The sequence below is a fragment of the Amycolatopsis roodepoortensis genome, from assembly GCF_024628825.1.
In the GTDB taxonomy this organism is placed as follows: Bacteria; Actinomycetota; Actinomycetes; order Mycobacteriales; family Pseudonocardiaceae; genus Amycolatopsis; species Amycolatopsis roodepoortensis.
The window spans coordinates 6161950-7068722 of record NZ_CP102415.1 but is presented as its reverse complement, the minus strand read 5'-3'; the positions used below and the strand labels follow the sequence as shown (position 1 = coordinate 7068722).

Annotated in this window: 869 protein-coding genes, 6 tRNA genes, 4 pseudogenes and 1 riboswitch (1 of these 880 running past the window's edge); of the genes and pseudogenes, 401 read left to right on the top strand and 478 right to left on the bottom strand. The window is 69.0% G+C overall.

All coding sequences use genetic code 11. The features are described 5' to 3' along the window. From NQK81_RS33855 to NQK81_RS33805, 11 genes are all read right to left on the bottom strand, one after another. Positions 1-1415 carry the 5' portion of an alpha/beta hydrolase family protein gene (locus tag NQK81_RS33855; RefSeq protein ID WP_257484703.1) on the bottom strand. 139 nt of this gene lie to the left of the window's left edge, so the window shows 1415 of its 1554 coding nt (coding positions 1-1415); it begins with the start codon at positions 1413-1415; its stop codon lies off the left edge, out of view. Next, on the bottom strand, positions 1405-2190 hold the full coding sequence (locus tag NQK81_RS33850) for a hypothetical protein (protein ID WP_257484702.1): 786 nt from the start codon (positions 2188-2190) through the stop codon (positions 1405-1407). Before NQK81_RS33850 ends, NQK81_RS33855 begins: the two co-directional genes overlap by 11 nt. Continuing rightward, positions 2187-2405, bottom strand: a complete 219-nt coding sequence (adfB, locus tag NQK81_RS33845) for an actinodefensin-associated protein B (RefSeq protein ID WP_257484701.1) — start codon at positions 2403-2405, stop codon at positions 2187-2189. The genes NQK81_RS33850 and adfB overlap by 4 nt, the downstream gene beginning before the upstream one ends. Then, complete coding sequence (locus NQK81_RS33840) at positions 2402-3865, bottom strand: hypothetical protein (protein WP_257484700.1); 1464 nt, start codon at positions 3863-3865, stop codon at positions 2402-2404. The genes adfB and NQK81_RS33840 overlap by 4 nt, the downstream gene beginning before the upstream one ends. A gap of 3 nt (positions 3866-3868) precedes the next feature. Next, on the bottom strand, positions 3869-4264 hold the full coding sequence (locus tag NQK81_RS33835) for a hypothetical protein (RefSeq protein WP_257484699.1): 396 nt from the start codon (positions 4262-4264) through the stop codon (positions 3869-3871). A gap of 80 nt (positions 4265-4344) precedes the next feature. Beyond that, a complete protein-coding gene (locus NQK81_RS33830; RefSeq protein ID WP_257484698.1) occupies positions 4345-4515 on the bottom strand; it encodes a hypothetical protein in 171 nt (56 codons plus the stop codon). 1052 nt (positions 4516-5567) lie between these two features. Beyond that, positions 5568-6458: an AurF N-oxygenase family protein gene (locus NQK81_RS33825; protein WP_126732780.1), complete on the bottom strand. Its 891-nt coding sequence runs from the start codon at positions 6456-6458 to the stop codon at positions 5568-5570. After that, the gene (locus NQK81_RS33820) at positions 6455-7336 is read right to left on the bottom strand and encodes a crotonase/enoyl-CoA hydratase family protein (protein ID WP_257484697.1); all 882 of its coding nucleotides are present in this window, start codon (positions 7334-7336) and stop codon (positions 6455-6457) included. Before NQK81_RS33820 ends, NQK81_RS33825 begins: the two co-directional genes overlap by 4 nt. Further along, the gene (locus NQK81_RS33815; protein ID WP_192743108.1) at positions 7326-7925 is read right to left on the bottom strand and encodes a TetR/AcrR family transcriptional regulator; all 600 of its coding nucleotides are present in this window, start codon (positions 7923-7925) and stop codon (positions 7326-7328) included. Before NQK81_RS33815 ends, NQK81_RS33820 begins: the two co-directional genes overlap by 11 nt. A 29-nt stretch (positions 7926-7954) precedes the next feature. Then, a complete protein-coding gene (locus NQK81_RS33810; protein ID WP_257484696.1) occupies positions 7955-8881 on the bottom strand; it encodes an NAD(P)/FAD-dependent oxidoreductase in 927 nt (308 codons plus the stop codon). A gap of 88 nt (positions 8882-8969) precedes the next feature. Then, complete coding sequence (locus tag NQK81_RS33805) at positions 8970-12536, bottom strand: discoidin domain-containing protein (RefSeq protein ID WP_257484695.1); 3567 nt, start codon at positions 12534-12536, stop codon at positions 8970-8972. Positions 12537-12791: 255 nt separating this feature from the next. On the opposite strand from NQK81_RS33805, the gene NQK81_RS33800 reads away from it, so the two are divergent. Both NQK81_RS33800 and NQK81_RS33795 read left to right on the top strand, forming a co-directional pair. Beyond that, positions 12792-14675, top strand: a complete 1884-nt coding sequence (locus NQK81_RS33800) for an elongation factor G (protein ID WP_257484694.1) — start codon at positions 12792-12794, stop codon at positions 14673-14675. Between the two features lie 59 nt (positions 14676-14734). Then, positions 14735-15478, top strand: coding sequence for a GAF and ANTAR domain-containing protein (locus NQK81_RS33795; RefSeq protein WP_257484693.1), 744 nt, complete (start codon positions 14735-14737; stop codon positions 15476-15478). Here the strand turns inward: NQK81_RS33795 and NQK81_RS33790 are convergent. After that, positions 15475-16614: a Gfo/Idh/MocA family protein gene (locus tag NQK81_RS33790; protein WP_257484692.1), complete on the bottom strand. Its 1140-nt coding sequence runs from the start codon at positions 16612-16614 to the stop codon at positions 15475-15477. The genes NQK81_RS33795 and NQK81_RS33790 overlap by 4 nt on opposite strands. A gap of 88 nt (positions 16615-16702) precedes the next feature. Further along, positions 16703-17074, bottom strand: a complete 372-nt coding sequence (locus NQK81_RS33785) for a MerR family transcriptional regulator (RefSeq protein WP_126732772.1) — start codon at positions 17072-17074, stop codon at positions 16703-16705. 64 nt (positions 17075-17138) lie between these two features. Between NQK81_RS33785 and NQK81_RS33780 the strand changes: the two genes are divergently transcribed. After that, positions 17139-18365, top strand: coding sequence for an MFS transporter (locus NQK81_RS33780; protein ID WP_257484691.1), 1227 nt, complete (start codon positions 17139-17141; stop codon positions 18363-18365). Here NQK81_RS33780 and NQK81_RS33775 read toward each other — a convergent pair. Continuing rightward, positions 18286-19182: a LysR family transcriptional regulator gene (locus tag NQK81_RS33775; protein WP_257484690.1), complete on the bottom strand. Its 897-nt coding sequence runs from the start codon at positions 19180-19182 to the stop codon at positions 18286-18288. The two genes, NQK81_RS33780 and NQK81_RS33775, sit on opposite strands and share 80 nt — an antisense overlap. Positions 19183-19268: 86 nt before the next feature. On the opposite strand from NQK81_RS33775, the gene NQK81_RS33770 reads away from it, so the two are divergent. Continuing rightward, positions 19269-20597 carry an aspartate aminotransferase family protein gene (locus NQK81_RS33770; RefSeq protein ID WP_257484689.1) on the top strand — a complete coding sequence of 443 codons (1329 nt, stop codon included), beginning with the start codon at positions 19269-19271 and terminating at the stop codon, positions 20595-20597. 65 nt (positions 20598-20662) lie between these two features. Here NQK81_RS33770 and NQK81_RS33765 read toward each other — a convergent pair whose 3' ends face one another. Together NQK81_RS33765 and NQK81_RS33760 are read right to left on the bottom strand one after the other, a co-directional pair. Further along, positions 20663-21466, bottom strand: coding sequence for an alpha/beta fold hydrolase (locus NQK81_RS33765; protein WP_257484688.1), 804 nt, complete (start codon positions 21464-21466; stop codon positions 20663-20665). Between the two features lie 14 nt (positions 21467-21480). Beyond that, complete coding sequence (locus tag NQK81_RS33760; protein WP_257484687.1) at positions 21481-22335, bottom strand: bile acid:sodium symporter family protein; 855 nt, start codon at positions 22333-22335, stop codon at positions 21481-21483. A 181-nt stretch (positions 22336-22516) separates the two neighbouring features. Between NQK81_RS33760 and NQK81_RS33755 the strand changes: the two genes are divergently transcribed. Then, positions 22517-23050, top strand: a complete 534-nt coding sequence (locus NQK81_RS33755; RefSeq protein ID WP_257484686.1) for a DM13 domain-containing protein — start codon at positions 22517-22519, stop codon at positions 23048-23050. On the opposite strand, the gene NQK81_RS33750 is transcribed toward NQK81_RS33755, so the two are convergent. Continuing rightward, a complete protein-coding gene (locus NQK81_RS33750) occupies positions 23047-23676 on the bottom strand; it encodes a TetR/AcrR family transcriptional regulator (RefSeq protein WP_257484685.1) in 630 nt (209 codons plus the stop codon). The genes NQK81_RS33755 and NQK81_RS33750 overlap by 4 nt on opposite strands. 60 nt (positions 23677-23736) lie before the next feature. On the opposite strand from NQK81_RS33750, the gene NQK81_RS33745 reads away from it, so the two are divergent. The 4 genes from NQK81_RS33745 to NQK81_RS33730 all read left to right on the top strand — a co-directional run bounded on the left by NQK81_RS33745 (position 23737) and on the right by NQK81_RS33730 (position 28374). Next, positions 23737-24168: an RpiB/LacA/LacB family sugar-phosphate isomerase gene (locus NQK81_RS33745; RefSeq protein WP_257484684.1), complete on the top strand. Its 432-nt coding sequence runs from the start codon at positions 23737-23739 to the stop codon at positions 24166-24168. Between the two features lie 262 nt (positions 24169-24430). Next, positions 24431-26068, top strand: a complete 1638-nt coding sequence (locus NQK81_RS33740) for a glycosyl hydrolase family 18 protein (RefSeq protein ID WP_126732763.1) — start codon at positions 24431-24433, stop codon at positions 26066-26068. Positions 26069-26079: 11 nt separating this feature from the next. After that, positions 26080-27438, top strand: a complete 1359-nt coding sequence (locus NQK81_RS33735) for a cellulose binding domain-containing protein (RefSeq protein WP_257484683.1) — start codon at positions 26080-26082, stop codon at positions 27436-27438. 291 nt (positions 27439-27729) lie between these two features. Further along, positions 27730-28374 carry a class I SAM-dependent DNA methyltransferase gene (locus NQK81_RS33730; RefSeq protein ID WP_257484682.1) on the top strand — a complete coding sequence of 215 codons (645 nt, stop codon included), beginning with the start codon at positions 27730-27732 and terminating at the stop codon, positions 28372-28374. Between the two features lie 396 nt (positions 28375-28770). Here the strand turns inward: NQK81_RS33730 and NQK81_RS33725 are convergent, their stop codons facing one another. Further along, entirely contained in the window at positions 28771-30540 is a 1770-nt protein-coding gene (locus NQK81_RS33725; RefSeq protein ID WP_257484681.1) for a chitinase, read from the bottom strand. Positions 30541-30766: 226 nt separating this feature from the next. Here NQK81_RS33725 and NQK81_RS33720 point away from each other — a divergent pair, with 226 nt between their 5' ends. Next, positions 30767-31402, top strand: a complete 636-nt coding sequence (locus NQK81_RS33720; RefSeq protein WP_257484680.1) for a sigma-70 family RNA polymerase sigma factor — start codon at positions 30767-30769, stop codon at positions 31400-31402. Here the strand turns inward: NQK81_RS33720 and NQK81_RS33715 are convergent. From NQK81_RS33715 to NQK81_RS33695, 5 genes are all read right to left on the bottom strand, one after another. Further along, positions 31399-32046 carry a response regulator gene (locus NQK81_RS33715; protein ID WP_257484679.1) on the bottom strand — a complete coding sequence of 216 codons (648 nt, stop codon included), beginning with the start codon at positions 32044-32046 and terminating at the stop codon, positions 31399-31401. The genes NQK81_RS33720 and NQK81_RS33715 overlap by 4 nt on opposite strands. Further along, positions 32043-33590: a sensor histidine kinase gene (locus NQK81_RS33710; RefSeq protein ID WP_257484678.1), complete on the bottom strand. Its 1548-nt coding sequence runs from the start codon at positions 33588-33590 to the stop codon at positions 32043-32045. Before NQK81_RS33710 ends, NQK81_RS33715 begins: the two co-directional genes overlap by 4 nt. Positions 33591-33620: 30 nt before the next feature. Next, positions 33621-34136, bottom strand: coding sequence for a pyridoxamine 5'-phosphate oxidase family protein (locus NQK81_RS33705; protein WP_371878823.1), 516 nt, complete (start codon positions 34134-34136; stop codon positions 33621-33623). A 196-nt stretch (positions 34137-34332) separates the two neighbouring features. Then, positions 34333-34764: a nitroreductase family deazaflavin-dependent oxidoreductase gene (locus tag NQK81_RS33700; RefSeq protein WP_257484677.1), complete on the bottom strand. Its 432-nt coding sequence runs from the start codon at positions 34762-34764 to the stop codon at positions 34333-34335. 10 nt (positions 34765-34774) lie between these two features. Further along, on the bottom strand, positions 34775-35557 hold the full coding sequence (locus NQK81_RS33695; RefSeq protein WP_257484676.1) for a TetR/AcrR family transcriptional regulator C-terminal domain-containing protein: 783 nt from the start codon (positions 35555-35557) through the stop codon (positions 34775-34777). A gap of 78 nt (positions 35558-35635) precedes the next feature. On the opposite strand from NQK81_RS33695, the gene NQK81_RS33690 reads away from it, so the two are divergent. Then, the gene (locus tag NQK81_RS33690) at positions 35636-37897 is read left to right on the top strand and encodes an ATP-binding cassette domain-containing protein (RefSeq protein WP_257484675.1); all 2262 of its coding nucleotides are present in this window, start codon (positions 35636-35638) and stop codon (positions 37895-37897) included. Between the two features lie 98 nt (positions 37898-37995). Here the strand turns inward: NQK81_RS33690 and NQK81_RS33685 are convergent, their stop codons facing one another. Continuing rightward, positions 37996-38853, bottom strand: a complete 858-nt coding sequence (locus tag NQK81_RS33685; protein ID WP_257484674.1) for a hypothetical protein — start codon at positions 38851-38853, stop codon at positions 37996-37998. Between the two features lie 137 nt (positions 38854-38990). On the opposite strand from NQK81_RS33685, the gene NQK81_RS33680 reads away from it, so the two are divergent. The 4 genes from NQK81_RS33680 (at position 38991) to NQK81_RS33665 (ending at position 42264) form a co-directional block, all read left to right on the top strand. After that, positions 38991-40124 carry a metallophosphoesterase gene (locus NQK81_RS33680; RefSeq protein ID WP_257484673.1) on the top strand — a complete coding sequence of 378 codons (1134 nt, stop codon included), beginning with the start codon at positions 38991-38993 and terminating at the stop codon, positions 40122-40124. A gap of 124 nt (positions 40125-40248) precedes the next feature. Continuing rightward, entirely contained in the window at positions 40249-40893 is a 645-nt protein-coding gene (locus tag NQK81_RS33675; protein ID WP_257484672.1) for a DUF998 domain-containing protein, read from the top strand. A 23-nt stretch (positions 40894-40916) separates the two neighbouring features. Continuing rightward, entirely contained in the window at positions 40917-41714 is a 798-nt protein-coding gene (locus NQK81_RS33670) for an alpha/beta fold hydrolase (protein WP_257484671.1), read from the top strand. 13 nt (positions 41715-41727) lie between these two features. Beyond that, the gene (locus tag NQK81_RS33665; RefSeq protein ID WP_257484670.1) at positions 41728-42264 is read left to right on the top strand and encodes an O-acetyl-ADP-ribose deacetylase; all 537 of its coding nucleotides are present in this window, start codon (positions 41728-41730) and stop codon (positions 42262-42264) included. 51 nt (positions 42265-42315) lie between these two features. Here NQK81_RS33665 and NQK81_RS33660 read toward each other — a convergent pair whose 3' ends face one another. Genes NQK81_RS33660 through NQK81_RS33650 form a run of 3 tightly spaced genes read right to left on the bottom strand, consistent with a single transcriptional unit; the run spans position 42316 to position 46182 of the window. Beyond that, positions 42316-43299, bottom strand: coding sequence for a TolB family protein (locus NQK81_RS33660; RefSeq protein WP_257484669.1), 984 nt, complete (start codon positions 43297-43299; stop codon positions 42316-42318). After that, positions 43296-44540, bottom strand: coding sequence for an MFS transporter (locus tag NQK81_RS33655; RefSeq protein ID WP_126732749.1), 1245 nt, complete (start codon positions 44538-44540; stop codon positions 43296-43298). Before NQK81_RS33655 ends, NQK81_RS33660 begins: the two co-directional genes overlap by 4 nt. Positions 44541-44595: 55 nt before the next feature. Continuing rightward, positions 44596-46182, bottom strand: a complete 1587-nt coding sequence (locus tag NQK81_RS33650) for a discoidin domain-containing protein (protein ID WP_257484668.1) — start codon at positions 46180-46182, stop codon at positions 44596-44598. Between the two features lie 148 nt (positions 46183-46330). On the opposite strand from NQK81_RS33650, the gene NQK81_RS33645 reads away from it, so the two are divergent. After that, the gene (locus NQK81_RS33645) at positions 46331-46975 is read left to right on the top strand and encodes an HAD-IA family hydrolase (RefSeq protein ID WP_257484667.1); all 645 of its coding nucleotides are present in this window, start codon (positions 46331-46333) and stop codon (positions 46973-46975) included. On the opposite strand, the gene NQK81_RS33640 is transcribed toward NQK81_RS33645, so the two are convergent. Beyond that, positions 46965-47432, bottom strand: a complete 468-nt coding sequence (locus NQK81_RS33640; protein WP_126732747.1) for an NUDIX hydrolase — start codon at positions 47430-47432, stop codon at positions 46965-46967. The genes NQK81_RS33645 and NQK81_RS33640 overlap by 11 nt on opposite strands. Before the next feature lie 141 nt (positions 47433-47573). On the opposite strand from NQK81_RS33640, the gene NQK81_RS33635 reads away from it, so the two are divergent. Both NQK81_RS33635 and NQK81_RS33630 read left to right on the top strand, forming a co-directional pair. Next, positions 47574-48023, top strand: coding sequence for a DoxX family protein (locus NQK81_RS33635; protein WP_257484666.1), 450 nt, complete (start codon positions 47574-47576; stop codon positions 48021-48023). 187 nt (positions 48024-48210) lie between these two features. Next, positions 48211-48636, top strand: a complete 426-nt coding sequence (locus NQK81_RS33630; RefSeq protein ID WP_126732745.1) for a DoxX family protein — start codon at positions 48211-48213, stop codon at positions 48634-48636. Between the two features lie 62 nt (positions 48637-48698). Here the strand turns inward: NQK81_RS33630 and NQK81_RS33625 are convergent, their stop codons facing one another. The 7 genes from NQK81_RS33625 to NQK81_RS33595 form a co-directional block, all read right to left on the bottom strand. Beyond that, positions 48699-49304, bottom strand: coding sequence for a GTP-binding protein (locus tag NQK81_RS33625; RefSeq protein WP_026466899.1), 606 nt, complete (start codon positions 49302-49304; stop codon positions 48699-48701). Next, on the bottom strand, positions 49285-49656 hold the full coding sequence (locus tag NQK81_RS33620) for a DUF742 domain-containing protein (RefSeq protein WP_034315285.1): 372 nt from the start codon (positions 49654-49656) through the stop codon (positions 49285-49287). The genes NQK81_RS33625 and NQK81_RS33620 overlap by 20 nt, the downstream gene beginning before the upstream one ends. Beyond that, positions 49653-50063 carry a roadblock/LC7 domain-containing protein gene (locus tag NQK81_RS33615; RefSeq protein WP_016336740.1) on the bottom strand — a complete coding sequence of 137 codons (411 nt, stop codon included), beginning with the start codon at positions 50061-50063 and terminating at the stop codon, positions 49653-49655. The genes NQK81_RS33620 and NQK81_RS33615 overlap by 4 nt, the downstream gene beginning before the upstream one ends. Continuing rightward, entirely contained in the window at positions 50064-52580 is a 2517-nt protein-coding gene (locus NQK81_RS33610; protein ID WP_257484665.1) for a sensor histidine kinase, read from the bottom strand. It lies immediately after the preceding gene. A 373-nt stretch (positions 52581-52953) separates the two neighbouring features. Beyond that, positions 52954-53304 (bottom strand): hypothetical protein, encoded by a 351-nt coding sequence (locus NQK81_RS33605; protein WP_257484664.1) that lies wholly within the window; start codon positions 53302-53304, stop codon positions 52954-52956. Between the two features lie 239 nt (positions 53305-53543). Next, complete coding sequence (kynU, locus tag NQK81_RS33600) at positions 53544-54722, bottom strand: kynureninase (RefSeq protein ID WP_257484663.1); 1179 nt, start codon at positions 54720-54722, stop codon at positions 53544-53546. Continuing rightward, the gene (locus tag NQK81_RS33595; protein ID WP_257484662.1) at positions 54706-55353 is read right to left on the bottom strand and encodes a TenA family protein; all 648 of its coding nucleotides are present in this window, start codon (positions 55351-55353) and stop codon (positions 54706-54708) included. Before NQK81_RS33595 ends, kynU begins: the two co-directional genes overlap by 17 nt. A 149-nt stretch (positions 55354-55502) precedes the next feature. Between NQK81_RS33595 and NQK81_RS33590 the strand changes: the two genes are divergently transcribed. Both NQK81_RS33590 and NQK81_RS33585 read left to right on the top strand, forming a co-directional pair. Continuing rightward, a complete protein-coding gene (locus NQK81_RS33590; protein WP_257484661.1) occupies positions 55503-57365 on the top strand; it encodes an AMP-dependent synthetase/ligase in 1863 nt (620 codons plus the stop codon). A 206-nt stretch (positions 57366-57571) separates the two neighbouring features. Beyond that, positions 57572-58228 carry a maleylpyruvate isomerase N-terminal domain-containing protein gene (locus NQK81_RS33585; protein WP_257484660.1) on the top strand — a complete coding sequence of 219 codons (657 nt, stop codon included), beginning with the start codon at positions 57572-57574 and terminating at the stop codon, positions 58226-58228. Between the two features lie 30 nt (positions 58229-58258). On the opposite strand, the gene NQK81_RS33580 is transcribed toward NQK81_RS33585, so the two are convergent. Then, on the bottom strand, positions 58259-59152 hold the full coding sequence (locus NQK81_RS33580; RefSeq protein WP_257484659.1) for an SDR family NAD(P)-dependent oxidoreductase: 894 nt from the start codon (positions 59150-59152) through the stop codon (positions 58259-58261). Between the two features lie 371 nt (positions 59153-59523). Between NQK81_RS33580 and NQK81_RS33575 the strand changes: the two genes are divergently transcribed. Then, positions 59524-60738, top strand: a complete 1215-nt coding sequence (locus tag NQK81_RS33575; RefSeq protein ID WP_257484658.1) for an MFS transporter — start codon at positions 59524-59526, stop codon at positions 60736-60738. A 389-nt stretch (positions 60739-61127) separates the two neighbouring features. Here the strand turns inward: NQK81_RS33575 and NQK81_RS33570 are convergent, their stop codons facing one another. Further along, on the bottom strand, positions 61128-61319 hold the full coding sequence (locus NQK81_RS33570; RefSeq protein WP_257489993.1) for a hypothetical protein: 192 nt from the start codon (positions 61317-61319) through the stop codon (positions 61128-61130). 90 nt (positions 61320-61409) lie between these two features. On the opposite strand from NQK81_RS33570, the gene NQK81_RS33565 reads away from it, so the two are divergent. The 4 genes from NQK81_RS33565 to NQK81_RS33550 all read left to right on the top strand — a co-directional run bounded on the left by NQK81_RS33565 (position 61410) and on the right by NQK81_RS33550 (position 67704). Next, complete coding sequence (locus NQK81_RS33565) at positions 61410-62618, top strand: GGDEF domain-containing protein (RefSeq protein WP_371878822.1); 1209 nt, start codon at positions 61410-61412, stop codon at positions 62616-62618. A gap of 255 nt (positions 62619-62873) precedes the next feature. Beyond that, a complete protein-coding gene (locus tag NQK81_RS33560; protein WP_257484657.1) occupies positions 62874-65036 on the top strand; it encodes a phospholipase A2 in 2163 nt (720 codons plus the stop codon). 162 nt (positions 65037-65198) lie between these two features. Beyond that, a complete protein-coding gene (locus tag NQK81_RS33555; RefSeq protein ID WP_443092890.1) occupies positions 65199-66815 on the top strand; it encodes an LCP family protein in 1617 nt (538 codons plus the stop codon). A gap of 418 nt (positions 66816-67233) precedes the next feature. Continuing rightward, entirely contained in the window at positions 67234-67704 is a 471-nt protein-coding gene (locus NQK81_RS33550; protein WP_126732732.1) for a helix-turn-helix domain-containing protein, read from the top strand. 129 nt (positions 67705-67833) lie between these two features. Here NQK81_RS33550 and NQK81_RS33545 read toward each other — a convergent pair whose 3' ends face one another. After that, positions 67834-69294 (bottom strand): flavin-containing monooxygenase, encoded by a 1461-nt coding sequence (locus NQK81_RS33545; protein ID WP_257484655.1) that lies wholly within the window; start codon positions 69292-69294, stop codon positions 67834-67836. Positions 69295-69416: 122 nt separating this feature from the next. On the opposite strand from NQK81_RS33545, the gene NQK81_RS33540 reads away from it, so the two are divergent. Together NQK81_RS33540 and NQK81_RS33535 are read left to right on the top strand one after the other, a co-directional pair. Then, positions 69417-69974, top strand: coding sequence for a TetR/AcrR family transcriptional regulator (locus NQK81_RS33540; protein ID WP_257489904.1), 558 nt, complete (start codon positions 69417-69419; stop codon positions 69972-69974). 233 nt (positions 69975-70207) lie between these two features. Then, complete coding sequence (locus NQK81_RS33535) at positions 70208-70615, top strand: hypothetical protein (protein ID WP_257484654.1); 408 nt, start codon at positions 70208-70210, stop codon at positions 70613-70615. A 3-nt stretch (positions 70616-70618) separates the two neighbouring features. Here NQK81_RS33535 and NQK81_RS33530 read toward each other — a convergent pair whose 3' ends face one another. Next, on the bottom strand, positions 70619-70840 hold the full coding sequence (locus NQK81_RS33530; RefSeq protein ID WP_005165704.1) for a DUF3618 domain-containing protein: 222 nt from the start codon (positions 70838-70840) through the stop codon (positions 70619-70621). Positions 70841-70965: 125 nt separating this feature from the next. On the opposite strand from NQK81_RS33530, the gene NQK81_RS33525 reads away from it, so the two are divergent. The 5 genes from NQK81_RS33525 to drmB all read left to right on the top strand — a co-directional run bounded on the left by NQK81_RS33525 (position 70966) and on the right by drmB (position 83193). Continuing rightward, positions 70966-71039: transfer RNA gene (locus tag NQK81_RS33525), tRNA-Leu, on the top strand. A gap of 638 nt (positions 71040-71677) precedes the next feature. Then, complete coding sequence (locus tag NQK81_RS33520; RefSeq protein ID WP_257484653.1) at positions 71678-76342, top strand: DEAD/DEAH box helicase; 4665 nt, start codon at positions 71678-71680, stop codon at positions 76340-76342. Next, complete coding sequence (locus NQK81_RS33515; RefSeq protein ID WP_257484652.1) at positions 76339-78201, top strand: ATP-dependent helicase; 1863 nt, start codon at positions 76339-76341, stop codon at positions 78199-78201. The genes NQK81_RS33520 and NQK81_RS33515 overlap by 4 nt, the downstream gene beginning before the upstream one ends. Then, positions 78201-81362, top strand: coding sequence for a helicase-related protein (locus NQK81_RS33510; RefSeq protein ID WP_257484651.1), 3162 nt, complete (start codon positions 78201-78203; stop codon positions 81360-81362). The genes NQK81_RS33515 and NQK81_RS33510 overlap by 1 nt, the downstream gene beginning before the upstream one ends. 1 nt (position 81363) lies before the next feature. Continuing rightward, entirely contained in the window at positions 81364-83193 is a 1830-nt protein-coding gene (gene drmB / locus NQK81_RS33505) for an MrfA Zn-binding domain-containing protein (protein WP_257484650.1), read from the top strand. A 9-nt stretch (positions 83194-83202) separates the two neighbouring features. Here drmB and NQK81_RS33500 read toward each other — a convergent pair whose 3' ends face one another. Together NQK81_RS33500 and NQK81_RS33495 are read right to left on the bottom strand one after the other, a co-directional pair. After that, positions 83203-83589: a hypothetical protein gene (locus NQK81_RS33500; RefSeq protein WP_257484649.1), complete on the bottom strand. Its 387-nt coding sequence runs from the start codon at positions 83587-83589 to the stop codon at positions 83203-83205. Then, entirely contained in the window at positions 83589-86060 is a 2472-nt protein-coding gene (locus tag NQK81_RS33495) for an AAA family ATPase (protein WP_257484648.1), read from the bottom strand. Before NQK81_RS33495 ends, NQK81_RS33500 begins: the two co-directional genes overlap by 1 nt. Positions 86061-86318: 258 nt before the next feature. Between NQK81_RS33495 and NQK81_RS33490 the strand changes: the two genes are divergently transcribed. Then, entirely contained in the window at positions 86319-88412 is a 2094-nt protein-coding gene (locus NQK81_RS33490) for a UvrD-helicase domain-containing protein (protein ID WP_257484647.1), read from the top strand. A gap of 141 nt (positions 88413-88553) precedes the next feature. Here NQK81_RS33490 and NQK81_RS33485 read toward each other — a convergent pair whose 3' ends face one another. From NQK81_RS33485 to NQK81_RS33465, 5 genes are read right to left on the bottom strand one after another with little or no spacing between them, the layout of a single operon-like run. Next, the gene (locus NQK81_RS33485; protein WP_257484646.1) at positions 88554-89153 is read right to left on the bottom strand and encodes a dihydrofolate reductase family protein; all 600 of its coding nucleotides are present in this window, start codon (positions 89151-89153) and stop codon (positions 88554-88556) included. A gap of 5 nt (positions 89154-89158) precedes the next feature. Then, positions 89159-89959, bottom strand: a complete 801-nt coding sequence (locus NQK81_RS33480) for a metalloregulator ArsR/SmtB family transcription factor (RefSeq protein WP_257484645.1) — start codon at positions 89957-89959, stop codon at positions 89159-89161. A gap of 33 nt (positions 89960-89992) precedes the next feature. Next, positions 89993-90994 carry a methyltransferase gene (locus tag NQK81_RS33475; RefSeq protein ID WP_257484644.1) on the bottom strand — a complete coding sequence of 334 codons (1002 nt, stop codon included), beginning with the start codon at positions 90992-90994 and terminating at the stop codon, positions 89993-89995. Then, entirely contained in the window at positions 90991-91578 is a 588-nt protein-coding gene (locus tag NQK81_RS33470; RefSeq protein ID WP_257484643.1) for a short chain dehydrogenase, read from the bottom strand. Before NQK81_RS33470 ends, NQK81_RS33475 begins: the two co-directional genes overlap by 4 nt. A 14-nt stretch (positions 91579-91592) precedes the next feature. After that, the gene (locus NQK81_RS33465; protein ID WP_257484642.1) at positions 91593-92366 is read right to left on the bottom strand and encodes an aminotransferase class IV family protein; all 774 of its coding nucleotides are present in this window, start codon (positions 92364-92366) and stop codon (positions 91593-91595) included. A 54-nt stretch (positions 92367-92420) separates the two neighbouring features. Between NQK81_RS33465 and NQK81_RS33460 the strand changes: the two genes are divergently transcribed. Continuing rightward, entirely contained in the window at positions 92421-92930 is a 510-nt protein-coding gene (locus NQK81_RS33460; RefSeq protein ID WP_257484641.1) for a DinB family protein, read from the top strand. Here NQK81_RS33460 and dnaE read toward each other — a convergent pair. Next, a complete protein-coding gene (gene dnaE, locus NQK81_RS33455; protein ID WP_371878921.1) occupies positions 92902-96381 on the bottom strand; it encodes a DNA polymerase III subunit alpha in 3480 nt (1159 codons plus the stop codon). The two genes, NQK81_RS33460 and dnaE, sit on opposite strands and share 29 nt — an antisense overlap. A 161-nt stretch (positions 96382-96542) precedes the next feature. Here dnaE and NQK81_RS33450 point away from each other — a divergent pair, with 161 nt between their 5' ends. The 8 genes from NQK81_RS33450 (at position 96543) to NQK81_RS33415 (ending at position 105787) form a co-directional block, all read left to right on the top strand. Further along, positions 96543-97511, top strand: coding sequence for a LysR family transcriptional regulator (locus NQK81_RS33450; protein WP_257484639.1), 969 nt, complete (start codon positions 96543-96545; stop codon positions 97509-97511). Positions 97512-97641: 130 nt separating this feature from the next. Then, positions 97642-99063, top strand: a complete 1422-nt coding sequence (locus NQK81_RS33445; protein ID WP_257484638.1) for an MFS transporter — start codon at positions 97642-97644, stop codon at positions 99061-99063. Further along, positions 99063-100538: an FGGY family carbohydrate kinase gene (locus NQK81_RS33440; RefSeq protein WP_257484637.1), complete on the top strand. Its 1476-nt coding sequence runs from the start codon at positions 99063-99065 to the stop codon at positions 100536-100538. The genes NQK81_RS33445 and NQK81_RS33440 overlap by 1 nt, the downstream gene beginning before the upstream one ends. A gap of 32 nt (positions 100539-100570) precedes the next feature. Beyond that, on the top strand, positions 100571-102241 hold the full coding sequence (locus tag NQK81_RS33435; RefSeq protein ID WP_257484636.1) for a glycerol-3-phosphate dehydrogenase/oxidase: 1671 nt from the start codon (positions 100571-100573) through the stop codon (positions 102239-102241). Next, positions 102238-103800, top strand: a complete 1563-nt coding sequence (locus NQK81_RS33430) for an FAD-binding oxidoreductase (RefSeq protein ID WP_257484635.1) — start codon at positions 102238-102240, stop codon at positions 103798-103800. Before NQK81_RS33435 ends, NQK81_RS33430 begins: the two co-directional genes overlap by 4 nt. Before the next feature lie 18 nt (positions 103801-103818). Further along, a complete protein-coding gene (locus NQK81_RS33425; protein ID WP_125785062.1) occupies positions 103819-104412 on the top strand; it encodes a glycerol-3-phosphate responsive antiterminator in 594 nt (197 codons plus the stop codon). Then, the gene (locus NQK81_RS33420; RefSeq protein ID WP_257484634.1) at positions 104409-104699 is read left to right on the top strand and encodes a putative quinol monooxygenase; all 291 of its coding nucleotides are present in this window, start codon (positions 104409-104411) and stop codon (positions 104697-104699) included. Before NQK81_RS33425 ends, NQK81_RS33420 begins: the two co-directional genes overlap by 4 nt. Beyond that, positions 104696-105787, top strand: a complete 1092-nt coding sequence (locus tag NQK81_RS33415) for a zinc-binding dehydrogenase (RefSeq protein ID WP_257484633.1) — start codon at positions 104696-104698, stop codon at positions 105785-105787. The genes NQK81_RS33420 and NQK81_RS33415 overlap by 4 nt, the downstream gene beginning before the upstream one ends. 282 nt (positions 105788-106069) lie before the next feature. Here NQK81_RS33415 and NQK81_RS33410 read toward each other — a convergent pair whose 3' ends face one another. Continuing rightward, entirely contained in the window at positions 106070-106375 is a 306-nt protein-coding gene (locus NQK81_RS33410) for a glycoside hydrolase family 25 domain-containing protein (protein ID WP_257484632.1), read from the bottom strand. Positions 106376-106548: 173 nt separating this feature from the next. Here NQK81_RS33410 and NQK81_RS33405 point away from each other — a divergent pair, with 173 nt between their 5' ends. The 3 genes from NQK81_RS33405 (at position 106549) to bcp (ending at position 107978) form a co-directional block, all read left to right on the top strand. Continuing rightward, positions 106549-106731, top strand: a complete 183-nt coding sequence (locus NQK81_RS33405) for a hypothetical protein (RefSeq protein ID WP_007028251.1) — start codon at positions 106549-106551, stop codon at positions 106729-106731. A gap of 200 nt (positions 106732-106931) precedes the next feature. Further along, entirely contained in the window at positions 106932-107477 is a 546-nt protein-coding gene (locus NQK81_RS33400) for a hypothetical protein (RefSeq protein ID WP_257484631.1), read from the top strand. A gap of 27 nt (positions 107478-107504) precedes the next feature. Next, positions 107505-107978: a thioredoxin-dependent thiol peroxidase gene (gene bcp / locus NQK81_RS33395; RefSeq protein ID WP_126732711.1), complete on the top strand. Its 474-nt coding sequence runs from the start codon at positions 107505-107507 to the stop codon at positions 107976-107978. Between the two features lie 52 nt (positions 107979-108030). On the opposite strand, the gene rdgB is transcribed toward bcp, so the two are convergent. The 5 genes from rdgB to NQK81_RS33370 are packed head-to-tail and all read right to left on the bottom strand — an operon-like array spanning position 108031 to position 111690. Further along, the gene (gene rdgB, locus NQK81_RS33390; RefSeq protein ID WP_257484630.1) at positions 108031-108636 is read right to left on the bottom strand and encodes an RdgB/HAM1 family non-canonical purine NTP pyrophosphatase; all 606 of its coding nucleotides are present in this window, start codon (positions 108634-108636) and stop codon (positions 108031-108033) included. Next, on the bottom strand, positions 108633-109409 hold the full coding sequence (gene rph / locus NQK81_RS33385) for a ribonuclease PH (RefSeq protein WP_126732709.1): 777 nt from the start codon (positions 109407-109409) through the stop codon (positions 108633-108635). Before rph ends, rdgB begins: the two co-directional genes overlap by 4 nt. Positions 109410-109432: 23 nt before the next feature. After that, positions 109433-110200, bottom strand: coding sequence for an MBL fold metallo-hydrolase (locus NQK81_RS33380; protein ID WP_257484629.1), 768 nt, complete (start codon positions 110198-110200; stop codon positions 109433-109435). A 30-nt stretch (positions 110201-110230) separates the two neighbouring features. Continuing rightward, a complete protein-coding gene (murI, locus tag NQK81_RS33375; RefSeq protein WP_257484628.1) occupies positions 110231-111037 on the bottom strand; it encodes a glutamate racemase in 807 nt (268 codons plus the stop codon). Further along, entirely contained in the window at positions 111034-111690 is a 657-nt protein-coding gene (locus NQK81_RS33370) for a rhomboid family intramembrane serine protease (RefSeq protein WP_257489903.1), read from the bottom strand. The genes murI and NQK81_RS33370 overlap by 4 nt, the downstream gene beginning before the upstream one ends. 91 nt (positions 111691-111781) lie before the next feature. On the opposite strand from NQK81_RS33370, the gene NQK81_RS33365 reads away from it, so the two are divergent. Then, complete coding sequence (locus NQK81_RS33365) at positions 111782-112654, top strand: arylamine N-acetyltransferase family protein (protein WP_257484627.1); 873 nt, start codon at positions 111782-111784, stop codon at positions 112652-112654. Here the strand turns inward: NQK81_RS33365 and NQK81_RS33360 are convergent. The 7 genes from NQK81_RS33360 to clpS form a co-directional block, all read right to left on the bottom strand. After that, positions 112615-113328 (bottom strand): aspartate/glutamate racemase family protein, encoded by a 714-nt coding sequence (locus tag NQK81_RS33360; RefSeq protein WP_257484626.1) that lies wholly within the window; start codon positions 113326-113328, stop codon positions 112615-112617. The genes NQK81_RS33365 and NQK81_RS33360 overlap by 40 nt on opposite strands. Before the next feature lie 84 nt (positions 113329-113412). Further along, positions 113413-114363, bottom strand: a complete 951-nt coding sequence (locus NQK81_RS33355; protein WP_192743177.1) for a PLP-dependent cysteine synthase family protein — start codon at positions 114361-114363, stop codon at positions 113413-113415. 3 nt (positions 114364-114366) lie between these two features. After that, on the bottom strand, positions 114367-114639 hold the full coding sequence (locus NQK81_RS33350; protein WP_005165659.1) for a MoaD/ThiS family protein: 273 nt from the start codon (positions 114637-114639) through the stop codon (positions 114367-114369). A gap of 72 nt (positions 114640-114711) precedes the next feature. Further along, entirely contained in the window at positions 114712-115128 is a 417-nt protein-coding gene (locus NQK81_RS33345) for a M67 family metallopeptidase (RefSeq protein WP_257484625.1), read from the bottom strand. A 77-nt stretch (positions 115129-115205) separates the two neighbouring features. Further along, positions 115206-116198, bottom strand: coding sequence for a P1 family peptidase (locus NQK81_RS33340; protein WP_257484624.1), 993 nt, complete (start codon positions 116196-116198; stop codon positions 115206-115208). Then, positions 116195-116752, bottom strand: a complete 558-nt coding sequence (locus NQK81_RS33335) for a DUF2017 domain-containing protein (RefSeq protein WP_034308812.1) — start codon at positions 116750-116752, stop codon at positions 116195-116197. The genes NQK81_RS33340 and NQK81_RS33335 overlap by 4 nt, the downstream gene beginning before the upstream one ends. Next, positions 116749-117048, bottom strand: coding sequence for an ATP-dependent Clp protease adapter ClpS (clpS, locus tag NQK81_RS33330; protein ID WP_005165655.1), 300 nt, complete (start codon positions 117046-117048; stop codon positions 116749-116751). The genes NQK81_RS33335 and clpS overlap by 4 nt, the downstream gene beginning before the upstream one ends. Positions 117049-117122: 74 nt before the next feature. On the opposite strand from clpS, the gene NQK81_RS33325 reads away from it, so the two are divergent. Genes NQK81_RS33325 through NQK81_RS33315 form a run of 3 tightly spaced genes read left to right on the top strand, consistent with a single transcriptional unit; the run spans position 117123 to position 119673 of the window. Continuing rightward, positions 117123-118427 carry a nicotinate phosphoribosyltransferase gene (locus NQK81_RS33325; RefSeq protein ID WP_126732702.1) on the top strand — a complete coding sequence of 435 codons (1305 nt, stop codon included), beginning with the start codon at positions 117123-117125 and terminating at the stop codon, positions 118425-118427. Positions 118428-118447: 20 nt separating this feature from the next. Beyond that, a complete protein-coding gene (locus NQK81_RS33320) occupies positions 118448-119023 on the top strand; it encodes a nicotinamidase (RefSeq protein WP_125673754.1) in 576 nt (191 codons plus the stop codon). Continuing rightward, on the top strand, positions 119020-119673 hold the full coding sequence (locus NQK81_RS33315; RefSeq protein WP_126732701.1) for a bifunctional 4-hydroxy-2-oxoglutarate aldolase/2-dehydro-3-deoxy-phosphogluconate aldolase: 654 nt from the start codon (positions 119020-119022) through the stop codon (positions 119671-119673). The genes NQK81_RS33320 and NQK81_RS33315 overlap by 4 nt, the downstream gene beginning before the upstream one ends. Positions 119674-119700: 27 nt before the next feature. On the opposite strand, the gene NQK81_RS33310 is transcribed toward NQK81_RS33315, so the two are convergent. Beyond that, a complete protein-coding gene (locus NQK81_RS33310; RefSeq protein WP_257484623.1) occupies positions 119701-120366 on the bottom strand; it encodes a choice-of-anchor P family protein in 666 nt (221 codons plus the stop codon). Positions 120367-120519: 153 nt separating this feature from the next. Here NQK81_RS33310 and NQK81_RS33305 point away from each other — a divergent pair, with 153 nt between their 5' ends. From NQK81_RS33305 to NQK81_RS33295, 3 genes are all read left to right on the top strand, one after another. Continuing rightward, the gene (locus NQK81_RS33305) at positions 120520-121110 is read left to right on the top strand and encodes a biotin transporter BioY (RefSeq protein WP_126732699.1); all 591 of its coding nucleotides are present in this window, start codon (positions 120520-120522) and stop codon (positions 121108-121110) included. A 125-nt stretch (positions 121111-121235) separates the two neighbouring features. Continuing rightward, complete coding sequence (locus NQK81_RS33300; protein ID WP_257484622.1) at positions 121236-123293, top strand: ATP-dependent DNA helicase; 2058 nt, start codon at positions 121236-121238, stop codon at positions 123291-123293. Positions 123294-123350: 57 nt separating this feature from the next. Next, complete coding sequence (locus tag NQK81_RS33295) at positions 123351-123704, top strand: hypothetical protein (protein WP_126732697.1); 354 nt, start codon at positions 123351-123353, stop codon at positions 123702-123704. Between the two features lie 21 nt (positions 123705-123725). Here the strand turns inward: NQK81_RS33295 and NQK81_RS33290 are convergent, their stop codons facing one another. The 5 genes from NQK81_RS33290 to ctaD form a co-directional block, all read right to left on the bottom strand. Next, positions 123726-124130 (bottom strand): OsmC family protein, encoded by a 405-nt coding sequence (locus tag NQK81_RS33290; protein ID WP_257484621.1) that lies wholly within the window; start codon positions 124128-124130, stop codon positions 123726-123728. 11 nt (positions 124131-124141) lie between these two features. Beyond that, positions 124142-125890 carry a serine/threonine-protein kinase gene (locus NQK81_RS33285; protein WP_257484620.1) on the bottom strand — a complete coding sequence of 583 codons (1749 nt, stop codon included), beginning with the start codon at positions 125888-125890 and terminating at the stop codon, positions 124142-124144. Positions 125891-125907: 17 nt separating this feature from the next. After that, a complete protein-coding gene (locus NQK81_RS33280; RefSeq protein WP_257484619.1) occupies positions 125908-126666 on the bottom strand; it encodes a peptidyl-tRNA hydrolase in 759 nt (252 codons plus the stop codon). Then, a complete protein-coding gene (gene serB, locus NQK81_RS33275) occupies positions 126663-127892 on the bottom strand; it encodes a phosphoserine phosphatase SerB (RefSeq protein ID WP_192743188.1) in 1230 nt (409 codons plus the stop codon). The genes NQK81_RS33280 and serB overlap by 4 nt, the downstream gene beginning before the upstream one ends. Positions 127893-127980: 88 nt before the next feature. After that, a complete protein-coding gene (gene ctaD / locus NQK81_RS33270) occupies positions 127981-129759 on the bottom strand; it encodes an aa3-type cytochrome oxidase subunit I (RefSeq protein ID WP_034308844.1) in 1779 nt (592 codons plus the stop codon). A gap of 135 nt (positions 129760-129894) precedes the next feature. Here ctaD and NQK81_RS33265 point away from each other — a divergent pair, with 135 nt between their 5' ends. Beyond that, the gene (locus NQK81_RS33265) at positions 129895-130731 is read left to right on the top strand and encodes a phosphotransferase (protein ID WP_257484618.1); all 837 of its coding nucleotides are present in this window, start codon (positions 129895-129897) and stop codon (positions 130729-130731) included. Between the two features lie 46 nt (positions 130732-130777). Here the strand turns inward: NQK81_RS33265 and NQK81_RS33260 are convergent, their stop codons facing one another. Both NQK81_RS33260 and NQK81_RS33255 read right to left on the bottom strand, forming a co-directional pair. Beyond that, entirely contained in the window at positions 130778-131986 is a 1209-nt protein-coding gene (locus NQK81_RS33260) for a glycosyltransferase (RefSeq protein WP_257484617.1), read from the bottom strand. A 110-nt stretch (positions 131987-132096) separates the two neighbouring features. After that, the gene (locus NQK81_RS33255; RefSeq protein WP_126732691.1) at positions 132097-132834 is read right to left on the bottom strand and encodes an alpha/beta fold hydrolase; all 738 of its coding nucleotides are present in this window, start codon (positions 132832-132834) and stop codon (positions 132097-132099) included. On the opposite strand from NQK81_RS33255, the gene NQK81_RS33250 reads away from it, so the two are divergent. Continuing rightward, the gene (locus NQK81_RS33250) at positions 132833-133375 is read left to right on the top strand and encodes a GNAT family N-acetyltransferase (RefSeq protein WP_257484616.1); all 543 of its coding nucleotides are present in this window, start codon (positions 132833-132835) and stop codon (positions 133373-133375) included. The two genes, NQK81_RS33255 and NQK81_RS33250, sit on opposite strands and share 2 nt — an antisense overlap. A 1-nt stretch (position 133376) precedes the next feature. Here the strand turns inward: NQK81_RS33250 and NQK81_RS33245 are convergent, their stop codons facing one another. Both NQK81_RS33245 and NQK81_RS33240 read right to left on the bottom strand, forming a co-directional pair. After that, positions 133377-133664, bottom strand: coding sequence for an Rv1322 family protein (locus NQK81_RS33245; RefSeq protein ID WP_126732689.1), 288 nt, complete (start codon positions 133662-133664; stop codon positions 133377-133379). Positions 133665-134092: 428 nt separating this feature from the next. Continuing rightward, the gene (locus tag NQK81_RS33240) at positions 134093-134845 is read right to left on the bottom strand and encodes an AraC family transcriptional regulator (protein WP_257484615.1); all 753 of its coding nucleotides are present in this window, start codon (positions 134843-134845) and stop codon (positions 134093-134095) included. A gap of 51 nt (positions 134846-134896) precedes the next feature. On the opposite strand from NQK81_RS33240, the gene NQK81_RS33235 reads away from it, so the two are divergent. Further along, on the top strand, positions 134897-135460 hold the full coding sequence (locus NQK81_RS33235; protein ID WP_257489902.1) for a class I SAM-dependent methyltransferase: 564 nt from the start codon (positions 134897-134899) through the stop codon (positions 135458-135460). 4 nt (positions 135461-135464) lie between these two features. Here the strand turns inward: NQK81_RS33235 and NQK81_RS33230 are convergent, their stop codons facing one another. Next, positions 135465-136589 (bottom strand): alkaline phosphatase family protein, encoded by a 1125-nt coding sequence (locus NQK81_RS33230; protein ID WP_257484614.1) that lies wholly within the window; start codon positions 136587-136589, stop codon positions 135465-135467. Between the two features lie 50 nt (positions 136590-136639). Here NQK81_RS33230 and NQK81_RS33225 point away from each other — a divergent pair, with 50 nt between their 5' ends. Beyond that, a complete protein-coding gene (locus NQK81_RS33225; protein ID WP_016336811.1) occupies positions 136640-136852 on the top strand; it encodes an FmdB family zinc ribbon protein in 213 nt (70 codons plus the stop codon). A gap of 98 nt (positions 136853-136950) precedes the next feature. Continuing rightward, positions 136951-137871: a mechanosensitive ion channel family protein gene (locus tag NQK81_RS33220; RefSeq protein ID WP_257484613.1), complete on the top strand. Its 921-nt coding sequence runs from the start codon at positions 136951-136953 to the stop codon at positions 137869-137871. Between the two features lie 34 nt (positions 137872-137905). Here NQK81_RS33220 and NQK81_RS33215 read toward each other — a convergent pair whose 3' ends face one another. Together NQK81_RS33215 and NQK81_RS33210 are read right to left on the bottom strand one after the other, a co-directional pair. Then, positions 137906-138289 (bottom strand): DUF6401 family natural product biosynthesis protein, encoded by a 384-nt coding sequence (locus NQK81_RS33215; protein WP_257484612.1) that lies wholly within the window; start codon positions 138287-138289, stop codon positions 137906-137908. Positions 138290-138349: 60 nt separating this feature from the next. Then, positions 138350-139468, bottom strand: a complete 1119-nt coding sequence (locus NQK81_RS33210) for a trans-sulfuration enzyme family protein (protein ID WP_257484611.1) — start codon at positions 139466-139468, stop codon at positions 138350-138352. A 59-nt stretch (positions 139469-139527) separates the two neighbouring features. Here NQK81_RS33210 and NQK81_RS33205 point away from each other — a divergent pair, with 59 nt between their 5' ends. Beyond that, on the top strand, positions 139528-140001 hold the full coding sequence (locus tag NQK81_RS33205) for an Lrp/AsnC family transcriptional regulator (RefSeq protein ID WP_126732683.1): 474 nt from the start codon (positions 139528-139530) through the stop codon (positions 139999-140001). On the opposite strand, the gene NQK81_RS33200 is transcribed toward NQK81_RS33205, so the two are convergent. The 13 genes from NQK81_RS33200 to nucS form a co-directional block, all read right to left on the bottom strand. After that, positions 139998-140831, bottom strand: coding sequence for a YwqG family protein (locus NQK81_RS33200; RefSeq protein WP_257484610.1), 834 nt, complete (start codon positions 140829-140831; stop codon positions 139998-140000). The genes NQK81_RS33205 and NQK81_RS33200 overlap by 4 nt on opposite strands. A gap of 10 nt (positions 140832-140841) precedes the next feature. Next, complete coding sequence (locus NQK81_RS33195) at positions 140842-141201, bottom strand: hypothetical protein (protein WP_126732681.1); 360 nt, start codon at positions 141199-141201, stop codon at positions 140842-140844. Positions 141202-141211: 10 nt separating this feature from the next. Continuing rightward, positions 141212-142987, bottom strand: coding sequence for a 3-hydroxyacyl-CoA dehydrogenase family protein (locus tag NQK81_RS33190; RefSeq protein ID WP_257484609.1), 1776 nt, complete (start codon positions 142985-142987; stop codon positions 141212-141214). A gap of 203 nt (positions 142988-143190) precedes the next feature. Further along, positions 143191-143865 carry a dihydroxyacetone kinase phosphoryl donor subunit DhaM gene (gene dhaM, locus NQK81_RS33185; RefSeq protein ID WP_257484608.1) on the bottom strand — a complete coding sequence of 225 codons (675 nt, stop codon included), beginning with the start codon at positions 143863-143865 and terminating at the stop codon, positions 143191-143193. Further along, positions 143862-144485: a dihydroxyacetone kinase subunit DhaL gene (gene dhaL, locus NQK81_RS33180; protein ID WP_126732678.1), complete on the bottom strand. Its 624-nt coding sequence runs from the start codon at positions 144483-144485 to the stop codon at positions 143862-143864. Before dhaL ends, dhaM begins: the two co-directional genes overlap by 4 nt. Then, positions 144485-145486 carry a dihydroxyacetone kinase subunit DhaK gene (dhaK, locus tag NQK81_RS33175; RefSeq protein ID WP_257484607.1) on the bottom strand — a complete coding sequence of 334 codons (1002 nt, stop codon included), beginning with the start codon at positions 145484-145486 and terminating at the stop codon, positions 144485-144487. Before dhaK ends, dhaL begins: the two co-directional genes overlap by 1 nt. A gap of 69 nt (positions 145487-145555) precedes the next feature. Then, entirely contained in the window at positions 145556-146551 is a 996-nt protein-coding gene (locus NQK81_RS33170) for a DUF3558 domain-containing protein (RefSeq protein WP_257484606.1), read from the bottom strand. A gap of 47 nt (positions 146552-146598) precedes the next feature. Then, positions 146599-146862, bottom strand: a complete 264-nt coding sequence (locus NQK81_RS33165; protein WP_126732675.1) for a hypothetical protein — start codon at positions 146860-146862, stop codon at positions 146599-146601. Positions 146863-146872: 10 nt separating this feature from the next. Next, complete coding sequence (locus NQK81_RS33160) at positions 146873-148570, bottom strand: sodium:solute symporter family protein (RefSeq protein WP_192744094.1); 1698 nt, start codon at positions 148568-148570, stop codon at positions 146873-146875. A gap of 153 nt (positions 148571-148723) precedes the next feature. Next, on the bottom strand, positions 148724-149512 hold the full coding sequence (locus NQK81_RS33155; protein ID WP_257484605.1) for a hypothetical protein: 789 nt from the start codon (positions 149510-149512) through the stop codon (positions 148724-148726). Positions 149513-149579: 67 nt separating this feature from the next. Further along, a complete protein-coding gene (locus NQK81_RS33150; RefSeq protein WP_126732673.1) occupies positions 149580-150356 on the bottom strand; it encodes a hypothetical protein in 777 nt (258 codons plus the stop codon). A gap of 45 nt (positions 150357-150401) precedes the next feature. After that, positions 150402-151364 (bottom strand): patatin-like phospholipase family protein, encoded by a 963-nt coding sequence (locus tag NQK81_RS33145; protein ID WP_257484604.1) that lies wholly within the window; start codon positions 151362-151364, stop codon positions 150402-150404. Positions 151365-152018: 654 nt separating this feature from the next. Further along, positions 152019-152678, bottom strand: coding sequence for an endonuclease NucS (gene nucS / locus NQK81_RS33140; RefSeq protein ID WP_185927077.1), 660 nt, complete (start codon positions 152676-152678; stop codon positions 152019-152021). 37 nt (positions 152679-152715) lie between these two features. Between nucS and NQK81_RS33135 the strand changes: the two genes are divergently transcribed. Further along, a complete protein-coding gene (locus tag NQK81_RS33135) occupies positions 152716-153258 on the top strand; it encodes an NUDIX domain-containing protein (RefSeq protein WP_257484603.1) in 543 nt (180 codons plus the stop codon). A 2-nt stretch (positions 153259-153260) separates the two neighbouring features. Here NQK81_RS33135 and NQK81_RS33130 read toward each other — a convergent pair whose 3' ends face one another. Then, positions 153261-154034, bottom strand: a complete 774-nt coding sequence (locus NQK81_RS33130; protein WP_126732670.1) for an enoyl-CoA hydratase-related protein — start codon at positions 154032-154034, stop codon at positions 153261-153263. Beyond that, positions 154007-154993: a GlxA family transcriptional regulator gene (locus NQK81_RS33125; protein WP_257484602.1), complete on the bottom strand. Its 987-nt coding sequence runs from the start codon at positions 154991-154993 to the stop codon at positions 154007-154009. Before NQK81_RS33125 ends, NQK81_RS33130 begins: the two co-directional genes overlap by 28 nt. Before the next feature lie 71 nt (positions 154994-155064). On the opposite strand from NQK81_RS33125, the gene NQK81_RS33120 reads away from it, so the two are divergent. Then, entirely contained in the window at positions 155065-155625 is a 561-nt protein-coding gene (locus NQK81_RS33120) for a cysteine hydrolase family protein (protein ID WP_257484601.1), read from the top strand. Between the two features lie 173 nt (positions 155626-155798). On the opposite strand, the gene ehuA is transcribed toward NQK81_RS33120, so the two are convergent. From ehuA to NQK81_RS33090, 6 genes are all read right to left on the bottom strand, one after another. Beyond that, positions 155799-156563 (bottom strand): ectoine/hydroxyectoine ABC transporter ATP-binding protein EhuA, encoded by a 765-nt coding sequence (gene ehuA / locus NQK81_RS33115; RefSeq protein WP_257489901.1) that lies wholly within the window; start codon positions 156561-156563, stop codon positions 155799-155801. Between the two features lie 7 nt (positions 156564-156570). Then, entirely contained in the window at positions 156571-157227 is a 657-nt protein-coding gene (gene ehuD / locus NQK81_RS33110) for an ectoine/hydroxyectoine ABC transporter permease subunit EhuD (protein WP_257484600.1), read from the bottom strand. Continuing rightward, the gene (gene ehuC / locus NQK81_RS33105) at positions 157227-157922 is read right to left on the bottom strand and encodes an ectoine/hydroxyectoine ABC transporter permease subunit EhuC (protein WP_257484599.1); all 696 of its coding nucleotides are present in this window, start codon (positions 157920-157922) and stop codon (positions 157227-157229) included. The genes ehuD and ehuC overlap by 1 nt, the downstream gene beginning before the upstream one ends. Before the next feature lie 13 nt (positions 157923-157935). Beyond that, positions 157936-158829 carry an ectoine/hydroxyectoine ABC transporter substrate-binding protein EhuB gene (gene ehuB, locus NQK81_RS33100; protein ID WP_257484598.1) on the bottom strand — a complete coding sequence of 298 codons (894 nt, stop codon included), beginning with the start codon at positions 158827-158829 and terminating at the stop codon, positions 157936-157938. 118 nt (positions 158830-158947) lie between these two features. Further along, complete coding sequence (locus tag NQK81_RS33095; RefSeq protein ID WP_457960274.1) at positions 158948-160969, bottom strand: ethylmalonyl-CoA mutase; 2022 nt, start codon at positions 160967-160969, stop codon at positions 158948-158950. A gap of 123 nt (positions 160970-161092) precedes the next feature. Continuing rightward, positions 161093-161659: a hypothetical protein gene (locus NQK81_RS33090; protein ID WP_126732663.1), complete on the bottom strand. Its 567-nt coding sequence runs from the start codon at positions 161657-161659 to the stop codon at positions 161093-161095. Between the two features lie 236 nt (positions 161660-161895). Between NQK81_RS33090 and NQK81_RS33085 the strand changes: the two genes are divergently transcribed. From NQK81_RS33085 to NQK81_RS33070, 4 genes are all read left to right on the top strand, one after another. Next, the gene (locus NQK81_RS33085) at positions 161896-162522 is read left to right on the top strand and encodes a LysE family translocator (protein WP_257484597.1); all 627 of its coding nucleotides are present in this window, start codon (positions 161896-161898) and stop codon (positions 162520-162522) included. Beyond that, entirely contained in the window at positions 162519-163139 is a 621-nt protein-coding gene (locus tag NQK81_RS33080; protein WP_257484596.1) for a LysE family translocator, read from the top strand. The genes NQK81_RS33085 and NQK81_RS33080 overlap by 4 nt, the downstream gene beginning before the upstream one ends. A 61-nt stretch (positions 163140-163200) precedes the next feature. After that, the gene (locus NQK81_RS33075; protein ID WP_257484595.1) at positions 163201-163869 is read left to right on the top strand and encodes a hypothetical protein; all 669 of its coding nucleotides are present in this window, start codon (positions 163201-163203) and stop codon (positions 163867-163869) included. A gap of 77 nt (positions 163870-163946) precedes the next feature. Further along, positions 163947-164819 (top strand): trypsin-like serine protease, encoded by an 873-nt coding sequence (locus NQK81_RS33070; protein ID WP_257484594.1) that lies wholly within the window; start codon positions 163947-163949, stop codon positions 164817-164819. Between the two features lie 61 nt (positions 164820-164880). Here NQK81_RS33070 and murA read toward each other — a convergent pair whose 3' ends face one another. Further along, complete coding sequence (gene murA, locus NQK81_RS33065) at positions 164881-166155, bottom strand: UDP-N-acetylglucosamine 1-carboxyvinyltransferase (RefSeq protein WP_034308927.1); 1275 nt, start codon at positions 166153-166155, stop codon at positions 164881-164883. A 61-nt stretch (positions 166156-166216) separates the two neighbouring features. Between murA and NQK81_RS33060 the strand changes: the two genes are divergently transcribed. After that, positions 166217-166789 carry a cob(I)yrinic acid a,c-diamide adenosyltransferase gene (locus NQK81_RS33060; protein ID WP_257484593.1) on the top strand — a complete coding sequence of 191 codons (573 nt, stop codon included), beginning with the start codon at positions 166217-166219 and terminating at the stop codon, positions 166787-166789. Positions 166790-166833: 44 nt separating this feature from the next. Here NQK81_RS33060 and NQK81_RS33055 read toward each other — a convergent pair whose 3' ends face one another. From NQK81_RS33055 to NQK81_RS32970, 18 genes are all read right to left on the bottom strand, one after another. Next, positions 166834-166992: a hypothetical protein gene (locus NQK81_RS33055; protein ID WP_257484592.1), complete on the bottom strand. Its 159-nt coding sequence runs from the start codon at positions 166990-166992 to the stop codon at positions 166834-166836. A gap of 89 nt (positions 166993-167081) precedes the next feature. Beyond that, positions 167082-168317, bottom strand: coding sequence for a 3-phosphoshikimate 1-carboxyvinyltransferase (gene aroA / locus NQK81_RS33050; RefSeq protein WP_257484591.1), 1236 nt, complete (start codon positions 168315-168317; stop codon positions 167082-167084). Between the two features lie 75 nt (positions 168318-168392). Further along, positions 168393-168827 (bottom strand): DUF2550 domain-containing protein, encoded by a 435-nt coding sequence (locus NQK81_RS33045; RefSeq protein WP_126732655.1) that lies wholly within the window; start codon positions 168825-168827, stop codon positions 168393-168395. A 25-nt stretch (positions 168828-168852) separates the two neighbouring features. After that, the gene (locus NQK81_RS33040; protein WP_044852809.1) at positions 168853-169218 is read right to left on the bottom strand and encodes a F0F1 ATP synthase subunit epsilon; all 366 of its coding nucleotides are present in this window, start codon (positions 169216-169218) and stop codon (positions 168853-168855) included. A gap of 114 nt (positions 169219-169332) precedes the next feature. After that, the gene (atpD, locus tag NQK81_RS33035) at positions 169333-170757 is read right to left on the bottom strand and encodes a F0F1 ATP synthase subunit beta (protein ID WP_007028325.1); all 1425 of its coding nucleotides are present in this window, start codon (positions 170755-170757) and stop codon (positions 169333-169335) included. After that, positions 170757-171695, bottom strand: a complete 939-nt coding sequence (locus tag NQK81_RS33030) for a F0F1 ATP synthase subunit gamma (protein ID WP_257484590.1) — start codon at positions 171693-171695, stop codon at positions 170757-170759. The genes atpD and NQK81_RS33030 overlap by 1 nt, the downstream gene beginning before the upstream one ends. Before the next feature lie 11 nt (positions 171696-171706). Further along, entirely contained in the window at positions 171707-173344 is a 1638-nt protein-coding gene (gene atpA, locus NQK81_RS33025) for a F0F1 ATP synthase subunit alpha (protein ID WP_257484589.1), read from the bottom strand. Between the two features lie 53 nt (positions 173345-173397). After that, positions 173398-174219 carry a F0F1 ATP synthase subunit delta gene (locus NQK81_RS33020; protein WP_257484588.1) on the bottom strand — a complete coding sequence of 274 codons (822 nt, stop codon included), beginning with the start codon at positions 174217-174219 and terminating at the stop codon, positions 173398-173400. A 6-nt stretch (positions 174220-174225) separates the two neighbouring features. Then, positions 174226-174792 (bottom strand): F0F1 ATP synthase subunit B, encoded by a 567-nt coding sequence (locus NQK81_RS33015; RefSeq protein WP_257484587.1) that lies wholly within the window; start codon positions 174790-174792, stop codon positions 174226-174228. A gap of 34 nt (positions 174793-174826) precedes the next feature. Continuing rightward, a complete protein-coding gene (locus tag NQK81_RS33010) occupies positions 174827-175084 on the bottom strand; it encodes an ATP synthase subunit C-like protein (protein WP_016336856.1) in 258 nt (85 codons plus the stop codon). A 61-nt stretch (positions 175085-175145) separates the two neighbouring features. Next, a complete protein-coding gene (gene atpB / locus NQK81_RS33005; protein ID WP_257484586.1) occupies positions 175146-175943 on the bottom strand; it encodes a F0F1 ATP synthase subunit A in 798 nt (265 codons plus the stop codon). 379 nt (positions 175944-176322) lie between these two features. Next, positions 176323-176778, bottom strand: a complete 456-nt coding sequence (locus NQK81_RS33000; protein ID WP_257484585.1) for a Cg1360 family ATP-synthase-associated protein — start codon at positions 176776-176778, stop codon at positions 176323-176325. A 57-nt stretch (positions 176779-176835) separates the two neighbouring features. Then, positions 176836-177987 carry a glycosyltransferase family 4 protein gene (locus NQK81_RS32995; RefSeq protein ID WP_126732648.1) on the bottom strand — a complete coding sequence of 384 codons (1152 nt, stop codon included), beginning with the start codon at positions 177985-177987 and terminating at the stop codon, positions 176836-176838. Positions 177988-178176: 189 nt separating this feature from the next. Next, positions 178177-178827, bottom strand: coding sequence for an L-threonylcarbamoyladenylate synthase (locus tag NQK81_RS32990; protein ID WP_192743229.1), 651 nt, complete (start codon positions 178825-178827; stop codon positions 178177-178179). Positions 178828-178911: 84 nt separating this feature from the next. Next, the gene (locus NQK81_RS32985) at positions 178912-180897 is read right to left on the bottom strand and encodes a M6 family metalloprotease domain-containing protein (protein ID WP_257484584.1); all 1986 of its coding nucleotides are present in this window, start codon (positions 180895-180897) and stop codon (positions 178912-178914) included. 128 nt (positions 180898-181025) lie between these two features. Continuing rightward, on the bottom strand, positions 181026-181892 hold the full coding sequence (gene prmC, locus NQK81_RS32980; protein ID WP_034308966.1) for a peptide chain release factor N(5)-glutamine methyltransferase: 867 nt from the start codon (positions 181890-181892) through the stop codon (positions 181026-181028). 84 nt (positions 181893-181976) lie between these two features. Beyond that, positions 181977-182525: an HD domain-containing protein gene (locus NQK81_RS32975; protein WP_126732645.1), complete on the bottom strand. Its 549-nt coding sequence runs from the start codon at positions 182523-182525 to the stop codon at positions 181977-181979. Positions 182526-182532: 7 nt separating this feature from the next. Further along, the gene (locus tag NQK81_RS32970; protein WP_126732644.1) at positions 182533-182880 is read right to left on the bottom strand and encodes a MerR family transcriptional regulator; all 348 of its coding nucleotides are present in this window, start codon (positions 182878-182880) and stop codon (positions 182533-182535) included. A gap of 59 nt (positions 182881-182939) precedes the next feature. Between NQK81_RS32970 and NQK81_RS32965 the strand changes: the two genes are divergently transcribed. The 5 genes from NQK81_RS32965 (at position 182940) to NQK81_RS32945 (ending at position 188104) form a co-directional block, all read left to right on the top strand. Continuing rightward, complete coding sequence (locus NQK81_RS32965) at positions 182940-183710, top strand: alpha/beta fold hydrolase (RefSeq protein ID WP_257484583.1); 771 nt, start codon at positions 182940-182942, stop codon at positions 183708-183710. 76 nt (positions 183711-183786) lie between these two features. Continuing rightward, positions 183787-185223, top strand: coding sequence for a glycan biosynthesis hexose transferase WsfD (wsfD, locus tag NQK81_RS32960; RefSeq protein ID WP_257484582.1), 1437 nt, complete (start codon positions 183787-183789; stop codon positions 185221-185223). A gap of 106 nt (positions 185224-185329) precedes the next feature. After that, on the top strand, positions 185330-186595 hold the full coding sequence (locus NQK81_RS32955; protein WP_257484581.1) for a mannosyltransferase family protein: 1266 nt from the start codon (positions 185330-185332) through the stop codon (positions 186593-186595). A 100-nt stretch (positions 186596-186695) separates the two neighbouring features. Further along, positions 186696-187676, top strand: a complete 981-nt coding sequence (locus tag NQK81_RS32950) for a glycosyltransferase family 2 protein (RefSeq protein WP_257484580.1) — start codon at positions 186696-186698, stop codon at positions 187674-187676. Next, positions 187673-188104: a GtrA family protein gene (locus NQK81_RS32945; protein WP_257484579.1), complete on the top strand. Its 432-nt coding sequence runs from the start codon at positions 187673-187675 to the stop codon at positions 188102-188104. The genes NQK81_RS32950 and NQK81_RS32945 overlap by 4 nt, the downstream gene beginning before the upstream one ends. Before the next feature lie 13 nt (positions 188105-188117). On the opposite strand, the gene NQK81_RS32940 is transcribed toward NQK81_RS32945, so the two are convergent. Next, positions 188118-189929, bottom strand: coding sequence for a hypothetical protein (locus tag NQK81_RS32940; RefSeq protein WP_257484578.1), 1812 nt, complete (start codon positions 189927-189929; stop codon positions 188118-188120). Between the two features lie 156 nt (positions 189930-190085). On the opposite strand from NQK81_RS32940, the gene NQK81_RS32935 reads away from it, so the two are divergent. Then, entirely contained in the window at positions 190086-190823 is a 738-nt protein-coding gene (locus tag NQK81_RS32935) for a hypothetical protein (protein WP_257484577.1), read from the top strand. A gap of 104 nt (positions 190824-190927) precedes the next feature. Here NQK81_RS32935 and prfA read toward each other — a convergent pair whose 3' ends face one another. Continuing rightward, positions 190928-191998 carry a peptide chain release factor 1 gene (prfA, locus tag NQK81_RS32930; protein WP_126732640.1) on the bottom strand — a complete coding sequence of 357 codons (1071 nt, stop codon included), beginning with the start codon at positions 191996-191998 and terminating at the stop codon, positions 190928-190930. Positions 191999-192079: 81 nt separating this feature from the next. Next, positions 192080-192307 (bottom strand): 50S ribosomal protein L31, encoded by a 228-nt coding sequence (gene rpmE / locus NQK81_RS32925; RefSeq protein ID WP_007028345.1) that lies wholly within the window; start codon positions 192305-192307, stop codon positions 192080-192082. Positions 192308-192529: 222 nt separating this feature from the next. Here rpmE and NQK81_RS32920 point away from each other — a divergent pair, with 222 nt between their 5' ends. Then, entirely contained in the window at positions 192530-193066 is a 537-nt protein-coding gene (locus tag NQK81_RS32920) for a CHAP domain-containing protein (RefSeq protein ID WP_257484576.1), read from the top strand. 58 nt (positions 193067-193124) lie between these two features. Here the strand turns inward: NQK81_RS32920 and NQK81_RS32915 are convergent, their stop codons facing one another. The 7 genes from NQK81_RS32915 to argS all read right to left on the bottom strand — a co-directional run bounded on the left by NQK81_RS32915 (position 193125) and on the right by argS (position 202549). Next, the gene (locus NQK81_RS32915) at positions 193125-193667 is read right to left on the bottom strand and encodes an AAA family ATPase (protein WP_257484575.1); all 543 of its coding nucleotides are present in this window, start codon (positions 193665-193667) and stop codon (positions 193125-193127) included. A gap of 137 nt (positions 193668-193804) precedes the next feature. After that, on the bottom strand, positions 193805-195784 hold the full coding sequence (gene rho, locus NQK81_RS32910; RefSeq protein ID WP_257484574.1) for a transcription termination factor Rho: 1980 nt from the start codon (positions 195782-195784) through the stop codon (positions 193805-193807). 419 nt (positions 195785-196203) lie between these two features. Continuing rightward, positions 196204-197085, bottom strand: coding sequence for a homoserine kinase (gene thrB / locus NQK81_RS32905; protein ID WP_257484573.1), 882 nt, complete (start codon positions 197083-197085; stop codon positions 196204-196206). Then, positions 197082-198143 carry a threonine synthase gene (gene thrC / locus NQK81_RS32900; RefSeq protein WP_257484572.1) on the bottom strand — a complete coding sequence of 354 codons (1062 nt, stop codon included), beginning with the start codon at positions 198141-198143 and terminating at the stop codon, positions 197082-197084. Before thrC ends, thrB begins: the two co-directional genes overlap by 4 nt. Then, on the bottom strand, positions 198140-199450 hold the full coding sequence (locus NQK81_RS32895) for a homoserine dehydrogenase (protein ID WP_185927075.1): 1311 nt from the start codon (positions 199448-199450) through the stop codon (positions 198140-198142). Before NQK81_RS32895 ends, thrC begins: the two co-directional genes overlap by 4 nt. Before the next feature lie 3 nt (positions 199451-199453). Beyond that, positions 199454-200887 carry a diaminopimelate decarboxylase gene (gene lysA, locus NQK81_RS32890; RefSeq protein WP_126732635.1) on the bottom strand — a complete coding sequence of 478 codons (1434 nt, stop codon included), beginning with the start codon at positions 200885-200887 and terminating at the stop codon, positions 199454-199456. A gap of 6 nt (positions 200888-200893) precedes the next feature. Then, entirely contained in the window at positions 200894-202549 is a 1656-nt protein-coding gene (argS, locus tag NQK81_RS32885) for an arginine--tRNA ligase (protein ID WP_257484571.1), read from the bottom strand. A gap of 203 nt (positions 202550-202752) precedes the next feature. Between argS and NQK81_RS32880 the strand changes: the two genes are divergently transcribed. Beyond that, a complete protein-coding gene (locus NQK81_RS32880; RefSeq protein WP_257489899.1) occupies positions 202753-203553 on the top strand; it encodes a thioredoxin-like domain-containing protein in 801 nt (266 codons plus the stop codon). 8 nt (positions 203554-203561) lie between these two features. Continuing rightward, a complete protein-coding gene (locus NQK81_RS32875) occupies positions 203562-204272 on the top strand; it encodes a DUF305 domain-containing protein (protein WP_257484570.1) in 711 nt (236 codons plus the stop codon). A gap of 264 nt (positions 204273-204536) precedes the next feature. Here the strand turns inward: NQK81_RS32875 and NQK81_RS32870 are convergent, their stop codons facing one another. Then, positions 204537-205454: a cation diffusion facilitator family transporter gene (locus NQK81_RS32870; protein WP_257484569.1), complete on the bottom strand. Its 918-nt coding sequence runs from the start codon at positions 205452-205454 to the stop codon at positions 204537-204539. 151 nt (positions 205455-205605) lie between these two features. Next, the gene (locus tag NQK81_RS32865) at positions 205606-206730 is read right to left on the bottom strand and encodes an epoxide hydrolase family protein (protein WP_257489898.1); all 1125 of its coding nucleotides are present in this window, start codon (positions 206728-206730) and stop codon (positions 205606-205608) included. Between the two features lie 296 nt (positions 206731-207026). Between NQK81_RS32865 and NQK81_RS32860 the strand changes: the two genes are divergently transcribed. Continuing rightward, positions 207027-207099, top strand: a tRNA-Arg gene (locus NQK81_RS32860). A gap of 59 nt (positions 207100-207158) precedes the next feature. Here the strand turns inward: NQK81_RS32860 and NQK81_RS32855 are convergent. Both NQK81_RS32855 and NQK81_RS32850 read right to left on the bottom strand, forming a co-directional pair. After that, positions 207159-207461 (bottom strand): ankyrin repeat domain-containing protein, encoded by a 303-nt coding sequence (locus NQK81_RS32855; protein WP_257489897.1) that lies wholly within the window; start codon positions 207459-207461, stop codon positions 207159-207161. Positions 207462-207828: 367 nt separating this feature from the next. Beyond that, entirely contained in the window at positions 207829-208566 is a 738-nt protein-coding gene (locus NQK81_RS32850; protein WP_257484568.1) for a phosphotransferase family protein, read from the bottom strand. 353 nt (positions 208567-208919) lie between these two features. Between NQK81_RS32850 and NQK81_RS32845 the strand changes: the two genes are divergently transcribed. The 15 genes from NQK81_RS32845 (at position 208920) to NQK81_RS32775 (ending at position 226435) form a co-directional block, all read left to right on the top strand. Then, the gene (locus NQK81_RS32845; protein ID WP_257484567.1) at positions 208920-209930 is read left to right on the top strand and encodes a ParB/RepB/Spo0J family partition protein; all 1011 of its coding nucleotides are present in this window, start codon (positions 208920-208922) and stop codon (positions 209928-209930) included. A gap of 332 nt (positions 209931-210262) precedes the next feature. Next, the gene (locus NQK81_RS32840) at positions 210263-210526 is read left to right on the top strand and encodes an acyl carrier protein (protein ID WP_034309004.1); all 264 of its coding nucleotides are present in this window, start codon (positions 210263-210265) and stop codon (positions 210524-210526) included. Between the two features lie 37 nt (positions 210527-210563). Next, the gene (locus NQK81_RS32835; RefSeq protein ID WP_126732628.1) at positions 210564-211712 is read left to right on the top strand and encodes an LLM class flavin-dependent oxidoreductase; all 1149 of its coding nucleotides are present in this window, start codon (positions 210564-210566) and stop codon (positions 211710-211712) included. Then, entirely contained in the window at positions 211709-212920 is a 1212-nt protein-coding gene (locus NQK81_RS32830; RefSeq protein ID WP_257484566.1) for a cytochrome P450, read from the top strand. Before NQK81_RS32835 ends, NQK81_RS32830 begins: the two co-directional genes overlap by 4 nt. Continuing rightward, positions 212889-214859, top strand: a complete 1971-nt coding sequence (locus tag NQK81_RS32825) for an amino acid adenylation domain-containing protein (protein WP_257484565.1) — start codon at positions 212889-212891, stop codon at positions 214857-214859. Before NQK81_RS32830 ends, NQK81_RS32825 begins: the two co-directional genes overlap by 32 nt. A gap of 11 nt (positions 214860-214870) precedes the next feature. Beyond that, positions 214871-219631: a non-ribosomal peptide synthetase gene (locus NQK81_RS32820; protein ID WP_257484564.1), complete on the top strand. Its 4761-nt coding sequence runs from the start codon at positions 214871-214873 to the stop codon at positions 219629-219631. Next, the gene (locus NQK81_RS32815) at positions 219628-220602 is read left to right on the top strand and encodes a thiamine pyrophosphate-dependent dehydrogenase E1 component subunit alpha (RefSeq protein WP_257484563.1); all 975 of its coding nucleotides are present in this window, start codon (positions 219628-219630) and stop codon (positions 220600-220602) included. Before NQK81_RS32820 ends, NQK81_RS32815 begins: the two co-directional genes overlap by 4 nt. After that, on the top strand, positions 220599-221582 hold the full coding sequence (locus NQK81_RS32810) for an alpha-ketoacid dehydrogenase subunit beta (RefSeq protein WP_257484562.1): 984 nt from the start codon (positions 220599-220601) through the stop codon (positions 221580-221582). Before NQK81_RS32815 ends, NQK81_RS32810 begins: the two co-directional genes overlap by 4 nt. 8 nt (positions 221583-221590) lie before the next feature. Then, a complete protein-coding gene (locus NQK81_RS32805; RefSeq protein WP_257484561.1) occupies positions 221591-222169 on the top strand; it encodes a TIGR03086 family metal-binding protein in 579 nt (192 codons plus the stop codon). A gap of 193 nt (positions 222170-222362) precedes the next feature. Then, positions 222363-223007: an SRPBCC family protein gene (locus tag NQK81_RS32800; protein WP_257484560.1), complete on the top strand. Its 645-nt coding sequence runs from the start codon at positions 222363-222365 to the stop codon at positions 223005-223007. Between the two features lie 9 nt (positions 223008-223016). Then, a complete protein-coding gene (locus NQK81_RS32795) occupies positions 223017-223613 on the top strand; it encodes an AAA family ATPase (protein WP_257484559.1) in 597 nt (198 codons plus the stop codon). 226 nt (positions 223614-223839) lie between these two features. Then, positions 223840-224412, top strand: coding sequence for a YbaB/EbfC family nucleoid-associated protein (locus tag NQK81_RS32790; RefSeq protein ID WP_257484558.1), 573 nt, complete (start codon positions 223840-223842; stop codon positions 224410-224412). After that, positions 224409-224741: a hypothetical protein gene (locus tag NQK81_RS32785; RefSeq protein WP_371878821.1), complete on the top strand. Its 333-nt coding sequence runs from the start codon at positions 224409-224411 to the stop codon at positions 224739-224741. The genes NQK81_RS32790 and NQK81_RS32785 overlap by 4 nt, the downstream gene beginning before the upstream one ends. Beyond that, positions 224738-225997: a proline-rich domain-containing protein gene (locus NQK81_RS32780; RefSeq protein WP_257484557.1), complete on the top strand. Its 1260-nt coding sequence runs from the start codon at positions 224738-224740 to the stop codon at positions 225995-225997. Before NQK81_RS32785 ends, NQK81_RS32780 begins: the two co-directional genes overlap by 4 nt. 60 nt (positions 225998-226057) lie before the next feature. Beyond that, a complete protein-coding gene (locus NQK81_RS32775) occupies positions 226058-226435 on the top strand; it encodes a RidA family protein (protein ID WP_225949325.1) in 378 nt (125 codons plus the stop codon). A gap of 1 nt (position 226436) precedes the next feature. Here the strand turns inward: NQK81_RS32775 and NQK81_RS32770 are convergent, their stop codons facing one another. Continuing rightward, entirely contained in the window at positions 226437-227903 is a 1467-nt protein-coding gene (locus tag NQK81_RS32770) for a multicopper oxidase family protein (RefSeq protein WP_257484556.1), read from the bottom strand. Between the two features lie 153 nt (positions 227904-228056). Here NQK81_RS32770 and NQK81_RS32765 point away from each other — a divergent pair, with 153 nt between their 5' ends. From NQK81_RS32765 to NQK81_RS32755, 3 genes are read left to right on the top strand one after another with little or no spacing between them, the layout of a single operon-like run. Further along, a complete protein-coding gene (locus NQK81_RS32765) occupies positions 228057-228878 on the top strand; it encodes a hypothetical protein (RefSeq protein WP_257484555.1) in 822 nt (273 codons plus the stop codon). A gap of 16 nt (positions 228879-228894) precedes the next feature. Next, positions 228895-230004, top strand: a complete 1110-nt coding sequence (locus NQK81_RS32760) for a sensor histidine kinase (RefSeq protein WP_257484554.1) — start codon at positions 228895-228897, stop codon at positions 230002-230004. Continuing rightward, on the top strand, positions 230004-230675 hold the full coding sequence (locus tag NQK81_RS32755; RefSeq protein ID WP_257484553.1) for a response regulator: 672 nt from the start codon (positions 230004-230006) through the stop codon (positions 230673-230675). The genes NQK81_RS32760 and NQK81_RS32755 overlap by 1 nt, the downstream gene beginning before the upstream one ends. Position 230676: 1 nt before the next feature. On the opposite strand, the gene NQK81_RS32750 is transcribed toward NQK81_RS32755, so the two are convergent. Next, complete coding sequence (locus NQK81_RS32750; RefSeq protein WP_257484552.1) at positions 230677-231252, bottom strand: dihydrofolate reductase family protein; 576 nt, start codon at positions 231250-231252, stop codon at positions 230677-230679. Between the two features lie 99 nt (positions 231253-231351). Next, positions 231352-232056, bottom strand: a complete 705-nt coding sequence (locus NQK81_RS32745) for an SDR family NAD(P)-dependent oxidoreductase (protein WP_257484551.1) — start codon at positions 232054-232056, stop codon at positions 231352-231354. 82 nt (positions 232057-232138) lie between these two features. Between NQK81_RS32745 and NQK81_RS32740 the strand changes: the two genes are divergently transcribed. Continuing rightward, a complete protein-coding gene (locus NQK81_RS32740) occupies positions 232139-232756 on the top strand; it encodes a TetR/AcrR family transcriptional regulator (RefSeq protein WP_257484550.1) in 618 nt (205 codons plus the stop codon). A 48-nt stretch (positions 232757-232804) separates the two neighbouring features. Then, positions 232805-233371: a hypothetical protein gene (locus NQK81_RS32735; protein ID WP_257484549.1), complete on the top strand. Its 567-nt coding sequence runs from the start codon at positions 232805-232807 to the stop codon at positions 233369-233371. A 180-nt stretch (positions 233372-233551) separates the two neighbouring features. Here the strand turns inward: NQK81_RS32735 and NQK81_RS32730 are convergent, their stop codons facing one another. From NQK81_RS32730 to NQK81_RS32695, 8 genes are all read right to left on the bottom strand, one after another. Further along, positions 233552-234457 (bottom strand): SDR family NAD(P)-dependent oxidoreductase, encoded by a 906-nt coding sequence (locus NQK81_RS32730; RefSeq protein WP_257484548.1) that lies wholly within the window; start codon positions 234455-234457, stop codon positions 233552-233554. A 68-nt stretch (positions 234458-234525) separates the two neighbouring features. Beyond that, positions 234526-235716 carry an ATP-grasp domain-containing protein gene (locus tag NQK81_RS32725; RefSeq protein ID WP_257484547.1) on the bottom strand — a complete coding sequence of 397 codons (1191 nt, stop codon included), beginning with the start codon at positions 235714-235716 and terminating at the stop codon, positions 234526-234528. Then, positions 235713-236768 carry a cysteine synthase family protein gene (locus NQK81_RS32720; RefSeq protein WP_257484546.1) on the bottom strand — a complete coding sequence of 352 codons (1056 nt, stop codon included), beginning with the start codon at positions 236766-236768 and terminating at the stop codon, positions 235713-235715. The genes NQK81_RS32725 and NQK81_RS32720 overlap by 4 nt, the downstream gene beginning before the upstream one ends. Beyond that, positions 236765-237748 (bottom strand): ABC transporter substrate-binding protein, encoded by a 984-nt coding sequence (locus NQK81_RS32715; protein ID WP_257484545.1) that lies wholly within the window; start codon positions 237746-237748, stop codon positions 236765-236767. Before NQK81_RS32715 ends, NQK81_RS32720 begins: the two co-directional genes overlap by 4 nt. After that, positions 237745-238533 carry an ABC transporter ATP-binding protein gene (locus tag NQK81_RS32710; RefSeq protein WP_126732609.1) on the bottom strand — a complete coding sequence of 263 codons (789 nt, stop codon included), beginning with the start codon at positions 238531-238533 and terminating at the stop codon, positions 237745-237747. The genes NQK81_RS32715 and NQK81_RS32710 overlap by 4 nt, the downstream gene beginning before the upstream one ends. Continuing rightward, the gene (locus NQK81_RS32705) at positions 238533-239627 is read right to left on the bottom strand and encodes a FecCD family ABC transporter permease (RefSeq protein ID WP_126732608.1); all 1095 of its coding nucleotides are present in this window, start codon (positions 239625-239627) and stop codon (positions 238533-238535) included. The genes NQK81_RS32710 and NQK81_RS32705 overlap by 1 nt, the downstream gene beginning before the upstream one ends. After that, positions 239608-240348 carry a class I SAM-dependent methyltransferase gene (locus NQK81_RS32700; protein ID WP_257484544.1) on the bottom strand — a complete coding sequence of 247 codons (741 nt, stop codon included), beginning with the start codon at positions 240346-240348 and terminating at the stop codon, positions 239608-239610. The genes NQK81_RS32705 and NQK81_RS32700 overlap by 20 nt, the downstream gene beginning before the upstream one ends. A gap of 325 nt (positions 240349-240673) precedes the next feature. Continuing rightward, a complete protein-coding gene (locus NQK81_RS32695) occupies positions 240674-241558 on the bottom strand; it encodes an RICIN domain-containing protein (protein WP_257484543.1) in 885 nt (294 codons plus the stop codon). Positions 241559-242233: 675 nt separating this feature from the next. On the opposite strand from NQK81_RS32695, the gene NQK81_RS32690 reads away from it, so the two are divergent. From NQK81_RS32690 to NQK81_RS32655, 8 genes are all read left to right on the top strand, one after another. Continuing rightward, positions 242234-243676 carry an FAD-binding protein gene (locus NQK81_RS32690; RefSeq protein ID WP_257484542.1) on the top strand — a complete coding sequence of 481 codons (1443 nt, stop codon included), beginning with the start codon at positions 242234-242236 and terminating at the stop codon, positions 243674-243676. After that, positions 243654-244754 (top strand): Rossmann-fold NAD(P)-binding domain-containing protein, encoded by a 1101-nt coding sequence (locus NQK81_RS32685; RefSeq protein ID WP_257484541.1) that lies wholly within the window; start codon positions 243654-243656, stop codon positions 244752-244754. Before NQK81_RS32690 ends, NQK81_RS32685 begins: the two co-directional genes overlap by 23 nt. Then, a complete protein-coding gene (locus NQK81_RS32680) occupies positions 244751-245941 on the top strand; it encodes a hypothetical protein (RefSeq protein WP_257484540.1) in 1191 nt (396 codons plus the stop codon). The genes NQK81_RS32685 and NQK81_RS32680 overlap by 4 nt, the downstream gene beginning before the upstream one ends. Positions 245942-246051: 110 nt before the next feature. Beyond that, on the top strand, positions 246052-247398 hold the full coding sequence (locus NQK81_RS32675) for a UDP-glucose dehydrogenase family protein (protein ID WP_257484539.1): 1347 nt from the start codon (positions 246052-246054) through the stop codon (positions 247396-247398). Between the two features lie 67 nt (positions 247399-247465). Next, positions 247466-249055, top strand: coding sequence for a DHA2 family efflux MFS transporter permease subunit (locus NQK81_RS32670; protein WP_257484538.1), 1590 nt, complete (start codon positions 247466-247468; stop codon positions 249053-249055). A gap of 31 nt (positions 249056-249086) precedes the next feature. Next, positions 249087-250079 (top strand): isopenicillin N synthase family dioxygenase, encoded by a 993-nt coding sequence (locus NQK81_RS32665; protein WP_257484537.1) that lies wholly within the window; start codon positions 249087-249089, stop codon positions 250077-250079. Positions 250080-250175: 96 nt separating this feature from the next. Continuing rightward, positions 250176-250580 (top strand): YciI family protein, encoded by a 405-nt coding sequence (locus tag NQK81_RS32660; protein WP_257484536.1) that lies wholly within the window; start codon positions 250176-250178, stop codon positions 250578-250580. Further along, a complete protein-coding gene (locus tag NQK81_RS32655) occupies positions 250581-251807 on the top strand; it encodes an RNA polymerase sigma factor (protein ID WP_257484535.1) in 1227 nt (408 codons plus the stop codon). It begins immediately after the preceding gene. 35 nt (positions 251808-251842) lie between these two features. Here NQK81_RS32655 and NQK81_RS32650 read toward each other — a convergent pair whose 3' ends face one another. Both NQK81_RS32650 and NQK81_RS32645 read right to left on the bottom strand, forming a co-directional pair. Then, complete coding sequence (locus NQK81_RS32650; protein WP_257484534.1) at positions 251843-252700, bottom strand: DUF11 domain-containing protein; 858 nt, start codon at positions 252698-252700, stop codon at positions 251843-251845. 200 nt (positions 252701-252900) lie between these two features. Continuing rightward, positions 252901-253566, bottom strand: coding sequence for a nitroreductase/quinone reductase family protein (locus NQK81_RS32645; RefSeq protein WP_257484533.1), 666 nt, complete (start codon positions 253564-253566; stop codon positions 252901-252903). A gap of 110 nt (positions 253567-253676) precedes the next feature. Here NQK81_RS32645 and NQK81_RS32640 point away from each other — a divergent pair, with 110 nt between their 5' ends. Both NQK81_RS32640 and NQK81_RS32635 read left to right on the top strand, forming a co-directional pair. Beyond that, complete coding sequence (locus NQK81_RS32640; RefSeq protein ID WP_257489895.1) at positions 253677-254111, top strand: MarR family transcriptional regulator; 435 nt, start codon at positions 253677-253679, stop codon at positions 254109-254111. A 194-nt stretch (positions 254112-254305) separates the two neighbouring features. After that, the gene (locus NQK81_RS32635; protein ID WP_257484532.1) at positions 254306-254512 is read left to right on the top strand and encodes a YciI family protein; all 207 of its coding nucleotides are present in this window, start codon (positions 254306-254308) and stop codon (positions 254510-254512) included. On the opposite strand, the gene NQK81_RS32630 is transcribed toward NQK81_RS32635, so the two are convergent. Further along, on the bottom strand, positions 254509-255333 hold the full coding sequence (locus NQK81_RS32630; protein WP_257484531.1) for a class I SAM-dependent methyltransferase: 825 nt from the start codon (positions 255331-255333) through the stop codon (positions 254509-254511). The genes NQK81_RS32635 and NQK81_RS32630 overlap by 4 nt on opposite strands. Positions 255334-255474: 141 nt before the next feature. Here NQK81_RS32630 and NQK81_RS32625 point away from each other — a divergent pair, with 141 nt between their 5' ends. After that, positions 255475-256128, top strand: a complete 654-nt coding sequence (locus NQK81_RS32625) for an NAD(P)-dependent oxidoreductase (protein ID WP_257484530.1) — start codon at positions 255475-255477, stop codon at positions 256126-256128. A 204-nt stretch (positions 256129-256332) separates the two neighbouring features. Here NQK81_RS32625 and NQK81_RS32620 read toward each other — a convergent pair whose 3' ends face one another. Then, entirely contained in the window at positions 256333-257253 is a 921-nt protein-coding gene (locus NQK81_RS32620) for a proteasome assembly chaperone family protein (RefSeq protein ID WP_126735650.1), read from the bottom strand. 147 nt (positions 257254-257400) lie between these two features. On the opposite strand from NQK81_RS32620, the gene NQK81_RS32615 reads away from it, so the two are divergent. Together NQK81_RS32615 and NQK81_RS32610 are read left to right on the top strand one after the other, a co-directional pair. Further along, a complete protein-coding gene (locus NQK81_RS32615; RefSeq protein WP_126735651.1) occupies positions 257401-257898 on the top strand; it encodes a PH domain-containing protein in 498 nt (165 codons plus the stop codon). After that, positions 257895-259412 carry a PH domain-containing protein gene (locus tag NQK81_RS32610; protein ID WP_257484529.1) on the top strand — a complete coding sequence of 506 codons (1518 nt, stop codon included), beginning with the start codon at positions 257895-257897 and terminating at the stop codon, positions 259410-259412. The genes NQK81_RS32615 and NQK81_RS32610 overlap by 4 nt, the downstream gene beginning before the upstream one ends. Here the strand turns inward: NQK81_RS32610 and NQK81_RS32605 are convergent. Next, a complete protein-coding gene (locus NQK81_RS32605) occupies positions 259403-260311 on the bottom strand; it encodes an SDR family oxidoreductase (RefSeq protein WP_257484528.1) in 909 nt (302 codons plus the stop codon). The genes NQK81_RS32610 and NQK81_RS32605 overlap by 10 nt on opposite strands. Before the next feature lie 111 nt (positions 260312-260422). Here NQK81_RS32605 and NQK81_RS32600 point away from each other — a divergent pair, with 111 nt between their 5' ends. The 4 genes from NQK81_RS32600 to NQK81_RS32585 all read left to right on the top strand — a co-directional run bounded on the left by NQK81_RS32600 (position 260423) and on the right by NQK81_RS32585 (position 262529). Next, positions 260423-261202, top strand: coding sequence for an IclR family transcriptional regulator (locus NQK81_RS32600; RefSeq protein ID WP_306856070.1), 780 nt, complete (start codon positions 260423-260425; stop codon positions 261200-261202). 125 nt (positions 261203-261327) lie between these two features. After that, complete coding sequence (locus tag NQK81_RS32595; protein WP_257484526.1) at positions 261328-261822, top strand: GNAT family N-acetyltransferase; 495 nt, start codon at positions 261328-261330, stop codon at positions 261820-261822. Between the two features lie 111 nt (positions 261823-261933). Beyond that, positions 261934-262128: a hypothetical protein gene (locus tag NQK81_RS32590; RefSeq protein WP_020631236.1), complete on the top strand. Its 195-nt coding sequence runs from the start codon at positions 261934-261936 to the stop codon at positions 262126-262128. Further along, a complete protein-coding gene (locus tag NQK81_RS32585) occupies positions 262107-262529 on the top strand; it encodes a VOC family protein (protein ID WP_257484525.1) in 423 nt (140 codons plus the stop codon). Before NQK81_RS32590 ends, NQK81_RS32585 begins: the two co-directional genes overlap by 22 nt. Positions 262530-262704: 175 nt before the next feature. Here NQK81_RS32585 and NQK81_RS32580 read toward each other — a convergent pair whose 3' ends face one another. Both NQK81_RS32580 and NQK81_RS32575 read right to left on the bottom strand, forming a co-directional pair. Continuing rightward, positions 262705-263184, bottom strand: coding sequence for a pyridoxamine 5'-phosphate oxidase family protein (locus NQK81_RS32580; protein WP_257484524.1), 480 nt, complete (start codon positions 263182-263184; stop codon positions 262705-262707). Further along, positions 263181-264056 (bottom strand): NAD(P)-dependent oxidoreductase, encoded by an 876-nt coding sequence (locus tag NQK81_RS32575; RefSeq protein WP_257484523.1) that lies wholly within the window; start codon positions 264054-264056, stop codon positions 263181-263183. The genes NQK81_RS32580 and NQK81_RS32575 overlap by 4 nt, the downstream gene beginning before the upstream one ends. A gap of 83 nt (positions 264057-264139) precedes the next feature. On the opposite strand from NQK81_RS32575, the gene NQK81_RS32570 reads away from it, so the two are divergent. Then, on the top strand, positions 264140-265144 hold the full coding sequence (locus tag NQK81_RS32570; protein WP_257484522.1) for a GlxA family transcriptional regulator: 1005 nt from the start codon (positions 264140-264142) through the stop codon (positions 265142-265144). Positions 265145-265271: 127 nt separating this feature from the next. Here NQK81_RS32570 and NQK81_RS32565 read toward each other — a convergent pair whose 3' ends face one another. The 9 genes from NQK81_RS32565 to NQK81_RS32525 form a co-directional block, all read right to left on the bottom strand. Further along, positions 265272-266543: an aminotransferase family protein gene (locus NQK81_RS32565; protein ID WP_257484521.1), complete on the bottom strand. Its 1272-nt coding sequence runs from the start codon at positions 266541-266543 to the stop codon at positions 265272-265274. Between the two features lie 274 nt (positions 266544-266817). Beyond that, positions 266818-267513, bottom strand: coding sequence for a GntR family transcriptional regulator (locus NQK81_RS32560; protein WP_126735657.1), 696 nt, complete (start codon positions 267511-267513; stop codon positions 266818-266820). Positions 267514-267517: 4 nt separating this feature from the next. Next, complete coding sequence (locus NQK81_RS32555) at positions 267518-268303, bottom strand: SDR family NAD(P)-dependent oxidoreductase (RefSeq protein ID WP_257484520.1); 786 nt, start codon at positions 268301-268303, stop codon at positions 267518-267520. Positions 268304-268305: 2 nt separating this feature from the next. Continuing rightward, on the bottom strand, positions 268306-270003 hold the full coding sequence (locus tag NQK81_RS32550; protein WP_257484519.1) for a hydantoinase B/oxoprolinase family protein: 1698 nt from the start codon (positions 270001-270003) through the stop codon (positions 268306-268308). Beyond that, positions 270000-272060, bottom strand: a complete 2061-nt coding sequence (locus NQK81_RS32545; protein ID WP_257484518.1) for a hydantoinase/oxoprolinase family protein — start codon at positions 272058-272060, stop codon at positions 270000-270002. Before NQK81_RS32545 ends, NQK81_RS32550 begins: the two co-directional genes overlap by 4 nt. After that, positions 272057-273688 carry a thiamine pyrophosphate-binding protein gene (locus NQK81_RS32540; RefSeq protein ID WP_257484517.1) on the bottom strand — a complete coding sequence of 544 codons (1632 nt, stop codon included), beginning with the start codon at positions 273686-273688 and terminating at the stop codon, positions 272057-272059. The genes NQK81_RS32545 and NQK81_RS32540 overlap by 4 nt, the downstream gene beginning before the upstream one ends. 109 nt (positions 273689-273797) lie before the next feature. Then, positions 273798-274421, bottom strand: coding sequence for an MSMEG_1061 family FMN-dependent PPOX-type flavoprotein (locus tag NQK81_RS32535; RefSeq protein ID WP_257484516.1), 624 nt, complete (start codon positions 274419-274421; stop codon positions 273798-273800). Next, on the bottom strand, positions 274414-275571 hold the full coding sequence (locus tag NQK81_RS32530; protein ID WP_257484515.1) for an NAD(P)/FAD-dependent oxidoreductase: 1158 nt from the start codon (positions 275569-275571) through the stop codon (positions 274414-274416). The genes NQK81_RS32535 and NQK81_RS32530 overlap by 8 nt, the downstream gene beginning before the upstream one ends. Further along, a complete protein-coding gene (locus NQK81_RS32525; protein WP_257484514.1) occupies positions 275555-276568 on the bottom strand; it encodes a glutathione S-transferase family protein in 1014 nt (337 codons plus the stop codon). The genes NQK81_RS32530 and NQK81_RS32525 overlap by 17 nt, the downstream gene beginning before the upstream one ends. Positions 276569-276663: 95 nt before the next feature. On the opposite strand from NQK81_RS32525, the gene NQK81_RS32520 reads away from it, so the two are divergent. Then, entirely contained in the window at positions 276664-278040 is a 1377-nt protein-coding gene (locus NQK81_RS32520; RefSeq protein ID WP_257484513.1) for a WS/DGAT/MGAT family O-acyltransferase, read from the top strand. 125 nt (positions 278041-278165) lie between these two features. Here the strand turns inward: NQK81_RS32520 and NQK81_RS32515 are convergent, their stop codons facing one another. After that, complete coding sequence (locus NQK81_RS32515; RefSeq protein WP_257484512.1) at positions 278166-279152, bottom strand: PQQ-dependent sugar dehydrogenase; 987 nt, start codon at positions 279150-279152, stop codon at positions 278166-278168. Positions 279153-279447: 295 nt separating this feature from the next. Here NQK81_RS32515 and pqqA point away from each other — a divergent pair, with 295 nt between their 5' ends. The 5 genes from pqqA (at position 279448) to pqqB (ending at position 282515) form a co-directional block, all read left to right on the top strand. Next, positions 279448-279555 carry a pyrroloquinoline quinone precursor peptide PqqA gene (gene pqqA / locus NQK81_RS32510; RefSeq protein ID WP_126735666.1) on the top strand — a complete coding sequence of 36 codons (108 nt, stop codon included), beginning with the start codon at positions 279448-279450 and terminating at the stop codon, positions 279553-279555. An 83-nt stretch (positions 279556-279638) separates the two neighbouring features. After that, on the top strand, positions 279639-280316 hold the full coding sequence (gene pqqC / locus NQK81_RS32505; RefSeq protein ID WP_126735667.1) for a pyrroloquinoline-quinone synthase PqqC: 678 nt from the start codon (positions 279639-279641) through the stop codon (positions 280314-280316). Between the two features lie 2 nt (positions 280317-280318). Further along, complete coding sequence (gene pqqD / locus NQK81_RS32500; protein WP_126735668.1) at positions 280319-280591, top strand: pyrroloquinoline quinone biosynthesis peptide chaperone PqqD; 273 nt, start codon at positions 280319-280321, stop codon at positions 280589-280591. Continuing rightward, the gene (pqqE, locus tag NQK81_RS32495; protein WP_257484511.1) at positions 280582-281661 is read left to right on the top strand and encodes a pyrroloquinoline quinone biosynthesis protein PqqE; all 1080 of its coding nucleotides are present in this window, start codon (positions 280582-280584) and stop codon (positions 281659-281661) included. The genes pqqD and pqqE overlap by 10 nt, the downstream gene beginning before the upstream one ends. Further along, positions 281658-282515, top strand: a complete 858-nt coding sequence (pqqB, locus tag NQK81_RS32490; protein WP_257484510.1) for a pyrroloquinoline quinone biosynthesis protein PqqB — start codon at positions 281658-281660, stop codon at positions 282513-282515. Before pqqE ends, pqqB begins: the two co-directional genes overlap by 4 nt. Here the strand turns inward: pqqB and NQK81_RS32485 are convergent. Beyond that, complete coding sequence (locus NQK81_RS32485) at positions 282512-283486, bottom strand: aldo/keto reductase (RefSeq protein ID WP_257484509.1); 975 nt, start codon at positions 283484-283486, stop codon at positions 282512-282514. The two genes, pqqB and NQK81_RS32485, sit on opposite strands and share 4 nt — an antisense overlap. A gap of 107 nt (positions 283487-283593) precedes the next feature. On the opposite strand from NQK81_RS32485, the gene NQK81_RS32480 reads away from it, so the two are divergent. Together NQK81_RS32480 and NQK81_RS32475 are read left to right on the top strand one after the other, a co-directional pair. Beyond that, the gene (locus NQK81_RS32480; protein WP_257484508.1) at positions 283594-284112 is read left to right on the top strand and encodes an ArsR/SmtB family transcription factor; all 519 of its coding nucleotides are present in this window, start codon (positions 283594-283596) and stop codon (positions 284110-284112) included. Further along, positions 284109-285329, top strand: coding sequence for an MFS transporter (locus NQK81_RS32475; protein WP_257484507.1), 1221 nt, complete (start codon positions 284109-284111; stop codon positions 285327-285329). Before NQK81_RS32480 ends, NQK81_RS32475 begins: the two co-directional genes overlap by 4 nt. 51 nt (positions 285330-285380) lie before the next feature. On the opposite strand, the gene NQK81_RS32470 is transcribed toward NQK81_RS32475, so the two are convergent. Both NQK81_RS32470 and NQK81_RS32465 read right to left on the bottom strand, forming a co-directional pair. After that, the gene (locus NQK81_RS32470) at positions 285381-286757 is read right to left on the bottom strand and encodes an amidase (protein WP_126735673.1); all 1377 of its coding nucleotides are present in this window, start codon (positions 286755-286757) and stop codon (positions 285381-285383) included. 7 nt (positions 286758-286764) lie between these two features. Then, entirely contained in the window at positions 286765-287754 is a 990-nt protein-coding gene (locus NQK81_RS32465) for a D-2-hydroxyacid dehydrogenase (RefSeq protein ID WP_257484506.1), read from the bottom strand. A gap of 98 nt (positions 287755-287852) precedes the next feature. Here NQK81_RS32465 and NQK81_RS32460 point away from each other — a divergent pair, with 98 nt between their 5' ends. From NQK81_RS32460 to NQK81_RS32450, 3 genes are read left to right on the top strand one after another with little or no spacing between them, the layout of a single operon-like run. Then, positions 287853-288593: a maleate cis-trans isomerase family protein gene (locus NQK81_RS32460; protein WP_126735675.1), complete on the top strand. Its 741-nt coding sequence runs from the start codon at positions 287853-287855 to the stop codon at positions 288591-288593. Between the two features lie 44 nt (positions 288594-288637). Next, entirely contained in the window at positions 288638-289408 is a 771-nt protein-coding gene (locus NQK81_RS32455) for a maleate cis-trans isomerase family protein (RefSeq protein ID WP_257484505.1), read from the top strand. A gap of 3 nt (positions 289409-289411) precedes the next feature. Beyond that, positions 289412-290104 (top strand): GntR family transcriptional regulator, encoded by a 693-nt coding sequence (locus NQK81_RS32450; protein ID WP_192743318.1) that lies wholly within the window; start codon positions 289412-289414, stop codon positions 290102-290104. A gap of 4 nt (positions 290105-290108) precedes the next feature. On the opposite strand, the gene NQK81_RS32445 is transcribed toward NQK81_RS32450, so the two are convergent. The 3 genes from NQK81_RS32445 to NQK81_RS32435 all read right to left on the bottom strand — a co-directional run bounded on the left by NQK81_RS32445 (position 290109) and on the right by NQK81_RS32435 (position 293612). Continuing rightward, positions 290109-290585 carry a DUF4262 domain-containing protein gene (locus NQK81_RS32445; RefSeq protein WP_126735678.1) on the bottom strand — a complete coding sequence of 159 codons (477 nt, stop codon included), beginning with the start codon at positions 290583-290585 and terminating at the stop codon, positions 290109-290111. A 493-nt stretch (positions 290586-291078) separates the two neighbouring features. Then, positions 291079-292152 carry a tartrate dehydrogenase gene (locus tag NQK81_RS32440; RefSeq protein WP_257484504.1) on the bottom strand — a complete coding sequence of 358 codons (1074 nt, stop codon included), beginning with the start codon at positions 292150-292152 and terminating at the stop codon, positions 291079-291081. Beyond that, positions 292149-293612 (bottom strand): NAD-dependent succinate-semialdehyde dehydrogenase, encoded by a 1464-nt coding sequence (locus NQK81_RS32435; RefSeq protein WP_257484503.1) that lies wholly within the window; start codon positions 293610-293612, stop codon positions 292149-292151. The genes NQK81_RS32440 and NQK81_RS32435 overlap by 4 nt, the downstream gene beginning before the upstream one ends. Before the next feature lie 88 nt (positions 293613-293700). On the opposite strand from NQK81_RS32435, the gene NQK81_RS32430 reads away from it, so the two are divergent. Continuing rightward, the gene (locus NQK81_RS32430) at positions 293701-294951 is read left to right on the top strand and encodes an aspartate aminotransferase family protein (RefSeq protein WP_257484502.1); all 1251 of its coding nucleotides are present in this window, start codon (positions 293701-293703) and stop codon (positions 294949-294951) included. Further along, a complete protein-coding gene (locus NQK81_RS32425; protein WP_007033814.1) occupies positions 294951-295448 on the top strand; it encodes a DUF3830 family protein in 498 nt (165 codons plus the stop codon). Before NQK81_RS32430 ends, NQK81_RS32425 begins: the two co-directional genes overlap by 1 nt. Before the next feature lie 66 nt (positions 295449-295514). Here NQK81_RS32425 and NQK81_RS32420 read toward each other — a convergent pair whose 3' ends face one another. Further along, positions 295515-296501, bottom strand: a complete 987-nt coding sequence (locus NQK81_RS32420) for a hypothetical protein (protein ID WP_257484501.1) — start codon at positions 296499-296501, stop codon at positions 295515-295517. A gap of 149 nt (positions 296502-296650) precedes the next feature. Between NQK81_RS32420 and NQK81_RS32415 the strand changes: the two genes are divergently transcribed. Beyond that, positions 296651-299638, top strand: coding sequence for an AfsR/SARP family transcriptional regulator (locus NQK81_RS32415; protein ID WP_257484500.1), 2988 nt, complete (start codon positions 296651-296653; stop codon positions 299636-299638). Here the strand turns inward: NQK81_RS32415 and NQK81_RS32410 are convergent. Beyond that, entirely contained in the window at positions 299622-300416 is a 795-nt protein-coding gene (locus tag NQK81_RS32410) for a Calx-beta domain-containing protein (RefSeq protein ID WP_257484499.1), read from the bottom strand. The genes NQK81_RS32415 and NQK81_RS32410 overlap by 17 nt on opposite strands. A gap of 181 nt (positions 300417-300597) precedes the next feature. On the opposite strand from NQK81_RS32410, the gene NQK81_RS32405 reads away from it, so the two are divergent. Then, positions 300598-301980, top strand: a complete 1383-nt coding sequence (locus NQK81_RS32405) for an FAD-binding oxidoreductase (RefSeq protein WP_257489894.1) — start codon at positions 300598-300600, stop codon at positions 301978-301980. A 12-nt stretch (positions 301981-301992) separates the two neighbouring features. Further along, positions 301993-303546: an acetolactate synthase large subunit gene (locus NQK81_RS32400; RefSeq protein ID WP_257484498.1), complete on the top strand. Its 1554-nt coding sequence runs from the start codon at positions 301993-301995 to the stop codon at positions 303544-303546. A gap of 47 nt (positions 303547-303593) precedes the next feature. Here the strand turns inward: NQK81_RS32400 and NQK81_RS32395 are convergent, their stop codons facing one another. From NQK81_RS32395 to NQK81_RS32375, 5 genes are all read right to left on the bottom strand, one after another. Then, positions 303594-305021 (bottom strand): MFS transporter, encoded by a 1428-nt coding sequence (locus NQK81_RS32395; RefSeq protein ID WP_257484497.1) that lies wholly within the window; start codon positions 305019-305021, stop codon positions 303594-303596. A 57-nt stretch (positions 305022-305078) separates the two neighbouring features. Then, the gene (locus NQK81_RS32390; protein WP_257484496.1) at positions 305079-305561 is read right to left on the bottom strand and encodes a DUF3761 domain-containing protein; all 483 of its coding nucleotides are present in this window, start codon (positions 305559-305561) and stop codon (positions 305079-305081) included. Positions 305562-305633: 72 nt separating this feature from the next. Continuing rightward, positions 305634-306386, bottom strand: a complete 753-nt coding sequence (locus tag NQK81_RS32385; protein WP_257484495.1) for an SDR family NAD(P)-dependent oxidoreductase — start codon at positions 306384-306386, stop codon at positions 305634-305636. A gap of 9 nt (positions 306387-306395) precedes the next feature. Beyond that, positions 306396-307283 (bottom strand): SRPBCC family protein, encoded by an 888-nt coding sequence (locus tag NQK81_RS32380; RefSeq protein ID WP_257484494.1) that lies wholly within the window; start codon positions 307281-307283, stop codon positions 306396-306398. Further along, positions 307276-307833: an ArsR/SmtB family transcription factor gene (locus tag NQK81_RS32375; RefSeq protein ID WP_257484493.1), complete on the bottom strand. Its 558-nt coding sequence runs from the start codon at positions 307831-307833 to the stop codon at positions 307276-307278. The genes NQK81_RS32380 and NQK81_RS32375 overlap by 8 nt, the downstream gene beginning before the upstream one ends. Positions 307834-307917: 84 nt before the next feature. Between NQK81_RS32375 and NQK81_RS32370 the strand changes: the two genes are divergently transcribed. From NQK81_RS32370 to NQK81_RS32360, 3 genes are all read left to right on the top strand, one after another. Then, a complete protein-coding gene (locus NQK81_RS32370) occupies positions 307918-308994 on the top strand; it encodes a sensor histidine kinase (protein ID WP_257484492.1) in 1077 nt (358 codons plus the stop codon). Next, entirely contained in the window at positions 308991-309659 is a 669-nt protein-coding gene (locus NQK81_RS32365) for a response regulator (RefSeq protein WP_257484491.1), read from the top strand. The genes NQK81_RS32370 and NQK81_RS32365 overlap by 4 nt, the downstream gene beginning before the upstream one ends. 109 nt (positions 309660-309768) lie before the next feature. Further along, positions 309769-311871: an MMPL family transporter gene (locus NQK81_RS32360; protein ID WP_257484490.1), complete on the top strand. Its 2103-nt coding sequence runs from the start codon at positions 309769-309771 to the stop codon at positions 311869-311871. Positions 311872-311947: 76 nt separating this feature from the next. Here NQK81_RS32360 and NQK81_RS32355 read toward each other — a convergent pair whose 3' ends face one another. Both NQK81_RS32355 and NQK81_RS32350 read right to left on the bottom strand, forming a co-directional pair. Beyond that, on the bottom strand, positions 311948-314119 hold the full coding sequence (locus NQK81_RS32355) for a 3-hydroxyacyl-CoA dehydrogenase NAD-binding domain-containing protein (protein WP_257484489.1): 2172 nt from the start codon (positions 314117-314119) through the stop codon (positions 311948-311950). A gap of 10 nt (positions 314120-314129) precedes the next feature. After that, entirely contained in the window at positions 314130-315341 is a 1212-nt protein-coding gene (locus NQK81_RS32350; RefSeq protein ID WP_126735691.1) for an acetyl-CoA C-acetyltransferase, read from the bottom strand. A gap of 146 nt (positions 315342-315487) precedes the next feature. Between NQK81_RS32350 and NQK81_RS32345 the strand changes: the two genes are divergently transcribed. From NQK81_RS32345 to NQK81_RS32330, 4 genes are all read left to right on the top strand, one after another. Continuing rightward, positions 315488-316675, top strand: coding sequence for a TetR/AcrR family transcriptional regulator (locus tag NQK81_RS32345; RefSeq protein WP_257484488.1), 1188 nt, complete (start codon positions 315488-315490; stop codon positions 316673-316675). A 38-nt stretch (positions 316676-316713) separates the two neighbouring features. Next, positions 316714-317937 (top strand): low temperature requirement protein A, encoded by a 1224-nt coding sequence (locus NQK81_RS32340; RefSeq protein WP_257484487.1) that lies wholly within the window; start codon positions 316714-316716, stop codon positions 317935-317937. 110 nt (positions 317938-318047) lie between these two features. Continuing rightward, the gene (locus tag NQK81_RS32335; protein WP_257489893.1) at positions 318048-319343 is read left to right on the top strand and encodes an acyl-CoA dehydrogenase family protein; all 1296 of its coding nucleotides are present in this window, start codon (positions 318048-318050) and stop codon (positions 319341-319343) included. Between the two features lie 18 nt (positions 319344-319361). Further along, entirely contained in the window at positions 319362-320570 is a 1209-nt protein-coding gene (locus NQK81_RS32330; protein ID WP_007033833.1) for an acyl-CoA dehydrogenase family protein, read from the top strand. A gap of 48 nt (positions 320571-320618) precedes the next feature. Here the strand turns inward: NQK81_RS32330 and NQK81_RS32325 are convergent, their stop codons facing one another. The 8 genes from NQK81_RS32325 to NQK81_RS32290 form a co-directional block, all read right to left on the bottom strand. Next, entirely contained in the window at positions 320619-321674 is a 1056-nt protein-coding gene (locus tag NQK81_RS32325; RefSeq protein WP_257484486.1) for an alpha/beta fold hydrolase, read from the bottom strand. A gap of 117 nt (positions 321675-321791) precedes the next feature. After that, positions 321792-322655 carry an SDR family oxidoreductase gene (locus tag NQK81_RS32320; RefSeq protein WP_257484485.1) on the bottom strand — a complete coding sequence of 288 codons (864 nt, stop codon included), beginning with the start codon at positions 322653-322655 and terminating at the stop codon, positions 321792-321794. Between the two features lie 86 nt (positions 322656-322741). Further along, positions 322742-323248 (bottom strand): GNAT family N-acetyltransferase, encoded by a 507-nt coding sequence (locus NQK81_RS32315; protein WP_257484484.1) that lies wholly within the window; start codon positions 323246-323248, stop codon positions 322742-322744. A 9-nt stretch (positions 323249-323257) separates the two neighbouring features. Continuing rightward, positions 323258-324025 carry a type I methionyl aminopeptidase gene (gene map / locus NQK81_RS32310; protein ID WP_257484483.1) on the bottom strand — a complete coding sequence of 256 codons (768 nt, stop codon included), beginning with the start codon at positions 324023-324025 and terminating at the stop codon, positions 323258-323260. A gap of 133 nt (positions 324026-324158) precedes the next feature. Then, a complete protein-coding gene (locus NQK81_RS32305; RefSeq protein WP_257484482.1) occupies positions 324159-325313 on the bottom strand; it encodes an acyl-CoA dehydrogenase family protein in 1155 nt (384 codons plus the stop codon). Further along, positions 325310-327295, bottom strand: coding sequence for an ATP-binding protein (locus tag NQK81_RS32300; RefSeq protein ID WP_257484481.1), 1986 nt, complete (start codon positions 327293-327295; stop codon positions 325310-325312). The genes NQK81_RS32305 and NQK81_RS32300 overlap by 4 nt, the downstream gene beginning before the upstream one ends. 175 nt (positions 327296-327470) lie before the next feature. Then, positions 327471-329084, bottom strand: a complete 1614-nt coding sequence (locus NQK81_RS32295; protein ID WP_257484480.1) for a carboxyl transferase domain-containing protein — start codon at positions 329082-329084, stop codon at positions 327471-327473. Between the two features lie 148 nt (positions 329085-329232). Further along, entirely contained in the window at positions 329233-330042 is an 810-nt protein-coding gene (locus NQK81_RS32290) for an SGNH/GDSL hydrolase family protein (RefSeq protein WP_126735700.1), read from the bottom strand. Positions 330043-330193: 151 nt separating this feature from the next. On the opposite strand from NQK81_RS32290, the gene NQK81_RS32285 reads away from it, so the two are divergent. Next, positions 330194-330784, top strand: a complete 591-nt coding sequence (locus NQK81_RS32285; RefSeq protein ID WP_016337026.1) for an SACE_7040 family transcriptional regulator — start codon at positions 330194-330196, stop codon at positions 330782-330784. A gap of 57 nt (positions 330785-330841) precedes the next feature. Continuing rightward, the gene (locus NQK81_RS32280; RefSeq protein ID WP_005150645.1) at positions 330842-331339 is read left to right on the top strand and encodes a hypothetical protein; all 498 of its coding nucleotides are present in this window, start codon (positions 330842-330844) and stop codon (positions 331337-331339) included. A 499-nt stretch (positions 331340-331838) separates the two neighbouring features. On the opposite strand, the gene metX is transcribed toward NQK81_RS32280, so the two are convergent. The 3 genes from metX to NQK81_RS32265 all read right to left on the bottom strand — a co-directional run bounded on the left by metX (position 331839) and on the right by NQK81_RS32265 (position 334708). After that, entirely contained in the window at positions 331839-332933 is a 1095-nt protein-coding gene (gene metX, locus NQK81_RS32275; RefSeq protein WP_257484479.1) for a homoserine O-acetyltransferase MetX, read from the bottom strand. Continuing rightward, positions 332930-334231: a bifunctional o-acetylhomoserine/o-acetylserine sulfhydrylase gene (locus NQK81_RS32270; protein WP_257484478.1), complete on the bottom strand. Its 1302-nt coding sequence runs from the start codon at positions 334229-334231 to the stop codon at positions 332930-332932. Before NQK81_RS32270 ends, metX begins: the two co-directional genes overlap by 4 nt. 78 nt (positions 334232-334309) lie before the next feature. After that, positions 334310-334708 (bottom strand): VOC family protein, encoded by a 399-nt coding sequence (locus tag NQK81_RS32265; protein ID WP_257484477.1) that lies wholly within the window; start codon positions 334706-334708, stop codon positions 334310-334312. 55 nt (positions 334709-334763) lie between these two features. Here NQK81_RS32265 and NQK81_RS32260 point away from each other — a divergent pair, with 55 nt between their 5' ends. Genes NQK81_RS32260 through NQK81_RS32250 form a run of 3 tightly spaced genes read left to right on the top strand, consistent with a single transcriptional unit; the run spans position 334764 to position 337138 of the window. Further along, positions 334764-335114 (top strand): PadR family transcriptional regulator, encoded by a 351-nt coding sequence (locus NQK81_RS32260; protein WP_257484476.1) that lies wholly within the window; start codon positions 334764-334766, stop codon positions 335112-335114. Beyond that, the gene (locus NQK81_RS32255; RefSeq protein WP_257484475.1) at positions 335111-335548 is read left to right on the top strand and encodes a VOC family protein; all 438 of its coding nucleotides are present in this window, start codon (positions 335111-335113) and stop codon (positions 335546-335548) included. Before NQK81_RS32260 ends, NQK81_RS32255 begins: the two co-directional genes overlap by 4 nt. Before the next feature lie 36 nt (positions 335549-335584). After that, positions 335585-337138, top strand: coding sequence for a helix-turn-helix domain-containing protein (locus NQK81_RS32250; protein WP_126735707.1), 1554 nt, complete (start codon positions 335585-335587; stop codon positions 337136-337138). Between the two features lie 122 nt (positions 337139-337260). Here the strand turns inward: NQK81_RS32250 and NQK81_RS32245 are convergent, their stop codons facing one another. The 3 genes from NQK81_RS32245 to NQK81_RS32235 form a co-directional block, all read right to left on the bottom strand. Then, on the bottom strand, positions 337261-337488 hold the full coding sequence (locus NQK81_RS32245) for a hypothetical protein (protein WP_034309241.1): 228 nt from the start codon (positions 337486-337488) through the stop codon (positions 337261-337263). Between the two features lie 92 nt (positions 337489-337580). Further along, positions 337581-338000, bottom strand: coding sequence for a pyridoxamine 5'-phosphate oxidase family protein (locus NQK81_RS32240; protein WP_257484474.1), 420 nt, complete (start codon positions 337998-338000; stop codon positions 337581-337583). After that, positions 338000-338941: a zinc-binding dehydrogenase gene (locus NQK81_RS32235; protein WP_257484473.1), complete on the bottom strand. Its 942-nt coding sequence runs from the start codon at positions 338939-338941 to the stop codon at positions 338000-338002. Before NQK81_RS32235 ends, NQK81_RS32240 begins: the two co-directional genes overlap by 1 nt. 166 nt (positions 338942-339107) lie before the next feature. Between NQK81_RS32235 and ald the strand changes: the two genes are divergently transcribed. The 4 genes from ald (at position 339108) to NQK81_RS32215 (ending at position 346749) form a co-directional block, all read left to right on the top strand. Beyond that, positions 339108-340223: an alanine dehydrogenase gene (ald, locus tag NQK81_RS32230; RefSeq protein WP_257484472.1), complete on the top strand. Its 1116-nt coding sequence runs from the start codon at positions 339108-339110 to the stop codon at positions 340221-340223. Between the two features lie 643 nt (positions 340224-340866). Beyond that, positions 340867-342018, top strand: coding sequence for an ABC transporter ATP-binding protein (locus NQK81_RS32225; protein ID WP_257484471.1), 1152 nt, complete (start codon positions 340867-340869; stop codon positions 342016-342018). Next, positions 342018-342902 (top strand): ABC-2 transporter permease, encoded by an 885-nt coding sequence (locus NQK81_RS32220; RefSeq protein WP_005150670.1) that lies wholly within the window; start codon positions 342018-342020, stop codon positions 342900-342902. The genes NQK81_RS32225 and NQK81_RS32220 overlap by 1 nt, the downstream gene beginning before the upstream one ends. Before the next feature lie 124 nt (positions 342903-343026). Beyond that, positions 343027-346749: an ABC transporter ATP-binding protein gene (locus NQK81_RS32215; protein ID WP_257484470.1), complete on the top strand. Its 3723-nt coding sequence runs from the start codon at positions 343027-343029 to the stop codon at positions 346747-346749. A gap of 364 nt (positions 346750-347113) precedes the next feature. On the opposite strand, the gene NQK81_RS32210 is transcribed toward NQK81_RS32215, so the two are convergent. Further along, positions 347114-347425: a hypothetical protein gene (locus NQK81_RS32210; RefSeq protein ID WP_257484469.1), complete on the bottom strand. Its 312-nt coding sequence runs from the start codon at positions 347423-347425 to the stop codon at positions 347114-347116. 74 nt (positions 347426-347499) lie between these two features. Between NQK81_RS32210 and NQK81_RS32205 the strand changes: the two genes are divergently transcribed. Beyond that, positions 347500-348069: a DUF4291 domain-containing protein gene (locus NQK81_RS32205; RefSeq protein ID WP_257484468.1), complete on the top strand. Its 570-nt coding sequence runs from the start codon at positions 347500-347502 to the stop codon at positions 348067-348069. Here NQK81_RS32205 and NQK81_RS32200 read toward each other — a convergent pair. Next, positions 348066-348332 carry a hypothetical protein gene (locus NQK81_RS32200; RefSeq protein ID WP_126735715.1) on the bottom strand — a complete coding sequence of 89 codons (267 nt, stop codon included), beginning with the start codon at positions 348330-348332 and terminating at the stop codon, positions 348066-348068. The genes NQK81_RS32205 and NQK81_RS32200 overlap by 4 nt on opposite strands. A 361-nt stretch (positions 348333-348693) precedes the next feature. On the opposite strand from NQK81_RS32200, the gene NQK81_RS32195 reads away from it, so the two are divergent. Together NQK81_RS32195 and NQK81_RS32190 are read left to right on the top strand one after the other, a co-directional pair. Next, on the top strand, positions 348694-352437 hold the full coding sequence (locus tag NQK81_RS32195) for a multifunctional oxoglutarate decarboxylase/oxoglutarate dehydrogenase thiamine pyrophosphate-binding subunit/dihydrolipoyllysine-residue succinyltransferase subunit (protein ID WP_257484467.1): 3744 nt from the start codon (positions 348694-348696) through the stop codon (positions 352435-352437). Positions 352438-352563: 126 nt separating this feature from the next. Further along, the gene (locus NQK81_RS32190; protein ID WP_257484466.1) at positions 352564-353352 is read left to right on the top strand and encodes an SMP-30/gluconolactonase/LRE family protein; all 789 of its coding nucleotides are present in this window, start codon (positions 352564-352566) and stop codon (positions 353350-353352) included. Here NQK81_RS32190 and NQK81_RS32185 read toward each other — a convergent pair. Together NQK81_RS32185 and NQK81_RS32180 are read right to left on the bottom strand one after the other, a co-directional pair. Continuing rightward, the gene (locus NQK81_RS32185) at positions 353349-354065 is read right to left on the bottom strand and encodes a hypothetical protein (RefSeq protein ID WP_257484465.1); all 717 of its coding nucleotides are present in this window, start codon (positions 354063-354065) and stop codon (positions 353349-353351) included. The genes NQK81_RS32190 and NQK81_RS32185 overlap by 4 nt on opposite strands. 132 nt (positions 354066-354197) lie before the next feature. Further along, positions 354198-355763: a S8 family peptidase gene (locus tag NQK81_RS32180; protein WP_257484464.1), complete on the bottom strand. Its 1566-nt coding sequence runs from the start codon at positions 355761-355763 to the stop codon at positions 354198-354200. Positions 355764-356156: 393 nt separating this feature from the next. Here NQK81_RS32180 and NQK81_RS32175 point away from each other — a divergent pair, with 393 nt between their 5' ends. After that, complete coding sequence (locus tag NQK81_RS32175) at positions 356157-356672, top strand: GNAT family N-acetyltransferase (RefSeq protein WP_257484463.1); 516 nt, start codon at positions 356157-356159, stop codon at positions 356670-356672. Positions 356673-356733: 61 nt separating this feature from the next. On the opposite strand, the gene NQK81_RS32170 is transcribed toward NQK81_RS32175, so the two are convergent. Genes NQK81_RS32170 through NQK81_RS32155 form a run of 4 tightly spaced genes read right to left on the bottom strand, consistent with a single transcriptional unit; the run spans position 356734 to position 360087 of the window. Continuing rightward, a complete protein-coding gene (locus tag NQK81_RS32170; protein WP_257484462.1) occupies positions 356734-357633 on the bottom strand; it encodes an ABC transporter substrate-binding protein in 900 nt (299 codons plus the stop codon). Continuing rightward, a complete protein-coding gene (locus tag NQK81_RS32165; RefSeq protein WP_126735722.1) occupies positions 357630-358319 on the bottom strand; it encodes an ABC transporter permease in 690 nt (229 codons plus the stop codon). Before NQK81_RS32165 ends, NQK81_RS32170 begins: the two co-directional genes overlap by 4 nt. Then, on the bottom strand, positions 358316-358999 hold the full coding sequence (locus tag NQK81_RS32160; protein WP_257484461.1) for an ABC transporter permease: 684 nt from the start codon (positions 358997-358999) through the stop codon (positions 358316-358318). The genes NQK81_RS32165 and NQK81_RS32160 overlap by 4 nt, the downstream gene beginning before the upstream one ends. Then, a complete protein-coding gene (locus NQK81_RS32155) occupies positions 358999-360087 on the bottom strand; it encodes an ABC transporter ATP-binding protein (RefSeq protein ID WP_257484460.1) in 1089 nt (362 codons plus the stop codon). The genes NQK81_RS32160 and NQK81_RS32155 overlap by 1 nt, the downstream gene beginning before the upstream one ends. Positions 360088-360178: 91 nt before the next feature. Between NQK81_RS32155 and NQK81_RS32150 the strand changes: the two genes are divergently transcribed. Beyond that, a complete protein-coding gene (locus NQK81_RS32150) occupies positions 360179-361582 on the top strand; it encodes a bis-aminopropyl spermidine synthase family protein (protein WP_257484459.1) in 1404 nt (467 codons plus the stop codon). A 43-nt stretch (positions 361583-361625) separates the two neighbouring features. Then, on the top strand, positions 361626-362369 hold the full coding sequence (locus NQK81_RS32145) for a DUF4190 domain-containing protein (protein ID WP_257484458.1): 744 nt from the start codon (positions 361626-361628) through the stop codon (positions 362367-362369). A gap of 96 nt (positions 362370-362465) precedes the next feature. Here the strand turns inward: NQK81_RS32145 and NQK81_RS32140 are convergent, their stop codons facing one another. Next, positions 362466-363641 carry an NAD(P)-dependent malic enzyme gene (locus NQK81_RS32140; protein WP_126735727.1) on the bottom strand — a complete coding sequence of 392 codons (1176 nt, stop codon included), beginning with the start codon at positions 363639-363641 and terminating at the stop codon, positions 362466-362468. A 381-nt stretch (positions 363642-364022) separates the two neighbouring features. Between NQK81_RS32140 and NQK81_RS32135 the strand changes: the two genes are divergently transcribed. Next, positions 364023-364628 carry a dTDP-4-dehydrorhamnose 3,5-epimerase family protein gene (locus NQK81_RS32135; RefSeq protein ID WP_126735728.1) on the top strand — a complete coding sequence of 202 codons (606 nt, stop codon included), beginning with the start codon at positions 364023-364025 and terminating at the stop codon, positions 364626-364628. Position 364629: 1 nt separating this feature from the next. On the opposite strand, the gene NQK81_RS32130 is transcribed toward NQK81_RS32135, so the two are convergent. Beyond that, positions 364630-366231 carry a GMC oxidoreductase gene (locus NQK81_RS32130; protein ID WP_257484456.1) on the bottom strand — a complete coding sequence of 534 codons (1602 nt, stop codon included), beginning with the start codon at positions 366229-366231 and terminating at the stop codon, positions 364630-364632. A gap of 167 nt (positions 366232-366398) precedes the next feature. Between NQK81_RS32130 and NQK81_RS32125 the strand changes: the two genes are divergently transcribed. Further along, positions 366399-367076, top strand: coding sequence for a hypothetical protein (locus NQK81_RS32125; RefSeq protein ID WP_257484455.1), 678 nt, complete (start codon positions 366399-366401; stop codon positions 367074-367076). Positions 367077-367120: 44 nt separating this feature from the next. Next, positions 367121-367252, top strand: coding sequence for a hypothetical protein (locus NQK81_RS32120; RefSeq protein ID WP_257484454.1), 132 nt, complete (start codon positions 367121-367123; stop codon positions 367250-367252). Between the two features lie 62 nt (positions 367253-367314). Here the strand turns inward: NQK81_RS32120 and NQK81_RS32115 are convergent, their stop codons facing one another. Then, the gene (locus NQK81_RS32115; RefSeq protein WP_034305160.1) at positions 367315-367785 is read right to left on the bottom strand and encodes a hotdog fold domain-containing protein; all 471 of its coding nucleotides are present in this window, start codon (positions 367783-367785) and stop codon (positions 367315-367317) included. A 62-nt stretch (positions 367786-367847) separates the two neighbouring features. On the opposite strand from NQK81_RS32115, the gene NQK81_RS32110 reads away from it, so the two are divergent. Further along, positions 367848-368441, top strand: a complete 594-nt coding sequence (locus NQK81_RS32110) for an acid phosphatase (protein ID WP_192743367.1) — start codon at positions 367848-367850, stop codon at positions 368439-368441. Further along, positions 368441-368923 (top strand): GNAT family N-acetyltransferase, encoded by a 483-nt coding sequence (locus tag NQK81_RS32105; RefSeq protein WP_126735733.1) that lies wholly within the window; start codon positions 368441-368443, stop codon positions 368921-368923. The genes NQK81_RS32110 and NQK81_RS32105 overlap by 1 nt, the downstream gene beginning before the upstream one ends. A gap of 116 nt (positions 368924-369039) precedes the next feature. On the opposite strand, the gene NQK81_RS32100 is transcribed toward NQK81_RS32105, so the two are convergent. Then, positions 369040-369579 carry a hypothetical protein gene (locus tag NQK81_RS32100; RefSeq protein ID WP_126735734.1) on the bottom strand — a complete coding sequence of 180 codons (540 nt, stop codon included), beginning with the start codon at positions 369577-369579 and terminating at the stop codon, positions 369040-369042. 246 nt (positions 369580-369825) lie between these two features. Between NQK81_RS32100 and NQK81_RS32095 the strand changes: the two genes are divergently transcribed. Then, complete coding sequence (locus tag NQK81_RS32095) at positions 369826-370752, top strand: diacylglycerol/lipid kinase family protein (RefSeq protein WP_126735735.1); 927 nt, start codon at positions 369826-369828, stop codon at positions 370750-370752. A 273-nt stretch (positions 370753-371025) separates the two neighbouring features. After that, positions 371026-371280 carry a WhiB family transcriptional regulator gene (locus NQK81_RS32090; RefSeq protein ID WP_007028999.1) on the top strand — a complete coding sequence of 85 codons (255 nt, stop codon included), beginning with the start codon at positions 371026-371028 and terminating at the stop codon, positions 371278-371280. Between the two features lie 294 nt (positions 371281-371574). Here the strand turns inward: NQK81_RS32090 and NQK81_RS32085 are convergent, their stop codons facing one another. Continuing rightward, entirely contained in the window at positions 371575-373098 is a 1524-nt protein-coding gene (locus NQK81_RS32085; RefSeq protein WP_126735736.1) for a sensor histidine kinase, read from the bottom strand. 106 nt (positions 373099-373204) lie between these two features. On the opposite strand from NQK81_RS32085, the gene NQK81_RS45470 reads away from it, so the two are divergent. Then, complete coding sequence (locus tag NQK81_RS45470) at positions 373205-373279, top strand: 50S ribosomal protein bL37 (RefSeq protein WP_369299112.1); 75 nt, start codon at positions 373205-373207, stop codon at positions 373277-373279. A 67-nt stretch (positions 373280-373346) separates the two neighbouring features. On the opposite strand, the gene rsrA is transcribed toward NQK81_RS45470, so the two are convergent. Continuing rightward, entirely contained in the window at positions 373347-373670 is a 324-nt protein-coding gene (rsrA, locus tag NQK81_RS32080) for a mycothiol system anti-sigma-R factor (RefSeq protein WP_126735737.1), read from the bottom strand. Next, positions 373667-374305: a sigma-70 family RNA polymerase sigma factor gene (locus NQK81_RS32075; RefSeq protein WP_126735738.1), complete on the bottom strand. Its 639-nt coding sequence runs from the start codon at positions 374303-374305 to the stop codon at positions 373667-373669. Before NQK81_RS32075 ends, rsrA begins: the two co-directional genes overlap by 4 nt. A 190-nt stretch (positions 374306-374495) precedes the next feature. Here NQK81_RS32075 and ybaK point away from each other — a divergent pair, with 190 nt between their 5' ends. Together ybaK and NQK81_RS32065 are read left to right on the top strand one after the other, a co-directional pair. Beyond that, positions 374496-374972, top strand: coding sequence for a Cys-tRNA(Pro) deacylase (ybaK, locus tag NQK81_RS32070; RefSeq protein ID WP_257484453.1), 477 nt, complete (start codon positions 374496-374498; stop codon positions 374970-374972). A gap of 105 nt (positions 374973-375077) precedes the next feature. Next, positions 375078-375641, top strand: coding sequence for a hypothetical protein (locus NQK81_RS32065; RefSeq protein ID WP_257484452.1), 564 nt, complete (start codon positions 375078-375080; stop codon positions 375639-375641). Here NQK81_RS32065 and NQK81_RS32060 read toward each other — a convergent pair. Continuing rightward, positions 375591-376199, bottom strand: coding sequence for an alpha/beta hydrolase family protein (locus NQK81_RS32060; protein ID WP_126735741.1), 609 nt, complete (start codon positions 376197-376199; stop codon positions 375591-375593). The genes NQK81_RS32065 and NQK81_RS32060 overlap by 51 nt on opposite strands. Next, positions 376196-376954, bottom strand: coding sequence for an SOS response-associated peptidase (locus tag NQK81_RS32055; protein WP_126735742.1), 759 nt, complete (start codon positions 376952-376954; stop codon positions 376196-376198). The genes NQK81_RS32060 and NQK81_RS32055 overlap by 4 nt, the downstream gene beginning before the upstream one ends. Positions 376955-377055: 101 nt before the next feature. On the opposite strand from NQK81_RS32055, the gene rsgA reads away from it, so the two are divergent. The 4 genes from rsgA to NQK81_RS32035 all read left to right on the top strand — a co-directional run bounded on the left by rsgA (position 377056) and on the right by NQK81_RS32035 (position 380692). Then, positions 377056-378066 (top strand): ribosome small subunit-dependent GTPase A, encoded by a 1011-nt coding sequence (gene rsgA, locus NQK81_RS32050; protein WP_257484451.1) that lies wholly within the window; start codon positions 377056-377058, stop codon positions 378064-378066. Positions 378067-378210: 144 nt separating this feature from the next. Continuing rightward, entirely contained in the window at positions 378211-378882 is a 672-nt protein-coding gene (locus tag NQK81_RS32045) for an SCO4651 family lipoprotein (protein WP_257484450.1), read from the top strand. A 72-nt stretch (positions 378883-378954) separates the two neighbouring features. After that, positions 378955-379749, top strand: a complete 795-nt coding sequence (locus tag NQK81_RS32040; protein ID WP_257484449.1) for an SCO4651 family lipoprotein — start codon at positions 378955-378957, stop codon at positions 379747-379749. Between the two features lie 58 nt (positions 379750-379807). Next, complete coding sequence (locus tag NQK81_RS32035) at positions 379808-380692, top strand: NAD-dependent epimerase/dehydratase family protein (protein ID WP_257484448.1); 885 nt, start codon at positions 379808-379810, stop codon at positions 380690-380692. 16 nt (positions 380693-380708) lie between these two features. Here the strand turns inward: NQK81_RS32035 and NQK81_RS32030 are convergent, their stop codons facing one another. Together NQK81_RS32030 and NQK81_RS32025 are read right to left on the bottom strand one after the other, a co-directional pair. Next, positions 380709-381200, bottom strand: a complete 492-nt coding sequence (locus NQK81_RS32030) for a DUF6912 family protein (protein ID WP_126735749.1) — start codon at positions 381198-381200, stop codon at positions 380709-380711. Beyond that, positions 381197-382603, bottom strand: coding sequence for a WS/DGAT/MGAT family O-acyltransferase (locus NQK81_RS32025; protein WP_257484447.1), 1407 nt, complete (start codon positions 382601-382603; stop codon positions 381197-381199). Before NQK81_RS32025 ends, NQK81_RS32030 begins: the two co-directional genes overlap by 4 nt. Positions 382604-382637: 34 nt before the next feature. Between NQK81_RS32025 and NQK81_RS32020 the strand changes: the two genes are divergently transcribed. Continuing rightward, a complete protein-coding gene (locus NQK81_RS32020; RefSeq protein ID WP_126735751.1) occupies positions 382638-383417 on the top strand; it encodes a TrmH family RNA methyltransferase in 780 nt (259 codons plus the stop codon). Here NQK81_RS32020 and NQK81_RS32015 read toward each other — a convergent pair. Beyond that, a complete protein-coding gene (locus tag NQK81_RS32015) occupies positions 383392-383796 on the bottom strand; it encodes an HAD family hydrolase (RefSeq protein ID WP_257484446.1) in 405 nt (134 codons plus the stop codon). The genes NQK81_RS32020 and NQK81_RS32015 overlap by 26 nt on opposite strands. Before the next feature lie 112 nt (positions 383797-383908). Between NQK81_RS32015 and NQK81_RS32010 the strand changes: the two genes are divergently transcribed. Beyond that, on the top strand, positions 383909-384412 hold the full coding sequence (locus tag NQK81_RS32010; protein WP_126735753.1) for an Rv3235 family protein: 504 nt from the start codon (positions 383909-383911) through the stop codon (positions 384410-384412). Between the two features lie 149 nt (positions 384413-384561). Further along, complete coding sequence (locus NQK81_RS32005) at positions 384562-385590, top strand: IS30 family transposase (RefSeq protein WP_443092901.1); 1029 nt, start codon at positions 384562-384564, stop codon at positions 385588-385590. A 171-nt stretch (positions 385591-385761) separates the two neighbouring features. Here NQK81_RS32005 and secA read toward each other — a convergent pair whose 3' ends face one another. The 8 genes from secA to NQK81_RS31965 all read right to left on the bottom strand — a co-directional run bounded on the left by secA (position 385762) and on the right by NQK81_RS31965 (position 396968). Continuing rightward, on the bottom strand, positions 385762-388593 hold the full coding sequence (gene secA, locus NQK81_RS32000; RefSeq protein WP_192743381.1) for a preprotein translocase subunit SecA: 2832 nt from the start codon (positions 388591-388593) through the stop codon (positions 385762-385764). Positions 388594-388826: 233 nt separating this feature from the next. Further along, the gene (hpf, locus tag NQK81_RS31995) at positions 388827-389513 is read right to left on the bottom strand and encodes a ribosome hibernation-promoting factor, HPF/YfiA family (RefSeq protein ID WP_257484445.1); all 687 of its coding nucleotides are present in this window, start codon (positions 389511-389513) and stop codon (positions 388827-388829) included. A 552-nt stretch (positions 389514-390065) separates the two neighbouring features. Further along, positions 390066-390704: a ComF family protein gene (locus NQK81_RS31990; RefSeq protein ID WP_257484444.1), complete on the bottom strand. Its 639-nt coding sequence runs from the start codon at positions 390702-390704 to the stop codon at positions 390066-390068. Between the two features lie 465 nt (positions 390705-391169). Further along, positions 391170-392897: an LpqB family beta-propeller domain-containing protein gene (locus NQK81_RS31985; protein ID WP_257484443.1), complete on the bottom strand. Its 1728-nt coding sequence runs from the start codon at positions 392895-392897 to the stop codon at positions 391170-391172. After that, positions 392894-394609 carry an MtrAB system histidine kinase MtrB gene (gene mtrB, locus NQK81_RS31980; protein WP_126735758.1) on the bottom strand — a complete coding sequence of 572 codons (1716 nt, stop codon included), beginning with the start codon at positions 394607-394609 and terminating at the stop codon, positions 392894-392896. Before mtrB ends, NQK81_RS31985 begins: the two co-directional genes overlap by 4 nt. Positions 394610-394616: 7 nt before the next feature. Further along, the gene (gene mtrA, locus NQK81_RS31975) at positions 394617-395294 is read right to left on the bottom strand and encodes an MtrAB system response regulator MtrA (protein ID WP_005150760.1); all 678 of its coding nucleotides are present in this window, start codon (positions 395292-395294) and stop codon (positions 394617-394619) included. Positions 395295-395517: 223 nt separating this feature from the next. After that, positions 395518-396654 (bottom strand): NAD(P)/FAD-dependent oxidoreductase, encoded by a 1137-nt coding sequence (locus tag NQK81_RS31970; RefSeq protein WP_257484442.1) that lies wholly within the window; start codon positions 396652-396654, stop codon positions 395518-395520. Further along, complete coding sequence (locus NQK81_RS31965; RefSeq protein ID WP_126735760.1) at positions 396651-396968, bottom strand: bifunctional 3-phenylpropionate/cinnamic acid dioxygenase ferredoxin subunit; 318 nt, start codon at positions 396966-396968, stop codon at positions 396651-396653. The genes NQK81_RS31970 and NQK81_RS31965 overlap by 4 nt, the downstream gene beginning before the upstream one ends. A 153-nt stretch (positions 396969-397121) precedes the next feature. Here NQK81_RS31965 and NQK81_RS31960 point away from each other — a divergent pair, with 153 nt between their 5' ends. From NQK81_RS31960 to NQK81_RS31945, 4 genes are all read left to right on the top strand, one after another. Beyond that, on the top strand, positions 397122-397907 hold the full coding sequence (locus tag NQK81_RS31960; protein ID WP_192743386.1) for an IclR family transcriptional regulator: 786 nt from the start codon (positions 397122-397124) through the stop codon (positions 397905-397907). Positions 397908-398065: 158 nt separating this feature from the next. After that, positions 398066-400504, top strand: a complete 2439-nt coding sequence (locus NQK81_RS31955; RefSeq protein ID WP_257484441.1) for a GcvT family protein — start codon at positions 398066-398068, stop codon at positions 400502-400504. Then, on the top strand, positions 400501-401646 hold the full coding sequence (gene solA / locus NQK81_RS31950; protein ID WP_257484440.1) for an N-methyl-L-tryptophan oxidase: 1146 nt from the start codon (positions 400501-400503) through the stop codon (positions 401644-401646). Before NQK81_RS31955 ends, solA begins: the two co-directional genes overlap by 4 nt. Further along, positions 401643-402755, top strand: coding sequence for an aromatic ring-hydroxylating oxygenase subunit alpha (locus tag NQK81_RS31945; RefSeq protein ID WP_257484439.1), 1113 nt, complete (start codon positions 401643-401645; stop codon positions 402753-402755). Before solA ends, NQK81_RS31945 begins: the two co-directional genes overlap by 4 nt. A gap of 18 nt (positions 402756-402773) precedes the next feature. Here NQK81_RS31945 and NQK81_RS31940 read toward each other — a convergent pair whose 3' ends face one another. From NQK81_RS31940 to NQK81_RS31930, 3 genes are all read right to left on the bottom strand, one after another. Further along, positions 402774-403406, bottom strand: coding sequence for a dTMP kinase (locus NQK81_RS31940; RefSeq protein ID WP_257489892.1), 633 nt, complete (start codon positions 403404-403406; stop codon positions 402774-402776). A gap of 83 nt (positions 403407-403489) precedes the next feature. Next, positions 403490-404257: a hypothetical protein gene (locus NQK81_RS31935; protein ID WP_257484438.1), complete on the bottom strand. Its 768-nt coding sequence runs from the start codon at positions 404255-404257 to the stop codon at positions 403490-403492. Further along, on the bottom strand, positions 404254-404823 hold the full coding sequence (locus NQK81_RS31930; RefSeq protein WP_371878920.1) for a papain-like cysteine protease family protein: 570 nt from the start codon (positions 404821-404823) through the stop codon (positions 404254-404256). Before NQK81_RS31930 ends, NQK81_RS31935 begins: the two co-directional genes overlap by 4 nt. 250 nt (positions 404824-405073) lie before the next feature. Between NQK81_RS31930 and NQK81_RS31925 the strand changes: the two genes are divergently transcribed. After that, positions 405074-406108 carry a hypothetical protein gene (locus NQK81_RS31925; protein WP_192743391.1) on the top strand — a complete coding sequence of 345 codons (1035 nt, stop codon included), beginning with the start codon at positions 405074-405076 and terminating at the stop codon, positions 406106-406108. A 284-nt stretch (positions 406109-406392) separates the two neighbouring features. Here NQK81_RS31925 and ahcY read toward each other — a convergent pair whose 3' ends face one another. Next, entirely contained in the window at positions 406393-407865 is a 1473-nt protein-coding gene (gene ahcY, locus NQK81_RS31920; protein WP_257484436.1) for an adenosylhomocysteinase, read from the bottom strand. Positions 407866-407957: 92 nt separating this feature from the next. Here ahcY and NQK81_RS31915 point away from each other — a divergent pair, with 92 nt between their 5' ends. Then, a complete protein-coding gene (locus NQK81_RS31915) occupies positions 407958-410252 on the top strand; it encodes a hypothetical protein (protein WP_257484435.1) in 2295 nt (764 codons plus the stop codon). 68 nt (positions 410253-410320) lie between these two features. Here the strand turns inward: NQK81_RS31915 and NQK81_RS31910 are convergent, their stop codons facing one another. The 3 genes from NQK81_RS31910 to NQK81_RS31900 all read right to left on the bottom strand — a co-directional run bounded on the left by NQK81_RS31910 (position 410321) and on the right by NQK81_RS31900 (position 413825). Next, positions 410321-411022 carry an LPXTG cell wall anchor domain-containing protein gene (locus tag NQK81_RS31910; protein ID WP_257484434.1) on the bottom strand — a complete coding sequence of 234 codons (702 nt, stop codon included), beginning with the start codon at positions 411020-411022 and terminating at the stop codon, positions 410321-410323. Positions 411023-411248: 226 nt separating this feature from the next. Beyond that, positions 411249-412769 carry an amino acid permease gene (locus tag NQK81_RS31905; protein WP_257484433.1) on the bottom strand — a complete coding sequence of 507 codons (1521 nt, stop codon included), beginning with the start codon at positions 412767-412769 and terminating at the stop codon, positions 411249-411251. Between the two features lie 141 nt (positions 412770-412910). Beyond that, positions 412911-413825 carry a cation diffusion facilitator family transporter gene (locus NQK81_RS31900; RefSeq protein ID WP_126735771.1) on the bottom strand — a complete coding sequence of 305 codons (915 nt, stop codon included), beginning with the start codon at positions 413823-413825 and terminating at the stop codon, positions 412911-412913. A 143-nt stretch (positions 413826-413968) separates the two neighbouring features. Between NQK81_RS31900 and NQK81_RS31895 the strand changes: the two genes are divergently transcribed. Next, positions 413969-416968, top strand: coding sequence for an AfsR/SARP family transcriptional regulator (locus tag NQK81_RS31895; protein WP_257484432.1), 3000 nt, complete (start codon positions 413969-413971; stop codon positions 416966-416968). 58 nt (positions 416969-417026) lie between these two features. Here the strand turns inward: NQK81_RS31895 and NQK81_RS31890 are convergent, their stop codons facing one another. The 6 genes from NQK81_RS31890 to NQK81_RS31865 all read right to left on the bottom strand — a co-directional run bounded on the left by NQK81_RS31890 (position 417027) and on the right by NQK81_RS31865 (position 422142). Beyond that, positions 417027-417530: a hypothetical protein gene (locus NQK81_RS31890; protein ID WP_257484431.1), complete on the bottom strand. Its 504-nt coding sequence runs from the start codon at positions 417528-417530 to the stop codon at positions 417027-417029. 191 nt (positions 417531-417721) lie between these two features. Beyond that, positions 417722-418945, bottom strand: coding sequence for a mannose-6-phosphate isomerase, class I (gene manA, locus NQK81_RS31885; RefSeq protein WP_257489891.1), 1224 nt, complete (start codon positions 418943-418945; stop codon positions 417722-417724). A 66-nt stretch (positions 418946-419011) separates the two neighbouring features. Continuing rightward, positions 419012-420103: a hypothetical protein gene (locus tag NQK81_RS31880; protein ID WP_257484430.1), complete on the bottom strand. Its 1092-nt coding sequence runs from the start codon at positions 420101-420103 to the stop codon at positions 419012-419014. Beyond that, complete coding sequence (locus NQK81_RS31875) at positions 420087-420308, bottom strand: Trm112 family protein (RefSeq protein ID WP_257484429.1); 222 nt, start codon at positions 420306-420308, stop codon at positions 420087-420089. The genes NQK81_RS31880 and NQK81_RS31875 overlap by 17 nt, the downstream gene beginning before the upstream one ends. Positions 420309-420360: 52 nt before the next feature. Beyond that, the gene (locus tag NQK81_RS31870) at positions 420361-421716 is read right to left on the bottom strand and encodes a phosphomannomutase/phosphoglucomutase (protein WP_034305253.1); all 1356 of its coding nucleotides are present in this window, start codon (positions 421714-421716) and stop codon (positions 420361-420363) included. Between the two features lie 72 nt (positions 421717-421788). Then, positions 421789-422142, bottom strand: coding sequence for a DUF3499 domain-containing protein (locus tag NQK81_RS31865; protein WP_073848429.1), 354 nt, complete (start codon positions 422140-422142; stop codon positions 421789-421791). Positions 422143-422258: 116 nt separating this feature from the next. Here NQK81_RS31865 and NQK81_RS31860 point away from each other — a divergent pair, with 116 nt between their 5' ends. Next, positions 422259-422690 carry a metallopeptidase family protein gene (locus NQK81_RS31860; RefSeq protein WP_016337110.1) on the top strand — a complete coding sequence of 144 codons (432 nt, stop codon included), beginning with the start codon at positions 422259-422261 and terminating at the stop codon, positions 422688-422690. A gap of 299 nt (positions 422691-422989) precedes the next feature. On the opposite strand, the gene NQK81_RS31855 is transcribed toward NQK81_RS31860, so the two are convergent. Together NQK81_RS31855 and NQK81_RS31850 are read right to left on the bottom strand one after the other, a co-directional pair. Beyond that, positions 422990-426262 (bottom strand): glycosyltransferase family 2 protein, encoded by a 3273-nt coding sequence (locus NQK81_RS31855; RefSeq protein ID WP_257484428.1) that lies wholly within the window; start codon positions 426260-426262, stop codon positions 422990-422992. 133 nt (positions 426263-426395) lie between these two features. After that, positions 426396-426779, bottom strand: a complete 384-nt coding sequence (locus tag NQK81_RS31850; protein WP_007028952.1) for a WhiB family transcriptional regulator — start codon at positions 426777-426779, stop codon at positions 426396-426398. Positions 426780-426950: 171 nt separating this feature from the next. Here NQK81_RS31850 and NQK81_RS31845 point away from each other — a divergent pair, with 171 nt between their 5' ends. After that, complete coding sequence (locus tag NQK81_RS31845) at positions 426951-427712, top strand: site-2 protease family protein (RefSeq protein ID WP_219154342.1); 762 nt, start codon at positions 426951-426953, stop codon at positions 427710-427712. On the opposite strand, the gene NQK81_RS31840 is transcribed toward NQK81_RS31845, so the two are convergent. Genes NQK81_RS31840 through mshB form a run of 3 tightly spaced genes read right to left on the bottom strand, consistent with a single transcriptional unit; the run spans position 427696 to position 429741 of the window. Further along, positions 427696-428502 carry a hypothetical protein gene (locus tag NQK81_RS31840; RefSeq protein ID WP_126737477.1) on the bottom strand — a complete coding sequence of 269 codons (807 nt, stop codon included), beginning with the start codon at positions 428500-428502 and terminating at the stop codon, positions 427696-427698. The genes NQK81_RS31845 and NQK81_RS31840 overlap by 17 nt on opposite strands. Further along, on the bottom strand, positions 428495-428902 hold the full coding sequence (locus tag NQK81_RS31835; protein WP_257484427.1) for a hypothetical protein: 408 nt from the start codon (positions 428900-428902) through the stop codon (positions 428495-428497). Before NQK81_RS31835 ends, NQK81_RS31840 begins: the two co-directional genes overlap by 8 nt. Further along, positions 428899-429741: an N-acetyl-1-D-myo-inositol-2-amino-2-deoxy-alpha-D-glucopyranoside deacetylase gene (gene mshB, locus NQK81_RS31830; protein WP_257484426.1), complete on the bottom strand. Its 843-nt coding sequence runs from the start codon at positions 429739-429741 to the stop codon at positions 428899-428901. Before mshB ends, NQK81_RS31835 begins: the two co-directional genes overlap by 4 nt. A 157-nt stretch (positions 429742-429898) precedes the next feature. Here mshB and NQK81_RS31825 point away from each other — a divergent pair, with 157 nt between their 5' ends. After that, positions 429899-431677: an ABC transporter ATP-binding protein gene (locus NQK81_RS31825; protein ID WP_192743403.1), complete on the top strand. Its 1779-nt coding sequence runs from the start codon at positions 429899-429901 to the stop codon at positions 431675-431677. Between the two features lie 398 nt (positions 431678-432075). Here the strand turns inward: NQK81_RS31825 and NQK81_RS31820 are convergent, their stop codons facing one another. The 5 genes from NQK81_RS31820 to typA form a co-directional block, all read right to left on the bottom strand. Further along, on the bottom strand, positions 432076-433008 hold the full coding sequence (locus NQK81_RS31820; protein WP_371878820.1) for an ABC transporter permease: 933 nt from the start codon (positions 433006-433008) through the stop codon (positions 432076-432078). Next, positions 433001-434017: an ABC transporter permease gene (locus NQK81_RS31815; RefSeq protein ID WP_126737482.1), complete on the bottom strand. Its 1017-nt coding sequence runs from the start codon at positions 434015-434017 to the stop codon at positions 433001-433003. Before NQK81_RS31815 ends, NQK81_RS31820 begins: the two co-directional genes overlap by 8 nt. 180 nt (positions 434018-434197) lie before the next feature. After that, positions 434198-436003: an ABC transporter family substrate-binding protein gene (locus NQK81_RS31810; protein WP_257484425.1), complete on the bottom strand. Its 1806-nt coding sequence runs from the start codon at positions 436001-436003 to the stop codon at positions 434198-434200. A 287-nt stretch (positions 436004-436290) separates the two neighbouring features. Further along, positions 436291-438000, bottom strand: a complete 1710-nt coding sequence (locus NQK81_RS31805) for an ABC transporter family substrate-binding protein (RefSeq protein WP_257489888.1) — start codon at positions 437998-438000, stop codon at positions 436291-436293. Positions 438001-438590: 590 nt separating this feature from the next. Next, complete coding sequence (gene typA / locus NQK81_RS31800) at positions 438591-440513, bottom strand: translational GTPase TypA (RefSeq protein ID WP_126737472.1); 1923 nt, start codon at positions 440511-440513, stop codon at positions 438591-438593. A 194-nt stretch (positions 440514-440707) separates the two neighbouring features. Here typA and NQK81_RS31795 point away from each other — a divergent pair, with 194 nt between their 5' ends. Further along, the gene (locus tag NQK81_RS31795) at positions 440708-440866 is read left to right on the top strand and encodes a hypothetical protein (RefSeq protein ID WP_007028942.1); all 159 of its coding nucleotides are present in this window, start codon (positions 440708-440710) and stop codon (positions 440864-440866) included. Positions 440867-440873: 7 nt separating this feature from the next. Here NQK81_RS31795 and NQK81_RS31790 read toward each other — a convergent pair whose 3' ends face one another. Then, positions 440874-441173, bottom strand: a complete 300-nt coding sequence (locus NQK81_RS31790; protein WP_126737471.1) for a YciI family protein — start codon at positions 441171-441173, stop codon at positions 440874-440876. A gap of 334 nt (positions 441174-441507) precedes the next feature. Here NQK81_RS31790 and trpS point away from each other — a divergent pair, with 334 nt between their 5' ends. Next, complete coding sequence (gene trpS / locus NQK81_RS31785; RefSeq protein WP_257484424.1) at positions 441508-442473, top strand: tryptophan--tRNA ligase; 966 nt, start codon at positions 441508-441510, stop codon at positions 442471-442473. 51 nt (positions 442474-442524) lie between these two features. Here the strand turns inward: trpS and NQK81_RS31780 are convergent, their stop codons facing one another. The 3 genes from NQK81_RS31780 to NQK81_RS31770 all read right to left on the bottom strand — a co-directional run bounded on the left by NQK81_RS31780 (position 442525) and on the right by NQK81_RS31770 (position 445149). Continuing rightward, the gene (locus NQK81_RS31780) at positions 442525-442914 is read right to left on the bottom strand and encodes a (deoxy)nucleoside triphosphate pyrophosphohydrolase (RefSeq protein WP_257484423.1); all 390 of its coding nucleotides are present in this window, start codon (positions 442912-442914) and stop codon (positions 442525-442527) included. Between the two features lie 181 nt (positions 442915-443095). Further along, a complete protein-coding gene (locus tag NQK81_RS31775; protein WP_257484422.1) occupies positions 443096-444424 on the bottom strand; it encodes an ATP-binding protein in 1329 nt (442 codons plus the stop codon). Continuing rightward, complete coding sequence (locus NQK81_RS31770) at positions 444421-445149, bottom strand: response regulator transcription factor (protein ID WP_126737467.1); 729 nt, start codon at positions 445147-445149, stop codon at positions 444421-444423. The genes NQK81_RS31775 and NQK81_RS31770 overlap by 4 nt, the downstream gene beginning before the upstream one ends. 144 nt (positions 445150-445293) lie before the next feature. On the opposite strand from NQK81_RS31770, the gene NQK81_RS31765 reads away from it, so the two are divergent. From NQK81_RS31765 to NQK81_RS31755, 3 genes are read left to right on the top strand one after another with little or no spacing between them, the layout of a single operon-like run. After that, positions 445294-446379, top strand: coding sequence for a LolA family protein (locus tag NQK81_RS31765; RefSeq protein ID WP_257484421.1), 1086 nt, complete (start codon positions 445294-445296; stop codon positions 446377-446379). Then, positions 446376-447371, top strand: a complete 996-nt coding sequence (locus tag NQK81_RS31760) for an ABC transporter ATP-binding protein (protein ID WP_126737465.1) — start codon at positions 446376-446378, stop codon at positions 447369-447371. Before NQK81_RS31765 ends, NQK81_RS31760 begins: the two co-directional genes overlap by 4 nt. Further along, entirely contained in the window at positions 447368-448249 is an 882-nt protein-coding gene (locus NQK81_RS31755; protein WP_257484420.1) for an ABC transporter permease, read from the top strand. Before NQK81_RS31760 ends, NQK81_RS31755 begins: the two co-directional genes overlap by 4 nt. Before the next feature lie 60 nt (positions 448250-448309). Here NQK81_RS31755 and NQK81_RS31750 read toward each other — a convergent pair whose 3' ends face one another. The 3 genes from NQK81_RS31750 to NQK81_RS31740 are packed head-to-tail and all read right to left on the bottom strand — an operon-like array spanning position 448310 to position 452003. Beyond that, on the bottom strand, positions 448310-449326 hold the full coding sequence (locus tag NQK81_RS31750; protein ID WP_257484419.1) for an ABC transporter ATP-binding protein: 1017 nt from the start codon (positions 449324-449326) through the stop codon (positions 448310-448312). Continuing rightward, complete coding sequence (locus NQK81_RS31745; RefSeq protein WP_371878819.1) at positions 449326-450975, bottom strand: ABC transporter permease; 1650 nt, start codon at positions 450973-450975, stop codon at positions 449326-449328. Before NQK81_RS31745 ends, NQK81_RS31750 begins: the two co-directional genes overlap by 1 nt. Continuing rightward, positions 450951-452003 (bottom strand): thiamine ABC transporter substrate-binding protein, encoded by a 1053-nt coding sequence (locus NQK81_RS31740; protein ID WP_257484418.1) that lies wholly within the window; start codon positions 452001-452003, stop codon positions 450951-450953. The genes NQK81_RS31745 and NQK81_RS31740 overlap by 25 nt, the downstream gene beginning before the upstream one ends. 75 nt (positions 452004-452078) lie before the next feature. Between NQK81_RS31740 and NQK81_RS31735 the strand changes: the two genes are divergently transcribed. Beyond that, positions 452079-452369, top strand: coding sequence for a 4a-hydroxytetrahydrobiopterin dehydratase (locus NQK81_RS31735; RefSeq protein ID WP_257484417.1), 291 nt, complete (start codon positions 452079-452081; stop codon positions 452367-452369). Between the two features lie 386 nt (positions 452370-452755). Here the strand turns inward: NQK81_RS31735 and NQK81_RS31730 are convergent, their stop codons facing one another. Beyond that, positions 452756-453094: a winged helix-turn-helix transcriptional regulator gene (locus NQK81_RS31730; protein ID WP_126737479.1), complete on the bottom strand. Its 339-nt coding sequence runs from the start codon at positions 453092-453094 to the stop codon at positions 452756-452758. A 269-nt stretch (positions 453095-453363) separates the two neighbouring features. On the opposite strand from NQK81_RS31730, the gene NQK81_RS31725 reads away from it, so the two are divergent. Then, positions 453364-453750: a TetR/AcrR family transcriptional regulator C-terminal domain-containing protein gene (locus NQK81_RS31725; protein ID WP_306856068.1), complete on the top strand. Its 387-nt coding sequence runs from the start codon at positions 453364-453366 to the stop codon at positions 453748-453750. Next, the gene (locus tag NQK81_RS31720; protein ID WP_257484416.1) at positions 453678-455039 is read left to right on the top strand and encodes a M20/M25/M40 family metallo-hydrolase; all 1362 of its coding nucleotides are present in this window, start codon (positions 453678-453680) and stop codon (positions 455037-455039) included. Before NQK81_RS31725 ends, NQK81_RS31720 begins: the two co-directional genes overlap by 73 nt. 46 nt (positions 455040-455085) lie before the next feature. Here the strand turns inward: NQK81_RS31720 and NQK81_RS31715 are convergent, their stop codons facing one another. Genes NQK81_RS31715 through NQK81_RS31705 form a run of 3 tightly spaced genes read right to left on the bottom strand, consistent with a single transcriptional unit; the run spans position 455086 to position 457213 of the window. Further along, on the bottom strand, positions 455086-456147 hold the full coding sequence (locus NQK81_RS31715) for an ankyrin repeat domain-containing protein (RefSeq protein WP_257484415.1): 1062 nt from the start codon (positions 456145-456147) through the stop codon (positions 455086-455088). Between the two features lie 11 nt (positions 456148-456158). Beyond that, positions 456159-456524 carry a hypothetical protein gene (locus NQK81_RS31710; RefSeq protein WP_257484414.1) on the bottom strand — a complete coding sequence of 122 codons (366 nt, stop codon included), beginning with the start codon at positions 456522-456524 and terminating at the stop codon, positions 456159-456161. After that, on the bottom strand, positions 456521-457213 hold the full coding sequence (locus tag NQK81_RS31705; protein WP_257484413.1) for a hypothetical protein: 693 nt from the start codon (positions 457211-457213) through the stop codon (positions 456521-456523). The genes NQK81_RS31710 and NQK81_RS31705 overlap by 4 nt, the downstream gene beginning before the upstream one ends. Before the next feature lie 42 nt (positions 457214-457255). Here NQK81_RS31705 and NQK81_RS31700 point away from each other — a divergent pair, with 42 nt between their 5' ends. Continuing rightward, positions 457256-457624 (top strand): hypothetical protein, encoded by a 369-nt coding sequence (locus NQK81_RS31700; RefSeq protein WP_257484412.1) that lies wholly within the window; start codon positions 457256-457258, stop codon positions 457622-457624. Here the strand turns inward: NQK81_RS31700 and NQK81_RS31695 are convergent, their stop codons facing one another. Genes NQK81_RS31695 through NQK81_RS31685 form a run of 3 tightly spaced genes read right to left on the bottom strand, consistent with a single transcriptional unit; the run spans position 457625 to position 458568 of the window. Then, a complete protein-coding gene (locus tag NQK81_RS31695; protein WP_257484411.1) occupies positions 457625-458005 on the bottom strand; it encodes a type II toxin-antitoxin system death-on-curing family toxin in 381 nt (126 codons plus the stop codon). It abuts the gene before it with no gap. Beyond that, positions 458002-458205, bottom strand: a complete 204-nt coding sequence (locus tag NQK81_RS31690) for a ribbon-helix-helix protein, CopG family (RefSeq protein ID WP_192743424.1) — start codon at positions 458203-458205, stop codon at positions 458002-458004. The genes NQK81_RS31695 and NQK81_RS31690 overlap by 4 nt, the downstream gene beginning before the upstream one ends. A 39-nt stretch (positions 458206-458244) precedes the next feature. Next, entirely contained in the window at positions 458245-458568 is a 324-nt protein-coding gene (locus NQK81_RS31685) for a hypothetical protein (RefSeq protein ID WP_257484410.1), read from the bottom strand. 107 nt (positions 458569-458675) lie between these two features. Here NQK81_RS31685 and NQK81_RS31680 point away from each other — a divergent pair, with 107 nt between their 5' ends. After that, positions 458676-459236, top strand: a complete 561-nt coding sequence (locus tag NQK81_RS31680; protein ID WP_257484409.1) for a DUF4303 domain-containing protein — start codon at positions 458676-458678, stop codon at positions 459234-459236. Here NQK81_RS31680 and ychF read toward each other — a convergent pair. Then, positions 459226-460308 (bottom strand): redox-regulated ATPase YchF, encoded by a 1083-nt coding sequence (gene ychF, locus NQK81_RS31675; protein ID WP_126737449.1) that lies wholly within the window; start codon positions 460306-460308, stop codon positions 459226-459228. The two genes, NQK81_RS31680 and ychF, sit on opposite strands and share 11 nt — an antisense overlap. A gap of 105 nt (positions 460309-460413) precedes the next feature. On the opposite strand from ychF, the gene NQK81_RS31670 reads away from it, so the two are divergent. Continuing rightward, the gene (locus NQK81_RS31670; RefSeq protein WP_257484408.1) at positions 460414-461871 is read left to right on the top strand and encodes a DNA-3-methyladenine glycosylase 2 family protein; all 1458 of its coding nucleotides are present in this window, start codon (positions 460414-460416) and stop codon (positions 461869-461871) included. Beyond that, positions 461871-462371 (top strand): methylated-DNA--[protein]-cysteine S-methyltransferase, encoded by a 501-nt coding sequence (locus NQK81_RS31665; RefSeq protein ID WP_126737447.1) that lies wholly within the window; start codon positions 461871-461873, stop codon positions 462369-462371. The genes NQK81_RS31670 and NQK81_RS31665 overlap by 1 nt, the downstream gene beginning before the upstream one ends. A gap of 59 nt (positions 462372-462430) precedes the next feature. Here NQK81_RS31665 and NQK81_RS31660 read toward each other — a convergent pair whose 3' ends face one another. Together NQK81_RS31660 and NQK81_RS31655 are read right to left on the bottom strand one after the other, a co-directional pair. After that, entirely contained in the window at positions 462431-465382 is a 2952-nt protein-coding gene (locus NQK81_RS31660; RefSeq protein ID WP_257484407.1) for an AAA family ATPase, read from the bottom strand. Beyond that, on the bottom strand, positions 465379-466530 hold the full coding sequence (locus NQK81_RS31655) for an exonuclease SbcCD subunit D (protein ID WP_257484406.1): 1152 nt from the start codon (positions 466528-466530) through the stop codon (positions 465379-465381). Before NQK81_RS31655 ends, NQK81_RS31660 begins: the two co-directional genes overlap by 4 nt. A gap of 178 nt (positions 466531-466708) precedes the next feature. On the opposite strand from NQK81_RS31655, the gene rmuC reads away from it, so the two are divergent. Then, on the top strand, positions 466709-467623 hold the full coding sequence (rmuC, locus tag NQK81_RS31650) for a DNA recombination protein RmuC (protein ID WP_016337155.1): 915 nt from the start codon (positions 466709-466711) through the stop codon (positions 467621-467623). 486 nt (positions 467624-468109) lie between these two features. Continuing rightward, a complete protein-coding gene (locus tag NQK81_RS31645; protein ID WP_257484405.1) occupies positions 468110-469003 on the top strand; it encodes a DUF6542 domain-containing protein in 894 nt (297 codons plus the stop codon). 107 nt (positions 469004-469110) lie between these two features. Here the strand turns inward: NQK81_RS31645 and NQK81_RS31640 are convergent, their stop codons facing one another. After that, the gene (locus tag NQK81_RS31640; protein WP_185927417.1) at positions 469111-470124 is read right to left on the bottom strand and encodes a 4-hydroxy-3-methylbut-2-enyl diphosphate reductase; all 1014 of its coding nucleotides are present in this window, start codon (positions 470122-470124) and stop codon (positions 469111-469113) included. 151 nt (positions 470125-470275) lie between these two features. Here NQK81_RS31640 and NQK81_RS31635 point away from each other — a divergent pair, with 151 nt between their 5' ends. From NQK81_RS31635 to NQK81_RS31610, 6 genes are all read left to right on the top strand, one after another. Then, positions 470276-470950 carry a lipid droplet-associated protein gene (locus tag NQK81_RS31635; protein WP_257484404.1) on the top strand — a complete coding sequence of 225 codons (675 nt, stop codon included), beginning with the start codon at positions 470276-470278 and terminating at the stop codon, positions 470948-470950. Continuing rightward, the gene (gene xseA / locus NQK81_RS31630; RefSeq protein ID WP_257484403.1) at positions 470947-472212 is read left to right on the top strand and encodes an exodeoxyribonuclease VII large subunit; all 1266 of its coding nucleotides are present in this window, start codon (positions 470947-470949) and stop codon (positions 472210-472212) included. The genes NQK81_RS31635 and xseA overlap by 4 nt, the downstream gene beginning before the upstream one ends. Next, positions 472209-472610: a hypothetical protein gene (locus NQK81_RS31625; protein WP_257484402.1), complete on the top strand. Its 402-nt coding sequence runs from the start codon at positions 472209-472211 to the stop codon at positions 472608-472610. Before xseA ends, NQK81_RS31625 begins: the two co-directional genes overlap by 4 nt. Beyond that, a complete protein-coding gene (locus NQK81_RS31620; RefSeq protein WP_126737489.1) occupies positions 472607-472828 on the top strand; it encodes an exodeoxyribonuclease VII small subunit in 222 nt (73 codons plus the stop codon). The genes NQK81_RS31625 and NQK81_RS31620 overlap by 4 nt, the downstream gene beginning before the upstream one ends. A gap of 84 nt (positions 472829-472912) precedes the next feature. Further along, positions 472913-473983 carry a class II fructose-bisphosphatase gene (glpX, locus tag NQK81_RS31615; RefSeq protein ID WP_034305363.1) on the top strand — a complete coding sequence of 357 codons (1071 nt, stop codon included), beginning with the start codon at positions 472913-472915 and terminating at the stop codon, positions 473981-473983. 9 nt (positions 473984-473992) lie between these two features. Further along, positions 473993-474760: a S1 family peptidase gene (locus tag NQK81_RS31610; protein ID WP_257484401.1), complete on the top strand. Its 768-nt coding sequence runs from the start codon at positions 473993-473995 to the stop codon at positions 474758-474760. A 2-nt stretch (positions 474761-474762) separates the two neighbouring features. On the opposite strand, the gene NQK81_RS31605 is transcribed toward NQK81_RS31610, so the two are convergent. Next, a complete protein-coding gene (locus tag NQK81_RS31605) occupies positions 474763-475752 on the bottom strand; it encodes an NAD(P)/FAD-dependent oxidoreductase (protein ID WP_257484400.1) in 990 nt (329 codons plus the stop codon). 113 nt (positions 475753-475865) lie between these two features. On the opposite strand from NQK81_RS31605, the gene NQK81_RS31600 reads away from it, so the two are divergent. Continuing rightward, complete coding sequence (locus NQK81_RS31600) at positions 475866-477263, top strand: class II fumarate hydratase (protein WP_126737492.1); 1398 nt, start codon at positions 475866-475868, stop codon at positions 477261-477263. On the opposite strand, the gene NQK81_RS31595 is transcribed toward NQK81_RS31600, so the two are convergent. Continuing rightward, positions 477260-477841: a TetR/AcrR family transcriptional regulator gene (locus NQK81_RS31595; RefSeq protein ID WP_257484399.1), complete on the bottom strand. Its 582-nt coding sequence runs from the start codon at positions 477839-477841 to the stop codon at positions 477260-477262. The genes NQK81_RS31600 and NQK81_RS31595 overlap by 4 nt on opposite strands. A 44-nt stretch (positions 477842-477885) precedes the next feature. Here NQK81_RS31595 and NQK81_RS45465 point away from each other — a divergent pair, with 44 nt between their 5' ends. Beyond that, on the top strand, positions 477886-478341 hold the full coding sequence (locus NQK81_RS45465; RefSeq protein WP_371878818.1) for an SRPBCC family protein: 456 nt from the start codon (positions 477886-477888) through the stop codon (positions 478339-478341). Positions 478342-478386: 45 nt separating this feature from the next. On the opposite strand, the pseudogene NQK81_RS31590 reads toward NQK81_RS45465, so the two are convergent. Beyond that, positions 478387-479169 (bottom strand): annotated as a pseudogene (locus NQK81_RS31590) (DMT family transporter); the annotation flags it as partial. A 539-nt stretch (positions 479170-479708) separates the two neighbouring features. Here NQK81_RS31590 and NQK81_RS31585 point away from each other — a divergent pair. Together NQK81_RS31585 and NQK81_RS31580 are read left to right on the top strand one after the other, a co-directional pair. Then, positions 479709-480551: a helix-turn-helix transcriptional regulator gene (locus NQK81_RS31585; RefSeq protein WP_257484397.1), complete on the top strand. Its 843-nt coding sequence runs from the start codon at positions 479709-479711 to the stop codon at positions 480549-480551. Positions 480552-480655: 104 nt separating this feature from the next. Next, the gene (locus NQK81_RS31580) at positions 480656-482167 is read left to right on the top strand and encodes an ATP-dependent DNA ligase (protein ID WP_257484396.1); all 1512 of its coding nucleotides are present in this window, start codon (positions 480656-480658) and stop codon (positions 482165-482167) included. 68 nt (positions 482168-482235) lie between these two features. Here NQK81_RS31580 and NQK81_RS31575 read toward each other — a convergent pair whose 3' ends face one another. From NQK81_RS31575 to NQK81_RS31565, 3 genes are all read right to left on the bottom strand, one after another. After that, entirely contained in the window at positions 482236-482613 is a 378-nt protein-coding gene (locus tag NQK81_RS31575) for a hypothetical protein (protein ID WP_125791894.1), read from the bottom strand. Beyond that, complete coding sequence (locus tag NQK81_RS31570) at positions 482610-482951, bottom strand: hypothetical protein (protein WP_126737522.1); 342 nt, start codon at positions 482949-482951, stop codon at positions 482610-482612. The genes NQK81_RS31575 and NQK81_RS31570 overlap by 4 nt, the downstream gene beginning before the upstream one ends. Positions 482952-483130: 179 nt before the next feature. Further along, entirely contained in the window at positions 483131-483940 is an 810-nt protein-coding gene (locus tag NQK81_RS31565; RefSeq protein WP_257484395.1) for an NBR1-Ig-like domain-containing protein, read from the bottom strand. Between the two features lie 117 nt (positions 483941-484057). Here NQK81_RS31565 and NQK81_RS31560 point away from each other — a divergent pair, with 117 nt between their 5' ends. Then, positions 484058-484759 (top strand): Pr6Pr family membrane protein, encoded by a 702-nt coding sequence (locus NQK81_RS31560; RefSeq protein WP_126737498.1) that lies wholly within the window; start codon positions 484058-484060, stop codon positions 484757-484759. Here the strand turns inward: NQK81_RS31560 and NQK81_RS31555 are convergent. Both NQK81_RS31555 and NQK81_RS31550 read right to left on the bottom strand, forming a co-directional pair. Beyond that, on the bottom strand, positions 484703-485932 hold the full coding sequence (locus tag NQK81_RS31555; RefSeq protein WP_257484394.1) for an NADH:flavin oxidoreductase/NADH oxidase family protein: 1230 nt from the start codon (positions 485930-485932) through the stop codon (positions 484703-484705). The genes NQK81_RS31560 and NQK81_RS31555 overlap by 57 nt on opposite strands. Positions 485933-486006: 74 nt before the next feature. After that, positions 486007-486381 carry a YybH family protein gene (locus tag NQK81_RS31550; RefSeq protein WP_257484393.1) on the bottom strand — a complete coding sequence of 125 codons (375 nt, stop codon included), beginning with the start codon at positions 486379-486381 and terminating at the stop codon, positions 486007-486009. Between NQK81_RS31550 and NQK81_RS31545 the strand changes: the two genes are divergently transcribed. Continuing rightward, on the top strand, positions 486373-486777 hold the full coding sequence (locus NQK81_RS31545) for a winged helix-turn-helix transcriptional regulator (protein ID WP_257484392.1): 405 nt from the start codon (positions 486373-486375) through the stop codon (positions 486775-486777). The two genes, NQK81_RS31550 and NQK81_RS31545, sit on opposite strands and share 9 nt — an antisense overlap. On the opposite strand, the gene NQK81_RS31540 is transcribed toward NQK81_RS31545, so the two are convergent. Further along, a complete protein-coding gene (locus NQK81_RS31540) occupies positions 486763-487233 on the bottom strand; it encodes a DUF309 domain-containing protein (protein WP_257484391.1) in 471 nt (156 codons plus the stop codon). The two genes, NQK81_RS31545 and NQK81_RS31540, sit on opposite strands and share 15 nt — an antisense overlap. A 35-nt stretch (positions 487234-487268) precedes the next feature. Here NQK81_RS31540 and guaB1 point away from each other — a divergent pair, with 35 nt between their 5' ends. Then, positions 487269-488708 carry a GMP reductase gene (guaB1, locus tag NQK81_RS31535; RefSeq protein WP_257484390.1) on the top strand — a complete coding sequence of 480 codons (1440 nt, stop codon included), beginning with the start codon at positions 487269-487271 and terminating at the stop codon, positions 488706-488708. Positions 488709-488761: 53 nt separating this feature from the next. Here the strand turns inward: guaB1 and phoH2 are convergent, their stop codons facing one another. Next, on the bottom strand, positions 488762-490048 hold the full coding sequence (gene phoH2 / locus NQK81_RS31530; protein WP_126737523.1) for an RNA 5'-3' helicase PhoH2: 1287 nt from the start codon (positions 490046-490048) through the stop codon (positions 488762-488764). Positions 490049-490776: 728 nt separating this feature from the next. Here phoH2 and NQK81_RS31525 point away from each other — a divergent pair. Beyond that, complete coding sequence (locus tag NQK81_RS31525; protein WP_257484389.1) at positions 490777-491025, top strand: hypothetical protein; 249 nt, start codon at positions 490777-490779, stop codon at positions 491023-491025. Between the two features lie 60 nt (positions 491026-491085). Here the strand turns inward: NQK81_RS31525 and NQK81_RS31520 are convergent, their stop codons facing one another. Next, the gene (locus tag NQK81_RS31520) at positions 491086-491862 is read right to left on the bottom strand and encodes an isoprenyl transferase (RefSeq protein WP_061986121.1); all 777 of its coding nucleotides are present in this window, start codon (positions 491860-491862) and stop codon (positions 491086-491088) included. Between the two features lie 131 nt (positions 491863-491993). Here NQK81_RS31520 and trhA point away from each other — a divergent pair, with 131 nt between their 5' ends. Together trhA and NQK81_RS31510 are read left to right on the top strand one after the other, a co-directional pair. Beyond that, positions 491994-492635, top strand: coding sequence for a PAQR family membrane homeostasis protein TrhA (trhA, locus tag NQK81_RS31515; protein ID WP_257489885.1), 642 nt, complete (start codon positions 491994-491996; stop codon positions 492633-492635). A 209-nt stretch (positions 492636-492844) separates the two neighbouring features. After that, positions 492845-493294, top strand: coding sequence for a pyridoxamine 5'-phosphate oxidase family protein (locus NQK81_RS31510; RefSeq protein ID WP_126737505.1), 450 nt, complete (start codon positions 492845-492847; stop codon positions 493292-493294). Between the two features lie 5 nt (positions 493295-493299). On the opposite strand, the gene NQK81_RS31505 is transcribed toward NQK81_RS31510, so the two are convergent. From NQK81_RS31505 to abmR, 3 genes are all read right to left on the bottom strand, one after another. Continuing rightward, entirely contained in the window at positions 493300-495186 is a 1887-nt protein-coding gene (locus NQK81_RS31505; protein ID WP_257484388.1) for an acyl-CoA dehydrogenase family protein, read from the bottom strand. A 65-nt stretch (positions 495187-495251) separates the two neighbouring features. Beyond that, positions 495252-496607 (bottom strand): glycoside hydrolase family 28 protein, encoded by a 1356-nt coding sequence (locus tag NQK81_RS31500; RefSeq protein ID WP_257484387.1) that lies wholly within the window; start codon positions 496605-496607, stop codon positions 495252-495254. A 68-nt stretch (positions 496608-496675) separates the two neighbouring features. After that, positions 496676-497236 (bottom strand): ATP-binding transcription factor AbmR, encoded by a 561-nt coding sequence (gene abmR, locus NQK81_RS31495; protein WP_257489884.1) that lies wholly within the window; start codon positions 497234-497236, stop codon positions 496676-496678. A gap of 182 nt (positions 497237-497418) precedes the next feature. Between abmR and NQK81_RS31490 the strand changes: the two genes are divergently transcribed. Continuing rightward, complete coding sequence (locus tag NQK81_RS31490; protein ID WP_192743457.1) at positions 497419-497907, top strand: hypothetical protein; 489 nt, start codon at positions 497419-497421, stop codon at positions 497905-497907. On the opposite strand, the gene NQK81_RS31485 is transcribed toward NQK81_RS31490, so the two are convergent. Next, positions 497888-499906, bottom strand: a complete 2019-nt coding sequence (locus NQK81_RS31485; protein ID WP_257484386.1) for a thioredoxin domain-containing protein — start codon at positions 499904-499906, stop codon at positions 497888-497890. The genes NQK81_RS31490 and NQK81_RS31485 overlap by 20 nt on opposite strands. 63 nt (positions 499907-499969) lie before the next feature. Between NQK81_RS31485 and NQK81_RS31480 the strand changes: the two genes are divergently transcribed. Both NQK81_RS31480 and NQK81_RS31475 read left to right on the top strand, forming a co-directional pair. Continuing rightward, on the top strand, positions 499970-501337 hold the full coding sequence (locus NQK81_RS31480) for a 3' terminal RNA ribose 2'-O-methyltransferase Hen1 (protein ID WP_126737510.1): 1368 nt from the start codon (positions 499970-499972) through the stop codon (positions 501335-501337). Beyond that, positions 501334-503826 (top strand): polynucleotide kinase-phosphatase, encoded by a 2493-nt coding sequence (locus tag NQK81_RS31475; protein ID WP_257484385.1) that lies wholly within the window; start codon positions 501334-501336, stop codon positions 503824-503826. The genes NQK81_RS31480 and NQK81_RS31475 overlap by 4 nt, the downstream gene beginning before the upstream one ends. Positions 503827-503884: 58 nt before the next feature. Here NQK81_RS31475 and NQK81_RS31470 read toward each other — a convergent pair whose 3' ends face one another. Then, complete coding sequence (locus NQK81_RS31470; protein WP_126737512.1) at positions 503885-504196, bottom strand: hypothetical protein; 312 nt, start codon at positions 504194-504196, stop codon at positions 503885-503887. Beyond that, positions 504196-505089, bottom strand: a complete 894-nt coding sequence (gene mca / locus NQK81_RS31465) for a mycothiol conjugate amidase Mca (RefSeq protein ID WP_126737513.1) — start codon at positions 505087-505089, stop codon at positions 504196-504198. Before mca ends, NQK81_RS31470 begins: the two co-directional genes overlap by 1 nt. A 146-nt stretch (positions 505090-505235) precedes the next feature. Between mca and NQK81_RS31460 the strand changes: the two genes are divergently transcribed. The 3 genes from NQK81_RS31460 to NQK81_RS31450 all read left to right on the top strand — a co-directional run bounded on the left by NQK81_RS31460 (position 505236) and on the right by NQK81_RS31450 (position 507278). Next, a complete protein-coding gene (locus tag NQK81_RS31460; RefSeq protein ID WP_034305436.1) occupies positions 505236-505691 on the top strand; it encodes a DUF4307 domain-containing protein in 456 nt (151 codons plus the stop codon). 199 nt (positions 505692-505890) lie between these two features. After that, positions 505891-506391 (top strand): transcription elongation factor GreA, encoded by a 501-nt coding sequence (greA, locus tag NQK81_RS31455; protein WP_016337198.1) that lies wholly within the window; start codon positions 505891-505893, stop codon positions 506389-506391. An 83-nt stretch (positions 506392-506474) separates the two neighbouring features. After that, on the top strand, positions 506475-507278 hold the full coding sequence (locus NQK81_RS31450) for an MBL fold metallo-hydrolase (RefSeq protein WP_126737515.1): 804 nt from the start codon (positions 506475-506477) through the stop codon (positions 507276-507278). A 116-nt stretch (positions 507279-507394) separates the two neighbouring features. Here NQK81_RS31450 and NQK81_RS31445 read toward each other — a convergent pair whose 3' ends face one another. After that, the gene (locus tag NQK81_RS31445; protein WP_126737516.1) at positions 507395-507868 is read right to left on the bottom strand and encodes an Lrp/AsnC family transcriptional regulator; all 474 of its coding nucleotides are present in this window, start codon (positions 507866-507868) and stop codon (positions 507395-507397) included. Between the two features lie 122 nt (positions 507869-507990). On the opposite strand from NQK81_RS31445, the gene hppD (NQK81_RS31440) reads away from it, so the two are divergent. From hppD (NQK81_RS31440) to NQK81_RS31405, 8 genes are all read left to right on the top strand, one after another. Then, positions 507991-509190, top strand: a complete 1200-nt coding sequence (hppD, locus tag NQK81_RS31440) for a 4-hydroxyphenylpyruvate dioxygenase (protein ID WP_126737517.1) — start codon at positions 507991-507993, stop codon at positions 509188-509190. Positions 509191-509390: 200 nt separating this feature from the next. Next, on the top strand, positions 509391-509948 hold the full coding sequence (locus NQK81_RS31435) for a YbaB/EbfC family nucleoid-associated protein (protein WP_257484384.1): 558 nt from the start codon (positions 509391-509393) through the stop codon (positions 509946-509948). A 32-nt stretch (positions 509949-509980) separates the two neighbouring features. After that, complete coding sequence (locus tag NQK81_RS31430) at positions 509981-510295, top strand: type VII secretion target (RefSeq protein WP_126737519.1); 315 nt, start codon at positions 509981-509983, stop codon at positions 510293-510295. After that, a complete protein-coding gene (locus NQK81_RS31425; RefSeq protein ID WP_257484383.1) occupies positions 510295-514542 on the top strand; it encodes a DUF8616 domain-containing protein in 4248 nt (1415 codons plus the stop codon). The genes NQK81_RS31430 and NQK81_RS31425 overlap by 1 nt, the downstream gene beginning before the upstream one ends. Then, the gene (locus NQK81_RS31420) at positions 514535-514975 is read left to right on the top strand and encodes a hypothetical protein (protein WP_125674055.1); all 441 of its coding nucleotides are present in this window, start codon (positions 514535-514537) and stop codon (positions 514973-514975) included. The genes NQK81_RS31425 and NQK81_RS31420 overlap by 8 nt, the downstream gene beginning before the upstream one ends. Further along, positions 514972-515430, top strand: coding sequence for a hypothetical protein (locus tag NQK81_RS31415; RefSeq protein ID WP_257484382.1), 459 nt, complete (start codon positions 514972-514974; stop codon positions 515428-515430). Before NQK81_RS31420 ends, NQK81_RS31415 begins: the two co-directional genes overlap by 4 nt. Before the next feature lie 29 nt (positions 515431-515459). Then, complete coding sequence (locus NQK81_RS31410) at positions 515460-516350, top strand: ferredoxin (RefSeq protein WP_257484381.1); 891 nt, start codon at positions 515460-515462, stop codon at positions 516348-516350. Between the two features lie 109 nt (positions 516351-516459). Then, complete coding sequence (locus NQK81_RS31405) at positions 516460-516738, top strand: hypothetical protein (RefSeq protein ID WP_126736407.1); 279 nt, start codon at positions 516460-516462, stop codon at positions 516736-516738. Positions 516739-516869: 131 nt separating this feature from the next. Here NQK81_RS31405 and NQK81_RS31400 read toward each other — a convergent pair whose 3' ends face one another. The 5 genes from NQK81_RS31400 to NQK81_RS31380 all read right to left on the bottom strand — a co-directional run bounded on the left by NQK81_RS31400 (position 516870) and on the right by NQK81_RS31380 (position 522437). Then, a complete protein-coding gene (locus NQK81_RS31400) occupies positions 516870-518027 on the bottom strand; it encodes a cystathionine gamma-synthase (protein WP_034305458.1) in 1158 nt (385 codons plus the stop codon). Between the two features lie 51 nt (positions 518028-518078). Then, entirely contained in the window at positions 518079-518675 is a 597-nt protein-coding gene (locus NQK81_RS31395) for a hypothetical protein (protein ID WP_257484380.1), read from the bottom strand. Positions 518676-518718: 43 nt separating this feature from the next. After that, a complete protein-coding gene (locus NQK81_RS31390) occupies positions 518719-519276 on the bottom strand; it encodes a hypothetical protein (RefSeq protein WP_257484379.1) in 558 nt (185 codons plus the stop codon). A gap of 153 nt (positions 519277-519429) precedes the next feature. Next, complete coding sequence (locus NQK81_RS31385) at positions 519430-520833, bottom strand: hypothetical protein (protein ID WP_257484378.1); 1404 nt, start codon at positions 520831-520833, stop codon at positions 519430-519432. Between the two features lie 233 nt (positions 520834-521066). Then, complete coding sequence (locus tag NQK81_RS31380; RefSeq protein ID WP_257484377.1) at positions 521067-522437, bottom strand: cystathionine beta-synthase; 1371 nt, start codon at positions 522435-522437, stop codon at positions 521067-521069. Between the two features lie 180 nt (positions 522438-522617). Here NQK81_RS31380 and NQK81_RS31375 point away from each other — a divergent pair, with 180 nt between their 5' ends. Continuing rightward, complete coding sequence (locus tag NQK81_RS31375; RefSeq protein WP_126736412.1) at positions 522618-523838, top strand: acetyl-CoA C-acetyltransferase; 1221 nt, start codon at positions 522618-522620, stop codon at positions 523836-523838. 98 nt (positions 523839-523936) lie between these two features. On the opposite strand, the gene NQK81_RS31370 is transcribed toward NQK81_RS31375, so the two are convergent. From NQK81_RS31370 to NQK81_RS31355, 4 genes are all read right to left on the bottom strand, one after another. Beyond that, positions 523937-525469 (bottom strand): DHA2 family efflux MFS transporter permease subunit, encoded by a 1533-nt coding sequence (locus NQK81_RS31370; RefSeq protein WP_126736413.1) that lies wholly within the window; start codon positions 525467-525469, stop codon positions 523937-523939. A 217-nt stretch (positions 525470-525686) separates the two neighbouring features. Beyond that, positions 525687-526955 (bottom strand): YeeE/YedE family protein, encoded by a 1269-nt coding sequence (locus NQK81_RS31365; RefSeq protein WP_126736414.1) that lies wholly within the window; start codon positions 526953-526955, stop codon positions 525687-525689. A 138-nt stretch (positions 526956-527093) separates the two neighbouring features. Then, positions 527094-527627 (bottom strand): LppU/SCO3897 family protein, encoded by a 534-nt coding sequence (locus NQK81_RS31360; protein WP_257484376.1) that lies wholly within the window; start codon positions 527625-527627, stop codon positions 527094-527096. A gap of 72 nt (positions 527628-527699) precedes the next feature. Further along, positions 527700-528536: a Bax inhibitor-1/YccA family protein gene (locus tag NQK81_RS31355; protein ID WP_257484375.1), complete on the bottom strand. Its 837-nt coding sequence runs from the start codon at positions 528534-528536 to the stop codon at positions 527700-527702. A 314-nt stretch (positions 528537-528850) separates the two neighbouring features. On the opposite strand from NQK81_RS31355, the gene NQK81_RS31350 reads away from it, so the two are divergent. The 4 genes from NQK81_RS31350 to NQK81_RS31335 all read left to right on the top strand — a co-directional run bounded on the left by NQK81_RS31350 (position 528851) and on the right by NQK81_RS31335 (position 534358). Further along, on the top strand, positions 528851-530323 hold the full coding sequence (locus NQK81_RS31350; protein ID WP_257484374.1) for a SpaA isopeptide-forming pilin-related protein: 1473 nt from the start codon (positions 528851-528853) through the stop codon (positions 530321-530323). Between the two features lie 11 nt (positions 530324-530334). Further along, positions 530335-531027, top strand: coding sequence for a class F sortase (locus NQK81_RS31345; RefSeq protein ID WP_257484373.1), 693 nt, complete (start codon positions 530335-530337; stop codon positions 531025-531027). A gap of 99 nt (positions 531028-531126) precedes the next feature. Beyond that, positions 531127-533118 carry an SDR family oxidoreductase gene (locus NQK81_RS31340; protein WP_257484372.1) on the top strand — a complete coding sequence of 664 codons (1992 nt, stop codon included), beginning with the start codon at positions 531127-531129 and terminating at the stop codon, positions 533116-533118. Positions 533119-533236: 118 nt separating this feature from the next. Further along, complete coding sequence (locus NQK81_RS31335; protein WP_257484371.1) at positions 533237-534358, top strand: coiled-coil domain-containing protein; 1122 nt, start codon at positions 533237-533239, stop codon at positions 534356-534358. Positions 534359-534442: 84 nt separating this feature from the next. Here the strand turns inward: NQK81_RS31335 and NQK81_RS31330 are convergent, their stop codons facing one another. Further along, positions 534443-535768, bottom strand: coding sequence for an amidase (locus NQK81_RS31330; protein WP_257484370.1), 1326 nt, complete (start codon positions 535766-535768; stop codon positions 534443-534445). A gap of 28 nt (positions 535769-535796) precedes the next feature. Continuing rightward, positions 535797-536891 (bottom strand): alkene reductase, encoded by a 1095-nt coding sequence (locus NQK81_RS31325; RefSeq protein ID WP_257484369.1) that lies wholly within the window; start codon positions 536889-536891, stop codon positions 535797-535799. A 67-nt stretch (positions 536892-536958) separates the two neighbouring features. Here NQK81_RS31325 and NQK81_RS31320 point away from each other — a divergent pair, with 67 nt between their 5' ends. Continuing rightward, positions 536959-537372: a MerR family transcriptional regulator gene (locus NQK81_RS31320; protein WP_257484368.1), complete on the top strand. Its 414-nt coding sequence runs from the start codon at positions 536959-536961 to the stop codon at positions 537370-537372. Between the two features lie 6 nt (positions 537373-537378). Here the strand turns inward: NQK81_RS31320 and NQK81_RS31315 are convergent, their stop codons facing one another. Genes NQK81_RS31315 through NQK81_RS31305 form a run of 3 tightly spaced genes read right to left on the bottom strand, consistent with a single transcriptional unit; the run spans position 537379 to position 538825 of the window. Further along, positions 537379-537963, bottom strand: coding sequence for a TIGR03086 family metal-binding protein (locus tag NQK81_RS31315; protein ID WP_257484367.1), 585 nt, complete (start codon positions 537961-537963; stop codon positions 537379-537381). Further along, entirely contained in the window at positions 537960-538445 is a 486-nt protein-coding gene (locus NQK81_RS31310) for an SRPBCC family protein (RefSeq protein WP_257484366.1), read from the bottom strand. The genes NQK81_RS31315 and NQK81_RS31310 overlap by 4 nt, the downstream gene beginning before the upstream one ends. 29 nt (positions 538446-538474) lie before the next feature. After that, on the bottom strand, positions 538475-538825 hold the full coding sequence (locus NQK81_RS31305) for an ArsR/SmtB family transcription factor (protein WP_126736424.1): 351 nt from the start codon (positions 538823-538825) through the stop codon (positions 538475-538477). 258 nt (positions 538826-539083) lie between these two features. On the opposite strand from NQK81_RS31305, the gene NQK81_RS31300 reads away from it, so the two are divergent. From NQK81_RS31300 to NQK81_RS31285, 4 genes are all read left to right on the top strand, one after another. Beyond that, the gene (locus NQK81_RS31300; RefSeq protein WP_257484365.1) at positions 539084-540325 is read left to right on the top strand and encodes a glycoside hydrolase family 3 N-terminal domain-containing protein; all 1242 of its coding nucleotides are present in this window, start codon (positions 539084-539086) and stop codon (positions 540323-540325) included. Between the two features lie 145 nt (positions 540326-540470). After that, positions 540471-541418: a CE1 family esterase gene (locus NQK81_RS31295; protein WP_257484364.1), complete on the top strand. Its 948-nt coding sequence runs from the start codon at positions 540471-540473 to the stop codon at positions 541416-541418. 110 nt (positions 541419-541528) lie between these two features. Further along, a complete protein-coding gene (locus tag NQK81_RS31290) occupies positions 541529-542233 on the top strand; it encodes a TetR/AcrR family transcriptional regulator (protein ID WP_126736427.1) in 705 nt (234 codons plus the stop codon). Positions 542234-542268: 35 nt separating this feature from the next. Further along, entirely contained in the window at positions 542269-543474 is a 1206-nt protein-coding gene (locus NQK81_RS31285; protein ID WP_257484363.1) for a cytochrome P450, read from the top strand. On the opposite strand, the gene NQK81_RS31280 is transcribed toward NQK81_RS31285, so the two are convergent. Further along, positions 543471-544112, bottom strand: coding sequence for a histidine phosphatase family protein (locus NQK81_RS31280; RefSeq protein WP_257484362.1), 642 nt, complete (start codon positions 544110-544112; stop codon positions 543471-543473). The genes NQK81_RS31285 and NQK81_RS31280 overlap by 4 nt on opposite strands. Before the next feature lie 97 nt (positions 544113-544209). Then, positions 544210-545007 carry a TIGR03084 family metal-binding protein gene (locus NQK81_RS31275; protein WP_257484361.1) on the bottom strand — a complete coding sequence of 266 codons (798 nt, stop codon included), beginning with the start codon at positions 545005-545007 and terminating at the stop codon, positions 544210-544212. Between the two features lie 129 nt (positions 545008-545136). Between NQK81_RS31275 and NQK81_RS31270 the strand changes: the two genes are divergently transcribed. Beyond that, positions 545137-545583 (top strand): MerR family DNA-binding protein, encoded by a 447-nt coding sequence (locus tag NQK81_RS31270; RefSeq protein ID WP_257484360.1) that lies wholly within the window; start codon positions 545137-545139, stop codon positions 545581-545583. 109 nt (positions 545584-545692) lie between these two features. Here the strand turns inward: NQK81_RS31270 and NQK81_RS31265 are convergent, their stop codons facing one another. After that, positions 545693-546820: an acyl-CoA dehydrogenase family protein gene (locus NQK81_RS31265; RefSeq protein WP_257484359.1), complete on the bottom strand. Its 1128-nt coding sequence runs from the start codon at positions 546818-546820 to the stop codon at positions 545693-545695. Between the two features lie 77 nt (positions 546821-546897). Then, on the bottom strand, positions 546898-547449 hold the full coding sequence (locus tag NQK81_RS31260; RefSeq protein ID WP_257489883.1) for a DUF4190 domain-containing protein: 552 nt from the start codon (positions 547447-547449) through the stop codon (positions 546898-546900). 223 nt (positions 547450-547672) lie between these two features. Between NQK81_RS31260 and NQK81_RS31255 the strand changes: the two genes are divergently transcribed. Then, positions 547673-548872 (top strand): sensor histidine kinase, encoded by a 1200-nt coding sequence (locus tag NQK81_RS31255; RefSeq protein WP_257484358.1) that lies wholly within the window; start codon positions 547673-547675, stop codon positions 548870-548872. Between the two features lie 30 nt (positions 548873-548902). After that, on the top strand, positions 548903-549550 hold the full coding sequence (locus NQK81_RS31250; RefSeq protein ID WP_192744119.1) for a response regulator transcription factor: 648 nt from the start codon (positions 548903-548905) through the stop codon (positions 549548-549550). A 16-nt stretch (positions 549551-549566) separates the two neighbouring features. Here NQK81_RS31250 and NQK81_RS31245 read toward each other — a convergent pair whose 3' ends face one another. From NQK81_RS31245 to nfi, 7 genes are all read right to left on the bottom strand, one after another. Continuing rightward, positions 549567-550403 (bottom strand): alpha/beta fold hydrolase, encoded by an 837-nt coding sequence (locus NQK81_RS31245; protein ID WP_257484357.1) that lies wholly within the window; start codon positions 550401-550403, stop codon positions 549567-549569. 40 nt (positions 550404-550443) lie between these two features. After that, a complete protein-coding gene (locus tag NQK81_RS31240; protein ID WP_257484356.1) occupies positions 550444-550863 on the bottom strand; it encodes a winged helix-turn-helix domain-containing protein in 420 nt (139 codons plus the stop codon). Positions 550864-550924: 61 nt separating this feature from the next. Then, a complete protein-coding gene (locus NQK81_RS31235; RefSeq protein ID WP_257484355.1) occupies positions 550925-552160 on the bottom strand; it encodes a sulfite oxidase in 1236 nt (411 codons plus the stop codon). 63 nt (positions 552161-552223) lie between these two features. Continuing rightward, positions 552224-552297: transfer RNA gene (locus tag NQK81_RS31230), tRNA-Leu, on the bottom strand. A 131-nt stretch (positions 552298-552428) separates the two neighbouring features. After that, positions 552429-553757: an NAD(P)/FAD-dependent oxidoreductase gene (locus tag NQK81_RS31225; RefSeq protein WP_007028829.1), complete on the bottom strand. Its 1329-nt coding sequence runs from the start codon at positions 553755-553757 to the stop codon at positions 552429-552431. Positions 553758-553841: 84 nt separating this feature from the next. After that, positions 553842-554534 (bottom strand): uracil-DNA glycosylase, encoded by a 693-nt coding sequence (locus NQK81_RS31220; RefSeq protein WP_034305522.1) that lies wholly within the window; start codon positions 554532-554534, stop codon positions 553842-553844. Beyond that, complete coding sequence (gene nfi / locus NQK81_RS31215; protein WP_257484354.1) at positions 554531-555211, bottom strand: deoxyribonuclease V; 681 nt, start codon at positions 555209-555211, stop codon at positions 554531-554533. Before nfi ends, NQK81_RS31220 begins: the two co-directional genes overlap by 4 nt. Positions 555212-555239: 28 nt before the next feature. On the opposite strand from nfi, the gene NQK81_RS31210 reads away from it, so the two are divergent. Beyond that, entirely contained in the window at positions 555240-556736 is a 1497-nt protein-coding gene (locus tag NQK81_RS31210) for a S10 family peptidase (RefSeq protein WP_192743499.1), read from the top strand. Positions 556737-556798: 62 nt separating this feature from the next. On the opposite strand, the gene NQK81_RS31205 is transcribed toward NQK81_RS31210, so the two are convergent. The 12 genes and pseudogenes from NQK81_RS31205 to NQK81_RS31150 all read right to left on the bottom strand — a co-directional run bounded on the left by NQK81_RS31205 (position 556799) and on the right by NQK81_RS31150 (position 569783). Then, entirely contained in the window at positions 556799-558499 is a 1701-nt protein-coding gene (locus NQK81_RS31205) for a S8 family serine peptidase (protein ID WP_371878919.1), read from the bottom strand. Between the two features lie 98 nt (positions 558500-558597). After that, complete coding sequence (locus tag NQK81_RS31200; protein ID WP_257484352.1) at positions 558598-559596, bottom strand: ABC transporter ATP-binding protein; 999 nt, start codon at positions 559594-559596, stop codon at positions 558598-558600. Then, entirely contained in the window at positions 559589-560581 is a 993-nt protein-coding gene (locus NQK81_RS31195; protein WP_257484351.1) for an ABC transporter ATP-binding protein, read from the bottom strand. The genes NQK81_RS31200 and NQK81_RS31195 overlap by 8 nt, the downstream gene beginning before the upstream one ends. Positions 560582-560587: 6 nt before the next feature. After that, positions 560588-561541, bottom strand: coding sequence for an ABC transporter permease (locus NQK81_RS31190; protein ID WP_192743503.1), 954 nt, complete (start codon positions 561539-561541; stop codon positions 560588-560590). Next, positions 561534-562460 carry an ABC transporter permease gene (locus tag NQK81_RS31185; RefSeq protein ID WP_126736441.1) on the bottom strand — a complete coding sequence of 309 codons (927 nt, stop codon included), beginning with the start codon at positions 562458-562460 and terminating at the stop codon, positions 561534-561536. Before NQK81_RS31185 ends, NQK81_RS31190 begins: the two co-directional genes overlap by 8 nt. 116 nt (positions 562461-562576) lie before the next feature. Further along, complete coding sequence (locus tag NQK81_RS31180; RefSeq protein WP_126736442.1) at positions 562577-564196, bottom strand: peptide ABC transporter substrate-binding protein; 1620 nt, start codon at positions 564194-564196, stop codon at positions 562577-562579. 257 nt (positions 564197-564453) lie between these two features. Next, positions 564454-565407 carry a Ppx/GppA phosphatase family protein gene (locus NQK81_RS31175; protein ID WP_037342450.1) on the bottom strand — a complete coding sequence of 318 codons (954 nt, stop codon included), beginning with the start codon at positions 565405-565407 and terminating at the stop codon, positions 564454-564456. 22 nt (positions 565408-565429) lie between these two features. After that, positions 565430-566591, bottom strand: a pseudogene (locus NQK81_RS31170) (lytic transglycosylase domain-containing protein). 185 nt (positions 566592-566776) lie between these two features. Then, positions 566777-567292, bottom strand: a complete 516-nt coding sequence (locus NQK81_RS31165) for a DUF501 domain-containing protein (RefSeq protein WP_340687037.1) — start codon at positions 567290-567292, stop codon at positions 566777-566779. Between the two features lie 18 nt (positions 567293-567310). After that, positions 567311-567673, bottom strand: coding sequence for an FtsB family cell division protein (locus NQK81_RS31160; RefSeq protein ID WP_091598626.1), 363 nt, complete (start codon positions 567671-567673; stop codon positions 567311-567313). A 186-nt stretch (positions 567674-567859) separates the two neighbouring features. Next, positions 567860-569146, bottom strand: coding sequence for a phosphopyruvate hydratase (gene eno / locus NQK81_RS31155; protein ID WP_126736446.1), 1287 nt, complete (start codon positions 569144-569146; stop codon positions 567860-567862). Between the two features lie 160 nt (positions 569147-569306). Further along, entirely contained in the window at positions 569307-569783 is a 477-nt protein-coding gene (locus NQK81_RS31150; RefSeq protein WP_126736447.1) for a VOC family protein, read from the bottom strand. A gap of 72 nt (positions 569784-569855) precedes the next feature. Between NQK81_RS31150 and NQK81_RS31145 the strand changes: the two genes are divergently transcribed. Beyond that, positions 569856-570269, top strand: coding sequence for a tetratricopeptide repeat protein (locus NQK81_RS31145; protein ID WP_125674103.1), 414 nt, complete (start codon positions 569856-569858; stop codon positions 570267-570269). Between the two features lie 30 nt (positions 570270-570299). On the opposite strand, the gene NQK81_RS31140 is transcribed toward NQK81_RS31145, so the two are convergent. Continuing rightward, complete coding sequence (locus NQK81_RS31140) at positions 570300-570869, bottom strand: helix-turn-helix domain-containing protein (protein ID WP_034305561.1); 570 nt, start codon at positions 570867-570869, stop codon at positions 570300-570302. Positions 570870-570923: 54 nt separating this feature from the next. Here NQK81_RS31140 and NQK81_RS31135 point away from each other — a divergent pair, with 54 nt between their 5' ends. After that, a complete protein-coding gene (locus tag NQK81_RS31135) occupies positions 570924-571844 on the top strand; it encodes an NAD(P)/FAD-dependent oxidoreductase (protein WP_306855999.1) in 921 nt (306 codons plus the stop codon). On the opposite strand, the gene NQK81_RS31130 is transcribed toward NQK81_RS31135, so the two are convergent. Continuing rightward, entirely contained in the window at positions 571817-572521 is a 705-nt protein-coding gene (locus NQK81_RS31130; protein ID WP_257484349.1) for a lysozyme family protein, read from the bottom strand. The genes NQK81_RS31135 and NQK81_RS31130 overlap by 28 nt on opposite strands. Positions 572522-572650: 129 nt before the next feature. On the opposite strand from NQK81_RS31130, the gene NQK81_RS31125 reads away from it, so the two are divergent. Then, on the top strand, positions 572651-573061 hold the full coding sequence (locus tag NQK81_RS31125) for a PPOX class F420-dependent oxidoreductase (RefSeq protein ID WP_257484348.1): 411 nt from the start codon (positions 572651-572653) through the stop codon (positions 573059-573061). Positions 573062-573111: 50 nt separating this feature from the next. Here NQK81_RS31125 and NQK81_RS31120 read toward each other — a convergent pair whose 3' ends face one another. From NQK81_RS31120 to NQK81_RS31080, 9 genes are all read right to left on the bottom strand, one after another. Next, the gene (locus NQK81_RS31120; protein ID WP_306856067.1) at positions 573112-573672 is read right to left on the bottom strand and encodes a hypothetical protein; all 561 of its coding nucleotides are present in this window, start codon (positions 573670-573672) and stop codon (positions 573112-573114) included. Between the two features lie 8 nt (positions 573673-573680). Continuing rightward, on the bottom strand, positions 573681-575054 hold the full coding sequence (locus NQK81_RS31115; protein WP_257484346.1) for a hypothetical protein: 1374 nt from the start codon (positions 575052-575054) through the stop codon (positions 573681-573683). Beyond that, positions 575051-575854, bottom strand: coding sequence for an ABC transporter ATP-binding protein (locus tag NQK81_RS31110; RefSeq protein ID WP_257484345.1), 804 nt, complete (start codon positions 575852-575854; stop codon positions 575051-575053). Before NQK81_RS31110 ends, NQK81_RS31115 begins: the two co-directional genes overlap by 4 nt. A gap of 17 nt (positions 575855-575871) precedes the next feature. Next, positions 575872-576687: a zf-HC2 domain-containing protein gene (locus tag NQK81_RS31105; RefSeq protein ID WP_257484344.1), complete on the bottom strand. Its 816-nt coding sequence runs from the start codon at positions 576685-576687 to the stop codon at positions 575872-575874. Beyond that, positions 576684-577226: an RNA polymerase sigma factor gene (locus NQK81_RS31100; RefSeq protein ID WP_257484343.1), complete on the bottom strand. Its 543-nt coding sequence runs from the start codon at positions 577224-577226 to the stop codon at positions 576684-576686. The genes NQK81_RS31105 and NQK81_RS31100 overlap by 4 nt, the downstream gene beginning before the upstream one ends. Before the next feature lie 181 nt (positions 577227-577407). Next, positions 577408-578331, bottom strand: coding sequence for a nucleoside triphosphate pyrophosphohydrolase (locus NQK81_RS31095; RefSeq protein ID WP_257484342.1), 924 nt, complete (start codon positions 578329-578331; stop codon positions 577408-577410). Further along, on the bottom strand, positions 578328-579332 hold the full coding sequence (locus NQK81_RS31090) for a hypothetical protein (protein ID WP_257484341.1): 1005 nt from the start codon (positions 579330-579332) through the stop codon (positions 578328-578330). The genes NQK81_RS31095 and NQK81_RS31090 overlap by 4 nt, the downstream gene beginning before the upstream one ends. A 156-nt stretch (positions 579333-579488) precedes the next feature. Beyond that, a complete protein-coding gene (mfd, locus tag NQK81_RS31085; RefSeq protein WP_257489882.1) occupies positions 579489-583043 on the bottom strand; it encodes a transcription-repair coupling factor in 3555 nt (1184 codons plus the stop codon). A 56-nt stretch (positions 583044-583099) separates the two neighbouring features. Beyond that, complete coding sequence (locus NQK81_RS31080) at positions 583100-584014, bottom strand: LLM class flavin-dependent oxidoreductase (protein ID WP_192743521.1); 915 nt, start codon at positions 584012-584014, stop codon at positions 583100-583102. An 86-nt stretch (positions 584015-584100) separates the two neighbouring features. Between NQK81_RS31080 and NQK81_RS31075 the strand changes: the two genes are divergently transcribed. Further along, complete coding sequence (locus NQK81_RS31075) at positions 584101-584865, top strand: helix-turn-helix transcriptional regulator (protein WP_257484340.1); 765 nt, start codon at positions 584101-584103, stop codon at positions 584863-584865. Here the strand turns inward: NQK81_RS31075 and NQK81_RS31070 are convergent. Then, complete coding sequence (locus NQK81_RS31070) at positions 584792-585421, bottom strand: class I SAM-dependent methyltransferase (protein ID WP_257484339.1); 630 nt, start codon at positions 585419-585421, stop codon at positions 584792-584794. The two genes, NQK81_RS31075 and NQK81_RS31070, sit on opposite strands and share 74 nt — an antisense overlap. A 131-nt stretch (positions 585422-585552) precedes the next feature. Here NQK81_RS31070 and NQK81_RS31065 point away from each other — a divergent pair, with 131 nt between their 5' ends. Genes NQK81_RS31065 through NQK81_RS31055 form a run of 3 tightly spaced genes read left to right on the top strand, consistent with a single transcriptional unit; the run spans position 585553 to position 588584 of the window. After that, positions 585553-586719, top strand: a complete 1167-nt coding sequence (locus NQK81_RS31065) for a sensor histidine kinase (protein WP_257484338.1) — start codon at positions 585553-585555, stop codon at positions 586717-586719. Next, positions 586716-587378 carry a response regulator gene (locus NQK81_RS31060; protein ID WP_257484337.1) on the top strand — a complete coding sequence of 221 codons (663 nt, stop codon included), beginning with the start codon at positions 586716-586718 and terminating at the stop codon, positions 587376-587378. The genes NQK81_RS31065 and NQK81_RS31060 overlap by 4 nt, the downstream gene beginning before the upstream one ends. A 21-nt stretch (positions 587379-587399) precedes the next feature. Further along, on the top strand, positions 587400-588584 hold the full coding sequence (locus NQK81_RS31055; RefSeq protein ID WP_257484336.1) for a PQQ-dependent sugar dehydrogenase: 1185 nt from the start codon (positions 587400-587402) through the stop codon (positions 588582-588584). On the opposite strand, the gene NQK81_RS31050 is transcribed toward NQK81_RS31055, so the two are convergent. Further along, the gene (locus NQK81_RS31050; protein WP_257484335.1) at positions 588581-589306 is read right to left on the bottom strand and encodes an SDR family NAD(P)-dependent oxidoreductase; all 726 of its coding nucleotides are present in this window, start codon (positions 589304-589306) and stop codon (positions 588581-588583) included. The genes NQK81_RS31055 and NQK81_RS31050 overlap by 4 nt on opposite strands. 32 nt (positions 589307-589338) lie before the next feature. Here NQK81_RS31050 and NQK81_RS31045 point away from each other — a divergent pair, with 32 nt between their 5' ends. Together NQK81_RS31045 and NQK81_RS31040 are read left to right on the top strand one after the other, a co-directional pair. Further along, a complete protein-coding gene (locus NQK81_RS31045; RefSeq protein WP_257484334.1) occupies positions 589339-589860 on the top strand; it encodes an isochorismatase family protein in 522 nt (173 codons plus the stop codon). A 3-nt stretch (positions 589861-589863) separates the two neighbouring features. Next, positions 589864-590256, top strand: coding sequence for an NUDIX hydrolase (locus tag NQK81_RS31040; protein ID WP_257484333.1), 393 nt, complete (start codon positions 589864-589866; stop codon positions 590254-590256). Positions 590257-590259: 3 nt separating this feature from the next. On the opposite strand, the gene NQK81_RS31035 is transcribed toward NQK81_RS31040, so the two are convergent. Next, positions 590260-590853 carry a TetR/AcrR family transcriptional regulator gene (locus tag NQK81_RS31035; protein WP_037318732.1) on the bottom strand — a complete coding sequence of 198 codons (594 nt, stop codon included), beginning with the start codon at positions 590851-590853 and terminating at the stop codon, positions 590260-590262. A 98-nt stretch (positions 590854-590951) separates the two neighbouring features. Then, positions 590952-591902, bottom strand: coding sequence for an acyl-CoA desaturase (locus NQK81_RS31030; protein WP_257484332.1), 951 nt, complete (start codon positions 591900-591902; stop codon positions 590952-590954). 174 nt (positions 591903-592076) lie between these two features. Between NQK81_RS31030 and NQK81_RS31025 the strand changes: the two genes are divergently transcribed. The 5 genes from NQK81_RS31025 (at position 592077) to NQK81_RS31005 (ending at position 597454) form a co-directional block, all read left to right on the top strand. Next, positions 592077-592148 (top strand) — tRNA-Gln (locus NQK81_RS31025). A gap of 43 nt (positions 592149-592191) precedes the next feature. Beyond that, a complete protein-coding gene (locus NQK81_RS31020) occupies positions 592192-593940 on the top strand; it encodes a GGDEF domain-containing protein (RefSeq protein WP_126736467.1) in 1749 nt (582 codons plus the stop codon). Positions 593941-593984: 44 nt separating this feature from the next. Next, entirely contained in the window at positions 593985-595472 is a 1488-nt protein-coding gene (glmU, locus tag NQK81_RS31015; RefSeq protein ID WP_257484331.1) for a bifunctional UDP-N-acetylglucosamine diphosphorylase/glucosamine-1-phosphate N-acetyltransferase GlmU, read from the top strand. Further along, positions 595469-596449 (top strand): ribose-phosphate diphosphokinase, encoded by a 981-nt coding sequence (locus NQK81_RS31010; protein WP_007028782.1) that lies wholly within the window; start codon positions 595469-595471, stop codon positions 596447-596449. The genes glmU and NQK81_RS31010 overlap by 4 nt, the downstream gene beginning before the upstream one ends. Before the next feature lie 129 nt (positions 596450-596578). Then, entirely contained in the window at positions 596579-597454 is an 876-nt protein-coding gene (locus NQK81_RS31005) for a TIGR03621 family F420-dependent LLM class oxidoreductase (RefSeq protein ID WP_257484330.1), read from the top strand. Here NQK81_RS31005 and NQK81_RS31000 read toward each other — a convergent pair. Together NQK81_RS31000 and NQK81_RS30995 are read right to left on the bottom strand one after the other, a co-directional pair. Further along, positions 597448-598065 (bottom strand): NAD(P)-dependent oxidoreductase, encoded by a 618-nt coding sequence (locus NQK81_RS31000; RefSeq protein WP_257484329.1) that lies wholly within the window; start codon positions 598063-598065, stop codon positions 597448-597450. The two genes, NQK81_RS31005 and NQK81_RS31000, sit on opposite strands and share 7 nt — an antisense overlap. 96 nt (positions 598066-598161) lie before the next feature. Next, the gene (locus tag NQK81_RS30995) at positions 598162-599283 is read right to left on the bottom strand and encodes a hypothetical protein (RefSeq protein ID WP_257484328.1); all 1122 of its coding nucleotides are present in this window, start codon (positions 599281-599283) and stop codon (positions 598162-598164) included. A gap of 340 nt (positions 599284-599623) precedes the next feature. Here NQK81_RS30995 and NQK81_RS30990 point away from each other — a divergent pair, with 340 nt between their 5' ends. From NQK81_RS30990 to NQK81_RS30975, 4 genes are all read left to right on the top strand, one after another. Further along, positions 599624-600229 (top strand): 50S ribosomal protein L25/general stress protein Ctc, encoded by a 606-nt coding sequence (locus NQK81_RS30990; RefSeq protein ID WP_192743535.1) that lies wholly within the window; start codon positions 599624-599626, stop codon positions 600227-600229. 10 nt (positions 600230-600239) lie between these two features. Continuing rightward, entirely contained in the window at positions 600240-600836 is a 597-nt protein-coding gene (gene pth, locus NQK81_RS30985) for an aminoacyl-tRNA hydrolase (RefSeq protein WP_257484327.1), read from the top strand. A 159-nt stretch (positions 600837-600995) separates the two neighbouring features. Next, positions 600996-601355, top strand: a complete 360-nt coding sequence (locus NQK81_RS30980) for a DivIVA domain-containing protein (protein ID WP_257484326.1) — start codon at positions 600996-600998, stop codon at positions 601353-601355. After that, complete coding sequence (locus NQK81_RS30975; RefSeq protein WP_257484325.1) at positions 601355-601684, top strand: DivIVA domain-containing protein; 330 nt, start codon at positions 601355-601357, stop codon at positions 601682-601684. Before NQK81_RS30980 ends, NQK81_RS30975 begins: the two co-directional genes overlap by 1 nt. Positions 601685-601745: 61 nt before the next feature. On the opposite strand, the gene NQK81_RS30970 is transcribed toward NQK81_RS30975, so the two are convergent. The 5 genes from NQK81_RS30970 to rsmA all read right to left on the bottom strand — a co-directional run bounded on the left by NQK81_RS30970 (position 601746) and on the right by rsmA (position 608787). Next, the gene (locus tag NQK81_RS30970) at positions 601746-603437 is read right to left on the bottom strand and encodes a fatty acyl-AMP ligase (protein ID WP_257484324.1); all 1692 of its coding nucleotides are present in this window, start codon (positions 603435-603437) and stop codon (positions 601746-601748) included. Between the two features lie 51 nt (positions 603438-603488). After that, complete coding sequence (locus NQK81_RS30965; protein WP_257484323.1) at positions 603489-605261, bottom strand: ABC-F family ATP-binding cassette domain-containing protein; 1773 nt, start codon at positions 605259-605261, stop codon at positions 603489-603491. Between the two features lie 67 nt (positions 605262-605328). Then, on the bottom strand, positions 605329-606294 hold the full coding sequence (locus tag NQK81_RS30960; RefSeq protein ID WP_007028772.1) for a 4-(cytidine 5'-diphospho)-2-C-methyl-D-erythritol kinase: 966 nt from the start codon (positions 606292-606294) through the stop codon (positions 605329-605331). Positions 606295-606414: 120 nt separating this feature from the next. Then, a complete protein-coding gene (locus tag NQK81_RS30955) occupies positions 606415-607425 on the bottom strand; it encodes a methionine ABC transporter ATP-binding protein (RefSeq protein WP_192743540.1) in 1011 nt (336 codons plus the stop codon). Between the two features lie 212 nt (positions 607426-607637). After that, positions 607638-607728: riboswitch (SAM riboswitch) on the bottom strand. 222 nt (positions 607729-607950) lie between these two features. Beyond that, the gene (gene rsmA / locus NQK81_RS30950; RefSeq protein ID WP_257484322.1) at positions 607951-608787 is read right to left on the bottom strand and encodes a 16S rRNA (adenine(1518)-N(6)/adenine(1519)-N(6))-dimethyltransferase RsmA; all 837 of its coding nucleotides are present in this window, start codon (positions 608785-608787) and stop codon (positions 607951-607953) included. A gap of 40 nt (positions 608788-608827) precedes the next feature. On the opposite strand from rsmA, the gene NQK81_RS30945 reads away from it, so the two are divergent. After that, positions 608828-609412: a GNAT family N-acetyltransferase gene (locus NQK81_RS30945; protein WP_257484321.1), complete on the top strand. Its 585-nt coding sequence runs from the start codon at positions 608828-608830 to the stop codon at positions 609410-609412. A 146-nt stretch (positions 609413-609558) separates the two neighbouring features. Continuing rightward, positions 609559-610566, top strand: coding sequence for a DUF222 domain-containing protein (locus NQK81_RS30940; RefSeq protein WP_257484320.1), 1008 nt, complete (start codon positions 609559-609561; stop codon positions 610564-610566). 58 nt (positions 610567-610624) lie between these two features. Here the strand turns inward: NQK81_RS30940 and NQK81_RS30935 are convergent, their stop codons facing one another. The 3 genes from NQK81_RS30935 to metG all read right to left on the bottom strand — a co-directional run bounded on the left by NQK81_RS30935 (position 610625) and on the right by metG (position 615055). Further along, on the bottom strand, positions 610625-612004 hold the full coding sequence (locus NQK81_RS30935; RefSeq protein ID WP_192744123.1) for a resuscitation-promoting factor: 1380 nt from the start codon (positions 612002-612004) through the stop codon (positions 610625-610627). Positions 612005-612417: 413 nt separating this feature from the next. Continuing rightward, a complete protein-coding gene (locus tag NQK81_RS30930; protein ID WP_126736482.1) occupies positions 612418-613254 on the bottom strand; it encodes a TatD family hydrolase in 837 nt (278 codons plus the stop codon). A gap of 7 nt (positions 613255-613261) precedes the next feature. After that, positions 613262-615055 carry a methionine--tRNA ligase gene (gene metG, locus NQK81_RS30925; protein ID WP_257484319.1) on the bottom strand — a complete coding sequence of 598 codons (1794 nt, stop codon included), beginning with the start codon at positions 615053-615055 and terminating at the stop codon, positions 613262-613264. Positions 615056-615117: 62 nt separating this feature from the next. Here metG and NQK81_RS30920 point away from each other — a divergent pair, with 62 nt between their 5' ends. From NQK81_RS30920 to NQK81_RS30900, 5 genes are all read left to right on the top strand, one after another. Continuing rightward, positions 615118-615711: a PadR family transcriptional regulator gene (locus NQK81_RS30920; RefSeq protein WP_257484318.1), complete on the top strand. Its 594-nt coding sequence runs from the start codon at positions 615118-615120 to the stop codon at positions 615709-615711. Positions 615712-615798: 87 nt separating this feature from the next. Then, on the top strand, positions 615799-616809 hold the full coding sequence (locus tag NQK81_RS30915) for an ATP-binding cassette domain-containing protein (protein WP_257484317.1): 1011 nt from the start codon (positions 615799-615801) through the stop codon (positions 616807-616809). Then, the gene (locus NQK81_RS30910) at positions 616799-617563 is read left to right on the top strand and encodes an ABC transporter permease (RefSeq protein WP_126736485.1); all 765 of its coding nucleotides are present in this window, start codon (positions 616799-616801) and stop codon (positions 617561-617563) included. Before NQK81_RS30915 ends, NQK81_RS30910 begins: the two co-directional genes overlap by 11 nt. 86 nt (positions 617564-617649) lie before the next feature. After that, on the top strand, positions 617650-618270 hold the full coding sequence (locus NQK81_RS30905) for a glycoside hydrolase family 25 protein (protein WP_257484316.1): 621 nt from the start codon (positions 617650-617652) through the stop codon (positions 618268-618270). Between the two features lie 109 nt (positions 618271-618379). Beyond that, entirely contained in the window at positions 618380-619657 is a 1278-nt protein-coding gene (locus NQK81_RS30900) for an aminodeoxychorismate synthase component I (protein WP_257484315.1), read from the top strand. A 10-nt stretch (positions 619658-619667) separates the two neighbouring features. On the opposite strand, the gene NQK81_RS30895 is transcribed toward NQK81_RS30900, so the two are convergent. Next, entirely contained in the window at positions 619668-620627 is a 960-nt protein-coding gene (locus tag NQK81_RS30895) for a quinone oxidoreductase family protein (RefSeq protein ID WP_257484314.1), read from the bottom strand. Between the two features lie 177 nt (positions 620628-620804). Between NQK81_RS30895 and NQK81_RS30890 the strand changes: the two genes are divergently transcribed. After that, positions 620805-621281: a QsdR family transcriptional regulator gene (locus NQK81_RS30890; RefSeq protein WP_257484313.1), complete on the top strand. Its 477-nt coding sequence runs from the start codon at positions 620805-620807 to the stop codon at positions 621279-621281. Here NQK81_RS30890 and rsmI read toward each other — a convergent pair. Then, positions 621278-622114, bottom strand: a complete 837-nt coding sequence (gene rsmI, locus NQK81_RS30885) for a 16S rRNA (cytidine(1402)-2'-O)-methyltransferase (protein WP_257484312.1) — start codon at positions 622112-622114, stop codon at positions 621278-621280. The two genes, NQK81_RS30890 and rsmI, sit on opposite strands and share 4 nt — an antisense overlap. 68 nt (positions 622115-622182) lie before the next feature. Between rsmI and NQK81_RS30880 the strand changes: the two genes are divergently transcribed. Continuing rightward, entirely contained in the window at positions 622183-623754 is a 1572-nt protein-coding gene (locus NQK81_RS30880) for a dolichyl-phosphate-mannose--protein mannosyltransferase (RefSeq protein WP_257484311.1), read from the top strand. An 84-nt stretch (positions 623755-623838) separates the two neighbouring features. After that, complete coding sequence (locus NQK81_RS30875) at positions 623839-624882, top strand: DUF3558 domain-containing protein (protein ID WP_257484310.1); 1044 nt, start codon at positions 623839-623841, stop codon at positions 624880-624882. Positions 624883-624919: 37 nt separating this feature from the next. On the opposite strand, the gene NQK81_RS30870 is transcribed toward NQK81_RS30875, so the two are convergent. Beyond that, positions 624920-625150, bottom strand: coding sequence for a hypothetical protein (locus NQK81_RS30870; RefSeq protein ID WP_257484309.1), 231 nt, complete (start codon positions 625148-625150; stop codon positions 624920-624922). Between NQK81_RS30870 and NQK81_RS30865 the strand changes: the two genes are divergently transcribed. Continuing rightward, complete coding sequence (locus NQK81_RS30865; protein WP_257484308.1) at positions 625143-625511, top strand: hypothetical protein; 369 nt, start codon at positions 625143-625145, stop codon at positions 625509-625511. The genes NQK81_RS30870 and NQK81_RS30865 overlap by 8 nt on opposite strands. Positions 625512-625591: 80 nt before the next feature. Here the strand turns inward: NQK81_RS30865 and NQK81_RS30860 are convergent, their stop codons facing one another. Further along, a complete protein-coding gene (locus NQK81_RS30860; protein ID WP_257484307.1) occupies positions 625592-627373 on the bottom strand; it encodes a serine/threonine-protein kinase in 1782 nt (593 codons plus the stop codon). Positions 627374-627558: 185 nt separating this feature from the next. Here NQK81_RS30860 and NQK81_RS30855 point away from each other — a divergent pair. The 8 genes and pseudogenes from NQK81_RS30855 to NQK81_RS30820 all read left to right on the top strand — a co-directional run. Continuing rightward, a pseudogene (locus NQK81_RS30855) lies at positions 627559-628470 on the top strand (AMP-binding protein); the annotation flags it as partial. Positions 628471-628689: 219 nt separating this feature from the next. Then, positions 628690-629886: a putative hexosyltransferase gene (locus NQK81_RS30850; protein WP_257484306.1), complete on the top strand. Its 1197-nt coding sequence runs from the start codon at positions 628690-628692 to the stop codon at positions 629884-629886. Between the two features lie 133 nt (positions 629887-630019). Further along, a complete protein-coding gene (locus NQK81_RS30845; RefSeq protein ID WP_257484305.1) occupies positions 630020-631246 on the top strand; it encodes a helix-turn-helix domain-containing protein in 1227 nt (408 codons plus the stop codon). A gap of 63 nt (positions 631247-631309) precedes the next feature. Beyond that, entirely contained in the window at positions 631310-631540 is a 231-nt protein-coding gene (locus NQK81_RS30840; RefSeq protein WP_257484304.1) for a hypothetical protein, read from the top strand. Further along, a complete protein-coding gene (locus tag NQK81_RS30835) occupies positions 631537-631782 on the top strand; it encodes a hypothetical protein (RefSeq protein ID WP_257484303.1) in 246 nt (81 codons plus the stop codon). Before NQK81_RS30840 ends, NQK81_RS30835 begins: the two co-directional genes overlap by 4 nt. Next, on the top strand, positions 631776-632138 hold the full coding sequence (locus NQK81_RS30830; RefSeq protein ID WP_257484302.1) for a hypothetical protein: 363 nt from the start codon (positions 631776-631778) through the stop codon (positions 632136-632138). Before NQK81_RS30835 ends, NQK81_RS30830 begins: the two co-directional genes overlap by 7 nt. After that, positions 632125-632376: a hypothetical protein gene (locus NQK81_RS30825; protein ID WP_257484301.1), complete on the top strand. Its 252-nt coding sequence runs from the start codon at positions 632125-632127 to the stop codon at positions 632374-632376. The genes NQK81_RS30830 and NQK81_RS30825 overlap by 14 nt, the downstream gene beginning before the upstream one ends. Continuing rightward, complete coding sequence (locus NQK81_RS30820) at positions 632373-632630, top strand: hypothetical protein (RefSeq protein ID WP_257484300.1); 258 nt, start codon at positions 632373-632375, stop codon at positions 632628-632630. Before NQK81_RS30825 ends, NQK81_RS30820 begins: the two co-directional genes overlap by 4 nt. Positions 632631-633130: 500 nt before the next feature. On the opposite strand, the gene NQK81_RS30815 is transcribed toward NQK81_RS30820, so the two are convergent. The 41 genes from NQK81_RS30815 to NQK81_RS30615 all read right to left on the bottom strand — a co-directional run bounded on the left by NQK81_RS30815 (position 633131) and on the right by NQK81_RS30615 (position 660125). Beyond that, positions 633131-633466 carry a hypothetical protein gene (locus NQK81_RS30815; protein ID WP_257484299.1) on the bottom strand — a complete coding sequence of 112 codons (336 nt, stop codon included), beginning with the start codon at positions 633464-633466 and terminating at the stop codon, positions 633131-633133. Next, a complete protein-coding gene (locus NQK81_RS30810) occupies positions 633463-634221 on the bottom strand; it encodes a hypothetical protein (RefSeq protein ID WP_257484298.1) in 759 nt (252 codons plus the stop codon). The genes NQK81_RS30815 and NQK81_RS30810 overlap by 4 nt, the downstream gene beginning before the upstream one ends. 6 nt (positions 634222-634227) lie before the next feature. Next, on the bottom strand, positions 634228-634539 hold the full coding sequence (locus NQK81_RS30805) for a hypothetical protein (RefSeq protein ID WP_257484297.1): 312 nt from the start codon (positions 634537-634539) through the stop codon (positions 634228-634230). A gap of 12 nt (positions 634540-634551) precedes the next feature. Then, entirely contained in the window at positions 634552-635310 is a 759-nt protein-coding gene (locus NQK81_RS30800; RefSeq protein ID WP_257484296.1) for a hypothetical protein, read from the bottom strand. A gap of 18 nt (positions 635311-635328) precedes the next feature. Continuing rightward, positions 635329-636468: a hypothetical protein gene (locus NQK81_RS30795; RefSeq protein ID WP_257484295.1), complete on the bottom strand. Its 1140-nt coding sequence runs from the start codon at positions 636466-636468 to the stop codon at positions 635329-635331. Further along, on the bottom strand, positions 636468-637679 hold the full coding sequence (locus tag NQK81_RS30790) for a hypothetical protein (protein ID WP_257484294.1): 1212 nt from the start codon (positions 637677-637679) through the stop codon (positions 636468-636470). Before NQK81_RS30790 ends, NQK81_RS30795 begins: the two co-directional genes overlap by 1 nt. A gap of 15 nt (positions 637680-637694) precedes the next feature. Continuing rightward, positions 637695-638573 carry a phage tail family protein gene (locus tag NQK81_RS30785; RefSeq protein WP_257484293.1) on the bottom strand — a complete coding sequence of 293 codons (879 nt, stop codon included), beginning with the start codon at positions 638571-638573 and terminating at the stop codon, positions 637695-637697. Next, entirely contained in the window at positions 638573-640723 is a 2151-nt protein-coding gene (locus NQK81_RS30780; protein WP_257484292.1) for a phage tail protein, read from the bottom strand. Before NQK81_RS30780 ends, NQK81_RS30785 begins: the two co-directional genes overlap by 1 nt. 134 nt (positions 640724-640857) lie before the next feature. Continuing rightward, positions 640858-641313, bottom strand: coding sequence for a hypothetical protein (locus tag NQK81_RS30775; RefSeq protein ID WP_257484291.1), 456 nt, complete (start codon positions 641311-641313; stop codon positions 640858-640860). 5 nt (positions 641314-641318) lie between these two features. Continuing rightward, positions 641319-641810: a hypothetical protein gene (locus NQK81_RS30770; protein WP_257484290.1), complete on the bottom strand. Its 492-nt coding sequence runs from the start codon at positions 641808-641810 to the stop codon at positions 641319-641321. Continuing rightward, entirely contained in the window at positions 641811-642221 is a 411-nt protein-coding gene (locus tag NQK81_RS30765) for a hypothetical protein (RefSeq protein WP_063275864.1), read from the bottom strand. 20 nt (positions 642222-642241) lie between these two features. After that, positions 642242-643012: a hypothetical protein gene (locus NQK81_RS30760; protein ID WP_257484289.1), complete on the bottom strand. Its 771-nt coding sequence runs from the start codon at positions 643010-643012 to the stop codon at positions 642242-642244. Beyond that, positions 642979-643389 carry a hypothetical protein gene (locus NQK81_RS30755; RefSeq protein WP_257484288.1) on the bottom strand — a complete coding sequence of 137 codons (411 nt, stop codon included), beginning with the start codon at positions 643387-643389 and terminating at the stop codon, positions 642979-642981. The genes NQK81_RS30760 and NQK81_RS30755 overlap by 34 nt, the downstream gene beginning before the upstream one ends. A gap of 8 nt (positions 643390-643397) precedes the next feature. Further along, positions 643398-643997 (bottom strand): head-tail connector protein, encoded by a 600-nt coding sequence (locus tag NQK81_RS30750; RefSeq protein WP_257484287.1) that lies wholly within the window; start codon positions 643995-643997, stop codon positions 643398-643400. Between the two features lie 6 nt (positions 643998-644003). Continuing rightward, positions 644004-644426, bottom strand: a complete 423-nt coding sequence (locus NQK81_RS30745) for a hypothetical protein (RefSeq protein ID WP_257484286.1) — start codon at positions 644424-644426, stop codon at positions 644004-644006. An 88-nt stretch (positions 644427-644514) separates the two neighbouring features. After that, positions 644515-646008, bottom strand: a complete 1494-nt coding sequence (locus NQK81_RS30740; protein WP_257484285.1) for a phage major capsid protein — start codon at positions 646006-646008, stop codon at positions 644515-644517. After that, positions 646005-646799 (bottom strand): HK97 family phage prohead protease, encoded by a 795-nt coding sequence (locus NQK81_RS30735; RefSeq protein ID WP_257484284.1) that lies wholly within the window; start codon positions 646797-646799, stop codon positions 646005-646007. Before NQK81_RS30735 ends, NQK81_RS30740 begins: the two co-directional genes overlap by 4 nt. Next, positions 646796-647992, bottom strand: coding sequence for a phage portal protein (locus NQK81_RS30730; protein ID WP_257484283.1), 1197 nt, complete (start codon positions 647990-647992; stop codon positions 646796-646798). The genes NQK81_RS30735 and NQK81_RS30730 overlap by 4 nt, the downstream gene beginning before the upstream one ends. Beyond that, on the bottom strand, positions 647989-648180 hold the full coding sequence (locus tag NQK81_RS30725; RefSeq protein WP_034309466.1) for a hypothetical protein: 192 nt from the start codon (positions 648178-648180) through the stop codon (positions 647989-647991). The genes NQK81_RS30730 and NQK81_RS30725 overlap by 4 nt, the downstream gene beginning before the upstream one ends. Before the next feature lie 13 nt (positions 648181-648193). Then, entirely contained in the window at positions 648194-649714 is a 1521-nt protein-coding gene (locus tag NQK81_RS30720) for a terminase large subunit domain-containing protein (protein ID WP_257484282.1), read from the bottom strand. Between the two features lie 19 nt (positions 649715-649733). Continuing rightward, the gene (locus tag NQK81_RS30715) at positions 649734-650315 is read right to left on the bottom strand and encodes a helix-turn-helix domain-containing protein (protein WP_257484281.1); all 582 of its coding nucleotides are present in this window, start codon (positions 650313-650315) and stop codon (positions 649734-649736) included. 136 nt (positions 650316-650451) lie between these two features. Continuing rightward, complete coding sequence (locus NQK81_RS30710) at positions 650452-650904, bottom strand: AAA family ATPase (protein ID WP_257484280.1); 453 nt, start codon at positions 650902-650904, stop codon at positions 650452-650454. A gap of 345 nt (positions 650905-651249) precedes the next feature. Next, on the bottom strand, positions 651250-651525 hold the full coding sequence (locus NQK81_RS30705; RefSeq protein WP_063275876.1) for an HNH endonuclease signature motif containing protein: 276 nt from the start codon (positions 651523-651525) through the stop codon (positions 651250-651252). Positions 651526-651753: 228 nt separating this feature from the next. Then, complete coding sequence (locus NQK81_RS30700) at positions 651754-652335, bottom strand: hypothetical protein (protein ID WP_257484279.1); 582 nt, start codon at positions 652333-652335, stop codon at positions 651754-651756. Beyond that, a complete protein-coding gene (locus NQK81_RS30695; protein WP_257484278.1) occupies positions 652332-653117 on the bottom strand; it encodes a DUF7340 domain-containing protein in 786 nt (261 codons plus the stop codon). The genes NQK81_RS30700 and NQK81_RS30695 overlap by 4 nt, the downstream gene beginning before the upstream one ends. Continuing rightward, positions 653114-653503: a hypothetical protein gene (locus tag NQK81_RS30690; protein WP_257484277.1), complete on the bottom strand. Its 390-nt coding sequence runs from the start codon at positions 653501-653503 to the stop codon at positions 653114-653116. Before NQK81_RS30690 ends, NQK81_RS30695 begins: the two co-directional genes overlap by 4 nt. Continuing rightward, positions 653500-653727 (bottom strand): zinc finger domain-containing protein, encoded by a 228-nt coding sequence (locus tag NQK81_RS30685; RefSeq protein WP_257484276.1) that lies wholly within the window; start codon positions 653725-653727, stop codon positions 653500-653502. The genes NQK81_RS30690 and NQK81_RS30685 overlap by 4 nt, the downstream gene beginning before the upstream one ends. Further along, on the bottom strand, positions 653724-654737 hold the full coding sequence (locus NQK81_RS30680) for an HNH endonuclease (RefSeq protein ID WP_257484275.1): 1014 nt from the start codon (positions 654735-654737) through the stop codon (positions 653724-653726). The genes NQK81_RS30685 and NQK81_RS30680 overlap by 4 nt, the downstream gene beginning before the upstream one ends. A gap of 254 nt (positions 654738-654991) precedes the next feature. Next, entirely contained in the window at positions 654992-655426 is a 435-nt protein-coding gene (locus tag NQK81_RS30675; RefSeq protein ID WP_257484274.1) for a hypothetical protein, read from the bottom strand. Further along, entirely contained in the window at positions 655423-655656 is a 234-nt protein-coding gene (locus NQK81_RS30670) for a hypothetical protein (RefSeq protein WP_257484273.1), read from the bottom strand. Before NQK81_RS30670 ends, NQK81_RS30675 begins: the two co-directional genes overlap by 4 nt. Then, positions 655656-656045, bottom strand: a complete 390-nt coding sequence (locus tag NQK81_RS30665) for a hypothetical protein (protein WP_257484272.1) — start codon at positions 656043-656045, stop codon at positions 655656-655658. The genes NQK81_RS30670 and NQK81_RS30665 overlap by 1 nt, the downstream gene beginning before the upstream one ends. Further along, on the bottom strand, positions 656045-656392 hold the full coding sequence (locus NQK81_RS30660; RefSeq protein WP_257484271.1) for a hypothetical protein: 348 nt from the start codon (positions 656390-656392) through the stop codon (positions 656045-656047). Before NQK81_RS30660 ends, NQK81_RS30665 begins: the two co-directional genes overlap by 1 nt. A gap of 261 nt (positions 656393-656653) precedes the next feature. Next, positions 656654-656986 (bottom strand): hypothetical protein, encoded by a 333-nt coding sequence (locus NQK81_RS30655; RefSeq protein WP_257484270.1) that lies wholly within the window; start codon positions 656984-656986, stop codon positions 656654-656656. After that, positions 656983-657645 carry a DNA translocase FtsK gene (locus NQK81_RS30650; RefSeq protein WP_257484269.1) on the bottom strand — a complete coding sequence of 221 codons (663 nt, stop codon included), beginning with the start codon at positions 657643-657645 and terminating at the stop codon, positions 656983-656985. Before NQK81_RS30650 ends, NQK81_RS30655 begins: the two co-directional genes overlap by 4 nt. Next, on the bottom strand, positions 657642-658118 hold the full coding sequence (locus NQK81_RS30645; protein ID WP_257484268.1) for a hypothetical protein: 477 nt from the start codon (positions 658116-658118) through the stop codon (positions 657642-657644). The genes NQK81_RS30650 and NQK81_RS30645 overlap by 4 nt, the downstream gene beginning before the upstream one ends. Continuing rightward, positions 658115-658561 carry an SsgA family sporulation/cell division regulator gene (locus tag NQK81_RS30640; protein WP_257484267.1) on the bottom strand — a complete coding sequence of 149 codons (447 nt, stop codon included), beginning with the start codon at positions 658559-658561 and terminating at the stop codon, positions 658115-658117. Before NQK81_RS30640 ends, NQK81_RS30645 begins: the two co-directional genes overlap by 4 nt. After that, positions 658558-658812 carry a hypothetical protein gene (locus NQK81_RS30635; protein ID WP_257484266.1) on the bottom strand — a complete coding sequence of 85 codons (255 nt, stop codon included), beginning with the start codon at positions 658810-658812 and terminating at the stop codon, positions 658558-658560. Before NQK81_RS30635 ends, NQK81_RS30640 begins: the two co-directional genes overlap by 4 nt. Then, positions 658809-659111 carry a hypothetical protein gene (locus NQK81_RS30630; protein WP_257484265.1) on the bottom strand — a complete coding sequence of 101 codons (303 nt, stop codon included), beginning with the start codon at positions 659109-659111 and terminating at the stop codon, positions 658809-658811. Before NQK81_RS30630 ends, NQK81_RS30635 begins: the two co-directional genes overlap by 4 nt. Beyond that, the gene (locus tag NQK81_RS30625) at positions 659108-659542 is read right to left on the bottom strand and encodes a hypothetical protein (protein ID WP_257484264.1); all 435 of its coding nucleotides are present in this window, start codon (positions 659540-659542) and stop codon (positions 659108-659110) included. The genes NQK81_RS30630 and NQK81_RS30625 overlap by 4 nt, the downstream gene beginning before the upstream one ends. A gap of 95 nt (positions 659543-659637) precedes the next feature. Further along, positions 659638-659790 (bottom strand): hypothetical protein, encoded by a 153-nt coding sequence (locus NQK81_RS30620; RefSeq protein WP_257484263.1) that lies wholly within the window; start codon positions 659788-659790, stop codon positions 659638-659640. Next, positions 659790-660125 (bottom strand): helix-turn-helix domain-containing protein, encoded by a 336-nt coding sequence (locus NQK81_RS30615; RefSeq protein WP_257484262.1) that lies wholly within the window; start codon positions 660123-660125, stop codon positions 659790-659792. The genes NQK81_RS30620 and NQK81_RS30615 overlap by 1 nt, the downstream gene beginning before the upstream one ends. Positions 660126-660307: 182 nt before the next feature. Between NQK81_RS30615 and NQK81_RS30610 the strand changes: the two genes are divergently transcribed. After that, positions 660308-660829 (top strand): helix-turn-helix domain-containing protein, encoded by a 522-nt coding sequence (locus tag NQK81_RS30610; RefSeq protein ID WP_257484261.1) that lies wholly within the window; start codon positions 660308-660310, stop codon positions 660827-660829. A gap of 183 nt (positions 660830-661012) precedes the next feature. After that, positions 661013-661315 carry a hypothetical protein gene (locus tag NQK81_RS30605; RefSeq protein ID WP_257484260.1) on the top strand — a complete coding sequence of 101 codons (303 nt, stop codon included), beginning with the start codon at positions 661013-661015 and terminating at the stop codon, positions 661313-661315. A gap of 46 nt (positions 661316-661361) precedes the next feature. On the opposite strand, the gene NQK81_RS30600 is transcribed toward NQK81_RS30605, so the two are convergent. Continuing rightward, a complete protein-coding gene (locus tag NQK81_RS30600) occupies positions 661362-662930 on the bottom strand; it encodes a recombinase family protein (protein ID WP_257484259.1) in 1569 nt (522 codons plus the stop codon). Between the two features lie 32 nt (positions 662931-662962). Here NQK81_RS30600 and NQK81_RS30595 point away from each other — a divergent pair. Together NQK81_RS30595 and NQK81_RS30590 are read left to right on the top strand one after the other, a co-directional pair. Further along, positions 662963-663925 (top strand): annotated as a pseudogene (locus NQK81_RS30595) (AMP-binding enzyme); the annotation flags it as partial. 109 nt (positions 663926-664034) lie between these two features. Continuing rightward, positions 664035-665615: a beta-N-acetylhexosaminidase gene (locus tag NQK81_RS30590; RefSeq protein WP_257484258.1), complete on the top strand. Its 1581-nt coding sequence runs from the start codon at positions 664035-664037 to the stop codon at positions 665613-665615. A 49-nt stretch (positions 665616-665664) separates the two neighbouring features. Here NQK81_RS30590 and NQK81_RS30585 read toward each other — a convergent pair whose 3' ends face one another. Both NQK81_RS30585 and NQK81_RS30580 read right to left on the bottom strand, forming a co-directional pair. Further along, positions 665665-666276: a TetR/AcrR family transcriptional regulator gene (locus NQK81_RS30585; protein ID WP_257484257.1), complete on the bottom strand. Its 612-nt coding sequence runs from the start codon at positions 666274-666276 to the stop codon at positions 665665-665667. Next, the gene (locus NQK81_RS30580; protein ID WP_257484256.1) at positions 666266-666961 is read right to left on the bottom strand and encodes an MOSC domain-containing protein; all 696 of its coding nucleotides are present in this window, start codon (positions 666959-666961) and stop codon (positions 666266-666268) included. The genes NQK81_RS30585 and NQK81_RS30580 overlap by 11 nt, the downstream gene beginning before the upstream one ends. A 40-nt stretch (positions 666962-667001) precedes the next feature. Between NQK81_RS30580 and NQK81_RS30575 the strand changes: the two genes are divergently transcribed. Then, on the top strand, positions 667002-667574 hold the full coding sequence (locus NQK81_RS30575) for a TIGR03086 family metal-binding protein (RefSeq protein WP_257484255.1): 573 nt from the start codon (positions 667002-667004) through the stop codon (positions 667572-667574). Here NQK81_RS30575 and NQK81_RS30570 read toward each other — a convergent pair. Both NQK81_RS30570 and exaC read right to left on the bottom strand, forming a co-directional pair. After that, positions 667528-667911, bottom strand: a complete 384-nt coding sequence (locus NQK81_RS30570) for a DUF779 domain-containing protein (RefSeq protein ID WP_257484254.1) — start codon at positions 667909-667911, stop codon at positions 667528-667530. The two genes, NQK81_RS30575 and NQK81_RS30570, sit on opposite strands and share 47 nt — an antisense overlap. Next, on the bottom strand, positions 667911-669434 hold the full coding sequence (gene exaC, locus NQK81_RS30565; protein WP_257484253.1) for an acetaldehyde dehydrogenase ExaC: 1524 nt from the start codon (positions 669432-669434) through the stop codon (positions 667911-667913). The genes NQK81_RS30570 and exaC overlap by 1 nt, the downstream gene beginning before the upstream one ends. A 105-nt stretch (positions 669435-669539) precedes the next feature. Between exaC and NQK81_RS30560 the strand changes: the two genes are divergently transcribed. Next, positions 669540-671030: a helix-turn-helix domain-containing protein gene (locus NQK81_RS30560; protein ID WP_257484252.1), complete on the top strand. Its 1491-nt coding sequence runs from the start codon at positions 669540-669542 to the stop codon at positions 671028-671030. Here NQK81_RS30560 and NQK81_RS30555 read toward each other — a convergent pair. Continuing rightward, positions 670993-671580, bottom strand: coding sequence for a DinB family protein (locus NQK81_RS30555; RefSeq protein WP_257484251.1), 588 nt, complete (start codon positions 671578-671580; stop codon positions 670993-670995). The genes NQK81_RS30560 and NQK81_RS30555 overlap by 38 nt on opposite strands. A 264-nt stretch (positions 671581-671844) precedes the next feature. On the opposite strand from NQK81_RS30555, the gene NQK81_RS30550 reads away from it, so the two are divergent. From NQK81_RS30550 to NQK81_RS30540, 3 genes are all read left to right on the top strand, one after another. After that, entirely contained in the window at positions 671845-672327 is a 483-nt protein-coding gene (locus tag NQK81_RS30550; RefSeq protein WP_257484250.1) for a hypothetical protein, read from the top strand. A gap of 365 nt (positions 672328-672692) precedes the next feature. Further along, positions 672693-673493, top strand: a complete 801-nt coding sequence (locus NQK81_RS30545) for an SGNH/GDSL hydrolase family protein (RefSeq protein WP_257484249.1) — start codon at positions 672693-672695, stop codon at positions 673491-673493. Next, complete coding sequence (locus tag NQK81_RS30540; protein ID WP_257484248.1) at positions 673472-674029, top strand: TetR/AcrR family transcriptional regulator; 558 nt, start codon at positions 673472-673474, stop codon at positions 674027-674029. The genes NQK81_RS30545 and NQK81_RS30540 overlap by 22 nt, the downstream gene beginning before the upstream one ends. Here the strand turns inward: NQK81_RS30540 and NQK81_RS30535 are convergent. Beyond that, a complete protein-coding gene (locus tag NQK81_RS30535; protein WP_257484247.1) occupies positions 674017-675450 on the bottom strand; it encodes a phytoene desaturase family protein in 1434 nt (477 codons plus the stop codon). The genes NQK81_RS30540 and NQK81_RS30535 overlap by 13 nt on opposite strands. Before the next feature lie 95 nt (positions 675451-675545). On the opposite strand from NQK81_RS30535, the gene NQK81_RS30530 reads away from it, so the two are divergent. The 6 genes from NQK81_RS30530 (at position 675546) to NQK81_RS30505 (ending at position 680757) form a co-directional block, all read left to right on the top strand. After that, complete coding sequence (locus tag NQK81_RS30530) at positions 675546-676280, top strand: DUF2786 domain-containing protein (protein WP_125782440.1); 735 nt, start codon at positions 675546-675548, stop codon at positions 676278-676280. An 84-nt stretch (positions 676281-676364) separates the two neighbouring features. Then, positions 676365-677120 carry a GNAT family N-acetyltransferase gene (locus NQK81_RS30525; RefSeq protein ID WP_257484246.1) on the top strand — a complete coding sequence of 252 codons (756 nt, stop codon included), beginning with the start codon at positions 676365-676367 and terminating at the stop codon, positions 677118-677120. A 28-nt stretch (positions 677121-677148) separates the two neighbouring features. Next, entirely contained in the window at positions 677149-677490 is a 342-nt protein-coding gene (locus tag NQK81_RS30520; RefSeq protein WP_257484245.1) for an ArsR/SmtB family transcription factor, read from the top strand. Next, positions 677487-677756, top strand: a complete 270-nt coding sequence (locus NQK81_RS30515; RefSeq protein ID WP_257484244.1) for a hypothetical protein — start codon at positions 677487-677489, stop codon at positions 677754-677756. Before NQK81_RS30520 ends, NQK81_RS30515 begins: the two co-directional genes overlap by 4 nt. A gap of 111 nt (positions 677757-677867) precedes the next feature. Next, positions 677868-680042, top strand: coding sequence for an MMPL family transporter (locus NQK81_RS30510; RefSeq protein ID WP_257484243.1), 2175 nt, complete (start codon positions 677868-677870; stop codon positions 680040-680042). Continuing rightward, entirely contained in the window at positions 680035-680757 is a 723-nt protein-coding gene (locus tag NQK81_RS30505; protein ID WP_257484242.1) for a class I SAM-dependent methyltransferase, read from the top strand. The genes NQK81_RS30510 and NQK81_RS30505 overlap by 8 nt, the downstream gene beginning before the upstream one ends. On the opposite strand, the gene NQK81_RS30500 is transcribed toward NQK81_RS30505, so the two are convergent. Both NQK81_RS30500 and NQK81_RS30495 read right to left on the bottom strand, forming a co-directional pair. Further along, complete coding sequence (locus tag NQK81_RS30500; RefSeq protein WP_257484241.1) at positions 680754-682076, bottom strand: UTP--glucose-1-phosphate uridylyltransferase; 1323 nt, start codon at positions 682074-682076, stop codon at positions 680754-680756. The two genes, NQK81_RS30505 and NQK81_RS30500, sit on opposite strands and share 4 nt — an antisense overlap. An 82-nt stretch (positions 682077-682158) precedes the next feature. Further along, positions 682159-682680: a 5-formyltetrahydrofolate cyclo-ligase gene (locus NQK81_RS30495; protein ID WP_257484240.1), complete on the bottom strand. Its 522-nt coding sequence runs from the start codon at positions 682678-682680 to the stop codon at positions 682159-682161. Positions 682681-682949: 269 nt separating this feature from the next. Between NQK81_RS30495 and glp the strand changes: the two genes are divergently transcribed. From glp to NQK81_RS30415, 16 genes are all read left to right on the top strand, one after another. Then, positions 682950-684221 (top strand): molybdotransferase-like divisome protein Glp, encoded by a 1272-nt coding sequence (glp, locus tag NQK81_RS30490; protein WP_257484239.1) that lies wholly within the window; start codon positions 682950-682952, stop codon positions 684219-684221. Beyond that, positions 684221-684892 (top strand): GNAT family N-acetyltransferase, encoded by a 672-nt coding sequence (locus NQK81_RS30485; RefSeq protein ID WP_126736877.1) that lies wholly within the window; start codon positions 684221-684223, stop codon positions 684890-684892. Before glp ends, NQK81_RS30485 begins: the two co-directional genes overlap by 1 nt. A gap of 161 nt (positions 684893-685053) precedes the next feature. Beyond that, a complete protein-coding gene (gene sepX, locus NQK81_RS30480; RefSeq protein WP_257484238.1) occupies positions 685054-685863 on the top strand; it encodes a divisome protein SepX/GlpR in 810 nt (269 codons plus the stop codon). A 72-nt stretch (positions 685864-685935) separates the two neighbouring features. Continuing rightward, positions 685936-686008: transfer RNA gene (locus NQK81_RS30475), tRNA-Ala, on the top strand. Positions 686009-686173: 165 nt separating this feature from the next. Then, positions 686174-686518, top strand: coding sequence for a hypothetical protein (locus tag NQK81_RS30470; protein ID WP_257484237.1), 345 nt, complete (start codon positions 686174-686176; stop codon positions 686516-686518). A gap of 84 nt (positions 686519-686602) precedes the next feature. Next, positions 686603-688933, top strand: a complete 2331-nt coding sequence (locus tag NQK81_RS30465; protein ID WP_257484236.1) for an XRE family transcriptional regulator — start codon at positions 686603-686605, stop codon at positions 688931-688933. Between the two features lie 121 nt (positions 688934-689054). Then, on the top strand, positions 689055-690023 hold the full coding sequence (locus NQK81_RS30460) for a hypothetical protein (RefSeq protein WP_257484235.1): 969 nt from the start codon (positions 689055-689057) through the stop codon (positions 690021-690023). Continuing rightward, positions 690020-690346 carry a hypothetical protein gene (locus NQK81_RS30455; RefSeq protein WP_257484234.1) on the top strand — a complete coding sequence of 109 codons (327 nt, stop codon included), beginning with the start codon at positions 690020-690022 and terminating at the stop codon, positions 690344-690346. Before NQK81_RS30460 ends, NQK81_RS30455 begins: the two co-directional genes overlap by 4 nt. Then, positions 690343-691062 carry an ESX secretion-associated protein EspG gene (locus NQK81_RS30450; protein ID WP_257484233.1) on the top strand — a complete coding sequence of 240 codons (720 nt, stop codon included), beginning with the start codon at positions 690343-690345 and terminating at the stop codon, positions 691060-691062. Before NQK81_RS30455 ends, NQK81_RS30450 begins: the two co-directional genes overlap by 4 nt. A gap of 34 nt (positions 691063-691096) precedes the next feature. Further along, positions 691097-691444 (top strand): YbaB/EbfC family nucleoid-associated protein, encoded by a 348-nt coding sequence (locus tag NQK81_RS30445; RefSeq protein WP_126736865.1) that lies wholly within the window; start codon positions 691097-691099, stop codon positions 691442-691444. Then, on the top strand, positions 691441-691758 hold the full coding sequence (locus tag NQK81_RS30440) for a WXG100 family type VII secretion target (protein ID WP_257484232.1): 318 nt from the start codon (positions 691441-691443) through the stop codon (positions 691756-691758). The genes NQK81_RS30445 and NQK81_RS30440 overlap by 4 nt, the downstream gene beginning before the upstream one ends. Beyond that, on the top strand, positions 691755-692516 hold the full coding sequence (locus NQK81_RS30435; RefSeq protein ID WP_257484231.1) for a hypothetical protein: 762 nt from the start codon (positions 691755-691757) through the stop codon (positions 692514-692516). The genes NQK81_RS30440 and NQK81_RS30435 overlap by 4 nt, the downstream gene beginning before the upstream one ends. 11 nt (positions 692517-692527) lie before the next feature. Next, positions 692528-693640: a serine hydrolase domain-containing protein gene (locus tag NQK81_RS30430; RefSeq protein WP_257484230.1), complete on the top strand. Its 1113-nt coding sequence runs from the start codon at positions 692528-692530 to the stop codon at positions 693638-693640. A gap of 83 nt (positions 693641-693723) precedes the next feature. Continuing rightward, positions 693724-694707, top strand: coding sequence for a phage baseplate protein (locus NQK81_RS30425; RefSeq protein ID WP_257484229.1), 984 nt, complete (start codon positions 693724-693726; stop codon positions 694705-694707). A 45-nt stretch (positions 694708-694752) separates the two neighbouring features. Then, on the top strand, positions 694753-694983 hold the full coding sequence (locus NQK81_RS30420) for a hypothetical protein (RefSeq protein WP_257484228.1): 231 nt from the start codon (positions 694753-694755) through the stop codon (positions 694981-694983). A gap of 23 nt (positions 694984-695006) precedes the next feature. Then, on the top strand, positions 695007-695228 hold the full coding sequence (locus NQK81_RS30415) for a hypothetical protein (protein ID WP_257484227.1): 222 nt from the start codon (positions 695007-695009) through the stop codon (positions 695226-695228). A 74-nt stretch (positions 695229-695302) separates the two neighbouring features. Here the strand turns inward: NQK81_RS30415 and NQK81_RS30410 are convergent, their stop codons facing one another. The 4 genes from NQK81_RS30410 to NQK81_RS30395 are packed head-to-tail and all read right to left on the bottom strand — an operon-like array spanning position 695303 to position 698234. Continuing rightward, positions 695303-696562 carry an MFS transporter gene (locus tag NQK81_RS30410; RefSeq protein WP_257484226.1) on the bottom strand — a complete coding sequence of 420 codons (1260 nt, stop codon included), beginning with the start codon at positions 696560-696562 and terminating at the stop codon, positions 695303-695305. Continuing rightward, a complete protein-coding gene (locus NQK81_RS30405) occupies positions 696559-696906 on the bottom strand; it encodes a VOC family protein (RefSeq protein WP_257484225.1) in 348 nt (115 codons plus the stop codon). The genes NQK81_RS30410 and NQK81_RS30405 overlap by 4 nt, the downstream gene beginning before the upstream one ends. Then, a complete protein-coding gene (locus NQK81_RS30400) occupies positions 696903-697064 on the bottom strand; it encodes a hypothetical protein (protein ID WP_034305716.1) in 162 nt (53 codons plus the stop codon). The genes NQK81_RS30405 and NQK81_RS30400 overlap by 4 nt, the downstream gene beginning before the upstream one ends. A gap of 9 nt (positions 697065-697073) precedes the next feature. After that, the gene (locus NQK81_RS30395) at positions 697074-698234 is read right to left on the bottom strand and encodes an MFS transporter (protein WP_257484224.1); all 1161 of its coding nucleotides are present in this window, start codon (positions 698232-698234) and stop codon (positions 697074-697076) included. Positions 698235-698311: 77 nt separating this feature from the next. Here NQK81_RS30395 and NQK81_RS30390 point away from each other — a divergent pair, with 77 nt between their 5' ends. Further along, a complete protein-coding gene (locus tag NQK81_RS30390) occupies positions 698312-698878 on the top strand; it encodes a helix-turn-helix domain-containing protein (RefSeq protein WP_257484223.1) in 567 nt (188 codons plus the stop codon). Between the two features lie 3 nt (positions 698879-698881). Here NQK81_RS30390 and NQK81_RS30385 read toward each other — a convergent pair whose 3' ends face one another. The 5 genes from NQK81_RS30385 to NQK81_RS30365 form a co-directional block, all read right to left on the bottom strand. Beyond that, positions 698882-699289, bottom strand: coding sequence for a VOC family protein (locus NQK81_RS30385; protein ID WP_257484222.1), 408 nt, complete (start codon positions 699287-699289; stop codon positions 698882-698884). A gap of 25 nt (positions 699290-699314) precedes the next feature. Next, positions 699315-700679, bottom strand: coding sequence for a pyridoxal phosphate-dependent decarboxylase family protein (locus tag NQK81_RS30380; protein WP_257484221.1), 1365 nt, complete (start codon positions 700677-700679; stop codon positions 699315-699317). Then, positions 700676-701128, bottom strand: coding sequence for a DUF6463 family protein (locus NQK81_RS30375; RefSeq protein WP_257484220.1), 453 nt, complete (start codon positions 701126-701128; stop codon positions 700676-700678). The genes NQK81_RS30380 and NQK81_RS30375 overlap by 4 nt, the downstream gene beginning before the upstream one ends. An 80-nt stretch (positions 701129-701208) precedes the next feature. Beyond that, the gene (locus NQK81_RS30370) at positions 701209-701853 is read right to left on the bottom strand and encodes a response regulator (RefSeq protein ID WP_257484219.1); all 645 of its coding nucleotides are present in this window, start codon (positions 701851-701853) and stop codon (positions 701209-701211) included. Continuing rightward, positions 701850-703082, bottom strand: coding sequence for a sensor histidine kinase (locus NQK81_RS30365; protein WP_257484218.1), 1233 nt, complete (start codon positions 703080-703082; stop codon positions 701850-701852). Before NQK81_RS30365 ends, NQK81_RS30370 begins: the two co-directional genes overlap by 4 nt. A 743-nt stretch (positions 703083-703825) precedes the next feature. Between NQK81_RS30365 and NQK81_RS30360 the strand changes: the two genes are divergently transcribed. Continuing rightward, positions 703826-705025, top strand: a complete 1200-nt coding sequence (locus NQK81_RS30360; RefSeq protein ID WP_192743597.1) for a cytochrome P450 — start codon at positions 703826-703828, stop codon at positions 705023-705025. Positions 705026-705038: 13 nt separating this feature from the next. Further along, entirely contained in the window at positions 705039-706052 is a 1014-nt protein-coding gene (locus tag NQK81_RS30355; RefSeq protein WP_257484217.1) for a methyltransferase, read from the top strand. 126 nt (positions 706053-706178) lie between these two features. Here NQK81_RS30355 and NQK81_RS30350 read toward each other — a convergent pair whose 3' ends face one another. Beyond that, positions 706179-711464, bottom strand: a complete 5286-nt coding sequence (locus NQK81_RS30350; protein WP_257484216.1) for a type I polyketide synthase — start codon at positions 711462-711464, stop codon at positions 706179-706181. A gap of 368 nt (positions 711465-711832) precedes the next feature. Here NQK81_RS30350 and NQK81_RS30345 point away from each other — a divergent pair, with 368 nt between their 5' ends. Then, positions 711833-713383, top strand: a complete 1551-nt coding sequence (locus NQK81_RS30345; protein WP_306855998.1) for a (2,3-dihydroxybenzoyl)adenylate synthase — start codon at positions 711833-711835, stop codon at positions 713381-713383. A gap of 184 nt (positions 713384-713567) precedes the next feature. Here NQK81_RS30345 and NQK81_RS30340 read toward each other — a convergent pair whose 3' ends face one another. Beyond that, positions 713568-713984, bottom strand: coding sequence for an SgcJ/EcaC family oxidoreductase (locus tag NQK81_RS30340; protein WP_192743600.1), 417 nt, complete (start codon positions 713982-713984; stop codon positions 713568-713570). A gap of 27 nt (positions 713985-714011) precedes the next feature. Beyond that, complete coding sequence (locus NQK81_RS30335) at positions 714012-715193, bottom strand: acyl-CoA dehydrogenase family protein (RefSeq protein WP_257484214.1); 1182 nt, start codon at positions 715191-715193, stop codon at positions 714012-714014. 224 nt (positions 715194-715417) lie between these two features. Here NQK81_RS30335 and aroF point away from each other — a divergent pair, with 224 nt between their 5' ends. Further along, on the top strand, positions 715418-716467 hold the full coding sequence (aroF, locus tag NQK81_RS30330) for a 3-deoxy-7-phosphoheptulonate synthase (RefSeq protein ID WP_257484213.1): 1050 nt from the start codon (positions 715418-715420) through the stop codon (positions 716465-716467). Between the two features lie 65 nt (positions 716468-716532). Here the strand turns inward: aroF and NQK81_RS30325 are convergent, their stop codons facing one another. Together NQK81_RS30325 and NQK81_RS30320 are read right to left on the bottom strand one after the other, a co-directional pair. Further along, positions 716533-717753 carry a cytochrome P450 family protein gene (locus NQK81_RS30325; RefSeq protein WP_257484212.1) on the bottom strand — a complete coding sequence of 407 codons (1221 nt, stop codon included), beginning with the start codon at positions 717751-717753 and terminating at the stop codon, positions 716533-716535. 226 nt (positions 717754-717979) lie between these two features. After that, on the bottom strand, positions 717980-718666 hold the full coding sequence (locus NQK81_RS30320) for a winged helix-turn-helix transcriptional regulator (RefSeq protein ID WP_257484211.1): 687 nt from the start codon (positions 718664-718666) through the stop codon (positions 717980-717982). 104 nt (positions 718667-718770) lie between these two features. Between NQK81_RS30320 and NQK81_RS30315 the strand changes: the two genes are divergently transcribed. After that, positions 718771-719580, top strand: coding sequence for an alpha/beta fold hydrolase (locus NQK81_RS30315; protein WP_257484210.1), 810 nt, complete (start codon positions 718771-718773; stop codon positions 719578-719580). A gap of 161 nt (positions 719581-719741) precedes the next feature. Here NQK81_RS30315 and NQK81_RS30310 read toward each other — a convergent pair whose 3' ends face one another. Continuing rightward, positions 719742-720974, bottom strand: a complete 1233-nt coding sequence (locus NQK81_RS30310; protein WP_257484209.1) for an MFS transporter — start codon at positions 720972-720974, stop codon at positions 719742-719744. Between the two features lie 370 nt (positions 720975-721344). Here NQK81_RS30310 and NQK81_RS30305 point away from each other — a divergent pair, with 370 nt between their 5' ends. From NQK81_RS30305 to NQK81_RS30280, 6 genes are read left to right on the top strand one after another with little or no spacing between them, the layout of a single operon-like run. Next, positions 721345-723096, top strand: a complete 1752-nt coding sequence (locus tag NQK81_RS30305) for a non-ribosomal peptide synthetase (protein WP_257484208.1) — start codon at positions 721345-721347, stop codon at positions 723094-723096. 26 nt (positions 723097-723122) lie between these two features. After that, positions 723123-724202 carry a 4-hydroxyphenylpyruvate dioxygenase gene (gene hppD / locus NQK81_RS30300; RefSeq protein WP_257484207.1) on the top strand — a complete coding sequence of 360 codons (1080 nt, stop codon included), beginning with the start codon at positions 723123-723125 and terminating at the stop codon, positions 724200-724202. Between the two features lie 23 nt (positions 724203-724225). Continuing rightward, on the top strand, positions 724226-725596 hold the full coding sequence (locus tag NQK81_RS30295; protein WP_257484206.1) for a condensation domain-containing protein: 1371 nt from the start codon (positions 724226-724228) through the stop codon (positions 725594-725596). Then, complete coding sequence (locus NQK81_RS30290) at positions 725593-727152, top strand: 4-hydroxyphenylacetate 3-hydroxylase family protein (RefSeq protein WP_257484205.1); 1560 nt, start codon at positions 725593-725595, stop codon at positions 727150-727152. Before NQK81_RS30295 ends, NQK81_RS30290 begins: the two co-directional genes overlap by 4 nt. Positions 727153-727196: 44 nt before the next feature. Beyond that, the gene (locus NQK81_RS30285) at positions 727197-728807 is read left to right on the top strand and encodes an MFS transporter (protein WP_192743611.1); all 1611 of its coding nucleotides are present in this window, start codon (positions 727197-727199) and stop codon (positions 728805-728807) included. Positions 728808-728830: 23 nt separating this feature from the next. Then, the gene (locus NQK81_RS30280; protein WP_192743612.1) at positions 728831-729118 is read left to right on the top strand and encodes a putative quinol monooxygenase; all 288 of its coding nucleotides are present in this window, start codon (positions 728831-728833) and stop codon (positions 729116-729118) included. Positions 729119-729176: 58 nt separating this feature from the next. On the opposite strand, the gene NQK81_RS30275 is transcribed toward NQK81_RS30280, so the two are convergent. After that, positions 729177-729863 (bottom strand): DUF899 domain-containing protein, encoded by a 687-nt coding sequence (locus NQK81_RS30275; protein WP_192743613.1) that lies wholly within the window; start codon positions 729861-729863, stop codon positions 729177-729179. Between the two features lie 205 nt (positions 729864-730068). On the opposite strand from NQK81_RS30275, the gene NQK81_RS30270 reads away from it, so the two are divergent. Further along, positions 730069-730989 carry a VOC family protein gene (locus NQK81_RS30270; RefSeq protein ID WP_257484204.1) on the top strand — a complete coding sequence of 307 codons (921 nt, stop codon included), beginning with the start codon at positions 730069-730071 and terminating at the stop codon, positions 730987-730989. An 804-nt stretch (positions 730990-731793) separates the two neighbouring features. Here the strand turns inward: NQK81_RS30270 and NQK81_RS30265 are convergent. Next, entirely contained in the window at positions 731794-732975 is a 1182-nt protein-coding gene (locus NQK81_RS30265) for an epoxide hydrolase family protein (protein WP_257484203.1), read from the bottom strand. A gap of 229 nt (positions 732976-733204) precedes the next feature. On the opposite strand from NQK81_RS30265, the gene NQK81_RS30260 reads away from it, so the two are divergent. From NQK81_RS30260 to NQK81_RS30205, 12 genes are all read left to right on the top strand, one after another. Further along, positions 733205-733987, top strand: a complete 783-nt coding sequence (locus tag NQK81_RS30260) for an alpha/beta fold hydrolase (protein ID WP_257484202.1) — start codon at positions 733205-733207, stop codon at positions 733985-733987. 51 nt (positions 733988-734038) lie between these two features. Continuing rightward, positions 734039-735430, top strand: a complete 1392-nt coding sequence (locus tag NQK81_RS30255; protein WP_257484201.1) for an FAD-dependent oxidoreductase — start codon at positions 734039-734041, stop codon at positions 735428-735430. Continuing rightward, positions 735427-736191, top strand: coding sequence for a tryptophan 2,3-dioxygenase (locus tag NQK81_RS30250; protein ID WP_257484200.1), 765 nt, complete (start codon positions 735427-735429; stop codon positions 736189-736191). Before NQK81_RS30255 ends, NQK81_RS30250 begins: the two co-directional genes overlap by 4 nt. Positions 736192-736242: 51 nt before the next feature. After that, positions 736243-737556: a tryptophan 2,3-dioxygenase gene (locus NQK81_RS30245; protein ID WP_257484199.1), complete on the top strand. Its 1314-nt coding sequence runs from the start codon at positions 736243-736245 to the stop codon at positions 737554-737556. Beyond that, entirely contained in the window at positions 737540-738535 is a 996-nt protein-coding gene (locus NQK81_RS30240) for a methyltransferase (RefSeq protein WP_257484198.1), read from the top strand. The genes NQK81_RS30245 and NQK81_RS30240 overlap by 17 nt, the downstream gene beginning before the upstream one ends. Then, positions 738532-739584: an anthranilate phosphoribosyltransferase gene (gene trpD, locus NQK81_RS30235; protein WP_257484197.1), complete on the top strand. Its 1053-nt coding sequence runs from the start codon at positions 738532-738534 to the stop codon at positions 739582-739584. Before NQK81_RS30240 ends, trpD begins: the two co-directional genes overlap by 4 nt. A gap of 78 nt (positions 739585-739662) precedes the next feature. Then, positions 739663-740379, top strand: a complete 717-nt coding sequence (locus NQK81_RS30230) for an indole-3-glycerol-phosphate synthase (protein ID WP_257484196.1) — start codon at positions 739663-739665, stop codon at positions 740377-740379. Beyond that, complete coding sequence (locus NQK81_RS30225; RefSeq protein WP_257484195.1) at positions 740367-741158, top strand: tryptophan synthase subunit alpha; 792 nt, start codon at positions 740367-740369, stop codon at positions 741156-741158. The genes NQK81_RS30230 and NQK81_RS30225 overlap by 13 nt, the downstream gene beginning before the upstream one ends. Then, complete coding sequence (locus NQK81_RS30220) at positions 741158-742903, top strand: FAD-dependent monooxygenase (protein WP_257484194.1); 1746 nt, start codon at positions 741158-741160, stop codon at positions 742901-742903. Before NQK81_RS30225 ends, NQK81_RS30220 begins: the two co-directional genes overlap by 1 nt. Continuing rightward, the gene (locus NQK81_RS30215; RefSeq protein ID WP_257484193.1) at positions 742900-744207 is read left to right on the top strand and encodes a phenylacetate--CoA ligase family protein; all 1308 of its coding nucleotides are present in this window, start codon (positions 742900-742902) and stop codon (positions 744205-744207) included. The genes NQK81_RS30220 and NQK81_RS30215 overlap by 4 nt, the downstream gene beginning before the upstream one ends. Then, entirely contained in the window at positions 744188-744424 is a 237-nt protein-coding gene (locus NQK81_RS30210; RefSeq protein ID WP_257484192.1) for a DUF6052 family protein, read from the top strand. The genes NQK81_RS30215 and NQK81_RS30210 overlap by 20 nt, the downstream gene beginning before the upstream one ends. Next, a complete protein-coding gene (locus NQK81_RS30205) occupies positions 744415-745935 on the top strand; it encodes a benzoate-CoA ligase family protein (protein WP_257484191.1) in 1521 nt (506 codons plus the stop codon). Before NQK81_RS30210 ends, NQK81_RS30205 begins: the two co-directional genes overlap by 10 nt. Positions 745936-746020: 85 nt before the next feature. Here the strand turns inward: NQK81_RS30205 and NQK81_RS30200 are convergent, their stop codons facing one another. The 3 genes from NQK81_RS30200 to NQK81_RS30190 are packed head-to-tail and all read right to left on the bottom strand — an operon-like array spanning position 746021 to position 757756. Beyond that, positions 746021-749938 carry a type I polyketide synthase gene (locus tag NQK81_RS30200; protein WP_257484190.1) on the bottom strand — a complete coding sequence of 1306 codons (3918 nt, stop codon included), beginning with the start codon at positions 749936-749938 and terminating at the stop codon, positions 746021-746023. 2 nt (positions 749939-749940) lie between these two features. Then, positions 749941-756447, bottom strand: a complete 6507-nt coding sequence (locus tag NQK81_RS30195) for an SDR family NAD(P)-dependent oxidoreductase (protein WP_443092889.1) — start codon at positions 756445-756447, stop codon at positions 749941-749943. A gap of 31 nt (positions 756448-756478) precedes the next feature. Further along, complete coding sequence (locus tag NQK81_RS30190; protein WP_257484188.1) at positions 756479-757756, bottom strand: cytochrome P450; 1278 nt, start codon at positions 757754-757756, stop codon at positions 756479-756481. 181 nt (positions 757757-757937) lie between these two features. On the opposite strand from NQK81_RS30190, the gene NQK81_RS30185 reads away from it, so the two are divergent. Beyond that, positions 757938-769934: a type I polyketide synthase gene (locus NQK81_RS30185; RefSeq protein ID WP_257484187.1), complete on the top strand. Its 11997-nt coding sequence runs from the start codon at positions 757938-757940 to the stop codon at positions 769932-769934. A gap of 19 nt (positions 769935-769953) precedes the next feature. Further along, positions 769954-770448 (top strand): TIGR03618 family F420-dependent PPOX class oxidoreductase, encoded by a 495-nt coding sequence (locus tag NQK81_RS30180; RefSeq protein ID WP_225949358.1) that lies wholly within the window; start codon positions 769954-769956, stop codon positions 770446-770448. 75 nt (positions 770449-770523) lie between these two features. Here NQK81_RS30180 and NQK81_RS30175 read toward each other — a convergent pair whose 3' ends face one another. The 8 genes from NQK81_RS30175 to NQK81_RS30140 form a co-directional block, all read right to left on the bottom strand. Continuing rightward, a complete protein-coding gene (locus NQK81_RS30175; protein WP_257484186.1) occupies positions 770524-771714 on the bottom strand; it encodes a cytochrome P450 in 1191 nt (396 codons plus the stop codon). After that, positions 771707-772915, bottom strand: coding sequence for an acyltransferase family protein (locus NQK81_RS30170; RefSeq protein ID WP_257484185.1), 1209 nt, complete (start codon positions 772913-772915; stop codon positions 771707-771709). The genes NQK81_RS30175 and NQK81_RS30170 overlap by 8 nt, the downstream gene beginning before the upstream one ends. Positions 772916-773014: 99 nt before the next feature. Then, positions 773015-774397 carry an MFS transporter gene (locus NQK81_RS30165; protein ID WP_257484184.1) on the bottom strand — a complete coding sequence of 461 codons (1383 nt, stop codon included), beginning with the start codon at positions 774395-774397 and terminating at the stop codon, positions 773015-773017. Continuing rightward, the gene (locus tag NQK81_RS30160; protein WP_257484183.1) at positions 774394-774540 is read right to left on the bottom strand and encodes a hypothetical protein; all 147 of its coding nucleotides are present in this window, start codon (positions 774538-774540) and stop codon (positions 774394-774396) included. The genes NQK81_RS30165 and NQK81_RS30160 overlap by 4 nt, the downstream gene beginning before the upstream one ends. Further along, entirely contained in the window at positions 774537-775232 is a 696-nt protein-coding gene (locus NQK81_RS30155; protein ID WP_257484182.1) for a TfuA-like protein, read from the bottom strand. The genes NQK81_RS30160 and NQK81_RS30155 overlap by 4 nt, the downstream gene beginning before the upstream one ends. 9 nt (positions 775233-775241) lie before the next feature. Continuing rightward, positions 775242-776594 (bottom strand): YcaO-like family protein, encoded by a 1353-nt coding sequence (locus tag NQK81_RS30150; RefSeq protein WP_257484181.1) that lies wholly within the window; start codon positions 776592-776594, stop codon positions 775242-775244. After that, complete coding sequence (gene senB / locus NQK81_RS30145) at positions 776591-777571, bottom strand: selenoneine biosynthesis selenosugar synthase SenB (RefSeq protein WP_257484180.1); 981 nt, start codon at positions 777569-777571, stop codon at positions 776591-776593. Before senB ends, NQK81_RS30150 begins: the two co-directional genes overlap by 4 nt. After that, entirely contained in the window at positions 777568-779199 is a 1632-nt protein-coding gene (locus NQK81_RS30140) for an NAD-dependent epimerase/dehydratase family protein (protein WP_257484179.1), read from the bottom strand. The genes senB and NQK81_RS30140 overlap by 4 nt, the downstream gene beginning before the upstream one ends. 198 nt (positions 779200-779397) lie before the next feature. Here NQK81_RS30140 and NQK81_RS30135 point away from each other — a divergent pair, with 198 nt between their 5' ends. Then, positions 779398-779829 carry an arsenate-mycothiol transferase ArsC gene (locus NQK81_RS30135; RefSeq protein WP_257484178.1) on the top strand — a complete coding sequence of 144 codons (432 nt, stop codon included), beginning with the start codon at positions 779398-779400 and terminating at the stop codon, positions 779827-779829. On the opposite strand, the gene NQK81_RS30130 is transcribed toward NQK81_RS30135, so the two are convergent. Further along, positions 779830-779988, bottom strand: coding sequence for a hypothetical protein (locus tag NQK81_RS30130; protein WP_257484177.1), 159 nt, complete (start codon positions 779986-779988; stop codon positions 779830-779832). Between the two features lie 853 nt (positions 779989-780841). On the opposite strand from NQK81_RS30130, the gene NQK81_RS30125 reads away from it, so the two are divergent. The 3 genes from NQK81_RS30125 (at position 780842) to mscL (ending at position 782409) form a co-directional block, all read left to right on the top strand. Further along, positions 780842-781153, top strand: coding sequence for an FmdB family zinc ribbon protein (locus NQK81_RS30125; RefSeq protein ID WP_126736849.1), 312 nt, complete (start codon positions 780842-780844; stop codon positions 781151-781153). A 116-nt stretch (positions 781154-781269) separates the two neighbouring features. Continuing rightward, positions 781270-781911 (top strand): SAF domain-containing protein, encoded by a 642-nt coding sequence (locus NQK81_RS30120; RefSeq protein WP_257484176.1) that lies wholly within the window; start codon positions 781270-781272, stop codon positions 781909-781911. 93 nt (positions 781912-782004) lie between these two features. Continuing rightward, positions 782005-782409, top strand: coding sequence for a large-conductance mechanosensitive channel protein MscL (gene mscL / locus NQK81_RS30115; RefSeq protein WP_126736847.1), 405 nt, complete (start codon positions 782005-782007; stop codon positions 782407-782409). Between the two features lie 6 nt (positions 782410-782415). Here mscL and NQK81_RS30110 read toward each other — a convergent pair whose 3' ends face one another. Continuing rightward, entirely contained in the window at positions 782416-782589 is a 174-nt protein-coding gene (locus NQK81_RS30110; RefSeq protein WP_257484175.1) for a hypothetical protein, read from the bottom strand. Between the two features lie 55 nt (positions 782590-782644). Here NQK81_RS30110 and NQK81_RS30105 point away from each other — a divergent pair, with 55 nt between their 5' ends. Continuing rightward, positions 782645-782932 carry an Rv0909 family putative TA system antitoxin gene (locus NQK81_RS30105; RefSeq protein WP_185927365.1) on the top strand — a complete coding sequence of 96 codons (288 nt, stop codon included), beginning with the start codon at positions 782645-782647 and terminating at the stop codon, positions 782930-782932. A gap of 33 nt (positions 782933-782965) precedes the next feature. On the opposite strand, the gene NQK81_RS30100 is transcribed toward NQK81_RS30105, so the two are convergent. After that, a complete protein-coding gene (locus NQK81_RS30100) occupies positions 782966-783466 on the bottom strand; it encodes a MogA/MoaB family molybdenum cofactor biosynthesis protein (protein ID WP_005155592.1) in 501 nt (166 codons plus the stop codon). A gap of 122 nt (positions 783467-783588) precedes the next feature. On the opposite strand from NQK81_RS30100, the gene NQK81_RS30095 reads away from it, so the two are divergent. Then, positions 783589-784650 (top strand): NAD-dependent epimerase/dehydratase family protein, encoded by a 1062-nt coding sequence (locus NQK81_RS30095; protein WP_257484174.1) that lies wholly within the window; start codon positions 783589-783591, stop codon positions 784648-784650. A gap of 71 nt (positions 784651-784721) precedes the next feature. Next, positions 784722-785525, top strand: a complete 804-nt coding sequence (locus NQK81_RS30090; RefSeq protein ID WP_257484173.1) for an MBL fold metallo-hydrolase — start codon at positions 784722-784724, stop codon at positions 785523-785525. 1 nt (position 785526) lies between these two features. Here NQK81_RS30090 and NQK81_RS30085 read toward each other — a convergent pair whose 3' ends face one another. Genes NQK81_RS30085 through NQK81_RS30070 form a run of 4 tightly spaced genes read right to left on the bottom strand, consistent with a single transcriptional unit; the run spans position 785527 to position 789855 of the window. Then, entirely contained in the window at positions 785527-786693 is a 1167-nt protein-coding gene (locus NQK81_RS30085; RefSeq protein ID WP_257484172.1) for a serine hydrolase domain-containing protein, read from the bottom strand. Between the two features lie 54 nt (positions 786694-786747). Further along, complete coding sequence (locus tag NQK81_RS30080) at positions 786748-787797, bottom strand: sensor histidine kinase (protein ID WP_257484171.1); 1050 nt, start codon at positions 787795-787797, stop codon at positions 786748-786750. After that, positions 787794-788492, bottom strand: coding sequence for a response regulator transcription factor (locus NQK81_RS30075; RefSeq protein WP_034305757.1), 699 nt, complete (start codon positions 788490-788492; stop codon positions 787794-787796). The genes NQK81_RS30080 and NQK81_RS30075 overlap by 4 nt, the downstream gene beginning before the upstream one ends. Before the next feature lie 10 nt (positions 788493-788502). Beyond that, positions 788503-789855, bottom strand: a complete 1353-nt coding sequence (locus tag NQK81_RS30070) for a hypothetical protein (protein ID WP_257484169.1) — start codon at positions 789853-789855, stop codon at positions 788503-788505. 131 nt (positions 789856-789986) lie between these two features. Here NQK81_RS30070 and NQK81_RS30065 point away from each other — a divergent pair, with 131 nt between their 5' ends. Genes NQK81_RS30065 through NQK81_RS30045 form a run of 5 tightly spaced genes read left to right on the top strand, consistent with a single transcriptional unit; the run spans position 789987 to position 793360 of the window. After that, complete coding sequence (locus NQK81_RS30065; RefSeq protein WP_257484168.1) at positions 789987-790643, top strand: glycosyltransferase family 2 protein; 657 nt, start codon at positions 789987-789989, stop codon at positions 790641-790643. Continuing rightward, on the top strand, positions 790640-791284 hold the full coding sequence (locus tag NQK81_RS30060; RefSeq protein WP_257484167.1) for a TIGR04282 family arsenosugar biosynthesis glycosyltransferase: 645 nt from the start codon (positions 790640-790642) through the stop codon (positions 791282-791284). Before NQK81_RS30065 ends, NQK81_RS30060 begins: the two co-directional genes overlap by 4 nt. After that, positions 791281-791889 (top strand): methyltransferase domain-containing protein, encoded by a 609-nt coding sequence (locus NQK81_RS30055; protein WP_126736837.1) that lies wholly within the window; start codon positions 791281-791283, stop codon positions 791887-791889. Before NQK81_RS30060 ends, NQK81_RS30055 begins: the two co-directional genes overlap by 4 nt. After that, a complete protein-coding gene (locus NQK81_RS30050; RefSeq protein ID WP_257484166.1) occupies positions 791886-792953 on the top strand; it encodes a molybdopterin-dependent oxidoreductase in 1068 nt (355 codons plus the stop codon). Before NQK81_RS30055 ends, NQK81_RS30050 begins: the two co-directional genes overlap by 4 nt. Beyond that, on the top strand, positions 792950-793360 hold the full coding sequence (locus tag NQK81_RS30045; protein WP_257484165.1) for a hypothetical protein: 411 nt from the start codon (positions 792950-792952) through the stop codon (positions 793358-793360). Before NQK81_RS30050 ends, NQK81_RS30045 begins: the two co-directional genes overlap by 4 nt. A 322-nt stretch (positions 793361-793682) precedes the next feature. Here NQK81_RS30045 and NQK81_RS30040 read toward each other — a convergent pair whose 3' ends face one another. Then, positions 793683-795077 (bottom strand): S1C family serine protease, encoded by a 1395-nt coding sequence (locus tag NQK81_RS30040; protein ID WP_257484164.1) that lies wholly within the window; start codon positions 795075-795077, stop codon positions 793683-793685. An 85-nt stretch (positions 795078-795162) separates the two neighbouring features. Beyond that, positions 795163-795963 (bottom strand): DeoR/GlpR family DNA-binding transcription regulator, encoded by an 801-nt coding sequence (locus tag NQK81_RS30035; protein WP_257484163.1) that lies wholly within the window; start codon positions 795961-795963, stop codon positions 795163-795165. 81 nt (positions 795964-796044) lie between these two features. Between NQK81_RS30035 and NQK81_RS30030 the strand changes: the two genes are divergently transcribed. Next, positions 796045-796428, top strand: a complete 384-nt coding sequence (locus NQK81_RS30030) for a VOC family protein (protein WP_257484162.1) — start codon at positions 796045-796047, stop codon at positions 796426-796428. Here the strand turns inward: NQK81_RS30030 and lspA are convergent. From lspA to NQK81_RS30005, 5 genes are all read right to left on the bottom strand, one after another. Further along, positions 796406-796924 (bottom strand): signal peptidase II, encoded by a 519-nt coding sequence (lspA, locus tag NQK81_RS30025; protein WP_257484161.1) that lies wholly within the window; start codon positions 796922-796924, stop codon positions 796406-796408. The two genes, NQK81_RS30030 and lspA, sit on opposite strands and share 23 nt — an antisense overlap. Positions 796925-796946: 22 nt before the next feature. Then, positions 796947-798371 (bottom strand): HAMP domain-containing sensor histidine kinase, encoded by a 1425-nt coding sequence (locus tag NQK81_RS30020; protein ID WP_126736830.1) that lies wholly within the window; start codon positions 798369-798371, stop codon positions 796947-796949. Then, positions 798368-799060 carry a response regulator transcription factor gene (locus NQK81_RS30015; RefSeq protein ID WP_037340466.1) on the bottom strand — a complete coding sequence of 231 codons (693 nt, stop codon included), beginning with the start codon at positions 799058-799060 and terminating at the stop codon, positions 798368-798370. The genes NQK81_RS30020 and NQK81_RS30015 overlap by 4 nt, the downstream gene beginning before the upstream one ends. Positions 799061-799145: 85 nt before the next feature. Then, a complete protein-coding gene (locus tag NQK81_RS30010; RefSeq protein WP_192743658.1) occupies positions 799146-799760 on the bottom strand; it encodes a trimeric intracellular cation channel family protein in 615 nt (204 codons plus the stop codon). Next, positions 799760-800413 carry a response regulator gene (locus NQK81_RS30005; protein ID WP_005155565.1) on the bottom strand — a complete coding sequence of 218 codons (654 nt, stop codon included), beginning with the start codon at positions 800411-800413 and terminating at the stop codon, positions 799760-799762. The genes NQK81_RS30010 and NQK81_RS30005 overlap by 1 nt, the downstream gene beginning before the upstream one ends. A gap of 360 nt (positions 800414-800773) precedes the next feature. On the opposite strand from NQK81_RS30005, the gene NQK81_RS30000 reads away from it, so the two are divergent. Continuing rightward, positions 800774-800849: transfer RNA gene (locus tag NQK81_RS30000), tRNA-Arg, on the top strand. Positions 800850-800954: 105 nt separating this feature from the next. On the opposite strand, the gene NQK81_RS29995 is transcribed toward NQK81_RS30000, so the two are convergent. Then, positions 800955-802610: a DUF2075 domain-containing protein gene (locus tag NQK81_RS29995; protein ID WP_257484160.1), complete on the bottom strand. Its 1656-nt coding sequence runs from the start codon at positions 802608-802610 to the stop codon at positions 800955-800957. A 508-nt stretch (positions 802611-803118) separates the two neighbouring features. On the opposite strand from NQK81_RS29995, the gene NQK81_RS29990 reads away from it, so the two are divergent. Then, the gene (locus tag NQK81_RS29990; RefSeq protein ID WP_257484159.1) at positions 803119-805020 is read left to right on the top strand and encodes a DNA/RNA helicase domain-containing protein; all 1902 of its coding nucleotides are present in this window, start codon (positions 803119-803121) and stop codon (positions 805018-805020) included. 6 nt (positions 805021-805026) lie between these two features. Here the strand turns inward: NQK81_RS29990 and NQK81_RS29985 are convergent, their stop codons facing one another. The 4 genes from NQK81_RS29985 to NQK81_RS29970 are packed head-to-tail and all read right to left on the bottom strand — an operon-like array spanning position 805027 to position 807392. Continuing rightward, positions 805027-805470 carry a hypothetical protein gene (locus NQK81_RS29985; RefSeq protein ID WP_257484158.1) on the bottom strand — a complete coding sequence of 148 codons (444 nt, stop codon included), beginning with the start codon at positions 805468-805470 and terminating at the stop codon, positions 805027-805029. A gap of 2 nt (positions 805471-805472) precedes the next feature. Beyond that, positions 805473-806654 carry a DUF6973 domain-containing protein gene (locus NQK81_RS29980; protein ID WP_257484157.1) on the bottom strand — a complete coding sequence of 394 codons (1182 nt, stop codon included), beginning with the start codon at positions 806652-806654 and terminating at the stop codon, positions 805473-805475. Further along, entirely contained in the window at positions 806651-806947 is a 297-nt protein-coding gene (locus NQK81_RS29975) for a hypothetical protein (protein ID WP_034305792.1), read from the bottom strand. The genes NQK81_RS29980 and NQK81_RS29975 overlap by 4 nt, the downstream gene beginning before the upstream one ends. 58 nt (positions 806948-807005) lie before the next feature. Then, positions 807006-807392 carry a EutQ-related cupin domain-containing protein gene (locus NQK81_RS29970; RefSeq protein ID WP_257484156.1) on the bottom strand — a complete coding sequence of 129 codons (387 nt, stop codon included), beginning with the start codon at positions 807390-807392 and terminating at the stop codon, positions 807006-807008. Positions 807393-807470: 78 nt separating this feature from the next. Here NQK81_RS29970 and NQK81_RS29965 point away from each other — a divergent pair, with 78 nt between their 5' ends. Together NQK81_RS29965 and NQK81_RS29960 are read left to right on the top strand one after the other, a co-directional pair. Then, a complete protein-coding gene (locus NQK81_RS29965) occupies positions 807471-808049 on the top strand; it encodes a TetR/AcrR family transcriptional regulator (RefSeq protein WP_257484155.1) in 579 nt (192 codons plus the stop codon). Positions 808050-808060: 11 nt separating this feature from the next. Beyond that, a complete protein-coding gene (locus tag NQK81_RS29960) occupies positions 808061-809320 on the top strand; it encodes a plasmid pRiA4b ORF-3 family protein (protein ID WP_257484154.1) in 1260 nt (419 codons plus the stop codon). Here the strand turns inward: NQK81_RS29960 and NQK81_RS29955 are convergent. Continuing rightward, positions 809291-809761, bottom strand: a complete 471-nt coding sequence (locus NQK81_RS29955; RefSeq protein WP_257484153.1) for a molybdenum cofactor biosysynthesis protein — start codon at positions 809759-809761, stop codon at positions 809291-809293. The genes NQK81_RS29960 and NQK81_RS29955 overlap by 30 nt on opposite strands. Next, entirely contained in the window at positions 809740-810234 is a 495-nt protein-coding gene (gene msrA / locus NQK81_RS29950) for a peptide-methionine (S)-S-oxide reductase MsrA (RefSeq protein WP_126736822.1), read from the bottom strand. Before msrA ends, NQK81_RS29955 begins: the two co-directional genes overlap by 22 nt. A 108-nt stretch (positions 810235-810342) precedes the next feature. Between msrA and NQK81_RS29945 the strand changes: the two genes are divergently transcribed. From NQK81_RS29945 to NQK81_RS29920, 6 genes are all read left to right on the top strand, one after another. Then, positions 810343-810669 carry a hypothetical protein gene (locus NQK81_RS29945; protein ID WP_257484152.1) on the top strand — a complete coding sequence of 109 codons (327 nt, stop codon included), beginning with the start codon at positions 810343-810345 and terminating at the stop codon, positions 810667-810669. Positions 810670-810756: 87 nt separating this feature from the next. Further along, positions 810757-812250: a TIGR02677 family protein gene (locus NQK81_RS29940; protein WP_257484151.1), complete on the top strand. Its 1494-nt coding sequence runs from the start codon at positions 810757-810759 to the stop codon at positions 812248-812250. After that, positions 812247-813467, top strand: a complete 1221-nt coding sequence (locus tag NQK81_RS29935) for a TIGR02678 family protein (RefSeq protein WP_257484150.1) — start codon at positions 812247-812249, stop codon at positions 813465-813467. The genes NQK81_RS29940 and NQK81_RS29935 overlap by 4 nt, the downstream gene beginning before the upstream one ends. Beyond that, a complete protein-coding gene (locus NQK81_RS29930) occupies positions 813464-817447 on the top strand; it encodes a TIGR02680 family protein (protein ID WP_257484149.1) in 3984 nt (1327 codons plus the stop codon). The genes NQK81_RS29935 and NQK81_RS29930 overlap by 4 nt, the downstream gene beginning before the upstream one ends. A gap of 87 nt (positions 817448-817534) precedes the next feature. Beyond that, positions 817535-818953, top strand: a complete 1419-nt coding sequence (locus tag NQK81_RS29925; protein ID WP_257484148.1) for an AfsR/SARP family transcriptional regulator — start codon at positions 817535-817537, stop codon at positions 818951-818953. A gap of 260 nt (positions 818954-819213) precedes the next feature. Continuing rightward, positions 819214-820521, top strand: a complete 1308-nt coding sequence (locus tag NQK81_RS29920) for a tetratricopeptide repeat protein (protein ID WP_306856066.1) — start codon at positions 819214-819216, stop codon at positions 820519-820521. On the opposite strand, the gene NQK81_RS29915 is transcribed toward NQK81_RS29920, so the two are convergent. Further along, complete coding sequence (locus NQK81_RS29915; RefSeq protein WP_257484147.1) at positions 820518-820937, bottom strand: hypothetical protein; 420 nt, start codon at positions 820935-820937, stop codon at positions 820518-820520. The two genes, NQK81_RS29920 and NQK81_RS29915, sit on opposite strands and share 4 nt — an antisense overlap. Before the next feature lie 127 nt (positions 820938-821064). Between NQK81_RS29915 and NQK81_RS29910 the strand changes: the two genes are divergently transcribed. The 3 genes from NQK81_RS29910 to NQK81_RS29900 all read left to right on the top strand — a co-directional run bounded on the left by NQK81_RS29910 (position 821065) and on the right by NQK81_RS29900 (position 824814). After that, positions 821065-821919 carry a DUF4394 domain-containing protein gene (locus tag NQK81_RS29910; RefSeq protein ID WP_257484146.1) on the top strand — a complete coding sequence of 285 codons (855 nt, stop codon included), beginning with the start codon at positions 821065-821067 and terminating at the stop codon, positions 821917-821919. Positions 821920-822294: 375 nt separating this feature from the next. After that, positions 822295-823527 (top strand): HNH endonuclease signature motif containing protein, encoded by a 1233-nt coding sequence (locus tag NQK81_RS29905; RefSeq protein WP_257489880.1) that lies wholly within the window; start codon positions 822295-822297, stop codon positions 823525-823527. Positions 823528-824106: 579 nt separating this feature from the next. Then, positions 824107-824814: a hypothetical protein gene (locus NQK81_RS29900; RefSeq protein ID WP_257484145.1), complete on the top strand. Its 708-nt coding sequence runs from the start codon at positions 824107-824109 to the stop codon at positions 824812-824814. A gap of 2 nt (positions 824815-824816) precedes the next feature. Here NQK81_RS29900 and NQK81_RS29895 read toward each other — a convergent pair whose 3' ends face one another. Continuing rightward, complete coding sequence (locus NQK81_RS29895) at positions 824817-824978, bottom strand: hypothetical protein (protein ID WP_257484144.1); 162 nt, start codon at positions 824976-824978, stop codon at positions 824817-824819. Between the two features lie 51 nt (positions 824979-825029). Then, positions 825030-825518: a DoxX family protein gene (locus NQK81_RS29890; protein WP_257484143.1), complete on the bottom strand. Its 489-nt coding sequence runs from the start codon at positions 825516-825518 to the stop codon at positions 825030-825032. 84 nt (positions 825519-825602) lie between these two features. Between NQK81_RS29890 and NQK81_RS29885 the strand changes: the two genes are divergently transcribed. Further along, positions 825603-826139, top strand: a complete 537-nt coding sequence (locus NQK81_RS29885; protein WP_126730622.1) for a TetR/AcrR family transcriptional regulator — start codon at positions 825603-825605, stop codon at positions 826137-826139. Here the strand turns inward: NQK81_RS29885 and NQK81_RS29880 are convergent, their stop codons facing one another. Beyond that, on the bottom strand, positions 826140-826898 hold the full coding sequence (locus tag NQK81_RS29880) for an SDR family oxidoreductase (protein WP_126730620.1): 759 nt from the start codon (positions 826896-826898) through the stop codon (positions 826140-826142). 167 nt (positions 826899-827065) lie between these two features. On the opposite strand from NQK81_RS29880, the gene NQK81_RS29875 reads away from it, so the two are divergent. From NQK81_RS29875 to NQK81_RS29865, 3 genes are all read left to right on the top strand, one after another. Continuing rightward, positions 827066-828583 (top strand): S1 family serine peptidase, encoded by a 1518-nt coding sequence (locus NQK81_RS29875; protein WP_257484142.1) that lies wholly within the window; start codon positions 827066-827068, stop codon positions 828581-828583. Between the two features lie 76 nt (positions 828584-828659). Continuing rightward, the gene (locus tag NQK81_RS29870) at positions 828660-829025 is read left to right on the top strand and encodes a YciI family protein (RefSeq protein WP_126730616.1); all 366 of its coding nucleotides are present in this window, start codon (positions 828660-828662) and stop codon (positions 829023-829025) included. Further along, positions 829016-830233, top strand: a complete 1218-nt coding sequence (locus NQK81_RS29865) for an RNA polymerase sigma factor (RefSeq protein WP_257484141.1) — start codon at positions 829016-829018, stop codon at positions 830231-830233. The genes NQK81_RS29870 and NQK81_RS29865 overlap by 10 nt, the downstream gene beginning before the upstream one ends. Here NQK81_RS29865 and soxR read toward each other — a convergent pair. Then, a complete protein-coding gene (soxR, locus tag NQK81_RS29860; protein ID WP_126730613.1) occupies positions 830223-830669 on the bottom strand; it encodes a redox-sensitive transcriptional activator SoxR in 447 nt (148 codons plus the stop codon). The two genes, NQK81_RS29865 and soxR, sit on opposite strands and share 11 nt — an antisense overlap. A 52-nt stretch (positions 830670-830721) precedes the next feature. Between soxR and NQK81_RS29855 the strand changes: the two genes are divergently transcribed. The 3 genes from NQK81_RS29855 to NQK81_RS29845 all read left to right on the top strand — a co-directional run bounded on the left by NQK81_RS29855 (position 830722) and on the right by NQK81_RS29845 (position 833340). Then, complete coding sequence (locus tag NQK81_RS29855) at positions 830722-831330, top strand: antibiotic biosynthesis monooxygenase (RefSeq protein WP_257484140.1); 609 nt, start codon at positions 830722-830724, stop codon at positions 831328-831330. After that, positions 831327-832151 (top strand): NAD(P)H-binding protein, encoded by an 825-nt coding sequence (locus NQK81_RS29850; protein WP_257484139.1) that lies wholly within the window; start codon positions 831327-831329, stop codon positions 832149-832151. The genes NQK81_RS29855 and NQK81_RS29850 overlap by 4 nt, the downstream gene beginning before the upstream one ends. 124 nt (positions 832152-832275) lie before the next feature. Further along, complete coding sequence (locus NQK81_RS29845; RefSeq protein WP_257484138.1) at positions 832276-833340, top strand: methyltransferase; 1065 nt, start codon at positions 832276-832278, stop codon at positions 833338-833340. Here NQK81_RS29845 and NQK81_RS29840 read toward each other — a convergent pair. Further along, complete coding sequence (locus NQK81_RS29840; RefSeq protein ID WP_126730608.1) at positions 833309-834193, bottom strand: LysR substrate-binding domain-containing protein; 885 nt, start codon at positions 834191-834193, stop codon at positions 833309-833311. The genes NQK81_RS29845 and NQK81_RS29840 overlap by 32 nt on opposite strands. A 70-nt stretch (positions 834194-834263) precedes the next feature. Between NQK81_RS29840 and NQK81_RS29835 the strand changes: the two genes are divergently transcribed. Both NQK81_RS29835 and NQK81_RS29830 read left to right on the top strand, forming a co-directional pair. Beyond that, on the top strand, positions 834264-835598 hold the full coding sequence (locus tag NQK81_RS29835) for an FAD-binding oxidoreductase (protein WP_257484137.1): 1335 nt from the start codon (positions 834264-834266) through the stop codon (positions 835596-835598). Between the two features lie 97 nt (positions 835599-835695). Next, positions 835696-836868, top strand: a complete 1173-nt coding sequence (locus NQK81_RS29830) for an acyltransferase family protein (protein ID WP_257484136.1) — start codon at positions 835696-835698, stop codon at positions 836866-836868. Positions 836869-836944: 76 nt separating this feature from the next. On the opposite strand, the gene NQK81_RS29825 is transcribed toward NQK81_RS29830, so the two are convergent. The 3 genes from NQK81_RS29825 to NQK81_RS29815 are packed head-to-tail and all read right to left on the bottom strand — an operon-like array spanning position 836945 to position 838460. After that, positions 836945-837361: a nitroreductase family deazaflavin-dependent oxidoreductase gene (locus tag NQK81_RS29825; RefSeq protein ID WP_126730605.1), complete on the bottom strand. Its 417-nt coding sequence runs from the start codon at positions 837359-837361 to the stop codon at positions 836945-836947. 39 nt (positions 837362-837400) lie between these two features. Next, positions 837401-837751, bottom strand: coding sequence for a PLDc N-terminal domain-containing protein (locus NQK81_RS29820; protein ID WP_126730603.1), 351 nt, complete (start codon positions 837749-837751; stop codon positions 837401-837403). 37 nt (positions 837752-837788) lie between these two features. After that, entirely contained in the window at positions 837789-838460 is a 672-nt protein-coding gene (locus NQK81_RS29815) for a cytochrome P450 family protein (RefSeq protein ID WP_126730601.1), read from the bottom strand. Positions 838461-838533: 73 nt separating this feature from the next. On the opposite strand from NQK81_RS29815, the gene NQK81_RS29810 reads away from it, so the two are divergent. Continuing rightward, the gene (locus NQK81_RS29810) at positions 838534-839382 is read left to right on the top strand and encodes a PaaX family transcriptional regulator (protein ID WP_257484135.1); all 849 of its coding nucleotides are present in this window, start codon (positions 838534-838536) and stop codon (positions 839380-839382) included. Here NQK81_RS29810 and NQK81_RS29805 read toward each other — a convergent pair. Further along, positions 839379-839777, bottom strand: coding sequence for a RidA family protein (locus NQK81_RS29805; RefSeq protein ID WP_185926975.1), 399 nt, complete (start codon positions 839775-839777; stop codon positions 839379-839381). The two genes, NQK81_RS29810 and NQK81_RS29805, sit on opposite strands and share 4 nt — an antisense overlap. A 48-nt stretch (positions 839778-839825) precedes the next feature. On the opposite strand from NQK81_RS29805, the gene NQK81_RS29800 reads away from it, so the two are divergent. Then, positions 839826-842177, top strand: coding sequence for a bifunctional salicylyl-CoA 5-hydroxylase/oxidoreductase (locus NQK81_RS29800; RefSeq protein WP_257484134.1), 2352 nt, complete (start codon positions 839826-839828; stop codon positions 842175-842177). Then, positions 842174-843316, top strand: coding sequence for an acyl-CoA dehydrogenase family protein (locus tag NQK81_RS29795; protein WP_257484133.1), 1143 nt, complete (start codon positions 842174-842176; stop codon positions 843314-843316). Before NQK81_RS29800 ends, NQK81_RS29795 begins: the two co-directional genes overlap by 4 nt. Here NQK81_RS29795 and NQK81_RS29790 read toward each other — a convergent pair. Both NQK81_RS29790 and NQK81_RS29785 read right to left on the bottom strand, forming a co-directional pair. Further along, positions 843288-843923, bottom strand: a complete 636-nt coding sequence (locus tag NQK81_RS29790; protein ID WP_257484132.1) for a DUF2306 domain-containing protein — start codon at positions 843921-843923, stop codon at positions 843288-843290. The two genes, NQK81_RS29795 and NQK81_RS29790, sit on opposite strands and share 29 nt — an antisense overlap. A 194-nt stretch (positions 843924-844117) precedes the next feature. Continuing rightward, complete coding sequence (locus tag NQK81_RS29785; RefSeq protein ID WP_257484131.1) at positions 844118-845506, bottom strand: GH1 family beta-glucosidase; 1389 nt, start codon at positions 845504-845506, stop codon at positions 844118-844120. 86 nt (positions 845507-845592) lie between these two features. On the opposite strand from NQK81_RS29785, the gene NQK81_RS29780 reads away from it, so the two are divergent. Together NQK81_RS29780 and NQK81_RS29775 are read left to right on the top strand one after the other, a co-directional pair. Next, entirely contained in the window at positions 845593-846837 is a 1245-nt protein-coding gene (locus tag NQK81_RS29780) for an ROK family protein (RefSeq protein ID WP_257489879.1), read from the top strand. A 109-nt stretch (positions 846838-846946) separates the two neighbouring features. Next, on the top strand, positions 846947-848173 hold the full coding sequence (locus NQK81_RS29775; RefSeq protein WP_257484130.1) for a family 16 glycosylhydrolase: 1227 nt from the start codon (positions 846947-846949) through the stop codon (positions 848171-848173). 157 nt (positions 848174-848330) lie between these two features. On the opposite strand, the gene NQK81_RS29770 is transcribed toward NQK81_RS29775, so the two are convergent. Further along, positions 848331-848978, bottom strand: coding sequence for a GntR family transcriptional regulator (locus tag NQK81_RS29770; RefSeq protein WP_257489878.1), 648 nt, complete (start codon positions 848976-848978; stop codon positions 848331-848333). A gap of 182 nt (positions 848979-849160) precedes the next feature. On the opposite strand from NQK81_RS29770, the gene NQK81_RS29765 reads away from it, so the two are divergent. From NQK81_RS29765 to NQK81_RS29745, 5 genes are read left to right on the top strand one after another with little or no spacing between them, the layout of a single operon-like run. Then, entirely contained in the window at positions 849161-850405 is a 1245-nt protein-coding gene (locus tag NQK81_RS29765; RefSeq protein ID WP_257484129.1) for an MFS transporter, read from the top strand. 26 nt (positions 850406-850431) lie between these two features. Further along, entirely contained in the window at positions 850432-851226 is a 795-nt protein-coding gene (locus NQK81_RS29760; protein ID WP_257484128.1) for a putative hydro-lyase, read from the top strand. Continuing rightward, a complete protein-coding gene (locus tag NQK81_RS29755) occupies positions 851226-851984 on the top strand; it encodes a LamB/YcsF family protein (protein ID WP_257484127.1) in 759 nt (252 codons plus the stop codon). The genes NQK81_RS29760 and NQK81_RS29755 overlap by 1 nt, the downstream gene beginning before the upstream one ends. Next, entirely contained in the window at positions 851984-852589 is a 606-nt protein-coding gene (locus NQK81_RS29750) for a 5-oxoprolinase subunit B family protein (RefSeq protein ID WP_257489877.1), read from the top strand. Before NQK81_RS29755 ends, NQK81_RS29750 begins: the two co-directional genes overlap by 1 nt. Next, on the top strand, positions 852586-853443 hold the full coding sequence (locus NQK81_RS29745; RefSeq protein ID WP_257484126.1) for a 5-oxoprolinase subunit C family protein: 858 nt from the start codon (positions 852586-852588) through the stop codon (positions 853441-853443). The genes NQK81_RS29750 and NQK81_RS29745 overlap by 4 nt, the downstream gene beginning before the upstream one ends. 223 nt (positions 853444-853666) lie before the next feature. On the opposite strand, the gene NQK81_RS29740 is transcribed toward NQK81_RS29745, so the two are convergent. The 8 genes from NQK81_RS29740 to NQK81_RS29705 all read right to left on the bottom strand — a co-directional run bounded on the left by NQK81_RS29740 (position 853667) and on the right by NQK81_RS29705 (position 860283). Then, entirely contained in the window at positions 853667-854923 is a 1257-nt protein-coding gene (locus NQK81_RS29740) for an HNH endonuclease signature motif containing protein (protein ID WP_257484125.1), read from the bottom strand. 137 nt (positions 854924-855060) lie between these two features. Next, entirely contained in the window at positions 855061-855681 is a 621-nt protein-coding gene (locus tag NQK81_RS29735; RefSeq protein ID WP_126730582.1) for an alpha-ketoglutarate-dependent dioxygenase AlkB family protein, read from the bottom strand. Continuing rightward, positions 855669-855797, bottom strand: coding sequence for a hypothetical protein (locus tag NQK81_RS29730; RefSeq protein WP_257484124.1), 129 nt, complete (start codon positions 855795-855797; stop codon positions 855669-855671). The genes NQK81_RS29735 and NQK81_RS29730 overlap by 13 nt, the downstream gene beginning before the upstream one ends. A 95-nt stretch (positions 855798-855892) precedes the next feature. After that, on the bottom strand, positions 855893-856951 hold the full coding sequence (locus NQK81_RS29725) for an alcohol dehydrogenase catalytic domain-containing protein (protein ID WP_257484123.1): 1059 nt from the start codon (positions 856949-856951) through the stop codon (positions 855893-855895). A gap of 9 nt (positions 856952-856960) precedes the next feature. Next, entirely contained in the window at positions 856961-857341 is a 381-nt protein-coding gene (locus tag NQK81_RS29720; RefSeq protein ID WP_126730687.1) for a transcriptional regulator, read from the bottom strand. A 178-nt stretch (positions 857342-857519) separates the two neighbouring features. After that, complete coding sequence (locus NQK81_RS29715; protein WP_034308648.1) at positions 857520-858203, bottom strand: metal-dependent transcriptional regulator; 684 nt, start codon at positions 858201-858203, stop codon at positions 857520-857522. Positions 858204-858238: 35 nt separating this feature from the next. Beyond that, entirely contained in the window at positions 858239-858688 is a 450-nt protein-coding gene (locus tag NQK81_RS29710) for a GNAT family N-acetyltransferase (RefSeq protein ID WP_192743703.1), read from the bottom strand. Positions 858689-858693: 5 nt separating this feature from the next. Continuing rightward, on the bottom strand, positions 858694-860283 hold the full coding sequence (locus NQK81_RS29705) for an amidohydrolase (RefSeq protein WP_257484122.1): 1590 nt from the start codon (positions 860281-860283) through the stop codon (positions 858694-858696). 47 nt (positions 860284-860330) lie between these two features. Here NQK81_RS29705 and NQK81_RS29700 point away from each other — a divergent pair, with 47 nt between their 5' ends. From NQK81_RS29700 to NQK81_RS29685, 4 genes are read left to right on the top strand one after another with little or no spacing between them, the layout of a single operon-like run. Beyond that, entirely contained in the window at positions 860331-861074 is a 744-nt protein-coding gene (locus NQK81_RS29700) for an enoyl-CoA hydratase/isomerase family protein (protein ID WP_257484121.1), read from the top strand. After that, a complete protein-coding gene (locus tag NQK81_RS29695; protein ID WP_257484120.1) occupies positions 861071-862615 on the top strand; it encodes an ATP-dependent acyl-CoA ligase in 1545 nt (514 codons plus the stop codon). Before NQK81_RS29700 ends, NQK81_RS29695 begins: the two co-directional genes overlap by 4 nt. Before the next feature lie 35 nt (positions 862616-862650). Beyond that, positions 862651-863286 carry a TetR/AcrR family transcriptional regulator gene (locus tag NQK81_RS29690; RefSeq protein ID WP_126730572.1) on the top strand — a complete coding sequence of 212 codons (636 nt, stop codon included), beginning with the start codon at positions 862651-862653 and terminating at the stop codon, positions 863284-863286. A gap of 58 nt (positions 863287-863344) precedes the next feature. Next, the gene (locus tag NQK81_RS29685; protein ID WP_126730571.1) at positions 863345-863674 is read left to right on the top strand and encodes a hypothetical protein; all 330 of its coding nucleotides are present in this window, start codon (positions 863345-863347) and stop codon (positions 863672-863674) included. Between the two features lie 71 nt (positions 863675-863745). Here the strand turns inward: NQK81_RS29685 and NQK81_RS29680 are convergent, their stop codons facing one another. Continuing rightward, on the bottom strand, positions 863746-864915 hold the full coding sequence (locus NQK81_RS29680) for an acyl-CoA dehydrogenase family protein (protein ID WP_126730569.1): 1170 nt from the start codon (positions 864913-864915) through the stop codon (positions 863746-863748). A gap of 137 nt (positions 864916-865052) precedes the next feature. Between NQK81_RS29680 and NQK81_RS29675 the strand changes: the two genes are divergently transcribed. Both NQK81_RS29675 and NQK81_RS29670 read left to right on the top strand, forming a co-directional pair. After that, positions 865053-866393: a cation:dicarboxylate symporter family transporter gene (locus tag NQK81_RS29675; RefSeq protein WP_257484119.1), complete on the top strand. Its 1341-nt coding sequence runs from the start codon at positions 865053-865055 to the stop codon at positions 866391-866393. Further along, on the top strand, positions 866390-867079 hold the full coding sequence (locus NQK81_RS29670; protein ID WP_257484118.1) for a 4'-phosphopantetheinyl transferase family protein: 690 nt from the start codon (positions 866390-866392) through the stop codon (positions 867077-867079). Before NQK81_RS29675 ends, NQK81_RS29670 begins: the two co-directional genes overlap by 4 nt. Here NQK81_RS29670 and NQK81_RS29665 read toward each other — a convergent pair. Together NQK81_RS29665 and mihF are read right to left on the bottom strand one after the other, a co-directional pair. Beyond that, entirely contained in the window at positions 867076-868224 is a 1149-nt protein-coding gene (locus NQK81_RS29665; protein WP_257484117.1) for an isochorismate synthase, read from the bottom strand. The two genes, NQK81_RS29670 and NQK81_RS29665, sit on opposite strands and share 4 nt — an antisense overlap. Before the next feature lie 107 nt (positions 868225-868331). After that, positions 868332-868643 carry an integration host factor, actinobacterial type gene (gene mihF / locus NQK81_RS29660; protein ID WP_005155963.1) on the bottom strand — a complete coding sequence of 104 codons (312 nt, stop codon included), beginning with the start codon at positions 868641-868643 and terminating at the stop codon, positions 868332-868334. A gap of 451 nt (positions 868644-869094) precedes the next feature. On the opposite strand from mihF, the gene NQK81_RS29655 reads away from it, so the two are divergent. Together NQK81_RS29655 and NQK81_RS29650 are read left to right on the top strand one after the other, a co-directional pair. Further along, positions 869095-870732 carry a long-chain fatty acid--CoA ligase gene (locus NQK81_RS29655; protein ID WP_257484116.1) on the top strand — a complete coding sequence of 546 codons (1638 nt, stop codon included), beginning with the start codon at positions 869095-869097 and terminating at the stop codon, positions 870730-870732. Between the two features lie 100 nt (positions 870733-870832). Beyond that, a complete protein-coding gene (locus NQK81_RS29650; RefSeq protein ID WP_257484115.1) occupies positions 870833-872095 on the top strand; it encodes an ABC transporter substrate-binding protein in 1263 nt (420 codons plus the stop codon). On the opposite strand, the gene NQK81_RS29645 is transcribed toward NQK81_RS29650, so the two are convergent. Further along, positions 872064-872513, bottom strand: a complete 450-nt coding sequence (locus NQK81_RS29645; protein ID WP_257484114.1) for a hypothetical protein — start codon at positions 872511-872513, stop codon at positions 872064-872066. The genes NQK81_RS29650 and NQK81_RS29645 overlap by 32 nt on opposite strands. 58 nt (positions 872514-872571) lie before the next feature. On the opposite strand from NQK81_RS29645, the gene NQK81_RS29640 reads away from it, so the two are divergent. Further along, positions 872572-873171, top strand: coding sequence for a TetR/AcrR family transcriptional regulator C-terminal domain-containing protein (locus NQK81_RS29640; RefSeq protein ID WP_126730558.1), 600 nt, complete (start codon positions 872572-872574; stop codon positions 873169-873171). A gap of 717 nt (positions 873172-873888) precedes the next feature. Here the strand turns inward: NQK81_RS29640 and NQK81_RS29635 are convergent. Further along, positions 873889-874323, bottom strand: a complete 435-nt coding sequence (locus NQK81_RS29635; RefSeq protein WP_016337460.1) for a hypothetical protein — start codon at positions 874321-874323, stop codon at positions 873889-873891. A gap of 176 nt (positions 874324-874499) precedes the next feature. On the opposite strand from NQK81_RS29635, the gene NQK81_RS29630 reads away from it, so the two are divergent. The 4 genes from NQK81_RS29630 to NQK81_RS29615 all read left to right on the top strand — a co-directional run bounded on the left by NQK81_RS29630 (position 874500) and on the right by NQK81_RS29615 (position 879532). Then, the gene (locus NQK81_RS29630; protein WP_257484113.1) at positions 874500-876221 is read left to right on the top strand and encodes a TIGR03767 family metallophosphoesterase; all 1722 of its coding nucleotides are present in this window, start codon (positions 874500-874502) and stop codon (positions 876219-876221) included. A 229-nt stretch (positions 876222-876450) separates the two neighbouring features. After that, complete coding sequence (locus tag NQK81_RS29625) at positions 876451-877716, top strand: C39 family peptidase (RefSeq protein ID WP_257484112.1); 1266 nt, start codon at positions 876451-876453, stop codon at positions 877714-877716. An 80-nt stretch (positions 877717-877796) separates the two neighbouring features. After that, positions 877797-878891, top strand: a complete 1095-nt coding sequence (locus NQK81_RS29620; RefSeq protein ID WP_126730554.1) for an S-(hydroxymethyl)mycothiol dehydrogenase — start codon at positions 877797-877799, stop codon at positions 878889-878891. Further along, complete coding sequence (locus tag NQK81_RS29615; RefSeq protein ID WP_126730553.1) at positions 878885-879532, top strand: gamma-glutamylcyclotransferase family protein; 648 nt, start codon at positions 878885-878887, stop codon at positions 879530-879532. Before NQK81_RS29620 ends, NQK81_RS29615 begins: the two co-directional genes overlap by 7 nt. Here the strand turns inward: NQK81_RS29615 and NQK81_RS29610 are convergent. Further along, entirely contained in the window at positions 879510-881129 is a 1620-nt protein-coding gene (locus tag NQK81_RS29610; RefSeq protein ID WP_257484111.1) for an FAD-binding oxidoreductase, read from the bottom strand. The genes NQK81_RS29615 and NQK81_RS29610 overlap by 23 nt on opposite strands. A 97-nt stretch (positions 881130-881226) precedes the next feature. On the opposite strand from NQK81_RS29610, the gene NQK81_RS29605 reads away from it, so the two are divergent. The 7 genes from NQK81_RS29605 (at position 881227) to NQK81_RS29575 (ending at position 886555) form a co-directional block, all read left to right on the top strand. Continuing rightward, positions 881227-881790, top strand: coding sequence for a TetR/AcrR family transcriptional regulator (locus tag NQK81_RS29605; protein WP_126730682.1), 564 nt, complete (start codon positions 881227-881229; stop codon positions 881788-881790). After that, positions 881787-883325, top strand: coding sequence for a glycerol-3-phosphate dehydrogenase/oxidase (locus tag NQK81_RS29600; protein ID WP_257484110.1), 1539 nt, complete (start codon positions 881787-881789; stop codon positions 883323-883325). Before NQK81_RS29605 ends, NQK81_RS29600 begins: the two co-directional genes overlap by 4 nt. Positions 883326-883406: 81 nt before the next feature. After that, positions 883407-883676 (top strand): helix-turn-helix transcriptional regulator, encoded by a 270-nt coding sequence (locus NQK81_RS29595; protein ID WP_126730549.1) that lies wholly within the window; start codon positions 883407-883409, stop codon positions 883674-883676. Next, positions 883673-884218, top strand: a complete 546-nt coding sequence (locus NQK81_RS29590; RefSeq protein ID WP_257484109.1) for a hypothetical protein — start codon at positions 883673-883675, stop codon at positions 884216-884218. Before NQK81_RS29595 ends, NQK81_RS29590 begins: the two co-directional genes overlap by 4 nt. Beyond that, a complete protein-coding gene (locus NQK81_RS29585) occupies positions 884215-884445 on the top strand; it encodes a hypothetical protein (RefSeq protein WP_126730544.1) in 231 nt (76 codons plus the stop codon). Before NQK81_RS29590 ends, NQK81_RS29585 begins: the two co-directional genes overlap by 4 nt. Then, on the top strand, positions 884442-885368 hold the full coding sequence (locus NQK81_RS29580; RefSeq protein ID WP_257484108.1) for an ABC transporter ATP-binding protein: 927 nt from the start codon (positions 884442-884444) through the stop codon (positions 885366-885368). Before NQK81_RS29585 ends, NQK81_RS29580 begins: the two co-directional genes overlap by 4 nt. Next, complete coding sequence (locus NQK81_RS29575) at positions 885365-886555, top strand: ABC transporter permease (protein WP_257484107.1); 1191 nt, start codon at positions 885365-885367, stop codon at positions 886553-886555. Before NQK81_RS29580 ends, NQK81_RS29575 begins: the two co-directional genes overlap by 4 nt. 64 nt (positions 886556-886619) lie before the next feature. Here NQK81_RS29575 and NQK81_RS29570 read toward each other — a convergent pair whose 3' ends face one another. The 4 genes from NQK81_RS29570 to NQK81_RS29555 form a co-directional block, all read right to left on the bottom strand. Continuing rightward, positions 886620-887969, bottom strand: a complete 1350-nt coding sequence (locus NQK81_RS29570; RefSeq protein ID WP_257484106.1) for a cryptochrome/photolyase family protein — start codon at positions 887967-887969, stop codon at positions 886620-886622. Between the two features lie 102 nt (positions 887970-888071). Continuing rightward, on the bottom strand, positions 888072-889388 hold the full coding sequence (locus tag NQK81_RS29565; protein WP_091598543.1) for a citrate synthase: 1317 nt from the start codon (positions 889386-889388) through the stop codon (positions 888072-888074). Between the two features lie 192 nt (positions 889389-889580). Then, positions 889581-890522, bottom strand: a complete 942-nt coding sequence (locus NQK81_RS29560) for a carbohydrate kinase family protein (protein ID WP_257484105.1) — start codon at positions 890520-890522, stop codon at positions 889581-889583. A 43-nt stretch (positions 890523-890565) separates the two neighbouring features. After that, positions 890566-891156, bottom strand: coding sequence for a TetR/AcrR family transcriptional regulator (locus NQK81_RS29555; RefSeq protein WP_126730536.1), 591 nt, complete (start codon positions 891154-891156; stop codon positions 890566-890568). Between the two features lie 98 nt (positions 891157-891254). Between NQK81_RS29555 and NQK81_RS29550 the strand changes: the two genes are divergently transcribed. Further along, positions 891255-892400, top strand: a complete 1146-nt coding sequence (locus tag NQK81_RS29550; protein WP_257484104.1) for an acyl-CoA dehydrogenase family protein — start codon at positions 891255-891257, stop codon at positions 892398-892400. A 423-nt stretch (positions 892401-892823) separates the two neighbouring features. Here NQK81_RS29550 and NQK81_RS29545 read toward each other — a convergent pair whose 3' ends face one another. From NQK81_RS29545 to NQK81_RS29530, 4 genes are all read right to left on the bottom strand, one after another. Further along, positions 892824-893396 carry a hypothetical protein gene (locus NQK81_RS29545; RefSeq protein WP_257484103.1) on the bottom strand — a complete coding sequence of 191 codons (573 nt, stop codon included), beginning with the start codon at positions 893394-893396 and terminating at the stop codon, positions 892824-892826. A 67-nt stretch (positions 893397-893463) separates the two neighbouring features. Then, the gene (locus NQK81_RS29540) at positions 893464-894687 is read right to left on the bottom strand and encodes an amidohydrolase (protein ID WP_257484102.1); all 1224 of its coding nucleotides are present in this window, start codon (positions 894685-894687) and stop codon (positions 893464-893466) included. 11 nt (positions 894688-894698) lie between these two features. Then, positions 894699-895184 carry a GNAT family N-acetyltransferase gene (locus NQK81_RS29535; RefSeq protein WP_257484101.1) on the bottom strand — a complete coding sequence of 162 codons (486 nt, stop codon included), beginning with the start codon at positions 895182-895184 and terminating at the stop codon, positions 894699-894701. Next, on the bottom strand, positions 895184-896089 hold the full coding sequence (locus NQK81_RS29530) for an aldose 1-epimerase family protein (RefSeq protein ID WP_257484100.1): 906 nt from the start codon (positions 896087-896089) through the stop codon (positions 895184-895186). The genes NQK81_RS29535 and NQK81_RS29530 overlap by 1 nt, the downstream gene beginning before the upstream one ends. Before the next feature lie 73 nt (positions 896090-896162). Between NQK81_RS29530 and NQK81_RS29525 the strand changes: the two genes are divergently transcribed. Beyond that, positions 896163-897671, top strand: coding sequence for a fatty acyl-CoA synthetase (locus tag NQK81_RS29525; RefSeq protein ID WP_257489876.1), 1509 nt, complete (start codon positions 896163-896165; stop codon positions 897669-897671). Here the strand turns inward: NQK81_RS29525 and NQK81_RS29520 are convergent. From NQK81_RS29520 to NQK81_RS29510, 3 genes are read right to left on the bottom strand one after another with little or no spacing between them, the layout of a single operon-like run. Further along, positions 897648-898433 (bottom strand): aminoglycoside adenylyltransferase domain-containing protein, encoded by a 786-nt coding sequence (locus NQK81_RS29520; protein ID WP_257484099.1) that lies wholly within the window; start codon positions 898431-898433, stop codon positions 897648-897650. The two genes, NQK81_RS29525 and NQK81_RS29520, sit on opposite strands and share 24 nt — an antisense overlap. 10 nt (positions 898434-898443) lie before the next feature. Next, positions 898444-899223: a hypothetical protein gene (locus NQK81_RS29515; RefSeq protein WP_257484098.1), complete on the bottom strand. Its 780-nt coding sequence runs from the start codon at positions 899221-899223 to the stop codon at positions 898444-898446. Beyond that, positions 899220-899936, bottom strand: coding sequence for a helix-turn-helix domain-containing protein (locus NQK81_RS29510; RefSeq protein WP_257484097.1), 717 nt, complete (start codon positions 899934-899936; stop codon positions 899220-899222). The genes NQK81_RS29515 and NQK81_RS29510 overlap by 4 nt, the downstream gene beginning before the upstream one ends. A 121-nt stretch (positions 899937-900057) precedes the next feature. Here NQK81_RS29510 and NQK81_RS29505 point away from each other — a divergent pair, with 121 nt between their 5' ends. Genes NQK81_RS29505 through NQK81_RS29495 form a run of 3 tightly spaced genes read left to right on the top strand, consistent with a single transcriptional unit; the run spans position 900058 to position 902275 of the window. Continuing rightward, on the top strand, positions 900058-900621 hold the full coding sequence (locus NQK81_RS29505; protein WP_257484096.1) for a TetR/AcrR family transcriptional regulator: 564 nt from the start codon (positions 900058-900060) through the stop codon (positions 900619-900621). Continuing rightward, complete coding sequence (locus tag NQK81_RS29500; RefSeq protein WP_257484095.1) at positions 900621-901451, top strand: MBL fold metallo-hydrolase; 831 nt, start codon at positions 900621-900623, stop codon at positions 901449-901451. Before NQK81_RS29505 ends, NQK81_RS29500 begins: the two co-directional genes overlap by 1 nt. Then, the gene (locus NQK81_RS29495) at positions 901448-902275 is read left to right on the top strand and encodes an MBL fold metallo-hydrolase (RefSeq protein ID WP_257484094.1); all 828 of its coding nucleotides are present in this window, start codon (positions 901448-901450) and stop codon (positions 902273-902275) included. The genes NQK81_RS29500 and NQK81_RS29495 overlap by 4 nt, the downstream gene beginning before the upstream one ends. A 178-nt stretch (positions 902276-902453) precedes the next feature. Here the strand turns inward: NQK81_RS29495 and NQK81_RS29490 are convergent, their stop codons facing one another. The 4 genes from NQK81_RS29490 to pdxH form a co-directional block, all read right to left on the bottom strand. Then, on the bottom strand, positions 902454-903839 hold the full coding sequence (locus tag NQK81_RS29490; protein ID WP_257484093.1) for an APC family permease: 1386 nt from the start codon (positions 903837-903839) through the stop codon (positions 902454-902456). Between the two features lie 95 nt (positions 903840-903934). Next, a complete protein-coding gene (locus NQK81_RS29485; protein WP_126730517.1) occupies positions 903935-904522 on the bottom strand; it encodes a DUF3558 family protein in 588 nt (195 codons plus the stop codon). 24 nt (positions 904523-904546) lie between these two features. After that, positions 904547-905830, bottom strand: coding sequence for an MFS transporter (locus NQK81_RS29480; RefSeq protein ID WP_257484092.1), 1284 nt, complete (start codon positions 905828-905830; stop codon positions 904547-904549). A 118-nt stretch (positions 905831-905948) separates the two neighbouring features. Next, complete coding sequence (gene pdxH, locus NQK81_RS29475) at positions 905949-906635, bottom strand: pyridoxamine 5'-phosphate oxidase (RefSeq protein WP_126730513.1); 687 nt, start codon at positions 906633-906635, stop codon at positions 905949-905951. Between the last annotated feature and the right edge of the window lie 138 nt (positions 906636-906773).

The window sequence follows — 906773 nt, the reverse complement described above, 5'->3', positions numbered from 1 at the left end:
GCGACGAGTCCCTGGTAGAACTCGACGGCCTGGTCGGGATGCGTCGCGGGGTTGGCGTCGTCGAGACCGTGCGCGATCAGGACCGGCCGCCGGATCCGGTCGGCGAACAGGAGCGCGCTGAAGGCATGGTAGATCCCGGGAATCGCCCAGTAGGGCCGTTTCTCGTACTGGAAGCCGCCACAGACGCGTGTCCTGTTGTAGCAGCCGCTCTGCGCGATACCCGCCGCGAGACCGGGAAAGTGCGCCAGCGCGTAGAGGGCGAGTGTGGCCCCGAAGCTGTGCCCGCCGGCGACGACGCCGTCGCCGAGGTGGTCGAGGCTCGCCCCAATGGCGCGCTCCAGTTGCCGATGTACCTGTTCGAGGGTGACGTCACCGGGCCAATGCAGCGGCAGGTCGAGGACGGCTTGACGGCAGTCCGCCCCCACGAACCCGTTCGGTTCGGGCAGATCGGCACGGAGCGCGCCTGACGTCGCGCGCAGCCAGAGCACTGTCGCGTCGACGTCACCCGGCGGTGACACGGTCAGCACCGCGTCGTGGACGCCCGTCGGAATCGTGACGACCTCTTCGGCGGCATCGGTCCGGGAAGCCCTCGAAGGACGGACCGGACGCGGCCGCGGCGGCCTGAGCCCGGCGCTGTGCGCCAGTGGCTCCAAGCCCGCCTCGGTCAGTTTGCCGACCGTCCAGGCCAGCCGTTGGGCCCCGGTACCGGCACGGACGCTCGGCCGCAGACCGGAAACGTGGTCGACGAGCACGGAACCGTCGGTCCTCCGCTCGAGATGCCGCACCAGGAGGGCCTCCGAGAGCAGCGGGCGCTCAGTGCCGCGGTTCAGGTCGAGCTCGACCGGCCGGGCCCCCGCCGCCGCCAGCAAGGCTTCGATACCGGGTTCGAAGGACACGTAGCCCGGCCCGACGGCCTCGTAGACGAGCGGATCGGTCTTGGTCCCCGCTCCGCCTTCTTCGCCGGTCTCGGGGCGGAGCACCAGCAGGCGATCGCGGTCGAGCCAGCACAGGGGCGCGCCGCCCGCGTTACCGAAGGTCGTAAGGGACGCGGCGACCCTGATCCCGGCCAGCTCCGTCACCGTGCGCGCGGCGCAATCCGCGATCCACGGGTGGATCCCGCCGGGGCCGTGAGCGAGACCGGCGAGCAGCGGGAGACGCGGATGCCAGGCGTAGCCGAAGCCGGTCGTCCGGGACACGGACGGTTGCCACTCGTCGCCGTCGGCGTACCGCACCACGACCGAGAGGGGTTCGGCGCGATCCACCGCGAGCCCTGCCAGGTGAAGGTCGAGTTCGAGACCGCACCATTCGCCGAGGTCGCCCCGGTGGTCCGCCAGGCTCGGCCGCTCGGGCAGCGTCGTCCGCACCGAGAGCGAGCCGTCGCCGTGCGGATGGTCGAGCGAGTGGCTAACCGGCATGTGTCCCTCCGGGCAGGCGCACCACGATGCGGTCGATGAGCGCCTTGACGTCGCCGATACCCGCGACGGGCGAGCACACCGGCTCCCCGGTGGCGTCGAGGCCGGTCGCGGACGGCACACCGAGACCGTCGAAACCCGCCGGACGTTCGTCACCGGGGTTGAGCACCACGGTGGTGATCGAGTCCCGGCGCGCCGGCTCCATCCGGTCGATCAGGGTGTGCAACGACCGACACGCCGGGCACGAGCCCGAAACGTAGAGCCGCACCCCGAACACGGGTTCCAGGCACGGTGGGGCGTCGGTGCCCTCGGCCGCCCGCCGGTCGAAGTGACGCAGCACGACGACGAGCACCGCCGAACCGGCGACACAGCCCACGAGCCGTGGCAACGGCGAAGCCTCGGCGAGGAACGGCAACGCGGCGGCCGCGACGACCGCGCCCGCCAGGTTCGCGCCGATATGCGCGCTGCCGACGGCGGCGAGGCGGGCGGCCCCGAAACAGGCGCACTTCTGCCCGCGCAGCTGATAGGCCACCACGGCGAGCACGGTGTAGGAGACCAGCCCCACCAGGGCGGCGAATCCGCCGGGCAGCGCGATGATCAGGGCCGCCGCGCCGATCTCCGCCGCGCCGGCCAGCCGCGGTCCGTGCGGGGCGGCGAGGAGGCGGGAACCGTACGGCCACGACAGCCCGGCGGCGGGCACGAACAGCTTGGACAGACCGGCGACCAGCAGTGGCGCGGCCAGCAGGCCGAACACGGCCTGACCCAGTGCGGAGATCAACGGACGTCCTTTCGTTCGACCAGCCAGCCCGATTCGAGCAGGTCACGGGCGAAGCCGTCCTCCGGCTTCTTCACCGGCGAGCCCAGCAGGTCCTGGACCACCGCGGCCTGGGATTCGGTGCATTCGGCGAGGGCCAGGGTGGCGCCTTCGACAAGCACACCGCCCCCGAACGGGAGCCGGGTGAACACGACACCCTCGGCGAGTTCGTAGGTCATCGCTTCCTCAGCCACCTCTCCAGCCAGGTCAGGCGCAACAGCATCGGCGCGCGGTCCGCAGTCAGCACTGCGTCGTCGAGGATCTTCAGGACCGGCCGGATGTCGAGCAGTCCCAGATCCGCGAGCACGCTGCCGTTCGAGAGTTCGATGGCGACCTTCTTGCGCTCGCGGTGCAGGTGCCGGGCCGCGGCGGCACGCAGGGCGAACGCCGAAGACGACTCGCGCACCCGCCCCGTGTCCTTCGCGAGCGCCTCCCGCATCGGGACCTGGTTGACGAAGAGTCCGTCGCGGATATGGCCGAGTCGCCGCGGGTCGTAGCCCGCGACCGACGCCAGCACCCCCGCGTCGAGGCCGGGGACGATCGTCCGGTCGCCCGCGACGGCCAGTGCCCCGTTCTCCCACAGCCGTGCCTGGGCCCGTCCGACCGGCGCGGGAAGGTGGTCCAGATAGGCCCGCCAGAGCGCCCCTGTCGCCAGCTGCGCGGACTTGAGCAATTCCCGCCCATCTTCGGTGAGCCCCGGCAGACCGTGCCCGCCGTGGCCGGTGGCGGGAGCCGCGAGACCCGGCTGCGCCTCGGCCGCACGGGCGGCCGCGGCGTTGGCGCCCCTGGTTTCGAGCGCGGCGAGCGCGGCGGTGACGTCGGGGAGCACACCGGTGGTGTGGAAGGGTTCGCAGGCCAGCAGACGCCGTCCACCGCGTCCGACCTCGACTTCGGAAAGCGTCGTCGTGACCAGGCTTTCCAGCAGCGACCCCAGCACGAGCGGACGCTGCGCGAAACTCGTGAGGCGATCGACCAGATGGCGGCGCATCTCCAGTTCAGGGGTGGGCGGCACCAGTTCCTCACCGGTGATCATGTCCTGATCGAGCACCTCGGCCAGATCACAGGGGACGTACTCGATCCGCAGCCCGGCGGGCGCCGGGAGCGGCGGCCGGGGGACGCCGCCGGCGTGGAAGAGCACGGGCGCGTGGCCGGCGGCACGGGCGCAGGTCGCGAGGAATGTCGAGGAGAGGCCGCCGCTGAAGGCGATCCCGTAATCCCCGCCGAGTTCCCCGAGGTATCTGGTGACGGCCTTGTGCAACGGCTTACGGGAGGGCACGACGTCGGATCTCCGCTGCCTGACGGAAACGCCGTCGACGCCGAGGGTCAGGTACGAACCGACCGTGAGGCGGTACACGCCCGCCAACGGGCTCCCGTCGGGAGGTTCGGGCAAGCCCTCGACGAGGGCGAGGAGCCGTCCATGGTCGAGGTCGGCGTCGGATCGCGCCCGGAACGCCTCGACGTCCTCGCTGAATTCGATGCGGCCGGCGCCGAGCCGGTAGAAGATCTCCCGCGACGTCGGCTCCGGACGGCCGATCTCGAACTCGGAGGCGGTGGAACGCACGGTCAGGCCCGTCCGCGAGTCGATGTCCTCGCCGCGGTAGACGATTTTTCCGCCGTCGAGCTCTATTTCCCTCAGCACGGCCTACTCGCCCCCTTTCGACTGGAAGACGACGACATACTCTTCGCGCACCGGCACGGAGGTGCTGACCACGTCTTCGTCGCAGGAAACCCACGCGAAGAAACTCGCGGGCGCTCTGACCGGGACCAGCTCGCGACCGAGATTGAACGACGCGGGCGCGCCCATGGAACGCAGTCCGGCGGTGAGGAACAGGGCGTCGTCGACAGGATCGAGAAAGCCGAATTTCTTTCGCTGATAAGTACGCAACCGAGCGACAGCCCGCGTGAGGTCGAAAGATCCGGCGCGGCTCCCCTCGAGCGCGGGCCATCGCTCGATCCGATACCCACCCGCAGGATCACGGACGGATTCGACGAATTCACCTGCCCGCCGCCCTGCTTCTTTTACTCTCACTGAATTCATCTTTCCGTCGCGATACGTCCGGGAGAGGGGCGCGGGCCCGAGACCCGCGCCCCCGTCGACTCACGTCAGGCTCGACCGGCTCAGACCTGCTGGCAGTGGAACCAGTTGCACAGGTGGCCGGGGCAGCACTGCGAGTCCCAGGCACAACCGTCACCCGGCATGCCACAGGCCTCCTCGACCACGGTCGGCTCCGCGTAGAGGTGCTGGAGCATCCCATCGCCGAGCTTGGCACTGATAGTCACCTTGGGCATTCTTTCCTCCTTTTGACATGAGGCACCGACGGTCGGACCCCAAGTTTTTCGCGCACGCCGAAGAGAAGTCGAGACGTGCGAACACGAGACAGAGTGAAATGCGGGTATGCCGGCCGGAAAGACGCCGCGCTTACCCGTGCACACCTTCGGACAAGGCGTGCACGAGCATAAAAGGTCCCCAGTTCGTCATTGTGGCGCGCCTTCCCCCAGTATCGGCGAGCACTGCACACGGGCACCCGACGGCGCCCGTGCTTGCTTCCCCAGTAATTCTTTGTTTTCCGACCGGAAATTTCCCGGCTTGCTTCCCCAGTACGTCTCGATTCAAGCTAGCACGCGGGATTGATGCCCGCAACAGAGCCATTGAACCGATCTTCGACACCGGCATTACGACAGAATGCGCGCGCCTTACGCGATGGGAAATGAAAGAAATGCCCACCGCGGCGATCCCGCGGAAAGCGCATGACGCGGAACGCCGGCCCCCAAGGCTCGTCCGCGATCTTGACCGTATTGACCTGCTCGACAGGCAGGCAACTCTCCGGTGAAGAGTTCACCTGCTTGGAGCAAAGTGACTGAATGTCCACCCGATCACAGCGCTCCGTGATCGCGGCCCATCGAGGGAAGCTCGTTGCACCCCGGAGGCGCCCACGCGCGCGAGCCACCGGCGACGGGCGCACCGAGCCGAGCCCGGCGGTCCACTGTGGACCGAAGCACGTTTCTTTTCTTCGCTCAGAAGTATTCGGTCGTCAAACGCCAGGAGGCCGACCTGCGCCCGCCCTCCTGGTCGCCTGATCAGCGCCGGGCGAGGACGCGCTTGCCCAGCCAGCCCGCGTAGACGGCCAGTCCCGCGAACCCGGCCTTCCGCGTTGGGGCCCGCCGCGATCGCCAGGCCGATGGCGAGTTCGGTGGCGCCGTTGCGGTAGGTCCAGTTGCGGACGTCGTCGGCGAAGGCCATCTTCGTCACGGGTTCGAAGGCCGCCGGGACGGCGAAGTGGGCGAGTCCGGTCGCGGCGATACCGAGGCCGAGGAGCTTGGACATGGAGTGCCTTCCTTGTTCAGTCGAGGACGCCGGCGCGGCGCCAGAGCCGGCGGCTCGGGCCGCCGATGAGGCCGATCTCGGTGAAGTGTTCGACGGCCTTGGCCGCCCACGCCGCCTTGGTCCGGCGCCAGTGCGGGTTCGCGGTGGCGACCTGGCGGGCTTCGCGCGGGTCCAGGCCGACAGAGGTGTATGCCTTGGGGTGCAACAATTCCGACGTCGCGACGTAGGCCATCCCGGCGATCGCCCAGCGGATCAGTTCGCGGCCGACGCGGCCGTGGCGCGCCCAGGCCCGGCTCAGTTCGTCCTTGGCGAAGCTGATGTGCCGTGCCTCTTCGATGACGTGGATGCGTGAGATCATCCGGATCATCGGCTGCAGGCTGTCGTCGCGCATCATCTCGCGTTGCATGCCGTCGGCGAGTTCTTCGACGTAGATGGCGCCGGCGAACAGCAGCGCGGGGCCGCAGATCGCGCCGAACAGCTTGCCCGCGCGGTGCGCCGAGCGGCTCGGGCGCCGGACGACGCCGCCGCTCTTCTCGATCGAGCGGGCGAACATGGTGCTGTGACGGCATTCGTCGGCGATCTCGGTGAGCGCGTACTGGGCGTTGTGCGTCGTCGGGTCGCTGTTGTAGACGTGGCGCACGAGGCCCTGCATGAGGATCAGCTCGAACCAGATACCCGACGCCGCCGCGGCCGCCGCCTCTTGGCGGCTCAGCTCGGCGCGCTGGCCTTCGTCGAGACGTTCCCAAAGTTCCGTGCCGTACAAGGAACATCGTTCCGGCGCCTTGCCGTACGCGCCGTCGACCAGCGGTGCCAGCCAGTCGACGTCGACGTCCGGGTCGTAGGACAGCCGTGCGGCGGAGCGCTGCAGGCGCTCGGCGACGCGTTCGCTCTCGGTGTTCGCGGTCATGACGACCTCCTCGAATCCTCGTGTTCGGGCAGCGGTCCGCCGCCGTCCGGGATGACCTGCCCGGAATCCCGGTAGGCCACCGCCTCGTGGAAACCATCGCGTTCGGCGAACTCTCGGAACCAGCGGCCTTCGGGGGTGTGCCGGGTGATGCCGTCGAAGAGCGTCGCGAGGGTCTGGGTGCCGGAAAGGCCCATGTTGTCGTAGGCCTGGTTGATCATCAGTTTCTGCATCACCAGCTGGTTCGTCGGCACGCCCGCCATCCGGTCGGCCAATTCCTCGACGGCCGCTTCGAGCCGTCCGGGTTCCACCGCATCGAGCGCGAGTCCCCATTCCGCCGCGGTGGCGCCGTCGATGGTGTCGCCGGTGAGCAGCATCCGCTTCGCGCGCTGGGCGCCGACGCGGTAGACCCACATCGCGGTCGTCGGGCAGCCCCACACCCGTGCGGGCGGATAGCCGATGCGCGCGTCGTTCGCCATGATCAGCACGTCGCAGGACAGCGCGATGTCGCTGCCGCCCGCGATCGCGTGGCCCTGCACCTGGCAGACGGTGGGTTTCAGCGATCGCCACAGGCTGAAGAAGTCGTCGGTGTTGCGCTTCATCACCCGGTAGTCCTTGACCGGATCCCAGACCGGGCCCTGGTTCCAGCGGCCTTCGGCGTCGTCCTCGGCGAACTGTTTGAGGTCGTATCCGGCGCAGAACGACCGGCCTTCGCCGCGCACCACGATCACCCGGACCGCGTCGTCCTCGTTCGCCAGCTCCACGGCCTGCCGGATCTCGCGCGGCATGACGTCGTTGATCGCGTTGAGCCGCTCGGGGCGGTTCAAGGTCAGGTACGCCTTGCGGTCTTCGACGCGGTACGTGAGCGTCTCAAACGCCATCGGAACCTCCCAGCGCGCGCAGGGTGAACGTGACCAGCTGCGGGATCGTGTCCGGTCCGCTTTCGCCCGCCAAGGGGCCGACCAGCATTTCCGCGCCCGCGCCGACCAGCGCCGCGGCGGTCGCTTCCGCGTCCTGCGGGGGCAGCAGTCCTCTCGTCACGCCGTCGGCGATGTTCCTGGCGATGACTTCGCGGAACGCGCGGCGGAACACCAGGCGTTCGGCCTCCACGACGGCGTCGACCGGTTCGGCCAGCAACGCGTACGCGAGTCTCGGTGCCTTCAGCGCCCGCCCGGCGAAGGTCTCGATCACGGCGACCACGCGTTCGCGGACGTCGCCTTGGGACGCGGCGGCCTCGACGGCGTCCACCTCCCGGGAGACCACCTCGCGGAAGACCTCGACGACCAGGTCGGCCTTGGACGGGAACTGCCGGTACACGCTGCCGGTGCCCACGCCCGCCCGCGCGGCGACCGCGGCCATGGAGCAGCCCGCGTACCCGGTCTCGGCCAGCAGCGCGACGGCCGCGGCCAGGATCTCGCCTCGCTGCGAGTCCAGTCTTGCCTGCGTCTTCGGGGTCCGGCGGTACGGCATGGCAAGGAGTGAAGCACGGATTCCGCTCTTCAGTCCAGCTCTTCCTGGAACAGTTCGTGATCCACCGCGGTGGCCGTCACGAAACCCATGGCGGCCGCGGTCACCACGAACGTCATGCCCGGCGGGCACGACTCCCGCCGCGCCAGGTCACCCGCGGCGAAGACACCCGGCACGCCGGTGAATCCGACGTCGTCGATCCTCACGGTTCCGTCGTCCTGGAGAACGCAGCCCAGTTTCCCGGCCAGCGGGTCGGCCTGCCGCGTGGTGGCGTGCAGGAACACCGCCGCGCATTCCACCGGGTCGCCTTCGCGGAAGGTGATCCGTTCGACTTCGTCGTCGGGTCCCTCCACACTTCGCACCGGCTCGCGGCGCACGTGGACCGCACGTTCGCCCAGCAATGCCTCATCTTCGACGGACAACGGGAAACCGTTGGCGCACAAGGTGACATCCTGGCTCCATCGGGTCAGCTGGGCGGCGAACATCGCGTCCTGCCGCCCCTCGGTGGCCAGGACGGCCAAGGGCCGGTCCCGGAATTCCCAGGCATGGCAGTACGGGCAGCCGAGCACGCTCTTCCCCCAGCGCTCGGCCAGCCCCGCGATCCCTGGCAGGTCCTCGATCACTCCGGTGGCCAGCACGATCCGGCGCGCCTTCACCGAACGCCCGTCTTCGAACGAGACGATGAACTCGCCGCGATCGCCCTCGACGGACCGGACCCTGCCCTCGCGCAGGCGGACCTCCGGGTACTCCGCCAGCTGCTCGCGACCGGCGGCCCGCAGCGCGTCCGGATTCATCCCGTCGCAGGCCAGGAGCCCGTGTACGCCCGCGGCGGTCGAATTCCGGCCCGCGCCGCCATCGATCACCAGCGCGCTGCGCCGGGACCGGCCGAGCACCAGCGCGGTGGTCAACCCGGCTGGTCCGGCACCGATGATCACCGCGTCATACCCGGCATCGCGCACGGTTTGGCCTCTCTGTCCGGGAGTCGGGTCAGCACCCGCATACCCGGGCCGCCCGCCGGGAAACCTGCTCCCGGCGGGCGCCACGCACTCAGTTGCGGTTGATGGTGAACGTGCTCGTCGTGTTCCGGATGTCCTCGGCGTTGTCGCTCAGGGTGAGCCCGGTGAACGTCGCCGAGCCGACAGCCGGGCCCTGACCCGGTTCCGGCAGCTCGTTGACCCAGATCCCGATCCCCGACTTCGCGTCGAACTCGTCACCGCTGCGGTGCGCCCCGGTGATCGACACGTTCGTCAGCACCGTGTCCTCGACCGGGTTCTCCGGACGGTTCCCGGTGTACTTGGTCTGGAACATGATGCCGCTGTATGTCGGGCTCTGGATGTCCACATCGGACACCCGGATACCGCGGAACTCCTTGGAGGCGGAGAACATCCAGATCGCCGGGAACGTCTGCTGCCCCCAGAAATGACCACCGGTGCGGACCAGTGACACGTTCTGGACGGTCGTCGGCTGCGGGCCGAACCCGAGGAACGGATAGCCGAAGTCGAGCGAGCTGATCGTGATCCCGGAGTACGTCAGCGTGTCCGCGATGTAGAGGTTCCGGAAGGTGTTGCTGTACCCGCCGTACACTGCCAGCCCGGCCGCGCGCCACGGAAGCAGCACGGTCAGGTTCTCGAACACGTTGTCGTACTGGTTGCCCGCGTTGAGGTCCGTGGCCGCGAACAGGGCGAAACTGTCGTCGCCGGTGGAGCGGGCTTCGTTGTTGGTGACCCGATTCCCCGTGCTGCCGTTGGTGAAGTTGAGCCCGTCGGCGAACATGTCGCGGATCCGGGAGTTCTTCACCGTCGTGTTGTCCACATTGGTCGCCCACAGCAGGCACATCTGGTGCTCCACCCAGATGTTGTCGATGGTCATGTTCGTGACGTTCGTGAAGTTGAAGACCTTGCCGGGGCCGTCGATCCGGGACGTGTAGTTCCCGAACACGGCGAACCCGCCGAACGTCGAACCGCTCGCGCTCGCCTGCGCGTCGAAGCCGATGTCGGTGTTCTCCTGCCCGGCAGGCGCGGTGAACCTCGTGAACCACGGCCCGGCGCCGAGCACCGTGATCGGCTTGCCGTACACGGTGACCTTGCTCGTCATCGGATACTGCCCCGGCGGCAGGAAGACACCGGTGAGGTTCGGGTCCTGGCGGACCTTGTCCAGCGCGGCCTGCACATCCTGCTGGGTGAACCCGGCCGGGACGGCGTAGCGCGCCGGGTCGGGGTTCGCGGCCGCGGTGGCCAGCTCGAAGTTCACGAAGTCGATCGCGTAGTTCAAGCCGTTCCCGGCGTCCTTCTGCAGCTTGATCTTGTGCCCGGCGGGCACGGTCGTGCCGAGCAGCATGCTGGCCTCGTCGTAGATGTGGCGAGGGGGCCCGGCTCCCGGGGAGTTCTGCGGGGACGCTTCGGGGCCGTAAAGCCATGCGTGGCGCGAAGTCAGGTCGATGGCTTTCAGGAACGTGCCGTCGACGTAGACGTTCAGCGTCGAGTTCTGCCCGCCGCCACCCGCGGCGTCCGGCATCGAGAACCGGGTCACCAGGGTGTTCGTGGCCGCGCGCGTGGTGAATTCGACCGAGGAGCCGGTCGAATTCAGCGTCACGGCCTTGCGGCCCGACGCTTCGCCCGCGAGATCGCCGATCTTCCGGTTCGGGCCGATCACGGACGCCCCGCCGGCGACCACACCGTCTTCGGCCTCGTACATGTCGTAGGGCATGTTCGCGCCGCGGCCGACGAACAACGCCTGCGTGCTCGTGTTGTTGCCCTGTTTCGCGGGCAACTCGTTGGCGTCGTTCGCGACGACGGTCTTGACCGTGTACCGGCCGTTCCCGGCCGTCCAGGTGCCGACGTTCACCGGCGGTGCCGTGGCCCCGGCCGCGATCGCGCCGGTGTACGAGCCGGTGAGGGTTTTGACGACGGCGCCGTTCTGGTCGGTGATCGTCACCGTGACGCCGTGCGCGCCGCCGGCCGAAGCGACCGTTCCCTGGTTGCGCACCGTGGCGGAGAACGTCACGGTGTCACCCGCCGTCGGGTTGTTCGGCGACCAGGCGGTGGCCGCGACGAGGTCGGAGCTGGCCACCGGGCTGACGACGAGTGCCGTCGCACCGGTGTAGGAGTTGTTGCCCTCGTCCTGTTCGACGACGGCGTTGGCCTCGTCGACCTTCGCGGTGAGCTGGTGGCTCCCCGTCTCCCTGGCGCCGATGTCCGCCGACACCGTCGTGGACGCTCCGGCCGCGAGCGCGCCTACAGGTGCTGTGCCGACCTTCGCGGTGCCCAGGTAGAGATTCACGTTCGTCGCGCCCGAGGCCGCCGTTCCGGCGTTGCGGACAGTGGCAGACACGGTGATCGCGTCGGTCTCCACCGGGTTCCGCGGCGACCACGAAACCCCCGAGACCGTCAGGTCGGGGTTTGGCGCGGGAACACCGAAGACCTGGAACTCCGCGGCCTGTCCACCGGGGGCACCGGAGTTGGCGGTGATCCTCAGTCGGACGTCGGCGGCGCGGCCACCGGCCGGGATGGTGACGGTGTTGCCACTCGACGGGGTGAAGGTGTACGTCTGCGCGGGCACCAGCGTGGTGAACGTGGTCGCGCCCTGGTCACGCCCTTCGACGGCGATCGTCTGCGTGCGCTGTGCCCACGCGGGATCCGGGTTGAGCTTGACGACGATCCGGTCGAGATCGGCGTTCGACCCGAGCGCGACGGTGAGCAGGTTCGGGTACGCCGCGCCCTCCCAATAGGTGGTCACGGAGTCGTCGTTGGCGTTGGCCGCGACGTAGGAGTGCTGCACCGAAGACGCCGTGATCGGCTTGCCCAGGGCGAGGTTCGTCCCGGCGCGCGTACCGGTCCTCGTCACCGTGCCGCTGCTCGGCGACTGGTTGCCCGCCGCGTCGCGGGCGCGCACGGAATAGGCGACCGTCGCGCTGTCGGGCTGGTCGTCGGTGTAGGTCAGGACGTCCCCGGCGACGCTGCCACGCAGTTGCCCGTTGGCGTACACGTCGTAGCCCGTGACTCCGGTGTTGTCGGCCGACGCCGACCACGTGAGCCGGATCTTGCCGCTCGACGGCTCGGTGTAGGCGAGGTTCCCCGGCGCGGACGGTGGCTGCGTGTCCCCGCCCGCGGGACCGCGCACCTCGAACTCCGAGAGCTGGGCCGAGGGCCAGCCGGTGTTGGCGGTGATGTTCAGCCGCACGAACCTGGTGTTCCCCGTGACGTCGAGGGTGACCGTGTTGCCGGTCGCCGGGTCGAACCGATGGCCCGCCGACGGCACGAGGTCGCTGAAGCTCGTGCCGTTCGCGCTCCCCTGCACCGAGAAGGTCTGGGTGCGGGCTTCCCAGCCCGAGGGCAGTTTGAGCACGAGCCGGGCGATGTTCGTGGCCGCGCCGAGGTCGGCCTGGATCCACTGTGGGAACTGGTTGTTCGTGCTTTCCCAGTAGGTGGCCTGGTTGCCGTCCCCGACGTTCGAAACGGCGTAGCCGGCCAGCTGGCTGCTGGCGGTGTAGGTCGCGTCGGCGGCTTCGGCGGCGGCTGATGCCGGGGCGTCGTTCGCCGCGCTGGCGGGTGGAGTGAGGAGAAGGGACAGGGCGGCGAACACCACCGCGCACGTCAGTGGGCGCTTCGTTCTCATGACATTCCTCTGTTCCGGGAGCTGAGCGGAATCTTCCTGACTCTTGTCATGTTCTTGCGCTGAAATGTCCAAGAATTACAGCCCACCGAGTGCCGCAAGTCAACGCCCGGCCATAAATCGTGTGACCGGCCGGAAACCCGCTGCTAACGTCCGGCCCGACCAGGTGCTTCCCCGGAAAGAAGGAGAACGGCGTGCGCCGAGCTGTCGAGTCCCCGAGCCGTATGGACCTTTCGACAGCCCTGGAGCCGTTCATCCATGGAGTACCTGAACCTGGGCATCCTCGCCCATGTCGACGCCGGTAAGACGAGCCTGACGGAGCGCCTGCTCCATCACACCGGTGCCATCCGCACCCTCGGCCGCGTCGACGCCGGGAACACCCACACCGACACGATGGAACTGGAACGCCGCCGCGGGATCACGATCCGCTCGGCCGTCGTGGCCTTCCGCGTCGGTGACCTGCGCGTCAACCTGATCGACACGCCCGGCCACCCGGACTTCATCGCCGAGGTCGAACGCGCGCTGCGAGTGCTCGACGGTGTCGTTCTGGTCGTTTCCGCAGTCGAGGGAGTGCAGGCACAGACCCGTGTGCTCATGCGCGCGCTCACCCGCCTGCGGATCCCCGTGCTGATCTTCGTCAACAAGGTCGACCGGGCGGGCGCCCGCCACGAGGGACTCCTCACCGACCTCGCCGAACGTCTCGGTGTCGCCTGCGTGCCGATGTCCGAAGTCGACGGCATCGGCACGGGTAACGCGAAAGTCCGGCCGTCCTCCCTGCCGGCGGCGACGGCCGAACGGCTGGCCGAGCACAGCGATGCCTTCCTCGCCGCGTATCTCGAAGACACGGTGACGGCCGGGGACTGCCGGGCCGAACTCGTCCGGCAGACCCGGCTCGGTCTCGTCTCCCCCGTCTTCTTCGGCTCCGCGCGCAGTGGCGCGGGCATCGCCGAACTGACCTCCGGTATCCGCGAATTCCTTGCCGGAGCGGCGAAACCGGTGCCGGACGACCGGTTGCGTGCCACCGTGTTCAAGATCGAACGCGGCCGCGCGCACGAGAAGATCGCCTACGTCCGGGTGTTCTCCGGCGAGATCGGCGCGCGGGACCACGTCCGATTCCATCGGCGGGGACCTGGCGGGACGGTCACGAAGGAGGCGAAGGTCAGCGCGGTGCACGTCTTCGAACTCGGCGACGAGACCGTCGAGGGCCGGGCGCGGGCCGGTCGGATCGCCAAGGTCACCGGGCTCAAGGAGATCCGGATCGGCGACCTCGTCGGCGTTCCCGACGGCGAGGACGGCGCCGCACGGTTTCCGCCGCCCGCCTTGGAAACCGTGGTCGGTCCAGCCACGCCCGCGGTGTTCGCGGCCTTGCAGGAGCTGGCGGAACAGGATCCGCTGATCACCGTCCGGCAGGACGACGAGACCCGCCGGATCTCGGTGCGGCTCTACGGCGAGGTGCAGAAGGAGATCATCGCGGAGACGCTCGCCGCTCAGCACGGCCTCGACGTCACGTTCAGCCTCACCCGGCCGGTCCGCGTCGAGCGGCCGGTCGGCACCGGGCATTCGGTGTGGTTCATCACGGAGAAACGGAACCCGTACTTCGCGACGCTCGGGCTTCGAGTCGGCCCCGGCGCACCCGGTTCCGGCCTGACCTTCGGCCTCGAGGTCGAACTCGGCTCCCTCCCGCTCGCCTTCCACAAGGCCATCGAGGAGACCGTCGACGCGACACTGCGAAACGGCCCGTCCGGCCGGGAGGTCATCGACTGTGTGGTGACCGTCACCCACACCGGCTACTTCAGCCCGGTCAGCGCGGCGGGTGACTTTCGCAAGATCACCCCGTTCGTGCTGGCAGAGGCCCTCCGGGAGGCGGGAACGGAGGTACTCGAACCGGCCAGCCGGATCGAGGTGGAACTGCCCGCCGACACGGTGACCGCGACGCTCTCCCGGCTCGTCGAACACGGCGGCACCGTCACCGGTTCGGTGACACAGGGCGACCGGGCCGAGCTGACGGGTGTGCTGCCCACGGGCGAGGTCGCCCGGTTCGAACAGCGGTTGCCCGGGCTCACCCGCGGCGAGGGCCTGATGAGCACCGAACCGGCGGGTCACCGGCCACGGGTTAGCCCGAATCGGTCAATGCCCGGCTAGCCGGAACGAGTACGTTCTTGGTGGTCGGCGAAATCCGCCGTCCGAGGGAAAGGGCCACGATGGATCAGTTTCGCGACACCGCTTCGGCGTTGCGGGAGCTCACCGAGTCGATGCGGCTCGACGAGCCCCGCGACGAGTTGCTGGAACGGGTGGCGAAGAAGGTGATCGGCCTGCTGCCGGGCGCGGACGCGGCCACGGTGACGCTGTACTCCGACGGCGAACCGAGCACCGTCGCCGCCACCGACGAGTCCGTGCTCCCCCTGGACAAGGCGCAGTACAGCGCCGACGAGGGGCCCTGCCTCAAGGCCGCCGAGAGCGGGACGATCGTCCGGACGCTGCTGGACGCCGACGCGGCCGCGCGCTGGCCGGACTTCACGACCACCGCCGAGCTGCTCGGCGTGCGGACCGCGCTGGCCTGCCCGTTGTTCGTCCCCGACGAGTCTCACTTCAAGCGGCGGGAGACCGAGCCGCTGACCGGCGCGCTCAACGTCTGGAGCTACCAGGAGAACGCCTTCGACCCGGTCGAGGCGGCCCTGGTCGCGATGTTCACCTCGGCGATCTCGGCGATCATCCTGACCGCGTCCCGCTGGGCCGCCGCCGAACGACAGGCGGAGACCCTGGTCGCCGCACTGGAGACCAGGGACGCCATCGCCACCGCGAAGGGGATCGTGATGGCGCGTCTGGAGCTGAACGCCGAGGAAGCCTTCCGCTGGCTCACCGAGGCGTCACAGCACACGAACCGCAAGATCCGGGAGATCTCGGTGCTGATCGCGGAAGACCCGGGAGCGGTTTTCGGCCGTTAGGACAGCGAAACCCGGCGGTTCTCGCGCGAGGACTCCAGGCCGGCTTCCGCGAGCCGGATGCCGCGCACGCCAGCCATGAAGTCGTAGGGATGCGGCGCGTCCTCCACGACGTGGCGGACGAACTGCTCCCACTGGGCGCGGAAACCGTTGCCGAAGTCCTCGTTGTCCGGCACTTCCTGCCACTGCGAACGGTACGACCGCGTCTCGGCGAGGTCCGGGTTCCACACCGGCTTCGGCGTGGCCTCCCTCGGCTGGATGACGCATTTGTGCAGGCCCGCGACGGCGCTGCCCTTGGTGCCGTCGACCTGGAACTCGACCAGTTCGTCGCGGTGGACCCGCACGCACCAGGACGAGTTGAGCTGGGCGATGATCCCGCCTTCGAGCTCGAAGATCGCGTACGCGGAGTCGTCGGCCGTCGCGGCGTACCGGTCGCCCTTCTCGTCGACGCGCTCCGGGATATGCGTGACGGCCTTCGCGGTCACGGCGTTGACGGCGCCGAAGAGGTTCTCCAGCACGTAGTTCCAGTGGCAGAACATGTCGACGACGATGCCGCCGCCGTCTTCGGCGCGGTAGTTCCAGCTGGGACGCTGTGCCGCCTGCCAGTCGCCCTCGAAGACCCAGTAGCCGAATTCGCCGCGCACCGACAGCACCTGGCCGAAGAAGCCGCTGTCCATCAGGCGCTTCAGCTTGAGCAGGCCGGGCAGGTACAGCTTGTCGTGGACGACGCCGTTCTTGACCCCGGCCGCTTCGGCGTGCCGTGCCAGCGCGAGCGCGCCTTCGACCGACTCCGCCACCGGCTTCTCGGTGTAGATGTGCTTTCCGGCGTCGATGGCACGGACGATCGACTTCTCGCGGACCGCCGTCAGCTGCGCGTCGAAGTAGAGCGGGAGGTCGTCGTCGCCGAGCGCGGCGTCGAGGTCGGTGGTCCAGCGGGTCAGGCCGTGCCGGGTGGCGATCTCTTCGAGCTTGTCCGCGTTGCGCCCCACCAGGACCGGCTCCAGCTGGACCCGCGAACCGTCGGCCAGCTCGACCCCGCCGGCCTCCCTGATCGCCAGGACCGAGCGCACCAGGTGCTGCCGATAGCCCATCCGCCCGGTGACGCCGTTCATCACGACGCCGAGTTTCCGCGTGGTCATCCGTTCTCCTTTGAAAGCGCTTTCCTGCCCACATCCTGAAAGCGCTTTCTCACCCTGTCAAGGCCGTTGCGAGGAAAGTCCCTCCGGCTCAGGAAGCCGGGTCGTAGGCGCGGACCGCGTCGAGGTACTCGGTGATGGCGTCCCGGTTGCGGAGCAGGCATTCGGCGCGCCGGGTCATCCGGTCGCGTTCGGCCTCCAGGGTTTCGAGCATCTCCGGGGTCGCGTCCGGGAAGTAGATCTGCCGGGGTTTGTCCAGGCACGGCAGGATCTGCTTGATGATCCTGGTCGGCAGCCCGGCGTCGAGCAGGCCGCGGACCTGGATGACCCGGTCGACCGACGATTCGGCGTAGTCGCGGTAGCCGTTGGCCAGCCGCTCCGAGACGATGAGACCCTGCTCTTCGTAGTACCGCAGCAGCCGGCGCGACGTGCCCGTCCGCTCCGACAACTCCCCGATCCGCATGTGCGCCACCTCACCCCGGCCGACTTGACCTTCACATCTATGTGACGGTTCGAGCATACGGAGCATGACTGCGAAACTCCCACTCGGCGCGCTGCTCGCGCTGACCACGGCGGCGTTCGTCACCGTCCTCACCGAAGCCCTGCCCGCGGGGGTGCTGCCCGCGATGAGCGCCGGGCTCGGCGTCAGCGAAGCGGCGACCGGGCAACTGGTGACGGTGTACGCGATCGGCACCGCGCTGACCGCGATTCCCCTGTCCGCGGCGACCGCGGGCTGGCGCCGCAAACGCCTGCTCCTGACCGGAGTCGCCGGGTTCGCCGTCGCCAACACGGTCACGGCGCTGTCCACGAACTATCCCCTGACCCTCGGCGCGCGGTTCGTCGCCGGGATCGCGGCGGGCGTGGTCTGGGCGCTGCTGGCCGGGTACGCCCGGCGGCTGGCGCCGGAACCGGTGCGGGGCAAGGCGATCGCCGTCGTGATGACCGGTATCCCGCTCGCGCTCTCGCTCGGCATCCCGGCAGGCACCTTCCTCGGCGGCCTCTTCGGCTGGCAGGTGACGTTCTCGCTCATGTCGGCGCTCGCGCTCGGCCTGCTCGGCTGGATCGCGCTGGCCGTCCCCGACTTCCCCGGGCAGGACAAGGGCGGCAGGCTCCCGGTGCGCGGGACGCTCGCCGTGCCCGGCGTCGCCGCGGTCCTGTTCGTGACGCTGACGTTCGTGCTGGCGCACAACATCCTCTACACCTACATCGCCACCTTCCTCGAACACGTGTCGATGGGCGGCTCGGTGGATCGGATCCTGCTGGTGTTCGGCCTGGCGTCGATGGTCAGCATCTGGCTCGTGGGTCTCTTCATCGACCGGCGGCTGCGTCCGCTGACCGTCGCCGGGACCCTTCTCGTAGCGCTCGGAGCGACGATTTTGGCGCTGCTGGGCGAAAATCCGGCACTGGTCTACGTCGCCGTGACCCTGTGGGGGCTCGGCTGGGGCGGGATCCCGACGCTGCTGCAGACCGCCGCCGCACAGGCCGGCGACAAGGGCGGCGCGGCGGATATCGCGCAGGCCATGCTGGTCACCCTGTGGAACGCGGCGATGGCGGGCGGCGGGATCGCCGGTGGCGTCCTTCTCGACGGCTTCGGCGCGGAGTCGTTCCCCTGGAGTGTCCTGGTGCTGCTCGTGCCGACGCTGGCCGTGGTGCTGGCGGCGCGGCGGCACGGGTTCACAGCGGCAGTTCCGGATGACTCCGGATCGCCTCGAGAACCAGGTCGACCGCGGCGCGAGGCGCGGACCCGCGCCTGATCGCCGCGGTGATGGAGCGGTCGACCGGCGTCGCGAGCTCACGGGTGGCGACGCGGTAGCGCCGGTCGACGGCGAGGCCGGGCAGGAGCGCGATCGAAAGCCCGGCCTCCACGTGCTGCAAGGTCATCATGTAGTTGCTGAACCGGGCGATCACGCGCGGCTCGAAACCGGCTTCACGGCAGAGCCTGGTGGCGAGATTGGCCATGTACGACTGGGGGACGTCGAACGCCCAGGGCTCGCTCGCGTAGGCGGCGAGGTCGGCGGGCCCGCGGCCCGCTGCCGGATGTCCGGGCGGGACGACCAGCACGATCGGGTCGGTCGCGAGCGGCACCAGGTCGATGTCGGGACCCAGCGGCTGCTCGACGAAGTCCGTGGTGGTGACGATGACGTCGGCGTCGCCGACGCGAAGCGCGGGCATGCTCACATGCGGTTCGAGTTCGAGGAGTTCGATCTGCAGGCGCGGATGCGTGCGCGCCAGCCGGTTCACCGCGGGGACGGCGATGGTGTGGATCGCGCTCTGGAAGGCGCCGAGACGGACGAGGCCAGCCGGGCCCTCAGCGAGGCCGCGCAACTCGGCCTCGACGGTGTCCATGTGGTCGAGGATCTCCCTCGCGCGGCGGGCCAGCATCCGCCCGGCCGGGGTCAGCCGGACGCGGCGGCCAGTGCGCTCCAGCAGCCGCGTGCGCGTCTCGGCCTCGAGGACCGCGAGCTGCTGGGACACGCTCGACGCGCTCAGGTTGGCCGCTTTCGCGACCGCGCGGACGGTGCCGAGCGTGTCCAGCCTGCTCAGCAGGCTGAGCCTCCAGGGGTTGAGCATGGGGCCATTGTTGTACGGATCGGCCGAACAGCACAGCCGGAATCGTGAGCTGGACGTGTCGCTCGAAGGCGACTTACCGTCGGGACATGGCTGCTCCGATCACCGACCTGTCCACCGCCGACCGTTTCTGGGTCGACGCCGACCGGCACCTCGTGCGCTACGCCGGGGCCGGCGATTTCACCCGCGAGATCATCGACCACGCCGCCGGGAGCTACCTGTTCACCGAATCCGGGCGGCGGATCCTCGACTTCACTTCGGGACAGATGAGCGCGATCCTCGGGCACTCGCATCCCGAGATCGTCGAGACCGTCCGACGGCAGATCGGCTCGCTCGACCATCTGTTCAGCGGGATGCTGAGCCGCCCCGTCGTCGACCTCGCGCGACGGCTGGCCGAGACTTTGCCGTCACCGCTGGAAAAGGCGCTGCTGCTGACCACCGGGGCGGAGTCGAACGAGGCCGCGATCCGGATGGCGAAACTCGTCACCGGGAAACACGAGATCGTGTCGTTCGCCCGGTCGTGGCACGGGATGACGCAAGCGGCCGCGAACGCGACCTACAGCGCGGGCCGGAAGGGCTACGGACCGACCGCGCCCGGCAACTTCGCCATTCCCGCGCCGAACTCCTATCGGCCGGATTTCCTTACTCCGGAAGGAGAACTGGACTGGAAACGGCAGCTGGACTTCGGGTTCGAGATGATCGACGCCCAGTCCGTCGGCAGCCTCGCGGCGTGCATCGTCGAACCGGTCCTCAGCTCGGGTGGGATCATCGAGCCGCCGGTGGGTTACTTCGCCGCTCTCCAGGAGAAGTGCCGCGAACGCGGGATGCTGCTGATCCTCGACGAGGCGCAGACCGGCTTGTGCCGCACGGGGAATTGGTACGCCTTCGAACGCGACGGCGTCGTCCCCGACATCCTCACGCTGTCCAAGACGCTGGGCGCCGGCCTCCCGCTCGCGGCGGTGATCACGAGCGCCGAGATCGAGCAAGAAGCGCACGACCGCGGCTACCTGTTCTTCACCACGCACGTCGCGGACCCGCTGGTGGCGGCCGTCGGGAACACCGTGCTCGACGTCCTCACCCGCGACCGGCTCGACGAACGCGCCACCGAACTGGGCGCCTTCCTCCGCCGGGGCCTCGACGACCTCGCCGCGCGTCATCCCGTCGTCGGCGACATCCGCGGACGGGGCCTGCTGGTCGGCGTGGAACTCGTCGTCGACCGGGCCACGAAACGCAGTTCCGACGAACTGGGCGCGCTGGTCACGCGGCGGTGTCTCGAACTGGGGCTGCACATGAACATCGTGCAGTTGCCGGGGATGGGCGGGGTCTTCCGGATCGCTCCCCCGCTGACCGCGACCGAGGACGAACTGGCGGAGGGGCTGGCCGTGCTGGACAAGGCGATCGGGGACGTCAGCACGTAGAGGCAAGTCGGTCGTGGGGCGCGCTGGTCGTGAGTGGCGTTTCGGGTTCTAACCCGAAACGCCACTCACGACCCACTGAACTCACGAAGCAACCGAGCGACCTCGCCCGGCCGCTCCAGGAACGGCGAGTGCCCGGCGTCCTCCACGACCTCCACGCGGGCGCCTGCCGCCGAGTACCGCGCGAAAGTCTTGTCACAGTCGTAAAACCGGTCCCGTCGCCCGAGAATCACCAGGCACGGCAACGACAGGGCCGCCAGTTGCGCATCGAGAGGACGAAACGCGAGCAGCCGCGCCCGTTCCACGAGGACCACCCGGGCCATCGCGGGCGCGGTGACGGCGTGATCGGCCAAGTCCTGCAAGGGATCGCCGAACCAGCCGCCTCGGCGGAACCGGGAAGCGAACCGCACCCACGGCCGATGAGCCACGAGCCGCACGAGCGCGCTGACCATCGGCAACAACACCGAACTGCCCGGCGGAAAAGACGCGTAGCTGTAGTCCGGCGCCTGTCCGATCAGGACCAGGGAACCGATTCGCGGGGAGACCGCGGCCAGCGCCAAGGCGACGTCCGCACCGAAGGAGTGACCGGCGACCAGGACATCCTCGAGGCCCAGCGCATCGAGGACACCGGCCACCATGCGCGCCTGCGACGCCGCGTCCAAACCCGCGGAACCACCGGTGCACCCGTGTCCCAGCAGATCCACCCGGATCACGTGATGGGTCGCGGCCAGGCCGAGCGTGAGCCGGTCGAACCAGTGGACCGACCCGCAATACCCGTGCAGCAACAACACCGGCGGCCCGGAACCGTCCTGCCGGACGTGGACGGCGACACCGTTCACGTCGAGGAGGTCACCGATGGGGAGGCGAGGCACATCCCCAAACTAACTCAGACCTGTGCGCTCTCCCTGCTGCGGGACAACAGGAACGCCGCGATCCCGGCGGGGAAGAACATGAGCACGCCGTAGACCCCGGCTGGCACGGCCATCGCCTTGTCGCCGAGCACGGAATACGCCACCGCGATCGCGAGCGTGGCGTTGTGGACGCCGATCTCCATGGCGGACGCGATCGACTGCCCGCGGTCCACCCGGAACAACCGGGGCACGTAGTACCCGATCGCGAGGCTGAGCACGGAAAGCGCCAGCGCCACCGGCCCGAGCGTCCAGATGTTGTCCGCCAGGGTCCGGAATTCCTGCGCGATCGCCGCCGCGATCACCAGGACGAGCACCACGGCCGAGCCGATCTTGACCGGTTTGCGCATCCGCTCGGCCCAGCCGGTGAACCGCGCCCGCACCGCCATCCCGATCACGACCGGGATCAGCACGATCGCGAACACCTGCACGAACTTCGCGGGCTGGAGCCCGACCGAGGCGCCGCCGTCGAGGAACTGGGCCATCGACAGGCCGACCACCAGCGGCAGGGTGAACACGGCGAGTACCGAGTTGATCGCCGTGAGCGTGACGTTGAGGGCGACGTCGCCACCGGCGAGGTGGCTGAACAGGTTCGCCGACGTCCCGCCCGGCGAGGCGACGAGCAGCATCATGCCGACCGCGAGCACGCCTTCGAGACCGAAGAGGACGATGAGGCCGACGCAGACCACGGGCAGCACGATCATCTGGCACACCAGCGCGATGACGGCGGCCTTCGGGTACTTCAGCACCCGCGTGAAGTCGCCGACGGTCAGGGTCAGGCCCAGCCCGAACATGACCAGTGCCAGCGCTACCGGCAGGAGGATGGAAAACATCGCCGAACCCATCGAGGGGCCTCCGTCCGATATGCCCTTTTCAGATCGGCAATCGTGTCAAGCGGCGTGACCGGGGTCAAGGCACCGACACCCAGCCGTGACCCCGCCCGATCGGCCTCGTAAGAGTTCGGTAACCGCCCGAACCGGGCGATCCGGACGGTTCGCACGGTTGAATGTCCCCATGAAACGCAAGCGGGTGCTCGCCGTGGTGGCGGTCGGACTGGTGGTGGCGGTGGCCGCGGGCCTCTACTGGTTCCAGCCGTGGAAGCTCTGGGTGAACGAAACGGTCCAGGAGGCCGCGCCCGTGGTCGCCCAGCCCACGGCTCAGCTCTCCGAAAGTGCCACGCCCGTCCCGAAAGAGCCCTCGGTCGTGGCCACCGGCACCTTGATCAGCCACGAGCACACGACCAGTGGCGACGTCCGGATCCTGCGCGCGGCCGATGGATCGCTGGTGCTGCGCCTGGAGAATCTCGACACGAGCAACGGACCGGATCTGCGGGTCTGGCTCACCGACGCGCCGGTCATCCCCGGCAAGGGCGGCTGGTTCGTGTTCGACGACGGCGCGTACGTGAGCGCCGGGAAACTCAAGGGCAACAAGGGAAGCCAGAACTACACACTGCCCGCGGGCACCGATCTGGCCCGCTATTCGAGTGTGACCATCTGGTGCGAACGGTTCAGCGTCTCCTTCGGCGCGGCCGCGCTTACCAAGGTTTAGGCGAGGCGGTCCACGGCGTACTCCATCTCCGCGCGGACGGCACGCAGATCGATCCCGCCGGGATCGATGATCGAGGCCACGGCGATCCCGCGCAGCTGCCCCACCAGCGCCGCCGCGTACGCGTCGGGGTCGCGGACGCCGGTGATGGAGCCGTCCGCGATCCCGGCGGCGACGGTCTGCGCGATGGCGAACCGGTACCGGCGATCGGCCTCGGTCATCGCCGACCGCACCGCGGGATCGCCGACGGTCGCGTCCGTCCAGAGCACCACGAACGCCCGGTTCAGCGGCGGCATGTCGGTGAGCAGCTCGAAGAAGATGTCCAGCAGGGCGCGCAGCATGTCCATCGGGCTCGGCGTCAGCCCGCCGGTCCGGGTGGCGACGGCGGCGCTGAAGACGTCGGCGAACTTCTCCGCGGCGAACTCGACGAGCCGCTGCACCAGCGTCTCCTTCGAGCCGAACAACTGGTAGACGACGCCGCTGGGATAACCGGTCCTGGCGCAGATCATGCCGATCTTGAGCCGGGCGAAACCGGCCTCGCCGATCAGGCGGGCGGCGGTGTCGAGAATCCGGGTCCGTGCGATCTCCTGGTCACGCTCGACCTGGTGCTCCTCCGCAGACGAGTCCACGGCGCGATCCTCCCATGACTTCCGGTTCGTCACCTGTCGACGCGGCGTTACGATCCGGACATGAGGATCGCCTTCGCCGCCGACGACCGGAACGCCACCACGGACGCCGTCCAGGCGTATCTCGCCGAAGCGGGCCACGAGGTCTCCCGCCCCGCGACGTCGGACGTCTGGCCGGAGCTCGGCGCGGCGGTGGGCAGGGCGGTCGCGGAAGGCGAGGCCGATTTCGGCGTGGTGATGTGCTGGACCGGGACGGGCACGGCCATCGCGGCCAACAAGGTCCCCGGGGTCCGCGCGGCACTGGCCTGGGACACCTGGATCGCCGCGGGCGCGCGCAAATGGAACGACGCCAACGTGCTGGCGCTGAGCCTGAAACGGCTGGCCCCCGACGTGGCCGTGGAAATCACCGACGTCTTCCTTTCCGGTGTCCTCCCTGACCCCGACGAATCGGCGAATATCGCCCGGCTCGGCGAGATGGACGAATTCCGCCGTTGACCGGCACCGAACCAGTGAACGGTTAACGCTGTCGAACGTATTAGGCCGTTCGCAGGAAAATCACCACTCTACGTAGTGATGCTTCCCATATTGGTCCAGACCACGTACCGTCTCCCGCAACAAAGCGTTTCCGCATGGAGGTGGTCGATGAAGACGCATCCCCGCCTGCCCGGCTCCGGCCGCGGCAACGCGATGTCGCCGATTTCCCTTTGACGAAATCATCTCCAAGATCATTTCCCTGCACCGGGTTGTAAGGAGTGAAATGTCGAGAAAAAGATGGCATCTGGTCGGCCTGTTCACGGCCGTGGCGGCGCTGGCGGTCGGTCTGGTGACCGTGCCGGCGAACGCGGCGGGCGGGGTCGGAGCCACCCTGACCAAGGGGTCGGACTGGGGCTCCGGCTGGGAAGGCAAGTACACGATCACGAACAACTCGGGATCGAGCCTGTCCACCTGGACGGTCGAGTTCGATCTCGCGGCGGGGCACTCGATCGCTTCGCTGTGGGACGGCAGCTACACCGTCTCCGGCCAGCACGTGACCGTCAAGAACACCTGGAACGGCAACCTTTCCAACGGCGGTTCCACCAGCTTCGGCTTCAACGTCAAGTACTCCGGCGCCTACACCGCGCCCGCCAACTGCAAGATCAACGGCGGCTCCTGCGACCCGGGCGGCGGTAACCCGACCACGACGCCGACCACCCCGACCACCACGACGTCCAATCCCCCGACGTCGACCAGCACGAGCAACCCGCCGACCACCACGACTTCGAACCCGAACCCGGGCGCGAAGAAGAACCTCGGCTACTTCGTGCAGTGGGGCGTCTACGGCCGCAACTACCACGTGAAGAACATCCACACTTCCGGTTCCGCGGCGAAGCTGACGCATATCAACTACGCGTTCGGCAACGTCACCAACGGTTCCTGCACCGCGAACGACGACACCTACGCCGACTACGACAAGTTCTACGACGCCGCGTCCAGTGTGGACGGTGTCGCGGACTCGTGGGACGCCGGTTCGCTGCGCGGTAACTTCAACCAGCTGCGCAAGCTGAAGAAGATGTACCCCGGCCTGAAGGTGCTGTGGTCGTTCGGCGGCTGGACCTGGTCCGGCGGCTTCGGCCAGGCTTCGAAGAACCCGGCCGCGTTCGCGGAATCCTGCTACAAGCTGATCAAGGACCCGCGCTGGGCCGACGTCTTCGACGGTATCGACATCGACTGGGAGTACCCGAACGCCTGCGGTCTGACCTGTGACACCAGCGGTCCCGCCGCGATCAAGAACGTGGCACAGGCGCTGCGCACCAAGTTCGGCTCCTCGTTCCTGGTCACCGCCGCGATCACCGCGGACGCCAGCAGCGGCGGCAAGATCGACGCCGCCGACTACGGCCCCGCGTCGGCGTACTTCGACTGGTACAACGTCATGACGTACGACTTCTTCGGCGCCTGGGCGGCGCAGGGACCGACGGCCCCGCACTCGCCGCTGACGTCGTACCCCGGCATCCCGCAGCAGGGCTTCAACTCCGACGAGGCCATCCAGAAGCTCAAGGCCAAGGGTGTCCCGGCGAGCAAACTGTTGCTGGGTATCGGTTTCTACGGCCGAGGCTGGACCGGCGTCACCCAGGACGCCCCGGGCGGCACCGCGACCGGCGCGGCACCGGGTACCTACGAGGCGGGTATCGAGGACTACAAGATCCTCAAGAACAGCTGCCCGTCGACCGGCACGATCGCGGGCACCGCGTACGCGAAGTGCGGCAACAACTGGTGGAGCTACGACACTCCCGCGACCATCAACGGAAAGATGGGCTGGACCAAGAACCAGGGTCTCGGCGGCGCGTTCTTCTGGGAGCTCAGTGGTGACACCTCCAACGGCGAGCTCGTCACGGCCATGCGCAACGGCCTGAACTGAGGAGTTTGACAGTGGGCAAGCGGACTTGGATCCAGGCCATCGGCCTGGCCGCCGCTGCCGCAACGGCCGGCGTGGTCCTCGTGATCGCGCCGGCCTCCGCGGCCGGCGGCGTCGGCGCCGCCTTCAGCAAGGGTTCCGATTGGGGCTCCGGCTGGGAAGGCAAGTACACGATCAGCAACAACTCGGGATCGAGCCTTCCCACGTGGACGGTCGAATTCGACCTCCCCGCGGGGCACTCGATCGCTTCGCTGTGGGACGGCAGCTACTCGGTCTCCGGCCAGCACGTGACCGTCAAGAACACCTGGAACGGCAACCTTTCCAACGGCGGTTCCACCAGCTTCGGCTTCAACGTCAAATACTCCGGGGGCTACGTCGCCCCGGCGAACTGCAAGATCAACGGTGGTTCGTGCGATCCGGGCGGCGGCGGTCCGACCACGACGCCGACCACGCCCACCACCACCTCTCCGACGACGACCACGAGCAACCCGCCGCTGCCCGGCGGCCGTGGCGCACCGTATCTCTACATGGGCTGGGGCAGCCCGCCGAACCCGCAGACGGTCATGAACGCGACCGGGATCAAATGGTTCACGATGGCGTTCATCCTTTCCTCCGGTGGCTGCAACCCCGCCTGGGACGGCAGCCGTCCGCTGCAGGGCGGCGTCGACGCGAACGCGATCGCGCAGATCAAGGCCGCGGGCGGGCAGATCGTGCCGTCCTTCGGCGGGTGGAGCGGCAACAAGCTCGGCCCGAACTGCTCGACGCCGGAAGCGCTCGCCGGGGCCTACCAGAAGGTGATCGACGCCTACGGTCTCAAGGCGATCGACATCGACATCGAGAACACCGACGAGTTCGAGAACGCGGTCGTGCAGGACCGCGTGCTGAACGCGCTGAAAATCGTGAAGGCGAACAACCCCGGTATCCAGACCATCCTCACCTTCGGCACGACGACCAGCGGCCCGAACTCCTGGGGCAACCGGCTCATCGACCAGTCGAAGGCACTGAACGCCGGGATCGACGTCTACACGATCATGCCGTTCGATTTCGGTGGTGGCGCGGACATGTACGGCAACACGATCCGGGCGGCGAACGGCTTGCGAGACAAGCTGAAGTCGACGTTCGGGTGGAACGACGCCACGGCGTACGGCCACCTCGGCATCAGCGGCATGAACGGTCTTTCGGACCAGCGCGAACTGACGAGTCTCGACACCTGGACGCGGATCACCGACTGGTCCAAGACCAACAAGATCGCCAGGCTCGCGTTCTGGTCGACCAACCGCGACCGCGGCTGCCCGAACGGCGGGGTCGCCGAGAACTGCAGTGGTATCGCACAGAACGACTGGGACTTCACGCGGATCACCGCGGCTTTCTGACGTCCCCTTCGAACCGCGGGCCCGCACCGATGCTGCACGGTGCGGGCCCGCTCCTTTCGCCCGCGTTTCGTCCTCTGGATGCGGTCCTCGTCGGTTGTCGCGGCAGTGGCCGTGTCCCGTTGTGAGCGTGTCGCGTTGCGGCGGCGCTGTTCGGTGGTCAGCGGCATGATGTGCTCTCCTGCATCGCGGTCTGCGGAAACGTGGCAGAGTTCTGGGCCAGTTGGCGGCCGATGATCGGTCTCTCTGCGTCGGCCGTCCACGAGGTCGTGATCATGGAATATCGTGCCGGTCATGACCACGGATGACTGGTTGGCCGACACCCGAACCTCTTATGACACGGTCGCGGTCAGCTATGCCGCCCAAGTGCGCGGCGCCCTCGCCGGACACCAGTACCTGCGCGCGGCTCTGGCGTTGTTCGCCGACAGCGTGCGGATCGCTGGCGGCGGGCCGGTCGCGGACGTGGGCTGCGGCCCCGGTGAAGTCACCGCCCACCTGCATGAGCTCGGTGTCGACGCCTTCGGTGTCGACCTCTCCCCTGGGATGATCGACGTGGCCCGGCGCGACCACCCCGGCCTGCGGTTCGAGGTGGGCTCGATGACGGACCTGGACCTCCCCGCCGCTTCGGTGGCCGGCCTGCTCGCCTGGCAGTCGTTGATCCACATCCCTGACGACGATGTGCCGACTGTGTTCGGGCACTTCCACCGAGCATTGCGTCTCGGCGGACCGCTGCAGCTCCTGTTTCACGTCGGCGACGAGTCGCGGTTGAAGACGGAGGGCTATGGCGGTCACCCGATGAAGGTCCATGTCCACCGCCGTCAGCCTGACCAGGTGGCATCCTGGCTGCGCGATGCCGGATTCGTGGTCGAGGCTCAGATGCTGCTCGACCCGGATGCGAAAGCTCAGCAAGCGATTCTTTTCGCACGCAGTAAGTCCTGACTTCTGCATATGTCGGGCTCGCCAGTCGGAACCGGAGGACATGCGGGTGTCCTCCCAGCGGTGCTGGTGGCCTCGTCGATGCTGTCGAGCACTCGTTGGACACGGTCGTGCTCGCGCCGAAGCCGGGTCTTCTCCCCCGTGGGGACTCGGGGGTTGCCGAGGAACGCGGAGTAGGTTCTCGATTCGCCGGTCGGTGTCCAGCACCGTCGGCTCGGCCGGTGCGCTGTCCCGCAGCGCGTTGTCGATGTGGGCGACACGGCTGCCGGGGCGCACGGGCCGAGCCGGTCCCGAGGCCCGCAAGCCCTGAAATACGTGAAGGCCCCCTTCACTGCGTCTAGCGCAATGAAGGGGGCCTTCACGTACTTACAACCGCCGCATTCAGTCCTCTGAATGCTGTCAGGGCAGAGCGTTCAGGAACGGCTCGTGGGCGTTCTGGAACTCCCATCCGTAGTACCGGTCCCAGTTGATCGACCACGTCATCAGCCCGCGCAACGCCGGCGAGGCACCGCCACGCAGGGAATACGACCCGCAGCCGGAGTTCTTCACCAGGCAGTTCAGCGCCGAATGCACGGCCGCCGGAGCGGTGTGCCCGTTGCCCGCGCTCACCGCGGCGGGCAGGCCGAACGCGATCTGGTCCTCACGCAGCCCCGGGAACCGGAATCCGGTCGAGGACACCGTGAAACCCGCCTTGATCATGTCGGTCATCGCGATGTGGAAGTCCGCGCCGCCCATGAAGTGGTACTGGTTGTCCAACCCCATCACCGGCCCGGAGTTGTAATCCTGGACGTGCAGCACGGTCAGCGCGTCCCGCATCGCATGGATCACCGGGAGGTACGAGCCCGTCCGGTTGTCGGCGCCGCCGAGGCCGCCGTAGTACTGGTATCCGGTCTGCACGAAGAACGTCTCCGGCGCCATCGTCAGCACGAATCCCGCACCATAGCGGGCTTTCAACGTCTTCAGCGCCGAAATGAGATTGACGATCACCGGCGTCGTCGGATTGCGGAAGTCGTTGTCGCCCGGGTTGAGGTACAGCGAGTGCCCCTCGAAGTCGATGTCGAGCCCGTTCAGCCCGTACCGGTCGATGATCGCGGACACCGAGCTGACGAAGGCGTCACGCGCCGCGGTCGTGGTCAGCTGCACCTGGCCGTTCTGGCCGCCGATGGAGATCAGCACCTTCTTGCCCTGCGCCTGCTTCGCGCGGATCGCGGCGATGAAGTCCGCGTCGCTTTCCACCGTCGGGCATTCCGCGACCGGGCACCGCGTGAAGCGGATGTCGCCGGAGGTCACCGAGGTCGGTTCACCGAAGGCCAGGTTGACGATGTCCCACGCCGCCGGGACGTCGGCCATCCGCGTGTAGCCGGAACCGTTGGCGAAACTCGCGTGCAGGTAGCCGATCAGCGCGTGCTTCGGCAGGCCGGAGTCGACGCAGCCCGAGGTCGTGGCGCCCGCCTCCGAGGTCTTGGGCGATTCGCCCGCGCTGTTGTACGCGGCCACCGAATAGCTGTGCGACGAACAGGCGGTCAGCCCCGAGATCGTCGCCGAGGTCCCGGTCACCGTCGCGACCACCTTGCCCGCCTCGTACACGCGGTAGCCGGTCACCGTCCCCGCCGAGGCGCCCCACGAGAGCGCGATCGACGAGCTCGTCACCGTGCCCACGGCCGGATTCCCCGGTGCGGGCGGCGCGCCGGGGGTGCCACCGCCGGGTCCGTCGAGGCTGATGTCGTCCGCGTAGTAGGTGCCCGACCCGTACCAGCCGTGGACGTACACCTCCGCCGTCGTCTGCGTGGCCGACGTCGTGAACGAAAGCGACAACTGCGTGTACGAGGTCGCCGCAGTCCAGGTCGAGGGCCCGCCCGTGACGCCGAGGTACACGGGGTTCCCGTTCACCCAGGCGGAGACCGCGTAGGTCGTGTTCGGCTGGACGGATACCGTCTGTGCGCATTTCCCGATCGTCGAGCCGGGCGTGACCGAAACGGCGTAACCGCCCGAACGGACCGGCGTGGTCACGGTCGCGCCCGCCGCGCAGGACCAGCCGGACGTCGAACCCGCCTCGAACCCGGGATTGAGGAGCAGGTTGGCCGCGCTCGCGGTGCCGCCGCCGGTGACCAGGCCGGTGAAGACGAGCACCAAAACGGCCAGAAATGCCAAGGATCTGGAACGCCTCATCGCGATTCCTCCGTGAAAGGGCGGCCTGCCGCCGCACTGGGCTAATTGTCTAGACCAATCCGGAGAAAGTCCATACCCCCGGCGGCACCAGGGTCCAAAGACCCGACTACTCCGGGCTGCTGGACCGGTGTGACGCGGGGGCGCGCTCCGTAACGTCGGAAGGGCCAAACAGGGCTGGGGGCTTCCGGGAGGTGGGGACGATGGGACCGAGAACGGCAGAATCGGCGTGACCGCCGTGTCAGAAGCCGTGCGCCCGACATATCAGCCCCGCCCGGGAGAACCGGACGGCGAGCTGATCCGTGCGGCGATCAGCGGCGACCGGCGGGCCGTCGGCAGGCTGCTGGCGCTCCTGCGGCCGATCGTGTTCCGCTACTGCGCGGGCAGGCTGGGCGGGACGATACGCGGCGTCTCCAACGCCGAAGACTGCGCCCAGGAAGTCCTGATGGCCGTCCTCGTCGCCCTGCCGCGCTACAGTTACCAGGACAACAGCTTCCTGCCGTACGTCTTCGGGATCGCTTCGCACAAGGTCGCCGACGTCCGCCGCAACTTGGCCCGCGACCCGTCCGCGCCGGTGCCCGATCCCGAGCCCGAACAGGACGGACCGTGGAATCCGACGTTCGAGGAGGTCGAGAAGGCCGATCGCCGCCGCCGGTTGTCGCGGCTGTTCGAGGTCCTTTCGGCGAAACAACGCGACGTGCTGGTGTTGCGCGTGATCCACGGGTACAGCGCCGAAGAGACGGCCGGCGCGCTGGGTATGGCGAGCGCGGGCGCGGTCCGCGTCACCCAGCACCGGGCCCTCAACGAACTGCGCCGGGTACTGCGCGAGAACCCCGATTTCGCCGGCGGGTTCACGTTCTTCTAGGAAGTGGGCTTACGGCGTTGCGTGGCGTAGACGGCGGCGGCCGTGCGGCGTTCGAAACCGAGCTTGTGCAGCAGGGACGACACGTAGTTCTTGACCGTCTTCTCCGCCAGGTACAGCTTTTCCGCGATCTGGCGGTTGGTCAGCCCGTCGGCGATGTGATCGAGCACCCGCCGCTCCTGCGGGCTCAGCTGTTCGTACCGCGGGTCCGGGAGGTCGCTCTCCCCGCGCAGCCGGTTCATCACCGAGGCCGTCAGCGTGCTGTCGAGGAGCGATCCGCCCGCGGCGACCGTGCGGACCGCCTTGACGAGCGCGGCACCGGAAACCTGCTTGAGCATGTACCCGGCCGCGCCGGCCATGATCGCGCCGAACAACGCGTCGTCGTCCGAATAGGACGTCAGCATCAGGCAGGCGGGCGGCGGGTCGATCGATGCCCGGATCTCCCGGCAGACACTGACCCCCTCGCCGTCCGGGAGCCGGACGTCGAGCACCGCGACCTGCGGTTTGACCGCAGGGATCCGCACGTACGCCTCGGCGGCCGTGGACGCTTCGCCGACCACGGTGAGATCGTCTTCGGCCTCGAAGACCGTCTTCAATCCGGTGCGGACGAGTTCGTGATCGTCCAGCAGGAACACCGAAATCGTCATCGCACACTCCCCTGTCGGGCCGGCAGCTCCACCGACCAGTCGAGCTTCGTCCCGCCTTCCGGCGCCGCTTCGACGGCGAACGAGCCGTTCCAGCGGGCCGCGCGTTCGGCCAGGTTCGCCACACCGCTGCGGTGGCCGGGTTCGGCGGGCATGCCGACGCCGTCGTCCACCACCGAGAGTTTCAGCCACCGGCCGTCGCGGTCGACGGAGACGTCGACCGCGACCGCCGTCGCTTCGGCGTGTCTGACCACATTGGACAGTGCTTCGCGCAGGGTCGCGATGAGGTCGGAGCGGACCGTGTCCGGCACCGCCGAGTCGAGCGGCCCGTCGAAGCCGACCCGGGGTTCGGACGCGCAGCCCGCGTCCAGCGCGACCCGCAGCAGCTCCGATCTGAGGCTGCCCTGCGCCTCCGCCGGCTCCTGCAGCGAGAAGATGCTGTTGCGGATCTCGCGGATCGTGCGGTCGATCTCGTGCGCGAAGCCGGTCACGCGGTCGGCGACGGCGGGTTCGCCCGCGAGCCTGCCGAGCCCCTCCAGGCCGAGCCCGATCGCGAACAGCCGCTGGATCACCAGGTCGTGCAGGTCGCGGGCGATCCGGTCGCGGTCTTCGAAGACGGCGAGCCGCTGCCTGTCCTGCTGCGCGCGGGCGAACTCGACCGCGAGCGCGGCGTGCGCGGCGAAGGTCTCGGCGAGCTGGACGTCGTAGGCGGAGAACGGGGTCTTGTCGCGGAACTTCGCCACCAGCAGGACGCCGAGCTTCTCCTCGCCGACGATCAACGGGACGGCGACCGTGGAATCGAGATCCTTGATCATCGCGGGCAACGTGACGCCGCGGCCACCCTGGTGCTCGATCACCTTGTCGCCATACTCCCGGACCACGACGGGTTTGCCGCTCGTGTACGCCAGCCCGGTCGCGGTGCCCTCGGTCGGCACGGTGACCCCGGCGATCCGGTCGGCGTCCGGCCCCGGCGGCTCGACGATCTCGAAGACCAGCATCCCGTCACCGCGCGGACGGGCGACCGCGCCCGCCGAACCGCCGGCGACGACGCGGGCGCGTTCGGCGATGAGGCGGAGGGTCGCGGTCAGATCCTGGTCGGCCAGGAGCGCGCCGGTGACGTGGTAGGAGGCTTCGAGCCAGCGCTCGCGCCGCTGCACCTGGTCGAACAGGGCGGCGTTCTCGATCACCACACCGGCCGCCGCGGTGAGCGCGACGAGCAGGTCGTCCTCGGTTTCGGTGAAGTCCTCGCCGTCCGGTTTGCGGGCGAGGTACAGCAGCCCGAAGATGCGGCCGCGCATACGGATCGGCACCACCCGGGCCTCGTCCTCGGACGGCGGCCGCTCCCAGGCGTCACCGAAGCGGATGAACTCGTCCGAATCGAGCACGCTCAGCGCGCCGAACGGCGCACCGGTCAGGTCGCAAGCCGATTCGACCAGGCGCCGCAGTACGTCGGAGAGGCTGAGATCGTGGGCGATCCCGGCCACGGCGTCCAGAATCCTGGGCGCTTTGGCGTCGCTCGCCGCACTCACCCGCCGCACTGGCGTCACCGTCCCGGAGTAACTCCCCGGGCAGTGGGGTCAGGAATGACAGACGCGCCCGGATCGCTCATCTGGTGCGTCGATCACGGACAGTGCTTCGTTACCGCGAGCGCCGAGGATCCTCCGTCCGGTCACCGACTCGATCGGGATCCGGAGGTAGCGGGAGTCGGCCTGACCAGTCCAGCAGCCCAGCGGCAGCGTCTCGAGCTCGGCGATCACGATCGGATCACGCACCTCGGAGGCGCGGCCGACGACGGTGACGAACCAGCCCGTCCCCAGGTCCTTGGCGAACTCGTCGACGGCGAACGCCACCACGCTGTCGAGGATCCCGGCGAACAACGCGCTCTGCGCCGGGGTCCGCACCACGATCGCGCCGTGGTGGAGCGCGAACCGCGCGGGCTGGATCGCCGGCATGGCGCGCGAAGTGAACACCACCCGGCCGAGCCCGGCGCCCGCGAGCAGCGCCAGGCACTGCTCGCGGCCGAGCGTCTCGAGACCCAAGGAGTCGGACATCGGCATCCCCGCGTTCTCGTCGTGTGGTTCGTCGAGATCCACGGTCCCCGGCTTACCGACTCGCCGGTAGGGCCGATGGACCCGGCCCGTGCGGGGGATGCGGCGAGGTTGCGAAAGCCACTTTCGCACCGTTGAAGGTTGTGAAAGTGGCTTTCGCAACGCGTTTTGCCAGGTTGGCCGCACAGCCGAGCCGGGCCGCGGTGACCGACCGGGCACGACCACCGAAACCTGAGCGCCCCTACGCCTTGGGCGACAGCAGCACCACGGGGATCTCCCGGTCGGTCTTGGTCTGGTACTGCGCGTAGTTCTTGTAGTCCGCGGTGATCTTGGGCCACAGCCGCGCGCGCTGCTCGGCGTCGGCCACGGTCGCGACCATCGGCTTCGCGCTCTCGCCCTTCAGGGTGACCTGGACGTCGGGGTTGTCGCGGAGGTTGAGAAACCACGCCGGGTGCTGGTCGTCGCCGCCGCGGGAGGCGACGATGACGTACGCGTCGCCCTCGCGCAGCGGCGAAGTCAGCAGGACGGTGCGCGGCTGGCCGGATTTGCGGCCGATGGTGGTCAGTTCCAGGACGGTCATCCCGGCGACCTGCCAGCCGGCGCGGCCGCCGCTGACCTTCTGGATGACGCGGTGGACGGCGTTCATGGTCTTCAAGGCGAAATCGGAGGGCATGCGGAGAAGGCTACTCCGCTTTCGTCGCGACTTCGATTCCGTCCAGGATGACCCTCAGCGAGAACTCGAAGGCCTCCCTCGCCTCCTGCTCCAGATAGGACACCGTCTCGTCCTCCATCCGGAACGCGTGCTCGCTCTCCATCCAGGTCAGCGTCGGGAAACGCTCGGCGAAGTCCGGCGAGACCTCCTTCAGGTGCGCGGAGCGCGCGTACCACCACTCTTCGTCGGACTGCCCCGTCGCCTTCTCGGCCAGCCGCGCCTCCGAGGCCGTCCTGGCCGGCTCGCGCACACACGAGTACAGCGCGCTGACCAGCCGCCGCAGCGCCGTCGGGCGCAATCCGGTCCGGCGCAGGATCTTCACCAGCGCCTCGAGGACGACGTACTCGTTCGGCCCGAGCACCGGCCGCGCCTGCGAGACCTGCAGGACCCAGGGGTGCCGGAGATAGAAGTCCCAGAGATCCTCGGCCCAGCGCGCGGCGTCAGCCCGCCAGCCGTCATCGTCGTAAGTGGCCGAAAGCTCGGCGAGAGCCGTGTCGTACATGAGGTCGACGAGTTCGCTCTTGCTCGGGACGTAGGTGTAGAGCGCCATGGCCGTCCGGCCGAGCCGGTCGCCAACGGCCCGCATCGAGAGCCCCGTCATGCCTTCGGCGTCCGCGATGGCGATGGCGGTTTCGACGATCAGCTCCACCGAAAGCCCCGGTTTGGGGCCGGGCCGCTCGGCGTCCGGCGACTCGGTCCGCCACAGCAGTGCCATCGACCGCCGGGGGTCCCCCTGCGCCGCGTAGACGACCACTTGCCAACTCCTTACAGCATAAACTAACCTCTGCTACCCTCACTTTACAGGCTAAAGAGTTCCAACCAGGGGAGAGCCATGCCTTCGGCCGCCGACAGCCACGACATGATCCAGGTGCGCGGAGCCAGAGAGAACAACCTCGCCGACGTCTCGGTCGACATCCCCAAACGCCGCCTCACCGTCTTCACCGGTGTTTCGGGCTCGGGGAAGTCGTCCTTGGTGTTCGGCACCATCGCCGCGGAGTCGCAGCGGCTGATCAACGAGACCTACACCGCGTTCATCCAGTCCTTCATGGCCCCGGTCGGACGGCCGGACGTGGACGCGCTGCGGAACCTGAGCGCCGCGATCGTCGTCGACCAGGAGCGGATGGGCGCCAATTCCCGGTCCACGGTCGGCACCGCGACCGACGCGCACACGATGCTGCGGATCGTCTTCAGCAGGCTGGGAACACCGCACGTAGGGACGTCGGGCGCGTTCAGCTTCAACCTGCCCGAGGGGATGTGCCCCGAATGCGAGGGGCTGGGCAAAGTCTCCAGCATCGACGTCGACCAGCTAGTCGACAAAGAGCTTTCGCTCGACGAAGGGGCGATCACCGTCCCGAACTTCACACCCGGCAGCTGGTACTGGAAGGGGCTGGCGGAATCCGGTTTCGTCGATCCCGCGGTCAAGCTGAAGGACTACACCCCGCAGCAGTGGGAAGACTTCATGCACAAACCCGCCACCAAGATGAAGCTCGGCGGGATGAACACCACCTACGAAGGCCTTCTCGTGAAGGTGCAACGGCTGTTCCTGTCGAAGGACAAGGAAGCGACGCAGCCGCACATCCGGGCCTTCGTGGACCGGGCGATCACCTTCCGGCAGTGCCCGTCGTGTGAAGGCGCGCGGCTCAACCAGGCGGCGCTGTCCTCGAAGATCGAGGGACTGAACATCGCCGACTGCTCGTCGATGCAGATCAGCGACCTGGCCGACTTCCTCCGCAAGATCGACGATCCGTCGGTCGGGCCGCTGATGCAGACCCTGCGCGAAACCCTCGACTCGCTCGTGGAGATCGGCCTCGGCTACCTGAGCCTCGACCGCGAGTCCGGCACGCTGTCCGGCGGCGAGGCGCAGCGCGTGAAGATGGTGCGGCACCTGGGTTCCAGCCTCACCGACGTCACCTACGTCTTCGACGAGCCGACCGTCGGGCTGCACCCGCACGACATCCAGCGCATGAACGGTCTCCTGCTTCTCTTGAAGGACAAGGGGAACACCGTGCTCGTCGTCGAGCACAAACCGGAGACGATCGAGATCGCCGACCACGTCGTCGACCTCGGCCCCGGCGCCGGGCCGAACGGCGGGCGGATCTGCTACACCGGCGACGTCGCCGGACTGCGCGCGTCCGGCACGCTGACCGGGCGGCACCTCGACCACCGGGCGCGGTTGCGCACCGACGTCCGCGTGGCCACCGGGCAGATCCCGATCCGGAACGCGACCCGGCACAACCTGCGCGGGGTGGACGTCGACATCCCGCTGGGCGTGCTGACCGTGGTCACCGGCGTCGCCGGATCCGGCAAGAGCTCGCTCATCCACGGCTCACTGTCCACAAGGGACGACGTGGTGGTGCTCGACCAGTCGGCCATCCGCGGTTCTCGGCGCAGCAACCCGGCTACCTACACCGGCCTGCTCGACCCGATCCGCACCGCCTTCGCCAAGGCCAACGGCGTCAAGGCGGCCCTGTTCAGCGCGAACTCCGAAGGCGCTTGCCCGAAGTGCAAGGGCATCGGGCTGATCTACACCGACCTGGCGATGATGGCCGGTGTGGCGACCGTCTGCGAGGAATGCGAAGGCAAGCGGTTCACCGCCGAAGTGCTGACATACAAGCTGCGGGGCAAGGACATCAGCGAGGTCCTCGCGATGCCGGTCGCCGAGGCGCGCGAGTTCTTCCCGTCCGGGCAGGCACGGACGATCCTGGACCGGCTCGCCGACGTCGGCCTCGGCTACCTCGGGCTCGGGCAGCCGCTCACGACGCTGTCCGGCGGGGAACGGCAGCGGATCAAACTGGCCATCCGGATGGCGGAGAAGTCCGCGACCTACGTCCTCGACGAACCGACCACCGGCCTGCACCTCGCCGACGTCGATCAGCTGCTCGGCCTGCTGGACCGGCTCGTCGACGACGGGAACACGGTGGTGGTGATCGAACATCACCAGGCGGTGATGGCGCACGCGGACTGGATCGTGGATCTCGGGCCGGGCGCCGGCTCGGAAGGCGGCCAGGTGGTGTTCACGGGGACTCCGGCGGATCTGGTCGCCTCCGGTGACACGCTCACGGCACGGCACCTTCGCGCTTACGTGGGCCAGTAGCGCGTGCTGTCGTAGGTGATCTGAGTGGCGTGTTGCGAAAGCCACTTTCGCAACGTTGAAGGTTGCGAAAGTGGCTTTCGCAACGCCGGCGGAGATGCTCACGACACCCGGGACCGGCGCCGAACCGCTTCACGAACGGCCACCGCACCGATAAGCCCCAGTACCCCCAAAGCGACTCCCGACGTCACCATCTCCACCGGCGAGGCCGCCAGCGGCGAAACCCCCGCGACCGATTCCAGCCCCACCACCGCGGTCAGCACCGAATAGGCACCGATCGCCACCCACACCAGCCGCACGCGCCGCCGTTCCATCCACTCCGCGAACCGCAGCAGCCAGGCCAGCCCCGGCACGATCAGGATCGCGTGCATCGCCACCGCGTGCAGCGGCTTCAGCGCACCGGCGGTGGTGTACGCGGCCTGCGGGTTCCCGCCCCGCGCCTCGGCGACGCCGCTCGCGATCATCGCCGCGCCGGCGCCCAGCGCCACCAGCAGCGCGACGAGCCCGAACCGCACCGCGAGCCGCATGCTCGCCGACGTCTCCCCGTCGCCGCGCAGAGCCGCGCCCATGAAGGAGACCGCCGTCAGGATGATGACGCCGCCACCTGCCGCGAGCGTCGTCGAGACGGCGTTGTCGAAGCCCGTCTCGAAGTTGAAATGCGACGGCACCCCGCGCCAGGCCTGCATGCTCACGAGCAACGTCTCGACGACGCTCGCGCCGGTGAAGACGCCGAGCAGCACGTTCCGCACACGTGGCCGCACCGCGACGTACGACGTCGCCCAGGCGACGGTGATCAGCGTCAGGCCGAAAGACAGGCCGAACGTGACCGCCTTCCGCATCGACACCGGCCCGGTCCACGAACCGCCGGACGCGATCAGCACGACCGCGTGCCCGAGACCGCTGAGGAACAGGAGCGCCCCGGTCGCGTAGGCGACGCGTTCGATCGTCCGTGACTTCATGCCGAAGAGTGTCTTCCGCGGCTGGACGAAAAGCGTCGGCCGTGAAGCGACACCGCGCGTACGCCCGCCTACGTACCTGAGACGTCCTCAGCGAAGACGGCGGTAGAGACCAATGGGCTGTTACTCTGGCCGACATCATGCCCCGCATCCTTGTCCGCGTCGCCGCGCTGATCGCCGTTCTCGCCCTCCTCTTCGGTGTGCCGTGGTGGACGATCGTCGGCTCCCCCGAGCTCCCGGCCGCGCTCGAAGTCCTCGGCACGATCGTGTTCGCCGCCGCCGCCCTCGCCGTGCCCGCGTGCATGGTCCTCGGCCACGGCCCGTGGCAGCGTGATCTCGCGGCGAAGGTCGGCGACCTCTCCCTCGGGCTGATCTGGCTGCTGTTCTCCTTGTCGGTGCTCGGAAACGTGCTGCGGCTCGTTCTCGCGGTGTCCGGAGTGGACAGTGCGGCGGGAATCGTGTCCGGCGTCGTCTTGGTCGCCTTCGCGGCGCTGGCGGCGTACGGGATGTTCGAGGCGCGACGCGTGCCGAGGCTCAAGGAACTCGACGTCATGCTCCCCCGCCTCGGCGCGGGTCTCGACGGTCTCCGCTTCGCGATCATCACCGACACCCACTTCGGCCCGCTGAACCGGACGACGTGGTCGGAGAAGGTCGTCGAAGTGGTGAACGAGCTCGACGCCGACGTCGTGGCCCACGCCGGTGACCTCGCCGACGGTTCGGTCGCCAAACGCGCGCACCAGGTGGCGCCGCTCGGAAAGGTGCGGGCGAAGCTCGGCAAGTTCTACATCACCGGCAACCACGAGTACTTCGGCGAGGCGCAGGCCTGGCTCGACCACATGCGCGACCTCGGCTGGGAGACCCTCCACAACCGGCACGCGAAGGTCCGCCAAGGCGGGGACACGCTCGTCTTCGCCGGCATCGACGACCCGACGGGCGCCGCGTCCGGCCTGCCCGGCCACGGCCCCGACCTTCCCGCCGCGCTCGACGGCGTCCCCGCGAGCACCCCGGTCGTCCTGCTCGCCCACCAGCCGAAGCAGGTCAAGCAGGCCGCCGAGGCCGGCATCGATCTCCAGATCTCCGGGCACACCCACGGCGGCCAGATCTGGCCGTTCCATCTCCTGGTCCGGCTCGACCAGCCCGTCCTGGCCGGTCTTTCGCGCCACGGCGAGCGCACGCAGCTGTACACAAGCCGCGGCACCGGCTTCTGGGGGCCGCCGCTGCGCGTCTTCGCGCCGAGCGAGATCACCCTCCTGACCTTGCGAAACGGCAAGTAGCCACCCCGTCGCGACACCTCACGGTGTCCCAGCGGCGCTACCGACAATTTTTTTTGTCTTGACAACTGGGGCTTTCGGAGCGAGAGTTGTGCCAACGCACTCGCCGCCCCGAAAGGCCGAAACGATGACCATCACCGCCACCCGGACCCACGTCGCACTACCGGCCCGCGCCCTGCTCGCCTGCGGCGCCGTCTCGGGCCCGCTGTACTTCCTGACCACGCTCACCCAGGCCGCCGTCCGCGACGGCTTCGACGTGACGAAGCACCCGGCGAGCATGCTGAGCAACGGCGACGCGGGCTGGATCCAGGTGACGAACTTCCTGGTCACCGGCGTCCTGATGATCGCCGGGGCAATCGGGCTGAGCCGGACGCTCGAACCGGGAAGAGGCAGCACGTGGGGGCCACGGCTGCTGGGCGTCTTCGGCGTCAGCCTGCTGTTCGCCGCGGTCTTCAAGGCCGATCCCGGCAACGGCTTCCCGGTCGGCGCCGGCCAGGCCACGATCAGCACCGCGGGCCTCCTGCACATGGCCGCCGGCTCGATCGGTTTCCTGTCGCTGATCGCCGCGACCTTCGTGTTCGCGAGCCGCTTTTCCCGTGAGGGCCACCGCGGCTGGGCCGTCTACTCCCGCGCCACCGGCATCGCGTTCTTCGCCTCGTTCGCCGGGATCAGCTCCGGCAACGCGAACGCCGTCGTGATGCTCGCCTTCTGGGCCACCATGATGCTGGCCTGGGGCTGGGTCACCGCCGTCATCCTCCGTTCCGCTCGCTAGACCATTCGAGGAGAATTCCCGCCATGAGCACCGTGACCTCGCAAGACGGCACCACCATCGCCTACACCCGCACCGGCTCCGGCCCCGCCGTCATCCTGGTCGACGGCGCGATGTGCCACCGCGAGTTCGGCCCGGCCAAGCCGCTGGCCGCCGAACTGGCCGCGCACTTCACCGTCTACACCTACGACCGCCGCGGCCGCGGCGAGAGCGGCGACACCGCGCCGTTCTCCGTCGCCCGCGAAGTCGAGGACATCGCCGCGCTGATCAAGGAAGCGGGCGGGACCGCCCACGTCTACGGGATCTCGTCCGGCGCCGCGCTCGCCCTCGAAGCCGCGAAAGCGGGGCTCCCGATCACGAAACTGGCCGTCTACGAATTCCCGCTGGTCGTCGACGACACCCGCCCGCCGGTCCCGGCCGACTACGCCGAACGGCTGGAGAAGGCCATCGCCACCGGCAAGCCCGGCACCGCGATCAAGACCTTCATGCGGGAAGGCGTCCGCGTCCCGGCCCCGGTCGTCTTCATGATGCAGCTCATGCCCGCGTGGCCGAAGCTGAAGAAGGTCGCGCCGACCCTGCGCTACGACGCCGCCCTGTTCGACGGCCTGCACGACGGCACCCCGCTGCCCGAGGGCCGCTGGGCGGACGTTTCCGTGCCGACGCTGGTCATGGACGGCGGCAAGAGCCCCGCGTGGATCCGCAACGGTGTCGCCGCGCTGGCGAAGGCGGTCCCCGGTGCCGAGCACCGCACGATCGAAGGCCAGACGCATATGCTCAAGCCGAAGGCCGTTGCCCCGGTCCTGATCGAGTACTTCACCGACTGACGGAGCGATCACGATGATCGAACTGGTCGAAGGCGACATCACCGAACAGCGGGTCGACGTCGTGGTCAACGCCGCGAACTCGTCACTGCTCGGTGGCGGCGGGGTGGACGGCGCGATCCACCGGCGCGGCGGGCCGGAGATCCTCGCCGAATGCCGGGCCCTGCGCGCGGGGCACTACGGCAAGGGACTGAAGACCGGAGAGGCGGTCGCCACCACGGCGGGCCGCCTCCCGGCGCGCTGGGTGGTGCACACCGTCGGGCCGGTGTGGTCCGATTCCGAAGACCGGTCCGCGCTGCTGGCCGCCTGCCACCGCAACTCGCTGCACGTCGCCGCCGATCTCGGCGCGCACACCGTGGCGTTCCCCGCGATCTCGACCGGGATCTACCGGTGGCCGGTCGAATCCGCGGCGGAGATCGCCCTCGAAACCGTGATGGACACCCTCTCGGCCGGGTCTTGCTCCGTGGAACTGGTGCGGTTCGTGCTGTTCGGCAAGGCGGCGTACGACGTATTCCGCGAGCAGGCGGACGCGATGGGCCTGGGCGGGTCGTGAGTGGCGATTCGGGTTCTAACCCGAATCGCCACTCACGACCCACCGGACCGACTACACACCCGCCGGCGAGCTGCCCTGCTCGACCACCAGCCTGGCCGCCCCGCTCCCGTCCGCCGGAACCGACCAGATCGCCGAATCCACGCCGTACGCCACGGTCCGGTCGTCGAGCCAGGTCGCCTGGTCGTCCACGCTGCGTGTCTCGGCCAGCATGGTCTCCTTCCCGGAGGCCAGATCGAGGACGGCGAGCCGCCACGGCGCCGCGAGATCGGCGGAAACCCTCTTCTTGAAGGCGATCCGCTTCCCGTCCGGCGAGAGCGACGGGCATTCGACGTTCTCCCGGATCATCTTCGCGACGAGCTTCTCGTAGTCCGCCTCGACCAGGTACGTCTTCCCCTTCGTCCCCACGGTCGCGTAGAACCGTTTGCCGTCGGGGGTGAAGGTGATCCCCCAGTAGTTCACGTCGGACGAGTAGTACGGCTTGCCGTCGAGCAGGAGCCCCATCTCCTCGATGCTCTTCATCAGCTTCCCGGTCGTCAGGTCGAAGATCCCGGCTCGGGTCGAAAACCCGGTCTCCGCGTAGGAATCCCCGTTGACGAACAACGTCCAGTAGGCGCGTTTCCCGTCCGGGGAGACCCGGCCGCGGCTGGGCGTGCCGGGCAGTTCGATCCGGCGGATCTCGTTGAGGTCCTTGTCCAGCACGATGACGTCGGTCATCGGCGGCAGCACCCCGGGCTGGGCGGCCAGGCACAGCGCGGTCCCCGCCGAGGCGGCGAACCGGTCACAGCTGAGGCCGGACACCTTCCGGGGCTCGCCGGGACGGTCGACCGGGACGGTCGCGAGATGGCCGAAGTCGGGGCCTTCGGCGGTGTTGCGGAACAGCAGTTGTCCCTTGGCCCGCACCGAAACCGGCTGGCCGGACACGACGGCGACGGAGTTGACGTCCGGCCCGCGGTCCCGGGACACGACACCGTAGCCGACGGCCGCCGCGATCAGGACGACGACCGCCACCACCACTCCGATGATCCGCGCCCTCATGCGTAGGTCCGCAAAGGACGGAGGACGGCCGCGGCGACGACCACCACGGCCAGCGCGCCCGCGGCGACCAGCACCGCGGCGTGCAGGTCCCACGTGGTCCACGCGAGTCCGAAAAGGACGGACGCGAGCATCCGCGTGGTCGCCTGCCCGGTCTGCACGAGCGCCAGCCCGCTCGCCCGCTGATGCTCGGGCAGCAACGGCCCGGCGGCGGCCATCAGGACGCCGTCGGTGGCCGCGTAGAAGACACCGTGCAGCACGAGCGCCAGCACCGCGAGGATGCCGCCGTCCACCGGCCCGAGCAGCGCCAGCAGCGCCACGACCAGCGCGACGTGCCCGCCCAGGAACACCTTCCAGCGGCCGATCCGGTCCGAAAGCCTGCCGAAGGGGACGGCCAGCAGCAGGTACACGCCAGCGGTTCCCAGCGGCAGCAAGGGAAAGAAGACCGCGCCGAGTTCCCAGCGGCGCTGCAGCACGAGATAGAGGAACGAGTCGCTGAGGGTGACCAAGCCCAGCAGCGCGGCCCACACGCAGATCCGGCGGAACGACGCCTGCCGGATCAGGCCCGCGGTCTCCCGCAAGGAGACCTTCGGCCGTTCGGCCCTCGGCTTGGGCTGGTGGTCCTTGACCAGCACCACCAGGATGATCACGCCGATCGCGGCGATGCAGAAGCTGGTGAAGAACACCGAGTCGTAGCTGCCGAGGCTGAGCCACAGCACGGCCATCGCGACCAGCGGGCCGAGGAACGCGCCGAAGGTGTCCATCGCACGGTGCACACCGAACGCGCGGCCGAGGTGTTCCGGCTCGCTGCTCAAGGTGATCAGCGCGTCCCGCGGCGCGGTCCGGACGCCTTTGCCGGTGCGGTCGGCCGCGAGCACGGCGCCGATCGCGACGGTGGACGACCCCGCCATCATCAGGCCGATCTTGCCCAGCGCCGAGAGCCCGTAACCGAAGCAGGCGACCGCCTTGAGCCGCTGCCACCGGTCCGCGAGATGCCCGCCGACCAGCCGGACGACGGCGGTGACACCGGAGTAGAGGCCGTCGAGCACGCCGAACTGCAGCGGGCTCAGGCCGAGACCGAGGACGAGGTAGAGCGGGAGTACCGCGGTCACCATCTCCGACGAGATGTCGGTGACCAGGCTGACCAGGCCGAGCGCGACGACGTTCCCGGTGACGGCCCGTTTCACGCCGCTCTTCGGGACGTCCGCCGCGGCGTCCGCTCCCCTACTGGTGGCGATGTACATGGGAGACCTCCAACGCCGTGAGGAGGTGCCGGGCCACGGCACCTCCTCACGGGGATCAGTGGCAGGTGTAGGTGGGAGAGGAGTCGATCGTCTTGCCGTCGAGCCCGATCAGCTGGGTCGAGAAGGCGTTGTCCGACATGTTCAGCTTGAGCACGCCGTAGGTCGAGATCGCCTTCGCCGTGGCCGGGTGCTCGGTCTTGACCGGGTACAGGCTCGCCCCGCCACCGCCGCCGATGATCTGCACCGGACCCGCCGGGTCCTTGTCGCCGTCGGCGTTCTGCGGATGGAACCGCTCGTAGTGGTGGTCGTGCCCGTTGAGCACCAGGTCGACCTTGTTCTGGACCAGGGTCTCCCAGAGCGTGGCCATCTTGCTGTTGTCGCCGTGGTCACCCGAGGTGTAGCGCGGGTGGTGGTAGTACGCGGCGACGCAGGGCTTGGTGTTGTTCTTCAGGTCCTGCTTGATCCAGTTCAGCTGCTCGTCGCTGATCGCGTTCGCGGCGAGGCCGGGCGAGAACTCCGTGCTGTCGATGGCGACGAAGTGCCAGTTGCCCATTTCCCAGCTGTAGTAGGTCTTCCCGTTGGGCGTCGCGATCTTGCCGAAGTACTGCTTGTAGGCGCCCAGCGGGGTGTGGTCGTAGGTCTCGTGGTTGCCGGGGACCGGGTGCATGATGTTCTTGTACTTGCCCCAGGTCTTGTCGAAGTACTTCGTGAAGTCCTCGATATGGGCGTCGTCGTACTGGTTGTCGCCCATGGTGATGACCGCGGCCGGGTTCATCTGGCCGACCAGCGCGGCCGTCTTCGGGTGGATGCACGAAGACGACGAAGCGGTGCACTGTTCGGCGATGTCACCTGAGGCGGCGAGGACGAACGAAGAACCGCCCGCCTGCGTGGTCGCCTGGATCTGGTTGCTGGCCGCCGAGGTGTTGCCGGCGGCGTCCTTCGCACGGACGGTGTAGGTGTACGCGGTCGACGCGCTCAGCCCGCTGTCGGTGTAGGAAGCGCTTTCCGTCGTGCCGACGACCTGGCCGTTGCGCAGCACCTCGTAGCCGCTGACGCCGACGTTGTCCGTCGAGCCGGTCCACGTCAGGTCCACAGTGGACGAAGTGACCGAACCCGCCTTGAGGTTCGACGGCGCGGTGGGCGCCTGCGTGTCGCCGGAAGAGTCCGACGTCCCGTAAACCTGCATCTCCCAAAGGGAGTAGCCGTAGCTGGTGGCACGTTTGGTGCCGACGAGGCGCAGGTACCGGCCGCGCGCGGCCAGCCCGGTGAGGTCGTCGGTCCCGCCGTTGCCGTTGGTGACGGACTTGATCGGGGTCCACGCCGAGCCGTCGTTGGAGACTTCCAGCCGGTACGCGGTGGCGTAGGCCGCTTCCCAGTTCAGCTTGACCCGGTTGATGGCCGAGGGGCCGCCGAGGTCGACGCGGATGAACTGCGGGTCGACGCCTTCCGTGCTCGCCCAGCGGGTGGTGCTCTTGCCGTCCACGGCGAGCGGGCCGCCGTAGGATGAGGACTCCACCGAGGAGACCAGGACGGCTTTACCTTGGGACAGAAGGACATCAGCGGCTTGGGCGTTTCCGCTGAGCAGCGTCGGCAACAGGATGGCGGCCGCGCCTAGTGGCAGTAGTCGGGTTCGGGCCTTCACATCGATCTCCCCGGGAATCCGTGGCGGCGGGCTGAGAGGGACGGGTGCGCGGCGTTCACTTCGAGTACACGTGTTCGTTTGGTAAGTTTCCTAACGAATGCGTACGGTAATCCGTACCACTCAGTGAGTCAAGACGTAGACTCGTCCCATGACCGGCGCATTGATCTTCGATTTCGACGGGACGCTGGTCGACACCGAGGCGGCCGTCCTCGTGGCCTGGCAGGAGACCTTCCGCGCCCGCGGCGGCGAACTCCCCCTCGACGTCTGGCACACCGTGATCGGCACGCAGAACACGGCCGCCGCGATGTTCGAGCTCCTGGAGGAGAACGACGAGAACCTGGACCGGGTCGCCGTCCGCACCGGCGTCCGCGCCAGGGTCACCGAGCTGCTGGAATCGGTGGGGCCGCGGCCCGGCGTCGAGGAGTACCTCGAAGACGCCACGGAGCGCGGCCTGCGGCTGGCCATCGCGTCCAGTTCGACCGGCGACTGGGTAACCACGCATCTGCGGCGGCTGGGCCTCGCGGACGCGTTCGAGGCCGTCCTCACCGGAGACCTCCACGAGGCGAAGCCGAGCCCGGACCTCTACCTGGCCGCGCTCGCCGCGCTGGACCTGCCCGCGTCCGAGGCGATCGCGTTCGAGGACTCACCGCACGGCGTCACCGCGGCGAAGGCCGCCGGGCTCGAATGCGTCGCCGTGCCGAACGCGATCACCGCGGTGCTGAACTTCGACCACGCCGACCTCGTACTCGGCTCGCTGGCCGACAAACCACTCGGCGAGTTACTCAGCCGTTGAGCAGTTCACCCAGCCGGACGAGGAACGGGCGCTGACCTTTGAGCAGTTTCTCCTCCGCTTCGGCCAGCCCGAACCAGGCGACCCGGTCGACCTCCGGGAACTCCTGTGTCCGGCCCGAGCGCGGCGGCCACTCCATCTCGAAGGTGCCCGGCACCACCTGAGCGGGGTCGAGGTCGCCCTCCACCGCCCAGACCGTCACGACCTTGCCGCCGGACTGCTTCACGACGCCGAGCGGGAGGTACTCCCCCTCCGGCGCCGGCAACCCCAGTTCCTCCTGGAACTCGCGCCGCGCCGCGGCCTCCGGCGCCTCGTCCGGCTCGTACTCGCCCTTGGGCACCGACCAGCCGCCCGCGTCCTTCTTCGCCCAGAACGGCCCGCCCATATGCCCGAGCAGCACCTCGGTCACCTCGCCCGACCTGCGGAAGAGCAGGATCCCGGCACTCGTCTTACCCGCCATGCCGTCCAGTCTGGCCTTACTCCGACCGGGTGATGTGACCGGCCCGCGAAAAAAGTTTCCGCCCGGCTGTCGAATCGCGTCGTGCCCGTCCGACGCGTTGTCAGAAGCCGCCCGACAGACACTCCCGGAAGGACCGGAACCATGACGCAGACCACCGCCCCCGCCAAGACCACCGCCACCACGACCGCCGCCACCCCGCGTGCCGCCAAGGCGCAGGGCGCGATCCAGTCCGCCGTCCGGATCGTCGTCTCGTTCCTCTTCCTCTGCCACGGTTTGCAGGGATTCGGATTCTTCGGTGGCGTCGACGGCGCGGGCGGCTCGGTCGAGCTCGGCTCCTGGCCCGGCTGGTACGGCAGCGTGATCGAGCTCGTCGGCGCCGCGTTCGTGCTGGTCGGCCTGTTCACCCGCCCGGTCGCGGTACTCCTGTCCGGCGTGATGGCGTACGCCTACTTCACCGTGCACGCCCCGGAAGGCCTGCTGCCGCTGCAGAACATGGGCGAACTGTCGACCCTCTACTGCTGGATCTTCCTGCTGATCGCCGCGATCGGCCCTGGCACGTTCGCCATCGACACCCTGCGCCGCCGCCGCTGACCGAAACGCGATTAAGGCCCCTTTCCTGGATCCATTCCAGGAAAGGGGCCTTAATCGCGTTTCGTCGTCGTTAAATTCGGACATACCATGGAATTACCCCCCGAAAGAAAGTTCCCCGCCGATGGGGGTATCCGGCATCCTCTATCACATCAATGGTTTAGACCACCTTGAGCCGGAAGGATGCGTCATGACCCAGACAGCCGCCGCCACGACCACCGAGGTCGGCCCGACCGCCCCCAAGTGGCAGGGACTCGCCCTCTCCGCCGTCCGCGTCGTGGTCGCGTTCCTCTTCCTCTGCCACGGTTTGCAGAAGATGGGCCTCTTCGACAAGCCCGCCGTGCCGTTCGGCACCTGGCCGGGCTGGTACGCCGGGGTGATCGAAACGGTCGGCTCGCTGCTGATCCTGGTGGGCCTGTTCACCCGCCCGGTCGCGGTGTTGCTCTCGGGCACGATGGCGTACGCGTACTTCGTCGTGCACCAGCCCGACGCGCTGCTTCCGTTGCAGAACAAGGGCGAGACGGCCGCCCTGTACTCCTGGATCTTCCTGCTGTTCGCGGTGGTGGGCCCGGGCACCTACGCGCTCGACACCCTGCTGCGGCGCCGCAAGTCCTGAAGCGCGTGAAGGCCCCCTTCCCTCGGCTGAGCCGAGGGAAGGGGGCCTTCACGCGCGAATCGTCAGCGGCCCTGCGGCAAGCCGGCGGCCAGATCCGACAGCGCCAGCACGTGCTCCATCAGCACGGTCAGCACCTGCTTCGTCGACTCGCGTTCCCGCGCGTCGCACAGCAGCAGCGGAACGTCCATGCCGACGTCGAGCGCCTGCCGGACCTCCTCGGTGCCGTACCGGTAGGCGTTGTCGAAGCAGTTGACGGCGACGACGAACGGCAGCCCGCGCCGCTCGAAGAAGTCCACGGCCGCGAAGCAGCTGTCGAGCCGCCGGGTGTCGGCCAGCACGACGGCGCCCAGCGCGCCTTCGGCCAGTTCGTCCCACATGAACCAGAACCGGTCCTGTCCCGGCGTGCCGAACAGGTACAGGATCAGCTCGGGGTTGATGGTGATCCGGCCGAAGTCCAGCGCCACCGTGGTGGTCGTCTTCTTCTCGACACCGGTGAGGTCGTCGACGCCCTCGGACGCCGCGGTGATGACCTCCTCGGTGCGCAGCGGGGGAACCTCGCTGACCGAACCGACCATCGTGGTCTTACCGACCCCGAACCCGCCGGCGATGAGGACCTTGACCGCGTTCGCGGTCAAGGATCGCCGGGGCTCAGAGTTTCCGGATGCCATCAAGAACCGCCTGGAGTACGTGTTTGTTGGGGGTGTCGGTCACCGGGGTCGCGGTGCGGAACAGCACGAGGTTCTGTTCGATGAGGTCGCTCAGCAGCACCTTCACCACCGGCAGCGGCAGGTCTATGCGCGCGGCGACCTCCGCGACGGAGGTCGGTCTCTGGCACAGGTTGAGGATGCGCCCGTACTCCGGCTCGAAGCCCGCCACCTCCTGCGAGGAACGCATGGCGACCACCAGGGTGATCAGGTCGAGGCCGATCGTGTCCGAGCGAGTGCGCCCGCCCGTGACGGCGTACGACCGGACCAGCGGCCCGGCCTCCTCCTCGAACCACGACTCGTGCCGCCCGCTCATGGCGACGTGGGAGTCGCGGCGCGGGGCGCCGAAGTGAGCACCGCGCCGACCCGCTTGACCATCAGGTTCATCTCGTAGGCCACGAGGCCCATGTCCGCGTCCTCCTTCGCCAGCAGCGCGAGGCACGCACCGCGGCCGGCCGCGGTGACGAACAGGAAGGCGTGGTCCATCTCGACCATGGTCTGGCGGACGTTGCCGCCGCCGAAGTGCCGTCCCGTGCCCCGCGCGAGGCTCTGGAACGCCGACGCGACCGCGGACAGGTGCTCGCCGTCCTGCTCCGACAGGTTCCCGGACCGTCCGATGAGCAGGCCGTCGGAGGACAGGACTACCGCCCTGTCGGCACCGGCGACACGCTTGACCAGGTCGTCCAGCAACCAGTCGAGTTCACTGACTCCCGCGTTGGCCATCTAGTCACGATCTCCGTACATGTCGAGGTCGGTGTAATCGTCGGTCGGTTCGGTGTCCCTCGCTCGGCGCGTGCCCTGCTGGAACGCGGCGAGCCGGTTCCTCGCCAGCTCGGGGGTGTCCTCGCGGACCTCCTCGCGCTGGGCAGCGGGCCGGTCCTCCATCAGCTGGGGGACCAGGTTCGCCTGGCGGCGGCGCTGCGGCAGCGGTGGCCTGCCGGGCGCCTCGGGGCCGGGCCGCCGGGTCTGCGGCGGGCGGCCGTCCTGCGGCCGGGTGTCGGCGGGCGGCCACGCCGGCGGCTGCACCGGCTGCGGACGTCCCTCGGCACGCACGGGCTCGGGGCGGATCGGCTCGGGACGCGGCGTCTCCGGCCGGGGTACCCGCGGCGGGCGCGGGGGCAGCGGCGGCAACGCGCCACCGGGCTGCTCCGGACCCTGCTGCGCCTGCGGCTGGGGCTGCGGGGGCTGCGGCGCGACCGGCATCGGCACGGGCAGCTCGGGCCGCTCCGCGGGGAGCTCGGTGCGGTGGCGGGCACGACGGCCCGGGAGCAGCGGCGCGGCTTCCGGCACCTCGGTGCTCTCGGGGTCCACCTCGTCCTCCGGCTGATCAGACGGGACCGGCGCGAGCAGGTCGGTGCGGACGAGCACGATGGCCCTGGTGCCGCCGTACGCGGATTCGCGCAGGTGCACGGAGATCCCGTGCCGTGCGGCGAGGCGCGCGACCACGAACAGGCCCAGCCGTGGCTCGGCTGACAGGGCCATGATGCCGAAGTCCGGCGGATCGGCCAACATCGCGTTCAGCTCGGCGGCCTGCTCGGGCTCGATACCGAGCCCCTGGTCCTCGACCTCGATCACGACGCCCTTGCCGACCACGTTGCCCCGCAGCTCGACGCGCGACTGCGGCGGCGAGAAGGAGGTCGCGTTGTCGATCAGCTCGGCGAGCAGGTGCACGAGGTCGCCGACGACCGGGCCCTGCACCGCCATCGCGGGCATCTTCGCCGTCTTCACCCTGGCGAAGTCCTCGGTCTCGGCCGAGGCGCCGCGGGTCAGCTCGGCCAGCGTCACCGGCTTGCGCCACTGACGGCCGGGCTGCCCGCCACCGAGGATGATCAGGTTCTCCGCGTTGCGGCGGGCACGGGTGGAGAGGTGGTCCAGCTGGAAGAGCGTCTCCAGCTGCTCCGGGTCCTCCTGCTTGCGCTCGGCCTGGTCGAGCACCTTGAGCTGGCGGTGCACGATGACCTGGCTGCGGTGCGCGATGTTGAGGAACACCGTCTTGGTGCCTTCACGGGTCCTGGCCTCTTCGACGGCGGCCGCGATGGCGGTCTGCTGCGCCTTGTTGAAGGCCTCGGCGACCTGGCCGATCTCGTCGTCGCCGTGGTCGAGGAAGTGACCCTTGTCGTCGAGGTCGACGGGTTCGCCCGCCCGCACGCGGTCCACCAGTTCGGGCAGCCGGATCTCGGCGACGTCGAGGGTGTCCTCGCGCAGCCTCGCCAGCCGTCCGATGAGCCGGTTGGACAGCCGCAGGGCGATGACGAACACGGCGATCGCCACCAGCAGCGCGATGGCCGCGGCGATGGCCGACGTGATCAGCGTCCGGTCGGCGTCGTCGACCGCCTGCGTCGTGGCCGTACCACTCTGCTCGACGAAGCCGCGCATCATCGCGTCGCTGACGCCGCGCGCGGCCTGGAGCCACGTCTGCTCGGGGATGGGGAGCGTGGCCTTGCTGTTCTGCAGGAAGGTGTTCTCGACCGTGGTGACGGCCTTCCACGGATCGCTCGCGACGAGCTGGTCGAACTTCGCCTTGACGTCCGGGATCATCCGCGAGACCGACGACTCCAGCTGCGAACGGTAGGAACCGACCTCGGTCACGTAGGCGCGGTAGGTCTCGTCGGTGAAGCCGCCGCCCGCGACGGCCGCGGCGGCGAGGGCGTTCGCGCGCTGCATCTGGTCGATGGCGGTGAACAGCGGGACCGCGGTGATCCGCTGGTAGGCGTTCTCGGCGTTCGGCGCGTCCTGGGCCAGCCCGGTGAGGCCCTCGACGAACTGGTCGAGGATCTGGTTGTAGTAGGTGAAGGCGTCCAGCAGCGGGAGCTGGCCGGAGTCGGCCGACTGCCGGATCTGCGGCGCCTTCTGGAGAAGCCCGTTCAGCGTGGCGATGTTGCGCTGCACGCTGTCCGGCGAGTCGCCGACGAACTTCTGCAGATGCGCGGCGACACCCTGTGCGGCGGCGTCGGTCTTGGCGCGCTGCTCGACGAGCGTGGCGTGCTGCGCCCGGTCGCCGGCGAGCTCGCGCAGGGTCAGGCGCCGCTCTTCCTGCACCTGGACGAAGAAGGGAAGGGAGGGGGCTTCCGAGTCACGGATCCGCTGCGCGTAGTCACGTCCGTCGACCGCGTCGAAGATGAGGTACCCGCCGATCGCCAGCCCGACCAGCATCAGCGCGATGCTCGGAATGAGCGCGATCGTCAGAACGCGCGAACGAATCGAAGAGCCGCGGCCTCGTCGAAGGGAAATCTGCTTCACCGTGGTCCGTTTTCCTTCCGGCAGTTTTTGGTGTCGGGTCGCCGGGGATCTCATACCCGCGGGATCCGATAGCCGGATCAACACAGCGTGGTCCGCTCCGCCCGCGAAGACGCTAGGAGACCCAAACGGGTGAGTCAAGTCCAGACGCGAAGGGTAGTCACGTATGGCCGTGACCTGCTGACAAGAGGCGGCCGGACCAGGAAAGTCCACCACGTGGGACAGGGCCCCCGGCCAAGTGACTCACCAGTAGATCACCTGGCGGTTTACCGCAGGCAGCGGCTTGATCGTCACTCTTCGGATTCGATCAAGTCACATCTCACGGGCTCCGCATCCCGTCCGGAAAGGCGACGAAAACTACTCGCCGTGACGTCGCTCACGCTTTCGGACCAGAGCTCCACATACCGTTCGGTTTGCGAACGACATCACCGCGGAGCAACGCCGTCGTAACGCCCCTCGCCCCACGAAAACGAGAATTCCCGCCGCCAATTGCCGTCGATTCGGCGAAATGATCTTCGTCGGACCCGCCGAGTTCGTCGTCGAGGAGCGCGTCGACCCTCCCGGACGCGTCGCGAAGGAGGCGGGTGCCCGCCCAGCACAAGGTCGCCACCCCGCAGATCAGGATCACGACGAGAGCGGTCTCCACCGGATACCGGGCACCGAATTCGTTGAGCAGAAATCCGGAGGCGGCACCGGAAACGGCGATGGCGACATAGGTGAACGACATGATCCCCTCCCACTCCCGGCGCCCTGGTCCGCGCCTCACCGGTAAGACGGGCGACGCGGATTTTCCTTACGCCACAGGGGAAGGATCTACGTCACACACGCGGCGAGCGAAGGTCGAGATTAACAGCGGATTCGCGAAAGATCGCGCGTCCTCCCCCGCCGGGGCGAGGTGATCACCTCTTTGCCACGGATTTCCGAATGAGTTTCACCCTTTTCTCCGTGCCAGGCGACCTTCGAAAATCATCGAACTTCCCGCAGCGTCGTCACGGCGCGAAGCACCTCGCCGTAGGTGGTGTAGAGCGGCGCGAGCCCGAATCGCAGGACATTGGGCGGGCGGTAGTCGCCGATCACGCCGCGGTCGATCAGGGCCGCCATCGTCTTGGCCGCGTCGTCGTCGACGACGGAGATCTGGTGGCCTCGGTCCTCACCGCGCGGGGTCCGGATCGTCGCGCCGTCGAGGAGCTCGTCCGCGCACCGGAAGAAGAAGTCGCCGAGCGCGAGGCCCTTCTTCCTGAGCGCTCCGCGGTCCACGTCGTCCCAGACATCGAGGGCCGCGTCCAGCGCCAGGAGCGACAGGATGTCGGGCGTGCCCGCGCGGCCCCGCGCGATACCCGCGTCCGCCTCGTACGCGCCGCGCATCGCGAACGGGTCGCGGTCGCCGGCCCAGCCCGCCAGCGGCTGGTCGAACCTGTCCAGCCACTTCGTTGCCACGTAAAGGAAAGCGGGCGCGCCGGGGCCACCGTTGAGGAATTTGTAGGTGCAGCCGACGGCGAGGTCCACGCCCGCCGCGTCGAGTTCGACGGGCAGGGCGCCGACGCTGTGGCAGAGGTCCCAGAGCACCAGCGCACCGGCGCGACGCAGTGCCGCGGTCAGCCCGGCCATGTCGTGGGCGCGCCCGCTGATGTAGTCGACGTGGTTGATCAGCGCGACGGCCGTCCGCTCGCTCACCTGGGCGGGCATGTCCTCGGCGACGACCCGGCGCACCGTGCGCCCGGTCAGCCGGGCGGCCTCGTCGGCGATGTAGCCGTCGGTCGGGAAGGTGTCCGCGTCGACGAGGATCTCGTCGCGGCCTGGCTGGAGACGGGTCGCGGCGACCAGCGCCTTGAACAGGTTCACGCTGGTCGAATCCGCCACGACGACCTGCCCCGGCGCGGCTCCCACCAGCGGCGCGATCCGCTCGCCGACCCGCACCGGAGCCTCCCACCAGCCCTCCGACCAGGACCGGATCAGCCGCCCGCCCCACTGCTCGCGGACGACCGCGGCGACGCGTTCGGCCACGTGCTTCGGCGGCGCGCCCAGCGAGTTGCCGTCGAAATAGGCGACGCCCGCGTCGAGGTCGAATTCGTTTCGCTTGTGCGCCAAGGGATCGGCCGCGTCCAGCGCCGCGGCCTCCGCTACGAGGTCAGTCACGGCGACCATCGTCGGCGAGAGTGTTCCAGAAGTCCAGCTCGTACTCCTGGAACAGCCGCGCGTGGGTCCGAGCGTCCTTTTCGGACAGAACACCGGCGTCGAGCGCGGCCTGCACGGCTTGGACGGCGAGCTCCTCGAGCTCCGGCGACGGCGTGCCGAAGAAGTCGAAGAAGGCGCAGGCCTCGTCGTCGAAGCCGTATCGCTCGCGCATCGCTGCGGCGATCGCGGCGCAGTACCGGCCGAAGGCGGCGAAGTTGGCGACGATCGCCACGATGACGTCCGCCGGCTCGCCGTTGAGCGCGAGCCAGGCGACGAACGCCGGGTACGCCTGGCATCCCGCGCGCGGCTCGAAGCCGGGCTGCTCCTCGGCGAGCGCCGCCAGTTTGCCGAGCGCCAGCCCCTCCCCCGAAGCCAAGGCCGCGAAGAACTCCCGCGCCCGCTGCTCCTGGGAACGCGCCGCGAGGTGGAGGAAACTGCGCCAGTCGCTGCGGACGATCCGGTACTCCTCCGCGGCGATCGCGGCGAAGACCTCGCGCGGCGCCTCGCCCGCCTCGACCAGCGGGACGAGCGTGTTCTCGTCGTCGCGGGGCGCGAGTTCCGCCTGGACCGCGTCGATCAGCTCGCGTGCCGAACGGGTCATCGTCGGGGCTCCTCCTGGTGCGGGACTGACGCGGTGGAAACGGAAAAGGTGGACATTTCGCGACTCACGACCGTGGCCGCGATTCTCTATCCAGCACTGCCGACAGCCCTTACAGTGTGCCTGATCAGGCAGCATCGAGGAGGCCAGCGTTGACCACCCAGCCGACCGTCGCCGAGCAGATCGAAGGCCAGACCATCCCCGCCCTGCTTCACCGCAACGCCCAGGAGTTCGGTGACCTGCCGGCGGTCACGTCACTCGACATCGAAGGCAAACCGACCCTGAACTGGGCCGAATTCCGCACCGCCATCGCGGAGGTTTCCCGGGGACTCGCCGGGCTGGGCCTCGGCGTCCGCGACCGGATGCTGATCATGGCACCGAGCAGTCCGGACCACCTGATCGCCGATCTCGCCGCGGCCCATCTCGGCGCGATCCCCTGCACCGCGTACGCGACGCTCAGCCCGGAGCAGATCGGGTTCGTCGCCCGGCACAGCGCCGCCGGCGTCGTCGTCCTCGCCGGTGCCGAAGAACTCTCCCGCTGGTCGCAGGTCCTCGACGATCTGCCCGCCCTGCGGCACGTCGTCATGCTGGACGCCTCGGTGGTCCCCAAGGACGACAAGCGGTTCCTGTCGTTCGCCGACCTGCGCGCGGCGGGCGCCGAGGCGCACGCGGCCGACCCGCGGGCGTTCGAGACGGCGTGGTCCGCGATCACCCCGGACGACCCGCTGTCGATGATCTACACGTCCGGCACCACCGGCGACCCCAAAGGTGTCGTGCTGTCGCACCGCAACGCGATCTACCAGGCCGTCGCCGTCCAGAAACTGCACGACTCCCCGATGCACGCCACGAACATCGCGTACCTGCCGCTCGCGCATATCGCCGAACGCGAACTGTCGATCTACATGCCGATCGTGTGGGCCGGGCACGTGCACACCGTCGCCGACCCGACCGGTGTCGTCGGCGCGCTCGGCCAGGTGCACCCGAAGAGCTTCTTCGGCGTCCCGCGCGTGTGGGAAAAGATGGTGGCCGGCCTCAAGAACCTGCTCGGCTCGCTGCCGGAGGAGAAGCGGAACGGCCTGATCGCCGCGAACGAACTCCTGCAGCAGGGCTACAAACTGCGCAGCGACGGCAAAGAGGTGCCGCCGGAGCTCGCGGAGAAGATCGCGCAGACCGACGCGGCCGCGCTCGCGCCGGTGCGGGCGATGCTGGGCCTCGACCAGATCGAGGTCGCCTCCAGCGGTGCCGCCGCGCTGCCGGTGGAGATCCTGTACTTCATCGCCGGGCTCGGCGTCGAGATCCAGGAGGTCTGGGGGCTGTCCGAGACCACCGGCGCGGTCACCTCGAACACGCCGTCGGCGTTCAAGGCCGGTTCGGTCGGCCGCCCGCTGGAAGGTATCGAGGTGAAGGTCGCCGAGGACGGCGAGCTCCTCGTCCGCGGCGCGATCGTGTTCCTCGGCTACCTGCAGGCCGACGGCACGATCAAACCGGACGTCGACGCCGACGGCTGGCTGGCCACCGGCGACATCGGGACGATCGACGAACGCGGCTTCGTCACGATCACCGACCGCAAGAAGGAACTGATCATCACTTCGAGCGGCAAGAACATCGCCCCGACGAAGATCGAAGGCCTCCTCAAGGAACACCCGCTGATCGGGCAGGCCGTCGCGATCGGCGAGAAACGGCCGTACGTCACGGCGCTGATCGTCGTCGACGACGAGATCGCGCCGGGCTGGGCGGCCGCGAACGGCATCCAGCTCGCGGAAGGCGAATCGCTCGCCGACAACGCGGAGGTCCGCGCCGAGATCGAAAAGGCCGTCGAGGCGGCGAACGCGCGGCTGGCCAGGATCGAGCAGATCAAGCGGTACCACGTGATCCCCAAGGCGTGGACGCCGGAAAGCGGCGAGGTCACCCCGACGCTGAAGCTCAAGCGGCGGATCATCAACGACCGGTACGCGCCGACGATCGCGGATCTGTACGCGGCCACACCCGAACCCGCCCCGGCCGCCGGTTCCTGACCCGTAACACGCGTGATTGGGGGCGTAACTCGCGTGATTGGAGGCGTAACACGCGAGTTACGCCTCCAAGCACGTGAGTTACGCCTCCAATCACGTGAGTTACGCCTCCAATCACGTGAGTTACGCCTTCAAGCACGCGAGTTACGCGTTCAAGCACGGGACGAAAGGAGTCGCGACCGGCGAGGGGCCGCTGCTAACTTGCCGCCGTGGATCTCTTCTCCCGATCTTGGGCGGCGTTGCTCGCCGCCGTCGCCGAAACCCCCGACGAAGACTTCGCCAAGCCGTCCGGCTGCGCCGGCTGGCTGGTGCGGGACCTGGTGTGTCACCTGGTGATCGACGCCCAGGACGTCCTGATCACCCTCGCCACTCCCGCCGAGACGGAACCCACGCGCGACGCGGTCACCTACTGGGAGATCGCCGAGAAGCCGCCCACCGGCGAGGACGACCTCGACGCGCTGATCGTGCGGCTCGCCGCCGCCTACCAGGAGCCGCGGCTGCTCAAGTTCCACCTCGACGACGTCGGTTCCGCCGCGGGCCGGGCCGCCGGCCTCGCCGACCCGGCGGCGCGGGTCGCCACCCGCGACATCGTCCTGACCGCGGGCGACTTCCTCGCCGCGTACGTCCTGGAGTGGACGCTGCACCACCTCGACCTGGTCGCGTATCTCCCGCACCTCGACGGCCCCGCCGCCGACAGCCTCGCCAGGACGCGGCAGATCCTGGAGCAGCGCACCGGCGAGACGTTCCCGGCGTCGTTCTCCGACACCGACGCCCTGCTGGTCGGCACCGGACGCCGTCAGCCGACGGACGCCGAGAAGGCCGAACTCGGCGCCCTGGCCGCGAAACTTCCGTTCGTAGTGGGCTGATCACGCGTGTCGTCCAGCTGATCACGCGAGTCACGCGGTCCGGGTCGACTCCGTCCACTTGCGCAGCCGCGGCGGCACACGCTTTTCGAGGCCGTAGTTCTCCAGGTGCGCGCTGAAGACCTCGTCGAAGGCGCGCTGCACGGTCTCGGTGTCCCACACCGGCCGCTCGAGGATCGGCTGCTTCAGGTACGGCTGCCCCATGACGTGCAGCTGCGGCCCGTTGCAGCGGATCATCTGCCCGGTGATGCCGTCGGATCCGGGGCCGAGCAGGAACAGCACGACGGGCGCGATCCTCGACGGCGTCCGGTCCGGCGGGCAGGCCCGCAGCGACCGTTCGGACTTCCACACCATCCGGGTGTGCGCGAGCGGGCAGAGCGCGTTCACCCGGATCCCGCTCTCCTCCAGGTCGAGCGCCCACGAGTAGGTCAGCGAGGCGACGGCGCCTTTGCTGGCGGCGTACACGCCGAGCTTGCGCTGCCCGAGCGACGCCCCCGACGAGATGTTGACGATCGACCCCGGTTCGCCCCGCGCCACCATCGCCTTGATCGCGGCGAGCCCGGTGTACATGACGCCGAGGACGTTCACCTCGACCAGCTCCCGGGCCTGCTCGACGTCGTCCTCCCACGGCAGCGCCTCGTAGTTCAGGCCCGCGTTGTTGACCAGCCCGTCGATCGCGCCGAACTCGGCGAGGCACAGGTCGACGATCTCCTGTGCCTGCTTCGGATCAGCGACGCTGTGCCCGCTGGCGACCGCCCTGCCCCCGAACCGGCGGATGTTCTCCGTCGTCCGTTCGGCCAGCCCGGCGTCGATGTCGTTGACCACGACGGCCCCGCCCGCCCTCGCGACGTGCACCGCGAACGCCTCGCCGAGGCCCCGTCCCGCCCCGGTCACGACGACGGCCTTGTCGTCGAGCAAACCGTTCATCGCCTTCACCCCTTTGACCCAGCCGGCCTCCACCTCCAGACCGGTCTCTACTCAGTGTTGGCCCATTCGGCCCAACCGGACCGCCGTCGGCGGCGAACGGCGGCCCGGCTGCGCCGAGCGAGGACGGGGCGATCGGCGCGCAGATACCCGCGGGCGAGTCAGGCCGTCGTCACCCACCGGCCGGACGGCGTAGCCCGATCAGCTCAACAGGCGGAGGATTCGGCCGTCTTCTCTTCGTCTCCCTGTAGCCGGAGGCATACTGAACGTTGTCCGGCGGGACGACAACTGTGACTCCCTCGTCGACCGCGTACCACGGCAGGCAAGAATGCGAGGGACGGAAGTTCACCCGATCGGGGGGAGGTGGTCACGCAGTGAAGACGAACGCGGCGCCGCGGATGACCGCCGCCCTGGCGAACCGCGAGTTCCGCGCACTCTGGCTCGCCGAGGTGCAGTCCCTCATCGGGGATCAGCTCACCATCGTCGCGCTGGCGATCCTCGTCTACGACCGGACGGGTTCCGCGCTGCTTTCCGCGGTGGTCTACTCCCTGACCTTCCTGCCCGCGCTGGCCGGCGGTCTCGGCCTCTCGCAGCTGGCCGACCGCTACCCGAGGCGCACCGTCCTCGTCGTCTCGTCCCTGATCCAAGGCGTGCTGATCGCGATCATGGCGATCCCCGGCACCCCGCTCGCCCTGCTGTGCGGGCTGGTGGTCCTGGCACGGCTCGTGAACGCTCCCGGCAACGCGGCGCAGAACGCGCTCACCCGCGAGGTGTTCACCGACGACGACCTCTATCTCAAGAGCCAGGACATCAGGGGTATCTCGACCAACACCGCCATGCTGCTCGGCCTGGCGGGCGGCGGCCTGCTGGTGTCGCAGGTCGGGGTGAGCTGGGCTCTGGCGCTGGACGCCGCGACGTTCCTGCTGAGCGCGGCCGTGGTCCGCTTCTCGGTCTCCCGGCGGGCGGCGGCGTCCGACGGCACCGGCAGCTGGTTCGGCGCGGTGAAGCAGGTTTTCGGCAACCGTCACCTGCGGGTGCTGGTCTGGTTCTCGTGGCTGGTCGGCCTTGCCGTCGTCCCCGAGGGGCTCGCCGCGCCGCTCGCCGCGGAGATGGGCGTGGGGAAACAGGCCGTCGGCTGGCTGCTGGCCGCCGATCCGCTGGGCTTCGTCATCGGGGCGTTCCTGCTGTCCCGGTTCGTCTCGGCGGAACAACGGCGGAAGCTGCTCGGCGTGCTGGCGGCACTACCGATGGTCGCCCTGATCGCCTTCGCGCTCCAACCCGGGCTCATCCCGGCGTTGCTCCTGCTGGCGGCGGCGGGTGCCGCGGGGGCGTACCTGATCACGGTGAGCGCCACGTTCATCACGTGGGTCCCGAACGAGCTCAGGGGCGGTGCGGGTGGGGTGTACCGCACGGGGTTGCGGGTGGCTCAAGGAGTAGGGGCGGGACTCGGCGGGCTCGCCGCCGATCGGCTCGGTGCGGCGACCTCGGCCATCGCCCTGGCGGGCGTGGTCGGCCTGCTGCTGGCCGTACTGGTCGCACTCAGCTGGGGACACGTCAACGGATCCGGCCCGGAACCGCTGCTGTCATGACGAATCCACACTGGACGACCCCTGGGGCGGCACGGCCGCCCGGCGGGTTCGTACTCGGAAATCTCGACACGACACTGCTTCGGCACCTCAGTGAAAAGAAACGGCTTCGGATCAGAAGTCACGGCTCGACACGGTCATCCACCTCCCGGCCACCTCGTTGCTGCGAACTATTACCTTGCCCGGGCTCAGAAGTCACGACTGGACACTATCCGTCACCCCTTCCGCGTCACGTCTCGAAAAACATTCGGTCGCCAAGATCAGAAATCACGGGACACGATTGGCACCTCCGGTCCGTGTTCGCGGGCACCCTTGCCGGTGTCGGACAACCGATGCGATGGGATGATACCGGCCGTGGAATACGAACGGTGTATCAGTCGGTACCGGTGAGATTACTCAGCCGTGCCGTCCGCGCGGAAAAGAGGTAGCAATTGCCAGCCGAGACCGGTGACCGCCGCCAGCACGGTGACGGCACCGGCGACCTTGACGACGCGACGGCGACGCCCGCCGCCCAGAGCGGTGCACCGGTGACCGAACGCGGGCAGGCGAGTCCGGAAGGTGACCGGGCCCCGCGGGAACGTCATCCCTACGATCCCAGGGCGTGGGCGCTGTGGCAGCGGCCGAAGCGATTCATCGCGTTCCTTTTCGCGATGGAGGCGGCCGGAATCGCGATCATGGTCCTCGCCACGATGAGTTCCACGAATCCGGGGAGAATAGACTGGGTTCGTTTCGCGATTCTCGCGGTCGGCGCCACGGCGCATATTCAGCTCACCCAGCGGCAAGAGGAAAGGCGGCGCGATCGAAGCCGTACCGTCCTCATCGACCTCACCGCGGTCTGGACATTTCCGGCCGCCGTGATCCTGCCGCTTTCGCTCACGCTTTCCATCATCGCGATCGTGCGCATCCAGCATTGGTTCATCGCCCGCCGCCCCGCGCACAACTTCGTGTTCTCATCGGTCACCCACGGCGTTTCGGTGACACTGGCGTCGCTCACCTTCGCCGCTTTCGGGCCGCATGAATGGGGACGGATCTCCGGCTGGGACACCCTCGGCGAGTTCGGCGTCCTGATCGTCACGGGAATGGTCTTCGAGGCGGTGCAGATCGTCTACATCGGCGGCATCCTCGCGCTCGGCTCGCCGAAGCGGCCGTCGATCTCCACCGTGCTCGGCAATGCGGCGGACAACCTGCTGGAGGCCATCACGATCGGCCTCGGCGCGGTCACCGCGGTGCTGCTGTTGATCATGCCACCGATGGTGATCGTGATGGCCGTGGTGACGGTGGTGTTCAATCGCCTCGCCGAGATCGACCAACTGCAAAACGACGCGCGGACGGACCCGAAAACCGGTGTTCTGAACATGCGCGGATGGTCGGAGTCGGCCGATCGGGCACTCGGAAGGACCGCCCGATCGGACGACAGCCTTGCTCTTCTGATGATTGATCTCGACCACTTCAAGTGGATTAACGACACATATGGACATCCGGCGGGCGACGACGTGCTCCGGGACGTTGCCCGGAAATTGGACGAGGTCACCCGGCCCGCCGACGTCATCGGCCGGTTCGGCGGCGAGGAATTCCTCGTGCTCCTGCCGGATATCGACGAAACGGCGGCCAAACTCGCCGCCGAGCGAGTGCGCAGCGCCATCGCGGAACTGCATATAGTGACTACCGACAAAAGGGGCAGCCGGGTGACCATCTCCGGCCGCACCACCTCGATCGGGGCTGCTCTGTTCCCTCGTCACGGTGAATCCCTGGAGGAACTCCTGCACGCCTCCGACGCCGCCGTCTACGTGGCCAAGGAGAACGGCCGGAACCAGGTGCGCTTCGCCCAGGACGTGGACCGGCCGGCTCCCCCGCCCGCCGGCGACTCGCATCCGGAGGACTAGGCCGTGTCCTGTAAGTCTGTTCGATGGGCTTCGTGATCCAGGTGGTTCCTGACGGTGCGGGCGGGTCGGCCTCGTACCGGGTCGTACTCGGCCGAGCCCGCCGGTGCCCCGTCAGGGAGCGCCTGGGCGCGGAGACCGCGAACATGACTTGCAGGACACGGCCTGAACGCGCGTCACGCCATCAGGGGACCTCCAAGGAAACCCCGGGGGTTATCCGGATGTCGGCCTTGATCGGCGGATGGCACCCTGGACGCCATGCCAGCGACAGCCGAAGCCGCCGCTCGTCCTGCCCGGATCCGGCGGCCGTGGTCGACTTCGGGCTGGTTGCTGCTGGTCACCGTGCTGGTGTTCGGCTTCGGGCTGATCGCGTCACGGCCGGCCTCGCCGCCGGACCAGGGGCCACCGACGGGTGACATCCTCGCCGCGCAGAACGCGGTCGACGCGCTGGTGCGGCCGGGCCCGGTCGAGAACGCGATCGCCGAACTACCCGCCGACTTCACCGCCGTCAGCGGGATCACGCCCGGCGTGATGACGGCACGGGACGGCACGGTGCGCGCCGTCCACTCCGACGGTGGATGCTCGGCGCCCTGGGGCGACGACAACACCAAATGGGACTACGCGGTCCCCTGCAAGGCGCACGACCTCGGCTACGACATCCTCCGCTACGCCGAACGCAAGGGGCACCCGCTCGGCCAGGAGGCCAGGGCCTCGCTCGACGACCGGCTCGCGGCCGACATGCACAACGCCTGCGTCCTCAATCCGATGGACTCGCGCGGCACCTGCGACGTCGTCGCCTCCCTCTACACCGCCGGTCTCGTGCTCAACTCCTGGCACCAGCGCTGGGGTCCGCCGGTCGGCGATCCGCTCGGCCCGATGATCGCCGGCGTCCTGGTGATCGGCGCGCTGCTGGTGTTCCGGCTGCGCGGCTGGGCCCGCAACCGCCGGACCGCCGTCACGCTCCCGGCCGAGTCGCGGCCGGTCGCCCCGGTCGGCCGGTGGGCGTTGCTCGGGGTCGCCGGCGTCGTCCTCATGCTGCTCGGCGAATCCGCCGTCGCGCTCGCGCACTGGGCGGGGGCGCCGGAGCGGTCGTTGTGGCCGTTCACCTGGCTCGCCCAGCTGTGCCCGCTCATCTTCTTCGCGGTCGGCCGGATCAACGAGGCGGGCTGGCGGTCGATCCGCGCTGCCGGCGGCCGCTATCCGCAGTACCTCGCCGATCGTGCGAGCCCGCTGCTGCGCCCGGCGCTGATCTTCGCCGTCGTCGCGCTGGTCGTCCCCCTCGCGCTGGAGGTGCTGGGGATCCCGACCGGCACGAACGCCACCGTCATGCGGATCGCGTTGCATCCGCTCTGGCTGCTCGGCGTCTTCCTGCTGACCGTCGTGCTCGCGCCGGCGCTGCTGACGCTGTATCGCCGGACGCGGACCGCCTCCGTCGCCGGACTGCTGGCCTTGACCCTGGCGAGCGAGGCCGCCGCGCAGTGGTCCGGCTCGGCCGTCCCGCGTTACGCCGAGACGTTGTTCCTCGCCCTGTTCGTCCAGCAACTGGCGTTCGCCCACGCCGGCGGCGTCCGGTTGTCACGCGGCGCCCTCGTGGCGACGGCGTTCACCGGCGCCGCCGGGCTGGGTCTCGCGGTCGCCGTCCGCGGCGAAGGACCGATGCTGCTCGGCGGGCCCGGCGCCCCGGCGGCGCTGTCGGGCCCGCCGTGGGGCGTGCTCCTGATCGGACTGGTGCAGCTCGCGCTGCTCGGCCTGCTCGCGCGGCCGCTGGCCCGGCTCGGCGACCGTCCCGCGGTCGCCGCCACCGCCCGCCTCGTCCTGCGCGCCCCGATGAGCCTCTACCTCGGCTTCCTGTCCGCGATGCTGCTGCTCGTGGCGGTCGTCTATCTCCCGGGGCCGTTCGTGGACGGGCTCAGCTGGCTGGCCCGCCCGAGGGTCCTGCTCGCGATGGCCCTGCTGGCCGTACCCGCGGTACTCGTGTTCTGGTGGTTCGAACGGCATTCGGGCCCCCAGCAGCGGACGGCCGACGAACCGGGCCTGCGGGCCATGGTCTTCTGCCGCGCGGCGGCGACGGTCGGCATGGCGTACGCGATGCTCGGCGTCTTCGGGTTCGCCCTGACCCGCTTCGGCGGCGCGTCCGCCGACGCCGACCTCCTCGGGATCCGGTTCGGGCCGGTCCAGAGCCTGGTCAACCTCCTGCTCGGGGTGTACCTGCTGCACACCGTGCGGAACGGCACCAGCCGGATGACCGGCACCTGGCTGGTGTGCGCGGTCGCGTGCGCGCCGCCCTTGATGACCGCCCTCGACGGGAAGCAGGTGAGCGCCGCCTCCGTCGCGCTGCCGGTCGCGACGATCGTCGTCGCGATGCTCGCGGCGGCCGCCACCCTGGTCCCGGCCCGCGCCGCCCGGCGTGTCCTGCCCTGATCCGCACGGCACTGACCAGGCGTTTTCCGTACCATCAAGAGGAAACCGGTGGTGCGTGCCACATCTCCGGGGGGATGTGTAATCCTGCGACAACCCACAACGGGCACCATGCGTCCCTTGAAGAGACCGTCGAACCGGTAACGACCAGAAGGAGCAGACCGCGTGGAGTACCCGCCTCGGAATGGGCATGGGGATCGACGTCCCGCCCGGCCTAGGCAGGACGCGCCCGGACGCGTTCCTTCCCGCCCGGCCCCGCCACGGAACGCCCGCCCGGACGCGGGCCCGCCGCCCCGGCGCCCGGCCCCGAGGCGTTCCCCCCGGCGGTCGTTCCGCGGTCCCAAGATCGCTCTCGGCCTGGTCTCGCTGCTGGTGATGGGCCTGACCGGGTACGCGTGGGCCGCGATGGACGGCCTCACCTTCGCGAACGTCGGCATCGGCGCCGACGAAGGCGACAAGCCCGCCGACGGCGCCCGCGACATCCTGCTCGTCGGCCTCGACAGCCGCACGGACGCGCAGGGCAACCCGCTGTCCAAAGAGCTCCTCGCCCAGCTGCGCGCCGGGCAGGCGGACGGCGAGCTGAACACCGACTCGCTGATCTTCGTGCACATCCCGAACGACGGCTCCAAGGCCGTCGCGATCTCGCTGCCGCGTGACTCCTACGTCGACATCCCCGGCGGCTACGGGAAGCACAAGATCAACTCGGCCTACGCCCGCGCGATGCTCGACGAGCGCAAGAAGCAGCAGGAGAACGGCGTCTCCGACCCGAAGGAACTCGACCAGAAGGCCAACGAGGCCGGGGCGAAGACCCTGATCAAGACGGTCGAGCAGTTGACCGGCTCGACCATCGACAACTACGCCGCCATCAACCTGCTGGGCTTCAGCGAGATCACGCAGGCCATCGGCGGTGTCGACGTCTGCCTCAACAACGACGTCAACGACCAGTTCTCCGGCGCGAAGTTCACCAAGGGCCCGCACACCATCTCCGGTGTCGAGGCGCTCGGCTTCGTCCGGCAGCGGCACGGGCTGCCGCGCGGCGACCTCGACCGCGTCGTCCGGCAGCAGGTCTTCATGGCCGGGATGGCGCGGAAGGTGCTGTCGGCGGGCACGCTCGCGAATCCTGGCAAGCTCAACGACCTGATCACGGCCATCAAGAAGTCGGTCGTGCTCAACCAGAACTGGGACGTCTTCGGTTTCGCGCAGCAGATGAAGAGCCTGACCGGCGGCCAGCTCGAGTTCCGGACGATCCCGATCGTCAACATCGAGTACAAGACCCCGAACGACGGCGTCGCCATCCAGGTCGACCCGAAGCAGGTCAAGAACTTCGTGCAGGGGCTCGCGGGCCCGCAGCCGGGCGAACAGCAGCAGGCGCCGCCCGCCGAGTCGCCCAACAAGGCGACCACGGTCGACGTCCGCAACTCGACACCCCGGGACGGGCTGGCCTCGTCGGTGCTGAAGCAGCTCGTCGACAAGGGCTTCACCGCGGGCGACACGGCCACCGCGACCGCGCGCAAGAAGACGGTGGTCTGGGTCTCCAAGGGCGAGAAGGCGAAAGGTCAGGCGGTCGCCGACGCGCTCGGCGGCAACCCGACCGTCCAGGAGGACAAGAGCGTCCAGGCCGGGCACGTGACGGTCTTCCTCGGCTCGGACTTCAAGTCGCCGAGCGGTGCCGAAGGCTCCGGTTCCTCGCAGAACGCCGCCGGCTCGTCGGCCGCCGCACCGCCGCCCGAGCAGTCCGCCGAGAAGCCGATCACGGCCGAAGGCGTGCCCTGCGTCAACTGACGCCGCGCCGCTCCTCCGGGCAGGCGGGCTCAGGTGTTGCGAAAGCCACTTTCGCAACGTTGAAGGTTGCGAAAGTGGCTTTCGCAACGGCCTGCGCCGCCACTCAGGCGCGGCGCCACCTCCGGCACGTGTCGCGAAAGCCACTTTCGGGACGCCAGATGTCCCGAAAGTGGCTTTCGCGACACGGCCTCCCAGGCGCCGCGCGGCCCGGATGAGCCCTGACGACCACCCAAACACCCCTCCACACGCCCTTTCCTTCACCCATTCGGCCCAGCGAGCCAAAATCGATAGGAAAAGCACCCCCGAAACCGCGTAAGAGCGGCGACCCTGCCGACTTTCATACACGTGAGCGCGCTCGTCCCCGGTTTTGTCACACGGGGCGGGCGGTGGAGAAGGTTGGCAAGGCAGGGGATGGGGAGTGCTGATCGACGCTGAGAGCTATCAGCGGATACTCGGAGACGAGCTCCGCAAGCTCCGCCGTAAACGTGGCTGGACACGCAAGGAACTGAACCAGCATCTGCAGAGCGAGATCTCGCTCCAGACGCTGGCGACCTACGAGCTGGGCACCCGGCACTGTTCCGTGGTGCGGCTGGTCGAACTGTGCGTCGCGATGGACGAGCTGCCACAGGATCTGCTGGCCAAGGTGCATCGCCGGGTGTTCGTGGACGAACCGGGCCGCGTCCGGATCGACCTGCGCCAGGTGATCAAGGACGAGCAGGAGGAACTGCTCCCCCTGCGGCGGTGGGCCGACGACCGGCTCAAACGGTCGGGTGACAACGGCTCCGCCGAAGTCCATCTGGATCTCGCGGCGCTGGAACGGATGGCCGAACTCTGCGGCATCCCCACCGTCGATCTCATCGGAAGGCTTCGCCGGCTCAACCCCTCATGAGCGCGGCGTTCCCCGGTCCGTGAAGGCCATGCCCCCCATCTTGGCTTTCACGGACCTCCCCCTCTTCGCGTGAAGGCCCCCTTCCCTCGGCTGAGCCGAGGGAAGGGGGCCTTCACGCGCGTTCCCGGCTCACCCGAGGAGTTCGTAGTCCTCGCGGCGCACCTTGCGGGTGTCGAGCCAGTACCGCCAGGTGAAGCCCGGCCAGATCGTGCGGTTGACGCCCTTCGCGTCGAGATACCAGCTCTTGCAGCCGCCCTGGGTCCAGATGCCCTTCGCGAGTTTGCGCTGGATTTCGGTGTTGAAGCGCTCCTGCGCCTCCGGCCGCGGGTCGAGCGCCCTGCCGCGGGCGAGCCGCAGCGCCTGCGCGACGTAGGAGATCTGCGCTTCGATCATGAACACCACGGAGTTGTGCCCCAGCCCGGTGTTCGGGCCGAGCAGGAAGAACAGGTTCGGGAACCCGGACACGGTGATGCCCTGATACGTCCGCATGCCCTCGGTCGCCCACTCCTTGCCGAGGTTGCGCCCGTCGCGCCCGATGATCTCCAGATCGTCGAAGGCGTCGGTGACGTGGAATCCGGTGCCGTAGATGATCGCGTCGACCTCGTGCTCGACGCCGGCGCCGTCGACGACGCTGTGCTCGCGGACCTCTTTCACGCCGTCGGTGACGACGTCGACGTTGTCCCGCGCGAGCGCCGGGTAGTAGTCGTTGGAGACCAGGACCCGCTTGCAGCCCATGGTGTAGTCCGGCGTCAGTTTCCGGCGCAACTCCGGGTCCTTGACGCTCTTGTGGATGTTGCGCTTCGCGATGCGCTGGCCGATCTTCATCACCCACGGCTGCCCGTTGAAGCCGATCGCGCGGGCTTCGAGACCCCAGTAGAGGACGTTGCGGAAAGCGCGCTGCAGCAGCGGCACCGAGCTGAACGTCTTCCGGAGCGCTTCGGGCATCTCGCGGTCCGGCTTCGGCATGATCCACGGCGGCGTCCGCTGGAAGAGCGTCAGTTCGGCGACGTCCTTCGCGATCCGAGGCACGAACTGGATCGCGCTCGCGCCGGTGCCGACCACGGCGACGCGCTTGCCGGTGAGGTCGTAGTCGTGTTCCCACCGCGCGGAGTGGAAGGCGCGGCCCTTGAAGCGCTCGATGCCGGGCAGCTTCGGGATCTGCGGCAGGTGCAGCGCGCCGACCCCGGCGACCAGCGCGGGCGCGACGAACTCGTCGCCCGACTTCGAGGCGACGTGCCAGCGGTTCTCGTCACCGTCCCAGCGGGCGCCGGTCATCTCCTGGCCGAAGCGGATGAAGCGGTGAAGGTCGTACTTCGCGGCGACGTCGCGCATGTACTGCCAGATCTCCGGCTGCGGCGAGTACGCGCGGGACCAGCCGGGGTTCTGCTCGAACGAGAACGAGTACATATGCGAGGGGATGTCGCAGGCGCAGCCGGGGTAGGTGTTGTCCCGCCAGGTGCCGCCCACGTCGTCGGCCTTCTCCAGGATGACGAAGTCCTCGCGGCCCTCTTTGCACAGCTGGATGGCCATGCCCAGCCCGGAGAAGCCGGTTCCGACGATGACGACACCGGTCTCGGTGCGGTTGCCCATGACCCCGACCTCTCGTTCGTTTTACCTGTTACCGGAAGTCCACCTTACTCGAAGTAGGTTACCTTCGGTAGAGTGTTGTGGTGACGACGGCGAAGCGCAAACGCATGCCACGGGCAGAGCGGATGCGGCAGATGATCGAGATCGCTGAAGAGGTCTTCGCCGAACGCGGCTACAGCGCGGCGTCGATGGACGACATCGCGGAACGCGTCGGGGTCTCCAAGCCGATGCTCTACGAGTACTTCAACTCGAAAGAGGGACTGCTGCTGGCCTGCATCCAGCAGTCGCGGGCGGCGCTGCGCGAGGTCACCGAACGGGCGACCGTCGGCGCGACGTCCGCCGAGGACGCGCTGCGGCGCGGACTTCTCGCCTTCTTCGTCTTCATCCGGGAGCGACGGCAGGCCTGGTCGCTGCTCCGCCACGAGATGGCCCTGATCGGGACCGGCGCCGCCGACGAGATCGAGCAGACCCGGCGCCAGCAGACCGACCTGATCGCCGCACTGATGGGTGACTACTTCGACGCGGGGGACGACCTCCGCGCCGAGGCGTCCGCGGAGTTCGTCGTCGGGGCGTGCGAGCGGCTCGCGATCTGGTGCGAACGACACGAGGAGGTCAGCCCCGAAACGGCCACCGGATACGCCATGGATGTGCTCTGGTCAGGCCTGTCCGCGCGGGCCCGCTGAAACGACTGTGAAGATGCTCGTGCATTAGGCCATTCGGTCGTCACTCAGAGCACATTGCCGCCAGTGTCTTGTGACACAGAGTTGTCCTACTGTATCGATGACACTGTAGAAAGTCTGATGGACAGTCGCGGCCTCCGTCAGGAGGGGGCGCCACCACCCGAAAGTGGCGTCAGGACGGCGTCGTGACGAAGTCCATTGAGTGACGCTTGCTCGCGAGGAGAGGGGTGAGGCGGATGACCGAACCGATCACCGCGTCGTACGTCCAGGAGGACGGCGACTGGAAGATAACGGTCAGCGGCTCCGGTAAGGAACTGACCGGTCGCGCGCCGGGCATCATCGCGGCACGGGACCGGGCCGACCAGCTGGTCGAGAAGCTGTCCCCGCCGGAACATTCGACGGTGGTGCACCTGCTCAACGGCAGTGCGCTCGAGTTCACCGCCGCCTACATGACGGCGAGGCTCACGCTTCCGGAGATCGAACCGCTCGAGGTTCCTCCGCCGGCGAACGGCAAAGCCAAGGAGAAGGCCGCCAAGCCGCCGGTGCCTCAGGGCAAGGAGCTCCCGAAGGCCGTCGACGAGGCGAAGTCCAAGGAGAAGCCCGAGCCCGCCAAGACACCCGCCAAGGCGGCCCAGACCTCCTGAGACCTACTTCAGGAGTTTGCGGATCAGCAGCACGCCGATCAGCACGGCCCCGCCGATGAGCGGGTACTTCACCTTGGGCTCGTCCAGCTTCGCGCGCAGACCGGTCTTCGCGGAATCCACCAGCTTCGCGGGGTTCGCCTTCGTGCCCAGCTGGTCGAGCGTGGCGACCAGCGCGTTCCTGGCCTGCTCGATCTCACGCTCGATGGTCTCGGGATCGCGAGCCACGTGTCCTCCTCGCCGCGACGGACTTGCTGGAAGCCCACGTTAGAGGACGCCACCCCGTACCGTGGCACCGGCCACGCCGAGAAACGCGGATCGTGTCGCACGCTACGATTTCGGGGCAGTACTGGGGGCCCGTAGCCCAATTGGCAGAGGCACACGGTTTAGGTCCGTGCCAGTGAGAGTTCGAGTCTCTCCGGGCCCACTCTCAGGTCGCGTGACACATCCCTGCCGGCTCTGCTCGGTTCGCCTTCGGGCCGGCACCCGTGACTAGCCAGATTTCGTCGCGCAGTGTTCGGTAGCGAACCGTCAGCGAGTCCGTTCGGTGCAACACTGGCGTCCGATCAGTCGCCGTGGTCGCCGGTCCGGAACCACGAACGCCGCCACGGCACGGTCGCTCCACACCATTACGACCGAAACGAACGCCATGCTCGGACACAGCGGGAACGCCGGCACCGACCGCCCGGCCTCCCCCATCGTCGGGAACGCCAAGTGGGGGTCGCCTCGCGCGCAGCACAGTCGTCGACCTTCGGTCTCGCACGACATACGCCGAAACCTGCCGAGGCCCGCTCTCGTGCCGTTCACACTCCTGCCGAGACGGGCCACGAGTGCCCGCACCTCCGCTGTACCGGGCTCCCGTGATCTCGCGACCCGCGTACTTTCTCCCGACCCCGCCGAACTTCGACCAACGACACAAATCGATCAACTTGTCGTCTGCTGTCGTAACAGGAGGGGTTGACAGCCCGAATATTCTGTCATGTTCGGCTGTCGCAGGGAGGGCAAGGCACGTGATTCCGTCCATAGCAAATGTCGATGTGCTCGGTTCGGACGGAGGTCTGACACGTGAGTGAGCCCGGTGCCTCGTCGTCGACCGTCCGGGACACCGTGGTCCGGCAATCGGAGCGAGTACTCGAGACCTACCGGATCGACCCAGGGCTCATACAAGAGCATGCGAATTCGGAACGTCGAATCACGCAGGGCGGTTACGGCGACCGCCAGATCTACGAGCTTGTCCAGAACGGGGCCGACGAACTACGCCAGGACCCCGGCGGCGAAATCGCCGTCGTGCTGACGCCGAGTCATCTCTACTGCGCGAACCAGGGTTCCCCCATAACCCCCGAAGGTACCGACACGATCCTCCGGATGAGCGCTTCCCGTAAGCGCGGAGGCCAGATCGGACGGTTCGGTGTAGGGGTGAAGTCGGTACTGAGCGTCTCCGATTCCCCTGAGTTCTTCAGCACTTCCGGCTCGTTCGGGTTCGATCGGCAATGGGCCGAAGCCCGGGTGCGATCCCTCCATCCTGCCGTGGATGGCGTTCCGGTGCTGCGCATGGCGCGTCCATTGTCGCTCGACGCTGCAACGTCGGAAGACCCGCTCCTCGCAGACCTGATGTCTTGGGCGACCACAGTGGTCAGGCTCCCGCTACGACCTGGCTCGGTGAACAGCCTGGCCAACGACCTTGCAAGGTTTCCCAAGGAATTTCTCCTCTTCTCCCCACACGTCGGGACTCTGACTCTGGAAGACCGACGCGCGGAGAAAGTCTTACGACGGCAGCTGTTCCAGCGAGCGGACGGCGACCGATTCCTGATTCAAGAGGAAACCGCCGACGGCTCGACCGCGACGGCTCCATGGCGAGTGTTCACTCGGGTGCATCGACCGAGCAAAATTGCCTTGCACGCCGCAGGCGAGCTGCACGACCGTCCCGAGCTCGACCTCGCATGGGCGGTACCTGATCGCAAGGGACGCGGCAGCACGACAGGCACGTTTTGGGCTTACTTCCCGACGAAGTACCGCACGACGTTGCGCGGCATCGCCAACGCTCCATGGAAGACGAGCGAAGACCGACAGAACCTTTACGACGGCAATGCCTTCAACAGAGAGATGATCGACGCCATGGCAGCGTTGGTCGTCGATTCCTTCCCGCTCCTGTGCCGCCCGGAAGACCCCGCTTCCTACCTCGACTGCGCTCCTGCTCGTGGGCGCGAAGAACCTCAATGGGCAGCCGAGGATCTCGTCGCTTCGATCTGGAAGGCAACCGTCACCCGTCCGTCCCTTCCGGACCAGGAGGGGGTCATGCAACTCCCCACGGTCGTTCGACTGCATCCGCAGGACATCAAGACCGAATGGCTCGAAAAATGGCGGGCCTATCCTGGCCGACCTGTCGGCTGGGTGCATCACACAGTCGACACCACCAAGCTTCGGCGTTCGAGTGCCGAGTTGATCTGCTCGGCTGCACGGCAGTCGATCGCCACGGTTCCCGAGTGGCTCGAAGCCTTGGCAGCCGACGGCACCCCTGCCGCCTCGGCGGCCGCTCTGCGAATCGCCGCCGACATGATCAGCTCCAATCACCCCTTGGGCGTCGAAGCTCTCAAGGCACGCATCCTCCTCACGGAAGAACACAGTCACGTGGCTCCGCAACGAGGACGTGTGTTCCGGCGCGTATCCGAAGACTCGCTGCAGGATTCCAACGTCTACGTCGACAGTCGGGTCATCGACGAGTTCGGGGTGACCGGAGCACTCGACACCCTCGGCATCCACGAGGCCGATGCATCGGGCCGGTTCGCTGCTGTCGTCGATCAGAAGTTCCATGACTACGACGACGCGCGGTGGACGGAGTTCTGGCAGCTGTCACGTCAGGCAGGCCCAGCGGCCACACTGGCGACGCTGCACAATTCGATCGACGACATCGCCGGGTCGTTGTTCGTTCGCACCGTGTCAGGCGTCTTCCGTCCGCTCGGGGACAGTCTCCTTCCCGGCGCCGTCGTGCCCGGCGACGGCAGTCGGGACGCGGACATCGCCGTCGACTTGAAGTTCCATTCGCCGGATCGGCAAGTTCTCCGCGAACTCGGTCTCTCCGAGCGGGCCCGCCGATCGGTCGATCCCCGTCGAGAACCATGGTTCGAAGCCTACGAGACTTCGATGTGGCAAAAGCACATCGAAACCCTCTCCAGCGAAGTGGCCCGCCCGCAACGCCGAAACGTCCGGATCACGGGCAGCAACCCGGCAGGGCCGTTGGGGCTGCTTCAAGAGCTCAGCGACGAAGGCAAGGCGGCGTTCATCGCGAACTTGCCCTACGATGCGCTGGTTCCGGTGTGGACCTATCAGGTCGGCGGGCAGTCCACGACACGGCGACAGTGCTGGTCGCCGTTGCTGTGGATGGTGTACGAATACGGCCGCATCAAAACCTCGAGGGGGCTGCGCCCTGCCGATCGTTGCGTCGGCCCGGAACTGCGCGCCTACGCAGATCTCCTGCCCGTCGCCGAGGTTCCCTTGACGGTGGCGGAAACGCTCGGCCTGCCGGATACTCTCGACAAGCTCCGGCCCCGGCATTGGAAGGCGCTGCTGGCCGACATCGACGCCAGCACCGACGACGCGTTCCCCGGTAAGGCATACGAACTTCTGATCGAGAGCGAGTCGGGGGTCGACGTCGGCAACATCCGCTGTCGAGTGGGTGATCGTTGGTCCAGCTCCATCCCCGATGCCGAGGTCGCAGTGACCGCGAACCGCACGATCTACGATCTCTTGGTCGCGGAGAGTGTGCCCGTCACTTTGATCCCGTCCGAATCGACCGTGCGATTCATGATCGAGACGTGGCACCTGCTTGACGCCAACCAGCTCGTCGAGAAAGAGTTCCGCTATGTCGAAGAGGCTGAGCCTGTCTCGCTCCTCGCAGAGTTTCCTCATCTGGCCTGGCTCAATATCCCGAAACTCGAAGGGTGGTCGGCGGTCCGCTGCACCGAGCTGGAAGAGGTCACCAACACACCCAACGGGACCAAGAACGAGCCGCTCCAGGTAGCGATCCAGGACAAGAAGATACTTCTGCTGCGCCCCAAGGACGACATGGAAGTCCTCCGGGTGGTCGACGAACAACTGGACCTGCGGCTCGGGGTCAACGGTTGCCGTCAGATCCTGGAACGTCGCAAGCAAGACCGCCAAAGCGACGTGATTCGTGCCGCGAGTCGCGCGGACGAGGTCGCGGACAAGGTCGAGATCCTCCTGACCCCTGACCAGTTGAAGCGCAAGTTGCCTGCCGGCCTGGTCGAGTACACGAAGGCGGAGACCGGAATCGAGCCGGATCACCGCAAGCTCGCGCAGCTGGCGGTGAATGCGCACGGACACCAGCTGTTGAAGACCCATGCCAAGGACATCGAAAAGCGATCCCGCCTCGCGCGCCAATTCCGCGGGGATACCGCCTCCCGCGAGCTAGTTGCGGAGATGCGGTTCCCGGAGGCGTACGCGGGTGTCAAGTCGGAGCCTGGTCGCAGTGCCGTCGAGGAGGTTTTCGGGCCGACTCGTTTCCCTAGACTGCACGAGTATCAAGAACGACTGGCCGTGCGCATGTTCGACTTGTTGTGCGAACCGACGCCACAGCGGGGCATGCTGTGCCTTCCGACCGGCGCAGGGAAGACCCGAGTGGCCGTGGAATCCGTGATCAGGGTCATCAAGGATCATGGCCTCGCAGGCAAGCCGGTCCTCTGGATCGCTCAGACGGACGAACTCTGCGAACAGGCCGTACAGAGCTGGAAGTTCGTCTGGGAGAAGGTGGGGCCGTCGGAAAAGCTCACGATCAGCAGGCTGTGGGCGAGCCACTCCGCCTCGCCGGTACAGGCGAATCCACATCTCGTGGTAGCGACCGACGCGAAGCTCGACAGACATCTTTCGTCGGACAACTACCAGTGGCTGCTCGACCCGGCTCTGGTCATCGTCGACGAAGCTCATGTCTCCGTTACGCCGACCTACACCCGGATCCTCCGACAACTCGGGCTCACCCACAACAAGACGGAACGGCCTTTGATCGGACTCACTGCCACGCCTTTCCGGAACTACAACGACGACGAAACGAGGCGACTCGTCGACCGCTACGGCAGCCGTCGACTCGACCATGGCGTGTTCGACGAGGATCCGTACCGAGCTCTGCAAAAGCTCGGCATGCTCGCGGAGATCGAGCATCGCGAACTGGCAGGAACGACTACCCAGCTCGACGAAGCCGAGCTGGCAGGGATGCAGCTACCGTTCCAGCATCACCTCCCCACCGCAACCGAGCGTCGTCTGGCAAGCGACGCCACCCGCAACAGAAGGATCATCGACGAAATCGAAAAACTTCCGTCCGATTGGCCGATCCTGCTGTTCTCGACCTCGGTGGAGCACTCGAAGCTCATGATGGCCGCGTTGAACGAACGCGGTATCCGATCGGCCGCGATCGACTCCGCGACTCCTGCCGCCGAACGGCGTCACACCATCGAGAGTTACCGGAGCGGTGAGATCCGAGTGATCACCAACTACGGCGTCCTCGCCCAGGGGTTCGACGCTCCTGCAACCCGTGCCGTCGTGGTGGCACGCCCGACCTACAGCCGGAACGTCTACATCCAGATGATCGGACGAGGCCTGCGTGGACCCGAGAACGGTGGCTCCCGCTCGTGCTTGATCCTCGACGTCAAGGACAACATCACCAACTATGAAAATGCTCTTTCCTTCACTGGTCTCGACGACCTGTGGGGGCGGGGGTGAACGACGCTGATCGGAAAAGTTCGCTCACACCCGAACAGCAAGCGGTGGTTTCCCAGCCCGCCGGCGCCATGACTCTGGTCACCGCCGGGCCGGGGACAGGAAAGACCCACACCCTCATCAGCAGGTTGGACACACTGGTGTCGGAAGAACTGAACGCAGGCGAGATACTGGTCTTGACGTTCTCCAGGGCCGCGGTGAGAGAGCTGCGGAAGAAGATCGTCGACAGCGACTCCGCGATCCGGTTCGTTCGGGCCCGCACTTTCGATGCATGGGCACTGGAGTTGCTCACGAACTTGGACGGCGAGGGCGCCTGGGTCGGTCGGCCATTCGAGGAGCGAATCCGCAAAGCCACCGAGATGATCGAAGAGGGCGAAGCCGACGAGTACTGTGACGGAATCCGACATGTGGCGGTCGACGAAGTCCAGGATCTCGTCGGTGCCAGAAGGCGCATGGTGGAGGCCTTGCTGCAACGTTTCGACTGCGGATTCACAGTCGTCGGCGATCCTGCGCAAGCGATCTACGGGTTCCAGATCGAAAACCCGGCAGAACGGGCTGCGGAAACCGGCAGATTCTTCCTGAACCTGACGGCGTTCTTCGGAGACAAGCTGGTCAAGCTCGAGCTGACTCGGAATTTTCGCGCCCGGCGCGACACGGCCGGGTACGCACTTCCGTTCGGTACGAGCCTCCGGTCCTACACCGAGGATGCGGACACGAGTCTCAGGAACCTCACGAGTGCGCTGCGGACAGCACCTGATTTCGGCCCGTTGGACGACGAATACGCCCGCACCGTACTGGGTCGACCTGATGCCACGACCGCGATCCTCTGCCGCACCAACGGACATGCCTTGGTCGTCGCCGAGTCACTGTCATCTGCCGGAATCCCGTACCGACTGCAGAGATCCGCGAACGACAAGGTCGTTCCGATGTGGATCGGGCAATTGTTCACCGTCCACAAGGACAACATCCTGTCGTTCGACAGCTTCAGGGAAATCTCCGCAGGTTTGAAACTGCCTGCGAACGCCGATCCGGAATTGCTTTGGAGCCTGCTGCTCCGCACCGCGGGCGGCAAGGCAGGCAACAGAGTCGTCCGCCTCACTGATCTCCGCCGAGTCGTAGGACAGAAGAGTCTTCCGGAAGAACTGTTCGACGAACCGGACACCTCCCTGACCGTCTCGTCGTATCACCGCTCCAAAGGCCTCGAGTACGACAGAGTGCTGGTCGCGAGTCCCATGCGCAGACGGGCCCGCGACCGTCACGATGCAGCCGAAGAAGCAAGGATGCTTTACGTCGCAATGACAAGGGCGCGTGATCTGGTGATGCGTATCGACACTCCGGACACAGGTGCGCCGATGGACAAGGATGGTCCGGACGGGAGGTGGACACGCCGTCAGTGGAACAACCGGCATTGCGTGGCATTCGAGGCGAACGGCGCCGACGTGGCCACCGTGCTCCCGCCGGGAACCGAAGACTTCGCCGATGATCCTGCAAGTGTGCAGGAATACCTGGCCGACAAGGTACATCCAGGTGACGAGGTGGTCCTCGTTCGTGCCCACGACCTCCCCTTGGGAGAACACGAGAGTCCGCCCTACCTGGTGATGCACGAAGATCGACCGGTGGCCACGACTTCGAAGCGATTCCGTGAAGCGGTTCACGGACTTGCGCTTCGTCGGGTCGGCCGAGCACTTCGCTGGCCGACGAGGATCACCGGCATACGCATAGACACGATCGAGACCGTCGCAGGCAGCGAAGCCGCAGGAGCCGCAGCCGGCTTCGGGCGTGGTGGAGTGTGGTTGGTTCCGCGACTCGGTGGTCTCGGCAACATGGTCCACGGTCCGAGCTCGTCAAGGGGAGACATCTGATGTCCGGATACAACGAGCACTACAGATTTCGCGACGCACTGCTCGACGCGCTGCGCAACGATGTACTCGGCCCTGCAGGCGGGGAGAGCGAAGTACTGTCCGACCCGCCAGGGACGGCCTATGTCTGCGGTGTTCTCTTTCCGCGACAGGGCACGGATCTTCGGCCGGAAGAAGATCAGGATTTCTCGCCTGCCAACCGGGAAGAAGACTTCCCGGACACGGGCGTCGCAATGGCGAATCTGCAGGCACCGTCATCCATGGGCCTGACCTTTGCCGTGGACGCCACCAAGGCGGGCAGTTTCGGAATCCGAGTCGAAGCGAGCGTCTACGACCCGATCGACCGGGCCGGGAACCCCACGGAAGCGAAACGCGCAGAACGAGGCAGTACCGGCACAGCCGACGTTCAATGGCGTCGCCGTCCGCTTCCGACCTTCCGGGAAAGCGTAAAGCTCTCGGAGACCGCTCACGACAGGAAGTTCGAGGTGGCACCCGGCCTCGAATGCAGGGTCCGACTACGAGAACCTCGTGACGGGGTGGTCGCCGCAACCGTGACCTTGGTGAACACCAAACGTATCGAGGGCAACTCACTCCGCGATCAGCACTGCTTCTGCCAGCCGCTCATAGAGATCGAGGGACCGGTGGTTCAACGCCCCGGGCCGGGCGGAGGCGATGAAGACGAGGTCCTGAGCAGCAGGCTTCTCCACCGTTTCGCGCCTACATTCGCCGTCGGCCATGGTTGTTCGGTCGAATGGGAATGGCAGCCGCCCTCTCCGCAGGCCCTCGTCGATGTAGACGAGGCGACGATGACGGTGTCAAGAGTGGCGACGACCTTCGTCCCTTCGCACGAGGTCCTGCTCACCGATTCGAACGCGTCCATCGACGACGAGGCGCTGTTGATGTCAGGACTGGCGACCGCGCCCGAAGACGAATTGCTCACAACGTTGCGACGCCTTGCGAGCGCATATCAGAGCTGGATCGACGAACGTCGCGCCGAGGTTCCCCGCTTGTCGAACGAAAGATTCCGAAAACGGGCAGGTCAGCATCTCGATCGGTGCGTCACGGCCCATCGGCGGATCGTAAGCGGTATTCGCCTGCTGGGCCGTGACAGCCAGGCGATGGAGGCTTTCCGACTCGCCAACGAAGCAATGGCCGACCAGCGCGCTCGCAGCTCGTGGATCAAGAATGGCCGTCGCGGCGAGATTGTCCTCGATGGCCGCTGGCGCCCGTTCCAGATTTCCTTCTTCCTTCAATGTCTGGACGGCATGGCCGACTCGGACCACGAAGACAGAAAGCTCGTGGACCTGCTGTGGTTTCCGACCGGAGGCGGAAAGACCGAGGCATACCTCGGTCTGATCGCATTCTCGACGTTCCTCCGGCGACTTCGTCACGGAACGCACGGCGCCGGCGTCACGGCGATCATGCGCTACACCCTGCGGTTGCTGACACTGCAACAGTTCGAGCGGGCAGCCTCCCTGATCTGTGCCATGGATCGGTTGAGGGAGCGCGACAAAGCCAGGCTGGGTGATGAGGAAATATCGCTGGGAATGTGGGTCGGCAAAGCCGCCACTCCCAACGTCCTCCACGACGCCGAGGAGGCATTGGACCAGCTCAAGAGCGGAAGAACCGTACACGAGAAGAACCCTGTGCAGCTACGAAGCTGCCCATGGTGCGGCATCGATATCGATGCACACGACTACACGGTCGACGCTGCCGAGGTGGAACTACGTATCCGCTGTCGGAACTCGGTCTGCCCCTTCGCCGACGGGATCCCGGTCCACGTGGTGGACCAGACGATCTACCGACACCATCCCACGCTCGTCATCGCCACCTCGGACAAGTTCGCGCGGCTGCCTTGGCGCAGTGACGTTGCGACACTGTTCAACCGTGACCTGCCTGAAACACCACCTCCCGAACTGGTCGTCCAGGACGAACTGCACCTCATCTCCGGACCGTTGGGGAGTCTCGCAGGCTTGTACGAGACCGCGATCGACGAGATCGCCGACCGCCCGAAGGTGATCGCATCGACGGCCACGATCCGTCGGGCGAAGCAGCAAGCCAGACAACTTTTCGACCGAGAGGTCGCACAGTTCCCTCCTCCCGGTTTGGATGCGCGTGACTCGTGGTTCGCGGTGGAATCACCACCCGCCAAGAAGGCGAGCCGGCTTTACGTCGGGCTTCTCACTCCGAGTACCAGCCAGGCAAGTCTGCTGGTGCGGGCGTACGCCGCGCTTCTCGATCAGGCCAACCTCATCGACGGTGACGATGCCACACGTGATGCCTATTGGACCCTGATCGGATACTTCAACAGTCTCAGACTGCTGGCCGCGGCCGAACTGCAGGTCCGCGCCGACGTCCGAGAACGGATCGGCCAGCTGGCCGACGACGAACGTGAGCCTCGCCCCATCGACGCCGTCGAGGAGTTGACCAGCCGAATCAACTCAGGTGACATCCCGGAACGATTGAAGGAGCTGGAGCTGGCCTTTCCGGACAAGGCTACGCTCGACGTAGTCCTCGCCACGAACATGATCTCCGTGGGTGTCGACGTCGACCGCCTCGGCTTGATGGCGGTGATGGGACAACCCCAGACGACAGCGGAATACATCCAGTCGACAAGCAGGGTGGGACGGAAGCATCCGGGGCTGGTGGTGACTCTCTTCAACGCTGCCCGATCGCGCGACCGCTCCCATTACGAGAACTTCCTCTCGTACCATTCGGCACTCTACCGACAGGTTGAATCGACCAGCGTCACACCCTATTCGGCTCGCGCTCGGGACCGCGCCCTGCACGCCGTCGTGGTGGGCTTGGCCCGCCTGCTGATACCCGAGTTACGCAATAACGAAGATGCGCGAAAGATCGAGAATTACCGCCATCGACTCGAAGAAATCAAGATTCTGATTCTCGACCGGACCGAGCGAGTCGCCCCGGAGGAAGTCGCGGCCACCGGAGACCACATCGACGCGATCGTCGATTCCTGGTGCGAGTTGGCCCGGCTCAACACGAAGCTCGTCTACGAGGCACCTGCCCGAAAAGGCGGTCCGAAAAGGGATCCACATGCCGCCCTGTTGAGGACATTCGTGGACGACGACCTGGCGTACGCGATGCCCACTTTGTGGAGCCTGCGCGACGTGGACGCAGAGACACGCCTTGACTTGGAGAATTGAAATGGGCCTACGCAATCCCGACTCGAAGTCGACCTCGCAAAAAAGAGTTTCCGGACCCCGCCTCGGTTCCATTCGGCGCGGCCAGGCAGTCAACACCTACGGCGTAGGCGCGATGGTCGCAATCGAGGACCAGTCGTTCGTCGTGGGCGGTCTCGACGAATGGCGATTCGGTGACACACAGCCGATCCACGAACCTCGACTGCAGAACCGTCTTGGCGTCAAGGAGTTCAGGCCACCGCCAGCAGAAGAGGACAGGCAGGACAAGAGGATCGGGGTACGACGCTTCCCGCTCATGCACTCCTGCCCTGACTGTAAAGACTTGAAGCCATACAAGGAATTCGGGGCGACGCCGAGCAAAAACGAATGCGCTTGCGGAAGCCCGCTGATTCCGTCGCGTTTTGTCATCGCGTGCCCGAACGGGCACCTGGACGACTTTCCGTATTGGGACTGGCTGCACAAGAAGAACGAGTTTCGAACCGGACCTCACAACCTCACAATGCGCAACGACGGCAGCTCCGCCTCGCTGCGCTCCATAGTCGTCTCCTGTTCGTGCGGCCATACCAGGTCTCTGGAGGGCGCCTTTGCCAAGACGGCGCTCCAGTCACTCGGCATCTCGTGCCAAGGGAAACGACCATGGCTCGGCAGGCAAGCGGCGGAAGAGGGCTGCGATCAGGTCGTGCGAACACTGCAGCGTGGTTCATCCGCGGCATGGTTCGCAGTCAACATGACTTCCTTGTCGATTCCACCCTGGTCCAACTCTCTCAACAAGTTCGTCGAGCGGCACCTTTCGTGGTTCGAAGGACTTGCCTCGCTCTCGAACGCCGAGGAGGCGATCGGCACTCTGCCCCCGGTCAAGGAGTCTCCGTTCACCCCGAAAGACATCGTCGCGGCAGTGCTGCAGCGCAAAGTCTTGACCGACGGCGAAACGGCGGAGGACGATGACGTCATTCCCCTCGAAGCCTTCGCCGCCTTCCGCATGGCGGAGTACGACCCTTTGCACTTCGGGACGACGAAGTCCGACGGAGGCGACGACTTCGAGAGCACAAGCTCACCGGACGCAGGATCCGTGGACTTGCCCAACGGTATAGCACGCAGCATGCAGGTGAAGCGGCTCAGGGAAGTGAGGGCCTTGCAGGCCTTCACTCGAATCGAACCGCCCGACGCAGTCGCGGGAAAGAAGCGGTTGGCCTCACTGGCACGAGAGGAAAAGAACTGGCTTCCCGCGATCGAAGTACTCGGCGAAGGCGTCTTCCTTTCCCTGGACGAAGGACTGATCGCCGATTGGGAAGGACGCAGCCGAGTGCAGTACCGCGCCGGCAAGATCCGCGAACGTCACGAGACGGCCCTGCGCAGCTCTGCGATGCGCCGAGGCGAGATCGGCGCCGCGGACGCCCGGTCCCCGATCGATGCACGATTCGTACTCGCACACACGCTGGCACACACGCTGATCAACGAGTGGAGCCTCGAGGCCGGGTACCCGGCTGCCTCCCTGCGCGAACGTCTCTACGTCTCGGATTCCCGCCTTGGTCTGCTCGTGTACACGGCCACAAGCGATTCTGCAGGCAGCCTCGGCGGCCTGGTGGCCCAGGGGACGCACGCCGGGCTTGCCGAAAGCCTGTCTGCCGCACTGGAACGTATCTCCTGGTGCTCGCAGGACCCACCCTGTATGGAAGCGGAAGCCGCCGGAACGGACAGTCTGAATCTCGCCGCGTGCTACGCCTGCGTGATGCTTCCCGAGAGCAGTTGCGAAACGAACAACACCTTCCTCGATCGTGCGCTGCTCATCGGTGAGCCGGGATACACCGGCACCGGCTTCTTCGAAGGGCAGTGAAGCTCCGACTCATCGCTCGTCCGGCCTCTCGGATCGCACCAAACGCTCCAACGCGTCCACGCCTGCAGTCCATGCGGCCAGCTCGGCGGGCGGCGGAACCACCGCCGCCCGCCGCCCATGCAGGTACTCACTCGTGAGGTGGTAGATCTCCTGGACGTATCGAACCAGTCGTCTCGCCTCGGGACGTCGCCGCTCCGGTACCGTCAGCATCAAGACCCACAATCTCAACAAGATGGAGCCTCGAGAGGAACGATCGGCGAAGTATGCGCTGTCGGCGGTCTTGGCCAGGGCTTCGAGTCTCATCCTCAGCAGAACCAGTTCGCATTTCATCGACAAGATGCGCTCGAAGCCTTGGGTCTCGGAGAACTCGTCTCGCCCTTGCTGCGGCGTCCACATCAGGGAACGACCGATGCCAGAAGGTCACGACAGAACTTCTCGGCGGTAGCCGACCTGGTCTCCAGATTCGACACGGAAACGTCCAGACCGTGGGGGTCGCCATGTGCGCCGGCGTTCAGATCGCGGAGGAAATCGGCATCGGCCAGCAGCGCATCGATCACGCCTGCGGCCGGGTGCCCGGTACCCACGATGCGGCGCACGACTTTCAACGTAGCTCGGGTCGTGAACACCTGATCCATCTTCGTCAACACCGACTGCGCCCGGCCAGAAGGACGCTTTTCTTCCTGGACGAATTCGCGCAGCGCGGCGTCGATGGCTTGTCGACACAACGAAAGCGTCAGGACGGCCAGTGTGGCGTCCGACAAGACCTGATTCGAGCCGCTCCTCGTACCCTGACGGAGGACACTCCGCGCATCCTCGACAAGTGCCTGCCAAGGGTGCGTGGAGTCGACACACTGAAGGTTGCCGTATCGATCCCGCCCCAGCTTGACGAGAGTGACTTGGCCAACCTTGAGCCGGAGCACATCGACGAGTCGGTCGTCGTGCGTCAACAGCACCATCTGACGCCCCTCGGTGACGTAGCTTTCCACCAAGGTGGCGAAGGCGTCGATTCGGAGGTCGTCGAGTGCATGAACCGGGTCGTCGACGACGAGGAACCTGAAGGGATCGGTCTTTCCTGCAGCAAGCAAGAGGGCCAGAACGAATGCGTTGTACTGCCCCGCCGAAAGCACGCCGAGCCCGACCTCATACCCGTTCAGAAGCAGTCGCGGACCGACTGGGCTTGCACGATCAGGCGTCGGGTCCGGAACGGTGGCAAGCGCGAGTCCTTTCAATTCGACATCGGGGAGCAACACCTGCAGCAATCTTTGCACGTCACGTTCCAGCACCTCGCGCCTGTCTGCGTGAACGGCGTCGAATTCCTTCGCCAGCCGCTGAAGCGCAGATTCGCATGCGTCGACCGAAGCCGCAGCCGAACCGTACTCACGGTGTGCATCGACGAGCACCCGACAGCCGCGTCGCCGCTCCGAGCTCCACAGCGATTCCCATCCCGGGATCGTCACTTCTCGCAGCAGGTCCTCGATGCTCTCGGCGAACTCGACGTCCGTAGTCAGTCCCGTGAGAATGGTCCACGCGAAGTCGCCCTCCGCGGTGGGTTCGTGTCCGACCAGCGATTCGATACGCTCCGTGAGCCGGACAGCGCTCGACTCGATCGCGGTGATTCTCTTCGCTCGTCGCAGCACCGGTAGGACTCGCTCGACCAACAGCCGTCCCAGGTGCCTGAGCTCGGTGCGGGTCAGGTTGAACTCCTCGCGTACCGACCTCAGCTCCGTGATCACAGAGTGGGCCCGAACAGACCAGTGCACCCCATCGGATCCGCACATCGGACAATCGGGAGTCGAGGTACCGTCGATCTGCGAGATCAACATCTCCAAGGCCTCGACACCACCTCCCGACCAGAGTTCCTGTCCGCTGTCCTGCTTGACGCGGATGTATTTCTCCACCGCTGCGCGGGTGGCCTCCAAGGACGTCGCGACGTCCGCCGACAGCCGAGGGTCGATAGTGAGGTAGACGTCGAGTTCTCCTCGATCACCGAATTCCGCTCGGAACCATTCCTCGACATCCTCAGCCGGACTTTCCGGAATTCGGACCGGCTGAGGTACCTCAAATTCGGGAAACCGCAGGGCGAGCGCCTCGTCCACTTCTGTCAGTGCTGTTACCGCCTCGTCCCGGGCGCGCCACCAGGCGGCATACGCGGCTCGGGCGCGCGCAAGGTCCTGGTCCAGGAAGCGTCGCAACTGCGGCCAAACTTCCCCCAATGCCAAGGTCGCCTCGACGATGTCGGCGGCGTTGTCCGCCCTGAGCCGGTGGGTGAGATGGTCGTATCCGACAACAGGACGACGCGATGCCACAGAGCTTGCCCACTTGCCGCCAGGAGTCGTCTCCACCTCGTGCCGAGTACCGGACCTCCATGTCGCTACAGCGCTCTCGATTCCTGCTTCGGCGTTCCACTCGAAATGCAGCGTGTCACCACGGTTGTTCTCCAGGACGACCACTGCTTCCGAGTCGACGAGCCCCGAATGGACGGCCACCACGCCTCGCGCATCGGCGGGATTGAAGCCGGAGGCTTCGCCGGTGCCACCGAAGAGTGCCACTTCGAGTGCGTCGGTGACGGTCGACTTACCGGTACCGTTGGGCGCGTGCACCACCACGAGCCCGGCGGAAGCCGGGAAGGTCAGCCTGAACGGTTCCGCAGTCGCTCCGGGAGCGCCGGAGCCGTTCGCCGCACCTCGGAACCCTGCCAGTTCGACAGAACGCAGGAACCACGGCCCGGCCGCCATGGCATCGTTGAGGGAGTCCTCAGTCGTGTCGACAATGTCACGGCATCGATCGAGAGCACCGCGGACGATGACGTCGACCGACCCGGTACCGTCCGACGGAAGCAGTATCTGCTCGACCTGCGCCACAGTCATGGCCCGGCGTTCTCGACCTCGCGGACCGGTACCCGATTCGGACAACAGACCCTCCCGCCTGATGACGATCATATCGCGGCTCTCGACCCTTCGACCTTGGCCAGGTCGACGGTTCAGCGATAGGCTACAGGGTTGGCCACAAACGGCAGAGGGGAAGATGGCATGGCGACAGTGGTTCTCGCAAAGGAGTTCCACCGAAATCTGGAGCTCGATGGTTCACTCAAACCGCGGGCTTGGGATGTTCTCCGGAAACTGCAGATGGACGAGGATCTGACGGGGCTCGACCTCAAGATCCCACAAGGTGCCCGCGATCCACGGGTCCGCACCGCACGCGTCACCGACAACCATCGCGCAGTCCTGTTCGCCGCGGGTTCGAAAGAGGATGCCTACTACCTCTTGGTCGCGATTCGGCCGCACGACGAAGCCTACGAGTACGCAGGCAAGGTGACGTTGCGCCTCAACCCGGCGAACGGTGTCGCGGAAGTCCTACGCGAGACCACAGCTCTGCCGGAACAGCCGTGGTCCAAGCCGGCTGCTTCGCACGACGACCGTCCGTTCCTGTTGCCGTATAGCACTTCAGAGCTCGAAGACTTGGGAATTCTGCCGTCATTGGCGGAGCAGGCAACAGTCGTCAGGGACGAGGACGCCCTGCAGGCGCTGTGCCTGGAGGCGCCGGAATGGCAGGCCTGCGCCCTGCTCGACCTGGCCTACGGCGAATCCTTGGACGCCGTACGCCGCTCGTACACACACGAGGGCGGCGTCGCCGAGCGCCTGCCGTTCGATTCGAACGACCCGGAGCAGCTTCGCGATTCACTGAACCGTTCAGCCTCGAAGATGGAATTCGTGGTCGTCGAGGACGACGACCACCTATCCCGGATGGTCGCGGGTGATTTCGCGACTTGGCGCACCTTCCTTCATCCGACCCAGCGCGATCTGGCCGAACGGCACCGAAAGGGCAGCTTCCGGATCGCGGGTGGTGCAGGCACAGGCAAAACGGTCGTCGCCATGCACCGAGCGGTACACCTCGCAAGGTGTAATCCGAAGTCCAGGGTATTGCTCACTACGTTCACGGTGACATTGGCGGCGCAGCTCGAAGACAACTTGCGAGCACTTGCAGATGAAGACGTCCTGAAGCGCATCGACGTGGTAGGGATCGACCGACTGGCTCGCCAGATCGTCGCGCGGACGACAGGTCGTGACATCACTGTGGTGCTCGGCGAGGACGAAGAACGTCTGTGGGAGGAAGCCACCGCGGCAGTCCAAGACCTTTCACCTTCCGACCGGGCGATCTTCACCCCGCGCTTCCTCGCTGCCGAACACAAACAGGTGATCCTGGGCGAGGAGGATGCGACCCAACAGACCTACCTCAACGCCATCCGCAGAGGACGCAAGGTGAAGATCGACCGGATCCAGAAAATCCGACTGTGGCGGATCGTGGAGGAATTCGTCCACCGTCTTTCGGTCGACAAGAAGACGACGTTCTCTCTGATCGTCGCCGAGGCGGCAGCGATCGCCAAATCCGACCGACTCCCTCAAGCAAACCGCTACGACCACGTCGTGGTGGACGAGGGGCAGGATCTTTCGCCTGCTCATTGGCGTCTTCTTCGTGCGGTGGTCCCAGTCGGTCCCGACGACATGTTCATCTCCGAAGACGCACACCAGCGAATCTACGGTGCGCAGGTGGTCCTGAGCAGACTCGGGATCGAGACCCGCGGTCGTTCACAACGCTTGACTTTGAACTACAGGACGACGCGTGAAGTCGTCGGCTTCGCGACCAGGATTCTCGAGGGTGAAGCGTTCATGGACCTCGACGAAGACGACGAGTCGACTCGTATGTACAGGTCTCTCCTCACCGGACCGCGTCCGGAACCGCTGCCTGCGAACAGCTGGGAAGCGGCGCGAGACCATGCCGTCCGTGTTGTCGAAAAATGGGTAGCAGAGACTTCGGAGAACTCGCTGAGCTCACTTGCGGTGCTCACGCCGGACTGGTATGTGTCCGACACGATGGTGCGAGCCATGAAGAAGGCCGGAATACCCGCCATGGTCACGAGAAACGATAGCCCGATGGATCCACGTCGAGTTCAGGTCGCGACGGTCCACCGCGCCAAGGGCATCGAATTCGACAGGTGCCTGGTCATCTCGGCGAATGCCGATAAGTACCCGCCCCGGAAAGTCCTGGCGAAAAGTGCCCCGTCGGAGCATCCGGCCATCGAGCTGGAAAGTCGCTGCCTCTTGTACGTGGCCTGTACGCGACCGCGGCGTCAGCTCGTGGTCGTCTGGCATGGAGAACCATCCAAGTTTCTACCGACCGACGTTGCCACAGCTGCACAAGGCGACGAATCGACGAGCTGACGCCCGTAAGGCAGGCGAGTCGCGTATCCAGCCCACGAACGCGGATTCGTCCACGCCGCCCAGATGACCCCGGTTGCCGTATCGCTGCAGTCTTCGCGATGAGCTTGCCCTGTTGCGGAACGGCAAGCTCATCGCACCAGCTCACCGCGCCCGGTCGTAAACCAGCGCCATCTCCCCCAGCTGTCCGACCTCCTGATAAGCCAGCGCCCACTTCGACGCGGGCAGGCCGTCGGCGAACAGCCGCCGCCCGCCGCCGGTGATCTCGGGGCAGATCATCAGGTACAGCCGGTCGAGCAGGTCGTCGGCGAGCAGGGCCTTGATGACGCTGGCGCTGCTGTTGACCAGGATGTCGCCTTCCCCGTTCGCCTTCAGGTCGGTGATGACGTCGGCGACGGGGGCGTTCACCACGCGGGCGCGGTCCCAGGGCGCTTCGGTCAACGTCTTCGAGAAGACCACCTTTTCGGCGTCCACCAGCCACTTCGCGTAGGCGCGGTCGCGCGGGTCGGCGTTCTCGTCGGCGGCGATGGTGGGCCAGAAGCCCAGGAAGCCTTCGGCGTTCAGCCTCCCGAGCACTGCGGTGGTCGCCGTCTCGTGGATGCGGGCGAGGTGAGCGCGGGCGACGTCGGTGGTGGCGTACGAGACGATCGCACCCAGGTCGCCCGGGCCGCCGGGGCCGCTGTAGTGGCCGTCGAGGGTGAGGCTGATGTTGGCGGTGACGCGGCGGCCGGTCGGGTTCGTCATGTCGTTCAGTCCTTTTCCTGGGTGAGCTGAGCTGCGAGGTTGTCGAGCACCTGGCCCCAGCCGGTTTCGATACCGGCGATGAAGGGGACCGCCTCGACGGTCGTTTCGGTGATGCGCAGGTCGAGCCGGAGCCGGGTCCCGCCCGGCGCCTCGGTGAACTTCAGGTCGTAGTGCCCGGTGAAGAACGTGTCCCCCTTGGCGTCCAGCACCGAGAGGTCGAACTCGAGATGCTCGGGTTCGGTCGCGGCGCGGACCTCGCCCGCGGAGCGATACCGCCCCTCCGCGTCGCGGTAGTCGAGCACGGCTCGTCCCCCGGCCCGGGGCTCGATGACGCAGTCGGTGACGGTCATCGAAGGCGGCGCCCACCAGGACGCGAGCAGCGCGGGCTCGGTCCAATGCCGCCAGACCTCGTCCAGTGACGCGGTGAGCAGACGGTCGAACGTGAACGCCCGGCCGTCCGCCCACCGATCCTGGTTCGCGGACGCGGTGTCCGCGGAGATCGCGGCCTGATAGCGCGTGAGGACGTCTCGCTCGCCCTCGTTCGCTTCGATGGTGGCGATCAGCGCCCGCAGCCGCCCTTCGAAGTCCTTCAGCGGGCCCGCTTCGACGGCGTAGACCCGGCGCTGCCCCAGCGGGAAGACCGTCACGAGGCCGGCGCGGGCGAGGGTCTGCAGGTGCTTGGTGGTCTGCGGCTGCCGCAGGCCGGTCAGCTCGGCGAGTTCACCGACGGATCTCGGCCGCTCGGCGAGAAGCTCGACGATGCGCCGCCTCGCTCCGTCTCCCAGTGCCGCTGCGATCTGCTCCATGCCGAGAAGTATTCACTCATCAGAATATTCCTGTCAAGGAATATCTTCAGGATGGAACTCCAGGAGGCTTCGCTCCTCGGTAAGCGTGGTGACGGAGCCGAGGACCAGCCCGTGTGAGGCGGCGAGGTCGCGAAGTTCGTCGAGGCGCCGCTCGCGGCCGCCGTAGAGCACGAGCATGACCAGGTCCCATTCGGTCTGCGCCCCGAGCCCGCCGACCGCCTCGATGACGAGGATCCGGCCGCCCGGGCCGGCCGCGTCGGCGCAGCGCGCCAGGATGCGATGGGCGTGCTCGTCGTCCCAGTCGTGCAGGATGTCGGAGAGCAGATAGGCGTCCGCGCCTGCCGGGAGCGGATCGAAGAAGCTGCCCGCGGTGACCTCGACGCGGTCTTCGAGGCCCTGCGCGCGCAGTTCCTGTTCCGCGGCGGCCGCGGTCGGCGCGAGATCGACGAGATGGCCGCGCATCGAGGGGTTGGCCTTCAGGATCGCGGCGAGCAGGCTGCCGTGACCCCCGCCGACGTCGACGAGCGTGCCGAACCGGGACCAGCCGAATCCGGCGACGAATCGCGGCACCTGCGTCAGGAACCGCTGGGTCATCTGGCGGTCGAACGTCTCCCGCAGCCGGGGGTTCTCGGCGAGATCGGTCCAGAAGTCCTTGCCGTAGCGGCGGATGTAGCCCGCCTCGCCGGTGGCGATGCTGTGCGCGAGTTCGATGAACGCCAGTTCGCCCCGCCCGCCGGCGGCGTTCATGTCCAGGAGCCCGGCGAGCCCGTTTCCGGCGTCGGCGCGGAGTTTCGCCCCGTACTCGGTGGTGCGGTAGCCGTCCGGAGTCGCCACGACGACGCCGAGGGTCGCGAGATGCCCGAGCAACAAGCCGAGGGCGAGCGGGGATTGGCCCAGCTCCGCCGCCAGATCGTCGACGGCCGAGCCGGGCCCGGACAACCTGTCCGGCAGCCCCAAGGTCACCGCGACCCGCAGCGCCATCGGCGTCGCGAGCCCGGCCAGCCGGAGGAATTCCTGTCTGTCAGTGTCACTCATGGGGTCAGCGTCCGCCCGGTGAGACCCGGGTTCTCCACGGCTTCGACGTAGCTCCGCGCGACGTCGGCCGCCGGAGTGCCGCCTTCCGGCTCGCCGAGCGCGGCGAGGGTTTCGCTCACCCAGCCGGGGCTGACGGCGTTGACCCGGATGCCGCGCGGCAGTTCGCGCGCGGCCGCGGCGACGAACGCTTCGAGACCGGCATTGGTCAGGACGCCGAAAGCGCTGCCGCGCAACGTCTCCGGGATCCGGCCGGCGGTCAAGGTGACCGAGCCGCCGTCCGGCAGATGCGGGATCGCGCGCCGCAGCAGGAACACCTGACCGAGCAGCTTCCCTTGCAGCCCTTGGGTGAACTCATCGTCGGTACCGCCGTCGACCGGCACCAGCGAGCCGCTCCCCGCACAGCACACGACGTGCTCGATCCCCGGCTCGGCGGCGAAGAGCGCGTCGAACGTGGCTGGCTGCTCGACGTCCACTTTGACCTCACCGGAGCGAGACGCGGGGAGCACGGCGTGCCCGCGCGCGGTGAGTGCCGACGAGACGGCGGCTCCGATCGTCCCGGTGGCACCGATCACGAGGATCTTCATCGGCGTCTTTCCCTTCAAGGTCGCGTGAGTGGTTCGGTTCCGTAAGCCCGGTGCAGCGCCGCGACGAACGACGGCGCTTCCGGCACCCGCGTCGCGCCGATCCGGCGGACCGCGATGCCCGGCGTCCACGAGTTCATGACCACCGCGCCCGCGAGCCCCGGCGATTCGGCGAGCGTGACCTCCTGGACCCGTTGCGGCACACCGAGCGCCTCCAGCCGCCGCTGGACTACGCCCATAGTGGTCCCCGCCAGCAGGTCGGCGTCCGGCCACACCACCGTATCGCCGTCCCAGAAGGCGAGGTTCCAGATCGTCGCCTCGCTCAGCCTGCCCCGGCGGTCGACGAACGCCGCGTCGTCGAAACCTTCACTGATAGCCCGCCGCCTGTAGTACGTCTTCGCCATCTCGCCGGTGTGCTTGAAGGCGGGAAGGGCGCGCTCGTGTTCCACGGCCGTCAGCGCCAGCGGCCCCGCCGGACCGGACGCCGGCGGCCGGGTGCGCACCAGGACTTCGAGGTCACCCGGCAGGTGGACCGTCACGGTCAGGGAGACGTCCGCCGGACCGGATTTCAGTGCCTCGCGCATATACGAACGGATCCGGTCGTCGGGCAGGGCGTCGCCGAACAGCTCCAGCGAGGCGGTGCGGAGCCGGTCCAGGTGCAGGTCGAGACCGCGCACCTGGCCGTCCCGCACCTGCATGGCCGTGAAATGCGCGAAACCGGCGAAGGCGAGCGGCGCCAGTTCTTCGGCGGTCGCCGTCCGGCCGTTCAGCTGCGCGACATGAGGACTCATGCCCGCACCGTAATCCGGTTGCGGGCGCCGTGTGCCGGCGGCAGGATCCCGCGGGTGTCCGCATCGCGTACCGAGCTGTCGCGCTGGCAGTTCGATCTGACCTGGTCGTTGTTCGATTACCACCTCGCCGATCTCGAACCGGCGGACTTTCGCTGGGAGCCCTCGGCCCTGTGCTGGACGATCCGGCCGGACGGCACCCCGGACTGGGCCGACACCGAACCCGACCCGATCCCGGTCCCCACGATCGCCTGGCTCACCTGGCATATCGGCTGGTGGTGGAGTGTCGCGCTGGATCACGCGAACGGACGGGCGCCGCGCGAGCGCGCGGAAATCACCTGGCCCGGCGAAGAATCCACCGTCGAATGGCTGCGCGGTCTTCGCGAGGAATGGCTTGCGGTGCTGGATCGGTTGACCGACACCGACCTGGACGCGCCTTCCGCCTATCCGTGGGGCGAGGACGCCGGGCTGACCTTCGCCCACACTGTCGCCTGGGTGAACTCCGAACTGATGAAGAACGTGGCCGAGATCGGGCAGCTCAGGTTGCTCCGGCGCAGCTCGGTGTGACGCCGGGGATGGACTTCAGCTCGCCGAGAAGCATCGAACTCACGGCGACCGGATAGTCGTCGAGCGCGTACAACGTCCCGCCGAGTTCGACGCGGACCGGGGTTTTTCCCTTGTGCGCCAGCAAAGTCCGCTTCAGTTCGAGGACCGCGTCCTCGGTCAGCCGCTCGGCGGTCGCGTGCAGCGTCAGCGGCGGCTCCCCGTCGCCCGCCGCGGAGAGATCGAGTGGCACGAGGCCGCCGCCGAACACCGACATCTTGTCCTCCCGCCAGTTCACCCGGCCGCTGACGCGGACGGCGCCGTCCTCGGCGAGATCCGCCGCGAACAGCGCGTACGCCTTGGGAAAGAACAGCACTTCGAGCGCGGCGTCCAGATCCTCGATAGTGCAGATCGCCCACGGCTCGCCCTTCTTGTTCACCCGCCGCTCCAGTGACGTGACGATCCCGGCGATGACCAGTTCACCCTCGCGCGGCGGGTTGTCGAGGATCGCCGCGATCGGCCGCGGCGCGTGCGCCCGCAGGACGTGTTCGGCGCCGTCGAGCGGATGCGCGGACACGTACAGCCCGAGCATTTCCCGTTCGTGCGCGAGCAGTTCCTTGCGGGGCCACTCTTCGACACCGAGCTTGAGGTGCGCGAGCGGCGAGGTGCCGTCGCCGCTCCCCTCACCCGGCCCGAAGAGGTCGAACTGGCCCATCGCCTGCTTGCGCTTCAGCGGCACCACGGCGTCCACCGCGTCCTCGTGCACTCGCTGGATCGAAAGCCGCGTATGCCCGAGCGAATCGAACGCCCCCGCCTTGGCCAGGGATTCGATGACACGTTTGTTGCAGGCCACCAGTTCCGACTTGCCGAGGAAGTCGGTGAACGACGCGTACTTCCCCTTCTCCTGCCGGGTCTTGATGATCGCGTCGACGACGTTCGCGCCGACGTTGCGCACCGCGCCCAGCCCGAACCGGATCGCGTCCCCCACCGCGGAGAACCGGAGCCCGGATTCGTTGACGTCCGGCGGCAGCACCTTGATCCCCAGGCGACGGCATTCCGAGAGGTAGACCGCCGACTTGTCCTTGTTGTCCCCCACCGAAGTCAGCAGGCCCGCCATGTACTCGGCCGGGTAATTCGCCTTCAGATACGCGGTCCAGTAGCCGACCAGGCCGTAGCCGGCGGCGTGGGACTTGTTGAACGCGTAGCCGGCGAACGGCAGGATCGCGTCCCAAAGGGCCTGCACGGCCTCGCGCGAGAAGCCGTTGGCGACCATGCCGTCGCGGAAACCCTCGAACTCCTTCTCCAGTACCTCTTTCTTCTTCTTGCCCATCGCCTTGCGCAGCACGTCGGCGCGCCCCATGGAGTAGCCCGCGACGTCCCGCGCGATCCGCATGATCTGTTCCTGGTACACGATCAGGCCGTGCGTCTCGGCCAGGATCTCGCGCAGCGGCACGGCGAGCTCGGGATGGATCGACTCGATCGGCTGCCTGCCGTTCTTGCGGTCCGCGTAGTTGTTGTGCGTGTTCATCGCGATCGGACCCGGCCGGTACAACGCGTTCACCGCGATGATGTCGCCGAATCCGGTCGGCCTCAGCCTGCGCAGCAGATCCCGCATCGCGCCGCCGTCGAGCTGGAAGACACCGAGGCTGTCGCCGCGGGCGAGCAGTTCGTAGGTCGCCGGATCCTCGACGCCGAGGGTGTCGAGATCGATCTCCTCGCCGCGGTTGGCCTTGATGTTGTCGAGCGCGTCGCCGATGACGGTGAGGTTTCGCAGGCCTAGGAAGTCCATCTTCAGCAGGCCGATGGCCTCACACGACGGGTAGTCCCACCCGGTGATGACCGCGCCGTCGTCCCGGCGCCACAACGGGATCGCGTCGAGCAGCGGTTCACTCGACATGATGACGGCGCAGGCGTGCACCCCCGCGTTACGGATCAGGCCTTCCAGTCCGCGCGCGGTCTCGAAGATCTTGGCCGCCTCGCCGTCGCCTTCCAGCAGCGCGCGGACTTCCGCCGCTTCGGCGTACCGCTCGTGGCCCGGCTCGACGATCCCGGCGAGCGGGATGTCCTTCGCCGCGACGGGCGGAGGGAGGGCTTTCGAGATCCGGTCCGCGATCGCGTACCCGCTCTGTCCATAGTGGACGCGTGCGGCGTCCTTGATGGCCGCCTTCGTCTTGATTGTGCCGAACGTGATCACCTGGGCGACGTGCTCGGCGCCGTACTTGTCGGTGGCGTACCGGATCATCTCGCCGCGGCGCCGGTCGTCGAAGTCCATGTCGATGTCCGGCATGGAGACCCGCTCCGGGTTGAGGAACCGTTCGAAGAGCAGGCCGAGATCGATCGGGTCCAGATTGGTGATGCCGAGCGCGTACGCCACGAGCGAGCCCGCCGCCGAGCCGCGGCCCGGCCCGACGCGGATGCCGACGCGGCGGGCGTGGTTCATCAGGTCGGCGGTGATCAGGAAGTACGCCGGGAAGCCCTTTTCGGCGATCACGCCGATCTCGAAGTCGGCGCGGGCGAGGTACGCCTCGGGAACACCGTCCGGCAGTCGGCGGCGGAGCCCGGCCGCGACCTCCTCGCGCAGCCAGGACTCCTCGTCGTGTCCGTCGGGGACCTCGAAGACCGGCATGCGATCGACGTGCCGGTAGACGTCGTCGTACGGCTCGATCCGTTCGGCGATGAGCAGCGTGGAGTCCGCCGCGCCAGGGACCTCCGTGTCCCAGTACTCCCGCATCTCCTCCGCGGACTTGAGGTAGTAGCCGTCGCCGTCGAACTTGAACCGGCCGGGATCGTCGAGGGTCTTGCCGGACTGGACGCACAGCAGCGCCGAATGCGCGGCGGCCTTGTCCCGCGTGACGTAATGCGAATCGTTGGTGGCCAAGGGTTTCAGCCCGAGTCTGCGGCCGATGTCCAGCAACCCGTCCCGCACGGACCGTTCGATCGGGAGCCCGTGGTCCATCAGTTCGAGGAAGAAGTCGTCCGCGCCGAAGATGTCGCGGTAGTCCGACGCCGCCTGGATCGCCTCGCCGGGCTGCCCGAGCCGGAGCCTGGTCTGCACCTCGCCCGACGGGCATCCGGTGGTGGCGATGACGCCTTCGTGGTGCCGGGCGAGAAGTTCACGGTCCATCCGGGGTTTGCGGTAGTAACCCTCCAGGCTGGCCAGCGAAGACAGCTTGAACAGGTTCCGCAACCCGGTGGCGTTCTCCGCCAGCATGGTCATATGCGTGTAGGCGCCACCACCGGAGACGTCGCCGCCGTCACCGCGCCGTCCCCAGGTCACCGGCTTCTTGTGGAAACGGGACTCCGGTGCGAGGTAGGCCTCGATGCCGATCACCGGTTTGAGCCCCGCTTGGACGGACTGCCGGTAGAACTCGTCCGCGCCGTACATGTTCCCGTGGTCGGTCATGCCCACCGCGGGCATGCCGAGCCGCCGGGCCTCCGCGAACAGGGGCGCGATCTTGGCCGCGCCGTCGAGCATCGAGTACTCGGTATGAACGTGCAGGTGCACGAAGGAGTCCACCGGTAACTCCCCACGGTTGTACGATTCCGGTCCGACGCGGCGATTGGACCGTTGCCGCGCCAGTGTTGTCCAACAAGCGACACGCGACCGTCGACAACCAGAAGTTGTAGGGAGACACAGTGGAGCTGGATCTGGGCGCGGTGCGCGCGTTCGTCGCGGTGGCCGACGACCGGTACTTCAGCGAGGCGGCGATCCGGCTGGAGATCAGCCAGCAGGCGATCTCCAAACGCGTCGCGAAGCTGGAGTCGGATCTCGGCGTGCGGCTGCTGTCGCGGACGCGCGGCGGGGCCGAGCCGACCGAAGACGGCGAGGAGTTCCTCAACCACGCCCGCGCGCTGATCAGCCTCGCGGACCAGGCCGTCGAACGCCTCCACGGCAGGCGGCGGGCGCTGCGCGTCGACGTCCTCGGCACGCGGCTGGCGACCATGGAGGTCGTCCGGGCCTTCCACGCCGAACACGACGACGAACTGGAGATCGTCACGCCCGGGCTGGGCGCGGTGCGCCGGTCCCTGCTGCCGGATTCCGTCGATGCCGCCTTCGCCCGCGTCAGCACCGTGCCGTCCCCGGGGATCGGCCGCACGCCCGCCTATCTGGAGCCGGCGAACCTGCTGGTCGGACGGCGGCATCCGCTCGCACGGCGGCGCCGGGTCGCGATGGCGGAACTCGACGGCCTGACGGCGTGGATGCCCTACAACGCGCGGGCCAGCGAATGGGCGGAATTCTGGCAGGAACTGTGCCCGGAGTTCGGCATCCTGGTCGATACCGACGGCCCGAACTTCGGGCTCGAACACCACATCGACGTGCTGAGCGAGTCGACGGACCGGCTGGGTTTCGTCGGCGCGAAGATGCACGTGCCGTGGCATCCGGACGTCGTCCAGATCCCGCTCGTCGACCCGACGCCGGTGTATCCGTTCTCCCTGCTGTGGCGGCTGGAGAACCGGCATCCGACGCTGCGACTGCTGATCGAGCACGTCCGCTCCGCGTACCGGCCGTTCGATGCGGAGCGGCAGTGGCTCCCGGTGTCGGACCGGGAGGCGATGAGCGCGGTCGGCGACTGTCCTTTGTGGCCGGACAAAGCACCGTCTTGACGGGCCACGGATCGGGATCTACTCTTCTCCCTTCAGACAGGCACAGACGAAGAGCCACTGTCAGCGGTCTTCGTCGTGTCTGTTTTTTTGTGTCGGATCGCTGACAGCCAGCGCAGAAAGTTGGCGGTCCATGAGTTCATCGACGCTCAGCCCGACAGGCTCGATCTCGAACGTTTCCCAGGTAGCCGCGCTGATCAACAGCCTTTCGAGGTTGCCGCGCAAGGCCAATCTGCTGTGGTACCTCGTGCTGGGCGGCCTGTTCCTGGACGCCTACTCCAACGCCGCGCTCGGCGCCGGCCTGTCGCCGATGATCAAGGAACTCGGCCTCAGCTCCACCCAGGTCGGCGTGCTGACCGCGACCGCGCCCGCGGTCGCCATCCTGTTCAACCCGATCGGCGGCTGGCTGGCCGCCCGCGTCGGGCGCGTCAAACCGCTCATCGCCGCCAAGGCGATCGCGGCGATCGGCGCCGTGCTGACGGCGACGGCGGGCGGCTTCGGCGAGGTGTGGTTCGGCCGCGGCCTGGTCGGTGTCGCCTACGGCATCGACTTCGCGGTCGCGATGGCCATGCTCGCCGAGTACACCCCCGCGAAACTGCGCGGACGGCTCAACCTCTGGCAGTCCGTCTGGTACGTCGCCACCACCGTGAATCTGGGGCTGACGCTGGTGTTCTTCCATCTCGACGCCGGGGTGGGGATCTGGCGGTGGTCCGTCGGCTCGGCCGGTGTCTTCGCGATCGTGCTGCTGGTCCTGCAGATGATGTTCCTCGTCGAGAGCCCGTCGTGGCTCGCGGCCAAGGGCAGGCTCGCCGAGGCCGCGGTCAGCCTCCGCCGGATCTACGGTTTCCAGGTGACCCCCGGAGCGAGCAGCGGGCCGGATCCCGCCACGGAACAGAAGATCGGGTTCCGGCACGCGGGCGTGCTGTTCCGCAAGCCGTATCTGCCGCGGACCTTCCTGTCCACGGCGATCTCGCTGACGCAGTCGATGCAGTACTTCGCCGTCGGGTGGTACCTGCCGGTGATCAGCCTGGCGATCTTCGGGCAGGCGTTCCAGACCGCGACCCTCGGTTCGATGATCTTCAACATCGCCGGGATCATCGGCGGCGCGCTGTCGGCGTACGTCGGCAGGAAGATCGGGCTCCGGACGAGTTCCGCCATCGGTTACGCCTTCGCGTTCGCCATCCTGCTGGTGATGGGGCTGGGCTTCGGGAAGCTGCCCATCGCCGTCGGCTTCCTGCTCCCGTTCCTGTTCATCTTCTTCCACTCGGCGGGCCCGGGCGCGAACGGCAAGTCGATCGCGGCGCTGTCCTACCGCAGCGACATCCGCACGCTCGGCACCGGGGTGACCGGGATGCTCGGCAGCTTCGGCAGTGTCATCGGGCTGTACGTGTTCCCGCAGATCAAGGAGGCGATGGGCCTGGGGCCGACGATCGCCCTGCTCGCGGTGGTGCCGTTCCTCGGCCTGGTCTCGTGCCTGATCGTCCGCTGGGACCCCACCCGCAGCGGGATCGACCCCGACGACGAGACGATCGACCTCAAGCTCGGGAGCGCCTGATGCGGCGCGGGATCCTGGCCGTCGACGAGGGTTCCACCGGCACGAGGGCGGCCGTCGTCGGCGAGGACGGCCGGTGCGGGCCTTCCTTCTACACCTCCATCGACGTGAGCCACCCCGAACCGGCGCAGGTCGAACAGGACGCCATGCAGCTGCTGGACCGGACCCTCGACGTCGCCCGTCAAGCGGTGGCGTGGGCGGCCGAGAACGGCGTCGAGATCGAGGGCATGTCGATCTGCACGCAGCGGGCGACGGCCGTCCTGTGGGACCGGGAGACCGGCCGTCCGCTGGCCCCCGCCGTGGTGTGGCAGGACAGCCGTTACGCCGCGGAGCTGGCGCAGCTCGCTCCGGAGTGGGACCGGTACCTGTGGCCGTCGACCGGCCGTCCGGTGGGGACTCGCGCCCCGTTCCTGTGGGCGGCACGGCAACTCGAGCGGCTCGACGTCCCGGCGGAGCGCGTGCTGTTCGGTTCCGTCGACACCTGGCTGGTGTGGCATCTCAGCGGTCGTGAGCGGTTCACGATCTCGGCGACCAACGCCGTCGCGTTCGGCGGATATCGGTTGCGTGAGCACGCGTGGGACCAGGAATGGTTGGCAGCACTCGGTTTTCCCGCCGAGCTGGCACCGCCGCCCCAGGACGACGACGGCGATTACGGGTACACGGACCCGGAACTGCTCGGCATCCGTGTGCCGATCGCGGCGGTCATGGGCGATCAGCACGCCTCGCTGATCGCGCTCGGCGCGCTGTCGCCGGGCCAGGGCACCTGCGTCCACGGCACCGGCACGTTCGTCGGCGCGCTGGCCGGTGACGAACCGCCCGAGGCGGTGGGCGGACTCGAGGGCGTGCTGTGCCTGGTCGCCTGGCGTAGCCGCGGCCACAGCCGGTTCAGCCTGGAGGCCTACACCTCGACCACCGGCTCCGCTTTGCGCTGGCTCACCGAGGATCTCGGCCTGTTCACCTCGGCGGCCGAGATCAGCGCGCTGGCCGCGACCCAGCCGAGTGGCGAGGCGACCTGGTTCGTGCCGACGCTCGCCGGGCTGCGCACGCCGGTGCTGCGGCCCGAAGCGCGCGGTGTGCTGGCCGGGCTGAGCCTGGCGACCACCCGGGAAGTCCTGGCACGCTCGGTGATCGACGGGATCGCCCACGCGGTGAGTGACACCGTCGACGCGTTGCGGACGACGATGGACCGTCCGATGACGCATCTGCGGGTGGGCGGCGGTCTGGCGGCGAGCGACGCGTTGCTCCAGAGCCAGGCCGATTTCACCGGTCTCGCCATCGAGCGGGTGGCGGATTCGGCGACCGCCAGCCTGCGCGGCGCCGCCTATCTCGCCGGCACGCGGCTCGGGCTGTGGCCGTCGCTGGCCGACGCCGTGGCCCACCGGCCCCCGGAGCGGATCTTCGAACCCGGCCTCGCCGAAACCGACCGGCTGAAGCTGCGGGCGCGCTGGCAAGACGTGCTCGCCGTCTCGCTGTCGTGAAAACCCCTTGTTCTGATCGGAAAGGCTTTTCGATGTTCACACTGCCGTCCCGGCGGCCCAACGCCGTCGTCGCGGGAGCGACCCCCTCGGCGCCACTGCGGCTGGACCGTCGCACCGCGCTGACCGGACTCGACACCGGAGAGTTCGACCTGCTCGTGATCGGCGGCGGGATCACCGGCGCCTACACCGCGCTGGACGCCGTCTCCCGCGGCCTGTCGGTCGCGCTGGTCGAACGGGACGACTTCGCCTCGGGGACGTCGTCCAAATCGTCCAAGATGGTGCACGGCGGGCTGCGCTACATCGAGCAGGGCAACCTCGATCTGGTGCGGCATTCCCTGCTGGAGCGCCAGCGGTTCCGCCGCAACGCCCCGCATCTGGTGCAGCGCCTGCCCTTCCTGTTCCCCATCCTGGCGAAGGACGGCGTTTTCGACGCCAGGATCGCCCGTGCCTTCGAGAGTCTCTTGTGGACATACGACCTCGCGGGCGGCTGGCGGATCGGCAAGCTGCACCAGCGGCTCACGGTCGACGAGGTGCTGGCGCACGCCCCCACCCTGCGCGCGGACCATCTGCGCGGCGGGCTGATGTACTACGACAGCCGCGCCGACGACGCCCGGCTGACCCTCGCGATCGTGCGCAGCGCGGCCAGGCTCGGCGCGGTCGTCGTCAACGGCGCCGGGGTGACCGGTCTCCGCACCGCCGGCGGACGGGTGACCGGTGCGACGGTCGAAGCCGACGGCGAGCGGATCGACGTCCGGGCCCGCGTGGTCGTCAACGCGACCGGGGTGTGGGCGGACAGTGTCGACGGCATGGCGTCCGCGCGGCACCGGCCTCAGGTGCGCCCGGCGAAGGGCGTCCACATCGTGCTGCCGTGGTCGAAGATCCGCAACGACTGCACGGTGACTGTCCCGATCCCGGGCCGCGCGAGGCGGGCGACGTGCACCCGCTGGGGTGACGTGGTCGTCGTCGGCACCACCGACACCGACTACGACGGCCCGACCGACGACGTGCACTGCACCCGCGACGAAATGGAGTTCCTGCTCGAAGGTGCCACGATCGCCTTCGACACCAAGCTCGGTCCTGAAGACGTGCTGGGCAGTTACGCGGGTCTGCGGCCGCTCGTCGGCGGTTCCGAGGGCACCACGCTCGACATGCGGCGCGATCATCACATCACCGTCGCCTCGGGCATGGTCACCGTGACCGGCGGCAAGCTCACCACGAGCAGGCATATGGGCGAACTCGTCGTGGACAAGGCCCTCGGCCTGCTGGGCCGGAAAGCCCGCTGCCGCACCAAGAACCTGCCTCTGCTCGGCGGCGCCGGATACGACGCCGAGGCCACCGCGGCGACCGGCGGGATCGCCGCGCATCTCGGCGGCCGCTACGGCACCGAAGCCCGTTTCGTGAGCGAGCTCGTCGACGAGGACCCGGCGCTCGGCGAGCCGCTCATCCCCGGCCAGCCGCATCTCAAGGCCGAGGTCGTGTTCGCGGCAAGGTCGGAAATGGCGCGTTCGGTGGACGACGTGCTGTCCCGGCGCACCCGGCTGCGGTTGTTCGCCAGGGACGCCTCCGCCGAGGCCGCTCCGCTCGTCGGCGAACTACTCGGCGCAGAACTCGGACTGTCGCAGGAAACCGTGGCCGCGCAAGTGGAGGACTATCGGGCGGACGTCGCCCGGGAGAAGTCGATTCTGTTGGGAGACAACGCATGATCAGCAGCCAGGCCATCGACCACCCGTTCAACCGGGGCAAGTACGTGGTCGGCGCGCCGACGCCGCCGCGCTGGGGCGACCGTACCCCGCCCGGCCAAGGCGCGGCCTCGTTGCAGACGACCACCGTCGCCGTACCCGCCGCGCTGACCGAGTCGCTGCGGGGCGTCGCGGACGCGGTGCACACCGACCACGACGAGGTCGTGCTGCGCACCCGTGACTGGTGGGCAGGCTCGATGATCGGCGAGACCGCGGGAAACCCCGCGACCCCGGACGCGGTGATCGCCGAAGTGAGCACGGTCGAACAGGTCCAGGCCGTGGTCCGGCTGTGCGGTGAGCACCGGGTGCCGCTGACCGTGTCCGCCGGGCGCAGCAACGTCACCGGCGCGGCGCTCCCGGTCTTCGGCGGGGTGGTGCTGGACGTCTGCGGGCTGAACCGGATCCTGTCCTTCGACGCGGACTCCCAGATCGTCGACGTGCAGGCCGGGATGTTCGGCGACCTGTTCGAAACCGAGCTGCAGAAGACGCACGGTGCCACCACGGGCCACTGGCCTTCCGCCTTCGCACTGTCCACTGTGGGCGGTTGGGTGGCCTGCCGCGGCGCGGGCCAGCTCTCCACCCGTTACGGGAAGATCGAGGACATGGTGGTCGGCCTCGACGTCGTGCTGGCCGACGGCACGCTCGCCCGGTTCGGCGACTACCCGCGCGCCGCCACCGGCCCCGACCTGCGCCAGTTGTTCGTCGGTTCGGAGGGCACGCTCGGCGTGATCACCTCCGTGCGGCTGCGCACCCATCCGCTGCCCGGCTACGCCAAGGCCGTCGCCTACGGTTTCGAAACCTTCGCCGAGGGCCTGGAGGCGTGCCGTCTGATCATGCAGCGTGGCGCGACCCCGGCCGCGATGCGGCTCTACGACAAGCTGGAGAGCGGAACGCATTTCGGCCTGCCGGACACCAATCTGCTGCTGATCGCCGACGAAGGCGACCCGGTGCTGGTCGACGCGATGCTCCGCGTCAGCTCCGAGGTCTGCGCGGCGACCGGGTCCGAACTGGACGGTGAGGCCCTCTTCGAGCGCTGGCTGGACGAGCGGATGCTGGTCGGCAAGTCGGCCGACGGGTTCACCCCCGGCCCGGGTTTCGTCGCCGACACCCTTGAGATGGCCGGCCCGTGGTCGGCGCTGCCCGCGATCTACGACGAGGTCGTGGCCGCGATCAAGGCCGTTCCCGGCACCTTGGCCGCGTCCGCGCACCAGTCCCACGCCTACACCGACGGCGCCTGCCTGTACTTCTCGCTGCGCGGCGACGTGGAGCCGGAGAAGCGGCGGCACTGGTACCGCTCGGCGTGGGACGCGGCCAATGCCGTGCTCGTGCGCCACGGGGCCGCGCTGAGCCACCACCACGGTTCCGGTCTGCTTCGCGGGCCGTATCTCGCGGACACGCTCGGCACGGGCTTCGACACCTTCGTCGCCGTGAAGCGGACCCTCGATCCGCAGGGCCTGCTCAACCCGGGCAAACTCGGGCTGCCCAGTGACTTCGGGCCGAACCCCCTTGACTCCACGAGCTGATCGACCACTGTGGACCGTATGAACGAGAGGATCACGGCGGCGTTCGCGGACGTCCCGGTATGCGCGTCGGTGGTCGGCACCGCCAAGGTGGGCGACTTCGCGAACTCGGCGTCCCGCGTCGGCATCCTCGCGGCGGTCCCGGTCGGGCAGCTGGCCAAGATCGTGCCCGTGCTGACAGGACTCGAGAAGGTCCTCTTCGTCAACATCGATTCCTGTCCCGGTCTCGCCACCGATCGCGGCGGCGTGGACTTCCTCCAGGAGATCGGGGCGACCGGGGTGGTCAGCACCCGGGTCGCCCCGATCGAACGGGCGCGCACGTTGTCGATGCTCACGATGCACAAGGTGTTCGTCACCGACCGGTCGAATCTGAACCGCAGCCTGGAAGCGGTGAAACGCAGCCGCCCCGACCTGGTGGAGCTCATGCCCGCGCCGATCATCCCGTGGATGTCGGCGCAGGCCCGCGAAGTCATGTCGCCGTTCGTGGCGGCCGGTTTCGTCACCGACCGGTCCGGGGTGGCGCATTCCCTCGCGATGGGCGCACTGGGCGCCGCGTCGTCCGATTCGGGGCTATGGTCGTTGACCCGGTCCCAGCTGAGCGCAGGAGAAAAATGAGTTTCGTCGTGGTGGCCCGGTACGTGACCGCGCACCGGGGCCGCGTCCTCGAACTACTGGAGCCGATGGCCGCCGCCTCACGGCGTGAGCCCGGATGTCTCAGTTACACCGTCCACTCCGGAACCGGGGACGGAGTGGTGGTGATCGTCGAGGAGTACGAGTCCGAACAGGACTTCACCGCGCACTGCGAGTCGGAGCACTTCCGGCGGATCGTGCTCGGCGAGGTCGTGCCGCTGCTGTCCGAACGCCAGGTCACCACCTGTGTTCCGGCCGGGAGTGAGCGATGATGCGGGTGCGGGGCGCGGTGCTCCGTGAAGTCGGCCGCCCGCTGAAGATCGAGACGATGACGCTGGAGCCGCCCGGGCCCGGTGAGCTGCTCGTCCGGGTGCGGGCCGCCGGTCTGTGCCACTCGGATCTGTCGGTGATCGACGGCTCGCGGCCCCGGCCGCTGCCGATGGTCCTCGGACACGAGGCCGCGGGCGAGGTGGTCGAGGCGGGACAGGGCACCGGTTTCACGGCGGGTCAGCATGTCGTGTTGTCGTTCGTGCCCTCCTGCGGCGACTGCCGCCCCTGTCTCACCGGACGGCCCGCCCTGTGCGGTCCGGCGGCCGAGTCGAACCGCAACGGCACCCTGCTCGGCGGCGGAACCCGCTGGTCTTCCCCCGACGACCGGCCGGGGCATCACCTCGGCGTCTCCGCGTTCGCCGAGCACATCGTCGTCTCGGCGCGTTCGGTGGTCGCTGTCGACGACACACTGCCGTTCGACGTCGCGGCCCTCTTCGGCTGCGCGGTGCTCACCGGCGCCGGCGCCGTCTTCAACGCGACCGACGTACGGCCGGGAGACAGCGTCGCCGTCTTCGGTCTCGGTGGCGTCGGCCTCGCCGCGCTCCTCGCCGCTAAGGCCGCCGGCGCGGCGACACTGGTGGCCGTGGACCTCGTGGCCGAAAAGCGTGAACTGGCACTGTCCCTCGGCGCCACCCACGCACTCGAGGGCGACGTCGAGGTGATCAAGGAACTCACCGACGGTGGTGCCGACCACGCCGTCGACACCACCGGCGTGGTCGCCGCCCTTCATCAGGCGTACCGGGCCACCCGACCGGGCGGCACCACGGTCACCGTCGGCCTCCCCCACCCCTCCGCCGAGCTCGCGCTGCCCGCGCAAAGCCTGGTGGCCGAGGAAAAGACGCTGCGCGGCAGCTACCTCGGCTCGTGCGTCCCCCGGCGCGACATCCCCCGGTTCATCGCCCTGTACCGGGCCGGGCTGCTGCCCGTGGAGGCGCTGCTGACGCACCGGATCGGGTTGGAGGAGATCAACACGGGATTCGACCGGCTTCGGCGGGGCGCCGCGGTGCGGCAGGTCGTCACCTTCGCTTGATCAGGGTTCGGGAGCGATGTGCCTTCGCGGCTCCTTGGCGACACCGCGCACGACTGTCCACAAGAGACACTTTTCGAACCAAGGGCACCGTTTCGGGCGATTTGCGCGTTTCCGCGAAGGGTGTTGATCGCTCTATCGAGGGGTAGGGCAAACGTGCCCGGTGGGGCGGGGGTCCGCTCGCGACCCGTCGGCGTCCGTGTTGCGAAAGCCACTTTCCCAACCTTCAACGTTGCGAAAGTGGCTTTCGCAACACGCCCCGCTCACCTCTCCACGGTTCCAGCCTCAACCGACGATGTCGATCTCGAAGTCCACGTTCGAGCGCACGGACGCGCTGGACGGGCTGGCCGGAATGGTCCTGCGTTCCATGAGTTCCGTCGCCGCCTTCCGTGTCGGAGCGGCGCCGCCGGTCAAGTGGGCGTTCGTGTAGGACTCGTTCAGGTCGACACCACTCGCGTGGATACCGGGGATGCGCCCGGCGTCCGAGTACTGGTGCACGTCGTAGTGGCCCGCCGCGGCGTCCGGTTCGGCGCCGTAGCGCGCGATCCAGATGACGAGGTCCCGGACGCCGAACCGGTCGGGACGCAGCATCTTGGCGAGTGAGTTGTTCAGGTAGATACCGGGTAGCGGCTGTAGGTTACAGCCTGACGGGTGAACGAGTGGGGCAAAAGGCCTTAGCGTCCGATAGCCGACCAGTCCGATTCGCCCTTTCGGGGCGACCCTGCACGGCTGACGCGGCTCGTCCCTACCCGTACTGTGACGACATGGCGTCTCGAAGCCCCTTTCGCTGGCTGACCCGGTGGGCCGACTGGTTCGAAGAGCGCGGCGTCTACGTTCCCGGCGAGGAAAGCCGGGCGGTCGATCCGATGCGCGATTTCGGCTGGCTGATCGTGGCCTGGGTGTCCGGTCTGGCGATCTTCATCCTGTTCTTCGCCTTCGCCGTCTGACCCCTGGCGCTGTGCCACCGAGGTGACGACTGTCACTAGTCGTGTCCTTCCGATCACGGATCGGCCACGGCTGTACACCAGGTGCGCCTCAACCCGGCCTCGCCGCTCCTCTCGGCTGCGGAAGACCGTCAGTCTGGACTCTTCGGCACTAATACCTACCTCGAACGGCCCACCCGCACCGCCGACTGGAGTAACCCCACATGGCGCCCCCGCGCACCCCGAAGCTCTTGATCGCCGCCTGCTCGTTGCTGCTGGCGACCGCGTGCGGGGTTCCGGCACCGGAAAAAGGGGCCGCCGTGCTCGGCGCGGACGCTCCGGCGCAGGGCCTGGCCGCGACGCACGCGGAAGGCGACCTCGCCTTCGGTGCCCCGCACCGGTTCAAGACCGGGGTCACGATCTCGGTGTCGGCGCCGAAATCGTTCCGGCCCAGCACGTCGGCGTACCCGCAGAGCCCGCGCGCGGTGGCCTTCGCCATCGAGGTGACGAACGCGGGCGACGGCACCTACCGGCTCTCCGGCCTGTCCGTGACGGGCGAGGTCGACGGAGAGGCTTCGGCGGTCAAACAGGTCGTCGACCCGGTGCAGGGCTACAACGGCATCGCGGACGCGGGCAAGGACGTGGCGCCCGGCCGGTCGGTCCAGCTGAACCTCGCCTTCGCCGTTCCGGACAGGCCGGTGAACCTGCGCCTTCAGGTGCGGCCGAGCCCTGCGGAGCCGGTCGCCGCGAAGTACTGCGGAAAGGTCTGACCCCGCCGATTCGCTACCGTGTGCGTCATGACCGAGCAGCGACTTTCCCCCGGCGACAAAGCGCCCGACTTCACCCTCCCCGACAGTGAGGGCAACGACGTCAAGCTCAGCGACTTCCGCGGCAAGTCGGTCGTCGTGTACTTCTACCCGAACGCCGGCACGCCGGGCTGCACGAAGCAGGCCTGCGACTTCCGGGACAGCCTCGCGCAGCTCAACGACGCCGGCTACCAGGTGCTCGGCATCTCGCCCGACAAGCCCGCGAAGCTGGCGAAGTTCGTCGAGGCGGAGGGGCTGACCTTCCCGCTGCTGTCCGACACCGAGAAGACCGTCCTCAAGGCGTACAGCGCCTTCGGCGAGAAGAAGAACTACGGCAAGGTCTACGAAGGCGTCATCCGCTCGACGTTCGTCGTCGACCCCGAGGGCAAGATCGCCGTGGCGCAGTACAACGTGCGCGCGACCGGCCACGTCGCGAAGCTGCTGCGGGACCTCTCCCTGGCGTGAGCCTCGTGAGTGGCGTTTCGGGTTAGAACCCGAAACGCCACTCACGACCAGCTCAGCCGGCCAGCTTCCGCAGCTCTCCCACCAGCGCCCGCAACGCCTTCCCCCGATGCGAAGCTTCGTCCTTTTCGGACGGTTCCAGCTCCGCCGAGGTCCGCGTCTCCCCTTCGGGCACGAAGATCGGGTCGTACCCGAATCCGTTGGTACCACGGCGTTCCCGGATCAGCGAGCCGCGCCATTCCCCGCGCACCACGGTTTCCTCGCCACCGGGGACCACCAGCGCGGCCGCGCAGACGAAAGCCGCGCCCATGCGCTCGTCGGGGGTGTCGGACAGCTGCGCCAGCACGAGATCCAGGTTCGCCTCGTCGTCGCCGTGCTTTCCCGACCAGCGCGCCGAAAGCACGCCCGGCATGCCGTTGAGCGCGTCGACGGCGATGCCGGAGTCGTCGGCGATGGCCGGGAGACCGGTCGCGGCGGCCGCGTCCTGGGCCTTCGCGAGCGCGTTGCCTTCGAAGTCCGGAGCGGTCTCGGGCGCTTCGGGGAACTCGGGGACGTCGGCGAGGCCGATGACCTCGACACCCTCGATCCCTTCGGCGACCAGGATGCGCCGGAGCTCGCCGAGCTTCTTCGCGTTGCGGGTGGCGAGGAGCAGCTTGGTCACTTCGCGCCCTTCTTCTTGTCCGGACGCGGCTCGGGCAGTTCGCCGGGATACGGCAACGCGAGCGCCTCGGTCTGCAAACGGGTCAGTTCCTCGCAGCCCGCGAGCGCCATGTCCAGCATGGTGTCCAAAGTGGAGCGGGCGAAGGTGGCGCCCTCGCCGGTGCCCTGCACCTCGATCAGGGTGCCCGCGTCGGTGGCGACGACGTTCATGTCGACCTCCGCGCGCGAGTCCTCCTCGTAGGGCAGGTCGAGGCGCACCCGGCCGTCGACGACGCCGACGCTCACCGCGGCCACCGAAGACGAAAGCGGCTGCGGGTCGGCGAGGCGGCCCGCCGCGCCGAGCCAGGTGACGGCGTCGGCGAGCGCGACGTAACCGCCGGTCACCGCGGCCGTGCGGGTGCCGCCGTCGGCCTGGATGACGTCGCAGTCGATGACGATCGTGTTCTCCCCCAGCGCCGCCAGGTCGATGCAGGCGCGCAGGGACCGGCCGATCAGCCGGGAGATCTCGTGGGTGCGGCCGCCGACGCGGCCCTTGATGGATTCGCGGTCGCTGCGGGTGTTGGTCGCCGACGGCAGCATCGCGTACTCGGCGGTGACCCAGCCGAGGCCGGAACCGGCCCGCCAGCGGGGGACGCCTTCGGTGACGCTCGCCGCGCACAGCACCCGGGTGTCGCCGAATTCGATCAACACCGAGCCCGCGGGCCACCGCTGGAAACCGCGGGTGATCTTGATGTCGCGAAGCTGGTCGTCGTTCCTGCCGTCTTTTCTCGCCACGGCCGCCACTCTAGAACCCCGCGTCAGAGGTCGTAGACGGCGCCCTGCTCGACCAGCTCGGCCGCGGGGAACGCGACGGCCGCCTCGGCGAGGACCGCGTCGCGGTCGGTCCAGGGCGCGACGTGGGTGAGCAGCAGCCGCCCGACCCCGGCCTTGCGTCCCAGCTCCCCCGCCTCCTTGCCGGACAGGTGGACGCCGGCGGGCCGGTCGGGCGAGTCGGTCCACGACGCTTCGGACAGCAGGACGTCGGCACCGCCCGCGAGATCGGTCAGGTTGTCGCAGACGCCGGTGTCCCCGGTGTAGGCGAGGGTCTTGCCGCCGTGCGCGAACCGCAGGCCGAACGCCGGGGTCGGATGGTCGACCGGGACCGCGGTGACCTCGAACGGCCCGATCTTCATAGGCTCGCACCGCAGCGTTTCGAAGGCGAAGACGTCCGTGAGATCTGTGGTCGCCCGCTCGTCCTCGTTCGCCGCGTACGCGTAAGTGAGCCGCTCGCGCACGTCCGACGGCCCGTACACCGGGAGCCGCCGCGGCCTCGCCGGGTACGGCAGCGCGGGGTGGTAGCGCCGCAGCACGGTGAGCGCGCTGACGTCGGCGCAGTGGTCGGGGTGCAGATGCGAAAGGATCAGCGCGTCCAGGTCGAACGGGTCGCGCAGCGACTGCAGTCTGGCGAGCGTCCCGTTGCCGAGCTCGAGCCCCAGGACGAACCCGTCCGCCTCGATCAGGTAGCCGGACGCGGCGGCGTTGGGCCCGGGGATGCTGCCGGAGCAGCCGAGGATCGTGAGACGCACTGTGACACCTTAAGCACGGAATCGGCGATTTTAGGCGCTGGTGGGAGCCAGCACACCCGGAGCGAAGCCCATGAACCGCTGAGCGAGCCTCGTGAACGGCTCGGCGGATCCGGTGGCGACGAACTCGTGCCGCGGCGGGGTGTCGCGCTCGGCGAGGAGGTCGGCCTCGGTGAGGACGCGCACGAGGTCACGCGCGGTCTCCTCGGCGCTGGACACCAGCGTGACGTCCTGGCCCATGACGATCTGCAGCACCCCGGACAGCAAGGGGTAGTGCGTGCAGCCCATGACCAGCGTGTCGACCTGGGCGTCCAGCAGTGGTTCGAGATAGCCCTGCGCGAGCCCGAGCACCTGGCGCCCGGTGGTGATCCCGCGTTCGACGAAGTCGACGAACCGCGGGCACGCGACGCTGGTGATCCGCACGTCTTGCGCGGCGTTGAAGGCGTCGTCGTAGGCGCGCGACCGCACGGTGCCCTCGGTGCCGATGACACCGATACGGCCGGAGCGCGTCGCGGATACGGCCCGGCGCGCGGCAGGGAGGACGACCTCGATCACGGGGACGTCGTAGCGCTCCCTCGCGTCGCGAAGGCAGGCGGCCGAGGCGGTGTTGCAGGCGATGACCAGTGCCTTCACCCCGCCTTCGACGATGTCGTCCAGCGCTTCCAGCGCGTACTGGCGCGCGGTGGCGATGGGAAGCGGACCGTAGGGATTGCGGGCGGTGTCGCCGACGTAGCGCAACTGCTCACCGGGCAGCTGTTCCAGGATCGCCCTGGCGACGGTGAGCCCGCCCACTCCGGAATCGAAGACGCCGATGGGGGCGTCGGCGCTCGGCTTGGTCACACGGCGAGGCTACCGGGACCGGTCGCTTTCCTGGCTTGGGACCTGTCCACGCGCGCCATCAACCAGGCGGCGAACACCCCGGACAGCGCGCCGAACAGGTGACCCTGCCAGGAGACGCCCGGGTCGCCCGGAAGCAGTCCCCAGAGCATCCCGCTCCAGATGCCCAGCAGCACCACGGCCACCAGGATCTGGCCGACAGCACGGTTGAAGATGCCCCGGACCAGCAGGAACGCGAGCCAGCCGAAGGCGACGCCGGACGCGCCGACGGTCACCGTGCCACCCGGCGCGATCAGCCAGACACCGACGCCGGAAAGCACCCAGATGATCGCGGTGACCAGCACCCACCGGCCGATCCCCGCGGACATCGCGAGGAAGGCGAACACCAGCACCGGGACGGTGTTGGAGAACAGATGCCCCCAGCCCGCGTGCAGCAGCGGCGCCCAGAGCACGCCGTCGAGGTCGGAGAGCTCGCGGGCGACGATGCCACCGCTCTGATCGAGGTCGGCGGGCAGGACGACGTCGACCAGCTCGACCAGGTACAGCAGCGCGGTGAAGGCCAGCGCGACGATCGCGGCGGCCCTCGGGTTCGGCGGCAGGACGCGTTTGGCCGGATCGCTACCGGGCTCGCTCGCCGGGACCGGCTGGGAAGGCAAAGTGGTCACCTCCACAGGCTACGGCGGCGAACGGCGAGATCGCCTCCGTGAGAACCCTGAATTGTCGGTGGGTGCCGCTACGGTCGATCGCATGGGGTTCCCTTCTTCCGAGCACGTCGACGTGCCCGCCTATCTCGCGCGTCTCGGCCTCGAGCACGAGCCGCCGAGCCTCGACGCCCTCTTCCGGCTGCACAAGGCCCATGTGGAGCGGGTGCCGTACGAGGATTTCGAAGTACAGCTGGGCCGGGTGACCTCGCTGGACCCGGCGGTGTCGTTCGGCCGGATCGCCGCCGGCCGCGGCGGCTACTGCTATCACCTCAACGGCGCGTTCTCGTCGCTGCTGAGGGCACTCGGCTATCAGGTCACCCGCCATCCGAGCGGGGCACAGATGCCGGACGCGCCGGCCGGGATCCACCTCAACCACCTGGCCCTGACGGTGACCGGGCTGCCGGACGAGCCCGGCGCCGGCTGGCTGGTCGACGTCGGGCTCGGGGACGGCATCCACGAGCCGCTCCCGTTGCGTGAGGGCGAGTACAAACAGGGCCCGCTGGTGTTCCGCATCCGGCCTTCGGAGGTCACCCCCGGCGGCTGGCGGCTCGACCACGATCCGCAGGGCAGCTTCGTCGGGATGGATTTCGCGCCGGAGGCGGCCGTGATGGCCGATTTCGCCGAAAAGCACGTCGAGCTGTCCACGTCCGAGGATTCCGGCTTCGTCCGCACGCTGGTGGTGCAGCGGCGCGACGCGGAGGGAGTGGATTCGCTGCGCGCGCTGACCTTGAGCGGTCTGCCGGGCGGCAAGACCGTGCTGGAATCACCGGCCGAGTGGTGGACGGCGCTCGAGGACGTCTTCGGCGTGGCTCGCAATGGTTTCACCGGTGAAGAACAGGACAGGCTGTGGCGGCAGGCCGTCGCCCAGCACGAACGTCACACCGTGGGAGGGAGTGAGGCCTTGCCCAGCGCGTAGTCCACGGCCGCTTCGGCGTGCAGCCTGGTGGTGGGAAAGGTGGGCACTCGGCTGTCTTCGGGGCCGACGAGCAGTTCGATCTCCGTGCACCCGTAGATGACGCCCTCGGCGCCCGCCTCGACGAGCCTCGCGATGACCTCGCGGTACCGCTCACGGGAGTCCTCGGTGACGACGCCGTGGACGAGCTCGTCGTAGATGACCCGGTGCACCGTCTCGCGGTCCTCTTCGCCGGGCACGAGCACGTCGAGGCCGTGCGCGGCGAGGCGTTCGCGGTAGAACGGCTGGGCCATGGTGAACCCGGTGCCCAGGAGCCCGACCCTGGTGATTTCGCGGGCCTTGATCGCGGCCGCCGTGGTGTCGGCGAGGTGCAGGAGCGGCACGCCCAGGCCATCGGTGAGCTGGTCGGCGACCTTGTGCATCGTGTTGGTGCAGAGGACGACGAAGTCCGCTCCGGCGGCTTCGAGAGCGAGGGCGGCGCGGTTCAGTTCCCGCCCGGCGTCGTCCCAGCGCCCTTCGGCCTGCATCGCTTCGATCTCGGCGAAGTCCACGGAGTACAGCACGGCGCGCGCGGAGTGATACCCGCCGCACAGCTCGCGGACGCGTTCGTTGACCAGGCGGTAGTACTCGGCCGACGATTCCCAGCTCATCCCGCCCAGCAGGCCGATGGTCTTCATGCCGCCATCGTGCCAGCGTCGCGCGGACGCCGGGGCTCGTGAGTGGTAAGGACGGTTAGAACCGTCCTTACCACTCACGAGGGATCAGGCCCAGAGCTGCCCGTCGAGCCTTTCGGCCGCTTCGTCGAGCGAGCCGGAGTACGCGCCCGTCGAGAGGTACTTCCACCCCGCGTCAGCGACCACGAAGGCCACATCGGCGGGCTTCCCCGAAGCGGCGGCCTTCTCGGCGACGGCGAGCGCCGCGTGCAGCACGGCCCCCGTCGAGATCCCCGCGAAGATGCCTTCGTGCTCCAGCAGCTCGCGTGTCCGGCGAAGCGCGTCGTACGCGCCGACGGAGTACCGGCCGTTGAGCACGCTCGCGTCGTAGAGCTCCGGGACGAAGCCCTCGTCGAGGTTCCGCAGGCCGTACACCAGCTCGCCGTAGCGTGGTTCGGCCGCGATGATCTGCACGTCCGGCTTCGCCTCGTGCAGGTAGCGCCCGACACCGACCAGGGTGCCGGTGGTGCCGAGGCCGCCGACGAAATGCGTCAGGGTCGGCAGGTCCTTGAGCAGTTCGGGCCCGGTGCCGCGGTAGTGCGCGTCGGCGTTCGCCGGGTTGCCGTACTGGTAGAGCATCACCCAGTCCGGGTTGGCCTCGGCCAGTTCCTTCGCCCGGCGCACGGCCTCGTTGGAGCCGCCGGCGGCCGGGGAGAAGACGATCCGCGCGCCGTACGCCTGCAGTAGCTGCTTGCGCTCGGTCGAGGTGTTCTCCGGCATCACGCACACGAGGCCGTAGCCCTTGAGCTTCGCGGCCATGGCGAGCGCGATCCCGGTGTTGCCCGACGTCGGTTCCAGGATCGTGGAGCCACGCCGGAGCGTGCCTTCGCGCTCGGCGGCCTCGATCATCGCCAGCGCGGGGCGATCCTTGATCGAACCGGTCGGGTTGCGGTCCTCCAGCTTCGCCCACAACCGCACGTCATGGGTGGGCGAAAGCCGGGGAAGGCCGACCAGCGGGGTGCCGCCGAGCGCGTCGAGCAGCGACTCGAAGCGAGCCATCGATCAGCCACCGGCCACGGCGGGCAGGATGGTCAGGGTGTCGCCGTCCTTGACCTCGGCCTCGAGACCGCCGGAGAAACGGACGTCCTCGTCGTTGACGTAGACGTTGACGAAGCGGTGCAGCTTCTCTTCCTTGACCAGGCGGGCCTTGAGGCCGCCGTGGCGGGACTCGATGTCGTCGATCACCTCGAGCACGGTCTTGCCGGTCGCCTCGACGGACTTCTCGCCGCCGGTGTGCGTACGCAGGATGGTCGGGATGGACACGGTCACGGCCATGGTTTTCTACCTCCGGTGGGTTCTCTGCTACGCAGACGTTCGGGCCGGTCCGGGATATTCCCGGGCCAGGGTTCAGCCGATGATCTCGACGGGCTCCTCGGTGATCTCCCCGTCCACGATCCGGTACGACCGGAACTGGTGCGAATCGGGGTCCTTGGTGGAAACGAGCACGTAGTGCGCGTCGGGTTCCGAGGCGTACGAGACATCGGTGCGGGACGGGTAGGCGTCGGTCGCGGTGTGCGAGTGGTAGATGACCACCGGCACCTCGCCGTTGGCGTCCATCTCGCGGTAGAGCTTGAGCAGATCGCCCGAGTCGAACTCGTAGAACGTCGGCGAGCGCGCCGCGTTCAGCATGGGGATGTACCGCTCGGGGCTGTCCGACCCCTCGGGACCGGCGATCACCCCGCACGCCTCATCGGGATGGTCACGACGGGCATGGGCGACGATCTCGTCGACGAGTTCACGGCGGATCCGGAGCACGTCGCCCATCTTAGGTGCTGGAAAGGGTGGGTCCACACTCTGAGATCGCCGCCACTCCCACCCGCATCCAGAGGACTAAACGCGGGTCAGGAGAAGGCTTCGGGCCAGACGTCCCGGTACGCGCGCATGTCCCCCGCCGAAGTGGCCGAAAGCACACCGTGCACCATCGCGCGCCCGAAGACCCTCGCGGCCGCCGAGCACAGCGTGTCCAGCACCATCGCGCGCCTCGCCGCCGCCACGGGGCCCGCGCCGCCGGGCAGTTCCCGGTCGCCGGTCGCCAGCGCGAACACCGTGTCGCCGTCGAACATCGTGTGCGCGGGCCGCACGGCCCTGGCGAGACCGTCTTGCGCGGCCACCGCGAGCCGCCGCGCCTCCGCCTTCGACAGCGCCGCGTCGACCGCGACCACGCCGATGGTCGTGTTGAGGCCGGCGGCCTTCGCCTCGACGTCTCCCGGCCGGTCGGGCCAGCGGACGCCGAACTCGCCGTCGACCTCGTGATCCGCCGCGTACGCGCGGCCCGTCGAGAGATCCACGGCCTCGCCGGCGGCGTTCACGGCGGCGACGACGCCGACGGTGAACTCCCCGACCTTCTCCGAGGCCGTCCCGATCCCGCCTTTGAGTGATCCCGCCTTCGCCCCGGCGCCCGCGCCGACGGTCCCGAGCGCGACCGGACCTCCGGCAGCCGCTTCGCAGGCCGCGTAACCGAAGGAGGCGTCCGGACGGTTCCCCCACTCGCTGCGCGGCAGGTCGAACAACACCGCGGCGGGCACGATCGGCACCACCTCGTGCGGCCGAGTGCCCACGGGGATGCCCAGGTTCCGCTCGGCGAGCCAGCGCATGACGCCGTCCGCGGCGGCCAGGCCGTACGCGCTCCCGCCGGACAGGCAGATCGCGTTGACGTGCTGGACCAGGTTCTCCGGCTCCAGCAGATTGGTCTCGCGCGTTCCGGGCGCGCCACCGCGCTGGTCGACGGCCCCGACCGCGCCACCGGGGACCAGCACGACCGTCGTCCCGGTCGCCCAGCCGTCCCCGACCCGCTCGTGGTGCCCGACCAGCACCCCCGGGACGTCGGTGATCATGACGTCAGCGACTGGATGAGGGTCTCCTGCACCCAGGTCAGCCAGTGGTAGACGCCGAGATGCGGCGCGCGGGGATCGTCCTCGGGCAGTTCGTCGGGCATGTCCTCGGTGACGTCGAGCGCGGTGCCCAGCGCCAGCCGGACGTCGTTGAGCGCGCCCAGCCACGCGTCGGCCTGCTCGAAGGTCAGCCGTACGTTCCCGCCGTCACGCGGCAGGGTGTCCAGCACGATCTTGGCGACGCCGACCTTCTTGTCCAGCAGCTCGGGCTCATGGATCGACCGCATCGCGGCGGCCGAGTCGATGTCCTCGCGGGTCGGGTTGTCCGGGTCCAGCTTGTGGAAGTCCGGCAGCAGCCGGGAAAGCACCGGGTCGTCCGGCGATTCGGTCGGGCCCATCCGGATCCCGGTCAGCTCCGCCAGCTCGTCCTGGGGCGCCTCCTCGGCGCGCGCGGTGAGCATGTCCTCCAGCTGGCTGACCAGGCCGCGCAGCACCGCGGCCTCCTGCTGCTCGAAACCCGCGACGATGGTGTCGCCCTTGCGGCGCCATCCGTTCATGAAGGCTGCTCCATGGTGGCCCAGAGGCCGGCCGCGTGGAGCTTCGCGACGTCGGTCTCCACCTTCTCCTTGGAACCGGACGACACGATCGCCTTGCCCTTCTGGTGCACGTCGAGCATCAGCTTCGTCGCGTGGTCCCGGCTGTAACCGAACAGCTTCTGGAACACGTACGTCACATAGGACATGAGGTTCACCGGATCGTTCCAGACGACCGTCCGCCAGGGTTTGTCCTCAGAGACGACCTCTACTCCCTGTGGATCAACCTGCGTCTGCTCGGATGCGACAGGCGTGGACATGCACTCCATGGTGTCACGGGCCGGTTCCGGTATGGGCTGGCAGGTCCGGCCATGTGGGTGAATAGGCTGGTGCCATGGGTTTCCCCGAGGCGGCCACTGGCGCCAGCACCGCGCTGCTCACCGACCACTACGAGCTGACCATGCTGGCCAGCGCGCTGTCCGACGGGACGGCGGACCGGCCGTGCGTCTTCGAGGTCTTCGCACGTCGTCTGCCCGACGGCCGCCGATACGGCGTCGTCGCGGGCACCGGGCGGGTTCTCGACGCGATCGCCGACTTCCGGTTCACCGACGCCGAGCTGAGCCAGCTGGAAGCGACGGCCGTCGTCGACGACGCCACCCTTTCGTGGCTCGCGGACTACTCCTTCTCGGGGAACATCGACGGTTACCCCGAGGGCGAGCTCTACTTCCCCGGCTCCCCGATCCTGACCGTCACCGGCTCCTTCGGCGAGGCCGTCGTGCTGGAGACGCTGATCCTCTCGATCCTCAACCACGACAGCGCGATCGCGTCCGCCGCGGCGCGGATGTCGGGCGCCGCGCACGGCAGGCCGATCATCGAGATGGGCGGCCGCCGCACGCACGAGTACGCCGCCGTCGCCGCCGCGCGGGCCGCGTACCTCGCCGGGTTCGCCACGACCTCCAACCTCGAAGCCGGCCGCCGCTACGGCATCCCGACGCGGGGCACCGTCGCGCACGCGTTCATGCTGCTGCACGACAGCGAGGAGGCCGCGTTCCGCGCGCAGGTGGACCAGATGGGCGCCGACACCACCCTCCTGGTGGACACCTACGACATCACCAAGGGCATCGAAACGGCCGTCCGGGTGGCGGGCACCGAGCTCGGCGCGATCCGCATCGACTCCGGCGACGTGGGCCCGCTGGCGCGCAAGGCCCGCGAGCAACTGGACGCCCTCGGCGCCAAGGACACCCGCATCGTGGTGTCGGGCGACCTCGACGAGCACGCGATCGCGGCGCTGCGGGCGGAGCCGGTCGACGCGTACGGCGTCGGGACCTCGGTCGTCACCGGTTCCGGCGCGCCGACCGCGGGCATGGTCTACAAGCTCGTCGAGGTCGACGGCAGGCCGGTCGCCAAGCGCAGCGCGCACAAGGAATCCCGCGGCGGCCGGAAATCCGCGCTCCGACGGCACCGGGAGACCGGTACCGCCGTCGAAGAGGTGATCTGGACGGCCGCCTCGCCGGTCCCGGAACGGGGACCGAACGACCACGAATTGCAGATTCCGCTGGTCCGGGACGGCCGGACGGTGGATGATTTGCCCACGCTGGACGACGCGCGCCAGCGGCTTCGGCGGGCACTGGTGAGCCTTCCGTGGGAAGGCCTCAAGCTCTCGCACGGGGAGCCCGCCATCCCGACCGTATTCGTCTAAAGAGAACTCAGGAGCAACACATGGGGACCGCCTTGATCGTGGTCGATGTGCAGAACGACTTCTGCGAAGGCGGGTCGCTCGGCCTGCCCGGTGGCGCCGCCGCCGCCGAAGCGATCTCCAAGCAGGCCGCGGAAGGCGGCTACGCGCACGTCGTCGCCACCCGCGACTACCACATCGACCCGGGCGATCACTTCAGCGAGACGCCGGACTTCAAGGACAGCTGGCCGCGTCACTGCGTCGCGGGCACTTCCGGCGCGTCGTTCCACCCCGCGCTCGACGTGGTCCCGATCCGCGAGGTGTTCTCCAAGGGCGAGTACACCGCCGCGTACTCCGGCTTCGAGGGCAACGCGCGTGACGGCAAGACGCTCGACGCGTGGCTGAAGGAGCACGACGTCACCGAGGTCGACGTCGTCGGCATCGCGACCGACTTCTGCGTCCGCGCCACGGCGCTCGACGCGGCGAAGGCCGGTTTCAAGGTCCGGGTGCTGCTGGACCTCACGGTCGGCGGCTCGCAGCCGACCGTCGACGCCGCGCTCAAGGACTTCGACGAGGCGGGCGTGACCTACACCGGGAAGGCGCCGGTCCCGGCCGCATGATCCAGCACGACCTCCAGGACACCCTGATCGAAAACCGGCTCGTCGCGATCCTGCGGGCCGCGGACGCGAGCCGGTTCGCCGACGCCGCCACGGTGCTGCACGCGGCGGGCGTGCGGGTGCTCGAAGCGGCGTTGACCACGCCGGGCGCCACGGACGCCATCGCGACCATCCGCAAGAAGCTCGGCGACGACGCGCATATCGGCGCCGGGAGCGTGCGCGAGGTGTCCGATGTGGACATCTCGGCGGACGCGGGCGCGACCTTCCTGGTCACGCCGACGGTGAATCCGCTGGTCATGGAGCGCGCGCACGAACGCGGGCTGCCGGTGATCTGCGGCGCGCTGACGCCGACCGAGATCGACCAGGCGTGGCGTCTCGGCGCGGCGGCGGTGAAGGTCTTCCCGATCGCGGCCGTCGGCGGGATCGCCTACCTGCGGGCGATCCGGGCGCCGATGCCGGACATCCCGCTCGTCCCGACGGGCGGCGTGCACCTGGCCGACGTCGCGAATTACCTCGAGTCGGGCTCGATCGCCGTCGCGGCCGCCACGCCGCTTCTCGGCGACGCGCTCACCTCGAAAGGGTCGCTGACCGACCTGGCGGCCCGGGCGAGTGAGTTCGTCGCCGCGGCCGCGAAGTACGTCTCGCGCACCTGACGCGTTTAGTTCTCTGAATGCGTCAGGTCAGGGCTTCTTCTTGCCGTACGGGTCGCAGCTCGCGGTCCCGAGGTAGATGTCGCCCTTCGCCGGACCGCCGCCCTGCGGGAACAGCTTGATGTGCAGCATGTGCGTCACGAGGCTCCCGTCGGGCGGCGTCGGCGTGACGGTCTCGTTGACCGTGAGCGACGCCAGCGGCGTCCCTGCCTTGCCGCCCGGGATGGTCAGCCGGTAGTTCTGCGGGATGTTCTCCGGCAGCGTGAACCCGGTGACGTCGCCGAACTCGATGTAGCCGAGGCTGCCGTCCTCGGTGGTGCTGCACTTCGCCATGAACGAGCGGACCTTGATCACCGGGCCGCCGAAGCGTTTGAGCAACGTCGTCTCGAACCGCCGCCCGGCCGCCTCCCCGACGGCCACCGCTCCGTTCCGGCCGCAGCGCGACTCACCTCCGCTGAACCGGGCGAAATCACCGACGGACCCGCCCTGGGTCTTCGCGCTCAAGGGACCATCGACGTCGCACGGCGCCAGCTCGCCCGTGACCACGTGTTCGTCACCGATCTCCACGTCGACCGAACCGACCGACGCGGCCGCCGTCGCGGGCGCGGGACCGGCCGACGCGACCGCCGGACCTCCCGCCACCAGCGCCCCGGTCAGCATCGTCACCGACAACAGCATCGAAACGGGTTTCCTCATGTCCGGCAGCCTCCACCAACCGCCTGTCCCGTGCAGGGTCATGCCACCCGGACGAGTGGACGCTCGATGACCGTGAGGTGGCCGACATTCGGTCCGCGGCCCGTCGTCTGGCGTTAACCTCGGTTCACATTCGTGTACTCATAGGAGGTCTGAGTGTCTTCGCTGTCTGTGGCCGGTCGCCGTCCGGTCCTCGCCGACCTCGTTCCCGGCGCACTGGCCCGTGACGCGGTCCTGGTCGCCGGTGGGGCCGCCCTGACCGGTGCGGCCGCGCAGATCCTGATCCCGGTGCCCGGCTCCCCGGTGCCGATGACCGGCCAGACGTTCGCCGCCCTGCTGGTCGGCGCCGCGCTCGGCTGGAAGCGCGGCGCGCTGTCGATGGCGCTGTACCTCGCCGTCGGCGCCGCCGGGTTCGGCTGGTTCCAGAACGGTTCTTCCGGCCTGTTCGGCGCCAGCGCCGGCTACATCGTCGGCTTCGTGCTCGCCGGCGCGCTGGTCGGCGCGCTCGCCGGCCGCGGCGGTGACCGCACGCCGTTGCGCACGGCGGGCACGATGGTGCTGGGCAACCTCGCCATCTACTCGGTCGGTGTGCCGTGGCTGATGGCGTCGACCGGCTTCGGCCTGTCGACCGCCCTGGAGAAGGGTGTCGTGCCGTTCCTCATCGGCGACGCGCTGAAGATCGCCGTCGCGGCGGCGCTGCTTCCGGGCACCTGGGCGCTGGTTTCCCGCTTCCGTAAGGAGTCGTGACCGGCCCTTTCACCACCCCACAAGCCGTGATGAAAGGTCCCTTGCTCGCAAATTTCGCGAGCAAGGGACCTTTCATCGCACGGGGCGGACGATCTTGACGGTGCCCCCGGCTATCGTCTTGTCCCGTGCCCTCCCGTGCTGATTTCCCCGGTGTCCTCGAACTCCTGACCCACGCGGTCGAGTCCGTGGGCGGTGCCGAGCGCGAGGGCCAGGTCAAGATGGCGGACGCTGTCGGCCGGGCCATCCGCACCGGCGAGCACCTGGCCGTCCAGGCAGGCACGGGCACCGGGAAGTCGTTGGCCTATCTCGTACCCGCGATCCGCCACGCGGTCGAGAAGGAGGCCACGGTCGTGGTCTCCACGGCCACCATCGCGCTGCAGCGCCAGCTCGTGGACAGAGACCTCCCCCGGCTGGCGAAGGCGCTGAAGAAGCCCCTCGGCCGCGAGCCCACCTTCGCGATCCTCAAGGGCCGTCGTAACTACCTCTGCCTCCACCGGCTCGATTCCGGCGCCCCGGACGAGCCGGAGGATCAGCAGCTGTTCGACCCGTTCGCCGTCTCCAGGCTGGGCAAGGAGGTCACCCGGCTGCGGGAATGGTCGTCCGACACCGAAACCGGCGACCGCGACGAGCTCGTCCCCGGCGTCTCGGACCAGGCGTGGCGGCAGGTGTCGGTCACGGCCAAGGAATGCCTTGGCGCGTCACGCTGCCCCATCGGCACGGACTGTTTCGCCGAGCGGTCCCGCGCCGAGGCGGGCAAGGCCGACGTCGTGGTCACCAACCACGCGCTGCTGGCGATCGACGCGCTGCAGGGCTACCAGGTGCTCCCCGAGCACGACCTGGTGATCATCGACGAGGCGCACGACCTGGTGGACCGCGTGACCTCCGTGGCGACCGGCGAGCTGACCAGCGGCATGGTCTCCGCCGCCGCGCGGCGCTGCGGGAAGCTGGTCGACGACGAGGTGGCCGACCAGCTGCTGGAAGCGAGCGACGGGCTGGCCCTGATCCTCGACGACCTGCCCTCCGGCCGGATGGATTCGCTGCCGCAGGCCCTCACCGGCGCGATCCCAGCGGTCCGTGACGCCGCGCATCGCTGCCTCACCGCGCTCGGCAAGGATCGCAAGGAGGACGTCGACGAGGCCACCGCCCGCAAGCTGGCGCGGTCGCTGCTCGAAGAGGTCCACGACACCGCGGTCCGGCTCCTGGAGGCCTTCGACGACGACAAGGCGCATCAGCGCGACGTCGTCTGGCTGACCGGGGACCGCTTCTCCACGAACCCGCGCCCGCCCGCGCTGAAGGTCGCTCCGCTAGGTGTCGCCGGTCTGCTGCGCGAGCGGGTCTTCAACCAGCACACGACCGTCCTCACCTCGGCGACGCTGACCCTGGGCGGCACGTTCGACACGATGGCCCGCCAGTGGGGTCTCCCGCCCGGCGGGATGCGCGTCGAGAAGGCACCCGGCGCGGCGACGGACAAGGCCGCCCCCGCCGACAGTGACGACGCGGACGGCCCGAAGTGGACCGGCCTCGACGTCGGCTCGCCGTTCGACCACAAACGCAACGGCATCCTGTACCTGGCCAAACATCTGCCGCCGCCGGGCCGGGACGGGTTGCAGCCCTCGACCATGGACGAGCTCGCCGAGCTGATCGAGGCCGCGGGCGGGCGCACGCTCGGCCTGTTCTCTTCGATGCGCGCGGCGAAGCAGGCCACCGAGGAGATGCGGGAGCGGCTCGACCTGCCGATCCTCTGCCAGGGTGACGACGCCACCGGCCTGCTGGTGCAGAAGTTCTCCGAGGACGCGCGCACCTGCCTGTTCGGCACGCTTTCGCTGTGGCAGGGCGTCGACGTGCCCGGTCCGTCGCTCCAGCTCGTGGTGGTCGACAGGATCCCGTTCCCCCGCCCGGACGACCCGGTCTCCTCGGCCCGGCAACGAGCCGTGGAAGCCAGGGGCGGCAACGGTTTCCTGACCGTCGCGGCCACGCACGCGGCGCTGCTGCTCGCGCAGGGCACCGGACGGCTGCACCGTTCGGTCAGCGATCGCGGCGTCGTGGCGATCCTGGACTCGCGGCTGGCCACCGCCCGCTACGGCGGATTCCTGCGCGCCTCGCTGCCGCCGTTCTGGCCGACCATGGACCCGAAGGTCGCCCGCGACGCGCTACGCCGCCTCGACGCCGCCGCCCCGGCCTGAGTGGCCTGGAACACGGCCGAGTACCGTTAACGGAACGCCGAAGACAGGGAGAACCGGTTGTCCCACGAGTCGCCCAACGCACAATCCCGGACCGTCAGCGTCGATGACACCGGAGTGCGGCGCCAGCTCGCGGACGGCAGCGAAGAAGCCGTCACGTGGTCCGAGCTGTCCGCGGTGGTGGTCAGAGTGATCCCTGAAGGCCCGTGGAAGGAAGACGTCTTCTTCATGCTCGCCGGCGCCGACGGGAAGGGCACCGCGATCCCCAGCGGCGACCCGGCCGCCGACGCGCTGATCGAGCGGTTGCAGACGCTGCCCGGCTTCGACAACGAGAAGTTCATCGAGGCCATGACCACCGACGCCGACGAGGCGTACGTGGTCTGGAGCGCCGAAGGCCACCCCGCCAAACACTGAGCCCAGGTGCGCTGAAGGGGCCTACTCGGCCGGGAAGCTCTCCGTGACCGGGATGCCCTTCTTCAACGTCCGGCTCACCGTGCACAACCGTTCGATCGCGCGATCGACCGCCGCGGCGAGCGCCTCTCGATCCGCGGCGGGCAGCGAGGACACGTCGACGTCGAAAGCCACGTGGACGGCGTCGAGCTCCGAAGCGCCTTCGCGCCGGTCCGCGGTCACGCCGACCCGGAACTTCGAGTCCTCCCCGATCCGGCGCGTGATGAGGTTCTCGGCGGTGACGGCCGAACAGCCCGCCGCCGCGATCTGCAGCAGTTCCGCGGGTGAGAAGGCGCCCTCGGCGCCCTTGCGGCCGATCACGACCTCGGCACCGCGTTCGTTGCGGCCGATGAAGCGGTGCTCACCGTCGCGCTGGACTTCCAAAGACACGGTTCTCCCTTTCAGAGTGGCGGCAGCCTGGGGGCGATCTCGCCGGCGAGCCGTTCCGCGGCCGGGCACATCTCGGGCGGCTGCTTGACCTTGTCCGCCACGTAGATCTCCACCGTCTCGATCATGGCACGACCGTCGCCGGTGAAGGTCCGGTGCGGGATCTCGGCCTGGCAAGCCTTCCACTCCGGCGCGACCTCCACGAAGGCTTCCCGCGATCCGAGAGCGACCCGTCTGCCGCCGTCCCCGAACGGCGCCCGCTCCCGTTCGAACCGGATCGTCACCTCGGTCTCGCGGTGGTTCCAGTAGCACTCCCAGTTGCCGAAGACCGGATCCGGAGCGGACGGGCCGCCGACGATCGCCTCCGGCAGGTCCGCACCCAGCGCGCAGGCGTCGAGAGTGCCGAGTGAACCGGCGGGGAAGGGCGCGGGACGCCGCTCGACCGGCTGCCGGTTCAGCACACTCACCGCGTGCGTGGCCACCGGATCGACGTAATCGCACAGATGCGCGTGCCAGTTCCGGATGTGCCGGGCGTGCACCCACACCTGGTTGCCGTCCGGCAGCGGGATGCCCCGTGCGCATTTGTCCTCGGAGTCGCTTGGGATCTCGCGCACGATCAGCTTCCCCGGCACCGGCTTCTCCAGCAGCGGCGACGTCGGCGTCGTCAGTTCGAGGCGGACGTCGACGATGTCGTCCTCGTCGGGGCTCAGGCGCAGCCGGACACCACAGGAGTTGAAATTGCCGCCGGCACTGTCCAGTTCGGGGGATCCGAGGTGGTTCAGCACGGACGGCTCCACCAGCGCGCAAGGATCCGCCGACCGCCGGTCACCGATCAGCTCGGACGGCGGACCCGCCGCGATCGACGCCGGTTCCCTCGTGGCGTAGACCAAGCCCGCGGTCAGCACCAGTACCGCCGCGACGACCGCCATCGCGATGGCGCGCCTGGTCACCCGGATACGTCGTACCCGCGCGGGAACGACGACGTCCGCGACCTCGGAAAGCAGCTCGGCGGCGCGGACGGCGTCCGGCCGTCCGGCGGGTTTGCGCCGCAGCAGCTCCATCAGCGCGGGCGCCAGCGGTCCGGCCCGGCGGATCGGCTCCAGCGTGTACGACGTCGCCCGCCGGAGCTGGACGAACGGCCCGACGCTCGCGTCTCCCCACACCGACGTGCCCTCGACGGCGGCGAACAGTGTCGCGCCGAGCGAGAACACGTCCGCCGCAGCACCCGCCTGCCGTCCTTCGGCCATCTCCGGCGCGACGTAGCCGGGGGTCCCGACGTCGAGTCCGCCGCCGGTTCGGGTCACCTCCGCCCACTGCGCGATGCCGAGGTCGGTGAGTTTGGCCGTACCGTCCTCGGCCACCAGGACGTTGCCCGGTTTGAGGTCGCGGTGGACCATGCCCTTCTCGTGCATCGCCGCGAGCGCCGCGGCGAGCTGGACCCCGATCTTGGCCACCTTGCCGGGCGGCAGCGGCCCGTCGGAGTCGATGACGTCGGCGAGGCTGCGCGAAGGCAGGTACTCCATGACGAGCCACCGGTCGTCGCCGTCGTTCACGGCGTCGAAGACGGTGACCACGTTCGGGTGATGCAGGCCCGCGCCGATCCGCGCCTCGCGCCGGATCTGGCCGCTGTCCCCGGCCTGTGAGCGTTTGAGGGCGACGACCCGGCCCAGGTCCAGATCGGTGGCACGCCAGACCACACCCATGCCCCCGGCGCCGATCCGCTCCTCCAAGCGATAGCGCCCGGCGATCAGCCGGTCACCCATGCGGGGAGTATAGGAGGCTAAGCCCTTTGGGCTATGACCGTGACTGTTCCGGGATCGACTTCGGTGAAACCGGCGTCCCGGACCGCGACGACACCGTCACGGCGCCACGAGCCTTCGGGATCCTCGACCGGGCAAAGCGCCTTCCAGATCGCGACCGGCGGTGTCCGCACCGAGCACCGGAACCCGGTCTCGGCCCAGGCCGCCCGTTCGGCCTCGTCCAGCAGTGCGGCGAGGATCATCGTCGCGTGCCCGACCTGGGCCGCCCCCTTGCCGACGGTCATCGCGACCTCGGGGTTCAGCAGCAGCCGCGGGATACCGTCCGGCGTGGGTCCCGGCTCGTCGGCCGGGAGTTCGCTCCCGGAGATCTGCAAGCGCGAGACCTCCTTCGGCGTCTCGACGACGCGGCAGGGAAGCAAGGCCCGCGCCTCGGCGCCGTCGACCTCGATCGTGATCCCCGGCAGTTCCTGGACCGCGCGCCAGTGCGCGCCGCGCGCCCGCCGGGCGACCTTGCGGATCCGGCCGTCGACCCACGCCTTGAGCGGCTCGTGCCATTCGCCTTCGGGCAAGGCGCGTTCGTCGAGGCAGACCGCGACCGCGGCGGCCGCCGCGGCCTCCAGCAACGCGGTGCGGGACGGCGGTTCGGCCCGTTCCATCCGCAGGATCACCGGCATCGCCCGGACCTCGGCGGGATCCTCGTCCGAGGTGTCTTCCGTGTCTTCGGCGGGCAGTCCCAGCCAGTACGCGTAGCGCGCGGCCAGCGGTTCCAGGACGCTCATGGCCGGGAAAGTTCGAGACCGTCGGCCGCGTCGGCCGCCTCGATCTCGCCCCTGGTGACCCCGAGCAGGAACAGCACGGCGTCGAGGTACGGGTGGGAGAGCGCGGTGTCGGCGACCTCGCGGAGCGCCGGCTTCGCGTTGAAGGCGACACCCATCCCGGCGACCGACAGCATGTCGATGTCGTTCGCGCCGTCACCGACGGCGACGCACTGCTCCAGCGAGATCTCGTACTCCTCGGCGAACCGGCGCAGCGCCACCGCCTTGCCCGCGCGGTCGACGATGTCCCCGACCACCCGGCCGGTGAGCTTGCCGTCGACCACTTCGAGTTCGTTCGCGGCGGCGAAGTCGAGGCCGAGGTCGTCCACGAGGGACTGGATGATCTTGGTGAAACCACCCGAGACGACCCCGCAGCGGAAGCCCATCCGCTTCAGCGTGCGGATGGTCGTGCGCGCGCCAGGGGTGAGCTCGATGGACGCGGCGACCTCGTCCAGCACCGTCTCCGGAAGCCCCTCCAGCAGCGCGACCCGGCGCTCCAGCGACTCGCCGAAGTTCAGCTCGCCGCGCATCGCGGCCTCGGTAATTTCGCGGACCTGCGGTTCGACGCCGGCGTGCGCGCCGAGCATCTCGATGACCTCGCCCTGGATGAGCGTGGAGTCGACGTCGAAGACGACCAGCCGCTTGGCACGGCGGGCCAGCCCGGCCCGCTCGACCGAGATGTCGATCCCGGCCTCGACGGCGGCGTCCGCCAGCGCGGTGCGCAGCGCGGCGTCGGCCTCCGGGGTGTCCTGGGCGAGCGAGGCGTACAGCTCCAGCCCGGTCACCGGGTAGTCGGCGACGCTGCGGATCGAGTCGATGTTGACGTCAAGCGCGGCGAGGCGGCGCGCGACGTCGGAGAACGCCCGCGCCGTCACCGGGCGGCCGAGCATCAGCAGGACATGCGTCGAGTCCTTCTGGCCGATGGCGAACGGGTCGGCGCCGATGGCCGAGCCGATCTTCACCTCGACCTCCATCCCGACCGACGCCATCGCCTGCTCTACGTATTCCTGCAGGCCCTCGGGGTCGCGGTACACGCCGGCGAGCACGCCGAGCACCAGCTGGCCGCGGATGACGACCTGCTCGACGTCGAGGACGTCGACGTCGTGGCGCGACAGCACGGCGAACAGCACCGAGGACACACCCGGCTTGTCGGGACCGGTGGTGGTGATGAGAACTGGTGTCTGCGTCACGGGGGTCAGTCTCCCTCAGCCGGCCACGAAAAAGGCGCGTGCCTTGCCCCTGTGTGAGGCAAGGCACGCGCCGATTCCGCTTATCGGGTCACTTCTCGCTGGAGTTGTCCTTGGAGTGGTCACCCGGCATGGCCGCCTCGGTGAGCACCTGGGACGGCGCGCGGTGGGTGTTGACCTTCTGCTTCCCGAAGAAGCCGATCTCACCCTCCTTGTGGATGCGCTCGACCATATGCGGGTAGTGCAGCTCGAACGCCGGCCGCTCGGACCGGATCCGCGGCAGCTCGGTGAAGTTGTGCCGCGGCGGCGGGCAGGACGTCGCCCATTCGAGCGAGTTGCCGTAGCCCCATGGGTCGTCCACCGTGACGATCTCGCCGTACCGGTAGCTCTTGAAGACGTTCCAGATGAACGGCAGCGTCGAGGCACCGAGGATGTACGCACCGATCGTGGAGATCGTGTTCAGCGTGGTGAACCCGTCGGACTGCAGGTAGTCCGCGTACCGGCGCGGCATGCCTTCGGCGCCGAGCCAGTGCTGCACCAGGAACGTGGCGTGGAAGCCGATGAACGTGGTCCAGAAGTGCCACTTGCCGAGCTTCTCGTCCATCATGCGGCCGGTGATCTTCGGGAACCAGAAGTAGATCCCGGCGAACGTGGCGAACACGATCGTGCCGTAGAGCACGTAGTGGAAGTGCGCGACGACGAAGTAGCTGTCGGACACGTGGAAGTCGATCGCCGGCGCGGCCAGCATGATGCCGGTCAGACCGCCGAAGAGGAACGTGACGATGAAGCCCATCGAGAAGATCATCGGCGTCTCGAAGGACAGCTGGCCCTTCCACATCGTGCCGATCCAGTTGAAGAACTTCACGCCGGTCGGGACCGCGATCAGGAAGGTCATGAAGGAGAAGAACGGCAGCAGCACGGCGCCGGTCGCGTACATGTGGTGCGCCCACACGGCCACCGACAGCGCGGCGATCGCCAGCGTCGCCCAGACCAGGCCCTTGTAACCGAAGATCGGCTTGCGGCTGAAGACCGGGAAGATCTCCGACACGATCCCGAAGAACGGCAGGGCGACGATGTAGACCTCTGGATGGCCGAAGAACCAGAACAGGTGCTGCCAGAGGATCACGCCGCCGTTCGCGGGGTCGAACACGTGCGCCCCGAGATGCCGGTCCGCCAGCAGACCCATCAGGGCCGCGGTCAGGATCGGGAACGCCAGCAGGATCAGGATGCTGGTGACCAGGATGTTCCAGGTGAAGATCGGCATCCGGTACATCGTCATACCGGGGGCGCGCAGGCAGACCACCGTGGTGATCATGTTGACGCCACCGAGGATGGTGCCGAGACCGGAGACGACCAGACCGGAGATCCACAGGTCGGCGCCGACGCCGGGCGAGTGGATGGCGTCCGACAGCGGGGTGTAGGCGAACCAGCCGAAGTCGGCGGCGCCACCCGGGGTCAGGAAGCCGGACATCACGATCAGGCCGCCGAAGAGGTACAGCCAGTACGAGAACGCGTTCAGCCGCGGGAAGGCGACGTCGGGCGAACCGATCTGCAGCGGCAGGATGAAGTTCGCGAAACCGAAGAGGATCGGCGTCGCGTACAGCAGCAGCATGATCGTGCCGTGCATGGTGAACAGCTGGTTGTACTGCTCCTGCGAAAGGAACTGCTGCCCGGGACGCGCCAGCTCGGAGCGGATCAGCATCGCCATCGCGCCGCCCACCATGAAGAAGGCGAACGACGTGACCAGGTACATGATGCCGATTTGCTTGTGGTCCGTCGTGCGGAACAACCGCAGCAGGTACGAACCCTTAACCGACTCGCGCGCGGGATACGGGCGCGTGGCGATCGGCTTGGGGGCTACGGCCGTCACTCCTGCCTCCAACACTCAAACCTTGTGGTGGTCAATTTGCGGTCGCCGGGCGGATTCGGGACCCACTCCGGCGGCTAGTGGGGATCGTAGCCCTCACTACCGACAGTCGCGCGCACCGGCTGGCAAGATCGCGCCGTGACCGACGAACACACCCGCGCGGGAGTGGCCGCGGCCGTCGCCGTCGGTGCCCGGTACGGGCTGCCGACCGGCGCCCCCGATGTCCTGCATTTCAAGTCGAACGTGCTGGTGAGACTGGGTCCGGTGGTGGCGCGGGTGCCCGGCACGACGCGCTTCGCGCGGCCCTCGCCCGAAGACTGGCTCAGGCGCGACGTCGAGCTGTCGCGGTACCTCACGGAACGTGGTGTGCTCGTCGTCTCACCGACCACGGATCCCCCGGCAGGACCGCATTTCGCCGACGGTCTCCCGGTCACTCTCTGGCACTACACCCCGCACGAGCCGGGGCACACGCTGTCGCCGCGCGAGGTGGCTCTTTCGCTCGCCCGGGTGCACGACGCGCTCGCGGACTACCCCGGTGAACTGCCCGAACTCGGGCCGGTCCGCGAACTCCGGACGCTGCTCGACCGGAACGGGGCTCTCCTTGGCGACGCGGCACCCCGGTTGTACGGGGAACTCGAGCGGGTGGCGGCCGCGCTGCCGGACACCGAGCCGCGGCCGCTGCACGGTGACGCCCATCGGGGGAACGTCGTCGCGACGGCGGCCGGACCGTGCTGGCTCGACTTCGAGGACACCTGGCGCGGGCCGCTCGGGTGGGACCTCGGCGTGCTGTTCGCGGAGGCCGGGCACGAGACTTTGGCCGCGTACCCGGCCGATGTGACGCCCGCGTCGCTGGAGCCGTTCATCGCGTTGCGGCGGTTGTTCGAGATCCCCTGGCGATTCGTGATCGCGCGGCGGTTCCCGGAGCGGCTCCCCGAGGCCGAAGCCGCCCTGGAGCGCTACTTCTCCCGCATTTAGTCCTCTGAATGCGGTCCTTGCACGCGCAACTACCGCATCGAGAGGACTAAACGCTGGAGATCAGGAGCTCGGCCGCCACGTCGACGCCGTCCGTCCGCACCTCACCACCGACCTGACGCGCCCGTTCGGCGACACCGGGACGCAGCACCTCGTCCAGAGCGAGCGTCAGCGCTTCGGCGGAGGGCTCACCGGTGATCGACGTCCCCACCCCGAGTTCCCCGACCCGCTGCGCGAAGTACGGCTGATCGAACATCTGCGGGACGAGCACCTGCGGCACCCCGGCCCGCGTCGCCGCCGTCGTCGTGCCGGCGCCGCCGTGGTGGACGACCGCGGCGACCCGCGGGAAGAGCGCCTGCTGGTTGACGTCCCCGATGGCGAGGCAATCGGGTTCGTCGTCGATCAGCGCCAGCTCCGTCCAGCCGCGGAACACGATCGCCCGCCGCCCGTGCGCCCGCGCCGACTCGATCATCGCCTTCGCGATCTCCTCCGGGGCGCGGATGCTCCCGAATCCGAAGTAGACCGGGGGTTCCCCGTCGTCGAGGAAGGCCTCCAGCTCCGGGGACAACGGACTGTGGTCCGGCAGGAGCCAGGCGCCGGTCTGGTGCACGTCGAGCGCCGATGGCCCCCGCCACGGCGCCAGCACCGGATCTGCGGCCAGCCACGGGGATTCGGTGAAGATATGCCCGCGGACGTCGTCGACCGGTGAGAGACCGAGCTTTTCCCGCCGCGCGTTCAGCACGCCGCCCCATTGCGCGTTCCACCGTTCCGCGTCGTCCGCCCACAGGGCCGGGATGGCGGCATCGGGATTCTTCGGTGCCCAGCCCGGGAAAACGGGCGGACGATGGTGCAGTGAAGGCAGCGTTATCGGGCAATAGGCGGTGAAGAAATAAGGAATCCCTTTCCGCTCGGCCACCGAATGCGCGGCGATGTTCAAGGCCATTCCCGCGACGACGGCGTCGCAGCCTTCGGCCACCTCCGGCATCGTCTCGAATTGCCCGACGACCATGGCCTCGGCCATCGCCCGCCGCCCCTCAGGTGTGGCCATCGCCTTGGTCATGGCGGAATCCGGCTTCGCGGTCGGCCGGAGTTCCGGACCCAGCGGCGCGAAAGGAATCCCGAGGCCTTCGGCCCAGCCGCGGAAATCGGGCGGCGCGCAAAGCCGGACATCCTGGCCGAGTTCCCGCAATCGCACCGCCAAGGCCACCAGTGGCTGCACCTCACCCCTCGTCCCGATAGTGGACAGGAGTACACGCATGGGAATCCCCCTTCGGCAAAAACGTGAAGGCACGAATTGTGGACCGGGAATGGGGGCTTGCCGCAAGCCCCGGGGTCCGCTATACCTTGGAAGGGGCAGGGGAAACGTTTTTACGCGGGATACCAGCCCAAGATCGCTTCGACGACTCCGGCCGGATCCTCCAGCGGTGTCAGGTGCCCGACCTCCGGCAACACGACCAAGGTCGCGTCCGGGAGTGTTTCCACGAGGGTGTTCGCCTCCGCCAGTGGAGTCAGGCCGTCCTCTTCGCCGACCACGACCAACGCCGGCACGTCCGCCGAACGCAGCGTTTCGAGTGAATCGGGCCGCGCCGCCATCGCGCGTGCCGCCCACGCCACGCCGGACGGCGGTTGCGTCGTAATCAGTTCACGAAGCCGTTCGGCCACTTCCGGACTGGCCTTTTCGGCGAGCAATCCGGGCGTGACGGCTTCGGGCATCCAGGCGGTGCCTTCCGCTTCCACCCTGGCCGCGACGTCGTGCCGGGCCTGCGCGGCCTCGGGGGTGTCGGCCGTCGCCTTCGTGTCGATGAACACGAGGCCGCCCACCCGCTCCGGTGCCAGGCGCAGCACCGCCATCGTCAGGTAGCCGCCCATCGAGCAGCCACCGAGGACGACCTTGTCGAGGCCGAGCCGGTCGAGCAGCGCCACGACGTCGCGGGCGGCGTCGTCCAGATCCGGCTCCCGGTCGGTTTCCGGCAGCGGGCTGCGGCCGAGGCCGCGCTGGTCGGGCGTGATCAGCCGCAGGCGTTCCGAGAGCGGCGCGCGGACCGCGTCCCACATGCGGGCGTCGACGGGGAAGGCGTGCAGCAGTACCAGCGGGAGATCCTTCATGGCGATGATTCTGTCGCACCCTGGGGCTATCGTCAGATCCGTGCTGACAGAGATCAAGACGGAGAGGCTGCTGCTGCGGAGGCTGCGCGAGACGGACCGCGAGAACATCGTCGCGCTGCAGGCCGATCCGGAGACGAACAAGTTCAACGGCGTGCCGCATACCGTCGAGGGCGCGCGGGAGCTGTACGACGCCTGGATGAAGCATTGGGCCGAGCACGGATTCGGCTATCTCGCGGTGTCCGCTTTGGACGATCCCGAGGTGATCGTCGGGTTCGGCGGCGTCCGGTATCACGAATGGAACGGCGAGCGCGTGCTGAACCTCGCGTACCGCTTCTGGCCGTTCGCCTGGGGCAAGGGCTACGCGACGGAGATGGCGGCCGCCGTCGTCGAATGGGCCGAACGGGAGATCCCCGACGTCCCGGTGATCGCCAACATCATGGTGGCCAACGAACCGTCGATCCGGGTCGCCGAGCGGCTCGGCTTCAAGATCCACACGGAGGAGGAGTTCGAGGGAGCGCCCTCACTGCACATGCGGCGCTGAGTCACCAGCGTCCGGGACGGCGCCTGGACCGCGCGCCCCAGCACGCCTTGTGCCAATGGCGGCGGTCGGCGACCCCGCCGGTGTCGTCGGCGGGCCAGGCGACCACATGCGGGGTCCCCTGCCGGATCTCGTGATCGCAACCGGGGCAGCGGTAGTCCTTGGTGGCCTGCGCGCCGGGCACGGTGCGCACCAGCCAGTCGCCGTCGGCGGCGGATTCGGAACGCGCCCAGCCGGTCGACGCGCCGAGGTCGGGGCGTCCACCGCGTTCGGGCCGGTTACGTCGTGGCACGCCCGAAACGGTATACGGCCGGATGCCGTGTGATCCCGCTCGCTCGGTGTACGTCCCGCCTTTCGAACTCGCGAGTTACGCCTCCCGTCACGCGAGTTACGCCTCCCGTCACGCGAGTTCCGCCTCCAGACACGCGAGTTCCGCCTGCGATCACGCGTGATCCGGCGGCCATCACGTGACCGGAGGGGCGGCACGTGGTGGAACCGGGCCGCGGATACGCGTCGGCCACCCAATCACGCATGTCGGCCATCCGATCACGCGTGTCGGCCGCCCAATCACGCGTGTCGGCCATCCGATCACGCGTCGGCCGCCCGATCACGCGTGACGGAAGACGGAACTCGCGTGATCGCAGGCGCAACTCACGTGATTGGAGGCGCAACTCACGTGATTGGAGGCGTAACTCGCGTGATGGAAGGCGTAACTCGCGGCTAGCCGCCGAAGTAGGCGCCGGGCGTCACACCGACCGCCCGGCGGAAGGCGGCGACGAACGCGCTCGGTGAGGAGTAGCCGATCCGGCGCGAGACCGCGGTCAGCGGCATGCCCTCGGCCAGCAGCGGCAAGGACGCGCGCAGCCGGGCCTGCACCCGCCACGCGCCGAACGTCGTGCGGCACTCCGTCAGGAACAGGCGCGCGAGGGTGCGTTCGCTCGCGCCCGCCTCGCGGGCGAAGTCCGCGAGAACGCGGCGGTCCGCCGGATCGGCGATCACCGCTCGCGCGACGGCGAGCGCGCGTCCGTCCGACGGCATCGGCACGGTGATCGGCACGACGTCCACCGGTTCGAGCAGGTCGAAGGCGACGGCCTCGGCCCGGCGGCGCGCGTCGTCGCCGAGGTCGGCGGCGCCGAGGTGCTCCAGCAGTTCGCGCAGCAGGGGACGGACGGCGACGAGCGTCGGTTCGGGCCAGTTCACGGGACACCGGTCACGGGCGGCGTAGATCCCCCGCAACACGGTCTGCGCGGTGGCGCCGGTCCGGTGGACGACACCGGCAGGGATCCAGAGCGCCCGCGTCGGCGGCAGCACCCAGTACCGCTCGCCGACGTTCACGCTCAAGATCCCCCGTGCCGCCCAGGCGAGCTGGTGACCGTCGTGCTCGTGCCACGGGAGCCAGGTGCCCGCGGGCAGATCCATCTCGCCGAGCACCATCGCCGTCGACATCGGCGGCAGGAGTCCGATATTCGACATCAGTTGGCAGCCTATCGCCTACCGGTCACCGTTAGCTTCGGATTCATGCCGATGAACCTGGTGCACCGCAAACTCTGCAGTTCCGCGCTGTGGGCGAAGGCCGTCGCCCACGAGATGCCGGGCAACGTCGCCGGCTTCGACCTCGGCGACTCCGTGCTGGAGATCGGCCCTGGCTTCGGCGCGACCACGCGCGCCCTCGAAAGCCTCGTGCCCCGGCTCACCGCCGTCGAGATCGACGAAGCGTCGGCGGACCTCCTGAAACGGGAGTTCGACGGCCGGGTGCGGATCGTCCAGGGTGACGGAGCGGCATTGCCTTTCGAGGACGGCGAGTTCTCGGCGGTCGTCTGTTTCACGATGCTGCACCATGTACCGACGACGGCGTTGCAGGACGCGATCTTCGCCGAGGCGTTCCGCGTGCTCCGCCCCGGCGGTGTCCTCCGCGCGATCGACAGCCTGGAGAGCCTGCCGTTCCGGCTGCTCCACATCGGAGACACGATGAACGCGCTCGACCCGGTTTCCCTCTGGCCCCGGCTCACCGACGCCGGGTTCGGCGACATCAAGGTCGACCACGTCCCGAAACGCAGCGTGAAATTCTCGGCCAGGAAGCCCGCCTGACGCACTAACCGCGCGCGAGGACCAACGGGACCAGTTGTTCGGCCGGGGTCAGCGAGCCGTGCTGGCCGACCAGGGAGGACTCGACGGCCTCCGCCAGCTCCCGCACGAGCCCGAACCGGCCCTTCGACGCCACGACCACGTCGCCGATGCGTGGGCGCACCCGGTCGGAAACCGGGCCGAACCAGCCGGCCTCGATGGCCTCGTCGCGCGGGAGGATCCACGCCCGCTCACCGACGACCTCGCGCCACGCGGCCAGCACGTCGGCCTCCGCGCCCGGTTCGCTGTAGACATGCCGCGCGCGCACCTCGCCCCCGATCGCCCGGACACCGCCGAGCAGCGCCGGAGTCTCGTCGATGTCGAGCGCGCCCTCGACCGTCACCATGCCGTGGTCGGCCACGACCGCGAGGAGCGCGCCGGGCGTCAGCCCGTCCACAATGGACTCGACCAGCCTGTCGACCTGACGCAGCTGCATCCGCCACGGCGCCGAACCAGGCCCGTAGATGTGGCCCAGCATGTCGAGTTCGCTGTGATAGCCCCAGCAGAACGCGGGCCGAGTGTCGAGACAGTGCAGGACACAGGCGGCCAGATCGCCGAGCGCATGGACCCCCACGTAACGCGCACCGGACTGCGTCGCGCGGGTGAGCGCGGTGTCGGCGAACTTCGCCGAGGACACCACGCTCGTCGTGATCCCGGCGGCCGCCGCGCGTTCGAACGTCGTCGGCAGCGGCTGCACCTCCCGCGGCGGCAGCGCGCCGCGGAGATCGCCGCCGTCCACATGGCTGCTCCAGCGCAGCGCGTTCAGGACGCCGGTGCCCGGCACCTCGAAGCTGTAGCCGACCAGGCCGTGCTCCCCCGACGCCAGCCCGGTGCCGATCGCGCCGAGTCCGGCCGCCGTCGTCGCCGGGAAACCGACCCGCAGCGGCGACTTCGCCAGCTGGGTGAGCACGGGAGCGTCGGCGGCGTGCTCGGCCAGCAGTTCCCAGCCGAGGCCGTCGATGAGCAGGACGCAGGCACTGGACGCCTCCGCCAGGCTCAACGAGTTCGCGAACCCGTCGGCGCCGAGGGCGGAGAGCACGGACGGGACGACTTGGCCGAGGTGCGGCACATGCGCCGCGACAGGCAGTTCCACCCGGCCAGCTTGCCATCCCGGAGGCCGGAAGGAGATGGGATAATGCCGGTATGCCGACTTACGCCTACCGCTGCCGCGAATGCGCCGGAACCTTCGAACTGCTGCGGCCGATGAGCGAGTCCGGTGCGCCCGCCCCGTGCCCGGAGGGCCACCAGGACACCGTCAAACTGCTGACGACCGTCGCGCTGACCGGGTCGGCTTCCGGCCCCGCCCCCGTTCCCGCAGGTGGAGGCGGCTGCTGTGGAGGCGGCTGCTGCGGTTGACCCACCCGTTCGGGTGGCGCAACGTGTGATCGCCCGAATGGCGGGTACCCCCTTCCCACCAGTCTGGAAGCTCCAGTGGTGGGAAGGGAGAAAGTCCAGTGGCCACATCAGCACTGGCGGCCGTCGACTTCGGTCAGGGCGTGTCGAGCGCCTGGAGTTCGGTCGCCACCTTCGTCCCGAAACTGCTCGCGTTCCTGGTCATCCTGTTCATCGGCTGGCTGATCGCCAAGGCGCTCTCGAAGGCCGTGAGCATGGTGCTCGAGAAGGTCGGGTTCAACCGGCTCCTCGAACGCGGGGGCTTCAAACAGATGCTCGCGCGCAGCCAGTTCGACGCGTCGAACATCATCAGCAAGATCGTCTACTACGCGATCCTGCTGATCGCCCTGCAGTTCGCGTTCGGCGTGTTCGGCCCGAACCCGGTGAGCGCGCTGCTCAACGACATCGTCGCGTGGCTGCCGCGCGCCATCGTCGCGATCGTCATCGTGGTGATCGCCGGCGCGATCGCCAAGGCGGTCAAGGACCTGGTCGCCAACGCCCTCGGTGGTGTCTCCTACGGCAAGGTGCTCGCCACCATCGCCTCGGTGTTCATCTGGGGCCTCGGCGCGATCGCCGCACTGAACCAGATCGGTGTCGCCACCGCGGTCACGCTGCCGGTGCTGATCACCGTGCTCGCCACCATCGGCGGTATCGCCGTCGTGGGTGTCGGCGGTGGCCTCATCAAGCCGATGCAGCAGCGCTGGGAGACCTGGCTCGGCCGGGCCGAGGCGGAGATCCCCGCCGCGAAGGCGCAGGCCGAGGCCTACCAGCGCGGACGTGAGGACGCCGGACGCTCGGGCGGGGTGCCCGCCGAGCGGACGACCGTCCACCAGCCGGTGTCCGCCGGGCACCACGCCGCGAACCCGAACGCGCCGACGCAGCACCAGCAGTTCCCGCCCAGCCAGGGTCAGGTGCCCCAGCATCAGGATCCCGGCCAGCGGCCGCCCGGTGGAAACATGCCCCCTCCGCCGGAGTACCGCTGACCTTCCACGGGAGCGGGTGGGGCGTCCGGCCGCCCTACCCGTTCCCGGTCGGCTGGGTCCGCCGGTCGTCCATCGAGGCGGCCAGCGAACACACGCCGACCAGCCGCGCGGTCATCCAGTCGCTGGTGGTCCACGCGGACAGATCGGCCGGGATGCGGAACGTCCACCCCTTGGTCTTCGCCTCGTCGAGCAGGCCGCGCGCGTAGCCGGCGAGAAGGACGACCCCGGCGACCGCCGCCGAACCTTCGACACCCGCCGCGAGGATGTCCCGCACCGCGGCGGAGTGCTGATCGAAGACGGCCGACAGCCCGGGCACGGCCGCGGCGGCGGCCAGCCCGGCCACACCGATCTGCTGGTGCAGCCGGGAAAGCGTGCTACGAGCCGAAGATTCCACCCAGGACGAGACCAGATCTTTCACCCGACCAGGTTAGCCAGGCTGGACGATTTGTCGACATCCCGGTGACGACCATCGCAGAAGTCAGCAAGCCTTGAGAGCCTGATCCAGGTCGTGCCACAGGTCCTCGACGTCCTCCAGTCCCACCGACATGCGGATGAGCCGGTCGGTGACGCCCGCGCCGCGACGGTCGTCCTCGGCGACGATCCGGTGGCTGATCGAGGCGGGGTGCTGGATGAGCGAATCCACGCTGCCGAGGCTGACGGCCGGCGTGATCAGCCGGACCGCGCCGATGAGCGCGTGCGGATCGCCCTCGACCTCGAACGCGATCAGCGGACCGCCGACGGCCGGGTAGTGCACGGCGCTCACGTTCGCGTGACCACGAAGCCGCTCGACGAGTTCGGCGGCCGTCCCGGATGCGGCGTTGACGCGCAGCGGAAGCGTCGAAAGGCCGCGAAGCAGCATGTATCCGGCGAGCGGGTGCAGCACGCCTCCGGTGGCGAAGCGGATCTGCCGCAACATCCCCGCGTCTTCGGCGTTGCAAGCGACGACACCGCCCATGACGTCGCCGTGGCCGCCGAGGAACTTGGTCGCGCTGTGCAGGACGAACCGGGCGCCGTGCCGCCCCGGACGCTGGAGCACAGGAGTCGCGAAGGTGTTGTCGACCAGCACCGGGACGTCACCCGCGGCGCGCACGATCTCGGCGATGTCAACCTCGCGCAGGGTCGGGTTCGCGGGCGTTTCGAGCAGCACCAGCCCGGTGTCGGGCCGGAGCGCCGGCGCGACGCCGTCCGGATCGGCCCAGGTCACCTCGGTGCCGAGCAGACCGGACGTGAGCATGTGGTCGGTGCAGCCGTAGACCGGCCGGACGGCGACGACATGCCGTTTGCCCTGCGCGACGGCGGCGAGCAGCGAGGCGGACACCGCGGCCATGCCGGTGGCGAACGCGACGGCGTCTTCGAATCCTTCGAGTTCGGCCAGTGCCTTCTCGAAGCGTTCGACGGTCGGGTTGCTCAGCCGCCCGTAGACCGGGAGCCCGGGCAGCGAGCCCGATGCGGCGAATTCGTCGATGCGGCCCGCCTCTTCGAGGCTGTCCCGCGACGGGTAGGTCGTGGACAGGTCGAGCGGAGCGGCGTGGACGCCGAGGTCCGTGAGATCGTCACGGCCGGCGTGGACGGCTCGGGTGCGCAGCGTTGCGGTCATGCCCCAGATGGTGCGATTTTCTCCGAATCGAACGCAATATCCTCGGATATCATTCGCCGATGTCGGATTCCGTCGAACTGAGCACGGTTGATCTTCGTATTCTACGGCTGTTGCAGAACGACGCCCGGATCTCGAACAAGGATCTCGCGGCCGAGGTCGGCGTCGCGCCCTCGACCTGTCTCGACCGCGTCAACCGGCTGCGCGAGCTCGGCGTGATCACCGGCCAGCGCGCCGAGGTGGACGCCGCCAAACTCGGCCGCCCGCTCGAAGCGCTCCTGTTCGTCCAGGTCCGCCCGCACCGGCGGGCGCTGGTCGACTCGTTCGTCGAGCATCTGCTGGCCCTGCCCGAGGTCCGCGCCGTCTACCACCTGACCGGCCCGGACGACTTCCTCGCGCACGTCGCCACCGCGTCGGCGACGGAGCTGCAGCGGCTGGTCCTCGACGAGCTGACCGCCCGCGACGAGGTCGCCCGGGTGCATACGAACCTGGTCTTCCAGCACTGGAGCGGGGGACCTTTGCTACCGCCCGGCTAATCGATCCGGACCTTGAAGGGATGGGTGACGTCGGTGGGGCACGTGAAGACGTTCAGCACGCCCTGGTGGCCGAAGGACCAGCCCGCCGCCTCCCCCTCGGCGACCTCGCATCCGCAGCCGACTTCGTGCTCCTCCGAGGCCAGCGCGATCGTCTGGCGCAGCTCGGCCCCGCACTCCCGGCAGCCCAGCTCGCGCCGATCGGTCGCGTCCCAGGCGGTCCAGCCGCCGATCTTCGAGTACTGGTCCAGCTCCGGCCAGCCGTCCGGGTCGTCACCCGCGCCCTCGGGGATGCCGAGCGCGGCGCGGGTCTCCGCCGGGAAGTCGCAGAGCCGGGGCAGCTCGTCGATCGAGCACGGTTCGAAAACGCAGGGATCCGGCAGGTAGCCGACTACGGCGTTCTCAGGGACAGGAGGCGTGTCCGTGATGTCCCGCACCTCGCCCGAGTCACGCCAGACCAGCCGGACCGCGGGCCCCTGGTGATGCGGGCTGTCGTGCTCCATCGGGCAGAACAGGATCTGCAGGACGTCGGTGCCCTCCGGGAAGGGCAGCTCCGGGAAGTCGTCGCGGAAGAACTGCGCCGCGCCCGTCATCGCCGGCACCGGGCCGTCGAGCCGATGCCCGGCCCGCCACCCGTCGTCGGACGCGTCCGGATCGGGCGGCCAGGTCACCGGGCATTCCGGCCACGGCTCGTCCGACGGCCAGAGCAGCGGACCGCCGAAGTGGCTTTCGTCCGGACCGGGCACCCCTGGCGCGGGATGCAGCCGGATGGCCGTCCGGACCAGGTCGTTCAGGCCGGGGATGGGCACCCCGTCGTAGGTGAGCTGACGCACTCCCGGGAGCTTAGAGGTCCGGCAACGGATCTTCAGGTTTTGCCCGCATGATCTCGGCATCGGCGGCGTGCACGACCGCGATGTACTCGTCGTCGATCTCGTAGTCGATGCCCTCGAACTTGAACCACGGGACGGTCGAGGTGTCGACCGGTCCGATCCGGTGGTTCCGCAGTGTCGTCGAGACGACCCGTTTCGGGGTCTTCCGGCTCAGGTACCCGGTCGTGAGGATCGTGATCGTCTTACGGGTCACCGCGAAGAACACGCTGGGATTGGTACTGCCGAGGATGTCGGCAGGGAACACGTAGTGGATCTCGTCGTCCGGATCGAGAAGCTCTTTGATCCGCTTCCTGACCCCCGAGGAAACCGGCATGGCCCCCAAGTTACCGGGCCGAGTAGTCCTTGAAGCCCTTTCCCGTCTTCCGCCCGAGCCGTCCGGCGGTCACGAGGTGTTCCAGCAGCGGCGCGGGCGCGAAGCCCTCTTCGCGGAACTCGTTGAACAGGGTCCGCTGGATCGCCAGCGAGACGTCCAGCCCGACGACGTCGAGCAGTTCGAACGGGCCCATCGGCAGCCCGCAGCCCACCTTCATCGCGGTGTCGATGTCGTCGGCCTCCGCGTAGTGCGCTTCGAGCATCTTCACCGCGTCGTTCAGGTACGGGAACAGCAGCGCGTTGACGATGAAGCCCGCCCGGTCGCCGCAGTGCACCGGGTGCTTGCCCACCGCCGCGCAGACGGCGTCGACGGTCGCGATCACGTCGGGCGCGGTGGCGATGGTCGAGACGACCTCGACGAGTTTCATCACCGGCGCCGGATTGAAGAAGTGCACGCCGACCACGTCCGAAGGCCGCGAGGTGGCGGCAGCGCATTCGATGACCGGCAGGGACGACGTCGTCGTCGCCAGCACCGCGCCCGGCTTCACGACGTCGTCGAGCGCGGCGAAGACCGCCTGCTTGACGGCCAGGTCTTCGGCCACCGCCTCGACGACGAGGTCGACGTCGGCCAGTTCCTCGAACTCCACCGCCGGCGAGATCCGGCCGAGCGCGGCGGCGGCGTCCTCCTCGGACAGCTTGCCCTTGACGACAGCCTTGTCCAGCGACTTCTTCACCCGCGCGACCGACGCGGCGGCCTTCTCCGCGCTCCGCGCCCGCAGGATGACCTCGTAACCGCGTTTCGCGAACACCTCGACGATGCCCGTCGCCATGGTCCCGGTCCCCACGACGCCGACCTTGCGCACCTCGCGAGGCGCGACAGTGTCCACAGTGGACTTCGTCACCGCGTCGGTCACCGTCGGCGAATCGGGCTCGTCGTAGGTGTAGAAACCCCGGCCCGTCTTCCGGCCGAGCAGCCCGGCGGTGATCATCTGCTTCAGCAGCGGCGCCGGCGCGTGCAGCCGGTTGCGCGACTGGTGGTACATCGTGTCGAGGATCTCGTACGCGGTGTCCAGCCCGATGAGGTCGAGCAAAGCCAAGGGCCCCATGGGATATCCGCAGCCGAACCGCATCGCCGCGTCGAGATCCTCGCGCGTGGCGTAGCGCTGCTCGTACATCCGCACGGCGTGGTTGAGGTACCCGAAGAGCAGGGCGTTGGCGATGAACCCGGCGCGGTCGCCGATCACCACCGGGGTCTTGCCGAGGCGTCCGGCGAACGCGACGACGTCGGTGACCACCTCGGGTTCGGTGACGACGGTGCGGACGATCTCGACCAGCTTGAGGATCGGCGCCGGGTTGAAGAAGTGCATCCCGACGACCTTGCCCGGCCGCGCGGTGTGCACGCCGATCTCGGTGATCGACAGCGACGAGGTGTTCGAGACGAAGATCGTGTCCGGGCCGGTGATCTTGTCCAGCTGCGCGAACACGTCGGATTTCGCTTCGAGGTTCTCCGGGATCGCCTCGATCACCAGGTCCACATCGGACAGTTCGGCCAGCGACGTGGTGTACCGGATCCGGTCCAGCAGCGCGCTCCGGCCGTCGGCGTCGAGTTTGCCTCCGGCCACCGCTCGCTCGGTCGAATGCTCCAGATGACCGCGGCCGCGCTGGACGCCGTCGTCGTCGATCTCCACCGCGACCACGGACACGCCGCTCCGCGCGAGCACCTCGGCGATCCCGGCACCCATGGTGCCGAGACCGATGACTCCCACACTCGAGATTTCCCGCGCCACAACCGGCCTCCGGAGGTTACTCGCTGGTAGTTTCTCCGATCGTGCCATGCCGGGGCGCGGAAAGCAGCGGCTGTCACCCTCCGAATCGAGTAAGTGTCACTCGCGGACGAGGACCGGCGGACGCTTTTCCATCAAGCGCGTGAAGGCCCCCTTCCCTCGGCTGAGCCGAGGGAAGGGGGCCTTCACGCGCTAAAAGCCTCAGCTCACTCGCCGAAGTTCTGGTCGACGAGGTCCTTGACCTTGGTGAGTGCTTCCTCGGCCTGCGCACCCTTCGCGCGGACCTCGATCCGGTCGCCCTGACGGGCACCGAGCGCCATCAGCGCGAGCACGCTGTTCGCGTCCGCGGTCTCGTCACCGAGCCGCACGGTGACCTGCGCGTCCAGCCCCGCGATGCTCCGGACCAGTACCGCGGCGGGCCGAGCGTGCAGCCCGACGTCGTTCCGCAGCGTGAGTTCGACACTGCTCTCGCCGTCCTGCACGCCGTCGTCGAACGTCAGGTCCGGCGGCGCGCCCGCCGACGCGGCCGCTTCGGCGACGGCCTTCCGGTCCGCCCCGCCCTGAGCCGCGACGGCGGCGGCGATCGCGCCTTCGACCAGCGGCGCGTCCACGACGACCGCGGCCGACGGGTCGGCGAGCGATTCGACGGCCAGTTCCGCGGTCATCTGCGCGCTGCCGAGGTCGTAGAGCAGCACGACGCCCGCACCCGAATCGGCGCGCTGGGTCGCGGCGACGACCTCGTCGTAGTCCGTGCCGATCCCGCCGTCGGGCAGGCCGCCCGCCGCCGCGATGGTGACGTCCGGCGCCATCTGCGCGGCGAGTTCCGCGAGCCCTTCGGCGAGTTTGGCACTGTGGGAGACGAGCACGATTCCGACGCTCACTTGGCGGCCTCCGCGAAGGCGCGAAGCAGCAATGCCGTCGAACGGGCACCGGGATCCATATGTCCCTTGGCCCGCTCGCCGAGGTACGAGGCCCGGCCCTTGCGTGGGACGAGCTCCACAGTGGACTCGGCGCCCTTGTCCGCGGCGTCCGCCGCCGCGGTCAGGATCTCCGCGATGCCGGAGCCGGAGGCCTCCTCGGCGGCGGAGACGGCGGGGATCAGGGCGTCGACCATGGTCGCGTCTCCCCCGACGGCCTTTCCGCGGGCCTGCACTCCTTCGAGTGCCGCGCGCAGGGCCTCGACGAGCAGCGGACCGTCCACTTCGGCCGCGTCGCCCAGCTTGACCGACGCGCGCAGGAACGCCGTGCCGTACAACGGGCCCGCCGCGCCGCCGACCTTCGAGATCAGCGTCGTGGCGGCAAGCTTCGCGACCGCGGCGGGGGTTTCGGGCGTAGCGGTGTCCAAAGCGGACACGATCGCGCCGAATCCCCGGTCCATGTTCTCGCCGTGGTCGGCGTCGCCGATCGCGCGGTCGAGGTCGACCAGCTCGGCTCGGTGCTCGGCGATCACGGCGGCCGCCGCCCGCAAGGCGGCGGCGAACGTCTCGGCGGTGCAGGCCATCAGACTCCCCACCTCAGGGCCGGGGTGTTCACCGGCGCGTCCCACAACTCGGTCAGCTCGTCGTCCAGTTTCAGCAAAGTCAGGCTCATTCCCTGCATCTCGAGGCTGGTGATGTACGGCCCCACCAGCCGCCGTTCGACCACGATGCCACGCTCGGCCAGCAGCCGCTCGGCGATCCCGTGTGCCAGGTACAGCTCGACCAGCGGGGTCCCGCCCATCGAGTTCGTGAACAGCAGGACCTTGTCGCCCTCGGCGAAGGGCAGGTCCGTGACCACCGCGTCCACCATGCGCGCGACGAGCTCATCGGCCGTCACCACCGCGGTCCGCTCGATACCGGGTTCGCCGTGGATGCCGATGCCGAACTCGATCTCGTCGTCGGCGAGGTCGAAACTCGGCTCGCCCGCGTGCGGCACGGTCGGCGCGGTGAGCGCGACGCCGATCGACCGGACCTGGCCGATCACCTTGCGCGCCAAGGCCTCCACCGCGTCGAGCGTGTCGCCTCGTTCGGCCGCGGCACCGGTGATCTTCTCCAGGAGCACCGTGCCGCCGACCCCGCGACGGCCGGCGGTGTAGGTGGAGTCCTTGACCGCGACATCGTCGTCGATCACCACGCTGCGCACGTCCAGCCCTTCGGCGGCGGCGAGTTCCGCGGCGGTCTCGAAGTTGAGGACGTCGCCGGTGTAGTTCTTCACGATCAGCAACGCGCCCGCGTCGCCGGTGGTGGCCTTGACCGCGGCCTCCACGGCGTCCGGCGTCGGCGAGGTGAACACCGCGCCCGGGACGGCGGCCGCGAGCATGCCCTGCCCGACGAAGCCGCCGTGCAGCGGTTCGTGCCCGGAGCCGCCGCCGGAGATCACCGCGACCTTGCCCGCCGCGGGCGCGTCCACGCGCACCACGAGCGCCGGGTCGTCCTCCACGCGCAGGACGTCCGCGTGCGCCGCGGCGAGCCCGCGCAGGGATTCCGCGACCACCGTCTTCGGGTCGTTGATGATCTTCTTCAAGGGTGGCCTCCGGCACGTCGGCGGGTGGGGTGTCCCCTTCCTACCTCGCGCGGCCGGATGCCGCCAGCGTCAGGGCTTCGGGAGCTTGGAGATCACCGATTTGGCGATCTTCGACGCCTTGCCGCACGACGCCGCTTCGTCCTTCTTCTCGTCGTAGTTCTTGTAGGTCACGCTGGCGATCTCGACCTCGTCGTCGGCCCACGGCCTGTGCTGCCACTCGAGCTTGCACTCGGCGTCGCTGCCGCTGCCGATCTTCTGGTACACGGAGACGCCGTCGATGTCGACCTTCTTGTTCCCGTCGCGTTCCGCCGGCGGAAGGCCGCGGCGGAAGTTGATCGAGATCCTCGGGTTGGAGCCCGGCGTCCAATCGCAGGAGTGGAAGGTGGTCAGCGAGCTCGCGCCATGCGGCACCACCTCGTTGAGGACGGCGGTGTCGGCGGCGGTGCACGGGTCGACCGCGGTGAGCGTGCCCGCGACGGCCGGGTACTTCGCCGGTGACGCGTGCAGGCTCTTCACGGCCTTCGCGGCCACCGCACGGCCTGTCGCGCACGCGTCGCCGCCGTCGTAGGTGACCGAGAAGCTGATCCCGCGCTCGGGCTTGCGCAACGTCATGATGCCGACGTCGCAGCTCTTCCCGTCCTTGTCCTTCCGCTCGATCTGCGGCAATCCCTCGACCGCCGAAACGGTGACGCCGTTGCTCGAGGAGTAGGTCGACGCGCCGATTTCGACCCTGACCGTGAGTTCCTTGCCTCCGGCGTCCACGGCCTTCGCCCGGCAGGTGCCGAACGAGCTGAGGTTCGCCGTCGGCTCCTCCGGAGTGCCGAGGCCGCTCATGACCTCCTTGCTCACCAGCCCGCACGGGTCGATCGTGCGCAGCACCGCCGGGGTGACCGCGGGATCGTTGATGTCCCCGTCGGGCGCCCCGCCGGAGCCACCTTCGGCGGCGACGGTGGTCCGGGCGAAGTTGGACTTGGCGAGGTTCTGACCGCAGGCCGACACCGCGCCGAGCGCGGCCACCAGGGCCAGCACGGACGCGATCCGGCGACGTCGAGCGTTGAACAGCACGAAGTGCACGGTAGCCGGAGCTACTCGTCGGTGTCCGGACAACCCGGCTATTCGCCCGCCTCGCCCTCGGTGCTCGGCGGCACCACGATGGGACGCAGCTTCGCCCACAGCACGAACAGCGCCGCGAACACCAGCATGCCGACACCCGCCCACAGGTTGATGTTGACGTCGGCGGCCTTGGTCAGCTCCTCGTCGGTGGTGAACCACAGGCCCATGATCGTGAGCACCAGCCCGTAGCCGCCGATGAGCAGCGCGATGATCAGCCGGATGTCGAAGACGCCGGCCTTCTTGGGAGCTTGCGACGCAGCCATCTCCGGCCTCCTAGAAGATGATGTTGAGCACGATGGTCAGGATCAGCACGATGCCCGCGAGCAGTCCCGGCTTGCGGTACCAGCCCGCGTCGTCGCCGGTCTCGTCGTGCTTCAGCGACTCCTTCGGGGTGAGGGAGTACACGAGGCCGACCAGCTGGGCCTCCGGCTTCGGCGCGGTGGCGAGCGAGACCCCGACGCTGACCGCGATGTCGACGACGAACGCGGTACCGGCGGCCACGAAGCTGATGCCCTGCCCGGTGAGCCCGAGGACCCCGGCCTGCGACAGCAGCCACACGGTGATCGCGGAGGCGGTACCGGACACCAGGCCGACCCAGCCCGCCGTCGGCGTCATCCGCTTCCAGAACATGCCGAGGATGAAGGTGGCGAACAGCGGCGCGTTGAAGAAGGAGAACAGGTCCTGCAGGTAGGTCAGGATGTTGCCGGAGTTCGACGCGATGAACGCGGTGCCGATCGCGAGCACGGTGCCGATCGCGGTGACCAGGCGGCCGAGCCGCAGGTAGTAGCCGTCCGACTCGTTCTTCTTCACGTACGACTGCCAGATGTCGTAGGTGAACACGGTGTTGAACGAGCTCAGGTTCGCCGCCATGCCCGCCATGAACGAGGCGAGCAGACCGGCGAGCGCGACGCCGAGCATGCCGTTGGGCAGCAGGTCGCGCATCAGCAGCAGGATCGCGTTGTTCGCGGTCACGCCGCTGGGCGCTTCGCCGCCATCGAGCAGGATCTGCTTGTCCTGGACGTACTCGGAGACGGTGACCGCGGCGATCATGCCGGGGATGATCACGATGAACGGGACCAGCATCTTCGGGAAGGCGCCGATGATCGGCGTCCGCCGCGCGGCCGACATGCTCTTCGACGCCATCGCGCGCTGGACCTCGACGAAGTTCGTGGTCCAGTAACCGAAGGACAGCACGAAACCGAGCCCGAAGACGAGACCGAGCACCGACAGGAAGCTGTTGCCGAAGCCGGTGAGGTTGTCACCCGGCCACGAGTGCAGCTGCGCTTCGCCGCCGGGGCTCGCGGTGACCTTGTCGACCAGGCCCTGCCAGCCGCCGACCTTCACCAGGCCGACGATGGTCAGCGGCAGCAGCGCCGCGACGATCACGAAGAACTGCAGGACCTCGTTGTAGATCGCGGCGGAGAGACCGCCGAGCGCGGTGTAGGAGAGCACGACCGCGGCCGCGACGATGATCGACACCCACAGCGGCCAGCCGAGCAGGAGGTTCACCACGCTGGCGAGCAGGAACAGGTTCGCGCCCGCGATGAGGATCTGCGCGCTCGCGAAGCTGATGCCGTTGACCAGGTGCGCGGGTTTGCCGAACCGGCGGAGCATGAACTCCGGGACACTGCGGACCTTCGAGCCGTAGTAGAACGGCATCATCACGATGCCGAGGAACAGCATCGCCGGGATCGCGCCGATCCAGAAGTAATGGACGGTCGGCAGGCCGTAGAGCACGCCGTTGGCCGACATGCCCATGATCTCGACCGCGCCGAGGTTCGCCGAGATGAAGGCGAGACCGGTGACCCAGGCGGGCAGCGAGCGGCCGGAGAGGAAGAAGTCGAGGCTGCTCGAGACCGACCTTCGCGCCATGTACCCGATGCCGAGCACCAGCGCGAAATAGAAGGCGAGCAGGACGTAGTCGATCGGACTTGCGTCGAGCCGCAGGTTCGCATCGGCCAGCACGTGCAACCGACTCACCTCCACAGTGAAAATGTCCACGAGAAACGCCTGGATCACGTCAATCGCGGACCATACTGCATGGATTCAGGAACGGCAGTGCGGGTGGGCGCGGACCGCCCCGACGTGTCTGTTTCGGGACAGTTCCTGACAATTCTTGTCCGGTCACCGGGCGGTCGAGATCGCTTCGATTCCGGCGTCGTCCAGCAAGGCTTCGATCAGGGCGGGCGGACCGGCGACCTTGGTGCCCCACAGGTCGTAATCGGTGCACAGGCACCAGGATCGATCTCCGGCCCAGAGATTGGACGGGCTGAAATCCGCCTCGGAATGGTCGTACAGGAGCTCGGCGTCGCCGAGGCGCCCGGCCCGCACGTGCGGGTTTTCGAAGTCTTCGGCACCCATGATCAGCGGGTTGTAGTAGGCGAAGCAGGGAGTATCCGGGCCCGCCGGACCGAATTCGGTGAGCACGCCGATCAGCCGCGTCCAGGTCTCGCGGTCCAGGCTCCCTTCGGTCGGCGGGATGATCCCGAGCGGCCAGCTCCCGTCCTTCCTGACCGAAGGGAAGCATCGGAAGCACGGCATCATCCCCGGCGGGACGACCGGATCGCCGCTGCGGCGGGCGAGCTCCGCCCAGCGCAGCCGCCGCCATCCGGGACCGGGATGCCGGGCGCGGCCGATTCCCCCTCCGGTGGTCACCCCCACGACTTCGAGATCGAGGCCGCCGATGATGTGCGGCTCGACGCTCCCTTCGGCCACCAGAGCCCGGCGATGCTCGTGGTACGACGTTCCTGACGGCCCCTGCTCGTGCTCGTACATCGCGTTGAGCACCCAGACCGCGTCCGGCATCGGCGGCGGCATGAACCCCGTCAGGCCGTCACCGCACATCTCACGCAACCAGTCGGTGGCGCCGGACGGCGCGAGCGGCCATGTTCTCGACAGCGGTTCTCCTCGCACTCGGCCATGATCGCGGAAAAGGGCCGCCCCGTCGCCGGAACGACCCTCTCCCGTGACCGGTGGGGGTTTACCGGTCCGTGGGCAGGCCCACTTCGCCGTCCTCCTCGATCAACCGGGCGAGGACGTCGTCCGGCATGTACGTGCGGTGCGGGTAACCCGAACCCCACGAGTTGAGGAACGGCACGGCGCCGAGCTCGTCGGCACGCGGGTTGCCGAGGACCTCGTGCACCTCGTCGACCGTCTTCGCCCAGCGATAGGCCTGGAGGCCGTTCTTGGCGTCGGGCGTGTAGGCGGCCCGCGCGACGTGGTCGTCGTCCGCGTAGGTCTCCGACCACGGGACGTGGCCCAGTTCGAGCAGGACCTCGGCCGCCGCGCGGACGGACGTGCCGTTGTTGTCGCCGGGGTTGGTCTCGCCCCATTCGTCACGGAGCTTCGACTGGTCCCACAGCCACCGCGCGGCGTACAGGTCGCCGTTGAACATCGTCATGCAGCGCGACCAGCCGAAGCCGACGCAGGCGCCTTCCTTGCCCTGGTCGTAGAAGGCGTACTGGGTCTCACCGTCGGTCGATTCACCGGGTTCGAGGCAGACGCAGTGCCCGCCGCGGATCCTGGTGAGCGATTTCGCGCCGCCTTTCGCGACGAAGAACTCGCCGGACTTCTCGTCCTTCTCCGGTACGTCGAATTCCTTGTACCAGTTGACACCGATGACGACCGGTGACCGGGTGGGCCGGTCCTCGGTGGCCAGCGCGGTCAGCGGATAGCGCTCGACGTGGCGCCAGTCGTCCGGGACGAACCGGCCGAGGCGGCCGTCCGCCGGATCACTGCCGATCGGGCGATAACGCATGGGATCCTCCTATCCCTCATCCCACCGGAAACACCGCCGGCGAGTTCACTGCGGCACGATCTTTTCCAAAAACCGCCGCGCGGCTTCACGCCCGCTTTCGAAGAGGCGCTTCTTCTCCTCTTCGCCGAGCCCGAAGTCGACGGCGGAAACCCCGGTCGTGTCGACGTACACCGTCCTCCGGTTCACACCTTCCTCGTGCAGCCGGTAACGATTCCAGTCCGACAGCAGGGTTTCGAGCGAACCGATGGCGATCCGCAACGCGCTCTTCACCGGTTTGTCCTTGCCGCCCGCGGGTTCGCCGGACAGCTTCACGCCCCAGGTCGGCCACCGCGGCTTCTTCGCGTCGGTCCGGTCGAAGACGGTGATCGGGAAATTCGAGAGCAAACCGCCGTCGACCCAGGTGACGGTGCCCTCGGGGCGGACGTCGAACTGCACCGGCCGGAAATACAGCGGGATCGACATCGACGCGCGGACGGCGTCGACGATCTTCTCCGCACCGGGGTCGCGGCCGTACTGGGAATAATCCCAAGGCAGCCGGACGAGTACGCGCCTGGTCAGGTCGCTGACATGGACGACGAGCGAATACCGTTGGTACGGAAGCAAAGTTCCTTCGGGATCCTCGATGGCGAGATCGGCGAAGGTGCGCACGCCGACCTCGTCCAGCAACGGCGTGAGCCATTCGACGAGATAGTCACCGGAGTGCATCCCGTCGTGCAGGAGCAGATCGACGCCGTCCCCGATCGGGCCGGTGACCCTGTCGAGCAGGGACTGATCCTGGAACCGGCGGCAGTCCAGGTCGTTCATCACCGCTTCCAGACCGCCGAGATCCTTCCCCGCCTTCTGATAGGCGGCGACCAGTGCCGCGACGATCGCGCCCGCGCTCGTCCCGGCGATCCGGGGAAACGAATAACCGGCGTCGTGCAACTCCAGTACCGCGCCGAGCAGCCCGATGCCTTTGACGCCGCCGCCTTCCAGCACGAGATCGACGTTCTTCCGAGAATCAGCCATGGCCCATCACCCCTGCGCCCGCGACCGCCGTATGTCGGCGGTACCCCTCGCGGAAATCGAGTGTGACACAGCGCGAGACCGGCCAATCCGGCGTTCACCCGAATGGCACGGAAACAGCTGGTTCTTTTGCAGGAGAACGCGAGTTCGTTAATTTCTCTCGCCCTTTAGGGCATTCCGTGGCGCGAGAAAGAATGCAGATACGAATCCGAGGACTCGATTCGATATCGGCTGTTCAGCGGCAGCAAGTCAGGTAACACGCGGCGGGATGCACGGAGGGCCCCAGCCTCGACGGTGGCGACAAGCTCGCAGCCGTCATCGACGACAACCTCCTTGGCAGCGACCCCGCCGAGCGAGTATCCGAAGTCGTACCGAAATCCAAGGTCGACAAGCGGTACACCCAGTACGTCGAGGGCGACAAGATGGTGATGCTTGCCCCCGGCGTCTATGCCGAACCTTCACCGGATGGAGTTCTCGGCAGTCTCGACGACTACAGCTCCTACTTGGGCAACTGCACAGCGATCAAGCGCTATTCCGAAACGCACCCTGGCGGGCACACCTGCTGGTGATCGCTGAGATCAGGCGGCGACCCCTGGTACATGAAGGCTCCCTTCCTTGCGTCTAGCGCAAGGAAGGGAGCCTTCATGTACCTCCGGCTCAGAAGAGGCGGAACTCGTCCGACTCGATGCCGCGCAGCGCGTCGTAGTCCAGCGTGAGGCACCGGATCCCCCGGTCCTCGGCCAGCACTCGCGCCTGCGGCTTGATGACCTGCGCGGCGAAGACACCTTGCACCGGCGCCAGCAGCGGGTCGCGGTTGAGCAGTTCGAGGTACCGCGTCAGCTGCTCGACGCCGTCGATCTCGCCGCGCCGTTTGATCTCGACGGCGACACTGGCGCCGTCGGCGTCGCGGGCCATGATGTCCACCGGCCCGATCGCGGTCGGGAACTCCCGCCGCACCAGGGTGTAGCCCTCGCCGAGGGTCTTGATGTGCTCGGCGAGCAGTTCCTGCAGGTGCGCCTCGACGCCGTCCTTCTGCAGCCCCGGTTCCGCGCCGAGTTCCTGGGCGTGGTCGTGGAAGATCTCGTCGATCGTGATGACGAGCTTCTCGCCCTGCTTGTTCTCGACGATCCACAGCTTGCCGTCCTCGATCAGCCAGCACGGCGGGCTCATCCAGTTCAGCGGCTTGTAGGCACGGTCGTCCGAGTGCACGGACACCGAACCGTCGGCCTTCACGAGCAGCAGCCGGGTGGCCATCGGCAGATGGGCGGTCAGACGGCCGGCGTAGTCGACCTGGCAGCGAGCGATCACTAGGCGCACCCCGCGAGGGTAGGACAAGCGCGGCGATACTGTGCGCATGGACCCCGTTCAGCGTGTCAGCTCCCGCGAGGTGTACCGGAACAACTGGATGACCCTGCGCGAGGACTCCGTCCGGCGGCTCGATGGCTCCGAGGGGATCTACGCCGTCGTCGACAAACCGGTCTGCGCCGTGGTGATCCCGTTCGACGGCGCCGGGTTTCACCTGGTCGAGCAGTTCCGCTATCCGGTCGGGATGCGACGCTGGGAGTTCCCCATGGGCACCGCGCCCGAGCTGGCCGACGTCCCGCCGCTCGAACTCGCCGCCCGCGAACTGCGGGAGGAGACCGGGCTCATCGCGGGCTCGATGACCGACCTCGGCAGGACCGACGTCGCGCCCGGGTTCTCCAGCCAGCTCGGGCGCGTGTTCCTCGCCACCGAGCTCACGCAGGCCGAAGCCCAGCGCGAGGTCGAGGAGCAGGACATGCGCACGGCGTGGTTCGAGCGCGGCGAGTTCGAGAAGATGATCGCTTCGGGCGACATCACCGACTCCCAGACGCTGGCCGCCTACACGCTTCTGCTCATGCGCGAGCGCGTTCTCTGAACTCAGTCGGGCCAGACCGGCGAACGCTTCTCCAGGAAGGCGGCCATCCCCTCCCGCGCCCCGGGCAGCTGCGAAGCCGAAGCCATCACCTCGAGCGCCAGCGCGTAGGCGTCGGCCTCGGGCCGGTCCAGCTGCGCGTAGAGGGTCTGCTTGCCCATCGCCTTGCTGGCCCGGCTCCCGCGCGTCGCACGGCCGAGCAGCGAAGCGACGGCTTCGTCCAGCGAGTCGTCCGGAACGACGCGGTTCACCAGGCCCCAGTCCAGCGCGGTGGCGGCGTCGACGACGTCACCGGTGAGCGCCAGTTCCATCAGGCGTTTCCGCCCGATCGCGCGCGCCACCGGTACCGCGGGCGTGTGGCAGAACCAGCCACCCTTGCCACCGGGAAGGGCGAACCCGGCGGACTCCGCCGCGACGGCGAGGTCGCACGAGGCCACCAGCTGGCAGCCCGCCGCGGTCGCGAGCCCGTGCACCCGCGCGACGACGACCTGCGGGACGGACTGCATCGTGCCCATCAGGTCCGTGCACAGCCGCAGCAGCTCGCGCACGCCCATCAGGTCGCGCGCGGCGACGTCGCCGAAGTCGTGCCCCGCCGAGAACACCGGCCCGGCGCCCGCCAGGACGATCCCGGTGGCGTCGGTCTCCCCGGCCTCGCGGAACGCCGCGAGGAGCTCGGCGAGGTGGTCCGCCGACAGCGAGTTCCGCCGCGCGGCGCGGTTCATGGTGATGGTGACGGTGTCCCCGTCCCGTTTCACGAGGATGTGCTCGTACTCGGCCATGCTTCGACGGTAACCGACCGGAACGTCCGGCGATACGAATCGGGCCCGACACCGACGTCGGCGCGGAGCCGTCGCCGCAGGTTGGCGGCGGTACCGAGGCCGGAGCGCTGCGCGACCCGCTCGACCGGGAGCTCGGTGGTCTCCAGCAGCCGCCGCGCGAGGCGCACCCGCTGCGCGCGCAGCCACCGCCCCGGTGTCACGCCGGTGGCCGCCGCGAACTCGCGGTGGAAGGTCCGCTCGCTCAGCCCGGCGTGCCCGACGAGGTCGTCGACGCCGATGTCGTCGGCGATCCGCTCCAGCGCCCAGTCCATTGTGGACGACACGCTCGGCCGGGACGGCTTGGGCGGCAACGGGTTGTCGACGTACTGCCGCTGGCCACCCTCCCTCGCGGGCGGCATCACCAGCCGCCGGGCGAGGGCGGCGGCGACCTCGGCACCGTGATCGCGGCGCACCAGATGGAGGCAGAGGTCCAGGCCGCCGACCACCCCGGCGGAGGTCAGGACGTCACCCTCGTCGGTGAACAGCACGTCCCGCTGGACGACGGCGTCACGAGCGGCGGCTTCGAGGTCGTCCAGCAGGCGCCAGTGCGTGGTGACGGAGCGGCCGTCGAGCAGCCCGGCCGCGGCGAGGGTGAAGGCGCCGGAACACAGCGACGCCACGGTGATGCCTGCCCGGTGCGCTTTGCGCAGCGCGGCGACCGCCGCCGCGGGCACCTCGGCGTGCGGATCAACCCGGCCGGGCACGAGGACGAGGTCGCAGCCCGCCAGCCCGCTCAGCCCGTGCGTGGCCTCGACCTGGCCGAACGGATGGACGGCGATCCGGCTCCGGCCGGCCGCGCAGAGCCGGACCTCGAAGGGCCCGATGCCGCTGTCGGTCCGGTCCACGCCCCAGACCTCCCCGATCACGCCGAGGTCGAAGGACCGGCTGCCGGGCAGGAGGAGCACACCCACGGTTCGCATGGCAGGAAAGTACCGCATCGCGCTTCTTCTGCCACTCCCCTCCGGAGGCGGAACGCGTGAAACTCGAACTCATGACCACTGAAAACAAGGCCCTGCTCGTGATCGACGCCCAGCGGGGCTTCGACAAGCCCGTCTGGGGCCCGCGCAACAACCCCGGCGCGGAGGCCAACATCAAGGCGCTCGTCGACGCGTTCCAGGAGCGCGGGCTGTCGATCGTGCTGGTGCACCACGACTCCGTGAAACCCGGCTCGTCGCTGCGGCAGGGACAGGAGGGCAACCACTTCAAGCCCGAACTCGACGGCGTGCGCGCGGACCTGGTGTTCGGCAAGAAGGTCAACTCGGCCTTCCACGGCGACGTCGATCTCGACGGCTGGCTGAAGACCCGCGGCATCACGTCGTTCGTGCTCGCGGGAATCCAGACGAACTTCTGCTGCGAGACCACCGCGCGCGTCGGCGGGAACCTCGGCTACGACGTGACTTTCGCGCTCGACGCCACCTTCACCTTCGACCTCGCCGGGCCGGACGGCGGTGTCCTGACCGCGGACGAGCTGTACCGGGCGACCGCGACGAACCTGCACGGGGGCGGGTTCGCCACGGTCACCTCGACGAAGGAGATCCTGGCGGGCCTTTGAGGCGCGGATGGGCTCGCCCACCGAGGTTGCGAAAGCCACTTTCGTAACGCGAACCTTCGCCTTGCCTCTCAAGCCCCCCGGGCAGCCGGCGGTGTCGCGAAAGCCACTTTCGCGACGTCTGACGTCCCGAAAGTGGCTTTCGCGACATGCTCCACCGAGGGGCGGCGCGAGCCTCAAGCCCGGTCGATGACCGCCTTGAGGAACCGCCGCGTCCGGTCGTGCTCCGGATCGTTGAACAGCTTGTCCGGCGTGGCGTCCTCCAGCACCTGCCCCTGGTCGAACATCATCACCCGATCAGAGACGTCGCGCGCGAACTGCATCTCATGCGTGACACACAGGATCGTGATGTCGGTGGACGTCGCGATCTCCCGCAGCACGCGCAGGACGTCGGCGACCAGTTCCGGGTCGAGCGCCGAGGTCACCTCGTCCAGCAGCAGCACGTCCGGCCGCATCGCGAGCGCGCGGGCGATCGCGACGCGCTGCTGCTGGCCGCCGGAAAGCCTGGTGGGGTGCTCGTCCTTCTTTTCCGTGAGCCCCACCATTTCCAGCAGTTCGACGGCCCGCGCCTCGGCCTCGTCCCTCGGGACGCCGAGCGAATGGATCGGCGCCTCGGTGATGTTGCGCAGCACGTTCATGTTGGGGAACAGGTTGAACTGCTGGAACACCATGCCGATCCGTTTGCGCGCCTCGCGCAGGTACTTCTCGTCCGCGGGTACCAGTTTTCCGCCGCGTTCCCTATGACTCAGGTAGTCGCCGCAGACCTCGATGGTCCCGCCGTCGACCTTCTCCAGTGTCATCAGCAGCCGCAGGATCGTCGTCTTCCCGGACCCGCTCGGCCCGATCAGCGAGACGAACTCCCCCGGCGCGACGGTGAAATCGAGGTCCCGCAGCACGACGTGATCCCCGTAGGACTTGACCACCTGCGAGAACCGGATCATCGGGGAATCAACTGTGGGCGGCACGTCGCTCCAACCTTCTCACCAGAATCGAAGCCGGCAGGCTCACCAGCAGGAACAGCACCCCGGCCAGGGTGTACGGCTCGACGACGCGGAACGTGTCGGCGCCGACCTCCTTCGCCCTCGCCAGGACGTCGACGACGCCGATCGCCAGCAGCAGCGGCGTTTCCTTGAACATCGAGATCGTGTAATTGCCGAGCGCGGGCAACACCCGCGGCACCGCCTGCGGCAGGACGACCGCGGTCCACACCCGGGACCTCGGGAGGTTCAGCGCGGTCGCGGCCTCCCACTGTCCTTTCGGGACGGCCTCGATCCCGGCACGGTAGACCTCGGCCGCGTACGTCGCGTAATGCACACCGAGCGCGATGACGCCGGTGACGAACGGGGACAACGTCATCCCGCCCACCGGCTGGATCACGTAGTAGAGAACGAACACCTGGATCAGCAGCGGCGTGCTGCGCACGAACTCGATGAACAGCCGGACCGCCTGTGACAGCACGGGTATCCCGGTGCGGTGGATCAACGCGAACACCAGGCCGAGCACGTAGCCGACCGCCGAGGCGAGCAGGGTGATCTCGACGGTGACGAGAAGCCCTTCCAGCAGAAGGGGAACCGAATTCGCGGCGGATTCCCAGCTCCAGTCCATCACACACCTCCCGCGGTTGCCGTCATCTTGGCCGGGGCCCGGCCGAGGCGCCGCGCGGCGAGCCGTTCCAGCAGCCGCATCCCGCTCGTGATCAGCAGCGCGAGCACGAGGTAGAGCACGAGTTCGGTGCCGTAGATCCAGCCGATCTCGGCACTGAACACCGGCCGCAGCAGTTCACCCTGGCGGGCCATCTCCGGAACCCCGATGAACGACAGCAGCGCGGTGCTCTTCAGCAACTGGATGAAGAGATTGTTGAACGGTGGCAGCATTTCCGCGAACGCCTGCGGCAGGATCACCCGCCGCATCCGCTGGGCCGGGCTCAGGTTGAGCGCGACGGCGCCCTCGAACTGCGCGCGCGGGACCGAGTTCACCGCGCCGCGGACGATCTCCGCGCCGTAGGCCCCGTGGTTGAGCCCCAGCACCAGGATTCCGGCGAACATCGGGACCAGCTGGAGGCCGACCAGCACCGGAAGCACGAAATAGAGCCAGAACAACTGGACGACTTCCGAGGTGCCGCGGAAGATCTCGACGTAGACCCGGGAAATCCCGCGCACCGCCCGGGACCGGGACCTCAGCGCCAGCCCGGCGGCCAGCGAGAGCACCACGGTGAGCGCGATCCCGCCGAGCGCCGCGGTGACGGTCGCGGTCAGTCCACTGAGGACGGACGTGATGATATGCGATACCGACGACGACATGTGGTCCGCCTCGTCACACCGCGCAGAGTTTCTCGGTGGTGACATCGGGCTTCGGCAGGTTGTCCGCCGAGAACCCGAACGGTGTCACGATCCTGGTCCATTCGCCGCTGTCCTGCAGCTTCTTGAGTTCGACGTTGAACGCCTCGCGCAACGGGTTGTCGTCCTTGCGGAAGACGAAGGCGCCGGCGGACACGACCGGTTTGCCGTCCTTGATCGGGTCGAAGCCCGGCGTGACCTCGGCGGCCGCGCCGGGGCTCTTGCTCAGCACGTCCTTGAGGGAGATGTCGGTGAGCGCGGCGCAGTAGACCCGGCCGTCGGTGACCGCGCGGAGCATGTTGTCCTGCGAATCGAGCGTGACGATCTGGTCCTCGGCGACGCCGGAGTCGGTCGCGTACCCCTTCTCCACGGCCGCCGAGAGCACGGCGACCTTGACCTTCTTGGCCGCGATGTCCTCGAACCTCAGCACCTGCTGCGGATTCCCCTTGGGTACCAGCAAAGCCGTCAGTGCCGAGTAGTCGGGGATCGAGAAGGCCGCCGCGTCGCACCGTTCCTTCTTGATGTTCATCCCGGCCGCGACGACGTCGTACTTCCTGGCGTTGAGCGCGGGGATCAACTGGTCGAAGGAGACCGCTTCGGCTTCGACGTTGTCGATGCCCATGGCCTTGAAGACGGCGCGGGCGACCTCGGGCGCCTCACCGGTGACCTTGCCGCTCTGGTCGGTGAAGCCGTACGGCGCCTCGTTCGCGATACCGATCTTGATCTTCTTGGAGCTTTTCGCCGCCTCCAACGCGTCCCCGGAAGTCGTCGTCGTGCACGCGGACAGCAGCACCGGACCGCCGATCGTCACCGCACCGAGAACCGCGGACCGCCGAAAGAACTCCCGCCTCGACCACTCGCCGTGCACCATCGCGGCACCTCTTTTCGATTAATCGGTTTTAATCGAAACGTAGGTGGGTACCTTGGCGCGGGCAGTGTGAGCGGGTGACGAACCATCCGCTGTTACGGTACCGAGATTTACGGTGACTTTATGTGCTCAGGCCGTGGCGCTCGCGCACCAATCCGACAATTCCGTCCATGATGTCGGTGAGTTCGTAGTCCTTCGGCGTGAACACCTTCGCGATCCCCCGCTCCAACAGGAGCTTCTCGTCGTCGGGCGGGATGATGCCGCCGACGATGACCGGGATGTCGCCCGCGCCCGCGGCCCGCAGGCCGTCCACGACCTGCGGCACGACCTCGAGATGCGAACCCGAGAGCACCGAGAGCCCGACGACGTGCACGCCCTCCTGGACGGCGGCCGCGACGATCTGCTCCGGCGTGAGCCGGATGCCCTGGTACACCACCTCGAAACCGACGTCGCGGGCCCGCACGGCCACCTGCTCCGCGCCGTTGGAGTGCCCGTCGAGACCGGGTTTGCCGACCAGGATCCGCAGCCGCTCGCCGATCTCGGTGTTCGTCGCCTTGACCCGCTCGCGGACCCGGCGGATCTCCTCGTTGCCCTCGCCCGCGGCCGCCGACGCGGAAACCCCGGTGGGAGCGCGGTATTCGCCGAACACCTCGCGCAGCGCGCCCGACCATTCACCGGTGGTGACTCCGGCGCGGGCGCACTCGATCGTCGCCTCGAACAGGTTCTCCGACGTCTTCGCGATGGTCTTCAGCTTCTCCAGCGCCGACTCGGCGGCCGCGTTGTCGCGCCGCGTCCGCCACTCCTCGATCGCGGTGACGGCCTGCTTTTCGACGGCGGGGTCGATCGTTTCGATCGCCTTGGCCCCTTCGGCCTGCAACGGCGAAGGCTCGGTGGTCTCGAACTTGTTGACCCCGACCAGGATCCGCTCACCGTTCTCCATACCGCGCCGGTACTCGGCGAGCGAGGCGACGAGCTGCGACTTCATGTAGCCGCTCTCGACGGCCGCCACGGCGCCGCCGAGATCCTGGACGCGCGCGATCTCCTCGCGCGCGCCTGCCATGATCTCGTCGACCTTGGCCTGGATGACGTGCGAGCCGTCGAAGATGTCCTCGTACTCCAGCAGGTCGGTCTCGAACGCGAGCACCTGCTGCATCCGCAGCGCCCACTGCTGATCCCACGGCCGGGGCAGGCCGAGCGCTTCGTTCCACGCGGGCAGCTGGATCGCGCGGGCCCTGGCGCCGCGGGAAAGCGAGACCGCGAGCATCTCCAGCACGATGCGCTGGACGTTGTTCTCGGGCTGCGCCTCGGTCAGGCCCAGCGAGTTGACCTGCACGCCGTAACGCAGCCGCCGCGCCTTGGGATCCGTTACGCCGTAACGGTCCCGGGTGATCTCGTCCCAGAGCGCGGTGAACGCGCGCATCTTCGACATCTCTTCGACGAACCGCACACCGGCGTTGACGAAGAACGAGATCCGCGCGACGACCTTGGCCATGTCGGCCTGCTCGACCTGGCCGGAATCGCGGACCGCGTCGAGGACGGCGATGGCGGTGCACAACGCGTACGCGACCTCTTGCGTCGGCGTCGCGCCGGCTTCCTGCAGGTGATAACTGCAGATGTTGATCGGGTTCCACTTCGGCACGTGGTGCACGGTCCACGCGATCATGTCGGTGATCAGGCGGAGACTCGGGCCCGGCGGGAAGATGTAGGTGCCGCGGGAGAGGTATTCCTTGATGATGTCGTTCTGCGTGGTGCCGGTGAGCTTCGCCAGCACCTCGTCCACGTCGCGGCCCTCGGCTTCGGCCTGTTCACGCGCCACGGAGACGTAGAGCGCCAGCAGCCACATGGCTGGCGCGTTGATCGTCATCGACGTGTTGGCCTCGGCGAGCGGGATGCCGTCGAAGAGGCGCCGCATGTCGCCGATATGCGAAACCGGGACGCCGACCTTGCCCACCTCGCCCTTGGACAGCTGGTGATCGGGGTCGTAGCCGGTCTGCGTCGGCAGATCGAAGGCGACCGAGAGGCCGGTCTGCCCCTTCGCGAGGTTGCGGCGGTACAGCTCGTTGGACGCGGCCGCGGACGAGTGGCCCGCGTAGGTCCGCATCACCCAGGGGCGGTCCCGTTCACGGTCCGTGGGATAGGGCACGGTGCACCTCCGAGTCGGGCACAGCTGGACGACCGCCTGAGTGTACCGGCCGGTAACATCGGCCGCGCGGTTGTATTGCACACAGTCGAGTCCTTCTCGGTGGCTGAATCGAACACAGTCGGGTCATTCTCCGGCCATCGATCCCTGACGCTGTCGTGCCTCGTCGACGGCTTTCGCGAGCTTCTCGCGCACTTTGGCCACATCGCTGACCCCCACCAGGATGATCGGCGGCTCGCGGTCCTTCCCGGTACCCGCGCCGAAGTTCGCCGACGCCCACGCCAGCACACCGAGCCTGCCGAAGGTGATCGTCCCGGTCTTGCCCGGCCCGGGGGTGACGACGGGGTCGGCCAGCGCGGCCAGCGCCGCGGACTCCTCCTTGCGCCGGACGAGCGAACTGGTCGCGATGACCCGGCCGTCCGTCACGGCGTAGGTCGTCGAGGCGAGCCTGAGGTAGCGGATCAGCGGCCTGCCGGCGAGGTGGAAGACGCCCGCGGCGGTGAGCACGACCCACGCGGCCAGGTGGAACGCCGTGTCGTGGTTGGCGGCGAAGAACAGCGTGACACCGCCCAGCCAGAGCAGGCCGACGGGGACGTTGAACCGGTCGCCGGGATTGAAGAGGGGCCTGCGCACCGGCTGCCCGGCCCAGATGACCCGTTCGCCTGGAAGGAGGTCGATCTGCCCCTCATGCATGCCACGGCACACTACCCGTCCGGGGGATGGGCGAGGAGTGTCCGTTCGTCGGTGAAATTCCGGGCCGAACGGACCTATCGAGTGGTCGGTGCAGGTGGGTCGTGAGTGGCGATTCGGGTTAGAACCCGAATCGCCACTCACGACCCACCCGGCCCAGCGCCCACCGCGGCCGTGCTCGGGACTGTGACCGAAATCCGCGAGACTCACCCCGCGCCCGGCGTCTAGCGTGGGTGACCGTGACGTGGAGTTCGTACAGCAGCTATCTGGTCATCGTCGTCCTGATCGTCCTCGCGCCCGGGCCGGACACGATGGTGATGCTCAAGAACTCGCTGTCGGGCGGCACCCGCGGCGGCTTCCTCACCACGGCCGGGATCTTCGTGGCCAACGCCGTCCAGGGCACCGCCGCCGCGCTCGGCCTCGGCGTCGTCATCGCGCAGTCGCAGCCGGTGTTCGTGACGCTCAAATGGGTCGGTGCCGCGTATCTGGTCTTCCTCGGTTTCCAGGCGCTGCGCGGTGCGTGGCGAGGCGACTACTCCGGTGTCACGGCGGCGAAGCAGCAACGGTCGAGCGGCTTCCGCCGTTTTCGTGAGGGCTTCCTTTCCAACATCACCAACCCGAAGGTGCTCGTGCTCTACCTGTCGGTGCTGCCGCAGTTCCTCGATCCGGCGACGACGTCGGCATGGCACGCGCTGCTGCTCGCGTACACCGTCGCGGTGCTGGGCGCGGTCTGGCTGCTGACGCTGCTGTTCTTCGTGCACCGCGTGCGGGCCTGGCTGGAACGCCGCAAGGTCCGGCGTGCGCTCGACGGCGTCACCGGGACGGCGCTGGTCGGTTTCGGCACGGCGTTGGTGCTCGAATCATGACCTGGGGCGTATACGGCGGTTTCGCGCTGATGATGCTGGCGCTGGCGCTCGTCCCGGGGCCGGACAACATGGTAGTGCTGAAGAACGCGCTGTCCGGCGGTGTCCGCGGTGGTGGCTGGGCCTGTTTCGGCATCGGCGTCGCGAACCTCGCGCAGGCGACCGCGGCGGCGCTCGGCCTCGGAGCGGTCATCATGAACTCGCGGCCGGTGTTCGAGGCCGTGAAATGGGCGGGCGCGGCCTACCTCTGCTACCTCGGCGTGCGGGCCCTGATCGGTGCCTTCCGCGGCGACTACGGCCGTCTCGCCGAAACCGCCGCCACGCGGAGCGGATTTCGCCGCTGGCGGGAGGGTTTCCTCTCCAACTTCACCAATCCGAAGGTCCTCGTGCTGTACCTGTCGGTGCTGCCGCAGTTCCTGACCCCGGGCGTCACCGGCACCGGCGACGCCCTGCTGCTGGCCTACACGATCGCGGCGGCGGGCACCGTCGCCCAGCTCCTGCTGCTGTTCTTCGTGCACCGCGTGCGGGCCTGGCTGGAACGCCGCAAGGTGCGCCGCGCGCTCGACGGCGTCACCGGCACCGCGCTGGTCGGTTTCGGCGCCGCTCTCGTACTCGAGTAACCCCTTCGGTCGTTCACGCGATACTCCAGATGTCGCAAGGGCGCGACCCAGGGAGGCTTCGATGAACAAGAAGACCTACGGCGTTATCGCCGGAGCCGCCTTCTCCCTCCTTCTCCTCGGCGCGGGCCCGGCCGACGCCGGAGAGCGCGGCAACGGCGGCGCTCCTCCCGGCCACGCCAAGGACACCACCAAACCGCAGCCGCCCTCCAAAGCGGACTTCTCCGGGCACGGTGCCAACAAGCACGGGCCCTACGACTCCACCCGCGACGGTTCGCCGTCGGCCAACGGCAACGGCGGTGGTGAGGCCGCCGGTAAACCCTGCGCCGGTTGCGTCGGCAAGGCCGACAACAAGAACCCGCCCGGACAGCTGCCCGGCGGCTCGGACGCCAACGCGGGTTACGAATGCGACCGCAACCACGGCGTCGGTCGCGGCAATCCCGCGCACACCGCCTGCGTGCCGGACCGGACACCGCCCGCCACGAACCCACCGGCCGAGACTCCCCCACCCGGGGGATCGCACGGCGAGGTCGCCCGTCCCGTGGTCGTGCCGGCAGCGGTCCAGGCCGCGGCCGTCGCGCCTCGCGCCGACAGCGCGGTCAGCGCCGCCGCGAGCCCGCCTTCGCTGGCCAAGACCGGTTTCGAGCTCGAACCCGTGCTACTGACCGGCCTGGGTTCGCTGGCCGCGGGCGCCATGCTGTACGCCGGGACCCGGCGGCGCAGGGACGCGTGACTACTTTCGGCGGATGACTTTCGGGCGCCCACCACGTTGAATCCCGTCTCCAGAAGCACGAGACGAGGAGGCCGTTCGTGAGGTTCACCCCCGCCGCCACCGTCGCGGCGCTGGCCGCCGCCCTGCTGCTGGGCGGCGCCACCGCCGCGCCCGCGATCAACTCCTACAACGCCACCCCGGCACCGGAGCGCACCGAGGTCGGCGCCCTCGTCGCGACCTGGGACAACGACGGAGACCCCGCCACGCCCGATCGGGTCGACTGGGTGTGCTCCGGCACGATGGTCGACGCCGACACCTTCCTCACCGCCGCGCACTGCACCAGCGATTGGCCCGCGAACGTGCGGTTCTTCGTCTCGCTCGACCAGGACGTGCAAGCGGGTCTCGACGCCGCGGCGAAGAAATACCCCGGCGACCCGGTGGCGGTCGCCAAGGCCGTCGCCGTCGAAGGGGTCGCGCACAACGAGCCCGGCTACCCCGGTAACTCTGCCGACTCGCACGACATCGCCGTCGTCCAGGTGCCCGCGAAGCAGATCGCCGCGCGCTGGAGCTTCACCCCGGCCACGTTGCCGAGCGCCGGCCAGCTCGACGCGCTCGGGCCGCAGGGGCTGAACTCGACGCCGTTCGTGGTCGCCGGCTACGGCACGCAGGAAGCCGTGAACGGGCCGGGCGGGCACACCCATCCGGGCGGCGGAGTCCGGATGAAGGCGCCGGTCACCTTCAACGCGCTGAACAACACCTGGGTACGGCTCGGGATGACGGCACCCCAGGGCAATGGCGGTGCCTGTTACGGCGACTCCGGCGGGCCGAACTTCGCCACCATCGGCGGCAAGCGCGTCCTGGTGTCGACGACCATCACCGGCGACGGGCCCTGCTACGCCACCAACGTCACCTACCGGCTGGACTCGCCGTCGTCGCGTGACTTCCTCGCGCCGTTCGTAGCCCTGCCCTGATCGCGCGTGAAGGCCCCTTCCCTCGGCTGAGCCGAGGGAAGGGGCCTTCACGCGCGTTCGATCAAGCTCGGTCCGGCTCGCCCGCCACGCGTTCGATCCTGGCACCGAGCCGGTTCAGGTTCTCGACGAAATGCGGGTAACCGCGGTCGATGTGGAAGACGTCCCAGACCTCGGTGACGCCGTCCGCGCAGAGCCCGGCCAGGACCAGCCCGGCACCGGCGCGGATGTCCGCGGCCCACACCGGAGCGCTCGAAAGCCTCTCCACGCCCCGCACGACGGCGTGGTGGCCGTCGGTGCGCGCGTCGCCGGAAAGCCGCATCATCTCCTCGATGAAGCGGAACCGGGCCTCGTAGATGTTCTCCGTGATCATCGACGTGCCTTCGGAGACCGCCGACAGTGCCACCGCGAACGGCTGCAGGTCGGTCGCGAAACCGGGGTACGGCAGCGTCACCCAGTCGACGGCCTTCGGGCGCTCGTTCTGGACGATGCGGAAACCCTCGCCGTCGAACGTCTCGACCTCGGCGCCCGCCAGGCGGAGCTTGTCGAGGACCAGGTCGAGGTAATGCGGGTTGACGCCGCGGACGGTCAGGTCGCCCCTGGTCATCGCGGCGGCGAACGCCCAGGTCGCGCCGACGATCCGGTCGCCGATCACGCGGTGCTCGGTGGGGTGGAGCTTCTCGACGCCCTCGACGGTGAGGGTCGAGGTGCCCGCGCCTTCGACCTTCGCGCCCATCTCGGTCAGCATCGTGCAGATGTCGACGATCTCGGGCTCGCGCGCGGCGTTGTCGATGACCGTGGTGCCCTCGGCGAGCACGGCGGCCATCAGGATGTTCTCGGTGGCGCCGACGCTCGGGAAGTCCAGCCAGATCTGCGCGCCGCGCAGCCCGTCGGCCTTCGCCACGACGCAGCCGTGCTCGATGGTGCTGGTGGCGCCCAGCTTCCGCAGGCCGTTCTGGTGCATGTCCAGCGGACGGGACCCGATGGCGTCACCGCCCGGCAGCGCCACGACGGCCTGCTTGAGCCGTCCGACCAGCGGGCCCAGCACGCACACCGACGCGCGCAGCTTGCCCATCGCGGCCGAATCGGCCCGGTGCGACAGCTCGGCCGGCGTGGTGATCTTGGCGGTGTCGCCGTCGATGACGACGTCGCAGCCGACACTGCGCAGGACGTCGCCCATCAGGGGGACGTCGAGGATCTGGGGGCAGTTCGTGATGGTCGTCGTGCCCTCGGCCAGCAGGGCCGCGGCCATCAGTTTCAGGACGCTGTTCTTGGCCCCGACCACGTCGACCTCGCCGACCAGCCGTGCTCCGCCGTGCACGTCGAAGTGCTCGCTCATGGGCGCCAATCATGCCCTCTCGCCCGGATTTGCCTTACGCCGGGCCGGTAGAGTCGGCTTCATGGTCGTTCGCATCAACCGCGTGTACACGAAGGTCGGCGACAACGGCACCACGGCGCTCGGCGACGGCTCCCGCGTGCCGAAGACCTCGCCGCGGCTGGGCGCGTACGCCGACGTCGACGAAGCCAACTCCGTCATCGGGCTCGCGCTCGCGATGGGTGGTCTGTCCGAAGAGATCACGCGGGTCCTGCGCGCGGTGCAGAACGATCTCTTCGACGTCGGCGCGGATCTGTGCGCGCCGATCGTGGAGAACCCGCCGTACGAACCGCTGCGGATCACCGAGCGGTACATCGAACGGCTGGAAGGCTGGTGCGACGAGTTCAACGAGCGCGTGCCGAAGCTGACGTCGTTCATCCTCCCCGGTGGCACTCCGGGGGCGGCTTTCCTGCACCAGGCCCGCACGGTCGCGCGGCGGGCGGAGCGGTCCGGCTGGGCGCTGTTCGAGGCCGAACAGGCCACGACGAACCAGCTGGCGATCAAATATCTGAACCGGCTTTCGGATCTGCTGTTCATCCTGTCGCGGCTGGCGAATCCGGACGGCGACATCCTGTGGCAGCCCGGCGGGGCGGACTGAAGGACGCTTCCCCCGCATCGGATGCGGGGAAAACGTCCTTCAGCTCACAATCGGCCCTGCTCCTGTGCTGCCCAATAGCGCTCGAGGTCGACTTCGGGCGTGCCGTCCTTGCCCGGGTCGATCGCCTTCATCGTGATCGTGTCCTCCAGGGACACGGCTTCGGGAAGGTGGCTCCAGCGGTTCGTGTCCTCGCTCTGAGTCATAGACCGAGAATAGACGTGCATCACGTCGGAAAGCCGGTAGAAATGCCGCTTCGTGATGATCCCATGTTTCCGCCGGCGCATTCAGAGGACTAAACGCCCCAGGAAGCCCGGAGCGAAGCGAGCGCGTCGTGGAAGCCGGGGAACGTCTTCTTCACGCAACCCGGGTCGTCCAGCGTGATCCCGGGCGTCCGCAGCCCCGTGACACTGAACGCCATCGCGATCCGGTGGTCCCGCCGGCACTTCACCAATGCCCCCGTCGGCACACCCGGCCGGATTTCGATCCAGTCCCGCCCGGTCTCGACCGGGACGCCCATCGCGCGCAGGTTCTCCTCGCACGCCGCGAGCCGGTCGCATTCCTTGATCCGCGTGTTGTAGACGTCCTCGATCCGCACCGGCCCGTCCGCGAACGGCGCGATGGCCGCGAGCGTCGGCACGGTGTCGGAGATGTCGCGCATGTTCACCGTGACACCGCGCAGCCCGCCCGTCCCGGTCACCGTCACCGCGTCCGGGCCGACCTCGACGTCCGCGCCCATCTGCCGCAGGACCTCGACGAAGGCGAGGTCGCCCTGCAACGCGCCCTCGCCCAGGCCCGGCACGGTCACCGAGTTGCCGGTCAGCGCGGCGGCCGCGAAGAAGTAGCTGGACGTCGACGCGTCGGGCTCGATCTCGTAGCGGCAAGCCCGGTACGGCGCCGGCGGCACGACGAACGTGTCACCCTCCCGGACGACCTCGACGCCGAAGCGCCGCATCATCGCGATGGTGATCTCGACGTAGGGCACCGAGACGAGGTCGGTCACGGTGATCCGCAGCCCCTCGGCCGTCAGCGGGCCGACCAGCAGCAACGCGGTCAGGAACTGCGAGGACAGCCCCGCGTCCAGTGTCAGCTCCCCGCCCTTGATCCCGTCGGCCCGCACCACCAGCGGATGGTGCCCCGGCTCGCCTTCGAAGGTGAGGTCGACGCCCAGTTCCAGCAGCGCGTCGGTGAGCGGCCCCAGCGGGCGGGCACGCATCTGCTCGGAGGCGTCGAAACGGAAGGTGCCATGCCCGGCGGCGGCCAGTGCGGGCAGGAAGCGGGCGGTGGTGGCGCCGTCGCGGCAGAAGACGTCGGCGCTGTCGACGGCGGGGCCCTCGGGCCTGCCCTCGATCGTCCACTCGCCGGAAGCGCGGGAGACCTGATAGCCGAGCTTGAGGAGGCCTTCGGCGAAGCCCTCGGAGTCGTCCGAACGCAGCGGCCTGCCCAGTACGGTCGTCCCGTGGGCGGCGGCCGCGAGGAACAGGCCTCGGGCGGTGATCGACTTCGAACCGGGGATGTCGACGGTGGTCACGGCGTGAGCATACGGCGTGCTCGAACGCGGAACTCGCGTGATCAGAGGCGTAACTCGCGTGATCGAAGGCGTAACTCAGGAAGCGCGCGGGAGGCGGCGCCCGGGCGGGGCCGATTCGAGCCAGGAGAGGAAGCCGGTGAGGGCACCGGGGCCCATCGCGATCTCGATCGCCTCCTGCGTGGCGGACTCACACCGCAGGACGATCGAGCCTTCGGGGACGGCGTACGCCTCCGTGCCGGAGGGATCGCGCCGGTCCGCGATCTCCATACTCGCCCGCTGGAAGACCCGGTCCGGGCCGGTCCGCAGGCTCCACACCCGGAACCAGACGAACTCGTCGCCCTCGTAGCGGCCCAGCCCCAGATGCCAGCTGGACCGCGCCTCGTCCGGACGCCACCGCAGGGCGACACTCACGCCACCACCGCGGCGCATCCGGACCCACCGCAACGAATACCAGGCCACGACGACGGCCAGGACGGTCAGGGCCCCGAGAACACCCACGGCGATTTCCACGGCCCGGCCCCTGCCCGTCGCCCGGTCAGACCGACTGACCGGCCGCGCGAAGCTGGGCGGTCGCCCGAGCCCGCTCTTGCTCGTCTTCGCCGCTCAGCGCCTTCTTGGCCGCGTCGACGTCGATCTCGTCCGAAAGCTCCGCGCTCTCGGCGAGGATGCTCACGCCGGTCGCGGTGACCGACAGGAACCCGCCGTGCACCGCGGCGGTCACGGTCTCGCCGTCCGTGGTCGTCACCTTCACGACGCCACCCTCGACGAGCTGGCCGAGAACCGGCTCGTGACCGGCCATGATGCCGATCTCGCCCTCGGTGGTCTGCGCCACCACGAACGTGGCGGTACCCGACCAGAGACGGCGCTCGACGGCTACCAGCTCGACAGAAATCTCAGCCACGTAGCTTCCCTTCACCTCAGGTGCTGGCACCGAGTGTAATAGTCGAAGTTCCCGGTATGCGAACGACGGGACCAGCGTCCACAGTAGACACTGATCCCGCCGCTCATCGGAACATCACTTCTTGGTGATTTCCTTGTACTTCTTCTCGAGGTCTTCGAGGCCACCGATACCCAGGAACGCCTGCTCCGGGTAGTGGTCGAAGTCGCCCTTGGTGATGCGGTCGAAGGACTCGATGGTCTCCGACAGCGGCACGGTCGAGCCCGGGATCTGCGTGAACGCCTCGGCGACCAGCATGTTCTGCGACAGGAACCGCTCGATGCGGCGCGCGCGCTGAACGGTCAGCTTGTCCTCTTCCGACAGCTCGTCCATACCAAGGATCGCGATGATGTCCTGCAGCTCCTTGTACTTCTGCAGGATCCGGATGACCTCGGAGGCCACGCGGTAGTGGTCCTCACCGACGATGGCCGGGTCGAGAATGGTCGACGTCGACGCCAGCGGGTCCACCGCCGGGAAGATGCCCTTCTGGAACACCGACCGCGAAAGCTCGGTGGTGGCGTCCAGGTGGGCGAACGTCGTCGCCGGGGCAGGGTCGGTGTAGTCGTCCGCGGGGACGTAGATCGCCTGCATCGAGGTGATCGAACGACCACGGGTCGAGGTGATCCGCTCCTGGAGCTGACCCATCTCGTCGGCCAGCGTCGGCTGGTAACCCACGGCCGAAGGCATGCGGCCCAGCAGGGTCGACACCTCGGAACCGGCCTGGGTGAACCGGAAGATGTTGTCGATGAAGAGCAGCACGTCCTGGTTCTGCACATCGCGGAAGTACTCCGCCATGGTCAGCGCGGACAGCGCGACCCGCATACGGGTGCCCGGCGGCTCGTCCATCTGACCGAAGACGAGGGCGGTGTCGTTGATGACGCCGTCCTCGGACATCTCCAGGAAGAGGTCGTTGCCCTCACGGGTGCGCTCACCGACACCGGCGAACACCGAGGTACCACCGAAGTTCCGGGCGACACGGGTGATCATCTCCTTGATGAGCACCGTCTTGCCGACGCCGGCACCGCCGAACAGGCCGATCTTGCCACCCTGCACGTACGGGGTCAGCAGGTCGACGACCTTGAGGCCGGTCTCCAGCATCTCCGTCTTGCCCTCGAGCTGGTCGAAGGACGGCGGGTTGCGGTGGATGCCCCAGCGCTCGAGGTCGTCGCCGTAGCCGGGCTCGTCGAGGCACTCGCCGAGCGCGTTGTAGACGTGGCCCTTGACCTTGTCGCCGACCGGCACCGTGATGGGGCCGCCGGTGTCGGTGACCTCGGCGCCACGGACGAGGCCGTCCTGCGGCTGGAGCGAAATGGTGCGGACGAGGTTGTCACCGAGGTGGCTGGCGACCTCGAGCGTCACCGTCTTGCGCAGCTGCTCGAACTCGATTTCGACCTTGAGCGCGTTGAACTGGTCGGGGACGGAACCGCGCGGGAATTCGACGTCGACGACCGGGCCGGTCACCGAGACGATGCGCCCCTTGGCACGGGCTTCAGTACTGGTCATCAGTCATCACTTCCTGCTGCGGTGAGAGCGTTCGCCCCACCGACGATTTCGGAGATCTCCTGGGTGATCTGCGCCTGGCGGGCCTGGTTCGCCTCCCGCGTCAGCGTGTTCACCAGTTCGTTCGCGTTGTCCGACGCCGCCTTCATCGCGGTGCGGCGGGCCGCGAGTTCGGACGCGGCCGACTCGAGCATCGCCGCGAAGATCCGCGTGTTGATGTACTTCGGCAGCAGCGCGGCGAGCAGCTTCTCGGCGCTGGGCTCGAACTCGTAGCTCGGGAGCAGGCTTTCGGGCTTCTCTTCTTCGCCCTCGACGTACTCGACCTCGAGCGGCGCGACGCGCTTGGCGGTCGGACGCTGGGTGAGCATCGAGACGAACTCGGTGTAGACGACGTGGATCTCGTCGACACCCAGGATGCCGTCGGCGTTGCCCGCCTCGTCGTCGGCGCCGTTCAGGAACGACTCGACGATGAGCTCACCGGCCTCGGCGGCGTTGACGTAACCGGGCTGGTCGGAGAAGCCCGTCCAGCTTTCGGTCACCTCGCGGCCGCGGAACCGGTAGTAGCTCAGGCCCTTGTTGCCGGTCACGTACAGCACCGGCTCCTTGCCCTGTTCACGCAGCAGCGTGAGGAGCTCCTCGGTCGCCTTCAGCACGTTGGAGTTGTACCCACCGCACTGGCCCTTGTCGCTGGTGATCACGAGGACCGCCGCGCGCTTCGGGTTGGGGCGCTCGACCAGAAGCGGGTGGTCGAGGTTGGCCGAGGCACCGGCCAGGGCCGAGAGCACGTTCGTGATCTCGTCCGAGTAGGGCCGGGACGCCGCGACCTTCGCCCGCGCCTTGGTGATGCGCGCGGTGGCGATGAGCTCCATCGCCTTGGTGATCTTGCCGATGGACTTGGTCGCCTTGATACGCGACCGGAGTTCTCGGAGTTGTGCGGCCATGAGCTATCAGCTCACTTCTTCGGGGCGGGCTTGTTGACCTTGACGGTCTCCTGCCCGACCTTCTCGGCGTCCATCGCGTCGGAGACCTCGACGAGGCTCTTGCCCTCGGCGGTGGTGAACTCCTTCTTGAACTCGTTCACCGCGTCGACCAGCCCGGCAGCGGTCTCGTCGGAGAACTTGCCCGACTCGCGGATGTCCTTGAGGAGCTCGCCGTGCTTGCGGCGCGCGGACTCGATGAACTCGTGGTTGAAGCGGCGCACGTCCTCGGTCGGGACCGAGTCGTAGTGCCCGTTGGTGCCCAGGTACACGGTGACGACCTGCTCCTCGACCGGGATCGGGGAGTACTGGGGCTGCTTGAGCACCTCGTACAGGCGGGCACCGCGCTCGAGCTGCGCCTTCGACGCGTCGTCGAGGTCCGAGGCGAAGGCCGCGAAGGCCTCCAGCTCGCGGTACTGCGACAGGTCGATACGGAGCGAACCCGAAACCGACTTCATCGCCTTGACCTGCGCGGCACCACCCACGCGGGAGACCGAGATACCCACGTCGATGGCCGGGCGCTGACCGGCGTTGAACAGGTCCGACTGGAAGAAGCACTGGCCGTCGGTGATCGAGATGACGTTGGTCGGGATGTACGCCGACACGTCGTTCGCCTTGGTCTCGATGATCGGGAGACCGGTCAGCGAGCCCGCGCCCAGCTCGTCCGAGAGCTTCGCGCAACGCTCGAGGAGACGGGAGTGCAAGTAGAAGACGTCGCCGGGGAAGGCTTCACGGCCCGGCGGGCGACGCAGCAGCAGGGAGATCGCGCGGTAGGCGTCGGCCTGCTTGGTCAGGTCGTCGAACACGATGAGGACGTGCTTGCCCTCGTACATCCAGTGCTGGCCGATGGCCGAACCGGTGTACGGCGCGATCCACTTGAAGCCGGCGGAGTCCGACGCGGGGGCCGCGACGATGGTGGTGTACTCCATCGCGCCGGCGTCCTCGAGGGACTTCTTCACCGCGGCGATCGTGGAGCCCTTCTGGCCGACCGCGACGTAGATGCAGCGAACCTGCTTCTTCGGGTCGCCGGACTCCCAGTTGGCCTTCTGGTTGATGATCGTGTCCACCGCGACGGCCGTCTTACCGGTCTTGCGGTCACCGATGATCAGCTGACGCTGGCCACGGCCGATCGGGGTCATCGCGTCGATCGCGGTGATACCGGTCTGCAGCGGCTCCGACACCGGCTGGCGCTCGACCACCGAAGCGGCCTTGACCTCCAGCGGGCGGCGGTCGGTGGTCTCGATCTCGCCGAGGCCGTCGATCGGGGCGCCCAGCGGGTTCACGACGCGGCCGAGGTAGCCCTCGCCGACCGGAACCGAAAGGACCTGCCCGGTCCGCTTGACTTCCTGGCCTTCGACGACGGTCTCGAAGTCACCGAGGATCGCGGCACCGATGGAGCGCGCGTCCAGGTTCAGCGCCACGCCGAGGACCCCGCCGGGGAACTCGAGCAGTTCGTTGGCCATCGCCGAGGGAAGGCCCTCGACGTGGGCGATACCGTCACCGGCGTCGATGACGACGCCAACTTCTTCCCGGCTCACGTCCGGGGCGTAACTCGAGACGTAGTTCTCGATCGCGCTACGGATCTCATCCGAGGAGATCGTCAGCTCCGCCATTTCAATCCCGCTCTCGCTTCGTTCGTGCCAGTGTGCAAAGTCGTTGTTGTGGGTCAGCCGGCCAGCCGGCGACGCAGGGCGTCGATGCGCCCCGCGGTGCTGCCGTCGATGACCTCGTCGCCGACGCGGACCACCAGTCCGCCGCCGAGTGACGGGTCGACCTCGACGTGCAGCGCGAGCTGCCGCCCGTACAGGGCGTTGAGCTTCTCGCTCAGCCGAGCGTGCTGCTCTTCGGACAGCGCGCTGGCGCTGGTCACCTGGGCGACCGAGCGCTGACGGCGTTCCGCGGCCAGCTGGACCAGCCGCTCGAGGGCATTGGCGACCCCGCGGCCCTTGGCGCGCAGGACGACCTGCTCGACGAGGGTCTTGGTGACCACGTCCACCTTGTCGGCGAACAGGGTGCGGACGAGGTTCCGCTTCGCCTCGGCGGGAGCGGTCAGGTCGGACAAGGCCTGTTCGAGCTCCGGCGCACCCGCAACGATACGAGTGACCCGGAACAGCTGGTCTTCGACAGCGTCGATGTTCCCGGACTTCTCCGCACTGGTGAGCAGCGCCGAGCGGCCGAGGGCCTCGAGCCCGTCGGTCAGTTCGCGCGGGCTCGACCAGCGGCTGCCGGCCACGGAGTCGAGCACCTGCAGGGCCGGCTCGGAAACCTTGCCCGCGAGGATCCCGCGGGCGAGGCCGATCCGGGCTTCGGGCGTGGCCGAACCGTCGGCGACGGCCCGGCGCAGGCCGATCTCCCGGTCCAGCAGGGCGACGACCGAAAGCAGCTCGTCGCCGACCGTCGCCGGGTCGGTACCCGCTTCGGCCAGAACCTCGCCGAGACGATTCTCGGCGAGGTCGAGCGCTTCACGGCTCGCAGCATGCAGCGTCATTCTGGTCTACTTCCCCGCTCCGAGACCGGCACCGTTGGTACCGGCGGTCTCCAATTCGGCCAGGAACCGGTCCACGGTGCCGTGACGGCGCGCGTCGTCCGCGAGCGACTCGCCGACGATGCGGCTGGCCAGCTCGACGGAGTTACGGCCGAGTTCGGCGCGCAGTTCGGCGATGATCTGCGCCTTCTGGGCCTGCAGCTGAGCCTGGCCCTGGGCGACGATGCGCTGGGACTCGGACTCCGCCTCGGCCCGCAGTTCCGCCTTGATCTGCTCGGCTTCGAGCCGGGCGTCGTCGCGGATCTTCGCGGCCTCGGAACGGGCTTCCGCCAGCTGCGCCTTGTACTGCGCAAGGTTTTCTTCGGCTTCGGCCTGAGCCTTCTCGGCCCGCTCGATGCCACCCTCGATCAGCTTGGTCCGCTCTTCGTAGGTCGCCTCGAAACGCGGAACGACGTACTTCTTCAGAACGAACAGCAGCAGAAGGAAGGCGATGAACCCGAGGATGAGCTCGGGAACGTGCGGCACGATCGGGTTGGGCGCGTCTCCGGCGGCCAACACCAATTCGGTCTTCAGCACAACGTCTCCTTAAGCGAGATGAGCCTGGAAAAACTCAGCCGACGGAGGCGAGGAAGTAAATAACGATACCGATCAGCGCCAGCACCTCGGTCAGAACGAAGGTCGAGAAGGCGATGCTCTGCAGCTTGCCCTGCGCCTCCGGCTGACGGGCGGTGCCGTTGATGACCGCGGCGAAGATCAGACCCACACCGATACCGGGGCCGATCGCGCCGAGGCCGTAGCCGATGGCGGCGAGACCCGGGTTGATGTTGGAAGCGGCCTCGGCAGCCTGCGCAAGAACGATGTTGCTCACGTGCGTTTCCCTTCAAACTCGGTCCGCGCGACTCACGCGGATCGGGGGCTTTTGGTGTTTCTCAGTGCTCCGACGCCAGCGCGGCGCCGATGTACCCTGCGGACAGCAGTGCGAAAATGTATGCCTGCAGGACCTGGATGAATGCCTCCAGGAACGTCATCGCGATGGCGAACAGGAACGCCACCGGCGACGCGACCTTCACGATGCCTTCACCTTCGGTCAGCAGGAAGCTCCCGCCGAGCGTGAAGACCATGATGATGAGGTGCCCGGCGAACATCGCCGCGAAGACCCGGATGGCCAGCGTGGCCGGCGCGATGAAGAACTTCTGCGCGAACTCGATGGTGGAGTACAGCGGCAGAACGAATCCGGGGATGCCGGGCGGCGCCAGTTCCTTCTTCATGTAGTGACCGAAGCCGTGGCGCTTGATGCCGACGTAGTGGTACACCGGGTAAACAACGAGGAACGCGAGAGCGACGGGGAAGCCGAACCGGGCCATCGTCGGGAACTGGAAGAACGGGATGATCCCGAAGAGGTTGTTGACCAGGATGAAGCTGAACAACCCCAGGATCAGCGGAATGAACGGCTTGAAGTCGGCCGAACCGATCTGCTCACGCGCGATGTTGTTGCGGCCGAAGTTGTAAATCGACTCGGCGATGAACTGTCCCTTGCCGGGGACGACCTTCAGCCGGCGCGACGTCACCATGAAGTAGGTGATGATGATGATCAGGGAGATGATCACCAGCAGCATCGGCTTGGTGAAGCTCAACCAATAGCCGGAACCGAACAACGGCGGCAGGTTGAAGTCTTTGACACCAGGCGGCGCGAACTCCGCACCCTCGGCTAGTACCAGCGCGCCCACTGGGCTCCTTCCGGTTCTCCCGGCCGGCGTTCACTCCGCCGGGGGAATCGTCACGATCTGGACTTAACGTACCCGACACGTATCGGGCCGTCGGAGGCGGCCACCCCACGATGTGCTGAACACGGTTTCACGTTCCGCACACGAGGATTCTCGATGCAGCGCTCCCGGGAGACAGACGCCTACCAGCGGGTAATGAGGGACGATTCAACGCCGCCGCCACACTGCTGTTCGGGGTTCGTCATCAGGAGCCGGCAGCCGAGGCCGCCGCCCATACGCGGACCATATCAGCAGGTTCCGACAGGCCGTACAGGCGTACTACATTGCCCCCGATCGGCCGAGGACCTAGGTCCCGCCCCAGGTCAGGACCTCGGTCCCGGAATCAGCGGGAAGCGGGGATGATCGTCGGGATCTTGGTCTTGCGGAAGGCCGCGAACTCCACCGCGGCGGCCACGAGGATCGCGACGATCATGGTGACGCCCAAGGCCATCGGGTGGATCGAGGTCACCCCTCGCAGGAGGCTCAGCGCGCCGAACAGGACGACGACCTTGAGCACGTAACCACCGAGAGCGATCACCATCACGAACATCGGGTCCATACCCGCGCTGAAGCGCATCAGGCCCAGCGTCGCGAGAGCGGACACGATGGCGAGCACACCACCGATGACCGAGCCGAGCAGGCCCGGGAGTCCATTGAGGATGGTGAAGACCACGATGCAGACCAGCACCGCGGGCGGCACCAGCTTCAGGGAAGCCTTTGTCATCGCGTTGGCCGCCTGCAGGACCACCTTGGCGTGGGGGTTCTCCTCCGCCTCGACGGTCTTCTCGGTCTCGCTCACAGAAAACTCCCTGGTCGTCTCAGCCCGCCAGTGTAGGCCCGCGCCGTCGCGGGCGGTTCAGGCGGTCCGGTTCCGGGACCGCAGCCGCGGCACGATCGACACCAGGGTCGCCAGCACGAAGCCGAATCCGACGATCCAGAAGACCGCGGCGCTGTCGAACAGCGTGACCGAAACGGCGCCGAACGCGAGCAGGCCCGCCCACAAGTAGATGAGCAGTACCGCGCGGCGCTGGGAATGACCGATCTCCAGCAGGCGGTGGTGCAGGTGCATCTTGTCCGCGGCGAACGGGCTCTCACCGCGGCGGGTGCGGCGGACGACCGCCATGATCAGGTCGAGCATCGGCACGAACAGCACCGCGGCGACGACGACGAGCGGCGAGAGCAGCGCGAGCGCGTCCTTGCCGCTGAACTGCGGGTACGGCACGCGGCCCGAGGCGGACGTCGTCGCGCCCGCCAGCATGAGGCCGATCATCATCGAACCCGAGTCGCCCATGAAGATCTTCGCGGGCTGGAAGTTGTACGGCAGGAAGCCCAGACAGGCCCCGGCGAGCGTGGCGGCGATGAGGGCGGGCGGGTACGCGCCGACGTCGCCACCCGAGGAGTCGAGCAGGCCGAGGGAGAAGGAGCACGTCGCCGCGGCGGCGATGAAACCCAGACCGCCGGCGAGCCCGTCGAGGCCGTCGACGAAGTTCATCGCGTTGACCATGACGACCACCAGCACGACGGTCAGCAGCGCGCCCTGGTTCTTGTCCAGCACCAGGACCTGGCCGAAGGATTCGCCACCGCCGCCCCACGGCACCCAGAACGACACCCACTGCACACCGAAGATCACCAGGATCCCGGCGCACATGACCTGGCCCGCCAGTTTCGTCCAGGCGTCCAGCTCGAACCGGTCGTCGAGGGCGCCGATCAGGGAGATCACGCCCGCGGCGAGCAGGACGCCCAGCGAGTCGAAGGAGAAGTCGAAACCGCGGCTCAGCGCGGGCAGCTGGTGCGCGAGCCCCATCGCGGCGGCGACACCGAGGAAGATGCCGATACCGCCCATCCGCGGGATCGGGGTGACGTGGACGTCGCGGGCCCGCGGGTTGGCGATCGCGCCGATCCGGATCGCGACCCGGCGCACGACGCCGGTGAGCAGGAAGGTCACGGCCGCCGCGGTGAGGGCGACGAGGAGGTATTCCCGGATCGGGAGGCCTTGCGTAGGAGGCATGATGCGTTACGCCACCGAGGTCCAAGTCACTCGAACACGCTACCGCGTCAGGGGGATACGGCGGCCAACGGTCCTGCTGTCACCACGCCCCGCTTCGCGTGTCGTCCGTCCGATCACGTGTGTCGTCCGCCTGATCACACGTGACGTCCGTCCGATCACACGTGACGTCCGTCCGATCACGCGTGACGGCTAGGCGAGCGACTCCGCGGGCACGCCCAGCACCTCCGCGACGGCGGCCCGGCTGACCGCGCCCTCCCGCAGGATGACCGGGTCGTCGCCGGTGAGGTCGACCATCGTGGACGGGACGGGTTCCCCGGTGGATCCGCCGTCGAGGTACACCGCGACGCTGTCGCCGAGCTGGTCGACGGCCTCCTGCGCGGTGGAAGCCGGCGGCTGCCCGGAGACGTTGGCGCTGGAGACCGCCATCGGGCCGACGTCCCGCAGCAGTTCCAGCGCGACCGGGTGCAGCGGCATCCGCAGCATCACCGTTCCGCGTGACTGCCCCAGATCCCACTGCAGGCTCGGCGCGTGCGGCAGGACGATGGAGAGGTCGCCGGGCCAGAACGCCTCCATGAGCGCGCGGGCCTGCGGCGGCGTGCCGAGCACGAGTCCGTCCACTGTGGACCAGGAGCCGACCAGGACGCCGACCGGCATGTCCGGGCCGCGGTTCTTCGCGCGGAGCAGGGACTGGACGGCGCCGCTGTCGAAGGCGTCCGCGCCGATGCCGTAGACCGTGTCGGTCGGGAGGACGACGAGACGGCTCGAGCGCACGGCGCTCGCCGCCGCGGCGAGCCCGTCGGCCCGGGATTCATGCTTGCTGCAGTCGTACACCGCGCTCATGGCCCCTGAGGGTAGCCCTGTCCCTTTCCTCGTGAGTGGCAAGGACGGTTCTAACCGTCCTTGCCACTCACGAGGTGGGCTGGATCAGAACGCGAACGCGGTACAGAACGCCGTCGCCGTCTTCGCCGGATCCGCGATCGACGTCGCGGTCAGCTTGATATGCGCGACGTGGTCACCGCCCGCGGCCCGTTTGGCGTGCGCCGTCGCCGAAGACCGCTTGCCGAACGGGACGGTGGACAGCTCGTTCGGCAGCCGCACCTCCCAGCCCTTCGCGTTGGTGGACGCGCTCAGGCGGTAGGTGTCGGTGTCGTACGGCGCCACGGCGCCCTTACCGTCACCGGTGTTGAGCACCGGGAACGAGCAGCTCGCGAGGCCCTGCTTGGCGAACGCCGGGGCCGACGGCCACAGCGAAACGCCCCTGGCCCGCGAGCCCGCGCCGTCGAGCGAAGCCACCGTGACGACGTAGGACAGCACGCCCTTGCGGTCGCGCTCGACGTCCGAGACGAGGAACTTCAGCCTGTTCGCCTCGTCGGTGTACTCGTACTTGCTCGCGGAACCGGTGCCCGCCTTGAACGCCGCGTCGTTGAGCTGGCGGTAGTCGCCGATCGTGATCGGCACCGGGGTGCCGTCCGGCTTCTTGTAGTCGGTCATGCCGATGTCGGCCGGATTCGCGTCGACGATCCATTCGAACGGCGCGTTGTCCTGGTTCTTCGTCTTCGCGATGATGACACCGGAATCGGGGGCGAAGGAATCGCTGCCCATCCGGTCGACGACCTCGACGGTGTAATTGTGGTATCCGCCGCCGTCGCAGAACGGATCCTTGGACCGGTCGCATTTCGGCGAAAGGTCCCCGCCGGTCAGCGCGATGTTCATGCCGCTGTAGGCGCCCTGTCCGGGAAGGACCGAACGCGCCGTGATCCTCGCCGAGACCGGACCGGTCGTGGCGAGCGAGTTCCGGTCGAGTTTGAGAACGTCTTCCTGGTCGATGATGTCGAGCTTCATCTTGGTGCGCAGCATGTGGTGCGATCCCATCGAGCCGCCCTGGATCGCCGGGATCTGCCAGCGCGTGTGCGGTCCGCCGGGACCGTTGAAGCTGCCGCGCGACATCATCTCCCACGGACCGGTGTAGGTCCTGGACGGCGGAGCGCCGAACGGGTTGTTGTAATTGTCGCCGATGCCGAGGATATGACTCAATTCGTGCGCGTAAACCGCCTGGCCCGAGCTTTCGGCCTGGGTCGAGGAACCGGGGACCGCGTTCGGCCAGATACTCGCCGCCGATTTCCACGACGTCCACGGAACGTACCGGGTGGACGCGGCGTTCGGCATTCCGGCGACACCGGGGCCGAATTCGTCGGGCACGTTCCCCGGTTCGCCGAATTTCATCACGCCGAATTCCTGCCAGGTCGCGCTCTCGTCCTGACCAGCGGAAAGATAGAAGACGAAGTCGAACTGCTTGGCGACGTCACCCACGTCCGCCCTCCAGGCCGCGCCCGCGTCGGCACGCAGGTCGCGTTTGCAGTTCGCGTCCGGCGGGCAGGCGTCGGGCTGGAACTCCATGCCGTATTCGAAGGACTTGCCGGGCAGGCGGTACGGCCCGAACGCGGTCAGGTCGACGCCCATCCGGCCGCCGGAGTCCTCCATCCAGTACTCGTTGATGGTGTGGCCGCGGTTGATCGCCTGCGGCTTGTTCAGGAAGTCCTGGTAGAACTTCGCGACGTTCGCTCGCGGAATGTCGCTCGCGGCGGGGCCGGGGTTGCCGAACACCGTCGAATGCGCCGGTTGCGTGACCGCGAACTCCTGATCCGGATAGTCCGCGAGCACCACGGCGCCCTTGAACGTCCGTTTCGTCGGCTTCAGCGCGGGGTCGGCCCAGTTCGTGCCGGGCGGTTTGCGGTAGTCGTCCCACGTCATGTGGTCCTGGTTCTCCCAGGTCGACCCGTCGATCGGGGCGGGCCAGCCGTGCACCGGCACCGCGGCGGACGCGGGCTGGGCGACCAGACCCGGCAGCAGCGCGACGGTGGCGAGGACGGCGAGTGTTCTGAGCGGGGTTCGTCGGAGAGACGATCGCATCGGGGTACACCTCCCAGTCGGACCGCCGAAGAGGCGGCCGTGATCGACGTTAGGAGGCGGGCTTCGTCCTGGGCACCGCCGGAAGTCGTGAGTCTCGCTAACTATCCCCGCGTTTCGGAAGGAAGGAGTCAGGAAACGCGCAGGGCGGTGACGAAACGTGGCCGTCCGGCGAGGTCGAGGTGTCCCTGGACGTCGGTCAGCACCCGTCGCGCCCGCACGAGCGCCGGGACGGCGGAACCGTGCGTGTCGTCGTGCTCGATCGCCATGCCGCCGGTGGGCCGCAGCAGGCGCGCGGCCGCGGCGATCGCGTGCCGGATCACCGCCAGCCCGCTCTCCTCCGCGAACACCGCCCGCGGCGGGTCGTGCTCGGCGACCTCCGTCGGCACCGGCGTGCCTTCGGGGACGTACGGCGGGTTGCACAGGACGAGATCGACGAGCCCGTCAAGTTCGGCGAACATCGTGCTGTCCGCGACATCGCCGGAGTACAGGCGGATGGGCGTGTCCCCCGCGTCGGCGTGCACGTCCGCGTTGTGCCGGGCCCACGCGAGCGCCTGCGCGTCGATGTCGACCGCGTAGACGACGGCGTCCGGCCGCGCGTGCTGCACGGCCAGCGCGAGCGCGCCCGATCCCGTGCACAGGTCGACCACGACCGGGTACTCGCGCCCGTGCAGCAGTTTGAGGCCCCATTCCAGGAGCAGTTCGGTCTCCGGCCGCGGGACGAACACCCCGGCGCCGACGTTGACCGTGATGTCGCCGAGCGCGGCCCAGCCGGTGAGGTACTGCAGCGGGATCCGCTTGGCCCGCTGGTTCACGAGCTGGCCGATCGCGTCGATGACGGGCGGGTCCACCAGCGGCACCATCGGCAGGCGGCCGCGTTCGACGCCGAGGACATGGGAGGCGATCAGTTCCGCGTCCGAACGCGGTGACGCCACACCGGCCTCGGTGAGGATGCGGGTCGCTTCCATGATGGCGAGGCGCAACGGCTGCCGGTTCACTGGTGTTCCTTCACAGAGTCAAGCCTGACATACGAGGCACGCGTGCCGGGGTCGATACACGCGGGCCCAGGGTATCGATTCCTTTCACCTCACCCGCCACGAGAGCGACGACAACGTCAGCGCCGCTTCGGCCACACGCCGCGCAAGGTCGGTCTGAAGGCTCTTCGTCGCCGAAGCGATCCACTCGTCCACGTTCCGTACACCGACATCGCGGTACTCGACGGCCTGAAGCAACATCTCGAGCTTGTCCGCGTCGCGCGCGTAGAGCGCCTCCGGGCTTTCGGCGGACTCGTACTCGTCGACGGCGTCGCGCACCGAGTCACGCGCCGCATCGGGAAGCGACGACGTCTGCGCGGCGGTGATCGCGCGCGGATCCGGTTTCTCGACGAAACCCTTGATCGTGTGCGGAAGGTCGCCGGTCCGCGTCTCCTGCGTGTCGTGCCAGAGCGCGAGATACGCCGCCTTCGCCGGATCGGCGCCGCCCTCGGCCGCGAGCAGACCAGCCAGCTGCGCCACCCGCATGGTGTGCTCGGCGACCGATTCGGGATCGCGGACCCCCGCCTGCCACCACCCGGCCCGCCGGATCCGCTTGAGCACACCCAGTTCGAACCCGAATCTGGCCAGGGCTTCCACAATTCTCCTACGCGTCGGCGGTGAGATATCCGGCCAGTGTCCCGCGCCGCTGCCGGAGGGTGTCGATGCGGTCGTCCATTTCGGCCAGTTCGCGCCGGATCTCCGCCACCACGGTCGGGCACATGTCCAGCTCGGGCAGTTCACCCGTGGCACACGGAAGCATTTTGGCGATGACCTGCGTGCTCAGCCCGGCCGCGAGGAGGGCACGGATCTGCCGCACCGTGGTGACCGCGTCCTCGCCGAAGCTGCGGTAGCAGTTGGAGTCGCGCCGCGAGACCAGCAGCCCCTGCTCCTCGTAATAGCGAAGCAACCGCTGGCTCACGCCGGTCCGCCGGGACAGCTCGCCGATCAGCATGTGACCCCCGTCATCCGAGTTTGACCTTCACATCGATGTCAGTACCTAACGTCGCCGGCATGACGAATCATTTCGCGCACGTCGTCCGCGGTTCCGGTCCCGGCCTGCTGCTCGCCCACGGCGGTGGCGGCAGCATCGAGGGCAACTTCGGGAGCATCCTCGACGACCTCGCCCGCACCCACACCGTCGTCGGCCCCGACTACCCCGGCTCCGGGGCCACGCCGCGCAGCACCGAGCCATTGGACCTCGACGCCGTCGCCGACGAACTGGTCTCCATCGCCGTCGACGCGGGCCTCGAACGCTTCGCGATCCTGGGCTACTCGCTCGGCACCGGAGTCGCCGTCCGCGCCGCGACCCGGCACCCCGGGCGGGTCACCGGGCTCATCCTGACCGCCGGGTTCACGAAACCGGACAACCGGCTGCTGCTGGCCGTCGACATCTGGCGCGAACTGCTGGACGGCGACCGGAAGCTGCTGGCGAAGTTCCTCACCTTCGCCGCCACCGGCGAGAAGCACCTGAACGCGCTGACGCCCTCGGAGCTCGAAGCCGCCATCGACGGGCTCGCCGGATTCATCCCGGAGGGCAGCCCCGAACACGTGGGCCTGGTCGCGAACGTCGACACCCGCGCCGAACTGGCCGGGATCTCGGTCCCCACCCTCGTCGTCGCCACGACACTGGACGGCCTCGCCCCGCCCGTCCACTCCCGCGAACTCGCGGCCGGGATCCCCGGCGCCGAACTGGTCGAGATCGAGGCCGGGCACGGTATCGGCGCCGAGGCCCGCGACGAGTGGCTCGGTGTGATCCAGAAGTTCCTCGCCGTGAGGATCTAGAGGTCCACCAGGCGTCGCCTTAGCACACAGAGGGTGCCGAGTCGATCACTTCGGCCGATATTCTATGGTGGCCCGGATGAGGTATCGGGAGATCGGGCTGCCCTTCGGCGTGTTTTCAGCCGCGCTGGGCGTGCTGCTCGTCCGTTTCCTCGTTCCGCGCCCCATCGGCATGGCGGACAACGGCGACGGCTGGCGCATCCTGTGCCGGCTCGGCGCCCGCGAGCTCGACCGGCCCTCCGAATACTTCGTCCGCTTCTCGTACGGCCCCGCCCCGGCCTGCGACAGCGCGTACATCTCCAGCCAGACCTGGATCGACAAGCTCGCCAGCGAGATCGGGCAGTGGCTCGGCTCGTCGGCGATCCTGAACCTGCTGGTGCTGGGCGTACTGGGCTGCCTGCTGGTCGCGGGCGGGATCGCCGCGGTCGTGGCGGGCCTGCGCCTTTCGGTCCGGAACAGCGTCATCGCCACGGTCGCGCTGCTGCTGGTCGTGGCGGACTCGGCCTTCTTCGGTTACTTCGCTTCGGTGCTGAGCGAGGGCGCCGCCTTCCTCGGGATGCTCCTGCTCGCCGGCGGGCTCCTGCTCATGCACCGCACCGGGCCGTGGCGCTACGCCGGCGCCGCCGTCACCGTGCTCGGCGCGATGATCGGGATCAACGCGAAGTCGCAGACGCTGCTGCTGATCCCGCTGTTCGCGCTCGCGATGCTGTTCGTCCGGCCGGAGGGCAGCCGCGGCCTCGCCCGGTGGGCCCTGCCGCTGGCCGTGCTGGCCGTCGTCGGCACGGGCACCGCGCTGATGCAGAGCACGGGCGACCCGGCGAACGCGGAATACCGCGAGATCAACACCTACCACGTCGTGTTCAACGGGATCGTGGACGGGAAACACGACACCGCCGGCGACCTCGCCGCGCTGGGGCTCCCGCCGGAGTTCGCGGCGTACGTCGGCACGGGCTGGTGGAGCGCCAACGGGGCGTGGTCGTCCCCCGACTACCCGAAGTACCGGGACAAGATCAGCCGCCGCAACATCGCCCAGTACTACCTCGAACACCCGGTCCGCGTGGTCCAGATGCTGCACCGCTCCGCGCAGGAGACGCTGACGGCCCGCGTGCCGAACCTCGGCAGCTTCGGCGAGCACGCCGGCCAGCCGCCGCTGGCCAAGGAGTACCGGGTCCCCGTCCTGTCCGGGATCACCGGCTGGATCGCGCCGCTGGGACTGTTCGCCTTGCTGCCGATCTGGCTGCTCATCGGCTGGGCGGGGCTCCGCGCCTTCCGCAAGCGCGTCGGGCGGCGCGACGTGGGTCTGGTGGTGCTCACGTTCCTGTTGTTCGCGATGGGCCAGTTCCTGGTCGCCGGCCTCGCGGAAGGGATCGAGAACATCAAGCACCAGCAGCTGACGATCTTCCCGACCCTCCTCGCCGGCGCCTTCGCCGCGCTTTCGTTCCTTCCGCGTCGAAACGACGAATCGGACCCCGAAAAGCAGTCCGAAACCAAGGAACCGGCGACCGCGGCTTCCTGAATCGGCGTTATCCGGACAATCGCGGGCGGGTAGCCGGTCGTGTCCCGCTCACCGGCATCGGCACCCCGGTAAGGCCTGGTCGGGCCGTCCCTGTAGTAATTCAGTCATGACCGACATGATCACGGCGGGCCCCACCAGGGTGCCCGCGGCGTCGAGCGAGCGAAGAACCGGTCGCGAGCGGATCCTCGGCTGGCTCGCCGGCGACTACGGCAAGGTGCTCCTGGTCGTCCTGGCCTGGAACGTGGCGCTGACCGCGGTGGCGTGGTTGTTCGGCCCGTCCACTCCGTCGAGCGAAGGCATCCCCAAGACCGGCATCGGTTCGACATGGAGCCTGCTCTCCCACACCTACCGTTGGGACGCCGGCAACTACGGCGAGATCGCCGAACACGCCTACACGGGCAGTTATGTGCCGGTACGAGCGTTTTATCCGGTCTTCCCGATCTGCGTGTGGCTGGTCAAGACCCTCAGTTTCGGCACCCTCGGCCTGCTCACGGCCGGGTTCATCGTCAACCTGATCGCGACCTGGCTGGCGGGCGTGGCCCTGCTGAAGATCGCCCGGTTCTTCCTCAACTCCCCTCGCTCGCACTGGCTGGTCGTCGCCGCGTTCCTGACCGCGCCCGCCGCCTTCTTCCTGCACTCGTTCTACAGCGAGGCGGTGTTCTGCGCGCTCGGCTTCTGGGCGTATCTGTTCGCGTTACGACGGCAATGGCTGTGGATGGGCCTTTGCCTGATCCCGCTCACCGCGTCGCGGATCACCGCCGCGGTGTTCGTCGGCCTGTGCTTCCTGGAGTTCTGGCGATCCGCGGACTGGAAGCCGCGCGGCCTGCTGTCCTGGCCCATCCTCTGGTTCCCCGCCGCGTACCTCGGCCTCGCCGCGCACATGCTCTACATGAAGATCGAGACCGGCAGCGCGATGTCGAGCTTCACCGCGCTCAAGAGCGCGAGCACCTGGTCGTACCACAAGTTCAACCCGAACATCGTGGAAACGACGTACACGGAACTCAAGATCACCTTCCGCGCGCTGGTCGGCGTGAAGCCGATGGACGCGTGGACGCTGCTGAGTCACGCGCTGCCCATGCTCGGCCTGCTCCTGCTCCTGGCGGCTTCGGTCTACTTCTTCGTCGCGCTGCGGTCGAAAGGCCTGCCGCTCGCGCTGTTCGGGATCGCCTCCTTCGTGATGCTGACGCTCAACAGCAACGTCGTCTCGGTGCACCGGTACCTGCTCCCGTGCCTGGTCATGTACCTCGCACTGGTGCTGCTGGCCGAACGCCGCCCGAACCTGCGCGGTGTGGTGTACGCGACGATGTACCTCAACTCGCTGATCTGCGGCGCGATCTTCCTCCGTTTCGTCGCCGGTCATTGGTCCGGCTGACCACCCGGAAGAGTCACCTCCGCCCGACCTCCTAGAATCAACCCACCTCGGCCGTGAACCCATTCACCGCCTTCTCCAGAAATCGCAACGGGGGTTTCCAATGCCCGCGGACCACGACAGACGCCGGATCGCGTTCATCTTTCCCATTTACAACGAGGAAGAGAACATCGAACTCCTCCACCGCACGGTGGACGAGACGATGGCGCCGCTCGCCGGCAAGTACGACTTCAGCTTCATCTACGTCGACGACGGCAGCCGCGACCGGTCGATGGACCTGCTCACGGCGCTGAGCCGGCGCGACGCCCGGGTCACCGTGATCGAACTTTCCCGCAACTTCGGCCACCAGATGGCGGTCACCGCCGGGCTCGACCTGGTGGACGCGGACGCCGCGATCATCATGGACAGCGACATGCAGGACCCGCCGAGGGTGGCGCTGGAATTGATCGAAAAATGGGAAGAAGGCTTCGACGTCGTCTATGCGCAGCGCCGCTCGCGCCAGGATTCGATGTTCAAGAAGCTCACCGCCGGCGCCTTCTACTGGTTCCTCCGGAAGATGGCGTCCGTCGAGATTCCCCGCAACACCGGCGACTTCCGGCTGATCGACCGCAAGGTCGTCGACGAACTGCGCAAGTACCGCGAACAGGACCGGTTCCTGCGCGGGCTTATCAGCTATATCGGTTTCAAGCAGACGGCCGTCCTGTTCGACCGGGACAAGCGGCACGCGGGAGTGACCGGTTATCCCCTGCGCAAGATGCTCCGCTTCGCCGCGGACGGCATCCTCGGTTTCTCCGTCGCGCCGCTGCGGATGATCACCCGGCTCGGTTACCTGATCTCGCTGCTCAGCTTCCTCGGCATCCTGTACGTGCTCGGGGTCAAGCTCTTCGCGCCGACGACCGCCGTTCCGGGCTGGGCCTTCATCACCGCCGCGATGTTCTTCCTCGGCGGTATCCAGATCATCATGCTCGGGGTACTCGGCAGCTACATCGGCCGGACCTATTCACAGGTGCAGAACCGCCCGCTCTACGGCATCGCGTCGGTCCGCTCCGGTTCGCCCGTCGACGCCGGGCAAGTCGCCCGGTGAAGCCGATCAGCGCCACCCAGGTGCGTTTCGGCGTCGTCGGGGTGCTCAACACCGCGGTCGACGCGCTCGGCTATGCCCTGCTGGCGACGCTCGGCGTCCCGATGTTCGTCGCGAACTTCATCTCGACCACGGCGGGCATGCTGCTGAGCTTCACGCTCAACCGGAACTTCACCTTCCGCGCGAAGGACGGCGACATCCGGCGTCAGGCCGTTCTCTTCTTCGCCGTGACGGCCTTCGGCCTGTGGGTCGTCCACGCCGCGGTGATCTTCGCGGTCACCAAGCTCTTCCCCGGGATCAACGTGCTCATCCCGAAACTGGGCGCGATCGCGGTCGGCATGGTGTGGAACTACGTCCTGTACAAGAAGGTCGTCTTCCGGCACGCGGCGACCGAGCCCGCCGCGGTGGTCCAGCCCGGTCCGCCGGCCTGAACCACCGCGGAGTTCAGCGGCGGGGCGCCCAGGAACCGACGAAACTCCCGCAGCCGACCCTGGCCCCGTTCAGCGTCTGCCGCACTCGCTCCACGACGGGGGTGTAGTCGAAGGTGTGCGCGTCGGGGGCCACGGCGGCGGGAACCGGACCGGCATCGATCAGCGAGGCCGTCAGGACGGTTTGGAAGAGGATGAGGTAGTCGCCTTCCCCATTGAGGCGTTCCGCCGCCTGGACCATCCTTTGTGGAGCGTCACCGGTCACCTCCATCGGGACGGGCCAGTCCATCGGCAAGGGGTTCCGCACCCCGAACACGGGCGCGACGAACGCGTTGTCGGGCAGGACGGCCACCCGGGTGGCCGGATAGCGGTCGATGCAGTCGCGGATCTGCGCGACGTAGGTGTAGGCACTGGGGTTCGTCCGGACCCCGCGCATCGTCGGCACGATGTCGCCGAGAGCGCGGGTCAGCTCTCCTTGCGGCCGGTCCGCGTACGGCGCCTTGTCATGGGCGGCGACGACCTGCGCCGCGACGAGGACGAACACGACCGCACCGATCGCGCCGGCGGCGACTCCGCGGATCTCCGGCAGATCGCCGCGTACCGCCAGCGCCACCACTTCCAGCGTGCCGAGTACGAGAACACCGGTGATCAACCCCGGCAGCGGATAGCCCCAGGACAGGCTGGCCATCCATCCCAGCAGTGCGACGAGCAGGTACTGCCACGGCAGCCGTCTGCGGATCACCGCGTCCAGCACGGCGGCGGCGACGAAGATCCAGAGAAGTTTGAGCTGCCAAGCCCCGGCATGGGCGAACGCGCCGTCGACCAGCACGAAGACGACCACGGCCACCACGCAGGCCGCCGTCACGACGCGCAGCCCCCGTCCCGCGACGCCCCACCGGGCCCTCGACGTCCAGGCGACCGCGAGCACCACCATGCCCAGCAGGACCGGTAGCACGTACGTTCGCGGGTCGGCGCGCAGCCGGCCGAGATCCGACGCCCAAAACCGGACAAGTCCTTCTCCCCAGGCCCCGGTGCTTCCGGTCAGCTGCGCGATCGCCGAGGGAAGCCCGCCGGCGAGGGTGATCATGCCGAAGTACAGCAGCGGCGCCGCACCGAGCACGAGGACGTCGACGACCATCGGGCGCCACCGGCGAGTGCCACCGGACCGTCCGGCCGGGTGGAAGAACAGGATCAGCAGCCCGATCGGCACGGCGAACATGAAGCTCTGCTTGACGATGACCGCGAAACCCAGGCAGAACAGCCCGAGCCGGCGCTGCCACCTCGAACCGGCGCGAAGTCCCGCGTCGAGGAGCCAAAGGCCGACGGCGACCAGGAAGACACCGTCGACGGTATGCCACGCCATCGTCGGGTAGGTGTTCAAGCTGATCAGCGCGGCGGCGAAGACGAGACCGAGCCGGAGCGGCCCCCAGGTCAGCGGCGATGTCCCGGTCAGGAAGGCCACGAGCGCGAAGGTGGCGACGGTCAGCTGGACCATCATCACCCAGCTCGAACCGATCATCAGCGGCGCCGGGACGAGATAGTCGATCAAGTGCAGGTACGCCGACCCGAAGGGACGCGGCGCCAGGACGTCCACCTGGGGGATTTCACCGTGGAGGACCCGCCAGGTCTGCGCCAGGATGAAGCCCTGGTCACTCGGGTTGAAGCCGAACCGGCCGATCCTGGCGACGACGGCGGCGCTCAACAGGAGGATTCCGCCGACGATCATGACCGCCCGCGGCCAGCGTCTTCGTTCGGCGACAGGAGGCGTCGCCGCCCCGCCCTCGATGATCTCGCACAGCAAAGAAGCCCCCAAAGAATTGCCCGGCAAGGTGTCGTCCGGGGTTCGGCGCGATTCAGCCGATTCAGTACCCGACAACCGTACTCGATTACCAAGCACCGATCACGCGGATGGTGAATCCGTTTTCGCACCGCCGGTTAAGCTGCACGGACCTGCCACCGCCGAAGGGCCCGAGAACAAATGGTCATGGATCTCCCGGAGACAGCGGTCGTCACGACCATCTCCGTACATGTCGAAACGGACGATTTCGCCGCGGCCACGGCCCTCGGCGAACGCTTCATCGACGAGTTCGAGGCCACCGAGCTGGAGATCTGCCGGGCGATCCCCGAGGGCGGCAGGACCGGGTACACACTCTCGGTCGGCTATCGCACTCCGCCCGCGGACGGTGAGGAACCCGCCGAAACTCTGCAGCGTGCCGCGTTACCCGCACTGTTCCATTTCGGCCTGAATGCGGAATTCTTCGAAATACACGGAACGCCGCGGACGGGTCTCTACGGAAGCTACGACGCCGACGACGCCCGAGTCGACGGTCGCACCATCTATTCGCTCATGACGGCGGTCGGCGGAACCGATCCGCGTGAACCGACCTACGTTCCCCGGTACGACTTCACCCCGCGCGCGGCGACCGATGTCATCACCCGGGTACACCTGTACGTCCCCACCGGCGATCTGCGGGCCGCCGTGCGCCTGTGCGGCGGGCCCGCGAACGACCTCACGGCCTCGCTGATCCGGATCACCACGGCCGCGGGACCGTGCGAGGCGGTGCTGTTGTCGGCCTTCCCCGCCATAGCCGGGGAAACCGGGGAAGAGGCACTCAGCCGGGTCACGAACGAGGTGAACGCCCAGCTGTCCCAGGTGAACATGTCCGTCCGGGCCGTCCACACCGGACTGGAGGACGACCCGTTCCACACCGAGCCGGGCTGACGTTCCCCCAGGGAAAAGCGTCGCGAAAGCCACTTTCGCGACGCCTGATGTCCCGAAAGTGGCTTTCGCGACATGGTCGCCGGAGCGTGGCGCGGTCGCGAGGATCAGCCCGCGTGGGCGGCCAGCCGCTCTTCGCGGTCCGCGGTGATGAGCGCGTCCAGCACGCCGTCGAGATCACCGTCGAGGACCTGGTCCAGGTTGTACGCCTTGTAGTTCACCCGGTGGTCGGCGATGCGGTTCTCGGCGAAGTTGTAGGTGCGGACCCGTTCGGAGCGGTCGACGGTGCGGACCTGCGAGCGGCGAGCGTCCGACGCCTTCGCGGCGGCCTCCTCCTCGGCGATCGCCTGGAGGCGGGCCTGCAGCACCTGCAGGGCGCGGGCCCGGTTCTGGATCTGCGACTTCTCGTTCTGGCACGAGACGACCACGCCGGTCGGGATATGCGTGATCCGCACCGCCGAGTCGGTCGTGTTGACGCTCTGGCCGCCGGGGCCGGACGAGCGGTAGACGTCGATCCGCAGGTCGTTCGGGTCGATCTCGACCTCGACGTCCTCGGGTTCGGGGTAGATGAGCACGCCGGACGCGGAGGTGTGGATACGGCCCTGCGATTCGGTGGCGGGCACGCGCTGCACGCGGTGCACCCCGCCTTCGAACTTCAGCCGCGCCCAGACGCCGTCGGCCTCGGCGGACCGGCTCTTGATGGACACGGTGACGTCCTTGAAGCCACCGAGGTCCGAGTCGACCGAGTCGAGCACCTCGGCCTTCCAGCCGTGACGCTCGGCGTAGCGCAGGTACATGCGCAACAGGTCGCCGGCGAACAGCGCCGACTCCTCGCCGCCTTCACCCGACTTGATCTCCATGACCACGTCGGAACCGTCGTACGGGTCGCGCGGCAGGAGCAGTTCGGTGAGTTTGGCTTCGAGCACCGGGATCTTGGCGGAGATCTCTTCGGCCTCGGCCGCGAAGGCCGAGTCTTCCGCCGCCAGTTCCTTCGCCGTTTCGAGGTCGTCACGGGCGGTGTCGAGCTCGCGGACCGTCTTGACGACGGGGCTCAGCTCCGCGTACCGGCGGCCGAGCTTGCGAGCGCGCGCCTGGTCGGCGTGCACGGACGGGTCGGCCAGCTGCTCTTCCAGCTGGGCGTGCTCTTCGAGCAGACCCTTCAGCGAACTCGAATCCACCACTCCACCTCTCAACGGACCCTGATAGAACCATGAAAAACGGCGCCTACCCGGACATGCGGGTAGGCGCCGTCGTTCAAGCTACTTGGCGTCTTCGGCCTTCTTGCGCTTGCCGTAGCGAGCCTCGAAGCGCGCGACGCGGCCGCCGGTGTCCATGAGCTTCTGCTTGCCGGTGTAGAACGGGTGGCAGTTCGAGCAGATCTCGACGTGGAGGTTGCCGGAGGTCTTGGTGCTGCGCGTGGTGAATTCGTTGCCACAGTCACAGTTCACGTGCGTGACGACGTACTCGGGGTGAATACCGCTCTTCATGGTGTCCTCTCTCGTTGGCCCCGGGTCCCCGTGCGGGGTGAACCGGTGCCGGACTTCAGCGGATGATTTTGCCAGATGTGCTGGCAGTGGCGTCAACGCACCCCTCCCCCGGCGTATTCCATTACGTTGAGTTATCAACTATCGACACCCGGTTGTACGAAATTTGTACTTGATCACGCGAAACTCCTCTTGTTGGTGATTCCTCAACAGGAGGTACTGATCATGCGCAGCATCCTCGCCAAGGTGGCGAAGCCGGCCTCCGTCGCCGCGCTGGCCATCGCGGCCCTCGCCATGGCCCCGGCCGCCGGGGCGGCCCCTGAAGCGGGCGCCACCATCACCGCCGCCGACATCAACCCGGCCGCGGGGACGTTCACCACCCTGTCCGACGGCGACCTGGCCATCCAGGGCGCCGGTGACGGCACGCCCGCCGGTGCCGTCCAGTGGTTCAAGAACCGCATGGGCTCCACCGCGTACCAGGGCCTCTGCGAGAAGGCCGTCGAGAACGCGTACGGGACCACCGGCGTCTGGGCCTCGGCCAACGCGCACTGGAACGGCGCGAGCCCGAAGCACACGACCGGGACGCCGCCGAAGGGCTCCTTCGTGTACTGGAACATCAGCCAGTGGGGTCACGTCGGCATCGCCGACGGCTCCGGCGGGATCTACGCCACCAGCATCGGCGGCAAGATCGGCCACGCGTCGAGCGTGCACTACTTCAACAACTACCGCGGCTGGACTCCTGCGGCGGTTCCGCACCGCTGAGCCCTCGGGTAGCGCGTGAAGGCCCCCTTCCCTTCGCTGAGCCGAGGGAAGGGGGCCTTCACGCGCTACCCAGCTGCGCAAGCCAGTGCTGCGTCGCGCGCGGCGAGGTCAGCCGCACCACCGGCACCGCCGGGTCCGCGACCCAACCGCGGATGGTGCGCCGTTTACGCGCGAACGAGCGGAAGTGCCACACGATGATCGAGTCGCCGGAGAGCATGCCCCGCAGTGTCTCGACGTTGCCGTTGCAGATCCGGCGACGGGTGACGCAACGCACCACGGTGCGGCGCACCAGACGGCTCAGCGAAACCCAGCGCGGATAGTCCAGCGCGACGATCAGTTCGGCACGGGGCAAGGCGATGTCACGCCATTTGGCGAACATGCCGTCGATGATCCAGCGCTCCCCCGCGACCAGCTCGCCGATCCGGCGCCGTTGCTCGTCGTCGGGAACGGGCACCCAACCCGGCTGCCAGGCGAGGTCGTCGTCGACCGAATGGCACGGCAGCCCGGTCCGCTCGGCGAGCTTTCGCGCCAGCGTCGACTTGCCCGAACCGGTGACCCCGTACACGACGACCCGGCCCGGCACCGGTGTTGCGAAAGCCACTTTCGCAACCTACAACGTTGCGAAAGTGGCTTTCGCAACACGCGGGGCACTCACGAGGCCCGCCTGAAGTACGTGAAGGCCCCCTTCACTGCGCTAGGCGCAAGGAAGGGGGCCTTCATGTACTTACGAAACGAAACTCAGTCGTCGTCGTTCGAGCCGAGGGCCGTCTTCGAGACCTGCATGAGGAACTCGATGTTGGTCTTCGTCTTGCGCAGACGCGAGATCAGCAGGTCGATGGCCTGCTGCGAGTCCAGCGCGTGCAGCACCCGGTGCAGCTTGTGGGTGACCGCGAGCTCGTCCGGCGAAAGCAGCAGGTCTTCCTTGCGGGTACCGGACGGGTTGATGTCCACCGCGGGGAACACGCGCCGCTCGGCGATCTTCCGGTCGAGCTTGAGGTCCGCGTTCGCGGTGCCCTTGAACTCTTCGAAGATGACCGTGTCACCGGTGGACCCGGTTTCGACCATCGTCGTGGCGAAGATCGTCAGCGAACCGCCGTTCTCGATGTTGCGCGCCGCGCCGAGGAACCGCTTCGGCGGGAACAGCGCCGTCGAGTCGACACCACCGGAGAGGATCCGGCCGGACGCCGGGGCCGCGAGGTTGTACGCGCGGCCCAGACGGGTGATCGAGTCGAGCAGGACGACGACGTCGTGGCCCATCTCGACCAGGCGCTTCGCCCGCTCGATGGCCAGCTCCGCGACCGAGGTGTGGTCGGACGGCGGGCGGTCGAAGGTCGAGGCGATGACCTCACCCTTCACCGACCGCTGCATGTCGGTGACCTCTTCCGGACGCTCGTCCACGAGTACGACCATCAGGTGGCACTCGGGGTTGTTCGTCGAGATCGCGTTCGCGATGTCCTGCATGATCGTCGTCTTGCCGGCCTTCGGCGGCGACACGATCAGGGCGCGCTGCCCCTTGCCGACCGGCATCACCAGGTCGATGACGCGGGTGGTGAGCTTGTGCGGCTCGGTCTCGAGGCGCAGCCGCTCGTTCGGGTACAGCGGCGTCAGCTTGGTGAACTCGGGACGACGCTTGGACTCGTCCGGGTCCAGGCCGTTGATCGAGTCGACGCGCACCAGCGGGTTGAACTTCTGCCGCTGCTGCTCGCCGTCACGCGGCTGGCGCACGACACCGGTGATGGCGTCACCGCGGCGCAGGCCGTACTTGCGGACCAGCGAAAGCGAGACGTACACGTCGTTCGGCCCGGCGAGGTAGCCCGAGGTACGCACGAACGCGTAGTTGTCGAGCACGTCCAGGATGCCCGCGACGGGCAGCAGGACGTCGTCCTCGCGGATCTCGGTGTCGGGCGAACCGCCCTGTTCACGGCCACCGCCGGAACCACGGCGGCGACGGTCGCGGAAGCGACGGCCGCGACGGCCGCCTTCCTCGTCGTCGTCGCCCTGCGGGCCCTGGCCCTGGCGCTGGCTGTTGTCCTGGCCGCCGCCCTGCTGGTTGCGCTGGCGGTTGTCCTGGCCACGGCCGTCGCGGTTGCCCTGACGGTTGCCGCCTTCGCCGCGGTCACCACGCTCACGCTGGTCACCACGCTCGCCGCGCTCGCGCTGGTCACCGCGCTCACGCTGCTGACCGCCCTGCTCGGGCGAACCCGCGGCACGGTTGGAGCCGCGGCGACGACGGTTGCGGCCGCCCTCTTCCTGCTGCGGCTGGCCGTCCTGCTGGGTCCCGTTCTCCTGCTGCGCGGGCCGCTCGGCGGCGGGCGCGGAGCCGTTCTCCGAGACCTTCTCGGTCTTCTCGGCCTTCTCGGCGCGAGGAGCCTCGGCCGGAGCCGTTTCGGCCTTCGGGGCCTCCTGCTTCGGGGCCTCCTGCTTGGGCGCTTCGGCCTTGGGGGCCTTACGCGGTGCATCGATCCCCTCGAGCGGAAGCGTTTCGCTCGCCGCGGCGGGGGTCTTGCGCTTGGTCTTGCCCTGGCGCTCGCGGATGGCCGCGATCAGATCGCCCTTGCGCATACCCGTGGTCTCGCCGATGCCAAGGTCCCCAGCGATCGAGCGCAGCTCGGCGACGGTCTTGCCGGTCAATCCGCCGACCGTGCGCTTGGGAGCCACGGCGCCGTTCGACTCGGCGGCGCCACCTTCGACGTCGCTCAAAAGATCGGTGTTGCTCACAAATGTCCTTCCTGACCGATCCACGCCTCCAGGTGGATCAGCGGACCGCCGCTCGCGTCCGATTGCGAAACGGCGTAATTGGCCCCCGATACGGGCGATCAGCTCCTCGGCCGTGTTGAACACAGCTAGAAGGCCTCCAGCACAGGGATTTGCGTCCTCCAAACGGAGGAAGCGGAATTCGGCACCGCCGGAACCGGGAACCCGCCTGCGTCCATCCGCTACTCCCCGCTTGCCAGGCGGTGCACGGAACTGGCGGATCAACGAAGGATGCGGGCCAAGGATGACACTGGTCACCTGGACCGGCACCGGGTGCGGAAACGCACGGTGATCGAACGCCCCCGAGGGTAGACCGCGCCACGGCCGGGTGCAACAACCACCCCCCGCGTGGCGGGGCGAGGCTCTCGCATGTGACCGAGGCTTTACTGAGCCGCAACCTGAACGCCGCCCGGATCGATCGGCAGCTCGGTGACGTCGAAAGACGTAACGTCGACGCCAGCCGGGAGTATTCCGCCGGTGGTCAGCGCGAGCACGGTGGGACCGGCTCCGGAGATGGCCGCGGCCACTCCTTCGGCCCTCAGCGCGCGCACCAGTTCGCTACTCGCCGGGTACGCGGGCGCCCGGTAGTGCTGATGGAGCCGATCTTCGGTCGCGGAGAGCAACAGGTCCGGGCGCGAGGTGAGCGCGTGGACCGCGAGCGCCGCGCGGCCCGCCGTGAACGCCGCGTCGGCGTGCGGGACCTGGGCGGGAAGCAACCCGCGCGTGGCGTCGGTCGAGGACCGCAGCGCCGGGACGGCGACCACGGGCCGGATGTCGTGGTGCGGCTGGAGCCGTTCGGCGCGGAACCGCTCGCCCTCGGTCCAGGCCACCACGAAGCCGCCCAGCAGGCTCGCCGCGGCGTTGTCGGCGTGCCCCTCGAACCCGGCGGCCAGCTGCAGCGCGTCGTCGTCCAGGGCCTTCTCAGCCAGCGCGTACGCCGCCGCGACACCGGTCACGACGGCGGACGCGGACGACCCGAGACCGCGAGCGTGCGGGATGGCGTTGAAACAGCGCAGATGCAGGCCCGGCGGCCGGACGCCGAGGTGCTCGCACGCCCGCCGGAAGGCACGGACGACCAGGTGCGACTCGTCGGTCGGGACGTCCTCCACCCCGCCCGCGCCGACGTCGATCACCTCGATCTTGAGGCCGGCGTCGGTGAGCCGGAGTTCGACCCGGTCGTACAGCGCCAGCGCCAGGCCCAGCGAGTCGAAGCCAGGGCCGAGGTTGGCCGACGACGCCGGGACCTTGACCTCGATCAGCGTCATCGCAGGTCCAGCGCGGCGGCGACGGCGGTCGGGTCGACGGCGAGCGGCTCGACCTCGACGTTGCCCTCCAGCGCCGTGGCCGGGTCCTTCAGGCCGTGTCCGGTGACGGTGCACACGACGGTCGAACCCTTCGGCAGGCGCCCGTCGGCGGCCGTGGCGAGCAGGCCCGCCACGCTGGTCGCCGAAGCGGGCTCGACGAACACGCCTTCCTTGCGGGCGAGCAGCCGGTACGCCTCGAGGATCTTCTCGTCGGTGATCGCCTCGAACAGGCCGGCGGACGCGTTCTTCGCCTTCATCGCGCCGTCCCAGGACGCGGGGCTGCCGATGCGGATCGCGGTCGCGATGGTGTCGGGATCGGCCACCGGCTCGCCGTGCACGAGAGGTGCGGCACCGGCCGCCTGGAAGCCGAACATCCGCGGGGTGTTCTTCACCACACCGTCGCCCGCGTACTCGGAATACCCGGCCCAGTAGGCGGTGATGTTGCCCGCGTTGCCGACCGGCAGGCAGTGGATGTCCGGAGCCCGGCCGAGCACGTCGCAGATCTCGAACGCGGCCGACTTCTGGCCGGCGATGCGCACCGGGTTCACCGAGTTGACCAGGGTCACCGGGTAGTCGATCGCGGTCTTCTGCGCGAGTTCGAGGCAGTCGTCGAAGTTGCCGTCCACCTGCAGGATCCGCGCGCCGTGCTGGACGGCCTGCGCCAGTTTGCCCATCGCGATCTTGCCCTGCGGGACGAGGACCGCGCAGGTGAGCCCGGCGCGGGCCGCGTACGCCGCGGCCGACGCCGAGGTGTTCCCGGTGGAGGCGCAGATGACCGCCTGGAGCCCGCTGGCGAGCGCGTGCGTGATGGCCACGGTCATCCCGCGGTCCTTGAACGACCCGGTCGGGTTCACGCCCTCGACCTTGAGGTAGACCTCGCACCCGGTGAGTTCGGAAAGGTGCGGGGCGGGCAGCAGCGGCGTGTTGCCTTCGCCGAGCGTGATCACCTTCGCGCCGGAAGGGACCGGGATCCGGTCCGGATAAGCCTGGATGATCCCCGGCCACGGTTGGGAAATCACTGGTCTTCGCCTTCCACCCGCATCACACTGACGACCTGGTTCACCACATCGAGCTGGGCAATGTCGTCCACAGTGGACCGCAATGCCGCGTCCGGCGCCAGGTGGGTGACCACGACCAGGCTGGCCGTGTCGTTCGCGTCGCGCTGCCGCACCGCGGCGATGCTGACGCCGTGCCCGGCGAACGCCTGGGCCACCTGGGCGAGGACGCCCGCTCGATCGGCCACGTCGAGACTGACGTGGTACCGCGTCGGCGTCTGGCCCATCGGCCTGACCGGGAGCGCGGCGTGCGCGGATTCGCGCGGGCCACGTCCGCCGACGACCCGGTTCCGAGCCACCGCGACGAGGTCGCCGAGCACGGCACTCGCGGTCGGCGCGCCACCGGCGCCCTGACCGTAGAACATGAGCTCACCGGCCGCGTCGGCCTCGACGTAGACGGCGTTGTACGCGCCGCCGACCCCGGCGAGCTGGTGGTTGCGCGGGATCATCACCGGATGCACGCGCGCCGAAACGGATTCGGTGCCGTCGTCGGCGGTGACGCGTTCGCAGATGGCGAGCAGTTTCACCGTGCGGCCCAGCACGTTCGCCGCGGCGAGGTCCGACGCGGTGACGTCGGCGATGCCCTCGCGGTGCACGTCGGACGCGGTCACCCGGGTGTGGAACGCGAGCGAGGCGAGGATCGCGGCCTTGGACGCCGCGTCGTACCCGTCGACGTCGGCGGTCGGGTCCGCCTCCGCGTAGCCGAGCCTGCTGGCCTCTTCCAGCGTTTCCGCGTAACCGGCGCCGGTGGAGTCCATCGCGGAGAGGATGTAGTTGGTGGTGCCGTTGACGATGCCCATCACGCGGGTGATGCGGTCTCCGGCCAGCGATTCGCGCAGCGGGCGCAGCAACGGGATCGCCCCGGCCACGGCCGCCTCGAAGTACAGGTCGGCGCCCGCCGCGTCGGCGGCCTCGAACAGCTCCGCGGAATGCTCGGCGAGCAGCGCTTTGTTCGCCGTGACAACGGATTTCCCGGCCTTGAGCGCGTCGAGCAGCCACTCCCGCACCGGCTCGATACCGCCGACCAGCTCGACGACGACGTCGACGTCCGGGGAGGTGACGAGCTTCGTCACGTCGGAGGTGACCAGTTCCGGCGGCAGCTCGGGGTGCTTGTCGGGGCGCCGCACCGCGATCCCGGCCAGCTCCACCCTGGCGCCCGCCCTGGCCGCGAGTTCCTCCGCCTGCTCGGTGAGCAGCCGGACGACCTCGCCGCCGACCGTCCCGCAGCCCAGCAGGGCGACCCTGATCACGCGTTCGTCCACAGTAGACACTTGCTAGACCTCCAGGCGCAGCATGTCGTCCGTCGTCTCCCGCCGCAGCAGCACGCGGGCGCTGCCGTTGCGCACGGCCACCACCGCGGGCCGCGGCTGCCGGTTGTACCCGCTGGCCATCGAGTAGCAGTACGCCCCGGTGGCCGCCACGGCGAGCAGGTCGCCGGGAGCAAGGGTGTCCGGGAGCCAGCAGTCGCGGACGACGATGTCGCCGGACTCACAGTGTTTTCCCACGACCCGGGACAGCGCGGCGGCGGCCTGGCCGTCCCCGTCGTCGTCCGCGGACCGGGATACGAGACGGCAGTCGTACACCGCGTCGTAGAGCGCGGTGCGGATGTTGTCGCTCATGCCGCCGTCGACGCTGACGTAGCGGCGGGCGGCCTTGTCGCCGAGCGAGACGTCCTTGATGGTGCCGACCTCGTACAGCGTGATCGTGCCGGGGCCGGCGATGGCGCGGCCCGGCTCGCCGGCGATCTTCGGCACCGGAAGGCCCGCGTACTCGCATTCCTTGCGGACGATCTCGCGGATCTGCGTGATCATCTGCGCGGGCGGCGGCGGGTTGTCCTTGTCGGTGTAGGCGATACCGAAACCACCGCCGAGGTCGACGATCGACAGCTGGTCGAGCAGCTCGGTGCCGTGCTCCTTGGCGAGTTCGGCCAGCAGGCCGACCACGCGGCGGGCGGCGACCTCGAACCCGTCGGCGTCGAAGATCTGCGAGCCGATGTGGCTGTGCAGGCCGATCAGCTTCAGCGACGGCGCGTTGAGCACGCGGCGCACGGCCTCGGCCGCGTCACCGGAAGCCAGCGAGAAACCGAACTTCTGGTCCTCGTGCGCGGTCGCGATGAATTCGTGCGTATGCGCCTCGACGCCGACGGTCACCCGGATGAGGACGTTCTGCACGACGTCGTGCCGGGCGGCGACGTCGGCCAGCCGCGCGATCTCGTAGTAGGAGTCGACCACGACCGTGCCGACGCCCGCTTCGACGGCGGCTTCCAGCTCGGGCAGCGACTTGTTGTTGCCGTGGAAGGTGATCCGCTCCGCCGGGAAGTCCGCGCGCTGCGCCACGGCGAGCTCGCCACCGCTGCAGACGTCCAGGCTCAGCCCCTGCTCGGCCACCCAGCGGGCGATCTCGATGGAGAGGAACGCCTTGGACGCGTAGTGCACGAGCGCCGGGTCGTCGAACGCCTCGGCGTAGTCGGCGCAGCGGGACTTGAAGTCGGCCTCGTCGACGACGAACAGCGGCGTGCCGTACTTCTCGGCGAGTTCGCGGACGTCGACACCGGCGATGCGGACGACGCCGTCACCGCCGCGGAAAGTGTTGCGGGGCCAGACTTTCGGGTACAGCCTGTCGAGTTCTTCGGGACTCGACGGCGGGAAACCGGAGGCGTCGGCGTGGGGGTAGACGTCGGCGTGGCGGGGGCCCGCGGGGTGAGCCATTCTTCGTTACATCCGTTCCGGAGCAGAGACACCGAGCACGTTGAGGCCGTTCGCCAGCACCTGGCGGGCGGCCTGGCACAGCGCGAGCCGGGCGAACGTGAGGGGGGTGGCCTCCTCGTCGCCCTGGGGAAGAACACGGCCCACGGTGTAGAACTTGTGGTACGCGCCGGCGAGTTCTTCGAGGTACCGGGCGACGCGGTGCGGTTCGCGCAGCTGTGCGGCCCGGCGGAGGACGGTCGGGAATTCGCCGATCGTGCGGATCAGATCGCCCTCGGCGGGCAGCGTAAGCAGGCCGAAGTCCACTTCGCCATCGGATTTCAGGCCAAGGTCGGAAGCGTTGCGCTGCAACGAGGCCAGCCGCGCGTGGGCGTACTGGACGTAGTAGACCGGGTTGTCGTTGGAGTGCTTGCGAAGCAGGTCGAGGTCGATGTCCAAAGTGGAATCGACCGAGTAGCGGATCAGCTCGTAGCGGGCCGCGTCGACGCCGACGGTGCCGACCAGGTCCTCCATGGTGATCACGGTGCCGGCGCGCTTGCTCATCCGGACCGGTTTGCCCTCGGAGACCAGGTTGACCATCTGGCCGATCAGCACCTCCACGACGGCCGGGTCGTCACCGAAGGCGGCCGCGGCGGCCTTGAGGCGGGCGATGTAGCCGTGGTGGTCCGCGCCGAGCATGTAGATGCAGAGGTCGAAGCCGCGTTTGCGCTTGTCCTGGAAGTAGGCGAGGTCACCGGCGATGTAGGCCGGGTTGCCGTCCTTCTTGATGACGACGCGGTCCTTGTCGTCGCCGTGCTCCTTGGACTTGAGCCACCAGGCGCCGTCTTCGAAGTACAGGTTCCCGGAGTCCTTCAGCTGCTGGACCGAGGACGACACCGCGCCGGACTCGTGCAGCGAGTTCTCGTGGAAGTAGACGTCGAAATCGGTGCCGAAATCGTGCAGGCTCTGCTTGATCTCGGTGAACATCAGCTCGATGCCGACCCGGCGGAAGGTCTCGGCCCGCTCGTCTTCGGGCAGCGAGAGCGCGCTCGGCTCCTGGCGGATGACCTCGGCGGCGATGTCGTTGATGTAGCCGCCCGCGTAGCCGTCCTCGGGGGCGGGCTCGCCCTTGGCGGCGGCGATCAGGGACCGCACGAAGCGGTCGATCTGCGCGCCGTGGTCGTTGAAGTAGTACTCGCGGGTGACCTGGCCGCCCTGCGCGGACAGCACGCGGCCCAGCGCGTCACCGACCGCGGCCCAGCGGGTGCCGCCGAGGTGGATCGGGCCGGTCGGGTTCGCCGAGACGAATTCCAGGTTGATCTTGACGCCCGCCAGCGCGTCGCCGAGGCCGTACTTCTCGCCGGCGTCGAGCACCTGCTGGACGATCTGGCCCTGCGCGTCGGCGGCGAGCCGCAGGTTGAGGAAGCCCGGCCCGGCGACCTCGGCCGAGTCGATGCCGTCGGTGGCCGAGAGCGCCTCGGCCAGCGCGTCGGCGAAGTCACGGGGCTTCATCCCGGCCTTCTTGGCCACCTGCAGCGCCAGGTTGGTCGCGTAATCGCCGTGCTCGGGGTTGCGGGGACGTTCGATCGTCACCTTCTCCGGCAGCACGGAATCGTCGAGGCCGCGCGCGGTGAGAACCTGCACGGCGGAGTTACGGACCAGGTCGGCGAGAGCTGCGGGAGTCACTCGCGGAATTCTAGGTGTGACCTGGTCCGGGCTTCGCAGCGACCGCCGGAAGGTGTGAGCCAAGCCGGTGATCTTCCGGCTGTTCACGGTGATCAGACGCGCGGTCTCTACACTGGCCCGCGCAGGGACCACCCCCTTTGGAGAACGCAGGAGCCATGGCTAACGGGACAACCAGAAAAAAGGGCGCGTCGTCGAAGAACGCCATGAAGGCCGCCCGTAGTTCCGTCGTGTCCAAGAAGGGCACGCCCTGGGGCACGATCATCGCCGTCGTGGCGATCGTCGCCCTGGCGGCCTCGGTGGTCACCTATTACATGATCGCTTCCGCGCCGAAGCGCGATCAGAAGACCCGCGAAGAGGCCGCGGCCGCCTTCGCCCCCTCGCAGCAGGACCCGGACCCGTCCAAGCGCATCCCCGGCGTGACCACGGCCACCTACGAGGGCTCCGTGCACGTCACGGCCGCCGAGCGGGTCGCCTACGACAAGACCCCGCCCTTCGGTGGTCCGCACGACCAGGCCTGGGCCGCGTGCAACGGCGTCGTCTACGAAAAGGCCGTCCGCAACGAGAACATGGTCCACGGTCTCGAGCACGGCGCGGTCTGGATCGCCTACAACCCGGCGCAGATCACCGGCGAGGCGCTGGACCTGCTGAAGGTGCGCGTCGAGGGCAAGCCGTACATGGTGATGTCGCCGTACCCGAACCTGGACAAGCCGATCTCCGTGCAGTCCTGGGGCCACCAGCTGAAGCTGGACTCCGCCTCCGACGAGCGGATCGACCAGTTCGTCGCCGCGCTGCGCACCAACCCGTTCGGCGCGTACCCCGAGCGTGACGCCACCTGCGACGCGCAGATCGAGCCGGGCGACTTCGACCCGACGCCGCCGGGTCCGGACGCGAAGCCGATGGACTACAAGGGCACCGCGGGTACGCAGCAGGACCAGCCCGGCGCCGGACAGAGCGGCGTGCCTTCCGTGCCCGCCACCCAGCCCTCGGCGCCCGCGAGCAACTAGTGAGCCAAGTGGACCCCGATCTCCAGTACGTCGACGAACCGGACGACACCTCGCGGTCGACCAAGAGCCGATGGCTGGTGATCGGGGCCGCCCTGGTCGTCATGCTGATCGTCGGCTTCGGCCTCGGCGCGCTGACGACCAGGCTGATCGACTCCGAGCCGGAGCAGAAGACGCCGGGCGCGGGCTCGGTCGAGGTCGGCTTCGCGCAGGACATGTCGGTGCACCACCTCCAGGCCGTCACCATGGCGGGCTGGGCGCGGGACCACACGACCGATCCGGCGATCAAGACCCTCGCGTTCGACATCGAGCGCACGCAGACCGGCCAGGTCGGCCGGATGAAGGGCTGGCTGGGCCTGTGGGGCCAGCCCGAGCAGACGACCGGCGCCTACATGACCTGGATGACCGAGCCGTCCGGCCACGGCGGGCACGGCGGCGCCGACATGAAGGCGTCGAACGGCGCTCCGATGCCGGGGATGGCGACGTCGGCCGAACTGGCCAAACTGCGGTCGCTGACCGGCAAGGAGATGGACGTCTTCTTCCTCCAGCTGATGCTGCGGCACCACCAGGGCGGGACGGCGATGGCCCAGTACGGCCACGACCACACGTCGATCGCGGACGTGAAGTCGCTGACGCAGAGCATGCTGGTCTCGCAGGGCGCCGAGGTCACGCTGATGAAGGGGCTCCTCCAGGAACGCGGTGCGGCGCCCCTTCCCGCCTGACTCTCTTACGCGTTTCGCCCTCTGGATGCGGTAGTTCGCGTTGCCCACTACCGCGTTCAGAGGACTAAACGCGTATGGCGTCAGGCGCCCGGCCGAGGCGGGGTGTGTGGAAATAGGGACGTTGAGTGTCTCTATTCCCGCACACCGCATACCCAGCGTGAGCGGCACCGGCGGCGCGGGACTCCCTCTTATGCATTTCGTCCTCTGGATGCGGTAGTTCGCGTTGCCAACTACCGCGTCCAGAGGACGAAACGCGTCAGGGGGCTACCAGGAGAGTTCCCGGCAGCGTTGAGCGCATTGGGGCACTTCTATCTGCAGGGTCGCGTGCTCGATGGAGTAGCGGTTCGCCAGGAGGTTCTGGGCCTCGGTCAGCACCTCGGCCTGCTCGACGGCCGGCGAGATGGTGAGGTGCGCCGAAGCGACCTCCATCCCCGAGGTCAGCGTCCAGACGTGCAGGTCGTGGACGTCCTCGACGCCCTTCAGCCCGCCGAGTTCGGCCTGGATCCCGGCGACGTCGACGCCCTTCGGCGCGTGCTGGAACAGGATCCGCAGCGCGCGGCGGGCGAGGGCGTAGGTGCGGGGCAGGACGAAGAGGCCGATCGCGACACCGATGATCGGGTCGGCGTAGCGCCAGCCGGTCAGCAGCGTGATCGCACCGCTCAGCAGCACACCCACGGAGCCGATCAGGTCGGCGAGGACTTCGAGGTACGCGCCGCGGACGTTGATGCTCTCCTCCGCGCCCTTGCGCAGGATCAGGAACGAGGCGATGTTCGCGACGAGACCGGCGGCCGCGGCCAGCAGGACGGGCAGGCCGGGCACGGCGGGCGGGTCGCTGATCCGGCCGATGGCCTCGACCAGGACGTAACCCGCGACGCCGAACAGCAGGATGGCGTTGGCCAGTGCCGCGAGCACTTCGGCCCGGTAGAAGCCGAACGTGCGGGTCAGCGTCGGGCCGCTGCGCCGGGCGAGCAGGATGGCCGCCAGCGCCATGCCGACACCGAGGACGTCGGTGAACATGTGCGCGGCGTCGGAGATCAGCGCGAGCGAGCCGGTGGCGAACCCGACGACGAACTCCATGACCATGAAGCCGGCGCCGATGACCAGCGCGATCGTCAGGCTCTTGAGGTAGCGGCCTGACGCGCTCGACGGCGAGGCCGTTCCATGCCCGTGCCCGTGACCCATTGCTCCGCCTCTCGTGAAGTCGACAGGCCGAATATATTGTCACATGCGCATATGTGCAATACAGGTGAGCCTAAGTTCACCATGTCCTAAGCCACACAAGGAAGCCATCCCCCAGGAGGGCCTTCCCGAAACCTGGAATCGCCACGCACCGCTACCGAAGCGAGCGGAAGAACCCCCGCAACTGGCCGACGAAGACGTCCGGCCGCTCGAAGGCGGCGAAGTGGCCGCCCGCGGGCAGCACCTCGTACCAGCGAAGATCGGTGTAGCGCAGCTCCGCCCAGCGCCGCGAGGGCCGGATGATCTCGCGCGGGAAGATCGAGATACCCGAAGGAACTTCAACGACCGAGACGTCCCGCGCCTTGCCCTCCCAGTAGATCCGCGCCGACGAGGCCGCCGTCGCGGTGAACCAGTAGACGGAGATCGCGTCGAGCATCTGCCGCCACGACAGCGCGGTCTCCGGCGAGCCGTCGTTGTCGGTCCACTCCCAGAACTTCTCCGCGATCCACGCCGCCTGCGCGGCGGGCGAGTCGGTGAGGCCGTAACCGAGCGTCTGCGGCCGCGTGGCCTGCTGCTGCGCGTACGCCGACCCGACCTCGCGGAACCGCGCCAGGTCGCTGAGCGCCGCCTTCTCCTCGGCCGTCGGTTCACCGAGAACGGCCTCGTCGTACGGGACACCCGCCATGTTCACGTGGACGCCGATCAGCCGCTCCGGCGCGATCTTGGCGAGCATGTTCGTCACCCCGGCGCCCCAGTCACCGCCCTGAGCGGCGTAGCGCTGGTAGCCGAGCCGGCCCATCAGCTCGTCCCAGGCCCGGGCGATGCGCTCGACGTTCCATCCCGTCGACGACGGCTTGTCACTCCAGCCGAACCCCGGCAGCGACGGCGCCACGACGTGGAACGCGTCCGCCGAATCGCCTCCGTGGGCGGCGGGATCGGTCAGCGGCCCGAGCACGTCGAGGAACTCCACGACCGATCCCGGCCAGCCGTGCGTGAGCACGAGCGGCGTCGCATCCGGCTCCGGCGAACGAACGTGCAGGAAGTGGATCCCGAGACCGTCCACAGTGGTCTTGAAACCCGGGAAAGCGTTGACACGCTCAGCCAAACCGAAGTCGTAGTCCTCCGCCCAGTACCGGCAGAGCTCCCGCGCGAACTCCAGCGGAACCCCCTGCTCCCAGCCGTCCACGGTGGCCGGCTCGGGCCAGCGCGTGGCGCGCAGCCGGGTGCGCAGGTCGGCGATGGCGGATTCGGCGATCCGCACTTCGAACGGCTCGATCATCGGGCCTCCCAGTTCGTCGATGACACCGACGCTACGCATTTCCGATGCGCACCGCCGTCGTCCGGCTCCGAACCAGGATCAGCAGGCTCCTCGATCCGCCGCACCGGCATCGGCCGGCTGGAAGGCCTGGTCAAAGACACACAGGACACGTTCCTCGCGCCGCTGGACCGCGCCGAACGGGAGCAATCGACCAGCCCGCCGGCCCACGTGGTCGAGCACCACACCCCTTAACGACCACCACTCGTGAGACCCTGCGGGGACATGCGCTAAGCTTCCAACGTCGCCCAGGCGGCAACGCCCTCGTAGCTCAGGGGATAGAGCACTGCCCTCCGGAGGCAGGTGTCGCAGGTTCGAATCCTGCCGAGGGCACACAGATCGACCATACGGTTCAGCTGCACGTTCGTTCCATCGTTGCCGGGCGAGAGCCGCTAGGCGCCTTCTTCGTGATGACGGGTGCCCCATCCCTCGAAGAGAGCCGAAGCCAGCCAGTGACGGCTTTCAAAGGCCATATGCTCCGCTGTGACGCCACAACCCCCATCGGACGGCCGCTTCGGGTCCGCTCCTCGCGCGAGCAGGTAAGCCGTGACATCCACGTGTAGTGGCTCCCCCGTCTGCGTGTGACTGTCGATCTCGACGTCGATGGCATGGTGCAACAACGTAAGCCCACCATGCTCTTCATTGATGTCAGCGCCGTCATCGAGGAGTTCACGAAGCAGCGGAAGATCACCCATCTCGACTGCCTGATGAGCAGGGCTCAAGTCATTCATCAAGGCTGATCCCCTTATCAAGTCCAGGTCCGTCCGACAGAGCATCGACGTACGTCGGATCAGCTTTGACGAAAGCGTCTCGAACCACATCGAACACTATTCCAACGTGCGCGAAAGAGCTTCCAAGCCTATCCCCCACGGGCCGGTATCGTGGACGAGGACCGTAAGTGCGCAGGGTATGGACGGTGAGTTGCCGACGCGTTGTCCGGTTCGCGCACGACGACGCCTCCACGAGGTAACGTGCGCAACCCTGAGCAACTGACGGACGCGACAGTTTCTTAAAACGCGGGGATCGACGGCATCAGACGACGGAGCGGATCACCGGCCTCCTTCACATCCGCGCCTTCAGTACATCGATCTCACAGCCCGGCGCGGCCGGATCGAAGCCGTGCTCGATCAGCCAGCGGACCGCTCGCAGGCTTCGCAACGACCACCACGCGTGGATGACGTCGAGGTCCACGTCGGTGCCGTAGCCCGACAGGACGTCTCCGAGCCGGTCCTCGTGTCCGAGGGTCAAGGTCGCGAGGTCGAATAGGGCATCGCCCCGCGCCGCCTCGGACCAGTCGATCACGCCGGTGATCTCGTCACCGTCGGCGAAGACGTGGGCGATCTGCAGATCGCCGTGCGTGAACACCGGCGTCCACGGCCGAAGCGCGGTTTCGGCGATCTGGCGGTTGCGCTCGACCAGTTTCGAGGGCAGGACTTTCTGCGTGATGAGCCATTCGCATTCGTCGTCGAGGTGCGCCGCGACCTCGTCGGGGCTTCGGCCCGGCCATGGCGGCAGCGGCGCGTCGTGCAGCGTCCGCAGGGCGGCGCCCGCCGCGGCCCATGCCTCCGGTGACGCGGTCGACGGACGGCCGAGGCGGCCGAGCGCTTCACCTGGCAGGGCGGCCAGCGCGAGCACGGGCGGCTTTCGCCACAGGACCTCCGGGGTCGGGATCGGCGCCATGGCCATCGCCGCCACTTCCACGTCGGTGCGCGTTTGATCCGCGTCGATCTTCAGGAACACGTCACCGGCGCGCACGGTCGCGCAATCATGGTGGGCGACGACCACCTGAACCTCGTCCACAGCGATCAGTATCGCCGCATACGGCGGGTGGCGGAAATCATCCGACGACCGGGAAAGAATAATCGCGAAGTATTCGCCGGGCCGTCGCCGGAATTCACGTGGACGTATTTCACCGGGCGGTTTATGGGCTTCCCTCCGTCGACAGGTCAAGTCCAGGTTGCGTGGCTTCCGCGCTCCCGTCAAGCGATTTGCTTCCGTTCGGCCGCATGACGACGGACAGTAGCCGAGAACACGAGGCGCCGTCGAACACCCTGGCGACGCCACGATCGCGACTCGCGGACCTTGACAACCACTCGCACCAGCTCGAATATTGAAAAGGTTTGATATTCACCAAGTGTCCTGGGGGCTGGAAGATGTTAAACTGGCATAAGGAGAAAACTGCGGACGGCACGCAGATCCCCGTCGCCAGAAGGGAAGACGAGTGGGTCGCGGTCGGCTCCGACCCGCCGCTCGGCGAGGTCGTCGAGGTCCCGCTCGACGCGTTGTCCGTGCACGACACCGACACACCGCGAGCGGCGGGGGTCGACCCCGCGTACGCACGGGTGCTCGCGGAAACGGATGCCCCGCTGCCGCCGATTCTCGTCCATCGTTCCACGATGCGGGTGATCGACGGAACGCATCGGCTCGAGGCGGCGAAGCTGAAGAACGCCACCGCGATCGACGTCCAGTTCTTCGACGGGGACGAGCAGGCGGCCTTCATCCTCGCCGTGAAGACGAACATCGCGCACGGCCTGCCGCTTTCCCTCGCCGACCGCAAGGCCGCCGCCTGCCGGATCCTCGGCACCCGCCCCCACTGGTCCGACCGGTCGATCGCGGCGGTCACCGGCCTTTCACACAAGACGGTCGGCAAGTTGCGCCGGCGTTCGAGTGGGGAAGTTCCCCAGTCGAACGCCCACGTCGGCCGCGACGGCCGCGTCCGCGCGCTCGATCCGGCGCAGGGCCGCCGTCGTGCCCACGAGCTGCTCACGAGCAACCCTTCCGCTTCGATCCGTGAAATCGCGCGAGGCGCGGGGGTTTCCCTCGCGACCGCGCACGACGTACGGCATCGGCACCTGCAGGGTGAGAAGAGTCCGGGACGCGTCGCCGCCAGGCCGCGCACCCGCCCGGCCGAAGGCGGCGAGCAGACGGGAACGGACACCCAGGCGGCCGTGGAACGGCTCCGCTCGGACCCCACCATCCGGTACACCGAGTCCGGCCGCACCCTGGTTCGCTTGCTGGACGGGCATCTGAACGACCGGGACGAATGGGACCAGGTCGCCAGGAACATCCCCGAACACCGGCTGGAATTGATCTCCGAACTCGCCAGGGCGCGCGCGGAGGATTGGCGGCAGTTCGCGGAACTGCTGAAGAAGCGCAAGCGCTGACCTGACGACGGAGGGGGCTTTCCGCGCACGCGACGCGCGGAAAGCCCCCTTCGCGGCGTTCCACGGTGATCTTTCCTCACATAACCGCGAAGTAATCGACGAAGACCCGCGTCCCGGACTGTTGCGGATCGCGGAGGATTCGGGCGACAATGGTGTCGAATCGCCAGTCCGGACGCCAGATCCGGGCGCACTGGGAGGCGCGACGGCGAGCACACTGGGGTGTTTTCCGCTGTCGTGATCATCGAATGGAACGCCGCTTTCGCATGCGGTGAAATCGCCATCAAGCATTCATCCGGCCGCGCGCTCGTGCGCGGATTCAGCAAAGGGGACACATGAACGCGGAAGACGCGCGGGCGGAATTGCGTCAGCAGATTTTCTCGCTGCTGACCGAGGTCGCGGGCGGTGTTCTGGAGAACCAGACCATCGAAGCGGACACGGAGTTCCCCGAGACGGGGATGAGCTCCATCGAGTACCTGGCGCTCATCGAGAAGATCGAGACGAAGCTCGACGTGTTCATCGACCTCGAAGAGAACGAGGATCTGACCACTGTGGACAAGTTCTGCGACTACCTGCTCGAACAGGTGCCGTCCGCTTGAAGCAGCACGATCTTCCACCTCCGGACAAAGGATTGAGATGAACGCAAAGGCATTCGGCTGCTTCCTGCCTCCCTTTCACGACCCTTCGGTCAGCCCGCACGCGTCGTTGAAGCGCGACATCGAACTGTGCGGCCTCGTCGACGACCTGGGTTTCGACGAGATCTGGCTCGGTGAGCACCATTCCAGCGGCTGGAGCACGCTCAGCTCGCCCGAAATGCTGATGGCGGCGCTGGCCCGCGAAACGCGCCGGATCCGGTTCGCCACGGGAGTGATCCCGCTGCCCTACCACCACCCTTTGCATGTCGCGGAACGGATCACGCTGCTCGATCACCTCACCGCCGGCCGGGCGATCCTGGGCGTCGGCACGGGAACCTACGTCCACGACATGGAAATGATCGGGGTGGACCCGGCGTCGGTTCGCGACCATTTCCGTGCGGCGTTGGGGACCGTGCAAGCTCTTCTCAACGGCGAGACGGTCAACACCACGACGCCGTGGTTCACGGTGAAGAAAGCCGTGCTCCAGCTCCAGCCGCTGAGGGGTCCCGGCACCATCGAGACCGTCGTCGCGTCCTCGCTGAGCCCGGCCGGAATCGAGCTCCTGACCGACACGGCGACGACCCCGACCGTCCACGTGGCACCGCCGTGGGGCGCCATCCGGCCCGGCATGGACCCGGACCCGGTCGGCGCGCTGATCGAGCGCATCGACGCGTACCGGAACAAATCCGCGGGCGGGACACGGATCCGGTGCAACGTCTTCGTCCACATCGCGGACTCTCCCGCCGAAGGTGTCGAAGAACTGCTGGAAGGCTTCTCCGCGCTCCGCCGCGGTCTGTACCGGGGCACGCTGGGCATGCCCATCCCGGATTCGCCGGTCGCGCACCGCAAGACGTTGCAGAACCTCGTCGACACGGGCGGGTTCATCGTCGGCGACGCCGCGACCTGCGCCGCCAGGATCCGCGATCTGGTGGACCGGATCGGCGACCCGGTGTCGCTGAACTTCTTCGTGCCCAGGTGGATTTCGCACCGCGCGACCCTCGACCAGCTGACCGCGCTCGCGCACGAGGTCGTGCCCGCCCTCGTCGGCGGCTACGACGGCACGACCGAATCGCTCCGGCTCACGTCGGAAGAGGCCGCCCGCCAGCTGAAATCCCGGACCGAGCTGGTCGGCAACGGAGGTGACAAATGAGCACCGCGCCGGTGAAACTGGACTTCAGTTCCGACGAGTTCCTGGCCGACCCTTGGCCCATCTACAAGGAGCTCCGGCGGTCGGATCCGGTGCACTGGTCGGCGGCGTTCAACGCCTTCCTGGTCACCAGGTTCGAAGACGTCCAGGCCCTGCTGGCCGACCGCGAAGTCGGCAGCGGGTTCCCGATGCGCAGCAGCCGCCGCCTGTTCGGCCGGACGTTGCTGGACACCGACGGGCCCCGCCACCGCGATCTGCGGAAGCTGTTCATGCCGCTGTTCGCGGGCGCGTCGGTGAAACGGCTGCGCACGGAGATCCTCATCCCCGCGGTGGACCAGGTCCTCGACTCGATCGAGGCCGAAATGGGCGCCAGGGACGAAGTCGACGTCGAGTTCATGGAGCGGGTCGCGGTCGGGGTGCCCTACGCGATGGTCACCCGGTTGTTCGGGTTGCCGCCGGAGGACGCGGCCTGGCTGCGTCCCCGGGTGCTGCCGCTGGCGGGTGCGATCGAGTTCCCGGCCACCTCGCTGGATTCGGCGCTCGCGGCCAAGGCGGAGCTGATCGGCTACCTGAAGGGCAAACTCGCCGACCGCCGCGAGGGCGACCGGATGCCGTTCCTCGATCTCGTGTTCCCGCCGGGTGAACCGCTCGACGAATCCATGCTGGGCACCGCCACGCTCTTCCTGCTCGCCGGCACCGAGACGAGCGTCGCGACCATCGGCAAGATCATGTACGCGGTGCTCGCGCACAATGTCGACCTGTCGGCCCTGGCCGATCAGGAGTACCGGACCCAGGTGGTGCGCGAGACGCTGCGGTGGGAACCGCCGAGCCACACCATCCTCCGATACGCGTCCAGGGATCTGAACCTGCACGGGGTGGACGTCCCGCGCCGGTCCGCGCTCCTGCTGTCGCTGGGCAGCGCCAGCCGCGACGAGAACGCGTTCGAGGACCCGGACTCGTGGCGCCCCGAGCGGACCGACCAGCGGCTGCTGGCGTTCTCGTCCGGCCCGCACACCTGCCTGGGCATCCAGCTGGCGCTGGCGGAGTTCGACACACTGTTCGAGCGGTTGTCGCACCGGTTCGGCGGCGTCCGGCTCAGCGGCTCGCTCGACGGCGTCCGGCCGGGGTTCTGGCGGCTGCGGGAACGCGGCCACATCTTCCGGCGGCCGGATCACCTCCATGTCCGGCTGGAGCGCGAACGCGATGCCTGACGCGCTCACCATTCCCTACGATCTGACGGCCGAACTCGCTGACGAACCCTCCGAATACCAGCGCGCGAAGGTGGTGCTCGCCGCGTTCGCGGTCACCTTGAGCCGGTGGACGGCGGCGAGCGAGGTCGCGATCTCGGTCGCCGGGCGGGTGATCCGGGTCCAGGTCGACGACAAGGCGCGCGTCGAGGACTTCCTGGGCTCGGTCCACCCGGTCGGCGTCGCCGAGGACGGGCCGGTGGATGTCGTGCTCGCCTCCCTGCACGCGGATCTGCGGTCCGGGGAGGCCCGCTTCGTCACCGAGGTGCCCGACGCCGAGCACGGTTTCCTCGCCGACGTCGCCACCGCGGTGGGCGAGCTGGCCTTTCTCGACGGTTCGCTGGAGGACGTGCGCTGCATCGCGCCGGAACGCCGCCGGACCCTCGACGCGCTGGCCGGCGCCGACCTTCTACCGGCGGACATCGAAACCCTGTTCCTGGAGCAGGTGCGGCTTCACCCGGAGCAGGTCGCGGTCCGTGACGCGAGCGCCGAGCTGACCTACGGGCGGCTCGCGCGGGCGGCCGACCGGTACGCGGGCGTCCTGCGTCGCGCCGGGGTCCGGCCCGGTGACACGGTGCTCGTCGCGACCAAGAGGTCGGTCGGGGAGATCGTCGCGTTGCTCGCGATCGTCCGTGCCGGAGCCGCGTACGCGGGGTTCGACGACGACGCGCCGGAAGCCCGGTTGGCGCGGATCATCGGCAAGCTGGCGCCCGCCGCCGCGGTGGTCGACGCCACCACGGCGGACCATCCCGTTCTGCGCGGGCTCACCCTGGTCGATACCTGGATCGCCGGCGAGGAAGCCGACGCGGATCCCGAACCGGCTCCCGCCCACGACAATCCACAAAGGACCGCGTACGTCGCGTTCACCTCGGGATCCACCGGTGAACCGAAGGGCGTCGTCGTCCCGCATCGCGCGGTCACGCGGCTCGCGCGGACGACGGAGCTCCAGCCGCGCCCAGGTGACCGTGTCCTGCGGATGGCGCCGCTGGCCTTCGACGCGTCGACGTACGAGATCTGGGTGACCTTGCTCAACGGCGCGACACTGGAGGCCTTTCCCGGACGGCTTCCGACGGTCAGGGCGCTCGAGAAGTTCTTCGTCGAACGGAAGGTCTCCGTCGCCTGGCTGACCGCCAGCCTGTTCCGGCTGGTCGCGAACTCCCGGCCGCAGGCGCTCGCCGGACTCCGCTGGCTGCTGAGCGGAGGCGAGGTCGTACCGCACGACGCGGCGGCGCGGGTGCTCGGGTCCTACCCGGGGCTGGTGCTCACGAACGGCTACGGGCCCACCGAGAACACCACGTTCACGACCACGCACACCGTGCGCGGCAGCGCGGAGATCGACGGCCCCCTGCCCATCGGGAGGCCGATCGCCGGCACGAAGGTCTTCGTGCTCGACCGGAACGCCCGTCTCGTCCCGCCCGGCGGCGTCGGCGAGCTGTACGCGGCCGGAGCGGGCCTGGCCGACGGGTACCTGGACGACGAGACCGAGACGAAGCGGCGCTTCGGCCACTTCTCCCCTGACGTGGACGAACGCCTGTACCGCACGGGAGATCTGGTCCGGCTCGCCCCGGACGGGAACGTGGTCTTCCTCGGCCGCGCGGACAAGCAGGTCAAACTCGACGGGCATCGCATCGAAACCGAGGAGATCGCCACCGTCCTCGCCGGTCACCCCGGTATCCGCGACGCCGTGATCGTCGTTTCCCGGCAGGAGAACCAAAGTCCTCAGCTCGTGGCGGCCATCGTCGTGCGGCCCGGCGAGGACACCGGACCCCGCACCTTGCAGGCGTTCCTGTCGCGGCTGCTCCCGAGCTACGCGTTACCCGCCCTCTGGGTGGTGGTCGACGAGATCCCGCTGACCCGCAACGGGAAAGTCGACGAACAGGCCCTGATCGCGAACGCCCGATGAAGGAGAAATCGATGAGGTTGTCGCTCGGGCAGGAGCGGCTGTGGCTGGTGCAGCAACTCGACCGGACCAGCGCCGCGTACAACATCCCGATCGTCTTCCGGTTCCACCACGGTGTCGACTTCGCCGTGCTCGACCGGGCGCTCGGCGCGCTCGTCGAACGGCATCCGGTGCTGCGCTGGCGGTTCGTCGTGGACGAGTCCGGGACACCCACCGCCGTGCCTACCCCGGGTTTCCGCATCCCGGTGGCCCGGCGCACCGCGGCCGACGACGACTGGCGGAAGCACACGGCCGATCTGGTCAGCGAGCCGTTCGACCTCGCGGCGGCGCCGCCCATCCGCGCGATGGTCGTCGAATGCGCCGACGGCTCGGCGGTGTTGTGCGTGGTGAACCACCACATCATCACCGACGGGCGGTCCATCCAGATCGTGACCGAGGACGTCGTCAAGCTGTACCGTTCGGAGACTCCAGCGCCGCTGGAGGTGACTTACGAGGAGTACGTCGCGTCGCAGCGCGCGGCCGCCGATTCGGTGGCGGAGCACATCGACTACTGGCGGCGTGAGCTCGACGGATTCGAGCCGCTTCGGCTGCCGGCGGACCGGCCGCGTTCGGGCAACCCCGGCTTCGCGGGCGACCACGTCGATTTCGAATTGCCCGCCGACCTGACGAAAGCCTTCAGTTCCTTCGCGCTGCGGAACCGATGCGCACTGTCCAGTGCCGTGGCCGCGGTGTTCCAGGCCCTGCTGTCCCTCCATTCGGGACAGGAGGACATCACGATCGGCACGGTACTGGCCGGTCGGGACGACCGCAGGTTCGCCGACGTCCTCGGCTTCTTCGTGAACACCGTGGTGCTGCGCGCCCGCATCACGCCGTCGATGTCGTTCCGCGAGCTGCTGAAGGTGACGCGCACCAAGATGGTCGACGCCTACGCCCATCAGCAGGCGCCGTTCGACCAGGTGGTCGCGGAAGTCCGGCCGGAACGGGACGCCGGGCGCAACGCGATCTTCGACGTCGTGGTCGTCCACAACGGCGAGATCCCCGCCGACGGCGAAGACGAGATCTCCAGCGTGCCATGGGCCGGGGTGGCGACCCGGTTCGATCTGGAACTGGTCACCCATGTGCAGGACGGGAAGTTGCACGGCTCTCTGGTGTTCCGCACCAGCCTTTTCGACCGCTCCACCGCCACCCGGCTCGTCGGCAGGCTCGTCCGGCTGGTCGAACACATGCTGGAGCACCCCGACGAGCCGCTTTTCGAGGCATTGCGCGGGCAGCTCGACTACTGGCGCAAGAAACTCGACGGCCTGCCCGCGGCGCTGGAGCTGCCGACGGACCGCGCACGCCCGCCGGTGGCGTCCTATCGCGGCGGCTCGCTCTCCTTCCCCGTGGATCCGGATGTCCGTGAAGCGGGCCGCCGTCATGACGCCACCCTGTTCATGACGTTGCTGGCGGCCTTCGACGTCGTACTGTCCCGCTACGCCCGCACCACCGACGTCACGGTCGGTGTTCCCGCGCCCGAGGCGAAGATGCTGGTGCTGCGCAACGACCTTTCCGGCGATCCCACCTTCGCGGAGCTGCTCGGCCGCGTGCGGGAGACCACGCTCGGCGCGTACGCGAACCAGGACGTCCCCTTCGAGCGTCTCGTCGAGGAATTCGCGCCGCGACAGGACTTCAGCCGCAATCCTCTAGCCCAGGTCGTGCTCCGGGTGGTGGACGAGCCGTTGTCGGCCGTCGCACCGGCCGGGAGCCGCTCGGAACCGTTCGATCTCGAATGCCTCGTGTCGGACCGGGCCGGAGTGCTGGAGGCGCGGATCGACTACAACGCCGAAGTGTTCGACCAGGTCACGATCGAACGCTTCGTCCGGCACTTCCGGCGGCTGCTCGCGTCCGCCGTGGCCGAGCCCGAACGGCCGCTTTCCGCTTGGCCGATGATGGGCGATTCCGAGGTCCGCCTGCTGACCGAGGACTGGAACGCCACGACCGCGGAGCTGCCCTCCCCGGCGACGGTGCCCACGGTGTTCGCCGCACAGGTGCGCGACCGTCCACAAGCGACAGCGCTGGTCCGCGGCGACGATTCCGTGACGTACGAGGAACTCGACGTCCGGTCCAACCGGCTCGCGCACCGGCTGCGCACGCTGGGCGCCGGACCGGGGACCGTCATCGGGGTCTGCCTGCCGCGCTCCCCCGGCCTGATCACCGCGTTGCTCGCGATCCTCAAGACCGGCGCCGCCTATCTGCCGATCGACCCGGAGTATCCCGAGGAGCGCCAACGGCTCCTGCTCGCCGACGGCCGGGCGCGGTTGGTGATCACGACCGATCTGATCGCCGATCCCACGCTCGACCAGGAACCATCGGCCGCCCTCGAGACCGAGGTAGGCCCGCGCGACCTGGCCTATGTCATCTACACCTCCGGCTCGACCGGCCGTCCCAAAGGCGTCGAGATCGAGCACCGGTCGATCATCCGGCTGGTCACCGGGCTGCCGGACGGCATCCTCGGCCCGGACGAGGTGGTGCTGCACGCGTCGGCGATCTCCTTCGACGCGGCCACCTTCGAGATCTGGGGCGCTCTGCTCACCGGAGCGACCTGCGTCGTCTCCACCGAACGAGTGCTCACCGCCCGGCCGCTCGCGGACGCGATCACCCGGCACCGGATCAGCACGGCGTGGCTGACCTCGTCGTTGTTCAACCACATCGTCGACGAGGACACCGCGGCGCTGACCGGGCTCCGGAATCTGCTCGTCGGCGGTGAAGCGCTGTCCGTCACCCATGTCCGCCGTGCCGTCGCCGCGCTGCCCGGCACGAAGTTCTTCAACGGATACGGCCCCACCGAGTCCACGACGTTCGCCACGTGTCACCCGATCACCGCCCCTGTTCCCGAGAACGCCAAGGGAATCCCGATCGGCCGTCCGCTCGGGAACACGCGGGTCTACGTCCTCGACGAGCGTGGCGGGCTCACGCCGACCGGGGTGCCGGGCGAACTCCACGTGGCGGGCCCCGGTGTCGCCCGGGGCTATCGGGGACAGCCGGAACTCACCGAGGAACAGTTCGTCCCCCACCACGAGCCGACCGGTGAGCGGCTCTACCGGACCGGGGACGTCGTGCGGTACAACGCCGACGGCGATCTCGAGTATCTCGGCCGCGTCGACGACCAGGTCAAGATCCGCGGCTTCCGCGTCGAACCCCGCGAGATCGAAGCCGCGCTGCTGGCCCGGCCGGAGATCACCCAGGCCGCCGTCGTCGCCCGTGAGGACGGCTCGGGTCAGAAGCGGCTCGTCGCCTATCTCAAGGGCAACGTCGACGACACCGCTCTGCGTGCGGAGCTGCGCCGGGAGCTGCCGGAGTACCTGGTGCCCTCTGCGTTCGTGTCGCTTCCCGAACTCCCGTTGACCATCAACGGGAAACTGGACGTCCGGGCGCTGCCGGAACCCGGAGACGGCACCCGTGCGGACGAGGCCGCCCCGCCGCGAAACCCGACCGAGGAGAAGCTGGCGGCGATCTGGGCGCAGGTCCTCGGCCGTGAAACCGTCGGCAGGGACGAGAGCTTCTTCGACGTCGGCGGGCATTCCCTGAAGGCCGCGCAACTCGCGGTCCGGATCGGGGAGACCCTGCGGATCGACCTGCCACTGCGGACGCTGTTCGAGCGGCCCACGATCGCGAAGCTGGCCGAAGAGATCAACGGCGACCGGCGGACCACCGTGCGTTCGTTCGATCCGCCGGCACTGTTGCGCGGTGTCCTCCCGGAGTCGTTGCCACCGCGGGGATCCGGTGCCGTGTCGGAAATACTGCTCACCGGTGCCACCGGATTCGTCGGGGCGTACCTGGTCCGCGAGCTGCTGGCGCGCGAGAACGTGCGGGTGCACTGCCTCGTCCGTGCCGCCGACGAACGGTCTGGATGGCGGCGGCTGCGCGAAAACCTGGACCGCTACGGCCTGCGGGACGACGTCGACGAGAAGCGGATCAGCGTGATCCCCGGCGATCTCGCGGTACCCGGACTCGGGCTGACCGACACGGTGTTCGCGCGGCTCGCGGGCGAAATCGACCTGATCTGCCACAACGGCGCCTGGGTCGACGCGCTCTCCAGCTACGAACAACTCGAAGGCGCCAACGTGGGCGGCACCCGCGAGCTGATCCGGCTGGCGGCCACCACCCGGCTCAAGCGGCTGCAGTTCGTGTCGACCATTTCCGCCGGTGAGGAGAACGGCTCCCGCAGCGGATACGCGGAGACCAAGGCGCATGCGGAGCAGCTGGTCATCACCGCGTACGAGCGCGGGATACCGGCGGAGATCTGCCGTCTGCCCCGGATCGTCGGGGATTCGAGGACCGGGCAGGGGAACACGCGGGACATCATGCTGCGGGTGCTGCGGAACATCCTCGAACTCGGCGCCGCGCCCGACACCGAGATCGAGGAACCGTGGATCGCGGTCGACGAGACGGCGGGCGCGCTCGCCCGGCTCGGCCTGGACCGGCGGCCGGACGGCGGCCGGTTCGTGCTGGCGGGCGAACGGCCGATGCGGCTGACGTACCTGGTCGAGCTCCTGCGGAACGCCGGTACCGACATCGGCACCCTGCCCGTGGCGGATTGGCTCTCCGCTCTCGAAGCCCATTCCCCCGAGGAACACGCCATCCTCAAGCTGCTCTTCGGCTCCACTTCGTCGAGCGGCCGCCCGAGCAGCGAATTCGAGCCCGTCGTCGTGCCGAGCCCCGACGACGGCGCGCTGCTCCGTTACGTCGACCGAATGCTCGTCCGGACCACTGCTGAAGGGCTGTCGCGAAAATGACCCGTGAGAACCGGCCGGCCCTGTACCGGTCCATGAAACTGATCCGCGAGTTCGAAGAGCGCTGCCTGGCGATGGCCATCGCCGGGGAGATCGACGGCGGGATCCACCCGTACATCGGGCAGGAGGCCGTCGCGGTGGGCATCTGCGCGAACCTGACCGGACGCGACGGCATCACCAGCACCCATCGGGGCCACGGTCACGTGCTGGCGAAGGGCGCGGAACCGCGCCGCCTGCTCGCCGAACTCCTCGGCACCCTCGAAGGGTTCAACAAGGGCCGCGGCGGATCGATGCACGCGGCGGACATGAAGCTGGGCATCCTGGGCGCCAACGGAATCGTGGGCGCGGGCGGCGCGATCGCCTCCGGCGCCGCGTGGGCGGCCAAAGCCCGCGGCGATTCCGACGTCGTCGTCAGCTTCTTCGGCGACGGGGCGATGAGCCAGGGTGTCCTGCTGGAAGCCTTCAACCTGGCCGCGATCTGGTCGCTGCCGGTGCTGTTCGTCTGCGAGAACAACCAGTACGCGACGAGCCTCAAACTCGAAGCGGGGCTGGCGGGGGGCGCGGTCCGGCGCGCCGAAGGCTTCGGGCTGGTTTCACGCAGCGTCGACGGCATGGACGTCGAAGCGGTGGAGAGCGCCGCGGCCGAACTGCTCGAAGGGGTTCGCGCGGGGCGGGGTCCGGCGTTCCTGGAATGCCGGACGTACCGGTTCTTCGGGCACCATTCCGTGCTCGAACTCCTCGGGGTCGAGTTCCGCGACCCCGACGAGGTCGCCCTTTGGCGCACGAAGGACCCGATCCCGCTACTGGGCGATCAGCTCGGCGAAGACGTCGTCGCCGGGATCGACGCGGCTGTCAAGGAAACCATCGACGAGGCGGTCGAGTTCGCGAAGAACGCCCCGTCGCCCGACCCGAAGGACGCACTCATGTATCTGTACGCGGGAGCCACCGCCGTCCGGCCGGGGGTGAGCCTGTGAGCGGGCTGCCTTCGCCGGAGAACTTCGGCTACATGCACGCGATGAACCGTGCCCTGCACGCCGAGATGGCTGCCGACGAGGACGTCTTCCTGCTCGGCGAGGACGTCGGCGTCGGGGCGAGCGGGGTCACTTCGGGGCTGCTGCCCCGGTTCGGCCCGGAGCGGGTGCTGGACACCCCGCTGTCCGAACAGGCCTTCACCAGTTTCGGGACCGGTGCGGCGATGGCGGGCAGGAAACCGGTGATCGAGTTCCAGATCTCCTCGCTGATCTACCTGGTCTTCGAACAGATCGTGAACCAGGCCCACAAGTTCTCCCTGATGACCGGTGGGCAGGTCCGGATCCCGGTCACCTATCTCGTGTCCGGATCGGGTTCGCGGTTCGGCTGGGCGGGCCAGCATTCGGACAACCCGTACAGCCTGCTCGCACACGCGGGGATCAAGACCGTCGTCCCGGGTCTGGCCGCCGACGCGTACGGGCTGCTGCGGGCGGCGATCCAGGATCCGGATCCGGTGGCCGTGTTCGCTCCCTCTCCGCTGCTGGGCGCGACGGACGTCTCGTACGCGGGCGAAGAGGACATCGTGCCGCTGGGGCAGGCGAACGTCGTCCGGGAAGGCGGCGACCTGACGGTCGTGGCGGTGGGCCAGCACGTCGGTACGGCGATCGAGGTCGCCGAGAGCCTCGCGGACCGGGTCGACATCGAGATCGTCGACCCGCGCACGGTGTACCCCTTCGATTGGGAGTGCCTGCGCAAGTCGGTCGACAAGACCGGGCGGCTGATCGTGATCGACGACTCGAACCGCATGTGCGGGCTGGGCGCGGAGATCGTCGCGACCGCGGCCGAGGAGTTCGATCTGGTGGCACCCCCGAGGCGGGTCTGCCGCCCGGACGGCACCGTGATCCCGTACGCCCTCGCCCTCGACAAGGCCCTGGTGCCCGGGGCGGCGGAACTGACGGCCGCCGTCGACGCGGTACTGCGGTAGGAGGACCCATGGAAACCTCGGATCGTTACCGGCGGACCCAGGACGCCTTCGACGCCGTGCTCGCCACCGTGCGGCCGGACCAGTGGGACGCGGCCTCGGCGTGCGAACACTGGACGGTGCGCGACGTGACCGGGCACGTCATCTGGGGACTGGAGGTGCTGCGCCATCACGCGTCGGGCCGGGAGTTCACGGTGGAGAACGGGCCCGCGGGTTCGGCGAAGCCCGGCGAGCTGGCCGGTGAAGACCCGCTGGCCGCGTGGCGCGCGGCCAGGGAAGCGGCCGATGCCGCCGTCACCGGCGAGCTGCTCGTCCGACCCGCTCCCGCGTGGTACGTCGCCAACCGTCCTGATGCGACGGTCACGGACTACCTGGCGCTGCTGACGTTCGACACGCTGGTGCACACCTGGGACATCGGTTCCGCGCTCGGGCAGGACGTGCGCATGGATCCGGACATCGTCGCGCCGTCGTTCTCGCTGGCCCGGCTGATCATCAGCCGCACGCCGGGCACCTTCGGACCGCGGGTGAAACCGCCCGCGGACGCCGGCCCGCAGGAGCGGTTCCTGGCCTTCCTCGGCCGCTCGGCCTGAGCCCGGCGTTTCGCACGTGGCGATGGCGAGCCTTCGGTCCAGGTGGTCGTGAGTGGCGTTTCGGGTTCTAACCCGAAACGCCACTCACGACCAGCCGCACCGACTCGCTTCACCTTCGCCTTGACGCCCACGGCGCGATCGCTATAGGTTCTAACTATAGCGACAAGCGCTAACGCATCGAAGGGGAAGTGTCATGTTCCGCACCGCACGCCGCCGGATCACCAGCCGCGCCGCCCTGCTCACGCTCCCGCTGGCCCTCGCCGGCGTCCTCGGCGCCACGGCGCCCGCCCAGGCGGCTCCCGACCACCACACCAAGCCGGCTTCGCTCACCTGCCAAGGCAAAGGCATCGACCGATCCGCCAAGGTGCACTACCGGACCGAGATCTTCGTCAAGGCACCGATACGCACCATCTGGAACCTGCAGACCGACGTGGAGGCCTGGCCGTCCTGGCAGAACCCCGCCATCCCCGTCACCATGAAACGCCTGGACGACGGCCCGTTGCGTAAGCATTCCCGCTTCCAGTGGACCATTCCCGTCCCGCCCGGTATGCCCTACCCGCCCGGTGACGTGACCATCGTTTCCACCGTCCGGCAACTCCAGCCCGGCAAATGCCTCCGCTGGACCGGGCCCCTCGACGGCCCCGGCGGCATGCACATCGACGGCGTCCACGTCTGGAACTTCGTCAAGGTCGCCGGCGGCGTCATCGTGCGCACCGAGGAGAGCCACACCGGCCCGCAGGTCGACAAGGACGTGCCCGGCTCCACCGCGATGCTCGGGCAGGGCCTCGAAATCTGGCTGAAGGACCTGAAGAAGGCCGCCGAAAGCCGGAACCAATAAGCTCCTCGCATGGAGATCATCGGGCCCGCCGACGCGCTTCCCGGACACCGGGTCCGGCGGGTCGCGGTGGCGGGCCCCGCGGGATCCGGCAAATCGACGCTGGCGCGAACCCTGTGTGAACGCATGGGGATCCCGTTCGTCGAATTCGAGTCCTTCTTCCACGCGCCGGGCTGGACGGTGCGGGAGACCTGGCAGGCCGACGTCCTGGAATTCGTGGCCGGTGACGAATGGGCCATCGAATGGCAGGGCGAAGAGGTCCGGGAACGGATGACCGAGCGGCTGGACGTCCTGGTCTGGCTCGATCATCCGCGCGCCATGACCGTGGCGCGCACGATCGTGCGGACACTGAAGCGCCGCGTGGGGCGCGGTTCGAAGATCGCCGGCGGCAACGTCGAGGGCCCGCTGCGCACGTTCTTCACCGATCGCGATCACATCGTCAAGCTCGCCTGGCGCTACCACCCGATGATCCGGGCACGCGTGCGCAAGGTCATCGCCGAGAACCGGTATCCGGACCTCGTCGTCGTCCGGCTGCGTGGTCAGCGCCAGGTCGATCGCTGGCTCGACGGGCCGTTCGCCCGGAACCTCCGCTACGGCGCCGGCAGGTGACTGTCCGATGAGGACAGCGGGCGGCTGCCCCGAACCGCCACCCCCCGCGGACCTTTCGGGCAGTCCTTGATCACCGGGGTTGTCCCGGTACGCGCCCGGTGGTAACGATACGGGCGGGCCGGGACGGCCGGTCCACCCTCCGTGCTGGGAAGCCGAGGGTGTTCCGCCTCGTCGACCTCGTATTTCCGCCGATCGTGTTCCCATCCCAACCAGGCCAAGGCGACGCATGCAACCCAATTTCGACGCAGGTGAGGACTTCGCGCTCCTTTTGGAGCGAGAGGCCAAGAAACTCGAGGAAAAAGCCCAAGCCCTGACGGCCGCGTTCACCGCCTCGGCGTCCACGGTGACCTCTCCCGACGGCTCGGTGACGGTGACGGTCGAGGCCAACGGCTCGTTGAGCGCCATCGAGTTCGGCAACCGGGCCACCTCGCTGGGACCGGCCCGGCTCTCTTCTCTGGTCATGCAGACGGTGCGCACGGCCCAGCGCAGGACCGTCGAGAAGGTCACCGAGTCCTACACCGAGATCAACGGTGAAGACGAGGCCGCGCAACTGGTCCGCACCTTCCTGCCGAAGGTGGAGGACGAGGAGACCGCGCCGGGCGACCCGGAACAGGACAAGTGGGCGCCGGAGGCGCACAACGAGCCGCCGCGTCCACAGGCGGGATACCGGCCGCCGCCACCGCAGGCCGGTCCCCCGATGCCGCCGCAGCCCGGCCGTCCCGTGCGGCCGCCGAACCCCCCGGCGCCGCGACCCCGGCGACCGGCCTCCCCCGACGACGACGAGATGAGCCCCTGGTGACCGGATTCGGTGTCAAGACGGAAGCCATGACCGAGTTCGCCGGTCACCTCGACAAACTCGAGGACGCGCTGCGGAAGAGCGCCGACATGGTGGGCAGTTGCGTGGCGGATCCCGGCATCTTCGGCATTTTCGGCGGCCAGATCTACGGCGCCGGCGCGAGCATGCACTGCGGGAAGGCGCGGGACCACCTCAACAAGTACTCGGAGAACGTGCAGGAGTTTTCGGACAGGGTTCGCGAAGCCGCGAAGAAGTACAACGCCAACGAGCAGGAGACCGAGAAGCTGATCACCGACGCCGGCAAGGGGATCGACGAGGTGAAGGTCAAGTGAGCGACGAGTACCACCGCAACGATTTCGGGAACAACACCGGCACGAAGGCCAGCGACTTCAAGGACGAGAAGAACAGCTTCCTCGCGGGCAGCGGCGACACCACGGGCGCGGGCTTCTTCGATTCCGCGTTCTCACTGAAGAAGGCCGTCGACGAAGGGGACAGCCTCAGCATCGGACTGGCCTCGGCGGGGATGGCGATCGAGATCCTCGGCATGGTCGCCGATCCGATCGGATCGCTGCTCACCGCCGGGATCGGCTGGCTGATCGAGCACATCGTCATCTTCCGCTGGCCGTTGGACTTCCTGCTGGGAGACCCGAAGGGCATCGAGGCGGCCAAGACCGCGATCTACAAAGAGGGCGCGGAGGTGCGGGAGTGGGCGAAGGACCACGACGCCGCCACCAAGAAGTTCATGGAGAAGTGGACGGGCGAGTCCGCCGACACCTTCCGGGCCGACATGGAGGGCGTCGCCGCCCAGATCGAGGCGCTCGCCGGGTACATCGAATTCGCGGGCAAGCAGATGGGGATCGCCGGCGCGGTCATCGGCGCCGTCCGCGGCATCGTCCGCGACATCATCGCCATGACGCTGGCAGGCATCCTCAAGGCGGCGATCGTGGCGGTGGCACTGGCGCCGGTCACCTTCGGCGGTTCGATCATCGCGGCGATCACCTCCATCATGAGCACGGTCGCCGTGGCGATCGCCAAGATCGCCAAGCAGATCGCCGACGTCGCCAAGAAGCTCGCCGAGATGCTCAAGATCCTGGCGAAGACCCGCGGCGCGGCCGACGACGTCGTCAAGCTGACCCTCGGCGGCGGCAAGATCACCCTGCCCAAGCCGAAACCCGCTGGTGGCACACCGATGCCCGGTGGCAAGAAGCCGATCGAGGGCCCGCCCCCGAAGCCGGGCGACGGCACTCCGGACGCGACGCCCGACGCTCCGAAGCCCAAACCGGAGAAGCTCAGCGACATACCCCCGAGGGTGGTGCGCGAGAAGCTGGCGAAGGAGTTGGAGGGACATCCCGACGCCGAGAAGATCTTGAAGAGGTACGACTACTGGAACAGCTTCCCGATCGGTGACCTGAAAACGAGGTTCCCGAAGGCGGCGGACGCGCTCGACAAGCTCGAAAAGGGGCTCAAGATCCTCAGCGACCCGACCTACGGCGCGTCGGGCATGGCGGGGAAGACCATCGTCGAGTTGACGAAGGCCATCCCGCCCGCCGTGAAAGAGACACCGCCGGAGGAGAAGGAAGAGCAGTAAGGGGCAGGCGGCCCTGTACCGGTGTTCCGGGACAGGGCCGCCTGTGCTTTCGTTCGGGTCATGACTGAACGGGTGAACATCTCCTCCGGCGGCGACTACGAGACGGTCTTCGGCTACAGCCGGGCGGTACGCGTCGGCGAGCACATCCACGTCTCCGGGACCACGGCGCGGGAACCCGCCCGCTCGGGTGACGCGTACGAGCAGGCCGTGGCCGTGCTTTCGATCATCGAGGCCGCGCTGCGGGACGCCGGCTCGAGCCTGGTCGCGGTGGTCCGCACGGTCACCTACGTCACCGACATCAAGGACGCCGACCTGGTGGCACGGGCACACCGGGAAGCCTTCGGTGACGTGCTGCCCGCGGCCACCATGGTCGAGGTGTCGGCGTTGCTCGACCCGAAGATGAAGGTCGAGATCGAGGCCTACGCCATCGAGAAGTAGCTCAACCGCCGTGATCGTGGCCCGGCATCGGGAGCAGCCGTGACACGCTGTCTTCGGTGCCGGGGGCGACGATGACGAACTGGCCCATCATCCCTTTGTCCTCGTGGCGCAGGATGTGGCAGTGGTACATGTAGGGCGCCGCCGGATCCGCGTGGCGCCCGAATTCGACGGCGAGTTTCACGGTGGCCTGCTTCGGCACGTAGACGGTGTCCTTGGGACCGGCGAGATAGGCGGGCGGCGGCGCACCGTCGATCTCGAGAACGCGGAACGCGACTTCGTGGATGTGGAAGTTGTGCGTGTAGGTCGTGTTGTGGATCTCCCAGATCTCGCGCGCGCCCGCCGGGACGACCTCGTCGATCCGCGTCATGTCCATGTCCCTGCCGTTGATCTCCGAACCGGTCAACGTCATGCGCCGGACGCGGGCTCCCGGCGGCGCCTCGGGCAAGACGGCCGCGGAAAGCCGCTCCGGCAACGGTGACGGGTCGCGTCGCGGTCCCGTCGCGATGATCTTGAGCAGGTCGAAGTCGCCCTCCTCGATGTCCGTCGCCGCCTCGGTCCGCTCGCCGACGCTCCGGAGGACCACCTGCTCGCCGGGAGCGAAGGAGGCGACGATCTCCAGCCGTTCGCCGGGGCTGAGGACCGCCCGCCGGACGGCGACCGGTCCGGGCAGGAGCCCGCCGTCGGTGGCGATCACATGGAATTCGCGCCCATCGGCGAATTCGAGGAAGTAGATCCGGGCGTTCGACGCGTTCAGCACCCGGAACCGGGTCCGGCCGGCGGGCACCTCGACGAACGGATCGAACGTGCCGTTGACCAGGATCGTGTCGCCGATCAACCCGAACGTGCCGCCGAAGTCCTCCACGAGCCGCCCGTCGGAGTCGAGCCGCTTGTCCTGGAGGATCAGAGGGATGTCGTCCACCCCGTATTCCGACGGCAGCCCGGTTGCGGCCGGCTCGGCGTCGACGATCTGGATCATCCCCGCCAGGCCGCGATAGACGTGCCGGGCGGTCTGTTCATGGGGATGCGGGTGGTACCAGCCGGTGGCGGCGGGCTGGTCGACCGTCCACTCCGGACGCCAGGTCGACTCCGGAGCGATCGTCTGGTGTGGACCGCCGTCCATCCGCGCCGGCAGGCGCATCCCGTGCCAGTGCAGCGTGGTCGGCTCGCCGATCCGGTTGGTGACGGCCATCGCCACCCGGTCACCGCGGCGCATCCGCAGCGTCGGACCGAGGTGGTCGGCGTTGATCCCCCAGGTGTCCGCCCGCTTGCCCGGGATCAGTTCGGTGCTTCCCGTGCGGAGGGTGAGCTCGAACCGGCGGATACCGGAGGCGTCCGGGTCCGGCGACAGCAGCGGCGGCACCCGCAGGCGGTTGGCGAACGCTCCCGGCGGATGAGCCGTTCCCGCCGAACAGCCCGCGACACCGGCGGCCACGAGCGCGCCGAGTTTCAAGAAGGAACGTCGGTCCATGGCGTGATGGTCGCGGCGGCGGGGTGCCCGGCGCGTCGGCCGGGAACGGTAGTCCGGGAAATCCGACCGGCGCGGTACGTCATCCCGGTGCGGTAGGCCATTGCCCGTCACGGACGGACGCGCCGCGGGACGGGCTCGGCCAGAGTCGCCACCATGAGAAAACTCGTCACGGCGGCGATCGCCGTCGCCGCCTTCCTGACCGGTTCGCCCGCGCTCGCCGAGCCGGGCGGACTCGACCTCACCGTGACCCCGTCGGGCTTCACCGCGCCGTCCACCACCCGTGCGGGCGTCCTCACCCTGAAGGTGCGGTCGGAAGACCCGGCGGGCGCGTGGGTGGGCCTGGTGCGGCTGCGCCCGGGAGTCGCGCTCGAAACCTATACGCGGCACCTGAAACAGGCGATGTCCGACGATCCCGCGGACGTGATGGCGGGCGGCAGGGCCGTCACCGCCGACGCGGAGATGTTCGGCGGGGTCGCCGTGGCCGCCGTCCCGGCGGCGGCCGATATCGCCGTGTCCCCCGGGGACTACCACCTGGTGGATTTCCGCGACGTCGCCGAGCCGGATTTCCTCTCGCGGATCCGGCCGCTGCGGATCGGCGCCGGGACGACGCCGAACGCGGCCAAGGCGACGGCGGCGATCGTCGCGACCGACAGCGGATTCCTCGCGCCGCCTTCGCTCAAGTCCGGCGCACCGGTGTTCGTGCTCAACGCGTCCGGGCAGTTCACCGAAGCCATGCTGCTTCCGGTGCGGCCGGGGACCAGGCTCACCGATCTCGACGCCTTCTTCGCCCGCACCGGGCCGAGCCCGTTCACCGGCCGCCCGACGGGGGTCGTCCCGCTGTCACCGTGGCGCTCGGCGATACTCACCACGGCGCTCCCTCCCGGCGAGTACGCGCTGGTCACCTGGGTGCGCGACCTGCGCACCGGGGAACCGCTGGCGCTGCGCGGCGCGCGTGCCCTGGTGCGCATTGCCTGACATCACAGAGGTCCTGATGAGCGTGAGACGACCCACGGCGGCCGAGACCGCGGCCGGGATCGGCGTCGCGGCCCTCGTGGCCGTCTCGGCGGTGACGCGGATCGGGCCGAGCGGACCGGAAGGAACGCTCGGCCCGCTCGGTGCCGTCCTGCTCGCACTGCTGGCCGCGCTGCTCACCGCGCGCCGGATGTTCCCGTTCGGCGTGCTGGTGGCGGTCAACGCGGTCGTCGCGGCGTGGTTCGTCCTCGACTTCCCCGGCAGGCTCATCACCGTGGCGGCACTGATCGCCTGCTACACCGTCGCCGCCGAACGCGGCTGGCGGCTCGGCGCGGCGGCCTGGGCGGTCACCGCCGCGGTGTCCACCGTCGTGGTGCACGGAACCCTCGGTGTGACGTGGTTCGACGACCGGGCGGTGAACGCGCTTTCGCTGGAGCTGGCCGCGGTGGCGCTCGGTTCCGCCGTCCACTACCACCGCGCGTACGCCGCGGGCGCACGGGAACGGGCACTGCGAGACCGGTTGCGGGAAACCGAACAACGGCTGGAGATCGCCCGCGAACTGCACGACGTGGTGGGCCACACCATGGTCACGATCAGCGTGCAGGCGGGCGTCGCGACCCATGTGCTGGAACGGAACCCGGAACAGGGCGCGGCCGCGCTGCGCACCATCAAGACGGTCAGCGACGAAGGGCTGGCCGAAGTCCAAGCGTTGCTCGGCATGCTTCGCGTCGACGGAACCGCGGCCGACCGTGGCGGCCTCTCCCGGCTGGAGACCCTGCTGGACGTGACGCGGGCGACCGGTGTCCCGGTGGAACTCGCGGTGGAGGGCGAACGCCGTCCCTTACCGCCGCGGGTGGACCTGGCCGCGTTCCGGATCGTCCAGGAAGCACTGACCAACGCTCGGCGGCACGCGCGGCCGGCGTCGATCCGGGTCCGCCTGCTCTATGGTGACGACGTGCTGGAGATCGGGGTTCGCAACGACGGAGCGGGCGAGAGCGCCCCGTCTCTCACCGGTGGCAACGGGATCTCCGGACTGCGTTCGCGGGCCACCGCCTTGGGCGGGACCCTGCACGCGGCGCGGACCGGTGAGACCTTCGAGGTCACCGCCACGCTGCCGGTGGACCACTGATGCCGATCCGGGTGCTCATCGCCGACGACCAGTCCCTGGTCCGGGCGGGCTTCCGGGTGCTGGTGGAGTCCGAGGACGACATGGAGGTCGTCGGCGAGGCCGGAGACGGCGCCACCGCGGCCGCCCTCGCCGAACGCCTCCGCCCCGACGTGGTCCTGATGGACGTGCAGATGCCCGGCACCGACGGGATCGAAGGCATCCGGCGCATCACCGCGAATCCGGAGCTTTCGGCGGTGCGCGTCCTCATCCTCACCACTTTCGACACCGAGGAGTACGCGGTCGCGGGCATCACCGCGGGCGCGAGCGGTTTCCTGCTCAAGAACACCGCACCCGCCCAGCTCCTGCACGGCATCCGGGTGGTGGCGGGCGGCGAGGAGCTGCTGGCCCCCGGGCTGACCCGAAGGCTGATCGCGCGGCTCGTCACCCCCGCGCCACCGACGGTGAACGACACGGTGTTCGCCGAACTCACCGTCCGGGAACGGGAAGTCGTCGCGCTCGTCGCCGAGGGGCTGAGCAACGCGGAGATCACCGCCCGGTTGTTCATCAGCGTGGCGACGACCAAGACCCACGTCAGCCGCGCGCTGAGCAAACTCGGCGCCCGCGACCGGGCTCAGCTGGTCGCCATGGCCTATCGGCACGGCCTGGTCAGCCCACCCGAGCCCGGCCGGTGAACTAGCCGCGCCCCTCGACGCGGTAGGTCACATGGACCGCGTTCCTTCCGGCGGCCGCACTCATCTGGGTGAGCGACGCGGAATCCGCGCCCTCGAACAGGCGGGTGCCGCCGCCGACCATCTCCGGCACGACATGCAGCCGCAGTTCGTCGACCCAGCCACCGGCGAGCGCCTGCCGGACGACCGAAGCCCCTCCCGCGATCACGACGTCGCGCCCGGCCGCCGTCTCCTTCGCCCGCCGGAGCGCCTCCTCGACACCGGTGACGAAGGAGAACCGGGTCGGTCCCTTCACCAGATCGGGTTCTGAGCGATGAGTGACCACGTACACCGGCATCCCCCAGGTCCCGTCCTCGCCCCACAGCCCGATCCCCACGTCGAACAGCGTCCTGCCGATGACGAACGCCCCGGTGTCCTCGAACATCACCCTGGCCGCCGCCTTGTCGACGTCGTCCGGGTCCTCCATGCTCCACGCGGTGAGCCGCTGTCCCGCGGTCCCGAACGGCGCGTCCACACCGACGCCTTCTCCCGCCACGTACCCGTCCAGCGACGGGCTGATGTCGACGATCGTCTTCCCCACCGGGGCCTCCCTTGTCCGTTTCCCTGATTGTGGGCACGGGGCCGCGCGGTCACATCCGTCCACAGTGGTACATCCGCCCGTACTCCGTGGGGATGACGGCTACCTCCCGAAAGAGCCGACGAGTGCTTCGGGAGCTTCGCGCGTCTCGTAGAGCTTCCAGAAGGCGTCGGCGAAGACGTCCGGATGGATCACCTCGGGCTCGAAGTCCATGGGGCTCGCGGTGAGCGCCTGATGCGGCACGCTGCCCTCGATCAGCGCGCCGACGTTGACGGCTCCGGCGTACACCCCCTTCTCCGCGAGCACGGCGTTCAGGTTGTGGAAGTAGTTCCGAAGCGCGGCCTGCGCCATGCCGACGTTGCCGAGGAAGGGCGCCGGGTACAGGCCGGATTGCCCGGCGGTGAACAGGATCGCGCCGTCGCCGCGCTCGGTCATGGCCGGCAGGACGGCGCGCACGACTGCCACCGCGGAGACCAGGAAACGGTCGAGGACGAGCCGGAGGTTCTCCGGATCCACGTCGAGCACCGGCACGATGCCCTCACCCATGGTCCCGCCGCCGGGGTTGAACGCGACCGCGTCGATCCGGCCGATCGCGCTGACGGCGGACGCGATCTGCGCCGGCTCGTAGACGTCGGCGACGAAACCGTTCGCTTCGATGCCGTCGCGGCCGAGTTCGGCGACGAGCGCGTCGAGGTTCTCGGTGGTGCGCGCGACGAGGGCGATCCGGAAGCCCTCGCGGCCGAAGCGGCGCGCGAGCGAAAGTCCCAGCACCGGTCCGGCGCCGAAGATCGCGAGTGTCTTGGTCATCTGTCCTCCAGAGTTAAGTTGAGGTCTCCCTCAACTTATACCCATAACTTGAGGCCTCCTTCAACTTGACTACGATGCCGTCATGACCAAACCCCTGCGGAAGGACGCCCAGCGCAACCGTGACCTGCTGGTCGAGGCCGCCAGGGGGCTCTATGCGGAACGTGGCCTCGACGTCGCGCTCGAAGAGATCGCCAAGACCGCGGGCGTCAGCATCGGCACGCTGTACAACCACTTCCCCCAGCGCGCGGATCTGGTGAACGCCGTGTTCGCCGACCGGACCGAGACCGTCGCGAAGCTCGCCGAGCACGCGCTCTCCCTCGACGACGCGTGGATCGGCTTGACCTCCTTCGTCGAACGGGTCTGCGAGTTGCAGGCCGCCGACCGCGGTTACAACGAACTCGCCTCGACGCGTCCGCCGCAGGCCGAAGACCTCGAACGCGGCTACGAACTCATGGCCCGGATCGTCGACCGCGCCAAGGAGAGCGGCGCTCTGCGCGCGGACTTCACCCTCGAGGACATGGCCTTCGTGACCTGGGGGATCGCGCGCACCGTGGAGGCGACCGCGGCCGTCCGGCCGGAGGCGTGGCGCCGCCATCTCGCGCTGCTGTTCGACGGGATGCGGGCGCCCGCCGCGAAGCCGTTGCCGGAGCCCCCGCTGCTGCCCGGGGAACTGGCCCGGATCATGGGCGGCTGCGGCTGAGGGCAACCCTCGGCCCCTCCGGTGCGTGTCCACCCCGGAGGGGATCCCATGAAGACGAAACTTCTGCTCATCGCTCTGACACTGTTCGCGACGACGGCCTGTTCCGGGGAGCCGCCCGCGGCCCCCGCGACGGTCACCGTCACCCCGTCGTCCTCTACGCCTGCCGAGCCGGACGCCAAAACCGTCGCCTGGCTCGACGGACTGTGCGGCGCGGTGTACGGCTTCATGAAGGCTTCCAGCGATCACGCGACCAAGCAGCGATCAGGAACCGAGGTGACCCGCGGCGCGCTGAAGGAGGAACTCGGGGTCCGCGCGGGATTCGCGGGCAAGGCCGTCGACGACCTGGCCGCGCTGCCCCCGTCGCCGATTCCCGGCGGCGACACGGTGCGGAAGTCCCTTGTGGACCAGTACACCGCCGCGAGGGACGCGGCGGCCGCGGGCAAGCAGCGGTTGGAGAAGTCCGGGAACCAAGCCGCCATGGACGCGGCCATCAAGGCGATGGAAGCCACGCAGAAGCCGATCACGGGGACTCCCGATCTCCTGCCCTCGCTCAAAATCGAGACGCCGGAGCTGAGGGCCGCCGCCGCGGCGGCCAGGAAGTGCGTGCCCGCTTGACTCGTGCGCGGTGAGGCGGCGTGTTGCGAAAGCCACTTTCGCAACACGCCGCAGGAGTAGATCGCGACGCGGGTCCGGTGATGCCGGGAGAGGTCGCGAAAGCCACTTTCGCGACCTCTGATGTCCCGAAAGTGGCTTTCGCGACGTGCGCACAAGGCCCGAGAGGACACGGACCAGGGCTCAGGCCGGCGGGGTGAAACCGGGCGGCATGACCATCGGCCGCCCGGTGTTCAAACCGCCGTCGACGAGAACGGAAGTCCCGGTCAGGTAAGCGAAATCCGGTGACGCCAGGGCGAGCACGGCCGAAGCGATCTCCGCGGCTTCCCCCATCCTCGGCAGGCCGTGGACGTTCAGCGGCCCCCAAGCCGCCTTGAAGCGCGCCCACAGGTCGTCCGGGATACCCGGCGGGCGCACCAGCTTGGTATCGATCGTCCCCGGATCGATCGAAAACACCCGGATCCCCTTCGCGCCGTAATCCAGCGCGGCCGCGCGCACCAGACCTTGCACGGCGCGTTTGCTCGAGGTGTAGGCGGCGTGCCCGGGCCTGGTCTGGTCGGCCTGCGCCGACGCGGTGCAGACGATCACCCCGCCGCCCGCCTTCAGCAGATGCGGCACCTCGTACTTGATCGAGAGGAACACGCCGCGCGCGTTGGTGCGCTGCACGTCCTCCCACTCGTCGAGGGAGATCTCGTGCAAGGGCTTGCCGAGGTGGATCCCGGCGTTGTTGAACGCGATGTCGAGCCTGCCGTACCGGCGGACGACACCATCCACAAAGGACTGGACCTGCTCGGGCACCCGGACGTCCGCCCGGAGATAGGTCGCTTCCCCGCCCGCGCGGCGGATCTCCCGCTCGACCTCGCGCCCGAGTTCTTCCCGCCTGCCACAGAATCCGACCTTCGCGCCGGCCGCGGCGAAGGCGATGGCCGCCGCGCGGCCGATCCCCGACGTCGCCCCGGTGACGAGCACGACCTTGCCCGCGAACCGTCGCCGGTCTTCCCCGGCCGTGGCCGGGTTCGCCGCCACCATCGTGACACCGGCCGCCACCGCGCCGCCGAGCACCGCGCGCCTGCCCACTGTTCCGCCCACGATTTCCCTCCAGATGGATAACCCTGCTTCCCAAAGCAGACAGTATGGCTATCCATCTGAGGGAACTCTCAAGAATCGATCTCCGGCGTGATCCCGCCCGCCGCGGCCAGCGCGCGATGCAGCGCCAGCTCCGCCGTCGGCCCTTCGGCCAGGACGATGCCCGTACACGACCGCTGGTCCGCGAGATGCCGGATCTCGTCGCCGGGGCTCGCCGTCGGGTACCACTCCGGCGAGCCGGGCAGGCCGGGCAGCCTGTCGAGCCCCGACCAGCCCTTCAGCACGCCTTCCGCGGCCGGGTAAGCCAGGACGAACGCGACGCCCGGTCCCCCACCGACCTCCTGGGTGAGCAAGGCGGGTTCCTCGCCGAGCGCCATGGCGACCATCGCGGAGTAGACGTTGGTGCGCAACGACCGGCACAACGCCTCGCCGAGCATCGCCCCGCCGATCCGGATGTTGATCTCGACGACCTCGGGGCCGTCGGCGGTGAGCACGAATTCGGTGTGCGCGAAGCCCTGCTCGTGTCCGGCGGCCTTGAGCACCCGGCCGATCCAGTCCGCCAAACCCGCGTACTCGGCCGCGGGGAAGGCCACCGGGAACGCGGCGGCCTCCTCGCGCCGCACCGGCTCGGGCGACAACTGGCGGGACAGGATTCCGAGCAACCGGCTCCTTCCTTGCCAGCTCACGGTTTCCGCGCTGTAGAGCGGGCCGGCGAAATACGGTTCGGCGATCAGATGCCCCTTCAGCGGCGTCGTCTTCGCCTCCAGCCTGGCTCGCTCGAGTTCGGCCTGATCGCGGACGAGCCACACGCCCCGCGACGACGTTCCCGAAGAATCCTTGACCACCAAGGGAAATCCGAGTTCTTCGGCGACCATGACCGGCACCGTCCTGCCGCGGGTGAGCCCGTGTTCGTACAGCCGGTCGCGCACCGCGCCCTTGTCCCGCAGCACCCGCACGGCGGCCGCGTCCGGCCCCGGCAGGCCGAGCCGGGCGGTGAGTTCCGCGCCGGGCAGCGCCCACGTGTCGGTCGAGTTGATGATCCCGGCGAGGTCCGGGATGGCGCGCAACGCAGTTTCGCAGGCCGCGATGTCGGTGGTGTCGATGTCGACGACTTCGACCCGGTCCGGGCCGAGCGTGCCGAGTTCGTAGCGGTAGATGTCGCGGTTTCCGGTGAACAGCACCAGCTTCCGCCCGGCCTCCGCCGCCGCGTCGGCGAGCCTGCCCAGGCCGAAGGTGAGTGCTTCCAGCAGGACGACGGTCACGACACCCGCTCCTTCCGGTACGACGGCTGCACGGGTATCCCGAACCGGCGGCGCCGCCAGTCCATCGCCGCCCACGGCAGGGCGAGTTCGTCGAGTGAGGCGATCTCGCGCGGCGCGAGCCCCGCCGGATCGACCGCTTCCCGGTGCCGGGCGAAAACCCTTGCCGTGTAACGGTGTCCGGTGTCCGCGCCGATCACGACGTGGGTCCGATCCGGATTCCGCGCCGCCTCCCAGCCCGCGACGAGGTACGCCGCGCCGGTGGAAAGCCCGGCGAACACGGCGTGGTCACGCATCAGACCGACGGTCGCGGCCATGGCGTGCACGAAGTCCAGCCAGTGGATCCGGTCGTACAGCGCGTGATCCACGTTGCCGAACGGGATGGCGGAGCCGATCCCCGCGATGATCGCGTCCGGATCGGTGAACCGTTCGCTGCCGAAGGTGACGCTGCCGAACGGCTGGACCCCGGTCAGGCGGACGTCGGGATCGCGTTCACGCAGCGAGCGGGCGATCCCGCCGGTCGACGCGCCGGTGCCCACACTGCCGACGACGGTGAGCGGCCCGGACGGCAGCGCGCGGGCCACGAGATCGGCGACCTCGGCGTAGCCCACGTAGTGCACGGGGTCGTGGTACTGGCGCATCCAGTGCATGTCCGGATGACGTTCCAGCAGTTCGTGCACGCGGGCGACCCGGCGCCGCTGGTCGAGGCGGAGATCGTCCGACGGCGGCATCTGGTCCACCGTCGCGCCCAGGATCTCCAGCTGCGAGCGCATGGTGAGGTCGACGGTGGTGGACGCGACGATGTGGCAGCGCAGACCGTAGCGGTGGCAGGCCATCGCCAGCGCGAGCGCGTAGATCCCGCTGGAGCTGTCGATCAGTGTCTGTCCTTTTCGGACGGTTCCGTCGGCGAGCAGCGACCGCACCGCGCCGAGCGCCGCGTAGACCTTCAGGGTCTCGAAGCGGATCAGCACGATGTTCGGTTCGAGCCGGATCAACGCCGGCGTCTTGATCGCGTCGGTGACGTGGTCGTGGACCAGCGCGGACATCGCGGTCACCGGCCGATCGAGCGCAGATACGCGGCCAGTGACTCGGCACCCGCCGCGTTGCGCGGGCCGCTCACGAGGTCGCCGTAGGAGATGACATGGAACCGGTTGTCGCGCACGGCGGGCGTGTTCTTCAGCTGTGGCGCGGATTTGACGAAGGCGATCTTGTCCTTGGCGGGCTGATCGGCGTAGTCCACCACGACGATCACCTCGGGTTCGGCCTTCACCACCGCTTCCCAGCCGACGCTGCCCCAGCCGTCCCGCAGATCGCGGAAGACGTTCGTCCCGCCGGCGGCGTCGATGATGTCGTTGGGGGCGGCGTGTTTCCCGGACGTGAACGGCTGGTCGGTGCCGGAGTCGTAGACGAACACCTTGGCGGGCGGTGTCTTCGGCGCTCCGGCGCGGACCTTGTCGAAGCGTCCCTTGAGTTCCGTGACCAGCTCGTCGGCCCGCTGGCGCACGCCGAAGATGTCGCCGAGATTGCGCAGGTCGGTGTAGAGCGCTTCGAGCGGCGTCACTTCCTGCTTCGCGGTGGGATACTCCCAGCAGGTCTCGGTGTGCAGGTAGCTCCGGATACCGACCTGCTCCAGCAGTTTCGGCGTGATCCCCCGTTCCTCGCTGAACCCGGAGTTCCAGCCCGCGATCACCCAGTCCGCCTTGGCGTTGACCAGGATCTCGCGAGTGACCCGCGAGGTGCCGAGCCGTTCGACCTTGGCGTAGTCGTCCTTCCACGGCGAACCGGCGATCGAGGGGTCACCGAGCGAATTCATCACGTAGCCGCGCATCCGGCCGGCGAGCCCGAGCGCGAACATCTTCTCGGCACCCGAAACGTCGTAGGCGACGGGACGTTGCGGCGCGGGGAAGGTGACCTGGGCGCCGCAATTGGTCACCGTGGCCTGTGCCGGCGCGGTCGGCCCGGCCTCGACCTGGGCACCGCAGGCGCTCAGGAGCAGTGCCGCGGCGAAGAGCGCGGTCACCCTAAACGGCTTCATCGTGTGATCCCCTCGGTTTCATCGGCGGGAAGGTCGTAGAGCAGTTGGATCGCCCCGGTCACGGGATGGGTCACCTGGGTGACCTCGACGCCGAACACGGCGCGGACCGTTTCCGGCGTGAGCACTTCGGCCGGGGTGCCGCAGGCGGCGAGCGATCCGGCGCGCAGCAACGCGATCCGGTGACAGACGGCGGCGGCGAGGTTGAGGTCGTGCAGCGCGACGAGCACGGTGAGCCCGCAGTCGCGCAGGAACTTCAGCAGTTCCACCTGGTGGCGGACGTCGAGATGGTTCGTCGGCTCGTCGAGGACCAGTACCTCCGGTTCCTGGACGAGCGCCCTCGCCACCAGCACCCGCTGCCGTTCGCCACCCGAAAGCGTCAGCACGCTGCGCTGGGCGAGATGGGTGATGTCCATCCGCCGCAACGCTTCCCGGCACAACGCGCGTTCGCGGGCCGACAGCCGGAGATTGCCGCGCTGATGCGGCGACCGCCCGAGCGCGACGACCTCCTCGACCGTGAAGTCCAGATCGGCCCGGCTGTCCTGGGTGAGCGCGGCGATCCGGCGGGCGGTGTCGCGCAAACCCTGCCCGGCGAGGTCGGTCCCGTCGAGCAGGACCGCACCGCCGGACGGCGACAGCGCCCGGTAGACACAGCGCAACGCCGTCGACTTGCCGCTGCCGTTGGGGCCGAGCAGGCCGACGACCTCGCCCGCGCCGACGTCCAAGCACAGCTCGCGGATCAGCGCCGACCCGGCCACCTCGACGGAAAGTTCCCGCAGTGACAGCATCAGCGTCCTCCGAACGCGTAGCCGCGGCGCCGCATCACGACGAGGAACACCGGAACGCCGATGAGCGCGGTGATCACGCCGAGCGGCAGTTCCTCGGGCGCGACGAGCGTGCGGGCCAGCAGATCGACCCACACCAGGAAGACCGCGCCCACCAGCGGCGCGAGCGCCAGCACCCGGCGATGCCCCGAACCGGCGATCATCCGCACCACATGCGGCAGGACCAGCCCGACGAACCCGATCGAGCCGCTGACCGCCACCAGCAGGCCGGTGACGACCGCGGTGAGCAGGAAGAGCCAGCGGCGCAACGCGGCCGCGTCGGTCCCGAGGCTCATCGCGGTCTCGTCGCCCATGGACAGGACGTCGAGCGCGGTGCCGTACCGCAGCAGGACCACGACCGCGACGGCCACCCCGAGCGCGGCCAGCGGCAGTGACGCCCAGGTCGCCGCGCCGAGGCTGCCGAGCAACCAGAACAGCACGGTCTGCGCGGCCTGGCCGTTCGGCGACAGGTAGACGAGCACGCTCATCACCGCCTGGAAGGCATACGTGAGCGCGACCCCGGTGAGCACGAGACGCAACGGCGTCAGGCCGAATTTGCTGCGGGCGGCGAGATAGACGATCGCCGTCGCGCCGAGCGCGCCGAGGAAGGCCGCCGTCGACAACGCCAGCACGCCGAGCCCGGCGAAGAGGCCGAACACCACGACGGCGGCGGCGCCGACCGAGGCGCCCGACGAGATCCCGAGCACGAACGGATCGGCGAGGGCGTTGCGGACCAGTGCCTGCACCGCGACGCCGACCACCGCGAGCCCCGCGCCGACCACGGCCGCCAGCAGCACCCGCGGGGCGCGGACCTGCCAGACGATCGAGTAGCCGGTGACCTCGTCGCCGGTGATGGTGCCCCCGGTGATCGCCTTTCCCAGGTAGCGCAGGACATCCGGGAGCGCGACGGTGGACGGTCCGAGCGCGATGCCCGCGATCAGCGAGATCAGGAGCGCGACCGACAGCAGGATCACCGGTCCGGTGAGCCGCAGCGGACGCGCCGTCTCGTCATCCGGTTCCGCGAAGAGGCGGAGCGATTCAGCCGGCACGTTCACCACGCACGATCAGGCGGCGCGCGTGGTTGTCGTACGGCGAACCGTCGAAGTCACCGAAGCACTCGACACCGGTGAAGCCCGCCGTCTCGAACAGCGCCTTCAGTTCCGCGGCGCTGTAGAGGAAGGACAGGATCGACGCCTGCTTCGCCTCGCCGTCGCGGACCAGGGTCCACTCGGTCCTGAGCCGGGTCCAGTCGTCGAGGATGGTGTCGCGCATGAACACCGTCCCGCCGTCGACGTCGACCGCCTTCGGGCGCCCGACCCAGCCTGCCAGCACCTCCTTGCCGAGTACGTCGATCAGCAGCCTGCCGCCGGGCGCGAGGCTGGCGTAGGCGTTTCGCAGCACCGCGAGGTTGTCGCCGGGCTCGGTGAAGTAGCCGAACGACGTGTACATGTTGATGATCAGGTCGTATGCGGCGGGTTCGCTGTATTCGAGCATGTCGGCCTGGATCAGCTTCGCGGCGACTCCCGCGTTCTCACACGCTTCACGCGCGCGTTCGAGCATCGCCGGGCTGAGGTCGACGCCGGTCACGTCGGCACCCCGCTTCGCCAGCGGCACGACGTGGATCGCCGGGCCGCAGGCCAGGTCCAGCACCTTCGTCTCCGGTGTGACCGCGAGCAGCGGCGACGTGGCCGTCAGGCGTTCGGCCTCTTCGGCGCGGCTGGGCGGGAACATGACGTCCGCGAAGCCGACCCACAGGTCGTCGTCCTCGTACCAGTGCATCTCTCTCCGCTCGCCGGGCCGCACGATTCAGCCCCACAAGTCGTCGAAAGGTCGTCTTCGGTTCCCGGCTCCGTCACCTTTCTCGTGGAGTGATCACGGGATGGGCGTTCGGGGGCAGTCACGGGCGCCCGAGCCTGCCCGAAGTACATGAAGGCCCCCTTCCTTGCGCCTGGCGCAAGGAAGTGGGCCTTCATGTACTTGGGGTAGGAGTGAAGGTCGAGTTTCCTCGGCTGAGCCGAGGGAAGGGGTCCTTCACGCGCGGCCGCTGTGGCAGCTGTGGCAGCTGGTGCACCCGCCTACCGGAACGACCACCCCGGCCCGGCGCTCACGGCGGCGGGATCAGATCGATGAGGAACGTCTGGTCGGGCGCTCCGGAACAACGCTCCCGCACGACCTCCGTCCCCGCGACGGTGTCCAGGTCGCGCAGGCCGAGGCACTGGCTGGTGCCGACGGGCCGGATGACGAACCGCCCCGGCTCGTCCGGGCCCGCCGAGCCGATGGTGAACAACTGGTCCATACCATCGTCGTCGCAGTCGTCGCGGGACTCGATCAGATCGTGTCCCAGCCCTTCGTTCACCACCGTGAGGCAGCCGACCCCGGTCTCCGGATGGTGCCACTGGAACTGCACGGCGTTCTCTTCCCCCACCGGATCGATGAACAGGCGCGGCGCCGCCTCACCGCAGGGCTGCTGTGCGACGACGGCACCGGAATACAGCCGGGTCCGGTCCTGCCCTTCGGCGAGACAGAACTGGGGCGACCGGGCCGGGCGGATCTGCGCCCAGCTGCCCACTTCCCGCACGTCCAGCCCCGGCACGACGGCCGCGGTCTCCTTGGCCTTCGAGGACGCGCCGAACGACCGCGTCAGATATCCCAAGGTCCCGACGAGGACGACGCTCACGAGCGCGGCCACGATCAGCGGCGCGCGCCAGCGCCGACGAGGTCGCGGCTCTGGCTCCGGCCCGGGCTCCGGCGGTGGGACGGTTTCGCCCTTCGTCTCGTCGGTGGGTCGCGGCGGAGTGCCCATCGCGATCCGGGTCCGGGAGTCGAGCCACCGCCGTACCTCTTCGTCGTTCAACCCGCACGCGCGCGTGAACGTCTCGACGAACGATTCACGGGGCAGTGTGGTGCGGCCGAGAGTGGTCGCGACCGTACTCGCCGGAAGTGTTCCCCCGAGTTCTTTCGCCCGCCCGGCCAACTGCCGATAAGTCAATCCGGACCACGTTCTCAATACACGCAGTGCTGCTGTGAACTCAGCCGGTGAAGCCGTCGAGTCCGGCGGGTGAACCGTCGCCGGCGACTCCCCGTCGTCGCCCCCCTCATCAACGATCATCGCTCTAGATTGACTGAGCCGATCTCAGCCGCGATACCGCCATTCAGCGGCGCCGGAAACCGCTGTTCGGACCACTCGAACGATTTCGAACAAGGCCGAACTGGCCGAAGGTTGCCCCTGCGCTGGTCAGGAAGTCAGGCTGGCCCCAGTCGGTTTCGACACCGACCGAACCTGGGGAGGCCCGGGAAAGCCGGGCCGGAGAAAAATGAGCAAACCGGAAGCATCCGCACGATCATCGTCAAGGGCGACGGTGAACCCGGCGGAAACTCCCGGTTCATCTCGGAAGGCGTCCACTGAAATCTCTGCACTGAAGACCGGATGACGCCGGCATCGCCCGTATGGGGCGGCCGATGCGCTGATTCCGAAGAAGAACCCTCGTGCGCCGCACATCTGAGCACACGCGAGGAGTGAACGCTGCGATTTCCGCAGTGTACCGCCGGTTCGGCACCCGTTCGAGGGCATAACCCTTCTCCATGCCTTCCGGCGGTATGGCTCGGTCTCGCTCGAACTCGGTCGCCCCTGAATGGCGAACATCGGATTTGTGGAGCGTTGTTGATGGATAACGGGCAAAATGCCGTCGCCGAAAGGCAGGTAGTCGTCGTCGGCGCCGGTAATGCGGGCCTCTGCGCGGGGATAGCCGCACTACAAGCGGGCGCGACGGCGGTCAGCGTCCTCGAAGCCGCACCGAAGAATTTACGCGGCGGAAACAGTTCCCTGACCAGGACGATGCGTTTCTCCTGGCAAGGAAGCCCATTCATCGCTTCCCTGTTACGGGAGGCGGACAAAGGCCGCGTCGACGAGATCCTGGCGGGCAGGCGGGGATACACCGACGAGCAGTACCTCGGCGATTGGCTGGCGGTGTCCGGTGATCAGGTGGACGTCGCCCTCATCGAATCGATCATCCGCCGGTCGACGGACACGATCACCTGGATGCGCGACTTCGGTCAGCGCTGGGCCCCGAGACCGACCCCGCTGCCCGGTGACGTGCCGATCGTCCTCGACGGGGGCGGCCAGAGCCTGCAGGACCGGAACTTCGCCCGGTTCGAACAGCTCGGCGGAACGGTCTTCTACGACAGCGCGGTCACCGGATTCGAGAAGACCGCCGGCGACCGGTATCTGCTCCACGGTTCCGGCCCCGCGTTCCCGATGCTCGCCGACGCGCTGGTGCTGGCGTCTGCCGGTTTCGAGGCGAACGACCGGCTGCGGGAACGCCACCTCGGGGAGGAGTGGCGGGACGTGAAGCTGCGCGGCGTTCCGTTCAACGAAGGGGCCCCGCTGGCGGCGGCCGTCGACCTCGGCGCCGACACCGCGGGCAACTGGGAAAAATGCCACACCACGCCGCAGGGCATCAACCTGCCCGACCACATGCTGCCGGGGCAGATGCACAAATCCCATGGCCTCGCCCGCTACGCCTATCCGCTGGGTGTCGTGGTCAACCGGGAGGGGCGCCGGTTCTTCGACGAATCCGGCGGCTACAGCAACCTCACCTACGTCACGCTGGGCCAGAAGATCCAGGAACAGCCCGGAAAGATCGCGTTCCAGATCTTCGACGACAAGGTCGTCTCGGCGGGCGCGCTCCCGAAGGGCTACGTCGGCGATCCGGCGTCGGTGTCGGTCTCCTCGCTCGAAGAAGGCGCCCGGCGGCTCGGCATCGACGCCGCGAACCTGGCCGCCGAAGTCCAGCGGCTGCACGACGGCCAGGCGGAGAAACGACTCGACACCCCTCCGTTCCTGTTCGTCCCGGTGGTCTGCGGGCTGACCTTCACCTACGGCGGGCTGTCCGTGACCCCGGACGCCGAGGTACGCGGTGGTGGCGAGCCGATCAGCGGCCTGTACGCGGCGGGCGTGATCGTGGGCGGCCTTTACGACCAGGGCTATCCGGGCGGCACCGGCCTGATGGCGGGCGCCGTGCTGGGGCGGGCGGCGGGAACGTCCGCCGCCCGTCACGCCATCCGGTCACGGGGAGGGGAAGCCCGTGTCGGCACCAGCGCTGGCTGAGAAGACGATCGTGATCGTCGGACTCGGCAAGATCGGCTCGCTGTACGCCACGTGCTACGGGCAGGCGGGCCACCGGATCCGCACCGTGGACATCGGCGACGGCGGCGACTGGGAGCGGGTGGCGCAGGTGCCGGATCCCGCGGCGGTCGACGCCTGGGTGGTCGCCACCCCGACGGCGTCCCATCTCGCGATCGTCGACGAGATACTGCGGCGGCGGCCCGATGCCCGTGTCCTGCTGGAGAAACCGGCCTGCTACCCGGACGACCTCGCCGATCTCGGCCACACGGTCCGGCGCCATCCCCGTGCCCGGATCATCGTCAACGACGTGTACTCGCACAGCGAAGCCGTGCAGCGCTTCGCGGCGTCGGTGCGGGAATCCGCCGTGTCCGATCCGATCAGGAAGATCACCGTCGAATTCACCAAGAACCGCGAATTCGACGTCGCGAACGGCAGATTCGTCGACACCCAGTACGGCGAAGCAGGCTACGAGGGCTTCCACATGCTGAGCATCCTGCGCGCGATCCTCCCGTCCGCGGCGTACCGGACCTATCTGCGCACGGTGCCGTCTTCGGTGACGCCGGAGATGCGGGTACGGACCACGGCTCCCGGTATCCCGGAGGTCGAGCTCTACACGTCGTCGACCGGCGCCATCGCCTTCCCCGAGCTGGCCGGATTCGCTTTCCCGGAAAGGGTTTCGAGGGATTTCATCGCCCCGGCGGTGATCCCGTACGGGTCCGAGTTCCGGTACCGGTTCGCGGACGTCGAGCTCCGCTCCGGCAAGCACGTCACCTTGGTCTTCGAACCGTTCTTCGGCGCGGATCCCGACCACAAGAACGTCCACACCGTCCACATCAGGGACACCGCCGCTCCGGCGCGCCATTTCCGCATCGCCGTCAACCATTTCAAGGAGGCACTCCTGACCCAGTTGGACCTTTTGCAGCATCTCGACGAGGGCACCACGGTGGTCCGCCCCGCCGAGCACCGGTTCCTCGCCGCCCTTGGTTCGGCGATGTTCACCGGAATCTTCCCGCAGACAACGGAAAACGAGAAGTTCGCACGAATTGGGAGCGAAGCATGACGCGAAGCATCGAAGATCTTTCGACACTGTTGCGGCCGGCCAAGGACATGCTGCCCGAGGTCTCGGACCGCGACGTGGCGCTGGCCGAGGTCACCGGCCAGATCAAGAACGACGACGCCGCCCGGGCGCTGTTCTCGAAGGCGTGCCGGTTCGAGGCACCGTTCACCGCGAGCTGGATCCACGGCCCCGGTGACGAATCCCCTTATCTGTCACTGGAGCTGGCCGCGTCGTCGCTGGACGACGACCGGTATCGCGCCCTGCTCGCCGACGTCGTGCTGTCGACGTCGACCTCGATCCCCTACGACTACCGGGCTCTGGCCGCGGAGCGGCTCGTACAGGCCGGGACGGGCGAGTACGCCGGCGCTCTCCAGGAGGTCGTCGACTCCTACGAACCGCTGCCCGCCCGCGGGCTGCAGGCGAAGATCGCCGTCCCCACCGACGGTATCGACCACCTCTTCGACATCCCCGAAACGGTGACCGGCAGGCTCAACCTCCTGATCGCGGCCAGCCGGGCGAAGACGCTGGAGAGCAGGCACATGCTCGCCGTCCGCGTCCTCGCGAACGGTGTCCTGCCGGAGGAACCGGTCGGCGAACCGGAGCGGCTGATCCTCGAAGACGTCGGGACGACCATGGTCGCGCCGTCGGACTACCTCGTGCCGTGGGACCAGGAGTTCCCCGGGGAGCACGGCTCCGGCCTCACGCTCGCGGAACTGGTGCGCATCACCTTGATGTGCGGTGAGTTCTCGCTTCCGGACACGACCGTGCGGCCGATCCTGGTCGACTTCTACCGGTCGGTGCTGCGCACCTGCGGCCGCTCGATCATCGGCCTTTCGGCGGGCGTTTTCCATGTGGAGCACGGCACGCTCGCCACGCCTTCGTACTACTACCAGGGCCGCGACGCGATCCTCGGCAAGGGCTGCGTGATCGACTGCGTCGGCGGGGCGGTGCTGCAGTCGGGTTCGTTCCTCGGCGGCGGCTACATGCCGATCCTGATCCACACCCACAAGCACATCCGCAAGGGCGGTCAGGCCGCCGCCTCCGAGCGGAAGCAGATCCTGCCGTGCGTCTTCGCGGCGGAGGCGGGCGCGCGTTACCCGATGGACGCCATCGGCCTGTTCGAAACGGTGGACTACCTCGGCAGGGAGACCCCGTACGAGGGGATCAGGGCGATCCCGCACGCCAAGTGACACGACGTTCGTCCGGCTGAAAATCCGTATCTCGCGACGTCGCCGGGCAGTGCGGTTCCGTGCTGCCCGGCGACGTCGAACAACTGGAGGGTAAGGGAATGGGTGCAACTATGGGGGCAGAGGTCGCCGTCATCGGCGCGGGCTACGTCGGGCTGACCACGGCCGCGTGCCTTTCGTCCTTGGGACACCGCGTCGTGTGCGCGGACGTCGACCAGGAAAAGCTCGACGCGCTGCAGCGCGGAGAAGCGACCATCAGGGAACCGGGGATCTGCGAACTCGTCGTGGACGGGCTGGCGTCCGGACGGCTGCGGTTCGTCCTCGGCGCGAGCGCGGCGGCCGCGGCGGCGGAGATCGTCATCCTCTGCGTGCCGACACCGATGGGCGCGAGCGGCGCGGCGGATCTGACCGCCTTGGAATCCGTCGTGGCCGAGGTGCGGGATCTCCTGCCGCCCGGCTGCGTCGTGGTGAACAAGTCGACGGTCCCCGTCGGCACGGCGGCCCGCGTCGCCGGCCTGATCGATCGCCCCGACGTCGCGGTCGTGTCCAATCCCGAATTCCTGCGCGAGGGGTTCGCGGTCCACGACTTCCTGAACCCCGACCGGGTCGTGGTCGGTTCGGCCGATCGCGACCCGGTCCCCGCCCGCCGGGTCGCCGAGCTGTACGACAAGCTCGACACCTCCGTGCTGGTGACCGATTCCGCGAGCGCCGAGTTGATCAAGTACGCGTCCAACTGCTACCTCGCGACGCGTCTGTCCTTTGTGAACACCGTCGCGGAGCTGTGCGAATACCTCGACGCGAGTATCGACGACGTGACGACCGGGATGGGGTACGACGAGCGGATCGGCAAGTCGTTCCTGCGGCCGGGCCCCGGCTGGGGCGGCTCCTGCCTGCCGAAGGACACTTTCGCGCTGCTGCGCACCGCGGAGTCGGCGGGCAGCGATTTCGCCTTGCTGCGGGCGGCGATCGAAACCAACGTGAAGCAGCAGGAGCTCGTGGTCGGCAAGGTGCGCAAGGCCGTCGGCGGCGACCTCGCCGGCGTCCGGATCGGCCTGCTCGGCTTGACGTTCAAGGCCGGGACGGACGATCTGCGGGACTCCCCGTCGCTGGCGATCGCGGCGCTGCTGGCCGCCGAAGGCGCGGTACTGACCGGCTACGACCCCAGCGTCCACGCGCCGGTGGCGGGCGTGACGGACGCCGTGCGGATCGCCGGGACCGCCTATCACGCGGCGAACGGGGCGGCGGCGGTGGTGCTGCTGACCGAATGGCCGGAGTTCCGCGCCCTCGACTGGGGACGGATCGCCGACCGGCTCCACGGCCGGTCCGTCATCGACACCCGGAACCTGCTCGACCCGCACACCGTGGCGCGGACCGGGCTCGCCTACCAGGGCATCGGCCGTCCGGACAGTGTCTGGGCCCCCGTGGCGCCCGTCGCCGAAATGGTCACGCAAGCAGGATGACCACGGGGTGGACGGCGGGCGATCCCGCCCGTCGTCCGTCCCTTCCGGCGCCGGAAGAGGAGGACGGATGCCGAAGCGAACCCGGCCCTGGCCCGCGCTTTTCGCACTGTGCCTGGGTTTCTTCATGGTCATGCTCGACATCAGCATCGTGAACATCGCGGTGCCGTCGATGGTGCGCGAACTCGGCACCGAGCTGACCGCGGTGATCTGGGTGACCAGCGTGTACCTGCTCGCCTACGCCGTCCCGATCCTGCCCGCCAGCAGGCTGGGCGACCGGTTCGGGCCGAAACGCGTCTTCGTCGCCGGGCTGCTGGTGTTCACCGCGGCATCGCTCTGGTGCGGGCTCGCCGGCGACGTCGAGACGCTGATCGCCGCCCGCGCGGTGCAGGGTTTCGGTGCCGCGCTGATGACACCGCAGACCACGGCCTTCATCACGCATCTGTTCCCGCCGGACGAACGCGGCCCGGCGATGGGCGCCTGGGGCAGCGTCGCGGGCCTCGCCATGATCGCCGGCCCGGTACTGGGCGGGGTGCTCGTCGACCGGCTCGGCTGGGAATGGATCTTCTTCGCGAACGTCCCGGTCGGGCTGATCGCGCTGGCGCTCACCGCCGTCCTCGTCCCCGACTGGCGGCCGGGGAATTCGCACCGCTTCGACGTTCCCGGCATCCTGCTCTTCGGCGCCGGTCTCGTCTGCGTCGTCTTCGGAATCCAAAATGGACAGACCTACGGCTGGGGCACGGCCTTCGAGATCATCGGGGCAGGGGTGCTGCTGCTCGGCGGTTTCGTCCTGTGGCAACGGGCCAACCGCCGCGAACCGCTGCTGCCGTTACGGATCTTCCGTCACCGCGACTTCTCACTGGGTGCCGCGTCGGCGGTGACGGTCGGTTTCACGATGACCAGCATGCTGCTGCTGTTCGTCGTCTACGTCCAATCGGTGCTGGGGCTGTCTCCGGCCGACGCCGGGCTGCTCATCGCACCGCTCGCCTTGGTGTCCGGCGGCGTCGCGCCGTTCGCGGGCAGGCTCTCGGACCGGGTGAATCCCAAGTACCTGCTGGCGTTCGGGATGCTCTCCCTGAGCAGCGGCCTGTGCCTCGTCTCGCTGGTGATCATCCCCGCGAGTTCACCGCAGGCCCTGCTCCCCGGGCTGCTGCTCTGCGGCCTCGGGGTCGGGTTCACCTTCTCCCCGATGAACAACGTGACCCTCAACTCCGTCGAGCGTTCGCTGGTCGGCAGCGCGTCGGGCATCTTCAACACCGCGCGCCAGGTGGGCGGAGTGCTCGGTGGCGCGGCCGTCGGTGTGCTGGTGGAGGCGCGGGCCGGTGCCTCGATGACGGCGCGGGCTCCCGAAGCGGCGGTGGCGTTGCCCGCCGAATTCCGGCAACGGTTCGTCGACGGTTTCACCGGGGAAGCCGGGGCGGCGGCCGTCGCCAGCGAGTTCGGCGGCGCTCCCGACGTCCCCGCGGAGCTGCCGTCCGAGATCGCGGCCCAGGCCCGGGAGCTGGCCGCGCAGGTCACCGGTGCCGCGCTCACGGACGCGGTCAAGGCCGCTTTCCTGCTTCCCGTCGGCGCGCTGATCCTCGGCCTCGTGTGCTCGGTGAACCTGCGGGGGCCGATCGGGCAGCGCGGATCGCCCGATCGGATGACCGCGACCCGGTGAGCACCGGCGCGGACCTGGCTACCGTCGCTGTATGACTCTCGTACCGACGGTCGACCTGAGCACCTGGCACGACGGCGACCGCACGCGGCTCGCGCACACCGTCGACGAGGCCTTGAGGAGCGTCGGATTCCTCCAGGTCGTCGGGCACGGCATCCCCCGGGCGACGATCGACGACATGTGCGAAGCGACCGCTGCCTTCTTCGCGCTCCCCGTCGAGGAGAAGCTCCGATCCGCGCCGGCCGACCGCGCCTCGGATCGCGGGTACGCGGCCGAAGGCACCGAAGGGCTGGCGTACAGCCTCGGCGAGAAGACACCGCCCGACCTGTCGGAATCGTTCGTCATCGGCGCGGAGCACATCGACGGCGGAGACCCGTACGGCTTCTTCGTCCCCAACATCTGGCCCGAGGCGCCGGAGAACCTGCGTCCCGCGCTCACCGCATACGCCGACGAAGCGCACCGGGTCGCGCGAGTGCTGCTGGAGATCTTCGAGAAGGCGCTCGGGCTGCCGGACGGCTACCTCGGCGCGTACACCCGGCATCCGACACGCACCCTGCGGGTGAATCACTTCGAGCGCCGCGCCGGAGCGCCCGAGCCCTTGCCGGGCCAGATGCGGCTCGGCGCGCACACCGACTACGGCATCGTCACCGTCCTCTACGCCGACCCGGTCCCCGGCCTCCAGATCCACGGCCCCGACGGCGCCTGGCACGACGTCGTCCCCGCCGAGGACGCGCTGGTGGTGAACCTCGGCGACCTCACCGCGCAGTGGACCAACGACCGCTGGCGCTCCACCCTGCACCGGGTCGTGCCGCCGTCCGGGCCGGGGCCGTCACGGCGGCGGAGCGTGGCGTTCTTCTTCGACGGCGACCACGACGCGCGGTTCGAATGCCTCCCGACCTGCCATTCCGCCGGCAATCCGCCGAAGTATCCGCCGGTCCTCGGCGGTGCGCACCTCTACGCCAAGATCACCGGCGGGCGGACACTGGAACCCGCCGACGCGATGAACACCGCGGCCGGCCGCGGCTGAGGAAGAATCCTCGGCGGACGATGTCCGGTCCGGTCCGGCGGCTCCGACGTCCCCGGCAGAAGGCACCGGAGCGGTGCCCGCCGAGAGGAGAGAACCATGAAGTACATGATCATGATGTTCGGGTCGCAGAAGGACCTCACCGACATCGCCGGCGCCTGGAGCAGCGACGAGGTCACGGCCCTGCACGAGTTCATGGGCAAGTGGAACAACGACCTGGTCGAATCGGGCGAGTTCGTCGACGCGCAGGGCCTCTCCCAGCCGGCGCACGCCCGCCGCGTCTCCCTGCGCGACGGCTCCCTGGTGGTGACGGACGGACCGTATGCCGAGACCCAGGAGGTCCTGGTCGGGTACACGACCGTCGACTGCGCGAGCTACGACCGCGCCATCGAGATCGCGGCCCAGCTGGCGAACACCCCGCATCCGGAAGGCAGCGACCTCGGCCGCGACTGGTACGTCGACATCCGGCCGTGCGCCGACAGCTTCGAAGAACTGGAGCTCTAGGTGCCGGACAGCGGCGTCGAAGACCTGCTGCGCGAGCTGTCTCCGCAGGTCCTCGGCGCCGTCGTCCGCCGCTACGGTCACTTCGACCTGGCGGAGGACGCGACGCAGGAGGCGCTGCTCGCGGCCGCGACGCAGTGGCCCGCCGAAGGACGGCCCGAAAACCCGCGCGCGTGGCTCATCACGGTCGCCTCGCGGCGGCTGACCGACCTCCTCCGTGCCGAGCAGGCGCGACGCCGTCGCGAGGACACCGTCGTCCAGCGGACGTTGCCGGAGGAGTATCTCGCCCCCGCCGCGGACCGGAGTGCCGCCGACTCAGACGACACGCTCGTCCTGCTCTTCCTGTGCTGTCACCCGTCCCTGTCGCCCGCGTCGCAGATCGCGCTGACCCTGCGCGCGGTCGGCGGCCTCACCACGGCGGAGATCGCCCGCGCGTTCCTGGTGCCCGAAGCGACGATGACCCGGCGGATCAGCCGCGCGAAGGCCGGGATCAAGGCCGGTGGTGTCCCGTTCGGCATGCCGCCGGAGGCGGGACGGCTCGACGTGGTGCTCCACGTGCTGTACCTGATCTTCACCGAGGGGTACGCCACCACGTCCGGCCCTGTTCTGGTGCGGAGCGATCTTTCCGCCGAAGCCATCCGGCTGACCAGGATCGTCCACCGGCTGCTGCCGGACGACAGCGAGGTCACCGGGTTGCTCGCGCTGATGCTGCTCACGGATGCGCGCCGTCCGGCGAGGACGGGGCCGGACGGCGCGCCGATCCCGATGTCCGAACAGGACCGGAGCCGGTGGAACACCGAGTACGTCGCCGAGGGCATCGCGCTGCTGTCCGAAGCGCTGCCGCACGGGCCGACCGGGCAGTACCAGATCCAGGCGGCCATCGCCGCGCTGCACGACGAGGCGCCGAGCGCCGAGAAGACCGACTGGCCGCAGATCGAAGCGCTGTACGCGCTTTTGCTGCGGCTCTCCGATAATCCGGTGGTGGCGCTGAACCACGCCGTCGCCGTCGGGATGGCCCAAGGGCCACGGGAAGGCTTGGCGGCGTTGGAAAAGCTGGGCGACCGGATCTCCGGCGACCACCGGTTCCACGCCGCCCGCGCGCATCTGCTGGAGATGGCCGGGGACACCGCCGGAGCCGTCGAGTCCTATGTGGACGCCGCGCGGCTGGCCACGAGCCTGCCGCAGCAGCGGTATCTCCACACGCGGGCCGAACGCCTGCGCGGGTCGTGAGTGGTGAAGACACCACTCACGACCCGGCAGGACTGTCAGCAGCTGACCAGGAGCCCGGTGATCGCCGTGCAGGTCGACGACGCGGTGTCGTTGGCCGCGTTCGGGTCGGCGACGGAACTCTGCGTGATCTTCGCGGTCGTCTTGACCGGCCCGACGGTCAGCAGCCCGGTCGCCACCGAGAACTTGGCGGTGGCACTGGCTCCGGAGGCGAGCGACGGGAAGTCACAGTTGACGACCTTCGTGCCGCCCGGGTTCGAGCAGGACGGCGAGCCGGTGAAGCGCAGCCCGTTGCCGAGGGCCGACGCCACCCGGATCCCGGACGCCGCGGCCGGGCCGGCGTTCGTCACCTTGACCGTGTAGTCGATCGACGACGTCAGGAGCCCGCGCGGGGACGCGGTCAGCGTGACCCCGAGATCGGCGGCGGTCGTGCCGCCGGTGACGGTCAGGACGGGGCCGTCGAAAGTCTCGAAACTGTAGTTCTCACCCAGGAACTGGTGTCGCAGGGTCACCGGGCCGAGCGGGGCGTCGTCCTTGATCCGCAGGGTGAAAGTCACCTTGCGGCTGTCTCCGGGAGCCACGTCCCCGACCCCGCCGCGGATGCTCACGACGTGCGAGCTGCAACTGAGCGCGCCCGGGCACGAGACGACATCGGCGATCCCCGTGAGCGGGGTCTCGGCGGTGTAGAGCGTCGCCGCCCCGCCCTCGATGGCCGCGTCCGTGAGCGCATTGTACAGCGAGTGCTCGACGGTGAACGTCTGTCCACGCTGGACAGTGGTCGGGCTTACCACCACCGAACTGGTGGGAGTCTCGGCGGAGGCGGGCGCCGGTGACACGAGCGTGATGGTGGCGGCCGCGACCACGAGCGACAGAAGTGTGGCTCTTCGAAGCTTCATCGGTTCTCACAATCCCGGACGTCGGTGCGGACAACGATCAGTCGCCGGGTGGCAGGCGTTCGTTACCGGTGTTTCCCGCCGGATGGCCCGCCGCTCTCACCCGCTCGGAGCAACCCGCCCGCGTGTTCCAGGTGCGCAGTACCCGTCTTCGGTCAGCAGTTCGATCACCACGCTCGTTCCCAAGCTGTGACCAACGCCGGCTAGCTCGCGCCTTCGCCGCGAAGCGCGGGAAGCAGATTCGCCTCCTCGTAGGCGAAGTGCTCTTCGAGCCCCTTCACGACGCGCTCGAACTCCTCGCGTAGCGCGGCGCGTTCGATCTCCCCCTTGCCTTGCAGCAGCCGATCGAGATCGCGCAGTGCGCGGGACACGGTCTCGTGCTCCTGACGCAGCCGCTTCAGCGCCGGCGCGAGCCCGGGATGGGCCTTCTCGATCGCGGTGAACGCGCCGTCCTCGCGGAGATGGTGCATGCGCAGGTCGTTGCAGAAGGTCACGCAATGGCCGAGCAGTTCGCCCCGCAGCTCCGTCCGGCGCGCGGCGGGCGCGCCGTCGAGTTCGGCCCGCGCCGCCGCCAGCGTCTTGCGGAGCTCCCCGTGATGGACGAGCAGCTGATCGGCGATCGCCCGGCCGCGGGCGGCGTCGACCTCCAAGAGATGCAGCGCGAAACCCGGTTCCCCGCCTTCGAGCGGCACGGCACGCGCGGCATGCGGCACGCCGTCGATTTCCAGTGTCGCTTGTGGACTGACCAGAAGGTCGCGATACCAAGGTGAATCGCCGTCGGGCGCGAACACCAGGTACCGGCTTCCGGACGGGCGGCAGTCGACACGAGTGGTGCGGGGACGCCCCGTTCCGGCGTCCGCGGTGGTCATCAGCACCGGTACTCCCCAGGTAGCATCATCGTGAAAGCTATTTTGCTTTGCAAGCAAAGCCTCTTTGCTTGCAAAGGTATCCAGGAGGGTGGCCGGTGTCAACCGAGGACATGGAAGTCGACGACGCCGTGCGGGCTTTGCTGCTGCTCATGCCGCGGATGGTCGGGCGCGCGAAGCGGATCAAGATCCCCGAAGAGCTCCAGTCGCTGTCACTGGCTCCGCGTCACCTGTCCCTGTTGTCGTACCTGCTCTTCGACGGGCCCATGACGGTGAACGAACTGGCCGAACGGCTCGAGGTCGCCCCGACCACGGTGAGCCTGATGGTCGGCGAGCTGACCAAGAAGGACGTGCTCGACCGGCGCGAGGACGAAGCGGACCGGCGGCGGCGGATCGTCGCGATCGCCGAGCGGATGCGGCCCGCGATCGACGGCTGGCTCGCGCAGGGCGCCCGCGCCTGGCAGAAGGCGCTCACGCCGTTGGCCCCGGCCGAACGGCGCCTGTTCATCGATACCCTGCGCGCCTACGAAGACGGACTGACCGACTAGGCCGTGTCCTGCAAGTCATGTTCGCGGTCTCCGCGCCCAGGCGCTCCCTGACGGCACGGGCGGGCTCGGCCGAGTACGACCCGGTACGAGGCCGACCCACCCGCACCGTCAGGAACCACCTGGATCACGAAGCCCATCGAACAGACTTACAGGACACGGCCTAGGAGGAGCGGTGCGGCCTGCGTGTCGACGGGATGGGACTGCATCCGCCCGCCTCGGCGACGACCGTCCGCGTCCGCGGCGGCGAGGCACTGCTCACGGACGGTCCGTTCGCCGAGACGAAGGAACAGATCGGCGGGATCGACATCCTCGAACGCGACAGCCGTGAACAGGCCGTCGAGGCGGCGAAGAGCCACCCGTGGGCCGCGATCGGCACGATCGAGGTCCGCGAACTGCTCTAGGTGATCCGTACGGTGACCTGGTTGTCGGTGTAGGTGTAGGCCACGTATTCGAATTCGACGCCGGTGCGTTCGACGTACTCCAGCCACGCCTTGTACTCGTGCCGCTGCCAGCCGGGATAGTTGAAGAACTCGTCGAAATGCACGATGCTGCCCGACCGCAGCCGCGGGCCGACCAGATCGAGCACGGTTTTCGCGGAGCTGTACAGATCTCCGTCCACGTGAAGGAAGTCGACGACGCCTTCGTGCCGCTCGAGAAAACCGGGAAGCGTGTCCGCGAAAAGGCCGACGACGAGTTCGGCGCCGGGGACGTCCGGCAGGTCGTCGCGCGCGAACGAACCGGCGGGCATCCCGTTGAGCCAGTTCTCCGGTAATCCTTGGAACCAGTCGAATCCGTAGGTCTCGACACCACCACGGGCCCTGGCGATCGCGCCCAGTGTGTTCCCGGTCGCGACGCCGAATTCGAGGGCCATTCCTCCGGACGGGGCAAGGGAAAGCGCGTACGCGAGCGTCTCTTCCGGACTCGCGAAATGCTTGGTCCCGGTCAGCTGCTCACGGGCGAAACGATTGCTGTCCTTTGCCGCGTCCTGGTCGCCAGCGTAGATGATGTCGCGACGGCTCCGGATTTCGAACTCGACGATCCGATCGAAACAGCGATCCCCCTGCCGGACGATCTCTTCGCGCAGTTCCGCGACGACCCGTTCCAATTCCTCCGTATAAGGATCATGGAATCGGCGGGCGAGCCGGTGCAGGCCCCGGCCGAGCGTGCCACGGGCCGACCGGCCCAAGGTTTTCAGGGCTGAATGGGGTACCAGGTGACGCATCCCGGGACGATACACCAGGGCCATCCGGGTGAACGGGACCGGAACGTGCGGGGTCGGTTTCGTTGCGGTAACCGAGGGGTCCGCTCCTAGCATCGGGATCACCGCCGGCATTCGGTTGCCGGCACGGGAAAAGGGAGCACGATGAGCAGGATCGTCATCTTCGGGGCGGGCGGACGCGGCGGGCGCCGGGCCGTCGCCGAAGCCGTGAGCCGCGGGCACCGGGTCACCGCCGCGGTGCGGGATCCCGGCCGCCACAAGGATCTCGCCGGGGACAACGTCACCTTGACCGCCGCCGACGTCACCGTCGCGGACGACGTCGCGAAGGCCGCCGCCGGGCACGACGCCGCGATCAGTTCCATCTACCGCGCGGATCTCCCGTCACGCGAGTACTACCCGGCCGCCGCGCACGCGCTGATCGACGGCCTCGGCCGGGCCGGTGTCGCGAGACTGGTGGTCGTCGGCGTCGGGTCGGCGCTGGAGATCGCCCCGGGCGTCGCTTTCCACGACCAGCCGGGCTGGCCGCCCGAACACCGCGAGTTCTCGCTCGGGCACACGGCGGAACTGGAGGTCTTCCGTGCGTCCGGCGAAGGACTCGACTGGGTGGTCGTCGCGCCGCCGCCGGTGATGCTCGACGAGCACGCCGGGCGCACGGGCGAGTACCGCAGCGGGGACCACCGGGTGCTGCCGCGCGCGGCGGACGCGGGGCCGTTCTCCTACGCGGATCTCGCGGTCGCGCTGGTCGACGAGATCGAGCGGCCGAAGCATTCCCGGGTCATGGTCGCGATCGACCACTGACGGTGGCCTGGACTGTTCGGAGATGATGTCGCGAAAGCCACTTTCGGGACACCAGGCGTCTCGAAAGTGGCTTTCGCGACACGGTCGCCGGCACCCCAAGTACTTTCGCGCCGCGGTCGCCGGCACCCCAAGTACATGAAGGCCCCCTTCACTGCGTCTAGCGCAATGAAGGGGGCCTTTATGTACCTCGGGGCCAACGTGGGACTAGCGCTCCGGCGCGTCGCCGCCGTTCTGCTCGGCCAGGAACCGCTCGAACTCTTTGCCCAGCTCCTCGGCGGTCGGCATGTGCTCGACCGATTCCGCGAGCAGGCTCTCCTTGCCGGACGCCTCCATGAACGTGTCGTACTGCTGCTCCAGCGCGCGCACGACGTCGGCGACCTTCTCCGATCCGGCGACCTGGCGGGCGATCTCGGCCTCCGCCTCGTGCGAGGCCTCACGCAGGTCGCCGTCCGGCAGGTTCAGCCCGGTCGCCGCGGCGACGGCGCCGAGCAGGTTCAGCGCGGCGCTCGGGTACGTCGAGTCCGCCAGGTAGTGCGGCACGTGCGCCGCGAATCCGGACGCGTCGTGCCCCCACTCGCCGAGGCGGAACTCCAGCAGCCCGGCGATACTGCCCGGCACCTGCATCCGGTTGGGCAGCGGACGGTGCTCGCCGACGAGTTCGTTCCGCGTCGCGTGCGCGGTCACGCCCAGCGGGCGGGTGTGCGGCGCGCCCATCGGGATGCCGTGGAAACCGGTGGTGAGCCGGACGTCCCAGCGTTCGACCAGCCCGCGCACGGCCGCGCAGAACCGCTCCCAGTCGTGATCCGGTTCCGGCCCGGTGAGCAGCAGGAACGGCACGCCGTCGGCGTCGTGCAGCAGGTGGACGACCAGTTCGGGGGCGTCGTAGGCCTCCCAGTGGTCGATGGAGTAGGTCATCGCCGGGCGGCGCGAGCGGTAGTCGATGAGGCGATCGACGTCGAACCGCGCGATCACCCGGTGCTCGGAGGAGTTCAGGAGCTGCTCGGCGACGAGCTTGCCCGCCGAACCCGCGTCCATGAATCCGTCGAAGTAGTGCAGGAGCACGGCCCCGCCGAGGTCAGGGACGTCCGAGTCCACCTCGTACAGGTCTTCCGGGTCCAGCGCCACCAGATCCTCCAGGTTTCGTGGGTACGACCGTCCACCGATGCCAACGCCCCGATAGGGGGTATCCATTCCGCCGACGGTGGCTTGGATCCTATCGGTCCGTGACAGCCGTCGTGGGCGGTCCGCACGGACGTGGTGCAGGGTGGAGGGGTGACAGAAGAGACGCTCGGCCTGCGCCCGCCCGCCAATCGGGTGAGCAGGCGCGCCATCGGCTACTGGACGGTGTGGGCCGCGGTCGGCTGGGTGATCCTCATCGCGGCGCAGACGGTGTTCGTCCTCACGAGCGACGACGCGCCGACGTGGCTCACGGTGACCTTGACGATCTCCTGCGTGATCGCGCCGCTGCATCTGCTGGTCATGCCGCAGTGGCGCTACCGGATCCACCGCTGGGAGGTCACCGGCGAGGCCGTGTACACCCAGGAAGGCTGGCTCAGCCAGGACTGGCGGATCGCGCCGATCTCGCGGATCCAGACCGTCGACATCGAACGCGACCCGGTCGAGCAGCTGTTCCGGCTGGCGAAGATCACCGTGACGACGGCGTCGGCCGCGGGCCCGGTCAAGATCGCCGGTCTCGACCACACCGAAGCGCTGAAGCTGGCCGCGGAGCTCACGAAGACCACTCAGGCCACTCCCGGTGACGCGACGTGAGCACCGAGGCGCTCCCGGACGCCGGCGGCCAGTGGCACCGGCTCGACCGCCGGATGCTGCTGATCCGCCCCGTGCTCGACGTCGTGAAATCGCTGCCGGTGCTGATCGGGACGGTGATCCTCGGCCGGGGCAACGGCTGGGAATGGTTCGGGCTCGGCGTCACCGCGCTGACCGTGTTCGTCGGGGTCTCGCACGTGCTCACCTCGCGGTACCGCATCGCCGACGGTCAGGTGGAATGGACCACCGGCCTGTTGCTGCGCAAACATCGCGCGATCCCGCTGGACCGGGTGCGCACGGTCGACGTCACCTCGGAACCCAAGCACCGCCTGTTCTCCCTCAGCGCCGTGCGCATCGGCACCGGACGGCATTCACCCGCCCAGGGCGCGAACGGCGACCAGCTGGTGCTCGACGCCGTCAGCCGGACCGAGGCCGACCGGCTGCGCACGGTCCTCTTGCACCGCAAGGAGATCACCACCGAAGCCGAGGCGCCGCCGCCCGAGCAGGTCGTGGCGGAGGTCGACCGCAGGTGGGTGCGGTACGCGCCGTTCACCCTGTCCGGGCTCGCCGTGGTGGGCGCGATCTTCGCCGCGGTCTGGCATTTCGCGCATCAGCTGAACATCGCCCCGGAGAACGTCGGCCCGCTGCGGGATCTCCTGGACGATCTGGCGAACACGGCGGTGTGGCTGATCGTGGTCGTGGCGGCGGTCGCCCTGCTCGTGGTCGTCTCCCTGCTTTCCGTCGGCGGCTACGTGCTGTCGTTCTGGAACTTCAAGCTCACCCGGGAGACGGAAGGCACGCTGCACGTCCGGCGCGGGCTGATCACCACGCGGTCGGTGTCCATCGCAGAAGAACGGCTTCGCGGCGTCGAGGTGAAGGAGCCGCTGCCGCTGCGGATCGCGGGCGGGGCGCGGCTCACCGCGATCGTGGGCGGGTTGCGTGAGGGCAAGGGCGGGGACAAGGGAGGTGGGCTGCTCCTGCCGCCCGCGCCCGTGGGCCGGGTCCACGAGGTCGCGGCCGAAGTGCTGCGGGAGAACTTCGACCCGGCCACCGTCCCGCTCGACCGGCATCCCCGGCGGGCGCTGACCAGACGGCTCACCCGCGCGGTCGGCGGCGTGCTGATCCTGGCGGCCGCCCTCTTCGGCCTGGCGTGGATCGATTTCCTGCCGTCCTGGATGTGGCAGGTCGCGCTCGGCCTGGTCCCGCTCGCCGCGCTGGTGGGCTGGGACCGCTACCGCAACCTCGGCCACGCGATCGTCGGGCGGTACCTGGTCAGCCGGTCGGGTTCACTGGCACGGGCGACGGTGGCGATCCGGCGCGAGGGCCTCACCGGCGTCGTCGTCAGCCGCTCGTTCTTCCAGCGCCGCGCCGGATTGATCACCGTGACGGCCCCGATCGCGGCGGGCAAGGGCGGCTACCGGGTGGTCGACGTCGGCGAATCGGCCGGGCTGGCGATGGCGGAGCAGGCGGCGCCAGGTCTCCTCACGCCGTTCCTGCGCCGGGAGGTTCAGCGGTAGCCGGTGACGTCCGCGGGAAGGCCGGGATCCTGGACCTCGACGAGATAGCGCCAGCAATCGGGACGGCTGCCGTCGAGGTCGGTGAATCCGTATTCCTTCGCCAATTCGCCACTGGACACCGATTTCCCGTTCCAGCGGGCGACTTCCGCGTCACCGGCCAGTGCCGCGACCGCCCTGCCGACGAACGCCGGGCTTTCAGAAATGGCGAAATGCGGCTGCACCTTCGTCGCGTCCCGCCAATTCTCTTCGGTCACCCGATAAGCGTCGAGCATCGCTTCGGAACGCAACCAGCCCGGCGTGACGGCGACCGCGGTACCGCCATGCGGCGCCAATTCGTGCCCGAGCGCGAACGCCATCCGGTTCACCGCGGTCTTGGCGAGATCGTAGAAGAACGAAACCCGGTAGTTCTCCGAGTTGTACGCGGCGGTGCCGTCGTTGACCTCGACGACCAGCGCGCCCGGATTCCTGATCATGAGTGGAAGCGCGAAATGGCTGGTGATGGCGTGGGTGTCGATCGCGAGCCGCAGGGTCCGCAGTCCGACGTCCAGAGTGGACTCCCAGACCGACTTTCCCCATTCGATGGGCGCCCCGTAGATGTCGTTGACCAGCACGTGCAACGCACCCTGTTCGGCGTCGATCCGTTCCACCAGTTCGCGGACCTCGTCCGCCGCCAAATGGTCCACGGCGATCGCGATCCCGCGTCCGCCCGCCTCGTCGACGAGCGCCGCCGTCTCCTCGATCGTCTCCGGGCGGTTCATTTCCGATCGCCGGGAACCGGTACTGCGACCGGTCACGTAAACGGTCGCGCCCGCGGCGCCCAGCTGGACCGCTATTCCCCGCCCTGCCCCGCGAGTCGCCCCGGCGACCAACGCGATCTTGCCGGTCAATGGCTTTCCCATGGGCCGAACCTAGCAAGAAGTCCGCTTGTTCGTTGACCAAAGACCCTGGTCCGCAATTCACACAATGTGCTAGTTTCTTGACTCTTCGTGATTCTCCGGCGAGAGGTCGAGATGACGCCTGCCGCACGATCCGTGAACCCCACCGCCCCGCCGAAACGCACCCCCGGCGCCAGCAGCTCGCGCAAAGTACTGCAGCTGCTGCTCTCCTTTTCCGAACGCCGCTGGGACGCGAGCGTCGCCGAACTCGCGGCGAGGATCGGCACCCCGGTCGCCACGACCTATCGCTATGTCGCGCTGCTGAAGGAACTCCAGCTCCTGGAGGAGGGCAGGACGGGGCGCTATCACGTGACGAGCCAGGTGATGCCGCTCGCGCGGGCCGCGCAGCTGGCCAACGACCTCGCCCGGCTGGCCCGTCCGGCGATGGAGGAGGCGGCCCGCGACCTCGGCGAGACGGTGCTGCTGTTCCAGCATTTCGGTGAATCCGCGGTCTGCGCGGACCGGGTCGAATGCGAACGCGCGATGCGTTTCACCTTCCAGCCGGGGCATTCCGTCCCGCTCGGCACCGGCGCGTCGGGCAAGATGCTGCTCGCGATGCTGCCGGAGGGCGAACGCGAAAGACGCCTTTCGTCGATCGTCCAGCGCCGCGGCCCGAGCGTGCGGGAAGAGGTCAAACGCGCCGGGGCGAACCGGTTCGCGGTCAGCTGGGGCGAGCTGGACGACGGCGTCTGGTCGTGTTCCGTGCCGATCCCGAGCACCGGGCACCGGCCCGCGGTGCTGACACTGGCCGCCCCCGCCACCCGGATCGGTGACGACGCGAAGCGGGCCGCCATCGTCGCGCTCCAGTCGTACGCGAGCCGGATCCACCGCGCCGTTTCGTCGTTCGCCCTCTGATCACGCGTGTCGTCCGCCTGATCACGCGTGTCGTCCGCCTGGTCACGCGTGTCGTCCATCCCGTCACGGGAACCTCGCCGCTAATTCACGCGCCCCACGCGCCGCGGCGGGGTAGAACTCGAACCGTGATCCGACTCGCTACCCCCGACGACCTGCCCGCACTCCAGGAGATCGAACGCGCCGCCGGCGAACCGTTCCGCGCGCTCGGCATGGCCGCGATCGCCGACGACGACCCGCCGTCGATCGCGGACCTCACGGCCTTCCAGCGCGCGGACCGGGCCTGGGTGTGGGACGCGGGCGACGGACCGGTGGCGTACCTGCTCGCCGAGATCGTCGACGGCCACGGCCATATCGAGCAGGTGTCCGTCCATCCGGATCACGCGCGCCGGGGCCTCGGGCGGCGGCTGATCGAGCACGCCGCGGAGTGGGCTTCGCGCGAAGGGCTCGCCGGGCTGACGCTGACGACGTACGCCGAGGTGCCGTGGAACGCGCCGTACTACGCCCGGCTCGGCTTCGTGACGCTCGACGACGAGAGCCTCACAGACGGTCTGCGAGCCGTCCGGGACCACGAAATCGCCCGCGGCCTGGACGCGTGGCCGCGGGTGACCATGCGGAGATGACCCGCCCGGGGGGTCGGATTGGCGACGGGCATCGAACATGTGTTCTACTGTCGGCGCCGGTCCCGGAGGGGGAAGCTCCGCGGGCCGGCACCGGACTTCAGGGAGGCACGGATGGCCGTCAAGATCACCCATCTCACCAATGGGCAGCAGGTGCGCTTCGCCAACGCGGACGGCGCCCGGCGCTACGCCGAGATCATCGGCGGCGGGGTCGACAAATGGCGGTTCACCGTGGTCAGCGGGCACGACCGCCCGGAATTGTCGGGGCGGGTCGTTAATGTGCCGGTATGGCGTATGACTTCCAGGTGACGGTGGACTCCGCCCGTCCGCACGCCCTCGCGGACTGGTGGGCCGAGATGCTCGGGTGGCGGGTCGAGGAGAGCAACGAGGAGTTCATCCGCGAGATGGTCTCCGCGGGTTACGCCGCCGAAGAAGCGACGACCACGCACAACGGTGTCCTGGTGTGGAAGGACGGCGCGGCGATCGTCCATCCGGAGACCGGGCAGCGGTTCCTCTTCCAGCTGGTGCCCGAGGGGAAGACGGTCAAGAACCGGCTGCACCTCGACATCCGGATGGGGGCGGGCAGGATCGAGGCCGAGCTCGAGCGGCTGACCGCGCGCGGCGCGACGTTCCTGCACCGCGGCAAGCAAGGGCCCGCCGAGTGGATCACGATCGCGGACCCGGAGGGAAACGAACTCTGCCTCTCCTGAGGCGGGCCTGCGAGGGCCCGCCACTGGGGGTGTCATGAAGGGACCTGGTCCCGTCGGCTGTGCCCTTCATGACCGAGCGCGCGGCCCTCGTGCGCGTCGCGCCTCGCGTGAGGCGTGACAGTCGTGGGTGTTCCCCGGTCGTTCCGGCGGCCCGGGAACACCCACGACGATCCGGCTACCGGTCCGCTCGCCAGATCCGGCTGCGCAGGTCGGCGCCGCGGATCACCTGGATCCGCCACGGCGTCAGGCGAAGCACATGCAGCCGCGGGTCGGACGGTGCCTGCCAGAAATTGCCGAGCGGGTAGCCGGCGCCGCGCGGGCTGGTCTTGCGGTACAGGTCCCACACATGCTCCTTGACCGAGGGCTCGTTGTCCCAGACGGCCACCGCGTCGATCGCCACCGAGTTGTTCCCCGGTGCCCAGTAAGAGAAATTGGTATGCGGGTTGCCTTCGAGATGGGCAGCCTTCACCGGCGTCCGAAAGGTGGCCAGCCAGCCGAGCGGACGGCCGTCGACCTTTTCCCACACCGGGATGAGCACGCGGGTTCGCGGGCGGTTCTGGGCGTCGACGGTCACCATCGTGGCGTAGTTGATGGCTCCCACGTAGCTGTCGAACTCGGCTTCCAGCTCACCGAAGTCCCGGGTCGTCGTGCTCATGCGGCGCTCCTGAAGGATTCGACGGCGCGCGAGAGGCTGGCCGCGCCGTGTCCGGCCGCGATCTGCCGGTCGATCAGGTCCTTGATCGGGAGCAGGGTGTCCGGCGGGACGTCCAGCGCCCGGCTGGCGCGGATGATCGTGCTCAGCCCCGCCTGGTTCATCGCCAGGCTGGACTCGCCACCGGTGTAACCGCCGCGGTCGATCTCCTCGGCGAAGGTGGTCAGCGCCGGAAACGAATCCGTCAGCCAGGACAGCAGCATCGGCGTCAGCTCGGTGGCGCGCACCCCGGCCGCCGACGCCATCGCCGTGGCGTGCAGGAAACCGCCGATCATGCCGTACATCCCGGCCAAGATGGCGACGTCGTAACCCGACGCGAGACCGGCGTCGGCGCCGAGGAAAGTGCCTTTACCCAACAGCTCCAGCGTCGGCTGCCAGCGCTGGTGAACCTCCTGGGCGCCGCTGTAGCTGATCGACGATCCTGCGGTGCCGATCGTCTGCGGCACCGCGTAGACGGCTCCGTGCAGGTACCGCGCGCCGTGCTCGGCGGCCCAGGTGGCCAGCTCACGCGCGTCCTCCGGCCCGCCGGAGGTGACGTTGACCAACGCGCGCCCGGCGACGGCATCGCCCGCCGTCGTCAGGACCTGCCGGGCGACGGTGGCATCGAGCAGCGCGACGAGCACGAGGTCGCTCGACGCGATCGCCTCCGCGGCCGTGGCCGCCGCCGTCGCCCCGGCGGCGACGAGCGCGTCCGCCTTGGCGGCGTCGCGGTTCCAAACGGTCGTGGGAATCCCTTGGCGCAAGAAGGTTTCGGCCAGCGCGTGGCCCAGGTTGCCGAGGCCGATCACGGCGACTCGGTCAGGTGTCGTACTCATGTGACCAGCCTCGTGGCCGGCACTTCCCGCTGCCAGTGACACTGATGACCGGAAGCACCAAATTCGTGCCATAGGCTGTGCCCATGAGCGCTGGTTCGGTCGCCCTGGTCGTCCCCGACGAGATCGGGATCGCCTTCTGGGACCTGTACGAGGTGAGCATCCCCGCCACCGTTTTCGGGATGCCCCAGCCCGATCTCGCCGATCCCTGGTACGACCTGCGGCTGTGCGGAACCGGCGACCGGTCCGAGGCGGCGGCTCCCGGGTTCGCGCTGCGCACCCCGTACCGGCTCGACGACATCGTCGGCGCCGACACCGTCATCGTGTCGTCGGTACCGGACGAGGTCCTCAGCGACGGCGCGCCGGTCTCCCCCGAGCTGATCAGCGCGTTACGGCGCGCCCACGACGCGGGCGCGCGGATGGTCTCGCTGTGCTCCGGCGCCTTCGCGCTCGCCGAGGCCGGGCTGCTCGACGGCCGTCGGGCGACCTCGCACTGGATGCACACCGCGGCGCTGGCCGAGCGGTTCCCCGAGGTCGAAGTCGACGACTCCGTGCTCTACGTGGACGACGGCGACGTGCTCACCAGCGCCGGGATGACCGCCGGCCTCGACCTGTGCCTGCATCTGGTCCGGCGCGACCTCGGGGCGCACGTGGCCAACCAGCTGGCCCGCCGGATGGTCGTGCCCGCGCACCGGCCGGGCGGACAGGCCCAGTTCATCGATCTTTCCGTTCCCGCCACCGACGACCAGGGGCTGGCACCGGTGCTCGACTGGGCGAGGGCCCATCTCGACCGGCCGTTGACGATCGAAGATCTCGCCCGGCGCGCCATGATGAGCCGCCGGACCTTCTACCGGCGCCTCCAGCAGGCGACCGGCACGACACCGCTCCAATGGCTGCTGACCCAGCGGCTTTCCCGGGCGCAGAGCCTGCTGGAATCGACCGCCCTGCCGGTGGAGCGGATCGCGGAGCTCAGCGGTCTCGGTACCGCGAACAACCTGCGCCACCACTTCCTGAAACAGGTCGGCGTCTCGCCCGGCGCGTACCGGAACGCGTTCCCGCGGCAGCCACCGGTGGCCGCCGCCGCGGGATGACAGCCGCCAGATGGTGTCCTGGAAGTCCTGTCACGGCCTCGGTCGCCGCGGTCGTGAGTGGCGTTTCGGGTTCTAACCCGAAACGCCACTCACGACCCGGCACCAGCGGACTCGCAGGACACCTGGCCTAGGCGAGCTTGTCCAGCGCACGCGGCAACGCCGTCGTGAGCAGGTCGAGCTCGGCCTCGCCCGCGATCAGCGGCGGCGACACCGCGATCCCCTTGGCGAGGTTCCGCACGAGGACGCCTTCGTCCCGCGCCAGCCGCTGCAACCGGTTCGCCGCGCCGGGGTTCGCCTCGATGACTTCGGCCTTCAGCTCGACCGCGCCGAGGAAGCCGAGGCCGGCCCGGACCTCCGCCACCAACGGATGCGAAGCGAGCCCGGAAAGCGCGTCCGCCAGCGGTTTCTCCAGTTCCCGCCCGCGCGGGATCAGCCCGTCGCGCTCGTAGATGTCCAGTGTCGCGTTCCCCGCGGCGCAGGCGACCGGATGCCCGGCGTAGGTCGCGCCGTGCCGCAGCACCGGCGCACCGGGCGAACCGGTGAAGAACGGCTCGGCCACCCTCGGCGCGACGATCAGCGCGCCCAGCGGGATCGTGCCGCCGGTGATGCCCTTCGCGGTCGTGATCATGTCCGGTTTCACCGCCCACCGGTCGATGCCGAACCAGGTGCCCAGCCGCCCGAACGCGGCGATCACGCAGTCCGCGACGAACAGCACGTCGTGCTTGCGGCAGATCCCGGCGACCGTCTCGATGTACCCGTCCGGGGGAAGGAGGACGCCGCCCGCGCCGATCACCGGTTCGCAGAAGAACGCCGCGACCCGCTCCGGCCCGACCCGCAGGATCTCGGCTTCGAGCGCTTCGGCGCTGTCGTAGGGGACGTGCGAGATGTCGCCCGGCAGCGGCCCGAAGCCCGCCGCGTTGGCCGCGATGCCGCCGACGGCCGTGCCGAAGCCGTGGGTGCCGTGGTAGCCCTGCACCCGGCCGATGACGTGCACCTTCTCCGGGCGCCCGGTGTGGGCGAAGTACGAACGGGCGATCTTGACGGCGGTGTCGATGACGTCGCCGCCGCCCGACCCGAAGAACACCTTCGAGCCCGGTTCGGGTGCCAGCGCGGAGACGCGCTCGGCGAGCTTCAACGCGGGCTCGTTGGCGTTGTAGCCGAACAGGTTGTACGAGTCGAGCGTCCGCAACTGGTCGGCGACGGCGAGCGCGATCTCCTCGCGCCCGTGCCCGAAGTTCGCGTACCAGAGCGACGCCGTCGCGTCGAAGTACCGCTCGCCTTCGTCGTCCCAGACGTAGGAACCCTCACCGCGGGTGATGACGAGCCGGTCGCCGTCGACCGCTCCCATGTCCGCGAAGGGGTGCCACAACGGATTGCGCGCGGACGCCGACGAAACCATGATCTTCCTCCTCGTGCTCGTGCCCCCATCCTCACCCGGATCCGGCCGGAACGCGAACACTCCATCGTGCACAGTTCGCGCCGCGGACTTGTCCGGCTTGTCGGCCCGGTCGGCGGCCGTGTCGCGAAAGCCACTTTCGGGACATCCCACGTCTCGAAAGTGGCTTTCGCGACACGCGCCCGAACCACCTGGGCAGGCCGCCGACGTTGCGAAAGCCACTTTCGCAACCTTCAACGTTGCGAAAGTGGCTTTCGCAACGCGCGAAAAAGCGCCCTCACGACTCCCGTCGGTCGTAAGCCGCCAGAAGCTGCTTCTCCGCATCCCGCAGGTACTTCTCCAGCGCCGTCTCAGCGGGCCCGAACCGCCCTCGCTCCAGATCCCGCAGGATCCGCTCGTGCCGTTCCAGGAACGGCTCGAAGAACGCACGCGTGTTCTCCGCCAGCACGAAGAAGAGCCGCGTCTCCGCCAGCACCTGGCGCATCGTCGTGCTGACCCGCTCGCTGCCCGCCAGATCCCCCAACGCCTGGTGGAACGCGATACTCGCGGTCCCGACGGCCTGCCAGTCGCCTTCACCGGCCGCGGCACGGCCCTCCCGGACCGCCGCCGCGACCGCCGAAAGGTCCACAGTGGACCGCTCGGCCGCGCGCCGCAGCGCACCGCATTCGGTGACCCGACGCATCACGTAGAGATCCGAGATGTCCTGCGCGGTCAGCTCCCGCACGAACACGCCGCGGTTGAGTTCGTGCACCGCGAGCCGTTCGTGCGCCAGCAGCTGGAAGGATTCGCGCAGGGTGTTGCGCGAGACGCCCAGCGCGGCGCTGATCGACGGTTCCGAAAGCCTCGACCCGGGCGGGAACACGCCTTCGGTGATGCGCTGGCGCAGGATCTCGGCGACCCGTTCCGCCGTCCCGCTCCGTTCGAGCAGGGGTCTGTCGCGGGCCAGCGTCTCCTCGGCGGCGGATGTGGACATGGCGCTACCTGACACCGAGTTCGAAGTCGAGGCTGTACCGGTTGCCCGGCATGGCACCGGCGGCCTTGGCGCCGTCGATGGGAAGCGCGACCCCGTTGACGAAGCGCGACTCGTCGCTGGCCAGGAAAACGACCGCTTTCGCGACCTCCCACGCCTCGCCGACCCGCGCCGCCGGCGTGCTCGCGGTCAGCTGGTGTTGCTTGGCTTCGAAGTCCTCCGGCGACGCGAGGGTGCCGCGCAGCATGTCCGTGTCGATCGCGCCCGGGTTGACCGTGTTCGCACGGATCCCCTGGTGCGCGTGCGCGACGGCGATCGACTTCGTCAGGCCGACCAGCGCGTGCTTGGTGGCGTTGTACACCGGGTCGCCGGGGCGGCCCATCACCCCGCCGTTCGACGACGTCGTGATGATGCTGCCCGCCTTGTTCGCGATCATGTGCGGCAGCACCGCTCGAGTGCCGAGGAAGGCCGCGCGCACGTTCAGCGCGAAGATATTGTCGAACTCCGCCAGCGTGGTGTCCACCAGTGGTTTCCCGAGGTGGATGCCGACGTTGTTGAACAGAACGTCGATCCGCCCGGTTTCGGCGGCCACACCGCGCACGAACTCGTCGACCTGTCCTTCGTCGGTGGCGTCCACAAGGGAGTGACGGGCGCCTTCGACCGATTCCGCGGGTTCGCGGATGTCACTGGAGAACACGGTCGCGCCCTCGGCGACGAACTCCTTCACGGTGGCGAGGCCGATACCCCTCGCGCCCCCGAAGACCACCGCGACCTTGCCTGCCAGCCGGCCCATGCTCATTTCCTCCCTCTCAGCGAAACCGCTGTGTAGTCCTCCGGAAGGCGCACCAGCGCCTCGGGATCCCCGTGATAGGTGACTTCGACGCCGTACAGTTCACGCGCCGCTTCCACCGAGACGTACCCGTCGACGACGTCGGCGAGTACGGCCTCCGGATCGCGCTCGCGGGGATCACCGTGCCCGCCGCCGCCCGGCAGGATCACGTTCACCACGTCGTCGGGCCGCAGGTTCACCCGGCTCTTCGACGGCAGGGCCCCGCGGGCGAGCTCGAACCGGCCCACCGCGCCGTCGTGTCCCGAGTCCACACCGGACGCCGGCCGGCGCACCCGGTCGATGTTCCCGTTGACACTCCAGGAGATCGTGCCGCGGGCGGCCATGGTGGTGCACTGGCCGAGGCCGCCACGCCATTTCCCGGCGCCGCCGGAGTCCGTGCGCAGCACGCGTTCGCGCTGGATCAGCGGGGCCATCGTCTCGATGACCTCCGTCGGCGTCGACCGCAGCCCGCTCGGGAATCCGGTGGTACCGAGACCGTCCTTTGTGGATCGCGCGCCGATCCCGCCGGTCTGGAAGACGTTGAGCATGAACTCGCGACCCTCGGCGTCGGCGCCACGCCAGATCGTCATCCACAACGCGTCCGCGCTGTGCGCCATGGCGTTCCCCGGCAGAGCCGTGATCAGTAGCGAAGGCAGGAAGTGCCCGATCAGGTGCCGGGACGCGACCGGCGCGGGCGGCGTGCAGTTGAGCACCGAGCCCTCCGGCGCGGTGACGTGCACCGGCCGGAACGAGCCCGCGTTGTGCGGCACCTCCGGCGAGATCGCCGCCTTGATCGCGAACGACGCGTACGCCCGGGTGTAGTTCAGGACGACGTTGATCCCGCGGCGGCTCTGCGGCGACGACCCCGCGAAATCGAGGTGGATGTCCTCGCCGTCGATGGTCACGGCGACCTTGAGGACGATCTCTTCGTCGTCGAACCCGTCGGTCACCAGCTCGCTGGTATAGGTGCCGTCCGGCAGTTTCGCCAGCGCGTCCCGCAGCGCCCGCTCGGAGCGGTTCATGATCTCCGCGGCGACGTCGTCCAGGGAATCGAGCCCGAACTCCTCCAGCAGCCGCACCAGGCCCGCCGCGCCGACCTCGTTGCCGGTGACCTGGGCGTACAGATCGCCGATGGTCTCCTCCGGAGTGCGCACGTTGGCACGGATCAGCAGTTCGAGATCCGCGTTGACCACGCCCGCGCGGAGGAATTTCATGATCGGCAGGCGCAGTCCCTCTTCGAAGACCTCGTTGGCCTCGGCGGAGACCAGCCGCCCGCCGATGTCCGGGGCGTGGCAACAGGAAGCGAACCAGGCGACCAGCCGTCCCCGCAGGAACACCGGCGTCGCGACGGTGATGTCGTTGATCTGCCCGGCCGTCTGCCACGGGTCGTTGGTGAGCAGGACGTCGCCGGGCTCCAGTGTCTCCGGCGGGTACGCGGCGACGAAATGCCGCATGCCGGTCGCCATCGCGTTGATATGGCCCGGTGTCCCGCCGACGGACTGGCCGATCATCTCGCCGCGGGAGTCGAACACCGCGCAGGCGAGGTCGAGCGATTCCCGCACCACGGACGAGAAGGCCGTGTCCACGAGCGCGTTCTGCTGTTCGGCCAGGATGGAGTGCAGCCGGTTTCCCAGCACCCCCACCAGGATCGGGTCGACGCTCATACCGTCACCACCAGACTGGCGTCCGCGCCGACGACACAGCGCGCACCCGGCGGAACGACCACGGTGGACTCGCGTTCCTCCACGATGGCCGGCCCCTCGACGCGATCACCCGGCTTGAGCCGGTACCTGTCGAACACCGCCGTGTCGACAAATCCACCTTCGCCGGGGAAGTACGCGGGGCGGCTCCCCTTGCGCGCGTCGCCCTCGGCCTCGGCGCCCGCGAGTTTCAGCGTGACCTCGGGCGTGGGACCACTGGAGACGACGCGCCAGTTCAGCACCTCGATCGCGACGTCCGGCCCGGCCCGCCGGTACAGCGTCCGATAGGTCTCGGTGAACGCGTCGATGAGCGACTCCGGCCAGCTCCCCCGTCCGACCGGCACGCGGATCTCGTAACCCTGCCCGGAATACCGCATCTCGGCGATCCGGCGGTGCGTCACGTCGGAACCGTCCACACCGGACTTCTCCAGGAGCTCCGCGCCCTCGGCCTCCATCTCGGCGAACCGCGCGTCGACCTGTTCCCAGGAAATGTCCAGTACCGCGGAGCGCGCCGAACGCACGAAGTCGAAAGCCAGTGGCGCGGTGAGGAATCCCGCCGCGCTGAGCACTCCGGCGGCGGGCGGCGCGACCACCTCCGGCGCGCCGAGCGCCCTCGCCACACCGACGCCGTGCACCGGGCCGGCGCCACCGAAAGTGAACATCGGGAGCTTCGCCGGATCCTTGCCGCGCTCGACGGCGTGGACGCGGGCCGCGTTCGCCATGTCCTCGTTGACGCTGGTGTGGATACCCCAGGCCGCCTCTTCGACGCTGACACCGAGCGGTCCGGCGATCTTCGAGCGGATGGCCTCGCGCGCGCCTTCGAGATCCAAAGTCATTCCGCCACCGAGGAAATACCCCGGGTCCAGATAACCGAGCACGAGGTCGGCGTCCGTCACGGTCGGCTCGGCACCGCCTCGCCCGTAACAGACCGGTCCGGGCTCGGACCCCGCCGAATCCGGGCCGACGGTGAGCAGGCCGAGCGCGTCGATCCGCGCGATCGAGCCGCCACCGACCCCGATCTCGATCATGTCCGTGACCGGAACCTTGACCGGCAGCCCGGAACCCGGCAGCAGCCGGTACTTCCGGTCCACTTCGAACTCGTGCGTCACCAGCGGTGCGCCATCGGAGATCAGGCACAGTTTCGCCGTCGTGCCACCCATGTCGAAGGCCAGCAGATCCTCGACACCGGCCGCGGCACCGATCGCGGACGCGGCCAGCGCCCCGCCCGCCGGACCGGATTCGAGGATGCGGATCGGGTACCGCGCGGCGGTGTCCACCGTCGCGATTCCCCCGTTGGACAGCATGATGTGCGGCGACGGCCGCACCCCGGCCTCGTGCAGGCGCCTTTCCAGATCACGCAGATAACGTTCGGTGAGATCCTGGACGTAGACGCATCCGACGGTGGTCGACATTCGCTCGAATTCGCGGATCTCGGGGACGACCTCGCTGGAGAGCGCGACCCGCAGCCGGGGCGCGACCTCCCGCAGCACCTCGGCGGCGCGTCTTTCGTGCGCGGGATTCGTGAAGGCGTGCAGGAAACAGATCGCCACCGCGTCGATGCCCCTGGCGTCGAGCTCCCGGCCGAGCCGCGCGACGTACTCCTCGTCCAGTCCTGTGTGGACGGTACCGTCGGCGAGGATCCGCTCGGGGATATCGAACCGCAGGTGCCGTGGCACCAGCGGGGCGGGCAATTCGATGAGCAGGTCGTACAGTTCGTACCGGTGCTCGCGCCGCATCTCCAGCACGTCGCGGAAACCGGCGGTCGCGAGCAGCGCCGTGCGAGCACCTTTGCGTTCGATCAGCGCGTTCGTCACCAGCGTGGTGCCGTGCACGAACTGCTCGACGTCTCCCGCGTCCAGCCCGGCGTCGGCGAGTGTCCTCTTGAGACCTTCCTCGACCGCGCGGGCCGGTTCGTCGTGGGTCGTCAGCACCTTGCCGACCGCCACGAGACCGGTGCCGTCGAGCACGCAGAGATCGGTGAACGTGCCGCCGATGTCCACGCCGACGCGGAGCCCGGTCACGGGGATTCCTTGCGGTACCAGCGCGGCGAGGTGTTGAGCGGCGGTGCCATCTTCGCGCGCACGACCAGCACGTTGGGCTCGTCGGACTCGACGAATTCACCGAGCAGCCGCCGGAACGCCCGCCCGAACCCGGAAACCCGGTCCGCGTGTACGCCGAAGGCCCTCGCCAGGCCGACGAAATCGGGACTGTCCCAGTCGACCCCTCGACGCGGCAATCCCGCGCGATCCTGGTCGTACCGGAGCATCCCGTAGCCGCCGTCGTCGACGAGGATCACCGTGACCGGCAACTGTTCCTGCGCCAGCGTGTGCAGATCGCCGCAGCCGAACAGGAAACCGCCGTCACCGCTGACGCAGATCGCGCGGCCGGCGCCCGCGGCACTCGCGCCGAGCGCGGCGGGGAAGCCGTAGCCGAGGGTGCCCCAGCCCATCGGGTACGCGAGCTTGCGCGGCGCGCGGACGCGATGGAACCCGCCGATCCAGTACCCGGCCACGCACATGTCCGCGACCACGACCGCGTCGGGCGGCAACACCTCATCCAAAGTAGACAGAAGGTCCGCGGCCTGTGGTTCCTCCTCCTTGATCCGCCGCCGTACCCGGGCGGAGACCTTGGCGAGCCTGCCGACGAGTGCCGCGATACCCGGCCGTTCCTCGACCTTCAGCGCCTCGACGAGCACTCTGGCGTCACCGACCAGCGTGATGTCCGGCTGGTAGTTCTTGGCCGCGTCGTCTGGGTCGACGTTGATCGCGATGAGTTTCTTCGGCTTCGGCATCAGCCAGTTCTGCGTCATCAGCCCGTCGAAGTCGGTGCCGATCGCGAGGACGACGTCGGCCTCGTCCCACAGCGCGCCAACCTCGGGCGCGTGCACCGGATTCGGGGCGAGACAGGGATGATCGACCGGCAGCAGCCCGCGGGCGCCGAACGTGGTGAGCACCGGCGCGGCCAGCCGTTCGGCGAGTTTCCCGATCGCCTCACCCGCCTCGGCGCGCAGCGCGCCGCCGCCCGCCCAGATCAGCGGTCGGTCGGCGGTGGCCAGGAGCGCCTCGGCCTCGGTGAGATCCGGGATCTCGGCGGGCCGGGCGTGCGACCGCGGCGGACGGCGCGCGGGCGTCCGCTCGGACAGGAAGTCGGCCGGGATGCCGAGGTAGACCGGCCCGCTCTGCGGCTGGAGCGCGAGCCGGGCCGCGCGGTGGAGGGTGGCGGCGACCTGGTCGGCGCTGGTGACGGTGAACCCCGCCTTGGTGACCGGCGCGAACATCGCCTGCTGGTCCGACGTCTCGTGCAGCACGCCGCGGACCACGCCCGGCCGCCGCAGCGTGGACGGGATGTCGGTCGCGATGATCAGCACCGGCGCGGCCGACGCCATGGCCTCGCCGACGGCGGCGAGCGTGTTCGCCGCGCCGGGCCCCGTGGTCACCAGCGCGACGCCGAGCTTGCCCGTCGCGCGGGCGTAGCCGTCGGCCGCGTACCCCGCCGTCTGCTCGTGCCGGACCCCCACCAGCCGGATGTCCGTATCGGCCAGCGCCTCCCATAACGGCAGGTTGTGCACCCCGGGGAGACCGAAGACGACTTCGGTCCCCAGAGCGGTCAGCGCGTCGGCGAGATGCTGGGCTCCGGTGGGTGCAGGCACCCCGCCGATAGTGCCAGATCGTTCAACGATCCAGCAACCGGCCACTGCGCGTGAAGGCCCCCTTCCCTCGGCTGAGCCGAGGGAAGGGGGCCTTCACGCGCAGCCGGCTTCAGTACAACCCGGCCGAGTAAGCCGCAGGAGCGTAATACGCCTCCAGGTCGGCGAGGCTGTCCTCCGGCCGCTCGAAGGTCTTGGAGATGACCGCCCGCGACGGCAGCGCGTCCGGCGCCCAGCTCTCCGGCGACCAGAGCTTCGAGCGCATGAACGCCTTCTGGCAGTGGTGGAAGATCTCGTCGATGTCGACGACCAGCGCGAGCTTCGGCCGGTTGCCGTTCACGATCATGTCGTCGAAGAACGGCGCCTCCCGCACGAGCCGCGCGCGGCCGTTGATCCGCAGCGTGTCGCCGCGGCCGGGGATCAGGTAGATCAGCCCGACGTGCGGATTCGACAGCACGTTGCGGAACCCGTCGGCGCGCCGGTTGCCGGGACGCTCCGGGATGGCGATCCGCGTGTCGTCCAGTACCAGCGTGAACCCGGCCGGGTCGCCCTTCGGCGAGACGTCGCAGGTCCCGTCCGCCGCCGACGTCGCGATCAGCACGAACGGCGACTCCGCGAGCCACTGGCGGTCCATCTCGTGCAGCTTCGGGCGCGCCTTGTTCGCGGTCCGTTCGAGCGGCGGCGGCAGGATCTCGCGCAGCTCGGCCTCGGTGGTGACTTCGACGAACTCAGACAATGTTGTGCTCCCTCGTCACGGCCCGGTCGCCGGCGAACCGGCGGACGTCGAGCCCGCTGATGTCGATCTCCGAGACCCGCCCCAGGTAGAGGTCCCGCACGAGCTCAGCCACCGCCGGGCCCATCTGGAACCCGTGTCCCGAGAAGCCGGTGGCGTAGAAGAACCGCGACAGGTGGACGCTTTCCCCCACGATCTGGTTGCGGTCCGGGGTCATCTCGTACAGCCCGGCCCAGCCGCCGCGGATCCCCGCGTCGAGCACCGCGGGCACCCGGCGCGCGGCGATCTCGGCGAGTTTCGGCAGCCACTCGCCCGGCTGATAGCGGGTGTCGAAGCCGGGGTCGCCATCACCGTCGCAGAAGGACATCGCCAGGCCGGCGCCCTCGCGGTGGAAGTAGAAGGCGGACGGCATCTCGATGGTCAGCGGCACCGACCCCGGCAGGTCCGCGACCGGTCCGGTGAACACGACCTGGCGCCGGAACGGCCGCACCGGGAGGTCGACACCGGCGAGTTCGCCGATCCGGCCCGACCACGCGCCCGCCGCGCAGACCACGGCGTCCGTCCGCACGAAACCGGCCGAGGTCCGGACACCGGTGATCACGTCACCGTCGCGTTCGATCCCGACGACCTCGACGCCGGTCCTGAGCACCGCGCCGTGCGCGCGAGCGGCCCGCGCGTAGCCCTGGACCGCGGAGTCCGGAGTCGCCTTCGCGTCGTCCGGCGACCACAGCGCCGCGACGACGCCCTCGGTGTCGATCAGCGGGGAGAACCGCCGCGCTTCGGCGGGCTCGACGAGACGGCTGCGGACGCCGTAGGAGTTCTGCAGTTCGGCACAGCGTTCGAATTCGGGCAGGTCCGCGGGGTCGGTGACCAGGTACAGGTAGCCGTCGCGACGGAAATCGATCTCGGTCCCGTACGTCTCGGCGAAGGAGGCGTACTCGGCGAGCCCGCGCAGCCCGATCTCGATGTTGACCCGGGTGGTGAACGACGACCGGATCCCGCCCGCCGCCTTCGCCGTCGAGCCCGCGCCCAGGATGTCGCGTTCGAGCAGCAGGACCGGGACGCCGGCGGCGGCGAGCCGGTACGCGCAGGCGACCCCGATGATGCCGCCGCCGATCACGACGACGTCGGTGCGTTCAGGCAGTGGCTCCATCCGTGTCCCCGATCCGTTCGTCCTCGGGCGGCGGTCCCGGCGGCGTGCCGTCGCCGAACGGGCGCCCGCCCAGCTGCTCCCGGTGGTGCGGCGTCGTCCAGCCGGACAGGTCCGGTCCCAAAGGGACGATCCGCGTCGGGTTCACCTGCTCGTGCACCGCGTGGTAGTGCCGCTTGATGTGGTCGAAGTCGACGGTGTCACCGAAACCGGGCGTTTGGAAGAGGTCGCGAGCGTAGGCCCAGAGCACCGGCATCTCGGTCAGCTTGTTCCGGTTGCATTTGAAGTGCCCGTGATAGACGGCGTCGAAGCGGACGAGCGTGGTGAACAACCGGATGTCCGCTTCGGTGATCGTGTCACCGACGAGGTAGCGCTGCTTTTCGAGCCGTTCGGAAAGCACGTCCAGCATGGTGAAGAGGCGGGTGTAGGCGTCCTCGTACGCGGCCTGCTTGGTCGCGAATCCGGCTTGGTACACGGCGGCGTTGACGTCGGCGTAGACCCCCGCGTTGACGTCGTCGATCTCGCCGCGAAGTCGCTCTGGGTAAAGGTCGGGCGCGCCGGGCCGGTGAAGGCTGGTCCATTCGGTGGACAGATCGAGGGTGATCTGAGGATAGTCGTTACTCACCAGCCGTTTGCTCGGAATGTCCACAATGGCCGGAACGCTGATCCCGCCCATGTAGTGCGGATCCGCGGCGTGATAGGCCTCGGCCAGGTACTTGATGCCGAGCACCGGATCCCGGTCACCGGGATCGAGGGTGAACCGCCAGCTCTTCTCGTCCTGGATCGGGTCGGCGACGGCCACGCTCAGCGCGGACTCGAGGCCGAGCAACCGCCGGACGACCAGGCCACGGCTGGCCCAGGGACAGGCCCGGCTGACCACCAGCCGGTATCTCCCCGCCTCCACCGGCCAGCCGTCGCGGCCGTCGGCGGTGACACGCGCGTCGAAATGGTTGGCGGACCGACGGAACTCACCCGTCTGCGGATCGGTCGGGATCGTCATGTGAGCCACCCTAAAGCGTGAGAAGGTGGTTTCGGTGTGCGTAGACTCTGGCACCCGGCGTGTCCGCACGCCGCCGCGCGGAAGGTGGTCCGACGATGCCGTTCATGCCCGTGACCGACTCGATGTTCCTTCTCGTGGAGACGCGCGAACATCCGATGCACGTCGGCGGACTGCAACTGTTCAGGAAACCCGAGGGCGCCGGGGACGACTATCTGCGTGACGTCCGCAAGAGCCTGCTCGATTCCGACAACATGCGCTCGGTGTTCCGGCGCCGTCCCGCCCGGCCGGTCAACACCGCGGGCCACGTCGCGTGGGCGACCGACAACGATCTCGAACTCGACTACCACTTCCGGCATTCCGCGCTGCCCCAGCCCGGCCGGATCCGCGAGCTGCTGGAGCTCACCGGCCGCTGGCACAGCACCCTGCTCGACCGGCACCGCCCGCTGTGGGAGATCCACCTGGTCGAGGGCCTGCAGGACGGCCGGTTCGCGATCTACAGCAAGATCCACCACGCGCTGATGGACGGCGTCTCGGCGCTGCGTCATCTGCAGGGTACGTTGTCGGACGACCCGGCCGACCTCGACTGCCCGCCGCCGTGGGGGCGGCGCGCCAAACCCGACGGCGGCCGCAACGGCAAGGTGTCGCCCTCGGTGTTCCGCACCTTCGGCAAGACGGTCAACCAGCTCGCCGGTATCGCGCCCGCCGCGATGAAGGTGGCGCGTGAGGCGTTCCAGGAGCACACGCTCACGCTGCCGGCGCAGGCGCCGAAGACCATGCTGAACGTGCCGATCGGCGGGGCCCGGCGGTTCGCCGCGCAGTCCTGGTCGCTGGACCGGGTGCGCAAGGTGGCGACCGCCGCCGGGGTGTCGCGCAACGACGTCGTCCTCGCGATGTGCTCGGGCGCGCTGCGCGACTACCTGATGGAGCAGAACGCGCTCCCCGACGTGCCGCTGACCGCGATGGTCCCGGTTTCCTTGCGGCGCAAGGACAGTGGGGACGCGGCGGGGAACAACATCGGCGCGCTGCTGTGCAACCTCGCCACCCATCTGACCGATCCGGCCGCCCGGCTGGCGACGATCAACGCGTCCATGCGGAACGGGAAGAAGCTCTTCTCGGAGCTGACCCCGCTGCAGACGCTGCTGCTGTCGGGGATCAACGTCGCCCAGCTCGGCGTGTCCCCGATCCCCGGTTTCGTGAACAACACGAAACCGCCGTTCAACCTGGTGATCTCCAACGTCCCGGGGCCGCGCAAGCAGATGTACTGGAACGGCGCGGCGCTCGACGGCATCTACCCGGCGTCGGTGCTGCTGGACGGGCAGGCGCTGAACATCACGCTGACCAGTAACGGGGACAACCTGGACTTCGGCATCACCGGCTGCCGCCGGAGCGTGCCGCATCTGCAGCGCATCCTGACCCACCTGGACACCGCGCTCGCCGAACTCGAACACTCGGTGTCTATCGGGCGCAGCTGACGAGAACGTTCCGCGGGGCGCCTGGCCACATGTACATGGCGCCCCGCAAAACGTTTTCGTGGGCCTCCGGCCCGAAAGAGGCTGCGCCGGTGAAGTCTCCGCCGGGCGCGGGAGACCCTTGAGAGTTAGCTGCCGTCGGAGACGTAGAGGGCACCCGGGGTGATCGTGTACAGCTGGCCGTCCGGGCCGGCGGTCGCGTCACGCGTGCGGCCGAGGTTGGTCCAGAGCTTGCCGCCGTTGCCGTTCAGGTCGAGCTTGTACGTGCCGCCCTTGAGGGACGCCATGTACAGCGAGCCCTTGTAGGCCGCGAGTCCGCTCGGCGTCGCCGAGGACGTCGGCCAGGACTTGACCGGGTTGGTCATCCCGGCCGTGTTGCACGGGCCCTCGCAGGTCGGCCAGCCGTAGTTCTTGCCTGGCTCGATCTTGTTCAGCTCGTCGAGCTTGTTCGCGCCGATGTCGGAGATGTACAGCTGGCCGTTCGCCCAGGTCAGGCCCTGGACATTGCGGTGGCCGTAGGAGTAGACGCGGCTGTTGAACGGGTTGCCGGGCGCGGCCGCGCCGTCGGTGGTGACCCGCAGGACCTTGCCGCCGAGGGAGTTCTTGTTCTGCGCGTTGGCGCCGTTCTGGCCGTCGCCGGTCCCCGCGTAGAGGTAGCCGTCCGGGCCGAACCGGATCCGCCCGCCGTGGTGGTACTGCGAACCACGCGGGATGCCGGTGACGATCGGCGTCGGCGTCTGGCCCAGCTTCAGCTTGGCGATCCGGTTGTCGGAGCTGGTCGTGTAGTAGATGAAGACCGTCTGGTCGGTGGCGTAGTTCGGCGAGACGGCGATGCCGAGCAGGCCGGCCTCCGCGGTGACGCTCACCCCGGGGATGGTCTGGACCGTGGTGACCTTGCCCGCCTTGTCGATCTTGCTGATCGTCCTGGCGTCCTTCTGCGTGAAGACGCCGGTGCCGTCGGGCAGGAAGTCGATCGACCAGGCCTGGTTGAGGCCGCTCGCGAGCTGTCTGATCGCCTGTGTCGACGGCGGCGCTTCGGCGGCCGCCGGGACGGCCGCGATCGACACGGCCGTCGCCGCGGCGAACGTGGCGGCGAGAGTACGACGTAAGGACATGGGGACGCCTCCTTCAGCTACACCCCTGGAGCTCGGATGGCGGCGGTAGGCGGGTGGTCGGGGTGCACCCGTCGAGTTGGATAGAAACACACAACGGAACGAATCGGACACCACTGGACGGGCTATCGGATCCACCGGCCGTTAACCGTTGTGTGCGCCGAGCGTGACGGCCCGCCCCGCTCGCTCGGCCATAGGTAGGAAACTTTACAAAATACCGCCGGAAGTCGGTCCTTACGTCTGGTCAGAATCGGCGACGCGCTTCTAGGGTGACGGTGGCTCGGCCCTGTTCGATCCCATGTGGACGTTAGGAGCGGAAATGATCGAGGAATGGACCACCCCGGACTTCGTCGAATACGAAACCCCCATGGAGGTCACCGCTTACGCGGCCCGTATGGAGGACTGAATCCGCATCCGGTGGTGGGGGCCGTCCCCCACCACCGCCGCCGTCCCGATCAGCGAGCACCCGGAGGCTGCACGGTGTCCCTCATGTCGTCGTCGGAGTTCATCGCGGCGTTGCGCGGGCTTTCGGACCGCTATTGGGGCACCCACCCGTTCCACGTGCGGATGCACGAAGGCCACCTGTCGGCGCGCGAGCTGAAGATCTGGGCCGCGAACCGCTGGTACTACCAATGCGTTCTCCCGCAGAAGGACGCGGCGATCATCAGCAACTGCCCGTTGCCGGAGATCCGCCGGGAATGGCTCGACCGCATCGTCTACCACGACGGGACGAAGGCCGGTGACGGCGGAATCGAGCGATGGCTCCGGTTGTGCACCGCGGTCGGGCTCGACCGCGAAGAGGTTCTCGATCAGCGGCACGTCGCTCCCGGTGTGCGGTTCGCCGTCGACGCCTACGTGAATTTCGCGCGCACGAAACCTTGGCTCGAAGCGGTCGCCTCGGGGCTGACCGAAATGTTCGCCGGCCATCTCATGCAGCGGCGGGTCGCCGACATGCTGGCGAACTATTCGTGGATCGCGCCCGACGACCTCGCCTATTTCACCAATCGCATCGACAAGGTCTCCGGCGAGGGCAAGGGCACGCTCGACATCGTCGTGCGGCATGCCGTCACCCGCGAGCAGCAGGACAAGGCGATCGCCGCGCTGTCGTTCAAGACCGACGTGCTCTGGTCGATGCTCGACGCCATCGAGCGCGCGGCCAAGGAGTAGCCATGACCACCCTCGAACCGGGCTCGGTGCCGCGGCTGCGGCGCGGGGTCCGGCTGAGCTACGACCAGACCAGGGAAACGCACGTTCTTTTGTTCCCCGAAGGCGTGCTCGTCCCGAATCCGACCGCCGCGGCCGTGCTTTCCCTCTGCGACGGGGTCGAAGACGTCGCGGGAATCGCTTCGGCCCTGCGCGAGCGCTACACCGGGGTGCGCGAGGAAGAGATCCTGGACGTCCTGTCCCGGCTGGGAGAACGGCGGATCGTCGAATGGACCTGAACACCGCGGCGCCACTGGGCATGCTCGCCGAGCTGACCCACCGTTGCCCGCTGCATTGCCCGTATTGCTCGAATCCGGTCGAACTGATCACGCGCGACAGCGAACTGTCCACAGAGGAATGGCTTTCGGTGCTCACCCAGGCCCGGGAACTCGGCGTGCTACAGGTGCACATGTCCGGCGGCGAGCCGCTCGCCAGACCGGATCTGCCCATCCTGGTCGAACACGCCACGAAACTGGGATGCTACGTCAACCTGGTGACCTCCGGGCTCGGCCTGACCGAGTCCAGATTGGACGATCTCGCCGAACGCGGTATCGCGCATATCCAGCTGTCCGTCCAGGGCGCGACCGCCGACCGCGCGGACCGGCTGGCCGGGGCGCGGGCGCACGACCGTAAACTGATCGCCGCCGGACTGATCAAGAAGGCCGGGCTGCCGCTGTCGGTGAACGTTGTCCTGCACCGGCAGAATCACGATCAGCTCGCCGGGATCATCGACCTCGCCGAGGAAATGGGCGCGGACCGGCTCGAACTGGCCAACACGCAGTACTACGGCTGGGCCCTGCGCAACCGCGACGCCCTGATGCCGACCCGGCGTCAGCTCGACGAGGCCGAGCCGATCGTGCGCGCGGCCACCGAACGGCTGCGTGGCCGTATGGAGATCATCTACGTCGTCGCCGACTACTACGAGAAGTACCCGAAGCCGTGCATGTACGGCTGGGGCGCACGGCAATTGACCGTGGCGCCCGACGGGAACGTGCTGCCGTGCCCCGCGTCGACGGCGATCGAGACACTGGAATTCGACAACGTGCGCGACAAGCCGCTGGCGTGGATCTGGTACGAATCCGGCTCCTTCAACGCCTTCCGCGGCGAGGACTGGATGCCGGACACCTGTGGCACTTGCGATCGGCGCGGGATCGACTTCGGCGGCTGCCGGTGCCAGGCGTTCCAGCTCACCGGTGACGCCTCGGCGACGGATCCGGTGTGCTCGCGTTCCCCGCAACGCGGCGTGGTCGACCTCATCCTCGCCACGCAGGCGAAGACGGACGAACTCGTGATGCGGACGCCACGATGAGGGTGATCCTGCTCGGTACCGCGGCCGGCGGCGGCTTCCCGCAGTGGAACTGTGCCTGCGCGTTGTGCGTTTCGGGCGCGCCACCGCGCACGCAGGACTGTGTGGCGGTGAGCGCGGACGGCGAGGGCTGGTACCTGCTCAACGTGTCGCCGGACATCCGTGCGCAGATCCTCGCCACGCCGCCTTTGCGTGCCGGGCCGGGGCCTCGGGAAATCCCGCTGCGCGGGGTGTTGCTGACCGACGCCGAACTCGACCATTCACTCGGGCTGCTTCTCCTGCGGGAAGCGGGCGGCCTTCCCGTGTGGGCACCGGACGCCGTGCTGGGCGCCCTCTCCGAGCAGTTCCCCGCGCGGTCGATCATCGACGGTTACGGCGGCTGGGACTGGCTGCCGTCGTCGGAAGTCTCTATCGACGGTCTCCGGGTGAGTGTGCTTCCCGTGAGTGACAAGCGGCCGAAGTACGCACGTTCGTCCACTGAGGACGGCCCTTGGGTGGTGGCGTACCGGATCGAAGACGTCGAGACCGGCGGCGTCTTCGTATACGCGCCCTGCCTGAAGAGCTGGCCGGACGGATTCGACGACTTCACCCGCGACGCCGGACTGGTACTGCTGGACGGGACCTTCTACGCACCGGAAGAAATGTCGGGCGCCACCGCGGCCGAGGCAGGCGCTCAATTGGCGATGGGCCATCTGCCGATCACCGGCAGCCTCGCGAAGCTCCGGCCTGGCCCTCGATGGGTGTACACACATCTGAACAACACGAACCCGGTGGTCGATCCGGCGTCGCCCGAGCACGCCGCCGTGCTGGACGGCGGCGCCTCGCTTCCCTTGGACGGTACCGAATTCAAGCTCTAGGCGACACCTTCGGGGCTCGCGCCCGACACGGGAACGGCGTCGGCCGTGAGCCGGTCGATCTCCGCGAGATCGTCCGCGGTCAGGTCGATGCCGGCGGCGGCGAGGCTGGCCTCGATGTTGGTCGCCTTGCGCGCGCCCACGATCGCGACGTGCACACCCGGCTGGGCGAGCGTCCACGCGATCGCGAGCTGACTGACGGAGATTCCTTTGTCCGCCGCGAATTCCTCGAGCCGGTCGACGACGGCGAGATTGCGCCGGAAGGTCTCGCCGGTGAACGCCGACGACCGTGACCGCCAGTCGGTCTTCTCGAACGTCGTCTCCGGCGTGAAGGATCCGGTCAACAGTCCGCTGCCGAGTGGGCTGTACACGAGCACGCCGATGTCGTTCTCACGCGCGTACGGGAGAGGATCGGTTTCGATGTCGCGGCGGAAAAGGTGATACGGCGGCTGCAGGGTTTCCACGGGCCGGGTCTTGTCGAAGGCGGCGAGCGCCGCGGCGTCGTAGTTCGAGACACCGACGTGCCTGATCTTCCCGGCGTCGACGAACTCCTGCAGGATCCCCGCCGTCTCTTCGGCCGGAGTGCCCGGGTCCGGCCAGTGGATCTGGTAGAGGTCGATGTGGTCGACGTCGAGGAAGCGGAGGCTGTCCTCGATGCCCTGCGTCAGCCACTCGCGCCGCGAGTCGCGCGGCCGTTCGGAACGAGGCTTGATACCGCCCTTCGTGGCGATGACGAGGTTGTCTCGGTCGCGCTTGAGTTCCTCGCGCAGCGCCTTCCCCAGCATCGCTTCGGACTTCCCGAAACCATAGGCCTGTGCGGTGTCGAAGAAGTTCACCCCGAGTTCGCGGGCGTGGTGGATCGCCGCGATGGCCGCGTCCTCGTCGAACGAACCCCAGTCCCCGCCGAGCTGCCAAGTGCCGAAAGCGATCCTCGACACCTCGAGACCGCTCCTGCCCAATGTCGTCGTACGCATGTCTCCAGCAGAGCACAGACATCCGATCACCGCACCGGATCTCCCGGCCAATGACACCCCCAAATAACTGTTTGATGGTTCGCGTCCCGGCAGTCGATACTCGTCCCATGCCCGAGTCCCCCGGCCTTGACGAGCTGCGCGTCCTCGCCCATCCCGTCCGGCTGCGCATTCTGTCCCTTTTGACCGGTGTCGCGATGAGCGCGGCCGAAGCCGCGCGCGAACTCGGTGAGACACAAGCGAATGTCAGCTATCACCTGCGGCGGTTGCACGAGGCCGGCCTGCTGGACGTCGCCGAGGAGGTCCGGATCCGGGGCGGCCTGGCGAAACGCTACCGGCACGATCCGGAGTCCGGATCGCGGTTCACGTCGGCGAATCCGCGGGAGGAACAGCTCCTCATCGCGACTATGGCCGAAGAACTCAAGCGGCGCAGCGAATTCCGCGTTCCCGGCAAACCGGGGTCGACGAGCGACGCGGAGATGTGGGTCGACCGCGAGACCTGGGGGAAGGCGCTCGAACACGCCCGCGAGCTGAGCGACCTTCTGCACTCCGCCGCGAAGCCGCCCCGCACCCGGGGCACGATCCCGGTCAGCGCGACGGTCGCGCTGTTCGAAATGAGGCGACGATGACGTCTCTGCGCGAACCACTGCGCCATCACAACTTCCGCTGGCTGATCGGCGGCCGCACGTTCGGGGAGTTCGGCAACGCTGTCGCCCCGCTCGCGCTCGCGTTCGCGGTGATCGACCTGACCGGTTCGGCCGTCGACATCGGCATCGTCGTCGGCGCGCGGTCCGTGGCGAGCGTGGTCCTGCTGCTGTTCGGCGGGGTACTGGCGGACCGGCTGCCGCGGTCGGTGATCCTCCAGGGCACCGAACTCGCCGCCACGCTGACCCAGGCGGTCATCGCGGCGAGCGTCCTTTGTGGATTCGCGTCGATCCCGCTGCTGGTCGGCCTGAGCGTGGTCAACGGCGCGGTGGCCGCGATCTCCGCACCGGCGTCGGCGTCACTCACCCCGCTGACGGTGCCCGCCACCCTGCTCGCACAGGCCAACGCGCTGGCCAGGCTGTTGTCGAACTCCGGCCGGATCGCCGGCGCCGGGCTCGGCGGCATCCTGGTCACCGCGGTCGGCCCCGGCTGGGCACTCGGCGGGAACGCGCTGCTGTTCCTGGGCTCCGCCCTGTCCTACCGGTGCATCCGCCTCAGCCGCCGGGAACGGATCCCCGGCAGCCGCCCGCTCGCGGAACTCGTTGAAGGCTGGCACGAGTTCCGGTCGCGCACCTGGGTCTGGGTCGTGGTCGTGCAGTTCATGGTGGTGAACGCCGTCATCGCCGGCGGGATCGCGGTGCTCGGCCCCGTCGTCGCCGACAGCACTTTCGGGCGCTCCGGCTGGGGATTCGCCCTCGCCGCGCAGACGATCGGCTCGCTCGTCGGCGGCATCCTCGTGGCCCGATGGCAGCCGCGGCGCGCGCTGTTCGTCGGCGTCGCGGTGATCCTCTTCGAGGCGCCGCCGCTGATCCTCCTCGGCCAGGCCCCCTTGCTGCCGCTGCTGCTGGCGGCCATGTTCGTCTCCGGTCTGGCGATCGAGCAGTTCGTGGTCGCGTGGGACGTCTCGCTGCAGGAGAACGTGCCCGAGGACAAACTCGCGCGCGTCTACTCCTACGACATGCTCGGTTCCTTCATCGCCCTCCCCCTCGGGCAGATGGCGGCCGGGCCCGCCGCGCAGCACTTCGGGGTCAGCACCACTTTGCTCGCGTGCGCCGCGCTGGTCGTGGCCGCCACCGGTCTCGCGCTGTGCAGCGCCCAGGTGCGCGGCCTGGTCCGGAAGTCCCACGCCGCGCAGCCCTGACCCGGCGCCCCGCGAAGTGGTAGCAAAGGTCCCTTGCTTCCTTTCCGCAGGTCACGGCCAGGGACGGACCTCCTCGAGGAGCTTCGCGACCGCGAGGACCAGGTCGTCGGAGTGCCGCGGTCCGACGATCTGCAGGCCGACCGGGAGGCCCCGCGAGGTGCGGCCCGCCGGCACGCTGATGGCGGGCTGCTGGGTCATGTTGAACGGGTAGGTGAACGGCGTCCAGTCCGGCCAGCCGCTCAGCCCGCTGCCCGGCGGCACCTCGTGCCCGGCCTCGAAGGCGGTGATCGGGAGGGTCGGCGTGATCAGCACGTCGTAGCGCGTGTGGAACTCGCCCATCAGGATGCCTAGCGCGGCCCGCTCGGCATTGGCGCCGAGGTAGTCGCTCGCCGAGAAGGTCTTGCCGAGTTCCCACACCTTCCGCAGCCCGGGATCGACCTTCGTCTCCGAACCGGCGGGGAAGGTGTCCAGCCACTTGGCCGCCCCCGTCGACCACAGGATGTCGAAGGCCGCTTTCGGGTCGGTGAAACCGGGATCGGTCTCTTCGATGTGCAGGCCCGCGTCGCCCAGCGACCGGACCGCCGACTTGACGATCTCCGCGACCTCCGGGTCGACGTCGACGTAGCCGAGCGTCGGCGAGTAGGCGGCGATCAGCCCGCGCACGTCCCGCCGGACGGCCTCGCGATAGGTCGAGACCGGCGGGGCGAGCGCGGCCGGGTCACGGTGGTCCGGCAGGGCGAGGACGTCGAGGAGCAGCGCGGTGTCATCGACCGAACGCGCCATCGGGCCGGCGTGCGAGAGCGGGCCGAACGGACTCGCCGGGAACAGCGGGATCCGGCCGTGTGTCGGTTTGAGCCCGACGATTCCGCAGAACGACGCCGGGATCCGGATCGAGCCGCCGCCATCGGTGCCGACGGAGAGTTCACCCATCCCCGCCGCGACGGCCGCGGCGCTGCCCCCGCTCGAACCGCCCGCCGTCGTCGACGGGTCGATCGGGTTGCGGGTGATCCCGGTCAGCGTGTTGTCGGTGACGCCCTTCCACGCCAGCTCCGGTGTCGTGGTCTTTCCCAGCAGCACCAAGCCGTTCTCACGCAGCCGCGCGGTGACCGGGCTGTCGACGTCCCACGGCTGGTCGGGGTCGATGCATCGCGAACCGCGCAACGTCGGCCAGCCCTGGGTCAGGAACATGTCCTTGATCGAGGCCGGAACGCCGTCGAGCCAGCCGATCGGGTTGCCGTCCCGCCAGCGGATCTCGGACGCTTTCGCCTGTTCGAGCGCGCCGTCGGCGTCGACAAGGCAAAAGGCGTTGGTCTCGCCGTCGCGTTCTTCGATGGCGCGCAAGGCGTTCTGGGTGGCCTCGACCGGCGACAGCTCTCCGGTGGCATACGCGGCGACGAGCTCGCTCGCGGTCAACTTGGTGTCGTTCATCCGGCCCCTAACCTTGGCGAAGCGTCTCCGACGGCACGTACCCGAGCTGCTTGTCCACGACGTTGCGCAGCGGCTCCCCCGCGCGCCAGCGACGGAAGTTGTCCGCGAACACCTCTACCAGAGTATTACGCCAGCCGACGAAGTCGCCCGACATATGCGGCGAGATCAGCACGTTCTCCATAGTCCACAAAGGACTGTCGGCGGGCAGCGGCTCGGTGTCGAAGACGTCGAGCGCCGCGCCGCCGAGCGGCCCGTCCCGCAGTGCGCCGATCAGGTCCGAGGTAACGACCAGTTCACCTCGGCCGACGTTGACGAACCGCGCGCCGGGTTTCATCGCGGCGAAGGTCTCGGCGTCGAACATGCCCTTCGTCTGCTCGGTCAACGGCGCGACCGCGACGACGTAGTCCGCCCCGGGAAGATGACGTGCGAGGTCCGAAGACGCGTACACATCGCCGAAGTCGGGATCGTCCTCACGAGGACGCCGTCCGACGCCCGCCACCGACATCCCGGCCGCCCGCAGCAGCCGCGCGATCGACCGGCCGATCGGACCCGTGCCGACCACGAGAACCCGGCGGCCGGAGATCCGCTCGCTCTCGCGGTGCTTCCACTGCTTTCGCCGCTGCAGATCCCACGAACGAACGAAGTCCTTGGCGAACGCGAGGACGACTCCGAGGACGTACTCGGCGATCGCCCCGTCGAAGACCCCTCGGGAGTTGGTGAGCACGACATCGCTCTCCTGCAGCCCCGGGAAGAGGACGGGGTCGACGCCCGCACTGGCGATGTGCAGCCAGCGCAGCTTGTCGGCCGCGTGCCAGGCGCCCGGGACGGCGGTCGAAAGGAAGTCGTAGACGAAGAACGCGTCGGCTCCGGATAACGCGTCAGCCAACCCGGCCTCACCGGTGTAACGAACCACCGCTCGGTCTTCGATAGCGCGCATGTCCGGTGGGCGCGTGTCTCCGCAGAGCACCGCCAGCACAGGGGTCTCCGAGGCGATCACGTTGACACCGTAAAAGTGGCTCGTATGATTGTCAACAATCCGAGGAACGACCCCCGGAGCACCGGACTGTGACAGCAGAAGTTTCCGGAGGCTGAGACTTGGATTTCGACTTACTGGAGTTCGAAGGCCCGTTGGCGCAGCGCGGTATCGGCGTGATCGCCCCCTTCGACCTGGCCCTGGAACGCGAGCTGTGGCGCTGGGTGCCCATGGAGGTCTCCCTCCACCTGGCGCGGACACCGTACGAGCCCGTGCCCGTCAGCATGGAGATGGCCCAGCTCGTCAGCGACAGCAGGCATCTCGCCGCCGCCACGCGGGACGTGCTCCATGTGGAGCCCGAAGTCGTCGCTTATCTGTGCACCTCCGGCAGTTTCGTCAACGGTGTGGACTACGAACGCTCGCTGACCAAGGCGATCTGCGACGCGGGCGCGACGGACGCCGTCACCACGTCCGGAGCGCTGGCGGAGGTCCTGCATCAGCTCGACCTCCACCGGGTCTCGGTGCTCACCCCCTACGACGGCGACCTGACCGGGAAGCTGCACGACTTCCTGGCCGAGCTCGGCGTCGACACCGTCTCGAGCGACCATCTCGGCCTGGGTGGCGGCATCTGGAAGGTCAGCTACCGGACCATCGCCGAACGCATCCTCGCGGCCGACCACGCCGACGCCGAAGCCATCTTCGTCAGCTGCACCAACCTCCCCACCTACGATCTGATCGAGCCACTCGAAAGCGCGCTCGGCAAACCGGTCCTCACCGCGAATCAGCTCACCATGTGGGCCTGCCTCCGGCGGATGAACCTGCCGATCGTCGGGCCCGGCAAGTGGCTCCGGGAGGTCGACTGACCTCTTCGCCTACGATTGTCGACAATCTGCCCTTCGGAGGTTCCGTGCCCATCACGCCGTTCGCCCCACCCGAGCCGCCGTCCGAGACGACCACCATCGGGTTCATCTACCCCGATCACGCGGCCGAAGACGACTACCCGCTCGCGGAACAGCTCCTCGGCGGGGACATGGCCGGGATCAAGCTGCCGGTCGAGCACATCTACGGAACCGATCTGCACGCCGTTCCCGAGCTCTTGGACCTCGGCAGCGAAAGCCGGCTCGCCGACGGCGCCGCGCTCCTGGCCAAACACGAACCCGACGCGGTGGTGTGGGCGTGCACCAGCGGCAGCTTCGTCTACGGCTGGGAAGGCGCCCACGACCAGGCCGACCGGCTCTCCGCCGTCGCAGGTGTCCCGGCGTCGAGCACCTCCTTCGCCTTCGTCAACGCCGCGCGGGCACTCGGCGTCCGGCGGGTCGCGGTCGCCGCCAGCTACCCGGACGACGTCGCCCGGCTGTTCGTCGAGTTCCTCGGCGCGGGCGGGGTCGAAGTGGTCTCGATGGGCAGCGCGGACATCGACACCGCGGCCGAGGTCGGCGAACTCAGCCCGGAAGCGGTCGTCGAGCTCGCGGTGAGCCGGGACCACCCGGACGCCGACGCGCTGCTCGTCCCCGACACCGCCATGCGGACGCTCGGCGAGATCAACACGCTCGAAACCAGGCTCGGCAAGCCCGTGCTGACCGCCAACCAGGTCACCGTCTGGGAAGGGTTGCGGCTCACCGGGAAGTCGCCGCTCGTCCGCACACTGGGCGCGCTGTTCGGGAGAAGGGGCGACTGAACCATGTCCTTGCCGGATATCGAGCCGGTCAGCCGGGAGTCGACCGCCGGGATCATCGCGCGCCAGTTGCGGGACGCGATCATGACCGGCGCTCTTCCTCCCGGCACCCAGCTCGGTGAAACGGATCTGGCCTCCCGGTTCCAGGTTTCGCGGGGGCCGCTGCGCGAGGCGATGCAGCACCTCGTCTCCGAAGGCCTCCTGCGCAGCGAACGCCACCGCGGCCTGTTCGTGATCGACCTCGAACCCGGCGACGTCTACGACATCTACTCGGCGCGCTCGGCCATCGAGCGTGCCGCGATGCTGCGCGCGCTGCGCGGGGACAGGGAGCGGGTCGCCGCCGAACTCGAAGAGGCCGTGCGTGCCATGGCCACCGCCGCGGACGACGACGACCCGACCGCGCTCTCCTGGGCGGACCTCCGTTTCCACGAGGCGCTGATCGCCGCCTCCGGCAGCAAGCGGCTCGTGCGCATGGCCAGGACCCTGCTGATCGAGACCCGTATGTGCCTCACCGCGCTGCAGGGCACCTATCAGCGGGTCGAAGAACGGGTCACCGAGCACACCAGGATCATCGAAGCCCTGCGCGCCGGCGACGAGGAGACCGCGCTGTCGCTGCTGGAAGCCCATATGGAGGACGCCGTCCAGCGGCTGGCCCCGGGAACCAGCCTGCGGGAAGGCGAAGCGCCCGCGGTGCCTTGAGCCTTCAGCCACGGCCTCGCACCCCCAGCACCGGCTGACCACCCGTCCCGCCGCGGAAATCCCTGTCCCACGGCCAATTGCCGTGCTCGTCCTCGTAGACCAGTTGCAGCGCACGGAATTCTTCGCCGTACAGGAGAACCGCGGTGAGCAGGTGGGCCGACGGCGAACTGAGCGAAACGACCTCGAACGACGGCCATCCCACCGCGGCGGGCAGCACCTCACCCGCCTCCGGCGGCCCCGACCGGACCACCTGCTGGGCGAAATAATTCAGCAGCTGGCCGGATCTTCGCTCCCGCAGGCCGGTGACGACCAGTTCCGGCAGCCCGGCGTCGGTGAGCCCGACCGTGTACGCGAAGCCCGGTTGGACCGTGCCGCGCTCGACCGTCTGCACCATCCAGCCGTACTTCCGGATCAGCGGCCGCACCTCCTCGACGAGGTAGTCGGCGCGGGTCTTCCCGGGGTTGTCGCAATGCCAGCACATCAGCGCTCCTCAAGTCGTCGAATCCGATGACCGGCACTGTGCACCGGGGCACCGACAAAAACTCGCGACCCGGGGTGACGCGCAGTCGGCGAACGGGCTTTCGTGCTCGATTTCGCGCCGAGATTCCCCTTTCAGGGCAACATTTTCACCTTGGTTGAGAAATTTCGAAGGTCAAGACGCAGGTTGCGCGATGGATCCACGGGATCGACACCCAAACGCCACTGCCTAACGTCGCAAGGTGAATCTGGCACTTCCTGGACCTGTCCAGTGTCGCGAAAGCCACTTTCAGGACACCTGATGTCCCGAAAGTGGCTTTCGCGACACGGCCGTCGAGCCTTGCCGCTCCAGTCAGCGAATGGCGGCTCCGCCCGAACTTGAGTACGCGAAGGCCCCTTCCCTGCGCTTAACGCAAAGAAGGGGCCTTCCTGTACTCAACAGCCATGAATGGACCGTTCATGACTTCCGGGACTTGACACGCCACTATGCGGATGGTTCAAGATAGAGCGGCGACCACCGCGGACCCGAGTTCGGCGGTGGTGGACTTCCCGCCGAGGTCGGGGGTTTGCACGGCCCCCTCCTCGAGAACCTTTTCCACCGCCGCACGTACGGCTTGTGCCGCAACGGTTTCCCCGAGATGGTCGAGCAGCATCGCCCCCGCCAGGATCTGCGCCACCGGATTCGCGATGCCCTGTCCGGCGATGTCGGGAGCGCTGCCGTGCACCGCCTCGAACATGGAAGGAAGCTCACCGGTCGGATTGATGTTGCCCGAAGGTGCCATTCCGAGCCCGCCCGTCACGGCCGCCGCCAGGTCGCTCAGGATGTCGCCGAACAGATTGGAAGCCACCACGACGTCGAGCCGGTCCGGCGCCTGCACCATCCGCGCGGCGAGCGCGTCGACATGGCACTGCTCGGCGTGCACGTCCGGGTACTCCGCGGAGATTTCCGCGAAGATCTCGTCCCAGAACGGCATCGAGTGGATGAGCCCGTTGGATTTGGTCGCCGAACAGACCCGCCCCGTGCGCGTCTTCGCCAGTTCGAAGGCGTAGCGGATGATCCGCTCGACCCCGACCCTCGTGAACACGGATTCCTGTAAGACGAACTCGTTCCCCAGCCCACGATTGTGCCTGCCGCCGAGCTCCGAGTACTCGCCCTCGGAGTTCTCGCGGACGATCACCATCTCCAGTTCGTCGGCGCCGCGGCCGGCCAGCGCCGACGTCGTCCCCGGCAGTAGCCGGACCGGCCGGAGGTTGACGTACTGGCTGAACGCACGCCGGACCGGAATGAGGAGACCCCACAACGACACATGGTCAGGGACACCCGGAAAGCCGACGGCGCCGAGAAAGATCCCGTCGAACGCGGAAAGCCGCTCGATCCCGTCGGCGGGCATCATCGCCCCGGTTTTGGTGTACCGCTCACAGCTCCAGTCGAACTCCGTCCAGGACAAGGAGAAACCATGCGATGCCGCCGCGCGGTCGAGGACCTTGCGGGCCTCGACCGTCACGTCCACGCCGATCCCGTCGCCGGGAATGCTCGCGATCCGATAGGAGGTCCCTGCTCGAGAAATCACAGGGCCACCGCGATGTACTTGGTCTCCAGGAACTCGTCGATGCCGACGCTGCCGCCCTCACGGCCGAGCCCGGACTGCTTGATCCCGCCGAACGGTGCCGCCGGGTTCGAAACCAGTCCCTGGTTGAGGCCGATCATGCCGGCTTCCAGCCGTTCCGAGACCCGCAGTGCCCGTGTGAGATCGGAGGTGTACACATAGGACACAAGCCCGAACTCGGTGTCGTTCGCCGCCGCGATGGCCTCGTCCTCGCTGTCGAACGGAGTGATCGGGGCGACCGGCCCGAAGATCTCTTCCGAAGCGAGCCTGGCGTCCTTGGGCACGTCGGTGAGGACCGTGGCCTGGTAGAAGTTGCCTGGACCGTCCACTGTGGATCCACCGGTGAGGACACGCGCCCCTCGCTCGGTGGCGTCGGCGACCAGGCCGCTGACCTTCTCGACGGCGGCTTCGTCGATGAGGGGGCCGACGACGACACCCTCCTCGGTGCCGCGCCCCATCGGCAAGGCCTCCATACGCTCGGTGAGGCGCCGGGAGAACTCGTCGACGATGCCTCGCTGGACATAGAAGCGGTTCGCGGCTGTGCAGGCCTCGCCGATGTTGCGCATCTTCGCGGTCATCGCGCCCTCGATCGCCGCGTCGAGGTCGGCGTCTTCGAAGACGAGGAAGGGGGCGTTGCCGCCGAGCTCCATCGAGGTCCGGAGCACCTTGTCCGCGCACTGTTCCAGCAGCTTCCGCCCGACGCCGGTCGAGCCGGTGAAGGACAGCTTCCGCGCGCGGCCGTCGCGGATCAACGGCTCCATCACGCCGCCGGAGTCCGACGTCGTGAGCACGTTCAGCACACCTTCCGGCAGCCCCGCTTCGGCGAGGATAGCCGCGAGGGCCAACATCGAAAGGGGGGTTTGAGCGGCGGGTTTGATCACCATCGTGCAGCCTGCCGCGACCGCGGGCCCGATCTTGCGGGTGCCCATCGCCATGGGGAAGTTCCACGGCGTGATCAGCAGACACGGACCGACGGGCTGCTTCGTCACGAGGAACCGGCCCGACCCGTTGGGAGCCACGGCGTAACCACCGTCGATCCGGACGGCCTCCTCCGCGAACCAGCGGAAGAATTCGGCCGCGTAGGTGATCTCGCCCTTCGATTCCGCGAGCGGCTTGCCCATCTCGAGGGTCATCAGCAGCGCGAGTTCATCGGCGCGCTTGATCAGCAGCTCGTAGGCGCGGCGCAGGATCTCGCCGCGTTCGCGCGGGGCGACGTTCGCCCAGTCGGCCTGTGCGGCGACGGCCGCGTCGAGTGCGCTGACACCGTCCGCCGGTGACGCGTCGGCCACCTCGCACAGGGCTTCACCTGTCGAGGGGTCGAGAACGGGGAAGGTCTTCCCGTCCGTGGCGGGTACCCACTTGCCGCCGATGAACAGTTCCTTGCCGACCGACGTGACCACGCCGGCCTCACTGATCGAGCTCATCCCAACGCTCCTCCATGTTGTCCCGAACGCCATGCTATGGATATTGTCAACAATCGACAACAGCTCAGCCGACCTAGGAGCGCAGCCCATGGCCCAGCTATCACCGCTGCTCAAGCAGGCAACGCCGGTCGTGGTCGACCACGGTGAAGGGGTTTACCTCTACGGCACCGATGGCAAACGTCACCTGGATTTCACCGCCGGTATCGGCGTGACCAGCACCGGTCACTGTCACCCGCACGTGGTGAGCGCGGCCCGGGAGCAGATCGGCAAACTCGTCCACGGGCAGTACACGACGGTCATGCACAAGCCGATGCTGGAGCTGACCGAGAAGCTGGGCGGCGTTCTCCCGGAAGGCCTCGATTCCCTCTTCTACGCGAACTCGGGCAGCGAGGCGGTCGAGGCGGCGCTCCGGTTGTCGCGGCAGGCCACGAAGCGGCCCAACGTCATCGTCTTCCAGGGCGGGTTCCACGGCCGGACCGTCGCGGCGGCGACGATGACGACGTCGGGCACGCGGTTCAGCGCTGGGATCTCGCCGCTCATGTCCGGCGTGCACGTCGCGCCCTTCCCCTACGCGTTCCACTACGGCTGGGACGAGGAGACGGCGACGAAGTTCGCGCTGCGCGAGCTCGACTACCTCTTCGCGACGGTCTGCGCGCCCAACGAGACGGCAGCGTTCTTCATCGAGCCGGTGCTCGGCGAGGGCGGGTACGTCCCGGCGAACACCGAGTTCCTGGCCGGACTGCGGGAACGCGCCGACAAGCACGGCATCCTGCTGGTGATGGACGAGATCCAGACCGGCTTCGGCCGGACGGGCCGGTTCTGGGGACACGAGCACTTCGGCGTGCGCCCGGACATCGTGCTCATCGCGAAGGGGCTCGCGAGCGGGTTCCCGATCTCGGGTATCGCCGCGTCGGAGGAGCTGATGGCGAAGGCTCTCCCCGGTTCCCAGGGCGGGACCTACGGCGGCAACGCGGTGGCCTGTGCGGCGGCGATCGCCACGCTCGAGGTGATCCAGCAGGAGGGCCTGGTCGAGAACGCCGCCGAACGAGGACGCCAGCTCCTGGAGGGCGTGCGGGTGATCGCGGACAAATCACCGTCGATCGGCGACGTCCGCGGGCTGGGGCTGCTGATCGGTTCCGAGTTCACCACCCCGGACGGCGAACCGGACACCGCGAAGGCCCAGGCGGCCCAGAAAGCCGCGTCCTCCAACGGATTGCTGCTGCTGACCTGCGGGGCGTACATGAACGTCGTCCGGATGGTGCCACCGCTGATCGTCGACTCCGCGCAGGTCGACGAGGCGCTGCGCATCTGGGGCGACGTGGTGGCGGGGGTCGAGTGATGGCCCGCTACATCACGATCACGCTCGACAAGCGCGGGGTGTCCTGCCGGGCCCGGCTGCTCGACGCCGAAGCCCCGCGGACCTGCCGCGCTGTCTGGGACGCGTTGCCGCAGAGCGGTTCGGCCTACCACGCGAAGTACGCGCGCAACGAGGTCTACACGCTCGTGCCGCCCTTCGCCGAACCGAAGCCGGGCCGCGAAAACCCCACGGTGACCCCGATTCCGGGGGATGTCGTGTACTTCGGGTTCGAGGCATGGGAGATCGGCAACCCGGCGTACGGCTACGACGAAGGCAGTGAGGCGCACAGCGACCAGGGCGCGACGGACCTCGCGATCTTCTACGGCCGCAACAACCTGCTGATCAACGGCGACGCGGGCTGGGTGCCCGGCAACGTGTTCGCGACGATCGAAGAGGGACTGGCGGAAATGGCCGAAGCCGCCCAGGACCTCTGGCTGCGAGGTGTCGAGGGCGAGACGCTTTCGTTCGCACGCGCGTGAAAACCCGTGGGCGGTGCGGGTTTCCACCCTCACCGCCCACGGGCCGGCACCCCACCCCACCCTGGCTTACTGTCGCGCTTCGGCGAGCCGGTATTCGACGCCGCCGACCTCTTCACCGCGCTGGTCGACCTGGGTCACGTGGACGGTGTACTGCCCGCCAGCCGCTTCGACGCCGGCGGTGAAGCTCAGCTTGGCGCCCACCTGTTCGCCCGATTTGAAGGTCAGGCCGCTGATCCGGGCTCGCTGCGGGTTCACGATGGCCAACTCGGTCTCACCGACCCGTTCGACGCCCTCCCCCTTCGCGCCGGACGCCCGCCAGCGCGCGGCCAGGTCGGGGCCGAGGTCGATGGTGATCCGTCCCGGACCGGTGAACGGCCTGCCCGGCTGGGTGAAGACGATGTCGCCGACCGCCGTGGGGTCCGGACCGTCCCAGCCGAACACGATCGGCCGGAACTCCGGGATCTTGATCTTGAACGGTAGCGCGTTCACGTTGTGCCAGGCGATGTTGTTGTTGTTCCGGGCGTTCGCCGACGTGCTCAGGCCTTCGGTCGGCAGGTCGGTCGGCGAAAGCCACCGCGCCAGCAGGCAGAAGTGCGAACCGAGCGGCACCTTCCACGGGATGACGACCCGCTTGGTCCCGTAGGGCACGCTCACGTTGGTGGCCGAACCGATGTAGGTCCACTGGCTCGACCACTGGGCCACGGTGCCTTGTTTGGTGTAGTAGACCTGCAACGTGCCCTTCTCGAGCGCGTCGCCGTACGGGCCGGGATTGTTCAGGGTGACGTGGATGTAGGCGGTGGTCCCCTGCACGACCGGGTCGTCGCTGGCGCACAGTGTCCCTGGCGTGAAGCACACCCGGATGTCCGGACTGGAGTAGAGCGAACCGGCCGACGGTTCGAACCCGACGTCGGACGTGTTGTCCCGGATGAAGACGTCGGCCCGGGCTTCCGGCGCGGCCTGTACCGCGGGTGCGATACCAGCGAACAGCGTCGCGGCGGCCAAGACGGCCGACGCGAGCAGCGTCCGGCGGCGCCGCGGATTCCTGCTGATCATGTTCCCCTCCTTGCGCGAAACATTCGACCCGTTGACCGTCGGCCAGGCCGGTTGTGGCGGGGTTGTCGAGATCGTGTGCCCTAATCGGCCGATTTGGGTGGGTCTTCGCCCGGATACGCTCACCGAGGTCACATGCCGGAGGGAGCGGGGTGCCCGGGCCAGGGGAACTGCGGGTGCTGGGCCCGGTCGAAGCGATCGGCCCCACCGGGCGGGCGGAGCTGCACGGCGCCCGCCAGCGAGCCGTGCTCGGCGTTCTCGCCCTGCACGCGGGCTCGGTCGTCCCGATCCCCCGTCTGGTCGACGTGCTCTGGGGTGAAGATCCGCCGCGCACCGCGGTGAAGACCCTGCACAGTCATGTCGCCCGGATCCGGCAGGCCTTGGAGGACTGCGGTTTCGCGCCGGTCCTGCTCACCCGCAAGCCCGGGTACGTCCTGACGGTGGCACCGTCCTCTGTCGACGCTCTCCGGTTCGAAGAAGAACTTCGTGCCGCCAAGCGGAGCAATCCGGCCCAGGCGGTGGCGGCGTTGCGCGAGGCGTTACGGCTCTGGCGCGGCGGAGCCTTCGCGGACGCCGAACTCGACGGTTGGGGGCTGCGCGAGGTCGAACGGCTCCAGGAACTACGGCTGTCCGCCTGGGAAGAACTTTGGGACGCGGAGCTCAGGCTCGGCGATCACGAGGAGGTCCTCCGGGAGCTTCCGCGGCTCCGGGCCGAGCAGCCCTACCGCGAACGGCTCGCCGCGCTGCACATGCTCGCCCTGCACCGCTGCGGGAGGCATGCCGAGGCACTGGAGACCTTTCAGGCCGTGCGCCGGTGTCTGGCCGACGAGTTCGGCGTCGATCCCGGCCCGGAACTGGTCGAACTGCACGCGTCGATCCTGCGACGGGCGCCCGAACTCGACGCACCCGCACGGGGCACCGCACCCGCGCAACTCCCCGCCCGCGTCGGGCACTTCACCGGGCGGCAGCAGGAGCTCGCTTCGCTCGACGGTCTTCTCGACGAAGCCGAGCCGCCGGTCGTGGTCATCTCCGGGGCGGCGGGGATGGGTAAATCGGCGCTGGCCGTGCAGTGGGCGCATCGCATCGCCGAACGCTTCCCCGACGGGCAGCTCTTCCTCGACCTCGCCGGGCACGACCCGGCGGAAGCGGTCTCGCCGGGCGAGGCCCTCGCCCATCTTTCGCGCGGGCTCGGTCTTCCCGACGATCGGCTGCCCGACGCGACGGCCGAACGCGCGGCGCTCTACCGCTCCTTGCTGCACGGGAAGCGTTGCGTGATCGTCGCCGACAACGCGGGCGGGGTCGACCAGATCCTTCCGCTCGTCCCCGGCACGACCGAGACGATGCTGATCGTCACCAGCAGACAGACCCTCGCCGCGCTCGGCAGCAGGCACGCCGTCCGCGTGTTCGCCCTCGACGCGCTGGCCGATCCGGAATCGATGACGCTGCTCACCCGGGTCCTGGGCGCCGACCGGGTCTCGCGCGAAGCCGACCACGCCGCGCGCCTGGCCAGGCTGTGCGACGGGATGCCTCTGGCGCTGCGGATCGCCGCCGCCCGCCTGACCGGTGAGCCGGGCCGTCCGATCGCGGAGCTCACCGAGGAGCTCACCGGGGCCGGGCGGCTGGAAACCCTTGCGGTACAAGGAGATTCACGAACGGTCAAAACAGTCCTCGCGAGCGCCTACCTGCCACTGGACCAGGCTCCGGCCCGGCTGTTCCGGCTTTCCGGGCTGATCCCGGGGACGTCGTTCAGTTCGTCCCTCGCCAGCGCGCTGTGCGGGGTGCCCGCCGAAGCCGGCCGGGCCGCGGCCGCCGAGCTGGCCGCGGCGCACCTGATCACCCCGGCGGGCCCGGACCGTTATCGCCTCCACGATCTGATCCGGGAATTCGCCGTCGCGTGCGCCCACGCCGACGAAACGACGCCGGGCCGCGCGGAGGCAGCGGGGCGGCTGATCGACTGGTACCTGCACGTCGCCGCCGAAGCGAACCGGATCATCGACCCGAACCGCGATCTGGTCACCCCGGCGTTGCGCCACCCGGCACCCGAGCGGCCGTTCCCGGCGGAAAGGCGTGCGGCGCTGGCGTTCCTCGGTGCCGAGCGCGCGAATCTGCTTCCGGTGGTGCGGTTCGCGCGCGAGCACGGCCGCAACACCGCCGCCTGGCAGCTCACCTACCTGCTCACCAGTTTCTACGACACCATGGGCGGCTGGAACGAGCGGATCGGGCTTTGCCGCGAGGGGGCCGCGGCGGCCGCCGAACTCGAGGATCCGCTGGCGGAGGCGGAAATGCTGCGTGCGCTGGGTGCGGCCTACTTCATGACCCGCAGGTTGACGGACGCGCTCGAAACCAACGCCCGCGCGTTGAAGGCCGCCCGCGCGGCGGGCGACTTGGAAGGCGAAGGGCACATCTACAACAACACCGCGAACGCCTACGCCGCGCTGCGCCGGTTCGACGAGGCGATCACCGCGTACCGGCTCGCGGTGGAGCGGTGCACCTCGGCGGGCAACCGGCTCGGCCGTGCGCTGTCCCAGCGCAACCTCGGCCACGCCTACATTCGCCGCGGCCAGCCGATGGACGGGCTCAGCCCGCTGACGGCCGCGCTGGAGACGTTCCGCGAACTCGGCAACGCCCGGCTGGAAGCGGCCACTCTGGACACGCTCGGCGAGGCCTACGAGGAGCTCGGCGATCACGACGTCGCGCTGGACCATCTCGGCAAGGCGCTGGCCGCGTCCAGGGCGATCGGGGACCGGTGGCAGGAGTGGGAGTCGCTGCTGCACGCCGGCCAGGTCCACCTCGCCCGCCGGGACTTCCGGGCCGCGCGGGCCGATTTCGACCAGGCGCTGCTGATCAGCCGCGACGTCGGGAACCGGCACAGCGAGGCGGCCGCGCTCGACCGGCTCGGCCGCGCCCACCTGGGGCTCGGCGATCTGGCCGCGGCGCGGGAGAACCTCGAACGCGGCGTCGCGGTCCGGGCGGGTGTCCCGGATCCGTACGAGGAGGCTCATCTGCATCGCGACCTCGGCGATCTGGAAGCGCGGTGCGGTGACACGGCCGCCGCGGCCGCCCACTGGGCTCGAGCGATCGAGCTGTACCGGCGGGCGAACGCGACGGCCGACGCCGACCTCGTCACCCGGCGGGGCTGATCACCACGGTCGAGGTCGCGTACACGAGCCTGCCCTGCGACGGCTCGAAGAACTCGACCCGTGCCTTCCCCGTTTGCCCGGGCACGATCGTGAATTCGGCGTATCCCCTGGTCTCACCGCGTTGGAAGGTGACGACACCGTCCTTCACCGGCTCGTGGGCGGAGCCCTCGGTGCGGTAGCGGATCGTGAGCGGTCCGGAGAGCCACGGCCGGGAAAGCACGAGCGGCACCCTGCAGGTGGTGGCGCCCAGCGCGAAGTTCGGTGGGATCGACCAGCAGATCTCGCCTTCCTGGGTGGTGGCCAGTGGCGCGATCTTGACCTTGTCGTCGTCGGCCACCCAGGCGACACCGACGCTGTGCCCGACCCGCACCCCTTTCCCGCCGTACAGCTGCAGGGAGAACATTTCGTCGTTCTCCACCAGGGAATCGGCGCGGACCTTGACCGCGACCGTCTGCGCGTCCGCCCGTCCGGCCCAGGTCAGTGTGCCCGCACGCGGCAAGTAGTCGATGCTCTCCTTCGCGACGAACGCCGGATCGACCGGCGAGCCGTTGCCTTCGATCGTCCGGTATTCGACCGTGCCCTGCGGCGCGCAGCCGCCGTCGGTGAGTGAAACGGTGAAGACAAGGGTGGTGTATCCGGCGCTCGTCCCCTCGGCCTGGCTGACTCCGCTGACGTTCGCCACGGGCGCCGTGCAGGCCGCTTGCCCGCCTTCGGCCGCCGGTACGGCGAGCCCGAACGTGATCGCCAGCGCCGCCCCCAGCGCCGCGATCCGTCTCATCCTGGATCCCATCGAGCGTCCACCCCTTCCGGCGGGCCGCCCGGCCCGCTGCGACATGGGTAACCGAGCGAGGTTGTCACGAGGTTGTGGCAACCAAACATGAAAAGGATTCATGGCCATCGCCGTCCACGACGTACTACGCTTCGGTAACCAGGCGAAGAGGCGTGAGGAAGGGCAGTCGATGGGCGATGTTGCGGCACGGTTCGCCGAGATCGTCGGGGACACGAACTTGCTCTCGGGCGAGGCGATCCCCGAGGACTACGCGCACGACGAGGCTTTGACCACCACCGCGCAGCGGCCCGCCCACCTGGCGAAACCGGGAAGCGCCGAAGAGGTCGCGGAGCTGCTCAAGGCCGCGAGTGAACACGGCGTACCGGTCACCGCGAGAGGGTCGGGCACGGGGCTTTCGGGTGGCGCGCGGCCACACGAGGACGGCCTGGTGATCTCTTTCGAGCGAATGAACGCGGTACTGGAGATCGACACCGAGAACCACGTGGCCGTCGTCCAGCCCGGCGTCACACTGTCCGAATTGGACGAAAAGACCACGGAAGCCGGACTCGGCTACACCGTCTACCCCGGCGAGCTGAGCGCGAGCGTCGGCGGCAACGTCGGGACGAACGCGGGCGGTATGCGCGCGGTCAAGTACGGCGTCACGCGGCACAACGTCGTGGGCCTGCAGGCCGTGCTGCCGACCGGCGAGATCATCCGTACCGGCGGCAAGACCTCGAAGGTGTCGACCGGGTACGACCTGACCCAGCTGATCATCGGCTCCGAAGGCACCCTCGCGCTCGCGACCGAGGTCATCGTGAAGCTGTACCCGCGCCTCCCGCACGGCGCCACGGTGTTCGCCCCGTTCGAGACCTTCGACGAGGTGATGACGGTCGTCCCGAAGATCGTCGCCAGCGGGCTCGCGCCGCATATCCTCGAGTACATCGACAATCTGACGCTCGCCGCGATCAGCTACAACGAGAAGCTCAGCCTCGGCGTCCCCGACGCGATCCGCGACAAGGCGCAGGCGTATCTGGTGGTGGCACTGGAAAATCGCGACAGCGACCGGCTGCACGCCGACGTCGAAGAACTCGGCGGCCTGCTGGGTGACGTCGGTGCGATGGACGTGTACGTGCTCGAAGGCCCGTCGGCGCGCAAGCTGATCGAGGCACGCGAGAAGGCCTTCTGGACGGCCAAGGCGGCCGGCGCGGACGACGTCATCGACGTGGTCGTCCCGCGGTCCGCCATGCCCGAGTTCCTGCGCAAGGCCAGGGAAATGGCGTTGTCGCGCGAGTCGGGCGCGCTCGGCTGCGGGCACGCCGGCGACGGCAACGTCCACCTGGCCATCTTCTGCAAGGACCCGGAGAAGCGGAAGCAGTTGCTGACCGACATCTTCGCGCTCGGCATGGAACTCGGCGGCGCGATCTCCGGCGAGCACGGCCTCGGCCGGGCCAAATCCGGCTACTTCCTCGAACTGGAGGACCCGGCGAAGATCGCGCTGATGCGCCGGATCAAGGAGAGCTTCGACCCGGCCGGGATCCTCAACCCCGGCGTTCTGTTCGCTGAGAGGGCTTGAAAAGTGAGTGAGATGAACGGCGCCCAGTCCCTGATCCGCACGCTCGTCGACAGCGGTGTCGACGTGTGCTTTTCGAATCCGGGCACCTCGGAGATGCACTTCGTGGCCGCCCTCGACTCCGTGCCCGAGATGCGCGGTGTGCTCGGCCTCTTCGAAGGCGTCGTCACCGGTGCCGCGGACGGCTACGCGCGGATCGCCGACAAGCCGGCGGCCACGCTGCTGCACCTCGGTCCCGGTCTCGGCAACGGGCTGGCGAACCTGCACAACGCGCGCCGCGCGCACACCCCGATCGTCAACGTGATCGGCGACCACGCGACCTACCACAAGCAGTACGACGCCCCGCTCGAATCGGATATCGAGGCCGTCGCCGGTTCGCTCGAAGGCTGGGTCCGCCGCTCCGAGCACACGAAGGACGTCGGTGCCGACGCCGCCGCGGCGGTCGCGGCCTCCCAGGACGCCCCCGGTCAGGTGGCCACACTGATCCTCCCCGCCGACGCGTCCTGGGGTGAGGGCGGCGAGACCTGCGCGCCCATCCCGCCTCGGATCCCGCAGGTCGTCGACGCGACGACGGTGAAGAACATCGCCGAGGTGCTGTCCAGCGGTGAACCGGTCGCACTGCTCGTCGGCGGCAGCGGCTGCCGTGAGGCCGGGTTGCGCGCGACCAGCCGGATCGCGGCAGCGACCGGTGTGAAGGCGTTCGTCGAGACCTTCCCCGCCCGGCTCGAACGCGGCGAAGGCCTGCCGACGATCGAGCGGCTGGGCTACCTCGCCGAGCAGGTCGCGTACCAGCTCGACGGGATCAAGCACGTGATCGTCGCCGGCACGAAGGCGCCCGTTTCGTTCTTCGCCTACCCCGGCAAGGCGAGCGACCTGGTCCCCGAAGGCGCACAGGTCCATGTGCTGGCCGAAGTCGCGCAAGACGTGCCGCGAGCGCTGAACGACGTCGCCGAGCTGGTCGCCGCCGAGACGGAGCCGGTGTTGCAGGAGGCCTCCCGGCCCGCGCTGCCCTCCGGGCCGTTGACTCCGCAGAACTGGGTCGACGTGATCGGCGCACTGCTGCCGGAGCGCGCGATCATCGCGGACGAGGCGAACACCTCCGGTCTGCTGCTGCCCGCCGCGACCGCGGGCGCGCCGCGGCACGACGTGCTGACCTTGACCGGCGGTGCGATCGGCTATGGCATGCCAGTCGCGACCGGGGCGGCCGTCGCCGCGCCGGACCGGCCGGTCATCAACCTGCAGTCCGACGGCAGCGCGCTGTACACGATTTCGGCGCTGTGGACGCAGGCGCGGGAGAACCTCAACGTCACCACCGTCCTGCTGAACAACCGCGCGTACGCGATCCTGCGGCTGGAGTTGCAGCGGGTCGGCGCGGACGCCAACGGCCCGAAGGCGAACGAGCTGCTCGACCTTTCCCGGCCCGACATGGACTTCGTCAAGATCGCCGAAGGCATGGGCGTCCCGGCGTCCCGGGCCACGACCGCAGAAGAGCTGGCCGAGCAGTTCCAGCGCGCGCTCGCCGAACCGGGCCCGCACCTGATCGATGCGATTGTCCCGACGCTCTTCTGAGCGGAGCGTCCCTGCGTGCGATGAGTCCCTTCATCGCACGCGGGGCGCTAGCGGACCGAGGCGACCACTGATTCGGGCTGGCGTTGTTTCGGCACGAAAACGGTCAGGACGAGTCCCAGGAGCGCCGCACCGGCGGCGACCAGGAAGCTCAGCCGGAACCCCGTCGCGGACGGGACGGAAACCCCGCCGACGGTGATCGCCAGCGACGCGAGCATGGACGCCATCACCGCACTGGACGTCGACGTGCCGACGGAGCGCATCAGCGAGTTCAACCCGTTCGCGGACGCGGTTTCGGTGACCGGGACCGAACCCATGATCAGCGCCGGCATGGCCGCATAGGCGATGCCGACACCGCCACCGATGATGATCGACGCCGTGATCAGCTCGAAGGCGTTGTCCATCAACACGGTCGCGAAGGCGTATCCGGCCGCGATGGTGGTCGCGCCGACCATCAGCGTCGTACGCGGTCCGTAGCGCTCGATGAGCCGGGCCGAAACCGGCGACAGCATGAACATGACCAGGCCGTTCGGCGCGAGGCAGAGCCCGGCCTGCACCATGGTCAGGCCGAGGCCGTAGCCGGTCGACGCGGGTGCCTGCAGCAACTGCGGGAACGACAACGCCATCGAGTACAGCGCGAACCCGATCATGATCGACGCGAGGTTGGTGAACAGCACCGGCCGCCGTGCGGAGACCCGCAGGTCCACGAGCGGATCACGCCGCCGGAGCTGATAGGCGCCCCAGACCAGCAGGATCACCACCGCGCTCCCCGCGAAGGCGAGGGTGCGGCCGCTTCCCCAGCCCCATTCGCCGCCCTTGACGATCGGCAACAGCAGGCAGACCAGCCCGGCCGTCAGCCCCAGCGCGCCGAGGTAGTCGAACGGTGCCGGCGTCTTCACCGGCGACTCCGGCACCACGAAGAGGATCAGCAGGCCGCAGACGAGCCCGAGCCCCGCCGAAGCCCAGAACAGGACGTGCCAGTCGGCGTTCTGCGCGACCAGCGCGGACACCGGGAGCCCGATGGCGCCACCGACGCCGAGCGTCGAACTCATCACCGAGATCGCGGCGCCGACCCGTTCCGGCGCGAGTTCGTCGCGCATGATGCTGATGCCCAGCGGGATCGCGCCCATCGCGCAACCTTGCAGCCCTCGCCCGAGGACCATCAGCGCGAGCGAACTGGTCAGCGCGGACACCACCGAACCGGCGACCAGGAAGCCGAGGCTGATCAGCAGCAACCGGCGTTTGCCGTAGAGGTCGCCGAGCCTGCCGCTCACCGGCATCACCACGGCTCCGGCGATCAGGGTCGCCGTCACCACCCACGACGCGTCCGACGGGGGCGCGTCGAGCAGCCTGGGAAACGCCGGGATGAGCGGCACGACGAGCGTCTGCATGAACGAGGCCACCAGACCGCAGGTGGCGAGCACGACGACGAAGATCCGGGGCGAAGGTGCCCGTCCGACCGGTTTCACCATGCGCATCCCATGATCCGACCTTACACAGCACCACCCTTCCCAGTGAACGGTTGACCGACGGGATCACAGCCAGGTGCGAACCCCACCATGGCCGGAACAGGTACCGCGGCGATTCTGGCTGTAGCTATAGGAACCGTCCTCGCAGAGGGCGGTCGCTCCGTCGGCCGCGCCGGCTCCGGCCGACGGCCGGTGGACACAGACACCGTCGGTGTTGCGGTAGTAGTCGCTTCCACACTCCGCCGGGTTCGGCGCCTTCGCGGTCTGTGTGGTCTTCGGAGGTGTTTTCGCCGGTTTGGGCTCGACCTGCTTCGGCACCTCGACCGCGGCCGTGGTCGTCGGCACGAACCGCTGAGGTGCCAGAGTAGGAGTGGCCGTGTTCGTAGGCGGCGCCCCAGTGCTGGACGACGCCGGCACTGTCGACACCGTTGGCGCCGGGCTGCTTTGCGGTGTGACCCGCCCGGTGGGCACGGTCTCCACACCGCAGCCTCCGGCGACCAGAAGCCCGATCGCCAGTGCCATGCCCAGCTTCGTCGTCCTCTTCGGCATAACGACCTCCCCAGCACCGGTAGTGCCGCGTAGTCGGGAGATCGTCCGCCGTTGTTACGGCGAGGCCGGCGCCTAGTCGACCATCGCGCCGCAACTGATGTTCAACGCCGTCGCCGTCATGCTGCGCGCATGGTCCGACGCGGCGAAGGCGGCCACCCGGGCGACGTCTTCGAGCGACGCCGTCCGCCTGAGCATCGTCGCGTCGACCATGTCACGAATGGCGTCGTCGAGGCCGGCGCCCGCCGGAATCGTCTCCGGGATCCCGCCGGTGCGAAGGGTCACGACCCGGATGCCCTGTGGCCCGAGTTCGCACGCCAGCCCGCGCCGCAACGCCTCCATCGCGCTGAACGCGACCTGCAACCCGCCGAGGTGGTACCCGGGCAGCGGATCACCGTCGCCGCCGAACATCAGGATCACTCCGGCCCGCTGCCCGATCATGTGCCGGGCAGCGGCCCGCGCGGTGAGGAAGTTCGTCCGCACCGCCGTCCGGACCGGGCTTTCGAGGTCCTCCAACGACATCTCGACCAGCGGAGTGCCCTGAACGTCGTTGTGCGTGATCACGTTCATCGAGATGTCGACGCTGCCCGCCGAGGAAGCCACCGAAGCGGCATGCTCGTCGATGGCGGCTTCGTCGAGCGCGTCGAACTCCGCCGTTTCGGCTTTCCCGCCCGCCGCCCGGATTTCGTCGGCCAGCGCGTCGAGTTTCCTCAAGGTGCGACCGGTGAGATGCACTGTCGCACCCTCCCTGGCGAACCCGCGGGCCACCGCGCCGCCGATTCCGCCGGCTGCCCCGTAGATGATCGCGTTCCTGCCTTCGAGCAACATCGCTTCCTCCTACTTGCCATCCAGGGTGATGAGCCCGTCGGGTGTTCCCTCCAGGTGGACGTCGACCCACGACGAGCGCCACGAGTCGAGCTCGTGGAACCTGCGCAGTTCCGCCAAACCGCTGAGCCAGCCCATCCACATGCCGTATGGCGGCTTCTCGTCCGCGAATCCACTTTGGACGAAGGTCAGCTTCGTACCGCCATCTGAGTCCTCGAGTTCCCAGGAGGCGACGACACCGTCCTGGTAGGCGAGCGACATCTTGGAGCCGGGCACCAGATCGACGATCTTCGCCGGATCCGGGTCCTTGTCCAGCGACCCCATCGCCCAACGGCCGCCGACATGGGTCTCCGCCTCGATCCGGGCGCCGAACCAGCGGGTGAACACGTCGGGGTCGGCGATCGAGGAGTAGACCTCCCCTCGGGGCGCGTCGATCCGCACTTCTTCGCTCATCAGCGGGGAAGTGAGATCGCAGCGCGCGATGGGCGGCCGTCCTTCGACATGGTCGACGAGGTTCGCGACCGAAAGCGCCCAGAACGTGTGCATCAGGCTGAGCGACGAATACGGGTCGGCGAGCATCGTGGCGTAATCCGGCAGACCGCTCTGACTGAACGACAAGGACGTCTCGTCCCCGTCCTCCGTCAGCGCGATCTCGACGACGGTCTCCTTCCCGCCGAGGGTCCAGGCGAACCGCAGGACGTTGTCCTCGGCCAGCAGCAGCCGCTGGCGCGGGCGATCGCCTTCCGGCGTGTAGCGGCCCCAGAACTCATACCTGGACGGCAGGTCGACCTCCGCGTATTCGGAAAGCCATACGCGCAGCGCCCCTGGATCTGTCAGCGCGTGCCAGACCTTCTCGATCGGCGCGCGCAGGCGCACCTCGAACCTCGTCGGTTCAGTCACGGGCGTTTCCCTTCGGGTAACAGGCCAAGGCGAGCTTGAAGGCGTCGCCTTCCGCTCCGCCGTAGCGGGTGAACAGATCCTGCAAAGTGGTCTTCAGTTCGTCGAGGAACTCCTGACGCCGCTCCGGCTCGACCCGGATCTCGCCGGCGACACCGATCGACGGCAGTTCCGGCGCGGCCCGGTCGAGCGCGGCGACGTCCGCCTGGACCTCTTCCATGAGGTCCACCAGATAGCCCAAGCTCAGCTCGTCCCGCGCCGCCCGCGGGCCGAGCCGTCCCACCAGCCCCGGCGACAACCAGTACGACCGGGCGGTCGCCTGGTACACACCCTCACTGACGGCGCGCACCTTCCGCTCCGACACCTGCTTCACGAGACCGGCTTCCACCAGTCGCTTCACGTGGTAGTAGACCCGCTGCGGCGTCTGATCCAGCGCCGCCGCCACCTCGGTGCAGGACCGCGGCTCGGCCAGCTGCCGCAGCACGTCCACCCGCTGCGGTTTCAGCAACGCCTCCGCCTGTTCCAGCCGCTCCAGGTACTCCACGTCTCTCACGGCGCCACACCCTTGATCACAAAAATCAGTTTGAACGTAAAAATCTGTTTTGTCAATCGAGCCGGATCGCGCTACTCTCGTCGTGTGGCGATCCTGCGGCGGTACGCGGCGGACATCGCGGTCACCGCGGCGGTGATCGCGGGTTCCGTCGTGGCCTCGCTCGGGGACGGCGCGGAAGCACCGCGCAACGCGGTCGTCGGCTGGGTCTGCGTGATACTCGCCTGCGCGGCGCTGTTCCTGCGCCGCCGGTATCCGCTTCCCGTCGCGATCTTCACCGCGGCCTGCTGCGCGATCTACTACCCGCAGACCGACCCCGACGGATTCGTGCTGCTCGCGTTCGCCTTCGCGCTGTACAACACCGCCTCGACCGGGCGGATCCGCAGCGCGGCGGTCGTCGCGGCGGCCTCGATGGGCGGCGTCGCGATCGGCGAGGCGCGGGCCGGCGCCGCGCGGCAGGTGGACGACTTCGCGTTCCTGCTGATGGCGGGCTGGTTCATCGCGCTGGTCGCGGTCGGCGCGGTGACGTACTACCGCCGCGAAGCCGAACGCACGAAGGAGGCCGAGGCGCGGCGAAGGGCCACGGACGAGCGGCTCCGGATCGCGCGCGAACTGCACGACGTCCTCGGCCACAACCTGGCGCTCATCAACGTCCAGGCGGGGGCGGCCCTGCACGGCAAGGATCCGGCGAAATCCGAGGAGGCGCTGACCACGATCAAACAGACCAGCAAGGAGGCGTTGCGCGAACTCCGCGCCACCCTGGGCATGCTGCGGCAGGCGGACACCCCCAGCCTGGCCAGGGTCGCCGAGCTCGCCGAGTCGGCGGGCGCGCACGGGCTGACCGTCCGGACCGAGATCGACGGCACGGCCACGGAACTGCCGCCCGACGTCGAGCACGCCGCCTTCCGGGTCGTCCAGGAGGCGCTGACCAACGTCACGCGCCACGCCGCCGCGAACACCGTCGTGGTGCGGATCGGCTACACGCCCCATGATGTGTCCGTGCAGATCGACGACGACGGCCGGGGCGGCCCCGCGGAACCGGGCAACGGCATCCGCGGCATGACCGAACGGGCCGAGGCACTCGGCGGCGAGCTCGTCGCGGCCGCGCGCGAAGACGGCGGTTTCCGGGTGCGCGCCCGGCTTCCCCTGCGGGTGAAGAAATGATCCGGGTCCTGCTCGTCGACGACCAGCGGCTGGTCCGCGCCGGATTCAAGTCCATATTGGACGGTGAAGCGGACATCACCGTGGTCGCCGAAGCGGCCGACGGCCGCGAATCCCTCCAAGCCGCGCACGAACACCGGCCCGACGTAGTCCTGATGGACATCAGGATGCCCGGGATGGACGGGCTCACCGCGACCCGGCACCTGCTCGAAGACCCGGCGCTGACCGGGATCAAGGTCGTCATCCTGACCACCTTCGACCTGGACGAGGACGTCTACGGCGCGTTGCGCGCGGGCGCCAGCGGGTTCCTGGTCAAGGACACCGAACCGGAGGAGCTGATCCACGGCGTCCGCGTGGTCGCCAGGGGCGACGCGTTGCTCGCGCCGTCGATCACCCGCCGCCTGATCTCCGAATTCGCCTGCCGGGTGGACCGGCCCGCCCCCTCGCCCACCCTGAACCGGCTCACCGAGCGGGAACGCGAGGTGATGAGCCTGGTCGCGGCCGGCCTGTCCAACGACGAGATCGCGAAGGAACTCGTGCTCAGCCCGGCGACGGCGAAGACGCACGTCAGCCGGATCATGACCAAGGTGGACGTCCGTGATCGCGCCCAGCTCGTCGTGCTCGCCTACGAATCGGGCATGGTCACCCCTCGCTGGTTGACCCCGTGACCACAACCCCGGTAGTACGGGAGGAGCCTTAGGGGTACCCAGAAGTTGTGTCCGGAGTGCCCGCCGGAGCCCGACGATATGCGGGCCGGGAAAGCCGATGCTTTCCGCCATGGACACCATCACTCTTTCCCCGAGACAGCCGCCTGGGGGCGCGCTCTCGAAGCTGGCGGGCTGGTCGCAGCGTCATCGCTGGCTGGCCGTTTCGCTTTGGCTGCTCACCCTCGTCGGTGTCACGCTGGGCTCACAGGCCGCGGGCAGCGCGTACCACGACGACCATTCCTTGCCAGGCACCGAATCCCAGCAGATCATGGACCTGTTCAAGGCACAGGCTCCGGCGCGGACCGGCGCGACGGCCGAGATCGTCTTCAAGACCGAAGCTGGCCTCGCGACCGCACGCGGACCGATCGACCGGATGCTCGCCGAAGTCCGGAACCAGCCGCACGTGAAGGCGGTGACGAGCCCCTTCGACAGCCCGACGGCAATCTCGCGCGAGGGCACGATCGGTTACGCCGCGGTCGCCTTCGACCTCGAGTCGAAGGATCTGCCGTACGACGACATCGTGCGTGTCGTCGACACCGCGAAGAAGGCGGAGTCCGCCGGGCTCCAGGTCGAACTGGGCGGCGACCCGATCAAGCGGACCGGCGGGGGCGGCGGCCCGTCGGAAGGCGTCGGGTTGCTGGCCGCGCTCGTGATCCTCGTCTTCCTGTTCCGCTCGATCCTCGCCGCCGGGCTCCCGGTGATCACGGCCATCCTCGCCGTCGGCAGCACCCTAGGCGTGATCGTGCTCGTGAGCAGGTTCGTCGACATCGCGAGCTACACGGCACCGCTGATGATGCTGGTCGGGTTCGGCGTCGGCGTGGACTACGCGCTGCTCATCTTTTCCCGCTATCGCGGCGAAATCCTGGCCGGCCTCGACCGCGAGCAGGCGGCTCGGCGAGCGCTGGACACCGCGGGCCGATCGGTGCTGTTCGCCGGCGGCACGGTGATCATCGCGCTGCTCGGCCTGCTCGCACTGGGTCTCGGTTCGCTGCGCGGGGTCGCCCTCGCGGTGGCGTTGACCGTGCTCGTGACGATGCTCGCCTCGATCACCCTGCTGCCCGCGCTGCTGTCCCTTTTCGGCCGCCGCTTGGAAAAGGGCATCCGGAAACACGCCTCGAAACGGGAACACGGCAGGGCCTGGGGCAAGCTCGGGGACGCGGTCCAACGACGGCCGATGGTGCCGCTCGCGATCGGGCTGCTCGTCCTGATCGGTCTTTCCTTGCCGGCGCTCGGCATGCGCCTCGGATTCGCCGACTCGGGCACGGATCCGGAGACCTCGACCACCCGGCAGGCCTACGACCTGATGGCGGAGGGTTTCGGCCCCGGGTTCAGCGAGCCGTTGATCGTGGTCACCGAGAACGGCGATGGCGCCGCCCTGCGTCGGAAACTCGAAGCCACACCAGGGATCGCGGAGGTGACACCGCCGATGGGGCAGGGCGTCACGACGGTCCTCGCCTTCCCCACGTCGTCGCCGCAGGACGCGGCGACCGCCGAGCTGGTGGAACGGTTGCGGACGGAGGTGTTGCCGGGACTGCCGGGCAAGTACCTGGTCGGCGGGAGTGTCGCGGCGGCGGTGGACTTCGCGGACGCCGTCGGTGACCGGTTGCCGCTGTTCGTGCTGGTGGTCGTCGGGCTGTCGGCGTTGCTGCTGATGGTCGTGTTCCGCTCGATCCTGATCCCGCTCAAAGCGGCCTTGCTGAACCTGCTGAGCATCGGCGCCGCGCTGGGGGTGATGACGGCGGTGTTCGGCGACGGCCTGTTCGGAGCGCAGCCTGGGCCGATCGAAGCGTTCGTACCGGTGCTGATCTTCGCGATCGTGTTCGGGCTTTCCATGGACTACGAGGTGTTCCTCGTTTCCCGGATGCACGAAGAATGGCGGCGCACCGCCGACGCGCGCCACGCGGTCCGCGAAGGACTCGCCTCCACCGGCGGGGTGATCACGGCCGCGGCGGCGATCATGATCGTGGTGTTCGGGGCGTTCCTGCTCAACCCCGACCGGATGCTGGCGCAGTTCGGTCTCGGGCTGGCGGTCGCGGTGCTGGTGGACGCGTTCGTGATCCGCTGTCTCGTGGTGCCCGCGGTGATGCGGTTGCTCGGGGAACGCGCCTGGTGGCTGCCGCGATGGCTGGACCGGCGGCTGCCGCACGTGGCGCTGGAACCGTCGGCCCGCTGATACAAGGAACGGTCCTTTCCTCGCGTAATTCGCAAGGAAAGGACCGTTCCTAACACGCTAAAGCGGGTGAAGCGGCTTACTCGTAGATCTCGCCCTTCGCGGCCTTCTCGACCAGCGAAGCGGGCGGGGTGAAGTGGTCGCCGTAGCGCTCCGCCAGCTCACGAGCCCGGTCGACGAAGCCCTGCAGGCCACCCTCGTACTGGTTGATGTACTGGATGACACCACCGGTCCACGCCGGGAAACCGATGCCGAAGATCGAGCCGATGTTGGCGTCCGCGACGGTGGTGAGCACACCTTCGTCGAAGCACTTCACGGTCTCGAGCGCCTCGGCGAACAGCATGCGCTCCTTGAGGTCCTCGAAGGGAACCTCGGCGCTGCCCGACTTGAACGCGTCGCGCAGACCCGGCCAGAGACCGGTCCGCTTGCCCGACTCGTCGTAGTCGTAGAAGCCCGAGCCGGTGGAGCGGCCCTTGCGGTCGAACTCCTCCACCATCCGGTCGATGACACCCTCGGACGCGTGCGCGTTCCAGGTGCCGCCGGCGGCCTCGATCGCTTCGCGGGTCTCCTTGCGGATCTTGCGCGGCAGCGTCAGGGTCAGCTCGTCCATCAGCTGCAGCGGCGGCGCCGGGTATCCGGCCTGCGAACCGGCCTGCTCGATCGACGCCGGCTCGACACCCTCGCCCAGCGCGGCGACGGCCTCGTTGAGGAACGTGCCGATGACGCGCGAGGTGAAGAAGCCGCGGCTGTCGTTGACGACGATCGGGGTCTTCTTGATCTGCAGGGTGTAGTCGAAGACCTTCGCCAGCGTGGCGGGCGAGGTCTTCTCACCGCAGATGATCTCGACCAGCGGCATCTTGTCCACCGGCGAGAAGAAGTGGATCCCGATGAAGTCCTCGCTCCGCTGGACACCCTCGGCGAGCGCGGTGATCGGCAGCGTGGAGGTGTTGGAACCGAGCACGGCGTCGGGGTTGACGATGCCCTCGATCTCCTGGAACACCTTGTGCTTCAGCTCGACGCTCTCGAAGACGGCCTCGATCACGAAGTCGACGCCGGCGAAGTCCTCCGCCTTGTCGGTCGGCTTGATCTTGGCGAGCAGCGCGTCGGACTTCTCCTGCGTGGTCTTGCCGCGGGAGAGTGCCTTCTCCTCCAGCTTGACCGCGTAGCCCTTGCCCTTTTCCGCGCCTTCGAGGGTGACGTCCTTGAGCACGACGTCGATGCCGGCCTTCGCCGAGACGTACGCGATCGCGGCGCCCATCATGCCCGCGCCGACGACGCCGACCTTCTTGGCGGTGTACTTCTCGAAGCCCTCCGGCCGCGAGCCGCCGGAGTTGATGCTCTGCAGGTCGAAGAAGAACGCCTTCGTCATGTTCTTCGAGACCTGGCCGGTGGCGAGGCTGACGAAGTAGCGGGTCTCGACGGTGATCGCGGTGTCGAAGTCGACCTGCGAACCCTCGATGGCCGCGGCGAGGATCGCGCGCGGGGCGGGCATGTTCGCGCCCTTGATCTGCTTGCGCAGGTTCGCCGGGAACGCGGGCAGGTTCGCCGCGAAGCTCGGGTTCGACGGGGTGCCGCCCGGGATCTTGTAGCCCTTGACGTCCCACGGCTGCACGCCGCCCTCGGGGTTGGCCTTGATCCACGCCTTCGCGGCCGGGACCAGCTCCTCGACGGTGCCGACCAGCTCGTGCACGAGGCCGAGCTCCTTGGCCTTGGCCGGGCGGTGGCGCTGGCCCTGCAGCAGCACGTTCAGCAGCGCGCTCTGGATGCCCAGCAGGCGCACGGTGCGGACGATGCCACCGCCGCCGGGGAGCAGGCCGAGGGTGACCTCGGGGAGGCCGATCTGGCTGCCCTTGACGTCGGCCGCGATGCGGTGGTGCGCCGCGAGCGCGAGTTCGAGGCCGCCGCCGAGCGCGGCGCCGTTGATGGCGGCCACGACCGGCTTGCCCAGCTGCTCGAGCCGGCGCATCTGGCCCTTCATCAGGCCGCTGCTCTCGGTGATCTCGGCCGCGTTCTCCGGCTTGGCCTGGATCAGGTCGTTCAGGTCGCCGCCAGCGAAGAAGGTCTTCTTGGCCGAGGTCAGGACGACACCGGTGATGCTGTCCTTCTCCGCCTCCAGGCGGTCGACGACGACGCCGAGCGACTCGCGGAAGTCGGCGTTCATCGTGTTGGCGGACTGCTTCGGGTCGTCCAGGGTGAGCACGACGATGCCGTCGGCGTCCTGCTCCCAGCGGATGGTCTTCGCTTCAGTCATTGTCTCTTCCTCAGACCCGCTCGATGATGGTCGCGACGCCCATGCCGCCGCCGATGCACAGGGTGACCAGGGCGCGGCGCGCCTGACGGCGCTCCAGCTCGTCGACGACGGTGCCGACCAGCATCGCGCCGGTGGCGCCCAGCGGGTGCCCCATCGCGATGGCGCCGCCGTTGACGTTGACCTTCTCCTCGTCGAGGTGCAGGTCCTTGATCCACTTGAGGACGACCGAGGCGAAGGCCTCGTTCAGCTCCCACAGGTCGATGTCGTCCGGGGTGAGGCCGGCGATCTTGAGGACCTTCTCGGTGGCCGGGGTCGGGCCGGTGAGCATGATCGTGGGCTCGGAGCCGACGGTCGCGGTCGCCACGATGCGGGCGCGCGGGGTCAGGCCGAAGTCCTTGCCGATCTGCTCGTTGCCGACCAGGACCAGCGCGGCGCCGTCGACGATGCCGGACGAGTTGCCGCCGGTGTGGACGTGGTCGATCTTCTCGACCGAGTGGTACTTCTGCAGCGCGACGGCGTCGAAGCCGCCCAGCTCACCGATGCCGGCGAAGGCGGGCTTGAGCTTGCCGAGGCCCTCGATGGTGCTACCGGGGCGACGGTGCTCGTCGTGGTCGAGGATCGTAACGCCGTTGATGTCCTTCACCGGGACGACGGACTTCGCGAAGTAGCCGCCGGACCAGGCCGCTTCGGCCTTCTCCTGCGAGCGCACGGCCCACGCGTCGACGTCCTCGCGGGAGAAGCCCTCGATGGTCGCGATCAGGTCGGCGCCGGTGCCCTGCGGGACGATGTAGTTGTCGTACGCGGTGGCCGGGTCCATGAACAGCGCGCCGCCGTCGGAGCCCATCGGCACGCGCGACATCGACTCGACACCGCCGGCGATGATCAGCTGGTCCCAGCCGGAACGCACCTTCTGGGCGGCGGTGTTGGTGGCTTCGAGGCCGGAGGCGCAGAAGCGGTTCAGCTGGACGCCGGCGACCGACTGCGGCAGGCCCGCGTTCAGCGCGGCGGTGCGCGCGATCACGGCGCCCTGCTCGCCGACCGGGGACACGACGCCGAGGACGATGTCGTCGATCACGGCGGGGTCGAGGTTCGGGTGCCGGACCTTCAGTTCTTCGATGAGGCCGACCACGAGATCGACCGGCTTGGTGCCGTGGAGGGCACCGCCCTTGTTCTTGCCGCGAGGCGTACGGATCGCCTCGTAGATGTAGGCCTCGCTACTCACAGAAAAACTCCTCCGCGTACGGCGCTGTATCAGGGGTGAAACGTACCGGCCGGTAGCCATGCTAATGCCGATTAACATAAACCGCGATAACCCCATGGTGTCAATGGGTTGCGATGCACGCAACCGGCGCTATCGTGTGTTCACCTATGGATCACCCGACCGAGCGTTCCCCTCGACCGCGCGACCGCAAGGCCCAGCTGGCCGGCCTCGCCGCGGAGCTCTTTCGCGCCCGCGGGTTCCACGGCGTCGGCATCAACGACATCGCCGCCGCGGCGGGTATCACCGGGCCCGCGCTGTACCGGCATTTCGCGGACAAGCAGGCCGTGCTGTCCTACGTCGTGCTGTCCGGCATCGACGACATGGAGGCGGCCACCACCGAGACGCTCGCCGACGGTCTCCCCGTTCCCGCCCAGGTCAACGCCCTCTTGGGCACCCTCGCCGCGCAGGCGGTGGAGCGGCGTGAAGTCGCCGCGCTGTGGCGCTGGGAGGGCAGGCATCTGCCCCGGGAGGAACGGCGCGAGATCCGCCGCCGGTCCGGCGCGGTACTCGAAGCGTGGTCGAAGACGCTTCGCGCGTTGCGGCCGGAACTGACCACCGACGACGCCGAGCTGCTGTGCTGGGCGGGGCTGAGCGTGTTCGGCAGCGTCTCCGTGCATCACACGTCCGTGGCGAAGAAACGCTTCGCGCAGATCCTGGTGCAGCTGGCGGAGTCGGTGCTGCATGTCACACTTCCCGAGCCTTCGGAGCGGCCGGAGGAGACACCGTCGCTCGCGCTCGGCGAACCGTCCCGCCGCGAGCAGATCCTCGCGGCCGCGACGGAACTGTTCGGGCAAAGCGGCTTCCGCTCGGTCAGCATGGAGGAGATCGGCGCGGCCGCCGGGATCGCCGGGCCGAGCGTGTACCGGCACTTCCCCAGCAAGGCCGCGCTGATGGTGGCGATCGGGCATCGAGCGGCCGACCGGCTGGCGCTCGCCGCGGAACGCGCGTTGCGGACCGACGACGAACGCGACGCGCTCCGCAGGCTCGCGGCGTCCTATGTGCACACCTTGCTGCACACGCCCGAGCTGCTGGTGTCGTTCTCCGGCAGCCCGATGGAGCTGCCGGAACGCGACAAGGCGGACCTCATCCGGGTCCAGCGGGACTACGTCGCGCGCTGGATCGCGCTGACGTCGGAAGTCCATCCGGAACTGAGCCTGCGCGAAGTGAAGATCACCGTGCACGCGGCGCTGACCATCGCGAACGACCTCGCGCGCACCCGGCGCGTCAACGGCCGCGCGAACTTCGAGGCCGAGCTGACCGCGCTGACGCACGCCGTCCTGAAAGTCAGCTCTTAGCAAACTCCCGTGTCCAGCGAAGGCGTGACGGGCACGATATGCGCGTGCCCAAGAAACGCGGCCTGCATCTGGTGACCAGGGAAGAAGACCACAAGGTCACCACGCTGGAACTCTTCTTCGACCTGGTCTTCGTCTACGCCATCACCCAGACCACACAGCTGATGGCCGATCACCTCACCCCGCTCGGCATCGGGCAGGGCGTCGCGATGATCGCCGTGCTGTGGTGGTGCTGGTGCGCCTACGCCTGGCTGGCCAACACCCTGCACGTCGACCGCGGTATCGCCCAGCTGGCGATGTTCGCCGCGATGGGGACGATGTTCCTGGTCTCGCTGACCATCCCGGAGGCGTTCACCGACCTGCCCGGCGGCCTGTACGCGCCGCTGATGTTCGTCGGCTGCTACTTCCTCGTCCGGCTGCTGCACCTGACCGCGTACTTCGGTGCCGCGCGGACCGACCCCGAGCTGCGCAAGACCGTCATGAAGATGTTCGCCGGGCTGCTGCCGAGCGTCGCGCTGCTGACCGTCGCCGCGTTCTTCTCCGGCTGGGTGCAGCTCGGCATCTGGGCCGTCGCGCTGCTCGCCGACTACGTCAACGTCTTCCGGACCCGGTCGTCGGACTGGCGGCTGCACCAGCCCGGCCACTTCGCCGAGCGGTTCGGGCTGATCGTGATCATCGCGCTCGGCGAATCGATCGTGGCGATCGGCATCGGGATCAGCTCGTACCCGATGTCGTGGCCGATCACGCTGGCCGCCGTTTTCGGGCTCACGCTCGCTTCGGCGATGTGGTGGATGTACTTCGCCGTCGTCGCGCACGTCTCCGAACACAACCTGAAGCGCGCGGACGGTGTCGAGCGGGTGCGGATCGGGACGGACACGTACACGTTCCTGCACCTGCCGCTCATCGCCGGGATCGTGCTCGTGGCGCTCGGGCTGAAGAAGTCGCTGCTGTACGTGTCCGACACCGCGCACCACAGCCTCGCCGACGGCCTTCACGGGACCCCGATCTGGGCGCTCACGGGCGGGCTCGCGCTGTACCTGACCGCGTTGAGCGGGCTGCGGCGGCGGAACCTGGGCTCGTGGAACGTCCAACGGCTGGTGCTCGCGGTGGTCCTGCTGGCGGCGACGCCGCTACTGGAGTTGGTGCCGGCGATCGTGCTGGTCGGAGTGGTGGCGCTGGCGGCGGTGGGTCTCGTCGTCTTCGAGAGGCGCAAGATCTTGAGTAATCCTGGGCTCGCCGATCCCCGGAATCACTCACCGGCGTGACGTTCGCCTCCCCCGTGGTAGCGCATCCGCCCGAGGGGAGTTAACCTACTCACGAGTAGGTAAGCGAGGCAGGGAGACTCACCGTGGGTGCGCCTAGGAAACGAGACGCGATGGGCCTTGGCCTGTCCGCGCTCACCCGGCTGGCCGGGAGCAAGGTCATTGAACGGGCCGGACTTCGGAAGCCCGTGCAGAACCTGGTCAGTGCCGGGACGCGCAACGGCTTCCGGGTCGCGGGCGCGGCGGGACGGACCTTCAAATCCGCACAGAAGCTCGGCAAACCCGCGCGGCTCGCGCCTGCGGAGGACACCGGACTGTTCGACCTCACCCCGAGTGAGGACCAGCAGCTCATCGTCGAGACCGTGACGGAGTTCGCGGCCGAACAACTGCGGCCCGCCGCGGCCGACGCCGACGCGAAGCTCCACGCGCCCGAGGGCCTGCTGAGCCGCGCCGCCGAACTCGGCATCACGCTCGTCGGCATCCCCGAGGAGCTGGGCGGGGTCGGCACCGAGCGGTCGGTGGTCACGAACGCGCTGGTCGCCGAGGCTCTCGCGCACGGCGACCTCGGCCTGGCGGTCGCGGTGCTCGCGCCGTCCGCGGTCAGCACCGCGCTGGTGTCCTACGGCGACGAGCAGCAGCAGGCGGACTACCTGCCCGCGTTCGTCGGCGAGAACGTCCCGGCCGCGGCGCTCGCGCTGCAGGAGCGCACCGCGCTGTTCGACCCGTTCAAGCCCGCGACCAAGGCCCGGCGCACCCCGAAGGGCTACCAGCTCGACGGCGTGAAGTCGCTGGTCCCGCGGGCCGCGGACGCCGAGCTGTTCATCGTCTCGGCCGATCTCGAAGGCCGGGGTCCCGCACTGTTCCTCGTGGAGTCGTCCAACTCGGGCGTCACCATCGAGTCCGAACCGGCGATGGGCCTGCGCGGCGCGGCGACCGGGAAGCTGCACCTGGAGAAGGTCGCGCTGCCCGCCGGGGCGCTGCTCGGCGGCGGCAAGGCCGAGGTCTTCACCGAGGTCGTCCGGCTCTCGCGGCTCGGCTGGGCCGCGCTGGCCGCCGGTACCGCGAAGGCCGTCCTCGACTACGTGGTGCCGTATGTCAACGAGCGCAAGGCGTTCGGCGAACCGGTGAGCCACCGGCAGGCCGTCGCGTTCTCGGTGGCCGACATCGCGATCGAGCTGGAAGGGCTGCGGCTGGTCACGCTCCGCGCCGCTTCCCGCGCCGAACAGGGCAAGCCGTACGCCCGAGAGGTCGCGCTGGCCCGGAAACTGGCCGCCGACAAGGGAATGCAGATCGGCAGCGCCGGCGTGCAGCTGCTCGGCGGACACGGGTTCGTCAAGGAGCATCCGGTCGAACGCTGGTACCGCGACCTCCGCGCGATCGGCGTCATGGAAGGCGCCGTCCTTCTCTAGGACTTTCGAAAGGCAATCATGATCAACCTTGAGGTTCCGAAGAAGGCCGGCACGCTGATCAACCAGGCGTACCAGGCCGCGGCCGAGGTGTTCCGGCCGATCTCGCGCAAGTACGACCGCGCCGAGCACACCTATCCGGCCGAGCTCGACATGTTCGCCGCGCTGCTGGACGGGCTGAACTCCTCCGGCGAGGGCGGTGCGGGCGCGGCGGGTGTGCGCCGGTCGGAGAAGAACGAGAAACCGGGCAACCGCAACGGTTCCAACCTCAACATCGTGCTCGGCACGATCGAGATGTGCTGGGGTGACGTCGGCCTGCTGCTGTCCATGCCGCGTCAGGGGCTCGGCAACGCCGCCATCGGCTCGGTCGCCACGGACGAACAGCTCAAGAAGTTCTCCGGGCTGTGGGCCGCGATGGCGATCACCGAGCCGGACTGCGGCTCGGACTCCGCCGCGATCACCGCGACCGCCCGGCTGGACGGCGACGAGTACGTGATCAACGGCGAGAAGATCTTCGTGACCGCGGGCGAGCGCGCGGACGCCGTCGTCGTCTGGGCCACCCTGGACAAGACGAAGGGCCGCGCGGCGATCAAGTCGTTCGTCGTCGAGAAGGGGACGCCCGGCTTCGAGGTGGTGCGAGTCGAGCACAAGCTCGGCATCCGCGCCTCCGACACCGCCGTGCTGCGGTTCGAGAACGTGCGTGTGCCCAAGGAAAATCTCCTCGGCACGCCGGAGATCGACACCGCCAAGGGGTTCGCCGGGGTCATGCAGACCTTCGACAACACCCGTCCGCTCGTCGCCGCCATGGCCATCGGTGTCGCCCGCGCGGCGCTGGAAGAGACCCGGAAGATCCTCACCGACGCCGGGGTGACCATCGACTACGACAAGCCCGTCCACAGCCAGCACGCCGCGGCGGCGACATTCCTGCAGCTGGAGGCCGACTACGAAGCGGCATACCTGCTGACCATGGAATCAGCGTGGATGGCCGACAACCGCAAGCCGAACTCGCTGCAGGCCTCGATGGCCAAGGCGAAAGCGGGCCGGTCGGTCGTCGAGATCACGCTGAAATGCGTCGAGCTGGCCGGAACCCTGGGCTACACCGAGGAATCGCTGCTGGAGAAGTGGAGCCGGGACGCGAAGATCCTGGACATCTTCGAAGGCACGCAACAGATCCAGCAGCTGATCGTGGCGCGCCGGATTTTGGGCAAGACGAGCGCGGAGCTCAAGTAAGGCATGGGCCTCGTGAGTGGCTAGAACGGTCCTAACCGTCCTAGCCACTCACGAGGTCTGTTCGTCCAGGAAACGGTCGAGATAGCGCCACGTGGTCCCGCGCGCCTTCCGGCCGGTGAGGACGCCGAGGTGGCCGCCGGGCGCGGTCTCGAAGGTCACCGACGGCGAGTTGTCCAGCAGGTCGGTGAGCCGTTCGACGGCCGCGCGCGGGGCGATCGTGTCGTTCTGCCCGGCGATGACCAGCGTCGGCACCTTGACCCCGGACAGCGCGATGATGCGGCCGTTGAGGTCGACCGTGCCCTCGGCGAGGTCGTTGGCGCGGAAGAACCGGTGGTAGATCTGGCCGAACGTCCGCCCGGGGTAGGCGATCATGTTGTCCATGAAGTGGTCGACGGCCTCGATCTGCGCCAGGTAGTCCCGGTCGTCGAGATTCTTCAGGATGGCAAGGGGTTTGGTGATCTCCTTGCTGATCCCGGTCGCCCGGAAGACCCGGCTGACCAAATAGGACGGTGCGCCGCCGAGCGCCCGGTAGAACGGGGTCAGCAGGTGGCCGCCGGTGAGGTCCACCAGCGGGCGGAACGGGGCGATCAGCGGGATCGCGGTGAAATCGAACGGCGACGCGATGGTCGCGATCGATTCGATCGGCAGATCGGGCTGGTCGGCGGTGGTCAGCAACGAGAAGATCCCGCCGAGGCACCAGGCGACGACGTGCACGCCCTGGCCGCCGGAATCCTCGCCGACCTTGCGGATGGCGCGCGGGAGCACCTCCTCGATCCAGTGCTCGATACCGAGGCGCCGGTCCGAGAACGCGACGTTCCCGTAGTCGACGAGGTAGGTGTTGCGGCCGCCCTCGACCAGGTGCTCGGCGAGGCTGCAACCGCGGCGCAGGTCGAAGCACAGCGCGGGCGCGGCCAGCGGCGGCACCAGCAGCACCGGCGGACCGGCCTGGGGCTCCTTGCCGTTGGTCAGCCGGTAGAGCGAACGATTCGGGCCCTGGTCGATCAGGACGCGCGGCACCGGGCGAAGATCGGCGACACCACCGTGCAGCACCTTCCCGACGACGTTCGACGCGGCGGCGGCGAGCCGTGCCGGGGGTGTGGCCATGGGATGCCTCCTGGGGAATCAACGCGGTAAGACGTAATCTTGCCGCCTGGGAGCGCACGACTCAACACCCCGGCCGTCACAGCTGGTCCATTTCGGACAGTGGCTAGGCCGTACGAGTTAAGAATCGGCACCCTTTTCCACCGCCGGAGCACTCCGCGCGGCACGCGATTCGTACTCCGCGCGAGCACTGGAATGCGTTGCGGAGGACAGAATCTTGTCGCCGCCGAGCGCGCGGAGCAGTCCCTCGCCGAGGCGGCGTGGAAGCAGCCGTGTGATCCTGCCCATGGCGTCCAGCGATGCGGGAACGAAGACGTCGAACTTGGGACGGCGCAACGCATCGACAATGGCCTGCGCCACATCTTCCGGCTGCACCGATTTGAAGAACTTCGCCTCGCCCAGGCCGCTGGCCAGTTCCGTGCGCACCACCGCAGGCATCACGCAGGACACCAGCACGCCGGTCCCGTGCAATTCCAGGTGCACCGATTCCGACAGGCCGACGACGGCGTGTTTCGTGGCGCAGTAGGTGGCGGCGCCCGGGAAACCGGCCTTTCCCGCCATCGAGGCGATGTTGACGATGTGGCCGGTGCCACGCGGGCGCATCCGTTTCACGGCCTCCCTGGTGCCGTGGATGACGGCGTGCAGGTTGATCTCGAGCAGCCTGCGGGTCGCCGCGTCGTCCTCTTCGTCGAGCGGCGCGAGCGGCATGATGCCCGCGTTGTTGATCAGCACGTCGATCGGGCCGACGCGCCGCTCGACCTCGTCGAGGAACTCGGTGAAGCCCTTGGTGTCGGTGACGTCGAGCGGCAGCGCCTCCGCGCCCAGTTCGGCGGCGGTCTTCTCGGCGAGGACCTGGTCCAGGTCGCCGATGACCACCTTGGCGCCGAGCCGGGACAGCGCCGTCGCGGTGCTGGCCCCGATGCCCTGCGCCGCTCCGGTGATCACGACGACCTTGCCTGCCAGGGAACGTTCACGCTTGGCCATGCCGGTCTCCTCTGCGACTGCACTGTCCGGGGCACTGTTGGCGTTGTGTCAACTATGGTGCACCGGAAGCCGGGAGGGCGCCAGTCCTACGGGCGCTGCTCGAACACCTGCCCGATCCAGCCCTTGACGTCGAAGCGTTCCGTCGGCTTGAAGCCCTGGCTCTCGTAGTAGCGCTGCAGGTCGCCGTCGCCACCCGCCCAGCAGTCGACCCGCACCAGGCCGATACCGCGTTTCCGCGCCTCGGCAAGCGCGAACTCGATGAGCCGCGAGCCGACGCGCCGGCCGGTGAACCGGCGCGAGGTCAGCAGCAGACCGATGTAGATCTCCGGCTCGTCGACCGGCGAGACATGCGGGAACCGGTCACCGAGGATGATCGCCCCGGCCGCCTGGCCGTCGATCTCGGCGATGTACAGCCCTGGCCCGTCGGCCATCCCGCGGACCCGCTCGACCCGTTTCGGGATCGTGGACCACGGCTCGCTCCCCCACTGCCCCTCGCTGCCACGCGAGGCCAGCCACGCGACGACCTCGTCGAACATGTCCAGCAACGTTTGGAAGTCCCCAGAACCACCCTGACGGATGATGAAATCGCTCATTCTTCCGTTCTACAACATCGTGAGGACGCGCGGACCTTCTGTGGTGATCGCGACGGTGTGCTCGACGTGCGCGGCCCTGGCGCCGCGTACGGTGCGCAGCGTCCAGCCGTCGTCGTCGATGCGGTAGCCGTCGCGGCCGTCGGCGATGAACATCGGCTCGATCGCCAGCACCAGCCCCTGTTTGAGCCGCATGCCGCGCCCAGGCTTGCCCTCGTTCGGCAGATGCGGGTCCTCGTGCATGCTGCGGCCGATCCCGTGACCGCCGTGGTGCAAGAGAAGGCCGTAGCCCGCTTCGCGTCCGACCGTGCCGACAGCATGGGAGATGTCGCCCATCGTGCTTCCCGCCTGGGCGGCGGCGACCCCCGCGGCCAGCGCGCGTTCGGTGGTCGCGATGAGTTCGAGGTCGGCGGGGTCGGCCTCGCCGACGACATAACTGATCGCCGCGTCGCCATGCCAGCCGTCGATGCAGGCGCCGGCGTCGATGCTGACCAGGTCGCCGTCACGCAGGCGATAGTCGGACGGGATGCCGTGGACGACGGCGTCGTTGACGCTCGCGCAGATCACGGCGGGAAACGGCGTCGGCGCGGAATGCGGCCGATAGTGGAGGAACGACGGTTTCGCACCGGCGTCCCTGATCACCTGCGCGGCGACGTCGTCCAGCTCTTTCAGGCTCACGCCGATCGCGGACGCCTCTTTCACCGCTCGCAACGTCTGCGCCACGACACGACCGGACTCACGCATGACGTCCAGCTCGGCGACGGATTTCAGCTCGACCATGCCGATAACTATACCGGTATAGTTATCGCGTGCGTCAAGGCGTAACTCACGTGCTTGAAGCCGTAACTCGCGTGATCAGAGCCGGACCGGCTTCAAGCACGCGAGTTACGGCTCCGATCACGCGAGTTACGGGTCAGGCGACGCCGAGGTGCCGCGCGATCAGCATCCGCTGCACCTCCGAGGTCCCTTCCCCGATCTCCAGGATCTTCGCGTCCCGGTAGAAACGGCTCACCGGGAACTCGTTCATGAAGCCGTACCCGCCGAAGATCTGCGTCGCGTCGCGCGAGTTGTCCATGGCGGCGTTCGACGCGACGAGCTTCGCGATCGACGCCTCCTTCTTGAACGGCTCGCCGCGCAGCATCTTCGACGCCGCCGCGTAGTACGCCAGCCGCGCGGTGTGCGTGCGCACCTCCATGTCGGCGATCTTGAACTGGATCGCCTGGTACTCGCCGATCTTGTGCCCGAACGCCTCACGTTCCTTGACGTACCGCAGGCATTCGTCGACGCAGCCCTGCGCGAGCCCGACGCTCAGCGCGGCGATCGCGACCCGGCCTTCGTCCAAAATGGACAGGAACTGGGCGTACCCCCGGCCGCGTTCGCCGACCAGGTTCTCGGCCGGGACACGGACGTCGTCGAACGAGAGCTCGTGCGTGTCCGAGCAGTTCCAGCCGACCTTGGAGTACTTCGGCGCGACGGCGAAACCCGGGGTGCCGGACGGGACGATGATCGCCGAGATCTCCTTGCGCCCGTTCTCCTTCACGTCGGTGACGGCGGTGACCGTGACCAGTTTCGTGATGTCGGTGCCGGAGTTGGTGATGAACGATTTGCTGCCGTTGATCAGCCAGGTGTCGCCGTCGAGTTTCGCGCGCGTGCGGGTGGCGCCGGCGTCCGAGCCGCCGCCGGGTTCGGTGAGCCCGAACGCGCCGAGCGCGGTGCCGGCGCACAGCTCCGGGAGCCACTTCTGCTTCTGTTCCTCGGTGCCGAACCGGTAGATCGGCATGGCGCCGAGGGAAACACCGGCCTCGACGGTGATCGCGACCGAGGAATCGACGCGCGCCAACTCCTCCAGTGTCAGGCAGAGCGCGAAGTAGTCGCCGCCCATGCCGCCGTACTGCTCGGGGAAGGGCAGGCCGAACAGGCCCATCTCGGCCATCTTCGCGACGATCTCGTACGGGAATTCCTCCCGCTCGTAGAGGTCGCCGATGACCGGGGCGACCTCGGAACGCGCGAATTCCTCGACCGTCTTGCGCAGCGCCTCGTACTCGTCATCCAGCCGAAAGTCGATCATTGCTCATCCTTTTGGGGTGTCACGACGGCTACCGTCTCGTCCAGCGCGACCTGTTGGCCCGCCCGGACGGGGAGTTCGCTGACCACACCGTCGATCGGCGCGGTGATCGTGTGCTCCATCTTCATCGCCTCGACGACCACGAGCGGCGTCCCGGCGCTCACCACGTCACCGGCGGCGGCCTTGACCACCAGCACGGTCCCGGGCATCGGGCTGGTGACCGGTCCGGCGCCGCCCGCGGCACCGGCCGCCGAGCGCAGCCGCTCGCGTTCGCCGATCGCGAAGCTGTGGCCGTCCCGCGCGAGCCACACCGTCCGCCCGGCCCCGGCGACGTGCCGGTAGCGGTGGAAACCGGTGGGGTGCCGGACTTCCAGCAGATCGCCGTCGCGCCGCGCGGAAACCCGGACCGGCTCGGCGCCGTCGACACTCACGAGAGCGTTCGCCGGCGTGCCCTGAACCCGCACGACGGCTTCGGAGCTTCCCGACTTCAACGCGAAGTCGATCCCGCCCGAACCGCCGAGCCGCCAGCCGTCCGGGACGTCCCACGGATCGACGACGTCTCCCTGCGGTTGCAGGGAAAGCAGCCTGTCGAGCGCCGCCGCCACGAAGAACTCCGGCGGCACCTCCTCGGAGACCAAAGTGGACAGTCGCCGGTCGACGAGGCCGGTGTCGAGCTTGCCGTCACGGACGTCGCCGTCGGCGAGCAGCCCGCGCAGGAAGGCGACATTGGTGCCGACGCCGAGCAGCGCGGTGTCCGCGAGCGCCAGATCGAGCCGGTGCAACGCGGCCGCGCGGTCCGGGCCCCAGGCGATGACCTTGGCCAGCATCGGGTCGTAGTTCGAGCCGATGACCGCGCCCTCGCTCATCCACGAGTCGACGCGCACGCCTTCACCCGACGGCTCGTGGACCGCGAGTACGGTGCCACCCGTCGGGATGAAACCACGAGCGGGATCTTCGGCGTACACGCGGGCTTCGACGGCGTGACCGTCCAGCCGGACGTCGTCCTGCGCCACGGTGAGCACGTCACCCGCGGCGATTTTGACCTGCCACTCCACGAGATCCAGCCCGGTCACCAGCTCGGTCACCGGATGCTCGACCTGCAGCCGGGTGTTCATCTCCATGAAGAAGAACTCGTCGGGCGCGGTGGCCGACACGATGAACTCGACCGTCCCCGCGCCGACGTAACCCACCGAGCGCGCGGCCTCGACCGCGGACGCGCCCATCTTCGCGCGCGTCGCTTCGTCGAGGAGCACGGACGGCGCCTCTTCGATGATCTTCTGGTGCCGCCGCTGAAGACTGCACTCACGCTCGCCGAGGTGGATCACGTTGCCGTGCGTGTCGGCGAGCACCTGGATCTCGATATGGCGCGGCGTGGTGACGAACCGCTCCATGAGCAGCGTGTCGTCGCCGAACGAGCTCTTGGCCTCGCGGCGCGCGGACTCGACGGCCGCGTCCAATTCGGACAGTTCGTTGACCAGCCGCATACCCTTTCCGCCACCACCGGCGGACGGCTTGAGCAGCAGCGGGAACCCGACCTTCTCCGCGGCGGCGGCGAAACCGCCTTCGGGAATGTCCACATCGGACGCTCCGGGCACGACCGGGACCCCGGCCTTGGACACCGTCGCCTTGGCGCGGATCTTGTCGCCCATGGCGTCGATGGCCTCGACCGGCGGGCCGATGAAGACCAGGCCGGCGTCGGCGCAGGCACGCGCGAATTCCGCGTTCTCCGCGAGGAAGCCGTAGCCGGGGTGGACCGCCTGCGCACCCGTGTCGAGCGCCGCCTGGACGATCGCCGGGATGGACAGATAGCTCTTCGCCGCTTCGGCCGGGCCGATGCGGACGGCGGTGTGCGCCTCCCGGACGTGGCGGGCGTCGGCGTCCGCGTCGCTGTACACCGCGACCGAACGGATGCCGAGGCCCCGCAGCGAGCGGATCACGCGGACCGCGATCTCCCCGCGGTTGGCGACCAGAACCGTGTCGAACATGCTCACATCCTGTGTTTTCCGGCGGCGCGCGATCGCGAACGCGTAGCCAGGCCGCTCGTTGGTGAGTCGAACTCAAGTCGTGTGTCCAGGGCGGCCCGCCTCCACGTTCGCGAGTCCTCCGGACGGCATACGCGCCGGCTTCGGCCGAGTCGGGCGATCCTCCGCATCGTCGCGCTCACATCCTGAAGACGCCGTAGTTGACATCGGACAAGGGCGCGTTGGCCGTCGCGGACAGCGCGAGGCCGAGCACCGTGCGGGTGTCCGCCGGGTCGATCACCCCGTCGTCCCACAGCCGCGCCGTCGAGTAGTACGGGCTGCCCTGCGCCTCGTACTGGTCGCGGATCGGCTCCTTGAAGGACTCTTCGTCCTCGGTGGACCATTCGCCGCCGCGTGCCTCGATGGCGTCCCGGCGGACCGTGGACAGCACCGACGCCGCCTGCTCGCCGCCCATCACCGAGATCCGCGCGTTCGGCCACATCCACAGGAACCGCGGCGAGTACGCCCGGCCGCACATCGAATAGTTGCCCGCGCCGAACGAGCCGCCGATGACGACGGTCAGCTTCGGCACGCGCGCGCAGGCCACCGCGGTGACCATCTTCGCGCCGTGCTTGGCGATACCGCCCGCCTCGTACGCCTTGCCGACCATGAAACCGGTGATGTTCTGCAGGAACAGCAGCGGGATCGAGCGTTTGTCGCACAGCTCGATGAAGTGCGCGCCCTTCATCGCGGACTCGGCGAACAGGACGCCGTTGTTCGCGACGATGCCGACGGGGTGGCCGTGGATCCGGGCGAACCCGGTGACCAGCGTCGAGCCGTACTCCTTCTTGAACTCGACGAACCGGCTGCCGTCGACGATCCGGGCGATGACCTCGCGGACGTCGTAGGGCACGCGCGGGTCGGTCGGGACGACGCCGTACAACTCGTTCGGGTCGGCGACCGGGGCCTCCGTCGGGAGGACGTCCCAGGGGCGCGGGGTGCGCGGGCCCAAAGTCGACACGATCGAGCGAACGATGCGCAACGCGTCGGCGTCGTCCTCGGCCAGGTGGTCGGTGACGCCGGACTGGCGCGAGTGGACGTCGCCGCCGCCGAGCTCCTCCGCCGTGACGACCTCGCCCGTCGCTGCCTTCACCAGCGGCGGGCCGCCGAGGAAGATGGTGCCCTGGTTCCGCACGATGACCGCTTCGTCGCTCATCGCCGGGACGTACGCGCCGCCCGCCGTGCAGGACCCGAGCACCGCGGCGATCTGCGGGATGCCGCGCGCGGACATCGTCGCCTGGTTGAAGAAGATCCGGCCGAAGTGCTCACGATCCGGGAAGACCTCGTCCTGCCTCGGCAGGAACGCGCCGCCGGAGTCCACCAGGTAGACGCACGGCAGGTTGTTGTGCAGCGCGACCTCTTGCGCGCGCAGGTGCTTCTTGACCGTCATCGGGTAGTACGTGCCGCCCTTGACCGTCGCGTCGTTGGCGACGATCACGCATTCGCGGCCCGAGACCCGCCCGATCCCGGTGATGATCCCGGCCGAGGGCGCCTCGTCGTCGTACAGTCCGGTGGCGGCCAGCGGGGACAGCTCCAGGAACGGCGAACCCGGGTCGAGGAGGGTGTCGACCCGGTCGCGTGGCAGGAGTTTGCCCCGCTCGACGTGGCGGGTGCGGGATTTCTCCGGGCCCCCGAGCCGGGCGGCGGCGAGCCGCTTGCGCAGGTCTTCGACCAGCTCGGCATGGGAGGTGACGCTGCGGGCGTACTCGTCGCTGCCCGGATCGGCCGAAGTGCTCAGTACGGGTGTGTCCATGGCTCCTCGTCGCCAAGTTAGCCGTCGTTAACTCGCGTGCACAGGTTAACGCCCACTAACGTCGCTTGTCCACCGCGCCCCCGGAAGCGCGTGAAGGCCCCCTTCCCTCGGCTGAGCCGAGGGAAGGGGGCCTTCACGCGCGAAACGGTCAGCCGATCGCGGCGACCAGCGGGTTGTAGTAGCCGCCCCGCTGACCGGCGACGGTCGGGTGGTACGAGTTCACGATCGGCCAGGTGAGGCTGTGCAGGTAGTCGTCGGCCGACGAGCAGATGTTGTGCCCGGTGAAGGCACCCCGCACGTCGACGAACTTCGCGCCGTGCGCGGCGGCACGGGCCGAGATCACCGACGCCAGCGTGTCGGAACCCGAGTTGATCGCCGAGCGCTTCGTGTCGCTCAGCCCGACCGAGCACGAACCCGGCACCGTGTAGAAGCGCGGGTACCCCAGGACGACCAGCTTCGCGCTGGGCGCCTTCGACTTGATCTTGCTGTAGACGTTGTTCAGCAGCCCGGGAAGCGTGTTGTTCACGTAGTTCTTCGCGGTGTTGACCCGGTTGATGCAGGTCTGGTCGCTGCCGGTGGTGCAGGTGGTCATGACGTCGGCGAACCCGGCGTCGTTGCCGCCGACCGAGACCGTCACCAGCGTGGTGCTGGAGGTGACGTTCGCGATCTGGTTGAGGACGTCGCCGGTGCGCGCCCCCGAGCACGCGACGAACTTGAAGGTCGTCCCGGCGTGGGCGTTCGCCCACAGCTGGGGATAGGCGTTGGCACTGCGCATGCAGTCACCCGAGTTCCCGTAGCTGCCGGCACCGACGCCGGACGAGTACGAGTCACCGAGCGCCACGTAGTTGGTCGCCGCCTGGGCGGTGCCCGCGAGACCGAAGGTGGCAAGGACAGCGACCCCCAGGGCCGCACCTAAACGAGTGAAGGAAAGAGCTTTGATCCGAGCAGGGACGGCCATGGTCACTCCTTCGTGACAAGTTGACGAGAGACAGCATTACCAGGTGGTAACCCCACGCAAAAGGGTCATTTCCCCAGGTAGCCCACTTGGCTCAGGCTGGAAGTACGGCCGCGTGTTAGCGCTCGCTAACACGCGGCCTTAATATGGCCAGATGCCGGCGAACCCCACCCCACTCGTGAACGGCGAGAAGGCGAACAGGCGCGAACAGATCATGGCCGCCGCCGCCGAGCTCTTCGCCCACCACGGTTTCCACGGCGTCGGCATCGACGACATCGGCGCGGCCGTCGGCATCTCGGGACCGGCGCTGTACCGGCATTTCCGCAGCAAGGACGCCATCCTCGGCGAGATGCTGAACTCGATCAGCCGCTATCTACTCGACGGCGGGACGGCGAGGGCGAGCCAGCGGGACGAGCCGGGCGAGGTTCTCGAAGCACTGGTGGATTTTCACGTCGACTTCGCGCTCACGCATCCCGCGCTGATCACCGTCCAGGAACGCAACCTCGCGAATCTCACCGACAGTGACCGTAAACAGGTCCGTGCCCTGCAGCGCCAGTACGTCGAGGTGTGGGTGCGCGCGATCAGCGACGCCGTCCCCGGCATCGGCGAACGGCAGGCGCGCTCGGCGGCGCACGCGGTCTTCGGGTTGATCAACTCGACGCCGTACAACCGCCATCTCGGTGACAGCGAACTGGCCGAAATGCTCTGCCGTCTCGCGCTGGGTGCACTGCACTCCGCCAAGTGACCACGACCGGGTTTCGGCCTATCCCCACTTTTCCGTCCGCTGGTGTTTGATAGGCACGTGGAGCCGGACAGGAGCGAGTACGAGCGGAGGCTCGTCGAAAAGGCGCAGCGTGCGCTCGTGGCGATCAGCCTCGGGGAGGACGCCGAGGCGCTCGACGAGCTCACGCCGACCGCCGTCGAGCCCCGAGCCCGCTCCGAAGAGACCAAAGAGCTCGTGATGATGCTCTTCGGTGAATGCAGCGCGATGGTGTCGACCCTCGGTGACGGCGGCAGCGCGCCGGTGAAGGTCCAGGTGTTCGACGAGGACGGTGAAGAGGTCTCGATCGACCAGGCGGACCCGCCCGTGCGGACGGCCGTGCGCACGCTGCTGGCCGAGGTGCACGGCAACAGCGAGGCCGCACAGGAACAGGTCGAGATCGCGCTCGCCAACGCCGCGCCGGACGAGGTCGACAGCCTGGTGCTGCAGGCGCTGCGCTGGACGATCCGGCTGTCGGCGGAATGCCTGGACCGGGACCTGCCGGTGGCGCCCTGGATCTCGGACGCCGTCGCGGACTAGGACGGGTAGCTCCGCCAGGCGTCGCGAAAGCCACTTTCGCGACGCCTGATGTCCCGAAAGTGGCTTTCGCGACACGCTTGCCGACGGCTTGGGCGACTTCGAGACGCTCAGTGTCCCCAAGGCGATATCGGGGACGCTGAGGGACATCGGCTGGGCGCGCGAGCCGGCGGGAACGCGTTGCGAAAGCCACTTTCGCAACCTTCAACGTTGCGAAAGTGGCTTTCGCAACCAGGCCGTGTCCTGTGAGTATCGCCTGCTGACCTGCGGAAAGAGAGCGGGGGACCTTTGGTATCGCGGGACGTTGAGTGTCCCTATATCCACACACCCACGTCCATCGCTGACTGTGTGGATTTTGGTGTGTTGGATGACCCGAAATCCACACGGTCACCGCACGGGGACCGCGAAATCACTTGCGGGCACGGCCTAGCCACCCCACAACGGACGGCTCGCGTGTCCGGATGGACGACACGCGTGATCAGCCGGACATCACCCGTCTCGCCTAACCCAGCAGCGGCTTCACCAGCCGCCCGATCTGCTCGGTCTCGATCAGGAACGAGTCGTGCCCGTACGGCGAGCCGATGACCGCGAACTCCGCCCCGCCGATCCCGTCCGCGATGGCCCGCGACTGGTACAGCGGGTAGAGCCGGTCACTGTCCACCCCGGCCGCGACCGTCCGCGCGGTGATCCGGCCTAGAGCGTTCGCGACACCACCTCGCCCACGCCCGACGTCGTGCGTGTTCATCGATTCGGTGAGCACCACGTAGCTGCCGGCGTCGAACCGGCGCGACAGCTTCCCGGCGTGATGGTCCAAATAGGACTCGACGGCGAACCGCCCGCCGCGCAAGGGGTCTTCGCCGTCCTGATGACGACGCCCGAAGCGTTGCGCCAGTTCGGCTTCGCTGCGGTAGGTCGCGTGCGCGATTCGCCGCGCGATGCCGAGGCCTGCGTCCGGGCCGCCGCCGGGGACGTCGTGATAGTCGCCGCCGCGCCAGCCCGGATCGGCGCGGATGGCGTGCAGTTGCGGCGCGGACCAGGCGATCTGGTCGGCCGACGCCTGCGCCGTCGACGCGAGCACGAGCAGTGCCGAGACCCGGTCCGGTGCGCTCACCGCCCATTCCAGCGCGCGCATCCCGCCCATGGAACCGCCGATCACCGCCGCCCACCGGCCGATGCCCAGCGCGTCGGCGAGGACGGCCTCGGCGCCCACCTGATCCCGCACGGTCACGGCGGGAAACCTGCTGCCCCAAGGCTTTCCGTCCGGATGCCGCGAAGACGGACCGGTCGAGCCCTGGCAGCCGCCGAGCACGTTCGGGACCACCACGAAGAACGTGTCGGTGTCGATCGCCTTGCCCGGCCCGATCAGGCCGTCCCACCAGCCGGGGCTGACGTGGCCTTCTTCCGCGGGACCGGCGGCGTGGCTGTCCCCGGTCAGCGCGTGCTCGACGAGGATCGCGTTGGAGGCACTGGGATCCAGCGCCCCCCAGGTCTCGTAGGCGAGCGTGAAAGGCAGCGTGCCGCCGACTTCGAGCGCCTGGACGCCGGTCACGAAGCGGCGACGTCCAGGCGGCTCTCCCTCCCGCCACGCACCGGTCACAGAGCGGCCTTGGCCGCCCGGAATCCGGCCTCGAGATCGGCCTTGAGGTCCTCGATGCCTTCCAGTCCGACGGCGAGCCGCACGAGCCCCGGCGTGACACCGCTGGAAGCCTGCTCCTCCGGCGTGAGCTGGCTGTGCGTCGTCGAGGCCGGGTGCACGATCAGGCTGCGCACGTCACCGATGTTGACCAGCTGGCTGTGCAGCTCGGTACCGTCCACAAAGGCCCGTCCGGCTTCGACGCCGCCGCGCAGGTCGAACGACAGCACCGCGCCGGCCCCCTTCGGCAGGTACTTCTTCGCGGCCTCGTGGTACGGGCTCGACGGCAGACCGGCGTAATACACCTTCTCGACCTCGTCGCGTTGCTCCAGCCATTCGGCCAGGGCCTGAGCGTTGGACACGTGCCGCTCCAGACGCAGCGAAAGCGTCTCGATCCCCTGCAGGATAAGGAAACTGTTCAACGGTGCGATCGCGGCGCCGGTGTCGCGCAGGATCTGGACCCGAGCCTTGGCGGCGAACGCGCCCGGGCCGAGGGCCTCCCAGTACTTGAGGCCGTGATAGCTCGGGTCGGCCTCGTTGAACCCGGGGAACCGCGCCGGGTCCTTGCCGAAGTCGAAGGTGCCGCCGTCGACCAGCACCCCGGCGACCGTGGTGCCGTGCCCGCCGAGGTACTTGGTCGCCGAGTGGATCACGATGTCGGCGCCGTGTTCGATCGGGCGTACGAGGTACGGCGTCGGCACGGTGTTGTCCACGACCAGCGGGACTCCGGACTCGTGCGCGGCATCGGCGACAGCGCGGATGTCGAGCACGTTGCTGCCCGGGTTGGCCAGCGTCTCGGCGAAGAACAGCTTGGTGTTGGGCCGGACGGCGGCCTTCCACTGCTCGATGTCGTCCTGGTCCTCGACGAACGAGACCTCGATGCCGAGCTTCGGCAGCGTGTAGTGGAAGAGGTTGTAGGTGCCGCCGTACAGCGAAGGACTGGAGACGAAATGGTCGCCCGCGTTCGCGAGGTTGAGGATGGCCGCCGTCGTCGCCGCGCTCCCGGAGGCGAACGCCAGCGCCGCGACGCCGCCTTCGAGCGCGGCGAGCCGCTGCTCCAGCACGTCCTGCGTGGGATTGTTGATCCGCGTGTAGATGTTGCCGGGCTCGGCGAGGCTGAAGAGGTCGGCGCCGTGCTGGCTGTCGCGGAACACGTACGAGGTCGTCTGGTAGATCGGGGTCGCCCGCGCGCCGGTGGCGGTGTCCGGCGCCGCACCCGCGTGGATCTGCTTGGTCTCGAACGACCATCCGTCCGCACTCATCGCGATTCTCCTAGCGGCTCAAGGGTTTCGGCTGTTGTCACCGAAGCTAGCTCCGCCGGACGGAGCACCCAACCACTCTCAGGAGGTGGGATTCTTTTCTTGAAGGGCGAACCTGTTGCCTTCCGAGTCGGTGAACATCGCCCACCAGCCCCACGGCTGCTTCTCCGGCCGGGCGGGGAATTCGACGCCCTTCGCCGAAAGCTCCTCGTACGTCTTTTCGATGTCGTCGGCGTAGAAGAAGAAATTGCCCGTCGGCACTTCGTCACGCACTTCGAACCGCTTGAGGTCCTCCGGCGCGGTACTCAGGACGAGCGACGTCGCGCCATCGGCGGACGTGACCTCGACCCACCGGTTCCCCTTGTCGTCGTACGGCACGTCGGTGGTGATCTCGAATCCGACGACCTCGGACCAGAACTTCTTCGCCCGCTCCTGGTCCCGCACCCCGACGACGATCTTGTGCACACCTTGAATCGCCATGCCGGCTCCTTGTATCCATCATGGATATAACGAAATCGGAGTGTATGCTTCCCGGATGACCGACGGCAACCCGCAGCTCACCCCCGCGGCGTTCCAGACCCTGCTGGCGCTCGCGAAAGGGCGCGCGCACGGCTACGCGATCATGGGTTTCGTCGACGAGGTGAGCGGCGGTGCCGCCCAGCTCGGTCCCGGCACGCTGTACCGGACGCTCGCCCGGCTCGTCGCCGACGGCCTGGTCGAAGAGGCCCCGGACGCGAGCGAGGACCAGCCGCACGACTCGCGCCGCCGCTACTACCGGCTGACCCGCGCCGGCCGGGAGGTCGCCGCCCGCGAGGCGGAGCTCCTGAGCAGGCTCGTCGCCGTGGCCGGGCAGGCCGGGCTGCTGAAGCGGGCGGAGTCGGCGTGAGCAGGCCGCTCGGTTTGACGCCGCATCTGTTCGTCAAGGACGTCGACGCGTCACTTTCCTTCTACACCAAGGCGTTCGGCGCGGTGGAGCTGTTCCGCAACGTGCTGCCGAACGGGGTCGTGTTGTTCGTGGAAGTCGCGGTCGGCGACGCACGGCTGCTGGTGAGCCAGGAGATCCCGCAGCTGGACGCGCTCGCGCCCGCCACCCTCGGCGGCACCCCGGTGCTGCTGGTACTGGAGACCGAGGACCCCGACGACCTCGTGCGGCGCGCCGTGTTCGCGGGCGCCAGGGTGGAGGCGCCGGTCGAGGAGATGTTCTTCGGCGAGCGCTACGGCCGGATCATCGACCCGGACGGCCACCGATGGGCGCTGACGACCAAACGGGAGCGGTTCACGCCGGAGGACATCGACGCGCGGACGCCACGCGAGGTCTGACGTGTGCGGCGGTCCCACCTGCTGGACAATCGCCCCATGGTTTCCGTGCGCAGTGTCGTCGACCGGGTGGGGCCGACGCTGTTGCACGCCCTCCAAGTCCCCGAGGAGTCCCCGGCCGTCGGCGACGTCGTCATCGCCGAACCCGGCAACACCCTCGCCGCGGGCGACCTCGTCCTCGGCGTCGCGATCACCGAAACGCCGGACGCCGCGGAACTCGTCCGGCTCAGCGCGGCCAAAGGCGCCGCCGCCGTTCTGCTGAAACCGCCGCTCGCGGCGAAACCCTCGGTGAAACGGGCGGCGAAATCGGCGGACATCGCGTTGATCGAGGTGCGCTCGGCGACCTCGTGGGCCCAGCTCGTCTGGCTGCTCAGGACGGTCCTCGACGCGCTGGCCGACGAGTCGGACGCGCTGGAGGACGGCGGCGGCCCCGGTTCCGGTGACCTGTTCCGGCTCGCGGACGCCGTCGCTTCGGTGGTCGACGCGCCCGTGACCATCGAGGACACCAACTCGCGGGTGCTCGCCTACTCCGCGCGGCAGGACCTGACCGACTCGGCGCGCGTGTCCACGATCATGGGCCGCCGCATCCCCGACGACGTGCTCGCGCGGTTCCGGTCACGAGGGGTGTTCCGCGAGCTTTCCCGCGGGCGGCAGACGATCTTCGTGCCCGCCCAGCGCGACGGCACCCTGCCCCGGCTCATCGTGCCGATCCGGATGGGCGGCGAGCTGCTGGGTTCGATGTGGGCGGTCGTCGCGGGCCCGGTCTCCGACGAACGCGCGGCCGCGTTCGCCGACGCGGCGCCCGTCGTCGCGCTGCACCTGCTGCGCCGCCGCGCGCACACCGATTCGCAACGCCGGGTCTCGGCCGAACTCCTGCGTGCCGTGCTGGAAGGGAAGGCCAGCCCGCGCAAGGCGATCGCGGAACTCGACCTCTCCGAGGAGCCGCACCGCGTCGTCGTCATCGAGGTCGCCGGTGGCGACGGACGCGACGACGAGGGCCTGCGACTCGCCCTCCTCGAACGGATCTCGCAAGGTGTCGGCAGGCGGCCGGTGGCCACCGAACTCGGGGGCGTGCTCTACGCGGTCGTCCCGGACGGCGACGGCTGGGACGAGCTCCGGGCCGCGCTCGAAGCCCTGCCGTCGTCGAGGAAGGGCGGGACACCGCGGGCGGCCGCGGGATCGGCTTGCGAAATCGGCGAACTCGCGACGTCGCGGCTTCAGGCCGACGAGGCGTTGGGGCTCCTTCGCGCGAAGCTGGTGCCCGGTCGCGTCGTGGTCTTCGACGAGGCGTGGACCGCCCTTTCGCTGCATCGCGGGGCGACGGCGGCCAGTACCGCAAGGGTCGCCGAGCTCGGCCCGCTCGGCTTGCTGCGCGCGCACGACGAAACCCACGAGAGCGGCTACGTCGACACGCTCTACCAGTGGCTGCGTCATCCCGGAGACCCGCGCGCGGCCGCGAAGGAACTCCGGATCCATCCCAACACGCTGCGGTACCGGATGCGGCGGCTGCTCGATCTCGTCCCGCTGGACCTCGACGATCCCGACGTCCGGCTGGCGCTGATCACGCAACTCGTTTCCCTGCGGTGGAGCTGATTCAACGACAAACTGTGCGACAACGAACAGTTTGTAGTTCTACAAAACCGCGCCCAGACGTCAGGAAAGGGTCTTTCAGGACGAGAAAAATCTTGAAAGACCCTTTCCTGACATCCGACGGTTCAGTGCGCGCTGGCGCGATAACCGTCCTCAATGGTCTGCCGCACCGCGGCGAGCAGATCGGCACCGGGGTAAAGCGGCAAAAGAACACCGGGGCCGCCGTCGACCCGCAGCGCGGCTTCGTAACCGTTTCCCGGGGTTTCGACCAGGCCCACGATGACATCTGCCGGATTGCCTTCGGTGTCGACGGTGCGGACACGCCGCTCCCGCCGCCAGTCCTGATTTGTCATGCGGAACAGAATGGCAGCTTACCGGCCAGTAAGATCAACATCTTGACTCGATCGTGCTGCATTTACCGTTTCGCAGGTTGCACGGCCGTTCGTCATACCCGATACCCGAGGTCGTCGGCGACGAATCGCTTCGGCACCATCCGGACCCAGACGGTCCCTTTCACCTCCGGATCATCGTGCAGGTAGGAACGAAAACGCGGATCCCATTTGCGTTCGTCCCGGCCGAGATACCGGCTCAGCAGCCGCCGTCCACGAGGGACGTCGAACGGCAGTACCTCCGCTTCACCTCGCGCGAGCACCTGCCGCACGAGGCCGGTGCCGACGTCGCACACGTCGACGGTCACCGCGATCGACGGCGACTCGCGGACGAGACCGGCCAGCCGCGCCCACGGTCCGGTGAGGATCCAGAAGGCCTGTTTCTCCCAGAGGTACCAGACCGGCCGCACGGTCGGCCCCACCGCGGCGACCCTGGCGGTGAGCGGACCGGCGAGGAATTCGTCGACGTCGAACATCAGACCTCGAGCAAGGTCTTGCCGATCGCGCCACGCGACTGCATGACCGCGTGCGCGTCGGCCGCCCGGTCGAGCGGGAACCGTTGGCCGATCACGGGTTCCAGCCGTCCGGCGGCGGCTTCGGCGAGCGCCGACTCGGTGAACGCCCGCATCTCGGCCGGCCCGCCGAGTCCCCGGATCACGGTGACCCCGCGCGCGGCGGCGTCCTCTTCGGACACCTCCGTCCACGAGCCGCTCGACAGCCCGTAGATCAGCATCCGGCCGCCCGGCCTGAGCAACCCGAACGACGTCTGCCCGATCTCGCCGCCGACGCCGTCGAACACGACGTCGACCTCGCCCGCCTTCGCCGCCCAGTCCGGCTCGCGGTAGTCGAGCGCCACATCCGCACCGTGTTCCCGGACGTGCTCGGTCTTCGCCGCGCCACCCGCCGCGCCGACGACCTCGGCGCCGGCCGCCTTGGCGAGCTGGACGACCAGCCCGCCGACGCCGCCCGCCGCGGCTTCCACCAGGACGCGCTCGCCGGGGCGGATACGCGCGGCGGTCACCAGCGCGGTCGCCGTGCGGCCGTCGGCGAGGATCGCGACCGCGGCGTCGAGGGCCAGGCCGTCCGGCACCTCGAAGACACCGTCGGCGGCGACCGCGACCCGTTCCGCGTACGCGCCGGAACCGCCCGTCGAGGTGACGACGCGTTTGCCGACCAGGCCGGGGTCGACCCCCTCGCCCGCCGCGCCGATCACGCCGCCGACGCCGTTGCCAGGGATCATCGGCAGCTCGGCGCGGAATGGCCCGCCCCCGCCGGCGCGGAACTGTGTCTCGACGAACGTGATGTTGGCGAACGCCACCTCGATCAGGACCTGGCCCGCTGCGGGCACTGGATCCGGGGCATCGCCCGCGACGAGCACTTCGGGCCCGCCGAACTCTTTCAACCACACGGCTCTCATGTGACCCAAGGTGCAAGCTCCACTTGACTGGAGGTCAAGCGATTGTGCCCGGGAAACCATGATCGGTTCCCAACACTGTCGCGGGCAAACGATGACACCGCCGTCCGGGTGGCTCACCGTGAGTGGCAGCACCTTTGTTCGCAGACCCGCCGCCAGGAGGCCTTCCGTGCGTATCGCCGTCCCCCGTGAGATCAAGAAGCACGAATACCGGGTGGCGCTCACCCCGGCGGGCGTGCACGAACTGACCGGGCGCGGCCACGACGTCTTCGTCGAGACCGGCGCCGGCCTCGGCTCGTCCATCACCGACGAGGAGTACGTCACCGCGGGCGCGAAGATCCTCGCGACCGCGGAGGAGACCTGGGCCGAAGGCGAGCTCGTGCTGAAGGTCAAGGAGCCGATCGCCGAGGAGTACCCGCGGCTGCGCGCCGACCAGGTGCTGTTCACCTACCTGCACATCGCCGCGGACCGCCCGCTGACCGACGCGCTGCTGGCCGCGGGCACCACCGCGATCGCCTACGAGACGGTGCAGACCCCGAACCGCGCGCTGCCGCTGCTCGCGCCGATGTCCGAGGTCGCCGGACGGCTGGCCCCGCAGGTGGGCGCGTTCTCGCTGATGAAGCCGAGCGGTGGCCGCGGTGTGCTGCCCGGCGGCATCCCCGGTGTGCACCCGGCGCGCGTGGTCGTCATCGGCGGCGGTGTCGCGGGCCTCAACGCGGCGCGGGTCGCGCTCGGCCTCGGCTCGGACGTCGAGATCCTGGACACCAACGTCGACCGGCTCCGCCAGATCGACAACGACTTCGGCGGCCGCATCCGCACGGTGACCTCGAACGCGCTGTCGGTGGAGCAGTCCGTGCTGGAGGCCGACATGGTCATCGGCGCGGTGCTCGTGCCCGGCGCGAAGGCGCCGAAGCTGGTCTCGAACGAGCTCGTTTCGCGGATGCGCCCGGGCAGCGTGCTGGTGGACATCGCGATCGACCAGGGCGGTTGCTTCGCCGACTCGCGGCCGACCACGCACGACGAGCCGACCTACAAGGTGCACGAGTCGGTGTTCTACTGCGTCGCGAACATGCCGGGCGCGGTGCCCCGGACGTCGACCTACGGGCTGACCAACGTGACGCTGCCGTACGCGGTGCAGCTGGCGGAGCACGGCTGGCTGAAGGCGCTGCAGGCCGACGCTTCGCTGGCGAAGGGCCTCAACACGCACGCGGGCGCCCTCACGAACGCCCCCGTCGCCGCCGCGCACGGCCTGCCGGCCACCGACCTGGCCGACGTCCTGGCCTGACCCCCACGCCACACCCCCACGCGAGGGACCTATGCCACCCCGGTGCGCAAAGGTCCCTCGCTCCTTTTATGGACACCTTTGGCGAACGAGACCGATCTCGCTCACCAGGCCAGGGCGCTCCGCGCTCTAGGCCGACCACCTCTCTCGCTCGCCAGGCCAGGGCGCTCCGCGCCCTAGGCCGACCACCTCGCCAACCGGCGCCGGCCGCACCGCGGGGGTCCGGGGGGCTCGGCCCCCCGGGTGATACGACGAAGCCCCACCTCGGGGAAGGTGCGCAAGCACCGACCGAGGTGGGGCAAAGGGGCTGAGGGCGGCCCGCTCAACCAGCCTGGGGGTCACTGGGAGCGGGCCGCCTCCTCCATCGTAGGTAATAAGTCGCCGTCGCGCTGCATGAGGTCGCCATGTCTTCCGAATTATTTGTTCACCGGCCTCCTTCCTGGTCGGTGATTTTCCATGCTCGGCGGCGCATATCCGGTAGTCAGCGGCTATTCGGCGCAGCGCCGGGTGCGTTGGAGGACGGAGTCGTCACCGTTCCGGACGTGACGAAGGTCGCTTTCGGCGGATTGACCCCTTCCTCGGGTGCGGGCTCACCCCGTGAGGCAGGATGTCGCGTGATCGGCCTTCGTCAACAAAAGGGGACGGTATGCACGACGGCAGTGGCCGCATCGCGGTGCAGAACCTGAGCAAGCAGTTCGGTGCGGTCAACGCGGTCCAGAATCTGAGCTTCACGGTGGAGCCCGGGTCGGTGACCGGCTTCCTGGGGCCCAACGGGGCCGGGAAGACCACGACGCTCCGGATGCTGCTCGGGCTGGTGACGCCCACGAACGGCACGGCGACCATCAACGGGCGCCCGCACGACCAGCTGGGGAATCCGGCGCGGGTCGTCGGTTCGGTGCTGGAGAACGAGGGCTTCCACCCGGGACGCACGGCGCGGAATCACCTGCGCGTGTACTCGGCGGCGATCGGGATGCCGGATCAGCGGGTGGACGAGGTACTGGGGCTGGTCGGCCTTTCGTCGGCGGCGGACCGCAAGGCGGGCGGGTTCTCGCTCGGTATGCGGCAGCGGCTGGCGCTGGCGACGGCGTTGCTGGGGAACCCGCAGGTGCTGGTGCTGGACGAGCCGACGAACGGTCTCGACCCCGAGGGCATCCTGTGGCTTCGGAACTTCCTGCGCGCGTACGCGCGTGAGGGGCGCACGGTGCTGGTCTCGAGCCACCTGCTGAACGAGGTGGAGCAGACGATCGACCAGGTCGTGATCATCAGCCAGGGCATGACGCGCTACAACGGCTCGCTGGACCAGTTGCGCAAGAGCAACCAGTCCCGCGTGCTGGTGCAGTCGGCCGACGCGAACGGCCTCGTCTCCGCGTTGCAGGAGGCGGGGATCACGCAGGTCTCGCCGATGCCGGACGGCCGGGTCGCGGTGTCGGGCGCGACGGTGCAGCAGATCGGCGACATCTCCGCCAAGGCGAGCATCGCGGTCTACGGCATGCAGGAGGAGACCGCGGATCTGGAGCGGATGTTCTTCCAGCTGACGCAGGGCCAGTACGCCGCGCCGCCGCCCGGGTTCCAGCAGGGCCCGCCGCCGGGCTACCAGGGTCCGCCTCCGGGTTACCAGGGCCCGCCGCCCGGATATCAGGGGCCGCCTCCCGGCTACGCGCCGCAGAACACGCCGCCGCCCGGTTTCGCGCCGCCGCAGCAGCAGTTCCAGCAGCAGTTCCAGCAGCAGCAACCGCAGTATCAGCAGGCCCCGCCTCAGCAGCAGGGCCAGAACGAGGGCTGGGGAGGCCAGGGCTGATGGGCAACCTGATCAAGGCGGAGTTCCGCAAGACGCTCACGCTCAAGGCGTGGTGGGCGCTGATGATCCCCGCGGTGGTCTTCGCCTTCGCGTTCGCCCTGTTCTGGGGCATGGTCACCAACGACTTCAGCGACTTCCTCGGCCGCTCCGACACCCGTGAGCTGACCGAGGCGCTCGGCATCTCGACCGGCGAGCTGCCCGTCGGGCTGCTCGCGCTCGGGCACGGCATCAACATCGGCACGATGATCCCGATCATCTTCGGTGTCTTCGCCCTCGCCGGCGAATACACGAAGAAGACGATCACCACGACGTTCCTCACCGCCCCGAACCGGGTTTCGGCGTTGAGCGCGAAGATGATCACCTACATCGCCTGGGGCGCGATCTACGGCGTGATCATCGTGGGCGCGGCGAGCCTCGGCACCGTGATCACGGTCGACAGCCAGCGCCTGCCGACGGCGGGCCAGTGGCTGGGCGTGCTCGGCGCGGGTGTCCTCGCGACGATCCTGGCGACCCTGTTCGGCATCGGGGTCGGCGCGGTGTGGCGCAGCGTGGTCGGCAGCATCATCACGCTGACCATCTGGATGCTGGTGGTCGAGAACGTGCTGGTGTTCGTCATGTTCGGCGCCGCCGACATCACCTGGCTGGGCGGCGTCCTGCCGAACGGCACGGTCAACGGCATCGTGGGAGCCATCGGCGCCGAGGCGTTCGGCGCCGCCGGGGTGAAGGTGCCCGGCCTGCAGGACGAGACGGCGTGGGCGCTGCAGTACGCCGCCGGTGCGCCCGGCGCGTTCTCGTGGTGGGCCTCGGCGCTCATCTTCTTCGGCTGGACGATGATCTTCTTCCTTGCCGGCTGGGCCGTGAACCAGAAGAAGGACATCACGTAAGTCACACCCACATGTGACCTGAAAGGCCCCTTCACCGCGAAATCCGCGATGAAGGGGCCTTTCATCGCGTTCGGCCCTGCGCGAACCGCCCGGTCCTGTCGGTGCGGACGAATAGGCTTGCGGGGTGACTACTGCTCCACCTCGTCCGCGTCAAGCCAGTCCGGCTCGTGAGACCGCCCCCGCGCCCACCGGAGGCTGGATCCGCCGCCTGGCCGCTTCGTGCTGGAAACATCCTTGGCTGGTCGTGCTCTCGCTGGGCGCGGCCATCATCGGCGTCGGACTCCAGGCCGCCGGTCCGCTGCTGATCCGCGAGGCGCTGGACGACGCCGTCGCGGGCGACACCTCCCGGCTCGGCCTGCTCGCCGCGGTGATGGCGGTGCTGCAGGTGCTGACCTTCGGCAACGCCTTCGCCCGCCGGTACGTCGGCGGGCGGCTGGCCCTCGACGTCCAGCACGATCTGCGCCGTCAGGTGTTCAACGCGGTTTCCCGGCTCGACGGCGGCAAGCAGGACGCGCTGCGCACCGGCCAGGTCGCCTCCCGCGCGATCTCGGATCTGCAGCTGGTCACGTCGGTCCTGATGCAGGTGCCGCTTTCGGCGGGTTCGGTGATCTTCGCGCTGCTGTCGCTCGGCGCGATGCTGTGGATGTCGCCGACGCTGACGTTGATCGCGATGGTGGTCGCCCCGGCGATCGCGATCATCATGGCGGTGAGCCGGAAGCGGCTCTTCCCCGCGACGTGGGCGGCCCAGCAGCGCGCGGCCGATGTCGCGCAGCAGGTCGAGGAGACCGTCACCGGCGTACGCGTCGTGAAGGGCTTCGGCCAGGAAGCGCGCGAAGTCGCGAAGCTGGAGAAGACGGCGAAGAAGCTCTTCGCGGAACGGATGCGCGCGGCCCGGCTCTCGTCTTTGCCGACGGCCACCACGGCCGCGCTGCCGGCGGCCGGCCAGGTCGCGGTGCTGGCAGTCGGTGGTGTCCTCGCGCTGAAGGGCGAAGTCAGCCTCGGCACCTTCCTGGCGTTCGCGACCTATCTGTCCATCCTGATCGGCCCGGCCAGGATGATCTCCAGCCTCGTCGTCCAGGCCCAGCTGACCAGGGCGGGCGCGGAACGGGTCAACGAACTGATCGACGCGCAGCCGGACGTCGTCGACAGCCCGGACGCGCGGCCGCTGCCCGAAGGCCCGCTCGGCGTCCGGCTGGAGGACGTCTCCTTCGGCTACACGCGGTCGGATCCCGTGCTCGACGGCCTCACCCTGGAGGCCCGGCCGGGCGAGACGCTCGCGCTGGTCGGCACGGCCGGGTCCGGCAAGTCGACGATCTCCCTGCTGCTCCCCCGGTTCTACGACGTGCACAGCGGCTCGGTCCAGGTCGGCGACCTCGACGTCCGCGACGTCCGGCAGCGAGACCTCCGCAGCGTCATCGGCGTGGTCTTCGAGGAGGCGTTCCTCTTCTCCTCCTCGGTACGCGACAACATCGCCTACGGCAGGCCGGACGCGAGCGACGAGGAGATCCGCGCGGCCGCGCGGGCGGCGGAGGCGGACGAGTTCATCCAGCGCCTCCCCGACGGCTACGACACGCTCGTCGGCGAGCGCGGTCTCACGCTCTCGGGCGGGCAGCGGCAGCGGCTCGGCCTCGCCAGGGCGCTGATGACCGATCCGCGCGTGCTGGTCCTCGACGACGCGACGTCCGCCATCGACACGGTCACCGAGGCGGCGATCCACGACACGCTGCGTTCGGTCACCGCGAGCCGGACGACGCTGCTGATCGCGCACCGCCGCTCAACCCTCGCCCTCGCCGACCGGATCGCCGTGCTCGACAAGGGCCGCGTCGTCGACGTCGGCACCGAGGAGGAGCTGCTCGCGCGCTGCCCGCTGTTCCGCGAACTCGTCGCGGGTCCGGGTGACGACGTCGAGGAACCCCATCGCTGCGAGGGTCTCGACTGCGGTCCCGCCGGGATCACCCCCGCGTTGTGGCCGGAGCAGGACAAGGCCGACGAGCTGGCGGGCGAGCGGAAGGGCTCGGGCGGCGAATGGGACGTCGACCTGCCGCCGAGCCAGGAGCTCATCGATGGCGTGCGGAAACTGCCGCCCGCCACGGACGTCCCCCGTCTGCCGGGCACCGACGTCACCGCGCCCGAACCGAAGTTCCGCCTAGGCCGCCTGCTGAAACCGGTGCGCGGCCCGCTCGCCGTGGTGATCGGGCTGGTCGCGGCGGACGCGCTGGCCACCATCGCGATGCCCGCGCTGTACCAGTACGGCATCGACAGCGGGGTGCGCGCCGGGGTGGAGGCGGTGATCTGGCTGGCCGCCGGTATCGGCGCGCTGGTGATCCTCACGGACTGGCTGGTGGTCTACCTCCAGACCAAGATGACCGCGCGGGTCGGCGAGACCGTGCTGTATTCGCTGCGCGTCCGCAGTTACGCCCATCTGCAACGGCTCGGGCTCGACTTCTACGAACGCGAGCTGTCCGGGAAGATCATGACCCGGATGACCACCGACGTCGACGCGCTTTCGACGTTCCTGCAGACCGGTGTCGCGCAGGCCGTGGTGAGCGCGCTGACCCTGGTCGGGATCGCGGCGGCGCTGATGATCACCGACATCGGGCTGGCGGCGTACGCGCTCGCGGTGCTGCCGATCCTCATCGTGGCGACGGTGATCTTCCGCCGGGCGTCGTCCAAGGCGTACACCGAGGCCCGGGAGCGGGTCAGCGTCGTCAACGCGGACATGCAGGAGAACGTGAACGGGCTGCGGGTCGCGCAGGCGTACACGCGCGAGGAGCGGACAGCGGAGAAGTTCGCCTCACGCAGCGACGAGTACCGGCGATCGCGGCTGCGTGCCCAGCGCTATGTCGCGACGTACTTCCCTTTCGCGGCAATGCTTTCCGGCTTGGCCGAAGTGGTCGTGCTGATCGTCGGCGCGAACCGGGTCGCGGCGGGCACGCTGTCGGCCGGTGTGCTGGTGGCGTTCCTGCTCTACCTCGGCCAGTTCTTCTCGCCGATCCAACAGCTGTCCTCGGTGTTCGACGGTTACCAGCAGGCGCGGGTCGGCCTGACGCGTATCGGTGATCTGCTGCGCACGCCGACTTCCGTTCCGGCGGCGGAGAACCCGGTGCCGGTCCCGGAGCGGCTGCGCGGCGAGGTCTCCTTCAAGGACGTCGATTTCGCTTACACCGCGACGGATGATCCCGCGCTCAAGCAGCTGACGCTGGAGGTCGCGCCCGGGGAGACCGTCGCCCTGGTCGGTGCGACGGGCGCCGGGAAGTCGACGGCGGTGAAACTCGTCGCGCGTTTCTACGACGCGACGTCCGGCGTGGTCCGGATCGACGGCACCGACATCCGCGAGTACGACCTGGGCGCCCTGCGCACGCGGATGGGCGTGGTACCCCAGGAAGCGCATCTGTTCTCGGGGACCGTCGCGGACAATGTGCGCTACGGCAGGCCTTCCGCGACGGACGCGGAGGTCGAGGAAGCGGTGCGGTCCGTCGGCGCGCTCGACGGTGTCGCCGCGCTCCCGGCCGGTTTCCACCAGCCCGTCGGTGAACGCGGACGGTCTCTTTCGGCCGGGCAACGGCAACTCGTCGCCCTCGCCCGCGCCGAACTCGTGGACCCGGACGTCCTCCTGCTCGACGAGGCGACCGCGGCACTGGACCCGTCGACCGAAGCCGCCGTCCTGCGCGCGACGGAACAACTCGCGCGCCGCCGCACGACCTTCGTGGTCGCGCACCGCCTCGCCACCGCCGCCAAGGCGGACAGGATCGTGGTGCTGGACCACGGCCGGATCATCGAACAGGGCACGCACGCGGACCTGGTCGCCGCGAACGGCCACTACGCGCGCCTTTGGTCCCTCGGCTGACCAGGCCTCGTGAGTGGTACGGACGGCTAGCGCCAAGGGTGTCTTAGCTACCCACATGGATTCCGGCCGTGGGTTGGTGCCAGGCCCGGGCCCGTGAAGGCCCCCTTCCCTCGGCTCAGCCGAGGAAACTCGACCCTCACACCTTCCCCGGTACATGAAGGCCCCCTTCATGTACCGGGGAAGGGCAAAGAACACCGGTACCGAGTCGGTCGCGCCTCCCCCGCCGCTCACCCCACGACGCGGCTCCGGCGGAGGGTGTTGCGAAAGCCACTTTCGCAACCTTCAACGTTGCGAAAGTGGCTTTCGCAACCCCGAATTCCCGCTCAACCGCGCCGGCCGCTACGGCGTCCTCCAAATGCGGGCCTCACGCGGCAGAGAGATCCAGCTGGAATTGCGCCCCCGGCGCCTCCGGCTCCCACCCACGAGCCAGCGCCAGCCGGATGGCCCGTTCGACATCCGAAGGCAGCACGGCCTTCGACGGCACCCCCATGTAGTTCAACGGATGCGCGTGATCCGTCCGGACCACCAGCACGGCACCCCGCGCGTCCTCCAATTCCACCCCGTACGAAAGAAAACACCCGCCGTCCTGTGCGTAGGTGGGCTTCCGCCGGACGATCCACCGGTAAGCGGTGTCGTCGACGACGATCCGTCGCGATCCCTTGCGCAGCAATGCCATGAAGCCAGCATGAACCGAGGGGCAAGGGAATTTCGGTCGCCCGCGCCCCAAGCACCTGTCACGCTGTACGGGAAATGAAAGAAGAGATCCCGGCGCGGCAGATCCGCGCCGTACACACCGAAACCACGATCCGCGTCTATCAGGCGTACTCGACGGCCATCGCCGACGCCGCACTGAAGGCGGGCACCTTCGTGCCGCCGTTCAAACGCGAACGCATGACGTGGATCAAGCCGTCCTTCCTCTGGATGGCGTACCGCTGCGGCTGGGCGGCGAAGCCCGGCCAGGAGCGCGTGCTCGCCCTCGACATCACCCGCGAGGGTTTCGCCTGGGCGCTCGAACACGCGGCGCTCAGCCACTACGACCCCGACGTCCACCCCGACCGGAAGACGTGGCAGGACAAGGTCAAGACCAGCCCGGTCCGCATCCAGTGGGATCCGGAACGCGGCATCCGGCTCGGCGCGCTGAAGCACCGCTCGCTCCAGATGGGCCTGAGCAGCGAAGCCGTCGATCGCTATGTCGACAAATGGATCACGGCGGTCACCGACGTCACCCCGCTCATGCGCGAGGTCGGCGCCCTGGTCGCGGCGAACCGCATCGAAGACGCCGAAGCGCTGCTACCCGCGGAGCGTCCGTACCCCGGCTAAGGCCGCCACTTGAGGCCGCTCATCCCGGCGACCTCCAGGTCCTGGGGCGAAGCCCAGCGGACGGTCCCCGGCCGGACGTGCACCCCGGCCGTCACCGTCCAGTCCGGCTCGTCGGGCTCGACGTGCTCCATCTCCTTGAAGTCGTCGAGCGTCGGCCAGACCGCCGAGCACGAGTCGCACATCAGCACGACCTTGCCGGACTCGGTGACCAGCGGGCGCACGCGCCCCTCGTCCCAGAACGACGGGCACTCGTCGAGCCACATCGGCTGCCACCACCTCGCGGGCGATCGGCGGCCGGCACGACACCGGCCGCATCCTCCACCCAGCGAAACCCCCCGACGTGAACTCCAGGCTGTCCGGGCACGACGACCCAGCCAACCTTTACCGACGGGACAGTGACCTGACCTGCACGGACGGTGAAAGTGACAGCAAAGGTCCCTTGCTCCCCCGCCGGAAGCCCGCCCGGCCGGATTTCGGTCTCTTGATCGAGACAGTGACCCATCACCTAGTGCGCCACGCCTCACACAGGCCAGTTCCATCACACGGCTGCGACCGAGGGGGTTAGCCTGGTAGGCGCATCAGCGGTGTTCAAGATCTCGAGACGGATAGAGGCGAGTCCAAGCCGTGTCCAGCAGCAGCCCTGCGTCACAATTCGGCCCCAACGAGTGGGTCGTCGAGGAAATGTACGACCAGTTCCTTGCCGACCCCAGCTCAGTCGATGCCGCCTGGCACGACTTCTTCGCGGACTTCAAGCCAACGCAGGACGCGCAGGCGAAGGCTGACGACGCACGTCAGAACTCCGGAGAGCCCGGCAACGAGGGTCCCGGCGCCAACGGCCAGGCCGCCGCCCAGCCGTCGCCTCAGACAGTCCGCAACGCCGAGTCCACCGCGAAGCAGACCGCTCCGAAGAACGCCCCCGCGAAGGCCGCCCCGAAGACCGAGGCGAAGGCGGCGGCGCCCAAAGCCGCGCCCAAGGCCGACCCCAAGCCGGCTGAGAAGGCCCCCGCCAAGCCCGCCGAGAAGGACGCCGAGCCGGAGTCGAAGCAGCTCCGCGGCGCCGCGGCGGCGATCGCGAAGAACATGGACGCCTCGCTGTCCGTGCCGACGGCCACGAGCGTGCGCGCCGTCCCGGCGAAGCTGATGGCCGACAACCGCATCGTCATCAACAACCACCTCAAGCGCACGCGCGGCGGCAAGATCTCCTTCACGCACCTCATCGGGTACGCGATGGTCCGCGCGCTGAAGAACTTCCCGAACATGAACCGGCACTACCAGCTGATCGACGGGAAGCCGTTCGCGGTCACGCCGGAGCACGTGAACTTCGGTCTCGCGATCGACATGAAGGGCAAGGAAGGCGCCCGCACGCTCGTCGTGGCCTCCATCAAGGCCACCGAGAACATGACCTTCATGCAGTTCTGGCAGGCCTACGAGGAGATCGTCAAGAAGGCCCGCAACGGCAAGCTGACCGCCGACGACTTCGCCGGCACCACGATCTCGCTGACCAACCCCGGCGGCATCGGCACCAACCACTCGGTGCCGCGCCTGCAGGCGGGCCAGGGCGCGATCATCGGCGTCGGCGCCATGCAGTACCCGGCGCACTTCGAGGGCACCAGCGAGAAGGCCCTGGTCGACCTCGGCGTCTCCAAGATCATGACGCTGACCTCGACCTACGACCACCGCATCATCCAGGGCGCGGAGTCGGGCGAGTTCCTCAAGCGCATCCACGAGCTGCTGCTCGGCGAGGACGGCTTCTACGACGACGTCTTCACCAGCCTGCGCCTGCCCTACGAGCCGATCCGCTGGGTCGCCGACATCCCGGACGGCCCGGTCGACAAGACCGCGCGCGTGATCGAGCTGATCGACGCCTTCCGCATGCGCGGTCACCTGATGGCCGACACCGACCCGCTGAACTACCGGCAGCGCAGCCACGCCGACCTCGACGTCCTCTCCCACGGCTTGACCCTGTGGGACCTGGACCGCGAGTTCCCGGTCGGCGGCTTCGCCGGCCAGGAGCGGATGAAGCTGCGCGACATCCTCGGCGTCCTGCGCAACTCGTACTGCCGCACCGTCGGCATCGAGTACACGCACATCCTCGACCCCGAGGAGCGCCGCTGGATCCAGGACCGCGTCGAGATCCCGCACGAGAAGCCGGACCCCGCCGTCCAGAAGTACGTGCTCTCGAAGCTCAACGCCGCCGAGGCGTTCGAGACCTTCCTGCAGACCAAGTACGTCGGCCAGAAGCGGTTCTCCCTCGAAGGCGGCGAGACGGCGATCCCGCTGCTCGACACGCTGCTGGACAAGGCCGCCGAGCACGAGCTCGACGAGGTCGTCATCGGCATGCCGCACCGCGGCCGCCTGAACGTGCTCGCGAACATCGTCGGCAAGCCGATCGCGCAGATCTTCCAGGAGTTCGAGGGCAACCTCGACCCGGGCCAGGCGCACGGTTCCGGTGACGTGAAGTACCACCTCGGCGCCGAGGGCAAGTACTTCCGCATGTTCGGCGACGGCGAGACCAAGGTGTCGCTGACCGCGAACCCGTCGCACCTGGAGACCGTCGACCCGGTCCTCGAGGGCATCGTCCGCGCGAAGCAGGACATCCTCGACAAGGGTGGCGAGGGCTTCACCGTCCTCCCCGTCCTGATGCACGGCGACGCGGCCTTCGCGGGCCAGGGTGTCGTGGCCGAAACCCTGAACCTGGCGCTGCTGCGCGGGTACCGCACCGGCGGCACCGTGCACGTCATCGTCAACAACCAGGTCGGCTTCACCACCGCGCCCGAGCACTCGCGGTCGAGCCAGTACGCCACCGACGTCGCGAAGATGATCGGCTCCCCGATCTTCCACGTGAACGGCGACGACCCCGAGGCCGCGCACTGGGTGGCCAAGCTGGCCGTCGACTACCGCCAGGCGTTCCACAAGGACGTCGTGATCGACCTGATCTGCTACCGCCGCCGCGGCCACAACGAGGGCGACGACCCCTCGATGACGCAGCCGGCGATGTACGACATCATCGACACGAAGCGTTCGGTCCGGAAGACCTACACCGAATCGCTGATCGGCCGCGGCGACATCTCCGTCGAAGAGGCCGAAGCCGCGTTGCGCGACTTCTCCAGCCAGCTGGAGCACGTGTTCAACGAGGTCCGCGAGCTGGAGAAGCACCCGGCGAAGGCCAGCCCCTCGGTCGAGGAGGAGCAGCAGGTCCCGGCGAAGGTGCCCACGGCGACCACCACCGAGGTCATCGAGCACATCGGCGACGCCTTCCTCAACGTGCCCGAGGGCTTCACCCCGCACCCGCGGGTCAAGCCGGTCATGGAGCGCCGCCACAAGATGTCCCGCGAAGGCGGCATCGACTGGGCGTTCGGTGAGCTGCTCGCCTTCGGTTCGCTGGCCATGGAGGGCCGCCTGGTGCGGCTGTCCGGCCAGGACTCCCGCCGCGGCACGTTCACCCAGCGCCACTCGGTGCTGATCGACCGCAAGACCGGCCAGGAGTACTCGCCGCTGCAGAACCTGGCCGAGGGCCAGGGCCGCGTGATGATCTACGACTCGGCGCTGTCGGAGTACGCGGCGGTCGGCTTCGAATACGGCTACTCCGTGGCCAACTCCGAAGCGCTGGTCATGTGGGAAGCGCAGTTCGGTGACTTCGTCAACGGCGCGCAGACCGTCATCGACGAGTACATCTCCTCCGGCGAGGCCAAGTGGGGCCAGCTCTCCGACGTCGTGCTGCTGCTGCCGCACGGCCACGAGGGCCAGGGCCCGGACCACACCTCCGGCCGCATCGAGCGTTTCCTCTCGCTGTGCGCGGAGGGCTCGATGACCGTCGCGGTCCCGTCGACCCCGGCGAACTACTTCCACCTGCTCCGCCGTCACGCGCTCGACGGAGTCAACCGGCCGCTCGTGGTCTTCACCCCCAAGTCGATGCTGCGCAACAAGGCGGCGACCTCGGCGGTCGAGGACTTCACCGGCCAGTCGAAGTTCATGTCGGTCATCGACGACGTCGATGTCGACCCGTCGAAGGTGCGCAAGGTCCTGCTGACCTCGGGCAAGCTGTACTGGGAGCTGGTGGCCGAGCGCACCAAGCGCGAGGCGAACGACATCGCGATCGTGCGGGTCGAGCAGTACTACCCGCTGCCGAAGAAGAAGCTGCTGGCGGCGCTCGAGCGCTACAACGGCGCTCCCGCGGTCTGGGTCCAGGAGGAGCCGGAGAACCAGGGTGCGTGGCCGTTCTTCGGCCTGAACCTGCCGCGGAAGCTCCCGGAGGTGTTCTCCAGCCTGGACGTCGTGTCGCGTCGTCCGATGGCGGCGCCGTCGGCCGGTTCGTCCAAGGTGCACGAGGTCGAGCAGAAGGCGCTGATCGCGCGGGCCTTCGACTGATCGCCTAGAAGTACGTGAAGGCCCCCTTCCTTGCGCCTGTCGCAAGGAAGGGGGCCTTCATGTACTCGGGGTGTCGAAAACGGCGAGTCCCGTTCGTGTAGTGGGCAAACGACCGAAGGAGACACCATGAACACCCTGCTCGACGGCCTCAAGCTCCCCGAATCCGCCCGCTGGCACGACGGCCGCCTCTGGCTGGCGAACTGGGGCGGCGGTCAGATCCTCGCCGTCACGCCCGGCGGCGAGAGCGAACTGATCGCGAACGTGCCGGCCGCGATGCCGCTCACCTTCGACTGGCTCCCCGACGGCCGCCTGCTCATCGTCGACGGCCCGAACGCCCGCCTGCTCAACGCGGACCTGAGCACCTACGCGGACCTGAGCCCGGTCGCCTCCCTCTGGAACGAGGTCGTGGTCGACGGCCGCGGCAACGCCTTCGTCAACGGAATGAACGACTTCCAGGCACCCGGTGTCATCGCCGTCGTCACCCCGGACGGCGAGGTGCGCCAGGTCGCCGACGGCATCCTGTTCGGCAACGGCATGGCCGTCACCCCCGACGGCGGAACGCTGATCGTCGCCGAGTCGTACGGCTGCAGGCTCACCGCGTTCGACATCGCCGAAGACGGCTCGCTGTCCAGCAGGCGGGTGTGGGCGGACCTCGGCGGTGACCACCCGGACGGCATCTGTCTCGATGCCGACGGTGCGGTCTGGTACGCGGACGTGGCGGCCAAGCACTGCGTCCGCGTCCGCGAAGGAGGCGAAGTACTTCAGAAGGTCGAATCCGACCGAGGCTGCTTCTCCTGCACGATCGGCGGCGAGGACGGGCGTTCGCTCTACGTCCTCGCCGCCGAGTGGCACGGCTGGGAGAACCCGTTCGGCGACGGGCCGACCGGGCAGGTCCAGGTCACCGGAATCGGCTAGCCGATCGCCTCGGAGGTCGCCTTGGCCATCTTCAGGGCGTTCTCCTTGCACACCGTCTGGTTGACCGTGCCGGACGGGTCGGGGCCGGTCACGATGATCTCGCCCTCGACGTTGCCCTGGTAGAACTTGATCTGGCACTGGCTCGACGAGTCGAGCTTGGTGTGCACGGCCTTGGTCGCCTTCGCCATGCTGGGGATGAGCACGCCGCCGTCGGTCACGGCGTTCTCGACACTCGCCTTCGCCCACTCCTCCCCGGCGCCCGAGCCCGGCTCCTTCGACTTCGACAGGTACATCGAGACGGTCGCCGAAGGCGCGTTGGGCTCACGCCAGCTGCAGGACGAACGGGTGTAGGTGATGTCGTCGTTCGACGTGCTCGCCGGCTCCTCGCCCTTCGGCGTTTCGAGCGGCGGCAGGTTCCGGATCTTGCTCCCGATCCGCTCGCAGGCGGGCATGGAGGTGTACTTGTCCGGCGGGCCGGTCTTCTTGGACGACGTCGGCGCCGCGGTCGGCGACGAACCGGAGTCGGACAGCAGCAGGAAGGCCGCGACCCCGCCACCGCCGAGCAGCACCACCGCGCCGATGACGAGGCCGACGACGAGCCCGGTGTTCGACTTCTTGGGCGGCGGGCCGTATCCGGGCGGCGGGTATCCCGGATATCCCTGCGGCGGATACGGCTGCTGAGGTCCCTGCTGATAGGGCGGTCCGGGCTGCATGCGGAGAGGGTAAAGCCTCGCGAAGGTCCTTAGTGGACGAACGCCGCAACTGGGCGCCGAATCACTCTCCGGATAGGGGAAGGCCCCCTTCCCAGCAGGAGGAAGGGGGCCTTCACGTACTCCAGGGGTGGATCAGACGGTCAGCGACCAGCTGTTGAGCGAGCCGGTGTCGACCCGGTAGACGTCCTGGACCTTCAGCTTCCAGGCACCGTTCGCGGCCTCGGACGAGACGTTGGCGGTGTAGGTGGTGTTGATGTTGTCGGACGAGTCGTTGCTCGAGTTCTTCAGGCGGTACGAGCTGCCGTCCGGCGCGACCAGGTCGATGACGAGGTCACCGACGTAGGTGTGCGTGATGTTCACCGCGACCTTGGTGGTGGCCGAGGCGTTGCGGGCGCAGTTCGCGACGGTGATCGTGCTGGTCACCGCGGCACCGGCGTCGGGGATGGCGACGACGCCGCTGTTGGTCTGCGTGCCGCAGGGGGTGGGCTCGGGGCCGGGGCCACCGCCGGTGCCCGTGTAGAGCAGCACGTTCGGCGAACCGGTGCCCGGGTTGGTCACCTTGTCCTTGGTGCCGTTGGCGACCAGCGCGTCACGGACCTGCTTCGGCGTGGCCGACGGGTTGGCGGAGGCGTACAGGGCCGCCGCGCCCACGACGTGCGGGGTCGCCATCGAGGTACCGCTGATGGTGTTGGTGCCGTTGTTCAGCCACGTCGACGTGATACCGCTGCCCGGCGCGAAGATGTCGAGGCAGGTGCCGATGTTGGAGAAGCTCGACCGCGCGTCCGTGTTCGTCGTCGAGCCGACGGTGATCGCTTCCGGCGTGCGGGCGGGCGAGACGTTGCACGCGTTGGCGCCGGTGTCGTTACCGGCCGCGACACCGTAGGTGATGCCTGCCGCGATCGACCGCTGGACGGCCTGGTCGAGCGTCGTCGAGGCGCCGCCACCGAGGCTCATGTTCGCGACGGCGGGCTTGACGGCGTTCGCGGTCACCCAGTCGACACCGGCGATGACGCCGGCGGTCGTCCCGGAACCGGAGCAGTTCAGCACGCGGACGGCGACGAGCTTGACGCCCTTGGCCAGACCGTGCGCGGTACCGCCGATGGTGCCGGCGACGTGGGTGCCGTGACCCTGGCAGTCCGTGGCGTCGTTGTCGTTGTCGACGGTGTCACGGCCGTGGGTCGCGCGCCCGCCGAAGTCAGGGTGCGTGGTGAGGATGCCGGTGTCGACGACGTACGCGGTGACGTTCGACGCCGTGGTGCTGTAGCTGTACTTCTGGTCGAGCGGAAGGCTCTGCTGGTCGACCCGGTCCAGGCCCCACGACGGCGGGTTCAGCTGGTCCGCCGAGATCGAGACGGTCTGGTTCTGCTCCACGTAGGCGACGGCGGGGTCGGCGGCGACGCGCTTCGCCTGCTTTTCGGTCAGCGCGCCGGAGAAACCACGGACCGAAGACGCGAAGGTCTTCTCGACCGTGCCGCCGTGGCGCTGGGTCACGCTCTTCGCGGTGGCTTCGACCGACGAGCCGTCCTTCAGCACGACGATGTAGCTGTCCTTGATCGCCTTGTCGCTACCCGCGTTGACGATCGAACCTTCGGCCGCCGACGCGACGGTGGTGCCGCCAAGCGCCGTCAGCACGGCGACGGCCGCGGCCACGCCGAAGGCGGGCAGTCGTCTCTTCAAGGTTCCCAGGGAATTGTTCAAGATATTCCTCCCAGGCAGGGTCGACCCACGGACATGAAGAAGCCCGCCGGATCGTTGGGGTGACTCAGAGGTGAAGCGCGTTCCACTTAGGAGCGCAGGCTGAGACTAAGTGGCGGATTCACCCCAAGGAAGACCTTGCATTACGGACATCCCGGTAGTATTGGACGCCGCGTCGACGCGGTTCGGGCACCGTTCAGCCCCCGCCTTTAGTCGCGTTTTACCGCCGTACGGCCCACGAAGAATTGGGGATCCGCACATCTGGTGGTCGTTTTCCGTCCCCCCGGCCGTTTCAACGCCGTGGAAGTACACACGGATGGCCGCCTACTAAAGTCGCGACCTGCGGCCGCGGAAATCGATTTCCATCCTACCTTCGGATGGAGCACACTCGGCCGCATGCTGCTCCGACAGGAAACCCAAGCCGACCGCGAGGCGATCCACGCCGTCCATCTGGCCGCGTTCGAAAAACTCAGTGTCCCGGTGGTCGAGGCGAAACTCGTCGACGAACTGCGGGAGGACGGTGACCTGATCGGCGCACTGTCCATCGTGGCCGAACGCGACGGGAAGGTCGTCGGACACGTGTGCTGCAGCCCGGCCAAGCTCGGCTCCGACGAGAAGTCGACGGTCGGTCTCGGCCCGCTCGGGGTCCTGCCCCAGTACCACGGTTCGGGCGCCGGCTCCGCGCTCGTGCACGCCGTGCTCGGCGCGGCGGACGCGCTCGGTTACGGCGCCGTGGTCCTGCTGGGCGACCCGAACTACTACTCCCGCTTCGGTTTCGTGCTCGCCGCACAGCACGGGATCACGCCGCCGGTCGCGGAATGGGCGCCGCACTTCCAGGTCCGCACCCTTCGTGCATACACGCCCGCTCTCCAAGGCGAGTTCCGCTACTCGCCCGCTTTCGACCGCCTCTAGCCCCTCCCGCATTTAGTCCTCTGGATGTACCCGCATCCAGAGGACTAAATGCGTGGGGTGGTCAGGCGGGCGCGAGAAGGCCGTGCCGGCGCAGGAACTCCTCGGCGACGTCGAGCGGGTTGCGCTTCTCCTCGCTGAACTGGACGTTCAGCTCGGTGAGCTCCTCGGTCGTGAGCACCGCCGAAACCCGGTTCAACGCGTCGGCCTCCTTCGGCGACAACGTCCCCTTCGCGACGAGCGGGACGATGTTCTGCGCGGGGAACATGTTCTTGTCGTCCACCAGCGGGACGAACCCGTTCGCGGCGATCGTCGACGACGTGCTGAACAGGTCGGCGACCTGGATGTCGCCGGATTTCAGCGCGGCGACCGTGACCGGGCCGCCCGTGTCGGTCGTGCGGATCTCGGCGAACTCGCAGCCGTAGAGCGTCTTGATCTTTTCCTTCCAGCGGCTGCTCCACTGACCGGGACCACCGAAGACGAATTCCCCGCACCGCTTGCCGAGATCGGAGAAGGTCCGGATCCCGGAATCGGCGAGTTCCTTGCGCACCACCAGCAGGTCCTTGTCCTCCGCGGGCGCCTGTTCGAGGACCTCGAACCCGGACGGCACCTTCTGTTTCAGCTGCGCGTAGACGTCCTGCGGCGTGGTCGCCTGCGTGTCCTTGTCGAAGTAGCGCAACAGGTTCCCGCTGTAGTCCGGCACCACCGAAAGTGATTTGTCCTGCAGGGCCTTGACGACGACCTCGCGGCTGCCGACCGGCGGGCGCACCGTCACGTTCTCGGCGCCCGCGTTGCGCAGCGCGCCCGCGTAGATCTGGGCCAGCAGAAGGCTTTCCCCGACGTCGGACGCGCCGATGATGATGTCGCCGGTCGTCCCGCCCTCGGCACCTCCGGCGAGCGGATTGCCGCATCCCGTCGCCAGCAGGGCGATCCCGGCGAACAACGCCGCCACCGTCCGCCTCATACCTTCGCCTTCTTCCCGCTCGCCGCCTGCGCCAGCCGAACTCCCTTGGGCACCAGCACCCGCTGGACACCCGCCAGCGCGAGATCCAGCACCACGGCGAGCAACGTCGTCAGCACCGCGCCCGCGACCACCTGCGGATAGTCCAAAATGGCCAGTCCGTCGAGCAGGAACCGGCCGAGCCCGCCGAGCCCGACGTAGGCGGCCACGGCGGCCGTCGCCACCAGCTGCAGCACCGAGTTCCGCACCCCGCCGAGCACCAGCGGCAGCGAGATGGGCACCTCGACCTTCCACAACCGTTGCCAGCCGGTCATTCCGATGCCCTGCGCCGCGTCGACCACGCCGTGATCGGTCGCCTGCAGGCCCGCGTACGTCCCGGCGAGGATCGGCGGGATGGCGAGCACCACGAGCCCGATGATCGTCGAGAGCTCGCTTTCGGTGAAGAGCAGGAACAGGAAGGTCACCAGCCCCAGCGTCGGCAGCGCGCGGATCGCGTTGCCGCCGCTCACCAGCAGCACCGCGCCGCGGCCGGTGTGCCCGACATAGAGCCCGAGCGGGATCGCGACGAGCAGCGCGAAGACCAGTGCCAGCGCCGTGTAGCCGAGATGCTGCAGCAGCCGGGCCGGGACACCGTCGGGGCCCTGCCAGTGCGCCGGGTCGCCGAACCAGTTCAGGACGTCGCCGATCATTTCGCCCCCGCCGTGGTCGCCACCCGGTCCCAGGGTGTGAGGACATTGCGCAGCTGGACCAGCACCATGTCCACGATCAGCGCGAGCAGCAGGGTCGCGACGATCCCGACGACGATCGGCGAGAAGTACTCGCGCTGGAAGCCGTCGGTGAACAGCACGCCGAGCCCGCCCGTGCCGATCAGGGCGCCGACGCTGACCAGGCTGATGTTGCTGACCGAGGCCACCCGGACGCCTGCCGCGAGCACCGGCACCGAAAGCGGCAGCTCGACGGCGAGGAAGCGGCGCGCGGGTTTGTAGCCGAGCGCCGTGGCCGCGGCGACGACGTGCGGCGGGACGGCGTCGAGCGCGTCCAGCACCGGTCGCACGAGCAGGGCCGCGGTGTAGACGGTGAGCGCGACGATGACGTTGACGCTGTCGAGGATCTTGGAACCGATGATGCCCGGGATCACCACGAACAGGGCGAGCGACGGGATCGTGTACAGCAGATTCGACACCACGAGCAGCACGGAACGCACCGCCGCGAACCGGTGGCCGAGCCAGCCCGCCAGCACCGCGATCAGCAGGCCGAGCGCCAGCGGGACCAGCGAGAGATAGACGTGGTCGAGCAGGTCGCCGAAGAACTGCGACCTGTTGTTGGCGCTGCCCAGGTAGCGGCCGAGCTCCGCGAAGAAGTCCCCCATCAGGAACTCAACGACGGCGCTTCGATCACTTCGAGGACTTGCTTGGCTCTGACCACGCCGAGGACCTTCTGCTCGGCGTCGACCACGACACCGAGGCTCGCGGGCGACGAAAGCGCCGCGTCGAGCGCGCCGCGGATCGGCGAACCCTGGACGTACAGTGATCCGCCCGCGACGAGATCGGTCTCCGCCAGCTCACCGTCCACAGTGGACCCTGGGCGCAGCCAGCCGCGCGGCTGTCCCGCCGCGTTGACCGCGACCTGCCAGTCTTCGGACGGCCCGGGGGCGGGCTTGCCGACCTCGACCCGTTTGACCTCTTCGACGACGATCCCGTCCGCCGAAAGGAAGGACAGCCCGCGATAGCCGCGATCCTTGCCCACGAAGGACGCGACGAAGTCGTCGACGGGGTGACGCAACACGTCCGATGGCGTGCCGTACTGCGCGAGTACCCCGCCGACGCGGAGCACCGCGATCTTGTCGCCGAGCCGCACGGCCTCGTCGATGTCGTGGGTGACGAACACGATCGTCTTTCCCAGCTGCGACTGCAAACGCAGCAACTCGTCCTGCAGCTCCTCGCGGACGATCGGGTCGACGGCGGAGAACGGCTCGTCCATCAGCAGCACCGGCGAATCCGCCGCGAGCGCCCTGGCGACGCCGACGCGCTGCTGCTGGCCGCCGGAAAGCTGGGCGGGGTACCGCTTGCCGAGTTCCGCGGGCAGGCCGACGGTTTCGAGCAGCTCGGCCGCGCGTTTGCGCGCCTTGCCCTTGTCCCAGCCGGACAGCAGCGGCACGGTGGCGACGTTGTCCAGCACCGTCCTGTGTGGAAAGAGGCCGGCGTGCTGGATGACGTAGCCGATGCCGCGGCGCAGCAACGCCGGGTCGCCGTCGCTGACGTCCTTGCCGTCGAGCAGCACCGTGCCCGAGGTCGGCTCGACCATCCGGTTGATCATCCGCAGCGACGTGGTCTTGCCGCAGCCGGACGGCCCGACGAAGACGGTGATCGTGCCGTCCTCCACGGTGAGGTTCAGGTCGTCGACCGCGACCGTCCCGTCCGGATACCGCTTGGTCACGCCACGGAACTCGATAGTCACGTGTCTCTCCCCATGTCTGGTCGAAAAACCGTAGCCCAGATCCTGCCTGTTGGCACGGTGTCCCAGGGACCGGGTTACTAGGCTGCTGCCCGTGAGTCCTTCCGTCGAAGACGTCCTCGCGGCGCACGGTGTCCACGTGCGACCGCTCCATCAGGTGATTTCCCTGCTCCGGACGGATTGGCGTGACCTCGGCGAACTGGTCCGGATCAGCACCGCGCCGCGCCGGAGCGTCGAAGACGTCCTGAACGCGCTCGGCGACGACCTCGAGCGGAACGAGTCCCGCTTCCGGCTGGCCCCCGCCGCGCGCGAGAAGTACGGGCGCTTCGGGGCGCGGGACCGGAAATCCGACCCCGAGCTGCTGAAGATCATCACCAGCTACGTCGAGAACGTGCCCACGCCGCTGGCCGCGCTCGACCACGTCCAGGCGACCCCGGAAACGGTGCTGAACCGGGCGTTGTGGCTGGACGAGCGGTACGACCTCGGCACGGCGAAGCTGCTGTTCCTCGGCGACCACGACCTCACTTCCCTGGCCGTGCGCGCGTTGCGGCCCGACGCCGACCTCACCGTCGTCGACCTCGACGATCGTGTGCTGGCCTACATCGACGAGCTCAGCGAGCGCTCCATCCACACCCTGCACACGGATCTGCGCGTCGGCCTCCCGCCATCGGTGACCGGGCGGATGGACCTCGTGTTCAGTGATCCGCCTTACACCCCCGAGGGAATGGGCCTGTTCGCGGCGCGCGGGGTCCAGGCGCTCACCGAACCCTCGGACGGGCGGTTGCTGCTCGCCTACGGCTACAGCCCGCGCCATCCCGCTCTGGGCGCGCAGGTGCAGCGGGCGCTCGCGACGCTCGGGCTGACCTTCGAGGCGATCCTGCCGGACTTCAACCGGTACTTCGGCGCGCAGGCGATCGGGAGCGCGGCCGACCTCTACGTCTGCCAGCCGACCGCGAAATCGAAGAAGAACCGCGGCGGCAAGGGGAAGGCCGCGATCTACACGCACGGCCCGCAGTCGGTGGAATCCGCCGGCGCGGCCAAGCCGTCACTGCTGGACAAGCTGCACGAGATCGCCACCGACGGCGGGCTGGCGCTCGAATCGCGTCCGGTCGACTGGTCCGTCTCCGGCCCCGAGGGCGACGCGGTCGCGATGGACCTTTCGGCCGACCCCGGGCCGTGGCTGCTGCGGACCCTGCTGGGCACCAACGCGCGACGGCTGGCGCTGCTGGTCCCGAATTCGCATCCCGACCTCACGAACGCCGAGGCGCAGGCCGCGCTGAACCGGCTGATCGGCGCGAAGTACAAGCTGCGGTTGTTGCGGAGCACCCCGGACAACCGGCACGCCATCGTCGTCGCGGACGCCGTCGCCCACCAGGAAGAACTGCTGACCCGGGCGCACGCGCGGCTGGCGAACGTCTCGCTGGACGTACCGCCGGACCTGACGGACGCGCGGCTGATCGACCTGCCGCGGCACCGGCTGGCGGAACTACTCGGCTGAGCGTGTCATCGGAACTTCATGCGGCCTTCCTAGGTTCAGTCCCATGTACGAACCTCAAGGCCCCGGAACGCCGATAGCGCAGCCGTACGGGTACGCCTACCCGCCGGGGCCTCCGCCTCAACGCCCCAAGACCAGTGGCCTCGCGATCGCCGCGCTCGTACTGGGCCTGGCCGGTTGCCTGCTGCTGCCGTTGCTCCCCGCGTTCATCCTGGGCATCATGGCGCTCAGTCAGACCGGTCCCGGGAAACAGCAGGGCCGGGGCCTGGCGATCGGCGGCCTCGCGGCCGCCGCGTTCTGGACCATCGGCTGGATCGCGCTGGCCAAGAACACCATGGGCGACCTGGACCGCCACACCGCGAGCCCCCCGAGCGCGAGTTGCGCGACCCCGCCGGCCGGACACGCCGACGCCTGCACCTTGAAGCCGGGCGAATGCTTCGAACAACCCAGTGTCAAGGGTACGTTCGCCACCGTCGAACTCACCTCGTGCGGGAGCGCGCACGCAGCCGAAGCTATCGGGGCCTTCACTCCGGCGGACACCTCCTGGCCCGGTGCCGAAAAGCTGCGAGCGGAGGCCGTGGGCGAGTGCCGCCGGATCATGGAAAAGAACGTGGACCGTCCGCGGCTCGAGGCGTCCGGCGTCCACGCCGAGCTGAGCTACATGGGGCCCGGACGCGAGAGCTGGGAAAACGGCGTGCGCACCGTCTTCTGCACGATCTACTCGCCCGACTCGCAGCTGACCGGTTCCGTCCTCGTCCCCGGCGCCGATCTGTCCATCCCCACCGGCTGACGTGCGTGACCCCCACACGCTGTGAAAGGCCCCTTCAGTGCGAATTTCGCACTGAAGGGGCCTTTCACAGCGCTTGAGCGAGCGTGAGAGAGACCGTCACACCACGCCGTCGGCCTCGGCGGCCTTCGCGACGGCCGCCGCCACCTCCGGCGCGACGCGCGGGTCCAGCGGGCTCGGGACGATCCGGTCCGGGCCGAGGTCGTCCTGCGCGACGGCGAAGATCGCGTCGGCCGCGGCCAGCTTCATGTTCTCCGTGATCGCCCGCGCGCCGGAGTCCAGCGCGCCGCGGAAGACACCGGGGAACGCCAGCACGTTGTTGATCTGGTTCGGGAAGTCGCTGCGCCCGGTCGCCACGATCTTGGCGTACCGCGACGCCGCGACCGGGTGGACCTCCGGGTCGGGGTTGGACAGCGCGAACACGATCGCGTCGTCGGCCATCCCGGCCAGCAGCGTCTCGTCGATGGTCGCCCCGGACAGGCCGAGGAAGACGTCGGCACCCCGCAGCGCCTCGCCGAGGCCGCCGCGCAGACCGGCCGCGTTCGTGGTCTCGGCGAGCTTCTGCTTGATCGGGTTCAAGCCCTCGCGGCCGGAGTGGATGATGCCGCGCGAGTCGAGCACGGTGACGTCCGCGACGCCGGCGTTCTGCAGGATCCTGGCGCAGGCCACCCCCGCCGCGCCCGCTCCCGAGACGACCACGCGCTGGCCGGAGATGTCCTTGCCGAGGACCTGGTTCGCCCCGCGCAGCGCGGCCAGCGTGACGATCGCCGTGCCGTGCTGGTCGTCGTGCATGACCGGGCAGTCGAGGGCCTCCTTGAGGCGGTCCTCCAGCTCGAAGCAGCGCGGCGCCGAGATGTCCTCCAGGTTCACCGCGCCGAACGACGGACGCAGCCGGACCAGGGTCTCGATGATCTCGTCGACGTCGGTGGTGTCGAGCACCAGCGGGATCGAGTCGAGCCCGCCGAAGGTCTTGAACAGGACCGACTTGCCCTCCATGACCGGCAGCGAGGCGCTCGCGCCGATGTCACCGAGGCCGAGCACCGCCGTACCGTCACTGACCACCACGACCAGCCTGTCCGCCCACGTGTACCGCTTCGCCTTGGCCGCGTCCTCGGCGATCGCACGGCTCACCTTCGCCACGCCAGGCGTGTACGCGACCGAAAGGTCACGGGGCGAGGAGATCGGGCGCGTCGCGGCCACGGAGAGCTTGCCGCCCTCGTGGCCCTCGAAGATCTCGGTGTCCGTCACTGGCGTGGTCATCGTGGTTCCCGTCATTGCTTCCGCCGTGTCTAAGGACGGCGGAGTCTCGATTCGAGCGAAGGTCATGGGATTTCTTCTCCTGGGACTGCGAGCGGGGGAACTGGCCGGTGAGCAGGCCAAAACTGGGCATGGCCCGGCCACCTGGGGTAACTCGTCCTCCGACACGGCAGCCCAGCGCGGTAGCGCCGGCCTGTCGGCGAAGCGTCCAATCGGCCATCGGTGCCGTGGGTGTGGCGACGGCCGCGGACGCAGCGGTCGGATCATTGTGACAGGCGTGCGGACCAGTGTGCCCCTCTGGTGCGGTTCATGTCACAAACGGGCCCGGCTTTCCGCAGCTCAAGAGACCTTTCGCAAGACGTCCATCCGGTTTGGGAAGGGCTCGTTAGCATTGAGGTCATGCATGCCAGGCGCCTCAGCATCCCCGACTGTTTCGAATTCACCCCGCGGGTTTTCCCCGATCACCGCGGCCTGTTCGTGGCGCCGTACCAGGAAGAAGCGTTCGTCGACGCGGTCGGGCACCGGCTTCGCCTCGGGCAGACCAACACCAGCGTTTCGCGGCGCGGGTCCATCCGTGGCGTGCACTTCGCGGACACCCCGCCCGGCCAGGCGAAATACGTCTACTGCCCGAGCGGTTCGATGCTGGACGTCATCGTGGACCTCCGCGTCGGCTCGCCCACCTTCGGCGAATGGACGTCCGTGCTGCTCGACAGCTCCGAGTACAAGGCGGTCTACATCGCCGAAGGCCTCGGCCACGCCTTCATGGCGCTCGAAGACGGAACCATCATGGCGTACCTCTGCTCGGAGCCGTACAACCCGACGGGCGAACACGGCGTCAACCCGATGGACGCCGATCTCGCGCTGCCGTGGCCGCAGGACATCGAACCCGTGGTGTCCGAAAAGGACACCACGGCGCCCTACCTGAAAGAGGCACTGGAGCAGGGGTTGCTGCCCCAGTACGACGACTGCGTGGCCTACTACGAGAAGCTGCGGGCCGCGGACTGAGTCAGCGCGCCACGTCCTCGCGCAGCACCCGTTCCACGTTCCGTTCCGCCAGCGCGGTGATCGTCACGAAGGGGTTCACACCGGTACTGCCCGGGATCAGCGACCCGTCGGTGACGTAGAGGTTCCGGTAGCCCTTCACCCGGCCGTACAGGTCAGTGGCCTCACCCAGCACCAGTCCGCCCAGCGGGTGATAGGTGAACCGGTTCTCGAACGACCGCGTATCCCCGAACAGGTCACTGCGATAGATCGTGCGGTTCGCCCGGTTGACCTTGTCGAACAACGACTTCGCCGCGTCGATCGACGGCTTCCCCTGTGCGGCGTTCCAGCGCAGCCGCACGGAGTCGGTGGTGGCGTCATAGGTGAAGTGGCCGCGTTCGGGGTTCTTCGTGATCGCGAGGTAGAGGCTCAGCCAGGTCTCGACCCCGGCGGGCACCGGCGCGACCTCGGCGAAGACCGGGTTCACCGGGTCGTCCCACGCGTCGATGCCGAGCGCGGGCATGCCCGATTGCAGTGATCCGCCGATGTCCCAGGCGTGGTTCGCGCGGCCCAGCATCACGTTGCCGTTGGTGCCCCAGCCGCGGCCGACCTCGTCGTTCAGACCGGGCAGTGTCCCGGTTTCCCTTGCCCGCACGAGCAGTTCCGTCGAACCGAGGCTGCCGGCGCCGAGGAACAGGTACTTCGCGCCGAGTTGCTTCCGCGCGACGACCGAGCCGTCTTCGGCGGTTTCGTGCACGGTGAGGACGTACGTGCCGTCGGTCTGGCGGGTGATCCCGCGAACCTGGTGCAGCGTCTTGATGGTCACGTTCCCGGTGCCCAGCGCGGCCGCGAGGTAGGTCTTGTCGAGCGATCGTTTGCCGTGGTTGTTGCCGTAGATGACCTCGGACGCCAGTGCCGACCTCGGCACCGTGCCGGCTTCTTCCCGCTTCATGTACTCGAAGTCGTAGACGCTGGGCACGAACACCGTCTTGAGCCCGGCCCGCGTCGCGGCCTTCCGGGAAACCCGCGCGTAGCGATAGGAACGGCAGGTTTCGAACCAGCGCGGGTCGATGTGGTTCACGCCGAGGGCCCGGTTGGCCAGGGGGAAGTACTTCCCGTACATCTCGTCCGCGTCGACGCCGGGCAGGATCTCCTCGAAGTACGACCGCTTCGGCGTCACGGCCATCGCGCCGTTGACCAGCGAACCGCCGCCGACGCCGCGTCCGACGTAGACGGACATGTCGCCGTGGTCCACCCTGTCGAGCACGCCGGGATACCGCTTGATGTCCCGGTTGGCCAGGTCCATCCAGAGGAACGACGCGAGCGGGGCCTGCGTGCGGTTCTTGAACCACGCGGCGCGCCGGTCCGGCCGGAGCATGTCGCAGAAGATCTTTCCGTCCGGGCCGGGGTCGGCCCACAGTTTGCCCATTTCGAGCATGACCGTCGGGATCCCGGCTTCCCCGAGCCGCAGCGCGGTCACCGCGGCGCCGTACCCGGTGCCGACGACCACGGCCGTCGAGAAGCCCGATTCCTCCGCCTCCGCGGTGGAAATCGTGGTGAGCCCGAGGGCGGCGGCGGAGTTGAGCGCGGTGAACCCGAGGAACCCGCGACGCGACAGTGGGGACATGGGCCGATGATCGCCCGCTGTCCGAGCCGCCTTCAAGGGCGAATCCGAAGCAGATTCGCGTCAGCTGGGTAAACACCGTTTATTTTCACTCGAACGTGGCGATTCAGGGGTCCCTTGGGTGGTTTCCCCGATGTGACTCGAACCGGCACAGACCACTCTTTCGAGTCATGAGACGTCTTCTCGCCGCGACCGCGGCAGTACTGTCCGCGGCCGCGCTCTTCGCCTTCCCCGGCCATGCCGCCGCGGCACCGTCGTCGCTCCCCGACTTCGACTTCTCCGCCTGCCCCGCTCCGCCCGCCAACGCCGACCCGGGCACCTGGCGCTGCGAAGCCTTTGTCTCCCAAGGAGTCCTGACCATCGGCGACCGCGAGGTCCAGCTCGGGGAGATGCGCCTGACGTTCTCCGAAGGCGAAGTGGACGGAAAGTACGCGCAGGTGTTCGGCGAACTACGGCACGCTCCGGCCCGGGTCCGCGGCACTTTCGGCGCGAGCCTGCAGCTGAAGTACGGCGGCTATTCGGACTTCCTGTCGAACGACGAACGCCGCGGCGAGCTGGATCTCTACGCCGTCCTGCGGCATCCCTTGCTGCCCAAGGAATGCACGATCGGCACCCTCGACGCGCCACTGCATTCGGTGGTCAAGGACGATCCCGCGGTGCCGTTCGAGGTGATCTCGCGGGACCCCATGACGGTGAAGTTCGGCGTCGTCGACACCCAGCTCGCCCTGCCGCGCACGACCGGTTGCGGCCCGCTGGCGCAATTAGCCGACGAATTGCTCGGCCTCCCCTCCACGACCGGGCGGAACACCTTCAAGATGTCGACCTACGTGCAGTTCAAGCCCCTCTGACCACCCGCATCCAGAGGACTAAACGCGCGAGAAGCGCGCCTTGGGTGCCCACCGCCGGTGCGCGGACGGACGACACGCGTGACTGGATGGACGGCACGTGTGTCCAGGCGGACGATTCCCGCCTGGCCGAGGTCCGCCGCGAGTCGTCCGTCTGGACACACGTGTCGTCCGTCTGATCACGCGTGTCGGCCATCTGATCACGCGAAGGGCATCCGCGGAGGCCGGGAGCGAAGGGTGCCTACTTCTTCTTGGTCACCCAGATCGTGATGGTCGCGGTCACGACGGGCTTCCCGTTCGTGTCCGTGATCGTCACCGGCACGGGAAGCTCGAAACCCTCGTCGCCGAATTCCGGCAACTCCGGCAGTTCCGCGACCGCGCGCAGGCTCGTCTCGGCCTTCGCCACGTACTCGACCGTCATCCCCTTGGGCAGCCAGCGATGCGTCGTCGGGACGGTCGCCTCGGCGAGCATGCCCATGGCGATCTCGGCGAGGTTGCATGCCGCGATCGCGTGAAAAGTCTTGATGTGGTTGTAAACACCCCACCACTTCGGGGACGTCACCTCGCACCGGCCGGGGCGCAGTTCGCGCACCGACGGGAGCACCGTCCGGAAGTACGGCACACGCAGGCACATCGCCGCCGAGAACAGCTGTTTGCCGACCGGCTTGCCCGCCAGCCGGTTCCACATCGCGTAGGTCGGATTCTGCGCCATCACGGTCTCCTCATCATGTTACTCACCAGTAGCATAACCGGACCGCAGGCTATATTCGCAACGTGGCACATCGGCTCTTCCTCCTCCGGCACGGCCAGACCGAGTGGTCCGTCAACGGACGGCACACCGGACGCACCGACATCCCGCTCACGACCGCGGGCGAAGGGCAGGCCCGCGCCGCGGGTGGCACCTTGCGCGCGGTGCTCGGCGGCAACCCGGCGCTCGTCCTCTCCAGCCCCCGCACCCGCGCCCTGCGGACGGCCGAGCTGGCAGGTCTGCGCGTCGACGAGGTCACCGAAGAACTGGCCGAATGGGACTACGGCGACTACGAGGGCATCACCACGCCGACGATCCGCGAGACCGTTCCCGGATGGACGGTCTGGTCGCATCCGATCCCCGGCGGCGAAAGCGCGGAGGACGTCAACGCCCGCGCGGACAAACTGATCGAACGCGTCCGCGAACCGCTCGGCGAGGGTGACGTGATCCTCGTCGGCCACGGGCATTTCAGCCGCGTCCTGGTCGCGCGCTGGATCGGCCTGCCGTCGACCGCGGGCGTCCACTTCGGACTGGACCCGGCCGGCGTCGCGGTGCTCGGCGACGAACGCGGCGAGCCGCAGATCGAACATCTCAACCTGCTCCCCACGACGGAGGACTAGTGGCCGACGACCGCATCCGGCGTATCCGCGAAGAAGACGTGGACGCCGTCGTCCAGCTCGTCTACGACCTCGCCGAGTTCGAACGCGCCCCGGACGAGTGCCACCTCACGCCCGGGCAGCTGCGCACGGCGCTGTTCGGCGAGGCCCCTGCCCTGTTCGGGCACGTCGCCGAGGTGGACGGCGAGATCGTCGGCTACGCGCTCTGGTTCCTCAACTTCTCCACCTGGCGCGGCGTGCACGGCATCTACCTGGAGGACCTCTACGTCCGCCCCGAGCAGCGCGGCTCCGGCCTCGGCAAGGCGCTGCTGGCCACTCTCGCGGCGGTCTGCGTCGAGCGCGGCTACGCCCGTCTGGAGTGGTCGGTGCTCAACTGGAACCCGGCGCAGGGGTTCTACAAGTCGCTCGGCGCGGTGCCGATGGACGAATGGACCGTCGACCGCCTCACCGACGAACCGCTGAAGGCACTCGCCGCCCAGGTCTAGCGTGCGCGAAGGCGTAACTCGCGTGATCAGGGGCGTAACTCGCGTGTCTGGAGGCGACACTCGAAGATACGGCCTCAATCACGCGAGTTACGCCTTCAAGCACGCGAGTGCCGAGTTCAGGAGTCGCGTTCCTCGCGCTCACGACGCGCCGCGCGACCCGCGGCGCCGTCCCGCTCGGCGGCTTCTTCCTCGCTCTCGCCCTCCTGCATCCCCAGCGCCCACGCGCGCGACGGGCGGCGGAACAGCAGCACGATGACGGCGACGCCGATCAGCGCGAGCGGCACCCCCCACACCGGCTGCCCGGACGGGCCCGCGCCGTACCAGCCGACGCCGACCAGGATCAGCGCGACGACGACGCCGGGCGACCTCGCCCAGGTCTTCCCCATCATCAGCCCGGCCGCGCAGGCCAGCGTTCCGGCGGCGAGGACGAGGTAATAGGCGACTTCGGCCAGGAGGTTCTCCGGTCCGGCCTGGCCGTTGACCAGGAGCAGGATCGCGAACACGATCAGGGCGAGCCCCGGCAGCGCGGTGACGGCCCCGGCGAGGCGGACTTCACGGGGCGCGGGCGAGAGCTTGTCGGCGATGGACACGGCGAAACAGCCTTCCAGGCTTCCGGACACGGCGCTCCACCAGGGCGGGTCACCGTACGTGAGCACTTTCGATCGTATGCCACCCGGTCGGCCGGTTTCCCCTCGCCGCCGCATGGGAAGAATTGGCAGTGTCGTCGATGAGCGGGCGGTCGGCCCGGGTGCACTTGTCACGACGCGCTGTCACCAGCCGACAGTGAGGAGGGACGCCCGCCACAGGGCCATACGGTGCTGCCTCGAGGACGCTCCGCACGGCTGAGCTTCGCGTCACGTGAAGCTCACACCTTCGGGCCGGAGTCACTTACCCTGCGGTATGTGCGTGCCATCCTCGTCGTGAACCCCCAAGCCACCTCGACCACCGCCGGTGGCCGTGACGTGCTGGCGCACGCACTGGCCAGCCAGGTGAAACTCGACGTGGTGGAGACCGACTACCGCGGCCACGCGATGGCCGTCGCCCGGTCCGCCGCCCGCGACGGGATCGACCTGGTGGTCGCCCACGGCGGCGACGGCACGGTCAACGAAGTGGTCAACGGGCTGCTCGCGGACTCCGACGGCGATCCGGCGAAGGTCGGCGGTGCCCCCATGCTCGGTGTCGTGCCGGGCGGCTCGGCGAACGTCTTCGCCCGGGCGCTGGGTATCGCGCACGATCCCGTGGAAGCGACCCATCAGCTCCTCAACGCCATCGAGAACGACCGGAGCCGCAAGGTCGGCCTCGGGATCGCCGACGGCCACTGGTTCACCTTCAACGCCGGCCTGGGCTGGGACGCCGACGTCGTCGGCCGCGTGGCCAAGCGACGGGGCAAACAGACCACCGCGGGGCTCTATCTGAGGGCCGCGGTGGCGTCGCATCTGCGGCCCCCGCTGGGCCGTCCGCCCCTGACGGTCCGGATCCCGGGTGAAGAGCCCACCGAAGTGCTGACCGCTTTCGTGTCGAACACCGATCCGTGGAGCTACCTGGGCAACCGTCCCGTCCACCTGAACCCGGACAGCTCGTTCGACACCGGATTGGGCCTTTTCGCGTTGAGCGGTCTGGGGTTGCCCACCGTGTTCAAGCATGTACGGCAGGCATTGCTCACTAAGAGCGATCAACGCGGGCGACGTCTCCTTCGTCACGATGACCTGCCGATGATCCGCATAGACGCTGCTGAACCGGTAAACTTCCAGGTGGACGGCGACCTCGTCGGCCAGCGGAAGAGGGTGGAGTTCTTCAGCGTCCCGGAAGCACTGACGGTAATCGTCTGACGACCGGACCGCTGATCGCCTGCGGCAAAGTACGAACTGCCGCTCATCGACGCAGAACCTCCGCTCACCGCATCGGCCTTCCCTTCGGAAGGCTGTTTCGGAACGAAACCGCAGGTCAGAAGCGTCGCTCGGCCGGGTGAGCTGACTCACCGATCTTCAGAAAACCCTTGTCGAAACGGGTGCTTCGTGAAAGCATTCACAAGCACCCAAAAAAACGACCGCCATGACGACTATGGCGCGGAGTACCGCGCCGTTATGAAGGAGCTCAGAAACATGGACTGGCGCCACGACGCGGCCTGCCGAGACGAGGACCCCGAGCTGTTCTTCCCCGTGGGAACCAGCGGTCCTGCTCTGTCGCAGGTAGCGCAGGCGAAGGCCGTGTGCCACCGCTGCACCGTCGCTTCCGACTGCTTGGCCTGGGCATTGGCCAGCGGGCAGGACGCAGGCGTTTGGGGCGGGATGAGCGAGGACGAGCGACGGGCCCTGAAGCGCCGTCGTACGCACATCGGCACGCGTACCTCCGCCTGAGTCTTTCGGACTCAGCACGCTTCATCGCATCACTCACAACTGAGCAAGACCCCAAGCTTCGGGAATATCCTGCGGCGCGATGGCTGTATGGCCGTGCGCCGTGAGGTGACACGTACCCGGCTTGAGCTTAACAAGCGAGGCCGACACGCCCTCACGGGGGTATGGCTTCAGCGGACTTTTCCCAAGTCCTCCCGCGGAACCGTTACAGGGCCGGCGCCACTTCTCTTCGGGCGCCGGCCCTAAAACGTGTCCGGATAAGACTGTCCCTTGTGGACGATCAAACGCGACAGTCCACTAGAGACGCCGGGACAGCGGAATCCTCAGCGCCGCTTCGGTTCCCAGCCGTCGCCCGCCGGTCTCGTCGGATTCCCCGCGCAGACCCCGGATCGACAGCGATCCGCGCAGCTCCGACTCCACCAGTGTCCGCACGATCTGGAGCCCGAGGCCGTCGCTGCGTTCCAGCGAGAACCCCGAGGGAAGCCCGCGCCCGTTGTCGCGGATGACGACGTCGAGCCAGCGGGCGGAGCGTTCCACCACCAGTTCGACCTTGCCCGGCCGCCCGTCGGGGAACGCGTGCTCGATGGCGTTCTGGACGAGTTCGGCCAGCACCATCACCAACGGCGTCGCGATCTCGGCGACGACGACACCGAACGAGCCGGTACGCGAGAGGCCGACCTGCGATTCCGCCGTCGCGACCTCACCGACCATCGGGAGGACGTTGTCGAGCAGCTTGTCGAGGTCGACCCGCTCGTCCACCGAGATGGACAGCGCCTCGTGCACCATCGCGATCGACGAGACCCGGCGCACGGACTCGCCGAGCGCGAGCCGCGCCTCCTCGCTGGAGGTCCGGCGCGACTGGAGCCGCAGCAGCGCGGCGACGGTCTGCAGGTTGTTCTTCACGCGGTGGTGGATCTCGCGGATGGTCGCGTCCTTGGACAGGAGGGCGCGGTCACGGCGCTTCACCTCGGTGACGTCGCGCACCAGCACCAGCGCACCCGCGGCCTGCCCGGCGGGACGCAGCGGTAGCGCACGGAACAGCACGACGGCACCGCGCCGGGAATCCGCCTCCGTCCGGCTGCTGGGCTTGCCGTCGAGCGCCTCGATGATCCGATGCGACACCTCGGTCGCGTCGAACGGGTCACGGATGAGCGACCTGGTCAGCGGCGCCAGGCGCTGCCCGACCAGATCGGACTCGTGCCCCATCCGGTGATACGCCGAAAGCCCGTTCGGGCTGGCGAAGACCACCGTGCCGGTCGGATCGAGGCGGATCAGGCCGTCGCCGACCCGCGGGCTGGTGTGCGTGTCCGTCTGGTTCCCCGGGCTGGGGAAGGTGCCGTCGACGATCATCTGGCACAGGTCGCCCGCGCTGCCGAGATACGCGATCTCGAGCGGGCTGGGCACCCGCGAGGCCGCCAGGTTGGTCTCGCGGCTGAGGACGGCGATCACCGTGCCGCCGAACACCACCGGGATGGCCTCGCGGCGCATCGGCAGGTCGCGGTACCAGTGCGGGTCCTCCTCGCGGCAGATCCGCACCTCGCGGCTCGCCTTGGCCAGCTGCGGATGCTCGTCCACGGTGAACCGGGAGCCGACGACGTCCTCCGGATGGGCCGTCGGCGCCGTCGTCGGGCGCGCGTGGGCGACGCACACGTAGTCGCCGCCGTCGGGTTGCAGTTCCTCCGAGACGGCGACCCACAGCAGGAAGTCGGCGAAGGACAGGTCGGCCAGCAGCTGCCATTCGGCGACCACGGTCTGGAGATGGTCCGCGGCTTCACCGGACAGGCCGGTGTTCTCCGCGAGCAGATCGGAAAGGGTGGACACGTCCCCATCCAAGCAGGGTGAGGGCCGCATGACACACTGGAGAGGTTGACCCTGGCCCAGCGGTGTCGTATCACCCCGCGAGGGCCACTCGGACGAGGAGTGAAACATGTCGAAGCGCGCCCGCAAGCGTCGCGACCGTAAGAAGAACGGCGCGAACCACGGCAAGAAGCCCAACTCCTGATCATTCGATCAGACGGCGAAGGCCCCCGCACCGATCGGTACGGGGGCCTTCGTGTGTCCTGAGCCGCTTATTCGAAGGTCTGCTCGATCTTGACCTCGGTGCGCTCGATGGTCAGCGAGCCCTTGGTCTGCACGGTCTGCCGGATCGAGGCCCGCAGCCGGGACTTGAGGTCGTCCGGCGCGTGGTCACCGCCGCACTTGCGGGCGAGGAGCTGCTTGATGTGCTCGTCGATGCCGTATTCCTCGAGGCACGGCGGGCAGTCCTCGATGTGCTTGCGCAGGGCGGCGTCGCGCTCGGCGCTGCACTCCTTGTCCAGCAGCAGGTAGATGTCGGCGAGGGCTTCCTCGCACCTGACCTTGTCGTCCGCGCCGGCGCAGTAGTCCTCGGTCATCGCCCCGCCACCTCCTGCTGTTTGCCCGAGCGGATGAAGCCCCGCTCGCGGGCGACGTCGGCGAGCAGGTCACGGAGCTGGGCGCGGCCGCGGTGCAGCCGGGACATCACGGTGCCGATGGGCGTGTCCATGATCTCGGCGATCTCCTTGTACGCGAAACCTTCGACATCGGCGAGGTAGACCGCGAGGCGGAACTCCTCGGGCAGCTTCTGCAGCGCTTCCTTGACGTCGGCGTCGGGAAGGTTGTCCATCGCCTCGACCTCGGCCGAGCGCAGCCCGCTGGAGGTGTGACTCTCCGCCTTGGCGATCTGCCAGTCGGTGATCTCCTCGGTGGGCTGCTGCACCGGCTGGCGCTGACGCTTGCGATAGCCGTTGATGTAGGTGTTCGTGAGGATGCGGTACATCCACGCCTTGAGGTTCGTGCCCGCCTTGAAGGACGCGAAGGCCGCGTACGCCTTCAGGTACGTCTCCTGGACGAGGTCCTCGGCGTCGGCGGGATTCCGGGTCATCCGCATGGCGGCCGAGTACAGCTGGTCGAGCAGGGGCATCGCGTCCCGCTCGAAGCGCTCGGCCCGCGCGGCCGCCTCTTCGGCGTCCGTGCCCGTGTCCGGCGCGGGATTCTGCGTGCTCGGCAAACCGTTCCCTTCCCGATCGGCGTCGATGCGCTTGTGCGCATGAGACGTCGTCGAGTTTACGCGGGGGCGGATCACCTGGCCGCCCGGCGTGCGCGGGATCAGGATTCGGGGAGCTTCCAGTGTGGTGGACACGTGCCTTTCAACAGTGCGGCCCGGCCGGGCATTCCCGGCACGCTCGTAGACTTCGCCCATGGCAGGCAAGGGAACCCCGGCGACGGCGCTGCTGGCGAAGCAGAAAGTGGCGCATGTTCTGCACGCCTACGACCACGATCCGCGGGCCGAGTCGTACGGCCTCGAAGCCGTCGAAGCGCTGGGGCTCGACCCCGCGCGCGTGTTCAAGACACTGGTCGCCGAGGTCGACGGGAAACTGACCGTCGGCGTGGTCCCGGTCACCGGCCAGCTGGATCTGAAGGCGCTGGCGGCCGCCGTGGGCGGGAAGAAGGCGAAGATGGCCGACCCCGCCGCCGCGCAGCGCGCGACGGGCTACGTGCTCGGCGGGATCTCGCCGCTCGGGCACCGGAGCAGGCTGCCGGTGGTGATCGACTCGTCGGCGGAGAAGTTCGAGACCGTGCACTGCTCGGCCGGGCGGCGCGGGCTGGAGGTCGAGCTCGCGCCCGGCGACCTGGTGAGGCTCACCGGCGCCGTGGTCGCCCCGATCGCGGGCTGACCTCACCCTCGCGAGGGAGAGGGATCGGTCCGCAGCGGGAAGATCACGCGGCCGCACCCGGGAATCGTCGTCGGCAGGCGAAAGACGACTCCTGGGAGCGACGAAATGACCGAGACCGTGCCCGACGTGCCGAGATGGGCGAACCTCGCCGCCCACGCGACGCTGCTGGTGACCTTGCCCTCCGGGCTGTGGCGGATCGCGATGGGTCTCGGCATCCCGGTCGGGTTCACCGCGCAAGGGCTGGTGGAGTTCGGGATCCCCGGCTGGGGCACGGCCTACGTCTTCGGGCTGAGCCTGCTCGCCGAAGCGCTCGCGTTCCTCACCCTCGGGCTCGTCCGGCCGTGGGGCGAGGTGTGGCCGCGCTGGTTCCCGGGGCTGCGCGGCCGCCGGATCCCGCCGCTCGCGGCGATCCTCCCGGCCGCCGCGGGCGCGCTCGCGCTGACCGGGCTGGGTGTCCAGGGACTGTTCGGCTGGGCGGAGGCCGGTTCCTCGATGGGTCCGGGGAGCTGGGAAGACTCGCCGGTCTACGGCGTCGTCATGGCGGCCTGTTACGCGCCGCTCCTACTCTGGGGCCCGCTGCTGGCGGCGGTCACCGTGCACTACGCCCGGCGGCGGCTCTCAGGTGAGCGGCCGCAGCACACGCTCCAGCCACTCGGCGGCCGCGCGTGACACGCCTTCGAGGTCGGCGCTGAGGTTGTGATCGCCCTTGAGCACCACGATCTCGTGATGCGGCCCCGCCTTGGGCAGGCCGAACGGGTCACGGTCGCCCTGCACCACCAGGGTCGGGACCTCGACGGCGTCGAGCTCACCCTGCCGGGATTTCTCCGGCTTCCCCGGCGGATGCTCGGGGAAGGCCAGGCAGAGCACCGCCACCGCCTGCCCCGTCGCGGCGGTCCGGCAGGCGACGCGGGCACCGGACGACCGGCCGCCGAACACGAGCGGCAGATCGTCGAAGCGCGCGGAGATCTCGTCGGCGACGGTGAGCCAGGCGGTGTCGAGCTGGGTGGCGGGAGCGGGCGCCCGGCGGCCGGCCACCCGGTACGGCTGCTCCACGAGCGCGACGTGGACACCGGCTGCCTGCGCCGCACGGGTGACCGCGACCAGGTCCTTCGCGCCGATCCCCCCGCCCGCGCCGTGGCCGAGCATCAGCACCGCGACGCCTTCCTCGGCACAGTGCAGTTCGGCCCGCGCGGGGCCGTAGGCGGTGTCGATCTCCAGCTTCGTCATGAGTTCGGCAGCTCGAAGAGCGGGCTTTCGGTGGCGGGTTCGACGCGGTCCACCAGCTCCGGGCCGTTGTTGCGGACGTTGTTGACCAGGCTGGACACCGGCCGCAGCTCGATCGTGTCGACCAGGTCCGCCGGAGGCGGGACGAGCAGGTCGGTGACGTCGGCGAGGTCCGGGTCGAGCCAGGTGTCCCACTTTTCGCGCGGCATCAGCAGCGGCATGCGGTGGTGGATGTCGGTCAGCCTGCCGACCGAGTCCGTGGTGATCACGGAGAAGGTGATCAGCGGGTCGGCGTCCTTGTCGTCCTTCGGCCGCCAGGTCTCCCAGATCCCGGCGAACGCGAGCGACTCGTCACCCGGTCCGGTCATGAAGAAGGGCTGCTTCTCCTTGCCGTCGCGCCGCCACTCGAACCAGCCGTCGGCGGGGACGAGGCACCGCCGCGCGGAAACCGCCTTCTTGAACGACGGCTTCTCCTTCGCGGTCTCGGCGCGCGTGTTGATCATCTTCGAGCCGACCCCCGGGTCCTTCGCCCAGAACGGGACCAGCCCCCAGCGCATCATCCGCAGCGACCGCACGGCGGGCTCGTCTTCGAGCACCGCGCCGTCCGCGTCACGCGGATGCCGCTGCACGACGGTGGGCACGACCTTGGTCGGCGCCACGTTGTGGTCGGTCCGGACCCGGCCCTCGGTCAGGTCCACCGCGGCGAACTCGTCGATCAGCGCCGCCGGGTCCTTGGTCGCGGCATAACGCCCGCACATGCGTAAACCTCCCTGATCGACAGCCATCGTTACACGCTGACGAGGCGTTGGCGAGCAGCATGGGATCATTGTCCCGCGGGATGCGAAGAGCAGGAGGCGGTTTGGCTGGCAAGGACTGGCGCAGGCTGGACGAATCCGACGTGCGGATCCGTCCCGGCAAGGGCACCAGGCCGCGCAGCAAACGCCGCCCCGAGCACGCGGACGCCTCCACCGCGATGGTCATCGGCAAGGACCGCGGCCGCTGGACCTGCGCGATCGACTCCGATCCGGACCGGGTCGTCACCGCGATGCGGGCCCGTGAGCTCGGCCGGGTCCCGGTCGTCGTCGGCGACACCGTCGGCATCGTCGGCGACGTGAGCGGCAAACCCGACACCCTCGCCCGCATCATCCGGGTGGACGAACGCTCCAGCGTGCTGCGCCGGACCGCGGACGACACCGACCCGTTCGAACGGGTGGTGGTCGCCAACGCCGAGCAGTTGCTGATCGTCACCGCGCTGGCCGATCCCCCGCCGCGCACCGGATTCATCGACCGCTGTCTCGTCGCCTGCTACGCGGGCGGCCTGGAGCCGGTCCTGTGCCTGACGAAGGCCGACCTCGCGAGCCCGGACGAACTCCTCGCCGGCTACGCGGGCCTCGACATCCCGGCCGTGGTCACCCGGCACGACGAACATCCGGAAGAGCTGACCGGACGGCTCAAGGGCAGGCTCACCGCGCTGGTCGGGCATTCCGGGGTCGGCAAGTCCACTTTGGTCAACCGGCTGGTGCCGGACGCCGGGCTGGCGACCGGTGTGGTCAGCGCGGTCGGCAAGGGCAGGCACACGTCCGTCGCGGCGGTCGCGCTCCCCCTCCCCGGCGGCGGCTGGGTGGTCGACACCCCCGGCGTCCGCTCGTTCGGGCTGGCGCACGTGACCGCCGACGACATCGTCCTGGCTTTCGAGGAATTCGCCGAGGCGGCCGAAGAGTGCCCCTCCGGCTGCGGGCACCTCGGGCCGCCTTCGGACCCGGACTGCGCGCTCGACGACGTGGTCACCGAAGGTCACGCGAGCGCGGAGCGGCTGACGTCGTTGCGGCGGCTTTTGGGGTCCCGTGCCGGGCACGACGACGAGCGGTAACTGATTCCGGGTCGTTCTTCAATGTCTCGAAGGAGCCCTTCAGGACACAGGGGGCCTTCACGCGCTTCCGGACCGTTCGGACGGTGGAAATTCACGCGATAGGCGCTACGGTAGTGGTACAGACCATTCACCCGAGGGAGTCCCATGCGTGCCACCGGATTCGCCGTCGTCTGTACCGCTCTCCTGCTGCTGGGCGGCTGTTCCGGCGAAGAGAAACCGCCGGTGAACGACGCGGCGCAACTGGCCTCGGCCGCCGCCGCGGGTACGCAGAAGGCCCGCTCGTCCAAGATCGCGCTCGAGACCACCGCCGACGACGGCCGCAAGGTCGTGGTCACCAGTTCCGGGCTCTACGAGGGACCGAACAGCAAGTTCTCCATGGTCGCCGAGGTCGCCGGGGAGAAACGGGACCTGATCTTCGCCGACGGCGTCCTCTACTACCACCTGTCGGACGCTCAGGTCCAGGAACTCAAGACCGGCAAGGAATGGGTCAAGATCACCGCCGACGGCAAGGACGCGCTCTCCGCGGCCAACGGCGCGCTGATGACGAACGTCGTCGAGACGATGGACCCGACCCGCACGATCGACCGGATCGCCAAAACGGGCAAGGTCACGAAGTCCGGGCAGGCCGATGTGAACGGCACGGCCGCCACGCATTACGTCCTCGATCTCGGTGGCGCCCCCGCCGAGGTGTGGCTGGACGCCGAGCAACGTCCGGTGCAGGTCAGCATCGGCAAGGCGACGGTGAAGTACGAAAGCTGGGCCTCCGACGTGGTGATCATCGCGCCGCCGCCCGAGGCGGTCGGCGACAGCCGCTGAGCCTTCCCCCGATCGGGGTGCGGACCGCGGCTGTGTTTCGCTTGGGCGCCCGCCTTTGAAAGCAGGTCCCTCATGCGGAGAACGGCCCTCGCCACCGTTGTGCTCGTATTCGGCGCGCTGCTCGGCGCGTGCGACGGCGGAGCCGTGGCGTTCGCCGATGCCCGCGCGCTCGCCGATGGGGCCACGTCCGCGATCGACGGCAAGGCCGCGAAGTTCGTCACCGAGGTCACCGCGGGCACGATGCGGTCGAAGAGCCAGGGAGAGGCGAAGGTCGTGGGGGCGGGCACCGCGCTGGCCATGACCACGGACTTCCTCGGCGAGCCCCTCGAACTCCGGCTCGTAGACAAGATCGTCTTCGCCAAGGTCCCGGAGGCCGCCCGCGAGGACGTCCCCGGCGGGAAGCCCTGGGTGAAGGTCTCCCCCGACGGCGCGGACCCGTTTTCGCAGGTCGCCGGCGGCAGCATCGATCAGCTGGCGAAGCAGAACGACCCCGCCCGCGCGTTCGGCCAGGTGCGGAAGGCGGGCACGCTCGTCGAATCCGGGCACACCGAACTCGACGGGGTGCCCGCCGAGCGCTACCGGCTGGACGTCGACATGGCCTCGCTGGGCGGTGATCTGCCCGCCGGGTTGTCGGCCGAGGCCCTCGGGGAGCTGCAGGGGAAGCTCGGGAAGATCCCCATGGAGATCTGGCTCGACGACGCCCACCGGCCGTTGCGGATCGTGCTCGACCTCGCGCCCGTCCTCGCCGCTTCGGGTGTCCCGGACAGCTCGATGGCCCGCATCGTCACCCGCTACAGCGAATGGGGCACGCAGGCCGACATCCAGGCGCCACCGCCGGAGGACATCGGGGAAATCCCGGCGGGCTGACCTGTCACGTTCCCCGCGCGCGTCTCGTCCCCCGGGTAGCGAGACAGGAGGAACGGACATGCGCGTGATGGTGATCGGGGCGACCGGGGTGCTGGGGCGCCCGCTGGTGCGGCGGCTGCTGGCCGAAGGCCACGAGGTGAGCGGGCTGGCCCGCGGGGCGGACCGGGTCGCGGCGGTGCGCGCGACCGGCGCGAAACCGGTGCCGGGTTCGCTGTTCGACGTCGATTCCCTGGCGGGCGCGCTGAACGGGCACGACGCCGTGGTCAACGTCGCCACCCGCATCCCGGACGCGCGCCGGGCGATGACGCTCTCCGGCTGGGCCGAGAACGACCGCGTGCGGATCACCGGCAGCCGGACCCTGGCGGACGCCGTGCGACGGGCCGGCGAGGTGGGAATCGTGGTGCAGGAAGGGATCTCGTTCGTCTACGCCGACGGCGGCGACCAGGAACTGGACGAGGACTCGCCCCTCGAGCTGCGCGGCAACATCGCGTCTTCGACGGTGGCGCACGCGAACATCGCGGAACTGGCGGACGAGGGCCGCACCGCGATCCGGCTGCGGATCGGGCTCCTGGTCGCCGGCGATCCGATGACCACGACGATGCTGGCGGCCGCGCGGCGCGGTTCGCCGCTGATCATCGGCCGCCGGACCGACTGGACCGCGGCGATCCATCCGGACGACGCGGCGGCGGGCGCGATCGCGGCGCTGCGGGCACCGAGCGGCGTCTACAACCTGGCCGCGGATCCGGTGCGGAAGCAGGAACTCGGCGAGGCGATGGCCGCCGCGGCCGGTGTCCGCCGTCCGCGCGCGCTGCCGAAGTGGCTGGCGAGCCGGCTGGGCCTGATGTCGGTGCTGGCGCGTTCGCAGCGCGTGGTCTCGACCAGGCTCACCGAGGCGACCGGCTGGCGACCCGAGCGCCCGGTGCCCGGGCCGTCCTGGTTCTGACGCGTTTCGGAGGGGGCTAGAGGAGTTCCAGCAGGAACGGGAGCTCCTGGGGCGCGTACCAGGCGAGTTCGTGGTCTTCGGCGTCGCCGAGGGTGAACTCCGCGTCCGGATCGCCGAGGTCGGCCTGGTCGATCACCGCGGCGGCGGCCTGGACGGACTCGGCCGCTTCGGCCGCGTCGACGTGGATCGCGGCGACGTCGGCGATTTTCACCGGCCCGGCCAGCCGGACGACGGCGGCGTCGAGATCCGGGCGCAGCGTGACCTCCTCGACGTCGGCCGAGATCACCACGCGCCGCGGCTCGGGCTTCTCCTCGGCCGCGATCAGCCGGAGCGACGCCCTCGCGGCGTCGAGCAGCGCGGCGTACTCCAGTTCTTCGTCGGATCCGCTGGCGTAGGACTCCCGCAGCGCCGGGGTCAGCGCGAATCCCGTGCCGCTCCGCGCCCGGAACTCGCCGGAGGTTTCGAGGTCACGGAGCATCGCGATCGTCGCCGGTAGATAGACCCTCACCAGTGCGCACCCTTCAGCTCTTCCAACGATTCCTCGATCATCCCGGCGAGCAGGTCCACATCGGACACGGCCTTGCGATCGCCGTTCAGTCCGAAGTAGACACCACCGTGATACGAGGTGACCCCGATCGCCAGCGCCTGATTGCGCACCAGCGGCATGACCGGGAACATCTCCACCATCTTCGCCTGTCCCGCGTAGAGCGGCACCTGCGGGCCCGGTGAGTTCGTGATCAGCACGTTGAAGATGCGGCCCGACATCGACCCGGCCGCCCGCGCGCCCAGCGAATGCAGCGTCGCCGGGGCGAACCCGCCGACCGTCAGCAGTCCCCGCGCGGCGACCGAACGGCCCGAGTCGAGGTGGTCGGCCATCGCGTGGCCGATGTGCTGCAACCGCAGGACCGCGTTCGGCTCCCCGACCGGGAGATCGACCAGATAGGCGTCGACCTGGTTCCCGACCAGTGCGGGCGTCGAGTATTCGGCCGTCTCGGCGTCACGGACGGCCATCGGCACCAGCGCGCGCACGGTGGTCGTCGCGGTCAGGTTCGAGCCGCGGGAGAGCAGCCATTCCCGCAGCGCGCCGGTGATCGCGGCGAGCACGACGTCGTTGACCGTGCCGCCGTGCGCGGCGCGGACCTCGCGGAAATCGTCGAGCCGCGTCCGGACCACGGCGAACATGCGGCCACCGGAGGTGCGGACGTTGAGCGGCCCGGACGGCGCCGGGCTCACCATGGTCTTCAACGCCGACGCGACGTCACCGACCGTTTCGGTGACCTTGCCCGCCATCGCGGTGGCGTCGTGGGCGATGGACCGGACGTTCTCCACCAGCTCCGTCGGCCGCTGCACGGTCTCGGCGACCGCGTCGAGGATCAGCTGGGTACGGCTCGGTTCCCGGCGGGGATGCCAGGTGTCGTCGAACGGTTCCGGCTCCTGCGGGGTGGCGTCGAGGATCAGCTGCCCGATCTCGATGGTGCCTATCCCGTCCACGACGGACTGATGCGTCTTGGTCACCAGCGCGACCCGGTCGCCCGCGAGCCCCTCGACGAAGTACGCCTCCCAGAGCGGCCTTCCCGGGTCGAGCCGCCTCGACATCAGCCGCGCCACGAGATCGAACAGCTGACCGTCGGAGCCCGGCTGTGGCAGCGCCGACCGGCGGACGTGGTAGTTCAGGTCGAAGTCGACGTCGTCGACCCACACCGGCCGGGCGAGGTGACCGGGCACCTCCAGCACCCGCTGCCGGTACCGCGGCAGGAAGGAGAGGCGCTGCCCGATCAGGTCCAGCAGCCGCTCGTAGGTGAAACCCTCGCGCGGGCGCTCGAAGATCGCCACGCCGCCGACGTGCATCGGGGTCGAGTGGTCTTCCACGTACAGGAACGAGGCGTCCAGCGCGGAGAGGCGGTCGGGCATGGGCCGATCCTTACATAGTGGGACACTCGCCGGTGTGGGTGATGAGTCGGTGATCTCGCCGAAGGACCGGTTCCTGACGGTGTACGGGCGCAAACCGGTGCTCGAGGCCTTGGACGACGCGGCGCTCGAGGTGGACAAGGTGATCCTCGCCGACACCGTGCGCGGGCCGAACGCCGCCGAGATCCAGCGTGCCGCCAAGGCCGCAGGAGTGCCGGTGCAGCGCGCGAGCGCGCATCGCGTCAAAGTGCTGGCGGGCAACGGCAAACAGGACCAAGGGGTGCTGGCCGACGTCGTCGCCCCGCGGATGCGCTCCCTGCACGCGGCCCTGTCCGACGGCAGGCCGCCGTCGCGGGTGCTGCTGCTCGACGGCATCACCACCCCGGCCAACGTCGGGATGATCCTGCGCACGGCGACCGCCGCCGGGCTGGACGGGGTCGTGGTGCCGCGGCGCGGAGTCGCCGCCCTCGATCCGATGGTGGTCAAGGCTTCGGCCGGGGTCGCGTTCCGCGCGCCGGTACTGCGATGCGGCAGCGCGCGCGAGGCGGCCGAAATGCTCACCGAAGCCGGCTACGGGATCTTCGCGCTGGGCGCTTCCGCCCGCAGTTCGGTATTCGACGTCGAGCTGCCGCAGCGCGCGGCCTTCGTACTGGGCGGGGAGACGAACGGCGTCGGCGCCGAGGTCGGCGAACTGGTGACGGAGTGGGTTTCGATCCCGATGCCGGGCGAGGTCGAGTCGCTGAACGTCTCGGCCGCCGCCGCGGTGCTGTCCTTCGAGCTGGTGCGCCGGGCTAAGGCTTCGGGAACAACGCGCTGAGCTCGGTCAGCGTCTCCTCGACCGACGTGTGGTGCACCCCCGCCATCCCGGCCGCCACCGCGGCGCGGACGTTGCGCGCGGCGTCGTCGACGAACACGCACCGGTCGGCGGGCAGGTCGAGCAGCCCCGCGGTCAGCAGGTAGACCTCGCGTTCGGGTTTGGCCACGCCGACCTCGCCGGAGAAGACGAGCGCGTCGAAGAACGGGCCGAGCGACCGCTTGGCCTCGTCCGACGCGCCGGGAGCGTTCGAGAGCAAGGCCGTTTTGATGCCGCGCGCCCTGGCCGCCCGCAGGTAGGCGTACAGCTCGTCCGCGCCGGCGTCCGTGAGCACCCCGACGTAGTCGACGACCAGCCCTTTCAGCACCGGCCCACCGTACACAAGCGATCACCGCCGGGTTCATCCTCTCGGGCGGTCCTTGTCGCGGCTTCGTCCGTCGCCCGCCCCTTAGTTGCTGGGCGCGGCCGGAGGGGCCGCGGAGGGGGACAACCTGATGAAGTCGTACGTACTGAGACGGCTCGAACCGTTCGAACCGCCGTACCGGGTCGCCGGCAGGCCGGAGAACCTGGTGCACCGAGCGGCGGTGCCGGACAACCAGCTCGTGCTGGACCTGCCGCTGTCCGGCGAAAAGATCGTGGAGGAACCACAGCCGCGGCCCGACACTCCCGACGGACAGCAGGTCGGCAGGCTGCTGACCACCATCCTCGAAGCCTGCGACGGGCGCCGTCCCGCGGTCCAGGTGCGGCCGATCCTCGACCCGGCGCTGCACAGCGCGTTGCTCGACAGCGGCCGGCGCCGTCCCTCGGGCGGCTACCGGCCGAAGTCGGTCCACCTGGGGCATCCGGCGGACGGCGTCGTCGAAGCCTGCGCGACCGTCGAACAGAACGGACGCTCCCTCGCGCTGGCCGCCCGCTTCGAGCGGACACCGTCGGGCTGGGTGTGCACCCGCTTCCACCTGCTGAAGCCGCCGCGACGGGTTTCCGCGCTCGCGGCCTGATACGCGTGAGGGCCGCTGCGCGGGCGGGCGGCAGACGGCCGGGCGGCTCGCAGGTGTTGCGAAAGCCACTTTCGCAACGTTGAAGGTTGTGAAAGTGGGGCGGTTTCAATCGGTTGTTGCAAGTTGTGGTGGCTGATAGGGAGATCGGCATGCCAGGAGCCCGGTTGACGCGCGAGGAGCGGGAGAAGATCCAGAACGGTTTGGATCAAGGTTTGAGCCAGGACGCGGTGGCGAAGGTCTTGGGTAAGTCGCCCTCGACGATTTCACGAGAAGTACGCCGTGGTGGTGGACCGCGGTGTTCCAGGCCCGGTACCAAGGTCGATGGCCGGCCCCGCCGCTACCGGGCCGACCGAGCCCAGCGCCTGGCCGTCGAACGCGGCCGGCGCCCGAAAGCCCATCTGCTGGTCGGCACGTTGGCGGCGGTGGTGACCGGTCTGCTGCAAGCGGACTGGTCACCCCGGCTGATCTCCCTGATGTTGCCGAGGTTGTTCCCCGACGATCAGGCTATGCGGGTGAGTCACGAGACGATCTACCAGTCACTGTTCATCCAGACTCGTGGTGAACTCCGCAACGAACTCACCGAGCATCTGCGGTCGGGCCGGGACCAGCGCCGGTCACGCACCAGCACCTCCAGCCGCCGCAAGGGCCGGATCACCGGGATGACCCCGATCAGTGAACGCCCCGCCGAGGCCGCCGACCGGGCCGTGCCCGGTCACTGGGAAGGCGACCTGATCCTCGGCGCGGTCGGCCAGGGCGCGGTCATCACCCTGGTCGAACGCCACTCCCGATTCGTGTTGCTGGCCCCCCTGCCCGACACCCACAAGGCCGTCGAAGTCCGGGAACTGCTCACCAGCATGATCACCACCCTGCCCACCGAACTGAAACGGTCGCTGACCTGGGACCAAGGCAACGAAATGGCCCAGCACGCCCAATTCACCCTGGACACCGGACTACAGGTCTACTTCTGCAACCCCCACAGCCCCTGGGAACGCGGCAGCAACGAAAACACCAACGGCCTCCTACGCCACTACTGGCCCAAAGGCTCAGACCTACGCCACCTCACCCAAACCCACTGCGACGCCATCGCCCTACGCCTCAACACCCGACCACGCCCTACACTCGACCTCCTCACACCAGCACAAGCACTCGACAAAGCACTACTTGCAACAACCAGTTGAAACCGCCTGGCTTTCGCAACGTTGAAGGTTGTGAAAGTGGCTTTCGCAACACCCCGCGCCGCCGATCGGGCCCGACTGACGCCCGTGAAGCGCACGACGCGGCCTGAAGCGCGTGAAGGCCCCTTCCTTCGGCTGAGCCGAGGGAAGGGGCCTTCACGCGCTTTGGGGCCGTTAGCGGCGCGGGCCCTTCTTGCCCTTCTTCTGGGAGGCGCGCTGCGCGGCGCGACGCTCCCGGCGGGTCCCGCCCTGGTCACCACCGGCGCTGCCGGCACTGTCCGAATGCGACTCGACGCCGCCGTCCTCGGACGGGCCCGACATGGTCAGCCCGGACTGCGAACCACCACCGAGTCCCTTGCCCCGCAAGGCGGACGGCACGGACTGGGTGTCGGTCGCCGGGCCCTGCGGAGGCGTCGGGCGGGCGTGCCTGCCGTCGCCGCCGGCGGCCTGGCCGTTCCCGGAGCCGACACCGGCGGGCAGCGCGGACGCCGACTCCGGCGACGGCGTGGTGGGCTCGGCCTGCTCGACCTGGAGGTTGAACAGGAAGCCGACGGCCTCCTCCTTCAGCGACTCCAGCATCGCGCGGAACATGTCGTAGCCCTCGCGCTGGTACTCGATGACCGGGTCGCGCTGCGCCAGGGCGCGCATGCCGATGCCCTCCTTGAGATAGTCCATCTCGTAGAGGTGCTCACGCCACTTGCGGTCGAGCACGGTGAGCATCACCTGGCGCTCCAGGCTGCGCATCGCGCCTTCGCCGACCTTCGCGTCGATCTCGGCCTCGCGCTCGTCGTACGCGCGGTGAGCGTCTTCGAGCAGCGCCTCACGCAGCTTGTCGGCGTCGAGGTCGTCGTCCTCGGTGAGCTCTTCCCAGGTGACCTTGACCGGGTACAGCTGCTTCAGCGCCGTCCACAGCTTCTCGTGGTCCCAGTCCTCGGCGTAGCCCGTGGCGGTCTCTTCGGTGACGTACGCGTTGATGACGTCGACCAGCATGTGCTCGATCTGCTCGCGCAGATCCTCGCCTTCGAGGACGCGCAGGCGCTCGGCGTAGATCACCTTGCGCTGCTCGTTCATGACCTCGTCGTACTTGAGGACGTTCTTGCGGATCTCCATGTTCTGCTGCTCGACCTGCGTCTGAGCGCTCTTGATCGCCTTGGAGACCATCTTGTGCTCGATCGGCACGTCGTCCGGCAGCCGCATGGTGGTCATGACCCGCTCGACCATCGTGGCGTTGAAGCGGCGCATGAGCTCGTCACCGAGCGACAGGTAGAACCGGGACTCGCCGGGGTCGCCCTGACGGCCGGAACGACCGCGGAGCTGGTTGTCGATGCGGCGCGACTCGTGCCGCTCCGTGCCGAGCACGTACAGCCCGCCCGCCTCGCGGACCTCCTCGGCCTCGGCCTTGGTCTCCGCCTGGATCTCCTCGAGCACCTTCGGCCAGGCGGCCTCGTACTCCTCGGAGTGCTCCACCGGGTCGAGACCGCGGTCGCGCAGCACCTCGTCGGCGATGATGTCCGGGTTGCCGCCGAGCACGATGTCGGTACCGCGGCCCGCCATGTTGGTGGCGACCGTGACCGCGCCCTTGCGCCCGGCGCGGGCGACGATCAGGGCCTCCCGGTCGTGGTGCTTGGCGTTGAGGACCTCGTGCGGGACACCCAGCTTGAGCAGCAGCTTCGACAGGTGCTCGGACTTCTCGACACTCGTGGTGCCGACCAGCACCGGCTGGCCCTTCTCGTGCCGCTCGGCGATGTCCTCGGCGACGGCCTCGAACTTGGCCTGCTCGGTCTTGTAGATCAGGTCGGCCTGGTCGGCGCGGACCATCGGCTTGTTGGTCGGGATCGGCACCACACCCAGCTTGTAGGTCTGGTGGAACTCGGCCGCCTCGGTCTCGGCGGTACCGGTCATCCCCGACAGCTTGTCGTAGAGCCGGAAGTAGTTCTGCAGCGTGATCGTGGCGAGCGTCTGGTTCTCGGCCTTGATCTCGACGCCTTCCTTGGCCTCGATCGCCTGGTGCATGCCCTCGTTGTAGCGGCGGCCGTGCAGGATGCGGCCGGTGAACTCGTCGACGATGAGGACTTCGCCGTCACGGACGATGTAGTCCTTGTCGCGCTTGTAGAGCTCCTTGACCTTCAGCGCGTTGTTCAGGTAGCCGACCAGCGGCGTGTTCGCGGCCTCGTAGAGGTTGTCGATGCCGAGCTGGTCCTCGACGAACGCGACACCCTTCTCGGTGACACCGACGGTGCGCTTGCGGATGTCCACCTCGTAGTGGATGTCCGGCTTCATCAGCGGCGTCATCCGCGCGAACTCGATGTACCAGCGCGAGGACTGGTCGGCCGGGCCGGAGATGATCAGCGGCGTCCTGGCCTCGTCGATGAGGATGGAGTCCACCTCGTCGACGATCGCGAAGTTGTGGCCGCGCTGCACGCAGTCTTCGAGGCTCCACGCCATGTTGTCGCGGAGGTAGTCGAAGCCGAACTCGTTGTTCGTGCCGTGCGTGATGTCGGCGGCGTACTGCTGGCGGCGGACCTCGGGCGTCTGGTCGGCCAGGATGACCCCGACCTCGAGGCCGAGGAAGCGGTGGATGCGGCCCATCCACTCGGCGTCACGTTTGGCGAGGTAGTCGTTCACCGTGATGACGTGCACACCCTTGCCGGAAACGGCGTTCAGGTACGCGGGGAGGACCTGGGTCAGGGTCTTGCCCTCACCGGTCTTCATCTCGGAGACCTGGCCGAGGTGCAGCGCGGCGCCGCCCATGAGCTGGACGTCGTAGGGCCGCTGGCCGAGCACTCGCCAAGCCGCCTCCCTCGCCACCGCGAAGGCCTCCGGCAGGAGGTCGTCGAGGGACTCGCCGTCCGCGTGCCGTTTACGGAACTCGTCGGTCTTGGCCCGCAGCGCGGAGTCCGAAAGTTCCTTGACGTCGTCTTCGAGGGTGTTGATGTGATCGGCGATGTGTCGCAGCCGCTTCACCATTTTGCCCTCGCCCGCGCGGAGCAGGCGGTTCAGCACCATCCGGTCGACCTCACTAGCTGATTGTGATCGCACCCGAGCCGGTCCCGGGCAATCTCGTACGCGGCGGTGCCTGGTAACGCACCACCGTCCGCCCCCATCGTAGGGAACACCTCGGTGTTCGCGCACGCACCGTCGGTCGGTACCTGACGGGACGAGGCCGCGTCCCGCCTGTTCCGGACATGACGGCGGCCCGCACGGGACGCGTGCGGGCCGCCGTCTGGACGCAGGGCCGGCTAGCTCAGCCGGATGACGCCGTAGTCGAAGCCTCGCCTCCGGTAGACGACGCTCGGGCATCCGGCGTCGGAGTCGTTGAACAGGTAGAAGTCGTGACCGACCAGTTCCATCTCGTAGAGAGCCTGGTCGACCGTCATGGGCTCCGCGTCGTGTTTCTTCTCGCGGACGACGCGACCGGGCTGGTGTTCGGTCACCCCGTCATCCCAGCGCTGCTGGGGCATCTCGAAGTCACCGCTCTCGACAGCGAAACCGTTGGCCATGGGTTCGGCCTCAGGCGCTTCGAGCACAGCGGTACCCGCCAGATGTCGGGTGTCGGTGGTCGTTCCACCGGCGGCCGCCATCGAAGTCGCCTCGGCGACGGATTCCGGGCGGCTGCGGCCGTAGTGCACGCGCCGGCGGTCGTGTGTCTTCCGCAACCTGTTTTCGAGCTTGTTCAGTGCGGAATCCAGCGCTGCGTAGAAGTCGCCGGCACACGCTTCGGCGCGTACGGCGGGGCCGCGGCCCTTACCGGTGATTTCGACGCGCTGGCAGTTCTTCGACTGCCGGCGATTGGGCTCGTGGAAGAGCTCCACGTCGTAACGGATGACCTTCTTGTCGTAGCGCTCTAGCCGGGCCAGCTTTTCGCTGACGAGTGCCCGATAGTGGTCGGGCACCTCCACGTTGCGGCCCTTAACGACGATGTCCATACACGACCTCCCTCGCTGAAATGACTGCGAGCTGTAGATGTGTTCACTAGGGCGCCGGTAATGCGGGGACGAAGCCCGGATCGCGGGCGGTGAGGGAACTCGGCATACGGCCACGACGTCTCGTGTCGGATGTCCGAGCGCGGACTCAGCGCGGCTCCGGCGCCAGGGACATGGGCTGGTCACCTCCCTGCCTGCCGGGATTGCTGATAGCGCTGCACGTTAGCTGCATCACGCCGCGAGCAACAGCCCCCGAGCCGGGGGATATCAGGACGTGAGACCTCGTCACCGCACGCGACGAAGACCGTGCGGCCAGCGGGACAATCCGGCCTGTCGGGCGTCGCCCCCGTGATTTCTTTTCACGCGGACGGCGCAAGCCTTCGGACAGGAAAATGCGGAGGGTGCCTAGGGTGCCGAGCCCGGGGGAATCCGCCGCCACCCCGGTGGAGTGGCGGGCCGTCGGAGTGTTCCCCAGAAGGTCCCTCATATCCCGTCAACGCCCTTGTACCCATTCCCGTTCCCGATCATTCATCACTCTTGTAGGTGACAGCCCGATCACCCGGCGGCGGCCAGCGCCACCACCGCCGAAACATGAATTCCGTTTATGTCCAAAAATCGCGTACAAGCGGCGGCGGTCGCTCCGGTTGTGATGACGTCGTCAAGGAGAACGACCTTCTCCCGGCAGGCTCCCGGAGCCAGGCGGATCCGGCCGTCGAGGTTCGCCGACCGCTGGGCCCGGGTGAGTCCCACGGCGTCGCGAACACCGGACCTCAGCCTGAGGACCGGCGCCACTGTCGCGGCTTTTCCCTTGCCTCTCAGTGCTTTCACGCATTCTTCGGCGACGCGCCGGACGTGCGGTCCGCCTCGGACACGCGAGGCGGACCGTCGCGAAGGGACGGGGACGAGGCAAGGTTCCGGCTCTGGATCGGGCAGCTGACCGAGGGCTTCGGCGACCGCACGCCCGAAGGAAGGGGCGAGGTCGCGGCGGCCGCGTTCCTTGTAGGCGAGGATCAGGCGACGGGCGTCGTCGGCATAGGGGGCCAGGGCGTACACGGGCACGAGACCGGCCGTCGGGCCGCGGATGATCTCGCTGAGCGAACCCCAAGCGGTCTGACAGGTGGCGCAGCAGGGCGCGCCCGGCACTCCGCAGGACGCGCAGCGGGCGGGGATGAGGAGATCCAGGAGTGGGGACATGCGGCGAGTGTCGGCGGGGGCTCCGACAGTTCCGGGTCGCGTCGTGTCGTGAGAGGTCCGGTTTGGACCCTTTTCGTCCTAAGGGGACCGGTCATGACCGGAAGTCGTTGAAAAAGCCAATCGAGGAGAAGGACGCTTCGCGGCTTCGCGTCGCTTTGGCGCGCGGAGCTCGGTCCGTGAAGGCCTCCTTGCCTACCCTCGAGGTAGCGAAGGAGGCCTTCACGGACATCCAGTGCCCCGAACCGCTTGCTAGCGCCGCTAGGAAAGCTAGCGGTACTAAAGGTCCCTTGCTCCCGCCGAGGAGCGTTGCGCGTCGCGAAAGCCACTTTCGGGACATCAGAGGTCGCGAAAGTGGCTTTCGCGACGCGCGGGCCCCTGGAATACCGCGAAGAGACGTCCTCCCTGCCAAGTACATGAAGGACCCCTTCCTTGCGTGAGGCGCAAGGAAGGGGTCCTTCATGTACTTCAGCCCGGGTAGAACGGGTCCGCGTCGGTGACGGTGTGCGCCTGCGGCCGCCAGACCTCCCCCAGCTCGGAGGCGACCCACAGCCCGCCCGCGTCCGCGACCAGGTTCTGCCTGCTCGGCGCCGCGGTGACGCCGTGCACCGGCGGGGTCAGGTTCGAGCTGTTGAACGCGTCCATCCGCTGCCCGTCCAGCGGCACCTTCACCACCGGCAGCGAGGTCGACGACGTCGCGGCGATCAGGTGGTCCTGGGTCGCCCAGTCGACGTCGACGACGTCCTTGAGGTCGCGTTCCTGCAGTTTCCGCGGCGCCCGCAGGGCCACCGAGTCCGCCGTCCGCACGATCGAGGCGACCACCAGCTGCCCGTTGACCACCGCGGCCAGCCGCGACCCGTCACGCGAGAGGCGCATTTCGGTGATCTGGCCGAGGCTGGTGAGCATGGTCGCGTCGACGCCGGCCTTCACCCAGCGGCCGTCCGCGGCCAGGGTGACCCTGGCGACGGTGTTGTGGTCGACGACCGTCCAGACCTCGCCGGAGACCCCGCCGCCCCGGGCGACCGGCCGCCAGGTGGGACGGCTCAGGCTGCCGCCGAACAGGTCCACCGAGGCGAGGTCGTGCCCCAGGTCGCCGACCCGGAGCCACTGCCTGCCGTCGCGTTCTTCGACCACCGCGAGCCGTTTCCCGTCGACGGACTGCGCGGCGCTGACGACCTTGTAGCCGCCGTTCCCCGCGGGCCCGCCGACCGGCTGCCCGTCTTCGAGCGACCGGACCCGGCCGTTCACGGTCATCAGGCCCCGCAGTTCCGAGTTGGGCGCGATGTCCACGTTGTAGTTGGGCAGTTCGCTGGAACGCCAGTATTCGTGGTCCGGCACCAGCGCGGTGCCGTCGGCCAGCAGCCGGATCCGGCTCAGCGTCACCGTCTGCAGCGAGAGGACGATCTGCGCGGCGATCAGGTTCCGGTCCGCGAGGCTGGCCCCGCCGACACCGGTCAGGTTGATGTCCAGTGTGCCGTCGTCCGTGCTGCGGACGTTGCTTTCGGTGGTGACCTGGTCGCCGAGCAGGTCCTTGACCGCGCCCTTCAGCCCTTCCGACGGTCCCTGCAGCACCAGGTCCATCACTCGGCCGGGCAATCCGGCCTGCGGTTTCGCCGCGACGTAGCGGAGGTCGGGGACGAAGGCCCCGGAGTCGGGCGAGTAGAAGCTGATCGGCACGCGGAAGTAGTTGAGTGCGAAATCCTCGTCGGTGACGGCGAGTTCCTGCGGCGGGTCGACGATGCGCCACTGGCCGTTCGGTTGCTTCCGCAGCTTGAACTGCTGCGAGTACTCGGCCTTCACCGGGATGAACGCGCTGTCGGGGCTCAGGTTGCCGAGTTTGAACCCGCGGACGTTCACCACCTGCTCGTCCGGGTTCGGAGAAGACGACGAAGTGTCGTAAACCGTGCCGAAGGTGTCGTCGATGATCGTCAGCCCCTGCGAGGGCTTCCAGTTACGCCGGGCCTCCTCGTCGAGGTACACCCGCGCGTTGGCGTTCGCCGTGCCCGGTGTCGCGGAGTTGCGGATGAACTGACGGGTGACGGTCAGCGGGTCGAGCCCGGCCACCGGCTCGGCGACGTCCGCGGGCACCTGCCCGGGTTTGTCCCCGGAGACGACGGCGGGCTGGGATTCGAGCGGGATGTTCGCGCAGCCCGCGAGCAGCAGCAACGCCGCGAGCAGGGGCAGGAGCCGTTTCACCGGCCGACCTCCTCTGGCTCGGCGAGGATCGCGTCGGGTGCGGGGCGGACTTCGAGCAGTCCGGACGAGCCGTGTGGTTCGGCGGACGTGTGATCGGGCGGTGGCAGGACCAGCGGGCTCTCCCCCATCGGCGTGTCCTGCCGCCGCGGCAGCACGAGCCGGAAACAGGCGCCGTGGCCGGTCTCGCCCCACGCGTCGAGCACGCCGCCGTGCAACCGGGCGTCCTCCTGGCTGATCGCGAGGCCGAGCCCGGTGCCGCCGGTCCGTCGGTTACGGGACGGGTCGGCGCGCCAGAACCGGTTGAACACCAGTTCCGCTTCGCCCGGCCGCAGCCCGACACCGTGGTCCCGGACGGTGATGGCGACGGCGGTCTCGTTGACCGCGAGGGTCAGCACCACCGGGTTCCCCTCACTGTGGTCCACCGCGTTGGCCAGCAGGTTGCGCAGGATCCGCTCGACGCGGCGCGCGTCGACCTCGGCGTGCGCCTCTTCCTCCGGCAGGACCAGTTCGACCGAGCTGCCCGCGTTGCCGGCGATCACCCGCACCTGCTCGACGGCCCTGGTCGCGATCGGCCGGACGTCGATCAGCTCGGCGGAGAGTTCCTCGACGCCCGCGTCGAGCCTGCTGATCTCCAGCAGGTCGCCGAGCAGGGCCTCGAACCGGTCGAGCTCGTCGACCAGCAGTTCGGTGGAGCGCGCGAGCCCGGCCGGGAACTGCTCGCGCGACGCGTGCAGCACGTCGGCGGCCATCCGGACGGTGGTCAGCGGGGTGCGCAGCTCGTGTGAGACGTCGGAGGTGAAGCGGCGTTGCAGGCCACCGAACTCCTCCAGCTGGCGGATCTGCCGCTGGATGCTCGCGGCCATCTCGTTGTAGGACACGGCGAGTTTGGCCAGGTCGTCCTCGCCGAGCACGGCGAGGCGCTGGTCGAGGTCTCCGCCCGCGAACTGCTCGGCCGCCGCGGCGGCCTGCCGGACCGGCCGGACGACCTGCCTGGTGACCAGGTTCGTGATCCCGGCCAGCAGGAGCAACAGGACGAGACCGCCGACGAGCAGCGTGTTCTGCACGGTCGAGACGGTGTTCTGCTCGCTGGTGAGCGGGTACAGCAGGTAGAGCTGGAGCGGGTTGATCATCGTGCTCACCGGCGCGCCGACGATCAGGTACGTCGTCTTGCCGCCGTCGGCTTCGGTGACCGTGTGGATCAGGAAGCTGACCTGCTCGGTCTCCACGAACTGGCGCAGCCGCTCCGGCACCTTGTCATAGGGCCCGGCGAACACCGGCTTGTTCGACTGGTCACGGCCACCCGCGGCCAGCACCGGCTCGAAGGTGCCCGCGGCCGATCCGGCGCTGTCCTGCGAAGTCGTCGTGCTGGTGATCTTCTTCAGCGCGTTCTTCATCCGCGCGGTCAGCGCTTCGGGGCTTTCGGTGCCGACGCCGATCAGTTCACCGGCCGCGGTCTCGACGACCGCCCTCGTCTGCGCGATGGCCGCGTTCTGCTTGGTCTCCAGCAGCCGTTCGGTGATCTGGTTCTGCAGCACCATGCCCAGCACGAACACCACGGCCGACGACAGCGCCAGTGTGGACACCGTGACCCGGAACTGCAGCGAATGCCGCCACAGTTCGTTGAACGAGACGACCTTGCGGCGCACGAAAACCACGATGCGCCGGAAGTGGCGCATCGTGGTCTGGGCGAGCCTTCGCAAGCGTCCGTTCATGGGGTGATCACGGCGGGCCGGCCTTGTACCCGACACCGCGAACGGTCAACACCACCTCGGGGTGTTCCGGGTCCTTCTCCACCTTCGAACGCAGCCGCTGGACGTGCACGTTCACCAGCCGGGTGTCGGCGGCGTGGCGGTATCCCCACACCTGCTCGAGGAGCACCTCGCGGGTGAACACCTGACGCGGTTTGCGGGCGAGCGCGACCAGCAGGTCGAACTCGAGCGGGGTCAGCGGGATGGCCTTCCCCTCGCGCGTCACCTCGTGGCCGGGGACGTCGATCGCGAGGTCGCCGATCGTCAGCGACTCGGCGGGCTCGGCCTCGGTGCGGCGCATCCTGGCGCGGACGCGGGCCACGAGCTCCTTCGGTTTGAAGGGCTTGACCACGTAGTCGTCGGCCCCCGACTCGAGCCCGAGGACGATGTCCACGGTGTCGCTCTTGGCGGTGAGCATCACGATCGGCACGCCGGACTCGGCCCGGATCGCCTTGCAGACGTCGATGCCGTTCATCCCGGGCAGCATGAGGTCGAGGAGGACCAGATCCGGTTTCAGCTCACGAAGCGCGGGCAGCGCCCGTGAGCCGTCGGCCACGACGGCTGTGTCGAACCCCTCCCCACGCAGCACGATGGTGAGCATCTCCGCGAGAGCAGGGTCGTCGTCGACGACCAGAACACGTGCCTTCATAAACCTATGTTCGCACTAGTTTCCCCGCGCGAGCGCGCGACCCGGCGATGTGACCACCAGAAAGATCATCGAATCGGGCAAATTGCTCCATCCGAGTAGGGTCTTCGGGCCCTGGAGCCTGTTGGCGGAGCTGGGGATGTACTCGGAAACCGGCCGACGCGTGCCGGCAGGCCAGGCGGCATCCTGCCGACGTCGATCGCGGACGCGGGTTCACCATCAGACGCTAGAGAGCACGCCGGAGCCTGGTGAACGGCCTCGGGGAGTCGATCGCGAACACCCCGGTCAGGACGTCGCCGCGGTGATAGGTCGCGACGAACCGCTTCGCAGCCATGTCACCTTCGGCGATCCGCACGTCTTCCGTGGCCACTCCGGCGAATTGGAGCCGCCGACCGTACTGATCGGACCAAAAGTAACCGTGTCGTGCGAAATGCGTGACGGTCGAGCCGGCGAGCAGATTCGCGACCGCGACGCCCGGCTGTTCCGTGGCCGCCGTCCAATGCTCGGCGCGGACCCTCCTGCCGCGCAGGGGGCAGCGGTACCGCGCGACGTCACCCACCGCGACCACTCGGGGATTCGCTGTGACACAGCCGGAATCGACCAGCACCCCGCCGTCGACGGCGAGCCCGGATCCGGTCAGCCATTCGGTAGCCGGCCGTGCTCCCACTCCGACCACGACGAGATCGGCGGGGAGTTCGCGGCCGTCGGCGAGCCGCACACCGGTGACCCGGCCGCCACCGGCGAACCCGGCGACGGGGACGCCCGCGATCAGGCGGACGTCGTTCTCGGTGTGCAGTTCCCCGCACACCGCGCCCATCCGCGCGCCGAGGACGCCGGCGAGCGGCACGGGCATCGCCTCGACCACGGTGACCTCGTGCCCGAGCAGGCGGCACGCGGACGCGACCTCCGCGCCGATGAATCCCGCGCCGATGACGACGACCGAGGAAGGCCCGGCGGCGAGAGCGCGTTTCAGCGCGACCGCGTCGTCGAGCGTCCGCAGAGTGTGAACGCCGGACAGATTCGTTGCCGCATCGAGGGTTCTGGCCACCGCGCCGGTCGCGAGGACGTAACCGTCGGCGGCGATCGTGGTGCCATCGCCGAGCGTCACGCCCTCGCGGCCGAACTTTTCGGCGCGGACACCGAGGTGCCATTCCGCGTCCAGCGCGTCGAGATCGTCCCGCCCGGCGAGCGCGACGTCTTCGGCGGAAACCTTGCCCAGCAAGAAATCCTTCGACAGGGGCGGCCGGTCGTACGGCGGTTCGGCGCCGATCATCACCAGCCGCCCGTCGAAACCGCGACCGCGTAACTCCTGCGCCGCGCGAAGCCCGGCGAGGGAGGTGCCGACGACGGCGACCGTTCTCAAGCCACTTCCCGGCGCGCCTCGGTGTCCACATAGATCACGCCGTCCGCGATCACCACGGGATACGTACGCACGGGGTTCTTGGCGGGCAGGCAGTCCGGGGCGCCGGTCCGCAGGTCGAATCGCGCGGCGTGCAACGGGCATTCGACGTAGCAGCCCTCGATCCAGCCGTCCGCGAGTGACGCGTCCTGATGGCTGCACGTGTCGTCGAGGGCGTAATAGGCGCCCTCGGAATGGAAGACCGAGACCGGAACGGGGCCCGGCAGGCGGAGGGCTTCGCCTTCGGGCAGTTCGGAGACGGAGCAGGCACGGATCATCGGGGCCTCCGGGGAAAGGACCGACGGTTTGTTGATGTTGCGTATTACGAGACGGGACGTGCTCTGCGCAACAATCACCCCGGAGGGGCCGGTACGTCAAGGGATTCGCCCACTCAGCCGAGCGGATCCGGGCGAAACGGCTACTGTTGCGTCATGCGGAACCAGGACGCGGGGAACGCAACGCCCAGTCAGGTGCAGTCCGTCGACCGTGCGATCAGCGTGCTGGAACTGCTGGCGCGCAACGGGGAAACCGGTATCACCGAGATCGCGGGCGAGCTCGGCGTGCACAAGTCGACGGCGTCACGCCTGCTGAGTGTCCTGGAGAACCGCGGCCTCGTCGAGCAGCTCGGCGAACGCGGGAAATACGCGATCGGCTTCGGCGTCGTCCGGCTCGCCGGCGCCGCCACCGGCCGGATGGACCTGGCGAAACTGGGCAGGCGGACCTGTCAGGGCCTGGCGGAGACGCTCGGCGAGACGGTCAACATCGCGATCGCCGACGACGGCGTCGCGATCAACGTCAGCCAGGCCCGCGGCTCGGCCGCGATCACCACGCAGAACTGGACCGGTCAGCGCACTCCCCTGCACGCGACGTCCAGCGGGAAGGTGCTGCTCGCGTATATGGGCGACGTCGAGCGCAAACGTTTGCTCCGGCGGAAGCTCGAACGGTTCACCCCGCGGACCACGGTCGATCCCGACGAGCTGGCCGCCGAGCTGGAGCGGGTCGCCGAGGACGGGTACGCGGCCTGCTTCGAGGAGCTGGAGCTGGGGATGCACGCGGTCGCGGTGCCGGTGCACGGCCCCGGCGGCGACGTCGTCGCGGCGATGAGCGCTTCCGGCCCGTCGTACCGGCTTTCGAAGCAGCGGGTGCGGCAGATCGTGCGGCCGCTGACCGAGGCGTCGGCTGATCTTTCGGCACAGCTGGGGTACTTCACCGAGTGAAGAGGCCGACCTTTTCGGGCTCTTGACAGCGCGCCCGCACGTGCCGCACTTTGTTGCTGAAGACGGAACAACGTGCCTCATCCGCAACAGCGCCTGTCACCCCGATGCCCGGGTGTCCTTTGTGGACTCTCCAGGGCAGGCAGGAGGTACCCCGAACCATGCCCCCAGGACCCCGCGTCGTCGTGATCGGCGCCGGCATCGTCGGCTGCGCGCTCGCCGACGAACTCACCGAACGAGGCTGGACCGACCTCACCGTGCTGGACCAGGGCGACCTGTTCACCACCGGCGGGTCGAGTTCGCATGCCCCCGGTCTGGTCTTCCAGACCAACTCCTGCCGCACGATGACCGAGTTCGCCCGGTACACCGTCGCGAAGTACGGCGCACTCGACCTCGACGGGAACCCGTGTTTCCGGCCCGTCGGCGGGCTGGAGGTGGCCACGACGCCGGAGCGCCTCGCCGATCTCAAGCGGCGGCACGGCTGGGCCACCGCGTCCGGCGTCGAGAGCAGGCTCGTCGAGCCGGACGAATGCGCCGCGCTGCATCCGCTGCTCGATCCGGCCAAGGTGCTCGGCGGATTCCACATCCCCTCCGACGGCCTGGCCAAACCCCTGCGCGCCGCCGAGGCGCAGGCCCGCCGCGCGATCGGTCGCGGCGCGAAGTTCCTCGCGCGCCAGAAGGTCGTCGGCATCGACCGGTCGGGTGGCCGCGTCACCGGCGTCACCACCGAGACGGGGAGTTTCCGCGCGGACATCGTGCTCTCGTGCGCCGGGATGTGGGGACCGCTGCTCGGCGAACTGGTGGACCTCGCGATCCCGCTGGTCCCGATGGCGCACCAGTACGCGCGCACCAGCCCGCTGCCGTCTCTCGCCGGCGTCACCGAGGAGGCCACCCGGCCGATCCTGCGGCACCAGGACGCCGACCTCTACTTCCGCGAGCACGTCGACCGGATCGGCATCGGCGCGTACGGGCACCGGCCGATGCCGTTGCCTCCCCACGAGATCGGCACCGGCGAGGGGATGCCGTCGGAACTCGCGTTCACCCCCGCGGATTTCGAGCCGTCCTGGGCCGCCGCCGTCGACCTGCTGCCGTCACTGGGCGACACCAAGGTCGAGGAAGGCATCAACGGCCTGTTCTCCTTCACCCCGGACGGCATGCCGTTGCTGGGCGAACACCCGGAGCTCGACGGATTCTGGGTCGCCGAAGCCGTGTGGATCACGCATTCGGCCGGGGTCGCGCGAGCCATGGCGCGATGGCTCGTCGACGGGCAGCCCGGCGTGGATCTGCACGGCTGCGACCTCGCCCGCTTCGAGCGGGTGCAGCTCTCCCCGGAGTACGTCATGGCACGCAGCTGCCAGAGCTTCGCCGAGGTCTACGACGTCGTCCATCCCTTGCAGCCCATGGAAGAACCGCGGCCACTGCGCACGAGTCCCTTCTACGAAAGGCAGCAGGAGCTCGGCGCGTTCTTCCTCGAAGCGAGCGGCTGGGAACGTCCGCACTGGTACGAGGCGAACGCGGACCTCCCGGAGGTCGGCCTCGTCCCGGAGCGCAACGACTGGGCAGCGCGGTACTGGTCGCCGATCGGCGGTGCCGAAGCGCTGGTCGCGCGGCAACGGGTCGCGATGTTCGACATGACGTCGCTGAAACGGGTGGAGGTCACCGGCCCCGGCGCCTTGCCGTTCCTGCAGACGATGACCACGAACCAGCTCGACAAGAAGCCCGGTTCGGTCACCTACACGCTCTTGCTCGACGAGGACGGCGGGGTGCGCAGCGACTTGACGGTCGCCCGGCTCGGCGCCGAAAGGTTCCAGGTCGGCGTCAACAGCGCCATCGACATCGACTGGCTGCGGCGGCATCTCCCCGGCGACGGCGCCGCCCAGATCCACGAGACGACTCCGGGAACCTGCTGCATCGGGCTCTGGGGGCCGCTCGCCAGGGCGGTGCTGCAGCCACTGTCCACAACGGACTTCTCACACAAGGCGATGGGGTACTTCAAGACGAAGCAGGCGTACATCGGCCTGGTGCCGGTGACCGCGATGCGACTGTCCTATGTGGGCGAACTCGGCTGGGAGCTGTACACGAGCGCGGACCTCGGCGAGCGGCTGTGGGACACGCTCTGGGAAGCCGGGCAGGCACACGGGATCATCGCCGCCGGCCGGGACGCCTTCGCGAGCATGCGGCTGGAGAAGGGTTACCGGCTGTGGGGAGCGGACGTCACCGCCGAGCACGATCCGTACGAGGCCGGGCTCGGTTTCGCCGTGCGGATGGACAAGGGCTACTTCATCGGCCGGGACGCGCTGGCCGGGCGCTCGGCGGAAACGGTGACCAGGAAACTGACCTGTCTCACCTTCGACGACCCGTACTCGGTCGTGCTCGGCAAAGAGCCGGTGTTCGCCGACGGCCGTCCCGCCGGGTACGTCACGAGCGCCGCGTACGGCTACACCGTCGGCAAGAACATCGCGTACGCCTGGCTCCCGGTCGAGTTCACCCAGCCGGGCAGGCCGCTGGAGATCGAGTACTTCGGCGAGCGGATCCCCGCCGTCGTCGCGCATGAACCGCTGTTCGACCCCGGGATGGACCGGATCAGGAGCGCCGCATGAGCCATTACGACGTCATCGTCATCGGCCTCGGCGGGATGGGCAGCGCCGCGGCGTACCGGCTCGCGCAGCGAGGTCAGCGCGTGCTGGGCATCGACCGTTTCGCGCCGGTGCACAACCTCGGGTCCAGCCACGGCGGCTCGCGGATCACCCGGCAGGCGTACTTCGAGGACCCCGCCTACGTCCCGCTCCTGCTGCGGGCGCACGAACTGTGGGACGGGATCGAACACGACTCCGGCCGGAAGATCTTCACCCGGTGCGGCGGGATCATGCTCGGCGGCCCCGAGTCCCGGACCGTGTCGGGAAGCCTGGCCAGCGCCCGGGAATGGGAGCTGCCGCACGAGCTGCTGGACGCGGCGGAGATCCGGCGCCGGTTCCCGACGATGAACCCGGACGCCCACGAGATCGCGCTGTACGAGGAGAACGCCGGCTTCGTGGTGCCGGAAAGCAGTGTGGCCGCGCATCTCCAGCTCGCCGCGCGGGCCGGGGCGGAGCTGCACCACGAAGAGAAGGTGCTTTCGTGGCGGGAGACTTCCACCGGTGTCCGGGTGGGGACGTCGCAGAACTTCTACACGGCGGACCAGCTCGTGGTCTGCCCCGGCGCGTGGGCGCCGGGACTGCTCGCCGAGCTCGGTATCGACTTCACCGTCGAACGCCAGGTCCAGTACTGGTTCGCGCCGTCGGGCGGGGCGGAGCCGTTCCGCGCCGGGCGGCATCCGATCTACGTCTGGGAAGGTGAGAACGGCCGCCAGTTCTACGGATTCCCTTCGCATGACGACACGGAGAGTGTGAAGGTCGCGTTCTTCCGCGGCGGCCGGACCTGTACGCCGGAGACCATCGACCGGACTGTGCACCCCGACGAGGTCGAAGAGATCGCGGAGTTCGTCGGGCGGAAGATGCCGTCCCTGCCCGGCACTTTCCTGCGCGGGGCGACCTGCATGTACACGAACACGCCCGACGAACACTTCGTCATCTCCCGCCATCCCGCGCACGAACGCGTGGTGGTCGCGTGCGGGTTCTCCGGGCACGGGTTCAAATTCGTCCCGGTCGTCGGCGAGATCCTCGCCGACCTGGTCGTGGACGGCACGACCAGTCATCCGATCGCCCTGTTCGATCCCGCCCGGTTCGCCGGAGTGCCGAGATGACGAGCCTCATCCCGACACTGGGCGGCGGCTACTACACCGACCCCGCGATCTTCGCGGCGGAGCAGGAAAAGATCTTCGAACGCCAGTGGTTCTGCGCGGTCCGGTCGGCGGATCTGCCGTCGGCGGGCGACTTCCGGACCGTCCAGGTGGGACGGGAGAGCGTGCTGGTCAGCCGGGGCCGGGACGGCGGGCTGCGGGCGTTCCTCAACGTCTGCCGCCATCGCGGGGCGCGGCTGTGCACCGAGGAGTCGGGCACGGTGAAACGCGCGTTCCAGTGTCCGTACCACGCGTGGACGTACGGGCTCGACGGCAAGCTGATCGCGGCGCCGAACCTGGCGAACCTGCCCGACATCGACCGCTCCGAGTACGGGTTGCACCCCGTGCACCTGCGCGAATGGCTCGGTTACGCGTGGGTCTGTCTCGCCGCGGATCCGCCGTCGTTCGAGGACGGCGTCGAAGGCGCGGTGCGGGAACGGCTGGGCGATCTGGAATCGATCGAGCGCTACGGCCTCGACCGGCTCTCGGTCGGGCGCAGGATCACCTACGACGTCAAGGCGAACTGGAAACTGATCGTCGAGAACTTCATGGAGTGCTACCACTGCGCGACCATCCACCCCGAGCTGACCGAGGTGCTGCCGGAATTCGCCGACGGGTACGCGGCGCAGTACTACGTCGGGCACGGCGCCGAATTCGGCGAGGCCGTGGACGGTTTCACCATCGACGGCACGACGGGCTTCGACCGGCTCGACGGCGTCGCGAACGAACAGGACAGGCGGTACTACGCGATCACCATCCGGCCGCAGGTGTTCGTGAACCTGGTGCCCGACCACGTGATCTTCCACCGGATGTACCCGCTCGCGCCGGACCGGACGGTCGTCGAATGCGACTGGCTCTATTCCGAAGACGTCGTGGCGTCGGGGCGGGACGTGTCACGGTCGGTCGAGTTGTTCCACCGCGTCAACGAGCAGGACTTCGACGCCTGCGAACGCTGCCAGCCGGCGATGGCGTCCCGCGCCTACCGCGGCGGTGGGGTGCTGATGCCGTCCGAGCACCACATCGGCGAGTTCCACACCTGGCTACTCACGCGTTTAGAGGACGAAACGCGGTAGTCACCAGCATTCAGAGGACTAAGTGCGGAGGAGGGAGGCCGCGAGAGCCGGGGTGTCGACACCGGCGACGCCGTCGAGGACGTGCCAGGGCGCGAGCCAGCCCGTCGCGGCGAGCTCGTCGTAGACCACCGAGCACCGCTTCTGGAGCGCGTCGTCGGTCTCGAAGGAGTCCCGCGCGCGGTCGGCGTCGCTCTCCGCGCGGCGCTGCGCGCGGTCGGCGGCGACGTCGGCGGTGACCCGGAGCAGCAGATGCGCGACGGGCACCGGCAGCCCGAACCGGTCGATCTCCAGCTCCTTGAGCCAGCGCACGAACTCGCCGTCCGCGCCCTGGTGGAGCCGGGCGGCGCCGTACGCCGCGTTCGACGCGACGTACCGGTCGAGCAGCACGACGTCGTGGTCGCCGAGCCGGGCGCGGATCTCGTCCGCCGCGCCCCGCCGGTCGAGCGCGTAGAGCATCGCCATGCCGTAGACGGAGTCGGCGAGGTCGCCGTGGCCGCGGTGCAGCGCTTCCTTCACGAGGTCGGCGTGCACGCTTTCGCCGTACCGCGGGAACGCGATGGACGTGACGCTCGCCCCGGCCGCGTTCAGCGCGCCGGTCAGCGCGTCGGCGAGGGTGCGCTTGCCCGCGCCGTCCAGACCTTCGATCACCACGAGTCGTCCCACGGGCATACCTTAAGACGCGGTGGTCGACCGGCGGGCCAGACGGGTCAGCTCACGCCCGGCCCACCGGTCCGCTAGGGGACGCGCCTCTTCGAGTGCAGGAAGAAGCCGGCGACACCGATGAGGAGCAGGCCGCCGAAGATCAGCAGCGGCACGAAGCCGGTGTCCTGCGCGTCGGGCGCGGGGCCACCGTCGCCGCGGGGCATCACCTGGGCGTTGTAGCCGCCGGCCTTGCCCTCCTGGGCGTACGGCGAGTTCGCGAGCATGGCGCCGTACCGGCCGGAGACGGTCTTCTGGTACTCCGCGAGGGTGGCCGAGGCCCCGGCCGCGTGGCCGCTGGCGCCCGAGTCGAGCAGGGTCACCCGGCCGTCGCGCAGCGCGTACCAGGCGTCGACCTGGGGTTCGTGGAGCAGCGTCGCGCCGGCGGGCAGCCTCTTGGCCAGTTCGCTTTCCCGGTCGCCCGACGCGATGTTGCCGACGCGCCAGACACCGTCGTCGCCGCGGACCGACCAGACGGTCGCGGTCCGCCCGTCGGACGCCGTCACGGGCACCGCGACGTAGGCGAGCCGCCCGGCGACCGCGCCGTCACCGGCGACGAAATCCCTCGAAAGCTCGTAAACCGGGAAGGATTCGTCGACGACACTCACCGACGGCGTGGTGCCCGAACCACCCGTCTGTGTGAAGAAGCGGCCGATTTCGGCACGCAGCGTGGGGTCGTCGGCGGCCGCCTTCGCGGCCGCGAGATCTTCACCGGACAGGTGATCCGCGCGCGCTCCGGGCGCCGAGACCAGCAGCGCGACCGCGACCAGCCCTGCGAGCCCGAGGAACCGCCGCGCGCTCATCGCCGGATCCCGGTGAGCGTGTGGGTCCAGGTGAAGGACTTGTTGGCCGAATAGAAGTCGTAGGTCGACCAGTTGTAGCGGTTGCCGGTGGGCAGTGGATCCCCCCACGAGATCCACTTCCGCCCGGCGTCGTGGCCGTAGAGGACGTGCATGTGGCCGCCGCCCGAGGCCCAGCCGACCCGCGTCTGGACGGGCTTGCCGTCGCCGGTCTGGGCCTGGACGGCGGCGTAGGGGATGCGGCCCTTGAGGTACTTCCCCGGGGCCGAGAAGCCGAGTTTGCCGAAGGCGCGCCGGACGTCGCCCAGCGTTCCCGGCTCGTCGGCGCACTCCCGGCGTCGCTCGTCGTGGGCGATCCGGCAGAATTCGTTCTGAGTGACGGTCACGCCGTGGTGTGCCGCGATGGTGTTGCCGGAAGCCACCCAGCACCACTGGGACTTCTCCTGCGCCTGCATGGCGATGGGGTTCTGGCGGGCGGGTGCCGAGGGCAGCGCGCTCGCCGGGGTCTGGATCGCCAGCCACGCCACGAGACTCGCGGCGCCGGCGGCGCAAAACCTCCTCGAGAACACAGGCACGACGGGCCTCCTGGTCACCATGGCGAACCAATGTGGTCACAACGGTGAACAGCAGGCTCACACAGAGCAAGATGGGCACTCGGCGGAACGGACCGTTCCGGGGCGTTTCCACACCCCGGAACGGTCACTCTTCCGGGGTCAACCACCCCGAACGGGGGACGTAGTGTTCACAGTGCGCTGCTAACGTGAACGTTCCGCGGTGTTCACGCTCAGCGCACACACTGGTCTGGTGAAGGGACGAGCGGTGACACGAGACGGTGCCGATACGTTCTCGGCGGGGAAGCTCGCCTCGAACGATGACACCCCGACGATCATCGACGGCACGCGCCGTCAACCGCTCGAAGCCTTGCCCAAGGAACTCGTCGAGGCCCTCCGCAGCGGCGAATTCCACCACGCCCTCCGTCAGGCGATCGCCTACCGGGGTCTGTCGCTCGCCCGGCTCCGCGCCCACCTCGGGCTCCGCGGCGTCCAAATCGGACAGTCGACGTTGAGCTACTGGCAGCGTGGATTGCGCCAGCCGGAAGTGCCCAAGGCGCTCCCTGCGGTCCGCGCGCTGGAATCGGTGCTGCAACTGCCCGCGGACGCGCTCGTCGTGCTGATCGGGCCGCGGACCGCGCGGGCGCGCGGGCACCAGATGGCCGCGTCGTTCCACGACATCCGGTCCGGTGACATGGGCTCGATCGTCGACCAGCTGCTGGCCGAACTGGGCGCGTACCCGTCGTCCAACCGCTACAACGCCGATCTCGAGATGCTCTCGGTGCACGACACGATCACCTTCGACGCCGCGCACCGGCAGGTCGGCCTGCAGACCCGGCTGGTGTGCCGGGCCCGGCGGCACGGCCCGGACCGGTACGTCACCGTCTACAACGGGGATCCCGGCTGCAACATCGCCGACGTCGAGCTGATCACCGCCGAGGGCTGCCGGGTCGGCCGGATCCGGCGCAACGCCGGTGCCGAGACGATGGCCACCGAACTGCTCTTCGACCGGAAGCTCGCCGAGGGCGAGATCCACGTGTTCTGCTTCGAGGTCCGCGACGACTCCGGCACCGCGTCGCCCGGGTACTTCCGGATGCTGCGGGACCAGTGCTCCAGCTACCTGGTGCAGCTGAAGTTCGCGCTCGGCGCGCTGCCCGCGCGCTGCACGCGGCAGTTCCGGACGCGCGACGACGCCGTGCCCGTCGAGTCCGAGGAGCTGCCCCTCGACATGGGCGGCGTGACCAGCGGTTTCTTCAGCGACGCCGGGCCGGGGCTGGCCGGCATCGAGGTCGAGTGGCGGTAGCGCGTGCAATGAACAAGCACCAGCAGTCACAGCGGCGCGCGAAGGCCGGCAGGGGCTCGTGAGCGGTAAGGATGGTCGGGGTCGAGAGGGTCTTAGGTACCTGGGGAAACTCGACCTTCACACCTTGCCGAGTACATGAAGGCCCCCTTCCTTGCGCCTAGGTACAGGAAGGGGGCCTTCATGTACTTCAGGGGGCGACCAAGGGCGGCGGTGGCGTGGCAGGGCGCGTCTCGTGAGTGGTAAGGACGGTTAGAACCGTCCTCACCACTCACGAGCCCCAGCGGTCAGTACCGGTAGTGGTCGGTCTTGAACGGACCTTCGACGTCCACGTCGATGTACTCCGCCTGCTCCTTGGTCAGCTTCGTGAGCTCACCGCCGAGCGCGTCGAGGTGGATCTTCGCGACCTTCTCGTCGAGCTTCTTCGGGAGGCGGAAGACCTCCTTGTCGTACTCCTCGTGCTTGGTGAACAGCTCGATCTGCGCGATCACCTGGTTGGAGAAGCTGTTCGACATCACGAACGACGGGTGCCCGGTCGCGTTGCCGAGGTTCAGCAGGCGGCCCTCGGACAGCACGATGATGCTCTTGCCGTCGGGGAACACCCACTCGTCGACCTGCGGCTTGATGTTGATGCGCCGGATGCCCGGGTAACGCTGCAGGCCCGCCATGTCGAGCTCGTTGTCGAAGTGGCCGATGTTGCCCAGGATCGCCTGGTGCTTCATCTTCGCCATGTGCTCGACGAGCACGACGTCCTTGTTGCCGGTCGTCGTGATGATGATGTCGGCCTCGCCGAGGACGTTCTCCAGCTTCTTGACCTGGTAGCCGTCCATCGCCGCCTGCAGCGCGCAGATCGGGTCGATCTCGGTGACGATCACCCGCGCGCCCTGGCCGCGCAGCGATTCCGCGGCGCCCTTGCCGACGTCGCCGTAACCGCAGACGACCGCGACCTTGCCGCCGATGAGCACGTCGGTGCCGCGGTTGATGCCGTCGATCAGCGAATGCCGGATGCCGTAGCGGTTGTCGAACTTCGACTTGGTCACCGCGTCGTTCACGTTGATCGCCGGGAACAGCAGCTCACCGGCCGCGGCGAGCTGGTAGAGCCGCAGCACGCCGGTGGTGGTCTCCTCGGTGACGCCGCGGACGCCTTCGCCGATCTTGGTCCACTTGCCGCTGTCGGCCGCGACGGAGGCGCTCAGCAACTGCAGGAACACGCGGAACTCGTCCGAGGTGTCCTCGTCCGGGGCCGGGACGACGCCGGCCTTCTCGAACTCGGTTCCCTTGTGCACCAGCATGGTGGCGTCGCCGCCGTCGTCGAGGATCATGTTCGGGCCCTCGCCGTCCCAGGTGAGCATCCGCTCGGTGCACCACCAGTACTCCTCCAGCGACTCGCCCTTCCAGGCGAACACCGGGACGCCCTTGGGCTCCTCGGGGGTGCCGTGCGGGCCGACGACGACCGCCGCGGCGGCGTGGTCCTGGGTGGAGAAGATGTTGCAGGAGGCCCAGCGCACCTCCGCGCCGAGCGCGACCAGGGTCTCGATCAGCACCGCGGTCTGTACGGTCATGTGCAGTGAGCCCGAAACCCGGGCTCCCCGCAGGGGGAAGACCTCGGCGTACTCGCGGCGCAGCGCCATCAGGCCAGGCATCTCGTGCTCGGCGAGGCGGATCTCCTTGCGGCCGAACTCGGCGGCCTCGAGATCGGCGACGGCGAACTCGATGCCGTTGCGGGTGTCGTGCCGCTTGGCAACGCTTTCGGGGGTCATATGCGCGCTTCCTCCAAGGTTGGATGACATCGGAACAGTACCGTTGTCGGCTCAAAGCCCACCGGAACGGTTTGGAGGCCTTCACCGTGGTCATGCCGGGTCCCGATACCCGCGTCGTCGAAATACGCGTACCCGGGCTAGTGGGCACGAGCGGTGAAAGCCTGCTGGATTCGACGTCGGTGGTCGACGTCGCGGGCGATGGGATCGGCAGGCTGATCCGGCCGTCGGACCGGCTGCGCCGTCCCGCTCCCGGTCCGGTGCTGCCCGCGCTCGGCCGTTCGATCCCGCGCATCCTCGAAGGCTACCTGTGGAGCGGGATGACCTCCGGGGGCGCCGCGAAGGCGACCTGGGCGCTGCTGTTCCCGTTCTCGCTGGCGAACGTCGCGCATTGGATGCTGCCGCCGGTCCCGGAGGGCAAACGGTTCGCGGCGCTGCTCGGCTCGGTGTGCCGGGGCCTGCTGCGGGTGGCGTCGCTGCTGCTGACGATGTTGCTGATCGGCCAGCTCGCCGTGGTCTCGCTCGACCTCTTCGCCGCGCAATGCCTCGCGCCGGGTTCGACCTGTCTCGAAGGAGCGCCGTCGTTCCTGCGGGACTTCGCGCCGCTGCGGACCGCGATCGGCGTGCTGCCGCTGCTGATCCTGATCTTCGTGCTCGACCGGATCCCGTCGTCGGACTGGCGATCGCGGAACAGGCTGCACCGCGCGCACAGTTCGAGCCCGCTGCAACCGCAGGACCTGCCGCGGACGCCCGGCCTGCGCACGCTGCACACCGTCGCCGCGCTGACCTGTGTCGCGCTCCCGTTGCTCGGCGGGCCGTTCCGGCTGCCGCCGGCGACGTTCGACCTGGTCGTCTGGATCTGCGCGCTGGCGCTCGTCCTCGCCACGCTGGTGGCCTCGACGGTCGGTTTCTCGGCCGGACCGGTGATCCGGGGCGGGCTGATCGGGCTCGCCGTCGTCCTGGTCGGGATCGCCGTCGTGCGCCGGACGCCGCTGCCCGCCGGGCTCCCGGGCGGCGGGCTCGGCGGAGCGGACGGGACGGTCGAGGCGCTGGGGGCGGCGATGGTCGCGGTGACCGTGCTGTTCGCGCTGATCCTCGTCCCGGCGGCCCTGCTCGGACGGCCGGCGTGGAAACACCTGCCGCACCGGCTGCGGCCCTGGCTCGGCGGCTGGGCGGCGGCGCCGGTCGTCGCGCTGGCCGGTCTGCTCGGCGGCGGCTTCGGCGCGGGACTCGCGGTCGCGCTGCGGCAGCTGGTCGGCGCGAGCGAACTCCGGCTGCCCGACACGTACTCCCTGGTGACCGTGCTGTGGGGTGCCGGTCTCGCGCTCGCCGTCGTGCTCGGTGTGCTGGGCTTCGCGGTCGCCGTCCCGCTGCGACGGCTGCGCCGCGGCATCCCGGAGATCGTCGCGCTGATGGAGATCGACAAGGCCCAGGAAGAGGAAGCCGCGAGCGCTTGGGCGCGCGCGTCGTGGGAGCGCAAACATCTGCACCATCTCGCGCTCACGGTCGCGCTGGCGATGGCGGCGGGCGGCGGGGCGCTCCTGGTGCTGCGCTTCGGTTTCGGCCCGCTGCCGGGCTGGTTCAAGCCCCTCTCCGCGATCGGCGTGTTCGCGCTCGGCGCGATGGCGGCCGGGCTGCTGCGCGTCGTGTTCGCCGCCGCGACCACGCCCAAACGCAGCCGTCACCTCGGCGCGCTGGCGGATCTCGTGTGCTTCTGGCCGCGTGCCGCCCATCCGACCGTCCCGCCGAGTTACGCGCTCAAGGTCGTCCCGGAACTCGCGGACCGGGTCAAGGAACATCTGGCCGATCCGGGCACCCGGGTCGTGCTGTCCGGCTACAACCTCGGCAGCCTGCTGACCGTGCTCGCCGCGGCGCGGGTGATCGCCGATCTCCCGCCGGAGGACCGCGACCGGGTCGGCCTGCTCACCGCGGGATCACCACTGCAATGGGGTTACCAGCGCGCCTTCCCCGCGATGCTGCCGCAGGAGCAGCTCGCCGGGCTGTACCGGGATCTCGACGGCCGCTGGCGCGCGCTGTGCCGCGGCACGGACATCTTCGGCGGCGGCGTCACGACGTGGCGGCATCGCGTGGTGGCCGGGAAACTGCTGGGCGACGGCTACCTGCCCGGCGGCGGGACCGGGCCGCTGGCCGCCGAGGCCGACGATCAGGGCGTTTTGGTGCTCGGCGGCGATCACTGGCTGCCCGACCCGATGCGCGGGCCGACCGGACGGCACCGCTGGGCGCCCGGGGTCCTCAAGCACACGGACTACGTCGTCGACGCCGAATGGGACAACGCCGTCGCGATGGCCGCCGGCCTCGGCCGTCCGCGCCCGAAGAACCCTTGGGGCGAGCAGGGATCGCTGTTCGGGGACTTCCCCCAGATGCGCTGATGCGCGTGAAGGCCCCCTTCCCTCGGCTGAGCCGAGGGAAGGGGGCCTTCACGCGCAACCAGCTAGCTTCAGTTGGCCTTGCGGCGCACGCGCAGCAGGACCAGGACGCCGGCACCGGCCAGGACCAGCAGGCCACCGGCCCACAGCAGCCAGGCGTTGTCGAAACCGGTGTCCGCGAGGCCGCCACCGTTGCCGCCGTTACCGCCGACGTTCGGGGCGGGAACCGCGGTGCTCGACGGAGCGGAGGTCTCCGACGGCTTCTCCGTGGTGGTGGTCGGCGCGGTCGTCGGCGGCTTGGCCGTCGTCGTCTTCGTCGGCTCGCTCGGCTTCGTCGGCTCGGTCGGCTTGGTCTTCTTCTCGCCGCAGGCGAACCAGTGGCTGATGTCGGCCTGCTTGCCGCCGCCGTTCATCGGCGAGCGCAGCTTCTCCCACGGCGGGGTCTTGGCGAGACCGCGCTGGCCGGGCTCGTAGATGTTGTAGCCGTCGCCGCCCTTGACCACGATCGCGGTGACGGTGACGCCTTCACCGACCGCGGTGATGTTGAGGTACTTCTCGTTGTCCCCACCGGTGAAGGTCAGGTCCTTCGTCGAGATCTCGGTGCCCGGCAGCTTCGCCTTCTCACAGGTGCTGACGTTCTTCGGCGTCGGGATGGCGCGGGGGTCGTCGGTGTGGCACGCGAGCGCGGTGCCCGTGACGCCGAGCAGGGCGGCGGTCGCCAGCGCGACGACGGTGACAGCGGAGCGGACACGCCGTCCGGAAATGATCTGCATTCAGAGCTCTCCTGTACCGATCGGGGGACAAACGAGAGAAAGCGCGGTTGCCTCTTCTGAGGGACGAAGGTCAACTCGCGGTGCTTCTACACGAGTTCCGTTCACCCGACGGGGTGAGACAAGAGCCCGGACGTTAGCGCACACCGATTTCACACCGTGAATCGGGGCCCCCGACGAAGCGGCCCACCATCCACAAAGGAATGGTGGGCCGCCGAAACGAGAATGATCAGTCCGAAACGGACGTCGGCACCTCGCCCTTGTTCTGCTTGCCGAGCAGGGAACGGCGGCGGCTGTAGGCGAAGTAGATGACGACGCCCAGCGCCATCCACGCCAGGAAGCGCAGCCACGTCAGCACCGTCAGGTTCAGCATCAGCCACAGGCACGCGACGATCGCCAGGATCGGGATCACCGGGACCCACGGCACGCGGAAGGCGCGGGGCAGATCGGGCCGCGTCTTCCGCAGCACCAGCACGCCCGCCGAGACCAGAACGAAGGCGAACAGTGTCCCGACGTTGACCATTTCCTCGAGTTTGTCCGCCGGGAAGAACGTCGCCGCGACCGCGACCAGTCCGCCGACGACGATGGTCGCGCGCATCGGGGTCCCGGTCGGGCCGGTCTTCGCCAGGCCGCGCGGCATCAGGCCGTCACGCGACATCGCGAAGATGATCCGGATCTGGCCGAGCATCAGCACCATGACGACGGTGGTCAGACCGGCGAGGGCACCGACGGAGATGATGTTGGCCGCCCAGTCGACGCCGTTGGCCGCGAACGCGGACGCGAGCGTCTTCTTGCCGCCGTCACCCGCCGTGGTGGCGAGATCCTTGTAGTTCACCATGCCGACGACCACGAGCGACACGGCGACGTACAGCACCGTGACGATGGCGAGCGAGCCGAAGATGCCGCGGGGCACGGCCTTCTGCGGGTTGCGGGTCTCCTCGGCGGTGGTCGCGACGATGTCGAACCCGATGAACGCGAAGAACACCAGCGACGCGGCGGCCAGCAGGCCGAAGACGCCAAACGCGCTGCTGCCGCCACCGGCGATCAGCGAGAACAGCGACTGGTCGACACCGGTCGACGCCGATTCCCCGGCGGGCTGGGCGTCCGGGATGAACGGCGTGTAGTTCGACCCCTTGATGTAGAAGATGCCCAGCACGATCACGAACAGCACCACCGCGACCTTGATCCCGGTGATCACCATGGAGAACCGCGAAGACAGCTTCGTGCCGACGGCGAGCAGCGTCGCGAGCACCAGCACCACGAGCAGGGCGCCCCAGTCGACCGGGATCGGGCCGAGCTCGAACGTCGTCTTCGTGCCCTTTCCGAAGATGTAGGAGAGCACGGTTTCGAGGTAGGCGGACCAGCCCTTCGACACCGCGGCCGCGCCGACCGCGAGCTCCAGGATGAGGTCCCAGCCGATGATCCACGCCATGAACTCGCCGAACGTGGCGTAGGAGAACGTGTACGCGCTCCCGGCCACCGGGACGGTCGACGCGAATTCCGCGTAACAGAGGGCGGCCAGCGCACACGCGATGGCCGCGAACACGAACGCGAGCGAGACCGACGGCCCCGCGAAGTCACCGGCCGTGCGCGCGGTGAGGGTGAAGATACCGGCACCGATGACGACGGCGACACCGAAGACGGTCAGATCCCACGCGCTCAGGTTCCGCCTGAGCTTCGTCCCCGGCTCGTCGGTGTCCGCGATGGACTGCTCGATGGATTTCGTACGCCACAGACCGTTTCCGGGCACCCTTGACCTCCTACACCTGACTGCGGTTCAACGGACCCTATCGCCCGGTCGTGACGGCAGCGCGGTGGGAGAGCAACGAAGTACCCGGAGGTCGTGGCGGTAATCGGCGCGGTACGGAGAGTTGCCCCGGACGGCGGCCGCTCAGGCCAGCGCGCGGTCCAGATCCGGCTCCAAATAGATCAGCTTCGCCGTGGGCACCTTCGCCCGCACACGCGCTTCGGCGTCGTCGATGGCCTGCGCGATGTCCGCGGTCTCCAGCCCCGGCACCAGGGCGAGCTTCGCGGCCACCAGCATCTCGTCCGGGCCGATGTACAGCGTCCGGATGTGGATGACCCGCTCGACCTTGCCCGCGGCGAGTTCGTCGACGATCACGTCGAGATCGGTCTCGGAGGCGCCTTCGCCGATCAGCAGGCTCTTCATCTCGATGATCAGGATGATCGCGATGATGCCGAGCAGCACACCGATCGTCACGGTGCCGATGCCGTCCCACACCGGGTTCCCGGTGACGACCGACAGCCCGACCCCGCCGAGCGCGAACACCAGTCCGAACAGCGCGCCCGCGTCCTCCAACAGGACCACCGGCAGCTCGGGCGTCTTGGCCTGGCGGATGAAGGCCCACCAACCCGCATCGCCCTTGATCTTCTTCGATTCCTGGATCGCGGTGTAGAAGCTGTAGCACTCCAGCCCGATCGCGACCACGAGGATGCCGACCGCCACCAGCGGCGAGGTCAGCTCTTCGGGATGCGAGATCTTGTGGATGCCCTCGTACAGTGCGAACACCGAGCCGAGGCTGAACAGCATCAGCGCGACGATGAACGAGTAGAAGTACCGGTCCCGCCCGAAGCCGAACGGGTGCGTGCGGGTCGCCTTGCGCTGCGACGTCTTCTGGCCGAGCAGCAGGAGCCCCTGGTTCGAGGTGTCCGCGAGCGAGTGCACGGACTCCGCCAGCATCGAGGACGACCCCGTGATGAGGAAGCCGGTGAACTTCGCGGCCGCGATTCCGGCGTTCGCCACGAGCGCGGCGATGATCGCCTTGGTTCCGCCACCTGCAGACACGTGCAACTCCCCAATGGTGTCCCGATATGCCGGGTTCGAAGGCTAGCAGTGCGGATGTGCCCGTACACGGCGGGCGGGACAGGTCACAGAATTGTCGGGGCCCCTCGTTAGTCTCGCCCCTCTCATGACCTGGGGAGGTGCCCGTGCCGCGATTCGGCGTGCTCGGACCGTTGACGATCGAGAGCCCGCCCGGGCGGCGCACGACGCCGCGCGGCGAGCACCAGCGCGCCCTGCTGGCCGTCCTGCTGCTGAACGCGAACTCGTCCGTCCCGGTCGACGCGCTGGTCGAGACCCTCTGGCCGGACACGCCACCGAAGTCGTACTCCTCGAATCTGCACACGTACGTCTCGCGCCTGCGGGCCCGGTTCGAGGGCCTGGAGATCGAGCGGGAGCCGCACGGTTACCGGCTGGTGGTCGAGCCCGCCGACCTCGATCTGCTTTCCTTCCGCGAAGCCGCCGCGGCGGGGAAGGCGGCGGCGCGGGCGGGCGATCCGGCGGCCGCTGCCGGGCACTACCGCCGCGCGCTGGCGGAATGGCGCGGCCCGGTCCTTTCCGGACTGCACATCCCCCGCCTCGACGCGGACATCGCCCGCCTGGAGTCGGAACGCCTGGCCGCCTTCGAAGACTGTGTGGACGCCGAACTGTCCGACGGCAGGCACGGCGAGCTCACCGGCGAGCTCCAGGCGATGATCACCGAGCATCCGCTGCGCGAGCGGCTCGCCGCGCAGCTGATGATCGCGCTGCACCGCGCCGGACGGCAGGCCGATTCGCTGGCCGTCCACCGCGATCTGCGCGCCACGCTCGTCGAGGAGCTCGGTGTGGAGCCCGGCGCCGAGGTCCGCCGGGTGCACGCCGCGGTGTTGCGCGGCGAGGATCCGGTGCCCGCGGCCAAGGCGGCGCCGGTCTTCCCGATCTGCCAGCTGCCGCCGGACATCGCGGATCTCGCGGGCCGCGAGAACGAGATCGCGAAGCTCTCCGCACTGCTCGGCGAATCCACCGGTGTCCCGGTCGCGGTGATCACCGGCGAGCCGGGGGCGGGCAAGTCGACGCTCGCGGTCAGCACCGCGCACCGGCTCCGCCGGTCCTTTCCAGACGGTCAGCTGTTCGTCCCGTTGGCGGGCGCCTCCGACCCTCGCGACCTTTCCGACGTCCTCGGCGACCTGCTGCGCGCGCTCGGCGTCACCGGTCCGGCCATTCCGGACGACGTCGAGGCCAGGGCGGCGGTCTATCGCGGCCACCTCGCCGACCGGCGGGTCCTCGTGGTGCTCGACGACGCCGCGAGCCCCGAGCAGGTTCGCGCGCTGCTGCCGGGAACGCCGGGCAGCGCCGTGCTGATCACCAGCAGGCGTCGGCTTTCCGGGCTCGCGGGGGCGGATCGGCTGCATCTCACGCCGCTGTCCGGCACCGAGGCGATGGCCCTGCTGGCGCGGCTGGCCGGGCCGGACCGGGTCGGCGCGGAACGCGCGGACGCCGAACGCATCGCCAAGGCCTGCGGCAATCTCCCGCTGGCGTTGCGGATCGCCGGCAGCAGGCTCGCGATGCGGCCCGGTCTGCCGCTCGGGAAGCTCGCCGGGAAACTGGAGGACGAGGTCTCGCGCCTCGACGAGCTCCAGGTCAGCGATCTCCAGGTCCGCGGCAGTATCGCGTTGAGTTATGAGGCGCTGAGCCCGGCGGCGCGGCGCGCGTTCCGGCTGATCGGCCGCTGCCGCACCCTCGACCTGCCCGCTTGGGCGGTGTCGACGCTGATCGACGACGAAGGCGCCGAAGAGGCCATCGACGAGCTCGTCGAGGCCAGCTTGCTGGAAGCCACCGGTCTCGATCCGACGGGCGAGCAGCGGTTCCGCGTCCACGATCTCGTGCGCGTGTTCGCCACGGAACTCGGCCGGGCGCTGGAGACCCGCGCCGAGCGGGTGGCAACGGTCGCGAAGGTGTCGGACGCGGCGCTGTGCCTCGCCGACACGGCTGCCCGCCGCCTGCCGAGGACGGTGCCGATGCCGTTGTCGGATCACGACGTGCCCGCGCAGCCGTTGGCCGGCGAGCTGGTCGAGCGGCTGCTGCGCGACCCCGGCACCTGGTTCTCCGTGGAGCGGGCCAACCTGGTCGCCGCCGTCTCCTCGCTGTGCGCCGTGGGCTGGCGGCGGAAAGCGCTGCGCATACTGGAAAGGCTGAGCGCGTACCTGTACCTGCACAGTCATTACACCGACATGCGGACGGCGTACGAGACCTTGCGCGACGCCGCTCGCGAGGCGGGCGACCGGCACATCGTGGTCATCGCCGAGGCGAACCTGGCGGTGCTGCTGCACGTTCGCGGCGAGTACGAGCTCGCCGCCGAGGGCTACCGCGAATGTTCGAAGGAATTGGCGGAGCTGGGCGACATCTCCGCGCAGGCGTGGGTCGAGACGAATCTGGCGCGCTGCCTCGTCGGGCTCGGCAGGGCCGGTGAATCCCTGCACGCCGCGACCCAGGCCCGCGAACTGTCCACTGTGGAGGAAAGCGGTACGTACGCACGGCAGGCGGAATCCGCGGCGCTGCATCGGCTCGGCAAGATCTCCGAGGCACTGGAGATCGACAGGAGCAGCCTCGCCGACGCGCGCGAACGCGGCGACGAACGTCAGCTCGGTGTTGCCCTGCAAGGGCTTTCGTGGTCGCTGATGCTCGGCGGCCGCCCGGAAGAGGCGCTGGAGACGATCGAGGAGTCGGTCCGGGTGCTGCGCCGGACGACGGCGAAATCGGCGCTGGCGAAGTCGTTGCGCACCCAGGGCGCGATCCTCGCGGGCGCCGGACGGCGGGGCGGCGCGGTGCAGGCGTACGAGCACGCTCGACGGCTGGCCGGAGCGCTCGAAGAACGGCCGAGGGAGCTTTCCTGCACGCGCGCGATAGCCGCGAGCTGGATCGGCGACGGGCAGGCCGATCGCGCGATTCCCGTGCTGCGCCAATGCCTTGACGAATTCCGCGCCATGGGCGGGAAACCCGCGACGGCCCTCACCCTGCACGTGTTGCGCAGGGCGTACGAGGCCGTCGGGGAAACGAAGGCGGCCGAGGCGGCGGGCGAAGAGGCGAAGCGATTGGAAGTCCCCCACGACGCCAACGCTTCGACCCTCGTCCGGTTGCTGTTGTCGCTCACCGAACCCGCCCCGGCCTGACCGGGGGGTGCCCGACCCCTCAGACGGGCACCACCCGGAAGTCACCATCGGGTGCGGATCACCCGAACCGTGGTTCGCGGCGTCCGGCGGAGAACCAGGCCAGCACGATCACCAGCACGCCGTTGGCCGCCGCGTCCCACACCGGCGGCGCGGCGGGCCCGAGGCGCGATACCGCGAACACGTTGATCAGCCCGGCGACGGTCAGCATCACGCGCACTGGCTGGGTGCCCGACACCACCAGCGCGGCTGTGAGCAGCACCTGCGCACCGAGCGAGACGAGCACGACCAGCGGAAGGTTCAGCCTGCTCTCCGCGTCGGCGGCGAGGCCGTGCAGGCCGGAGCCCGCGGCCTTGACGGACTCGATCGTCTCACCCGCCAACCCCGCCAGCGCCTGCGCGGAGCCGACCAGGTCCTGGCCGCTCGGCAGCGGGAGCACCAGGTCGACGACCGGGACGAGCACGGTCACCACGGCGGCTCCGAGCGCGGCGAGCAAGGCGGTGGGGCGCGCGGAGACCGGCACCCGGAAAGCGCGTCCGCTCGCCGTGTCGGGATGGGAAGTCACTACTGCTGCTCCTTGGCTATCGACATCCGGGACGAGCCGACGCCAAGCGCCGGGTCACCCCTTCGGGCGATAGTTGCGGAAGCCACCACACGGAACGCACACACTTCGGCCAAGCCCGCACCCGTTCAGTCCTCTGGATGCGGTCCTTGCACGCGCAAGTACCGCATCCAGAGGACTGAATGCGGAAGGAGTCAGCAGGTGCCGGCGGTGGCGCGGAACACCTGGGTGCGCTCGCCGGAAAGCGGCCGCACCCGGACGGCGGGGTCGGCGGCCGGGAGCCACACCGACTGGCCGCGGCCGAGTTCGACCTGCTCGCCGTCGTCGGCGGTCACCAGGAGGCTCCCCGCGGTGCACAGCAGGATCTGCGGGCCGACGTCGTGGACGGCGACCTCGCCGCCGTCCCCGGCCTCCCATTCGATCCGCGACAGCTCGAACTCGGGCGCGTCGGTGCGGTACACCGACATGCGATCCTCGCGTTCGCCGCTCTGGACCGGCATCTCGCCGCACGCGAAGTCGACGACGCGCAGCAGCTCCGGCACGTCGACGTGCTTCGGGGTCAGCCCGCAGCGCAAGATGTTGTCCGAGTTCGCGAGGATCTCGACGGCGGTGCCGTGCAGGTACAGGTGCAGGTTCCCGGCGGGCAGGTAGATCGCCTCGCCCGCGCTGAGGGTGAGCCGGTTGAGCAGCAGCGCCGCGAGCACCCCCGCGTCCCGGGGATGCGACTCGCCGAGCTCCAGGATGGTGCGGCATTCGACGTCGAACTCGCCGCGTTCCTGGACGTGCTTCACGCACGAATCGAGGACCTCGGGCAGCAGTTCGTCGAGCGCCGCCTGCGGCAGGGTGATCCAGGTGGTGAACAGGGCGCGCAACCCGGCCGGATCCGGCTGGGCCTCCAGCAGCACCGCGTACTTCGCCAGCCCGGGCGTCTCGATCGCCTTGAGCAGCGAGATCGTGCGCTCCGGATCGCGGAAGCCCGCCAGCGCGTGGAACTCCGTCAGCGCGCAGACGAGTTCCGGTTTCGCGGTCGGATCCGGGTAGTTGCGGTTCGAGGCGTCGCGCGGGATCCCCGCCGACTCCTCGCGCGCGTAACCCTCCGCCGCCTGCGCGGCCGACGGGTGCGCCTGCATCGAAAGCGGCTCTTCGGCGGCGAGGATCTTCAGCAGGAAGGGCAGCCTGCCACCCCAGCGGTCGGCGCACATCGTGCCGAGCTGGCCGACCGGATCGGCTTCGACGAGCTCCAGCAGGCTCCGCTCGGTGCCGTCCGGGCCGATGACGTGGGACGGGTCGCCGGGGTGGGCGCCCATCCACAGTTCCGCCTCCGGATGCGGCGCCGGCACCGGGCGCCCCAGCAGCTCGGGGATCGTCGTCCTGGATCCCCACGCGTAGGGCCGCACGGCATTGCGCAGCAGCTCCACTGTCACCTCAACTCCTCGCCGGGCACGGGTGGTGCCGGCCCTCATTGCTTACGTCGCGCTCGGGACTCACGCCGTTGCGGGCGTGTACCTCCCGGCGCCGCCGATGCTGCCGACGGCCAGCCCCAGATAGACCGCGGCCAGCTCGAAACGGAGCGCGAGAACGGCCGCACGCACGATCTCGTCCGTTTCGATCTCTTCGGCCGGGGCGATCACGTCGCCGCCGGGCAGCAGGTCTTCCGCCTGATAGCGGGCCGCCTCGGCGGCGGGCCCCGTGCGAACGGAGAGGAGCAACACCCTCGGCGTCGCGCCGGCCCCCTCTTCCGGGTCCGCGAAGATATCGCGATCCACGCCCCCGGACAACGCCGCCCGCCGCAAAGCGGGCCTGGCCAGCGCCTGGCGATAGTCCTCGACATCACAGACGAGGGCGGCGTGCGCGGCGAACGCGTGGGCCGCGTGCTCGCCGACGGCGACCGCGACCGGGTCCAGCCCCCACAGCAGCGGCTGGCGTTCGGCCAGCTTCAGCGCCATCGCCTTGGCCGGGTTCGCGAACGAATCCCTGGCCAGGTAGTCCTTCTCGGCCTCCGCGTCGAGGTGGTCCGCGAGCTGCTCCAGATCGGCCACCAGCAGGCCGAGCGCGTTCGCGGTGAGCAGCGCGGCGGCGAGCCCGCGCGGGAACGCCATCTCCGGCGGGACCGGGATCCGCGGTGCGAGCAGCAGCCCCTTGCCCGCGATGGAGGCCGCGACGGGGCCTTCGTCGGGGGCGGACAACACGACCCTCGCCCCGAACCGGGCGGCGCGTTCCAAGGAAGCGGCCAGCTCGCGGTCACCGGCGTCGTCGGTGTGCGCGAAGACCACGTCGAGCGCGCCGATCCAGCTCGGCACCACCTCGGCGACGACCACCGGCACCGGGCACGACGGGGTCAGGAGCGCGGCGACCAGCCGGGTCAGCGTCCGGCTGACCCCCGGCCGGTCGATCAGCACGAGCGAGCGCGGGCGCCCGACGTCCAGGCGATCGCTCAGCTCGAGTTCGGCCGCGGTTTCGGCGGTCGCCCGGACCTGGGCGCCCGCCATCGCGGCGGCACGGAGAAGCCCCGCGGTGTCGGCCTCGGCCAGCCTCGCGGGATCGTCGAGCAGGGAATCGTCAGGGACCGTCGGCATGGGCGCCATCCGGGGTCGTCGGCTCGGTGGCTTCGTCCAGCAACAGTACCGGGATTCCATCACGGACCGGATACTCGCGACCGCATTCCGTGCAGGTCAGCGCGTCGGCCTCGGGATCGACCGCCGTCCCCGGCCGCAGCGGCGCGTGATCGGGGGACGGGCAGGCCAGGATCTCCAGCAACTGTGCGTCGAACGTGACGGCCATGGTTACTCCCTACCTGTGGGACGACTCTATGTGCGTCTTCACGACACATTCGTTACCCACGGACGATCGCCAATACGTCTTCGGTCAGCGCCCGGACGGCCTCGGCGTCGGCGGCCTCGACGTTCAGGCGGAGCAGCGGCTCGGTGTTGGACGGGCGCAGGTTGAACCAGCCACCGCCGGGGAGCTGCACGGTGAGCCCGTCCAGTTCGTCGATTTCGACGCCGTCGCGGGCGCCGAACGCGTCCTTGACCGCCATCATGCGCGCGACCTGGTCGTCGACGGTGGAGTTGATCTCACCGGAGGCCGAGTAGCGCGAGTACTCCGCCGTCAGCTCGGACAGCGGGCCCGCCTGCTCGCCGAGGGCGGCGAGGACGTGCAGCGCGGCCAGCATGCCGGTGTCGGCCCGCCAGAAGTCGCGGAAATAGTAGTGGGCGGAGTGCTCCCCGCCGAAGATCGCGCCGGTCTTGGCCATCTCGGCCTTGATGAACGAGTGCCCGACCCGGGTGCGCACCGGCTTGCCGCCGTGCTCGGCGACGATCTCCGGGACACCCTTCGACGTGATCAGGTTGTGGATGATGGTGCCGCCCGGCTCCTTCTCCAGCTCGCGGATGGCGACCAGCGCGGTGATGGCGCTCGGCGAGACCGGCTCGCCGCGCTCGTCGACGACGAAGCAGCGGTCCGCGTCGCCGTCGAAGGCGAGGCCCGCGTCGGCGCCTTCCTCGCGCACCTTCGCCTGGAGGTCGACGATGTTCTTCGGGTCGAGCGGGTTGGCCTCGTGGTTCGGGAAGTTGCCGTCGAGTTCGAAGTACATCGGGACGACCTCGATGGGCAGGCCCGCGAACACCGTCGGAACGGTGTAGCCGCCCATGCCGTTGCCCGCGTCGACGACGACCTTCAGCGGACGGCTGCCCGACAGGTCGACGAGCTTGCGCAGGTACGCCGCGTAGTCCGCGAGGACGTCCTTCTCGGTCACCGAACCGCGCTGGCCCTCGAAGGCGGGCACACCCTGCTCGACGGTGTCGCGGATCTCCGCGAGACCGGAGTCCTGGCCGACCGGGGCGGCGCCCGAGCGGCACAGCTTGATGCCGTTGTACTTCGCCGGGTTGTGGCTGGCGGTGAACATGGCGCCCGGCAGGTTGAGCGACCCGGACGCGAAGTACAGCTGGTCGGTGCTGGCGAGGCCGATCGACACGACGTCGAGGCCCTGCGAGGTCACGCCGTCGGCGAACGCGGCGGCCAGCTCGGGCGAGGAGTCGCGCATGTCGTGGCCGATCACCACGGAGTCGGACTCCGGCTTGATCAACAGGGCGAACGCCGATCCGAGGTCGCGGACGAGTGCCGCGTCCAGCTGCTCACCGACCACGCCGCGAATGTCGTAGGCCTTCACGATGCCCGAAAGGTCTGGCACGCCTGCTCCCCGCCAATAGTCTCGTTACAACGCCCTCTGGCGCGCTCGAAAGCCTACCGGCGAGCCTTCGCGTCAGGCGCGGCCGGGCAGGACGCGCAGGTGGCCGCGCCTGCCCGAGGGGCCCTCGGGTTCGGGCTCGGGCGCGGGCTTGTCGGACCGGCCCGCCTCGCGCACGGCCTCGGCCAGCGCGGTCAGCTCGTCGGCGGACGGGTCCGGGGCGGCGAAGGCCCCTTCGTGCCGGACGACTTCCCAGCCCTTGGGCACGGTCAGCCGGAGGGCGTGCGCCTCGCAGAGGTCATAGGAGTGCGGCTCGCTCGCGGTGGCCAAGGGGCCCACGACGGCGGTCGAATCGCTGTAGGCATACGTGAGCGTGGCGACAGCGGGTTCGAGACAACCCGTTCGCGAACACTTTCGTACGCTCCGCACGATCGAGAACGATAGCGCGTCGCGAGCCGGGCGTACCGGCGACACGCGCTTTGATTCGCCGAGCGCGTACCCTTCGGTTCGTGGCGACGGCTCGTGATTCCCGACAGCGACGGCGGATGCGACGGGACCGGCACGGCCGGGGCCTGCGCGGAGCGCTGTATCCGTCGACCCTTCCCGCCGCCGCTAGCAGGGCGGAAAGGTTCGACGCGCTGGTTCTGGACGCGCTCGAACCGATCGAAGCGCGGTGGCGGCACGAGCTGACGAAGCTCGACGTCGCCGTCGACGACGTCCCCGAAGTTCGCTCGGATGGCGCACCGGCCGGAGTCGACGGCGTGCTGCACGACGGCGCCGTCCCGCTCTCGCGGCTCGTGCCCGCCGGCGTCGACCGCGCCGGCCTCCCGACGCGGGCCCGCATCGTCCTCTACCGCCGCCCCCTCGAAGCGCGCGCGAAGGACCCCGGCGAACTCGCGGAACTCGTGCACGACGTCCTCGTCGAACAGGTCGCGGGCTACCTGGGCGTCGAACCCGACGTCATCGAAGGCGAATAACCCTCACCCCCGCACCCCAGCCCCCGCCCTTCCCCGGGGGGCGTCCCCAGCCCAGTGTATCGCGGGGCACCGATGGGACCTGCGAAAACGCCGCCGGAGCGCGGAGTTGTCCACAAGGGGAAGGGGCTGTGGACAACTCGGGACCGCAGGGTCTTGGGCAAGGTTTCCGATGTCGCATTCGAGACGCTGAGCGACACGAATGCGACATCGGGAACCCCGACCACCGCTGCCGAACGTCCTGAAGGGCCCCTTCGGGACGTTCAACGTCTCGCAGGTGCCCTTCAGGACAGCCCAGCAGCTCAAGAAGCCGCAGAGCGCCTCCGCGTAGGAACAGCAGTCAGCAGCGTGAACAAGACCGCCGCCACCTGCGCCAGCAGCAGCAGATTCCGCGTCGTCCCCTGATGCTCCACCACGACCTCCGAAGGCGTGGCCGGAACGGAGACCGCCACCTGATGCCCCCACGCCCGCACGATCGGCACCGCCTTGCCGTCCACGCTCGCCTGCCAGCCCGCCTCGAACTCCGCGGCCAGCACGAGCAGCCGCCCGGTCGGTCCTTCCGAGACGCGCACCCGCACGTCCGGCAGCCCGGCCTGCACCGGCGCCACCCCGGGCGACGCCCCCGGCGCGCCCTTCCCGGTCACGGCGGCCTGCGCCAGTTCCGGCGAGATCAGCGCCACCTGACCACCGGCGGGCAGCAGCCGCAGCACCGGACGCCCGTCCGAGGTCGGCTCCGCCAAAACCACCAGATCACGCGCGAGTTCGACGAAGGCGCCCCCGTCGGCGCCGCTCGGCAGCACGACATACGACACGCCCGAGGCCAACGCCGCCGCGAAGGCCTGTTTGACCGCGTCCGGCGAGCCTTGCAGCAGATCCCGGCGCCACGAGGCGAGCCGATCGGCGCTGCCCGGCGTCGGCGCCAACTCGTCGTCGCCGAAACTCGGCAATCGCCCACCGGTCTGCCGCGCGACGTCACCGATCACCAGCACGGAGCGGCCACTCGAAGCCAGTTCCGCCGAAATCTCCGGAGCCAGCGAGGGACGCGCACCCGCACGCAAAGGCCCTTCCCGTCCGGCGACGACCGCACCGGTCGCCAGCGCCAGCAGCACGAGCACCCCGGCCACGGCCGTGACCTTCGCCAGCCACGGCGCGGGGTCGACCCCGGACCCGCCCCGCTGCCAGGTCGCCAGCACCGTCCACAGCAGTCCGGCGCTGATCACCAGCAGCGGCACCCCGGCGTATCCGGTCGCGTGCGCGCCGCCCGACATCGGCGTCACGGCCACGAACCGCACCGCCACCAGCCCGAGCACGCCCAGCACGACTACCGCGACACCGCCGGCGGCGCCCTTCGACGGCCGGACCACCAGCGCGACGATCGCGGCCGCGACCAGCGCCACCCCGATCGGCCACGCGCCGGGACCGCCAGGGTCCAGCCCGGCGAGGTCGGCCCCGGACGCGGCCGTGGCACCACCGCCGAGCCCGTGCAGCAACAGTTCCGGATGCCGCAGCAGCACACTCGGCCACGGCAGCAGCAACGCCAGCGGCAGGAACACCACGATGCCGACCGACGCGACCCGCCGCGCGAGCCCCGTCGGCGACGGCAGCACCACGAACCCGATCAGCAACCCGACCAGCGCCAGCGCGTACGCCAGCGGCGAGAAGGCGCCGATCAGCGCCAGCCCGATCGCGCTCAGCGCGGAAACGTGCAGCCAGCGCGAATCCGCGCGGACCAGCAGCCCGACGAGGCCCGCGATCACCAGTGGCAGCAGCAGATGCACGACGACGACGTCGAGCCGACCCTGCGCGACCGAAGCGGTGGCCGCCGGGAGCACGCCGTACGCCGCCGCGACGACGGCCCGCACCCAGCGGCGGACGCGAAGGTGCCGAGTGGCGGCGTACGCGCTCAGCGCGGCGAGCGGGATGTCACCGATCAGCAGGATCGCGACCAGCGCAGCGGGTCCGCCGATCGGGGCGAAGAGCGCGCCGAGCGTGCCCAGCACCGGCAGCGTCGCGGGCGCGGGGCTCGCGGTCCCGCCCGAGATCGCGTGCCACGGCGCGAGATACGACGACCAGATCTCGCCGAGCCCGCCGACCGGCAGCAGCTTCCCGCCGAAGAGGTCCAGCCCCAGCCGCGATCCGTTGATCACGAACGCGAGGGCCGTCAACACCACGAGCATGATCACCGGCGGGGCGAACACGGTCGCGCCGAGCACGCGATTCCGGTCCACCTCGACGAACACGAGTTCCGGTTCCGGCCGCCGTCCACCATCCCGCGGCACCGGCGACGGTTTCGGCCCAGCCTCCGCGGGTTTCTCGGGAACCGCGACCGCGACGACCCCGCTAGGCCGCCGCAGACCTGTCCCCCGCGAGCCGACACCGCGCATCGCCCCCGCCGGCAGCGCGCCGGGACCGACCGGACGATCCTGTCCGGCCTTCACCGCCTCCGGCGGGATCCAGGCGCCTTCCTGATCGACGCTCTCCGGCACCGTCCCGAGGGCGAAATCCCGTTCCACGCCACGCCGGACGAGACCGACGACACCGGCGCGCACCGCGTTGCGCACCCGCGTCATCCGGCCGGTGAACAGCCCGCCTACCCGTCCCGGCCTGCCGGTCTTCCGGCGTTCGGCGCGGGCCGCGCGCAGTCCTCCACGGCCGCGCAGCAGGTACCAGGCGGCCGCGAGTTCCGCGCCAGCCTCGCCGGTACGCCGCAGCACCAGGAACGCGAGCGCCCGCAGCACCGCGAACACCGGAATTCGAAAAAGGCCGAACCAAAAGGACAGTGGGGAGCAGTTGACGAGGAACACCCGCAGCCCGTGCGCGCGGTTCGCCGTCGCGAGGGGAAGGCCGAGGGCGTCCGGTTCGCGCTGTCCGGTGCTGAGCGCGCGAGCGTGCCGGAGCCGGGCCGACGGCACCGAGAGCACGCGGCCGCCCGCCGCGTTGGCGCGCCAGCCGAAGTCGAGATCCTCGCGCAGCAACGGAAATCGCGGGTCGTAGCCGCCGAGTTCGTGCCAGACTTCCCGCCGCACCAGCGATCCCGCGCTCGGCACGGCGAGCACGGCGGTGTCGTCCTCGTCCGGTGAGATCTGCTGCCGGTGGCCGATGGCGTCGGTCGACAACCCGGCTTCGACGATGAGCCGCGGGTCGCTCCAGTCGACCGCGAGCGGGCCGAGCACCGTCGCCTCGGGCTCGTTTTCCGCCGCTGCCAACAGGTTTTCGAGACAGTCGGGTTCCGGCGCGCAGTCGTCGTGCAGCAGCCAGAGCCAGCCTCCGGGATCACCCCAGCGTTCGACGGCGTGCTCGACGGCCGCGCCGACGGCGGCACCGAAGCCGACGTCACGGGAAAGTGTGAGAATTCCGTCCAGGACCGGTGCTTCGCCGACGGACGCCGCGTCGGCGAGGATCTTCGCCGTCCCGTCCGTGGATCCGGTGTCGACCGCGAGGACGTGCCGCGGCCGGACTCCGCTGCGCCGAAGCGCGGAAAGCGCCAGTGGCAACCAGTTCTCGCCGTCGTGACAGACCACAATGGCCAGAACGGGGACCGTGCGCAACACAGGTGACGCGGCGGTGCGTGACAACGGGCACTCCAGATGTGGCGGCGAAGTCGAGTGCCGCCACCCTACGACGCGACCCTGTCACCCGTTGGTGGCCCCACTATGTGGAAGCGGGCGTAAGCGATCTCCGGCGCGCACAGGCCGCCGGAGATCGCCGTCACACGGCTCGCTTTTTCAGTTTCCTACGCTCGCGTTCGGAGAGCCCGCCCCAAATACCGAACCGCTCGTCATGCGCGAGGGCGTACTCGAGGCACTCGTCCTTGACCTCGCAACCGAGGCAGATCCGCTTGGCTTCACGGGTGGAGCCGCCCTTCTCGGGGAAGAACGCCTCCGGGTCCGTCTGCGCGCAGAGGGCCCGTTCCTGCCAGTCCTGCTCTTCCGCGGAGGCGTCGTCGAAAAGCTCGGTGAGATCGCCCAGTTGCTGCTCCGGGACCTCACCCCAACCCACGACTTGCCCCCATTCCCTTCCATCTGCTTCCAACCGCACGTCCGCCTCCTCGCTGTCCACGCACTCCCCAGGCTGGCGGTGTTGAAACACCATCCGCCGCCCCCTTCCAGCGACGAATGACATCACTGTGATTACACCCGTGTAGTGCGGTCAGGTCAAGCGGAGTAGCGAGTTCGGGGGATACCCGCGCGCGGAAGCGCAAGGGGACACGCCGAGAACTTCACATCGGGCATACGGAAGACTGGAGGGGTGCAGAGATCAGCAGTGCGGCCCAGCCCGATCTTCCTCGGCATCCTCGCGGTCACCGTCCTGGGCGGTGTACTGGCGGCTTTCGGTGATGCGACCACGATTTCCAGCCAGCAGTACGACCCGCTGATCATCGCCGGCGTGGTCCTGCTCGTCGCGGGCGGCTGGGTCGCGTCACTGACGCTCCACGAATTCGGGCACGCGGTCGTCGCGTTCCGAGGTGGCGACCACAGCGTCGCCCACAAGGGTTACCTGTCCATGGACGTCCGGAAATACACGGATCCCGCACTGTCCATCATCCTGCCGTTGGTATTCCTCATCATCGGCGGCATCCCGCTGCCGGGTGGCGCGGTCTGGATCGAACACGGACGCCTGCGCTCGCGCGGGGTCCAGTCGTGGGTTTCGCTCGCCGGGCCGCTGAGCAACCTCGCCGTCGGCGTCCTGCTGACCCTCGTCGTCGCGCTGGTGCCGATGGCGTCCGGTCTCGTGATCGGTCTTTCGTTCCTGGCGCTGCTTCAGATCGTCACGTTCATCCTGAACATCCTGCCGATCCCCGGCCTCGACGGCTGGGGCGCGATCGAGCCGTACCTTTCGCCCGGCGCGCGCGAGTTCGGCGCGAAGGCCCGGCCGTGGGCACCGATCGTGCTCTTCGCCGTGCTGTTCCTCGTGGACGGTGCGAGCCGCTTGCTGTGGCAAGGGTCCTTCGCGATCTTCGACGCCGTCGGCGGATTCAAGCTGGCCGCCATGTACGGCCAGGACGCGTTCATGTTCTGGAAGTGAGCTCGCCCTCGGGGTGCTCGGTGAACCACTCGTGCGCCCGCTTCCAGACGCGTTTGAGGCCGGACCGCTCGCCGAGGTAGTCGCCCGCCATGCCGACGACCGGCAGCTTCCCGAGCGCGCGGTGGAAAAGACGGCCCCGGGGCCGCTTCTCCAGTTCGTCGACGATGCCCAGCAGACCCCTGCCCAAGCGCCACAGCGTGCCGGCGGCGGCCTTCAGGGTGATCTTGCCGTGCTTCTTCTTCGCGTCGTCGAGTTCTTCGGTGAGCTTCGCCGCTTCGTCGTCTTCGGCGGCTTTGTCGTGATCGGCATGTTTGCCCGCCGCGAGTACCGGGTCGATGTCGCGTTCGAAGAGGACCCACGCGATCAGCCGGACACGGGAGCCGACGTCGGTCACGCCGTACTCCCCCGCGATCGCGCACAGCAGCACGCCTTGCGCCGCCGAACCGAGCGCGTCCTGCACGGGCAGCCGGTCGGCCAGCGCGCCGCCGAGACCGGGGATCGCGGTGATCAGCGCGGTGAACCGGCCGACCCGGTTCACCCACCAGTCGGTCCGCTGGTAGTTCGACATCTCGGCCCACGCCGCGGTGCCGGGCACCTTGACCGAGGTGATCCCGTTGAGCAGCTTGTCCTTCAGCCCGGGCTCGACGCCGTCGAGATCCTCGTGGCGGCGTCCTCGTGCCTGCAGGCCGAACGGGTCCGCGTCACGCAGCGCGTCGACCATCGGCCCGCAGCCGCGGACGAACGGCCGCAGCACCGCCACGACCTGGCGGTCCGAAATCGCTTCACCCACCGCTGACTCCCTTCGCTGCCCTGCCAAGACCGCCACCCAGCGCCAGTGCGCCCGGCAGCGCCCCGCCGCCGATCAGCAGCAAGGCCCGCCAGTCCTGTATCAGCACCAGATCACCACCGGGTCCGGTCGCGCCCATTCCCAGTACGACTAGTACCCAGACGAGCAGCGGAATCACCGAAAAGGAGGGCCGCACCACTTTCGCGGTCGTCCGCACCAGCAGCGGGGTGGTGATCACCGCGAGCACCACGGTCACCGGCAGAGGCGCGTCCCCGACCTTCGGCAGGACGATCCCGTCGAGCCGGAGCGGCAGGAAGAACAGTTCGAGCAGGCCGAGCAGGAACGCGTCGAAGGCCAGCAGGGCCAGCAGCAGACGCTGCGTCGAGGTGAGCGGCGGGTTCACCTCGCGAGGCCCCCGAACAGATCGGCCGCGGCGCCTTCGGCCGGTCCGTGCGCTAGCACGAAGTACTCGTTCGGGGTGATCGGCTGCGCGATGTCGTTGCTCAGCGCGAAGTGATCCGCGAGATGCGGTGGAGCGGGCACGCTGACCTGGGTCTCGTGCGCCCGCAGCGCGGCCGCCTTCGCCGGGATGTACGCGCCGACGTCGAGGACGGTCGTGATGGCCTCGTCCGGAGTCACCGGGAGTTCGCCGTCTTCCGGGACCCGGAACGGTGAGCGCCCGCGCAGCGCGGCGAGGCCGGCCGCGACGGCGTCGCGGGAAGAGACGGTGTGGAAGACCCGCTCGACAGACGCGGCCTTCGGGGCCGCGGCCATCGTGACCTCGTGCGCGCGGATGTGGTCGGGGTGCCCGTAACCCCCGAAGGCGTCATACGTGACGACGACCTGGGGCCGGACCTCGTCGAGGATCTCGGCGAGCTGAGCCGCCTGCTCGCCGAGGTCGCCGCCGGAGAACGCGCGCGGATGGGCCGCGGACGGCGTCCCGGCCATACCCGAGTCACGCCAGCGGCCGATGCCGCCGAGGTACCGGTGCCGCGTGACACCCAGCGCCGCGCAGGCCGACGCCAGTTCGCCCGCGCGGTAGCCGCCCAGCTGGTCCGAAGCCCACGAGCCGAGGCCGTCGAGGGACGGCGGGATGATCTCGCCTTCCTCACCGAGAGTGCACGTGACAACGGTCACTTCGGCGCCTTCGGCGGCGTAACGCGCGATGGTGCCACCGGTGGTGATGCTCTCGTCGTCCGGATGGGCGTGCACGAGGAGCAATTTGGGCAGATCGGAGATCACGGCTTGAAGACTAATTCGAACATGGCGCGCTTTCCTTTATAGGGTGTCGGGAACGGAAACCCCGAGCACCGACCTTAGTCGGGCGACTCTCGGTTATCCTCGCGCGAGTCACGGCCATTGCGCCGTGACCATATGTACCCCCACGAAGGGCATCTTGGTGAGCACTGAAGCAGCATCGTCGGACCTCGGCGGCGTGTCGGGTTCGGTTCTGTCCATCTCCGACCTGAGCGTCTCGTTCCCGACCGACGAAGGCGTGGTCGACGCCGTCAAGGGCATCGGTTTCGACGTCAAACCGGGTGAGATCGTCGCGGTGGTCGGCGAGTCCGGTTCCGGCAAGTCGGTGACCTCGATGTCGGTGCTCGGGCTGCTCCCGAAGACGAGCCGGATCGCGGGCGAGCTCCGCCTCGGCGACCGCAACCTCGCCGACCTCAAGGAGAAGGACCTCCAGAAGATCCGCGGCAACCAGGTCGCGATGATCTTCCAGGAGCCGATGACCGCGCTGAACCCGGTCTACACCGTCGGCTGGCAGCTGCGCGAGGCGCTCCGCTCGCACCAGGACATCTCGAAGGAAGCCGCCGACAAGCGCGCCATCGAGCTGCTGGAGATGGTCGGCATCCCGAACCCGCCGCTGCGCTTCAAGCAGTACCCGCACCAGCTCTCCGGTGGTCTGCGGCAGCGCGTCGTCATCGCGATGGCGATCTCGTGCGACCCGAAGGTCATCATCGCCGACGAGCCGACCACGGCGCTCGACGTCACCGTGCAGGCGGAGATCCTCGGCCTGCTGCGCAAGCTGCGCGACACGCTCAACACCGCGATCGTGCTGATCACGCACGACATGGGCGTCGTCGCCGACCTCGCCGACCGCGTGGTCGTGATGTACCAGGGCAACATCGTCGAAGAGGCGCCGGTGCGCGACCTGTTCGCGTCGCCGTCGCAGGAGTACACCCGCAAGCTGCTCGCCGCCGTCCCCGTGCTGGGCCAGCGTCCGGAAGGCCGCCGCCTGCTCGAAGAGGGCATCTCCGCCGACAGCGACGAGGCCACGAAGATCGCCGAGGAGATCCGCCTCGAGGACTCCGAGCTCGCCGCGGTGATCGAGGAGAACGCGCCCGCGCTCGAGATCAAGAACCTCGTGCTGGAGTACCCCGGCCGTCGCGGCCAGGCGAAGAACCGCGCGGTGGACGACGTCTCGCTGAGCATCGCCAAGGGCGAGATCGTCGGCCTGGTCGGCGAGTCCGGCTCCGGCAAGTCGACCGTCGGCCGCTGCGCGATCCGCCTGCTGACCCCGACCGCGGGCACCGTGTCGATCGCGGGCAAGGACATCACGAACATGTCGAACAAGGACCTGCGCCCGCTGCGCCGGTACTTCTCGATCGTGTTCCAGGACCCGGCGTCCACACTGGACCCGAAGATGACCATCGGCGAATCGATCGCCGAGCCGATGGTGCTGCACAAGTTCCTGCAGGGCAAGGCCCTGAACGAGCGCGTGGCGTCCCTTTTGGACAAGGTGGAGCTCGGCGGCCACTACCGCAACCGGTACCCGCACGAGCTGTCCGGCGGCCAGCGCCAGCGCGTCGCCATCGCGCGGGCGCTCTCGCTCGACCCGGCGCTGCTGATCGCGGACGAGCCGACGTCGGCGCTGGACGTGTCGGTGCAGGCGCGGGTGCTGGACCTGTTCCTGGACCTGCAGCGCTCGCTGCAGTTCGCCTGCCTGTTCATCAGCCACGACCTCGCCGTCGTCGACCTGCTGGCCGACCGCGTCGCGGTGATGCAGCACGGGAAGCTGGTCGAGGTCGGCACGCGTGACCAGGTGTTGCACTCGCCGCGCGAGGACTACACCCGTCGTCTGCTGTCGGCCGCCCCGGTCGCGGACCCGGTGCTGCAGGCCGAGCGGCGTGCGGCCTGGGAGGCGGGCAAGCTGGCCCCGGTGGCCGACTGACCCTCAGAGGTACGCGAAGGCCCCCTTCGCCGCGCTGGACGCGGCGAAGGGGGCCTTTGTGTATCTGGACGACACTCGCGTGTCTGGAGGCGTATCTCGCGTGATTGAAGGCGTAACTCGCGTGTCTGGAGACGTATGTGCGAGTTACGCCTCCAAGCACGCGAGTTACGGCTCCCGATCCGTGAAGGCCTCCTTCCCTACCCTCAAAGTAGGGAAGGAGGCCTTCACGGCATTGGACCCACTAGAGGTGCCTGCCAACGTGTCGCGAAAGCCACTTTCGCGACGTCTGGTGTCCCGAAAGTGGCTTTCGCGAGACCCCGCAGTGCCCTGAAGCGCGTGAAGGCCCCCTTCCCTCGGCTCAGCCGAGGGAAGGGGGCCTTCACGCGCTAGAGAGGGCCTTACGCCTTCTGACGGCGCTGACGCGGGTCGAAAGCGTCCCGCAGGCCGTCACCGATGAAGTTGATCGTCAGCGAGATCAGCACCAGCACGACGAACGGGCCGAAGAACAGCGCCGGCCGCGCCTGCAGCTGCGCGTAGTTCTCGAGGATGACGCGGCCGAGCGAAGTGTCCGGCAGCTGCACCCCGAGCCCGATGAACGACAGTGCCGCCTCGATCAGCACGGCCTGCGCGATCGCGAGGGTCGCGTTGACCGTGATGAGGCCGACCATGTTCGGCACCAGGTGCTTGAACACGATGTGGAACGTCCCGGCGCCGGACGCGCGGGCGGCGTCCACGAACTCGCGCTGGGACAGCGACATCGACTCGGCCCTGGCGATACGGGCGATCGGCATCCAGCCGAAGGCCGCCAGCACCATCGCGACGATGTACCAGGTACCGCCGCCGAACACCTTGGCCAGGATGGCGGCCGCGGCGATCTGCGGGACGATCAGGAACAGGTCAGTCACGCGCGAGATCGCCGAGTCGGTGAAGCCGCGGAGATACCCCGCCATGGCACCGAAAACGGTGCCGATGGTGGTGGCGACGAGCGACACGATGAGCGCGATCAGCAGCGAGTACTGGGTGCCGCGCAGGATCTGCGACACCATCTCCTTGCCGACCTGCGTCGTGCCGAGCGGGTAATCCGCGCTGGGCTTGGCGAAGGACGGGAAGGAGCTGTCCTCGTAGCTGTACGGCCAGAAGATCGGCATGATCAGCACGGTCAGCACGAGCAGCAGCAGGACCGCCGTGCAGATCATCGCCAGCTTGTGCCGCAGGAACTTGCGCAGGACCAGCTTGCCCTGGCTCTGCGGCTCGGGCAGCGCCTCCGCCGGGAGCGCGCCGTCGGCGGGCTTGGAACCTTCCGCCGCGATAAGGGAGTTCAAGTCAGCCAACGCGAATCCTCGGGTCCAGGATGCCGTACATCAGGTCGGCGATCAGGTTGGCGACGATGATGCTGCTGGCGATGAGCACCAGCCACCCCATCATCACCTGTGTGTCGCTCTTGGTCACGGCTTCGACGAGCAGCTTGCCCATGCCATTCCAGTTGAACACCGTCTCGGTGATGATCGCGCCCGAGAGCACGGCACCGAAGTTGACGGAGAACAGCGTGGTCACCGGGATGAGCGCGTTCCGGAAGGCGTGGCGGAAGATGACCCGGCCGTTGGCGAGTCCCTTGGCACGCGCGGTCCGCACGTAGTCCGCGTTCAGCGTCTCCAGCATCGAAGCGCGCTGGAACCGGCTATAGGCGGCGAAGCTGATCGCCATGATGGACAGCGTCGGCAGCAGGTACGCGCCGACATAACTGGCGAGGAAACCGCCCGGGCCGTCGAAATTCAGTGATTCCGGGCTCGTGGTACGGATCCACGGGTTACCGAGCACATCGGACAGTCCCAGGTCCCGGACCCAGCCGTTGAACTCGATGGCGTACCGCTTGAGCACGATGGCGACACAGAAGATCGGCATCGAGAACAGCAGGAAGGCCAGCGTGGTGGCGATGTAGTCGAGGATCGAGTACTGCTTGACCGCCGCGACCACACCGACGAGGACGCCGAGGACGAGCGCGAGGATCTCGGCGCCGACGACGAGCTTCAAGGTGACCTCGAACGCGTCCATGACCTTCGGGAACACCGGGGCCTGCGCGTTGCCCTGTGCGATGGAAACGCCCCAGTCGCCGGTGACGAAGTTGCCGAGCCAAGTGAAGTACCGGGGCACGATGCTCTGGTCGAGGCCGAGCTGCGAGGCCATCTGCGCGATGGCTTCCTTGCTCATGGCCGGGTTGCTCTTCATCTCGGCGAGCGGGTCACCGGTGCCGGCGACCATGACGAAACACAGGAAGGTCCCGACCAGCAGGACGGGAATCGATATCGCCAGACGGCGAAGAATGTAGATCACCAGGTTCAACGAACTGCTCCTCATCCGGGCCTGGCCGCCGAAGTGCTGGACCGCTGCCCGGTTGTCCACCGTAGTGGCGGTAACCCTACGGTCAACAGCTACTTCCGGCGGGTACGGGGCCCGGCTTTTGGCCGGACCCCGTACCACCAGGATCGCGTAAGCGAGTGGTGAAAAAGCGGGGCGGAGGCCCTACTTCTTCTGCTCCCACTCACCGACGTTCCACAGGACACCGTTGTACGACTGCATGTAAGTGCGGTCGATGCCCTTGAACGCCCACATGGACGGGGTCTGGAACAGCGGCAGCGTCGCGTACTCGTCCGCGATCGCCTGGTCGGCCTTCTGGTAGTTCTCCAGCTGCACGGCCTCGTCGGTGGCCTTCACGGCCGCCTCGAAGGACGAGTCGATCGTCGGGTTCGACAGGCCCTGGTAGTTCTGGCTGCTGTCGTCGACACGGGTGATGTAGATCGACTTCTGCTCGGCCTTGAACGGAGCGGCGGACCAGCCGAAGAGCGCGGCGTCGTAGTCGCTGGCCGCGAGACGGCCACCCTTCAGGAAGTTGGCGTCCTGGTCGTCCGTGATCTCGATACCGGCGGCCTTGGCCTGCGAGATGATGATCTCGACGGTCTGCTGACGGCGGGTGTTCTGGTTGTGCGAGATCTTGAACGACGCGCGCTGGCCGTTCTTGGCGAAGATGCCGTCGCCACCCTTGACCCAGCCGGCGTCGGTCAGCGTCTTGGCCGCGGCCTCGGCGCCCAGACCGGCCTTGCTGCTGTACAGGTCCTTGAAGCCCTGCTCGCCCGGCATGAACACGATGCTGTTCAGCGGGGTCGCGTCGGCCTGGACCTCCTTCAGCAGCTTGTCGGTGATCTCCTGGCGGTTGACGACCTCGAAGAACGCCTTGCGCAGGTCCTTGTCCTTGAACATGCGCTTGTAGTTGAGGTCGATGTGCTCGAAGGTCAGCTGCGAGGCCGAACCGTAGGTGATGCCCTGGGCGGCGAGGCCCTTCATGGTGTTCGCCGCGGTGGCGTCGGGCTGGGTCGAAGCGGCGATGTCGATCTCACCGTTCTGCAGCGCGGTCGCCATGGCCTTGGTGTCCTCCATCGCCTTCACGACGATCTTGGAGGGGCCACCCTTGCCACCGATCCAGTTCGGGTTCTTCTCGAGCGTGACGGCCTTCTGGTTGGCGTCGAACGCGGTGATCTTGTACGGACCCGAAGCCGGCATGTTCTCGGCCTTGAAGCCCTTGAAGCCGTTGGTCCAGAAGTCACCGGCCTTCGCCAGCTGGGCCGCGTCGCTGGTCGGGGTCAGCTTGGTGATGTCGGCGACGCCCGAGTTCTTCTCGACGATGTGCGCGGGCATGATCGCGGTCGAGTTGAACAGACCCTTGTAGTCCAGGTACGGCTCGGTGTACTTGGTCTCGAAGGTCAGGTCGTCCTTACAGGTCGCCTGGTCGATCAGCTGGTAGCCGGTCGTCGAAGCGGCGAGGAAGGCCTGCTTGCCGTCGGAGGTCTTCGCCTTGCCGGAGTGCGCCAGCCACGACAGGTACATGTCGTCGCAGTCGAACGCCTCGTTGTCCGACCACTTGACGTTCGGCTTGATCTTGTAGACGACGGTCTGCGGCGACTTGGAGGTGACCTCCCAGGAGTCGAACACGTCGTTGTTCAGCAGCACCTTGTTGTTGCCGTCGAGCACGTCGGCGCCCGCGAGCACGGCGGTCAGGATGTAGGTGTTGTACGACGTGTTGGTGTCGGGCGTGTCGTTGTTGTAGCCCGAGTACCCGTCGTCGATACCCACGGTGACGGTGCCTTCGTACCCCGGGGTGTCCGCGAGCTTGAAGTTTTCGCCGTTCTGCGCCTTGCCGGTCGCCATGCTCTTGATATCGGTCGACGACCCGTTGGGGTCGGTACTGCCGCTGTCGCCACCGCTGCATGCGCTCAGCACAAGCGCGGAGGCCGCGACCAGCGACCAGGCGGAGACTGCCTTGGACTTCCTCATGAAGTGTGCCCTCCTAGCACTGGGTTCCTGAGATCGGAACAGGACCCCACACCGCTCCGGTGAGATGGCCCGGAGCCTATGACACGCCAAGCAACACTCATTTGGCGCACTGCCGGTGCACGCTAGAAAGGAAATGCACGAACAGTCACCAGTTCCGGGGCGATCGTGACCAAAGGGTAACTTGCGGCTGACATCAGGAAATACAGTGGTTACCTTGAGGAATCAGTCCGCCACTCGAACGTGCCGGGAAAGGTCACCCGCCAGGGTCCGTTCCGGACTCGAAACGGCTACTTCGGGCCCCGCGTCCAGTTCACCGCGGACCCGAAAGGGCCCACCATAGGAGGACCAGCGGTTACTCCGGAAATACCAGAGCCGATGGCGAGGGTATCGGCCAGCTGGAACAACGGAATGGCAACATTCCGACGCCACAATTCCGGTTCCAGGGCCGAAAGCGTGTCGGCCACCGGGGTGGCGCCGGTCAGCGCGGAGTCGATCGAGGCCTGCAGGGCCGGATCGCAGAAGCCCAGCGGGTTCCCCGGGACGACGGCCTTGGTCTTGTCGGTGAGCTGATCGGGACGGCAGCCGAAGGTCGAGGCCAGTACCGAAGCGACGTCCGCACCACCGGTGACCTGGCCGATCACCGCGATGTCGATGCCGACGTTGCCCGCGCCCTCCGGCGTCGTCTGCTGGATCCCGTCGAGTACCGGCATGGCCAGCATCGTCGAGAAGAGCTCCCTCGGCTGCGGGGCGATCGCGTTGACCTCGATCCCCGCGGCCACCAGTTGCGCCGTCAGTTCCTTGGCGATCGTCGCGTACGGCTCCTGTTTGGCGGGCGAGGCCACGACCAGCGAAAGGTTCTTCCCGTTCTTCCGCCAGGTGCCCGCTTCCTTGGTGTATCCGGCGGATTTGAGCAGTTCCTCGCCCTTGACGGGATCGGCCGCCGACGGCGGGCCGGGGGCCGGGATCGTCGGCTGGAAACCGGGCGCCGACGGGACGCGGACCTGCGCGTCGGCGCGGAGCTTGTCGGACGGGCCGCCGTCGGTCGCCTCGGTGATCAGCTTGCCGCGGTCGATCAGCGCGGTGACGCCTTCGCGCACCTTGGGATCCGACAGCGTCGAGCTCACCGGCCGCAGGAGGATCTGCGCGACCGTCGGCCGCGCGACCGTGTGCAGCTGGACGGCGGAGCCGAGCTCCCCGAGCCGTTTCAGGCCGGTGCCGTCGGTCCTGGTCATCGCGAACTGGTCGTTGCCGCTGCGCAGGGCGGCCAGTGTGCCGTCCTGATCGGCCGCACGCAGCACGATCCGGTCGAGGGCGGAGGGTTTCTCCCAATAGCGCTCGTTGCGCTCCAGGGTGATCTCTCCGCGCGCGGTGTCGAGCCCCTTGATCGAGTACGGGCCGCCGACCGCCGGGAACGTCGTCGCCAGCGCGCCCTGCCACCCGTTCGGGGCGTCCTTGAGCAGATGCGCGGGCAGGAGGTTGCCGAAGAGCGTCTGCCAGCCCGGATACGGCTTGGCGAAGGTGACCTCGACCCGCTTGCCGCCTTCACGCGACTGGATGTCCGAGATCAGCCGGTAGCCGGCGGCGCCGATGACGCCCGGCTGGTCGCGCATCGCCTCACGGAGATAGGCGAAGTCCTCGGCGGCGATCGGCGCGCTGTCGGACCAGGAGGCGTCCGGGCGGATCGTGTACGCGACCGTGAACGGCTGCTGCGACACGACCTCGGCGGACTTCATCAGGTTCTTGTCCAGCTCGAAGCTGCCGTCGTCCTTGGGGCGGAACACCGACGGGAGCAGCAGCTGCGAAAGCGCCGACGTCACCTGGGATGCGTCGGCGAGGTTGTGCGGGTTGTAGCCCCCGAGGACGTCGTCGACACCCACGACCACCTGCGAAGGCGTCTTCGTGGTCGACGTGCTCACCGGGGAGGCCGAAGAGCTGACCACGGGCGGGGGCGGGGTATTGCTGCAGGCGGCGAGGAGCACGGCCGCGCACGCCAGCATGGACGCCGCTGTGGTCGGTGACCGCACGCCTGGATCCTCCTGGTTTGTCCCTCGCCTCGTCGCCATAGAGCTATCACGCGCACCATGGCCTCGGCAGCGAGATTCCCATATCGGCCCGGCCGTCGCCCGACCGGATGCCGTCCTCCTCCGGTGGACGTCCGGGAGGGCCCCGGGGTTCCTGCCGGGCTGGGGCTTTTCGGAGCCGCTCCCGGCAATCGGTTCCGCGAACCCGGAACATTCCGGAACGGCCGCCGGAATGTTCGCCACCGCACGATTCATGACCGAAACGATCTCGACCGCGAGTCCTATCCGGACGCATTTAGGGTCTTTTGTTTCGCGCCCGCCCTGATCCGCGTTCTCCGCCCGGCGCGCGCGGCCGCTCCGGCGCCGTTCGGTCCGGGGTGTTCCGGTGTTGTGAACACCGTCCGAAAAGGAGTTCGGCTTTCCCCTCGGAATTGTCGGGAAAGGACCTTTCTTTAACGAAGAACGCCCGCGCGAATACGGTGCGTGACCACCTGGGGAGGCGAAAACGCCGGAGGGCGCCTACTCACGGTGAGTGAGCAGGCGCCCTCCGGCGTTCGCTTGGCGGGTCAGCCGCGGTTCTTGTTGCGGTTGCGCTCCTTGGCGCGCTGGTTGACGTCCAGCGTGACCTTGCGGATCCGGACGACGTCGGGGGCGACCTCGACGCACTCGTCGACGGAGCAGAACTCCAGCGCCTCTTCCAGGCCCATCTTGCGCGGGCGGGCCAGCGTCTCCATCACGTCGGCGGAGGACTGACGCATGTTCGTCAGCTTCTTCTCCTTGGTGATGTTGATGTCGAGGTCTTCGGCACGCGGGTTCTCGCCGACGACCATGCCCTCGTACACCTCGGCGCCCGGCTCGACGAAGAAGGTGCCGCGGTCGGCCAGCTGGATCATCGCGTACGCGGTGATCGGGCCGGAGCGGTCGGCGACCAGCGAACCGGAGTGGCGGGTGCGGATCTCGCCCGCCCACGGGAAGTACCCCTCGAACACGTGGTTCGCGATACCGGTGCCGCGGGTCTCGGTGAGGAAGTCGGTGCGGAAGCCGATCAGGCCGCGCGCCGGGAGGACGTAGTCGAGCTTGATACGGCCGGTGCCGTGCCCGCCCATGTGCTCCATGCGGCCCTTGCGGGCGGCCAGCAGCTGGGTGATGCCGCCGAGGTGCTCCTCGGGGGAGTCGATCGACAGCCGCTCGAACGGCTCGTGCAGCTTGCCGTCGATCATCTTGGTGACCACCTGCGGCTTGCCGACGGTCAGCTCGAAGCCCTCGCGGCGCATCTGCTCGACCAGGATGGCCAGCGCCAGCTCGCCACGGCCCTGGACCTCCCAGGTGTCGGGACGCTCGGTCGGCAGCACCTTGATGCTGACGTTACCGATGAGCTCCTGGTCCAGGCGCGCCTTCACCAGGCGGGCGGTGACCTTGTCGCCACCGCTGCGGCCGGCCAGCGGCGAGGTGTTGACACCGATGGTCATCGAGATGGCGGGCTCGTCGACGGCGATCCGGGGCAGCGCCTCCGGGTTCTCGACGTCGGCGAGGGTGTCGCCGATGGTGATCTCGGGGATACCGGCGATGGCGACCAGCTCGCCCGCGCTCGCCTCGGTCGCCGGGACGCGGGTGAGCGCCTCGGTGACCAGCAGTTCGGAGATGCGGACGTTCTGGACGCTGCCGTCCTCGCGCATCCAGGCGACCGTCTGGCCCTTGCGCAGGCTGCCGGAGTGGATGCGGATCAGCGCGATCCGGCCGAGGAAGTTGGAGGCGTCGAGGTTGGTGACCAGCGCGCGCAGCGGGCCTTCGCGGTCGGCGAAGGGCGGCGGCACGTGGCGCATCAGGGTCTCGAACAGCGGGTCGAGGTTCTCGCTCTCGGGCACCGCGCCGTCGGCGGGCTGCTCGAGGCTCGCCTTGCCCGCACGGGCGGAGGCGAAGACGACCGGCAGGTCGAGGATCGCGTCGAGGTCGGCGTCCTCGATGTCACCGGCCAGGTCGAGCAGGAGGTCGTGGGTCTCTTCGACGACCTCGGAGATCCGGGCGTCGGGCCGGTCGGTCTTGTTGACGACCAGGATCACCGGCAGACCGGCTTCGAGGGTCTTGCGCAGCACGAACCGGGTCTGCGGGAGGGGGCCCTCGCTGGCGTCGACCAGCAGCACGACCCCGTCCACCATGGACAGGCCGCGTTCGACCTCGCCGCCGAAGTCGGCGTGACCGGGGGTGTCGATGACGTTGATCGTCACCATGCCCTCGTCGGTCTTGCGCCGGATGGAGGTGTTCTTCGCGAGGATGGTGATGCCCTTTTCCCGCTCGAGCTCACCGGAGTCCATCACGCGATCGACGAGTTCGGCGCGTTCCTCGAAGGCGCCGGACTGCCGGAGCATCGCGTCGACGAGGGTCGTCTTGCCGTGGTCGACGTGTGCGACGATGGCGACGTTGCGCAGGTCGGGCCGGGTCTTGCCGGACGAGCGGCCGGCATCGACTGCGGTGGCGCTGGCTGCGGGCACGCGAAGGCTCCAAAGGTTTCAAGTTCGGGTGTGGTGCCCGCGCTCGCGCGTTCGAGACACGCCTGGCCGACTTTGGCCATACGCGGACCACACCAGGATACCTGTAGCCCGGATGTGAGCAGCCCCACGCCCCCGAATCGGTTAGGCTCACCTAACGTGTAGAGGTCGCCGACGCAGTCGGACAAGGAGCGCGAGTGGGCAAGAAACTACCCGACGACCCGCACAAACTCGTGCGCAAATGGATGAAGTCCGGCAAGGTCAAGAAGAAATGCTGCCGGTCGAAGTCGAGGTGCGGCAAATGCCCCGTCCTCGCCCTGAAAAAGGCGAAGACGAAGATCGCGAAGGCCGCTTAGAAGATCGTCAATGCACCACCGCCTCGTTGATCGCCCGCAGTTCCGGCGCGGTCCGGGTCGGCGAGAACTCGATCACCTCGTAGGCGGCCATGTGCTTGACCGAGAAGGGGTCGGTCGCGAGGATCGCGTCCAGCTTTCCCCTGGCCATGGGCTTGGTGATGATCACGCCGCCGATCCGCGGGTTACGCCTGCCGGAGGCGAGGAAGTTGCCGTGCTCGTACTGTTTGGTCAGCCAGTCCGCGTGGTCCGGGAGCACGTAGTCGATTTCTTCGATGGGCGCTGTGTAGGTCAGCAGGACGACAAACATGAGATGAAGGTAGACCCGCATCGCCAATATGACGGGTGTACTGCCCCGGCTGATATGAAGTGTTGACGCTACGTGCCCGTAATGAGTGAAACCACCCGTGTTTCGTCCTCTGGATGCGGTGGTTCGACGTCGAACCACCTCATCCAGAGGACGAAACGCGGGTCGCTCTGTAGGATGAGCCGCATGCGCGCGCAGAACGCCCAGTGGTGGCCGCCCTCCGGCGGCCCCGAAGTCCTGCGCTGAACCAGACGAGCGCACCACCAGGCCGCCCCACCGGGCGGCCTTTTTCGTGCCCGGACCCTGGGGCGGCCCGAATCCGGAAGGAAGAAGGCAGATGATCAGGTTGTCCGGGATCACCCCGTCCGGCCACGTCCACGTCGGGAATCACCTGGGGGCCATTTCCCGCTGGGCGGACGAGGGCGGGCCGGACGACCTGTACTTCGTCTCCGACCTGCACGCCATGACGAACGCGCACAATCCGGCGAAGCTGCGTTCGATGGCGTCGGAGCAGCTGGCCGTGCTGATCGCGGCCGGGATCGAGCCGGACCGCGTGTTCGTGCAATCCGACATCGCCCGCGAGCTGGGCGCCCTCAACTGGGTCCTGGAGTGCACCTGCAACTACGGCGAGGCCGCCAGGATGATCCAGTTCAAGGAGAAGTCGAAGGGCCGGGCCGGGGTGCGGCTGTCCCTGCTGACCTATCCGGTGCTGATGGCGGCGGACATCCTGCTGCAGGGCGCGGACGAGGTCCCGGTCGGCGAGGACCAGCGGCAGCACGTCGAGCTGGCGCGGACGCTGGCGAAGCGGTTCAACTCCACCTACGGCGACGTGTTCACCATGCCGAAGGCGGTGCTGCCGCCCGCCGGCGCGCGGGTCATGGACCTCGCCGAGCCGACGCGGAAGATGTCGAAGTCGACGAAGGAGGAGGCCGGCGTGGTCTTCGTCCTCGACGAGCCCGACCAGGTCCGGCGGAAGGTCAAGCGCGCGAAGACCGACGGCGGGTCGAAACCGGCCTACGCGCCGGAGAGCAGGCCGGGGATGGCGAACCTGCTGGACATCCTCGCGGCGTGCACCGGGGAGAAGCCCGAGGTCCTCGCGGACCGGTTCGACTCCTACGGCCAGGTCAAGGAGGCCGTCGCCGAGGCGCTTATCGAGGAGCTGCGGCCGGTCCGGGAAGGCGCCTTGGCGCTGCTGAGCGATCCCGGTGAGCTGGAGCGGGTGCGCAAGGCGGGTGCCGTCCGGGCGGCGGAACGGGGTGAGCACCGGCTCCAGTCCGCGCTGCGGCTCATCGGCGCCGGCTGAAGAGGTCCGTGAAGGCCTCCTTCCCTACTTTGAGGGTAGGGAAGGAGGCCTTCACGGACTTGCGATCAGGGTGTGCAGGGCGGGCAGGAGGATCCGGTCGGCGGGCAGCCAGTCGAGGTCGTCGAGTTCGTGCGGCGCGATCCACCGGACGTCCTTGTGCTCCACGGCTCGCGGCTCGTCCCCCGCGCTGACCAGCGTCGCGGCGTAGATCCGCAGCACCTTGCCCTTCGGCAGCGGCACGTCCTCGCCGACCCGGCCCGCGACCGTCACCGTTACGTCCAGCTCCTCCAGGCATTCCCGCGCCAAGGCGGCTTCGTCGCTTTCGCCGTCTTCGACCCGTCCGCCCGGCAGTTCCCATTGCCCGGCGTGGTCGGCGGGCCAAGCCCGCTGCTGCGCCAGCAGCTGTCCGTTCCGCACGATGGCGGCGCCCACGATCACCACGCGCTCACCCTACGACCGCGCGCGCCGCTCGCGGACGGTGGTTTCGCGTGATCAGACGGACGGCACGCGTGATCAGACGGACGACACGGCCGAGGGAGGGTGTCGTCCATCCAGTCACGCAAGTCGGCCTTCTGATCACGTGTGTCGTCCATCCAATCACGCGTGGTGCGAACAGCAGCACCTACTGAGGCCGCGCCGCCTGCCACACGACCTGGAATCGCGCCCCGCCATCGGGTGATTCACCGACGCGAACCCGGCCCCCTCGGCGCCGGACGGCCTCCGCGACCATCGCCAGCCCCAGCCCGGTTCCGCCGGAGGACCTCGCCCGCGAATCGGACACGCGGTAGAACCGGTCGAACACCCGCTCCCGATGCTCGGGCGCGATCCCCGGTCCGTCGTCGTCGACCACCACCCGCACGGTGGACCGCGCCGCGAGCACCGACACCACGATCTGGCCGCGCGCGTACCGGCAGGCGTTGCGCAGCAGGTTGCTCAGCACCAGCTCGACCTCGGCGTGCGTGGCGAGCGCCCACGCCGCCCCGACCGTGCCGCTCACCCGGATCTCCGGCGCGCCGGCGGGCATCCGCGCGACCGCGGCCCGCACCTCGCTCACCAGCTCGACGGGTTCCGCGGGCGGCACCTCCCCCGCGTCCGACCTCGCCAGCGCCAGCAGCCCGTCGAGCAGCGCGGAGAGCCGTTCCGCCTCCTCCAGGATGTCCGAAAGGGTCTCCTGCGAAAGTTCGGGATCGGGATTGGCGACCGCGACCTCGGCCTGCACGCGGATCGACGCGACCGGCGACCGGAGTTCATGCGCGGCGTCCCCGGTGAACCGGCGAAGCCGTTCGGCGCCTTCCTCCTGCCTGGCCAGCAACGCGTTGAACTCCTCCGCCAGCGCGCGGAGTTCGTCGTGCGAATCCGGGAGCGGCAGCCGCGCGCCCCGCGGGAGCGCCCGCACCGAACCGCGCATCCGCGCCACCGGCCGCAGGGCGAACCGCACCAGCAGCCACGTCGCGATCCCGGCGCCCACCGCGCCGACGGACGCGACCACGAACAACCACAGCCCGCCGGAGTGCACGGCGGTCGCGAAGCCGACCAGGCCCGCACCCGTCACAACGAGCCGTTGCTGTCCGTCGGGGGCGGTGACGACGGTGCCCGCCCAGCGCCAGCTGTGCTCGCCACCGGTCGTGACCGATTCGCCGGCCTTCAGCGCGCGGACGTCCGCGGGGCCGAGGTTCGCGGGCGGGAGGCCGTCCACCGGGCCGCCGGCGGTGTCGAGGACGCGGACGGTGACCGCCGATCCCGACGGCACCCGTCCCGCGGCGACGTCGGACTTCGCGGTCCCCAGCCGAGCACTCAGCTCATCGTCGACCGAGCCGATGAGAAGCGGCTGGAGGTTGTCCCCCGCGACCGCCGCCAGCCCGAGCAGGAAACCGAGCGTGACCGTGGCCGTGAGCAGGGTGATCCGGACCTCCAGCGATCGGCGGCGCCACCAAGACGGCGAGCCGATCACCCCTGTCCCGCCGGGGCGATCACTTCGTCGAGCTGCGGATCCGAGGCCAGGTAACCGTGTCCGCGCACGGTCCGGACCAGGGCGCCCGCGCCGACCGCGTCGAGTTTGCGGCGCACGTAACCGACGTAGACCTCGACGACGTTCCGGGTCGCGGCCTGTTCGTCACCCCAGACGGCGCGCAGCAGCTCGTCCTTGGTGACGACCGTTCCCGCCCGACCGGCCAGCACCTCCAGCAGCGCGAACTCGCGGGGACTGAACGCCACCTCGACGCCGTCGTAGCGGACCTGCCGCAGGCTCCGGTCGACTTCGAGCGCGCCGATGCGCAGCGGCCCGCGGATGGCGTCCGGCGAGGCGCGCCGCAATACCGCGCGCACCTGCGCGACCAGGACGACGAACGAGAACGGTTTGACGAGGTAGCCGTCGGCGCCGAGGTCGAGGCCGTCCGCCTGGTCGACCTCGCCGTCCTTCGCGGAGATCATCAGCACCGGTGTGGTGACGCCGAGCGCGCGCAGGCGTTCGAGCACGCGGTAACCGGAAAGCCCCGGGAGCATGATGTCGAGCAGGACGACGTCGAAGGAGCCCGTCTGCGCGAGCCGCAGGCCGCTGGGCCCGTCGGCCGCCGTGACCACGTCCATGTCCTCGGCGCGCAGCCCCCGCTGCAACGCCTTGCGCACGCCGGGCTCGTCGTCGACCACCAGTACTCGAGGTTTCACGTCCCTCATCATTCACGCTTCGACCAGCTCACGCGCGACCTCTCAGCGCCATCTCAGCTCCGGCGGCGGAGTCTGAGTGGTGTCTCAGCGTTTCCGGGGAAGCGTTGTCGCCAAGACCCGAGCACACTGGGGTTCGGGGAAACAGGGAGAGACAGCATGGATCCGAAGAGGAAGGCCATCACCGCGGCGGTGGTGGGGACGGCTCTCGGCGTCGGCGGGCTCGTCGTCGTCGCGATGCCGGCCACCGCGGGCGACGCGCCCGTCTTGCCGCAGATCAGCGCCGAAGAGCTGGTGCAGTCGACGCTCAACGCGAAGCCGACGGCGTTCGACGGGAAGGTCAAGGTCAGCAACGACCTCGGCCTGCCGCAGGTCGGCGGCGCCCTGCCCGGTGTCTCGGCGCTCGACGTCGACTCGGCGCAGGTGTCGACCGACGGCGCGGGCAAGAGCAAGATCTCGCTCACCGAGGGCTCCAGCCAGCAGACCATCGTCCGCACCGGCCAGACCGTCTGGGAGTACAACTCCAAGGACAACTCGGCCACCAAGATCACCGTCCCGGACGGGCTGGCCAAGGAGCACCAGGACAAGAGCAAGGACGTCGACCCGGCGACGGTGGCGTCGGAACTGCTCGGCAAGGTGCGCGAGAGCAGCACGATCGCCGTAGACGGCACGGCCGCGGTCGCGAATCGCGCCGCGTACGAACTGGTGCTGACCCCGAAGCCGACCGAGCGGACCGTCCTGCGCGAGATCCGTGTCGCGATCGACGACCAGACCCGGATGCCGCTGCGGGTCACGGTGCTGGCCAACGGCACGTCCGCCCCGGCGTTCGAGGCTTCGTTCAGCGAGATCAACTTCGCGGCGCAGCCCGCGTCGAACTTCGAGTTCACCCCGCCCAAGGGCGCGAAGGTGACCGAGAAGACCGCCGAGGTCGAGCCGAAGGACCGTGAGCTGGCCGAGCGGGCGAAGTCCGAGATCAAGGTCGTCGGCGACGGCTGGGACACCGCCATCACCGGCAAGATCCCGGCCGACGCGCTGGCGAAGGCCGGCGAGGCCAAGGACGAGCAGGGCCGCCAGGTCGACCCGAAGGCGCTGCTTTCGCGGTTCGCCAAGCCGGTCAGCGGTGCCTGGGGCAGCGGCTGGCTGGTGACCACCAAGGTCGGCAGCGGCGTGCTGACCGACGACGGCCGCTACGCCGCCGGCGCGGTGCCGGAGCAGGTCCTCTTCGAGGCCTTGGCCGCGAAGTGACCACCACGTTCGAAGCCGGGGCGGACGCTTCCCAGGAGGCGTCCGCTCCGGCGGTACCCATGGCGGCCCGCACCAGGGGCCTGCGCAAGGTCTACGGCCGCACGGTGGCCGTGGACCACGTCGATCTCGACGTTCCCGAAGGCGCCGTGCTGGGGATGCTCGGCCCCAACGGTTCGGGCAAGACGACGACCATCCGGATGCTGCTCGGTCTCGTGCGGCCCACCGAGGGAGAGGTCGAACTCTTCGGCAAACGGATGCCCGACGAGGCGGCGCACGCGTTGCCCGACGTCGGCGCGCTCGTCGAAGGGCCGGGTTTCCACCCTTTTCTTTCCGGGCGGGAGAACCTGCTTCGTGTGGCCGCGGCCGAACCGCGGCTGGCCTCGGCGGGGATCCCCGGCGCGGTCGACGCGGCACTTGAGCGCGTCGGCCTGACCGGCGCCGCCACCCGGCGCTACAAGGGTTATTCGCTGGGGATGAAGCAGCGGATGGGCCTGGCGAGCGCGCTGCTCGTGCCGAGGCGGATGGTCGTGCTCGACGAGCCGACGAACGGCCTCGACCCGGCGGGTACCAGGGAGATCCGCCGGATCATCGCCGAACTGCACGCCGACGGCGTCACCGTGCTGGTGTCGTCGCATCTGCTGGCCGAGGTCGAGGCGACCTGCACGCACGTCGCGGTGCTCCAGTCCGGGAACGTGATCGCCCAGGGCGAGCTCTCGGAACTGCTGGAGTCGGGGAACGCGGCGCTGCTGGTGCGCACGCCGGACGCCGAACTCGCGGTGGAGACGTTGCGGGAGAACAGGATCGGCAGCAGGCTCACGCCGGACGGCGTCCGCGTCGACCTGACCGCCGCCGAAGCCCCCGACGTGCTGCGTCATCTGGTGACGGCCGGGGTGGCCGTGCACGAGGCGGCGCGGGCGCGCACCGGGCTCGAAGACCTGTTCGCCCGGCTGACCCAGCCGGAGTCCACCGTAGACGGTGAGGGGGAGTCGTGACCCACGCTCTGGCCGCGGCATCCGCGGCACGGACCGGGCAGGACAGTGTCGGGCTGCTCCGGTTGTACCGGGCGGAACTGCGCTGGATCTTCCGGCGGCCTCGCACGCTCGCCGTACTGGGCCTGCTCGCGTTGATCCCGGTGATCATCGGGGTCGCGCTGACGCTCGTCGACCCGACGGAGACGAACAACGGCGGTGGCGGCAACGGGGACGGCGCGCTGCTCGCCTCCGCGGTCAGCAACGGCTTCATCCTGCCGGTCGCGGCCCTGACCATGACGCTGGGGTTGCTGCTCCCGCTCGCTTCGGCGATGGCCGGGGCGGACGCGATCGCCGGCGAGGCGGCCCACGGGACGCTGCGCGGCTGGCTGATCGCGCCGGTCGGCCGGGGCAGGCTGCTCGCGATCAAGGCGTTCGGCGTCGCGACGGTTTCGACGGTCGCCGTACTGGCCATGACGTGCACCGGTTTCGTCACCGGCCTGATCATCAGCGGCGCCGACTCGATGTTCACCCTCACCGGCTCGACGCTGAGCGTCTGGGACGCGCTGGGCCGCGTCCTGCTCGTGGCCGCGTGGGTGGTGCTGCAGCTGTGGGCGATCGGCGCGGTCGCGCTGGCGATCTCGGCGTTCACCGAGCATCCGATGCTGGTCGTCGCCTCGGTGCTGGCCGGGACGATCGTGTTCACCATCCTCGGTTTCCTGGACGCGGTCTCGTGGCTGCATCCGTTCCTGCTCAACGAGAACTGGACGCAGGCACCCGCTTCGGTGCTGATGGACCCGGTGGACACCGCGATGCTCGGCGAAGGCGCGTTGCGCGCCGCCTGCTACATCGCCATCGGGCTCTCGATCGCCTACGCGCGCCTGACCACCCGGGACGGCTGACCTCCCGCGTTTCGTCCTCTGGATGCGGTACTTGTACACACAAGGACCGCGTTCAGAGGACTAACCGCGGAGTTGGGCGACACCGTCCGGGTCCAGGGCGAGCCGCACGGTGTCACCGGGGCGCAGATCGGCCGTCACCGGCGCGACGGCGTCCACAGTGGACAGATCGCCGCCGGGGGCGACCACGAGCCGCACGTGCTCCCGCCGGTGCACCACGGCGACGACCTCGCCCTCGGCACCCTCCGGGGCCACTCGCAGACCGTGCGGCCTCAGCCCCAGCCGCACCACGCCGTCCTCGACGTCGGGCAATGCCACGTCGCCGAGCGGCGTCCGCACCACACCGCCGGAAGCCTCGCCGTCGACGAAGGTGGTCACCCCGAGGAACCGTGCGACGTCCTCGTCCACCGGCTGCCGCCAGACGCGGCGCACCGCGCCCTCCTGCCGGATCTCCCCGTCGTCGAGCACGGCGACCCGGTCGGCGAGTGTGAACGCCTCCTCCTGATCGTGCGTGACCAGCAGCGCGGTGATCTTGCTGCGCCGCAGCAGGGCCGCGAGATCGATCGCCAGCTGTTCCCGCAGCCCGGCGTCCAAACCGGACAGCGGCTCGTCCAGCAGCAGCAACCGCGGTTCCGGCGCCAGCGCGCGGGCCAGCGCCACCCGCTGTGCCTGCCCGCCGGACAGCTCGGTCACCCTCCGCCGCTCGTAACCGGCCAGCCCGACGAGATCGAGCAGCGCCCGGATCCGTTCGGCGTGCTCGGCGCGGGGGACGTCGTGCATCCGCAGCCCGAAGGCGATGTTGGCGGCGACGTCCTTGTGCGGGAACAGCTGCCCGTCCTGGAACACCAGCCCGAACTCCCGCCGGTGCACCGGGACACCGGAAAGGTCCTCGCCGTCCCACCGCACGGTGCCCGACGTCAGCGGCTCCAGCCCGGTGATCGCCCGCAGCAGCGTCGACTTCCCCGAACCGGACGGGCCCAGCAGGGCCAGCACCTCGCCGTCGGCGATGTCCAGCCGGGCGTCCTTCACCGCCGGATGAGATCCATAGTGGACAGTCAGCTCACGTACCGACAGCGACACTAGAACTCCCCTACCGAATTCTGCCCGCGGACCGCGCCGAACCGGTCGATCAGCACCACCGCCACCACGGTCACGATCATGAGCAGCGCGCAGGCCGCGTAGGCCATCTGGTTGTTCAGCTCCCCCGGCCGCGAGATCAGCGTCGCCACGGCGACCGGCAGCGTCGGCGCGTCCGGCCTGGCCAGGAAGCTCGTCGCGCCGAATTCGCCGAGCGCGACCACGTAACCGAAACCGGCCGCCGCGACCAGCGAACGCGCCGTCAACGGGAGATCGATCTCCCGCCACACCCGGCCGGGGCTCGCGCCGAGCGTCGACGCGGCCTGCCGCAGCCGGACGTCGACCGAGCGCAGCACCGGCAGCACCATCCGCACGATCAGCGGGATGATCACCAGCGCCTGCGCGAGCGGCACCAGCAGCGGCGACGTCCGCAGGTCGCCCGGCAGCGCGTCGAGCGTGACGAGATAGCCGAAACCGACGGTCACCGCGGACACGCCCAGCGGCAGCATGAGCGCGGCGTCCATCGTCTCGCCCATGCCGCGGGCCAGCCTGCCCGGCGTGCGGCGCAACGCCACCAGCACGACCGAGGCCAGGACACCGACGATCATCGCGAGCGTCGTGGCGTCGAACGCCGTCCGCAGCGACATCGACGCCGCGTCCCAGCCCGAGACCTGGAGCGAGCCGCTGGTTCCCTGCCCGGCGAGTGCCGCGTACCCGGCGAGGCTCCAACCGTCCGAAGTGGACACGGACTCGACCAGCAAAGCCACGATCGGCGTCATCAGGAGCGCGACCACCGCGAGCCCGGCGGACACCGCCCACCACTCGCCACCCCTCGGCCGCCGGGCCGTCTCGCTCCGCGAACGCAGGCGGACCGCGTTCTCCCGGCGCCGCCTGGCCAGCGCGCCGACGACCAGCGCGGCGACGACGGCGGCGAACTGCACCAGCGACAACGCGGCCGCGCCCGAGAGGTCGAGCAGTTCGACCGTGCGCAGGTAGATCTCGGTCTCCAGGGTGCGGTACTTCGCCCCGCCGAGGATGAGCACGACCCCGAAACTGGTGGCGCAGAACAGGAACACCACCGCGGCCGACGACGCGACGGCCGGGGCGAGCGCGGGCAGCGTCACCGAGCGGAAGGCGCGCCACGGCGACGCGCCGAGTGCCCGCGCCGCGTCCACGGTGCGCGGATCGAGATGGCTCCACAACCCGGAAACCGTGCGCGCGACGACGGCCACGTTGAAGAAGGCGTTGGCCAGCACCAGGGGCAGCAGCCCGCCGTCGGGCCAGAGCGCGCGGAACGCCAGGCCGACCACGATCGTCGGCAGCACGAACGGCACCAGCACGAGCGTCCGGACCAGCGAGACCCCCGGCAGCCGCACCCGCGCGAGCAGGAACGCGACCGGCAGGCCCGCCAGCACCGCCACGATCGTCGAGACCCCGGCACTGGCGACGGTGAATCCGGCGAGCTCCCAGGTCAGCGGGTCACCGATGGCCGTGCCGACCCCGCCGGAGCCGAAACCGCGCGCGACGATCGCCGCGACCGGCCAGGCGAAGAACACCACGAGGAAACCGAGCGGCAGCACGGCGAGCGCGGCCAGCCCGGCTCCGCGGAAAGTCGGCCTGGTCGAACTCAGCCTTCGAGTAGCGTGCGCCACTGGGCGATCCACTGCTCGCGCCCGGCCTGGATCTTGGCCGGTTCGAGCGTCTTCGGCTGCTGCGGCTGCGGCGCGGCCTGCGCCCAGCCCTGCGGGAGCTCGACTCCCTGACGGGCCGGGTACACGTACATGTTGCTCGCCACCGTCACCTGGAACTGCTGGGACAGCAGGAAGTCCACGACCTTGCGGGCCTTCTCGACCTGCTTGCCGCCCTTCAGCACCCCCGCGTACTCGACCTGGCGGTAGCAGGTGTCCAGCAGCGCCTTCGTGCGCGGCTTGCCGTCGTCGCCGATCTCGGCGGCGGGCGAAGAGGCGTAGGAGACGACGATCGGGCGCGGGCCCTTGCCCGAGGAACCGGAGAATTCCTTGGAGTAGGCCTCTTCCCAGCCGCTGACCACCTTGAGACCGTTGGCCTTCAGCTGGGTCCAGTACCCCTGCCAGCCCTGCTCGCCGAACTGGGCGACGGTGCCGAGCAGGAACGCCAGGCCGGGCGAGGACGTCGCGGCGCTCTCGGCGACCATCAGGTCCTTGTACTTGGCGTCGGCCAGGTCCGCGAACGACTTCGGCTCCGGGATCCCCTTGTCCGCGAAGTACCGGGTGTCGATGTTCACGCAGACGTCGCCGAGGTCGACCGCGGAGAGCCGGTGCTCGGGGTCGATGGAGTAGCGCTGCGGGCCGCGATCGGCCTCCGGGCTGGTGTACTGCTCGAAAACGCCCTCGGTGAGCGCGCGCGAGGCGAACGTCGAGTCGATGCCGTACGCGACGTCCCCGATCGGGTTCGCCTTGGTCAGCACCAGTTTGTTGGTCAGCGCGCCCGCGTCCCCCTGCTTGAGCACGGAGATCTTGATCCCGGACTGCCGCTCGAACGCGTCGAGGACATCCTGCGGGGCGAGCCACGAGTCGTGTGTCACGAGCGTGACCGTCGCCGGCGCCTGCGGGTCGTTCCCCGTGTTCCCGGAGAGCGAGCAGCCCGCGACGAGGGCGGCCACCGTGCCAGCCGCAACGACCGTGCGGAGGGCGCGTTTCATCTAGCCTCCTGCGTTCTTCAAGGGGGGACCCGTGGCAAACGTGCAGCGTAGCCGACGGCGTACCACCATGGAGTCATGGCGGAAATCTTGAACGACCAGCAGGCCGACGAAGCCGTGACCAAGCTCTCCGGGTGGACCCGTGACGGCGTGACGATCGAGCGGACGGCGAAGCTGCCGAGTTTCCCGAAAGCCATCGAGGCGGTGGACAAGGTGGCCGAACTGGCGGAGGCGGCCGACCACCATCCCGACATCGACATCCGCTGGCGGACGGTGACGTTCCGGCTCAGCACGCACTCCGCCGGAGGGCTGACGGAGAAGGACTTCTCCCTCGCGTCGCAGATCGACGGGGTTCTCGACGGCATGTGACGTCCGCGACGATCGCGCCACGACTCCGCTTCTCGGACGTCTTCCCCAGTAGGGACACAACGAGAAAGGACGAGTGATGACGCAAGCGATCGTGGTGGGGTTCTCGGCGTTCGGCGCGATGGTGGCGGCCGCTGCCGGAGTGCTCTGGTACACGGCGCGCGATCGGCATCACCAGCACGATCAGTGACGTTGATCACACCGGCGTCCGGCAGGTAACGCGGAGCCTGATCAACGCGCTGTTCCCGGCGGACCTGTCGCTTCTCTCCCCCGGGGAACCGCCGTGAACAACGCCTCCATCACCGCCGCCCAGCGCGCCTGGGTGACCACGTTCGCCGCCGCCATCACGCTGCTGACGATCGTCGTGCTCGGCCTGCTCGGCTAGTCCTTCAGCCCGAGTAGGCCTCGCGGGCGGCGACCAGCTCCGGAAGGTGCTTCGCCGCCCATTCACGGCATGCCTCCATCGGCTCGAACAACGTCCGGCCGAGCGAGGTGAGCTCGTACTCCACCCGCGGCGGTGTCTCGTCGTACGCCGTCCGCGTGATCATGCCGTCGCGCTCCAGAGCCCTCAGGGTCTCCGTGAGGACCTTCGGCGTGACTCCCCGCAAGGGCACCCGCAGTTCGGAGAACCGGCGCGGCCCTTCTTCCAGGCACTGCACGACCAGACCCGCCCATTTGTCGCCGATCCGGAACGGGGTCAGGTTCGACGGGCAACCGGGCGCGAACATGTCGGGACTCAACGGCTTCACCCGTCCGAAGTTACCCGTGCGGCCCCTTCCGCCGTCGTTCGTCGGCCTGCAACCGGCGAGTGACCCCGGCCAAAGCCACCGGGTACAGCCATTACGGCGACAAGGAGATCCTGTTTCGCGAGACGGTCTCCGCGTCGGCGGACCGAGCTCATGGGCGCTGCGACGGTTACTCGCGGCCGAGACGGGCCAGTTCCCCGACCTGATCGACGTCATCCACACGCGCGCGGCGGACCGCGTGGCCCGAAGCACTGGCCGACCGGCTCGTCCGCCTGACCGTCTCCGGGCACCTTCGAACCGCGGACCCGCTCTTGGCCGCGGATCTGTTCTTCGCGCTGCTGTCCGGTCCGGCCGACAAGCGGGCGAGGCCCGGCACCCGCCGCACTCCCGACGCCGAACTTCGCGCCATCGCCGAGGCCGCCGTCGGCACCTTCCTGAAGGCCTTCGGCGCCCAAGACAGAGGAAACGTCACGGAAAGGAAAAAGGGGACGATCGGAGGTTGCTCTCCGGGCCTCGTGACTCTTAGCTACTCGAACGAGTTTCTTCGAGAAGTGAGGGGTGTTCCATGGCAGGTCTGCGCAGACGTGAGGTGCTCGCGGGCGCGGTGGCACTGGCGGGCGCGGCGACGATCGGGCTGAACCCCGGCACCGCCGCCGCGGCCACGCAGCAACGTCCGGGCGCGCAGTTCCCGCCGTCGCTGGAATTCGGCGACTACCCCGTGGTCGCGCGGGTGCGGTCGCGGCGGGCGCTGGAGCACCTGCGGGTGCTCAGCGACAAGATCGGCCCCCGGATCGCCGGCACCGAAGGCGAACTGCGAGCCAGGGACTACATCGCGAAGGTGCTTCGGGACCTTCGCTACCAGGTCACGCTGCAGCCGTTCCCGATCGCCGACAAGTTCCTGGGCGGCCTGTCGATCGGGCGCGACAGCTGGCAGACCGGCTCGTCGCCGCAGGGCCTGCAGGACGTCACGCGCGAGGCCGTCGTCGTCGACGCCGGTGACGGCAGCACGCTTCCCGACGACCTGACCGGCAAGATCGTGCTGATCGCCGCCGTGACCAACAAGGCCGACGCGTACCTGACGGCCGCGCAGCGCGGAGCGGACGCCGTGCTGCTCGGCCGGATCGGTGCGGACCCGGCCCGCAAGCTGTCGGCGTTCTCCCCGACGCTGGCCACCCCGGTCACCATCCCGGTGCTCGGCCTGGCCCAGGTGCAGGTCGAGCGCCTGCGCGAACGGCTCGCCAAGGGCTCGGTCACGGTGAAGGCGACGGCCACCCACCACAAGAACCTGACGTCGTACAACGTCATCGCCGAGCGGCCCGCCACGTTCCCCGGCAAGGACGACGGCGTGGTCATGGTGACCGCGCACTACGACAGCGTCCCCGGCTCCCCCGGCGCCAACGACGACGGCAGCGGCACCGTGCTGTGCCTGGAACTGGCGCGCGTCCTGCGCCACCTGCCGACGAGCAAGACGCTGCGGTTCGCGCTGTGGGGCTCGGAGGAGTACGGGCTGATCGGTTCGCGGCACTACGTCAAGAACCTGTCCGACCCGGAAGCGAAGCGGATCGCGGGCTGCTTCCAGAACGACATGGTCGCCACCAGCTGGGACCCGGCGGTGACCTACTGGCTGCTTTCGGTCGACGGCGCCGACAACGCCACGACCGCGGCCGTCAACGCCGCCGCCAAGCGGCTCGGCTACGACCCTCAGGTCAAGGGCCCGGTGGCGCGCGGTTCGAGCGACCACGTGCCGTTCTTCGAGCGCGGGATCGCGTCGGGCAACTTCAGCTGGCGCGGGGAAACCGGTCCGGCGCTGCTGGAGCCGACGTATCACACGCCGGAAGACACCATCAAGGACAACGTCTCCCTCGAGCGGCTTCAGGTTTCGCTGGAGCTGATCGGTTCGGCGGCGTACAGCCTGCTGCGGAAGTGAGCCTCGCCGGGTGTCCTCGATGCTCATCGAGGACACCCGGCGGTCCTCAGCGTGAGTAGTCCACCGCTTCCAAGGCGATCGGGGCCGGATTCCTCGCGACCCAGGCGACGGCGAGTTCGCTCAAGCGATCGAGCTGTTCGTCCCCACCGCGGCCGGACCTGACCTGCTTGGCGATCTCCTTGGCCTCTCGGAGTTCTTCCTCGCCGAGAGGCTCGCCCTGCGCCAGGAAACCCGGGAACGCGTCGGCCATCGCACGATAATCGCGGTCCCAGTTCGCCCCGCCGTTCCGGAACATCTCGTCGGAGATCCGGCCGGTGACGCGGACGACCTCGCACTGCACTGTCTCGCCCGCACCGCTCGACGGCACGAGGAACTCCCAAAGCGCCTTGTGCCGCTCCTGCCAGGTTCCGCCGGGAACGACGATCGGTGACACCCCATCGTGCTTCGACCGCCGGGCTACGGGCTCGACCTCGAAGATCCGGTACAGCTCGCTGAGCGCGGCGTCGGTCTCTTCGAGAAGGTCGCGGTTGAAGGTCTCGCGATGGAACTCGAACCCACTGCCGATCCGCTCGACCTTCCGGCGCATCTCGGGCGTGATGCTCGCCCCGCGTTCGAGCAACAGCTTCGCGATCTCGGCGGACTCCCGGAGATAGGCGTTCTCCGTACTGATCAGGCAGCACATCAGCAAGGTGTTGCCGCGCCTGTCGAGCACCTCGGTCGAGGCCCCGTGCTCGATCAGCACTCGCGCCGCCTCGACCCTCAGCCTGCCCACGGCGGCCCCAAGCGGTGTTTGCCCGTAGGTGTCGGCCGCATCGACGTCCGCGCCGAGCGAGAGCAGCAAGGGAATCTGCTTCGGAGCACCGCGGGAAGCCCGCGCGTGAAGCGGTGTCCTGCCGTAGCTGTCCGGGGTGTCGACGGCGAGCCCCTGCCCGGTCAGCCAGACGATGAGCTCGTCCGGGCATGCCGGGAAGCCGATGGCGGTGCCCTTGGAATAGCCGCCCCGCGCGTCGAGCTCGCATTTGCCGAAGACGGCTTTGAGTTCCTCCACCGAGGCCGAGGTCAGCATCTCCTCGAAGTCCTTGGGAAGGGTCTTCCGCTTCCGTGCCATCGTGCTTCTCCTCAGTCGAACTTCGGGCGCAGTTGTTCGCGCATCTGCCGGAAGTTCTTCGGCTTCACGGCCCAACGGTCCTCGTCGGTGTCCTCGAAGGTGACCTCGTGCTTCCCGGCCGTCCGGTCGTACTGCACGAGGATCTTCACCGGCAGCCTCTCACCCAGGTACGCGTTCACCGCCGCTTCGATGCCCGACCACTGGCAGGACACGGGCGTGATGACGCCGCCGGGCGAGTACGCGTACCCGTACACACTGCGAAACCCTTCGCCGAACTCCAGGATGATCGCCAGCGATTCCCAGCCGTCCACCGATCCCGGCAGGTCCGCGGCTTCGACCAACGATCCGATGAGATCGACGGTGGTGTCGTCCGTCACCGTTCCCCCTTCGCTCGCTGCAGGTCGAGGAACTTCCGCATGACTTCGGAGACCTCCGGTTCCTCGTCCGCCGGCGAGATGTCGGCGTCGTCGATGTGGAACCGCCGCAACAGTTCGAGGGCGGCGTCGCTGACGAGGAGGTCGACGACCGTTTCGAGCACGAAATCCTCACCGCCCTCCTCCGTGCCGGTGGGGATGAGCCGCTCCCAGTCACGGGGAAGGCCGAGATGGCTGTAGAACATGTCGAACTGTTCTTCGGTGGTCACCACCACCTCGCCGATCTCGTAGCCGGTGAGCGGCGATTCCCTGAGCGCGTCGGCGAGCCTGCCGGTGACGATCCAGTACCCGCTCGTCGTGACGATGTCGTCGCCGAGCCAGCCGGCGAACTCGTAGTGCAGCGGGCCGACGAGTGGTTCGGACCCGCGCCGCGGGTCGTAGTCGATACCGGGACCGAGGCCTCCGGCGACCTCGGGTTCGAAACGGGCTCCGGCCGCGCGATACGCCCGCATGAACTCGCTCGCGGGGAGCGCGGCGAACCCGCCGCTCGCGGAGAGCAGGGAGTCTTCGTCGTAGGTACCCGTCGCCTCGGCCGCCCAGTCTCGCTTGGCGTCGCACCAGCGGTACCAGTCCTCCGCGAAGTCCGTGCGCGCCAGGACACGGGCGAGCGGTGAGAGGGCGGGGCTCGTCATGCGGTTCATCCTCGGTCCGTGGCGGCGTGCTCGAATGGCCGCATGAAGAAGACGAAACGCGGGCCACTGCGGTTCCTCGTGATCGCCCGCACGGCGCCCGGCCGCCATCCGCACCCCATGGAGGTGGCCGTGCATCCGGCCGGCGCCGCTTCCCGCGTCTCGATCTCGGTGGGCCCACATCCGGTGAACGCGGGTGGGCAGGTCGCGCTCTCCGCGGTGCTCGACGAGTCCCGGACCGGACTCGATCCGTACTGGGCGGAGCAGTTCGACGAGGCGGATCTGCACTGGGTGGTGCCGTATCTGGTCCGTCTCCAGTCCGGGGAGGACACGACGGACGAGATCGTGGCGGCCTACACGGCGCGGCACGGCAAGGCACCGGCGAGGATGTTCCAGGATCGCTACGGCGTGTGATCAGACGACTTCGGGGCGAGCCCACGCCGCGAGGCGCTGGGCCCCTTCCTCGTAGGCGACAGCCCCGGTCGCCGTCGCGATCACGAGCTCGTACGCGTCGTCCTCCGGCGCTTCCAGGTCGACACCGTTGAGACCGTAGAAAACGAAGACCGCCATCCAGCCCAGCCGCTTGTTACCGTCGATGAGCGGGTGGTTGCGGACTATCGACTCCAGCAGGACCGCCGCTTTCTCATGCAGGCTCGGATAAGCGTCCTGCCCCATCAGCGACGACTGCGGCCGATGCGCCGCCGCGTCGAGCAAGCCCAGATCCCGAATTCGGGAAACACCCAGGTCGGCCGCGAGTGTGAGCAGGTCGTCCAGGGACAGGTACTCGATCTTCACTGCGCCAGGCGATCGAGCAACGACGCGTAACGCGCCCGCCCGTCACGCGACAGGGCACGCACTCGATCGTCACGGACGGACCGGGCCGCGGCGTCGGTGATCGCGCGCACGATCGCTTCGTGCTTGCTCACCCCGTTGGCCTCGGCGAGCAAGGCCAAAGCGCGCTCCTGCTCTTCGTTCAGCCTCAACGTCATCGCCATGAGCTCATGATACCACTTCGGTATCATGATCAAGTCCACTCAGGCGTCGGGCTTCCAGGAGCGTGCGCGAAGAGCCTCGAAGTCGCCGTCGATGAACTCCTTGGCGATCGCGAGCGCCTCGTCGCGGTCGGCATAGTCAAGGCTGCCAACGACTTCTCCGCCGCGTTCCGCCTGCTGGAAACAGACGGAGCGGCGGGTGAACTCGACGAACCAATCGTCGCTGTCGTTGATGTCGACGACGACGTGCTCGGCATCGTCGTCGTTGAGCGCGTCCAGCAGGGCGGCGAAGGCCTCGATGGAGATGTCGTCTTCGATCTGGACACCCCAACGATCGATGAACCAGACGTCGCGATCAGCACCCATGCCCTTGCCTCCGTGGGGAATCCAGCTCCGCCGCGGCCCTCCCAGCGGTGAGGCCGATCCTATGTCGGCCCCCGCACCACCGAGGAGCGAACGGCGACAATGGAGCCATGGATCTTGAACTCCGCGCGTGGGCACGCGATTGGTCGGATCGACTCCGATCGGCGCTCGAGCAGGCCATCGCGGCGGTCGCAGGACAGCTGCCGCCGGACGACGTGGCAGGCGTCGGCATCGCGACCGACGCCGACGCCACGTCGATCGTCGCCTTCGCGCACTCGCGGCGACATCTCGACGAGATGATCGCCGAGGACCCGGAGTTCGCCATCGACGCGAGATGGCACCTCGGCGAGTGGGACATGGACATCCGCGGCGCCGAGGGGATCGACGACCCGCTGGAGCCGATCCGCGCCGAGGCGGAACGGGCGATGCGGCGCTGCACCGATTCGGACCTTCGCGAGTTCCGGAGGACGGTGTGGCAGTCGATCGCACAAGCGTTGACGGCCTCGGTCGCCGCCGGGTTCTTCGAGCGGTGGCCGAACGCGGTGCGGGTCTTCCTGCTACTCGACGCCGACATCTCGGAAGCCGACATCGCCCAGTGGAACGCCGCGCTGAACGGTCAGGCCGAAACCGCGGAGTTCCGGGAGTTCCTGCAGGTCGACATCAGACGTTGAAGCGGAACTCCACCACGTCGCCGTCCGCCATGACGTAGTCCTTGCCCTCCATGCGCACCTTGCCCGCGGACCGGGCGGCGGCCATGGAGCCGTTCTCGACCAGGTCGTCGAACGAGACGACCTCGGCCTTGATGAAGCCGCGCTCGAAGTCGGTGTGGATGACGCCCGCGGCCTGCGGGGCGGTCGCGCCCTGCGGGATCGTCCAGGCGCGCGACTCCTTGGGGCCCGCGGTCAGGTACGTCTGGAGGCCGAGGGTGTGGAAGCCGGCGCGCGCCAGCGAGTACAGGCCCGGCTCGTGCTGGCCGACGGACTCCAGCAGCTCGCGCACGGACTCCTCGTCGTCCAGTTCGAGCAGTTCGGCTTCGACCTTGGCGTCGAGGAACACCGCGTCGGCCGGGGCGACCAGCTTGGCCAGCTCCTCGCGGCGCGACTCGTCGGTGAGGATGCCTTCGTCGGCGTTGAAGACGTAGAGGAACGGCTTCGTGGTGAGCAGGCTCAGCTCGCGCAGCGCCTCGAAGTCGACCTCCTTCTGCGCCTGGAAGAGGGTCCGCCCGGCGTCGAGGATCTCCTTGGCCTTGACCGCGTTGTCGAGCGCGGGCTTGTTCTCCTTCTTCGTCCGCGCTTCCTTCTCCAGCCGCGGCAGCGCCTTCTCCAGGGTCTGCAGGTCGGCGAGGATCAGCTCGGTGTTGATCGTCTCGATGTCGCTGCCCGGGTCGATCCGGCCGTCGACGTGGATCACGTCCGGGTCGTCGAACACGCGGATGACCTGGCAGATCGCGTTGGCCTCGCGGATGTTCGCGAGGAACTTGTTGCCGAGGCCTGCTCCCTCGGAAGCGCCCTTCACGATGCCCGCGATGTCCACAAAGGACACGACGGCGGGCACGATCCGCTCGGAGCCGAAGATCCCGGCGAGCTTGTCCAGCCGCGGATCCGGCAGCGGAACGACACCGACGTTGGGCTCGATCGTCGCGAACGGGTAGTTCGCCGCGAGCACGTCGTTGCGGGTCAGCGCGTTGAACAGGGTGGACTTGCCGACGTTGGGCAGGCCGACGATGCCGAGGGTGAGACTCACGGGCCAGAAGTCTACGTGCCGCCCGCCGCCCCATCCGCCGAGGCCTTGATCGCCGTGTCGGATTTCCGCCAGCCGCGCCCCCGACCTGGTGGCACGATCGATGTCATGACCGAGCAGACCTTGGCCGAACGGGCCGTGTGGCGCGACACCGAACGGTGTTACCGCGCCGTCGCCGCCCGTGATTCCCGGTTCGACGGCCAGTTCATCATGGCCGTCTCCACCACCGGGATCTACTGCCGTCCGTCCTGCCCCGCGTCGACGCCGAAGCAGCAGAACGTCCGCTTCTACCCGACGTCGGCGGCCGCACAGGCGAACGGCTTCCGCGCCTGCCGCCGCTGCCTGCCCGACGCCGTCCCCGGCTCACCCGATTGGGATATCCGGGCCGACCTCGCCGCGCGGGCGATGCGGCTCATCTCGGACGGGACCGTCGAACGCGACGGCGTCCCGGGGCTCGCGCGGCGGCTCGGCTATTCCGAACGGCAGCTCGGCCGCGTCCTCACCGCCGAACTCGGCGCCGGACCGCTGGCGCTGGCCAGGGCCCATCGGGCGCACTCGGCGCGGCTGCTGATCGAGATGTCCGGGCTCCCGCTGACCGACGTCGCGTTCGCCGCGGGTTTCTCCAGCGTCCGCCAGTTCAACGAGACGATCCGGGAGGTCTTCGCGACGACGCCTTCGCAGCTTCGCGCCGCGAGCCTGCGCCGTCGCAAGGCCGAGGAGTTGCCGACCGGGACCCGGTTGAGCCTGCGGTTGCCGTTCCGCAAGCCGTTCGACGCGGCCGGCGTGCTGGACTTCCTGGCCGAGCAGGCCGTACCCGGCGTCGAGCACGTGACGCGCGACGATTCCGGAGTGACCGGATACGGGCGCACGCTGCGGCTCGCGCACGGCACCGGTGTCGTGTGGCTGACCGCGAAGGACGACCACGTCCGCTGCGACCTGCGGCTCGCCGACCTGCGCGACCTGAGCAGCGCGGTGGCCAGGGTGCGGCGGCTGCTCGACCTCGACGCCGACCCGGAGGCGGTCGCGCGGGTCCTCGGGGCCGACCCCGCCCTCGCGCCGCTGGTCGAGACGATCCCCGGGATCCGGGTGCCCGGCACTGTCGACGGCGACGAGCTCGTGCTGCGCGCGATGCTCTCCCCCGCCGAGGCGGCCGAGCTAGCCGAGAGCCTCGGCGAGCGCCTGCCCAGCTGCGACGAGGCGCTCGACGGGCTGACCACGCTGTTCCCGACGGCCGCCCAGGTCGCCGAACACGGCCCGGAACGGGTGGCCGCGGTGGCCCGCGCGCTGGCGGACGGGGTGGCGGTCCACGTGGGCCGCGATCCTCTGGAGCTGCGGGCGGAGCTGCTGGACCTCCCGGGCATCGGGCCGGGGACCGCGGACTACGTCCTGATGCGCGTGCTGGGCGCGCCGGACGTCCTGCTGACCGGTGATCCGGCGCTGCGCCGGGGAGCGGCCGCGCTGGGCATCGCGGACGACGAAACGACGCTGGCCGAACGCGGGCGGGCCTGGCAGCCCTGGTCCTCGTACGCCGGCATGTACCTGTGGCGCGCCGAAAAGGGAGAATGATGAGCATCGCGTATTGGTCCACGATGGACACCAGGATCGGCCCGTTCACCGCCGTCGTGGCGGGTGACGGTGCCGTGCTCGCCTCGGGCTGGACCGGCGACGTCGGCGAGCTGACGCCGCTGATCTCGCCGTCGCTGGCCCCTGGCGAAGTGAAGCAGCGACGAGACCTCGGCCCCGTGAGCACCGCGATCCGCCGCTACCACGACGGCGACCTGGACGCGGTCGCCGACGTCGAGGTGCGGCAGCGGTCCGGCGCTTTCCGGGAGCACGCTTGGGAAATCCTGCGGAAGGTGCCGGCGGGCGAGCCGGTGAGCTACGCGGAGTACGCGGCGCTGGCGGGGAATCCGGCGGCGGTGCGGGCGGCCGCGTCGGCGTGCGCGAAGAACGCGGCGGCGTTGTTCGTGCCGTGCCACCGGGTGGTGCGGACCGGCGGCGGCGTGGGGAACTTCCGGTGGGGTGTCCCGGCGAAGCAGTGGCTGTTGACGCACGAAGCCGCCTGAACCGCCTCGTGAGTGGTAAGGACGGTTCTAACCGTCTTTACCACTCACGAGGCAACCGGTCAGGCGGCGTGGATCTCCACCGAAGAGCCCGTACGCGACTTCCGGATCCGCAGCCGCGTCGGGATCCGCTGCCGCAGCTCCTCCACGTGCGACACCAGTCCGACCACGCGGCCGCCGGCGCGAAGCTCGTCGAGGATGTTCATGACGATGTCGAGCGTTTCGGCGTCCAGCGTGCCGAAGCCCTCGTCGATGAACAGCGTGTCCAGCAGCGCTCCGCCGGTTTCGGCGGCGACGACGTCCGCGAGTCCCAGGGCCAGCGAGAGTGACGCGAGGAAGGACTCACCACCCGAAAGCGTCTTCGCGGGCCGGATGGTGCCGGAGTAGTCGTCGAGCACGTCGAGGCCGAGCCCGCCGCGGGTGCCCCGCGCCCCGGCCGCGTCGGAATGCACGAAGGAGTAGCGGCCCTGACTCATCGTCCGCAGGCGAGCCGTCGCCGCGACCGCGACCTCTTCAAGCCGCGCCGCGAGTACGTACGAGCGCAGCGACATCTTCCGCGCGTTCTGCCCACGACCGTTGACCACCTCGGCCAGCGCCTTCAGTTCGAGGTACCCCTCTTCGACCGGCGCCAGCTCCGTCATCAAGGACGTCATCCGCTCGGCCAGCGCGGTCAGATCCGTGTGCCGCGTCTTCGCCGTCCGCAGTGCCGCGAAAGCCTGCTCGGCCTCGGCCCGGGTCTCCTGCGCCGCGTCCGCCGAAGCGCCGACGTCGATCTCGTCCTCCGGCGAGATGCCGAACAACTCGGGTTGCGCGAGTTCCTCCTTGGCGGCCCGCTCCATCACCTTGGCGTCGGCGAGACTGGCTTCCAGCTTCGTGATCTGCTCGTCCGGCCGCGCCGCGGCGCGCATCTCGTCGAGGTCCGCGAAACCCTTGGCCCGCAACGCTTCCTTGACCAGTTTCGCTTGCTCGTCACGCCGCTCGCGGGCACCCGCGACAGCCAGCCGCGCTTCGGCGAGGGCGTCGAGGCGGGTCGCGAAGCCGAGCAGATGACGCCGTCGTGCGGCGACGTCGGCGAACTCGCCGCGTGCGGCCTCCAACCGGCGCTCGCGTTCGGCCAGCCGCTCGGTCAGCCCGCGCACCTCGGTCGCGACCTCGACCGCGCGGCGTTCGGCCGCCCCGCGCCGTTCGGTCAGCTGCTCGATCTTCCGTTCCAGTTCGAGGAGCCGCGTCTCGAGAGCGGGCTTTCGACGAGCCGTTTCCGACAGCTTGGCGACCAAGTCGCGCGCTTCGGCGAGCCCGGACCGCAGTGTCCCGGCGGTGTGCTCGCCCAACCGCTCGATCAAAACGGCCAGGCGGTTTTCGGCCTCCTGCAACGCGGCTTTCGTCTTCTCGCGCCGCGCGTGCGCCTGCTGTTCCGCGGCTTCGGCGCGGCGTTCGTCCGCCGGATCGACCAGACCACCGGTGTGCGTCGCCGGCGACGGATGCTCCGCCGACCCGCAGACCGGGCAGTCCTCGCCGTCGCGGAGGCCGGCGGCGAGTTCGGCCGCCATTCCTTCGAGACGCCGTTCCCGCAGGTCCAGCCGGTGCTGACGGGCCTGCTGATGGCCGTCCACGGCCTCGCTGACCGCCGCGCGTGCGCGCTCGACGGCCTGACGTGTCTTGGGCACCTCTTCGGCGTCGCGAGCCAGGGCGGTCAGCTCGTCGACGCGAGCGCGGGCGCCGTCGAGCTTCGCTTCCGCTTCGGCGGCAGCGGCCGTTTCGGCCCGCAAAGCCGCGACCTGCTCGGGCGCCGCGCCCAGCTCGGCGGCGAAGTCTTCGGCCTGCTTCTTCACCTTCTCGGCTATGGCGTTCAGCTGCTCGCGGCGGATCAGGTCCTGTTGCTGCTGCTCGCTTTCCGCCACGAGTTCGGCGAGCGCACCCGCTTCTTCCCGCAACCCGCCGGCGCGAGCGCGAAGCTCGGCGGCCGGACTCTCCGCCGCGTCCGGTACTTCCTGAGCCCGGAGCGCCTCAACGGCTTCGGCTTCCGCGAGCTGATCGAGCCTGCGTTCAAGGAGGTCCGCCTCCGCGACGACACCCGCCGCGCGATGCGCCGCCTCGACCTCCTCCGCCCACTCCGCACGCTGGCCCGCCTGCTCGGCGATCACCGACAGCCGCGTGTAGGCGGTGCGCACCCGGCGGATCCGTTCGGCGATGGACCGGTTCTCCTGCCAGACCGCTTCGGCCTTCTTGGCCGCCGTACGTGCCTTCGTGTCGCGCTCCTGTGCTTCGGCGACGCGCCGTGCCGACTCGGCGAGCACCTCTCCGGCCCACTCCGCCTGCCCTTCCTCGGGCGGTTCCTGCCTCGCGACCTGCGCGAACCGGGCGACCCACTCCCGCAACGTCTGCTGCTGCGCGTGCAACTCGCGGCCGCGCTCGGCACGCAGATTCGCGAACCAGTTCTCGACGTCGGAGAAGCGCTCGGTGCCGAATAGCCGCTCCAGCAATTCCTCGCGTTCGGCCGTGCTCGCGCGCAGGAACCGCGCGAATTCGCCCTGCGGCAGCAGGACCACCTGGAAGAACTGCTCGTGCGTCATGCCGATGAGCCGCTCGACCGTGCGCGCGACCTCGTCGATCCGTGTGATGCCCTCGGCCACGTGTCCGGCGGGGACCGTGCCGACCCAGCTCAGCACCGCCTTCGCCTGCTGAAGGGTCATCCCCTCGCCACGGCGCTTCGGCCGCTGGTACTCGGGGTTGCGCGCGATCCGCATCCGCTGGCCCTGCACGGTCAGTTCGAGGACGACCTCGGTGACCTGGTCGGGCTCGGCGAGGTCGCAGCGCAGCCGTTTGACCTCGCCGCGCGCGCCCGGAACGGTGCCGAACAACGCGAACGCGATCGCGTCGAGCAGGGTCGTCTTCCCCGCGCCGGTGTCACCGTGCAGAAGGAACAGCCCGTCGGCACCGAGCGCGTCGAAGTCCACCACCTCTCGGCCCGCGTACGGACCGAAAGCGGCGACCTCCAACCGGTGCAGCCTCATACCTCGCGCTCCCTGCCCGCCGCGCCCAGCGCCGCCAGCACCAGCCGCTCCTCGCTCTCCGACGGCGCGGACCCGCGGCAGTCCTCCAGGAAACTCCGGGTGATCTCGACGTCGGATCGCCCGCGGACGGCTTCGGCGTACTTCAGCACGGCACCGTCGTGCCCGCCTTCCGGCTGCCAGTCCATGTGCACCGCGTACGGAAACCGCTCACGCAGTTTGCGCATGGCGTCGATCGGGCGGACCCGGTCGGTGACCGTGAAGGAAAGGAAGTGTTCGGTGAGGCCGTCGTGCTCCGGATCCGAAAGGAGATCCGCCAGCTCGCCGCGCAGCATCGCGAGGTGGCGCGGCACCGGCAGTTCATGCCGCCGGACCTCGGCGAGCCCGTCGGCGCCGAGCTCCACCAGCCAGACCGATTTCCGTTGGCGCGTCTCGGAAAACGAGTACGCCAGCGGACTGCCCGAATAGCGCAGGTGCTCGGCGAGGGTCTGCGGGCCGTGCAGGTGGCCGAGCGCGACGTAGTCGACGCCGTCGAACACCGAACCCGGCACCTGCTCGACGCCGCCGACCGCGATGGTCCGCTCGGAGTCGGTCGGCTCGCCGCCGGTGACGAAGGCGTGCGCGAGCACCACCGACCGCGTTCCGGAGGGCCGTCCGGCGAGATCCTCACGGATCCGCCGCATCGCTTCGGTGAGCACGCCGGTGTGACCGCGGGACTCGGGCACGCCGAGGGCGTGTCGCGCGGGCTCCGGTTCGAGGTACGGGATCCCGTAGAGGGCGACCTCGCCGTGCTCGTCGGACAGCAGCACCGGCTCGGCGAGCCCGTCGATCGTGGCGCGCAGATGCAGCCCGCCCGCCGCGGCGAACTCGGCGAACGCGCCCAGCCGCGGCGCGGAGTCGTGGTTGCCCGGTGTCATCACCAGTGCCGCCCCGGCCTGGCGGATCCTGCCCAGCGCGGTGGTGGCCACGCGGACGGCCTCCGCCGAGGGCACCGCGCGGTCGTAGATGTCCCCGGACACGAGCACGACGTCGACCGATTCGGCGGCCACGAGGTCGGCGAGGTGGCCGAGCACGGTTTCCTGCTCGGCGAGCAGATCGGCGCCGTGGAAGGTACGGCCGATATGCCAGTCGGACGTGTGCAGGAGCTTCACGCAGCCCAAGGTAGGGCCGCACACCGGCCGGAGAGGGGAGGCGCGCCCTTGACGGCACTGCGCTTTCCGACACGCCGGGGACGGCGCAGGTCAGATACGGAGCGCGACCACGCCGCTCCGTTTTTGTCGGTGGGTTCCGCCATGATGTCCCCGACTCGGATCCGGAGGGGAGGTACCGGTGGCGACGGTGATCACCACCGCGGCCGTCGTGCTCGCGTTGCTGCTGCTCGCGGCCGTCGCGCTGTTGTGGCGGCTGTACAACGACGGCATGCGGCGGGCGGACGCGGCGGCGAAACAGGTCGCGGCCGAGCGGGCGAAGGCGGATCAGCAGCAGCTCGCGTTGCGCCGGTACGAGGTCGCGTTCGCCTCGATCAGCGGCCGGGGCGAGCTGGGCGAGCAGGTGCTCCTGGAGACCGCACGCGCGCTCGGGCTCCGCGAGGAGCTGCACTTCACGCTGCAAACGGATCTGGCTGGCGGCGGCGCCGCGAAACCGGACATGGTGCTGCGGGTCGGCGGCGGCCGGACCGTGCCGGTGGACGCGAAGGCGAGCATGGCGTGCTGGGCCGAGGCCGTCGAGACCGACGACCCGGAAGAACGGCTGGACGCGCTGCGGGTCCACGTCCGGCAGCTCCGGTCGCGGGCGGCCGAGCTGGCGGGCAAGGGCTACCAGCGCTGGGCCGACGCGATCTACGGGACGATCATGTTCGTCCCCTCCGACGCGGCCGTGGTGGCCGCGCTGGACACCGACCCGGAACTGCTGCGCTGGATGCTGGACCGGCGGGTCTTCCTCTGCGGGCCGACCGGGTTCGCCGTGCTGGCCTCCGCCGCGCTGTTCGCCGCGACCGAACGGGCGCTGGTCGAGGACGTCGAGCAGGTCCGGGCGGGTGCCGCGGCCGCGCACCGGGCCGCGGGCAACGCGGTCGACGCGCTGAACCTGTCGAGCACCCACCTGCAGCGCTTCATCTCGGCCCGGCGGCGGGAGCTGGAGGCGCTCGAAAGCTTCCGGAGCACGGTCTCGCCGCTGACCGACGCCGCGGGCAGCCCGGCGCCGGTCCCGCTGATCAGGAAGGCGGACGAACTCCCGGCCTCGTGAGTGGCTTGAGGGCGACTGACGTGTCGCGAAAGCCACTTTCGCGACGTCTGATGTCCCGAAAGTGGCTTTCGCGACGGCGTCGCGGGGAGCGCCAGGGCAGGTCAGCGGCCATGCGGCGCCCCACTGTGTGGGTTTTGGTGCGTTGGACGACCAGAAATCCACACAGTCCCGCCGTGAGGGGTGACCATCGAGCGCCCACCAAGCACGTCCAGTAGCCGCTCGGGCAGACGGCCTCGTGAGTGGTCAGGACGGTTAGAACCGTCCTGACCACTCACGAGCCGGATGCGGACCGCACCTCTCTACCTGCGACTTCCGGAATCGGAGGCTCCATTTCGCCGGGTCCGACAACCTTGTCCGCCCCTCACGCGTAGTACTTCCGGTAAGCATCCGGACAGTCCGTCCGGGTGGTCCGGAATGACCACTACCAGGCGATAGACACACCGCCTGTTGGCGGTATGCCCGCAGCTTGGATATACGGTGGGACCTGTGACCGCGATTCGCGATCGCCAGAGCGATCCTGATGCCGACGACGTCCCCGTTGCCTGGGACGAGCGTCCGCTCGTCGGCGCCAGGCGCGGGTTGCCCTGGTGGGCGGCCGTCCTGGTGGGTTTCGGGCTCGCCATCCTTGGCGCCTTCGTCGACATGATGATGCAGAAGGACCTGGGCCTGCTGTTCAAGGCCTGCTACGCGCTCGGCGCGGTGGCCGCCGTGGTGGCCGTCCAGCGCCGCGGGCTGTTCGGCCCGATGGTGCAGCCGCCCCTGGTCCTCGCCGTGACCGTCCCGGGGGTCATCCTCCTGACCTCGGACGGCAGCAAGGGCACGGATCTGCTGTCGAGAGCCTTCGACGTCGGCACGCCGCTGATCAACGGCTTCCCGACGATGGCCATCACCACCGGCGTCACCTTGGCGATCGGTGTCTTCCGGATCTACCGCGAGCGCGATCCCGACGCTCCGGTCAAGGTGAAGCCGGGTACCAAACCGGAACGTCGCGACGAGGGCAAACCCGCCGCCCGGCCCGCCGCGGCCGCCGCGCCGGGCCGTGGCCGTCCCGCGTCCCGCACCGGCCAGACCCCGCCCCCGCCGTCCCGCCGCGGCGCTCCGCGAGACAGCGCGCCGCGTGACGGTGCGCCGCCCCGCCGCCGCCCACCGGTCGACGACGAGCGCCGTCCCCGCCGTGACGCCGAGCCCGGCGCCCGCAAGCCGCCGCCTCCCGGACGTCAGCCCCGGCGGCCGCGTCCGCCGGAAGACGGCGAACCGCGCCGTCGCGACCCCCGCGGCGAAAGCGCCCCCGGTGCCCCGCGCCGCCGTCCGCCGCGCGCGGACGACCCGCGCCGCGGAGGGCAGCCGCCTCGCCGCCGGCCGTGGGAAGACGAGCGCTGAAGCAAGGGACCTTTGCTCCCACGTGAGCCGCTGACCAGCGCTTGAGCCCGATCAAAAGAAGGGGCCGCCCGAGGAACTCCTCGGACGGCCCTTTCTCGTAAGGAAGGTCAGGCCTTAGCGGCCTTGCGCAGCTCGTGCGGCAGCGCGAAAGCGATCTTCTCGTTGGCCGTGGTGACCTCGTCGACGCTGTCCCAGCCGCGCTCGGCCAGCCACGCCAGCAGGTCCATGACCAGCACCTCCGGCACCGAAGCACCGCTGGTGACACCGACGGTCTCGACACCTTCGAGCCACGCTTCGTCGACTTCGTGCGCGAAGTCGACCAGGTGCGACGCGCGCGCCCCCGCCTTCAGCGCGACCTCGACCAGCCGCTTCGAGTTGGACGAGTTCTGCGAACCGACCACCAGCACCAGGTCGCACTCGGCGGCCATGGCCTTGACCGCGACCTGCCGGTTCGTGGTGGCGTAGCAGATGTCGTCACTGGGCGGGTCGGCCAAGCCGGGGAACCTGTCCCGCAGCTGATCGACGCGTTCCATGGTCTCGTCGACCGAAAGGGTGGTCTGCGACAGCCAGATGACCTTCGACGGGTCGCGGATCTCGACCTTGTCGACGTCTTCGGCGGTGTCGACGAGCTGCACCTTGTCGGGGGCCTCGCCGGCCGTGCCTTCGACCTCTTCGTGGCCTTCGTGACCGATCAGCAGGATGTCGTAGTCGTCCTTCGCGAACCGGTTGACTTCCTTGTGCACCTTCGTCACGAGCGGGCAGGTCGCGTCGATGGTCCGCAGGTTGCGCTCGGCGGCCTCGGCGTGCACCGCGGGCGAGACACCGTGCGCGGAGAACACCACCAGCGCGCCTTCCGGCACCTCGGAGGTCTCGTCGACGAAGATCACGCCGCGTTCGCGCAGGGTGTCCACGACGTGCCGGTTGTGCACGATCTCCTTGCGCACGTACACCGGTGCGCCGTAGAGCTCGAGTGCCTTCTCGACGGCGATGACCGCGCGGTCGACACCGGCGCAGTAGCCGCGTGGTTTGGCGAGCAGGACACGTTTGCCACCTGCCGGCACACCGGACTCGGTGATCGTCGGACTGCCGGCGGGCGTGATTCCGGGACTCGCAGAACTCATGCCCCCAGGGTACGGGCTGCCCCGGGGGCTCCTCGCACTCACGTTCAGGTGACCAGGGAACCCCTCCAAAGGATGTGCGTGGAGTCACGTCCGGTGAGCCGACACACCCGTTCGGTTGGGCAGGATGGCCCGGATACGGCAGGCTAGACGCATGAAGCCTCTCCCGCTCCCCCTCCGGGTCGCCGCGGGCCTCGCCGTCACCACCGCCGAGCGGGTTCGCGAACTTCCCAAGCAGCTCACCGGGCTCCCCGTCACGGTGGTCAGCCAGGTGCTCCAGTTCTCCATGCGCGTCCAGCAGCACGTCACCGAACTCGCGATCAAGGGCGACGACGTCCTGTCGGGCCTCCGCCCGGTCGAGGACACGCCCAGCTGGGCCACCTTCGACGAAGATCTCCCGCCGGACCTCGGCGAACGCCGGTACGAGCGTGACTCGTGCGTCATCCCGCTGCGAGAGGACGCCGAGGTCCCCGAGCCGCGCGCCGAGACGAACGGGCGCCTGCACGACCTCGAAGCCCTCACCGAAGACCCGTGGGCCGAGGAGGAGCGCGCGCTCGCCGAGGACCACGCCGACGGCGAGTTCGACAGCGCGGCCGGCAACGCGAGCGCGCCCGTCACCTCCGGCCCCGCCGGGCTGGACGACTACGACACGCTCACCCTGCCGCAGCTGCGCGCCCGCCTGCGCCGGTTCGACCTCGCGCAGCTGGAAGAGCTGCTGACCTACGAAAAGGCGAACGCCGACAGGGCTTCGTTCGTCGGCATGCTCGCGCGGCGCATCGGCAACGTGAAGAAGGCCGACGGCGACGGCGACAGCGCGGAAGGCCAGTGAGCGCCGAACCCACCTCCGCGACGGCGGGTCCGTCCACCACCGCCGAAAACCCGTGGCCGGTCCGCACGGTCGCCCGCAAGGTCGGCGAGTGGATCAACCGGCTCGGCGCGGTCTGGGTCGAAGGCCAGGTCACGCAGATCTCGGCCCGCCAGGGCACCAACACCGCGTTCCTGACGCTGCGCGACCCGTCCGCGGACGTCTCGATGTCGGTGACCTGCCCGATGGGTTTGCTGCGCACGATCGAACCGCCGCTGCGCGAGGGCGCGAGCGTCGTGGTGCACGCGAAGCCGACGTTCTTCATGAACCGCGGTTCGCTGAGCCTGCGCGCCAACGAGATCCGCGCGGTCGGCATCGGCGAGCTGCTGGCGCGGATCGAGCGGCTGCGGCGGCTGCTGGCCGCCGAGGGCCTGTTCGCGCCCGAACGCAAACGCAAGATTCCCTTCCTGCCCAAGGGAATCGGGCTGATCACCGGCCGCGCGTCGGCCGCCGAACGCGACGTGCTGGTGAACGCGCAGGCCCGCTGGCCGCATGTCGCGTTCAAGGTGATCAACACCGCCGTGCAGGGTTCGCTCGCCGTCCCGCAGATCCTCCAGGCACTGTCCAAACTGGACCGTGATCCGGATATCGACGTCATCGTGATCGCGCGCGGTGGCGGCAGTGTGGAAGACCTGCTGCCGTTCTCCGACGAGGCGCTGTGCCGCGCCGTGTCCGCGGCCGGGACGCCGGTGGTCAGCGCCATCGGGCACGAGCCCGACACCCCGCTGCTCGACCACGTCGCCGATCTCCGCTGCTCGACACCGACCGACGCCAGCAAGCGGATCGTGCCCGACGTGCGCGAGGAGACCCAGCGCGTCCGCCAGATGCGTGATCGCGGCCGCCGGGCGCTGCACGGCTGGGTGGACACCCAGGTCAGGCTGCTGAACCAGATGCGCAGCCGTCCCGTGCTCGCCGACCCGCTCGGCCCGATCCAGCGGCGCTCGGACGACGTCGAGATCCACCGCGAACGCGGGCGGCGCGCGATGCTCACGCTGCTCGCGAAGGACCAGGCCGAGATCGCCAGCGCCCGCGCGCGGCTGACCGCGCTCGGCCCGGCGGCGACCCTCGAACGCGGCTACGCCGTGGTGCAGTACACCGACGCGGAAGGCAACCTCCAGGTACTCCGGTCCGTCTCCGAAGTCGCGGACGGCGCGAAACTGCGCGTCCGCGTGGTCGACGGCGCGCTCGGCGCCGTCGTGTCGGGTACGCCGGAGGAGGAGCGTTGACGGCGAGTTTCCTGCCTTTGACCATCGACGCCGCGAGACGTGCCGACGCGCCCGAGGTGCTGCGCAACGCGCTGCTGACCGACCGCGCGGCCGGCGAGTGCTGGACGGTGCTGCTGGCCGGATGCGACTTCGCCATCAAGCGCGGCCTCGACGCCCAGCTGCGCAAGCTCTCCGAAGCGACGGCCGAACACGTCGGCATCCGATGGTGGTTCGCGGACGGCACGGTGCACCGCAAACGGGTGGCGCGGGCCCAGGAGAACCTGGTCGCGGCGATCGCGGAGGGTGACGGCCAGGAGTTCGCCCTCGCCTTCGTGGGTTACGACAACGCCATGGCCGGCGCGGTAGTGTGCGCGGGTATCGGCAAGCACCGACGTCCGGTAGAAGGAAGCACAGCGTGAGCGAGACCGCCGAACTCGGCTACGAACAGGCCCGCGACAGGCTCGTCGAGGTCGTCCGCGAGCTCGAAGCGGGCGGGCTGTCCCTGGAACAGTCGCTCGCCCTCTGGGAGAAGGGCGAGCAGCTGGCGAAGGTCTGCGAGCACCACCTCGAGGGCGCGCGCGAGCGGATCGAGGCGGCGCTTTCGTCCGTCGAGGACGAGACCGGCGACGGTCAGTGACGTTCACCATGCTCCTGTGCCACCGAACCGCCGTGGGTATCTGAGAGACTGGGACCCCGCCGAGTTCCTGACCCGGGAGGCCGCATGCCCACCCCCACCTCGTCCGCCAGCTCTTCTCGACGCCCCGAAGCCCCCGACCGCAACCTCGCGATGGAATTGGTCCGCGTGACCGAAGCCGCCGCGATGGCCGCGGGCCGCTGGGTCGGGCGCGGGGACAAGATCGGCGGGGACGGTGCCGCGGTGGACGCGATGCGCCAGCTGGTCTCGACCGTGTCGATGCGCGGTGTCGTCGTCATCGGCGAGGGCGAGAAGGACGAAGCCCCGATGCTGTTCAACGGGGAAGAGGTCGGCAACGGCGACGGGCCGGACTGCGACGTCGCGGTCGACCCGGTCGACGGCACGACCCTGATGGCCAAGGGCATGCCGAACGCGCTCGCCGTGCTCGCGGTCGCCGAACGCGGCGCGATGTTCGACCCGTCCGCGGTGTTCTACATGGAGAAGCTCGCCGTCGGACCGGACGCCGCGGGCAAGGTCGACCTGGCCGCGCCGATCGCGGAGAACATCCGCCGGGTCGCGAAGGCCAAGAACTCCAGCGTCTCCGACGTCACCGTGTGCATCCTCGACCGGCCGCGGCACGAAAAGCTGATCAAGGAGGTCCGCGAGGCGGGCGCCCGGATCCGCTTCATCTCCGACGGCGACGTCGCGGGCGCGATCGCCGCGGCCCGGCCGAGCACCGGCGTCGACATGCTGCTCGGCATCGGCGGCACCCCCGAAGGCATCATCGCCGCCTGCGCGATGAAGTGCCTCGGCGGCGAACTGCAGGGCCGTCTGTGGCCGAAGGACGACGCGGAGCGCGAGAAGGCGCTGGCCGCTGGCCACGACCTCGACCGCGTGCTCGGCAACGACGACCTCGTCCGCGGTGACAACGTGTTCTTCTGCGCCACCGGCGTCACCGACGGCGACCTGCTGCGCGGCGTGCACTACCGCGCGGGCGGCGCGACGACCCAGTCGATCGTGATGCGCTCGAAGTCCGGCACGGTCCGGATGATCGACGGCTACCACCGGCTGACCAAGCTCCGCTCGTACTCGTCCGTCAACTTCGACGGCCACCTCGACGATTCGCTGGAAGACGACGTAGTTCCCCCGCTCCCCTAAGGAGAAACCGTGCTCAAGCGCGTGCTCGTGGTCCTGCTCGCGGCGATGCTCCTCACGCCGGCCGGGCAGGCCACGGGCGCGGGCGACCTCGTCGGCGGCAGAGAGGCCGACGAGCCGTATCCGTTCATCGCGTCCCTGCATTCGGCCTCCGGCAAGGCTTTCTGCGCCGGGACGCTGATCGCGGCGGACTGGCTGGTGACGGCCGGGCACTGTGTCGAGGGCAAGAACCCGGCGAACCTGAGCGCGCGGATCGGCAGCACCGACAACACCCAGGGCGGTGAGATCGCGAAGCTCGCCGAGATCGTCGTGAACCCGTCCTACAACCCCGAACCCGAGCACGCGGGCGGTGATCTCGCCCTGGTGCGGCTGACCGCCCCGGTGAAGGCGGCGCCGATCACGATCGGGGCCGTCGTCGCGCCCGGGACGCCGACGCGGCTGCTCGGCTGGGGCCAGACGTGCCCGACTTCGGGCTGTGGCAAGGGTCCGGCGAAGCTGCAGCAGCTGGACACGAAGATCGTCGAAGGCGTGCGGTGCACCGCGAAGTTCGACGGTGCCGTCGAGTTGTGCACCGACAACCCCGGCGGGAACACGGGTTCGTGCTACGGCGATTCCGGCGGGCCGGAGATCGCCAAGATGGACGAGAAGTGGGTGCTGCTGGGCACCATCAGCCGTCCGGGTAACGCGGACCCGGTGTGCGCGACTTCGCCGTCGATCGCGACTTCGGTGGTGGCGTACGCGCAGTGGATCGCGGAGAAGATCACGCCGCCAGCGGCGTGACGCTACTCGGCGTTGCTCGAGTGGCCGGGGAACAGATGCGCGTCCGGGTCCAGCATGACCGCGATGTTGTTCACCGCCGTCGCCGCTTCCCCGAATCCGGTGGCGATCAGCTTCACCTTCCCCGGATACGCCGCGACGTCGCCCGCCGCGTACACCCGCTCCCGCGGCGTCGCCATGGTCGAGTCGACGGCGATCGCGCGGTGGTCGATCTGGAGTCCCCAGCTTTCGATCGGCCCGAGATCCGCGGTGAAACCGAGCGCGGCGACGACCGTGTCGGCGCGCAGGATCTCGGGTTCGGCGCCCTTGACCTGGATCTCGACCTCCGCCAGCGTGCCGTCGCGGTCGAGGAACCGGGTGACCTCGGCGTCGGTGACGATCCGGACGCCCAGTTCCCGCGCCTGCCGCACGATCGACTCGGCCGCGCGGAACTTCGCGCGCCGGTGCACGAGGGTGACGCTCGCGACGACCGGGTGGAGCGCGAGCACCCAGTCGAACGCCGAGTCCCCGCCGCCGACGACGACCACGTGCTGCCCTTCGTGCACTTTCAGCGAGGGCACGAAATGGACCATGCCGCGCCCGAGCCAGCCGTCGCCGGCGGGCAGCGGCCGCGGGGTGAATTCGCCGATCCCGGCGGTGATCAGCACCGCGCCGGCGCGCAGGACCTGCCCGCCGTCGAGGGTGACGGTGATGCCGCCTTCGACGCTTTCGAGTTTCTCGGCCTTGCGCCCGAGCAGATACGCCGGTTCGAACGGCGCGGCCTGATCGAGCAGGCCCCGCACCAGATCGCGGCCACGGACCTCGGCGAACCCGCCGACGTCGTAGATCATCTTTTCGGGGTACATCGCGGTGACCTGGCCGCCGGCTTCCGGCAGTGAATCCACGACGGCCATCGAAAGGCCGCGGAATCCCGCGTAGTAGGCGGCGAACAGACCCGTCGGACCGGCCCCGATGATGACGAGGTCGTACGACGTTTCCCCAGCGGACTCGCTCATTCGGCACTCTCCCGGCCGGTGGTGGGCGGCGTGATCGAGAACACATTCGATCCTAGCCCTCGCGTGCCGAAAGACACGGAGCGCGCCGCGAGGCGCTGCGCGAGACTTGGGGTATGGCTGAACAGGAATACCGGATCGAACACGACACCATGGGCGAGGTGCGCGTCCCCGTCGACGCCCTCTACCGCGCGCAGACGCAGCGCGCCGTCGAGAACTTCCCGATCTCCGGCCGGGGCCTGGAGCGCGCCCAGATTCGCGCGCTCGGCCTGCTGAAGGCCGCCGCGGCGCGGGTCAACGCGCGGCTCGGCGTGCTGGACGCCGAGGTCGCCGAGGCCATCGCGAAGGCCGCCGACGAGGTCGCCGAGGGCCTGCACGACGCGCATTTCCCGATCGACGTGTTCCAGACGGGTTCCGGGACGTCGTCGAACATGAACGCCAACGAGGTCATCGCCACGCTCGCGTCGAAGGCGCTGGGCCGCGACGTGCACCCGAACGACCACGTCAACGCCTCGCAGTCCTCGAACGACACCTTCCCGACGACGATCCACGTCGCCGCGACGGAAGCAGTGCTCTCGGACGTGATCCCGGCGCTGGAGTACCTGGCCGCCGCGATCGAGACGCGGGCGGGCGAATGGGCGGACATCGTGAAGTCCGGCCGCACGCACCTGATGGACGCCGTGCCGATCACCTTCGGCCAGGAGGCGGGCGCGTGGGCGTCGCAGGTCCGGTTCGGGGTCGAGCGGCTGAAGTCGGGCCTGCCGCGGCTCGGTGAACTGCCGATCGGCGGGACCGCGGTCGGTTCCGGGCTGAACGCGCCCGAGGGTTTCGGCGCGGCGGTCTCGCAGGAACTGGCTTCGGTGACCGGTCTCCCGCTGACCGAGGCGCGTGACCACTTCGAGGCGCAGGCGACGCAGGACAGCGTCGTGGAGACGTCCGGGCATCTGCGCACGGTCGCCGTTTCGCTGAACAAGATCGCGAACGACCTGCGCTGGCTGGGTTCCGGCCCGCGCACCGGGCTCGCCGAACTGGCGCTGCCGGATCTCCAGCCGGGTTCGTCGATCATGCCGGGCAAGGTGAACCCGGTGATCCCGGAGGCGACGCTGCAGGTGGTCGCCCAGGTGATCGGCAACGACGCGGCGGTGGCCTTCGCCGGCGCGGCTGGCAACTTCCAGCTCAACGTGAACCTGCCGGTGATCGCGCGCAACGTGCTCGAATCGGCGCGGCTGATCGCGGCCGTCTCGCGGCTGCTGGCGGACAAGGTGTTCGCGGGCGTGACGGTGAACGCCGACCGCGCGCGCGAGTACGCCGAAGGTTCGCCGTCGATCGTGACGCCGCTGAACTCCTACATCGGCTACGAAGAAGCCGCCGCGATCGCGAAGCAGGCACTCAAGGAGCTGAAGACGATCCGCGAGGTCGTGATCGAACGCGGTCACGTCGCGAACGGGAAGCTCACCGAAGCCCAGTTGGACGAGGCTCTCGACGTACTCCGCATGGCGCGCGGAGGCCGCTAAGCGCCGAGGGCGACCACAGCCGCATGAAGCGGTGAGGCGAGCGAAGCCGCCAGCCCACCCGAAGGCGGTGTCTCGGTGAACAGGTGCAGCCACGTCAGCATCGGGCCGAGCAGAAGCGCGTGCACGAGAGCCGGATCGGGCCGTCGCGAGAGTTCCCCTCTCGCGACGGCCCGATCCAGCATCTGGACCAGATAGCCGCGTTCACGGCCGAGGAACACCTCGCCGAACCGCGTTTCCAGCGCCGGGTCCGCCCGGACGTCGGCGAGCAGCGAGGGCAGCGCCTGCCGGAGTCCTGCACCGTCCAAAGAGGACTGGATCACCGTGAGGACCGCGGCCACGTCACCCCGCAGCGAGCCGGTGTCCGACGGTGGTTCGAGCTCGACGGGGTGGATCACCGCGGCGAACACGAGCTCCGCCTTCGACCGCCACCGCCGGTACACCGCGGCCTTGCCGACCCCGGCCCGCGCCGCGACCGCGTCGATCGTGCAGCGCTGGTAACCGGTTTCGGTCAGCAACGCCCGCACGGCCTCGCGGACCGCGTCGTCGATTCCTTCTTCCCTCGGCCTGCCTCTCGCCATGACCCCAGTTTACGAGACTTACAGTTCCGTATATCGTCCGGGGTATGACCTGGACCAGAACGTCCCGCGAGATCCTCCCCTGCCCGCCGTCCGCGCTCTGGGCGCCGCTGGCCGACTTCACCCGGTGGCCCGACTGGGATCCCGACCTCGTCGGCGTCGAACTGCACGGCCCTGCCGCAGTGGGCTCGACCGGTTTCCTCGTACCGAACGGATTCCGCGGCCGCGTGCACTCACGGGTCGCCGAGCCGTTCACGATCACGTCCTTCGCCGAGGATCGCGAGATCGCCCTTCGCCAGCCGATTCCCTTGGGCGCCATGGATCTCGTGCTGACCCTGACCGAGGTCGACGGCGGGACGGAATTCGTCCAGAAGGTCACCATGGGCGGGCCGCTGCGCTCGGTCATGGTCGCGATCATCGGCGGCGACGTCGTCAAGCACTTCGACGTCAAGTGCGCCAGGCTCGCCGAGCTCGCGACGGCGCAGGCCGATCGCGACGCCTGAAGACACCAGCGCGACTCCGATCACCTGGGAGAAGCGGAAATCCTGCATGCCGAGCAGGAGCGAGACGGCGAGGCCGGAGACCGGCATCAGCCCGACCAGCACCCCGGCCCGGTCCGCGCCCAGCGCCGAAACCGCCGAATACCAAAGAAGGAACGCGATCGCGGTGACGACGACCGTCAGGTAGCCGAGCGCGATCAGCTCACGCCCGTCCGGCCACCTCCAGGCGCCGGACGGGTCGGCGATCGCCCCGACGATCGCGCCGCCCGCGCCCGCGGCGAAACAACCCCAGGTCGCGGTCGCCAACGGCCCGAGCCTCTCGAGCACGCCGACGGCGAGCAGCGTGAAGAGCGCTTCGCACACCATCGCCAGCGCCGCGAGCACCAGACCTTGCCAGCGCGCCGCACCGCCGCCCGAGAGCACGGCGATCCCGAGGCCGGCGAGCACCGCCCCGGTCACCGGCGCCAGTGAAGGCCTCTTCCCCTTGGCCAGCGGGCCCGCGAGCGCGAGCACGAGCGGCGTTCCGCCGAGGAACGCGGCGACCAGGCCCGGCTCGGCGTAACGCTGCGCGAACAGCAGGCACGCCTGGAAGCCGATCATCCCGGTCGCCGCGAGGGCGATCAGCGACGGGAGGTCGCGCGCGCCCGGCAACGGCAACGGGCGTCCGCTCAGTCGCGCCCACGCCAGCAGGAGCACCCCGGCCAGCGCGTACCGCAGCGCCTGCCCGGTGATCACCGGATAGGCGTCGAGCATTCCCGTCACGGGCACGGACGCGCCGACGATCAGCACCCCCAGTACGCCGACCGTCACGCCTCTTCGTTCGTTGTCCATGCCCCTCACGATGGCCGCCTTTTGGTCCATAGCGAAGAGCCAAATCGCACTTTAAGGACAGGGCCATAAGTGCCGTGTTCCGCAGCGCGGCAAGCCGCCCTGTGAGGCCTGAAATGCCCCGCCACTGTCCATAAAGGACGCCAAGCTCACCAACCGTGTCCAATCTGGGCGTTCTCGCGCGAGGGTCGTGAGTGGCAATGATCGTTCTAACCCTCTTTGCCACTCACGACCCAGCGAGAACCGGACATAATGCCGCCAACCGGACGTGCGATCGACGGGCGTTGTCCCTTGTGGACACTGTGCGCCGGGGAGGGTCGCCGTCTCATCGCGAAGTCGGCGCCACGTTCGCTTCACCCCTCACAACGACCCCGCCCCCGCTCAGCCGCCGCGGCCTCGTCGCGAAAGCCACTTTCGGGACATCAGACGTCGCGAAAGTGGCTTTCGCGACACGCCTCGGCCACCGCCGGCCGGGCCTCGCGGCCAGCCTGGGTCTGTCAGGACCAGGCACGCACCGCCGGCGATCCGGGATACTCGGGACCATGACCGAGACGGCCGAACTGGGCGACTTCCTCAAGGCACGCAGGGCCGCGCTGGACCCGGCGGACCTCGGCCTGCCGACGGGGTTCAACCAGCGGCGGGTCGCCGGGCTGCGCCGCGAGGAGCTGGCACAGCTGGCCGGGATCAGCGTCGACTACTACACGCGGCTGGAGCAGGGCCGGGCGCGCAACGTGTCCGACTCCGTCCTCGACTCGCTGAGCCGCGCGCTGCGGCTGCATCGCGACGAGGAGGCCTACCTGCGCAATCTCGCCGCCCCGAAACGCAGGCGCGTCGCACGGCCGAAGGCGCAGCGGATCCGCCCCGAACTCCAGCTGATGCTGAACGCCATCCAGTCCCCGGCGCTCGTCCTCGGCCGGTACGGAGACGTACTCGCCTGGAATTCCCTGGGCGGCTCGCTCTCCTTCGACTTCGCCGCGCGACCGGCGGGTGAGCGCAACGTCCCGAAGATGTTCTTCCTCGACGAGGAGGCTCGCGGGCTGCACCCGGAGTGGGAAACGGTCGCGAAGGAGATCGTGGCGAACCTGCGCTCCGAGAGCGGGCGGTATCCGGACGACCCGTACCTCGCCCAGCTGGTCGGCGAGCTCTCCCTCGGCAGCGAGGAGTTCCGGAAGCTGTGGGCGAAGCACACCGTGCGCGAGAAGGCGCACGCGTGGAAGGTGATGGTCAACCCGATCGTGGGTGAACTCCGGCTGCGCTACGAGACGCTGCGGTTGCCCGCCGATCCGGACCAGGCCCTGGTGATCTACACCGCCGAGCCCGGCTCCGACAGCGAACGCGCGCTCCGCCTGCTCGCCAGCTGGGTCGCCGATCCCGCGCACGCCTGAGCCCGAGTCCGTGAAGGCCTCCTTCCCTACCTTGAGGGTAGGAAGGGAGGCCCTCACTACGTGCTCGGCGCGAAACTGTCGGTGCCCGGGTCCATGATGGATCCATGTTGCTCACCGAGGTGGTGACCGCGTCGGCCGAGCTGGCCGCCACGAGGTCCAGGAAGGCGAAGATCGCCACCCTGGCCGCGGTCCTGCGCGCCGCGGGCGAGCTGGAGCTGCCCGCGGTCATCGCGTTCCTCACCGGCCAGCCGACGCAGGGCCGTATCGGCGCCGGCTGGCGGACGCTGGCCGAGCTGAAGACGGCCCCCGCCGCCGAGCCGTCGTTGACCGTGGCCGAGGTCGACACGGCACTCGGCACGGTGGGGGCGGCGTCGGGTTCGGGTTCGGTGAAGCTGCGCGCGGAGACGTTGCGGGCGTTGTTCGGCAAGATGACCAAGGACGAGCAGGACTTCCTGATCCGGCTGCTCACCGGCGAGCTGCGGCAGGGCGCGCTCGAAGGGATCATGGTGGACGCCATCGCGGCGGCGGCCGGGATCCCGGCCGAGGACGTCCGGCGGGCGTTCATGCTGTCCGGGCAGCTCCCGGTGACGGGCCTGGCCGCGATGACCGGCGGCCAGGAGCGGCTGGCGGAATTCAAACTGGCCTTGGGCAGGCCGATCCGGCCGATGCTGGCCTCCCCGGCGGAGTCGCTGGACGAGGCGATCACCGAGCACGCCGACGCGCTCGTCGAGTACAAAATGGACGGTGCGCGGATCCAGGTCCACCGCGAAGGCGACGAGGTGCACGTCTACACGCGGACGCTGCGGGAGATCACCGGCAGCGTCGGCGAGCTGGTGGATCTGGTGCGCTCCCTGCCCTGCACGTCGGTGGTGCTCGACGGCGAGACACTGGCGCTGACCGACGAGGGCAGGCCGAGGCCGTTCCAGGAGACGATGAGCCGGTTCGGCAGCACCCGAGATGAACAGGTCAAGGCGCTGTTGCTGCGGCCGTACTTCTTCGACTGCCTGCACCTCGACGGCGTCGACCTGCTGGACGCCCCGCTGTCCGAGCGCAACGTCGCCCTGCGGAAGGTCGCGGGTGAGCACGTCATCCCGGGCGAGATCGCGCCCGCCTCGGCCGAGGCGGTGCTGGAAGCGGCGATGGCCGCCGGGCACGAAGGCGTGATGGTCAAGGACCTCGCGTCGCCGTACGCGGCGGGCAGGCGCGGGCGCGCGTGGCTCAAGGTGAAACCGGTGCACACGATCGACCTGGTCGTCCTCGCCGCGGAATGGGGTCACGGCAGGCGCACCGGCACCCTGTCGAATCTGCATCTCGGCGCCCGCGACCCCGACGGCGGGCCGCCGATCATGGTCGGCAAGACGTTCAAGGGGATGACCGACGAGCTGCTGGCCTGGCAGACGAAGACGTTCCAGGAGATCGAGACCCACCGCACGGATTGGGTGGTCCACGTGCGGCCGGAGCTCGTCGTCGAGATCGAACTCGACGGGGCCCAGGTGAGCACGCGGTATCCGGGCGGGCTGGCGCTGCGCTTCGCGCGGGTCGTGCGGTACCGGCCGGACAAGGAGGCCGCCGACGCCGACACCATCGACACCGTCCGCGGCCTCCTCAAGCCCTGAATCCCGCATTCAGTCCTCTGGATGCGGTCCTTGCGCGTGCGACTACCGCATCCAGAGGACGAAACGCATCAGTAGCAGCGGTCCGAAGAGATCCGGTACGTGTAGTTGTTCGACAGGTTGGACGTCACCTCGAACCGGATCTTGTGATACACCGGCGGCTCCCCGAGCACGCCGTGCTTGACCGTGCGCTCCTTGCCCGGCGCGATCGCCCCGCTCCAGAGGCCCTTGTCGAAGACGTCGTCGATGATCTGGACGAGCATTCCCCGGTAGTCGTGGTTGTGCACGGTGATGTCGATGCTCTGCCCCGCGCTCACCTCGACGACCTTCGTCTTCCCGCCCATCAGCGGTCCGCCCTCACAGACCTTCGACGCCGCCGAAGCGGACGGTGCCATCAGCAGGGTGCCTGCCAGCGCGACCGGGACGACGGCGAACAGCTTCTTCTTCATCGGTTCCCCACAACGGTCTTGACGACATTGGACTGGACGGCCAGATCGAGGCCGATCTTCATGTTTCCCCCGCAATAGGCCTTCTGGCCGTTCTTGAAATGGACCGTCAGATCCCCGGCGCATTCGAACACCTTGACGTCCCAGGTGCGCGTGCCCGGTTTGAGGCAGATCGCGTCCTTCCCGGCCCGGCGCATCCAGCCGTGGTAGCCGGATTCGCAGGTAATGATCGGATCACTGCCCGAAACGGGCGCCGGAGCCGCCTGTGCGGCGGTGGCCGGCAGGAGCGCCACGGTGAGCGCGGCCCCGGCCAATGCGGCGACCTTGACGTACGGACGCATGGATTCCCTTTCCGCAAATAATGTGAGAGTGTTTCGGAAAATCCCATCCGGAATTCCCGGACGCCGAAGACGTTAAAGGCCATCAGAGCGACGCCGGAAGCGATTCACGGCCGCGAAATGGCCATGGCCGAGGAATCACTGTCCACGCAGGTCAGCGCTTTGGCCATCGGCCCGGATGGTCAAATGACGCGGACCGAGAAGAACACCGCACGGGTGTTCGGCAGCAGGATCCGCCCCTGTTCGTCGGCCATCTTCCAGTACACCTGGCAATGCCCGGGCGCGTCAGGCGCACGCACCTCGACGGAGACGCGCACCCGCTCGCCGGGCGCAGTCTGCGGCACGGGCACGCGATCGGGCGTGCCGCACTCGCCGGGATTCCCGAACGATCCGGCACGGACCAGATAACGGCCGATCCATCCGACCGTTCCCGCGTTGCGGAATTCCCACGTCTTCACGAAGGTCGAGCCCGCCGCGACCTCGCTGCCGTCCGGCACGGTCACATCGGCGACGAATTCCGACGCGTCGCCGGCCGGGGCGGCGGGCTCGGCACCGAACGGCGCGGCGAAGACGAACACCAGCGCCGCGACCAGGACGATCGCCACGGCTCCGGCGAGGAGGAACGCCGTCCGGCGCGGCTTCACGGCGACCGGTCCCGGTCCGGCGGTCACCGCGTCCCGCGCGCGTTCCCATTCACCGCGCCATTCGTGGCGGACCTCGTCCTCGTCACCGCCGAGCACCCCGGCGGCCAGCACGCGGACGAACTCCCAGGTCGTCTCCCAGCTGGGCAGCCGCTCACCGCGGGCGGCGGCCGAAAGCGCGGATTTCGACGCGAGCGCGCCGTACTCGTCGCGCATGCGGTCGTAGGAAGGGTCACCGGCGGCCCGTTTCAGCTCCCACAGCCGCCGCGCGAACTCGGCGACGGGTCCGCTGTCCTCCGCCGGACCCCGCGCGACCCGTCCGCGGCGTCCGGGCGTCCGCTCGACGTCCATCGTTTCCCACGATATGACCCGATGGGCGGGAAGACCCGGCGGCATCCCGCCCCCGATCGAGTGGCGGCGCACGGTGGTGACGGGACGTCCTCACCCGATCACCCATAAAGTGGGCGAATGCAGGCTTCCAAGATCGCGCGCGCCTGGTTCGGCCTGACCGCGCTGGTGGTGATCGCCGGGCTCGCCGCGCAGATCCCGGTCTCCGCGGGCACGACCGGCGGCGTCTTCCACACCCCGGCCGGGCGGGTGGCCAACCTGCTGGCCTTCTTCACCATCGACTCGAACATCCTGGTCGGCGCCGGCAGCCTGCTGCTCGCGCTCGGTGTCGCGGGCCGGTCGACGCTGTTCGGCGTGCTGCGGCTCACCGGTCTCGTCGGCATCACCGTGACGGGCGTCGTCTTCCAGGTCGCGCTCGCCGATCTCTACGAACTGCACGGCTGGGCGGTGTTCGCCGACACGATGCTGCACAAGGTGTCGCCGTTGATGTGCGTCGCGGGCTGGCTGCTGTTCGGGCCGCGCGGCCAGCTGTCGTGGCGGGTCCTGTGGTGGTCGCTGCTGTATCCGCTGGTCTGGCTCGCGGTCACGCTGGTGCGCGGCGCGATCATCGGGTTCTACCCGTACCCGTTCGTCGATCCGGGCATCAACAGCTACGGCGGTGTCGCGTTCAACTGCGTGCTGATCGGGGTGCTGTTCATCGGTCTCGCGGCGGCCGCGGTCGGCTTCGACCGCACCTTCAGCCGCCGCGATGACACCGACGACTACTTAGCCCCGGACCCGCCGGAAAGCGTTGAGCGGATCCGCGACGCCGGCACGTACTAGCGTCCGTACCGCGCCGAGCCGCGGGTCCACCGGTTTCCCGGCGGCCACCCGGTGCATCTGCTGGGTGTGCCACTGGATCTCGAGCAGGCTGTCGGCCAGCCGGAGGCCGGTCTTCGGCGCCGTGCGCCGCGCGCGGACGTCCTTGCCGTCCAGGAGCCGCCCGGGCAGTGCCGGGTCGACGATCAGCGGCCTGCCGAGGCCGATGACGTCCAGCGCGCCGGAGCTCAGCGCCTCCGCCATTCCTCGCGCACTGGTGAAGCCGCCGGTGACCATCAGCGCGACGTCGGAGACCTTCCGCGCCTTCGCGGCGTAGTCGAGGAAATAAGCCTCACGGCTGAGAGTGCTCGCCTTGGCCGACCCCATCATGGCGGCCTTCTCGTAGGTGCCGCCGGAGACTTCCAGCAGGTCGATCCCCGCTTCACCCAGTTCTCGGACGACTTCGAGCGATTCCTCCTCGCTGAAGCCGCCGCGCTGGAAGTCCGCGCTGTTGAGTTTGACCGCGATCGGCACCGAGTCGCCGACCTCCGCGCGCACGCGGGCGACCACTTCCAGCAGGAACCGGCGCCGGCGGAGCGCGTCACCGCCCCAGCCGTCGGTACGCCGGTTGGTCAGCGGCGACAGGAACTGCGAGACGAGATAACCGTGCGCCCCGTGGATCTGGACCCCGGCGAACCCGGCGTCGACGACGGTCCGCGCGGCCACGCCGAACCGTTCGATGATCGCTTCGATCTCGCCGGCGGTCAGCGCCCGCGGCGTCGCGAACACCGAGCGGATGCCGCGATCGCCGAAGGGCACCGCCGACGGCGCGACCGGCTGACGGGACAGGAAACGCGGGCTCTGCCTGCCGGGATGGTTGAGCTGGACCCACACCCGGCTCTCGGTCCCGTCCGCCGACCGCGCCCACGGCTCGAACGCGGTCGCGTCCGGCTCCCGGGGCACCGCGACGTTGCGTGGTTCGCCCAGCGCGGTCGGATCGACCATGACGTTGCCGGTGATGAGCGTCCCGGCGCCGCCTCGCGACCACGTCCGGTACAACTCGGCCAGCTCGGCGGTCGGCCGGTTGCGGCGATCGCCGAGCTGCTCGCTGAGCGCGGCCTTGGCCAGCCGGTTCGGCAGGATCGCGCCGCACCGCAGTTTCAGCGGTTCGGCCAGCAGTTCCTTGGGCTCGCTCATCCGCGCCTCCTCCCACCGTTACCTACTGGACAGTATCCCTACTCGAAGTAACATACTCGCGGTATGTCGAGTACTCAAGGTGCGCCGACACCGAAGGGGTTGTCGATCACGTAGCGCCAAAGCCCGTCCTCACCACGCCTCGCGACGTCGGTGGCCGTCGCGGCGAGGTGGCCCTCGATGACCCAGTCGACGATCAGTAACGCCAGGTCACCGGCCACGTGCACCTGACGCGGAGTGACCTTGATGGGCTGCCCGAGCGCGAGGATCCCGCCGTTCGCGGCCCGGCGTTCCGCGCCGCTCACCCGCACGCCGTCCCGGCGGACGAACACGGCGTCGGGCTCGTAGACCGTGTCGAGGATTTCGGCGGATCCGGTGTTGAAGGCGGCTTGGAAGACGAAGGGATGTTCGGCGGCGTCGGCGGTCAGCGGCACACTGGACGAATGCGTCATGCGGACAGCGAAACCGACCGCGAAGCAGGTCACCAAACGGAAACCTTCGACCGCGAACTCGTCCCCGACGCGCGCGGCCGCACGCGGCGGCCGGAGCCGGACTGTCCCGTCGAGGTCGCGCTCGCCGCGATCTCGGGCCGCTGGACGACACTGGTCCTTCGGGAGCTGATGGGCGGTCCTCGATCCTTCAGCGACCTACGCGCGGCATTACCCGCCCTGTCCGCGAAGGTGCTGACAGAACGCCTCGGTGACCTGACCGCGCGACGCCTCGCCGTCCGCGAGGAGCTGCCGGGCTTCCCGAGCCGGACCAGCTATCGACTCACCCCGGCCGGCCTGGAACTGCGGCCGCTGCTGATCGAGCTGTACCGCTCGGGTTCGGCGCTACTGGCCGAGTAAGCGCGGCGCGACCGGCTCCACCCGCACGCGCGCCTTCGCCTCTTCGGCCATCTTCCGCGCCCAGGCCTGCAAGCCCGGGATGTCGATCCCATGCGGCCGGGCTTCGCGGAACGGCTCGATGTTCTCGGCGCCGCGCTCCAGCAGCGACGCCGCTCCGTTCCCGTTCCCCCTGGCCGCGTGGGTCAGGCCCACGGCGAGCTGCGCGAGCCCGCGCCACAGCTCCCGCTCCGGGCCGTCGGTGGATTTCCACGCGTCCTCGAACACCTCGTGCGCGTGGAACGGACGGCCCGCGTCGAGCAGGCGCTGCGCCTCGGAAACGGTGTCCTCGGGGCTGCGTTCGATGCCCTCGGGCTGCCGTTCGACACCGTCGGCGCCGTACGGGAGCGGCCTGCCGAGACCGTCCCGCGGGCGCGCGTTACGGGCTCGTCCGGCTTCGTCACGGTCCCGGTCGGTCATGCCGTCATTGTCCCACGCGGGTATCCTGGGCTCTCGTGCGCTTTCTCGACGGGCACCGGCCCGCTCACGACCTGACCTACGACGACGTGTTCCTCCTGCCGAACCGGTCGGACGTGGAGTCCCGTTTCGACGTCGACCTGTCCACTGTGGACGGTACCGGCGCGACGATCCCGATCGTGGTGGCCAACATGACCGCCGTCGCGGGCCGCCGGATGGCCGAAACGGTCGCCCGGCGCGGTGGGCTCGTCGTCCTCCCCCAGGATGTCGACGTGGCCGCGGTCGCCGACATCGTCACCTGGGTCAAGAGCCGTCACACCGTCTGGGACACCCCGCTCGTGCTGACCGGCGGAGACGCGGTGGCCGACGCGCTGAACCTGGTCGGCAAACGTGCCCACGGCGCCGTCGTCGTCGTGGACGAGGACGGCAAGCCCGTCGGCGTCGTCGACGAAGCGGCTTGCGCCGGCGTAGACCGCTTCGCGCGCCTCGCCGACGTCGCGGAGCCCGCGGTCGTCACGGTTCCGCTGGACACGCCGCCGCGCGAGGTGTTCGAGCGCCTGCACGACCACGGCGGCCGTCTCGCGCTCGGCATCGACGAAAACGGCAGGCTCGCCGGCGTCCTGACCGAGATCGCGGCGCTGCGCGCGGAGATCTACACCCCGGCCGTCGACGACGGCGGCCACCTGCGCGTCGCCGCGGCGATCGGCGTGAACGGCGACGTCGCGGCGAAGGCCGAGGCCGTCCTCGCGGCGGGCGTCGACGTGCTGGTCGTCGACACCGCGCACGGCCACCAGGAGAAGATGATCTCCGCGCTGAAGGCCGTCCGGTCGGTGAACCCGCGGGTCCCGGTCGTCGCCGGGAACGTGGTCACCGCCGAGGGCACGCGCGACCTGATCCACGCGGGCGCGGACGTCGTCAAGGTCGGCGTCGGCCCCGGCGCCATGTGCACGACCCGGATGATGACCGGCGTCGGGCGTCCGCAGTTCTCCGCCGTCGCCGAATGCGCGGCCGCGGCGCGTGAGCTGGGCAAACACGTGTGGGCGGACGGCGGCGTGCGGCATCCGCGCGACGTCGCGCTCGCGCTGGCCGCGGGCGCGTCGGCGGCGATGGTCGGCTCCTGGTTCGCCGGCACCCACGAATCCCCCGGCGACCTGCGCTACGACGAGCAGGGCAAGCCGTACAAGGAGTCGTTCGGCATGGCGTCGAAGCGCGCCGTCGGCGCCCGCACGCGCACGGACAACGTCTTCGAGCGCGCCAAGAAGGGCCTGTTCGAAGAGGGCATCTCCGCGTCGCGGATGGCGCTGGACCCGGCTCGCCCCGGCGTCGAAGACCTGCTCGACTCCATCGGCTCCGGCGTCCGCTCCGCCTGCACGTACGCGGGCGCGCGCACGCTGGAGGAGTTCCACGAGCGCGCGCTGCTCGGCATCCAGTCCGCCGCCGGTTTCGCGGAAGGACGTCCGCTGCCGTCCGGCTGGTGAACCTCAGGGGAGTCCACTCGGGACTGTCCCAAGTGGACTCCCCTGGCTCCGGGTTATCCGTGATCCTCCAGCATTTCCGTGACGAGCGCCGCGATCGGCGAACGCTCGGAGCGGGTCAGCGTGACATGCGCGAACAGCGGGTGACCCTTGAGTTTCTCGATCACCGCCGAAACGCCGTCGTGCCGCCCGACCCGCAGGTTGTCGCGCTGCGCGACGTCATGCGTGAGCACGACCCGCGAAGCCGTGCCGAGCCGTGAGAGCACGGTCAGGAGCACGTTGCGCTCCAGGGACTGCGCCTCGTCGACGATGACGAACGTGTCGTGCAGCGAGCGGCCGCGGATATGGGTCAGCGGGAGCACCTCGAGCATGCCACGGTCGAAGACCTCGTCGAGGACGTCCTGGCTGACCAGCCCGCCGAGGGTGTCGAACACCGCCTGCGCCCACGGCTGCATCTTCTCGCTCTCGGAACCGGGCAGGTAACCCAGATCCTGGCCGCCGACCGCGTACACCGGCCGGAACACGACGACCTTGCGGTGCTGGCGGCGTTCCATCACCGACTCCAGCCCCGCGCAGAGCGCGAGCGCCGACTTGCCCGTGCCCGCTCGTCCGCCCAGCGAGACGATGCCGACGTCGGAGTCCAGCAGGAGATCCAGCGCCACCCGCTGCTCGGCCGACCGGCCGTGCAGCCCGAACGCCTCCTTGTCACCCCGGACGAGCCGGATCCGCTTGTCCGCGGTGACCCGCCCCAGTGCGCTCGAACTGCCCGCGAGCAGCCGCAAACCGGTGTGACAGGGCAGTTCCCCGACCTCCGGCATCCCGAATTCCGCCGGATCCACGGAAGACCCGCTGAACAGCGCGTCGACCAGGGTCTGCGGGACGTCCACGTCCGCCATACCCGTCCAGCCCGAGGGCGTCACCTCCTGCGCGCGGTACTCGTCGGCTTCGAGGCCGACGGCGCCCGCCTTGACGCGCAGGGGGATGTCCTTGGTCACCAGCGTGACCGACGCGCGTTCCGCCGCCAGGTTGAGCGCGCAGGCGAGGATGCGGTGGTCGTTGGAGTCGGTGCGGAAGCCGACCGGGAGCACCGTGGGGTCGGAGTGGTTCAACTCCACCTGCAGGGTGCCGCCGTGCTCACCGATCGGGATCGGCGCGTCGAGCCTGCCGTGCTGACGACGCAGGTCGTCGAGCATGCGGAGCGCTTCGCGCGCGAACCACCCCAGTTCGGGATGGTGACGTTTCGCCTCCAGTTCACTGATGACGACCAGCGGGAGCACGACCGCGTGTTCGGCGAAACGAGTCACCGACCAGGGGTCAGAGAGCAGGACCGACGTGTCGAGCACGTAAGTGGACCGCTGGGATTCGGGCGAGATCGAGGCTTTCTCCGGGCCAGAGGCACCGGTCGAAGAACGGCCAGAGGCCTTGCGGGGTGAACGCTGCGCAGTCACGACGGCATCTCCCTCGTGGGCGTGGCACCACGCCCGCACTCGCTGGGCCGGGCACCTCCCTGGCTGACCGTTCCTTCCGACGTCTTGCGACGTCAGTCGGCACGGCCGCGAGGGCCGGGTGCCGGCCCCCTCGTGCATCCACTGGGCGGCTGTGCCGCCCTGTCGACAACCGCCACGACCAGGGCCTCCCGCGAGAGTCCGCATGGGACGCGAACCCTCACTTCCGGAAGGTACCTGCGTCCGGCCGATCGCGCAGGCAGCCACCACGGTGATTCGCCAAACCGTCATCTCACTGTCGGTCGCATGACATCAACGCCTGGTCACCATCACGGTGTGTAGTGATGATCTCCATTCAGGGACGCTCGACGACGTGACCCGGATCGATTAACGCGACGCAGGGCGTTCACCTGATGAGGCGGCGGGTTCTACCACGCATCGTCGCAGGACGCATTTTGTGCCCGAGACAGAGAACCGGACCGAGTGAAACGCGCCTTTTCCGGCTCACACAATGGGCTTACGAGACGGTCACAAATCCTGAATAGCGAGTAATTTTCTCACTGCGGGACACCCCCACCGGATTCGGTGCCCCCGATCCCTGAACATCATCTACTTAGGAGTGCGAAGTGCTGAAGAAGGCTGGTTTCGTTTCCGCCGTCGCCGCGGGCATCATGATGGTCGGCGGGACCGCGTTCGCCGCCACCGGTGAGACCTCGGGCACCCCGGACCCCACGTTCGGCGACGCCTACAACACGTTCATCGAGGGCGGCGGGGCGCTGGGCTACGGTGCCGCTTCCCTGGTCGCCGGTGCCTACACGGGTGTTGTCCTGACCCCCGCGCTGCTGGCCCACTCGCTGGAGCACCACCACCACTGATCCCGGTGTGAGACGTCGAAGGCCCCGGAGTGCACGCCGGGGCCTTCGTCATGTCCGGGGTCAGGAACCGAAGCGCCGGTGCCGCCACGCGTAATCGCGCATCGCCCGCAGGAAATCGACTCGGCGGAACGCGGGCCAATAAGCTTCGGTGAACCAGAATTCCGAATGCGCCGATTGCCAGAGCAGAAATCCGGAAAGCCGCTGCTCACCCGAGGTGCGGATAATCAGATCCGGATCCGGCTGGCCCGAGGTGTACATGTGTTCGGATATGTGGTCGACGTCCAATATCTTCGCGAGCTCGCGGATCGAGGTGCCTTCGTCGGCGTGCTGGAGCAGGAGTTTGCGGACCGCGTCGGCGATCTCCTGACGCCCTCCGTAACCGACCGCGACGTTGACCTCCATCCCGGTGCGCCCCTCGGTGCGCTCCGCGGCCGCGCTGAGGGCCTTCGCGACCTCCGGGGGCAGCAGGTCGAGCGCTCCCACGATGCGGAGCCGCCAGGGCGTGTGCGGCGCGGCGAGCTCGTCGGTGACGTCGGTGATGATCTTCAGCAGCGGGCTCAGTTCCTCCGCCGCGCGGCCGAGGTTGTCCGTCGAAAGCAGCCACATGGTGACGACCTCGACGTCGGCCTCGTTGCACCAGCTAAGGAAGTCGGCGATCTTCTTGGCGCCCGCGCGGTGCCCGTCGGCGACGTCGGTGAAGCCCGCTTCGCGCGCCCAGCGGCGGTTGCCGTCCAGCATGATGGCGATATGGCGTGGATGGCGCCCCTTGGCCTGCTGGATCAGGCGCCTGCCGTAGGCGCTGTACACGACGTCTGACAAGAAGGACCGAAGACTCACGCCAGTGGAGACTAGTCACCTCGCGAGCCTCAGTGGGACGCGCCACGGACACTGGCGAAAAACCTACGGTGCCGTAACCTGGGTGAGTGAGCGTAGTGACCGAACCCCAGCCGTCCGGCCCCACGCCCGTGGTGGACACGCGTCCTCGGTTGCGTGGGCACATCCACTTCTGGTCCTTCTTCGGCGCTGTCGCCGGAGCGGCGACCCTCATCAGCCTCGCGGCGTCCACAGTGTCCGGTATTGCCGCTTTGTCCACTTCGGTCTACGGCTTGACCGTCCTCGGCGTCTTCGGCGTCAGCGCGCTGTACCACCGTCGCTTGTGGAGCCCACGAGCATACGAATGGATGAAGCGCGCCGACCATTCGATGATCTTCCTGTTCATCGCCGGCACCTACACGCCGTTCACCCTTCTGGCCATGTCCCAGCCGACCGGGTACATCGTGCTCGCGATCGTGTGGAGCGGCGCGATCGGCGGCGTCACCCTGAAGATGCTGTGGCCGAACGCGCCACGCTGGCTCGGGGTGCCGATCTACATCGCGCTGGGCTGGGTCGCCGTCTTCGTCCTGCCGGAGCTGGCCACGCACGCCGGCGTCGCGGCGCTCGTCCTGCTCTGCGTCGGTGGCCTGTTCTACACGCTGGGCGCGGTGTTCTACGCGGTGAAGTGGCCGAACCACTTCCCGGACACCTTCGGGTACCACGAGTACTTCCACGCCTGCACGGTTCTCGCCGCGGTCTCGCACTACATCGCGATCTGGCTGGCGATGTACGCGTAACTCGCGTGATCAGGCGCGTAACTCACGTGTTTGGACACGTAACTCACGTGTGGCGCGCCTGATCACGCGAGTTACGTCTCCAATCACGCGAGTTACGCCTCTGATCACGAGTGCGGCACCGGCGTGACCAGGTCGGACACACGCGTGTTCCCTCTGGCACAAGAAAGTGCCTTCTTCCGGCGCCTCGACCGGAGCGCCATGATCGCTCCATGGCCAAGAACGCACCGCCCCGCCGCCTCGACGACGCGGCCCTCAGCGACTTCCTCGCACAGCACACCTTCGGCGCCCTCGCGACCCTCAAGCGCGACGGCCGCCCGCATCTCTCCACCGTCGTCTACACCTGGGATCCCGAGAGCCGCGAGGTCCGGGTGAGCACGACCGAAGACCGGCTCAAGGTCAAGCAGATCCGCAACAACCCGACCGCATCGCTCTACGTCTCCAGCGCCGACCACTGGAAATTCGCCGTCGTGGAAGGGAAAGCCGAACTTTCCGAAGTCACGCGGACACCGGGCGACGCGGCGGGCCTCGAGTATCTCGCCGCACAGCGGCAGAAGCCCGAAGACGAGGCCGAGTTCCTGGAGACCATCGCCGCGGAGCGAAGGCTCTACATCACCCTCAAAGCCGACAGACTCTATGGAACGGCCCTCGACATCGCTTGACGCGGTCAGTCCCGCAGCATCGGAGCCGCCAGGTACTGCTCGGGGATGGCGAAGGCGTCCACGAGGGTCCGCGCGTGCGGGCGCAGGTCGGCGCACAACGCGTTGACCGCGGCGGTGACGGCCTTCGAACGCCCCGAGGTCAGGCGCCCGTGTTCGAGGAACCAGCCCCGGTCCGCCTCGATGTTCGCGAGCGCGTAGAGGTCGCAGACCCGCTCCAGCAGCTCGCGGGCTTCGCCGTCGGCGCAGCGCTCGATGGCGTCGATGAACGCTTCGAGCACGATGCGGTCGACGTGCACACGTCCGGCGCGCAGCACGTGGTCCTGCGCGTCGTTAAAGACGCCGAAGGGGTCCGAGGCCGCCTTACGCAGACGCTGCGCGACACCGCCGAGTACGTGCTCTTCGCGGTCTTCGAACAGCTTCAGGTGCCATTCGCGCGAGTAGAGGACATCGCCGTCGTCGGCCTCGGTGAGCCGCTCGACGACCTTGCGCGCGGACGTCCGTTCGATCACGGCCTCGACGAACTGCTCCGCCACGAACCGTGCGGTCGCGAGCGGGCTGAGGTCCTCGAAATGATCCTTGTAGCTGGTCAGCAGGCCCTTCGCGACCAGTTGCAGCAGCACGGTGTTGTCACCCTCGAAGGTGGTGAAGACGTCCGTGTCGGCTTTCAGCCCGGCGAGCAGGTTCTCCGAGAGATAGCCGGAGCCGCCGCACGCCTCGCGGGCGGCCTGGATGGTCGCGGTCGCATGCCAGGTCGAGACGGCCTTGATGCCCGCGGCGCGTGATTCCAGCTCGCGCTGCTCCTCTTCCGGCGCGTCCTCGGCGATGTCGTTCAGCTTCGAGACGAGCGCTTCCTGCGCGAAGTGCAGCGCGTACGACGTCGCCAGCGCGGGCAGCAGTTTCCGCTGGTGGGCGCGGTAGTCGAGGATCACGACCTCCTCGCCGTCGGGCCGCGCGAACTGCCGCCGCTGCTCGCCGTACCGGACGGCCAGGGCGAGCGCGCGTTTCGTCGCGCTGCCGGCGCTGCCCGCGACACTGACCCGGCCCCGGATGAGCGTGCCGAGCATCGTGAAGAACCGGCGGCCGTCGCTCTCGATCGGGCTCGTGTACGTGCCGTCCTCGGCGACGTCACCGAACCGGTTGAGCAGTGCCTCCCGCGGAACCCTCACCTGAGTGAAAGTGAGCCGCCCGTTGTCGACGCCGTTGAGGCCCGCCTTGCGGCCGCAGTCCTCGATCTCGACGCCGCTCGCGCCGTCGCCGCGGATCGGCACCAGGAACGCGTGCACGCCGCGCGACTCACCACCGGTGATCAGCTGCGCGAACACCACCGCGAGTTCGCCGTCGCGGGCGGCGTTGCCGATGTACTCCTTCATCGCGCCCCGGTCCGGCGTGTGCACGACGAACTCGCGCGTCGCCGGGTCGTAGGTCGCGGTGGTGCGGAGGTGCTGGACGTCCGAGCCGTGGCCGTGCTCGGTCATCGCGAAACAGCCCAGCAGCTCCAGATCCTTGATCTTGCGCAGATAGCGCTCGTGGTGGCGTTCCGTGCCGAGCAACTGCACCGCGCCACCGAACAGGCCCCATTGGACGCCGGCCTTGACCATGAGCGAGAGATCGCCGAAGCCCAGCATCTCGAACGACATCACCGAGCCGCCGACGTCGCCGCCACCGCCGTACGCCGGGTCGAAGCCGAGCCCCGGACGGTCGGTGCGGGCGAGCAGCCGCAGCCATTCGAGCACCTGGGCACGGTGCGCTTCGACGTCGAGGTCGACGGGATCCTTGAAATCCTCCGCCGCCATCTGCGCGCGCACCGCGCGGCGGAGTTCGGCCCACCGTCCATCGAGGACGGTGGTCAGCGCGTCCGGGTCGATCTTCGCGGGAAGTCCTGGTGTGTCCACGATTCCTCCGATGCGGTGCGGTCTGCGTTCAGCCTGCCGCACCGCATCGGGGGGCGCAGCCCGAATCAGACCGGCCGCCCGTTGATCGTCGTGTTCTCGAACCGCAGGTCATCGACGTGTTTCAGGACGTTTGCCGTGTTCGCGACGCCGTCGAAGCGGCAATCGCTCACCCGTAGCCCCCGAACGTGTGAGTTGGGCAACCCTCGGACGTTGAACGCCGCCTGCCCGCAGCTCGTGCTCGCGGAGTCGCTGATGGTGAACGGCCCGAACCGCGGGACGTGCGCGCCGGTCTGTCCGTTGTAATCCGGCAGGACGTACGCGACCGAGCGGGCGAACGTGCCGGAGACACCGTGGAGGTTGACGTTCTCGGTGAACCCGCCGCGCAGGGTGTTCGACTTGACGTACAGCCCGTATTTCGTTTCGCCGGTGACGGTGAGGTCGTACGCGTAGACGTCGCGGATGCCGCCGGTCTGCTCGCTGCCGCAGGTGATCGCGCCCCAGTTGCCGTCCATCACGCAGTTCGCGACGACGATGTTCCGGCACGGCACGCCGACGCGGCGCCCGTCGTCGTCCCGGCCCGCTTTGAGCGCGACGTTGTCGTCGTGCGCCCCGAGGTGGGAGTTCACGATCACCACGTGGTCGCAGGACTCCGGATCGCAGGCGTCGGTGTTGGAGCGCGCGGTGCTCGCGTCCGTGCGGACGCCGTCGATCGTGACGTTCCGGCAAAGCGTGGGATGCAGCTGCCAGAACATCGGGTTCTTCAGCGTGACGCCCTCGATGAGCACGGTGTCGCACGAGTACGGCTCGACGAACGTGGACCGCATCGCGTGCCCGGAGCCGGGAACGATCCGCTTCTCCGGCGGGACGCCGGCCGCCACCAGCGATTCCAGGTACTCACGGTCCTTGCCCTTGTTCCAGGACGCCGTGCCCGCCGCGTCGAGCGTGCCCTTCCCGGTCACCGCGATGTTGGATTCCTTGTACGCGTAGATCATCGGCGACCGGTTGACGCACTCGATGCCCTCGTAGCGGGTGAGCACGTTCGGGAACTTCGAGACGTCGGAACCGAAGGCGAGCACGGCGCCCGCCGCGAGGTGCAGGTCCACGTTGCTCTTGAGATACACGGCGCCGGTGACGAAGGTGCCTTCCGGCACGACGACGTGCCCGCCGCCGCGCGCGTTGGCCGTCTCGATCGCCTTCTTGATCGCGGCGGTGTTGTCGGTCTTGCCGTCACCCTTGGCACCGAACCCGAGGATCGGGAACGTCCGGTCCGGGAAGACCGGCCGTTTCGTCCGCGCGACGATGCCGTTGGCCGCGGGCCAGGGGAGAGCGGGGGCCGCCGAGGCGGTGGGCGCGAGCAGCGGGCTCGCGGCCACCACGAGACCGCCCTTGATCAGCCAACGCCGGGAGATTCTGCCGTCCATGACGCCTTCTTTCGCAAGAGGACTTCGGTGAAGACGGCGGAATCCCGACTCTAAGGCGGACCCCGGGCTCAGGAAAGGTCCGGTCCCTGTGAGCGGAGATCGTCGACCTTCGTCATCGCCTCCCGCAGCTCGGCGAGCCAGGCGTCCGCGTGCTCCCCGACCAGCCGGACCGCCCAGGCGAGCGCCTCCGACCGCGACCGCGCGACGCCCGCGTCGACGAGAGTGTCGAGGACCAGGCGTTCGGGTTGCCGCAGCCTGGTCATCACCGGCGCCGAATGCGTGGTGAACAGATGCCTTGTGCCACCGAGGCTCGCGCCCCAGGCGACCTTGCGCTGATACCGGTGCTCCGCCTGGCGCGCGATCTCGATCCGCTCGTCGCGGGTCTCCTCGCGGAACCGGCTGATCCGGCCGTCTTCGGCCGCCGCACGGGCGGCGTCGTCGGCGTACTCACCGGTGAGCGGCGGGAGCTCGCCGACGACGACTATCTCCTCGCGATCCACCGTGACCTCGGGATCTCCCGTGAACCAGCCCTCCGGGAGCCGTCCGCCGAACCACGCGGCCGCGTCGTCCGCCGGCGGGATGTCCGCCTGCTGCCAGCCGCCCCGGCCCTTCCAGCCTCCGCGTCCCATCTGCCTCGCCGCCCTGAAGTAGGTGTGCATGCTCGCCTCCGCGATTACATGATTACAACGCTACCGACGCTACGCCTGCAATAACCGCTTATCACGCTTGTTCTCCCCCGGCGAAACCCAGGGCAACCTGATGACCTGCGCGGACGTGTTCCCACCAGCAGTCGACGAGGAAGGGGAACCTCATGCTGAAGAAGGCCATGATCGGCGCTCTCGTGCTCGGAGCGGCCCAGCTGGCGGTGGTCGCGCCGGCGACGGCGGAAGCCAAGGACGTGTCCTGGTTCTTGAGTCCGACCGAAGTCGAACCCGGCGGGCAGATCTACGCCGAGACGAAGGCCGCGATGGGCGGCTGCGGACCGGCGACCCCGGTGACGTCGCCGGGGTTCGCGGCGCCGCTCCAGTGGACGATCGGCGGCAACTGGGGGAAGTCCGCCGGCTACGGCAAGGCAGGCAAGACGCCGGGCAAGTACACGGCGACGTTCACCTGCTTGGACGGCACGAAGACCTCCCGCGCCTTCACCATCATCGGAACGCCGCCGACATCCACGAAACCGCCGAAGCCGACGAAGACCACCACGACCAAACCGAAGCCGAAGGCGCCGCAGGTCGCGGTGAAGCCGGTCGGAGCTCCGCAGACCGGCGGTGGTCACGCCCCTATGGCGTGGGACTGGTGAGCTGAGCGCGCAGTTCCTCCGCGCTGGTGACGGGCCAATCGCACACGTACCCACGGCACACGTACGCCGCGGCGGCACCGTCGACCAGCGGCCGATCGGCCAGCAGCGGCACTCCGTCCGCGTCCGGCATGCCGCTGACGACGACGGCGCCGTCCGGCAGCGACCTGAGGGCGGCGGCCAGCAGCTCCGCGCGCGAAGCGGCGTCCGGGCCGACGACCGCAACCTGCACCGGACCGGCGGCGGCCGCCTCGGCGACGGTGAGCCAGTGCCCGGCGAACCGCGGCGCGTGGGCGGCGAGCCGTCCCGCCCGCGCCAGGGCCTGCTCGGCCGCCTCGCGATAGCGGCCGACCCGGTCGTGCCCGGCCAGCACGGACGCCGTCAGCAACGCGTTCGCCAGCGCCGAAGCCCCCGAAGGGCTCGCGTTGTCGGTCGGGTCGGAAGGCCGCTGCACCAGGACTTCCGCGTCGTCGGCGGTGTCGTAGTAGGCCCCCGTCGCTTCCGGGATGCCGAAGTGGGCCAAGGCGAGGTCCAGCAAGGTGAGCGCGTCGGCGAGCCAGCGCGGTTCGCCGGTCGCCTGGTGGAGTTCGAGCAGACCCTCGGCGAGGCACGCGTAGTCCTCCAGCACCCCGGCCGTCGTGCCGACGACGCCGCCGCGTGAAGTCCGGCGCAACCGTCCGCCGACGAAATGGGTGTCCATCAGGAAAGCCGCCGCGCGGGCCGCCGCTTCGATCCACTGTGGACGGTCGAGTCGCGCGCCCGCTTTGGCGAGCGCGCCGATGGCGAGCCCGTTCCACGCGGCGATGACCTTGTCGTCACGGGCGGGCTGCGGACGTTCGTTTCGCGCCGTCAGCAGCGCACGACGGACGCGCTCATAACGCGTTTCGTCCTCTGGATGCGGCTCACGCAGCCGCAGGGTCGACGCGCCGTGCTCGAAGTTCCCCCGTTCGGTCACCTGGAACAGCCCGGCCGCCCAGGCGCCGTCCTCCTCGCCGAGCACTTCGGCCAGCTGCGCGGGAGTCCAAACGTAGGTCAGCCCCTCGACGCCCTCGGTGTCCGCGTCGAGCGACGCGGCGAAACCGCCTTCGGCCGTGCCGAGGTCGCGGAGCAGGAACTCCGCGGTCTCCTCGACCGTCCGCCGCGCGTACTCGTAACCGGTCACACCGTGGAACTGCGCGTAGAACCGCAACAGCAAACCGTTGTCGTACAACATCTTCTCGAAGTGCGGCACTTCCCAGCGCGCGTCGACCGAGTAGCGCGCGAAGCCACCCGCGAGCTGATCGTTCAGGCCGCCCAGCGCCATGGCCTCGGCCGTGTGCTCGACCAGGTCGAGGCCGGAGCCGGTGCGCTCGTGATGGCGCAGCAGGAAGTTCAACGCCATCGTGGGCGGGAACTTCGGCGCTCCCCCGAAGCCGCCGTTGCCGGTGTCGTACTCCTTGCGCAGCGTGGCGACCGCGGACTCCAGCGCGGCACCGTCCACAACGGACTCCGGCAGCGGTCCGCTCTTCTCGGTGAGGTGGGCGATGATCTGCCGCGCACCGGAGCGCAACTCGTCCGGCCGCTCACCCCAGGCTTCGGCGACGGCGACGAGCAGCTGGGAGAACGACGGCATCCCCGGCCGCGGTGACGGCGGATAGTAAGTACCGCAATGGAACGGTTCACCGTCCGGGGTCAGGAAACACGTCATCGGCCAGCCGCCCTGACCCGTCATCGCCTGGGTGGCCGCCATGTACACCGAGTCGATGTCCGGGCGCTCCTCGCGGTCCACCTTGATGTTGACGAAATTCGCGTTCATCAGCGTGGCGGTGGCCTCGTCCTCGAAGGACTCGTGCGCCATGACGTGACACCAGTGGCAGGCCGCGTAGCCGACCGAAAGGAGGATCGGCACGTTCCGCCGTTTCGCCTCGGCCAGCGCTTCCTCACCCCACGGCCACCAGTCCACCGGGTTGTCGGCGTGCTGCAGCAGGTACGGACTGGTCGCGGCCTTCAGGCGGTTCGACATGTCACCAGGGTCGCACGCGGAAAAGCGGGCGCGCAGAACGGCCGTCTGCGCGACACTCCTCCGGTGCTCCTGACCATGACGACCACCCGGAACCCCGCCACCGACCTCGGCTTTCTCCTGCACAAACATCCGGAGAAGGCGCAGTCCTTCGCGCTCTCGGCCGGGACGGCGCACGTCTTCTATCCCGAGGCGTCCGGCGAGCGCTGCGCCGTCGCGCTGCTGGTCGAGCTCGACCCGGTCGAGCTCGTGCGCGGCGGTGGCACGTCGCTGACCCAGTACGTCAACGACCGGCCGTACGCGGGCGGCTCGTATCTGGCGGTGGCGCTGCGGGCGGTCTTCACCACGGCGCTCGCGGGCCGGTGCGCGAACCGGCCGGAGCTGGTCGACGAGCGGTTCCCGTTGGAGATCCGCGTCCCGTCGCTGACCGCGCGCGGTGGCGCGGAGGTGGTCCACAAGCTGTTCGAGCCGCTCGGCTGGCACGTCGAAGCGAAGGCGATCCCGCTCGACCCCGAGTTCCCGCAGTGGGGTGATTCCCGCTACGTCGATCTCCGGCTGACCGGGACCCAGCGGGTCGTCGACGCGTTGCGGCACCTGTACGTCCTGCTGCCCGCCCTCGACGGCGACAAGCACTACTGGATCGGCCAGGACGAGGCCGACAAATTGCTGCGCGCCGGCGAGGGCTGGCTCGCGGAGCATCCGGAACGGGACCTGATCACCAACCGGTATCTCGAACGACGCCGCCCGATCGTCTCGTACGCGCTCGCCCGGCTTGCCGAGGCGGACGACGTGCCCGCCGAGGCCGAAGCGCGTGTCACCGAGCTGCCGGACCGGCCCGAACCGCTGGCCGTCCAGCGTCAGGGCAGTGTGCTCGCGGCGCTCCGGGCGGCGGGCGCGCGGCGCGTGCTCGACCTCGGCTGTGGCGGTGGCGCGCTGCTGCGCGTGCTCGAGAAGGAGCCGTCGTTCACCGAGATCGTCGGCGTCGACGTGTCCGCGAGCGCGCTCGACATCGCCGAGAAGCGACTCAAGGACAAGTCGCGGATCACCCTGAAGCAGTCCGCGCTGACCTACGCGGATCCGTCGCTGGCCGGTTACGACGCGGCCGTGCTGATGGAGGTGATCGAGCACGTCGACGAGGAGCGCCTGCCCGCGCTGGAGCACGCCGTCTTCGGTGTCGCCGCGCCGCGGACCGTGCTCGTCACGACGCCGAACGCCGAGTACAACCGGCACTTCGAGTTCCTCGAAGAAGGCCGGTTCCGGCACGCGGACCACCGTTTCGAGTGGACCCGCGAGCAGTTCCGCTCGTGGGCCGACGGCGTCGCGGCACGACAGGGCTACGACGTCCGGCACCTGCCGGTGGGACCGGAGTCCCAGGAATCAGGACCGCCGACCCAAATGGCGGTCTTCACGTCTCGGAAGGAGGCCGTGGCATGAAACTGACCATTCCCGACATGTCCCTCGTCGTGCTCGTCGGGGCCTCCGGCTCCGGCAAGTCGACCTTCGCGCGGACGCATTTCGCGCCGACCCAAGTACTGTCCAGCGACTACTTCCGCGGCCTGGTGGCCGACGACGAGAACGACCAGAGCGCGTCGGCCGCGGCTTTCGACGTGCTCCACTATGTCGCGGCGAAGCGGCTCGAAGCGGGCCGGATCACGGTGATCGACGCGACGAACGTGCAGCGCGCGTCGCGGGCGAGCCTGTTGAAGCTCGCGAAGGAGTACGACGTCCTTCCGACGGCGATCGTGCTCGATCTGCCCGTGAAGGTCTGCCACGAACGCAACGAGGCCAGGCCCGACCGCGACTTCGGCGAACACGTCGTCCGGCGTCAGCGCGGCGAGCTGCACCGCTCGCTGAAGTCGTTGGAGCGCGAGGGTTTCCGCCGTGTACATGTGCTGCGGAGTGAGGCCGAGGTCGCCGAAGCGGAGATCGTCGTCGAGCCGCTGCGCAACGACCGCCGCGAGCTGACCGGGCCGTTCGACGTGATCGGCGACGTCCACGGCTGCCGCGAGGAACTGGACGAACTGCTCACCGAACTGGGTTACGTCGACGGTGTGCACCCGGAGGGCCGGACCGCGGTGTTCGTCGGCGACCTCGTCGACCGCGGCCCCGACACACCGGGCGTGCTGCGCCGGGTGATGGCGATGGCCGAGGCGGGCAACGCGCTGGTCGTCTGCGGGAACCACGAGCAGAAACTGGTCCGCGCGCTGAACGGGCGCAAGGTCAAGGTGGCGCACGGCCTCGCGGAGTCGCTGGAACAGCTTTCCGCGCAGGACGAGGACTTCCGCGCGAAGGCGCACGCCTTCTGCGAAGGACTCATCGCGCACTACGTCCTCGACGGCGGCAAGCTCGTCGTGGCGCACGCCGGCCTGCCCGAGAAGTTCCACGGGCGCGCGTCCGGCCGGGTGCGCAGCACCGCGCTGTACGGCGACACCACCGGCGAGACCGACGAATACGGCCTGCCGGTGCGGCTGCCGTGGGCACGCGACTACCGCGGCAAGGCGATGGTCCTTTACGGACACACGCCGACACTGGAACCGGAGTGGATCAACGGGACCATGTGTCTCGACACGGGCTGTGTCTTCGGCGGCAAGCTGACCGCGTTGCGTTACCCGGAGCGGGAAGTCGTCTCCGTGAAGGCGAAGAAGGTCTGGTACGAGCCGTCACGCCCGCTCGAACCGGCGCGGCCGCTGGGCGGGCGCGAGCCGGCGGTGCTGGAGCTGGGCGACGTCACCGGGAAGCGGATCGTCGAGACGCGGCATCACGGCCGGGTCGGTGTCTCCGCCGAACAGTCGGCGGCGGCGCTCGAGGTGATGAGCCGCTTCGCCGTCGATCCGCGCTGGCTGCCGTACCTGCCGCCGACGATGGCGCCGTGTTCGACGTCCGAGGCGGACGGCTACCTCGAACACCCCGAGGAGGCTTTCGCCGAGTTCCGCGCCGCGGGTGTCGACCACGTCCTGTGCGAAGAGAAGCACATGGGCTCGCGCGCCGTCGTGCTCGTGTGCCGTGACGACGACGTCGCTCCCGCCCGGTTCGGGATCCAGGGGCCGGGCGCGGTGTACACCCGCACCGGACGGCCGTTCTTCACGCCGGAGCAGAACGCACGGCTGATCGCCGGGGTGCGGGAAGCGGCGTCGGATCTGTTCGGGGAACTGGACACCGGCTGGCTGCTGCTGGACACGGAGTTGCTGCCGTGGAGCGCGAAGGCGGGGTCGCTGATCTCCGGGCAGTACGCGGCCGTCGGCGCGGCGGCCCAAGCCGTTCTGCCCGCCGCCGCCGGCGCGCTGGACGCGGCCGCGGCTCGCGGGGTCGACGTGTCGGAGCTCTTGGCCCGCACCCGGACTCGTGAGTCCACTGTGGACGCGTACCGGCAGGCGTACCGGCGTTACTGCTGGCCGACCGACGGCCTCGACGGTGTCCGGCTGGCGCCGTTCCAGATCCTGGCGTCGGAGGGACACGCGTACCACGACCGGCCGCACGAGTGGCATCTCTCGCTGCTGGACCGGCTCACCGGTGACCTGTTCACACGCACGCGGACGCTGGCCGTCGACACGACGGATCCCGCGTCGGTGGCGCGCGGCGTCGGCTGGTGGCTGGAGCTGACCGGCGCGGGCGGCGAGGGCATGGTCGTCAAACCGGCGGCGAACCTGACGCGCGGCGCGCGCGGGCTGGTACAGCCGGGGGTGAAGGTGCGCGGGCGCGAGTACCTGCGGATCATCTACGGGCCGGACTACACGCTGCCGGAGAACCTCTCGCGCCTTCGCAAGCGGGGTCTCAACCGGAAGCGGGCGCTGGCGCTGCGCGAATACGCGCTGGGGCTGGAGGCGCTGGAGCGGCTGGCGCGCGGGGAGCCGCTGTGGCGGGTGCACGAGTGCGTGTTCGCCGTGCTGGCGCTGGAGTCGGATCCGGTCGACCCGCGCCTCTGACGCGCTTCGGCTCGTGAGTGGCAAAGACGGTTCTAACCGTCCTTACCACTCACGAGCGTCAGTCGGACTTGGCGCTCGGTTTCTCCGTCTTCGCGACCGGCTCCTCGGCGTCCGCCTTCTCTTCAGCGGCCTCCGGAGCGGCGGCGGGCTCGTCGAAGCTCTCCGGCACTCGCTTCAGGTGCTTGGTCATCGACCGCACCAGCAACGCGACGGCGATCAGGAACAGGATCAGGATCAGGAAACCCACCGGCGACGACTTGCCGAAGTCCTCGCCTTGGCCGCCGTTGTCGCCGTTGCCGGGCTGCTGCGCCAGGAACTGCGACGCCTCCGTCACCGGAATGACGGCGAACGCCGGCACCACGAAACTCATCAGCCCTCCTTCAAGCCGGCGAACAGATCATCCTCCGGCAGGGTGCTGTCCACCAGTGAGCGGACCAGCTCGTACTCCTCGGTCGGCCAGACCTCGCGCTGCAGGTCGCGCGGGACGGCGAACCAGCGGCTGTTCGGGTCGATCTGGGTGGCGTGCGCCTTGAGCGCCTCGTCACGCTGCTCGAAGTAGTCGCCGCATTCGACGCGGGTGGTCACCCGCTCCATGACGTCGGCCTTCTCCGGGTCCCACGACTTGAGCCACTCTTCGTACGGCGACTCCAGGCCGCGTTCGAGCAGCGCCTCGTGGAACACGGTCATCCTGGCGCGCGAGAACCCGTGCACGTAGTACAGCTTCATCGGCTGCCACGGCTCGCCCGCGTCCGGGTAGCGCTCCGCCTCGCCCGCGGCGTCGAAGGCAGCGACCGAGATCTCGTGCGTACGGATGTGGTCGGGGTGCGGGTACCCGCCGTTCTCGTCGTAGGTGACGATCACGTGCGGGCGGAACTCGCGGATGACCTTCACCAGCGCACCGGTGGACTCCTCCAGCGGGATGACCGCGAATGAGCCCTCCGGGACCGGGGGCAGCGGGTCGCCCTCGGGCAGCCCCGAGTCGATGAACCCGAGCCAGGTGTGGCTCACGCCGAGGATCTTGGCCGCGCGGGCCATCTCCTCCCGGCGGATCTCGGTCATGTTGGCCACGACCTCGGGACGGTCCATGGCCGGGTTCAGCACACTGCCCGCTTCGCCGCCGGTGCAGGTCACGACCATGACCTCGTGCCCTTCGGCGGCGTACCTGGCCATCGTGGCCGCACCCTTGCTCGACTCGTCGTCGGGGTGCGCGTGCACCGCCATCAGGCGGAGGCGTGACTTCGGCGGTTCATTGGCTGGCACCATGCTCCGAACGTCCCCTTCTCGTTCCCTATTCCCCTGCGACCCTGCCTGACGGCGCGCCCGGCCGGGCGCGGATACTCGAGGGGAACCACTCGCATACGACCCCCATTGTCCCTGCGAGTACGACGAGACCCACCGGGAGGCCCGGGTTGAGCACGGGACAGGACGCTCCCAGCGCGGAAAGCACCCGGACGGACGTGCCCGAGGACCGCTACGGCAAGACCCGCGCCGCGAAGCCCGCCCGCTGGCGGCGCCTGGTGTTCGGCGTGGTCGCGCTGCTGGTCAGCGGCGGGATCGCCTATGTCGCGTACACGAACTTCGGCAGCGCGCCCATCGAGGGCGAACGCGTCTCGTTCGACGAGAAGCCGGGCGACGCGATGGAGATCACGATCAACGTGACCAGGGACGATGTGAACCGCCCTGGCGTCTGCGTCGTCCGGGTCCGGGACAAGGCGGGGGCCGAAAGCGGCCGTAAAGAGGTCCTGATTCAGCCTGGTTCGAAGAACAGCAGGGTGACGACCACCATCAAGAGCATCGGAAGGCCGGTCACGGCTGATATCTTCGGGTGCTCATACGACGTACCACGGTACCTGTCAAGGCCATAGCGGCCAACGGGGTGAAACGGGCGCCCAACGCCGAGGCGCGACCGAATTCCACCGGCGGCGATGCCTCGCGCCGTGTTACTCTGATCTACCGGCACGGCCCAAGACGGGCCGTGTTTTTCCTTTATCTCAGCCAGGCCGGCGCGCCATGCCGGTCCGGTGGCCGGCTTGTACACCCAAGCCTGGCAGGCCCTACTAGGAGATGGTGACCGTGAGCGACACAAAGGTGACCTGGCTGACCCAGGATGCCTACGACAGGCTCAAGCAGGAACTCGACCATTACATCGAGCTCCGCCCGGTCATCGCTGCGAAGATCAACGACAGCCGGGAAGAGGGCGACCTCAAGGAGAACGGCGGTTACCACGCCGCCCGCGAGGAGCAGGGCCAGCACGAGGCCCGGATCCGCCACCTCCAGGAGCTCCTCCGCTCGGCCAAGGTGGGCGAGCCGCCCGCCAACGACGGCAGCGCCGGACCGGGCAAGGTCCTCACCGTGCGTTACGACGGTGACGACGAGGACGAGAACTTCCTCTTGGCGACCCGCGAAGAGGGCACCGAGGGCGACCTCGACGTCTACTCGCCGGAGTCCCCCCTCGGCAAGGCGCTGCTCGGCGCCAAAGAGGGCGAGACCCGCGAGTACGAGCTGCCCAACGGCAGCATCCAGAAGGTGACGCTCGTCAAGGCCGTGCCGTACACCGGCAAGTGAGCCACTCCGCGCGCCCGGCCCCGATATGGCCGGGCGCGCATACGAGCCGTTAGCGTGACCTCCGGAGAATTCTGGAGGGAACGATGAGCGAGCTACCGATCTGCGTCGCCTGCGGCATGCAGTACGCGGAACCCAGGTCCGACTGCCCGATCTGCGAGGACGAACGTCAGTACGTCCCGCAGGCCGGGCAACGATGGACCGATCTGAACACCGTCCGCGCGAGCGGGACGTACACGGCTCGTATCGAGGAGCAGGGACCCGGCCTCATCGGGGTCGGATCCACGCCCAACTTCGCCATCGGCGAGCGGGCGCTGCTGGTCAAGGCCGAATCCGGCAACTTCCTGTGGGACTGCGCGGGCTTCATCGACGACGATCTGGTCGCGAAGGTCCGCGAACTCGGCGGGATCACCGGTATCGCGATCAGCCACCCGCACTACTACACCACCATGGTCGAGTGGGCCCACGCCTTCGACGCGCCCATCTACCTGCACGAGGGCGACCGGCAGTGGATCGGCAGGCCGGATCCGGCGATCAAGCTGTGGAGCGGCTCGACCCTCGACGTCGCCCCCGGCCTGCGGCTGATCAACCTCGGCGTGCATTTCGCCGGCGGGACCGTGCTGCACTGGCCGGGCGGGGAGAACGGCCGCGGCGCGGTGCTCTCGGGCGACATCCTGCAGGTCATCCCCGACCGCCGCTTCGTCGGCATGATGTACAGCTACCCGAACCTGATCCCGGAACGTCCCGAGGTCGTCCGCCGCGCCGCCGAGATGCTCGACCCGTACGAGTTCGAGGCGATCTACGGCGCCTGGTGGGACGCGATCATCCGGACCGACGGGCACGAGGCGGTCCAGCGGTCGGCGAAGCGATACCTGAGCCAGGTGGGCTAGCTCCGCGCCGGCCGGGGCGCTCACGACCGACTCCGTCGGTGTCGCGAAAGCCACTTTCGGGACATCTGACGTCGCGAAAGTGGCTTTCGCGACGTCAGCCGCCTGCGCCCCGTCGGCTAGCTCCGCGCCAGCCGTTCCAGCAGCGGCCGTACGCGCGGCGGAACCGGCGTCGACAACGCGATCGACGTCGACGTCCGCCGCACGTACGGCGCGCCGACCACCTCGTCCACCACGCGCTGCAGGTCGTCGTTGTTGCGCGCGACCATGCGCACGAAGAGGTCGCCCTGACCGGTCGTCGCGTAGACCTCGCACACCTCGTCGATCGCGGCCAGCGCCTCCGCCACCTCGGCCCGGCGGCCCTGCGCGATCTCCAGGACGGCGAACGCGGTGAGGCCGTATCCCATCGCCGCGAGGTCGAGTTCGGGCGGGAACCCGCCGAGGATCCCGCGTTCGGTCAGCCGGTCCAGCCTGGCCTGCACGGTGCCCCGCGCGACGCCGAGACGGCGGGCGCATTCGAGCACGCCGAGCCGGGGCGAGTCGGTGAGCAACAACAGCAGCCGCGCGTCCAGCGCGTCGAGCGCTTCCGACATCGGGCCTACCTCCTACACAGGTTGTCCACTTTGACTGCGTCACCCGACCCTCGACTGGACATAGTGCGCAGTGAAATCTTTGACCGTTGCGCATTTTGTCACGCGCTCGGATGCTTCAGGGCATGACGCACACAGTGGAACCCCAGGGTGCTCTTGACGACGTGAGCTACGACCAGCTGCGTCAGCTCGTCGGCCTCGTCGATCACGACTCTTCGACCGACCCCTTCCCGGTGAAGTCGATGGACGCGGTGGTGTTCATCGCGGGCAACGCCACGCAGACCGCGTGGTTCTACCAGGTCGCTTTCGGCATGCGGCTCGTCGCGTACTCCGGCCCCGAGACCGGGAACTTCGAGCGCAAGTCGTTCGTGCTGAAGTCGGGCTCGGCCCGCTTCGTGATCACCGGCGGCGTCAAGCCCGACTCCCCGCTGCTCGACCACCACCGCCGTCACGGCGACGGCGTGATCGACCTCGCGCTCGAGGTCGCCGACGTCGACCGGTGCATCGAGCACGCCCGTTCGCAGGGCGCCACCGTCCTCGAGGAGCCGCACGACGTCTCCGACGAGCACGGCACCGTGCGCATCGCCGCGATCGCGACCTACGGCGAGACCCGCCACACGCTGATCGACCGGTCGAAGTACACCGGCGTCTACCTGCCCGGCTACGAGCCGCGCGAGAGCAGCGTCGTCCGTCCGGAAGGCGCGCCGAAGCGGCTGTTCCAGGCCGTCGACCACTGCGTCGGCAACGTCGAACTCGGCAAGATGGACTACTGGGTCGACTGGTACCACCGCGTCATGGGCTTCGTGAACATGGCGGAGTTCGTCGGCGACGACATCGCGACCGAGTACTCGGCGCTGATGAGCAAGGTGGTCTCCAACGGCAACCACCGCGTCAAGTTCCCGCTCAACGAGCCGGCGATCGCGAAGAAGAAGTCGCAGATCGACGAGTACCTCGAGTTCTACGGCGGCGCGGGCTGCCAGCACATCGCGCTGGCCACCAACGACATCGTCGCGACGGTGAAGGCGATGCGCGCCGCGGGCGTCGAGTTCCTCGACACCCCGGACTCCTACTACGACGACCCGGAGCTGCGTGCGCGGATCGGCGAGGTCCGGGTGCCGATCGAGAAGCTCAAGGAGCACCGCATCCTGGTCGACCGCGACGAGGACGGCTACCTGCTGCAGATCTTCACCAAGCCGATCGGCGACCGCCCGACGGTGTTCTACGAGCTCATCGAGCGGCACGGTTCGCTCGGTTTCGGCAAGGGCAACTTCAAGGCCCTGTTCGAGGCCATCGAGCGTGAGCAGGAGCGCCGAGGCAACCTCTGACCCCGGCAGTTCGCAGGGCGTGAAAGGGCTCTTCATCGCACTTCGTGCGGTGAGGGGCCCTTTCGCTGCGTGACGGGGCCGACTTTGTCGGCGCGGGGTGGTACACCGGACGGGAACTAAACTTCGAGCACTCCGGAACCGAAGGCTCCTTCGGACCGTCAGTGTGAAGACGTCAGCATGCAGCTTTTGGAAGGGTCCCGATGCCGGACAACGTCGACGCCAGCGAACGCATGGTGGACAACTGGACGAAGCAGATCCAGGAGACCGCCGAGCGCTATCAGGCGATGGCCGCACGCATGCAGGGCCAGACCGTCACCGAGCGGTCGAAGGACAACACCATCGAGGTCACGATCGACTCGAAGGGCCTGCTCAAGAACCTCGTCATCTCCGAAGCCGCGAGCGGCAAACGGATGGCGGAGGTCTCGTCGCAGGTCATGCGCCTCGTCCAGCTCGCGCAGTCCCGGATCCCGGAGCTGCTGCAGGCGGCGATGGCCGAGACAGTCGGGACCACCGACGAGACGGCGAGCAGGGTGATCGCGGAGGCGCAGAGCACCTTCCCGGAGGCCCCGCCGGAGGAGAACCTCGCACCCCCGGAACCCGAGCGGCACCACCGCTTCGGCCCGGAAGAGGAAGAGCCCCCGCCGCCGTCCACACAGGCGAACCCACCCCAGAACCCACCTCAGCCGAAGCCGATCCCGCGCCGCCGCCGCACGCAGGACGACGATGACGACGACTTCGGCGGCAGCATCCTTTCGTAGACGTCCATCCGGCCTGGTAGAGGGGAGAAACCATGGCAGGCAAGGGTTATGAGCTCGGCGCCGACCTCGACGCGCACGCCAAGCAGATCGACGGCATCGCCGACGGCCTGCGCACGGCGGTCGACGCCGCGCAGCAGGTGAGCATGCCGACCGACGCGTACGGCATCATCTGCCAGCCGTTCCGGATGATGCTCGACCCGGTGGAGGAGTTCGGCATCAACGCGCTGAACAAGGCCGTCGAGGCCGCGACGACGGTGGCGAACAACGTGCGGTCCGCGTCGAACGCCTACCAGACGCAGGACGAGAACTTCGCCGCCGAGTTCAAGAACGTGCAGGTGCCTGACTGATGCCCGAGGGGAACCCGCTCGTCGCGAACGCGCCGACCGATGGCGACGGCCCCGGACCGCTGACGGCCGGGAACAGCGAGTACGGCTACGCGGCGGGCATCGGTGTCGCCGAGTCGGCCATGGACGCCTTCAACGGCATCTCGAACGGCGACTGGATCGGCGGTGGGCTCGGCGTCCTGAGCCTCGCCGGCGAGATGGCCAGCGCCGCGATCGACCCGTTCGGCTACCTGATGTCGTCGGTGGCGTCGTTCCTGATGGAACACATGCAGCCGCTGAAGGACATGCTGGACGCGGTCGCCGGTGATCCGCCGGTCATCCAGTCGTACTCCGAGACCTGGGGCAACGTCGCCAAGAAACTGGAAGACACCCAGGTCGAATTCTCGAACGCGGTCAAGAACGGCACGTCCGGCTGGACGGGCGACGCGGCCGACCAGTACCGCAAGCAGGCCGCGGAGCAGGCGGAGGCGATCAGCGGGGCGGCGACGGTCGCCGGCGGGATCAGCACCGTCGTGATGATCTTCGGCGAGATCGTCGCGTTCGTCCGCGAGTTCATCCGCCAGCTCATCGCGGACGCGGTCGGCAAGCTCATCGCGTGGGTCATGGAGACGGTGTTCTCCCTCGGCTTCGGCACGCCCGTGGTGGTCGCGCAGGCCGTCACCGCGATCGCCAAGTGGGCCGCGAAGATCGCCGACAAGCTCAAGGAACTCTGCGACGCGATGCGGCGGGTCTCGCCGCTGCTGGGCAAGCTGGTCGACGTCTTCGAGAAGATCATCAAGATCTTCGGCAAGATCGCGGGCAAGGTCACCGGCCTGGACGTGATCAACACCAAGAACATCAAAACGGGCGGGTTCATCCAGCGCGGCGGCAGCGGCGGCGGATCCGGTGGGACCGGCGGCGGCTCGGGCTCAGGCTCCGGCGACGGGCCGGACGGCGACGGTTCGGGTTCCGGTAGCGGCTCCGGCGACGGTTCCGGCAGTGGCTCCGGCGACGGTTCGGGTTCCGGCAGCGGCTCCAACGGTGACAACTCCGGGGGCAACTCGGGCGACACCAACAGCGGCCCGAACGACGGTTCCGGCGGCAACTCCGGCGACACCGGCGGTTCGGCCGATTCCGGCTCGAACGGCGGTTCCAGCGGAGACACCCCGTCCAACACCACCCGCGGTGGTGACGGTGGCGGCTCGTCCACCCGTTCCGACGGCGGCTCCCCCAACCGCGCCGGCGACGGACCGTCCACTTCGGACGGAAACTCCGCCGGCGGCGATGGTTCCCCCAGCACCGCCCGTTCCGACGGTGGTTCCCCCGGCGATTCCGCCACCCCGAACCGCACGTCCGATGGCGGCTCGCCCAGCCCGAACCGCGCGGACACCGGCGGCTCCCCCACGCCGCACACACGAGCGGACACCGGCGGCTCGCCCAGCCACACCCCGGACAGCGGGTCTCCCACGCCGCACACCCGCGCCGACACCGGCGGCTCACCCAGCCACACCCCCGACACCGGCTCCCCCACACCACACACCCGCGCCGACACCGGTGGCTCACCCAGCCACACCCCCGACACCGGCTCTCCCGCGCCGCACACACGAGCGGACACCGGCGGCTCCCCGAGCCACACCCCGGACAGCGGGTCTCCCGCACCGCACACGCGCGCCGACACCGGCGGCTCACCCAGCCACACCCCCGACAGCGGCTCCCCGGCTCCGCACACCCGCGCCGACACGGGTGGCTCCCCGAGCCACACCGGCGACGGCGGCGGTTCGCCCCGACCGCACGGCGGCGACGGCGGCGGCTCGCCCACCCCTCGGTCCGACCCGTCACCCGGCCACCACGGCGGCAACGACGGCGGCAGCCCCACCCGGCCGACCGACAGCGGAACGACGACCAGTGGCACCGCCCCCACGGCACCGCGCCTCGGCGACGCCGGCCCGTCACATATGCCTTCGCAGCGCAGCGGACCCGGTGGCGACGCTTCGCACGGTGTCCCGCCGCAGGGCCAGCCGATCGCCGGCGGTATGCCGCCGCAAGGCGCTCCGGGTGGCGCACCTGGCGGCACCCCGGGTTCGCCCGGCGGCAGGCCGCAGGGCGGCGGCTGGACGGGGACGCCCGGTTCGCCGCGCACCCCGGACACGAACGCCCCGCGCACCCCGGACCCCCACACCGGCCCCAGCCGCGGTCCCGGCCAGACCGGTCCCGGCGGACGGCCGAACCAGCCGCATCAGCCGCAGCCGGTCGCCCGGGGCAACGAGTTCGGTCCCGGCGCCCAGCCGCACACCGGCTCACCGGGCACGCACGGCCCGGGCAACCGGCCCGGCGGCACGGGCCCCGGCAACACCGGCCCGGGCGGCCGCGGCCCCGATGGTCACTCCGGGCCGCCGCGTTCGCCGGAGGGTCACGGCCCCGACGGGCGCGGACCGCGCCAAGACCCGAACGGGAACCCCGACGGCACGCCGCACGACCGCGGCGCCGACGGCGAGCCGGATCGCCCGCTGACACCGGACGAGGTCAACCAGCGGCATTCCGAGAGCACCCCCGCGGGCAGCTCGTACCACCGCGGCGACTCGGACATGGGCGACCTGCCGCACCGCGTCCAGCCGGATCCGGACGGCCGCTACACCGTCGACGTGCACGTCACGCCGGACGGGCACGCCCGGATCGGCAACCGCACCTACACCCCGGAAGAGTTCGCGGACATCCTGCGGCGCAACGGGGATTACGACGGCCGCCCGATCCGCCTGATCGGCTGCGACGCCGGCTCGAACGATTTCGCGCGCCGTCTGTCGCGGGAGCTCGACACCGAGGTGATGGCGCCGAGCAAGCCGGCGTGGACCGACTCGAACGGGCGCGTCTTCTCGTCCGACTACGAGATCGGCCCCGACGGCCGCCCCCGGCCCAAGATCCCGCCGAACGGCGAATGGGACGTCCACAGCCCCGACGGCACCGCCCGCCGGGCGAGCGACGACGGCTTCACCCCGGACACGTCGCACGCGGACAAGCAGGACGTGGACGCCGACAGCGCCCGCGATCGCGGCCGGGACTTCCCGTCACAGCACGAGATCGAAGGCGGCTGGAAGGAGCCGGACTACACCCCGCCTCGCCGGGACGTCACCCTGCAGCCGGGCGAGCGGTTCTACGATCCCAGCAATCCGAGGCCGCTGGACCCGAACACGAAGTACGAGGTCACCGACAGCTCCGGCCGGCGGTCGACCATCTACACCGACGACTCCGTGCCGCCCAAGATCACGCATGTCGACGCCGACGTCCCGAACACCAGGATCGGGTCCGATCCGACCAACTCGCTGGCGAACCCGGACACGGACCACCTGCTCCCCGACGTCGACTACCGGGTGCACACCGGCGAGGGCCGATTCGAGTTCAGTACCGACGGCAACGGCAAACCGATGCTGGACCTGGATGACTTCGATCCCCCCGCCAACGCCAGGCCGGAAACCGTGCTGGGCTGGGATCCGAGTGCGAACGGCGACGGCCCGTTCAGCAACAAGCCCCGGTCGGAACTCGATCCCAACACCGCGTACAAGGTGTTCTCGACGGACGCCAACGGCAACAAGGTGCTGCACGGGACCTTCTACACCAACAACGAAGTGCCGCCGCGCTTCACCCATATCGAGACCCGGCCGGACGATCCCAAGAATCGCTGGATCAACCCCGAGACCGGCGACAAGCAGACGATGCACGACGCGCAGGCAGGCAGGCCCGACGGCCTTCCGCTCAAGGGCGTCAAGTACAAGATCGGCGATTTCAACTACCACGCCGACCAGTACGGCAACAGCCCCGTCTCGTTCGAGCCCGACTACTCCACCAAGGCGGGACCACGCGGGAACACGAGCGTCATGACCCGGATCGGCGCGATCGGCGTCGCGGACACGGGCCTGCCCGCACGAGGCGGCCACACCGGGGACCACGCCTCCGGCGCGGGTGGCGGCCGTCTGGCCGGCGCTCCCCAGGCGCATACGCAGAACAACCACACCAGCGGGAGCGACGAGCACAACTGGGCGTACTCGGAAACCGACCGCCGGACGGCCGAAGCCCGCGGTGGTGACCACGGCAGGGTGCGGACCTGGCTCGAAGAACCGTCCGTCGGGGAGACCCCGGACCGGTGGCACACCATGTCCGAGAGAATCGCACCGGACGGAACCCGCACCTACAACTTCAGGAGCTTCGTGAATGTCCCCAACCCCGCCCCCGTCGCCCCCCACACCCCCCTCCGGCCAGAGCCCCCGGCAAATGTCTGACCAGGAGCGGGCCGATCAGCTGGTCCAGCAGATCGGCGCGGCCGTGCTGCGGGAGGCGCCGGCGGGGTGGCGGCGGATCGACCTCAAAGCCACCATGGCCACGATGGTCGAGGAGCTGGCGATCACCGTGATCATGGAGGACGGCAGCAGCGCACAGATGCAGCCGCCCGACATCCGGGCGGCCCTCCAGGAATCGCGTCAGGCCCTATACGAACCGGGGAAGGGCACCTGGCTGGCCATGCGGCTCATCCTCGACCCTCCCGGCTCCTTCGCCGTCCATTACAACTTCACCTTCGATCCGCTGTGGGATCCTCCAGTCCCGGCGGTGGTCTACCAACGCGACCTCGAGGCGTTCCCGCGCGACGAGGAGAACATTCCGGCCTGGTACCGGGCACGGCTCGAAGAGCAGCAGGAAGGAGCTGAGCAGGCGTGACGATTCCGGCCAAGTTCGGTGACGCCGACCAGGAACGGATCCTGACCGAGATCGCCGATCAGCTGAAGTTCCTGCTCCCTCCGGGCTGGGACTACGTCCAGATCAAGTACAACGCCATCGGCGAACACCGGGAGACGGCCGCCATCGTGCAATCGGTGGCGGAAACCCTCACCCCGTGGACCCCGCCGGAGGTGATCTCGGACCTGTTCGCCGAGCTGCGGGAAGGAGCCGCGAACCCCGTCGGGGGCACCTGGTTTGGCGCCGTGTTCGAAATGCGGCATCCGGGTTCGTTCAGGGTCAACTTCAACGGCACGGCGGAGCCGGAGTTCCGGAACCCGCCGCCCGCCGAGGCCTTCTCGGACGAACTTCGACGCTTCCCGCGCGCGGCCGAGAACATCCCGGACTGGCTGCGGCTGCGGGCCGGCGAATCCGGCGAATCCGGCGACGGCTCCTGACCAGCGACCGGAAGCCTGAAAGAGGGAAGATGACCCAGCCACCGGTGCCGTTGAACCAGCAGCAGCAACAGCAGCTCGTCTGGCAGATCGGCCATGCCCTCGCCACGCCGTTGCCGCCCGGCTGGCAGCAGATGCGCGTCGAGTACCGGGCGGCGGGCAGGCATGTCGAGGTCGACCTGCTCGTCACCGGTCAGGACGGTCTGCCGCGGCCGGCGCAGCCGAGCCCGGAAGCCGTGCAATTGCTCGGGAATCTGCGGGCGGGCATGTACCAGCCCGGCCGCGGGACCTGGCTGAGCGCGATCCTGGTCTACGGTTCGGCGACCGTGCTCAGCACGGACTTCCTCGCGGACGTGGAGCCGCCGTGGCGGCAGGCGCCCCCGCCGATCGGCTTCCAGGACGAACTGCGGTTCTTCCCTCGCGCCGAACAGAACATCCCGCCGTGGCTGCGCCAGCGGGCCGGGCTCGACGCCGCACCGGTGGCCGGGCTCGACGCCGCACCGGTGGCCGAGCCCGCGGTGGCGACTCCGCTCGCCGAGACCCCGGAGTCCCTGAAGTCGCCGCGGGTCTACGACGGTCTCGACGAGTCCGGGCGTCCGATGGTGAACCGTGAGCCGCTTTCCCCGGCCGAGCGGGAACGCGTGCTGGCGTATCTCGACGCCGCGCCGGTCGTGCTTGCGTCGCGGAGCTACGACGCCGACGCCTTCGATCCCGACAGGGAACCGCTGGTGCCGTTGAACTTCCGCACGGACGGCCGGTGGTACTGGCCGGGTGCGGTCGCCTATTACCTGCGCGAGCACGACGTGGCGCCCGACCCCGAACTGCTCGGCCACATCAGGGCGCTGCGGTTCACCCTGCCCGACGTCGGAGAGCCCGAACGCGAACTCGCGGTCGCCGCGATCACCGGTCAACCGTCCACTTAGGACCGGGAGATTTCGCGGCCGGATGATGCCACCTGACGGATACGTCACGTGACAAGTTCACGGTCCGGGTACTCTTGACGGCAGCGACGAAGGCGAGCAGGGAGCGCACATGGCACGGGGGAACATCGGCAGGGTCCGGGCGACCCGTTCCGCCGGGATGCTCCCGGTCGTGCTGGCACTCACCTCGGCCGCGCTGCTGACCGGCGCCGCCGTCTACACGGTCGACCGCGCCGGTTGCGTGGATCCGGGTCAGTACATCCGGCACGACAACCACATCGAACTCGTCGGCGGCTGCGTCGACGGCTCCGAGCTGCCAGCCGTGCCGAAGGGGACTTCGCACGAAGCGGACGCGAAGAGCGGCGTCACACCCAGCAACTACCGCCCCTAACCGGGCGCTTCCTCCCACCACACCGCGCTGACCAGCGCGAAAAGAGCAAGGGACCTTTGCTCCCACTTACTTAGCTCGGCTAAGCGAGTGGGAGCAAGGGTCCCTTGCTCACTCCCTGGGCTCGGCGGCGGTCAGCCCAGGGCCTTGGCCAGATCGTCGACCAGGTCGCTGCCGTCCTCGATGCCGACGGACAGGCGCAGCAGGTTGTCCGGCACCTCCAGGGTGGACCCGGCGGTGCTCGCGTGGGTCATCTTGCCGGGGTGCTCGATGAGCGATTCGATCCCGCCCAGCGACTCGGCGAGGATGAAGAGCTTCGTCTTCGACGCGACGTCGAGCGCGGCCTGCTCTCCGTCGATATGCGTGAACGAGATCATCCCGCCGAAGCGCCGCATCTGCTTCGAGGCGACCTCGTGGCCGGGGTGCTCCGGCAGGCCCGGGTAGTAGACGCGCTCGACCTTCGGGTGCTTCAGCAGCATCCGGGCGATCAGTTCGGCGTTGTCGCTGTGCCGCTCCATCCGCAGCGCGAGCGTCTTGATCCCGCGCAGGGTCAGCCACGCGTCGAACGGGCCGGGCACCGCGCCCGCCGCGTTACGCAGGTAGAACAGCTGCTCGCGCAGCTCGTCCTCGTTCGTCAGGATCGCGCCGCCGACGACGTCGGAGTGCCCGCCGAGGTACTTGGTCGTCGAGTGCAGGACGACGTCGGCACCCAGCGAAAGCGGGTTCTGCAGGTACGGGGTGGCGAAGGTGTTGTCGACGACCAGGCGGGCGCCGGCGCCGTGCGCGACCTCGGCCAGCGCGGCGATGTCGGCGATCCCCAGCATGGGGTTCGTCGGCGACTCGCACCAGATCAGCTTCGTCTCCGGCCGGATCGCCGCGCGGACCTCGTCGATGTTCCCCAGGTCGGCGACCGTGTGCTCGACGCCCCACAGGCTCAGCACCTTGTCGATCAGGCGGAACGTGCCGCCGTACGCGTCGTTGCCGAGCACGAGGTGGTCTCCGGGCCGCAGGGTCGCCCGCAGCAGGACGTCACTGGCCGCCATCCCCGACGCGTACGCCAGACCGTGCCGAGCGCCTTCGAGCGCCGCCAGCGCGACCTCCAGCGCGGTGCGCGTGGGGTTCGCGGTGCGGGAGTACTCGTAGTCGCCTTCGCGCGTGCCGCCGACGCCGTCCTGCGCGTAAGTCGAGGTCTGGTAGATCGGCACGATGACCGCGCCGGTCCGGGGATCAGGGGTCTGCCCGGCGTGGATCGCGCGCGTCTCGAAGCCCAGCAGAGAGTAATCGTCGGCCATACCGTCAAGGGTACGACCACCCCTGCGCGATCCCATCGTCTGGGATCGAACTCACCACTGCCCGGGCGGCTGTCCCTGCTGCTGGGCACCGGGGGCCGGCGGGTATCCGGGCTGTGGCGGCGGATATCCGAAGTTCGGCGGCTGCGCGGAGCCGGCCTGCGGCTTGGCCGCCAGCCAGCGCGCCGTCGGCGGGACCAGCGCCAGCACGAGGGTCGCGATCGCCGGGATGAGGACCACGAAGAGGAGCCAGCCGAAGCCGAAGAACAGGGTCACCCCGCCGTACGAGAAGTGGAAATGCGCGTCGAACGCCCGGAGCAGGAAGGTCAGCGCCACGAACCCGATCGCGGACGCGGCTCCGATCACGGTGAGCACCCGTCCGGCCCGCTTGCGCAGAAGCAACATGATCCCGCCGCCCAAGAGCAAGGCGGCGCTGACGAGGTCCAGCACCGCCCCGATCAGCAGGAACGAAATGAAGTAGTGGGACAGCTCGATGATGTGGGACACCAGCCCGGCGAGGAACCAGAGCCCGCCGAGGATCGCGAGGATCCCGGCGATGATCGCGGTCGCGCCGCTCGGCTGCCGCATCGGCCCCGGCGGATAGGCACCCGGTGCCGGGTATCCCTGCGGCGGGTATTGCTGGTAGGTCATGTCTCCCCCTGTCGAATTCCTTGCCCGAGAAGTACTCCGGATCTCACCATCCGCCCTGCTGAGGGGACTGGTTCTGCGGCCGGTACGGCTGCACCGGCACGGGCCGCCAGCGCAGATACCGGAAAGTCGGCGGGAGGACCGCCGCCAGCAGCGCGAGCAGTCCGAACACGACCATGGCCAGGCGGAGGACGCCGTCGAAGGTCGCGAACCGGAGCAGGATGTCGAGGTGGATCCGGTACGGCACGCGGAAGGCGATCGGTTCCAGCACGACGGCCACGATGGCGAGCAGCGAACCGAGGATCAGCAGGATGGCGCCGACCAACGAGCGGAAGAACGTCGTCAACGCGCCCATCAGCAGGAACAACGCGGCGAGCAGGTACAGCACCAGCTCGACGAGCGCGAAGCCCGGCAGATTCGAAAGGCTGAACCCCGACGGGAGCTCGATGAAGTAGCGGATCGGGATGAAGCCCGACGCGAGGGCACCGACGAGGCCGAGCACCGCGGCGATGATCGCCGTCGCCCCGGAGGGCCGGGCCTGCGGCGCGGGATACCCGTAAGCCGGTCCGGGCTGCTGTGCGGGATATCCGTACGGACCGGTCACGTCGCTCCCGTCGGCCAGGTGTGGGTTGACGGCGCTCACCCTAGCCGCCGGAACCTGGCCGTGGCAGGCGAATCGGGGATACCCCGGCGAAAACGAAACACCCCCGGCCGGGGGCCGGGGGTGCTCCGAGTGAAACCGTTCAGTGGCGGTGAATCACCACTGCTGCGGGGGCTGACCGGGCTGCTGGCCCGGCTGGCCGAAACCGCCGCTGGGCGGACCCTGCTGACCCGGCTGCTGCCCGAAACCACCGGGCTGCTGCGGAGCCTGGCCGAAGCCACCCTGCTGCTGGCCCGGCTGGGCGAAGCCGCCGCTGGGCGGACCCTGCTGGCCGGGCTGCTGCCCGAAACCACCGGGCTGCTGTCCCTGCTGCGGGAAACCACCCGAAGACGGCTGACCGGGCTGACCGAAGCCACCCTGCGGCTGGCCGCCGTACTGACCGGGCTGGCCCGGCTGGCCGAAGCCACCCTGCGGCGGGCCGCCGAAACCACCGGGCTGGCCGCTCTGCGGGGCGCCCAGCACCGAACCGCCGCCACCGAGGCCCACGAACTGCGCGGTCGCCGGGATCAGGCCCAGCACACCCACGATCAGGATCACGATGCCGAGGAGCAGGTGCAGCAGGCCACCGCCGATGCCGGCGCCTTCCCTGGCGGACGGCGGCAGCTTGTCCAGGAAGTCCGACGACGGGGTCGAACCGCTGAGCAGGAGGACGCCGAACAGCACCAGCAGCGCACCGCCGGCGGCGACGACGATCGGCGCGATCTTCTTCACCGTGCCGGGGAGCTTGCCCGCGAGGGCCAGCCCCACGCCACCGGCGAGGGAGACGAGCGACCCGACCAGAAGCATGATCACGTAGAACCAGGTCGCCCCCGGACCGACCACACCGGCCTCGTCCAGGAACTTTTCGATCTGCTCCTGGTTCGGAGCGCCGTCGAAGACCTTCGAATAGTCGCTGGCGTCACCGAAGTAGACGAACGACACGATCAAGGCGATCAGGCCGAGCAACGCCACGACGCCACCGGCGATGAACCCGAACATCGGGTTCCCGCCGCCACCGCCCGAGGCGGCGGGGCTGTAGCCCTGCGGCGGTCCGCCGAAACCGGGCTGCTGGCCGAAGCCGCCCTGGGGCGGCCCGCCGAAGCCCTGCTGCGGCTGGCCGAAACCAGGCTGCTGCTGACCCTGCGACGGGTCGAAGCCGCCCTGCTGGGGCTGGCCGAAGCCCTGCTGCTGACCGAAGCCGCCACCCTGGGCGCCGTAGGCACCGGCGGCCGGGTTGTCGGCCGCGCTCGGCGGCGGGGCGTACGGGATGGCGGGCGGCTGCGAACCCGGCGGCACGAGCTGGGTGGACTCGGCGGTGGGGCTTTCCCCGCCGCCGCTCACCGGCTGCACGACCTGGGTCGCGTTCGCGTCACCGGAACCCTGCTGGACCGGCTGCACGACCTGCGTGGGCTCCGGCGTGTCGCCGAACCCGCCTCCCTGGGGCTGCTGCTCATAGGAGGGCTGCTGCCCGTACTGCGGTTGCCCGTAGTCGGGCTGAGCGGGCTGGCCGGGCTGCACCACCTGGGTCGGTTCCGGGGAACCGAACGGGTTGTCTTGCTGCGGCTGGGGGCCACTCGGGGGTCCCTGCGGTGGCTGGGCGCCACCCCAAGGCTGATTCGGTGGCTGCGGAGCACTCATTTGGGTCTTGAACCCCCTTGACGAGGACATAAAAGTTCAACTCACCCGACACGCTATCGGATAGCCGGTCGGGCCGCTCGTAACGCCCCGGCCCGACCATCCGATGAAATGCCTCTTTACCGTCCCGCGAGAAACGCGAGCAGGTCGTGCCGGGTGACGACACCCGCCGGCTTGCCGTCGACCAGGACCAGCGCGCCGTCCGCGCCCGAGAGCGCGTTCATCGCCACACTCACCTGTTCACCGGCGCCGATGGTCGGCAGCGGCGGCGACATGTGCTGCTCGAGCCGGTCGGCCAGCTGGGCCTTTCCGGTGAAGAGCGCCTCGAGGAGGTCGCGTTCGTTGACCGCGCCGACGACTTCGGCCGCCATGACCGGCGGTTCCGCGCTGACCACGGGCATCTGGCTGACGCCGAACTCGGACAGGATCGCCACCGCTTCGGCGACGGTCTCGTTCGGGTGACTGTGCACCAGGCTGGGCAGCGAGCCGCTCTTCTTCGTCAGGACGTCGCCGACGGTCCTGCCGCTGGAATCCGGCGGCAGGAAGCCGTAGGAGGACATCCAGCTGTCGTTGAACACCTTGGTGAGGTAGCCGCGGCCGCCGTCGGGCAGGAGCACGACGACGACGTCGTCCGGGCCGAGGCCCTCGGCGAGCTTGAGCGCCGCGGCGACGGCCATACCGCACGAACCGCCGACGAGCAGCCCCTCTTCGAGCGCGAGGCGACGGGTGATGTCGAACGAGTCCGCGTCCGACACCGCGATGATCCGGTCGGCGATGTTCCGGTCGTAGGTGTCCGGCCAGAAGTCCTCGCCGACGCCTTCGACGAGGTACGGCCGCCCGGTCCCGCCGGAGTACACCGAGCCTTCGGGGTCCGCGCCGATGACCTGGACGCGGCCGTCGCTGACCTCCTTGAGGTACTTGCCGGTGCCCGAGATCGTCCCGCCCGTGCCGACGCCCGCGACGAAGTGCGTGATCTTGCCTTCGGTCTGGCGCCAGAGTTCCGGGCCGGTCGAGTGGTAGTGGCTGGCGGGGTTCTCCGGGTTGGCGTACTGGTTCGGCTTCCAGGCGCCCTCGATCTCGCGCACGAGGCGGTCGGAGACGTTGTAGTAGGAGTCCGGGTGCTCCGGCGCCACCGCGGTCGGGCAGACCACGACGCGGGCGCCGTAGGCCTTGAGCACGTTGCGCTTGTCCTCACTGACCTTGTCCGGGCAGACGAACACGCACTTGTACCCCTTGCGCTGCGCCACCATGGCCAGCCCGACGCCGGTGTTGCCGGAGGTCGGCTCGACGATGGTGCCGCCGGGCTTCAGCTCGCCGGAACGCTCCGCGGCTTCGATCATCCGCAGCGCGATGCGGTCCTTGACGCTGCCGCCGGGGTTGACGTACTCGACCTTGGCCAGGATGAGCGGCTGGAGCCCCTCGGCCAGTGCGTTCAGCTTGACCAGAGGGGTGTTGCCCACGAGGTCCACGATGTGCTCGACGTATTCCACTCCCACAGCCTAAACGCCGCAGGTCGCGATGTGCCCACTCAACTCCGCACGACGATGTGTCCCCGGAAAAGAGTGGCGTGGATCGCGTTCGCCTTTGACCCGCACCTCACTCCGGTGGAGGATGCGAGGTGAGCAACCGCTTAGCGCGTGTCTGGATCGAGAACAAGGGAGTGTCGTTCCATGCCCGAAGCCGTCATCGTCTCCACCGCCCGATCCCCGATCGGCCGCGCCGGCAAGGGATCGCTGGTGAGCATCCGCCCGGACGACCTCGCCGCGCAGATGGTCCGCGCCGCGCTCGACAAGGTCCCCGAACTCGACCCGACGCAGATCGAAGACCTCATGCTGGGCTGTGGTCTCCCCGGCGGCGAGCAGGGCTTCAACATGGGCCGCGCGGTCGCCGTCGAACTCGGCTACGACCACCTGCCCGGCTGCACGATCACGCGGTACTGCTCGTCCAGCCTCCAGACCACCCGCATGGCGCTGCACGCGATCAAGGCGGGCGAAGGCGACGTGTTCATCTCCGCCGGTGTCGAGACGGTTTCCCGCTTCGCCAACGGAAGCTCGGACTCGTGGCCGAACACGCACAACCCGCTGTTCGCCGACGCCGAGGCCCGGACCGCGCAGGTGGCGGCCGAAGGCGCCGACAGCTGGACCGACCCGCGCGAGAACGGCGCCCTGCCGGACGTCTACATCGCGATGGGCCAGACCGCCGAGAACCTGGCGCGGCTGAAGAACGTTTCGCGTGAGGAGATGGACGAGTTTGGCGTCCGCTCGCAGAACCTCGCCGAGAAGGCCATCGCGGACGGCTTCTGGGCGAAGGACATCACGCCGGTGACCCTGCCGGACGGCACCGTGGTCTCGAAGGACGACGGCCCGCGTGCCGGCGTCACCCTCGAAGGCGTCTCCGGCCTCAAGCCGGTCTTCCGCCCCGACGGCCGGATCACCGCGGGCAACTGCTGCCCGCTCAACGACGGCGCGGCCGCGGTGATCGTCATGTCCGACACCAAGGCTCGCGAGCTGGGGCTGACGCCGCTCGCCCGCGTCGTCTCCACCGGTGTTTCCGGGCTGTCGCCGGAGATCATGGGCTACGGCCCGGTCGAAGCGTCGAAGCAGGCGCTCGCCCGCGCCGGGATGTCGATCGGCGACATCGACCTCGTCGAGATCAACGAGGCGTTCGCCGCGCAGGTCATCCCGTCGTACAAGGACCTCGGGATCGACCTCGACAAGCTGAACGTCAACGGCGGCGCGATCGCCGTCGGCCACCCGTTCGGCATGACCGGCGCGCGGATCACCTCGACGCTGATCAACTCGCTTCAGCACCACGACAAGCAGTTCGGCCTCGAGACGATGTGCGTCGGCGGGGGCCAGGGCATGGCGATGGTGCTGGAGCGCCTCTCCTGACCCGCTGACCTGCGGAAAGAGAGCAAGGGACCTTTGCTACCGCTTACTTAGCCTGGCTAAGCGAGTGATAGCAAAGGTCCCTTGCTCCCTTCCGGCGCCTAGTGGGTCATGATCGGCGGGGCCGGGGCGACCTCACCGTCCGCGCCCTCGGGCAGCGCGGGCTTGGTCTTCGGCAGGAACGCCGCCGGGATCAGGCACAGCGCGAGCAGGATCATCGACCACAGGAACGTCGTCGAGAACGCGTCCGCCGTCAGCCCCGAAGCCGCTTCGCGCGTCGCCGGGTTCATCACCGCGGCCGTCGCGGCCAGCTGCCCCTGCGCCGTCGGCACGCCGAACTTCCCGGCGAGCAGCGCCGCCAGGATGATCGACAGCACCGCCGAACCGATCGCCCCGGCGGTCTGCTGCAGGATGTTCGTCGCAGTCGACGCCTTCGCCATGTCCTCCGACTTGAGCGTCTGCAAGGCGGCCGAGGTGATCGGCATCATCGTCGCGCCCATGCCGAGCCCCATCACGAACAGCGCCGAAAGCAGCAGCCAGTACGGCGTCGCCGCGGTGATCTGGGTGAAGGCGATCAGGCCGGCGAGCATCAGTACGAGACCCGGCAGGACGATCTTCCGCGCGCCGATCTTGTCCGCGAACCGGCCCGCGATCGGCATGGTCAGCATCGCGCCGACCCCCTGCGGGGCGAGCAGCAGACCGGCGTTCATCGCCGATTCGCCGCGCGCCAGCACGAAATACGTCGGCAGGAGCAGCATCGCGCCGAAGAACGCGACGCAGAAGAAGGTCATCGTCACCATGGCGACGGAGAACGACCGGTTCTTGAACAGTTTCAGGTCGAGCAGCGGGTTCGTGACCCGGTTCGCCCGGAACACGAACGCCACCAGCAACGCGATCCCGGCCAGTGCGGGCAGCCAGACGTCCACCGCGCCGACACCGCCCGCCGCCGGGATGTTCGAAACGCCGAAGATCAGCGCCGCCAGCCCGGGCGAGACCATCAGCATGCCGAGGAAGTCGAACCGCTCGCTGGGCTCCGGCCGGTCCTTCGGCAGCAGGCGCCACGCCATGGCCATGGTGATCAGGCCGATCGGCACGTTGATGTAGAAGATCCAGCGCCAGCTCACCGCGTCGACCAGCCAGCCGCCGAGGATCGGGCCGCCGATCGGCCCGAGCAGCATCGGCACCCCGAGCACGCCCATCACGCGCCCGATCCGGTGCGGCCCGGCGGCCCTGGTCAGGATCGTCATGCCGGCGGGCATCAGCATGCCGCCGCCGAAGCCCTGCAGGACCCGGAAGACGATCAGCGATTCGACGTCCCAGGCCATGCCGGCGAGCATCGACCCGATCAGGAACAGCCCGATCGCGGTCATGTAGAGCCGTTTGGTGCCGAACCGGTCCGAAGCCCAGCCGGTGATCGGGATGACCGTCGCCAGCGCGAGCATGTAGCCGGTCGCGATCCACTGGATGGTGTCGAACGAGGTCTGGAACTCGATGGTCAGTTTCTGGAGCGCGACGTTGACGACCGTCGTGTCGAGGATCGCCATGATCGCGCCGAGGATGACGACGCCTGCGATCTTGAGCACGCCCGCGTCGAGTTTGTCGCCGCCCGGTGCGGCCGGGCTTTGCGTTGACATGAAAAATCCGTCCCTGATGCTCAGTGTCCCCCGGGACGCGACAACCCCCGTGGTCGCGACTACGGAATCGACGCCCGGCCTCACGCCGGGCCTCCCCAAACGAGCTTGTGCATTAATGTGCAAGCTCAGTACGTAGCCGAGGGTAGCCGAACACAGGTTTTACCTGCCAACTTTTTCCCCGTAGACGGACCTAATGGGCAGACCTGTGTACGGAGTGTCAGCAGACGCTGTCCGTCGGCGCCGGGTTCCCGAGCCCGAACAGCGGTCGCAGCTTGAGCCCGATCCAGGTGCCGCCGAGCGCGAACACGCCCCACAGCCAGCCGTGCAGGCTGCCGACCGAGATGCCGCCTAGGTAGGCGCCGATGTTGCAGCCGCCCGCCATCCGCGCGCCGACACCCATCAGGATCCCGCCGAGCACCGCGGCGACGGCGGTCCGCCACGGGATCGAGCTGTGGATCTTCCACGCGCCCGCCGCCGCGGCCGCGACCCCCGCGCCGATCATGATGCCGATGTCGGTGAGGCTGTTCTTGTCCTTCCAGATCGGCCCCGCCAGCGACGCCGCGTTCGCCTTGATCCGCCAGAACTCCCAGGTTTCGGGGTGCAGGCCGAAGACCTGCAGGATCTTGGCGCCCCAGAGGCTGAACGCGCTCGTCACGCCCCAGATCCCGCCGGAGACCAGGAAGACCGCGCCCGCCAGCACCCCGAGCACGACGGCGCCGACGAGGATCGGCCACGAGCCACGGTAGATCCGGGCGAAACCGCGCGCGGTCGGCACGACGTCGACCGGCGGCGGGTTGCGGCGCTTCTGCACGAACCGGGTCCCCAGCACGATCGCGGCGAGGACGGCGATGGTGATCGCCCACGAACCGAACCAGCCGACATGGTCGGCGAGCAGGATTCCCTTGAACTCGGGCCAGCCCGACAGCAGCGGATACGCCCACGTGTAGAGGACCGAACCGGTGATGAAGCCGCCGAGGGTCAGCACGATCGTCGACTGCCCGGAGCCGACCGCGAACAGCGTCCCCGAAGCGCAAGCGCCCCCCAGCTGCATGCCGATCGCGAAGATCGTCGCGCCGACGAACAGCGCGAGCCCCAGCCCGCCCGCGGTCGGATTCGGCGTGCTGCCGAAGAGCCCGGATCCGGTGCCCACGATCAGCGCGATCAATGTCGCGGCCGTTCCGAGCAGCAGCGTGTGCGCCCGAAGCCCTTGGCCGTTCCCGACCGCGATCAGCTGGCGCCAGGCCGAAGTGAACCCGAAGCGGGAGTGGAAGAGCGCGACGCCGAGCAGCAGGCCGAGGATGAGCAGGACACCGAACTTCGCCCCGTGCGCGGCCCAGACGTACCAGGTCAGTCCGACCGCGAGGGCGCCCGCGACCGCCAGCGGCACCACCTTGACCGGCTCTTCCGGTTGCGGGACCGGGGCGGCGCAGGAGGTCGGGAAGTCGAGGAGTTTCTTCTCACCGGCTTGGGTTTCGGTCGTCGCCACCAGGACTCCAGGTCGATCGGCGGGGTGGGGGACGAGCAACGTTATGACCGGCGACCGCCCGGACGCAGCCCGTCCCACACTGTGCGACGAACGGCGGCGCGCGCACGGCCGGATGGCGGCGGTAGCAAAGGTCCCTTGCTACCTGGTGCTCTTCACACAGACCGTCGACGGCGGTGTCGAGTAGCTCTTGAGGTGGGTCGCGTCCGTGTCGTCGCAGGTCGCGACGCTGTCGACCACCTTCAGGACCTCCGCGTCCCGCGCGGGATCCGAGCAGGGGACCTTCTGATACGCCACGCTGTCGGCCAGGAAGTTCTCGAGACAGTCGCCTTGCTCGGCGTTGATCATCATGCAGAGCTTGTACGAGGCGAAGGTCTTGTCGACGATGAGCTGGTCGTACTCACCCGTGGGGCAGGCGCCGCCCGCGTCGGTCTTCGCGCCGGCCTTCGCGTTGGCCTCGGCCGAGCCGCAGTCCGCCTTGACCGGATCGTCGCCGACGTCACCGAAAGTGGTGACCGCGTAGCAGTCCCCCACCCGGACGTCGTCGGTGTTCGAGAGGTAGCCGACGATCCACGACGACGCGCTCAGCACCACGATCGCGACCGGTACCAGGAGGCCGACCCAGAACCACTTGGAACGCTTCGGCCTGGCGGGTTCGCCACTGTGCTCGGTCATGGGGTCAGCGTATTCGCGGCAACGGAAAAGGGCGCCCCGATCGCTCGGAGCGCCCTTTCGCGAAACCGTGGGTCAGTCGTTTTGGAAGTACGACAGCAGCCGCAGGATCTCGAGGTACAGCCAGACCAGGGTGGTCATGAGACCGAAGGCGGCGAACCACGCCCACTTCGACGGCATGCCTTCGCGGATCATCCGGTCGGCCTGGTCGAAGTCGAGCAGGAAGCTGAACGCCGCGACACCGATCACCACGAGGCTGAAGATGATCGCGATCGGCCCGCCGTCACGCAGCGGGTTGAAGCCGAAGAAGCTGGTGACGAGGTTGACCAGCATCAGGATCGCGACACCGACGACGGCCCCGATGATCCACTTCGTCAGCTTCGGGGTGACCTTGACCGCGCCGGTCTTGTAGACGACCAGCATCGCGACGAAGACACCCGCGGTGCCGATGATCGCCTGCAGCGCGATACCGGGGTACAGCGCCTCGAAAAGGCCGCTGATCGCACCGAGGAAGACACCCTCGGCGGCCGAGTACGCCAGCGTGAGCGGACCGCTCGGCTTCTGCTTGAAGATGATCACGAGGGAGATCACGAGGCCGACGAGCATGCCGCCGACGAGCGCGCCGATCACGCCGCCGCTGATACCGGTGATCCGGCCCGCGGCGTCCACGGGCAGCTGGCTGATCGCCCAGATCGCGGTCAGCACACCGGTCACCAGCGCGGTGCCGAGGCTCAGCGCCGTCTTGATGACGACGTCGTCGACGGTCATCGGACGGTCGCCGGCGCCGGCGGAGGTCTGCGGAGGGCCGTAGCCGGGCACGCCGCCCTGGGGTTGGTTGAAGCCTACGTTGGGTCCGTACTGCGCCGCGCCACGCGGCAGGTTCCGGAACGCCGGGTTGCTACTGGATCGCACCTGATCCTCCTGGATCTACTGGCACCTGCATCGGGTTCAACGACCGCGGGGGCCGCCCGGTTCCCGTCGAAGTAAAGACGACTTTACTCACAATCGGCGCGACGCCCATCCCCCACACCGTATGCGGCGGAGATCACCGACCGTTCACCGATACCCCACCTGATGCCGTATTGCCAAAACCGCTGATCACCCGCCACTCTCCACGGTGCGTGTTCGGATAATCACCGAAGGCGTGTCGGGGAACCTATCGATCGTGTGGCCTGCGCCGACGTAAATGCGCCGGGGCAGAGCACGGCCAAAGGAGTCAACACACCATGGGGTGGACCACACGCCCGAGCGTGCGTTCGCGCGCCTTGACCAGCCTGATCGCGACGTGCCTGCTCGGCGCCTTGTCCGCCACCGTCGCGGTGACACCGGCTTCGGCCGCCGACCCGAAACAGGGCGTCGGCTACAAAGTCACTCCCGGCCAGCCCTTCGGTGGCCATGATCAGGAAAGCGACTGGCTCGGTTCCTACGTCGTCAACGGCAAGCACGTGTTCTGCGTGAGCTTCCAGCAGAAGGCGCCGGACACGGACGAGGAGTACAAGCCCGGCGACGAACTGCTCGACAAATGGGGAGACAAGCTGCCGGATGACATCGCGGCCAACATCTCCTACCTGCTCCTCCGCTACGGCGGAACGCAGGACAACGCCGAAGCCGCCGCGCTCGCCCACCTGCTCCATTCCTGGACGGCCAAGCCGCGATCCGACGCCGACACCGACCCGACGCTGCCTTCCAACAAGATCGGCTACAAGATCGAGGACCACCTCGCCAAGCTGAAGGATCAGAAACCCGACGCCGCCGCGGCCGTCGAGAAGCTGACCAAGGACGCCGAAGCCAACCGCGGCCCGTGGACCACCGCGATCACGCCGCCGAAGGAAGACCAGCACATCGGCACCGCCGGCGAGTGGACGATCAGCGTCAAGAACGCCAAGGGCAAGGGCGTCTCCGGCGTGCCCGTGGCGCTGACACCGTCGAACGCGACCGTCGACAGCGGCGAGAGCACCAAGCCCGCGTCGACCTCGAACACGAAGGCCCAGAAGGCCACCACGGTGAAGACAGGCGAGGACGGCACCGTCACGGTCAAGGTGACGCCGACGGGTGACCAGCCGAAGCTGTCCAGCTCGCTGTCCGCTCCGGCGGACCGGCCGTACGTGCAGTTCCCCGTCAAGACCGGCGTGCAGAACGTCGTCTCGACCGGTGGCGAGAAGGAACTGAAGGCCCAGGGTGTCGCGGTCGTTTCGAAGCCGGGCAAGGTCCAGGTGACGAAGGTCGACGCGAAGACCGACAAGGGCGTGGCGGGCGCCGTGCTGCGGATCACCGCGAAGGACAAGACGACGGCCGCGGTCGGCCACGACGGCAAACCCCTCAACGGCGCCGACGGCAAACCCGCCGTCGTCACCACCGAAGGCGAGAACGGCACCGTCACCGTGGAGAACCTGCGTGCCCCGCAGGAGATCTGTGTGGTCGAGGTCAGCGCGCCGCCGGGCTACACCAACGCGTTCGACCCGAAGAATCCGCCGTCCGCCTGCGGCGAGATCAAGCCGGGTGAGACGCTGGCGCTCAAGGTCGCCAACACGCCCAACGAGGTACCGCGCACCATCCCCGCCGGCGACCGGCCGGTGGCGATGATGCAGGGCACCGTCGAGAACTCGGCGTCGACCGCCGGCATTCTCGGCGTCGGCGCGCTCGCGCTGCTCGGTTCGCTGATGGTGGGCGTGGCCGCGCGGCGGTCTTCGCGACGCTAAGAGGTTCTGGAATGTCAGTACGACGCGGGTTCGCGCTGGGAGCCGTCACGGTCCTGTGCGCGGACCTCGTCGCGGCCTTGCTCATCTGGCCGCCGACGACAGTGGTGACGGGGACGGCTCAGGCCGTCTCCGTCTCGGTCGCGGGCGGCGCGCCCGCCGCTCCCGCACAACAGGAGGCCCCGCCTCCGCCGGACGTCGTCCCCACGACTCCGACAGCCGCCCCACCGCCGCCGTCGTCGTCGAAAGCGCCCGAAGCACCGAAACCACAGGGCCCGGGGACGATCCGGCTGCCTGCGGGCGGTGCGGCGAAACTCGTGCGCAAGGAACTCGGGCCGGGGGCGGAGCTTCCCGTGCCGGAGAACCTCGGTGAGGTGACCTGGTGGGGCGCCGAACTGAGCGCGGCGACCGGCGCCAGCGTGTTCGCCGGCCACGTGAACTGGAAGGGCGCGACGGGTCCGTTCGCGGAGCTGTGGACCGAGCGGATCGGCGGCACCGTCACCGTGGTCGACAAGGCCGGGAAGTCCTGGCAGTACAAGGTCTCCCAGCTGATCACGCTGAAGAAGAACGAGCTGCCGCAGCGCGCGGACGAGCTGTTCGGCCAGTCCGGTCCACATCGGATAGTCCTGGTCACCTGCGGCGGCCGATGGGTCGGCGGGGAGACCGGATACGCCGAGAACCGGGTCGTCATCGCCGACCCCGCCTAGTTACCCGTGAGTAACTTCACCGGCGCCGTGGTGGTCCTCGCCGTCCTCATGCAGCAGAATGCCGGGGGACGCGGGCGAGCACGGTGAAGGGTGAGACTGATGGCGACTTTTCTGGTGACCGGGGCGACCGGACTGATCGGGCGCCAGTTCACCCGGCTGCTGCTCACCAGGGACGACGTTGACAAGGTCGCGCTCGTCGTCCGTGCGTCCTCGCGGGACAAACTCGCGAAACTCGTGAACGCCTGGCCGCATCCGGAACGCGTCACCCTCGTCACCGGTGACCTCGGTGAGCCGCTGCTCGGCGTCGGCCAGGAAGACCGAGAGCGGCTTCGCGGCGTCGACCACGTCGTACACCTCGCCGCCCTGTACGACCTCACCGCCGACGACGAAGCCAGCATCAAGGCCAACGTCGAAGGCACCGCGCAGGTGATCGCGCTCGCCGCCGAGCTGAACGCGGGCTGCCTGCACCACGTGTCCTCGGTCGCCGTCGCCGGTGACCACGAGGGCATGTTCACCGAGGAGATGTTCGACGTCGGCCAGCGGCTCATCACGCCGTACCACCGCACGAAGTTCGAAGCGGAGCGCCTCGTGCGCGAACAGCAGGACGTGCCGTGGCGCGTGTACCGGCCTTCGGTCGTCGTCGGGAACTCCGAGACCGGCGAAATGGACAAGATCGACGGCCCGTACTACCTGTTCCCCGCGATCAGCAGGCTCGCCGGACTGCCCGACGTACCGATCGTCGGCCCCGACCTCGGCGACACCAACGTCGTCCCGGTCGACTACGTCGCCGAGTCGCTGAACGCCCTGATCACCACGAAGGGGCTCGACGGGCGCGCGTTCCACCTGGTCAATCCCGAACCGCAGCCGGTCGTCTCGGTCTACAACGCCTTCGCGAAGGCGGCGGGCGCGCCGACGATCTCCGTGCAGCTCAACGACCGCTTGTCCAAGGGCATCGTCAACCTGGTGAAACTGAGCGAGCACATCCCCGGCTTCACGATCGCGCGGGACGCCGTGCTGGAGCGGCTCGGGATCCCGCCGGTACTGCTGGAGACCATGGCTTTCCCGTCGGTCTTCTCGTCGGCGTCGACGCGCAAGGCACTCATCGGTTCGGGCGTCGAGGTGCCCCGGATCGAGGACTACGCGCCCACCCTGTGGCGCTACTGGCGGGAGCACCTCGACCCGTTCCGCGCCCGCAAGCACGGCCCTCGCGGCGAACTGGACGGCCGCCGCGTGATCATCACCGGCGCGTCCTCGGGCATCGGCCGCGCGACCGCGATCAAGGTCGCGGCCGCGGGCGGGGTGCCGCTGCTCGTGGCGCGGCGGCAGCACGAGCTCGAAGAGGTGCGGGACGAGATCATCGCCGCGGGCGGCACGGCGTCGGTGTACCCGGCCGACCTGACCGACGAGGAATCGGTGCACAAGGCCGTCGACGCGATGCTCGCCGAGCACGGCCGGATCGACATGCTCGTGAACAACGCCGGCCGGTCGATCCGGCGGTCGATCAAACTGTCGTACGACCGGTTCCACGACTACGAACGCGCGATGGCGATCAACTACTTCGGCGCGGTGCGGCTGATCCTCGCGGTGCTGCCGCATATGTCCGAGCGGAAGTTCGGGCATATCGTCAACGTCTCGTCGATCGGCGTCCAGGGAATCGCGCCGCGCTTTTCGGCATACGCGGCGTCCAAGGCCGCTTTGGACTATTTCTCCCGGATCGCGGCGACCGAGACCCACGGCGACGGAATCACCTTCACGACCATCCACATGCCACTCGTGCGCACGCCGATGATCCGCCCGACGAAGATCTACGACGCGTTTCCGACCAAATCCCCGGATCAGGCCGCGGACATGGTGATGAAGGCGCTGCGGGAGCGCCCGAAGCACATCGGCACGCCCGCCGGGCAGGCGATCGGGCTCGCGTACACGCTCACGCCGGGACTCACGGATGCCGTGGCCTACCAAGGATTCCGGGTGTTCCCGGATTCCGCGGCCGCGGGCGGCGAAGGCGGGCTCAAGATCGGGAAGGGCGAGCAGCACCTGTCCCGGGCGGCGATGGCGCTCGCCCGGCTCAGCCGCGGCTTCCATTGGTGACACTGCGCACACGGGTGGCGGCCGTTCAGGTGAGGGATCGCAGCTGAGAGCCGACACACGTCGGTGAATCACGAAGCCTGACAACGGCGACACCGGGTACGCAGGTACCGTCGTGGCCATGGTTCCCGAGCGAGACAACGGCCTGTTGCCCCTGCGGCGCGAGTACACCCAGGCCTGGCACGGCTTCGACCGGAACGAAGTGCGCCAGTATCTGGATCATCTCGAAGCCCAGCTGCATCGCGTGATCACCGACCGCGACGCCGCGATCGCGCAGGCGACATCGGCCACGCGCGAACTCGAAACCGTCCGCCACGAGGTGGCGAAGCTGAACGCCAGGATCGAGGAGCTGAAGAAACCGCCGGAGCGGCTCGAAGACCTCGACGAGCGGATGCAGCGCACCGTCACGCTCGCGCAGGCGCGTGCGGAAGAGATCACGAAGCGTGCCGAGGTCGCCGCCGAGAAGCACTGGGCGTCGTCGAGCGAGGCCTCGAAGAAGCTCCGTGAGCGCTACACGCGGCTCGTCGCCGAGCTGGACAAGCAGGCGGACGCGCTGCACTCGGAGCACGAGTCCGCGCTCGCCGAGACGCGGGCCGAGGTCCAGCGGCTGACCGTCGAGGCCGCCCAGCGCCGGGAACTGCTGGACAACGAGGCCGAGCGCAAGCGCCGGAAGATCGAGCGCGAATTCGATCAGACGATCGCGGCTCAGCGCGCCGCGCACGAGAAGCACATCGCCGACCAGCAGACGGCCAGCAAGAACCAGGCCGAGCGCCGGATCGCCGAGGCCACCGCCGAGGCGAAGCGCCGCATCGACGAGGCGACGGCCGAAGCCAAGCGCCGGCTCGACGAGGCCACGACGACCGCCGCCCAGCGCACGACCGCCGCCCAACGGAAGGTCGAGCGCCTGGCGGAGATCCGCGAGCAGGCCCGCAAGAGCCTCATGCAGGCCGACGAGGTCCTGAAGGGCAGCGAGGCGATGCTCGCGGCGCTGCCCGAGGAGTCGGTGATCCCGCACGCTTCGAAGCTCGTCGGCGGCGACAGCAAGGCCGAGGAGAAGAAGCCCGCGGGCAAGCCCGCCGAGCCGCCCGCCTCGAAGGCCGCCGCTCCGGCCGCCGCCAAACCTTCTCCCGCCAAGCCCGCTTCTCCGGCGCCTGCCGCCGCTGCTCCGAAGAACGGACAGGGCGAGCAGAACGGCCCGAAGACGAACGGCCAGAAGCCTTCACCGGCAAAAGCCGGCTCCTGACCAGCGCAAAGTAGCAAGGGACCTTTGCTATCGCTCTCTTTTGGAGAGTGATAGCAAAGGTCCCTTGCTCTCTTCCGGGAGCTGTCAGGAGGCGGTGGTGCGCGGCCAAGGGTTGGCCGCTTCGAGCTGAGCGGCGAGCCCCAGGAGGAGGGCTTCCCCGCCGGGCGCGGCGACGAGCTGGACGCAGGCCGGAATGCCCGAAGGATGTACGCCGACCGGCACGGACATCGCCGGATAGCCCGCGAGGTTCCACAGTCCCGCGAAACCCGCCACTCGCACGGACGGCAGCACGTTGGCGATCCAACGGCTTTCATGCCAAGTGCGGGCCTTGAGCGGGAGTGTCGCGATCATGGGCGTGACCAGGACATCGTGGTCGGCGAAGAACTCTTCGGCACGCTCCAGCCAGCGCTCCCGGGTGCTCTCCCGGACGCGTTCGGCCATCAGTCGCCCAAGCCGCACGTGGGTACGTGTCCGGGGCTGGAGCGCGGCAAGATCGAACTCGGCCGCCTGCTCGGCCGGGCCCGCGACCCAGCGCGCCAGGAGCCCACCGATCGCTCCGGCGCTGTATCGGGGCGTACCCGGCGCGACGGTGTGCCCAGCCGCGCGGAACAGCTCTCCGGCTCGCATGACGGCCCGGCTGAACGCGCGCGGCAGCGGTGCCCTCGTCAACGGGACCTGAGTCGACAGGGCGATGCGGGACGGCTTTGGGACGGCGAGATCCGCCAGCCCTGGCTCCTCGGCGAGGACCGACATCAGCACGGCGGCGTCGGCCACGGTGGTCGTCATCGGACCGTGCGTGGACAGGCCGAACCAGCCGTCCTCCCCCGGTACCCGCACCACGCCCTTACCCGGTTTGAGACCGACGATCCCGCACATCGCGGATGGCAGCCTGATCGACCCCAGCCCGTCCGTGCCGTGCGCGATGGGCACCAGCCCGGCCGCGACCGCGGCGGCGCTCCCGCCCGACGAACCGCCGGCGGCATAGGACGGATTTCGCGGGTTGCGCGCTGTCCCGTCCGGATCGTCACTCGACGGCCAGATGCACAACTCCGGCACCCGGGTCAGACCGACGATCACCGCTCCGGCCGCGCGCAACCGCCGGGCTATCTCACCGTCCTCTGCGGACAGAGTCGACGAACCCGCACGCGACCCCCACGAGGCGTACTCACCCTCGACCGGCGCGACGTCCTTGACCGCGACCGGCACCCCGGCCAAGGGCAGGTCCGCCAGGTCCGGACGTTCGGCGACGGCGGCCGCCTCGGCGAGCGCCTCCTCGGTCCTCACCCGGCGGAACGCGCCGACCACCCCGTCCGCTGCCGCGATCCTGGCCAGCGCCTCGCGCGTCACCTGCACCGGATCGAGTTCCTTGGCCCGCACAGCCGCCGCGATCTCCACTGCCGTCTTGACCATCCCAGCACTGTAGAGCGGGCGGCGAAGATCAGCTGCGCGCCGAACAGGCGAACTTCGCCGGGTCTGCTTCGAACGCCGGGAAGTCGGTGTAGCCGTCGAGCCTGGCGCCGTAGTAGACGTCACGGTGCGCCCGAGCCAGCGGGGCACCGAGAGCGAAACGGGCGGGCAGATCCGGGTTCGCGATGAACAACCTGCCGAAGGCGACCACGTCGGCCAGCCCGGACTCGATCAAGGACTCACCCTCGTCCTGGGTGGTCGGCTCCTCGGACCGCAGGTTCGCGATGAGCGTCCCCGGCCACAACGGCCGCAGGTACGACAGCACCTCGGCGTCGGGAGTGTCGATGACGTGCAGGTATGCGAGCTCGTACCGGCGTAGTTCCGCGATCAGTTGTGGGTACACCTCCTTCCAATCGTCTTCCGAGATGTCGTTCTCCGGGTTTCCGGGCGAGATCCGCAAGCCGACCCTGGCGGCACCGATCTGCCGGACCACGGCCGCCACCACCTCGAGCGGGAAGCGGAGCCGGGCGGCGACCGAACCGCCGTATCGGTCGTCTCTCCGGTTGGTGTTGCGGGCGAGGAACTCCTGGATGAGATAGCCGTTTGCACCGTGGAGCTCCACACCGTCGAACCCCGCCGCGATGGCCCGCCGGGCCGCCGCGGCGAAGTCCTGGACGACCTCGCCGATCTCGTTCTCGCCGAGCGCACGAGGCTCGACCGTGTCCGTCCAGCCTGCGGCCGAAAAGATCCGACCGGCCTGCCGGACCGCCGACGGCGCCACCGGCGTCCGGCCCATCACACCGGGATGGGAGACCCGGCCCGCGTGCCAGAGCTGCGCGAAGATGCGACCGCCTTCCTCATGCACGGCCGCCGTCACCGCGCGCCATGCCTCGGCCTGCTGCTCCGTCGCCAACCCTGGAATACCCGGGCCGCTTTTGCCGGTCCGGTTCACCCAGACGCCTTCACTCACGATCAAACCGGCGCTCGCGCGTTGCGCGTAATACTCGGCCGTCCGTGGATGCGGCACGCCGGTGACATCGTCCGCGCGTCCCCTGGTCATCGGGGCCATCGCCATCCGGTTCGGCAACTGGAGCGCGGTACCACTGAATGCTTCGAGCAACCTCATGAACGCGAAGCTAAACCCTGACACCGACGTCACGGTCAACCTCGGTTCCCGCGGCTACTGTGGACCCATGCGGATCGGTGAACTGGCGAAGCGAACCGGGGTGAGTGTCCGCTCGTTGCGGTACTACGAAACGGAAGGCCTGCTGACTCCCGCTCGCTGCGGCAACGGCTACCGGACCTTCACCGAAGACGACATCGCGCGGGTCCTGCAGATCCAGCTCTTCTATTCGGCCGGGCTGTGCAGCGGCAAAATCGCGGAACTCCTTCCCAGTGTTTCCGGGGACCACACGCATTTGGTGCCCTCGCCGGAGATGGCCGGCGAACTGGAGATCGCCAAGACTCGGATCCAGAACCAGATCTCTTTGCTCACCACCTCTCTGTCGGTTCTGGAACGTGTCCTGGCAGCGGCCAAGGGAACCGATACCGCCGAGGTCCCGGTTCCTTCCCGGCCCGTCCGGCGACACCGCGGGATCCACGTCTGACCGATGTCAGGCGTTCGGGTCCCGGCCCATCAGCCCGAGCAGCCTGTCCTGCAGGGGCGCGTCTTCGGGCACTTTCACTTCGGGACCGAAGACGACGATGCCGGGCCCGAACGCTCCGGGGATCCTCATCTGATCGGGGATCGCCTGCGCCGCAGGCCACATCCGGGCGACCTCCTCCGGATCGATCGTGTCGTCCTGCCCGGTGGCCCGGGCCAGGTCCCAGCCGTGGATCACCATGTCGGCACTGACGACCTGGTCGATGTGCTGCTCCGCGGTCATCTTCCCCATCGGTGTCTCGTGTTCCGTGGCCGCGAGCACGGGATCGGCGAGGACGGCTTCGACATCGGCCCGCGCGGCACGGAAGGCGCCCAGCGGGTCGTCCAGGAGCGACGGCGCCGGCCCGAGGTCACGCCCGAAGGGGCGCAGCATCGCGCCGTGCATGTCGACGATGTGCCCGACGACATCCCTGGCGTTCCACTCTTCACACGGAGATCCGCTCTCCCACTGCCCGGCCCGGACGGCGGCGACCTTGCTCTCGAAAGCGTCGGCCCGGACGCGATATCGGTCCGCGATGGCGGTCATCGTGTTCATGCCCCCACCGGAGCTGTCAGGAACTCGGCCAGCTTGTCGAAGCCCTCGCCGACGCCCCGCTCCATCCCGGATTCGAGCACGGCGTCCCGGATCCGCTTCGAGCCGTACCGCACCACCTGGGTCAGTGCGGTGACCCCTTCATGTTCGACCAAGGTCAGCGTCGACAAGGCCTGGCCTTCCGACGCCTCACAATCCTCGTTCGTCTCGAGGGAGACGAGCCGTTCCGGGCGGTCGATCTCCTGGTAGACGCCCTGCAGCAGCATCTCCATTCCACCGCCGTGGCGCAGCCGATACCGCCATCTGCCACCGACCCGCAGGTCGATCTCGCATTCGACGACCTCGCAGCCGCGCGGGCCGAACCAGCGGCGCACCAGCTCCGGTTTGGTCCACGCGTCGAACACCAATGCCCTCGGCGCGTCGAAGGACCTCGTCATGACGATCTCGAGATCGCCGGATTTCGTCACGCTGAGAGTTCGTCCCATCGTGCTGTTCCTTTCCGCTCGTGCGGTGGTCAATCGGTCTCGTGCCGGCGTTCCGGGTGCCGCATCTCCTCGTCGAGGACGAGATCCAGCTCCGTGAAGGCCGCGTCCCAGTGGCGGCGGTAGCCGCCGAGCCATTCGTTCGCGTTCTTCAGCGGCTGGGCCACCAGCCGGCAGGGGCGGCGCTGGGCGTCACGCCCCCTTGCCACCAGCCCCGCCCGCTCCAGCACCTTCAGGTGCTTGGAGATGGCGGGCTGGCTCATCGCGAAGGGTTCGGCCAGCTCCGTCACCGTGGCCTCGCCGCGCGCGAGCCGCGCGAGGATCGCGCGGCGGGTGGGGTCGGCGAGTGCCGCGAAGGTGACATCGAGCAGATCCTGTGTCACGGTCGCCCGCCTTTCCGTTCCATCATCCGAGCCGTTTCTCACGAGTTGCAGTTCTCACGATCGATAACCTTGCGGTTCCATAACCATGTGGTAATCTACGGCGGAGCAGATCGAGTTGTCAAGCACGAACATCGGTTTGACCAGAGAGAACACGATCGGAAAGGAGGTGCGGCCAAAGGTTCGACCCGGCGCGGCCACGCACCAAAGGGGCACGCGAGCGCGTACGAAAGGGCAACTGGGGTTACCGTCGACACCGGCATGGACGACGAACGAAACGAGCCGATGAACTCCGGGCGACCGAAGACGACGAAGCGATGGGCGGCCGTCATCCTGGGAGCCGCCGCTGTCCTGGCCACCAGCGTGCAATGCGGTACGGCGAACGACGAGGCCGGATCCGCGCAACCGGCGGGCACCGTACCTCCGCCTCGCGGCAGCGCCGCTTCAAGCCAACCCGCCTCCAGCAGGCCCGCGCCCTCGCCGTCACCGAGGGCGGAGCAGGCACCCGTTCCAGGCTGTGAAGCCGTCATCGCCGGGATGAGCCCTCGGCAGCGGCTGGCCCAGCTGGTGGTGGTCGGCGTGAACGCCGGTGACCCTCAGGCGGCGGTGAAACTGGTGCGGGATCAGCAGGTCGGCGGGATCTTCCTCGGCGGCAACGAGACGGCCCTGCTGCGGAACCACGCGCTGGACGAGGTGCAGCGCGCCGCGAAGGTCCCGGTGTCGGTCGCGATCGACGAGGAAGGCGGCCGCGTCCAGCGGATCGACGCCCTCGACGGCGAAATGCCGAGCGCCCGGAAGATGGCCTCGACACTGACTCCGGCGCAGGTACGGGCGAAGGCGGCCGAGCGAGGACGGCAGATGCGAGCCCGCGGCGTCACCGTCGACTACGCGCCCGACGCCGACATCACCGACCAGCCGGACCGCGACATCGTCGGCGACCGATCGTTCAGCGCGAACCCGGAGGTCGCGCGCAAGTACGTCCTGGCGTTCGCGCAGGGCCTGCGGGACGCCGGGGTGCAGCCGGTGCTGAAGCACTTCCCCGGGCACGGGCATGCCACCGGCGATTCCCACAAGGGGCTGGTACGAACGCCGCCGCTGGCCTCGCTGCGCAAGGTCGACCTGGTGCCCTACCGGGACATCGGCGAGTACGGCGAGATCGGTGTCATGGTCGGGCACCTGGACGTCCCCGACCTGACCGGCGGCACGCCGTCGACCCTGTCGGCACCGGCGTACCGGCTGCTGCGGAAGGACTACGCGTTCAACGGCCCGGTGATCACGGACGATCTCGGGGCGATGAAGGCGATCACGGCGCAGTACCCGCTCCAGACGGCCGTGCTCAAGGCCCTGCAGGCGGGAGCGGATCAAGCGCTGTGGTCCTCCGGCGGCAACGTCGGGACGGTGCTGGCCACCCTGGAGCAAGCGCTCGCGTCCGGCGACCTGCCGGCCGCCCGGGTCGACGAGGCCTTGACGCGAGTGCTCGCGGCGAAACGCGCCTGCGGCTGACCGGCCGGACACCCGCGAGTCCTCGGCGAGCCGATCCCAGGGTGACGTGCGAAGCGGTCCGAAAACTCAATGAACACAATGCTGACCAGGCCGGCGGCAGGAGTGACCCTGATCACCGCCCTGCCGCCCGATCAAGGAGGATCGCGTGCCTGGTCCCACGAAATACCTGCGTCGTCTCGCGCTGGCGGCCGCCGCCGCTGCCGGACTGAGCCTGTTCGCCGTCCCGGCGGCGTCAGCGGTGCCAGCAGTGCCATCGGCGATCGATCATCCGGTGCGGACGACCGGCTGCCAGCGTCCGTCCCCGGTTCCCGCCGGGACGACGACGCTGCGGACGCTGACGTCCGGCGGCTTGGTCCGCGAGTACACGGTGCACGTTCCGGCTCGGTACCGGCCGTCGCGGTCATACCCGCTGGTGTTGTCATTCCATGGCCACAAACGCACGTCGAAATATCAGGAGGAACTATCCGGATTCTCGGCTTATGACGCGATTTCCGTCTATCCGCAAGGACTTCCCGGGACGGACGGTGAATCGGCATGGACCGGCGCGCCGTATTCGGCGGCCGCCGATGACGTGCTCTTCACCAGTGATCTGCTGAACACGCTCCAGCGCGAACTGTGCGTCGACCCCCGCCGGATCTACGCGACGGGCAAGTCGAACGGCGGCGGGTTCGTCGGCGTCCTCGCCTGCCGGATGCCGGGCCGGATAGCCGCGTTCGCACCCGTCGCCGGCGCGTTCTACCCGCAAGGCGGCGAATGCCATCCGTCGCGTCCCGCGCCGATTCTCGATTTCCACGGAACGGCCGACGCGACGATCCCTTACACCGGGAATCCCGCCAAGGGTCTGCCGGCGCTGCCGGACTGGCTCGCCGCGTGGGCGGACCGGAACGGCTGCTTCCCGCACCCGATCCGGTATTCGCCGCAAACCGACGTCACCGTTCAGCGCTGGCTCGGTTGCTCGCTGCAGCACTACCGGATCGAAGGCGCCGGGCACGTCTGGCCGAGCACCGCGCCGAACAACGACTCCGCCACTCCGACCGTCATCGACGCGACTCCGGTCATCTGGAAGTTCTTGCTCGCCCACCGTCTGCGTTAAGAACTCGTCGATTCCCTTGCCGGACCGGCACACCCGGCGCTACCGTCGAACTGACCGGATGACCAGATGAGCAAATCTGGTCACGAAGTCAGAGAGAGCTGGGAGCGCACGTGGCAGAACGTCCGGACCGCACCGCCGGCCGCGCCGATCGCATCCTCGACGCGGCCGGCGTCCTGCTGTCGCGGCTGGGCTATCGCAAGGTGACCATCGAGGACATCGCGAGCCAGGCGGGCATCGGGAAGGGCACGATCTACCTGCACTGGCCCACCAAGGAAACCCTCTTCCACGCGTTGCTCCTGCGTGAATCCCTCCGGGCCGCCGAGAACCTCCTCGCCCGGCTGGACGAAGACCCGGCGGAAGTCATCCCGCATCGGTTCCATCGGGCTGTCTTCCTCTACACCCAGCAGAACCCGTTGCTCGGCGCGCTCATCACCGGCAACACCGAACTGCTGGGCCGGTTGAAGAAACATCCTCTGCAGGATCAGGACACGGTCGTGACCGAGCGGTACCTGAAGACGATGACGGACCGGGGCCTGCTGCGCGACGACATCCCGCACCTGCTCTTTTCCCTGCGCGCCTCGGCGCTGGGGTTCTACCTGATGGACAGCTTCACCACCGACGGCGCCGGCCTCGAACCCGAAGAAAAGGCCGACGCTCTCGCGCACATCATCCGGACGGCGCTCGAGCCGCCGGAGCCGCCGTCCACGGCGAACGTGGCCGCCACCGCGGCCGAAGTGAGCCAGGCGTTCCAGGAGCTGATCTCGTCCTATCGCGCCTGGATCTACCGGAAGGACGGCCCCGAAGAGCCCGCTTGATCCGGGCTCTCCACCACCGAAGAAGGGGGCAAGTCATGACCACGATCGCCGAAAGCTGGGGCGTCCACGAAGGCCAGTTCTGGCTTCGGGGTGAATTCCCGGCCGACCCGGTCCGTTTCGACCCCGAGACGGGTATGTGGAACGTCTACGGCCACGCCGAGGCGCTGAAGACCCTGAGTGACCCCAAGGTGTTCTCCTCCGACACCACCCGGCTGATCCCCGAGGAGCTCTCACCGGACAAGGACCTGTTCGTCGAGGGCAACCTGCTCCAGATGGACCCGCCGGATCACAAGAAGTTGCGCACGCTCGTGAGCCACGCCTTCACCCCGAAGGTGGTGGCGGATCTCGAACCGCGGATCGCCGCGCTGACGAACGAACTCCTCGACGCCGTCGACGGCGCGGACTCGATGGAACTGGTGACCCATCTGGCCTATCCGCTGCCGGTGATCGTCATCGCCGAACTGCTCGGCATCCCGGCGAGCGACCGCGACCTGTTCAAGGAATGGGTCGACACGTTGCTGCGGAACAGCCAGCAGCGGTCCCTGATCAAGCAGACCGAGGAGGACAAGAAGGCGGCCGAGGAAACGGCCGCACAGGTGAAGAACCTGGTGAACTACCTTTCCGGGCATGTCGACGACCGGCGGCGGAACCCGCGCGAGGACCTGCTGACCAAACTCGTCGAAGCCGAGGTCGACGGCGCGAAACTCACGCAGAACGAAGTCGTCAACTTCGCGAACGTGCTGCTGCTCGCCGGGCACATCACCACCACGATGCTGCTCGGGAACACGGTGCTGTGCCTGGATTCCCATCCGGACGAGTACCGGCGCGTCCGCGAGGACCGGGCGCTGCTGCCCGCCGCCATCGAGGAATCGCTGCGTTTCCTCAGCCCGTTCGCACTCGTCGCCCGCGCCACGACGACCGAGGTCGAACTGGGCGGCCAGACGATCCCGCCGGACAGCATGGTCGCTATCTGGGTCGCGGCGGCGAACCGGGATCCGCGGACGTTCACCGATCCCGGCACCTTCGATCCGGCGAGGGCGCACAACCCGCACCTGGCCTTCGGCCGCGGGATCCATTTCTGCATCGGCGCCCCGCTCGCCAGGCTGGAAGGCAAGACGGCGCTCAACATCCTGCTGGACCGCTTCCCGGATCTGCGCACCGATCCGGCCGCTCCGCCGTCGTTCATCCCGAGCCCGAACATGACCGGGGTGAACAAGCTCCAGCTGTTGCTGAAGCCCTAACGGTCCGCGTACCGGGAGGCGAGCGGGACCACCACTCGTGGCGCTCGCTTCCCGGGTGTGTACCGCAGTTCGGTAATGTTGCCGTTCGGCACGAGGTAGGTGTCGGCGAACGTGCGGAATCCGCGCATGGCCTCGCTGTCCGGCGTGGTGATCCCGGTCAGTAAGGACCACATGACCGCGCGGATGAAGAGCCCGTGCGTGAAGACCGCGATCGGCCCGGGTTCGCGTTCTCCCAGTCGCGCCAGGAATTCCTGGGTCCGGGTGAAGAGCGCCACGAAGGATTCCGCGCCGTTCACCGCGTGGTGCGGATCCGCACGGGACCAGTAGGCCTCCGTGTACGGCTTACGGGTGGCTGTGGTGGTGACCTGTCCATGGAGTTCGCCGAGAAAGGTGAACTCCTGGACAGGCCACTCCTCACGCTCCGCGCCGGGGAACCGCTCGATCGTCGGCTCGGCGGTCTGCCGCGCCCGCAGGAACGGCGACGTCACGATCAACCGAGGCGGTTCGGCCAGCGATTCCGCGATTTCGAGGGCTTGCCGCCTGCCGAGTTCGGTCAGCGCCGAAGTCCCCGGCTCGCCGCCGGGAAGTCCCGCGTTGGACTCGCTTTCCCCATGCCTGATCAGCCAAACTCGTGTCACGATCGCCTCCTAGACCCCCTGTGCGTCGACGATCGCACCGAGCGGACTTGATCGCGACTTCCAAGATGCCCTATCCACCGCGGAAGCGGCGGGACTCTCAACGGCCGAACTGTCCCGGCGAACGCCCCTCGCCCGCCGGGCCGCGGTACGCCTGCGCGATGTCCAGCCACTGATCCGCCAGCGCGCCCTCGGCGCGGACGTCGAGGTCGTCGCGGTGACGGCGCCGCGTGACCAGGAGACAGAAGTCCTCGGCGCTCCCGGTGATCCGCTCCGGCGAGTCCCCGGGGCCGAACGTCCACAGCTGCCCGGACGGCGAGGTGATCTCGAACCGGAACTCCTGCTCCGGCGGGGTCAGGCCGCGCGCCTCGTAGCCGAAGTCCCGCACCCGGACGGCGAAGCCGACGAGGTACGCGAGCCGGTCCGTCCGCTCCGGCCGCACACCCAGCGCGTCCGCGACGTCCTGGCCGTGCGCGAACAGTTCCATCATCCCGGCGCAGGCGAGGATGGCCGGCGGCAGCGGGTTGACGAGCCACGGGACGACCTGGTCCGCCGGGACCGCGGCGAGCGCCTTGATACCGGCGTCGCGTTCGGCACGCCAGCGGCTCAGCAGGACCTCGTTGGGGTCGCCGAGGTAGTCGTCGAGGGCCGCGTTGACGGCGGCGTCGAACCCGCGCGCCATCGACGACTTCGCGAGTTCGGCGAAGGCCCGCGGCTCGGCCGCGGACAATCCGGCGATCTTGAAGATGAACGCGAGATGCGCGATCTGGTGTTTGACCGACCAGCCCGTCGCGGGCGTCGGAAGATCCCATCCCGCGTCGTCGAGGCCGGCCACCAGGGCGTCGACCTGTTCACCCTCCGTGGTGAGGTCCCTGATCACGTTCCGGAAGTCAGTCACCGTGCCGTCCTCTCGCCGTTTCCACCCTCTCGAATGATGCGGACGCGCGCGGCCGTCGTCTTCTCTTCGTGAGCCCCGTCGAATTTCGGACTTGATTCTGGAGCCGGGTCCAAGTTCTACCCTCGCAGCATGCGAACCGAAGCGACGAAGGCGCTGACGGCGTTGACCATGTCCGAGGTGACCTCCCGCGCCGGAGTGCGGCCGGACACCGTGCGCTACTACGAGCGCATCGGCCTGCTGCCCACGCCCGCGCGGACGACCGGGGCCCACCGGCGCTACGACGAGGGCGTCATCGACCGGCTGCGGTTCATCCGCGGCACCCAGCGGCTCGGGCTGACGCTGACGGAGATCGGTGACCTGCTGAGCGTGCGCGACACCGGCGTATGCCCGTGCGAACCCGCCGAAACCATGCTGGAACGCCATCTCGCCGAAATCGACGCGGAGATGACGCGGCTCGGCGAACTGCGCGCCGAACTCACTTCCATGCTGTCCGGGATGTCCGGCGAGAACTGCGCCGATCCGGTTCCCGGTGCCTGGTGCCCGCCCGGCTGTGCCCCCGAGGGAGGAGGTGGATGATCATGCGGAACGACGACTGGTGCGATTGCGACTGCTGCGGCAGCGGCTGCTGCTGACCCGCTTCGGCGGGACCGGCCGGGCTTGACGTCACCCGGCCGGCCATCCGAGGTCAGTCCTGCGGCAGGAGCACGGTCCTCCCGATCCGGTCTTTGCAGACTTCGGCCGAATAGGCCATCAGGCCACCGGCCTGCGCGTCCCGGAACAACCGCTGGATCGGCGACGTGCGCAGGAAACCCGAACCGCCGCCCGCCTTCAGCGCCAGCTGGGCGACATCGCGGGCGATGTCGTTCGCGAGCACCTTCGCCGTCATGGTCGCGGGCATGAACTCCGGCGAATTCCGATCCGCCAGCCAGGCCATGTTCCGGGAGTACACGCCTGCGGCTTCGAGACGGGCGTGAACGTCCGCGGCTTCGAAGTGGAGCCACTGCATTTCGGCGAGCGGCTGCCCGGTCACGGGGATGATGCGGCTCCGGGCGTGCGCGATCAGAGCTTCCTCCGCCGCGTCGGCGATCCCCAGCGACAGGAACGCGAGGCCGGCCGCGATGTGGTTCGGGCGCGGCTCGGCCGAAGGCGGGCACCTGCGGTCCTCCCGCAGCAGGGTCCCTTCGAAGGAGACGAGCTGGCTTCGGCTGGCGCGCAGGCCCATCGTGTCCCAGATGGGCACGAAGGTCATCGTGTCGTCCGGCGAGACGCCGAAGAAGGTGGGCACGCCGCCGACGAGCGCGTTGACCAGGAAGTGGTCGGCGGCCTCGCAGCCGGAAACGAACCGTTTTGCGCCGGTGAGCCGGTATCCGCCTTCGGCAGGCTCCGCGGTCTGTTGCGGCATCAGGAACATGTTGCCGCTACTCGGTTCCGAAAGCGCGTTGGCGAACCGCTTGCCGGCGATGAGTTCTTCGGCGTAGAAGCGGCCCACGTCGGGAGCGGACAACTGGGCCAACCCGACCGCGGCACCGATGTGCATCACCCAGATACACGCGGTGGAGGAACAGGCGGCGCTGAGAATACGGACGATTTCGCCGTAGCTCCGATAACTGAGGTCCTCGCCGCCGAGCTCCGCGGGCAACGTCGCCCTGTCGAGGCCGGTCGCGTGCAAGGCACGGAGGTTGGCGATGGGCAGCTCGGCCGTGTCGTCGAATTCGGCGGCACTCGCGGCGAAGTCCCTCGCCAGTTCGGTGACGGTTTCGATCCAGTGTCGTTCGTGGGCGGGCGGGTCGAACGGATGGACGGGCTCGGTCATGACCGCATCATGCCGGAATCGCGAAGGCCTCCTCGCCACCCCGAGAATGGCGAAGGAGGCCTTTCACGGTCCGGCCGTCACACTCCGGTGCAGGCGGCCATGGCGAATTCGCCCGAAGCGGTCTTGGTCGAAACGACCGCGCCGTCGACGGTGATCTTGCAGGTGACGGATCCGCCGGTCTCGCCGGTGGTCACCGTGAGCGTCCCGCCCTTGTAGACGCCCTTGTTCTCGACTTCCTTGTTCCACGGCAGCGCCGGAACGGTCTCGGTGGTGGGGTTCAGGACCTCGCCGTAGATGACCTCGACGTTCGTGGCGTCACCGGTGACTTCGTAGGAGACCTTCGCGGTGCGGTTGATTTCGTTGTTGACCTCGTCGACAGCCGCGTTGAACACGAAGATCCACACCACGCAGACCACGAGCCCGAGCGCGGACAGGGCGATACCGGTGATGGAGAGGCCCTTGTTGGAGGCCTTGCCGTTCTTGACGCGGATCAGCCCGATGATCGAGAAGATCAGGCCGAGGATCACCAGCGGCCACGCGATGACGCCGATGAACGGGATCGGGGAGAAGACCAGCCCCACCAGGCCGAGGACGAAGCCCGTGACACCGATGCCGTTGCGGGGCGGCATCGGGCTGGCGGGGGCTTGCGGGGCCGGCGTGTAGGGGGTTTGCTGGGTCACGGGGGATTTCCTTTCCAACGGGATGAACGAGGCGGCATACAACCAGTGATCGCGACGCGGCCGCGTCGTCCTCGGCGCGTGAACCCGTTACGACGAAAGTCGTAATTCGCGCGCTGCGAAGGATCGGTTCCGCTGATGTGGCCGGCCTGGCCTGCTTGCGTACGCTCAGCGCATGGCAAGGCGTGTGCTCGGTGTGGTGCTCACCGTGGTGGCGGTCGCGGCGTGCGTGATCAGCAGCATTTTCGTCTTCAGCGCCCAGGGTTATCTTCCGGCGACGAAAGAGTTCGACCCGACGTGGTGGTCCACGCTCGGTTTCTTCACCGGGATCGCGGCGGCGGTCATGCTCTGCTGGCGGCACAAATGGCCGGAACTCGTCCTCGGCATCGCCTTGGTTCCGCCGCTTTGCTTCCGCTCCGACGCGCTGGCAGCGTTGGTCGCCCTCGCCGCTTTGGCCGCGCATCGCCGCGACCGTCTCCTGTGGACCGGATCCGTGCTGGTCTACATCGCGACGGCGTGGGCGTTGTTCGGCGACGCCAACCGCCATCCCGATGTGACCATCGCCGGGCAGATCGTCGGCAAGGAGCTGTCCGCGGTGCAGGTGATGGGGACGCTGACGGTCGCCATCGTGATGACGGCCGTACCGCTCACCGTCGGCGTCGTCCGCGGGATGCAGGGCACGATCGCGATCCGCGAGGCCAAGGAAGCGGAGCTCCGCGCCGAAATGACCCGCCGCGCGGAACGCACCCGGATCGCGCGCGAGATGCACGACGTCCTCGGGCACCGGCTTTCCCTGCTGTCGCTGCAGGCCGGCGCGCTCGAGGTCAGCAAGGGGCCCGCGACGACGGAAGCCGCGAAGACCGTCCGCACGACGGCCCGCCAATCGCTCGAAGATCTGCGGCAGGTCATCGGTGTCCTGCGCGATGGCCAGGGTTTCGGTGAGAACGGCGAGCACGGATCCCATCCGGAGCCGCCGCAGCCGACGCTGGCGGACATTCCCGAGCTGGTCGCCAACGCGCGACGGGCAGGCTTGGGCGTCAACGTGACGATCCTGCTCGACGACGCGGGCGGCGCGCCGGCGCTGCTCGGCACGACCGCCTACCGGATCGTCCAGGAGTCGCTGACCAACATCCTGAAGCACGCGCCGGGCGCGCCGGCCGAGGTTTCGGTGCGCGGAGGTCCTGGGAACGGGCTCACCGTCGAGGTCGTCAATCCGCTGCCCGTGGCCGCCGCGGCGGGCAAGCCGCCCGGTGCCGGCGCGGGGCTGACCGGGATCGGCGAGCGGGTCACGCTGATCGGCGGGAACGCCAGCGCCGGCCCCACCGACGAGGGCACATTCGCCGTCCGGGCTTGGCTACCGTGGGGACACCACTAACCTGTCCGGGTGAACCAGCGCCCACTGCGAGTGCTGCTCGTCGACGACGACCCGCTCGTACGAACCGGTTTGTCGATGATCCTGTCCAGCACGGGCGACATCCAGGTCGTCGCGGAGGCGGGCGACGGGGACGAAGCCGTGCCGAAGGTGACCATGCACGCGCCCGACGTCGTGCTGATGGACATCCGGATGCGGCGGATGAACGGCCTCACCGCGACGGCCGCCGTCACCGCGCTGCCCAATCCGCCGAAGGTCCTCGTACTGACCACCTACGACCTCGACGAGTACGTTTTCGACGCACTCGGCGCCGGCGCCAGCGGATTCCTGCTGAAAGAAGGTTCGCCGCAGGAGATCATCGATGCGGTCCGGGTGGTCGCTGCGGGCGAGGCGATGCTCTCGCCGCGGACGACGCGGAAACTCATCGGGCACTTCGTCGCGACCAGGACGAGCCCTCGCCGCCATCGGGCGCGGACCGGGCTGAGCACCCTGACCGAACGCGAGCGGGAGATCGTCACCGCCGTCGCGCGGGGCGGGACCAACGCCGAAATCGGCGCGGCCCTGCACCTGAGCGAGGCGACGGTGAAGACCCACATCACCCGGATCTTCGCGAAACTCGACGCGACCAACCGGGTCCAGCTGACGATCTTCGCCTACGAAGCCGGGCTCGTCGCTCCCTGACGGTCCCTTTGACGAACTACGCGAGCCCGGCGAGGACGGCGGCGGCCTCCTGCGGATGGATGAGGAACCGGACGTGGCTGCTCGCGAGCGACCGCACGTCGGTCGGGTTGTCCGGGGTGAGCGCGTCCGCCTCCTTGATGAACCGGTCCTGCAGCGCGAGCGGCATCGACCGGTCCTCGGTGAGCCTGATGTAGGTGCGCGGGATCCGGCCCCAGGTGGCGGCATCGGCGAGCTCGGTTCCGGCGTCGATGCTCTCGTCCGGCTCAAGGGTGTTGAGGTACGCGAAGAACTCCTGTTCGGTGCCGTCTTCCAGCATCGCGTTCTTCAACGCGGCCAGCAGCGCGGGATCGGCCGTGCGCCAGTTCATCCGGAGCGCGCCGAGCTCGGCGGGATTCGCGACGACCACCCCGCCGACGTCGTTGAGCGCGCTGCTCGCGTACTCGGGTCCCTGCATGTACTCGCCCACCGTCGCGTCGACGCAGCACCAGGCCGAGATGTAGACGATCCGGTCGATCAGTTCGGGGACCGCGTTCGCGGCCCCCGTGAGCGTGAGCCCGCCGCGGCTGTGCCCGACCAGGATGACCGGTCCGTGCTCGGCGACCTTGCGCACGACGGCCACCACCTGCTCGACGGCCTCGGCCAGCGTGACGCCCGCCTGGTTCGACGGCGCCGTGGCCAGCGCTTCGAGGTCTTGCGGAGCCTGGTAAGCGGCGTGGAAACCGGCGGCGAAGCCGTGTCCGGGAAGGTCGACGGCCAGGGTGCGATGGCCGAGCAGCGCGAGCTCGCGTTGCAGCGGGCCCCAGGTGAAGGAGGCGCTACTGGAACCGTGCACGAAAACGTAAGTCGGAGTCACGGTTCGTATCCTGTCATCCCGGGTTTGCCCGGATGACGGCTCAGTCCGCGATGAGCACCTGGCCCGCCCCGTCGAACCGATAACCCACCCCGCGCACCGTCGTGATCGGCGTCAGCACGGGTTCCAGCTTCCCGCGGATCTTGCGGACATGGACGTCCACGGTCCGCCCGTTGCCGCCGGTCAGGCCCCAGACCTGTTCCATCAGCGTGACCCGGTCGAAGACGCGGTCCGGATTCCGGCCGAGGAACAGCAGGAGATCGAACTCGAGCCTGGTGAACTCCAGTACCTCGCCGTGCATCAGCACTCGTCGCGAGCCGGGTTCGATGCGTAGCGGTGGCGCGAATTCGACGACCTGGCCTGCTTGGACGGTCTTGGTCGTCAGGGTCACCCCGACAGTGTCCTCAAAGGACTCGAGCAGACGCGCGGCGATCGCGGCGGCTTGTTCCGGGTCGGTGTTCACCCGTAACTCCAAGGTCAATTCGACGGCGGGCTCCCCTCTCACCGCCACCGACCGCGTCATCTCACACCACCCGGACCGGATGCCGGACGACGGCGTCGAACAGGTAGCCCTGGGAGTTGTGCGGAGTGACCTCCGGCTGGGTGGCACCGGTGATGTCCGTGGCCCGCGCCCGCAGGGTGTAGGTCTCGGGATTGCCGGAGCGCCAAGGGATCTCCCAGCGTTGCCAGCCTCGATCGGCCGCCGCGCCCACGAACTTCGCCTTCCGCCAGCCGGCACCGGTGTCGACTTCGACGCGCCGGATCCGCCCGTTTCCCGACCACGACCGGCCGCGCAGCACATACCTGCCGCCTGTCGCGAATTCGGCGTTCCATGGCAGTTCGAACGCGCTCTTGACCACCTGCCGGGTCACGAGCGCACCCTCCGCCGGATAGTCCGGCCCGAGCAGCCGGTAGTACTGCGTGTTCCACGGCGACACCAGTGGCGTGTCCGAGACTTCGATACGCCCCAGCCATTTGATCGACGAGATCCCGGCCCACGACGGCACGACGAGCCGTACCGGATGACCGTGGTCCGGCGGGAGCGGACGCCCGTTCATCTCGTAGGCCAGCAAAACGTCCTGCAACGCCTTCGCGACCGGGAGCGGGCGGCGCACCTTCCCCAGGTTCACCCCGCCGGTGACGTAGTCGGCGTCCAGCCCCTCCGGCAGGACGTCCACCGCGTGCCGCGTCAGGCCCGCTTTGGCCAGCACGGTGGAAAGCCGGACGCCACGCCAGCGCGCGACGCCGATCGCGCCGAGCTTCCACGGCGTGCCGGACACCGCCTGCCCTTGCTGGCTGGTGAAGAAACTCCGCCCGTTGCCCGCGCATTCGATGGCGGAAGTGATCGTCTCCGCGGGCAATTCGAGCAGGTCTCGGTAGCTGAACTCGACCGGCCCTCCACGCAGTCCGGTTCCGAACAGCTTCAGCCGCCAAGTGCCGACGTCGATCGACGGTGTGGCGGTGTGGTTTCGCACGAAGAACCGTTCGACCGGGGTCAACTCGCCCTGGCCGCGCAGTGCCTCCCAGCGCGTCTCCGCGTTGGTGCCGTAGACCTCGAAGATCTCGGGCGGCAAGGCCTTCACGATCGGCGACGCCGCCGACGCCGTTCCAGCGGGAAGCGCACCGAAGGCCGTCAGCGCGAGTGAGCCGCCCGCCGCGAGCCGAAGCAGACCGCGCCTGGAAACCCCATTTCCTTCACACCACTGGGTGAGTCGAGTGCGGTCGTAGGTGGCTTCGTCGGTCTGGCCGATTCCGGTCATGCGGATCATTGTCGGCAGCGTCGGTCCGCGCGGACCAGGACGTCCACAGAGCGGAACCGGTTGTGCCCCGGACGGGGATCGAACCCGCACTGTGTCGATTTTAAGTCGACTGCCTCTGCCAGTTGGGCTACCGGGGCACCGACAGCCTAGGCGATGCCCTTTGGTGCGCGGCTTCAGTACGCCGATATTCGAGCCGACGGCTTAACGCGGTGAAGGCCTCCTTCCCAACGCTCAAGGCAGGGAAGGAGGCCTTCACGGCATCACGAACTCAGGACTTCGACAGCCGGTCGAATTCCTCGCGCGGGTTGTTGATCTGGCCGAGCGAGATGACCTCGCGCCGGAACAGGCCACCGAGCATCCAGTCGAACAGGATGCGGATCTTGCGGTTCCACGTCGGCATCGCCTTGAGGTGGTACGCGCGGTGGAAGAGCCAGGCCGGGAAGCCCTTGATCTTCAGGTTCAGCGCGTCGGCGACACCCTTGTGCAGGCCGAGGCTGGCCACCGCACCCAGGTTCTTGTGGTAGTAGTCCTTCGGCTTGCCGCCGCGGATCACCTTGATGATGTTCTTCGCCAGCAGACGCGCCTGACGGACGGCGTGCTGCGCGTTCGGCGGGCAGGTCGCGGTCGGGTCCTGCTCGGTGCGCGAGAGGTCCGGCACGGCGGCGTTGTCGCCGGCGGTCCAGACGTCGGGGTGCCCGACGACCTGCATCGCGGCGGTGGCCTCGACGCGGCCGCGCTTGTCGAGCGGCAGGTCCGAGCTGGCGAGCACCGGGTTCGCCTTCACCCCGGCGGTCCAGATGATCGTGTCGGTGTCGAATTCGGTGCCGTCCGAAAGCACGACGTGGCCGTTCTCGAACGACTTCGCCGCTGTCGACAAATAGACTTCGATGCCGCGCTTTTCGAGCTGCTCGACGGTGTACACACCGAGCGTCTCGCGCACCTCGGGAAGGATCCGGCCCGCCGCCTCGACGAGCACCCAGCGGATGTCCTCGACCTTGAGGTTCGGGTAGTAGTTCTCCACCGCGAACCGGGTCATGTCCTCGAGTTCGGCGAGCGCCTCGATACCGGCGAACCCGCCGCCGACGACGGTGAACGTCAGCAGGCGCTTGCGCTGCTCGGGATCGAGCGTGCTGGCGGCCTCGTCCAGCTTCGTCATGACGTGGTTGCGCAGGTAGATCGCCTCGCCGATGGTCTTGAAGGCGATGCCCTCCTCGACCAGGCCCGGGATCGGCAGGATGCGCGCGACGGCACCGAGAGCGACCACGAGGACGTCGTAGTTCAGCTGCTCGACGTGCCCGTCGGCGGCCTCGACCGTCACGGCCTTGCGCTCGTGCTCGATCTTCGTCACGCGCGCGGTGAGCACGTGGCAGCGCTTGAGCACGCGCCTCAGCGGCACGACCACGTGCCGCGGTTCGATCGCACCGGCCGCCGCCTCGGGCAGGAAGGGGGCATAGGTCATGTGCGGCTGCGGATCAACGACCGTCACGGACGCTTCGTTGGCCCGGAGCATCTTCTGGAGCCCGTACGCCGTGTAGAGCCCGACGTACCCACCACCAAGGACGAGGATCCGTGTCGGTTCCGACTTAACACCAGCCATATTTCTATAGTCGCACCCATCTGCTGAGATCGCTCGGAGACCCCATCCGGCTGTGACCAGCGTCGCCACGGTTTCCGCAACGATTCAGTTCAGGCCGGCCGCCGAGGTCGCGGAGGCGAGGACGTCGCACACCATGTCAAGGGTCAGGCGGCCGGTCTGGACATTGCGCTGCGACACGTGATAACAGCCGAAAAGGCGCAGGTCGCCGAGTTCCAGTTCGGCTCCGTGGCCGAACTTCGGGCGTGGCGCGGGCACCGGCCAGCCCGCCTCCGCGAGCACCGGCAGCAGCGCCTGCCAGCCGAACGCGCCGAGCACCACGACGGCCTTCAGCGTCGGTTTCAGCAACTCGAGCTCCGCCGCGAGCCACGATCGGCAGGTTTCCCGTTCCTCAGGTGTGGGCTTGTTGGCGGGTGGCGCGCATCTCACCGGGGAGACCATCCGGGTCCCGCGGAGCTCGAGGCCGTCACCGATATGGGTCGACGTCGGCTGAGATGCGACCCCGACCCGGTGAAGCGCCTTGAAGAGGACGTCACCGGACGGGTCACCGGTGAACAGACGGCCGGTCCGGTTCGCGCCATGTGCCGAAGGGGCGAGACCCACGATCGCCAGCGACGCGTCCGGCGGGCCGAAGCCGGGCACCGGCCGGGCCCAGTAGGTCTCGCCGGCGAAGGCCGCGCGTTTGACCACGGCGATCTCCTCGCGCCACGCGACCAGCCGCGGGCAGGCGCGGCAGCCGACGACCTCGGCGTCGAGTTCGGCGAGCGAGCGGAACCTCATAACGCCTCTTTCAGCGCGTCGCGGGCGAGACGGTCGGCTTGCCGGGTGGTCTCCGGCTGACGGAACGCGGGGCACAGCCGCAGCACCTGGCGGCACGCGTTGTCCAGCGAGATCTTGTGGCCGACGGAGACGTAAACGGGCTTCACCCCGTCTTGGGTGCGCAGGACCGCGCCGACGACCTCGCCGTCGTCCAGCAGGGGCGCCCGCGAGCCGCGTTCGAGGCCCGGCTCGTCGTGTTCGCCGACGAACCGGGTCTTGCCGACGCCGACGGACGGCAGACCGGTCACGACGCCGACGTGGCAAGCGAGCCCGAACCGGCGCGGATGCGCCAGTCCATGGCCGTCGCAGACCAGCAGATCGGGGACGTGGTCGAGCGCGCGGAGGGCGTCGAGCAGCGGCGGCAGCTCGCGGAACGCGAAAAGGCCCGGTTCGTACGGGAACGAGACACGGGAAACGACGGACCGCTTTTCCACGACGCGGAATCCGTCGGCTTCGAGGGTGACCGCGGCGGCCGCGATGAGGCCGCTTTCCTCGTCGTAGGCGACGTCCAGCCCGGTGACCGTGACGATCTCTTGTGGACAGCGATCTTCGAGTTCGACCAGGCCACGCAGGGTTTCCTGGATCCCGATCGCCTCCTGGGGCGTGCTCGGGCGATCATGCGCCGTGACGATGTCCACACCTACAGACTGCCAGTAAGTTGGAGGCATGCCGGACACCAATCCCGATGAGAAGGCCGCCGACGAGAAGGACACCCCGTCGGTGGAAACCAAGGTCGAGCCGACCGACGACCTGGTCACCACGAAGCACACGCTGACCCTCAAGCGCAAGAAGCTCGCCTACACCGCCCAGACCGGGCGGATCGTGCTGCGGAAGGAGGTCATCACCGACGGCAAGTCCGAGGGCTACAAGGCCAAGGCCGAGGTGTTCGTGACCTCCTACACGCTCGACGACGCGGAGCCCGGCTCGCGCCCGGTCACGTTCGCGTTCAACGGCGGGCCCGGCTCGGCGAGCGTCTGGCTGCACATGGGGCTGCTCGGCCCGCGCCGGGTGCTTTCGGGCGATGTCGACGACCCGGTCGCGCCGCCCTACGGGCTGACCGACAACCAGGAAACCCTGCTGGCGCACAGCGACCTGGTGTTCATCGACCCGGTGTCGACCGGCTATTCACGCGCCGTGGACGGCGAGGCAGCCAAGGAGTACCACGGGTACACCGCCGACATCGAGTCCATCGGCGAGGTCATCCGGCTGTGGGTCTCGCGCAAACAGCGCTGGCTGTCGCCGAAGTTCCTCGCGGGCGAGTCGTACGGCACGCTCCGCGCGGCCGGGCTGGCGTCGCATCTCCAGGAACGCCACGGCATGTACCTGAACGGGCTGCTGTTGATCTCGTCCGTGCTGGACCTGGGCACGCTGCGGTTCACCGAGGGCAACGACCTGCCGTACTCGCTCTACGTGCCGACGTACGCGGCGATCGCGCACTACCACGGCCTTCACGGCGACCGCCCGCTCGACGACGTCCTCGCCGACGCCGAGGACTTCGCGGCCAAGGAACTCCCCTGGGCTCTGGCGCGCGGCGCGCGTCTGTCCACACAGGACCGTGCCGAAGCGGTGGCGACGCTCGCTTCCCTGACCGGCCTGAGCGAATCCTATGTGGACAGGGTCAACCTGCGGATCGAGCACGTGCGGTACTTCACCGAGCTGCTGCGGGACAAGGGTCTCGTCGTCGGCCGGATGGACGGCCGGTTCACCACCTGGGAACCCGACGGCGGACGCGAGCACATGAGCGACGACCCGTCGATCTCGCGGATCATCGGCGCCTACACGGGCGGGCTCAACCACTACGTGCGGGCCGAACTCGGCTACGAGAACGATCTTCCGTACGAGGTCCTGTCGACGGACGTCTTCAAGGCCTGGTCGTACTCGGACTTCGAGGGCCGCTCGGTGTCCTCTGTGGACTCGCTCGCGTCGGCCATGCGGGCGAACCCGCACCTTCGGGTGCACGTCGCCTTCGGCCACTACGACGGCGCGACGCCGTACTTCGCTTCGGAGCATGTGCTGGCACGCCTGCAGATTCCCGAGGAGCTGCGGGAGAACATCGACACGGCGTACTACCCGGCCGGGCACATGATGTACGTGCACGAGGAGTCGCGGGTGCGGCAGGCGAAGGACCTGGCGAAGTTCATCAAGACCGCTTCCGGGAAGTAGCCGGATACTCGTGAGTGGTAAGGACGGTTAGAACCGTCCTTACCACTCACGAGCCACAAAGATCAGCCGCGCAGGTACTGGGAACCGCGCGTCACAGCCGACCAGGCGTCGACGCCACCGTGGCCGTAGAAGCCGTTGAACGAAGCGTCACCGGTGCAGGTCGCGGTGAACGACGCGTCCCGGCCTTCGTCCAGGTAGTCGACGGTCCGCGGCACCGGGCAGGCGATGTCGGAAGCCGTGCCTTCGAGCACCCGCTGCACCGCGTCCGGGTTCATCCCGAAGTCGCGCGAACCCTTGCCGTACTGCGAAACGATCAGCGCGGCGACACCGGTCGCGTGCGGCGACGCCATCGACGTGCCCTGCAGCCACTGGTAGTAGCCGACGCGGCCGTCGGCGGCGGTCGCCTTCTTGATACCGGCGGCGACACCGTCGGGCGTGAGGTTCCCGTCCGCGTCGATCATGCCCTCCGCGACACCGACGTTGCGCGGGTACGTCGAAAGGATCATGTTCTCGTTCGTGCGGTGCCACGGGGTGCCGAAGTAATCACGGAAGTATCCGCCGGGCGCGGACACCGAGATCTGCTCGACGCCGTAGTTCGAGTAGTCCGCCTTCGCCTGCGACGGCCCGAAGGACGAGACACCGATCGTGTGCGGGCCCTCGACGGGCAGCGAGAGGCAGCTCGCGTTGTCGATCTGCCGCGGGTGCGTGCTGTTCGAAGGGTAGTTGGGGCTCGACGCGTCGGGCTGCGGGGCGCCGAGGTCGCTGTGCTGGTTGCCCAGCGAGACGACCTGGGTGACGCCCTTGCGGTGCGCGTAGTTCAGCGCACGGGTCGTCGCCTCGATGATGGTGCGCTGCTCGGCCTGCTGCTCGGCCGAGTCCGCGGGGTTCGCGGTGCAGTTGTACAGCCAGGGATCCGTGAAGAAGCTCATGTTCACGACGTCCACACCGGCGTCGCCGGCGTAGGTGATCGCGTCCACGGTCGGCTGCAGGAAGAACGAGCCCGAGTCCTGCCCGGCGCGGAGGTTCACCAGCGTCACGTTCGGGGCGACCCCCGAGACACCGAAACCGTTCGCTGCCGCGCCGATGGTGCCGGCGACGTGCGTGCCGTGCCCGTTGTCGTCGTGGTCCGCCGGGTCGACACAGCCACGGAACTCGCACGGCCCGTCGACGACGGCACCGTTCACGTCGGTGACGATGTCCTTCGTGAAGTTCCGCGACGCCGCGCGGTCGAAGTTCGGCGCGATGTCCGGGTGACTGCCGTCGACACCGGTGTCGATGACGCCGACCTTCACCCGCTTGTCACCCGGCTGCTTGGTACGCGAAAGGTCCGACCGGACGGACTTGAGGCCCCAGAGCTGATCGTCGAGCGGGTCCATGCCGACGGCGTTCGCCTGCACCGGTTTCTTGGCCGAAGCGGCGCCGCGGCCCTCCTTCTCGACACCTCCCTGCTTGTCCTTCGCCTTGCCCTGCTTCGGCGCGGTGCCGATCGCCTTCGCTTTGGCGGCACCGAAGACCGACCGGTCCGCGGAGACGCGCTCGGCGAAACCGTTGGCGGGCGCGGTCGCGGTGACCAGGCCGACCGCGGCGTTGCTCGTCACGACGGTGCCCCCGGCGGCGCGGACCGCCCTTTCCACCGAAGCGACGCTCTGGCCGTCCCGGGCCAGCACCGAGAACTCGGTCGCCGCCCCGGACAGCTGCGGCTGCGCGGAAGCCGTCGGCGCGGCCACGATCGCGCCGAACAGCGGTACCGCGAGCGCGATCACGAGAGATCTGGACTTCTTCACTTCCTGCCTCCTGAAGGAAAACTATTCGGGCAAACTACGTCAGCGATCCCTGCGTAGCAACGAAGTCCCTACGAAAGTCAGGGGACGACGGTTTTCTCCTCCGCGAAATGACAGGCGGACAAATGCCCGCCGGACCGGGTGATCAATTCAGGTTCCTGCTCCGCGCAAATGTCCTGCGCCTTCCAGCACCGCGTGCGGAACCGGCAGCCGGACGGCGGATCCAGCGGGCTCGGCACGTCGCCTTCCAGGCGGATCACCTGCCGCTGCCCGCGCAACGCCGGATCCGCGACCGGCACCGCGGACAGCAGCGCCTGCGTATAGGGATGCGACGGATGCTCGTAGATCTCTTCTTCGGTCCCCATTTCCACGATCTTGCCGAGATACATCACCGCTACCCGTGTGGAAAGGTGACGGACAACCGACAGATCGTGTGCGATGAACACATAGGAAAGGCCGAATTCCTTCTGCAGATCACCGAGCAGGTTCATCACCTGCGCCTGGATCGAAACGTCGAGCGCGGAAACCGGCTCGTCGCAGATGATCACCTTCGGCCGCAACGCCAGCGCCCGCGCGATCCCGATGCGCTGACGCTGCCCGCCGGAGAACTGGTGCGGATAGCGGTTGATGTGCTCGGGATTCAGCCCGACGACGTCGAGCAGCTCCCGCACCTTCGCCGCCCGCGATCCCTTCGGCGCCACCTCGGTGTGGATCTCGAAGGGTTCGCCGATGATGTCGCCGACCGTCATCCTCGGGTTCAGCGAGGTGTACGGATCCTGCAGCACGATCTGGATCTCGCGCCGCAGCTTCCTCAGTTCGGCTCCCCGCAACGCGAAGATGTCGCGACCCTCGAAGGTCGCGAGCCCGCCGGTGGGTTCTTCCAGCCGCATCAGCACCTGGGCCAGAGTGGACTTTCCGCACCCGGATTCCCCCACCACACCGAGCGTTTCGCCCGGCATGAGATCGAAGGAGACACCGTCGACGGCCTTCACCTGCCCGATGGTGCGCTTGAAGAGGATTCCGGCCCGCACCGGGAAGTACTTCACCAGGTTTTCGACGCGCAGAATGGGCTCAGACACGATCGCTCACCACCTCGTCGGCGAAGTGGCAGGCGCTGACCCGGCCGAAGCCGAGGTTGTGCAGGGCGGGCCGTTCGGTCTCGCAGCGGCTTTCCGCCCGCGGGCAGCGCGGATGGAACGGGCAGCCGGGCGGGATGTTCAGCAGGCTCGGCGGCAGGCCCTTGATGGTCTCCAGCGTCTGTCCTTTGAGGTCGAGCCGCGGCAGCGAGGCCATCAGCGCCTCGGTGTAGGGATGCCCCGGCGAACGGAACAGCTCGGTGACGTCGGCCTGTTCGACGATCCGGCCCGCGTACATCACGGCGATCCGGTCGGCGACCTCGGCGACCACCGCCAGGTCGTGGGTGATCAGGATCAGCCCCATCCGCCGTTCGGCCTGGATCTCCGCCAGCAGGTCCATGATCTGGGCCTGCACGGTGACGTCGAGCGCGGTCGTCGGCTCGTCCGCGATCAGCAGATCCGGGTCGAGCGCGAGCGACATGGCGATCATCGCGCGCTGCCGCATCCCGCCGGAGAACTGGTGCGGGTACTCGCGGACCCGGCGGGCGGCGGCGGGGATGCGCACGGTGTCGAGCAGTTCGATCGCCCGTTTCCTCGCGTCCTTTTTGGACATGCCGAGCCGGACCCGCAGCTGTTCCTCGATCTGGAATCCCACGGTGAACACGGGATTCAGCGCCGAGAGCGCGTCCTGGAAGATCATCGCGATCTCCCCGCCCCGCACCTCACGCCGCCGCTCTTCGGTGGCGGTGAGCAGATCCTCGCCGCGGTAACGGACCGCGCCGCCGGTGACGACGGCGGGCGGGCTGTCGAGGATGCCCATCACCGTCTGCGCGGTCACGCTCTTGCCGGATCCTGATTCTCCCAGCACGGCAAGGGTTTCCCCGGCGTGCACGGAATAGTCGACGCCGTTGAGCACGGTCGCGACGCCGTCGGACGTGCGGAATTCGACATGGAGGTCTTCCACCTCCAGCAGCAGTTCGTCGGTCACGGACGATCACCGGGCCTTCGGGTCGAGCGCGTCGCGGATGCCGTCACCGAGCATGACGAACGCGAGCACGGTGATGGTCACGAACCCCGCGGGGAACAACAACATGTGCGGATTCACCCGGAAGTAGTCCCGCGCGTCGCTGATCATCACGCCCCAGGAGACGACCGGCGGCCGCACGCCGACGCCGAGATACGCCAGCGTCGCTTCCGCGCCGATGAACGCGCCGAGCGCGATGGTCCCGTAGACCAGCACCGGCGCGACCGTGTTCGGCAGCAGATGCCGGAACACGATGCGCGGCGTGCTCGCGCCGAGACCGCGCGCGGCCTTGACGTAGTCGAGCTGTTTGGCCACCAGCGTCGCCGACCGCATGATGCGCATCGCCACCGGCCAGCTCAGCGCGGCGATCGACACGACCACCTGCACGATGATCGTGACCACCCCGGGGTTCGAGCCGGGTGCGTTGAACGTGGTCAAGATGACGATCGCGCCGAGCACGAACGGCAGCGCCGCGAAGATGTCGCCCACCCGCGAGAACAGGCTGTCGACGAGACGGCCGTAGTACCCGGCGATGATCCCCACCACCGAGCCGATCAGGATCGTCAGCACCGTCGCGAAGACACCGACCAGCAGTGACGCCCGCGCGCCGTGGATGGTCCGCGCGTAGACGTCGTAACCCTGGTTGTCGTAACCGAACCAGGCGTCCGCGGACGGTCCTTCGTTGGCGTGGAGCAGATCGCTGAACCCGGCGGGCCGGGAACTGAACAGGTCGGGCGCGATCGCGATGAGCACGACGAGCGTGATGATGACGGCGGAGATGATGAACGACGGCCGTTTGCGCAACATCCGCCAGGCGTCGCCGCCGAGGCTGCGCGGTTTGTGCGCCTCCGCGGAATCGTCGGCGACACCGGCGCCGGCGACGTCCACAGAGGACACTCCGCCGGCCACGTTGGGGTCAGTCATAACGGATCCTCGGGTCGAGAACGGCGTAGAGCAGGTCGACGATGAGACTCACCAGCAGGTAGACCACCACCAGCAGGACGACGACGCCGGTGACGGTGGCGCCCTCCCGGTTCTGGATACCGCGGAAGATGAGCCCGCCGATGCCGTTGATGTTGAACACGCCTTCGGTGACGATGGCCCCGCCCATGAGCGCGCCGATGTCGGTGCCGATGAAGGTCAGCACCGGGATCACCGAGTTCCGCAGCAGGTGCACGCCGACGACGCGGCTGCGCGGCTGCCCCTTCGCGACGGCGGTGCGGACGTAGTCGGCGTGCCGGTTCTCGGCGATGCTCGTTCTGGTCAGCCGGGCTATGTAGGCCATGGAGAGGCTGCCGAGCGCGATGCCCGGCACGATCAGCTCGCCGATCGTGGCGTCCTCGGACACGCTCGCGTCGATGATGCCCAGTTCCGAACCGAGCACGATCTGGAGCACGATCGCGGTGACGAACACCGGGATCGAGATCAGGAACGTGGTGGACATCAGCACGAGGTTGTCGAGGAAACCCTTGCCGCGCAGGCCGGTCAGGATGCCCGCGGACAGGCCGATGATCGCTTCGATGGCCACCGCGATGAGGGCGAGCCGGACCGTCACCGGATAGGCGTTCCCGATCAGTTCGCCGACCGAGACGCCGTTGAAGGTCTCGCCCCAGTCGCCGGTGAACAGGTTGCCGAGGTATTTGAAGTACTGGACGAAGATCGAATCGTCGAGATTGAACTTCGCGGTCATCATCTCGATGTAGGCGGGCGGGCAGGCGACCTGACCGCATTTGCCGGCGAACGGGTCGCCGGGCACCGCCCACACGAGGGCGTAGATGAGGAACGTCGTGCCGAAGAAGACCGGGATGAGTTGCAGTAGTCGTCGGAGGATGTACTGGGGCATGGGCGTGCCGTCCTGAAGATCGCGTGGTGGGAGCCTTCGGTCCAGCGGGTCGTGAGTGGCGTTTCGGGTTCTAACCCGAAACGCCACTCACGACCGCACGGAGCCTGCGAAGTGCGTTACTTCGCCGCGACCTCGATGGACGAGTAGTCCGCGAGACGACCGAAGTCGAGCTTCGCGACCTTGAGCCGGTTCGACTTGCCGCCGACACCCTTCTCTTCCCACACGGGGATCTGGGGCAGATCCTTCGCGATCAGGTCCTCGGCCTGCTGGTACAGCTTGATCGCGGCCGCCTTGTCGGCGGTCTGGTCCGCCTGGGTCAGCAGCGCGTCGACGGCCGGGTTGTTGTACGTGGAGTCGTTCGACGAACCGGTGCTCTTGTAGCGCGGGTTCAGGTAGTTCTCGATCGACGGGTAGTCGGCGGACCAGTCGGAGCGGCCCATGCCGGTCAGCTGGCGGTTGTTGACGATGCTGCGCCACTGCCCGAAGTCGGTCGCCGGCACGAAGTCGCATTCGACGCCGAGCGCGTTCTTGATGCTGTTGCACGCCGCGACCAGCGGCTCCTTGCGGCCACCGTCGGCGTTCGACGCGATGGTCAGCTTGCCGGTGAAACCGGACTTCGCGAAGTACTCCTTGGCCTTCACCGGATCGAACTTGCAGAACTCGCCGCAGACACCGGGCCGGTAGCCCTCGATACCGCGCGACACGTAGCCGTCGGCGGGCGCGTAGGTGTCGTTCATGACGGTCTTGACGATCTGCTCGCGGTCGATGGCCAGCGAGATCGCCTTGCGCAGGTCGAGGTTGTTGTAGCCCGGGACGTAGTACGGGAGCGCGAGCGCGCTGATGCCGAGCAGCTTCCCTTCGACCAGACGCTCACCGAGGTCGGTCTTGTACTTGCCACCGGCCTTCGCCGCGGGCGGGAGCGCCTCCATGAAGTCGAGGCGGTTGCTCAGCAGGTCCTGGTACGCGGTCTCCTGGCTGGTGTAGATGCGGACTTCCAGGTCCTTGAACTTGACCTTGTCCTCGCCCTGGTACTCGTCGAACCGCGTGAGCTTCATGTTCTGGTTCGGCGTGCGCGAAACGAACTTCAGCGGTCCGTTCCCGATGGGGGCCTTGGCGAACGCCTCCGGGTCGGCGAAGAACTTGTCCGGCAGCGGCGCGAAGGCGAGGTAGCCGATCTTGGTGGCGAACACGGAGAACGGCCCCTTGAGGGTGGCCTGGAACTCGTAGTCGTTCACGACCTTGAGCCCGGACATCGTCTGGACCGTCGGTTCCTTGGCGCTGATCTCGTCGTAGCCCTGGATCTGCTCGAAGAACGACGCGTTCTGCATGCCGTTCTTGCCGTTCGCGCTGTAGTTCCAGGCGTCGACGAAGTTCTTGGCCTTGACCTCGGTCCCGTCGTGGAACTTCCAGCCCTTCTTGATCTTGATGTCGAAGACCTTGGAATCGGTCGTGGTGATCGATTCGGCCATCAGGTTGTACGGCTCGGCGGTGTCGGACTTGTAGCCGACGAGCGCCGAGAAGACCGGCTTGAGGGCCTTGGACCCACCGAGCTCGTTGGTGTTGGCGGGAATCAGCGAGTTCTCCGGCTCGGTGCCGTAGACCGAAACCGACGCGTTGGCGTCGACGGCGCCGGACCCCTTGTTCTCGCTGGAGCCACCACCTCCACAGGCCGTCAGCAGCATGGCCGCCGTGGCCACCACCGCCGTCGCTCCCCAGAACCCGCGTGAAGCCCGCATGTCCACTCCAACTCTCGTCGTCGGATAGTCCGGCGAGCGCTGGTCGCGCCCCACCGTCCAGAAGGTGAGACGACGCTATGGGACAGGTGAAGCCGATCACAGTGCGTTGGTGTTGCAAATGTGTGACGGTCTCCCGGACCACCCGGTTAGAGCACAACGTTGGTAGGAACCACGCTGCGCCGAACGGCCCAATCCGGACTGGAGGTCACCGCTTGATCACCTAAAGAAATGGCTTCCTGTAAGAGAAAACCCGACTGTCAGGCCAGCGACAGCGCGATCCCGTCGAGGATGTCGTGCTCGGAGATCACCAGTTCGTCGGGACCACCGCGCGTGGCGAACTGCTCGGCCAGCACCTGCACGATCACCGAGCCGCCACCGATCACGTCGACCCGGCCGGGGTGGATCACCGGGTTCGCGGCGCGGGTCGCGTGGTCGGCCGTGAGGAGCGACTGCGCGACGCGGTCGATGTCGGCGTGGGAGAGCTTCGAAAGGTGGGTGCGCTCGGAGTCGTACTCCGACAGGCCCTGCGCCACGGCGGTCAGGGTCGTGACCGTCCCGGCGACGCCGATCCACGTCTTGGCGGTGGACACGTCCACCACGTCGAAGGCCTCGGTGAGGACCTTGGCGGCCAGCTCACGGGCTTCGGCGATTTCGGCCGCGGTCGGCGGGTCGGACTTCAGCGCGCGTTCGGTGATGCGCACGCAGCCGATGTCGACCGACTTGGCCGCGATGACCTCGGCCTGGCGGCCGTCCCAGGTGCCGACCACGAGCTCGGTCGAGCCGCCGCCGACGTCGACCACCACGAAGGGGCCGTCGTCGGGGTCCTGCTCGCCGACCGCGCCGGTGAAGGACAGGCGCGCCTCTTCGTCCCCGCTGATGACTTCGGCCTCGGTGCCGAGCACCTCGCGCGTCATCGCGAAGAACTCGTCGCGGTTGCTCGCGTCGCGGGTCGCGGACGTCGCGACCATGCGGACCTTTTCGACGCCCTTGCGGCGCGCGGCGATCGTGTAGTCGGCCAGCGCCTTGCGGGTGCGCTCGAGCGCCTCGGGGGCCAGCTTGCCGGTGGCGTCCACGCCCTGGCCGAGGCGGACGATCCGCATCTCGCGGTGCAGGTCGCGCAGGTCGACCGTCCCGTCGTGGCGGGGCGTCAGCTCGGCGACGAGCAGGCGGATGGAGTTGGTCCCACAGTCGATCGCGGCAACACGAGGCATGCCCCGAGCTTAGACAATGCGATCAGGGCGTCTTGGTACCGCTGGCGTCCGATGACGTCACCGTCGTGGTCGTCGTGGTCGTCGTCGGCGACGAGCAGGTCGAAGGTGGAGCCGGGGTCGTGGTGGTCGGACTCGTGCTCGAAGTCGGGTGCGTCTCCGTCACCGTGACCGTCGGGCAGGCCGGCAGCTTCGTGCTCGTCGTCGGCGACGAGGACGAGCCCGAATTGCTCGGCGGCAGCGAACTCGACGACGGCGGCGGCGTCACCGAACCGGGCGGCGTCGACGGCACCGGAGGCGGCGGTACGGACGCGGGCGGCGGAGCGGCACCGGCGTTCGGGGCGCCGATGGGCACCTTGCTGTCCGGCGTCGGCAGCACACCGGTGCGGTACGCCTCGGCCCAGATCAGCACGGTGTTCACGTAGGTGTCCGAGTTGTTGTAGCGGAACACGGCCGCGCGCAGCTGGTCCGGTTTGGACAGGTCGAGCCCGCCGGAGCACAGGTACCGGCGGCCCGTGCCCAGCGCGGCGTCGAAAGATGTTGTTCGGGTTGGACTCGCCGTCGCCGTTGCCGTCGGAGGCGTAGCCCTTCCACGTCGACGGGATGAACTGCGTCGGGCCGACGGCGCGGTCCCACACCGTGTCGCCGTCGAATTTGCCGCCGTCGGTGTCCGGGATGGCGGCGAACGGCCCGGCGCCGTTGAGCTGCGGGCCGAGGATCGGTTCGAGGGTGTTGCCCTTCGCGTCGACGTAACCGCCGCGTGCGTGATTGGACTCGATGCGGCCGATACTCGCGATCAAAGCCCAGTCGATGTGGCAGCCGGGCTGTTCGGCGATGAGGATGTCGGCGGCGTTGCGGTACGCGGCGAGCGCGGTGACCGGGATACCGAGCGGTCCCTCGGGGAGTTCGTCCGCGGGGAGCGGGAGCGGGGTCGGCGCGTTCGGCAGGCTGCCGTCGACGCCGATCTGCTGGACGAGCGGGTTCTTCGGGTCGTAGCCGCCGACGAGGGCGACGGTGCCGGACTGGACCGTGCTCGCCGTCGCGGCCCAGCTGCCGGCACCGACGACCGCGGCACAGGCCGGGACGATGGCGAGGACACCTCCGGCCACCGCGGCGATCGTGCGGTGCCGGAGACAGAGTCTCCTGACATGACCTGTCACCGCGCCTGGCACGTGCCTCACGCGCATAACTCAGAACCCTCCCGGCGGATCACGACTCGGCGACCCGGTACTCACTCACCCCGACACCCCCACACCTGGTGCCCAGCCTGCCGCATGCGGTGACCGGTTTCACCCCATAGGGGAAGACCAGTTGGTCGACATCCGGTGAATTAACCCACCTGGAGGAACTATCTGTACACCGCGGGCCGGTGTTACCCCTGGCAGTCGCCGGACGGCCAGCCGTTCGCCTTGAGCAAAGCGAGCGTTTCGTCGCCGAACGGGTTCACGCCGGGGCCGACGGCCAGCGTGTGCGCCAGGTGGACGTGCAGGCATTTGACGCGGCCGGGCATCCCGCCCGCGCTGACCTCGTGGCCGAGCGAGTCGATGGCGTCGCGTTCGGCGAGGTAGCTCTCGTGGGTCCGCTGGTAGGCGGCCGCCAGCTCGGGGTCCTCCGCGAGCCGGTCGGTCATCTCCTTCATCAGCCCGGACGCCTCGAGCGTGCCGACCATGGAAGTCAGCTTCGGGCAGGTCAAGTAGTAGAGCGTGGGGAACGGCGTGCCGTCGTCGAGACGGGGGCTCGTCTGCACGACCGACGGGTGGCCGCTCGGGCAGCGCGCGGCGACGGCGCGCAGCGCACGGGGGGCCCGGCCGAGCTGTTCCGCGATGATCTCGCGGTCGGCGTCGGTCACAGGCTCGTATGAAGACTTTTCCGTGCTGTTCACACCCATAAGGCTAAAGGGCGCACTTCAGCCGCCCGCGACCTGATCCCACAGCTTCTCGTACCAGGAGCCCGCGGGCACCGGCTGCTGACCTTGAGGCTGCCCCTGCTCGGGCGCCTTGTCTTCGGGAAGCTGCACGATGTACGGCGTCTCGCCGGGCTTCACGAAACCGAATCGCTTACGCGCCTCCGCCTCGATCTGCGCCGGATCGCTCAGCTCGGCCTTGCGGCCTTCCAGCTGGGTGACGCTCCGCTGCAGTTCGGACTGCAGCTGCTGCTGCTCGGTGACCTCGGACTTCTGGCTGAGGTACGTGCGCAGCGGGACGGCGATGGTGAACGCGAGCGCGCACACCACGATCGCCACCACCGCGGCCCGGCGGGTGGTGGACATGCCGAGCACCTTCGCGGCGCCCGATGCCCGTTTCGCCGCCAGGCTGCGGCGCAGCCGGGTTCGGGCGCGGACCTCCGTCGTCGTCGTGCGACGGGCGCTCTCAGGTCGGCGGCCCCTGCTGGAGCCGCCGCCGTCCGCGCGCCCGTTACGACGGGTCCGCGCCCTCCCCCGGTCCGCCATGGTTCGTTATCCCTCGGTGCTGAACCGCGGGAACGCGAGGTCGCCGGCGTAGCGCGCCGCGTCGGCGAGGGTCTCCTCGATGCGGAGCAGCTGGTTGTACTTGGCGATCCGCTCGCCGCGCGCCGGGGCGCCGGTCTTGATCTGGCCGACACCGGTCGCGACGGCGAGGTCGGCGATGAAGGTGTCCTCGGTCTCGCCGGACCGGTGGCTCATCATCGACTTGTAGCCGTACGAGGTGGCCAGCGAGATCGCGTCGAGGGTCTCCGACAGGGTGCCGATCTGGTTGACCTTCACCAGCAGCGCGTTGGCGGCGCGGCGGGTGATGCCCTCTTCGAGGCGGTCCGGGTTGGTGACGAACAGGTCGTCGCCGACCAGCTGGACCTTCTCGCCGAGCTCGGTGGTCAGCTGGACCCAGCCGTCCCAGTCGTCCTCGCTCAGCGGGTCCTCGATGGACACGAGCGGGTAGTCGCGGACGAGCTCGCCGTAGTAGGCCGACATCTGCTCGGCGCTCTTCTTCGCGCCTTCGAAGGTGTACGCGCCGTCGGAGAAGAACTCCGTCGCGGCGACGTCGAGCGCGAGCGCGACGTCGCGGCCCGGGGCGTATCCGGCCTTCTCGATCGCCTGAAGGATCAGGTCGAGCGCCTCGCGGTTGTTCTTCAGGCTGGGCGCGAAGCCGCCTTCGTCGCCGAGGCCGGTGGCCAGGCCGCGGCCCTTCAGGACCGACTTCAGCGAGTGGTAGACCTCGGTGCCCCAGCGCAGGGCCTCGCGGAACGATTCGGCGCCGATCGGCGCGATCATGAATTCCTGGATGTCGACATCGGTGTCGGCGTGCGCGCCACCGTTGAGGATGTTCAGCATCGGCACCGGCAGCACGTGCGCGTTCGGCCCGCCGAGGTAGCGGAACAGCTCCAGCTCGGCCGACTCCGCGGCGGCCTTCGCGACGGCGAGCGAAACACCGAGGATGGCGTTCGCGCCGAGGCGGGACTTCGCCGGCGTGCCGTCGAGGTCGACCAGCTTCTGGTCGACGATGCGCTGGTCGACGGCGTCGGTGCCGACCAGGTCCGGGCCGATCTCGTCCAGGACGGCCGCGACCGCGCGCTCGACACCCTTGCCGTTGTACCGGCCGGTGTCGCCGTCACGCAGCTCGACGGCTTCGTGTTCGCCGGTGGACGCACCCGAGGGGACCGCGGCCCGCGCCAGCGTGCCGTCGTCGAGAGCCACCTCCACTTCGACCGTCGGGTTGCCTCGCGAGTCCAGAATCTCGCGAGCGCCTACCTGCTCGATGAGCGCCACGCCATGCTCCTCATGTGGGTTGTGCCTGCGGTGACCGGGCCCAGCCTAGCCGTCACCGCAGTTCACCCGTTGGAGGCACGCGCCACAGCAGCCGCCGACCGGGCTTTCCGACCTTCCTCCCCACCGCCACCCTCGACGGAGGAGCTTCGCTCCGCAGTACCTACTCCGTGACCGGTTCGTCCGCCCGGACTTCCTTCCAGCCCGACGGAAGCTCGACGGTGTCGGAGAACTGCTGCCAGAAGGTCCAGCTGTTGCCACCGATGTCGGAGACGGTGAACACGCGGGCGCCGTAGGGCTGATCCTGGGGCGCGTCGATGTCGGCGTCGTCGCCGAGCGCGGCGCGGACGCGCTCGTACTGCGCGTCGACGTCGGGGACGTACACGATGTTCAGCTGCCCGACCGGGCCGTCGACGCCTTTCGCCTGCCAGTACTCGGGGCCGACCCCGGCCAGCTGGATCTTGGCCGGGCCGGCGCACAGAGTGGCCTGGAACACCTCTCCGGAGGCGTCGGCGAAGCGCACTTCCTCGGTGAACCCGAACACTCTGACCAGCCACGCGACCGCCTCGGTGGCATCGACGTAGTAGAGGTACGGCGCCAGACCGAGGTAGCCGGGCTCGCATTCTTCGGCACTGCTCATGGCAGGACAGTCCACCATGACCGTTTCAGCTCCTCGTGAACGACCCTGCCCAGGGGTATCGTGGAGCGGACCATGATGGATGCCGAACCCGCCCCAGAACCCGGTGAGGACTCGTCCGGAGAGTCCCGGTTCCGCGCCTTCCGGCAGGCGGAAGCGCTGGTCGAAAGCCGCAGGCCGCTCGACGCCCTCAAGGCCCTCGAGCCCTTGCTGGAGGACGAAACCGACAAACCGAGTGTTCAGTTGCTGGCGGGTCGCGCCTACTTCCACTCCGCACAGTTGCGGCGGGCAGAACGCGCCTTCACCCGGGTGTTGGAGCTGGACCCCACCGATCATTACGCGCGGTTCGTGCTCGGGCGGACCCTCCAGCGCCTCGGCCGGTTGACCGAGGCGCTCGCGCAGATGCGGATAGCGTCGGCGATGCACCCGATCCCGGAGTATCTGGAAGCGATCAGCGAGGTCAGCGCGCGGATCGCGTTGCGCGACTGACCCGGCGGCGGGAGCAAGGGACCTTTGCTCTCACTTCGACCTGGCCCGCAGGTGGGCCCGCTCCCCCTGCTTGCCGAACAGCACCAGCAGCTCCACCGGCCCCGGCCCCGCGCTGCCGAACCAATGCGGCACCCGCGTGTCGAACTCCGCGGCCTCGCCGGGCCCCATCGTGAAGTCGCGGTCGCCGAGCAGCGCCCGCAGCCGTCCACTGAGGACGTACATCCACTCGTAGCCCTCGTGTGTGCGCTGCACGGGCTCGATGTCCTCGACCGGGATCAGCAGTTTGAACGCCTGCGGCTGGCCGGGTTGCGCGGTCAGCGCCCAGGCGGTGAACCTGCCGAATTTCTGCGGTTTCATCCGGACCCGCGGGTCGGCGGGTTCGGGTTCGCCGACCAGTTCGTCGAGCGGTACCTGATGGGCCGCCGACAATGTGAGCAACAGCTCCAGCGTGGCCTTCCGGGTGCCCGATTCGAGCCGCGAGAGCGTACTGGCGGAGATCCCCGTCGCCTCCGAGAGCGCGGAGAGGGTGGTGCCGCGTTCCTTGCGGAGCTGCTTGAGTTTCGGGCCGACCTCGGCGAGCCGCCGTTCGATGTCCTGCATGCCTCTAGTTTGCCAAATCGGCAATGAACTTTGCCAATCCTCGCGAAGATCCGGATGCTCGGCACCATGAACAACGAATTCGACGTGGTGATCATCGGTGGTGGCGTCGCGGGTCTCAGCGCGGCCTTGGTACTGGGCAGGGCACGGCGCCGGGTCGTCGTGATCGACGGCGGCACCCCGCGCAACGCGCCCGCCGCGCACGCGCACGGCTTCCTGACCAGGGACGGCATTCCACCCAAGGAACTACTGGAGATAGGCCGTGACGAGGTCCGTGCCTACGGCGTCGAGATCGTCGACGACGTCGTCCACCGGCTACGCCACGACAAGGCGGTGGAGCTGGCGAGCGGCCGGGTCATCCGCGGTCGCCGGATCGTGGTGACCACCGGGCTGGCCGACGAACTGCCGGACGTCCCCGGCGTCGCGGAGCGGTTCGGCGCCGACGTGCTGCACTGCCCGTACTGCCACGGCTGGGAGGTGCGCGATCAGCGTTTCGGCGTGCTCGCCACCTCGGAGAAGTCGGTCCACCAGGCGCTGATCGTCTGGCAGTGGAGCAAGGACCTGACCTTCTTCACGCATACGCAGCAGCTCTCGGCCGAAGACCGGGCGAAGCTGACCGGGCTGGGCATCCGGATCGTCGACGGGAAGGTGTCCGAGCTCGCCGTCGAAGACGACCGGCTGACCGGTGTCCGGCTCGTCGACGGGGAATTCGTCGAACGCGATGTCGTTTTCGTCGGCCCGAAGTTCGTCCCGCACGACCGGCTGCTCGCCCAGATCGGCTGCGCGCGCACCGAAAGCGGCTCGATCGCGGTGGACGCGCAGGGCCGCACGAACGTGGACGGCGTCTGGGCGGCGGGGAACGTCGTCGATCCGATGGCGCAGCTGGTCGTCGCGGCGGGCGACGCCTACCGGATGGCGTCGGCGCTCAACTTCGACCTGGTGCTCGAGGATCAGGGCGCGACGCTGGCGTCCGCGTAGGTATCGGCCGCGCTGAAGACCTCTTGGACGTAGGGCACCGCCGGGTTGAACACCCGCATCGCCTTCCACCAGCCGTCCGGGGTGGCGACGTCGTCACCGGCGGCGCACAGGTAGCGGGCGGTGGCGAAGGCGGCGTCGTCGGGGTCCTTCGGATCCGGTTGCTTGCCGTCGCTCCTGGCCCGGGCGGAGTGCTTGGCCCAGACGTCGGCCGGGAGCGTGATCGGGCCGGGCCTGCCCTGCGCCGTTTCGACGTGGGAGATCCCGGCGAGGGTCGCCCACGAGAGGTGGCAGCCCGGCTTCTGCCGGCGGAGCCACATCTCGGCCCGGCCGTAGGCGGACAGGTCGGCGACGGAAAGCCGCGTCTTCGCCGCCACCCGGTTCGCCCAGGTCTCCAGTTCGGCCGCGTCGGAAACGGTGGGCCGGTCGGGCGGCGCGGCGAGCCCCGCACGCGGTGTCGCCGCCCCCGGCTGGGGCTTCTGGTCGGGAACCGTGAGCGCGGGCTGGGGCTGAGCCGGCGGAGGCGGCTCCTCGCCTCCTGGCCGGTTCACCCCGACGGTCATGATCAGCACCACGCCCGTGAGCACGAGCCCACCCGCGAAAGCGAGCCTGGGCACGTATGGCGGCAGAGGGCGGGCAGCATGCTCCGAGGCTTCGGTGCTCTGGGCGGTTTCGGCCACCCGGTCAGGTTACTTCGCCACACTTCCGGGCGATGCCCCAATCGGCTTACGAACCCGACTGACGGTAGAACGGATCGGCGACCGGCGCCCCTTGACCTCCAGATAAGTGGAGGTATGACACTGCTTTCCATGTTCAGTGAAGCGGAACTCGACTACCTCGCCACCCAGGGACTCGGGCGGCTCGCCACGGCGCAGCCGGACGGCACGCTGCAGGTCAGCCCCGTCGGTTACGCCTACAACACCGAGACCAAGACGATCGACATCACCGGCTACGAACTGGCGAAGAGCAAGAAGTTCCGGAACGTGGCCGCGAACGGGCAGGCCGCGTTCGTGGTGGACGACATGCCTTCACAGGATCCGCCGAGGATCCGCTGCCTCGAGATCCGCGGCCGGGCCGAGGCGCTGACCGGCGCCCGCACCCCCGACGGCCATCTCGACGGCGCGGTGATCCGGATCCACCCGTCGCGGATCATCAGCCTCGGTGTCGACGACCCGGACCACGACCCGCTCGATCTCGTTCCGCACAACCGAAACGTCTGACCGGGGAAGCGAAAGGGTCGTTCCTGACGAAAACGTCGGGAACGACCCTTTCAGCGACGGGCACCGTAGACCGCGTAGGCCCCCGAACCGGCCACGGCGAACACCACGGCGGTCCACGTGGCTTCGGCGACCCCGGCGGGCTGGAAGGGCCAAGTGATCACCAGCTGCGCGCTCTCCGTACTCGACGTGGTGGCCCAGACCACGAACGCGACCGCGAACCCGGCCAGCGGCAGCGTCCACCCGAAGGCCCCGCCGAACAGCACCGCGGCGATCCCGGCGAGCCCGAGCAAGCCGCTCGCGTTCCGCACGATGATCTCCACCGGGACCCGGTCCGCCTCCCACAGCCGCGGCAGCAGCACGGCACCGGCGCCGAGGCCGCCGATCAGCAGGAGATGCAGGAGGCGGCGAGGCGCCCAGCGGATCGCGGCGGTCCGGTCGAGGTCGACGTCCTGCCCGCCGAGGCCGATGGCGGTCACCGCGATCGCGACCAGGAGCGCCAGGGAAACCGGGATCTCCGACCAGCGGTCCCGCGCAAAAAACCAGATCACCGCCATACTCACCACCAGCGCCGCGAACGACGCGGGCATGGCACGTGAGCGCGCGTACAGCACCGCCCACCTCATCGGGCCCCACCGAGAAGGATGTCGAGCTGGTTGCCCTGGCAGGTCAGCCCCGCCTTCCGCTGCGCGATGATCCGCTCTCGCTGCACATCGGGCGGAAGGGCACGGAAGGTCTCCCAATCGCGGAGGACCTCGTTCTTCGTCTCTTCGCTCAGCCACGAGCCGCTGAGCATTTGCCATTCACCGAGGAACCAGCTCGACGTGATCGACCTCGCGGTGAGTTCGTCCATGAACGACCTGTCGCCACCGTGGAGGGTGTAACAGGACGGCGTCCCGGCGCCGGCGACCAGCGTCCGCGTCATGTCGTCCGAATTCAGGACCGAACGGACGGACCAATCCACCAGGTCCACGTAGACGGTGTCGGCGGCGCGCGGCGGCATCTCGTCGTAGTCCAGCCACCGGTTCAAAGCCGCGACCCTGACCGGCGCGTCCGGCAGTGTTCCCAAGAGCCGCAACGCTTCTTTGCCAGGTCCGGCGATACGGGCGAGGTCGCGTTCGAGCATGCGAGGAACGCAGACCGGGCCGTCGCAGATCATCGCCGTCGCGCGAGGGTCGACGGTCTCGGCCTCGGCGTAGGTCGAGGGCAGGATGGGCAGCGCGACCGCGACCGCCACCATCGCGGGAACGACGGAGAGCGCCTTCGAGCGCTTGGAGCGGGCCGCCAGCAAGAGGAATCCGGTCGCGGCCAGCCCGGCGAGCCAGACCCCCTGGCCGAGATCCACCCGGCTCGCGGTGGTGATGAACGGATCGTTGGTGACGTCCATCGCGGGAGAGAGCGAAGAGGCCCATGCCGGAACAGCGCCCACGAGCACGCTGCCCTGCGACCCGCCGATCTGCATCACGAGGATGATCACGAAAGCGGCGACGGCCACCGCGGGCGCGGTCAGCGGATGCGGCAGCAACCGGCCGATCCCCAACCCGATCCAGGCTCCCGCGAGCATCGCGAGCCCGCCGACCACGACGATCGGCAGCCAGCCGAAGGTGAAGAACGCACCGCTGAAGATCACTTGCACGGCGCCGACGGCGAAGATCAGCAGATAGCCCAGCACCAGCAGGCCGCCCAGCGCGCCGGCGAGCTTCGCGGCGCGGTGCCAGCCGGGCCGCGGCATCGTGGTGAGGAGCTCGGCCATCCCGGACCGGCTGTCCCGCATGCCCTGGATGACCCCGGCACCGATCGCGATCGGCACCAGGAAGACCAGCAGGAACCGGCTCCACCTCGCGGCGGGCACCCAGTTCTCGTCCCAGGCGAGCGGCGCCTTCGACCACGGACCGCTGAACGAATACAGGAAGCCGAACGCGACGACGAGGATCGCGAGCGTTGCCCAAGGGGCGATGGAACGGCGGAGTTCGGTCCGCAGGACGCGCGTGTTCACCAGTTCCCCTTCCCCGGCTCGTGCCCCAGCAGCGCCGAGTAGCCGCGCTCGATCGGGCTGTCGCCGACGTACTCCTCGCTCCCGGCCGCGGCCAGCTCGTCCGGCGTGCCCTGGAAGACGAGTTTCCCGTTTTCGAACAGGACGACGTCGGTGCAGGCCGTCGCGACGTCCTCGACGAGATGCGTCGAGACGACGACGCAGGCGTCACGGCCGATCTCCTGGAGGAGGTCCCGGAATCGCACGCGTTGTGCCGGGTCGAGCCCGGCGGTCGGCTCGTCGAGCAGGAGGACGTCCGGATCGTTCACGATCGCCTGCGCGATCCCGACCCGCCGCACCATGCCGCCGGACAGCGTCTTCATCCGGTCGTCGGCCCGGTCGGCGAGGCCGACCCGTTCGATCGACCGCTGCACCGCGGCCGGGATGTCCTCTTTGGACATCTCCTTCAGCCAGGCGATGTATTCGACGAACTCGCGGACGGTGAACCGCTTGTAGAAACCGAAGTTCTGCGGCAGATAACCGATCCGGCGGCGCAGGCGGCGCTGATCGGTGAACCCCCCGACGGATTCACCGAGCAGCGCCAGCCCTCCCTCCGCCGGCCGGAGCACCGTCGCCAGTGCCCGGATCAGCGTGGTCTTCCCCGCCCCGTTGGGGCCGAGCAGACCGTGCACCCCCGTGCCCAGTTCCAGGTCGAGCCCGTTCACGGCGAACTTGCGTTTGCCGACCCGGACCTTCAGCCCCTCCGCCTTGATCTGCCACGCGTAGGTCGTCGGTGCGACCTCCGCGGCCCCGACAGCACGCATCATGTTCTCCCCTTCGTTCATCGTTCGGATCCGGTGAGCAGGCCGAAGACGCTCTGCCGGAGCACCACCACGACCGCGGTCAGCGCGAAGATCGCGCCCCACACCGGGAGCAACCGGGGTTCGAGCGCGGTGGCGCGCCCTTGCGAAGCCACCGCGGGCGCCAGGATCACCGCCATCCAGACCCCGGTGAGGACGTAGGCCGCCCGCGTCACTCCGATCACACCGCCGAGCGCGAGCGTCCCGGTGGTGAAGGCCAGGCTCGGCAGGAGACCGAGCCCGAATCCGCCGCCGGCGAGCCAGCTCGAAAGACCCTGGATCGGCAAGACGACCGCGAGGACCGCCGTCGTCCGGCGCAGCAGCAGGTAGAGCCCGGCCCTCGGCGTCGAAGTGACCAGTTCGTATGCGGGATCGAGCCCCTTCGCCCACGACACCGCGACCCCGAGCACCGGCAGCACCGGTGAGAAGAGCTGGACGAACGAGTAGCCCTTCGACTCGGTGAACCCGAGAGAGTCCAGCAGGAAGCCCAGTGCCGGGATCAGGACGATCATCACCAGCCACGGCAGCATCACCGGCGTCACCCAGGTGTGCAGCCGTCCGGCCCACCGCCTCCGCATCGGGCTCGGGCCCGCTTCGGCGAGCTTCGGCCCCAGCCCCGCCCAGACGTCGTCCACCAGCGCGGACACCGTCGGAAGGCTGAGCGCGGACAGTGCGCTCCGGCATTCCGCGCACTTTTCGAGATGGGCTTCGACCGCCCAGACCTCGTCACCGGCCAAGCCGTCGTCCCCGCGGACGTAACCGGCGAGGAGCTGTTCGGACACGTGTTCCTTGTTCACGACAGCGCCTCCCGCATCGCGATCCGAGCCCGCCTGGCGCGGGTTTTGACGGTTCCTTCCGGCAGGCCGAGCAGGACCGCGGTCTCCCGGACGGTCAGCCCGTCGAGCACCATCGCCTGCAGGACCTGACGGAGTTCGGGAGCGAGGCGGCGCAACGCGTCGCCGACGTGGTCGCCGACCGCACCGGCCAGCGCCTCGTCCTCGGCGGCGGGCGCGACGGTGGTTTCCGCGACCGCCAGCGGCTGCGCGTGCCGCGCGCGGCGGCGGAAGGCGTCGACCAGCCGGCGCGCGGCGATCGTCCACAGCCAGCCCACGGCGCTCCCGCCGACGGCGGAACCGGCGAACGCGCCCGCCGCGCGCCAGACCGCGAGGTAGGTCTCCTGCATCACCTCGGCGACGATCTGTTCGTCGGCGCAGCGACGGCGCAGGCGCACGGCCAGCCACGGCGACGTGCGGCGGTAGAGCTCCTCGAACGCCGCGCGGTCACCTTTGGCCGTGCGGCGGACGAGCTGCTCTTCGTCCGGTTCCGTTCCTTTCACATCCGGCAAGACGCCGAGATCGCCGAAACGGTTCTCACCCGATTGTGTCCTGTGTCACAGCACCTCTGTGGAGGCCCCGTCCGGCGCTGCCATGTCGCGAAAGCCACTTTCGGGACGTCAGACGTCGCGAAAGTGGCTTTCGCGACACACTCTGCCGGATGTGAGCGACGGCCCGCACTCCTCAGGGACCCGGCCAGAACTTGCGCCAGCCGTCGGCCTCGAGCGTCGTCGGTTCCAGGCCGGCATCGCGCGCGGCCTGCTCGGCGTCCCGGATGTCGCGGGCGAACCGCTTCGCGACGGCACGGAGCTCGCCTTCGGGATCGATCCCCGCACGGCGCGCGGTCGCGGCCACCCGGAACAGCTGGGCGGCCGCTTCGGAACCGCCGGGGAACAGATCGAGCGGGATCCCGGCCCGGCCGCTGCGCTGGCCGAGCTTCCCGGCGAGGGCCACGGCGGGCTGGCCGAGCGCGACACCGTCCACAATGGACTGACGGCTCTTCTCGGCCTGCTTCAGTTCTTCCCATTTGAGGTTCTGGTCGCTGACGGTCTCGACCCGGGGAGCGTCGGCGAAGACATGCGGATGACGTCCGACGAGTTTCGCGACCAGTTCGGAAGCGACCTCGTCGATCCCGAACGGATCGTCCGCGTCCTCGGCCGCGACGCGCGCGTGGAACAGCACCTGGAGCAGGACGTCACCGAGTTCCTCGCGCAAGGCGACACGGTCGCCCTCTTCGATCGCGTCGAGCAGCTCGTAGGTCTCCTCGACCAGGTATTGACGCAGCGACTCGTGCGTCTGGACGGCGTCCCACGGGCAGCCACCCGGCGAGCGGAGCCGGTCCATCACCTCGGCGGCCTCGACCAGCGGCGGCACGGGCGCTTCGATCACCCGCGCTCCGGCCCTGATCAGCGCCGCGGCCTTCGGTTCCCTTCGCGAACCGGCGATGAGCACGAGGTCTCGCGCCTGTGCCTCGCCGAGCCCGGGCACCCCGAACACCTCGGGATCGACATCGGAAGCCGCGTACACGGCACCGCTGCTCCGCAGGATCGTGAGTGCCGCGGCGGGCAGTGTCGCACCGCGGGCGATCACGACGACGGCAGCGGTCACGGGTTTTGCGGGGCGGCACCGTGCACAGGCAGCACGATGCCCTTCTTCGAAGCTTCGTTGGGCGCGAGGTCCATCTCGACAACATCCCACACGCCGTAGCGCGGGTTCACCTTGAGGTCGACCTGGCCGAGGTACGACTGGAGGAGCCGGACACCGACCTTGGCCAGCTGCTGAGGGGTGGGCCGGGCGGCCTGATCCGACGCGACGGGCTTGTCCGCGGTCCGCTCACGCATCACGACGACGACCCAGAGCGGCTGCTGCGGTGTCGGCTGGAAGGCGGCGACGGTGTTGGGTTCGAGACCGAACAGGACGGTGGCCGCGGTCGCGGGCGACTGCATGGCGGGCAGCTTCTGGCCGGTGCCCGCCTGCGTGTCGGACGTCTGCTGGTCCTGCGCGATCAGCTCGGCGGCCGCGTTCGGCGAGGCGGCGAAGCGGCGGGCCTTCTCGATCGCCTGCTCGCGCAGCCGGTCCGAGTCGGCGCCGGTGGCGTCGGTCGAGGAGACCGAGCTGAAATCGAACGTGACGGTGAGCTTGTCCAGGTACTTCATCGCGAGCTGGGTCTGCAGCGCCGCGTCGACCAGTGCCTCACGGTGGTCCCGCACCCGCGCCACGAGCTGCTCGACGCTGAGCTCGGGGTCGTCCTGCGGGTTGGCCTCCATCGGCTTCGCCAGCGGATCGTTCTGCAACGCGTTCACCACGAGGGATTCGTCGACCCCGATGCCTTCCCGCTGGGCGGCACGCTTGGTGAGGTCGTGCAGGATCTCCTGGCGGACGATCTCGCGGCCGACGAGGTCGAGCTTGTGCTCCTTGGCGAGCTGCTGCCCGTACGGGTGCTCACGAACGGCCTTGTCGATCAGCTGCTGCACGCGATCCACCGAAACGGTCCTGCCGTCGACGATCACCGCCGCACCGACCTGCCCGGGTCCGGCGTTGCATCCGGCGAGAAGGAGAGAACCGGCAAGAACCCCGACCAGCGCGCGACGGCGCCCCATGATCCGCATCACAGGGCCTACCCTCTCATACCGGCCCCGGCGAGAGAACCAGGTCGTAAGTCGCGATTCGGGCTCGGCCCCGCACGCGAGTTCCGCTTCCCATCACGCGAGTTACGTCTCCGATCACGCGAGTTCCGCCTTCCCGCACGCGAGTCACGGCTCCGATCACGCGACGGGTGCCGGCGACTTCATCAGATTCGTCAGGAGCTTCGCGCACCAGTCCAGCAGTTCCTCATCTCGCAACGCGGGGGCGCCCATCCGCCCGCCCGCCGGGCCCTCCGTCGGCTTCGGCACGGAGACCGTGTTCGTCACCGCCTTGTAGAGAGCCTTGGGGTACAAGCGCTTCAGCCGCACCATCTGCGAATCCGCCAGCGGCAGCGGCGCGAACCGGATCGACGTGCCCTGTGCGGAGACCTCGGTGACCCCGGCCGCGCGGCAGGTGTGCCGGAACGTGGCGACCGCGAGCAGCCTCCGCACCGGGGCGGGCGGCTGGCCGTAGCGGTCGACCAGTTCCTCGCGGACGGCATCGAGCCCGGCCTGGTCGGGAGCGGCCGCGATCTTGCGGTACGCCTCCAGCCGCAACCGCTCGCCCGGCACGTAGTCGTGGGGGATGTGCGCGTCCACCGGAAGGTCGACGCGGACGTCGGCGAGTTCTTCTTCCTCCGGCATGTCCGCGCCCGCGTGACGGCGGAACGCGTCGACCGCTTCGCCGACGAGCCGCACGTACAGATCGAAACCGACGCCCGCGATGTGCCCGGACTGCTCCGCGCCCAGGATGTTGCCCGCGCCGCGGATCTCCAGGTCCTTCATCGCGACGGCCATGCCCGCGCCGAGTTCGGTGTTCTGCGCGATGGTCGCCAGCCGGTCGTGCGCCGTCTCGGTGAGCGGGGCCTCCGGCGGGTACAGGAAGTACGCGTACCCGCGCTCACGCCCGCGCCCGACCCGGCCGCGCAGCTGGTGCAGCTGCGCGAGGCCCAGCAGGTCACCTCGTTCCACCAGCAGGGTGTTGGCGTTCGAGATGTCCAGCCCGGTCTCGACGATCGTGGTGCAGACGAGCACGTCGTACTCGTTCTCCCAGAAACCCTGGATGATCTTTTCGAGTTTGTCCTCGTTCATCTGCCCGTGCGCGGTGACGACGCGCGCCTCCGGCACCAATTCGCGAATGCGCTTCGCGGCCTTCTCGATCGAGGAAACCCTGTTGTGTACGTAGAAGACCTGGCCGTCGCGCAGCAGTTCGCGCCGGATCGCGGCGCCGACCTGCTTGTCGTCGTACGCGCCGACGTAGGTCAGGATCGGGTGCCTGTCCTCGGGCGGGGTCAGGATCGTGGACATCTCACGGATCCCGGCGAGCGACATCTCCAGCGTCCGCGGGATCGGCGTCGCCGACATGGTCAGCACGTCGACGTGCGTCCGCAGCGCCTTGATGTGCTCCTTGTGCTCGACGCCGAACCGCTGTTCCTCGTCGACGATCACCAGGCCGAGGTCCTTGTACCGGATCCCGGTCTGCAGCAGGCGGTGGGTGCCGATCACGATGTCGACATCGCCGGAAGCGAGCTGTTCGAGGATCGCGTCCGACTCGGGCTTCGAGGTGAACCGCGAAAGCCCCTTGATCTTCACCGGGAACGAACTCATCCGTTCGGTGAAGGTGTTGAGGTGCTGCTGAGCGAGCAGCGTCGTGGGCACCAGCACCGCGACCTGCTTGCCGTCCTGCACCGCCTTGAACGCCGCGCGCACCGCGATCTCGGTCTTGCCGTAGCCGACGTCACCGCAGATGACGCGGTCCATCGGGACGCCGCGTTCCATATCGGCCTTGACCTCGTCGATCGCGGCGAGCTGGTCGTTGGTCTCGGTGAACGGGAAGGCGTCCTCGAGTTCGCCCTGCCACGGGGTGTCCTGCGCGAACGCGTGCCCGGGGGCGGCCTGCCGCGCGGCGTAGAGCTGCACGAGTTCGGCGGCGATCTCCTTGACCGCCTTCTTCGCCTTGGCCTTGGTGTTCTTCCAGTCCGATCCGCCGAGTTTGTTCAGCGTCGGCAGCTCGCCACCGACGTAGCGGGAGACCTCGTCGAGCTGGTCGGTCGGGACGAACAGCCGGTCCCCCGGATGCCCGCGTTTGGAGGAGGCGTACTCCAGCAGCAGGTACTCGCGGGTCGCGCCGGCGACGGTGCGCTGCACCATCTCCACGAACCGGCCGATGCCGTGCTGGTCGTGGACGACGTAGTCGCCCGCCTTGAGGGCGAGCGGATCGACGGCGTTGCGGCGCCGCGACGGCATCTTGGTGCTGAAGTCCTTTGTGGACGTCCCCGCGCCGGAGCCCCGGCCGGTGAGATCCGATTCGGACAGCACGACCAGCGCCCGCTCCGGCGACACGAAGCCGTCCGAAAGACCGCCGCACGTCACCGTCACGACGCCCGGCGTGAGCGGACCGGTGATGCCTTCCGCGAGCGACGCGGGCACGTCCCCCGCCGACAGCTGCTCGACGGCGCGGGCCGCCGTGCCGTGCCCGGCGACGACGAGCACCGCCGTCCCGCCCGCTGCCGTGTGCGCGCGCAGATCCGTCGTCGCGCGCTCGACCTCGCCGCGGTAGTTCGGCGCGGCCTCGATCGAGACGCGGTAGACGTCGGGATCGTCACTGGCCAGCTGCGTCAGCGTCCACCAAGGGCGCTTCGTCTCCTGAGCGTGCTTCGCGATCCCCGCGAGGTCCCGGTACGCGGACGCGCCGAGGTCGATCGGCGCCTGACCACCCGCGGCGGCCGTGGTCCACGACGCTTCGAGGAACTCCTGCCCGGTCCGGACCAGGTCGGCCGCGCGGGCGCGGATCTTCTCCGGATCGGCCAGCAGCACGTGCGTGCCCTGGGGCATCGCGTCGGTCAGCAGCTCCAGCTCGCCCTCGCACAGCACCGGGATGAGCGCCTCCATCCCCTCGACGGGGACACCGCCGGAGAGCTTGGTGAGCATCTCGGTGAGCTGGGCGTCCGCCTCGTACGTCGTCGCCAGCTCGGCGGCCTTCGCGCGCACCGGCTCGGTGAGCAGCAGCTCACGGCACGGCGGCGCGCTGACATGCTGGATCTCCCCCGGCAGCGACCGCTGGTCCGACACCGCGAACGCGCGGATCTCGCTGACCTCGTCGCCCCAGAACTCGACCCGCACCGGATGCTGCGCCGTCGGCCCGAACAGGTCGAGGATGCCGCCGCGCACGGCGAACTCGCCGCGTTTCTCGACCATGTCCACCCGCGTGTACGCGAGCTCGACCAGCCGCTCCAGCAGGCCTTCGAAACTCTGCTCCTCGCCGACCACCAGGTCGATGGGCGCGAGCGAACCGAGCCCGGGCGCCATCGGCTGGATGAGGCTGCGGACGGTCGCGACGACGACACGCAGGTCGTCGGCTCCCGTCTCGAGCCGGTGGAGCACCTCCAGCCGCCGACCGACGGTGTCCGCCCGGGGCGACAGCCGCTCGTGCGGCAACGTCTCCCAGGACGGGAAGTCGGCGACGGCGCCGTCGCCGAGGAAGGACTTCAGCGAAGCGGTCAGTTCGTCGGCCTCGCGGCCGGTCGCGGTCACCGCGAGCACGGGGCGGCCGGCGCCCTCGTCCGCGGCGAGGGCGCCCACGACCAGCTGGCGGGTGGCGATCGCGCCCTGGAGCTCGAGCACCGGGGCACCGGCCCGCTCGACGACCCCGCGCAGGGCCGGATCGGGAAGGATGGAATGAAGGAGTCCGGACAATGGAGCGTTTGTCACCGTCCCAGCCTACGTGGGGGCACCGACAGTCCGCCGCGCGATTACCGGGGCAGGGCGCCGGCGACCATCGGAAGCTGTTCGTCGAACTCGGCCGGTTCCTGCGTCGCGATCCGGATCAGCACGTGTTCGGCGCCCGCGTCCCGGTATTCGCGCAACCGGTCGGCGACCTGCTCGGGACTGCCCGCGATCTGCATTTGGATCTTCTCGACGAAGTCCAGCGGAACGCCGTAATTCCGCTGCGCGTAGTCCTCCAGCCGCTCGCGGGCCCGCACCGGGTCCTCCTCGATGAGCACTGTCGCGAACAACGCGGGCGTCACGGGGCGTACGGCTGCTTCGCGGATCTTCGCGAGCCCGTCGGCGTAGTCCGCGACGTCGGGCGGATACGGCAGCCAGCCGTCGTAAAGCCGCCCCACTCGTTCGAGCGCGCCCGGGGTGAACGAGGCCAGCCACACCGGCGGACCACCCGGACGGTGCGGTTCCGCGTACTCCGGAAGGGTGTCGTAGTGCAGCACCTCGCCGTGGAACGGACCACTCTTCCCGCTCCAGACGTGCCGCCACAACGCGACGATGTCGTCGAGCCGGGCGCGGCGGCGTTCCCACGGAACGCGGGTGAAGGCGAACTCGGGTTCGCTGCGGCCGGCGAACCCCGCGCCGACGCCGAGCGTGATCCGGCCCCGGCTGAGCAGGTCGAGCGAGAGGATCGCGTTCGCGGAAAGCAGCGGATCCCGCAACGCCGGGAGCAGCGCGGCCGTGCCGATCGTGACCCGCTCGGTTCTGGCGGCGAACGCGCCGAGCAACGTCAACGAATCGATGGGCGCCTTCGCGAGCGTGTCGCCGACCCAGACCGAATCGAAGCCGAGACGTTCGGCTTCGACCGCGATCGCGACCATTTCCGGCGCGGTGCGCCCGGCGTCGAGGATGGACCGATAAGTAGGGACGACCAGACCGAATTTCATGCCGGGAGCATCGCCTCGGCGGGTAATCGTCTCAATTCCTTCGAGGGAATGGCGGCGCCGACGGCGGCTCGGCCAAGATGACGACCATGGTTTCCGGATTCGGCCCCGCGCTGAAGGGCTGGCGCGAGCGTCGGCGGCTGTCCCAGCTGGAACTGGCACTCCGGGCCGGGACCACCCAACGGCATGTGAGTTTCCTGGAAGGCGGCCGGTCGATCCCCGGCCGCGGGCTGGTGCTGCGCGTCGCCGAATCGCTCGAACTCCCGCTCCGCGAGCGCAACGGCCTGCTGCTCGCCGCCGGATACGCCCCCGGTTTCCCCGAAACGAAACTCGACGATCCCGGGTTGAAGCCGGTCCTCGACGGCATGCGGCGGCTGCTCGACGGGCACCGGCCGTATCCGGCCATCGTCGTCGACCGTTACGGCGTGCTCGTCGCCCGCAACGACGCGCTCGACTTGCTCTTCGAGGACGTGGCGCCCGAACTGCTGGAGGAACCGGTCAACACCCTGCGGCTCGCGCTGCATCCGAAGGGGATGGCGCCTCGGGTGCGGAACCTCGCGGATTGGGCGCGACACATCCTGGAACGGCTGACGCAGGAGATCGCGCACGCGCCCGACGAGAAGCTCACCGCGTTGCTGGCCGAACTCGAAGGTTACGTTCCGGAGCCGGGGCCGCCCGGCCCCGATCATCTCGGGTTCGCCGTGCCGATGCGCCTGTCCACCTCGGCGGGCGAGCTGCGGCTGATCACGGCCATCACGACGTTCGCGACCGCGGCCGACGTCACGGTGTCGGAATTGAAACTGGAGACTTTCCTTCCCGCCGACGCCGAGACGGCCGCGATCCTGACGCGCTGACCGGCAGTGCCGCCCGGTGCACGAACGCGGGCGGCAGGTTCGGCCAGACGACCGGCGAGCGCCCGGTCACCGCGAACCGGTCACGCAGCGCGGCGGCGAATCGCCTGCCCGGCGGTGCCCACGCCGCGTGCACGTAGGCGAAGGTCGTGAACCGGCCGTTCGGGACCAGGATTTCGGTCACCCGGTCGAGGATCCGTTCCTGGCGGTCCGTCGTCATGACCGTCCACGGCAGACCGGAAACCACGACGTCGGCGGCTTCGCGCACGTGATCGTCCAGGTTCTCGGCGGATCCCTGGACGATTTCGACCTCCGGATACCGCTCCCGCAGGATCCCGGCGAGCCGGGGATTGATCTCGACGGCGACCAGCCGGGCGCCCGGCGGCAACCGGCTGAGGACGGCCCCCGTGAAGACTCCCGTGCCGGGCCCCAGCTCGACGACGAGCCGGGCGTTTTCCAGCCCGAGGCCCGTCGTCATGGCTTCGGCGAGTTTCGGAGAGCTGGCCGCGACGGCCCCGGTGAGCATCGGATGGCGGAGGAATTCCCTGGTGATCGACATGATCCCGACGCTAGGAACGGGTTCCGTGGCCCCGCGTCGGCCGCGACGTCCGGCCCCGTCCACCCGCGGGAGGACGCCGGGGGTACCCCAGGACGACGCGCTCGGCCGTCCGCCGCGGTTACGTTCGGGACGTGTTCAGGTTGTCCGAGCGGATCCGCGCCCACCCCTGGGTGACCGACCTGCCGCTTTTCGCGTGGTTCGTCTTCCTCGCGCCGACGGGGTCGTCGCCGGTCCCCAAGGCGATCCTGCTCGTGCCGTACCTCTTCCTCGTGCCGCTGCTCTGGCGGCGGCGTCATCCTGAGATCGTCGCGGTGCTGGTCGTCGCGGGCGTGACCGCGCAGTATCTCGTCGAGTTCTGGGCCTACGACCGCGGCCGCGGCGAACTGGCGATGGCCGTCGCGCTCTACACGCTGGTCCGCGCGGGGAACCGCCGCTTCGCCGCGCTGATCGCCGTCGTCATCGTCACCCTCGACGTCGCCTGGGGTCTCACCTGGGGAGCCACCACCGAACAGGGACCGGAGATCGCGATCGTCGCGACGATCCCGCTGCACGTCGCGGCATGGGCGCTCGGCGAGTTCTTCCGCGCTCGCCAACGTCTCTCGGACGAGGAAACGGTGAAGGCGGAACTGGCCGCCTCCGAACAGGACGCCCGCGCGCGGGCCGCGGTCGCCGAAGAGCGCACTCGCATCGCCCGGGAACTGCACGACGTCCTCGCGCACAGCGTCAGTGTCATCGTGATCAACGCCGAGGGCGCGAAGCTCATGCGTCACAAGGACCCCGAAGCCGTCGACCGCACACTCGACACGATCGGCAAGGCGGGTCGCGACGCGCTGGCCGAATTACGCCGTCTCCTGGAGGTCCTCCACGCGGGCGAAACCGCTCGAAGTCCTCAGCCCGCCGTCGCTGAACTTCGCGATTTGGTCGAGCAAGTGAGCGCGACCGGCCGCGAAGTCGGGCTCCGGGTCACCGGTGACGCCGACGGGCTGCCGCCCAGCGCCGCGCTCCAGGCCTACCGGATCGTCCAGGAAGCACTCACGAACATGATCAAACACGCGCCCGGCGACGCGAGCGGAACCGTCGAAATCGATTTCAGCGAGGACGGCCCGCGCCGCGACGTCCGGATCGAGGTGACGAACACCGGCGGTTCCGGTCCGCCCGCGCCGCGGCTGCCGTCTTCGGGGCGGGGCCTGGCGGGGATGGCGCAGCGGGTCGAGATGTTCCACGGCACACTCGACACCGGGCCGACCCGCGACGGTGGTTACCGGGTGGCCGCGAGTCTGGTGGTGGAGGCCGGATGACGCCCCCGGTGAAGGTGCTGATCTGCGACGACCAGGAACTGGTCCGCGTCGGGATGGGCATGATCGTCACGAGCCAGGAGGACCTGACCGTCGCGGGCGAAGCCGCCAACGGCGCCGAAGCGGTCGAAACAGCGCTGCGGCTGCGGCCGGATCTGGTCCTGATGGACGTCCGGATGCCGGTGCTCGACGGCGTCGCGGCGACGGAGCGGATCTGCGCGGAGCTGCCCGGGACACGTGTCCTGATGATCACCACCTTCGATCTCGACGAATACGCGTACGCGGCGTTACGCGCCGGCGCCAGCGGATTCCTGGTCAAGGACGCTCCGGCCGAAGAAATCCTCGTCGCGATCAGAGGAGTGCTTCGCGGGGATTCGATGGTCTCGCCTTCGGTCACCAAACGCCTGCTGGACCGCTACCTGGACGACGCCCGTGACGGCGGCGAAAGCAAGCGGCTGGAGAAGCTGACCGAACGCGAGAAGGACGTCCTCGCGCTCATCGCGCGCGGCCTGGCGAACAGCGAGATCGCCGCGAAGCTCTACATCGGCGAAACGACGGTGAAAACCCACGTCGGCCGGATTCTCGCGAAGCTCTCACTTCGCGACCGGGTGCATGCGGTCGTGTTCGCCTACGAAAGCGGTTTGGTTCGCGCTGGTGGTTGAGCACGGTGGCATGCTGAAGACATGCGCACTTCCGCCGTCGTCGCGTTCGCCTCGTTGTCCTTGCTGGTCACGGCCTGTTCCGGGGCTTCGAGCGAGTCGGTGCAGAGCGCGCCACCGGTCACTTCGAAGCCGGCCGCGGCGGCGTTGAAGGTCGAGCAGGTGACGGCCGGGCTCGAACACGGCTGGGACGTCGGTTTCCTCCCGGACGGGAAGATCCTCGTCACCCAGCGTCCCGGGAAGCTGGCCCTGATCGAGGGCGGCGCGAAACGCGACGTCGCCGCCGACTTCTCCGACGTCCACGTCCGCGGCGAAGGCGGCCTGATGGGGATGGTGATCAGCAAGGACTTCGCGACGTCGCGCGAGTTCATCACCTGTCAGACCCACAAGGAGGGTGACACCGCCGTCGACATCCGGCTGGTCACCTGGCGGCTGTCGGACGACGGCGCGAGCGCCACGAAGGTCAAGGACCTCCTCACCGGGCTGCCGGTGAACCCCAGCGGCAGGCACTCCGGCTGCCGTCCCACGTTCGGCGCGGACGGCGCGCTGCTCGTCGGCACCGGCGACACCGCCCGCCCGCAGCATCCGCAGGACCGGACGAGTCTCGGCGGCAAGGTGCTGCGCGTCGACGCGAAGACCGGGAACGCGTTGCCGGACAACCCGTTCATCTCGTCGGCGAATCCGAACGAACAGCGCGTGTTCACCTACGGGCACCGCAACGTCCAGGGCGTCACGGTCCGCCCTGGCACGGGGCAGGTGTTCACCGCCGAACACGGGCCGACGATCGACGACGAGGTCAACCTGGAGACCGCGGGCAAGAACTACGGCTGGGACCCGTCCAAGGGCGGCACCGAGACCAGCTACGACGAAAGCGTCCCGATGACCGACAAGCAGCGCTTCCCGGACGCCGTCAGTCCTTTGTGGACGACCGGTGAGATCACCGAGGCCATCTGCGGCGCGGAGTTCCTCACCGGGACGCAGTGGGGCGCGCTTGAAGGCTCGCTGGCCGTGACCGCGCTGAAAGGCCAGAAGCTCCTGCTGTTCCGCCTCGACGACGCGGGCAAGGTCACCGAAGTGACCCTGCCGCCCGAGTTCGACGACAAGTTCGGCAGGCTTCGCGCCGTCCGAAGCGCGCCCGACGGCTCGCTCTACATCACGACTTCGGAAGGTGAGGACGACAAGCTGCTGAAGGTCACCCCCGGCGCCTAATGGCCGAGGTGCGCGCCGCCGTTGACGTGGACGATCTGGCCGGTGACGTGCCGGGCCTCCGGGCTCGCCAGGAAGGCCACGACTTCAGCGACGTCCGCGGGCTCGCCGGCGCGTTTGGTCAGCGTGTTGCCGATCAGCCACTTCCGGCGTTCGTCGGAAAGCTTGCCCTGGAAGAACTCGGTGTCCCCGACCAGTCCGGGCGCGACGATGTTCGCGGTGATCCCGCGCGGCCCGAATTCCCTTGCCACGTCGACGTTCCACGCCTCCAGCGCGGCCTTGGCCGCACCGTAGGAACCCGCCCCCGTCCGCGCGGCGATGGAGCCGATGGTGACGATCCGCGCGCCGTCGGCGAACCTCTCCCGCAAGGCACGGGTGACCAGCACGGCGCTGAACACGTTCGCGTCGAGGTTGGCCTGCCAGTTCGCCGCGAAGGATTTCAGGTCTTCCGCCTGCCCGTTCCGGAAATCGGTGTTCCCGCCCGCGTTGTTGACCAGGACGTCGACCCGCTCCGGCAAGTCGGCCAGCGCCCGTTCCACCGCGTCCGGATCGGCCGCGTCGAACGGGACCGGATTCGCGCCGAGCAGCGCCGCGGCCTCGGTGAGGACCTGTTCGCGACGGCCGGTGATCGTCACCCGGTCACCCCGCGCGGCGAATGCCGCCGCGACCGCGTACCCGATCCCGGTTCCGCCGCCGGTGACCACTACTTCCCTGTTCTTCCCCATACCTCCAGGATAGGGACACTAGGCTTCCCCGCATGACGAAGATCGACCCGGCGACGACGGCGCTCGTCCTGATCGACCTCCAGACCCGCATCGTCGCGCTGGAGACCGTTCCGATCGAAGGAACCGAGGTCGTGGCGAACGCGGTCTTGCTGCGCGAGGCCTTCAGCGCGGCCGGCTCACCGATCGTCCACGTGCGCGCGCACCGGCCGGGCGTCGAGGAGCAGCCGCCCGGCAGCGAACTGGTCGCCGAACTGACGCCTCGCGACGGCGAGCACCTGATCACCAAGAACACGATCGGCGCCTTCTACCGCACCGGACTCGACGAGCTCCTGCGCGGACTCGGCGTGAAGACACTGGTGCTCGCCGGGATCGCCACGGAATACGGCGTCGAATCGACGCTGCGGGCCGCGATCGACCACGACTACGAGACCATCGCCGTTTCGGACGCGATGGCGGGGATCGCGGCGATCTCCCACGAATCGGCGGTCACGAAGGTGTTCCCGCGACTGGGCGAAGTGCTCACGACCGCCGAGACCGCCGCCGCGCTGGGCTGAACCATGATCGACAAGATCGCTTGGCTGCACCTGCGGGACGGCCGGATCCTGAGCACTCGCTCACGCGGGAAGTCCGTGTTCTATCTGCCCGGCGGCAAACGCGAATCCGGCGAAACCGACACGGAGACCTTGATCCGCGAAATCCGTGAGGAACTGACCGTCGACATCGATCCGGCGAGCATCGAGCCCGCCGGGGTCTTCGAAGCGCAAGCCGACGGCCACGCGACAGGTCTCCTGGTCCGGATGACCTGCTACACGGCCGAATTCGGCGGAACACTCACGGCCAGCAGCGAGATCGACGAGGTCGCGTGGCTCGGCTACGAGGACAGGGACCGGGTGTCCGCGGTCGACAAGATCATTTTCGACCACCTTCGGGAGACCGGCCTCCTGCGCTGAAACTCAGTACAGCCGCAACTTGGGCTTGTGCTCCAAATTGGACAGACCGTTCCAAGCCAGATTGACCAGATGCGCGGCGACCTCGTCGCGCTTCGGCTTCCGGGCGTCGAGCCACCACTGCCCGGTGAGCGCGACCATCCCGACCAGCGCCTGCGCGTACAGCGCGGCCAGCTTCTCGTCGTAGCCGCGCGCGGCGAACTGCTGCGCGAGGATGTGCTCGACCTGACTGGCGATGTCGTTCAGCACCGTCGAGAACGTGCCCGTCGAACTCGCGACCGGCGAATCCCGCACCAGGATGCGGAAGCCGTCGTGCGAGTCTTCGACGTAGGAGAGCAACGCGATCGCCGCCTGCTCCAGCATCACCCTCGGGTGTCCACCGTGGAGGGTGGAGACCATCCGGTCCAGCAGCAGCTGGGTCTCGCGGTCGACGACGACGGCGTAGATGCCTTCCTTGCCGCCGAAATGCTCGTACACCACCGGTTTGGAGACGTTCGCGCGATGCGCGATCTCCTCGATGGACGTGCCTTCGAAACCCTTCTCCGCGAACAGGGCTCTGGCGACGTTGAGCAGCTGCTGCCTGCGCTCGGTCCCTGTCATCCGCACCCGGGCCACCGGGGCGGCAGGACGCGCCCCGGTGACCGCTTCACGTTTGGTCCGCCTTCTCCCCGCCATCGCAGAAGACTAACGCGACCTCGCTATTTGCTTTCAGTGGCGATGCGCGCGAGGCGCTGCGGGGTCGGCCAGCGCACGTCGTGGGCCCAGCCGAACTTCTCGAAGATCCAGATCAGCCGCGCGGAAATGTCGATCTGACCGCGCTGCACACCGTGCCGCGCCGAGGTGGGGTCGGCGTGGTGCAGGTTGTGCCACGACTCGCCGAAGGAGAAGATCGCCAGCGGCCAGAAGTTGGCCGATTTGTCGCGGGCCGCGAACGGGCGCTCGCCGATCATGTGGCAGACCGAGTTGACCGACCAGGTGACGTGGTGCAGCACGCAGACGCGCACCAGCCCGGCCCAGAAGAACGCGGTCACCGCGCCCCAGAACGACCAGGTGATGAGTCCGCCGAGGATCGCGGGCAGCACCAGGGTGAGCAGGCTCCACAGCCAGAACAGGTCGTCGACCTTCTTGATGGCCGGGTCCTTCACCAGGTCCGGCGCGAACCGCTCCGCGTTGGTCTGGTCGCGGTCGAACAGCCAGCCCATGTGCGCGTGCCAGAACCCCTTGGCGATGGCGAGCGGCGAGGTGCCGAACAGCCACGGCGAATGCGGGTCGCCGTCGCGGTCGGAGAAGGCGTGGTGGCGCCGGTGGTCGGCGACCCAGGTGATCACGGGGCCCTGGACGGCCATGCTGCCGGCGATCGCCATCGCGACGCGCAGCCACGGCTTGGCCTTGAACGAGCCGTGCGTGAAGTAGCGGTGGTACGAAACGGTGATACCGAGCCCGCTGATCGCGTAGAAGACCACGAACAGGCCGACGTCGACCCAGGTCAGTCCCCAGCCCCAGGCGAACGGGACGGCCGCGAGCAACGCGGCGAGCGGGAAGATGACCCCCAGGTAGACCGAAAGCTGCACAGCGCTCGACCGCTGTCCTTCGGTGACCGGTTTGGGGCCCTTCGCGGGCTTCTGGGACTGGTCCAGGGTAGCCGTCATGCAGTCACTTCTTTTCTACGAGCAGCCCTTGAGGGTATCCCTAAGGGTGACCTTACCTACGATGCCGTAAGTTACGGTACAGGAGGTTTCGCCCGCTGTGGAGTGCCCGCGAAGGTGAGGCAACCCCCGGGCGCACGCGGAGGTCCCCGGCATGGCTATCCTGACCAGGATCGATCCGCCGTAGTGTAATCGGCAGCACTTCAGATTTTGGTTCTGACAGTTCAGGTTCGAATCCTGGCGGCGGAGCAGACGAACAGATGACCAGCGGCGTTTTCAACGGTGGGGGTGTGTGCGGCTGACCGAGGACGCGACGACCAGTGGCAGGCGGCCGGCGCTTGCGGAGATGTCCGACGCCTGGCTTTACGGTCGCGCGCGCGAACTCGGGGCGGCCATCCAGCGGGTCAGCTTCGCCGAGCAGCTGGACATCGTCACCAGCCTCGACGAACTCCTCGACGAGACGCAGCGCCGCGGCGAACCCTTGCTGGTCGCCCAGCTGCTGCGCTACTCGGCGATGGCCAGGCTGGTCACCCGCGGCCTCGCCGCCGAAGCCGAGCCCCGGCTCGACGAGATGCTCGCGCACACCAGGCGGCACGGTCTCGCGCTCATGCGGGCCGACGCGCACGCCATGCGCGGCCGTCGGCTGGTGATCGCCAAACAGGAGGACGCCGCCCTCACCGAGATCGCCAGGGCACTGGCCATCCTCGACGATTCCGCGGTCCCGGACCGCCAGGTCGGCAGGCGCAACTGGGACCGGATGCTGTCCACGACCCTGGTCGACTGCTGGCTGGTGCTGAACCAGCTGGGCGTCTACGAGGCGGCCGAGGAGGCCATCGCCCGCGCCGCGCAGGCGATCCGCGACAGCGCGAGCCCGCACGAGATCGCGCTCCAGCTGATCAACCGGGTCAAGATGCTGCTGGGCTGGGGTCTCCGGCTCGAGCGCATCGAGCGCTACGACGAGGGCGCGGACAAGTTCCGCACCGCGGCGTCGATGGCCCAGGCCGCCGAAGGCCCGTTCACCGAGTCGCTCTTCCCGCGCAAGGCGGGGGTGCCCGCGATCGACCAGGTCGGCGTGCTCGCCGCGGCCGCCGCGCTGGCGTCGCCCGATTCGTCGCATATCGAACGGCTGAACTCGCTGCTGCATCCGGAACTGGTGTTCCCGCACGAACGCGAGATCATCGCCATCGCGCTGGCCCGCTGCCTGGACAACGACGGCCGCCGCGAGGACGCCCTGCAGGTGCTCAAAGAGGTCCGCGAAGACAACGAGGACGGTTCGCTGCCGTCGATGCGGCTGAACCTCGCCCGCGAGCTCGCCAGGCTCGACACCACCCCGGACTACGCGTCCGGGGCGAGCCAGTCGCTGATCGACTACGCGACCATCCTGGAAACGGAGATGTGGTCGCTGCGGGAATCGCAGATCGCCACGCTCAACGCGCGCCGGGAACACGAACGCCTGTCCGCCGAGCACGGCGCGATCACCCAGCAGGCCCTCCAGGACCCGCTGACCGGGCTGCCGAACCGGCGCGCGCTCGACGAAAAGCTGCGTTCGCTGGCGTCGTCCGCCGACGCCCAGCCCCTCGCGGTGGCGCTGGTCGACCTCGACGGTTTCAAGGACGTCAACGACAAGCAGTCGCACGCCGAGGGCGACAACGTTCTCCGTGTCATCGCGAGCACGCTGCGCGACGCCCTGCGCGGCGACGACGTGGTCGCCCGATACGGCGGAGACGAGTTCATCGTGCTTCTACCTGGGGCTCCGGCGTCGGCGGCGAAGCAGGCGCTGGGTCGTTCTGTGAATGCCGTCGCATCTCTGCCGCACCATCTTTCGCACGGCGTCACCCTCTCCGTCGGCCTCGTCTCGCTCCGCCCGCAGGAGCGGGCCGAGCAGGTCCTCGCCCGCGCCGATGCGGCCATGTACCAGGCGAAACGCGGCGGCGGGAACCAGGTTTCGTCGGTGAACTCGATGGCCATCGACCCGGCGACCGGATGGCCCGGCGAGGATGCTCCGACCGACCCCGCGTGGGACGCCGAGCAGCCCACGTAGGATCAATGCCCGACAACCACCGTTGGTGAAATGTTGGGAGAGCCGTGACCGGCCCGCTGAGCACGTTGATCCTCGCCGCGGGTGAGGGCACCCGCATGCGTTCGTCCACCCCGAAGGTGCTGCACCCGATCGCCGGCCGCCCGTTGGTCGAGCACGCGGTGCGGGCCGCCGCGGGACTGAACCCCGAGCACCTGGTCGTGGTCGTCGGCCACGGTCGCGACTCGGTCGGCGCCCGGCTGGAAAAGGTCGGCGAGGCTCTCGGCCGCCAGGTCGTCACGGCCGTCCAGGAAGAACAGAAGGGCACCGGGCACGCCGTCTCGTGCGCGCTCTCCGCGCTGCCCGGCGGGCTGACCGGCACCGTCGTCGTCAGCTACGGCGACGTCCCGCTGCTCGACACCGAAACGCTCGCTTCCCTGGTCGCCGAGCACACCTCCACCGGTAACGCGGTCACCGTGCTGACCGCGGTCGTCGAGAACCCGACCGGTTACGGCCGGATCATCCGCGACGAAAACGGCGTCGTCACCTCGATCGTCGAGCAGAAGGACGCCACTCCCGAACAGCACGAAATCGCCGAAATCAATTCCGGCGTCTACGCCTTCGACGCGTCGGTCCTGGTCGACGGGCTTTCGAAGCTTTCGACCGACAACGCGCAGGGCGAGCTCTACCTCACCGACGTCCTCGGCATCGCCCGCGGCGACGGCAAGGGCGTCGGCGCGCTGGTCATCGACGACCCGTGGGTGACCGAAGGCGTCAACGACCGCGTTCAGCTCTCCGTCCTCGGCGCCGAGCTGAACCGCCGGATCGTCCGCGGCTGGCAGCGGGCCGGCGTCACCGTCGTCGACCCCGCGAGCACCTGGATCGACGCGGGCGTGACCCTGTCGCGCGACGTCGTCATCGAGCCCGGCGTGCAGCTGAAGGGTTCGACGTCGGTCGGCGAGGGCGCGCAGATCGGCCCGGACAGCACCTTGGAGAACGTCTCCGTCGGCGCGGGCGCGTCGGTGGTGCGGACCCACGGTTCCGATTCGGAACTGGGCGACGGCGTGAAGGTCGGCCCGTTCACCTACCTGCGTCCCGGCTCGAAGCTGGGGACCAAGGGCAAACTCGGAGCTTTCGTTGAGACGAAGAACGCCGACATCGGCGCCGGCACGAAGGTCCCGCACCTGACCTACGTCGGCGACGCGACCATCGGCGAGAACAGCAACATCGGCTGCTCCAGCGTCTTCGTCAACTACGACGGCGTGAACAAGCACCACACCACGATCGGCTCCCATGTGCGGCTCGGCGCGGACAACACGTTCGTCGCCCCGGTGACCATCGGCGACGGCGCCTACAGTGGGGCAGGCACCGTGATCAGGCAAGACGTGCCCCCAGGCGCGCTCGCCGTGTCCACCGGGCCGCAGCGCAACATCGAAGACTGGGTGGCCCGGCGCAGGCCGGGCACACCCGCGGCGGAGGCAGCTTCCGCCGCGAAGCAGGACACCACCGCCGTGTCCGATTCGAACAAGGGAAACGACGGGGAGTCGCCAGCATGAGCTCGAAGTCCGGAACACCGAAGAAGAACCTGATGCTCTTCTCCGGGCGCGCCCACCCGGAACTCGCGGAAGAGGTGGCCAAGCACCTCAACGTGTCGGTCGTACCGCAGACCGCGCACAATTTCGCCAACGGGGAGATCTTCGTCCGGTTCAACGAATCGGTGCGCGGGACCGACGCGTTCGTGATCCAGAGCCACCCCGCGCCCATCAACGAGTGGGTGATGGAGCAGCTGATCATGGTGGACGCCCTCAAGCGGGCGAGCGCCAAGCGGATCACCGTGATCATGCCGTTCTACCCGTACGCGCGGCAGGACAAGAAGCACAAGGGCCGCGAGCCGATCTCCGCGCGCCTGATCGCGGACCTGTTCAAGACCGCGGGCGCCGACCGGATCATGACGGTCGACCTGCACACCGCGCAGATCCAGGGCTTCTTCGACGGCCCCGTCGACCACCTGCTCGCGCAGAACGTGCTGGCCGCGCACATCAACAAGACCTACCGGGACGAGAACATCACCGTCGTCTCGCCGGACTCCGGCCGCGTGCGGCTGGCCGAGAAGTGGGCGGCGCAGCTGGGTGACCGGCCGATCGCCTTCATCCACAAGACCCGCGACCCCGACAAGCCGAACCAGGCCGTCGCCAACCGCGTCGTCGGCAAGGTCCGCGGTCAGCTGTGCGTGCTGATCGACGACATGATCGACACCGGCGGCACGATCGTGAAGGCCACCGAGGCCCTGCTCGACGAAGGCGCGTCCGACGTCGTCATCGCCTCGACCCACGGCATCCTGTCCGACCCCGCCACCGAGCGGCTGTCGAACTGCAAGGCGCGCGAGGTCATCGTCACCAACACGCTGCCGATCCCGGAGGAGAAGCGGTTCCCGGGGCTGACCGTGCTGTCCATCGCGCCGCTGCTGGCGCAGGCGATCCAGCAGGTCTTCGAGGACGGGTCGGTCACGTCCCTCTTCGACGGCAACGCCTGATCCCAGCGAAGCAAGGGACCTTTGCTCCCGCTCTCTTCCGGAGAGTGAGAGCAAAGGTCCCTTGCTTCGTTTTCGGCTCCTCGCGAAACCGCGCGCGCCCGGCCACACCGGATGGCTAGGTTGCCGTTCATGGGGAAATTCAAATTCGGCGTGAACCTGTGGGGCGCCGAGAACCGTGAAGACTGGGTCGCGAAGTGCCGCCGCGTCGAGGCCCTCGGATACGACGTCATCTCCGTGCCCGACCATCTCGGCCCGGGACGGAACGCGCCTTTCCCGGCGCTGACCATGGCCGCCGCGGTCACCGAGCGGCCCCGCGTCGGCACTCTCGTTTCCAACATGGCTTTCTACAACGCCGCGCTCTTCGCCCGCGAAGTCGTCACGACGGTGAAGATGACGGGCGACCGGCTCGACCTCGGGCTCGGCTCCGGCCACATGAAATCGGAATTCGACGAGGCCGGCCTGCCGTGGACCCCGGCCAAGGAACGTATCGAGTACCTCGCCAAGAGCCTTGACCACCTGCGCGAACACTTCGCCGGCGAAGGAATCACTCCCCCGCCGCTACTCCTCGCGGGCAACAGCGACGGTGTGCTCTCACTCGCCGCCCGCGAAGCCGACATCGCCGGCTTCGCGGGCCTTCGTCAAGCACCGGGGAAACCGCCGGGCACGTTCCGGCTCGACGACGCCGAGCGCATGGACGAACGCGTCGCCTTCTTCCGCTCGCACGCGAATGGCCGCGATCCCGAACTGAACATGCTCGTCCAGCGGGTCGTCGTCACGGACGACCGGCGCGCGGCCGCCGCGTCCTGGCGTGAGGAGCTCAAGGACCAGGACAGCCTCGACGTCGACGCCCTGCTCGAAACGCCCCAATTGCTGTTCGGAACCACCGAAGAGATGGTCCGGCAGCTCCAGGAGCGTCGCGAACGATACGGCTTCTCCTACATCACGGTGTTCGAACCGATGCTGGAATCGTTCGCGCCGGTCGTGCGGGAACTGTCCGGTCAGTAGGCCACGCAGAAACGCTGACGGCGGCGCTGTGGCTTGTCGATCTCGTCGACGAACGCGATCGCGTAATCGGCGCCGCTGATCTTCGAGCCGCCGTTCTCGTCGGTCAGGAGCACGTCGCCGCCGAGCCGGAACTCGCCGGTCCGCTCGCCTTCGGCCCACGCGCCGAACTCGGCGGCCGGGCTGAGGTAGAACCAGTCGACGTCCTCGGGAAGCTTCCGGAACGCTTCGAGCACCTCGGCGTGCGCACCCGCTTCACCCTTGTACTCGTCCGGGAACTCGGGGGTGTCGATCAGCCGCGGTCCACCCTCGGCCACGTTCAGGCTGCCCGCCCCGCCGACAACGCCGATCCGGGCGCCGTTGTCCTTCGCGACCTGCGCGATCGAAGGCACCGCGTCGAGCAGGCCACTCTGCCCGTGGACCGCGATGACCAGGACATCGGCCCCCTTGGCGACCTCGGCCAAGAATGCCTCGTCGTAGAGCGAGCCCGCCCTGGTGCCCTCACCTTCGGCGTTCCTCGACACCACCAAGACGTCGTGACCGCGGCCGCGCGCCTCGGCGGCGATCTTCCCGCCCGCGTATCCGGTTCCTCCGAAAACAACCAACTTCGCCATCGCGTTTCTCCCTTTTCATCGGCGACCACGCCGATGCTAAGAACGCGAGATCGGCTACTTCAACGTATGCAACGCACCCCGAGGTGAGCGTGCAGGTCAGCCGCCCAGCGTGGCGAACTCGGACTTGAGCTTTTCACGAACACCGGCAACGTCGACCGGAGCCCGGACCTCGCCTTTGGCCGACGGCTTCGCCTGCACCTGATAGCTGGCGTTCCGATTCGGCAGTTTGAACTTGACCTCGCAGGTCATGCTCGTCGTGGTGTCCGGGGCCGCGTCGGCGTTGGCCGTGCAACTCTGCGCCCCGAGGGACTGCGCGGTGAAGTCGACGGTGAGCGTCAGGCGCACGGGCGTCCCGCTCACGCCGCCGATGACGGAATTGGCGACATCGATGGTCGCCCGGCAGGTCCCGACGAAGTCCGTGCAGTCCAGCTTGTCGTTGACGACACTGACCCTGACCTGGGTGAGCGCGTCGAACGGCTGGCCGAGCCCGCCGATCGCGCCGTCCAGATCGGTCTGGAGCTTCTTGAGCGCTTCGCCGGCGAGCGGCTCGACCCGCATCTCGGCGCCGAGCGTCTTGCCGCCCGCCGCGGCGACGAGGGAAGGCGCGAAACTGACGACACGATGCGGCGCCGCGGTGGTCACCCGCAGTGTTCCGAGCCCACTCCCGACGTCGTAGACCTCGGTCCCGTCGGGCAACTTCGAACGGACCGGATCGGTCAACGGGTCCATCCCGGACACCGCGGTCCTCAGCGTCGACGCGGCCTTGCGCGGGCTGAGCACCTCGACGGCGTTCACCGGCAGATCCGAGCTGTCCGTACGGACCCAGCTGGTGCCGTACTGGGCGCTGTCGCCGAGCCCGTGCGCCTTCCAGTACTCCGGCGTCGCCGAGAGGTACAGCTGCTTGTCGGCGGCGATGACCTGGATGGTCTGGCCGTCGACCGGCAGCGCGCCGTACGCGCTCCCGTTCCGGGTGATCCGGAACTGCAGTTCCGCGGGCTGACCGGCCGCGTCCTTGATCGTCGACTTGTAGACGACGGCCGGCGCCTGCTCCAGCGCCTTCAGCGCGCTCTCGACAGCGCCGCGTTGCTCCGCGCGCCGGTCCACCCGCTGCTGCTCGGCGGCCGGGATCCCGGCCGCCCCGTCGATCGCGACGTCACAACCGGCCACGAGACAGCACAGGGCGGCGATCGCGCCGATCTTCGACCGTCGTGCCGGCATTCCGTCCCCTTAGTCTCGCGTGCGAGCAGATCACACCTTAGAAAAGGGGTCCCGCACCACCGCATCCGCGGGTTCGCGAAGCAGCTGTCACCGACTTGTCACCTGTACGAGCCACCCGGCGGCACCCCCGCCCGGCCGCTTGGTCTACACTTTCCCGGTCTCGGCGAGGCGGGTTCCGTGAGCACCTGGTGCCCGACGTGATCGACGCGGCGGCTTGAGTGGCCACACGCGGTCGAGCACGCCTGTGGAATTCGCCGCCGAACACCAGAACCGCCCCGAACCATCCCCACCTCAGCATGCTTTCGCTGAACATGTTGGTGAATTGAAGGAGTGCTACACCGTGTCCGAGGTAACCCTGTCCGTCGAGCCCCGCACCGAATTCGGCAAGGGTGCCGCGCGTCGCACGCGTCGTGCCGGCAAGATCCCCGCGGTGCTGTACGGGCACGGCTCGGACCCGCGCCACTACGCCCTCCCCGCCCTCGAGTTCGCCCGCGTCGTGCGTGAGAACGGCAGCAACGCCGTCATCACCCTCGAGCTCGAAGGCAAGAGCGAGCTGGCGCTGACGAAGACCATCGTCGTCCACCCGCTGAAGAACTACATCGAGCACGTCGACCTGCTGGTCGTCCGCCGTGGCGAGAAGGTCACCGTCGACATCCCCGTCGTCGTCACCGGCACCGCGGGCCCGGGCACCCTGGTCACCACCGACCTCGACACCCTCCAGATCGAGGTCGAGGCGCTGCACATCCCCGAGCAGGTCGAGCTCTCGGTCGAGGGCGTCGAGGCCGGCACCCAGATCCTCGCCTCGCAGGTCACCCTGCCGAAGGGCGCCACCCTGGTCACCGACCCCGAGGCCCTGGTCGTCGCCGTCAACGAGGCGCCGTCCGAGTCCGCGCTCGAGGGCGAAGAGGCCGAGGCTGCGGAGGCCCCCGCCGAGGACGCCGAATAAAGTCACCGATGTGACCGAAGCAGTACTTCCCGGGGCCGGCGAGCAGATCCTGCTCGCCGGCCTCGGCAATCCCGGCCCTCAGTACGCGGGCAACAGGCACAACGTCGGCTTCATGGTGCTCGACGAACTCGCCGGCCGCGTCGGTGGCAAGTTCAAGGCCCACAAGAGCGGCGCCGAAATCCTCGAAGGCAGGCTGGCGGGCAGGCGGGTGGTCCTGGTCAAGCCGCGTTCGTACATGAACCTCTCGGGCGGCCCCGTGGTGGGCGCGGCCCGGTTCTACAAGATCCCCCCGGCCGGTGTCGTGGTCATCCACGACGAGCTGGACGTCGACTTCGGCGCGCTCAAGATGAAACTGGGCGGCGGCGACAACGGCCACAACGGCCTCCGCTCGATCACCAAATCGCTGGGCACGAAGGACTACTACCGTGTCCGCTTCGGCGTCGGCCGCCCTCCGGGACGGCAGGATCCGGCGGATTTCGTGCTGAAAGACTTCTCGACGGTCGAACGGAAAGAGCTCGCTTTCGAGATCGATCGTTGCGCCGACGCCGTTGAAGCGCTTATCAGCACCGGGCTCGCCGCGGCCCAGAACACCTTCCACGCTGGGTGAACCCGCTCACATGGCGGTGTGTTACACCTCGTCACTCGAAGGCGTTTCACCACGCCCCTGATCGAGTCGTGGAATAGCGCTGGCTCTTCCGGGGAACTCTCAAACCCGTTAGGACGGAATGCGGAGATCGCATTCCCCACCGAAACCGGAGAGAGTTTCATGTCGTTTACGGCCGAAGACATCACCGGCGCCACTTTCCCGAACGCCCCGATCGGGCGACGCGGATACGCCAAACACGAGGTCGACGCGTTCCTGGAACGGATCGCCGACACGATCTCGGACCGGGACGACCTGACGGCCGCGGAGGTCCACCACGTCATGTTCTCGCGGCCGTTGATCGGTAAGCGCGGCTACGACGAACGCGAAGTCGACGATTTCCTGGACAAGGTCGAAGTGCAGCTCGCCCACCGGACCGGCCAGCACGCGCTCGGCGTGCCCGGCGCCCGCGAAGAGGACGAAGCGACCGCCGAACGCGCCGTCCCGGCCCGCGGTCCCGTCGAGTTCCTGCGGGAGCGCTAGTGCCCGTCACCGCCTTCGAGGCCAGAACCCGGCAGTTCGACCGGGCGCCGATCGGGGCCCGCGGCTATCACGAACCCGCGGTCGACGCCTTCCTGGAACGGGTCGCGGCGACCCTCGACGGCGATGACGACCTGACGGTTTCGGACGTCCACAACGTCGCGTTCGCCAAGGCGCCGCTGTCGAAACGAGGCTATGACCAGGCAGCGGTCGACGCGTTCCTGCGAGACGTCGAAGGAACGCTGGCCGGGCTGTCGCAATCCGCCAGCTACTACATAGCGCCCGCCTTGGAGCACACCCATACCCGTAAGCCACCCTGGCGACGCCGCTGACCACCGGGAGGTGCAGCGAAAGGGCCGGGTCCGCGATGTTCGCGGACCCGGCCCTTTCGTGTCAGCTCGCCGCCGCGTTCTTGGCGATCTTGTCCGCGAACTGGACTGCGGTCGCGGCCCGCTTCACCTTGCCCGAGGGCGTCTTGGGGAGGCTTCCCGCCGGGAGCACCACGACAGCGAAGGGTCGCATGTCGACGGCGCCGCGTACCTTGGCCGCGACCTCCTTCGCAAGCGCCTTCTCCGTTTCGGGGTCTCCGGCGAGTTTGGATTCGACTACGACGGCGAACCGTTCCCGCCGGCTGCCGGCGTCGAGCCGCACGGCGACGGCGTTCCCCGCCCGGACCCCCTCGACCGAGGTCGCCGCGCGTTCGATGTCGGTCGGGTACAGGTTCCGGCCGCCCATGATGATGACGTCCTTGCGGCGGCCGCAGATCACGATCATGCCGTCGACCAGGTAGCCGAGGTCGCCGGTGAGCAGCCAGCCGTCCTCGTCCTGCGTCGCGAGCGGCCCCTCCATGGTCAGGTACCCCGGGGTCACGGCCTCGCCGCGCAGGCGGATCTCCCCGACCTCGCGCTCCCCGAGCACGGTTCCCTTGTCGTCGACGATCTCGGCTTCGAGCCCGTCGAGCGGCGGACCGAGCACCGCGAAGGAACGGACCTCGTCGGTCCCGCGCCGCGGGTCGCCCTCGGGGACCGGCACCGCGCGGTTGTCCGCCTCGAGTGCGTCGGCCTCGACCACGTCCAGCGTCAAGCCGGTGAACAACGGCGCGAATGAAACCGCGAGAGTCGCCTCCGCCATGCCGTACGCCGGGAAGACGCATTCGGCGGGCATCTTGAAGCGTGCTCCAGCCTCGACGAACGTCCGCACGGCCGTCTCGTCGATCGGCTCGGCGCCGTTGAGCGCGATCCGGAGCTTCGAGAGATCGTACGCGTCGTCGTCCTCGACACGGGACATCCGCCTGCCCACGATCGCGTACGCGAAGTTCGGCGCGGCCGTGGTCGTGCCGTTGTACTTGCTGATCAGCTGCGGCCAGATCAACGGTCCCGACAGGAACTCGAGCGGCGTGATCTTGACGAGTTCGACGCCGAACGTCATCGGTACCGTCAGGAAGCCGACCATCCCCATGTCGTGGAAGGTGGGCAGCCACGAGACCATCACGTCGACGTCGAAATCGAACTCGGCCCGGTCGACCATCGCCTTGACGTTCGAGTACAGGTTTCCGTAGGTGATCTGAACGGCCTTCGGGTCGGCCGTCGATCCGCTGGTCAGCTGGAGAAGCGCCGTGTCCGATTCGGCCGTGGGCACGGGCTCCGCCAGCGGTTCGGCCTCGAGCAGCTCGGTGATGACCTGGAACGCGATGCCGTGCTCCGTGAGCACCGGCGCCAGCTGATCGAACGGCTCACCGAGCAGAACCAGGCCGGACCCGATCATCCGCAGCACGCGAACGGTGTCCTCGGCCCATTCGGCGAGGTCGGTGCGCTGCGTCGGCTGGTGCAGCATCGTCACGCTGCCGCCGGCGAGCCAAACCGCCTGAACCGTCGGCGCGATCAGCGACGGCGCCGCCGCCAGTACCGCGACCGCTTTGCCGGGCTCCAGCCCAGCCGCCACCAGACCCCCGGCGACCCGTTTGGCCTGCTCGTGAATCTCGGCCCACGTACGCCGAACCGGCTCCTTGGGCTCCCCGGTGACCATTCCCCGCTGCTGACCTCGCCCCGCCGCGGTGGCGACGAGCGTGTCCACGAACCGACTCATGCGCGTCACACTACTGTCCGCGCTGAAAGGCCCGCTCGCCGTCGCGTGAACTCATTCGATCGCTTCGGAGGTCTCGAGCCACTGGGCCTCGACCTCCTCCTTCTCCGTTTCGACGGCTTTCAGTTCGGTGTTCAGCTCGATGAGCTTCGTCGGATCGGTCGCCGCGGCGAGCAGCGCCGCGTGCAGCTTCTCTTCCTTCGTGTGCAGCTGGTCGAGCTTGCGCTCCAGACGGGACAGCTCCTTCTGAGCCGCCCGCTGTTCCGCGGCGCTCTTCTTGGGCGCGGAGGCCTGCGCGTTGCCCGCCTTCCGGTCACCGCCGGCTTTCTCGAGGCTCTTGGCGCGCCGGTTCAGGTACTCCTCGATCCCGCCCGGCAGGTGGGTCACCTGCCCGTCCCCGAACAAGGCCACGATCGTGTCGCAGACGCGTTCCACCAGGTATCGGTCGTGCGAAACGACGACGAGGCTGCCCGGCCAGGAATCCAGCAGATCTTCGAGCTGCTGCAAGGTGTCGATGTCGAGATCGTTGGTCGGTTCGTCGAGCAGCAGCACGTTGGGCTCGGCCATGAGGAGCCGGCACAGCTGGAGGCGGCGGCGTTCGCCACCGGAAAGGTCCTCGACCGGCGTCCACTGCCTCGCGGCGGGGAAACCCAGCTTTTCGGCCAGCTGGGAAGCGGTGAGCTCCTGCTTGCCGAACACGACACGTCCGGAGACCTCTTCGATCGCCTGCAGCACGCGCAGATCGCCCGGCAGATCGTCGAGCTCCTGCCGGAGGTGCGCGAGGCTGACCGTCTTGCCCTGGATGCGCCGCCCCGTCTCGGGCTCCCTGTCACCACCGAGCAACTTGAGGAGCGTCGTCTTGCCCGACCCGTTCACGCCGACCAGGCCGATCCGATCCCCGGGCCCGATCCGCCAGGTGACGCGATCGAGCAGGGTGCGGTCGCCGACGGTCAACGTAGCGTCCTCGATCTCCAGCACGGTCTTACCCAGCCGACGGCGGGCGAACGCCTGCAGCTCGACCGAATCACGCGGCTCCGGCACGTCGGAGATCAGCGCCTCCGCCGCCTCGACGCGGTAGCGCGGCTTCGAGGTCCTGGCCTGCGGGCCGCGGCGCAGCCACGCGAGCTCTTTACGAGCGAGGTTCTGCCGCTTCTCTTCCGCCGTCGCCGCCAGCCTCGCCCGCTCGGCGCGCGCGAAGATCCAGTCCGCGTAACCACCTTCGTACTGCTCGACGCGACCGTTCGTGACCTCCCAGGTCAGACTCGCGACCGTGTCGAGGAACCACCGGTCGTGCGTGACGACCACGACCGCGATCTTGCGGTTGAGCAGGTGATCCGCGAGCCAGCGCACACCTTCGACGTCGAGATGGTTGGTCGGCTCGTCGAGGACCACGAGGTCCAGTTCACCGGTGAGGGCGGCGGCCAGCGCCACCCGGCGGCGTTCGCCACCCGACAGGTTCGCCGTCTCCTTGTCGATGCCGAGAGCGGTGATACCCAGACCATCCATAATGGACCGGACACGCGCGTCAGCGGCCCACTCGTGCTCCGCGCCGTAGCGTTCCAGCACGACATCTCCGACCGTGCTGCCGTCGGGAAGTTCGGTCCGCTGGGTGACCACGGCCATCCGCAGGCCCCGGACCTGACTGACACGTCCCGTGTCCGGCTCGCTGATCCCCGCGAGGACCTCCAGCAGCGTCGTCTTCCCGCCCCCGTTGAGACCGACGACACCGATACGCTGCCCCTCCGCCACACCGAGCGAAACACCGTCGAGCAGCGGGCGCACCCCGAAGGACTTGCTCACCGACTCCAGGTTGACCAAGTTGGCCATGCCTCAGCCGATCCTTTCCAAAAAGCTCGCACCACAACGAATTGGTCGATGTCCATTTCGGACACCCTTATGCGTGCACCCGAGGCGGCGACGGCCGCGGCGCGTCGTCTCCGCCGACCAGCCGGGCTCCGGGGACCGGCCCGTGCGCGACACGCACCGTGCGACAGACACCGGCGCCGGACAGTTCCGCGGCGACCTCGACGGCCGACTGGGCGTCCGCGCACAGAAAGGCGCAGGTCGGCCCGGACCCGGACACGGTGCCGGCGAGCGCACCCGCGTTGACTCCCGCCCGCAATGTGCGGCGCAGCCCCGGACGCAGTGAGACAGCGGCCGCCTGCAGGTCATTGCCGAGAAGCAGCGCCAACTGCCGCGGGTCGCCGGAGGCCAGCGCCTCCACCACCGGGGTGTGTGAGCCGATCCGCGGCGGGCTGCCCTCTTCACGCAACTTGTCCAGCTCGCCGAACACCCTCGGAGTCGAAAGCCCACGCTGGTCGAACGCCAAGACCCAGTGGAAGGTGTGCCTCGACAAGACGGGCACCAGCTGCTCGCCCCGGCCGGTGCCCAGCGCTGTCCCGCCGTAAAGCGCGAAAGGAACATCGCTGCCGAGCTTCGCGGCGATACCCGCCAGCTCGTCCCGGGAAATGTCGAGCTTCCAAAGCGACGCGAGCCCCACCAGGGTCGCGGCCGCGTCGGCACTGCCACCGGCCATCCCGCCCGCGACCGGGATGCCCTTGCGCAGCACCACTCTGACCTTGGACTCGCCATCCGCCTTGCCGACATGGGCCGCCAGCGCCTGCGCCGCTTTCCAGGCGAGGTTATTGGCTCCTGTCGGCACGGAACCTTCACCTTCGCCGTAGACCTCGACGCCGGGGTCTTCGGTGACCGCGACGGTCACCTCGTCGGTCAGGGAAAGCGCCTGGAACACGGTCACCAGCTCGTGGTAACCGTCCGGGCGTACGTCACCGACCGACAGGTGCAGGTTGACCTTGGCGGGAACCCTGACGGTTACTGGGGGCGGTACGACGGCGAGCACGCCTCAAGCCTACGTGGCCGCTCCACTTGCGCTGCCACCAGGAGAAAGAGAACGGAGGGGGCAGACGCGAACGGGCCGCCCCGGACGCAGTTCGTCCTGAGCGGCCCGTTCGGAGAGAAATCAGGCGGCGACACCCTGCGGTCCGCGGACCGGGTGGGTCACGTGGCCGCCACGTTCGGCGATCCAGGCGAGCGCGGCGTCCGCGCGCTCACCGCGCACCCCGAGGCGGAACCGGCCGACCGGAGTGTCTCCGATCCGGGTCAGGCCGCCCCCGATGGTGGCGAGCTCGACGTCGAAGCGACCGGCGGCCTCCGGCAGCAGCGCACCGACCGAGGCGAAGCCGACGAGCACGACGTCCACCGCGCGGTCGTACTTCGAGGCCTGCGCCCGCCCGGTTTCGATCGCGGGAAGCAGCGCCTGCGCGGTCCGGCTGTTCGGGTCGGAGATCAGGTCGAGCACGGTTCCGCGTTCGATGACCGCGCCGGCCTCCAGCACCGCGACGTCGTCGCAGACACGGCGGACCACACCCGCGTCGGGCGTGGTGAGCAGCACCGTGACGCCGAGTTCGGCGCGCGCACGGTCGAGCACGGTCAGGACCGCGCCGGACTCCTCGGGCTGCACGCCCGCCGTCGGGTCGTCGGCCAAGAGCACGGACGGTCCGGCGGCCAGCGCCTTGGCGATGGCCACCCGGCGCAGCTGGCCCTCGGACAGGTCGCCCGGTCGCTGCCCGGCACGGGGGGTGAGCCCGACCAGATCGAGCAGGTTGCCGACCCGGTTACGGCGCTGCGGGCCGTCGAGGCCGAGCTGTTCGAGCGGCGAAGCGATGTTGCCGGCGATGGTGCGCTCGGCGAGCAGCTCCGGCTTGGTGCTCACGACTCCGACCTGGCGCCGGATTTCGCGGAGACGGCGTCCGTCGAGGGTCCCGGTGTTGAGGCCGTCGAGACGGACGACGCCGCGGTCGGGACGCTCCTGGAGACCGATGCAACGAGCGAGGGTCGATTTGCCGGAGCCCGCCGGACCGACGACTCCGAACAGCGAGCCAGCTTGGATGTCCACGCTCACATCGCGCAGTGCGACGACGGGATTTCCGTTGAGGGGAAAGGACTTGGACAGGTTTTCGACAGTGATCACGAAAGGCTCCATGCAAATGGGGCGCTGCTTCTTTCGAGCGCGCCAACCGTCACCGAGTGACCGTCCGGGAAACGGACGGATTCAGAGGTAAGGGAAAGAACTCAGGCAGTAACGGTGGAGCGTCGACACGCACTTACCGTGCGGCGACCTTCATCGACGACACGTCGCCTGGTCAGCAGGAGCGGGTGGGTGACCCTGTTCATTAGGCACAGCCTCCATCGGTCCTGGCTGTAGCACCTGCCCTGTGGAGGGTGGTTGCTGCGACTTCGGCGAGCCAGGTCTCTCAGTCGCTCGGGATGGCTCACTGAGTAAAACCGATCCCACTGGATGAAAGCAAGCGCGTAGGCGCAGATCACACGTCTGGTCGCGTCCATCATACAGGATTGGCTGCCCATATCATGGGACGCCGGCTGGCGTACCCGGCCTGCGGCAGGCGCGCTGCCTGCTAAGACAAGGTTCGCCCGCGCCGGATCGAGAGGAGGAACCACGCAGTCGCGCGGCCCCGGTCACACCTGCGCCAGGTGGTCAGCCGGCAGCCGCGGCGATCCGGGCGAACTGATGGACGTCCAGCTGCTCCCCGCGGGTTTTCGGGTCGATACCCGCCTTTTCGAGCAGTTCCCCCGCGCGTTCGGCGGAACCGGCCCAAGACGCCAACGCGGCCCGCAAGGTCTTCCGCCGTTGCGAGAAGGCGGCATCGACGACCGCGAACAGCCGCTCCCGTTCCACGGACGACACCACGTCGCCCCGTTCGAAGGCGACCAAGGCGGAGTCGACGTTCGGAACAGGCCAGAACACCGCCCGGGGCACCGCGGCGACCTTGCGCGTCTTCCCGTACCAGGCGAGCTTGACGCTGGGCACGCCGTAAGTCCGGCTTCCCGGACCCGCCGCCATCCTGTCCGCGACCTCGGTCTGGACCATTACGAGACCACTGGTCAGCGACGGCAGTTCGGCGAGCAGGTGGAGCACGACGGGAACGGCGACGTTGTACGGCAGGTTCGCGACGAGCGCCGTCGGTCGTGCGGGCAGATCGTCCGCGGTGATCCGCAACGCGTCCGCGCCGACGACCGTCAGCCTTTCGGCCCCGCCTCGCTCGGCCACGGTGCTCGGCAGCCGTCCCGCCAGCACGGGATCGATTTCGACCGCGACGACCTCGGCGCCGGTCGCGAGCAGTCCGAGTGTCAGCGAGCCGAGGCCCGGCCCGACCTCCAGGACGACGTCCCCTTCGCCGATCCCCGAGAGGTCGACGATGCGGCGCACCGTGTTGGGATCGTGCACGAAGTTCTGGCCGAGCTTCTTGGTCGGACGTACGTCCAGCTCGGCCGCGAGCGCCCTGATTTCCGCAGGACCGAGCAGTTCAGTCACCCGACGATCGTAACCAGGCCCGGTAAGCCACGATTGGCCGGTGGACGACGTCGTACTCGATGGTGAAAAAGTCCGGCTGCGCGACTGGCGCCCTTCCGACCTCGGGCCGCTCCTCGACCTACTCGATCCCGCGCGGCCCTGGCACGAAACGAACGGACCCTATTTCGGCACCCCGACCACGGCCGCCGTCGAATCCACGGCGCGCGAACTCACCACGATCAAGGCCGAGCCGCCCGATCCCCGCACCAGCCTCGCCGTATGCGACCTGAGCGACGGAAGATTGATCGGCCGGGTCAGTTGGTATTGGGAAAGCAGGGAGACCGACTGGCGGCGGATGGGGCTGGTCATCTACGACGAACGGTTTTGGGGCGGCGGGTTCGGCACCGAGGCCTTGCGCATGTGGACGACCTACTTGTTCTCCCGCACCGACACGCTCCGCCTGGACTTCGCCACGTTCTCGGGGAACCCGGGGATGATCGCCGTCGGGCGGCGGCTCGGGTTCGTCGAAGAAGGCCGGTTCCGGCGCGCCCGGCGCTGGTCCGGCGGCGTCCATGACGCCGTCGTCTACGGGGTGCTCCGCGAGGAGTGGGACCGGAGGCATCGCTCAGGCATGGGGCCGGCCTGATCCGACCCCACCATCCGGATGGCTTTTCCCAAGCGACACGTATCCCACTCAAGGGTGATCGGCGCAGTTCGGCGCAGCCGGAGCGTGATGATCATCCACCCGATCGATACCGTGCATTCGTTCGAATCTGCCTCGACAATCGAGGGATGACCAGCACAAACATTCCCAAGGCCTTCCCGCTCAACCTGCCGGAAGGCGACGCCGAACTGCTTCTCGACGAGTTGCGGACTCGGCTACGCGAAGGGCGACGTCTTGTCGCCGAGGTCGGCCAGATCCTGGCCGAGATCGAGTCACGTGGTGTCCGGGACCTCTACGGATACAACTCGATCGCCGTCTTCTACGAACATGTGGCCCGGGTGCCTCGAGCAGAGGCTCAAAGAGTGACCGGCAGAGCGCTGGCGCTCAATTCGAGACGGGCGCGCGACGGCACGTCGATCGACCCCGTCGCGCCCCTGACCGGCACCTCGGCCACCACCGGCGCGTTGGCCGAGGCCAGTATCGACCGGATCGTCACGGTCATGAAGAAGCTGCCCGAGCACGTCACGGCGAGCGCACGGCTCGAGGCCGAGAAGGGCTTGGTCGAACTCGCCGGCGTCGCGAGACCGCGCGACGTCACGGTCGCGGGCACGGAGCTGCTCGCAGAACACGACCCGGATGGAAAACCCAAAGACGACCCCGCTCCGCAAAGGCGGCGGAGCGAGTTCTGGTTGCGCCAGAAACGAACCGGCCGCTGGGACATGCGCGGCGACCTCGATGCCGAGACGGGCGCCCGCCTGAACGCGCTCCTGGTGCCGCGGGCCTATCCGGCCCCTGACAAGGAAGCCGACGACCGTTCGCCGGCAGAGCGTCGCGGCGACGCGTTCGCGGAGATCGTCGAGCTCGCGGAAAGCGACCCGGACATCCCCGTGCCCCGGCAGAGCTCGGAACGGGTCAGCGAGCAGTCTCAGGCTGCCGAGCCGGCCACGGAGCCCGCCAACCGTCCCCAGCCCGTCCAGACGCCGCCTCAGAGCCCCCAAAGCCCGCCCCGCGGCGGAGGAGGGCTTCGACAACCGGCCAGGAACGTGGCCCACATACGGACCGCGCGCTGGTGGGCGAGATTCTCCAGACCGAGGGCCGGGAACCCGGCTCAGCCACCCAAGCCCCTAACGGCCTGAAGGCCACCTCGCGGGCGAACCCACACGGTGACCTTCAGGAAAGGGGAATGATCTGGCGTCAGGCCTTCTTGCCACAGTGCGGCCAAGCGCCGTAGCCGCCACGGTCCTCGCGGACCTTCTCGGCGACAGCGATCTGCTGGGCCTTGCTGGCCTGGTGCGGGTACGCGGCGTACTGGTCGCCGCCGTAGGCGTCCCAGGTGCTCTTGTTGAACTGCAGGCCACCGTAGTAGCCGTTGCCGGTGTTGGCGGACCAGTTCCCGGTCGACTCGCACTGCGCGATGCGGTCCCAGGCGCCGGCGTCCCCGATGACCGGGTCGGCGGGCTTCTTGGTACCGACCTTGACGATCTTGGGCTTGGCCTCGGTGATGACCTCTTCCGAGACCTTCTCGCGGCCGACCTCTTTGCCGTTGCGCTTGGTGACCTTGTAGGTCACGGTCTTCTGGCCCGGGGTGCCCGGGTCCTCGACCTTGGTCTTGCCCTTTTCGAGGTTCGGGTCGTCGACCTTCTGCTCGGGCGGCGCGATTTCCTCGTTCTGCTTGACCATGGTGACGCCGGTCCGGCTGATGTGGACCTCGGCGCCGTCGACCAGCTTCACGTCGAGACCGCCGACGGCCTCGTCGTCCGGGCCGAGGGTCATCCGGAGCTCACCGAGGAATTCCTTGGTGGTGACGGAGTTGGTCTGGACCTTGCGCGGTTCGTTCGCGCCGTCGTAGACCGTGACGTTCTTGAGGGTCTTGACCTCGACGGTGGCGCCTTCGAGGGGCAGCTCGCCGTTCTGCGGGAGCGAAGTCCAGGTGCCGGCCTTGGCGAGGTCGGCGCGACCGAGCTGGTTCAGCGCTTCGCCGAGGTTGGTCGCGCGGACCCAGGATTCCTGCTGCGGCGCGCCGTCGACGATCAGGTTCAGCTTGCGACCGCGCTCCAGCTTGATGACGCCGCCGTCGCCCACCTCGGCCTGAGGCGAGGGCGAGAGCGAGTCGTGCGCGCCGACGGAGAGGCCGGCGTCTTCGAGGACCTCACCGACGGTGTCGCCGAAGCTGTGGACGGTCTGCTGCTTGCCGTCGACGTCGAGCGTGACGCTCTTGTTCATCGCCATCGCGGCCGCGCCGCCACCACCGAGGGTGAGCAGCACCGCCATGACGGTTCCCTTGAGGAAACGCTTCTTCCAGACCCGGGTCGAGTTCGCGATGACCTCGTCCTTGGTCGCGGCCTTCATCGGCGCGCCCGCGGTGCGGTCCTCGGCCAGCTCGTCCGGGATGACGATCGGCGGGAGCATGGTGGTCTCGGCGCTGATGAGGCGGATCAGCTCGTCGACGTCGACGTCGATCTCGGCCATCAGCATGTCGGCGTCGGGGCCGAGCGCGGCCAGGACGTCCTGGTGGGTGATGCGCGGATCGTCGGAGTAGTCCAGCTCGCCGTACTGCGTGTCGCGGTCGAGCACGGCAACCGAACCGGCGGAAGCTAAGGTGTTCGTCTCTGCGCCGAGGCGCGAGCCATCCTGCCTACTGCTACCAGTCACTGGGTCGTTCCCTTTCCCAAGACGTCGAGGAGCTCGACAACCACTCCACTACGTCCTTCGTCTCGATGCGCGCTTCGGCACACCTCTAGAAGTCCGACACCCGCAGCCAGCGCCATCGTCACGGTTCCAGGCCGTACCTCTCCTGGTTCCGCTTCCCCGACGTGCACTGACGTGACTGTGGGCGTAACAGCCGGAAACCGCTTGAGCGGGTCCCGACCGGCACGATCACGGGACAGTAACGAACCTCGCCGGGTTGCGCAAACACCGCCCGGAGTGTCGTGACGTTGGTCACTCATCAGAGTGGACCATTGCTGATCACTAATGTCGCAATCCGTTCAACCGGTGGTGACTGTCGGCAATCCGAAGACCCGCTCGGCGGTCGTTCGCACCGATTCGGCCACCTCGTGTACGGCCTCGCCCCTGAGCGAGGCGAGGTGCCGAACCGTGTAGGCGGCACAGTAGGGCTCGTTCGGACGTCCGCGGAACGGATGCGGGGTCAGGAACGGAGCGTCCGTTTCGACGAGGTACTGGTCCGCGGGGACGATCCGTGCCGCCTCGTGGAGCCCGCGAGCGTTACGGAAGCTGACCGTGCCGGCGAACGAAAGCACGTATCCCGCGTCGACGCACCGGCGCGCGATGTGCTCGTCTCCGGAGAAACAGTGGAAGACGACCTGCTCGGGCGCGCCCTCTTCCTCCAGGATCCGGAGGACGTCGTCGTGGGCGTCTCGATCGTGGATCATCAGCGGTTTGCCGATCCGCTTGGCGAGATCGATATGCCACCGGAAGGCGTCCTGCTGCGCGTCGTGGGGCGAGTAGTCCCAGTAGTAGTCGAGGCCGGTCTCGCCGACCGCGACCACTCTGGACTCGTTGGCGAGACGCTCCACTTCGGATTTCTCGGGCTCGCCGAAATCCTTGGTACGCGTGGGATGGATCGCGACGGCGGCCCAGACCCGCGGGTCCCAAGTGGACGCTTGCGCGGCCCAGCGAGCGGCTGCGAGATCGTCCGCGACGGTGATGACCCGGGAGACACCGGCGCGTTCGGCGCGGTCGACCATGGCTGTCACATCAGCCGCGGTGACCGCGCCGCACGCGTCGAGGTGGGTATGCGCGTCCACCACCGAAACCGGCAACCTGTCCGGGATCGGCGGCAGTTCCTTCTTCTCCGCACCCATCAGCTGATCACTTCGAGATCGGGGCCCATTCGGGACCGGTCTCGCCGAGTTCCGGGTCCAGCTTGGCGAACAGCGGGGTCGGCTTCTCCAGCGGCTTGCCGACCTCGATCGGCACGGACTTCCAGCGCGCCTGCTCGGCCTTGTAATCCCCGGTGAGGATGGGGTTGATCCGGCCAGGGATGTCGAGGTCCTCGACTTCCTGAAGCTCGGGCTGGGCCGCCCAGACGCCGGTGCCACCGAGCGCCTCGTGCACCTTCTGCGCCGAGTGGGGCAGGAAGGGGGTCAGCAGCGTGTTGGCGTCCGAGACGACCTGCAGAGCCGTGTGGAGAACGCTGTCGCGCCGGGCGGGGTCGTCCTTGAGCTTCCAGGGCTCCTGGTCCGACAGGTACCGGTTCGCGGCGGTGACCACGCGCATGGCCTCGCTCGCGGCGGCCTTGAACCGTGACCGCTGCAAGTGGGCGCCGGCGGTGTCGAACGCCTTACGGGAGAGCTCCTTGAGCTCCTCGTCGGCGGCCGTGGGGGCGTCGGGACGAGGAATGGCCCCGACGTTCTTGTGGGCCATCGAGATGGACCGGTTGACGAGGTTGCCCCATTCGTTCGCCAACTCGAAGTTGGTCCGGCGAACGAATTCGTCCCAGGTGAAGTCCGTGTCCTGGGTCTCGGGCCCCGCGACCGAGATGAAGTACCGCAGTGTGTCCGGGCCGAAATCGCGCAGGAAGTCGTGGACGTAGATGACCGTGCCGCGCGAGGTCGAGAACTTCGAGCCGCTCATCGTGAGGAACTCGCTGGAAACGATCTCGTCGGGCAGGTGCAGCTTGCCGTACTTGCCCGCGACGCCGCCTCGATCGCCCTCGCCGTTGTGGCCGAAGAGCAGAGCGGGCCAGATCTGGGCGTGGAAGGTGATGTTGTCCTTGCCCATGAAGTAGTAGGAGCGGGCGTCCGGGTTGTTCCACCACTCCTGCCAGGCGTCCGGGTTGCCGGTGCGGCGCGCCCACTCGACGCTCGCCGAGAAGTACCCGATGACCGCGTCGAACCAGACGTAGAAGCGCTTGAGCGGCTGGTCGCGCCAGCCGTCGAGCGGGATCTTCACGCCCCAGTCGAGATCACGGGTGATCGGCCGCGGCCGCATGTCGTCGATCAGGTTCTTCGTGAAGTTGAGGACGTTCGGCCGCCAGTCGGTCTTGCTCGACAGCCACTTGCCCAGCGTGTCGACGAACGCCGTCAAATCGAGGAAGTAGTGCTCGGTCTCGACGAACTTCGGCGTTTCACCGTTGATCCGGGACTTCGGGTTGATCAGTTCGGCGGCGTCGAGCTGGTTGCCGCAGTTGTCGCACTGGTCGCCGCGGGCGCCGTCGTAGCCGCAGATCGGGCACGTGCCCTCGATGTACCGGTCGGGCAGCGTGCGGCCGGTCGAGGGGCTGATCGCGCCCCGGGTCGTCTTGGGGACGACGTAGCCGTTGCGGTGCAGCGCGAGGAAGATCTGCTGCGTGACCTCGGCGTGGTTGCCCGTGGTGGTGCGGGTGAACAGGTCGTAGGTGAGACCGAGCCCCTGCAGGTCCTGGCCGATCTGACGCGTGTACTTGTCGGCCGTCTGCTGGGAGGTCATGCCTTCTTTGTCGGCCTGGACGGTGATCGGGGTGCCGTGTTCGTCGGTACCGGACACCATGAGCACCCGGTTGCCGGCCATTCGCTGGTAGCGGGAGAAGACGTCGGACGGGACGCCGAATCCGGACACGTGGCCGATGTGGCGGGGGCCGTTGGCGTAGGGCCAGGCCACCGCAGTCAACACTGGGGTGCTCATGCTTGTTTAGCCTACGGACGTCGTCCAAGGCATTGTTGTCCGGGAGAGGATCGGAGGCCTCGGTGTCCGCCACGCGTCTGCTGGTGCTGGGTGTCGTGCGCATGTACGGCAAGGCACACGGCTACCAGGTCCGGCGCGAGCTTCTTTCGTGGGCGGCGGACAAGTGGGGCAACGTCCAGCCGGGTTCGATCTATCACGCGCTGAAGAAGATGACCACCGAAGGCCTTCTGGAACAGGTCGAGGACGCCGAGCCGGGCGGCGGGCCCGATCGTGTCGCTTACAGACTGACTGAAGACGGCGAGACCGAGTTCCTCGTGCAACTCGGCAGGGCGTTGTCGAGCGACGACGCGACCGGGTACTCGCTGTCGGCGGCGGTCACTTTCATGCCGACTCTCCCCCGCGCGCAGGTGCTGGCCCTGCTAAAGCAGCAGTTGGCGAACATGGAGGCGCACGCCCAATCGACTCATTACGCCCGTGAACACGCTGTCGACCTGGGGAAACCGCCGCACGTGAGCGAGCTGTACCGCCTGTGGAGCGCGCACGCGGAAGCGAACGTGACCTGGATGCGGGATTTGATCGGCCGTCTCGAAGCCGGCGAGTACGTGATGGCGGGCGAGGGCGACGACGAAGCCGTGTTCGGCACACCACCCGAGTAATCAAATTTGACTATGGAACGACTCCTAGGGCACAGTGCGTCCTGCCACTAGTCAAACTTGACTAGATGGGCGCCGAAAGGAGTAGACATGATCAAGGCACGCGGCCTTGAGCGGCGTTTCCGCCGCAAGGGCCGCAATGGGGGCGAGGTCCACGCCGTCAAAGGCGTCGATCTCGACGTGTCGGCCGGGGAACTGGTCGGCTTCCTCGGACCGAACGGCGCGGGGAAGACCACGACCCTGCGCATGCTGACGACGCTGCTCAAGCCCACCGCCGGTGAGGCGACGGTCGGCGGCTGCGACCTGCTCGCCGACCCGCTGGGGGTGCGTCGGCGAATCGGCTACGTCGCCCAGGGCGGCGGCACCGCGCCGGCGAGCAAGGTCATCGAGGAGATCGAATTCCAGGGCAGGCTGTACCGAATGAGCAAGGCCGACGCGCTCGCACGCGGGGCCGTCCTCGCCGGGCAACTGGACCTGGCCGGGCTCGACCAGCGAATGACCTCGACCCTGTCGGGCGGGCAGCGCCGCCGCCTCGACATCGCGCTCGGGCTGATCCACTCACCCGGCCTCGTCTTCCTCGACGAACCCTCGACGGGGCTCGACCCGCAGAGCCGGGCGAACCTTTGGGACCACATCCGGCGGCTGCGCGACGAGCAGGGCGTCACGGTCTTCCTGACCACGCACTACCTCGACGAGGCCGACGCGCTCTCGGACCGGCTGATCGTCATCGACGACGGGAAGATCGTCGCCGAAGGCACTCCGGACTCGTTGAAGGCGCGGGTTTCCGGCGACAGCGTCGTCATCGGGGTCTCACCGGAGTCGGCGGCCGAGACCGCTGAGGTCGCGGGCCGTCTCGAAGGGGCGCACGAGCTGACCGTCACCGACGGCACCGTGCGGTTCCGCGTCCCGCGCGGCGACACCGCGATGCCCGAACTGCTTCGGGCGCTGGACGCGCGTGGCATCGCGATGGCGTCCATGCAGGTGCACCGGCCGACGCTCGACGACGTCTTCCTGACCCTGACGGGCAGGAGCCTGCGCGACGCCGAAGAAGGCGCATCGGCCGAGGCCGCGGCGGAGAAGGAGGCCACGCATGTTGCATGACACCTGGTTGATCTTCCGTCGCGACATGCTCGCGGCGTTGCGCAACCCGACGTGGCTGGCCATCGGCGTGATGCAGCCGCTGCTCTATTTGTTCTTCTTCGGGCCGCTTCTGGTGAAGTCGCTCAACGCGCAAGGCCTGTCCGATGTGGACGGCTGGATGATCTTCACCCCGGCGATCATCGCGCAGCTCGCGCTGTTCGGTAGCTCTTTCGTCGGGTTCGGGCTCCTCGCGGAGTACCGGATGGGCGTGGTCGAGCGGATGCGGGTCACGCCGGTGAGCCGGGTGGCGCTGTTGCTGGGCAAGGTGCTCGCCAACGCGCTGCAGACCATCGTCCAGGCCCTGCTCATCATCGCGCTGGCGTATCTGGTCTTCGACCTGAACGCGCCGTTCGGTGGCGTGGTGCTCTGCCTGGCGATCGTCTTCCTTTTGGCGATCACGTTGGCGTCGTGCTCGTACGCGCTGGCGTTGACGCTCAAGAGCGAAGATTCCTTCCCAGCTCTGCTCAACGCGGTTCTCATGCCCCTGCTGCTGCTTTCCGGAATCCTGATCCCGATCACCGCGGGCTCGGCGCCGGAGTGGCTGTACACGATTTCCCGCATCAATCCGTTCCGGCACGTGGTGGACGTCGAGCGGAACAGTTTCCGCGGTGACTTCTCGATGGACGCCCTGTTCACCGGGAGTGTCGTGGTGCTGGTCATGGCCGTTCTGGCCATCTGGTGGGGCTCGCGGACGTTCCAACGCGAAAACGCCTGAGACACGCTGTACCGAAAGGTCACCTTGCGGCCGCTCCGCGGACGTAGGGTGACCTTTCGGTCGTACTGGGGCGAAATTCGAGGCAGGTGAGTTCGATCGACCCGGAAGGTGAGCACGGCGTCACCCTGTCCCACCGCGAGACGGTGACGGACTGGGCGGCGGTGCGTGGCGCCGACATCCGGTTCGCTTCGGTCACCATCACCGAAAACACCAACTGGCGGGACGCCGCGGCGGAACGCAATCTCACCGGCGCGCAGCACGCCGGTATCCACACCGGCGCACGGCACTACGCCCGTCCAGGCGCCGTCCACGACCAGGCCGACCATTTCGTGCGGACGGCGAGCGTGCTCGGCGCCTTCTCCCCCGGGTCGCTCGCGCCCGCGCTCGAGGTGGAGGCGCCCAGCGTCGACGACCGGTTCATCAAGGCGTGGATCAAGCACGTCAGGAACGCGGCGCGTGTCGAGCGCGTCCTGGTGTACGCGGGGCTCGACTGCTGGACGAACCGCTTGCACCCGGACAAGTGGGCGGACAGCGAAGTGGTGTTGTGGCTGGTCAGGCACAACGAGATCCCCGGAAGGCCGGGATGGTTCCACTCGCGGCTGGGCTTGCATCAGCACGGTTTCGGCACCGGGCTGCCCGGTGTGGACGGACCGATCGCGCAGGACACCGTGGTCTACCCGTTCAAGCTCACGGATGTGCTTCTGTAGTGCCCATTGCGTGACGACGGGTGTGCACGACGTCACCGCGTGGTCGCGGATCTCACTTTCCGCCCGGCGCGGGTTGCGTTTCCGGCGGTCCGAACGGTGACAATGTCGCGTGCGGTTGATGTGCCGGAGGCTGCGGACGGACGTCGGGCCCGAACGGGCACTGGCGGTCCTCGGTGCGCGCGCCGAGAAGCTCGGGCTCGCACCGCCCGCCGCACTGTGCGGAGAGTGGTTCTCCTCGCGCGCGGTCATCGCGCTCAACGCTTCCCTGACTCCTGTGCGGAACGTGGCGGAAGCGTTCGCGATCCCGGCCCGGCTGCCCGAAGTTCGCGACGCGATACCCGGCGCGGTCGGCGGCGGCTGGTTCGGTTACCTGGGTTATGACCTGACCGATCCCTCCGGCCGGTCCGGGCCGCTTCCTCCGGCCGCGTGGGCCTGGGTCGATCGGATTCTCCGGCTGGACGCCGACGGCTCGTGGTGGTTCGAAGCCCTGGTTCACGACGGCGATCCGGATCCGGTCGGGGAAGTGGCCGCGGTGGAATCCGCGCTCGCCGAGGTTCCCGAAGCGACGACTTGGAGTTCCGGCCCGTTGTCGCGCCCGCTTCCGTCGGAGCACTACGACGCGGTCAAAGCCTGTGTGCACGCGATCGAAGCCGGCGAGCTGTTCCAGGCGAACATCTGCGCTCGTTTCAGCGGACGGTTCACCGGCGACCCGATCGCGTTGTTCGCCGAGGGCGCGCGTCGCCTGGGAGCACGCCGGGCGGCGTTCCTCAGCGGCGACTGGGGTTCGATCGTGTCGTTCTCCCCCGAGCTTTTCCTTGCCAGGCATGGGCGGCACGTCCGGTCGACGCCGATCAAGGGCACCCTGCCGCGGCGGAACGCCTCCGACGCGCATCTCGCGCAGCGGCTGCGGGAATCCACCAAGGACGTCGCGGAGAACGTGATGATCACCGATCTCGTCCGCAACGATCTCGGGCGGGTGTGCGCCACCGGCACCGTGCGGGTTCCCGAGCTGCTCGCGGTCCGGCCCGCGCCGGGGGTCTGGCATCTGGAGTCCACTGTGGAGGGATCACTCGCCGACGGCGTCGACGACGCGGCGCTGCTGGCGGCCACCTTCCCGCCGGGCTCGGTCACGGGCGCGCCGAAGATCCGCGCGCTGGATCTGATCGCCGAACTGGAGCCGGCCGCGCGTGGCGTCTACACCGGCGCGATCGGGCTCGTTTCGCCGATCGCCGGAATGGAACTCAACGTCGCGATCAGAACCTTCGAAATCCACGAAGGCACGATCGCGCTGGGAGTCGGCGGCGGGATCACCGCCGACTCCGACAGCGAAGCGGAATGGCAGGAATGCCTGCACAAGTCCGCTCCGCTGGAGCGCCTGCTCGACTGACTACTCGGTACTACTTGGCAGGATCCAGCAGGAGCTTGCCCATCGTGCCGCGCGAGCGCAGAGCCTCATGGGCGGCGCGTGCGTCGGACAGCGCGTACTCACCGCCGGCGATGGCGCGGACCCGGCCGGCGAGAGCCAGCTCGAAAAGCTCGTCGAGCGTGCGCCCGAAGACGTTCCCGGGGAGCTTGAAGGCGTGCGGCAGCCACATCCCGGCAACGGTGGTGCTGTGCCCGAGAAGGTTGCGGGCTTCGATCGGCTTCGGGTTCTCGCGGCTGGCCATGCCGTAGAACGCGAGGCGGCCGAACGGCGCGAGGGCCGCGATGCTCTGGTCCGTGACCGCGCCGCCGGTCATGTCGAGCACGATGTCGACGCGTTTGCCGCCGTTCGCCTCACGAAGCGCGTCCGTCATGTTCTCGGCGCGCGAATCGATGGCGACGTCGGCGCCGAGTTCGAGGGCGAGCGCGCGCTTCTCGTCGCTGCTGGCGGTCGCGATGACCCGGCCCGCTCCCCAGGCCTTCGCCAGCTGCACGGCGATGGAGCCGACCCCGCCCGCGGCGGCGTGCACAACGACGGATTCGCCGGGTTCGAGGTGGGCGCTCTTGCGCAGCAGGAGCGACGCGGTGGTGCCCTGGACGATGAAGGAGAGCGCGGTCAGGTCGTCGACGCCGTCCGGCACGCCGAAGCTGGTGACCTCGTCGGCGACCGCTCGCTCGGCGTAGCCGCCGCCACCGTTGAGGAGCGCGACGACACGCTTGCCGTCCGCGGTGCGGCCGACGATCTCTCCGCCGGGGACGAGCGGGAGCTTGCTCGGGGCGAGATACGAGTTCTCGGCCTGGTGGGTGTCGGCGTAGTTGACGCCGATCCGGTCGACCTCGACCAGTTGCTGACCTGGGCCCGGGACGGGCTCGGGGAGGTCGACGAGGTTGAGCACCTCGGGTCCGCCGAATTCGGTCACCTGTACTGCGCGCATCCGCATCCTCCTCGTCGAGATGAGACATTCTTGCATATGTCTCATGCTTGAGACATGCCGTGATATGTTTCACTCATCGAAACCGCACTCGAACGCCAGCTGACCTCACCGCGCCCGGACGCCCTGCGCGCGTTCACGATCGCGCGCGCCCGGTTCCTGGACGGGCGCCGGGTGGACATGGGCGAGCTCGCCGGTGAACTGGGGATCAGCCGGGCGACCCTGCACCGGTGGGTCGGCGGCCGGGATCAACTGCTCGGCGAGATCCTGTGGTCGATGACCGTCGAGGTCTTCGAAGCGCGCGCTTCGGGCAAGCTCGGCCGCGGCGCGGAAGGGATCGCGGAACTCGTCGGCACCTTCGTCCGGACCGTGAACTGCTCGAAACCGTTCCGGGAGTTCCTGCGCAACGAGCCCGAGCGGGCGCTGCGGATCCTCACGACGAAGGCCAGCGTGGTGCAGAGCCGCGCGATCGCCAAAATGCGCGAATTCCTCGACGAGGAGGTCACGGCCGGGCGGCTCACGCCACCACTGCCGGTCGAGGACCTGGCCTACCTGCTGGTGCGGATCGGCGAGTCCTTCATCTACACGGACGTCATCACCGGCGCGGAGCCCGATGCCGTGAAGGCACACGCGGCCGTGACGGCCCTGCTCTCCTAGCTCTTCCGGGACGCGAGAACAGCGTCGTAAAGCTCCTTTTTCGACACTCCCGCGGCTTCGGCGACCTCGGCGGCAGCTGACTTCAGGCGCTCACCCGCCGAGACACGCGACGCGACCTCCGAGACCAGGTCCCCGACGCTCACCGAACGCGGCGGCGCGCCGGCGAGGACGACGGTGATCTCGCCTTTGACCCCGTCGGCGGCCCAGGCCGCCAGATCCGGCAGATTGCCGCGTTTGACCTCTTCGTAGGTTTTGGTCAGTTCACGGCAGACGGCGGCGCGCCGGTCGGGCCCCAGGACCTCGGCGGCGTCGGCGAGAGTGCTCGCGAGACGGTGCGGAGATTCGAAGAACACGGCCGTGCGGGGCTCGTCCTTCAGCGAACCGAGCCATTTCGCGCGTTCGCCGGGCTTGCGCGGGGCGAAACCTTCGAAACAGAAACGGTCACAAGGCAGGCCGGAGAGCGCCAGTGCCGTGGTCACCGCCGACGGGCCGGGCAGGCAGGTCACCGGCACGTCCGCCTCGACGCAGGCCGCCACCAGGCGGAACCCGGGATCCGAGACACTCGGCATGCCGGCGTCGGTCACCAAGACCACCGTTTCGCCCGCTTGGAGCGATTCGAGCAGTTTCGGCAGGCGAGCCGTCTCGACGTCTTCGTAGAAGCTGACGACGCGCCCGACCGGAGAGACGTCGAGAGCCGCAGTGAGGGAGCGCAGACGACGGGTGTCTTCGGCGGCGATCACGTCGGCCGTCGCGAGGGCTTCGGACAGGCGCGGCGAAGCGTCACGGACGTCTCCGAGCGGGGTGGCTGCCAGCACGAGGCGTCCTTCGGTCATTCCCGAAGGTTAACCGGTTCGCAGATCCGGACACCGAGTTCACTCTTCCGCCCGTAGGATCATGCCCCGTGACCGCACTGCTGACCCGGGACAACGAGAGCGTGCGGCCGGATCCGGTCGACGCGCTCAGGCCACCGAGTGACCGGGAGGCCACCCTCCTTGGCCGCGGCATGCCGACCGATCGCCTGCGCGGCTGGATCGTCACGCTGGTGCTGACGCTCATCGGCGGCATCGTCCGGATCCAGAACCTGGGAACGCCCACGGACAAGGGCACGCCCGTCTTCGACGAGAAGCACTACGTCCCCCAGGCGTGGCAGATGCTGCGCAACGGCGGTTACGAGGACAACTACGGCTACGAACTGATCGTCCACCCGCCGCTGGCGAAGCATCTCATCGCGATCGGCGAATGGCTGTTCGGTTACAACGCCTGGGGCTGGCGGATCATGCCCGCGCTGGCGGGCACGCTGATCGTCTTCCTCATCATCCGGATCGCCCGGCGTCTCACCCGCTCGACCCTGCTCGGCGCGGTCGCGGGGATCCTGGTGATCAGCGACGGTGTCCTGCACCTGCAGTCCCGCATGGGGATGCTCGACATCTTCATCGCGTTGTTCGTCCTCGCCGCGTTCGCCTGCGTGCTGTGCGACCGCGACCAGGTGCGGCAGCGGCTCGCCGTGGCCGTCCGTGAAGGCTGGATCGACGAGTCCCGCTTCGGCCCGAAGCTGGGTTTCCGGTGGTGGCGGTTCGCCGGCGGCCTGATGATCGGGCTGACCTTCGGCGTCAAGTGGTCGGCGCTCTACTACATCGCCGCGTTCGGCCTGCTCACCGTTTTCTTCGACGTCGCCGCGCGCCGGGCGGCTGGGGTGCGGCGGCCGTGGGTCGGCACGCTGCGCCGCGACGTGCTGCCCGCGCTGTGGGCGATCGTCGTCATCCCGGTCCTGGTGTACCTCGCCTGCTACTGGGCCTGGTTCGCGAGCGAGACCGCGACCGACCGCAACTACGTGGCGATCAAGGACATCGATCCCGGGTTCTGGGCCTGGATGCCGCCGGCGTTGCGGTCGCTCGGCGACTACACGATGAACGTCCTCGACTTCCACGCGAACCTGGTGACGCCCAAGGACAAACCGCATCCCTGGGAGTCGAAGCCGTGGACCTGGCCGATGGGCCTGCGGCCGATGCTCTACGCGTACGCGGGCGGCACCGACGCGACCGGCTGCGGCGAGTCGACCTGTGTGCGGGCGACGATGCTGATCGGCACGCCCGCCATGTGGTGGCTGGCCCTGCCGATGCTCGGCTGGAGCGTGTGGCGGTCGGTCTTCCGCGCGGACTGGCGCTACGCCGCCGTGCTCGTCGGTTACCTGGCCGGGTTCCTGCCGTGGTTCACCAACCTCGACCGCCAGATGTACTACTTCTACGCGACGCCGCTGGCGCCGTTCCTGGTACTGGGGTTGACGCTGGTTCTCGGACAGATCCTCGGCAGCGCGAAACGCGGGTTCGAGCGCCGGGGCACCGGCATGCTCGTCGTCGCACTCTACGTGGGTCTCGTCGTGGCCAACTTCGCCTGGTTGTGGCCGATCCTCAACGGCAACGCGATCACCAACGACCACTGGAACGCCGAATTGTGGCTGCCGTCCTGGCGGTGACCACGACCGGTTGCGCGAAGGCCCAGCGAGGCGCCTGAAAGCGACTTAGACTCCCGTCCGAATTGAGGATTTCTGGGGGTCGTCATGTCTCGTTGGCCGGTTCTCGTGGCCGTTGCCCTGCTGCTCACCGGGTGTTCCAGCGCCATCGACGGAAAAGCTTTCCGCGAAGGCTCGGCACCGGGCGCGAGCGATACGAAGTTTCCGCGCTACACACCGCCCGCCGACGGGTCGGGGTTCAGCGATCAGGTGCTCGACCAGCCGCTGGCACTGCCCGTGAAACAAGGCGAGGAAGGCTGCGACTGGCTGGAGTCGATCAAACCGGATCTCCAGCCGCTCGGTCTCGTGAGCACGAAGGGCGTGCTCAGCGGTTGCCAGTTCGTGTTCCCCAACAACAAGGGCGCGCAGGTGCACGCCTACAGCCCGTACAGCTGGATCACGCAGGACTCCCCGGTGATGGAGCCGGTGGAGATCGCCGGGATCAAAGGCCGGACCTACGCCTTCGACCCGGAACCGGCGACGTTCTGTTCGGTCAACATGGACGTCCGCGCCTACGCCTCGATCGCTGTCGATGCCTACGACGTCGACAACGACGAAGGGGGCACTCGCGCGGAGCACTGCGAGCTGGCGAAGAAGGTCGCCGAAGTAGTGCTGAAGAAGTTCGTCCCGCTCGCCGGTGGCAAACCGGCGCCGAGCACCGTTCAGGAGCCTCCCGCCGAAGCGCTGAAGAACGCCGACATCTGCGAAGTCGTCAAGTTCACTCATGCGAATTACGCCGGAGTCAACGCGGGCCGCGAAGGCGCTCAGAAGGGCGAGGGGCCGCTTGGACCGACCTGCACCCACGAAGTCGCCTACGCGAAGGCCGTCGGGATGTACACGAACGGCACGGGCGGCCTGGAAGCCGTGCCGCCGAAAGCGGGCGCGGAGGTCCGGAACGGGCAGTTCGGCACCTTGAAGGCCAGGTTCGAGCAGACCGCGGAGTCCTGCGCCCTGAGCGTCCAGCTGAGCAACGGACAGGTCGTGCAGGTCGACTTCATCGGCAAGAAGAAGGAAGCGATGCCGCGGACCTGCGTCTCCGCTCAGCTCATCTTGTCGGTGTCGATGCTGGCCTTGATCACGGGCGACTCCTGATTTCTCCGATTCAAGTGTGACACTTGCCTTCGAGTTGTTACTCTTCGCTGGTCAACAGCAGCTCGACAGGGGGCATCATGACGATCCGACCGCTCGGAGCGGCCTGTGCGGCCGCGGCGTTGTTCTTGATCGCAGGGTGTGAAGAGCAGACGCCGGGCGCCGCGTCGCCGCAGACTTCGGCCGTTCCGAGCACCTCGGAGGCGCCGGCCAGCAGCAGCGCACCGCCTAGCACTTCGAAGCCTTCGGCGGTCGCGTCCGACGTGACCAAACCCGCGACCGGCGGCGCGGTGGCGCAGACCCCGGACGGGGCCGCGAGCGTGATGGAGGAGTATCACCACGCTCTGGGCGAGAAGGACCTCGACACTGTTTGCCGGATCACCGCGCCGGCGTTCGACGGCGGGATGAAGGAATGCCGGAGCCTCACCCCCGTGCAGTTCGGGATGCTCTCGGCCGACGACGTCAAGAAGCTGAAGTCGACCCGCGTCGACCGGGCGAAACTGCAGAGCAAGGGGCCGGACAAGGTCCTCGTGCCGCCGGGCGCGATCAGCCCGCAGATCGCGATGATGGCCGCGCAGCCCAAGACGTTCACCATGGCCTGGCGCGGCGGCACCTGGGTGGTCATCGACTGAGGGAGAGCAAGGGACCTTTGCTAGCGTTCGTTAGCGCACTAACTAACGGCAGCAAAGGTCCCTTGCTCTCTTTTCGCAGGTCAGCGCGGGTGACGCTGAGGCTGGGCCTGCTTGTGCGGCTGCTGGTGGGGCTGCGGTTGCGACTGCGGAGGGCGGCGCGGCACGATCTGCGTCACCGGGCCGTCCGGCGACTTGCCCGCGCGAGCGAGCCAGCCCTCGACGTCACGCCGCACGGCGGTGAGCGTCGGACGACGGCGAGGCTCCTGGTCGAGCGAAGCGATGAGGATCCGGGCGTGCGCGCTGCGGTTCGGCAGCTTCGACACCGGTTCGGCGCGGGCGGCGGCCATCAGCGCGGCCATCGGGGTCTCCCGGGTGCCGCGCGGAGGCTGGCCCGAGAGCGCGTAGCTGACCGTCGCGGCGAGCTGCCAGGCGTCCGACGCCGGGCTGGCCGGTGAGCCCATCGCCTGCTCGGGAGCGACGAAGTCCGGCGTGCCGATCATCATCCCGGTCGCGGTCATCTTCGAGTCGCCCTGGCTGCGGGCGATGCCGAAGTCGATGAGGTGGGCGAGCCCGTTGCGGTCGAGGATGATGTTCGACGGCTTGAGGTCCCGGTGCAGCACGCCCTTCTCGTGCGCCGCGGCGAGCGCGCCGGCCATGGTCGACCAGAGCCGTCCGGCGGCGATGTCGTCGAGCGGGCCCTGCGAGTCGACGATCTCGGCCAGCGAGCGCCCTTCGAGGTACTCCATGACCAGCGCGAGCCCGTCGGGTTCCTCGACGAGGTCGTACACCTTCACGCAGTTGGGGTGGTTCACCACGGCCAGCGCCCTGGCCTCGCGCTGCATGCGCTCTTCGGTGTCCCGGTCCGGCGCGTGCGCGATCTTCAGCGCGACCGTGCGGTTGAGCTGGGTGTCGACCGCTTCCCACACGGTGCCGAACCCACCGTGGCCGAGCCGGCGGACCCGCTTGTAGCGGCTGCCGCCGGAGTTGCGGGAACCCGGCGGCGCCGGGACCGGCCCCGGGACCGCGGCGAGCGCGGGAGGTTCGGGCGCCTGCGCCAGCGCGGTCGCCGGGTACTGCTTGGCGGGAGGGGGCGGCAGCTGCGGCTGCGGCTTCGGGGCGGGCGGCTCCGGGCGGTACGGCTCGATCTTCTGCCGGGGCTGCGGGTCGGGCCGGTTGATCACCGACCACGGCGGCGGACCCACGAGCGCGACCGGGATCAGGCCCAGCACGCTGAACGGCAGGAAACCGAGCCAGAAGTGCACGGCCGTGTTCGCGCCCATGCCGACGCTCGCCAGCACCATCAGCACGAACGGGATCCAGAAGAACCGCGAAGGCCACTTCGGGCCGCGACGGAACGCGGTGCGCGCCTGCAGCATCACGAACAGCAGCGACAGCGCCGGCAACCCGACCAGCAGGATCAGGTAGAAGATGTAACTGAGCTGCATCCCGTTCGGGTAGAACAGCACCTCGTACACGTTCTGGCCGCGGCCGAGGTACTCGCTCTGCTTCCCGATCAGCGGGCTGTAGTCGGCGTTGAAGGTCGCCAGGTCACTGCTGGAGAAGCCGGACTTACCGCCCGATTTGGACGCGGCCTCCTGGTACGTCTGCGAAACCCCGGTGGCCAGCAGCCACGGCAGCAGGAAGACGGCGACGACGCCGATCCCGCCGAAGATGGACAGGGTCACCACGTCGTAGCGGTTGCCGGTGCCTTTGCGGATGATCGCGACGACCATCGCTCCCAGTGCGGGCAGCAGCGCGACCAGCGCTCCCGCGGTGCTCGTCGCCCACACCCAGTCCCCAGGCCAGATCCCTGGTCCGAACAGGCTGTGCGCGAACGAAAGCAGCGCGCTCGCTAGTCCCATGGACCCTGCTCCCCTCGCTCGGTTAGGCCGTTTCCGGCGGTTTTTCCCCTAGTCCAGCTTAGGACGCTCCATGCCCGCACAGGGTTGCCGGGTTGTCGCGGCCGTCTCTCCGCCGTTACCACCGGGCATCGGCCCGGCCGGAAGTCCATGATGGGGTCCGGTACCCGAACGCGAAGGAGCATTCGATGCACGCCGAGTCGTACCAGCGGAGCCTCGAAGACCCGGAGGGTTTCTGGCTCGAAGCCGCGCAGGCGATCGACTGGACCCGTCCGCCGACGCGGGCGCTCGACGCGTCGAAGGCGCCTTTCTACCGCTGGTTCCCGGACGGCGAACTGAACACCGCGTTCAACGCGCTCGACCGGCACGTGCGGGACGGCCGCGGCGAGCGGACGGCGCTGATCTGGGATTCTCCCGTCACCGATTCGGTCCGCCGGTTCACCTACGCGGAGCTGCTGGACGAAGTCGCGCGTTTCGCGGGCGCGCTCGCTTCTCTCGGCGTCGGGAAGGGCGACCGCGTCATCGTGTACATGCCGATGGTCCCCGAGGCCGCGGTCTCGATGCTGGCCTGCGCCCGGCTCGGCGCGGTGCACTCGGTGGTCTTCGGCGGCTTCGCGCCCAAGGAGCTCGCGGCCCGGATCGAAGACGCGAAACCCAAGGTCATCGTGGCCGCTTCCTGCGGGATCGAGCCGACGCGGGTCGTCGAGTACAAACCGATCATCGACGAGGCGCTCGCGGGCACGGTCCATCAACCGGACAAGGTCGTGGTGCTGCAGCGGGAGCGTGCCCGCGCCGAACTTGGCGAACGCGACGCCGACTGGGCCGAACTCGTCGCGAAGGCCTCCCCCGCCGATCCGGTGCCGGTCGCGGCCACCGACCCGCTGTACATCCTGTACACCTCCGGCACCACGGGGAAGCCGAAGGGCGTCGTGCGCGACACCGGCGGGCACGCGGTCGCGCTGGCCTGGTCGATGGGCGCGATCTACGACATCCAGCCCGACGACGTCTGGTGGACGGCGTCCGACGTCGGCTGGGTCGTCGGCCATTCCTACATCGTGTACGCGCCGCTCCTGATCGGGGCGACGACGGTCATGTACGAAGATATGCACCCGCCGTAGTAGCACGGGTGGTACCTGTCTTCAGCGAGCCTTCTGGCAACCATAGCCAGCGGGGCCCGCGTCAGGATGCGCGGCGGTCCCGCTCCCAACTCGAGGGAGCCCCATGCAGCCGCGGACACGCCGCGACATCGTCGTCGGCCTGGTATTCGGTCTCTTGATCAGCCTCACTCTGACGCTCACCTACCTCGGCGGTGCGAAGTGGTGAGCGCGCCGTTCGTCGATTCGTCCCGCATCTGGCGGCCGGCCGCAAGTTCGGCCCGGTCCGTGCTCGCCGCGTGGGCAGCCGCACGGGCCCCGTACCTGCGCGCCGTCGCGGCTTACCTCGCGGTGCGCGTCCTCGGCGTGGCGATGCTCGCCGTGATGGCGGCGCCGCGCGATCTGCCTCTGCTCGAGCGGTTGAGCGCGTGGGATGGCTGGTGGTACCTGCAGATTGCCGAGAACAACTACACCGGGGTGCCCGAACCTCTCGACGCGGCGGGCGAGCTGTACCCGCACGCACCGATGGGGTTCTTCCCGCTGTACCCCGGTGCCATGCGGGTACTCGGCGAACTCGGCGTGCCGCTGTTGGCGGCCGGGCTGATCGTGGCGACGGTCGCCGGCGTCGTCGCCGCGTGCGGCCTGCAGCGCATCGGCGAACGCGTCGGCGGGCAGCGCGTGGGCCTGGTCCTCGTCGTGCTGTGGGCGGGCGCGCCGATGTCGATCACGCAGTCGATGGTGTACACGGAAAGCCTGTTCGTGGCGCTCGCCGCGTGGGCGTTGGTCGGGGTGCTCGAGCGCCGGTTCGGCATGGCCGCGCTGTGCACGGTGTTCGCCGGGTTGACCCGGTCGACCGCGGCCGTCCTGGTCGCCGTCGTCGTGGTCGCCGCGGCGATCGCCGCTGTACGCGGTCGCGGCCGCGACCGGTGGCGGCTGCTGGGATGGGCGGCGATCGCGCCGTTGGGATTGGCCGGCTACTGGTCGTTCGTCGCGGTGCGGACGGGGAGCCTGACCGGGTGGCAGGACATCGAATTGCGCGGGTGGGGTGTCCGGTGGGACTGGGGTCACGAGGCGGCCGAGTACGCGGTGCGGCTGCTCACCCGCGAGGGCTCGCGGTTCGAGACGCTCGTGCTGGTCGTGACGGTCGCCGCGGTGGTCCTCGGCGCCGTCATGATCGCGCGCCGGTTGCCGTGGCCGTTGGTCGCGTACGGGATCGGCGTCGCCGTCCTCGCGATCGGTACCGCCGGGTTCCCTCAAATGCGGGGGCGTTTCTTGCTGCCCGCGTTCGTGCTGCTGCTGCCTATCGCCGTCGGCCTCGCGAAACGTCGCCCCTCGACGGCCGTCGCCGTGGCCGGCGCGTTCGTCTTGTTCGGCTGCTGGTACTCGGCGTACTCGCTCACCGCGTGGAAGCACGGAATCTGACCGCAACCGGATATCACGTTCTGTAGCGACACTGTGCAGTATCGTGGTGTTGTACCTCTTCGCGGAGGGAAGCCCCCGGGTAGCTCCCGGGGGCACGCGGAGGGGTCGACTCCGCGAATGAGGGTGGTCGTTGATGAACGACGTTTTGCCTGTCGACGCTTCGGTCGGCGCACGCATCCGCCACTATCGAGACCGGCGCGGCATGTCCCGCCCGGTGTTGGGCGGGCTCGTCGGGAAGACCGGCGAATGGGTCAAGGCAGTTGAGAACGGTCGTCTGCAGACACCGCGGCTACCGATGCTGCTCCGGATCGCGCAGGCGCTCGAACTCGACGACTTGGCGACGCTCACCGGCGATGGGCACGCCGTGCCCGTCTCGCTGTATGCGGGCCCGCGACACTCGGCGCTCTCCGCGGTGCAGGCAGCGCTCACCGAATATCGCGTGTCGCTCAAGCTCGAGCCGGTATCCGTTCCACACCTTGCCGTTCGACTGCGTCAAGCATGGCTGGTGCGCCACTCATCGCCCGACCACCGGACGCAACTCGGAACCCTGCTGCCGGGCCTCATCCGCGACGCGCAGGTCGCCGTGCGAGCACTCCGCGGCGATGAACGACGCGAAGCGCGCCGGGTCCTGTCGGGCGTGTACCAGCTCGCCGACTTTTTTGTCGCTTACCAACCGGCACCAGAATTGGTCTGGATGGTCGCCGACCGCGCACTGACCGAGGCGCAAGAGGCCGACGATCCCTACATGATCGCGGGCGGCGCGTGGGCGATGGTGCAGGCTCTACGCGAGGCCGGCCGTTGGGATGAGGCGGTAGACCTCGCCACCGATGCCCGTGAGTCGCTCGCTCGGTACCTCGAGGGTGCGCCGGACGATTGGCACGGCATGGTCGGCGCACTCGACGCAGAGGTCGCCTACGTTCACGCTCGCCGCGGACGGCACGGGTTGGCATGGGCGCATTGGGAGAAAGCCGACCAGGTCGCCCGGCGACTTGGCGCCGACTACAGGCACACGCAATCCTCGTTCTCGCAAAGCGTCATGAGCGCGCACGCGGTCACCCTCGGCGTAGAGCTGCGCCGCACCGGCGAGGCACTGCGCGCGGCGGGCGGATTCGACCCGGTGGCCATACCGTCGCTCGCGCGCCGAGGGCGGCACCTCATCGAGGTTGCCCGCGCGCACGCACTCGAGGGCGACGGCGACGGGGTGCTGACTCTCCTTGACCGGTCGCAGCGCGTCGCGAACGAGACGATCAGCTACAACGGATTCGCGCGCGACATGCTGCTCAATCTCAGGAAGCGTCCGCCCACCGGGCGAGAATCCGAAGTGCGCCGCCTGTGCGATCGCGTCGGGTTGGCCGCGTAGCCCAACCGGGTGAAGGTACAAACTGTACCCCTCGCCTAGTTGATCACTCCTAGCGTTCAAGGGGTGACACGGGGATGGCGAATCGAGCGTCGACAGCAGATCACGGATATCAACGGCAACCGGGTCGTTGTGACCACAGGTGTAGTCCGGAACCTGCAGGGGCACCTACGTGTCGCCCTTGCCGTCGACAACGGGCCGACGCTGCTTTTCGACACCGCGGAACGCAACGTGTTAGCCGCCCATCTTGATCAGTCCCGCGACGACTTGAAGCGCCTCGAACGGAACGCCCGGTGAGCGTCCGCACGCCGCCGTCGATGCCAGGGTGGCGACATCTTCGGGAGTTGGCCGGTGTCGGCCTGACCGGGCAGCGTGTCGACATCCTCACGGGCGTGGTGGAGACCCCGTCGGGTCTGGCCCCGGCGCTGCTGGTCGGGGTGTGCGGGCTGGTCGTCGACGAACTGCTCGTCGAGGGCCTGGTGACCGCCCTGCAGCAGGCGACCGAGGACGCGCGCAACGGCGGTGAGCCGCTGTGGTGAGGCATTCCCTGGTGACGCGGCGCCGGCTGTTCGGTCGGCGACGTCGCCTCCCGACGCAGCACCCGGTCGAGGTCCCGTGTGTCGCGGATGAGTACGAGTGGCGGCAGTTCGCCGGAACGTCGCACCTGTACCCGGTCGCGCGGCTCGCCGACGAATGGGCCACGGTCGTTGTTGCGTGGTGCGAGCGGCAACGGCCGTGGCCGGTCGGTCACGACGTGGGCGAGGTCGGCCGGATGCGCCTCGACGCGCGGCACCGCGCCGTGGTGGGCGCCTGCGAAGACTGCGAGCACCTGCAGCGGTTGGCGCACATGGACGCGCGGCACCGCGCACGGGAGGCGCGTCGTGCACGAGCATGATCGAAAGCTGTTCGCCGGGATCGCGCGCGTCAACGCGGACATCGGGCGGGTCACGCTCGAGCTGTTCACGTTGCAGCCGGATGACGCGGCCTATGCCGAGGCGCTGCGCAAGGTCGGAACCGACCTGGTCCGCATCGGCGTGGCGTTGACGTACCGGGCGGCCGAACTCGACGGCAAGCTGATCGATCCCGGCGACAACCTGACCGACCCTGCAGCACAGGAAGGCGATCCGCCGTGACCGCGGTCGAGGTGGGCAGCTACGACCACTTCCTCGCCGAGGTCGGCGCGGGCCGCGTGTGGGTCTTGGGATTGGGCGCCGGCGCCGGGTCCGCCGAGATCCTCGTCGGCGCCGGCGGGATCAACGCGAAAGAGTTCACCGACCGCGGCTACCTGTATCGCGCCCTCGACAACGGCGACGTGCGGATACACGGCGGCCGTGTGTCGCTCGCCCGACCGGTGGCAGGCCACGGCGAGATGCCGTCACCAGCCTGACCGCACCAACGAAAGCTCCCGGCGTCGCGCAAACCCTTGAGCGACGTCGGGTCGCCCGGTCAGTGGCGGGCTCCCTGCGCGCGCTGACCGGGTTCCAAACACCCCCGCCGTTTGCGTGGAGGTGGACGGCGAGGGGCCGGGGGCCGGGGTGATGGCCGGTCCCCGGCAACTGCCCGCCGCACCCCGGCGGCGGGCGCCGGGGGTGAGGCGCGCACGGGGCGCCCGCCCCCGGCAACCTCCTATCCGGAACGGAAAGTGAGTTTTTCCTTGGCGTACAACGAACTCTGGACAGAAGAGACCGTGAAAAAGGTAGAGGAACGCGACAAGCAGCGACAGGAAGACAACGAACAGAAGGAGGGCTAACCCATGATCATCCATTGGTGGCGAGTCGGCTAAACCGCCGGCGGTCGACCCGGCGCGGGGCCGACTGCGCCGGACATGAAAGCGGCCGCCCCGCGCTGCCCGTCGGAACGGGTAGCGCGGGGCGGCCGCGTGGTGTGTCAGGTTCGCGGGGGCGGTTCACCCTCGCCGTCCTGCAGCCGGGCGGGGTCGCCGCCCTGCGCGGCGACGTGGGCCTGCAGCTCGCCGAGCCACTCGGCGAGGTCGGTCACGTTCCGCGGCGCCCGCCACGTACCGATGGCGGCGAGGACCAGTGCGATACCGGCCGCGCCGGACGGTCCGACGTCGACCCCGACCGCGTCGAGGACGGACGCGACCCCGACCCCGGTCGCTCCACCGGCGACGGCGCCGAGCAGTTTCCAGAACCGGCGGGCGACCGCGGCGAGCCGGGCGCCGAGTCCCGGTTCGTCGACCGGGCCGTGATGCTGCCCGGTCACGCGATCGCCTGAATGAACACGGACACCGGCGAGGCGCACGAGTATTCGATGTGGACCTTCGACGTGCCGCGCGGGATCCGGATTTCCTCGCCTTCCTGTACCTCGGTCCGCCACCGGCCGGGGTCGCCGCCGGTTCCCTTGCCGGGGTCGGGCGTCCAGTTGTAGATGTGACCGCCGAAGATCACCGTCTTGGCCGCGAAGATCAGACTCACTTGCGCGGCCGGAGGTACGGCAAGTACCTCGTAGGTGGTGGTCATGGATGCGGGCAGAGTGGCCACGTTGTCCTCCGTCATCAGGATTCGGCCGGTGGGCCGGGGTGGGTTGGGCGGGTTCGGGGCGCCGGCGGCGCCGAGGTTCCACAGCGCGGTGGAGTCGGCGCGGGATCCGGCGACGACGGACACGTGCACGTGCGACGTGTGCGGGTTCTTCCCGCTGTAGGTCTTCCATCCGATGCCGGGTGTCCAGATGCGCCGGTTCCAGATCAGGTACTTGAGCCGCGGGTCGGCGTGCGTGGTGAGCCGGTCGGCGAGCCACTGCCCGTCGAGGTCGCCGGGGTCGTGGGTGAAGTCCCGCGCGCACACCTGATAGCGGCCGTCGCCGCGGCGGTAGTCGTTGGGGTTGTGGTCCGAGAGTCGGGCCGAGTGGTCAGCGTCGCCGATCGATCCGTCGGACGCGCGCGAGCGGTCCGGCGCCATCGCGTTGACCTGACCGAGCAGGATGTCGAGCGAGTTCGCCACATACCAGGGTTTCCCCATCGTGTCTCACTTTCCGATCAGGGTGAACAGCCAGGAGACGACCACGGCGAGCACGGCAACCGCGATCGTTCCCCAGAATTTCCACGTGTCCTTTTTGGACGTTTGCAGGTCGGCGACGTCGCGTTCGATTTCGTCGAGGCGACGTTTGATTACGGCGATCTCCGGGCCCTGCTGCATCATGTGCGCGCGGAGATCGCGGGCGAGGTCGGCGAGGTCAGTCCGGACACCGCCGAGTTCGCCGTGCAAGTCGGTGCGCAGGGCGGCTAGCTCCTCACGAACGTATTGCCAGCTAACAGGGTTTCCGGGTTCGGGGAGCATCGCGCGCCCTCCTTACTGTCGCATGTAGACGCTGTCGATCTGGCAGGCAGTCGACCCGGCGCCGCCGGTATCGAGGCTGCAGGTCAGTTGCACGGACACGTCGTTCTGGTCGAGCCATTCCGAAATGTCGTACGGTCCGCGTATGACGTTCGATAGCCCGATGTCGGTCCACTGACCGACCGTGGTGCCGTTGAATTTCAGCCTGTATCGGGGAACGTGGCTCCCGCCGATCGCGCGACCTGTCACTACTCGCAGCTCCACGAACTTGTGGAGCACGCTCGCGCGGCCTTGCCAAAGGATCTTTTCCGATGCCAACTGCGTGTTGTCGATGTACATGTAGTCGTAGGTGAAGCCGAGTTCCGGGTTCGGCGGGACGTCGCTTTCCATCACGAACTTGGGGTACATCGGGATGGGCAGCCAAGGCCGCGCCATCCCCCCCAACCCGGCGGCGTTGTCGGAAAACAAGATCACGTTGTTCTGGTCGCGCATCGCGAAGAACGGTTCCCCGGCGAAGTAGTCCCCCTGCAGGATCACGGTGCCGTTCTCCCGCCGGAGCGCGAAGACTTGCTTACCTTCGCTGTTCGGTCCGATGTAGAGGATCCGGGTTCCCTGGTCGTCGACCACCTTGAGAAACGAGTCGTCGAGCAGAGTGATGCCGCCTCGGCGGATGATGGCCGAGGTGAGGCCGGACAGTTTCCGGAACGCCTCGAGCGCGCGCTCGAGCTTGGATACCCGGTCGACCAGGTTCGACGGTTGGTTGAGCTGCCCCACGTGGTGTGTCCTTTCGATTCAGGCGACGTCGTCGAGCAGCGGGCCGCAGGTGAGCCGAACGGTTTCCTTGTCCTCGCCGGGTTTGATCGACATGCCGATGATCCGCAGGCTGGTGTCGATCCCGGCGGGCACGAAGTCGTCCTCGATGATCACGTGCGCGTCGTCGCCGAGTCCCCATTCGCCGACGATCGGTGACCGGTCGCCGCGTATCTCGAGTTCCGGCAGGACGACTGGGAGACGCGAGGCGAACAGGTCTGCGTCGGCGTGCTGCTGCAGCGTGTCGACGTTCGACACGGTGGTGTAGGCGGTCTCGGATTCGATGAGGGGGAAACCGCTGTCGTATCGGCTGGTGTCCTCGGCGACGGCGATCAACGTCCCGTCGTCGGAACCCTCGCCGGTGGCGAACCCGCGGGAGGCGTACCGGGTCGCGTCCGATGGCCACGTGTAGTCGATGAGGTTCGCGCCGAACTCGAACACCCACGGGCTGCCCTGCTGGCCGAGCCACGGTTCGCCCTGCCGGAACAGCCGGGTTGGCCGGCCGTTCGCGTCGGGCCCGCCGGAGTCGAACATCATGTCGGCGCCGCCCTCGACCCCGGCGAGCTGCCGCAGCGCCTCCCCGACCCACGGCAGTTCGTACCCGGCGTACTGCCGGGTCCGGTCGATCAGCGACAGCGACGCATCGGCGACGATGCCGAGATCGCCGCCGGTGTGCGCTTGCGCCGAGGCGACAAGATCGCGGGCGATTTCGTTCTGATCGCCGCCGAACGTGAGCCGCATTTCGGCGATGTCGTAGGCGGGCGCCACCGGGAACGACAGCAGCGGCAACACCTTGCGGTGGTCGAAGTACGTCCACCAGTCGCCACACCCGACCTCGACCACGCGCGATGTCGAGTTGTAACGGCGGGTCCAGATGATGCCGCCCCACATCACCTTGTCGTCGCGGTAGACGTACAGGCACCGGCGGCCGGGCATCGTGAGGTCGTACGGATCCCGCACCTTGCGGAACGGGTTCGTCCTCGACTCGACGGAGAACGCCCCGCGCGCCGACCCGGAATCGTTGAGCCGCTTGGAATACTCCACATTGGACAACGGGAGTTCGGCGAGCGGCGCGTTGGTCAGGAGGTCGTGCACCATGTAGGTGTAGATCGGGGCCGCCATCAGGGACCCAGCCAAACCGCGCTGACACCGGGCACGTCATCGCCCACGCCCTCATGGACAGCCTTAGACGTAGCGCCCGCGTAGGCGTAGCAACGGAACTGCTGTCCGGCGACGAGCTTCTTTGTCGCGGTTGCTTGGGAGTTCGCCGCGGCACTGGTCGAATCCTTGCCCCAGACGTTGCCCGGACCGGTACCGGCAACGAACACATACTTGTCCGCGGTGGCGTTGTTGAACCGCACCGAACACGTGACTAGCCACCAGCCGGGAACGTTCACCGTGAACACTCCCGCCGCGAGCGACAACCCCACCGGCGGGGTGACAACGCTCCAGTTCGTCAACAGCGTCGGCGTGAAAATGTCCTGATCGCCGAGTTCCCAGTCGCCGCCCGGCGTGGTGCCCGACACGTTGGCTACCACGACCCACGCGGACCCGGTCCACCGGTACATGTAGTTGTCGGTGGTGAGGATCGCGAGTTGCCCGGTGTAGGGGTGGGTGATGTCGGCGAGCGCGCCCGTGGTCACGGTGCCCTGGCACTGCCACGCGGCCGCGGCCGCGTTGTAGACCTCGGTCCATCCCTTGTCGCGCCGGTAGATCGTGAGCCCAGGAACCGCCGGCAGTGCGGCGCGGTCGGTCACGGTCGAGACCGGGACGACCCCGCCGAGCGCGACGACGCGCGGCGGCCGCAGATCGTCGAGCATCGCACCAGTAACCGCGGTCGCCCCGGCGCCGATCCGGATCCGCGCCAACAACACGTAGTCCGGGAAGAGCCCGCCCTGCGTCGGGTCGGGGTCGACCGGAGAACCGGCCGGGGTGCCCTTGACCCGCATCACCGTGTACGCCGTCGAGCCGTCGGCGTAGTAGGTGTCGGTCTGCCGGGCGATGATCAGGTCACGCCTGGCATTCGACGGGTCCGCCGGGTCGGTGCCGAGGACGTTGAGGGTCTTGTCGGCGTCGAGCGTGGCGATGTACGGGCCCATGCCGCGGGTGGCCGGGATCGTGGCCTGAAACGCGGACACCCGCACGTTGACGTCCGGAGTCGGCGCGGTCGCGGCGACCAGCCCCGGACTACCGGCGCCGTTAATGATCCCGATGCCTTTCGCGGTCGCGGTCGCGCCGGGCTGCAGCAGCGCGCCGACCGCCACGCGGGAATCCTCGGCGTCCAGGACGCGGGTAGCGCCGTTCATGGTCGCCCAGCTATCACGCTCAGCCACGGGAAAACCCCCTTCTCATTGGTAGGCGTCGCGCCACGTGGCGCGGAGTTCGGCGGCCGGGTCGTAGGCGGCGCCGGTGAACTGGATCCGGGTCGCGACACCGGGTTCGAGCGGTGTCCACTGCGCGACGAACAGCCGTTGCCGCACGCTCACGCCGTTGATCAGCACGGTGCGGGCGCCGGGCGCGGTGTCGATCCGCAGTGTTTGCCCGGCGAGGACGGTCCACGTGGGATCGAACATCAGGACGCGGCCGCCGTAGATGATCTGCGGTCCGGGCACCGGGCCGGTGATCTCGAGCACGGGCCACGTGGGGACGTGCCCGTCGTTGGTGGCGATGGCCTGCCCGCCGGTGGTGCCGAGGCCGAAGTCGAGCCCGCCCGATCCGAAGTCCAGACCGCCGGATCCGAAGTCGAGCCCGCCCCCGGCAGGCACCGCTAGCCGGGTGCTGACCGTCTTCTCGGCCACGCTGTACAGGCGCGGGTCGTTGGCCTGCCACGCGATCGCTCCGGCGACGTAACCGACGTTCGCATACATGAGGTCAGTCGGGATCGCCCGGCGCGTCACGCGGGCGTTCAGCCACACGGGCAGCCCGTCGAGCTGGACCTGCAGCGGTTCGTTGTCCGGGTTCTCGCCGGGGGCGGTGATCCGGCGCAGGGTGTCCAGCGCGGCCGGGAGTCCGGGGTGGTCGCCGCGGTAGATCCACTCCCACACGACTTCGCGGTCGGTGGAGAGCAGCTGACCGAGGTAGCTGCCGTGGTAGCCGGGCAGCGCGGTGTTTCCGCCGCGCTGCCCGGGCAGGTCCCACAGTCCCGTGATCCGGGTGGTGCCGAACACGGTGTCGCTGCCGAGCAGCTCGCCGCGCCACTCGAGCTGACCGTCGAGGGTGACCGCCATCAGTAACCCCCGCTCTTGGAAAACCAGTCGAGATCGCGCGCGACCTCGCCGGGCGGCGCGTCGGCGGGCGGGTGGTAGTTCTCGATGTGGACCAGCGACCGGCCGCCGGATCCGCCGGCGGCCGCGGCCGCGCCGGGCGGGCCGCCACCGGCCGCGCCGTATCCGGCGCCGAGCGTGCCGCCGAGACCGCCCGCACTGGCGGCGATCGACGGGCCGATGCCGCGCACGAATCCCTGCACGAGACCGAAGTTCTCGACCAGGCTTTCGTGAAAGCCCTGCATGATCGCCTCACCGGCGGGCTGCAGCAGCGTCCGGTCATACGACAGCGGGCCCTTGTGGTCGGCGATCCATGACGCGATGCCGCCCACGAAATCGGTCACGGCGCCCCACGCGTTTTTGAGGCCACGCAGGAAGCCGTCGATGATCGCGCGTCCGGCGCGGACCAGCAGCCCGCCGAGATCGCCGAGCGCGTCGAGGATCCGCCCAGGGATACCGGCCACAAAGGACACTGCTTCGTCCCAGCGGGTTCGGATCCAGCGCACGACCTCGCCGAACCACCCCGAGATCATGCCCGGCAGGTTGCCGAACCAGCCGACAATGTTCTTGATCCCGTCGATCGCGCGACCGGTCGCGTTCTTCACCCATTCCCAGGCACCACCGAAAACGTCGACGACGAACCCGATCACGGCCCCCAACAGCTGAAACGTAAACGCGTGGAACTGCACGATGTGCGTCACCAAGAACGTGAACGCGGGCGCCAAGGTGTTGATCAGCCACGCGGCGAGATCGGCCACCAGCACGATCAGCGGCGTCAACGCGACCGCGAGTTCGACGATCGGCGGCAGAAGCCCCACCAGCGGCGGTAGCAGCTGCACGAACGCGCCGATGAGCGAGCCGAGCACGGGCGAGATCGCTTGCAGGATTTGGAGAATCGCGCCACCGAGGGTGGACGCGAGCTGACCGAGAGTCGGCAGAAGCGGCACGATCGCGGCGGCGAGCTGCCGCAGCGTATCGGCCGCGAACTGCGAGATCAGGGTCGCGATCTGCGACACGATCGGCACCAGTTGCACCAGGATCGGCGCGAGCGCGGTAGCGAACGACGCGGCGATCTCGGCGACCGCGGGCACCAACGGCAGGATAGGCGAGAGCAGCGACAGTAGCGCGGGCACCAGCGGGGTGACCGCCTGCAGGACTTGCGTTAGCGCCGGGATCAGCGAGCCGGTGAGTAGCCCGCCGAGCTGCGAAAAGATCTCCGTCACGGCGGGTCCGGCCGCCTCGAACAGCCCGACGAGCGCGTCGGCGAGCGGCCCGAGAGCGGTCGCGACCTGCACGAAAATCGGGCCGAGACTCTGGATCACCGGAATCAGCGCACCCGCGAGACCGTCCACAATGGACACGATCACGGGCAGCAGCGCCTCGAGGATCGGGCCTCCCGCTTGAGCGAGCGTGGCGAGAACCGCGCCGACCAGGCCGAGGATTTCGGCCAACGCAGGGCCGAGCGCCGAGAACGCTTGCCCGGCGGCCGCGGACGCGGTCGACAGGTTCGCCATGAGCTGCCCGACTCCACCTCCAAGGGAGGCAAGGAAATCGGCGATCCCTTCAAACGCAGGTCCGGCCGCTTGTGTCGCGGTCACCAGCCCCGGCATGGCCTGAAATGCGAATCCGGTCACCCCTTCGGTCAGCGTCATCAGGGGAATTTCCATCGCCGCGAAGATCTGCCCAAAAGCTGGGGCGAGCTGATCGAACGTCACGCGCAGCTCACGCGCGATTCCCGCGAACACCGGCACCAGCGGCGCCGCCAACGTCGTGAGCTGAGACTTGACGTGTGAGCCGAGCGAGGAAAACGCCTGCTGCACAACGGCGTTCTCCTTGAGCACCATTGCTCCGAGACCGGCGAACGCCAGCGGCACCGCGGCGAGCGCGCCACCGGCGACCAGCGCGGACGCGGACGCGGCCGCGCCGAACAGCGCGAGTTTCTGCGTGAGGCCGAGGATGCTTTGCGCGTTGCTCGCCGCCATGCCCGCGGTCTGTTCGCCCGCGGCGCGCATCACCCCCGCCGTGACGAGTGCCTCACGCCGGATTTCCCGGAACACACTAGACACGCCGTCACGGCCGAGGATGTCGAACAGCAGGGACGTATCGGACGCCATGACACCCCCTCGCCACTATGAAGTTTTTTGTTGTGCCTCAACGATTTGATCGATGTACGCACATGCCGCGTGGAACTGCGAGACCGTGAGCAGCCCGAGTTCCCACGGCCGGATGTGGAGGATCTCGGAGATTCTCAGGCAGTACTTGCGGGCTTTTTCTTCGATGGCGCTTTTCCCGCCGGGGCGGGCACCTCGTCCGCCTGGCCCCCGTCGTCCTCGCTGCTCTTGTCGAGCTGCGCCTTGAGCGCGGCGACCGCGGCGCGCCGCTTGTCCTCCGGGACACCGGTCGCGGTCTGCACGGCGTCGTGCAGCTTCTCCAGCACCTCACGGTCGAGGATGACCTCGACCTCACCCGCGCGGAAATCGACGTCGTCATAGCGCAGTTCCTTGTGCTGCTGCCGCAGAACGTGCCACAGCGCGCAGCGCTTCGCGCGGATGGATCCGGACATGAGCGCCTGCTGCAGTTCGTCGAGGCTGCCCTCGAACTTGCGCTCGAGGTCCTCGGCCGCAGCGACCCGCAGGTCGTCGGCGTCGAAGTCGTACCGCTGCGCGGGCCCGTCGTCCGGGCTGTAGGCGATGACGAATTTCAAGGGGTTCACACCTTTCGGGAGAGGCGACGCGCGGTGGCTTCCATCGCGTCGACCACGCGGCGGCGGGCGTCCATCGCCGCGCCGCGCATGGCGTCGTCGAACCAGTCGGGTTTACCGATCTGGTGGGATTCCGTTCCGTGGTTCCAGTTCGGATGCGACCAACCGGCCGCGCTGTTCGTGCGCCGGGGAGCGTGAGTGAAGCCCCGGAGCTTGATCGTTTTGGTGACCGCGCGGGCGCCGGCTGCTTTGCCGGACATCTTCGCGACGACTTGCACTTTCGAGGCGATCGCCGACCGCAACGACCTGCCGGGATGCTTGGTCTGCGACGGCATCGACCGGATGGCGGCGCGGGCCTGCTGCCGAGCGGGCTGCAGCGCGGTACGCAGGTTCCGCGCAAGATCCTTCCGCAGGGCCTTGCCGTCCTCTTCGGTACGCAGGGCCCGCGCGATGTCGCGCAACCGCTTCTCCGGGCCCGACAGGTCGAGGTCGACCGGCATCTACGACACCGCGCGGGAAACCGCCCCGGACGTTGGCCACTCGACGTCGACCTCGGCGATCGACCCGACCTGACCGGCGATCGGCGCCCACTTCTTCATGAGCACGGTTCCGGTGTACTTCGGGTTGCTGGCACCGACCACGGCGTCGGACAGCCGCACCTCGAACGGAACCAGCGTCCCGAGCAGCGGCCACATGGTCGCGTCGAGCTCACCGGCGGCGATGTCCTGCTTGAACGTCGCCGACAAGCTGCCTTCCTTGATCCCACCGAGAACCTCTTTCCAGCCCAGCGACCGGAACGTCGTCGCGTCCTCGTCGGACACCTCGACACTGAGTTCGATTTTGCTCGAGTGTTCCGACACGTCGACCGCGTTGATCGACAGGTACGACGCGAGCAGCACCATGTGCGGCATGGGGTTTTCTCCTTACAGGGTCAGGCGATGCCGAGGGCAACGACGAACAGGAACGACGGGCCGGTGCCCGTGATAGTCCACTTGGGACGGAACCACGTGTCGGTGACCGGGCCCGGTGCGCGGGCGATCTGCCCGCTGAGAACACCCGCGGCCCCGAATGTGACGACGTCGGTGGGCGAGGCGAACGTGTTGTCGACGTCGGACTCGATGCCGAGCGTGATGGACGGCGAGCCGGTGCCCGCGATCGACAGGATGTGAGCCGCGGCGTAGAGATGTTTCCCGGCGGGGACGGCGCCGAGCTGGATCCCGGAACCGGTGCCGGTCGCGGTGCGGGCGGTGCCGGGCGGGTGCGCGATCTGCCCGCGTACCAGCGGCCACGATCCCTTGGCCTGGCCTTCCCACGGCGCGACGGCGCCGACCTGGTCGCCGAGCTTGTAGCCGCCCGACATCGCCGACGTGAACCACGCCAGCGCGCCGAGATCGGCGCGGTCCGGGCACGCCGTCCACGGGCCGAGTCCGCCGAGTTCGGTCCACCGGGCGTCGTCGACCCGTCCGGGGTCGCCCGCCTCCCACTGGCCCCCGCCGGACAGTTCGGTCTCGCGCAGTCCGCCGAGTACCTCTTTCCAGCCGGCGGAACCGAAGTTGGTGCGTTCCTCGTCGCCGACCTCGGCGGAGAGCTCGAGCTTGTTCGAGGATCCGGTGAGGTCGGCGCCGCCGGTGAACAACCTGCAGTTGAGCAGCACGAAATGCGACACGATCAGTTCCCCCGCCCGATGATCAACACGCGCCATTCGGCGCCGTAGTAGTGGCTGTTGCTGTGCTCGTACAGGCCGTAGCCCGATACCCGTTGGACCCGCACGGCGTCGCACACCCCGCCGAGCGATGGGTCGGCCTCGAGCGCTTGTTTGACCGAGAGCGGGCCCGCGCCGCGCAGGTAGCCGTCGAGCTGTTCCTGCCCGGTGCGGTCGGTCGCGTGCGACACCAGCAGACGACACGTCAGGTAGACGGTGTCCATGCCGCGGCCGAACGTGGTGTCGTACTCGACCTCGACCTCGGCGACGAAAAAGGCCGGCGGGCTGATCGCGTCCGGAACGAACGGAAAGCAGCGCAACCCCTCGATCGTGTCGACGGCGGCGGCTGCTGCTGCCTTGACGGCGGCGATGTCCATCCGTCCCCCTACGCGATTCCGGGGCGGATGAACGGAGAGATCAGCGCGGCGACGTCCGGGTCGGTGCGGCTGACCCGGATCAGTCCCCACTCGGCAGACCCGGCGATTCCTTCCGGCGAGTCCTTGCGCCGGTGCAGCCGCGCGGCGAGCAGCAACGTGGCCTGCTCGATGTCGTCGGGCACCTCTGGCCATCCCCACACCGCGGTGACCCGCACGCGCGCCATCGGGCCTTGTGGCCACATGCGATCCCGCAGCAGCCCGTCGACCGGCCAACCGGGATCCGGGGCGAGCGGGTACGGCTCATAGCCGACCACCGACGTGTAGCCGCCCGCGGCTGTGCCCGCCTCGACGACCAGCCCGGCGGTGGTGGCGATGTCGTCGAGCATCAGCAGGAACCCCTCAGGGGCGAACAGCGTCCGCCCCTGAGCGGGGAACACCTTGGCGGTGGCCGTGTCGTCGCGGTAGAAGCGGCGGCCGGTCGCCCGGTCGATACCGCGCGATGCCGAGACGAGAGCCCGACCCAACGCGTCGTCCTCGTCGGTGTCGCTCTCCGGGATGTTCAGCGCCTTTTTGAGCGGCGCCAAGGTGGCGTATTCGGTGACGGCCATTCCCGGTCAGTCTCCGGTCGCGTCGCCGTCGGCGGCCGCCTGGTCCTCGACGTCGGTCGCGCCGTCGCCCTGGTCTTCGACCTTGGCCTCGCCGTCGCCTTGCTCGTCGACGGCCGGCGGCGTGCCGGTGCCCTGCCCGGTGTCGACCGGGGGTGTCTCGGCCTTGTCCGCGGCCTTGCGCGCTGCCCGGCGGGCACGGCGCGAGGCGGGCGCGGCCGCCATCACGACGGTGTCGGGGCGCTGCACGGAGAACCGCTGTTCGCCCGGTGCGCGGGTGAGCATCTCGACGGTGTCCTCGAGCGGCGCGAACAGTTCCTCGCGTCCCTTCACGACACGGTCGTCGGCGGCGACGGTCTGCCCCTTCTTCACGATCGTGTGGTCGGGCAGCAGGAAACCGGTGGTCGCTCGCAAGTACTTCTGTGGCGCCATGAGACGGCCTTCCCTTCCGGTGAAACGGCCGAGGGCGCCCGGCGTCCACACGGGACAGCGGGCGCCCTCGGCGCGGGTGCGGGGTGGATCAGGTGACGTTGAGCATCCGGAACGCGCGGTCGAGCACGGAGTCGGATCCGTTGCGCCAGAACGCGAACACACCGCGCTGCCCCGACGGCCGGTTGTTGCCGGTGTGGAACAGGTGCGGGATCAGCTCGATGGAGAACCCGACCCGGTCGACCACCCAGAAGAACCGGAAGTCGCCGAGCACGAGAACGCGGTTCTCCTGCGTGGCGTTGATGACGCCGTCCATCGCCGACGTGCGGTAGAGCGGGTGGTCGAGCAGCCGCGGCGGCAGACCCTCGCGGGCGTTGGCCCAGAAGTCGTCGAGGTTCGCCCCGCCCGCCTGCCGGATCGCCGAGAAGATCTTCTTGTTGCCGATCCACGATGCGGTGTCGGCGAAGTTCTCGGGCAGGTCGTCGTCGACCTTGTAGACGTCCGCCATCGCGAAGGTGTCCGCGGTGGTGGACGTGAGCTCGAACGGGGTACCGGTCAGCGCGGTCACGATGCCGCGCGGTTCCGTGGTGCCGTTGCCGAGCACGAACTTGTTGTTCTCGAGATCCTGCTTGGCGGTGGCGAGCAGGAACGCGACATCCTGCGTGAAGTTCGGGTAGTCCATCCCGATCTCGATCGAGTGCGGGATGAACGCTCGAGCCATGTGCATGTCAATGTCGCGGTTCGCCCACGTCGGGGTGTCGTCGGACACCTCGGCCGCCTCGGCGTCGTAGGACGCCGTGACCGCGGTCGCGTTGACCGTGCGCAGCTTGTCGGTGACGATCGTGCGATTCGTCGAGATCTGCCGAATCGGCGACACCGTGCCGTCGCTGTTGAGGATCAGCGTCGGGTCGACCGGCAACGGGACGGCGTAACCGCCGGCGGCGTCGGTCAGCGACGCGGCGCGCTGCAGCACTCCGAGCGCCTCGACGTCCGGGTGCCCGTTGCGCATGCCGGTCTTGAACGCCTTGGACCACGCGCGCATGTACTCCGGCGAAGACGTGGCGATGATCTGCGCGGCGACCTTGCGCGCCGAGCGTCCCTCTTCCTCGTCGTCGGTGAAGTCGGATCCCTCGAGCAGCTGCGTGATCCGCTGCTTGGACGCGTCGTTCACACCGCGGCAGTGCTCCACCGCGGCGACGGCGCGGGCGGCGAGGTCGGCCCCGCCCCGCGCCGGGGTCTCCTGGTACAGCGACCGGTTGACGGCGTTGAGGTCCCAGGGGTTGCCGCGGAACGTGCCGCGCAGCGCGTCCGGCTCGCCGAGCGGGTCGTCGGTGCTGCCCATCCGCGCGCCGTAGCGGGCGCGGGAGGCGGTCACCCGCGCCGACCGGGTCTCGGCCTCGGTCGCCTCGCGGGCGGCGGTCTCGGCCGCCTGGACGTCCGAGCGCAGCGCGGTCTCTTCGGTGTCGAGCGCATCCCATCGGGTCTGCTGCTCGTCGGTCAGCGCGTCATTGCCCGCGCTGGTGTGCAGCTCGCGCCGCTCGGTCTCGATCGCCTCGAGCCGTGCGCGCATTTCCTCGAGCGTCACGACGGTTTCCTTTCCAAGTAGGGGTAAAGGCGCGCACGCCGTGCGGCGTGCGTGAGCCCGCTCGAGTGGCGCGCGGCCGGCTCGTCGGTGTCGGGTGCGGCTCCCGGTCGGTGGGCAGTGCCGTCGGCGGCTGCCCGGTCGGCGGGAGTGCGGTGGGTCTGGATCCGGCCGCGCAGCTCGTCGACCGCGTTCGGGTCGCGTGAGCGCAGCCGCTCGTAATAGGTGTCGGTCAGTCCGCGGACACCGGCGGTGGCGTCCGGGTTGGCCGGCCACGTGACGGGCCCGAACTCGAACAGCCGCACCTCTTTGATGGTGCGTTCCGGGATTCCGTCCGGGTTGTGCTCGCTCCGGCCGGGTTCGTCGTTCCACTCGTCCTTGATCACCCGCATGCGGAAACTCGAGCCGTAGGCGCCCGCCTCGATGCCCGGCAGAAGGTCGCGGTTGTAGGACGTGTCGAACAGCGGGACCTCGCCGACCGGGGAGTCGGGATCCTCGCGCAGGTCCTCGATCGTGCCGAGGACCTTGTTCCCGATCTGGTAGTCGAACCCGTGGTCGTAGAGCACCTTGATGTTGGCGCGGTTCTCGCTGATCGTTTTGGTGAACGCGCCGCGGGCGGTCCGCTCGAGAAAGCGGCCTTCCCACCACGAGTCGATTTCGTACCAGCGATCGAACGCGGAGAACCGCACGACCATCGTGGGCATGGCGCCCGCCTCGGCCTCGGCGCGGTCGGCCCGGACACAGGTCGGCACCGCGCGCACGAGATCGAGGTCGGGCACGGTCAGGGTGTTCATTCGGTGCCGTCCTCCTTGTTGTCGGTGCCGTCGTCCGGGTCGCCGTTCTTTCCTTGCGCGGCACCGGTTCCGGTCGTGTTCGGCTTGTCGCCCCACGGCACGGGGCGCAGGTTCTCGCCCTGCCTGATCTCGTTCACGGTCTTCCACCGGTTGCGCAGCGCGGACTCATACGATCGGTACTTGTCCAAGGTGGTCGCCTGCAGGATTCCCTCGCGTGGGATCACGACGTATTGCGGCGCGGGCAGTAGCGCCGTCAGGGTCCGCTCGAGGCGCCGCAACCACTTGTTGATGGTGAGCACCAGCAGGTGCGACGCGCGGGATTCCACGTTGGCGTAGGTGAGCGACCCGCCGGATTCATAGCCGAGAACCTCGGCGATGCCGGGCCCGAACATCCGCGCACACTGCGCCTCCGTGTAGCCCTGCGTCGCGAGGAACTGCGATTCCTCCGGGCTGATCTGGATCGCCTGATACTTCCAGCCCTTGCCCATCACCACGGGTTCGCGGTTGCCGCGCAGCGCGGCGAGGAACCGGTTTTTCACCTCGCGGGCCTGCTGCTCGTTGATCGACGCTTCCTCGTTGGTCAGCATCGCCGAGGGGTGCGCGCCGTCGCGGAACCACGATTCGCCGAACTTCACCGACGTGATCGACAGCCCGACCGTGGACGCGTGGAACTGGATCGGCGAGACACCGAGCACGCGCCCGGCGACCGGCATCACGCGGCGGTGCATCCACTTCGCGTCGTCGACCTGGCGGCCGCGCACGTTCCACACCGGCTTGCCGTCCTCGATCCAGCCGGTGACGTCGTCGGGGTGCTGCAACAGAACTTGCCGCGGCTGCTGCAGCGTGCCGTCGAGGATGTCGCCGAACGCGTTGCCGCGCAGCAGCCACGACAACACCAGCTGATAAGACCAGTCCTCGAGCCCCTGCCCCTCGCCCGAGGGATCCTTGAGGTTGCCCGGCGTCGTGCGCGTGCGCCGGTCCGGGCCCTCACCGGAATAGACCTCGACCGGCAGTTCCGAACACAACGACGCGATCAGGTCGGCCGCGCTGTGCACGGCGATCGACTGCAGCGCACTCTCGGCCGAGGACAGATCCAGATCGGCATACGATCCCGGCGCGAGCACCGGATACGGCGCGGGCGAGTAGATCTGTGGCCGCTGTTCAGGTTTGGCACCGCGGAACCAGAGGCTCACCGGATCCGCCAATCCGCCCACAGCAGGAACGCCCCGGCGATCGCGAGACCGAGCGGGACCGCGACCAGCCACCCGGCGAGCACGAAACACACCCCGGCGCCGATACCGGGTCCAATGCGGACGGTGTGCCCGGCGAACGTCGCCACGGCACCGACGGCGGCGCGGTAGGCGTTGCGCAGCTTCGTCACGGGTTGTCCCCTTTCACCAGAAGTTCCCCACCGGGTCGTAGTCATCGACGACCAGGTGCGCGCGTGTCTCGTGCGCCCACCGGGCCACGGTTCCGCCCACCAACGGGGCGATGTTCGAGTCACTGGTGCGGCGGGCCCATGCCCACGCCTCGCCGAGCGGGCGAGTACGGGCGCCGGCCAACGCCTCGTTGAACGGTCGTTGGTTGAGGTGGCGCAACCGGTCTTGCTCCACAGCGTCGGCGAACGCGCCGCACGACGCGGCGAACTCCCGCGCCGTCGGGATCGCGAGCTGCCCGCGTTCGGGTTTCATCGGGTCGTCTGGCACCTTGAATCCGGCCTTGTTGAGCGGGACCAGCAGCGACCCGGCGGGCCCTGCGATGTCGAGACCGACCGCGATCGGGTTGTGCCGGTCGCGCAGTTCGACCAGCCTCTCGACCACGCCGTCGGTGCCGTCGCGCAGCTCGATGAGTTCGACGTGCCCGCGGCCGTCCGGGCGGTGCCCGTAGGCATTGATCGCGGTTTTCTGTCGGTCCGGTGTGATATCGACCGCGAGCGTGATGTCGGCCGCGCTGGATCGCGGGTCGGCCCGGTCCGCCCACCACTTGGTGGGGACGTTCGGGTCGTCGGCGACGACCACCACTTTCGTCACGTTGAGGTAGGCGCGGTCAAACTCGGCGGCCTCCATCTTCTCCCGCTCCGAACGCACGGCGGCCTCGGTGACGGTGTGGCCGAGGGCGGGCATGCACCCCCACCAGGTCGCCGGGTCGTCCCGGTCGTACTCGTCGCCGACGGTCCAGTCGAACACGGCGAACGTGGACGGCTCACCGCGTTCGATGATGGCGCGGCCGCGCTTGCGCTTGCCGTTGAGGAAATGGCTTTTCGCGAGGGTGCCCGCGGTGGACACAAGCCACTGTTGCGGTTGCGGCCGGGTGATCATCGCCGGGGAGAACGCCTGTTCCAGCCGGGCATCCTCGAGCGCGAACGCCTCGTCGATCGTGCCGTCGTCGAGGGTCTCGCCGTGGCCGGCGGTCTCGGTGTTCGAGGTGATGCCGTGCCGCGACCCGTTGCGCCACCGGATCGCCTCGTTGCCGTTGACCTTGCGGACGGTGTAGCGGCCCCGGAAACGCTGCGCAGCGTCGAGCGCGGCGACGTGTTCCTCTTCCCACTTCTTACGGGCCGAGAGGCGATTCTGCGCCGAGTAGAGGATGTTCTGCCGTGGCCACGCGTTCGCCCGCCACACCATCTTGGCGAGCAACAGCGTGGTCTTGCCCGACTGCCGGGGCACCATGAGCAGGATGTCGCGGTAGGCCAGACGTCCGGTGACGGGGTCGACCTCGAGCGCGACGTCGGCGACGTAGCGCTGCCACGGCATGAACGGCGTTCCGAACGCCTCGGCGATCCGCGCCACCTTGGGCCCGTACGTCTTCCGTGACAGGTCACGCGGCGTCCCCCATCGGGGAACACACCGCAGCCCGTACAGGTCGAGCAGCTGCGCCCTGAGGGCTTCTGTTCGGTCCTCTTCGGACAGCGGCACGCGGGGGCCTCCCCTCGAGCTACTCCGGGTCGCCGAGGTCGCCGAACTCGTCGTCGTCATCCGGCGCCGTGCGAACGGCTACGGCGTCGGTCAGCGCCTTGAGCGTCGCCCGTAGTTCCTTGGCGAGCGGCGGTATCGGGTTCTCGTCGGCGCCGCGGTCGACCGCGGCCGCGAGGGCGTAGGCGAGTTCGGCGAGCGCCGGTTCGGTGTCGGCGAGGTCGCCGAGTGCGGCGATGTCCTCGCGCACCTGCCGCTCGAGCGTGCCCGTTTCCGCGGCGCAGCGCGGGCACTCCGGGGGCTCGTCGCCGCCGAGCAGCGCGGCGTGCTCGCCGAGCAGACCGAGCGGCGTCGTACCTGCAGCCGCGGCGATGAACCGCAGTTCGTCGACCGTGACCTCGCGCCGCCGGCGGCCTTCCTTGTCCGGGCGGCCGGTCTCGATGTAGCCGACCACGGCAGCGCTGAACGACTCCGGCGCGCCCTTCTCCCATGCGGCCGCGGCGAACTCGCCGCGCGTGAGCCCGGCGCGCTTGCGCGTCGCCTTGATCTCGTCGGCGATCACATCGCTGATCGTCGTGATCCGTTCGGCCGTCAATGTGATCACCCTCCGCCCTGTGTTTTCGTGCCGGGGAGAAATTCAGGGATGGTGGGCGCGGGGTCTCCCGTGGTCCCGCGCCGAAAAAACCCAGGTCAGCGCGGTGCGCATCGATGAGCGCGGGTGTGTCGCGTGTGGACAGTGGTCACCAGTCACGCGAGGTCGCGAAGTGCTCTTCGGGTTCCGTCTCCGTGCCGGGCAGGTAGCGCGCGTACCACCGGTGGATAGCGGGCACGCTGCCCGGTGGCCGGCGGTCCGCACGCGCGCGGCGTATGCACTCGTCGCGGCCGGGATCCAGCAGGATCAACTCGGCGCGCAGCCGGTCGACCAGCGCGGCGCGCTGTGCCGCGACGGGCAGGGACCGCACCACGTACACGATGCCGGTCCGGGCCTTGGCGATCTGGTCCAGCTCGAGCCGCATCACGTGTTCGGCCTGTCGGCTGTACGCCTTGGAGTGCAACCACTTGCGCGGGCTGCCCATCGCGCGGGCGATCTCGTCACGGTCGAGCACGCGCCCGCCGTTCTCGTCGGCGAGCTTGTGCGCGAGCGTGGTCTTGCCCGCGCAGATCGGGCCCGCGATCACCACTACCTGCCGCACCTGATCACCACCTAACGTGAAGTCGTGAGGCGGCGGGTGGCCCTGAGTCGAACAGGACACTTAGCCGGGCGTTCTCCCGGTACGCGATTCCACTCCGGTCCTACGTCCGGCGACGCGCTAGCCGCGCCCGCGCGGCCGCCACCCCTGGCATTACGTGAAGTCCTTGCGGAACTCGAACGGCTGTGTTGGCGAGGTGGTTCGGTGCACGGTCCAGACCGTGCCGCACGCGTCGCACTGCCATTGGTCACCTGCGCTCGCGATGTCCCGGAGCGCGGTGTTGAGGTTGCCTGGCGTCATGCACCGGTGCGGCTGGTGCTTCTGTCGTTTGATCCACGGCATGCGCGGTCACCACCTACGGGAAGTCGGCATCGGCGCCTCGGCCGCGCGGTTGCCGCGGCTCGAGTTGCACCTGCGATGGGCGGGGCGTGCGTTGTCGAGGGTGTCCGGTCCGCCCTTGCTGCGCGGCACGATGTGGTCGGCGGTGAACGACATCTTGTGTCTGGCCGGTAGGCCGAGGTCGATCCGGTGCCCGCACAACCCGCACGCCGCGCCGGACGCTGCCGCAATCTCGCGCAACTGTGCCGTGACCCGGCGCCACGGCCTGCCGTTCGCCGAGCCCATCCCCCACCCCGAAGTGTTGGGCCGGGCCTCGGACACGTGGAGTCCGAACAGCGGCCCGGCGGCGACGGCGCTACCACGTCAGCCATGACGTAGATCTCCTGAGGGCGGCGAGAACGAGAGAAGCCCCGACCAGTGGCCGGGGCTTCTCTCGGTGCCGTGTCCGGGCACACTTCGCCTAAGTGCCCCCAGTATGCAGAACGATCACTCGCCTGTCGAACAGGGGTTCGGCTACCGCGTGTCGGCGGGCAGCGACAGGTCGGCGCACGCGGCGGCGATCGCCTCGAGCGCGGCGAACGTGTCGGCCGAGGCAACCATTGCCCGGTTGATCAGCGCTTGTACTCGCTGGTTCTCGGCCGGGTCGTCCTCGTACAGCCGCGCCACGGTGCGGCCGAGTTCCTCGAGGCTGTTCGTCACGGTCTGCTGCTCGTCGTAGGGGGGATCGAACAGCGGGGTAATCGGCTGGTCGGGGTCGGGGATGAACTCGGCGGCGAGCAGCGAGGGCAGCCGCAGCTCGAGTGGGTGCGGCCGGTCGCCCGCAAAGCGGTTCGCCTCCCACACGTCGAGCAGCTCGAGCAGCCCGTCGACCCGGCGCACCTCGCGCGCGGCCAAGTGGCCGGGCAGCTGTTCCGCGGTTGCCTTGGCGCCGGTGAGGCGGGCTCGCACGAACTCGGCGACCTCGTCGACGGGCTGCCCGGCGTGCGGGTGGTGGCGCCGGCTGTTCGAGTTCGGGCAACCGGGCTCGAAACAGTTGCCGTTGACGTTGTGCGCGTGCTCGCATCCGACGGTCGGCCGGTCGTTGTCGGTCGTCATGGACGTGTTCCCCCTTGCGGTTCGGAGTTCACTGCAGCAGATCGCGCGGGCGCCTGGTCGTCGTTACGGTCCGGGTCGCCGGTGTGAGTGACCGGAACCTCGGATCGGTGGCCGTTGCCCTCGGCGCTGCTGCGCAGCCGTGGGCGTCGGGCCTGCTCCACGGTGAGCACGCCCTGCAGGAACTCGAGGTTTTCCGGGCCCCACACCTGCCCGCAGCCGAGGCAGGTGCAGCCGGTGCGGGCGTCGAGGGCGAGCGCTGGGGACTGGACCAGTTCGCCGGTGCTGGGGTCGAGGCGCCACACCATGCCCTGCCCGCACGCGGGGCACGCGGCGGCGACGTGCAGCCGTCGCGGTGGGTCGAGCAGTTCCTCGATCCGCTCGACCATGTACCGCAGCTCGAGCACGGCGGCCGCGACCCGGTTGACCTCGGCCCATCGCCCGACGATGCCGGCGGTTGCCCGGATCCGGGACACGACATCGGCGTCTTGTACCAGCGCGTTGAAGTGCAGGGTGGCGGCCTCGCGGTCGAGGTGGCGCTGCAGGTCGGCCGCAGCAACCCGGATCGGGACACCGGGCGAGCTGCCCGATGCCTTGCCGGTCTCGCCGCCGTGCGCGTGGGCCTGGCGCAGCTGCTCGAGCAATCCCGGTTTGGTGTGGGTCGTGGTGCTCATGTCGTCGCGGATCACCTTGAGGGTGATCGGGTCGGTGAGCTTGGCGGCGAGCGCGGCGAGTTCGGCCTGCCACTGCCGCAGGGTCTTCGGGTCGGTCGGTTCGGCGGTCACGGGCGGGTTCCCCTCGCGTTGATCGTGCGCGGCGGCCGGGGCTGCCGGGCGGGTCCGGTGTTGCGGGTGCGGGTGAGTTCGAGCGCTCGCGCGAACCGGTCGGCTGCGTTGAGTGCGGCGATCTCGTTGAGGTCGGCGAGCGCGGGCACGGTGGCCTGCAGTGCCTCGGCGAGCGCGGCGAACGACCGGGCGATGTGGACGGCGGCGGCCGCGACTCCGGGCGTGATGGCGGCGAGCGTCGACCGGGCGACGTTGTCGACCATCCGGGCATGGGCGTAGTGCGCCTCGGCGACGCTGCGCTGCCACGGCTCGAGGTCGACACCGACCACGGTCTCGATGAAGTCGACGACGTCGGCCGGGTCGGGGCGTTCGGGTTCGGCGGTCATTGGGGATCGCGCTCCTGTCGGTGGTGGTCGGCCGCCCGGATCCGTCGCCAGTGGGCGGGGGCATGTAGTGGTCGGCCGTCGGGGGTGAGGCACGGGCGGCCGGCGGGCTGGTGGCATTCGGGGCAGTCGACGGCGAGGGCGAGTTCGCGTTCGCGCTCAAGGAGTTCGGCCGCGGCGAGGTCGTCGAGTTCGCGGTTGTTGAACTGGCCCCGGTAGCGGGTCACCGGACATCGCCCGGCGGTTGCGGTGGCGGGGGCGGTGTGGCAGTGCGGGTGTAGGGGTTGGGGGCGAGTTGGTCGCGGGGTGTGTCGGCGGGGCCCACGGTGGGGCGGTGGCCGTTGGGTCCTGCATCGCCTACGCGGTCCCGGTAGGTGGTGGGGCCTGTCTGGGGAGCTACCCCGTCCCGTCCCCTACCCGTCCCGGTAGTCATCGCGTCGGTGATTCCGTCGGTGATCATGGGGTTCTGTGGCTGATTTTGGGCAGGGTCGGGCCTGGTGTTGGTGGCGGATTCCGCTGGTGGGACTTGGTTTCCGGTCGGGATGGTGTTCTGCGCGGGATCCGGGTCGGTTTCTGGTCGATCCGGTGATCGGCCGGTGATCGGCGGTTGATCCGGCGTTGATTCGGCGTTGATCGCGGCGAGGTTCGGCGGGGGCAGCAGGATGAGCCCGGCGGCCTCCGGGGTGCAGTCCTTCTTGCGTCCGTTGCAGCCACGGCACGCGACGACCAGGTTGTCGGCACCGGCGGCGATCTTCGGGTCGACGTGGTCGAGCACGCCACCGGCCGGGGTCTTGCGGTCGGCCCACTTCACGGTGATGCCGCAGTACCGGCAGGCCATGCCGTCGCGGGCCTTGACCGCGGCCCTGAGTTCCTTGTCCTTGAGTTCGCGTGTCTTGGCGCGGTGCACGTCGTTCTCGGCCCGTGAGGGGTTCTCGTCGAGGAAGGCGTGCACCCAGTAGCCGCCGAGTTCGGCGTTCCACTTCTTTCCCTCGAGGCATCGGCACTCGTCGCCGGGCTGGTGGATCATCGGCGGGCCGTCGCCGAGACGGACGTTGGTCAACGCCTTGAGTTCGCGCCGTGTGGCGATCTGCCTCGCCTTGAGGGCGGGCAGCCACCCGTCGGTGCGCTGCGCGCTCGCGTACTGCTTGAGGCGCGTCAGGGCCCCGTATGCCGAGTTGCCGACGGCGTGCACGAGAGGGTCGTCGTAACCGACGTCGTTGAGCCTCAGCCACGGCATGAGGCACCGCCCGGAATACGCGCGGAAACCCGGCGCCGCGCGGGCGCCGGGTTGGCGGGGTCGTGCCGGTGGATCACGGGGGTTTCTCCTTGTCCCAGTTGGAAAGCGGGGCCGGGTCGCCGTAGCGACTCCGGCCCCGCCCGGTCAGCGACCGCCCGTGTCTGCAGGGCGGTCGCCGGGATCGGCGTCGGGGTCGGGGTAGGGCACGCTGTCGATGTCCTCGCGCCACTTGAGCAGCAGTTCCTCGGGGTCGGTCACGTCGTCGTCTCCGATCCCCAAATCGCGTTGAGCCGGTAGACGTCGAGGAACGCGCGCAGCAGGTCGACAAGCCCCTCGAGCCCCTCGGCGGCCACGTGCCCGGTGACGACGTCCTGCGCGGCCTCGCCGTCGAGGTTCACCTGCGCCGTGATCGCCTTCATTGCTGTGAGTTCGGTCGGGTCGGGGGTTTCCTCGGCCTCGAGCGCGACCGGGCCGGGCGGGTTCATCAGCGCGCGCAGCGTCTCGCCGACCACGACCAGCCCGACCGAGATCAGCGACCACAACCGGCCGTAGCGGTCGATCGGGTCGCCCTCGCCGAGGTACTCGGCGACCACGGCGTCGGCGCTCTCGGGCGAGTCGGCGCCGGCGGCGCGGAGGAACACGGCGGCCGTGTCGACGATGTGCTCGCGGGTGTCGTTCTGGTCGCTCATGCCGTCGGCCCCTCGCTGTGCGGGGCGGTGTCGTCGGTGACGACGGAGAGGTCGACCGGGCGGTCGAGCACTACCGAGGCGCGCGGCACGCGCAGCGTGACCTCGGCGGGCTGCCCCGGCGACAGCGACACCTCGACTCCGGACACGATCCTTGAGATGTCGACGCCGCCGATGAACACGCGCGTCTTGCGGTCGGTCGCGACGATGCGGACGCGTTGCCGGTCGGTCATCACGCGCCCCCCGCCCTGGCGGGAGTCCACGGGTCGTACAGGGCGACGACGTCGCGCACGACCTCGGCCAGCAGCCGGGTGAACGCGTCGACCGGGTCGGGCGCGGCGGCCGCGGCGATGGTCGCCTCGAGCGTTCCGGCCTTGTCGCACACGGTGCCCCACACAGGGTGCCGGGAGTCGTCGAGGTCGTACGGTTCGGCAGGGCGAGCGAACGCGTCGGCGACGTGCGTCTCATTGAGCCCGGCGAGTAGCCGCTTGTTGGCGCCGCGGGCGATGTCCTGCATTGCCTCGAGTTCGCGGGCGGTCGGCGGCCGGTAGGCGGTCTGCAGCGCGATCACGTACCGGAGTACGACGTTGGCAGAGTTCGCCTCGGTGACGTTCAGTCCCATTAGGACACCGCCGAACCGGTCGGGGCCCACGACGCACGCCACGCGCGCAGCCGCTCGCCGAGTTCGTCGATCCGGCGCTGCGAGATCCAGCCGGTACGGCGGGCGGGCTCGCCGAGGTTGCCGCGCTCGCCGTTGGCGAGGTAGCCGAACAGCGTCTCGAGCAGACCGTCGGCGGCGAGCAGCTGCGCGTGCGCGGTGTTGACGGTCTCGAGCGCCTCGACCAGGACGGCGAGAACCGGGGCCATATCGGCGGCGCGGACGGGTTCGCGCGCGGCGCGGGCGAACCGCTCGCGCCACAGATCGCGATCGGCGTCCGTCATGGACGGCGCCGGGTCAGTGGCGGCCATGCTGGCACTCTCCTTTGGTTTGGTCGGCTTTTGCCTCTGCGAGAACGGCTTCGTACATGTCCACGTGGCCGCACGGGTTGTCCCAGACGTCGCACGACAAGTGCTGTCCGTCCTCGTAAAAGTTGTGGTTCCGGGGCTCGCCGCGCTGCCCGCCACACGTGGGGCAACAACGGGAGATCTCGACACGTCGGATGGCGGGATACGGCGCCGAAGTCCCCCAACCCGACCGGTCGATCACCCGGACCGACATCGTCTGTTCGGTCATGCTGGTGTCCTCTCGTCGAGTTCGGGGGTGGTCGGGCGGTACTGCTCGAGTTCGGCGACGGCGGTCTCGGCTGCGAGGGTCTGCGCCTTGAGCGCCTCGCCGAGGCGGGCGGTTTCGTCGGCCAACACGGCGTTGTCGGCCTCGAGCGCGGCGAGGTAGGCGCGGCTGTCGACGAACAGCGGGTCGATCACCCGGTGCTGCACGTTGTCCGCGAGGTAGGCCGCGAAGTCGGGCAGCGGGGCCTCGACGTGGTGGCGGTGGGCCCACTGCGCGGTGGCCTGCCGGATCACGGTCGTGAGGTCCTCGCGCGGGCGGGGCGCGCACGTCACGACTGCTCCGGATCAGTGGCGGCGTCGTCGGCCTGGTCCTCGTCGGCGCGCGGGCCGCGGATCGCCTCGACGATCGCGGGCAGGTCGGCGGCCTCGGCGATCACCGGCGGTTCCTTGCTGCCCTCGGCCTCACCGACCACCTTCCGGCGCCGCAGCTCCTGCATGAGCCGTTCGGCGGCCGCGCGGCCGATACGCAGCTTGCGGGCGAGCATGGACACCGACGCGAGGTTCGCCGTGATCACCAGATCAGCGGCCTGACAGATCAGGTCGACCTCTTCCGGGGTCTTGCTCGAGCTTGAGCCGGGGAACGACACGACCACCCCGGCGCCGTCGCGCAGCAAGTCGCCGGCGGCGTCGGCCGGGGCGGTCTCGGTCTTCTCGAACGGCAACGCCTGCTGCCCGGTCCGCTGCTCGTACGCCTCTTGCCACACCCGGCGCAGCGACTTCGCGTCCGCGCTCGAGCCGGGCCACGCCTCGACGGCGACAATGCGCGCGGTCGGGATCACCTCGCCCGACTCGATGTTCGTTGTGACCTTCTCCGTGGTGACGATGGCGACGATCAGGTGCGTGGAGGTCGGGTTGTCCAGCAGCGCGGCGCCGATCATGCCGATGCCGTTCTTGTCGTCCTTGGGCAGCCGCCCGGACAGGCTCACGCTCATGTGTGCGTTCCCTTCGTGGTGTCGTGGTGCTCACCGGGCGGGAGCGCGGTGAACTCGGCTTCACGGGCCGAGGCGGGAGTGCCGCGAGGGTGGAGCGCGACCAGGTACACCCACCCGACGGCCGTCCACTCGCGACGGGCGACGACGCAGCGCAGGTTGCCGCGCAGCAACAACGGCTGGTCGACCTCGAACGCGGGCGGGCTGGTCGGGTAGTCCGTCGGATCCGGTGCTGCCTCGGCGGTCTGGCCGTAGTAGTCGGCCGCGGCCTGCCACGCGAGGTGATGCGGGCACGCCTCGAGCTTGAGCCACGCGCACGCGGGGCAGTTCGTGTTGTCCGGGCCGGGCGTGTACTGCAGAAGCGGGTTACGCGGGTAGTCGTAGCCCGACACGACCGTCGTGTCGGTCTTGCGGCGGCGGGCGGGGCGGCGGTCGCCGTCGCCGCCCACCACCGACAGGTGCGAACGCGTGCTCACGCCGCGCCCGACGCGATGCGCGCGAGTTCGGCGTCGACCGCGGCCTCGTCGACCTGGTCGGCCTCGGCGCCGAGCGGCACGAGTAGTTCGGTCGCGTCGATCACGTTGTCGATCTCGGAGTGATCGAACGAGAACAGGAAGGCCGGGCACTTTCGGCAGTTGCACCGCAGCGTGATCTCGACCCACTGCGACAACAACGGCTGCACGAACACGCGCCCGTCGGCGCCGGTCGGTTCGATCCGGCCACGGTCGAGCAGCTCGCGGGCGAACCGGTACTCGGCCTCGAGCGCGGGCATGTGCATGCGGATGGCCCACGGGTCGGTGCGGTCGTAGCGCCATTCGATGGTGATCCGCCGGGCCTCGGGGCCGATGGCGGCACCGCTGATCTTCCGCACGATCAGCTGCGCGGCGGTGAAGAACGAGACCTCGCGGGCGTCGATCATCGGGACTTTCCTTCCTGGACAAGAGGCACCCACTCGGCGACCTGGTCGTCGCGGAGTGCCTGCAGGACGTAGGCGAGACGGAAACCGGGCGGCACGTAGACCACCGACCACGGGCGGCGCAGGCACCCGCCGCGGTCGCTCCGGATCGCGACCACGCCGTCGAACGACTCACGCACCTCGAGCCGCGGCGGAACCGGGACGGGCCGCGGCTGCGACGGCGGGGGCGGCGGGATGTCGAGGCGGACCGTCATCGCTGCCCGCCCCGCTCGCCGTCGACCTCGGCGGCGCGGTCGGCGCGGACCTCGGCGACCGTGCGGTCGAGCTCGCCGAACACCTGCCGCGTGCGTTCTTCGGGGTCCTCGCCGAACTCGCCGCCCGTCAGCTGCCACAGCAGCGACAGCGCGGACGACAGACCACCGACGCGGGCGCCCTCGCGCCACGCGCCGCCCTTCGCGAGCGTCTCGGCCTGGTCGCGTTCCTGCCGCAGCGTGGACGTGAAGACGTTGAGCGCCTCGCGCAGCTGCGCCTCGGTCAGCCGATCCGCGGTCACGGGCACACCTCGAGACGGATCGGGCGCGTGAAGTCGATGCGCTCAACAAGGGCCTGCCGCACCGGGCCGTAGGGGCGCATCGCGCAGACGTGGCACACCTCGGCCACCTGCAGCGGGTTGTGCGGGTCGTGCGGATCCGGGGCGCCGTGCACCCGCACGGTGGTGATCCGGCGCGATCCGGGGCACCAACCGCACTCGGTCGGCAAGAAGTCCGGGGCGAGCTTGACCTCGACGTCGCCGAGCGTGCGCAGCTGCATCGCCCGCACGTCGGGGTGGTCGATCAGGTCGCCGACGGCCGGAAGGATCCGGGTCGCCTCGACCGGCGCGACGAACGCGCGGCCGGTCACCCGGCGGAACCACGTCCGGAACGACGTCGGACGGCATGAACGATGGCGGCCGCCGGTGGCGGCGGTATTCTTCGCTGCGATCATGAGGGCACTTCCTCTTGGTCGGGGCCCCGCGGGGCCTTGCCCGTCTCGTGCCTGCACGCGCGAGGCGGGCTCTTTTTCTTGCAGGGGACTGGGGTTCACGCGGCCTTGCTGACGGCCTGATCGCGACGGCGGACCGGGGGCAACATCTGCCGGACTCGCTGCCGTTCGGTCGGGCTCAAGGGGTTCGCCGTGGCGACCACGCGCCGGATGAACTGTTCGCGGGTCTCGCCCGCCTCGGCCTGCAGCATCACGGCGCACCGGCGAGTGCTCTGTCATCGGCGACCCGACGGGGGCCGGTCCGCTCCTTCTCGACGTCCTGCCTGCGCGTGGGGCCGGTCGGCCCGGTCGGCTGCAGGGGCGGGTCGGTCGGGTCCCCGGTCGGTTTGGCGGCGACGATGTCGTCGGGGTTCAGCTCCAGGGCGCGAGCAAGGCGATTGATCATGCGCATACCCGGCTTGTCCGCGCCGCGCAGGATGTTCGACACATAGTTCGAGGTCGACCCGACCAGTGCGGCAAGTTCACCGTTCGAGATGTCGCGCTCGTCACGCTTTCGGCGGAGAAGTTCGTGGTTCACGACTGGCATGAGCCAGACATTGCCAGACTTTTCAAGACAGTACAACCCGTGTTTTCGAGCCTTAGCCCGGTTAGCGGATGGCAAACTCTTGAATCTTCTGTATTTTACTTGGCATGCACCCGGTATGGAGTGGCGACGCACCCCCTGGTCGGCGGCTGGTTCTCTGTAAAACTCTTGGATACTCTCGCCGCGTGACGACCACGCGACGCAAGGAAGTCGGGCGGAAGATCAAAGAGGCGCGAAGGAAGGCTCAGCACACGAGTCAGGAAGCTTTCGCCGCGGCGATCGGCAAGCACGAAAGCAGCGTCGCCAACGCGGAGCGGGGAAGCGACCGCGTCGGCGATGCCGTCTACGAAGCGATCGAGGACGGCATTGATTGGCCGGCCGGAAGCATCACGGCCTACATCAACGGCACCGGCCCGCGGCCATGGGAGATCGCCCCGCGGGAACCGGCGCCCGTTCAACCGGAACCGCCGGCGCACCCAGCCGAGAGCAACCCCAGCGACGGCCTACTCGCCGAGTGGACGTCGGACGAGATCGCGCGCATTGAGGGGATGAGCCTCGACCAGATCGAGGCCGAGGGGCGAAGCATCGGACGATTCAGCGGCGATGATGCGCGGGCCCGCTACCTTCACGATGCCGCGGTGATCAAACTACGCAGGGCGCCCGAGTCCACACGGAACACTGAGAAGTCGCGCACTCTAGGGAGCTGACCAGCGGCGGACCAACGTCCTTTATCGACCCTCGCCCGATGTGCAACCGTGGCGTTACCGGATGTCTGCCGGTCGGGCGAATGTTGAGATTTCTCCTAACGATGTGTCACATCATCCGATGTCCCCGCGATAGGCAAGGTGCAAAGGGGTTATCCCGTTACACCGAGGGAGGGAGTGCACACGTTGACCACCCAGGACATGACGTCGGCTAGCCACACCACGCTGCCGGCGCCGCGCGTCGCCGTGTACCCGGCGCTGTACATCGCCACCGGCGTTGTGCTGGTCGTTGGGATCACGCTCGGCATCGTCGGCGCGATCCATGAATGGCCCCCGCAGCTGACGACGATCCACATTGGAACGGCTTTCGTGCTTGCCGTCCTGTCGTACAGGGCTGAGGTCACCTACAAGCGCCGCGCAAGGGTTGCGGCGTTGAGTGAGATCGACAGGCTAGAGCTCTGGTTGAACTACCGAGACCAGACCGACTAGCGGCCTGCCGGACGGGTTCGGGGTGGTCCCCGTCCGGCAGGCTCCCCTACGACTCAGCCACCCCGACCAGGTTGGCCGCTTCCCCCGGCTCAACCTCGGCCCCGGCAGGGCGGAAGAACTCGACTCGCTGCTCGATCGGCACGATGTGACCAGGCGTCGGTGACTTCTTGATCCTGAACTCACCTAGCCGACCAGGGCTGAAAACGTAGGCGACGATCTGCCGTTGGGCAGCTATGTCGCATTCCTCGAACCTTTCCCGCACATCGTCACCCGGCGCGAAGAATTCCCGGAGCTCCAGGGGCGTACGCAGCATGTCGACCCTCTGCTGCGCTGTCGCGAGGTCAGCCAGGACGCCCGGCTCCATTTCCGCGAATGCCTCAGGACTCATTTTGCGTTGACGCGTCAACGACTTCATTGATTGGTAATGCGCGTCGATATCAGCGAGCTTCTTCTGCGCCTCGTGAAGCTCCACGTTCCCACCGTCTCCGTGCTCCAATGAGGCGTATTCGTCCTCGCGCGAGAGGAAGCCGACAATCAGATCCGTGGCAAATTCGTCGACCAAGGCTTTTTGCACGCTAACGCAACCCTTGCCGCACCTATAAGTGGAGGATCCACGCTTGCCGCAGCCCGCAGCGATCGGGCCGGTGCATACCGCACACTTAGCGGTCATGCTCATGAGATGCCGCGCGCCCCCCGGACGCGTAGTCACCCTCTCTGCCCGCGAAAGGATGTCTTGAACGCGAAAGAACAGGTCCCGGTCGGCGTCGCCGTTTTCCAGCTTAAGGAGCGGCTCCCAATCCCCCTTGGTGATCATCACGTCTTCCGGGTTCGCCCTATACCACCGGATGATCTGACCGGGCACGTGGACACGGTCGCCAATATATGTCCTATTGCGAAGAACCTCCCGAATTTGATTACCGGTGAACGGCTTTCCGCGACCGTTAAGGACGCCTTCCGCGAGCCACTTTTTTTCGATCGAAAAGAGCGATTTTCCCTTGTCGACAGCCCTGAACGCGTCGATTACCAGTTGCCCTTTTTCCTCGTCCCAGGAGCGCCGTACCAGCTTGCCCGACTTCGGGTCGTACTCGCTCACCTGCGCGAACGAGAGGCGACCAGCTGCGCCGCCTCGAGCTGCACGTGCGGCCTGACTGCGCACCTGCCGTTCGGACGTCTTGCCGGATTCATACTCGGCATCGACGGCGGCGTCTTGGAGGTCCTTCCGGTCACGCGCCCGCGACAGGTCGTAGAGCCGTCCGTCGGTGTGGACCCAAACCCCAAGCTTTCGCTCGGCGAGCGTCTCGATGAGCCGGGCCCACTCGGACACTTTCCGGCTGCCGCGACTTGGCTCCCACAGCGCAAGGCCGTCGGCCTCAAACTCGCCCGACTCGAGGTCGCGCACCATGCGATCGAAGTTCGTGCGCGCCTTGCCCGCGTACCTCGATGCGCTGCCGATGTCGCGATACGGAGACGCGTGAAGCGTGAACCCCTCGGCCTCGCTGTCGGCCTGAAGATCGCTCCACTGTTCGTTGGGGGATCGTTCCTCGCCGCTCGCGTCCTTGGAAACCCGCAGGTAGGCGCGCAGATCGAGCGAGGCGACTTGCCGTTTTGTCGCCATGCGCCGTACGGTACCACTAAGAAGGTTTATCTGAAGGCAAACCTGTAAATACCCCGGACGCGGGAGCGTTCTGGCGCGTCATCGCCGACCACGGGGTGAAGGCGTTGTTCACCGCGCCGACGGCGTTGCGGGCGATCAAGAAGGTCGATCCGGACGCGGCCGAAATCGAAAAATACCAGCTCAGCGGATTCAAGACGTTGTTCATGGCCGGGGAACGGCTCGACCCGGAGACCTATCACTGGGCGCACGGGAAGCTCGGGGTGCCGGTGATCGACCACTGGTGGCAGACCGAGACCGGCTGGCCGATCGCGGCGAATCCGCGCGGACTGGAACCGATGCCGGTCAAACCCGGTTCCGCGACGAAACCGGTACCGGGCTGGGACGTGCGGATCCTGGATCAGGCGGGCGAACCGCTCCCCGCCGGCCAGGAGGGCGCCATCGCCATCAAGCTGCCGCTCCCGCCGGGTTCGCTGCCGACGCTGTGGCAGGACGACGAGCGGTATCGCGAGGCGTACCTTTCGCGGTACGAAGGCCACTACCTGACGGGTGACTCCGGATACGTCGACGAAGACGGCTACCTGTTCGTCATGGGCCGCACCGACGACGTCATCAACGTCGCGGGTCACCGGCTTTCGACCGGTTCGATGGAGGCCGTGCTGGCTTCACACCCCGCCGTCGCCGAATGCGCGGTGATCGGCGTCCGTGACCAGCTGAAGGGGCAGCTTCCGCGCGGTTTCGTGGTGCTGAAGTCGGGCACCGACGTCGACGCGGAAACACTCAAGGCCGAGCTGGTCGCGCTGGTGCGGCGGGACATCGGCCCGGTCGCCGCGTTCCGCGATGTGTCCATTGTGGACGCGCTACCGAAGACGCGGTCGGGGAAGATCCTGCGCAAGACCATGCGCGGGATCGCCGACGGCCGTGACGAACAGGTGCCGTCGACGATCGAGGACGCGAGCGTTCTCGATGCCCTGAAAGCGGTTCTGCGCGGCGAGTGACCGGTGATCGGTACGGCGTACTGGTCCGATCGGGTGTTGTCGCGTTTGCCCTATTGGTCTATACCTTCTCAGGGAAGAGAGTCTCCAGGTATCCGACCGGAGGTGCTCCATGAGTAAACACCTGTCCAGAACCGTGCTCGGCGTGGCGGTCCTGAGCCTCGTGACGCTCGGCCTGCCCGCGACGGCGAGCGCGGGGCAGCACGTCAAGGCCGAACGGACCGTCGCCGACGTCGTCCCGGCGCCGGTGGACGCGAAACCCGATCCCCGCTCCGACTTCCGGCTCGGTCCCGCGACCGTCATCCGCACCGACCGCGAAGGCAGGCAGGTCGCCGAGTACCTGGCAGGCCTGCTCCGGCCCGCCACCGGCTACCGGCTGCCCGTCGTCAGCGGTCACCGCGGCGGCGGCCCCGCCATCTCGCTCGAGACCGGCCACGCGAGCGGCCGTGTCGGCGCCGAGGGCTACCAGCTCAAGGTGTCGCGTTCCGGCGTGTCCTTGAAGGCGAACACCGACGACGGCCTGTTCCTCGGCGTGCAGACGCTGCGCCAGTTGCTCCCCTCCGCGATCGAGGCGAAGACCGTCCAGAAGCGCTCGTGGGTGGTCTCGGGCGGCACCGTGCTCGACTACCCGCGCTTCGGGTACCGCAGCGCGATGCTCGACGTCGCCCGGCACTTCTTCACGCCGGACCAGGTCAAGCTCTACATCGACCAGATCGCCCAGTACAAGATCAACAACCTCCACCTGCACCTGAGCGACGACCAGGGCTGGCGGATCGAGATCAAGAGCTGGCCGAAACTGGCGACCGTGGGCGGCCAGACGGCCGTCGGCGGCGCTCCCGGCGGCTACTACACGCAGGAGCAGTACAAGGACCTGGTGCGCTACGCGGCTTCGCGGCACATCACGATCGTTCCCGAGATCGACATGCCGGGGCACACCAACGCGGCCCAGTATTCCTACGCCGAACTGAACTGCGACGGCAAGCCGATACCGCCACGCACGGACATCGAGGTCGGCTACAGCTCGCTGTGCATCGGCAAGGACATCACCTACAAGTTCGTCGACGACGTCATCCGCGAACTGTCGGCGATCACCCCCGGGAAGTACATCAACATCGGTGGCGACGAGGCCCACTCGACCACGCCGGAGGACTACCAGACCTTCGCCACGAAGGTGCATCCGATCGTCGCGAAGTACGGCAAGACGATCACCGGCTGGCACGACATCGCCAAGACGAAACCGCCGGTTTCGGCCGTCCCGCAGTTCTGGGGCACGACCGGGACGGACGCCCACGTGGCCGAAGCAGCGGCGCGGGGCAACAAGATCCTGATGTCGCCCGCGAACAAGGCGTACCTGGACATGAAGTACCACCCGCAGACGCCGCTCGGGCTGAGCTGGGCCGGGCTGATCGAGGTCAAGACCGGTTACGACTGGGATCCGGCCACGTATCTGCAGGGTGTGTCGGAGAAGAACGTCATCGGCGTCGAGGCTCCGCTGTGGTCGGAAACGCTGATCACCAGTGACCACATCGAATTCATGGCGTTCCCGAGGCTTCCGGGGTACGCCGAGATCGGCTGGTCGCCGAAGGACTCCCGCACCTGGGACGCCTACCGGCTCCGGCTGGCGAAGCAGAGCCCGCGCTGGGTTCAGCAGGGCATCGACTTCTATCGGTCCACGCAGGTCGACTGGAAGTAGCACGTCATGAAAGGCCCCTTCATCGCGAAATTCGCGATGAAGGGGCCTTTCATCGCACGGCGGCGTCGTCGAGGCGGGCGGTGATGGCGGCCCGGGCCAGCGCGTAGGGCTCCGTACCCCCGAACATCACCGAATCGGCGTTCGCGGCCCGCCCGAGCGCGTTCAGTTCGAAGGCCAGCTGGTTCACGTCGACGGACTCCCGCAGTTGCCCCGCCTTCCGCGCTTCGACCGCGGTGGACCGGATGAACTGGGCGAAAGCGCGGCTCGCGTTCGCGACCGCGTCGTGCACCCGGCCGGTCCGCGCGTCGAATTCGGCGCCGGTGTTGAAGAAGAAACAGCCTCCCGGGAACACGCGGCGTTCCGAGTAGTCGAGCCAGTTCGCGCACAGCGCGCGCAGCCGCGCGATGCCCTGCTCGACCTTCAGTGTCGGCTCGACGACGTTCTCCGCGAAGATCGCGCTCGCCGTCTCGACCGCCGCGAGCTGCAGTTCCTCCTTGGAACCGAACAACGCGAACACCCCGGATTTGCTCAGTTCCAGTTCGGTGGCGAGCCTGCCGAGGGACAACCCGTCGAGCCCCTCGACGGACGCGATGTCGACGGCGCGCCGGAGCACGATCCGCCTCGTCGCGTCGCCGCGGGCCACCCGGCCGTCAACCGGCATTCCGTTCCCCTCGCCGCTTCTTCGCCGATTCCAGGCCGTCACGGTACTGCCGGGTGAGCGCCGGCGCCGCGAGCACCCGGTCGAGCAGCGACCAGTACGCGTCACGACGCTCGTCGTCCAGCTGGGCGACGTTCGTGAACGACGCGACGTAGACCTCGGCGATCGTCGGGCTCGCCGGATCGCGTTCTTCGAGCGTCATACGTCCCGACGTGGGGACCTCGCCCGTCCGGAGCACCCGCAGGTACCAGCCGCTGCGACCGGAATCGATCATGGCCGGGATGACGTCCTTGCGCCCGGTCTTCATCGCGAGCTTGAAGCACGGCGTGCGCGGCTGCGAGACCTGGACCAGCGCGTTTCCCCAGGCCCAGACGTCACCGACGCGCACGTCGTATTCGTCGGCGCCCGTCACCGACGCGTTCTCCCCGAAATCGCCCGCGACCACCGGGAAGCCCTGCTCGGCCCAGGCCGGGTAGTGCGTCGCCGGATAGACGTAAACCGCTTTGTCGACACCGCCGTGGACACTTCGGTCCGCTTGGTCGTCACCGGCCAGATTGATCTCGTCCAATTTCAAAGACGGCGCGTCCACCCGCGACTTCGCAATGGCGCTGTACACCGGGACGTCGCGCTTGATCCCCAGCACCGACGGCCGCCCGACGAAGACCTCGTTCACTTCGAGAGTGCTCACACCCTAGAAGATAGCACGATCGTTCGTATACATTGCCGCCATGGATCTCATCCCACTCACGACAAGAGCCCATCGCGCCGCCGGGGCCACGATCGCCGGAATCGGCGCGGACGACTGGGACCGCTCGACCCCCTGCGCCGAGTGGACCGTCCGCGACATCGTGAAACACCTGATCGAGGGGCACGATTCCCGCACCGCGCAGGCGACCGGCCGCCCGGTGAGGCCCCGGCCGTCGGCCGACGACGACCTCGCCAGGTCCTACGCAGCGAGTTCCGCCGAGTTCCTCGCGGCCTTCGACGGCGAAGCGCTGGAGAAGACCTTCGACTTCGGGAGCTTCGGCAAGCTCCCCGGGAAGAACGTGCTGGCCGTGCTGTTCGCCGACACCCTCACCCACCACTGGGACCTCGACACCGCACTGGGTCGTGAACACCAGTGGGACGACGAGCTCGCAGAGGCAGCGTTGAAGGTGGCGAGCCGCTATCCCGACGTGATGCCGGTGCGCGGGCCCGGCGGCGCCTTCGACCACGCTGTCGAGGCACCGCCGGGCGCCGGACCGGGCGACCGGCTCATCGCGTTGCTGGGCCGTTCAGCTCGGCCGACTCCGCATCGCTGAACAGCCGGGAGCGGACCAGGAAGCGGACCCCTTCGGGCGCCTCCAAGGAGAATCCGCTCCCCCGGCCCGGAACGACGTCGATGGTCAGATGCGTGTGCTTCCAGTACTCGAACTGGGGACCCGACATCCACACCGGAACGTCGTCGATGCCCTCGACGCTCAGGTCACCAAGGTGGACGTCGGACGCCCCGGTGCGGAATTCGCCCGCCGGGTAGCACATCGGGGCGCTCCCGTCGCAGCATCCGCCGGACTGGTGGAACATCACCGGTCCGTGGAGCGACACCAGCCGCCGCAGCAGCTCCGCGGCGGCCGGTGTCAAGCCGACCCGCTCGGCCATCAGAAGAACCCGAGCGCACTGTCCGAATAGGACACCAGCATGTTCTTGGTCTGCTGGTAGTGGTCCAGCATCATCTTGTGGTTCTCGCGCCCGATCCCGGACGCCTTGTAGCCGCCGAAGGCCGCGTGCGCGGGGTAGGCGTGGTAGTTGTTGACCCACACCCGGCCCGCCTGGATGTCGCGGCCGGCGCGGTAGGCGGTGTTGCCGTCGCGCGACCAGACACCGGCGCCGAGGCCGTACAGCGTGTCGTTGGCGATCTTCAGCGCGTCGGCGTAGTCGTCGAACCTCGCCACCGAGACGACCGGGCCGAAGATCTCCTCCTGGAAGATCCGCATCTTGTTGTCGCCCTCGAAGACCGTCGGCTGCACGTAGTAGCCGCCGGACAGTTCGCCGCCGAGGTCGCTGCGCTCGCCGCCGGTGAGGATCTTCGCGCCTTCCTTCCGGCCGATGTCGATGTAGGAAAGGATCTTCTCCAGCTGGTCGTTGGATGCCTGCGCGCCGATCTGCGTCTCGGTGTCGAGCGGGTGCCCCTGTTTGATCTTCTTGACGCGCTCGACGGCGTCGCCGAGGAACCGGTCGTAGATACCGGACTGGATCAGCGCCCGCGACGGGCAGGTGCAGACCTCGCCCTGGTTCAGCGCGAAGAGCGCGAAGCCTTCCTGAGCCTTGTCGTAGAACGCGTCGTTGGCCGCGGCGACGTCGTCGAAGAAGATGTTCGGGCTCTTGCCGCCGAGTTCGACGGTCACCGGGATGATGTTCTCGCTGGCGTACTGCAGGATCAGCCGTCCGGTGGTGGTCTCGCCGGTGAAGGCGACCTTCCGCACGCGGTTGCTCGACGCGAGCGGCTTGCCGGCCTCGACGCCGAAACCGTTGACGATGTTCAGCACGCCCGGCGGGATCAGATCGCCGATGAGCGACATGAGCAGATGGATCGACGCCGGGGTCTGCTCGGCGGGTTTGAGCACGATCGCGTTGCCCGCCGCGAGCGCGGGCGCGAGCTTCCAGACCGCCATCAGCAGCGGGAAGTTCCACGGGATGATCTGGCCGACGACGCCGAGCGGCTCGTGGAAGTGGTAGGCGACGGTGTTGTCGTCGATCTGCGAGATGCCGCCCTCCTGGGCGCGCAGGGCGCCGGCGAAGTAGCGGAAGTGGTCGATCGCGAGGGGGATGTCGGCGGCGAGGGTCTCGCGGACCGGTTTGCCGTTCTCCCACGATTCGGCGACGGCGATCGCCTCGAGGTTCTGTTCCATCCGGTCGGCGATCCGGAGCAGCACGTTCGCCCGCTCGTCCACCGAGGTCCGGCCCCAGGCCGCGGCCGCGCCTTCGGCCGCGTCGAGCGCGCGGTCGATGTCGGCGGCGGTGCCGCGGGCGACCTCGGTGAACACCTGTCCGGTCACCGGGGTGGGGTTCTCGAAGTACTGACCGCTCGCGGGCGGTACGTACTCGCCTCCGATGTAGTGGTCGTAGCGCGATTCGTAGCTGACGACGCTGCCTTCGGTGTTCGGTGCCGCGTACTTGGCCATCTTTCCTGCCTCATCGCTAGGGGTGACGGATGACGGCGAAGCTAGGGCGGGGGAGGTTGCACGCACGTTGCAACGAAGTGAGCGCGGTCACCTATCCTCGGAAACGTGGCGGAGCTGCCCGGAGGCGAAGCGTCGCCGCGTGACCCTCAGGCGTACGCGCGGCTGCTGAAGGATGTCCATGACGCCGTCCTCTCCGGTGTTCCCGCGCCGCGTTCCCCCAGGTCGATCGTGTCGGCTTCGTGGAATCGCTCGCTCGCCGCGCGCGTCGATCCGGACAAGGGCGTCGCGCCGCTGGTCTACGACTCCGGTGAGGTGAGCGGCCTGCGGGAGGAGCATCCGCTGGCGCCGGTGCTGCCGATCCTGCGGCAGACGCTGGTGAGCATCGCCGACGACGCAGAGCACATGATGATCGTGACCGACGCGGCCGGGCACATCCTGTGGCGCGAGGGCGCGGCGGGCGTGCTTCGGCGCGCGGACGGCGTGATGCTCGCCGAAGGCACCCGATGGAGTGAAGACGTCATCGGGACGAACGCGATGGGCACCACGCTCGCCACCGGGGAACCGGTGCAGATCTACTCGGCCGAGCACCTGGTGCGCACCTATCACGGCTGGACCTGCGCGGCCGCGCCCGTGCGCGACCCCGAGTCCGGTGCGCTGCTCGGGTCGATCGACGTCAGCGGCCCGCTGCGCACGGTCCATCCCGCGATGCTCGCGCTGGTGACGGCGGCCGCGCAGCTCGCCGAAGGCCAGTTGCGGGCCCGGCTCGCGATGCGCGACGAACGGCTGCGGGCTGCGAACATGACTCACCTGGAAGCGTTGCGCGGCGCGCCGGGCGCGCTGCTTTCAGCGAAGGGCCGCGTGCTGGCGGCCGAAGCGTGCGGCGATCTTCCCTCCACTGTGGACATCCGGCCCGGCGGCGGCGCGGTCACCCTGCCCGACGGGCGGCTCGGCACGGTGGAGCCGTTGAGCGAGGGCTACCTGCTGCGCCTGCGGAACCGGGCCCCGTCGAGGCGTCCGCGGCTCGCGCTGGAGTTCCTCACCGACGGACCGCCGACGACCACAGTGGACGGTCGCGACGTGCCATTCACGTTGCGGCACGCGGAGATCCTCACACTGCTCGCGCTGCATCCGGGCGGCCTCTCGGCGGAGCGGCTGGCCCTGCTGCTCTACGGCGAGAGCGGCAACCCGGTGACCGTCCGCGCGGAGATCCACCGGCTGCGGACGCAGCTCGGGTCCGACATCGTGCAGACGCGGCCTTACCGGCTTTCCGCCGAGATCGACGCCGACTTCCTGCGCGTCCGAGCGGCGCTCAAACGAGGCGACGTCGCCGGGGCCGCGAACGCGTTCCGCGGTCCGTTACTGCCCGAATCGGAGTCGCCCGCCGTGCGCGAAGAACGCGAATCGGTCACCGCGTCGGTCCGGCGGGTCGTCCTCGGCAGCGGGGACGCCGCGGCGCTGTGGTCGTACTGGGAGACCCCGACCGGGGCCGACGACCTGGAGATCGTCGACGCGCTGTGCCGGGTGCTCCCCGAGGGCGATCCACGACGCGCCGTCGCCTTCACGCATCGGGCCCGCGTCCTGTCCGGGCGGCCTTGACGGCTGCTCGTTCGATCCGGTCTCGCCTGGCCTCCCAGAAGGCCTCGTCGCGCTCCTCTCTGGCCGCCTCGGTCGAGCCGTCCAGCTGCTCGCGCAGGATGTCGGCGTGCCCGGCGTGGCGGGCGGTCTCGGTGAGCATGTGGACCAGGACGGCGAACAGGGTCACCCGCGGCCGCGGCCACCAGGGCACGTGACCGGGCGATTCGAGGGCCAGAGCCGCGATCGTCGCGTCGGAGTGCGCCCACGCGCGCCGGTAGCGAGCGACGACCTCCTCGCGGGTCTCGTGCTCGGTGACCCACAGGTCGGTGCCGCGCTGCCCGAGGTCGTCCCATCTGGGCAGGGGTTCGGGGAAAGGCCGGTCGAAGACCTCGCCGAAGTACCGGGATTCCCAGAGCGCCAGGTGCTTGACCAAACCGAGCAGGTTCGTGCCGGTCCGGGTCAGGGGACGGCGGATCTCGTACTCACCCAGTCCTTCGATCTTCTGGAGCAGCACCTCGCGGAGCTCTCGCAGATCGCCGTGCAGGTGCTCCTTCGCGACGTCATCGATCATGACCCGAGCCTGCCAGGTTCGTCCGGGAGAAGTTGGCGGAACCGATGGTCCGAGGCCCCGGCCTGGGCTCCTCCAGTATCCGTTTTCACCGAACAGGACGCGTTCTGCGGCCGCGACTGGACGCCGCCTCGACCGGCCGGCGAATGGATCGCCGGAAGTTCGCTGATGCCAACGGCAGCGTCGTACCCGGCGGCATGTGACTCGCCGACGTGGGCCGACGCAAATTGGACTGCGAACTCGTCGCCGGCCAGGCACCATGGCCGCGTGTCGGATCTTCACTGGGATCAGGTCAGGTGCTTCTTCGATCCTGACCTGATGGGGGCGCTTCCTGACGTGTTCGTCCCGGACGCCTCGGCGGAGGACTGGCAGGCTGTGTTCGACCTGGTCGAGGCGCGTGGTTGGCAGTGGGAATTCGTCCAGGGCGACACGTCGCTGCCCTTGTCCACTGACGCGCTCGCTCGCCCGCCCGATGCTGAATTGGTGGACCTGAAGGTCTGGCCGGTTCCGGGGATGCTCGCCATCTTCCGTCTCATGTCGGCCGAGAAGATCGACTTCGACATCGATCTGCGGGAGTTGCAGGGGCAAGACGGCGTCGACACCCTCTGCAGGTTCTTCGGCGAGATCGGGCGGAAACTGGGCAAGCCGGTGCTCATGACGCCGGAGGGTGGAAGCCAGGCCCACCCGGTCCTCGGATTCGATCCGGCGCTTGACCGAGTGGTGTTGCTGGCTGATCCGTTTGTCCGCTGATCTCCGATAACTGACAGCAACTTGAACTCAAGGGCCTGGTGGCTGCGGAAACCCGCGCACCGGCGTGCACGTCTCGATCGGCACTGACCATGCCTCGTGAGAGGAATCAGCTGGTCGGCGTACGGCGACGCCCCACCGGACACAAGATCAAGCGTCGGCACGCGGCATTTCCTGAGGCGGAGCTCGCACAGCCTCACGACCCCCGACAAGTACCTCCGGACGCCATCACCACCACCGCCGACCAGGTCCGGACACCGACATCTTCAGCCGGACAGGACACTGCCAGGCCCGGGCCGAGTAGACAGCGTCTACATCAGTTTGATAGACAGTGTCTACAAGGTGAACTAGCGGTTACGGAGATCTGGATGGGCTACCAACGTTTCGTCGCGCTCGGCGACAGCTGCGCCGAAGGGCTGGCCGATCCGCATCCGTCGGGTGGCTTCTACCGGGGCTGGGCCGACTTCGTCGCGGCACGTCTCGCCGAGGACGAGCCCGGTTTCCGTTACGCCAATCTCGCGGTCCGCGGCCGCAGGCTCGACCAGATCCACGCCGAGCAGACCCCGGCCGCGAGCAGGCTCCAGCCGGACCTGATCGCCTTGTTCGGCGGCGGCAACGACGTGATGAGCCGCGGCTGGGACGCGCGCACGGTCGCCCGCCGCGTCGACACGGCCGTCCGCGCCTGCACCGAGATCGCGCCTCGGGTCGTCACCTTCACCCTCAGCGACATCTCCCACCGCATGCCGCTGGGCCGCCGCATGCGCCCGCGCCTCACCGCGCTGAACGACGCCGTCCGCGAGGCGTCCGTCAGCTACGGCGCGACCCTCGTCGACCTCTGGCCGGACGACGCCGCGCACGATTCCCGCTACTTCGGCCCGGATCGGCTGCACCTGTCCGAGCAGGGCCATCGGCGCCTGGCCGGGCACGTCCTCGGCAAGCTCGGCGTCTCCCACGACCCGGCCTGGCTCGCCCCGCTGCCCGGCTCGGCGGGACGCCCCGGTCTGCGCGCGGATCTGCGCTGGCTGACGCGGGAAGTCCTCCCGGTCGCGGGCACTCGCTTCCGCAACCGGCTCATCGGCCGCCAGCCGGGCGACGGTTTCCTGCCGAAGCGTCCCGAACTCCTGCCCGTCCACGAGGAGACCCGGTCGTGGGCGCCCGAACCCGCCTGATCGACACCGCGGCGAACCTGCTGGCCGAAGAGGGCGTCGGCGCCGTGACGCTGCGCGGGATCGCCAAGGCCGCCGGCGTTTCGCACGGCGCGCCGCTGCGGCATTTCCCCGGCCGCGCGGCCCTGCTCTCGGCGGTCGCCACTCGCGGCTACACCGAACTGCTCGATCGCGGCACCGGCCTACCGGCCGGGACACCGCGCGAACGGCTCATCGCGGCCTGCCACGGCTACCTCGATTTCGCGCTGGCCAATCCGGCGATGTTCGAGCTGATGTTCCGCCGCGACCTCATCGACGCGGACGATCCCGAACTCACGCGGGTGAGCAGCGCGGTGTTCGACTTCTTCGCCGGAATGGTCGCCCAACTGCAGGAAGGCGGCTGGCATCCCGCGACCGATCCGCGACTGCTCGCGTCCTCGCTGTGGGCGTCGCTGCACGGTCTCGCCCAGCTGTGGCTGTGGGGCGGGCTGGCCGGTGCGAGCTTCGCGCCGTCACCGGAAAGGGCGTTGGCCGTCACCCTCGACGCCTATCTCGGCTGAACCGGGAAGTCCTTGCCCAGTACGGCTTTCGCCGCGTGCCAGCCGCCCATCCCATGGACGCCCGGCCCCGGCGCGGTCGACGCCGAACACAGGAAGACGCCGCCGAGCGGGGTCCGATGCGTGTTCCACCGGGCGACCGGCCGTCCGAGCACCTGCCGCAGATCCACCGCCCCGGCGGCGACGTCACCGCCGGGATAGTTCGCGTTGTACGCCTCGAGTTCCGGCGCGGTGAGACAGCGGCTCGCCAGTACCGTGTCGGAGAATCCGGGCGCGAAGCGTTCGATCCGCCGCCGGATCAGCTCCGTGACGTCACGCGGATCCCCTTGTGGTACATGGCAATACGCCCACACCGGCCGTTTCCCCGGCAGCCCGCGGGACGGGTCGAGCGCCATCGGATCCGAAACGAGCACGAACCGGTCGTCCGGATCCTCCCCGCGCGCGACGGCGTTTTCGGCGGCGAACACCTCGTCCCGCGTGGCTCCGAGATGGACGGTGCCCGCCTTGCCGACCTCCGGCACCGCCCACGGCACCGGTTCGGAAACCAGGAAATCGACCTTCGCCACGCCGGGTCCGTAGCGATAGGACTCCAGCGCCCTCCGGTATCGCGGCGGCAGCAGATCACCGGCGATTTCGAGGAAACCGCGCGGGGCGACGTCGAGGATCACCGTGCGCGACTTCGCGAGTTGCCGCAGATCGGTGATCCGGCTGCCGGTGTGGATCCGCCCGCCATGCGCCCGGACGTCGGCGGCGAGCGCCTCGGTGATGGTCTGGCTGCCGCCGCGGGCGATCGGCCAGCCGGTCGAGTGAGCCAGGTGGCCGAGCAGAAGTGTGGCGCCCGCCGCGGCGAGCGACGGCTGACGGCCCATCACGTGCGCGGACACTCCGGCGAGCAGGGCGGGTGCCTCCGGGCCGGTGAACAGGCGGCGTTCCAGACCGGCGGCGAGCATCGCGATCCTGGCCGGGAGAAGAGCGGCGACGCGGGGATCACGGGGAGGATGACGAAGATCCCCGAGCAGGAGTCCGGCCAGTTCGCGGCTGTGCTCGGCCAACGGGCCCAGCAGACGGCGCCACCGGGGTCCGTCCGCGCCTAGGGCGTCACAGGTCCGGTCGAGGTCTTCGTAGGCGAGACCGGCTCGGCCACCGTCCAGAGGATGGGCGTACGCGACCTCCGGCCGGAGGAGATCGACGCCGTGCGCGGCGAGATCGAACCAGCGGAAGAACGGGGATGCCGCGGCCAGCGGATGCCCGGTGGCGCAGATATCGTGCCGGACCTCGTCTTCGAACAGCGAAGCCGTGCGCGTCCCGCCGCCGATCTCGTCCGCCGCCTCGTGCACTTCGACCGTCCGCCCCGCTCTGACCAGCAGGACCGCCGCCGCGAGCCCGTTCGGACCGGAACCGACCACCGACACGTCGACCGCCATAGTGCCCCCTTGCCGGGATCGGCGACAGCTCACCCGAATATTGTCGGACCTCTCTCCTAGATTGATCCGCTCCAACCCAATCAGGAAGGAGGGCCATGCCCGACCATGACACGCTGCTCGCGCGCGTCCGGAAACTCCTCGCGAAGGCGGAGGACCCGGCGGTCACCGAGGCCGAAGCCGAGTCGTACAACACCAAGGCCGCCGAACTGATCGCCCGGTACGGCATCGATCAGGCGCTGCTGGCCGCCTCCGGGGCGACCGCGGACGAGATCACCCAGATCATGATCCCGCTCGACAACCCGTACAGCCGGGACAAGGCGGGGCTGCTCACGAACATCGCGCATCCGCTGCGCTGCCGGGCCCTGCTGCACCGGCTCGGCCAGTCGGTCACCGCGGTCACGGTGTTCGGATTCCGCTCCGATCTGGAACGCACGGAACTGCTGTACACGAGCCTGCTGCTGCAGGCGACCACCCAGCTGACCCGGGTCCGCCCGGAGAACCGGGTGTTCGCGGGCGAGTCGCTGGCGGCCTACCGGCGAACCTGGCTGCACGGGTTCTCCGGCGCGGTCTACGAACGGCTCCGCAACAGTGAGGACACCGCCGCCCGGACCCATACGACCGCGGCCGGTCACCGCTCGGCCGAGCTCGTGATCCAGGACCGGACGGCGATGGTCAAGCAGGCGTACGACGAGCAATACGGAGACCTGCGCTCGGCACCGCCGAGGCGGCTGTCCGGCAGCGGCTACCTCGACGGGCACTCCGCCGGCGAGCGCGCCAACCTCAACACCACCGGCATCACCGGACGGCGCCGCGCGCTGCCCGTGCGCTAGCCCGGTCGCACCACCGCGCACGGCGGAATCCGTGCGGCGAAAACCACCTCGTGAGAATCGCGTGTCCTCGGGTCTACTGAGGACATGATCGTGATCGAAGACCTGGCCACCCGGCCCGATTTGCGCGAACCCGCGCTCGCCCTCGGCGGTGTCGGCGGCGAATTCCTCCAGCACGGCCTGGCGGGCCTGCTGGCGAAGTCGTCCCACCTGGCCGCCCGCTGGCCGGAATACTTCCTCGTGCTGCTGGAAGACGGCGCGCCCGTGGCGAGAACCGCCGCCGTCCCCGTCGGCTTCCCGACGGCCGAACGCCCGGAGCTGCCGGACCACGGCTGGGACGCCGCCCTGATCTGGGCCGCGGAAGACCTGATGAGCGCCCGTGAGACGAACACCCTGATCGCACTCGAAGTGATGGTCGCGCCAGGCCGCCGTGGCGGCGGCCTGGCCACAAAAGCATTGGAAGCGTTGAAGAAGCGCGCCTCGGAAACGGGTATGCGCAAGCTCGTCGTGCCGGTCCGCCCGGCCGGGAAGGAGAACGAACCAGGACTGTCCTTTGAGGACTACGTCGGCCGCCGTCGCGCGGACGGGCTGCCGGAGGATCCGTGGCTGCGCACGCATGAACGGCTCGGCGCGCGGTTCGTCAAGGTGGCACCGTTCGCGATGACGGTCACCGGCACCTTCGCCCAGTGGAAGACGTGGACCGGCGTCGAGCTCCGGGACGGCCTCACGGCCGTGCCGGGCGGGATCGCGCCGGTGCTCGCCTCCTCGGCGCTGGACGTCGGCGTCTACACCGAACCGAACGTCTGGCTCGAGCACCTGGTAGCCGAAGCCAGCACCTGCTAGATTTCTTTGGCATGTGCAGGAGCTCGGCATGACCGCCACCGGACCGTCCGGCGACGAGCTGCTGCGGCTGCTGGGGGCGCTGGCGAATCCGCACCGGTTGCGGATCGTCGCGGCGTTGCGCGCGGAACGCGCGTATGTCAGCCAGCTGGCGCGAGAGCTCGGCATCAGCCGGGCACTGTTGCAGCTCCACCTGCGCAAACTGGAGGCGGCCGGGCTCGTTTCGGCCACCTTGGAGCTGTCGGAGGACGGGAAGGCGATGAAGTTCTACGAGGTGGAACCGTTCCGGGTCGAGCTGAGCCCGGACACCATCGCCGCCGCGGCGCCGACATTGAGCACACCGGCACCGGACGACGAGGGGGAACGAGCGTGAAGTGGCATCAATGGCAGGAGGTCGCCGGGCTGATCGGCATCTTCGTGTTCCTCACCGTGGTCATCACGGTGGTCGTGTGGCAGTTCGGCGCGACCATCCGGGCCAGGGGCGCGCTCGCGCGCGAGCAGGAATACCGCAGGCTCGCCGAAAAGGCCGTCCAAGCGCAGGAAGAGACCGAACGCAAACTCACCGAACTCGACGGACGCCTCGCTGAGCTGCGGAAGAGCGTGGGCACGGTCGAGCGGATCCTCAAGGAGGTCGACTGACCGGCCGGTGAAAAGAGCCTGGGCCGCCGAGCGGCAACTCGACGGCCCAGGAAAGAAGAAGCAAAACCTCGCCCGAGGCATCTCACTCCTTCACGTAAAGGACTGTAGTTCATGCTGCCCGAAAAGATCGCCGCGTGGTCCCTGCGGCATCGCGCGCTCACCCTCGTCGGCTGGGTCGCCCTCGTGGTCGTCGCCCTGCTGTCGGGAATGCTGCTGGACGGTGAAAGCCGCCGGAGCACCGATCCCGGCGAGTCCGGCCGCGCGCAGACCGCGCTGAACGCGCAAGACACCTTCGACCCCTTACGCGAGAACGTCCTCGTAGCGCCGAAGGAGCCCGGCTCGCCTCCGTTCGCCGCGAACGAAGAACTCCGGCGGGCGACCGAAGACCTGGTCACCACGCTCGCCGGGTCCGGCGCCGTCACCGACGTCCGCTCACCGCCGGCCCACGGCGAGCGGATCTCGGCCGACGGCACGTCCGGGCTCGTCGGCTTCGCGATCGCGGGCGGGGAGAAGGACGTCCGCCCGAACTTCGAGACCGCGACGGCGCGAGTGGCCGAGGTCGCCGCCCGGCATCCTTCGGTCCGGTTGAGCCAGTCCGGGGACCTCAGCCTGTCGACCGTGGTCGACAAGGGCATCCGGGAGGACGTCCAACGTTCGGAGCTGCTTTCGCTGCCGCTAACCCTGGTGATCCTGCTGATCGTCTTCGGGGCGCTGGTCGCCGCGTCGGTCCCGTTGCTGCTGGCGGGAACGAGCGTCGCGGCGACGTTCGGCTTCCTCTCCGTCGTCGACGACTTCACCCCGATCAACAGCGCGACGACGGTGATCACCCTGCTCATCGGGATGGCGGTGGGCGTCGACTATTCGCTGTTCTTCCTCAGGCGGCAACGGGAAGAACGCGCGCGCGGCCACTCCGTCGACGACGCGATCCGCGTCGCGGCGCGCACCTCCGGGCATGTCGTGGTCGTTTCCGGCGTCACGGTCGTCCTGTGCGTGGGCGGGCTGGTGTTCACCGGACTCGACAACTTCACCGGGCTCGCGATCAGCACGGCGTTCGTGGTCGGGCTGGCCGTGCTCGGCGGGGTCACCGTGCTGCCGGCGCTGCTCTCCCTGCTGGGTGACAAGGTCGATCGCGGGCGGATTCCCTGGCTGGGCAAGCGGCGCACCGCCGCGGAGAACTCGCGGTTCTGGTCCGCGACCGCTCGCGTGGTCACCCGGCGGCCGGCGTTGTGGGGCGGCCTCGCGACCGCGCTGCTCATCCTGCTCACGCTGCCCGCGCTCGGCATGCGCCTGCAGGATCCGACCCCGGCGGAGAGCCTGCCGCGCTCGATGGTGACGATCGACGCCGCCGTCCGCACCCAGGAAGCCTTTCCGGGCGTGGCCTACCCCGCCACGGTGGTGCTGACGGCCGAACGCGGCGGCCCGGTCGACAGCCCGGCGCTCCGGGTGGCGATCACGGATCTCGAACGACGGATCGGCGAATCCTCCGGTGTGCTGAACAAGCCCATCGCCGTGGCGAACGTCGACCAGGCCGTGGTCGTCCGTGTCCCGTTGTCCGGCGCGGGCCGCGACGCGGAAGCCGACGCCGCGCTCGCGAAACTGCGCACCGAAGTACTTCCCGAAACGATCGGCAAGGTGGACGGCGTCGAGTTCGCGGTGTCGGGCCGCACGGCGAACGCCCGCGACTTCGCCGACCGGGTGATCGAGCGGATGCCGCTGGTCTTCGGTTTCGTCCTGCTCGCGGCGTTCTTGTTGCTGCTGCGGGCTTTCCGGTCCGTGCCGGTGGCACTGGTGTCGATCGTGCTGAACCTGCTGTCGATCGGCGCGGCCTACGGCGTGCTCACCTGGATCTTCCAGGACGGCCATTTCGCTTCCCTGCTGGGCTTCACCCCGTACGGCGGGGTGGTGGGCTGGCTGCCGATGTTCATGTTCGTCCTGCTGCTCGGGCTGAGCATGGACTACCACATCTTCATCCTCAGCCGGATCCGCGAACGGCGGGCCGAAGGCGCCGTCACCGCGATCGTCCGCGGCACCGGCACGAGCGCTGGGGTGGTCAGCGGGGCGGCGGTGATCATGGTCGGCGTGTTCAGCGTCTTCATCACGTTGAGCGCGATCGAGTACAAGATGATGGGCGTCGGGATGGCCGTCGCCGTCCTGATCGACGCCACTCTGATCCGCGGTGTGCTGCTGCCCGCCTTCCTGGCGGCGCTGGGCGAACGGGCCTGGCGGCGCGACCGTAAATCCGTGGCCCGCGAACGCGTCCCGGAACTATCGTCGCCGAATGCCTGACGCGCTCTTCGCCCACGCCCGGCTCGCACCGGTCTACGACGCCTTCGACGGCGCTCGCGACGATCTGGAGCACTACCTCGGCATCATCGGCGAACTCGGGGCGAAGAGGGTGCTCGACGTCGGCTGCGGCACCGGCTGCCTGGCCGTTCTCCTCGCCGCGCGAGGGATCGAGGTCGTCGGTGTCGATCCCGCGAAGGCGTCATTGGAGGTCGCGAAGGCCAAAGACCCGGAAGGGAAGATCACCTGGATCCACGGCGACGCGAAAGCGGCGGGTGCCGCCGGGGCCGATCTCGCGGTGATGACCGGCAACGTGGCACAGGTCTTCCTGACCGACGACGAATGGCGCCGGACGCTCGAAGGTATCCGCACCGCGCTGGTGCCTGGCGGTCACCTCGTCTTCGAGATCCGCCGCCCCGGTCGGCGCGCCTGGGAGGACTGGGCCGCCGACACCGCGCACGAGGTCATCGACGTCCCCGGCGTCGGCGAGGTCGAGCAGTGGCGTGAGGTCACCGAGGTGAACCTCCCGTTCGTCTCGTTCCGGTACAGCTACCGGTTCTCCGACGGCGAGGTCGTCACCTCGGACTCGACGCTGTGGTTCCGCGAACGCGACGAACTGGAAGCCTTGCTGGCGGAGCACGGTTTTCGCGTCCTGGACATCCGGGACGCCCCGGATCGTCCAGGACGCGAGTACGTGTTCATCGCCCAGCGGGACTAGAGGACTTCACCGTCCGGAACGGTTTTCGGCCCGGTGATCTTCACGTCGCCGCGGACGACGACGTTCTTCCCGAAGGTGACGTCACCGTCCACGGCGAGGCTCGTGCACTCCTTGAGCGAAGGCGCCGAAGGGATACGCGCGTCGAAGTCCGGCAGGAGCTTGTAGAACTCCTTGCTCAGCGAAACGACCGGCGGGGTGGTGGTGAACTCCGGGATCATCTCCCCGCTCTCGTCGAGAACGTACGCGTCGGACCGGACGACGAGCAGGTCGTCGGTGGTCTTGACCGGCGCGAACCGGGTCCGCGGGATTTCGATGGCCCGCGCGCCCTCGACGGAGCCGATCGCCGCGCCCATCGCCGTTTCGAGCTGGATCACCGGCGTGCTGGCCGCGTCGGCCGGATCGACGGTCTTCCGGTTCACGATCAGCGGCAGCTGCGGCGCGGCCGGGTCGGCATCCTGCAGGGCTTTCAGGCGCTCGAGGTCGATCCAGATGTTGTTCGTGTTGTAGAACCGCCACTTGCCGACATCGCCGAACGAGTCGTCGCCGTCGGGGACCTGCGCGGATTCACGCAGGACGATGCGGCCCGCGCGCCGCGCGAGGTGCCCGCCCTTGCGGTCGGCCGCGGTGCCGAGCACCGTCTCCATCGCGAACGGGATGCTCTCCTTCGCCATCCACGCGGCGATCCGCGCGTCCGGCAGCGCGCCGAGGTTGTCGGCGTTGGACACGAAACACCAGCGGACGCCCTCCGCCAGCAGCGTTTCGAGCATCCCGCTCACCGCGAGCGCGATGTAGATGTCGCCGTGCCCCGGCGGGCACCACTCGAGTTCCGGGTTGGACGGCCATTCGGCGGGCCTGCCGTCGGCGGTGATCTTCGGCTCGCGGCCCTGCAGGAAGTCGGCCGGGATGACGTCGTCGGCGAGATCGGGGTACTTCTTCAGCAACTCCAGCGAAGGTTCGCGGGTGCCCGCCGAATTCATCAGGATCAGCGGAAGCCGCGCGTTGTACTTCTCGCGGATGGAGAGCACCTGCATGGCGATGACGTCGAGGAACGTCTTGCCCGGCTTGATCTCCAGCAGCGACTTCGGCCCGGTGAGCCCCATGCTCGTGCCGAGCCCGCCGTTGAGCTTCAGAACCGCGGTGCGGTCCAGGACGCGGCGTCCTTCTTCGGCGTCCGGCTCAGGCAGGTCGACGAGCTTGCTGATGTCCTCGAGTGGTTCGAGTTCGTCGCCCGGCAATTGGCCGGCGCCGGGTTCGGACAACTGCTCCAGGCGCCGCCGCAGGGCCGCCAGCTCCATGGCGTGGGCCCCCGCGGAACGCATTTTCGACAGCGTTTCGGCGAACTGATCGGACGGGTGCGCGTCAGAGCTCATTATGCCCTTTCTGAACCACTGCGTCGGGTTATCAGTCTATTACCGGGCGCGGAGCCAGCCCGTGCTCCGGGGTCAGTACCCCGGTCATGCGGACGTCATGCGGTTCCGCGGGCAACGCGCGCACGAGTTCGGCGTCCCGGACGACGGCGATCAGCGCGGCGTCCGGCGCGGCGAAGGCGAGCGACCGGTCGTAGTACCCGGCGCCCCTGCCCAGCCGGACCCCTTCGTCGTCGACGGCGAGCGCGGGGATCAGCACCAGATCGGCCGTCCCCAGCGTGTCGGGACCGAGGCGGCGCCCGGTCGGTTCGAGCAGCCCCCGCAGCCTGCCGGGCGCGAGACTCGACGGGCCCTCGAACGCGGCCCACTCCAGCGGCCCCGGCGTGCCGGGGACGATCGGCAGCAGCACGCGTTTCCCCTGGTCGAGAAGTTGATCAAGCAGCGCCGTCGACCCCGGTTCGGTGCCGAAGGGGACGTAGGCGCACACGACCTCGCCCGGCAGCCGGGCGGCCGCGGCGGCGAGCGCCACCGCCTCCCGCGCGCGCACTTCCGACACCTGCGAACGTCGTTCGGCGGTTATCCGGGAACGCCACTCCGCTTTGCTCAGGTGTTCATTGCCGGGCTCGCCCACATGGTCAGGTTAGGCTTCACGCCTATGACAGGCGCAGCGACCACCCCGGCGGCACGGACCACGAGGAGCTTGCCCGATCGGGCGATTTCCGCGGCTTCGGACCGCATCACTCCTGGTAACGGTGGTGAACTTCAGTTCACCGACGGGCCTTCATCGCGTGCCTGGTCGAACGAACGGATCGAGATCCCGCAGTCATGACGGAGCCCATCGCCGAAGCGGCCGAGACCGAAGACGCGGGACAGTTCCGTTCCGTCGAGGACCAGATCGCGCTGACCCTGGACGCCGCGGTGCGCCCGCGCCCGGTCCGGGTCGCCATCTCCGAGGCCCAAGGCCTCCTGTGCGCCGAAGAGGTCGTCGCCGAACACGCGCTGCCCGGTTTCGACCAGGCCGCCGTCGACGGCTACGCGGTACGAAGCGTCGACGTCCGCGCCTCGGGCCAGGAGCCCGTGCAACTGCCGGTGGTCGGCGAGATCGCCGCCGGTTCCCGCCAGCCGCGGCGGTTGCAGCCCGGCCAGGCCGTGCGGGTCGACACCGGCGCGCCGCTGCCCACGCTCGCCGACGCCGTCGTCCCGACCGCCTACACCGACGGCCACCAGGCCAAGGTCACCGTGCACAAGTCCGTGCCGTCGGCGGCCTACGTGCGCCGGACCGGCGAGGACGTGCAGATCGGCGACGTCGCCGTGCGCAAGGGCGACACCATCGGCTCGGCCCAGGTCGGCCTGCTCGCCGCGGTCGGCAGGGCGAAGGTCCTGGTCTACCCGCGGCCCCGGGTTTCGATCGTTTCCGTGGGCGACGAACTGGTCGACATCGACCGCACCCCGTCGGTCGGACAGGTCTACGACGTCAACTCCTACGCGCTGTCCGCGGCCGCGCGGGACGCGGGCGCCGAGGTGAGCCGCGTCGGCATCGTGCCCGGCGACCCGAAACGGCTGCGGGAGGTCGTCGAAGGGCGCCTGCTGATGTCGGAGATCGTCGTCGTCGCGGGTGGCGCCGGCGGAAGCGCGGGCGACGAGGTGCACGCGGCGCTGTCGGACCTCGGCCACATCGACATGACGCGCGTCGCCATGCACCCCGGATCCGTGCAGGGCTTCGGCAGGCTCGGGCCCGATTCGGTGCCGACGTTCCTCATCCCCGGCAACCCGATGAGCGCGCTGGTCGTGTTCGAGGTCCTGGTCCGCCCGCTGATCCGCGCCGCGCGCGGCACCCGCAACCCGCACCGCCGCATCGTCGGCGCGCGGCTGCTCTCCCCGATCACCTCGACCAAGGGACGCAAGGGTTTCCTGCGCGGCCAGCTGCTGCGCGACGAGGGCAACGGCGAATACCTGGTGCAGCCGCTCGGCACCTCCGGCGCGCATCTGCTCGCCTCACTGGCCGAGGCGAACTGCCTGATCAACATCGACGAAGACCTCACCGAGGTCGCCGCGGGCGAGCAGGTCAAGGTGACCTTCCTGGCCCAGCGGGCGTAATGGGCGCACCGATTTCCGGCGTCGCGTATCCGATCGAGAGCAGGCATCCGGGCTGGCCCGCGAAGCTGGGCCCGCTCCGGGTGCCCGCCGGGATCCTCGCCGTCCGGCCGGTCCGGCTGCGGGACGCCGGCGACTGGAGCCGCGTCCGGCTGCGGGACCGCGAACACCTCGAAATGTGGGAACCGACCGGCGTCGGACCGTGGCCGGAGCGCAACGCGTACTGGTCGTGGCCGTCCCAATGGCTGGCGCTGCGCGGCCTCGCCAGGCGCGGGCAATGTCTCCCGTTCACCATCACGGTGGATGGACGCTTCGCCGGGCAGATCACTGTGGGTAACGTCATCCGGGCGTCGCTCCGGTCGGCCTGGATCGGCTACTGGGTGTCGTCGGACATCGTCCGCGGCGGCGTCGCGACCGGCGCCGTCGCCCTCGTCACCGACCACGTCTTCGACTTCGGCGGACTGCACCGGCTCGAAGCGACCGTCCGCCCCGAAAACACCCCCAGCCTGCGGGTTCTCGCCAAAGCGGGCTATCGGCAAGAGGGTCTTTTCGAGCGCTACCTCGATGTCGCGGGCGGCTGGCGGGACCATTTCTGCTACGCCGTCACCAAGGAGGAGACCGGTGACGGACTGGTCTCGCGGCTCGTCGCGAAGGGCCTCGCGGAGCGCGTTTGACCCCGTCACCGGGTCGTTCCGGTGACCGCGTTACCACAAGCTGTGAGATTCACCTAATTTGGTGATGCATTTTCCGTGATCGAAACCGGCGAGTCTGCGCGGCGTGTGTGACTGTTGTGGCTAGCGTGACTACAGCAGTGGATCGGGGGAGGTGACGGGAGATGCCCAGTTCGGTGATCATCGTCGCGCTCGCAGCGGCATGGCTCGTCGTTCTCGTGCCCATGGTCGCCCGCAAGCGCCAGCAGGTCGCACGGACGACGGACTCGGCCTTGGCGGCGCGGGTCGTGCGGAGCGGGAGCACACGCCACGAGGGACCGGAGGAGTTCGCGATGGCGGAAAACACGGAACCATCGGTTGAAGACGACCTGGCCGAACTCGAGGCGGAGCTCGACGCCGACCTCGAAGACGAGGCACCGGAGGCCGAGCCGCTTCCCCAGCCCTCGCGCACGGCCCGGCCCGAAAGAGAACGCCAAGCCACCGGCTACCGGCCAGGCCGGGGCGGATTCGACCCGGAGGCGGCGGACATCGCCGCGCGCGCCAAGTACGCGTTCCGGCAGCGGATCGTCATCGCGCTCCTGGTGCTGGTGGTCACCACCGCGGCCGTCGCCGGCTTCCTGACCCCGACGGTCTGGTGGGCCAACGGTGTCGTCGACGCCGTCCTCGTCGGCTACCTCGTGTACCTGCGCCGTCAGGTCCGCATCGAGAACGAGATCCGGCAGCGCCGCCTCGCCCGCTTCAACAGCACCCGCGCCCCGCGCCGCCCGGCGGTCGACGACGAGGAAACGCACGAGTCCCGTGAGGACATCGAGGTCGTCGCCACCGAACGCCCGGCCGTCGTGGAGCGCAAGCCGTCCCCGATGTCCCGCCTCCGCCGCCAGGCCGTCGTCGTCGACCTCGACGACGAGGACCCGGCCTTCCACGAGCTCGACGAGCCCGGGACCAGGCCTTTCCGACGGGCCTCCGGAGAGTGACCCCCCTGCGTTCGAGGCTCCAGAGCCACTGCTAAGCTCATGGAGCCTCAAACGCAGGGGCAAGCTTTACCAGGGGCTGTAGCGCAGTTGGTAGCGCGTCTCGTTCGCATCGAGAAGGTCAGGGGTTCGATTCCCCTCAGCTCCACAGTTCGAAGGACCCGCACTCGGGCAGAGTGCGGGTCCTTTGCGTTTCACGCCACTCGACCAGGTCAGGTCAGGGTATTGGTGTAGCAACCTGGTGAACCCTCGCAGCTTTTCGACCGCGTCCTCCGGCACCGGGTCGGGATGGAAGTGCGTGACCTTGTCGCGGGTGACCCGGGTCGAAGCTGTCGACCTTCCTATCGCAATACGGCTGAATGGAATCGACGTCGAAGGAGCGCCTGATCCAGCTCACCCAGCTGAAGAACGGCGTCGCCGACTCGCCGAAGCGCTTCGCGACATCGCCGGTCGTGACAATGCCTTCGATGACCTTGCTTTCGTTCAAGACGGAGACGAAATCGCGCTGCTGAAGCGTAGGAAGCACCTCGAACACAGAAGGTCAGAGCTAGGACCGATTCCACACCATGCCGGTTTTCACTTCGAGAACCACCCTTTCCTTGCCGATTTCGTCAGTACACATGTCGCAATTGACGAATACGGAACAGCGCATCACTGACCGGGCCCACCTGCTGCCGTTCGTGGCCGGTCCGCCACTAGGATGATCACCCGTCGCACAGCGGATCTGGGAGGGACGTCGCCTGTGGCCGGTCGGTTCGGCGTTCTCCTCCGCGACGCCCGCCGCCGGGCAGGTCTGACGCAGGAAGGCCTGGCCGCCCGCGCAGGCGTCGGGGTGCGAACCATCCGCCGTCTCGAAAACGGTGGGGGCACCGACCCTCGCGTCGGCACCGTGACGTTGCTCGCCGACGCCCTCGGCATCACCCCGCGCGAGCGCGCCGACCTCCTCGCCGCCGCCGACGGCAGGCAGCCGGACGAGCCCGTCGAAGTGCCGCCCGAGGACGCCGGCGAGACACCGGTGGTTCCGGCCCCGTCCCTCGTCGTCGTTCCCGACGAGGTGTCCGAAGCGGCGGACCACCTGGCCACGATCATCGCCACCCGGCTCCGGCGCGAGGAGGAACTGCGCCGCGTGCACGATCCGTTCCCCCTGCCCGTTCGGTGGCGGACCGCCGCCGACCTCGCCGACCACTGGGACAACATCTGCCGCGTTCCGCACGGTATGACCGCCGCACCGCTCGACCTCTCTGGCGAGATCGGCGACATCGCGGGCATCTACCGCGGCATCCCCTCACGGAAACTGGTGCTGCTCGGCCGCGCTGGAGCGGGCAAGACCGTGCTGACGCTCCGATTCGCGCTCGACGCGCTGGCCGTCCGGAATCGCGGCGGTGTCGTACCGGTGATCTTCACCATCGGTTCGTGGGACCCGACCACGACGCCGTTGCGAACCTGGCTCGTCGAAACGCTTCAGCGGGACCATCCCGGTCTCTCCGCCGAGGCACCCGGCGGCTCGACGCTGGCGGCCGTGCTGGTCGACACCGGGTACATCCTTCCCGTCCTCGACGGCTTCGACGAGATCGCCGAGGGCCTGCACCGGCCGGCGCTCGAAGCGCTCAACTCCCTCTCCGGACCGCTGTTCCTGACCAGTCGCTTCGACGAGTACGAGCGTGCGGTCACCAACGTCCACACGCTGACGTCGGCCGCCGTCGTCGAACTGACCGACCTCACCGTCGACGACCTCGCCGGTTACCTGCCCCGAACGGCACGGCGACTCGCTCCCGGCGGCGCGGCCACGGCGTGGGATCCGGTCTTGGCCGCCTTGCGGGACACCGAAGCGCCTGCCGCGAACCTGGCCACGGTCCTGAAAACCCCGCTCATGATCGGGCTCGCCCGTACGGTCTACAGCGACTCGCGCGACCGCGATCCGGCGAGCCTGCTGGACATCGACCGCTTCCCGACGGCGCAGGCTCTCGAAGAGCATCTGCTCGACACCTTCGTCCCCACCGTCTGGGAAGCCGGCGACGTCCAGCAGCGCTGGGACCTCGAACAGGTCCGGCACTGGCTGGGCTTCCTCGCCGACGACCTCGACCGGCGGGACACCGGCGATCTCGAATGGTGGCGGATGGGCGGCTCGCTGACGCGCCGGTCGCGCGTCCTCCTGGTGACCGCCTCCACCTGGCTGACCACGGCGCTCGTCATCTGGTTCGTTCTCTGCCCGCTCAATTCGCTCACTTCCGGGCTGCCGTTCCGGTTACCCGTCGTTCTCGTCGACGGGCTGGCCAGCGGGGCCGTGATCGCCGTTCCGTTCGGTCTGCTGTATTCGCTCCTGGTGGTCCGCAAGACCGGGCACCTCGAACCGACGCGCGTGCGGTTGCGGCTGTTCGACCGGCGGGCACGCCGTCCCCGCCTCCGGCGGAGGATCGCCGTCAGGTTCGCGGCGGGGGTGGCGGGCGGCGTGCTGGCGGCCGTCGTCATCACCTTCGTCGGTGTCTTCGTGCGGGCACTGTCACCGGATCTCGTCGTCATCGACGATCTCGGTCGTCTCCTCCGCCTGATCCTCATCGACATCACCGTTTTCGGGCTCGCCTTCGGCCCCGTCTGTGGCGGGTTGCTGGCGCTCCTCACCGTTCTCGAGGTGCCCGCCAACCTGACCACCGCCACCAGCCCCGCCGACCTGCTCGCGGCGAACCGCTCGACCGTGCTGCGTGTCGTCGCGTTGTTCGCGCCGGTGTTCGCGATCGCGATCGGCCTCGGCGCCTTCGGGGCCGCTGCCGCGCTGGAGGACCTCACGGGGCCGTCCTTTCACCTCGTGAAGTCGTTCAGGGTCAGTGCTCTGCTCGGGCTCACCGCGGGACTCGTCACGGCCTCCGCGTACGTGATGACCTTCACCGCGTGGGGCCAGTGGCTGGTCTTCGCCCGCGTACGGCTCCCCCTCCTCCGGAAGCTGCCGTGGGCCGTCACCGCCTTCCTGGACGACGCGTACCGGCGAGGAATCCTGCGCCAGTCCGGCGCCGTCTACCAGTTCCGGCACGCCCGGCTGCAGCACCACCTCGCCAAGGCCTACCGCGCCCGGCGCTAGGGCCTTTTCGCAGCTCAGCACCACCGGCCGTAAATGGCCGCCGCTCGGCCTTCCGGCTCCGGCACGCCCGCCGCCAGCATGGGTCGCGTCGACAAGCGGTCCGTGGGAAGGGGGAACCGGGGTGAGTGCCGAGACCGCGCCGGAGGGCGAGGTGCGCTGGGAGGCCTACAGCCACGAAGAGCTGCACCGGATGCTGTGGCAGGACGCCGACGTCACGAACGTCAGCACGATCGCCGCGGACTGGTCCGGACACCGGGCGGCCTTGGTCAACCACGCCGAGGTGCTGCGCGAACAGCGCGCGGCGTTGCTGGACGGCTGGCGGGGCAGCGGCGCGGAGGAGGCGGCCAGGCGACTGCTCACGCTCGCCGACCGGGTGGAGAAGATCGCGGAGCTCGCCCACGCCGGCGAGCGGGCGGCGCAACAGGCGGCCGACGCGCTGGCATGGGCCAGGGCCACGATGCCCGCCCCGGCGGACGACCCGGTCGCACCGATGACGAGCATGTTCCTGGACTGGACCTTCGGCGGAGCCGGTTTCAGCTTCTACGCCGCCACCGCCACGACCGACGTGCGGAAGCAGCGCGCCGTCCAAACGATGCGGACCTACGAGTCCAGCCTGACGAATTCGGGCAGGCTGATCGGTCGGGCACAGGGCACGATCCCGGCCGCGTCGGCCACGCCGGGCGGTGGCGGCACCACGGCGAGCGCCTCACTGCCGGATGGCACCGCCCCGAGCGGGTCTTCGTGGCAGCGCCTCACCGGGTCCGGCGCGGTGGGACAAGGCCCGGCCGTCGGTGCCGGGACCACCGCCGGGCCCGGCGCCTTCGTGAGCCCCCTCGCGCACGGGGTGCGGGTGGGCACGGCGGCGCTGCCGTCCGGGTCCGGCGCGATGGTGGCGCGGGCGCCCGCCGAGCCGGCCGCAACGCGCACCGCCTCCGTGGGCCCGTTGGTTCCGCCTGGCACAGGCACGCACGGCCGGTCCGACGAGGACGACCACACGAACCAGCTGCCGACGATCGACCACGCGCTGTTCCCCCTCGCGGAACCCGCCAGTGAGGCGGTCATCGGTCTTCCCCAGCAGGAGTGGCGATGAGCGAGGGTCGGGGAATCGAAGTCGAACTGGAACTGCTCGACGCGCGCATCACGACGCTGGCCGATCTCGGCGATCTCACCGCCGATCTGGTGGGAACGGCGAGCAGGCTCGCGGAACGGCTGCCGTTGCTGGGAACCGCACCACCCGCCGCGCATCTGGCGAACCGGCTGCGGGAGGCCGCGGGAGGCTCCGGACTCACGGGCGAGATCAAGGCAGCGGAACGCGAAGTCAGGGAATACCAGCAGCTGCTCGCGTCCGCCAAGCGCAAGTACCAAGAACAGGACGAGCGATCCGGCGACGACCTCAGGGGGCGGACGTCATGACGACCATCGCCACCCCGCTCGACGAACACGGCGGCCGTTTCGAGCTCGTGGAGCTGGATCTACTCGCGACGCACGCGGGGGTACCGCTGCCTTTCCCGTTGCGGATTCCGTCGTTCGGCCGGATCGCGGGCGAACGCGAGGCATCGCTCCGCGCCGCGGGCGGTTCGCTGACGGAGCGTGGCCTCGCCACGGCGGACGGACCAGCAGGCCTGGCCGCGGCTCTGGTCGCCGCGATGCGCGGGTTCCACAGCTCGGTCGATCTGGTGCTGGCCCGCGACGGAATCTTGACGGGTTTCGCGGCCATGATCCACGAAGACCGAGCGATCCTGTGCGGACAGCCGCTCGGTGGCACACCGAGCCCGGTGACCGTCATGAGGGTCGCGTACGACGCACTGGCCGACACGCTCGCGGGGCTCCTCCCCGAGATGCCTGCCGCACCGACCCTGCCGATCACCTTGCCGCCGGGAGCCACCGCTGACGACCCGGCCGTCGAAGCGCTCGCCGACGTGCTGCCTTCGGTCGTGGGACGCGGCCAGCTCGGTGTCGTGCGCGGATCGGGCACCGAGAAGCGGCCACTCGAACTTTCCTGGCTGGACGCTCCTGCGGGGAGAGTACGGATCGATCACGACGACCGCGGCTGGGTGAGCGTCAACCCGTTGCGGCACAACGAACTCGTTCACGTGCTACGCGAAGCGGTGGCATCGGCCGCCGGATGACGACGCATTCCATCGAACAAGGAAGGGGAACACCATGGAGCCGGCACAATGGCTCGCCGACTACCGAGGCCGGCTCGAACGCGCCGCGGACGGCGCACGACAGGCCAGGGAGAGCCTCGAACAGGCGGGGGCGACGGCCCGTTCACCCCGGGGTGAGGTCACCGTCTCGGTCAACGCGGCGGGCGTGCTCGAAGATGTCGCGTTGACGCCCTTCGCGCGCAAACTCGAAGCCGACGCGCTCGCCGCGCTGATCGTGACCACCGCACGCGTGGCACAGCGTCTCGCCGGGGAACGGATGGCCGACGTGATGGCGGGGTATCTCGGGGACGGCCCGGCGCTCACCCAGCTCACCCGGCACCTCTCGCCGGAGGTCGTGCGATGACCGCGGAACGGTCCTACACCGTCGATCCCGGCCAGTTACGCCGGCACGCGGGCCGGCTCGCCGCGCACGCCGGCCAGTTGTCGTCGCTCGGCGCCGCGCTGCCCGGCGAAATGCCGTCGGCTGCGCTCGGGCCGTTCGCGCAGTGCTTCACCGCGGGCATCGGCGCCGCGATGAACCGGACGAGGGAAGCGTTCGCCCACACGGCGTCGGTTTTGGACGACGTCGGCGACGGCATGCGGAGGGCGGCCGAGCTGTATCAGAGCACGGACGAAGGCCACGCCGCCCGCCTGAACCGCGACGGAGGCCTCCGATGACGACGGCGGTGGAGATCAACACCGCCCTCGCCGACCTGCGTATCGCGCGGGATTCGGTCGGTGGCAAGGAATGGTTGTCCGCGGAGCTCAGCGGCGAGCCCGCTGTCTCGCTCGGCATGCTCGGCTCGACGGCGAGCCCGCTTTCGGCGCTGAGCAGCGCGGGGTGCGACTTCCTGACGCCGATGATCTCGTTCCTCGAAGAGCCGCTCGGGCAGCTTCGCGGCGAGCCTGGGTCGGTGTCGGCTCCCTCCGCCGAGCACGACAAGGGCGCGCAGGGCGCGAACTCCGTCGCCGAGGATTACGGCTCCACGACGGAGAACGAGACGAGCGAATGGTCCGGGGACGCCAAGCGGGACTACACCGCGACGGCGACGAAACTGGTCGAGGGGATCAAAACGGTCGCGGAGTCGGCGGCGGCCAACGCGAAGGCGATGGTCGCCGCCGGTGAGGTGGTGGCGCAGGCCGTCGACATCGTCACCCGCCTGATCACCGAGGCCGTCGGGAAGATCGTGCCGATCATGACCAGGGCCATCGCGGCCGCGCCCGCGACGTTCGGGGCCAGTATCGCCGAGGCGATCCCGGAATGCGTGGCGATCGCCGTCGAACACGGCGGCCGGATCGCGGCGAAACTGGGCGAATTGCTCGCCAGCGGCGAAAACCTCGTGAAATTGCTCGAAGGCGTCGCCGGTGTGCTCGACGTCGTCGAGAAAGGCCTCACCGCTATCGGTGACGCCTCCGCGAACTCCGGAAAAGACTGAGGGAGAAGAGAATGGGAACGAAGATCCAGCGGATCGCCGGTGTCGCACTGGCCGTCGCACTCGCCGTGCCGGTCGCGCCCGCGGTGGCGGCCGAGACCGGCGATCACGCCGCCACGCAAGCCGTACTCGATCGCTACCAGCGGAAGGTGGGCCCCGGCGCGGCCGTGCACGCCGGCGACGCCCAAGGCTCGTGGACCCTGTCGAGCGGCTCGGCCACCTCCCCCGGACAGCGGCCCATCACGGCGGGCGACCATTTCCGGATCGCCAGCCAGACCAAGACCTTCACCGCGGCCGTGGTGCTCCAGTTGTTCGACGAGGGGCTCGTCGAACTCGACGCTCCCATCGAGAGGTACCTGCCCGGCGTCGTCACCGGGAACTACGACGGCACCGTCATCACCGTGCGCCGGTTGCTCAACCACACGGCGGGCTTCCCCCACGACCCCGCCGGCGCGAAGACCAAGCCGGACGGCACGTTCGACCTGGCCGAGCTGGTGCGTGCCGCGATGGACGACAAGCCGGTTTCCGCGCCGGGCGCCTACCACTACTCCAACGTCGGCTACCTGGTGCTCGGCCTGCTGATCGAGAAGTTCACGGGCAAGTACGTCGGTGACGCGATCACCGAGCGGATCGTCGAACCGCTCGGATTGACCGGAACCTCGTTCCCGCCGCCGGGAAAGCGGACGCTCACCAGTCCGTACCTGCCCGGCTACCAGGGTTTCCAGCTCGGTGGCGGCTACTTCTGGGTCGATATGACGACCTCGTTCGAGCTCTCGAAGTGGAGTTCGTCGGCCGCGATGGAATCCACCTTGACGGATCTCGCGAAGTTCGGGCGTGCGCTCGTTTCGGGCACTGTCGTCTCGCCGAAGGCCCTCGCCGAGATGCGCACCGTCGTGCCGTGGACGCCGGGCGCTTCCGCCGGATACGGGCTCGGGCAGTTCAGCATCCAGCTGTCCTGCGGCGACGTGGCCTGGGGACACGACGGTGCCCTGCCGACCGGGCACGCGTCGCTCACGCTGACCACCGACGACGGCCGGTTCGCTTCGGTCGTGACCAACACGAACAAGTTCCCGACCGATCCGAGCGGTATCGACGTCGCCAACGCCGCCCTGTGCGAGGGGAGGTAGATCGGTGAGCCGGGTTGTACGAATCTTGTACGCGCGTGAACAACCTTCGATCGAACCGCGAAACCCGACGAAGGCGAGCGCTCATGTCCGAGCAGGTGCCCCGATCCCCGTTCTCCCGACGTTCGCTGCTGCGCGCCGGTGGTGGTCTCGCCGCGACGACGGCACTGCTCGGCTCGGGCGCGGTGTTCGCCGCGCCGGCTTCGGCCGCGGTGCCGGCGTCCAAGCGGTTCGACCTCACCAAGCCGTCGTACGACGAGTTTCGCAGCAAGATCCTTCACGAGTCGCATCACGTGATGCAGGGTTTCGCCTTCGACAACCAGAACGTGCGCATCTTCATCGTGAACGCGCGCAACGGCGGGACCGGTGACGACCTGTGTGTCACGCAGGTCAACTTCTCCGGTGAGATCCAGGGCTCGATGCATCTCAACAACGCCGGGCACGGGGTGTCGATCGGCGTCGAACCGGTGGGCACCGACTCCTACATCTGGATGGAATGCGATTCGGACGGACCGACGGGCACCGGTCGTGGCACGGCGCTGGCCAGGTTCAAGTTCGTCAACGGTGGCACGCCGTCGGTGAAGAAGTTCCTCACCGGCAGCAAAACGATCACCTGCGCCACCGACCCGATCAACAAGCGGATCGCGGTGCGCCGCAACGAAGGCGGCAAGATGTTCTACAGCGTCTACCCGCTCGCCTCCGCCGCGGCCGGTGACTTCAGCTCGCCGCTGGCGCATTTCGCGCAGCCCGCGTTGTCCACCGTGCCGGTGACCTTCCAGGGATACACCATTTACGGCCAGTATCTGTACACATTGGATGGTGAAGGACACGCCGATCCCGCCGACATCAACTCGTACGTCACCTGCATCGACATGAACACCGGCACGGTGAAGAGCCGCGCGCTGACCAAGGCCGGGCAGTCGCTGGTGTTCCGCGAGCCGGAGGGACTCGGGATCTACCGGAGCCTGGCCGGCGAGACCCGGCTGTACATGGGTTTCGGCTCGCGCAGCAGCATGGAGAACATCAATCGCTACGCGAACCTGTTCTACAAGAACGTCCTCATCGACTGAAACACCGAAGAGGCCTGTCCCGGAAGGACAGGCCTCTTCGGACGGATGACACTTGTCGCGCGGGGTGTTCTGGTAGGCGGCGAGCCGCCGTCCTGGCGGGCGGCGGTCGACGAGGCGCGGATCGCGTTGTGGTCGGCGCCCCCGGACTCGCCCTTGTACAGCACGCCGCCCCGGGTCAGCGGCACCGCGGCGTCCGCGGACAGGAAGCGCAGGGTGACGGGCTTGCCGCAGGCGGCGGGCCGGGCAGGGAAACCCGTGCTGCTCAACGCGGGATGAACTCCACCATCGAGGAATCGCTGGTGGCGGCCGAGTACATCGCGCAGCGCGGCTGTCTCGACATCGTGTTGTGCGAGCGCGGGATCCGGGCCTTCGAGACCTCGACCCGCACCACGCTCGACGTTTCGGCGGTGCCGGTGGTTCAGCATCTTTCGCATCCGCCGGTGATGATCGACCCGTCGCGTTCCGATGGTGGACGCCGGCGGCGTGCGCGTGCACCCGCATCCGGGGCAGGCGTTCTGTGACGGGCCGCAGGCGTTGGACGCGCTGGGCAGGCGGCCGATGGTCGAGCCGTGGCGCCATCTTCGGGCCGGCTGATTCATTCCCGGCGGGCCGCGGCGTAGGCGGCGGCCGCCAGTGAGGCCGCGAAAAGCGCGTAGGAGGCGAACAAACCGGTGCCGGATGAGCTCAAGGCGCCACCGACGGCCCGGCCCAGCAGCTGCCCGACGCATTCCGCGGTGATGACGGCGGTCGCCAGTTCCGCGGCGGTGAAACCGCTCGTACCCGCGGTCGTGGCTCGGATGTACAGACCCGGGTAGGCGAGTCCGACACCGATCCCGGCGACGGCCCAGGCGGCGAGAGCCGTGGCGAACGAATCTCCGAAGGCGAGGACGGCGGTGCCGAGCGCGGTCATTCCCAAGCCCACGACGGGAAAGCGCGCCGACGTGAACTTGGCGGCCACCAGGCTCGTCACTGCCCAGCCGAGCGGGGCGGCGCTCAACACGATCGCCGCCTGCCCGAGGCTCACCTGGTAACCGCTCGTCAGGAGCACGGTGATGAGACTGTCCGCGCCGAAATAGCCGATGGCGAACAGCACCATCGCGCCGAGCGCGGCGGGGGTCCCCGGCCGGAGCCGTGCGGTGCCCGGCGGCAGGATCGCGATCATCCCGGCTACGGTGATCGCCGCCCCGGCGAGCGCGAGCGGCCAGAAACCCGCGCTGAACACGACGAGTGCCGCTCCCAGCGGTACCGTCAGCGTCTTCGCGAGCGGTCGCTGTCCGTCCTCTGTGGACGGTTCACCGCGGGCCGCGCGCACGACCAGCAACCGTCCGAAAAGGACGAACGGCACCGGGAGCAGCAGGGTCCACCGCCAGCCGACGAGATGCTCCAGGCCCAGCGTCGCGGCCGGGCCGAGCAGCGCGGGCACGATCCACATCGCCGAGGACGCCGCGACCACGCGGATCCGCAGCCGGTCGTCGAGATGCCGGATCGCCGAGCTGATCCCGAAAATCGCCAGCAGGCCACTGGCGAGCCCGGCGGAGAACTGGCCGAGGGCGAACATCCACGCCGCCCGTGCCGTCGCGGCGAGAAGCAGCCCGCCGAGATAGGCGGCCATCCCGACGGCGAGGGTTCCGCGCGGGCCCAGCCTGCCGAGAACGCGGCTCGCCAAGGGAAGCGCGACGAACAGCCCCAGTGTCGAGCCGGCGATCAGGAGCCCGAGGTCGTTCCTCGCGTCGAGCTCGGCGGCGACGATCGGCAGCAGGCTGGAAGCGACGAAACCGGTGACGGCCGCCGCGAATTCGAGCGCGACGATGCCCACCGCGAGGAACAGCGGGCCCGCGCGCCGGGTCTCGGTCACGTGTAGAGGTCGCGGTCGTACAGGTTGAGCTGCACCCACACCCCGTCCGGGTCCTGGACGCGCATCGAGTGACCGAAACCTTCGTCCATCGGCGGTCCCGGCTCGAACCCGGCCGCCCGCAGGCGTTCCGCGACGTCCTCCAACGGTTCCTCGGCCTCGAACGCCAGCTCGCAACGGCCGACGTCGTCGCCGGAGGACCGGTGGATGGCCAGCATCCCGCCCGCGGCGGGCATCTCGACCCAGCCGCCGGGCCGCGACACGGGCCCGGTGCCGAGGCCGAGCGCCTCGTAGAACCGCGTCATCGCCTCGACGTCCGCGCTGTAGCGGATCGGCATGACCTTCATCGCTCACGTTCCTCACTGGTCCGCAGCAGGTACTCCTCCAGCACCCGTTCGACGAACGACGAGAGCGACTCGTCGGCGTCGACGGACGCGTGCTTCACCCGCTTGATGAGGTCGTTCGGCAGGTAGACGTTGAATTGCCGCTTGGTGACCTCAGCCATGCTCGCATGCTAGCAAGCAAGCATGCGATCACGCGAGCGGTCGAGGAGCACCAACGGGATCGTGGCCAGCGCCAGTGCGGCGCCGATCCACGGGATGGCCGTCAGCGACGCCCCCAGGTTCAGCGCCCCGGCGGCGAAGGCCGGGGTGAGGCTGATGCCCAGCTGGAAGGCCGAGACCGTGGTCGCGCCGGCGAGGGTCGGGGCGGCAGCGGCGATCGTGAAGACCCGGCCGTAGAGCGCCGGATTGAGCACGAAGGCCGCGACACCCAGCAGGAACACGGTCGGCACGACCACCAAGGCGGAAGACGCGAAAAGCGCGAGCAGCACCGAAAAGCCCGCGATGCCGACGGCGCCGCCCAGCAGCGCGTGGTGCGGCCGGCGGTCCGAGATCCGGCCGCCGAGCGACAGTCCCGCGAAGGCGCCGATCCCGAACAGCGCGAGGACCGCGGGGATCCAGACCGCGGGCAGGACGTCCGCGAGCATCGCCGCCAGGTAGTTGAAGGACACCATGTACGCGGCCGTGCTCAGGATGGTGACCGCGTAGACGCCCCAGAGGCGCGGCGTCCGCATGGCGCGCAGTTCACCCGACAGGCTCGGCGCGGTGGACGTCGTGGCAGGCAGGCCGACGGCACAGGCGGCCACACCCAGGACGGTGAGCGCGACGACGCCCCAAAAGCCGCCGGTCCAGTCGGTGAGGTTGCTCAGCAGGGTGCCCGCCGGTCCCCCGGCGACCATGGCGACGCTGAGCCCGGCGACGACGACACCCGAGGCGCGGGCGTTGCGGTCGGGCGTCACCAGGCTGATCGCGGTCACGGCGGCGACGGCGAAGAAACCGGCGTAGGCGAGACCGGCGACGAACCTGGTGATCAGGAGGATCCAGTAGTCGCCGGAGAGCAGGCCGATCGCGATGGCGGCGGCGAAGACGGCCTGCGTCGTCATCAAGGCCGTCCGCCGCGGCCACTTCAGGCTCAGCACGGCGAACGGCGGGCCGCCGAGGACGACACCGAGGGCGAACGCGGTGATGAGCGCGCCCGCGGACGACAGGGAGACGCCGAGATCGGCGGCGGCCGCGGGTAGGACGCCGGCCATCAGGAACTCGGCGCTCCCCATCGCGAACAGGCTGAAGGACAGGAGATAGACCCCGGCGGGAAGGCGTTTCGTCTCGATCATGCCGCCAGCATCGGGAGCTTTTGGCTGTTTCGGCAAAGAACTTTGCCGGAACCGGGACGACCTGCTGTGCTGGCGGCATGGAGAGCCAACCCACCGTCACCGCGGCGATCGAACAGATCGCGCCCCGGCTGCGCCGCGCCAGGGAGAAGAAGGGCACCACGCTGGTGGAGCTGAGCCGCGCCACCGGCATCTCCACCAGCACCCTGTCCCGGCTCGAATCCGGGCAGCGCAAACCGAGCCTCGAACTGCTGCTGCCGGTCATCGCCGCGCTGGGCCTGCGCGTCGACGAGATCGTCTCGTCACCGAGAGTGCTCGACGCCCCTGTGGACGGCCGGGACGGGCGTGTCCTTATCCCGCTCACCCGGCACGAGGACGGCCCCCGTGCCTACAAGATGACGATCCCGGCGAGCGACGACGAACCCCACCCGCGAACGCACGGCGGCCGTGAGTGGCTGTACGTGCTGCGCGGCAGGCTCCGGCTCGTACTCGGCGACCAGGACGTCGTGCTCGGCGCGGGCGAGGCCGCCGAGTTCGACTGCCGGACGCCGCACTGGTTCGGTGCCACCGGCCGCGGGCGGGTCGAGGTGCTCAGCCTCTTCGGCGAACAGGGCGAACGGGTCCACGTCCGCGCCCGCACCCGGTAGTTCTCAGACGCGCTGCTGGATACGGATCAGGTTCCCCGACGGGTCGCGGACGGCGCCGTCACGCAGGCCGTACGGCTGGTCGGTGGGCTCCTGGATGACCTCGGCGCCCGCCTCCTGCAGGTGCTTGAAGAGACCGTCGAGGTCGTCGGAGGAGAACAGGATGCCCGCGTAGGTGCCCTTGGCCATCATCTCGCCGATGACGCGGCGTTCGTCTTCGGTGATACCCGGGTCGACGGCGGGCGGGTGCAGCACGATCGACACCGGCTGCCCCGGCGGGCCGACGGTGATCCAGCGCATGCCGTCGTAGCCGACGTCGTTGCGCACCTCGAAGCCGAGGAGGTCGCGGTAGAAGGCCAGGGCGGCGTCGGGGTCGGTCTGCGGGAGGAAGCTCCCGTGAATGGCGATGTCCATGACGGTCACGCTAGGTGAGACCGGTTCACGACGCTTCTCGATTCCTGATCGCCTCGATCGCGGCGACACTGCGGTCGACGTCCGCCTCGGTGGTGCTCCAGTTGGACACGGAGACGCGCATCAGGCGCATGCCGTGCCAGGTGGTCGCGCCCATCCAGCACTCGCCGGAGCGTTGAAGGGCTTCGACGACCCGGTCCGTTTCGTCGCCGAAGCTGACAAGGACCTGGTTCAGCACCACGTCGTTCACGACGGAGACGCCTTCGCACGCTTCGAGCTTTTCGGCGAACCTCCTTGCCAGCGCGCAGCACCGCTCGATCATCTCGGCGATCCCCTCGCGACCGAGTTCGCTGAGCGCCGCCCACGTCGCGAACCCGCGCGCCCGGCGGGAGGATTCCGGCACGAAGTCGCTCGGCGCTCTCACCCCGCCCTCTCCCTGGCCGGTCAGGTACGCGGCGGTGAGCGCCATCGCGGCCCGGTGCGAGTCGGGATGAGCGCAGAACGCGTAACCGCAGTCGTAGGGGACGTTGAGCCACTTGTGCCCGTCGACCGCCCAGGAGTCGGCCTTCTCCAGCCCCACGGTCAGCCGCTGGAGCGCGGGGGCGGCGGCCGCCCAGAGCCCGAACGCGCCGTCGACGTGCACCCACGCACCGTGGCGGTGGGCGATCTCCGTCGCCGCGGCGAAATCGTCGAATGCACCCGTGTTCACGTTCCCGGCCTGGAGGCAAACGATTGCGGGCCCGTCGAGCTTTCGTTCGAGATCGGCGATGTCGATGGCGCCCTGACCGTCCGCGCGGACCGGCCGGACGGCGTCGGTGCCAAGGCCGAGCAAGCGGAGAGACCGGTCGATCGTCGCGTGCCGCTCCTCACTGGCGACGACCGGCAGCGGCGGCGCCCCGTGCAACCCGCGGCGCTCGACGTCCCACCCGGCCCGCGCGAGCACGTGGTGCCGGGCGGCGGCGAGGCCGACCGTGTTCGCGCCCTGCCCGCCGGTCACGAAACCGAACGAGGCACCGGACGGCAGGCCGAGGACGTCCTTGAGCCATTCGCCCGCCACCTCCTCGACGATCGCGGCGGCGGGCGAGGTGATCTTGTTGAACGCGGGCTGATCCCAGCCGGTCGCGAGCATGTCGGCCGCCGTCGCGGCGTCCAGCGCCCCACCGGTGACGAAACCGAAGTACCTCGGGCCGGTGTTCGCCACCAGCGCCGGCTCGACGGCGTCCGCCAGCCGCCGGATCACGTCGGCGGGCGCGGCGGGTTTCTCCGGCAGGTCGCCGAGCTTCTCCCGGACGCCCGTCGTGTCCTCGGGGAAGACCGGGGCGTCGGTGACGCTTGCGCGGTAACGGGTGACACGGGCGGCGACATCGGCCAGCAGATCCCCCAACTCGGTCATTCGTTCATGATTCCACGGCCGCGCCGGGCTCCTGCCAGAAAAAGCGAACCGACGAGCAGCAGGGCGATCGTTCCGGCGTCGAAACCGCCCAGGAGCCCGAGCAGGACCGCCCACGCCACGACGCCCGAGCCCAGCCAGGCGGGCACGCGTTCGCCGCGCCGGGTGTGCCGGAGCACCAGCCCGCCGAGCAGAAGCAGCGGCACCCCGAAACTGCCAGGGCTGAGCCAGAACGCCTCGGCCATGGGGAGCCGGTCGGGCGTGGGGTCCAGCGTGACCGTGTTGAAGAATCCTTCGTCGAAGATCCGCGCCCAGACATCCTGGCGCATGAAGCCGGCGACGACGGTGTGGAAGAGGCCGCCGCCCAGCGCGAGGATCCCGCCCCAGGTGGCCGGGTCACGCCACCGGGCGCGGGGGGTGGTCGCTTCGTAGGGCTTGTCGATTGTCTGCATGCGCATCAGGCTGCTCGCCGGCGCGACGGGAATCCTCGGCCTGAGGTGCCCGGTCCCTCCTCCGAAATGATGAGATCGCCTCAGCTCGGCCGCACGAGCCCGTTCTCGTACGCGAAGATCACCGCCTGCACCCGGTCACGGACCTCGAGTTTGGCGAGGAGATGACCGACGTGCGTTTTCACCGTGGTTTCGGAGAGGAAGAGCCGCTGCGCGGTCTCGGCGTTGGAGTAGCCCTGCGCGATCTCCAGCAGCACGTCGCGTTCGCGCGGGGTGAGCCGGTTCAGGAGCGGGGAAGTCTCGCGGGCGACCGCGAGCTGGTCCAGCATGCGGCGGGTCGTGGAGCGCGCGATCACGGCGTCGCCGGCGTGGACGGCTCGGATGGCGTGCAGCACCTCGTCGGCCGACGCGTCCTTGAGCAGGAACCCGCTCGCCCCGGCGCGCAGGCCGGCGATGGCGTACTCGTCCAGGTCGAACGTCGTCAGCAGGATCACCTTGGGCGCGTTCTCGCGGGCGGCGATCAGCCCGGTGGCCTCGACGCCGTCCATCCGCGGCATCTGGACGTCCATCAGCACGACGTCGACCGGTGTCCCGGCGAGCTTCGCGACGGCCTCGACACCGTCGGCCGCCTGGACGACGATCCGGATGTCGTCGGTCGCGTCGACGACCATGGCCAGCCCGGTCCGGACCAGTTCCTGGTCGTCGACCAGCGCGACGTCGATCGTCATCCCGAAGCTCCCTGTTTACCGACGCGGAACTCCGCGCGCACCCGGAAACCGCCGCCGGCCGGACCGGCCTCGAACGTACCGCCCGCGGCGCGCACGCGTTCCCGGACGCCACTCAGTCCGGCGCCCGTCCCGGGGAGCGGCGGCCGCTCGCCGGCACCGGCCCCGTCATCCTCGACGACGAACTCCGACGCCTGCGGGGTGTGCGTGATCGTGACGGTGACACCCGTGCGCGGGCCCGCGTGCTTGACGCTGTTGGTCAAGCCCTCCTGGACGAGCCGGTACGCCGCCATGGCCGCGCTCGCCGTCAGCGCGTCGGGCCGCCCGCGCTCGGACAGCCGGACGTCGACGCCCGTCGCGCGGACCCGCTCCACCAAGTCCGGTATCCCGGCGAGCGAGGGCCGCGTTTCGCTGTCCCGCAAAACCCGCAGCGTGCCCCGCATGTCGGCCAGTGCCTCACGAGCGGTGCCGGCGATGACGGTGAGCGCCTGTGCCGCGCGGTCCGGCGCCTTGGAAGCGATGGCGGAACCGCCTTCGGCCTGACGCACGATGACCGCCAGCGAATGGGCGACGATGTCGTGCATGTCGCGGGCGATGCGCTGTCGTTCGCCTGCCGCGGCACGCTCGGCGGCTTCCGCGGCCTCGTCGGCGAGGCGCCGCCGCCGGTCGAACCGGAAGCGGCCGACGGCCCAGGTGCCCGCCACCGCCGCGACCAGGGCGAGCACGGCCAGCAGCAGCGTGAGCCACCCCGCGGGCAGCGCGCCGTAGGCCGTCGCCGTCCTTGCTGTGCACAGCACCGCTCCGAGCACGCTGATCCCGAGGGCGAGCAGGCTCTCGCGCAGCGGCCGATGCGCGGCGACGGCGTACAGGAGCACCAGGTAGACCGCCGACGTCGGGAGGAAGAAGAGCGGGATCTCCATGCTGTCGCTCGCGCTCGCCAGCCCCAATGGCTCGGCCCGGACCACCGTGTTCGGCAGCACGACGAGCACCGCCATCGCCAGCGTGGCGGCGGCGAACGCGGTTTTGGTGGCGATCCGCCGCAGCGCGACGGTGGAGTGCACCACGATCGCGCAGACACCCGCCACCCACAGCGCCCAGTCCGGCGAGTCGGCGACCAGGAGGATGTCGAGCGAACCCGGCCCCAGCAGTGCCGCGACGGCCAGGGCGAGCAGGAGGTCCGAACCGGCCGGGTGTGCCCGCGTCCACCGGTCCACGCGGTCGGTCCACGTCACGGCCATGATCGTAGACATCGTCGCCGGGCGTGACCAGGCCCTCACGGGACCTGGGGAAACCTTGTTCGACCTGCGTCGGAATGCCCCGGCACCGTAGGGCGTCAGCACTGTCGCCGGCAGAGTACCGGCGAAAATCCGGTTACGGTCCGCGGCCCCCTGCCAGGCAGGTTCAGGGCACATTTCCTTGTCTCGCAACAGAATCACCGCGTTGCCGAAGTATCGGCGTCTGGCACGGTCTGTGGCTGTCTCCGGCGGCTTGGTGGCGTCCACGGAACAGGTACGGAACGCCAGCGACCATGAGCGACCGTCAGCAGCGTCCATGACCCCGGACCTGACCTCGGTGACCTGCGGAAACGTCGATGCCGACAGTTCTCACCGAGAAGGTCGGGGGTTCGATTCCCCTCAGCTCCACAGCAGGTCAAAGGCCCTTCCCAGGGAATCGGGAAGGGCGAGGGTGAGGCGTCGCGAAAGCCACTTTCGGGACGTCCAGGGTCGCGAAAGTGGCTTTCGCGACACGCCTTCGGGGCGGGGGAGGAAGGCGCGCGCGACCGGGCCGGGCCCTCGGCGCGGAATGTCCGCAGCAGGTTCGGCGTCCGCACACCTCGCGTTCCGAGTACCCGGCGGGGACGGCAATCGACGAGACGAGCGGGCGCGGGTGGCGGTGTGACGATGGGCCCGAGCCGCCGGGACGAGACCGTCGAAGTGATGGCCGACGCCGGGTTCTGACATCTGAGGGCGGAAGAATGACGTCGACGCGACAGGATCCCATCGAGCGGCTCACCCGGCGGTTCGACTACCACGATCCCGAATACACCCCCGAAGTCGCGGAGATCGTCAACCGCGAGATCGGCAAGAACGAGGGTGTCACCTATTCCGAAGCGCACGGGGGCATGTGGATCCTGTCGCGCTACGAGCAGGTCAAAGCGGCCTTCAAGGATCACGCCACGTACAGCTCGGGGAGCGGTGTCTTCTTCCCGCGGGCGGCGGGGACGCCGAAGTTCTCGCCGATCGACTTCGATCCGCCGGAGCACCGCGCCCGTCGCAGGCTGATGTCTCCCCCGCTGCAACAGGATGTGGTGCGGAGCCTCGAGTCCCAGGTCGCCGAGCTCACTTCTCGCATGGTCCGGCCGATGGTCGAGCGCGGACACGGGGATTTCACCGGGGAGGTGTCGAAGCCGCTCGCGATCGGTGTGCTCGCGATCGCCCTCGGGTTGTCGGAATCGGCGCAGCACCAGATCCGGGAACTGACCACGACGTTGTGGGCGCGGCTTTCGAAGAACCCCGACCTGACCGATTTCTGGCCGGAGTTCCGCCAGCTGGTCTCGGAAGAGGTCCGGCGGGCGAAGGAGGAGCCGGGCGATTCCTACCTGTCGCGGCTGGTCGGGGCCGAGCTGAACGGTGAGCCGCTGTCCGAGGAGACCCTCCAGTCGATCATCGTCTCGTACTGCATCGCCGGTCACGAAACCACGATGAACACCATCAGCCGGATGTTGTGGTATCTCGGGAGCAATCCCCTTCTCCAGGAACGGCTCAAGGCCGAACCGGACCTCATGCCGGTCGCGGCCGACGAGACGCTGCGCCGGTGGTGCCCGACCGATCGGTTCACCCGGGTCACCACCCGTGACGTGACGATCGCCGGGACCGCGATCCCCGAAGGCTCCCGGGTGGTCTTCCTGCTGGACGCGGCGAACCGTGATCCGGACAAGTTCCCCGACCCGGACACGTTCTCCCTCGACCGCGGGAATTCGCACCAGCACTTGAGCTTCGGCTTCGGCATCCACCACTGCATGGGCGCGCACCTGGCGAGGCTGGAGCTGCGGATCGTGCTCCAGGAGCTGGCGCGGCACCCGGTCTACCACCTCACCGAAGATCCGGGCCGCCATTTCGAAAACGGCAGGCACATCGTGTTCGAAAAAGTCCCGGTCAAATTCGAAACCAGCTAGAAGGGGAAACCCCGTGGACACTCAACCCGCCCTCGACGGCCTGGTCCGGCTGACCACCGGCCTGTGGGCATCGCAGACACTGGTCGCCGCCGAAGACCTCGGCCTGTTCACCTTCCTCTCCGGCGGGAGCGCGACCCCGGCCGAGGTCGCGGCGGGAACCGGGATCGCGGAACGGCCGGCGGAGATCCTGCTCACCGCGTGCGCCGCGCTCGACCTGCTGGACGCCGACGGCGGCCGGTTCCGCAACACGCCGGTCGCCGAGGCGTATCTGGTGAAGGGGAAGCCGGACTACTTCGGCGACTACATCAGGATGCTCGGCCAGTACGCCAACCCCGGCTGGATGCGGGTCACCGAGATCGTCCGGGCGAACAGGCCGGGCAGGCTGCTTTCGGGAGACCAGGAGGAGATCTTCGAGGAAGGAACCCGGCCGAGGATCTTCTGGGACGGCCTGTACCCGCTTTCCGCCGGCACGGCCCGGGTCCTGGCGGAGGAGGTCGACTTCGGCGAGACCTCCACCCTGCTCGACGTCGGGGGCGGGGGCGGCGCTTTCGCCGTCGAATTGTGCCGTCGCCATCCCGACCTCCACACCACGATCTTCGACCTGCCCTTCGTGTGCGAGTACACAGTGGACAAAGTCGAGGAAGCGAAACTGTCCGACCGGATCAGCCTGCGTTCCGGCGACTTCCTTCAGGACGCGGAACTGCCGCCGGGTCACGACGCGATCCTGCTTTCCATGATCCTGCACGATTGGGACGAGGCCAGGAACGCCGAGCTGCTGGCCAAATGCCATCGCGCGCTGCCGAGCGGCGGGCTGCTGGTGATATCCGAGCTGCTGGTCGACGACGACAAGGCCGGTCCGGCCGACGCCGCGCTCATGAGCATGGCCATGCTGGTCGGGACCTGGGGGCGCAACTACACGGCCGCGGAGTACCACGAATGGCTGACCGCCGCGGGATTCGACGACATCCGGACCGTGCGGTTCCAGGCGCCGGGTGCCAACGGGGCGATCACGGCCAGAAAGCCCTGACCGGAACGAAACGAAGGGCGCCTTCCTCACGAGGAAGGCGCCTTTTCTCTTGCCCCAAGCCGGATACGGGGAAAGCCCCTGTCGCAACCCGCGAGGTCGTGACAGGGGCTTTCGCCATTCGTGCGATCAGGCCGCTTCGGGCTCCCGCAGGACCTCCGTGACGTGCGCGGAGAGCGCGGCGACGGTCGGCTTCGCCCACAGGATCGTCGGCGGCAGATCGAGCCCGAACCGGCGGCTCAGCCGGACACGGAGACCGACGGTCATCACCGAGTCGACGCCCAGCTCGACCAGCGGACGCCGGAGGTCGACGTCCTCGGCGGCCAGGTTCAGCTCGGCGCCCACCTGTTCCCGGACCTCCTGGGTGATCAGCTCGTGCGCCTCTTCGGCGGAGAGGCTCGCCCAGTCGACGTCCGTACCGCCGTCGGCCTCGGCCGCGTCGGCGTCGATGGCGGCCAGATCCCGGAACATCGGCACCCGGGTGGTCCGCGCCGGCAGCGGCAGGACCCGCAGGACCGCCTGATACGGCGCGTCGTACCGCTCGGCGAACGCCCAGGCGCGGAACGCCTCGGCCGCGGTGATCGCTTCGAGGCCGCGGGCGTTGGCCTCGAACATCGTGCTGGCGATGCTCTCCGACATCCCGACACCGAGCCAGGACGTCCAGCCGATGCTCGTGGTCTCGGAGTGCCCACCGGCGTTGCGGTGCGCGGCCAGCGCGTCGAGGAACGAGTTCGCCGCGGCGTAGTTGGTCTGCCCGGTGAGCCTGGCGAACTGGCCACAGGACGAGAACAGGACGAGGAAGTCCAGCGTCCCCGGCGGGAACAGCCGGTGCAGCACCAGCCCACCGCTCGCCTTGGGAGCGAGCACGTCACGCAGGCCGTCCAGGTCCACCTTGTCGATCAGCGCGTCGTTGACCACACCGGCGGCGTGGATGACGCCACGGATCGGCGGCAGCCCGTGGTTCGCCGGGTCGAGGGCCCTGGCGACGTCCACCTCGTCGGTGATGTCCACCGGCACCGCGCGCACCGTGACCCCGGCCGCCTCGAGCGCGAGCACGCTGTCGATCTGGTGCCGGACCTGCGGATCCGTGACGGCGTCCCAGTCCGAACGAGGCGGCAGGCCCCGCCGTCCCGCGAGCAGGAGCCGCCGGGCGCCGCGGTCGGCGAGCCACTGCGCGACCTCGAGACCGAGACCACCGAGACCACCGGTGATCAGGTAGGTACCGGTGGCCCGGCACTGGAGGCTCGCGCCGTCCGACGGCCGCTCGATGGTGGTCAAGCGGGCGACCTCGGTGGCGTCGCCGGACAGCGAGATGACGTCTTCGGTGCCACCGGCGTGCCGGAGCAGCGTGAGCAGCCGATCCGCGGTGCCCTCGTCGACCTCGTCGACGTCGATCGCGCCACCCCACAGCTCCGGACGTTCACCGGCGGCGATCCGCGCGACACCCCAGAGCGGTCCGTGCGCGAGCGCCGCCTCGTCCACGGCTTTGCGGACGCCTCGCGAGAGCGCCCAGACCTGCTGCGATGCGAAGTCGTCGCCGGCGATCGACGCGATCTCGCTGACCCGCTGAAGGGTCCGGATCACCGTCCAGCTCGCCCGTTCGGTCGCGGCTTCGAGCGTTTCGCCCGGCCGGGCGAGCGAGGGCGCGATCACGACCGCGCCCGGCTCCGACAGCATCGACTCGCCGAAATCGGCGGCACAGTCGCAGTCGCGCGCCGCGCCCTGGTGCGGATCCGGCCCGCAGACACGCACCGCCCGGATGCCGAGCGCTTCGAACCGGGCCGCGAGGAGACCGGTGACCGACGGGTCCCCGACGAGCAGGACCTGGCGCAGTTCACGCCGGGTTTCCGCCGGCTCCAACGGCTTCCAGGCGATCTCGTGCACGAGGTCGCGCGGGCCCGCCGCCGCGGCGCCGAGGTGTTCCACCGCCGCGAACCGCAGTCCGGTGACCTCGCAGACGATCCTGCCGGTCTCGTCGGCGACCAGGACGTCGGTGGTGTCCCGCGGGGAACGCGGCGATCGGCGGCTGTGCACCACGATCTTCGCTGGCGGGACGCCGTCGAAGACGACCTTCTCGATCGACCTCGACATCCACAGCACGGGGGCGTCCTCGGGGGTCACCACGACCGCGCTGATGGTCAGCGCGCCGTCGATGACGTGCGCCCAGCTGGCCGCGTTCGGGGCGCCCGGCTCGATGGTCATCACCGCGAGCTGCTCCGAATCCGTGCGGCGCAGTTCATCGAGGTCCCACGGAAACGCGTAGCCACCGACCCCCATCCGGCGGAACATCGTGTCGACCTTCTCCCACGACCACTCCGGCAGCCGATCGCGGAGATCCGCGGTGTCGATCGTGCCTTCGGTGACCCGCACCCCGGGTTCGACCGCCGCCGTGGTGTGGGTGATCCACTCGTGTTCCTCACCGGCGTTGCCGTCTTCGGCGAGCCGGGTGGAAAGCCGGAGGGTGTTCTCCGAGGACACGATCTGCACGACCCGCGGCGGGACGACGGAAAGCGGGGTGCGCAGGACGATGTCGGTGATCGCCGCCTGCTTGCCGTCGCGGACCGCCGCCTCGGCGAAGGTGTTGATGATCGACGCCGCCGGGGTGATCTCGACTCCGACCACCTCGTGGCTGAGCGGGTACGGGCGGCAATCCATGTCCAGATAGGTCTGCCACACCACCCGCGCGGGAGAGCCGCTGACGGCCATCTTCCCGCCGAGCAGGCTGTGCTTCTCCGGATCGTGCCCGCCGCCGACACCGTTCGACCCGGTGGCGTCGTCGCCGAAGATCCAATAAGGACGGTGCTGCCACGCCACGGCGGGCAGGGCGAGCAGCGGGGTGTCCGGATGCTCGGCCGCCCAGTCGAAGTCGGCGCCCTCGCAGTGCAACTCGGCGAAGTTCGTCAGCAGCGTGGCGACCTCGTCCTGGTCGCGCCGCAACGTGAAGGCGACCTTCGCCTCCTCGACATCGAGGTGGTCGAGCGTCTCCTTGATCGAGTGGGTGACCACGGGATGCGAGGAGACTTCGAGGAACAACCGGTATCCGTCTTCGATCGCCGCCGTCACGGCCTGCGCGCACCGGACGGGCTGCCGGAGGTTCGCCACCCAGTAGGCGGTGTCACGGGGAGCCGCCGAACGGACATCGGTCAGCGCCGTGCTGTAGAGCGGGACGTCCGGGGTACGCGGGGTGAGCTCGGCGGCCGCGGCCGCCACGTTCGCGACGACCTCGTCGACGTGCTCGCTGTGGAAGGCGATGTCCGTGTCGACCGTCCAGATCCCGATCCCGTCGGTCTTCCATTCCGCGGCGAGCCGTTCGACAGCGGCGCGGTCGCCGGAGACGACGGTCGAGCCGGGGCTCGCGGCGATGGCGGCTTCGACGCCGTCGTGCCCGGCCAAGCGCCGCTCGACCTCGTCGAACGCCAGGCCCGCCATGGCCATCCCGCCACGGCCGGCGAGCGGCTGCAACGCGGCGGCCCGGCGGCAGGCGAAACGCGCGGCTTCCCGGACGTCCAGCGCGCCCGCGGCGACCGCCGCGGCGATCTCGCCGACCGAGTGGCCAAGGACGGCGGCGGGCTTCGCGCCGTGGCGGCGCCAGACAGCGGCGAGACCGATCTGCATCGCGAAGGTCATCGCCTGGACGTGCGAGGCACTCCACGGCCCACCGTCCACAATGGCCTCACGCGGGGTCCAGCCGAGCTCGGCGCGGAACACGTCACCGAGGGAATCGATCGCTTCGGCGAACACGGGTTCCTCGACGAGCAGACGGCGACCCATTCCGGACCATTGCGCGCCGTGTCCGGAGAACACCCAGACGACCTTGCCGTCCGCGGCCGAGGGCACCCGTCCCTTGGCGACGCCGGGTGCGGGCCGTCCCTCGGCGAGCGCGCGCAGGCGTTCGGTCAGTTCGGCGGTCGAACCCGCCACGACCGCCGCGCGCTGCGCGAGGTGGGAACGCCGCCGGGACAACGTGTTCCCGACGGAAGCGAGCGAGACACCGGGGTTCGCGGCCAGCCACTCCGCCGTCGTCGCGGCGAGGGCCCGTACTCCCCCGTCGGAAGCTGCCGACAGCGGGAACACCGACGTGCCCAGTTCCGCGTTGGCACCCCTCAGCGCCTCGGGCGCGGCGACCGGGGCCTCCTTGAGGATGACGTGGGCTATCGAACCGCCGACGCCGTAGCTGGAAACTCCGGCGATTCGCGGCCGCTCGCCACGCGGCCACTCCTGGCGGCCCGCCACCAGACGCAGCCCGGAACCGGCCCAGTCGAACTCGGGGTTCGGTTCGTCGTGCAGGCTCGGCGGGATCTCTTCGTTGCCCAGCGCGAGAATCACCTTGATCACCCCGGCGATCCCGGAACCGGCCTCGACGTGCCCGATGTTCGGCTTCACCGAACCGATCAGGCAGGGGTCGTCCACCCTGCTCTCACCGCCGAACACCGCCGCCAGCGCCTGGGCCTCCTCGCGGTCTCCCACCGGGGTGCCGGTGCCGTGCGCCTCGACGTAGCCGACCGACCCGGGCGCGACGCCCGCCCGCCGGTACGCCTGACGCAGCATGTGTTCCTGCGCCTCTCCGTTCGGCGCCATCATGCCGTCGGATCTGCCGTCCTGGAACACCCCGCTGCCCGCCACGATCGCGAGCACCTGGTCGCCGTCACGGCGCGCGTCCGACAGTCGCTTGAGCACCACGACACCGGCGCCTTCGCCACGTCCGTACCCGTCGGCGTTCTTGTCGAAGGCCTTGGACTTCCCGTCCGGTGCCAGCGCTCCCGCGGCTTCGAGCGCGATATTGAGCGTCGGGCTGGCCATGATGTTGACCCCGCCGACGATCGCGACCGGGGTCTCCCCGATCCGCAGGCTCTGGCAGGCGAGGTGCAACGCGGTCAGCGAACCCGCGCAGGCCGTGTCGACGGCGAGGCTCGGCCCGCGCAGGTCGAGGAAGTAGGAGATGCGGTTGGCGATGCCGTAATAGGTGGTGCCGTTGACCGCGTAGGCGCCGGTGCGGCCGACGTCCTCGAGCAGCCGCCGCCCGTAGTCGTTGGAGTTCGCCGCGACGAACACGCCCGTCTCCGAACCACGCAGGAGATGCGGCGGGAGCCCGGCGTCGACCAGCGCCTCCCAGGCCAGCTCCAGGATGATGCGCTGCTGCGGGTCGAGGAAATCGGCTTCCCTGGGGGAAATACCGAAGAAGTCCGCGTCGAATCCCTCGATGTCATCGAGAAAAGCACCCTTGCGGGTGGTTTTCCGAAGAATGTTCGTGGCCTGTGGGCTGGCGGCCGCGTAAGATGACCATCGTCTCTCCGGCATCTCGCGCACCGAATCACGCCCGTCGATCAGGAACTCCCACAACTTTCCCGGAGAGTCGAGGTCAGGGGCGAACCGGCAGCTCATGCCGACGACGGCCACCGCGTCTGAAAATTGCACGTCCTGGCTCAAGTCCCTGCTCCTCTTCGCATTCAAGACCCGGCCGCGTAAACGATCATCGCGGATGACGGAATTGTTCGTCATGGCCGGGAACTCCGACCGAGTCATTTTTTGTCGCCGTCGTCAGCGCTGGCATCTCCTGCGTTGCCACCGCGTCCGATTCGCCGTCCCAGGGCCGACTCCCCGCATTCGAGGAGACGGGACGGCCAGGTCAGGGCCTTATCGTTCGGTGCAGTCGAGCCGCGTCGCGCATATGGAGGTCCGGCATGCCACGAAAAAACACCGAAGGAACCGTTCCCTGGCCCAGGGACTTCGCCGCGAGATACATTTCAAAGGGATATTGGGAAAATCGCCCACTGATCTCATTCTTGGAAAAGGCGGCCGCCGCCACGCCGGACGCGGTCTGCCTTGTCGACCGCGGCCTGCGGTTGACCTACCGCCAGCTGTTGTCCCGTGCGGACGGCGCGGCCGCGCGGATGCGTGAGCTCGGGCTGCGCCCGGACGACCGGGTCGTGCTCCAACTGCCCAACCACTGGGAATTCGTCGTCACGACGGTGGCTTGCCTTCGACTCGGCGTCGTCCCGGTGATGGCGTTGCAGGGCCACCGGAAACAGGAGATCGCGGCCGTCACCGAACACGCCGGCGCGCGGGCGGTCATCACCGCCGGGATCGTCAAGGGCTTCGACCACCAGGCACTGGCCCACGAAGTCGCCGCCGAATCCGAAACCTGCGAACACGTCCTGGTGACCGCGGACGAACTCCAAGAAGGAAGCCTCGACCTCCGGGCGTACCTGTGCCCGTCGAGCGACGAAGTCTTCGAACCCGCGGAGCCTTCGGGTACCGACGTCGCGCTTTTCCTGCTGTCCGGGGGAACCACGGGCGCGCCGAAGCTCATTCCCCGTACCCACAACGACTTCTCCTACCTCGTCAAGCGGGCCGCGGAGATCTGCGGGATCGGGCGCGACACCGTCTATCTGGCCGTTCTTCCGCTCGGACACGGTTTTCCGATGACCTGGGTGCTCGCCACGCTGTTCGCCGGAGGCCGGGTGGTCGTCACCGATTCGCCGACCGCGGAACGGAATTTCCCGTTGATCGAGGCGGAAGGGGTCACGATGACCTCGCTCGTCCCGGCGATCGCGCAGCGCTGGCTCGAACACCGCGTCGCCGGCTCCGCCCACGATCTCGGTTCCCTGGAACTGGTTCAGGTCTCCGGCTCCCGGATCCCGGACGAGATCGCCGGCCGGTTCGAACCCGTGCTCGGCTGCGCGCTCCAGAACGGCTACGGAATGGGCGAGGGACTGATGTGCCTCACCCGTCCCGGAGACCCCGCCGAAGTCGTCTGCCGCACACAAGGCAGGCCGATCTGCCCGGACGACGAGCTGAGGCTGGTCGACGCCGACGGCCGGCCGGTCGCCGACGGCGAGCCGGGCATCCTGCTCACCCGGGGGCCTTACACCGTTCGCGGTTACTACCGGGCGGAGGAGCGGAACGCGACGGCCTTCAGCGACGGCTGGTACAACACCGGCGACATCGTGCGCATGCTTCCCGACGGGAACCTCGTCGTCGAGGGGCGGGAGAAGGACGTCATCAACCGCGGGGGCGAGAAGATCTCCGCCGAAGAGATCGAGAACTTCGCCTACCAGGCCGGGGCGAGTCTCGCCGCGGCGGTTGCCATGCCGGATCCGGACCTCGGCGAGCGGATCTGCCTCTACAGCACCGGAAAACGGCTCGACCCCGGCCGGCTGCACGCGGCGATGGAAGCCGCGGGGGTGGCGACCTTCAAGTTCCCCGAGCGGCTGGTCCACACCGATTCGCTGCCGCTGACGGCGGTCGGGAAGGTCGACAAGAAGGCGTTACGCGCCGACATCGCCGCCCGGCTCGCGACGGAACGGCTGCTGGGCGAACGCCAGGCGAGCTGAGGCGAGCGAAGGCCCCTTCCCGAGGCGGGAAGGGGCCTTGAGGCGTGAAGCCAGGTGCCGGGCCGGAACAGGGGGTCGGCTCGACCGCTCGCACGTCTGCCGGGGTTCGGGTGTCGCGAAAGCCACTTTCAGGACGTCTGATGTCCCGAAAGTGGCTTTCGCGACGCTCGGCCGCACGGGGAAGCTACTTGTCGCGCGGGGTGTTCTGGTAGGCGGCGAGCCGCCACTCGCCGTCCTGGCGGGCGACGGTCCAGGAGGCGCGGATCGCGTTGTGGTCGGCGACCTCGGACTCGCCCTTGTACAGCACGCCGCCCTGGGTCAGCAGCACCGCGGAATCGGGCGAGAGGAACCGCAGGCTGAGCGGCTTGCCCGTCACCTGGGTGCCCTTGTAGTTCGTGTCGTAGGCGTTCTTGAGGAACTTCCGGATCTCCTCGCGCCCGTTGGCGAAGCTGCCGGCGAGGATCATCGTGCCGTCCTCGGTGAAGACGTCGGCGAAGGCATCGGCGTCGTGGTAGGCCCAGGCGGCGATCACCTTCTGCGTGAGCGCCGCGATGGCCGCCTTGTCCGCGTCGGTGACCTTGGCGGTTTCAGTGGTCGTCATCAGGACTCTTTCCCTTCGTGGCCGGTCTCAGATGTAGAGGGTGTTCGGCTCGAGCCCGCACAGCACGCGCCCGTACAGCTCGTTGTTGGTGTCGGGGTGCATGAGGGCGTGCAGGTTGACCGCCTGGATGTCGCGGGCGATGCGCTGGATCGGGACGTCGGAGAAGATCGACGACCCGCCGCTGGCGTTGGCGAAGATGTCGATGGCCTCCTTGCTCAGCCGCACCGTCGCGCCCATGTCGGCCCGCGCCCGCACCCGCTCTTCGAGCTTCCACTCGGTACCGTCGGACGCCTTTCCGTCGACGAGCGACGTCAGCCGCGTCGCGTGGAACTCGGCCTCGTCGAGTTTCATCACCGCGTCCGCGACCTGGTGGTGCGTCAGCGGTGCCTCGCGCTGGCTTTCGTAAGCGGTGTAGGTGATCTTGCGGTTCGGCAGGCGCTTGAGGAAGGACTCCTTCGCGGCGCGGCCGAGTCCGATCACGCTGCCGACCGACGACGCCGCGGCGACCGGGAGCAGGGGCGCGCGGAAGATCTCCAGCCCGGCGTTGGCCGCCGACGAGTACTGGCCCTGCAAGACCGCGGGCAGGCTGATGATCCGCTCGCTCGGGATGAACACGTCCTTCGCGACCGTGCTGACACTGCCGGAACCGCGCAGGCCGACCGTGTGCCAGTCGTCGACGATCAGCAGGTCCGTGAGAGGGACCACGCCCATGACCGGGTACGGCTCGGCGCCGTCCTCGACGAGGACCGCGATGACGACCTGCCAGTGCGCGTGGCGCGCACCGCTGATGAAGCCCCATTTGCCGTTCACGACCACGCCGCCGTCGGCGGGGGCCGCGATCGCGGTCGGGCTCAGCGTCCCGCAAACGCGGATGTCGGACCGCGAGAACACCTCGTCCTGGACGGCGTCCGGGAACAGGCCGGTCATCCAGCTGGTGATCCAGCTGACGCCGGTCGTCCACGCCGAGGAACCCTCGGCGCGCCCCAGCTCCGCCGCCACCTCGACGAGGGTGCGGGTGTCGGCCTCGTAGCCGCCGTACCGCTTCGGAACCCGAAGCCGGAACAGACCGGCGTCGGTGATCGCTTCGATCGTCTCGTCGTGCAGGCGACGGTTCTCTTCCGTCCACGCCGCGTGCTTCCGGAGCGTGGGCACCAGATCGGTGGCCCGTTGGACGAGTTGCTCGCGAGTCGGGTTCTCGGTGGTCGACACCATTTCCTCCTAGCTGTGGAACCGAGGTGGGCTGGTAGCGGGAGGACACCGGTCCTCGCGTGAACCTGTTCAGACGATCCCAGTGCCGTCAGGCGCGGACGTCTCCCTGATTGCGGCAGGTTTGAGGACGTCGGCGTCCTGGCGGCGGAGCCAGGATGGGCCTGCCGAAACGGCGTCGCGCCGCGACGGTTTTCCGGAGAGCCCGACCAGAGGAGACCGCAACCATGGTGATCGTGATGACACCGGACGCCACCGAAGACGAGATCGAGGCGATCGTCGCCCAGGTGGAATCCGCCGGCGGCGAGGCCTTCGTCAGCCGCGGGGTGAGCAGGACGATCATCGGATTGATCGGTGACGTCGAGGGATTCGAGACGCTGAACCTCGCCAGCAGGCCCGGAGTCGCCAAGGTGACGAGGATTTCGGCCAAGTACAAGCTGGTCAGCCGCGAACACCGGCCGGAGGGCAGGTCGACCGTCGAGGTCGGCGGCGTCCCGATCGGACCCGACACGATGACCCTGATCGCCGGGCCGTGTGCGGTGGAGTCGCCGGAGCAGACCTTGGCGGCGGCCGTGATGGCCAGGGACGCCGGGGCGACGCTGCTGCGCGGCGGCGCGTTCAAACCCAGGACTTCGCCTTACGCGTTCCAGGGACTGGGGGAACTCGGACTGCGGATCCTCGCGGACGTCCGTGCGGAGACGGGACTCCCGGTGGTGACCGAAGTCGTCGCGCCGCACGACGTCGACATGGTCGCCGAATACGCCGACATGCTCCAGATCGGCACCCGCAACATGCAGAACTTCGGGCTGCTGCAGGCGGCCGGACGGGCGGGCAAACCGGTGCTGCTCAAACGCGGCATGAACTCGACCATCGAAGAATGGCTGATGGCCGCCGAGTACATCGCGCAACGCGGCTGCCTCGACATCGTGCTGTGCGAACGCGGCATCCGGACCTTCGAGACCTCGACCCGCAACACCCTGGACGTCTCGGCGGTGCCGGTGGTACAGCACCTTTCCCATCTGCCCGTGATGATCGACCCGTCGCATTCCGGCGGCCGTCGAGATCTGGTGCTGCCGCTGAGCCGCGCCGCGATCGCGGTGGGCTCCGACGGGGTCCTCGTGGATGTGCACCCACGTCCGGAAGAGGCCTTGTGCGACGGGCCGCAGGCCCTGATGACCGAAGACCTCCGGGAACTCTCCGGATCGTTGGAAGCGCTGGCCGTCCTGATGGGACGGCGCCCGTCCGCGGCCCCGCGGCGCTATCTGCGGGCGAGCTGATCCGGCCGTTTTCCCATCCCTGGGCCGTTTCCGGTGCTCCGTCCCGGAAACGGCCCTCCCCTGCGTCAGCCGAGCCGGACGGGCAGGGTCCGGTGACCGTTCATGATGAACGTCGGCAGCGGGCGGAGTTCACCGGGTTCGACGGCGAGGGACAGCCCGGGGAACCGTTCGAACAAAGTGGACAGACCGATCGTCGCGACCGCGCGGGCGATCCCCGCGCCGAGGCAGAAGTGCGGGCCGTGCCCGAACGACAGGTGCTCCTTGTTCTCCCTGGTGATGTCGAAGCTGCCCGCCGTGTCCCCGTGGACCTCCGGGTCCCGCCCGATGGCGCTGTAGTTGACCAGGATCGCGTCACCACGGGGGATCGTCACCCCGTCGAGTTCGATGTCCTCCACCGCGTACCGCAGGGGCAGGTGCGCGAGCGGCGACTCGACCCGCAGGGTTTCGTCGATGACCTCGTCCCAGGAGACCTGCCCGCTGGTCACCAGCGCGCGCTGTTCGGGATGGGTGAGCAGCGCGGTGATGGAGTTGTCGAAGAAGTTGATCGTCGTTTCCGAACCGGCGCCCAGGATCGCGAAGATCGTGTCGGTCAATTCCTCTTCGGACAGCCGGGAACCGTCCTCGTCCCGCGCGGCGATCAGGTCGCTGGTGATGTCCTCGGCCGGCTCTCGCCGTTTGGCCGCGATCAGCTCGGCCATCGCGCCCCGCCAGCCTGCCAGCACCGCCTGCGCCTGCTCGGGGGTGACCGTGGTGTCGACCATCATGTCGATCACCTTGGCGGTCTTCGCCCTGGCGTCCTCCGACATCCCGATCAGGTCGGCGACCAGCATCGCGGGCAGCGGATAGGCGAACCGCTCGCGCAGGTCGACGACCTCGCCGGCGGGCACCGACTCCAGCGCGGCGATCAATCCCTGCGTGAGCTCGACGATCCGCGGCTTGATGGCTTCGGTGCGGCGGCGGGTGAACGCGCTGCCGACGAGTTTGCGCAACCGGACGTGATCCTTGCCGTACGCGGTGACCATGTTGTCCATCGCGATCCAGCTGATCATTTCCCAGTCCGGCGGGATCTGCCCGTTGATGAAGGCGGGCCAATGGTTTCGCGCGCTCTTGGTGACACGCGGGTCGGACAGGACGCGTTTGATGACCGAGTGGCTGTTGAGCGACCAGACCACGACACCACCGGGAAGCTCCACCTGGGTCGCCGGCCCCTGCTTGCGCAGCGCGGCGGCTTCACCGTGGATGTCGGCCCCGGTGACATCGAGCGCGACTGGGCAGCGGTTCTCCATGAAAATCTCCCTCAAGGACTCCATAGGCACTGGAAGACGACTCCGGCGGCCGACCGGGATGACGAGTCAGTTCCGCGGGAAGGAGATCCTCGGGGACTACCTCGCTGCCCTGGATCGTAAGTGAAGAAACCCTGGTGTTTGAAGACTTTCAGCGGCCATACGGAGCACTCGGCACATTGGAAGACTTCGCCTGTGAGGAATGCCCGGCACCGGTGTGCGAATCCGGTCAGGGCCGCCGGGAAGCGTTCACGGGGAGGGCGGCGGGTTCGGGTAGCGGGAAGCAGCCGGTGAATTCGGTGACCGCCTCCAGGTCGCCGTCGACCAGGACCGCTCCGTCGGCGATCGCCTGCGCGAGCCCGCGGCCTTCGAAGATCACTTCACGCAACGCCTCCACCGAAGTGGTCACCACCGCGTCCGGCCGGTCCAGCGTGCCGTACCCGATCTCGAGGGCGCCTCCGCCGACCCGGGCGATCACCTCGAACTGCCCGAAACGCAGCTGAAACGCCATTTCGAGGTCGCCGGCCGAGGCCGGGTCGAACATCGTCCGCATCGCCAGCACCAGGGAATCGAGGGACAGCGGGGCACGCTCGGGCATGAGCGGCGACCGGGCGGCCCAGCGGCCGAGGGCCAGCAGGGCGGGTTCGAGCTCGGCGCCCCACTCGGTCAGTTCGTACACGGTGGACGCCGCGGGTGGCGGCAGGGCGCGGCGTCGCAGGATGCCGGTCTGCTCCAGTTCCCGGAGGCGCTGGGCGAGCATGGTCGGGCTCGAACCCGGCAGCCCGGCCCGGAGATCGGTGAAGCGTTTGGGCCCCAGCAGCAATTCGCGCACGATCAGCAACGCCCACCGCGACCCCACCAGATCGAGCGCGTGCGCGGTCCCGCATCCGTCGAAGTACTCCCGCGTGATCACCACGTTTTCACTATAACCACACTATCGAGTTGCGTCACTGAAGTTGATAGTCAGTTTTTCGTACTTTACGATACGGTTACAGTGACGTCGACCAAGGGAGAGCGATCATGAGCACCGTCGTTTCGGCGGACGGAACCGCCATCGCCCGCACCCGGATCGGACAGGGAGCGCCGGTCGTGCTGGTCGACGGTGCGCTCTGCCACCGCCAGGCCGGACCGCTGACCGGTGTCGCGGAGGAATTGAGCACGCGGTTCACCGTCACCACGTACGACCGCCGCGGCCGCGGGGACAGCGACGGTGCCGGTGTAGTCGCCGAGGACGCGCTGGAGCGTGAACTCGAGGACCTCGCCGCGGTGATCGCCGACGCGGGCGGCCCGGTGTCGCTGTTCGGCATGTCGTCGGGCGGGGCGCTGGCGCTGCGGGCGGTCGCCGCCGGACTGCCGGTGACCACCGTCGTCGCCTACGAACCGCCGTTCTACACCGCCGACGACCAGAAGGAACAAGCTCGCCGCTACCACGGCGAACTCATCCGACTGATCGCCGCGGACCGCCCCGGCGACGCCGTCGCGCTCTTCCTGGACCGGGTCGGCTCGCCGCCGGAGATGATCGGCCAGATGCGCGAATCCCCGATGTGGCCCGGGCTGACCGCCGTCGCGCCGACACTGGCCCACGATTCGGCCATCATGGCCGACGCGGACCTCGGCGCGGCCGTTCCCGCCGAACCTCTGTCCACAGTGGACGTGCCCGCACTCGTCCTCTACGGCGGGAACAGCCCCGACTGGATGCTCGACGGCGCCCAGGAAGCCGCGAAGGTCCTGCCACGCGGCGAACAACGCACACTGGACGGGCAGGACCACGACGTCTCCGCGGCCGCGCTGGCCCCGGTACTCGCCGATTTCTTCTCCCGCAACGCCTGACTTGCCGAACGGCCTTCCCCGCGCCGGGTCGATGAGCGTGTCCCGAGCGTTTACGTCCGAGACGCACTGGGTGTCGCGAAAGCCACTTTCGGGACGTCTGATGTCCCGAAAGTGGCTTTCGCGACGTCACCCCCGCTCACCGGCCCGACACGGCACTCGCCCTACGTCCCGATCGATTCGGCTTCCGACGACTTCGCCCGGCGGGCCACCCGGGCCGCGTTGAAGAGCGCCAGCAGGGTCAACGTGGCGAAGACGCCGATCGTGATCGGGATGAGCGGTCCCGGCGTGCTGCCGGTGATCCCGCCGATCACGATCGGGGAGAGCACGCTGCCCAGCATCCCGCAGCCGAGGATGGCGGCGGTCGTCGACTGTGCCGAGGACGGCGCGACCTTGGCCATCCAGGCCAGCACCGTCGGGAGTACCGGGCCCAGCGCGAATCCGGCGAGGCTGTAGCTGATAGGCGCCAAGGCCGGCGACGTGGCGGTGAACAGGGCCACCACGGCGAAGGCGGTGCAGATGAGCACCACCCGCTGCGGCGCCATCCGGACGGTCAGGGCCGGGATCACGAGCCTGCCGAGCGTCGATCCCGCCCAGAAGCCCGCGTCGAGCTGGGCGGCCGCGGACACCGAGTACCCCACACCGACGAGATAGGTGCTCTGCCAAGCGGAAACGCCGGTCTCGGTCGAGGCGTAAACGAGCCCGATGGCGGCGAAGGCCAGCAGGATCGGGAGGCCCCGGCGCAGCCGCCCGGCCGGAACGCCACTGTCCTCACCCTGCTCGGAGCCGGTGAGCAGTGACGCGCAATCCCTTACCTGCCAGCACAACAGGATCAGCACGCCGATCGCGGTGAACACGAACGGCAGGTTCGCCAGCCCGACCGTCCCGATCAGCAGCGGCCCCCCGATGGCGCCGAGCCCGAAGACGGCGTTGAGGATGCTGAGCTTGATCGCGCTGCGTTCCCCGAATCCCTTGGCGAAAGCGGTGTTCAGCAGCACCACGAGACCGCCGAAGCCGGTCCCCGCGACCAGCGCCGTGATCAGCAGCATCGGCCACGAAGCGGCGAACCCCATCAGCACCGCGGCGCAGCCGATGATCGACACCAGCACGCTGATCGACCGCCGTGGCGGCAATCTGCGCGCGCCGATCCCGAAGGTGAGGGTCGACAGCAGCGAGCCCGCGTTGAACACACTGATGAGTTCGCTTCCCGACGTCGGGCCGAGCTGGTAGATCACCCGCAGCTGCGGCAGGGCCGCGCCGAGGCCGGCGAACAGCGCCCCGAGCATGACGAACAGGGCATAGGCCAGCAAGGTGTGCCGGACACTCAATCCCGGACCGGCCCGGGGCCTCGGCGGCGGGGCCGGACTCGCCTGCTCGCCGGTGATCACATTGGTCACGACCTGGCCTCCTGTGCCGAGTGTGCTCGCGTCGGTTGCGCGACTCAGCGTCACTCACTTGTGGAACGACCCTTCTCCGAAAGCGCCGGATCCTCCCGCGACATGAAAAATTCACGAGTCCGCGGTGGCTCGCTCACTGGCTGTGACCATGCCCGGAGCAGCACACTGAACGCGTTCGCGTGCGTTGGATGTGTGAAGCAGGCCAAGGAGGCGTTCCGATGTCCGGGTCCGGGCGATCCACGACACGGCCCACCGGGGCGGGCGGCTCGCAACCGAGAAGACGTTCTCCCCTGTGGCCCGGTGAAAGCCTGGGAAACGCTCAGGTGGTGGGTCTTTCGGTCACCACCCGATTCACGGATTGGAGACTTCGATGACCGTCGCGTCCATCCAGGAGGCCTTCTCGGCCCGCGCGCGAACCCACCCCGGCGCCGTCGCGGTGCGGTCCGGCGACTCGGCCGTCACCTACGCGGAACTGGACGCACGGGCCGCTCGGCTGGCGGGCAGGCTCCGCGATCTCGGCGTCACCGCCGAGTCCCCGGTCGCCGTGCTGATGGACCGCTCCCCCGACCTCATCGTCGCCCTGCTCGCCGTGCTCAAGGCGGGCGGCGCCTACCTCCCGCTGCACAGCGCCTACCCGCTCGACCGGATGCAGTGGATCGTCGACGACGTCGGCGCCGGGGTCCTGCTCACCGACACGGCGATGAGCGGTGGCGAGCTGCCGTCCGTCGGCCACGTCGTCGTGGTCGACCAGGAACCGGCGGCGGAACAGCCTTACGAGGCACCGCTTCCCGGCCCGGACGACGAGCGCCTGGCGTACGTCATCTACACGTCCGGGTCGACGGGCAGGCCGAAGGGCGTCGAAGTCACCCACCGCTCCGTGCTGAGTCTCCTCGGCGATTCCTGCTGGGACCCCTCGGTCCACGGAAAGGTCCTGATGGTCGCGCCCTACGCGTTCGGGGTGTCCACCTTCGAGGTCTGGGGCCCGCTGCTGCGCGGCGGCGAGGTCGTGCTCGCCCCGCCGGGGACCTTCGACCTCCAGGCGGTGCGGCGGATCCTCGCCGCGGAGGTGGTCACGTCGGTCCACCTGACCGCCGGTCTTTTCCGTGTGGTGGCCGAAGAAGCGCCGGAATCGCTGGCGACGGTCAAGGAGGTGATGACCGGCGGGGACGTCGTCTCGTCCGCCGCGGTCCGCCGGGTACTCGAAGCCTGTCCAGGTATCAGGGTCCGGATCATGTACGGCCAGACCGAAACGACGCTGTTCTCCACCTATGCCACCTTCGACGGCCCGGACGAGGTCACCGAGACGATCCCGATCGGCCGTCCGATGGACGACACCCGGACCTACGTGCTCGACGGCGACCTGCGGCCCGTTCCCGACGGGGAGGTTGGCGAGCTTTACGTGGCAGGCGCCGGAGTGGCACGCGGCTACGCGGGCCGTCCCGATCTCACCGCCGAGCGGTTCGTGGACGATCCTTCCGGCGCGGCCGGCGAGCGCATGTTCCGTACCGGCGACTTGGTCCGCACCCGCGAGGACGGCGCGCTGGAGTTCTCCGGACGGACCGACAGCCAGGTGAAGATCCGTGGTTTCCGGGTCGAGCTCTCGGAAATCGAAGCGGTACTCGGCAAGCACCCGGACGTGGCACACGCTCTCGTCGTGGGCGCGCTCGAGAACGGCGAGCGCAGGCTGGCCGCGTACGTCGTCCCCGGCGCCGCCGAGGTGGACCTGGCCGAACTACGTGCGTACGTCGCCGAAAAGGTTCCCGACTACATGGTCCCCGCGTCCTTCCAGTCGCTCGGCGAACTGCCGGTGACGGCGAACGGGAAGATCGACCGGGGTGCGCTCCCGGAGCCGGTGTTCGGCGCGGACAACGGCTATCGCGCGCCGCGCAATCCTGTCGAAGAGACGCTGTGCGGGATTTTCGTCAAGGTGCTCGGCGCCGAACGCGTCGGCCTCGACGACAGCTTCTTCGACATCGGCGGCCAGTCCCTGCACGCCGCCCGGCTCGTCCTGCGGGTCGAAGGTGAGCTCGGGGTCCGCATCACGGTCGCGGAACTCTTCGACCTCCCGACGGTCGCGCTGCTCGCCAAACACGTGGCGGAGCTGACGGCCGAAGACAAATGACCCGCGACCACAAGGGGAACAGCCACATGGCCACCTTCGACGACCTCACGGTCGACCACGTGAAGATCTACACCTCCGACGCCGGCGCCACGGCCGATTGGCTGGCGGGCGGTTTCGGACTCGCGCCCTACGCGGAGTCGTACACGGGCGGCCCGGACGGCACGCGCCTGATCGCGGTCGGCCGGAGCGACATCAGGCTGATCCTCGCCGAGCCCCGCAGCGAAGACCAGGCCGGCTCGTTCTACCTTGCCCGGCACGGCGACGGGGTGGGCGACATCGCGCTCGGTGTCCCGGACGCGGCCGCCGCCTTCGACGACGCCGTCGCCAGGGGCGCGCGCCCGGTGGCCGGGGTGGCCGAGACCGACGGCGTCGTCACCGCGACCATCGGCGGCTTCGGCGACCTCACCCACACCTTCGTCCAGCGTCCCTCCACTGTGGACGTCCGGACGCTGCCGGGGTTCCGTGCCGTCGAGGACCCCTCCGCGGCCGACGTCGACCTCGGCCTTGTCGACCATTTCGCGGTCTGCGTTCCGCCCGGGCAGCTCGAATCGACCGTCGCCTACTACGAGCGGGTCCTGGACTTCCGGACGGTCTTCACCGAGAAGATCTCCGTCGGCGCCCAGGCCATGAACTCGAAGGTGGTCGAAAGCCTCTCGGGCGCCGTCACCTTCACCGTGATCGAACCCGACGTCAGCCGGGCGCCGGGGCAGATCGACCGGTTCCTCCGCGACCACGGCGGCGCCGGCGTCCAGCACATCGCGTTCACCGCGACCGACATCGTGCGGGCGGTGGACGCGATCAACGGCAACGGGATCGGTTTCCTCAGCACGCCGGAGTCCTACTACCGCAGGCTGGCCGACCGGCTCTCCCCGGTCGGCCACACGGTCGACGAGCTGCGACGGCTTTCCATCCTCGTCGACGAGGACCACGACGGCCAGCTGTTCCAGATCTTCGCCAAATCCGTGCACCCGCGCAACACCTTCTTCGTCGAGATCATCGAACGGCTCGGAGCCCAGACCTTCGGCAGCGGGAACATCCAAGCGCTCTACGAGGCCGTCGCCGACCAGGAGTCCGCCGACCGGGCGGTCGGCGAGAACGCCGCGTGACACACCTCGAGGAGGTTCACGAAATGTCCGAAGTGGACGAAGCGGCATCGCGCCGCTACCCGCTCTCCCACACGCAGGAGTTCCTCTGCGGTTTCGACGACAACGTCGATGCCGACGAAGGACCGTTCGGCCCGCGGTATCACAACGTCCGCGGCTGGCGGCTGCTCGGCTCGGTCGACATCGACCTGCTTCGTGCGGCGCTCGGCGACGTGGTGACCCGGCACGAGGCGCTGCGCACCGTGATCAACCGGCCCTCCACCGACCGGTATCAGGAGGTCCGCCCGCCCTCGCCCCCCGGGCTTGAGGTGGTCGACGTCCCCGAAACCGGGTCGGAACACCGCGTCGAAGAGTTCCTCGGCGTCGTGGAAGCGGGGACGATCTCCGCCGTCCATCCGCCGTTGCTGCGGGCGGTGCTGGGCAGGCTGTCCGACGAGGAATCCCTCTTCGTTCTCGTCGGGCATCACATCGGCACCGACGGCTGGTCGATGCGGCTGCTGATGCGGGACATCGCCGAGTACTACGGCGCGCGGGCCGAAGGACGCGAGGCCCGGCTTCCCGAGGTGCGCCAGTACCGGGAGTTCGGTGTCGCGCAACGGGAAGCGAGCAGTTCGCCGGCACACGAGCGGGCCCGCGCGTACTGGCGGGACAAGCTGCGTGACGCGCGTCTGCTCGGCCTGCCCGCGGACGCCGCCGTCGTTCCCGGCCCGGACAAGGTGACTTCGACCTTCCGATTCGTGCTGGATCCCGGGTTGACCGACGCCACCGTGCGCCTCGCCAGGAGTTCCCGCGCGTCGGCGTTCATGGTGTTGCAGACCGCCTACAACGTCCTGGTCGCGCGCCGGACTTCGGCGACGGACATCGTCGTGCCGACCATCACCTCCGGCAGGCTCGACGAACGCTTCGAGGAGACCGTCGGCCCGTTCTTCAACTTCTTGCCGCTGCGGACCGATCTCGAAGGCTGCGTGACCCTGCGCGACGTCCTCCAGCGCACCCGGGCCACGTGCATCGAGGCGCAGGTGAACGACATTCCCTTCGCCCATCTCGTCGGCGAGGCCCCCGAGCTGCCGAGCACCTTCGCCACCCCGGGGGTCGCCGTCAGCGCGTTGCAGGTGTTCCAGCACCCGTTCGGCGCCGACGGCGAGCTCGGCGCCACCGCGAAGTACGCCGAGGTACGGCACCGCGTTCTCGGCCAGGCGATCTCCTCCGACATCCCCAACGGGATGCTCTGGACGCTCGACGTCGACGCGGAGCACGGGATCTTCGGCAGCGTGAAGTACGACCGGCAGGAGTTCCGGGAGGACACCGTCGCCGGCCTGGTCGAGGAGTTCCGCGCGATTCTGTCCACTGTGGTCACCGATGCCGACACCCCGCTCTCGGTGGAAGAGGCGCGATGAGCACCGGACCCGCCCCCCGGAAGACCCGCCCGTTGACCGGGGACGAGTACCTCGAATCGCTGCGGGACGGCCGTGAGGTCTTCCTCTACGGCGACCGGGTCAAGGACGTCACCCGGCATCCGGCCTTCGCCAACCCGGCGAGGATGACGGCGCGGCTCTACGACGCGCTGCACGATCCGGAACGCCAGGCGACGCTGACCGCGCCGACCGACACCGGGAGCGACGGGTTCACCCACCGGTTCTTCCGCACTCCGCGCAGTGCCGAGGACCTGGTCGCGGACCAGGCCGCGATCGCGGGCTGGGCCCGGATCAGCTACGGCTGGATGACCAGGACACCGGACTACAAGGCGTCGTTCCTCGGCACCCTCGGGGCCAACGCCGACTTCTACGCGCCGTTCACCGGGAACGCCGATCGCTGGTACCGGGAAACCCAGGAGAAGGTGCTGTTCTGGAACCACGCCTTCGTGCACCCGCCGATCGATCGCAGCAAGCCGCCGGACGAGATCGGCGACGTGATCGTCCACGTGGAAAAAGAGACCGACGCGGGTGTCGTGATCAGTGGCGCGAAGGTCGTCGCCACCGCTTCGGCGATGACCCACTACAACTTCATCGCGAACCAGGGCATGCCGGTCAAGGACAAGCGGTTCGCGCTCGTCGCGACGGTGCCGATGGACGCGCCCGGTGTGAAGCTGATCTGCCGCACCTCCTACGCCGCCACCGCGGCGGTGATGGGCAGTCCCTTCGACTATCCCTTGTCCGCGCGAATGGACGAGAACGACAGCATCCTCGTCTTCGACAAGGTGCTCGTGCCGTGGGAGAACGTCTTCGTCTACGGGAACATCGGCAAGATGCAGATGTTCACCGGCCATTCCGGGTTCAACGAACGCGCGATGTTCCAGGGCTGCACCCGGCTCGCGGTGAAGCTGGAGTTCCTGGCGGGCTTGCTCTTCGAAGCGCTGGAACTGACCGGCTCCAAGGACTTCCGCGGCGTGCAGACCAGACTCGGCGAGGTACTGGCGTGGCGGACCTTGTTCCAGGGCTTGTCCGACGCGGCGGCCCGCAACCCGGTGCCCTGGAAGAACGGCGCGGTCCTGCCGAACCCCCAGTACGGGATGGCGTACCGCTGGTTCATGCAGCTGGGCTATTCCCGCATCAAGGAGATCGTGATGCAGGACGTCGCCAGCGGCCTGATCTATCTCAATTCCAGTGCCGACGATTTCCGCAATCCGGAGATCCGCGGTTATCTCGACCGGTACGTCCGCGGTTCGAACGGAACCGATTCGGTGGCCAGGGTCAAGGTGATGAAGCTGCTCTGGGACGCCATCGGCTCGGAATTCGGTGGCAGGCACGAACTGTACGAGCGCAACTACTCGGGAAACCATGAGAACACCCGGATCGAACTCATGATGTCTCAGGTCGTCTCGGGGCAGGTCGACGGGTACAAGGACTTCGTCCGCGAGTGCTTGGCCGAATACGACCTGGACGGCTGGACCGCTCCGGATCTCTCCTCCTTCGACGAGCTGAGAAGGACGAGCGGCGATTTTCTCCAGCGGTGATCAACTGATCGTCGCCGGGCCGTGCCCCAGAGAAAGGAAGGTTGATGGACGCAACAACAACGACGGGCAATGCGCCCGTCCTGGCAGGGCGGAAGGAATGGTTCGGGCTGTTCCTGCTCGCACTGCCGACCCTGCTGATGTCGGTGGACTTGAGCGTCTTGGTGCTCGCGACCCCGCACATCACGGCGGATCTCGCGCCGAGCAGCACCGAACAGCTGTGGATCCTGGACATCTACGGTTTCCTGCTGGCGGGCTTCCTGCCCACCATGGGCGCGCTGGGTGACCGGATCGGCAGGCGCAAGATCCTGATGATCGGCGCCGCGGCGTTCGGGATCGCGTCACTCCTGGCGGCGTTCTCGACCAGCAGTGAGATGCTGATCGTGTCCAGGGCGCTGCTCGGCATCGCGGGCGCCACCTTCGCACCCTCGTCTCTGGCATTGCTGAGCAACATCTTCCAGCACCCGAAGCAGCGATCCGCCGCCATCGGGATCTGGATGGCCTGTTTCATGGGCGGTTCGGTGCTGGGTCCCATCGTCGGCGGTCTGATGCTGTCGGGCTTCTGGTGGGGTTCGGTGTTCCTCCTCGCCGTGCCGGTGGTCCTGCTGGTGCTCGTCGCCGGCGGTTCGGTGCTGCCGGAGTTCAAGGCACCCGGCGGGCGGAAGATCGACCTCGGCAGCGTTCTGCTCTCGCTGCTCACGATCCTGCCGCTCATCTACGGCATCACCGAGGTCGCCCGTGAGGGCTGGAAGCCGCTGCTGGTCGGGTCGATGGTCGTCGGCCTGGTCTTCGGGGCGTTGTTCATCGTCCGGCAGAAGAGGCTGGACGACCCGATGATCGACCTCGGGCTGTTCTCCCACCGGGTGTTCCGCTCGTCGTTCATCCTGAGCATCGGCGGTGGCGCCATCCAGGGTGGCGGACTGCTGATGGTGAGCCTCTACCTGCAGACCGTGGTCGGGCTTTCCCCGCTGGCCGCCGGTCTCTGGCTGGTGCCCACCGGCTTCGCCATGGTGGTCGCCATCATGCTCGGCGGCGGGATCGGGCGACAGGTCCGGCCCGCGTACGTGATGAGCGTCGGCCTGCTGGTCGCGGCCATCGGCTACGGCCTGCTCACGCAGGTTTCGTCCGTCGACGGCCTGACGCTCACGGTGATCGGGTTCGCGCTGGCGATGGCGGGCATCGGCCCGGGCACCGCGCTCGGTTACGAGCTCATGATGGGCAACACGCCGCCGGAGAAGATCGGCGCGGCGTCGGCGTCCATGGAGATGGGCGGGCAATTCGGTGTGGCGGCGGGTATCGCGCTGTTCGGCACCGTCGGGACCGCGGTCTACACCAGCCAGGTCGTCGTGCCCCCGGGTGCGGACGCGGCGAAGGAAAGCGTCACCAACGCCCTCGCCGTCGCGCCGGGACTCGGTGAACCCGCGGGTTCGCAACTGCTCGAATCGGCGAGGAGCGCGTTCACCAGTGGGCTGAACATCGTCGCGCTCGTCGGCGCGGTGTTGTTCGTTCTTTTGGCTACCCTGTGCATCAAGTCGTTCCGCCAGATTCCGCCGCTTTCGCACCAGAGCGCCGGCGGTGGGCAGGATGTCGCACCGGACGCGAAAGACACCGCCACCCGGGAAGACTCCGAAGCCGAGACCGTTTCGGCCAAGGATTGAAAAGTTCTACGAAAGGACAGAAAATGATCATCGTCGCTGGATACTTCCAGATCGACGCCGCCGATCGGGACAAGTACGTCAAGCTGCACGAGGACGTCATCTCGCGGGCCCGGAAGTTCGAAGGATGCCTGGACTTCGCCATCACGGCGGACGCGGTGGACCCCGAGCGCGTGAACCTGTTCGAGCGCTGGGAATCCGACGAGGTGCTGAACTCCTGGCGCGCGGTCGCCAACCCGCCGGAGCAGTTCACCGAGATCAAGGGCGGTGACCTGGCGAAGTTCGAGATCGCCAGCGTCGGCTCGCCGTACTGATCGACCACGACGAAAGGGCCGTACCCGGCAGCCATCCGGGTACGGCCCTTTCGGTCTTTCAGCTCGCGGCGTGTTCGCACACGCCGCACCGGTCGGCGTTCTCGTAACGGTCGTGGTGGCGGACCCATTCCTGGGTGAAGCCGAGTCCCTCTTCCTGACGGCCGAGCGGTGTCAGGTCGAGGTAGTTGTAGGTGGTGTTCAGCAGGTCGCTGCCGCGGCCGTGGGTCGAATACGCGTACTGGATCGTTTCGCCTTCACGGACGAAGGCGCTGATCCCGGGCGGCTGGACGCCGCTGCCGAGCGAAACGTGGAAGTCCTGATAGAAATCCGAGCCGAGCGACGAGACCCAGGGCACCGTCCAGCCCATGCGTTCCTTGAACGGCTGGATCTTCTCCAGCGGAGCCGGGCAGTCGATGATCAGCGTGGTGTCGCGGGCGTGCAGATGCGCGAGGTGCCCGATGTTGTCGATCCAGAAGGAGCAGCTCGTGCAGAACTCCTCACTGGGCCCCAGCATCATGAAGTGGTAGACGATGAGCTGCCGCCTGCCCTCGAAAAGATCGGAGAACGAGAGCTCGCCCCGTTCCGGATCCTGGAACGTGTAGTCCTTCTCGACCAGGATCCGGGGCAGCGCGCGACGCTGCGCGTTGATCTCGTCACGCGCCTTGGTCAATTCTTTCTCCTTGGCGAGGAACGCGGCGCGAGCTGCTGTCCATTCCTCTCGGGAGACGACTTCGGAGGCGGTCACTGCTGCATCCTCACTCTCGGCGAACATTCCCGTGTTTTCATCCGATATTAGCCCTCCGGAGACAGCTCGTCCTACTCCGTGTTTGCCACGAGAGGACGCTTATCCTGGATTGTCACACCTTTCACGAGCACCCGGAACGCGTATTCACTCCGGTATTCTGACCAGTGGGGAACCGTCCGTGCCGGAGGCGAAAGGGAGCTGCCGCGTGACATTGCACAGGCTGGGATCGGTCACCATCGGGGTGCCCAATCTCGCGGAGACCTCCACCTACTACGACGACTTCGGCCTTGCCAGGGAAGAGGACGGCTGGTACTCCACTGTGGACGGTGGACGTCAGCTGCGGCTGGTGCCGTCCAGGTTCCGGCGACTGGCGGGGATGACCGTCTCCGTCGACGACGAGGACGACCTCGGCCGGGCCGAGGCGAACCTGGAGCGGATCGGCGCCGCCCACCGCCGAGTGCCAGGCGGGCTGGTCGGCACCGACCCGGCCACCGGGACCGAGGTGACGCTGAAGATCGAGCCGCGGATCCGGCAGACCGCCGGCGCCCCGACGCCGTACAACGCCAACGGGCGGATCGAACGACCGGGAACGCGGGCGCCCGGCGTGCTGCGCGACGACCGGGTGCGGCCGAAGCGGCTGGGGCACGTGGTCCTCGGTTCGACCGATTTCGCGATCTCCCAGAAGTTCTTCGTCGAAGGCATCGGCTTCAAGGTCAGCGACCTGATCCGGAACGCGGGCGCGTTCCTGAGGTGCACGACGGAGCACCACAATCTGCTGCTCCTGCGTTCCCCGGTGACCTACCTGCACCACACCGGCTGGCAGGTCGACGACGTCGACGAGGTCGGCCGCGGCGCGACGTCGATGCTGGAGGACCATCCGGAACGGCACGTCTGGGGCCTCGGGCGGCATCACGTCGGGTCCAACTTCTTCTGGTACCTCAAGGATCCCGCCGGCAACTTCAGCGAGTACTACAGCGACACGGACTGCATCCTCGACGACGAGCTGTGGAAGCCGGAGGTGTTCGAGGGCGCGCTGAGCTTCTTCAGCTGGGGCACTCCGCCGCCGCCGTCGTTCCTCGCGCCGGAGGACCTCGCCGCGCTGATGATGGGCGCGGAAGACGCCTGAGCTCGGTCGTGGGTCACTTGGGTCGTTCTCCGCGGGCGGCTTCCCGCTGCGCCGGGTCGGTGAGCGTGTCCCGCCCTGACGATCCGGGTAGCCCGGGGGCAGGTCGAACAGGGTGCGGTCAAGTCTCGTGTCGAGCGGGTTTTCCGGGCCCTCGCGGCGCGGCCTGGACTGCCCCGGGGAGTCGATCGCGACCCCGACTGTCCATAAGGGACGCGATTTCTCACTGTTTCGGGTGCTTTGCGCGGCTTCCGCGTGGGGTCGTGGGGTCGTGAGTGGTGAGGACGGTTGGAGCGGACCGGCATTCACCTACCCACCGCTGACCTGCGCGTGGGTGGTGCGGGATCGTGCCGGCCCGGCAGCCCTGGGTATTCAGATGACTCGCTGCGCTGTGTCGCGAAAGCCACTTTCGGGACGTCTGGTGTCCCGAAAGTGGCTTTCGCGACGCTCGATGCCACCGGGACCGCTGGGGCCACTGGGTCGGGATGCTCGTGTCGTGAAAGCCACTTTCGCAACGTTGAAGGTTGCGAAAGTGGCTTTCACAACCTGCGCCGGACTGATCAAGGCCGTGCCGTGCACGTCCGGTGTCAGACGACGTGACGGACCCAGCAGCTAGGTGAACGCGAGTCCGCCAGAACCCGAAACGCCACTCACGATCCCACACGCAACGGTTCATACGGGCATGAATCCGGCACTCGATCGCCGCTTTGTGTCCCCTGTGGACGATCCGCCCGCCGGGGCCGCATACGAGACGAAGGGCGCTTCCCCCGCATAAGTCACGGGGAAAGCGCCCTTCGGCCTTCCGGTTCAAGCGGCCCGCGCGTCCCGTCCGGCCCCGGCCACGAGCTTCCGCGTGAACTCCCGCAGATCGGCCACGAGCAGATCCGGTTGCTCCAGCGCCGCGAAGTGCCCGCCCCGGTCGTGCTCGGTCCAGTGCGTGATGCTGGGGATGTCGCGTTCCGCGAGGCGGCGCACCGGCACGAAGATGTCGCGGGGGAACACCGCGACGCCGACCGGCACCGGTACCGGGGGCGGCACCGCGCCGCTCGCGGCCTGGCGGACGGCGTCCGCGCCCTCGTAGTAGAACTGGGCGGACGAGCCGGCGGTGGCCGTCAGCCAGTACAGCGTCACACCCGTCAGGATGTGGTCCCGGGCGACAGCGTCCTCGGGGAGCTCCGCCGAATCGGTCCACTCACGGAACTTCTCCACGATCCAGGCCAGCTGGCCGACGGGCGAGTCGGTGAGGGCGTAGGCGATCGTCTGCGGCCGGGTCGCCTGCACCTTCATGTAGCCCGAGAGTTCGGTGTCGAACCGGCCGAGCCCGGCCAGTCGCGCGCCGTCGGCTTCGGAGATGCCTTCGAGTTCCGCGGGGTCGCCCGACGGGAAGGTCATCAACATGTTCACGTGCACGCCGAGCACGTGTTCGGGGTCGATCATCCCCAGTACCAAGGAAATCGGCGAACCGGCGTCACCGCCTTGCGCGACGTAGCGGTCGTATCCGAGGCGTGCCATGAGTTCCCGCCAGGCGCCCGCGATCCTCGGCACGTCCCAGCCGGGCTCGCGCAGCGTGGAGAACCCGTAGCCGGGGATGGACGGAACGACCACGTGGTAGGCGATCGAGGGATCCAGTCCGTGCGCGCGCGGGTCGGCCAGCGGCCCGATGACGTCGAGGAACTCGGCGAACGAACCGGGCCAGCCGTGCGTCAGCACGAGCGGGGTCGCGTCCGGTTCGGGTGACCGGACGTGCAGGAAGTGCACGTCCTCGCCGTCGATCTCGGTGATGAACTGCGGGAACTCGTTGATCCTCGCTTCCACCGCGCGCCAGTCGAACTCCTCCGCCCAGTACTCCGCCAGCTCGCGCAGATAACCGAGCGGGACACCGCGATCCCAGCCGACGCCGGGAAGTTCGTCGGGCCAGCGGGTCTGCCCGATCCGGCGACGCAGATCCGCCAGGTCGGCCTCCGGCACTGCGAGGCGGAAGGGCTTCATAACGACTCCGATCATCGAAAACGACAGTGCTCCCCCGGCGAGCACGCTAACCGTCCGGCACGGCCGGGCACGTCTTCTCGGCTGCGTGCCCGGACCGGGAACCACCAAGCAGTCGGGAAGAAGTCTCCGCGCCGGCGAACATGTGACGATTTCCATCACCGGGATGAAAAATCCGGTGGCGCGGTCGCGGTGCGACGGCGTCCGGGAGACCTCGACCCTTTGGGGAGCCATGGACAAGGTATTTTCGCGCGACGGCACCGCGATCACGGTCCAGCGGATCGGCGCCGGTCATCCCGTGGTCCTGCTCGGCGGAGCGCTCTGCGACCACTGGGCCACCGCGGAACTGGCGGAGCTGCTGGCCCCGAATTTCGAGGTGTTCAACGTCAGCCGCCGCGGCCGCGGGGAAAGTGGCGACACCGCCCCGTACGCGGTCGAGCGCGAACAGGAAGACCTCGAGGCGGTCATCGCCGAGGCCGGCGGCCGCGCCCACGTCTTCGCCCACTGCACCGCGGCGGTGCTGGCCTTCGACGTCGCGTTGCGCGGGGACGGGATCACGAAGCTCGTCGCCTACGAGCCGCCGTACATCCTGGAGGGCTCGCGTGAGCGCCTCGACCAGAAGTACCGGTCCGACCTCGCGGAGCACATCCGCGACGACCGGCCCGGCGACGCCGTCAAGCATTTCATGATCAACGCGGTCGGGTTCAAACCGGACTCGGTCGGCCGCATCGAGCAGTCCGAGGCGTGGCCGCATCTGGTCGGTCTGGCGCACACCCTGCCTTACGACGGCGAGATCATCGGCGACTGCCACGTGCCCGACCGGCTCTCGCGGATCACTGTGCCGACGCTGGGCGTCACGGGCGAGAAAAGCCCGCAGTGGCAACAGGATTCCCTCGCCGAGGTGGTTTCGAGGATCCCCGGGGCGCGCGCGGTGACCCTGCCCGAGGCAGACCACAACCTGGTCGCCGCCTCCGTGGCCCCGTCGGTGATCGAGTTCTTCGGCACGGACGACTGAGCGGCCGTCCCGGCGACCGACCGAATGCAGGACGAACACAGGGAGGCCCTGGTGGGCAAGCAAGTAGGAGAGCGCGCGGTCGTTCTCGGTGGCAGTATGGCCGGTCTGCTGGCCGCCCGGGTCCTGTCGGAGTCCTACGCGGACGTCGTCATCGTCGACCGGGACGAGCTGCACGGTGTGCGGACGGCACGCCGTGGGGTGCCGCAGGGCAGGCACGTGCACGGGCTGCTCGCGAGAGGGCAGCAGATCCTCGACGAACTGTTCGACGGGTTCACCGAAGCCGCTGTCGAGGCCGGTGTCCCCACCGGCGACCTCGGGGAACTTCGCTGGTACTTCAACGGCAGGCGGCTTTCCCCCGCGCACACCGGTTTGGTCTGTGTGTCGGCCGCGCGCCCGGTGCTGGAAGGTCTCGTCCGCGACCGCGTCGAGGCGATCGGCAACGTCCGGCTGCTGGATGGCCACACGGTGCTCGGGCCGATCCTGTCCGAGGACCGCTCACGGGTCGAGGGCGTCGAGATCCGGGACGGTGCCTCGGGAACCGATCAGCGGCTGGTGGCCGATCTGGTGGTCGACGCGACCGGGCGCGGGTCGCGGACCCCGGCGTGGCTGACCGAACTCGGTTACGCCGCACCGGAAGAGGACCGGGTCAGGATCGACCTGACCTACACGACACGGGTGTACCGGCTGCCGGACGGCGGACCGCTCGGCGACGATCTGTCGATCAACCCGGTGTCCACTCCGTCGCATCCGCGGGGCGCGTTCCTCTCGCGGATCGAGGGCGGCAAGTTCATGGTCTCCCTCACCGGCGTGCTCGGCGACAGTGCGCCCACCGACGAAGCCGGCTTCATGGCGTTCGCGAAGTCGCTCGAAGTCCCCGACGTGTACGACGTCATGAAGGACGCCGAACCCCTCGGCGACGCGGTCGCCTTCCGGTACCCGGCGAGCGTCCGCCGTCACTACGAACGGCTGACCGGGTTCCCGGACGGTCTGCTCGTCGTCGGCGACGCCGTGTGCAGTTTCAACCCGGTCTACGGACAGGGCATGACCGTCGCCGCGCTCACGGCGCTGACCCTGCGGAACCACCTACGCGAAGGGAAGGCCCCGGAAGCACTGGCCTTCTTCAAGGACATCTCCGCGGAGATCGACGTCCCGTGGCAGATCTCCGCGTCGGGTGACCTGAGTTTCCCCGGTGTCGAAGGGAAACGTCCGGCGCAGGTCCGGATCGCCAACGCCTACATGGGCCGCGTGCAGCGCGCCGCGACCAGGGACGGCCGGGTCACCGGCACCTTCATGCGGGTCGCCGGGCTGGTCGAGCCCGCGACGAGCCTGATGAAGCCCGCCATGATGCTGCGCGTGCTGAGGCAGTCCCGCCGGGTCCCCGCCCCGGTACCCGCACCCATACCCGTTGCCACCGAAGAGAAATCAGGGAGGCGCGCGGCATGACCGCTGCCGACGAAGCAGCCCACACCGCCTACCGCGGTTATCTCGCCCTCGACGAACTGCTGGAGCTTCAACAGCCCAACACCGGCGAACACGACGAGTTGCTCTTCGTCATCGTGCACCAGGTGCACGAGCTCTGGTTCAAGCAGCTGCTGCACGAGTTCGCCGAGCTCGCGCGGGCGTTCGGGCAAGGCGAGCCGGGAGCGGCGCTGCGGACCATCGGGCGGCTCATCGCGATCGTGCGGGTGACGCTCCGGCAGATCGACGTGCTCGACACGCTCACACCGGGGCAGTTCGTCCGGTTCCGGGACGACCTCGGCGGCAGCGGGTTCTACTCCGCGCAGTTCCGCGAGATCGAGGTCGTCCTCGGCAGGCGTGACCCCGGCGTGTTCGACAAGTTCCCGGAGGGCACGTCCGACCGGGAGCGGCTGATCACCGCGATGACCAGGCCGCCCCTGTTCGACTCGTTCGCCGGCTACCTCACCGCGCAGGGGTTTCCGGTACTGCCCGGCGAATCCCCGGAGACGGCGGCGCCTTCGATCGCGAAGGCGTACCGCGAGGACGGCGTGGTGGCGCAGCTGTGCGAGCGCATGGTCGACCTCGACCAGATCTTCACCGAATGGCGCTACCGGCATTCGACGATGGCCCGGCGCATCATCGGCGACAAGACCGGAACCGGTGGTTCGTCCGGCGCGGTCTATCTGCGCCGTGGCGTGTTCACGCCCTTGTTCCCCGCGCTGTGGGAGGTGCGGAACATCACTTGACGCGCGGTGAAACCCTGCCGTCGATTCCGGACCTGATGAGGGAAAGCACTTATGACACCGCAGAAGGACACCCCGGCCGGCTCGGTAGCCGCTCCGCCCACGACGACCGGGGTCGGCAGGCTCAGCCTCCGGGCCGTCGGCGCGGGCTCCTGGAGACGCTCACCCCGGCTCGCCGTCGAACTCCTCGACCGTTGGTCCGCGCGGACCTCCGGGCCGGCGGCGGAGGGAACCTCGGGATTCCCCTTCGAGGCCGTGCTCGGGCATTTCCAGGCGGTCGGCCGCAACCAGGCCGATCCGGACCTGATCGAGAGACTCCGTGTCCTCGCCGGATCGCTCCCCCCGCCGCGCACGGTCCACGACCGGATCCTGGCGAACTGGCTGCCCGGCACCTTCGACCACGAGGACGGGAACTACGACTCCTACGCCGCGATCCCGCTCCTGGAGGAACTCGCCGGCGCGGACGGGCCGGACCGGATCGACGCCGGGCTCGACGGCTTGATCGTCGCGCTGCTGGCCGATCTCCTGCGGTTCGAAGCGACCGGGCTGCGGGCGAACCCGAACGCGGCCAAGCAGCGGGCGCGGACCCAGGCCACGTTCCGCGCGCTCGTCAGGGCGGGGGAGATCGCTCCGCTCGCGGAGGATCTGCTCCGCTCCATCCCATCGAGCGGTACCGCGTGGGGCGACCGGGAACTCGCGGCGGCGGACGCGGTGCTCACCCGGGTCGCGGAGCCGGTGCGGCACGCGGTGCGGATCGCCATGCTGCCGACCACGAACAGGCACGACGAGGTCATGTTCATCCGCAGCGTGCAGGTCTTCGAGCTGCTCTACCGCAGGATCGCACGCGGTCTCGAGCGCGCGGTGTCCTTTGTGGATGGTGGGGAACCGGCGGCCGCGATCGGCGAGGTCACCGAAGCGGCGGACAAGGTCGCCGCGACCACGCTGCTCTATCGCGTGCTGACGACCATGCCGCGGGAAAGCTTCGCCGAGATCCGCGCGAACACGAGTGGCCGCAGCGCGATCCAGTCCAGGGCCTACCGCGAGATCGAACTGCGCGGGGCGCCGATCCCCCCGAATCCGCAGGCACCACCGCTCTCCGTGGAAGGCGTTTCCCTGCAAGAGGTCTTCACAGCCATGCCCGACGGACCCGCCGCGACCGCGCTGGCGGCGGCGATGCGAAACCTCGACGACGCCTGGCGCGGCATGAAGAGAACCCACTGGGGCATCACGCTGAAGATCATCGGCCAGGTGCCGGGCACCGGGGGCACCAGCGGGGCGGACTACCTCCGGATCGCGGCCGATCAGCCGCTGTTCCCCGTACTCCATCCCGGCACCGGCGAACAGGACGGAGGTGTCCGCATTGCTTGACAACGACGAAGCGAACAGCCTGCTGCGGCGGAAGATCATGGGTTACATCGTTTCGCAGGCGATCTTCGCGGTGACCCGGGCGGACGTCGTCGAGCACCTCGGCGACGACGCGCTCCCGGTCGAGGTCATCGCGGCCAAGGCCGGGGTCGATCGCGACGCGCTGACCCGGTTCCTCCGGGTGCTCGTCGCCGAAGGTCTCTTCACCGAGGAGCCGAGAGGCACCTTCGCCGTCACCGGGCTCGGTTCGCTGCTGCGTGAGGAAACCCCCGGCTCGCTGAGACATCTGGCGACGCTGATGGACAACGAGGCGTACCAGGCCTGGTCCGCGGCGGAACACAGCCTGCGCACCGGCGAGGCCGGTTTCGACAAGGTGTTCGGCAAGCCGATGTTCGACTGGCACGGCGAGCGCCCGGCCGAGGCGGCGGCCTTCGACCGGGCACAGGCGGGCCTGGTCACCTTGCGGATGCTGCCGCTCCACGAATGGGACTGGAGCGGCGTCGGAAGCGTGGTCGACGTCGGAGGCGGCAACGGCACGCTCGTCGACGGGCTGCTCGCCCGCCATCCGCGTCTGCGTGGCACCGTCTTCGACCAGCCGCACGTCGTCGGGCCGACGACGACGTCCGGCCGCCGCCGGGCGATCGGCGGCGACTTCTTCGAGCGCGTCCCGCCCGGCGGGGACGTGTACGTGCTCGCGCAGATCCTGCACGACTGGGACGACGCCGACGCGACCCGGATCCTGCGGCGGGTCGCGGAGGCCATGACACCCGGCTCGCGGCTGCTGATCCTGGAGCAGGTCGTCCCCGACGGCGCCGAACCCCATCCGGCGAAGCTGCTCGATCTGCACATGCTCGTGCTGCTCGGCGGCCGGGAACGGACCGAGACCCACTGGCGGGAACTGCTCGGCGGCGCGGGTTTCGAGATCTGTCGCGTCACCGGCTCGTCCCGTTCTTCCCTCATCGAGGCCAGGGTGGCGCGATGACGACGGCCGGACGGGACTTCACGGAGCTCACCAAGCGGCTGCTCGACGGGACCGATCTGTCCACTTCGGACGCCGCGTGGGTGATCGACGCGGTGATGGCCGGCGACGTCACCCCCGTCCGCCTCGCCGGTTTCGCGGTCGCCCTGCGCGCGAAGGGCGAAACGGCGGCCGAGGTCGCGGCGCTGGCGGAACGGACCGTGTCCCACGCGCCCCCGGTGCGCCTGAGCCGTCCGGCGGTGGACATCGTCGGTACCGGCGGTGACGGTTCCGGCTCGGTGAACATCTCCACCATGGCGGCGATCGTCGTCGCCGCGACCGGCGCGGACGTGGCGAAGGTCGGCAACCGGAGCGCGTCGTCGTCCTCCGGTTCGGCGGACGTGCTGGAGGCGCTGGGCGTCGCGGTCGATCTGCCGCCGGACGGGGTGGAACGGTGCCTCGCCGAGCTCGGCATCGGATTCTGCTTCGGGCCGTCGTTCTATCCGGGCCTCCGGCACATCGGCCCGGCACGCCGCGAACTCGCCGTTCCGACCACGTTCAACCTGCTGGGCCCGCTGTCGAATCCGGCTCGACCGGACGCCGCCCTCGTCGGCTGCGCCTTCGCCGGGCAGACGAAGACACTCGCCGAGGCCTTCGCCCGGCGCGGGACACGCGCCCTGGTCGTCCGCGGCGACGACGGGCTCGACGAGTTCACCACGACGACCACGAGTCAGGTCTGGATCGCCTCCGGGGGAACGGTGCGACGGCACGAGTTCGATCCCTCTTCGGTGGGGATCCCGCTTTCCGCGTCCGGCGCGTTGCGTGGCGGCGGTCCCGCGGAGAACGCGGCGATCGCGCTGGAGACCTTGGGCGGCAAGCGAGGTCCCGTCCGGGACGCCGTGCTGCTCAACGCGGCCGCGGCCTTGGCCGCCCATCACGGTTTCGGCGAGTCGCTGGCCACCGATATCCGGCGTCGGCTCGCCGACGCGGAGCACGCGATCGATTCCGGCGCGGCGGAATCCCTGCTGCGCGCCTGGGCGAAGCTTTCCAGCGCCATCGCCGGCCCGCGGTGAATCCGGCAATCAGCGAGAAGATCCGGTACCGCGGCCGATGCGACGATTTCCGAGTTGCTCGTGATCAGGAGGGACCAGGTGGACGGTCGGAGTTTGCAGGAGGTTCTCGACAACGCGCGCCTGGACGGCCGGGCCGCGTTGATGGCCGACGTCAAGTTCGTCTCGCCACGCGACGGGCTGCTGCTACGCCCTGAGGAATTGGAGGGCTACCTCGCCGAACTGGTCGCGGGCGGGGTCGAGGCGGTGTCGACGCCGACGGACCCGGTGCACTTCGGCGGCGGGATCGAACTGGCCGCGCGTATTCGCGCTCTGTGCCCGCTTCCGTTGATGCGCAAGGAGTTCTTCAACGCCATCGAGCAGGTGGACGAATCGGCGGACGCCGGTTTCGACGCGGTGCAGCTTTCGGTCAACACCGTCGTCGAGCCCGGGCTGCTGGAGCGCATGATCGCCCGGTCGGAACGCCTCGGCCTGGAAGTGGTCGTCGGGGCGCATGAGCCCGAGCACGTGGCGCGGGCGCTGGAACTCGGCGCGAAGACCATCGCCGTGAACAACCGGGACATCGTCGCGCTGGAACTCGACACCGGCACGGTGAGCCGGACCGAATCACTGCTTTCGGCCATCCCGCCGGAGGTCCGGGTCATCTCCGAGAGCGCGTTCCACACCCCCGAAGACGTCGTCCGGGCCGTGGCCGCCGGAGCGGACGCCGTACTGGTGGGCACGGCGCTGGCGCAGAGCCCCGACCCCGCCGGGCTGGCGAGGCGGCTGCGAGCGGGAACCGTCCGATGCCCCACGTAGGCGAGCGGTTCCGCGAAAGCCGGTCACGGGACGAGGCGCTCCTGGTGGTCTACCTGACCGTCGGTGATCCGATCGTCCCGTTCGAGGCACTCGCCAGGGCGGTGGTCGAAGCGGGCGCCGACGTCCTGGAACTCGGCGTCCCCACCGAAGGCACTCGGCCACGCGGAGCCGAAGTGGCGCGCTCCTTCGAGCGGGTGGGCGACCTCCCGGCCGTCCGCTCGTGGGAGATGGTCGGGAAGCTGCGCGCGGCGCTGCCGGAAACCCCGCTGCTGCAACTGGTGTACCCGGCCACGACCGCCGATCTCGGCGTCTCCCCGCTGCTGGCCGAGGCGGCCGCCGCGGGCCTGGACGGACTGGTGCTGACCGATCCGTCGAACGCGCCGTCCATCGGCCGGGTCCTCGACCGGGGGCTCAGCGCGATTCCCCTGATCACCTCGTCGACGGAACCCGCCCGGGCCGCCCGGCTGGAGGCCGAAGCCGACGTGCTGACCTACCGTTCCCTCGCCGCCCGGACCGGCGATCCGCTCACCCCGGCCGAGGCGGGACGGCTGACCGAGGCGGCGGCCGGTGGCGCGGGGCGGCCTTTCCTCGCCGGATTCGGTCTTCGTGACGAGGCCGGCGTCCGCGCGGTGGCGCGGCACGCGGCCGGAGTGGTCATCGGAAGCGAGCTCTACCGCGTGCTCGGCGCCACGGGCGGCGCGCCGCTCGACCGAGTACGCGACGCGGTCACGCGCTGGAAGGCGGCGACCGTCCGGACGAGCACCGAATCGAGGGCGTGATGCGAGTCGACATCATCGGGGCGGGGCCTGGCGGTCTCTTCCTCTCCACTCTGCTGAAGCGGCAAGGGATCGCGGACGAGGTGAACGTCTTCGAACGCAACGCCGAGGACGCCTCGGCGGGCTGGGGGCTGGTGTTCCCCGACGGCGCGCTGGCCGAACTCGGCGCGATCGCGCCGGACATCCACGAAGAGATCGTCTCGGCCGGGACCACCTGGACCCCCGTCGAGATCCGGTACCGCGGCACGGTCCGCCGGGTGGAAGGCAACCGTTTCCACGGCATCCCCCGCAATCAGGTGCAGACCGTGCTGCGCCGCGACGCCCGCCGTCTCGGCGTGAAGCTCCACTTCGGACACCGGACCCGGTCCATCGCCGAGCACGGCGAGGCCGATCTCGTGGTCGGCGCGGACGGCGTCGGCTCCGTGATCCGGTCCGAACTCGCCGAAACCTTCCGGCCCGCGTTCACCCCGTCGAAGTTCCATTTCGGCTGGTTCGGTGTCGAACTTCCGCTGCCCTATTTCACCTACGCCTTCGCCGAGACGGAATGGGGCCTCTTCCAGGGCTACTTCTATCCCTCGGGCCAGGGCTGGTGCTCGCTGATCCTCTACGTCTCGGACGATATCTGGCAGCGGTCCGGACTGTCCGAAATGGACTTGGCGGAATCCCTCCGGTTCTGCGAGACCGTGTTCGCGGAGCACCTCGACGGCAAGCCGATCCTGCCGCGTGACTCGGAATGGTCGCGGTTCCGGCTCCTCGAATGCGAGAACTGGCACACCGACGACGTCGTGCTGATCGGGGACGCGGCGCACACCGCGCACTGGTCCATCGGCTCCGGCACCCGGCTGGCGCTGGAAGACGCCATCGCGCTCGCCGGTGAGCTCAAGGAGCAGCCCGGCCGGATCTCCGAAGCGCTCGCGATGTACGAGAAGACCCGGCGACCCAGGGTCGAGCAGTTCCAGAAGGCGTCCCTCCGCTCGGAACGCCATTTCGACCACGCGCACCGCTATCTCGGCTTCGAGCCGGTCCAGTTCGCCTATCAGCTGCTCGCCAGGTCGTGGCGGATCTCCCACGACGACATCGCCCGGCTGGACCCGCCGTTCGCGGCCGAGTTCAACGAGTGGTTCCACACGCGGGCGACCGGGGAACGAGTGCGGCCGTCGCCGTCGCCCGCGTTCACGCCGCTGAGCCTGGGGCCGCTCGAACTCGCGAACCGGATCGTGACGACCACCGGTGAACCCGGCGCGGGGCTGATCCTCGTCGACGGGACAGCGGGGATCCCGCCCGCACCGGTGGGTCCCGTCCCGGCGGCGGTCCGGCTCGCCGCCGCGGACGCCGGGCTGTCCGCGACCGCGGCCGAACTGGGCTACCGGCTGCTGGTGCTCGACCTCGGGGACCGGCTCACCGCGACCGTGCCGCCCGCCGCCGAGCTTCGCGAAGCGAGTGCCTCGCTCCCGGTCGTGGCCGCGTTCGGCCTGGACGAGGAGACCTACACCGGGGACGGGCTGGAGGCGGTGATCGCGCTGGCCGCTTCGCTCAAGGAGTCCGGAGTGGACGGTCTGCTGCTCTCGGCCGCGGAGGCGGATCCGCTGTCCGCCGGGCGGGTCGTCCAGGTCTCCGACCTGATCCGCAACACCGCCGGCGTCGTGGTGATCGCCGACGACGGGCTGACGACGGTCGACGAGGCCGACACGACGGTCGCTTCCGCCCGCGCCGACCTGGTCGTCCTGAACACGGAGGAGACGGAATGAGCACCCCGGAGACCACGTTCTGGCAGCCCGCCACCGAGACCATGTCGCGGGACCGGCTGGCCGCGTGGCAGTGGGTGAAGCTGCGGAAGGCCTTGGCACACGCCAGGACCAACTCGAAGTTCTGGGCGACGCGGATCCCGGACGGCCTCGAATCGCTCGCCGACTTCCAAGAGCGGGTTCCCCTGCTGTACAAGAAGGATCTCGTCGCGGCCGAAGCCGTCGACCCGCCGTTCGGCATCCTGCCGTCCACCGATCCCGTGGCGGGCGTCCGGTTCCATCAGACCAGCGGCACCAGCGGCCACACACCACTGCGCACCTTCGACACCGCGCGGGACTGGGCGTGGGGCGTCGACATGTGGTGCGCCGCCTTGCACGCCGCGGGCGTCCGCCCCGGCCAGAAAGGCTGTGTGGCCTTCGGATACGGCCTGTTCATGGGGTTCTGGGGAATGCAGGACGCGCTGTCCAGGATGGGCTGCACCATCGTGCCCACCGGCTCGATGGATTCCGTCACCCGCGTCCGGTTGATCGTCGACCAGGGGATCGAGGTGCTCGGCTCCACCCCCACCTACGCGATGCGGCTGCTGGAAACCGCCGCCGAGCTGGGCATCGATCTGGCGACCGATAGCAAGCTCCGGATCATCGTGACCGGCGCGGAACCGCGCTCCGCGGCCACGACCCGCACGCTGACCGAGGGGTTCGGCGCGCGGGTGTTCGATTTCGCCGGGATGACCGAACTCGGCACGGTCTTCATGTTCGAATGCCCGTCCCGGCCCGGCGCCTGCCACATCATCGAACCCGGTGTCGTCGAAGAGGTGCTCGATCCCGGGACCGGCCGCCCCGCCGGTTACGGGGAACGCGGCGTGCGCGTGATGACCGGTCTCGGCCGGGAAGGGATCCAGGTCTTCCGCTACTGGACGGACGACGTCGTGGTGAAACGCCCTTGGCACGACTGCCCGTGCGGTCGCACCTGGGACTTCTACGACGGCGGGATCCTCGGCCGCAGCGACGACATGCGCAAGATCCGCGGGATCTCGGTGACCCCGGTCCTCGTCGAGGACGTCGTGCGCGGTTTCGACGCGGTGGCGGAGTTCCAGACGGTGCTCCGCACGGACGGCGGCCTCGACAAGATGGTGCTGCGGATCGAGCCCCGCCCCGGCGCCGACCAGGCGGCCCTCGCCGCCGGAGTCCGCGACGCGGTCAAACGACTGATCGGACTGCAACCGGAAGTCCGGCTCGCCGCACCGGGCGAGCTCCCCCGATTCGAGGCGAAGGCGGCGAGATTCCATGACGAACGCGACCGGTGAACTCAGCGCCGAACACCGGCACGCGCTGATCGACACGTACCTGACCCTGCACGAACTCGCCATCGGCTGCGCCGTCCCCTCGGTGCGGGCGGCGGCGAGGGCGGCCGTCGCCGAGGTACACGCAGCGCTCGACGGGCAGGCGATCGACTTCGAGTTCTATTCGCATCGATGGGTACCCGCTGATCCGACCGAGGGAGTAGAGAAACGATGTCCCTGACCGGCTCCGACCAGAGCTTCAACGTCGCCGAACGCTTCCTCGACGGGCAGGACGGGCGACGGACGGCTCTGCTCACCCAGGACGGCCCGACGAGCTACGACGAACTCCGGGCACAGGTGAACCGGGCGGGCAACGCCCTGCGCGCGCTCGGGGCGGGCCGGGGCGACCGGGTCCTGATCGCCTTGCGCGACGGGGTGGAGTACGTGGCGACCTGGTTCGCGGCGCAGCGGATCGGCGCCGTCACCGTCGAGGTGTACAACTTCCTCGGCACCGGCGATTACCGCTACTACCTGGACTACCTGAAGCCGAAGGTGGTGGTCGCCGACGTCGGCACGGCACCGAAGCTGCGGGAGGCCGGGGCGCGGGAGATCGTCGTCGTCGGCGCGGAGCCGGGCGAACTCGCGCCGGGGGAACACCATTTCGAGACGCTCGTGGCGAAGCTGCCCCCGGTGCTGGACGCCGTGCACGTCGACGGCGACGACGAGGCGATCTGGAAACTCACCAGTGGGAGCACGGGGAAACCGAAGGCCTGCCGGCTCACCGCCCGCAGCCCGTGGCTGAGCTTCCAGTGGTACGCGCGCATGGCGCTCGGCATCCGCGAGGACGACGTCGTGCTGCCGGTGCCGAAGCTGTTCTTCGGTTACGCGAGGGATCTCGTGGCGCTCTTCCCGCTCGGGGTCGGCGGGACCGGGATCCTGTTCCCGGAACGGTCCACCGCGGACACGATCTTCGACCTCGTCGAGCGGTACCGCCCGACGATCCTGGTCAACGTGCCCACCATGATGAAGGCGATGCTCGAGCATCCCGGCGCCGGCGGCAAGGATCTGAGCAGCCTGCGGTTCGTCACCTCGGCGGGCGAGCATCTGCCGCCCGATCTGCACCGGCGGTGGCTGGACACCTTCGGGGTCGAGGTCATCGACGGCATCGGCTCTTCGGAGGCCTATCACGGCTACATCACCAACCGGCCGGGCGAATCCCGGGTCGGCACTCTCGGCAAGGTCGTGCCCGGCTACCGGGCGCGGGTCGTCGACGACGGCGGGAAGGCCCTGCCCGACGGCGAGGTCGGCGTGCTGGAGGTGTCCGGCGAGCCGGTGGCGCTCGGCTATTACCGGTCGCCGGAGAAGTCGGCGGCCACCTTCCCCGCCGAGCACACCGTCCGGTCGGGTGACTTGTTCACCCGCGACGAGGACGGGTACTTCCACTACCGGGGACGGGCCGACGACCTGCTCAAGGTCGGCGGGGTGTGGGTGGCCCCGGTCGAGATCGAGAACTGTCTCGCGACGCATCCGGCGGTCGAAGCGTGCGCCGTCGTCGGCTACGAGGACGGCGGGCTCACCCGAAGCCGCGCGTACGTGGTCGTATCCGACCCTGTCGAAGCGGCCGAATTGCAGCGGTACGTGCGGGAACGGCTGGCGCCGTACAAGTACCCGCGCGACATCCGGTTCGTCGACGCCCTTCCCGAAACGCCTTCCGGGAAGGTGGACCGGGGCCGGCTGCGCGACGCCGCCTGAGCCGAAGGGGACTTTCCCCGCGTCTCACGCCACGAAAGGGCCCTTCACCGCATCCCATGCGGTGAAGGGCCCTTTCGGCCGTTCGTCAGCGATCCCCGAAGAGCTCCGTCAGCCAGTCGTGCAGCGCGGCCGCCGCCGCGTCCGCGTGCTCGGTGAGCAGCGTGTAGTGGTTGCCGGGCAGATCGACGGTCCGCGCGCCGAGCGCGTCCGGGAACTGGTCGTCCGCGGTGAAGGCCGGCAGCCCCGGCAGGGATTCCGCGGCCCGCAGATGCAGGGTCGGCGTGCGGATCGGGACCGGCTCCCAGGTGTCGAACAGCGTGACGTACCGGCCCATCGCGCCGAGCTGGCTCGCCATCGAACCGGTTTTCCCGCCACCGAAGAGTTCCTGCCGCCCGGCCTGTTCCTGCATGAACCGCCCGCGTACCTCGTTGCGGTCCGAAGCGGGCAGGTAGATGTCCACGAGCACGACGGCGTCGGCGGGGCGGCCCTCCGCCTCCAGATACTCCGCGAAGGCCCGCGCGACCCAGCCGCCCGCCGAGTAACCGACCAGCACCAGCGGCCCGGTGCCGACATGTTCGTCGAGCGCGCGGCGCTGCGCTTCGAACAGGCTGGGCAGGTCGGGCGGCAGCGGCTGGCCGTCGGTGAACCCCGGCGGCCACATCGTCCACATGTCACGGGGCCGCTGCATCGCGGGAGCGATGAACGAATACGCGGCGTCGGTGATCGGCGAGACCGGCGGCACCGCGCAGACCAGCGCGGGGCCGCCCGAACCGACGGCCAGCCGCGAGATCCCCACCAGGGCCGCCGTGTCCGTCTCTTCGTCGAACGAAGCCCGCAGCAGTCCGGCCATCCTGGCCAGGCCCATCGCGTCGTGCGGCCGTCCCTGCCCGACCCCTCGCAGGTAAAGCGAAACCAGACTGTCCGAATCGGATTCGTCCGATGTGGACACAGTGGATCCGCTCTCGGGCACCTCGTCCGACAGGAACTCCGCCAGCTCCTCGACCGTCGGGTAGTTGAGCACGTCGGTCAGCTGGAGGTCGACGCCGGTCGCGGCCGCGAGCCGGTTGCGCAACTCCACGGCGGTGAGCGATTCGAAACCGAGGTCGCGGAAGGTGTCGTCCAGCGGGACCTCACGCCCCCGCGGGTACTTCAGCACCGCGGCGACATGTCCGCGGACCAGCCGGACCAGCCGTTCCCGCCGCTCCTCCGGCGACAGCGCGGCCAGGTCGGTGTCCGGTTCGGCGTGCTCCTCCCCGGCCGTGCCGTCCCCGAACTCGGGCAGGACCGGATCGAGCCAGTACCGGTCGCGCTGGAACCGGTAGGGCGGCAGATCCACCCGGCTCGCCCCGCTGCCCTCGAAAACGACCCGCCAGTCCACCTCGACCCCGGCGACGTGGGCTTCGGCGAGGGCGCGCAGGAAGCGGTCCGGACCGCCTTCGCCACGTTGCAGCGTCCCGAGCACGGAGGCGGTCGCGCCGCTCGCGTCCAGGGTCTCGCGCATCGCGCCGGCGAGCACCGGATGCGGGCTCACCTCCAGCAGCACCCGGTGACCGTCGCGCAGCAGCGCGGTGGTCACCTCGTCGAACCGGACCGTTTCCCGCAGGCCTCGGTACCAGTACCCGGCGTCCAGCGGTTCGCCGTCGAGCCACCGGCCCGTCCGGCCGGAGACGAACGGCAGCACCGGGTCGGCGGGCACCAGCGGCGCCAGTTCGCGCAGGACGGTGTCCCTGATCCGCTCGACATGATCCGAATGCGACGCGTAGTCAACCGGGACGCGACGCGCCCGCACGCCTCGCTCCCCGCACTTTTCGAGCAGCTCCGTCAGCGCGCCCGGGGTACCGGAGACCACTGTGGACAGTGCGCCGTTCACCGCGGCGACGGTGAGCCCGCCCGCTTCGCCGTCGATCAGTTCGGCCGTCGCTTCGGCGCCGAGAGCGACCGAGACCATCCCGCCGGTTCCCGACAGCGCCGTCAGCGCACGGCTGCGCAGCGCGGCCACGCGCATGGCGTCGGAAAGACTCAGGCCACCGGCGATCCAGGCCGCCGGGATCTCGCCCTGCGAGTGACCGGCGACGGCGGACGGCTCCACACCGTGCTGCCGCCAGAGCCGGGCGAGCGAGATCATCACGGCCGCCAGCACGGGCTGGACGACGTCGACGCGATCGAGTGACGGCGCGCCCTCGGCCTGGCGCAGGACGTCGACCAGGGACCAGTCGACGAACGGCGTCAACGCCTTCTCGCACTCGACGATCTGATCGGCGAACACCGGTGAAGCGTCGAGCAGGCCCACCGCCATGCCTTGCCATTGGGCGCCCTGGCCCGGGCAGACGAACACCACACCGGCGTCCGGGATCGCGGTGCCTTCGACCACGAACGGCGACGGTTCCCCAGAGGCGAGCGCCGAAAGGCCGGAGACGAGTTCCTCGCGATCGGCGCCCAGCACTACCGCGCGGTGCCGGTGATGGGTTCGCGTCGTGGCGAGCGAACACGCGACGTCGGCCGGGTCCGCGTCACCGAGTTCGTCGAGCAGCTTCTTCGCCTGGACCGCGACCCCGGCCGCCGTGGCCGCGGAAACCGCCCACGGCAGCAACGGCGGAGGAGCGCCGGCTCCGGCCTCCTCCGGTGACTCGCCCTGTTCGAGAATGAGATGCGCGTTCGTTCCGCTCATCCCGAACGACGAGACCGCGGCGCGGCGGGGACGGCCGGTCTCCGGCCAGGGAACGGTTTCGGTGGTCAGGCCGATCCCACCGCCTTCCCAGTCGACGTGCGGCGTTGGCCGGTCGAGATGCGGCAACGGGGGCACGAGACCGTGACGCATCGCCATGAGCATCTTGAGCACGCCGGCGATCCCGGCGGCGGCCTGGGTGTGCCCGACGTTGGCCTTGGCCGAACCGACGAGCACCGGCTCGGCACGACCCTTCCCGTAGGTGGCCTGCAGCGCCTGTGCCTCGATCGGATCGCCCAGTTTCGTGCCCGTGCCGTGGGCTTCGAGCACGTCGACGTCCTGTGTGGACAGTCCGGCGTCGGCGAGCGCGTCGGTGATCACCCGTTGCTGCGCCCGCCCGCTCGGCGCGGTGAGACCGTTGGAGGCCCCGTCCTGGTTGACCGCCGACCCCTTGAGCACGGCGAGCACCCGGTGCCCGTTGCGCCGCGCGTCGGAGAGCTTCTCCAGGACGACGATCCCGGCGCCTTCCGCCCAGGCGGTGCCGTCCGCGGCGGCGGCGAACGGTTTGCACCGGCCATCGGGTGCGAGGCCGCGCTGCTGGGAGAACTCGATGAACCGGATCGGGCTCGGGATGAGGGTCGCGCCACCGGCGAGCGCGAGGTCGCATTCGCCGTTCCGCAGCGACCGGGCGGCCAGGTGCATCGCCACGAGCGAGGACGAACACGCCGTGTCCAGGGTGATCGCCGGGCCCTCGAAACCGAAGAGATACGACACCCGCCCGGAGGCGACACTGGCCGCGTTGGCGATCGAGACCTGCCCGACCAGATCGACCGGCACCTCCTCCACCCGGGAGGCGTAATCGCCCCCGACCAGCCCGGTGAACACCCCGGTCCGGCTGCCGCGAAGCCGCGCCGGATCGACCCCGGCGGACTCGAGCGCGTGCCAGGAGACCTCCAGCAACAGCCGGTGCTGTGGGTCCATCACCAGCGCTTCCCGCGGCGAGACGCCGAAGAATCCCGCGTCGAACTCCGTCGCCGATTCGATGAACCCACCGTGGCGGACATACGACTTCCCCGGCGCCTCGGGGTCGGGATCGTAGATCTCCGCCAGGTTCCAGCCTCGATCGGCGGGGAACTCCGAGATCAGGTCCCGTCCCTCGGCGAACACCTCCCACAGCTGTTCGACCGATTCGACCCCGCCCGGGAACCGGCAGCCGGCGCCCACGATCACCACCGGGTCGGCCTCGGCGTTTTCAAGGCGGTTCAACCGCTTCTTGGTCTCGTACAGCTCCGCCGTCACCCGCTTGAAGTACTCGACGAGCTTCGGGTCATCGGACATGGCTAGGCCCCCACGGTTTCGTCGTCGTCACTGGCACGGCCGAACTCCCGGTCGACGAAGTCGAACAATTCGTCGACGGAGGCGGACCGCAGCGTGTCCTCCGCGTCGCCGGAACTCTCGCCTTCCAGCTGCGTCAGCAGGGCTCGCACACGCGCGCTCAGCGTCGGGCGCACTTCGGCGTCCTCGTCCAGCTCGGCGACAGTTCGTTCCAAAGCGGTCAGCTGAGCAAGAGCGGGCGAAGGCGCCGGAGCGGCGGGAGCGCCGGAGTCGGCGATTTCCGTGCCGAGGTATCCGGCCAGGGCGTTCGCCGTCGGATGGTCGAAAACGAGCGTCGGCGGCAATCTGAGGCCCGTGGCCGCGGTGAGCCGGTTGCGGAGCTCGACCGAGGTCAGGGAGTCGAAACCCAGTTCGCGGAAGGGGGTTTCGGTGGGCACCTCGTCGCCCGACGCGTAGCCGAGGACGGCCGCCAGGTGACTTCGCACGAGGGACACCAGCTGCCGTTCGCGCTGGGCCTCCGGCAGCGAACCCAACCTCCGGATGAGCGCGTCGGGTGCCTCGGTGGGCGTGTCCTGGCGGCGACCGGCCGCCACCCGCCGGGCGGAGCCGCGGACGACGTCCCGCAGCAACGGCGGGATGCCGTCGCCCAGCCCGGAAATCGTGCCGAGGTCGAGCCCGAGCGGCGCGAGCAGCGCCCGATCCGACTCCTGCGCCGCGTCCCAGAGCGCGAGGCCCTGCTTCGCGGTCAGCCCGCGGACACCGGTTCGCCCCATCCGGGCCCAGTCCGCCGCGCTGAGCCCGCCCGCCATCCCACCGCGTTCGGCGGAATCGTCGCCCGGCGCCCAGAGCCCCCAGGCGAGCGAGGTGCCGGGGAGTCCGGTGTCCCGCCGCCAGTTCATCAGCGCGTCGGCGAAGGAGTTCGCGGCGGCGTAGGCGCCCTGACCCGCGGCCCCGAAGATGCCGGCCGCGGAGGAGAAGCAGACGAAAGCGGCGAGGTCGAGGTCCTTGGTGAGTTCGTGCAGATGCCAGGTCCCGTCGAGTTTCGGCCGGAGGGTGGCGTCGAGCTGCTCGCCGGTCAGCGCGGCGACGACGCCGTCCGCGAGCACCCCGGCCGCGTGCACGACCGCGGTGAGCGGGTGTTCCGGCGGCACGGCGGCCAGCGCGGCTTCGACGTCGCCCCGGTCGGCGACGTCACCCTTGACCACCGTGACCTCGGCACCGAGGCCGGACAGCTTCGCGATCAACTCTCCGACGCCGGGTGTGCCGTCGCCGCGGCGGCTGAGCAGCGTCAGGTGCCGCGCGCCCCGGCGTGCGAGGTGCTCGGCGATCAGGCCGCCGAGCCAGCCCGTGCCGCCGGTGATCAGGATCGTGCCGTCGGGTTCGGGTTTGCGCGGCACGGTGAGGACCACCTTGCCGACGTGCTTCGCCTGGCTGACGTGCCTGAGCGCCTCTCCCGCGCGCCGGAGGTCGTAAGCGCGGCGCGGCGGCAGGGTGAGCACGCCGCGGCCGAACAACGCGGAGACCTCGTCCAGCATCTCCCGGACCCGGTCTTCGCCCGCGGAGGCGACCAGGTCGTAGGAGTGGTAGCGGACGCCGGGATGGGCAGCGGCCACCGCTTCGGGATCGCGGACGTCGGCCTTCCCGATCTCCAGGAACCGTCCTCCCGGAGCGAGCAGGCGCAACGACGCCTCCAGGAACTCACCGGTCAGCGAATTCAGCACCACGTCGACGCCCCGGCCGCCGGTCGTCTCCCGGAACCGGGTTTCGAACTCGACCGTCCGCGAGGAAGCGATATGCGCGTCGTCCAGCCCGAGCCCCCGCAGCGTGTCCCATTTGCCTTCACTGGCCGTGGCGAACACCTCCGCCCCGAGATGCTTCGCGAGCTGGATCGCCGCGATGCCGACACCGCCCGCGCCCGAATGGATCAGCACGGACTCGCCTCGCCGGAGCCCGGCGAGATCGGTGAGGCCGTAGTACGCGGTGAGGAACGTGATCGGCACGGAAGCCGCGGCTTCGTACGACCAGTCCTGGAGAATCGGCGCGATCAGCCGGTGATCGGTGACCGCCACCGGCCCCATCGCGCCGGTGAACACGCCGAACACGGGGTCGCCGGGGCTGAGATCGGATACGCCGTCGCCTGTTTCCAGGACCACCCCGGCGGCTTCCGCTCCCGGTACCGCTTTCCCGGGATACATGCCGAGGGCGACCAGGACGTCGCGGAAGTTGACCCCCGCGGCCCGGATCCCGACCCGGACGTCCAGCGGCCCGAGCGGTCCGAGCACCTCCGGACAAGGCAGGAGCGCCAGGTTGTCCAGCGTGCCGTGCCCGGTGCTGTCGAGGCGCCATGCCGGTTCCGCCGGGACCGGCAGGAGCCCGTCCGCCGCGACCGGATGCAGCCGCGGGATCAGGGCCGTCCCGGCCCGCACGGCGATCTGCGCTTCGCCGGTCGCGAGCGCGACAGTGATCGCGTCGTCGACCGGTCCGTCGGTGTCCAGCAGCACGATCCGGCCTGGATGCTCCGCTTGGGCCGACCGCGCGACGCCCCAGATCCCGGCGATCGTCAGATCGATCCGGTCCCCGGCCACCGCGGCGACGGCCCCTCGGGTGGAAAGCACCAGTTTCGCGTCGGCGAACCGCTCCTCGGCGAGCCAGGCGCGCAGCACTTCGGTCACCTCCGTCAGCGCCTCCCTGGCCGACGGCACCACCAAACCGTCCTTTGTGGACAGCGGGACGACCACGGTCTCCGGGACCGGACCGCCCGCGGCGATCAGCGCGGCGAGCCCGGCGGATCCCGAATCGAGCAGGACATGCCCGCCGGCACCCGCCGCGGCCTGCCCGCTCGCGGGCACCCAGTCCAGCCCGTACAGGGAGTCGTCCACATCCGGCGCGCCGAGAGCCGACCGCTCGGCGACCGGCCGCCACGCGAGGTTCTCGATCGTGGCCACCGGCGCGCCCGCGCCGTCGGCGAGGGTCAGTGCCACATGCCCGTCGGCGCCGGTGACCCGCACCCGCAGCATCGACGCCCCCGCCGCGTGCAGGGTCAGCCCGGACCAGGCGAACGGCATGCTGCCGGAGCCCTGGTTGATCGAATCCAGGAACGGGCCGAGCCCGACGGCCTGGAGCGCGGCGTCGAGCAGGGCCGGATGCAGGCCGTACCCGTCGGTCAGCGACCGGTCCCCGGGCAGTTCGATCTCCGCGAACAGCTCCGCGTCCCCGCGCAGCCAGACTTTCCGCAGACCGCGGAACACCCCTTCGTACCCGAACGCCAGCACGACCTCCGGGTCGTCGTAATAGCCGCCATCGAAAGGAATCGGCTCCGCACCCGCGGGAGGCCATTCGGTCAGCCCGTCGCCGGCGGGCGCGGTGCGGGCCCCCACCAGCCCGGCGGCATGGGAACGCCAGCCCCCGACATCGGCGCCATCAGGCCGGGAAAACACCCGGACCGGACGGCTGCCGGAGTCCAGCGGTTCACCGACCAGCACCTGGATCCGCACCCCGCCCTCGTCCGGCAGGGTCAGCGGGGTCTCCATCGTGAGCTCTTCGATCACGTCGCAGCCGACCTGTTCGCCGGCGGACAGCGCGAGTTCCACGAACGCCGTGCCCGGCAGGATCACGGTGTCGTGGGCGCGGTGGCCTGCCAGCCAGGGCTGTGCCCGCAACGAGATCCGGCCGGTGAGCACGACACCGCCGCCGTCGGCGAGGGTCAGCGCGGCACCCAGCAGCGGATGCCCCGACGGGAGCAGACCCGCCGCCTGGACGTCGGCGGTGTCCGCGTCCGGCGCGATCCAGTAGTGCTCGCGCTGGAAGGCGTAGGTCGGCAGTTCGACGGGCGAGGACGCGACGGGAGCGAGGACCGCCGCCCAATCCACCGGCACCCCTCGGGCATGCAGCGCGCCTACCGCCCGCAGGACGGCTTCGGCCTCGTCACGGTCGGTGCGCACGGCCGGGACGGCGACCATTCCGGGTTCACCGACGGCGGGCACCATCGCGGAGAGGACCGCGGCCGGGCCGAGCTCCAGCAGGGTGGTGATCTTCGCTTCCCGCAGGGTGGCCAGGCCGTCGTGGAACCGGACGGCCGCCCTCGCGTGCTCGACCCAGTACCGGGGAGACGCCAACAGCTCCGCCGTCGCCGGTTCCCCGGTCACGTCGGACACGATCGGGATGGACGGCGGATGGTAGGTGAGTTCGCCGAGCAGGGCTTCGAATTCGGCGAGCATCGGCTCCATCCGCGGAGAATGGAAGGCGTGGCTGACGCGGAGCCGCTTGGTCCGGCGCCCACGGCCTTCCCAAAGCCGTTCGAGACCGGCCAGCGCGTCCTCGTCCCCGGACAGCACCACGGACTCCGCGGTGTTGATCGCCGCGATCGAGACCCGGTCCTCCAGGCCGGCCAGATCGGGCAGTACCTCCGCTTCGGTCGCGTCCACCGAGACCATCGCCCCGCCCTCGGGCAACGCCTGCATCAGGCGTCCCCTGGCGGCGATCACCCGGCAGGCATCGGGCAGGGACCAGACGCCGGCGACGTGCGCGGCGGCGATCTCGCCGACCGAATGCCCGAGCAGCTGATCCGGGCGCACCCCCCACGACTCGACGAGCCGGAACAGGGCGATTTCGAAGGCGAACAACGCGGGCTGGGTGAATTCGGTGCGGTACAGCGGTTCCGCTTCCGCCGAGCCGGTTTCGGCGAACATGATCTCGCGCAGCGGCCGGGGCAGGTGCTTGTCGAGTTCGGCGCAGACGGCGTCGAGCGCGGCGGCGAACACGGGGTACTCGGCCGCGAGCCGGTGTCCCATCCCCGGCCGCTGCGCCCCTTGCCCGGTGAACAAGAAGGCGAGTGAACCGTTGCCGGTCACGTCTTCGACGATGGCGCCGTTCGTGGTGCCGTCCGCGTAGGCCTTCAGCGCGACGGCGAAGTCTTCGGCGGTCCTGCCGAACGCCACCGCCCGGTGCCGGAAGCCGACCCTCGTGCTGGTCAGCGCGCCCGCGATGTCGGCGGGAGCGTGGTCTTCGGCGAAGGATGCCAACCGGGCCGCCTGACCACGCAGCGCCGCCCCGGACTTGGCGGAGATCACCCACGGCAGCACCGGAAGCGACCCGGTCGCCGCCACCGGGGAGACTTCCCGGGCAGGCGCCTCCTCGATCAGCAGATGGGCGTTGGTCCCACTGATGCCGAAGGAGGACACACCACCTCGCCGCGGTGTCGTCGTTTCCGGCCACGGCACCGGTTCGGTGAGCAGTTCGACCGCACCCTTCGTCCAGTCCACTTTGGACGAGGGGGCGTCGACGTGCAGGGTCTTGGGCAGTTCACCGTGCCGCATGGCCATGATCAGCTTGATCGCGCCTGCGACCCCCGCCGCGCCCTGGGTGTGCCCGATGTTCGACTTCAGCGAACCGAGCCGCAGCGGACGCTCCGGCGACCGGTCCTTGCCGTAGGTCGCGATCAGCGCGTTCGCCTCGATCGGATCGCCGAGGGTGGTGCCGGTGCCATGCGCGTCCACCACGTCGACGTCCTGTGTGGACAGTCCGGCGTCGGCGAGCGCGGCCCGGATCACCCGCTGCTGCGCGGGCCCGCTCGGCGCGGAGAGACCATTGCTCGTCCCGTCCTGGTTCACCGCGGAACCCCGCAGCAGCGCCAGCACCGGATGCCCGGCGCGACGCGCGTCGGACAGTCGTTCGAGCAGGAGGAGACCGGCGCCCTCGGCCCAGATCGCCCCGTCCGCGCCGTCGGCGAAGGATTTGCACCTGGCGTCGATCGAGGTCACGCCCTGGCCGCAGAACTCGGTGAAGGTGTCCGGCGTGGCCATCACGGTGATCCCGCCGGCCAGCGCCATCCCGCACGCGCCCTCGCGCAGCGCGCGAATGGCTTCGTGGATCGCCACCAGCGAAGAGGAACAGGCGGTGTCGACGGTCACCGCCGGCCCTTCCAACCCGAAGCAGTAGGAGATCCGCCCCGAGATGACACTCGAACTGTTCCCGGTGATGCCGTGCGGCGAGTACTCCTTCGAGCCCTTCCACACCAGCTCGTAGTCGTTCCCGGTGGAGCCGACGTAGACTCCGGTCCGGCTGCCGCGCAGTTCGTCCGGATCGATCCCGGCGGACTCCAGCGTCGCCCACGCGACCTCCAGCAGCACTCGCTGCTGAGGGTCCATCACGAGCGCTTCCCGAGGGGAGATGCCGAAGAAGCCGGCGTCGAAAAGCGCGGCGTCGTGCAGGAAACCGCCCTCGCGGACGTAGGAACGACCGGATCTTCCCGCGTCCGGGTCCGGGTCGTAGAGCTCGTCGAGATCCCAGTGCCGGTCGTCCGGGAACGGCGTGATCGCGTCGCCCCCGTCGCGGACCAGGTCCCACAGCCCGGCCGGGGAGTCGATGCCGCCGGGAAGGCGGCAGCCCATCCCCACGACGGCGATGGGCTCGTGCGCACGGCCCTCCACCTCGCGAAGCCTGTCCTGGGTACGCCGCAGTTCGGCCGTGACCTTCTTCAGGTACTGGCGGGTCTTGTCCTCTGTAGACATCAAAGCTCCAGTTTCGGTGTTGTCGCCGGAGGGCTCAGCGCGAGACGCGGACGGTCATCTTCCGCAGGCCGCGGACGACCACGTGGCGGCGGTATTCCAGCGAACCCTCGTCGACCTCGAAATCGGTGAAGCGTTCGGCGACGGCGCGGAAGGAGAGTTCGGCTTCGAGCTTGGTGAGACTGGAGCCGATGCAGAAATGCGGGCCCGCGCCGAAGGCCAGTTGCATGCGCTTGGTGGTGCGCGAGATCAGGAACCGGTCCGCCTCGGGGAATTCGGCTTCGTCCCGGTTGGCGGCGGCGAGCAGAAGGATCACCACGGTCCCGGCGTCGACGTCGAGCCCGGCGACCGTGGTCGGGCTCAGCGCGACCCTGGCGGTCAACTGGACGGGGGCGTCGTAGCGGAGCACCTCGTCGGCCATCGGCGCGGCCAGCGCCGGGTCGGCCCGCAGCAGTGCCAGCTGGTCGCGATTGCGGTGCAGGGCGAGGATCCCGTTCGAGATGAGGTTCGTGACCGACTCGTGCGCGGCGGCGAACAACGTGACGAGCACGTTCGTCACCTCGTGCCGGGCGAGGGTCTGCCCGCGGTCCTCCGTCCGGATGAGACTGGACACGAGGTCGTCGCCAGGGTCGCGGCGGCGTTTGAAGATCAGGTCGGCGAAATAGGCGTGCATCGACGCGCACGTGCGGTCGACCACGGCCAGTTCCTCCGGCGAAAGCAGGCCCAGCCGCCGGAACCCGGCGACCAGCGTGGGAAGCTCGGTCGCGAGCGCGAGGTCGTCCGACCACTCCTTGAGAACGTCCACATCGGACATCGGGACGTCGAGGAGCTCGCAGATGATCCTGATGGACAGCAGATTGGCGAAATCGCCGACCGCGTCGAATTCGGTCGCGTCGGCGATTTCCGAAAACAGTTCGTCGACGATGTTCTCGATCCACGGGCGGTAGCGCGCGGTGATCCTCGGCGTGAAGGCCTTCGAGATCAGCCGTCGCTGCCTGCCGTGGTCGCCACCGTCCATGAAGAAGATCGAGTCGAGAACCTGTTTCGCGCCGCTGTTCGGCACCAGGCCACGCAGGCCGGGCGAGTCCAAGGTGTCGTTGCCCATCGCGGGATTCCGCATCACGTCGAGACAACTCGCGTAGTCGCCGACGACCACCGTGCCGTCCGGCGTCACGAGCGGGCTCGCGGCCCGCAGCCTGGCCAGGGTCGGATGCGGATCGATCCGCATCGCCGGGTCCAGCAGCACGTGGAGCGGATTCCCCGGTTCCGCCACCCGTTCGCGTTCGTCGATCGAAGTCGTTCCGACGTCGGTCATTCTCAGCGCCCCCGGAGGTCGAGTCGATGGACGCCACTCTGCCCGCCGCGCCACCGGGGGCGCACCTCCGTCTTTGCTCCGCTGCCAGGCTCATGACCAGGTAATACCTCAGTTCTTCCGATGTGCCGGATGCGCCCGGAGAACTGGCTCGCGCTTCGGCGGCGGACGTAGTTTCGGAGCCATGTCCGCATATTCTGGTGGGGAAGTTTTCACGCGGTCCGGATCGGTCGCGATCGTCGGCATGGCCTGCCGGGTCGCGGGAGCGGTGGACGTTTCCGAGTTCTGGGACGTCCTGCGCGCGGCGAAGGACATGGTCACCGAGGTTCCCGGCGACCGCTGGGATTCCGGCGGTGCCGCCGCTTCGCGACATGGCTCGTTCATGGCGGACGTCGAGGAGTTCGACGCGGCGTTCTTCGGGGTGTCACCGCGCGAAGCGGCGGTGCTCGACCCGCAGCAGCGGCTCGCGCTCGAACTCGCCTGGGCGGCGATGGAAGACGCCCGCCTGGTCCCCGCCACGCTGCGCGGCCAGGACTGCGGCATGTTCCTCGGCGCGATGCGGGACGACTACGCGCGGCTGGCCCAGGAACTCGACGTGGCCACCCAGCACAGTTTCACCGGCCTCCAGCGCGGGCTGATCGCCAACCGGGTGTCCTACTTCGCCGGCCTGCGCGGTCCGAGTATCACCGTCGACAGTGGACAGTCCTCGTCCCTGGTCGCCGTGCACCTGGCCACGCGGAGCCTGCTCTCCGGCGAATCCACCATCGCGCTGGCGGGCGGGGTGAACCTGAACCTGGTCCCGGCGAGCGCGCGGGAGGCCGAGAAGTTCGGCGGCCTGTCCGCGAGCGGCCGCTGCCGCACCTTCGACGCGGCCGCGGACGGCTTCGTGCGGGGCGAAGGCGGCGGCATCGTCGTGCTCAAACCGCTGGACGCCGCGATCGCCGACGGCGACCGGATCTACGCGGTGATCGCCGGCAGCGCGGTCAACAACGACGGCGGCGGCGCCGGCCTCACCGTGCCCGACCGGGCAGCCCAGGAACAGGTACTGGCCCAGGCCCTCGAAAGCACCGGTCTCGCCCCGGACGACGTCGGCTACGTCGAACTGCACGGGACCGGGACCAAGGTCGGCGACCCGATCGAGGCCGCGGCACTGGGTGCCGTATACGGCCGTCACCGGTCGGCGCCGTTGCCCGTGGGGTCGGTGAAGACGAACCTCGGGCACCTCGAAGCCGCGGCGGGCGTGCTCGGGCTGATCAAGGCCACCCTCGCCGTCCACCACGGGGAAATCCCGCCCAGCCTGCACTTCCGCGAGCCGAATCCGCGGATTCCGCTGGAAGACTTGAAGTTGCGCGTCTGTACCGAAGCGACCGCCTGGGACGACGGCGAACGTGCCGCCGGTGTCACCTCGCTCGGGATGGGCGGCACGAACTGTCACGTCGTGCTCAGCGCGGCTCCGGAGACGGCGCCGCGCACCACCGTTACCGCTCCGCCGTCCGCGGCTTGCGTGGTTTCCGGCCGGACGCCGTCCGCGCTGCGCGCACAGGTCGCCAGGCTGAAGGCCCATCTCCTCACGCGCCCGGACCAGGACTTCGCGGAGATCGCCTGGTCGCTGGCCACCACGCGGACCGCCTTCGAGTACCGGGCCGCCGTCGTCGCGGGCGATCGGGCGGAGCTGCTGGCCGCGCTGGACGAGGTGGACACCGAGGTGCCGGAAGCCGATCCCGGCTGGTCCGCGGAGCTGCGGTTCGGCTCGGCGCCCGTCGACTTCGGCGATTCACCCGACGTGTTCCCGGCGTTCGCCACGGCGTTCGACGAAGCTCTCGCGCTCTTCGGCGACCGGAGCGGGGACCCGGCGGCCCGGACCTTCGCTTCCCAGGTCGCGACCCACCGGCTGCTGACCGCCTCGGGGATCGAGCCGGAATCCGTTTCCGGCGAGGGGATCGGCGGGTTCGCGGCGGCGTATGTCACCCGGACGATCCCGGCGGACGAGGTGGCCGAAGCGGTTCTCACCGCGCCTGAACGCGCGGGCGAACCCGTCGTGCTCCTTTCCTCAGGCGGGCGGGAAATCCCGCTCGGGCCTGGCGCCAGGGCCTTCCTCGCCGCGGTGGCTTCCGCGTACGTCGAAGGCGCTTCCGTGGACTGGACCGCGCTGTTCCCCGGCGGACGACCGGCGACCGTGGACCTTCCCGGTTACGCCTTCCAGCGCGAACGCCACTGGCTCGACACGCTCCCCTCCGCCGATGCGGCGTCCACAGTGGACATCGAGCACACGATCGCCGGGGCCGTGCTCGGCCACGCGGCGGCGGTGCTCGGACTCGACGACGGGGAAGGCACTTCCCCCGGCCGTCTGTTCACCGAGCTGGGCTTCGACTCGATCATGGGCGCGGAACTGGCCAGGCGGCTCACCGAGGCGCTGGGCGTGACCGTGCCCGAGACGGTGATCTTCGACCACCCCACCCCCGAAGAACTGATCCGCCACCTGGGTTCGCTGCTGTCCGGCGAGGAACAGGAGCGCCGTCCCCCCGCGACGGTGTCCGAGCCCGCCGAGGCCCACGAGCCGATCGCCATCATCGGCATGGCCTGCGCCTTCCCCGGCGGGGTGACCGATCCGGAAGGGCTCTGGCGGCTGGCGGCCGAAGGCACCGACGCGATCGGTGAACTCCCCCGCGACCGCGGCTGGGACGTCGACTCGCTCTACGACCCGGATCCGGGCAGGCAGGGGCACTCCGTCACCCGCAACGGCGGTTTCCTCTACGACGCGGCCGAATTCGACGCGGGGTTCTTCGGCATCTCACCGCGGGAGGCGCTGACCACCGACCCGCAGCAGCGCCTGCTGCTGTCCGCCGCCTGGGAAGCGTTCGAGGACGCCGGCATCGTTCCGGCGAGCCTGCGCGGCAGCCGTACCGCGGTGTTCGCCGGTGTCATGCATCACGACTACGCGCCGCGCGTGCACACCGTGCCGGACGGACTCGAAGGGCACCTGATCACCGGGAACACCTCCAGCGTGGTCTCCGGGCGACTGTCCTATGTGTTCGGTCTGCACGGCCCTTCGGTGACGGTGGACACGGCCTGCTCCTCGTCGCTCACCGCGCTCCATCTCGCGGCGCGATCACTACGCTCGGGGGACAGCGATCTGGCGCTCGCCGGCGGTGTCACCGTGATGGCGACCCCGGAGATGTTCGTCGAGTTCTCCCGCCTGCGGGGCCTCGCCCCGGACGGCCGCTGCAAGTCCTTCTCCACGTCGGCGGACGGCACCGCGTGGGCGGAAGGCGTCGGTGTGCTCGTGGTCGAGCGGCTCTCCGACGCACGACGGAACGGACACCGCGTACTCGCCCTGCTGCGGGGCTCGGCGGTCAACTCCGACGGCGCTTCGAACGGGCTCTCCGCGCCGAGCGGCCCGGCGCAGGAGCGGGTGATCCTGGACGCGCTCGCCGACGCGGGTCTTCGTGCCTCGGACGTGGACGCCGTCGAGGCGCACGGCACGGGCACCACCCTCGGCGACCCGATCGAGGCACAGGCGCTGCTCGCCACCTACGGCCAGGCACGCCCGGCGGGCCGTCCGCTGCTGCTCGGTTCGCTCAAGTCGAACCTCGGCCACGCCCAGGCCGCGGCCGGCGTCGGCGGCGTGATCAAGATGGTCCAGGCGATGCGGCACGGAATACTGCCGAAACTGCTGCACCTGGACGAGCCGACCCGGCACGTGGACTGGTCGGCGGGCCGGGTCGAACTGCTCGCGGAGCACACGCCGTGGCCGGACACCGGCCGCAAGCGCCGTGCCGCGGTGTCGTCGTTCGGGATCAGCGGGACCAACGCCCACGTAGTACTCGAAGAGGCCCCGGACGAGCCCGGAACGGCCGCGCGGACCGCTCCGGTGGTACCGCTGATGCTTTCGGCGACCGGCGAAGAAGCGCTGAAGGACCAAGCGGGACGGCTTCGCGACCGCCTCGAAGCCGACCCCGCGCTCGACGTCTACGACGCCGGTTTCACCTTGGCGGGCGCGAGGACCCGTTTCGCTCATCGGGCGGCCGTGGTGGGAAGCGATCGCGAGGAACTCCTCCGCGGTCTCACCGCGCTCGCCGCCGGGGAGTCGGCGGCGGAGGTCCTCACCGGTGCGGACAAGGCCGATCCGCGGCCGGTGTTCGTGTTCCCCGGCCAGGGCAGCCAATGGGTCGGGATGGCCAAGGAACTGCTGGACACCAGCCCGGTGTTCGCCGAACGCATGGCGGACTGCGGACGGGCGCTCGAACCACACGTGGACTGGCTCCTGCCGGAGGCGCTGGCCGACAAGGCCGCGCTGGACCGGGTCGACGTCGTCCAGCCGGTGCTGTGGGCGGTGATGGTCTCGATCGCCGCGCTGTGGGAGTCGCACGGGGTGCGGCCCGCCGCCGTCGTCGGCCATTCGCAAGGCGAGATCGCGGCGGCGACCGCGGCGGGCGCATTGTCCCTTGAGGACGGCGCGCGAGTGGTCGCGTTGCGCAGCAAGGCGATCCGGGCGATCTCCGGCCGCGGCGGGATGCTTTCGGTGGCACTGCCGCGGGCGGAGGCCGGGCGGAGGATCGAGCGCTGGGACGGCCGGGTGTCGATCGCGGCGGCGAACGGGCCGTCGGCGACGGTGCTCTCGGGCGATCCGGCCGCGCTGGACGAATTGGCCGCGGAACTCGGCGAAGCGGGCGTCCGGGTCAGGCGGCTTCCGGTCGACTACGCGTCCCATTCCGCCCATGTCGAGGAACTCCACGCTCCGCTGCTCGAACTGCTCGCGGAACTGGCTCCGCGATCGAGCGACGTACCGTTCCACTCGACGCTGACCGGCGGCCTGATCGACACCGCCGTCCTGGACGCGGGGTACTGGTACCGGAACCTCCGGAACCCGGTCGAGTTCGACCGGGTGATCCGGGCGCTGGCGGACGAAGGACACGCGCTGTTCGTCGAATGCAGCCCGCATCCCGTGCTCACCGTGGGACTCCAGGAAATCCTGGACGAGTCCGCGCGGGAGGGTGTCGCGCTGGGTTCCTTGAGGCGGGGCGAAGGCGGCCTCCCCCGCTTCCGGCGCTCGCTCGCCGAAGCGGCGGTGCACGGCGCCGAAGTCGAGTGGGACACCGTCTTCCCCGGGGGCAGGCTCGTGTCGTTGCCCGCCTATGCCTTCCAGACGGAGCGTTTCTGGCTCACGCCCTCCACAGGGGCCGCCGGGTCGGCGTCGCTGGGTCTGCGGGACGCGGGCCATCCCCTGCTCGGCGCCATGGTGACCCTCGCGGACGGCGACGGATCGCTGTGGACCGGCAGGCTTTCGCTGTCGGCCCATCCTTGGCTGGCCGACCACGCCGTGAACGGCACGGTTCTCCTGCCCGGAGCGGCCTTCGTGGAGCTGGCTTTGCACGCCGGTGACCGGATCGGCTGCCGCCGGGTGGACGAGCTGGCCTTGGAGAGCCCGCTGATCATCCCGGCCGACGGCGCCGTCGAAATCCAGCTCGCGGTCACCGCGGGCGAACCAGGACGACGAAGCTTCACCGTCCACTCGCGGCCCGCGGATTCCGACGGCGAATCGGGCTGGGTCCGCCACGCCACCGGGTCCCTAGCCACTCCCACCGCACCCGCGCGGGATCCGCGAGAGTGGCCGCCGCCGGGAGCGGAACCCGTCGACCTCGACGGCTCCTACGCGCGCCTCGCCGACATCGGTTACGAATACGGTCCCGCTTTCCAGGGACTTCGCGCCTTGTGGCGGCTCGGCGAGGAGCTGTACGCGGAGGTCGCGCTGCCGGGCGAATCGACTGAAGGATTCGGCATCCACCCCGCGCTGCTCGACGCTTCCCTGCACGCGATCCTCGCCGGCCGGACGGGCGACGACACCGTCCGGCTTCCCTTCGCCTGGACGTCGGTCGATCTTCACGCCACCGGCTCGACCTTCCTCCGGGTGCACGTCACCCCGGCTGGAGACGACGCGGTCACCCTGACCCTGTCCGACGGGGCGGGCGATCCCGTCGCGACGATCGGATCGCTCACCCTCCGGCAGGTCGACCTCGCCAAGCTCGCCGGGCCGCGGGTGAATCGCACCCTGCTGCGGGTGGACTGGATCCCGGCTCCGGAGGCACAGGCGGAGGCCCCCTCTTTCGCCGTCTTCGACGATCTGGCCGCGCTGCGCGCTTCACTCGCCGACGGCGGGGCACTGCCCGATCTCGTCGGTGTCCATTGTGGACCCGAAGACTCCTCGGTGGATCCGCGCGCCGTCACGATCGAGGCATTGGACCTGGTGCGGGACTGGATCACCGACGAGGCCTTCAGCGACGCGAAGCTCCTCGTGCTCACCCGGCGGGCGATCGCCACCACCGCGGACGACCCGCCGGAAACCACCGGTTCGCCGGTGTGGGGACTGGTCCGCGCCGCACAGTCGGAAGCACCGGATCGCGTGCTGATCGCCGACCTCGACCACGACAGCACCCCGGAACAGGCGCTCGCCGCGGGAGAACCGCAGTCGGCGGTCCGCGGCGGCCGGGTGCTCGTGCCCCGGCTCGTCAGGGCGACCGAACCCACCGAGCAGCGGGAAAGGCCGTTCGATCCCGACGGGACGGTGCTCGTCACCGGCGGCGTCGGCAGCCTCGGCAGGCTGATCGCCCGGCATCTCGTCGCCGAACACGGGGTACGTCACCTGCTGCTCACCGGCCGCCGCGGCCTGGACACCGAAGGCGCCGCGGAACTGGTCGCCGAGCTGACCCGGTCGGGTGCGCGGGTGACGGTGACCGCCTGCGACGTCGCCGACCGCGACCGGCTGGCCGGGGTGCTCGGCGCCGTCCCCGCCGAACACCCGCTGACCGCGATCGTCCACGCCGCCGGCGTACTGGACGACGGAACGGTCGAATCGCTCACCGAGTCCAATGTGGACACCGTATTCCGGCCGAAGGTCGACGGCGCGCGGAATCTGCACGAGCTCACCGAGGGGCTGGACCTCGCCGCGTTCGTGCTGTTCTCCTCGATCGCGGGCATCATCGGCAACGCCGGCCAGGCGAACTACGCGGCGGCGAACAGCTACCTCGACGCCCTCGCCCACCGTCGCCGCGCGCTCGGCCTGCCCGCGACGTCGCTCGCCTGGGGGCTGTGGGCGCTCGACACGGGGATGACCGGGCATCTGTCCGAGACCGACGTCGCCCGGATGGCCCGCCGCGGCCTGCTTCCGCTGTCCACCGACCAGGGGCTCGCGGCGTTCGACGCCGCGCTCACCGGCGGCCCCGCCCTGCTGGTCCCCGCGCGCCTCGACGTCACCGCCCTGCGCGACCAGCGTTCGCCGCTGTTCTCCGCACTTGCCGCGCCCTCTCGGCGCGTGGCGGCCGCCACCCGGGAAACGGGCGCGGCCGGGCCCTCGTTGCCGCCGGAGCGGGACGACAAGGCGATGAACGAACTCGTCCGCCGTACCGTCGCGGCGGTACTCGGCCACACCACGAAGGACTCGGTGGTGAGCGACCGGGCGTTCCAGGACCTCGGTTTCGACTCCCTCACCGGCCTCGAACTGCGTAACAGGCTCGGGGAGGCGGTCGGGCTGCGGCTGCCCGCGACCCTGGTCTTCGACCATCCGACCCCCGGCGCGCTGGCCGAGTACCTCGCGGGCAGGTTCTGGGGCGAGGGCGCACCGCGAGCCGCCGAGAGCACTCCCGCGCCGGTCCGCGCCGTCGACGACGACCCCATCGTGATCGTCGGCGCGGGCTGCCGGTACCCGGGCGGGGTGGAATCCGCGAAGGACCTGTGGGAGGTGTTCGCCCAGGGCCGCGACGTGATTTCGGAGTTCCCCGCCGACCGGGGCTGGGATCTGGGCGGGATCTACGACCCGGATCCCGAGACACCGGGCAAGTCCTACGTCCGGCACGGCGGATTCCTCACCACGGCGACGGAATTCGACGCGGAGTTCTTCGGGCTGTCGCCGCGTGAGGCGCTCGTGATGGATCCTCAGCACCGGTTGCTCCTCGAGGTCTCCTGGCACGCGCTGGAATCGGCGGGGATCGATCCGGCCGCGCTGCGCGGCAGCCGGACCGGTGTCTTCACCGGCATCATGGGCGGGGACTACGCGCTCCCGCTCGCCGAGCTGCCGGAAGACCTCGTCGGCCAGGTGTCGGTGGCCAACGCCGGCAGTGTCGCCTCCGGCCGGGTGTCGTACGTGTTCGGCTTCGAGGGGCCGGCGATCACCCTGGACACGGCGTGTTCGTCCTCGCTGGTGGCGATGCACCTGGCCGCCCAGTCCCTGCGTAACGGGGAGAGCGAACTCGCCCTCGCCGGTGGCGCCACGGTGATGGCCACCCCGAAGCTGTTCGTGGAGTTCTCCGAGCAACGCGGCCTCGCCCCGGACGGGCGGTGCAAGCCTTTCTCCGCCGACGCCGACGGCACCGCCTGGGCCGAGGGCGCCGGGATCGTCGTCCTGGAGAAGCTGTCGGACGCCCGGCGCAACGGCCACCCCGTCCTGGCGATCCTCAAGGGCTCCGCGATCAACTCCGACGGCGCGTCCAACGGGCTCACCGCGCCGAGCGGGCGGGCACAGCAGCGCGTCATCACCGGCGCCCTCGCCGACGCCGGACTGTCCACACAGGACATAGACGTGGTCGAAGCGCACGGCACCGGGACAACCCTCGGCGACCCCATCGAGGCGGGAGCGCTGCAAGCCACCTACGGGCAGGACAGGCGTTCCCCGTTGCTCGTCGGTTCCGCGAAGGCCAACCTCGGCCACGCCCAGGCCGCCGCGGGAATCGCGGGCGTCCTCAAGATGATCGAGGCGATGCGCCACGGCACCCTGCCCGGGCTGCTCCACGACCGGCCCAGCACCCACCTCGACTGGAACGACGGCGGAATCGCGCTGATCACCGAACCGACGCCCTGGCCGGAGACGGACCGGCCGCGCCGCGCCGCCGTGTCCGCGTTCGGGATCAGCGGCACCAACGCGCACGTCATCCTGGAACAGCCCGAGCCGGAAGCCGCCGAACCCGCCCCTGTGCAAAGGGGGCCGCTGGTCCCCTGGCTCCTCTCCGCGGCCTCGCCCGGCGCGCTGACGGAACAGGCGCGGCGGCTGGCGCGGCACGTCACGCCCGGCGGCGACGCGCTCGACCTGGCCCGATCCCTGGCCACGACGCGGACCCGGCACCGTTACCGCGCGGCGGTGCTCGGCCGTGAAACCGCCGATCTGGTGACCGCGCTGACCGGTGCCGGACCGGCGGCCGTCCTGTTCACCGGCGAGGTCGCCGACGGGCCGGTCGCGCTGGTCTTCCCCGGTCAGGGCAGTCAGTACCCGGGTATGGCGAGCCGGCTGCGCGAGGACCTGCCCGGCTTCGCGGAGGCTTTCGACGAGGTCTGCGCGGAACTGGACCCGCACCTGGAACGCCCGCTCGCGGACATCGTGTTCGCCGCGCCGGGCACCCCGGAGGCGGCGCTGCTGGATCGCACCGACTTCACCCAGCCCGCCGTCTTCGCCGTCGAAGTGGCCGTGTTCCGGGTGCTGACCGGATTCGGGGTACGGCCGGGGCTGCTCGCCGGGCATTCGGTCGGCGAGGTCGCCGCCGCGTACGCCGCGGGGGTGTTCTCGCTTCCGGACGCCGCCGCGCTGGTGGCCGCCCGAGGGCGGCTGATGCAAGCCCTGCCGGGCGGTGCGATGGCCGCCTTGCGCACGACCGAGCACGAGCTGGAGGACCTGCTCGCGAACCACCCTGGCCGGGTCGGGATCGCGGCCGTGAACGGTCCCGGCTCCGTGGTCGTCTCCGGTGACGAGGACGCCGTCCTGGCCCTGTCGGCGACCGTCACCGCGGCCGGCGGCCGGGCGACGCGGCTCGCGGTGAGCCACGCGTTCCACTCGCCGCATATGGATCCGATGCTGGCCGGCTTCCGGCGGATCCTGGACACGCTGGACTTCCGCCCGGCGGAGGTGCCGATCGTCTCGTGCGTGACCGGGGAACGGCTCGAAGCGTCCGAAGCGAGCACCCCGGAGTACTGGGTACGGCACGCCAGGGAAACCGTCCGGTTCGGCGACGCCTTGCGCGTGATCGCCGCCGAAGGCGCCCACACCGTCGTCGAGACCGGCCCCGGCAACGCCCTCACCACGCTGGGACAGCAGGCTCTCGCCGACCATCCGATCGAACTCGTGTCCTGTCTCCGGCGCGGCCGGAACGAGACCGAGATGCTGGGCGCCGCGCTCGCGACGCTGTACACGCGAGGGGCCGACGTGGACTTCTCACCGTGGTACGAGGGCGGCCGCCGGGTGGATCTGCCCGGCTACGCCTTCCAGCGCAGGCGTTACTGGATCCATCGACGACAGTCCACGACGGACTCTTTGGCGGGCGAACCCGTGTGGCGGCTCAGGAACGCCGGGGTGCACCCGCTGCCGACCGGCGCCTGGCTGGTGATCGCCCCGCCGGGAGAAGACCTCGACGAACGGGTCGCCAAGGCGGACCGGGCATTGACCGAACGCGGCTGCGCGGTGCGGATCGTCCGGCACACCGGCTCCGACGGCTGGACGGACCGGCTCGCGGAGCACGCGGCGACCGCCCCTGGCGGGATCCTGTGGCTGGCGGGCGCCCGTGACACGACTGGTGTCGCGGCGACGGCGGACGTGCTCGCGCTCGTCCAAGCCCTGGAACGGACCTCGATCGAGGCGGCGGTCTGGGCGGTGACCACCGGCGCGGTCGCGATCGGCCCCGCCGACCCGCCGCCGGACCCCTGGCAGGCGGGCGTCTGGGGGCTCGGCCGGGTGGTCGCGCTCGAAGCCCCGCACCGCTGGGGAGGGCTCATCGACCTGCCGCCGGAACCCGACGACGCCGGCTGGGCACATCTCTGCGAGGCGCTGACCTGTGACGACGGCGAAGACCACTTCGCGGTGCGGGCGAGCGGGCTCCACGTGCGACGGTTGAGGGCGCTCGAATTCCCGGAGACCGGGGCCGGCTGGCGGCCATCGGGCACGGTCCTGGTCACCGGCGGGCTCGGTGCGCTGGGCAAGCGGGTCGCCCGATGGCTGGCCGGACACGGCACACCGCATCTGGTCCTCGCCGGCCGTCGTGGCGCGGAGACGCCGGGAGCCGAAGAACTGCGCGCCGAACTGACCGCGCTCGGTGCCACCGTGACGATCGCCGCCTGCGACGTCGCCGATCGGGAGGCACTGCGAGCCCTGCTCGCCGAGCATCCGGTGACCGGTGTCGTGCACGCGGCCGGGCTACTCGACGACGGCGTACTGGACGCCCAGTCCGCGCGACGGCTGGAGACGGTCTTCGAGGCGAAGGCCGGCGCCGCCTGGCATCTGCACGAACTGACCAGGGACCTGCCGCTCGAACAGTTCGTCCTGTTCTCCTCGATGGCGGGCACCTTCGGCGCTCCCGGTCAGGCCAACTACGCCGCGGCGAACGCCGCCGTCGACGCGATCGCCCAGCACCGGGCGGCACTCGGGCTGCCCGCCACCGCGGTGGCTTGGGGACCGTGGGCGGACGAGGGCATGGGGACCGCGGTCCCCGGACAGGGTCAGCACGAAGGTGTGTCGGGCATGAGCGCGGAGACCGCGCTGGCGGCGCTGGACCGCGCGCTCGCCCGCCCGGTGGCCGTGCAGACGGTCGGCGACGTCGACTGGGCCAGGTTCGCCCCCGTCCACACCGCGACCCGGGCCAGCCGGGTGTTCGACGAACTGGTGGAGGGACGGCGGGCGAACACGACGACGGCGGCGCCGGAGACGTCCCTGCGGGACCGGCTCGCCGGGCTCTCGGCCGAAGAACGCCGGACCGCCCTGCTCGGCCTCGTGGTGCGCTCGGTCGCCGCGGTCTCCGGGCACGAGGACGACGCGATCGGTGTGCACCAGCCGTTCCGCGACCTCGGGATGGACTCGCTCGCCGCGATCCAGCTCCGCAACCGGCTCAACGCGGAGACCGGCCTCCGGCTCGCCACCACCGTCGTCTACGAACAGCCGACCCCGGCCGGTCTCGCCGCGCACCTCGACGAGTGCCTTGGTGACGACAGGGCGGACGCGACGCGGGCCGTGCTCGCGAAACTCCAGGAGCTCGAAACCACTCTGTCCACTGTAGACATCGATGCCGAGATAGCCGAGAGACTCGAAGCGATGGCGCTCAAGGCGCGCCCGGCCCTGCCCGGCGACGACGACCTCGACTCGGCGTCGGAAGACGAACTGTTCGACCTCATCGACGACGTCCTCGCCTTCGACGACGACGCGTCAGCCGCCTGAGAAAAGGAAAGCAGGGAAAATGAGCACTGGTATCCGAGAACCGCTGAAGGCAGGCCGTCCGCACATGCCCGGCTACGGCACCCAACAGTGTGAAGCCGGGTTGCTGCCCTGGTCCTGGGCCGACGACAAACTCCGGGCCACGATGAACTACTGGGTCGCGACCGTCCGGCCCGACGGCAGGCCGCACGTGATGCCGGTGTGGGCGGCCTGGGACGGCGAGGCCCTCTGGTTCGGCAGCACCCACACCTCGCGCAAGATGCGCAACCTGCGCGCCGACCCGCGCTGCACCGTCACCATCGACGACGCGCTCGACCCGGTCGTCCTCGACGGCGTCGCGGAGTTCGTCACGGACCCGGAGGCCATCGCCACGTTCGTCGAAACGGCCAACGCGAAGTACTCGTCGGCCTACAGCTACGACCCGGACGTCAACGCCGTCGTCGCGATCCGGCCGGCCTGGGCGTTCGGGATGCGGGCCGAGGACTTCACCGGGACGCCCACCCGGTGGCAGTGGTAGCCGGTCTCCCGGCTCCCACATGACGAAGGGAGCTTTCCTCGCGTCTCACGCGGGGAAAGCTCCCTTCGTCTTTGCTCAGCGCAGGTTCAGCAGCAGCCGGGACGGCCGCTTGAAGGCGCTGTCGGTCCACTCGACCTCGTCCGGGTCCTCGGCGAGCGAGAGATCCGGATGCCGGTCGACGAAGGCGCCGATCAGTTCCTGCATCTCCATCCTCGCCAGGTTCGCGCCGAGGCAGAAGTGCACCCCGCGGCCGAAGGTCAGATGGGCCTTCTCGTCCCGGTCGAGGCGCAGCTCCCGCGGGGCGTCGTAGATCGTCGGATCGTAATTCGGCCCGACGAAGGACGCGACGACCGCCTCACCCTTGCGGATCGTCCCGGACGCCAGCTCGACGTCTTCCAACGCGACCCGCAGCGGAGCACCGTCCCCCGGTACCTCGACGCGCAGCAGTTCCTCGACCGCGCTGGGGATCAGACCGGGCTCGGCGACCAGGCGGTCGTAGTGCTCACGCGGGGCCAGCAGCCGCAGGAACGCACGGGACAGCACCGATCCGGTCGTCTCGTGCCCGGCGAGGAACATGCCGATCGTGTTGCGCACCAGCTCGTCGTCGGTGAGCCGGTCGCCTTCGTACCGCGCTTGGATCATCGTCTGGAGCACGCCGTCGCCCGGCAGGTGGCGGACCTGTTCGATCAGTTCGACGCAGTACGCCGCGAACTCCATCAGCGCCGCGGTCTGCTCTTCGATCCCGAGGCCGCCGGACGGGAGCAGGAGATCCGACCAGTGCCGGATCCGCTCGGCGTCGATCCCCGGTACCCCCATCACCTCGCTGATCACCTCGACGGCGAACGGGAACGCGACCGTGCTCACCACGTCGACGACCGGACCATCGAGCCCGTCGATCATCTTGTTCGCCATGGTGCGCACCCTTGGCCGCCACTCCTCGACCTTGCGCGGGGTCAGGGTCCCCGCCAGCAGGCGGCGCAGCCGGGTGTGGCGGGGCGGGTCCATGTTCATGATGATGTCGGGGTCGACGGTGAAATCGAGACCGTCGGCCTGCCTCGGCGCCCCCTCGTACGTGAGGTTCCGGCTGAATCGCTGGTCGCTGAGCACCTTGACGACGTCGTCGTACCGGACCGCGAGCCTCGCCACGTCGCCGCTCTGGAGCCGTACGTTGCCGAGCGGGCATTCCCGCAGACGGTGCTCGTAGTCTTCGACGGGACGGCCCCGGGGGCCCTGCGGGAACGGGAAACTGTCGAGTTCTTCAGCCATGGTCTTCCATCCTCACCGTGGGTGCCGGTGCCGCGGTTTTCGCGGAAGCCGGATCTTGCCGATACACAACGAACCGCGGTCTGCGCCGGGTGGAGAAGCGCCGCATGACGGGTCGTTCCACGCCCGCGTAAAGCAGCCAGGACAAGACGAGCGTCACGCCGAAGAGCAGGGCGGTCACCCCCAGCGCCGCCGGTGTCCCCCATTCGTCCCCGATCCACCTCACCCCGAAGGTGAGCACGAGCCAATGCACCATGTAGAAGGCGAAGGAGACTTCACCGAGCCACACCATCCGGCGGCCGGCCAGGAAGGTCCGTTTCCCGTCACGGTCGGCCACCGCGCCCGCCGCGATGAGCAGGCCGAGGGGCACCACGGTGACCGCCGTCAGCTTGTAGGTCATCGGGAACAACGGCGCCGTCGCGTAGGCGACCAGGGAAAGGGCAGCGGCCCAGCCGAATCCCACCGGCAGGCGGCGCCCTTCCAGCACGACCCGCGCCAGCAGGATGCCGAACACGAAGTCGAGCAGGCGTACGGGGGCGAACGCGTAGACGAACCAGAACCGCGGTACCGAGGTCTCCGCGTACCAGAGGTAGGGCTCGTTCGGCAGGGAGGTCGCGGCGAGCGGGACGAGCAGGATCAGCGCGACGACCACGCCCACCCAAAACCACAGCCGGTCCGGCCGGATCCGGCGGATGTACCGGAACAGCAAGGGGAACGACAGGTAGAACAGCACTTCGCAGGAAAGGGACCACGAGACGATGTTGAAGCCGCCGTTGACCGGCGCCCAGGCCTGCAGCAACGACAGGTTCAGCGCCGCTGTCCCGGGGTCGAAGGTCTCGTTCGCGACGAAGCCCAGCAGCAACGCCGCCGCGACGAAGGTGACGACGTGGTTCGGGTAGATCTTGAAGAACCGACGCCGCCAGAACGTCCGTGCCGTGTCCTTCTCCCGTGCGGACCAGGCCAGCACGAATCCGCTGAGCACGAAGAAGAATCCGACGCCGGTGAAACCGCCCTGGATGAACATCGCCGTCATCGACTTCTGGACGCCGTCGTCGGCGAACAGGTTCTCCAGGGTGAGATGGGAGAGAAAGACCGCGAGCGCGGCGATGAAGCGCATCCCGGTCAGCGACGGCAGGCGTGCGGCCCGCGCGTTTCGCGCCGCCCGGCGGCCCGATCCGGCCGCGGGCGAAAGGGAAATGTCCATGTCCCCATCGTCAGCGACCGCTCTTCACCAGGGCATCTCCGCCGGTGCGGAGCTGATCGGGATCGGTCCGCACCCGGCGGGCGGCATTCGTCCGATCGGTCAGGTCACCCGGCTCCGCAGTGCCAGCAGGCAGGCGGGAACGGCCACGAGGGTGACGAACCCGAAGACCACGCCGTAGACCAGCGCACCGGGGTACTCGACGGCCGTCCCGACGTTGAACAGCGCCCCCGCCGCGCCGATCAGCACCACGCTCCCGAGGCCCTGCGACACCTGCATGGCGGCCGAGTACCGGCCTTGGTCCTCCGGCGGGCAGTGGTCGAAGGCGAGCACCGTCAAGCTCGGCATCACGAGCCCCATCCCGAATCCGGCGACGATCAGCGCGGCGCTCGCGGTCAGCGGCGGCACGAACCCGAACACGCCGAAGATCGCGATCACGCTCGATCCGGCGATCACCACCGAACCGAGCAGCACCAACCGGTGCCGGGGCACCTCGGCCCACGGATGCCCCTGCAGCCAGGCCGCGCCCGCCCACAGCAGCGTCGCCCCGGTGAAGGAGACACCGGCGACGGTCACCGAGATCTGCCGCTGGTTGATCAGCATCAGCGGGATGTAGGACTCCAGCGTGAAGTAGATGCCCGCGCTGAGCCCCCGCAGCAGGATCGCGGCGGGGATGCCCCTGGCCGCGCGGAGCGTCCCTTCCGGCAGCAGCCGAGGCACGCTGATCACCAGCGCGACGACGCCGACGGCGGCGAACGCGAGATGTGTCAGGTCCAATCCGGACGCGCCGAAGTGCAGGATCCCCGCCGCCACCGCGACGATCGCCGCGGCCCGCACGAGACCCGGCGGCGTCGCGCGTTCGTCGTCGGCCACCGGGCTGAGCCGCCGCAGGAAACCGAGCGGGATCAGGGAAGCGACCGAGACCAGGATCGCCAGCCCGAAGAACACCCACCGCCACGACAGCAGCTCGGTGACCGTCCCGGCGATCGCCGGGCCGATCATCGACGGCACGATCCAGCAGGTGCTCATCAGCGAGAGCGCCTTCGGCCGCAGCTTCGACGGATACGACTGCGCGATGGTGACGTTGAGCCCGACGACCACGACACTGCTCGCGAAACCCTGCACGCAGCGTCCGGCGATCAGCTGCCACATCGTGGTCGCGGTTCCCGCCACCAGCAGCCCGGCAAGGAACAGGCCCAGTCCGAGTATCAGCAGCAGCCGGGGCCCGCGTTTGTCGGCGATCTCGCCCGCCAGCACGCTGCCGAACAGGCTCATCGTGACGAACCCGCCCAGCGCCAGCGCGTACACGTGGAGCCCGTCGAGCTGGCCGACCGCCACCGGCAGGGTGGTGACCAGCGCCAGCGCGGCGAACCCTTCGAGGAACATCACGCAGGCGAAGCCGATCGTGCTCGCCCGGTACTCCCTGGAGAAGATGCCCGCCTTCGACGGTGTGACACCCTCCTCCGCCAAAGGCGCCGCGGTCATTCGATCGAGGTCATGATCGTCATGGTCAGGGATTCCAGCGTGCCCTGGACGCCGTCGGACGACGTCCGCACGGCCTCCAGGAACCGTTCCAGCTGGTCGGGGCTTAACCCGGCCAGCGGGGCGAGAGACGGGTCGATGTTCACAGCGCACCTCGGACGTCGGCGGATTTGATCTGCGGTACGGCGGCCGGGTCGAGGAAGTCCCGCATCGCCGCGAGGAGCAGCAGGGCGTCCTCGCGTTTCGTGTCGGGGGCCCCGCCGGCGAAGAAGGCGGCGATCCTGGCGTGCTCGTCCTCCGGGATCTCCCGGCGCAGCAGCATGAGCACGGTCCGGTTGACCCGCTGCGGGAAGTACAGCTCCTTGGCGATCTCGAGGAACCGCTCGCCCGTCCCGGGGGCGAACGCGCCCTGCTCGATGCCGGCGGCGATGGCGAACCGCATGTTCACCATCGGCTCCGACAACGCCGAGAGGTTCTCCTCGTCGTAGGTGACGGCGACCTCGTCGTCGGCATCGATCCGCCCGGAGAAGTACTCCTCGTAGATCTTGCCGACGCCGACCATGCCGAACGGCGAGCATTCCGCCGCGCGCAAGGCGCCCATACTCGACGAACCGAACATCGTGACACCGCGGTCCATCGCTTCGAGCACCTCCTTCGGCGAGACGCACAGGCTCTGCAAGAAGCGGCCGTCGACGATGCCGATGGCCTCCGGCGGCTCCGGCCTGGCCAGCAGTCCGGCGAGGTCGCCCCGTTTGACCGGCGGCAGGAACTCGACGTCGAGTTCGGCCGAAGCCGATTCGATGTCGATGCTCGGGCCGATGAAAACCACTGCGCGCATGACGATCTCCTAGGCGGGCTTGGAAAGTTCGGCGGCCCGGATCCGGGCGGAGAGTTCCAGCAGCGTGTCGTTCCAGACCGCGGCGCCACGCGGGCCGATCTTGCAGTGGTCGACGGCCCACGATTCGAGCCGCGGCACGATCACCCGCACGACGCTCACCGGGATCCCCGGCGGCGAGAGGTCGACGGCGAGCGCGCGGTCGATACCGGCGGCGCGGATCCGGTCCAGGATCAGCTCGATGTCGGTCATCACGTCGTCGGTGGTCCACGACGGGATCTCGTCGAACGCGACCTGTTTGCGCATCGGCTGCCAGGCCCACGCGCCCTTGTCGATCGTCGCCGACCGCTGGACGTGGTTCTGGTACTTGGACACGTTCTCGGTCGGGAGCCGGATGTCCTCGCGCATCGCCTGGATGTCGACGGCGCGACCCTGCGCGCATTCGGTGATGGCGCGGATGAGCGCGACGTTCGCGTCGGGATGCGTGCCGAATCCGCCGTGGCCCTGCGACGTCGTCGGGCCGAGGTCTTCGGAGGTGGCGGCGAGGAAACTCGGGATCTCCAGATCCGAGGTGATGTGCACGATCCGCATCTTCAGCCCGGCGTCGTGGAACTTGTCCACGAGGGATTTCGCGACCGGCGGCAGCGTTTCCAGGTCCACGTGCGGGTGGAGTTCCCTGAGGTACGACGTGATGTGCTCGGGCTGAGGCTCGACGAAGATGCCCTTTTCCAGCACCTGCGCCAGCTGGCTGCTCACGAGTTCCGCGTTGGTCATCGAGTCGCGCTCGATCAATTCGGTGAGCGCGTGGCAGATGGCCTCTTCGAGGCTGTTCCCCGACGCCAGGCCATTGGTGGAAAGCACCTTGTAGCAAGGAGGTTCATGGAACTTCAGCCCGTAGACGGCGGACGCCTGCGGGATGAGGACGGACTCTTCGTTCATCAGGTCGTACGCCTCGACCCACGAGATCGGGAGATCGTCGCGGTAGTGCGCGGAAAGCTCCGCGTTGTTCTCGCGCGGATCCAGCACCGTGCGGCCCTCGGCGACCAGCTCCTCGTAGGACGCGATGACCCGCGGCCGCACCGGGAGCGCGGCGGAGAACCGCTCGATCGCCTCCATCGCCGCGGACGTCCTGGCGTCGATGTTCGTCAGACCTTTGCCGTTGTAGACGGAGATGATGTCGTTGGAGCGCGGCGCGATGGCGTTGTAGACCGGGATGCCGACCCGGTCGAGCCAGGTGATCTCCGCGACCCGGGTGACCCCGGCGCGCCGCAGATGCGGCTCGATCCGCGTGTAGGTCTGCTCGGCGGTGAATTCCCGGTGCACCCCGCCACCACCGACCTTCGGAACGCTCTTCCTGAGTTTCATCGCACTCCCTCGTATCCGGAGTTCGCCGGCACCGCTTCGGCGAGCAGTCGTTGCCATGCCTGGGTTTCGCGCTCCGGATCCGCCGAAGCGCGGCGGGCGGCGCACTGCCGCCGTATCCGCGTGTAGAGCCCGTCGCGGTCGTGCTCGGCGTCGTCGAGCACGGTGGCGAGCGCGACCGTGTCACCGACGGGGAAGTAGCCGGCGTAGTCCTCACCGAGCAGCCCGACGGAACCCGGGACGCGGGTGGACACGATCGGGACCCCGGCGGCGAGCGCTTCGGTGACCACGTTCGCCCCGCCCTCGTGCAGCGACGTCAGCACCAGCAGGCGGCTGCGGGCGAGGACGGCGAGCGCTTCGGGTCGCGGCAGCGGGCCGAGCCAGGTGTAGCGCGGGTTTTCCGCCGACTCGGCACGCAGCCGCTCGCCGACGTCGTCCTCGCGCACGCCGCCGACATGGGTCACGGTGATCCGCGACGACGACGGCAGCAGGCGCACCGCCTCGCTCAGCCGCAGCGGATCCTTGACCGGCCGGGCGTGTGCCAGGAACGCGACCTCGAAGCGGTCCTCCGCCGGTGCCTCGCCCGGAATCGGCGGCATCGACTGGGTGATCACCCTGGTACGGCCGCGAAGCCCGAACGGAACCTGGAGGAGTCCTCGCGGCTGAAGGACGACGATCCGCGTGGCTCGTCCGAGCAAGCCCAGGTCGACGCCCCCGGTGACCAGGTCCGGGTAGAGATCCGTGCCGGTCAGCGCGATCACGACCGGCGTGTCCGGGCAAGCAGCGGAGAAGGCGCGGATCGCGGCCTCGCTTTTGCGCGCGTGCAAGGCGATGAGCAGGTCGTAGCGCTCGCCGTCGTAGTCCTGGGCGACCCGGACCTCGTGGCCGAGGTTCCGCAGCAGACGCGCCCACCGGCGCGCGGTGACGCCGTTGCCGTAGTCGCTGGTTTCGGGGACGGGGCCCGCGACGAGGATCCTCATCGGACCCGGTCCACGTCGTAGGCGAGCCATTTGCCGAAGGCCCGGACGGCTTCCTCGGCCGGGATCGTGGCCGTCCAGCCGAGTTCCGCGGCCGCGAGGCCCAGCTTCATCACGCGCGTGTCCGACGGGGCGGTGACGACTTCGGTCGGCACGGCGCGAACCGCGGCGCAGACGACCTTCGCCAGTTCATTCCCGGTGAGGGTCGCCGTCGCGATGTCGTACACCGGCGCGACAGGTCCGCCGGTCAGCACCGCGTCGATCGCGCTCGCCATGTCGCGCACGTCGGTGAACTGGTGGACGCGGTCGGGGTCGACCGGCAGCGGCCGCCGGGTCCATGCCAGCTCGATCCAGTGCGCCACCAGGGTTTCCGTCGAGGTATGCGGCCCGATCGGCGTCGCGAACCGCAGGACGTGCTCACGCGATCCGGCGTCGACGATCGCGCGGAAGACGTCGCCGGGATCCGCCACGTCGCCGAGGTGCACGCGCCTCGTCCCCTCGGCGGCCCTCGCGCTGTCGACGACGTCGTGGCCGAGTTCGGTCAGCAGTCCGGAAAGGTGCTCGGCGAGCGGGCCGCCAGGGCCGGTGATCGCGATCCGGATCCCGGTCCCCCGGCGTGGCCGCCGGGGCCTGCCCGCTCGATCACGCCCCGCCGCGAAACCCCATACGGCGACGTCGTGGTGCGAGGGTGTGATCGCCTCGATCTCGGACGCCAGGAGCCGATCGCAGAGACCGCCCGGGCCGATGGTCGCCAGCGCCTGGTCAAGCACCGCACTACTGTGTTCCACAGTGGACAGTCCCATGGCGAACGCGGTCAGCCAGGTCTGCCAGGCGGCTTCGGACAGGTCCGAGCCGCGTTCGAACCCCGTTCTGCACTCCTGCGGCGAAATCCCCGATCGCCGCAGGAGCCGTTCTGTTCCGAGGTACTCCCAGTACCCGTCGCCGCGTACGGCGCATTCGGAAGTCAGGTGTTTGTGGAAGGGGATCACTTCATGCTCGGCGAGCACGTCACCGACCGTCGCGGGGGCGACCGCGGAGAAACACGCGGAACGCCGCAGACCGTGCGCGTCGTTGCCGGCGACACTGGGCAGGCCGGAATGTTCGACGGTGTTCGGCACCGCGATGCGGATCGGTGTCCCCACTGCCTTGAGATAGCGGAACATCAGCACGTCGCACGGCCACCGGTCACCGTCGCGGACCGCGTATCCGGCGTATCCGCGCGCGATCTCGGCCGGCAGCATCAACGCGACGCAGGGCGCGTACTCGTTGACCCCCGTCGCCCAGTCCGCACCGGCGGCCGCGGCCATCCGCACGGCCGCGCCGTTGCGCGAGTTCCAGTTGGCGTAGAACGCGATCGCGTCGCCGGGCAGCCGCCCGGCCGCCTTCCGCGCGTGCTCGAAGAAGCCGTCGGCGAGCCGGACGTCGTCCTGCAGGACGAGAAAGTGGGTCGCGTCGTCGGGAACGCCGCTCCAGGCCAGTCTCGTGGTGCGCGCGGCCGTCGGCGGCCCGTCCGGATCGGGGTCCAGGACGACCCGCGTCGCACCGGCGGGATCGAGTCGCGCGAGTGCTTCCGCCTCTGCCCGGCGCCGGGGGTGCGCCATGACGGCGCCGTGCACCCGTATCTCGGTCATCGACCACCCCTGCCGTCCATTTCGAACACCGGCCGAAGTGTGTCACCACCCTTATACCGTCTTCTTCTTCAAGACTGCGAGTGGGACGGAACGGTGAACTTCTCCTCGATTGCGCCTCTTTTCCGCATATCCCACGAATGAGATTTTCACGGGTAACGTCGGGAGCAGGCCACGAAACCGAGGAGAGCGGGCGAGAAGATGACGGATATCCTTTTCGTGTGCGTGCACAACGCGAGCCGATCGCAGATGGCGGCCGCGTTGCTGAAGCATCACGGATTCGGCCGGGTGACAGTGCGGTCCGCGGGGTGCGACCCGGCGGAGCGGATCAATCCCTTGGTGGCGGGCGCGCTGGCGGAATGGGACGTCGACATCTCGGGCGAGGTGCCGAGCCGGGTCACCTACGAAGACGTGGCGGCGGCCGACATCGTGATCACCATGGGCTGCGAGACCTATCCGGTCGCCGAAGGGACAAGATACGTCGAATGGGTCGTCCCCGACCCGGAAACCGAAGGAATCGTCGGCATCCGGCCGCTACGGGACGACATGGACCGGCGGGTTCGCGAGCTTCTTTCGTCCCTTGTGGACACTCCAGCCCGCGCCCGGCCCGCTCTTCTCAGGAAATCCTCCTGATCAGGCGCACGGTGACCTGGTCGCCTCGTGGTCGTGACCGCCCACGGTGCCGCCGACCTCGACGGCCATTCCAGCACCGGAGAATTCGGCGGATTCCTGCATGTTCACCCAGGGCAGGCCGCTATTGGAATCAGGAACGACTTCGGCGGTGAAGGTCACGTCGATTTCCTGCGGCGCTTCGCGTCCGCCATATTCGAGCCTTTCCGATCGGAGGTGAGACGACACCCTTTACAGACGGCGCGCCACGCAATCGGGAAGAGGCCGGGCGGCGGCGCCGGAGGTTACTTTTGACGGACGAGAAAGGGCGCCGCCGCGGACCGGGGGTCGAGTCCCCAGTTCGCACCCCGGCTGACGATCCCCGGAAGCGGAGCCGTGGCACCGCCCCGACTCGCCGGAACGCTCAGCGCCCGCGACCGTGACCCCGCGGGCGCTGAGCGGCCGGGTTCACTGGTACGCACCCTCGAAGTCGAACACCCTCAGCCGGCAGAACCCGGCGGGCTTGGCCGTAGCTCATGCCGTACATGGCGGTGACCATGCCTGCCGGTGTTGCGGGTAGCCGTGAGCCGGGCGGCCGAATCTCCACGTTCGCATCGATGAGCGCGGCGCGAACGCCGCTGGGCAGCACGCGCTGCGCGCCACCAACGACGACGGAGACCCAGGAGCCACATGGCCAGATCATGCCTTGACGCGACCGACCCTGGCGCTAGAGACGGCAGGGGCGAGGGAAGCGGGGCAAACAGGCACACGGGGCAGCCGGAGAGGCCGCCAGAGTGAGCACTGAGCAGGAAGGCGAGCCCCTCAGGCGGCACGCTCGGAGACCGCCCAGCTCATGACGGCTCGTACCCTGGACCAGAGCCGACCTCGGTCCGGCGAGGAACAGGTACGGAACAGAGGGCGTGACCAGGTCGTCATGTGACCTTGGGAAACCTTGTTTGACCTGCGTCGGAATGCCCCGGTACCGTAGGGCGTTAGCACTCTTGTCGGCTGAGTGCCAATGCACGAAGGAGCAGCAGTGCCCACCTACCAGTACGCCTGCAAGGAATGCGACCACGCTTTCGAGGCCGTGCAGTCGTTCTCCGACGCGAGCTTGACCGTGTGCCCGCAGTGCTCGGGCCCGCTTCGCAAGGTCTTCAGCTCGGTCGGCGTGGTCTTCAAGGGCAGCGGTTTCTACCGCACCGACTCGCGTGACTCGAAGGCCAGCACCACCTCGGCCCCGGCCAAGTCCGAGACCAAGACGGAGTCGAAGAGCGAGTCGAAGCCGGAGACCAAGAGCGCGACATCCTCCTCCACGGGTACGACGAAAACGGCCGCCGCCGCTTCCTGACGTCCCGAGTTGTCCACAGGCCCCCGGTTATCCACAGCCGGGGGTTTTCGTTCTTTCCAGGGCAGCGCGCCCGCCCCTAACGTCGAGATCAACACCGATCGACGAGGGGGAATCCCGTGCTCCATCAACTGCCCGTCCTGCGAAGACTCCACGGCAGGCCGGCCCGGCTGCTCCGCCGCTGGCTCGCCCTTTCCCTGCTGCTCGGCGGCCTGATCGCGCTGTTCCTGCCCGCGTCCGCACGCGGCACGCCCGGCACCGCGACCGTCGTCTCCGCCCGCGACCTCCCGGCAGGCTCGCTGCTGCGCGCCGAGGACGTCAAACTCGTCGGCCTCCCGGACGACATCCGTCCACAGGGCGCCACCGGCCTGCCTTCCTCGGTGGAGGGGCGGATGCTCGTCGGTGCGGCGCGGGCGGGTGAACCGCTGACGGACGTCCGCCTGCTGGACGCGGGCATCCCCGGATCGGGTGATCCCGAGAGTTCGACCGTGCCGGTGAGGCTCGCCGACGCCGGTGTCGCGGAGTTGCTCAGGCCGGGCCGCCGCGTCGACGTCGTCGCGGCCGCCGAAGCCGGGCGCGAGGCGTCCGTGCTGGCCAGCGCGGCCGTCGTGGCCGCGGTGGGCGAGCAGAGCACCCGCGATCCGACCTCGCCCCGTGCCGGGAGCAAGGGACCTTTGGTGCTGCTTTCCCTGCCTTCCGCCATCGCGACACGGGTCGCGGCCACCTCGCTGGAACGGTCCATAACGGTTACCCTCCGCTAGCTCGCGCCTGCCCTGCGGCGGCGGGCGCCTGCGTCCCCCCGGTATGGAGAAGGGACGGTCGGCGAACCGTCCCAGGTGAAAGAGGAGAGCGTCTTGATCAAGGGCTTCAAGGACTTCCTGATGCGCGGGAACGTCGTCGACCTCGCGGTCGCGGTGGTCATCGGCGCCGCGTTCACAGCGATCGTCACGGCCTTCACGAACGGCCTGATCAAACCGCTGATCAACGCCATCGGCGGCTCGGACGCCGCCAAGGGGCTGGGGTTCAACATCCTCAGCGCGAACGACTCGACGTTCATGGACTTCGGCGGCGTGATCAACGCGGCGATCAACTTCGTGATCGTGGCCGCGGTCGTCTACTTCGTGATCGTGCTGCCGGTCAAGCACGTCCAGGAGCGGCGCAAGCGCGGTGAAGAGGCCGGCCCCTCGGAGCCGACCGACGTCGAACTGCTCACCGAGATCCGTGACCTGCTGCGCGCGCAGCAGAACCGCGCGAACTGACCCGGGTCACCGGTCGTGATGAGGCGGCCGGTTCTCCAGGAACCACGAGTCGGAGTCCGGGGTGCGCTGCCCCGGCTCTCGCTCGTCGGAGGTCGTGTCCGGCAGGACGTCGCCGAAGATCTCGTCGACCCGCCGTTTCTCCGCCGCGGAGGAACGCTTGTCCTCGTCTTCACCTGGCATGACACCCATTTTCGCACCGGTCGCGGGGGCCGCCCGCCGGTGGGACCATCAGCGCATGAGCATCGTCGACAAAGCGAAGGGGCTGGCCGCGCAGGCCATCCACAAAGCGGAAGAGGTCGCGGGCGAAGTCCGCGAGAAGGCCGGGCCGCTGGCCGAGAAGGCGGGCGACGTGGCGGCCAAGGGTGTCTCGGCGGCGTCGGCCGGGGCGAACAAGGTCACCGGCGGCCGGTTCGAGGACAAGATCGGCCAGGTCACCGAAAAAGTGGAAGGAGTGCTGCACCACGACAAGAAGGGCGAGCCCGGGACCGAACCCGGACCCGCCCCGAAGGACCCCGCCTCCTGAACGCGGGGCCCCTGAAAACCGAGCCTCTGAAAACTAGGCCTCTTCGAGCCCGGACAGCTCGTCGATCACGTACGGCACCAGCGACGAGAGCGTCGCCATGCCGTCGCGGACGGCCGCGCGCGAACCCGCGAGGTTGACCACCAGCGTGCTGCCGGAGACGCCGACGAGCCCGCGGGAGATCCCCGCGTCCACCGCGCCGGCGGCCAGACCGGAGGCGCGCAGGGCTTCGCCGATGCCCGGGATCGGGCGGTCGAGCACCCCGGCCGTCGCGTCGGGGGTGCGGTCGCGCGGCGAGACCCCGGTGCCGCCGACGGTGATCACCAGGTCGGCACCGCCGATCACCGCGGTGTTGAGCGCGTTGCGGATCGCGGCCGTCTCGGCCTCGACCACCACGACGCCGTCGACGATGAACCCGGCCTCTTCGAGCAGCTCCGTGACCAGCGGTCCCGTGTTGTCCTCGTGTTCGCCGTGGGCGACCCGATCGTCCACGATGACCACCAGTGCGCGGCCCAGCCGTTGTGCGCTCCGTTCCATGGTCACACCGTATCCGGTTTCGGCTGATCTTCGCTTCAGCGGTGCCGCGTAGTTGTGACGATTCCCTGACGTGAGCCCGCGATCCGGCGCCGCCGCCCGGGATCGCCCCTAGCGTCGGGACGGTGCGAACACTGATAACCGGCGGGGCCGGATTCATCGGCTCCCACATCGCCGATCTGCTGTCCGATCAAGGTGACGAGGTCGTCGTCCTCGACAACCTTCTGAGCACCGCGCACGGTTCGCCGCATCCGCCGGGGTACACCGGCCGCCACCGGTTCCTGCGTGGCGACGTCACCGACCCCGAACTGGTGGCCGAGCTGCTGGACGGCGTCGACGCGGTCTGCCATCAGGCGGCCGTGGTCGGGCACGGCGTCGATCCGTCCGACGCGCCGTCGTACGCGCTGAACAACGACTACGGGACCGCCGTCCTGCTCGCCGCGATGCACCGGGCCGGGGTCCGGAAGCTGGTGCTCGCCTCGTCGATGGTCGTCTACGGCGAAGGCCGCTACGAATGCCCCATCCACGGGATCGTGCCGCCGTCGCCGCGGAAGCGATCCGATGTGGACGCCGGCTGCTTCGAGCCGTCGTGCGCCACCTGCGGCGCCGAACTCGACTGGCGCCTGGTCCCCGAAGACGCGCCGCTGCGGCCGCGAAGCACCTACGCGGCCACCAAGCTCGCGCAGGAACATCTGGCGGCGGCGTGGGCCCGGCAAACCGGCGGAACGGTCTGGGCCCTGCGCTACCACAACGTCTACGGGCCGCGGATGCCGCAGAACACCCCGTACGCGGGCGTCGCGTCGCTGTTCCGTTCCTCGCTCCTGCGCGGCGAAGCGCCGATCGTGCTGGAGGACGGGAAACAGCAGCGCGACTTCGTGCACGTCCACGACGTGGCGAGGGCGAACGTCCTGGCGCTGCGCGCCGACGGGCCCGAAGGCGACCTGACACCGTTGAACATCTGTTCCGGCCAGCCCCACACCGTCGGCGAACTCGCCGAGGAACTCGCGAAGGCCTGTGGGGGGCCGTCTCCGATGATCGCCGGGGGCGCCCGACCCGCCGACGTCCGGCATGTCGTCGCGGACCCCGCCCGCGCCCGGCGACTGCTCGGCTTCACCGCGCGTACCGGTTTCGCCGAGGGCATCGCCGGGTTCGCCACCGCTGAGCTGCGGGAACCGGCCGGTCTCTGAAACCGGGAACAGACCGGGCCCTCCGCCGGTTGTCGTTCCCGGCAACGGAATCGGCTTTTTTGGGGGTTTTGGTGGGCATCACCGTCGGAGACATCGAGATCGAAGCGCTCGGGGACGGTCTGATCAGGCTTCCGCTCGCGTTCTTCCCGGGTCTCGACCCCGAGGCCCACCCGGAGATCTTCGACGAGGACGGCACCGTGCACGTCCCGACCGGCGCGTACCTCATCCGCGGCGACGGCCGCACGATCCTGGTCGACACCGGCCTCGGCCCGCGCGAATTCACCTTCCCGCCGGGGATGACGCCCGCCAAGGGCGACCCCACCCCGCCGATGGGCACGGGCGGCGACCTCGCGGCCGCGCTGGACAAGGCGGGCTGCCCGGTCGACGAGATCGACACCGTCTTCCTCACCCACCTGCACAACGACCACATCGGCTGGATCGCGCCCGAAGGCGAACTGACCTTCCCCGGCGCTCAGGTCGTCTTCGGCCGGCTCGACTGGGACGCGCTGATCGAGCCCGCCGGGACGGGCGAATGGAGCCGTGTCGGCATGGAGACCGCCCGCGGCGCGGGGCTGACCGAGGCGATCAGCGGCGACACCGTCGAGATCGCGCCCGGGATCGTGGCGCGGCACGCCCCCGGGCACACGCCCGGCCACTACGTCCTCGACGTCACCGCGGACGACGAGCGCCTGCTGCTGCTCGGCGACGTCCTGCACACGCCCGCGCAGCTGACGGACACGCGAGTGGGCTTCCTCGGCGACGTCGACCCCGAACTCGCGCTCCGCACCCGGCAGCGGTTCCTCGCGGAAGCGGAAGAGACCGGCGCGCTCATCGCGCCGGCCCACTTCCCGGAGATGGGGTTCCTGCGGCTCTGACCTACTTGCCGCACAGCACCTTGTCGGTGAGCAGCTGGTCGGCCTTGTTGTAGACCTGCCCGAGATCGGCGGCCGAGTCGCCGTAGGTCATGGAGAGCTCGAACGTCCTGCTGCCGTCGGGCGTGCTGGCCATCACCGTCCCGAAGCCGTGGAAGCCGCCCATGCCCTTGAGGACGGTGCCGCAGCTCGCTTCCTGAACGTAGATGCCCAGGCCGTAGCCGCCCTTCGGGTGCGGCTTGCGCATCTCGTCGAGCAGCGGGGCAGGCAGGAGCTTTCCGCCCAGCAGCGCGGAGAAGAACGTGTGGAGGTCCTTCGTGGTCGAGATCAGCTCACCGGCGCTGGACGCCCACGACGGGTTCTGGTTCGTGATGTCGACGGTCTTCCACTGCCCGGGCTTCTCCTCGTAGCGGTAGTAGCCGTGGGCGTGCGGCCCGGGGATGCCCGGCCAGGTGCCGGGAACCACGGTGTCGCGCAGCCCGAGCGGCCGCAGGATCCGCCGCTGGATCTCGTCGCCGTAGGGACGGCCGGCGACCTTCTCGATCACCAGCCCGGCGAGGACGTAGTTGATGTTCGTGTAGGTCCAGTCCGTGCCCGGCGCGAACAGCGGCGGCTTGGACAGGCCGAACCGCACCAGTTCCTCCGGCCGGTAGGTGTGGAACCGGTTGTCCAGGAACTCCTTACCGGTCAAGGGGATTCCCGGCACGATCGTGCCGTCCGGCAGCATCGCGCCGGTGTAGTCGAACAGGCCGCTGGTGTGCTGCAACAGCATCCGCACCGTGATCCGCCGGTCGAGGCCGAACTCGGGCAGGTACCCGGCCACCGGCGCGTCCAGGCCCACCTTGCCCTCGCCCACCAGCTGCAGGACGACGGTGGACACGAAGGTCTTGGTGTTGCTGCCGATCCGGAACCGCCCGTTCGTCGGGGGCTTGGCGGCCGAGCCCAGCTCGCGCACCCCGGCGCTGCCGGTCCAGTCGCCGCGCGCGTCGTGCACCCGCAGCTGTGTCCCGGCGAAACCGGAGGCGACGATCTGCTCGGCCATCGCCCGCAGGTCCGGCCGGTCCCGCCCCTTGTCCGCGGCGGCCACGCCGGGCGTGATCCCGGCCAGCAGTGCGGCCGCCACCGCGGTGAGCCCGGCCCGCCGGAAGAATCGCTTCGCTGAAGTCGTCATGGCGGCAACGATCGCGGCCCGCCCTGACACCGCGGTGACACGCCGCTGACACGGTCAGGGCATGGCGAGCGGGAGCCGGACCTCGAACCGGCAGCCGGGCCCGTCGTTCCGGACGCCGATGCGGCCGCGATGGGCTTCGACGAGGCCTTTCGCGATCGCCAGCCCGAGCCCGCCGCCGCTCGCCAGCCCGCCGCGCTCGGGGGTGCGCGCCGTCGTCCCGCGGAACGCGACGTCGAAGACCCGCCCGATCTCGTCTTCGGGGATCCCGCCGCAGCCGTCGGAGACCGCGAGCAGCGCCTCGCCGCCCTCGATGCCGATCTGGACCGCGACCGTCCCGTCCGGCGGCGTGTGCCGCACGGCGTTGGACACCAGGTTGCGCACGATCCGCGCCAGTTCCGGGTCGCTGCCGGAGACGACCGGCCACACGTTCGCGTACTCGATCATCCGCACGCGTTTCTGCTCGGCGAGCGGTGCTTGCGCGGCGACGGCGTCGCTCACGACGTCGCGCAGCGGCACCGCGGCCATCGTCAGCTGCAGCGCGCCCGCGGTGATCCGTGAGAGCTCGAACAGGTCGCCGACCATGCCGGACAGCCGCGTGGTCTCGCCGCTGATCCGCCGTGCGTAGCCGGTGACCTCGATCGGGTCGGCGACGACGCCGTCCGCGACGGCCTCGGCCATCGCCTGGATGCCGGCCAGCGGGCTCCGCAGGTCGTGGCTGATCCACGCGACCAGTTCGCGCCGCGACGCCTCGGCCGCGCGCTCCCGTTCCCGCGCCTCCCGCTCCCACACACTGCGGCGCGCGATCGCGCGGCCGAGCACGAGCGCCGCCGGCACCGTCACCAGCGCGACCAGCACACAGACCAGCGTCATCGTGGTCAGCGCCGGGGTGAACATGAACCCGCTGATCCCGAGCACCGCGATCAGCGTCGCGAGCACCGGGATCAGCACGAGGATCGTCATCGTGCTGGCCAGCGAGCCGCGCCGGAGCAGGTACAGCGCCAGACCGCCGAGCACCATCACCGGCAACGCGAACATCAGCGCGAACGGCAGGATATGCCAGGCGTGCGCCAGCATCTCGCCGAACGACTCACCGGAGCCGATCATCGCCGCACCGGGTCGTACCGGTAGCCGACGCCCCACACGGTGGCGACGCGGACGGGTTTCGCCGGGTTCTTCTCGATCTTCTCTCGCAACCGTCTCACGTGGACGGTCACCGTGGACTGGTCGCCGAAGTCCCAGCCCCAGACCTTCTCCAGCAGATCGGCGCGGGAGAACGCGACACCGGGATGGGTGAGGAAGAACGCGAGCAGATCGAATTCCCGGCTCGTCAGCGGAAGTTCCACGCCACCGAGGGCCGCCTGCCGCGCCGACATCTGCAACGCGAGGTCGCCGTCGGTGATCACGCGCGCCGCCGGTTCGGGCCGCGGCATCCGCGCCCGCCGCAGGACCGACGCCACGCGCAACGCGAGTTCCTTGGGGCTGAACGGTTTCGTGACGTAGTCGTCGGCGCCGAGCTGGAGTCCGGCGATCCGGTTCTCCTCCTCGCCGAGCGCGGTCAGCATCACGACCGGCACCTGGCTCACCTGCCGCAGGCGACGGCACACCTCGAGCCCGTTGAGGCCGGGCATCATGACATCGAGGACCACGAGATCCGGCCCGGTCGCGGAGAACAGCCGCAACCCCTCGGTGCCGTCCCCGGCGACGTCGACTTCGAAGCCCGCGACCTCCAGGTACCGCCGGACGACGTCCCGCACGGTCTCGTCGTCGTCGACCACGAGTACGCGGCCCTGCTCTGTCATGTCGTCCACCTCACCAGCTCGTCAGCACCAGATGGTTCACCACCAGCGCCGTCGCCGCCGACGCGGCGAGCCACCACCGCCGTCCCTTCGACGGCAGCAGCGCCACCGCGGGCAGCAGCCACACCTCGAACGGTAGCCAGATGCGTTCGACCTCCGCCTTCGACAGGCCGGACAGGTCGGCGAAAGCGATCGCCAGTACCGCGGCCACCACGATGAGGGTGACCGGCTCGCGGAACGACCGTTTCGGCTCGGCGAGGAACTCCGCACCCGCACGCCGCGTCCCGGCGATCACGGCCGGGCCGACCGCGATCAGCACCGCCGCGATATCCGCCCACACCCAGTAGGAGTACGGGCGCAGCGTCGCGATCCCCTGGTAGTAGCGCTCGACCACCAGGTGGTAGCCGTCGAGCCACCAGAACCCGGCCAGCGCGAACGCCACCACGACCACGGTCACGCCCGCCGTGGCGAGGAGCAGGATCCGCCATTCGCGGGTCAGCACGACGACGGCCAGCACGATCACGCCGAGCAGCACGAGACCGTAGGACAGGAAGAGCCCGAACCCGAGCAGCAGACCACCGGGGAGCGCGAGGATCCGCCGTCGCGTGGCGAGTGCCAGCAGCGCGATCCCGGTCGCCGTGACCCCCGCGAAGAGACCGTCGGCGGAGACACCGATCCAGATCGCGCCCGGGGTCAGGACGGCGAAGGGCAGGACAGTCCTCGCGGCGTCCTGCCTGCCCAGCGCGGAGAGCGTCACCGGCACCGCGACCACCGCGAGGCAGCCGGCCAGCACGACGACCGTCGAAGCCCACGCGCCGCCCTGCAGACCGAGCCGGTCGAGCCAGACGAAGACCAGCGTCGCGCCCGGCGGATGCCCGGAGACGTGCGTCGTCCACGAATCCGGCTGGAAGTCCAGGATGCGCGAGGAGAACCCGGCCAGCATCTTCGGGATGTCGGTGATCCCCGGGACCTCGTGCAGGTACTCGTGTTCCGTGGTGAGCCTGCCGGTGAAACCGCGCGTCCACCCATCGATCATCGCCAGCGAGAACGTCCACGCCAGCGCGGTCACGTAGCCGAGCGTGAGCAGCGGACGCCACCGCAGCCGGGCGGCGAGCAAGGGACCTTTGGTGACGACCACGAGCGCGAGCACGACCGCGGCCACCGAACCCGGCCCCACATGCGGCAGCCACAACCCGAACAGCGGCGGCGCGAAGGCGTAGATCACCACGCCGGAACCGGGCCGGTTGTAGTGGAGGCCGACCGCGATCGCGGCGGCGACCACGAGCATCGCCAACCCCACGGCGATCAGATCGGCCCGGCGGCCGGTACGGGAAGGGGCGGTGACAGTGGACATCACCGGCACCATAACCGCGTTCCCGCTGCCCGGCGGCTCGGCGGCGCGGACCGTCAGAACTCGGTAAGAACTTCCCGGACGTCAGAATTCGGTAAGCAGCGCAAGGGTTTTCGTCCGTCCACCTCGGACTTAACGTGCGTTGCGTGAACGATGACCAGGTTGACGTCGTGCTCCCCTGTCTCGACGAGGCCGGTGCCCTTCCCGGGGTGCTGGCGGCCCTGCCCGGACATTACCGGGCGATCGTGGTCGACAACGGCTCCACGGACGGCTCCGCCGAAATCGCGGCCGGGCTCGGGGCCAAGGTCGTCCACGAGCCCAGGCGCGGCTACGGCGCCGCGGTGCACACGGGGCTGGAAGCGGCCACGGCGGACGTCGTGTGTTTCGCCGACGCCGACGGCTCCCTCGACCTCGCCGAGTTGCCGACGCTGGTCGGCGGCCTCGCCGACGCCGAGCTGACGGTCGGGCGCCGGATTCCCATCGGCCCTGGTGTCTGGCCGTGGCATGCGAGAGCCGGCAACGCCGTGATCTCGTCTCTCCTGCGACACAAGGGATTGCCGGTCCGCGACATCGCGCCGCTGCGAGCCGTCCGGCGACGGGCACTGCTCGATCTCGACGTCACCGATCGCGCCTTCGGTTACCCGCTCGAACTGCTGATCAAGGCGAATCGCGCGGGCTGGCGGGTCACCGAGTTCGACGTGTCCTACGGCGAACGCGCCAAGGGCACGAAATCGAAGGTCTCCGGCTCGCTGCGGGGAACCCTGCGGGCCGCGAGGGATTTCGGGCGGGTGCTGAGCCGATGACCTTCTGCCTGTTGATCGTCGCCAAAGCGCCCGTGCCCGGTTTCGCGAAGACGCGGCTCTGCCCGCCCGCGACACCGGAGCAGGCCGCCGGGATCGCGGCCGCCTCGCTGCTCGACACTCTCGAAGCCGCCCTCCTGACCCCGAAGGCACGCGTGGTCGTCGCCATGACCGGCAAGCTCGACGAAGCCGTCCGCGGCGCGGAAATCACTTCAGCGCTCCGAAAAACGGAGGTGATCCCCCAACGCGGAGAAGGTTTCGACCTGCGACTGGTCAACGCCCACGCCGACGCGCCCCGCCCCGGCGAACCGGTGCTGCAGATCGGGATGGACACCCCGCAGGTCACCCCGTCGCTCCTGGCCGACGCCGCGAACCGGCCCGAAGATTCGGTCCTCGGACTCGCGGAAGACGGTGGCTGGTGGGCACTGGGCCTCAAGGATCCGCTGCACGCCAAGGCTCTCGCCGGGGTGCCGATGTCGCGTGATGACACCGGACGTCAGACCTTGCGCGCCCTGGCCGATATCGGCCTCCGGCCCGGCGCCCTGCCCACACTGTCCGATGTGGACACGATCGCGGACGCGCACCGGGTCGCGGCGGCGGCTCCGCACGGCCGGTTCGCCCGAGCGGTGGCGGAGGTCCGGTGACCGCCTTCGACCGCGGCCTGCTCGGCCACCGCTGCTGGCTGGAACTGGCGACCGGCGAACGCGTCGACCTGCCGGTCGACCGCTGGACGGCCATCCCCTGCGACGGCGACGACGTCCTCCTCGCCGCCTGCGACGGCCCGACCCTCGACGTCGGCTGCGGGCCCGGCAGGCTCACCGCCGCGCTGACCGAACGCGGTGTCGCCTCGCTCGGCGTCGACATCTCGGCCACCGCCGTGCGGCTCACCCACGCCCGCGGCGCCGCCGCGCTCCACCGGGACGTGTTCGACCGGCTCCCCGGCGAAGGGCGCTGGCGGCATGTCCTGCTCGCCGACGGGAACATCGGCATCGGCGGCGACCCGCATCGCCTCCTGGCCAGGATGGCGGAACTGCTCACCGACGGCGGGACGGTGCTCGTCGAACTCGACCCGCCCGGCCGCGGCCTCCGGCAGGACCGCGTCCGGCTGCGCCCCGACAACGGCGCCTGGTTCACCTGGGCCTGGGTCGGCGTGGAAGCGATCGCGGATCTCGCCGCGCGCACCGCGTTCCGCGTCGCGTGGTCCACCAGTCACGGTCACCGCTGGTTCGCCTGCCTGGAGAAAGCATGAACACCCCTTCGGAGCGGGTGACGTCCCGGATCGGGCTCGCGCTCGCCGTCACGTTCACGCTGTGCTTCGTCACCGGCCTGATCAGCCATCTCATCCAGCATCCGCCGTCGTGGTTCGGCTGGCCGAGCCGCCCGGTCTGGCTGTACCGGGTCACCCAGGGCACGCACGTGATCTCCGGGATCGCGTCGATTCCCTTGCTGCTGGCCAAACTCTGGAGCGTCTACCCGAAACTGTTCGAGCGCCCGGTGATCCGCTCACTGCCGCACGCGCTGGAACGCCTGTCGATCCTGGTGCTTTCGGCCGCCGCGTTCTTCGAAGTCGTCACCGGCCTGTTCAACGTCGCGCAGAACTATCCGTGGACGTTCTACTTCCCGCAGCTGCACTACGCGGTCGCGTGGGTGGCGATCGGCTCGATTCTGGTGCACGTCGCCGTGAAACTCCCGATCGTCCGCCGCTCACTCACGACCAAGCCCGAGCCCTCGCGCCGCGCCTTCCTCCGCACGACCTGGCTCGCCGCGGGTGTCGCCGTCGTCGCGACCGCTGGAGCGACGGTTCCGTTGCTGCGCACCGTTTCCGGGCTATCGTGGCGGAGTGACAAGGGCCCGCAAGGTCTGCCGGTGAACCGGACCGCCGCGGCTGCGGGTGTCCTGGACACGGCGAACGACCCCGGCTGGCGGCTTTCGGTGGTGACGCCGAACGGTACGAAGACCTATTCGCTGGAAGAACTCCGCGCGCTGCCGAGAACTTCGGCCGAGCTGCCGATCGCGTGCGTCGAAGGATGGAGCGAGTCCGCGCGCTGGAGCGGCGTCTCACTGCCGGAGTTGTTGCGGCACGCCGGAAGCACGCCGGGCACTCCGGTCCGCGTGTTCTCGCTGGAGAAGGCCGGGCCCTACGGGATCAGCGATCTTCCCGGCGAGCACACCGCGGACGACCTCACCCTGCTGGCACTGGAACTCAACGGCGAGGTGCTCGACGCCGACCACGGCTTCCCGTGCCGGATCATCGCCCCGAACCGGCCCGGCGTCCTGCAGACGAAATGGGTCGCCCGTTTGGAGACGCTGTGAAGACGTTGCGGCTGCTACTGTTCGTGCCCGGCCTCGCCGCGCTCGCGTGGGGCGCGGTGCTGTTCTCCGAGTACGCCTTCCCGCTGCGCCCGGACGTCTTCAAGACGCTGGGCTGGCTCGCCGGTGGCCCGCTGGCGCACGACCTGCTGATCGCGCCGCTGGTCGGCGCCGTGGGGTTCGCGCTGAGCAGGTTCCTCCCGGAGCGCTGGAAGACGCCGGTCAAGACAGGCGCGGTGCTCAGCGGGGTGTTGACGCTGCTCGCGATCCCGTTGCTGTGGCGGCCTTTCGGCGGCGCACGGAACCCGGGCCTGCACGACGCCGACACCGTCACCGGCCTGCTCGTCAGCCTGGCGGTCGTCTGGCTCGGCGTCCTCGTGGCCGCGCTGCTCCGGCGGAAGGCGCACTAGAGAGGCCTTGGTGGCCTGCCCGGCGCCGTGTCGCGAAAGCCACTTTCGGGACACGTGACGTCCCGAAAGTGGCTTTCGCGACATGCGGCTGTGCCGTCTGCGATGAATGGTCCGATCAGAAGGCACGACCGTTGCGAAAGCCACTTTCGCAACCTTCAACGTTGCGAAAGTGGCTTTCGCAACACGCAATTGCCTTATCCATCAATAAAAAAGAGCCACACGCGACCGGGATTGGCAGCCGGTCGCGCGTGGCTCTTCGGGTCCGGCCCGCTGGGGGTTCGAGCCGGAGCTGGTCTCGGCCGCGCACTGCGGCCGAGCGTCTCTAGTTCGGCGTGACGGGCTGTCCGCCGAGGGTCACCTCGATGACCTTGTCCCCGCTGAGCGTGAACTTCACCTTGTCGTTCGGCGCCCTGGTGCGGATCTCGGCGACGAGCGCGTCCGCGTTGGGGATCGGCCGGTCGTCCAGCTTCGTCACGACGTCACCGGATTTGAGGCCGGCCTTCTCCGCGGGGCTGCCCGGCGAGATCTCACCGAGCTGCGCCCCACCGGTCGGCGCCGTCTGCACTCGCGCGCCGATGAAGGTCTGCGTCGCCTGGCCGGTGTTGATGATGTCGTCGGCCGTGCGGCGCGCCTGGTCGATCGGGATCGCGAAGCCGATGCCGACGTTGCCGCCGCTCTCGCCGCCCTGGCCCTGCGCGGACCTCGGGCTGTAGATCGCCGAGTTGATGCCGATGACCTGGCCGGCCATGTTCGCGAGCGGGCCGCCGGAGTTGCCGGGGTTGATCGCCGCGTCGGTCTGCACCGCCGACATCACCGTGGTCTGGTCGCCGTTGCCGCCGGCGCTCACCGGCCGGTTCAGCGCGCTGACGATGCCCGACGTGACCGTGCCGGTCAGCTCGAACGGCGAGCCGATGGCGACCACCGGCTGCCCGACGCGCAGGTCGTCGGAGCGGCCGAGCTCCACCGGGGTCAGGCCGCTGACGCCGCTGACCTTCACCACGGCGATATCCGTCGTGGGGTCGCGGCCGACGATGGTCGCCGTGCCCTTCTTGCCGTCCTGGAACACCGCCTGGATCTGCCCGCCGCCGGCGGCGACCTCGACGACGTGGTTGTTGGTCAGCACGTAGCCGTCGGTGCTGAGCACGAAGCCGGAACCCTCGCCCGCACCCGACCGGCCGGACACCTGCAGCTCGACCACGCTCGGCGAGAGCTTCTGCGCCACGGATTCGACCGAACCGGCGGGCAGGTTGCCCGTCTGCTGGGCGGGCTTCGGCGCGTCGAGCGCGTTCACCGCCGAGCCGCCGGAGGCGTCACCGGTCAGGTAGCCGACCGTGCCGCCCGCGACCCCGCCGACGACCAGCGCGATCGCCGCGACACCGGCGAGCAGCTTGCCCGATGTGGACTTCTGAGCCTGCCGCTGCTGCGGGACCGCGTACACCGACGGACCCGGCTGGGTGAACGGCGTCTGCTGGCCCGGGATCTGGTGCCCCTGCGTGGGCGCGTGCTGAGCCTGCGGGGACCAAGGGTTGTACTGCTGCTGTTCCTGGGAGTAGGCCTGCTGCGCTCCGGTGTGCGGAGTGGCATGGCCGCCGAGGCCGGTCGCGTCGGGCTGCTGCGGCGCGGGCTGAGCCCAGTTCGCGCTCTGCTCCGCGTCCGGCTGAGCGACGGCGGGCCGCGCCTTCTCGGCGTCCTGGCCGCTGGGGTCGTTCTCGGTCATGTCTTCACCTTGCGGGATGGTCCTGAGAAGTTCCTGAGCCAATGCTGTGCATCGCACATGAGTATGGCGCCAACGGCCGCCGGCTTCACGCTTCTTCGGCTTCCGCCGCCTCCACCGTTTCGGCGATCATCAGCTCACCCGCCTGCTCGGTGAGCGTTTCCCTTGCCTGATCGGAAAGACCGTCGTCCGAGACGACGACGTCGGCCTCTTCGAGTCCGGCGATCGTGGAGATGCCGACGATGCCCCATTTGGTGTGGTCGGCCAGCACGACCAGCTTGCGGCCCGCCTCGACCAGCGCGCGGTCGGTCTCGGATTCGGTGAGGTTCGGCGTGGTGAACCCGGGCCCGTCGGCCATCCCGTGCACGCCGAGGAAGACGACGTCCAGGTGCAGCGACCGCAGGCTCTGCACGGCGACCGGCCCGACGAGGGCGTCCGACGGGGTGCGGACGCCCCCGGTGAGCACCACCGTGCGATCCGGCTGGTTCGCGCCGCGCAGCACGTCGGCGACCTGGATGGAGTTCGTGACGATCGTCAGGCCGGGGATCCCGTCGAGCGCCCTCGCCAGCGTCCACGTGGTGGTGCCCGCGGAGACGCCGATCGCGGTGCCCGGCCGGACCAGCCCGGCGGCGAGCGCGGCGATGGCCTCCTTCTGCGCGCGCTGACGCACGGATTTGGCCTCGAAACCGGGCTCGTCGGTGCTCTTGCCGACGACGGAGGTGGCGCCCCCGTAGACCTTCTCGACCAGACCGCGGCCGGCGAGCACGTCGAGATCGCGGCGCACCGTCATATCGGACACGCCGAGCCTCACCACGAGGTCGCTGACCCGGACCGCACCGGTCCGGCGCGCCTCCTCGAGGATCACCGCCTGTCGCTGCCGCGCGAGCACGAACCCTCCTCCATCAACTACACAAAATCCTACGCGATCAAACATGGCGCGACGAGTCGAGCGGACTGCCACCATGAGGCCATGGCCAGGCTTCGCGACGTCGTCTTCGACTGCCGTCATCCGGCTTCGCTCGCCCGTTTCTGGGCGGCCGCGCTCGACGGCTACGAAATCGCACCCTATGACGAAGAAGAGCTTGATCGCCTTCGTTCGCTGGGATTTTCGGGCCCTGAGGACGACCCTTCGGTGCTGGTCGAAGCAGCCTCGGGACCGCGGCTGTTCTTCAATCTGGTTCCGGAATCGAAGACCGTCAAGAACCGGGTGCATCTGGACCTGACCGGCGACAGCGTCGAAAGGCTCGTCGCACTGGGCGCGCGCGTACTCGCGCGTCCCGAAGACGGCTTGGTCGTGCTCGCGGATCCGGAAGGGAACGAGTTCTGTCTCGTTACTCCTCCGCCGTCTCCTTGACGCCCTCGATCGGAACGCCGCGGAAGCTCAGCACGAAAAGCGAGACGGCGCCGAAGAACAGCGCGATGTCGGCGACGTTCCCGACGAACCAGCCGTTGTAGTCGATGAAGTCGACGACGTGGCCACGTGCGAAGCCGGGCTCGCGGAACAACCGGTCCCCCAGATGCGTCGTCGCGCCGCCGAGCAGCAACCCGAGCGAGATCGCCCAGCCCGCCGACCGGACCTTGCGGGAGATCCAGAGCAGCGCGACCACCGCGACCGCGGCCAGGATCGCGAAGATCCAGGTGGAGTTCGCGCCCAGCGAGAACGCCGCGCCCGGGTTGTAGAGCAGCCGGAACCGGATGAAGTCGCCGATCACCGGGATCGGGGCCTGGCCGGTGAGGGCGTCGACGGCCCACCATTTGGTCAGCTGGTCGGCGGCCAGCAGCACCGCCGCCACCAGCAGTGTCCACAGCAGACGGCGGGGCGGCATCTCAGGCGCGTTCTCGGTGCTCATCACTCGTCAGAGTAATCACCTGTCAGGCCGGGGCTCCCGGGAGCCGCAAGGTCATCAGCGCGCCACCGGTGGACGCGCGGCCCGCGTAGACGTCGCCGCCGTGCCGCTGCGCCGCGTGCTGGACGATGGCGAGGCCGAGGCCGGAACCGGGCAGCGTCCGCGCCTCCGAAGAGCGATAGAAGCGGTCGAACACCTTCGGCAGGTCCTCGTCGGCGATCCCCGGCCCCGAGTCCTCGACTTCGAGCACCGCGGTGCCGTCGCCGACCGGGTACAGCCGGACCCCGACCGTCGATCCTTCCGGCGAGAACTTCACCGCGTTGTCCAGCAGGTTCAGCACCGCGCGTTCCAGCGCGCTGGTGTCGCCGGTGAGCACCCACGGCTGGAGCGAGACGTCGAACTCGATCTCGCCCGCGCGGCGGCGCGCCCTGTCCAGCGCGCGCTCGACGACGTCGACCATCTCGACCCGCTCGTGTTCGATCCGCGGCTCGTCCTGGCGCGCCAGCTCGACGAGGTCGCCGATCAGCTGGGTCAGCTCGTCGAGCTGACCGCGGATGTCGGCCTCGATGTCGCTGCGGTCCTCGTCGGACAGCGTCCGCGCGCCCGGCCTGCTCGCGGACAGGAGCAGCTCCAGGTTGGTACGGAGCGACGTCAGCGGGGTGCGGAGCTCGTGGCCGGCGTCGGCGACGAGTTGCCGCTGCCGCTCCTGCGATTCGGCGACCGTGCCCAGCATCGTGTTGAAACTCTGGGTGAGGCGGGCGAGTTCGTCGTCGCCGCTCACCGGGATCGGCCGCAGGTCACCCGTGGTGGCGACACGTTCCGCCGCCGACGTGAGCCTGTCGACCGGCCGCAGGCCCGCTCTCGCGACGGCCGTTCCCGCGGCCGCCGCGACCAGGATCCCGGCGCCGCCGATCAGGAACAGGACCACCGAAAGCTCGTTCAGGGTGCGCTTCGTCGGCCCGAGCGACTGCGCGAGCACCATCGCCTGGCCGTCGCCCTGCGGGAGGGCGACGACGCGGCTGTCGGTCCTCGGGTCGGTGCGCAGGGAGAACGCCTTGTCCCCGGAGGCGACCGCGATCTCGTCCTCGCCGTACGGCGGGCGGCTCCCGGACTGCGGATAGGTCAGCCGGACCTTCTCCCCGACCGTCAGCTGGCCGATCTGCAGGTCCGCGCTGGCGAGGAAGGCGCCGGGCACCTGCTGCAGTTCGGTCTGCACCTGGGGCGACTCGACCGCGGCCTGCGCACGGGCGAGCAGGTTGTCGTCCACCTGCTGGTAGAGGTTGTCGCGCACGACGAGGTACGCGCCGAGCGACACCAGCGCCACCGCGCCGGCCACCGAAGCGGCCGCGAGCAGCGTGACCCGGCCTCGGAGCGAGAACCGCCGCGTGCCCCAGCGGTCGCCGCGCGGATCCTTTTCGGACACGTCGACGACCGGGACCGGTTCGGTCACGGCGGGGTTTCCCTCAGGACGTAGCCCACTCCCCGCACCGTGTGGATCAGCCTCGGTTCGTTCCCAGCCTCGGTCTTTCGGCGCAAATAGCCGACGTAGACCTCCAGCGCGTTGCCCGACGTCGGGAAGTCGTATCCCCACACTTCCTCCAGGATCCGGCTGCGGGTCAGAACGTGCTTGGGGTAGGAGAGGAACAGCTCCAGCAGGGCGAATTCGGTCCTGGTGAGACTGATCTCCCGCCCGGCCCGCCGCACCTCACGCGTCCCCGGGTCCAAGGTGAGGTCCGCGAACGAGAGGACCTCGGCGTTCTGCCCGGCCTGCGGATCCGGGATCGCCCGGCGCAGAAGCGCGCGAAGGCGCGCGAGAAGCTCTTCGAGCGCGAAGGGCTTCGGCAAGTAGTCGTCGGCGCCGGCGTCGAGACCGGACACCCGGTCGGAGACGGTGTCCCGCGCCGTGAGGACGAGGATGGGCAGGTCGTCACCGGTGCTTCGCAGCCGGCGGGCGACCTCCAGGCCGTCGAGCCGCGGCATCATCACGTCGAGGACCATCGCGTCGGGTCTGTTGGCGATGATCGCTTCGAGGGCCTGCGCGCCGTCCCCGGCCAGCTCCACCTGGTAGCCGTTGAACTCAAGGGATCGCCTGAGTGATTCACGGACGGCCCTGTCGTCGTCCACTACGAGGATGCGCATGGCGACAGTCTTACGCAGAGTGCTGAGACTCGCCTAAGAACACACACAGAACCAACAAAGGAAATCCGGCGATCCGGAAGACGTTTCAGCCGGTCTCGGGCCCTTTCGCAACAGGTGCGTTCCATCTACGCCACAAAGCGAGCATCCGGACCCCCACGACGGCGGCGGCTGCTACCACCGTCACCGGCCCCGGCGGCAGTCGCAGAGCGTGACCGATCACGACGAGTACGGCCCCCGCGAGCGCCGCGACCGCGTAGATCTCCTTCCGCAGCACGAGCGGGATTTCCCGCAGCAGGAGATCACGCACAGCGCCGCCGCCGATACCCGTGGTCATGCCGATCAAGCACGCCGCGTAGGGAGTGGCGCCCGCGTTCAACGCGATGGTGGTCCCCGCCGTCGCGAACACCCCGAGCCCGAGCGCGTCGGCGAGCAGCACCGCGCGCCGCAACTTCGCGATCTGCGGATGGAAGACGAACACGACCAACGCCGTCCCGCCGCAAACGGCGAGATAAGGCCAGGTCCGCAGGGTCGTGGGCGGCGTGATCCCGAGCAGGACGTCACGGATGACCCCGCCGCCGAGCGCGGTCGTCAACCCGACGACGACCACCCCGAAGACGTCCAACCTGGCCCGCACCGCCGCGAGAGCCCCCGAAGCGGCGAACGCGATCAAGCCGAGGAACTCGAGCGCGGTGAGGATCATTACTGGTCGAGCAGGCCACCGCGGTAGGCCAGCAGCGCGGCCTGCACCCGGTTCGCCGCGCCGATCTTGGACAGGACAGCCGAGACATACCCCTTGACCGTGGCCTCGGACAGGTGAAGGCGCCCGCCGATCTCCGCGTTGGACAGCCCCTGCCCGATCAGCCCGACGACCTCACGCTCCCGCTCGGACAGCGACGCGAGCAGCTTGCGCGCCGGCTGCGCGGCCCGCTGCTCGTCCCGATGCGACTGGACCATGCGCGCCGCGACCCCAGGGTCGAGCACCGCGCCACCCCTCGCGAGGTCGCGAACCGCCCTGAGCAGCGCCGCCGGGTCGATGTCCTTCAGGAGGAAGCCGTTCGCCCCGAGCCTGAGCGCGAGACTGACGTAGTCGTCGATGTCGAACGTGGTCAACATGGCCACGGTCGGCGGATCCGGCAGGGCCAAGATCGCCCTCAGCGCGCGAATGCCGTCGTCAGGCGCCCGCATCTTGATGTCGAGCAACGCGACGTCAGGGTGGTACCTCCGGGCGACCTCGACCGCTGATCTCCCGTCGCTCGCCTCGCCCACGATCTCGATATCGGCAGCGCCCGACATCATGGCACGCAGGCCCGAACGGACCAGTTCCTCGTCGTCGGCGAACATGAGCTTGATCAACGAAGCCCTCCGGCAGCCGGGGGAGCGGCGTCTCGCGTCCCGTTAACGAAGATTACCTACTGTTGTTCAGGGTTTCGAAACCAGACACGTACGAGTGACCCGCGCGGGTCATCTGTGTCGATCTAGGCGTCGATTCAGACCCTGTTCTCCTGCTGGAGAGTGTCGCTGGTCGGGGGTGGATCCGCAGGTCGAGTGTCACTGGGCGGCCAGTGTCGCTGTCCGGCCGCTCTTCTCGGGGCACCTGCCGCGCAACCGCCGTTCGGGGCATTCGGGGCCGGCCGCTTGGTCCGCCCGGGTGTGACTTGCGACCTCGCGCTCGGGCGGCTCGCGTCACCCGGTAGGCTGCGCCTGGCAGTACATGCCCTCGTAGCTCAGGGGATAGAGCACCGCTCTCCTAAAGCGGGTGTCGCAGGTTCGAATCCTGCCGGGGGCACCACCAGCACCCACGGCGGAACTCATGTGCCGCGACCGCCCCTGAGAGCGCAGGCCGCCTGGTCGACCGGGTCGTGATCCGGCCCTCATGAGCGACAGTCGCCGGCTCTCAACGCGCGAATTTCCGAAGAATCCGGTTCGTTGCCGGATCTTTCGAGTAGAGGCACACGCCCTGCAGGCCCCGGGTCATCAACACCTTGTACGTGTTCCGCACCAACCGGTCGAAATCTGCATCCTTGGCCGTATTCACCCGATCATCTTTCGACGAACCGCTGTCCGAGACCCAATCGCGCTCACGAATAATCAAGTCATCGCCAAAGATCACGCCTGCCCAGTCGTATTCGAAACCCTGGGCACTGTAGATACAACCGACTTGCCCGAAACCACGTGGGTCGGAGGCCCACAACGACGACGACGGAACACCTGGAACGGGCGCCTCCGGCCTGGCGTTCCACGGACGCGACCATCCACCGATCTTCACGTCATCGACCAGCCGACGAGTGCCATCGTCCTCGACGGGCTGACTCCAGTCCCAGCAGAACCCTGCCGTCATCCTCGCATTCCCACCACGAAGGTCCGCCTGCTGAAGGAGCCATGCCTCAAGTTCTTGAGGCGACTCCGCCGCATCGACCACGTACTCGTCATCACTTCCCGCAACCAGCTCGGACCAGACGATCGGGCGCTCGGGGCTCAGACGCAAGAGGCGCCTGACCCATTCGTCGAACTTGTCCGACCCACCACACCGAAACTGCCCGTCGAGGCGGATGTCGAGAACCTCATGCCCCTTGAGGTTCACCATGTCAGTGATGTATTCCCTGGTACCGACTTCGCCGGGACGCACGACCTGATGCTCGTCGAGCAGGAAAACGGGAACCCTGGCCACGTCGATGAGCTCATCGATCTGGCCGCGGAACCTCCCTCGCACACGATCGGGAAGTCCACGGACACGATGGGCTTCATCGCAGAGCAACACGTCCAGCGAGTTCTCGCGCTTCGAGCCGAATTGATTGAAATACTTGAACATCTCGTCGAGACGCTCATCGCCGGCAACGGTCGCTCGCAGCGTCTCCGTAAACGCCTTCGAGCCTGTCGCATGCAGGACCCGCCTGTTACGACGAGCGAGGGCGGCGAGAAGGGTTATCGCTATCGCGCTCTTTCCCGAACCCGGACCGCCACTGACGAGGACCACCTTTTTCTTGCCCTCAGAGGAACCCTTGGAGTCCGCTTTTTCAAGGGCCCCCATGACCGATTCATAGGCCACTTGTTGTTCGTCGAGAAGAATAAACTCATCACGTTTCTCAAAGGTGCTGGCAGCCATCGTCAACAGGTTCCGAGCCGGGGTGTGCCGAGCAGCGAGAAGGTCCACCGCCGCCTCACGCGCACCAGCGGCCGAACCAGCGTCAGTGTCAAGAAGAGAACAGAGGAACTTGGCCAGGTCCTTCTGCGTGTCAGCCGCGAAGAGCTCCCCCAAACCATCGGCACGGGTCTTGTCCATTTGCCAGGCGGGATCATAGACGGCGTCGTGCAGGTAGGCGATTCCCTTCACCAATCGCGGCGCACGCGCGAATCGAGGCGTGAAGTCAAGGAGCTGGCGGCAGTAGCGCCGGACCTGTTCGGACGGATGCAAGACGGGCTGCGCAGCATCATCCGACATCTTGACCAGCCCCTCGCCCACCAACTCCATGCGTCGCCATTGCTTCAATTCCACCAGCACATACGACGGTTCCTCCGTCTCCGGATGCACACCGCACAGAATCGCGTCCACTCGCTTAGGACTGAAGGGGAGCCGATACTCGAGAAGCACCTCGACATGACCCAGCCCGATGGCACAAAGAGTCTCGGCGAGGACCGGGAGGCTGCGCCGCCACGAACCGACTTCACCGTTCCTTGTCGAAGCGCTGTAATCGACCCTTGCATGTATAGCGAGCTTCGCTATGAAACCTTCATAGCCCAACGCCACCCGCAACTCGGCAGCGGTCTTCCTTACCGGCAAAACGTCCTCCCCCAAGGCTCGCGTCGCGCAGTCACTCTTAGTCAGAGTCCAACGTGTGGGCTCACACTAGTGAGCTATACCCTGGCCACGAACCGGGGGTGGAGATGGCGGCTGCCACGTTGTGCGAACCCATCTGTAACCGAAACTTCCCCGGCCCGGTGAACCGCGGCGGGGAGAGCGATCCACTAACCTGGACAGGAACGGTCCGACGGACACCGAGTCACCTCGTTGTTGTCCCCCATCCGTACGTCGATGACGCACGCCCTGGGGAGGGGACGAGGTGGCACTTGCACGCGGCCGAGCAGCCGATCTTCTGATCGAGGCCAGGACGGGCAACCTGCATCAGAGGCTGCGCGAGCAGTCCGGGTACGTGCTCGGCACCAGAGCGGGCACGAGCGAGGTCGTCTCTTGGCAGAAGAGCCTTCCCGTCCTGCTCAACGACCTGGTCGATGCGGGGCTCGGAGACGTCGAAGTCCTCCTCGAGCACCAGCTTCCCCACAGCAGGCAGCGCGTCGACGTGATCCTGTGCGGAACCCATCCCCGTACTGGGCAGAGCTCGTTCGTGTTCCTCGAGCTCAAGCAATGGTCGAAGGCCGAAGTACACCTTGCCCAGGTGCTCGACATCCCCGGCCTTCCCGGTCTGCACCTCCACCCGGTGGAACAGGTACGCGGGTACTGCCAGTACTTCGTGGACCACACTCCAGCACTCGCCGAGCGTCCTCAGGCAGTCCACGGGATCGCGTACCTGCACAATGCCCGCCGCACCGATATCGACGGTCTCCTCCAGTACAAGGTCACCGAATACGGGCGACTGTTCACGATGGACGACAAGGCCGACTTCCATCAGGCCTTGAACGCCGTACTCGACGAATCGGTCAACCGAGCGAGCAACCTCGCCGCGGGCGACGAACTCCTCGGCTTCGAACACCGCCCGACCAAGCCGTTGCTGGCGCTCGCGGCCGCGGAGATCCGGGATCGCGAGCAGTTCGTCCTGCTGGACGAGCAAAAGGTCGCTTACGAATTGGTGATGCAGGCAGTCGAACGTTCTCGCGCCGCACAGACTCGTACTGTCGTCATCGTCGAGGGTGGTCCCGGTTCAGGTAAAAGCGTGATCGCCCTGAGCCTTCTCGGCGATTTGGCTCGTCGTGGTCTGGCCGTCCACCACGCGACCGGCTCCAAGTCCTTCACCCAGACGATGCGAAAATACGCTGGCCGTGGAAGCACACGCGTACAGGGCCTGTTCAAGTACTTCAACACCTACGTCGGTTGTCAGCCTCGAGAACTCGACGTCCTCATCTGCGATGAAGCACACCGCATTCGAGAAAAGGGCGTCACGCAGTACACGAAGAAGGAGCAGCGCGATCGAGCTGGCCGCCAGATCAACGAACTGATCAACGTCGCCACGGTGCCGGTGTTCCTGCTCGACGAGAATCAGATCGTGCGGCCTGGCGAGATGGGTTCGTTGCGTGAGATCTCCGCCGCGGCCGAGTCACTCGGTTGCAAGGTGGAGGTCGTCCGCCTGCACGACCAGTTGCGCTGCGGTGGTTCAGTCTCTTACGACACGTGGGTGGCACGACTGCTGGGACTGGGCCAGAACGTCGAACCACCTGTCCCCTGGAGCAAGCTCGCAGGGCCGCTGGACGCAGGGATCACGGTGGCGAGCGCCGCCTCACCCCAAGCTTTGGAGTCGTGGGTGCTGCATCAAAAGGAGTTGCACGGCGGAGTGCCCCGGCTCGCCGCCGGCTTCTGCTGGCCTTGGAGTGATCCAGTGATGACTCCGGATGGCCGCGCGCTGGTCGACGACGTCAAGATCGGCGGTTGGCAGCGTCCGTGGAACGCGAAATCGGAACGGAACAAGGCCGTGGCCGGTGTCCCGGAATCCAACTACTGGGCCACGGACGAACGCGGTTTCGGGCAGGTGGGCTGTATTTACACCGCCCAGGGATTCGAGTACGACTGGTCCGGGGTCATCTTCGGCTCCGATCTCGTTCGTCGCGACGGTATGTGGGTTCCCCAGCGCCAGAACTCCGAGGACAGTGCCGTGAAACGGGCCGACGAACTGCATTTCGGCGCGCTGATCAAGAACACCTACAAGGTGCTACTCACCCGGGGGATGCGTGGCACTGCCGTTTATTCGACCGATCCCGAGACCCAAGCTTTCTTGGAAGAGATGACCCGGTAGCCCTTATCAGCCCGCGGGACGGCCGTCCGGGTCCGTCATCGTGATCGCCCCACCCTGCGCCCGCAGCACCACATCGGCCCGGTACTTACCCTCGCCGAGGGCGGCCAGAGTGCCGAGGCTGACCATCCGCGTAGTGGCTCCGTCCCGGTCGAATACCAGGAGGTTGCCGTCCTGGACGTAGTCCCCGCTGTGTGTGCCATCGCCCTCGACCGTGACGGGACGGCCGAGTTCGCGTTCGATTCGCGCGCCGGAAGCGGGGCCGGTGAGGACGTGCACCGACGTCCAATCGCCGGGGGCCAGTTCCTTGAGCGGACGCGAGCCGCCCGACCTGGCGAGTTCGCCGATCGTTTTTTCGAGACCTTCGTCGAATTCCACTGTCACTCCTGGGGTGCTCGTGCCACAGCCCGCCACGAGGGCGAGCAGGGCGAGCAGAGTCACTATCAAGCGCATGGTCAGTATTGGTCCGGATACGCCGACGGGTCGCCGGGGTCGTGGTCGTCGTTGCGCCCCGGATTGTCCGTGGGCCAAGGCTTGTTCTTGGTTTCGCGGGTCTCGCCTGGAGGCGATTCGTTGGACGATACCAGTGTGTCGTTCTTGTCGATGACCACCATTTTGCCGTCCTTGACGGCTTGTTCGATCAGATTCGCCATCTGCTCGGGACTGGCGTCCGGGTTGGCCCGGGCGATCGCGCGGCCGACTTCGTTGTTGTGCAGGTCCATGGCCACCGGGACGTGGTGGCTGCTCGGGTTCCGCTCGTGCGCCGTGGCGAAGTCGCGGGCCCATTCTTCTCCGTACCGCTGCGTCATCATCGCGTTCCAGTAAGCGTGGCGGAACGCGTCGGCGTGCCCGTCGGTCAGGCCTTTGCCGTCGAACTTTCCCTCGGCGACGTGCAGGGCGTCCTGCCGGATGTCGGCGAATTCCTTGAGCCCGAGCAAGCCCTTGCGCATCTGCAGATCGTCGAGCAGCTTGGCTTCGGACTGGGTGATCTTCTCCTTCGAGAAACCCGCTCGTTCCGCGAGCCAGCCGGTCAAGCCGCTCGGCCACACTGTCGTGCCGTCCGTTTTGACCTGGTACTTCGCCAGGAGATCTCGGTGTCGCTGTTCGTCGGCGATGCGGTCTTCACCTGCCGCGGCGGCCGCCGCCAGCGTCGTCGCGCCGGCGTCACCGATTTCGCCTGCCATGATGCGCTTGAGCACCGAATTCAGTTCGGCGTCGACCTGGCCGGCGCGGGCCAGAATGGCTTCCACCTCGACCTGCACCAGCATGCTGGAGAGAAATCCACCGGCGTTTTCGGTCTCGACGACCTTGCCGTTGTCGATCCGGAAACCGTTCTTGGCGGCGAAATCCTCGGTCGTCTCGACGCTGCGCACCAAATCGCGCACCGCTTGCTCGGTGTCGTCGATGATCTTCACGGCCGCGGACAGGCGTGCCGCGAGATCCTCGAGTTCCTGACAGCGGGCCCGCAAATTCTCAGCTGCCGCATCCGCCGCCTCGCCGGCCCAGCCGGCGGGTTTGGCGCCGTCGATCTCGTCCTGCAAACCGAGCACCTGGCGATTCTGTGCGGCCAAGTGGTCACCGATCTGCCCTATCCCGTCAGCCTTCCATTGGCTGACATCGGCCCAGGTGACCATCATCGACCACCTGTCCCGTCGAATTCCTGTTCACCGGCATCGTCTCGCACCCGGTACGCGGTCGCGGCGGTGGTCAGCGACGCCGCGTAGGAATCCACTCCCTTCGCCCAGACACCGATCGAGTTCTCCCAATGTGGACCGAGCTCGGCGGCGGTCTTCGCCGACTCGCTTCCGGTCAATGCGCCGGAAAGCGCCGCCACCCGCTCAAGATCCAGCTCGCGAACGATTCCCGCGGCACGCTTTGCCTGATCAGCGGCGTCGCGCAGGGCTTTCGGATCAGCTTCGAACCCCGTCATGGAACCCCTCCCCCTCAGAGCGAGGCTACTTGTCCCATTTGGGAGGTTCAAGCCGCCGTCAGGCCTCATGGAAATCGTCGAGACGGTGGGCTTCGACTGAAGATTCCGTAGCCGCCAGCCAATGCGAATAGGTGACATAGACCAGTTCCGTGTCCTCATCGGCCACGTAGACCACCTCAGTGCCGGAACGCAGGTAAATCACCTCGCCTGCCCGAGCTGTCACCGAGCCCGAAGGGCCTTCGACGGTGAAAACCCCGGAAGTTATGACGAGAGCCTCGTCGTAGGTCATCTTCCACGGGTTCTTCTCCCCTTTTCCGTAGCGGGCGAAGCCGACGGACATCGCCGCGCCACTGTCATGCGCGAGGACGTCGGCCAGGAAGATCCGCTGGTCGAGCCGCTGGAACCAGGTTGAAGCGTCGTCGCTCGTGAAGTGTTCGACGGACATGCAAGTCTCCTTAAGTGGAACTTCTTCCACTTAGTTAACTGGAGAACTTTCCACTTGTCCACCGGTTAGGCTGACCGAGTGCTTCCCATCGCAGGGTCCGGGCCGATAGAGCGGGCCGACGCGGCTCGCAACCGGCAGAAGATCGTCCGCGCGGCGGCCAAGCTCGTTGCGGCCAAAGGGATCGACGGGCTCGCGTTGGACGAGGTCGCGGCGGAGGCGGGCGTCGGGATCGGGACCGTGTATCGCCGGTTCCCGGACAAGGGCGCGTTGGCGCAGGCGTTGCTCGACGAGAACGAGCGCGAGTTCCAGGAAGCGTTCATCAGCGGGCCGCCGCCGTTGGGGCCAGGAGCGCCAGCAGGCCAAAGGCTCAGCGCGTTCCTGGAAGCGTACGTCGACAGGCTCGAGACCCACGGCGAACTGCTGATGGTCGCGGAGACGGAGACGCCGATGGCGCGGTTCGTGACCGGCGCGTACCGGCTGCACCACAATCATCTGGTCACGCTGATCAGCGAGATCGAGCCGGAAGCGGACGCGCATTTCAGGGCCGACGCGCTGCTCGCGCCACTGGCGGCGGCACAATACGTCTACCAGCGGCGAAGCATGACGCCTGAACAGATCAAGGCCGGTTTGAGCGACCTGTGCCAGCTGGATGACTAGTGTCCTGTGGCATGGTTCCAGCGGTGAAGCCCGAACTGGTCGAGCAGGTGTGCGCGTTCACCGAATGGGTGGGCGCGGGACGAAAGCTCACCCAGACCGGGCGTCTCACCCTGGCTGACGCCAAGGAACTGGTGCCGTTGTTGAAGACCGGTGACGTGCTCGAGCAGACCATCGGCGACCACGTGTACCGGACCAGGTCGAGCGAGCATCTGCCCAACCTGATGCTCGTCGTGGAGTGCGCCAAGGTGGCGCGGCTGGTCCGCAAGACCGGGCAACGGCTGGTGCCGGTGAAGAAGAATCAGGCGCTTCTCGATGACCCGCAGAAGCTGTGGTTCGCGTTGTTCACCGGGTTCGACCAGCTCGGTCAAGCATTCCTGCACAGCGGATTCAGCGAGTCACTGCTGCGCCGGGAGTTCGCCGACGGCAGCCGCGCCGCGTTGGCGTCGTTGTACGGCGCGGACGGTGCTGTCCCGATCGCGAACTTGTGCACGACCGTCCGGAATGTCGTCAGCGCGCCCTACATCTTGGACGACCTCACCGAATTCCAGTCTGAGATGTTGCGGAGCACGAACGACCGCGACACCAAGGAAACGCTCGAGGTCCTACAGCGATTGGGAGCAGTGACCCTCCGCGGCGACTCAGCCGAGCTGACCGAACTCGGCCGGTCCGGTATGCGGCGGATCTTGGGCGAGCCGGAAGCCGGTGATCCGATCTACCAGGTGAAGATCACTCTGCTGGAAATCGAAGGTCTCCCGGTGTGGCGACGAGTACTGGTTCCGGCGGCCATTCCGCTCGACCGGCTGCACGTCGTCATCCAGGCCGCGATGGGCTGGGAGAACTACTACCTGCACCACTTCGTCGATGGGGAGACCTACTACGGCGAGGCCGAGGCTGAACTGCAGTACCGAGATGAACGGAAAGTGCGACTGGACGAACTGGTGAAGCCCGGTGGCCGCCTCGTGTACAACTACGACTTCGGCGATAGCTGGGACCACGAGATCCTCGTCGAGGAAGCCACGGTCGCCACGTCCGATGGGCGTTACCCGCGGTGCATCGCGGGCCAAGCGGCGTGCCCGCCGGAGGACGTCGGCGGAACCGGAGGGTATGCGCGGCTGATCCAGATCCTCGAGGATCCCGGACACCCGGAACATCAGGACGTACTCGGCTGGCTCGGTCTCGACGACCCTGGCCAGTTCGATCCCGCGCATTTCGACCTGGACGGCGCCAACCAACGCCTGACCCTAGGAGATCTCTACCGGCCCAACGCGTAAGACGCCGTCGTCCAGCGGCACGCACCGTTTCCCGCCGCGGCCTCGCAAAGCCGCGAAAGTCCCGCGCGGGTAGACGACGTCCATCCAAGCGCAGGGATTCGCGGGCCGGTGGACCTCGAAGCGCACCGGACCGTCGCCGGAGTCCAAAGCCACCACCGAACCCCGCGGCAGAGCGTCCACGTCGAAGCCCGAGAGCACGATGTTCCGCCGGGCCAGCAGCGGATCACCGGGGACAGCAGCAGAGAAGAGCGTCACCGCGGCGGAACGATGTGCGGGATGGTTGAAGTACCGGTCCCCGACCAGCCCCAGTCCCGCGCGCACCTCGACATGGTCGCGCGAGACCGGGGACGGGTCAGGGCGTGCCCCCGAGGAGGGACGGCCCTCGTACGCGTGCACCGAAGAGACGTGCAGCGCGACGATCAGCGCTCGCCGAGCTGCCATTCCGGCCGCACGTAGTGGCAGGTGTAGCCGTTCGGGATGCGCTCCAGGTAGTCCTGGTGCTCCGGTTCGGCCTCCCAGAAGTCACCGGCCTGGGTCACCTCGGTGACCACCTTGCCCGGCCACTTGCCGGAGGCGTCGACGTCCGCGATCGTCTGCTCGGCGACCTGCTTCTGCTTGTCGTCGGTGTAGAAGATCGCCGACCGGTAGCTCGTGCCGATGTCGTTGCCCTGGCGGTTGCGGGTCGTCGGGTCGTGGATCTGGAAGAAGAACTCCAGGATCTGCCGGTACGACAGCTGGGCCGGGTCGAAGACGATCTCGATGGCTTCGGCGTGCGAGCCGTGGTTGCGGTAGGTCGCGTTCGGCACGTCGCCGCCGGTGTAGCCGACCCTGGTGGACACGACCCCGGGGTGCCGGCGGAACAGGTCCTGCATACCCCAGAAGCAGCCGCCCGCGAGAACAGCCTTTTCCGTCACTGTGGATCTCCTTCGGTCGTTGACACCCAGTACAACGTGTCGCACCGTCCCTGTCATCCCCGTCCAAGTGTGACGGAACGCTTACGTCCACCGTGCGTCTCACGGTAGGTGAAAACCCTGCTCGCGGTCCTCGCCCTCCTCCTGGCCGGCTGCGCGACGAACCCGCCCAGCCCGACACCGGAAGAAGCCTTCCGGTTCGGCGGGATCTCGATGCCTGCCAGCGGCAAGGTGCTGGAGACGCGGCACGACCGCGGTATCGACACGAGGTATGTGGTCGTCGCGACCCTTCCGGCGGAGGACGTGCCCAGGCTGCTCGAAGCGTCGGGCTTCGCGCCCGGGGTGATGAACGACGACCGGGTCGTCGAAGGGCGTCACGTCTACCGCAAGGTCACCATCGAGGGGACAACCGTGCGCCTGGAGATGTTCACGACGTGAGCACTCTGCGTGAAAAAGACGGTCCGTTCGGACTCGTCTGGGTGACCCCCTAACGTGTAGCTCCACGCACCAGCCGCCGGAGGACGCATGGATCCGATCCGTGTTCCGCCCGAGATGTTCCGTTTCACCGACGGCAGCAGATCCGGGCTCCCCCTGGCGATCCTGCACGCCTTCGGCGAGGCGAACGAGCGGCTGGAGACGGCGCTCGGGATCGACGACGTCCGCACGAGGCTGCGTGAAGTCGGCTGGCTGGAGACGCTCGACGACGATGACCTCGTCAAAACGCTGGACCACCTCAAGGACCAGGGCCATCTGGAAACCGTTCAGAGCCACGCGGGCGACTACCGGACGGCGTCGGAGTACGAGCGCCGCAATCTCCAGTACTCGCTGAGCCGGCAGGGCGAAGCGGCGTACGCGGGGGTTGTCCGCGCGAACGAGGTACTCAACGCGTCCGGGGCGCTGCAGACGGCGACGCTCGAGGCGCTGGGTGAGCGGCTCGGCGAGCTCGTGAAGCAGCTCGAAGACGGCACGGACCGGCGCGTGTTCAGCACGCTCACCGAAGTCGAGAGCCACCTCGAAGCGTTCCGCGACAACACCAAGCGCTTCAACGGCGACCTCCAGCGCCTCCTGCACGCCGAAGCCGACCTCGCGACGTTCCACGAGGTCAAGGCGGCGACGGTCACGTATCTGCAGGAGTTCCTGAACGACCTGGAACATCACACGCATACGATCGCCACCCGGATCAAGGAGGTCGACGACCACGGCGTCGAGCTGGTGCACCGGCGGGCGCTCAACGGAGCGTCGCTGCCGAACCCCGATGCGCGTTGGATCGACGTCCGCAAGGCGCGCTGGGACGGTCTTCGCGCGTGGTTCCTGCCAGAAGACGGGACGACGCCGCGGGTCGAGGACCTCCACAACCTCGCGCGGCGGGCGATCATCACGCTTCTCCAGGTCCTGGACCGGATCACCGAATCACGGCGGCGCGCGAGCAGCGCGGTCGCCGATTTCCGCGAGCTGGCGCGGTGGTTCACCGTCGTCCCGGCGCAGGAGGACCTGCATCGCCTGTGGTCCACGATGTTCGGGCTGAGTTCCGCGCGGCACGCGCATCTCGCCCACGCGGACCCGGAAGTGGTCAGCACGACGGCGTCGTGGCTCGACGCGCCGCCGGTCGAGGTGTCGGAACTGCTTCGCTCCGCGGGCCGCACCGAGCGGTTCACCAGGACCGGCCGGATTCGCGACGTCAGCGCGATCAGAGCCGCGAGAGCCGTAAAGGCCCTACAGGAACGCGCCGAACTCGAAGCGGCGTGGAACATGCTCGACACCGGCGGAGTCGTGCGGCTTTCGGCGTTCGAGAAGCTCGACCACAGCGTTTTCGAGCGGCTGCTCGACCTCATGGGGCAAGCGCTGGGCAGCGCCGTCGGCGCGGACGGCACCCGGCGGAGCACGACGTCGGACGGCCAGATCGAGATCGTCCTGCGGCCGCCGCGGAACGGCGCGGTCGCCCGCCTGACCACCACGAGCGGCGTCTTCCGGGGCCCCGACTTCGAAATCGAGATCAGTACGGCCGGAGGCGGTGCGTGAGCCTCACCAACCAACTGGTCATCGCGGAACGCGAAGAGGTCGCGCGCGGGATCCGGGCCCTGCTGGCCACCCCGCTGATCGGCGAACGCGGCGCCCCCGAGACCTTCGACCTCATCCGGCGCCGCCGCGAGCCCATCCGGCAGTGGTTCGACTACTACTGCGGCTGGACGCTCACGGTCGAACCGCGGCTCGGCTACGCGCGGCTGGTCAAGGTCCGCGCGGCCACCGACCCAACGCGCCCGGCGCGGCGGCTGCGGTCCGGGCGTGCCGCGTTCGACCGGCGCCGCTACGTCCTGCTGTGCGTGGTGGCCGCCGAACTGCTGACCGTGCCGGTGACCACCATCGGCCTGCTCGCCGGCCGCGTCGCGCAGGCGAGCGCCGCCGACGACCTCGTCACCACCTTCGACGTCGCCACCAGGGCGGAGCGTCTCGCCTTCGTGGACGTCCTCAAACTCCTGGAGTCCTACGGCGTCCTCGAAGCCGCTGACGGCGACCCCGAGTCCTTTGTGGACGATCCGGCGGCGAAGGTGCTCTTCAGGGTGGACGCGACCCTCTTGCTGCGGTTGCTCGCCGCGCCGGTCGGGCCGTCCCAGCTGGCCGTGCCCGCCGACGACGTCGCGCTGCGGTTCGAGGAACTGCTGGAGGCGGTGTCGCACGAGCAGCGCTACGGCCTCTCGTCGGGCCGCCACGAGGACACGCCGAGCGCGTCGGACGTCCAGCGGAACCTGTGGCTGCGGCACACGGTCTTCCGCCGTCTCGTCGACGACCCGGTGCTGTACTTCGCCGAGCTGACCGCGGAAGAGCGCGCGTACCTCGGCACGCCGACCGGGCGCCAGCTGCTGCGGCGAGCCGCGGAACAGGGCGGCTTCGTCCTCGAAGAACGCGCGGAGGGCGTGCTGCTCGTCGACGTCGACGGGCTGGCCACCGACGAGCGGTTCCCGGACGACGGCAGCAACGCCAAGGTCGCCGCGCTCCTGCTGCTCGACGTGCTGGACGAGCCGCGGACCACCGACTACCTGCAGAAGGCCACCGCCAAGCTGCTGAAACGCTTCCCGCGCTGGGCCAAGACGTACCGGGGCAGGGACGGGGTGCGGCGGCTGACCGTCGACGCGCTCGCCGTGTTGACCGGCTTCGGCCTGGTCTGCACCGAAGCCGAACTCGTCCGGCCGCTCCCGGCCGCCGCGAGGTACACCGACCGCACCGAGGAGGCGCCGTGACCGTGACGAGGTGGATCCCCTCCCGTGCGGGCATTCTCAACATCTGGCGCTACTACGACGAGATCTTCGAGTTCCACGACGGGCGCCTGCTGTTGCGCGGCCCCAACGGGAGCGGGAAGTCGAAGGCGCTGGAGCTGCTGCTGCCGTTCCTGTTCGACGCGAGCCTGCGCGCGAACCGGCTGTCGACCTTCGGCACCAGTGAACGCAGCATGCACTGGAACCTGATGGGTGAAGGCGCTTCCGGCGCCACGCGCGTCGGGTACGTCTGGCTCGAATTCGGCATGGCCGGCGAGAAGTGGTTCACCTGCGGCGCTCGGCTGCAGGCCAGCACGCACACCAGCACGGTGCACGCCGACTTCTTCACCACCGATCTGCGGGTGGGCGACGGCTTGCCGCTGGTCAACGAGGCCGGCCAGCCGCTGACCAAGAACGCGCTGGAGGAAGCCCTCGGCGAGCACGGGACCGTGCACGACGGCGCGGCCGAGTACCGTGCGGCGATCCGCGCGAAACTGTTCCCCACCTTGAGCGAACAGCGCTACGACGCGCTGATCACCGCGCTGCTCCAGCTGCGGATGCCCAAACTCTCGCAGCGGCTCGACCCGAGCCTGCTGTCCAACCTGCTGTCCCGCGCGCTTCCGCCGTTGGGCCAGCAGGAGATCGCGGATCTCGCCGAGGGTTTCGAGCGGCTCGACGCGCAACGCGAACGGCTGGGCTCGCTGGAGACCGAGGTCGACGCGACCCGCGCGCTCGCCGCACGGCAGAAGACCTACGCCCAGCGTGTGCTGCGCGCGGGCGCCGCGAACCTCATCACCGCGACCACCGAACTCGACGAACTCGCCGCGGCCGCCCGCCGTTCGGCCGAGGAGTACGACGAGGTCGCCGCGAAGAAGGAAGCCGCCGAGGAACTGGCGGCGAAGCTCGAAAAGGACGTCGAGGAGACCGAAGCCCGCCTGTCCGGGCTGACCGAATCCGAGTCGTACCGCAAGGGCCAGGAGCTCGACAAGCTGCGGCAGCGGGCCTTGTCCACGCGCGAGAAGGCTGAAGCACTGCGTGCGGACGCGGATCGGCTCCGCGCCGAGGCGGACGCCGACGAGGAGCGCTCGCGGGCGGCGAAGCAGGTCGCGAAACGACAGGCCGACCTCGTGCGTTCGCTGGAGACCGAGGTCCGCGCCGCCGCGACCCGCGCGAACCTGGCCGGGGTGCACGACGAACTCGTCGCCGGACTGAACGAACCGGCCCGCCTCCGTCCGCTGCTGCAGGCCGCCGTGCGCGGTAAGCGCGACCAGGTCGAGACGCTCGGCCGGGCGCTGGACAAGCATGAACGCGCGGTCGGCCGGCGTCATCAGGCCGAGGCGGATCTCGACCGGGCGCGGTCGGATTTCTCGGCCGCGCAGGAGCGAGTGGACCTCACGACGGCGACGCGGGAACTCGCGCTGAGCGATCTGCGCACCCGGCTCGCCGAATGGGCGATCGGCTGCCGCGAGCTGCGGTTCCCCGATGTCGAGGCGGTCGTCCGGGACGCCGAGGCGGAGGTCGCGCTCCTGGGCAGGCTCGGCATCGTCGCCGAGACCGTGCTCGAAGACATCATCCGGCGGGAGGCGGCGACCGGTGCCGCGCTGGCCGCCGCGCGCGCCGAACACGACGAACTGCTCGTCGAGGCCGGCGTGCTCGAAACGGAGGACGTCCTCGCGCCCGAGCCGCCGCGCACCCGCACGACGGACCGCACCGAAATGAGCGGCGCGCCGCTGTGGCGGCTGGTCGATTTCGCGGGCTCCGTCCCGGAAAGCGCCCAGGCGGGGATCGAGGCCGCGCTCGAAGGCGCCGGTCTGCTGGACGCCTGGGTGAACTCCCACGGCGTCGTCGACGGGCACGACGTGCTCGCCGAAACCGGGACGCTGCCGGTGGCCACCGGCCGTTCCCTCGCCGACGTCCTCGTACCCGAACCCGACGCGGAGCTTTCCCCGGCGAAGATCCGCCGGATCCTGGAAGTGATCGCCTTCGACGACACGCTCCCCGCCGGACCCGCCGCGATCGGCGCGGACGGCGGCTGGCGGATGGGCGGCCTGTCGGGCAGCTGGACGAAGGACGCTCCGGCGTACATCGGCGCCTCTGCCCGCCTCCGCGCGCGGGAACGCCGGATCGCCGAACTCCGGGACAAAATCTCTCTTCGCGAGAAGACCGTCGCCGAACTGGAAGGCGAGCTGGCCGCGCTGCGCGGCAGGCGCGAGCTGATCAAGATCGAACGCGCCGCCCGTCCCAGCCACGAAGATCTCCTTGCCGCGACGGGAGAACTGACCGCGGCCGAGGCCGAGCTGACCGCCGCCGACGCCGCCGTCCGGCATCTGGAGTCCGCCGTCTCCGCGCTGGAGATCGAGGCCAAGACCGCGCTGCACGAGCTGACCGCCCAGGCTTCGGAGAGCGGGCTGCCGACCGAACGCGCGCCGCTGGCCGCGCTCGCCACGGCCCTGCGCACCTACTCCGACCAGGGCGAGAACTGGTTGTACGAGCACGGGAACCTGCTCACCGCGAACCAGCGGGCCGAGCTGTGCGCCGAACAGGCGGACCGGTCGGAAGCGAACGCGGCCCGGCGTGAGGACGAGGCTGCCGAGGCGGAGGCCGAACGCGTCAAGCTCACGGCGATGCTCGAAGCGATCGAAGGGACCGCGGGCAGCGGCCAGCGCGAGGTGCTCGCGGAAATCGACGGGCTGCGCACGAAACTGCGGGAACTCTCGGCCGAACTCCGCGCCGCGAACGCCGACGCCAAGGAGCTCGCGGTATCGCTGGGCGCGCTCGGCGTCCGCCGCACGACCGACGCGCGGGCCCGCGAGGACGCCGCCAAGAAGCAGGACGCGGCCGCGCTCCGGTTCCGGAAGCTCGCGACCGGCGTCTTCCCCGCCGACGGCGGGATCGAGGACCTGCCGAAGTTCCAGGCCACCCTGTCCGCCTCCGAAGGGGTGCGCTCGGCGCTCGAAACCGCCCGGCTGGTCGCCGCGGCGTGGCCGTCGGTGCCGCACGCGCCGAGCAACCTCGGCGAGGCGCTGCACCGGCTTTCCGAAGCCGTGCACACCTGCCGGAACACGCTCAGTTCGCGGGCGGAACTCGATCTGGAGACCGACGAGGACGTCCAGATCTTCACCGCCGTCGTCGACGGGTTGCGGGTCGGCGCGGCCGAACTGCTGAAGATCCTTTACGCGGAAGCGGAAAAGAGCAGGCACGAGATCACCGACCGGGAAAGCGACCTGTTCGACAAGACGCTGACCGGTGACACCCGCCGCCATCTCGCGGCCCGTATCCGGCAGGCCAACGACCTCGTCGACGGCATGAACGCGCGGCTGGAACGCGTGCGGACCGCGTCCAGGGTGGCCGTCCGGCTGGTCTGGCAGGTCTCCCCCGATCTGCCGCCGGGTACCAAGACCGCGCGGGATCTGCTGCTGAAGGATCCGGACCAGCTGACCGCCGAAGATCGTGTGTCCCTGCACAAGTTCTTCCGTGAGCGCGTCGAGCAGGCGAAGGCGGACGACACGGCGACCAGCTGGGAGCAGCAGCTCGCGCAGGTCTTCGACTACACGTCCTGGCACCGGTTCGTGGTCAAGGTGGACCGCGCGAACGGGGCAGGCTGGCAGCTGCTGACCAAGAAGCTGCACGGCGCGCTGTCCGGCGGGGAGAAGGCGATCGCGCTGCATCTGCCGCTGTTCGCCGCCGTCGCCGCGCACTACCAGGCCGCGCCCGAGGCGCCGAGGGTGATCCTGCTCGACGAGGTGTTCGTCGGCGTCGACACGACCAACCGGGGGCAGGTGTTCGGCCTGCTGTCCGAACTCGACCTCGACCTGATGCTGACGTCGGACCACGAATGGTGCACCTACGCCGAACTCGGCGGCGTCGGGATCCACCAGCTCATCACCGGCGGCGACGGCGACGACGCGGTCACCACGGCCCGGTTCACCTGGAACGGTCACGACCTCCTGCCCGCCGGGCATTAGCCTGAGCGGCCCCAAAGCCGGGCGCAGCGGGGTTCTTTCCGCCGTTCTTCCTTGTGCGGCGCGGGACCGCTCGCTACGTTCCTGCCGGTGGCTGTGCGGATCCAGGTGCTGGGCTCGCTGCGCGTCTGGCTGGCCGGGACGGAAATCGAGCTGGGCCCACCGGGTCGCCGTGCCGTCCTAGGTTTGCTCGTGCTCGCCGGCGGCGAGGCGATGTCCAAGCAGGAACTGGTCGACGCGCTGTGGGGCGGGCGGCCGCCGCGCAGTGCGGTGAACGTCCTCCAGACGCACGTCAAACACCTGCGGCGGCTGCTGGAACCCGGTCGTCCGGCTCGGTCCGGGAGCGAGATCCTGCCGCATGTCGGCGGCGGTTACGCGGTGCGCTGGGACGCCGTCGAGATCGACCTGCCCCACGTCCGCGGGCTCGTCGCCGAGGCGAACGACGCCCTGCGCGACGGCGAGACCGGCCGTGCCGCGGCGCTGTTCGGCGAGGCACTGCGCTGGTGGCGGGGCAGGCCGTTGGCCGATATCCCTTCGCTCGCAACGCATCCGAAGGTCTTTGCGTTGCAGGCGGAACGTCGTGCGCTGCTCGCCCGCTACGGCGACACGATGCTCGCGATCGGCGCCGCCGTCGAGGTGCTCGCCGACTTGGCCGAAGCCGCCGCGGATCAACCGCTCGACGAACCGGCGCAGGCCCGATTGATCCGGGCGTACCACGGCGCGGGCCAGCGGGCGACGGCTTTCCGGCTCTACCAGGAGGTTCGGCAGCGGCTCGTCGAGGAACTCGGCGTCGAACCAGGCCCGGAGCTCGCCGCGGCGCACGCCGCGCTGCTCGAAGACGAGGAACCGCTCCCGGCGCCGCGGTCCGCCGCACGCGTCCCGCGGCAACTACCCGCCGAACCGTCCGGGTTCACCGGCCGGGCGGCCGAACTGTCCATTTTGGACCAACTGGTGCCACCCGCCGGAAGCACCGGCGGCGCGGTGGCGCTCGTGGCCGTCACCGGGCCGGCGGGGGCCGGGAAAACCGCGCTGGCCGTGCACTGGGGCCACCGCGTGAAGGACCGGTTCCCCGACGGGCAGTTCTACGCGAACCTGCGCGGCCATTCCGCCGGCACGCCCGCGACGGCGCTCGAAGTGCTCACCCGGTTCCTGGCCGCGCTGGACGTCCCCGCCGAACGCCTCCCCGCGGACACCGAGACCGCGTCCGCGCTGTACCGGACGCTGATGACCGACCGGAAAGCGTTGGTGGTGCTGGACAACGCCGTCGACGTCGATCAGGTCAGGCCGCTGCTGCCCGCGGGGCCGGGATGCCTGGTACTGGTCACCGCGAGGGACCGGTGGCCGGGCTGGTCGCCCTCCACGGCGCCCGTCGGCTCACGCTGGGCATGCTCGAACCCGGTGAGGCGCTGGACCTTCTCGCCCGGGTACTCGGCCCCGAATGGGTCCGGGCCGAGCGCGAAGCGGCCGCCGAAGTGGCCGGGCTGTGCGCGTATCTGCCGCTGGCGCTGAGGATCGCCGCGGCCAACCTCGCGGAAGATCCCGGAAAAGGCATCGAGGACTACGCCATCGAGCTACGCAAGGGTAATCTGCTCGGCGCGCTGACCGTGCCGGGCGACGAGCAGATCGCCGTCCGGACCGCCTTCGATCTGTCCTACGCGGCCTTGCCCGCGGAAACGCGCCGGTTGTTCCGGCTGCTGAGCCTGGTGTCGGGCAACGACATCGGCGTCGAGGCCGTCGAGATCCTGACCGGCGCGGAGCGGGCGGGCCCGATGCTGGACACGCTCGCGAGCGCGCATCTCGTCGAACAGCACGCGCCCGGCCGCTACCACTTCCACGACCTGCTCCGCCGCTATGCCACCGATCGTTTGCTCGAATCCCCGGCGGAGACCGGATCCGCCCGGCGCCGTCTGCACGAGTGGTATCTACGGGGAGCCGACCAAGCGGCGAAAATCGTTTACCCGCACATGTTCCGCATGCCACTTTCGGTGCCGGACGGGCCGGTTCCCGCCGCGGCCAAGGAGAACGCGGCGGAATGGCTGGAGACCGAACTGGGCAACCTCGTCGCCGTCGTCGAGGACGCTCCGGGGCCGGTGGCCTGGCTGCTGGCCGACTCGCTGCGCGGCTACTTCTGGCTGTCATCACGCCAGGTGGAGTGGCGAGCTGCCGCCGCGGCCGCACTGGCCGCCGCTGAGGAGGACGGCGATCTCCGAGCCCGCGTGTCCGCCCGATTCAGCCTGGCGGACCTGGGTTTCCGCCAAGGCCGGTACCGGGAGGCCGTCCGGCGACACACCGGGGCGCTCGTGCTCGCGCGTCGGGCCGGGTGGGTGGAGGCGCAGGCCGCGGTGCTGGGCAACCTCGGCTGCGTGTACTGGCAGTCGGGACGGCTCCCGGCCGCCGCGGTCCGGTTCTCCCGGGGCCTGGAGCTGAGCAGACGCGCCGGAAGCCACGCCGGGGAAGCCGTCGCGCTGGGCAATCTGGGGCTCGTCCACTGGGAGATGGGCGATCTTGCCAGGGCGGCCGGGCACTATGTCCGCGCGCTGCGCCGGTATCGCGGGATCGGCTCGCGCTACGGGGAGGCGATCAACCTGTCCAACCTCGGACAGGTGCAGCATGCCCGCGGCCGGGTCAGCGAGGCGGCGGGCCTGCTCGCCAAGGCCCTCGCTCTGCATCGAGAGGCTGGGAACCGTGCCGGGGAAGCGGAGACCCTCGGCAGGCTCGCCTCGGTGTACTGCGATCTCGGCCGTCTCACCGACGCGCTCGACCACGCTCGCGAAGGGCTGCGGCTCGCGCGGGCGACCGGTGAACCGCGCGGCGAGGGCGAGGCGCTCGTCGCGCTCGCGGGCGTGCATCAGCGCGTGGGCCATCGGCAGGACGCCGTCCGCCGGTACCGGCAGGCACTGGCCCTGCTGCGGGAGAGCGGCGATCGGTATCCCGAGATCGACGCGCTCATCGGGCTCGCCACCGCGACCGGCGACCTCGGGCAGGCCCGCCGGGCGCTCGCCCTCGCCGAGCGGGCGGGCTATCGCGCGTTGCGGGAACGGGCTGCGGCCACGATCGAAGCGATCTTGCGGGCTTAAGCCGTGATGTCACTGCTGGTCTCATACGCGCCCGTCGGGTGGAAGTTGACGACGACCCACGGGTTGACGCCGTGTTCCTTGCCCCCGCCGTCCTGGCAGGAGAACTCGCTCATGTCGAACGCGCTCCATGCCTCGCTGTCCGGTGTTTTCGTCAGCGACTCCTCGATCCGGCCGGCCCAGCGACAGGCCGGACTGTGCACCCGCGCCGTCACCGACGGTTCGGCCCAGCGGATCGTCCCGTCGTCCGCGCACCATGAAAGGTCGAACGTGTAGGTCCACCGGCCCGGGTCTTCGAGCACCACCGGCTTGATGACTTTGACGCCGGTAGTGCATTCCGGAGTTGCTTCAGCGGGCGCGGTGATCGTGAAACCGGAGCAAAGGATCATCGAGCAGGCAAGGACATTCTTGACTCTCATCGTTCCACTGTTCCGCCGGTCCTTCGCGCCCGCAAGCCGCCGGACGCCGGATCCAACCGACGTCCAATGCCCGTCCAGTGCCGCCGAATAGCTTGTGCTCGCACAGTTTCCGCTGAGGGGAGTACGGATGAGGGCACGACTCAAGAAGGTCATGACCGCGGTGGCCGTCACAGCGATGCTGGTCGCCGGGACCGCGACCGCCGTCTCGGCGCAGCCTGCCGGGCTGCGGGCGTTCGCGATCTCGTCGGACGGCAAGCTGATGGCCACCTACTGGACCGCCCAGCCCCAGGTCCTCGACTGGGTGCGGCTCGTACAAGGACTCACCTGCGGGGAGACCCGTCTGATCGGGATCGATTTCCGGGTACAGAACGGTTTGTTGTACGGGGTTGGCGAGAAAGGCTGTATCTACACGATCAAATTCCCGCCCGCGGCCCCCGACGTCGTCGTCACGAAGGTCTCGCAACTGAGCGTTCCGTTGTACGGCACGAACTTCGGCGTCGACTTCAACCCGGCCGCCGACCGGCTGCGGGTGATCAGCGACTACGGCCAGAACCTGCGGCACAACCTCGCCGACCACGTCACGGTCGAGGACACCATTCTCACCACTCCGCCGGCGGGCGGGCCGACCAGAGGCGTCACGGCCGCCGCCTACACGAACAACGACCTCAATCCCGACACCGCGACCACGCTGTTCGACATCGGCACGGTGACCGACCAGGTGCTCGTCCAGGCGCCAGCCAACGCCGGGTTCCTCAGCCCGACCGGCGCGCTCGGCGTCGACACAGGGCCGATCGCGGGTTTCGACATCTACAGCGACCTGACCAACGGCAAGACGACCTCGGTGAGCGCGTTCGCCGTACTCAACCCGGCCGCCGGGCCGTCGACGTTCCATTCGGTCGATCTGCTGACCGGCGCGGCGACGAAGATCGGCGACTTTCCTTTGCCTGTCGGGGATATCGCTGTCGCGCTCGATACGAACTGAGCGGGGAACACCGCTGTTTCGGTGTCCGGTCCTTGGCCGGGCACCGGGCAGTGGTGTTCATGCAGCACACGATCGGCACGTCCAGGATTCCGCGGTTGCGTAACTCGGCGCAGAACTATCCCCACCGTCCAGATCAGCACCCAAGGCGATGTGGGCGGCTTATCGCGCACGGCGTGGCCATCGCGGACCTTCACGATCATCTCGTCCAGCCACTTCGGACATAAGGTGATCAAGAAGACCGGCGTCAACCACGTTCTCGGCAGTTCTCCACCGAATCCTCATTACCGAAAATCGGTAATCCCGCCCCGCGTCGTGAGGCCGGAAACTGTCGGTGGCCGGTCGTATGGTCGTGGGGTGGACACACATTCCGCGCCTGTGGCGCTACTCGAAAACCTCACCGGCCCCGAGCTGCTGGAAGCGGTGAACGCTGCCATCGATTCGTTGGACGACAAGGAATCCGTCGCGCTCGCGCAAGCGACGTCGGCCGGGATCGCACGGCTGGAAGCGGTCCGGTTCCGGGCGCTGGCGCAGCTGAACCGACACCGCGACGGCGCCCGCAGCGTCACACAGGAAGCCGCCTTCGCGCTGTCGCTTGTGGACAATCATGCCGGTGCAATGGTCGCCGCGGCCGACGCGCTGACCACCCGCCTGCCGCGCACCCTGTCCCTGATGGACCAAGGAAAAGTGAGCGGCTTCGGCGCGATGAAGGTCGCCGCCGCCACAGCGTGGCTGTCAGACGACAACGCCCGCACCGTCGATGCGCTCCTGGAAGATCGGCTACCAGGCAGGAACCCTGATCAGATCCGGAAAGCCGCCAACCACGCCGCGATCACCGTCGACCGCGAAGGCGCCGAAACACGGGCCGAACGGCATCGCGAAGGCCGCCGCCTCACCCTCCGCCACGGCGAGACCGGGGTCGCGTCCATCGAGGTCGAAGACGCCCCCGTCGAGAAGGCGGCCGCCGCCTACCAGCGGATCGACCGGGCGGCGCGTGCCCTCAACACCAAGGACGAACCCCGCACCCTGGACCAACTCCGCGCCGACGTCGCCCTCGACCTCTTGCTCGGCGGCCAAGGCGGCACCAGCGAACGCAGCGAAGTGTTCTTGTACATGGACCTGTTCACCTACCTCGGCCTCAACAACGACCCGGCGGAGCTGGCCGGACACGGCACCGTCCCCGCCGCGCTGGCCCGGCACATCGCCACCGGCCCGAACACCGTGCTGCGCCGCATCATCACGGACCCGCCGTCCGGGCAGGTCCTCGACCTCGGCCGGGACCGCTACCGCCCCAGCGCGGGCCTGGGCGAGTTCGTGCGGGTCCGGGACCGGGAATGCCGAAGACCCGGCTGTCACCGTCCTGCCCAGGCCTGCGATATCGACCATTCGCTGCCCTGGCAACACGGTGGCCATACCAACGCCGACGAACTGATCGACCTCTGCCGACGAGATCACCGCCTCAAAGACGAACCCGGCTGGACCTACCACCTCGCCGCCGACGGCACCCTCACCATCACCACACCCACCGGACAGAGCTACGACAGCTCACCTCCGCCGCTCCATCAACCCCGACCGCCGGTGCCCGGCGCCGACGAACCACCGCCGTTCTAGGCGGCGGTGCCGGAAAACGGCGACGTCCTTTCATGAGGGCGAATTCGCTAGCGGCGAGGGCCGCTAGCGAGCTGATCGTCCACCAGGTACCGATCCGCAGCCTCCCGGCCTTGCCGAAAACCGGCGATAGCCCACCCACGCGGCGGCGGGCTACAGACGCCGCGCGTCGCCGTACCCCGTCACGTAGCCGAAAACCGGCGACAACCGTTCAGGCTCTAATCGTTCACCAACCACCAAACCCCAGCCTCACCAACCTCGCCGAAAACCGGCGACGACCCACCAGCACCACGGCAAGCTCTCCAGACACCGTGCACCACCAGTCACCAAGAAACGGCGACAGCCGTGCACACCCCGACCGTTCGCCAACCACCGAACCGCAACCGCCGGCCTCGCCGAAAATCGGCAACAACCCCACCAGACAGCGATTCCCCCAGATACCCCGCGGCCACAGCGATCCACCAGCCAAGAACCACACAGCCCATCGCAAACCGCCCCACGGGAATCCACCCACGGTCGGAGCCCGAAGACCGGCCCCTGATCCGATCCGCACCACCACCAAGCGCGGCAGGCTCACGAGGTATGGAAACCGACTACGTCTTCCCCGGCCGCCGCGTCGCCGCGGTCTCGATGGTCCTCGGCCCGGTCCTGTTGCTCACCGGAACACTGCTCCGGTCACCCTTCGACTTCTTCTTCCCGAGCCAGCTCAGGGCGATGAGCGAGCAGCCCGCGCTGATGACAGCCGCGTACACATGTTTCCTGGCGGGCAACGTCCTGCTGTGGCCCGCGATCGTCGCGCTCGCCACGAGGATCGGCCGCACGAAACCCGCGCTGGCCGCCTGGGGCGGTCTGTTCGTCCTCTTTGGACTCTTCGAGCGGACCTTCCACGCGGGGATCGACCAGGCGGCACTGGGACTCGCCGAACGCCGCGGCGCCGGGTTCGCCGAGAGCGTGGTCAGCGAGTCGTATCAGGACCTGCATCTGTTCAGTTTTCTGTCGTTCACGATCATGTTCGGCTGGTACGTGCTCGCTTTCGCCGCTTATCGGGCGAAAGTGCTGGGCGTCGCCGAGTCGATCGGGGTGGCGACGATGGGACTTCTGCCGCTCGGCGTTCTGAAAGGTACCGAATTCGTGTCGATCATCGGCACCGCCGGACTTTGTGTCGCGTTGGTTCCGGCCGGTATCCGGGCATTACTGGAAAGTCCCAAACCGAGCCGCCGGACGATGCTGTTCACGGCGATCGCCGTTCCGCTTCTCGGCGCGCTCGCCTTCGTGAGCGCACTGGGCTGAGTTCAGGCCAGCCGCGCGGAGGTTTTCCCTTTTCTGTCACCGGATTCGTGTTCGCGCCCCGCCGGGAGACAGCTCATCAGCAGTACGACACCGACCGCACCGAGAAGCATGTGCCCGGCGAGGATGCACAGCCCACAGAATCCGATCCACAATGAGATCTTCATTCTCAGAGGGTAGTGCCGTTTCCGCGAGCGGGGCCCGAACTTGGGAAAGACTTAAGGTCTCCTTTGGGCAAAGGGTCTGTCCGGAGTACGCGCGTAATACACCACCAGCGATACCGTCGCGGCGAGGAAGACCACCTGCATCAAGCTTCGCGGCACCAGTTCGTCCATCGTCGAAGTCACCGGCCCGTGCAGTGCCTTGTACACGTTCGCCGGGAACATCCCCAGCAACAACAGCGTCAGCCCGGCGGACGCCCACGGCGCCGTCCGCGACCACAGAACGCCCGCGGCGCCCGCGAGTTCGAGGACACCGGTGACGGTCACCAGCAGTCCCGGCGCGGGCAGCGCGGGCGGAACCATCGCGATGAGTTCCTCGCGCATGCCGATGAAATGCGCGAGGCCGGTGGTGACGAACAGTGCGGCGACCCCGCCGCGCACCGCGACGGGCCAGGGCTTGAACCGCTGGACGCCGAAGACGCCCAGCAGGAACAACGTCGCCGTGACGGCGATCAGCATCAGTACGGGTGCAAGACCGGGATCCATGACCATGCCTTCCGACCAAGTGAATCTTTCCACTGACAAGATGCGCTGTTGCGGGCCATCTTGTCAATGACTAGATTCATCGTCATGAGTCCGTACCACCACGGCGACCTCCGCCGGGCCGTGCTCGACGCCGCCGTCGCGGCCATCACCGAACACGGCCCGGCGGGGATCAGCCTCCGCGACCTCGCCCGGCGCGCGGGGGTCTCGCACGCCGGGCCGGTGCACCATTTCGGCGACAAGGCCGGGGTGCTGACCGCGCTGGCGGCCGAGGGGTTCGACCTGCTCGCGGACGCGCTCGCGGCCGAGAGCGATCGGGATTTCGTCGAGGTCGGGGTGGCGTACGTGCGCTTCGCGATCGAGCATCGCGCGCATTTCGAGGTGATGTTCCGCCCCGAACTCCACCGTGAGGACGACGCGGCGCTCACCGCCGCCCGTGACCGCGCCGGAGCCCTGCTGACCAGCGGCGCGGCTTCGGTCAGCGACGACGCGATGGCCGGCGTCGCCGCGTGGTCGCTGATGCACGGCTTCGCGAACCTGTGGCTCACCGGCGCGCTGCGCGCCGAGCTTCAGGAGGATCCGGACACCGCCGCCCGCGCGATCGCCAGGATCCTTTTTCCCTGATCAGACCTGCGCCGTGGGCATCACGGTGACCTGCTGCAGGTTCACCCGCGCCGGGAGCGAGGTCAGGAACGCCACGGTCTCGGCGATGTCCTCGGGCTTCAGCCAGGTCAGCGACTCGCGCACGCCGTCCAGCCACCGCAGAGCGCCGGCGTCGGTGACGTGACCCTGCAGTTCGGTCTCGACCAGGCCCGGCTCGATCGCCGCGACCCGAACGCCCTTCGGCCCGAGGTCGGCGCGAAGGTTCTTCGACAGGTGCGTCACGTAGGCCTTCGAGGCGACGTACACGGCGAAGGACGGGAAGACGGCCTGCGCGCCGATGGACGAGGTGTTCACCAGGTCCGCGACGCCCTTCTCGTCCGCCGAAGCGACGAGATGCGGGACGAACGCGCCGATCGCGTTCATCAGGCCCGTCAGGTTGACGTCGATCATGCGCTGCCAGTCCTCGGTGGCGAGTTCGTCGATCGGCGCGGCCAGCATCACGCCGGCGTTGTTGAACAGGAGGTCCGCGCGGCCCAGTTTCGCTTCGACCTCGGCCGCCGCGGCCCGCATCGCCGCGGCGTCGGCGACGTCGACGGCGAGCACGAGCGCGGTACCGCCGTCGGCCTCGATCTCCTTGGCCAGCGTTTCCAGCCGGTCCGCCCGGCGGGCGATCAGCGCGACCGAAGCACCGGAGGCGGCGAGCCGCCGAGCGGCTGCTTCGCCGATCCCGCTGGACGCTCCGGTGACGACGGCGACCCTGTTCGCGTGCGAGTTCGTCATCTCTGTTTCTCCTAAGTGGACTCGTGGTGACAAGTCCAGAAAACCGGCCTCTCCCAGGAGATGGCACGGTCTGTTCAACCTGGGTCCGGCAGTACCAGTCAAGCCGCGCACGGAACTGTTACGCGCTCATCGAGTTCCGCGGACACCGACCGGCCACGGTGATCCGTATGCGTATCCGATCCCTCGCGCTCGCGCTGGCCTTGATGACGGCTACCGCGGCCCCCGCGTCGGCCGTCATCGGCGGCACCGAGTCCACCAGGCCCTACGACTTCATGGTCTCGCTCCAGTACGACTCGCCCCGCCCGGACGGACACCGGTGCGGGGCGGTGCTCATCGCGCCCCAATGGGCGGTCACGGCCGGGCATTGCGCCAACACCCCGACCGGTTCGACGGCCGGGGTCCCGCGCGGCTGGAAGGTCCGCGTCGGTTCGCTGGACACCACCACCGGCGGCGAAGTCACCGAGGTCGACAAGTTCTACCGGCGCCACAACTCCTACAACCCGGCCGGCGAGGACATCGCGGTCCTGCATCTGCGAAACCCCGTGCGCGCCAAGCCCATCCGGCTCGCCGGCGCCACTCCCGCCGACGGCACCCCGGTCCGCATCCTCGGCTGGGGCGCGGCCGCGACCGGTTGTGACGACTTCAAGGACCCGAAGTGTTTTCCGAGCAAGCTGCGTGAAGCGGACACCGAGATCGTGCCGCTCGACCGGTGCTGGGACGACGACGGGCACACCCTGCCGTTGTGCGTCGGCCGCGCCGAGCCGCCCGTCGGCCCGGGCACGACGGACTCCGGCGGGCCCGCGTTGATCCGTTCGGGCGACGGCTGGGCGCTGGCCGGAACGGTCATCGGCCCCGGCATCAGGGGCGCCGACTTCCCCGACATGTACACCGACGTCTCGAAGAACGCCGCTTGGATCAACGGCATCGTGACCGGCACCGACGTTCCCCCGGACACCCCGGTCCCGAACGTGGAGGGCACGGCCGCGGTGGGCGAGTGCAAGGGCGCGGTGGTGCGTGCCGCCACCGCGCGTCCCGAAGACCCGGCGCTGGCCCTGACCAACGGCCACTGCGTGCCGAGCGGGCGGCCCGCACCGGGGAAGGCCCTGGTCGACCGGCCCGCCGATCTGCCCCGTCCGGTCACCATCGCCGACCGGGAGGGCTATCCGAAGACCAGCGCACGCGCCACCCGGCTGGTCTACGCGACGATGACCGGCACCGACATCGCGCTCTACCGGCTGGACAAGACCTACGCGCAGCTGGCCAGGGAGGGCGCGAAGGTCTTCCGGCTGACCACCACCCCGATGCGCGCCGGAGACCGGCTCCTCATGGCCTATTCCAGCAGCAGGCCGAGCTGCACCGTGGAGGCCGTGGTGCCGCACCTGCGAGAGGCCGGATACCAGCAGGACGACGCGGTTCGCTACGCCCCGAGCGACACCTGCGTGAGCGGTCCCGGCTACTCCGGTTCCGTGCTGCTGTCCCGCGACGGGAACACGGTCATGGGCATCAACAACACCCACAACCGCGACGGCGAGCGCTGCACCGAAGGCAACCCGTGCGAGGTCGGCCGGAACGGGACCGTGAAGGCGTTGAAGGGCCGCAGCTACGGCCAGCAGGTCCACCGGATCGCGGCCTGTCTCACCCAGGGATCCCGGCTCGACCTGCGACGATGTGGCCACGAAAAATAATTCCCGCCGGCTGTCGAATCGGCGGGACGCTCTTCGTGTAGGTGATGACAAGCCGCTCCGACTTCAGGAGGACGCCATGACCCAGTACCTGATCAGCCTGTACCAGCCCGACGGTCCCGTTCCGCCGCCGGAGTTCCTCGAGCCGATCGCGCGCAAGATCCAGGCGCTCGACGACGAGATGAAGGCCGCGGGTGTCTGGGTCTTCGCCGGCGGTCTCCACCCGCCGACCACGGCGACCGTGCTGCGGGCCAAGGAGAACGGCGAGATCGCGATGACCGACGGCCCGTACGTAGAGGGCAAGGAACATCTCGGCGGTTTCACCATCCTCGAGGCGCCGGATCTGGACGCCGCGCTCGAATGGGCCAAGCGGGTCACCGAGATCACCTACCTTCCGGTCGAGGTCCGGCCGTTCCAGGGCGACGAAGGTCCTTCGTGCGTGTGACCACCGAGGAAATCGGACGCGTTTTCACCGAGGAGTACGGCCGCGCCGTGGCCGTGCTGGTCCGGGTCTTCGGCAGCATCGACATCGCCGAGGAAGCCGTCCAGGACGCCTTCGCCGAGGCGGTGGACCGCTGGCCGTCCAGCGGTCCACCGCCCAGCCCCGCGGGCTGGATCATCACGACCGCCCGCAACAAGGCCATCGACCGGTTGCGCCGGGAAGCCGCGCGCGACGACAAGCACGCCCAGGCCGCGCTGATCAGCGCGAGCGACGAACCGGTGGAGGAGGGTCCCGTGCGTGACGACCGCTTGCGGCTGATCTTCACCTGCTGCCACCCCGCGCTGGCCATCACCGCGCAGGTCGCGCTGACGCTGAAACTGCTGGGCGGGCTGACCACCGGCGAGATCGCGCACGCGTTCTTCGTCCCCGAAACGACGATGGCGCAGCGGCTGGTCCGGGCGAAGGGCAAGATCCGCGCCGCGAAGATCCCGTACCGCGTCCCGGACGACGCCGACCTGCCGGACCGGCTGCGTTCGGTGCTCGCCGTGATCTACCTCGTGTTCAACGAGGGGTACACGGCCACGTCGGGCGATCGGCTGGTGCGGGAAGACCTGTGCGCGGAAGCGATCCGGCTCGGCAGGCTGCTGACCGCCCTCATGCCCGACGAACCGGAGGCCACCGGGCTGCTGGCGCTGATGCTGCTCACCGAGTCGCGCCGCGCGTCCCGCACCGGTGCGGACGGCGAGGTCGTGCTGCTGGCGGAGCAGGACCGGTCGCGGTGGGACCGCGAGCTGATCACCGAAGGGCAGGCGCTGGTCCGGGCCTGCCTCCGGCGGAACCAGCCGGGGCCGTACCAGATCCAGGCGGCGATCAACGCCGTCCACAGCGACGCCGCCGACGCGGCGAGCACGGACTGGTCGCAGATCGTCCAGCTGTACGACCTGCTGCTGGCGGCGAATCCGACGCCGATCGTCGCGCTCAACCGGGCCGTCGCGGTCGCCGAAGTGGACGGCCCCGAAGCGGCCCTCTCCGTGATCGACGGCCTCGAACTGGAGGAATACCACCTGTACCACGCCATCCGCGCGGATCTGCTGCACCGCCTCGGCCGGCCGGACGAATCGGCGCGGGCCTACGAAGCCGCGATCGCGCGAGCGGAGAACAGCGCCGAACGGCGGCTGCTGGAACGGAAACTGGCCGCGGTCAGTCCGTGATCAGCCGCGCCGGGCCGGGCCCCTTGGCGGCGAGGACGTCACCGGGGTTCACCAGCACGCACTGCTCGAAGGACAGGCAGCCGCAGCCGATGCATTCGGTGAACCGGTCCCGCATGCATTCCAGCTGCTCGATGCGCTTGTTCAGCTCGGCGCTCCAGCACTGGGAAGCCCGCTGCCAGAACGCCTGGTCCGGCGCGGCGCCCTCCGGCAGGAAGTCGAGCACGCCGCCGATCACCTCCAGCGGGATGCCGAGATGGTGCGACGCGCGGATGAACGCGACGAGACGAAGCGCGCTGCGGGGGTAGCGGCGCTGGTTCCCGCTGGTCCGCCTGCTGCTGATGAGGCCCTGGCGTTCGTAGAACCGCAGGGCGGAGGTGGCGACGCCGCTGCGCCGGGACAGCTCGCCGATGGTGAGTTCGGACGGCAGTTCGGACATGGTCACGATCCTAGCTTGACTTGAACCCTTGTTTAAGTTTCATGCTGGAGCCATGACAGCACAGGGGACCTCCGAAATGACCATCCACAAGGGACATTGGCCGACACCGGACGGGGCGACGGTCGTGGTGGCGCGGGAATGGCCGGACGCCGACGCGGCGCGGGCGGCCTTCAAGAGCCACGAAGGACTCGTTTCCTTCACCGCGTACGAAGGCATCGATCACGACGGCGCCTTCACCTACGAGCAGTGGACCAGCGAAGACGCCATCCAGGGGCTGGACGGCGCGCCGGTCTTCCGCCTCTACCGCGGACAGCGCGGCGAGGGCGCGCCCGGCTGCCTCGTGATCGTCTCGGTCGAGTTCGAAGGGCCCGACGAGCGGCGGCAACGTGACTGGATCGACCTCGTCTTCGAAGCACTGGCGTCCGAACCCGCGCGTCCCGAAGGCGGGATCTCGGGGTTCTTCCACGTGAGCACCGACGGGAGGAGGGTGCTGAACTACGCCGAATGGGCCAGCGCGGACGCACACCGCGCCGCGCTCGCGGCCCCCGGCGCCGACGGGATCGGGACGACGGATGTGTGGAAGAAGGTGCAGACCTACCCGGGGATGTCGGGCGGGTCGGTCAAGCGGTACCGCCCGGTCTTCTCGGCGGTGGCGGCATGAAGCCGATCCTGGTCGCCGGCGCGACGGGCAACGTCGGCTCGCAAGTAGTCGGCCAATTGCGGGCGCGAGACGTCCCGGTCCGGCCGCTGAGCCGGAACCCGCCGGCCGATGGCGTCCGCGGTGACCTGGCGAAACCGGAAACGATCGCACCGGCGCTCGACGGCGTCGACACGGTGTTCCTGATGCTCAACGGTTCCGCCGAGGCGCTGGTGCCCACGGTGTCGCTGCTCGGGGAACGGGTGAAGCGCGTGGTGTTCCTGTCCTCGGGCGCCGTCGACGATTCCCTGACGGAGCAGGACAACGCCATCGGTGCTTGGCATCGCACGGTCGAGGAGGCGATCGAGGCCGCGGGGCTGGACTGGACTTTCCTGCGGCCGCACGGATTCGCGGCCAACACCCTCGGCTGGGCGCCGTCGATCCGCGCGGACGGCGTCGTCCGCGGCGCGTACGGCGAGGCGTCGATGCCGCTGATCCACGAGAAGGACATCGCCGCGGTGGCCGTCGAAGCGCTGACCGGCGATGGCCACGCGGGGGCGAAGTACGTGCTCACCGGCACCCGCCCGATGACGCAGGCCGAGCAGGTCCGGATCATCGGCGACGCCGCGGGCCGTCCGGCGCGCTGGGAGGAGATCCCGCTCGACGAGGCACGCGCCGAGTTGCTCACCAAGATGCCGGACTTCATCGTCGACACGATGCTGGGCGGCTTCCGTGGCCTGGTGACGAAACCCGGCGAGGTCACCTCCACCGTCCAGGACGTCACCGGCAGGCCGGGGCTGGACTTCGAGGTCTGGGCGGCCGAACACGCCGCCGCGTTCCGGTAGACTCGGGTTCGTGTCGACACCGGTTCATGCCGCGGTGGTCCACTAACCGCCGTTCCTGACCTTGTCCCCCGACGAGCCACGCCCGCGGGGTCTCTTCGCCGCGGGCGGATCCAGGAACGGAAACATGAACCCCCAGTCCATAATGGACGGTGGTCGGCGCTGGCTGACCACCGTCGGCACGAACATGCCCCGCACCGTCGTGACGATCGACGATCGCGTCACCGCCGACGAGGCGTTCCGGCTCGCCGCGGCAGGCACCGGGCTCGCCTGGCACGGTGACTTCCCCGGCGCGCGGAACCTTCTCGCCGCGATGTCCCGGCGCTGCGGTACCGCGGCCGGGAAACCCTTCCGGGACCAGCGGAACCATCGGGCGCGCCGGGCGCGGATCCTCGGCAGGCTGCTGGTCCCGCTGGACCCCGGCCACGTCCTGCCTTTGCGCCGCGGGCCGGACGTGCGCGAGGCCTGCGCCGAGGTCTTCGGACCTTCCGAAACCCCGTCGCTGATTTCCTTGCGTGAGCTGCTGGGCGTCGTCGGCGCGCACGAATGGCGGCTGAAGGGCGTCGAAATCCCGGCACTCGGCGCGAAAATCCATCCGCATCACGGGGTCTTCTCCCCCGTCCGCGGCGAGTACGTCGACCTGGTGGCGAGAACTCCGTTGCCCGCCAAGGAACTGGCGTTCGACATCGGCACGGGCACCGGCGTGCTCGCCGCGGTACTCGCGCATCGAGGGGTCGAGCGCGTGGTGGCGACGGACAACGAACCCCGCGCGCTCGCCTGCGCGCGGCAGAACTTCCAACGCCTGGGTTTCAACGGAATCGAAACCCTCGAAACGGACGTGTTCCCGCCCGGACGCGCGCCGCTGGTCGTCTGCAATCCGCCGTGGCTGCCCGCCAGGGCGCACACCCCGCTCGAACGCGCCGTCTACGACCCGGGAAGCCGGATGCTCAAGGCGTTCCTCGACCGGCTGCCCCGGCACCTCGAACCCGGCGGGGAGGCGTGGCTGATCCTGTCCGACCTCGCCGAACTACTGGACCTGCGCACGCGCGGAGAACTCCTCACCGCGTTCGAGCGGTCCGGCCTCGAAGTCGTCGGCAGGGAGGACATCCGGCCGAGGCATCCGCGCGCCGACCCGAAGGAGGTCACTTCGCTGTGGCGGCTCACAAGCCGAGCAACGCCCGTGCCTGACTGATGAACACGCGGGCGGCGGGGCTGACCGGCCCCTCCGTCCGCCAGGCCAGCGCCAGTTTCGCCCGCAGGCCGGCGGGCCGCGTGATCTCCATGGCGTGCAGTTCCGTGTAGTGCGTCGCCAGCGACATCGGCACCACGGCGACGCCGAGCCCGCGCCCGACCAGTTCGGCGACGACGTTCGGGTCGCCCGCCTCCAGCGTCACCCGCGGCTGGGCGCCGTCGGCGAGGAACGCCGCGTCGACGATCGCGCGCATGCCGGTGCCCTTCGGCAGGCTCACCAGGGAACGGCTTTCCAGCTCCGACAGCGTGATCGTGGCCTGCCCGGTGAGCGGATCCTCCGGTCCGGAGACGGCGACGAGCGGCTCGTCGAGGACGACCTCCAGGCCGATCCCCGGCGGCGGCTCGCCGGAGACCCCGATCAGCGCGACGTCGAACCGGCCGTCGGCGACCCCCGCGAGCAGGACGTCGGAGGTCGCCTCGGCGAGCGTGATGTCGACCGCCGGGTGACGCTCGTGGAAGCGCGCGAGCAGATCCGGCAGGTTGACCGGGCCCCGCGAGGACACCATGCCCATCGCGACCTGGCCGCGGACCAGGCCGGTGAGATCGTCGACCGCCTGCCGCACCCCGGCGACGGCGGCGAGCGCGGCCCGCGCGTGCGGGAGCGCGGCGGCGCCGACCTCGGTGAGCCGGACCGCTCTGGCCGACCGGTCGAGCAACGGCTGCCCGAGTTCGCGTTCGAGACGGCGGATCTGGGCGCTGACCCCGGGCTGCGCCACGTGCAGCCGCTCGGCGGCGCGGGTGAAGTTCGCTTCCTCGGCCACCGCGACGAAGTATTCGAGCTGACGCAGTTCCATAACCGATGATTCTAGTTACCAGACAAACCAGATCTTGGACTTCTGCCCGAATCGGGCTCACGCTGGTGGCATGACCACGATGCTCCGCTCCGGCGACCCGGATTACGACAACGAACTCGCCGGTTTCCAGACCGCAGTGCCCCGCCGTCCCGACGTCATCGTGCCCGCCGCGTCGGCCGCCGACGTCGTCGAGGCCGTCCGTCACGCCGTCGAGCACGACCTCCCGATCGCCGTCCACTCGACGGGGCACGGCGTGGGCGTCCCCTTCGAGGGTGGCGTCCTCGTCACCACTCACCGGATGACCGGGATCCGGATCGAAGACGGTGTCGCACGGGTCGACGCGGGCGTGCGCTGGGGTGCGGTCATCGAGGCGGCCGCGAAGCACGGGCTCGCGCCGCTGAGCGGCTCCTTCCCCGGCGTCGGCGTCGTCGGCTACACCCTCGGCGGCGGGTTCAGCCTGATCGGCCGCAAGTACGGTCTGGCCGCCGACCAGGTGACCGCGATCGAGGTCGTCACCGCCGACGGCGAACTCCGCCGCGCCACCCCGGACACCGAAAGCGACCTGTTCTGGGCGCTGCGCGGCGGGCGTGACAACTTCGGGATCGTCACCGCGCTGGAGTTCCGGCTCGTCCCGGTCACCCGGCTGTACGGCGGCAGCCTGCAGTTCGGCACCGAATCGCTGGCCGCGGTGCTCCGCGCCTGGCGGGACTGGGCGGCCGAGATGCCGCGCGAGATGACGTCGTCGCTGGGCATGGTCCCCATGCCGGATCTGCCGATGGTGCCCGAGCCGCTGCGCGGGCAGCACGTCGCGCAGATCCGGGTCGCCTATCTCGGTGACGCCGCGGAGGGCGAGCGTCTCGTCGCCCCGCTGCGTGCCGCCGCCCCGCTGCTGGGTGACACGCTCGCCGAGATCCCGTTCACCGAATCGGGCAAGATCGCGAACGAGCCGCCCTTCCCGCACGGCTACCGCGCCGACAACGCCACCGTGTCCGAGCTCAACGACACGATGCTCGACGCGATCCTCGAACACGCCGGCCCGGACGCCCCGGTGCCGACCGTCCTCCTGCTGGACCTGCTCGGCGGCGCGCTGTCCGACGCGCCCGAGCACCCCGGCGTCGGCTGGGACCGTGACGCGAACTTCACCGTCCGGGCGCTGTCCGTGGTGGACGACGCTTCGATCGCCGAGATCCGGAGCGCGCACGCGAAGCTGTTCGACGCGCTGAAGCCCTGGTCGACCGGCAAACTGCTGACCTTCGTCTACGGCGAGAGCGGGGCGGGCGAGGAAGCGTCCAAGGTGTACTCGCCGGCCGATCTGCGGCGGCTCGCCGAGGTCAAGGCGGCCGTCGATCCGGCGAACCGGTTCCGGCTGACGCATAACGTCGAACCGGCGCGTGACGCTGGGTGATCTCCGAAAATCGCAGGTAGCGGGCCTCGACACGGGGCGAAGGCGCAGTGAACGGCACCCGTATACTTCCGGGCCGATACCGCCATTAGGGGGCACTGTGCGCACTTTGGACCATGACGAGTTCCTCGCCATGCGCCGGTTCCCCGCGCTCGACGGCCTGCGCGCGATCGCGGCCACGATCGTGATCCTCTTCCACTTCGCCGGTCCGAAGTGGAGCTGGCTGTCCGGCTGGGTCGGTGTCTACATCTTCTTCGTGCTGTCCGGTTTCCTGATCACGACGCTGCTGCTGCGTGAACAGGACCGGACCGGCCGGATCTCGCTTTCGGCCTTCTACCTGCGGCGCGTGTTCCGCATCCTGCCGCCGTACCTGGTGATCCTCGGCGGGATCATCGTGTTCGTCTGGCTGCGCGGCGAGTTCTTCACCCGCGAGTTCCCGCACGCGCTGAAGTACTACCTGACCTTCTTCAACGAGTTCCTGCCCGGCAGCAAGCCGAACGGCGCGGACAACTTCTTCAGCGGCTCGTGGACGCTCGGCATCGAGGAGAAGTTCTACCTCGTCTGGCCGTTCCTGCTGGTGGTCGCGGGCGCGGTCGGGCTGGCCGCGGCCTGGCGCAAGCTCGCGCTGGCCTTCGCCGCGTTCGCCGTGATGGCCGGGCTGGTGGGGGTCACCGGCGGCTGGGTCCCCGGGCCGAACGTGCCGATCTACGAGTCGACCGTGCACTACGCGATCCTGCTGATCGGCTGCGTGCTGGCGGTCGCGATGCACTACCGCCGGTCCTACGCGGTGGTCAAACCGCTGACCCATCCGCTCGCGGCGATCCCGGTGTTCGGCGCGTTCGCCGTGCTGCACGTCAACATGGAAAGCCTGTGGCGGGAGAGCGGCAGCAACCTCGGGCTGCTGATCGCCTACGGCCTCCTCTCCGCGCTGCTGCTGGTCGTGCTCGTGTCCCCGGGGCCGCTGCGGTGGCTGCTGGCCACGAAGGTGATGCGGTTCGTCGGTGAGCGCTCGTACTCGCTCTACCTGCTCCAGGGCCCGGTGCACTTCGTGGTGGTCGAGGCGATCCCGCCGCTGGGCCAGCACCGGATGATCAGCGCGCTGACCGTGTTCGCGGTCGGGCTCGCGATCGCGGACCTGATCCACCGCTGGGTCGAGCAGCCCATGATCCTCGTCGGCAAGAAGCTGATCGCGCGCCGGCAGGAGCGCAAGGCGCTGCGTGCGGCCGAGGCCGAACTCAAGCGCCCGGAAGCCGTCGAAGCCGGAGCCCGCTGACCTTCCGCGTTTCGTCCTCTGGATGCGGTAGTCGCTAGTGCAAGTACCGCATCCAGAGGACTGAATGCTGGGTGGGTCAGCGCGAGATGGTGACGATCGGGATCACCCGGTCGGTCTTCTTCTCGTAGTCGGCGAAGCCCGGCATCAGGCTGACCATCTTCGCGTACAGCCGGTCACGCTCGGCGCGGTCTTCGAGCACGACGGTCGCGGTCGCGTCGAACTTCTCCGTGCCGACCTCGATGGTGACCTTCGGGTTCGCCAGGATGTTGTGGTACCAGGCCGGGTTCTTGTCCGCCCCGGCGTACGACGCGGCGACGACGTACTTGCCGTCCTCCTCCGCGTACGCGAGCGGCGACGTGCGAGGCTCGCCGCTCTTCGCCCCGATGGTGGTGAGGAGCAGCAGCGAGCCGCCCTCGAACGGGCCGCCCACCTTCCCCTCGTTCTCGCGGAACTCCTTGATGATGTTCTTGTTCCAGTCGAGCGCTTCGGACAACTCTTCCTCCAGTGTCGATCTTCTCGATACCGAGGCTACTCAGCCTTCACGGGCCTTGCGGCGCTGTTCTTCGGCGCGCTCCCGGCACTTGCGCAGGAATTCTTCGTCGTCCGCGGCGCTCGTCGCGGCGAAGCGGCCCGGCCGGTCGTACTCCGGGAACGACGGCGTCTCCCGTTCGAAGCGGCCGCGCGGGGCGCGGGCGGCATGCTGCGGGCGACCGGCGACCAGCCAGACGATCGAGCCGATCAGCGGGACGAGCAGCACCAGCAGCAGCCACATCCCCTTCGGCATGTTGCGGCACGATCCCTCGTCCGTGGTGATCACGTCGACGATGCAGAAGATCCACAGACCGAGCGTGAGAACGCCGAAGAAACCATTGAAATACAGCATCGAAAGACTCCCCAGTTCCAGATGACCGGGGTAAGTCTTAGCACAGGAGGGCGTCGAGAATTCCCGCGGCCACTTGCCGCGCCTGCGTTTCCCCGGGGCACCGCTTGGGCCCTGCTCCGAACGGACGTTCCGCCAGGTCCACCTCGACCACTTCGCCGCCGGACCACCGCCGGGTGACCCGGACCGGTGGATCATCACGCAGGACCCGGTCGAGCAGATCCTCGACGTCCTCACCGGGCAGGTGGGCGGCCAGCGCCTTGCCGAGCAGCTTGGCCGTGGCGTCACAGGCCTGCACGAGGAGCCCGATCCGCGCGGCCGTCCGCTCGTCGACTTCGCCGCAGGCTTCGATCAGCCGCCGCATGGCCTCCTCGGCGTCGGCCCCGATCTCCGTATGCGGATGGTAGGCGCCGGAAACCGTCGCGACGTCGCGGGAAACGTCCGGCAGGCCGAGTTCGGCGGCCAGCACGGCCACCGGAACCGTCCACAAGGTGCGTTCGACCGGGCCGTCCCGCATCTCCCTCGCGAGCGCGAAAGCCTTGTCCCGCAGGGATCCCATCGGCGCTAGCTCGGCGAGCACCAGCGCCCGCCGTCGCGGGTGGTCCTCCGGTCGGCTGAACCGGGCGACGTTCGCCCGCAACCACCGGACTCCTCCGGGTTCGGCGTCCTGGGGCACCGGCGGGACAGGGGCTTCGATCAGTGGATCGTCCATACCGTGACGCTAAGTGCGGAACGCTTCGGTCACGGCCGAAACATGAGCACATCGTCGTTGTTATGGTGACCGGGTGACGGCCGTGTCGGAGGCAACCGAAGTCGACGGCGCGGGGCGGACGGCGCAACCGCGCCAGCTCATCGTGACCGTGTACGGCCTCTACTCACGAGGCGAGGGCGGCTGGCTCTCCGTCCGTTCCCTGATCGACCTGCTGGCCGGTGTGGACGTCGAGGAACCGGCGGTCCGGTCGTCGATCTCCCGGCTGAAACGACGCGGGATCCTTTCGGCGGTACGCCGGAACGGGGCCGCGGGCTACGAACTTTCCGAAACCGCGCTGGCGATCCTGCGCGAGGGCGACGAGCGGATCTTCCGCCGCGAACGCGCCACCCCCGGCGACGGCTGGCTGCTCGCGGTGTTCTCCGTCCCGGAAGCCGAACGGCACAAAAGGCACGTTCTTCGCACGCAGCTCGCCCGGCTCGGCTTCGGGACCGCGTCGTCCGGGGTCTGGATCGCGCCCGCGCATCTGCGGGACGCGACCTCCGACATGCTGCGACGCCTCGAACTCGAGGGATACGCCGATCTCTTCCACGCCGAACACCTCGCGTTCGGCGACGTGCGGGAGAAGATCCGTGACTGGTGGGACCTCGACCAGCTCGAGTCGCTGTACACGGCCTTCCTCGACGAGCACTCGGCCGCGCTCCGGCGCTGGCAGCGGCGCAAGACCACGGACGCGGCCGAAGCGTTCGCCGATTACGTCCGCGTGCTGACCGACTGGCGGCGGCTGCCTTACCTCGACCCCGGCCTGCCCGCCGAACTGCTGCCGCCGGGCTGGGCGGGGATCCGGGCGGCGGACCTGTTCTTCACGCTGCACGCGCGGCTGGGCGAGGCCGCGGCCGCCCACGTCTCGCGCACGCTGCCCTAGACCACCGCGAAGCCCTGCACCTCCACCAGCGCCTCCGCGTCCCACAGCCGGCTGACGCCGATCCCCGCCATCGCGGGGTACTCGCTCCCGGCCAGCCGTTTCCACACCGCGCCGATCTCGCGCGCGTGGGCACGGTAGTCGTCCATGTCGACGATGTAGATGGTCACGCTGCACAGGTCCGACGGCTTCCCGCCCGCCGCGCGCAACGCGGTGAGCAGATTGGACAGCGCGCGTTCGAACTGCTCGACCACGCCGTCGCCGACGATGCGGTTCTCCTCGTCCAACGCCGTCTGACCGGCGAGGAAGACGAATCTCCCGGTCGCGGCGACCGCGTGCGAGAAGCCGGAGGGACGGCCGAGCCCGGGCGGGTTGATGCGCTCCATACGGGTCACCATATCCCGTATCGTTGACGGTCGTACATACCGCGACATACCCTGAGCGACGTGCGTATCGCGGTGTTAGGCGGCGGCCCGGCGGGGCTCTACTTCGCCACGCTGGCGAAACAGCTCCATCCCGATCACGAGATCACCGTCTGGGAGCGCAACGCGCCCGACGACACCTTCGGCTTCGGGGTGGTGTTCTCCGACGAGACGCTCGGCGGGATCGAACACGCCGATCCGGTGATCCACTCCGCCATGCGCCGCGAGTTCGCGCGCTGGGACGACATCGACGTCCACTTCCGCGGCACGGTGCACACCTCGGGCGGGCACGGGTTCGCCGCGATGAGCCGAAAACGGCTGCTCGGCATCCTCCAGGAACGCTGCGCGGAGCTCGGCGTGGACGTGCGTTTCCGCACCGAGGCGCCGAGCGCGGCCGAAGCGAGCGCCGAGTACGACCTCGTCGTCGCGGCGGACGGCGTCAACTCCCCGACCCGGAACGCGCTCGCCGAGAGCTTCCGGCCGAGCCTCCAGACCCGGCGCTGCAAGTACATCTGGCTCGGCACGGATCTCGTGTTCGACGCCTTCAAGTTCTACGTCCTCGAAACCCCGCACGGGATCATGCAGATCCACGGCTATCCGTACGGCGACACCGCGAGCACGTTCATCCTCGAACTGCACGAGGACGTCTGGGAGCGCGCGTTCGGCGAAATCGCCGCGACCACCCTGGCGCCGGGCGAGAGCGACGAGAAATCCATCGAGGTCATCCGCGAGCTGTGCGCGGACGTCCTCGGCGGCCATCAGGTGTTCGCCAACAACTCGAAATGGACCGCGTTCGCCACCGTGCGCTGCGCGAGCTGGCGGCACGAGAACGTCGTCCTGCTCGGCGATGCCGCGCACACGGCGCATTTCTCCATCGGCTCCGGCACGAAACTCGCCATGGAGGACGCGCTCGCGCTCGCCGCCTGTCTGCACGAACAGTCCGATATGGACAGTGCACTGGAAGCCTACGAAACCGAGCGCCGCCCGGTCGTCAACTCCACCCAGCGTGCCGCGCAGGCGAGCCTGGAGTGGTTCGAGAACCTGGGCCAGTACACCCACCAGGAGCCGGCGCAGTTCGCGTTCAACATCCTCACCCGCAGCCGCCGCGTCACCTACGACAACCTCCGGCTGCGCGATCCCGAGTTCGCCGCCGAGCTGGACACCTGGTTCGCGTCCACTTTGGACTCCGACGTCCGGCCCCCGATGTTCCAGCCGTTCCGCATCGGGAGCCTCGACCTGCCGAACCGTGTCGTCGTCTCGCCGATGGACATGTACTCCTCCGAAGACGGCGTCCCGACCGATTTCCACCTGGTACATCTGGGAAGCAAGGCACTCGGCGGCGCCGGGCTGGTCATGACGGAAATGGTCTGCGTCTCCGAAACCGGCCGCATCACCCCGGGCTGTGGCGGCCTGTACACCGAGGAACAAGAACAGGCGTGGAGGCGGGTCACCGACTTCGTCCACGGCCACACCCCCGCGCGCATCGGTGTCCAACTGGGACATTCGGGACGCAAGGGTTCCACGAAACTGATGTGGGACGGCATCGACCAGCCGCTCCCCGAAGGCAACTGGGAGATCTGCGCGCCGTCGGCGATCCCGTACAGCGAAGCGAGCCAGACCCCGCGCGAGCTCACGGTCACTGAGCTACAAGAGATCCGAGACCAGTTCGCGACGTCCGCCCGAGCCGCCGCGCGGGCCGGGTTCGACCTCCTCGAACTCCACTGCGCGCACGGCTACCTCCTGTCGTCGTTCCTCTCGCCGCTGACCAACCGGCGGACGGACGAGTACGGCGGTTCACTGGAGAACAGGCTGCGTTTCCCGCTCGAAGTCTTCGACGCCGTCCGCGCGGCGTGGCCGGCGGAGCGGCCGATGACGGTCCGCATCTCCGCGACCGACTGGTACGACGGCGGGATCGACGTCGACGACGCCGTCGAGATCGCCCGTGCGTTCGCCGAGCACGGGGCCGACGGTATCGACGTGTCGACCGGCCAGGTCGTCAGCGAGGAGAAACCCGAGTACGGCCGCAGCTACCAGACGCCGTACGCGGACCGGATCCGCAACGAGATCGGCCGTGAGTACGGGATCGCGGTGATCGCCGTCGGCGCGATCTCCTCCTACGACGACGTCAACTCGCTGATCCTGGCGGGTCGTGCGGATCTGTGCGCGCTCGGCCGGACCCACCTTTACGATCCACAGTGGACACTGCACGCCGCCGCCGAACAGGGCTATCCGATGCCGTGGCCGAAGCAGTTCGCGGCGGGCAGCCGGAAACCGCAGGGCGGCCGCACCGACGGGCCGAAACCACGGCTGGAACTCCTTCGCTCGGGAGAACCCGGCACCGCGCATGCCCGCTGGCGACCTGGGAGCGACCGATGACCGCCTTCGCACTGAGCCCCGAACAGCACTCTTTCGCCGAAGAAGTCCGGCGGCTGGGCGCCGAAAAGCTCCGCCCGCTGGCCGAATCCGGCACCGAAGGGGCGGTGAACCGGCCCCTGCTCAAGGAAATGGGTGCGCTCGGCCTGCTCTCCCGGCTGTTCCCCGGCGTCGAGGGCGGCAGCCCGAGCCGCGAGGCCGCCGCGACGGATCTCTGCATCCTGCGGGAATCACTGGCCAGCCAGAGCACCGAAGCCGAGACGGCGCTGGCGCTCCAGGGTTTGGGCACGTATCCGGTATTGCAGTCCGGGCAGGACTCGCAAGTCTCGAAGTGGGTCCCCGCCGTGGCCGCGGGCGATGCCGTCGCCGCGTTCGCGCTCACCGAGCCGAACGCGGGCTCGGACGCGGCCGCGCTGGAACTCGCCGCCGAACCCGACGGCGACGGCTGGCGGCTCACCGGCGAGAAGATGTGGATCTCCAACGCCCCCGAGGCCGATTTCTACAGCGTCTTCGCCCGCACCACCCCGGAAGCGGGTTCACGCGGGGTCTCCGCGTTCGTCGTCCCCGCCGACCGCGCCGGGCTGTCGGGTGAGCATCTCGACCTCGTCAGCCCGCATCCCATCGGCACCCTGGTCTTCGACGGCGTCCGCGTGGAACGGGACGAACTCCTCGGCGAACAGGACCGCGGTTTCGGTGTCGCGATGCGGACCCTGGACCTGTTCCGGCCGAGTGTCGGCGCGTTCGCCGTCGGGATGGCGCAGGCCGCGCTCGACGCCGCCGTCGCCCACGCCCGGACCCGTGTGGCGTTCGGCGGCCCGCTCCTGAAGCAGCAGACCGTGGCGCACACCCTCGCCGAAATGGCGACCCGCACCGAAGCGTCGCGCCTGCTCGTCTACGCCGCCGCGGCCGCGTACGACGCGGGCGAACGGAACCTCGCGGGCCGCGCCGCTATGGCGAAACTGTTCGCCACCGAGACCGCGCAGTACGTCGTCGACTCGGCCGTGCAGATCCACGGCGCGCGGGCGCTGCGGCGAGGTCATCTGCTCGAACACCTCTACCGCGAGGTCCGCGCGCCGCGGATCTACGAAGGCGCCTCCGAAGTGCAGCGGACGATCATCGCGCGATCGCTGACTTCTTCCTAGCCGGACGGCGATCCAGGTACCACTGCGTCGCGATGACGACCAGCGTCGGGCTCAGCCAGGCCGTGATCGCGGCGACCGACTGGGTCAAGGCGAGTTCGCTGCCGCCGAACGTGGTCTCCAGCTGCGGCCGCAGCGTGATCACCGTGATCGGCCCGACCACCCGGCTGACGATGATCGACATGGTCAGCGCGAAACTGCGGATCATCCAGCGCCGGTGGTCGCCGAACCGGCGTTGCCTCGCCGCGCGCCAGCCGGCGAACGTGCACGCCAGCCACAGCACCCCGGCCACGACGTTGGCCACCCGCGTCGCGGGGCCGAACGGGCTCATCGCGCCGACGGTCAGCGCCAGCAGGCCTGCCGGGAGCACTCCGCCGAAGACGTACACCCGGCCGATCTTCCGGTGCACCGCCGGGTACTTCGCCCGGAACCACGGCCAGATCTGCAGCAGCGCGCCGACCATCGCGATCGAGCCGAACAGCACGTGCGCCGCGAGGAACCAGTAGTGCGAGGTGAACCCCGGCGGCTGCGGAACCCGCGACTGCGCCGGGTCCAACGACAGATACGGCGGCATCGAGAAGGCCAGGAAGACCACCACGACCACGGCCATGGGGCCCACCCACGGCCTTCGCCACCACGATTTCCGTGGCGCCGCCTCCCCATGGTCACGTTGCTCGAGCCTGACGGTCATCACTGTCCCCCAACGTATTCCGGTAGCGGCAAACAACTTTCCGCTGCCGAACCTAGGACGCGGGATCACCGGGAAGAATGGAGCGAACCGCCGGTTCGATGGTGGAGCAGGCCCTACCGCCGTCCGCCGCGCACCCGCTCGACGATGTCGCGGTACACCAGCCCGCTCTGTTTGATCGTCCGCGCCTGCGTCTCGCGGTCGACCCGCACCAGGCCGAGCCGCTTCGCGTAGCCGTACGCCCATTCGAAACTGTCCAAAAAGGACCAGGCGAAATAGCCGCGGACGTCCGCGCCCGCCCGCCGCGCGGCGGCTGTGGCGGCGATATGCGCGGACAGGTATCCGGCGCGATCGTCGTCGCGGACGAAACCGGTCTCGTCGGGGACGTCGGCGAACGCGGCGCCGTTCTCGGTGACGTAAAGCGGCAGCCCCGGATAGTCGCGGCTGATCCGGACGAGCAGTTCGGTGAGCTTGTGCGGCAGGATCTCCCAGCCCAGCTCTGTCGACGGTGCCCCGAACGGGACCTTGCGGAACGCGGGCATCCCGAAATGCTCCACGGCGTCCCCGTTCTCCTCCACCCCGGAATACCGCGTCCCGAAGTAGTAGTCGACGCCGAGGAAATCGAGCGGAGCCGCGATGATCGACGGATCCCACGGCTCCGACGGCAGGCGGATGCCCTGCCGCGCGAGCGTCTCCAGCACGTCCTCCGGGTACCGGCCGTGGACGAGCGAGTCGAGGTAGAACCTCGTCCCGAGCCCGTCCTCGAAACGCGCGGCGGCCCGGTCGGCCTCGCTCGGGGTGGCCGGGTCGGCGGTGCTCAGGTTGAGCGTGATGCCGAACTCGGTCCCCGGCGGCGCGAGCTCCCGCATCCGCCGCACGGCGAGACCGTGGCCGAGCAGCAGGTGATGCGCCGCGGCCATGCCCGCCTTCGCGTCCCGGCGCCCGGGCGCCATCACTCCGTGGACGTACCCGTGCATGGCCGTGCACCACGGTTCGCTCAGCGTGGTCCAGTGGCGGACGCGGTCGCTCAACCGCTCGAACACGAGCATCGCGTAGTCGGCGAACCGGACGGCGGTGTCGCGCGCGGGCCAGCCGCCCGCGTCTTCGAGGTGCTGCGGCAAATCCCAGTGGTACAGCGTCAGCCAGGGGTCGATGCCGTTGTTGAGCAGTTCGTCGACCAGCCGGTCGTAGAAGGCGATGCCCGCCGGGTTGACGCCGCCGCGCCCACGCGGCTGCACGCGTGGCCAGGAAACGGAGAATCGGTATGTGTCGACGCCGAGTTCCTTGAGCAGCGCGACGTCCGAGGGCATGCGGTGGTAGTGATCGCAGGCGATCTCACCGGTGTCCCCGTTGTCGACCGACCACGGGGACCGGGCCCAGGTGTCCCAAATGGACGGTGTTCTTCCGTCTTCGGCGACCGCGCCTTCGACCTGGTACGCCGAACTGCCGACACCCCACCGGAAGTCCGGCGGCAAGGTGCCGATGAGCTCGTCGTCCCCCGTCATGGCCCCTCTTCCCGCCTTATTTCACCAGTTGATACATGGCGGAGGATAAGGTCGTGGGGCATCCTGGAAAGGTCCGCCGCCACAAGATGGGTATCCGCATGCCTGCCAAGCGCACCACCGTCCGTGACCTGCGGCGGCACAACCGTTCCCTCCTGTTGTCGAAACTCTACTTCGACGGCCCGCTCAGCCGCCACGAATTGAGCGGTCTGACCGGGTTGAGCGCCGCGACCGTCAGCAACGTGACCGCCGAACTCGGCGAAGAACGCCTCATCACCGAGGCCGGGCTGGTCGAGTCCGACGGCGGCAGGCCGCGCGTCCTGCTCCGCGTCGACCCGGCGTACGGGCATGTCGCGGGCGTCGACATCGGCGAGACCGGGGTGAAGGTCGAGCTGTTCGACCTCACCATGAACCGGCTCGCCACCGTCGAGCATCCCCTCGCCTCGCCCCGGCCGGACGCGGCCGCGGCGGTCACCCAGGTGGCCTCCGGGCTCCGGGAGGTGATCACGGAATCGGGTATCGACGAGGCGACCGTGCTCGGGGTCGGCGTCGGCGTCCCCGGCACCGTCCAGCAGGGTGAAGCGCTGCGCGTGCACGCGCCCACCATCGGCTGGAAGGAGGTCCCGCTCACGGACCTCCTGCGCGCGGAAGGCGTCGAGCTGCCCCTGTTCGTCGACAACGGCGCGAAAACCCAGGGGCAGGGCGAAATGTGGTTCGGTGCCGGCCGCGGCGCCCGGCACGCGGTGATCGCGCTGATCGGGTCCGGCGTCGGCGCGGCCGTGGTCGCCGACGGCACCACCTACCGGGGCTCGACCAGCAGCGCGGGCGAATGGGGCCACACGACGATCGTCTACGGCGGGCAGGAATGCCGCTGCGGATCGCGCGGCTGCCTGGAGTCCTACGTCGGCGCGGAGGGCGTCCTCGCCCGTTATCGCAAGGCGCGCGGCGGAAAGTCGTCGGACGAGGACGAGCAGACCCAGTTCGCCGCCCTGCTGGAGTCGGCGGGCAAGTCCAAGGCCGCGGCCAAGGTGCTGGAAGAGACCGCGGGCTATCTCGGCGCGGGCATCGGGAATCTGATCAACCTGTTCGACCCGGAGCGGATCGTGCTGGGCGGCTGGGCAGGGCTGGCGCTCGGCGAGAAGTACCTGCCCGAGATCCGGCGCGTGGCGGGCGAGCACGCCCTGGCGCACGTGTTCGACCAGACCGAGATCGAGCTCGGACAGCTCGGCCCGGACGCCGTCGCCATAGGAGCCGCCACCCTCCCGGTCGCCGCGCTGCTGGAACAGGGCGCGGACCCGCGCACGGCCGGATCGAAGCGGGGCACGGCCGCCTGACCTTAATTCGAGGTCGAAAAATACGTCTTGTCGCAGTGGTAGAGACCATGCATACTTTGTTGTCAGGCACAACAAAGTAGTTCTCTGCCTGCGAAGAGAGGCGACAACGATGTCCATCTCCTCCCGTTTTCGCTGGGCGGCGCTCCTCGCCGCCGGCGTCCTGCTCGGCTCACTCCCCGCCACCGCCCAGGCTCCGGCTTCCGAGGCCGCGGTCACGGCCGCGACCTTCACCGACGACTTCAACGGCCCCGCCGGGGCGGGTATCGACACGTCGAAGTGGCATTTCGAGACCGGCGACAACGTCAACAACCACGAGCGGCAGTGGTACACCTCCGGCACGAACAACGCGGCACTCGACGGCCAGGGCAATCTGGTCATCACCGCGAAGAAGGAGAACCCCGGCAACTACAACTGCTGGTACGGGCGCTGCGAGTACACCTCGGCGCGGCTGTCCACGCAGGGCCAGTTCACCCAGACCTACGGCCGGTTCGAAGCGCGGATGAAACTCCCGCGCGGGCAGGGGATGTGGCCCGCGTTCTGGATGCTCGGCGCCGACATCGGCAACGTCGGCTGGCCCAACAGCGGCGAGATCGACATCATGGAGAACGTCGGCTTCGAGCCGAACACGGTGCACGGCACCCTCCACGGCCCCGGTTACTCGGGCGCGGGCGGCATCGGCGCGGCCTACAACGGCCCCAACTTCTCCGACGACTTCCACACCTACGCCGTCGACTGGGCGCCGAACCAGATCAAGTGGTACGTGGACGGGAACCTCTACCAGACCCGCACGCCCGCCGACCTCAACGGCAACCGCTGGGTCTTCGACCACCCCTTCTACCTGATCCTGAACCTCGCCGTCGGCGGCTACTGGCCCGGTGACCCGAACTCCAGCACGGTCTTCCCGCAGCGTCTCGTCGTCGACTACGTGCGTGTCAATTCCAGTGACACCGCCGGGCGCACCGGGCGGATCACCGGTATCGGCGGGAAATGCGTCGACGTCGCCGGGGCGAACACCGCCAACGGCACCCCGATCCAGATCACCGACTGCAACGGAAACGCCGCGCAGAACTGGACCATCGGCGGCGACGGGACGATCCGCGCGCTCGGCAAGTGCATGGACGTCTCCGGCGGCGGGACCGCGGACGGCACGGCCGTGCAACTGTGGGACTGCAACGGATCCGGCGCGCAGAAATGGGCGATCAGCGGCGCGCGCGACATCGTGAACCCGCAGGCGAACAAATGCCTGGACGCCACGGGGAACAGCTCCGCGAATGGAACGAGACTCCAGATCTGGACCTGTAGCGGTGGCGCGAACCAAAAGTGGACCACTCCCTGACGAGCCCCACGCCCGAAGCACTGTCCACAAGGGACACTCGTCGGGCAACCGCGCTCGTTTCAGGCGTTTCGCGCGTGGGTCGTGAGTGGCGATTCGGGTTAGAACCCGAATCGCCACTCACGACCCCACCCGGCGTTCGCCCACCCCCCGCATTTCGTCAGGGGGTGCGCTCGGCGTAGGCCTCGACCAGCTGGTTTTCGGCGTCGGTGAGGTACTGCGCGAGGAGCTTTTCGGCGCCGAGGCCGTCGCCGGCTTCGATACGTTCGAGGATCTCCGCGTTGCGCTTGAGGTACGGCTCGTGGAAGCGCCGTGGGTCGGCCATCATGTGGAACACCAGCCGCAGCTCGGCGAGGATGCCGCGCATCAGCTCGTCGATCCGCTCGCTGCCGCTCAGCTCCGCGATCGCCGAATGGAACCGGATGTTCGCGGTGCCGAGGTCCTGCCAGCGCTCACCCCGCTCGGCGATCCTGCCGTCCTCGACCAGGCGCGCGAGCTTCCCGAACGTCGGGGGTTTTTCCGTCACCGCCCGCACCGCGGAGCACTCGACGACCTTGCGCACCTTGTAGAGGTCGACGACGTCCTCGACCGGCAGCACCCGCACGAACACACCGCGGTTGAGCTCGTGGGTCAGCAGGCGTTCGTGCGTGAGCAGCCGGAACGCCTCGCGCAGCGTGTTGCGGGAGACGCCGAGCGCCGAGCCGATGTCCTGCTCCGACAGCCGGACGCCGGGCAGGAAGAAACCTTCCGCGATACGCGTGCGGAGGACGCCCGCGACTCTTTCGGCCGTGCTGGTCCGGCTGATCATGCCGCGATCCGCCTCGAGTCCTTCTACCGAGGCAGGACCACCCTCCGCGATCGTCACGTGACCGATCCTACCTAGGCACAATAGGCTCAGCCAAGGATCCTCTTGTGGAATTGTTGAACAATACCTACAGTGGCTATCCATGTGACCCGTGCCACCCTGAGATTCACCCTCTGGAGGTGCCGATGAACGCGACAGCCACTACCGAAGACACACGCCCCTTCGCCTGGTTCCGCACGCTCGGTTCGCGAGGCCGCCGGGCCTTCGTCGGCGCGTTCGGCGGATACGGGCTCGATTCGTTCGACTACCAGACCCTGCCGCTGGGCCTGGCCGCGATCACCGCCTACTACGGCCTCTCCGGCGGCGAGGCGGGCCTGCTCGGCACCACCACGCTGGTGGTTTCGGCGATCGGCGGGATCGGCGCCGGCATCCTGGCCGACCGCATCGGCCGGGTCCGCACCCTCCAGCTCACCATCGCGATGTACACGATCTTCACCGTGCTCTGCGGATTCGCGCCGAACTTCGAGACGCTCCTGGTCTTCCGCGCCCTGCAAGGCCTGGGCTTCGGTGGCGAATGGGCCGCCGGCGCCGCGCTGGTGGCGGAGTACTCGCAGGCGAAGTACCGCGGCCGCACGGTCGCCTTCGTGCAGAGCGCGTGGGCGGTCGGCTGGGCGCTCTCGGTCGTCGTCTACACCGTCGTCTTCAGTATCTGGAGCCCGGACGTCGCCTGGCGGGTCATGTTCTGGACCGGCGTCATCCCCGCGCTGCTGGTGCTGTGGGTCCGCCGCAACGTCCAGGACGCGCCAGTCGCCGAAGCGGCCCGCGCCACGAAGAAGGAACGCGGTTCGCTGGCGGGCATCTTCAAACCGGACCTGCTGCGCACGACGTTCTTCGCCGCGCTGCTGGCCACCGGTGTCCAGGGCGGCTACTACACGCTCGCGACCTGGCTGCCCAGCTACCTGAAGACCACCCGCGGCCTCACCGTCATCGGGACCGGCGGCTATCTCGCGTTCCTGATCTCCGGCGCCTTCATCGGCTACGTCACCGGCGGCTATCTGACGGACCTCCTGGGCCGCAAGAAGACGTTCCTGCTGTTCTCGGTGCTGTCGGCGGGTCTCATCGTCGCGTACACGCAGATCCCGGCGGGTGCGAACACGCTCGTGCTGTTCCTCGGGTTCCCGCTCGGGTTCTCGATGTCCGCGATCTTCAGCGGGTTCGGCGCCTTCCTCGCCGAGCTGTACCCGTCGGCGCTGCGCGGGACCGGGCAGGGTTTCACCTACAACCTCGGCCGGGCCATCGGCGCCACGTTCCCCGCCGTGGTCGGTTTCCTCGGCGCCGGCGGCGCGATGGTGTTCGGCGCGGTCGGCTACGGCATCGCCGTGCTGGCGCTGCTCGGCCTGCCCGAGACTCGCGGCCGCGAACTTCTGTGACCACAATCGGAAGAGGAGGCACCGCGATGACCACCTTCGACGAACCGGCGACGTTGTCCCCCGGCGAGGCCCGCGCCCTGTTCCGCGCGGGCACGGCCCGCCCGACCACCGGCTGGGCGAACGGGTTCACCCAGACCAACCTGATCGCCGTCCCCGAGGACTGGGCCTACGACGTCCTGCTGTTCTGCCAGCGGAACCCGCAGCCCTGCCCGGTACTCGACGTCAGCGACCCCGGCGACCCGTCGACCCGGCTGGCACCCGGCGCGGATCTGCGCACCGACCTGCCGCGGTACCGCGTCTGGCAGAACGGCGCGCTCTCCGGCGAGCTCACGGACGCGAGCGGGCTGTGGCGCAGCGACATGGTCGCGTTCTCGATCGGGTGCAGTTTCACCTTCGAATCGGCGCTGGCCGCGGAGGGTATCCCGCTGCGGCACGTCGACCAGGGCCGCAACGTGGCGATGTACGTGACGAACCGCGAGTGCGTCCCGGCCGGGCGGCTGCACGGGCCGATGGTGGTCTCGATGCGGCAGATCCCCGAAGACCGCGTGGACGACGCCGTGCGCATCACCCGGGGGATGCCCGCCGTGCACGGTGCGCCGGTGCACATCGGCGACCCGGGCGCGCTCGGCATCACCGATCTCGGCAAGCCTGATTTCGGCGACCCGGTCGACGCGGAACCCGGTGACGTGCCGGTGTTCTGGGCGTGCGGCGTGACCCCGCAGGCGGCGCTGATGGCCTCGCGGCCGCCGTTCGCGATCACGCACGCGCCGGGCTACATGTTCGTGACCGACAAGCTCGACAGTGAGTTCAGGGTGGCCTGATGGATCTCAACAGCGATTTGGGCGAGGGTTTCGGCGCCTGGAAGATGGGCGACGACGACGCCATGCTCGACATCGTCACCAGCGCGAACGTCGCCTGCGGCTTCCACGCCGGCGACCCGTCGGTGATGCGGCGTGTCTGCGAGCGCGCGGCGGAGCGTGGTGTCGTCATCGGCGCACACGTCGCCTACCGCGATCTCGCCGGATTCGGGCGGCGGGCGATGGACGTCGCCCCCGCCGACCTCACCGACGACGTGCTCTACCAGATCGGCGCGCTGGAGGCGTTCGCCCGCGCGGCGGGCTCCCGGGTGCGGTATGTCAAACCGCACGGGGCGTTGTACAACACGGCCGCGGTGGATCCGGATCAGGCGGCCGCGGTGGTCGAAGGGATCCGGCGGTTCCACCCCGGGCTCGCGCTGCTCTGCCCGCCCGGTTCGGAAATGGCCCAGCAGGCCGAAAAGGCCGGGCTCCCCGCGTACGCCGAGGCGTTCGCGGACCGCGCGTACACGTCCGAAGGCCTTCTGGTCTCGCGGAAACTGCCCGGCGCCGTGCTCCACGACGCCGACGAGGTGGCCGCGCGGGCGGTGACGATGGCGACCACCGGCAAGGTCGTCGCCGCCGACGGGACCGAGCTCGCCCTCCAGCCGCATTCGCTGTGCGTGCACGGCGACACGCCCGGCGCCGTCGAACTGGCGCGCCGGATCCGCGCCGGCCTCGACGCCTCCGGTGTCCACATCGGACCGTTCATCGAGGCCGCATGATGCGAGTGCTGCCCTATGGGGCGCGTGCGGCCATGGTCGACTTCGACGATCCGTCGGAGGTGCTCGGGCTGCACGCGTCACTGGAGCAGGACCCGCCGGACGGCGTCGTCGAACTGGTCCCCGCCGCGCGGACCCTGCTCATCCGGTTCGACCCCGGCCGGACCCACCACGACCGGCTCGCCGAAGACGTGCTCCATCGGGCAGGAGTGGACATCGAGCCGCGCGAGACCGCCGAGATCGTCGTGCCGGTGCACTACGACGGCCCGGACCTCGCCGACGTCGCGGCCGCCGCCGGCATGTCGGCGGAAGCCGTCGTCCGGCGGCACGAGGACGGCACCTACGTCTCGGCGTTCTGCGGTTTCGCTCCCGGTTTCGCCTACCTGACCGGACTCGACCCGGCGCTGCACCTGCCGCGCCGGACGAGCCCGCGCACGCGGGTGCCCGCCGGGTCGGTCGCGATCGCGGGCGAGTACACGGCGGTGTACCCGAACGCCTCCCCCGGCGGCTGGCAGCTCATCGGGCGGACCTCGCTGCCGGTGTGGGACGTCGAGCGGGAGCCGCCGAACCTGCTGGCGCCCGGTACGCGGATCCGGTTCACTTCATGACCGCGAAGATCGAAGTGGTCCGGCCCGGGGTCTTCGCCACCGTGCAGGATCTCGGGCGGCCGGGGCTGGCCGCGATCGGCGTCGGCCGGTCCGGCGCCGCCGACCGCGGTTCGCTGCGGCTGGCGAACCGGCTGGTCGGGAACCCCGAGAGCCACGCGGCCCTGGAATGCGTTCTCGGCGGACTCGTCCTGCGGTTCTCCGCTCCCGCGACCGTCGCCGTCACCGGCGCGCCCTGCTCGATCACCTCCGGCGGGCGGGCTTTCGGCCCCGGCTCGCCGATTTTCGTGCGTGCGGGCGACGAACTCGTTCTCGGGATGGCTTCTCACGGTTTGCGTTGCTATGTCGCCGTACGAGGCGGCGTCGACGTCCCTCCGGTGCTGGGCGCGCGGGCGACCGACACCCTCGGCAAACTCGGCCCGCCCGCGCTTTCGGCGGGGATGACCTTGCCGGTGGGGCAGGAGGCACTGGACCACCCCGGCGTGGATCTCGCTCCTCTTGCTTCTTTGCCCGAGGAACCGGTTCTGCGGGTCACTCCAGGGCCTCGGGTTTCGTGGTTCGTTCCCGACGCACTGTCCACTTTGGTCTCTTCCGGCTACGTCGCCACGGCCGATGCCGATCGGGTGGGTGTGCGGCTCGAGGGCCCTGCGCTGGCGCGGGCGCGGGGTGGCGAGCTTCCTCCCGAGGCCGCCGTGCCGGGCGCGTTGCAGGTTCCTCCTTCGGGGCAGCCGATCCTGTTCCTGGCCGACCACCCGGTGACCGGGGGCTACCCGGTGATCGCGGTGGTGGAGGAGGCGGATCTGGATCTGGCCGCGCAGGTGCGGCCGGGGCAGCGGGTGCGGTTCCGGCTCGCTTGAGAGACCGGCCGCCCGTCTCGGATTTAGCCAGCTGAATGCATGTTCACGTGGTCGGCCTATGTCCTGAGGTGCATGGTGTTCCGCCTCGGCGTCCCGGCGGGTGGGGCGAACTGGGCCTGGCCGCGCAGATGCGGCCGGGGCAGCGGGTGCGGTTCCGGCTCGCTTAAGAGACCGGTCGCCTGGCTCGCAATTAGTCAGCTGAATACGTGTCCACGTGGTCGGCCTATGTCCTGAGGTGCATGGTGTTGCGTCTTGGTGTGCTGGTGGGGTCGAGGTAGGTGGGTGGGGTGAATTCGGGGAGTCCGTCTTGGGCGATTTGGACTTTCCATTCGCTGTGGTGGATGAGCCGGTGGTGTTTGGTGCAGAGCAGGACGAGGTTGTCGATTTTGGTTTCGCCGTGGTGGCGCCAGAAGACGATGTGGTGGGCGGTGCAGCGGGGTACGGGCATGTCGCAGCCGGGGAAGGCGCAGCCGCCATCGCGGATCGTCAAGGCGTATTTCTGGGCAAGGGAGACGGTGCGTTTGGAGCGTCCGATGTCGAGGGGTTCTCCGGCGGTGCCGAGGACACCGGGCCGGACGCGGGCGTCGCAGGCGAGGATGCGGGCGTCGGTGGCGCTGATCGGGCCCACGAGGTCGAGGTGGGCTTCGCCGAGGTCGTTGATCAGGTCGTCGTAGGACATGGTGACGAGAATGTGGGTGGCTTCGCCGGCTTGGCCTGGGAGGTTGCGGCTGGTGGTTTTCAGTCGGACGTAGTCGGTGAAGGCGTCTCCGTAGCGTTCGTCTTGGGTGCGGGAGTCGCGGACTCCGTCGATGGCTTTGTGGGGTTTGGCCATGGGGTCCAGGTCGGATTTCAGGCGGGCGTAGGTTTCGAGATCGAGCCGAGCCTTGAGGCCGAGGGTGCCGTCGCGGTGTTTGACGAACCGTAGCTCCGGCCGGGTGTCCTTGGGGTCTTCGTTGCGGGGTTCTTTGCCGTCGGGGTCGAGTTCGTCCAGGAGGCGGCGTCCGGCGCGGGCGATCTGCCGTGGCCCCGCCCGGCGCGCCAACTCCACCAGGATCGCCTCCCCGGCCCGCACGTCCTCCTCCGGAACAGTGGACGGGATCCGGGCCAGGGTGCGGATGATCGCGTCGATCTGACCACCACCGATCACCCCCTCGGCAGCGGCCTGGGCCGTCAAGGGCGCCAGGGGAGGCTCAGGCTCACCGCCGATGGCCGGGCCGGGATGCAGCGCCAGGACGCGGTCAGCGCGGGCGCTGGCTTCCTTGTCCGTCACCAGGAAGTCCTCGAAAATCAGTGCCGCCAACGTCGAATGCCCGCTACACCCACGCGCCCCGCGGGAATTGATTTCCGCCAGGATCGCGTTCTGTTCGGCATCCGCCCGGCGCTTCAGGACTTCGAGTTCTTGTTTGCGGGCATGCAGCGTGGCGGTGTCGACGCGCCACCACTCGGTGGACGTCTCCTGGGGTGCATCGTTGCTGGCCACGACCTCAAAGCTACCCCGAATCGAACACCTGCGCTAGCCCAAACGGCCCAACGGAGAGAATTGCCGAAAAATGGCAATCACGAAGGAGTCTTAAAGCAGCGAAGCGCCTTTAAGCGCGCGAAGACCGCTTAATCACTCTAAAGTCCCGAAACCCGCAGAGTGATGTTCAACCGCCCCGCCAGCCCCAGCTCCGGATCGGCCGTCCCAGGCAAGATCCGGGGCACCCCATGGAAGGCCAGCCGCGACTCCCCGCCGAACACGAACAGATCCCCCGACCGAAGATCCACATCCGTATACGGCCGCCCACGATCGACCGTGTTCCCGAACCGGAAGACGCAAGCGTCCCCCAGGCTCAGCGACACGACAGGCTCCAGCGAGGCCTCGTCCTTGTCCTGATGCAGCCCCATTTTCGCGGCGGAGTCGTAGAAGTTCACCAGCGCGATGTCCGGCTCGTACGTCGACGGACCGTAGGCGGCGGCGACGGCACGGCGCCCGAGATCGCCCAGCCACGAAGGGAACGGCAGGACCGGGGAGCCGTCCGCGGTCACCTTCGAGTACCGGTACGGATGCCAGTGCCAGCCGAGGCAGACCGTCCGCACCGACATGACGCCGCCGTTGGGCAACCGCGTCTGCCGGTAGCCACGCCAACCTCGGCACGCTTCGACCAGACGGCGTTGTTCGTCGAGGTCGAGCCAGTCGGGAACATGCACCGCACCGGGCGCGATTTCGGTCCGCGGGCGAGGGATCAGCGCGTCCACGCGTCGAGTGTGCCAGGACGCGCGCCGATGATCCGGTGACCCCGTACCAGGACACCCGCCGCGGCGAACCAGAGCAGCACGGACCGGCCGAACCGGGGCAGGGACGGAGCATCCATGACTGTCACGGTCAAGCAAGCTGCCACAAACCGCCGGAAGAAGCCACCTTTCGGACTACTCCGATCGGCCGGTTGACCGCAGGGCGTTCACCCGGTCACCGTGCGAATTCGACCACCGTCACCCCGGCCCTCGCGGGCACCGGGTCGTTCATCGCCGCGAGGACGGCGGGGACGTCGTCGAGGCCGACGCGGTCGCCGATCATGCCTTCGAGGTCGATCCCGGCCGTCTCCACCACCCGCAGCATCTCGGGGTACTCGTGCGCTTGCAGCCCGTGGATGCCCACGATCTCCAGCTCTCCGCCGATCACCCGGTGCATCGGGATCGGCGCGACGCCCTGCGCGGGCGGCATCAGCCCGGCTTGGACGTGCCGTCCCCGCTTCCGGAGGCTGCCGATCGAGGCGGCGCAGGTGGTCGGCGAGCCGAGGCAGTCGAGCGACACGTGCGCGCCGCCGCCGGTCAGCTCGCGGACGTGCGCCGCGACGGCTTCATGGCCTTCGAACGCGGACGGGTCGATGGCCGACGAAGCCCCCATCCGCACGGCCAGCGCCCTGGCCTGCGGGGACGGGTCGACGGCGACGACCGAAGCGCCGGCCGCGACGGCCAGCAGGATCGCCGAGACACCGACACCACCACAGCCGTACACCGCGACCTGCTGCCCCGGCCGGACCCCGCCCTGGCGCAGCACGGCCCGGAACGCCGTCCCGAACCGGCAGCCCAGAGCCGCCGCTTCGGCAGCCGACAGCGAGTCCGGCAGTGCCACGAGGTTGACCTCGGCGTTCTCGATCGCGACGTACTCGGCGAACGAGCCCCAGTGGGTCGCGCCCGGCTGGAACTCGCGGTCGCAGATCTGCTGGTCGCCGGCCGCGCACTGGGCACAGGTGCCGCAGGCGCAGACGAACGGGACCGTCACCCGGTCGCCCGCCGACCAGCCGCGCACGCCCTCGCCGAGCGACGCGATCCGGCCGGCGAGTTCGTGCCCGGCGACGTGCGGCAGCTTCACCGACGTGTCGTGCCCCTGCCAGGAGTGCCAGTCGCTGCGGCACACCCCGGTCGCCTCGACGGCGATCACCACCCCGCCCGGCGGCGCGACCGGGTCCGGCACCTCGCGTACCTCGGGCAGCACCCCGAACTCCTCGAAGACGACCGCCCGCACTCTTGCTCCCTACGTGTCCCGGCCTCTCGGCATCACGATGCCCTCGCCGGGCACCGTACACCGGGCCGCCCGCCCTCGCGGCGGTCCCAGAAGCCGTGACAGGGACTCCGGTGGAACCCCGAGCACCTCCTCGAGATTCTTCAGCACCAGCAGGGATTCCGGCCGTTCCGGACGGCACCGGCCGGACTGCCAGTGGCTCAGCGTCGCGAGACTGACCGAGCACCCCCGCCCCCTGAGCCGGTACCGGATCCGATCGAGACCGAGGCCCCGCGCCCTGATCGCCGCCCTGAGGGCGTCCGCGAACGGCCCCGTCTCCAGCAGCCGCCTGAGTTCACGTCCTTCCGCCACCCCCCGGTCGATGGTGTGTGTCCGCTGACCGGTCATCTTCATCGCCTTCGCACGCTCGCTAGCCACCCGGAATAGCGCAGCCTAGGCGCGCGATCACATGATCGGAAGGGTCTTCGATCACCTATCGGCGTGGCAGGCGGGTGACGTAATTATGCAGAGACGTAGGGAAAATTCCCACCCCGGCCGATACTCGTCCACAGTGGACACAGGCGACACGGGCTCAGCGCAGCGCGACCGACAGCGCCTGCGCGATCTCCTTGCCGATCGCGTGGGTCGCCGCGTCCGGCGGCGAGCCGACCTTGACCACCATCGGGCCGCCGAACGGCTGGCGCTCGACCACCTCGATCCGCTCGCCGAGGCCGATGGAGTGCTCGGTGAGGTAGCGCAGGAGCTCCGGGTCGGTGTCCCAGACGCGGACGATCTCGCCGACCGCCCCGGGCGGGAGGTCGTCGAGGATGCGCATCGGCATCTCCTCGACGCTGCCGTCGGGCGCGGGGATCGGGTCGCCGTGCGGGTCGCGGACCGGGTTACCGAGCTTCGCGGCGATCCGTTCGACGAGCCTGTCCGACACGGCGTGTTCGAGCGCGTCGGCCTCGGAGTGGACCTCGTCCCAGGTGTAGCCGAGTTCGGACACCAGGTAGGTCTCGATCAGCCGGTGGCGGCGGAGCACGGAGCGCGCGAGCAGCCTGCCGTCGGTGGTCAGCTCGATCCCCCGGTACGGGACGTGCGCGACCAGCCCGAGCTGGGACAGCTTGGTGACCATGCCGGACGCCGAGGACGGGCTGACCTCCAGCCGTCCGGCCAGCGACGTGTTGGTGACGGCCTCACCGCGTTCCACCAGCCCGTAGATCACCCGGACGTAGTCCTCCACGGACGACGACCTGCGGCTTGCCCCTTCACCCATGCGTGCGAGTTTACGGCTTGCCGCCCGGCCGCGACTCACCCAGCGTGGGGTCGCCAGCGGTACCGGATCCAGCCGGGGACGGGGTCGGCGCCGAGCTGGGCGTAGAACGCCTCGCCCTTCTCGTTGCCCTCCTGCATGTCCCATTCGACCCGGCCGGGCGACCGCGCGGCCAGTTCGTCGAGCAGCTCCCGCCCGAGGCCGAAGCGGCGGTGCTCCGGGCGCACGAAGAGGTCGTCGAGCCAGATCCCCGGCCGGGCCTCCCAGGTGGAGAAGTTCCAGCTGCAGAAGGCGAACCCCGCGACCTTGCCCGGTTCACCCGGAGGGGTGGCCAGCAGCACCCAGGCCTTCGGGTCGGGTCCGAAGAGGAACCCGGCCATCTCCTGCCTGTCGAGCTTCAGATCGTGTTTGTCCTCGTAGACCGCGTGCTCCTCGATGAGCGCGCAGATCTCCTCGATGTCGTCCGCGACCGCGTCCCGCACCGGCATGGGTCTCAGCTCCGTTCGTAGACGATGTCGCCGCCGACGGCGGTGGCGACGACGTGGATCGAATCCAAAGTGGACTCGTCGGCCGGGTCGGCCGAGAGGACGGCGAAGTCGGCGAGCTTGCCGATCTCCAGCGTGCCCAGGTCCTTCTCGGCGAAAGCGGCGTACGCGGATCCGTACGTGTACGCGCGCAGCGCTTCGGCGGGCGTGAGCCGCTCGTCGGGACCCAGCACGACTCCGGACGCGGTCTTCCGCCGCACCATGTCGGCCAGCGCGAGCAGCGGCGCGCCCTCGACGACCGGGCGGTCCGAGCTGGCCGGCAGCACGCATCCCGCGTCGAGCAGGCTCTTGAGCCGGTAGCACCACGGCTCGCGCTCGGGGCCCAGCGCGGCCCGCATGCCGTCGCCGATCTCGTTGACGAACCGGCCCTGCGGCGAGGCGATGAGCCCCAGCGACGCCAGCCGTCGCAGCTCCTCGGGCCGCAGCACCGCGCAGTGCTCGATGCGGTGCCGGTGATCGGGCCGCGGGTCGGCCTTGAGCGCGGCCTCGTAGGCGTCGAGGACGACGGTGATCGCGCGATCGCCGATGGCGTGCGTCGCGATCTGCCAGCCCGCCTTGTGCGCGGCGGCGATCGTCCGCGCGATCTCGTCCTCGGGCACCTGGAAGTAGCCGACGTTGTCCGGCTCGCCCGCGAACGGCTCGTGCATCGCGCAGGTCCGGCCGATCAGCGACCCGTCGGCGAACAGCTTCATCGCGCCGATCCGCAGCCATTCGTCGCCGAACCCGGTGCGCATCCCCAGGTCCAAGCCGAAGCCGGCGCCCGCGTCGAGGTCGTGGAGCACGCTCGCGGCGACCATCACCGTGCTCCGCACGCGCAGCACCCCGCGCTCTCGTGCCAGCTGGTACGCGGCGAGTTCGGCGGGGGTCTCCCCCACGAGGCCCCCGCCGATCCCGGCCTCCTGGACACTCGTGATGCCCTCGGCCAGGTACCGCTCGCTCGCCCTGTCCAGCCCGCGGACGACCCGCTCCACCGGCGTCGGGTAGGTCAGCGGCCGCAGCAGGAGCTGGGCCTGTTCGCGCAGCAGCCCGGTCGGCGAACCGTCCTCGTCGCGGACGACGTCGCCGCCGACCGGCACGTTCGCCAGATCCAGCCGTTCCAGGACCGCGGAGTTGACCACGGTCATATGGCCGGAAGTGTGCTTGAGCCGCACGAGGTGCCCCGGAGCGGCGCGATCGAGCCCCTGCCGCGTCGGATGGCCGCCGTCCAGCTTGTTCTGGTCGTAGCCGCTGCCGATGATCCAGCCGCCCGGAGGGGTTTCGGCCGCGCGCCGCGCGACGGCGTCGTACACCTCGTCGACGCTGCGGCAATCGGACAGGGCGACGTCGTCGAGCGCCATGCCGAACCAGGCCATGTGGTTGTGCGCGTCGTGGAATCCGGGCACCACCACGGACCCGCCGAGATCCACTCGCCGTTTTGCGGAAAGTCCGGCCGCGTCGTCGCCCAAAGCGACAATTCGACCGTTGAGTGTCGCTATAGCTACGGATTCCTCCGTTCCAGTGAGGAACCGGGCGTTCTCGTAGACCGTGTCGACCCGCATGGATCCGACCCTATCGATCGATCGATCGGTCGTCTAGGCTCGGCGTCATGAGCACCGTGGACTACGCACTCGACGACGGAATCGCGGTCATCTGGCTGAACCGCCCCGAACGGCTCAACGCGGTGGTCGCCGAACTGGTGGACGACCTGCTGGAGGCGCTCGACGCGGCCGCCAAGTCGGACGCGCGCGCCGTCGTGCTGGCCGGCCGGGGGCGGGCGTTCTGTGCCGGTCACGACCTCAAGGAACCCACCCCGCCGGGGGATTCACGCCCGCGGCTCGACCGGCTACAGGACGTGACTCGCCGCCTTCGCGGGCTGCGCCAGCCCGTCATCGCGGCGGTCCACGGCTACGCGATCGGCGCGGGCGCCGAGTTCGCGATGGGCTGCGACCTGATCCTCGCCGCCGAAGACGCGGTGTTCGCCTTCCCCGAGGTCTCCCTCGGCCTGAGCGTCACGGGCGCGGCGTCGCGGTTGCTGCCGCTGCTGGTCGGCCCGCTGAAGGCCAAGGAGCTCCTGCTGCTGGGCGAACGCGTGAGTGGCACCGAGGCGGCCCGGCTCGGCCTGGTCAACGCCGCCCTGCCCGTCGACGACCTGATGGACACCGCCCTCGACTGGGCGGCCAAGATCGCCGCGCATCCGGCGGCCGCGGCCACGATGGCCAAACGCGCCCTCGATTCCGGTATCGACAGCTCCCTCGACGCCGCGCTCGAACTCGAAGTCAGCCACGCGCTGATCACCGAGCACTCCGCCGAGGTCGCCGCCTCGGCCGAGGCCTTCCGGAGCCGGTCATGACCTCGCTCGCCGGAATCGACACCCTCCTCGGCCTGACCGCCAGGGCCGCCGCGCTCTGGCCGGACAGGACGGCGTGGATCTTCGACTCCACCGGGGAGAGCTTCACGTTCGCCGACGTCGACGCGCGCAGCACCGAGTTCGCCCGCGCGCTGCTGGAACTCGGCGTGGAACCGGGTGACCGGGTCGCGGTGATGCTGCGCAACCAGCCCGAGTTCCCGTTGCTGTGGCTGGCCTTGGCCAAGATCGGCGGGGTGCTGGTCCCGGTCAACACCGGATACCGCGAATTCGACGGCGCCCATGTGCTGCGGCATTCCGGTGCCAGGTTCGCCGTGGCCGCCGAGGAATTCCTGGAACTGCTGAACAAGATCGCGCCGGAGACCTCGCTGGAACACGTGCTCACGCCCGGCGAACTCACCGGCTCCGGTGCCGTGCCGGTCTTCGCGAGTGAAGCCGAGCGCCCGGTCAACATCCAGTACACCTCGGGAACGACGGGCGCGCCCAAGGGTTGCGTCCTGCCGAACCGGTATTGGACGACCCTCGCGATCGGCCTCGCCACGGACTATCCCTCGGTCGGCGCGGACGACGTCATCCTGACCGCGCAACCGTTCCACTACATCGATCCACAGTGGAACGTGGCGCTGGGGCTCGCCGGCGGCGCGACCCTGGTGGTGCTCGACCGCTTCCACCCGTCGACGTTCTGGGAGAAGATCCGCGAACACGGCGTCACCTGGTTCTACTGCCTCGGGCTGATGCCCACCCTCCTGCTGCGCCAGCCGGAAAGCGAGCTGGACAAGGCACATCAGGTCCGCGCGATCTGCGCTTCGGCCATCCCGCGCGACCTGCACGCCGCGCTCGAAGCACGGTGGGGCACGCCGTGGTACGAGGCCTTCGGTATGACCGAGACCGGCGGCGACATCCGGATGCACCCGGCGGATCACGAGGAGACCGTCGGCACCGGCTGCCTCGGCAGGCCGACACCCGCCCGCGAGGTGATGATCGCCGGCGAGGACGGGAAACCCCTGCCGCGCGGGGAAACCGGTGAGCTGCTGATCCGCGGCGTCGGCCTGATGCACGGCTACCACGACGATCCCGAAGCGACCAGGCGCGCGTTCGACGGCGGCTGGTTCCACACCGGCGACCTGGCCACAATGGACGGCGAAGGCCGCGTGTACTACGTGGGCCGCACGAAGGACATGATCCGCCGCAGCGGCGAGAACATCTCCGCGGACGAGGTCGAACGGGCGCTGCAACTGCATCCGGCGGTGAAGCTCGCCGCTGTCATCGCGGTGCCGGACGACATCCGCGGCGAGGAGGTCAAGGCGTACATCGTCCTCGACGAGAACGAGGGACACCGGTGCGAACCTGCCGAACTGGCGGAGTTCTGCTCGGCGAAACTGGCCTACTTCAAGGTTCCCCGATTCTGGGCCATCGTGACGGAACTGCCGATGACACCGTCGGAACGGGTCGCGAAGGGTGAGCTCAAGAAGGCGGGCGACCTCCGCGCCGGTTCCTGGGACAGGACCACCGAGGAATGGCTCTGAACATGGACCCTCGGCGGGAAAAAGAACCTCGGGTCGTGAACACCCGCGAGCGGGTGCGCCAGGCGGCGGTGAAACTGTTCGCCGCCAAGGGGTTCCACGGCACCGGCATCCGGGATCTGGCGCAGGAGGCGGAACTGTCGTCCGCCAGCCTGTACCACTACATGGGCACCAAAGAGGATCTGCTGGTCGCCATCATGAACGAGTCGCTGCGGCGCCTGCTCGACGCGGCCGAGCGGGCGACCGCCGGGCTCGCCGATCCCGTGTCACGGCTCGGCTCCCTGGTGGCGCTGCACGTACTCGCGCACGCCATCCAACCGGATGACACCCGCGTGGTGGACAACGAGGTCCACGCGCTCACCCCCGGCGCCCGGGCCGAGGTGGTGGGGCTGCGCGACGCCTACGAAAGGCTGTGGGCGGACGCCATCGAGGACGGTGTCAAAGCGGGTGTCTTCCACACCGACCAGCCTTCGGTCACCCGGCTGGCACTGGTGGAGATGTGCAGCGGCGTCGCGCGCTGGTATTCGCCCGCGGGGCCGCTCACCCTGGACCAGCTGGCCGCGCATTACGCGGAACTGGCGCTGCGGGCGCTCGCCTGTGAAGGCAGACTGGACGTCGCCGCGCTGCAAAACTGCCGTGAAGTGGTCTCGGGAGTGTGGCGAGTGCCCGTTTAGCGGCGACTCATACCCGGTACGCCTTGCTCAGACGGCTTCTCTGGGGGACGCTCAAAGGGTGACTGAGGAGCAAACGATCCAACTCGAACTGGACGACTCGGGTCTCTCGCCGGCGTTGCCGGTACCTTCGAACCCCCGTGATCAGGTGCAGGACGTCCCCTACCGCCCGGTGGGATTCCGGGACGACGACCTGCCGACGGCCCTCGAACGGTGCGCGACATGGCTACGCCAGGCTCAGGAGTGGCTCGGGGAACCGGTCGACGTGCTGGCCGTCCATCTCGACTACGACGACCGCAAGGGTTCGCCGTACTACGACGTGAAACTTCTCTGCAACGAGGAGGACCTGGCCGGGGTCCCGATCGCGATGCGGAACCAGAAGGAAGACTAGAGAAGTCCGTGAAGGCCTCCTTCCCTGCCTTGAGCGTAGGGAAGGAGGCCTTCACGGCATGTCCGGCAAGCTCAGCCCAAGGTGCCGCCGACCTTGACGTGCCCCTTGAGCAGGTTGCGCGCGATGGTCCGGCGCTGGATCTCGTCGGTGCCCTCGTAGATCCGCAGCAGCCGCAGTTCGCGGTACCACCGCTCGACCGGCAGTTCCCGCGTGTAGCCCATCCCGCCGTGGATCTGCAGGACCCGGTCGACGATCTCGTTCGCCTTCACGCCGCCGTACAGCTTCGCCATCGACTGCGCGTGCCGTGAGTCCAGCTTCTGGTCGACCTGCCAGGCGGCGTGCAGCACCAGCCAGCGCAGGGCCTCCAGTTCGGTGCCGGAATCCGCGATCATCCACTGGATGGCCTGGCGCTCGGCGATCTTCTGCCCGAACGTCTCCCGCGTGTTCGCGTGCTCGATGGCCATGGAGATCAGCCGCTCGCAGGAGCCGATCGCGCGGGCGGGCAGCAGGTAGCGGCCGGCGCCGATCCACTGCATGGCCAGGTCGAAACCGTGGCCGAGCTCGCCGAGGATCTGCGTCTCCGGCACGCGGACGTCCTCGAAGACCAGCGACGCCGGGCCCCATTCGCCCATGGTGTCGATGTATTCGGACTTCCAGCCGGCGTCGCGGTCGACGAGGAAACAGGTGACGCCGCCGTTCGCGCCCTTCTCCGGGTCGGTGATCGCGAAGACCATCACGAAGTCGGCTTCGTTGCCGCCGGTGATGAAGGTCTTCTCGCCGTTGATGACCCAGTCGGTGCCGTCCTTGCGGGCGGAGGTCCGGATGGCCTTCGCGTCCGAACCCGCGCCGGGTTCGGTGATCGCGAAGCACGACTTGCGTTCGCCGGAGATCGTCGGGAGCAGGTAGCGCTCCTTCTGCTCGTCGTTGGCGTAGTACAGGATGTTGTCCGCGCTGCCGCCGAAGCGGAACGGCACGAACGTGCGGCCGAGCTCGGCCTCCAGCAGCGCGGTCATCACCGCGGACAGGCCCATGCCGCCGTACTCCTCGGGCGTCTGCACCCCCCAGAAGCCGGATTCCTTGGCCTTCAGCTGCAGTTCGCGCAGCTCGTCGGCGGTCAGGCCGGGCTGACCGGCGCGTTCGCGGCGCAGCACCTCCTGCTCACGCGGCATGAGGTCGCGCTGGACGAACGTGCGGACCCAGTCGCGCACCTCGCGTTCCTCGACGCTCAGAGAGAAATCCATGGTCAGCCCGCTCCTGTTCGACAGTGACCTAGCGCTGACTAAGCGCTCGCTTAGTCCAGAGTACCGCTTCGGTTGTCGTTCGCCGAGGAGTTGTCATAAGTTTTCGCAACCTGTCCCCATCCCGTCGAAGGGCACCCATGAGCACGGAAGCACCCGCGACGAAGCGGGATCGCACCCATTACCTGTACATCGCCGTCATCGTGGCGGTGGCGCTCGGCATCGCGGTCGGCATCCTGTTCCCCGCCCTCGGCAAGGAACTGAAGCCGCTCGGGACCGGATTCGTGAACCTGATCAAGATGATGATCTCGCCGATCATCTTCTGCACGATCGCGCTCGGCGTCGGCTCGGTGGCGAAGGCGGCGAAGGTCGGCCGCGTGGGCGGGCTCGCGCTCGGCTACTTCCTGATCATGTCGACGGTCGCACTGGTCATCGGCCTGGTCGTCGGCAACATCCTCCAGCCCGGCACCGGGCTGCACCTGACGCCCGAGATCGCCGAAAAGGGACAGGACCAGATCGCCAAGAGCGAGGGCACCGTCGACTTCCTCCTCGGGATCATCCCGGAGACGCTGGTCTCGGCGTTCACCGAAGGCGAGGTGCTGCAGACGCTGCTGGTCGCGCTGCTCGCCGGGTTCGCGCTGCAGAAACTGGGCACGAAGGGCGAGCCGATCCGCCGCGGTATCGAGCACATCCAGCGGCTCGTGTTCCAGATCCTGGCGATGATCATGTGGGCGGCCCCGGTCGGCGCGTTCGGCGCGATCGCCGCCGTCGTCGGCGAGACCGGCTGGAAGGCGCTGCAGAGTCTCGCGGTGATCATGCTCGGCTTCTACATCACCTGCGCGTTGTTCGTGTTCGTGGTGCTCGGGCTGATCCTGGGCCTGCTCGCCAGGGTCAACATCTTCAAGCTGCTGCGCTACCTCGGCCGCGAGTTCCTGCTGATCCTGTCGACGTCGTCCTCGGAGTCGGCGCTGCCGCGGCTGATCGCGAAGATGGAGCACGCGGGCGTCTCGAAACCGGTCGTCGGCATCACCGTGCCGACGGGGTACTCGTTCAACCTCGACGGCACGGCGATCTACCTGACGATGGCGTCCATCTTCATCGCGGACGCGCTCGACAAACCGCTGAGCATCGGCGAGCAGATCTCCTTGCTGGTGTTCATGATCATCGCGTCGAAGGGCGCGGCCGGGGTCACCGGCGCGGGGCTGGCGACGCTGGCGGGCGGGCTGTCCTCGCACCGGCCGGAGCTGGTGGACGGCGTCGGGTTCATCGTCGGCATCGACCGGTTCATGTCCGAGGCCCGGGCGCTGACGAACTTCGCGGGCAACGCCGTCGCGACCGTGCTGATCGGCACCTGGACCAACGAGATCGACCGCGAGCAGCTGGACAGGACGCTGGACGGCCGATCGCCGTTCGACGAGGCGACGCTCCTCGACGAAAACGCGAGTGATGCCAGTGCCGGATCGGGTAGAAAGGAGACGTGATCGAATGCGCGGTCCGCTGGTCTGAGCCCCTGCCCGCCGAACCCCGGTTCCTGGCCCTGCTCGATGAGCTGGAGCAGGGCCGGTACGGAAACTACCGCCAGGACATCGACAAACGCCGGTTCCTGACCGGCCGCGTCCTGGCGAAGACGGTCGCCGCCGAGCGGCTCGGCATGGCCGTCGAGGACGTGGGCTTCGACGCGACCTGTGACGACTGCGGCAAACCGCACGGACGGCCAAGGGTCCCCGGCGCGCCGCTGATGCTGTCGATCTCGCATTCCGGCGACCTCATCGGTGTCGCGGCCACCGCGGGGGCGCCGGTCGGCCTCGACGTCGAGACGGCCACCAGGCGCGCCGAGGACTCGCTGATGGAGTACGCGCTGACCCCCGCCGAGCTGGCCGCGATCGCCGGGCTGTCCGACGACGAGCGCACGACGGCGTTCTTCACCTACTGGACGCGCAAGGAAGCGGTCATGAAGGCCACCGGGAAGGGCCTCAAGATCCCGCTGCAGAGCATCACGTTCTCCGGTTACGACGAGCAGGCGCGGCTGGTGCGGTCGACCCACGACGCCCTCGACCCGGCCCGGACCCGCCTCGCGGACCTGAAGGCGGCCGAGGGCTACCGGGCCGCCGTCGCGCTGATCACCTCGGACGACATCTCGGTCACCGAAACCTTCGCGACCCTCTAGATCTCCAGGCCCATCGCGGCCAGCAGGGTGCGGAACTTCGCCGAGGTCTCGTCGAGTTCGGTCCGGGGGTCGGAGGCGGGCACGATGCCGCCGCCGGCGTACAGCCGCATGGAGGTGTCGGCGATCTCCGCGCACCGGATCCCGACGGCCCATTCGCCGTCCCCGGCCGCGTCGACCCAGCCGACGGCGCCCGCGTAGTACTCGCGGTCGAACGGCTCCAGCTCCTGGACCAGCGACCGCGCGGCGTCGGTCGGCGTACCGCAGATCGCCGGCGTGGGGTGCAGGGCGGCGGCGAGGTCCAGCGCGGTGACGTCCTCGTCGATCAGCTCACCCGTGACGGTGGTCGAGAGATGCCAGATCGCCGGCGTCGAGACGAGTTCCGGGCCGCGGACGTCGAGCGTGCGGCAGAACGGCCGCAGGATCTCGACGACGGACTCGACCACGACGGCGTGCTCGACGTGGTCCTTTTCGGACGCCAGCAGCGCCTCACCATTCGCCTTGTCGATCGCCGGGTCTGCCGACCGGGGCATCGACCCGGCATGCGGGCGGGACACGACGGCGCCGCCGGTGCGGGAGAGCAGGAGTTCGGGAGTGGCGCCGACGAGCGTGCGCCCGCCGGGCAACTGCGCGGCGTACGTGGTGTGCCGGGGGTTGCCGTTCGCCAGGTTCCGGACCACCGCGGCGGCCGGGACGGCCTCGTCGAAGTCGAGATCGAGCGCGCGGGCCAGGACGACCTTGCGCAGGTCACGGTCGCTCAGCGCGGAGACGGCAGCGCGGACGGCGGCCAGATGCGCCTCGGGTTCGGGCACGGGGGTGACCTTGACCGGCTGCGGGAGCGCGGTGCGCGGCGGGACGGCCGCGTGGTCGGACGACGCGCGGTGGACCGCGCGCGGGAGCACCAGATGCCCGGGGGTCGACGTGGTGCCGCTGGTGTCGAAGGGCAGCACGCCGACCGCGATCGAAGCACCCGAGTCGGTGAACAGCCCGGGGAGCATCCCGGACAGCCGCGACGGCTCGGTGTCGGTCGCGGTGGCCACGACGCCGCTCGCGAGGAGCGCGTGCCGTGCCGTGGCCAGGAGGAAGTCGCCCCGCTCGTAGCGGGCGGCCAGGTCTGCCGGGGTCGCCGGTGCGGTACTGGTCGTCACCCCACCAGCGTCCCAGGCTCCGGCTGAGACCAGGGGAAAGTGTTGCCCGGGCAACAGCCTCTCAGGCAACACCTTCCCCCGGACAGCCCGTGACCTGGGCGGAAGCGTTACTTCAGCGCCTCGAGAAGGGCCTCGCGCTGCCGCTCGCCCAGGCCGGCGGCACGCCGGTCCGGGTCGATCCCGGCCTGCTCCAGCAGGGCGGCGACCTTGACCGCGCCCAGGCCGGGGACGGCCTTCAGCAGCTGCGTGACCTTCGTCTTGCCGATGGTCTTGTTCTCCTTGGCCTGCTTGAGCACCTTGTCGATGCTCTCCTTGCCGGACTTGATCGACGCAAGCAGCTCGGAGCGCGCTTTGCGAGCCTCAGCCGCCTTGGCGAGGGCATCGGCGCGCTGCTCCGGAGTCAACGTGGGCAGAGCCAACGTAGTAGTCCTTTCATCTCAGGTCTCCGCTTTCGCGGCCGACGGCCTTTAAACCATGCTTGCAAGAGCAAGCGCTGGCCAGCCGTCTCTGTACCACGGCTCCAGTAAACGCCACCCGTTCCTCGGCCGTGAAACCGACACGCACTTATTACCCCTCGACCACGCCGCGGGCAACCCGCCCCAGCCTGCGGAAACACCTCGTCCGGGGCGCGTTTTGCCGAAGTTCATCACCCTTATGAGCGATGTCATCACTTCGCACAGTCAGCCATTTTTCGTTTCATGGCGCGGAAAATACGAATTATTGATGATCTTGCCGCGAACCGGCGGCCACCCGTTAGCGCGACACTGTGACCGAACGGTTGCCTGCGATGTTACTGACCGGTTCACCCCTCCCGGATTAGAGTCGGCGCAACCCCAGTTCACCGGAGAACGAGCACCACGGGAGTACGCGATGTTGAGCACGATGCAGGACGGGCAGCTGTCACTGGGCAGGCTCCTCCGCCACGGCACCAAGGTGCACTCCGAGAGCGAAGTCATCACCTGGACCGGTTCAGAAGCCCGCCGCGAGACCTTCGGCGAACTCGGCAAGCACGCCGCTCGCCTGGCCAACGCCCTCCGGAGCCTCGGTATCACCGGAGACCAGCGCGTCGGCACCTTCATGTGGAACAACGCCGAGCACATGGCCGCGTACCTGGCAATCCCGGCCATGGGCGCGGTGCTGCACACGCTGAACATCCGGCTGTTCCCGGAGCAGCTGGTCTTCGTCGCCAACCACGCCGAGGACCAGGTCGTCATCGTCGACGGCACGCTGGTCCCGCTGCTGGCCAAGCAGCTGCCCGAGCTGAAGACCGTGCGGCACGTCATCGTGGCCAACGGCGACGCGTCCTCCCTTCCCGCCCCGGACGGCGTCCAGGTGCACTCCTACGCCGAGCTGCTGTCCGGCCAGCCGGACACCTTCGACTGGCCAGAGGTGGACGAGCGCTCGGCCGCCGCGATGTGTTACACCTCGGGCACAACGGGTGATCCGAAGGGCGTCGCGTACTCCCACCGGTCGATCTGGCTGCACTCCATGCAGGTCACGATGTCCGACAGCATGCGGCTGGCCCAGCACGACAAGGCCCTCGCGATCGTCCCGATGTTCCACGCGATGGCGTGGGGCATGCCGTACGCGGCGATGATGGTCGGCGCTTCGCTGCTCATGCCGGACCGCTTCCTCCAGCCCGCGCCCATCGCCCAGATGCTCGCGGCCGAGAAGCCGACCTTCGCCGGCGCCGTCCCGACGATCTGGCAGGGCCTGCTCTCCCACCTCGACGCGAACCCGCAGGACATCTCGCATCTGCGCGAGGTCGTCGTCGGTGGATCGGCGGCGCCGCCGTCGCTGATGCACGCCTTCGAGGACCGCTACGACGTGCCGATCCTGCACGCCTGGGGCATGACCGAGACCTCGCCGCTGGGCAGCGTCGCGCGTCCGCCCGCCGCCGCGACCGGCGAGAAGGCGTGGGAGTACCGCTACACCCAGGGCCGGTTCCCGGCGTCCGTCAGCGCCAGGCTGATCGGCGACAACGGCGAGGAACTGCCGTGGGACAACGAAAGCGTCGGCGAGCTCGAGGTGCAGGGCCCGTGGATCGCGGCGTCGTACTACAGCGGCACGACCGGCGAGGAGCCCGACCCGGAGAAGTTCCACGACGGCTGGCTGCGCACCGGCGACGTCGGGAAGATCAGCCCGGACGGCTATCTCACGCTGACCGACCGCGCGAAGGACGTCATCAAGTCCGGCGGCGAGTGGATCTCGTCGGTGGATCTGGAGAACCAGGTGATGGCGCATCCCGCGGTGGCCGAGGCGGCCGTGGTCGGCATCCCCGACGAGAAGTGGGACGAGCGCCCGCTGGTGGCCGTCGTGCTCAAGGAGGGCCAGAACGCCACGGCCGAGGAACTGCGCGAGTTCTTGTCGGACAAGGTCGCGAAGTGGCAGCTGCCGGAGAATTGGACCTTTGTGGACGAAGTCCCGAAGACCAGTGTCGGCAAGTTCGACAAGAAGCGGCTGCGCGCGTTCCACTCCGAAGGCAAACTCGACATCAGTCAGCTCTAACGGGTTAATCTCCCGCGCGCCTGCCCTTCCGTGAAGGCCATCTTGAGGGACGCTGGTCCCTGAAGATGGCCTTCACTGCGTTCGGCGAAGGGTTTTGTTGGTGCGTAAGACAAACAGGCGGACGTTCCTGGCGCTGGCGGGGACGACCCTGCTCTCCGCCTGCGGGTCCAACACCGTCCAAACGGGAAACCCGCCCCCTTCGACGGCCTACTCCGCCGGGGTGACCAGGCCGAAACCGAAACCGGTCGACCTCGCGCAGTGGTACCACCCCTATCCCGAAGCGGGCGTCCAAGAAGCCGTCACGCGCTATGCGGCGGCGTACCAGAAGTCCAAGGTCGCGGTGCAGTGGAATCCGGACGACTACGAGACGAAACTGAACGCCGCACTGCAGGCGGGCCCGGTCCCGGACGTCTTCGAAGGCCAGGTCACCGTCGACCGCGTCCGGCAGAACCTTCTCGTCCCGCTGGACGATGTCGTCGGACCCGTACGCGGGGATTTCAACCCCTCGGTGGTGGCGGCGCAGACGGTCGACGGCAAGATCTACGGGATCCCGCAGGCACTCGACACCCAGGTCCTCTTCTACCGCAAGAGTTTCCTCCAGGAGGCCGGTGTCCAGCCGCCGCAGACGCTGGACGAACTCGTCGACGCCGCGAAGAAACTCTCCAAGGACGGCGTCAAAGGACTGTTCGCCGGCGACGACGCGGGCGCGGCGGCGCTCGCCGGGCCGCTGCTGTGGTCGGCCGGGCTCGACTACGTCAAGGACGGCAAATCCGCGGGCTTCGACGATCCGCGTGCCGCCACGGCGTTCGCGAAACTCCACGAGCTCAACGGTTCACTGCTGCTCGGCGCTTCGACGGATTGGGCGGATCCGCTCCCGTTCATCGACGGGCTCACCGCCATGCAGTGGACCTGGCTGTGGAACCTGCCGAAGATCCAGGACACGGTGAAGGACGACTTCGGCATTCTGCCGTTCCCCCGGCTCGACGCGGCGGGCACGCCGTCCGTCCCGGTCAGCGGGCTGAGCGCGATGGTGCACGCCAAGAGCCTGAACCCCAACGCCGCCAAGGACTTCGTCAAATGGCTGTGGCTGGAGCGCGTCGACTTCCAGCAGGAGTTCGCCACCAGGTTCGGGTTCCACCTGCCCGCGCGGCTGAGCGTGCTCGGCAAGGTCGCCGCGGCGGCCGACGCCGCGAAGCTGGTCAAGGAGAACGGCCGCGCCGCCGGTCCACTGTGGACGCCGACGGCGAACACGGCGCTCGTCGACGCACTGGGCCGGATCGCCCGCGACGGGGCCGATCCGGCCGCCGAGACCAAGGCCGCCGTCGAGGCCGTCAAGGCTGAACTGGGGCGCCTTTCCGCCTGAGCGACCGCACATAAGCGGTGATCAGCACGATCGACAGGATCACCGCGCCACCGTCGGTGACCAGCGACGGCAACACGCCCGGCCAGCCGTGTTCGGCGATCGCCGCCCGGTGCACCTCGAACGGCACGACGTACACGCCGAAGGCCTGGGCGACGTTGACCGCGAGCACCGGCCAGAACAGCCGGCGCCATCCGAACCACACCAGCAGCCCCAAGGCGTTGCCGACGATGAAGACGTTCCCCACCAGCCGCAACGCACTCAGATACGTCGGCGCGCCGGCGATGTCCGCGCCCTTGAGCCGCATGCTCGCCTCGATCAGGCCGAGATCGATGATCACGTAGTTCTGCAGCGTCGTGCCGAGCACGAAGACGATCGAGCACAGCACCGTGACCAGGCGGATCTTCGGTGTCCAGAGCATCACTTCCCCCGTTCTCTATCAGTGATAGAGATGAATCTATCACTGATAGAGTCCGCGGGTGGCTCGCAAAGGCTCGCTCGACCTCGCCAAGATCACCGAGGCGGCCGTCGAACTGCTCGACGACGCCGGCCTCCCGGAGCTGACGACCCGACGGCTGGCGGCGAAACTCGGCGTCAGCTCACCGACGCTGTACTGGCACGTGAAGGACAAGGCGGAACTGCTGGATCTCGTCGCCGAAGCGATCTGTGCCGACGCCTTCGAGATCGATCGATCGCTGCCGTGGCGCGATCAGCTCGCGAGCGGGCTCCGCCAGTTCCGCGCTCTGCTGCTGCGACACCGGGACGCGGCCGCGCTGCTGCGCGAGCGGCCGCCGACCGGGCCGCACCGGCTGGGCCATATCGAGACGACCGCGCGGATCCTGCTGGAGGCGGGTTTCTCCGAAGAGGACACCGCGGGGATTTCGCGACTGCTCACGGCGCATGTCCTGGCGTCGGTCGAAACGCTCCCCGCGCGGAAGCCGGACGAAGGGTTCCTCGCCCGGCTTGAGGCGTATCCGCATGTCGGCAGACTGGGTCCGGCTTTCGCGGCGCAGAGCGGCGAAGAGCTATTCGAGCTGGGTGTCGAGGTGATCCTCGACGGGCTCGCGGCCCGGCTGTAGTGGGTCGCGATCCGGGTTGACTCGCGTGATTGGATGCCGTACTTGATGTTCCGCCTCTGATCACGCGAGTTCCGTCCTTGATCACGCGAGTTGCGGCTTCGATCACGCAAGTGCGGTGCCACGTCACCAACGCGCCCGAAGCACCAGCGCCGAACTCGGCCCGCAAATCTCGTGAGTGGCGTTTCGGGCTAGGGCGAAGGGTGTCTTAAGTACCTACTGGATTTGGCTGTGGCCGATCACGGGTCGGTCCATGAAGGCCTCCTTGCCTACCCTGAAGGTAGCGAAGGAGGCCTTCACTACCTTCAGAGATCGCCACCAGCAGCTCACCTGCACCAGCAACCACAGCAATCACCACGACGGCGCGTGAAGGCCCCCATCACTCGGCTGAGCCGAGTAATGGGGGCCTTCACACCTTCCCCAAGTACATGAAGGACCCCTTCCTTGCGCCTGGCGCAAGGAAGGGGTCCTTCATGTACTTCAAGGTGCCCAACCCGGTGGACCGACGCCTCAAGGAAACCCGGCTCCAGTCGTCAGCCACAGGCGAAGGGACTTTTCTCGCGACGCAAGAGGGCGGTGTTCGACTCCTCCCCCAGGACGGCGACTGTGTGGATTTTGGGGCGTTGGATGACCCGAAACCCACACAGTCGCGCGCGACCGGTCCGGTCACGACAGACGCGCCTTACTCTCGCTAACGCTCCAGACGCTTGCGACCCGGCCCTAGTCCCCCGAGACACCCCAGATCGCCAGCTCGACGGCGACGTCGTTCTCGTACAGCAGCGCGCAGTTCGCGCTCCAGCGCGGGCGGCGCTCGTACGGCAGCCGCCCCGCCTTGTCGAGTTCGTCGAAGTCGGCGACGGACGGCTCCTCGGTGCCGAAGGCGGCCACGAGCTCGGCGTCGGTCAGGGGCCGGATCGTGCCGAAGTCGTCCTCGCCCGTGGCGCTGATGAACTCGTGGACGTCGAGCACGGAATGCGTCCCGGACTCCTGGACGCTCTCCACCTCGTACAGCTCGTCGATCGAGTCCGGGCGGCCGAGTTCGTCCTCCTCCCAGAGGTAGTCGCCCTCCTCGAAGACACGCGCCTTCATCGCGTCCAGCGCCGCTTCCGGATCGCCGTCGAACCGGCCGCGGACCGACCAAGCCGAAGCACCCACCTGGCCACCTCCCACGCTCGCCAAGCGGCCAGCGTAACCAGCCCGCTTGGCTTCTTTGGTATTCCGCCAAACGTGACAAATTTTCGCATTACCCTTTTCTGGCGTTCACCTCACGGCTAACGTCTTCCGGCATCGTCCTTCCGCGACATCCATCCGCGACGACTGGGGGCATCGCCATGTCCGTCATCTCGAGGCGCACCTTCACCGCGGCCGGCGCCGCCGGCGTCGGCCTGCTGCTGTGCACGCCGACCGCCAACGCGCTCGACCGGGCACTGGCGCGCACCACGACCCGGGCGGTGCGCACCGCGGGGACCACGCTCGAAGCCGCGGCGGCCCCCCGGACCAGCGGCCCCGGCTACACGCGGCTGACCGCGGGGCCCGGCTGGCCGCTCGTGGTCCGCGGCGATCTGGCCGCGCCGAAGTCCGGCCGCGACGACCGGCGCCGCGCGATGGCCTCCTTCGCGCAGTTCACCGACCTGCACTTCACCGACGCCGAAAGCCCGGCGCGGTTCGAGTACCTGCACCCGTTCGTCGGCTCGGCGCACCGGCCGCAGGAAACCCTCGGCCCCGTCGCGACGACGGCACTGGTGGAGCGGGTGAACAGCCTGAAGGCCGGGCCGTTCACCGGACGGCCGATCGACTTCATGGTCACCACCGGCGACAACACCGACAACCACGAGCTCATCGAACTCGAATGGTTCCTCAAGGTGCTCAACGGCGGCACGGTGAACCCGACTTCGGGCGACCCGAACGCGCACGAAGGCGTCCAGACCTCGGGGTCCTCGCACTACTGGAACCCCGGCAAGACGCTGGACGACGCGTACACGAAGAAGGGTTTCCCGCAGCTGCCCGGCCTGCTCGGCGCGGCCTCGAACACCTTCACCTCGCCCGGCCTCGACGTCCCGTGGTTCTGCACCTTCGGCAACCACGACGACAGCATCGTCGGCACCGTGCCGGACTTCCCGGGAATGGACGGCTGGTACACCGGCCGGTTCAAGGTGATCGGCAAGGACGAGACGACGTCGCGGAAGCTCGCCAAGGCGATCGGGTCCGGCGCCGGCGTCCCGGTCACGGAGCTGTTCGGCGGTTCGGGCACGATCCGCGAGATCACCCCGGACGAGCGGCGGCGGCCGTTCAGCACCGCGGAGTTCGTGCGGCACCACCTCGACTCCGCCAACACCGGGCCCGGCCCGGTCGGCCACGGGTTCAGCGAGAACAACGCCGACGGGCGGAACGTGTACTACACCTTCCGCATCGCGCCGGGGATCACCGGTATCAGCCTCGACACCACGACGATGGCCGGGCTGGCCGACGGATCGATCGGGCTCGGCCAGTTCACCTGGGTGGAGAACACGCTCAAGCGCAACAGCTCGACGTACTACGACTTCTTCGGGCGCAAGGTCACGCAGAACGTGACGGACGAGCTGTTCATCCTGTTCAGCCACCACACCAGCGACACCATGGGCAACGTGCTGCCGGACGCGCGGCATCCGCTGGAGATCCGGCTCAACGGCGACACGTTCGTCTCGCTGCTGCACCGGTTCCCGAACGTGCTGGCGTGGGTCAACGGGCACACGCATCACAACAAGATCACCCCGCACGTCGGCAAGACGGCGAAGCAGAGCTTCTGGGAGATCAATACCGCTTCGCATATCGACTTCCCGCAGCACGCGCGGATCATCGAGGTCGCCGACAACGCCGACGGCACGTTATCGCTGTTCACGACCCTGATCGAGGCGGAAGCCCCGTACGAGGCGTCGTACACGGACACGTCCACGCAAGCGCTTGCGTCGCTGTACCGGGAGTTCTCGTACAACGACATCCACGCCTCGCTCTCCGCCGTCGGCACCGCCCAGGACCAGAACACGGAACTCCTCTTGCCGAACCCACTGGCCTGAGTTACGCCTCCAATCACGCGAGTTACGCCTTCAAACACGCGAGTTCGCCGTCTGATCACACGAGCCGGCCGTCGGCTCAGGAACCAGAGGCGTAACTCGCGTGATCGGGGGCGTAACTCGCGTGATTGGGGGCGTAACTCGCGTGATTGAACGGCGAACTGTTTACATACCTCGCGCGACCGGCGAAAATCCCTTCCCTACTGGGTGGACTCGAGGGATGGAGCGCCGGATGCGGATACGAGGGCTGGTCACGCTGCTGACGATCGCGACGATGACCGCGGTGACGGCACAGACGGCGGAGGCCGGTCCCGGCCGTCCGGACGACGAGTCGATCGACTTCCACGAGTGGTCCGGTCACCACGGTTTCCGTGACGGCAGGCTCGAAGGGCTCGGCATCGACCACGGCGCGCTGCGCATCGACCGCCCGATCGGCACGGTCGAGCACACCGAACCCGCACTCGGCACCACGAAGACCTACGAATACGGCCAGTGGACGTCCGGGAGCCACACGCAGGGCTTCGACGCCTCCCAGCTGGTCGCCTCGTGGAACGCCAAGACGCCGGCCAAGACGTGGATCAAGGTCGAGGCGAAGGGCCGCACCGCCACGGGCACGGAGACGTCCTGGTACGTCATGGGCCGGTGGGCGAGCGGGGACGCCGACATCAAGCGCACCAGCGTCGACGGCCAGAGCGACGCCAACGCCGCGGTCGACGTCGACACGCTGGTCATGAAGGCCGGAGTCGCGCTGCGCTCGTACCGGCTGCGCGTCAGCCTGTACCGCGAGGCCGGCTCCGGCGCCACGCCGTCGGTGACGTCGGTCGGCGCGATGACGTCGCTGGTCCCGGACCGCTTCGAGGTCAAGGCGACGAAACCGGGCCGCGCCACCGGCATCGAGCTCAAGGTGCCCGCCTACGCGCAGAACCTCCACAAAGGACAGTTCCCGGAGTACGGCGGGGGCGGCGAGAACTGGTGCAGCCCCACCTCCACCGAAATGGTCGTCGAGTACTGGGGCAAACGGCCCAAGCCCGAGGACATGAAGTGGATCCCGGAGGGTTACGTCGACCCGACCGTCGCGTACGCCGCCCGCCACACGTTCGACTACGCCTACGACGGCACAGGCAACTGGCCGTTCAACACCGCGTACGCCGCTTCACTCGGACTGCGTGGGCACATCACCCGTTTGCACTCCTTGAACGAACTCGAGAACTACATCGCGCGCGGTATCCCGGTGATCACGTCGCAGTCGTTCAAGGCCGAGGAACTCGACGGCGCGGGCTACGGCACCGCCGGGCACATCATGGTCGTCGTCGGCTTCACGAAGGACGGTGACGTGATCGCGAACGACCCGGCCGCCAACAGCAACGACCGGGTCCGGAACGTCTACAAACGACACCAGTTCGAAACGATCTGGCAGCGCACCAAGCGGTACAACACGAATGGCGGCGTTTCCAGTGGTCCCGGCGGAATCGCGTACATCATCACCCCTGGGCACTGAATCGGTACCGCACCCGAGCGGATGTCGCGATCCGGGCCGCCCCCGTGGCAAGCTCGGAGTTCGTCGACTCGGAGGTGCGCATGCCGTACGAGGTCCAGGGCGTCGTTTCCCGCGCCAAGGGTGAACCGGTCTCGCTGGAGCCCGTGACGGTGCCCGACCCCGGGCCCGGCGAGGCCGTCGTCTCGGTCAAGGCGTGCGGCGTCTGCCATACCGACCTGCACTACCGCGAGGGCGGGATCAACGACGAATTCCCGTTCCTGCTCGGCCACGAGGCCGCGGGGTTCGTGGAGGCCGTCGGCGACGGCGTCACCGGCCTCGAACCGGGCGACTACGTGATCCTGAACTGGCGCGCGGTCTGCGGCACCTGCCGGGCCTGCCGCCGGGGCAAGCCCTGGTACTGCTTCTCGACGTTCAACGCCGCGCGGCCGATGACCCTGGCCGACGGCACCGCCCTGTCACCGGCGCTGGGCGTCGGGGCGTTCCTCGAGAAGACGCTCGTCCACAGTGGACAATGCACGAAGGTCGACCCCGCCGCCGAACCGGCCGTCGCCGGGCTGCTCGGCTGCGGGGTGATGGCCGGTCTCGGCGCGGCGCTGAACACCGGCGCCGTGAGCCGCGGCGATTCCGTCGCGGTCATCGGCTGCGGCGGCGTCGGTGACGCCGCGATCGCCGGGGCGAACCTGGCCGGCGCGAAGACCATCGTCGCCGTCGACACCGACGACCGGAAGCTCGCCTGGGCCAAGGACTTCGGCGCCACGCACACGCTGAACAGCAAGGGCTTGAGCGAAGACCAGGTCGTCGAGGCGATCCGGGAGTTCACCGATTCGTTCGGCGCGGACGTCGTGATCGACGCGGTGGGCAGGCCCGAGACGTGGCGGCAGGCGTTCTACGGCCGGGATCTGGCGGGCACGGTCGTGCTGGTCGGCGTCCCGACCCCGGACATGCGGCTTGATCTGCCGCTGATCGACTTCTTCTCGCGCGGCGGCTCGCTCAAGTCGTCGTGGTACGGCGATTGCCTGCCCTCACGCGATTTCCCGATGCTGATCGACCTCTATCTCCAGGGCAGGCTCCCGCTCGACAAGTTCGTCACCGAGCGGATCGCCCTCGACGGCGTCGAGCAGGCCTTCGAGCGCATGCACCACGGCGACGTGCTCCGCAGCGTGGTGACCTGGTGAAACTCTTCACCGACGCCGATTTCCCCGCCGATCCTTATCCGGGAGCGCGGCCGGGGCATTCGTTCGTCCACTTCGACGGCGCCGGGCACAGCCTCGACACCGCGCCGGAGGGCTGGCGGGAACGCCAGGCCGTGCTGGCCTACGGTTCGAACGCGTGCCCGTCCAAGATCACCTGGCTGCGGGAGCACATGGGCCTGACCGGCCCGGTCGTCGTCTGTCACGCGCGCTGCGCCGACCTCGCCGCGGTCTGGGCGTCCGGTCTGCGGTTCCGGGACGGGCAACGGCCCGCCACGCTCGCCGCCGCGCCCGGTGTCGTCGAAGAGCACTCCGTCTGGTTCGCGACGCCGGAGCAGCTCGCCGTCCTCGATCGCTGCGAAGGCAAAGGACAGCGTTACAACCTGGTGCGGCTGACCGCCCCGGCCATCACCCTCGACGACGGCACCGTGCTCGACGACGTCGTGGCGTACGTCGGCGCCGCGGACATCCGCCTGCCGATCCTGGTGGACGGCAGGCATATCCGCGTCGCCGACCTCGAACAACGCCGGGCCGCGGCGCTGGAAGGGATCCCCGCCGAAACGCACGGCCTGGACTGCACGCTGGTCGAGGCCGGCACCCTGGTCAGAGAAGCTTCCCGGGATTGAGGATCCCGGCCGGGTCGATGGCCTTCTTCGCCGCTCGCAACACCTCGACGCCGATCTCGCCGATCTCCGCCGCCAGATAGCGCGCGTGGTCGACACCGACGGCGTGGTGATGCGAGATCGTGCCGATCCCGGTGATCGCCTCCGAGGCCGCCGCCTTCGCCCGCTGCCATTGGCCGACCGGGTCGGCCTCGTCGCGCGCGGTGAGCACGGTGAAGTACAGCGACGCGCCCGTTTCGTACGCGTGCGAGACGTGACACATGATGATGGCGTTGCCGAGCGTCGCGGTGAGCGCGGCACGGACCGCGTCGCGCAGGTCGCTCAGTTCCGCCCAGTACGTGGCGGTTTCGAGGGTTTCGACGCAGACACCGTTGTCCATCAGGGCATCCCGCTGCCGAGGGCCGGAGAACCGGCCGCGGCGCCAGGATTCACCGAGCGCGGCCCCGATGCGGACGGCACCGAACTCCTTCAATACGCCGGTGGTCTCTCGGCGGCGCCGGTCGACCTCGCGCTTCGACGCGCCTTCCCAGCCGACGATCAGCAGGCACGGCGCGTGGACGCCGCGCGCCTTGAGATACCGGCGCAGCGCCTTGGTCTTCAAACTGTCGTTGAGCGCGAGCGAAACCTCGCTTTCGTCCACATCGGACAGTCGCGTGACGTCCGCGAGCACGTGCCGCTGGGCGAGTTCGCGGACCGCGTCGGTGCCCTTCTCCCAGCCATCCAGGACATAACCCTCGTAACGGCGCACTTCCGGCACCGGGCGGACACGGAGGGCGACCTCGGTGATCACCCCGAGCGCGCCTTCGCTGCCGATGGCCAGCTGCCTCAGGTCGGGTCCCGCGGCGGACGCCGGCGCGACGCCGAGTTTCCATTCCCCGCGCGGGGTCGCTAGCCGGACACCCTTGACCATGTCCTCGAAGCGTCCGTAGCCCGACGACGCCTGACCGGCGGACCGGGTGGCGGCGTAACCCCCGATGGTGGCCCGTTCGTAGGACTGGGGCACGTGACCGAGGGTGAAGCCGTGCTCGGCGAGCAGCCGGTCCGCCTCCGGCCCGGTGAGGCCCGCCTGCAGGACCGCGATCCGGGACACCGGGTCGACGGAGACGAGGTCACCGAGCCGGGTGAGGTCGAGCGCGATCACCGCGCTCTTGTCCCCGCGCAGCGCCGCGACCCCGCCGACCACCGACGTCCCGCCGCCGAACGGGACGACACCGACGTCGTGCCGGGCGCAGATCTCCAACAACGACTGGACTTCGGCGGGATTCTCCGGCAGGACGACGGCGTCCGGTACCGGAAAATCACCGAACCCGCGCCGCCGTACCAGGTCCAGATAGGACAGACCGCCCGCCCTGGCGAGCCGCTCCCCCGGCGACAGCAGGACATGCTCGGCGCCGACGAGTTCTTCGAGGTCTCGTTTCGGCTGTTCGCTCAGCGCCGAATCGGGAACGGACAGGGCCGAATCGGGCGCGAGGGGCGCCGCGGAGCCCAGCGGACCGATACGCTGGACGAGCCACCTCAAGGCCTTCGCCGGAAGGTGGGCCGCGTCACCGCCTTCGGGCGTCCAGGATCGTCTTAACCGGTGGTCAATAAGCTCCGTCACGACTACAGTGTTACACATGGACGTAAAACGTCACTCACCTGCGGAAACAGGCGTTTCGGCGCTGGCGGACACCCGATCCCGCCAGGCCTCGACGCGCGTGTCCGACGACGTTCTGCTCGACGCCGCGAAGAAGTGCGTGCTCGCGGTCGGCGTGAGGCGGACCACTCTCGCCGAGATCGCCCGCACCGCGAAGGTCAGCCGGATGACCGTCTACCGCCGGTTCCCGGATGTGCGCAGCGTGCTCGCGACCCTCATGACCCGTGAATTCGGCGGCCTGCTGCAGAGCGCCGCCGAGCCGGAGGTCGAGCCCGCCAACTTCCGCGAGAAGCTCGTCCAGAGTTCGTCCGCCGCCGTCGCCGCGCTTTCGGGCGACCCGTTGTTCCGCACCCTGCTGGACCTCGACTCCGAACTCGTCCTGCCCTACATCGTCGAGCGGTTCGGAAAGACACAGCGGTTCGCCGAAGGCGTGATCCTGCACCTGCTGAAGTCCGGCCACGAAGACGGCTCGATCCGCGAGGGCGACCTGCCTTCGCAGGCGCGCACCCTGCTGCTGCTCATCCAGTCCTTCGCGTTCTCCTACCGCCCTGCCACCGCGGACGTGAACGAGAAGGAGCTGATGGCGGAATTCGCCCACGTACTCGACGCGGCGTTGCGGCCGTGACGCCGGGCTCGCTCAACGCCCTGCGGCGCGACCGGGAACTCACGGCGCTGGCCGGCGGTGAGCGGGTCGATCTGGTGGTGGTCGGCGGCGGTGTCACCGGCGCCGGGATCGCGCTGGACGCGGCCGCGCGCGGGCTCTCGGTGGCCCTGATCGAGGCGTACGACCTGGCGTACGGGACGTCACGCTGGTCCAGCAAGCTCGTCCACGGCGGCCTCCGGTACCTGGCCAAGGGCGATCTGGCGCTGGCGCACGAAAGCGCCGTCGAACGCGGCATCCTGATGACCCGCACGGCCCCGCATCTCACCAGGGCGCTCCCGCAGCTGTTCCCCTTGTACCGCAAGACCTCCCGTGGCCAGCAGGCGTTCATCATGACCGGCCTCCTCGCCGGCGACGGCCTCCGCCGCGCGGCGGGCACCCCGGCGTCGGTGCTGCCGCGGCCGAGGTCGATCCCGGCCGCGGAGGCGCTGGCGCTCGCACCCGGCCTGTCCCCGCAAGGCCTGCGCGGAGCACTGCTGGCCTACGACGGCGCACTGACCGACGACGCGCGCCTGGTCGTGAATCTGGCACGCACGGCGGCGGCGCGCGGCGCGAAGATCCTGACGAAGGTCGAGGCGCTCCGGCTCGACGCGGAATCGGTGCTGGCCAGGGACAGGCTCACCGGGCAGGAGGTCGAGATCCACGCCCGGCAGGTGATCAACGCGACCGGCGTCTGGGCGGGCGAACTGGCGGAATCGGTGCGGCTGCGGCCTTCCCGCGGTTCGCATCTCATCCTGGCCGCCGGGGCGGCGCCGATCGGCGCGACGTCGGTCAACGTGCCCGTGCCCGGCGAGAACAACCGCTTCGTGTTCCTGCTGCCGCAACCGGACGGCCGGGTGTTCGTCGGCGTCACCGACGAGCCGACCGACGGCCCGGTCCCGCGCGTGCCGTCCGTACCGGAGTCCGATGTGGACTTCCTGCTCGAAGTGGCGTCGACGGCGTTCACCCGCCCGCTGACGCGGGACGACGTCGCGGGCTCGTTCGCCGGGCTGCGGCCGCTGGTCGAGGGCGGCGGACGCAGCGCGGACCTCTCGCGCAAACACGCGGTGGTGACCGGCGCCGACGGTGTGCTCACCGTCGTGGGCGGCAAGCTGACGACGTACCGCAAGATGGCCGAGGACGCCGTCGACGCGGCGCTGAAACGGTCCGGGCTCCTCGCCGGGCCGTCGACCACGTCCCGGCTCCCGCTGCTCGGCGCGACACCACGCGACCGTTTGTCCACTGTGGACGCGTCGCCGCGGCTGGTCTCGAAGTACGGCACCGAGGCGCCGCGAGTCGCCGCCCTCGGCGAGGTCGATCCGGAACTGGGCCTGCCCCTGTTCGACGGCGCCGAGATCAGCGCGGCGGAAGTCGTCTGGGCCGTGCGGCACGAGGCCGCTCTCGACGTCGAGGACGTCTTGGAGCGCCGCACCCGGCTCGGCCTGGTCGCCGCGGACGCCGAGGCCGCCCGAGGCCGCGTCCAGGAACTTGTCGACAAATCGCTCGCCGGCCTCGCCTGACCTTCCGCATTTAGTCCACTGAATGCGGTGAGTCATGCCCTCAGCTTGACGTGTCGTTGGGTTTTTGCAACAGTATGTTCTATGAGCCCGGTAAGACGCGGCAAAGAGCTGCCGATCTACAACCGGCTTCCCGTGCTCCGAGCCGAGCGCGGACTGAGCAGGGCCGCCCTCGCGGCGGCCGTCGAGGTCAACCCGCAGACCATCGGCGCGCTCGAACGGGGGGACCACTATCCGAGCCTGGACCTGGCGTTCCGCATCTGCGCGGTGTTCGACCTCCCGGTCGAGGCCGTGTTCAGCCGCGAACCGTTCACGCCACTGTCCACTCAGGTCTACCGGGAGGGGGGAGCATGAGTGAAGGACGAGGCCGGCTCGTGGCGTACTGGGAGCGCCAGCAGGAACGGCTGGACGAACTGGAACGCAAGCGAGCGCTGAGGCTTCCGGCCTGGCGCACGAGAAAGCGGCGGCGGACGTTGACCGTGCTGGTGCTGGCGGGCGATCTGATGCTGATCGGCGGCGCCGTCTTCTACCAGACAGGTCAGACGGGAGCCTTCCTCGTGGGCTGGCTCGGCGGAGGCGTCGTGGCGGGCGGCGCGCAGTACCTGCTTCGCATCCTCACCGGCAAGATGAGCGGCGGTTTCTCGATGCGGCTCGACGAGCGCGAGCGGGAGATGCGTCACCGCGTCACCTACGTCAGCTACCAGATCCTGGTGGCGATGATGCTGTTCGCGGTGGTGTACGGCCTCCTGGTCCCCGGCCCCAAGGGCGGTGGCGCGATGATGGCCTGTGCGCTGCTGGTCGCCGGCACCACGGTGCCCGTCGTCATGCTCGGCTGGTCGTTGCCGGACGACGACCCCGAGGACTACACCGACTTCGAGGGGGTGCCTCCGGTATGACCGGGGACAAGAAACGGTACAGGTTGTCCATCGGCGTGGTCGCCGTCGTGCTGGTGGCGGGCGGGGTCCTCGCCGGCGCGGGCCGGGCGGCCCTGGTGTACCGGGCCACTTCGGTGGTGAGCAACGTCAAGCTGGACGGGCTGATCCAGCGCAACCGCACGGTTTCCGGCGTCCATCGGGGATTCACGGCGCTGGTGCGGTATTTCGAAGAGGGGAAGTGGAAATGAGCGAGGGGAAGCTGGAGATCGATCGGATCTCCAAGCGGTACGGCGCGAAGGTCGCGCTGGACGAGGTGAGCTTCGAGGTCCAGCCCGGTGAGCTGTTCGGGTTCGTCGGCAGCAACGGCGCGGGCAAGACCACCACGATGCGGATCGTGCTCGGAGTGCTCGCGGCCGACTCCGGCCAGGTGCGCTACGACGGCGCCCCGATCACCCACGAGACCCGCACGCACATCGGGTACATGCCGGAGGAACGCGGGCTGTACCCGAAGATGAAGGTGCTGGAGCAGCTGGTCTACCTCGCCGAACTGCACGGGATGTCGGCCAACGACGCCCACCGCAGCGCCGAGAACTGGATCGCCCGCCTCGGGCTGACCGAACGGCGCAAGGACGAGGTCCAGAAGCTGAGCCTCGGCAACCAGCAGCGTGTGCAGCTCGCCGCGGCGCTGGTGCACGACCCCAAGGTGCTGGTGCTCGACGAGCCGTTCTCCGGCCTCGACCCGCTGGCCGTGGACGTGATGAGCGGAGTGCTGCGCGAGAAGGCCGCGACGGGGGTGCCGGTGGTGTTCTCCAGTCACCAGCTGGATCTGGTCGAGCGGCTGTGCGACCGCGTCGGCATCATCCGAAGTGGACGGATGGTCGCCTCCGGTACCGTCGCGGAGCTGACCGCCGGCGCGGGCAACGGTCTCGTCGTCACCGCGCCCGCCGCCTCGCCCGGCTGGGCTTCGTCCGTTCCCGGTGTCCGGGCGGTCGAGCAGAACGGACCGACGACGATCCTCGAACTCGAGGCCGGAGCCGACGACCAGGCCGTGCTCGCCGCGGCGCTGGCCACCGGCCCGGTCACCGAGTTCGCCAAACGCAGGCGTTCGCTGACCGAGCTCTTCCGCGACGCGGTCGCCGAGAAGCCGGCGGCACAGGGAGTTTCCGCATGAACACCGTATCTTCGTGGCGCGCGGTCTGGCTGATCGCCAAACGCGAGCTGAACACCCGGCTGCGCACCAGGTCCTTCGTGATCGGCACCGCCGTGCTGCTGGTCATGCTGATGGGGTACGTCCTGCTGCAGTCCACGCTGATCAGCAACGAGGACAAGAGCAAGGTCGGGCTCACCGGCCAGACCGCCGGGATCGCACAGCAGCTCAAGACCGCGGGTGAGGCCATCGGCGAAAAGATCGAGACCGTCACGGTCGCCGATCCGGCACAGGGCCGGTCGCAGGTCGAGAACGGCGACCTGGACGCGCTGCTGTCCGGCAACGCCACCGAGCTGAAGGTGCTCGTCAAGTCCGAATTGGACACGAAGCTGCGTTCCCTGCTGAACGGCGTTTCCCAGCAGGAAGTGCTGAACGGCATCCTGTCCGAGGCGCAGAAGTCGCCGGACGAGGTGATGCGGACGGTCCACCAGACCCAGGTCGAGGTCGATTCGATCAAACCGCCGGACCCCGAGAAGGCCCAGCGGACGGTGATCGGGCTGATCGTGGCGGTGCTGCTGTACATGAGCATCGTGACCTACGGGACGCTGGTCGCGCAGGGCGTGGTCGAAGAGAAGTCCAGCCGGGTGGTGGAGATCCTGCTGTCCACGGTCCGGCCGTGGCATCTGTTGCTGGGCAAGGTGATCGGGCTCGGCCTGGTCGGGCTGACGCAGCTGGTGATCATCGGCGGCGCCGGGTTGATCGTCGCTTCGGCGACCAACGTGCTGACGCTGTCCGGGGTCGCGACGGGCGCCCTGCTGTGGGGTGTCGTGTGGTACCTGCTCGGATTCCTGTTGTACGCCACCGTCTACGGCGCGATGGGTTCACTGGTCTCCCGGCAGGAGGACACCCAGTCCGTGATCGGCCCGGTCAACATCGTGCTGATCCTCGGCTTCGTCGTCGGGTTCAACCTGCTGGCCCAGTCGCCGGAGGGCACGGGCACGAAGGTGCTCTCCCTGGTGCCGCTGCTTTCCCCGGTGCTGATGCCCGCGCGGATCGCCGCCGGGACCGTCGAGACGTGGGAGATCGTGCTGTCGCTGGGCCTGAGCGTGGGCGCCATCGCCCTGTTCACCTGGCTGGGCGCGCGGATCTATCAGAACAGCGTGCTGCGGGTCGGCAGCCGGATCAAGCTTTCGGAAGCCCTGAAGGGCTGACCCGTTCGCGCGTGAAGGCCCCCTTCCCTCGGCTCAGCCGAGGGAAGGGGGCCTTCACGCGCGTTCAGGATCCTTTGATCGCGCCGTAGCGCTCGAGGGCGACCTGACGTTCGTGGGCGTGGTCGACCATGGGCGCGGGGTAGCCGGGCACGTCGACGGGCTTGTGCACGGCTTTGCCTTGCACAGACCGGAGTTCGGGGACGTAACGGCGGACGTAGTCGCCGGAAGGGTCGAACTTCTCCCCCTGCGTGGTCGGGTTGAAGATCCGGAAGTACGGCGCGGCGTCGGTGCCGCTGCCCGCGACCCACTGCCAGTTCAGCTGGTTCGACGCGAGATCGCCGTCGACCAGATGTCTCATGAAATGCCGCGCGCCGAGCCACCACGGCAGATGCAGGTCCTTGACCAGGAAACTCGCCACGATCATCCGGACGCGGTTGTGCATCCAGCCCTCGGCGAGCAGCTGCCGCATCCCGGCGTCGACGATCGGGAACCCGGTGCGTCCCTCGCACCACCGCCGGAAAGCGTCGTCGTCGCTCTCGTATTCCATGGCGTCGAACCGGGAATCGTAGTTCTTCCGCGCGGTTTCGGGCCGGTGCCACAGGACGTCGGCGTGGAACTCGCGCCAGGCGAACTCGCCGCGCAGCGCCTTGGCGCCGGATCCCTCGTTCCCGGCGAGGTCGGCCAGCAGGGTGCGCGGGTGGACGCAACCCCAGCGCAGATACGGCGAAAGCCTTGTCGTGCCGGGACGATCCGGCCGGTCACGATCTTCGTCGTAGGTTTCGAGCCCGTCGTCCAGGAACTCGTGCCAGCGTTCGAGCGCCGCCCGCTCACCGGGCTCCGGCAGCTCCATTCCCTTGAGCGACGGGGACTTCGGGAGCTCGACCGAACGCGGCGGCTCGACCCAGTCCACAATGGACTTCCCGGTGTCGGCGGGGCGCGGCCAGCCGTGGCGCACCCACGCACGGTAGAACGGGGTGAAGACGCGATAGGGGTCGCCGTCCGGCTTGGTGATGCGGCCGGGGGTGATCGCGTACGAGGAGCCTGTCTCGACCCAGGCGATGTCGTGCTCCGCCAACGCCTTCTTGACCTCGTCGTCGCGGCGGCGGCCGTACGGGCCGGTGTCGGCGCTGACGTGCACGGTCGCGGCGCCGACCTCGCGAGCGGCCTTGACGACCTCCGTGGCCGGGTCGCCCTTGACGAGCATCAGCCGTCCGCCGAGCTGATCGTCCAGCGCCTTCAGACAGCCGTGCAGGAACGCGACGCGCGGGGCACCGGAGGGTTTGAGGAGCGCGTCGTCGAGGACGTACAGCGCGAGAACGTGCTTGCTGTGCTTCGAAGCCTCCAGCAGGGCGGCGTGGTCGCCGAGGCGGAGGTCGCGGCGGAACCACAGCACTACCGGGGCTTCTCTGGTCACTCGGGAAACCCTAAGCGCGCTTCCCCGGCCCCGCACGCCAAAGGTCCTTTCCTCGCGAATTTCGCGAGGAAAGGACCTTTTAGGGCGTTTGCGGGAGGGGGATCAGCGCTCCGAGATGGGCGCGTAGTCCCGCGACGCGTAGCCGGTGTAGATCTGCCGCGGGCGGCCGATCTTGGTGGCCGGGTCCTGGATCATCTCGCGCCAGTGCGCGATCCAGCCCGGCAGACGGCCGAGCGCGAACAGCACGGTGAAGTACTTCGTCGGGAAGCCGAGCGCCCGGTAGATCAGACCGGTGTAGAAGTCGACGTTCGGGTACAGCTTCCGCTCGATGAAGTAGTCGTCCGAGAGCGCGGTCTCTTCCAGCTTCTTCGCGATGTCGAGCAGCTGGTCGCCGCCCTTGAGCTTGGAGAGGATCTCGTCCGCGGTGTTCTTGATGATCTTCGCGCGCGGGTCGTAGTTCTTGTAGACCCGGTGCCCGAAGCCCATCAGGCGGACACCCTTTTCCTTGTTCTTCACGCGGGTGACGAAGTTCGCGACGTCGCCGCCCTCGGCCTGGATGCCCTCGAGCATGTCCAGGACCGCGCTGTTGGCGCCACCGTGCAGCGGGCCGAACAGGGCGTTGATCCCGGCCGAGATCGAGGCGAACAGGTTCGCCTCGGAGGAGCCGACGAGACGCACGGTCGAGGTCGAGCAGTTCTGCTCGTGGTCGGCGTGCAGGATGAACAGCAGGTCGAGCGCCTTGGCGACGTCCGGGTCGACCTCGTAGGGCTCGGCCGGGAAGCCGAAGGTCATCCGCAGGAAGTTCTCGACCAGGCCGAGCGAGTTGTCGGGGTACAGCAGCGGCTGGCCGACGGACTTCTTGTACGCGTACGCGGCCAGGGTCGGGACCTTGGCCAGCAGGCGGATGGTGGACAGCTCCACGTTCGCTTCGTCGAACGGGTTGAGCGAGTCCTGGTAGAAGGTCGACAGCGCGGATACGGCGCTGGAGAGCACCGGCATCGGGTGCGCGTCGCGCGGGAAGCCGCTGAAGAAGGCCTTGAGGTCTTCGTGCAGCAGGGTGTGCCGCTGGATCTTCCCGGTGAACTCCTCCAGCTGCGCCTGGGTCGGCAGCTCGCCGTAGATGAGCAGGTACGAGACCTCGATGAAGGTCGACTTCTCGGCCAGCTGCTCGATCGGGTACCCGCGGTAGCGCAGGATGCCGGCGTCACCGTCGATGTAGGTGATGGCCGACGACGCGGCACCGGTGTTCACGAACCCCGGGTCGTGGGTGATGTACCCGGTCGTCGCCAGCAGCTTCCCCAGCTCGATCCCAGGCGCGCCCTCGACCGGGTGGATCACCTTGAACTCGTGCTCGCCGTTGGGCAGGCGCAGCGTCGCGGTCTCGCCGGACTGCCCCGCAGCCGTCGTCGCGTCGGACATGTAAGTCCCTCTCACGTTCAGCACGGGCCGGCGGCGCCTGTAGGTTCCACAGGTACGCCCTCTTTCACGCGCGTGACCCACGGCCTCGCTGCACACCGCCCCGCTGGGGTATGAATTCCCCTCTACGCTAGTCGAGAATGGGGTCAACGCGCAGCGGGTGAGTTGCTCACAACAGCCCCTTTGGGACCAGGTTCACACGGCGGATGCCATATCGTCCGCCGTCGGCGGTTCCGCCCCGCTCCGCGAGACGGTGATCGACGCCGCTTTCGCCGCGAATTCGAGCGCCGTCCGCCAGCCGCCGGCGTCGAGAGTGGACAAGTCACGCACGCCGTTCGAGTACAGCCACGCCAGCAGGGCGCCCTGCACGGTGTCGCCGGCGCCGATGGTGTCGACGACGTCGACCCGGCGGGACGGGACCTGGGCGATTTCGCCCGCTCGTGTGATGACGGACAGTCCCCGGGCGCCCCGGGTGAGCACGACGGCATCGACTCCGCAAGAGGTCCAGACCTTTGCGGCGTCGACCGGGTCGGCGCCCTCGGCGAGCCATTCCGTGTCGTCGTCGGAGATCTTGAGCAGGCGGATATGCGGCAGCCAGGACTCGAACCGCGCGCGGTACGCCGCCGGATCGGTGATCAGCGCCGCACGGATGTTCGGATCGAGCACGGTCAGGACGCCGCGGGCGGATTCGCGGCGCAACACGGTTTCGTACGTGCTCGCGCCCGGCTCCAGGACCATGCCGAGGGTGCCGAGCGAGAGCGCCGTCACATCCTCCGGCAGCGGGCCGGGGTCGGAGACCAGCCTGTCCGCGGTGCCCTCGGTGTAGAACGTGTACCGCGCGGAACCCTTCTCGTCGAGCGCGACGACGGCGAGTGTCGTCGGCTCGTTTCCCCGCTGCAGCAAGGCGGTGTCGACGCCGGAGGCGTGCAGCCGGTCCACCAGCGCGACGCCGAAGCGGTCTTCGGAGACGCGTGATAGGAAGCCCGTCGGGACGCCGAGCCGCCCGGCGGCGAGCGCGACGTTGTAGGGACCACCACCCATCCGGGGCAGGAGCGCGCGCAACCCACCGTCCACAGTGGAATCCAATGGTGCACCGGGAACGAGGTCGACCAGCGCCTCTCCACCTACGACGATCACGGGCGCGATGCTAGCCGAGGCGGTGGCCGGATCACCAGAATTGTCAGTTCAGGACATTTTTTGTCGCTATCCCCCCAAGGAGGAGTTCCGAAAGCGCGGTGAACGCTTCGGCGTCGGTCACGCCGGTGCGCTGACCGATCACGCCGGTCTGGATTCCCTCGATGATCAGTCCCGCCATTTCCGCGATCAGCCGCGCGTGCACCTCGCGGAAAACACCGTCGGTGACGCCGCGATCGATGAACGACCGGATCCGCCCCGCTGCGGCACGGCTGTTGAGCTGATACGCGTCCCGCGCCGGCGCGAATTCGGCGATGTCGGTCATGAACGCGGCCGAAGCGCGATTCAGGTACTCGGAGATCCCGGCGAGGTACTCCCCGAGGATCTTGCGGGCGTCGTCGATCCCGGCGATCCGCTCCTCCAGCAACTCGGCGGCACCCTTGAAAAAGTGGGTGACGACCTTGACCGCGAGCTGCTCCTTGCTGGGCGCGAGCGCGTAGAGGGTCGACTTCGAGCAGCGGAGCCTGGCGGCCAGGTCGTCCAGCGTGAACTGGGAAAACCCTTCGGCGAGAAAGAGTGCTTCAAGCTCCGAGAGCAGTGCTCTCTGACGCGCGGTGGGCTGGCGGCGCGAGGTCATCGGATCACTATCCCCTACGCGAACGATGTACCCCCAGCGCCGTCTACTGTACGCTCAATCAGCCCACAGTACTGTTTTTAGTACAGCTCGGAGGAGCCATGCCGGCGGACCGTCTGCTGCCCAGCACCGAGGCCCAGGATCTGATCGACCTGGCCAAGGAGATCGCGCGCGAGGAACTCGCCCCGATCGCCAGCAAGTACGAGGAGACCGCGCACTTCCCGCGCGAGCAGTTCCGGCTGCTCGGGCAGGCCGGCCTGCTCGGCCTGCCGTACTCGGAACGCTGGGGCGGCGGCGAGCTGCCGTACGAGGTCTACCTGCAGGTCCTGGAGGAGATCGCGGCCGCGTGGATGTCGGTCGGCGTCGGGCTCTCCGTCCACACGATGTCCTGCTTCGCGCTGGCGCACCACGGCACCGACGAGCAGCGTGACCGCTGGCTGCCCGCGATGCTGGAAGGCGGCCTGCTGGGCGCGTACGCGCTCTCGGAGACCCACGCCGGCTCCGATGCGGCCGCTCTCTCGACCCGCGCGCGACTCGACGGCGACCAGTACGTCGTGAACGGCACGAAGGCGTGGATCACCCACGCGGGTGAGGCCGACTTCTACACGACCATGGTGCGCACCAGCGACGACGGCGGACAGGGCATCTCCTGCCTGCTCGTCGACGCGGCGACGCCGGGCCTGTCGGCCGCGCCGCCCGAGCGGAAGATGGGCCTCACCGGGTCGACCACGGCACAGCTGATGTTCGAAGACGCCGCCGTCGACGCCGAGCGGCGGATCGGCGAAGAGGGCCAGGGACTGAAGATCGCGCTGTCGTCGCTCAGCTCCGGACGGCTGGGCATCGCCGCCTGTGCCGTCGGGCTCGCGCAGGCCGCGCTGGACGAGGCACTCGAGTACGCGAAGGGCCGCACGCAGTTCGGGCGGCCGATCATCGAGTTCCAGGGCCTGGAATTCCTGCTGGCCGACATGGCCGCGACGGTCGAGACCTCGCGCGCGATGTACCTCGACGCTGCCCGCCGCCGCGACCGCGGGCTGCCGTTCCAGCGGCAGGCGTCGATCGCGAAGCTCGTCGCGACCGACGGCGCGATGAAGGTGACCACCGACGCCGTGCAGGTGCTCGGCGGCGCCGGGTACACGAAGGACTTCCCGGTGGAGCGGTACATGCGGGAGGCGAAGGTGCCGCAGATCTTCGAGGGCACGAACCAGATCCAGCGCATGGTGATCGCGCGGGAACTGCGGAAAGGCTGACAATCCGCGCTGATACGATCACCAGTAGTGATCGTGGGACGCTGCCATGACCGGCGAATTCCGTGCCGACGAGCCGTTTCCGGTGAAGCTGGATCTCGGCAGGCTGCTCTCGTGAGTGGCAAGGACGGTTAGGGCGAAGGGTGTCTTGTGCACCTACCGCGGGGGACAGGTTGCGTTTCCGGAGCTCGCCTCTGCTGTTGAGTGCCGGGCTTGGCAGGGGTTGCGAAAGCCACTTTCGCAACCTTCAACGTTGCGAAAGTGGCTTTCGCAACGTTGGTCGTGGCCGGGCGCGGCACCGTCCTGGCGAGCATGTCGCGAAAGCCACTTTCGGGACATCAGACGTCTCGAAAGTGGCTTTCGCGACACTCCCCGGCCTTCCCGACCGGCCCCGGGATCAACAGCGGCCCGGAGCCAGTAGGTACCTCACGAGCCTCCGTGCCCCGGCGGGCCGAACTGCTGTGGCGGCGGACCGGGCGGCGCCTGCTGCGGCCATCCGCCCTGCGGCGGATGAGGCTGCTGCCCCGGCACGGGCTGCCACTGGGGCTGCGGGAACTGAGCGCCGTGAGTCTGCGGATGGCCCTGCCGCGGAAATCCCGGCGATTGCGGGAACCCCTGCGATTGCGGAAAACCCTGCTGCTGCGGAAAACCCTGCTGCTGCGGCAAGCCCGGCCGCGCCGCCCACTGCCCGCCCTGCCGGGCCTTGCGCCGTTTCCCGCGGATCAGCATCGTCGCCCCCAAGCCGGTCAGGGCCACCCCGACCCCGGCCATCCAGAGCCCGTGGTCGCGGAACGTCTCGGCCCTGGACTCGGCGGCGGCCTTCATCTCGTCGTAGGTGTCCTCGTCGACGGTGCGGCCACCCTTGGTGCTTTCGCAGACGTCACCGGGGCCCATGATCCGGCCACCGCATTTGATGACGTCCGGATCCTCGCGGGCGAACAGCAAGGTGACGACCAGGAAACCGAGACCGACGACGAGAACGAAGACCCAGCGCTTCATGTGTTACACATCCTCCCCCGTGTGTAACACATGAGAGCACAGGCCGGTCACGCTGACAAGGCCGGGGTCAGCCTTCGCGGTAGCGCCGCTCCTCGGTGACGCCGACGCCGGTCGCCTCGTCGAAGTGGTAGACCTCGCGCCCGCGTACGAACACGCGCATGGCCCGGTTCATCACGTCCAGCGGGTCACCCGACCAGATGACCACGTCGGCGTCGAGGCCGGGCTTCAGCGAGCCGACCTGGTCGTCGAGGTCCAGCATCGCGGCGGGGTTGACGGTCAGCGCCTTCAGCGCCGTCTCCGGGTCGAGACCGTCCTTCACCGACAGCGCGGCCTGGTACACCAGGAAGTTGATCGGCACGACGGGGTGGTCCGTGGTGATCGCGATCCGCACGCCCGCCCTGGCGAGGATGCCGGGCGCGCGCAGGGTGCGGTTGCGCAGCTCCACTTTGGACTTGGTGGTGAACAGCGGGCCGAGGATCACCGGCACGTCCCGCTCGGCGAGCAGGTCCGCGATCAGGTGCCCTTCGGTGCCGTGGTTGATCACCAGCTTGTAGCCGAACTCGTCGGCCAGCCGGATCGCGGTCACCATGTCGTCGGCGCGGTGGACGTGCTGGTCCCAGTACAGCTCGCCGTCGAGGACCTTGGCCAGCGTCTCCTTGGTCAGGTCGACGTCGAACGGCTTGCCCTCACCGGCGGCGTGCTCGCGCTGGGCGGCGTAGTTGCGCGCGGCGGTGAACGCGTCGCGGATGGTCGACGCGACGCCGAGCCTGGTCGACGGAGTTTGCTTCTTCTCGCCATAGACCCGCTTCGGGTTTTCGCCGAGCGCGCTCTTCACGCTGACGCCCTCGGCGAAGATCATGTCGAGCACAGTCCGGCCCCAGGTCTTGACGCCGATCGTCTGCCCGCCGATGGGGTTCCCGGAGCCGGGTTTGATGACGACACTGGTGACGCCGCCCGCGAGCGCGTCGTCGAAGCCGGGCTCGTACGGGTCGATCCCGTCGATCGCGCGGAACCGCGCGCCGTTGGGGTCGGTCATCTCGTTGGTGTCGTTCCCGGACCAGCCTTCGCCGTCCTCGTGAACGCCGAGGTGGGCGTGCGCGTCGATGAACCCGGGCAGCACCCAGCTGCCCGCGGCGTCGATCAGTTCGGCGTCGTCGGGGACGTCGGCGTCCGTGCCGACCGCGGCGATCTTCCCGTTCTCGATGAGGACCGTGCCGCCGTCGATGGGATCACCGTCGACCGGGACGACGTAACCACCGACGATGGCCTTGACCTGTGCTTTGTCAGACATACTTTGACACGCTAACGAACTGGGCCACCGGTCCGCACGCGGGGCTTTTCGAAATGGACCAGTTCGTAGTGCGCCTCGGGCGTGCGGTGCGTTTCGACGTAGCCGAGCTTCCGGTACATCCGGAGCGGGCCCGCGCTCCGCTCCCCGGTGAACAGGCGGAACACGCTCACCGAGGGCGGCGCGGCCGCCTCGGCGGCGAGCAGCAACGAGCTGCCGAGGCCGTGTCCCTGCCTGTCCGGGGCCACGATGAGCCTGCCGACGAGACCGGCCTCGCCGTCCACGACGATCCGGACGCTCGCCACCAGCCGTCCGGATTCCCTGATGCCCCAGGCGAAACACGCGGGATCGCCCAGTGCCTCCTTGGCCTGCTCGAAGGTCTCCAGCAGCGGCGGGAGGTCGAGGTTCTCGTGCTCCCTTGCCTCCGGGACGTACGCCGCGCGCTGCAGCGTGAGCACCTCACCCGCGTCGGCGGGGCCCAGCCGGAGAGGTGCCTCCATCAGCGCACCCGGATTCCCCAGCTCCCGGTCCACGACGACGCGGGCTCCAGGTCGATCAGGTCGGTGCCGGTGTTGAGCGCGTCGGCGGGGCAGGTCATCGGCTCGATCGCCACCGCCCGCCCGCGGCCGACCAGGTCGCCCGGCGTGAACACCTGCGCCCAGCGGAAGTCCGGCCCGGCCCAGACCAGCAGCTCCTGCTCCCCGTGCGAGAGGACGTGGTGGTGGTTGCCGTCCTCGGCGACGCTCAGCCCGCCGAACGCCGTGTCGAGGTCGACGCCTTCGAGCACCTTGCCGGACCGGAAGTCGTACTCGGTCCCCTCGACGTCCTGCTCGTCGGCGTACGGCATCTGCTCGTCGCCGAGATACGGGCGGACCCGGCTCGCGGGCAGCGTCAGCGTCAGCTCATCGGTGGGCACGTCGCCGATGCGGAAGTAGGGGTGCGTGCCGAGCCCGACGCCGATCGGGCTCTCGCCCTCGTTGCGGATCTCGTGCGTCACGACCAGCTCGCGCGGCGAGATCTCGTAGGTGATGGTCGCGCGCAGCGGCACCGGCCAGCCCTCCTGCGCCGGGACGTCGATGGCCATCGTGATCGACGACTCCGCGTGCTCCAGGAGCTCCCACTCCTCGTGCCGGGTCAGGCCGTGGATCGCGTTGCCGCGCGCCTCCTCGGTGATCGGGAGCTGCTGCTTCTCACCCTGGTACACCCACTGGCCGGCCTTGGTGCGGTTCGGCCAGGGCAGCAGCACCTGCCCGGCGCCCTTCGGCGGCTTCTCGTCCTCGGCGAACGCCTCGACGTAGGGCACTCCGCCGACCTCGAACGCGCGCAGCCCGGCACCGATCTCGGTGACGACGGCGCGCGCGTTGCCGCGGGTGATCTCGAACTGCTCTCCGGTGGGATTGGCCATGCCGACGAGGTTACCGGCGGCCTTGTCCGAAGTAGTGTGGGAGCGCCACGCCCGGACGAAGGAGACCGCCGCGATGACCGTTCCCGGCTACCCCAGCACCGTCGGCCGCGTCCTGGGACGCAGCGCGCGCCGCGTCCCGGACCGGGTCGCCCTCACGTTCGCCGATCGCGTGTGGACGTACGCGGAACTCGACCGCGCGGCGGGGCGGGTCGCGGCGAAACTGCTCGGCCGCGGGCTCGCCCACGGTGACCGCGTCGCGGCCTTCGGCAAGAACTCCGACGCGTACCTGTTGCTGTACCTCGGTTGCGCCCGCGCCGGGCTGGTGCACGTGCCGGTGAACTTCAACGCGCGCGGTGAAGAACTCGAGTACCTGCTCACGCAGTCCGAACCGGCCATCGCCTTCGTCGACCCCTCGCTGGCCGGGTACGTCGATGTCGATTATGTGTCCACACTGGACGTTCTGGAGTGGGCGCTGGACGAGACCGCCGCCCCGCACGAGGAGTCCGGGGTCGCCGACGACGACCTCGTCCAGCTGCTCTACACGTCCGGCACGACCTCGCGGCCGAAGGGCGCGATGCTCACCCACCGCGCGCTGGTGCACGAGTACTCGTCCTGTATCGCGGCGCTCGACCTGAGCGATCGTGACGTGCCGCTGCACGCGCTGCCGCTGTACCACTCGGCGCAGATGCACGTGTTCCTCATGCCCGGGCTGGCCGTCGGCGCGACGAACCACCTCGTCGAGGCGCCCGACCTCGGCGACATCCTCGCGCGGATTCCCCGTCAGGGCATCACTTCGCTGTTCTTCCCGCCGACCGTCTGGGTCGGGCTCGCGAACCATCCCGGTCTCGCGGACGCGGATCTGAGCTGTCTCACCAAGGCCTACTACGGCGCGTCGATCATGCCCGTGCCGGTGCTGAAAGCGCTGTGCGCACGACTCGAAGGAGTCGGTTTCTACAACTGCTTCGGCCAGTCGGAGATCGGTCCACTCGCGACGGTGCTGCGGCCGGAAGAGCACGACGCGCGGCCGGATTCCGTCGGGCGGCCGGTCCTCTTCGTCGAGACGCGGGTGGTGGACGCCGAGATGAACGACCTCCCGCCGGGTGAACTCGGCGAGGTCGTGTACCGCTCTCCCCAGCTGTGCACCGGCTACTGGGGCAAGCCCGAGGAATCGACGGAGGCTTTCGCGGGCGGCTGGTTCCACTCCGGCGACCTGGTACGGCAGGACGAAGAGGGTTACCTGTTCGTCGTCGACCGGATCAAGGACGTCGTCAACACCGGCGGCGTGCTGGTCGCTTCGCGCGAGGTGGAGGACGCGCTGTACGCGCATCCCGCCGTCGCCGAGGTCGCCGTCGTCGGCCTGCCGCACGAACGCTGGATCGAAGCGATCGCCGCGGTGGTCGTGGCGAAGGAACCCGTCGAGGAAGCGGAACTGATCGAGTTCGCCAAGAAGTCGCTGGCGGCGCACAAGGTGCCGAAGTCGGTGCATTTCGTCGGCGAACTGCCGAAGAACGCGTCCGGGAAACTGCTCAAACGCGAGCTGCGGCAACAGTTCGGCGGGTCAGCGTCCGCGATCGGTGTCTAGGCTTTCGGCGTACGCGGCGAACTCGCAGGCCGCTTCGAGGCTGCCCGGACGTGGCGGATCCTCCGGATCCCAGCCGAGTTCGCGGTCTCGCAGCACCTGCGTGAGCAACGGCCGCCAGCGCGGATCGAGGTTCTCACGCGCCCAAAGGAGCGCGCCGCGCTTCGATTCGACCTCGGCCGTGCGCAGCGTGTAGAGCACGCGGCAACAAGTCGACACGATGTAGCGCTGGGTCCACGCGATATCGAAGGGCGCCCACGCACGGACGCCGTCGACCAGGCCGTGCAGTTCCTCGCGCATCGCCGCACGCATCGCGTCCGGCGGCGGTTCGTCGACGAGGGTCGCGATCGGCGGACCGTCGAGCACGATGCCTTTGTGGCGCAGGATCCAGCGCGTGTGGAGGCTGTTGCAGTGGGTGTCCCAGATCAGGACGCGATGGCCGTGGTCGCAGTACAGCCACGGCGTGCCGAGGCCCTGGCTGGTTTTCAGCGACGCTGTGTCCGCGTACGAGCCCTCGATTTCCTTGCACCAGAAGCCTTCTCTGGTGGGGAGTTCGTCGTGGAGCGCGCGGAGACCCGCTTCGATGGTGCCGCTGGGCGGTTCGGTGGTCGCGATGATGAAGTCGCAGTCGCTGTGGAGGTCGCCGGCGCCGAGCGCGAAGGAGCCTTGGACGTACGCGCCGACGTACGTGTCGCCGAGGATCTCGCGGACTGACGCGACCAGGTCGGTGAGGACCTGGTCGAGTTCGGCGTAGGGCGTGTACACGGGCCGGACGTTACCCGGTCTCACGCAAGATCTCCCAAGCATTGAAACCGTCTTCAGAGTGAGGTGCCCCGAGTGCGAGCCATGCCGGGTGCCGGGGGTCGTCGAGGCAATCGACCAGGCTGCCGAACCGCGGAGTGATCGGTGGCTCACCGGGAAACAGCCCATCGGGGTCGTCCACGAGGGAAGCGAGGAACGCGATGTCGGAGAGATGACGGCTAGGCACGCCTGGCTTCGCCGGCTCGTCGATCAGGGCTTTGACCTTGACCACCAGGGCCGCGGCCAGCCCCGGCAAGTACAACGTCTCCGACCTCCCGCCATAGGTCGCCGCGAGCGGCCGTGCGTCGTCGAGCGCGGTCTTGCCACCTGGGATCGACACGATCTTCCCGGCCGGTGTCCGGAGCCTCGGGGCGGCACGGGCACCGAGTTTGTCCGGCGCGAGGATGTCGACCACCATGCCGGTTTCCGGGTGAAGGTAACGATGGGCCTTACCGTCCGCGCTGACACCGTCGACTTCGTAGCCCAGCTTTTTGAGCACCGCATGGGCGCGAGGGAACGCGTCGAGCGTGAATCGAACGTCGAAGAGCAGGTCGATGTCCTTCGTCACCCGAGGGATCGAGCGATCGGCGAGCAGCCCGTGCAGGATGACCATCTGCCCGCCGATCATGACCCAGGGCGCGGGCAACCTGTCGGCGAGGTCGAACATCGCGGGCCAGACGACTCGGTCACCATCGCCCTGCAACGGCGGCAGAGCAAGTGTTCCCAGACCTGCCCGCGGCGCGGAATCGATCATCCGCCGAGCTTATGCACCTCGCCCAAACGAGTGAGAAGTTGTTGCGCTGCAAGGACAGAACGCTCATCCCCCGTATCGAGCAGATCCGCCGCGACAGCCGCCGGGATCGCAAGGCCGCCCGCTCCCGGCGGACGCAGGACACCAGGCAAAGCAGGAACACGAATCACCGCGTTGGGTTCCGGGCTGTTCAGGCGCAGCCGCCGTGATCGCACGAGTTCGTCGAACCGGGCGGCGTCCACGTAGAACTCTTCATCGGCGCTGCCCGCCATCAGGTCGGCGCCGTGACGCCCCGCCGCGACAGGGCCGCTGACGACGGCGTGCGGATCATCCCGTAGACGTGCGAGCGGTCCGGCCAGCATTCGTACGCGGTGCACGCGCGCGCGGCCGGAGAGCAGACGCGGCCATTGAGCGGACACGTATTCCCGCGCGTAGCGCTTGAGCCGGACCCGTTCCGACGGCGAGATCCACGACGGCTCGTAGCCGCTTAACGACCACAGGAGGCCCCAGGCCATCCGCGCGGAGAGCGGCCGGCCTGCAGCTGGTTTCACGACGCTCTTCCGATGCTCGACCGACCGGGCGTCGACCAGCAGCTCACGGCCTATCCGGACCGCGTCGAGACCGCCGCCGTGCACGAGTTCGCGGACGCGCTCTCGCGAGATGTCCAGAGCTCGTGCGGCCTGCGCGACCGGGAGCAACTGGGCCGAATCGACCATGTCCGCTCCTTTCGATCGCCGATCGGTTCGCACCGAGTTTACACAAACATTCGCATACAAGGAGGTTTGTGTAATCAGGATTACTAGACCGGTCGTCATAGTTTGAGCTACAGTCGGCCGCATGGTCCGTCGCACCGACACCCGGCAGCGCATGCTCGATTCCGCCGCCGAGCTCTTCCACCAGCAGGGTTATCACGCCACCGGGCTCAACCAGCTCGTCACCGCCGTCGGCGCGCCCAAGGGCTCGCTCTACTTCCACTTCCCCGGCGGCAAGGAGCAGCTGGCCGCCGAGGCCATCCGCCAGTCCGCGGACCGGCTCTGCGACCAGTTGCGCACGATCGCCGCGAACGCGCCCGACATCGTCACCGGTATCGAGAACGTGGTCGAAGCGCTGGCGACCTCGCTGGAGGAGTCGAATTTCCAGCGCGGCTGCCCACTCGCGACGGTCGCGCTCGACGCGTCGGGCGACAGCGAGGTGATCCGCCAGGCCTGCGCCGACGGCTACACCTCCTGGCACACCGTCATCGCCGACGCACTGGACACCGACAAGGCGGACCACCTGGCCACAGTCGTCCTCGCCACCATCGAGGGCGGTCTGCTACTGGCCAAGACGTTGCACGACACCGCGCCCCTGCGCGCGATCGCCCCTCACCTCCGTGCCACCCTCGAACGGGAGCTGTCCTGATGCGCGTCCATCACCTGAACTGCGGAACCATGCGACCGGTCGGCGGCAAACTCATCGACGGCAGGCCCGGCCTCTTCCGCCGCGCCGAGCTGATCTGTCACTGCCTGCTGCTAGAGACCGACACCGGGCTCGTGCTCGTCGAGACCGGTGTCGGAACGCCGACCGTCACCCGCCCGACCGAATGGCTCGGCGCCGGTTTCGTCCGGCTGGTGCACCCCGACAGCGACGACGACCTGAGCGCCACCACCCAGATCCGCAAACTCGGCTTCGACCCGGCCGACGTGCGCGACATCGTGCTCACCCACCTCGACCTCGACCACGCGGGCGGGCTCGTCGACTTCCCTCAGGCGCGCGTCCACGTCCACGATCGCGAACTCCAGGCGCTGGAGAAGCCGATCGACCGCAAGGAGGCGAGCCGCTACCGGAAGGTCCAGTTCAGCCACGGTCCACTGTGGAGGTCGTACCGCGCCGACGGCGAGCCGTGGTTCGGTTTCGACGCCGTCCGCGAGCTCGAAGGGGTCCCGGACGTGCTGATCATCCCGCTCGCCGGGCACACCCGCGGGCACGCCGGCGTCGCGGTCGACACCGGCGACGGCTGGCTCCTCAACGCCGGTGACGCCGTCTTCCACGGCGGCGAGCTGGAGCGAAAGCCGCATATCCCTCTGGCCTTGGGCTTCTTCGAGTCGTACATGCAGACGGAGAAGACCGCACGACTGGACAACCAGCGCCGGCTGCGCGAACTTGTCAGTAACAACGGTGCCGAGGTGACGGTCTTCGCCGCGCACGACGCCACCGCATTCGAACGGCTCAGCCAGAGGAGCAGGCTATGAAGGTGCACCACCTGAACTGCGGCACGATGCGCGCACCGGGCGGGAAGCTGCTCGACGGCCAGCCCGGCCTGCTGCGTCGCTCGGAACTGGTGGCGCACTGCCTGCTCATCGAGACCGGCGACGGGCTCGTGCTGGTGGACACCGGCTTCGGCCGCAAGGGCGTCGAGAATCCCGGCGCCTGGCTCGGCACGCCGTTCACGCTCATGGTCGGTGCCAAGCCGGTCGAGACGGAGACCGCGGCGCACCACGTCGAGGCGCTGGGCCACAAGCTCGAAGACGTCCGGCACATCATCTGCACCCACCTCGACGTCGACCACGCGGGCGGACTCGCCGACTTCCCGAACGCCGTCGTGCACGTCCGCACCGCGGAGCACGACGCGGCGACGTCACCGGCCAGCCAGAGCGAGAAGCTGCGGTTCCGCGCCAACCAGTTCGCCCACCGTCCACTGTGGAGCATGTACGACGAGGCCGGGGACGACTGGTTCGGCTTCCAGGCCGTCCGCGAACTGAAGGGCCTGCCGCCGGAGATCCTGCTGGTGCCGCTCGCGGGGCACACCAAGGGGCATACCGGGGTGGCCGTCGACACCGGCGACGGCTGGCTGCTGCACGCCGGCGACGCGTACTTCTTCCACGGCCAGATGGACCCGGTCAAGCCGCACTGCCCGCCGGGGATGACCGCTTTCCAGAACATGGTGCAGACCCTGCGCAAACCGCGGCTGGAGAACGTCGAGCGGCTGCGGGAGCTGAGCCGGGAACACGCCGACGAGGTCACCGTGTTCTCGGCCCACAGCCCGGTGGAGTACCAGGCGCTCAGCCGCGGTTGATCGAGCTCGGTCACGTGTCGCGAAAGCCACTTTCGCGACGTCTGATGTCCCGAAAGTGGCTTTCGCGACACCGGCGCTCTAGCCCGGTGAGGCGGCGGCGCCAAGCGCGAAGGGGACTTTCCCCGCATCCGATGCGGCGAAAGTCCCCTTCACGACAAACGAAACCGCCCGATGCGGGTCAGCCGACCGGCGGCTCGAGGGGCTGCCGGTCCTCTTCCTTGTGCGTGGCCCGCATGATGAGCCAGTTGATCCCCCACAGCACGATGCCGACGCCGAGCAGGATCGCGGCGACCTTGTAGTCGCGCGCGGGCCGTCCGGACAGCGGCGTCACCAGGTAGACGCAGAAGATCGCGGCCAGCACCGGGATGATCGTCGGCGCCCGGAAATGCTTGTGCGCCGCCTTCTCCTTGCGCAGCACCAGGACCGCGACGTTGACGATGGCGAACACCGCCAGCAGCAGCAACGCCGTCGTGCCACCGAGCACCCCGATGTCCACAAAGGACACGAGGCCGATCGCGATCAGGCTGGTGAACACGATCGCCACCCACGGGCTGCGGCGGAACGGGTGCACGGTGCCCAGCTGCTTCGGGATGATCCGCTGGTTCGCCATGCCGTACAGCAGGCGGCTGGCCATCAGCATGTTGATCAGCGCCGAGTTGATGACCGCGAAGAGACCGATCGCGGAGAAGACCTCACGCGGGAAGCCGGGCGCGCCGACGTCGAGGACCTTCAGCAGCGCGCTGCTCTTGGCCGCCTCCAGCTCGTCCGCGGGCACCAGCAGCGAAGAGGTCACGGAGACCAGGATGTAGATGGTCGCGGCGATGACCATGCCCCACAGCATCGCCTTCGGGAAGATCCGGATCGGGTCCTTGCACTCCTCGGCCATGTTCACCGAGTCCTCGAAACCGACCATCGCGAAGAACGCGAGCGAAGTCGCCGACGTGATCGCCACCAGCATCGTCTGGTTCTCGGTGTCGAACTCGACCAGCCGCGAGGCGTCCCCGTTGCCGTTGAGCACCGCCCACACGCCGACCCCGATGATGATCAGCAGACCGCCGATCTCGATACAGGTCAGCACCACGTTGGTCTTCACCGATTCGGAGACCCCGCGGAAGTTGATCAGCGCGAGGCCGATCACGAACAGGATCGCCACCAGCGGCATCGGCGCGGTGATGAACTCCTTGAGATAGGTCTCGCCGAAGGCCTTCGCCGCCGACGAGGCCGACGTGATCCCCGAGCACATCACCGCGAACGCCACCATGAAGGTGAGGAAGCGGATCTTGAACGCCTTGTGCGTGTAGAGCGCGGCCCCCGCCGCCTGCGGGTACTTCCCGACCAGTTCCAGGTAGCTGAACGCGGTCATGAACGCGACCACGAAAGCGATCAGGAACGGAAGCCACAGCGCGCCGCCCACCCGGCCCGCCACCTGCCCGGTGAGCGCGTAGACGCCCGTCCCGATGATGTCCCCCACCACGAAGAACAGCAGGAGTTTGGAACCCATCACCCGCTTGAGGCTCGGTTGACCGGCCGGACCGGTCTGTTCTGTTGTCGTCGTGTCCGCCATGCGGCAAGAGTGTGCCGTATCACGTCTGGGGCCGACAGTCCGGTTTGGTCAGTTCTTCGTCACGGGTTGACGAAGCCCGCCTTTGGGTAATCCGCTCAGTTGGCGTCGACCGCGGTCTTCACCAGCGGGAGCATCATCTCCTGCGTCATCTTGACCGGCCCGGTGTAGTTGACCAGGACCGGCACGCCGTCCACGAGTTCGGCCGCCGCCAGCGTCGCGGTCTTGTTCTCGTCGGTGTTGTAGTAGATGGCGCCTTCGCCGACACCGGTGACGTCCTTCGCGTTCGCCTTGGCCTTCTTCAGCGAGGCGACCATCTCGGCGGGCTTCAGTTTCTTGCCCTCGAAGCGGGTCACCGCGAGCGCGCCGATCTGCTTGCCGGCGGCCGAGTAGACGCAGCTCTTCGCTTTGCCTCCGTTGGCGGCGTTGTCCTGCACCGGACCCGGCGCCGACGTCACGCCCTGGATCGAGACCGCCTTGCCCACGGCCTCGGCGGGCAGCAGCGCGCACGGTTCCTTCGAACCGGTGCCACCGGCGGGCGCGGCCGAGGAACTCGGCGCGGCGGAAGGAGCGGGGGCCTGGCTCGACGGCTTGGCCGCGTTGTCCGTCTTCTCGTCCCCGGACGAACAGGCGGAAAGGGTCGCGATGACAGCGGCGAACAGGATGATCGCCCGTGAAATACGCATGGGCCCGACGATAGACCGAACGGCCTAGCCTGCCGGGGCCCGGTACCGCCAGAACGACGGGATGAGCAGCGCCGCGCCGATGACCAGCACGATGACCAGCACTCCACCGCCGGAGGCCGCGGCCGCCGTGCCGACGCCGGCGGCGGCCCAGCCGTGGGTGAGGTCCGCGATCCGCGGGCCGCCCGCGACGACGACGGTGAACACGCCCTGCAGCCGTCCGCGCATCTCGTCGGTGGTGGCGAGCTGCAGGATCGACATGCGGTAGATCGCGCTGACCATGTCGGCTGCCCCGGCGAGCGCCATGAAGAACACCGCGAGCCACAACGAGTTCGCGAGCCCGAAACCGGCGACGGCCGCTCCCCAGACACAGATCGAGACGATCACGCCGACACCTTGTTTGCGGATCCTGGTCAGCCAGCCGGAGAAGAGGCCGATCAGCATCGCGCCGGCGGGGAGCGCGGCGTACAGCCAGCCCAGCGCCGGGCCGCCGCCGGGCGGGTCGCCGAAGGTGCGCTCGGCCATCTCCGGGATCAGCGCGCGCGGCATGCCCGCGACCATCGCGATGATGTCGACGAGGAACGACGCCAGCAGGATCTTCTGTGTCGCCAGGTATCTGAAACCGTCGATGATGTCGCGGAGGCCGGCGCGCCGCGCGATCTCGCCGAGTGGCGGGATCGGAGGGAGCTTGTAGACCGCGATGAGGGTCAGGGTCAGGGCGACGACGTCGATCAGATAGAGCGTCGAGAGGCCGAGGATCGGGATCAGCGAACCGGCGAGCAGCGGGCCGAAGACCGCGCCGAAGGTGGACATCGTGCTGCTCAGCGCGGTCGCGGGCGCGATCAGGTTGTCCGGGACCAGCCGGGCGACGACGGCGCCGCGGGTCGGCATGTTGATCGCGAAGAACGCCTGGTTGACCGCGAGCAGGCCCAGTACGAGCCAGACCGAGCCGATGTTCAAGTACGCCTGGAGCCACAGGACCGCCGAGGTGACGGTGACCCCGACATTGGTGACGAGCAGGAGCTTGCGGCGGTCGACGGCGTCCGCGATGGCGCCGCCCCAGAGACCGAAGACGAGCAGCGGGACCAGCGCGACCAGACCGGTCAGGCCGACGTACGCCGAGGAGCCGGTGAGGTCGAAGACCTGTTTGGGGACCGCGACGGCGGTGAGCTGGCTGCCGACGGCGGTGACGGCGGTGGACAGCCAGAGACGGCGGAACGCGGGGATCTTGAGCGGCCGGGTGTCGACGACGATCGAGCCGAACAGTTTGCGGACACCTTTGCGCTGGTCAACCCCCACGTCGTCATTCACAACCAGACAGCTTAGCCGCGCTAACTAACCAACCGCGCGCGATTTATGTCACCGGCCGCGCGTGAAGGCCCCCTTCCCTCGGCTGAGCCGAGGGAAGGGGGCCTTCACGCGCGTGGGATCAGGGCGCGACGCGCTCGATCTGCCAGCCGTCGTCCGTGCGGACGTAGCGGAGCCGGTCGTGCATGCGGTCCTCGCGGCCCTGCCAGAACTCGACGACATCGGGCCGGATGCGCCACCCGCCCCAGTGCGGCGGGAACGGGATGTTCTCGACGTCGGCGAACCGGCGCTCGATGCCGTGGAGCGCGTTCTCGAGGGCGCGGCGGCCGTCGACGACGCGGGACTGCGGCGACGCCCAGGCCCCGAGCTGCGAACCCCGCGGGCGGGACGCCCAGTACTCGGCGGTCTCGGCGACGTTGACCTTCTCCACCTCGCCGCGCACGTGGACCTGACGCTGCAGGGCGTACCACGGGAAGGTGATCGACGCGTAGCGCGTCGCGGTGAGGTCGTGGCTCTTGGTCGAGGTGTAGTTCGTGTAGAAGACGACACCGCGCTCGTCGAGGCCCTTGCACAGCACGGTCCGGGAGGACGGCCTGCCCTCCGGGTCGGCGGTGGCGAGCACCATCGCGTTCGGCTCGGGGATCCCGGCGGAGACGGCCTGGTTCAGCCAGTCCTGCAGCTGGGCGGTCCACGTCTCCGCCAGCGCGGACTCGTCGAAGGCGGCCCCTTCGTAGGCCACCCTCATTCCGGGCAGGCGAACGACGGCGTCGCCGTTCTCGGCAGCGCCCTCTTTGATCTCCGGCATCATCCGCCAAACCTCCGTACCCGATCGGGGCCCATGACTTCGGCTTTGCCGCCGACGGTATTGCCTAGACGGCGGCGGCGAAACCCACTGAACGGTGACACCCGCCACCCCTGCCCGATCATCTGTGTGTAGCCGCTGGAC

Coding starts and splice junctions, on each gene's coding strand:
- NQK81_RS31545 (WP_257484392.1), top strand. CDS start 486,373: ATGCGTCATGCGGACAGCGAAACCGACCGCGAAGCAGGTCACCAAACG.
- NQK81_RS32640 (WP_257489895.1), top strand. CDS start 253,677: ATGGAAGTCGACGACGCCGTGCGGGCTTTGCTGCTGCTCATGCCGCGG.
- NQK81_RS32520 (WP_257484513.1), top strand. CDS start 276,664: ATGCCGTTCATGCCCGTGACCGACTCGATGTTCCTTCTCGTGGAGACG.
- NQK81_RS32480 (WP_257484508.1), top strand. CDS start 283,594: ATGCCCGAGTCCCCCGGCCTTGACGAGCTGCGCGTCCTCGCCCATCCC.
- NQK81_RS31370 (WP_126736413.1), bottom strand. CDS start 525,469: ATGTCAACGCAAAGCCCGGCCGCACCGGGCGGCGACAAACTCGACGCG.
- NQK81_RS29920 (WP_306856066.1), top strand. CDS start 819,214: ATGCTGGACACGCTCGCGAGCGCGCATCTCGTCGAACAGCACGCGCCC.
- NQK81_RS32635 (WP_257484532.1), top strand. CDS start 254,306: ATGGGACTGCATCCGCCCGCCTCGGCGACGACCGTCCGCGTCCGCGGC.
- NQK81_RS29680 (WP_126730569.1), bottom strand. CDS start 864,915: ATGGATTTCTCTCTGAGCGTCGAGGAACGCGAGGTGCGCGACTGGGTC.
- NQK81_RS33795 (WP_257484693.1), top strand. CDS start 14,735: ATGGATCAGTTTCGCGACACCGCTTCGGCGTTGCGGGAGCTCACCGAG.
- NQK81_RS30435 (WP_257484231.1), top strand. CDS start 691,755: ATGACGACGGCGGTGGAGATCAACACCGCCCTCGCCGACCTGCGTATC.
- NQK81_RS30745 (WP_257484286.1), bottom strand. CDS start 644,426: ATGGCGCCACAGAAGTACTTGCGAGCGACCACCGGTTTCCTGCTGCCC.
- NQK81_RS31225 (WP_007028829.1), bottom strand. CDS start 553,757: ATGGCTGGTGTTAAGTCGGAACCGACACGGATCCTCGTCCTTGGTGGT.
- NQK81_RS31715 (WP_257484415.1), bottom strand. CDS start 456,147: ATGGCACGGAAGCGGAAGACCCTTCCCAAGGACTTCGAGGAGATGCTG.
- NQK81_RS30670 (WP_257484273.1), bottom strand. CDS start 655,656: ATGACCGACCGGCAACGCGTCCGCATCGTCGCGACCGACCGCAAGACG.
- NQK81_RS30570 (WP_257484254.1), bottom strand. CDS start 667,911: ATGGCCGAGCGGGTCGGCTTGACACCGGCCGCCGCGGAGCTGCTGCGG.
- NQK81_RS30400 (WP_034305716.1), bottom strand. CDS start 697,064: ATGGCTGAGGTCACCAAGCGGCAATTCAACGTCTACCTGCCGAACGAC.
- NQK81_RS31425 (WP_257484383.1), top strand. CDS start 510,295: ATGCCCGAGGGGAACCCGCTCGTCGCGAACGCGCCGACCGATGGCGAC.
- NQK81_RS32320 (WP_257484485.1), bottom strand. CDS start 322,655: ATGGCCAAGCGTGAACGTTCCCTGGCAGGCAAGGTCGTCGTGATCACC.
- NQK81_RS30200 (WP_257484190.1), bottom strand. CDS start 749,938: ATGTCCGATGACCCGAAGCTCGTCGAGTACTTCAAGCGGGTGACGGCG.
- NQK81_RS32515 (WP_257484512.1), bottom strand. CDS start 279,152: ATGTCCTTACGTCGTACTCTCGCCGCCACGTTCGCCGCGGCGACGGCC.
- NQK81_RS30375 (WP_257484220.1), bottom strand. CDS start 701,128: ATGCAGACAATCGACAAGCCCTACGAAGCGACCACCCCCCGCGCCCGG.
- NQK81_RS33605 (WP_257484664.1), bottom strand. CDS start 53,304: ATGTCGTTCACCTATGTCGCCATCGCCGTTTCCGGTGCCGCCTCCGGA.
- NQK81_RS29850 (WP_257484139.1), top strand. CDS start 831,327: ATGAAGCCGATCCTGGTCGCCGGCGCGACGGGCAACGTCGGCTCGCAA.
- NQK81_RS30690 (WP_257484277.1), bottom strand. CDS start 653,503: ATGACCGCCGAACCCGAACGCCCCGACCCGGCCGACGTCGTCGACTTC.
- NQK81_RS30050 (WP_257484166.1), top strand. CDS start 791,886: ATGAACACCCCTTCGGAGCGGGTGACGTCCCGGATCGGGCTCGCGCTC.
- NQK81_RS33670 (WP_257484671.1), top strand. CDS start 40,917: ATGAGCACCGTGACCTCGCAAGACGGCACCACCATCGCCTACACCCGC.
- NQK81_RS33630 (WP_126732745.1), top strand. CDS start 48,211: ATGACCCAGACAGCCGCCGCCACGACCACCGAGGTCGGCCCGACCGCC.
- NQK81_RS33405 (WP_007028251.1), top strand. CDS start 106,549: ATGGCGTCTCGAAGCCCCTTTCGCTGGCTGACCCGGTGGGCCGACTGG.
- NQK81_RS33805 (WP_257484695.1), bottom strand. CDS start 12,536: ATGAGAACGAAGCGCCCACTGACGTGCGCGGTGGTGTTCGCCGCCCTG.
- NQK81_RS32250 (WP_126735707.1), top strand. CDS start 335,585: ATGGTTTCCGTGCGCAGTGTCGTCGACCGGGTGGGGCCGACGCTGTTG.
- NQK81_RS30425 (WP_257484229.1), top strand. CDS start 693,724: ATGTCCGAGCAGGTGCCCCGATCCCCGTTCTCCCGACGTTCGCTGCTG.
- NQK81_RS29595 (WP_126730549.1), top strand. CDS start 883,407: ATGAGCCCGGTAAGACGCGGCAAAGAGCTGCCGATCTACAACCGGCTT.
- NQK81_RS32010 (WP_126735753.1), top strand. CDS start 383,909: ATGAAGTCGTACGTACTGAGACGGCTCGAACCGTTCGAACCGCCGTAC.
- hpf (WP_257484445.1), bottom strand. CDS start 389,513: ATGGACATCGTCGTTAAGGGCCGCAACGTGGAGGTGCCCGACCACTAT.
- NQK81_RS30635 (WP_257484266.1), bottom strand. CDS start 658,812: ATGACGGTCCGCCTCGACATCCCGCCGCCCCCGCCGTCGCAGCCGCGG.
- NQK81_RS30980 (WP_257484326.1), top strand. CDS start 600,996: ATGTCGTTTACGGCCGAAGACATCACCGGCGCCACTTTCCCGAACGCC.
- NQK81_RS33675 (WP_257484672.1), top strand. CDS start 40,249: ATGACCATCACCGCCACCCGGACCCACGTCGCACTACCGGCCCGCGCC.
- NQK81_RS33420 (WP_257484634.1), top strand. CDS start 104,409: ATGAGTTTCGTCGTGGTGGCCCGGTACGTGACCGCGCACCGGGGCCGC.
- NQK81_RS29755 (WP_257484127.1), top strand. CDS start 851,226: ATGGATCTCAACAGCGATTTGGGCGAGGGTTTCGGCGCCTGGAAGATG.
- NQK81_RS30965 (WP_257484323.1), bottom strand. CDS start 605,261: ATGGCCAACTTGGTCAACCTGGAGTCGGTGAGCAAGTCCTTCGGGGTG.
- NQK81_RS32300 (WP_257484481.1), bottom strand. CDS start 327,295: ATGTTCGACACGGTTCTGGTCGCCAACCGCGGGGAGATCGCGGTCCGC.
- NQK81_RS32210 (WP_257484469.1), bottom strand. CDS start 347,425: ATGGCATTGCTGCGCAAGGGATCGCGACGGATCGTCGTCGACGACACC.
- NQK81_RS31395 (WP_257484380.1), bottom strand. CDS start 518,675: ATGACCTACCAGCAATACCCGCCGCAGGGATACCCGGCACCGGGTGCC.
- soxR (WP_126730613.1), bottom strand. CDS start 830,669: ATGTCCGAACTGCCGTCCGAACTCACCATCGGCGAGCTGTCCCGGCGC.
- NQK81_RS31270 (WP_257484360.1), top strand. CDS start 545,137: ATGCGAACCGAAGCGACGAAGGCGCTGACGGCGTTGACCATGTCCGAG.
- NQK81_RS33280 (WP_257484619.1), bottom strand. CDS start 126,666: ATGAGCGTCCTGGAACCGCTGGCCGCGCGCTACGCGTACTGGCTGGGA.
- NQK81_RS33620 (WP_034315285.1), bottom strand. CDS start 49,656: ATGAGCGGGCGGCACGAGTCGTGGTTCGAGGAGGAGGCCGGGCCGCTG.
- NQK81_RS30280 (WP_192743612.1), top strand. CDS start 728,831: ATGATCATCGTCGCTGGATACTTCCAGATCGACGCCGCCGATCGGGAC.
- NQK81_RS29785 (WP_257484131.1), bottom strand. CDS start 845,506: ATGACGGGGGACGACGAGCTCATCGGCACCTTGCCGCCGGACTTCCGG.
- NQK81_RS30445 (WP_126736865.1), top strand. CDS start 691,097: ATGGAGCCGGCACAATGGCTCGCCGACTACCGAGGCCGGCTCGAACGC.
- NQK81_RS33615 (WP_016336740.1), bottom strand. CDS start 50,063: ATGGCCAACGCGGGAGTCAGTGAACTCGACTGGTTGCTGGACGACCTG.
- NQK81_RS31735 (WP_257484417.1), top strand. CDS start 452,079: ATGGCGGAAATCTTGAACGACCAGCAGGCCGACGAAGCCGTGACCAAG.
- NQK81_RS33535 (WP_257484654.1), top strand. CDS start 70,208: ATGACCGAACCGATCACCGCGTCGTACGTCCAGGAGGACGGCGACTGG.
- NQK81_RS32555 (WP_257484520.1), bottom strand. CDS start 268,303: ATGGGCCGGCTGGCAGGCAAGGTCGCGGTGGTCTTCGGGGGCGCGAGG.
- NQK81_RS31540 (WP_257484391.1), bottom strand. CDS start 487,233: ATGACCGACCGGGACCGTGACGAAGCCGGACGAGCCCGTAACGCGCGC.
- dnaE (WP_371878921.1), bottom strand. CDS start 96,381: ATGCTCGACGGCGCGGCCAAGATCGCGCCCCTGTTCGCGGAGGCCCGG.
- NQK81_RS30755 (WP_257484288.1), bottom strand. CDS start 643,389: ATGGACATCGCCGCCGTCAAGGCAGCAGCAGCCGCCGCCGTCGACACG.
- NQK81_RS30080 (WP_257484171.1), bottom strand. CDS start 787,797: ATGATCGGCTCCGGTGAGTCGTTCGGCGAGATGCTGGCGCACGCCTGG.
- NQK81_RS32710 (WP_126732609.1), bottom strand. CDS start 238,533: ATGCTGTCACTGCGGGAACTTTCCGTCGAGGTGGCCGGGTCGGCGCTG.
- NQK81_RS31180 (WP_126736442.1), bottom strand. CDS start 564,196: ATGCGGGCTTCACGCGGGTTCTGGGGAGCGACGGCGGTGGTGGCCACG.
- NQK81_RS32815 (WP_257484563.1), top strand. CDS start 219,628: ATGACCCGTGAGAACCGGCCGGCCCTGTACCGGTCCATGAAACTGATC.
- NQK81_RS31730 (WP_126737479.1), bottom strand. CDS start 453,094: ATGTTCGCGCCCGGTTGCCCGTCGAACCTGACCCCGTTCCGGATCGGC.
- NQK81_RS30100 (WP_005155592.1), bottom strand. CDS start 783,466: ATGGAACGGAGCGCACAACGGCTGGGCCGCGCACTGGTGGTCATCGTG.
- NQK81_RS32770 (WP_257484556.1), bottom strand. CDS start 227,903: ATGGACCGACGTTCCTTCTTGAAACTCGGCGCGCTCGTGGCCGCCGGT.
- NQK81_RS30265 (WP_257484203.1), bottom strand. CDS start 732,975: ATGAAGCCCTTCCGCCTCGCAGTGCCGGAGGCCGACCTGGCGGATCTG.
- NQK81_RS31420 (WP_125674055.1), top strand. CDS start 514,535: ATGTCTGACCAGGAGCGGGCCGATCAGCTGGTCCAGCAGATCGGCGCG.
- NQK81_RS29530 (WP_257484100.1), bottom strand. CDS start 896,089: ATGGCCAATCCCACCGGAGAGCAGTTCGAGATCACCCGCGGCAACGCG.
- NQK81_RS30535 (WP_257484247.1), bottom strand. CDS start 675,450: ATGGCGGTCGACGTGTCGGTGGTCGGTTCCGGTCCGAACGGGCTCGCG.
- NQK81_RS31430 (WP_126737519.1), top strand. CDS start 509,981: ATGGCAGGCAAGGGTTATGAGCTCGGCGCCGACCTCGACGCGCACGCC.
- NQK81_RS33730 (WP_257484682.1), top strand. CDS start 27,730: ATGACCACGGATGACTGGTTGGCCGACACCCGAACCTCTTATGACACG.
- NQK81_RS32565 (WP_257484521.1), bottom strand. CDS start 266,543: ATGGTTTCGTCGGCGTCCGCGCGCAATCCGTTGTGGCACCCCTTCGCG.
- NQK81_RS45465 (WP_371878818.1), top strand. CDS start 477,886: ATGACCTGGACCAGAACGTCCCGCGAGATCCTCCCCTGCCCGCCGTCC.
- NQK81_RS31935 (WP_257484438.1), bottom strand. CDS start 404,257: ATGAGCGCGCGGCGGTTCCTCGGGCTCGCAGGGCTGGTCGCGGTCGCG.
- NQK81_RS32295 (WP_257484480.1), bottom strand. CDS start 329,084: ATGGACACACCCGTACTGAGCACTTCGGCCGATCCGGGCAGCGACGAG.
- NQK81_RS32845 (WP_257484567.1), top strand. CDS start 208,920: ATGTTAAACTGGCATAAGGAGAAAACTGCGGACGGCACGCAGATCCCC.
- NQK81_RS31910 (WP_257484434.1), bottom strand. CDS start 411,022: ATGCAGATCATTTCCGGACGGCGTGTCCGCTCCGCTGTCACCGTCGTC.
- NQK81_RS33315 (WP_126732701.1), top strand. CDS start 119,020: ATGATCCAGCACGACCTCCAGGACACCCTGATCGAAAACCGGCTCGTC.
- NQK81_RS33775 (WP_257484690.1), bottom strand. CDS start 19,182: ATGCTCAACCCCTGGAGGCTCAGCCTGCTGAGCAGGCTGGACACGCTC.
- NQK81_RS29770 (WP_257489878.1), bottom strand. CDS start 848,978: ATGATCAGCCGGACCAGCACGGCCGAAAGAGTCGCGGGCGTCCTCCGC.
- NQK81_RS30070 (WP_257484169.1), bottom strand. CDS start 789,855: ATGGTGCCGGTGATGTCCACTGTCACCGCCCCTTCCCGTACCGGCCGC.
- NQK81_RS32245 (WP_034309241.1), bottom strand. CDS start 337,488: ATGACAAATCAGGACTGGCGGCGGGAGCGGCGTGTCCGCACCGTCGAC.
- NQK81_RS29540 (WP_257484102.1), bottom strand. CDS start 894,687: ATGTCTGACAAAGCACAGGTCAAGGCCATCGTCGGTGGTTACGTCGTC.
- NQK81_RS29760 (WP_257484128.1), top strand. CDS start 850,432: ATGACCACCTTCGACGAACCGGCGACGTTGTCCCCCGGCGAGGCCCGC.
- NQK81_RS30665 (WP_257484272.1), bottom strand. CDS start 656,045: ATGGGACTGAACGTCACCGAGGCGAACTCTGCCAACGTCGTACTCCGG.
- pqqB (WP_257484510.1), top strand. CDS start 281,658: ATGAGGGTGATCCTGCTCGGTACCGCGGCCGGCGGCGGCTTCCCGCAG.
- NQK81_RS31030 (WP_257484332.1), bottom strand. CDS start 591,902: ATGACGGCTACCCTGGACCAGTCCCAGAAGCCCGCGAAGGGCCCCAAA.
- NQK81_RS32575 (WP_257484523.1), bottom strand. CDS start 264,056: ATGAGTACGACACCTGACCGAGTCGCCGTGATCGGCCTCGGCAACCTG.
- mtrA (WP_005150760.1), bottom strand. CDS start 395,294: ATGAAGGCACGTGTTCTGGTCGTCGACGACGACCCTGCTCTCGCGGAG.
- NQK81_RS33570 (WP_257489993.1), bottom strand. CDS start 61,319: ATGACGTTCCCGCGGGGCCCGGTCACCTTCCGGACTCGCCTGCCCGCG.
- NQK81_RS33560 (WP_257484657.1), top strand. CDS start 62,874: ATGCCAGCGACAGCCGAAGCCGCCGCTCGTCCTGCCCGGATCCGGCGG.
- NQK81_RS32220 (WP_005150670.1), top strand. CDS start 342,018: ATGGGCAACCTGATCAAGGCGGAGTTCCGCAAGACGCTCACGCTCAAG.
- NQK81_RS30370 (WP_257484219.1), bottom strand. CDS start 701,853: ATGACGATCGACGTCGCGCTGGTCGACGACCAGGAACTGGTCCGGACC.
- ehuD (WP_257484600.1), bottom strand. CDS start 157,227: ATGGACTGGAGCTGGGAATCCGCCGCGAATTCGGTTCCCCTTCTGCTG.
- NQK81_RS30785 (WP_257484293.1), bottom strand. CDS start 638,573: ATGGCGGTCACCCTCGACGGTCAGCTCGAGTGGCGCGGCGAGCTGCTC.
- NQK81_RS30705 (WP_063275876.1), bottom strand. CDS start 651,525: ATGGGCTCGGCGAACGGCAGGCCGTGGCGCCGGGTCACGGCACAGTTG.
- NQK81_RS31050 (WP_257484335.1), bottom strand. CDS start 589,306: ATGGGGAAGAACAGGGAAGTAGTGGTCACCGGCGGCGGAACCGGGATC.
- NQK81_RS30220 (WP_257484194.1), top strand. CDS start 741,158: ATGCGAGTCGACATCATCGGGGCGGGGCCTGGCGGTCTCTTCCTCTCC.
- NQK81_RS30575 (WP_257484255.1), top strand. CDS start 667,002: ATGGATCTCATCCCACTCACGACAAGAGCCCATCGCGCCGCCGGGGCC.
- NQK81_RS29490 (WP_257484093.1), bottom strand. CDS start 903,839: ATGGCGGACACGACGACAACAGAACAGACCGGTCCGGCCGGTCAACCG.
- NQK81_RS32585 (WP_257484525.1), top strand. CDS start 262,107: ATGGCGTATGACTTCCAGGTGACGGTGGACTCCGCCCGTCCGCACGCC.
- NQK81_RS30545 (WP_257484249.1), top strand. CDS start 672,693: ATGGGCTACCAACGTTTCGTCGCGCTCGGCGACAGCTGCGCCGAAGGG.
- NQK81_RS33565 (WP_371878822.1), top strand. CDS start 61,410: ATGGTCCTCGCCACGATGAGTTCCACGAATCCGGGGAGAATAGACTGG.
- NQK81_RS32410 (WP_257484499.1), bottom strand. CDS start 300,416: ATGAGACGGATCGCGGCGCTGGGGGCGGCGCTGGCGATCACGTTCGGG.
- NQK81_RS29730 (WP_257484124.1), bottom strand. CDS start 855,797: ATGGATGCTCCGTCCCTGCCCCGGTTCGGCCGGTCCGTGCTGCTCTGG.
- NQK81_RS30940 (WP_257484320.1), top strand. CDS start 609,559: ATGACCAGCACAAACATTCCCAAGGCCTTCCCGCTCAACCTGCCGGAA.
- NQK81_RS31255 (WP_257484358.1), top strand. CDS start 547,673: ATGGCAAGGCGTGTGCTCGGTGTGGTGCTCACCGTGGTGGCGGTCGCG.
- NQK81_RS31510 (WP_126737505.1), top strand. CDS start 492,845: ATGGCCAAGAACGCACCGCCCCGCCGCCTCGACGACGCGGCCCTCAGC.
- NQK81_RS32485 (WP_257484509.1), bottom strand. CDS start 283,486: ATGCGTACGACGACATTGGGCAGGAGCGGTCTCGAGGTGTCGAGGATC.
- atpD (WP_007028325.1), bottom strand. CDS start 170,757: ATGACCAGTACTGAAGCCCGTGCCAAGGGGCGCATCGTCTCGGTGACC.
- NQK81_RS32740 (WP_257484550.1), top strand. CDS start 232,139: ATGACCAAACCCCTGCGGAAGGACGCCCAGCGCAACCGTGACCTGCTG.
- NQK81_RS32145 (WP_257484458.1), top strand. CDS start 361,626: ATGTACGAACCTCAAGGCCCCGGAACGCCGATAGCGCAGCCGTACGGG.
- NQK81_RS30010 (WP_192743658.1), bottom strand. CDS start 799,760: ATGATCCTCACCGCGCTCGAGTTCCTCGGCTTGATCGCGTTCGCCGCT.
- NQK81_RS33835 (WP_257484699.1), bottom strand. CDS start 4,264: ATGAATTCAGTGAGAGTAAAAGAAGCAGGGCGGCGGGCAGGTGAATTC.
- NQK81_RS32200 (WP_126735715.1), bottom strand. CDS start 348,332: ATGTGGCTCGACGAGTGCCCGTCGTTCTGGGACGAGGGGCGCGTGCGC.
- NQK81_RS33490 (WP_257484647.1), top strand. CDS start 86,319: ATGGACGAGGATCTGACGGGGCTCGACCTCAAGATCCCACAAGGTGCC.
- NQK81_RS33755 (WP_257484686.1), top strand. CDS start 22,517: ATGAAACGCAAGCGGGTGCTCGCCGTGGTGGCGGTCGGACTGGTGGTG.
- NQK81_RS30165 (WP_257484184.1), bottom strand. CDS start 774,397: ATGACCGCGGCGCCTTTGGCGGAGGAGGGTGTCACACCGTCGAAGGCG.
- NQK81_RS30105 (WP_185927365.1), top strand. CDS start 782,645: ATGAGCATCGTCGACAAAGCGAAGGGGCTGGCCGCGCAGGCCATCCAC.
- trpS (WP_257484424.1), top strand. CDS start 441,508: ATGATCAGGTTGTCCGGGATCACCCCGTCCGGCCACGTCCACGTCGGG.
- ehuC (WP_257484599.1), bottom strand. CDS start 157,922: ATGTCGTCGTCGGTATCGCATATCATCACGTCCGTCCTCAGTGGACTG.
- NQK81_RS29765 (WP_257484129.1), top strand. CDS start 849,161: ATGAACGCGACAGCCACTACCGAAGACACACGCCCCTTCGCCTGGTTC.
- NQK81_RS33690 (WP_257484675.1), top strand. CDS start 35,636: ATGCCTTCGGCCGCCGACAGCCACGACATGATCCAGGTGCGCGGAGCC.
- dhaL (WP_126732678.1), bottom strand. CDS start 144,485: ATGGCCTGCACCGCCGAGACGTTCGCCGCCGCCTTGCGGGCGGCGGCC.
- NQK81_RS29695 (WP_257484120.1), top strand. CDS start 861,071: ATGACCTCGCTCGCCGGAATCGACACCCTCCTCGGCCTGACCGCCAGG.
- NQK81_RS32365 (WP_257484491.1), top strand. CDS start 308,991: ATGATCCGGGTCCTGCTCGTCGACGACCAGCGGCTGGTCCGCGCCGGA.
- NQK81_RS32475 (WP_257484507.1), top strand. CDS start 284,109: ATGACGTCTCTGCGCGAACCACTGCGCCATCACAACTTCCGCTGGCTG.
- NQK81_RS31110 (WP_257484345.1), bottom strand. CDS start 575,854: ATGCGTGCTGTCGGGGCCGCGGAGGTCGCACCGACGACCTACGCGTGG.
- NQK81_RS32625 (WP_257484530.1), top strand. CDS start 255,475: ATGAGCAGGATCGTCATCTTCGGGGCGGGCGGACGCGGCGGGCGCCGG.
- NQK81_RS30600 (WP_257484259.1), bottom strand. CDS start 662,930: ATGGCGACAAAACGGCAAGTCGCCTCGCTCGATCTGCGCGCCTACCTG.
- NQK81_RS33545 (WP_257484655.1), bottom strand. CDS start 69,294: ATGGGCAACCGCACCGAGACCGGTGTCGTCATCGTCGGAACCGGCTTC.
- NQK81_RS32935 (WP_257484577.1), top strand. CDS start 190,086: ATGGATCTCCCGGAGACAGCGGTCGTCACGACCATCTCCGTACATGTC.
- NQK81_RS32420 (WP_257484501.1), bottom strand. CDS start 296,501: ATGATCAGCAGGAATCCGCGGCGCCGCCGGACGCTGCTCGCGTCGGCC.
- NQK81_RS33785 (WP_126732772.1), bottom strand. CDS start 17,074: ATGCGGATCGGGGAGTTGTCGGAGCGGACGGGCACGTCGCGCCGGCTG.
- NQK81_RS32285 (WP_016337026.1), top strand. CDS start 330,194: ATGCCGGCGAACCCCACCCCACTCGTGAACGGCGAGAAGGCGAACAGG.
- NQK81_RS32790 (WP_257484558.1), top strand. CDS start 223,840: ATGCAACCCAATTTCGACGCAGGTGAGGACTTCGCGCTCCTTTTGGAG.
- NQK81_RS30135 (WP_257484178.1), top strand. CDS start 779,398: ATGACGGATATCCTTTTCGTGTGCGTGCACAACGCGAGCCGATCGCAG.
- NQK81_RS32065 (WP_257484452.1), top strand. CDS start 375,078: ATGACCGAGACCGTGCCCGACGTGCCGAGATGGGCGAACCTCGCCGCC.
- NQK81_RS30760 (WP_257484289.1), bottom strand. CDS start 643,012: ATGGCGCGTGTTGATCATCGGGCGGGGGAACTGATCGTGTCGCATTTC.
- NQK81_RS31595 (WP_257484399.1), bottom strand. CDS start 477,841: ATGGCGAGAGGCAGGCCGAGGGAAGAAGGAATCGACGACGCGGTCCGC.
- NQK81_RS30750 (WP_257484287.1), bottom strand. CDS start 643,997: ATGGCCGTCACCGAATACGCCACCTTGGCGCCGCTCAAAAAGGCGCTG.
- NQK81_RS29525 (WP_257489876.1), top strand. CDS start 896,163: ATGACCGTTCCCGGCTACCCCAGCACCGTCGGCCGCGTCCTGGGACGC.
- NQK81_RS32175 (WP_257484463.1), top strand. CDS start 356,157: ATGCTGCTCCGACAGGAAACCCAAGCCGACCGCGAGGCGATCCACGCC.
- NQK81_RS31075 (WP_257484340.1), top strand. CDS start 584,101: ATGGTTTCCGGATTCGGCCCCGCGCTGAAGGGCTGGCGCGAGCGTCGG.
- NQK81_RS32190 (WP_257484466.1), top strand. CDS start 352,564: ATGAACACCCTGCTCGACGGCCTCAAGCTCCCCGAATCCGCCCGCTGG.
- NQK81_RS32225 (WP_257484471.1), top strand. CDS start 340,867: ATGCACGACGGCAGTGGCCGCATCGCGGTGCAGAACCTGAGCAAGCAG.
- NQK81_RS31160 (WP_091598626.1), bottom strand. CDS start 567,673: ATGTCCACCACCCGCCGGGCCGCGGTGGTGGCGATCGTGGTGTGCGCG.
- NQK81_RS33195 (WP_126732681.1), bottom strand. CDS start 141,201: ATGCCGGTTTCCTCGGGGGTCAGGAAGCGGATCAAAGAGCTTCTCGAT.
- NQK81_RS32185 (WP_257484465.1), bottom strand. CDS start 354,065: ATGCAGCCCGGACCGCCCTATCAGCAGGGACCTCAGCAGCCGTATCCG.
- NQK81_RS32140 (WP_126735727.1), bottom strand. CDS start 363,641: ATGACGGGAACCACGATGACCACGCCAGTGACGGACACCGAGATCTTC.
- NQK81_RS30700 (WP_257484279.1), bottom strand. CDS start 652,335: ATGACGACCGACAACGACCGGCCGACCGTCGGATGCGAGCACGCGCAC.
- NQK81_RS32865 (WP_257489898.1), bottom strand. CDS start 206,730: ATGATCGAGCCGTTCGAAGTGCGGATCGCCGAATCCGCCATCGCCGAC.
- NQK81_RS31665 (WP_126737447.1), top strand. CDS start 461,871: ATGAGCATCGCGTATTGGTCCACGATGGACACCAGGATCGGCCCGTTC.
- NQK81_RS33645 (WP_257484667.1), top strand. CDS start 46,331: ATGACCGGCGCATTGATCTTCGATTTCGACGGGACGCTGGTCGACACC.
- NQK81_RS29745 (WP_257484126.1), top strand. CDS start 852,586: ATGACCGCGAAGATCGAAGTGGTCCGGCCCGGGGTCTTCGCCACCGTG.
- NQK81_RS30735 (WP_257484284.1), bottom strand. CDS start 646,799: ATGAACACCCTGACCGTGCCCGACCTCGATCTCGTGCGCGCGGTGCCG.
- NQK81_RS32260 (WP_257484476.1), top strand. CDS start 334,764: ATGACCGACGGCAACCCGCAGCTCACCCCCGCGGCGTTCCAGACCCTG.
- NQK81_RS30520 (WP_257484245.1), top strand. CDS start 677,149: ATGACCGCCACCGGACCGTCCGGCGACGAGCTGCTGCGGCTGCTGGGG.
- NQK81_RS32090 (WP_007028999.1), top strand. CDS start 371,026: ATGGACTGGCGCCACGACGCGGCCTGCCGAGACGAGGACCCCGAGCTG.
- NQK81_RS32665 (WP_257484537.1), top strand. CDS start 249,087: ATGACTCTCGTACCGACGGTCGACCTGAGCACCTGGCACGACGGCGAC.
- NQK81_RS31040 (WP_257484333.1), top strand. CDS start 589,864: ATGATCGACAAGATCGCTTGGCTGCACCTGCGGGACGGCCGGATCCTG.
- NQK81_RS29980 (WP_257484157.1), bottom strand. CDS start 806,654: ATGATGGTCACCTGGGCCGATGTCAGCCAATGGAAGGCTGACGGGATA.
- NQK81_RS30340 (WP_192743600.1), bottom strand. CDS start 713,984: ATGACGACCACTGAAACCGCCAAGGTCACCGACGCGGACAAGGCGGCC.
- NQK81_RS31585 (WP_257484397.1), top strand. CDS start 479,709: ATGACCGAGACGGCCGAACTGGGCGACTTCCTCAAGGCACGCAGGGCC.
- NQK81_RS33655 (WP_126732749.1), bottom strand. CDS start 44,540: ATGTACATCGCCACCAGTAGGGGAGCGGACGCCGCGGCGGACGTCCCG.
- NQK81_RS33320 (WP_125673754.1), top strand. CDS start 118,448: ATGGGGACCGCCTTGATCGTGGTCGATGTGCAGAACGACTTCTGCGAA.
- drmB (WP_257484650.1), top strand. CDS start 81,364: ATGGGCCTACGCAATCCCGACTCGAAGTCGACCTCGCAAAAAAGAGTT.
- NQK81_RS30315 (WP_257484210.1), top strand. CDS start 718,771: ATGAGCACCGTCGTTTCGGCGGACGGAACCGCCATCGCCCGCACCCGG.
- NQK81_RS31770 (WP_126737467.1), bottom strand. CDS start 445,149: ATGATGAGGGACGTGAAACCTCGAGTACTGGTGGTCGACGACGAGCCC.
- NQK81_RS29500 (WP_257484095.1), top strand. CDS start 900,621: ATGCGCGTCCATCACCTGAACTGCGGAACCATGCGACCGGTCGGCGGC.
- NQK81_RS30995 (WP_257484328.1), bottom strand. CDS start 599,283: ATGCCGGCACGACGGTCGAAGATCGGCGCGATCGCCGCCCTGTGCTGT.
- NQK81_RS33250 (WP_257484616.1), top strand. CDS start 132,833: ATGGCGATGATTCTGTCGCACCCTGGGGCTATCGTCAGATCCGTGCTG.
- NQK81_RS32450 (WP_192743318.1), top strand. CDS start 289,412: ATGTCCTTGCCGGATATCGAGCCGGTCAGCCGGGAGTCGACCGCCGGG.
- NQK81_RS30450 (WP_257484233.1), top strand. CDS start 690,343: ATGACGACCATCGCCACCCCGCTCGACGAACACGGCGGCCGTTTCGAG.
- lspA (WP_257484161.1), bottom strand. CDS start 796,924: ATGAGCACCGAGAACGCGCCTGAGATGCCGCCCCGCCGTCTGCTGTGG.
- NQK81_RS33410 (WP_257484632.1), bottom strand. CDS start 106,375: ATGCTGCGTCCCGACCGGTTCGGCGTCCGGGACCTCGTCATCTGGATC.
- NQK81_RS32825 (WP_257484565.1), top strand. CDS start 212,889: ATGTCCGGCTGGAGCGCGAACGCGATGCCTGACGCGCTCACCATTCCC.
- NQK81_RS30295 (WP_257484206.1), top strand. CDS start 724,226: ATGTCCGAAGTGGACGAAGCGGCATCGCGCCGCTACCCGCTCTCCCAC.
- NQK81_RS33715 (WP_257484679.1), bottom strand. CDS start 32,046: ATGACGATTTCGGTGTTCCTGCTGGACGATCACGAACTCGTCCGCACC.
- NQK81_RS33430 (WP_257484635.1), top strand. CDS start 102,238: ATGATCAGCAGCCAGGCCATCGACCACCCGTTCAACCGGGGCAAGTAC.
- NQK81_RS31345 (WP_257484373.1), top strand. CDS start 530,335: ATGTCAGTACGACGCGGGTTCGCGCTGGGAGCCGTCACGGTCCTGTGC.
- NQK81_RS30285 (WP_192743611.1), top strand. CDS start 727,197: ATGGACGCAACAACAACGACGGGCAATGCGCCCGTCCTGGCAGGGCGG.
- NQK81_RS31310 (WP_257484366.1), bottom strand. CDS start 538,445: ATGGGACGAACTCTCAGCGTGACGAAATCCGGCGATCTCGAGATCGTC.
- NQK81_RS33475 (WP_257484644.1), bottom strand. CDS start 90,994: ATGAGTGACACTGACAGACAGGAATTCCTCCGGCTGGCCGGGCTCGCG.
- NQK81_RS32160 (WP_257484461.1), bottom strand. CDS start 358,999: ATGGGGGACTTCTTCGCGGAGCTCGGCCGCTACCTGGGCAGCGCCAAC.
- NQK81_RS32650 (WP_257484534.1), bottom strand. CDS start 252,700: ATGAAGCTTCGAAGAGCCACACTTCTGTCGCTCGTGGTCGCGGCCGCC.
- NQK81_RS33825 (WP_126732780.1), bottom strand. CDS start 6,458: ATGACCGCGAACACCGAGAGCGAACGCGTCGCCGAGCGCCTGCAGCGC.
- solA (WP_257484440.1), top strand. CDS start 400,501: ATGAGCCATTACGACGTCATCGTCATCGGCCTCGGCGGGATGGGCAGC.
- NQK81_RS31445 (WP_126737516.1), bottom strand. CDS start 507,868: ATGTCGGAAGCGCTCGACGCGCTGGACGCGCGGCTGCTGTTGTTGCTC.
- NQK81_RS33345 (WP_257484625.1), bottom strand. CDS start 115,128: ATGGGCGACGTGCTCCGGATCCGCCGTGAACTCGTCGACGAGATCGTC.
- NQK81_RS31580 (WP_257484396.1), top strand. CDS start 480,656: ATGTTGCTCACCGAGGTGGTGACCGCGTCGGCCGAGCTGGCCGCCACG.
- NQK81_RS31175 (WP_037342450.1), bottom strand. CDS start 565,407: ATGCCTCGTGTTGCCGCGATCGACTGTGGGACCAACTCCATCCGCCTG.
- NQK81_RS30030 (WP_257484162.1), top strand. CDS start 796,045: ATGGCCAGGCTTCGCGACGTCGTCTTCGACTGCCGTCATCCGGCTTCG.
- map (WP_257484483.1), bottom strand. CDS start 324,025: ATGGTCGAGCTGAAATCCGTCGCCGAGCTGGACGTCATGCGTGAGTCC.
- NQK81_RS29510 (WP_257484097.1), bottom strand. CDS start 899,936: ATGGTCGATTCGGCCCAGTTGCTCCCGGTCGCGCAGGCCGCACGAGCT.
- NQK81_RS30915 (WP_257484317.1), top strand. CDS start 615,799: ATGATCAAGGCACGCGGCCTTGAGCGGCGTTTCCGCCGCAAGGGCCGC.
- NQK81_RS33485 (WP_257484646.1), bottom strand. CDS start 89,153: ATGACGAACCCGACCGGCCGCCGCGTCACCGCCAACATCAGCCTCACC.
- pqqA (WP_126735666.1), top strand. CDS start 279,448: ATGTGGACGTTAGGAGCGGAAATGATCGAGGAATGGACCACCCCGGAC.
- NQK81_RS32970 (WP_126732644.1), bottom strand. CDS start 182,880: ATGCTGATCGGCGAGCTGTCCCGGCGGACCGGCGTGAGCCAGCGGTTG.
- NQK81_RS33235 (WP_257489902.1), top strand. CDS start 134,897: ATGAACCTGGTGCACCGCAAACTCTGCAGTTCCGCGCTGTGGGCGAAG.
- NQK81_RS29655 (WP_257484116.1), top strand. CDS start 869,095: ATGTTGAGCACGATGCAGGACGGGCAGCTGTCACTGGGCAGGCTCCTC.
- NQK81_RS32765 (WP_257484555.1), top strand. CDS start 228,057: ATGAGAAAACTCGTCACGGCGGCGATCGCCGTCGCCGCCTTCCTGACC.
- NQK81_RS30085 (WP_257484172.1), bottom strand. CDS start 786,693: ATGACGACTTCAGCGAAGCGATTCTTCCGGCGGGCCGGGCTCACCGCG.
- NQK81_RS33435 (WP_257484636.1), top strand. CDS start 100,571: ATGTTCACACTGCCGTCCCGGCGGCCCAACGCCGTCGTCGCGGGAGCG.
- NQK81_RS33495 (WP_257484648.1), bottom strand. CDS start 86,060: ATGACTGTGGCGCAGGTCGAGCAGATACTGCTTCCGTCGGACGGTACC.
- NQK81_RS30215 (WP_257484193.1), top strand. CDS start 742,900: ATGAGCACCCCGGAGACCACGTTCTGGCAGCCCGCCACCGAGACCATG.
- NQK81_RS29795 (WP_257484133.1), top strand. CDS start 842,174: ATGACCGCCTTCGCACTGAGCCCCGAACAGCACTCTTTCGCCGAAGAA.
- NQK81_RS32630 (WP_257484531.1), bottom strand. CDS start 255,333: ATGCGTCACCTGGTACCCCATTCAGCCCTGAAAACCTTGGGCCGGTCG.
- NQK81_RS32570 (WP_257484522.1), top strand. CDS start 264,140: ATGAGCGCTGGTTCGGTCGCCCTGGTCGTCCCCGACGAGATCGGGATC.
- NQK81_RS32530 (WP_257484515.1), bottom strand. CDS start 275,571: ATGGAGCCACTGCCTGAACGCACCGACGTCGTCGTGATCGGCGGCGGC.
- NQK81_RS31485 (WP_257484386.1), bottom strand. CDS start 499,906: ATGTCGAACCGCCTGAAGGCCGCGACCAGTCCGTACCTGCTGCAGCAC.
- NQK81_RS31450 (WP_126737515.1), top strand. CDS start 506,475: ATGAGCGAGCTACCGATCTGCGTCGCCTGCGGCATGCAGTACGCGGAA.
- NQK81_RS30585 (WP_257484257.1), bottom strand. CDS start 666,276: ATGCCGGTTGACGGCCGGGTGGCCCGCGGCGACGCGACGAGGCGGATC.
- NQK81_RS29940 (WP_257484151.1), top strand. CDS start 810,757: ATGGATCCGATCCGTGTTCCGCCCGAGATGTTCCGTTTCACCGACGGC.
- NQK81_RS32920 (WP_257484576.1), top strand. CDS start 192,530: ATGCGCAGCATCCTCGCCAAGGTGGCGAAGCCGGCCTCCGTCGCCGCG.
- NQK81_RS29495 (WP_257484094.1), top strand. CDS start 901,448: ATGAAGGTGCACCACCTGAACTGCGGCACGATGCGCGCACCGGGCGGG.
- NQK81_RS29835 (WP_257484137.1), top strand. CDS start 834,264: ATGACCACGATGCTCCGCTCCGGCGACCCGGATTACGACAACGAACTC.
- NQK81_RS30205 (WP_257484191.1), top strand. CDS start 744,415: ATGTCCCTGACCGGCTCCGACCAGAGCTTCAACGTCGCCGAACGCTTC.
- NQK81_RS32645 (WP_257484533.1), bottom strand. CDS start 253,566: ATGACCACCGCGGACGCCGGAACGGGGCGTCCCCGCACCACTCGTGTC.
- NQK81_RS31190 (WP_192743503.1), bottom strand. CDS start 561,541: ATGACTGACCCCAACGTGGCCGGCGGAGTGTCCTCTGTGGACGTCGCC.
- NQK81_RS29820 (WP_126730603.1), bottom strand. CDS start 837,751: ATGCTGTATTTCAATGGTTTCTTCGGCGTTCTCACGCTCGGTCTGTGG.
- NQK81_RS31325 (WP_257484369.1), bottom strand. CDS start 536,891: ATGAGGTTGCTCGAAGCATTCAGTGGTACCGCGCTCCAGTTGCCGAAC.
- NQK81_RS30185 (WP_257484187.1), top strand. CDS start 757,938: ATGTCCGCATATTCTGGTGGGGAAGTTTTCACGCGGTCCGGATCGGTC.
- NQK81_RS30675 (WP_257484274.1), bottom strand. CDS start 655,426: ATGAGCGACCAGAACGACACCCGCGAGCACATCGTCGACACGGCCGCC.
- NQK81_RS32330 (WP_007033833.1), top strand. CDS start 319,362: ATGATCAACCTTGAGGTTCCGAAGAAGGCCGGCACGCTGATCAACCAG.
- NQK81_RS30680 (WP_257484275.1), bottom strand. CDS start 654,737: ATGCCGTGGCTGAGGCTCAACGACGTCGGTTACGACGACCCTCTCGTG.
- NQK81_RS32040 (WP_257484449.1), top strand. CDS start 378,955: ATGCGGAGAACGGCCCTCGCCACCGTTGTGCTCGTATTCGGCGCGCTG.
- NQK81_RS32115 (WP_034305160.1), bottom strand. CDS start 367,785: ATGGCGCAGAATCCGACCTACGCGATGTGGAACCGGCTGGCGGGCAAG.
- NQK81_RS31375 (WP_126736412.1), top strand. CDS start 522,618: ATGCCCGAAGCCGTCATCGTCTCCACCGCCCGATCCCCGATCGGCCGC.
- hppD (WP_126737517.1), top strand. CDS start 507,991: ATGACGCACACAGTGGAACCCCAGGGTGCTCTTGACGACGTGAGCTAC.
- rpmE (WP_007028345.1), bottom strand. CDS start 192,307: ATGAAGAGCGGTATTCACCCCGAGTACGTCGTCACGCACGTGAACTGT.
- NQK81_RS31765 (WP_257484421.1), top strand. CDS start 445,294: ATGGATCCGAAGAGGAAGGCCATCACCGCGGCGGTGGTGGGGACGGCT.
- NQK81_RS32560 (WP_126735657.1), bottom strand. CDS start 267,513: ATGTCCACATCCGCCGCCGAGGAGACGCTGGCCCGCGACAGACCCCTG.
- NQK81_RS30780 (WP_257484292.1), bottom strand. CDS start 640,723: ATGGCGTCCGATACGTCCCTGCTGTTCGACATCCTCGGCCGTGACGGC.
- NQK81_RS30420 (WP_257484228.1), top strand. CDS start 694,753: ATGACACTTGTCGCGCGGGGTGTTCTGGTAGGCGGCGAGCCGCCGTCC.
- NQK81_RS29845 (WP_257484138.1), top strand. CDS start 832,276: ATGAACCCCCAGTCCATAATGGACGGTGGTCGGCGCTGGCTGACCACC.
- NQK81_RS32550 (WP_257484519.1), bottom strand. CDS start 270,003: ATGAGCGTCGACCCGATCCTGGTGGGGGTGCTGGGAAACCGGCTGCAC.
- NQK81_RS30970 (WP_257484324.1), bottom strand. CDS start 603,437: ATGAGTCGGTTCGTGGACACGCTCGTCGCCACCGCGGCGGGGCGAGGT.
- ehuA (WP_257489901.1), bottom strand. CDS start 156,563: ATGATCCGGTTCTCGCAGGTGGTCAAGTCCTACGGGGATCACGTCGTG.
- NQK81_RS31700 (WP_257484412.1), top strand. CDS start 457,256: ATGAAGAAGACGAAACGCGGGCCACTGCGGTTCCTCGTGATCGCCCGC.
- NQK81_RS29675 (WP_257484119.1), top strand. CDS start 865,053: ATGAGCACGGAAGCACCCGCGACGAAGCGGGATCGCACCCATTACCTG.
- hppD (WP_257484207.1), top strand. CDS start 723,123: ATGGCCACCTTCGACGACCTCACGGTCGACCACGTGAAGATCTACACC.
- NQK81_RS29910 (WP_257484146.1), top strand. CDS start 821,065: ATGAGGGCACGACTCAAGAAGGTCATGACCGCGGTGGCCGTCACAGCG.
- NQK81_RS33165 (WP_126732675.1), bottom strand. CDS start 146,862: ATGGCTGCGTCGCAAGCTCCCAAGAAGGCCGGCGTCTTCGACATCCGG.
- NQK81_RS29815 (WP_126730601.1), bottom strand. CDS start 838,460: ATGGACGATCCACTGATCGAAGCCCCTGTCCCGCCGGTGCCCCAGGAC.
- NQK81_RS29775 (WP_257484130.1), top strand. CDS start 846,947: ATGTCCATCTCCTCCCGTTTTCGCTGGGCGGCGCTCCTCGCCGCCGGC.
- NQK81_RS33055 (WP_257484592.1), bottom strand. CDS start 166,992: ATGACTCAGAGCGAGGACACGAACCGCTGGAGCCACCTTCCCGAAGCC.
- NQK81_RS32385 (WP_257484495.1), bottom strand. CDS start 306,386: ATGTTGCTCGAAGGCAGGAACGCGATCATCTACGGGGCAGCCGGCGGA.
- NQK81_RS31010 (WP_007028782.1), top strand. CDS start 595,469: ATGAGCTCGAAGTCCGGAACACCGAAGAAGAACCTGATGCTCTTCTCC.
- NQK81_RS31080 (WP_192743521.1), bottom strand. CDS start 584,014: ATGAAATTCGGTCTGGTCGTCCCTACTTATCGGTCCATCCTCGACGCC.
- NQK81_RS30890 (WP_257484313.1), top strand. CDS start 620,805: ATGGGCGAGCTCGCCGGTGAACTGGGGATCAGCCGGGCGACCCTGCAC.
- NQK81_RS32795 (WP_257484559.1), top strand. CDS start 223,017: ATGGAGATCATCGGGCCCGCCGACGCGCTTCCCGGACACCGGGTCCGG.
- NQK81_RS29550 (WP_257484104.1), top strand. CDS start 891,255: ATGCCGGCGGACCGTCTGCTGCCCAGCACCGAGGCCCAGGATCTGATC.
- NQK81_RS32715 (WP_257484545.1), bottom strand. CDS start 237,748: ATGAAGCCGTTTAGGGTGACCGCGCTCTTCGCCGCGGCACTGCTCCTG.
- NQK81_RS32680 (WP_257484540.1), top strand. CDS start 244,751: ATGACGCGAAGCATCGAAGATCTTTCGACACTGTTGCGGCCGGCCAAG.
- NQK81_RS32690 (WP_257484542.1), top strand. CDS start 242,234: ATGGATAACGGGCAAAATGCCGTCGCCGAAAGGCAGGTAGTCGTCGTC.
- NQK81_RS33725 (WP_257484681.1), bottom strand. CDS start 30,540: ATGAGGCGTTCCAGATCCTTGGCATTTCTGGCCGTTTTGGTGCTCGTC.
- NQK81_RS31470 (WP_126737512.1), bottom strand. CDS start 504,196: ATGAGTTTCGTGGTGCCGGCGTTCGCCGTCATTCCGGTGACGGAGGCG.
- NQK81_RS30485 (WP_126736877.1), top strand. CDS start 684,221: ATGGGCGCACCGATTTCCGGCGTCGCGTATCCGATCGAGAGCAGGCAT.
- NQK81_RS33465 (WP_257484642.1), bottom strand. CDS start 92,366: ATGAGTCCTCATGTCGCGCAGCTGAACGGCCGGACGGCGACCGCCGAA.
- NQK81_RS29960 (WP_257484154.1), top strand. CDS start 808,061: ATGGTTCCAGCGGTGAAGCCCGAACTGGTCGAGCAGGTGTGCGCGTTC.
- NQK81_RS31670 (WP_257484408.1), top strand. CDS start 460,414: ATGACCGAGCAGACCTTGGCCGAACGGGCCGTGTGGCGCGACACCGAA.
- NQK81_RS29890 (WP_257484143.1), bottom strand. CDS start 825,518: ATGGATCCCGGTCTTGCACCCGTACTGATGCTGATCGCCGTCACGGCG.
- NQK81_RS29780 (WP_257489879.1), top strand. CDS start 845,593: ATGGGTATCCGCATGCCTGCCAAGCGCACCACCGTCCGTGACCTGCGG.
- NQK81_RS32965 (WP_257484583.1), top strand. CDS start 182,940: ATGACGAATCATTTCGCGCACGTCGTCCGCGGTTCCGGTCCCGGCCTG.
- NQK81_RS30155 (WP_257484182.1), bottom strand. CDS start 775,232: ATGCGCGCAGTGGTTTTCATCGGCCCGAGCATCGACATCGAATCGGCT.
- NQK81_RS31575 (WP_125791894.1), bottom strand. CDS start 482,613: ATGAAGAAGAAGCTGTTCGCCGTCGTCCCGGTCGCGCTGGCAGGCACC.
- NQK81_RS31605 (WP_257484400.1), bottom strand. CDS start 475,752: ATGAGCGAGTCCGCTGGGGAAACGTCGTACGACCTCGTCATCATCGGG.
- NQK81_RS30385 (WP_257484222.1), bottom strand. CDS start 699,289: ATGGACATCGCCATTCACGGGAGCTTCCTCCCGCAGACCGACCCCGAC.
- NQK81_RS32855 (WP_257489897.1), bottom strand. CDS start 207,461: ATGGGTGATCTTCCGCTGCTTCGTGAACTCCTCGATGACGGCGCTGAC.
- NQK81_RS29955 (WP_257484153.1), bottom strand. CDS start 809,761: ATGGCAGCTCGGCGAGCGCTGATCGTCGCGCTGCACGTCTCTTCGGTG.
- NQK81_RS29485 (WP_126730517.1), bottom strand. CDS start 904,522: ATGCGTATTTCACGGGCGATCATCCTGTTCGCCGCTGTCATCGCGACC.
- lysA (WP_126732635.1), bottom strand. CDS start 200,887: ATGGCTCACCCCGCGGGCCCCCGCCACGCCGACGTCTACCCCCACGCC.
- NQK81_RS32835 (WP_126732628.1), top strand. CDS start 210,564: ATGAACGCAAAGGCATTCGGCTGCTTCCTGCCTCCCTTTCACGACCCT.
- NQK81_RS31035 (WP_037318732.1), bottom strand. CDS start 590,853: ATGACAGGGACCGAGCGCAGGCAGCAGCTGCTCAACGTCGCCAGAGCC.
- NQK81_RS33335 (WP_034308812.1), bottom strand. CDS start 116,752: ATGAACGGATGGCGCCGCAAGGGCGACACCATCGTCGCGGGTTTCGAG.
- NQK81_RS32880 (WP_257489899.1), top strand. CDS start 202,753: ATGAAGGCCGCCCGTAGTTCCGTCGTGTCCAAGAAGGGCACGCCCTGG.
- NQK81_RS33125 (WP_257484602.1), bottom strand. CDS start 154,993: ATGCGAACCGTGGGTGTGCTCCTCCTGCCCGGCAGCCGGTCCTTCGAC.
- NQK81_RS32425 (WP_007033814.1), top strand. CDS start 294,951: ATGGCCCGCTACATCACGATCACGCTCGACAAGCGCGGGGTGTCCTGC.
- NQK81_RS31475 (WP_257484385.1), top strand. CDS start 501,334: ATGAAACTGACCATTCCCGACATGTCCCTCGTCGTGCTCGTCGGGGCC.
- NQK81_RS29805 (WP_185926975.1), bottom strand. CDS start 839,777: ATGGTGACCCGTATGGAGCGCATCAACCCGCCCGGGCTCGGCCGTCCC.
- NQK81_RS31360 (WP_257484376.1), bottom strand. CDS start 527,627: ATGACCGAGCACAGTGGCGAACCCGCCAGGCCGAAGCGTTCCAAGTGG.
- NQK81_RS29900 (WP_257484145.1), top strand. CDS start 824,107: ATGGAAACCGACTACGTCTTCCCCGGCCGCCGCGTCGCCGCGGTCTCG.
- NQK81_RS33625 (WP_026466899.1), bottom strand. CDS start 49,304: ATGGCATCCGGAAACTCTGAGCCCCGGCGATCCTTGACCGCGAACGCG.
- NQK81_RS33800 (WP_257484694.1), top strand. CDS start 12,792: ATGGAGTACCTGAACCTGGGCATCCTCGCCCATGTCGACGCCGGTAAG.
- NQK81_RS32755 (WP_257484553.1), top strand. CDS start 230,004: ATGCCGATCCGGGTGCTCATCGCCGACGACCAGTCCCTGGTCCGGGCG.
- clpS (WP_005165655.1), bottom strand. CDS start 117,048: ATGTCCACGCCTGTCGCATCCGAGCAGACGCAGGTTGATCCACAGGGA.
- NQK81_RS33400 (WP_257484631.1), top strand. CDS start 106,932: ATGGCGCCCCCGCGCACCCCGAAGCTCTTGATCGCCGCCTGCTCGTTG.
- NQK81_RS33445 (WP_257484638.1), top strand. CDS start 97,642: ATGAGTTCATCGACGCTCAGCCCGACAGGCTCGATCTCGAACGTTTCC.
- NQK81_RS32060 (WP_126735741.1), bottom strand. CDS start 376,199: ATGACGAAGCTGGAGATCGACACCGCCTACGGCCCCGCGCGGGCCGAA.
- NQK81_RS32390 (WP_257484496.1), bottom strand. CDS start 305,561: ATGCCGAAGAGGACGACGAAGCTGGGCATGGCACTGGCGATCGGGCTT.
- NQK81_RS31565 (WP_257484395.1), bottom strand. CDS start 483,940: ATGGACGTCGAGCGGACGCCCGGACGCCGCGGACGGGTCGCGCGGGGT.
- NQK81_RS33285 (WP_257484620.1), bottom strand. CDS start 125,890: ATGGGTGACCGGCTGATCGCCGGGCGCTATCGCTTGGAGGAGCGGATC.
- NQK81_RS33665 (WP_257484670.1), top strand. CDS start 41,728: ATGATCGAACTGGTCGAAGGCGACATCACCGAACAGCGGGTCGACGTC.
- abmR (WP_257489884.1), bottom strand. CDS start 497,236: ATGGGACGCGGAGGCTGGAAGGGCCGGGGCGGCTGGCAGCAGGCGGAC.
- NQK81_RS29575 (WP_257484107.1), top strand. CDS start 885,365: ATGAACACCGTATCTTCGTGGCGCGCGGTCTGGCTGATCGCCAAACGC.
- NQK81_RS32035 (WP_257484448.1), top strand. CDS start 379,808: ATGCGCGTGATGGTGATCGGGGCGACCGGGGTGCTGGGGCGCCCGCTG.
- ehuB (WP_257484598.1), bottom strand. CDS start 158,829: ATGGTGCACGGCGAGTGGTCGAGGCGGGAGTTCTTTCGGCGGTCCGCG.
- NQK81_RS30650 (WP_257484269.1), bottom strand. CDS start 657,645: ATGAGCGTGAGCCTGTCCGGGCGGCTGCCCAAGGACGACAAGAACGGC.
- NQK81_RS29985 (WP_257484158.1), bottom strand. CDS start 805,470: ATGCGCTTGATAGTGACTCTGCTCGCCCTGCTCGCCCTCGTGGCGGGC.
- NQK81_RS33415 (WP_257484633.1), top strand. CDS start 104,696: ATGATGCGGGTGCGGGGCGCGGTGCTCCGTGAAGTCGGCCGCCCGCTG.
- NQK81_RS30380 (WP_257484221.1), bottom strand. CDS start 700,679: ATGACCGAGTTGGGGGATCTGCTGGCCGATGTCGCCGCCCGTGTCACC.
- NQK81_RS33500 (WP_257484649.1), bottom strand. CDS start 83,589: ATGTGGACGCCGCAGCAAGGGCGAGACGAGTTCTCCGAGACCCAAGGC.
- trpD (WP_257484197.1), top strand. CDS start 738,532: ATGACGACGGCCGGACGGGACTTCACGGAGCTCACCAAGCGGCTGCTC.
- NQK81_RS32600 (WP_306856070.1), top strand. CDS start 260,423: ATGACGCCTGCCGCACGATCCGTGAACCCCACCGCCCCGCCGAAACGC.
- NQK81_RS33260 (WP_257484617.1), bottom strand. CDS start 131,986: ATGCGTGTACTCCTGTCCACTATCGGGACGAGGGGTGAGGTGCAGCCA.
- ahcY (WP_257484436.1), bottom strand. CDS start 407,865: ATGACCCCCGAAAGCGTTGCCAAGCGGCACGACACCCGCAACGGCATC.
- NQK81_RS30810 (WP_257484298.1), bottom strand. CDS start 634,221: ATGGGGAAACCCTGGTATGTGGCGAACTCGCTCGACATCCTGCTCGGT.
- NQK81_RS32445 (WP_126735678.1), bottom strand. CDS start 290,585: ATGTGCTGGCATTGCGACAACCCCGGGAAGACCCGCGCCGACTACCTC.
- NQK81_RS31960 (WP_192743386.1), top strand. CDS start 397,122: ATGCGGAACCAGGACGCGGGGAACGCAACGCCCAGTCAGGTGCAGTCC.
- NQK81_RS30325 (WP_257484212.1), bottom strand. CDS start 717,753: ATGGAGAACCGCTGCCCAGTCGCGCTCGATGTCACCGGGGCCGACATC.
- NQK81_RS32325 (WP_257484486.1), bottom strand. CDS start 321,674: ATGGCCACACCCCCGGCACGGCTCGCCGCCGCCGCGTCGAACGTCGTC.
- NQK81_RS31145 (WP_125674103.1), top strand. CDS start 569,856: ATGATGGATGCCGAACCCGCCCCAGAACCCGGTGAGGACTCGTCCGGA.
- adfB (WP_257484701.1), bottom strand. CDS start 2,405: ATGACCTACGAACTCGCCGAGGGTGTCGTGTTCACCCGGCTCCCGTTC.
- NQK81_RS32165 (WP_126735722.1), bottom strand. CDS start 358,319: ATGATCGGCGACGTCCTGAACTGGTTCGGCGACCCGGCGCACTGGCAG.
- NQK81_RS32470 (WP_126735673.1), bottom strand. CDS start 286,757: ATGAACGACACCAAGTTGACCGCGAGCGAGCTCGTCGCCGCGTATGCC.
- NQK81_RS29620 (WP_126730554.1), top strand. CDS start 877,797: ATGCCGTACGAGGTCCAGGGCGTCGTTTCCCGCGCCAAGGGTGAACCG.
- NQK81_RS31410 (WP_257484381.1), top strand. CDS start 515,460: ATGACCCAGCCACCGGTGCCGTTGAACCAGCAGCAGCAACAGCAGCTC.
- NQK81_RS29915 (WP_257484147.1), bottom strand. CDS start 820,937: ATGAGAGTCAAGAATGTCCTTGCCTGCTCGATGATCCTTTGCTCCGGT.
- NQK81_RS29710 (WP_192743703.1), bottom strand. CDS start 858,688: ATGCCGGTGCGGGACGCGGTCGCGGACGACATCGAGGAGATCTGCGCG.
- NQK81_RS31435 (WP_257484384.1), top strand. CDS start 509,391: ATGCCGGACAACGTCGACGCCAGCGAACGCATGGTGGACAACTGGACG.
- NQK81_RS30180 (WP_225949358.1), top strand. CDS start 769,954: ATGAGCACTGGTATCCGAGAACCGCTGAAGGCAGGCCGTCCGCACATG.
- NQK81_RS32830 (WP_257484566.1), top strand. CDS start 211,709: ATGAGCACCGCGCCGGTGAAACTGGACTTCAGTTCCGACGAGTTCCTG.
- NQK81_RS31045 (WP_257484334.1), top strand. CDS start 589,339: ATGACGAAGATCGACCCGGCGACGACGGCGCTCGTCCTGATCGACCTC.
- NQK81_RS29555 (WP_126730536.1), bottom strand. CDS start 891,156: ATGACCTCGCGCCGCCAGCCCACCGCGCGTCAGAGAGCACTGCTCTCG.
- NQK81_RS30260 (WP_257484202.1), top strand. CDS start 733,205: ATGGACAAGGTATTTTCGCGCGACGGCACCGCGATCACGGTCCAGCGG.
- NQK81_RS32305 (WP_257484482.1), bottom strand. CDS start 325,313: ATGATCGACTTTCGGCTGGATGACGAGTACGAGGCGCTGCGCAAGACG.
- NQK81_RS31550 (WP_257484393.1), bottom strand. CDS start 486,381: ATGACGCATTCGTCCAGTGTGCCGCTGACCGCCGACGCCGCCGAACAT.
- NQK81_RS31340 (WP_257484372.1), top strand. CDS start 531,127: ATGGCGACTTTTCTGGTGACCGGGGCGACCGGACTGATCGGGCGCCAG.
- NQK81_RS30225 (WP_257484195.1), top strand. CDS start 740,367: ATGCCCCACGTAGGCGAGCGGTTCCGCGAAAGCCGGTCACGGGACGAG.
- NQK81_RS30765 (WP_063275864.1), bottom strand. CDS start 642,221: ATGCCGCACATGGTGCTGCTCGCGTCGTACCTGTCGATCAACGCGGTC.
- NQK81_RS32055 (WP_126735742.1), bottom strand. CDS start 376,954: ATGTGCGGGCGTTATGCCGCGACCAAGGACCCGGCGGCGCTGATCGAC.
- NQK81_RS33425 (WP_125785062.1), top strand. CDS start 103,819: ATGAACGAGAGGATCACGGCGGCGTTCGCGGACGTCCCGGTATGCGCG.
- NQK81_RS30110 (WP_257484175.1), bottom strand. CDS start 782,589: ATGCCAGGTGAAGACGAGGACAAGCGTTCCTCCGCGGCGGAGAAACGG.
- NQK81_RS29515 (WP_257484098.1), bottom strand. CDS start 899,223: ATGATCGATTCCGCGCCGCGGGCAGGTCTGGGAACACTTGCTCTGCCG.
- murA (WP_034308927.1), bottom strand. CDS start 166,155: ATGAGCGAGCACTTCGACGTGCACGGCGGAGCACGGCTGGTCGGCGAG.
- NQK81_RS32360 (WP_257484490.1), top strand. CDS start 309,769: ATGGACACCATCACTCTTTCCCCGAGACAGCCGCCTGGGGGCGCGCTC.
- NQK81_RS33510 (WP_257484651.1), top strand. CDS start 78,201: ATGTCCGGATACAACGAGCACTACAGATTTCGCGACGCACTGCTCGAC.
- NQK81_RS29720 (WP_126730687.1), bottom strand. CDS start 857,341: ATGAAGATGACCGGTCAGCGGACACACACCATCGACCGGGGGGTGGCG.
- NQK81_RS31720 (WP_257484416.1), top strand. CDS start 453,678: ATGGCAGGTCTGCGCAGACGTGAGGTGCTCGCGGGCGCGGTGGCACTG.
- NQK81_RS31955 (WP_257484441.1), top strand. CDS start 398,066: ATGCCCCCAGGACCCCGCGTCGTCGTGATCGGCGCCGGCATCGTCGGC.
- NQK81_RS33020 (WP_257484588.1), bottom strand. CDS start 174,219: ATGACGCTGCATGCTGCGAGCCGTGAAGCGCTCGACCTCGCCGAGAAT.
- NQK81_RS29885 (WP_126730622.1), top strand. CDS start 825,603: ATGAGTCCGTACCACCACGGCGACCTCCGCCGGGCCGTGCTCGACGCC.
- NQK81_RS31320 (WP_257484368.1), top strand. CDS start 536,959: ATGCGGATCGGTGAACTGGCGAAGCGAACCGGGGTGAGTGTCCGCTCG.
- NQK81_RS29630 (WP_257484113.1), top strand. CDS start 874,500: ATGTCCGTCATCTCGAGGCGCACCTTCACCGCGGCCGGCGCCGCCGGC.
- NQK81_RS31685 (WP_257484410.1), bottom strand. CDS start 458,568: ATGGGTGCTGATCGCGACGTCTGGTTCATCGATCGTTGGGGTGTCCAG.
- NQK81_RS33150 (WP_126732673.1), bottom strand. CDS start 150,356: ATGCGTTATCGCCCGATCGGCAGTGATCCGGCGGACGGCCGCCTCGGC.
- secA (WP_192743381.1), bottom strand. CDS start 388,593: ATGGTGCTGAACCGCCTGCTCCGCGCGGGCGAGGGCAAAATGGTGAAG.
- NQK81_RS29535 (WP_257484101.1), bottom strand. CDS start 895,184: ATGGAGGCACCTCTCCGGCTGGGCCCCGCCGACGCGGGTGAGGTGCTC.
- NQK81_RS30455 (WP_257484234.1), top strand. CDS start 690,020: ATGAGCGAGGGTCGGGGAATCGAAGTCGAACTGGAACTGCTCGACGCG.
- NQK81_RS30625 (WP_257484264.1), bottom strand. CDS start 659,542: ATGATCGCAGCGAAGAATACCGCCGCCACCGGCGGCCGCCATCGTTCA.
- NQK81_RS32345 (WP_257484488.1), top strand. CDS start 315,488: ATGGATCACCCGACCGAGCGTTCCCCTCGACCGCGCGACCGCAAGGCC.
- NQK81_RS29790 (WP_257484132.1), bottom strand. CDS start 843,923: ATGGCCGTGGTCGTGGTGGTCTTCCTGGCCTTCTCGATGCCGCCGTAT.
- NQK81_RS31125 (WP_257484348.1), top strand. CDS start 572,651: ATGTTCAGTGAAGCGGAACTCGACTACCTCGCCACCCAGGGACTCGGG.
- NQK81_RS33340 (WP_257484624.1), bottom strand. CDS start 116,198: ATGATCACCGACGTCCCGGGGGTGCTGGTCGGGCACCACGAGCGGGTC.
- NQK81_RS32045 (WP_257484450.1), top strand. CDS start 378,211: ATGCGTGCCACCGGATTCGCCGTCGTCTGTACCGCTCTCCTGCTGCTG.
- NQK81_RS33830 (WP_257484698.1), bottom strand. CDS start 4,515: ATGCCCAAGGTGACTATCAGTGCCAAGCTCGGCGATGGGATGCTCCAG.
- NQK81_RS32025 (WP_257484447.1), bottom strand. CDS start 382,603: ATGCCCGACCGCCTCTCCGCGCTGGACGCCTCGTTCCTGTACGTGGAA.
- NQK81_RS30895 (WP_257484314.1), bottom strand. CDS start 620,627: ATGCGCGCAGTACAGGTGACCGAATTCGGCGGACCCGAGGTGCTCAAC.
- NQK81_RS33255 (WP_126732691.1), bottom strand. CDS start 132,834: ATGAAGGATCTCCCGCTGGTACTGCTGCACGCCTTCCCCGTCGACGCC.
- NQK81_RS33310 (WP_257484623.1), bottom strand. CDS start 120,366: ATGAGGAAACCCGTTTCGATGCTGTTGTCGGTGACGATGCTGACCGGG.
- NQK81_RS31090 (WP_257484341.1), bottom strand. CDS start 579,332: ATGCGGATCATGGGGCGCCGTCGCGCGCTGGTCGGGGTTCTTGCCGGT.
- NQK81_RS31740 (WP_257484418.1), bottom strand. CDS start 452,003: ATGAAACGCGCCCTCCGCACGGTCGTTGCGGCTGGCACGGTGGCCGCC.
- NQK81_RS32820 (WP_257484564.1), top strand. CDS start 214,871: ATGAGGTTGTCGCTCGGGCAGGAGCGGCTGTGGCTGGTGCAGCAACTC.
- NQK81_RS30175 (WP_257484186.1), bottom strand. CDS start 771,714: ATGGCTGAAGAACTCGACAGTTTCCCGTTCCCGCAGGGCCCCCGGGGC.
- NQK81_RS33470 (WP_257484643.1), bottom strand. CDS start 91,578: ATGAAGATCCTCGTGATCGGTGCCACCGGGACGATCGGAGCCGCCGTC.
- NQK81_RS33060 (WP_257484593.1), top strand. CDS start 166,217: ATGGTCGTTCGCATCAACCGCGTGTACACGAAGGTCGGCGACAACGGC.
- NQK81_RS31850 (WP_007028952.1), bottom strand. CDS start 426,779: ATGGTGTTTCAACACCGCCAGCCTGGGGAGTGCGTGGACAGCGAGGAG.
- aroF (WP_257484213.1), top strand. CDS start 715,418: ATGGTGATCGTGATGACACCGGACGCCACCGAAGACGAGATCGAGGCG.
- NQK81_RS32950 (WP_257484580.1), top strand. CDS start 186,696: ATGCCCGCGGACCACGACAGACGCCGGATCGCGTTCATCTTTCCCATT.
- NQK81_RS33760 (WP_257484687.1), bottom strand. CDS start 22,335: ATGTTTTCCATCCTCCTGCCGGTAGCGCTGGCACTGGTCATGTTCGGG.
- NQK81_RS29970 (WP_257484156.1), bottom strand. CDS start 807,392: ATGTCCGTCGAACACTTCACGAGCGACGACGCTTCAACCTGGTTCCAG.
- glp (WP_257484239.1), top strand. CDS start 682,950: ATGACGGAGCCCATCGCCGAAGCGGCCGAGACCGAAGACGCGGGACAG.
- NQK81_RS30875 (WP_257484310.1), top strand. CDS start 623,839: ATGTCTCGTTGGCCGGTTCTCGTGGCCGTTGCCCTGCTGCTCACCGGG.
- NQK81_RS30500 (WP_257484241.1), bottom strand. CDS start 682,076: ATGCGTTCCGCGGGGGCCCACGCCATGGAGCTGGCGGCCCTGCGGCGG.
- NQK81_RS30040 (WP_257484164.1), bottom strand. CDS start 795,077: ATGACCGAGAACGACCCCAGCGGCCAGGACGCCGAGAAGGCGCGGCCC.
- NQK81_RS32400 (WP_257484498.1), top strand. CDS start 301,993: ATGAACGGCGCCCAGTCCCTGATCCGCACGCTCGTCGACAGCGGTGTC.
- NQK81_RS33145 (WP_257484604.1), bottom strand. CDS start 151,364: ATGGCTGATTCTCGGAAGAACGTCGATCTCGTGCTGGAAGGCGGCGGC.
- NQK81_RS32340 (WP_257484487.1), top strand. CDS start 316,714: ATGCGCGTGCCCAAGAAACGCGGCCTGCATCTGGTGACCAGGGAAGAA.
- pqqD (WP_126735668.1), top strand. CDS start 280,319: ATGACCACCCTCGAACCGGGCTCGGTGCCGCGGCTGCGGCGCGGGGTC.
- NQK81_RS31300 (WP_257484365.1), top strand. CDS start 539,084: ATGGACGACGAACGAAACGAGCCGATGAACTCCGGGCGACCGAAGACG.
- NQK81_RS31490 (WP_192743457.1), top strand. CDS start 497,419: ATGCTGAAGAAGGCCATGATCGGCGCTCTCGTGCTCGGAGCGGCCCAG.
- NQK81_RS30140 (WP_257484179.1), bottom strand. CDS start 779,199: ATGACCGAGATACGGGTGCACGGCGCCGTCATGGCGCACCCCCGGCGC.
- NQK81_RS29855 (WP_257484140.1), top strand. CDS start 830,722: ATGACAGCACAGGGGACCTCCGAAATGACCATCCACAAGGGACATTGG.
- NQK81_RS30170 (WP_257484185.1), bottom strand. CDS start 772,915: ATGGACATTTCCCTTTCGCCCGCGGCCGGATCGGGCCGCCGGGCGGCG.
- NQK81_RS31060 (WP_257484337.1), top strand. CDS start 586,716: ATGACGCCCCCGGTGAAGGTGCTGATCTGCGACGACCAGGAACTGGTC.
- NQK81_RS32355 (WP_257484489.1), bottom strand. CDS start 314,119: ATGACTGAAGCGAAGACCATCCGCTGGGAGCAGGACGCCGACGGCATC.
- NQK81_RS30590 (WP_257484258.1), top strand. CDS start 664,035: ATGAGTAAACACCTGTCCAGAACCGTGCTCGGCGTGGCGGTCCTGAGC.
- NQK81_RS30555 (WP_257484251.1), bottom strand. CDS start 671,580: ATGATCGATGACGTCGCGAAGGAGCACCTGCACGGCGATCTGCGAGAG.
- wsfD (WP_257484582.1), top strand. CDS start 183,787: ATGAGGTATCGGGAGATCGGGCTGCCCTTCGGCGTGTTTTCAGCCGCG.
- NQK81_RS33205 (WP_126732683.1), top strand. CDS start 139,528: ATGTCGGATTCCGTCGAACTGAGCACGGTTGATCTTCGTATTCTACGG.
- NQK81_RS30530 (WP_125782440.1), top strand. CDS start 675,546: ATGCCCGACCATGACACGCTGCTCGCGCGCGTCCGGAAACTCCTCGCG.
- NQK81_RS30190 (WP_257484188.1), bottom strand. CDS start 757,756: ATGACCGACGTCGGAACGACTTCGATCGACGAACGCGAACGGGTGGCG.
- NQK81_RS30770 (WP_257484290.1), bottom strand. CDS start 641,810: ATGCCGGTCGACCTCGACCTGTCGGGCCCGGAGAAGCGGTTGCGCGAC.
- NQK81_RS31210 (WP_192743499.1), top strand. CDS start 555,240: ATGCCGGACACCAATCCCGATGAGAAGGCCGCCGACGAGAAGGACACC.
- glpX (WP_034305363.1), top strand. CDS start 472,913: ATGCCCACCCCCACCTCGTCCGCCAGCTCTTCTCGACGCCCCGAAGCC.
- NQK81_RS32135 (WP_126735728.1), top strand. CDS start 364,023: ATGCATGCCAGGCGCCTCAGCATCCCCGACTGTTTCGAATTCACCCCG.
- NQK81_RS33355 (WP_192743177.1), bottom strand. CDS start 114,363: ATGGCTCGCTTCGAGTCGCTGCTCGACGCGCTCGGCGGCACCCCGCTG.
- NQK81_RS30305 (WP_257484208.1), top strand. CDS start 721,345: ATGACCGTCGCGTCCATCCAGGAGGCCTTCTCGGCCCGCGCGCGAACC.
- NQK81_RS32990 (WP_192743229.1), bottom strand. CDS start 178,827: ATGAGCGCGGTGTACGACTGCAGCAAGCATGAATCCCGGGCCGACGGG.
- pqqE (WP_257484511.1), top strand. CDS start 280,582: ATGGACCTGAACACCGCGGCGCCACTGGGCATGCTCGCCGAGCTGACC.
- NQK81_RS31055 (WP_257484336.1), top strand. CDS start 587,400: ATGCGCACTTCCGCCGTCGTCGCGTTCGCCTCGTTGTCCTTGCTGGTC.
- NQK81_RS33365 (WP_257484627.1), top strand. CDS start 111,782: ATGGGGTTCCCTTCTTCCGAGCACGTCGACGTGCCCGCCTATCTCGCG.
- NQK81_RS33350 (WP_005165659.1), bottom strand. CDS start 114,639: ATGGCCGTGACCGTGTCCATCCCGACCATCCTGCGTACGCACACCGGC.
- NQK81_RS32775 (WP_225949325.1), top strand. CDS start 226,058: ATGACTGAACGGGTGAACATCTCCTCCGGCGGCGACTACGAGACGGTC.
- NQK81_RS30620 (WP_257484263.1), bottom strand. CDS start 659,790: ATGCTGCAGGCCGAGGCGGGCGAGACCCGCGAACAGTTCATCCGGCGC.
- NQK81_RS29565 (WP_091598543.1), bottom strand. CDS start 889,388: ATGTCCGACGCGACGACGGCTGCGGGGCAGTCCGGCGAGACCGCGACG.
- NQK81_RS32735 (WP_257484549.1), top strand. CDS start 232,805: ATGAAGACGAAACTTCTGCTCATCGCTCTGACACTGTTCGCGACGACG.
- NQK81_RS33820 (WP_257484697.1), bottom strand. CDS start 7,336: ATGGCGTTTGAGACGCTCACGTACCGCGTCGAAGACCGCAAGGCGTAC.
- senB (WP_257484180.1), bottom strand. CDS start 777,571: ATGAGGATCCTCGTCGCGGGCCCCGTCCCCGAAACCAGCGACTACGGC.
- NQK81_RS32395 (WP_257484497.1), bottom strand. CDS start 305,021: ATGCGCATGGTGAAACCGGTCGGACGGGCACCTTCGCCCCGGATCTTC.
- NQK81_RS29895 (WP_257484144.1), bottom strand. CDS start 824,978: ATGAAGATCTCATTGTGGATCGGATTCTGTGGGCTGTGCATCCTCGCC.
- pqqC (WP_126735667.1), top strand. CDS start 279,639: ATGTCGTCGTCGGAGTTCATCGCGGCGTTGCGCGGGCTTTCGGACCGC.
- pdxH (WP_126730513.1), bottom strand. CDS start 906,635: ATGATGCCGGAGATCAAAGAGGGCGCTGCCGAGAACGGCGACGCCGTC.
- NQK81_RS31330 (WP_257484370.1), bottom strand. CDS start 535,768: ATGGTCAAGACGGCAGTGGAGATCGCGGCGGCTGTGCGGGCCAAGGAA.
- NQK81_RS31600 (WP_126737492.1), top strand. CDS start 475,866: ATGGCTGAACAGGAATACCGGATCGAACACGACACCATGGGCGAGGTG.
- NQK81_RS31635 (WP_257484404.1), top strand. CDS start 470,276: ATGAAGCCTCTCCCGCTCCCCCTCCGGGTCGCCGCGGGCCTCGCCGTC.
- NQK81_RS29580 (WP_257484108.1), top strand. CDS start 884,442: ATGAGCGAGGGGAAGCTGGAGATCGATCGGATCTCCAAGCGGTACGGC.
- NQK81_RS32605 (WP_257484528.1), bottom strand. CDS start 260,311: ATGGGAAAGCCATTGACCGGCAAGATCGCGTTGGTCGCCGGGGCGACT.
- NQK81_RS29880 (WP_126730620.1), bottom strand. CDS start 826,898: ATGACGAACTCGCACGCGAACAGGGTCGCCGTCGTCACCGGAGCGTCC.
- NQK81_RS30805 (WP_257484297.1), bottom strand. CDS start 634,539: ATGCTCCCCGAACCCGGAAACCCTGTTAGCTGGCAATACGTTCGTGAG.
- NQK81_RS30290 (WP_257484205.1), top strand. CDS start 725,593: ATGAGCACCGGACCCGCCCCCCGGAAGACCCGCCCGTTGACCGGGGAC.
- NQK81_RS32580 (WP_257484524.1), bottom strand. CDS start 263,184: ATGAGCACGACGACCCGGGACTTCGGTGAGCTGGAAGCCGAGTTCGAC.
- NQK81_RS31070 (WP_257484339.1), bottom strand. CDS start 585,421: ATGTCGATCACCAGGGAATTCCTCCGCCATCCGATGCTCACCGGGGCC.
- thrB (WP_257484573.1), bottom strand. CDS start 197,085: ATGACGCTGATCGAGGTCAAGGTCCCGGCGTCGTCGGCCAACCTCGGC.
- kynU (WP_257484663.1), bottom strand. CDS start 54,722: ATGGTCGCCGTGACTGACCTCGTAGCGGAGGCCGCGGCGCTGGACGCG.
- NQK81_RS29875 (WP_257484142.1), top strand. CDS start 827,066: ATGCGTATCCGATCCCTCGCGCTCGCGCTGGCCTTGATGACGGCTACC.
- NQK81_RS33740 (WP_126732763.1), top strand. CDS start 24,431: ATGTCGAGAAAAAGATGGCATCTGGTCGGCCTGTTCACGGCCGTGGCG.
- NQK81_RS31790 (WP_126737471.1), bottom strand. CDS start 441,173: ATGTTTGTCGTCCTGCTGACCTACACAGCGCCCATCGAAGAAATCGAC.
- greA (WP_016337198.1), top strand. CDS start 505,891: ATGGTGACCGTGAGCGACACAAAGGTGACCTGGCTGACCCAGGATGCC.
- NQK81_RS32235 (WP_257484473.1), bottom strand. CDS start 338,941: ATGAGAGCCGTGTGGTTGAAAGAGTTCGGCGGGCCCGAAGTGCTCGTC.
- NQK81_RS32760 (WP_257484554.1), top strand. CDS start 228,895: ATGAGCGTGAGACGACCCACGGCGGCCGAGACCGCGGCCGGGATCGGC.
- NQK81_RS32995 (WP_126732648.1), bottom strand. CDS start 177,987: ATGCCTCCTACGCAAGGCCTCCCGATCCGGGAATACCTCCTCGTCGCC.
- exaC (WP_257484253.1), bottom strand. CDS start 669,434: ATGGCCAAGTACGCGGCACCGAACACCGAAGGCAGCGTCGTCAGCTAC.
- NQK81_RS31705 (WP_257484413.1), bottom strand. CDS start 457,213: ATGACGAGCCCCGCCCTCTCACCGCTCGCCCGTGTCCTGGCGCGCACG.
- NQK81_RS33780 (WP_257484691.1), top strand. CDS start 17,139: ATGACTGCGAAACTCCCACTCGGCGCGCTGCTCGCGCTGACCACGGCG.
- NQK81_RS29625 (WP_257484112.1), top strand. CDS start 876,451: ATGCGGATACGAGGGCTGGTCACGCTGCTGACGATCGCGACGATGACC.
- NQK81_RS33030 (WP_257484590.1), bottom strand. CDS start 171,695: ATGGCCGCACAACTCCGAGAACTCCGGTCGCGTATCAAGGCGACCAAG.
- NQK81_RS32270 (WP_257484478.1), bottom strand. CDS start 334,231: ATGAGTGCGGACGGATGGTCGTTCGAGACCAAGCAGATCCACGCGGGT.
- NQK81_RS31680 (WP_257484409.1), top strand. CDS start 458,676: ATGGATCTTGAACTCCGCGCGTGGGCACGCGATTGGTCGGATCGACTC.
- NQK81_RS32205 (WP_257484468.1), top strand. CDS start 347,500: ATGAAAGAAGAGATCCCGGCGCGGCAGATCCGCGCCGTACACACCGAA.
- NQK81_RS33745 (WP_257484684.1), top strand. CDS start 23,737: ATGAGGATCGCCTTCGCCGCCGACGACCGGAACGCCACCACGGACGCC.
- NQK81_RS30660 (WP_257484271.1), bottom strand. CDS start 656,392: ATGGCCGCCACTGACCCGGCGCCGTCCATGACGGACGCCGATCGCGAT.
- NQK81_RS32840 (WP_034309004.1), top strand. CDS start 210,263: ATGAACGCGGAAGACGCGCGGGCGGAATTGCGTCAGCAGATTTTCTCG.
- NQK81_RS32525 (WP_257484514.1), bottom strand. CDS start 276,568: ATGACGATCCCGACCGATCCGCAGACGGGTGAGTTCCGTCGGTCCGCC.
- NQK81_RS33225 (WP_016336811.1), top strand. CDS start 136,640: ATGCCGACTTACGCCTACCGCTGCCGCGAATGCGCCGGAACCTTCGAA.
- NQK81_RS30060 (WP_257484167.1), top strand. CDS start 790,640: ATGACCTTCTGCCTGTTGATCGTCGCCAAAGCGCCCGTGCCCGGTTTC.
- NQK81_RS30930 (WP_126736482.1), bottom strand. CDS start 613,254: ATGGGTGCGGAGAAGAAGGAACTGCCGCCGATCCCGGACAGGTTGCCG.
- NQK81_RS30525 (WP_257484246.1), top strand. CDS start 676,365: ATGATCGTGATCGAAGACCTGGCCACCCGGCCCGATTTGCGCGAACCC.
- NQK81_RS33240 (WP_257484615.1), bottom strand. CDS start 134,845: ATGTCGAATATCGGACTCCTGCCGCCGATGTCGACGGCGATGGTGCTC.
- NQK81_RS32170 (WP_257484462.1), bottom strand. CDS start 357,633: ATGAGGCGGACGGTGGCGGCGTTGTTCGCCGGGATCGCCCTGCTGGCG.
- NQK81_RS31140 (WP_034305561.1), bottom strand. CDS start 570,869: ATGCAGGACATCGAACGGCGGCTCGCCGAGGTCGGCCCGAAACTCAAG.
- NQK81_RS31945 (WP_257484439.1), top strand. CDS start 401,643: ATGACGAGCCTCATCCCGACACTGGGCGGCGGCTACTACACCGACCCC.
- NQK81_RS32870 (WP_257484569.1), bottom strand. CDS start 205,454: ATGGGTCACGGGCACGGGCATGGAACGGCCTCGCCGTCGAGCGCGTCA.
- NQK81_RS33595 (WP_257484662.1), bottom strand. CDS start 55,353: ATGACCCGTTCGGCACGCGAGCTGATCGACGCGGTCCAGGCGGAACTC.
- NQK81_RS30245 (WP_257484199.1), top strand. CDS start 736,243: ATGACACCGCAGAAGGACACCCCGGCCGGCTCGGTAGCCGCTCCGCCC.
- NQK81_RS32315 (WP_257484484.1), bottom strand. CDS start 323,248: ATGAGCGATTTCATCATCCGTCAGGGTGGTTCTGGGGACTTCCAAACG.
- NQK81_RS33360 (WP_257484626.1), bottom strand. CDS start 113,328: ATGAAGACCATCGGCCTGCTGGGCGGGATGAGCTGGGAATCGTCGGCC.
- NQK81_RS31555 (WP_257484394.1), bottom strand. CDS start 485,932: ATGAGCGAGCCCAAGGAACTGCTGGCCGAACCGCTGAAACTGCGGTGC.
- NQK81_RS33580 (WP_257484659.1), bottom strand. CDS start 59,152: ATGAACGGTTTGCTCGACGACAAGGCCGTCGTCGTGACCGGGGCGGGA.
- NQK81_RS32800 (WP_257484560.1), top strand. CDS start 222,363: ATGTTCCGCACCGCACGCCGCCGGATCACCAGCCGCGCCGCCCTGCTC.
- NQK81_RS31285 (WP_257484363.1), top strand. CDS start 542,269: ATGACCACGATCGCCGAAAGCTGGGGCGTCCACGAAGGCCAGTTCTGG.
- NQK81_RS30150 (WP_257484181.1), bottom strand. CDS start 776,594: ATGAAACTCAGGAAGAGCGTTCCGAAGGTCGGTGGTGGCGGGGTGCAC.
- NQK81_RS29705 (WP_257484122.1), bottom strand. CDS start 860,283: ATGCGGGTCGACACGGTCTACGAGAACGCCCGGTTCCTCACTGGAACG.
- NQK81_RS29870 (WP_126730616.1), top strand. CDS start 828,660: ATGACCCAGTACCTGATCAGCCTGTACCAGCCCGACGGTCCCGTTCCG.
- NQK81_RS32290 (WP_126735700.1), bottom strand. CDS start 330,042: ATGGCCGTCCCTGCTCGGATCAAAGCTCTTTCCTTCACTCGTTTAGGT.
- NQK81_RS33815 (WP_192743108.1), bottom strand. CDS start 7,925: ATGCCGTACCGCCGGACCCCGAAGACGCAGGCAAGACTGGACTCGCAG.
- atpA (WP_257484589.1), bottom strand. CDS start 173,344: ATGGCGGAGCTGACGATCTCCTCGGATGAGATCCGTAGCGCGATCGAG.
- NQK81_RS29700 (WP_257484121.1), top strand. CDS start 860,331: ATGAGCACCGTGGACTACGCACTCGACGACGGAATCGCGGTCATCTGG.
- NQK81_RS30440 (WP_257484232.1), top strand. CDS start 691,441: ATGACCGCGGAACGGTCCTACACCGTCGATCCCGGCCAGTTACGCCGG.
- NQK81_RS31135 (WP_306855999.1), top strand. CDS start 570,924: ATGCTCGGCACCATGAACAACGAATTCGACGTGGTGATCATCGGTGGT.
- NQK81_RS31915 (WP_257484435.1), top strand. CDS start 407,958: ATGCCGGGTCCCGATACCCGCGTCGTCGAAATACGCGTACCCGGGCTA.
- NQK81_RS31405 (WP_126736407.1), top strand. CDS start 516,460: ATGGCACGGGGGAACATCGGCAGGGTCCGGGCGACCCGTTCCGCCGGG.
- NQK81_RS32240 (WP_257484474.1), bottom strand. CDS start 338,000: ATGTTCGACGTCGACGAATTCCTCGCCGGTCCGCTCACCGCCAGGGTC.
- NQK81_RS31660 (WP_257484407.1), bottom strand. CDS start 465,382: ATGAGGCTGCACCGGTTGGAGGTCGCCGCTTTCGGTCCGTACGCGGGC.
- NQK81_RS33130 (WP_126732670.1), bottom strand. CDS start 154,034: ATGGCCGAGTACGAGCACATCCTCGTGAAACGGGACGGGGACACCGTC.
- NQK81_RS30845 (WP_257484305.1), top strand. CDS start 630,020: ATGAACGACGTTTTGCCTGTCGACGCTTCGGTCGGCGCACGCATCCGC.
- NQK81_RS32805 (WP_257484561.1), top strand. CDS start 221,591: ATGGAAACCTCGGATCGTTACCGGCGGACCCAGGACGCCTTCGACGCC.
- NQK81_RS30210 (WP_257484192.1), top strand. CDS start 744,188: ATGACGAACGCGACCGGTGAACTCAGCGCCGAACACCGGCACGCGCTG.
- NQK81_RS31265 (WP_257484359.1), bottom strand. CDS start 546,820: ATGACCGAGCCCGTCCATCCGTTCGACCCGCCCGCCCACGAACGACAC.
- NQK81_RS32985 (WP_257484584.1), bottom strand. CDS start 180,897: ATGCGATCGTCTCTCCGACGAACCCCGCTCAGAACACTCGCCGTCCTC.
- NQK81_RS30615 (WP_257484262.1), bottom strand. CDS start 660,125: ATGCCAGTCGTGAACCACGAACTTCTCCGCCGAAAGCGTGACGAGCGC.
- NQK81_RS29840 (WP_126730608.1), bottom strand. CDS start 834,193: ATGGAACTGCGTCAGCTCGAATACTTCGTCGCGGTGGCCGAGGAAGCG.
- NQK81_RS31810 (WP_257484425.1), bottom strand. CDS start 436,003: ATGAGGAAGTCCAAGGCAGTCTCCGCCTGGTCGCTGGTCGCGGCCTCC.
- NQK81_RS33120 (WP_257484601.1), top strand. CDS start 155,065: ATGACCACTGAAAACAAGGCCCTGCTCGTGATCGACGCCCAGCGGGGC.
- NQK81_RS31860 (WP_016337110.1), top strand. CDS start 422,259: ATGCGACGGGACCGGCACGGCCGGGGCCTGCGCGGAGCGCTGTATCCG.
- rsrA (WP_126735737.1), bottom strand. CDS start 373,670: ATGACCGAGGACTACTGCGCCGGCGCGGACGACAAGGTCAGGTGCGAG.
- bcp (WP_126732711.1), top strand. CDS start 107,505: ATGACCGAGCAGCGACTTTCCCCCGGCGACAAAGCGCCCGACTTCACC.
- NQK81_RS31260 (WP_257489883.1), bottom strand. CDS start 547,449: ATGCCGCCCCGCAACGGCATCGGTGTCACGGGCTTCGTCCTCGGCCTG.
- NQK81_RS31350 (WP_257484374.1), top strand. CDS start 528,851: ATGGGGTGGACCACACGCCCGAGCGTGCGTTCGCGCGCCTTGACCAGC.
- mtrB (WP_126735758.1), bottom strand. CDS start 394,609: ATGAACGGACGCTTGCGAAGGCTCGCCCAGACCACGATGCGCCACTTC.
- NQK81_RS31185 (WP_126736441.1), bottom strand. CDS start 562,460: ATGCCCCAGTACATCCTCCGACGACTACTGCAACTCATCCCGGTCTTC.
- NQK81_RS32130 (WP_257484456.1), bottom strand. CDS start 366,231: ATGTCCCCACTGTCGCGTCGCGGGTTCCTCGGGTTCACCGCGCTCAAC.
- NQK81_RS31690 (WP_192743424.1), bottom strand. CDS start 458,205: ATGGCGATGACGTTGAGGCTGAACGAAGAGCAGGAGCGCGCTTTGGCC.
- NQK81_RS32590 (WP_020631236.1), top strand. CDS start 261,934: ATGGCCGTCAAGATCACCCATCTCACCAATGGGCAGCAGGTGCGCTTC.
- sepX (WP_257484238.1), top strand. CDS start 685,054: ATGCCCAGTTCGGTGATCATCGTCGCGCTCGCAGCGGCATGGCTCGTC.
- NQK81_RS30510 (WP_257484243.1), top strand. CDS start 677,868: ATGCTGCCCGAAAAGATCGCCGCGTGGTCCCTGCGGCATCGCGCGCTC.
- NQK81_RS33210 (WP_257484611.1), bottom strand. CDS start 139,468: ATGACCGCAACGCTGCGCACCCGAGCCGTCCACGCCGGCCGTGACGAT.
- NQK81_RS30795 (WP_257484295.1), bottom strand. CDS start 636,468: ATGGCGGCCCCGATCTACACCTACATGGTGCACGACCTCCTGACCAAC.
- NQK81_RS30405 (WP_257484225.1), bottom strand. CDS start 696,906: ATGAAGGTCATGCCGATCCGCTACAGCGCGGACGTCGAGGCGATGACG.
- NQK81_RS32405 (WP_257489894.1), top strand. CDS start 300,598: ATGGGCGATGTTGCGGCACGGTTCGCCGAGATCGTCGGGGACACGAAC.
- NQK81_RS33135 (WP_257484603.1), top strand. CDS start 152,716: ATGGACCCCGTTCAGCGTGTCAGCTCCCGCGAGGTGTACCGGAACAAC.
- NQK81_RS30015 (WP_037340466.1), bottom strand. CDS start 799,060: ATGCGCATCCTCGTAGTGGACGACGACAGGGCCGTCCGTGAATCACTC.
- NQK81_RS33790 (WP_257484692.1), bottom strand. CDS start 16,614: ATGACCACGCGGAAACTCGGCGTCGTGATGAACGGCGTCACCGGGCGG.
- NQK81_RS33075 (WP_257484595.1), top strand. CDS start 163,201: ATGAACAAGAAGACCTACGGCGTTATCGCCGGAGCCGCCTTCTCCCTC.
- NQK81_RS33660 (WP_257484669.1), bottom strand. CDS start 43,299: ATGAGGGCGCGGATCATCGGAGTGGTGGTGGCGGTCGTCGTCCTGATC.
- NQK81_RS31165 (WP_340687037.1), bottom strand. CDS start 567,292: ATGGGTGTGAACAGCACGGAAAAGTCTTCATACGAGCCTGTGACCGAC.
- NQK81_RS30390 (WP_257484223.1), top strand. CDS start 698,312: ATGGAGAGCCAACCCACCGTCACCGCGGCGATCGAACAGATCGCGCCC.
- NQK81_RS32670 (WP_257484538.1), top strand. CDS start 247,466: ATGCCGAAGCGAACCCGGCCCTGGCCCGCGCTTTTCGCACTGTGCCTG.
- NQK81_RS33440 (WP_257484637.1), top strand. CDS start 99,063: ATGCGGCGCGGGATCCTGGCCGTCGACGAGGGTTCCACCGGCACGAGG.
- NQK81_RS30395 (WP_257484224.1), bottom strand. CDS start 698,234: ATGATCGAGACGAAACGCCTTCCCGCCGGGGTCTATCTCCTGTCCTTC.
- NQK81_RS29975 (WP_034305792.1), bottom strand. CDS start 806,947: ATGACGGGGTTCGAAGCTGATCCGAAAGCCCTGCGCGACGCCGCTGAT.
- NQK81_RS31880 (WP_257484430.1), bottom strand. CDS start 420,103: ATGCCGACGGTCCCTGACGATTCCCTGCTCGACGATCCCGCGAGGCTG.
- NQK81_RS33700 (WP_257484677.1), bottom strand. CDS start 34,764: ATGCCCTCCGATTTCGCCTTGAAGACCATGAACGCCGTCCACCGCGTC.
- NQK81_RS33770 (WP_257484689.1), top strand. CDS start 19,269: ATGGCTGCTCCGATCACCGACCTGTCCACCGCCGACCGTTTCTGGGTC.
- NQK81_RS30360 (WP_192743597.1), top strand. CDS start 703,826: ATGACGTCGACGCGACAGGATCCCATCGAGCGGCTCACCCGGCGGTTC.
- NQK81_RS33640 (WP_126732747.1), bottom strand. CDS start 47,432: ATGGCGGGTAAGACGAGTGCCGGGATCCTGCTCTTCCGCAGGTCGGGC.
- NQK81_RS33480 (WP_257484645.1), bottom strand. CDS start 89,959: ATGGAGCAGATCGCAGCGGCACTGGGAGACGGAGCGAGGCGGCGCATC.
- NQK81_RS29715 (WP_034308648.1), bottom strand. CDS start 858,203: ATGGGTGAAGGGGCAAGCCGCAGGTCGTCGTCCGTGGAGGACTACGTC.
- NQK81_RS31965 (WP_126735760.1), bottom strand. CDS start 396,968: ATGATCCGTGCCTGCTCCGTCTCCGAACTGCCCGAAGGCGAAGCCCTC.
- NQK81_RS31000 (WP_257484329.1), bottom strand. CDS start 598,065: ATGGCGAAGTTGGTTGTTTTCGGAGGAACCGGATACGCGGGCGGGAAG.
- NQK81_RS32660 (WP_257484536.1), top strand. CDS start 250,176: ATGAAGTACATGATCATGATGTTCGGGTCGCAGAAGGACCTCACCGAC.
- NQK81_RS33325 (WP_126732702.1), top strand. CDS start 117,123: ATGGGTTTCCCCGAGGCGGCCACTGGCGCCAGCACCGCGCTGCTCACC.
- NQK81_RS30430 (WP_257484230.1), top strand. CDS start 692,528: ATGGGAACGAAGATCCAGCGGATCGCCGGTGTCGCACTGGCCGTCGCA.
- NQK81_RS29750 (WP_257489877.1), top strand. CDS start 851,984: ATGCGAGTGCTGCCCTATGGGGCGCGTGCGGCCATGGTCGACTTCGAC.
- NQK81_RS32675 (WP_257484539.1), top strand. CDS start 246,052: ATGGGGGCAGAGGTCGCCGTCATCGGCGCGGGCTACGTCGGGCTGACC.
- rsmI (WP_257484312.1), bottom strand. CDS start 622,114: ATGACCGAAGGACGCCTCGTGCTGGCAGCCACCCCGCTCGGAGACGTC.
- ybaK (WP_257484453.1), top strand. CDS start 374,496: ATGGCAGGCAAGGGAACCCCGGCGACGGCGCTGCTGGCGAAGCAGAAA.
- NQK81_RS31560 (WP_126737498.1), top strand. CDS start 484,058: ATGCAGGCTTCCAAGATCGCGCGCGCCTGGTTCGGCCTGACCGCGCTG.
- NQK81_RS31220 (WP_034305522.1), bottom strand. CDS start 554,534: ATGAGGTTCCGCTCGCTCGCCGAACTCGACGCCGAGGTCGTCGGCTGC.
- NQK81_RS31875 (WP_257484429.1), bottom strand. CDS start 420,308: ATGGCCGTCACGTTCGACGCACAGTTGCTGGAGATCCTGGCCTGCCCG.
- NQK81_RS31500 (WP_257484387.1), bottom strand. CDS start 496,607: ATGGACGGCAGAATCTCCCGGCGTTGGCTGATCAAGGGCGGTCTCGTG.
- NQK81_RS33635 (WP_257484666.1), top strand. CDS start 47,574: ATGACGCAGACCACCGCCCCCGCCAAGACCACCGCCACCACGACCGCC.
- NQK81_RS32955 (WP_257484581.1), top strand. CDS start 185,330: ATGACCGACATGATCACGGCGGGCCCCACCAGGGTGCCCGCGGCGTCG.
- NQK81_RS31400 (WP_034305458.1), bottom strand. CDS start 518,027: ATGGCCGACGATTACTCTCTGCTGGGCTTCGAGACGCGCGCGATCCAC.
- NQK81_RS32005 (WP_443092901.1), top strand. CDS start 384,562: ATGCCAGGAGCCCGGTTGACGCGCGAGGAGCGGGAGAAGATCCAGAAC.
- NQK81_RS31805 (WP_257489888.1), bottom strand. CDS start 438,000: ATGCTGGCGTGCGCGGCCGTGCTCCTCGCCGCCTGCAGCAATACCCCG.
- NQK81_RS31990 (WP_257484444.1), bottom strand. CDS start 390,704: ATGTCCCCACTCCTGGATCTCCTCATCCCCGCCCGCTGCGCGTCCTGC.
- NQK81_RS30910 (WP_126736485.1), top strand. CDS start 616,799: ATGTTGCATGACACCTGGTTGATCTTCCGTCGCGACATGCTCGCGGCG.
- NQK81_RS31570 (WP_126737522.1), bottom strand. CDS start 482,951: ATGCGTCCGTACGTCAAGGTCGCCGCATTGGCCGGGGCCGCGCTCACC.
- NQK81_RS32745 (WP_257484551.1), bottom strand. CDS start 232,056: ATGACCAAGACACTCGCGATCTTCGGCGCCGGACCGGTGCTGGGACTT.
- NQK81_RS31335 (WP_257484371.1), top strand. CDS start 533,237: ATGGTTCCCGAGCGAGACAACGGCCTGTTGCCCCTGCGGCGCGAGTAC.
- NQK81_RS30075 (WP_034305757.1), bottom strand. CDS start 788,492: ATGACAGAGCAGGGCCGCGTACTCGTGGTCGACGACGACGAGACCGTG.
- NQK81_RS30860 (WP_257484307.1), bottom strand. CDS start 627,373: ATGGGACTAGCGAGCGCGCTGCTTTCGTTCGCGCACAGCCTGTTCGGA.
- NQK81_RS30505 (WP_257484242.1), top strand. CDS start 680,035: ATGCCTGACGCGCTCTTCGCCCACGCCCGGCTCGCACCGGTCTACGAC.
- NQK81_RS32335 (WP_257489893.1), top strand. CDS start 318,048: ATGGGCCTTGGCCTGTCCGCGCTCACCCGGCTGGCCGGGAGCAAGGTC.
- NQK81_RS33090 (WP_126732663.1), bottom strand. CDS start 161,659: ATGCATGAGGGGCAGATCGACCTCCTTCCAGGCGAACGGGTCATCTGG.
- metG (WP_257484319.1), bottom strand. CDS start 615,055: ATGAGCACCCCAGTGTTGACTGCGGTGGCCTGGCCCTACGCCAACGGC.
- NQK81_RS31150 (WP_126736447.1), bottom strand. CDS start 569,783: ATGAGCAGTGCCGAAGAATGCGAGCCCGGCTACCTCGGTCTGGCGCCG.
- NQK81_RS33685 (WP_257484674.1), bottom strand. CDS start 38,853: ATGAAGTCACGGACGATCGAACGCGTCGCCTACGCGACCGGGGCGCTC.
- NQK81_RS29545 (WP_257484103.1), bottom strand. CDS start 893,396: ATGAAGCGCTGGGTCTTCGTTCTCGTCGTCGGTCTCGGTTTCCTGGTC.
- NQK81_RS29590 (WP_257484109.1), top strand. CDS start 883,673: ATGAGTGAAGGACGAGGCCGGCTCGTGGCGTACTGGGAGCGCCAGCAG.
- NQK81_RS33680 (WP_257484673.1), top strand. CDS start 38,991: ATGCCCCGCATCCTTGTCCGCGTCGCCGCGCTGATCGCCGTTCTCGCC.
- NQK81_RS33540 (WP_257489904.1), top strand. CDS start 69,417: ATGCGGCAGATGATCGAGATCGCTGAAGAGGTCTTCGCCGAACGCGGC.
- NQK81_RS30250 (WP_257484200.1), top strand. CDS start 735,427: ATGACCGCTGCCGACGAAGCAGCCCACACCGCCTACCGCGGTTATCTC.
- NQK81_RS31005 (WP_257484330.1), top strand. CDS start 596,579: ATGGGGAAATTCAAATTCGGCGTGAACCTGTGGGGCGCCGAGAACCGT.
- NQK81_RS31315 (WP_257484367.1), bottom strand. CDS start 537,963: ATGAACACGATGACCGCCATCGCGGACCGATATCGCGTCCGGGCCGAC.
- NQK81_RS32265 (WP_257484477.1), bottom strand. CDS start 334,708: ATGGCGATTCAAGGTGTGCACAAGATCGTCGTCGGGGTGCGGGACCAG.
- NQK81_RS32125 (WP_257484455.1), top strand. CDS start 366,399: ATGAGACGTCTTCTCGCCGCGACCGCGGCAGTACTGTCCGCGGCCGCG.
- mca (WP_126737513.1), bottom strand. CDS start 505,089: ATGGTGCCAGCCAATGAACCGCCGAAGTCACGCCTCCGCCTGATGGCG.
- NQK81_RS32430 (WP_257484502.1), top strand. CDS start 293,701: ATGGCCCAGCTATCACCGCTGCTCAAGCAGGCAACGCCGGTCGTGGTC.
- NQK81_RS32700 (WP_257484544.1), bottom strand. CDS start 240,348: ATGCACTGGTACGAGGACGACGACCTGTGGGTCGGCTTCGCGGACGTC.
- NQK81_RS31235 (WP_257484355.1), bottom strand. CDS start 552,160: ATGACCGGAATCGGCCAGACCGACGAAGCCACCTACGACCGCACTCGA.
- NQK81_RS30640 (WP_257484267.1), bottom strand. CDS start 658,561: ATGATCGACGCCCGCGAGGTCTCGTTCTTCACCGCCGCGCAGCTGATC.
- NQK81_RS33080 (WP_257484596.1), top strand. CDS start 162,519: ATGACCTGGGGCGTATACGGCGGTTTCGCGCTGATGATGCTGGCGCTG.
- NQK81_RS29645 (WP_257484114.1), bottom strand. CDS start 872,513: ATGCTCTGGACACCGAAGATCCGCCTGGTCACGGTGCTGTGCTCGATC.
- NQK81_RS31640 (WP_185927417.1), bottom strand. CDS start 470,124: ATGAGTTCTGCGAGTCCCGGAATCACGCCCGCCGGCAGTCCGACGATC.
- NQK81_RS29505 (WP_257484096.1), top strand. CDS start 900,058: ATGGTCCGTCGCACCGACACCCGGCAGCGCATGCTCGATTCCGCCGCC.
- NQK81_RS32435 (WP_257484503.1), bottom strand. CDS start 293,612: ATGAGCTCGATCAGTGAGGCCGGCGTGGTCACGTCGGTCGGCAAGGAA.
- NQK81_RS29585 (WP_126730544.1), top strand. CDS start 884,215: ATGACCGGGGACAAGAAACGGTACAGGTTGTCCATCGGCGTGGTCGCC.